We start from the raw sequence: 922,746 nt of genomic DNA, 5'->3' as shown, positions 1-922,746 counted from the left end.
GCTCGTAACGGTTGACCTCGACCTGCGTCTTTGCTCCTTCCGGGAACCCGCCCTGGAGATTTTCCGTCAGGATCTCGTCCTGCTCGAGCGGCAGCAGGGCGACGATCGCGGCCGTGACCTGCTGGGTCCAGGCACAGATCTTTTCGTTGTCCTCCTCGCCGTTGCCGAGATCGAGCTGGCCGCGCCGCACCGACAGTTCAAGCCGCATCCATTCGGCGTCCCAGCCGGACGGGTCATCGGGCCTTGCCGGTTGACCGTTGATTTTCAGGGTGACCGTCGCGCCGTCGTGGATGCATCTGGCGAGCACAGCCGCGCAGCTGCCGCGCGCGCCACGATCGGCGAGACCCATATGGCGAACGAAGTCGCCGGCAAACGAGCCGGGGACGAAGCTTACTTCCACGTTGCGCCAGCCGACCGCGGTCTGGATGGTGAAGGTGTTCTGGACCGGCAGACCTGACGGATAGATCTGCAGCGTACTGGCTCCTGTCAGGCGCCGCGCCTCAAACGGCAGCCCGCAGCTGTCCGAGACGAGCCTTGCAAGCGCGCCGGGCTCAAGCGGCATTCTCGTTCAGCTCCGGATCAGGCAGACCTTCGACGAGTTTCGACAAAATCTTCGACAGTTCGAAGCGCATGTCCTTGAAGTGCTCCACAGTCTCGTCGTGATAAGCCGACCACTCAGCGACCGCGAGAGCCCACATCAGGGAGTCCATGCCCTGCACCAGCACGCTCCTGTTGAGATTGGGAACGTAGACCTTGGCATAGTAGGGATGTGACTGGTTGATGCGAACGCCGCGGTGCCCCTGAATGATGGTCGGCTCGAAGAGCAATCCATTTTCGATGCTGTCGACTGTTGCAACGTGCACTTCTCCCGGCTTCGCCGCCGCTGCGACAGGCAACTTGATCCTGAACTGGCCGTGCGAGTTCTGGACCAGGCATTCGCCGGTGTTCGGGTTGACGACATTGACCCTGGCGCCACCTGCTGCCGCCTCGCGTTCCTTGATCGTCTTGTTCGACGCGTCATGCGCTCCCTGCGCGGCCTTCGTAATATCCTTCTTCTGGCCTTCGCGGTAACGCTGGTTGGCCATACGTCGCGGCGCAGTAAGGAACTGCTCGTTCAGCCAGGTCCAGAGCTCCTCGTTCAGGGCGATCTGGCTTTTCTTGATGTCGAGATGAAAGACTTCATCAAGGCGATGATCGAATGAAAATTCGATGCGCAACAGATTGGCGTGCGGCTCCTTCTGGTACATGCCGAGCCAGTCGGCGTCCTTGATCAGGCGGTTTTCGCGGTAGATGTAGATGCCCTGATTGTCTGTCGATATCCCGGCGTCCCTGGCCATCTCCGGTGTGGGAAATTCCTCACGGCGCGGCAGGATATAGGCCTTGACCGAAAACGATGCATCCTTTCCGGTCGGAGTTTCGACAGCGACGTCCTCGGTGGCCACCAGCTCCGAAAGCTCCGGGAGAAAGGGATTCCATGCCTTGACGGCGGTGCCGTTCAGCCTGACGCTTACAGTCCGAGCGCGCTCGTCCCTGGGGTCGAGAAAACGCTGGAAGACCCTGGCGAGGTGGCTGCGCAGCTGCTCTTCCTTCTGTTTCAGCGCCTTCTGCGCCGGCTTGCCGCCCGCATCCGCATAGTCCTTCAACAGGCGGTCGACCTTCTGCCAGACCACAACGGTGCCGGACGAATTCTTTGCGACCTCGTCGAGATGCTCGACGATTTCATCGTCGACATCATCGCTGAGCAGGACCTCCCACTTGCCGCTGTCGGCTACGTGGTCAAGATCCCAGGTCGCTGCCAGAACCTCGGCCTTGCCGGATGCGCGCGAGGCAACGGTGAGCCTGCGGGAGAAGGCGGTTGACGCTGTCTTCAGGCCCAGACCGTACTTGCCAAGACTGGCCGGATTCGGGCGAAGCCGTGCGCCATAGGTCATGGCATTGAGAAGGTCGTCGCGGTTCATGCCGCAGCCGTCGTCAGCCAGCGAGAGGGTGATATTGCCCCTGATATCCATCTCGATGCGAAGGTCGATGTTGTTGGCATCGGCGGCAATCGAGTTGTCGAGGATGTCGGCGACCGCGGTGTCGAATTCATAGCCGGTGTCGCGCAGACCCATAATCATCCGCTTCGGATCCGGCGGAAGGATGATGCCTTCCTGCTTCTTTTTCCCTGCCACTCGTGTACCCCTTCTAGATATCAATGATCTTCCAGCCGGCTGAGAGCCGCAGCACGCCGCCCGCTGTCCTTACTGGCTGGTTCTTGCGGTGATGCCCTATCGAAAAATGGTCGCGCTCGGAGCGCTTCGATATGATCTCGTCACCAGGCTTGAGATTGTGCCGGTGGAAGTATGGCGTCATCCGGGTCAGCCGGTACTCGTTTCGCGTCCCGCGACCGTGAAGCCTGTTGTTGTAGTAGATGAAGGCAAATTCCCAGCGCTCACCGGCTGCGTCCGCAAAGAACAGGTGTACCCGCGGATTGTATTCTTCCGGATCAAGATCAGGAAAAAACGAGACGACACCCGAGCTCTTCTGAATCAGGATACCGGCCTGGTGGGCCCCGGTCTCGCCGGCGTCGTTGGCGCTCAGGATCTTGGAAATCTGGCCAGGCCGCTTCATGTCTTCGGCGACCTCTCGGCCAGCGGCGAACGCTGCAGCGCGGCCAGGATATCGGCGTAATCATCGGACTCGCCACGAACACCGATAACGGCAGCCTCTGACAGGATCCGCTTCCTGCCCAGCCGGTCATCAACCACTTCCTCCACCGTCCCCCCGCAAAACAGTCTGTGAACCGTCACCGGCCGGGTCTGGCCGCGCCGGTAAGCCCGGCGGAAGCCTGGTCCTCGAGGGCAGGATTCCACTCCAGCGTGTAGTGTATCACATGGTTCGCGGCAGTGATATTGAGACCGGCGCCCCGGCCCTTGGATTAAGGACCAGGAGGGCCGGACCGGATTCGGCGGAAAAGCGGTCAATGACCGGCTGGCCGGTCGTCGATCGAGACCCGGCCATCGATGTAGCCGGTAAATACCGCAAAACGCGCCGCAATATCCGCAACCACAATATCAGTCATTCCGGTATAGGCCGTGAACAGGATGGCCTTCTCGCCGCCCTGGAAAATTTCCTCGAGGATATCAACCAGCCTTGCATATTTCGAGAAACCGGCAGGATCTTCGGTACGAGCCGTACCCTCGATCAGCCATGGATGACTGCAGAACATCCGCAGGCGGGTCAGCGCCACCAGCGTTGCCGAGGCTCCGAACTGTGCCGCAATCTCCTCGCGCATGGCCTCGTAGGTCCTTGCCTCGTCATCCTCCAGCTCGATCACCTGCGGGATGTCGATGCGCTCGGGCAGGTCCTTTGCAACCTCCGACACCCGCCGCCGCAGCATGATAGGTGAGGCCAGCCGTTCAAGGCTGGTCGCACCGTCGAGGTCGTCCTCGAAACGCTTCCGGAATTCCCCCGCGGTGCCGAGATAACCGGGCAGAACGAGATCGGTGATGGACCACAGGTCAGTCAGCCGGTTCTCGACGGGCGTACCGGTCATGGCAATGGCGGAGCTGCGCCGCAGCTTTTTCACGGACCGGGCGCGGAGCGATTCGCTGTTCTTGATGTACTGCGCCTCGTCGCAGACCAGCATCGACCAGTTGATCATCATGAACAGAGAATTGTCGCGCACGACAGTGTCGTAGGCGGTGATGACGACATCAAACTGTTTCAGGTCTGCGGGGCGGCCGGTCCGGCCGGGACCATGATGCTTGAGGGTCCTGATATGCGGCGCGAACTTTTTGAACTCGCGCGACCAGTTTTCGAGAAGGGAGCCGGGCGCCACGATCAGCACCGGCTCCTCGCGGGGCTTCAGCGGGTCGGCGATGGCGCCGATGACCTGGAGGGTTTTGCCGAGTCCCATCTCGTCGGCAAGGATGCCGCCGAGACCTTCCGCGGCAATGAAGCGGCACCAGCGCCAGCCGTCGAGCTGATAGGGATACAGTGTCGCGGTTACGTTCTGCGGTTTCGCATCCGACGGTGTCAGGAAGGAGAGCGCACCCAAAGCGCGCGTATCGCCCTCAGCCTCGACGCCGGCCTGGCGCATGGCCAGATACATCTGCAGCGAGACGCGCTCACCGGGATGCGCCTTGTACGTTGCAAGGAGCCCGCGGATTTCCGCAGCCGACTGGCCATCGAGCGGATACCACCGGTCGTCGCTTACGAGGTGGCCGGCATCGAGCGCCCGGGTGTCGGGAAAAGGGATCGTCTTCCCGCGATGTGTGCCGGTCAGGACCAGCAGCTCCGCGCCGTTTTCCTCTCTCAGCGAAAGCCTGACCTGGAGCGGGTATTTTGAGAACCGCAGGTGTTCGACAGCACTTTCATCGACCGGTTCCGGGATGAAACTGCGGTCGCCTTCCCAGAAATAGCGAAATATATCTTCGGCCGAGGGAATCCGGTCGCCCTCAGTCGAACGAATGCCGAGAATGCCGTCGTGCACAAACCAGCTGTACATGCTGCGCACCGCTTAACCGGCCTGCCGCGCCCGGACAAGACCGGGAAAGTCCCGGACATCCATCATGGCCTGTCGCGCCGGTGTAAAGGTCGAATGGATGGGCCGTGGAATGACCGGTTGCAGCCGGCTTGCCGCGATCTGCGAGGTCTGCCGCGGCGGTACTTCATCAGGCGCCCCGGATTTCAAGGCAGCCTTTGCGGGAGCGCAGCCACGATGCGGACCGGCTGATGACCTCGGGGTACGCTAGGCGCGTTTTGCCTTTCAGCGCACATTCCCACACGACGCCGCAGCGCCAGCCGGCCTCACGCAATGCGGCCTCGTTCCGTGCATCGACCTCACGGTTGCGGGCGATCTTCGCTTTCCAGAACCCGGGCCGCGTCGACGGCATCCTGAACAGATGGCAGTCATGGCCGTGCCAGAAGCAGCCGTGCGCGAAAAGAACCGCATTGTACCGCGGGAACACCAGGTCCGGCCTGCCGGGCAGTCCTTTCGCATGCAGCCGGTAGCGGAAGCCCTTTGCAAACAGCCCACGCCGGAGCAGCATTTCCGGATTCGTATGGGCGCCCCGGATGCCAGCCATCATCCGGCTGCGCACATCAGGGGTAACGACGTCAGCCATTGACGGCCACTGGCTGGCGATCGGGACGGGTCACCTGGCGCACGACGGTGGGTCCCGGCGGAACGGAAGCCTGCCTTGCAAGCGCCGCGTCCAGATGGGGCTTCATCGCCTTTGCCAGGAATTCGACGACGGGGACCACGACGGCATTGCCGAATTGCTTGTAGGCCTGGGTATCGGAGACGACGATCCTGAACTTTCGCCTGTCATTCTCGAAGCCCATCAGGCGCGCACATTCCGTCGGCGTCAGTCGACGCGGGCGCGTGCCACGCTGTTTGACCAGGACCTCCGAACCGTCCTTGTAATAGCGCGCCGAGAGCGTGCGCGTGACATCATCCGGGCCGAACAGACTGAAGCCGAACCCGTTGCCCGCGGCCGTGTGCTTTTCCTTGTAGGCCTGCAGATATTTCCAGAGGTGGGCTGTCAGGGTGTATTTGGGATCGACCTCGTCGGGGGACTGCAGAATGCTGCCGAGTTTCGGCCACTGTGTTTTTGGTGGCAGGCGAAGTGATGACAGGTCGAATGCGGTCGGCTCGCGGAATCCAACGATGAAAATTCGCTCGCGACGCTGGGGCACCCAGGGCTCAGAGCTGATGACCCGGTGCTGGACGTGGTAGCCGAGTTCGTTGCGCAGGACGTTGATGATGGTCGCAAACGTGCGGCCGCCGTCGTGCCGTTCGAGGTTCTTGACGTTCTCAAGAACAAAGGCGGCCGGTCGGTGATGGGCGATAATCTGGGCCGTATCGAAGAACAGCGTGCCCTGGGTATCGCAGAGGAAGCCATGGGGGCGTCCAAGGGCGTTCTTCTTCGACACGCCGGCAATCGAAAATGGCTGGCACGGAAATCCCGCCAGGAGGAGGTCATGCTCCGGGATCTTGCCGGGATTGCTGGAATACTCGCGAATATCGCCGCCAATCTCGTGATTGTCCGCGAAATTCTGCCTGTAGGTCTCCTGGCACTTCGCGTCCCACTCGGACGTGAAAACACACCGGCCGCCGATGGCCTGGAAGCCCAGCCTGAGTCCGCCGATGCCGGCAAACAGGTCAATAAACCGGATGCCGGGCGCGGCGGCGGGCTCCTGCGCAAGGCGCGTCTCGACAGCCTCCCGCATCTTGTCGAGCGCCAGCTTTGTCGGCCGGGTCTCGCCGCGCTCGTAACGGTAGACCGTGCGGAGATCCACCTTCAGAACGTCGGCTGTTTCGGGGATGGTCAGACCAGCCCGCTCGCGCAGTTCCTTGAATTCTGTCCGCTTCTTCGTCGGTTTGAGGCTCATGGTCTTCCGAATCGCTCTGTGTCAATTTTTGACACCCTGACACTCAATGTCCCCGAGGACAATTCAGGACTCAAAGGACAGGCCGGAATGTCTCGACCCCTGTGCTGAAATCCCCACAATAAACGCGCTGCCCGGAAGCCGGAGTGTGGGCCCAGGAGCAGGTATTGGTGCCGGTAAGGCAATCCATTTGCCGGCAGATTTACAGATCAAAGCTTGACCGTCCGATGACCGGCCGCATGTCGGAGCCGAATTCGCTCAGGGGTCGGTAGAGCGTAAGCGTAGCTCTGCGGCCCTTTTGAATGGCGCTTGACGCCTATTTTGTTCGCGTGGCGCGTCGCCGCGATATCCATGTGTCGGACAACGCGTTGACGGCGGCTTCGAGCGCCTTCCGGTCGACGACGTTGGGATCGAACCGCTCGGGGCCCCAGAGGCGCATGTGTTCGTGCTCGGGATGGCCGGGGTCGCTGATGGCGGCGAGGTATTCGGCATAGCCTGGCGCACCGCCAACGTCTTCCGGAGGACAACGACCGGCGGCCTCGAGCAGGAAGGGAAGCCCCTCCGTCGTGGTGTTCTCGAACCATTTTTCGAGCTTGATCACATGGTCCCAGCTGTCGCCGAAGTCATAGAGATAGTGGATCGTCTTGGCGCCGGTCTCTCGAACGATATCGCAAAGCCGCGCTTTGCGGGCGTCCATGGGCTGGTGGCCGTAATCGTTGTGGGGATCAGGAATCCCCAACGGACCTCATCAGCGAAGAACTCGAAGAGGTGACTGTTCGTCCAGCCGAATGCCTCCTGAAGCGTCAGATGCAACCGATCAAGGCGCAGGGTGACGGGTACGACAAGGCGACGCATCACCTCCGGCTTCACATCCTTGAGGGTCACCTTGATCCGGACCGCGGTCGTGTTCAGGCTCATGCCGCCAGCCTCGGATCGTGTGTATGCATCGTATAGGTCGACGCCCAGGGAAGCAGTTCGTCCAGTTGCGCCGCAGGCCAACCATTGACGAGCTTGGCGAGAACGTCAGCGAGCCAGTGCTCGGCACTGACGCCATTGAGCTTACAGGTCTCAATGAGCGTAGCCAGCAATGCCCAATTCTCGGCACCTTCGTCGCAACCGGCAAAAAGGGAGTTCTTGGCATTGAGCTTGATCGGTCGCATCGCTCGCTCGACCGCATTTGTGTCCATCTCGATGCGCCCGTCATCAAGGTAGAACGTTAGGCCGTCCCAATGACGCAGCGCGTAACGCAGGGCCTTCGCCGTGTCGCTCTTCTGCGCAAGGTGAGCAAGCTTGGCCTCAAACCACTGCTTCAGGGCTGTAGCCAGAGGCCGGGCATGCGCTTGTCGCCCCGCGCGGCGCTCGTCCGCAGATCGGCCGCGGAATGCCTTCTCGACCGCGTAAAGCTGGGCGATGCGCTCGAGGGCCTCGCGGGCAACCGGAGCTGGCGCCGGCGCAGCCCCCCGCTCGATCTTCACAAACTGGCGCCGCAGATGCGACCAGCAGAAGGCGAGCGTCCCGGACAGGGCGTCCGCACGCGTCTCTCGGGTCATGGTCTTGTAAGCCTGATAGCCGTCGCAGTGGATGATGCCGCGATAGCCCTCAAGCAGCCGCAAGCCATGAACGGCGCCGCGGCCCGGTGCATAGGCATAGACCACCCCAGGCGGATCAGGTCCGGCCCAAGGCCTGTCATCGCGTGACAGCGCCCAGAAGTAGCCGGTTTTTGTTCTGCCGCGCCCCGGATCCAGCACCGGCGCCGGGGTCTCATCGACACAGAGCTTCGAGGAGGCCAGCAGAAGCTGGCGCAGACGATGCCACAAGGGCTTCAATTCCTGGGCGGCATAGCCGACCCAGAAGGCGAGCGTGGAACGGTCGATGGCGATACCGTGCGTCGCCAGCATCTGCGCCTGGCGGTAAAGCGGCAAATGCCAATGATACTTGGCATCGATGACATGCGCGACCAGTCGCTCTGTAGGCAATCCTCCCCTGATCAGTCGCTCGGGCGCGGCGTGCTGGAGGACGACGCCATGACAGGCGCGGCAGGCCAGCTTGGGCCGGCGGGTGACGATGACGCGATACTGCGCCGGCACGACGTCCAGCCTCTGGCTCTCATCGTGGCCGATCTCAAAGAGATGGCCTTTGCAGGACGGACAGCAGGTTGCAGCGGGCATCAGGGTCTCGACGATGCGCGGCAAATGCTCCGGAAGCTGACCACGGTTGGCTCTACGCTCGGCCGCTCTCTTCTCGGAGGTTCTGGGATTGACGCGATCCTCGGCTGCTTCGAGAGCTGCGACCGCCTCTTCGATGTCCTCCAGAACAAGCTGTAGCTGATCAGCATCCAGCTTTTCCGAGGACCGACCGAACTGCGCATCTTTTGCAAGCTTGAGCAACCGCTCGAGCCGGGCGCAGCGATCCAGCAGAGCCGCGGCAAAGACACGCAACTCGGCTGGATCGCTCGGCAGCTCATCGGGCAAATCACTCATTGGCCCGAGCTTGCCATGCTTCGCGTCACGATGCAGCGATGATTTGCATTTTTACGCAAGCGCTTTCGGCTGCGGGATTCGAGGCGCGTGCATGCGCGTCCAATCCATGCCGGCTACCAGTGCTGACAGCTGGGCCGCATTCATCCGCATCACACCGGCCACGATGGGTGGCCATTTGAAGCCGCTGCCATCGAGCCGCTTCCAATACATCACAAGGCCGCTGCCGTCCCAGACGACGATCTTCACCCGATCGGCGCGCTTCGCACGGAACACCACCGCCACGCCCTTCATCGGGTCATGGCCCAGCGTCTCCTTCGCCAGCAGCGCCAAGCCTTCCGCTCCCTTCCTGAAGTCGACAGGTTGCGTCGCCACGTAGATCATGAGGCTCGCGGGTGGCGTCAGCATGAACGTGTCCGTCGGAGCGCAATGAACACATCGCTCAATACAGCAAGGCCAGGCGCCCGCGCACCTCCACGCGCGCGCCCTGGAACTCAACCGTCACAACGGCGGCTTCAGGCGACCCGGAGGGGTCTGCGGCCGCAGGCAACGCCGATTCCGACATCACCGGCACGAACGACAGCGTGTCCGCCGACGCCGGCAATACCAACTGGCCCAAACGCGCCCGGCGCCGCCAGTCATGCACCTGCTGGGGCCGGCAACCATGGCGACGGGCGACGTCCGTGACAACCGCCCCCGGCTCGAGGCTTTCCGCAGCAATCTGCGCCTTCAAATCATCCGGCCAGCGCTTGCGACCTGCGCCTGCGAACACTTCAATACGCGGTGACAACGGTCGTCTTATGTCGTCAGAATGGTCGTCCATTATGAGCACCCTTGCAGAAGATAACTCTTCTAACGGTGCTCTCAGAACTCCGCACAAAAAATCCAAAGGGCCTCGGCGCCACGCTTACGGTAGAGCGCAGTTCCATTGAGGTTGACGGCAAACCGCGTCTCCTTGTCCTTGTCTAGTTTTCTGGCGATTTCCTGATGGGGTTGTCCGGCAGATAGATGGCGCTGAATCCCATCCGCTTGAACAGACGCACCCTGCTCCGCGTCCAGAACTCGTACGGCTGGCTGAAAAACCCGAACCCGATATCGATGCTGTTTGCAGAATAGAGGAGACGCTCGCGGGCCGTTTCCGTCTTGACGGAGATCAGCAGGTTGGGCGGCGCGCAGGGGATCATGATGTCGCCGGGGGCCTGAAGGTCCTTCATCTTCTTCTGGTTGAGCAGGATGTGCCCGGGCACCTGCCATCTGGGCCACCCTCATCATCCGTCTCCATGCGCGGTATCCGCTCGTTCTGCAGCACCTCGCTGCAAAACATCTCCATGACGGTGCCGCCGATCGCCGAGCCCTTGATCGGCGGAAACGCAGAGACTTCTCCCGCCCGGGATATTGGACCTGAAAGGCATCACAGGACGTTGGCCGATGTTATGATGGCCCCAGCCGACATCTCGCAAAGATGCAAGGTAGCTTCGGCAGTCGCAGCAAGGTCAAGCTGGTTGAAGAGGCAGGGGCAGAGCCGGACAAGCCGGTCGATCAGGGCGGCGTTCAGGACAGGCCGCATTCTTGCGCGTGCCGGCGACGAGAGCGGTCCGAAGTCTTTTCGATGACCTCGGCGAGGGAGCCGGCAACTTCACCGGAGTTTCCATTTTGCGTAGCGTTAAACTCGCAGCAAGCGCGTCGCCCTTGAACTCAAAATTCCACGACAGCACCCAAATATCACAATATTCGCTGCGGGAAACGGCGACGAGCTGGCAAGTAGTCTAGCCGAGTTTCCGGGTAGGCAGCGGAGGGGTAGGGTAACGGCCAAATTTTGAATTCCAATAGGCCCATGACCGCGGGTCAACAATGCCCGGCGGAGCACGGTCAAGGGCCTCACGAAAATCGTTATCCGAAACGTAGCGACGCAAAACGACCATGTCTTCGTGGACGGCGTGAGTCATCGCATAAGCAATGAAGCGGATGGGATCGGCCAGCGCTGTGGCCGGCAATTCGAACCAGACGATACGGCGAGCGATCCTTTCCGTCTCGGGGTTAAGCGGGATCGGTTTCATCGCCCAAGTCCCCGCGATGTGTCGCGTTGCTGTTCAGCGGTCGGGTCGGGGAGTTTGTCGAGATCGACGTCTCGGGCGGCTGCGGCCAAACGTGATTTCATATCATCCGGCAAACCGCGAAGGTTACCCTCGTCGAAAAACGAAAGCGCCTTCAAGGTAATCTGTGGATTGAAATCGGGGCCAAAAACCGCTTGAGCTGCTGCAAGCGACGTTGGGAGATCGACTTTGCCCACGCGGATCAAGGCGTCTATATCGATGTAGTCCTTTGCTTCAGCGCGCGCCTGTACGACGTGGGCTTTTGTGCCGGCCAGGTCCACGAGGGAAGCTACCTTCAGGCCGTTCTCCGCCACCTCGTGTAGTGGTTGAATACGCTTGAGATGAGGTAGGCCAAAAAACGATACCTTAATTGGGCCGCCGCGATCGACGATTCCGGTCAACGTGTTCGGCGCTTGCTGTGTGATTTGCGCGTCGCGCATGAACGGAATGGTTCCTCGGAGGACCGTCGGGTCAAAAGAGTTCGGGCCGAAGAAGTCGAAATCTACCGGATTCACGGTGACCGAGGTGAAGTGCGATGGCCGTACCGCCATAGAGCACGAAATCCGCTGGCACGCCGGACAGCTCAGGCCATAGCCGCTGTTGAGGTGCTGGCAAAATGCTGACATAGGGAGCGAAAGTCACCATGAGGTATGTTAGCACAGACCTTTCTTAACCAAAAGGAAATCGGGTTTCCGACAGGCGCACCATGCCGTTCTTCCTGAGGAAGGCGTTACCTGGATTGTACCCAAAGCTAGCCGTATTGAGACTTTCGCCACATGCGCCGCGCGATCTCGTGCTCTTCGGCGCCGACGACATCGAGATAAACCGCCGTGCTCCGAAGCGAAGCGTGGCCGAGCCAGCGTTGAAGCAGTGTAAGGGGCACCCCGCTCGCACGGCCCCGACACCGAAGCCATGCCGCAGCCCCTTCGGCACGGCCTGGGCCCCGACGATGCCGGCCCGCACAATTACGATCTTCACGATGCGCCAAGCGGTCGTACGGCTCCCCCAGAGCCGCTTGGTCGCGATCTCCTCATCGCTCTGGGCGACCTTCAGCCTGAAGACGCGCACAAGATCTGTGATGAGCCATGGTGGGACGGGGACTTGTCGGACGATCCCATGCTTCCGTCGTTTCAGCGTGACAATGCTGATGACACCGCTCTCTTGGATGCTACCAGGATTGCAGGAATCTGAGCCGATGTCGCGGGAGCCTTCAGAAAGAACACAGTGTTTCCGAAGGAGCCCGGTTCCTCGTCCGGAAAGCCCTCGATCCCGACGATATCTTCACCGCGAGAGGGCCAATGCTCCATCCTTTTCGGCTCGCGCGCAAGTCGCCTGTAAAAATGAAACGCGTCGCTGTGAGCGGCGGTGCTCATCTTTACGTCGCTGATCGGAATCTGTGGTGGCACAAAATCGTTGGTCATTCGAGTATTTCAGGTTTGTCGGCAATCAACCGCCATGCCCAGGTATCATGCTGGCCATGCCGCTCAGTGGCACGGCTCAAGCTGCCAGCTTAATCGCGGCGGTGATCGCGGTTACTTCTTCCGATAGGGCATCGTAGACGCGATCGAGAATCCTGCCGTATCCTGCGCCTTCTTCTCCGGCTTTGATGTCAAAACGCTTCAGTTCCTCTTGCAACTCTCGATGTTGGTCACTTGCTTTGTGAGCTTTCAGTATCCGAACGTCATGCAGTGCAAAAAGATGGGCAACCGGCTGTCCAGGAGTTTCGTCTTTCGACAGACGATCCCATAGCGATGCGCCGTCCTTCTCCAAAGTGAAGCCTGTTGTCCGGGCAAGTTCAGCCATGCATACAACGGTCCAGAAGCTTGAGCGTCGGGAAATCTTTGATGTTATTCGCCGGGGCGCCCATGGCTTCCAAGATTTTTCGGAGGGGCCGTTGACTCAGGCCCTCGATTACCAGCTTTTCGAGATTGAGGCATCTGTGGAGGAAAGTATCAGCGGACATCGACAGCGGGGCATTCCGTCAGGTCGGTTCGGCAACTTCGGATGTCCACCAACCAGAATAGTCCAACGCAGCCCGTCGCAATCCGACAAACTGTTTCGGTGAGATGTTGAGGTCGAAAGTCCGCGCCAGAGTCGAAAGTGCTTCCCCAACTCGACCATAGCGTACGTCACAGCTTTCGCCCGTTTGGCAATACTTATCGTGTTCAACGCGATCCGTCCTTGGCCGAAACATGGGCGCGCAGCTGCGCATTTGTGCCAGTGACGAACGACCGCGGCCGGGGCTCTCTCGTAGAGCTTCTTTACTTCTAACCGGATGGCATTTCGAAAAATGCGATCACAATGACCGATGCTCAATTGCGTGCCGTGGGAAACAGAGCCGCTCTCGGGGAAGATGCTAAATGCGGGTTGCGCTTCGTAAGCCGACAGCACCGAGTCATCAACATAGACGTAGTCATTAATACCGAGACCCGGGCAATCTCGTTGGTTCACAGGCGTTCATAACCCGGGCGGCCGATGTCGCCAGGACGAATGCCGGATCTGCCATCTAAAAGTTCTCCACTGTTGAAAAACGATGGTCGGTCCGCGAGGAATCGCATTTTCGCAACAAGAGATCGACTTATTCGATGTCAGTCATCCACTTGTAGCAATTCAGGTGTGTGTGCTCACGCACGACGGCGTCGGGTTCAATCGAGACGAGGAGCCGTGCACCGCAGGCGTTTGACAATCAGGTGATGGCTATGGCTGCGCATGTATTGAGAGTATCAGAACAAGCGAGGAATGCCGTTGTCCTCGCTGTCCTCGTGATGCTCGTCATGAACAAGGTCTGCGCCATGGGCAGCGCGGTGCCCAGCCGATGAGCGGCATCACATCCACCGGTCACCTGCCGCCGGGTGCCGCAGTGTTTCGGCATGCCGTGCTGCTTGCCACCAGTGCGGTGATGCTCGCCCCCTTCGTGTGGATGGTATCGCTCTCGATCAAGCCGCCAGGCGAAATCTTCCGCGCGTCGTTCTGGCCAGCGCAATTCTATGGCGTCGAGAATTACACGAGGGCGCTCACCGAGGCGCCGCTGCCGCGCTATATGGGCAACGGCCTGATCGTCTGTGCCCTCATCCTGTCGCTCCAGATTATCGTTTGCGCCCCTTGCGCATATGCGCTCGCCAAGCTTCGCTTTTCGGCCGCGACCTGCTGTTCGGCATGGTGATGATCGGTCTGCTCCTGCCGCAACAGGTGCTCTCCTTGCCGCTCTTCATCCTCGGCTACCAGCTCGGCATCCTCAACACCTACGCGGCGCTCATCTTTCCTTACGCGGTCTCGCCCTTCGGCATCTTCCTGTTCCGGCAGTTCTTCAGGACAGTTCCCGATGACGTGGTCCACGCCGCGCGGCTCGATGGTCTCTCCGAGCTGGCCATCGTCTGGAAGATCATGGTGCCGATGGCGCTGCCGGCGATCATCGCCTTCTCGATCTTTTCGGTCGTCGGTCACTGGAACGATCTTTTCTGGCCACTGATCGCGGTGCGCGACCAGTCGCTGATGCCGCCGCCGCTGGGCATCATGGCCTTCAGGAACGGGGAGGCGGGCAATGACTACGGTCCCCTTATGGCCGCATCCAGTCTCGTCGTGATGCCCCTTGTCATCGCCTTTCTTGCTGCCCAGCGCTGGTTCGTCGAAGGGCTGACCGGCGGCGCGGTCAAACAATAAGCCAACGGAGTCGATCGATGTTTCTTTCACGCAGGGCTTTCCTGTCGACGGCAACCGCTGCGGCCGCAACACCGATCCTGGGTGTCAGCGCGCAGCCGCAGACGACAATCCGGGTTTCATTTGCGTCAGCCCCTGCCAAAGGCCTGTACCAGACACTCGCGCAGCGCTTCATGGAGGCGCATCCCGATATCAGGGTCATCCTTGATGGTCCCGCCGTCGACTACGACGGCCTCGTCCAGCAGACGTTGCGGCAGAACATCACGAAGCAACTGCCCGACGTTTCTCACCAGGGTCTGAACCAGATCCGCCCTCTGGCCGATCGCGGGATTGCCGTGCCGCTCGATCGCTTCATCGCGGGTGATCCGGCCTGGAAGACGATCGGCGTTCCCGAAGCCATGACGTCGCTTGCGCGCTACGGCGGGAAAACCTGTGCCCTGCCGTTCGCGATTTCCGTTCCTGTGCTCTTCTACAACACGGATCTCGTGAGGAAGGCCGGTGGTGATCCCAACAACCTGCCCGGGACTGGGATGGCGTGATCGCGCTTGGCAAAAAGATCGGCGCCCTGGGGGAGGGCACGGGCGGCCTCTATGTCGAATACACCAACAACGGCTGGTCGTTCCAGACGCTGGTGGGCGCCTTTGGCGGCCGCATGATGAGCGAGGACGAGAAGCAGATCGCGTTCGACGGGCCGGCGGGCCTTCAGGCGCTGCAATTGTTGCAGCGTCTCGCAAGGGAAGGTCAGCCGGCGTTCAATACAGAACAGGCCCGCCAGGCATTCCGGGCGGGAACGCTCGAGATCCTGTTCACCGCAAGCAGCCTGCTGACCGGCTTTCAGCAGTCGGCGACCGGCAATTTCGAACTGAAGGTTGGATCATTGCCGGTTTCTTCGATGACCGACAGGCTTCCGGCCGGCGGCAATGGCATGGTCATGCTGACCGATGATCCCGACAGGCAGAAGGCGTGCTGGGAATATATGAAGTTCGCAGCAGGGCCTGCCGGTCAGACCATCATGGTCGAGGCGACGGGTTACGTGCCGGTGAGCCTTGCGGCGATCAACGATCCCGCGGGACTCGGCAAGTTCTTCGACAAGCATCCCGAACATCGTGTCGCCAGCGAGCGCATTGCGATGATGACAGGCTGGTTCTCGTTTCCGGGCGAGAACAACTCCAGGATCATCAAGACCATTGAGGATCACTGCTACCTCGTGGTCGCGCAGAAGCAGGATCCGGCCACGGCGCTTTCGAGCCTCAGGAAAGACGTCGATGCGCTGCTGCCACACTGAGGAAGTCCGGTGCGGTGTCCCGCGCCTCGTTGCTGATCTGCGCTGTTACCCGACGGCCGCCTCTCTTACCGGCAATCGATCCTGCGACAGGGAACGAGATGAAGCCTGTTCAGCCTGACGTTGGCCCCTCCGCGATGCAAACCGTTCGTCGTTTTGTCCCCGTCGATCTGGGCACATACGCGAATGCGGGACCGCAACAGGCCGCTGACGGCGCGTGGCGCTGGAGCGAGCAGGGGCCGGCCGTGCGGCAATGGCCGTCCGGTGACCCTTCCGGCCTGGACGGCTTTCTGGTCGGGCATCAGTTTTTCCATGGCATCCCGTTTGACCTCATCGATCCCCGGGTCAATAGCGGGCGCTGCTGGCTTGCATTGACCAGCCGGGCAGATCTCCTCACGCCGCAGGCAACCATCCATTTACCCGAACCGCGGCGCGCTGCCGCCATTCTGGTCGCTCATTTCACGGACCTCGAGCAGTCGAACGCAAAGACCGGCGAACTGCTGGCAATCTATACGATTGTGTTCGCCGACGGCGGACGCGCGCCAGTTCCGGTGCGGCGGCGATTTGAAATCGCGGGGCGACAGGCGACAATCGGTACGCAAGGTTATGCCGCATTGCCTCATGCCTGGTACCAGCCGGTGCACGCTCCTTCAGAACGCCAGGACATGCCGCTCGACAGCCGTGCCCGCTTCACCGGTATCACGACCGGGCCAGCGGGCAGCCGCCAGACCTACTGGTTGATGACGCTCGAAAATCCCTCGCCGATGAAAGAGATCGTCGCGATCGAGTTGACTGCCCGTCATGCCGATGTGGTGCTCGTCGCAGGCATCACTGTCGCGACGGAATCGGCCGATCCGCTACGCCGCGGGCCCCGGCAAGGCGTGATCATCGACCTCGCCGCATTGGCCGATACGAAGATCGAGGAGGCATGTCCGGATGACTACGAGCGGGGCCTCGGATTTGTCCCGGTCAGCGGTTCGACGTGCCGGGATCTGGCTCTGGCCGTGGACCTGGGGACAGTTACCCATTGCTCGGTCCTGCCGTCGCAATCAATCGGCGAGTGGCTGGCTGCTCCCGTCAAGGGATGGGGAGCGCCGGTGCCGAAAGAGCCGGGCTCGCTGATCCACGCACAGATTGTGGCGGCGCAACAAGCCCATCTGCTCCTCCGCAAGGGGACTTCGCTCCTCAGGTTTCGCTGGCAGGATATTCTCGAGAACAGGTCTCCGATCAAGCTGGCTGCTCGCGATTGGGTCCGGATCTCGGTGCGGGTGGTCGATGCCGCCGACGGAAAGGAGCTGCCTTCACGTGTTCATTTCCGCGGCCAGCACGGCGAGTATTTGCCGCCGCTCGCTCATGCGGCCTTTGTCGACGATGCCTGGGGCCAGAACGTCGGGGGCGACCTCAGGCTCGGCAGCATGAATTATGCCTACGTTCCCGGCCGTTTCGAAATCATGCTGCCGGTCGGGAAAATCGCCGCGGAAATCGTTCACGGCTTCGAATACAAGGTCATCCGCACAGCTCTCGAGATTCAAAAGGAGCAAACCGAACTGCTCTTCGAACTCGAGCGGTGGAGCGATATCCGCCGGCGCGGCTGGTATTGCGGCGATGTCCATGTCCATTTTCTTGATCCCGTGACAGCCGGGCTGGAAAGCGCGGCGGAAGACGTCAACGTCACCAACCTGCTGGCGGCTCAATGGGGGCGCGCCTTTACAGGTGTCGGCCATGGCATTGCCCGGGAATATGACAATGGCTCACGCGATCGAATAGTGCGCATCGACAGCGAAAACCGTCATCACATGATGGGCGACGTCTTTTTGCTGAACCTCAAGGATCCGGTCCTGCCGCTGTCGAGTGGCGGGGCGGAACGGGACGAGATCGGCGGTTGGGAGGACGTCAGCCTGGTTGACTGGTGCGCGGCCTGCAAAATGCAGGGCGGCCTCGTGTTCAACCAGCTCACTCCCACGCCGCATGCGGAGGCGACTGCAGCCATCGCGCTGGGCCTGATCGACGCCGTGGAAGTCAGATGGTTCAACTTCGATTTCACGGCCCATCTCCATATCGACGGTAGTTGGGGAGAGACGCCGTTCGATTGTCCTGGCGTCGGGCAATGGTACACCTACCTCAATGCGGGCTATCGCTTGCCTGCTGTCGGGGGCACCGACAAGATGTCCAACGGCACCGCGCTGGGCGCGCTGCGCACCTACGCCTTCCTCGGCGATGGCGCGCAATTCGATTACGGCAGATGGTGTACCGCCATCGCGCGCGGACATACGTTTGTCTCCACCGGCCCGATGCTCGAACTGCGCGTCGACGGGAAGATGCCTGGGGAAGAGATTCAGCTGGCCGAGGGAGGCGGGCAACTGCGTATCAGGGCGCAAGCCCGCTCGTCCCAGCCCTTTGAAATCATCGACCTCGTACAGAATGGTCAGGTCATCGCCAGCGCAAAGGCAGGTGCTGACGGGCTGGCGGCTAGCCTGGATGCAACAGTGACCATCGATCACAGCTCATGGCTCGCGGCGCGTTGTTTCGGCCGCGGCAGGTTGCACACACAACACCCCATCGACATCGGTGCCCATACGTCGGCCGTCTACGTCGTCGTCGGCAACCGTCGTCAAGGCTCGACAAGGGATGCAAGCGAGTTGCTCACGATGTTGGAAGGAGGCGCAGCCTACCTGGAGAAGCTTGCCGTTTGGCGCAGCGATCCCCAGCGCCGGCGTCATTTGGCTCGCCTTGATGAAGGGCGGCAGGCGATCCTGCGCGATCACCCGCTGGCACGTCCGCACTGGATGGCCCCGGCCGGCGAGACAGCGGATGACTGATGCCGAAAGCGCGATCGCATCATTCAGCGCAAGAACAGGGATGGCGTTAGCCCATGGCCCTGGTGCAGCCGCAGGGATGCATTCATGACCCTGTCCGGACCTGAACAAAACGCGGCGGGGCGCTCGTCGCCGTTCGGCCGCGAAAACCTCGTCGCGAATGCCGCGGGCGAGTTCCTGGTGCACGCCCGTCTTGAAGCCGGGGGCCCCGTCGTGCTTTTCCTGCCGGGAGGAGCTCACCTGGCCCGCGTGGCCTATGGGCATCCCGGAGCGCGCCGGGAAGATTTTCTGGACTACCATCTTCAGGCCTTTGGATTGGCTCTGCTCGCCGTCTCCTATCCGAGCAGTCATCCGGTGTTTTCCAGGCCCGATCGCTTCATGACGCTGTCGAGGTGGGCGGCGGGCGTGGCGGACGTCACAGCAAACATGGTCGGCACGCGGCCCGTGCTGGTGGCCGGTTGGAGCATGGCTGGCAAGGGCGTATTGCGCCTCCACCGCGCCCTGAAGCAGCGCGGTGTTCTCATGACCGGCTTTGTGTCGCTTTGCGCGCGTCCGCCCTGGCCGGGCCTCTCGCCACGCCTTGCGGAGGGCGAGCCGGTCACCGCAGATGGTCTGTCGAATCCAGCCTGTACCACTGCAGCACGATCGCCGGTGTGGAGGAGGTCAATCGGCTGGCCGGCCGCACGGTCATCAGCTTGGAAACACACGGCATCCACTATCACGGCGAGGGCCCGCTCATGCTTCGCGGCGAGATCGATCGTTTGGATGTGGATGGCCGGTTCACCAGCCTTGAAGCCGCCCTGGCAAACTCGCAGGCCTTCACCTTCGAACAGGCGCCGCTGTGCGCGACGATTTCGCCCACGGCGTCCTCCGACGCTGAGCACGCTTTGGCTGACGCCGCGATATGGAGCGCGATTGGTCTGATGGGGCTGCTGCGCAACCATCTCGCAGGAACAGATCTCACGCGGCTGCCGCCGGAGAGCTGGGCGCGGCTGCGTGCCCTGGCCGGGGCGTGGCCGAAGGTCATGAACCGTACCGTCGAGGGAGGGCACTTTTTCTTTGTCGGCGAAACCGGCGCACGTGCAACCGCCAGAGCACTGGCGGACCTCAACAGCCAACTGACAGCCGTGACGGACGAACTGCGGGCCTTCAGGGATCTCAAGCCGTTGCCAGCAGCGGAGGACCCGCATGGCTAACCTCGGCTGAAAGGGTCGGAAGACAAGCATTGTTCAATGCTGTTTCGAGATGCGTGGTCCGATCCTCAGGGCTGACCGCCGGCCAGGTAACTCCGGCAACTCTTTTCGCCTCATTCGTCAATACCGCTGGTCATCGTGGCGGTCGCAATTCAAGCGTGAGAAACATGAATTATGATTGATTTTCGGCGCATTACGTCTCCCAAAATACCAGGAGCGGATGAATACCTGAGAAGAACGCTGCTGTCGCTGGCAAGCCGATGGGACGGTGCGGACGAAATGCGTCATCATCGACGTCTCGGCAGCACGGACGATCTAATTGCGGCGCAAAAACTCCTCGCGCGGGGCAACAGGGGTCGCATTCCGATCGACAGGCTATTTCTGGCGAACGGCACCTGGAATGTGTTGCTGATCCTTCTCGAGACCCTGGTTGGTCGGGGCAACTCGATCGCGGTCGAGGCCTCTACCTACTCCCAGGTACGCGACGCGGCGCAGATCCTTGGAATTGGCCTTGTCCCGATCCTGCTGGACGCCCACGGGCTGATTCCCGAAGCGTTTGACAAGGCCTGTCATGTTCACCGGCCGAGGCTCCTCTATTGTGTGCCGAACGCCCAGAATCCGACCGCTTGCACGATTCCGGCGGGCAGGCGCGCACAGATCGCGGAAATCGCGCGCCGGCATGACGTCGTGATCCTCGAGGACGATCCGCAGGGCCTCGTTCGCGAGGATTTCCCACCAGGCTTTTCCGATATTGCGCCTGATATTTCATGGACAGTAATGGGATTGTCGAAATGCTTCTTCGTCGGTACGCGGATCGCGTATGTTGTCGCACCCGACAGGGCTGCCATCGAGCAGGTCATGTCGCGCTTCGGCGCGATGGCGATGTGGTACGCCTCCGTTCCTTCTGCTGCGATCGCGACCCGCGCCATTCTGGAGGGCGCAGCTGACGACCTGCTTCGAGCGATACGCCTCGAAGCGACATGGCGACGAGATCTCGCGGCGAAGTTGATGCCCGGCGTCTCTCCGTCCTGCGTTGGCGCATTGCATGTCTGGTTGAAGAGCGATGTCCTTTCAGGGGATCAACTGGTCGAGCGCGCCCGAATGGAGGGCATACTGGTGCGAAGTGGTTCCGAATTCGCAGTCGAAAAGCCGAACTGTTTGGACGGAATCCGAGTGTCTCTTGCCGATGTTTCGCGTCAATCGTTAGAGGAAGGTCTTGCTCGCCTTGCACGAATAATGGGCACCGTGCCGGTGTAACGTCGCTCTCGGGTATGTGGCCGCTCGCAAGTCTCCAGCTCGTTTTGACCACGACGTGATCAGCAGTCGCATTGAGCGGCGCTGCGCTACGAGAATTGCCACTTTTGGCGCGAGATCGTCACGTTGGTTTTCCGGCTTAAAAGCGTTGTCAGCAGGCCATCTTAGGCCTGCTGCACGCCACAAACGGCGTCGGCATTCGATTCAGGTCTACCGCGTGCCGGAAGCCGATGATGAAAGCGGCCACCAAGCAGGATATTCGGAATCAAAGGAGAGCCGAGCCAACAAGAAGCGTTCGCTACCCGTGTAGGAGCGGAAGAAAAAGGCTTCTCAGTGCCTTGTCGTCGAATACGTCGCCTTCCTGTGGCTTGCTGCCACCAAACGACGGTGAACTGGAGACATCGGTTTCTTCCCGAGCTTGACAATGCGCTCCTCGACCTTCTTCAAGGCGATCGATACCACTTGGGAGGACATGTTGACGCGCTTCGAGAGCTTGCGGACCGTATCAATATGTTCGTTGAAGGTCGACTCCGAATCCATATCCTCGACGACAGATCCAACGTTCTCGATCTCGTTTCTTATCGCATCATCATGCGCGCGGAAGAGGCGGTCGGTAAGAAGGTGGCGCCATTCGTCGACGGCATCGGATATCTTCTCCAGTTCGTCAGGGGGCATGGGCGATTCGAGCATCGAGATGGCTGCCGTCTCGAGATAGTCGGCCATTTCGACGGCCCTCGGAACGCCACCGAAAGAGTCGCCGTCTCTCAGCTTGGCGATCAGTTCGATTGCCTCATCGCCGTCGCGCCATGAACCCAAGCCGTCGACCGGCGAACGCGCCAGGACGAGCGCGATGTCCGAGAAACGGGTATTTTCGGTTGCCAACCACCAATGTATCAGTAACCAGATGCGATCGGTATTCGACAGCCCCCGAGCATGGCGCGTGGGGCCGTAATGTCCACGAACCACCGTCCATGTCGGTTCCGTAGCGAATCGTTCCGCCGCGTCGATGAACGCAACGCCGAGCTTGCTTTGGGAAGTATCCGACGGACTTCGACGCGCGCCGAATCTCCAGACGGCCTGCGCCCAGTCGGTCTGACGCGCGCCGCGGGCAATCTCGAGCAGGAGGGTCTCGTCCTCGAGATACCCTGTGAGATAGTCCCGCAGGGAAGGATTCACGAAATCGACCTGCGTGCCTCGTATCGTGACGAAGTCCCCTCTAGCACCCGCAGGGATTCTTCAAAATCCTTCGGTCCGTGGCTCTCGCCGTACTTGGCGCAGAGTATCGGATGCATTCCGTCGTAGGACTCCCGCAGCTCATCGATGCTGACGCCGTATGCGAGCCGAAGAAGAGTGCGATGAGCAGATGCTGCCGGGTCTTCGAGATGTGACTGCGGAAGGCGATGTCCCACAATTGACCTGGATGATCGAGGGCGTGCAGGAACGAGGCCGGATAGTCCTCGGCTGCAATCTCTTCGATGCGGCTGATACCGGTCATCCATTCCACGATGCGGGGATTGTAGTTCTTGTGGTCGACGATCTTCGCGATGTCGCCTGCGACGAGTGCCGCTATGTGGCCTGCAGGCGTTTCCGCGGCCAGAAGATGGTTGTAGATGATGCGCGCTTTGATGCGCCGCGTGTACGCCCCTACGTCGAGGACGTACCGGCTTACGTCCAGACGCCGGTCCGCGAGATATTCTGAGACCTGGCGTGCCTCTGCGAGTATGTATGCCCTCGTCGTGAGGACGAACCGGGCGTTCGGCGACTTGCGGACCCGCTTGATGAATCTGGCGAGTTCGGAGTCCTTATGGGCCAGCGCATGACGATCCAACGCCACCTTGCCCAGGAAGTCGTCGAAGAGAAATATCTGCTTTCCCTTATCCTCGATTGCGGCCAATCCGTCTTCGAGGCTCCTGATGGCGATAAGTTCCCAGCCCTCGGCCAGGTACGCATAGCATAGCATTTCCGCCAGGGTGGTTTTGCCGACGCCGGGCGGGCCGGATATGATGACCACATGGTTGGCCTCCAGCGTGTCGCGCGCGCCGTCGAAACCCGGATTCGAAGCATAGATCCGGACCTTGGATTCGATCTCCTCCTTTGTGATCCTGTTGTGGGCCGCCGACCGCACGACCCCGGTCGAGCACGGCGGCGTCGGACAGCCAGAGCTTGATGTGAGACTTGACTGTTTGCGGAGCAGGGCGTTCAGATCGCCCGGCCCCAGAATGTCGTCCAGAGCGACGGGCCTATCGCCTCCGCGAGTTTCGATTTGTTCTTCGGCGTGAGGGGGCACGATGTCGCCAGAATGTAGCGGCCGGGAGCCAAGCCTTCGATGGCGCTTCGCTCACGCTTCATCTGCGACTTGAGCGAGGCGTAGGAGGATCTTCCGTAGTGCTTCGCCTGTAGGATCGTGGCAGCGCCTCCTCGCGCATGGCGTCCATCCATGCCTCCGTCGGGACCGGCCGCGAAGGCCTCGAATCTAACGCTGAATTCCCGTCCAACGAGATCCCGAACCAGATCCTCGAAGTCCGCCGGCGAAAGGTTTCCGAAATCGTAGACCACGACTCAAAGCTCGTTGTAAATCCGGATCGAAGCGGCGTGCGCGTCGACGACTTCGACGACTTTCTTTTCCAACGGGAGATCTGCCTTGCGCTCGGCCCACATCTTCTTGAAGCGTCGGACGGTTTCCGCAGCCGTATCGATGGCGAGCTTCTCCGAGATCTTTGCCTTCGCCGCCAGATGTTTCAGCTCGTCTACGGAGAATTCCACCATCTTCTTCGTGCGCGAATAATTCAGCGCCATCTTGTCGTCGGCGATGTACGGTATGGTCGACAGCAGATCGTAGGCGGGCGACAGGACCGGCGTCCGGCGGTCGGGATAGATCAGCGACCAATTCTTCAAATGCATGTCGGCGTTGCCGATCAGCGTGCTGAACACGAGGCGTCGGACAAACTCGGCGATGCCGGCCTCGCCGGTCTCGATGCCCAGGACACGCGCGATGTTCCGATAGTTAGCCTTGTCGTACTTTTCGTCCGGGAACACGCCGAATACCTGCGCAAAGTCCTCCATGTGGACCGGTCCGTCGGCCGTGCGGTCGAACCGCTTGATGGCGAGCGCCCGTCCTTTCAGCTCGCCGATGCCGTCCGGAAGTCCCTTGATCGCCCCGACATCGATTAGTTGGAGCTCGGGCACTTCCATACCCATGTCCTTCGCCAAGCTCATCATCGAGTATTCGTTCTCGGGCACGCCCGGGTACTGATGGGACGGCAGTTTGACGATCCACGAACCGCCGACGCCCTCGACCGGAATGGTTAGTCCGCCGTTCTTCGAATCATTCTTGAGCGCGGAGAACTTCAGCTGCACGCCCGCGAGTGAGAAGCGCAGCATGTTCTGCCGTTCGTCCTGCGTGAGATCCTCCTCGACTTGGGGAGGCAATGCCTCCCCCTCCGTTGGATGGACCGACAGGGCACCCGGAAGGTCACGGCCCAGCATCCATAGGAGAAAGAACTCGCGCTTTTCCTTCACCCCCGCACGCTCAGCGAGGTAGCGACGCAGCGAGCCTTCCGGCAAAAGATTGGAAAAGAAGGGGAAGGACTTGCTGATAAGGTTTGAATGAGGTGAGCAGGTTTCCAAATGAATCCTTGAAGGACAGACTTAAAGTTGGGCGGGCGGGGTCGTCGATGTAGTTCTGATTGAACGCGAGCAACGACCGGTCGCCCGGCACGAGCGTGAGTGTTGCGACCGGGATGTTGTATAGGCGTACGTCCAGGACCGATACGTCAGGCATCGTCATCCTCGTCGTCGAGAGCGTAGGCAGGGCGGGGGGCCTCCACCGGGTGTGCGATCCGGTTGCGTAGACCCTGCAATACTCCTGCGGAGTTTTCCAACACAGGCTTGGGTATCGGTTCGGAGTGATAGCTTCGCAATGTGTCGACGACGTCGTTGACGAGGGCCAGGTCGTTCTTTGAAAGATGGACCTGCTTCAAGAAGCGAAAGTATTCAGCGATGCGGTCGAGTGGCGCGGAGCTACCGTGGCGCTTCTTCTGCCTAGCAACGAGGCGTTCGGCCTTCGCGAAGAGGTCCGACAGTCCCTCCTCAAGGGAGAAGTCGTTCGCGTTCGAGCGCAGTATGCCCTCTACCGCGGGGAGCAGCTTCTTGGGTACGAGCACGATTTCGAGGTCGAGTGCCCGAACCATCTGGATGAAGCTCGAGAGGCCCGGTTCGAGACGACCGGTCTCGATCTGGGAGATGTGCGCCTGGGTCAAACCCGATCGGACTGCTAGAGCGCGTTGGCTCATGTGTTGTTGCGTGCGTTTCGCCTGAACTGTCCGGACCAGCTCTTCGCTAGAATACGACATGATCTACTATCCTAATCAAGACGACGATTCTAATAATAATAATGTATCATGTCGAATTCAAGTCCGATAATGATTATTATCAAGTTCTATCTTTGATAATGATAAATATATCGTCGTAGTGGAGCAAAAGCGTCAACGAAATGAGCCGCTTAGGCGGCGCCCCTGCCGTGGCGATCAGGCTTTGAAGCCCGGTAGTGTCCCAGTTTAAATCACAGGCACTTCCGCTAAAGACGAAACTCGTCAAGCCAGCACCGGAATGCTGGTGACATGTGGACGTGGACCGCGATTGACACCGCCTCGAAACGGGTCGGCTGATCCTGCCCGCTTGATCATTTCCGTCACCGGCAAGGTACCGGTGCGGACAGCCTTGCCTGGACCAAGTCGTAACTTGCCGGAGTTCGTGTCCTGGTGACGTGATCGGCAAGATCGTTACCGGCGAGAGCAGGCAGCGGGCATCGTCGGCAACCTCAATCATGCGTCCGGTGGATTCTCCATTGTGCAAGAGAAGATTCCGACCGGTGGAGGTCGCGGTGGTTTCGGCTGGGCGAGGCGGACTGGATCGCGGCGCCGTGATTACGAAGCGTGGTGTAAAGCTAACGGCATCGTCCCGGCTTTCGACGAGGCAAGCCAGGGCTCCCTGAATGCTCGCACGAGCAGGCGAGCTACGCAATTCAAGATACGCCGATGGTAGCGAAACACTATGGGCGCTTCTTACCACACGATTAGTCGGCAATTGCCTCGCATACTGAATCGCTTCGTGAGGCATCCTCGGCGGCTTATCGGGTTAGGTTGAACGCTTGGTTGCAATCCGCGGAATAGCTGCAATTACGCGAGCCATCGCCTGGATCGAAACGTCTCCATAATCCTCGCCGGCAAACGCCCCAAGGGGATTGCAGCTTCATCTTGCCTGTGCTCCGAACGTATCGGGAGCATTGACTCGATAGACCGCGATAGCTCGGGTAATGAGGGAAAGCCACACGCATCAGCAGCGATCACCACGTTGTGCGGGACGCGCTGCGATTTCAGACCCGCTCCGACCGACACGTCGGAAACCGCGATAAGCGATGTCGTATTGCAGCTCTTGGTCACTTGAGCTACTCGATTACGTTCCGGCATCGCCGCTGTCGTTCGTATTCCCGCACTTACCACACGGATTCGGCAGCACATCCTTGAACGGGGCGCTGCCGCGCGATCCTCTTGATTGGCCGCGCCCCGTCTGAGCGGCAGTTGTCTAGAAGAAGATGTTCGTGGACACGGAGAAATTCAAAGCATGTCCGATCTGCGGGGTGTAGGTGATGCTGGTTGGATTGTTTATGTAGGTCAGTCCTATGCTCGTATAAACTCCCGGCGCAAGATGCGCGGTGTAGGTGGCCGCGATCGCCTTGCTGTCCCAATGCACGAGCTTGCCTTTCGCCAGCGCCGCGTCCACGGCCAGGTTGCTCCACACCGTGTCGGTCGCGACGATGGAAATCTGGTCGGTCGGCCGCCAGTCGAAAGGTCCGTTCACGTAAAAGCGGAGCTCGTAGTACTGGCTGACCGTATTCAGATCGGGCGGGGCTCCCATGACCGAGAATCCGCCGTAGATGCCGCGTGATGGCGAGTCCTGGACATTGGTCTGCCAAAACTGCCTGTCCGCGGCGATGTAATAGAAGGTGTTCGGATCGGTTCTCTGCTGATTTGGAAGCGCCAGACTTTTGTAGCTGCTGGTGTTGTAACCTGCGCCCGCCCTCAGCCAGGTCTGCGGCGAACCCGGAGCGGCCTTGTTCAGATAGCCGGTTTCATCGAGATAGAGAACGCCGGCATGCGTCGTGCTCCAGTTCAGGCCCGTGGGGTTTTCCGTAATTTGGGTGAAAAGGCCGTCGGGACTGTCGGCGCGCTGGAAAGACACCTTGGTGTATAGGTGGTCATCGAAATTGTACTTCAGGTTGAGAGCCGGAGTCGGCGCCGGGGCGGCGCTCAGGCCGCCCTGGAAAAGTATGCTCGACGATGGACCGAAAATATTCGAGCCGGCATTCCCGCCGACCACGGTGCCGGCGAATTCGTGTGAATTCCTGAGGTAGCCGACCTTGAGTTCGAGCTTTCGGTCCCAGAAAGTCTGATAGTAGGAAATCGTATTGATGCCTAGTCGATCAGGCCCGCCGGGTTGCCACGTCCAGGATTGCTCCTCGGCACCAACGATGATCTGGCCATCAGGAATGCCGTATCGGCTGAGATCATAGGTGACCCACATATAGTTGACGGTGTTGAACGTGGGATTTTGTCCATTGTAGAGCTGGTTGGCGATGGTGCTCTTGGCTGCATTTGGCAGCAGATTGTTTGTGTAGGTGACCTGTGACCACAAGAGGTACCCGATACCGACTTCAGCCAGCGCAGATCTCACGCCTCCCGCATCCTGGACGACCGTATCGGCCGGACCGGGTATGCTGACGACCAATCCCTTTTCGCGAAGGTTTTCGAATTTCGCGAACGGGTTGGGCTTTTTTTGAATCATGTAAGCGGCGGCTTCGTTTGCTGCCCGCTTTTCGACGGGGGGCCGCGATCGCGCCGCGATGTCTGCGTGCCGTGCCTTTACCTTCTTCCGGCGATGGTCTGCTGCTGGAACTGACGCCCGTTTCTGCTCAAGAGATCCTGTCCCGGCCTCATCCCGAGGAGTGCTTCTTGTGTCCTGAACGCCGGCTGCGTGTGCCGGCAACACGGTGCCGGCAATCCATGCCGCTGTCGACAGCGCTACGACAAGGCTGCCCTGTCTTGTGATTGCCCGAAGCAGGACATCGTCTGCGGCCACGTACAGCGGCTCGCTGCGATACCCGTGCCCAACACATGTGCCCCCGGCACGGCTTTTGATCTCAACTCGCATCATACCCCCGAACAGGATGGATCCCTGGCGGGGGATCCATCGCATCCGGAGCGATACAAATGGATGACTATAATCGACTAATTAGATGCGAACTCTGGAAGATGCGATGGCTCGGAGCGCCCATGATAACTGACCGCGGGCACCTGTCCTGATGCAGTCAGTGCGTTCTGACCGTGATCATTGTCTGCACGCGAGCTGAGCAGATGCGACGATTTTCGACGTCCAGACCTGAGTGCGATCTCGAGTTCGACAAACAGGCTTTCGCTAAAGCCTGCACGTCGGCTGGTATTCCCCGGTTGGTATTCAGGGAGTATGCCAGGGCGCGTTCGGCGCCTCGTGGAGCCGACACACTGGCTAACTGAGCCTTTCCAGTGACCGCTCCCTCGTTAATCGCGGCGAAGCTCGCGCTTGTCTGTCGAGCCAGGCCGCCAGCAAAGACGAAGTGGAAGCCGCCGCTTGAGAGCAGTCCGATAGGCGCAGGCAAGCCGGTGCACGCAGGCCACCTTGCGAGCTATTGGACCATAGACGAAAGGGACAGGCTCTGCTCCGGGCCGAGCCGCGGCTCAGCCTCCATATTCGGTTCGCAAATCCTCGACGCACGTCCAAGCTCAAGCAGGGGAGGTCTCCGATCGCTCGATGGCCGCTCCGCGGAACGGATTTGCTCAACATTGTTCGTGACACGCTGGGCGTCATCGGTCGGCGATGGTGGCTTTGACCAACAGCATTCGACAGCGGAGCGTTGGAATAGTCGTCAGACCTCGCCCATCTCTGTTCGTAATCGACCTTCCTCATGTCTGAAGTCCGCCAAGATATCTCGGCGCGGCAGCGGGGAGCCATGTAACTGGTGGCAATTCCATTGGCCCGCAGATGGCCTGCATACTGCATCCCCGCTCCCTGGGGCCGACGAGCAAACCGTGCCTTCGTCTGGGACAGGCACATGCCGGGTGGTCCAATGATGCCGACGCGTTTGAAGAACAATGCGTCCGCAGGTTCGTGAGCAGCTCATGAGAGCGGACGTGAATTGCCACCGGAGTGGACGTGAAATGATCCGCAGCGATCGAGCCATGCTCAACCAGGGACAGGCGCCGGCATGCGGTGCGTGGTCGCGACAACAAACGGGACCTGCCTGATCGTCGATTTCGAGTTTCCACGATGGGTGCAGCAATAGGATGGAGATACGATGCGCATCTGCGGCATCAAATTGACACACGACGGAGCGATTGCGCTGATAGAGGACGGGCGCCTTGTTTTTTGTATCGAACAGGAAAAGCGGAGCAACAATCCTCGCTATCAGCATATTGTCGATCTGGATGAAATCGTCGTCGCTCTGGCCGGGCAGGGTCTTGGTCCGAAGGATGTCGATGAATTCGTGATCGACGGTTGGCCAGGAGACGTTGAGACGCGCTTCGACGTCGTCAGCCGTGGCAAGCCTGTAACCCTCAAAGGGGCGCCCTATCTCGAGCCGCACGCCAGCGGTTTGCTCGCTGGGTACGATGGCTCCGGCCTGATGCTCGCGGGCAATGCCCTGCCTTACAGAAGCTATCCACATGTAACGGGGCATCTGGCCTCAGCATACTGTACGAGCCCGTTTGCGAAGGCGGGACAAGCCGCACTCTGCCTCCTGTGGGACGGCGGGATACCTCCACGCCTTTATCATGTGGAGCGCGGACAGGCCCGCTTCGTTGAATCCCTGTTTCCGGTGATCGGGCATGCCTATGTGGTGGCGGGTCACAAGTTTGGTCCGTACAAGAGGCCAAATCGCTCCGGAGGAGGAGACCGGAGCATCGCCGGCAAGGTCATGGCCTACATCGCACTCGGGTCCGTCGATGAAGCTGTCGTTGCGGTGTTCCAGGAGCTCTACAAGGAGCGTCTAGCGATAGACGGGAGGCTCGGCCGCAACTATCCCGGCGACGTCAAGAGCATCGACCACGCGCTCACGGGTTTGCATGATTTTTTCGAAGCATCCATGGCAAGGCTGAAGGATTGTCCGCCTGAAGACGTGCTTGCATCCTTTCACGTTTTCCTTGAGCGTATGCTGGTGCGGGAGATGGACGCCGCCCTGCAGCGACACTCGTATCTGGCAGGAACACGGAATTTGTGTATCGCCGGCGGCTGTGGCCTCAACATCAAATGGAACACGGCGCTCCGCCGGTCAGCGCTGTTCGATACTGTCTGGGTGCCGCCGTTTCCGAACGACAGCGGTTCGGCAATCGGCAGCGCCTGTTCCGCATGGGCCGTGGACAAGGGGTTCACCCCGATTGAGTGGTCCGTCTATAGCGGCCCGGATCTGCAGCACGGTGATAAGCCGCCTGGATGGGAGGCCTCGCCCTGCAGCATGCATGAACTTGCGATGGTCCTGGCGGACAACCACCCGGTGGTCTTCCTCACCGGCCGTGCGGAGCTTGGACCGAGGGCGTTGGGGGGACGAAGTATCCTTGCTGCCGCGACCTCCGCGGGCATGAAGGATCATCTCAATGGCATCAAGCGTCGGGAACATTTCCGGCCTGTGGCACCGATCTGCCTCGAAGATCGGGCGCCGGAATACTTCAGCCCCGGAATGCCGGACCGCTACATGCTTTTCGAGCACCATACGCGGGATGAACAGCGGAACAGAATCCCTGCCGTCGTGCATCTCGACGGGTCAGCTCGATTGCAGACGGTGCCGCGGGACTCCAGGCACGATGTCGCCCGGCTTCTCATCGCGTATGAACGGCTTACCGGCCTTCCACTGCTCTGCAATACGAGTGCCAATCATCGGGGATGCGGCTTCTTTCCCGACGTCGCAGCTGCCTGTGAGTGGGGACAGGTCGAACACATCTGGAGTGAAGGGCTGCTGTGGACCAAAACTCCGGCAGCAAGCAACTAGACTTCATCGCGAATCCGCTTTTGTTTCGGGCCAGGCGACCGGGCCGGCGAGGATCAAGTCAATACTGACTGCCGGCGTCGCCATGATGATGTGCAACTGGTCAGGACGCGCATTGGAACGGCGTGATATCGAGGCTGGCGCCGATGCCGATTGAAGCTCCAGACAGTCTCGCTTACCCGTCGGAAGCGCGCGTCTCGGGCCTTACGCCATACTGGTCGAGGCGGGGGCCGCAGTTCAAAGACCTGTCTCTTTGCCTCGGTACCCGATCAACGTCGTGATGTGACCCCGGTCCATAAAAGAACCCGCCGGCGAGTACGACAACAACAATTGACGAATGCGCGTCAAAAAACCTTCGCGACGCGGCCCCAGCGTACCTGGCGCAGCCATCGCCGTGGAGGAGAGCCAGCCAAGAAGGTCATCGATAGTCCAGTGATATCGGTAATAGTGCCGAAGTTCGGTGATTTCATTGAAGTCGGAAGCGGCAAGGACTTCCCGGTGAGATTGCGCCAGCAATGGCCGCACGCCGCCGGGGCCAGCGGGCAGGCTGCCGCCCCAGAAGTCCGTAATGTCCTTCACCATCGCGTCGTACCATTCTGATGGTTCGGAATGCTCTCGCACGCGATCGATGATCGCGACACATCCATCGAGTTTGAGGATTTGCGACAGCTTGGTCAGTACCGCAGCACGGTCCATCCAGTGGAACGCGAGAGCGACGGTTGTCAGGTCGAACGTCGAGGCTGGCAGTTGCAGAGTTTCGGACGTCGATACGATGAAGTCCAGATTGCTGACTCCAAGCGTCGTCGCCATTCGCTTGCCTTCCTCGACCATCTCGCTGCTGGGATCGACGGAAAACACGTGCGCTACGGATCGGGTCAAGGGAAGGCCAATCTGTCCAGTGCCGGCACCAAGATCGAGCACGCGACTGCTGGTCGTGAGCCGGCAAAGCCGGACCAGTGATCTGAAAACATCCTCCGGGTAGGGTACGGCGTGCCGCGCGTAGTATGGCGCGGCACCGCTGAATATCTCACTTGCTACAAGCATGATTGGCCTCCGCACCTTTGCCCTGGCCGTTCACGCGCTGCCCCACGGTCAGCCGGGGGCGGTCTGTCGATAGGGGACAAGTTCAGCACCGCAATCCTCCATGTCGATATCACGCGTTGCCGTAAAGCGCGGCCGTGGGGAGGGCTCGCTGCTGATGATCCTGGCCCTCCCCTGAAAAGGTGCGGATCATCCCCGCGCTCCTGGCGGCTGCACGAGGCTGCTGCCGAAGTCGGGGCCGCACAGGCTCGTCCTGCAGGTTACATGCGGGGAATCGCGTTTCTGCGAACCGAGCGTTGAAGGCGTACGGAGCTCCCTTGGCCCGATGGATCCATCGAGACTTGCCACGCCTTGCGAGCCGCATCAATCGCTCAATGCCGGCAGTTGACTGCGGGCCGAATCTTCCGGTCGCCCGCGCTGAATGCCACTTTCGCTCAGCGCTGCGCCCGTTCGGTTCGCCGCGCCTTATCGGGCCCGCAAACGCTGGTTCGCTGTTCGGGCGGACGGCACGCGGTCTCAGATCGCCGGGTCAGAAGTCCGCACTGCCACAGAGCAATGGCCAGGAGAGTGCTGTTGGCTTCAGCCGAGCGAACGGTCACGCCTCCCAGTTTTGGGGGGGGCGATTTCCCTGTTTGCCCTCAATTTGCACGATCAGTCCTGTGCCCTGTCCGGACTCGAAAGCGAACCGGATGACCGCGGCCGGCGCCGGCCTGCGGTTCGAATGAAAGCGGCCAGGCGCCGCCGACGGTGTCTGCCCCAAAAGTGGAGACGAGCATGCCGCGCAACAGCGAAATGAAGCTGGGGCTGTTTCTGAATCAGGCGGGATATCACGAGGGCGCGTGGCGCGACCCGGACGTGCCCGCAAATGGCGGGGTCGATATCGACCACTACGCACATCTGGCCCGGATCGCGGAAGATGCCGCGTTTCACTTCATATTCCTCGCCGATACGCCGAGCGTGATGGAGCCGGACCAGGCGGCGATAGCCCGTGCCGGCCGGAACGACAGTTTCGAGCCGATCACATTGCTGTCGTCGCTCTCGTCGAGAACCCGAAATATCGGTCTCGTCGCGACTGCGACAACCACGTACCAGCAGCCTTATCATCTTGCGCGCATGCTCGCGTCGCTCGACCACCTGTCGGCGGGACGCGCAGCCTGGAACATCGTTACCTCGGGCCACGAGTTCGAAGCGGGCAATTTCGGCCAGGAGGACCTTTTGGATCATGAAATCCGCTACGCGCGCGCGAGAGAGTTCGTCGAGGTGGTCAAGGGGCTTTGGGATACCTGGGAAGACGACGCCTTCGTTCGCGACAAGAAGACGGGCATTTACGTCGATACGACCAGGCTGCACCAGTTGAATCACCGCGGCCCGTTTCTCTCGGTCAGGGGACCATTGAACGTCGCAAGGCCGCCGCAAGGCTATCCCGTGCTGGTCCAGGCCGGCGCGTCGGACGCCGGTATATCGTTTGCGGCAGAGTTCGCCGAGGTCGTATTTACCGCGCAGCCATTGCTGGAAGGAGGAAAGGAATTCTACGCGACGCTCCGAACTAAGGCTCGGGCGCTCGGCCGGGAAGATGATGAGGTGTTGATCATGCCGGGACTTCTCCCGATCGTCGGAAAAACAACGCAGGATGCCGCAGAAATCCTCAGACGGTTGCAAGAATATACGCACATCGATGCCCGGATGGGGCTCGCCCACCGCGTCCTGGGCTCGGTCATGGACCTGCGCACGATAGATCTTGATGCCAGAGTGCCAGATGCTTTGCCGCGGACAAATCTGGTCCAAAGTCGACAGCAGTTGCTCCTCGAGGTCGCGGCAAGGCGGAATATGACCTGGCGACAGCTGATCAGCTTCATATCCGACGGCAAAGGCCACCTGATGGTGTTGGGAACGCCGGACGAAATTGCAGACGTCATGATAGAGTTCCTGGATCATGATGCGGCCGATGGCTTCAATGTGATGCCCGCGACCGTTCCTGGCGGACTCAAGGACTTCGTCGAGCTTGTCGTTCCCGAATTGCGCAGACGAGGAAGATTCAGGTCCGGCTATTCCGGACTGACGCTCAGGGAGAATATCGGTTTGAAGCGGCCGCCCAACCGCTACGTGCATGCAAAGTGGAAGCGGCTGTCCTGAGCGCGACTGAAATCTTCACGCGCGGACCCGTCAGCGTTCCGGTTGCCTTCATCTGGAGCGCTAGCCGGGGAATAGGTCCCGCCTGTGATCAGGGTCTATATCCGAGCAAGGTCGTGATATACCCTTGTTCCAAGAACGAGCCTGACGGCGAACAAGACAGCAACGATCCACGCATACGCTCCGTAAATTCGTCACGACGACGTCCGAGAGTGCAGGGAGCGCCCGCGGACGTCGAATAAAGATACCCAAGAAGATCATCGATGTGCCATTCGTGTTCGTAGTAGTGACGTAGTTCCGTGATCTCGGTGAACGCGGAAACATCGAGCACCTGGCGGTGCGACACGGCCATCTGCCGTAACGTACCTGGACCGGCCGGAAAGCTCCCTCCCCAGAACTCCTGCATCTCTTTCCACATCGCGATGGTCCATCCATCAGGTCTGGATCCGCAGCGCTCCCGGTCTATGATGGCAACGCACCCGCCCCGCTCGAGCATCCGACACAGCTTTGCCAGCACGATCTCTCGCTCCATCCAATGAAACGAACTTGCGATCGTCGCGATGCGGAACGTCGACGCCCGCTCGGGCAGATCTTCGGACCGTGACAGGACAAACTCGATATTCGTGAGCCCATTTTCCCGTGCCATCCGACGCCCCTCCTCGATCATTTCATCGTTCGGATCGACGGACACGACACCCGCGATCGAACGGGCCAGCGGAATGCTGATCTGTCCGGTCCCCGAGCCGAGGTCGATCGCGCGAACTCTTGTCATCGAGGCGGCAGACGCGAAGCAATGACCGGAACAGGTCCGCGGGATAACCGAGCCTGTGTCGTGCGTAGTAGGGCGCCGCGCCGCGAAACAGTTCACTGGCTGCCGTCATGCCGCGTCTTTCCCTCGTCTTCGACCGATGAAGTGGCGTCACCGGAGTTCTTCAGGCGGATATGATCCTGGCCAGAACGGTCAGACCGCGTCGCAGGTCGTCCTCATCTCGCGTTTCGCAATATGATATCCGAAGTCCCTGCATCGCTTCGGTCAGTGCCGGCTCTGCCGCGAATTGGATGCCTGGACGGACGAGCACGCCTGCCGCGAGAGCCTCGGACGCTAGGTCGCTGGCGTTCGATCGCGTCGGGAGCCAGACGTGGAGTCCCAGCGGTCCGCTGGCGAGATCGGGCCTTTGCAGGACGTCTGCCGCGATCGCCCGGCGCGACGCCGCGATCTGCCGGATCCTCGTCGTTGCGTCGTGCGCCGTTCCGTTCGCGATAAAGGCCTGGGCAAGTTCGGCCTGTAATGCAGCCACGAACCACATCGACATCTTGCCGTACTTGTCCATCAAAGCGTCAGCATCCTGTGCTCGCGGAGCCATCAGGAACGCCACTCGCATTCCCATCACGACCGTCTTGGCCAGCCCCATCACATACCAGGTGAGCTCCGGAACAAGAGTGGCGATTGGAGGGCCCGGATTTTCCACCATCAGCGCTTGTGCTTCATCTTCGATGATCAGGACGTTATACCGTCGCGCGATCGCGGCGATCGCGATACGCCTTTCGGCTGACATCACGGTCGCTGTCGGATTCTGCAAGGTTGGAATTGTGTAGAGAACCTTGTTCGTGTTGATCGTGCGGCAAGAATCCTCGAACGCGTCCGGCTTCAATCCTCCCGGATCCATCGGTAACCCCCTGATATTGAAGCCGAGGATCCGGGAGAGAGCCTGCATGTTGGGGTACGTCATCTCTTCGGTAAGCAACGTGCCGCTTTTGGTCACGAGTTGATTTAGCAGCAGGAAGAGCACGTTCAGCGTGCCGTTGGTAACGATCATCCGGTCGATGTCGGGTACGAAACCCAGCCGACGGGAAATCCATTCGGCGCCGGCTCGCCGATCTTGTTCGGTTCCTCGTGGCCGGTTGGTTCTTAGAAGCCCTCCGGCGTCCTTGCGGTGAATTCGTTCGTCCATGCTGCTTGCCAGTGACGCTTCCAGGTTCGCAACGATCGGCGGGACCGCTCGTGACAGGTCGATAACGTCCTTACGCATGGATGCCTCCTGGCGCGCGTGGGGCGCCGTTAGACGAAAATCGTGGCGCGGATAGACAAAGCCGCCGACGCTGCGACGCTGAACAGAAGAATTGCGATGTACATCGATCGGCTCGGGGCCGGAACAGGAATGGGCGTGACGTGCAACACGGAGAGTGCGGCAAACGTCCCAAGCAGCAGCCATGAGAAGACTTGCTGCAGCAGGAACGGCTCGGCCAGTACAAGCAGCGCAAGCAGTGGAACGTCGTAAGACAGGGGCAAACCCGAAAAGTATCGATCTGCCGACAGGCCAAACACCCCGAAATAGCTCAGACGAAGCGCGCCTGCGACAAGCAGCATCGTGCCAAGAGCGGCAGACAGGGGGCTCACGCCTTGCAACTGCAGCAACGTGATCGAAGGAAATACCGCGCCGTAAACGAGATCGGAGAAGCCGTCCAGATTCTTGCCCATCTTCCCGGCCGTTTCCGAACGATTCCGAAGCCGGCCCGCGACAATCCCGTCGAGGTGATCTGCGAGCATCGCCCATAGGGCTATCGCGACAGCAAGTTCAATGCGACGGTCGATCGCAAGAGACAGGGCGATGCCCGACAATATCAGTCCGGATGCCGTTATCGCGTTGGCCGGGTCAAGCAAATAGCGGAGCATCGTCTTCGCTCGCAGGTGAATTCAAGTCCGGGGGCCGGGGGCTGGGGAGAATGCCGTTCCGCGAACAGCTCGTTTGCTATTCGAAGATCGTCAGCCGTGTCGATCTCCCACCAGCGCTCATGGTCACATCGCGCTGCCGCGAGTTGCAGGCCCCGTCGTTCGATCAAATATGCGAGAAGTTCTTCCGTGTAGGACCTGGTGGCTCCTGATCTGATAATGTCGTCCAGGCCAGGAACAATCGTTGTCCGCAGAGTGAACGCCGAGAAGCGAAACAGATTCAGCGTCTTGAAAAGCGCTGGATTCCGCGAAAGGTCGGCGCCAGACTGTTTCAGACGAAAGCCCGAAATAAATCCAGCTTCGGAGAGCAGAACCGCGGAGCCCTGCATCCTCGCATCAAATGGCGCGACCGCCGCGACCGCGGACGCCTCGCTTTGATCGAAACGATCGAGGACGGCCTGCTCGAAAAAGACGTCCCCCTCCAGCAGATAGTGATCGCCGCGAAGCAGGACATCGCGCGCCAGCCAGAGCGAATACGCGCTGCCGGTCTGGTCGAAAGAGAAGACTCGATGTAGTCGATACGGACGGAGCCGAACCGGGCCCCGCAAGCGTACTGGATGGCGTCTTTGCGGTAGCCGACGACGATCGTGGCGCGTTCCACGCCGACGGCCTCCAGATGTCGCAAGGCGTTGAGAATGATCGGCGCTCCATTGACCTCGACAAGTGGCTTCGGTCGCAGATCCGTGAGTGGCCGCAGGCGGGAGCCGGACCCAGCGGCAAGTATGATCGCGTTTTTCGGAGCAATGTCAGTCATCCGGAAGCTCCTTCAGCTCGTCCGATGCGCGCAGGGTTTCAGGTGGCGGCTTCGCCCAGCTGCGGGTGTCGCGGAGTGCGGAACTTCTTCTCTCGGTTCCGGGAGTTCTCTCCGATCGGCGACGTGGAGGCGTGCGATCGCTGTGGCATGCCACCTCCTGCCTCGTGGTGAGCCCCAAGACGGCCTTTCGCCCGCATGGATGAGGCTCATTGTTCATGGTGCGGAGGATGAAGGTATTTCGCTTCGGCGCGGGCGAGCTCGTCATACCCGAGCAATTCGAAGACTTCGTCGAGGGTCGCGATATTGGGCTCGACACTGGCAGTATTCTCCTCCGCGATGATGCGGCTGCAGACCTGGCGCATCGCGGCCATCGCGGCTCGCATGGAGTGATTGGCCCAGATCACGGTGGAAATGCCCGCTCTGCGGTACACCGAAACCGGTGTTCGATAGTACTTCGTTGGCACGATCACGACCGGCAGTTTGTTCCGCCACGCTCCCGCGAACGCGAGGATCTCGTCGGCAGCGCTTCTGCGCGAGTGAATGAGGATCGCGTCGGATCCGGCGTCCGCATAGGCGTGGGCGCGCGAAATCGCTTCCTGGACGTCATGCCCCGCGATGAACGATTCGATACGGGCAACGAGGACCAGATCGTCCGCGACCGCATCCTTTACAGCGCGCAGCCGCCCCGAAAACTCGTTAATGTCGGCGAGCGGGTGTCGATCGCCGATCAGCGAGTTGGTTTTTGGAAAACAGCTGTCTTCCAGCGTAACTCCGGCAGCGCCGCATTGACGGAGCTTCCGGGCCAGCAGGCGAGCATTGTTGAAGTTGCCGAAGCCTCCGTCGCCGTCGACCAGAACCGGCAGCTGGCTCGAGTCCACGATCCGCTCGACTGCGCCGACAAGCTGATTCCAGGACGCCTCATTTGCGTCGCGATAGCCAAGACAGGACGCGATCGACAGGCCAGATGCCCACAGCCCCTTGAAACCTGCGCGTCCGGCGATCGCGGCGGAGAGGCCATCGTGCGCTTCCATGAGAAACGATATTTCACTGCTGCAGCAGATCTGGGCGCGCATCATGCCCGCGAACGACTCGCGTGCGGGCGGCATAGGACGATTTGCGGAGTAGGTACGTGCTCTGACCTGCATGCGAACCCTTGTGCATCTGAACGGCCGGGTGCGCCTGACCAGCCGACGCTCGCTATCGACGGTGACATGTGGGCGTCATCTGGATCAATGACGAGTGTTGGTAGTTGACCTGATCTCGAAAATGGAGGTGCCGGCCGATGCTGGCGCGTTCGATCCGGCCCAGTGAAATTTGTAGCCTGCAAGGGATTTTATAGCCCGTCTGCGCGCGAATCTTGTTTCGCTTGGTGCCGCACGAATTCGCCTCCCGTCCTCGTACGTCGCGCCTTCTGCCACGAGCGTGGACATGGTGCGCCTGAAGAGAAAAAAAGGACGAAGCGCACCCAGAGCGCTGACGAGGTTCCGATGTCGAATGTACGACATGAGAGTCCTGATATCGTCATTAAACGCGTTTAGGATCAGGCCAGGCCTTTGGCATGATCCTTGATTGAAACACGTCAGCAGAATCACCGGCTAAAGGAGAGGCAGTGGTGACCCGCAAAGTCGTCAACCATTTGCGGATTGCCTGGGCTGGTCACGCGGTCGGCTGTTTCGATGAGGCGAGCGATCGCGTCATCAAAACGTCCTTGCCGGCATGATCGATTACTGGCTCGCAGTCCGCGATAATATCGCTGCTCGTTCACGCAGCGGCGCTACGGCTGTGCCTGCCGGCAATAATATTCGTGGAGCTGCCATCTTCAAGCGGCTCGAAGCCGAGATCCGGCGCATGGACCTGGAGGAACCGGCCGCCGTCGACCGGGGCAAGGCCAATATGCTGGCCCTCGATATTCTGTCGAAGAGATCACAGGACATCCTGGTTGGCTCCTGGCTCTCTTATGGCTTGTTTCGGGCGGAGGGATATGAGGGGCTTGCCGTCGGTCTCGGCAAGTTGCGAATCATGGTGGAGGCGCGTTGGGACGAGTTATTTCCGCCGAGCAAGCAGGAAAAGGCGCGAGCCTGCGCGGTAGAATGGCTTCTTCACCTTGCGCCGGCATTGGCCGAGAATGAGCCGACCGACGCTGATGCTTCAGCAGTGGTCGCTGCCTGCGATGCTCTGGAGGGGCTCGCTCGTGAACTCAGGGCGAAGCTGGTTCACGGACAGGTCGCGCTGAACGTTTTATCGCGTTTGCTGCAACCATACAATGAACGAGCTACCGTAGTGATCGCCACAGCGGCTGAAAACGCGGCCCGGGCCATCGAAGCGGGTGTAGCATCGGAGTAGCCCCGCCCTTGGGTGAAGGCTCTGAACAAGGGCAGATCAGGACTACGCCTCGTGAAGGCACGCTGACGGCCTATACGCCGCTGCTCATGCTCTCTCCGGCAAGTGCGATACCGTGCAGGCGTCGCGAATATTGGGCGAGTTGCCGTCGTTTCGATTGTCCCTAGCGCTCCCCTTATCAGCACACCAGCATTCGCTTGTTTGTGTACCGCCGGTGAGCACGTCGCGGCCGGCACGATCGCAGGGCCGAACCTGCAAAAACGAAGAGCAAAGGTATCGAGGGCGGATTAGCGCTTCATGTGATCGCAAAAGTTGATTGTTCCATCACCTAAATGGGCGAAATGTCGAGTTGCTCAGCGCGTGCAACTACAAATCGTCACAACCAGGCCGTTTCCTTGGCTTTGCATTCCAGAGCTTGCGGGGAACAGTGATGTCAGGTGCCGACTGGAGATCAGAAAGCGCATATCAGGATCTGAGAAAAGCAGAAGCTGCCGACATAGCCTGGGAGTGGCTGCGGCGCGATCGCGAGTATCAAAAAGACTTCAAGGCATTGAGCAGGAAGGGACGGTACGGTGCGGATCACTTTCGGCGGAAGTGGGGACTGACGTTTCGCAGCTGATCCGAGAAAGCCGTTCGACGAACAGGCTGTTTTCTGGGCGCCTGAGGCCTTGCCGACCGTGCTGACCATCCGCATGGCGAGCGGTTCGGCCGACTCGCTTCGATACAGGCTGGATTTCGCCGAACTGGCCGGCTGCGAGCTCCGGCAAGCGAGCGATGGTTGGCATGCCATCGTGCCGCTCGGAGGAGCGAAACATCGGCTGTGGCTAAGTGAGCTTTCGCCAGATAGATCGTCCGTTGCCATGGACTTGCCGCTCGACCGCAACTTCGATGTCCGTTTGCGGGCTGCTCATCGATTTTGGCTGGCGCTGGAACAGCGCCGTGTCGGATGGCCTCCTCTCGCCCAGTCGAGTGGCACCCGGGACAGGCACATACTTGGCCTGCGTGCCGTGGATGGCTGGCTCGAAGGCAACAGCTACCGCACGATCGCTGAAGGCCTGTTCGGCAAGTCTCGCATGCCGGATCGAGGCTGGAAGACACATGATCTGCGCAGCCGAACCATTCGCCTGGTCCAGATGGGGCTGCGCCTCGTTCGCGGCGGCTATCGTGATTTGCTTCGTCACAAGAGCAAGGGCAGTGATGATACCAGTTGAGCTCTGGATGATTGGTCAGCTGCGTGCCATGCCCCTAATCAATAGCCCGAAGGGAGCGAATATTTCTTACTCAGAGCACCTGAGCACATCGTGGCTTCGAGGGCGACCATGTGGGACGAGTTGACGGGCAGGTCCTGCGTGCGCTTATCAACGCAATGAAGCTGAACGTCTTCATCTGACTTCGATGCCGGTGTCTCATGCGCAACCATCGCGCCGAAGTCCTGGATGAGGGGCATCGGTGCGGCTATTTGGCTCCCGACTGGTCAGCTTACGGAAAGCTGGACCTGCCACCCTGGCGTCGTGGGGATATCTCTCGGGGCTGATCTGCGACTGAATCAAGCAACATCGTCAAACGGAGTTTTGAGATGGTTCGAATCCATGACGCGCTCGACACGGCAATGTTGGCTTACGGCAGTACATCAGGTTCCGCTCAGCAAGATGAAACCATAAACCAGCACGTCTTTGACCAACAGCTGGACGAGATACCGCCGGAGCTGAATGAACAAACCGGTGCAGGTCCCGCCCATTCTATTGCCTCGCTCGGAATGTTCGTTAGTCCAGATTGCCCCTCCCATTCAGTACGGGCTTTCGCGCCTGGGTCAGGACCAGATCCCCAACCAGTTTGACCACCATACCGCCAAGCGGAACTTCGCTGGCCACCGCTTCTACGATGCTTCGCACCTTGTCGTCCGGATGGCTTTTCTCCGGGGGCGTGATCGCCTTGCGATCGTCTTGGTCGATACTCATGGCTCACCTACGGGAGTTGGCCGGTGCTAGCAAACAGGCACTCTACCGCCGAAGGATATCTCTTTATTCATTTGCTCCGAGCGTTCGAGCGCTATTGGAGCCTGGATTCAAGACTCAGTGTGTTCAGGAGAGCATCGCTTGTCATTGAGCACCTTAATCAAATGATCGGCGCACGAAGTGCTGTGCATACCTGTCCGTTGCACCAAATGAGCGCCCTCCGTGATCGAAAAATGTCGCTATGGTCGCTACTATGACGTGAGGTCTACATAGTCCTTGGAAAGGAGACCCCATTATTTGAAGGGGCCGCGTTGTCGTCCGCCTCGACCTCTCGCCGGGAGAGGCATGAACTCGTAGGTCCTTCGTGACTGGTCATTGAGATGTATGGGGGGATCGAGCCGAGATACGCAGCAGTGCACAGGTCGATGACGTCGTCGCGCCATTTGATCGTATGCGCAATATCAGCACAGAAAGCATGCGCTTTGCGGAAAAATCTCCTTAAACGTGATAGTAAGGCCGACGGTTGCATGGCGGGGATCTTTCGATAAGCTGTTGTATAGAAAAAACGCACTATTGCCGCGGGTTAGGAGACTGGTATCGCAATTCTGCACAAGCGAGTTCGTTATAATTGAACATTTCGAAGATCTCGTCGAGCGTCGCAATATTAGGTTCAATGCTCGCCGTGGTCTCCTCAGCGAGGATGCGGCCGCATACCTGCCGCATTGCCGCCATTGCCGCGCGAAGGGAGTGGTTGGCCCAGATCACCGTCGAGATGCGGGCTTTACGATAAATGGAGACCGGAGTTCGATAGTATTTCGTTGGAACGATCACGACTGGCAATCTGTTTTGCCAGGCGCGCATAAACGCAATGATCTCGTCCGCGGCTGTCTTTCGCGAGTGAATGAGGATCGCATCGGCTCCCGCGTCGGCGTAAGCGTGGGCGCGTAGAATGGCTTCATCCATGTCGTGGCCGGCAATCAACGCCTCGATACGTGCCACGAGGATCAGATCGTCCGCGACTGTGTCCTTCACGGCGCGCAAACGACCGGAGAACTCGTCGATATCGGCGAGGGGATGCCGATCGCCTATAAATGAGTTGATCTTCGGAAAGCAGCTGTCCTCCAGCGCGACACCGGCCGCGCCGCGCTGGCGGAGCTTCCGGGCGAGCAGGCGGGCATTGTTGAAATTCCCAAAGCCGCCATCTCCATCAACCAAGACAGGCATTTTGGCCGACTCCACGATCCGCTCCACGGCGTCGACGATTTGGCTCCATGACGCTTCGCTGGCATCGCGATATCCAAGAGAGCAGGCAATGGATAAACCCGACGCCCAGAGACCCTTGAAGCCAGCGCGGCCCGCGATCGCGGCAGAGAGGCCGTCGTGCGCTTCCATGAGGAAGGTGAGTTCGCTGCTGGAGCAGATTTGATCGCGCAGCATTTGGGGAGTTGAGGAGCCGGCGCGAAGATCGAAGCCATTGGCAAGAGGAATATGGAAGCCATTGGCAAGAGCAGGTTGTGGGGATTGATCTTGCATGCAAAGTCCTTGCCGTCGTGTGTGGCCAGCCGATGTTTGTCGTCGATAGCTTTGACATCGCTCCGTCATCTGGATCAACGACTTGGATTGGTAGTTGACCGGGCCGCATCTTGCCTGAAGGCGCACAGTCGCGATTGCCCTTCTCGAGCGGGCAACGATTTATGGGGCGACAAACGGGATGAGGGTGGGCCTATGACCGTGTTGGGTTTGGACCGAGCATGCGCGGAGGCAGAGTGCTCGAGTTCCTTCCCCAGAAGAAAGTCTCTAATAGCTGTCTCACGAAAGGGATAACTATCGGCGCTTTTGGCCCGTCAGGTCGCGAAGATGCGCGTGAGTGAAAGATTTTAGCTGCTCGGCAACAAACAAGCCGTTTATTTCGAAACTAGAAAAGCGAGTTTTCCAGGCACGATGAAAAAGAGTGGTTCTTAGACTTCGCAGGCTTGCTTCTTCTCTGGGAATATGAAGCATCAATCACTGGTGATTGATGGGAGGGGAACGCTGATGATTTGCAACACTCTCGTCCGTGAGGAAGCAAGTCCTTGTGCGCTGGCCGCGCCATGCGCACATCACTCTGTTGATTGCATTAACTATGCGTTCCTGCGCTGACACCGCAGAACTCGAATACATTTCTCCCTTGTAGCCTGCATCCAATCCTAGCAATTGCGCCTTCGCTTTCCTTTAGCAAGGAGGCGCATGCGATGGGCTGCCTGCGCCAGTCCGCTGTCGGTTTGATCCATAGCCAACTCACATGAGGTGACCGCATGACCACGAACAACGAGCCCATCAAGTTCGCCTACTGGGTCCCAAACGTCTCTGGCGGCCTTGTGATTTCTTCGATCGAGCAGCGCACGAGTTGGGACATTGATTACAATCGCAAGCTAGCGCAGATCGCGGAGAAGGCAGGTTTTGACTACGCCTTGAGCCAGATCAGGTTCACCGCCGGCTACGGGGCGGACAAGCAGCATGAATCCGTCAGCTTCTCGCATGCGCTGCTTGCAGCAACCGAAAAGCTCAAGGTGATTGCCGCGCTCCTTCCCGGGCCTTGGAACCCAGCCCTTGCTGCAAAGCAGATCGCAACGATCAGCCAGCTGACCAATGCCCGCGTGGCGGTCAACATCGTCTCGGGCTGGTTCCGCGGCGAATTTCACGCCATCGGCGAACCCTGGCTCGATCACGACGAGCGCTACCGCCGCTCCGAAGAGTTCATCAACGCGTTGCGCGGGACCTGGACGCAGGACAGCTTCACCCTCAAGGGCGACTTCTATCGGTTCAACGACTATTCGCTGAAGCCGAAGCCGCTCGAACCGCTGCCGGAGATCTTCCAGGGCGGCTCCTCGCGCGCGGCCCGCGACATGGCGGCCCGGGTGTCCGATTGGTATTTTACCAACGGCAATACGCCTGAGGGACTTACGGCGCAGGTTGATGACATCAGGGCCAAGGAAAAGACCTTCGGCAAGAGCTGGCGAACCAAGATTGGCATCAATGCCTTCGGCATTGTCAGGAAAACGGAAAGCGAAGCCAAGGACGTCCTGCAGGAGATTCTCGACAAGGCGATCCCGGATGCAGTGCACGGCTTTCACCACGAGGTCCAGAACGCCGGCAATGCCAGCCCCGAGCGCGAGGGCAATTGGGCCAAATCCACCTTCCAGGATCTCGTCCAATATAACGACGGCTTCCGCTCCAACCTGATCGGCACGCCACAGCAGGTCGCCGAACGCATCATCGAGCTCAAGCGCGCCGGCGCCGACCTGATCCTGCTCGGCTTCCTGCATTTCCAGGAAGAGGTCGAGTATTTCGGCAAGCACGTGATCCCGCTGGTCCGCGAGCTCGAAGCCCGCAGCGAGCCGCACGTTCAGGCGGCGGAATAGCCGGGGACGGACATGAGCCTGGTTGCGGCAGCGGGCGGTGAGGCCCTGATCGTGGCGCGCGGGAGCGCCATCGAGGCGGCGCGGGAGGTGGGGAGTTCGACTGCCGCGGCGCCAGCCGCACGCGCGGCGGGCGCCGACCTGCCGGTGCTGAGACTCGAGGATATCACGCTCAACTTCGGCGGCATCACGGCGCTCGATGGCGTCGATCTCGCCGTCGCCAAGGGCGAGATCCGTGCCATTATCGGTCCCAACGGTGCCGGCAAAAGCTCGCTGCTCAATGTCGTGAGCGGGTTCTATCGTGCGGATCGGGGGACCGTGCGGCTCGGCAGCGAACGGTTCACGCAGGTGTCGACGGAACGGCTTGCGGCGCATGGCGTGGCGCGCACCTTCCAGAACCTCGCGTTGTTCAAGGGCCTGCCGGTGCTCGACAACGTCATGATGGGCTTCGCGCGCCGCAGGCGTGCCGGCTTCGTGCGGCAGATGCTCTCGACGCCGCAGGCGCGTCGCGAGGAAGCCGAGGCCCGTGCCGCCGCCGAAGACGTGATCGCGTTTTTTCATCTCGATGCGGTCAAGCATCAGCTCGCGGCCGGACTTCCCTACGGAGTCCAAAAGCGGGTGGAGCTCGCGAGAGCGCTGGTCGCTCGTCCGCAGCTGTTGCTGCTGGATGAGCCGCTGGCCGGTGTGACCCTGGGCGAGAAGCAGGAATTGGCGGCGCATGTGCGCAATGCGCGGGACGTGTATGGCACTACCGTCGTCCTGATCGAACACGACATCGGCATTGTCATGGGGCTCTCCGATCGGATCGCGGTTCTCGACTACGGCCGCAAGATCGCCGACGGCACACCTAGCGAGGTGCGGTCCGACCAGGTCGTGATCGATGCGTATCTTGGCGTGGACCATGAAGGTGAGACGGAGCTCGTGATCTGATGTTCGATTATCAGTTCTTCATCGAGGTTCTCGTCGGCGGTCTGTTGTCCGGCGTCATGTACTCGCTGGTCGCTATCGGCTTTGTGCTGATCTACAAGACATCAGGCGTCCTGAACTTCGCGCAAGGCGCGATGCTCCTGTTCGCGGCGCTCACTTTTGTGAGCCTGGTCGAGCGCGGCGTGCCGTTCTGGCTGGCCTTGGGGACGACGCTCGTGATCATGGTGGCGCTTGGCGTGGCAATCGAGCGCACGGTGCTGCGACCGCTGGTGAACCAGTCGCCGATGACGCTGTTCATGGCAACCCTCGGCCTGTCCTATGTGATCGAGGGTGCTGCGCAGCTTCTGTGGGGCACACAGGTCCACGGCCTCAATCTCGGCATCGACGACGTTCCGTTCGAGCTCGGCGGCGTTCTAATCAGTCAGTTCGACCTGTTCGCGGCGGCGATAGCTGGGGCCCTTGTCACAGCATTTGCGCTGTTCTTCCGTTTCACCCGGACCGGGCTCGCGTTCCGCGCGGTCGCCGATGACCAGTTCGCCGCGTTGGCGGTCGGGCTGCGCCTGCCTCGTGTTTGGGCTGCGGTGTGGACCGCGGCGGGGATCGTCGCGTTGGTCGCGGGCCTATTGTGGGGAGCGCGCCTTGGCGTGCAGTTCTCGCTGTCCCTCGTCGTGCTCAAGGCACTGCCGGTGCTAGTGCTTGGTGGCTTCAACTCGGTCACGGGCGCCATCGTCGGCGGCGTCCTGATCGGCGCGATCGAGAAGCTGGCCGAGGTCTATGTCGGTCCGTTCCTCGGCGGCGGCATCGAGGCCTGGGCTGCCTATGTGGTGGCGCTTGGCTTCCTGTTGGTGCGCCCCTCGGGGCTGTTCGGCCAGAAATTGGTGGAAAGGGTGTGATCCGATGACGAGACCTGCTCGCTCGATTGGCGCCGGCTGGCTTACCCGCAGTCATCTCGCCCCTGCAATTCTTCTGATAGTAGCCTATGGCGTCGTTCCGTTCGCAGGCTCCGATTACCTGCTCGATGCAATGCTGACGCCGTTCCTTGCACTCGCGCTTGCCGCGTTGGGCCTCAATCTGCTCACGGGCTATGCTGGCCAAGTCTCGCTCGGATCGGCAGCCTTTCTCGCTGTTGGGGCCTATGCCGCCTACAATTTCAACCTACGTCTGCACGAATTGCCATTCCTGGTGAGCCTTGTCGCCGCGGGCCTTGTGGCCGCGGCCATTGGGATGGTGTTCGGTCTGCCGAGCCTTAGGCTGCGCGGCTTCTACCTCGCGGTCTCGACGCTTGCGGCGCAGTTCTTCGTGCAGTGGGCGCTCACCAAGTTCGAGTGGTTCTCGAACGACGATCGATCCGGCGTGATCGACGCGCCGCCGCTTTCGGTGGCGGGACTCACCTTCTCGGGCGCGGCCGGGCGCTACTTGCTTTCGCTGACGGTCGTCGTAGTGGTGACGCTGCTTGCCATCCGGCTGCTGCGCTCGCAGGTCGGGCGGAATTTCATTGCGCTGCGCGACCATGAGACCGCCGCCAAGGTGCTCGGCGTGCCGTTGTTGCGTACCAAGCTGCTCGCCTTCGGCGTCTCATCGTTCATCATCGGGATCGCAGGCGTATTGTGGGCCTTCGCCTGCTTGCGCACCGTGGAGCCCGCAGGCTTCAACCTAGATCGTTCGTTCGAGATCCTGTTCATTATCATCATCGGTGGCCTCGCCTCGGTCCGCGGCGCGTTTCTCGGCGCGGCATTCATGGTCGTGTTTCCGCTTCTGCTTTCGCGCCTTGGCGCCGCGCTGCTCGGCGATGTCTTCGATTCCGGTGTGCTCGAGATGAGCCAGCGTATCGTTATCGGTGCGCTCATCATCGGCCTTCTGATCGCCGAACCGCGCGGCTTGATCGCGCTGGTTGACCGCCTCGCAGAGCGGGTCCTGCGCCGGTCTCCTCGTTGGTTTCGTCGCTCCACCCAGTTTTGAAAAGCCTCTTGAACCAAAGGACAAATGTCATGCGTCTATCAAGATCTCTTCGGGCTGCGGCGCTCGCCGCGGCCATTGGCCTTTCTGCTGTGCTGCCGGCCCACGCCGATGAGCAGTTCTTCCCGTTGCAGAGCTACCGGGTCGGTCCGTACGCAGCGGGCGGCACCGGCTTCTTCGGCGGCTTCATCGACTATCTGAACCTCGTCAATATTCGCGACGGAGGCGTTGGCGGCGTCAAGTTAACCTGGGAAGAGGGCGAGACGCAGTACGAGGTCGAGCGCGGTGTTGAAGTCTATGAACGGTTGAAGAACCATCCGGGAGTGGCCGCATGGAATCCGCTTTCCGTCGGGATTGCCTATGCGATGATCGATCGCATCACCAAGGACAAGGTGCCGCTGATCACCATCAACCACGGTCGCACCAATTCAACCGATGGCCGGGTGTTTCCTTACGTGTTTCCCTTGCTGCTCAACCCCTACAGCGAGACGTCCGGTATCGTGAACTACATCGCCTCGCGCGAGGGTGGCGCCGACAAGCTCAAGGGCAAGAAGATCGTCGTGCTCTATCATGGCTCGCCCTACGGCAAGGAGACGATCCCGATCTACAAGCGGCTCGCCGACAAGTATGGCTTCTCCCTTGAGCAGATTGAGGTACCGCATCCCGGCAATGAACAGCAATCGCAGTGGCTGTCGATCCGGCGCGCCAAGCCGGACTATGTGGTGCTGCGCGGCTGGGGCGTGATGAATCCGGTGGCGCTGAAGACCGCGCAGAAGGTCGGGTTCCCCGTCGATCACATCGTCGGCAATGTCTGGTCGAATTCGGAAGAGGACGTCATTCCCGCCGGCGATGCCGCTAAGGGCTATGTCGCGATCACGACGCAGGCGTCCGGCGCCGAATACCCGGTCCTGCAGGAGGTCATCAAGACCGTTTACGGTGCAGGCAAGGGCAATCTCGACGACAAGAAGCGGATCGGCAGCGTCTATCACAACCTCGGCATCGTCAACGGCATCCTCAATGTCGAGGCGATCCGGATCGCGCAGCAGAAGTTCGGCAAAAGGACGCTCACCGGCGATGAGGTGCGCTGGGGTTTTGAGCATCTGCAGCTCGATCCCGCGCGGGTCGAGGCGCTGGGCGCCAAGGGCCTGTTCCATTCCATCAACGTGACTTGGGACAATCACGAGGGTGATGGTCGCGTGACCTTCCAGCAGTGGGACGGCACCAAGTGGAAGGTGGTGTCGGATTGGATCGCACCCGACTGGGCGTTCCTGCGCCCGATCATCGAGAAATCGGCGGCGGCTTATGCTGCTGAGCACAACATCAAGATCCGCACCTCCGACGGCACGCCAGTCAGCCAGTGACGGCAACGGAGATGACCCGGGAGCAGGCGTTGCCTGCTACCGGATCCTGAAGATCTGGAGCATCGCAATGAGCGATCATCTTCTTGTCCTCGAAGGCCTGGCTGCGACCTACAACCATGCCATTCGCGCGTTGTCCGACGTCTCGCTCACGTTGCGCCAGGGCGAGATCGTCGCGCTGCTTGGCGCCAATGGGGCGGGTAAGTCGACGACGCTGAAAGCGGTCTCCGATCTGTTGCATGCAGAGCGTGGGCAGCTCGTCCGCGGTCGCATCGTGTTCGACGGGCGCGAGACAAGCGCGCTCGCCTCGGCCGAACTGGTGCGTCTGGGTCTGGTCCCGGTGCTGGAAGGCCGCCACTGCTTTCGTGCGCTCACGGTCGAGGAGAACCTGATCGCCGGCGGCATCGGGGGCGGTTTATCGCGACGCCAGATCGCGGCGGGGCTTGGGCGCGTCTACACATTGTTTCCGCGCCTGAAAGAGCGCCGGCGATCGGCCTCGGGCCTCACCTCGGGCGGCGAGCAGCAGATGACGGCGATCGGCCGTGCCTTGATGGCGCGCCCGCGACTTCTGGTGCTGGACGAGCCGTCGATGGGCCTCGCCCCCCTCATGGTCGAGACGATCTTCAGCACATTAAGGCAACTCGATCGCGAGGAGGGATTGTCGATCCTGGTCGCTGAGCAGAACTCGACAGTGGCACTGCGCTACGCCGACCGCGCCGCCGTGCTCGACGCCGGATCGACGGTGCTGGCGGGCGACGCCGCGGACTTGCGCGGGCGCGCCGAGATCAAGGCGCTCTATCTCGGAAGTCCCGGGGAGAGCGCAGCCCATCCTGCCGCATTGCGCTGCCCCTCGCCGGCCGATCATGCGGCCGTTTAACAACAGCTTCATCCGATAGAAAGAGGAGAATACCCATGAGCAAGGACAATCTCGCGCGTGTCGCGCAGGACGACATCTATTCTCGTCTCGACCGCGCGATCGAAACAACGGTCAAGCTCCATGCCGAGCGCAACGACCTCGAAGGCCGATTTCCGCGAGAAAACCTGCAGGCGCTGGCGGCGGCGGGTTGGACGGGGGTTCTCAATGAGCTGCGTTTCGGCGGGCTTGGGTTAAGTCATGGAGACTTCGCGGAGGCAGCCTATCGTATCGGCCAGCATGATGCTTCGACAGGGCTCGTCTATGTCATGCATGTCGGCGCGGCCCAGACCATCAACCTGTTCGGCAATGACGATCAAAAGGAGCGTTGGCTCAAGGCGAAGGGCGGCACTCTGCTCGGCACCTATTCGACCAGCGAGCGGGCCTCCGGTGGGCATTGGTGGTACAATTTCTCGGAAGCCGGACGTGACGGCGAGAACTATGTTCTCAATGCCGAGAAGTCGTTCACGACGAGTTCGGGCCAGGCCGACTTCTACGTGGTCCAGACGCGCTCTCCCGGCGCCAAGGATCAGACCGACATCTCTTTCTTCATTGTCGATGGCAAGGCGGCTGGAATCTTGCCCGGCCGCTGGGACGCGCTGGGCGTCAAGGGAAACCACTCCGGACCGATCCGCTATGCGGGCGTCAAGATTCCGAGACGCGACCGTCTGGGCGCCGAGGGACAGGGTAAAGAGATCATCTATGACGGCGTCTCTCCGGTTTATCTCATCGGCCTCGGCGCGGTCTGGGAGGGGGTGGCGCGCGGTGCCCTCAATGCGGCTGTCGCGCACACATCGAGCTTCGTTCACAAGGACAAGAACAAGAACCTGTCGGACTATCAGGCGATCCGCCAGAAGCTCGGGGCGGCGAAGGTGCTGGTGGAGACTTTGCGCCCCTGGCGCAACGAACTCGCCGCCAAGCTGGACGAGCTGTGGTGTGCCGGCAAGCCGCAGAGCGAGATCCTGATTCCGCTCACCGAGTTCAAGGTTCATGCCGCCGAGGTCGCGAACAAGGTGGCCGCCGCGGCGTTGACCGTGACCGGCGGTTACGGCTATCGGCGCGGGCCGATCGAACGATCATTCCGGGATGCCCGTGCTGCAATCGCGATGGGTCCATCCAACGTGATCGCGCGGGATTGGATCGGAAAGTCGCTGGTCGGGCTGCCGCTTGAGCTATTCTACGAGGGCGGGGAATAGGAGCACGATTCGGCGGAACAGGGTGTTCGCCGGCTGCTCGCACGCCAAAGTCTGGCGCGTGAGCTTCGTCTGCCGTGCCGGGTGATCGAGTGCCGCAAGGCTTGCGGCCAAACGCTTTCGCAGCCGTGACCGCCGATCAAGCGGGGGCGCTGCCGGCTGCCGTCGCATCGCGCAAGAACGTTCTGGTCGCTGGCGGCTCCTCGGCCGGCAAGGCCGCCCTCGGCCGGCACCACCGATCGCGTGGTGCTGATCGAGGACACACGCGAGCTGCAGTGCCCCGTCCAATCTGGTCGCGCTGTGCACCAAGGAGGCATCGCGTCGCTGTCGGACCTGGTCTTCCTTACGTTTGCGCCCGGACCGCATTCCAATCGGCGAGGTGCAGGGCAGCGAAGCCTTGGAACTCTTCAAAGCCTGGGGCAACGGCCATCCCGGTGGGATGCGTACAATTCACGCGGCACTGGGCGCGCTTCGCCGCCTCGTGCAACTCATCCAGGAGGCCGTCCTCACTTTGTGCGGCAGGAGATCCCGGTCGACATTCAGCGAGCTGACGTGAGGGTGGCCGCCTGATCGTACTATGGTTGCTCACCGCCTGGACGAAAGCAGGCGCGGTGGTCCGCAAGAATGCAAGAATCGCGGCGAAACATCGATTGCCGCAGGTGCAGGCAATGCATTCGTACTGCGTGATCGAGGAAACTCAGCATACGTCAATCGGAGGCTTTCGATCTTTGAAAGCACTATCCCCGTCCCCCGTGGATAATGCGTGGCTTGTCCACTGCTGTATGAGCCGTCTGATGTTCTCCGTAAGGGGTGTCTCCAAGCATTTCGAGAAACGCGACGGGAAGCCCCTTTCTGCTCTTCAGGAGATTGATCTCGATATTCGGGCTGGCGAGTTTCTGTCGATCATCGGTCCGTCCGGTTGCGGAAAGACGACCCTGTTGAACCTTGTCGCGGGCTTCATCAAGCCAACGACGGGTGTCGTGCTAAAGCAAGGCGTCGAAGTCCGCGGACCGGGGCCGGATCGCACAATGATGTTTCAGGATTACGCATTGTTTCCGTGGCTGACCGTCGCCGACAACATTGCGTTCGGATTGGGTGCGCAGAGATTGCGAAGGGAAGAACGGTACGCTCGTGTCAATCATTTCATTTCGCTCGTCGGATTGGACGGTTTTGACACGGCCTATCCATCTCAATTGTCCGGGGGCATGCGACAACGGGTCAGCATCGCGAGAGCGCTCGCCCCGGATCCAGATGTCGTCTTGATGGATGAGCCCTTTGCGGCGCTTGATTCACTCACCCGCGACCGGCTTCAGGAAGAGCTACTCGCAATCTGGTCCCGCGCTCGCAAGACCTTCCTCCTGATCACGCACAACGTCGAGGAGGCGGTATTCCTGAGCGATCGGGTGATCGTAATGGAAGCTCGGCCGGGCCGCATCCGTTCCGTCATCGACGTAACGATCCCGCGCCCCCGCGCACCCGAGATTCGCGTGCGCGATCCCCTGTTCCTCAATCTGAAGCACGAGGTACTCGACTTGCTGGGCAACGGCACCCCCACGGCGGAGAGTCGTTGATGTCGCTGTTGCAGGTTGGCAATTATTCGCTGGATCGATCCAGCGCCGAGCGTAGTGTCGGCAAAACGAGGTCTGTCGTCTCCGCATTGGGCGGGGCTCGATATTTCGTTCCGTTAATGGTGCTGCCGCTCTTGTGGGAGCTGGGCGTCCGGTCCGGGATCGTCAACGGCAATTTGTTTCCGCCACCGTCGGCCATCGCGGCCGCCGTTGTGGATCTGGCTCGCGCCGGCATGCTATGGCGCGACGTGTCCGCCAGTATCCTCAGGGTTCTGGTCGGCTTCTCCGTGGCTACTATTGCGGGGGTAGGGTTCGGCCTTCTTCTGGGGCGGTTGCCTGTGCTGAGCCGGTACGTAATACCGCTGATCGAAGTCGTCCGTCCAATCTCCGTGATCGCGTGGATCCCGATCGCGATTCTGTGGTTCGGACTCGGGGATCGGCCCGCCTGGTTTCTGATTTCACTGGGCGCATTCTTTCCGATCTTTACCAGTACTTACGATGGCGCCCGCTCGCTTGCTGATGTGTACGTGCGCGTAGCGCGCTGCTTCGGTGCGCCGAGATCGTTGTTCATTCGCCAGGTCCTGTTGCCCGCGACACTCCCGCATATTCTAACTGGAATGCGGATTGGGCTCGGCACCGGCTGGACGTGCGTGATCGCGGCCGAGCTGGTCTCGGCGACCTCCGGGCTTGGCTACATGATCCAGCTTGCGCGGACCACGATCGAAACTGAGAAGGTGCTTGCCGGCATGATGGTCATCGGCCTGATCGGCTTTGTCATGAACAGCCTAATGTTGCTGGTCGAGCGGAAGCTCTCTGTGCGGCCAGCCGCCGACTGATTGAATTGCTGTCAACATGAATGGGGTGATGTCGTGAAACGCAGAACGTTCCTGATCGGCGCAGGTACTGCGCTTGGCGGTCTGGCGGCCGGGTTTCCGCGGGCGCCGATCATCAAGGCGCAAGCCAAGCCATTGTCCAAGATCACACTTGGCTATCAGAGCCTCTGGGCGGGTGGCGGCGAAATTTTCGAGACGTTGCGCCACACTAACATCCTCGAGCTCAACGGAATCGAAGCCGAGTTCAAGACCTTCACCTTCGGTGGACCGCTCGGCGAAGCCGCCGTTGCTGGAAGTATCGATAACATCTATGCCGCGGACGCGCCCACGTTGCGAGCGATCTCCCGCATTCCCGGTTCGAAAGTGCTGCACCGGACACATGATCAGCGCTTCGGTATCGTCGTGCGTAACGACTTTAAAGGTACCACCCTTGCGGATCTGAAGGGAGCGAAGCTGTCAGGCCCGTTCGGAACCACGGTATTCCCCCGCAGCATTCAGGCGGTGGTGGCGGCTGGAATCAAGGAGCCCTTCAGGGACATTACCATCATCAATCAGGATATTGCCGAACAGGCGGAATCGCTGAAGGGTGGGCTCGTTGACGCGGTCGCAACCTGGGATCCGACTTACGAAAGGCTGTTGCAGCAGAAGATCGGCAAGGAGTTGTGGCGCGATCCCAAGGGGGCTTCCGGCATTCAGGGATTAAGCGGACCATGGCTGGCCCGTAACGGGGAGGAGGCGGCGATCCGCTTTCTGAAAGCATGGATTGTGGCGACCTGGTGGACGTCGAACAACCTCGCGCAAGCCGACCAATGGTTCGCGCAAACCTCCCGCCTGGACGCCAGCCTGCTACGTGTTGCCACGGATGCCGATCGCTATCTGCGCGCGCCGGTGAAGGACGTCAAGGCGCTGGATTTCACCATCACCGCCAGCGAAATCTTAGAAAGCCAGAAGGTCCTCGACTTCCTGCATGAGCAGAAGCTGCTCACTGCGCGGATCGAGGCCGCTCCCTATTACGATCGCGGACCATTGACTATTGCGCAAATGCAAATAGCGACCGGCGATTTTCCTGATCCCGCGAAGATCAGGGTCGTGGACTAACGCACGAAATTGCCACAACCGGCCGCTGCGCTGTCGCACGGCTCTTCTCGTTTGGAGTTGAGATGAATTTGGACACCCGAATTCCCGGGCCACGCTCGCCTGCGGATTTTGCAGACAGCCCGCTTGCACGCGTGCTGCGCCAACCGATGATCCTTGGCCTGTTTCTGCCCACACAAAGCGGAGGGTGGTCGGCCTCGGCCGCGCCAAGGTCCACATCATGGGAGTTCGACTACAACGCGGCGCTGGCACTCCGCGCCGAGGAACTAGGGTTCGATCTGGTGTTCGGATTGTCGGAGTGGGTTCGCGCCGGGGGGTATGGTGGGAAAATTCGTTTTAGGGAGGATTCGATTGATCCGTTCATCACCGTCACTGCGCTCGCTGCGCTGACCAGACGGTTGCTGCTGTTGTCGACTATCCACATTCTTTATGGTCCGTGGCATCCGATGCATCTGGCACGCTTCGCAGCCACGGCTGACCACATTTCGAAAGGGCGTTTCGGCATCAACGTCGTGACCGGCTTTTCTCCAGCCGAACCACTGATGTTCGGCATGCGCCGCCAGGAGCATGATCTTCGCTACGAGATGGCGGACGAGTTCATGTCCATCACGAACCGGCTTTGGCAATCAGAGCACAATTTCAGCCATGACGGTCGATTCTGGTGTCTTGAGAATGCCTTCGTGCGTCCGAAGCCGCGTTACGGACGGCCAATTCTTGTGAGCGCGACCGGTTCGCCCGCAGGCTTTTCCTACGCGGCGCGGCACTCGGATTTCGCCTTCATCACAAGTCCTGCGGGCGCCAACGTCGTTCGCGCGATCGAGGCGCTGCCCGCACATACGGCCAAGCTCAAGGCCCAAGCCCGCACCTTCGGTCGTGAAATCCGTACCATCATCAATCCGATGATCGTCTGCCGGTCGACGGAGGCCGAAGCGAAGGAGTATTATGAAGAGATCATCCGGTTAGCCGACATGGAGGCGGCCGCCGGATACGCCAATCATTTCAAGAGTGGGGACAGCAAAGCCTGGACCAATCATGTGCCGCGGGAACGCATTCTCGGCGGGAATGTACACCTCATCGGTGACCCGCAGCAGGTTGCGGACTGGCTCTTCGCTCTGAACAAGGCCGGCTGCGACGGGATGCAAATCTCGTTCTACGATTTTCGCGAGGACCTCGAATTCTTCGGCAAGTCAGTTTTGCCGCTACTGCAGCAAGCCGGGGTGCGGTTGCCGGTCAACTAGAGGCCCAATCTTGCTCTGCCTGAAACCCACATTCGCTACGGTTTGCAAGCCGCATCGATCGACCTTCATGCGGAACCGGAGGTCTCCAGCAAGCCGATTATCGCAGCGCCTGCCGCAGAACACCGCAGGCCGAACCGGCAGGTTATGCAAGAACGAATGGTCCTTGCTGGACACTTTGCCGCGTGATCGTCCCGCCCATAGATGTCTGGATCGGTTGATACAGCTCCGTGCCAACGCACGCGGGCAATCGATGCGGTCGTGTCCCCAGTGATGGTGTAGCTCGGTAGAGCAAAGCCGCCCGTACGCGCGCCCCCAAATAGCGCCGTAGCGGACGGGCGGCTTTGCGGTGGTCACCGGCGATTCGCCGGTAGGATCGGGTTGCGACACGCCAACGCAACCGAGGAACCACCGATGACCGACGATATGATGAACCTGCGCACGCTCGTGGAGAAGACCCCCGATGCCGATCTGTTGCGCGAGATGATCGGCTTTGCCGCCCAAAGGCTGATGGAGCTGGAAGTCGAAGGCCAGACCGGAGCGGCTTACGGCGAGAAGATCCCGAGCGTCTGGCGCAGCGCAACGGTTACCGCGACCGGATCTGGGAGACCCGCGCCGGCACGGTCGAACTGCGTATCCCCAAGCTGCGCAAAGGCTCCTACTTCCCGGGCTTCCTGGAGCCGCGCCGCATGGCCGAGAAGGCGCTCACCGCCGTGGTGCAGGAAGCCTACGTGCAGGGCGTCTCGACCCGCTCGGTAGACGATCTGGTGCAGGCGATGGGGATGAGCGGCATCTCCAAGAGCCAGGTGAGCCGGCTGTGTGGCGAGATCGACGACAAGGTGAAGGCGTTCCTCGCCCGTCCGATCGAGGGCGACTGGCCGTATCTGTGGATCGACGCCACCTACGTGAAGGTGCGCCAGAATGGCCGCATCGTCTCGGTGGCCGTGATCGTCGCGGTCGGCGTCAACAGCGACGGCCGGCGTGAAGTTCTCGGCATGGACATCGGCCCCTCCGAAGCCGAGACCTTCTGGACGGCGTTCCTGCGCAAGCTCGCCCGCCGCGGCCTGCGTGGCGTCAAGCTGGTCGTCTCCGACGCCCATGAGGGCATCAAGGCCACCGTCGCCAAGGTGCTCAACGCCAGCTGGCAGCGTTGCCGCGTGCACTTCATGCGCAATGCGCTGGCGCATGCCGGCAAGAGCGGACGACGCGTCGTCTCAGCCTTCATCGCCACGGCCTTTGCCCAGGACGATGCCGAGGCGGCCCGGGCGCAATGGCGCAAGGTCGCCGATCAGCTTCGCCCCAAGCTGTCCAAGCTGGCTGGCTTCCTCGACGAGGCCGAGACCGATGTGCTGGCCTATATGACCTTCCCGCCGCAGCATCGAACCAAGCTGCACTCGACCGTATCCCTCCGTTAAGGGCCGCCTTGTTTGACGGAGGCGAGCGCTGCAGGTCCTAGGGGTAATCCTAGGAGAAGCGCTATGACGATTTCGCGGGCAGAGGTGATCACATCGGTCGAGCGGCGGCGTCGCTGGTCGCAGGATGAGAAGGAACGGCTGGTTGCAGCAACGCTCGAACCGGGAGCCACTGTTTCCGAGGTGGCTCGCATAGCCGGCCTTCATGTGAGCCAGCTGTTCAGGTGGCGCAAAGAGCTTTGCGAGCACGGTGAGACGAGTGTAGCGCCGTTGGTACCGGTCAAGATTGGGCCGTCTGTGCCGCCGCGGGATGTGGCCGAAGCGCCATTGACGACGGCGCCGGCGCGTCGACGGAGGAGCCAGGGCATCATCGAGATCGATCTTGGTGGCGGACGCTGCATCCGGGTCGATGGCGACGTTGATGGAGACGCGCTGCGGCGAGTTCTCGATGCCCTGGTGCGTCGATGATCCCAGTTCCGACAAGCACGCGAGTGTGGCTCGCGACAGGCTACACGGATATGCGCAGAGGCTTTCCGTCGCTGGCACTCCAAGTGCAGGAGGTGCTGCGTAAAGATCCGCTCAGCGGTCATCTGTTCATCTTCCGCGGTCGCCGCAGCGATCTTGTGAAGGTCATTTGGCACGATGGCCAGGGAGCATGCCTGTTTACCAAAAGACTCGAGAGAGGCAGGTTCCTCTGGCCATCGGTTGCCGGTGAATCGGTAACGATCTCGCCGGCGCAGTTGAGCTATCTGCTGTCCGGGATCGATTGGCGCAATCCACAAGAAACCCATCGGCCGACGCGGGTCGGATAGCCGCTTTTACGGTTTGAATCTGCTGCTCGATCTGATTCAATAGCTTTATGATCTCGAAGCCGGACGATCTTCCATCGGATCTTGCGAGTGCGCTGGCGGCGCTGCAGGCCGAGCGCGAGGCGCGGCTGCGAGCCGAGGCGGTGGCTGCCAGTGCGCGGGCGGAGCTGTCGGACAACGAGGCGCTGATCGCGCATCTCGAGCTGCGGATCGAGAAGCTCAAACGCGAACTGTACGGGCCGCGCTCCGAGCGCACGGCGCGGCTGCTCGAGCAGCTGGAGTTAGAGCTCGAAGACCTCGTCACCACCGCGAGCGAGGATGAGCTTGCCGCGCAGGCCGCAGCAGCGAAGACGCAGAACGTCCGTCCCTTCACGCGCAAGCGGCCGGTGCGCAAGCCCTGGCCAGACGAGATCGAACACGAGCGCGTTGTCGTTGACGCTCCGATGAGCTGCGCCTGCTGCGGCGGATCGCGGCTGGCGAAGATCGGCGAAGATGTGACCAAGACGCTGGAGGAGATCCCGCGCCGCTTCAAGGTCATCGAGATAGTGCGCGAGAAGTTCACCTGCCGCGATTGCGAGAAGATCAGCCAGCCGCCTGCACCGTTCCATGCCACGCCGCGCGGCTTCATCGGCCCACAATTGCTGGCGACGATCCTGTTCGACAAGTTCGGCATGCATATCCCGCTCAACCGCCAGAGTGCGCGCTTTAAGGCCGAGAGGATCGATTTGCCGCTGTCGACGCTGGCCGACCAGGTCGGCCACGGGACCTTCGCGGTCATGCCGCTCTTCCACTTGATCGAACGCCATGTGCTCGCGGCCGAGCGCCTTCATGGCGATGACACCACCATCCGTATCCTGGCGAAGGGCAAGTGCACGACCGGGCGGATCTGGACTTATGTGCGGGATGACCGGCCCTTCGCCGGGCCTGCGCCGCCGGCGGCGGTCTATTACGCCTCGAGCGACCGACGAGGCGAGCATGCCCAGAAGCATCTGGCCGCCTTCGTGGGTATCCTGCAGTGCGACTGTTACAGTGGCTTCGAGCCGCTGTTCGACCCGCAGCGGAAAGAGCTGCCGATGACGCCGGCGTTTTGCTTTGCCCATGCGCGGCGGGGCTTCTTCGAGCTGGCCGACATCGAGAAAAATGCCCGGGAAGGTAAGAAAGGCAAAACGGTCTCTCCGATCGCGCTGGAGGCGGTCAGACACCTCGATGCGATGTTCGAGATCGAGCGCGCCATCAACGGCCGCGACGCCGACGAGCGGCGCGCCGTGCGCCAGGAAAAGAGCAAGCCGCTTCTCGAGGACATGCACGCCTGGTTGCTGCGTGAGCGCGAAACCCTATCTCGCTCCTCCGAGGTCCTGAAGCCTATGAATTACATGCTCAGGCGCTGGGACGACTTCGGCCGCTTCCTCGGTGATGGCAGGATCTGCTTGACCAACAATTGTGCCGAGCGCGCATTGAGAGGCATCGCATTGGGAAGGCGCAACTGGACCTTCGCCGGCAGCCAGCGTGGCGCCGACCGTGCCGCGATCATGCTGACGATGATCACGACCTGTCGCCTCAACGACGTCGATCCCAAGGCCTGGCTCGCCGATGTCCTCGCCCGCATCGCCGATCTTCCCACATCGCGTCTGCACGAATTGCTGCCTTGGGAATGGAAGTTCTTGCGCCAAGCCGAAGAGCCTGCGGATCAGCAGGTCGCCTGACCTTCACGCAACGCCATCATAGAGCTCGCCGTGCCCGCGCGCATGCGTCAATCAGGCGGTCTTCGTCGTATGCGTACACTCGACCAACCCGATCGAGCGCCTCAACGGCGAGATCAAGCGGCGGACCGAGGTGGTCGGCATCTTCCCCAACGAAGATGCTATCGTGCGGCTGATCGGCGCGATCCTGCTCGAGCAGAACGATGAATGGGCCGTCCAACGTGCACGTTACATGACACTGGAAACCATCGCGCCATTGAGCGATGATCCAACCGTCAGCCTTCCGGCGATCGCCAGCTGACCTGCCCGGCGCTTGCCGGTGAATGCGGTGCCCCGCCGCTAGTTACACCACGCTCAGGGACACGATCATCGATGCTTCAATCATGGCACCCACGCGGCTGCGTGGAGCCCTACTTGCTGGTCTCCTTCAACAATCGCTTGCACTCGCCGGCGTCTGCGGCCCATCCGCCCTAAGGCGAACCCCGCACCTATCCTCCCATCGTGATAGCATGTCATGATGCAGTCTCTTGGACCCTCGGGAATGAGGCGCGCAAAGCCTTCAAAAGCTCGCTCGGGCGACACTTTGCTTATGGGGCTGAAGGCCACTCTACATGCTTCCAGCTGCTCTGTTTTCCGGAGGACTGGTTTTTGGCTGGACATACCACGTCATCGATTTCTACGTTTTTCACAGCAGACTCAAGTTGACCCTTCTCGACCACGTCTCATCAAGGACGAAAACTCGGTGAGATAATTTGAAGCGTCGTTCTGTTGATCCGAGGCCGCTTTCAACGCAGGCCCAAGCCCAGGACATCGGTCTGCAAAGAACGGCGGCTCAAACGTCGTAATTTTTGCATCCGAGAAGTCCGTCTTTACGAAGCTTGCTTGAAACGGCGATATCCCGTTCAAATTCGCCCTGTGGAGAGACGATTGGTTCATCCGGACATAAGCGGTGCGTGCGGCCTCCAGGTTGCTGTCGGTCATTTCTGCCGCAATGTACGACTGGATCAGATTGGCACCCTCAAAGTTCGCGCCAGTCAATGTCATGGATTGCGCAAGATCGCCAGTAATGATCGATCGGTAGAGATAGGCCCTGGAGAAGTCTGCGCCGGCGGCATCGCAGCCGCGTATGAACGCAGAGCGGGCGCGGAGGCCGCTGAAGTTGGCGGCCCTCATTGCACTCTCCGTAATGGAGAGGGCCTCTCCTGACGCATGGGACATGTCCGCTCCGTCGAACTGGCAACACCGAACCGATGCGCCGTTCAAGACCGCTCCAACGAGATTAGCGTTGGCGAAGTTCACGGACAGGAAGCGCCCCTGCGTTAGGTCTGCTTGCTCAAGGTCAGCGTTTGAAAGGTTCGAGAGGCTGAAATCTGAAAATGGAGCGTTCAGCGCCTTTGCCATGATGTGACCGTGCGCTTTCTGCAACCGCAGGTATGGAAGATAGGCGTCTTCTAGAACAAGCTCATTGACTGAGGTCGGGCGCAAGATTGACAGGCTCTCACCGCGGGAGCGGGAGAAACAACAGCCGGCCAGATGAGTATTCGTAACGGTAACCTGGTTCAGCTTGGCAAAGCGAAAGGAAGAGAGCGGAAGGAAGCATTCATTGATTGTCGTTCCCTGCAATTCCGCTCCGTCGAAGGTGGCGTGGCTAGCGTCGCACTGGTAGAAAAGGACGCCACTTAGCACCGCGTTGTCGAACCGCGTTCGTCTCATGCTGCAGCCATGAAATAAGCTGCCCGTTGCATCAATCACGTTGCGCAGACTTGCATCATCGAAATTGCAAACCTGCGCGGCGATCGCATGCATATATGTGAAGTCGAGCTTGGCGCCTCGAAAGCTTGCATTTTCCAGTCCGGGACAAATAAGGGTGGCCTCGGACAGATCAGCCAAGTCTAGCTTCGCGCGGTGGAGTTGCGCGCGATTAAGAACGCTTCGGCGTAGCGAAAATTCGGATAGATCATAGCCGCTAAAGTTCTCATCGGATAGCCTCAGACCGATGCCGGTCTTTTTGATCGCATCCTCCGTTCGCGTCCGGACCGCAGCTAGTGCTGACGCTCGATTGCCCGATCGGCTCCAGTAGCGGAGAAAGTCACCATCTGATGAGGGACGACCTATTGGCGCTCTTTGCGCTGCTACATCCTCGATATCGCTAGCGTTGTAGTCCATTTCTGTATGTTGCGACATCTTGGACACTCTTTGGAGCGTAGATTCTCTTAGCTGACCGAGTGTTTACGGATCATGCCAGGGCTGGTCGACGAGTTGAGCTCACGGTTGACCTCTCTAATTGCGGATCATTGTGTTGGCCCTTTTGCCTTGCCTGCCGACGATTTCGCTTTGGTGATTGCATGACGCTTGTAGCGATAGTGCAAACCGTTCGCGTCGGCTCAACTGTCACTTCTAGTAGGCTGCTCCCTATGTGCCGTCTCCGCAGCCTTCTTGCTTTGCGAGCAAGATCCCGGAAACTCCCCCAGGCATCTGCCTTGGTGCCTGAAGCCTGTGACTTCCGTTCGCTCCACTTGGACCCGGCCCGGTTTCGACTAGCACGTCGCAGATAGGCTAAGTCGATGTCGGCGCTTCTATGGCATCTCGGTTGAGACCTTGGCGTTATTCGGCCGGTTCTGGCTCACGACAACTCCGCTGCTCTCGGACCGGCTGCAAAGGCGGCGCGGGTGCAGCCTTTAACTCGATAAGTAATTTCATCGCCGCTCTCAAACTACAGTTCGGCTTAATCGTTGTTCGCGCATGCGACCAGCTTTTCAAACGCGGTTGGACGATCCTGGGATCGTCCAATTCGCTCTAGGACAATTGCTGCGCAATTTTGGGGGCTGGTGGTGTCGATTTCGAGATCGTAGGCGCCAGGAACGTGGACGTCTTGCTGCCATTCAAGCACGGCCGCTCGGCTGGAATCTTGCCTGGCCGCTGTGGACGCGCTCGGCGTCAAGGCAAACCACTCCGGACCGATCCGCTATGCGGGCGTCAAGGTTCCGAGCCACGACCGGCTCGGCAAGGCCAGGGCAAGCAGATCATCCATGACGGCGTCTCGCCGGTTTACCTGATCGGTCTTGGCGCCGTACGGGAAGGCGTCGCGCGCGGCGCCCTGAATGCGGCAGTCGCACATACCTCGAGCTTTGTGCACAAGCATAGAAACAAGAACCTGTCGGATTACCAGGCGATCCGTCAGGAGCTTGGCGAGTCCCGCCGAGCGCGCCGCCTCGATGCCCGACAGCACCTTGTCGATGTCGCGGATCCGCCCAGACCGAAAGTGTCTCTGCGTCTCGATCCTCGTGTTCGACAAGGTGCTGGTGCCCTATTTCGGTGACCGACGAGGCACAAAAGCCTGGCTCGGGCGTTCCGGCAACATCAACACCTCAAGCCGCCACCGGCGCGCGCGCACGGCGCCGCCAAGGTGCTGGTGGAAACCTTGCGTCCATGGCGCAACGAGCTCGCCGCCAGGCTGGACGAGCTGTGGCGGGCTGGCAAGCCGCAGAGCGAGATCCTGATTCCACTCACCGAGTTCAAGGTGCACGCCGCCGAGGTCGCCAACAAGGTTGCGACAACAGCCTTGACCGTGACCGGCGGTTACGGCTATCGGCGCAGGCCGATCGAACGCTCGTTCCGCGATGCGCGCGCCGCGATCGCGATGGGACCGTCGAACGTGATCGCGCGGGACTGGATCGGAAAGTCGTTGGTCGGGTTGCCGCTCGAGCTGTTCTATGAGGGCGGGGAATAGGTCAAGCTCTGTGGCTGATGGTTGGGCCCGTTCCGTGACGGACCCGATCACGTGAGCTTTTCGGAATCGAATTCGCGCTCTTTCCGACCGTCTGCTTCCAAAGCAGTCCGTCGGCATCAGCGGCGCAAGTGCAAGCCCGGTGATTTGCGCTGGTGCTCAGTCTATCGTCGTCATACCATTGCGCTGAGCCCTACAGGGGCGAGCAAGCCCGCATACGAGCCCCAAGTTCACTCAACCAGATGTTTATCCCGCTACGCGCCGGCAAATGATCATTATCGAGGGATTGAGGGCGTTCGAATGGTCGTTTCCGAATTGGCCGCCCTGTTGCGCGCCGTTCTGAAGGAGATGTGCGAGAGTGTCTCGCGTCAGGAGACCACGCTCGAACTCATGTCGCCTGCAAACTCCTGGAAGCCGTCACCCGCGGAGAGACGTCAATCGATGTCCAGAGGCAGATTGGCCGAGCCGCATTGGTCAATGCGCCCACGATTGGGCGTTAGCAAGTTGTCCCCGGCCGATTTCTGTCCGTACCGCACAGTTCAATGACAGCATAGTTTTTCGGGCGGGCGACCGCGAGGTGCGGTCTGTGCGTTTGGTGCAAACCTCGCACTTTAATTCACAGGGCAGAGCTTCGCGCGCTGGACGCAAATGACCCCGGTAGTTGGCATAGTACCCGTGAGCCCGCCGAGCACCAACGCGACAATCAACGCGGATCTGGTCTACCGGCAGATTCCGCTTAGACGAATTCCGGACCTGGGGCGATTCAAGTGAACGCAAGGCGAGCAGGCTTGAGCTAAGCAGCGCGAGGCTGGCCGCAGTGCGTGTCAGAAAGCAAGTCGGAGATACGGTCACGTTTGAGCACGATCCCCTTTGATTGCATCGCCAGATCCGAGACCCCAGGTGCAATTCTGACGCCAGGAAATCGTCGATGCCTCCACCGAAAGATTGCCTAGCCAAATTATTGGCTGGCGTGTCGTGCAGCACGACGGCGAACCGCGAGCTCCACGCAAAGAGAGAATCGTTGGAGCAAGCGCGCCAACCGCCGAATGCCGCGTCTCGGCGGCCCTTCGTCGAGCCTGATCGATCTCGCACCGTCGCGCCGTTTCATTCAGCTTGGTGGTCGAGCTGTCCGCATGCGGCTTAGCTCAAATCTGCGATCAATAAAAACGATAGATCGGTACGAAACGGACGGAGTTGATCTTTAACGCATAACACCTCCAGACCTCAGCAATGAGTCCGCCGCGCCTTTCTTCGGATGCAAGCTCGTAGGTGTTGTTAGGCTAGCGTTACAATCAAAAGTTTATCTTTTGTCAAAGATTTGCCGCGACCCTCCAGCGCTGGCGCCAACGTCGAAGCGAGCCTTACGGGGTCCCAGAATGAGGGCATGTCTGAACTCCTATCTCTCTAAGCTGATGTCCGGGGACTTGGCGGCATTCGGCGGGCCGACCGCCGATGAAGCGGTCGCAGGATACATTCGTGCTGAGCAGCTCTCCCTCGTGCTGGGCTATTCGCTGGCCATCATGCTGGCCAACGCCTGCAATGCGACCGTGCTCGCAATTGCCCTTTGGCATTCGCCCGACCGAAATTTCGCCCTGGTCTGGGCGGCGACCGTCGTCTGCGGCGCGCTATCCATAGGCCTGAAGGCGCGTTCATCACGCCGGATGACGAAGCCCCAGTTCGTGTCGCGTCAGGCCATGCATCGGCTAGTACGCAATGCGTTGCTTCTCGGAACCGCCTGGGCGATCGTTCCGGTGGCTTTCTTCGCCAACGCCTCAAACGGCGGGCAGCTCGTCATAACATGTCTGTGCTCTGGGATGCTTGCCGGTGGCGCGTTCGCCTTCGCGACGATTCCGGTGGCGGCAGTGGCGTTCACGGCTCCGATCTTTGTGGGTACGGCGATCTGCCTCGGCAGAAACGGCGATTTCGTCTATCTGCTCGTCGCCATCCTGGTCGTGGCCTATGGCTTCGTACTCCTGCACGGCGTTTTCGCCCATTCCTTCGAATTTACCAGACGCACCATTGCACAACTGGAGGCCGAAAGGAGGGGCTGGCGGGATCCCCTGACCCAACTGCCGAACCGCTTCGCCTTCAATGAGAGCCTCGAAGGCGCCCTCAACAGGCTCGCCCGCTCCGGCGAGGAATTCGCGGTTCTTCTTCTGGATCTCGATCGCTTCAAAGAAGTGAACGACAGGTTTGGCCATCCCACTGGCGACGAATTCCTGGTGCAGGTCGCCTCGAGACTGCAGCGATGCGTACGGGAGATTGATACTGTTGCGCGCATCGGCGGCGATGAATTTGCGCTTGTTATGACCAATCTGACCAAGCTGGAAGACGCGTTGGAAGTTGCCGAGCGGTTCGTCGGCGCCTTCGCCGAACCATTCCCGATCGAGAAATGCGAGATCGCGGGGGCAACCAGCGTCGGAATTGCAGTGGCCCCACGCGATGGCGACGTACCTCATGAACTCCTGAGGAATGCCGACATTGCGCTCTATCGCGCCAAGCAGGCGGGGCCGGGAACAATCCGCTTCTTTGAGGCCAGCGACGACAAATCAGCGCGCGAACGCAGGGCGCTGCAGCGAGATCTGGAGCTTGCGATCGACAGAGACGAGCTGTTCCTCCTCTACCAGCCTTTCCTTGATATTCGCAAGAACCGGGTCACCGGCTTTGAGGCCTTGCTGCGCTGGCGGCATCCCGTCCGTGGAGTAGTTTCCCCGACCGAGTTCATTCCAATCGCCGAAGAAACCGGCTTGATCCACGGGATCGGCGAGTGGGTAGTCCGAAGCGCCTGCTCGACGCTGTCGAACTGGCCGTCGGACCTCAGGATCGCCGTCAATTTTTCGGCGGCTCAATTCCATAACGCCAGCATCCTGCAGACAATCGTGCAAGCCCTCTCCCAAGCCAGGGTTGCTCCTCACCGCCTCGAGATCGAAATCACCGAATCGATGCTCATTTCGAAGTACGCGCCGGCATCATCGATTCTCAACTCGCTCTTGCAACTGGGAGTGACGGTGGCGCTTGACGATTTCGGAACAGGATATTCATCTCTGACCTATTTGCTGAAGCTGCCTTACACCCGCATCAAAATCGATCAGTCCTTCATACGGGACATGCTGAGGCGACCGGATAGCGCAGCGATCGTAAGGTCAATCATCACACTGGCGCAGGAACTGCAGATCGGCGTGGTCGCCGAAGGCGTCGAAACCGCCGAGCAGCTTGACTATTTGCGTCAGACCGGTTGTGACGAAGTGCAAGGATACCTCGTCGGTCGGCCGGTCGCGGTCGACCATGTTTTCGCTCTGCTCGATCAGAACAAGCAGTGGTCGACCTCCGCAGCTTGAGGGACGAGGTCGCTTAGCAACGTCGACGGTGATGCATTCTTCAGGTGAAACAGTCGCTTGGCCTGCTGGAGCTTCCCGACGACTGAGCGTACCAGCTTGTGCCGGCAGCACCTGAAAATCGCCAATCCGCCGTTGACTTTCACTGTCTCGAGCGGCTACCGCGCTTGCGGAGCCTGTGGGCATGGCTACCGACGTTCGGCGCATGCCGAAGAGAGTTGCGATCGATAGCCGCGACTGCGTCAACGAACCTGTTGGACTGGCGGTTCGCGGCCGAACGTGATGCGGTCGCCGAGGCGTCCTCTGAGATAATTGCGGTCATACGGTGCTCGGCCTTGACGTTGCCGATGATAGGCTCGACAGCCGCACGACGCTTTCATATCCCGCCGGATGGCGCGTGACGCTGCGGACCTCTGTCGCACAGAGGCTCGATAGCGCTGCCGCCTAAATCTTTGCGCCGCTGTGACAGCGAACGCCTTCGCGCGCGGTGGCTTTCCCCAACGTCGCCGTCTATAGGTCGATCGTTCAGTTCTGTCACGCGTGAAAACAACGCCCAAGTTCGTCGCTCGGCACCTGCGAGAATTGGCGGTGCAGGAAAGCCTGAAGCTCAGGATTCCAGCGCACTGGTGGATACTCTCGAGCGAACTGGGTGTTCTGCAGCGACACTTGTCAGCTGATCGACAGGTTTGCTAAGGGCAGAGCGCTTGCACGCTGACGGTCCCCGGACTTATTGATCAACGAAATGGCAGGAAGCCTCGCAGCAGCCTTGAGAAGCAGCGAGCGTATTCTTTGACGACGAAGAAAGATATTGATGAATACAGGACAGGCACAGCCGAGCGCAGGTTCTTCACCGGACATTTTTGAAGAGGGGGAGCAGGAAAGTTGTCTCCGCGGCTTCACCCGAGCCGTGGCGGATTGGGTCGAGGTCTTGACGGGGTATCGGACCTCGGCCTCCTCGCGCGAGCAGATCCTGGCAAACTGGGTTGCCGAAGAAGGGCAGGGCGAAGCTGAGAATCGGCAAGAGGGGGTCTCACGAATGAGGGTTTCGGACAACATGGGCTCGCATTCGCTAGATTTGTCATCCCTCTCCCTGACCGCTTTGCCCGCCTCACTGCCGCCGAGGCTGCTGGAACTGCGCGCCATGCACAACGAGCTAAGCAGCCTGCCCGCTGGGCTCCCATCCGGTCTTCAGCATCTTCTCATTAGCCACAACCGGTTGACCAGTTTGCCGGACGCTCTTCCGGCGAGCCTCGTTCGGCTGGAGGTGAGCGATAACAGGTTGGCCAGTCTGCCGGCCAACCTCCCGGCGCGGCTCGAGATCCTGAACGCAAACAACAACCGACTAAGTAGCCTGCCCTCTCTCCCGAGCAGGCTCACCTCGCTCGCGATTAGCGGCAATCAACTGACCGACCTCCCCGAGTCCCTCCCTTCCGGGCTCACTGAACTCGATGTCAGCAGCAATCAATTGACCAACGTCCCCGAACTCCTTCCGGGCGGGCTCCAGTCGCTCAATCTCAGCGGTAACCAACTGACCAGCCTGCCTGAGGGTCTCTTGTCGAGGTGGTACTACCCGCATTTGGAGAACCTCGAACTCGGGGATAACCCGCTGCCGGACGAGGTCCGCGCTAACCTGGCGGGAGCTGAATCCTCTCTTCAGCTTGAGCCGCTGCCTCTGTACGAGGCTGCCGCGCACTGGCTCGGGGATGCCCCAGCGGCACTGGCCGATTGGCAGCACTTTGCGGATGAACCAGGCGCCCAGGACTACGCACGGTTCCTAGAGAGGCTACGAGGGACCGTGAACTATGGCAATGACGAGTTTCGGCAGGCAGTGGCTGATGATCTGCGGCAGGCGGCGGCCAATCCGAGATTGCGCGAGCAGTTTTTCGCACAGGCTTCCGAGGCCAACGCGACCTGTGAAGATCGTGTTACTTTGCACTGGAACGGTATGCGGACCGCGCGCCTTAACGCTGACGTGGAGAGCGGGTTATATGACGATCGGCTTTCCGACCTGATCCAGCGCGGCCGTATTGCGTTCCGCATGGAGGCGCTGGACGGGATCGCGCGCGACACGGTCAACTCTCTCCAGAGCGTCGATCCGACCATAGACGAGGTCGAAGTCTACCTGGCCTATCAGCATCTGCTGCGCGAGCCGCTCGAGCTGAGCCACGTCGCCGCGAACATGCGCTTCCTGACGGTCTCTCACGTAACCTCGGATGATGCGTCGCGGGCGTTGGGCCTGGTTCGGGAGCAGGAGGCGAACCAATTCGCCGACTATGTGGCAACCCGCTGGCAACCCTGGGAGACGGCGCTGAGGCGCATCGCTCCGGACGAACATGCAGCGATGCAAGACCGGCTCGTCGAAGCCATGGGCGAGGAGTTTCAGACCCGCCTGAATCAGCGGTTGGCCGAGCATGGTCTATTAGGCGACCCGGATGCCGAGCGGGTACTCGGAGCTCAAGTCCGAAACCAAATCGCAGGCGAGATCAAATGCGAGGTCCTGCACCGTCTGCTTGCAGACCGTGGCCTCGAACAATGAGATTTCCCAAGGCTCCGCAGCATATTTTTCATGGCTCTGCGGGCTACCTAAAGATTGATCGTGAAGGCGCCGCCCATGGCTGCCAAGGCGCATTTGTATCCTTGGAAAGCGTGCTGCCGTCGACCAAGCCCTCTCGCGTCTTGCCGAGCGAGGAAAACTCCTTCTCCCGAGGGGTATATCTGCGTCCGGTGGAAAGCCGCTTCTCAGGTGCGGCGCGCCGTCTCGGTCTCGGAAGAGCAGCAGGCAGGGCAGGCGGATAAAGAGGCCTTTGAGCGGCAACTGGATGAGGCTTGCCGAGCTGGCGCCGCTATTGCCTCAGAGTGGTATCCTCATGTGTCTGGCGCGACCCTGATGATCTGGCGGTCGCCCGCTTTGGCGATATGCAAATCATGTTCAGTGCCGCGACACCCTCGACGAGAACTGGCGCGATGACGACCTAGGCGAGATTGCTGTACGGAGCGATGCCAAATTGCGCCAGTGCATCTGACGAGCGCTGGCTCAGCCCTCAGATTTCAGATGGGATATCCGTTTGGAGTGCTAAAATATCGTTCGAGCTCGACGAGCGCTCGCTGCTCCCATTCTTCGGCCTGCGTCAGCAATGAGATGCGTTGAACTGGTCGGAATGTCGCAGCCTGCCGGCACAGGGAAGCTATTGCGCGGTAGCGGCGCACGTTTTCCATAATGGCCAGCCCAGTCGTCATGTTCGAATCACCCATATTATCCCGGCGGAAAAGTGTGCCAGAACGATTGTCGATTGGTTAGCGATCGGCGCGGTAAGCCTGGATGGGTTAGCAAATCCCTACGACATGTCCTATCAAAACCAACGAGACCAAATCATCGTTCGCAACAGTAAATCCGGTGAACAGTGCTCGTACCGACTCCCACGAACCTGTGGTCTCAAAACGACCCTCACTGTCAAGTTGCCGACATGTCGGAGTTTCGAAGCGTAGGACATCTCACGAGTCATCAGATTGATCTCATTGTCCGGCCGTGACTTTCGCGTTTGGCATGCCCCCTGCAGGTTATACGCAAATGCTCTCCACCATAGACTGAGGAGAAGTCATCGCATGACAGGCTCGCCGAACATTGGTCACGGCCCGGAAATAGTGCTTCCCGAGGCGAAGGAACACTTTTTGCGTTCACCGCATATCGCCGTTTTGGTTCCATAGCTTGATTTGTGGTTCTCACAGACTGAACGGCAACGAAAAGATTGAGCGCCGGTAGAGCGCCTCCCCACCACTTGAGCTCATGCATCTGGCATGCCGATCCGTCAGCCATCGCCGCTCAAGGCTTTGTCCTCTAAATGGAAAGCGAGAGAGCATGCTGATTAACCAGGATGAACTCGCCAACCTCACCGAACAATTCCTGTGGGGTCACGCAGTAATTTTGTCCATTCTATCGAAGTTCGAAGATGAGGCTGGGAGTCGGACGGGTTTTCCCTGCTTCTTCGCGCAGAACGCGGTCAGACGAGGCCATTTACGCTTCCTTCTCGTCCCATATGATCTCGAAAATTCGCGATATGAGCTGGACCATCTTGCTTGTGGGTTACGCAGCTACATTGATGAGATCGATATCGACACTCTCGATATCAGCCACCACCGTCCATTGCTTGTGCTCTTTGAGCCGGTTTCGGCACTGACGACGAGGGACAACTTCAAGCAGATTTTCATCGAAGCGATGCAATACCTGCTAGATCATGATCAGCGACCCTGGCCTTCGCACGTGTCTAAGGATCCTGCGCACCATACGTGGACGATGTGCTTTCACGGCTGTGAGCTCTTCGTGAACGTAAGCCATCCGGCGCACGTTCTTCGCAGGAGCAGAAACATGGGAGCCGGGCTAGCCTTCGTCATCAACCCTCGTAAGATCTTTGACATCGCAGCTCCCGCCAATCGGCGCGGCAGAGCGGTCATGGCAAAGATCAGACGCAACATTGACGTCTACGACGACGTCTCCCACAGCCCGTTGCTGGGATCTTACCTTCTAGGTGAAGCCCAGTGGCCGCAATACATGATCGCCGACAACAACGAGGATGCTCCTCTGCAGTGTCCTCTACGCTTCAACTGAGTTGCGGCATGGTTTGATTTTCACATCGTCAAGGCCGTGGGTGCGGGGTCCATTGGTCTTAAGCGTTAAGCGAGGGATGTCTCCGCGTCCCCGCCGACCGTGACATAGGCGGAATCAAGAGGTTGCAAATGTGAGGTTGGCGGTGATCGCGACCTGCGACGAACGCCTCTCTCTTTCGAGGGCTGATGTGAAAGATGAGCTGCAAAGCCAACTCAAGGGACACCTGGGACTTATCTCAGGCGTTTTGCTCATCGTCACGGTGATCCTTGGATCCGGCATTCTCGTGATGCCGGGGCTTGTATTCGAAAAGCTCGGCAAGAATGGCATCTACGCTTGGTTAGCGTGCTCGCTCCTCTCTGCGCCGATCCTCGTTACAATGGCTATTCTGGGTCGTGCATATCCGAGCACCGGCGGGGTAGCGTACTATGCCAAGCTTGCATTCGGTCAGTACCTGGAGTTGCTGGTATCGCTGCTCTTCTTCGGAGCGACGGTATTGGGGTTGCCGTCCATCGCGATTGTGGGGGCGACTTACCTGCAAAAATTGACCGACTCTAGCGTGGATGTTCATCTCCTTGCCGCGCTGCTCATTGTGTTTGCTGTCTGCCTTGCTCTGTTCAGGAGCGAGACACTCTCTAGTAGCGTAAGGCTAGTGGGTGGCTCGTCATTATCTCTTTTGGTGGGGGTGCTGGCTGTCCTACTCATGCTAGCGGCGCGGGCTAACGGTATCCGATTCAGTGACCCGACCGATCTTGCCTCGATCGCCGCCCAGATTCCGCTGATCTTCTTCTCTTTCGCCGGCTGGGAGATCGCGTCGCATTTGTCTGCGGACTTCCGCGATCCTAAGAGGACTTTTGGGACAGCAATGTTTCTTGCGTTTGTTCTGGTCTGCGGCGTGTACATCACCAGCGCAGCGCTCGTGCATGTCTCCGATATCAAGTCAAACTTTGATACGCCAGTATTTCAAGCTGCAGTGCAAATCGCACCGACTGCGCCAGGTTGGCTGATTCCTCTGCTTGGAACAGTGCTGATCGCGGCCAATCTCTTCGGATCAGTTGTGGCCGTCTCACGGCTTGTTATTTACCTGTCCGGGCAAGGCGTTCTTCCCACCTGCCTCGGCTACTTGCGCAATGGCGCTCCCCGCAACAGTATATATTTTGTGGCTGCGTGTCTGATCACGGTCGTGATCGCCGATCAGATTCGGTTGCTAAACATTGAGATGATGTTCCGCCTGGCCGGCATGAATTTTCTTGCCATTTACGTCATTTCGGCCATCGCGCTCGCCAGGCTGCGGCGAGGAGCAGTTTCGTGGCTCCTCGCTGGCTTGGTGGTGATTCCCTCCGCGCCGATTCTGCTTAACGCAAAGTCTTCGCTCCTCTACATCGCATCTACTGCCTTCATCGCGTACTTTTCGAACCGCAACAGTCGAACGAGATTGTTATGAATCAACGCCATATCAATGAGGAGTTCAAGGCCGTCTCTATGAGAGAGGGCCTGCTACCTGTGAAAGTCACGCCGTTCTATGAAAAGAAGATCAAGGAAGAGGTTGCGGCGCTGGGCAATCATCTGGGGCCACTTCACCGGGTGTCTTTTCCAACGCAGGACAGAATTTCATTGAGGGCTCCCAATGAGGTAAAGGATTTCGTCAACGACAGATCAAATGCTTGTGGGCGCGCCAACAAAACCTCGATAGTGCGAAAATACGCAGACCGCGTACTCTTCCTAACCACCTCGAAGTGCTTTGGACACTGTCAGTATTGTTTCCGCATGGACGTGCTGAGTGAGAACACGTTCATTGACGAGCCAGATGAACAAGATGCTGACCTGGATCGGCTGATTGACTATCTTCGCCGCCAACCAGAAGTCACTGAGGTGATCCTGTCAGGGGGAGATCCCTTGATGCTGCCAGCGTCGCGGCTGGAGACAATCATCGAAGGAATTCGATTGGTTCCATCGGTGAAGTCAATCCGAATTCATACAAGAGCGATCGTATTTGAGCCAAAGGCGTTCACCGCAGAGAAGATTGATATCCTGGCGAGACACGGCCTTCGCATCACCTTCCACATCGTGCACCCATACGAAATCTGCGAAGAGGTCTCCGAAAAGATCGCAGACCTTCGAGGGCACAAGATTAGGCTCTACAATCAATTTCCATTGCTGCGAAATACCAATGATCATCAGCTAGTACTTCATCGTCTGCTGGAAAGGCTCGACGGGATGGGCGTACGCAATCTGTCAATCTTCATTCCCGATCCGATCAACTTCTCCGCGGCTTTCCGCGTGCGCTTGGGTCGCATTTGGCACATTGCAGATCAACTCAACTTGTTTTCGCCATCATGGATCAACTCGACGCGGTTTGTACTCGATACCAGTCGCGGAAAGGTGAGGCGAGAACATTGTACCGAAAAGAACGGCGATACCGATCTCGTCCTCTTCGTACGCGACGGAAATTCAATTCCCTTCCCAGATTTTCCTGAGCATCTCGATGTCCCAGGACAGCTCGAAGTCATGCTGTGGAAGGAATATGGCAGAGCGAAAGTGTGAATGGCGTCTGCTGCACACGTTCAATTGTCCCTATCGGAAGAACGTTGAGGGCAGGTTGCAGGGGCAGGCCGCCTCTTTCCTTTGCCACGCACGGATATCGCCGCTTGTTGGCGGCCTGGATGCTGTTGCCCTTTAGCAAGGCCGGTCAATCGACTGGTCCTGCTCGCTATCGCAAGCCGTTCGGTGCAGAGCCCTCTTGTAAGACCGTGGCCGTCGCGCCAAATGCCAATCCCATTGCGGGACGCGCAGACGACCTCAGCGATGCCAGGAATGCGCTGAGGCCAGATTGATATCAGGGTGATCAAAGGCCGGAGGCGGCAAATTAGCCCGGCCTATCCTGATCGTATCCTATCCAATTCGCAGATCTTCGGCGGAGACCTTACCCGCACGGCCGCTCTTTGGTTCATAGCTAATGCGAGCGCCCTCCGGGAGGCCGTCATGGCCGGCTTTCTCAACAGCACTAATGTGCACGAAGACGTCCGGTCCCCCATCATCGGGTTTGATAAAGCCATATCCCTTGGTCGGATTGAACCACTTCACGGTACCCATCGCCACTGCAGTATCTCCAGTTTGAAGCCTGTTCTATCTAGCCGAGGTGTGAGGCCGATATCAAGACGAGTGCTGGGAGGCTTTTCGTTTCTATCGTGCCGATCTGATCCGAGTGGTGCGTTGAGAAGATCGAGTAGCAGCTCGGTGCACTTTGCTTCAGCGTTTAGCGTTGAGGCATCGATCATCGGCCGCTCGCGGATCGCGACTAGCGCGGCACTATACGTTTCGGCGAACCTGCACTCATCGCGACGTGGACAGCTGCGAATGATTTTCGAAAATTCGTCACGCATCCAATATGCGCCGATCTTGCTTCCTGAGGTGCGTCGCGGCGCTATCATTGCAGTGTACGTTTCGTACGCTGGACTAATTCTTGCAAGAAGCTGATGTTTGATGGTCCGGATCGTCCTGACCAGCTCATTGGCGTGCCGGGTCGGTGGTTGGTGGTTGACGACGCTGGTCAGAATGCAACGCGATGAGTGTGAGCTATGATTATCCAATGCGTCGCCCACATGCCCACAGTAACCGAAGCGGCAGAGGTTCAGGCCGCCATTCCCGGTTGACCTCGCCCCATGCCGGAGAGTCCACGGGCCAAAACGCCTCACACTCGGGCGAGAGCAAATTGGAACGGTGGGCGACTTCGTCGGAAATCCGCGCACTCAGGCAGTCATCGCCAGTGCGCAGGCGCTTTCGGACCGCAGTTTTCGATGAAGCTGGGTTCGATTGCCGTTGTGATCTGGAATTCCTTACACTCGTCAGCTTTTCGACAGCTGCCTCCTATAGAGGCTGAGTCTTGCTCTCGCCTCGAGCCGCTGCCGCCTGCGTCCCCACAAATGAGGAGCGCAAGTCTGCGAGCCCACGGGACCTTTACCGAGAAAAGAAGTGCATGATGGATCCAGTCGACCCATTCAATGCAGGAGCTTGGGTGCGGCAGTACGCCGCCATGCAGCAAAGGCAGCGGGCGGGACAACAGCCGCGTGCCCGGCAACGCAGCTTTGAGCAACAGATCGAAAGGTTGCAACTCAATTCACCCGATGCGAGTTCCGCAAGCTCGAATTTACTTGACGAGAGCCCTGAGGAGCAGACTGGACAGATCCGGCACGCCGAACTCGGCGGTTCGATGCGGCCGCCGTCATGTTCGCGGCTGAGGGACAATTCGTTCAGCAGCGCGCGCCACAGCGCAAATATCCCCCATGAGCGCCGGGGGAGGGCGACCCAGTTATCGCCGCAGTCCAATTTGCTGGAAGATCTTTTCAGCAGCGCACGCTATACCCGACCAGATCCGCGGTCAGCGATCGAACCCAAGAACAGCAAACGACGTGGACTGTGGTCGCGCATCAAGTCAGGAGTTGGAAAGGCGTTTGGGGGAAACGGCAGCGGAAAGTCGTCCGGCTCCGAGGCGCATCAAGAGTTCACTTTGATCACATTTCGCGCCGACCCTGCTAAGCAGCCGGCGCGAACGCAAGGGGTTCGCGAGGAGGACGAAGCGATCATTCAGGAGTTCGCGGCGAGCGCCACTGGCAGCTTGAGCGATGGCACCCTGAGAAATGCGGTGTGCGCGAGAACCGCAGGGCTTCAATTGCAGCTCGAACTGACAACCCCGCATTGTCACCTGGGCTGGATGTCGATGCAGAAACCCATGCGCCGATAAGAAAACTCGGCACTCGCATGAAGGCGGCGTTGGCCAAGCTCCGGGAGGCACGCGCCGGAAGGGCGCTGTCAGCCGATGTCCGCCGCCTGAATCCTTACCCCGCAGATGCTACTCTCATCGACATGTGGGCTGCGGCGGAAAAAGCGACACACAGGATCGGGCCGGAGACTGTCGATAGGCAGGCTCGGCGCCCTTCCAGTCTGAGTGATTGGCTGCAAATCCAAAACGGAGGAGCCATGGCTGGTCGTCTCCTCACCAATGGGTTTGCCAGTGACGTTAGGGCGTACAAGCGTGAAACCCAGGAGACGAAACTCTACCCTGATTTGCGGAGGCTTGGCCAATACCAACAAATCCTCGACGCGAACCGAGGGCTAGGGTTGCCTCCTCCCGAAGCGCATTCAGGTGGTAGGGCAGGCGTGCAAGAATACGGGGCGCCGCACACGCTACCCGCAACACCTGCGACGACGAGTGAGGGAGCCGGGAATTCGTTGAGGGAGGTGATCTATGGGCCCTCTCGATCATCGAGCGTACCTTACGACGGGATGCGGCCGACATTGTTGAGGGAGCCGAGCCGAGAAACCGGACCCTCATCATCCGCGCCGTACCGTGGCCCGCAGTTCAGCTCGTTTTACGACCGTCCAGCAATGCCGGCGACCCCGAGCGAGGGAGCTTCGGATTTGTTGAAGGAAACGGTGGGAGGACCCGCTCCATCATCATCTGCACGGCATCCGTCGTCAGACATCTACGGCGATCGTCAGTCACTGGTTAATATCAATCCGCCCACGCCTCATGACTTGCACGACGATGGTCAATCGATGCTGGCTTCTGGCATTGCCGGACGAGCGTCGTTCGTTGGTCCATCAGGGTCTTTTGAAGAGCTGCGGGATATCGGGACTATCGTTGGGGAGGGCTGGGAGCACGGTTCCCGGCTAGCTTCAGACATCCTGATTGACGTGCAGGGTAATATCAATCTGCTGCCAAACCAGTTCGGACCCAGCCAGTTTACGATCAACGGCGAGCGCTACTCGGCCACTCTCGGACCGGGAGGGCGCGGCGACGTTCGTCTTATCCATTATCCTCGCGCTAGGCTGAAGGTGAAACAGCCGAGGAATTCCAAGCCTACTATTTGCCCGCGGGTGATCCGAATTGTGCGCGCCGGCAGTCATCTGCATCAGCAGCGAACGAGAAACAGGAGCGACGCTGCTCGGAAGGCTGTTGCCTGCGGTGATTGGTCGAGGCACGTCGGTTCTGATTGTCTCTCACGACGACGTCTCAAATCGCACGGGCGTCAAATCGGAACTATGTTGTCTGGCTGCTTGGATTACTTGTCAAGTCGGCCTGACGTCGATGCCCGTCGGATCGGCATCTACGGAGAAGGATTGTCGGCGGCTCTAGCTACTGATTTCGCTGTATCTGATAGCCGCGTCGTTGCGGCGGTTTGCGACTGTGGCTTTTGGAGTCTGGTGCGATTATTGGCGTCTGTGGACTGGATGGCAAGGATGACAGCCAACGCGGACGTGGTGTCGGAGCTTCGCTCGCGATTGGTGCGACAGCTGCGATGCCCAGCTCTGGTGGTCGCCGGGGGAAGCAACATCGTCAGCGTATCGGAGGCGGTCACACTTCAAGCTGACTGCATGGCAGCGCGCATCAACGTGGAGTTGGCCATTGGCCATACCGCAGATGATCCGGCTCCTGCAGGGGAGATCGAAAACTTCGTGTCTTTCGACGATCGCATCTTCGGATGGCTCGAGCATAAGCTGCACATTGAGACTGAGCTGCGAGCGCAGTATACTGGAATTCGCTAGCATCCCAGTCAGCCCGACATTAGGGTTGGTCAATCCTCGGGTGAGGCCGCGATGGCGCACCCATCCTGGAAGGTTCGGTAATGCTCAAGCAACCCGCGATTATTTCCAGGACAATCCGCATGCCTCATTTCGAACGGCTTGCAGCTTTCCGCTGCCTGCTGGCACACTGGGACATTTGGTCATCCGGTGCGGCCGACTGCGTGCTGCCCTTGCTGCTTGGGATCTCCGGCAGCGTTTCGGCGGTCGTGTGGTCCGGCGTATCGTCTTTCCAGCGTACTGAGCCGAACGGCCTTTCCAGCATGCGGCGGACGCGTACCGGCGTGGAGCCGATGTGGAAGTTAATTGCTCGCTGCTCCAGCGCACGCTCCGACTGGGTCGAGCGGTTGCGCCAGCGCAAGTAGTCGAACCAGGTCGGGAAGTGGTAGCGCTCGGTCCACAATTCGGGATTGGCAATGTCGCGCGCGATCGACCAGCCATAGGCGCCGTTGCGCTGGCGGGACAATTGTACGTCCTGCATGACATTATGAAACGCCCGCGCATTTTCCTGTGCAACTCGGTATTCGATCTCGACGACGAGCGGCCCGCTGCGTCCGGTCAAGCCGAGCCGTACCTCAGGATCGGCGAGCAAACTGGCCTCTTCATCCCGCGCGACGATGCGGGGCATAGGCAGCCAAAGACCGATTAGTGGTGAGGCGAGCATCAGCGCGGCCGACACCAGCAGCGCGATTGCAACTCCGGCCGTGTCGGTCAGATGGCCCCAACCCCAACTGCCGACGGCAATCCCGCCGGAGCTCGCCGCCTGATAGGCTGCAAGCGCGCGTCCGGCCACCCAGCGCGGCGCCGACAGCTGCACGCCAATGTTGAACACCGCCCACGCCATCATCCACACGGCCCCCGCCAGGACCAGTGCTGCCGCGGTCAACACCGTTTCGCGGCTGAGTGCGACTGCGGCGATCGCAGCGCCCATGGACAACGCGCAAGCGCGGATCGCGGCCTCGCCGCTCAACCGCTTGCGCACTTCAGTGATGTTCAGCGCGCCTATCACCGCACCCAGGCCAAAGGCGCCGAGCATGATACCGTAGGTCTGTGCGTCGCCATGCAAAAGGTCGCGCGCGACAAGCGGCATCAGCGCAGTGATCGCGCCGCCGACGATGCCGGTCACCAGAGTGCGGGCCAGCACGATCTTGATCGACGGTGAATTGCTGATGTAGCGCATACCAGAAACCATGGCCCGGCTCAATCTCTCAGGCGGCAGCCGTGAGGGCCGGCTGATGCGTTCCCACAGGAACAACGCGACCATCAACGGCAGATAGAGGAGCGAGTTGAGTGCAAATGCAGCCACTGCGCCCGCGGTCGCCACCACCATCCCGCCGATCGCCGGCCCCACGCTGCGTGCGATATTGTAGCTGATGCCGTTCAACGCGATGGCCGCAGGCAACTGCGCTTCCGACTGAACTTGTTCGCTGACCGACGATTGCCAAGACGGTCCCATCAGCGCCATGCCGCCGCCAACGACGAAGCAGAGCACAAGCAAGAGGTTGGGTGTGACGAGGCCCGACCAGGCGACGACCGTCAGGGCGATTGCGCCGGCGAACGCGATGCCAAGCGCAACCAGCGCCACGATCCGCCGATCATACATATCAGCGATCGCGCCGGCTGGGATCGAAATCAACATCACCGGCAACAGCAGCGCGGTCTGCACCAACGCGACCTTGTCGGCCGAGGACGTCATCTGCGTCATCGCCCAGGCCGCACCGACACCTTGAATCAAGATGCCGAGGTTGGAGAGGAGGCTCGCAAGCCAAATGCGCCGGAAGGTCGCGTGCCGTAGCGGCGCCGTGATGCCGTCGGCGTTACGCGTCTGGACTTTGGTTGGATCGATCATATCGGCTCGGCATGATTTAACACGATTCGATTCTGGTGCGAATCACAAGGATGTTCCCGGCGCGATATCGCGTCCAAACATACGCGTAGTCGTGAAATGCGATAACTCGACCGTTTCTGATGCGGAGATGACCCTACTGCGTCGCCGTCATGCGGCTCATAACAGCCGCGACGTTACGGACTGAGTGACCATGAAAGCGGCGACGATAACAATGGTCATTCAAATCCACGCTCTGTTTGCAACATCGCCGGCGTCAATGCAGACGGAGCTAGCTCCCGCCGGCTACGTCGGTACCAATAGCGTTTAGAGATTTAGAGCGCGCAGATTGGTACGATCCGTACCGACGTCCGGATGACTAGTTCCGGTACTGCCCTGCCGTTATCCTCGCGTTAGTCAAATGGGCCGCCTGGCTATGCTGCCATTCTCGGAACGACTTGTTCTATCAATCGCAAGAACCGGGGCTTACGAAACTCCGCAACCACCGATATCGACACGCAAGTGCAGCAAGAAGCCGCTCATGACGCGCCGGTTGCCATCTTCGATCCGGAACAGGGCAGCCAGCGCCTGGTGGGGCGCGTCGTCCGTGAAGGGTTTTCGGATGAACTGAGAGAGCGCCGTTATGTCGTGCTCGATGGCGTCGACGGGTGGACGCATTACGATCGGACGTCTCTCGGGTGCTGTCCTGGTTAGGACACTCGCTTCGCCAAATTAGCACAGTCGGGATTGGTCATTTTCGTTGGTCTTTAAACAACAACGCCGCTCGCTTGAAATACATGCGATGCGGCGTTGGTCCGGCCCCAGGAAGGACGTGGCAAAATCCTGGCTCCCATGAGAGTGCATGGAGCAGGCCAAGGAATTGTGTCATCGGGCACCGTATGACTCCGGGTACAAAGAGGCGATTTCTTGCGCTCGGATTCATACGTGTTATTTCCGGAACCTGGTCTGATCATCCCGGGACTGGGCAGTGAGTTTTCATTTCCTTTTCGGGTTCGGGCGAAGCGTGCGCGAAAACTGCGCGTTGTCTCATTAAGACACTGAAATTAAAACAAGTTATACTATTTTAGCGAGAATAGTATAGCGGACTTGCGCCGAAGTTCCGAAAGTTATACTATTTCCACAAAAATAGTATAACGAGGTTCCGATATGCCGGCGAACCAAGCCCTCGATATTACCTACCAGACACTCTATTCCGAACTGGTCCAGCGCAGCCTCGATGAGAGCTTCACCTCGGAGTTCTCCTCGAACGGACGGTTCGTGGCTGTCGAGGTCAAGGGCAAGAAATACTGGTATTTCGACACGCCCAAACCCGAGGGCGGCGGCCAGGATCGCCGCTATGTCGGTCCCGTGAACGATCCCGAGATCACCAAGAGGGTCGAGGCGTTCAAGGATCTGAAGGCCGACCTGAAAGGACGTCGCCGTCTCGTCTCCACGTTAGTCCGCGAAGCCTATCTGCCGCGCCCTCTGCCGATAGCGGGCCAAGTCGTGGAGGGGCTAGCGAAGGCTGGCTTCTTTCGCTTGCGGGGAGTGCTCGTCGGCACCGTTGCGTACCAGTGCTATGCCGCTGTGCTTGGTCGACGCCTTGAGGCGGCCGCTATGCAGACTGGCGACGCGCACTTTGCGCAATTCCACGAAATCTCGGTGGCCATCAAGGACTCCATGCCACCCATCCTGGACGTGCTCCGCCAAGTCGACCCGACGTTTCGCGAGGTTCCGAGCCAAGCCGACGGCAGGGTCTCGACTCGATTCGTATCGAGGGGCAACTTCAACGTCGAGTTCCTGACGCCGAACCAATGGTCCGACGACCAGGCAGGAAAGCCGGTCCCGATGCCGGCGCTGGGCGGGGCGGCGGCGTCTCCGCTCCGCTTCCTCGACTACCTGATCTATCACCCTATCCGCGCGGTGCTGCTGCATGGCGCCGGCGTGCCGGTCCTTGTCCCGTCGCCGGAACGATATGCCGTCCACAAGCTCATCGTCGGGTCCCGCCGGAAGGAGGATCGCGATGCGACCGCAAAGAGCGCGAAGGATCGGCTTCAGGCCAGATCGATCATCGAGGCGATGACCGCAAACCGGCAGCATGCCGATATTGCCTCTGCCTTTACGGAAGCTTGGAATCGCGGCGATCAGTGGAGAGCGGCGATCCGCACAAGCATCGCGACCTATGACGATGACTTCCAGAGTTCGCTCCGAACCGAATTAGCCAAGGGGGTAGCCGAGCTCGGCTCCGACCCCGCCGGCTACGATCTTGCAGAAAGGCTCACCGACGGGGAAGCCTCTCAGCCCCGCCCTAAATGAGCGGCGAATTGCGGGCCGATGCCCGGAGCCGCCGGCGCCAGCATCAGCAACCCAGAGGGGGGACGTCGACGAGCCTCATGACCAGCAGTAGCAGCGGCAGCACAAGTCTGGTGTCGCCACGACCGTGCCGATCATCAGCCGCAATGTGCAGAGCGACTTAAGCACCCGGCGAAGGCCGCGGAGATTGTGCTGAGTAAGGTTCGCCTTGTCGAAGAGACCTTGCAGGCTGGCGAGACGGTCTGCGGCGTCGCGCGCCGGCACGGGATGGCTCACAGCCTGCTGTTCACTTGGCGTCGATAGGCGCGCCAGGGTCGACTGGGCGGAGATCCGTACCAACTTTCGTTCCCGTCGAGATCACACCGGTGGCGGCTCCGATCTCGAGCGACGCGCCACAACCAGTGTCTTCCCCACCTGCGCAACGCGCAAGGGCTGGAATCATCGGCAGGTTAGCCTCATGGCGATGCGGTAGATTTCGGAGCGTAGAAGAGCGCTTCCAGCTTCCTCAGCCGAGTTTAATAGATCTGAGCTATGAGACCGAACCGCAGTCCGCTGCTGCGGCGCTGCGTCAGTATTGGGAACTAGGCGAGCGCCCAATAACCAACATGCTGGCTCTTCTAGAAACCAAAGGGGTGCGGATTTTCTCTCTTGCCGAGAACACTGCGTCGGTTAATGCGTTCTCGTTCTGGCGAGATAACAAGCCCTATATCTTCCTCAACAATTTCAAGATGGCGGAAAGCAGCATTTTTGATTCTGCGCATGAACTTGGTCACCTCGTCATGCATAAGCATGGCGATGCCAAGGAAACGAGGGCGGCCGAGCGAGAAGCCAACGGCTTCGCCTCTTCTTCTTGATGCCGTCACGAGATGTTCGGGCTCAAGTTCAAATGCCAATTTCCACGCAAGCGATCTTGGCAGCTAAGACCAGATGGCGCGTATCCGCGATGGCTCTCTCATATCGCCTGCATGCCTTGGGCATGCTGTCAGACTGGCGTTACAAGTCGATCATCATGGATTTGGGCAAGTGGGGTTATCGCGACGGAGAGCCGAATGGCATTCCGAGGGAAACGTCCGCGATTTTGGCGAAAGGTGCTTACCCAGCTTTGGAGTGAGCGAACAACCAAGAATGACATCGCGGCGACCCTCCATTTGCCCTTGGATGAGCTTGAGGGGCTGCTTTGGAACTTGGCTGGTCCTGAGAGCCGGCCGGCAGAAAGTGACTTGCGGGCGATTAAGTAACATGAACTTTTCAGCCGGGTTACCGGCGTGTCGATCAACACCGTAACAAAGATGCTGGTGGACGCTGGCGAGGCTACTTGCGCTTTCTTCCACGATGCGACCGTGCGCAACGTGTCCTCCAAGGCCGTTAGGTCGGGAACGATCTCCCGGTCAAGGCACGTGTAACCCGTCGCGATTATGCGACTTTCGTGAGCGGCTGCTAAGGACCCCCGTCTGCTGCGAGCACGCAAGAGATCGCCGACGCGTGATCAGGCCACGCCTCCGTCGCAGCTTGGAGCACGCGGTCCGAGGCTGCGTTGAGGCACTGATTGCTAATGCAACTCCCAGATCGGGTGGCGAAGTATCCAATTTTTTCTGCTACGGACACTTGCTCCCGAAAAACCTCTGTCCTATTTCAGTCTCGCTTGTGGCACTCATTCGTATCGAGTGCTAACAATGCAGAAATTATCAAACCATGCAAACAGTTAGGAGGGCTGCATGAATTTCCGTCCACTTCATGACCGCGTCGTTGTCAAACGCATTGACGCAGACGAGAAGACCGCTGGCGGCATCATCATTCCAGACACCGCCAAGGAAAAACCCTCGCAGGGCGAAATCATCGCCGTCGGCCCGGGCGGCCGCGACGAGGCTGGCAAGCTGATCCCCATCGACGTCAAGGTCGGCGATCGCGTCCTGTTCGGCAAGTGGTCGGGCACCGAGGTCAAGATCGACGGCCAGGAGCTGTTGATCATGAAGGAGAGCGACATCATGGGCGTTCTTACCGACGTGTCGTCCAGCAGGAAGGCTGCCTAATCCACCCGCTCGCACCGCTCGCCCTAAGGAGCGCCTGCGGGCGCCCCTCCAAGGTGAGAAGACATCAAACTCAGGGAACTCATCATGTCAGCCAAAGAAGTCAAATTCTCCGTCGAGGCCCGCGACCGTATGCTGCGCGGTGTCGACATCCTCGCCAACGCGGTGAAGGTCACCCTCGGTCCGAAGGGCCGCAACGTGGTGCTCGAGAAGTCGTTCGGCGCTCCCCGCATCACCAAGGACGGCGTCACCGTCGCCAAGGAGATCGAGCTCGAGGACAAGTTCGAGAACATGGGCGCCCAGATGGTGCGCGAAGTCGCCTCCAAGTCCGCTGATGCGGCCGGCGACGGCACCACCACTGCGACCGTGCTGGCGGCTGCGATCGTCCGTGAAGGCGCCAAGTCGGTCGCCGCCGGCATGAACCCGATGGATCTGAAGCGCGGTATCGACCTCGCGGTCGAGGCTGTTGTCGCGGACCTCCAGAAGAACTCGAAGAAGGTCACCTCGAACGAGGAGATCGCCCAGGTCGGCACCATTTCGGCCAACGGCGATGCCGAGATCGGCAAGTTCCTCGCCGACGCCATGAAGAAGGTCGGCAACGAGGGCGTGATCACGGTCGAGGAAGCCAAGTCGCTCGAGACCGAGCTCGACGTCGTCGAGGGCATGCAGTTCGACCGCGGCTACATCTCGCCCTACTTCGTCACCAACGCCGACAAGATGCGCGTTGAGATGGACGACGCCTATATCCTCATCAACGAGAAGAAGCTCTCCTCGCTGAACGAGTTGCTGCCGCTGCTCGAGGCCGTGGTGCAGACCGGCAAGCCGCTGGTCATCGTCGCCGAGGACGTCGAAGGCGAAGCGCTTGCCACCCTCGTCGTCAACCGCCTGCGTGGCGGCCTGAAGGTCGCGGCCGTCAAGGCTCCGGGCTTCGGCGATCGCCGCAAGGCCATGCTGCAGGACATCGCGATCCTGACCGGCGGCCAGGCCATCTCGGAAGACCTCGGCATCAAGCTCGAGAACGTCACGCTGCAGATGCTCGGTCGCGCCAAGAAGGTGATGATCGACAAGGAGAACACCACGATCGTCAACGGCGCCGGCAAGAAGGCCGACATCGACGCCCGCGTTGCCCAGATCAAGGCGCAGATCGAGGAGACCACCTCGGACTACGACCGTGAGAAGCTGCAGGAGCGTCTTGCCAAGCTCGCAGGCGGCGTCGCGGTGATCCGCGTCGGCGGCGCGACCGAGGTCGAGGTGAAGGAGCGCAAGGATCGCGTTGATGACGCGATGCATGCAACCCGCGCGGCTGTCGAGGAAGGCATCCTGCCGGGTGGCGGCGTCGCTCTGCTGCGTGCCACTGAAGCGCTCAAGGGCCTGCGCACCAAGAACGACGACCAGAAGACCGGCGTCGAGATCGTGCGCAAAGCGTTGTCCTGGCCGGCGCGTCAAATCGCGATCAACGCCGGTGAAGACGGCTCGGTCGTGGTCGGCAAAGTCCTGGAGAAGACGCAGTACTCATACGGCTTCGATGCGCAGACGGGCGAGTACAGCAATCTGGTCTCCAAGGGCATCATCGACCCGACCAAGGTCGTGCGAACCGCAGTCCAGAATGCCGCCTCCGTGGCGGCGCTCCTGATTACCACCGAGGCCATGGTCGCCGAGTTGCCGAAGAAGGCGGCTGCGGGCCCTGCGATGCCTCCGGGTGGTGGCATGGGCGGCATGGGTGGCATGGACTTCTGACCCGGCCGCGTCACGTCGAACCACGAAATGCGAAAACCCCGGCAGCGATGCCGGGGTTTTCTACTTGAGGCGCGGACTTACAACGCGTGGCCTTGGTCCTGTTAGGCCACTTCTGCGTGTCGGTAGCCCCTGGCGAGATTGGGGACTGGAAAGGGCGCCGGGCGGAAACTGGATCGGCGGGCTGCGCCTGCAACTGGTTGTTCGGGCCTTTTGCTGATGATCTCTTGAAATAGGCGAAGTCCTGTTTACCGAAGCGTCCGTCCGCCTTGGGCGTCCGACGTCAACGGTTGGGGTAAGGTCACGGTGATGCCGGCCTCGCGGCAGGCGAGGATCTCTGCGCCGCTGAAGTAACCGCGACTGATCACAGCCTCAAGCGTGTCGGTCTGGAGCCCGGTCTTCGCCTGCTTGGCAATATTTGCGAGTTCTTCTGGGTGTGCATCAAGGCTATGCTGCACGGCCTCGAGCAGATGCTCAGACACATCCGGTTATACATATCGTATGTCAAAATTCTCATTTATTACGAATTTCGACGTCTGATCCTGCGCTATATACTATGCAGGTAATAATTCGCAGTTTTTGCGAAACTGACGCATGAATAGTTCAATCCAATCACGGCTGCCCCGTGGCCGCGCCCAGCTTCGGCAGGTTCTCGCCGGCTCGGGCGACGAGATCCACATTGCCGATGTGACAATGGCGCTCTGTGTTTCGCGGACTGAAGCCGCCAAACGCCTCGCTCGATGGCGCGAGCAAGGATGGCTGCGCCGGGTAGGGTCTGGTGCCTATGTTCCGGTGTCGATCGACACACTCGGCTCGGAACGAGTTCTCGACGATGCCTGGGTGCTCGTGTCGGCGCTTTTCGCACCCGGCTATATCGCCGGCCCTACTGCTGCCGAGCATTGGGACCTGACAGAGCAGATTTTCAAAGACATCGTGGTCGTCACCGGGCAAGCCATCCGCGAGAGGCATCAGAAGCGCCAGGGGTTCGACTTCACACTGAAGCATCTGAAGCCGGAGAAAATCTTCGGCACCAAGCCCATTTGGCGCCACAACACCAAGGTGCCGGTCTCCGATGTCCACCGGACGATCATCGACATGCTCGATGACCCAGCGCTCGGCGGGGGCATTCAGCATGTGTCGGATTGCCTGGTTGCATATTTCAAACGGGGAGACCGCAGCGATCAAAAGCTGATCGAATACGCCGATCAGCTTGGCAATGGCGCCGTGGTCAAGCGCCTTGGATTCCTTGCGGAAAGACGCGCTGACGGCGCCACGCTGGTTGAACTCTGCCGCGTCCGCCTCACGGCAGGCAATGCCAAGCTCGATCCTGCTTTGGATTCCAAGAGACTCATCTCAAGATGGCGGCTCCTCATTTCGCCATCCTGGACATCTGGAGAAACTGGTTGATCGACAAGCGTGAAATTCTCGAGCTTGCCGCGCAGACATCGCTCAATCCGCATCATCGAGAAGGACTACGTCCTCGGCTGGATGCTCGGGCATCTATGCTCATGAGGAACTTGCTGAGAACTGGATATTAAAGGGCGGGACCTGTCTCAAGAAGTGCTTCTTCGAGACCTATCGGTTCTCCGAGGACCTCGACTTTACGCTGCGTAACGAGGCGCATCTTGATGAAGCCTTCCTGAAGCGGGTCTTTGCCGAAATCGGCGGTTGGATTTACGACGAGACCGGCATCGAAATCCCCGCCGACCAGCAGGGATTCGAAATCCTCAAAAATCCGCGTGCCAGGGCAAGATCAGTTACAAGGGGCCGGTCTCGCCAACCCGGTCCCTGCCGCGCGTCAAGCTCGACCTGACCGCCGATGAACGCGTCGTCCTGCAGCCCGAGACGGTAGAAATCTTTCATCCCTACTCCGACGCGCCGGAAGAAGGGATTGAGGTGCTCGCCTACGACTACGTCGAAGCCTTTGCCGAAAAATTCCGCGCTCTGGCTGAACGCACCCGGCCGCGCGATCTCTATGATGTCGTCAACCTTTACCGCAACGCCGACGCCCGGCCCGAGCAGCAACAGTTCGTCACGGTGCCGCGCGAGAAATGCGCGTTCAAAGGCATCCAATTGCCTCGAACTCGTCGACGTCGAACCGCACCGCGGCGATGTTGAGGCCGGCTGGTCCGGCATGCTCAACCATCAGCTTCCGGCCTTGCTGCCGATCGCGTCCTTCTGGGACGCTCTGCCGGAGGTATTTGGGTGGCTTCATGGCCAGGTTGCGGCGTCGGTGCTGCCGACGATGCCGCTTCTCGGTGGTGCTGGTGCCGAAGCGATCCGCGAGCGCATCGTCAGTCTTCCGTCGGGATCACATGGCCAGACCTTCGTTGAGACCATTCGTTTTGCCGCCGCCAACCGCTTGCTGGTCAATCTCGACTATCGCGACCAACAGGGCAGGCGATCGACTCGCGCAATCGAAGCCTATTCCTTGCGGCGATCCCGCGCGGGCGACGTTCTGTTGATGGCAGTTCGTGCGGATAGCGGCCAGCCGCGCAGCTATCGCCTCGACAGCATTCTGGAGTTTCGCAGACGCAGACAACATTCTCGCCACGTTATCCGATCGAGTTGACGCCGACAGGCTCGCAGTCGATCCCTCTAACGTCACGGCCTGCTGGCCTTGTGCTGCCGCGAGCCTCAACGCGCCGTCGATCGCGTGCGTCAAGCAGCGGCCTCACTTATGTCTTTCGTTGCACGGTCTGCGGCAAGCTGTTCGAGCGCAAGACCCACGACAGTACGCTGCGGCCCCACAAGAACCGTGCTGGCTATCAGTGTTACGGCACATACGGAACCTGTGTCCGGACGAAATAGCGGCTGGCTCGCCGCATGAACAAGCTCCAACAGGCTCTGGTCGTTTTGGGTCGTTTCGAGCGCAAAGAATTCAGTTAGCCTCGGAGGCGGAAAGCCTGCTCGTGCAGGTTTTCGAGGCTTGCGGCTGCCCGTCACTGAAAAAGACTTCGTCGGCCCGGGAAACACCCTACTTAAAGTAGTGCTGACAGTGGTCAGTTTGATCGTGACGCTGTTTTGCTACTGGAATATTGACCGTCAACGTCGCATATTTCTGGGATGACCAAGGCGCTCGGCACCAAAGAACAGAAGATCATGGATTATCTCCATGAGCATGTCTTCGACCCGATTTTAGTGTCGCCGACTGCCTCTAACAGCCTTAAGCAGGGCATCAGGCTGACAATTATCCGTTTGACGGAGCGCGATGCCGTCGGAATGGTCGATTATTTCTGGGCAGCTCTGAAAGGGACCCCGCGAAGCGTCGGTTTCGCCGCTAAGATGAAGAAGGAGGGGTTCGACCGATTTGAGGAGACATTTGAGGAATTTCGGGATCGCTTCGGCAATGATTTTCTGAGGCGACCATGACGCCCAAAGCGACGAAGAGACTCGAACCAAGTTCGCTAAGCGAATCATTGACATCGCGACCGGCGAAACGCCTGAGCGTAATCCTACGCCCGAGGAGGGCGGGGCTTGCAGGTTTTCAGGTCGTTGGAAAATGCGTCACACGAAGGCGGGCTCGCGGACCAATGCAAGTTTAGTCGAAAGGCACCGGCGCTAGCGCGATGGCAACCTTGAGCGGGGCACGCCGGTCCGCGTGCAGTGGCGAAACTGGTCAAAAGGGCACCGAAAGGTTCTGCCCTGCAGGCCATTCCTCATTTCCGGGAATCACAGCCTAGGCTATGAGTCGGACAGGGAGTGCAGAATAACCGTGCACGAAGTTGGACGCAACTCGCTGCGGTTCGCCAACGATCTCGACCTCCAAGCGTGCATTCAGCATCTCCTCCCAGAGGATTTTCAGCTGCAGCTGCGCAAGATGTCGACCGACGCAACGATGGATGCCGAATCCGAACGAAAGATGTTGACGCACGTTCTTGCGATCAATCACGAATCTGTTGGCATCCTCGATCACCTCATCGTCGCGGTTACCGGAGATGTACCACATGACGACCTTGTCGCCTTTCCTGATTTGCTTGCCCCTCATGATGGCATCAGTGGTGGCGTTGCGGCGCATGTGCGCGATGGGTGTCTGATACCGTATAATCTCGGACACAGCGCTCGACACCAAGCTGGGGTTATCCCGTAGCTTTTGTAGCTCGGACGGATGCTGGTTCATGAACAGCAGACCTCCGGTGATCGAATTGCGCGTGGTGTCGTTCCCGCCCACGATCAGGAGAATGAGATTTCCGAGGAACTCACGTGGCTCCATTTGCCGGGTCGCGGATGAATGCGCCATCATCGAAATGAGATCAAGGCGCGGCTCTGCATTTATCCGCTCATTCCAAAGCCGAGTGAAATAGTCCAAGCACTCGGACAGGATTGCGCTTCGCTTATCCCAGCTGTCGATGGCGTGGCCCATTTTCGGTGTTGTGACGGCTATGTCCGACCAGTACGTCAGGAGTCGCCGGTCCTCAAATGGAAAATCAAACAGCGTGGCCAGCATCTGCGTCGTCAACTCAATCGAGACCATGTCCACCCAGTTGAAGGGATCATTGCGCGGCAAGCCTTCCAGAATCGTTTTGACACGACGGCGGATTAATCCTTCGAGCTTCGCCAGATTGTCCGGTGCGACTATCGGACTTACGGTGTTGCGCTGTTCGGCATGTTTAGGAGGACCCATCTTAATGAAGCTCGGAGTCCAATGCTCCTCGGGCACGTCGACGATTGTCACGCCTTGCTCTGACGTGAATATTTTGTGATTTGTGTCGACCTCCACGATATCGCGGTATTTCGTGATCGACCAATATGGACCGTATGGGCTGTCCTGGCAGTAGTGAACGGGGTCGTCTCTTCGCAACCGTTCGAAGCAAGGCCATATGCTGTCATCTTCAAAGCGCTTTGCTTCGCTTACATCCAAATTGGTCAACGGAATGCTGTACGCATCTTCGTCTCCGCGTGCTTCCAAGAGCGTTTTCATGGCCGCCTCCTTAGTCTTGGCTCTCTGGAGAGCTCATGATCTCTGCAAGACTTCAATCGCATGGTTTCGTTGCCGGATGCTTCAGTCGGAAAGGGGGTCTCGTCCGAATAGGCAAAGAATATCCAAAAGCGCAGCGGGGCCCCCCTACCATTTCCGGCAGGAGCGAGGCCAGTTACTTTGTGTGTACGAATGCCGAACGCCGTCAGATGAGGCCTCCACCTCCCTTTCCGGAATACTCGCGATGGTCAGCTTATCCAGTGGCCGCTAATTGATTGCGGTTCTTGTCGGGCTTCGCCCTTCCGGCGGCCCAAAGGTCTCGCTGTCGCCGTCGGAACTGGTCGGGTACGGGATGGCTCGGGCGATTTCCTTCGTTCGTGATGTAGGACTGGAGGTGTCCCGGCGATGAACTAGAGGCTCCGTATTGGACAAATCCGCGCCTGCGGGGCGGTGATTAACCGACCATCCGGAGACCAACGTCTCTGATGTCGGACTTGCCACATGCTGTCGGGAACATGACACTCGTGACTAGGCATATAGTTTCGACAAACCAAGCTATCGCCATTGGCATAAGGCTTGAAGGACTCAAATAGGAATGAGCTCCAGTAGCGCCTGCAGGAGTGGCAGCGGTGGCTTACAAGATTGTCGTCTTTTGGTTTATTTTGTGCGGCGGATGCGCAGCCGACCGTGCCAATGCCGCGATCGGTCGCAATGCATTTTCTTGGATGGCTTTGTGTCCATGATCGATTACTGGATTGCGGTTCGTGCCGACATTGATGCGCGCGTGCAACTGGGCGCTGCGCCGGTGCCGGGCCCAGCACCTGCCGGCAGCAATATACGTGAGGCGGCTGAATTCGAACGGCTCGAAGCTGAGGTGCGGCGCATGGAGGCCGAGGGGCCGCTTGCGGTTGATTGGCGGACGGTCGTTGTGCTGTCGCTCGACATCCTGTCGAAGCAGTCAAAAGACATTCTGGTCGCCTGCTGGGCGACCTACGGCCTGTTTCGTACCGAAGGCTATCAAGGGCTCGCCGTCGGCTTGGGCGTTCTGCGCTGCACGTTGGACGCCTATTGGGAGGAGCTTTTTCCACCGGTCAAGCAGGAACGCGCGCGGGCCGGCGCGATCGATTGGCTCGTTGGTCGCCTGAGGCTGACAATAGTCGAGAATGCCCCGACTGAAGCCGATTATCCCGCTGTGCTCGACGCCTATGATGCCCTCGATGATCTTGCTCGCCTGCTCAGCCAGAAGCTTACCGACGAGCAGGTCGCTTTGGAGGATTTGTTCAGGACGCTGAAATCGCATTACGAAGAAGCCAAGCACGCGATTGCCGCCGCAGCAGAGCGGGTGGCTGAGGTGGCCCAAGCTGACGAGCAAGCGGTCGCTGCGCCGGTGGAATCCACCCCTCCAGTCGAGACTGCTCAAGCGGCAATTGGATCGATCGGTGCCGGCGGCGACTGGGCCGGCTTGATCGACCGTTTGCTCAATATGCTACGGCAAGCTGCTGCCGCCCGGCGCGTCGTCGCGCCCGCAGACCCGAAAGTCTATCTGCTCAATCGCGTCGGCTCGTGGATGCGCTTTGACGAACTGCCGCCCGACATGGATGGCCGCACGACGACATTGCCGCCAGGCGATGAAATTTGCGCATTTGAGGCGAAGGTTGCAGCCGATCAGCACGGCGCAGTCGTGAATATGGCCGAAGAGTTGGTCTGGACCCAACCGTTCTGGCTCGATGCTCACCGGCACGCTGCAAATGCTCTGGAGAAAATGGGGCCATTATTTGAGCCCGCTGCTACGGCTGTGCGCGCGGCAGTCGCCTTGCTGGCCAGATGTTATCCACGAATCCTGGATTGTCAGTTCAACGACGGCCGGCCGTACGCCGACGAGGAAACGCGCGCCTGGCTCGCCGTGGGGGAAACGGAGCGGTGTGATCCTGTCGAGGCAAAGATTGCCGAGGCAGACAGGCTCATCGATGCTGGACAGCCGCAGGCCGCATTCAAGAAGCTGTCAAGTGTGTTGGACGGGATGACCTCGGAACGTGGCCGGTTCATCGGCCGACTTGCGCAAGCACGTTTTTGCATCGACACCGGCTTCGTCACGACAGCCATTCCGCTGCTCGAACACCTGGAACAGGTTGTTGTCGAACACAGGCTCGAAAGCTGGGAGCCTGCGCTTGCGCTCGATGCTGCCGAACTGCGCTATCGTGCGATAACTCATCCCGAGGCACCGCAACTCATCGACGAGCCTCCTCGCCGCGCCGCGCTTGAACAGATCCGAAGGCGGGTAGCAAGCATCGATATCGCTCGCATGAGCCAACTCGGTCGCAACTGATTTTGTCAGGGATTAAGTTGGGCTAACGCATATGGCGCAGGAACGAGCGCGCGGCCGCGGCTCTTGAGCGAGCTGTCCTTAAGCCCGAAGTCGGCGGATCAACGAGCTTTCTTTAGGAGAGCTGGCGCTACGACCGATACAAGCGCACAACCATCGCCGACGTCGTCACCTCGACCACCGACGTCTCGCTACTGGATTAGATTCTCGTCGAGACCAAGATTACCCGGCACGATGAGGGGCACGACCTAGGACCGATCGACATTCAGGATTCCCAAGCGGTTTGATCGCTGATTCATAGAGTTCCGTGATTCGAGACACGGAGCAGATGGTGGCGGCGAAACGATATGAGCTGACGGAGGCGCAATGGGCGAGGATTGCGCCACTGCTGCCGGGGAAAGCTGGCGACCCGGGACGTACGGCTGCGGACAATCGACTGTTCGTCAACGGATGTTTGTGGGTTTTGCGATCGGGCGCACACTGGAGCGACCTGCCGGAACGGTACGGCAAGTGGAAAACGGTGCATCAGCGCTTCAGCCGCTGGTGCCATGCCGGCGTCTGGGAGTGCGTGTTCGCTGCTCTGACCGCCGATCGCGACAACCAGTATCTGATGATCGACAGCACCATCGTTCGCGCCCACCAGCAGGCGACGAGCGGAAAAGGGGGGCCAAAGATCAGGCGCTGGGGCGTTCCCGAGGTGGACTGACCACCAAGATCCACATGCTGGCTGATGCGCTCGGCCGTCCGCTCCGCTTCATCGTCACGGCTGGGCAAGTTAATGACATCACCCAGGCGCCCGCACTGCTCCACGGCCAGAGCGGCGATGCCGTGCTCGCCGACAAGGCCTATGACAGCAACGCCCTGCGGGCGATCATTGCGGAAATCGGCGCAACGGCGGTGATCCCGTCAAACCGCACCCGCAGGATCATCATTCCGCACGACGCCGACGCCTACAAACAGCGCAATCGCATCGAGCGCTGCTTTTGCCAGCTCAAACACTTCCGACGCTTGGCAACCCGTTATGACAGGCGAGCCGCCAACTTTACCGGCTTCATCCATCTCGCTGCCGCAATGATCTGGATGCAATGAATGTCGATCGGTCCTAGTGCGCCGCGGCGTCGCAGCTTTCGCCGCCGAGCTCATCAAGCCGAATAGAGCCAGTGAACAGCTCAACGACGCGCTGGACGGCGCGGAAAGCAACGCACAGTACACATGGCCAGCGAGAACCGGATCGATCAACCCGTTCTGACCGCGCCCGAGGATCTCAGCGATCGGATCGTCGTCGGCGGCATCGGAATTGGTCACTCAAGTCCGCTCGGAATCCTTGTCGTTGACTTAGCGAGGAAGGGTCGTTTTGCTGAATTTCACAGCTCTTCGTGGCTGATTTTGTAGACTTATAGGTATCCAAATACGTGCAGCTTGGATACATATAGATTGACGAACCTGCTTGAGCGCAGCCGAGGTGCCTGCGGTCGATTGCCGGACGACGTTATCCGCTATTCCGCCCTTCAATGTGTTTGATGGGCTTTGGAAGATGACTCCAACAGCGCAGCTACGGAGTGACATCGACGAGAGGGAGCGGCGTTGTCGAATATCATCAGGGAATTGCAGGACGGTACCGCGCGCAAGAGCGCCGGTAGGCACCCGTTTGCGTGCATTCGAGATCTCCTCGCCGAACATGCGAACAATGCGCCGGAGCGCCACGCCATTCTGGCGCCCGCACGCCTGCCGATGACGTATGGTGCGCTGTGGACGCTGGCAAATGAAGTGGTTTTCGGGTTGCGGAACGTCGGCGTGCGCCGAACTGACAGGGTCGCGGTCGTGTTGCCGGACGGACCAGAGGCTGCAGTAGCGGCGATCACGGTTGCGGCCGGCGCGGTTTGTGTACCTCTCAATCCGGGTTTCACCTGTGATGAATACCAGCGTTATTTCGGCGAATTGCAGCTGGCGGCGCTATTGACGCACGCTGACTTGAATTCGGCCAGCCGACGCGCCGCCCAAATCCAGGGCGTGCCGGTGATCGATGTGTCGATTCGGCCGAACGAGGGAGCCGGCGCGTTCAGTGTCGCCGGTCGGGCACCGCAGCTCCTGGATGACGACGAGTTTGCGTCCAGCGCTGACGACGCGTTCATCCTGATGACATCTGGCAGCACGTCGCGGCCCAAAACGGTCCCTCTGACCCATGCGAGCGTCTGTCTGTCGGCCGACAACGTTGGCGCCGCCTTGGAGCTGGAGGCTCGCGACCGATCGCTAAGCGTACTGCCTCTCTTTCATGGGCATGGCTTGATCTCCGGACTTCTGGCCGCGCTTGCGGCAGGCTCCAGTACGGTCTGTCCGCCTGGCTTCGATGCAACAGCGTTCTTCGGCTGGCTGACGGAGTTCCGACCAACCTGGTACACGGCGGTACCGGCAATCCATCGCGCACTATTGGCGGCGGCGGATCCCTACAGGCAGGCTGCGCAGCAGTCCTCCTTGCGGCTCGTTCGTTCGGCTTCGACGTCTCTGTCGTCGGAAGTGCTCGACGGACTAGAAGCGCTGTTTGGTGTTCCCGTTATAGACACCTACGGCATGACGGAGGCTGCGACTCAGATCGCTGCTAATCCCTTGCAGCGGCGAAAGCGCGGTTCAGTCGGCCGGCCGGCCGGCCCGGAGATCGGGATACTGGACAGGGGCGGCCGTCGCCTGCCATCCGGCAAACGTGGAGAGATCGCGCTGCGAGGTCCCACCATAACCAGGGGGTACGACAATGATGCCGCCGCTACAGCGTCCGCATTTCAGGACGGCTGGTTCCGGACCGGCGACCTCGGATATCTGGACGCCGACCGGTATCTCTTTATCGTCGGTCGCATCAAGGAGATCATCCATAGGGGCGGCCAGAAGGTTGCCCCGCCGAGGTAGAAGGCGCTTTGCTGAGCCACCCGGCTGTGATCGAAGCCGCTGTTTTCCCTGTTCCCCATGAGCGACTAGGCGCGGACGTCGCCGCCGCTATCGTGCTGCGTCAGGACGCAAAGGTGAGCGTACAGAGTCTCCGAGACTTCGCCCGCGGACGCCTGGCCGGGTTTAAGGTCCCTGGCCTCATCGTGATTGTACCGGAGATTCCGAAAGGCCCCGGCGGGAAGATCAAGCGCAATGAACTTGCGGCCGGCTTTTCAAAGATTCGACCAATCCAGGACGACGGCAAAGGAGTTGCGCCCAGCTCGGAATTGGAGCGTCAATTGGCCGGTATCTGGAAGGACATCCTGGACATCGATCGGATCAGCGTCGATCAGGATGTCTTCGCGCTCGGCGTGGATTCACTTGCCATGACCCAGTTGATTTTGCGTGTGGAGGAGCGCTTCGGCAGCACCCTGTCATTCGAAGATATCTTCAATTGGCCGACCGTTGCGGCTCTTGCGCTTCACCTTGAATCATTGAAAGGGGGCGCCGGCTCGTTGGTGCGCCCGCACGATCCGCAACCGCAGATTTCGCGCGCTGATGGAGATGACGCACAGTCAATCTCCATCGTGCAGGAGCGCATGCTACGCATCGAGCGAAAATTATCCGGGTTGCCCCAGTTCAACCTGCCGTTCGCTTATCGATTGCAGGGCCGACTCAACATTCCCGTGCTCGAGCGGAGCCTTGCCGAGGTCGTGCGTCGGCATGACATGCTGCGCACGGCGTTTATCTGGCAGGGTGATGTCCCTCTCGCTCGCGTCGTGCCGGACGTCGATGTCAGATCGATCCTGGCTGTGAAGGATTATGCAGCCCCGGTGCATACCGGAGATGCTCGAGCCACGGAACTTCTGCTGGTAAAGGCGAAGTTGGAAGCCGAACGGAGCTCCCTGGCGCCGATCGACACGAACAATGCGCCACTGTTCCGAGCCTATATCTTCCGGCTCGATGCCAGGGACCATGTTTTGCTTCTGGTCATGCACGACATCATCATCGATGGCTGGTCGATGGCAATCTTCATGGAAGAGCTTCTGGAGATTTATGCCGCTGCGATTTCCGGTGCGAAGGTGCAACTGCCCGAACCGTCGCTTCAGTTTTCCGATTTCGCTCACTGGCAGCGTTTGTGGTCCGGCACCGAGGAAGCAAACAGGCAGTTCGCTTACTGGAAGCGGTGCCTCGACAAAGCCTCACCTCCATTTGCAGCCCCGAAAAGCAGCGTTGGAGGTGAATTGACCTCGCGCGTTGTCCAGGAGCCTTTTCAAATATCCAACAATCTGGTGACGCAGCTCAGCGCCATCAGCCGTGACCGGGGCGCAACCCTGTTCATGAGCTTACTCGCCGGTTTCAAGACCTTGCTGTTGCTCCGGAGCGAGCGCAACGACATTTGCGTAGCGACCTTGATGGCCAATCGGCCTCAAATTTGGACAGAACGCGTGATCGGGCCGTTCGCGAACACGACGATCATCCGCACCCAACTAGATGTTGATCTAACCTTCAGCGAAGCGCTTAGTCGCGTGCGCAAGGCTGTGTTGGAGGCTCACGCCAGACAAGAACTTCCCTTCGATCTCATTGCCACCCGACTAGCCGAAGAAACCGGCTTATGCCCGGCATCACTCGTTCGAGTTTATTTCGTTCTCCAAGTTGCATTCCGCCGCGCGCTCCAGCTGCCTGATCTGTCGCTTCGGCCGTTCGGCTACCAGGAAGAACGGTCTGCCATGCCGATCGATCGGGCCTGGCTTTCGATGACGCTTAAGGACACGCCGTCAGGGATGACCGGCATATGCGGGCGTAAGGACGACTTATTCGAACCAAACGCCGTCCAGAATTGGACTGCCGATTACACGGCAATCTTGGCCAATGCGGCCGCAAACCCCAACGCGCAGCTTGGTCGATTGATTGATCCTTGAAACGATCAGGTCAGTCGCACCAAGGCGGGGAAAGAGGCAAGGCTTTGCGCCGGTGTCCCGCCACGCGCAAGGTCGCCCAAAATTCGTTCGATCCGAGTATCATCCAGCTTGATTTTCCACTAGAAATTGTCAACAATTTAGCCGCGTATTGGACAAGGAATTGATCAAATCTAATTTTGCCACTTGGAGGCGGCGATGTGTAGATTTGCAGTGGATCTCATCGACTTCGAGGAATTGACCGAGGCGCAAAGGAAAGCACTGCTGAAGGACCTACAGAAGCGCAGGGATGCCCTGGAAGCGCAGCTGAAGGGTGTCAATGAATCGCTGAAGGGCGTCAATCAAGCTCTCAAGACGGTCCAGAAAGGATCAAAGCGCCGTTAGTGCCCGGACCGCCCTGACAAGGCTGCAATCTGGTCCGTGCTTCATCCGTGCAACGGCTCCGTGATGGGTGCTCGAGCCAGCGCCCAAACATGGGCTTGCCGAATGCGGAAAAGACGGCAGAGCGTCTAAATCGACGCTGCTCCGGACGGCAGTGTCTGAAACCCTTAGTCACGTCATGGTTGTTGCGGCTGTGTCAGGGTTGAATGCCGAGCACTTTAAGTACTGGCGCCCACTGGGCGTGGTCTTTCTCATGCATCGCTCGTGCCTCAACACCGGATCGCCATGCATGCTTAAATCCGAGAGTTTGCAGTTTCTCTTGAGAACGCTCCGATGCTTGCCGGAAGATCTCGGAGAGACGGGCGACTTCCTCCGCTGATGTTTCCGGCGGCGCGAGGATGCCGACCCATCCTTCCGTTACAATCCCGCTGCCGGTTTGCGCAAGAATGCGAAGCGAATCTTGAAACGGGAGAAAGTCTGGAAAAGGAACAACCGCGACCGCGACGTGCCCCCCGAGGACACTGAGGATTGCCGGCGCCGACCCTTGATAGGGCACGTGCACCATCGGCACTCCGTAGTCGTTGAAAAGTTTTGTAGCTATGAGATGGGGAACGCTCCCGGCGCCTGCGGTGCGATATTTCTCCTCGCGCGAGGCTTCCTTCATATAGTCAGCAAGATGCGCGGCAGCGTCGTTTCTCGTGGCAGCAACGTATGAGAAGGTCGCCAAAATTCCGATGGGCACAAGCTCGCTTTGAGGAGACGTTCTGAGTGACGACGTGGAGGACATGAACAAGAGTGTCCGAGCCCCCTTTTGCCGAAGTACCCAATCCGCCGCTATCGCCCCTCCCGCGCCAGGTCGATTTTCCACGATCGTCGAGGTTCCCGTAATCTGCTCTGCTGCTTCAGCAATTATTCTGGCTGCGGTTGAAGAGGTTCCCCCTGCCGCAAATCCCACAACCAATGTAATCTGCCCATCATTTGGCAGTGCGGGACTGGAGAGCATCACAAGCGCGGCGAGAATTAGCGGCGTCAGTCTCGTCATGCGCTGATCCCTACCAGTATCGCGATTGTCAAAGACAACTGGACCACGCGCCCTTCAAGGCCGCAACCTCCGAAAGAACGTCATCTGACCGGCCTGGCGCTCTCCGGCACACTGCGGGCGCGCCCATCCGTCCGTGAATCGCGCGCGGTTGGCCGTTAAAACAGGCAGAATTCGATACCGAGGTCGATCTCGCCGATCTCGTACGCGGGTTGGCGGGGCCTACGCCGGTGTTTGGAGTGCGATAGACACTTCATGGTTCTGACAATAGACTTTGATTAAAGATCGGATCGGATCAGGGCGGGCTTTTATGGCCGCAGACCGCGTCGAACGGCGACTGAGTGCTATTTTCGTGGCCGATGTGGCCGGCTACAGCCGCCTAATGGGTGCTGATGAGGAGGGTACGCACGCCCGGCTGAACGAACATCTGTCCGCGCTCGCCCATCCCGAGATCGAAAAGCACGGCGGGCGGCTCATCAGAAGCGCCGGCGACGGAATCTTAGTGGAGTTTGCCAGCGTGGTCGGCGCGATGCGATGCGCCGTCGCGATACAGCGTGGCATGATCACCAGAAACGCCGATGTGCGAATCGAGAAACGGATCGAGTTCCGCATTGGTATCAATGCCGGCGACATCATTATCGAAGGCGGCGATATCTTTGGCGACGGGGTAAACGTTGCGGCTCGGCTCGAGGCGCTTTGCGAGCCGGGCGGTATCTGTGTGTCGCAACGCGTGCGAGAAGATACGCAGGATAAAGTAGACGTCGAATTCGAGGATAGTGGCGAGCATCAACTGAAGAACATCGCGCGGCCGGTGCGGGTCTATCGCGTATCGTTCGGCAACGTTCCGGCGCGACCCGCGCTTGCGCTTCCCGAAAAGCCATCGGTCGCTGTCCTGGCTTTTGAGAATATGAGTCGCGACCCGGAGCAGGAGTACTTTGCGGATGGAATTTCGGAAGACATCATCACCGAGTTGTCCCGCTTCTCGGACTTGTTCGTGATCGCACGCAATTCGAGTTTTCGATACAAGGGCAGAGCGGTTGATTTGCGTCGGGTGGGTCGAGAACTCGGCGTGCGCTATGTTTTGGAGGGTAGCGTTCGTCGGGGCACTGACCGAGTTCGGATCACGGCACAGCTGATTGATGCTGCAAGTGGCGTCCACCGCTGGGCCGAGCGCTATGACCAGAAGTTGAAGGATGTATTTGCGATCCAGGACGACGTGGCGCGGACGATCGCCGCAATTCTGGTCGCGCATGTCAACATGGCGGAAGCCGAACGCACCTTGCTCAAGCCGCCCGCGACTTGGCAGGCCTATGATCACTACATGCGCGCATCTGCGGCCTGGATATCGTTTCAGTCCTCGTGGCAAATGGCGGAATTATTGAGGACACGAGGTCACCTTGCGGATTCGCTGGCCATCGATCCGAAATATGCCCGTTGCTATACAATGCTGGCCAGCACGCACCGGGTGGCTTGGCTCAATCCCCTGAATGATGAATATTTGCGCCCGACTATCCTTGATCTGGCCATCAAACTGGCGCGCACGGCAATTGCGCTCAATCCGAGCCTGCCCGAAGCCTATGCTGAATTGGGCTATAACATTGTCCGGAGGCGCGACTTCGACGCAGCGACTGCCGCTGCCGAAAGAGCGCTTGCGTTAAACCCCAATTTCGCGGATTACCGCCTTGCGCAAATATTCTACTCGGTGGGAGAGCCGACAAGAGCTATTGCCATCGCCAAGCTGCAAATGCGCCTTGATCCATTCCATCCACATTTTGCGCCGTTGATGGCCGGCGTAGCTCACTACCACCTCAAAGAGTACCACGATGCCCAACATTGGTTGGCTGAAGCGATTGGCCGCGCGCCCAATCACCAGTATGGCCACGCCTTCTTGGCAGCTACGTACGCTCAACTGGGACGAATAGAAGATGCTCGTGCAGAGGCAAGCGAGGTTCTGCGCCTGAATCCAAAATACAGCATCAGCGGGACCCAGAAGCAGGTATCCATTCTCAAACGCGCCGAAGACTTGGAACATTTGGTTGATGGCCTGCGAAAGGCCGGCCTTCCACCATAATCTTAACAAATGCGCAGCGGCAAACCGGGCTGCAGGATCGAGCCGAGTAGGCAAAGCGTAGGTCGCCAGGGTACGAGGCGGCAGCAGGAGCGAGGGCGACCAGCGCGGTTGAAGTTGCACTCTGACGAAGAGTTGGACGGCCATCGGCCCCAGTTTCTCCGTAGGGGCTGGGGCCGTTTTCCATTGCTGTTGAGGAACGAGGACACCGCCCTGACAATCCAAGGCGCCCAGTCTGGACCGGGCACGAACAAATCACTTGAACGCGGCGCACTACGGCTTCTTCGGCGTTGCCGGGGCCTCGACCGTTGCGCTCATCATTTTGCGTGAGCTGGCCTCTCATCGGATGACGATCTATCTCACTGGAGACTCGGCCTCAGCTTGCATCCTCTCTCTGAGGCGAGCGCAACCGCCGGTGTGGTCCGCGGGGGGCTCTGTGCGCTGCAGAATTTATATCGCGCCATTCAACGGCTCACCGCCGCGATTTGGATCCAGCTTCTTTAAGAAGCCGTTGGTGAGGCGGACAAAGCGCTTCTGCGTCATCCGCCGCGTGAGCTGCTGGCGCTCCAAATAGATGAGCTTCGGCAGGAAAGGAAAATTCAGTTTGCTGGGCGGAGTGAGATCGGGTCGTTAAGGATCCGCCAGGAGGCCGCCAACTGAGCCGCCTCCTATTAAGCGGTCCCAGCAACCTTGGGGGCCGGCGTAGCGGCGGTTGCTGGGACCATCTACCCGCCCCGAGGGCTAGGTCTCGCAAAGAAGCGGTGGGCCCGCCAAATGAGATACCCTACTGCACATACATTGCTATGCCGATCATGACGAGCGGGCTTAGCCCGAATAGCACAATAATCACGCTGTTAAGTATGTCACTGCCCATGACACAACTCCTGCGTTGGCACTGGAACCTACGCCCGGACAACTCGACAAGCTAGTGCAATTGATGTCGTTCACTCCGTACACAACGGAGGAGGGCGCCACATTCCACTCGCCGAGCCATAAGAACGGATCGCGACCTATGGTAACTAATGCGTCTACAACATTTTATATGCCTCAGTAGGCCGACCTAGAACATCAGCAAGGTTTGGTTCCGTTCTCTCAGTCCGAACGGGACGTTTGACTGCAGATCGTGCTTCCGGATCGCGGCCGCGAGGTGTGCCGGTCGCGGGCTTGGGCATTCCCACTTCCGGCATGCGAAATAGCCGAAAGATAGCCGCTAATTCACGTTCCGCTGCCGGCTTTTCGCGCCGAGTGGCTTCAAGTGCATCCTGCCTCTACGATGGGATCCCGGAGCGCGCGAAGCGCCAATTGAGCGCTGGGCTTCGTCGACATGCTCCACAACATCAACCCCGGCGATCCAATCGATCTCCTGCTGCACGTGCCGGGCGACGATGTCGATGCGGCTGAGAAGTTGATCGGGGTGGTCCGTAGTGCGAAGGGCGAAGAGCAGCAACTCAGGTCATCATTCCGGACTACGCACGAGCGCCGGCACGCTGATGGCGCTCGGCGCCAATGGGATCGCGATGAGCAACTCGTCCGAGCTCGGTCCGATCGACCCGCAGGTGTCGTCCCAGGCCGGGAACGGCTCAGCGTCGTTATTCCGTGCTGACTACCTCAATGCCTATGACGCCGGGCGACGGCGCTGCGCGACACGCCAGACGATCTCGCCGCAGGGATCGCCTGCTCGTCAGGCGTTCGAATCGGTCGGGTCAGCTAAGTGGTGCGGATTCCGATGATCTCGCCCGGGTGTACCGATTTGATCTCGCCCAGGATTCCGAGATGATCTCGCCCACCATTCCGATTTGATGTCGCCCGGGGCGCGAGGCGTTCTGGCTGTTTGGTTTCTGGCATCGGTGAAGCCGCGGGGTCAACTTGAATCGCGGCTTGAGGCCCTTCTTCGTCTGCTGTTGGTCTGCTGTGGGCATGTGGGCAACGCTCTTTGCGTTGTCCAAGCGCAGCGGCATGTCCACAGCGCCACTGGCTCAGGCCTTTCGATCGGGTTTGCGGGTTCGCCGCAGGCTCTCGCCGTTGAGATCGATCCGGTGAGCGTTGTGGACCAGGCGGTCGAGGACGGCATCGGCGTAGGTGGGATCGCCGATCAGCGCGTGCCATTGATCGACGGGCAGCTGGCTGGTGACGGTGGTGGAGCGGCGGCCGTAGCGGTCCTCGAGGATCTCGAGGAGGTCGTGGCGGGCTGCGGCGTCGAGCGGCTCGAGGCCCCAGTCGTCGAGGATGAGCAGATCGATGCGGCCGAGCGCCCGCAGGAGCCGCGGGTGGCGGCCGTCGCCGCGCGCCAAAGCGAGATCGGTGAACAGCCGCGGGACACGCTGATAGAGCACGGAGCGATTGTCGCGGCAGGCCTTGTTGCCGAGCGCCGAGGCGAGCCAGCTCTTGCCGACGCCGGAAGGTCCGCAGATCAGCAGGTTGGCGTGGTCGTCGATCCATTGGCCTTCGACCAGCATCGTCAGGAGACTGCGGTCGAGGCCGCGCGGGGTGCGATAGTCGATGTCCTCGACGCAAGCCTGCTGGCGCAGCTTGGCGTATTGCAGCCGCTTCGATAGCCGCTTGTCGCGTCGCAGCGAGGCTTCGCGTTCGAGCAGCAGCGCGAGCCATTCGGCATGGCCGAGGCTTGCGGCATCGCCGCCGGCTTCGATGTCGGCAAAGGCCTTGGCCATGCCATGAAGGCCGAGCGCGTGGAGTTGATCGAGGGTCGGATGCGTGAGCAAGGCGTGATCTCCTAATTGTAGTAGCGCGGCCCGCGGATGTTGGGATGAAGGACCGGCGCGTTGTCCGCGGGGCGCTTGGGTGAAGGACGCCGGTCGAGATTGTTGGCAAGGATCGATTTGACCGAACTGTAGGTGCGGGCGCCGATGTCGATCGCCCGCATGGCGGCAGCATCGAGCCGCTCTTGCCCGTAGGATTGGCCGAGCCGGATGATGCCGAGGCAAGCGCGGAAGCCCTGCTCGGGGTGCGCCCGCTCATCGAGGATCAGGTCGCACAGCGCCGCGGTGGCCGGCCCGATCGTGGCGGCCTCCTTGCGAATGCGCTCGATGGTCCAGCCGGCGTAGCGCCGATGACTGGACGCCATGTGTTCCGGCACGGTGGTGTGCTTGTGGTTGCCGCTCATGCGCTGATGCGCGGCGATCCGCTCGCCCTTGTGGAAAATCTCGACGGTGCGGGCGGTGAAGCGCACCTCGACTTCGGCGCGGACGAAGCGATGCGGGACGCTGTAGTAATGCGCCTCGACCTCGACGTGATAGTCGATGCTGACCCGGCAGATCCGCCACTCGGCGAACACGTAGGGGCTCTCCGGCAAGTCCTTGAGCGCCGGCCGGTCGATCTCCTCCAATAGCTTGCGGCGGGTCACGCCGAGCCGCCGGATCGGCCGCTCCTCGTTGAGCCGGGTCATTAGCTCGGTGATCGCCGCGTTGACCTCGGCGAGGCTGTGGAAGGTGCGGTGGCGCAGCCGCCCGAGCAGCCAGCGCTCGACCATGAGGACCGCCTGTTCGACCTTCGCCTTGTCCCGTGGCCGTCGCGGCCTCGCCGGCAGAATGGCGGTGCCGTAATGCGCCGCCATGTCGGCGTAGCTGCGGTTGATCTGCGGATCGTAGCGGCAGGCCTTGATCACTGCGACCTTGGTATTGTCCGGCACCAGCAGCGCCGGCACGCCGCCGATCGCCTCGAAGGCGCCGACGTGGCCGCTGATCCAGTCGGCGAGCCCCTGCGTCCAGGTCGCCTGCGCGTAGGTGAAGCTCGATGCGCCGAGCACCGCGACGAAGATCTGCGCGGCGCGTCGCTCGCCGGTGAACCGGTCGATTACCACCGGCACGCCGTCGCCGGCATAGTCGACGAACAGCTTGTCGCCGGCCGTATGCGACTGGCGCATCGTCACCGACAGGCGGCCTTCCCAGGCGCGATAGAGCTCGCAGAACCGCGAATAACGATACCCGCCGGGTTCGCCCGCGATGTACTCGTCCCACAGGATCGACAGCGTCACATGCTTGCGCCGGAGTTCGCGGTGTACCGCCGCCCAGTCCGGCTCGGCCTGCCGGCGATGGCCCCGCCGGGCGCCGGGACCGGCTCCCGCGCTGGCGAACAGCCGGGCTTCCAGCGCAGCGTCGGTGATGTCGTCGGGCAATGGCCAGGTCAGCCCCGCCGCCTCGAACCGGTGGATCGTCAACCGCACCGTCGAAGGGGCTGTCCCACCCGCCGCGCAATCTCGCGGGTCGGCATCCCGGCCGACTTCAATCTGATCACATCGCGCACATGGCGCATCGCAAACCTCTCCGTCGGCATCCAGGTCCCCCTTCGCAAAGCCGAAAGGCGGGACCGTATCGGAGCCAGAAGAGGCCTCGTCACCCCGGGCGACATCATCCCGGAATGGTGGGCGAGATCATCTCGGAATGGCGGGCGACATCAAATCGGAACGGTGGGCGAGATCATTCCGGAATCGTGGGCGACATCGAGCGGAATCAGCAAAGTGGCAAAGGCGTGGAGTGCGCCCACCCGTAGGATACCGGGAACCTCTTCCACACGCGCCAAGGTTGCGTTACGCTCGTAACCTCAAGAGGAGTGGCCGCTGTGGCGAGTGAGAAGCGAGTCAGTATTGAGGAGCAGTCGGCCATACTGCCGCGTCTTCGCCGCGTGCAAGCGTGGCGCAGAGCTCGCTTCCAGCGCCTCCTATCTGATCCCAACATCGCTCAGAATGACCCGGGAAGGCTCAAGTCCATAAAGGCCGCGCAACTTTACACGGCCGTTTCGATGCGCGCGGAAGCCATCCTACGAGGCCTGATCGATCGCTAAAGCGCGCCCGCCCGGCCATGATGTAAGAGCTTTGGGCTCTGCGTGATCAAATCATCAGCGAGATGTCGCAGATACCCGCCTAGGATGTCTAAACCAAGGTATGAGTTGCTGCACCCCCTGACATCAATAGGACTCGCGCACGAAATCTGACCTTTTCGCGAGGTCAGCTCCGAGACGCTCGGCGATTTGGGGTTCGGTGAGCCCAGCGTTGAAAGATCGGGGAATCATCGAGTGCGGCCAAGCCGCGCAGGTGGCAGCACCTCGATTGCAAGGGCGGCAGGATTTCACGCGCGAACACGTCAGCGCAGTATGGAAATCTGGTGCGTTTGCCTTGGGATCGTGATTGCGCGTCGATGAGGTGCGCCTCTTGATGGTTATGATCGCCGGGTTCGATCCGTATCGGCCAGATGGGGTTTATGCGTCGGCTGATCTCTGCAATAAGGCACCGAGTGACTGAGGGCTGCAACCGTCGAGCGGCCCGTAAGATGAAATGGGGGACGCTGAGTTGCGATCAGATTTTTCGCGTATCAACCAGTCTAAAGCTATCTTCGATGATATTTATGCTTTGGATGATCCGAGAGCATATTTCTCTGTCTGGGAGACTTGGATTATATGATTCCGGACGTGGCTGAGCCGGTTGTGCGTCAGATTCTGGCAGCGAAAACTTCGGCAACCGGCCTTAAGCCGGTCGTGCTTGATGTTGGCTGTTCATACGGTATCAACGCCGCGGTGCATCGGTTTCCGCTGACCTTCGCGGGCTTGCGTCATCGCTACGCCCGGCGCGAGATGAGGGCGATTAGTTCTGCAGACACTGGTGCGTCTCGATCGCAATTTTTATGCAGCTTGGCCTGATGTCGGCCTCGCGCGATTTATCGGTCTCGATGTATCGGCGCCTGCGATCAGCTATGGGACGGGTGTTGGTCTCCTTGAGCAGGGGATTGTCGCTGATCTTGAAAAGGAGACGCTATCGACGGACAGCGCGCGTATTATCCGCCCCACCGACGTTATCATGTCGACGGGCTGCATCGGCTACGTTACCGAGAAGACGTTCAGCAAGGTTCTCGATGCGACGGAGAAGCGTCCATGGATCATCTCCTTCGTGCTACGAATGTTCCCATTTGATTCCTTGGCTGCGACGTTCGCGAAGCGTGGCCTTGTGACGGAACGTCTTACAGGCGCAACATTTATTCAGCGTCGCTTTCGCGATGCTGAAGAGTTTGAAAGTTGTTTGGCTACCTTGGCGAGGCTTGGCGTCGATGCGACCGGTCTTGAATCGGAAGGGCTGTTTCACGCCGATCTGATCTTGTCCCGGCCCGAGGCGGATGCGCGCGCGAACCCGCTGGAAGACATTGTCACCGTCGCCAGCGGCAGGGGGCGGCCGATTGGGCCACGTTATGTTCATTTTGAGGGGAACGAGGGCCTGCAGGTCGCGCTGGAGCCGTGATGGGTTCGTTTTCCGATGGTGGCCGTGGATGTGGCCCAGGGAATGTCGGTATCGGTGGTTGCGAGCTCCGCAACCACTCAAATTTGCAAGGAAGCAAGTCCTGCCCAACGCCAGTCCGTGATTTTGCCTTCTTCGGCAATATTCGAGACGCAGCTGAATCGCGTAGGAAAGCCGGCATTTTGCGGACCATAGCGTCGCCAGACCCAAGACAACTGGTGGTTTGCCGAGGAGGGCGCCGCTGAAGACAATTGGTCTCAGAGCTGCATTCTGGACGATAGTGGCGAGAACGCCGGCTGGGACCACCGGTTGGCCCGGCGCTGCGACACCACATCGCCGGCGCCTTGAACCGTATCCAACTCGTCCGCAGTCTTAACCGGGACGAGAGCGCCATCCTGGGTTGGCTTATTAAGGTCACCTTGCGCGCGCCACAGAGAAGGGCGGCGCTGCTCAAGCTCGCGTTCCCATCGGGCGCAGTTCACGCGGCAAAATGCACGCAGCAATGCATGAGAATGTAAATGACAAATCTTTCCCGCTACTGGGCTCTACCCCTCGCAATCTCAATGGCATTTTGCCCAGCCGGCCAGGCGAAAGACCGCCGCATTGTCGCCGAGCCAATTGCGCCGCGCGATGTTTGCGCCCGCCCGGAGGCCTCTGGAACGAACGACACAGCCGCGTTGCAGGATGCCATTGCCCATTGCCCCGCCGGTGCTGCGGTCTATTTGGCGCGCGGCGAGTTCCTGTCAGGTCCACTCGAGATGAAATCGGACGTCACGCTATGGATCGAGCGGGGCGCCACGCTTTTTGCGATCTCGGACCCGAACGCGTATGACAGGGGCTTGGGACATTGCGGTCGCATCGCAAGTAAAGGTGACGGCTGCCGCCCGTTCATCAGCTTTTCCAAGACGCGCGGTGGCGGCATCTATGGCGAGGGCATCATCGATGGCCAGGGCGGGGCACCCATGGTCGGCAGCGCCGAAACTTGGTGGGAGCTGGCTCGCCGGGCGCAAAACGAGCATGGCAATCAGAACGTCCCGCGCTTGATCCAGATCGACCACGCGCAGGACATTGCCTTCCACGGCATCACGTTGCGCAATGCGCCTAGTTTTCACGTGGCGATGAACCGCGTCGAAGGTGCTACCTTTTGGGGCGTCACCATCGAAGCACCCGCCGACGCCCGCAACACCGACGGCATCGATCCTGGCGCCAGCCAGGATGTGACCATCACCCATAGTGTGATCCGTACCGGAGACGACAATGTGGCAATCAAGGCCGGCAATAACGGTCCTACCCGCTATGTCTCCATCGTCGATAACTATTTCGGCTGGGGACATGGAATGTCGATCGGCAGCGAGGTGAGCTCCGGTGTGAGCGACATTCTCGTGCGCGGCCTGATTCTCGACGGCACGACATCGGGCTTGCGCATCAAGAGTGATGTCAGCCGGGGCGGCCTGGTGGAGCGGGTGACCTATGAGAATGTGTGCCTGCGCGGCAACCATTGGCCGATCATGTTCGATACAAGATATGATCCACGCGCCCAAGGTGACAGCATTCCCCTCTATCGCCAGATTGTGCTGCGCCATGTTCGTGGCGATGGAGGTTCGCTGGTGATGCGTGGGATTGATAAGACGCATGCCCTCGAGATCACGCTGGATGACGTGCGATTTGCCGATTCCGCAACCTGGCAGGTGGAAAATACCAATGTGACCGTGGGGCGCGCCGGCGTGTCGCCACCGCTTCCAAGCCGAGCTGCCGGGGGGCTATCTCACGGATCGGAGTGTGCAAAAGTATTTCCCAATCGTTAGGTAGCCATCAGACCGGCGTGACGCTGACCCGGGCACCGCCAAAGTGAAGCTGCCGTGCCATGCACATTGACGGGGCCTGGGCTTTCGCTGCGGATTGCTTGATGACACAAGGCGCAACATCCGAGCGTGCTCGAAATACTGCACTTGGCTCGACGAAGGTAAGACCGTGATGAGAGCTTTCGCGCTTGCAATAGTGCTGGCTGGGTGTTTGCGCTTCTCGGAAGCATCTGCGCAGCCACTTTTGGTCTCGCAAGCCTCTGATAAGGCCTATCACTCTCTGCAGTCAGCCATAGACGCACTACCGCCGCAAGGCGGCGCTATTCTGATCGCGCCGGGCACCTATCGCGAGAAGGTCAAAGTCTCGAAACCAGGTGTTCATATCAAAGGCACCGGCAAGCGACCGCATGACACGGTTATTGTCTACGGCGACGGTGCAATCAATGTTGGGGGAACCTCTCATTCCGCGACGCTGGACGCTTCAGGTGACGACTTTCGGCTCGACAACCTGACCGTCCAGAACGACTACTCCCTCAATCCGGCTAATCCACCTTCGCAGGCCGTGGCGCTGTCCTTAACCGGAGATAAGGACGTTATCACTCGGGTCCGCCTGCTCGGCGCACAGGATACCCTGTTCGCCAACAAGGGGCCGGATGGCCGGATGTCGCGCCAGTACTTCTGGACTGCTACATCGAGGGGCACGTCGATTTTATATTTGGCAACGCCAAAGCCTTTCCGGCATTGTGAGTTGCATGGTGTCGCCAACCATGCGGTCGTCTATACCGCACAAAGTAGAGCATCGCCGGACGAGGATAGCGCCTACGTATTCGATCATTGCAGGTTGAGCGCCGATCCAGCCGCGCGCGATATTGCCCTCGGCCGTGCCTGGCGCCCCTATGCTGCTGTGATTTTCTTGTCAGCCGATATAGATGCGCCCGTGATCTCCGAGGGCTGGCGCGAATGGACACCCGGCAAGACCAAGACCCTGAGGACGGCCTATTATGCCGAATACAAGTCAACAGGCATCGGGGCCAATCCCACACGCCGCGAGCCATACGCTCATCAGCTCACTGACGACGAGGCCCCCCGATGGTCTCTCAAAGCGTTCTTCGCGGGTGCCACAGATTGGCTGTCGTACCAACCAAACTGAATGCGCCTAATTAGCGTCATGTGATTCTCTGCGCGCATCGACCTCATCCCGACGGGACTGGCCCGGCCGACGATCGGCGCCACCATCAGCGGCATCGTTCACATGCTCTCAATCAGGTGCTGGCTGGCGCGAGTTCCGCGTAAGTTATGACCCTTGCAGACCATCTACGATCGCTCAATCATTGCGCCAAGTACGGGCGATGGGGGGTGCAATCTTCCAGCGCTGGCAAGATTGCGTCGCGCGGAACTCGATTCGATCTCGATCAAAGTTCCGGCGGAAGGGGAAGCACAATCAGGCGATCGGCCGCTCCTTTGGCCGCTCGACAAAAATCCATGCGCTGAGCGATCCATTCTGCCGGCCGCTCGTCCTTTGTTGGATCCCGGCGCCACGACGCCGACATCGGCGCTCGCCCATCCATGCGCGCGCTCATCGCCGGCAAAGGCAACCCGCCTGCGAGCTGAGCTCGTCGTTGCGCGCCAAGGCCGTAATCCCCAACGATCGTATCGTCATCCATCGCTTCGACAAACCTGCTTAGAAACGTTCGAAATGTGTTCGAGCGCAGCTTCTGTGGGCTCAAGGACTTCCGCCGCATCGCCACCAAACACGCAAGCTCTTTGGGAACTTCTTGGCCACTGTTCATCTCGGCTCAATTGAGGCGGGACATTAAGCGTGTAGGCAGGCGGCGGATGTGGACCGTAATGAGAAAGATCGTCAGCGCCCATTCTCGGCCACTTGGTGCGACAGGTTGGGACCATAACCACAGTTTATTCCTGGGTTAGATGTCAGGAATGCACTTTCAGCTAAGCCCTCAAATGCTGGCGATGTGTCGGCTCAGGTCCAGGCGTATACGATTAGCGCTCCTGGCCTTTCATTGAAGTGAGTACAGATGAATTTCGTCTCAATGAATTGGGTGCGTCAGGAAACGGATAGCGGGGACGCGCAAGATGCCTCTGCGGCCGGCTCGTCGGCAGAAGCGCCGGCCTTTCAGAGGCAGCTGAGCGAGGTCGCTCGCCCATCCGCTCCCGTGCTCATGCAGGTCCGCGCCCAAGCGGATGCAACAGGATCTGGGGCGCGGCCCGTCATGCGGGCGAGCAGGCGCCCATATTCGCCGGCTCCGGACGGTGAAGGAACAATGCTGAACGCTGCGGCACTCATGGAGCCGGGCCGTGTCGTGGGTCGCGCGGTCGGGCACAGCGCTTCGCATGGAGCTGTCGATTGGCCAGAGGTTCTTCCTGCGGGAGATCAGGAACAATTTCAGGGGATCATGGACGAGCCCCGCCCTGCGTCATCTCTGGAGCCAACCGGAGAGCATGAGGCGATGCCGGGCGGCTCAGCGCAGCAGAAGAGCCAGCCAATTGGGGTGTTGGTAGGTCGCAGCGAGAAGCCGCTTTATGCGGAAGATGCACTCCTTATTCCCGGGCTTAAGCAGGCGCTCCTCAAAGGGGGAGCCGATGAGAGCACCGCCACGAGCAACGTCGGTCATCTGCGCAGCTTCGCCCGCTGGCTCTTTGCAAACAGAAAGCCCAGCATTGCTGCTCGGCTTCATGACGATTTAATGGACGAAGATGTCGATGAGTTCATAGCAAAAGGTGGAACGACGAACGTCCGTTGGGCATTAGCTGATCTGCGGACTTCTCAGTCGACGGGAGGAATCGCGCCGATCGCTGGCCGCCCTGACCTGGCTCCCTATCCCGAGGACGTGACTTCTCATCAAACAGTACAAACAACAGGCAGTGACGACCGGAACTGCAAGTACCGCCAGAACCTATGCAACTCTTCTCACGGATTTCAGCCACTACCTTCGTGCAAACAACCAGCCGGGCATTGCGGCGCGGCTTCACGACGAGACATGGAATGAGGAAGAAGCGCTGAATGAAGAGATCAAGCGCTTCAAGGACGCCGGTGGTCATAGAAGTATCGGCGCGGCACTTGAACATCTCCGTGAGGGAGCGAGAAAACTCAGCGCTCCCCCTTTTTATTCCGAAGACGCACAGATGATTTCCGCACTTCAAGACGCACTCGTCGAAGCGGAGTACAAGGAGATCACCGCTAAGGCGAATTATATTCGTCCTCTTCGCAGATTCAGCCGGTGGCTTTTTGCAAACAACAAACCGTGCATCGCTGCTCGACTTAACGACGAGTCGCTGGCCAGCGATGCTGCGGTGTTCGATAAGAGTAAGAGGCGGCTCGTTCTTTGCGCACTAGATCGTCTTCGCGCCTCCCAGTTGCCGTGCGGAGTAGCGTCAATCACGCGCCGGACCGGGGACATTGAGGCCACGGCTGAGCAGGGCGGGGCGCGGCCAGCCTTCAGTTGGCCAGCGCAACTCTCTGAGGGAGACGATCAGGATTTATATTTTGGGAGGACCGACGAAGCCGGTGCATCGTCCAGTCTTCAGCCGCCGCGGCATAGCCAGGCACTGGATCCTGCACAGTCCCTGCCTCCCTTGAACTGGCGCCATCAGGCCCACGAATTGACGGATGAAGCTCGCGGCCAACTCGTGACGGGCGAGCAGAATCTCGTCAGCGAGGAGCATGACACAGGGAAGTTAAGATCAGCCAAGAGGCAGAAGACGCTAAGCAACCCCGAGGGCGTCGCCGTTGAGTCGCAACTGATGCAGATCCCATCGCATCAACTGGGGACGCCGCCATCGCAGGGGCAAGCTCCGACGCTCTCGCGTGCGCACGAATACGCCCCAGCGATCCCAGACACCGCTAGGCAGCACGACGCATTACGTGACGCCGTCAGTTCGCCACTGGTCCTCTCGAAGGGACACGCTCACAATCTGCGATCGGCGATCGTGGCCAACAGCCCATCACGGTCCGCCTTGATCCAGCCTGAGCAGCTCCAGAGGGCAGAACAAGCTGGACCGCAGGAACCCATCGGCTCCATCTCGACCCTGGCCACGGCAGATGCCGCTCGACTTTGATTGGAGCATGTGGCCGAGCTCGGAGACTGCGCCACCCTTGGCTGTCCCAGCCCAGATTTCGTCGACATCTTACCTGTTGCGTGAAGGTGCTAGCTTTCCGAGCACACTGAATATATCTGCGTCCGGAGGCCTGCAGCCGCCGGAGCAGCTGACCGGCGAGCAGCTCCCGGCCCAAGACGCGGAGCTCTTGGCGAGGTTTCGTGTACACAGCGAGCTGCGCAAGCTCACCCCTGGGGCCATCAAGAACAGTGTTTCCCAGCTTGGAGCATTCGTTCGTTGGATTAACGCAAGTTATAGGGGGCCTATAACTTCCCGGCTGCGAGACGGTTCATCGCTGGACGAGGAAATTGCGGCATACAGGAGTTTGGGCCGTGATCGTCAGAACAGCATTAAATCGGCTCTAGACGTTCTCCGGACGCTCTTGCGTGGGGGGAAGAAGCCGAAGCCCCCCAACCTCGAGTTCTTGGTGCCCCCCGTCGCCGGGATCCTCATCCCGAAGATGCCCCGCTCATCGAGGGCGCGCTCCGCCAAGCCTTGAACGATCTTAAAGATCCGACTGCAAAGCTAAGGGAGGCTGCACAAAAGCGCGCGACACGCCTTCGTGCGCTGAGTGCGTGGCTTAGAGACAATAGCAAAGGGAGCATTATCGGGCGACTAAACGGCTCCAGCAGGGAGCAGTTATCGCTCGACAATGACGTGGTAGCATTCCTACGGACTAAAGCCAGAGTACACGGCCCCGATTTGTCGCATCTTCGCAGCTACTTAAAACTCGTCAGGGCGAACCGAGAACTGGGGCTATCGGGCTCTGAGCATCCGATCTCGCCGGCCGCGCAGATCGGACAGCATTCCGGCTCGGCGCAGGATCTTCCCTCAAGCCTAGCCAGCGCGGGAGCTAGGGCTTGGTTTGATGAACAGATGCAAGAACCAGCAGCACCATCCAGGCCCCTGTCACAGGGTAAGGGCACGCTATCCGTTGATCTGAATGCGCCGACGCCGTTCGAGTTGCACGATGATGCTGACTTCACGCCGGCGCATCCTGCCGGGCCTCGTTCAGACACCTACAGCGGCTTAGAATCTTTTGTTGATCTGAATGCATCGACGCCGTCCGAGTTGCACGATGATGCTGACTTCGCGCCTGTGCATCCTGCCAGGCCTCGTTCAGACACCTACAGCGGCCTAGAGTCTTATGTTGATCTGAACGCGCCGACGCCGCGAGAGCTGCGTGATGATGCTCGTTATGCGCCGTCCCGGCGTACATCCGTCGATGGCCAGATCAAGATCGGGGCTTTGGATCCGACAGCCACCTTCCGGGGCCATAACGGACTAGAGCTCGGCGCCATGGAATGGCTGGGCGACGAGCATATTCACGGGGATTACGAGCTACTAGCGCAAGAGTTGCGGCGCGACCACCCGCAACTCGCCGCCCGGACGAATTTCGTCGATCCCTTGATCGCCCACTATCGACTGCGCTTCGGCGAGCAGTCAGACATGCTGCGCGCATTCCAGCGTATCGTCTACGATCCGAACGGTAATGATACCGCCGACTTCCTGTTCCTGCCAGTGAACGATGCTACGGATCCTAATAGTGTCGGCAAGCATTGGTCGCTGCTGCTTCTTGATCGCCGCACGCGAAGAGAACCGGTTGCCTATCACTACGACTCTGTCCGGGGACACAACCACGAAGCGGCAGCGCAGCTCGCACGGCGGCTGTGCGCCCGCCTTGAGTCACCGGTCATGGCCCAGCAGCGGAACAGCTACGACTGCGGTGTCTTTGTGGTCGACGGCACACGGGCGCTGGTTCGACGATTGGCACAAGGAGAGTGGCCAGAGCGGCTGCATCTCGACAATCTCGTCGTCAACAGGCAGTCCCTCCAGGACCGGCTTCGGGCTCATCCCGGCTTGCGCTAATGGAGCTGGCAGGAGCGGCTCTCCCGAAGACGAGACCGTCGGCTCGCTGAGCGAGTGAATCAGGACAACACCTCGCTCCGCTTTTGAATTAGGCCGGTCCGGCAGTTGAGATCCTCGCTCTTCATATCGTTGGGCAGCCGACAAGGAAGAAGTCGATTGGCGTGCCTGCAAAGACCGAAAATTGGATCTCGATGCCGGGCGGGCGACAGGATGACGGGTGCGAACTGAGGGTCTGATGGTTATCCAGAGCCAGCAGAGGCGATTGTCGGCGCGCTCAACTAAGGATGGATGACCTGGGGGAAGGACAAATCTCAGGTCTCGACCATGTCGATGCTTGTCCGCTCTCTGACAAACCACGCCGCCTTTTGTTTGGCTGAGGACACCTTTCGTCTTTTATTGAGCTCACTGTTTAGAAGCCAAATCAATGTCTTAAGCCACTGGCACAGGCGTTGCTATTAAGATGCCGCAACACTGAGTGGCTGGTGCACGTAGATGCCTAAGACGAGCGATGCTTCCCTTTCCTTGGCCACTGCGCCTCGTTCCGGAGAGAGGGAGCCAGCGCGTCCTCGAATGGACTTTGAGTGCACGACAGAAGCTCCTCTGGCGCATCAGCAAGCCGATCGACGTTCAACAGTTGCAGACAGCGGGGGCGATATCCCACCGCAGCCAATTCGCATGTGACGCACGACCGTGCTGATGAGCAGGGCTGAACGTGTGAGATGCATCCCACACTGCGAGTTGTCGGCGAGAAGGCCTTGGGCTGTAACGCAACACACGCGTTTGGACCGGAGGGCGGGCCGCTGGAGCACGGGCTTGGCTGTACCTGCAATTTCTAGATCCGTGCACATGGATGAGCCGACAGTCATTGGACCGAGGCCAGCTGGTCCAATCCGCGACAGCCAAAGCGGGCAACCTTCCGGTCTTGTTCAACCGAAGGTCGCCGCTCCGACGGTCCCTTATGCGCCAGGGCCCACATCCGACGTCGGCGAAGGCTCGGCAGTCAATGTTGCCGAAATCGTGGCCCACGGCCTCTTCGAGCCAAAGGCGGTGGAGGACACCTTGGTCGCAGCAGCAGCACCGCTCCTCTTGGTCGTCGCGCAGCTTCCATTCGTCAACAATGCCGATATCGACGCGTTGCATCGTGGAATTGTCGAGCAAATCCATCGCTTCGAAGAGCGGGCCGCGAAATACCGGGCCAGCGACGTAATAGCCGCTCGTTATGTGATATGCGCGCTCGTCGACGAGGCCGTGATGACCACGCGCTGGGGCGCTGAAAGCGCCTGGAGTGACAATAGCCTGCTCCAGTTCCATAACGAGACCTGGGGCGGCGACAAGGTCTTTCATATACTAGAGCACATCCAGGCCGAGCCAGCCAAATACCTCGCCTTGCTTAAGCTCATCAATATCTGCCTGTTGATGGGCTTCGAAGGCAGATATCGCGTGGTCGAAGGCGGCCGCGAGCTACTTGAAGATTTGCGCTGCGAGCTCGAGCGTCGCTTGCGGGACCACGCGAGTGCACCGCCCGCCGAGCTATCGAACCAATGGCACGGCATCAGTGCGCGCACGGCCGTGTGCAGTTACGTGCCGTTGAAGATCGCCTTTACGGCTGCCGCCCTCACGGTCCTCATCGGTTACGGCTTTTTTTGGTGGCGCCTCTCCGGAGAACTGGCGCCCGTCGAGCAGCTGCTTGACTTGATCGGTCGGTCCGGACCGCACTAAGGAGAGCTGCAGGTGTTCGGCGCGCAATTCGCGGCATGCTTATCGGTCCGAGGCATCGTGACGCTGATCGGCTTGTCGGCGGCCTGTGTGCTCATCTGGTTCGGCGGACCTTCTTTCGACCTGTTCGGTCGATATCCGCTCCAGTCAGTGACTATTTGCGCCGCCACAATCGCCGCCGTCTTCCCGGCGGCCATGCTCGTCATCCTTGTCCGACGCTGGTCGGCGTGCCGCGCCAATCGGCTTGCCATCAAGTCGCTGATGGAGAGCGAAGGCCTTGTCTCGTCCTGCAGCGATTATAGTCGGGAGGCGGTCGAACTGATCCGTAGTCGCTTCGAGGATACGTTCAAAGTCCTGCGCGATACAGTGTTCGCCCGCAAGCGGGGCGCAAGCTATCTGTTCGAGCTGCCCTGGTACATCGTCATCGGTCCACCGGGCGCCGGCAAGACGACGATGCTGCGCAATTCAGGGCTCGAGCTTTCGCTGGCCGAACGACTCGGCGTCGATCCGGTCGCTGGGGTCGGCGGTACACGAAACTGCGACTGGTGGTTCACCGACGAAGCAATCTTTATCGACACCGCAAGCCGTTGTGCAATCCAGAATACGCATGCCGAGGTCGATCGCGCGGCTTGGCACGGCTTTCTCGATCTTCTCGTTGCGCATCGGCGCCAGCGGCCGATCAACGGCGTCCTGGTCACGATCAGCCTGTCCGATCTCTTGCTGAGCGACAACAATCGGCGGCGGCGGCTCGTCGGCTCAATCCGTTCGCGGATACAGGAGCTTCTGAACAAGTGTGGCATGCGCATTCCGGTCTATGTTCTGGTGACCAAATGCGATCTCGTGTCTGGCTTCGCTGAATACTTCGACAATCTCGACCAGGAAGGCCGTGCTCAGGTCTGGGGCAAGACCTTTCCCCTCGATACGCCGGGCGATCACATCAGTGACGTCGTAACCCTTGAGATTCAGGAGCTTGTCGAGCGCCTCGAGAGCAAACTGGCCTTTCGCATGCAGCAGGAACGCAATCTCAGCCGCCGTTCAGCCATGTACGCGTTTCCGAAGGAATTCTGGAGCATCCGGGCGCCAATCGCCGGCTTCGTGAACGAACTATTCCGCATGAGCCGCTTCGAGGTGCGGCCGATGCTGCGCGGGGTCTACTTTACCAGCGGCACGCAGGAGGGCACGCCGATCGAGCGGGTCAGCGAAGCGATCAGCCGCAGGTTTGGTCTGCACTCCGGGCCGCCCTTGTCTTCAATCGGGCAGGGGAAGGCGTTTTTCATCAAGCGGTTGCTGACCGACGTCATCTTCGCTGAGCAGGGCCTGGCCGGTCGCAATTTGAGGCTCGAACGCAAGCTCGGAGTGCTGCATGGCTGCTTCTATATCGCGGCGGTCATACCGGCGGTGGCTGCATTGGCCCAGTGGTATGATGCCTTCGCCCGAAGCGAAGTGCGCATCGCTGAAACCAGAATAGCCGTACAGACGTTGCAGGCGCACCTTCAAGAAATCCACGAACCACAGGACCTGAAGCAGCTCTTGCCGACCCTTAATGCTGCGCGCCGGTTGCCTCAGGCTGCCAGCGAGGGCACATCGTATGGGTTGCTTGAAGGCTTCGGCATCTCGGCGACCCCGGCCCTGGCGCCGGCTGCGCAGGAGACCTATGACCGCATTCTGGTCGATCGACTCTTGCCCGTTTTCGCCAGCAGGCTTGCTGTCCGCATCGAGGCGTTGTTGCGTGCGGGCAACGATACTTCGTTAGATCAGGCCAAGGAAGCGTTCCGCACGTATTTGATGCTGAGCAATCCGAGGCGTTTCGACCGCGGCAAGGTCGAGCAGGCGGCGCTCACCGAAGTCGCACTGGCGTTCGCGCTCGATACGACATCATCGGACGAGTTGAAAGAGCATTTCTCACGCCTGCTTGAGCTGTTGCCGAAGCCCATCACGACTGACCGGAAATTCGTGATCGCGGTCGGCTCGCGGCTGATGGAGCACCCTCCCGTCGAGCACGTCTACACCCGCTTGTTGCGTGAAGCAGCGCAGAGCACCCAGCTCCGGCCGATCGACCTTGCCAGTCTGCTCGGTTCTGGCGAGCTTGAGATGCGCACTCCACAGATTATATCTCCCGCCATTATACAGCGCGACCCTTTCTATTCGAGCAATGGTGCGATCATCCCCGGCATCTTCACGCGCGACGGGTTTCTCGATTTTCTGCTGCACCGTCTCCCGCTCATCATCAAAGAAGAGCAAAGCGACGACTGGATCCTTGCCGGTAGTCCCCTGGACGCGGCCGATACGCAGCAGCTCGCACTGAAGGTTATAGACCGGTATGTTGACGACTATATTCGCATTTGGACAAGTGCCCTGAGCAACATTCGCGTCGTCAAGTTCGACGACATGCAGCGCGGCGCAGTGATTTTGCGTGGGCTCGCCGGCTCACAAAGCGCGCTGCTGCGGATCATTTCCCTGGTACGCGACCATACAAACCTGCCACCACCCCAAGAGATGACTTCCGGCAAGACAGGCGCTGCCGGGTCCGCCGCGTTTTCGGCAGCATTCGGCGACGCGCCTTGGCCAGGAACACGCATCACCGAAACGTTCTGGCCTCTGGCCCGACTGACCATGGCGGAAGTCCCGGGACAGCCGGCCGGCATGGATCAAATCCGCGACCGTTTCGGTCGCCTTTATGTGACGATGGCCAACATCGCGTCGGCGCCGGATCCCGACCGGACAGCGTTGCAGCTCGTTCAGCGCCGCGCCAAAGATCCAGATCGCGATTCCTTCGGCGCCTTGCGCGCCGATTCTGCGCTGCGGCCGGAGCTCGTCCGCACCATCATGAATGACGTCGCGCTCTCGACTTGGAGCATCGTGCTCAAACAGGCGCACGGTTATGTCAATGCAGTTTGGGTGGGAGAAGTCGTCCCGCTCTGCGCGGCTGCCATCTTCCAACGCTATCCAATGTATGCGACGGCGACTGAGGATATAGCACTGAAGGACTTTAGCGATTTGTTCCGACCCGGCGGCGTTCTCGATGACTTTTTTCAGAGATACTTGTCGCCGCTGGTCGTCAAGGGCCGAAACGGCCTTGCGCTTGCGACCATCGACGGCGCTGCGGTCCCGATCCATGCCAATGCCCTGGCTCAGTTCCAGCGCGCGCAAGAGATTCGGAAGGCGTTTTTCAGCGGCCCCGGCTCGGCGCCCGCCGTTAAGTTCAGCATCAAGCCTGTCTATCTCGCCTCCCATCTGCGGCGCGCGACTTTCGCCATGGATGGCAAGGAGATCTTCTATCGTCACGAGGCGCCGCGCATCTACGAGCTCGAATGGCCGGCCCGAACCGAAGCAAGGACTGCCTCCATCACACTCACCGCCTCGGATGGGACCGAGGAGAAGATTGAGAGCTCAGGTCCTTGGGCATTGTTCCGGCTTGTCGGTGCCTCGCGGCTGTCTTCACGGGGCACCTCCAATCGCTTCACCTTCACGATCGGCGGAGCTGACCGACCCAGTGTGACTTACGAGCTGCGCGCGGAAAGTAAAAGCAATCCGTTCAGCTCGAATGTCCTTCGTTCGTTCCGTTGTCCGAATAACCTGTGACGACAACGCTGTGAGCGCGGTTCCTAACCGTTTTCGGGATAAAAGGGCTAAATGCAGCCGGCTCCAAGTTGGCGGAATACTCGCTTCCACCGAGACGCCGAAACTCCGCCTCCTGTTGATCGCAAGTGGCCGTTCCACACGTCCACGATATGTAGCATCGGCTTCGAAATGATCCTGCATTGCCTGCTCATGCAAGAGACAACCGACGATACCAATACGACCGTCGATCACTTGGCTGGGGCTACACAGTGAATCCAGCTGCGCCCCTGGGATACGTGCTTGGCGGTCGTTTCGACCTGCTAGAGGTGATCAATGAGGGGAGCGCCAGTACAGTCTATCGTGCGATCGATCGGATCGGCCTGTGGGCGCGCGAACAAAATCCAGAAGTGGCAGTGAAGGTCATTCACCCGCATTCGAAGATGCGCCAGAAATCTGTCGAGCTGCTGCATCGCGAGGCGCGCCTTTTGCGTAGCTGCATGCACCGAAATTTGGTGCAAATCTACGATTCCGATTACGACGGCAAGTATCACTACCTGGTTATGGAGCTCCTCAAGGGGCCTTCGCTAGCGGACATCCTGGCCGATCGTCAGGGACAGCCGCTGTCGCCCTCGCTATCCTTTCAGATCGTCCGTGGTGTCGGGCAGGCGCTCGCGCATATGCACCGTCTAGGCATCGTCCATGGCGACCTCAGACCAGCCAACATCGTCATAACTTCGACGGGCGAAATCAAAATTCTGGATTGTGGGACAGCGCTCATGCTCGACGTTCCGGCGCAAGACGATAGGGCCAGAGCCATACTCGACCAAATCGGCCTGCTGACACCGGCATATGCCTCGCCAGAGCTGTTGATGAGAGAGCCGCCAGCAGAGAGCGACGATGTCTATTCTCTCGCGGTGGTGGCCTATCTGGCCCTGACTGGCGCCCATCCTTATGCGCAGCGGGCAGCCGATGAGGCACTCAAGGTGAACCTCACACCGGCACCGCCACGGACCATTTCGCCAGTGCAATGGCGGGTGCTCGCTTCAGGCCTCGCCCTTAAGCGCCGCGACCGTATCGAGACAGTCGACGAGTTCGTCCAGCGCCTCGGCCACCCGCCCTGGCGCTACCGGTTGTTCGGCCAGGGCAGTACTGGCCCGGTGGCTTAGTAGGCTGAAGTTTACATGATTGGGCAGTCAGGATCGACGGCGGCAGGCGCTCTCCTTGAGTGCTCATCGCTGTTCGCTAGCGAGACCCCACGCTGCTGATGGGGCGCCCGACTCAGCACCGTGATCCAATCGATTTGCTGGTTCCTTACGATGATTTAGCCTTGCGATCATCCGCACAAGAACGGCGTTTTGGATGTCGGTTGCCGACAAGGGTTGTCGGCCTTCGAACATGACGCGGCTTCATTTGAAGCGGGCCGTCATTCGCCGCTGAGCGCCAGGTTTCGCAGCGCGCTGAAAGATCACAATGACGCGCAATGCGTGCCAATTACGTGCTGCTCTTTGCGAAAGCTCAAGTGAGCCAACCAGCAAATGGACTAGCATGGACCTTGTTCTCTCTTGTCTCCAGGCCATTCCGGACCATGCAGTCTACATTGCTCGTCACCGTGTTGATAGGCTTGGTCTCACTGTTGTACTCGACCGCCGGCCAAGTTGGGGGAACAGCATTTCTCGCAGTCATGGCCTTTGCAGGCCTTTCGGCCGAGCAGATGCGCCCGACTGCACTTGTCTTAAACGTTGTTGCCGCCAGCTATGCGACTTGGAGGCTGCATCGGCACAGAAAGATTGAATGGAATCTGCTTTGGCAGATCTCGATTCCGTCAATGTTGACGGCCTTCATCGGCGGGCTGCTGGCGATCGGCGGATCGCTCTACCATATCATGACCGGTACGCTGCTGATTGCAGCCTCGTTCTTGATGTTGCTCAAGCGTCGTGTCGGTCATGTCAAGCATCCTCAGGTGCCGCTTGGTCGTGCCGCGCTGGTAGGCGCTGCCACGGGCCTGCTCTCCGGATTCACGGGAATTGGCGGTGGCGTCTTTCTCGTCCCACTGATCCTGATGCTTGGTTGGGTCTCTCCGAGGCAGGCTGCTGGGCTCTCACCGCCATTCATCCTCTGCAATTCGGTAGTCGCGCTGGTGGGGGTGCTGCTGTCCGGTCAGTCAGTGAACCCAGAGATTGCCATCTACATATGCGGTGCGGCTCTTGGAACCATGCTGGGAACCTGCATCGGGCTGCGGTGGATGAACGATTGGGCCACGCGATATGTTCTTGCGACCATCCTGTTCTTTGCAGGCGTCAGGCTGCTGTTATCTCGGTAAGGCAATGCCCAAATTTACGCCTTTCTGTCTTGCCTTCCCCGCTTTCGTGGCGGCTTGAGGGTGATTTTTTTTCATTGCACGTGAGCGCGTCCACCTGGGGCGTCAGCGTCATGGATGTAGCATTCGCGGCAGACGTCGAAGCCCACGAATTGCAGCAGGCTGCATCACGACGTGTTCTTCTCCGAGAGTTCGCTGATCACATCCGGCAACAACAAGGTCACCGAGACCATCGATTCGGTCGGCGCCAGGGGCGACATCTACGAGGGCGTCTGACGCCGCCGATTCGAAGATGTCATCGTGATCATCGCGTGCCTTAGGGCTGGATACGACGATAGACGTCAAAACGCATACGCTCCACGAGGTCGTGCGCACCTGCTTTACGGTTGCCGGCGACGCGGATCGAAGATCCGGAGGGGGCTCATGAGGAGATCTGTCGCAGGCAGCGCAGGATACGACCGTGGCCGGATTCTCTCCAGGTGGAGGTGATGCCATAAGCTATCGATAATCAGATTGGCGCTCACGGTCCATGAGTATTGTTGCGCTTGTGCGAAAAGATGGACGAATCCTCTGCGCCTTTGGCTGGTGACCGCCTGATGGAGCTAGGTCCGGCGCTAAGCGAGATGGTCCGCTCCAATGGACATCTGGCTTTGCCTCCGCGCATAAGCCTTGCCAAACGGACGCAACCCGGGGCTTGTGCCCCTGCTGGAGTTTGGCTAGATCGCAAGGGTTCATTTTAGGAGTTTGATAATGGCAATTGGTACTGTGAAATGGTTTAAACCGAGCAAAGGTTATGGCTTCATCAAACCGGATGATGGTGGCCCCGAGGTCTTCGTACACATGCGTGCCGTTGAAAAGGCTGGCTACCCGGATCTCGCGGAGGGGGCGAAGATCAGCTACGAACTGAAGACCGGCAGTTCGGGTAAAGCGTCTGCTGAGAACCTGCGACTTGGGTGAGGTCACCCTTATAGAGACATGCTGGAGGATACCGCCGTCGCGAGCCGCGGTGTCCGAACCTCAAGAAATCAGCATGCAAGCGCGGTCGGAAGCCGTTCAGATCATTGTGATCGCGCCGGCGCGAACTCCTGGCGGATTGTGACCGAAAGAGACGGCGCTTGTGCAAAAACGTGACGATCTGTTCGACAGAACGGTCGAGGCCTTCGGCAGCCCTGCGGACCAAGGTGAAGTCATTGGCCCGTGCCGAACATCTCGCTCTTTGCAGAGTATCCAACGGATCGATATCAACGCACATGGTGGTGGGACCGATGCGATCGGCAGCTGCCAGAACATCGGCTGGACCGATAAGGCATGAGGCACTGGCGCGGTCGAGCGCAGCACTCTCCCTTGCAAAAGCCGCGCGTTGCCGTCTGGGATCAAGGCCACGAAGGGTATAAGGCGCCCTTGCATTCGGGGCGCAACTCCGCCGGTTTCGCCATTGAAGCGGCAACACGCGGCGCGTTTCGGATCGCCTGCGAGGCGCCGAGCATGTTCCGCTTAAGAAGACGAGGCGCGCTTTCGCTCAGATTTGCGAGCTTTCAAGGCACGACGTTTCATCGTCGCCGTAAGCTTCTTTGTTCCTGGTGTGTTGGGTGCAAGGCGGACGCTGCCGGTCCCCGAAACAAATTGACCACCCTTGTCCATTCGTTTCATGCCGTTCTCCAATTAAATAGCCTTATGCCGAATCTCGGATTTCGAAGTAGCTCTAAGGACCAACCGCTAGCGAAAAATCACATCCGTCGCCATTGCATTTGATCTTTCGATCAGCGGCTTATGTGCTTACCGTAAACGAAAAGCAGAAACAAGCTTTCGGGGAAACACGCATTGTACGATCCGGACGCGGATCGCGTCATCATGTCCGAGCGCGCGCCAGCGTCGATATGCCCCGATGCAGAATGACCTACGGGATCGATAATTCTTTTCATGACGCGCAACTCGATGATCTATGATTAAAGGAATGGTCGCAATAAACTCATATAGCAACCGGTCATTGTCTCATTGAAGCGATCAGCGCCCGCACAGAGAATTTCGACGATGCTGGTTGTCGCATTGTCCGTCGCGGCCAAATCAGATCTTGCGAGCGTCGCGTTTTTCGAACCTTTCGACCTGTGATCCTGCAACGACGATAGTGCTTCTGAACTTGCTCTGTGGATTCATCATCAGGCAGTCGTCAACGCTCCCCCACAACATCTGCCAAAGCCGGCGACCACTCGCGCTAAGATCGGAGAATCCTGCGTTCGCCGTGGGTTTCCTGGATCCTGCTGGAGTTCGTCAGCTGTTCGTAAGCAAACGCATCGAGGATGCGTTAGGTGGGGCAGTCAACAAACGCAAAACCTTCGATCGCGATGGGCTCATAGCTGATTTTGACCGAGGTATTGGCCTTCCGTCGATTTCTCAAACTGCGAGCGCCGCTGGCCATCCAACAGAGCCGAGCTTGGCTCGGGTGCGCGTCGCCGCAAAGCCTATGACGGAAGAGCGACGAAAGTCCATGAGGACCACTCACGCGACATAGAGCGCAGAGCTTGAATTCGGACCCTGCGTCAAGTTGTACAGTCCGCGCAGACATGCCCGCGAAAGCACTGACGAATGAAGCAACCGTTTTCTTTTGTACTATGTTCTACTTTCGGTTTGCTGGCCCTAATCGGAGTTGCGCTTGCTGTCCGTCGCTCGACTGCACCATACACGATACTGATCGCGAGCCAGCCTCTAGGTGATCGGAATGGGCACATCATTGTCAGTCTTCAAGACGCCTGTCGCCTTGCCGATCGGCAATCGAAGGGCGCAGGAATCACGGCAATCGGTCAGCAAATGGGCAGCGAAAAAGGGACGTACTTGGCTCCGCTTGACGTTCACCGCGAGCTCGAAGTCTCTTGTGCCTAAAGGGGAGCATGCAATTCAAAGAGCTCCGCGTGTTTGGCGGTCGCTGATTCGGCGAGCCCATTCGGTAACTCATCAGACCACGAGGATAGCGGTCGATAGCCGACAAGTGGCTGTCGCACTCGTCAGGGCAGGGCATCCAGGTACATTGGATAAAGATAATGAGACGCATTGACGAGCGCGACAAGTCGCCCATTTCGGAATTTGGTGCCGCTGAAGGTCGAGGCGCTGACGGTTCTAGCGCTGAACCGGCTTGTGCTCCTGGTGAAGAGGGGCCATCGTTCGGTTCCATTGTGGATCGGATGCGGTCCGAGCTTCAGGATTCAGGTCCTTCGGATTCTCGCAGCATGCAGCGCGACAGCGGTGCAGGCCGATTTGCTGCTCCCTCCTCCGGTGCACATCGGCTCCTCGGGGTCGCGTTGCAGGCCGCAATCGGTGGAAGTCGTCGTCGTTTGCGCTCCTTGCCGGAAGCCGGCTCGTCGCGAACTGATGGGGAACTGCCGCGCGATGATCCAGAGACGGAAAGCCCGCTAGGGCGCCCTCTCCCGTCGCACGGGGGGGCTGGACCAGGAGGGGGCGCGTCCACGATGCGTCTGCCCAGAGTGTCCAAACCCCGGGCCCGCAGCGGCCTTATAGAACGTACAGTGGGAGACCAAGGCGAGATGCGGGCTTCTCGCATCCGAGTGGCGAGGAGTTCTGGCGCGACGATCGAGAGGCTGAAAGCTCGCACGCGAGCAGACGCCCACTGGACACGCAGTCCGTGTCTGAGAGAAGTGATAGACTGGGAAGGTGCGTAGCCGATGCGCCTGCGCAACCATTCCAGCCTGGGAGCTCGGAGCGAGCCCATGGACCTGATCGTGGCGCAGCCAATCTGGAAATTAATCCATCGGCTTCGGATGGCGACCGGCGACGCGCCGATCGGGCCACTGACCGCCCGCCAACAGCCAGGCTGGCGCCGTATGGCCAATCCATCTCTGACCGAAGTGGCCGAACCGGGAGGTCGCATATCGACAATGCTGCCGCGCAGAATGTCCAAGTTGGAATACCGGAAAGGCATTCTAGACGTTCAGATGAACTAAATGCCGCCTTAAGGGAAATCGCCAGCGCTCGCGACATCAGCGTTTTCTCACGCGCAGTTGTACGTTACAGCAAGCAGCTGGGAAGGCAGGATCTTTCAGACTTTCTGCAAACCGCAGCTGGCCGTTTCGATGCTCGATTTGTGCCGCTGTTGGAGGAAAATATCCGGTCCTCGTGGGGATACGCCACGACATGCAATGAGCTGAGCCGGGAAGCTGGAGGTGAGGCCGGCATAAGAGCTTGCCAGGCCTTAGCGGTTCGGTTGTCGCGCCTCGACAAGGCGCTTATGAAGCAAATCGATCCCATCGCACTTTCTCTGTTCGCATTATCGTTCGGCCGACATTCCTCGGCGGCGAGCTGTCGCGAGGCTGCCGTCGCAATCGCCGGTGAGGTGCCGTACCAGCTCTCGCGTTTTGACCCGCAGGCGCTTTCAAACCTGGTGAACGGTTTCAGCAAATGGCCAGGCGCGTCGGACTGTCGCGAGGCTGCCGTCGCAATCGCCGGTGAGGTGCCGTACCAGCTCTCGCGTTTTGCTCCGCAGGCGCTTTCGAACCTGGTGAACGGCTTCAGCAAATGGCCGGACGCGGCGGGCTGTCGCGAGGCTGCCGTCGCAATCGCCGGTCGGGTGCCGTCCCAGCTCTTGCGTTTTGCCCCGCAGGAACTGGCGAACCTCGTGAACGGTTTCAGCAAATGGCCGGACGCGGCGAGCTGTCGCCACGCTGCCGTCGCAATCGCCGGTGAGGTGCCGTCTAAGCTCTTGCGTTTTGAGCCGCAGCACCTGGCGAATCTGGTGAACGGTTTCAGCAAATGGCCGGACGCGGCGGGCTGTCGCAAGGCTGCCGTCGCAATCGCCGGTGAGGTGCCGGCCAAGCTCTTGCGTTTTGACCCGCAGCACCTGGCGAACCTGGTGAACGGTTTCAGCAAATGGCCGGACGCGGCGGGCTGCCGCGAGGCTGCCGTCGCAATCGCCGGCAGGGTGCCGTCCCAGCTCTTGCGTTTTGACCCGCAGGCGCTGGCGAACCTGGTGAATGGTTTCAGCAAATGGCCGGACGCGGAGGGCTGTCGCGAGGCTGCCGTCGCAATCGCCGGTCAGGTGCCGTCAAAGCTCTTGCGTTTTGCCCCGCAGGAGCTGACGGACCTGGTGAACGGTTTCAGCAAATGGCCGGACGCGGCGGGCTGTCGCGAGGCCGCTGTCGCAATCGCAGGTCAGGTGCCGTCCCAGCTCTTGCGTTTTGACCCGCAGGCGCTGGCGAACCTGGTGAACGGTTTCAGCAAATGGCCGGACGCGGCGGGCTGTCGCGAGGCTGCCGTCGCAATCGCAGGTCAGGTGCCGTCCCAGCTCTTACGTTTTGATCCGCAGGCGCTGGCGAATTTGGTGAACGGTTTCAGCAAATGGCCGGACGCGGTGGGCTGTCGCGAGGCTGCCGTCGCAATCGCCGGTCAGGTGCCGGCCAAGCTCTTGCGTTTTGTCCCGCAGCACCTGGCGAACCTGGTGAACGGTTTCAGCAAATGGCCGGACGCGGTGGAGTGTCGCGAGGCTGCCGTCGCAATCGCCGGTCGGGTGCCATCCCAGCTCTTGCGTTTTGCCCCGCAGCACCTGGCGAACCTGGTGAACGGTTTCAGCAAATGGCCGGACGCGGTGGGCTGTCGCGAGGCCGTCGTCGCAATCGCAGGTGGGGTGCCGTCTCAGATCTTGCGTTTTGACCCGCAGGAGCTGGCGAAGCTGGTGAACGGCTTCAGCAAATGGCCGGACGCGGTGGGCTGTCGCGAGGCTGCCGTCGCAATCGCCGGTCGGGTGCCGTCCCAGCTCTTGCGTTTTGACCCGCAGGCGCTGGCGAATCTGGCGAATGGTTTCAGCAAATGGCCCGAAGAAGCATTCACGGGCCAAGCGACGGTCGCAATCGCTCGTGAGGTCCGTCGCCGTGGCCATCAACTGTCCCATTTTACTCAGCAGGCGCTGGCGAATCTGGTGAACGGATTCAGCAAGTGGTCGGAAGACCCGGACACTTGCCAAGCCGCGGCCGTAATCGCGGGTGAGGTCGGTCGCCGCGCGCTCTCCGATTTCACGCCGCAGCAGATGGCACATCTGATAAATGGCTTCAGCAAGTGGCCCGACGACGCAGCGTGTCACCGGGCGCTGGTGGATGTCGCACGCGGACTAGGCCGGGCAGGCCAACGCTTCGGTACCTTCACGACGCCTCAGTTCGGCATGATCGCCAATGCCCTGGGGCGAAGTATCGTGAGAGGAGAGGAGGCGGGCGAGATCACAGAGACCGCTCTGCTGAAGGATCGCTTGCATCAGCTGGCCCATCACCTTCACTACGACAATGATCGGCTGGAGCAGAGCGATGTTCGGACCCTCGCCAGCATTTTCAAGGCCTTGGCGAAGGCTCGTCTGTTCGAGGATCTGGGCTCACTCGCCCCGACCGGGTTGGATCGGCTCAACGAACTGCATCGTGCCCCTGGTTTTGCCGCCGAGAATAACCTCGAAACCATAGGCAATCTCTGTGCCGCGCTGATGCCGCTGGCGCGCAGCGCGCACCTGCGCTGGCACCGCAGAGTGGCCCTCCACTTGCTGAACGATCTCCAGCCGGTCGTGGAGCAAAAGATCGCGGCGCACTTCAATGCAAGCGCGGCAGAGCGAACCCGTGGGCCGCTCGCCAGTCGCGGTCCTGCGCTCTCGATCTATCAGATGATGAAGGCTCGTGCGGTCCTGGCGAACATGTTCAAGCGACCGGATATCGAGGGCAAGAAGGCCGATTTGCGCAAGAGGCAGCAAGAGCTGCGGCACGGTACCAAAGAGACCCTGGCCAGGACGCGCGACCTCATCCAGGGCGATCTTTCCAATATGAGCTGGAACCTGATCGCGCAAATCGAGGCGGAGAGCCCGGTCGATGCGCTGGACGCATTCGTCGAGCAGAACGCCGCAACGATCCAGGACAAATATCCTGCGTCCATATTCGATGTTCACGAGGTATTGCGAGCCATGGATCACGAGCCGAGGCCCCCACAGGGCAACGCTGGTCTGATGCGGTTGCCGGTGGTCGACCTGCAGGGACGGCCTCTGGCCACGGATCCCGAGACACGATACTCGATCTTTCATCGGCTGACCTCAGGGGCGATCGAGGTGGTCGCCGTCCAGCTGCCAGCAAAGCCGAGCGCCCTCATGCTGGCGCGCACGTTCACGTATAAGGGGGTGCCATACCGCATGGACCTGTTCGGCGGCAGCAAGTTGAAGGCACCAAAACCGACCGTGCTCGAGATCGCCGCCCGCGCTCCAGCCAAGCCGGCAATAGCATCTTCGGCAGGAAAGCTGCTCGCCATTCCCTATGCCGAAACAGCTCCGGGCACGTCTTTCGAGAAGCTGATGCGCGCCTGGGCGCCCTTCAAAGAAGCCTATTGGTACACTCAGCGTAGGGGATTTGCGGCGCCCCCCGCAATCAAGGATCTCGGCCCTCACGACTACGCGCTCGAGGGCGCCTTCAAGCTGTTGCTGGCGCCAGACCGCCCGGCCAACGAGGCGCATCCCTTCAGACTGATTGGACCGGAAGGCCCGATTGCTCTGCGACCGCATGACGGCTGTGGCTTCATCAAGGCCTCACTCGCCGAGCGTATGCTCGCCGTTCGCCGTGCCGGCCCGAAGGAAGGTTCCGATCGGATGCCAGCCTATGGCGAAGCAAGCAGATCGTTCGTACCGGCCTCGGCGCTGCAACATTATCCGCGTAGTGAGCGAGTGGCGGGCGAGGCGCGCGAGAAAGCCAAGGCTTGGCTGGAGAGCAGAGGAGGGGAAAGCCTGATAGGCGAGCATCTTTTTCGTATGGTGACAGCAGGCCACATCGATGGATCCGGCGCGGTTGCCGTCCCGTCCAGTGACGATTACCTCCATGTGTCACAGCGCAAGAGCGAGACGTTGACGGGAACGGGAGGCGTGCTGATCGGGCGGTCGCCCTATGACAATCCCAACCTGCGCCCGCTTGACTACAAACGCGTCAAGTCAGCAGCTGATGGGGACCCGACTGCGGCATTCCTCGATAGATGCGTGGCCATGCAATACAGCTTCAGCGTCGCTGAGAAGTCCCGGGAGCAACTGGCGGCCGACGATCCGAGCTTCTTTGCCAAAGGCATTCTGATTGTGGTGCCGGACGAGCTGTGGCCGGCCGACTACGCCGATCGTGGCCTGGTGATGTCGGCTGAGGACGTCAAATGCCATTCGAGCTGGACCGAGCGCAAGGACCGCGTCAAGGCGGACACGCTGGTCGACTGCGTCGGCATCCTGCAGGCGACCGAGGTGTTCGCTCCCGGCTCGTTGGTCGCCGTCCCGACCGGTGAGCAGAAAAAGCTCGACGGTGATTTCGACGGAGATACGATTGTGATCGTCGGTGACCGGCCGCAGCTTTATGAGCATGTTCACCTGTTCGATGACAAGGAGCAAGCCCGCGGGGTTCGCTCGCTCAAACCACCAAAGTCGCATACGCCGGCAATCGAGGGCAATGATTACAAATTCAGTCGTGCCAGCCAGATCCTCGCGGCGACGCGGGATACTTTGGAGACTTATAGCGGCCTGCAGCGGAGTTTTCTGGCGCAATCCCATCAAGCACGACGTTGGTTTGCCGAGCGCGCCGTGTTTGGAACTTTCGAGGGGTTTCATCACGAACTTCAGCGCGACATCCGTCAATTACTGACCCAGGAGCAGGTGAGCGCCCAGGATGTCGAGCACATGCTCGACAGAGCGAGGCCCGAGATCAAGCTTGCAGACCATGCAGTCGCCCACGAAATTGCCGAGTTCCTCGTCACCGACCTTGAGGCATGGGCAGCAAGCATGGATGAGCAGGTGCTGCCCGAAACAGTCGAAGGCGCGCGCGATACCAAGCTGACGGTGAGCCCGGCGCTTGCAGAGCTTTTTCCAAACCTGGCGGAGACCTATCCGGCGGCCACTCACCCGCGCGAGCGTATCCAGGCGCTGCTAGACAACTATCCTCCGCGCATCAGTCCACGGCCGGATGGGTACATTGCCGATGACCTCGTGCAAAGCGCAGGCAACCTCCTGAGCCTCGGCATCAAGGTCGGAACGGACGCCTTTAAATCCGACACCAGCGTCCAGCTGTTTATGAAGAAAAGCCAAGGGCTCCAGAGCCTCCTGCAGCAGGCGCCAGGCCTGAAGTCGGTGCCCTATGTCAAGAGCCTGGCGGCGACCCTCAATCACGGGATGTTCAATGTCGACACGACTTTGGAGGATCTGAAGGACAATCCCACATTGGCGGCTTCAATCATGGAGGCCTCGATCAATCTTGCTGCGGAGAAAGGGATTTTGCCTCGCCCCTTTGACCGGCAGCCTGCCGAGGATTGTGCCATCAAATTGACGCTAACTCGCGAACTGGCCTCGGAGCGCGCCCAAACCGAGGTGGCGCGCGCCGCAGTCGAAGAAAAGGCGATCACTGCGGTGGCGCTTCAGGTTGCCAAGGATCTCCGGCAAACGGGCATCGATGTGAAGATGCCCCATCTCGGCCGTCGATTGAAGACAGAAAGCTCCCTCAGAGACCAGCTTATGGTTGTGAATGATGTCCCCGAAGGCGCCTCACAGCTGATCAGCAACGCCGTGCGCCATGTCTTTGAAGTGCCCGATAAGGATTTTGCAAAGGCCTTCCGGAAAGCCATTCTGTCGTTTGAGAAGCAAGGCTACACCGAAATCAGCACAGCAAACTGGTTCAGGATGAGCGCTCCGACCTTTGTCGGCATCAAGACTGTGCTCGCCACGCCGGATGGTTACCGCTTCGAGGCGGAGTTTCATACGCCGGGCAGCTACAAGGCCAAAATGGCCAATCACAACACCTATAAGGAACTCCAGCGACGAAGCAGAAGCGATACACCGGATCCCGCCAAGATGGAGCAGCTCGCGCAGCTCACGCGCGAGGTCTGCAAAGAAGTTGCGATCCCGGAGGGTGTCAGAAACATTCCCCACTTTTCAATCGAAGGGGCGCGTGCAGCTGGCGTCGGCGCGGCCTTTGCGCTGCGATCTGGCCAACAAACAGGGACGCCCGAGGGATCACCGACTGCAAAGGATGTTGTCGCCGCCCTCGACGGCCGGCCGATCGTGCTCGTCGGCATGCCCGGCTCCGGCAAATCCACTATCGGCCCATATCTTGCGCGAAGACTAGGGCTGCCTTTCATCGACTCCGACAAAAAGATTGAGGCGATGACTTGCATGTCGATCACGGACATTTTTTCGAGCAAAGGGGAGCAGTATTTCAGGAATTTCGAGGCCAGTTTGATCGCGGAGTCTCTCGAGCGGGGACCCGTGGTGCTCGCCACCGGTGGCGGCGCGTTCATGCATGAGGAGACGCAGCGCCGCGTGGCCAAGAAAGGGGTCTCGATCTGGCTCAATGCCGACGCGGGTGAGATCAGGAAGCGCCTTGCTCGTGACACCACCCGCCCGCTGTTGCAGACCGAGGACCGGAGGGACAAGATCACGCAATTGATCCGCGAGCGCGAACCGTTCTATCAACTTGCCGATCTCACCATCGTCCCGGGACGGCGTAACAACAGGAGCGCGGATCAATGCGTGGTCGCGCTGCATGCCCATCTTTGCGGCGAGGCGAGCGCGGACCGGATACCGGCCAATGTCATGGGAGCGGTACTGTGACCTCGTCGCTCACACGGTTGATTGTCGATATCGCGCGCACTGATCGGTATGAACAGTCTCTTCGCCTCGAGTGGGCACACCCCTTGAGCCAGGCGAAGCCCGCCCTGCTCAGTGCTGTCGTATCAACCTCGTCCGACAATTCAAACGGGCCGAGCCAGACCGGCCATCTCGAAACGGCAGAGGTGCCCCACATGAACGTGGCACGGGCGACCTAGGTCTCGTCAGCTTCTCGAAAGATCGAGCTGCTAACATAAGAAAGGGGCAGTCCCGAGCTAGCCGTTCTGATTGCTCAATCGGAGGTCTAGAATGGACCCATCTAGTGTCAATTTCGCTGCAAGTACAGCTTCTCCTCGCACGTCGCGCGCCAGGACGGAACAGCTGAAAGTGAGCCAAGCCGCTTTTGAAGCGCATCTGAGTGAAGCCGCACAGAGGCGGCCGATACAAGCCGATCTAGAACGTTCCCGTCATAGTGTCTTTGCCCGGTATGAGGCCGGCAGCGGCTTGGCGGCCCAGCAGCCGGATATGCAACTTGTCCTTGTTTCCAATCGTGTATCGAGCTTCGGCCCAGGCAAACCAAAGACGGGTGGACTTGCCGCGGCCCTCGAGCCGGCCGTTGAACGATCTGGCGCCGTTTGGATGGGGGCCTCGGGAACACTAACCGACGGCAGTGAGCAGCTAACCCCTCTTGAGCAGCACGGCAAAGGTCAAGTTGCAAAGGTAGATCTGCCGGCCGCCCACTACGCCGGCTTCTATCATGAATTTTCGAATTCTATTCTGTGGCCGGCGCTTCATTCGCTGACCGAGCGGATGTCACCTGCATCGGAAGAGCATTATAACAGCTATTGCGAGATCAACCGCGCTATGGCACGCGCCCTGTCATGCCTTAGAAAGCGCGACGCAATCTGGGTGCATGATTATCATCTCCTTTCCCTCGGCAAGGAGCTGCGCGAGCTCACGATTGAGCAGCCGATCGGCTTTGTCCTACATACGCCATGGCCGAACCCTGATGTGATTGAGAAGGTGCCCCATCATCTCGATCTCGTGCAATCCATGTTGGCGTACGATCTTGTCGGCTTTCAGACCCGCTGGGATCTGAACAATTTCCTGTCGTGCCTCCAAGTACATCTTGGGATGGAAAGCAGGAGCGATGTTGTGATCTCGGAGCGAGGCCTCACGCGTTGTCAGGTGTTTCCGATTGGTATCGATCCGAAGCAGTTCGCAGAATACGCTGTGGAGTCGCTCGCGGAATACCGACAGGAGATCTCGTCGATCCAGGACAAGCTCAACTGTACGAAACTGGCAATCGGCGTGGATCGCCTCGACTATACAAAGGGCATCGACAACCGGATCAAAGCTCTCGACCTGCTGTTGACAAACAAACCGCACAGCATCTCGCTCCTGCAGATTGGGACGTCGTCGCGCGCCGATATTCCAGCATACAGTGAATATCAGCGCGATATCGCCAGCCTCGTCGAAGACGTCAATCTTAAGCATGGAACGGACGACGGCTGCGAGCCGATCAGCTACAGGAAGGGTCACTTCTCGCAGGTGGAGCTAGCCGGGTTTTACCGGACCGCCGATGTTGGTGTGGTGACGCCGTTGCGTGACGGTATGAATTTGGTGGCGAAAGAGTATGTTGCTGCGCAAGATCCGAACGATCCGGGCGTGCTAGTCTTGTCGAAGTTCGCGGGGGCGGCCGAGGAGCTCAACGAAAATATGGCACTGCACGTGGATCCGACCTCTCCTGACGACATCGCGGCGGCGATTTCAGCAGCGATCGAAATGCCGCGCGAGGAGCGCATCGAGCGCTGCGAAGCGATGATCAACACAATTGAGGCGTATACGATCCATGACTGGTCGAAGGAATTCGTTCGCGGGCTCTACCCCAGTCGAGTGGCAGTGCCAGCCGATCAGTTCCGATATCTCGGCTTCGGTTGGCTCAACTAGGCCCAAGTGCCCATGTACGCGACAGTGGAGGAGTTAAATGTCGCGGTGAAGCATGTACAGGACACGCGCTGGATCTTGCCTTGAGAGTGCGTGCAGGCCAAAGCGGAGGCGAGCCCGATTGATCAATTTGGGTTCTGATCAAAAGGCCAATCCACATTCAGCAGCTCGTTTGTTCAGTGCTTGATCTTTCGGCAAGACAAGCGCAGCGCATTCCTGCTTCCTTCTATCCACGATCCGTCGCCAACCTGGTCTAGCGGACATGCGCCATCGCCTGGTACGCGCAAGCACCTGCTAGAACGGGCAGACTGCCTGCCAGGATGGCCATCGTCGCGCTCGCTGGCCGAAAACGTTGCCGTCTTCGTCATGCTCGCTAAGCTGGGCAACGCCTGCCCGTCAGCTTCTCATCAGCTTGTCTGGGTATCATTCACAGCACCGCCTTACCCACTGCGAAGAGACCCACGCCAAAGGGAAGCGAGCATCGCCATGCATAATCGAATCGGTGGACCATCCACACGTCCGAGCCAAACTCACGAAGCTAGTGAGCCGGTGGACAGCGACAGCTTTCGACAGATTCTTGCGGGTGTGTCGTCCAGATCGATGACAGATCCACATGCGAATTCGTCTCCGGGGCCAACACGGCCGCGCTCGATCGTTTCCGAGCCTCCTATCATAGAATTCGAAAGGCTTCCATTTGGCACAAACAGGCAAAATCGTAGGCCGCGGACGAGGCTGCCACCTGGAGAATTGCCCGACAAAATGGGATGTTGCGTCAGCACACCCCAGGCCACCGATCCACACAATCCCAGCACGTCCTCTCCGGCGAGGCCGAGCAACTCAGTGTTCCAATACCGGACGGCCGAATTGCATCAAGCCAATGTGGACGGCATCTGCGTCGGATTAGCTGCGGAGTGGCTCGGCATTCTCAGCCACAGTCCATCAACTCGAATGGATGCGCTAGCACCCGGATCGCGAATGCATGACTCAGCGGCTGTGCGCCAGGAGCGGTATATAGACTTCAAGAGAGAGTTGCGAGGGCGGGGAGCAGGAGCTTCTCAGGCAGACATTGAGGCACAAAACCGCGTTTTTCGGGAAGCAAATTTGGATCCATCCGGAAAGGAGAAGGTATACGAATTCGGCGAGCGTTCGAGCCTCTTGCGCATGGTGAGGAAAATCACCGACGGCGGATCGAAATATTTGCTCAGTTTGTATTTCGCCGACGGCGGCTCACACGTCGTTGCAACGGCAACGCTGGATGGAAGGACGACACTCTTCGATCCGAATTATGGAGAGTTTACTGCTCAACCAGACGAGATGGAAGGATTGCTTGAAAGCCTCGCCAATCGTTACAGGAACCCCAACGGGCGGCAGTTGACGACCATCACCACACAAAAAATAAACTGAGGTCGGCCCTGCAGGCGGCAGGCGATCAGCTCGTTCCGTAAGGGCGAACAACTATATCCATCCCCCCAGCCTTGCTGCACAAAGCGCCGGAACAGGAGATCTCCGCGCGGGCAGCAAGGCTCGAGGGCTTGTGCAAATCGCGAGCGAGCCGCTCGCATTTGCCTCGGGACAGAGCTGCACAGGCCCATCCCGACGGCTCGGATATCAGTCCAAGAGCTGGTCGCAGGGCGGTCTCATGACGAGCCGCCTCTGTCGCCTGATATGGCATCATGTCTTGTCGAAACTCTAGACCGCTGTCCGCTTGGCGAGATGGCTAGGTCGGGAAGACCGCTCAAGATCTAGGTCTAGGCCTTCAAGATCGTCTTCCTTTCGTTCGCCGCAGACACGGCTAGCGCTCATCCTGCGCTTTGAGCGGCGCTACTTCGGGTCGCACAATCAGCGCCGGCTGCAACCGAGCGCATCGCGCGCCCAGTCAGCTTGGTCTTGAGAAGCTGCCTCTGGGCTTTTACAGAATTTGCGCATGCGATGGTGCTGTCGCCTAAGGAAGATGACACGATCCTCGCAGTGGCGCCGCAAGTGCCTGGGCGACGCCTGGTGCTTCTGCGGCTCGCGAAGGGGCGACCTCGCGGTGACGAGACGAGGTCTCAAACGCGCGGTCTTATGCAGCGCGCGCGTTCGCATGCAGCGTCAAATCTTGCGCGCCTCTGTCATGCAATGGGCGAACTCCAAGCCGCAGGCTGTCAGCGCAACTCGCCTGTCAGCTTCCAGGACGAGGCCTCGCGGCGACCTAGCTCGGAACAGCTGCGGCTTGCATGGGTCCGGTCTCAAGGCGGGCCTTCAGGTCGTCCAAATCAGTTCTGGGCATAGGATTGCGCCTGCGAGACCGACAGGTCGATCCCCCTGGTTGCGGCCTCTTCCAGAACCTTCTTTGCGAGACCTTCGCGCAGCGCCAACTTGACCTCGGGCCCGGAGATACAGCCAACGGCCTGCGCCGCAAGATTGATGCCGACCTCTTTCAGCGCCTTCTTCATATCGCCCCCGCTAATGGCTGTGTGAAGAAGGTTCGCTGCTTGCGAACTCCAACTCGAGTACCATCGATATGGCGTCGGCCACTTCGCCCAAGGCGGGAATGAAGCCGAGCACGCCGACCGCCGTGGCCGCTAAATCAAGCACCTTCGTGCCTACCTTGAGCACGTCGTCGACCACATGCATGATGGCTCCGCCATTCTTTTTCGCAGATTTGATATCGGGTTGGTCGTCCACCCCCATCATCATGTCCGCAACCGCGCGTTTTTCGGCGGCGGTCGTCGGGACATGGGTCTTGGTCTGCTGAACGGTACGGTTCGCAGTCGACATGTTGCCGTAGAAGTGCGTGAAGTCGTTGTTGCTTATGTTACCGGAATCGACCGTATGCCCGCCGCCGAAGTCGGTGATCTTATGATGGGTCTTGTAGCCGGTGATCGAATTGTTCAGTAACCCAAACAACAGCGGGTCCGAAAGCAGCTGTGACGCTGCTTGGCGTACGTCCGGATCGAGACTCTTGTCGTCCGCCATGCTCGACAGCTTCTCTCGTGTCAGGTCGCCTTTCCCGAAGAATGCGGATTGATTCTTGTTGATCGTGTCGAGCGTGTCGAGTTCGCTCTGTGTCAGGTTCATCGACGATGAAGCGACTTGCAGGAAATCCTCTTTATGGACTTTATCAATCGCGCCACCGTACAACTGCTTCCAGGCGTCGGTATGGTCGAGGAAATATTGAGCCGCCGCGATCACCTGGGGCGGACACTTGCCGGTCTTGGCGTTGCCGTCGACGATCCTCTTGAAATCGTCCAGACTGAGATTCTTAGGCAGGTAATCAGAATACCGGTAGAGTTCGCGCAATGCATCATTCGCGGTCATGGCCGACGGTTGTCCATTTCCGGCACCGTCGGATGAAATGTAGTTCTGCTCGTAGCTGTGCGCCTGCCGCTCCTGGAATGCAGCAACCTGTGAGTGGCTGGCAGAGAACTCGGACAGATCATTCGCCTTGATCTTGCCCCCGCAGCGGCCGTCGCCCTGGGAGCCGATCGCATAGAAGAGCTCCGGGTCCTGCCGCAATTTGTTGATCGCTTCCTTCAGATCCGGTGGCGTCGAGGGGTCGTCGGCCTTTTCTGCCAACGAATCCCAGCTCAGCGGGCATTGGTCCTTGTGCCGGTTCAGCACTGCGACGATCTCCAGCTCGGAATTGGTCAGCGTGCCGCCATTCCATGTGATCCTCGAGCTTGCTACCGGAGCGGTCGCGACCTCAGGTGCGGCAGCAGACGCAGCCGGGGCCGATTCGTCGACGGAAGAGGAGTTGGCTGAGGAAGAAGGAAGCGAGTCTTCTCCAATGCCTCGATCGCCGCCTTCACATCCGCTGGCAGCTGGTCCAATGGGTCCTGCGGCACCGGCAGCTCGGGCTGCAGCGGATCCGTTGACGTGGAGGGGACATCGGATTTCTCTTGCCCCGAACTGACGGACAACATCGCCTCGAAGATCGAAGGTTTGCCTTCCCCGATCTGGTCGGATGGTCGCAACGCCGACGAAGTCCCCGGTACAAGTCCAAACTGAGCTGGATCCACACTGGCGGGCAGTGAAAAGCTATTGAGCTGCATCTGAGTTCATTTCCATTGTGGTCAATCGGTGACATCGGCGATCGCAAGAACGACGCGGTCATGCCAGACTAGGGGGCCGACCTTTCGAGAAGCTGACGAGTTTGAAAGGCTCAGGTTGAGCCAATCGCGGTCAACTTCGATTTATCTTGGAGAGGCGCCGGCGTGCTCATAGCTGTCATCTCCGACCCAGTAATGTCATCTCCGGCCCAGTGCGCGCAACACGACACTGTCCTGATGGGTTTGGAGGAGCTTCCAGTCATCGCAAATGAAAATCGTCGCGAAGCCGCGAAGCGCCATCACCGCCGAGTTCCGCGGCGGCATTTCGAGCAGCGCGCGGTTTTGCCTGTGCCTTGCCATCGCACGATTGAGCGTCTGATCCAACGGGTGCGATGGAAGTGTGGTGGACGGGGCGCCAGGACTGTCTGGTGCTGAGTAGGAGATGTTGTAAAATTAGGTTCACGCGGTCGAGAACTCCTTCGGTGCAGCCCGGCATGTACCCGTGAAGCCGCCCTCTCGCCTCAGGTTGATGTTGGTCCTGATATAGAGATCGTTGTCGAATCCGTCAGCTTCTCGACAGCTAATCCCGCTAGCGTGAGCAATGTGGGTCACTCGGTGGCGATGCCACCTTTCTGATGAAACCGAAGTGAGAGGCAGCAGATGGCCGGCGCAATCGAAAGTGTGGTTCACACCAATCTTGATAGTGACGCTTCGCAGTCCGTGGATCAGCGTCGAGAATTCGAATCAGCTTTTGGTTCGGTTCTTGCCATGGTCGCGGTGCAGAGTATGGAGCGAAACATGGCAAATCTTCACGAAACGGTGGCTGAAACAGAAGAAGATGCCTGACGCCGAATCGCGACGTCAGGGACCGTCGCCAGCAGTGGCGGCAATTCAAAGGAAGGTGAAGCGATATGGTCAACAAAGTAGGTGGTTCTGGTTCTCATGGTGGTGACACCGCCGATACCAAGACTGACAACAAGGCTGACAACAAGGCCTCAGGTTCCGGTGGTGGTGGTACCACGACGTCTACCGCCGCATCAGGAGCTGGTGCCGTAATTGATCAGGTCGGGGGCGGCAACTTACGAGGCGCTGATCACGCAGTTGAAGGCCGTCAACCTGCAATCCATGGTGCAGGACATGCGCTTGCGCGCCCTGTCGACCGAGCTCTCGAGTGAAAAGAAGGCGGCGAGCGAGCGCGCCAACGGGTAAGCCTGGAAGCGGGGCGTGTCCTCGCCCCGCTTTTCCAGTCGTGGCGGCGATGGCGCGCGCCGTGAGTAGTGACGGTCTTCGAATGCACTGTACGGCAATGCCTGCCGTGCTCCCCCTAGGTTTTGAGGATTGTCCGTGAATGAGGCTGCCTCCTTCCACTTCGAGGTGCTGTCGGGAGTTTATGCCGGGCTGAGCGGAAAAGCGGCTGCCGGGACGAGCCTTATCGGCAGTGGCGTCGACGCAGATATGATCTTCGTCGAACAAGGGCTTGAGCCGCATCACCTTCGTGTCACCCTCGTTGGTAACTCGATCGAGATCGAGGCCCTTGCACCCATAGGCACTATCGAGGGCGAGGGGGATGTTGGCGCAGGTGAGCGCGTTGTTCGTTCTCTTCCGGCCGTTGTCCACGCGGGCACGATGTCTATTCGCTGGTCGATGCAAAATGCGGTCGAGGCCGGTTCGATCAGCCGATCGCGCTTGTCGATCTCGGCGCTGGCCATCGTGTTGCTCGGCATTTTCGGTATTGGTGCTCTGACGACCGCTTTATCCAAAGGCGGCGGAGGTGCACCAAGCGCCAGTGCGGCGCCCGCAGCCGAGACTGTACAAAAGCGCATTCCGAACCGACCTGATGAGCGGCGTGCCCAGGACACAGCCGAAATGTTGAAACAGGAGGTTGATAAGGCCGGCCTGCTCGACATCAGGATCGGTTCGGGCCCGGGTTTTGTCAGTGCTGAGGGAACAGTCACTCCTGCAACAGTTGTGAAATGGCAGGAACTCCAGCAATGGTTCGATCGTCGTACTGATGGCGCGCTAACCTTGGTGAACGGAGTGCGGGTCAAGGAGGACAAGCCGCCTTCTCCAATCGCTCTCGAAGCTGTTTGGCACGGAATCCAGCCCTATTTGCTTATCGGCGGGCAGAAATATTTCGTCGGTGCTCTGTTGGCTGACGGATGGTCGGTTGATCGAATCGAGGAAGGGCGCGTGCTGCTAAGTCGAAATGGCCGGTTTGCCGCCGTTCCCTATTAGCGCGAAGGAAAATTGGAGAGCCCATGTCAAAGCTGTCCCGCCATGATGTCGGGCCTGGCACTGTTTCGCAGAGACTCAACGAGGACCGTGCACCGGTAATCGACCTCAGCAAGACCAAGATCGACGGTACTCCCGCAAATGATGAGAATCAGCAGGCGTCGATCTGGCGGGAGCTGAACGCGTCGCATTTGCCGCTCGATGTGACGATCAACGCCCTATCGGAGGCCAAAGATATTGATGCAGTCGGGCGCGTCAGTCTCAGCAAGATGCGCACCCGCGGCAATGATGTCGAGGGGCTGACGCCGCGCCACGAGAGCGATATTGCGCATGATCTGCTCGCCTTCGTCACACCTCGGCTGCGCCATCCGGACATGCTGCGGGCAGAGCGGTACGGTGTTCTTCTGGAAAGTCTTGCTCTTAAGCTCTCGGCCGCGCCTGCGGATTCGATCGCGGGCGAAGGTATCGTCGTGCTGCGGCAAGCACTGCAGTGGCTGATCCTGCTCCGGCAGAACCGGAACAGCTTGATCGAAGCCTAGCCATGGTCACCTGTGATGAAGCGCAGCAGCCGGCGACGGACGTTTCCAATGCCGCTAACGTGTCGCTGAGTTCCGGGCAAGAGCGCGATTTGGTCTGCGCACTTTCCTATCTCCATCTTGCATGTGGGCAGGGCGCAGAATGCGTTGCTCTGTTGCAGCTGATCGTCCGCGACAACTCGCGAGACGTCGATCTGCTGCGGATTCTCGCCTACGCCCTCATCTCGGAGGGCCTCGGCGATCAAGCGCTGCGAATTCTGGACAGACTGGATACACTTGATGACGAGCCGTCTTCGCGCACCCATTTGATGCTGTTACGGAGCCATGCCCTGCGGCGAGCAGGCCGTATGGACGAGGCGCGCGCCGTCTTCCAAGACTATGTTTCGTTGCGCGTTGGCACAGTTCTTATCACACAACCATCAGAGGGACTCCATGACCAACGTCCTGCGTAGCATCATTGCGCGCGCGTCGGCCAACTCCGACCTGATGGTTGCGTTGATGCTGCTTCTGACGGTCAGCATGATGATCATGCCGATCCCGCTTGTAGCGATCGATACGCTCATCGGCTTCAATCTGGGCATCGCCATACTGCTGCTGATGGTTGCTCTTTACATCAGCACCCCGCTCGATTTCTCGTCCTTGCCGAGCGTCATTCTGATTTCCACGGTATTCCGTCTGGCGCTCACCATCTCGACGACGCGGCTGATCCTGGCTGATGGGGATGCCGGCAGCATCATTCACACGTTCGGTGACTTTGTCATATCGGGGAATATCGTCGTCGGCATTGTCATCTTTCTAGTCGTAACCATGGTGCAATTCATCGTCGTCGCCAAGGGCGCTGAACGCGTGGCGGAGGTGGCGGCGCGCTTCACGCTCGATGCCCTGCCAGGCAAGCAGATGGGGATCGATGCGGAGCTGCGCAACGGTCATATCGATCAGAAGGAGGCCCGCGGTCGGCGCGCTGCATTGGAGAAAGAAAGCCAGCTCTACGGGGCCATGGACGGCGCCATGAAATTCGTGAAGGGTGACGCCATCGCAGGGTTGGTGGTCATCTGCATCAACATGCTGGCCGGGATCACCATCGGCGTGCTCTCCAGGGGAATGTCTTTCGCGGAGGCGTTGCATCAATATACCCTGCTGACGATAGGTGATGCGCTTATTTCGCAAATTCCATCGCTACTGCTCTCGATTACAGCCGGAACGATCATCACTCGCGTAAATGGATCTACCCAGCTCAACCTTGGTAGCGATATCGTCAACCAGCTCACCGCCAATGCTCACGCCTTGCGACTGGCCGCCTGCGTCTTGGTTGTCATGGGGATCATCCCGGGTTTCCCGTTGCCGGTCTTTTTCGTCTTGGCCGCGGTCTTTGCGGCAGCGAGCTTTGCCGACGGTGTGGTCCAAAGCGCCAAGAAAGACGCTGATGTCTCTAGTCCGGTTCCCGCACAGCCTCACAAGCAAACGGTGCCGGCGGAAGCGCTTCCCGTTGCGTTATTCCTCGCACCCAGTCTGATACAGGCGATCGACAGGGACGAATTGCAGCAGCACATTGCACGGGTTTGCGGATCGGTCTCAACAGATCTAGGCATCACGATTCCGCGCATCCCCGTCGAGGTCGACGAGCGCTTGCCGAAGTTGGTGTTCAGGGTGGATGTCGAGGGCGTGCCGGTCGATCAGGATTATATTGATCCAACGCAGCTCGTGCTCAACGATGATCTGGCCAACATTGAATTAAGCGGCATCCCATTCCGGCATGAGGCGGAGACGGACAGAATCTGGATCGAACAAAGCAATCAATCGGCCCTCAAAGCGGCCGGCATCGGGTATCGCCGTCCAATTGAGATCCTGGCCTTGCGCGTTAATTCGGCGTTGACCCGCCATGCCCCGTGCTTAGTGGGTATTCAGGAGACGCGTCAATTGCTGGCTCGAATGGAGATCGAATATTCAGATCTGGTGAAGGAGGTGTTGCGTACGACGCCAATCCCCAAGATAGCCAACGTCCTGCGGCGCCTGCTGGAGGAGGGAATTCCGATCCGCAATACAAGGCTGGTCTTGGAAGCATTGGCTGAATGGAGCGGACGAGAGCAAAACGTCGTCTTGCTCACTGAATATGTTCGCTCGGGCCTGAAGCGGCAGATTTGCCACCGCCATGCCAACGCACACCGTGTCGTGCCCGTCTTTATCATCGAACGGCAAACCGAGGAGGTTGTTCGCGGCGCTGTGCGCGATACGCCCAAAGGACCCTACCTGACTTTGACGGACGGTCAAAGCGAGGCGCTGCTTTCAAGAGTGCGTCAGATCCATTCGAACATGGTTCGAGGTCAGGCCCGCCCAGTTATCCTTGCTTCGATGGATGTACGGCGCTTTGTCCGCGGTTTTCTCACCCGCAATGGGATCGATCTTCCTGTTCTATCCTATCAGGAGCTTGCCCCCGACTTCACAATCCAGCCCGTTGGATCAATCACACTGACTGCTGCGAAGAACAATGCTCCGTTGGAGCAACCTCGTAACATGATCGCTGCAGCCGACAAATCGGCCCAGCAATCGATCTGAGAAGGACCGCATGAATTCACGTCAAAACGCCGTCCGGTCGCGCTTTGGTCCATTTTGTCTATTCTTGTGTTCGGCTTTCCTCGTTATTTTGGGGCTCGGCGGTTGCGCTCGTTGGGATAGACCCGCTCTTCAAGTGCAGGAGACGCCGCCGCCAGATTTGCTTGGCGCCAAAGATATCGATCCGGCGATGCGCGAACGCATTGAGCGCGCGATCGGACGCAATGCCGACTAGAGGCTTTGTGCAATTCGCTGAAGCAGGAACTGCGAAATATTGATCGGGCTGGCCCTGTCGACACAAGAGCGCCCGCGTAAGATCGGCTGAGCTACTCCTCAATGTCTTGTGGGTTTTCACACGCTGAAAACGAATGCGTTATGCTCGACCAACGGGGAGGCATGGTCAGGTCAGAAGCGCTGCAAAGGTAAGCAACGGCGGACGAGAAAAAATGCCGCGTGACAAGATCAGGTAATCGGCAGCGGTCGGCGCGAACGCTGCGGGGGCGAACGCCATCGCGTACCTCCGTTTGCAGCCCTTCGCAATTTGATGACCGCTTCACAGCTCAAGGGCGTGGTCAGCCAGCACTTGGCGCATCAGGGCGCCCTTGATCTCACAGGCGATCTCGTCGCGGATCGTTGCTCCGAACTGGAGCTCGGCATCGCTGTTTCCGGTCAGATCATGATCGGCGAGCCGTTGCTCGAGGCGGCTCTGGAACTGCTCGTCCATCGCCTCGATGAGCCGGTCCTGCATCTGTGCATGGGCTTCGGGAGCGATCCGGCTCACCACCGTCTCCCAGGGGTGCCATCGCGTCGCCAGATAATCAGCGAAACCAGCGGCCTCCTCATTGCGCACCTGCGTCTCAGCCGCGGTGAGATCGTCCTCAGTGACGTAGGAGACATCAAAGAACCGCATGTCCGGAGCGATGAGCTGCAGGTCCAGCCGCTGGCGTAGCTTGACTTGATAAGCAAGATAGACCTCGATTTCGTCGACGAATTGGAGCGAGCCGACCTTCTGACGGGCGATCGGTTCGAGCGCCCCCAGGCGGAACAGGACCCGCGCCTGGTCGACGAGTTCGCCGAGACGGTTGTCATAGGCCCCCTCCTCGACATCAGCGTTCACGCGTGCTGTCTGCATGCTGTTCCAGGTCAGGGTGATGCGATCTTGGCAGGTCTCGCTCGCCCCAAACGCCAGCTGGAAATACTGCTGGCGCAACCCCGGCCTGATCGCCGCCTGCCGCAGATCATCGGCTACTGCTTTCCTAAATTCCGGGTTGCCGCTATTCACGGTGCTCTGCAGCCGGTTCGAGGAAAAGCGCATATTCCGACGCGCCCGCCTCGCCGGCGAAGTTCTGCCATGCGGCGATCACCTCCGGCTCGCCCTCCATCCAGTCGGCCACCGCCTCACTCAGGGGGCGCGGTGAATCGCCTGGCGTTGCCTCATTCATCGAGAAGAAGACCCGCGGACCGCTATAGCCTGGGGCATTCAGCGCTGTCGCCAGATTCGTCCGTACCCGCTCGGACAGCGGATTATCATCTACATAAACCATGCACTCAGAACCCAGCTGGGTCAGCAGGGCTTCCGGAAGGCTCGTCAGCCGGTTGCCGCGTGCCTCAAGCACCCAGAGCTCAGCCGGGAGGGTCTCGCACAAGCTCGTGAGCCTATTACCGCTGACGTGTAGTCTCTGAAGCTCCGAAGGGAGGGTCTCGGGCAGGCTACTTAGATGGTTGTCGCGCGCGAAAAGCAACTTGAGCTCGGCGGGGAGAGTGTCGGGCAGCCTGCTCAGCCGGTTGCCATCGGCCTCGAGCTCCTGGAGTTCAGGGGGAGGCTATCCGGAAGGTTGGTCAGCCGGTTGCCGCCGACAGCAAGCAACTGAAGACCGCTCGGGAGGGCATCGGGCAGGCTGGTCAGCAGGTTGCCGCGGACATCGAGGTCCTGGAGCCCGGCCGGCAGGAGGTCCGGCAGGCTGGTCAGCCGGCAGCTGCCGACGGCGAGCGTCAATAGTCCCTCCGGAAGGGTTTCGGGCAGGCTGCTCAGCCGGTTGCTGCCGATTTCGAGTGATTGGAGTTGCGTTGGGAGGGCGTTGGGCAGGCTGGTCAACCGGTTGCCTTTGGCGGTGAGCGTCCGGAGTCCGGCCGGGAGGGTGTCAGGCAGGTGCACCAGCTCGTTGTGGCTCACGTCCAGCGACTGCAGGGCGGGAGGAAAGGCGGCGGGCAATGTCGTCAAACCCAGGTCGGGCAGGTCCAGCCGGGTATAGACGTCGCCGGCTTCTGCCCAGGCTCTTATTCGTGTTGCCGCCTCTTGCCGGTCCTCATCTTCCGTCTGCCCCTCGTCGCCAACCCAGATGTCTAGGATCCGGTCGAGTCGCGCTTCCTGGAGGACTGGGGCGTCAAGGTTCGTCAGATCGCCGGCAGGGGCTGGGGTGGAGGTCCCCGTGCCGTGCGAGGCTTCGGTCCACTGCGCCGCGGCCGCGGGGAGCCGCCGGCCTCCAGTATTTCCATCGCCCGGCCGGGGCTGCCGGGCAAGGACCGATGCTGCGAGATTTTGCTCCCAGGGACTTGCCGGGATAGCTCGCCACTCCGCCACCACATCATCGGTTCCCGCCCACCAATGCTGCTCTTGATCGACCTGATGCGTCCGCCAATCGGCAGCTGCATCCATGTCGTGCCAACTATCCGTCAGACTGAAACTGCCGTCTGACAATTGGCTATCGCGATCTGCGGTCGCAAAAAGCACATGCTGATTGATCCCTTGTTCAGAGTGGGAGGGCGGATCCGAGGTCAGCCGCGAGGGGCCTTGTCCAACGCGATCCTCATGCGGCATTTCCAAAGGATCCGCATCTCTGTTCGACCCGGCATAAGGGGGGCGGCGTCGATTTGAATTGGGGAGCGGAGTTGGAAGCTCACGCGGATGCAACTCGTTCAGCTGCTGCTGAAACGCTGCTTGGTCTGCCTGCTGCTGTTGCAGGCCCTCGTCGTACGTCCGCCCGACATCCGGGATCTCGGATGGGTTGAGGTGGTTGAACGGATCCATCCCATTCTCCTGGCGGATATGAGGAGCTAACGCCTGACCTGGATAAACAAGTCCTCGCTAAGAGCCGAAGCTTTCGAGAAGCTGACGAGGAATCAGAATGATCGTAACGATCCTGAGATTTCCGCGGGAATGCCGCAGCTTCGAAACAGACCAATGTGACTTCCATCGGCGCATCATAGGAAGACTCGTCAGCTCGTCGACAGCTAAGTAACTCATACTAGAAGTCGCGTCTTCGGAAGCTGACACACTCAGCTGGCCACAGGAGAACGAGCATTGATGAACACAGGGCGGGCGGAGCCGAGCGCTGGCACTCCTTCCGAACAAAGCCACCGGCAAGGTTGCCTATGCGGTCTCACGCAGGCTGCGGCTCAGTGGGTCGAAGCCTTGACTGGAGCGCGGACATCCGCTCGTCCGCAGGAGTCGCAGGATCAGATCCTGGACGCTTGGGCTGGCGAAGTGGATCAGGGGCAGGGCGAGAACCGGCAAGAGGCGGTAAGGCGAGTCCGAGCTTGGCGAGAGAACGCCTATGTCTCTGCGCCGCTGCCGCTGGACCTGTCATCGCTGTCCCTGACAACTTTGCCCGCCGCCCTTCCGCCGAACCTCCAGCAGCTCGACGTCAGCCGAAACCGGTTGACCCATTTGCCCGCGGCTCTTCCGGCTGCGCTCTGGGATCTGAACGCCGACGAGAACCTGCTGACCAGCCTTCCCGAAAGCCTCCCGGCGGGGCTGCAGCAGCTCCACGTCAACAACAATCGGCTAGCCGGCCTGCCCAATACACTCCCGCCGAGGCTCCTGCGGCTCTACGCCAGCGGTAACCGGCTGACCAATGTGCCCGATACACTCCCGTCTGGGCTGCTGCGGCTCTACGTGGGCAGCAACCAGCTGACCAGTCTGCCTGATGTCCTTCCCGCGGGGCTCCGGCAGCTCGGGGCCGCCGGCAACCGGCTGACCAGCCTGCCGGAGACGCTACTAAGCCAGCTAGGCTCTGCCTGCAGGGTTGAGCTGGCGGGTAACCCGCTATCCGAGCGGGTGCGGACGAGTTCTGGCGACTGCCCTGAATGCCCCAGGCTATAGCGGTCCGCGGGTCTTCTTTTCGATGGATGAAGGAACGGCGAGCGCTCCAGCCTGCCCCCTAAGCGAGGTGGTAGCGGATTGGATGGAGAGCGAGCCGGTCTTTATCTGGCAGAATTTCGCCGGCGAGGCGGGCGCCTCGGAATACGCGGTGTTCCTCGACAGGCTGCGAAAGACCGTGAACTATGCCAATCCAGAGTTCCGAAAATTAGTAGCCGATGATCTGCGGCAAGCAGCGATCAGGCCGGGGTTGCGCCAGCAGTACTTCCAGCTGGCGTTTGGGGCTAGCGCGACGTGCGAAGATCGCATCACCCTCACCTGGAACTGCATGCAGACCGCACGCGTGAACGCTGATGTCGAGGAGGGGGTCTATGACAATCGTCTCGGCGAGCTCGTCGACCAGGCGCGGGTCCTGTTCCGCCTGGGCGCGCTCGAGCGAATTGCTCGTCAGAAAGTCGCTTCGCTCCAATTCGTCGACGAGATCGAGGTCTATCTGGCCTATCAGGTTAAGCTACGCGAGCGGCTGGACCTGCAGCTCATCGCGCCGGACATGCGCTTCTTTGATGTTTCCTACGTCACTGAGCACGACCTCGCCGCGGCCGAGATCCTGGTGCGCAATGAGGAAGCGACGGGATTCGCCGACTATCTGGCGACCCGCTGGCAACCTTGGGAGACGGTGGTGCGTCGGATCGCCCCCGAGGCCCATGCACAGATGCAGGACCGACTGATCGAGGCGATGGACGAGGATTTCCAGAGCCGCCTCGCGCAGCGGCTCGCCGATCATGACCTGACCGGAGACAGCGATGCCGAGCTGCGGCTCGGAGCAAAGATCCGCGACGAGATCGCCTGCGAGATAAAAGGCGCGCTGATGCACCAGGTGCTCGCCGACCACGGCCTTGAGCTGTGAAATAGACATCCAACTACCGAGAAACTGCTAAAGCGCGTCCGCACTCAGCCAACATCTAGATCAGGGACCGATCACGACCTGCATCACCAGTTCATCTGAAATCAATTCCGCCGTTTCTCTAGAGCAAGCCGGATCTAGTGAGCTCCCCAGCCTCCTCGTTGAAACCTGCCGCACCTCCTGGGTGGGGCGACTGAGGTCCGGTCAAGAGATCTTGCCCGGTCAACGGGGTCTGGATCCTCGATATGACGCTGCTATGTCGGCGCTATCCCCTGTACATCGCACCCGCGGCGGGCTTGTAACTCCGGTCGGGCTACGCCCTCCCGACTTCACGAGCCCACGACTGCTCTCTCATCCTGATTAACGCTAGCTTCCTCCCAAATTGCCGCACAGCTGGACGGCCACCGCTTTAGATGCCTGCCCTACAGCACGACACATTGAGGTCGGCTCATCACCGCGTATCGAGAAGCCCAATTTTCTGAGCCGCTCTCAAGAATGTCCTGACTTGGAAGCGCCAGAAAATTCATTGCTACGAACATCGCAATGTCCTCGCCCGTATTCGCTTTTGCGTAGTCCATTTATCCAATACGCCTCGACCGGACGCGATTTTTCAAATCGTTCAATTGCTCCTAAGCGAGAGCCGTGACCTAAGCGCATTTTTGTGAGGCTAAAATCGAAGACCCTGCCGCCTCTGCGAGCCAAGAGATGGTTCGGCCGTCGTCGGCCTTCTCGGCAACCCGCCAACACAATGCCACGGGTTCAGTCGAGCGCGGAGTCCGTGTGAAATGAATGACGGGCAAGGTACCATATCGGTAGCTCTCGCGAGATCGCCGGGCGGTCAGACTGCGCAAAGGATGAGATTGATGCCGGACATTCAATGCCGCCAACGCGCTCCGATTTGCCGCTCGCATTTCGGCTATGTAGAAGACGCTTTGCGCGGCCAACTTGCAGGTCAGCTTGGCGTCAGCTGCAACAACTATCAATGCGTGCTCGTTTCGACAGCCTCAGCTAAGCTGCCAACGAAACTTCACTGATACAGAGGCAAATTAACATGTACAGCCGAATCAATGACCCATTCAGTCAAGTCAGCAACGCCGCCGATACCAATGACACCAGCTATTCGGCGGATGGCCATGGCTTTGCGGAAACGCTTGCAAACATGCATTTGGGGTCGGATGCTAGTTCCTCTTCGTCGCGGTCGTACTCGCTGGTTGATCAGCCTCCCGTCGTGGAGATCTCCAAGCGCTCATTCGCCAAAAAAGCGGAAGCGTTTTATGGCGACAACATCAAGCATATCGCCGACAACCCGCAAGTGTACTCGCCTCGCATATCCTCGAAGGCCAAGCTCGTAAAAAAAGTTGCTAAAAAATACGGCAACACCAAAGATACCGAACATGCGCGCTATTTCAGCTATCAGCTAGGCAACACAAGCGTCGGACTTCTAAGAACCGAAGGCGGCTGCAAGATGAGCGACGAGTTTGAAGGAGATCAGTGGCAGAAAGCGTTTCCCGGACGAACTGAAGTCACGTCCACTGTAGATCTTCAGATTGCCCATCCGCTCGTCGTTAACGCGGGCGACATCTTGCTGGAGTATCAGCTTCAGCTCGACGGCGATCGGGCACTGCTCCGCACCCGTCCCGCTAATGATGAAGCGAGGGCGCGCTCGCGGGAGTTAGGTTTTGTTGAGGTGGATGACGATAACATGGTGCTTGACCCCACCCAACATCCCGACAAGTGGACAAAGAATTACGATGGTAAATGGCAACGGGCGGACAAGCCAACACGATATTTGTCCAAAGCTGAGTCCAGTGATAGCGAGAATGAAACAGGGCACGTTCTGTCTCGGTCCGACGATGACTATGACTTCATGTAGGATCTCCTTCAAGAATCCTGGCAGACAAGCCACGCCAGACGTGAAAATGTCGGTCGCTTCCTGAAGGCGGGTCGCTGGCGATGTTCGAATCCTGGCGCCAAACATTGGCGTTCGGGTGCCGTCACTCAGTTTCGTCCCATGAAAAGAGCCAAGCCGGCCGATAGACCCTGTCTATCGGCCGATGAGATCAGATAGATGGCGCTGACTGGCGGACCGAGGCTTGGGCGGCCTCCTTGTGTGTTCGCGCGAAAGGGGGCAAAGTCCGCCTCGGGCGTGCCTCATTTGTGAGCCGCAATTGCTCGCCTTGCGCGTGTCTGTCATCATCTGCGGTTCCACGAAGCTACAACCACTGTCTTGCCGGCGTTCGCGAAAAAATAGATCAGGTTCGCGGGGTCGGTGACGCTCCCTCATCGCGAATAGCCGACTTAGGAACATCGCAGCTGTTGATCGGCTGCAACGGCTAATCGAACGATGTCGCGGCCGCCGATACATCCGGGCCGCTATGCCACGGCACGACATTGCCGGCGGCCACGCTACGACAATCGGCGCTTTTCCATATCATTTTTCGCCCATCGCGGGCGTGGGCCTGACGCCGTCCTGGTGCGCGATGTCGGAAGAATAGGGGCCTTCCGGTTTCCCATCGCGGATAATGGTCGTTGAGGAGCCCCGAAATAGCGTCAGCACAGAGTCTCGCGTTGGCGTCTCGACAGCGCGTGGTCGAGCCTGCGCCTCAGCCACGAGGCCTTTCAGGGTCTCATCCACGAGTGCGATGAAGCGTGGCGGACCGGACGCCAGGACCAGACCATTTCCGGGCGCGGCCCTTATTGAATAGCGCTGGTCGGAAATGTTGAGCGCATCGAGGGTCGCCGTGAACGCGCCGAAGCTGATCGGACCCAGTACAAGCAAACGAGTTTGCGCCTCCTTTGCGGCAGACACGTAAAGCACGAGTCCATCGTAATACCATTGCAGATTATAGAGCTGAGTGAGATGGTCGAGGAACTCCCGCGGTGATAGATCCGGCATGTGTCCGCGAATCCGGCCCTTCACTTCGCCGCTGATGTTGATTCTGACGTTGAGGTTGTTGCCGAATTCCTGCAGCGCAGCGGGGAGGTCCTGGTCCAGAACCGTATAGCGATAAGGTGTCGAGGAGAGCGACAGGGGAGCGCCGAACGCCGCATGTTTTCCGGTCGAAACGAATGCCCCGACACATAGAATTCCGATCAAAGCGCACTGAATCATAAATGGGATGAACATTAAGGTTCTCTTCAACCTGGCCAACGGGAGTGGAGTTGCGCAAATGTAGATGGCCAAACGTGATCATTAGATGACGCTGGGTGCGACGAACTGGTCAGCTTCTCGTCAGCTCGCTTCTCTAGGAATCCTCTGTAGGATATTGAGCCGTTCATGGGTCTTGAGCGGCAGGTCCTATCACATCCCGAAGAGAGCAAGGTTCTTCCACGATGATGTTAGGTGCTGTGCCGATTTCTTCCAACCTGACCGAAGGTCTGTGCAACACCTGCTCATCAGTAGCAGTCGGCGAGCAAGTCCAGTTCCAGCAGAGCCTTTCGCAGGCGGCCTCGACCCAAGGCGTTGCGTCGCCGGTGACGGAAGCGGCGCCAGTGTCCCCGACATCCGAAGTTTCGCGAACAACAACGCAAGCGGCTCCTTTGGGCGAGCGCATCCTCCAGAACCTGTCTTCGCTGTATCGGGTCAATGCAGATCCTCGCGTTGTGGCCGGCGGCGGACCCGCTCTTCCGAAGGCCGTTGAGCCTGGGTCGGCATCGCAGCCCCTCTTGTTGCAGCCAAGCGGGGCGGAAACAAGTTTGCCGGTTGTCCCTCAACGCGCAGATAACTTCGAGGCTATGTTGGCGAATCTGAAGGATGTTTCTGACGGCGTCATTCAGGTGACGCTCGTTTCAAACTGCATTGGCAGCGTCAGTTCATCACTTAACAAGCTGATATCGGCAGGCTGAGTGGAGCCAATGATCGGTTCAATCTGTCGCGAAAGCGGCTATCCCCCGCGCTCCGCCAAGCGGTTCCGCGTCGTGGCTTTGCTGTCGCTCCTTCTTCCCCTTGTTGGTTGCAAGGCCGATCTCTACACTAAAGTGCAGGAGCGCGAGGCCAATGAGATGCTTGCGGTCCTCCTTAAGAACGGGGTTGATGCGGTCCGTGTTGCTGCCAAGGACGGGACCAGCACGATCCAGGTCGAACAGAACCAGCTGGCCTCTTCGATTGACCTGCTGAATGCCGAAGGGCTGCCACGCCACTCTTTCAAAAGTCTCGGCGAGGTGTTCAATGCGGCGGGCCTGATTGCTTCGCCGACTGAGGAGCGCGCCCGGTACGTTTATGCCCTAAGCGAGGAATTGTCGCGGACGATCAGCGATATCGACGGCGTCCTCTCAGCGCGCGTCCATGTCGTTCTGCCAAAGAACGACCTGTTGCGGCGAGACACCACGCCGTCTTCGGCGTCGGTTTTCATCCGGCATGATTCCAGGGCGAATCTCAAGCCTGCTGCCGCAGATTAAGATGCTCGTCGTCAACAGCATCGAGGGCTTATCCTATGACAAGGTGGCAGTCGTGTTCGTGGCGGTCGAGCGGCCTGCACTCGAGCAGCGGCCTGGGTCGGCGGCTGCATCAGCCCAAGCATCCGGATTCATTTCAACGCCATTGTTTGCGATAGGAATGGGTCTCGGCGGCTCGGGATTAGGCGTATTATCCTATGTCTTGCTTGGCGCTCGGGTGCGTCAGCGCGGGCAAGCATTTCCCAAGGTGGCCATGGTGACGAGACGTTCGGGTGCGTCCGCGATCGAGGCCGTGCGTAAAGCGATCAAGCCTAATGCAGCCTAGGGGTGTATTCGACATGGTGACACAGAAGCCGTCTGCCGAGCGACGTCGTCCGTTCAAATCGCCATTTGAAGGTCTTAGTGAGCTTGCCGCCTCGATTCATCCGACCCGCCTTGCCGCGTGCCTTGATGCGAGCCTCTCGGCTGCGACGTTGGTACAGCTACAGAATAGCCGCAGGCTGCAGACAAGGATGGCGGGGCTGCTGCTTGACAACGAATTTAACTTAAACGGCAGTGTCTGGAGGCCGGACCTTCTGCTCGGACATGATCCGAAACGGGCTGCTCTGCTCGCCGGCGGCGTCTTTCATGCCCGTTCGCTGATCAAACTGATCTCAAAGCCCGATGTCGCCGTGCTGATCGGGCGTGTAGGGGCCGAAGCACAGGCTTTCGGTATCCGACACGCCGCACATGCAGTTTCAGCCAGAGTCATTACCGATCCGCAACAACTCGCGCAAGAAATTGATGCCGACGGGCATGCCTGTCTCGGCGCCTGGCTCGACCAAGCGTCAGCGCTTGATCGCAACCGCGTGCTTCTACGCTTGGCTGTCGGAACTGCCGCCGACAATCCAGCAACCGAACACCGTCAAGCCGCAGACCAATTGTTTTCCTTGGTGTTGGCCCAATTGGCGAAGGAAACCCCTGCGCTATGACAGTCGACGAGTCCGCCCCACCGATAGCTCCGCACATGCGCCCACTTGGCCCTCTCATAGCGGCAAGGGATCTCGAGATCTGGCAGGAGGCCGCCGAGGCCCGAGCCGCTGCAGAGCGGCATCTGCAGCGGGTTCGCAGCTGGGCGCGCAGGGCTTATCAGTCGGAGCGAGCGCGCGGGCATGCCGAGGGGATGGCGGCCGGTGCCGAGGAAATGGCGCAGCTGGTCGCGCAGGCTGCCTCGGAAACGGCACAGAAACACGCCGTTCTGGAGGAGGAATTGCCGCAGCTCGTGATGGAGATGGTAACTGATCTTCTGGGCGCCTTCGATCCCGGTGAGATGTTGGTGAGGACGGTTCGTCACGCCATCCAGCGAAAATATGGCGGGGCGGAACTTTCTCTTCATGTGTCCTCCATGGACGCTGATGCCCTTGCGCACGAATTTGCTGCGTGCGACGGACGGGAGGGCCGTCCGATGGTCCGAATTGTTTCGGACCCGGCGCTATCCCCGCACGAATGCGTGCTGCGGAGCGAATTCGGCAATGTTGATCTCGGACTTGCCGCGCAACTCCGCGCGCTGCGTCTTGGACTCGGGTTACCTCCCGCCGCAGGCGAGCCGTGACGACGCGGGGAGCAAACCGTGGCAATCCCGTTGCAGAGGGAGACCTGCACGGGGTGCTGTCGCATCTGCGATCGACAGCAAGGCATGTCGACACGCGCGCCGTGCATGGAAGAATCACGCGAGCGATCGGCACGCTCCTCCATGCAGTCTTGCCCGATGCTCGCATTGGAGAGCTTTGTGTCGTGCGGGATCCGCGCACCGGGTGGTCACTTGAGGCCGAGGTGATCGGTCTGCGGGAGGATGGCGTGCTGCTGACGCCGATCGGAGACTTGCAGGGCTTGTCCAGCCGGGCAGAAGTCGTCGCTACCGGACGAATGCATGAGGTGCCAGTCGGGCCCGAGTTGCTTGGCCGGGTGATCGACAGCTTCGGCCGTCCACTCGATGGCAAGGGGGCAGTCAAAGTCACCGAAACTCGTCCGTTGCGCGGCAAAGCGCCAAACCCGATGACGAGGCGCATCATCGAGCGGCCTTTGCCACTCGGCGTGCGCGTCCTGGACGGCCTTTTGACATGCGGCGAGGGCCAGCGGATCGGCATATATGGAGAGCCTGGTTGCGGCAAGTCGACGTTATTGGCGCAGATCGTAAAGGGCGCGATCGCTGACGTGACGGTCGTTGCACTGATAGGCGAGCGTGGGCGGGAGGTGCGTGAATTCATCGAGCGCCATCTTGGGGAGGCAGCCCTTCGCCGCACGGTCGTAGTCGTTGAGACCTCCGATCGCTCGGCGATGGAGCGCGCGCAATGTGCCTATATGGCAACCGCGCTCGCGGAGTACTTTCGCGAACAGGGACTGCGCGTCGTTCTGATGGTGGATTCATTGACGCGATTTGGCCGCGCCATGCGCGAAATCGGTCTTGCTGCGGGTGAGCCACCGACGCGGCGGGGCTTTCCTCCCTCTGTCTTTGCTATGCTGCCTGGATTGCTCGAGCGTGCCGGCATGGATGCGTGCGGCTCAATTACAGCGTTCTATACCGTGCTTGTGGAAGGTGAGGGTACCGGCGATCCAATCGCCGAGGAAACGCGCGGCATTCTCGATGGTCATATCGTTCTCTCACGCTCGATCGCCGCGCGATCTCAATTCCCCGCTATCGATGTACTGTCGAGCCGCAGCCGCGTCATGGATGCCGTCGTATCCGCGCAGCATCGCGAGGCCGCATCTTTCTTCCGCGATCTGCTCTCACGCCACGCGGAGGCCGAGTTCCTAGTCAAAGTTGGCGAATACAAGCAAGGTAGCGATCCCCTGACGGACCGGGCTATCGCCTCGATCGATGATCTGAACAAGTTCTTGCGCCAAGGCGAGGACGATGCGTCCACTTTTGAGGAAACCGTCACATGGATGTGCCGTCTGACCGCATGAGTTGCATTCACGCGTCGAAATTGCGGCACGTCAAGGATCTGCGTGAGCGTAGTGCCCGCAGTGAATTGTCCAATATGGACGCCAAATGCAATATGGCGGCCCTGGCCGCGAAGCGCGCATGGCGCGAACTGACAATCGCAGACGAGCATCACGCACGGGCGGAGGCTGAGGTTTACCAACAACTGGTATCGCTCGGTACCTTGTCCGTCATCGAACTCGATCGCAGCCAGCTCATTTTGGAGAGGCTCGCAGGTGAGATCGCGTCGAAACGCCAGAAGCTTGAGGACGCGCGTATCGCTCAACAGCAGGCCGAGATGGCGGCATCGGAAAAGCGGGCGGACTGGGCCAAACGTTCCGCGGCGACTCACAAATGGCGACAGATTGAGACCGACGTCCGACGTGCAGCCCATGATCATTCGGAGGTCTCAGCCGAGATAGATGCTGATGATGAAGTCCTGCTTCGCTATGGGCAGGGGTTACCCACAAAGGTGGCAGACGGTTCAATCTGATGAGCGCTAGTCATGTTGGGACGCAAACGTGCTGTCATGCAGAGCCGCCTTGCGCGCGTCGTGCAGCGGAATGCACGGCGTACAGGCCATCTCTGGTTCTGACTCACGCGTTGGTCTCGTGGCTCAATGGAATCGCGGGGCCCCGCACGTCTTTGCAGACCAGCATCGGTGATAAGCCGCTATCGGTGCGACTGGCACGAGTTGTTTGGCAGGAGGAACCTTCGGCTATATCGATGCTCGACTGCATCTGGGATGTCGGTGACGAAGCAGTCATCTTATCGATACCCTATACCCTTGCCGAGGCGTTGATCTCGACAGTGCAGAGGGGCCTCGCTTTTCCCTCCGAGCCGAGCGGTTCGCTCATCCTCGAACTTGCGCTCGAACCGTTGCTCGCTCGTCTGGAGCGAAAGATTGAGCAGAGGCTGCAACTTCTGCATGTCGGAAAGGCCGAAACGATAGGCCCTTATGTCGAATTCGACATTGCCTACGGTCCGGTCAGGAGCAAAGGTCGCCTGTTTCTTTTTTCGCCTGTCGATGGACCGATACCGCCGGCGTTCAGCGCTTTAGGCGAGTTGCTCGGTCAACTGCCGCGAGAAATGTGCGAGCTCTCCACGGAGCTACCCGTCATAGTTGCCGGAGAAATGGGCGCTCTGCGAGCTACGGCCTCGCTTCTTCGCAAAACGACTGCAGGCGACGCGTTGCTGCCGGGCGTGATGCCATTCGCCCGTGGTCAGATCATCCTCACTGCGGGCCGACTATGGACCGAGGCAGATGTCGGTGGCGGTCGCCTGACCTTGCGGAGGCCATTTCGGTTGCAACCGCGCCCTCTGGAGTATGCACATATGACGACACAGCCCGAATCGCAGCAGCCGCCCTCGGAAGCCGATCTCGACGATATAGAGGTCACGCTGGTCTTCGAATGCGGCCGGTGGCAGATCACGCTCGGAGAACTGAGGAGTGCCGGCGAAGGACATGTGTTCGAACTTGGCCGGCCGGTCGACGGCCCTATCGATATCCTTGCGAACGGCCTACGTATCGGAAGCGGCGATATCGTGCGTATTGGGGACGAGCTCGGTGTCAGAACTCCGTGGCAGGTTAGCAGGCAATGACTGAGGTTCAACCGGCAATCCTGGCGCTTCTTGCGGTTACGGCCGGTCTCGGCTTGTTGCTCTTCGCGGTCGTCACGACCACGGCGTTCATTAAGGTATCGGTGGTTCTCTTCCTCGTTCGCAATGCTCTTGGAACCCAGTCGATACCACCGAACATCGTTCTATACGGCGCAGCTTTGATTCTCACCGCCTTCACCAGCGCCCCCGTCTTTGAGCAGAGCTACAATCGAATTGCTGATCTGAAACTCCGCTATCAGACCCTCGAGGATTGGGTCAGCGCGGCGAAAGAGGGGCAGGAGCCGCTGCGAAGCTATCTTAAGAAGTTCACCAATGAAGAACAGCGAGGCTTCTTCATGTCCTCGACCGAACGTGTCTGGCCGGAAGAGATGCGCGGCAGAGCCACAGCTGATGATTTTGTCATTCTAGTCCCGTCTTTTCTAATCTCGGAGCTCAAGCGCGCCTTCGAGATTGGGTTTTTACTCTATCTTCCCTTTATCACCATCGATCTGATCGTAACGACCATCCTGATGGCGATGGGCATGTCAATGGTATCGCCGACAGTGATATCGGTCCCTTTTAAGCTCTTTCTATTTGTGGCCATTGATGGCTGGTCTCGTCTCATGCACGGACTGGTACTGAGCTACGCGATGCCCGGAGGTTGAATATGGATGAGACCACCATTCTTACTCACATGACCCGATCGCTCGTGCTTTTCATGATTTGGGTTCTGCCTCCACTCATTGCGGCGGCAGTTGCCGAAACAGCCATTGGCCTCATCCAGGCGGCAACGCAGATCCAGGACCAGACGTTGCCGCTGACGGTGAAGCTTCTGGTCATTGTTGCGGTCATCGGTCTGTTTTCTCCGGTGCTGAGCGCCCCGCTTATTGAACAAGCCAAGCAGATCTTCACGGAGTTTCCCGCGCTCACGGCGGGCTACTAGCGCCCCTCGCGATGTCTGAGCTGTCAACCGCCGAGACTCAAAGTCTGATCCATGCGGCCATCGAACTCGTCGTTGCTGCCGGCCTTGGTGCAGCCCGCCCCGCCGGCATCATGCTGGTTCTCCCCGTATTTACGCGCACGCAGATCGGCAGGCTGATCCGCGGCTGCCTGGCCGTTGCGATCGAGCTACCGTATTTGGGGCAAATCGGCGATGGCCTGAAGACGCTGGACCCAGAAACGCATCTGATCAGGATCACGCTACTGGGATTGAAGGAGACGTGTGTCGGTCTACTGATCGGCGCCGTGCTCAGCATTCCGTTATGGACCATCCAGGCTGTCGGGGAGATCATCGACGTCCAACGAGGCGTCACGAGCGTGGTCGCTCCGGCCGATCCCGCAACGCACAGTCAGGCTTCGGCGACAGGACTGTTTCTCGGTATCACCGCGATCACGATCTTCGTCGTATCCGGAGGCCTACAAACCATGATCAGCGGACTTTATGGCAGCTATCTGGTCTTGCCAGTGTATCAGTTTCGACCCACGCTGACCGTGCAAGGGATAAGGGAGCTGCTGGGCATGCTCGACGGCATGATACGTTCCACCGTCCTGATCTCGGGGCCCGTGGTGGTTTTCCTGCTACTGATCGATATATCGGCGATGCTGCTCCAACGCTTTGCACCGCAATTCAACAATAAAGACCTGTCTTTGACGATCAAAAATATCGGCTTTGCGATCGTCATGGTCACCTACGCGGTTTATCTGATCGAATACATGCAATCGGAATTCATCCAGTCCGGCGGCGAGTTGGAGAGGTTTGAAAGGCAACTGAAGTGAGCGACACGAGCGAAGAAAAGACGCTCGCCCCCACTGACAAGAAGCTCAACGATGCGCGCAAGAAGGGAGTGGTTCCGCACAGCAGTGATTTTGTTAGAGCCGTCAGCAGCTGCGCCGGTCTCGGCTATCTCTGGTTGGAGGCCGATTCAATCCAGGATAGGTGCGAAGCAGCGCTAGTGCTGGCTGACAAGCTGCTGGAGGAGCCGTTCGATGTTGCGGTCCAGCTGGCGCTCGGCGTCTTGCCCGAACTGGCTCTGCGAATTGTTGGTCCGCTTCTCGGAACTATTCTCGCCGGGGCGACTCTGGCGGCAGTACTGGCCAATGGTGGAATAGTGTTCTCCTTCGAGCCGGTAAAGCTGAATTTCGAGAACATTGATCCCATAAAAGGGTTGAAGCGCGTCGCTTCCTTGCGCTCCTTAGTTGAGCTTGGGAAGACCGTCTTCAAGGTCATTGCCCTCGGCGTGATCGTTCTCCTCATCGTTGTCGGCGCGTGGAAGGCGCTGGTCTATCTGCCGGTGTGCGGCATGGGCTGCTTCGGCTTCGTCTTCATGGAAGTGAAACTGTTGATCGGGATTGCCTGCGGTGCGTTTCTGATTGGCGGACTGATCGATCTCCTGGTCCAGCGCTGGTTGTTTTTGCGCGGCATGCGCATGACACAAAGCGAGGTGAAGCGCGAGTTCAAGGAGCAGCAGGGCAATCCGGAGCTGAAACGGGAACACCGTCGTCTGCGCCGGGAGCAGGCGAACGAGTCTCCGCTCGGCGTGCGCCGCGCAACGCTGATCTTGACCGGGCGGGAGATGCTGGTCGGAGTACGCTACGTCCGTGGCGAAACCGCTGTGCCAGTCCTGGTTTGCCGCGGCGAGCGCGAAGCGGCTTCAAGACTCTCTGATGAGGCGCGGGCGCTTGGGCTCAGTATTACCGATGACCACATGTTAGTTAGTGAGCTAATCCACAACGCCAAGCTCGGTAACCCGATTCCTGCCCAGTATTTCGAGATCGTCGCAAGAGCCCTCATTGCGGCCGGCATAGTCTAGCGCGTGTTGTGAATGGCGTCGCATCACGGGTGGAGGTTCGCTATCGATACGGCTGCACGGCCTGGGTTCCGGCTGACGTGGAATCTGTCGACGCCTTGTTTGTTGGCGGTGCTCAAGTTGCTGTTGTTACTCCGTCGAGCAATCGTGGTATTCTGTGTGCAGAGGCTTTGGTGTCGGGCGAACGCGATTGACGAGCCATCGGCAGAACGTTCGTGTACGGATCTGCTATATTATGATGGGCCGACGAACACGAAAAACGATCCTGAAGAATTGGCCATCACCCTCACGCTAAAGGTCTGCGCAGGCTGTCAAGCGTAGACTCGGGTCGGCCTGTAGGGCTTAGAAGAAGATCGACGTAGAGACCAATAAATTCAGAGCATGTCCTGTTTCGCGCGTGTGTATAATGCTTGTTGGGTTGTTGATGTATGTCAATCCGACGCTTGCGTATATCCCTGGTGCCAAACGCGCGGTGTAGGTTCCCGAGATTGCGGTGCTGTCGCGGTGCACGAGATGCCCTTTAGCTAAGGCTGCATCTACTGCAAAGTTGCTCCAGGCGGTTTTCGTGGCAACGATGGCAATCTGATCGCCTGGCCGGCCGTCAAACAGTCCTTTCGCATAGAGACGTGCCTCGTAATACTGACTGACTCGATTTCGGTCGGGCGGAGCATACATGACAGAGAACCCACCATAGATGCCACGCGATGCCGCACTATTAGGGTCAGATTGCCAGAGCTGCCGGTCAGCAGCGACGTAGTAGACGCTGTTCGCATTGGTTCGCGGCTGCGTTGGATATTGCATATTTGTGTAGCTGCTATTGTTGAAGCCGATACCGGCTCGCAACCAAGTCTCGGGTGAGCCCGGAGCAGCTTTGCTCTTGTAGCCAGTCTCATCGAGCCAAAGAATACCCGCATTGGCCGTGCTCCAGTCCAGGCCGGTCGGGTTTTCGGTTATCTGCGCATACTGACCATCTGGGCTGAGTGAGCGCTGGATTGAGACCTTGTTATATACATGATCATCGATGTTGAGCTTCAGGTTGAGAGCTGGCGTTGGCGCTGCGTTGTTGCTCATACCGGCTTGAAATAGGATATTGGATGAGGGCCCCAAGACGCTCGCGCTTGCGTTGCCTCCCACCACTGTGCCCGCGAATTCATTCTGATTTCTGAGATAACCCACTTTGAGTTCGAGTTTTCCGTCGAAGAAGGTCTGGTAATAGGCAATTGTATTGATGCCAAGCCTATTGGGCCCCGCTGAGTCCCATGTCCAATATTGCTGGTGAGCGCCCACGATAAGCTGACCATCGGGAATTCCAAAGCGACTGAGATCGTAGGTGGCAATCATGAAATTCACGGAACCGAATGTCGGATTCTGTCCCATGTATAGTTGATTGGCGATGCTGGTTCTGGCTGCGCCTGGTAGTTGATTATTGACAAGGCTGTTTACTGTGCCGCCAACGTAACCGATCCCGACGTCCGCCAGCGCGGACCTAATGCCGTCTTTGTCCTGATCTATCGTATCGGCAGGACCAGGTATATTGAGCCACATACCTTTTTCGCGGAGAGTTTCGAACTTTGCGAATGGGGCGATCGGTTTTTGAGTTCTGTTCGTTGCAGCTGCATTCGTACCGTTGCACTCTGTTGGAAGCATGCTGGATATGCTTCCGAGGGCAGAAGGACCGGAAGGACACATTGCTTTTTTGGGCTGGCTGCGTTGAAGTGTCAGGGCCGGATCCTTTTGGCCTCTTCTGACATCCCTATCCGCAGTGTCGCTTCTCGGGGTGAGCAGGTTGGTCGTTTGCGCCAGCGTCGAATTGCTGGCGAGACCCGCCGCAAGCGAAAGCGCGACCAAAAACCCTCTTCGCTTTGGAGCTGATCGACGGATTGAAACGCGCGCTGCGACCGAGCATATCTGAATCGCCACAACAGAGCGAGCATGCATAGTGAACTCCGCCACCGTATTTGCGGGCCTTGAATGGATTGCGCTCCGGCCTGATTGGCCCCGAACTGACCTTCATCTTTGACGTCCCAGCGCGGCTGCCGTCACGATGAGCAACAGGCTTGTCTATCCCAGCAAGACCCGCTCAGGCTTTGTCGGGCCTCGTCACCAACGGGCACACCACGACATCTTCGGCGGCGTATGTGTCGGACAGTGGCCCAAGACAGCTTTGAAATCGGTACGCTCAGTGAGCGGGACCGAAAGTCCATTATGGACTTCCGTGAGAAAGGCGAGGTTGCGGTGGAGGCAGACTTGCCGTCGCAGGTGACGAGCTGGCACATCCATCAGGTCCAGTGGCGCGGCCGGATCTATCTTGCATCCCGAATTCCTTGACGTTTGAGCCGCGCGACGTTCGTTGACGACGATTGCCACGCGTCCGTCATCTCAATCAATTGCTAGGGTTGGTAGTTGACTAGGACGCCGATGCGGGATCGCGGATTGCGGTGCTCGGTGGGAGCACAGGTCGTTATCTTGACGAACTGTGGAAGTGCTTACGTCAGTGAGACGGGTGTCAGGACTCGCAAGCGAAGGCCCGGCTAAGCGTTGCCGTATGAGAGCTGATGACCGGACGATCGGACAACGTTGCGGACCACAATATTGTGGACCGTCATGGTCGCGCCAGCGCTTGATCATCTTGGGTTACCGCCTCAAGAGAATAAGTCAATCCGGGCCGAGGGCATCGGGCGAGGGATGATGGAGATGATGGATCAAACAACCGCTTCGGATTTGCCGGCGGTGGCGCCGGTGTTGCAAACGAGACTTCGCTAAGGTCGTCGCCATCATTGCGGTAGCCGACGGCAGTCTGGGTTCGCAGAGCCATCTACAAATCTAGCCGCCTGGCCTCCCGCGATTATGGGCTCGCGACAGGCGGTGATGCTTTGAGATCTTTTAAGGCCGATTGCTGGTGCTAATACGGTTTGCGGTCGAGATAGGCGTCAAATGCAGCGGCAACCGCGCGAACCATGAAGCGATGCTCGTGCCTCACGCGGATAAAGCCGTTCTGGATGTGAACTATCCCGTCCTCGGCGAGCATAGCCAATCGTTCAGCTGAATCGAGAATAGAGATCGGATCGAAACCGTGGGCGGTACAGATCGCCGACACGTCGGCCTCCATATCGCACATCAGCCGCTCGATGATTGCAGCTCGGACGCGGTCTTCGCTGGTGAGACGATACCCCTTTGACGTCGCCAAACGGCCGGCTCTAATGTGCTCCCGGTAGGAACCTCTTACAACTTCGTTCTGGACATAGCCGTCACCGAGACGGCCGATGGCCGACGTGCCCAACGGGATCACGGTGCTACAGCTGTCGGCTGAATAGCCCAAGGAGTTGCGCCGCAGGCGACCGTTTTTCTGCGCCAGCGAGAGCTCGTCGTGTGGCAAGGCGAAATGGTCGAGTCCGATTGGGTGGTAGCCGGCAGCGACTAGCGTATCGGCCACGGCCGCTGCCTGTTCGGCTCGGGTCGCGTAATCCGGTAGCACCGCCTCATCTATCAGGCGCTGACGTTTCATATACGAAGGAACGTGCGCATAGCCGAAAACCGCAAGCCGGTCGGGGCGCAGGGCTACGGCCGTCGTCGCGGACTGGACACAGGACTGCACCGTCTGATGAGGGAGGCCGAAGATGAGGTCGAAGTTGATACGGTCTATTCCATGCTGGCGTAGATTTTCGACGGCGGCTGCCGTCTGCGCTTCACTCTGGACGCGGTTAATCGCCTTTTGAACGATGGGATCGAAGCTTTGCACGCCGAGGCTTGCGCGGTGCACGCCGGCTTCTCCTAATGCTTCGGCCATCTCCATCGTAAACGTGCGCGGGTCGATCTCGACTGCGATCGTAGCCGTTTTCCTAAATGCGAAGCGAAGACGCAAAACGTCCATCAGGGCCAGGAACTCCGCAGGCTTGATAAGCGTCGGCGTGCCGCCTCCAAAATGTACATCACTCACAGGCAGACTTTGCGGTGCTTGCTCCGCTACCAAACGAATCTCTTCACGCAGCACCGCCAAATAATCGAACATTGGCGCATTCCGGCGAGTGAAAGTCGTAGGGAAGCCGCAATACCAGCACATTGAGCGACAGAACGGAATATGGAGATAGAGCGACACAGCGCCGTCGGCCGGTAAGCTCCTCAGCCATTTCCCACAAGTCTCGGCGCCGACAACCGCGGAGAATTCCGGTACAGTTGGATAGATGGTGTACCAAGGCAGGCGGGCATCGTAATACTTTTCCAGGATTGAGATCTGCAACGACGCGGCCCCATGGCTTTACGAGCATGACGCTGACGGCTGCGCTCGCCTGTGTCATTGAGCCATGTCAATTGGTCCGCTTTAATCGAGAAATGCGCCGTCCCGTCGAACTTGCTAAGGTGGCGATATCGTTTTCGTGTGCCGTCAGACGGATAGCGCCCGAGAAAGGAAGCCGTCTAAAGCTGCATTTATCAAAACGGTTAAGCTGCGCCAGAGGTTTTTGACCCGGTTGGTCTGGCTCTGGCGTGTGTAGGAAGAGGTCAACAGCCGTTTTTGATATGCCTAGCGCGAGGAAATGATAATCATGATGATCGAGAACTCTGTTGTAACCTTTCGCTGCGGCCGGCGGACCCGAAGCCGGGTATTCCATCAGTACCGATGCGGCCCTTTGCGAACAAACCGCTAGGCGTTTCGATTATCTCGTCCCTCGACTCGGCTGAACGATAGGCTTGGACTTCGACCGGTCGGCAAGCAGATTGCGGAAATCGGGTTGGATGATCCGCAAGTAGAGCAACAATTGTCTGGCTTGTGGACAAGGTTCCTTAATTTAACGGACAATCATCACAGGTCTTTAGGCACCGAATTGTACGGCCCGCACGACACGTACCGTCGTGAACCTGACGTTACGTGTGATTCAAGCGCCTTCTGAAGACCGCGCGCGAAATGTGCGGACTGAAAGATCAAAGAAGCGACGAGCCTCAATTCCGCCACGCTGGTTGTTTCATTCCAGGCATCATCATCACGGATGTACTGATGATGGTTGGGACGACCCGGCGCACTTCCATCCCGGCAAAGTGCGTCGGGGCGCCTTGGTGATCGAGTTGATCGCTTCTGTTGACGTCGAACCGATCGCTTGGAGTTGAAGGAGTATGGCCAAAAAGTTTATCCCCCCAAAACAAGGGGGCGACAGCATACTCTGCGCGCCGTAAGTATGCGGTTCGAGCATTGGGCGAAAAATGTGTCCGCCGGATCGCACACCCCTTTCGTAGTTCAGGTTAGACGAATGAACGCGCCGGTTCGACGGCACTGGAGTCCAAAAGAATTGTTCAATGCCCTGACGCCGGCGATGTTTGCCGCTGACGCATCGGTTGTGCGGGCACGCTGGGACAGATTGTGGCCCGAGTTGTACACGGAATACGACGCAAGGCATTTAAAGAGGGAGCTGTGCATCCGTAACTTGATCAAAACCAACGAAGCGGAGGCATTCTTCAATGCCTGGGCTGCAGACGAAGAGCGCCATACCGACGGTTTCATCCAAATCATGGAACTCGTCGCTGGCGGATCCGAACCGGATCTTCGAAAAAGATTGGACGCGCGACCGCATGATTTTAGCGTAATCAGCGAGTTCTTGGAGGATGAATTCTCGCTCATCGTTATGATCGCGTTTGATGAAATGTGTACCTGCCGCGCCTATGCTGCGGAGAGGAAATTTTATGCCGGACTTGGGAGCAGTCGTTTTCTGCTTTGGCTCAGGGAAGTGATTGCCGACGAAGCGGTTCACTCAATGAATGCCGTTAATGTAATTCGCGCCCGGTACTGCGATCGCGTCAGCGAAGTTGGGGCAATCCTCGAGAGCCTGATCAGCTGCATTACAAACGATACGACTTATACTGGCACTTTCGTGTTGGATTATTTTGGCACGGCGTACACGAAGGAATTGCTCGCCAACTGCCGCGCCACGATCCTTAGAAATGTTGCCAAGCCGCTCTCCCCGGCAGAGCAAGACGAAAGCAACCGCTCGCCAAATTGATAGCGACCCACCTGGCGAGTGAGCGAGCCCGGCGCCGACCTGTGTCGTTCGGCTGCTCCGTTGTCAAGTCGCGCTCAGTTGATCAACAAAGTCACTGGTGATGTCGCATTCCATCCCGATGTCGCGATTGCTCCAACGCATGTGGTGCGAGCAATCCCTCTAATCCTCTCAAGCTATTGCCGCAAAACTCGTTTTCCTGAGCGCGCCAACTGGTACGACACTTGCTACTTCCATCCGGGTCCTCTCCTACTGGAGATGCGCATGCAAAGTGGTCTATGCACCACGCAGGTATTCCGATGTTTTGCGTGTCCGGGTGCTGTCCTTGTCCAGCCTGCTCACGCGCGTGAGACACGATCCTTAATCCGCGCGAGCTGTAGGCTATGGAGCATCGTCTCCAAGCACAGCGCACTCCGCTGGCAGGAACGTGCCGACGAACTGCGTACTGGTGATGAACCTGTGAATGCGGAAACGAATAAGGCCCATCTGATGTCATTTTCGCTTGCGACCGCGACGTCAGCCGTTTTAGCGCTCGGGTCGAGCTCAGTATGGCCGAACCGGTTGGCGCGCTGTACCTCACCTAATTCGCGAAGCGCCATACCGGGGATCGCGCTGCGTTCGGCATCGCGAAGCGACGAGCGTTCGTTCCATGCGGAGCCCGCCTTCACGAAGAACGATCTCGCTTATGCCTCGGACAGATCAACTCTTCGAACGCGTGCCAGCTTGCACCGCTGCTGGGATCCGAGGGGGCTGCGCTTGCCAACCTTTGCAGAAAGGCAGGACCAGATCCGATCGGCTGATCGGACGTATTTGCAAGACGAGCTGTCAATGGATTGTGGTCATCGCCGGTGTTTGCGGCCGCGATACAGCTCGGGATGGAAGGTGCAGACCTGATGGTCGCCATCAAGTCAGAGGAGAACGCGCCGAGGTTCGATTGGGCCGACATCAGCGTCCTTGCCGGTGGAGGACGAAATAATGCCCGCGCGGCGGTCGTGCCGCGCCGGTCAGGCTTTGGTCAAGGTCGACCGGGGCCGGCCCGCTGTTTCATCGACCCGCCCGCGACTAGCGGCCCAGCCGCGGAGATCAAGCAGTTCGGGAAGAGGATTCGCTGTAGCCCGCGAACGTTCGTATTTCCCGAAATGCGAAGCCAAGAGTTCAGACGATGGAATGGAAGCTAGCTCCACCCGAAACGAACTCGATCGGACAGCGCAACACCGGTCTTTTGGACCGACGGGATCCCGTCGCGCCTAAAATTGATATCTTTAGCTTCACAGAATGCGCAAATCGAACGCAATCCCTTAGAGCGATGTTCCAGCTTCTAGTGAATTGCGCGACCGAGGAGGGCTTTAGTGAGGTTGCCTACGTAGCTCTCAACTTTGTGGAGCCGCTTCGCCTACCGGAGTATCCACCACCCACAGTAGCAGTGAACTGGCCGCCGGATTGGTGCGATCGATACTTTGAGCGCAAATACTGCACAATCGATCCCGTGGTCCGGCGCACACCAATGCTTTCGCGGCCATTTCTGTGGGACCAACTCCCCAAGCAATATCAACTACAGCCGGACGAACGGCGAGTGCTCACAGAGGCCAGAGAGGCGGGTCTGAAACACGGCATGAGCGTGCCCTTGTTTGGACCCTTGGGTCGACTATCGGTGGTATCATTTGCATCTCGGTTCGATGATGCTGATCCTCAGCACCGTATAAGTCATCTCCACGCACTGGCCTGGAACTTTCACACCGCGTGTGTGGAGATCTCGCGTCCCTCGGAGAGTAGCTGCAACAGGAAAGTGACGCTATCGGAGCGGGAGCTAGATTGCATGCGATGGGTCGCGGAAGGAAAGTCGTCGTGGGAAATTGGCGTTATACTGCAAATCAGCGAGAATACGGTGAACTTTCATCTCAAGAACGCAATGCGAAAGTTGGGCGCGACCAGCCGGGTCCAGGCTATCGTTATGGCGATCCGGCTCGATCTCATCTGAATCTCCGCAATGACGTTGAGTTGGATTGCCAAGTGGCGGCGCTGAAAGATGATGGTATCGAGCGGGAAAATTGTGATCGTCATCGTTCGACGAAATGCGACCTCGCAAATTGAGACCCGGCCAGGCTCGTCATTGCAGGCGCAGCTCGTCGTCTCCGATCTTGGATAATCACCTTCCCGCTACGCAATAGGGGCTCCGTTTTCAGTTTGGCACGCGGCGCTGACGAGTACCTCGTGATGGCCAGCCGAGATGGGGAACGCCCACAAAGCAGGTTTTGCGCGGTACGAAATGTGGCTCTTGGAAGCCCAGCCGAGCGAGTCAGTGCCGCATAGGAGATTATCTGTAGAAAGAGCCCCGGCCGAAGGCCGGGGCTCTCGGTTCGCGACGCGATGTGCGCCGATGTCGCTATCTGGTGAAACCAGGACCGAACTTGTAGTTGAGCCGAACAGTGACAAGATCAACGTTCTGCCGGATGCGATCGCTGGATCCGCCGGCCGAGGGGAAGATGATGTCATTGTCCTGCATAAAAAGATGGTCATACTCGACGCCAAATGACCAGCTTGGCGCAAAACCGACCTCGAGACCAGCGCCAAGCGCGCCACCCCAACGGAGATTGTCGCTTCTGGCAAATTCCGCGCCGGTAGATGCCAAGCTGATCTGATAGCTATTGCTGGTCACCGCAGCGCCGCCCTTGGCGAAAAGCAGCACGTTGTTGAACGCGTAACCGATCTGGCCCGTGAACAATCCGAACCCATCGATTCTGGTACGATTGCTGACTGTTGGCACGACGGCGGCGCTGACATTGGAGCCGCTGAAGTTAGCCCAGTTGCCTTGAGCCTCGACGCCATAGACCACATTGAATATCTGCCAACGATAACCCACCTGACCGCCGACGGTGGCGCCGATCGCATCATGGCAGCCTTCGGGAGCGATTGCAGACAGGTCCCAGCAATTGTTGCTCGACGCCCATCCACCGTTGAAGCCGAGATAGAGGCCGGTCCAGTCATAGATCGCTGGAGGCAGTACTAGCGGCGGTTGCGCTTTAGTGAAGACCGGCTGCGCGCCAAGATCCGCGCCGAATGCGGGCGCCGCCGCGTTAAGCGCGATGATGCTTGCAGTCAAAAGCAGCAAATTCTTCATTCGAGTTTCGTTCCTTTCCATTGCCCCGGCGATTTGCGTATTAGCAACATCACTGTGAATTGCTGTAACTCCAACACAACATGTCATCGCGCGAAATGGCCTCAATCTCACGTAGCGGGAGGTTGTTGAGCCAGGATATTCGGATGAAACGTTGGGCGTTCACCAGTGCGTGTTGACGGTGTTGGCCGCGCCCTAGCGAAGTTATCGCAGAGCAATCAATTGTCTCATGCGCTGGCTTGAGAAATCGACGAGCCGCATGCTCGGTCGTTGAAAACGATTTCTAGACGAAAGGAAGCATGTGCAGGTTGTCCGTAAGCCGCAGTTTCCGGCCGCATGAGCTAACCTCGAGATTCCTCCGACAGGCGGCAGAGAGTTTGTCAGAAAGATTAATGACCCCGAGGACGTAAGAGCCAGAGCGCGTTCCTATCGAGATCGGGTAACGTCGAAGTGGGCACTGATAAAGCGGACAGCTAGGTGCTCGCTCTGATCGTCGTCAGACAGTGGAGAGGACGCAGTTGCGTCCTCTCTGCCGTGCGCTGCCTGGCCGGTGAATAGCAATCGGGTAACGTACCCAAGGCTATGGCTGCCAAGGCCAACGTCATTTCGCGCCGAGAAACTGGCGGCGAGCCAGCAGAGCCGTGCATCAACTCAGTTGGCAATTGGGGAGAGCGCCTTGAGCAATGCCAGACGGAGTGCCTCGCATTTATCTATGCAGAGCATAAGCGTGAACTGACGCTCTCTTTAATTAATTGACAATAACAAAGAGCGTCATCGACCGCATCTAAGACAGCTATTCGTCCCTCAACGACTACTGCATGTGCTAGAATGAACTTTGCGAGAGAAATCCGATTAGCAGTAGTGTGCATGGCCGCTGGTAAGGCTGCGATTGCTCGGTCAAAAAGTGCTCCCAAAACCTGAAGGTCTTCTGGATAGTAAACCGCATTGTGCCCCGCTCGTGACGGGATATTCCGCCTATCGCCTACTTCGCGGCGGGTAGTCGTCTTGCCTAACCGATTCTGGTCCTGTTCTGCTGCAACAAGTGCACTTGTCAGTTTGTTGAGCAACTGCATCGCGTCGAACGCGTCCTTGTCCTCGCAGATTAGTCCGGCAACTGCTTCCACTTGCCGGCCGATGCTTTCTTTGAGGTGATCGACGCGCGAATTACAACAATCAAAGTTCATGATCTCTCTCCGGATAAACTAAATGCAGTCGAGGTGCGGATGACGGGCCGATCCTTCATTCCCGTCTGGTAAACCTCCAGCCTTGCGTGAGGACCAATTGCTATTACCCATTGTGGGCCAACGTATCGGGTGTCATGGGAAGTGAGCGAGCGCGAGATTTCTGTGTCGAGAAAAGAAACAATGACGAGTACGTAGTGCCGGTGGGCGCCCGCAATGCACCAGGGTCCCTGCCGCGGTCGGCACACCTATCCGCCGCTACATTATGGCGGAGCGTACGATTGTGATGAACGCCGCTCATGACGAAAGACTGAGAAGCTGTCGAGCGAAGTGCCGTCAAGCGACCTGTCGCGTAAGATGACGCGTCCGCCGGAGCAGCGGGCGCAACGTAAGCATTGCGCGATAGCGGTGTACATCCTGCCGAACGAGGCTGCTGCGGAGGCGCCGACGCACCAGCCAGGCAGAGCGGCCATCTCGACGACGTCGTCGAAAAGTGGCGAACGTTATCTCGCCAGGCAATCAAGCGCTCGCGTGCGTCTAATGATTGTCGAAAGCAGCGCATGACACGTGATTGCGGCGGAGCCGGTTGTGGAAAATAGGTTCATGGAGTGCTCACTTGCTCTGCGAGGCTGAGCAAGCGAAGGGGGGAATTCACCTTGCAAGCGAACGATTGTATGGAGCCGGACAGTGTACGGCGCTGTGCGAGCGGCCGCTTCGACTCGGTGACGAAGCCAATGTCCTCCGAATGGCCTCTGGGCGTTCCATGGCGATTTCGGATGCGAATGTACAAGGTGGAGAATTCATGGTCATGCGACGGTCCGGGAAACTGCTCCTGACGGCAGGCAATTATGTATTGTATTCGTGTAAAAGCGGTACAATCGATTGTTTTGATGGGACACATCCAGATCGCCAATGGGCCAACCGGGATGTGTCGTGCGCGCTTACCAGCTTCAGTGAACGCAGGCAGGTATCGAGTAGATGTCGTTCTTTGCTATCGCGATGCCCGCGGAATCCTTGCAGAATCTGAAATATTAACAGGGCGTGCCCGGTGCTCAAGACGGCCCATTCTGAATGCGCCGCGGCGTGCCGACGCGCTGAGCGGCTCGCGGAGATAGTTCGTGGACCTCCTATGAGGGACGAGGAACGGCTGCTCGTTCGGCAGTGTACGTGCCACTCAGCGGCACGTAACGCCTAGACTGAAGAAGCTCGCCTGTTATCGAGTGAGCTCAAATAGTCAAAAGATGCATCGTCAGCAAAGCCGGGCGACAACCTCGGATTGTAGTTTGGCTGCGGTGTAAACTGAAACATCCAGCGGAAGATTGCCGAATGCAAGCTGACAAAGCAGGTAGTTGGCGCCCGCCTCTTCCATCTGATTAAGAAGATGTTGTCGGACGGAAGCGGGCGTTCCGACGACGCACAATTCGCTTTCAAGCGCCGCATCGAAAGTCAGCGGCAGATTAGGTGGTGTCGGAACAGTATTGAGCTCATAAAGGAACATAAAGCTCTCGAGCCATCGTTCGTACGCAGATGCCGCCAGCGAATATGCTTCTTCATCAGAACGCGCAATTACGACCATGCGGAGCAATCCGGTGAATGGCTCTCGATCATCAGTATTGGTGGTGCGGGGTAGATGCGCGCGGAAGGCATCAGTAGTTTTTCGAACGATAGAGGAGGGACCTACGCACGCGAGATTCGCGCCGTTGGCAGCTGCCCAGGCCGCCGATTCAGGCCGATTGCTGGCGACCCAGGTTGGCGGAGTTGGACGCTGAAGCGGCTTCAGCGTCAAGGGAACATTGTTCAGCTCAAAATGATGCCCATGGTAGGAAAGCGTGTGGTCTTTCATCGCGTTCGAGAGGATTTCGCTGGCTTCCTCATACCTTCCCGGGGCATCGTTGGCGCTAATGCCGAAATAACCCAATTCGATCGGCAGTGAGCCCCGTCCGATGCCAAGTTCTAGTCTGCCACCGCTCAATTGGTCGAGCATACACAGTTCCTCGAATGCTCGCAGCGGGTGATAGAGGTTAAGCAACATGACCAGGGGACCGACACGGAGCCGCTGCGTGCGTTGAGCGACGCTTGACAAGAACAGATTCGGGGACGGACCTCTCCCATGCGGCGTACAATGGTGTTCGGCCAAATGATATGCATAGAAGCCTAGAGAGTTCGCACGCTTCTGCCAAGCTCAGGCGATCTGCGTACTGTCGCGCGGCATCGCGGCCGTCGTCGTCCAGATGATCGAAAATTCCGCAGGTCAGTTTTGAAGGCTTGCGATTCGTCACTCGATTGTCTCCGATTGTAGAACGTGGGAAGGGCCTGTTGGCTTCAGGCCGCGAGCATTGTCGACGTCCGTCATATGATCGCCGTTAGATGTCTATTCTGGCTATATCGTTCGGCACCTGATCCCGTGCCGACCCACAAAGGTGATCGTCAAAGTGCTGACCGCTGTTGCCCGGATCGGAGCTCGAGTCGGGGCACTAGATTGTTCATCGCAAATCCATTGGGGTCATCTTGCCCTCATGTCAGTTTCCTGCTGATCGGCTGGGAAACGCCAGCTAGCAATTGCGGGTCTTTATGCGCGCTGAAATCGCCTTGATCGCCGCCAGAAGCGCATCCATTTGATCTTTAGTGCCAATGCTAATGCGGATACAGCGTTCGAGGCTCTTATCGGGGAAGGAGGCGACGAGAACCTTCTCCTTCGCCAGAGCCGCTTGCCACCAACTGCCATTTTGTCCGACAGGGACGCGGGCTAGCACGAAGTTCGCGTGGGAAGGTGGTACGCAAAAGCCGAGCTGAGTTAGCTCAGCCGCGACTCTCTGCCTTTCATCTCTGATGTGTCGATGGTTATCTTCATAAGCTGCGCGATGCGAGAGGATGCTGATGCCAACTGCTTGGCCGATAACGTTCATATTGAAAACGTTCTGGATGTTACGCAACCTGCCAATAAGCGCGGGATGACCGAAGCCGAAGCCGACGCGTATGCCGGCGGCAGCATAGCTTTTTGAGAGCGTTCGAAGAATCAGAAGATTTCGCATAGCGGCTCAGGAGCCGTAGCCCATTGTCGGGTGCAAAGTCGACATAGGCTTCGTCTAGGACGATTAGGCGTTCCGATCGTGTCAGCAGACGTTCGACATCGGCGAGCGGAACGTAGGCGCCGGTCGGATTGTTCGGATTAGCCAAAAGAACGAACTTGGCGTCTTTCGCTGGGCCGGAAAGCAGCTTCTCGATTGGTAAGGAAGGGGTTTCCGCACTTTCTATCTCAACGAGCTCGGCAGCGTGCAACATCGCAAGCTTGCGGTTGAATGAAAAGCCGGGAGACAGCATTGCAACGCGATCACCTGGGGTTAGGAAAGCTCTGTAGAGCAGCCCAAGAAGCTCGGATGAGCCATTGCCGGCAATCACCTGATCCGTCGCGATGCCATAGACGTAGCCAGCTGCTTCCCTCAAGCTGATGTTGTCATGTTCTGGGTACAGGTACTGCCGCTCAAGAGCCGCGCGCGCGCCTTGCATGACGATGGACGGCAACGGGAATGGATTCTCATTCGTATCCAGTTTCACATAGCTCGCGTCCGGGGCAGGCCGGCCGGATGGCAGGACATCTAACTGGCGCGCCACCGGAGAAAGAGAGGAAAGCACGTTTTGCAGTTTTTCGTCCGACATGGTGTTCTCCCTCTGGATCGCCGAGAGCTGCCATAATGACAGCAATCGTGTGCTGTCATTTGTGGCGAGGAAAACGGCAAACCAAACTGGCTAGACGACGTGAGATCTTCAGGCGGTGGTTGAATTTCATCGAAGCAAAATCTGAAGAAGCTGAGGGACCCGTCACAGCCTCTTAGGCGGTGGAGAGCCGCGGTACCAGATCCGCGATGGTGTCAGCAATTTGCCGTCCGGTATCGACTGGCAATCTGGCACGTCAGCATTGGACAGCTCCGCGAGCCCCGCCACCAGCAACAGCAACGTCGCGACAACTGCGAGCGCGAGAAAGGATGCGAGTATCGCAACTGCTATGTTGTCAAGGCGTCTCATTACTCAGAATCCTTTGCCGGATCTACAGGGCGCGGCGTGGGCCAAGACAATCAGGTCCACTTGGCAACTTCACAGGATCATCGTGTCGTTGCCTGGAAGCACCGGCCATCCTGCGCTGGACCGTACAATGTGACGCTACGTGCGTTTCAAGCGCTTTCTTGTCGGTCAAAGCGATCAATCACTACGCATAAGGCGTGTGGATTGCAGAGCCCGTACCGTAAGAGGGGCGCGTTGAGTTCTCAAATGATGACACGCAAGCCAGGTTCGAACGTGTCACCGATGTCTAGAGATCGCGGCGTCTAAACACGAGAGTGAACGTGCCCCATCGCGCGGGGCACGCGTCAGTGCGACTGGTTCTCCAGCGCGGCAAGCGCGAGATCGAGATATTGCATTAGATTAGGATCCCAGCCCGCCAGGCTCCGAGGGGCGCTCAATCGTGCAAGAACCTTCAGGATTGTCGAGACGGTCGATTCAACTCCCGCGATTTCACTGAACAGCAAGCGCGCCTCTAGCGCTACGGCTCTCGTGCGCTCGCTGGAGGGATGCTCACTGCGATCCATGCAATCGCGCAATTCGTCGCGGATTCGTCGCCATCGCTCCTCGCGCTCGGCGGCTAGCTTGCATGTGCATCGGTGGGGCTGGGCTCGTTTCTCGACCCTCGACATGGCATTCAAGGTGGCAGGCAACTCGTCCACGCTCACCTGTACATCACCATCGGTCGTCATGTTGCGTAAGCGATCCCGCAGCAACGTCGCACGCGTCACCTGAAGCTCGATCCGCTCCAAATGTGAGCGCAATAGATCCGTAAGCGAAGTGCGCCCCTCCATGGCCTTACGTATCTCATGCAGGGAAAAGCCAAGCTCACGCAGCGCTAGAATTTGATGAACTCGTTGTACGCTTTCACGATCGTACATTCGGTGGCCGCCGTCGGTGCGCTCGGACGCAGCAAGCAGACCCGTGTGCTCATAGTGATGCAGGGTGCGTACCGTCACTCCGGTAGCATCTGCAAGTTCTCCGATGCGCCATCGACGCCTTCGTGGTGTGGCTTTGGTCATGTGTTTCAATTCAAAGCCTACAACCTGACGTCACGTGAGATTCAAGCTATTTCAAGGGGCTAGCTGAACCTTCTTCCATTCCGGCGCAAGCATGGTGGATATTGTTGGATCGTCGTTCGATCAAGCTGCAGGGGAAATCAGGTTCAGCAAACTCATTAATGACGCCAATTGTGGCTCGCCTGCACCTGCACGCATCAGCACAAGCTTAGCGATTGCCGTTCGATTCTCGGGGGTGCGCATAGACGCTGGCAGGGCCGTGACGGCATTATCAAAGAGTTTACCCAATACCGAAAGATCCTCCGGCTCAAGAAATCATAGTAGCGCTGCACGTTCAGCTCCCGATATCATTGCGCGAGACGAGCGCACGTGGGCAAGGCGTGTGGCCGCGGTGGGGCCAAATCGGGACGTACCGGCGGCGCAGAGCGGTACTGATGCCGTGCGCGTTGCAGTGATGCGGTTGGGCAACACAGGAGCGCGCGATCCAGGCCCTGCGAAAGATCTGAGCTAACTGTGCTCCCGCCAATCCTCTAGCGGGGCACAGGTGCGCGGGAGATATTGAGCCAGGCGAAGATCGCACTTTGTTTCTGCTGTCGATTACTGAGCTTTATATCTACCGCGAGTTCAACTGCCGGCTTGAGCCGTTGCTCGCGCGGCGGGCTCGATAGCAATTTGCAGCGGTGTGCACAATAGCGTGAGAATAGAGTCATGGGCGACGAGCTGCTGTGTGCGTTTGGAGCGCAGGCGCGAGTTGGTCGGCGAGAGTGCAATGCAAGCCAAGGAGGTCGCTAGAACATAAGTGGTTCAAGAATTGACAATTACGAAGGATAGCAATGGGTTCTCATGGAGCATCCATTGAGATCGGACCACAGGATGGAGGAGCTGACGCGAACGTCCTGCCCCAATTTTAAGACGCCAGAGGCTTGCGTGGATTTGTCGGGCGGGGCCATGCAGGAAGCCTCCTGCAAGATCAGCTCTCGCATCCATGTGCTTGCCGGGTCGCTGTTGTGAAAGGCTGGCCACTGGACTGTTTCGGTGAATGCGGGAAGTGAGAACGGTAGGTCAACTATCCGTAGTGGCGTCGTTTTCTCTAAATGCCTCACCAGCCTTAAGGGCAGCATCCCGATACGGTCCGTGCCCAATAGCATGGCTGGGATCATACTGAAGCTTTGTACGCTAACATCGATGCGCCGCTTGAGGCCTTGCTCAAGGAAAAAGCATTCTTCGATCGCGGACTTTCGCGCCAGCGCAGACCTAACTGCGACCTGTCCGATAGACATATATCTCTCGAATGTGAGCCGGCGAGACAGCTGCTTGTTTGTGCAGCAGCCGACGCATACGAGCCGGTCCTCGAATAGCTTCGCCTTAGGATGCGCGCTGGACATCAATGTGTCGGGCAAGATGACGAAATCAGCTTCACCGCGGCGGAGGAGCTCATCGTGATCGTCGGCGGGGGGCCGCAACTCAAGTTTGACGTTGGGAGCATCCCGCGAAACGCGCGCCACGACCCGTCGGAAAAACACAAGGGTACTGCAATCCGAAAGACGAATCACGAACCGGCGATGTGATTCGGTCGGGTTGAACTCATAATGCGAGATAATGGAAAGCTGAATCTGCAGCAGAGCCTCGCGAACAGGCGTGGCGAGGCGTTCCGCACGCAATGTCGGGACGAGCCTGCGGCCTTTCATCGCAAATAGCTCATCCCCGAAGTAGGCGCGTAACCGGGAAACGGCGGCACTCATGGCGGGTTGGCTGAGATTGATCCTACGGGCGGCCTCGGTGAGTGTCCGCTCGGTCAGCAGAGAATCAAGTGCGACGAGAAGATTAAGATCCAGGCCCTTGAAGCGCATACTCACTCTTCGAAGCGTGTGCGCTTCTGCTGTGCAAGCCAGCAATAGCGCCTATGACGATCTCAATCGCGCAGCTGTGTCAGAATTGTTCTGACTTACCGCGCGAAGGATGCACCCGCGATTGTTCGCAGCAAGCGGGTTGCCGCATCCCTCAGGCCGCCAACAATCCAAAGGGCTCAGTGCTGCATCGACCACCGGAGTGCCATACCATGTCAATCACCGCGGAGATCATTAGCGACGAGCCTTGGTGCCTGCGCAAAAAGGATCGTAGGAGCGATGCGGAACGCGCAGAGCTGTGGTCCCTCTTGCGGGGTGCTGTTTGCAACTCTACAACCTGACGCTACGTCGGGTTCAAGCAGGTTGCGTTAGAAAGCGCTGGTCACAAAGCAGTATGCAGTGTCAGTGCGGCACGGACGCTCACTCTAGCGGGCATAGGTGACAAACTCGCAGCCCTTCTCATGCTGGTGATAGCCGTCCATGAAGGCGTCTCCTTCGGTCTTCCAGTCGAAGCCCTTGAAGTGGTCGGCAAGCTCGGCCTTGCCCTGTTCGCGCACTACCCGCTCCATATGATTACTTTTGCCGAATGATGCCGCGGGCATTGATGACGGCAGCACGACGCTGCGAAAAGACCGTTGGCTGCAGCGGGGCAATCGAGGAGGCACCGGCCACTCACGAGTAGCACTTTAACGTGGGACTCGGGCGCGTTGCGGCAACTGACGGATTGTGGCTCGCTTTTCGAAATGTAGCCTGAGCCCTACAACCAGATCATCAGACGATCCAAGGCATAAGAATAAGGACCGCTTCAGGTAAGAAGCCGATCGAATCTATCGGTAAGAGAGCTAAGAGAGCTACGAGAGGAATTAGCAGCGTCTGCGACTTGAGGAGATCTTAGCTGGGAGAGCCATGTTGGACGCCTCCTCCAACAACAGTCGTCGCATCCAAATGCTCGCTGGATCAGTATTATGAAAGGCCGGCCATTGGATAGCCTCGGTAAAAGTAGGAAGTGGGAGCGGCGGTTCGACGATCCTTAAGGGCATCAGTTTCTCGAAATGCTTAGCCAGTCTTAAAGGCATCGTCCCGATCCGGACGGTGTCCAATACGACTGGAGGGATCATGCTAAAACCCTGCACGACGATCTCGATTCGTCGCTTGAGGCCGTGCTCCAGCAAAAACCATTCTTCGATATTGGGCCTTAGCGTTCGCCCGAACTTGGCGGCAACATGTCCCATCGACATGTACCCTTCAATTGTAAGCTGGCGTGATAGCTGCTTGTTTGTGCGGCAGCCTACGCAGGCAAGTGTCTCCTCAAATAATGTCGCCTTGGGGTGCGCACCCGACATGAACAGCTCCGGGGCGACCAGAAAATCGATTTCACCGCGCCGTAGGAGTTCGTCAGGTTCATCTGAAAACGGCAACAGATCGAACCGGACTGCGGGGGCCTCCCGCGCGATGCGGTCTATAATCTTTCGAAAGAAAATGATCGTCATGAAGTCCGAAAGGATCACCCTGAAGCGGCGAGTCGATTGTTCTGGATTGAACGTGTCGCGCGAAATAATAGAGAGCTGGATGTGCAGCAGAGCCTCGCGAATCGGGCCGCAAGTCCTTCCGCCCGCGATGTTGGGACGAGTTCCCGGCCTCTCATTGTAAATAGTTCATCACGAAAATAGGTACGCAGCCGGGCAACGGCGGCGCTCATGGCGGGCTGGCTCAGATTGATCTTGCGCGCCGCTGCAGTGAGATTGCGCTCGGTCATCAGCGCATCGAGCGCGACGAGGAGATTTAGATCAAGGCCCTTGAACCGCATGCTGTGAGTTTATCCATCGTGTGGATGAGTTCAATCGATACAATCGATTTTACCAAACTGGGGAATGTTGGATAGCAAACATCAGTTTGTAGAAATCGAGAAGGTACATCAAAATGGCTGGCGGTCTTCGCAGGGGCTCTGGCAAGAAGCCTCAGTTATACGCCGATCGGACACACGGACATCCTGGCCGACACGCTCCTCGAGCCGCGCAAGATGCATCACGCTGGCGTGCGGCGACATGCACGTGCCTGCCCAAGAAGGCGTCGGATAAACCTTCGTATAGCGGTTCCAACCCTTTCCATATCGGCCGCTTACCTCCGTAGACTGGAGGTAGTGTCGAGTTGCTCCTACTTTCGCGGCCAAGCGAGTTGCCGATTGTAGGTGTCAAATGCCTCTGCGAAGAGGACCAACCGATCACCTCTGGGCAGTCAAATCGTCTCGAAAGCAAGTCTACTCTCAAACGCCCGGCAGCACGTTGGAGACACCGATGAATATGTCTGTATCCAGCTCTACAGGCGATCTCTTAGCGCGCTCTCAGGTGCGGTGGAGATTGTGTTGGGAAAATGAATTAACGCTCGCCGATCATACTGAACTCGCCGAGTTCTTCCGAAAAGCGTACGGAGCAAACGGTGAGTTTAATGCAGCGCCGTTTGAAGGCAGTCGAAGTTGGGCTGGTGCAAGACCCGAACTGCGCATAATCGCTTACGACTTAAACGGCGTAGCTGGCCATGCGGGCATCCTACGACGCTTCATCAAAGTCGGGGACACTGATCTCCTGGTAGCCGAAATAGGGCTTTACGCAGTACGTCGAGACGTGGAGGGGCACGGGGTCACCTATCAAGGAGCAATGCGCGTTGGGTATCCGATGCTGCGGAAGCTCGATGCTCCGTTCGGTTTCGCCGCGGTGCGTCCCGCGATGCGTAAGCATATCGAGCGGATTGGCCGGAACGGGATGGCCAGCATCTTGACGGGAGTTCGCGTGCGGTCGACCCATCGGGATGTATATCTCAACATGTCACCCACGCTCGTTGAGGAAGCACTCCTGGTAGTTTTGCCGATAGGCCGGCCGATGAGCGAATGGCCGAGTGGTACGATGATTGATCGGAACGGGCCAGAGCTGTGAGAAATCTCGACATCGGACTAGAAGTGCGCAGCGAGTACGTCGACTCCAACGGAAGTCAAAGCGTCTATTTGACGTTCGACGATGGTCCGCACGCCATTTGCACTCCGGATGTGCTGGATGTGCTGGCGGAACACAATGCGCCCGCCACGTTCTTTGTCATCGGCGTCTACGCGGGTGACCAGCCGCAATTGATCCGACGAATAGTCGCAGACGGACACGAAGTCGCCAATCACACGATGAGTCATCCGGATCTGTCCGAATGCGAGCCGGCCGAAGTGCGGCACGAGATACTAGCTGCTAGTGATGCGATCAGAAGTGCGTGCCCCGGCGCATCCCTGCGACACATGCGCGCCCCATATGGGGCGTGGACCCAGGAAGTGTTGAAGACATCTGCGATGGCCGGACTCGCTGCCGTGCACTGGTCGGTCGACCCGCGGGACTGGTCCCGTCCCGGCGCCGATACGATTGTCGACACGGTGATGGCCTCCGTTCGACCGGGAGCAATTGTGCTCCTGCATGACGGATGTCCTCCGGGCGAGCAGCAACGGGACCATCCCAAAGGTCCACGCGAGCAGACCGTGAAGGCGCTTTCCCGCCTGATTCCGGCAATGCGCGGCCGCGGATTTGCAATTCGCCCGCTTCCTCAACCTCACTGAACAGCTCCGGCCCCATGACCCTGCTTGCCACCACTAGTATTGTTGCGATCTCATGTTATGCGCTGCTTTCGGCTGTCTACAAAAGCGCGCAAGCGATTTATGCAATGAAGAGCGACGGACCGGCGTTGCCGGATGATGTCCCCGACGCTGACGCCTTGCCGAGCGTGGATATCATCGTTCCCTGCTTTAATGAGAACCCGCAGACGTTGTCCGCATGCCTCGAGTTCATCGCAAAGCAGAGCTACTTGGGAAAGCTGCAGGTATACGTGGTCGATGACGGGTCTTCAAACCGCGATGCTGTGCGACCTGTATATGACGCCTACGCGCGCGACTCGAGGTTCCATATCATTCTGGAACGAAAGAATGTTGGAAAGCGCAAGGCGCAGATTACCGCGATACGTCGCTCGCGCGGAGATCTCGTGTTGAACGTCGATTCCGACACGATGATTGCTGCCGACGTGGTCACAAAGCTCGCACTGAAGATGCGCGATCCGGCGATCGGTGCGGCTATGGGCCAGCTGACTGCTAGCAATCGGGACGACACCTGGTTAACCAGCTTGATCGATATGGAGTATTGGCTCGCTTGCAACGAGGAGCGCGCGGCACAGGCCCGCTTCGGCGCTGTCATGTGTTGCTGTGGCCCATGTGCAATGTACCGCCGGTCTGCGCTTCTTTCGCTGCTGGATCAGTATGAGACGCAGTTGTTCCGTGGGAAGCCGAGCGACTTCGGTGAAGATCGTCACCTCACGATTTTGATGCTGCAAGCTGGCTTTCGAACCGAGTACGTGCCGGACGCAATCGCCGCAACGGTCGTGCCTGATCGCCTAGGACCGTATCTGCGGCAGCAGCTTCGTTGGGCAAGGAGCACATTCCGGGACACGTTGCTTTCGCTCCACCTGCTGCCGGGACTCGGGCGCTATCTCACGTTGGATGTGGTCGGACAGAATCTCGGTCCGCTGTTGCTCGCTCTGTCATTGTTGGCAGGACTCGCGCAACTTGCATTCACCGTGACTGTGCCTTGGTTCACAGGTGTGACGATCGCATCGATGACCATGGTGCGCTGCTGTCTCGCCGCGTTCCGAACCCGAGATATTCGCTTTCTCGGCTTTTCGCTGCACACCCCTATCAACCTCTTTCTCCTGCTTCCCGTAAAAGCGTATGCCTTATGCACATTGAGCAACAGCGATTGGTTGTCGCGCAAGTCCACAAACCCGACGGACAAGGCGAAAGAGCAGGTCATTTCCTTAAATCCGATCGTTGAAGCAGAGGCGACGGGTGTCCCAGGAAGCGGCGGGCCGATCAGAAAGGGAAGCGTTGCGCGATTTGTCGACGTCGATGATGTCTGAGAGCGTGCGCTGTGGCGAGTTAAAGCCGCATCTGGCGAAAAGGAATAACTCGTGAGCCTGAACAAGATTTATCAATTGCTGGACCGGGAGTTGGCCGTCGATGATCCGTGGCGGCTTGATAGTAACCCCTTCGAGCGGGAGCGCCACGCACAGTTGCTCAGGATGTCGCGTTCAAGAGGAGCTATCCGGAATGCGCTGGAGGTCGGATGTGCGGCCGGCGCTTTCACGACGAAGCTCGCGCCCTATTGCAAACGGCTCACCGTCGTCGACGTCGCTCCGCGGGCGATTGATCGCGCGCGGCAACGGATGCAGCGATGCTCGCACATTACCTGGACAGTCTCCGACATTGAACGATTCTCGACCGCGGAGCGCTTCGATCTGATCGTCGTGGCCGAGGTTCTGTATTACCTCGACGATATGGCCAGAATGCGTACGGCCGTTCGTAACTTCGTGCAGATGCTTGCGCCGGAAGGGCGTCTGGTGTTCGGGTCTGCGCGTGATGCGATATGCCAACGCTGGGGGCATGCGGCCGGCGCCGAGACGGTGATGGCCATGCTGAATGAAGCGTTGATCGAGGTCGAGCGGCTGGAATGTCGTGGCGAGTTGGCTGACGAAGATTGCCTGCTCGCAAGCTTCATAAATGCCGGACAAACGTCGAATCAATTGAATTTGCAGCATTAGGCACGGAGATACGATGCGCATCTGCGGTATCAAGCTGACCCATGACGGGGCGGTCGCTCTTGTCGAAGACGGACGGCTGGTCTTTTGCGTCGAGCAGGAGAAGCGCGGAAATAATCCGCGGTATCAAGTTATCGACAATCTCGACATAGTTGTTGCCGCCTTGGCGGAACATGGTCTTACCCCGAAGGATGTTGATCGCTTCGTCATCGACGGTTGGGACGGGGAGATCGAGTTCGCAGTTTAAAGTCCTCAGTGGCGGGGCATCGCTCACGCTCAAAGGAGCACCCTATGTTGAGCGCCATGCCGATGGCGTTCTCAATTCACGTGACGGTCTTGGCCTGACGCTCGACGGAAGCGACTTCCCTTATAGCAGCTATCCGCATATCGCAGGCCATGTGGCGTCGGCCTATTGTACCAGTCCATTTGTCAAGGCCGGACAGCCGGCGTTCTGCCTTGTGTGGGACGGCTCAGTTACACCGCGCCTGTACCATGTACAGCGCCAAGGCGCGCGGTTCATCGAATGTCTTTTTCCGATGATTGGGCATGCTTATGCGGCCGCTGGTCATCACTTCGGACCCTATAAGAAGGCAGATCGCAGCAACTGGGACCTGGGTGTCGCAGGCAAGTTGATGGCGTACATCGCGCTTGGGTCTATTGATGAAGACGTCATTGCGGTGTTTCAAGAGCTTTATGAAAGGCATTTTGCAGGCGACACGCAGTCAGCCCGTCGTTACCGCGCCGATATCAATAGCGCAGAATCGTCACTTGCCGCGATGCATGAGTTCTTCGAGGCGAGCGCGTTGCTATTGACCGACAAGCGGCATGAAGATGTACTTGCGTCGTTTCATTGTTTCCTTGAGCGTCTTCTGGTCCGAGAAATCGCGATGGCGTTGCTGCGGCACTCGTCGCTTCCGGGAGCGAGAAATCTATGTATAGCAGGCGGGTGCGGGCTCAATATCAAATGGAATAGTGCCCTGCGCGTTACTGGCTTGTTCGATGATGTCTGGGTACCGCCCTTTCCTAATGACAGTGGCTCGGCGATCGGTGCCTCGTGCTGCGCGATGGCAGCCCAGAATGGCTTCGTGCCGCTGGAATGGTCGGTCTATAGTGGTCCGGCCCTGCAAGTTAATGAGGTTCCGGCTGAATGGGAGGTCGTGCCGTGCGGTATGCGCGAGCTCGCGGCACTTCTTGCCGACAACAAGCCCGTGATCTTCCTCGCGGGGCGCGCCGAGCTCGGACCGCGCGCCTTGGGGGGCAGAAGCATTCTCGCAGCGGCGACGTCCCCCGAAATGAAGGATCATCTCAACGACATCAAACGTCGCGAACGCTTTCGACCGGTGGCGCCGATATGTTTGGAGGATCGGGCGCCGGAAATCTTCGACCCCGGTACACCAGATCCTTACATGCTTTTCGATCACCAGACGCGAGCAGAGTGGCGGGACAAAATCCCCGCAGTCATACATCTGGACGGATCTGCGCGATTGCAGACGATTTCGAGAACCTCCCAACATAAGGTGGCCGAGCTTCTCATTGAGTATGAGCGGCTCACGGGCATTCCGCTGCTTTGCAATACAAGTGCCAACCACCTCGGGCGTGGCTTCTTCCCGGATGTGGCCGCGGCCTGTCAATGGGGACGTGTTGAGCATGTCTGGTGCGACGGGCGGCTCTGGACCAAAACAGCCGTAAGGGAGTTGTCGCCGGCTGAGCGACTTCTTTCAGCTTAAAATGAACATGTCGACCCTAGCGATCAACCTTGCTGGCGTAACGAAGGCCTTTGGCGACAACAAGATCGTTGTCAACGAGCTGTCATTCTCGGTCGCGCGGGGGAGTGCTTCGGTCTACTGGGACCGAACGGCGCGGGCAAGAGCACGATCGCGCGTATGCTGCTCGGGATGGTATCGCCGGACCTGGGCGAGATAACCGTGCTCGGCCAGCCCGTACCCGCACGCGCCCGCCTGGCGCGAGTGGGGATCGGTGTGGTCCCACAGTTCGACAACCTTGAACTCAATTTTACCGTACGCGAGAACCTGCTCGTATTCGGACGCTACTTTAATAAGAGCGCACGCGAGATCGAAGCGCTCACGCCGTCACTGCTTGAGTTCGCCCGCCTCGAGAATAAGGCGGAGGCGCGCGTTGCGGAGCTGTCCGGCGGCATGAAGCGGCGGTTGACGCTGGCCCGTGCATTGATCAACGACCCGCATCTATTGATAATGGACGAGCCAACAACCGGTTTAGACCCCCACGCTCGGCACCTGATATGGGAGCGCTTGCGCGTGTTGCTGGCGCGCGGCAAGACGATACTCTTGACCACCCATTTCATGGAAGAAGCCGAGCGATTATGCGACCGGCTGTGCGTGCTGGAACAGGGCCGCAAGATCGCTGAAGGCAAGCCTCAAGAATTGATTGACGCGCATATCGGATGTGACGTGGTCGAGATCTATGGCGGAAACCCTCATGATCTGTGTACGCAGGTGAGACCGTATGTGCGACACATGGAAGTGAGCGGCGAGACCCTCTTTTGCTACGCGCAAGATCCGGAGCGGGTGCGCGCGCAACTGCGTGGGTACGCGGGTCTACGGCTTCTGCAGCGGCCTCCGAATCTCGAGGACGTGTTCCTTAGAGTGACCGGACGGGAGTTGGAGCATTGAAACGATGAGTGAAGGCTATTCACCGGTCATGCCCGCCAACGCGTACAGTTGGATCGCGGTGTGGCATCGCAACTTTCTGGCATGGCGGAAGGTCGCGCTCGCATCCGTTCTCGGGAACCTCGCCGACCCGATGACCAACCTGTTTGGCCTTGGGTTTGGTCTCGGAATAATTGTGGGTCGGGTTGACGGAACTTCATACATCGCGTTTCTCGCAGCTGGCATGGTCGCAACTAGCGCGATGACCGCCGCGACGTTCGAAACTCTGTATGCGGTTTTCGCCCGCATGGATAGTCAGCGCACTTGGGACGCTATCCTGTCCACGCAGCTAACACTTGGCGACATCGTCTTAGGTGAGTTGGTTTGGGCAGCCAGCAAGGCCGTTCTGGCGGGAACGGCAATTTGGACCGTTGCAGCCATCCTAGGCTATGCGGAGTGGCCATCCATTCTCTATTCGATGCCGGCGATCGCGCTCACTGGCGTCGTTTTCGCAAGCTTGGCCATGGTCGTGATATCTCTCGCGCCTAGTTACGATTATTTCGTGTTCTACCAAACGCTTGTCATGACACCCATGGTGTTCTTGTGCGGCGCCGTGTTTCCCTTGGATCAATTGCCAAGCACAGTGCAGCACGTAGCGAGCTTTCTGCCTCTGGCACATTCGGTTGACCTGATCCGCCCTACGATGCTCGGACGGCCAGCGGGCAGCGCGGGCCTGCATATCAGTGCACTTTGCGTTTACGCGGTCCTGCCGTTCTTCCTGTCCACGGCGATGTTGCGCCGGCGCCTAATGCGTTGACGCCAGCGCGACGGGACGAGGGATACGAATATGGTGCTGTTGCGAACTCGGCTTGCGGCTACCTCCAACTCGACGAGCCTCGGCTGGTCGCGCGTTTAGCACCTTGCGCATAAAGAAAATGATTGTGTGACAGGCCACCGCGGCCTCGCCGTCAGGTGAATGGAGAGAAAGATGCTGTGTCTTGGAATGAGCGGCGGCCTAGACAAGGTCCACGAAAATCCACTCGAACTGCCTCACACATTTCTCCACGATGGAGCCGCCGTACTGGTCCGCGACGGACGTGTGATAGCAGCGGTCGAGGAAGAGCGACTCAATCGGATCAAGCATTCGAACAAGTTCCCACGCAGTGCTATACAACACTGCCTGGCATCGGCCGGAGTGCAGCTGTCCGACATCGATCGCATCGCATTCTATGCGACCGAGGCCTATTGCAACGCTATGCTTGAACGTTTGTTCATTTCGCAGCCGGATCTCTCGATTCCGTTGGATGCCAAACTCTTGCTGCAGAGGCTGCTAATGCAAGAGTTCGGCACCGAGGTTGATCCGTCACGCATCTCATTCGTGGATCACCACCTGACCCATTCGGTTAGCGCGTTTGCCATGTCTGGCTTTGAGCAAAGCCTGATCGTCTCGATTGACGGAGGCGGTGACTTTCTATCTGGCCTCGTGGCGGTGGGATCTGGCGCTCATATTGAGCGACTCACAACCTTCCCGGAGAGTAACTCTCTGGGACTGTTTTATCTCGAGGCAATCCGATATCTCGGTTACGGGCTATTCGACGAATATAAGGTGATGGGGCTGGCCCCTTACGGTAATCCTGCAGTCTATCGCAAGCTCTTCGAACAGTTCTACGAACTCTTAGACAATGGTGGCTATCGCGTCCATCTGGGCCGAATTGGACCGGCGTTGCTCCGTAACATCGAAGTTCGGAGAAAGGGAATGCCATTCACGCAGCAGCATCGAGATGTGAGTGCTTCATTGCAGGAGGCTCTGGAGCGGATTGTGGTTCATATCCTAAGGCACTATCGCGAGCTCACTGGGATGAAGCAGTTGTGCCTGGCTGGAGGCGTGGCACACAATTGCACTGTGAACGGTAAGCTACTGTACTCGGGGCTTTTCGAAGATATCTTCGTGCAACCTGCGGCGCACGACGCCGGTTGTGCATTAGGCGCTGCCCTTATGGTGTCCGACGAGCTCGGGCGGCCCGCTCCCCGTGAGCGCCTTGAGGCGGTTTATTGGGGTCCCCACCTCGGCAGCGATAGCGCCGTGGAGCAGGAACTGAATGCCTGGGCCAGTCACCTCGACATCGAACGCAGTGATGACGTCGCGGGCAGTGCGGCGGAATGGATGGCCAACGGCGCCGTGATTGGCTGGGTTCAGGGTCGTTCAGAGTTCGGGCCACGTGCTCTTGGTAATCGTAGCATTCTTGCCGATCCGCGGCCGGCCGCCAACAAGGACCGAATCAATGCGATGGTCAAGAAGCGTGAGGGCTATCGACCCTTCGCGCCGTCAGTGCTCGAGGAGGATGCGGACGAGTTCTTTGAACTTCCTGATGGCAAGCGCCATTTCCCCTTTATGAACTTCGTCGTTCGCGTTCGCAACGATAAGCGCGGCTTGCTGGGCGCCATCACTCACGTCGACGGCACAGCGCGACTGCAAACGGTGTCGCAGAGGACGAATTCGGCCTACTGGGATGTCATCAATGCGTTCAAGCAGAAGACTGGCATCCCTGTCCTGCTCAATACTTCATTTAACAATAATGCCGAGCCGATCGTGGATTCGGTTGCAGACGCGATTGCAACCTTTCTGACAACAGACCTGGATGGACTTGTGGTTGGGCCGTTCATAGTCAAAAAACGGGCGACAAAGCTTGAGGACTGGACAGCGTTCTCGATTTCGTTGCCGCCTTATGCGTCTCTCTATCAAGTTCGTGCGCATACCTCGCCAGATCGCCAGGAGACGGTGTGCGAAATCCGTACTGGTCACTCCAGTCGCAACAGTGTGCCGCTCTCACATGACTTGTTTGATCTGCTGATGCGGATCAAAGGCGAGGGCGTTATCGGAGACCTCCTTGACGCAGTGACGCTCGATCAGGCGAGGCGTGAAGCTCTCGTGAACGAACTGAGGCGTCTGTGGGAGCAGCGTCGCGTGAACCTGTATCCTTCACACGCCGCACGCATGCATTCAGGCACCGCTCAGACGTGAGGCGAAGAATACGGCGTTTTCTGCGTCGTCGCACAAGCTTGCTTGAGTTTGATGCAGGCTAACAGGCTGGAGTACTAGCCGACTGAGTTCAAGTGCTTCGATCCAGGGTCTCCGGCGGACGGCAGTTAGGAGGCCCTGACAAGTCGGTGCGCCATGCTGTGAAGCGTAGGGCGGAACTGATCTGGATTACGTTCGGCGACAATAGGATTGAGAAAACTCTGGCGTAAATGCGCCGCTATCCAGGCGGTAACCGGGGACGAGGCAAGGCTAATGCGGGTTAGTGGCTCGATGAATCAGCGATTCGTGGTTTCTCGCCGACGTACTGGGTTCGGCGATTGCCTGTGGTCACTGGCGGCGGCTTGGAGTTATGCGAAGCGAACCAATCGGACGCTCGCTATCGACTGGCGGGGTTCCTGTTATCTCGATCAGCCATTCGTGAATGCTTTTTCGGTGTTCTTTGAACCGATTCAAGACATTGCTGGCGTACGGGTCATCTGCGATGATCAGATCAATAAATTCTCGTTCCCCGGCCCATTCTTCCCACGGTGGTGGAATAAGCCATCGATCGACAGCATCTTCCGTCCAGATGAACAAATTTTCCGAGAGCGTGACGAACTGCGTCAGCTGTTTGAACGCCAAGGTGATTGCGACGCCAACACGGTCGTGTGTGACGCCTGCTTGATGTGGGGGTGCGATGAAGATGCCGAACGACAGATCTTTCGGAGCGTCCGGCCTCGGTCTGAAATCCAGAGGCGGATCGACGCCATCTATCGAGATCAGTTTGCGGGACATAGCATAATCGGCGTTCATGTGCGGCACGGCAACGGCGAAGATATCATGGGGCATACTCCATACTGGGCCGATCCGGAATTCGCGTTGCAGCAAGTATGCATGGCCATTCACAAGGCAAAGGAATCTCCGCATCCCAAGCCCGTGAAGGTGCTTTTGTGCACGGACAGCGCGCAAGTGCTTGAGCGGCTCACGGCCGCGTTTCCTGATCTCGTGACTATCCCAAAGCACTTTCTCACCCAGCAGGCCGGCCCCTTGCACAGTCCGGCGCTCGGGGTCGATGGTGGCGTCTCCGCTCTCGTCGAGATGTATCTCCTCGCGCGCTGCGACACCGTGATACGCTTCCCGCCAACGAGCGCGTTTACGCGTTATGCCCGTCTCTTCGTGCCACGGATTTTTGAGTTCGATTTGGACGATCCGAGCCGGATAACCGTGATTGAGGAACTACCCGGAGATCTCGAGCTACGTGAAAGCTTAAATTTAGTCGATCGCTCCCGCTGAAGCAAACGATGAACGCCTGTACCAGTTGTGGCCCGCCGCGGACAAAGCTCACCTAGCAAGTGGGTCACGTCAGATTTGCCTTCACGTCAACTGGTGATCCATTTGAAGAACAGCATGCTGGCTCCCGGTGGAGTTCTCGACTAGAATTCTATTCCGCACATTGTTTAGTAATATGAGGGTAGCTTAAAGCTAGCGCCGGGATCAGAGGCTGCAGCCACCCCGGACCACTCATTCGTTGAGATCGTCCGTGGACGATGCGGAGGAATCAACCAGCATCGAGTCGGTTGGTTAGTTCTTGAGAATCCGCGACACGCGGTCTCGAAACGCTTGTTCACAGTTGCACTCTCGGCCAGGCTCGCCGGATAAAGCGTTGCTGCTGTCGGAAGGCAAACGGGAAGTGTCTGGAATCCGACAGAACAAGACATTTGGCCGTGAAACTGCCAAGCATTCCGCGTCATCGCAGTGGCCCAAATCCTGCAGCGCGCGCGTGGGCGCGACTAGAGGATGGGAGGTGCCCCTTGCTTATCGATCTACCAAACGGCAACACGGTGGCCGGTGCGGGGTCGGCGGTGGACGTAGGCCGTCGGTTTCACGTCGAGAGGGCGTGCGTCCAGCACGAACAACGGAAGACGTTGTTTCTGACCGGGGCGTCCCGCGGTATCGGTCACGCTACCGCCAAGCTGTTTTCGGAAGCGGGCTGGCGCATCATTTCATGCGCTCGTCAACCGTTCGATGGCGGGCGCTGCCCTTGGGAGTCAGGGGCCGACGATCATCTGCAGGTCGACCTCAGTGACCATCGAATACTGCCCCGCGCGATCGCCGAGGTAAAACAGCGCCTCGCGGGTGCACCGTTGCACGCATTAATCAATAACGCCGGAACTTCACCGAAAACGTCAGATGGCGCCCGGCTGACCTCGTTGACCACATCAATCGAAACGTGGATGAGGGTGTTCCATCTCAATCTCGTGGCGCCGATCCTGCTGGCGCAAGGTTTGTTGGACGAACTGAAGGCCGCGTCAGGATCGATTGTCAACGTCACCTCGATCGCGGGCTCGCGGGTCCATCCGTTTGCCGGCAGCGCCTATGCGACGTCGAAGGCTGCGCTCGCGAGCCTCACTCGCGAAATGGCACATGATTATGCACCGCATGGCATTCGTGTGAATGCAATCGCGCCCGGAGAGATCAAGACAGACATGTTGTCGCCGGACACGGAAGCGCGTCTTGTGCCAAATATCCCCCTGCGCCGCGTGGGCACACCCGAGGAAGTGGCTAAGGTCATCTTCTTTCTCTGCTCGGATGCGGCAAGCTATGTCACGGGGACCGAAATGCCGATCAATGGTGGGCAACACCTATAGTCGACGAGACTTGGCAACTTGCAGTTGATTTGAGCTACGTCAATGAAACTCCTGCTTGCCGACAGATCCGCGTATGCAATTGATCACCGTGCAGGAAAAGATGCCATCTTTCTATGTCATCTCGTCAAAACTTGACGCTAGATCGACAACGACATGCAACACGAAGCTCGCAAACCCGAACAAGGTGTCATGCTGCATATCCCTTCCGCACGCGAAAAGCTTATCTCACAGTCCGAGGGCGGCCGTGAAGGCTCTATTGAGTCATCACGCGAGAGCGCGCTAACCGGCATTTCCGAAATATCGAAGGTACTGGCGGCGCCAGGCCGGCTCGAAGTTGCGTTGACGAATGTCGTCAATCTTCTTCAATCGTTTGTGCAAATGCGAAACGGCACTGTCTTGCTCTTCGACGATGATGGAGTGCCGGACATGACCGTGGGCGCCGGCTGGAGCGAAGGTAGCGATGAGCGCTACCGAATGAGCCTGCCGAAGAAGGCCATTGACCATATCGTAGCGACCGATAAACCGCTGATTGCGGAGAACGTAACAACGGAAGCGGCTTTCAGTGCTGCGGATGTAAGTGCGCTCGGAGCCTGCGACAACATATCAGTGTCGTTCATCGGCGTTCCTATTCGGATTGATGCGAAAGTCGTCGGTACCCTGACCATCGACCGCATCTTCGATGAAAGCTCGAACGGAAGGCTCGATTACGACGTGCGCTTCCTCGCCATGATCGCTAATCTGGTGGGCCAGGCGGTGAAGCTACATCGCATATCTGCGGGCGACCGCGAGCGGTTGACGACCGAGAGGGATCGGTTGCAGAAACCAGAGTTCAAGCAACCTCCGCGAGAACGCAAAAAGGTTCATATCGACGGGATCATTGGCGACAGCCCGCCATTGCGAGCGTTGCTGGAGAAGATCGCGGTGATAGCCAAATCGAATAGCACGGTCTTGGTACGAGGCGAGTCCGGTACTGGCAAGGAGCTCGTCGCCAAAGCTATTCACGAGCTCTCGCCGCGTGCCAAGCGACCCTTCGTTAAGCTTAATTGTGCGGCCCTCCCTGAGACCGTCTTGGAATCCGAATTGTTCGGGCATGAGAAGGGAGCCTTTACCAGCGCGTTCAATTCGCGCAAGGGACGCTTCGAGCTCGCCGACAAAGGGACGTTGTTCTTGGACGAAATCGGCGAGATCTCAGCTTCGTTCCAAGCCAAGTTGCTGCGGGTGCTACAAGAGCAGGAATTCGAACGTGTCGGTAGTAACCAGACAATCAAGGTCGATGTTCGCGTGATTGCGGCGACCAATAAGAACCTTGAAGAGGCCGTGGCAAGAAATGAGTTCCGCGCCGACCTCTATTATCGGGTCAGCGTGGTTCCTTTGCTGCTGCCGCCGTTGCGTGAAAGGCGCAGTGATATTCCGCTTCTCGCCGCCGAGTTTCTCAAAAAATTCAACCGCGAGAACGGCCGTGCACTGACCTTCGATGTGAGTGCTATTGAAGTACTGATGAAGTGCGGCTTTCCCGGCAATATCCGCGAGCTCGATAATTGCGTCGCGCGTACTGCGACCCTAGCGCCCGGTCCATCGATCGGCAGAAATGACTTTGCATGCTGCCATGGTCAGTGTCTGTCTGCGGTGCTGTGGAAGAGCAGATCGGACGAGATAGCGCACGAGCCGGGACCGAGAGCATCCATGGCCGCGAGCGTCGCAGCGCCGCTACCAGAAGCTGCTGCACCAGCCTCGCCTGTCGAGAGCGATCTCGCTCTGCCGGCACCTGCGGGCACAGCCTTGGTGAGTGGCGCGAAGATAACTGATCGTGAGCGGGTCATTGCGGCCATGGAAAGATCCGGGTGGGTACAGGCCAAGGCAGCGCGCCTGCTTGGATTAACGCCGCGCCAGATCGGCTACGCGCTGAGGAAATACGGCATCGAGATCAAGCGTTTTTGAACGGTCTATCGGACTCTCCAATTGCAAGATCATGATCATGACAATCGGGTGCAAGATCGGATGCGCCCGGTGTGTGGCGCCGAATTTGGTCATGATCGACGATGCCGTGCTAGTCAGGCGTACAGGAGACGTGGACCAGGTCCACGAGCGATCGACTTGCTCCTCGCCGTGCAAGGCGGCATTCGCTGGAAATTGGTGCGGATCCAGGGAGCCCTAGGCGCTGAACCAGCTGCGGCGGATTGATTCTGCGTCTGGATTGACTCGGGATAGAAGCGCCTTTCGTTCGGTCAAGCTCTCCTCGATCAGATTGGCCACACACCATGTCGTTACAAGACGCTGTCGCAGCAACCAAGAATGTCGAGTTTATTTCGTCGGCGAACGCGAGCCGGCAGTACTGGCGTTTCCTTTAGGTCATTGCCTTTGATGTCGAGTATGAGCCTTCGCGCATTGGTATGACACTTGCTGTTCTCTTCGTCAGGCTAGCAGCTTCTGGAGGAGCATATGCACAGTGTCGTCTGCATCAAGCAGGTCCCTGACTCCGCGCAGATCCGCGTGCACCCGGTGACTAATACGATCATGCGTCAGGGCGTGCCGACTATCATCAATCCGTACGACCTCTTCGCGTTGGAGGCCGCGTTGCAGCTGCGCGATCAGTTTGGCGGCGAAATCACCGTACTTACAATGGGCCCCCCCTCAGCGGAGGATTCCCTACGCAAGGCGCTGACCTTTGGCGCCGATCGTGCCGTTCTGCTCACCGACCGCTGCTTCGCGGGATCCGACACGCTGGCAACAACTTACGCATTGGCAACTGCCATCCGAAAGATCGCTAAGGAATATGGTATGCCAGACCTCATCTTTACCGGCAAGCAGACGATCGACGGGGACACCGCGCAGGTTGGCCCCGGCATTGCTAAACGGCTTGGCGTGCTGCAGTTGACCTATGTCGCCAAGGTCAAAGCCCTGGATCTTACCGCGCGTACTATCGAAGCGGAGCGGCGCTCCGAGGGCGGTGTCCAGGTCCTGCACACCAGATTGCCGTGTCTCATCACTATGCTGGAGGCGACCAACCAAATTCGCCGCGGTGCCATGCCCGATGCATTGCGTGCCGCTCGCGTGCCAATCGTGAAATGGAGCGCGCAAGATGCTGGTGTCGAAGACCTCTCCAGGTGCGGTCTCAAGGGCTCCCCGACCGTCGTCGAGCGGGTGTTTGCCCCTTCTGCGCGCGCTGAGAAGGCGGCGCTGGTGGAGGCCGCCGAGCAGCCGGCGCAAGCGTTGATCGATGCCATCTTCAAGCATCAACCAAACCTTGAAACCGACCTTGCGACACTGGCACGACATGCCTGATCTAGAGGAGGTTGGCGACGAGCAAATGTTATTAGAGCACAGGGCTCGCCCGCTGAGGGGAGACCACTGCCCGGAATGAGAGGGCCTGATCGAAACCAAGAGGTCGATAGCAATGGTCGGGGCCGGATTGCGCCGGAAACCAGGAAGGCGTCGACCATGGCGATGCTAGCGTGGTGTGGCGTGTACGCTTAAAGCCCTGCCCGGCCGTTCAGACCGGGATGGTTTCGCAACTTTCGATGGCTTAGCGGTCCCTGGATAGACGGTAAGTGCTGCGATGATGCCGAGCAGGGCTGCAAACATCAGCCAAAAGCCAGGCGAAGCCTTGTCATCCGTTCGGTCGATTAACCAAGTCGAGGCGAGTGGCGTAAAAGTGCCAAACAATGCGGCCGCGAGTGCGAAAGCCAGAGAGAAGCAGGTAGTGCGCACATGCGCCGGCACAATCTCAACAAGAGCGCCCAGCATAGTGCCGCTATAGATGCCGAAATAAAACGAGAACATCATTGCTACTGCCAGCATCTTGCCGAAAGTGGGGGCGCTCACCAACCAGTGCAAGGCCGGGTAGGTGGTCACCAACGCAAGGCCGGCAATGGTTAGCAAAACCGGCTTGCGGCCAATTCGATCGGAGACGGCGCCGCCAATTGGATTCCAGATGAAGTTGCTGACAGCGACCAAAAGCGTCACCAAGAGAGCGTCCTGGCTGGACAGCTTCAAGACGTTCCTGCCGAATGTCGGCGTGTAGACCGTAACGAAATAAAACGTTGTCGTAGTCAAGATCGCGATCATCATGCCGAGAATGATGACGCGCCAATTGGTGAGGGCCGAGGCAAAGACCTCGCGGGCCGTAGGGTGCTTCTTCATGGTCAGAAATTCTGGCGTTTCCTCCAGCGTCCGGCGCAGGAAGAAGATAAGGGGAATAATGAGGCAACCCATAAAGAACGGGATGCGCCAGCCCCAGGCAGCTACTGTTTCCGCCGACATCAATTCGTTCAGCACGTAGCCGACGATCGCCGCGACAAAGATCGCAACCTGCTGGCTGGAAGACTGGAACGAGGTGTAGAAACCACGCTTGCCCGGAGCTGCAATTTCCGACAGGTAGACCGAGACGCCGCCAACTTCGACGCCAGCTGAAAAGCCCTGCAGCAGCCGTCCGACGAGCACGATAATGGGGGCGGCTATACCGATCGTCGCGTAACTGGGACAAAAGGCGATGATCACAGTGCCGATTGCCATGATTGAGAGCGTGACAATCAGACCATTCCGACGGCCGATCTTGTCAATATAGGCTCCGAGCACGATCGCGCCGACCGGACGCATCAAGGCGCCCAGCCAGAACACGCCGAAGGTGTTGAGCAGCGAAGCCGTTTCGCTCTCGGACGGGAAGAATGCCTTCCCAATGGCGCTGGCGTAAAAGCCGAACAGAAAAAAGTCGAACTGCTCCAGAAAATTGCCGCTGGTCGCACGCAAGATTGCGCCGATGCGCGATTTCACCCTGGGACCCTGAGCGATGGACATGTGTGGCACTGCGAGTTTCCTCCCCGTCTGAAATGGCCGGTTGCGGAAATCTTCACGCCAGCCCAACTGCAACTTAGGCCGGAATCTCACCATAGACACTACGACCGACCCGAAAGCGCCCGATCTTTTCGGCATATTTTCGGCGACTGCCGCACGGGTGCACATATTTTTCAAAGGTTGTTGCATGTTTTTGCAAGGAACCGGCCGCGGAGCGAGTGGAGCATAAGCTGATCTTCAGGATAGGCCGATCCGCCATCACACCAATCTTCATGGCTAAGCCGGCCACGAAGGGAGAATGCCAATAGTCGTTGCGATCGTTGTTCGGTTTCTAGCCATTGGACAATCCTGTCAGCTTCAAAACATCTGGCGTATCGGTCGGCCGCAAGTTCTCGGCGTAGGCTTAAGGAGCAAGGGCGACGCTGGCACGACGGTTGCTAAGTGCATGGAGCCACACGAGCGGGGATCAGACTTGCAAGACGAGCGATGCTCTCCTTTCCTTGGATCCGTGCCCCAACACGCGCAGCTGTTTTCAAGTCCGTTGATGGAAAAGAAACATGTCGTCATTCAGACAATCCGCGACAAGCTGCATCGGAGGTCGACTATCTTGCAGATTACGCCAGCGGTGCTGGCTACCTGATCTGGAGCAAGCAGTCTAAAGGAAGGTCGACCAGCCAAGACGGAAATGGAAACCACGCCTTGCAGACTTCAGCGCTGGACGGGCTGTTGGGAAAACGTCAGCACATGTCAGTTCGCTACTATTAGCTCCTTTCGTCCAACGAACGTTCTCCCAGCATAGCCGGTGTCTAAATGACGTCTTCCCATGTTTCTCGTTTTAAGCGTTCAGAGGGACCAGTCGACCAGTACTTGGGTGACCGAGCCCGGGTTGTGTTCGGCCCGCATCCGTTCGCTGCGGAGATGTCCAAAGATGAGCTAGTCAGGTTACTACCTGAATATTTCGCGATGTCACAAGCGTTCCCGTACTTGCAAGCGGGATCGCAAAAAGAGTTCATATTCGACGCGATGCAGCAAAATCGAGGCCTTCCGCGGGACGTCGAGATGACCAGTGTGGTCGCGAATTTCATCTGCTGGGATGAGACGGGAGGCCATAGTCGGATTCTTGAAGGCGGCAACGCTGCGCTACCGCATATTCTGGACACAGAAAACTTTCACTCAAAGCTGTTTAGGAGAGATGCGTCGCGGCTGCTTGGTCGAGCAATACAGCCAAACTACAGCACCACAACCAAAAGGTACCTGCGCGCGCTGTATCATGGTTTGGCGTCGAGCGACCCCATAGCGCGTTGCGCTCATATGGTCGCGTTCGAGCTACATGCTGCGGAAATGATCCAGTCGCTGTGGACTACCATAGTCAATGCCTTTGAAGTGCGGCCCGAGGATCTCGATTATTTCCGGATTCATGTGGGTGGCTACGATCCCGCAGAGAAATATCATGCAGAGATGACGAGCAGGCTCGTTAGCGAACTGGTCCCGGCCGACGACAATGATCGCTTCTTGGATGTGTTCGATCGTGCGTATAGCGTCAGCTTGGAGTGGTGCCGCAATCTGATCCGAATTCGTCAATTTGACGGGGATAGTCGTCCGCAGGTCCTACACCGTGGCCACTGTCATTGTGGATCTGTCAAGTTTCACGTCCGAGCGCCAGAAAAGATCTCCGCGGTGAAGTGCAATTGTTCAATCTGCCGAATGTCCGGGTTCTTGCACATGCTCGTTCCTGGCGACAACCTGAGCATCGAGTGCGGTGAAGAATTCCTGACTACGTACCGGTTTAACAAGAATATCGCCCAGCACACATTTTGTCGGGTTTGTGGTGTAAAGCCATTTTATCGGCCGCGATCAAATCCTTCAGGATTCAGCGTAAACGTTCAATGCCTAGATAGAACGACCATTGAAAGTGTAAGCGTAGAGGTGTTCGACGGCGAAGATTGGGAGCAGGCGATCTGCGGGATGCCAGGAGCATTAGGGAGCTCCCTGAAGTATGAGGTATCGAATGAACCTGAAAGGCCCCCACAATGAGTGATAGATCTGGTCTGCTTTCAGAAGAGGTCCTCGCCAAATACCGCGTAGAGCTGAGAGATAAAGGGACGGTCCTGGTTGCCCCAGGGACGCTGTTCACCCAAAATGACTTGGCGGAGATCGATCGGCTGCAGTTAGACATTCCAGAAGCGGAGGTTCGGAAGGGAGATGCTGGCGATTCCCACAGGGTCTTTGTAAAACGACTGCGCGAAGATCGCCCTGGCCGTTGTCCTAGTAACGTGAATGGTACAGCTTCAGCGCAGATCATCGAATTGCTCGAAAGGAATGACCGGGCCTTCGCGCTTAGAAACATTTTCGGAGCGTCGTCAGATTACATCATTCGCCGATGCCAAATGCATCGCATGCCGCCTGGGTCTTTTGTTGGCGTCCATTTGGATGCTGAGAGCGACCCTGACTTCGAGTATTCGGTGATCGTTCAGCTCGCCGAAGATTTCGAGGGCGGTGAATTCGTGGTATATCCAACAGAGCGCGACGCCCAAGTATTTCGTCCCCGGTTGGGGACCGTAGTTATCACCACATGCAGGTTCCGCCATGAAGTAAAGCCGGTGCACGCCGGGGAGCGCCGGTCACTGGTCTACTTTTGTTCGAAGCGTGGTGGTGCGAACCGCCGCATCATCAAGAACTCCGCCCATGACGGTTGAGCTTGGCGGCCGGCGCGCCGCAGCTATGCATAGCTTGATCGTACCGTGTCTAGAATAGACGGCGTAGATCCGCAAGCTTGGCTGGCCTCTCCGCATCACTGCTCACCCAGCAGTCGCAAGCACCAGATTTCAAGCGCGCTGGTTGGGCATGGGGGAGGCCGGCTCAAGCGAATTGAAGGGCTGGAACAGCGCGCAATGATTCCGATCAGGTCATCCTCAACAGCCGATGCTCCAAATCGCGGCACGCCAGCCTGCCTCGCGCGATCACGATACACTCTACCGTGCCTGCCTCTTGGTCTGCGGCAAGCGGAATCACTCCTTCCTTCCGCGTGTTGTCGAATAGACATCCATCATTGGCGAAATGATCAACGGCTGTTTGGAGGGAGTTTGAGCGAACGTTTCGCACAGACGAAATCACGTAGGAATCGGAATAATCGGGGCCAAGCAGTCGGGCAGCAATGCTATGTAACACCGAGCCTCCGCCCCATCGGCCGTTTGCTTCATTAAACAGCAACCGCCCGTCGGTTGTGAAGATGGCGTCGATGTTGATCATGCCGCGATATCCCAAGGTTCGCGCAAGCTCTACAAATCGATTGGCATGCGCCCGAGCGGTCGAGCATTGCTCATTGCTCAGATCGCTTGGAAGCTCGAGTCCAGTCCACACGAGAGCCCTTTCGGATCTATCTTTGCTTTGACGCAGACGTATGCTCCCACTATTGACGTATGCAATTGAGCCGTTTGCCTCGATTTCGAACTCAAGGTAAAATATAGAGCGAGCGAAGTGATACGATTCGACGACCGCTGTCCTGCATGACGGAGTTGTCATCTCTGTCCAAATTGCGTTCGGATCAAACGACGGCCAAAGGACTTGCCGAGTTTCTCTTGCCCCCGGTAATGGGTCGCTTTCCGTGCCGGTTAGTATGACATTTCCAAGCCCGCCGGCCCCATTATCTAGCTTTACAATCACGCTGCCGGTCTCACACCTCAGCAAGGTGACCGCTCTGAAGAGCTCGTCTGGGCTTGTTATTGCGCAACCATTGGGTACCGGAAGTGCGGCGCTCGCTGCCAACTGACGGAAGTGGCTCTTGCGATTCAATAGATCAGGCCCCCGCTGCAGAGTGAATTCGTCCCCGTTTTGTAGTATGCCGAGCGCTTCTGCCAAGCGCGCAACGCCTTCGGAAGGGTAGCAAGCAGATATTCTCCAAGGTGTGGTCCGACGAATGTGGCGGTTGATTCGTTCGACGATGGTGTCGGACTGCAGGTTGGAATCGCTAAGGATCGACGCTTCGCCCGCGCTTTCGGGCACAAGCACCGAAAGGGTCGAAGCATCGAAGTTGAGCGTCGCGCCGACCAAGGATAGCAGTTCGGTTGGGATAGCTACGGGAGAGACTATTAGGTCGTCCTCTTGTGCAAACCAAACGGAGCGCAAAGCCGACTTGGCGGCAAGCGAAAGCTGAATTTTCGTCAGGTCCGTGCCCGACATTTGCGCGGTACCGGCATTCATAATCAGGATTCGTGGCATCAACAATCTCCGGAGCGTTTGGCGCTAATGGACACAGCCCAATGTTCCGCCACGAGAAGCTCGCAGCAGCGCCTTCGCGTAAAGGAGTTGGCAAGTGCTTGAACCCTTGAGACGCAAGCTCACCTTGCGGTTGGCAATGGAAGTCTTGCCAGGCGACATTCCGCGATATTTAAGTGCGGTGTTCCTGCCGACTCGATCGAGTATCGAGCTCCTTCAGCATGAAATGCTGGACCTTACCTAACGCCGTTCGCGGGAGCTTTTCTGTGAAGATAATTTCGCGCGGCGTCTTAAAGCGGGCGAGCTGCGATTGGACGTGCGCTGTCAGTGCGTCCGCTTCGATACGAGCCCCCGGTCGCCTGACCACAAAAGCGATTGGCACTTCACCCCAACGCTGATCGGGCCGACCAATGACGGCGCACTCGAAGACATCGGGATGTTCGATCAGCACACGCTCGACTTCCGCCACGTAAACATTTTCTCCGCCAGAAATGATCAGATTCTTCTTCCGATCAAGGACCGAGAAGTACCCATCGGCATCGCGGTGGCCGATATCACCAGTACGATACCAGTCGTTGTGAAAAGCCTCGCGTGTTGCCTGTTGATTGCCCCAATATCCGCAGAAGACGCTGGGGCCGCGCACTGCGATCTCGCCTGGGGTGCCTGGCTGCAACGCATTGCCTGCTTCGTCGATGATCGTCGCTTCACAGCATAGACCCTGTAAGCCGGTCGACCCGCTACGCGCAAGGTCGCCGCCGAGTTTCGTATATACTGCAATGGGGCAAGTCTCTGTCGAGCCGTAAACCTGCAGAACTGGCACCCCGCGTGCGACAAAGGGTTCGATAAGGTGTTGCGGCACCATTGCCGAACCAGTGCAAATTGCTTTCACGGAGGATAAGTCCGTCGTCGGCCATCGAGGATGGTTAGTCAGCGCTTGCATCGTGGCGGGTACCAAAACGACCAGCGTAGGCCGGTCGCGCTCAAACGCGGCAAGCGTCGCCTCTGGCGTAAAACGTGCGTGAATGGTGACCGTCGCGCCGTGATGCAATGCAGGCGTAGTCTGAATATTCAGACCGCCAACGTGAAACAAAGGCAACACTGTCAAGACATGATCGGCCGAACTGAGGTCATGCATGTGCTGACTCATCACTCCATTCCAGAGCAACGCTTCCTGGCGCAGCACGGCCCCTTTCGGTCGCCCGGTAGTCCCAGACGTATAGACAAGCAGCAACGGGCAGGGCAGGTCTGCCCCGGGATTGCGGCCGTCGCCGCAGCCTCGCTCCAGCAGCTTGTCCCACTTGCTCCCGTTGGAAGGCGCAAAATCCAGGCCGACAACGAGCGTGTCGGGCAGTTGCTCCTTCAAAGCTGGCAGGAGTGCCGCGAAGACGTGTTCAAGCACGAGCACCTTGGCGCCGGCGTCGGACAGGATGAAGAGCTGCTCGCCGACCGCAAGTCGCCAGTTCAGGGGCACGAGGATTGCGCCCAGCCGTGCGCAAGCATAAAGCAGGGCCAGATAGTCAGGGCAGTTCTGGCTTAGGATCGCGACGCGGTCGCCTTTGTCGATGCCAAGTTCGCTTTGTAAAGCGCGGGCGATATATTCTATCCTTTGATTGAAGGCGGCATAGCTTAAAGTCTGGCCATCGAAACGGATCGCAGGTTTGTCGGGAGCGAACGCCGCGTTACGCTCAATCAGTGTGCAGAGATTCACCTCAGTTCTTCTCCGTCGTTGATATCTCCGCAATAAGTCCGCCTCGAGGCGTCAGCTCGTTGCGTCCATGAAGTTCATCGCGAGATCCCGATCGCGAGCGCTTGCGTCGAGAGGCTCTCAGGCGCGGACGATCGTCAGGCGGTCTCAGTGGAAAGGTGGAGCTTTTGATGATGTCAATAGTCATGGACCTTGCCTCGATGGATGCCGCTTGAGAATTGAAAGTCCCGGTGCCTGGTCCGCCGCCGAGTTTTGCTCGGCATTGTTTGCATGCATCTGCCAGTGGTGATACTCGCACCACGACGATTGTTTCTTGCCTGGTCGTCGAATGACCGGTTCGCCGCACATATAGGCGGCTCTAAGATCTCCATCTTTGAATCCGACAATGGCTCGGCATTGTCCCTCGGTGTGGTCGGTCAATAGAACCTTCTTGGTGCCATCGGGCTTTTTCACCGTGCTGCTCCGAGATGCCCGGCAATCTCTTCCAATGTCGCACCAGTCATTTCGGGCGACACTTACAACCCATGCCCGTTGAGAAGGCCGGCGATCAAATTGATCCTCGTGCATTTGGGAGATACTGGCGCCATACCAGAAGCGCCCGCCAGCTTTGACGAACAGAACGAAAAGGCTCGTTCGCTGAACGGACCTGGGGACGTGGTCAAGCCAGCCGAAAAGCGCGGCCTCGAGCGCGCAAAACTCTGGAAGCGCGCGGGAGAGTAAGATGGATTCTGACGACGCCCGTCATCAGTAGGCAGGATTGAAGTGAACTCTTGCGTGATTCTGAGACGTTGAGACATTCGCAATCCTTACCTCGGCCCATCCCGAGACTGACGCCACCTCCCTGAAACCGTACAACTTAACGTTACGTCCGATTCAAGCCCTTTGGCTCCGCATTGTGAATATGTCCGAAGCTCCGGCTCATTGACTGAACGCAGCCCCGGCGTCTGGCACGAATTGGAAGCCCGGCATTTGCATGGACGCTGGTGAGCAAGGCGACTAGACCAATGCGGCAACGAGCAAGGGCTTCTTTCGCGAACCTGCGACCTTGCAAGATTACGTTCGCCGCACGAAAGTGGAAAGATCTACCAGCCTACCAATTGTGGTGGGTTGGCTGTGAGCGCTGAGTGTGGTCTTCTCGCGAAACTGTCGCTGCCTATCGCCAACATTCGGCGCTGCCGACCTGGCGGTATCGAGGCAAGTGCTGAGTTGACAACGTGAACAATCTGTCGACTGGAACGACCCCGATCAGGGGCCGCTTGCAGTAAGCGCGAATGGGATTGGCGTCGGGGTCGATCCAGCCGCGTTCCCAGGCGCTTGCGACCATCTTGGCGTACGCCGATCTCAGGTCTCAAAGTCCTTGGGACCACCGGGCAACATGGGCACTTGATCAAACAGCCGACCAATGCATTGTCTTGGTCAACGAGCGTGACCTTCTCAAAACGTGAGCGCAAACCGGATCCTTCAATACAACCCTGAAGTTGCAAAAATCCAGACGAATCGCCAATTTGAACTGGCGAATACTCTATCCCCTTTGCGCATTGCGAACCGTCGAATTAGCCCGGCCGATGTTTGATCCCGATAGAAAGTACACAGAGACTGCGCTCAGTCACGCGGTAGGGTTCGAAGCGCACCTTGCAAGTTGATCAATGGTTCGCCATGACCGGGGATGGTCGCGACAACCCGGCCAATAAAGATGCTATGCGTGCTAATTGTCTTGTGATCGTACAAAATGCACTCGAGCGTGCATACTGCGCCCTGCAAAAGTGGCACGTCGAGAACGCCTTGATTCCACTGCGCCGTATCGAAGCGATGGGCACCTTTAGCAGCATCGAGGCCGCCAAATCGTAGGGCCAGGTCCTCCTGATCACCCCGGAGAAGGCTTACTCCAAAACGTCTGTTGGCGAGTATCGCGTCATGAGTCTCTGATCTGGAATTGATGGCGGCCAGCAGGCAGGGCGGGTCAATGCACATTGAGGTCACAGAACTTACCGTTAGCCCTCGTCGGCAGACGGTTTTTCCGGTCGTCACAATGGCGACGCCGCTCGCCAGGTTTCGCATGGCCTGACGGAACTCGGTCGCTTGGATGGATGGGTTGTCCCACGTGGGGAATGGAAACTGAGAGTTCATAACCTGCCTATAGAGGTGGGTACGCCGTTTCAGTGCATCGTTATGCGCACTTGGTTTTCTTTAATCTGGCGTCTCGTGCTTGTTGTTCGATGCGATCATGGCTGGAGTGCAGCTGGGAACGACTATCCCGTGCGTCGGTAGCGAAGATGAACGTAGAAGGCCCGGAACCGCTCGCCGCATTGCGCCGAACTGCACTCGACGACCGCAGTGTCAAGGACCTGACCAGTTCGGCTGATTGCAGCGAAACTCTTGCGGTAAGATGCTTTGGGAACCCGAGGTCGCGATCGCTGCCTGGTTGCTCTGAACGACGTCGGTTGGCGCTCGGATGCCTACTGACGTCGAGTTCCGTAGCAGTGGAATTCCGCATTCTCTGTTGTGGAGCATCAGCACCTCTATTGAGTTCTGACAACGTTGAGAACGCGCTTTTTAGCAGCGATAAGATGGTGATCGAGCGTTGCGTGCAGCATGCCGCGCAACTCTGACGGGATCGATGCGTCTGTGTCGATCAATTCTCGAAACTTCCGCACAATATGTTCGATCTGTGCGATTGAATCGAAAGCGGCCGTCATTGGCGGGGGCGTCATTGATTGTCTCCTTGGACGCGCGGCGCGCACGATGCTGACAATCTTGATCTCGCCAACAGCGTGTTGGTTGTTCGGTGGAGGGCGTCGCACCTGATATTGCGAGCTGGTAGTGGTCCGTCGTCAGTTGAGCCTCGCCCAATGCGCCAAGCTCGTCGCTGCGCCCCGCCATCGGCGGTGCGATGACCCATATGGCAATTCCATCTTCCGCGCACGTCTACTGGAGCGCGCAGCTGGAATGACAGCGAGTGGCGTTTCAGCGCTGGCTTAACTCGGTGCCATGAACTGACAAGTTCTGAGTTGCTTATCGAACTACCGCGACGCCTTGATGCCGGTTGCGACGGGAATTCGAAGCTAATCCGGCCTCCTCGAGTGGCTTTTCCGGTCATCAGTGCAATCCGGTCGCCATCGCTGCTCCGCGCAGCAACCGCTGGCTCGCCGCGGTCACATCGGCTTGTCTCATTAGGCTCTCGCCGATGAGGAAGGTCGATATGCCAACGCGCGAAAGTCTGATGAGATCGTTTTGCCCGAGAATGCCGCTTTCGCCGACAATCAGACGGTCCTTCGGAATGAGGGGAGCTAATGCCTCGCTGGTTGCGAGCGTGGTCTCGAATGTGCGCAAATTGCGGTTGTTGATGCCGATCATCGGCGAACGGAGGGTGAGGGCACGCTGGAGTTCCGCACCGTCATGGACCTCGACCAGCACGTCCATGCCATGGGCCAGGGCAGCAGCCTCGATCTCGCGGGCAGCCCCGTCGTCTAGCGCGGCCATGATGATCAGGATGCAGTCGGCGCCATGGGCGCGCGCCTCGACAACCTGGTAGGTGTCGAACATAAAATCCTTCCGCAGTACCGGAAGGCCCGTCTGTGCGCGCGCCGCCACCATGAAGTCGAGATGTCCCTGGAAGGACGGTGTGTCCGTCAAGACCGAGAGGCAGGCCGCGCCCCCCGCCTCATAGGCGCTCGCAAGCGAGGGCGCATCGAAGTCGGCGCGAATGCAGCCCCTGGACGGGGAGGCTCTCTTAATCTCCGCAATCAGGGCGTACTCGCGCGCGGCGTGTTTAGCACGAATCGCGCTGACGAAGCCGCGCGGAGGCGGCGCAAGACGCGCGAGCGCCTCGACGTCCGGCAGCGGCAACGCACGCTTAGCAGCCGCAATTTCCTCGCGCTTGTAGGCTTCGATCTTGGTCAGAGTGTCGGACATCGGTCAGCTCGGCGGTCGAGCGTTGGAGACCGCGATTAGGTGCGCCAATCGCGCCGCCGCGGCACCGCTATCGAGCGATTTCTGCCCAAGCATGACGCCATCTTTCAATGTCGAGGCTCGGCCAGCCACAATTAATGCCGCGGCCGCATTCACAAGCGCGACGTCGCGGTAGGGGCCTGACGCGCCGTCAAGCACGCTTCGCAGTGCCACTGAATTGGCTTCGGCATTGCCGCCCTTCAGCGCCTCGGGGGCGCAACGAGCCAGTCCAGCTTCTTCCGGGGTCACTTCGAACGTACGGATCGTACCCGCCTCAAGGGCGGCAACGAAGGTAGGCCCCGTGAGGGTGATCTCGTCGAGGCCGTCCGAGCCATGCACGACCCAGGCCGATTCGGCATCAAGGTTCTTCAACACCTGCGCCAAGGGCTGCACCCATTGGGGTGAAAACACTCGAACGATCTGCCGCTTGACTCCGGCGGGATTGGAGAGCGGTCCGATTAGATTGAAGATGGTGCGGGCGCCAAGTGCGGTTCGGATCCGGCCAACGCGCTGCATCGCCGGATGATGAGTTGGCGCAAACATGAAACCGATGCCGGCTTCGTGCACACAGCGACCAACGTCTTCAGGGTCGAGGTCAATATTCACGCCGAGGCAGGCCAAGACGTCCGCGGCGCCTGATCGTGAGGATACCGCGCGGTTGCCATGCTTGGCGACGGGGACGCCTGCGCCGGCAACAATGAAGGATGCGCACGTCGATACGTTGACCGAGCATGAGGCGTCGCCGCCCGTGCCGACAATGTCTATAGGGTCGGATGGCGCACTCACTCGCAGCATTTTGCTCCGCATCGCGGAAGCCGCGCCGGTGACTTCTTCTACGGTTTCGCCACGCACCCGCATCGCCATCAACAGCCCGCCGATCTGCGAGGGCGTCGCCTGGCCCGACATCATGCTGTCGAAGGCAATAGCGGTTTCCTCGCGGGTCAACGTGGCGCCGGTAGCAACTTTGCTAATGATCGATCTAAGGACGTCCATCGCGCGCTATAGTGCTCCATACAGGCGGTAACTTCATCACGTCTTCAGTCATGGTTTTCTCAACCTCAGCGGGACTTGGTGGACCCGCCTTCGCCTTGTTCTGATCCTCAGGGGCTCGCCTTGCCGGACCGCGGGCTCACCATGAAATGCCAACATCCTCGGTTCGGCCATCGAGCCGAACGGGCGTCATCCATATCGGCATTGCCGGCGGAGCAACCGTCCCCTGGCGTAGCAGCACTGCTGTGAACTCTTGGCTTGATCCTAGGTTTGCGTTGCTAGCCTACAACTTGACGTTACGTGAGATTCAAGCCCCCATTCCACTCGGGTCCGACAAGCGTGATCCATTCGCTCCAATCCAATTCAGGCGGGGCGATGCAATACCAACTCATCGCGTTGCGAGAACCGATGCTGGACCAACTTTGAAATCCGATCCGGCTAAAGGAAGTTGTAAGCAATTCAACATGAGGAGAACGCCAGTTCGAATGGCAATAAGCCGCGTCTTCAACGTTGGCGACGCGGTTGACATTGCGTCAGATTCGGCGCTGAGGTTTGGAGCAGCGTCGTCCAAGGGGATGGCAGAACCTGTCATCAGTTAGCTCTGGTTCCCAAGGCAGCGGAGGACAGATCCATGCGACGTGTTGCATCCTGCTCCTACATTCGGAAGACGCCGTAATCCGGACCTGCGATCGGAGCGTTTAGTGATGCACTCAGCGCGATTGCGAGGGCGCTTCTGGTGTCGACGGGATCAAGAATGCCGTCGTCCCAGATTTCGGAAGTAGCATAGTAAGCGCCCGATCGCTCCCGATACTCCTCGAGAATCGGCTCGCGTATGGTTGCCAATTCCATGTCGGACAATCGGCCGCCTTCGCGGGCCAATTGTCTTGCCTTGACGTGAGTGAGCACACCGGCAGCTTGCTCGGCGCCCATCGCTGAAATCGTAGACTGCGGCCAGCTGAAGACAAAGCGAGGATCAAAAGCGCGTCCCGCCATAGCGTAAGTTCCTGCGCCATGAGAGCCGTTGCAAACGACGGTGAACTTGGGCACCGATGCACTGGATACGGCCATGATCAACTTGGCGCCATGCTTGGTGATGCCTTGCCGCTCGTATTCGCGACCCACCATGAATCCCGTGACATTCTGCAGGAAGAGAAGGGGCGTCCGGTTCTTGTCGCACAATTGGATAAAATGAGCGCCTTTAAGGGCACTATCTCCGAACAGCACACCATTATTCGCAAGAATCCCGACTTGGTATCCATGAAGCCGCGCAAAGCCGCACACCAGAGAGGTGCCATAGCGATGTTGGTATTCGTGGAAGCGGCTGCCATCGACAAGGCGAGCGATGATCTCTCGCATATCGAACTGCACTCGGGTATCTTTGGGAATGATACCGTACAGCTGAGATTGATCGTAGGCTGGGGGCTCCGGAGCGGCTTGGTCGATCCAGGTCTTCTCAGGACGATGGAAACGAGCGACGATGTCTCGGGCGATTGCAATCGCATGCATCTCGGAGCTTGCGAAATAATCGCTCGTGCCTGATACGGCGGTATGCATATTGGCGCCGCCAAGCTCTTCGACCGACACATTCTCGCCCGTGGCGGCCTTTACGACCGGTGGACCGCCGAGAAAAATCGCTCCTGTGCCTTCGACAACTATATTGTACTCGCTAAGTGCAGGCACGTAGGCGCCGCCAGCCGTGCAATGGCCCATGGCAATTGCGACTTGCGGAACTCCCATTTTGGAGAGAATGGATTGATTGCGGAGAATTCGACCCGCGTAGTAGCGATCCGCGAAGAACTCCGCTTGCAAAGGGAGGAAGCCACCCGCACAATCACACAGATGAACGACCGGCAGACGGTTCTCGATCGCTATGTCCAACGCTCGCACGATCTTCTTGACAGAGAGCGGATACCATGCGCCGCTTTTTACACTAGCGTCATCTGCGTGAACAATCACCTCGCGCCCCGCGACGATGCCGATGCCAACGACCTGCGCAGCGCCAGGCACCTCGCCGTCGTAGGCCTTGTTAGCGGCCAAGGTCGAAAGCTCGAGGAACGGGGTCTGTGGGTCGAGCAAGGCCTCAATCCGGTCCCGGACAAATAGCTTGTTTTGACGCCGCAATCGCTCCAGTTCTCGCTCGGCTCGGTGGAATCGAACAGCACGTTGTCGATCCTTCAATTCAGCAGCAAGCCGTTTGTTGTGCAGCTCGTTGTGACGGAAATCCTGCGAGTTGACGTCGACCACTGAAGCAATTCGCAGCATGTCAACGTCCTTCCTTCGAAAGCGTGACCAGCGCGGCGTCTCGCTCGAAGCTCTCGCCTTCATTGAAGTGAATTCGGTCGACCACGCCGTCCTGAGGAGAGCGTATAATGGTCTCCAGCTTCATGCTCTCGATCATCATAAGCGTCATGCCGGCGGTGACTGGTTGGCCGGGTGAGACCCTGGTCGTGACGACCACACCCGGCATTGGTGCGCGGGCCACTAAGGAACTTGCTTCTTGACTTACGGAAGCCAACGTTTCCAACGGATCGCGATAGCGCAACGTGCGTGTCCTGCCACGGATATGCACGTGAATCATGTCGCCGTCGATGACGAACCTGACCGGCTCGCTCTCGCCGGCAATAGTCAAGATGCCGCTACTATTGCTGTGATGGGCGAACCCGACCGGAGCAATCACTTGATCGCGCAAGTGAAGACGGTAGCCCTGCTGGGACGCTGAAAGCCATACCTGATGATCTACACCATCAAGCTCGAAGGAGTGATACACTTCAATTCCTCCAGTTACCCAGCACCGCGTGAAGCGGGGGCACGGCGTCGGCCGATTCGCGAACTGGCCTCGTCAGTAGAGCGGCTGAAGCGAGAAACGCGGATAAGCCGAAAGCAAAATTGTCCGTTGCGATGTGCGGATTGTCCTCAAGATATCCGCTATGGATCTCTCCTCCGAGGAATGCCTCGTCGGCAAGTATACGTGCGAGAAAGTTTGCATTTGTCTGGCAGCCGAGGAGAATCGTCTCCCGGATTGCGCGATGCGCCTTCAGCGCCGCCTCTATCCGTGTTGGAGCGTGCGCGATGATCTTGGCGAGCATGGGATCAAACGCTGCTGTAATTCTCTGGCCTTGCAAGATGCCGCTGTCGATCCGTACTCCATCGGGGTACTCGAGAAGTAGGACTTTGCCCGTGGTCGGAGCGTATCCACGTTCGGGTGCTTCCGCGTACAGTCTGATCTCGATTGCATGCCCATTCGACACGATATCTGACTGCGAAAATCCAAGCGCTCGGCCGGCGGCGGCATAGACCTGTTCGGCAACAAGATCGACGCCGGTGATCATCTCGGTCACGGGATGCTCAACCTGTAAGCGAGTATTCATCTCAAGAAAATAGAACTCTCCACCGCTGAAAATGAACTCTACGGTACCGGCATTCTGATAATTGGCGGCACGGGCGATACCAACGGCAGTCTCGCAGATCCGTTTTCGCAATTGGGGTGACAGTGCTGGCGAGGGCGTCTCCTCAATGATCTTCTGGAAGCGGCGCTGCACTGAGCACTCCCGCTCAAAGAGGTGGACGACGTTTCCAAAGGAGTCGCCGAGCACCTGCACCTCGATATGGCGCGGCTTTTCAATATAGCGTTCGACGTAAACGCGGCTATCCGCAAAATGCCGCTGGCCTTCACGGCGTGCTTGCTCAATCGCGTCTTCCAGATGATCAAGGTCGCGCACAATCCGCATGCCCTTGCCCCCACCGCCCCCTGACGGTTTCACAAGCAGGGGGGCACCAATAGCCCGCGCCCTAACAACAAACTCCTCAGGGTCATCTTCGTCGATCGCCGATGGAGCGACCGGAAAGCCGTTGGACTGAACGAATTTGCGGGCCCGGATCTTATCGCCCATCAGTTCTATAGTTTCGGGTGCCGGCCCGATGAATGTAATGCCGGCTTTCGTTACAGCCCTGGCAAACTCCGCATTCTCGGAGAGAAATCCGTAACCCGGATGCAGCGCGCCAGCGCGAGCCTTGTGCGCGGCGGCAATCATTTGCCCGACGTCCAGATAGGCTGCTACGGGTGAACGACCGCTGATCTCAATCGCGGTATCCGCCATGGAGATGGCAGGGGTGTGTGCATCGACCTCGTGGTAGATGACCGCAGAACGGAGCCCCAGCTTGCGTAGTGTCTTGACGATTCGTACGGCAATCTCGCCCCTGTTGGCGACTAAAACAGTATCAAAGGGTAGTGTGTACATCTGCTTCTGTCCGAACAACACCTGAGGAAGGCGTTCCGTAAGTGGCTATCGGTTTTGTGCGCCCCGGACTGCCTCCGTTAGCTCACCTGCTGGCATCCGAGATCCGGTATCTCCGCTCTTCGGTTCGGGCCGGGGAATAGGCCCAGCCCTTACCGGTTAAGGAACAGGTGGTTGTCCTATTTCAAATCCGCTTTGCTTTTGTCACTATCTCGGACTGATATTACGTACCGACATTGCTTACTCAAGCTCGCCTGCTTGGTTCTGAGGCAGGCGGTGATCGCGGCCCGATCAGGTATGTGGCTGCTACACAGACGAAATACGTCCTCCATGCAGGCCTCCTTTTCCTCGGTTGTAGGAGCTTGGTCGCGCGCCAGCGCCCACTCGGGACATAGAACTATCGTCGCTACAACGAAAACAGTTGCTAGTTGGTGGACCTTGAACAGCGAAGACCAATGTGCTCGTTGCGTTTGATTCATAATGTCCTCTGTGCGTTCTGTTATGCGGTGTTGTTATTCCTGCGCGGGGGGGCGATATGACCCACCGGAAACGGGTCGGAACCGAAAGGATCAGTGGCAGTTTGAAGCGCCTTTTGTGTCTGCTAACTCAACAGCGCGCTGCGTTAGTGGCCTGGATGCGACAATGTCGGCATGAGCCGTTGTTAAAGCCGAACCGCACTACCGAGCGTCCGGCAGCACTGCAGCTGAACTGACCGAGCAATTAAGTCGTTGGCTCCCAATGGCTGTGCAGTTTGCGTTCTCATTGCTGGGAATCTCAAGGTCTGCGGGTTTGTGACATGCCCGCAGCCTCCGGCCGGGAGTCAGCGGTTCGGCGAACGGCCGATGAGCCGTAGTCGCCTATACGAAATGATACTTGGAGGCGTGGTAGCGGTGAGGCGATCAAAAGCGGACGACGTTAGGTGTGTCGCCAAGATCGTACCCGACCGAGAATAGCAAGCCATCGAGGGGCGATGCGCCCGAACGATGGTCGGTGAAGAACTCTGGCTTATTATTCGGCTCGTTTGAAAAACCGGAGAGGCCACCCGCAATACGAGGTGTTCCATCCCTCATTGCAGCCCCGGAAGAGCCGAGGAGGGAACGGCATACCTCGAGTTTGACGCGTTCGTGGTCGTTCAGTGGAGATTTGCCGGTCGTGTTATCCAGTGCGCAGCGCAGTCCGAGTTCGGTAGAAGGTGTGAGAAACGAGACTGATTGTCGCGACGCAATCTTGGAACTGGGAGACATTTGCAATTTCCATTACCTGTCAGGAAGCGTCTCGTGTGTCCGAGGTGCTTCTCACTTGTCGAGGATCGTACAATCTCACGCTACGTACGATTCAAGTCCCTCGTTGAAGGGGCCTGTGAATATATATCAAGCTGGCAGGTCCGAGCGCATGCGCACGAATACAAGGCGATATCTTGCTGACTGACGATCTCCGTTCACGTCGATTGAGCCGCAAGCACGCATGATAGGCGGCAGCGCAGGCCTGCACTCGTTTGTGGGGTCAGGTCGGAGTACTTGTTTGACCCGCAATCAATTGCGCGTAGCGAGACCCGCCGCCGAGCCTTCGTCCTCGAACAATGCAAATGCAAATTGTGGTTGTTCAGCGGTTCGGTCAAAACGAGGCGGACTTGAACCTGGCGAGGCCTGTATGCAGCGTCCCCTGGTCTGTGCATATGCGTCGGGCGTTGGATAGCCGATGATCGCAAAGCGATGTTGCGTAGGCGGTGTTACGTACATATACGGAGAGCCGGTGTCGCATTCCTTTGATCTACGGATTGCATGCTGACGCCATGAACTTGAAAAGTAGACTTTACGATGCCAATCATTGGCGGAGTCGCGCGGAAGCAACGCGATCCAAAGCGGAATCCTTAGCGTTGGGCAAGTCAAGAGACAGGCTTCTCAAGATTTCCGAGGAATACGACAAGCTTGCTCGACGGGCCCAAGAGTGGCAATCGAGCGGAAACGACGACGAGCCAGAGTCTGGTCAACACTTCTAATGATCTTTGCTTCTTATGAAGGCAACTCGCCGCAAGAGATATGTACGCCATTTGGTGAAGACCTGCTGGTTCGATCAGATATCGGAGTTCCGGCGGTGCGCAACGAACTCGTCCCCGCCGAATCCGATCGGGCCGGCCATCGGTCAGATGAGAATGATCGGCAGCTTTAGTCAGGCATGACACTTGCTTGAGTACCAAGGAGCGTTGAGACGATCCGCTGCTGCGAGTTGTCGAGACAGTCCTTTGTCGCACCAACGCTCCAACTGACCCGACGCACATTGTCCCCCAGCAAGGTGCGTCGGGTTTCGATCTTCTCAGCCGTGGAGAACGCAAGTCGCTTGGAAACCGCCATTTTGGGGGCTATCGGCGAATCTCCGAGCGCAAAGTTGCAGCGCTTACACTCTTGTCGGACGCAGAGACCGCGCGCAAAGCCAAGTTGGGCCAGCTAGAGGTATTCGCCGCAACGCGGCGGCGTGGCAGCCGGACGCGCAGCTGAAGGCGAAGCCCGTTACGGAGATCTCGTAGATGATGAAACTGTCATTGCGGTTGAGTGCCTGTACGAGTTGATGCTGGAATAATTGGTCGGTTAGCCGCTCTTGGCGCCGCCGGCTCCACCGAATGCAATGCGCTCTGCTCGTTGTTGCCCGCTGGCTGCCATGATGCTGCCGGTCATCGACGATCTCAGACCCCCTTACCCAGTGCGCATTTGCCCGGTGGGTCGGGAATGTGGTCGTCAAATATTCCTTTAATCCGTTTCACAAGCTTCGTCGCAACGTCCCCTCGCAGTCCTGACCTAGCACATATGACAGCTCGGAGATCAGATAATTGAGGCAAATAGTAGTCGGGCGCTTCAATCAGGTCGTCCGGCACGGAGAAGGACGGCAGTGCGGTCAAACCGATGCCAAGACGTACGGCCGTCAGCCTCACCAAGTAGTCAGAGGTGTGAAGAACGACCTTGTAAGCCGATCCCATCCTGTCCAACGGGCCAGTCATCCAATCCTGGCCAGGAAGCGTTATTATTGGGATGGGAGCGCCCGGACTGAGAACAAAGTCGCGCGAGCGAACCCAGATCGCAGGGAATACTCGCTGCTCACACACAGTCTTTGCAAGTTCAGCATCGGCATGAGGAGCGAAAATGACGGCTACATCTATGTAGCCTTCGATCAAACCCTTACGGATGGCAGCAGATTGATCAACATGTATAGACAGATCCGAAAAAGTGCTCTTCCCGGCGCGCTCGAAAAGTCTTTGAGCAAAAAGGCCGCTTAAGCCGATGCGATAAACGGATGCGGTCCCATTACCTCCCAGCCTGAGCATCTGGTCGTTCGCGTTGAGTATTATCCGTGCCTGCTGGAGGGCAAGTTCGCCCAGGTCGGTGAAGGTGGTGCCGTTCGCGGTTTTGACAAACAGTTGCCCGCCAATTAGGCCCTGTAATCGCTTAACTTGGGCGCTGACGGCAGGCTGACTAAGTCCGAGCTTGGTCGCGGCTTTCGACAAGCTACCCGTCTCAGCGATGGCTACAATAGTGCGGATCGCCTCAATTGGAATGTTTAGTGCTCGGAGCATTATCTCGCGCGACGTGAAGACGAACCGTATCAGCCTCTAAAATTGTCGCTTCAGTATCATACGGCGCCAACAAAGCACGACCAGAGTGGCTGCTGACAAAAAAAGATATGTACGTAACGTACATATCGCGTCTTCAATCCGCCTGTTGGATCATACTGCGTCGTTTCGTCCGGATAGGACAAACATCACGCCTGCCTTCCGGTTGTCAAATCGAGCCAGGCCTATGCAAGCCAAGAGAGAGGACCTAATAAGGTCGCCGCGGGATGAGGGCTGTTCTCGCGCACCAGCTGGTCGTGGGGAAAATCGAACGTGAAATCGCGGATTGTCGTCGCCGTGATCAGGGCAAACGTGGTGCACCATTTGAACTTAGACGGACTGCCATGCAGGAGCCTAGTGGGTGCACTCGCGCAAGAGCTCCGCAGATCGAACTCTCGAGCTTGATCCTCAGTCCTATGCCAGCTACCGCAATCAAGGGCGGGGGCGCCGACTGCTCCTACTTGCGTAACGATCCCGGGTCTGCTCCGCATTGGACGTCGCCAAACTCGATAGGGCGTCGTAAGTCGTCTTGCCATGGAGCGGTTCAGCGGCACGTTACCAAGACTGGTTTCGGATTCGCCTTCCTGCCGGACCTTCTGCGGCGCCTGCCGTGCGCCGGCTTGCCTCTTCGATGACGCCAGCTCGATCACGATAATGCCACGACGAGCCAGCAGATCCCGGCCCAAAGGAGCGCATTAAGGAGAAGCGCAGCAAGCGGCCAGAAGTTCCAGGCTCTCTGCGGCTGTGGAGCGTCAGGCTCTGGCGTACGAGGGGCTTTGTCATTCTCGAACATGGCTTGTTTTGAAGCGCGCCAATGTGTCATCCATACACCTTCTTGCACTGCGCTAGTCGGGAGAGCCGGGCTAGGGTTATTGCAAATGAAGTCACCAAGCCGGACGAACATCTGCTCGATGCCGGCGATCATGGCTAAAGGACAGCAGCATACCGCCTCTCGGCTCGAACGTTTTCCATCGTGAGCAATCGGCATGCCATCTGCGAGAACTGCTGCGCGTCGCCTAAGATGGGAAAGCCATGTTTGCCGGCGCTGGTTGAGGAAGACGTCGGGTTCCTTACATCGACGTCTTTAACCGGTCATGGCCGGTACTAGGCAGCCGGCTCCAGCGGCCATACGGGGCGTTGCTTGAAAAGTGCTTATCTGCCGGTACGCTGTTTCGCGGCCCATCCCGCCCAGGGTCGCCAAACGTTGAGGAGGCGTCTAGCCCGTCGGTCATCGAGCAGTCCGCTCGATTGGTTTGCAATCATCAGACGCTGTGACTTTTGCCGGCTGGCGCCGGGGAAAGTCGGCGGGGATCGCAGCGCGCGGTGTTGTTCCAAACCTCACGTCAGTTTTTCTTTCGTCAGATGTTCAGCATCCTGTTGCAAGCCTCCTCTTGTCGGAATTTCCGAGGCCTTGGCAATGGCTAGACGCGGTTAGCTTGCTCAAGCAGGCAGCTCCGTATGCTGTACCGCGGTAAAAGCAGCGCGACGTCATGCCGGAAATCACGCCGCCGCCATCTAAGAAATCCACATGACAAAGAAACGCGTGTTCGCTGCTTCGGCGCTGGCCCAAATCCTGCAACGCGTTCGCGCGCCACCAGGATGGCGCTGTAACAGGATGGGGGGCGTATGTGAGCCTCGACGCGTCAATTGGCAATGCAGTATAGGGGGCGGTCTCAATTTGCCAGCCTTGATCGTGCTCTCGCAAGGCTTCGTCACGAGCTGAGTCGCCTCTGTATTGATCCTTGTGTCATTTCGATCTGCGGCCCCGCGCGCGCGCCCATTTCCTACCGCTCGTGTTGAGGCTCGCTGTTGCTTGTCACTCCTGAAGCGAGGGCGCCAGTACATGCTCGATGAATTGAACTTGCGAAGCTTCGCGCTGCATCCGCAACGCGACGCTGTGCTCAATGAAGTGCACGCGCGGCCTTTCACGCGTCTTGTCTCGCCGTTCAGCGTGATTCACTTCGCCTTTCTTGCGCAGGGTGAAGCGGCCGCCAGCGATCGCCACCGCTTTGTCGATTTCTGCCAGCAGAACAACCTTCCACCGCCCGAACCGTCGGCGAAACATCATCAGGTCGTGGTCGGGCCCGCCATGTTACGATGGGAGCAGCATTCGGAATTTGCGACATTCACCTGGATCTGGAGTGCAGCAAATGGTCCCGAGGCTCGCCAATTCGATGATGTCGATGATACGGTTCAATCGCTGATCCGGGCCTTGCGGCAGGCCGGACCATTACTGGTCGCAAACAAGTTGGAAGCGGAGCGGGGAACCTCGCCGATTAAACGTGCTGAACAGCTTTTTGACAAGAGCAGCCTTGCCATGGTCGCCACAAAGGGGGCCACGGGCGTTGTGGCCTCAGACTTTCGCGTGGACGCAAACGGCTTCTCCAGGATCCTTGTCTGCGACCTCGGGTTGACGCCGCATGATCTCGGCGCGTTGGTCCAGCGGGTCCTCGAAATCGAGACCTACCGTCCCTTGGCACTGCTCGGCCTGTCGGCTGCCCTTGAGCTTGCGCCGTCCGTCGATCGCATCGATCGCCGTCTTGTAGAGGCACTGGAAGAAATGCAGGGCTCAGAGGGGCTGCAATTCAACAACCATCTGCTTGCCGAACTGACGGCGCTGGCCGCTTCATTCGAAAGAGGTGCGACGGGCAGCCTGTTTCGCTTTGGAGCCAGTAGGGCTTACAATGAGCTGGTCCAATCGCGACTGTCCATCATCGAAGGCAGCGATGTCGCGGGGTATCCGACCTGGTCGTCCTTTTTGGCGCGCCGCATGGCGCCAGCGATGCGGACCTGCGCGACTGTGGAGGACCGTCAGGCGGGCCTGTCGGTCAAGCTGGCACGGGCCGCCGATCTGTTGCGAACCCGCGTCGATGTCGAGATCGAGCAGCAGAATCGTGACCTTCTGCACGCAATTAGCGAGCGTACGAGGCAGCAACTGCGCCTACAGTGCACGGTCGAGGGATTATCGGTCGCGGCGATAGGATACTATGTAGTCAGCCTGTTCAGTTACCTCGCCAAGGGGGCGCAAGACGTCGGACTGCGTGTAGATCCCTCTTTTCTAACCGCAATCTCCGTGCCAATTGCGGTCGGCGTGATCTGGATTGTGAGCTACAATGTTCGAAAGCGCCACCTCAAGCACGACAACGTGTCCCCCGTTGCCGGCGAGTGAATAGCGACGGTACGGCGACCTCACGAAGTTCTCAGACTCGTTTCAACCATCGCGCTGATTGAATCGTGTCCAAACTTGAGAACGTAGCGACGCGGAAACTGTCGAACACGACGGAGCACACGGCTGTTTATTAGGTGAGATAGCCGGCGTCTCTAACGTACCGGCGCGCTGTCCCGGCGCAGCCGCGCGCCGAGCGACCTATTAACCAGAGACCGGTCGCGGCGGCGAATGCGAGCTCGATCCCACTCAACGCAACATGTGGTCACATAGATGACTCATTGGCGTTGTTACAGGCTGCGGCGAACAGCAAGGGCTGAAGTGCCAAGTAGGATCCAAAATCTGACAACGGCGGCTTTGGGGTCCTCAATCGCTGAAGGCGCTGGTTCACCAGCAATAGTGGAGTGCACACTGACGGAAAATCGTCGATTCATCAGCGATCGGCAAAACTGGTGACGCAGCTACCTCATGGGCTGAAGCATTTTCACGAGCATGAACGCGTGCAGAAATATGCGACGGTCAGCAAGCGGCGCGAGTGACCGGCCGCGCTCGTCCGCTGCCGCGCCCCGGGCGGAGGCTCGCTTTCGCGCCAGCCTAGCCGATATCAATGAACAATAATCAATTGCTCCGAGCAATCTGCATGAGCTCGCTCATGACTGAGACGTCAGGGTTCATTCGAACTCGATGGCAGAGGAACGGCAGAAGCCCTCTTCGGTGCAGTTGAGCAATCCGTGCGAATCGCGGGGACCAAGTCATGCGTCGTGCGGCAGGCTGGGACGAAGTCGCGCGGGGCCAAAGAGAGGAGAGGCTGGATGCTGAAACCAAAGGGCAGGCCGACAAGGCTCTCGCGCCCAGATGCGAGCTGATGCGGGCGGACGTGATCCGTGCGATCCGGCGATGATGGATTGCGCATGCGCTGCCCGGCCGTGCCGCTGACACTGCTTAGTGGATCGCCGAAAGAGGCATGGATAGTTCGAAGGGGTTGCAGTGGAGGACAAGGGATGATCGACATCTGCGGCTTGCTCAGCGGATTGTTCGAAATGCAGCAGATAATTCAAGCTAGAGAATGGTGCCGGAACGTTGTGTCGAGGGCACAGCTGCCGCCGCTTAGTGAGTCGTGTGACAACGTTATTTACGTCGATTTCAAGGCTATTCGCGAGGCAAAGGAGGGGGAGTGCGTTCGCAGATATTAGAGAAACTGGAGGCGGGCCGAGTGCGACATGGCCGGTTCGCTAGCGCTCCGGGATCAGGTCCGTGTGGCCTATTCTTCGTACAAGGGCCTTGCGGCTGTGAGCTCAAGATCAGCGGACTTGTACGCCCCGGGTGGGAGCAAGTGTCCGTCTCGACCCCGCGGCGCTGCCCGAACTGGGAAGAGATGTCCTTTGTCAAAGACCTATTCTGGGATGAAGAGGAATGCGCGATGCAGCTGCATCCGCCTCATTCACGGTACGTGAACAACAGCCGGTACTGCCTGCATCTCTGGAAGCCAACTCATCAAGACATTCCGATGCCGCCGCCGAGCTTTGTAGGCGTCATTGGCCTTGGGCCATCTGAAGCTGCAATGTTGTTTGCGCGGATGAGCACGATGTCGTGATGGCCGAGATGACGCCGCGTCAGTGGAAGAATATCCGTGATCACTCAGGCCGCCGCCGCTCGCCTTTCTGCCTGGGGTTCGGAAGGGCAAGAGCAGCAACATGGCGCGGCGGGCGGGTCACAATGACGATGCTCAAGCCGTGCCGACGGCGGATGTCCCTGGGCCATCGTCTCCGACCGTGCACGGCACTCGGGCAGCGACCAGCGTGTCGTCAAACGCTTCGGGATCATCAGATGCCTTGGACTTGAGTGAGGAGGACTATGAACTGGTGAGGCCATTTTTGGCAGCCCGGGAAGGCCTCCACAGCGCGGTGCATTGCGGATATTGCCCCATCCGAAGGGTGCCTCGATGGTACTTTTCGCCGCCTATGGGCCTTCGCGTAGCCCATTAGAGGCGCGTGTGCTCCGCGCCACTTCGTCTTTTGCTGGGCTTACTCTCGGAGGCGACGGAGCGACACAATAGGAGAGGCTAGCGAGCAGCGGCGATGGCAAGACAATAGGCGACTCGCTGGTGCCAACATGAACGGGGCGGTTCGATTAGTCCGGCTTGCCATTCTGCTCGCGGGCGACGATCGCACCAGGCGCAGGTCTAGTTTACCCCTTGTGACCGCAATGTCGTTCGTGGTTATCGGCAACGCGTCGCCGCGACCCGCTGGCACGTATTGCCAAACAGTCTCTCCCCTCTACCAACGCGGCGATCGGGCATATCAACTGCAGCGTAGGCCGCCAAGCCATCCGGTCGCAACCCTGGGCGCGAAAGCAAGGCGCACCTCGGCGGCTCACTCGCTGCCGACGTTGAGATCATCGACTGTGGTCTACCTATTATTCAGACCCTCTGAGCGGCATATGCCGAAACTCCAGGCTCACGGAACCGACTAAGCTGCTGATTCCGCTCGATGTCGCCCACGATTCCGGAATGATCTCGCCCACCGTTCCGATTTGATGTCGCCCGCCATTCCGAGATGATCTCGCCCACCATTCCGGGATGATGTCGCCCGGGGTGACGAGGCCTCTTCTGGCTCCGATACGGTCCCGCCTTTCGGCTTTGCGAAGGGGGACCTGGATGCCGACGGAGAGGTTTGCGATGCGCCATGTGCGCGATGTGATCAGATTGAAGTCGGCCGGGATGCCGACCCGCGAGATTGCGCGGCGGGTGGGGACAGCCCCTTCGACGGTGCGGTTGACGATCCACCGGTTCGAGGCGGCGGGGCTGACCTGGCCATTGCCCGACGACATCACCGACGCTGCGCTGGAAGCCCGGCTGTTCGCCAGCGCGGGAGCCGGTCCCGGCGCCCGGCGGGGCCATCGCCGGCAGGCCGAGCCGGACTGGGCGGCGGTACACCGCGAACTCCGGCGCAAGCATGTGACGCTGTCGATCCTGTGGGACGAGTACATCGCGGGCGAACCCGGCGGGTATCGTTATTCGCGGTTCTGCGAGCTCTATCGCGCCTGGGAAGGCCGCCTGTCGGTGACGATGCGCCAGTCGCATACGGCCGGCGACAAGCTGTTCGTCGACTATGCCGGCGACGGCGTGCCGGTGGTAATCGACCGGTTCACCGGCGAGCGACGCGCCGCGCAGATCTTCGTCGCGGTGCTCGGCGCATCGAGCTTCACCTACGCGCAGGCGACCTGGACGCAGGGGCTCGCCGACTGGATCAGCGGCCACGTCGGCGCCTTCGAGGCGATCGGCGGCGTGCCGGCGCTGCTGGTGCCGGACAATACCAAGGTCGCAGTGATCAAGGCCTGCCGCTACGATCCGCAGATCAACCGCAGCTACGCCGACATGGCGGCGCATTACGGCACCGCCATTCTGCCGGCGAGGCCGCGACGGCCACGGGACAAGGCGAAGGTCGAACAGGCGGTCCTCATGGTCGAGCGCTGGCTGCTCGGGCGGCTGCGCCACCGCACCTTCCACAGCCTCGCCGAGGTCAACGCGGCGATCACCGAGCTAATGACCCGGCTCAACGAGGAGCGGCCGATCCGGCGGCTCGGCGTGACCCGCCGCAAGCTATTGGAGGAGATCGACCGGCCGGCGCTCAAGGACTTGCCGGAGAGCCCCTACGTGTTCGCCGAGTGGCGGATCTGCCGGGTCAGCATCGACTATCACGTCGAGGTCGAGGCGCATTACTACAGCGTCCCGCATCGCTTCGTCCGCGCCGAAGTCGAGGTGCGCTTCACCGCCCGCACCGTCGAGATTTTCCACAAGGGCGAGCGGATCGCCGCGCATCAGCGCATGAGCGGCAACCACAAGCACACCACCGTGCCGGAACACATGGCGTCCAGTCATCGGCGCTACGCCGGCTGGACCATCGAGCGCATTCGCAAGGAGGCCGCCACGATCGGGCCGGCCACCGCGGCGCTGTGCGACCTGATCCTCGATGAGCGGGCGCACCCCGAGCAGGGCTTCCGCGCTTGCCTCGGCATCATCCGGCTCGGCCAATCCTACGGGCAAGAGCGGCTCGATGCTGCCGCCATGCGGGCGATCGACATCGGCGCCCGCACCTACAGTTCGGTCAAATCGATCCTTGCCAACAATCTCGACCGGCGTCCTTCACCCAAGCGCCCCGCGGACAACGCGCCGGTCCTTCATCCCAACATCCGCGGGCCGCGCTACTACAATTAGGAGATCACGCCTTGCTCACGCATCCGACCCTCGATCAACTCCACGCGCTCGGCCTTCATGGCATGGCCAAGGCCTTTGCCGACATCGAAGCCGGCGGCGATGCCGCAAGCCTCGGCCATGCCGAATGGCTCGCGCTGCTGCTCGAACGCGAAGCCTCGCTGCGACGCGACAAGCGGCTATCGAAGCGGCTGCAATACGCCAAGCTGCGCCAGCAGGCTTGCGTCGAGGACATCGACTATCGCACCCCGCGCGGCCTCGACCGCAGTCTCCTGACGATGCTGGTCGAAGGCCAATGGATCGACGACCACGCCAACCTGCTGATCTGCGGACCTTCCGGCGTCGGCAAGAGCTGGCTCGCCTCGGCGCTCGGCAACAAGGCCTGCCGCGACAATCGCTCCGTGCTCTATCAGCGTGTCCCGCGGCTGTTCACCGATCTCGCTTTGGCGCGCGGCGACGGCCGCCACCCGCGGCTCCTGCGGGCGCTCGGCCGCATCGATCTGCTCATCCTCGACGACTGGGGCCTCGAGCCGCTCGACGCCGCAGCCCGCCACGACCTCCTCGAGATCCTCGAGGACCGCTACGGCCGCCGCTCCACCACCGTCACCAGCCAGCTGCCCGTCGATCAATGGCACGCGCTGATCGGCGATCCCACCTACGCCGATGCCGTCCTCGACCGCCTGGTCCACAACGCTCACCGGATCGATCTCAACGGCGAGAGCCTGCGGCGAACCCGCAAACCCGATCGAAAGGCCTGAGCCAGTGGCGCTGTGGACATGCCGCTGCGCTTGGACAACGCAAAGAGCGTTGCCCACATGCCCACAGCAGACCAACAGCAGACGAAGAAGGGCCTCAAGCCGCGATTCAAGTTGACCCCGCGGCTTCACCGATGCCAGAAACCAAACAGCCAGAACGCCTCGCGCCCCGGGCGACATCAAATCGGAATGGTGGGCGAGATCATCTCGGAATCCTGGGCGAGATCAAATCGGTACACCCGGGCGAGATCATCGGAATCCGCAGACTAAGCAATTCGTGCGCAAACGTAGAGCTTCAGCTTCATGGACGGGCTTGTCCCGCGCGAGCGCTTCAGGCACACTGTTCGTCATATTTAATTTGTGATGTTGCATGCGCTGGCCTTCTCCAGAAGCTCGCCTACCTTTAATTCGAACGCGGTGACCATGAACCTCCAGGTCACCATCTTGAAGCTTCTCGTTAGCTATCCGAATGGCGTGGCCTGCCTCGACGCTCTCAAGCGCGACATGGCCATTCTGGCCAAGAGCGGTAAGGACTGGTCCGAGCGCACCAGGCGACTTGCCGCCCGGGTACCTGATCTGAACATTTTTGCGATGAGGCTTGTCGAACGCGACGCGTTCGGCTGGCACCTCACGGAGAAGGGACGTGCCGTACTGGAATACATGGAGTGCCAGACCAGCGTGGCCGAGCCGTTGTCAGCCATCGGTGCAGATGCGCCGGAGTTTGCAAGCGCAGCTCGCGAAGTCCCACCGATTACGCCGAACGCGCGTCGGCGAACTCGAGGAAAATTGCGGCAGCGGCGTCACCCGCAGTCCGCACACGAGCTGTCATTTTGTCAGTCTGATCTGAACCACGATCGTGGATCCGAAACGGAGCGATCCTAAGGAGCCGGCTCAATCGCACATTGCGCCAGGTTCGAGTTTATTGCCTCCATAGTGTCACGCTCCGCCAATCCTATCGGACTCTACGCGCAGCTGGTCCGTGCCGATTTGAGAGCGTTCCCGAGAAAAACCAAACCTATGCGCCCGCCGCGGTGGCTTTACAGCGATGGCGGTCTTCAGGATGCCAAGCTGCTCGACCGCGAGCTTGGAAACCTCTGCTGGATCGCGAACGCCTGCGGCGGCAATCTTGAGAATCTTCTTTGCGACGAGTTCGGCGATGGGGTCGTTACGATCTACCAAACTAAGCGAGCGCAGAGTCTGTACGTAGGCCGAGTTTAGACGCTCAATTTCTTCCGAGTTTAGCTTGTTGCCCTGGAGAAATCGCCTGATCGGCATTTGATCACCGCCCCAACTCCGCCGTCACACACGAACGCCTTGTGTGGAGTTGAGACGCGTCAGGAACCCTTTGGGTTCACCTCAGCATAGCTGCCCTTATCGTCCCACTTATAAACGACATAGTCGAGTTGCCTGATGTCGCCCTTGGCGTCATATTCCAGCTTGCCGATCACGGTGTCCCAGGAACCTGCTTTGATCGCATCCATCACCTTCTTCGAATCGGTGGTGCCAGCCTCGGCCGCCGCCTGCGTCCACACCTGTATAGCAGCATAGGTGTAGAGCGTGTAGCCTTCAGGGTCGATGTTCCTGGCCCTGAATTTTTCGACGATCGCAGCCGCCGTCGGCTTTTTGCGTGGGTCGGGTCCGAATGTGAAGAGCGTGCCCGCGCCGGCGGTGCCGGTAATCGACGCATACTCCTTGTCAGCCAATGCGTCGCCTGACATCAGCACGGTCTTCACGCCTTGATCGCGCATCTGCCGTAGGATTAGCCCCGCTTCCTGATGATAGCCGCCGACATAGACAAGCTCGATATTGTCGCGCTTGAGACGCGAGACGATCGCGTTAAAGTCCTTGTCGCCCTTATTGTAAGACTCGTACATTTTCTCGATGATGCCGGCCTTGTTAAGGGCCTTCTTTGTCTCGTCGGCAAGGCCTTTGCCGTAGGTGGTCTTATCGTTGAGGATCGCGATATTCTTGCCCTTGAAGTTCTTCGTGATGTACTGGGCAGCGACCAGACCCTGCTGGTCGTCCCGGCCGCAAACGCGCGCCACGTTCCACAGCTTCCGGTCAGTGAACAGTGGGTTGGTTGAAGCCGGCGTAATCTGCAGCACGCCGCCATCGGCATAGGCTTCCGATGCTGGGATCGACGACGAAGAGCAAAAGTGCCCGGCGACGAACGGGATTTTGGCGTTGGCAATCTTTTCCGCGACCGAGCGCGCCTGCTTGGGGTCGCAGGCATCGTCCTCGACGTCGAGTGCGAGCTTCTTGCCGAGCACACCGCCGGAAGCATTGATCTGGTCCACCGCCATCTCGGCGCCATTCTTCATCTGCCGGCCGAATGCGGATTCGCCGCCAGTAATTGGCCCGGCTACGGCAATGGTGATGTCGTCCGCGAATGCCGCTGTGGAGAGCACGAAAGATGCGCCTAGCGCCAGGCCGATCAGCTTGAATGATTTCATGGGATGGTCCTCACAAAGTGAAGGAAAAGGCGAGCAGGCTTAAGCCGAGCAGCACAAGCCCCGCCGCGATCAGTGCCAAAAAGCTATTGGAGACAAGGTCACGATGACGCATCTAACCAAACTCGATGTGCCGAGGATTGGGCTCCCCTTTTGGGTCGACGCGAGAGAGGTGTGGCCTACGCCGCGTGACGCCTGAAAAACACGGAATCGAGATGCACGCGCAAGGGAGAGCGGTACCCGTGCAAGGGGTGGTAGCTTACAATGCGTTCGACTTGTCTCTCCCTTGTTGAGCACGATCGATCCCCGCAAGCTAACGCGCATGGTTGCCCGCTCTGAACACTAGACGAATTGCAGGCTTCTAACAGCAATACGTCTGTCCGCACCGTACAAAACTTGTCGTTTCCTGTGCCCGAAAACCTTGTAGGAGTTGCCTTATGCCCGTTAGCTCGAGGTGCGTTCTTCGAGAGAGCGTGCCAGCAATCCAGACGTTAGGGTGTGAATAGCGCGATTGCCAGTTGCACACGGGCAGAGAATTCAGAAGATGTGTTCGTGGTCTTGAATGTGAGACGTTGAGGGGGAATTACTTTGAAACGAATAGCAATCCTCGTATTGGTCCTGGTCTGCTCGACATCCTTTGTGCAGGCGAGAGGCGGCGGCCACGGCGGGCGGGTCTCGTACGGAGGAGGTCACCACACCTCCAGCCACGGCGGTTCCTACTTGGGCGGAATAGGATCGTCTCACAGAGGAGGCACATATCGGAACCCAAGCACGGGAAATCAGTACGGGACGCACAAATAGGTCTCGTCTAACCCGGCACCGGATTTCAGTGCTTGGCACATTGGCGGGGCGGACGAGACACTATCGACCTAGGCGGAACTCTGGCCACCAACAGCGTTGCGCTCAGCCATCGCTGGTACTCCAGGCTAGCGGCTTGCTGAAGGCCGCTTTGCAATCGCCGCGATGGCGTCTGGCGGGCAAGGGACACTTGGATGTGTCGCTATCGCAACGTCATTGGCTTTCGAACCATTTCTGACTTCACAGGGGAATGCATCCTGGGTTATGGCAGACCCACGGCACAGGGTTTCGTATTGAGTGATCTACGAAGCTGCTATTGACGTGCCGTTCGATTGCTTCATACAGGAGATGCTGCCCAATGCCGACGCGCGTAACAGCTTACGCAACGGTAGTCGGCTGGACGGCCGTCGCAGCCGTGATCCTGCTATATCTGATCTTTAGCCCCAGCTAGCCAGGACAGCTGATTGGATCGATCCGATTTGGCATGCGCTCACCGCATGCCTTCGGTACGCTCCGATGCAATGCCCTTAGCTCCAATGTACTGACACGCCCCCTGGGGTCCCGTGTCCACGCCTAGCGTTGTAGGAAATGGGTCTTGATTTTCAGCTTACACCTAGAAGCCAAGCTACTTCTTGCCGATAGACCGTTGCTCCGTGGCTCTGCCCTCGGAGGCATTCGGCTGCCACACAATAGTGCGAGTGAGGAGAATTCTTTCCATGCGTAAGCCTCCGGCGAGGGCTGCTCCCGGATTGTGCCGGAGCATGAGATGATCTGCATAATAAGTTGCAAGCAAATGAGCCACGTGATGACGGTTACGGTTCTGTCCGGTTTAGAGAGGCGAGCCGGTGAACGACAGCCGAGAAGCTTCGGATCGTGGTGGAGAATCTTGCGCCTGGGGCCGGTGTTGTCGAGGTTTCTCGACGATATGAGTTCTCCGCAACTTGGTTACGGCTTGGGGGCGGCAAGCCCGCACGGGCATCCTCGCTTTCGAACTAGGGGCCGATGCAACGGCAAGCTGACGAAGTCGGTTTTGCGGCGGTCGCCATTGCGCCAGACCGCTCCATGAAAATCCATACGACAACTTTTGCTAGTTGCGCTCTTCGCCCGAAACGCGTTCGATGACAACCAGCTCTTTAGTCCGTTCAACGGAAGTGCCCCTCGGCCCCGCTCGTCAGTAGACAGGCGGCCTGTTGCCCCGAATAAGATATCCAATCGACACCATAGTTGGTCTCACGGATGAATTCGTCGAAAGCCAATCTTTCATGCTTCTCGAACCCTACGTAGTTGAAATATTCGTCAAACACGATAACGCATCCCGGACGAATCTGAGACTTGAGCCCCGTAAAGATGCTTCTCGTACTGGAATATATGTCGCAATCGACGTGGATGAACGCAACGGGCAGCTCGCGCCGAGCAAACCCCGGAATCGTCTCGTCAAACAGGCCAACAATAAGCTCTACGTTCTCCGGAACGTCAGGGGCTTTGCCTCCACGATCAAAGTCCACTGGAAGGTATCCATTCCAGCGCTCCGGAAGGCCATTAAAACTATCGAAGCCATAAAACTGTCGCTCTGGAAATCGCTCGGCCATGGCGCCGATAGTGTAACCGCTGTAGACGCCGAACTCGAGGGCAACACCCGTACCTGCTTTTGACAAGGCATCAAACCTGAACTCATCATGATCGGCAAAAAACACAGCGCCCGCCATTTCTGTGCGGATTATCTCGATGGCTTGTTCCTGCGCAATCGCAGACAAAGTTCGAAACAAGCTATGGTTTGTTCTGGGGAGCCCGTACATTTCTGCAGCGGTTACAAGTTTGCGCAGGTGTTCATTTGCAATGTCCTGCTTGTTAAGCATTGTCGACAAAGCATTGGCGACCTCGCTGGAGGAACTTGCTAGCCGATCAATTGCGGCTAATAAGCGATCATCAACCGCGTTTTCCATCGCGTCATTCCGTTTGACTATACAAAGATCAATTGCTCGCGCCGATCCCCGACGAATTTTATTCCACGAACTGCATTTGCACGGGAGTTTGAATAAGAGGCGCAAACGGCAAAGAGCTAAACGTCGGAATTTTTCGGCATCGTGGCCTTTCATCGATTAGCGGGCAACGTTAAGAAGCTTCGGTACCAACGTCTGGAACGTGTCATTGTTCGTCTTTTGGTCAGCCCCCTTATCTCAAACGACCACTCGGGCTTGAGACGGCTCCGCGAGAGGAGCGGGCACGGAGCGGAACCTGCTGGGTGTGCCGTTCACAGCGATCGTGCATGACAGCGAGCCGCAATGTGCGAGCGAAACGTGCCAAGGATCGAGCTTGATTCTGATCGGAGAACCAGCGGATCTGCTGTGCGAGATGGAGGTGTCGAAACGATCGTGCATGAAGGTCGGTGCATTGGAATCATTAGCTCCATTTGAGCTCTGCTATCGCATCCAGCTTGTTAGGGACCCTCCATCTCAGTCAACTACTAGACAAGCTAGTTGACGAGGGCGCTGCGGTGCATTCGGGTGGCTGGTGGATTAGGGCTTGTGGGCGCTCGCAGATCTTAATGCGCCGAGAGACGGACAGGAAATACAAGCTCTTTCTCCTGGCCAAGAGGAGCCGAGCCGTCCGATGACTATTTGGAGCACCTCTTCGGATGACTTGGAAGATCGCGGTGTACACCACACTTTACTTGACCGCGATCTGGCCGCTGATCAACGCGCTGTTCTTTGTCATGGTGACCGCCGCCGACAAATCTGCCCGATAGCGTCGAAGCTTCGGGGAACCTACAGATATGGGGATGGGAATTGTGCTGGCGCCGGTGCATCGTTGTGTCCCTTCTTGACCAATGAAGATCGAAAATACTGGCGACGTCTGACAGGCGATCTCGCCGACACGCTGCCCGTGTTTGCTTGCCAACCAATGTCGGGAATCGGACATGGTCGGTGCAGCCACGCGGCTGAAACTTTCGGCTCGTTAGCCGGCACGAAGTTTGCAATGAATAGTCCGGCAAGATGCGCTAATCCATGCGCTGCGTGCTTTCCGCCGCTTTCGTTTGGCGCGCCAAGCGTGTTCTTGGCCCGTCGATCACATCGGGAGAAAGTCCATGAACAAATCACTCCCCTCCGCCGCGATGCCATCGGTTGCCCGCGCCACGGCGCTTGCGCAAGAGCGAGCTGCGTTGGTGGAAGCTGACGATCCATTCCTCTGGCTCGAGGACATCGAAGGACGAAGCCAATTGGCTTGGGTTCGCGTCGAAAACGAGAAGACACTAGGGGTCCTCCAGGCCGATCCCCGCTATCGGGGCTTCTACGAAGAGGCGCTCACCATCCTGCAGTCCAAGGATCGGATTGCATACGTTTCGTTCGGACGGCGCGGCTTAGAAAATTTTTGGAAAGATGAGGACCATGTGCGCGGCGTCTGGCGACGCACCACGCTAGAAAGCTATCGTAGCCAAGATCCACAGTGGGAAACCATCCTCGATGTGGACGCTTTGGCGAATGCCGAGAACAAGAATTGGATCTTTCAAGGTAGCAGTCGCCTTCCACCTGAAGAGCACCTCTGCCTGATTAGTCTTTCCGACGGCGGCAAGGATGCCGCGTCTATACGTGAGTTCGACAGCGAGACAAAGTCCTTTGTAGCGGGCGGCTTTTATCTTCCGGAGGGCAAGCAGGACGTCAGCTGGGTCGATGGTGACACACTCCTGGTTGCACGGGACTGGGGCAGGGGGTCTTTGACGCAGGCCGGCTACCCCTTTGTGGTGAAGGAGCTCAAACGCGCTCAGCCGCTCGGTGAGGCTCGCGAGATCTTTCGTGGCGAGCCTACTGACGTTCAGACGCTGCCGTTGGTGCTTCGAGACACTGAAGGACGTATACATGCGACGGGCGCCATCCGTGTCATCAGCTCTGTCGAGTGTGAGTACGTGGTCTTCCGTCCCGATGGGCCCATCAAGCTCAATCTGCCGAAGAAGGCCGCGATAGTCGGGCTCGTGAACGGTCGCCTGCTTGTGAAGCTTGACGAAGAATGGGAGCCTGATGACGTCAGATTTGGGACCGGCTCGCTGATTTCGTATGACTTAGCCGAATGGAAGCAGAATCCGCTGCGCGCTAAAGCCTCGCTCGTCTTCCAGCCTGGGTCCCGCCAGGCTCTGAGCGGGCTCAGTAGCACAAAGAATTTCTTGATCCTGACAATCCTTGAGAACGTTCAGAGCAAAGCGTTCCTTTATCAGTACGATAAGAAAGCTTGGTCGTCGACGCCCATCCCGCTGCCGCAACATACAAATGTCAACGTGTCAGCCGCGTCCGAGCAAGCGGACGAGGCGATGTTCACGGTCTCGGACTACCTCAGGCCAACATCAATCTGGTATTTTGATGCCGAAACCCAAAACCTTGAGGAATTGAAGACGACACCTACCGCCTTTGATGCGTCCAATCACGTCGTAGACCAGTGCGAAGCGACTTCGTGTGATGGCACGTCAATTCCCTATTTTCTGGTACGGGCGAAGAATGCGAGGTTTGACGGTGCCACGCCAACGCTTCTTTATGGCTATGGCGGGTTCCAGGTTTCGCTTCTGCCCTCCTATCTCGGACCCGTGGGACGGCTTTGGCTCGAACAGGGCAATGCCTATGTTGTTGCGAATCTGCGCGGGGGCGGCGAGTTTGGTCCACAATGGCATCAGGCAGCCCAAGGGGCAACGAAGCAAACGACATGGGATGATTTCATTGCCGTTGCCGAAGACCTGATCCGCCGCAAGGTCACAAGTCCGCGCCGGCTAGGAGTAATTGGCGGCAGCCAGGGTGGCCTACTCGTTGGCGCCGCAATCACCCAACGTCCCGAGCTCTTCAATGCGGCGATCATGCAGGTGCCGCTGTTTGATATGCTTCGATACACCAGCCTGGGCGCGGGCGCTTCCTGGATTGCCGAATACGGTGATCCCTCCATCGCCGAGCAGCGCTCGTGGATTGAAGCCTACTCGCCCTATCAGAAGCTGGCTCCGGGCAAGACCTACCCCGCTCCCTTAATTGTCACCTCAACCAAGGATGACCGCGTGCATCCATCGCACGGGCGCAAAGCTGCCGCGAAACTCGCCGCGCTGGGCCAGCCTTACTTCTACTACGAGAACACCGATGGGGGACACGCCGCCGCGGCCAATCTCATCGAATACGCACGTCGACTAGCGCTCGAATACACCTATGCATCGAAACGGCTTTGTTCGGAGTAAATTCGGTGGAGAAACTTATCGAAGCAGATAAATCCGGGACCATTGCTTATCTCGACGTCATCACGTCCCCTGGCTGTATTGATCGAGGCGAATGCAGAGGCAATAGCTGCCAACCAGCCAATTGACGGGCAAGATGCCGTGCCGGATCTTGAGATTGATTGGAGGAATTCCATGAGCGCGAGAAGCGTTCGAACTCAAGCCTGTCAACTAGCTGCTAGTGTTGCAGCGTGGCTAGCCGGCGCTCTCTCCGTCGATGGGCAAGTGTTGCGGAGCCTGGTTGGTCCAGAACTTGTTGTTCCAAACCTCAAATTCGGTTGCATCCTTCTGGAGGAGATCACACAGTACGAACGCTGCACTGAGCAGGAGTCTCAACCCGTGCCTCAAGGACGACAAGATGGGAAGCGTCCGAGTGTCTCGTCCGAACCTGGGCAGCGAACTTGATCGGCGAACTTGCGTCGATAGGCCTAGCACCGAAGAGGTCTCAGCAGTCAGCTGTGTCCATCCAGTCAGCAATAGCGGTCGTTGGTGCTGGGAAGAACCAGGCGCATGAGAGCTCAATAGCTCACCGCAGTTAACGGCGTCCATTAGGTAAGTCGGATGCGCAAGCTACCTATTCTGAAAAGCCTTCATTTGTTTGAGGCCGTCAGCGAGTTTCCAAGCTTCTCAAGGGCGGCCGAGCGGCTAAACATGACTTCCGGCGCGGTAAGCTACCAGATGCGCCTTCTCGAGGATTGGTTCGGCAGGAGGCTATTCGTTCGCCATAGTGCGGGCGTGCGGCTGACATCCGACGGCGAACAGCTAAAGAGCAGCTGTGCGAGCGCGTTCACAATGCTCGAGAAGGGATGCTATGAGCTACGAAGGAACGATGCAGGACGTTCCGTGGTGGTGGGGTGCTCAACGACATTTTTGTCGCACGGCCTGTTGCCTCGTCTTGGTGCGTTCCGGCAACGCTATCAGGACATTGATTTTGTCTTTGAGACCGAGGCCGATCTAGATGCGCTGGCTGTTGGTGCATTGGATGTATTGTTCGTTTCCGGCCTGTTGAAGCGGCCGCTTCCCGTGCGTGAGGTGCACGTAGCGAACGAGATGATTGGCCCTGTCTGTGCGCCCGCTACGCTCAAGGCGACCAAAAGCCCGCAGGACATGTTGTCTATTCCTCTGCTGCACGAGGCCAACGGACTGGACGCCTGGAGCGAATGGGCCAGCGCGGCTGCTATATACTTGCAGGAGCCGCGCCGCGTCGTATTCGACACATTTACTTTGGCTATGGAGGCGGCAAAAAGTGGGCTTGGAGCCGCCATTTCCTCGCAAATTCTGGTCCAAAGTAACCTTGAGAAGGGAGAGCTTGTGGCTCCGTTTGGCTTTGTGCCGGTCAATCGCTCAATCTACATGTTTGTCAATGGGCATAGGCGTAATATTGCGGCTGTTAGCGAGTTTGAACGCTGGGTACTGTCGGAAGTACTAGGCCGGAGTCATCAGCCATCGCCTGTCCCAGGCCGCAACTCGCAAGATCAAGCAGACCGTTCAATCGAAGCGTCCTCTTGGCCCATGCTGTCGCCAACCCGGTCATGACCATCATGGCCAAGGCGCCACTCTTCCAGGATAAAGCGCCGGAAAGCCGTGACGCACAGCTAAACAATGAAGGATTGCAAATGGATCGTCGACATAGGCGAGGCCGTTCGCGTACTTCGCCTTCTCCGGCGTAGGGGCTCCCTTCTCGAGAATGAGAACCGGCGCGGACTGATGATCCTGGCCAAGCCTCTCGATGAGTGCGGTCCGTGGCTTGGCCCAGGCAATCCGACGAATGTCGAGCATCGCAGCGCGCCTTGGAAACGCGGACAGCACCCCGTCCAATAGCAAGCATTGCCAGCAATAGAATTCTCGTCCTGGCAAGGACGGATCTGCAAACGAGCGTTCTAATAAGAACAACTGATCCCATGGCATCGTGTGGATCCCTGAATTACCGATCGACCGGACATGATCCTTGAGAGTGCCTTGATCTCACGACTGCAAATGTCGCAACAGCAAAAGCAACAAATGCGCTTGCTGCGCATAGAAGCATGATCGTGCCGAAAGGAAGCCGGTCACCTAAAAGCGAAACAGCAATGCCGTTTCCCGCAACCCCGCTATAGGTACAACATTGAAATAATCCCGAAAGGCGGCCGGCTCGATCCGGAGCAAGTGCAGAAACCATGTGCGTGTGGGCGGCAGCCGCAAATATTTGGCCAAAGCCGAGCATCGCGCTGCTGGACGCGATGACCACAGTCAGGCCAGCATCGAGCGACATGATCGCAAGGCATGCCGCAAGCAGCATCGCGGCCCCGGCGACCGTCGGCAAGGCGCCCAACAGGTTGAAAATCGGCTTGACGGCTAGCGTCCCCAGCAGGGCCAAAACGCCGTTGGTCATGACGATAGCCAATAGAAGGCCTTTGTCGAGAACGCCTCCCGTTGTGGCACGTATTGCGGGATAGACATTGATGATGCCCGCGCCGAGATTGAGCAGAAAGACTGCAAGGAATGCGGGATAGAGCGGTGCCAAATCCAGGACAGTTCCTGAAGGCTGCTTCTCAAGGATTGTCGGTGTGTTTCTCAACTGCAGCTTAATGCCAAGAAGCACGATCAAGGACAGAATGATCGCCAATAAGTCGAACGCCAGAACGCCACGTAAATGCAACTGCCCGGAGAGCATGGCACCTGCAAACATTCCGATCAGATAGGTTAGCCAGTCGATATTGGCAATGTTGCGCAGCACCGAGATCATGCCGTCTTTCGATGTAATACGACGGAAGAAAGAAACTTCTGCAGACAAGTAAACGGGCTGGACCAGACTTAGGATGGCCATTGAGGCATAGCTCAGAAAGGAATTGGCTCCGTCGGTGGCGAAGATGGCGAGCAGCGCGCATATGCGAATCACATTGACGATCATCATGGCAGAGATCGGGTCACGTCTGTCGACCAGCGGCGACAAGAAAAGGCTCCCAAGCAGGATAGGTGCAAAAGTGACGGCAACACCGAAGCCCGCGGCGCTCATGCCGGATTGGAGTAGGCCGATCAGGATGCCAATTCGAAACGCCCAGCCGCCGCTCTGAACGATCAAATGCGATAGATAGACGACTTGCCGCGTGCTCGACCCGCTCATTTCTGGCTCGTCGAACATGTCATCGGGTTCGCTTGATGTGGAAGCGAAGATGACGCCGGTCTTGTTCCGCCACATCGGTGTGATGAGCCCGCAAGAGTATGACGAACGCTCTCGCAACAGGACGAATGGTCAGAAGGGACCATGTCTACTTCCCCGCCAGTGACGTGCGGTCGTTCGGGACAAGGTGCCGGCCGACCCGGGTCCCGGTGCCTGGTCAGTCCCTGAATTCGCCGCGCTTGTCGCGCGACAGGGTTCGCTAGACGTTGCCTTAATACTGCCGCAGGCCGCTCGACTTCGACGGCAAGGAATGCCACGAGCCGCCAGCTCATGAAGGCCTGGCGGAAGCCGCAGAAGCTCGATCCTGCCGCGAAGCCAAGTCAGCTTGCAGACTTGTCCGGATGTGCTCACGAGTGAGGAGGTAATCTGGATCTCCTCCAATCTCGACAGCGACCGTGGCGTGGTTCAGTGATGTATCTGGCTGGCCCTCGTTGAAGTACTCGATAGCGAGATTGTTGTGCGTGGGCGCATGCCGAGGGTTAAGTGCAAGAGCTCGAAGATAGTGCGCGATGCTCTCGTTAGCCTTACCAAGCTCGGAATAGGCGAGACCGAGGTTGCTCAGCAGATCGGGATTCTTGGAGTTGATATTGGCTGCTGCTAGATAGGATTCCAGAGCAGCTTTCGGCCTATCTTGCCGCACCAAGATGTTGCCTTTCTCGAAGTGAGCTCGCCATTCGTTTGGCTTGATGACAAGTGTTCTGTCGAGATCGGCTAGAGCGCCTGCGGCATCTCCCATTCTGTTGCGAAGTGCGGCCCTGTTCAGATGAGCTTCGTAATAGGGGGGACAGAGCTCAATAGCGTGCGCATATGCCTCTAGAGCCTCAGCTTCCCTTCCGGGTACTTTAGAAAGTAGGTTCCCCAGGTCATTCTGATACTCTCCATAATAGGGATCGTAGGCAATGGCTTCACGCAGCTGCTTCTCAGCCCGAGGAAGATCGCCGACGAGTTCATAGACCTGACTGGTGTTGTAGATGAGAATCGACTGGTGAAGCTTGAAGCGCTCGTCGCCATACGCCTTACGCATCTTACCATGGCCTTCCGCGCAAAGGCTGAGGGCTTCCTCATATTTCTCCTGCTTGGCCTTGATGTAAGCATAGGCATTCTCTGCAAACACCTTAATATAATCGTACTTGTCGTGACCCTTGAAATCACGATCGATGGTCTCAACATTTCGGACGGCGTACTCTTCGGCCACCGTGAGGTTGACCGGCTGCTGATAGCGTCCATACGTCATTGATTGGGCATAGAGGACGGTTGGCGTGTATCGGCTCTTCGGGAATGTCTTGTAGAATTCATTCAAATAGGGAACGGACACCAGCCCGCAGCCGAGCGAATACAGCACAAAAGCCGCGTTGATGAAGGCGGCGTTCACCGGGGCATCTCCCGAACCGTAGGTGCGAAGCGCAGGATCGGCGAAAAGTTCCCCAAAGTAGCCAAACCAGAGGTCATACAGGCCGATGCTTTGGAGGATCAGACTCGGTTCTGCAACCAATTCCAGACGCTTGTATTTATCCCTTATTGATAGCGCATGAAGCATGTTGAGCGGCGCCTCGCCCGTCAGATAGCGGTCGAGGGAAGCGCGGTGCACCTGCTCGTGCAGATGATCTGCGGTCGCCTGCTCGAAGGTTGCATAGTTTCGTTGCGCGATGAGATCAGGCGTCGTGCAATCGGATTCAATGTACGATTTGAGAAGGCTGTGCCGTTCCCCGGTGTTGAGGCTGGCCAGATGGAGATCCACGATCGCGATCGGCTCGAGATAGCCGATGACCGGCAATCCGGCTGCCGCGCATTTGCTCAAGGCTTCGGCGATCAGAGGATTCCCGCCACTTGCCTCATAGATCTGCCGCTGTTTCTCCGAAGCGAGATCGCGATCCAGGACCGGCTCCAGTTCCTGCATGCTATATCTGCCGAAGTGAACTTCGCTGGCGTCCTGGAAAAAGAGGCATTGTTCATAATCGATCAGGAGAAACCGAAAAAGACGCGTACCGTCGTCCAGCCTGACGAGCAGCTTGATCAGGTTCTTCGCCGGGGCGGACAGCGTAGCCGCCCGGTCGATGACGAGGATGTGACGTTCGTTGCGCTCTCGAGCACTCGTGATCAGGAATTCGGCTAGTCCGACCAAGAGTTTATTTTGATATTCATGATGATAGAAGCGTGTGCGCTCCTCCTTGCTCGAGGTATTGGTGAGATCCTTCGGCACGCTAAAGGCATCGCTGACCAGGAGAGGGAATAGCCGCTTCAACGATTGTTGTGCCGCCTCAATCAGTTGTGGGCGATTTTCAGCCGCCCACGTCAGTTCGGCGTCGATGAGCGCTTGCAGCCCCGCGAAGTAGCCGCCAGTCCGCCAGTCGCCGTCAGTGATTGAGATGTCCCAACCGGAGCTCGCGAGTGCCGATTTGATCGTCGGAACCGGTGCCATTCCCCCTTCTGCCTTCAAGATGGTGATCGGACTGATCTCGACGGAAGACGATATGGCCGGGGCAACGCGCTGCTGGATCAGATCAACCATTGTACTCTCCGCAACTGTCACAAAGGAGGGGGGCGAAAGGACCCCCCTCCGATTGCCGCTATGCTCTCATCAGGTAGATGCATTCAAGGCACTCATCGAACCAACCTAGAGCGTACCCGTGTACGGAGTGGTGGTGCGGATGGTGGTCTTGATCTCAGCGATCTTCTTCTTCATCACGTTTTCCCTTCCTTTTCTGACACGCCAGACCAAGCGAAAGCGCGGCCAGTCGTGCAGGAAAAGAATAGTGAGTTGCTGCGCCAATCCGCAGCGAGATTCCTTGACTGTCGCTGTCAAAAAAATTGGAAGTGCGGATCAGATGGGGCTAGCAAAGGAGCCGATCTGGCGCTTGGACCGCTGTGACTGGAGGCCCGGCTTTGTCGCGTGGCGCCAGTCTCTTTCTGACTTTGATCTGGCACCTTCGGCGTCCAACCTTTGCCTCGCACATCGAGCAAATTGGCTGGCAACTGCTTGCCACTCGGGAAGCGCTCCGGGGAGAGTGCGCGGTTCAATGGGTATGGCGGTGCCTGGTTACGGGGCATGCCTTGCGCCCGAGCCGGATGAGCGCGGGATATGAGCCTCGAATCCGCGCGGCCCTACCAGAAGTCGGAGTTTCAGCCTTCATCGGCTACCAGACAGGTGCGCGGGTGCTCTCATCAGGATTGAGCTGTTCCCAGCGTGACGATTCAAGCGATCGTTTGCCAACTGACTGTTGCGATGTGTGCTTCGAGCGAAGAGAATTCATTTCATGCTCGGACTCGCGGACAAGCGACGAAGCAGCGATGCCTTCCGATGGGCCGGACTGAGGAGCGGGCAGATGAGCCGGCGTTTTCGAAGAGGCACGTGCCTCCATGACGAGACAGCCCAAGACTTGCGAAGGGACGAGCCTCTCCAGACGGCCGTTATCCGCTACAACTTCGTAGGCCGAGTTCGCCAACCACGACGGCACTTCGAATGTCCCAATCTAGGAAGCAGCGTCGGTTTGTGTTTCCCTGCCTACCTAACGAGACGGCACGGCAATGGTGCACGAATGTGCGTCTAAGGGATCCGTCGTTGATGCAATCGGCACAAAAAGAAGCCCGGTCTCCTTTCGGCGGCCGGGCGGAAGTCTCAGTCCGGGAGGAGCGACGCTACTAGACATCGCACCGACCTCCATTGGCAGAAGGAGAGGCTGCCAACGGTTCGATTGCGGCGAGGGCATGCGCCGCAAACTCTGCAAACGAATATACCTCTTATCTGATGCTCCTTGGGCTGGTACAATCGATTATCTTGATGGAGAGCATCTAAAGTATGGATATGTGTGAGCATCCGAGTCCGGGAGCCTTGATTAATAGCTCCTTGCTGGCTTGGTGCACTCCATTCGAACTCTCTGTGCTAATCGCTCGCATCTCAAGCCGCTAGCAACCATCGGAGCCATTTATGGTCGGCCTCTCGCCGCGTCTTGAAGCGCTCGACGCATTTCTTGGAGCAAAAGGCCGTTCGCCAATAGTAATAGCGGATGAGCCCGAACCGTCCTCCGCATACCGCGCAGCACCTTACTGAACCGTGGTTGGATCGATGGTCGCTGTTGCGCATTTCTGGCCTCCTGTCGGCACTAGGTGGCAGCCCCCTTTGCGTTTTCCTTGGCGCAGCACCACCCATGCGCGTGAAGTGCCGCGTCGACGCTGCTGAATCGCGGCATGTAGGGCACGGGGCGCAGACTCGATTCTTACGTGCGCCTGCTCGGCGAATTGTCGTCCGTCAGGACTGCTCACAGAGATTGCTTACTATATCGATGTTTTGTCCTTATTAAATGCAATTCGCGCTTGCTGATGATTGAATACTGCGCTGAGGTGCGTTTGTTCGACGAATTTGAGCTGATCCGATGAACACGCGTTCCTTCGGAACCTCTGTTCGAAAAGCTCCATAAAGAGGCTGGCGACCGTTAGCGGGATCGGAACGGGATGCCAAATCGGCTTCCGGCTCAATGGTCGTGATTATGCTACGCGAGCATAGGTCCGTCCGGTTATTGTTTCCTGACGCCGATATGCCCGATCTTCCGGTTACAACAACTCCATTCGTCTTCCGGACATGCGATTTCCTCCATTTTAGTGAATCGGTTCAAACCGCCCGACTATGTGTAGCCTCGGACCGCGCAAGATGAGCGTCGAACGCCGCGGCGACGCTCCGGACCAGAAACTGAGCGTCGCTACTTACGTAAAGCCGGTCACCGTCCATAGTCACGACGCCATCCGCGATAAGGCCGTCGATCCGAGGCCGATCGACGATGGCCAGTGTCGGGTCCCTGCCGTGACGGCGGGATATGTCGGCAAGGTCGACGGCCATGTCGCACATGAGACGCTCGATGATCTCGGCTCGGAAACGATCTTCCTCCGTGAGCGAGTAACCCTTGACGGTGGCAAACCGGTCATCGGTGATGCGCGCGAGATAGTCCTTTGTCGCCGCAGCGTTCTGGACGAATCCCTGGGGCGTGCGGCCAATGGCACTGGCGCCGAGACCGACAAGTGCATCTGCGGAATCGTCGGTATAGCCTTGGAAGTTGCGCCTCAGCGTACCTTCCTGACTTGCAAACGCCAGGGCGTCGTCTGGGAGGGCGAAGTGATCGAGGCCAATACGCACGTATCCCGCATCAATCAGGGCTTCGGCGATCTTTTCGGATTGGAGATATCGCTCGATGCTGTTGGGTAGGGAGGCTTCGTCGATCTTGCGCTGGTGCTTCTTGAATGAAGGAATATGGGCGTAGCCGAACACCGAAAAACGGTCCGGACGGAGCTGCAAGCACTTCGCCACGGTGTCTAGGCACGAACCGACCGTCTGCAGGGGCAGGCCGTAAATCAGGTCGAAATTGATCCTCCCGACTCCGGCGCGTCGCAGCTGCTCGACCGAAGTCACCGTCTGTTCGAAGCTCTGCAGACGATTGATGGCGCGCTGGACAGCAGGATCGAAACTCTGGATGCCAAGGCTCGCTCGGTTAACCCCGCAATAGCCGAGCGCCTCCGCCATCGGCTCGGTCAATGTGCGGGGATCGATTTCGACGGCGAGCTCGGCATTAGGCCGCACCAGGAACGAATAGCGTAACGTGCCGACGAGATCAGCGAACGTTTCTGGGGTCATGACCGTAGGAGTGCCGCCACCAAAGTGGATGTGGGACATTGATAGTCGTTGGCCGATCGTCTCTGCGACGAGGTAAGCCTCAGTACGCAGTCCTGCGGCGTAGATCGCGATGGGGTCGTTGCGCTTTGTGACAGACGTGTGGCAGCCGCAGTGCCAACACAAGGATCGACAAAACGGCACGTGAAGGTAGATCGACGCGCGCTGCTGGACCCGTAACGATTTGAGCCACGTTCGGTAGTCCGTTTCGCGCACTGACGATGAGAAATGCGGAGCTGTCGGATAGCTGGTATAACGCGGCAGCCGATCTTGCCCGTAGGATTTTGCTAAGTCCGATCGCATGCGGAATCCTCTCACTCTCCTAAGCGAGTATTGGACTCGCGGCGGACACGCTTTGCGCTGCCTCAAAATCTTCGATGTAGCTGGCTGCTAAACGTCGACTCTGAAGCCGAAATTGGTAGGGGATGCCTGCGGCGCATACGTCTGGGATAGAAACTACTGACGAATGGTCATGTACGGGCAATGGGGCGCCTTCCACGAGGCGGAAACCAGCAACTTTGCTGGAGATCCGGCGCATTGATCATCGAGTGAGTCAGAATGGATGTAACATCGGGTTATCTTCAGGAGGCCGGCGCGAGGTCAAGATAGCTGGCCGTCCGTCTTGGCACCCCCCGGCTGGACGCCCGTCATCCCTGATGAAAACTGACCGGGTGCCGTTCGGCTTCAGCCTCTTGTGCCAATTGCACAATGTGCGCTCTCAGCGCGCCGGAACTCGCTTCGCCTGCCTCGCTGAAAAGCGGGTCCTTACGATCGGTGAGAGCCGAACCGATTTCCATCCAATCCTGAGGAGACAGAGCCTTCAACGCCGCCGGGAAGAACTCATGTTCTTCCCACATCATGTGATCCCGTTCGCCCACGATAAAGTTGCGCACGATGTTGCCAACCTCCTGCCGTAGGATATCGCGATCCGCGAGGACGGCATCGATCGCTCGTGCGAAGTGACGCAAACGATCAGCTCCTTCGTGGTGCTTGCGCGCGAGGTCTCCGAGACTTGCCGCTGCATCCGGATTGCGTATCTTTAGCTTAGAGAAAATCAGGTCTTCCTGCGGATGATGGTACACCTCAGGGTAAACCTGGAAATAGCTGATAATCGCGCGAATTACCTCGTAATCAGGACGATCACCACGCTCAAAAATCTCCAGCTCGCGCTGAAGTACGGCGAGAAGCAGTTCCATATTGCGATGCTCTCGACGCAAAAGATCGACGATCATGCGCTGCTCCGTTGAGGGACCCTTTGTGGAACGAAAGTAAGGCGAAAGAGATAGCGTCAACCGAACTGAACAGACCGCGGCGCCCCATTGCGGCGCACGTGAATAGCGGCGGCGCTGCTTCTGCAGGCGCAAGGGCCGCAGGCCGACCGCCACGCAAATCGCATGAGTGTGCGCGCATCGACTCAGCCCAGGTTCCGCGTAACGTCATGGAACAGTATGTGGTCGCGCAGCTCGACGCGCCGTGAGCTGGGCAGCGAGATGATGCCCTTCTGCTCGAGTTGAGTGAAAGTGCGCGATACGGTCTCGATTGTCAGGCCAAGATAGTCGGCGATATCCTGTCGTGACATGGGAAGTTCGATGGCTGCATTCTTCGGGGCGCGGCGAGCCATATCGCGCAGGAAGCCCATGACCCTCTGTTCGGCGCTGCTGATCAGCAGCATCACATGGTCTTGAAAGCGGCGTAGCTCCAGCGCAGTCGCGTTCCAGAGCTGCCGTGCCAGATCCTTTTCATGGATTGCGCGGATCATGAGCGCGCTGGCCTCACCATCAATACCTGTGAGTTCGCGGATCGCCTCGGCTGAAGCGATATAAGTATCGCCGGCCTCGAAGCCGAAGATATCTCCGGATAGGTAAAAAGCACCGATCTGGCGACGTCCGTCCTCCAGGATCCTGTAGGTTCGCACGGCACCGGACGTCACTTGATAAAGGTGTTCTGCTGGGTGCGACCACCGCGAGATTGGTGGTGTGGGCCTCGGAGATGCCGATGAAGGCATTCATAATGCCCCACACGGTGCCGAACAGGCCGACGAACGGCGCGGTGGCACCGATCGTCGCCAGCACACCGGTGCCGCGCGCGATCTGCCGCGACATCGCCGCCTCGACCCGCTCCAGCCGCAGCGCGATGCGCTCCTTGAAGCCATCGTCGAACATCCCGCCGGACAGCGCAGCCTCGCGCGAGGCCGATTGCACGATCTGCGCTACCGCGTCGTTGCTGTCGCGGCTCGCCTGCTCGACCTCGGCAAGCTGGGTGTCGCGCTCAAGGAGGCCGATCCCCTGCCGGGCGAGCGCGGTCTTGCGGCGGATCTCGACGGTCTTGGCGAGCCAGCTCGTCCAGGTGACGAGCGAGGCGAAGGCGAGCCCGATCATCACCGCCTTCACGACGATGTCGGCGCTTTCGAACATGCCCCAGGGCGAGAGGTTGCGCGGCAGCAGTGCGGCGTCGGCTGCGGCAAGGCTCGTACCCGGCGGCATGCCAAGCCCGGCCGACGCCGCCATCCAGATGCTTCGCCCAAGCCAGCGCTGCGACATGGTCGCCTCCCGTCCTTTGTTGCTTTCAGCCCGGCTGCGGCGCGAGGCGGTCCGCCAGCGCATGAAAGCGCACCAGCTGATCGCCGCGCAGCGCGCGCGTCTCGTCGCGGCCGACGAACACCTTGAACATGATGCCGCCGTCGCGATTGATGAAGGCGATGAACGCCGACACCTTGCCCATGAAGGGCCGCTCGACGAACGCGATCGCCGCGCAGCGATCGTGCCTCAGATGGCCGTGCAGGCCCTTCGGCTGCATCAGGTTGAAATAGCCGCGACCGACCTCGCCGTTCGGAATGGCGCCGGTGAACTCGAAGATCGCGTCATCGGTGTGCACGATCAGCGTCACCTCGCCCCACTCCGCGATGTCCTGCATCGCGGCGGCAAACTCGCCGGGACCGATCCGCACCATGCTCTCGGGGAGCGCCTCGAGCACCACGCGCGGCGTCACCTTGCGCTCGCGCGCGACGTCCTCGATCACAGCGCCGGGATTGTCGGCCATATAGGCCTTCAGCCCTGCAAGCTCCGCATCAGGCACGACCGCCTCCATCACGCCGCCGCGCTCTTCGCCCGCTCGGTGATCAGTACCTCGAAGCCCTCGAATTTGGGGTGCCCGAGATAGAGGCTGCCGCCGGTCTCATTGCCGGCGCGGGAATGGGCGCGGCGGAACGCATCGGATTTGGTCCAGTCCTCGAACGCCGCCTTGCTGGCCCACACCGTGTGGGTGGCGTAGAGCGTGTAATCCTCGGCCTCGGGGCCCTTCACCAGGTGAAACTCGATGAATCCAGGCAGGTCGCCGAGATAGGATTCGCGCGTCTTCCAGACCGTCTCGAACGCCTGCTCCTTGCCCTTGATCACCTGGAACCGGTTCATTGCGATGAACATGAAAGCCTTCTCCTGTTTGGCGGCGGACGCCCTGCATCCTGCCGGTTGATCTCGTTAACAACATGAACGCGCCAAGGAATACGCCAAGGCCGCGCCGGGGGCACCAGCGCGGCCGGAGCAACCTGGATGGAATGATCGGCGTCTCGCGTTACGCTCCACCTAGGTGAATCCTGAGCCCGGCCTTGTAGACGGTGCCCGGACCGGGGCTCGAGAACAGCACGTCGTTCTGCGTCGTGCCGTCGGTCGAGGAGACCGGGATCGCATAAGGCCGGTAGTACTGGTTCAAGAGGTTGTGGACCGACGCCGTGAAGGTGATGTCCTTGGTGGCTTTCCAGGTCAGATAGAGGTTGACGAGCTCGTAGCCGGTCGAGGGCAGATAGCCCGCCGGCAGGTCGTTGTTGGCGCCGAACGAGGACCATTGCGCGGCAATGATCAGCGAACGGTCGAGCAGCCGCGCGCCGCCGGTCGTCGTCACCTTGCGCCTCTTCCTCGCCGTAGATCTTGCTATTGCGCGCGAAACGCATCGGCGTCCCGATCATGCCGAACGGTCCCTCCGTGCGAGCAGGCCTCGCAAGGCGCTGGTCAGATGACGCCTCGTCTGGGCAGAAACGGCAGCGTGAAGCTGCATGTCGGCACCCCATCGTGAGAAGATAGATGGACGCAGATTGGCCGCTACGGACGAAGCGCGACATTTGGATGTTTCCCCTAAGTAGAAGCCACTAGGTATTTGTACGTAGGCTTTGGTCGGAGGGCCTTGCCAAGGACGTGACGTACTTCGTTTGGTACCCCCATCACCGAGCGAGAGGCAAGAATCAAAGCCGCTAGGAGGTGGCTTGAGACTTCGGAAGGTCGCGGCCCGTTAATGCGAATCACCGAGGGGACATGGCCAAAGCTGGCGCCGGCGCAATCTGCCACTCGTCTGCGCCGAGTTTTTCATGGGAAGGGCACGACGAGAATGACCCAACGGCGGCTGACCAGCCGGCCGATGTTATGGAGAATGCTACTCGCATCGGCGTCGGACGGTCTCCTTCATCAGAACGATGAGACCGCCAGCGTCGGAAAGGCCGCCTCGTTGGATCCGTCTTGAACTGTGCTCTTCAAAAAGCGCATGGACTTGCGAGCGACATCGCGTTCACCGGCAGAGGCAACGAGAACTCTTCTGCACTCCCACCGCAATCCAGCAACCTGGCGGTCAATCGCCGAGACCTCTTGAGGTGCCATAAGAACGTTTTAGCTCCGCAAGGCGGGCAGCTTGCCGATCGACGCACTGACCTCGGCGAGGCTGTAGAAAGTGCGATGACGCAGGCGACCGAGCGGCCAGCGCTCGACGATGAGGACTGCTCGCTCGACCTTGGCCTTGTCGCGCGGCTTGCCCAGCCGCGCCGGCAATATGGCGGTGCGGCAATGTGCCGCCGTCTCCGCATAGGTACGATTGGTCTGCGGGTCGTACAGGCTCGCCTTAAGTGGGCATAGAGAGAGGCCACAAGCACATCGCAAATGCACTAAAAAGAAATCGCTTGAACCTCACGCTGCGTCAGATCGTAAGCTGAAACCCTCCAGCTTTCACAGAGCAAGCGTCTACGATGCCGACTAGATGGACGGACCGGTGCAGTCAAGCATTCGAACGTAGCGGCGTCGGGAACCCACGATTTCGCGCGCCGATGAATCAAGATCGAAGGTTGCAAGAATGAAACACCGCGTAATGATGGCAGCGTTGTTCGCTATCATCACATCTCCGGTTTGCGCGGCCAAACTCAGCGGCTCTCCACACATCCTCGATGCAAATACGATCGAGATCGAGCAAACCAGGATTCGGCTCTCGGGTATCGAGGCGCCTGAGACTGACCAGATTTGCCTCGACGCCCATGGCCACAAGTGGGCTTGCGGGGTAGCTGCTCGCGACGCGCTTATCAGGTACTCGAATGGGCGAACGTGGGATTGTCAAACCGCTGGAGTCGATAAGTACGGCAGGTCACTCGGCAGTTGCTTCATCGAAGGCCAGGACATGAACGCCTGGATGGTCAGCTCGGGCTGGGCACTGTCATCCGCTTCATCTACCAACATCTACGTTATCCATGAGGTGAGGGCGAGCAACTCTTATGCGGGCCTGTGGTCTGGAGCGTTCATCGCGCCCTGGGACTGGCGGCGCCGCAACAAGGGAACGATCATCGTCGGCGTGAGCTCGGTGCCAAACGACGCTCAGGAACTCCTGCTCGGATCCGCTCTGCTATCGGAGCCGCCTTCGCCCGAGTGTCTGATAAAGGGCACCGTGGATCGCAACGGCAAGCGCATTTATCACTTGCCCGAGCAACTCAGTTACGGACAAATCGACATGACGAAGAAGCCGGCCGAACGCTGGTTCTGCAGCGAGCCGGAGGCCGAAGCCGCCGGTTGGCGTAGGGCCACGCGATGAATGTGATACACATGCATGCAGGCCATTCCCGGATCATGTCCTCTCCAATCACGGTCGCGCCGTCGCGCCGCTCCCTATTGCTATTCGCTCTATCGGCAATCATCCTGCCGTTCGACGCCAGCACTGGAGATGCGAAGCAGGCAAAGTCGCCGCCCAAGCCTGATAACCTGCTCTCGCCGGATCTTGCGCTGAAACGCCTCATGGAGGCTAACGATCGCTATGTGCAGGGCGCATCGCGAGCGCGCGATCTGAAGCGCGAACGCCAACTTTTAGTCGATGGTCAAAATCCATATGCGGCCGTTCTGAGCTGCGCTGATTCTCGTGTAGCGCCCGAACTTGCTTTCGACAGTGGACTTGGTGATCTGTTTGTGTGCCGCCTCGCCGGCAACTTCGCCAACGATGACGTGCTCGCTAGCATGGAGTATGCAGTCGCCGTACTAAGCACGCCGTTGATATTGGTACTTGGTCACGATCATTGCGGCGCGATAGACGCCACGATCAAGTGGCTTGACGAGGCCAAGCCGGCGCCGGGGCATATTCCGTCTCTCGTTGCCGCGCTTGCTCCTGCAGTAAGAAGATCTCGGCAGCAAACCGGTGATACGTCCGCCGATGCGATCCGGCAGAATGTGATCGATAACGTCAATAAGCTCAAATCGGCCAGCTCGATTTTGAGCTCGGCCATTGAGCAAAACACCCTGAAGATAGTCGGGGGCCTGTACCGGCTCGAAACCGGCAGGATCGACCTGCTGGGCTGATGCTGGACGCGGTAGAGCGCCCAAGAAAGTTTTGAAACCGTGCCCGGTCTATGGGCGAGGGATGTATTGGACAATCCAGCTAAGTCGGTCTTGAAAGGATACCCTTTCATTCAATTCGCAGCAGCGTAAGGAAATCGCCGACATTATCGAGAATGAACGGAGCCAAAAAATCGAAGAAGGAAGAATCATCAAAGACGCTGAGATCAGCATGGGCCCGACGGGGCAGGGCTGTCCCTGCTGCGGTCGGTAAGCGCAAAGGTGCCAGTGCGTCCTGCGCGCGAGCCGCAGTGACTTCCGCGCGCGAGATCCCGGGCCCCAAAGATGCCGGACTTTGAATGAGGGTAGTCAAATCGCGAATCCGATCCATGGGCCATTTTAGATCAGCGAATGTTCTAGCCACGATCCGCCGTCGCTCTGGTCCGCACGTTTAGCGCACAGCTGGCCCGGGCCCTCTCGGTGACGGCGAGCCGGGGCGGTCAAAAAGCCATCCAGTAGCTTAGATTGATTGCTACGCTGACCATGCGGCATTGGAACGACGCGGATGGGGCGCCGACACTCAGCTGTCAGCCTTCTTGGTCCAGATGTGGCCATCACACCACACGTTATCAACGCGTCCCCACTGGCAGGCTGCTGCAACGTCTGGGAAGAAGCCGCGTCCCGTGGTGGTTGGCACTCGTGTTGCAAAGGAGCGGGATGCCCGTGAGCTTTTCGTATTCGACGAGGAGCTCTGCGATCGGATGCTGAGACGTTCTGGAAATCGTCTGTAATCGAGCAGATCCGTCGAGGTGTACAACGGCGGAGATTTTGTGTCGCCATTCTGTTCGTGTCTGATGATCGAACAGCATGTAAGGATCCGGCGTTCCGGGACTAAAAATCTCCGGCGCACGATCTTCCAAGCATATGGGCGCGACTGGGCGGAAGTGCTCGCGAAGCTTGATCTCTTTGAGGTAGTCCTTCGTTCCCGGCAACGTCGCAACTGCCAGAATACTGCGGCTGCCCAACGCTCGTGGCCCTTGTTCGGCGCGCTCGGCTAGAAAAATTTCCGACTTGTTGCCGGCAAGCACCGTCGCAAGTTCGAGCATACTGCACGAGGCGCGCTCCGATTTGGTCTGGATTTCGCCACGGCGCAGAGCCGGCCCACTGTAGACCGACGATTCCAGAGCCATGAAACCTTTCCGCGCCGCGATTGCGCAGCAGGCAGTTCCAATTGCAGAACCAGCTGTCGAAACTATGCAGGCAGATGACGGGTTCTTGCTCTTTGCTTCGGAAAACGGCGCGTTCGCAGGACTACAGGGCAAAACAAAGCAAATCATGCATCGTCCGCTTCTCGACATGTTGTCTAAAGCGCGACACGTTAGTACGAAGCAGGCCAACCGCCGAGAGTGGGCCGGCGGCTAACACTGCTGGTCCCAATGTAAAAGACCCCTGGCTATCCGGAGCATGGGCCGGCCTGCGTAATGCAACGTGACCTGCCAAATACGTCATTGTTGATTTTATTTTTGAGCGAGATCAATCCGGGCGCGGCGCGATTGGCGCAATGGTCTAATTCCAAATAGAGAGGCATCTGTATGATGAGTGTCGCAGTTATAGCGGGAGAGAGCACGGGGATCATGCCGCGCTGCTCAAGTGTAGCGCTCGTTCGCCACGATCTAGCCGAATGCAGGACCGTTCCAAACCCGCCTAGCGTTGCTGGAGGCCGATCAGCCGGGCTCGCTGGTGTGATCGACGACATGGCGACTGGTCGATAAGGTTTCGGAGAGTGATTTCCATCATCAGAAGCAACTGAACATGGAAACTGGTTGAAGCAGCTTTGGAAACCTGACCCGAACAGCCTGAGCGTGAATGCATGCGCACACGCGTCGACTGCTCTCATAAGCTCCTCCCATACATCACTTGCTGAAGTTGTCGCGCAGATAAGCGTCTACAAAGATCCCGAACGCGTTTGGTACCGCAGTCTCCTTGGCTTCATCGGCCGCAGTGAATTGCTTGGGTCAAGACACTATGGCGATAGAGGAGACGGGAAGGAAAGGCAGCGCCCATTTATGACCGAGAGGACAGTTCAAACGCAAGCGCACGCCGTTATTTGGATCGACCACCGCGTTGCCAAAATCTTCTCGGTAGGGCTGACTGGCGTGAGCGCTTCGGCCGTACGCGCGCATTCGTCATCCCCTCATCACAAAGCAAATGCGAGTGGAGACTTGACATTCCTCGCCAGGGTCAGTGGAGCCCTGGGTAACTGCACCGATCTGCTCATCATCGGGCCAGGCAACGAGAAAACCGAGCTCATGCAATTTATGAAAACGACCAGGTCAACGCTCACGGTGCACGTCGAATCCAGCAATCACCCTACCGAGCGCGAAATCGTTGCGCTGGGACGAAAGCGCTTCCACCTCGATTGAATGAGGAAAGGACCGTGCAACGCGACGGGACTGAGCATGTCCTCTCCGCAACGAGGGCAGGTAATTTCCACACACCACGGCTTCCGGTAAGTTAAGCTAGATGGCTGCAGCGTTCGCAGCGCGGTCGCCCGCCAGTGCCGGAGGCGAGATATTGCCGTTCGATGTTGTTGCCCTCAGTGCATTTGTCGTTGTCGTGATAGACGTCTCTCGCCTGGTAGTACCGAACCGTATCGACGGCAACACAATACAGGACAGCTGGTACTATCTGGGCCAGGTGCGCCAATGGGTGGGCCGTACAGTCACGCGTTCTCCGGTCTTCGCCCCGATCCAGCCGCCGATTATGCGGCGGCAGGGGAAGACCAGCCGGTGAATGGTGCTGCCCTCGATCACGGCAATTTCCAGGTCCCGATCAAAGGGGGCGGTCTGATCCGTTCCCAGGTAATCCGATCGTTAGCACCGGAATGCCGTTCATAGTTGCAGATTGACAAGTTACGCATCCTTCTGAATAGGCCCGACGAGCTCCCCAGTCTGCCGCGCGAGCAGTTCAGCGTCCAATCTGCCCGCGGTCTGGATCGCGCAAGTGGTCTGCCGGTTGCCCCCCGCCGTGACGCTATTGCCATGCGGGGGCAGGAATTGGTCGGCAGCCCAGATCATGGCTGCGGAATAATGCCAAGCTTCAGCAGGATTGATCCCGACCAGCCGAAGTCCGTGTCGGTTGGCATCTTCGACGCCGCCCTGAATGAAGCTTGCGCCCGGCGCGCCCGCGCTGGCCATCGCTGTCATGTTGCACATCCTCCGTTGGTTGGAGTCTTCTTAACGCTCGTGAGCGCCTGTTGGTTGACTGATATGCCTCCACTGGCGCGTTCCAGAGCTTCGCATTACCGAAGCGAGTTCCAGAAAGGGGACGCCCGCACGCCAATTGGGCCTAGCGGCGCTCCCCGATCATGGCGCCGGTCCGCAGGTTGATGAAGTGGGCTCCGCCGCAGGCTGCGCACGTTACAGGGTGCAGGACGTCGGTTCCCAGCTCGGTGCTTTCGTCCGGCAGGACGCCCTGGACCCGATCGCCCGTATTTGGGCACGAAAAGATGATGGGGCGCCAAGTTTTCCTGTCTGCCATGTACCTGACCTTGACTGGGAAGGTGATCTCTATCGGCAGGCCGCAACCGACGTATTGATGCTGGTCAAAAAAGCCGACGCGCGTCTAGAACGACTTATTGCGTTGTATCGTCGTGCGGCGCGTGAGCGGCTGGCTTTCTCGGATTGTCGCTGGTGGGCTGCCCCTCGCAACCCTGTCTTGGCGCTGAAGCCGTGGCCTCCAGGCTCATCGCAGCGCCGGTCCTATTTGATGCACGTCAAAAGCCGACGTGTCTCTATGAGCTAAGGGTGGCACATGGTTACTCGATCCGAACACAGTGGTAGTTTTTGGCTCTTCGGAAATCTGATCAGCCGGTTACGGACTATTCTGTCTCGACAGTCCGAGCTGGCTTGTTTGAGCCAGCACGATATCGACGCAATCGCGCGTGAGCTCAGACTCTCCACGGCCGAGTTTCGAACATTGGCGCAACGTCCTGGCGTACCCGAGCTTTTAAGTAAGCGCCTCGCACTTGCGGGGCTTCCAGAGCAAGCGTTCGCCGTGCATCATGGCGACGTATTACACGATCTGCAGCGCGTGTGCGGCCTATGTCAGGCCAAACGCCGCTGTGCCGCTGAGCTCAATCAAGAGAAGCATGCAAGCCCTCCAAAATGGTGTCCGAATGAACAAACGCTGCGTGCGCTTAATCGCGAAGCCGCCAGCCACGCACAGCGCTACCTCGATTGATGCCACTCATTCCCCCGTCGCTGGCCACAGCGCGGCCCGCGGCTTCCGTGATCCTCAACCGCATGATGGATCGCCCTCGTAGATCAGCCGACCGAATTGCGAGCTCGCTTGGGGCAAATTCGCCTCGATCGATCCGCTCGGCCAGGTCTTACAGAGGGTTCAGTTCGGCGCGGCTTCATGTTCAATGGGCTGCGAGCGCCGAGAACCCGATGGAAGCCCAGTCCATCTGCCTCCGCCGGATTGTCGGGCTGCCGGCATTCTATGGTCATTGAAGAGCGGCCATTATGACGATCTCGATGGCTCGGCCGTGGCGTGCCGTTGCCGCCGACGAGCCCGGACACGGCCATTTCGATCCAAACAGTCAAAATGAAACCGTGCGACCGCGGTCCGATCGTCAACGCGCTTCGCCGGCTAGCGCCAACGCGAACGTCCGGTTGGCGTGGCCGCGGTTTGAGTGACGCGGACCTAAGACGAATGATCGGCCTGTCATTGATGGTAGCAAGCCGTTACGGTCGTCAACAGTTCAGCTCGTTCGAGTTGGCAGTTGCGTCGCGCTGTGACAGCAACCGGCTCCATAGTCGCGGCATCGAGCAACACGTCGCCATGGCAAAGGAAAAGCCGACACAATTCCGCTCGTTATTGGTCACCGCAAGTCAGATCGTGCGGTCGCGGGGGACACAGAAATATCTCGCCGTCCAAAGGAGTAGCTGGCTAATAACGAGGTGAATGTTCGGCGCATGAGGTAAGTCACCTGGCATCGGCGAGGCTAAGCATCACACGTCGCATCGCTGAGCGCGACTGACATCGCTCAACGGGGCGCCTGTTAATTCGCGGTGCAATGGCTCGGTCAAGAAACGCGTAATCTCTACTCGTTATCGCAGCGATCCGCTCCATCGTAGACCGTTGAGCAGACTGTTGTCGATACGGTTACTGCAACTTCTCGCTTACGGTTTCGCCCGATCTACGTTGTCGCGAGTGTTCTCTTCCCAATCGTTGCTCACATGCGAGCAGCCATGGCAGTGATGTGTCGCATATCGCCAGCTTTTTGAATGGTGGACGTGGTTAGTCCGCCATACGGAAAAAAATGTCAAACAAAGTCGCATTGGTTATCTGATATACGTTTGCAATCCAATCATCTGCAAAGTCTAGAAACATGTGCGGCTTCCTCAGCCAAGCCTCGCCTTAATCACGTATGATTGTCGATAGTTTGCTCGATTATTACATTCGAGAACTTATAGCGGGGCCGTGTCAGAGTCACTTACCCAAGCACGTCACCTTGTAAGTCTGCACGAGTTCCTGTGAGTGGCACTTTTAAGGTCGTCGCTCCGAAAAAACTGTGTTACAAGCCGCCCTCTCACAAGGAGCATTCAGGGTGAAGAAAGTAACGAAGAAACGCATCAAGCGGCGCGAGTGGACCAAAGAAGATATCAAGGAGCTCAAGGCCCATTCGAAGGCCCGGACTCCGGTCATAAAAATATCAAAGGTGACCAAACGCACGATCGGTGCGCTGCGTCAGAAGGCCTTACATCTCGGGATCGGCCTCGGTCATCAGCGATAGCTTACTAAGGCGGTACCAAAACTCGCAGAGTAGGGCGGCTGACAGGCCGCCCTTGATCGCTCTTCGAGCTTTGCAATTGCCGGTGAGATGGTCCCCGACCCCAATTCTGCCAGGTCCTGCGCACCGTTTGTTTAGGCGTCGTGATGTCGGGCTTCATCCCGCTTGCCAGCGACTCTGATCCGCTTGGATATGGAGCGGTATGGGGCGGTTATCGTACCGTCCCTTTCGTCGCCGCCTAGAAATCGTCTGGCTCGTCGGTCGCCTAACGGTGCATATGCTGAATCCGCTGTGCACGTTCTTGGCCCGAAGCGTCGCAACGCGTCGACATTCTCTATCGACGAAGGCCTTCTACGTGAACAGGTCGTGTTAGGGGACTGTCGGTGCAGATTCGGCGTCGGCTTTATCTTACAATGAGCCGATCTGCTTCGCCTGTTCGAAGGGGGCCCGGTGGACGTGCTGAGCCACGTGCTGGGCGCGGTGGCCTTCTGACAAGTGCCGAACGCTGACCATCCGGCGGTCCTCCAGACGGGAACGACGTTCAAGCAGGTCGTTCGCCGCTGATCGTGATAGCTTTAGAGCTCGGTAGTAAGGGCGCCTAGAAGCGAGCCTGCGGATTAGCTCAGACTTGTTCCAGTCGAAAGTCCCGAGCGATATGGCGCGCTCAGCAGCAACAGAAAAAGCGCCCTGTTGGCTCCATAGCTGGCGGCAGATCGGCTGTTTCCTGAGCCCGTCATAACCACGGTGCCATCGGTTGCGCATACCGACCACAACCACCTTCGCCCACGCTGCTTCAATAAAACTTCGAAGGTTGGCAGATCAGACATTGCCGCAGTCCAACGTCATTTCCGAGGACCATGCATTGATTCTCAGAATTAGAGAGCGGCTTTCAAGCAAGCGCTCTCCAGGCGATGCCTGACTGCAGCTAGCTTGCTAACTAGCTCGAGGGAGTCCGGAATGCCGAAGTCGGCTAAAACGAACTCGTCCAGTGCTTCCAGCTTTGTAGAGGCGCTCATGAGATGCTTGCAAGTCTTGTCCGTTAGCGACAATTGTACGACCCGAGCATCGCGTTTGGAGGGTCTGCGTCGAAGCAATCCCTTTTTCTCCAGCAGCTTTGATTGGGTCGTCACGAATGAAGCGTCTACGCGCATCAACTTTGATACCACATTGACCGGAATTCCGTCTTCGCCTTCCAAATCCGCCAAGGCCGTCAAGATCGTCCATTGTGGCCCAGTAACGCCAAGCATATTGGCCCGAAACTGGCGAAGCTCCTCCAAACGCGCATTGATGGATCTGATCTCCCACGTGAAACGGCAGACCATCTCCTGCCCGTCGGCCAAATTTGTACCCATCGCGCTTGCTGGACTAGACAAATCTGGCGGCATCGTGTGTCAGGGTTCCCATCCTTGGTTTGCTTCCCCTTAGCGCGAATCAAGAATGTGGACAATCTCATCTGCGGAAAGCGGTCGAATGCTTGGTACGATTCGAACGAACGGGGCGCCCCGGGGATGCAGCGACGGAATTCTAGACTCCTCCATGCGCAGTGACACTCCGAGCTGCATTGGTTTCGCGGCGGCCATTGGCACACATCGACGAGACCTGCATTACCGAGCATCCGATCGAGGCGCAGGAATCGTTGTCAGCGAAGAGTGCGCCTAGGCTGAGAGAGGCTCCTTGTCGCCTGTCGTGGAGAACGAAATTACAAAGGCCATCCAGAATCGACTTGCCGTCCTTGGCCTCTATACCCTCGAGCGCCAGTGCAGCATCCTCGTGTGGCAGACTTCTCGATTCAGCAAACTCGCCGCGAGCATGACTTCACCAGGCAACTGCCGCGGCTCGGCAGGGTTATCGAGCGTGAAGTAAAAGCGCCCAGCCACGGAGCTGCGGGGTTATCCGGTGGAGAACGCCAGTGAACGGGAGGTCGCGTGACGCCGCACGAGACTGCTGAGCTGGCGCACGTCTGTAAGCGCTAAGCCGGAGCCCTTGCTTCGGGACCGGGATAGCTATGCGAAGAATCCTCCGGCTTGAACGGAGGTTTGGGATGGGATTGGACAGCAAAAAGGACGTCCATTTAGACGGCTCATCGGCGGGGTCGGTGAGCCGGCTGGAGATCCTTGAAGGGCCGTCAGGACGTCGTGTGCGTTCGGAAGCTGAGAGAGCTCGGATCGCTGCCGAGAGTCTGTTACCCGGTGCTCAGGTGTCCGAGGTGGCGCGCAAGCACGGAGCGACGCGCTGGCAGATCTACGATTGGCGACGGCGGTTTCGACAGCGAGGTATGTTGCCGCCGTGCGAGGCGTCCCCGCCGACATTTGCGCCGCTGGTCGTGGACCATGCGTTGGAGGAGCGTCAGGCTCCGGCGATCAGGCTTGAGATCGCGATCGGTGATGTCGTGCTGCGGACGGATACGGCCATAAATGCTGACCAGCTATCCCGGGTGATCCGTGCGGTGCGAGCGTCACGATGATCGCGGCCGGTGCTGATCTGAAGATTTACGTTGCCACGCGGCCGATCGACTTCCGCTGTGGACACGATGGGCTTGCGACGAAGGCGCAGGAGATGCTTCATCTCGATCCGTTCAGCGGCGCAGCCTTCGTGTTCCGATCGAAACGAGCGGACCGGATCAAGATTTTGGTCTGGGATCGAACGGGCCTGGTGTTGGTGCACAAGCGCCTCGAAGGTTGCAAGTTTGTTTGGCCAACGATCGCGGACGGCGTGATGCGCATGTCGCCGGCGATGTTTGCGGCCTTGTTCGAAGGGCTGGATTGGAGATTGGTCCGCCCGGAAGAAGCACGGCGCCCGCAGGCGGCGGGATAACTGCGGCAGAATGACTCGGCAGCTATTTTGAACGTGGTACACGCGGCGGCGATGTGCTCGAAATAGCGCATGAGCATCGCGGCGCTGCGCGACGAAAACGAACACCTTAAGGCGCCATTGGCGCAAACGCAGGCGGCCTTGAGCGAGCATCAGGGGGCACTGGCGGCGTCGGAGGAAGCGCGACGCCGGCTGGAGGTCATTCTCGGCGAATTACGACGCGACAGGTTCGGCGCGAAATCCGAGAAGCTGCGACCAGATCAGTATCATTTGCCGCTCGAAGACGTGGAGATCGCGCAAGGCATCCTGGATGCCGCGCAGGAGAGAGCCCAGGCGGTGATCCAGGGCCGATCACGGAGCGATCCGGATCAAGGCTCGCATCGCAATCGCGGCTGCTTGCCTGCCCATTTGCCGCGGATGGAGCGGATCATCGAGCCTGCGAGCACGCTTTGCCCGTGCGGTTGCGGCGCCATGACGAAGATCGGCGAGGACGTCAGCCAGCGCCTCGACGTGATCCCGGCGCAATGGCGCGTGCTGGTCACACGCCGCCCAAAATACATCTGTCGCCGCTGCGCGGGCCCCGTCGTGCAGGCGCACGCACCGGAGCACGTCGTGCCCGGCGGGCTGCCGACCGAAGCGGCCATCGCGCACGTGATCGTCTCCAAATTTGGCGACCATACGCCTTTTTACCGTCAGGCCGAGATCTATGCGCGCCAGGGCATCCGGCTTGATCGGGCGACACTGGGCAACTGGTCGGGCCGCGCCTGCTTCCATCTTCAGCCCATCGCGGACCACATGCGCCACCACTTGGCCATGGCGGATCGGCTGTTCATGGACGAGACCAAGGCGCCAGTACTCGATCCGGGGCGCGGCCAAACGAAGAAAGGCTACTTCTGGGCGATCGCCTCAGATGACCGCGGCCACAGCGGTCCAAGTCCGCCGATCGTGCTGTTCCGATATGCCCCCGGTCGCAGCGGTGCCTTTGCTGAGCAGTTCCTGAACGGCTTTGGCGGACACCACCTGCAATGCGACGCCTATGACGGGTATGACCGGTTGAACGAAGTCGTTCGACCGCAAGGGCCGTGGACGCTCGTGCATTGCTGGAGCCATTTGCGCCGGCGCTTCGTCAAATTGGCCCGTAACAGCAAATCGCCGATCGCCGAGGCCGCCGTCGGCACATCGCCCAGCTTTACGCCATCGAAGCCATGGTACGCGGCTCATCGCCGGACATCCGGCTGGCCGCGCGCAAGGAGCACTCGCTTGCCCATGGTAGCCGCGGTGAAGTCGTGGTTCGAGAAACAGTTGTCGATGATCTCCAGCGGATCGACGCTCGCCGAGGATATCCGCTATGCGCTGAATCATTGGGAGGGGCTGACGCGCTTCCTCGAAGACGGATGTCTCGAGCTCGACACCAACCCGGTCGAGAACGCCATCCGGCCAATCTGCTTGACCAGGAAAAACGCTCTCTTCGCCGGACATGAAATCGGGGCCGAAAACTGGGCCTTGCTGGCATCGATCGTCGCCACCTGCAAACTCAACGACGTCAATCCGGCCAGCTACATCGCCGAAACACTCGAGGCGATCATCGACGGCCATCCCCATAGCAGAATCGGCGACCTCATGCCATGGCGCTTCCGCAAGGCGTCAAGCCAGCCTCAATAGGGCCCCGGCCGAGCGCTTACGCACGTCTCGCGCGCAACGCACTATGTCGCTCTAGGTTTCTCCGATTAAGAGGGCGCCTAAGGAATTGGCCGAGAAGTGGATTGATGCCGAAACTCGCGAATAGGCAAATTGCTGAATGCCATCCGCGAATGCCGGCGGGCTCCTTGGTTGTGTGATGTGGCAGACGTGGCACCGCGGTTCCGCGGGCTGCCTGGCGCGTCTCGAGCCAAGGCCGCCGAAACGGCTCTTCATGATGGCGCGGCCGTTTGCCAGAACACTCGCCGAGCGCCGTTTGTGCAATCTGAGGCCGCGAACGCTATGGACATGATAGACAAGCTGACGCGTTGACCGCATGCCGCAGCAACAGCGGCAGCAGCAGCAGACAGGGTCTTTGGCAGCGTGATTAGAAAGAGATGAGAAGCGGTCAATTTCCAACTAACGAACCGGTTCAAGCGGTCCCGCTCCGCGGGCCATTTCAGGCGCGACCTTCTTCATCAACCGCATGGAGGTGATAAGCGAACTGCGCGGTGCCCAACCCAATAGTTGCGACGTTCATCTTGAACAACTCCTCTGCAGCCAGCACATCTGGCATCATATCACGGGCGTCGAGAGAGCGGGACCGTCTTCCCATCAACGGCCGGCTGCGTGTTGAAGAGACGTCGTTCACTTCGCTAGCCCAGGCCCGCGTCGGATAGCGAACAGATTCTTTCGCAATTTCGGGATTGCTTCTTCTAGAATGAAGGTACAAGGCTGAATGATGGGAATGCCATGGGTCAGGTGATACAGATTGATGAAGCGCAGATTCGGGATCACCGGGGCGAGATGGTGCGCAGGACGGTCGAAGAGACGCTGAATGCCGTGCTGGAGGCCAAAGCGGACCAGCTTTGCGGCGCTGCGCGCTATGAGCGCAACCAGCTCGGCAGGACACGCGAGCCGGCAGCTACGAGCGAACGTTGCAGACCAAGGCGGGACACATCAATCCGTGCGACTGATTTTTGCATCGAGGGAGCCGCCGAAGGCGGGCCGCTTAGATGCCGAGCAACAGATTAGTCGAGGTCCGGGACCATGCGTTTCGAACTGGCGACACTCATCTGGCTGAAATCACCAATCGATTGAGAGCGACGGTCCAAACTTGTATTCTGCTAACGGTCTTCGTCGAGCCTGTCGCTAGGATGATTGGGAGTTCTTTCTGGAAAGGTGACAGCAAGGCGCACTTGTCAGTCGAACGTAGGATCCAAAGATGGCCGAGATCATCACGAGGAGAGTGGCCGCTGCAGATGCAGAAGTCGTCGGTCGCTTTGTCGATGCACTTTTGGTCGAGCTGAGTGGCAATCCGTCCGATGCAAGTCGTAGGGTCGACAGCGCGCGAGCAATCCTCGCAGACAAGGGTAATTATCTGGGGTTTCTCGCAGAAGAGAACGCCGGTCCGCTCGGGCTCATGATGATCACCGAATTCACCGCCGTCTACACGTTGGGTGTCGCCGCGACGATCACCGAATTGTACGTTTTGCCCGCGCATCGCTCACGCGGTGTCGCTGAGCGGTTGCTCGGGGCCGCGATCGACCATGGCAGGCTGCGCGGCTGGAATAGGCTCGAGGTGGGCGCGCCTAGCCAGCCGGCGTGGCAACGATCTCTTCAATTCTACAAGCGAAACGGGTTCACCGAAATCGGACCGCGCCTACGATTGAAACTTGGTTGATCGACTAAAGCCGCTTATCTGATTGCGGTCGCATTTCGGAGCGGCTCCTCACAACGAGGCAATAATTGAGTTTGCTCACGTTGACTTCCGCTAACCGGTGTTGCGGGACGCTGATCTGAAAGAGCCCGTGACCGGTATACCCAGATACAAGGATGATGTGACGAAGACCATAGGCTTCTCGGTCGGACCTGACCGGTGGCAGGTCCTGGTCATGGACCGCCCCGGATTTGCCGGAGGCTCCAAGTCTTGAGAGCATGGAGCTATGATGAGCAAAAAACGAACAAGTGTTCACCCGAGGTCCGGGCCCCAGCGGTGCGGATGGTTCTGGATCATGCCAGCGAGCGCCCGTCTCGCTGGGCAGCAGTGACATCGATTGCGGCCAAGATCGGCTGCACGCCGCATTGCATGACTGGGTGAACCGAGGTTGACTGTGAGCAGCGGGGCGGCGTTCCGGTCGACATCGCCGAGAAGCTGAAGGCACTGGAACGCGAGAACCGTGAGCTTCGGCACGTCAAGGAGATCTTGCGCAAAGCTTCCGACTGTGAGCCCTTTCGCGCGGCGTGGTTTGATGGTAGCGCTCGCCCCGTCGGAGCCGGCCGATCGAGCACGCAGTGGTCCCTTTGGCGTCGCCGAACACACTGGGCCATTCTCCGAAGGCGAGATTGGTGGTGACGATGACGAGGGTGCGCTCATAGAGCCGGCTGACCAGGTGGAGAGAAGCTGGCCGCCAGACTAGGCCAAGGGTAAATATCCGAGTTCTCCAAGAAGTCCATCCGGGTCAGATGCTCAGCAAAGCGTCCTTGCCGTGCATTGCGAGTCTCGATCTCGAGGCGTTTGACGCCAACGAGCGAGAGGTCGCGTGATGCCACGCGAGCCTGCTGAGCTGGCGCACGGTCTTGCGCACAACGCGCCGAGTCGCTCGACGTTATCCGCGACGGCTGTGAGCTCTCGCTTCTGTGATGTTTGCACACGAGGCACCGCGCTTTCCCGGGCTGCCTAGCGCGAGTGTCAGGCCATTGCCGCCGGATGCCGCCGGGCAGTCTTTGACGATGTCGCAGCTGTTTGCCCGGGCACTCGCTCAGCTGCCTTTTGCGCATCCCGATATTTTCACTTTCGCTCGAAAATGCGCTGCGTTGCTCCGGTGTTGCTGCTGCCGTCCCCATGACGACATGCCGACTGATATCTAGCCGGCATCGTTCGCTTGCGTAATGTGTGGAGAGGAGCTCATGTCGGGAGCATGCCACCCGGCCCGGTCCTAACGTTTGCGATCCCGTGCGTCTCGCCAAAGGGTAGCTCGATACACTGCAAGGCCGGGTGATCATAGATAAGCGGCTCGATTCGGCAATCGGCGAGGTGCTCGTGACGGGCGACGGGCGAGGGCATCCGGACCGTGCTTTCGATATGCGGCGCAGAGCAATGTCAACGGCTGCAGCCTGCTTTCCGCCAACCATCCTGCAATGTACGGCTTCGCCGAAGCTGCGTCGACTATCGGATGGTATACGGCCGCGGCCGTTTTCTGTCGGTCCGTGCCCTCAACGGCACCTCTGTCGTTCTCCGCCAGCGCTACGGCCCTGAATTGATCGCGGCAGAAGAGCAATCGCAGGGTAAGCGCGAATTTCGTCGCACCTTTTGCTTTTGAGTGCTCTGATGCATGAGGTGTCCACTTAAATAGGTGGACACCTTGTGATGGCAGACGACGATCAGAAACTGCGGGTCAGGCTTGTTGGCCGAAACGGTCGCCGGCGTTACGAGACGACATCGAAGGAGCGTCTTGTGGCGGCCTGCCTTGAGCCTGGCGTTTCGGTCTCGAGACTTGCGCTCGAACACGGGGTCAACGCGAACCTCCTTCGGAAGTGGATCAAGAAGCACACCGCGGCCAGGTCGCTGCCGCCGCCGTCATGCCCGGCGTTCATCCCGGTTCAGCTTGAGGGGACCTCCGAGCGGGCTCTGTCGCGGCAAGGCGGCGTTGCGGCGGTGGATTTTCCGGCGACTTGCGATGAAGTGCGTGGGTCGGAACCCAGGAGATCTCCAGCTTTTTGTTCTCCGGCTAAAGTGAGCGTGTCCTTGCCGAACGGCGTGAAGGTCGCGCTGGAATGCGGCGATGTGGGTGCATTGACGGCGATCATCGGAGCCCTGGGCCATGTTCAGACTGGGCGGTGACCTGCAGGTCTATCTGCACCGTGAGCCGATCGACTTCCGGGTCGGCATCAACAGCCTTGCGGTCCTGGTCAGGAGACGATGGCGCTCGATCCGTTCGCTCCGGCGGTTTTTGCGTTCTGCAATCGCCGTTGCGACCGGATGAAGCTGCTGTTCTTCGATCGGTCCGGCTTTGTGCTGGTCCTGAAGCGGCTGACCGAGGACAAGTTCCGATGGCCGCGCCGCGAGGCAGCGGTTGTCCGACTTACGACCGAGCAATTGCACTGGATTCTTGACGGCATCGATATTGATGCGATGGTCCGCCATCCGGTGCGGCAATACAAGGTTGCCGGCTGAGCTCTTGAGTTGAGCGGTTGACGCGTCGGTACGGTTCAGATTCAAGAATCCGATGAATCGAACCGGCGATCCGAGTGTTGAGATGCTGTTGGCGCGCATTGCCGCGCTGGAGGCGGAGAATCGTCAGCTCACGGAGCGCGTCGTCAAGCTCGAGGAAGAACTGGCGCTGGCAAGCCTGCATCGTTTTGCGCCGCGCAGCGAAAAGCACGTCGATCGTCTCTTCAATGAAGCCGAGCAGGCCACCGATGAGGATGACGCCGGCAGTGAAACGAACGATATTGCCGAACTTCCGGACACGGGCTTGCCACCCGTCGAAAGCGCGCCGGGAAAGAAGCGCGGCCGCAGGCCGCTGCCGGCCAATCTGCCGCGCGAGCGCGTCGAGTATGACCTGCCCGACGATCAGAAGGCGTGCCCTTGTTGCCGTGGCCAGATGCATCGCATGGGCGAGGCTGTCACCGAGCAACTTCATATCGAGGTGAAGGCGAAGGTTTTACAGAATGTGCGCTTCAAATATGCGTGCCGCCATTGCGATCGCACCGGGATCAACGCCCCTGTCGTGACCGCGCCGATGCCGACGCAGCCGTTGCCGGGCAGCGTTGCCACGGCCTCGACGCTGGCGTTCGCGCTGGTTCACAAATATGTCGATGGCACGCCGCTCTACCGCCTGGCGCAGGCCTTTGAACGCGCAGGTGTTCCTGTCAGCCGCGGCGCTTTGGGCCACTGGGTGATCGGCTCGAGCGAGAAGCATCTGCATCGCATTTATGACGCCCTGAAGCTGCGGCTCAGATCACAACCTCTCATCCATGGCGACGAGACGACGGTTCAGGTCCTCAAGGAGAAGGGCCGGGAGGCCACCAGCACCTCGTACATGTGGGCCTATCGCAGCGGCAAGGGCAGTCACGAGCCGATCGTTCTTCTGGATTATCAGCCAGGCCGCGGCCAACTCCACCCGCAAGCCTTCCTCGGCGATTACCGCGGCATTGTGATGAGCGACGGCTATACCGCATGGCGCACGCTGGAAGGGGCTACCCACATTGGATGCATGGCCCACTCCCGGCGGCGCTTTGTCGATGCACTCAAAGCAAGAAGAAGGGTGGCGGGCCGCCAGAACAAGCGCTGCGGTTCTTCGAACAGCTCTACCGGGTTGAAAGGCAGGAGCAGGACGAGAAACCGGAGAAGGGTGAAACACAGGCCGACTGCATTCGCCGCTTCCGCCAGCAACACAGCATTCCCGTCCTGAACGCCCTCAAGGGATGGCTCGATGACATGGCCCCGAAGGTCTTGCCTGACAGCAAGCTCGGCGACGCCGTGTCCTACACCCGCAACCAATGGGACTATCTGACGCGTTACACCGAAGATGGCAGGATGCCGATCGACAATAATCTTCTGGAGCGCGACATCAGGGTTTTTGCAACTGGCCGAAAGTGCTGGCTGTTCAGCGACACCGTCGACGGAGCCAGGGCCAGTGCCGTTGTCTACAGTCTGATGCTGACCTGCCGCGCCTCACGCGTCGAGCCGTTAGCATGGCTGCGCCACGTGCTCACCGAGTTGCCTCAGCGCGCGGTCGATGCAGATATCGACGACCTGATGCCCTTCAACTTCGCAAAATCTGCCACGGCCTGAAATCGCCAGGCACCGTCTTCGATACCGAAGGCGAGCCGTCAACACCGCCGGCCTCAGCGTGCCGCGAAACTCGCGCTTACATCGCAGGCGCCGCGGCTTGCAGTCAAATCCGACTGGAGAAGCATGCCAAGGCCGCTGTGTTCAGGCGCAAAGGCGTCATGCTGGCCGACTTTGGCAGCGGTAGGCGTGGGCTAGAGAAGCGCGTGGCCGCACGCCAGAATGCAAATTCGGAAATATTCGTCCCACGAGCTGAAAGGGGGGTTGAATCGCACGTGGCGTCAAGTTGTACGATCTCAAACATAGCCGGTTAACGAGTGACAAAAAGTGCGAATGTCCCAATTCTTAGGCTCTTGTAAGATGAGCGCGGTCAGCAGCGGCAGTTGTGGGGTCGCTGGCTGGCTCAGTGCCCTCGCGCGATGGTCCGGCGAAGACCGCTGGCGAACTTCCATTTTTTACTGAACGGCAGCGGCCAGACCCAGTCAAATTGGCTGACTGTCTCGTTCGCGACTCGAGATGGTGGCGACTTGTGCTTCCGTCATGATCTCCGCGGTGCAGATCGCTTCAAGGATCTCGATGTCAAATGCCAGGAAGAGCCGGGCGCGTCGCGCGGCGGTGCTCCAGAGTCGCGGATTAATACAACTATAGGGGAGGATGGGGTGACAAGGCAGCGTTCTTTGTTAACGCCTGGTCCGCTTGCACTCGCGCCAGCGGTCAAAACGCAGATGCAGTTCGACCTTGCATCGCGCGATTTCGAGTTCAAGGAAGTGACCGCCCGTATGAGGCGGTTGATGCTCAATCTGTCGGGAAATCCAAAAGGATACTCGGTTGTCCCTATTCAGGGAGGTGGCTCTTTTGCAATGGAAGCCGCTCTCTCGTCATTTGTGTCGCAGGGCGACCGACCGCTCGTTTGCATAAACGGCATCTATGGTGAGCGCATACTCAAGATTCTCCGGCTCTGGGGTGTTCAAGCCGTTCAGCTTGTCAAGCGAGCCACCGATGCCTTTGACCCTCAGGAAATCGCCGCCTGTCTGAACCAAGATCCAGCCATCACTCACCTATGCTTTGTTCATTGCGAGACCACGACGGGGATCGTCAATCCGCTCGAGCCAATCGTAGACGGTGCAAGGCAGCGAGGGATCAAGACCATCGTCGACGCAATGAGTTCGTTCGGCGGCATCCACATCGACCTAAATCGTGGCGGACCAGACGTCTTGGTCACGTCGAGCAACAAGTGCGTAGAAGGCCCTCCAGGGCTCGCTTATGTCATTGCGTCTCACGAACTTCTGGAGAATGCGGTTCAAGAACCGAAATCATTTGTGCTCGACGTTAGAGATCAATGGCGCTCGTTTGAGGACACAGGTGAATGGCGATCGACTCCGCCCACACATATCGTTCAGGCAGCCACGAAGGCGCTCGAGATCTTGGGAGACGAAGGCATCGACGTTAGGCGCCGCAGGTACGAAAAGATAAAAGATCGCGTCATCAACGAACTCGACGGTTTGGCTACCCCGCTTCTCGCGACGAACTTACAGTTTCCCATCTGCGTGGCGTTCGTTGCGCCGGCCGGGATTTCGGATCAGGTCGCGTTCGATCGGTTGTATTGTCACTTGGCGGCCCACAATCTGTACGTCTATTCGAAGCTCCATCTTCCGACCCGGAGTTTTCGCATTGGCTGTATTGGAGAAATTCAACCCAGTTGGATCGAGCAGTTGGGGTGCGCCTTTCGCACATATTTTCGGTCTGGTCGCACCGGGCTTGCGGGACGGACGTCACCCCGGGAAACTAGCGAAAGTCGTGCCGACACATCGCATTCAATCGCGACCGCCTCGCGGTACCCATTTTCCACCGAAACTGCTGTTCTGCACGCCGGATATCGTCGCGACCCCACAACTAAGGCCGTGGCAGTGCCGATCTACCAGAATACGGCTTACGAACTCGACGGTGATCTCAACCATATTGCGGACGTCTACAACGTAAAGGCCGATGGTTTCACTTATACGCGGATTATCAATCCGACGACCCCGTGCGCTGGAAAGGAGATATGCCGCTGTCGACATGGGAAGCGACTCACTCGCCGTTGCATCGGGCCAAGCGGCGACGTTCCTTGCAATCGTCAACTTGTCGAGTGGCGAAGTGGGCGACAATGTCGTCGCATCTCCGTACCTATATGGCAATACGTGGAACCTGCTCCACAACACGTTGAGGCGTCTCGGTATCAGCGTTAAGACGGCAGATCCTCGATACCCAGAAACCTTCGAACGTGCCATTGATGACCGCACGATATGCCTGTTCGGAGAGGTGATCTCGAATCCCTGTCTGATTCCGCTTCCCGTCAAGCAGCTGGCAGAAATCGGCAGAAGGCACGGCGTGCCCCTGGTCGTAGACAATACGACAACGCCGCTCGTGTGCCGTCCATCAGCGCTCGGTGCCGCGATTACGACGTACTCCGCGACCAAATACATCTGCGGCCATGGCACGACCCTGGGCGGACTAATCGTTGACAACGGCGCTTTCAATTATAGGGGGAGCTCACGCTTTCCCTTGTTCAACAACCCTGACGACGCCCACGGTGGCATCATCTGGCGCAACGCGTTGCAGGATATCGAGGATCTTGCCCAGAGCGAGTTTCTCTTGAAAGCCCGGATGACTTGGCTGCGCGATACCGGTGCGGCCATCGCCCCCTTTGCAAGCTTTCAACTAATCCAAGGGCTTGAAACACTGCACCTTCGCATGAAGCAGCACTGCGCAAACGCGAAGATCGTAGCCGAGGCTCTTAAAGAACATCCAAAAGTATGTCGCGTCTTTTACCCAGGCCTATTTGAAGGAGCCGATCGAGAAACCATCGATCAAACACTCAACGCAGAGTATGGGCACGGGGCGATGGTCATGTTTGAGGTCGAGAACGAACAAGCCGGACGCAAGTTCATCCAGAACGTCGACTTGATGTACCACGTTTCAAACGTGGGGGATGCCCGCACGCTTGTGACACATCCTGTTTCGACGACCCACACTACCGTCCCACGGGAAAAGCGCGAAGCCGCCGGCATATTTGGTGGCTCGATCCGGCTTTGTGTCGGCATCGAAGATGTCAACGACATCATCAAGGACTTGAACAAGGCACTTTCGGCAATCTGACAACCTGAAGCTTCTGGAAGGGGTTCGCATGAAACAGGCAGATGCTTGGAAACTGAGATCGTCACGTTATGAGGCGGTTCAATTCAGCCGCGAGATCAACAAGCAGCTCTCCGAGCTGAGACCAGATAACATAACGGGAGCTGCTTATATCGCCAAAGACTATGCTGTAATCGCAGCCTGCGTGGTCGCGACGATGTCTTTCTCCTGGTGGCTCTATCCGCTCGCTGTTCTACTGATAGGTGCCTATCAACGTGGATTGACGACAATCGCTCACGATGCGGCCCATCGTACCCTCGCCAGAAACACCACCTGGAACTATGTCCTGGGGATTCTGTTCGCGGCCTATCCTCTGTTCCAACGCCATTGGGCATACCGGATATCACACGTCTATCTGCATCACCCGTTTTTGGGCGACCCGGAGAAGGATCCCGATCTAAAATTCTTTTTGGCCCGCGGTGTTTACGACGTCCAGCCTCCTGGGCGGTACGCCTTCAATATGATCTGGAAGCCGATACTGGGTGGCGCGACGGTCGCGTATATGAAGTACCTTTGGACGAACCGGTTTTCGATAGCAGATAGCGAGGACCAGGATCGGTCGGGCATTCTTGTCGATAAGTATGGCTTCTATCTGTTCTGGTTCGCCATACTGGGCGGGTCATATCTTCTTGGTATCCTCCACTTCGTCATCCTGTTCTGGATCGTGCCCTATCTCACCACGTTTCAGGTCCTCGGCTGGTTTATCGAGCTCGCCGAGCACTCGCCCATGTGCGAGACCGAAACCAAGAACGTCTATCTAACTCGCAACAGAAAGGGGAATTTTCTGGAAAGAGTGATCTTTGGGCAGAATTTGGATGAATACCACCTAGAGCATCATCTGTCGCCCGGCATCCCTTTCTGGCTCTTGCGCAAAGCTCAGAAAATTCGAATGCAGGATCCTCAGTACGCAAGGGTTGCTTCAACTTGGGGAGGGCTATTCGTCAAGGGACCTCAAGGTCAGCCGAGCGTAATCTCCCAGTTAAAGCAGCGAAATCGACGCCTGTATGAGCAGTCCCTGGCTGGCGCAAATGCGCGGGAGAACCTGGCTTGATCTCGCAACGGGCAGAATCAGTCCGAGCCGTGGTGGGCATCACCTCAAACCGTCTTTTGGCTGATGGCGTGCACCGCGATTGGTTGCGGCGCAAATACGTGCATGCCCTCGTTCGTTACGCGGGGGTGACGAACGTGATACTACCGACTACCGATGCCGATGATGTGGGGATCGATGGCGTTCTTCCAATCATGTCCAGGCTGGACGGTCTGGTGCTGACTGGAGATGAATTGAATATTGATGCTGCCGTCGTGCGGTCGCCTGCTTCCCCTACACCGACGAACCAACCGGATGTTGAAGTTGGCATCCGCGACCGTCCAAGGGACAGGCTGTCCGCGGCAGCCATTGGCGCGGCCGTTGCATTCGGGATGCCCATATTGGGCATTTGCCGTGGCCTCCAGGAGCTTAACGTCTATTTCGGCGGCACGCTTCATGCATCGCTGGCGGAATGGAGGCCGGAGAGTGGAGCGATGCACGCCGAGAAGCCATGTCTCCCAAGGGATCGTCAGTACGATGTGACGCACTACGTAACAATACCGTCTGATGGTGTGCTCTTCCCGATAGCGGGCGCGACCGAGGCGCAAGTCAACTCGTTGCATAACCAAGGCGTAGAAAAAATTGCCTCTGCGTTGAAGCCAGAAGCGTGGACGTCCGACGGCCTGGTCGAAGCCGTTTCCGTAATTGGCGCGCCGACCTTGCAGATTGGTGTGCAATGGCATCCGGAGTGGCACGTGGCTACCGATCTTTTGAGCAAGCGACTTTTCAAGGCATTCGGAGACGCTTGTGTCGCATACTGCCAGAGAGATAAGCGATAGGGATACTGTGAAACGCCAAGGGAAATGTCCTCCTTGTAAATCGAAACAGGAGTCTCTCGAATTCGGTTCGAGAAAGGCTCCTGCATCGCTCGATTCCACGCGCGTGCAGACGGAGCGAACGGGGGCGCGTCGTTTCGCCGTGGGAGTTCTCTATGTCGTCCTCTATGTCATCGTTAGTGCGGCAGGTGACATCTATGCGGCATCGTATTTTCAGCAGGCAGATATTTACAGCACTCTCCTGCTGTCCTTTGCCCTAGTATGCCTGACGTTCAACCTTTTGGCTCGGCGCGAAAGCGGTCGACCAAGGATTACGAAGTCCTCGCTTACAGCCCTGGCGTCGCTCAACGTCGTCACCGCAATCAGCTGGGTTGGGCTTTTCATCGGACTGAAATATGCCGAACCCGCTATCATCGTCACGTTCATGGTGGCGTTGGGGCCTGCTGCGACTGTGTGGCTGAACGCCTGGATCAGAAAACAGGGCCATCCCCCGAAATCGGACGTTGCCGTAAGTGCTTTGGTTGCGCTCATCGGGGGGTACATGATTTGGATTTCGGCAAGCGGCAATGCCGGCGTCGAATGGGGGCCTCGGTCATCATTCGGCATTTTTGTGGCTATTGTGGCCGGTCTATCGCTCGCCCTTACCAATGTCCTCATGAAATTTCTGTTCGACCGTGGATTGTCGGGCCGACAAGTGCTTGCTCATCGCTTCTATGGCACGATTTTGTTGCTGCTGCTTTTTGTCGATCGCTCCTCAATCGTACTTGAGGTTTCGCAGCGTTGGTGTGCGATCGCGATCATTGCATTATCGACGATCATTGTTCCGTTGCTCCTGATTCAGGAGGGCATCCGCCGCGTAGAACCAATGACGGTAAACATGGTCCTATCCGCGGCTCCGATCATTTCGTTTCTGTTTCAGTATTGCGATGCTCGTATTGCGCCCTCTTCATACACCTTCATTGGAAATATTCTCATTACGGCTGTCGCCCTTTGCGCCATTTATGTCCAGTATCGGAGGTCCAGATGAACAAGCGCCATTGTGCAATAGTCGACGCGTACTCGACAGGCCGTTACCTGCCGGAGGAGTTCAGACGTTACGGGATTGGAACGGTGCATGTGATGTCCGCTGCGCAGGTTCCTCCGATCTTTCGCTCGCATTTCGACACTGCTTCATATGATGAGCTAATTCGTCCGGACGAGCACATGAAGGACGAGGAGGTTATCGAATATCACCTGGCGGCGCTTCGATGCCGAGAGACGGAATTCATTATAGCCGGATGCGAGACCGGAGTTGAGCTGGCGGAACTCGTTGTCTGAGCGGCTCGGCTTACCTTCGAATGGAACCGCCCGGTCAGCTGCAAGACGCGACAAATCGCGCTTGTCTGAAGCGTTGTCCTCCGCAGGAGTGCGATCAATCAGGCAGGTGGTATCAAGTAATGCTGAAGACTTCACAAGCTGGAAGCGACAAGCAAGCTTCGACGAAATCGTAATCAAGCCGCTGAATAGCACCGGCACGGAGGATGTGTTCTTCTGCTCGAGTGATGCTGACGTCCAACGGGCTACGAGTGCCATTGTAGGAAAGACAAATCGTGTCGGAGCCTTGAATCACCTCGCTCTTGGGCAGGAGAAGATAAGGGGACAACAATATACTGTAAATGCCGTGTCTATCGACGGAGAAAGTTTCGTCACGGAGGTCTGGACTTATGACACCGTCCCCGTAAAGGGCGCAGCGTCGATCTGCTCGCTCGAACGTTTGCTGGATGGCGAGGATCCAGTCGTGGAACAGCTGTCCAACTATTTGATGCGTGCGTTGCAAGCGCTTGAGATCGTCAACGGACCCGCTCATGCGGAGATCATCGTCGACAAGGCGGGGCCCGTTCTGGTTGACTTTGGAGCGAGGCTTCAAGGAACAATGTCCAGAAAAGCCCGGACGATGGCGTTGGGTCACAATCACATGACACTAACGGCGTGGCGCTACGCAGATCCTGCTGGCTTTCTTGCACATATGAGACAGCGCGGCCCGTACAGCCGGAGGGCTCACGCGCTGTGTGTCTCGCTTATCTCTGACGTAGGCGGTCTTGTCCGCGGTTATCCGGGGCTCGAAGCAATCCGTAAGCTGCCAAGTTTCGCGGATGCAATTGCATTCGTTCCGGTGGGGGAAAACTTGGTTCCGACGACCGATTTAGCGTCAACACCGGGTATCGTGTACCTCGTGAACAACGACTTGAACCAGCTTGAGAGTGACTATCGCAAGTTGCGAGCAATGGGGATGGACGAGGTATTCGATCTAGCGAGCCTAGGTCAGAACTAATGCCAAGCGAGATCGGGACGACTGGCATGAATACGGCTCGCGTCGCGGTGGCTGGAGTGTGCGACTTTGACGGGGTCCTTCGAGGGAAGCATGTCGCGGCTGAGGATCTTTCGAATGGAGACAAAATCGTCAGATTCTCTGAAGCCGTGCTTGCCTGGGATTGTTCGGACCGAGTGATACCAGCGAGTTTTACCAAGAGGCCGCCATCAGCGTTCGGGGATGCGGACCTGCGCATTCTGTCGCGCACCGGTCGTCCCGTGTCCAATCGGCGGGATCTGTACCTAGCTGAGTTTGTGGGCGCCCATGAGAGCATCTGCCCGCGTGGTGTTCTGCGTAAGGTCCTAAGAAGAGCAGCTGAGCATGGATATAGCTGTACTGCTGCGTTCGAGTTTGAGTTTATGCTTTTCAAGGAGAGCGCCGAGACCATCAATAATAAGCCATTTGATGAATGGGCTCCTTTGACGCTTGGACCATTCGGTTACTCACTGACGCGAGCCATTGCAAACGAAGAGCTGTTCGACGAGATCCTAGCGCTGTGCGAAAACGCTAGGACACCTCTCAGTGGGCTTCATTTTGAAACCGGGCCCGGCGTGATTGAGGCGTCGCTGCGTCATTGTGATGCCCTGGATGCAGCTGATCGAGCAGTCATATTCAAGTCGATGATAAAATCGTGGGCGCAGACGAAAGGGATGACGGCCTCGTTTATGGCCAAAGTGTCTGAGAACTGGCCGGGTCAGTCGGGACATATTCACATCTCAATGTCATCAGATGGCAACAGTGCGTTCTACGACAGCGAGACGAGGTGGAACATCTCGGAAACTATGAGCCAATTCATTGGCGGACAGCTGAAGTACATGACGGAGTTTTGTGTGCTGGTTGCGCCGAACGTGAATAGCTATAAGAGATTGGTCGCCGGCTTTTGGGCTCCAATCTGCCCAAGCTGGGGGGTCGACAATCGTTCCTGTGCGGTGCGGGTCATCCCCGGAGGCTCGGAAGCGCACCACCTTGAGTACAGACTGAGTGGCGCAGATGTGAATCCATATCTCGCTCTCGCGTGTGCCCTCGGCTCCGGCATTCTAGGAATTGAGGAGGATGCTGACTTAGCAGCTCCGTTTGTTGGTGATGCAAGCGAGGAAAATGAACGTTCCCCGGAGCGGCTTCCCCAACATTTATTAGAGGCCACAAGCCGGTTTGCGCGATCTCAAAAAGCCATCGATCTATTTGGAGATAGGTTTGTCGAAGCCTTCTCGTGCTCCCGCCGTTGGGAGTGGGAAGCCATTCAACATCGAGTTACTGACTTTGAGCGCGAACGATACTTCGAGATTATTTAGCGTGCGCAAACTCTTGCGGCCGCGCTCGTGGGCAGCATCGGTGACGCCGCCGCGGATGCTGACGAAGAACTCGAGTAGGCGATCGCCTACCTCCGGTGCTGATCTCCAGCGCGCTACGGTACTCGTTTTCGTGCAGCCCGACGACAAAGTCGGCAAAGGTTTCGGGCGTCATGATCGTCGGAGTGCCACCGCCGAAATGGATGTGGGAGACAGGTAATCGCCCACCGATCGCTTCCGCAACGAGATGCGCTTCGAAGCCGGCGGCGTAACGGGTTCGTCGCGCCTGGTCATAGAAGTGTGGCACCCGCAGTACCAGCACATTGACCGGCAAAACGAAACATGCAGGTAGATCGAGGCCGGCCGCCGAGTTGGAATCGACCTGAGCCATGTCCGGTAATCGGCCTCGCCGACCGCCGCAGAAAAATGCGGAGCCGTGGGTGTAGCGCGGTAGCTGTCCTGCCCATAGGTGATCGCCAGGTTCGACCGCATCTCCTTGCCTCTCACTTGCGGCTAATTATCGGATTCTGGCGCGCCCTTTTCACGCCGCCATGATCCGGTTCGACATCGCGCGGTTGCGCAGTTCCACCCGACGCGAGGTCGCAAGGGAGATCACGCCGTTCTGCTCGAGCTGGGTGAAGGTGCGTGATACCGTTTCGATCGTCAGACCGAGATAGTCGGCGATATCCTGCCGCGACATCGGAAGCTCGATCGCCGCATTCTTGACGGCGCGGCGCGCCATGTCGTGGAGGAAGCCGACGACACGATCTTCGGCGCTGCAGATCAGCAACATCAGATGCTCCTGGAAGCGACGCAGTTCCTGGGCCGTCGCATCCCAGAGTTGGCGTGCCAGCTCCTTTTCGTGTATCGCACGGACCATGAGCGCGGCGCGCTTGACCACGATGACCCGCGTCTCGGAGACGGCCTCGGCCGAGGAGATATGGGTCTCGCCGGCCTCGAAGCCGAAAATATCCCCGCGCAGATAGAATGCGCCGATCTGGCGACGTCCGTCTTCCAGAATCTTGTAGGTTCGGACGGCGCCGGAAACGACCTGATAGAGGTATTCCGCGGCCTCGTCCTCGCCGTAAATTTCGCTGTTGCGGGCGAACCGCATCGGCGTCCCAACCATGCCGAAGGGTCCTTCAACGCGCGCCTGCCGGCTGAGGATGCTGGTCGGCTGACGGCTGTTCTCGAGGGAAATGGCGTTCTGGGTCTGCATGGCGACGCTCCATGAATGGGAAGATCGATGGAGGCAGATTGATCGCATCTCGTGGATCGGGAAATTTGGATATTTCCCCTAAGTAGAAGCCACTTACGTATTTGTACGTAGCTCCGGGAATGCAGAGCAATAAACGGTGGCCGCACGGCGAGACATTAGTGTCTCGGCGCGCGAGGCAAAAAGCGCTGCTAGGTCCCGTTCTTATCGGGATAGGCAGCGCGTGTGCTGGCTCGGTCCTGTTCCTGACGCCAGCGCGTCGTGCTGCGATCGGTCAAGACGAGCACGAGCGCAAAGATCGCGAAGATGAGACAGACGGCCGTGACGACAAGCAGTGTACTCATTGCCATGTTGGCCTCCTCGATCTGATCAGCTAGCCGCCTTGACGTCTTCCGGCGATTCCACGTAGTAGCCGGAGTAGCCGTCGACGAAGCAGAGATGATCGTGGACTTCCCTGACGCCCGAGGTGTTCTCGGCGAGCACGATTGCGGCCTGGCGAGCTCGTTCATCGAAAATCAGGCCGTGCAGATGCACGGCGCCGTTGCGCACCCAGACCTGGAAGCCGGCGGGACGCCAGCCGGTGGCGTTGATTTCGCGCAGGATCCGTTCACGGATATGGCTGTCGTCGGCGGTCGGATCGGGAACTTCGCGCGCCAGCGATGCAACCGCCTGCAGGATGTCCGCCCGGGTGACGATTCCGACCATGGTCTTGCCCTTCACAACCGGCACCCGCTTCACGGCGTGCTTGTGCATCAGATGCACGATTTCGTCGAGCGGTGTCTGCTCCTCGACGGTAATCGGGTTCGCCGTCATGACATCCTCGACCTTGCGGCCGCGCTCGTGCACGAAATCGGTCGCGGCACGACCCACGCCGGTGAATAGTTCCAGCCATGCCGAGCGCTTGTGTCCTGTGCCGATCTCGCCGCGTTCCAGGAAATCTCCCTCGGACACCATGCCCCTGAGCGTGCCGTCTTCGTCCATCACCGGCAGACCGCTGAGGTGGCATCGCAGCATGATATTGGCCGCATCCAGGATCTTGGTGTGCGGACTGACGGCGATGATATGCTTGGTCATGACCTGATGCGCGCGCATGCTGGACCTCCGTGTTGAAGCTTGAACAATGAGGCTTTGTGCGTTCCGCGCATTGACCTGACTCAACGGTCCGCTTGGCCTTGCTCGAGGGATTTCAAGAACAGAATGAAGTCGCCCACCTGGTCCGGCTCGAAGCTGAACTGGGGCATGGTCGGATGGCCGGTGACGATTCCCTCCGCCAGTGATTCCTGCAGCATCTCGACCGGATAACGTTCGTGCAATGTCCGGAACGGAGGTGCTATCCTCAGCGGGCTCGGGCTCACCCGGTCGATTGCATGGCAGCGGGCGCAGTAGAGCTGTGCAAGGCAACGGCCTTGTTCCTGGTCCGCGGCGGCTGGAGCCAGCGCGGCGCAGATCGCGCTGATGACCACGAAGCCACGAGCGATATGGCTCTGAAATGTCCCGGTTGGATGCTTCACAGTGCGGCTCGCGCTTAGTGAGACATCAGGACCGGAACGGTCATCGCGCGCAGCATGTCGCGCGTCACGCCGCCGAGCAGGGTTTCCTGCAGGCGGGAGTGGCCGTATCCGCCCATCACCAGAAGGTCAAGGCTCTCATCCGCCGCGATCGACAGCAGGATCGACTGAACCTCGGACTTGGACGCCGGCAACGACGTGATCTTGGCCGGAAGTCCTTCCTTTGCAAGGTAGCGCACCAAGTGGTCGCTGGAGCTTTCTGAGGGGATCGGATCGGCGCCATCGATGGTGAGGACGGTGAGAGCATCGGCTGCGCGCAGCAGCGGCATTGCGTCGTGCAGGGCGCGGGCGGCAAGCCGGCTGCCATCCCAGCAGATCCCGATACGCTTCGCCGAGAACGCGCCGTAGAATGTATAGGGCATGAACAGAACAGGACCCCCGGCTTGGAACAAGAGCTCGCGCGGGATCACGTTGTCGTAGCTGTTGTATTCGCCCAGCGGCTGCACCACCACGGTCAGGTCATGCAGTCGCGCGTTCGCGCAGATCATCTCGCGAGCATCGATGGGGAGCGCACCCACGGCGCGGCTCGCGTAGGATATCCCCGCATTCCGCGCCTCGATTTCGAAGACGCGCAGCGCAACCTCGGCGCGTTCGAGGGCCTGCTCATGTTCAGCCTCGAACAGGGAGGCGACCGCCGCGCCGCCTTCAACGACGAGCGGTACGCTGGCGGTCTCGTAGCCGATCGCCATTGCGTCGAGATGCGCGCCGGTGCCGAGCGCGAGCGAAACCGATCCGTCGACCGCGGGACGTGGCGACAACTCCGTCGGAATGTGGACCAGGATGTTCTTGAACATGGGCCGTTCTCCAAAGGGGGTGGAAGAGCAAGTACTATCAAAGCACGGGTCGAGGTGAACAAATTTGATCTGCCTCATGCGCGGTCGTGGATTCTGATTGAGCGAGATCAATTCATCGAGCGTGTACTTCGCGCAAATGTTGTACCCAGCTTGGAGGAGCCGACATGGCGCGCGTCGCATTGGTTACGGGTGGAAGCAGAGGAATTGGCGCCGCGATTTCGCGTGCCCTCGCTGCCGCCGGATGCCGGGTTGCGGCCTGCTATGCTGGAAATGCGGGAGCCGCGTGGTCGTTTCAGGATCAGACGGGAATTCCCGTATTCCAGTGGGATGTCGCGAACTTCCAGGCCTGTGCAGCTGGCATCCGCGAGGTGGAGGCGGCGTTGGGCCCGATCGACATCCTGGTCAACAACGCCGGTATCGTGCGCGACGCCACACTGCATCGAATGACCAAGCTGCAATGGGATGCAGTGATCCGAACCGATCTCGATTCGCTGTTCAACATGTGCCGACCCCTCATCGAGGGCATGCGGGCGCGGAAGTTCGGGCGGATCATCAACATCTCGTCGATCAATGGGCAGAAGGGTCAGATCGGCCAGACGAACTATGCCGCGGCGAAGGCCGCCGAGCTCGGCTTCACCCGTGCACTGGCGCTCGAAAGCGCGCGGTTCGGCATCACGGTCAATGCGATCTGCCCGGGCTACATCAACACCGAGATGGTGGCCGCGGTGCCGGCTGATGTCATGCAGAATTCCATTCTGCCGCAGATCCCGGTCGGGCGGCTGGGGCAGCCGGAGGAGATTGCCCGTGCCGTCGCGTTTCTTGCTGCCGACGAAGCAGGGTTCATCACCGGATCGACGCTGTCGATCAATGGCGGCCAACACATGTGTTGAATAGGAGAGATGACAATGCTCGCCACCGATGTGATGCGTAGTTCGTTCGCGACGATCAAGCCGACTGCCACCGTGCTCGATGCCGTCGAGCTGCTGCTTGAGATCGATCAGTGCGGCCTGCCGGCCCGTGCGCAAGTTTAATTGGAGGGCGACGGTGCGTGTGCGCGGATTGCTCGAATCCAGTGACAGCAAATGCTCTTCAACGCACTCTCCGCGTCGCCCCCGCTCGACGATGCGCTGCGTAAGAGAGATCTTGAAATTCACCGCGTTTCACTAACCGGTTTGCCGCCCAAACGGGTTGCCCGATCTGACCTGGGCATGGGCAAAGCAATATGGGCTCGCCTGAAAGCCGGCACAGACTATTGGAACGCGAGATTTAACTCGCGATAAAGCCCCCTATCGGAATCCTGCAGCAGGGTTCTTTTTTCGTATGGCAACGAGCAGGGCGATCTATCGTCAATCCGATGCAATGTTGCGTTCTGGCGGCAGGTGACGCCCGCAGAATAATTACTTATGCCTTTGCGAGCGGGCGGTACGTGGCTCGAAATTCCGGGATACGCTTGCCCAAGTGCTGCCTCACCAGCGTGGGCTTGGCGCGTCTTGATCTTATGAATGATCGCTTTCTAGGGATGTCTAGAGCCCAGCAGCGATCGCGATCCGCATCAATTCCGACATGCTGCGCACATTGGTCTTGGCCATCAAGTTAGCCCGGTAAACCTCGACTGTTCGTGGGCTGATGCCAAGGTCGTGGGCGATCACCTTGTTGATCTTGCCCGCCACGAGCCCCCGCAGAACGTCACGTTCGCGCGGCGAGAGATCCACAAGGCGAGCTTCGGCCTCGCGCTTGACCGTACCGTCGGCGGGGGGCGCCGACTGTGTTTGCAAGGCTTCGCCGATTGCACGCAAGAGCGCCTCGTCCTCGAACGGCTTTTCGATGAAGTCAACGGCGCCTGCCTTCATCGCCTCGACCGCGAGTGCGACGTCTCCATGTCCCGTCATCAGAATGACGGGACATGCGACCGCGTCGGCCTTGAGTTTGCGGACCAATTCGAGGCCGCTCATGCCGGGCATACGGATATCAGATACAATGCAGTCGACCGTGCTGCCGGCGAGATGATCGAGAAAATCGGTGGCCGCCTCATAAGACATTACCGCAAAGCCGTTGACGTCAAGAAGGAAGGCCAGTGAATCCCGCACAGCTGGATCATCATCGATCACGAGAATTGTACGCCGCGTTGTCATGCTTCTTCTCCGTCCTCCGCGAACGGGAGGATGAACTGAAAAACCGTGCCGCCACCAGCGTTAGGCATCACATCGATGCGTCCGCCATGGGATTCGATGATGGTCCGGCAGATCGAGAGGCCGACGCCCATGCCATGCTCCTTGGTCGTGATAAAGGGCTGAAATAAACGGTCGGCGATATCGGGGCTGATGCCCGGGCCGGTATCGGCGATGGTGAACGTCGCAACACCGTTAGTCTTGGTGACGCCGACGGTCAATTCGCGGCGCGGGCCCAAGGCCATCGCCTCGATCGCGTTGCGAACCAGGTTGAGCACGACCTGCTGAATCTGGATTTTGTCGACGATGATCGGGGGCATGTCCCGGTCGCTGCGGATCGCCACCCGGACGCCCTGCTCCTTGGCGCCGAGCAGCGCTAGTGCGACAGCCTCTTCGAGCAAGGTCGCCGGGCTCTCCAGGGACTGTTGGGTCTCGCCCTTCGCGACAAATTCACGCAGGCGCTTGATGATGTCGCCGGCCCGTAGCGCTTGCTGCGCGGCCCGCTCGAGCGCGTCCCGAATGCGGGCAGCATCCGGTATCTCCGACGCCAGCAGCGCCTTCGCACCGCGCATGTAGTTCGTGATGGCTGACAGCGGCTGGTTGATCTCATGCGCGATTGAGGATGCCATCTCACCCATGGCGGTCAATCGCGACACATGCACCAGCTCGGACTGCAGCTCCTGAAGCCGCCGTTCCTGCGCTCGACGCTCGGTGAGATCGCGGATAAAGCCGGTGAAGAAGCGCTCTCCGCTTACCTTGGCCTCGCCGACGGCGAGCTCCATCGGGAACGTCGAGCCGTCACTTCGTTCCCCGACAACGATACGGCCAATGCCGATGATGTGCCGCTCGCCGGTCGTAAGGTAACGCTCGAGATAGCGGTCGTGCTCGCCGCGATACGGCTGGGGCATCAGGTTCGAAACGTTCTGTCCGACGACCTGGTCCGCTTTCCAGCCAAACAAGCGCTCGGCTGCAGCGCTGAAGGAGCGAATAATGCCGCGGTCGTCGATGACGATCATCGCATCAGGGACCGTGTCGAGGATCGACTGCAGATGGGCTTGGCGATTTCGCGCCTGATCGCTCTCCTTCAGTAGCCGGTCACCCATAAAGCCAAGGATCGGGCCGAGGACAGCAAAACAGGCGATATCGATCAGATTTGCAGGTTCAGTGACCAGGCTCCTGCCGAGGAATTTGGCGCTAATGACGAGGCAGAGCAGGGTGGTGAGGATCGCCGGACCGCGGCCGCCGGCGAAAGCGGCAAAAAGCACGGCCGGGACAAAGATGATCGTGAAGGTCCGGTCCTCGAAATAGTTATCTAGTCCCGCGCGCACAGCAAATACGAGTGCGGCCGCTGCCGCGGCAGTGCCATAGCGGTACCAAATGCGGTCGGACATATTTCCCCGGCAAAGCCCTCAACCTATTTGATGTTACAACGTCCGGAGGCGTGCTGCCACTGGCTGCTCTGTTCAAGACAGTGGGCGGACGACCTATTTGATCCAGGAACGCCAATGTGTCGGCTGCACCAGGATGCGTTCGATGGTCCCCGCCTTCATCCAGCCGCCCAGAATGCAGCGGCGGGGAAGACGAGCTTGTGAATCGCGTTACCTTCGATGAAGGCGAGTTCAAGGTTTCGATCGAAGGGGGCGTCGCGACCGCCTCCCATGTCTCGCTGACGCCGGGCCCTCGGCGCTCTGGAGCGTCCGGTACGGGCATGTCAGACGGCCTTCTGAGTAGCCTCGTCGACACTGCTGGTCTTTCGTGCAAACAGGTTCAACTCGATCGTGCCCAGCGAACGCGCGGTCTCGATCGCGTACGTCGCGTCGTTCGCGCTACGCGCGGTAACGCCCTTGGCCCAGTCCTGCAGCGCTGTGATCTTCTCGGCGACCGAGGCGGTGGAATTGAACCTGCGGAAGAGCTCCCAGGCCTCGTTCGATTCGGTCTGCATCTGCTCGAACCAGTGCTGGTTTGCCTCGACCAGTTTCTCCGAGAATTGCGACTGGACGGCCATCGCGCGCTTCGCATAGCTTTGGATGGCGTCGGAGATGGGACGGGCTTCGCTGTGGTCTGTCATGTTCAACCTCCTTCATTGAGGAAGGCCCTGCTTTCCATACGTCCGGCAATTGCGTGTTGATGTGCGTCAACTCGATAGCTTTCCGGATCGCACGGCTCGAACGGCATCGTCTGGCGGGACGCGTCATGCCGCATTGATGCACGTCAAAATTCCGCTGAACGGTCGAGGCGGCGCCGGCGGCCTAGAACGGGCCACGGCGATGGTGCCGGGGAGGGCTGGACCCGGCCGGCTGGCTCAACGAAGGCCGATTTGCGTGCAAGATCATCCGGACGAGGGACAAGACAACGATCGCGAGCGCGCTCCGATCGAGGCGACCAGCTGCAACATGATTTTGTTCTCCTGACTAACTGCCAATGTCTTCGATGATGGTCGTAGCGCCTTGATTCCCATCAAGTGCGGGCATTGAGAACGATCAAGATGAACGCGCGGATCATGTGCGAGCTTGGTGTGGGCGTTGAAAGGAGAACGGCTATGCGCGCACACCAGATCATGACGAGACATCTCATTACTGTTGGAACCGAGACCTCCATTATCGAGGCCGCCTAGTTGATGATGGATCATCATGTCAGCGGTCTGCCGGTGGTCGAATCGTCTGGAAGACTGGTCGGAATCCTGTCGGAAAGCGGCGTTTTGCGGCGAAGCGAGATCGGTACGCAACGCCGGCGCGGCCGCTGGCTTCAGTTCCTTCTCGGTTCCGGTCATGCAGCCTCGGACTTTGTCCGTGAGCGCGGGCGGAAGGTCGGAGAGATCATGTCGTGTGATCCCGTCACCGTGACGGAAGAAACGCCCTTACCTGATCTGGTCAATCTCATGGAGAAGATGGGCGTTAAACGGCTGCCAGTGATGCGCGAGTGGCGCCTCGTTGGCCTCGTGACACGTGCCGATCTACTGCGGGCAGTCGCGTCTATCGCGCACCAGATCCCGGATCCTACGGCTGATGACAAGCACGTCCACGATCGCATCGTGCGCGCACTCGACGGTGCAAATTGGTGTCCGCTCGGGCTGCAAGTCTCGGTGCGCAACGGCGTGGTGCACATGCGGGGGATCATCGTGGACGAGCGGGCGAGGCAGGCGGCAATTGTCGCGGCGGAGAATGTCGCCGGCGTCAAGGAAGTGCACGATCATCTGTGCTACGTCGACACTTATTCCGGTTTCTATATCCAATCCGCGGAAGACGAACGAGCAGCGAAAGCGAAGGAGATGGCAGGATGATCGTTCGCCCCGTAATCATTCTGATCCCGTTGACCGCAACTGCGGTGGTCGGCGCCGGTGTCGTGGGATTCGCCGCAACATTGATTACGATCTTGGTGATCGTGGGCTTCGCGGTCGTTGCCTGCGGATCGACCGTCAGCAGCAAAGCAACGTCAATACCGGCAGTCCGGCCGTCGTCCACAGGCTGGACATCTGACCACAAATAGTACTCGTCCGATCCGTTCGCAGTTCCTGACCATGTGAGCCGCACGTCGCGAATAGCGCGTCGCTCCTGTTCCTGGCGGTAAGATAGCCGCGCCTCAGAGCATTCCGTTGCGGCAGATCAATACGGGCGTCTCGTACCAATGGCAGCATGAGCAAGGAATCAGCCCATGCGAGGGTCCCATGACATCATTTGACGTTCGTTTCATCAAGACGGTTTGCGACGATACCGGCCACGAACATCGCGCCTGCCAGGCAGCATTCAAGGTCGACGCGGTCTCGCTTTCCGCGGCTGCACAGCTGGCCGAGGCCGACTTCTGCAGACAGAAGGGCGTCCGCGACTGGACGATCTTTGCCGATTCCATGGAGCTTCGAACGCCGCCAGCTTTGCCGTCGGCGTGGGGCGGCTAGCGACCCATAGACGGCCGTCGCGATCGATTGCCGCGATATCGCGCGCTTGATCAAGATCAAATCGACAATCGGATCCTTCGGCTAGAGGTGGAGAGCCAAAAGGGGTGAGAAATGACCGACCGATCAGCTGGCAATAGCTCGCCGCAATTCGAGAAGCTTCTCGCTCGCTTGCGCGCATTTCTTGCGCGTCGACACGAATTCGATCTGTTGACCGCCAGGGAGGTCGACGAGATCGCTCACGAGCTCAATCTCGCGACGTCGGACCTTCGTGCGCTTGCCCGTGAGCAAGGTTCACCGGAGTTGCTCAGCAAGCGTCTCGAGCATGCAGGTTTGTCCGAGCAGACGCTCGCTTCGTCCCATTGCGATGTGTTGCGTGATCTGCAGCGGATGTGCGGTCTATGCCATGAGAAGGCTCGCTGCGCCGCGGATCTCGCGCGGGAAAGGCGGGCCAGTCCGGCACGATACTGTCCGAATGAACTGACCCTGACGGCGCTGATCCGCGGCGCCGGCAGCGCGCGGCGTGGCGCAGAAATTGACGCCGATCAAGTGGCCAGCGGCGAGATTGTGGTTTCCATGACGCCACCGCATCCAAAGAAAGCTTCCACATGACCAGTCCATCTTCCATTTCAAAGTCGATGACGATGGGCGAAGCCGGCTTGACATCGGCACTTGCGGTTTTTGCCTTCGTTAGCTTTCTGGGCGCGGCGATGGGGCACGATGCGGCGTTCAGTCTTCACGCGTCGCTTGCTTGTGTCGCCAGCCTGATCTCCGTGGTCATGATCGGTAATCGCTACCTTGACCGTCCGGCCCAACTGCCTCCTGCGGAGATCGGCGGGCGTCCCAACTACTATCTCGGACCGATCAAGTTCGCGTCTGCGATGGCGATGTTCTGGGGCATCGCGGGCTTCACCGTCGGTCTGATCATCGCGATGCAGCTGGCCTGGCCGGCGCTGAACTTCGATCTGCCCTGGACGACATTCGGCCGGCTGCGGCCGCTGCATACGTCGGCCGTGATCTTCGCGTTCGGCGGCAACGTCCTGATCGCATCTTCGTTCTACGTCGTGCAGAAGACCTGCCGCACGCGCCTTGCCGGCGACCTCGCGCCCTGGTTCGTGGTGGCGGGCTACAACTTCTTCATCCTGATCGCCGGTACCGGCTACCTGCTCGGCGTGACCCAGTCGAAGGAATACGCCGAGCCGGAATGGTACGCCGACTTCTGGCTGACGATTATCTGGGTGACGTATCTGCTCGTGTTCCTGATGACGCTGGTGAAGCGCAAGGAGCCGCATATCTTCGTCGCCAACTGGTTCTACCTGGCGTTCATCATCACAATCGCGGTGCTCCACCTCGGCAACAATGCCGCGCTGCCGGTTTCCTTCCTCGGCTCGAAGTCCTACATCGCCTGGGGCGGTGTGCAGGATGCGATGTTCCAGTGGTGGTACGGCCACAACGCGGTCGGGTTCTTCCTGACCGCCGGCTTCCTGGCGATCATGTACTACTTCATTCCGAAGCGGGCGGAGCGTCCGGTCTATTCATACCGGCTTTCGATCATCCATTTCTGGGCCCTGATCTTCCTCTACATCTGGGCCGGCCCGCATCATCTGCACTACACGGCGCTGCCGGACTGGGCGCAGACGCTCGGCATGACCTTCTCGATCATGCTCTGGATGCCGTCCTGGGGCGGTATGATCAACGGTCTGATGACGCTGTCGGGAGCCTGGGACAAGCTGCGCACCGATCCCGTGCTGCGCATGATGGTGGTTTCGGTCGCCTTCTACGGCATGTCGACCTTCGAAGGCCCGATGATGTCGATCAAGGTCATCAATTCGCTGAGCCACTACACTGACTGGACCATCGGCCACGTGCATTCCGGAGCACTCGGCTGGGTCGGCTTCGTCTCATTCGGCGCGCTCTACTGCCTGGTCCCCTGGCTGTGGAATCGCCCATTGTACAGCCTGAAGCTGGTCAACTGGCACTTCTGGATCTCGACGATCGGCATCGTGCTCTACATTTCCGCGATGTGGGTCTCGGGAATCCTGCAGGGCCTGATGTGGCGGGCCTACACCTCGCTCGGTTTCCTCGAATACTCCTTCATCGAGTCCGTCGAGGCCATGCATCCCTTCTACATCATCCGTGCAGCCGGCGGCGCGCTGTTCCTGATCGGGGCCCTGATCATGGCCGTCAATCTCTGGATGACGGTCAATGCCGGCAAAGCCAGCGAAGCCGAGGGCGCCGCTGCCCTCCAGCCTGCCGAATAGGTCGCGCAATGTCCTTCTGGAATCGACACAAGATCTTTGAGAAGAACTCGATCATCCTGATCGCCGGTATTCTCGTCGTCATTGCCATCGGTGGGCTGGTCGAGATCACGCCGCTGTTCTACCTGAAGAGCACGATCGAAGCGGTCGATGGCGTGCGGCCCTACACGCCACTCGAGCTCGCCGGTCGCAATATCTATGTCCGCGAGGGCTGCTATCTCTGCCATTCGCAAATGATCCGCCCGCTGCGCGACGAGGTCGAGCGCTATGGCCACTATTCGCTCGCCGCGGAAAGCATGTACGACCACCCGTTCCAGTGGGGCTCCAAGCGCACCGGGCCGGATCTGGCGCGCGTCGGCGGCAAATATTCCGACGATTGGCACGTCACTCACCTGATCAATCCGCGCTCGATCGTTCCGCAGTCGGTGATGCCCGGGTACCCCTCGCTCGCCAAGACGGAACTCGACCCGTCCGACGCCACGGCTCATCTGCGGACCAATCGCGCGGTCGGCGTACCCTATACCGACGAGCAGATTGCCAACGCGGTCGCCGATATCAAGGCGCAGGTCGATCCCGACAGCCCCGGCTCTGATGCTTTTCAGAAGCGCTATCCGAAGGCCTTGGTCCGCAACTTCGACGGCAAGGGCGGCAATCCGACCGAGCTCGACGCATTGATCGCCTATCTGCAGATGCTCGGCACGCTCGTCGACTTCAAGCTCTACAACGAAAAAGCCAATCTGCGCTGAGGGCACGAGCATGAAAGCGATCATTCAAGCCGAGAATTTTGCGTCGAGCCTGGTCGGCACACTCTGGACGCCGATGTTCGTTGGAATCTTCGTAGCGATCGTCGTCTACGCGCTCTGGCCCCGCAACAAATCTCTCTTCGATGCTGCAGCTCGGATGCCGCTGCGGGAGGACTGACCGATCATGAGCGAGCACAATGAGATCGACCGCGTTTCCGGTCGCAGCACGACCGGTCATGAGTGGGACGGCATCAGGGAACTGAACACGCCGCTGCCACGGTGGTGGGTCCTGACGTTCTATGCAACGATCATCTGGGCGATCGGTTACTGGGTCGTCTATCCGGCTTGGCCGCTGGTGTCGGGCTACACCACCGGTCTGTTCCAGTATTCTACCCGTGCCAGTGTCGCGACCGACCTTGCCGATCTGGAGAAGCTGCGCGGCGAGAAGATGGCGGTGCTGGGCATCGCCTCGCTCGCCGACATCGAGAAGGATCCGGCCTTGCTGGCGCTGGCTCGCGCGCGCGGCAAGACCGTGTTTGCCGATAATTGCGCGCCCTGTCACGGCAGCGGTGGCGCCGGCGCCAAGGGCTTTCCCAACCTGAACGACGACGACTGGCTGTGGGGCGGCTCGCTTGACCAGATCATGCAGACAATCCAGTTCGGCGCGCGGTCGGGACACGCCAAGACGCACGAAGGGCAGATGCTGGCGTTCGGTCGCGACGGCATTCTGAAGAAGGACGAGATCGTGACCGTCGCCAACTATGTGCGTTCGCTGTCGGGCCTTTCCACCGCGCCGAAGTTCGACGCCGCGGCAGGAAAAAAGCTCTTCACCGAGAACTGCACGAGTTGCCACGGCGACAACGGCAAGGGCAATCCGGAACTCGGCGCGCCGAACCTGACCGACCAGATCTGGCTCGATGGCTCCGACGAGGAGACGCTGGTCGAGACCATCACCAACGGCCGCGCCGGCGTGATGCCGGCCTGGGTCGGTCGTCTGGACCCCGTTACCGTCAAGGCGCTGTCGGTCTATGTGCATTCGTTGGGCGGCGGCAAATAGCTGCCGCCGCGAGGGCGTCCGGTATCATTGACCGAGGTCAAACCCGGACCTGGTGCAGGGATGTAGGTTTCAACGACGCCTCATCGAGCAACCCATGAACAAGTCCGCGTCGCCTGATCAATTCATAACCGACGAAGACGGGCCGCTCTACGCGCCTCGCAAGAAGGTGTACCCGCAGAGCGTCTCCGGCCGCTTCCGCTCGATCAAATGGCGGCTGATGGCTATCTGCCTCGGCGTCTACTATTTGCTGCCGTTCGTGCGCTGGAATCGCGGTCTCGGCGCGCCTGATCAGGCCGTGCTGATCGATTTTCCCAACAGTCGCTTCTACTTCTTTTTCATCGAGCTGTGGCCGCAGGAGGTCTATTACTTCACCGGCCTTCTGGTGCTCGCGGCCCTCTCCTTGTTCCTGATGAATGCGCTGGGCGGCCGCATCTGGTGCGGCTATCTCTGCCCACAGACGGTCTGGACGGATCTTTTCTATGCCGTCGAGCGGCTGGTAGAAGGTGACCGCCGCGCCCAGATCAAGGCCGACGCTGGCCCAATGACCGTAAGGCGCGCCGGTCGCCGTGCATTGAAGCACGCAATCTGGCTGATGATTGCCTGGTGGACCGGTGGCGCCTGGGTGCTCTACTTCGCCGATGCGCCGACCCTGGTGCGCGATCTGGCGACCTTTCAGGCCCCGGCGGTCGCCTATGTCTGGATCGCGATCCTGACCGCGTCGACCTATCTGCTCGCCGGCTACATGCGCGAGCAGGTTTGCGTCTATATGTGCCCGTGGCCGCGGATCCAGGCCGCGCTGACCGACGAATGGGCGCTCAACGTCACCTATAAATACGATCGCGGTGAGCCGCGTTGCTCGGTGAAGAAGGCGTTTGACATCCGCGCGCTCGGCGAGAAGGCCGGCGATTGCATCGATTGCAACCAGTGCGTCGCCGTGTGTCCGACCGGCATCGACATCCGTGATGGCGCGCAGCTCGGCTGCATCCAGTGCGGCCTGTGCATCGATGCCTGCGATGCCGTCATGACCAAGGTCAGCCGCAAGACCGGCCTGATCGGATACGACAACGACATCAATGTCCAGCGCCGTATCGCCGGCAAGGTAGAGATCTTCAAGCCGGTTCGGGCACGGACGGTGGTCTATGCCGGCCTGATCACCGTGGTCTGCGCGGTGATGCTCTACGCTTTGATGTCGCGGACCCTGCTCGACGTCAACGTGCTGCATGATCGCAACCCGATCGGGGTGAGGCTCAGCGACGGGGCGGCCCGTAACGGCTATACGCTGCGATTCCTCAACAAGCGCGGCTTCGATCGTGTGATCGCGATCGATATCGATGGGCCAGCCGAGGCCAAGCTTCACGTCATCGGCGCGGATTCCGTGACGCCGGACCGGCCGATGATCGTCCTTGGCCGCGACACCACCACCGAACTGCGTGTGCTGGTGACCGCCCCGTTTGATGAAAAGGCGGAAAAATCGGTGCCGGTTACATTCCGTATCACTGACATCGGGCTCGGCGAAGTCGCCTCGGCAACCGACCATTTTGTTCTTCCGTAACGGCGAGATTTCATCATGGCAGCCTCAAGTCCAGCCGCGCGGCCCATCACCGGACGTTTCGTCCTGATCACGACGATCGCGTTCTTCGCTGTGGTCATCGGCGTCAACATCGTCATGATGCGGCTTGCCATCACGACGCTGCCAGGCACCGAGGTCGACAGCGCCTACAGCGCAAGCCTCGCCTATCAGCGCGAGATCGTGGCCGCGCGGCAGCAGAACGAGCGTGACTGGCAGGTCCAGGCGCATATTGATCGGCAACCCGATGGCACTGCCGCGATCGCACTCGAGGCGCGCGACCGTGCCGGCACGCCCCTGACGGGGCTGAGTTTCTTCGCCCGGCTCGAGCGACCGATTGATCGTCGGGCCGATCGGGCGATCGAGGTCAGTGAGGCCGGTCTCGGAAGCTATCGCGGTCGTGCCGAGGGAGTTTCCGCAGGGCAGTGGGACCTTGTGATCGAGGGCGATGCCGACGGTCGCCGCATGTTCCTGTCGAAGAACCGCATTGTCCTGAACTGAAGGCGCGCCGCATGCACGCGGATATCGATTTCTCGCATTATTTGAAGAACGCCGGAGCCGGGCTCGTCCACCTCGATCTTGCGGTCGAGGGCATCAACTGCGCGGGCTGCATGGCCAAGATCGAGCGCAACCTCTCGAACATTCCCGACGTCACCTCGGCCCGCGTCAACCTCACCGACAGTCGTCTGGCGCTGGAATGGAAGGCCGGCACCCTCGAACCGGCGCTGTTCGTGAGCCGGCTCGCCGAGCTCGGTTACAAGGCCTATCCGTTCGAACGGGACGATGCCGAAACCCAGGAGGCCCGGCGTGCGCAAGGCCTGTTGCGCCGGTTGGGTGTCGCCGCCTTTGCGGCGATGAACGTCATGATGCTGTCGGTCCCGGTATGGTCCGGCAACGTCTCCGACATGCTGCCGGAGCAGCGCGACTTCTTCCACTGGCTGTCGGCGCTGATCGTGCTGCCGGCGGCCGCTTACTCCGCGCAGCCCTTCTTCTCGTCGGCGTTGTCAGCGCTGCGGGCGCGCGGCGTCAACATGGACGTGCCGATCAGCATCGGCATCGTGCTCGCCCTGGCGACTTCGGTGATCGAGACCATCAACCACGCCGAACACGCCTATTTCGATGCCGCGATCATGCTGATCGCGTTTCTGCTCGCCGGCCGCTACCTTGACCAGAACATGCGGCGCCGCACCCGCGCTTTCGCCGGAAATCTCGCCGCGCTCAAGGCGGAGACGGCGACGAAGTTCGTCAGTTCGACCGAGATCAAGACGGTCCCGGCAGCCGCGATCCGGCCCGGCGACATCGTGCTGCTGCGGCCCGGCGAGCGCTGCGCGGTCGATGGCAATGTGATCGAGGGCCGCTCGGAGGTCGATCAGAGCCTGATCACGGGCGAAACCTTGCCGGCAATGGCGGCGCCCGGCAGCGCGGTGTTCGCGGGCACGCTGATCCGATCCGGCACGTTGCGTGTCCGCGCGTCGGCGGCCTCGGGCGGAACGCTGCTCGACGAGATAAGCCGGCTGCTCGATCACGCGCTGCAGGCGCGCTCGCGCTATCTGCGTCTTGCGGAGCGGGCCTCGAGGCTCTACGCCCCGGTCGTACACGCGACCGCGTTGCTCACGATGCTCGGCTGGCTGGCCTATGGCGCAAGTTTTCATGATTCGATCGTGACCGCGATTGCAGTCCTGATCATCACCTGTCCCTGCGCGCTGGGACTTGCCATTCCCGCCGTGCAGACCGTTGCATCCGGCGCGCTGTTTGGCTCTGGCGTGCTGCTCAACGCCAGCGATGCGATCGAACGGATCGCCGAGATTAACCGGGTGATCTTCGACAAGACTGGCACGTTGACGCTGCCCGAGCTCGATGTTGCCAACCTCGCGGACATCCCGGACGATGTCGTGAAGCTTGCGGGCCGGCTCGCACTCTCGAGCCGTCATCCGGTCGCCGCCGCGGTCGCGCGCAAGGCGGGCGCGGCTTCGCCGCTGCCGGACATTCAGGAAGAGCCTGGTCAGGGCGTGCACGGCTTCCATGAGGGGCGTGCAATCCGGCTGGGCCGCCCGTCATTCTGCGGTGCCGACGACCTCGCCAATGAGATTCTGTGCCGCGATCCGGAGGCTTCCGTCGTCGCATTCAGCCACGGCGAGAGCAGGTATGCGTTCGCGGTTCGGCAGCGGCTGCGGCCGGACGCGGCGGAGGTGATCGCAGCGTTGACCCGCATGGGCATCGCCGTCGAGATCGTGTCCGGGGATCGCGAGCCCGCGGTCCGGCATGCGGCGAGGATGCTGGGCGTGCATGAATGGCGTGCGGAGGTCTCTCCGGTCGACAAGATCGACCGGATCGAGGAACTGGCGCGCCAGGGCTGCAAGGTATTGATGGTCGGCGACGGCTTGAATGACGCGCCAGCTTTGGCCGCGGCGCACGCTTCGATGTCGCCCGTTACAGCCACCCACATGAGCCAGGCAGTCGCCGATGCTGTCTTCCTGGGTGAGCGGCTCACGCCGGTCATGGTCGCGGTCAAGGTGTCCTGCAAGGCGTTGCGGCTGATGCGGGAAAATCTTTGGCTTGCCGTCGTTTACAATGTGCTAGCCGTGCCGATCGCGATCGCCGGCCTGGTCACGCCCCTGATCGCGGCGGCGGCGATGTCGGGTTCGTCGGTGATCGTTATGCTCAATGCGCTGAGGGCGCGTGCGAGGGAGACGGTCTGATGGAGGTTTTGGTCATATTGGTGCCGCTGGCTCTCGTACTTGGCTTTGTAGGCCTGCTCGGCTTTCTCTGGTCGCTCAAGAGCGGGCAGTATGACGATCTCGATGGCGCAGCCTGGCGCGCTATCGCCGATGACCAGCCAGTCAGTGATCACGGCCGATCGAAGTAGTGGAAACACACCAGTAAAGCCGCGGATGCGATGGTCAGCGTCGTAAGACCAGGAGAGGCTAACCTGCTGATGGGTCAATCCGCGCCACAGTCAGCAGCAGCTTTTCGGCAGCACGTCTGGCTGCCAGTAGCGCCAGTGTGTCGGCTCTGCTGCTACGGGTTGCATCGTGTCTAAATCGAGCCACCCATCCGCGCGGCGAATGCAGCGGAAGCCCAGCGGACGCCGCTTGTCATCGATCACGGCAAGCTCGATCGCGCAATCGAACGGTGCCGACGCGATATCCCGCCATCCCAAAAGGGCTGGCCGGCAAAGCCACGAGGTGAATGCTCGACGCATGCGATTCAGATTGCTTGATGAGCGACGGCCATATCGTCGCACATCGGGAGGTCGACACCGTTGATGTAGCTCAACCTTGCACACATTGGTTCGTCGTGGTGATTATTGGTCATCCTTTCGAGAATCGTGGCACTCAGCCGAACCCTACAGGGGCTGACCAAAGGCAAAAAGCGCCCCGTAGTCTTTCTCGAGGGCACCAGCGTCGATAGCAATGCAATCGTCTGACGGATGCGGGCGTTCTGCGCCGCTAAAAGCGCCAATGGCAAGCCTCAGCTCGTCTACTATTCGGTCGGCGCAAATGGTTTCCTAGGCGGTGTTTGTACGAATTCTGACCGGACTTCCGATATCGGCATTCCCCTGCATCTCCGACCTTGCAGAAGATGCCAGTCTCCGACTTGCTGGCTCGGTCCGGGCGACTCAGGTTAAGCAGTGGTCATCGATCAGACTAACCTGCGAAAGGAAAAAAATGGTCGCCCCCACACGCGGACTGACTTCTGGCTATGCGCTCGAGGTCGATGGCCGATTGAAAACCGAATTTGCGAGCAGAGATGCAGCTTGGGCAGGAGCGGAGGAGCTAAAGAAGCGCTTTCCTATGCTTCAGATCAGAATTTACGATGCTCTGGCAAAGACCAGAGATGAGGTCCAGCTTCCACGAGCTTGAGCTCTTCGGTTGATGCTCTTTTGCGCGTGCGCCTGGCGCCGCACCGGGCTATTGTCGAACCGAGCCGCGCAGCGTCTCGGTTGTCTCTGGCGTCGATCCTCGCGCACCATCAAGGCCGATCGGGACCCCCGGCCGGATTCGGCTGCATGGCTATGCCATCAAGCGATGCTGATTGAGCCGAAGACTAGGGGTGGTGGCCTTGAGCGAACGCGCTGCGGAGGCCGTAGTCAACCACCGGACGTTCAGTGCAGCTATGATCTTCGCGAGACTTCTCGTCGTGAGGCCCCGCGCCGAGGCCGAGGTGATGCTGCCGCCAGACCCAAAGATCGCGCTCACGGGCGGACTCGACTTCAACAACGTTTCGCCATCCGGGATCGGTTCGACAAGGTCGACGCGAAACATTACGACGGTGATTCTGCTCCACGGCGCCTCGCTGAAAAGCGCTCAATCGAGCGCTCCAAAATGGGGGATGCCGCAGATGCCTCCAAACCGACCGGGTATACCAACGCCCTCCGTTCAAAATAGGACATGCCATGCTGGCAGTCATGCCGATCGGCATCGTGCAGTTCCTCGATACCGGAATCAGGACAACCTCGCCGACAAGACGAGGGAACTCGGCACCCGGTCTGGACGTTCGGCAATGTTAGGCGTGAGCAAGCTGGCCGCCCGCATATGACAGGCGAATTTAGAAATATGTACGCGAGGAGGTCTCAAAAGGGTTGAATTGCACGTAGCGTCAAGTTGTAGGCTCTCGAGCCGGCGGCCAACGAGCAGCAAAAGAGTACGAATGTCCGAAGTCTTAGGCTCAGTAAAATGAGTGGTCTCATCAGGGGCTCTTGTAAAGTCGCGGCTCCAGTATCCACACGCGATGCCCGCCGGACCGTCGGCGAACTGCATCTGGCTGCAAGGCACCGACCAAAACCTAAGCAGATTGCCTCATCGGTTTCGCTTATGACGTGAGAGGTGACGCCGCCGCTAACCTGTGCGTCCGTCATGATCTCCGTGGCTGCGGAAGCCTCAAAGGATCTCAATGTAATGTCAAGTGTCAGGAACCCGCCGCGCGGCCATGCGCCAGATTCGCGGATGGATGCAACTATACGTGAGGATGGGGTGACCAAGCAGCGCTCATTGCCGACGCTTGGTCCAATTTCGTTCTTAACCAAGGTGGGACTTTGGAATGGAAGCCATTCTATCGTCATTTGTCCTGCCGATAAGCCAGAATTCGACTTACGACGCGACGGCGACCTAAACCATATTGCTGAGGTCTGCAGCGAAGAGGCTCATGACTTCACTTGTACTCGGATTATCAATCCGACGACCCGCGCACTGCGTGGGCTTGATCCACTATGAAGTTCGTTTTGGCCCAAGACGAGCACCAGAGCATGAAGCGCAGCCGCTTTTCGGAAGAGCAGATCTTCGAAATATTGAAGGAGCACGAGGCCGGCGTTTCGGTCGCTGATCTATGCCGCAAGCACGGTATCAGCGATGTCAGCATCTACAAATGGAAGGCTAAGTTCGGTGGGATTGAAATGTCAGAAGCCAAGCGGTTGAAGAAGCTGGAGGATGAAAATACGCGGTTGAGGCGGCTGCTGGCCGATGCCATGCTGGAGTATGCGGCGCTGAAGGACCTGTTGGAAAAGAAATGGTGACTGCGGCGAAAGCGGACCGGCGCGCCGGCTTTCGGGACCGCCTTAGCGGCGCACTCGTGGTTGTTGATAGAGCGGACTTTGACCATTTGCCTTGCGTCAGTATTTGGTTGGTCGGCGCGCAACCCAAGTGAATGCCTCTACGTGACCAGTGCGATATGGCGGTTCTGTACGACGCCTGCTGCTTCGTCAGGACATTCAACCCTGCGCTCGATCGGCTCGTGAGGTCACCAGAACGTGCGCCTATATGGTAATGACGTATGCTCCGGCAAACCTTCGTATAGTGCCCGCAAGCCTTTCTATAATGATCGCCTATCTTCGTACAAATTGAGCCAGCCCTCAACTCCACTTGTAATCTGGAGCGCAAACCGCAGCGTCAAAAGCTTTTGTGAGCAAGTGGGTCGAATTTCATTGTGCAGCCACAAGGTGCAGGTGAAGCCCTTCGATGGCGGGAGGAACGGCGCTGCCGCGTTTCTTCGAGTGATGTCCCTCGGGCAGCTAATCACCTAGTGCAGGCAAAGGGGCCTAGTATCATGAGTAGGGATCTTAGCCATTCGCCTGCGGTCGGCTTTCTTCTTGGCCTTCCTCGGTCGGGCACGACGCTGCTGGCGCATCTGCTCCAGCGACATCCAGATATTATGTCTCCGCCTGAGCCCTGGCTGATGCTGGCACTTGAGGCATTTGGCACGGTCGATCATCGACACCCAGCGGGAAGCTCACTGGTCGGGGCCGCCACTTCCGAATTCCTTGACCGGATAGATCGCGCTGTCGTTAGCCGGGCTCTTGCCGATGCCGCTTACGGCCAATATTTGGCAGCTGCGGGCAAGCGCACGTTCATAGACAAGACTCCGCGCTATTGGATGGTGCTCGATTTCCTGGATTCGCTTTACCCGGAAGCGCCACGAATCCTCATAACGCGCAATCCCTACGCGATTGCCGCATCACTGAAATCGACGTGGGACATTTCGCTCGTATCTGCAGGCTGCCCGTCTGCCATCGCATCCTGTCTCACCGATCTCGCGCGGGACTTGCCCACGCCTGCCGTCGTATCCTGCCTGGCTGATCTCGTTCTGGGCTTGCCGACCCTCGCTGCGCTGCGTGGCCGCCGGCAGACGCAAGTGGTGCAGTACGAAATCCTGGTAGTGCACCCCGACGAGGAAGTCCGGCGTGTTATCGCAGGACTAGGCCATGATCCTGCGGACGTGACATCGGCCACAGTGGAGCAAGCCGACGTTTTCCGGTCAAGTACCTTTGGGGATCGAAACATCCTCGAGAAAAAGACAATCGATGATCGGTCGGTGCAGGCTTGGCGAACCGCATTGAGCACCGAAGAGATGCAGGTGGTAACCGATCTGGTCGGCACCGAACTCTTGATCGAGCTTGGTTATGAGCAAGACCTTCGGTGCGCACAGCAAGTCGGAATTGTCGATCGGGGCCCAGTAGTAACCGAGGCGTATCGTCAACTATTTCGAACCTGCTGGGATCTGCGCGGCGGTACGGGAGGCTCGTCGTTCGGCGTCTCCACTCACGCGCGTGAGCTAAATGGCATTGCCCGACAAGCTGGAGGCAGCTCCTCAGTTTCCGAGGCGCAACGACTGACTGAGAAGACGGAAGAGCATTTGCGGTTGATGAACTCCATGGCGGCACAGTTGGAGCAGGCATTGACAGCTGCGAAAGGCGGTCTTGGACATTAATCGCGTGACGAACGTCTCAACGTCGCTGGTGACATTGTGCGGCTTGAGCAGGCCTCGGTCGAGCTGGGGCGCTGCTGCTACGCTGAAGAATGTGGCCGCAATAGGCGTGCGGCTCGAAGTCTCCATCCGAACCGGAACGTCTGTAGTGGGGCCTCCTTTTCAGTTCTTACGGTTAGCTGGGCCGATGCGGTGTATTTCCAGACGCTATGCCGCAAAGGCAGGCGTCCCACCACGAGAATCCGGCTGCCGGGCGGGACGCTTGCACTTGTTAGATCAAATCTTCCGTTCGAGACCTTTGAGACCGGAAACGGTCAATGATGAGGTCGCTCGCCGCGCCAATCAAATAACACAACTGCATAGCAGTGGAACTTGAGACGAAGGCCAGAATTGCGCCCGTCAGACCGTGCCCGACAAAATAGGCTGCCGGGATCAAAATCAGGATTGTAGGGAAGCATACATAGACTTTGAAATAGCGTCCCAGCAGCAATCCGCAGATACCGCTTGCCAAGATAAACGCCAACATCGCGCCTTCTAGTGATGCTCGATATACACTAGGGAATTATTTTCGAAATCGTCAGAGTGAAGGGCGATCATTCGGACATTCCTGAGTCGTCCAAACCAAGGTTTACTATCCGTTATTCGCCAAAGCTGGTAAAATCGATTGTCTTGATAAAACACATTCTTGATCTGGATAAGTCTTGATCATCCTTTGGCATGTCCATGATTGAGATCGTCGCGGTCGCTCAACGCCTTCATGAACGAGCAACCTCATCGCAGCGGAGCGGGGCAAGCTGCGTGTCGAGCCAGGCCGTCATGCGCCAGAACGATGCTGCCAATCCTTGTGGGCTGGCTGCACTTTCATTGCGGTGCTGATCGCAGCGTGCGTCTAGATTGTTGACAAGCCATGGCAAACCTCGCACCTCAAGGTCACTTCGTCGATCAGGAGATGCCTGCATCAAGCGGCACCTGACGAACTCAAACAGAATGTGCATCGAAGAACATGTTGCCCAAACATCTGCGTCGCCTCGAAGCTGAATCGATCGCGATAATGCGTGACGTAGTCGCCGAGTTTAGAAAGCCGGTCATGCTCTATTCGATCGGAAAAGACTCAAGCGTCATGCTGCACATTGCAATGAAGGCGTTCTTCCCGGCCAAGTTGCCCTTTCCCTTGCTTCACGTCGACACGACGTGGAAGTTCCGCGAGATGATCAGCTTCCGGGATGAAACAGCCAAGCGGCTCAACGTGGACCTGATCGTGCATGTGAACAGGGAAGGCATCGAGCGCGGGATCAATCCAGTCGATTCCGGTTCACTTCTTCATACGCAGGTGATGAAGACCGACTCTCTGAAGCAGGCACTCGACTTCTATCGGTTCGACGCCGCCTTCGGTGGGGCGCGACGTGACGAGGAAAGGAGCCGTGCGAAAGAAAGGATCTTCTCCTTCCGTACGGCCGGCCATGTGTGGGATCCGCGGGATCAGCGGCCGGAGCTATGGAATCTGTTCAATACGCGAATCCGCCAAGGCGAAACCATGCGCGTGTTCGCTATGTCGAACTGGACCGAGCTCGATGTCTGGGAATACATCATGCTCGAGAAGATCCCGGTCGTCCCACTCTACCTTGCAAAGCAGAGGCCTGTGGTCCTCCGAAATGGCGCAACCATTATGGTTGACGACAAGCGACTGCCGCTCAGGTCCGACGAAACGCCGCAGATGCGGATGATTCGCTTTCGAACCCTGGGGTGCTATCCATTGAGTGGGGCCATCAACTCCAACGCTGCCACGATCGAGGACATCGTCGCTGAGATGCGGACTGCGACGGTATCTGAACGCCAGGGACGCTTGATTGATAGTGATGAAGCCGCTTCGATGGAGAAGAAGAAGCGGGAAGGCTACTTCTGATGGCATCCAAAGCGGCTGTCGAACTAGTCCAGGCCAGAACAAAGGACCAGCTCCGTTTCATCACTTGCGGTTCGGTGGACGACGGAAAATCGACGCTGATTGGCCGGCTGCTGCATGACAGCAAAATGATTTACGAGGATCAGCTGACGGCGCTGGCACACGATAGCGCCAAGCACGGCACGAACGGTAATGACGTCGATTTTGCGTTGCTAGTCGACGGGCTCGAGGCAGAGCGAGAGCAAGGCATCACGATCGACGTGGCCCATCGCTTCTTTACCACGCCGCGCCGCTCGTTCATGGTGCTCGATACGCCCGGCCACGAGCAATACACCCGTAACATGGCAACCGGTGCCTCGAACGCCCAGCTCGCCATTATCCTAGTTGACGCCCGCAAGGGCGTGCTGGTGCAGACCAAGCGTCACTCTTTCATTTGTTCGCTGCTCGGTATCCGTAATATCGTGCTGGCTGTGAACAAGATCGACCTCATCAAGTACAAGAAGGAGATTTTCGACCGGATCGTCGAGGACTATATCGGCTTTGCTGCCGGTCTTCGCTTTACCTCGATCATTCCGATTCCGATCTCCGCCCGCTACGGCGACAACGTCGCTAGCCGCTCTGGTAACATTCAGTGGTATGATGGTCCCTGCGTGCTCGATTACTTGGAGAGCATCGATATCCAGTCTAACGCCGTGATCCAGCCTTTCCGCTTTCCGGTCCAGTGGGTGAACCGGCCCAATTTGGACTTCCGGGGCTACGCCGGATCGGTTGTTACCGGGAGTATCTCGGCAGGGGACGAGGTCGTTGTCGCAACGTCTGGACAGACCACGCGCATCAAGCGGATCGTGACCCATGACGGCGACCTTACCCGCGCTGAGGCGGGCGATGCCATCACCATTTCGCTCGAAGACGAGCTCGATATCAGCCGTGGCGCTCTCCTGGCGCGCTCGACGGAGCCGCCAGAGGTCTCCGACCAGTTCGCCGCGCATCTGATCTGGATGGACGAGGACCCCCTCGTTGCCGAACGCAAGTACATCCTGCGCATTGGAACGCAGACTGTACCCGCAGGAAGTATAACGGCAATCAGGCATCGGATCGACGTCAACACCGGTGAGCATCTCACAGCTAAAACGCTTGGGTTGAACGAGATCGGCTTCTGCCATATTTCGACGGCGCTGCCGATAGCGTTCGATCCTTACGAGATCAATCGCGAGACCGGCTCGTTCATCGTCATTGACCGCTATACGAATCGGACGATCGGCGCCGGGATGATTGCATATCCTCTGCGGCGGGCCACCAATATCGCTTGGCACCCCCTTTCAGTGAGCCGGAACGAGCGCGCCGCACTCAAAAATCAAAAGGCTTGCATCATCTGGTTCACGGGCCTATCCGGCTCGGGAAAGTCGACAATAGCCAACATAGTCGACCAAAAGCTGTTTACTATGGCGTACCACACCATGCTGCTGGATGGCGACAACGTGCGGCACGGACTAAGCGCGGACCTCGGCTTCAGCGAGGCTGACCGTGTCGAAAATATTCGACGGGTCGGTGAAGTCGCCAAATTGATGGTGGACAGCGGCCTTATCGTGATTTGCTCGTTCATCTCGCCCTACATGGCCCAGCGAGACATGGTGCGCAACCTGGTTGGTAAGGAGGAGTTCCTCGAGATCTTTGTTGATACGCCGATCGGAGAATGCGCGCGGCGCGTTCCCAAGGGGCTCTACTCCAAAGCGAAGTCTGGAGAAATCAAGAATGTCACCGGCATCGATGCGCCCTACGAAACACCGTTAAGACCCGAAATTCATCTCGGGACAACAGATAAAACGCCGGAGCAACTAGCGGAAGTCGTGATCGAGGTCTTGATCGCGCGTGCAATCGTCGACAGCCATTAGCATCTGCCGATTACCATCATTGTCGCAGCAGCAGTGCAATCGTTCAAGCCTTGCGCACAGGCGCCGCCGATTTGCTAAACCGAACGTGACAGCAGGCGGGTGGTCCTTGCCAATGAAGCGCGCCAACATGGGCATTGGGTCTGGTCGGCACCATAGGCACGCCTTGGCCTTGCAGGCCTGTGCTCGTCGCGAATTCTCAGCCGCTAGTCACTCATCGCCAAGCGTCTGGGCACTCGGTAGGTCTGGAAGGCGCCATGAGCGCGAAATAGCCGGACTCGCCGCGCCATACACTGGGGATGCTGATCCGCCGTTCAGGATCTACCGAAGAGCAGAATGAAATTACTGGCGGGCAAATCCAATTGCCGTCTGAGCGCCAGTCCGTGCTTCCGGGCCTTCCTTTCAATATCCCGCACGTCTTTGAGACCCCATTCGGGCACGCCGGTCTCCCGAATCTCCCTGTCGAATGCCTCGTTCGACGACGTAGTGTATTTCCCGTCAATTTTAAAGGGACCATAGATTGCGATGAAGCCGGTTGGTTTCAGGAGCTTTGCGCCAAGCGCAGCAATGCCGTCGGCGATCGAGACGGGGGCAACATGGAAGACGTTGATGACGAAGATGACGTCGTTGAGCTGCTCACGGGCATCTGGCCAAGTTGACGGGACCGCGAGATCGACCAGAACGGGATAAGCAATGTTATTGTTATCGCCTTCGAGGCGCTTCCTTTTAATGGTCTCGAAGACACCTTGATCGTAATCGGAAGGCTGAAACCGAATGTGCGGGAAATGGGGCGCGAGGTAGTTGATATGTAATCCGGCTCCAGTCGCTACTTCAAGGGCGTCACCTCTAGTAGGAAAGAATTCTTTGAACGCTTTTAGGATCGCGTCCTTATTGCGGTTGCCTGCCCAGGCGACATAAGGGCTGAGCGGATAAGGATCGATAATGGGTCTGTCGTCGGGCAATCGCGTACTCCTTGCTTCGATGACGAAGACCTGGCCCGGACTCGTCGTTCAGGGCAATTAGGAGGCGCGCGCTAGCCTCGGTTCGTCCGTCCGGTATCGGCCTGAAGAGGATCTATGGAGCCTCGGCGCTCCGCTGTCGGGCGGAGCGAAAGCGTATCGCGATGGAGCATGGGAGAATCGTCTGATGGACAAGCCCTTCCCGGTGGTCGACGTTCACACCTGCCGGCTGAGACCGGATCCCGCTTGACCTCGGGCAGACCAAACTCCATCTCTCGAACGGGCTCCTGCGCCGCCAAGCTCCGTACACGCGGCGAAGTTCAGTCTGTTGCAAGCTGGCTGATCCAAAGCGATCGACGAGGGCGGCGGCGACTAAAGGTAAAATCTTGCTTCGCCACGCGGGCCGCTTAGTCTGCGGATTTAGAAAGAGGCGAACGCGCAATGGATAGAATCTGCACCAGCGAACTACCGAGAATTTGAGTGGGCTAGGACCGATCGACATTCAGGATTCCCAAGCGGTTTGATCGCTGATTCATAGAGTTCCGTGATTCGAGACACGGAGCAGATGGTGGCGGCGAAACGATATGAGCTGACGGAGGCGCAATGGGCGAGGATTGCGCCACTGCTGCCGGGGAAAGCTGGCGACCCGGGACGTACGGCTGCGGACAATCGACTGTTCGTCAACGGATGTTTGTGGGTTTTGCGATCGGGCGCACACTGGAGCAACCTGCCGGAACGGTACGGCAAGTGGAAAACGGTGCATCAGCGCTTCAGCCGCTGGTGCCATGCCGGCGTCTGGGAGTGCGTGTTCGCTGCTCTGACCGCCGATCGCGACAACCAGTATCTGATGATCGACAGCACCATCGTTCGCGCCCACCAGCAGGCGACGAGCGGAAAAGGGGGGCCAAAGATCAGGCGCTGGGGCGTTCCCGAGGTGGACTGACCACCAAGATCCACATGCTGGCTGATGCGCTCGGCCGTCCGCTCCGCTTCATCGTCACGGCTGGGCAAGTTAATGACATCACCCAGGCGCCGGCACTGCTCCACGGCCAAAGCGGCGATGCCGTGCTCGCCGACAAGGCCTATGACAGCAACACCCTGCGGGCGATCATTGCGGAAATCGGCGCAACGGCGGTAATCCCGTCAAACCGCACCCGCAGGATCATCATTCCGCACGACGCCGACGCCTACAAACAGCGCAATCGCATCGAGCGCTGCTTTTGCCAGCTCAAACACTTCCGACGCTTGGCAACCCGTTATGACAGGCGAGCCGCCAACTTTACCGGCTTCATCCATCTCGCTGCCGCAATGATCTGGATGCAATGAATGTCGATCGGTCCTAGGTCCCCACCATTGGTGGTTGCTTGGTGACCTTGTGGCGCGTTACACTGGCCCGGCCGTCGACGCTGACGGGCACATCACCATCGATCGTGGCGCGACGCATGACGCGATGCTGGTCGCCGTAGTCATTGACCGCGTAATGCTGTGTTGCGCGGTTGTCCCAGATCGCGACATCGCCTGCCTTCCAGTTCCAGCGCACGGTGTTCTCAGGTGCCGTGATATGGGACTGGAACAGGTCGAACAGCTTCTGGCCATCGCGTTTGGGGATGTCAACAAAACGCTGTACCACATCGCCGAGCACCAGCGCCCGATCGCCGGTCTCGGGATGGACGCGCACGACGGGATGCTCGGTCTCAAAAATGGTTCTGGTAAAGACCTCATCAAAATGCTTCTTGTCGACTTCGCGGACACGAGCCGTTCCGGCGTAATCGAAGGCGTTGGTATGAACTGCCCAGAGTTTATCGGCAAGCCGTTGCAGCGGCAGCGGCAGATCCAGGTAAGCAGCCGCGGTGTTCGACCACACCGTATCGCCACCAAAGGGTGGGATCACAATGGCTCGCAGCACCGAGATTTTGGGATAGGCAGCGGTGAATGTCCCATCTGCGTGCCACACGTCAGCCCGACTGCCTCCGCGGGCTGAATCGAGCTCGATGATTGACGTCGTTCCCTTGGTGGTAGCGAGCGTCGGATGCGGCACAAGCTTTCCCAAACGTATAGCAAAGCGTTCCTGCTCCGGATCGTCGAGATGATCCTGATCGCGGAAGAAGATGACTTTGTGTACGAGTAGCAAGCTGTTGATCGCAGTAATCGTGTGGCTCGGCAAATCGCCCGATAGTTTGATATTTCTGATTTCAGCGCCGATGCGCGCGGCGCGTTTGACGACGTCGCTGCACGGAATGATACTATCGATCATAGCTTCTTCACTCATGGTGGTCTTCCGAGCCTCGAGGTCGTTAGTCGGACAACGTTATTCAGCTGACGCGAATAGGTGAACGCCAGATTGGGTATTGTCGAAAACTGCTGCATTCGGTCTGTTCGTCTGCTTCGAGCGAGGCATGATTCCCCGCGCACGGATGGTGCTGGCATTGCTGGTTTCGTGCGTCTGCATGCTCTTAGCTCTAGTCCCGCTGTTGCTGGAGCGAAAGCAATGACCATGCCAGTGCTGCGAGGCATGCTAAGCGTCTGACCATGCTTTAAAAATCTATCGTGCCTTTTGTGCGCACTGTGTTTCAAACCTGACGGGACATTTATGCCGCTGTCAGCGCACTCGGTCGGCCGCATCAACAGGATCCCTGGGAGCTGGTGATCCAATGCTTAATTGCCCTACGGATCATCGAAGAACATGCCAGCAATCTCGGCCAACACGGCCGCCGATTGAATAGGTGCCCGCATGCCGTCGTGACCAGTAATCCAGCGTTCCCGACCTGACTCAATCCGAGCCGTTCGGCTTTGCCGCTTGGCTCTCGTATTGGAGTAGACGTAGACATTCCTCTATTGCGGTTTGAGAGTGCATATTACCGTCAACCGACAGACGTGATATGCGGATCACGCCTCCGAGCAAGGAGATCATGCGTCAGCTCATCCAGCTCGCCGAAGGCGCGTTGCGGGTCGAGTTGATGTTCGCCCGCCCCGGCTGCATGCCTCCCCCTCCAGGCAGGTTGACTTCGATCGGCGCGAGCTCAGCGTGGAGACGTGGTTCATCCTTACGACAGCGAAGATGTGCCCAAGAGGGTCGCGGGCTTGCGGACCATTCCGCTCGGGAGGGGATTTTAGTCATGCTGTGCGCATGGCGCCGCAAGACGCGTTTTCCTGTCAAAGAGCGATCTGATCGTTTCTAACCGCGGAGGTCACTACCAAGAGCCAGGACAATCTCGTCAATCGGTACTTCCAGCCAATCTTTGTTCGCCTCGCCGCGCGCTGGAAGAGCGCCGCAACATGCTATGGAAATCTTCGACTGTCACCCACTCCCGCAGTTTGCGCTCTCGTGCTGGATTGAAGCTGGGCGTCCGCCCTCTGCGCCGGATTTGAGCAAGGACTGGAATAAGTCCTTCACAAGGCACGTGCCCCATTGACTCTGAAACATCCCCTCGAATCAGGGCATTGCAGCGATCGCGCTTGGCGGGGAATCCTCGAATCGGCTGGTTTTGCACTCTCCATACAGTAATGTGCGCTGGCGTTGCGTTTGCTTCCGACCCCGGAGCAGGCAATGGCGAGGATTACAAAGGCTCAACGTGAGCTAGCGGAAGCGCTCGAGTTTCGCACAAGAGCGAAAGCTCTTTTGCGTGACCGCTACAATGACTGGAACGACTGGGAATTTGATTGGCTAACCGACGAGGTGCGGCGGCCTCCCGACTATATCTACACCGAGAAAGAGTGGGCCGTGCTGAAGCGACTGAAACATTACGCGCGCTCATTCACGGAATACGCTGGTTATTCCGTCCCGGAATTAACTGCGATCGCTTACGTCAGCCGGTTCGACTTCCAGGAGCACGAGCAAGAATTTGCGGAACAAGTTCATAGCTGGGGTGCAACGCATCTCAAGCGGCGTCAGATCCGCTTCCTTGCGAGCTTGTGTAGCCGGTTCGAAAACATCGGCTACGACCCATTGCCGGACTACGCGCCTGTCGAGGAAGCGGAATCTGTTGGAGCTGAGGGTCTGTTGTCAGCGGCGTACTTGCGGTGATCGTTAGGATTGTGCGTTATGCAAGTAACGTTGTCATTGCCAGGTCTCGTTGCGGACCATTCACCGAAAAGTGCGCCGGTAACGAAGTCTTAGACTGGCGCAACACATGTAGAGAACTCCACGTAGGGGGACTACCAACGTCATCGAAAGCGCGTTGGCGAGCGTGTGCCGCAGCACCGTGCAAGGGATGTTTGTCGAACAAGACTCGCTGCGATCCTCAAGCTCGCCGAGGCCGCCGAGAAAAGCTGGCGTCGCGTCGATGGCCACAACCAGTTGCCGAAACTCTCCGTGCGTAAATACGCCAACGGAATCGTAGTCGCAGGCCCAACTCGATCCACTGCCGCCTGGCCTGCTCCGGCACCAACATTCGGCGATCGCACTTTAACCCACGATAAGTCGCACCTAGGATCGAAAGACAAGTAATCGCAAGTCAGTTCTTCATCCGGTTGTACGTCACGGGCTGTGAAAATTCCACAATGATCGTCTTGGTACGTGTTTGGTTGACTGCTGTGATTCATGAAACGGGCGTTGTCAGCGTTGTACTCTAGAACACCATCATCAACGTTGAGGTCCCTTGGATAGGCATGCTTGTCAAGTAAAGCTTGAAATGTTCGAGGTAAAGTTTTGTACTGTTCAGGTGTCACGGCAATGTCGACGATTGGGTTGTGAATCCAAATTAAGGCACCTTTAGGCAAAAGAATAGCAGAGAAAAGTCCAATGCCGCCAACTGGTCTGGTTTCAAAATAGTTTCAACAATCAACACTGACAATCTCCCATAGTCACTAACACCAGCAAGCTAACTAACCTGAGCCGCGAATCCCCTGCAAGAATTGGTAGGGTTGTTTAATCCCGTGTCCGTGACAATCTCGATTTTTCTTACCGCTACAAGAAAACGCAGGTCTACGACGCTGCAGAATACTAGGCGCCGGAGGATGACTATGCGGGATATGAATACGACAACAGCGAGCGCTAGGGCGTCCCCGACGTGTGCGAAAATCGAACGATAGCCGATTATGACTTCAAGCACTTCATCAGTCTTGGGACCTCCGCCGGGCCGCTGCCGCCGGCACTCGACGTCCCGACCACGTGTGCGATTGGCTTTGCGCTCGTTCTTCCGATGATGCCGGTGGTGTGTTGATGGGGCCCATCTCACCCAAGCTCTATGCTCATTACGGAGCCCTCGAAATAGCGAAAGGCGCCGCGCGGGCGTTGACCCGAGATGAACGCGCCATCTTCCGGCAAGCGCGCAACAGTGCTATTAGGCGAAGTATTTCCTTCAGCCTTTCAGAGAGAGAAATACAATTGCTTGTTGCCGCGTTCCGCGGGACGATGTGAGATGACTGGCATCGCCTTCAACAACTCCCGCGTTCCAGGCGAGCGAAAACGGTTTCTTCGTATAAGTATCGATCGGCTAGACAACAGTGCTGGCTACAGCCTCGATAATTGCCGTCTGGTTTGGGCAGCTGCGAATCTCATGCGCGGCCCGCAAGCCTCGATCTTATGCATCAGCTGGCGCTTGAGTACGCGCGGCATCACGGCGCAGCGGTCCCTGATGATCTCATCCTTTCGCGCGAAGAAGACATGTGGCGGTACTAGCCGGCCACACCGGCTCACGTGATGGATAGGCATTACGCTGTCCTTCGTTTCGGCTTCGCGGGCGCTGGCCGACCACCATCCGATGGAACGGTTGGTCCACCACGGTCGGCCAGCCTAATTTGGCTCGTTGATGAGCTTGATGCGGTGGAGAGCGGCGGTCCGTATCGACTCGGTGATGTTTTTCGGGAAGCCTTTGGGCAAGGCTTTTGCGACCTTCTCGTAATTCGCCTCGAATGTCGCGGTCAGATCATCAAAGATCGAGCGCACGACAGGAATGCCGATGCCCGACATCTCGGCCGTCTGGATGAAATGGCGCGGCAGGATCTCATTCACCGTGTAGTGACGGCTCTTGCCGACGGACATAGCCAGCTTGAACGACTTGGGTTGAATTTGCTTTGCATCCAGACTGGGTTGCGCGCTTAGCACATCATAAAGCGGCGTGAGGCGGAAGCGTCCTCCGGGGTTGAGGAAGATGCTGAAGTTCTTGGCATGGCCATCCGTGGCACCGATCAGCCAAAACACGACACCTGATCGCATGAAGATCGCGGTATCATCAGCGGGGGCATCGCTGCCCTTAAGCAACTCGAGAATTTCCTTCATGCCGGGACCGCCATCTGATTGATATTTTCGCGTAGGTGGAATCGATAGGGCTTGGCAGCAATCCTCTTGTGGCAGCCGGAGTAGACGCTTGTCTTTTGTCCAGCGGCGGTCAAAACGCTCAACGACAAGCGTGCGACGCCCGCCGAAGTCCGCGATTTCGGCATTGGCGGCCGGCACGCCAAGAGCTGCAATCAGCTTGAGACAGAAATACTCGTTCTCGACGCTGTTTGAGAGGTCGACGCCGTTAGGCAAGCGCCCAATTTGTGGTTTCAGAATATGGGTGGTCGCAGTTGTTCCGGACGGCTTGTACCATTTGCTATCGCGGCGCAGTAGAGCTGTCTTTTCCTGAGCGCCGGCAAGCGAGATACGGAAATCGTCGTCTTCGCCCATGCCAAGTGGCGCAGTGGCGAGGTTTTGAATGATGTCCGTAATTTCCTTGTCGCTGACCGGTTTCCCGTCGATCTTTCCCGTTGGTCCTGGATTGATGCCCTCCGGTAAGAATTGGAGCGCCCCGACACAGTCGTGGCCGACTGCCGAAAGCATGCTGTAGGCGTCGGTGCCATTTGCTCCGACGCGCTCGGCGAGGCGCCTCCGTATCGGCTCACTATCGGGCAAGAGATTGTCGAAGACATTGATCACAGGGGCGCCAATGTACCGATCCTCGCGAAGCGGCAAGGAGAGTGAAATCGGGAACGTGGAGTTCCAGGCGAGCCAGTTGGCATCGTACCGGAAATCGATCGCCCCACTGGACGCGCGCTTGAGCGTCCCGGCGTGACGGCCGTTCACGAACACGTTTAGTGGTGAATTGGCTCGCGAGCGGGCCATCAGAAGATATCCTCAATGTCGGCAGCGCTGGCTTTGCTTCGCGGACGAATAACGAGCTCGAGATCGAGCGCGGCCAAAGCCTCCATGACGGTGTGAAGCTGGATGGCCGGCGCCCCTCCTTCCAGCCGAGATACAGTTCCCTGCCGAAGATGGATGTTTTTCCCGAGGTCGGACTGTGTCAGGCCAGCTTTCTTACGAGCTCGGCGCAGGATCGCACCGAGCTGCTTTTCTGTTCTCGCGATTTGCTGGGTCATGGTCCGCCTCCAGAATAAAATATACGCGATCGCGTATTAAAAATCAATATACGCGATCTCGTATAAATTCTCGATATACGTTTTCGCGTATAAATCACGGGTATACGCGATCGCGGATAAGCTCCGAGCATACGACCGGCGTGAAGGACAGTTCGAGGTTCAGGCCGCGGGAATCTCAAGGGTGCGATCGTAGAGCCCGGATGTCGCCGAACCGCTACTCGACACGTCCCGTCATCTCCTCGGAGATCCCAGCCGTCGTGGCTGTCCAGCCAATGACTTCGCAGTCACGGCTGTCCAGGGCAAAGGCAACCCGCGATCTCGGCGTTCCAGCAGGGGAACTCCAGCGCGTCCGAACAGCAACGCCCATTAGAGCATCGTCATGATCGTTCCGTCATGGCCCGTGGCACCCGGCGCCCCGTATGCCGGACCAGCAACAAGCCGCCTTCTTCATCAGCCGGTAGACGCGCTTGGCATTGGCCGGACCCGTGGCCGGCGGATCTCGCGCTTTAGGAGCGCAGCGATCCACCGGTATCCATAGTTTGGGCGGCTATTCACAAGGCGCGGATATCGGAAGTGAGCTCCGCCTCCCGGCACGGGTCTGGCGACCGCGCTTTGGACGCATGCCGCCCGCGCGCTCAACCAGGTTGGAACGGGCAACCCCGAGGGTCTCTGCGATCCGTTTCACGGGGATAACCTTCGGCGCCCATTCGCGAAGAATCTACGCCGATCGGTATGAGAGACCTATCCAGTCCCGCCACGGAAGATCCTGAAATGGCAAAAGCCGCAATCGTCGATCGTGGACGGAAGGCAAAGTAATTTTTTGCAAGCGGCCGCAATATTTGATGTATGCCCCGGTTGTGCCCCAGTTATCCTGGGCACATTCCGAGGGAATCTGGTCGGTAAGCTATTGATTTTAAAGGTTTAATGGTGGACGCACAAGGGATCGAACCTTGGACCTCTCCCGTGTGAAGGGAACGCTCTCCCGCTGAGCTATGCGTCCGGGATGTGACGTGCCAAAGGCCGCTGGTCGGCGGCCGGTCGAGTGCGGCGCTTCGTCAGAGCGTGCGATTTACGAAGTGCCGGGTAGGGGTGTCAAGCCAAACCCTGCGGGAATTAAGCCCCTTGCTGGCGGGCGCGGGAGGCGTGTGACTGCAGCGCCCGGATGCGCTCGGCGAGCGTGCCGCCGCCCTCGGGCATCCCGCTGCCCGGCGAGACGCCGTTGGCGGGCTTGGCCGCCGCCTTGCCCGGCACCGTCGGCTCCGCCGCCAGCATGGCCTCGATCGCCGAATTCGGGCCCTCGAGCTGGATCGCGAGCTTGGCCACCTCGGCGGCAATGTCGTTGATGCGCTCGCGCAGCAGCGCATTCTCCATCCGCTCGGTCGCCCAGGAGCTCTCGGCCTGCTGCTGGATCGCGTTGATGTCGCGCTGCAGCTTGCCGCGCTCGTCGCTGACGGTGCGCAACTGCTCCTCGACTTGAGCCTTCTCCTGGCGCAGTTTGTCGAGCGCGGAGGATTTGCCACCGCCCACTGCTGCGATCTCCTCGCGCAGCTCCTGCACGGTCCGCTCGGCGGCGGCGTTGGCCTGCTTCAACTGGCCGTTCTCGAATTCACGCTCGGCAAGCAGCTTGCCTTGGGTCGCAAGCCGCGTTTCGAGGTCGTTGACCCGGTTGCCGAGCATCTCGGCTTCCTTGACCTGGGCGACGAGCTGGCGGTCGAGATCGGTGACGCGTTGGCTCAGATTCTCGACCCGGCCGCGCGCGTCGGTGAGATCGCGCGTCGCGGTTTCCGACTGGCTGCGCTCCTGGGCGAGGCGGGCTTCGGTTGCCGCGAATTCCCTGGCGGCATCGCCGACCCGGTTCTTCAGCTCCTCGACCTGAGTCCGCACCGCGACCAGTTCGATCTGGCGGCTGTCGGCGGTCATCGCGCGGTCGTTGAGCTCGGCGTTGATCTTGCCAAGCTCGCCCTGCTTGTCGGTCAGCGCCTGCTCGGCGTTGCGCAACAGCTCGGTCTTGGCCGAGAATTCTTCCTCGGTGGCGCGAAGCTGATCCTTCATCGCCTTCTCGCGCGCTTCCAGCGCGAAGATCGCGGCGTTCTTCTCGCCGAGCTCGATCTTCATGCGGTTGATCGCATCGGTCTTCTTGCCGAGCTCGGCGAGCTGGCTCGTGGTCTTGCTCTTGAGCTGGTCGACGCTCATCTCGAGCCGGCGGGCCGACATGGCGAATTCGGCGCGGAGCTGGTCCTTGTCGGCCTGGATCTCGGCCATCGACAGCGGGGTGGCCGCCTCCATGCGGCGCGTGGTCAGCCGCACCGCCCGGTTGTGCACCAGCGGAACGATCATCAGGCCGCACAGCATCGAGATCAGGAAACCGATCGCCGCGTACATGATCGGCTCGATCATGAAGGGTCACTCCAAGAAAAGAAGGAATTTGTTAATCACAATGCCACGGCGGGCCGGCCAAAGGCCAGCCCGATTGCCGCGTTAACCTGAATTGCTAACCGTGCCGGAGCGCCGGCCTCATCGCCCGATCAGGGCTGCGACCTCGTGCTTCGTTCCGATTGAATCGGAACGAGGCTCTGGATTCTGTCCTGACGCGTTTTCTTGATGCGAACCGGCGTCGCTCGGCTGGAAACGCCCTAGAACGGGTTCCAGGTCGCGCGCGGGGTGAATTTGAGATAGCCGACGCTGGCGCCGAGCCGCAAGCCGATGCCCGAGCGAATCGGGACCAGCACGATGTTGTTGGCGGTCAGCGCCGTCATGCCGAAGCCGCCGACGATATAGGCCGAGCCGTCGATGCCGACGAAGCGCTGATAGATCGCCTGGGTCGAAGGCAGGTTGTAGACCAGCGTCATGGTCCTCGCGCCGTCGCCGCCCCAGTCGAAGCCGACCGAGGGACCCTGCCAGTAGACCCTGAGGTCGCCGGCGTTCTTGGTGTAGAGCGTGCCTTCGCCATAGCGCAGCCCGGCCACGAAGGCGCCGGAGCCTTCCTCGCCGAGCACATAACCATTGGGCAGGCCCCACTGGCTGACGGCGCGCTCGATGACCGAGGCGAGTCCGCGCGAGACATTGCCGAAGAACTTGTGTCCGGCATTGACCAATTCGTCGGGCCCGTAAGTATACGGGGTCGGCTCACGCTGTGGCGGCGGATATTGCGGTGGCGGGCCCTGCTGCGCGGACGCCCCTGCGCTCCAGCACATCAGCGCGGCAAACGCGACCGCGGCAAGGCGTGATGCGAAAGTCATTAAGAACCCCTGCTATCGAAATCCGGGCGCTGCCCTTTAACCTGATGCCAACAGGCACGGCTCTAGGTTGCGCCCGGTGTCCCCTCGACTCGGATGTTATCGGTATCAACTATGACGGCACAACGGCAGGAAAGATATGGATCGTGCCGGGGGATGGCGTTTTTCGGCCTGTTGGCGGGCATTTTGGCGGCCATCTGGCCGTCCTTGCCTGTTCAGGCCACCACAACCGAGCGCGTGGTGACGAACCGCTACTCCGGATTGGCGATCAGGGATTCGATCCCGTCGCCTATTTCACCGACGCCGCCGCCACCCAGGGGCGGCCGGAATTCGAGGCCGCGGAGAACGGCGTGGTCTGGCGTTTCCGCAACGAGGGCAACCGCGCTTCGTTCGTGGCGCATCCCGAAATCTATGGCCCGCAATTCGGCGGTTACGATCCGACCGATCTGGTGCGGGGCGTCACCTGCGCGGGCAATCCGCGATTCTGGGCCGTCGTCGGGAACAGGCTTTACCTGTTCAACCGGGAACGCAGCCGTGACGTGTTCGCCGCCGATCCCGCGCGCTTTTTGAAGGAAGCCGCGGCGCGTTGGCCGGAGCTGGAAGACAATCTCGCGCAGTGATCACGGCGCCGCGGCCGGATCGCCCCAGGCAATGAATTCCGGCACCAGGAAGTCTTCGCGGCCGAGCCCGAAATGCAACGGGCTGCCGTTCGAATCGGTGACCTTGCCGCCGGCCGCTACGACGACCGCGTGACCTGCCGCAACATCCCACTCCGATGTCGGCGACAGGCGGGGATAGATATCGACTTCGCCCTCGGCGACACGGCCGAATTTGACCGCCGAGCCCAGCACGGCGCGGACCGCGTTGCCGCGCGCGTCGATGAAGGCTTCGGTGCGCGCATCGCCATGCGAGCGGCTCACTGCCACCGTCCATGGCGCGCCGCGCGGCGGGCAGGGACGGGTCTTGATCGGCACCGCCTGCGAAACCGCGCCGCCCTGCAGCGTCAGTCGCTCCGCGCCCTTGCCGACGATGCCGCGCCAGATCAGCCCGAGTGCCGGTGCGCCGACGATGCCGAGCAGCGGCACGCCTTGCGTAACCAGCGCCACATTGACGGTGAATTCATTGCGGCCGGCAACGAACTCCTTGGTGCCGTCGAGCGGATCGATCAGGAAGAAACTGTCTTTATAGGGCGGCGTCGCCAGATGGACGCGCTCCTCGGACAGCAGCGACACCTGCGGCGCGAGCCGCGTCAGCCCTTCGACGATGATGTGGTCGGCGGCGAGATCGGCCTCGGTGACCGGCGACCCATCGTCCTTGCCGGCAACATTCATCGTCGAACGATTGACCGCAAGAATCGCGTCGCCGGCGCGGATCACCAGTTCGGTCAGTGATTCGAGCAGCGTCGCGGCGGCCTCGCAGCCGATCAGCGACGGCCTTGCCTTATTCATGTGCGGGTCTCATGTCAGCGGGTCGCATATCCTGTTTGTGTTCCCTGAGATCATGATGCGATGACGGAGCATCGCATCATGATCTCATCTCCTTGTTTGAGCATGATCTTTTCGGAAAACCGGTTTCCACTTTTCCGGATCATGCTTTATCAGTCCCGCCGCAAGCTGGCAGCATCCGTCTGCGCGGTGTATCAAGCCCACAGGCATGCGTGATTCGCACTCCTCGGTCGGCGTGCGGCTTTCCAGGAAACAATTGATGTCTGGCACTTCGTCTCCCGGTCCCGCTCCCGACGCGCTCGAACTCGCGGCGCTCTTGTGCTCGCGGGTCTGTCACGATCTCATCAGTCCGGTCGGCGCGATCGTCAATGGGCTTGAGGTCCTTGACGACAATCCCAAGCCCGAAGATCGCGACTTCGCGCTCGATCTGATTCGCAAGAGCGCAAAGACCGCTTCGGCGCGACTGCAGTTCTGCCGGCTGGCATTCGGCGCGGCCGGTTCCTCCGGCGCGCAGATCGACCTCGGCGATGCCCAGAACATGGCGAAGGGGCATATCGAGGACGGCAAGGTAACGCTAACCTGGAATTTGCCGCGGCTGCTGTTGCCCAAGAACCGGGTCAAGCTGCTCTTGAACATGCTGGTCATCGCGCAGCAGACGATCCCGCGTGGCGGCACGCTCACGATCGATCCGGTCGGCGAAGGCGAGGCCATTAGCTTCCGCATCACGGCTGCAGGCCTCAATGCGCGCGTGCCGCAAAACATCGTCGATCTCCTGAATGCGACCTCGCCGAACACGGTCGATGCGCATGCGGTGCAACCGCACTACACCCGCCTGCTGGCGGAAGCCTGCGGGCTGAAGGTGACGCTCGCGCTCGACGGCGACAAGGTCATCATTGCCGCGTCCTGACCGCGGCCGCGCCGATATCATTAATCAAAGGTTACGACCGGCCGCGCGATTCGATCGCGCGGCCTTATCTCTTTGTTGATCCCGTTCCTTTCCATTTGCTCAACCAAACTTAAACGCTTTGCGGAGAAGCTGACCTGAGTTCCGTCAGGCGCGTCGATGTTGCGCGCCGCTGCGTTTTCGGCGTTTTTCGAAGGTTGGTTTCATGGACGATCTGTTGCGCGAGTTCCTGACGGAGAGCAGCGAGAGCCTGGATACGGTCGACAACCAGCTGGTGCAGTTCGAGCAGGATCCGAACAACGCGAAGATCCTGGATAACATCTTCCGGCTGGTGCACACCATCAAGGGCACCTGCGGCTTCCTCGGGCTGCCGCGGCTCGAGGCGCTGGCACATGCCGGCGAGACCTTGATGGGCAAATTCCGCGACGGCATGCCGGTGACGGCGGAAGCCGTGACGCTGATCCTGTCCTCGATCGACCGCATCAAGGAGATCCTTGCAGGGCTGGAGGCGACCGAGGCCGAGCCCGAAGGCAATGACCGCGATCTGATCGATCAGCTCGAGGCGATGGTCGAGCACGGCATGGCGGCGATGTCCGATTCGACGCAGTCGATATCGTCTGGCTCGACGCAGTCGATGCCGGTTGCTGCTGAAGAAGACGTGCCGGTCGTCGAAGCTCCGTCGGTGCAAGCGGCGATGACCGAAGGCACGCTGGTGGTGCAGACGCTGGAGCGTCCGCTGCGTCCGGGCGAGGTCTCGCTCGACGAGCTCGAGCGCGCCTTCCGCGAGACCGAGACCGAAGCCGCCGCACCGGCGCCGGCCGTGAAGCCTGCCGCTGCGGCTCCCGCCGCTGAACCCGCTGAAGCTGCAAAGAAGCCGGCCCGCAAGGCGGCCGGTGAGGATGTCCAGGAAGGCGACAAGATCGCCAACCAGTCGATCCGGGTCAATGTCGACACCCTCGAACACCTCATGACCATGGTCTCCGAGCTGGTGCTGACCCGCAACCAGCTGCTGGAGATCTCCCGCCGCAACGAGGACACCGAGTTCAAGGTGCCGCTGCAGCGGCTTTCCAACGTCACCGCCGAGCTGCAGGAGGGCGTCATGAAGACGCGCATGCAGCCGATCGGCAATGCCTGGCAGAAGCTGCCGCGCATCGTCCGCGACCTCTCCGGCGAACTCGGCAAGCAGATCGAGCTCGAGATGCACGGCGCCGACACCGAGCTCGACCGCCAGGTGCTCGACCTGATCAAGGATCCGCTGACGCATATGGTGCGCAACTCCGCCGATCACGGGCTGGAGACCACCGCCGAGCGGGTCGCCGCCGGCAAGCCGGAGCAGGGCACCATTCGCCTGTCCGCCTATCACGAGGGCGGCCACATCATCATCTGCATCGCCGACAATGGCCGCGGGCTCAACACCGAGCGGATCAAGGCCAAGGCGCTCCAGAACGGTCTCGTCACCGAGGCCGAGCTCGAGAAGATGACCGAGGCCCAGATCCACAAGTTCATCTTCGCGCCGGGCTTCTCGACCGCCGCGCAAGTGACTTCGGTGTCCGGCCGCGGCGTCGGCATGGACGTGGTGCGCACCAATATCGACCAGATCGGCGGCACCATCGACATCAAGAGCGTGGCCGGCGAGGGCGCCTCGGTCACCATCAAGATCCCGCTGACCTTGGCGATCGTCTCCGCCCTGATCGTGGAAGCCGGCGGCGACCGCTTTGCGATTCCTCAATTGTCTGTCGTCGAGCTGGTGCGGGCCCGCGCCAACTCCGAGCACCGCATCGAGCGCATCAAGGACACCGCAGTGCTGCGGCTGCGCAACAAGCTGTTGCCGCTGATCCATCTCAAGAAGCTCTTGAAGATCGACGACGGCGCGACGACTACGGATGCCGAGAACGGCTTCATCGTGGTCACGCAAGTCGGCAGCCAGACCTTCGGCATCGTGGTCGACGGCGTGTTCCACACCGAGGAGATCGTGGTCAAGCCGATGTCCACAAAACTGCGGCACATCGACATGTTCTCCGGCAACACCATTTTGGGCGATGGCGCCGTGATCATGATCATCGACCCCAACGGCATCGCCAAAGCCCTCGGCGCGTCCGGCTCCTCGGCCCATGACCTCGCCGACGACAATGCGAACGCCCATGCCGCAAGCGGCGAGCAGCTGACCTCGCTCTTGGTGTTCCGCGCCGGCTCCTCGCAGCCCAAGGCGGTGCCGCTCGGCCTCGTCACCCGGCTGGAGGAGATCGCAACCGACAAGATCGAGCTCTCGAACGGTCGCTACATGGTGCAGTACCGCGAGCAGCTGATGCCGCTGGTGCAGATGGCCGGCGTCGAGGTGCAGTCGCAGGGCGCGCAGCCGATCCTGGTGTTCGCCGACGACGGCCGCTCGATGGGGCTCGTGGTCGACGAGATCATCGACATCGTCGAGGAGCGGCTCAACATCGAGGTCGCGGGATCGCAGGACGGCATTTTGGGCTCGGCCGTGATCAAGGGCCAGGCCACCGAGGTGATCGACGTCGGCCACTTCCTGCCGATGGCGTTCGCCGACTGGTTCTCGCGCAAGGAGATGCGGCCGTCGGCCTCGGCGCAGTCGGTGCTGCTGGTCGATGACTCAGCGTTCTTCCGCAACATGCTGGCGCCGGTCTTGAAGGCCGCCGGCTACAAGGTCAGGACCGCGGGCGGCGCGCAGGAAGGGCTCGCGGCGCTGCGTTCGGGACAGAGCTTCGACGTCGTGCTGACCGACATCGAGATGCCCGAGATGAACGGCTTTGAGTTCGCCGAGAACATCCGGAGCGACCACAACTTCGACCAGCTGCCGATCATCGCGCTGTCGGCGATGGTGTCGCCGGCGGCGATCGAGCGCGGCCGGCAGGCCGGCTTCCACGACTATGTCGCCAAGTTTGATCGTCCCGGGCTGATCGCGGCGCTGAAAGAGCAGACCGCCGAACTGCGCCGGGCGGCTTGAGGGAAGAGAGCATGATCCGGACCGGAACGGCCGCGTTAGCGCAAAGTGTGAAGCGGTTTTCCGATCGGATCATGCTCAAACAAAGGGTTCATCGATGACCAGCAAGACCGAGACCTCTGAGGGCGCGATGGCCGAATACGTCACCGCCGTGATCGGCGGGCAGCTGTTCGGGCTGCCGATCTCGCGGGTGCAGGACGTGTTCATGCCGGAGCGGCTGACGCGGGTGCCGCTGGCCTCCAGCGAGATCGCCGGCGTGCTCAATCTGCGCGGCCGCATCGTCACCGTGGTCGACATGCGCGCCCGGCTCGGGCTGCCGAAGGCCGACGACGGTAAGCCTCCGATGGCGGTCGGCGTCGACCAGCGCGGCGAATCCGATGGCCTGCTGATCGACCAGATCGGCGAGGTGCTGCGGCTCTCCGAAAACAGCCGCGAGGACAACCCGGTCAACCTCGATCCCCGCATGGCCAAGCTCGCCGGCGGCGTCCACCGCCTCGACGGCCCGCTCATGGTCGTCCTCGATGTCGATCGCGTGCTCGAACTGGTGCCCGACGCCAAAGCGGCGTGAACAGGGCCGCCCGAACTGAAGAACTGAAACATCCCACCGGGGATGAGGAAGTAGAGGTCGCAGATGAGAACCTGTCTTGTTGTCGATGACTCAAGCGTCATTCGCAAGGTCGCCCGCCGCATTCTGGAAGGGCTCGATTTCCAGATCGTCGAGGCCGAGGACGGCGCCAAGGCGCTCGAGGCCTGCAAGCGCGCGATGCCGGAAGCGGTGCTGCTCGACTGGAACATGCCGGTCATGGACGGCTACGAGTTCCTCGGCAATCTCCGCCGCATGCCCGGCGGCGATCAGCCCAAGGTCGTGTTCTGCACCACCGAGAATGACGTCGCGCATATCGCACGCGCGCTGCATGCCGGTGCCAACGAATACATCATGAAGCCGTTCGACCGGGACATCGTCACCGCGAAGTTCCAGGAAGTCGGACTCATTAGAGCATGATCCGGAAAAGTGGGAACCGGTTTTCCGAGAAGATCATGCTGACTTAGATTCTTCGTTCGATCCGGCGGCAGAAGCCTTCGGCTCAACGGTTGTTGTGCGTCGTGTTGCGTCGCTGGTGAAGTCATGAGTGTTGCGTTGACAAGTACTGCGGTCCCGACATCGACCCGTTCCGACAAGGTGCGGGTGATGGTGGTCGACGATTCCGTGGTGATCCGCGGGATGATCTCGCGCTGGATCGGCGCCGAGCCCGACATGGAAGTCGTCGCCTCGCTGCGCACCGGCCTCGACGCCGTCAACCAGCTCGAACGCATCAACCCCGATGTCGCGGTGCTCGATATCGAGATGCCCGACCTCGACGGCATCTCGGCGCTGCCGCAGCTGCTGGCGAAGAAGCGCGATCTCGTCGTCATCATGGCCTCCACGCTGACCCGCCGCAACGCGGAGATCAGCCTGAAGGCTCTCTCGCTCGGTGCGTCCGACTACATTCCGAAACCGGAAAGCACGCGCGAGGCCACCGCCGCGGAAACCTTCCGCCACGACCTGATCCAGAAGATCCGTCATCTCGGCGCCAAGGCGCGGCGCAACCCGGTGCACTCGACGGCAAGCCCGCCGCTTGCGCCCGGTCATGACAGGCCGCGTCCGCTGGCGCCCGCTGCTGCGCACACAGCGCCGGCCCAGGCCACGCGCCGTTCGTTCGGCCTGCTGCCGCCCAAGGTGCTGCTGATCGGCTCGTCGACCGGCGGCCCGCAGGCGCTGATGACGCTGGTCGCCGAGATCGGCCCGGTGATCGATCGCTTCCCGGTGCTGATCACCCAGCACATGCCGCCGACCTTCACGACCATTCTCGCCGAGCATCTGGCACGCACCAGCAAGCGGCCGGCGCATGAGGGGATCGACGGCGAGAGCATCAAGCCGGGCCAGATCTATCTGGCGCCCGGCGGGCGCCACATGCGCGTCGCCCGCCACGGCGTCGATGCCACGATCGCGCTCGATGACGGGCCGCCGGTCAATTTCTGCAAGCCCGCGGTGGATCCGATGTTCACCTCCGCGATCGATGTCTGGCAGGGCAGCATCATGTCGGTGATCCTGACCGGCATGGGCTCCGACGGCATGCGCGGCGGCAAGGACATCGTCGCCGCCGGCGGCAGCGTGATCGCCCAGGACGAAGCGACCAGCGTGGTGTGGGGCATGCCCGGTGCTGCGGTCAATGCCGGCATCTGCGCCGCGGTGCTGCCGCTCAATCAGATCGCACCGAAGCTTGTTCGGGTATTTGCGGGAGACCGTTCGTGACGCCGCTGGACTACGAGTATCTGCGTAAGCTGCTGAAAGAGCGTTCCGGCCTCGATCTCTCCGCCGACAAGCAGTATCTGGTCGAGAGCCGCCTGCTGCCCTTGGCGCGCCGGTCGAACCTCGCCGGGATTCCCGAGCTGATACAGCGGATGAAGGGCGGCGCGGAGCTGCTGACATCGGAGGTGGTCGAAGCGATGACCACCAACGAGACCTTCTTCTTTCGCGACAAGATCCCGTTCGACCATCTGAAGGAAGCGGTGCTGCCCGCGCTGGCGCAGGCGCGCGCCGCGCGCCGCAGCTTGCGGATCTGGTGCGCGGCGTCGTCGACCGGGCAGGAGCCGTATTCGATCGCGATGCTGCTGAAGGAGATGACCGCGCTGTTTGCCGGCTGGCGGATCGAGATCATCGCCACCGACCTGTCGCAGGCGGTGTTGGAAAAGGCCAGGGCCGGCCTGTTCAGCCAGTTCGAGGTGCAGCGCGGCCTGCCGATCCAGCTGCTGGTCAAGTATTTCGTGCAGAAGGGCGAGCTCTGGCAGCTCAACGCCGATATCCGCGGCATGGTGCAGCACCGCCAGCTCAATCTGTTGCAGGACCTGTCGCATCTCGGCACCTTCGACGTGATCTTCTGCCGCAACGTGCTGATCTATTTCGATCAGCAGACCAAGGCCGGTATCTTCGGCAAGGTAGCCCGGATGCTCGAGCCCGACGGCGTGCTGGCGCTTGGCGCGGCCGAATCCGTGGTCGGCATCACGAACCTGTTCAGGCCTTATCCCGACCGGCGCGGGCTCTATCAGCCGAACACTGCGCCGGTCGCGCGCGCTGGCGCCGCGCTGCATGTGCTCAAGGCGGTTGCGTCCGCTGCGCGGTGAGACGAGATCCCCCGCTTTAACTCCGTCACCCTGAGGAGCCGCGAAGCGGCGTCTCGAAGGGTCGACGACCGCCAGCCGGGCCGTGCATCCTTCGAGGCTCGCAAGGGCTCGCACCTCCAGCGACAAAGGCGAAGCCTTTGCGCGGGGATGACGGCGACAGAGCCGCGTTCGGTCCAACGTTCATGAACTACAGAATCGCGTGCGGCAGGAAGCGCGAGGTGTTGCCGGTGATCGGATTCTCGTCTTCCCGAATCGAGAGTCCGCAGGGCGTGCCGTCCACCAGCCAGCTGCCGAGTACCGGATACTGCCCGGAAAAATTCGGCAGTGGCGCCAGTGCCTGGCGGATGAAACCTTCGGCGCCGTAGGGGCCTTGCTCGGCGACCAGCGTGATGCCGGCGCTGACCAGCTCGACATTGGCGCCCTCGCGCGAATAGATCGGCTTGCGCACGAACGACGTGCCGAGCTGGGCGGCCTGCGGGTCGTCCTCGAAATAGGCCGGTAGCAAATTGGGGTGGTTCGGGAACATCTCCCAGAGCAGCGGCAGGATGCCCTTGTTGGAGAGGATCGCCTTCCATGGCGGCTCGATCCATTGCGTCGGCGCGCTCGAAAGGTTCTTGCCGAACGCGTCGTGGAACATCCATTCCCACGGATAGAGCTTGAACGCGAGTGCGATCGGGCGTTCGTCGAGGTCGACGAACTGACCTTCGCGCAGCCCGATCTCCTCGATGTCGAGCAGCGTGGTCTTCAGCCCGGCCTGCGCCGCGGTGTCCTCGAGATAGGCGAGCGTGCCGGCGTCCTCGGGATTTCCGGTCAGTCCGGTGAGATGCAGCGGGTGGGTCGCGCCGATCCTCTTCCAGGCCTCGATCAGCCGGTCGTGGATCGAGTTGAACTGGTCGGCGCGCTTCGGGATGATGTTGCGCGCAATCGCCTGTTCGAGCCAGGTCCATTGAAACACCGCGGCCTCGAAGATCGAGGTCGGCGTGTCGGCATTGTATTCGAGCAGCCTGGCCGGGCCACGGCCGTCGAAAGTGAGATCGAGCCGGCCGTACAGGCTCGGATTGTTGCGGCGCCAGCTTGCCGCGATCAGATCCCAGAACGCCTCCGGTATCTTCAGCCGACGCAGATAGCGCTCATCCCTGACCGCGCGTCCGGCGAGCTCGAGACACATCGCGTCGATCTCGCCGGTCGGCGCCTCGATCGAGCGCTCGATCTCGTCCAGCGTGAAGGCGTAATAGGCGCGCTCGTCCCAGTACCGTTCGCCGTCGATGGTGTGGAAGGTGAAGCCGGCATTCTCGGCGGTCGTCCGCCAATCGTCGCGTTCGAGGCATGCGATGCGTTGCATGAGGGGAAACCGCGCTCGCTCGTCAGCCTGGTGTCAGCTTCCGCCATGCGACGGGTCGTCGTCGCCGTAGCGGGCGATGGTGCGCGGCGCGCCGCCGAAGCCGCCGGAGGGCGACCGTTCCGCGGACTTTCGCTTCGCGTCGTGTCCTGCGTGGTGATGGTGGCTGCGGGCATGGCTTGTCGTCAGGCCGATCGACGCCGCGCCGATCGCGATACTTCCCATCAATTTCAGCCATACGCGGCGCGAGCGTTTCATGGACGCAATCCCTGCCTTGCCGTCTGCGGAGCGCGGAGTTTCCATCAGCTGCGTTCGCCGGGCAAGCGAAAGCGCGATGACACGGCGATGACACGGCAACATGCATCAGCCGCCGCTAAAGCCGAACGCATGCGCGAATGAACCGAAGCCACCGCGGCTCACCGACGAGCTTGACGACGAGCTCGAGGAAGAGGAGGTGCCGCTCGACGACGAGCTGCCGCTGTAGAAGCTGCTGCGCGACGAGCCGCTGCTGCCGCCCGATCCGGACGACGAACTGCGCGCCGTGCAGTCGACGCCGGGTTGTGGCGGGACCGGTGTGGTGACGCCCGGTGCGGTGACGCCCGGCGGCGTCGGCGGCACCGGCTGGCAATTCGGCCGCGGCATCAGCGCGTAGGCGCTGCCGCCGACCGCGAGCGTGCCCATCAAGAGCAGAGCGACGTGGTTGGAGCGCTTGGATGGCGCATCCGGCCGCGGCGGCGTGGGCACCGCCGGCACGACCGGTCGCCGTTTGCCGAAGTCCGGGTTCGGTTTGCGCGCCATGCTTTGGCTCAACGGCTCAGTAGATCATGCAGGCCGCATTCAGCGCGCCTGCGGCCAGCGAGGACAGTCCGAGCCAGATCGCCGGCGCCATTTCGCCGGAGGCGATCCGCCCCGACAGGTTCGGCACCGGGATCTTCACGATGTAATAGACGACGATCTGCACGATCAGCGCGATGATGCTCCAGATCAGGCAGTCCACCACATTGGCGGAATGGGCGATGGCGCTGACCACCGGCAGCACGAAGCCGAGCAGGCTTAAGCCCAGCGCGATCGCCGCCGCCGGATCGTTGTCGCGGATCAGCTGGAATTCGTCATGCGGGGTGACGCGCGTGTAGACGAAGAGGTAGGCGACCACGGCGATCAGCGCCGTGCAGAAATAGACCAGGAACGCCGGCAGGCCGGCGAGGGATTGCAGGATCATGTCGGGGCGGTCCGGGAGTTCGTCGGGATTCGCGCGAGGCAGGATTGCACGTTCCCTTGGTCGGCGCATGCCGACAGCCGGTTCAATCCCAAACAAAAACCCCGCCATTTGCGGCGGGGTTCAGGTCGAAAGGAGCGAACCTTGCGGTTCTCTGCGGGCCCAGAAGGTCAGGCGGGAATGCGCTCGTCGGCCTCGTGCGGCTCACGCAGCACGTAGCCGCGGCCCCACACGGTCTCGATGAAGTTGCGGCCTTCGGACGCGTTGGCGAGCTTCTTGCGGAGCTTGCAGATGAAGACGTCGATGATCTTCAGCTCCGGCTCGTCCATGCCGCCATAGAGATGGTTGAGGAACATTTCCTTAGTGAGGGTGGTGCCCTTGCGGAGCGAGAGCAGCTCCAGCATCTGGTATTCCTTGCCGGTCAGGTGCACGCGCTGGCCGCCGACCTCGACGGTCTTGGTGTCGAGATTGACCACGAGATCGCCGGTCTGGATGACCGACTGGGCGTGACCCTTGGAGCGGCGCACGATCGCGTGGATGCGGGCGACCAGCTCGTCCTTGTGGAAGGGCTTGGTCATGTAGTCGTCGGCGCCGACGCCGAGACCCTTGACCTTATCCTCGATGCCGGCGAGGCCGGAGAGGATCAGAATGGGAGTTTTGATCTTCGACACCCGCAGCTGCTTGAGCACGTCGTAGCCGGACATGTCGGGCAGGTTGAGGTCGAGAAGGATGATGTCGTAGTCGTAAAGCTTGCCGAGATCGACGCCCTCTTCGCCGAGGTCCGTCGTGTAGACGTTGAAACTCTCGGACTTGAGCATCAATTCGATCGACTGCGCGACGGCGCTGTCATCTTCAATCAGCAAAACGCGCATGCCAGTCCCCTATAGTCGCCGCTCCGGGCGTCAGGTCGGCCGCACTTGCGGCACTCACAAAACGCCTTTGAACAACTGATTTGGATCCTGACGAGATATGGTTAACAAAAACTGATTCCCCGCGCAAGCTCTAACCGTGCAATTTTTGTCGAATCGCCCTAAGATATTGCGTAGAAGAAGCTTTTCCTAACCGCGTCCGTTCAGTTTCCACATTAAGAGACGGGCCTAACCGACTCTCGCGACTCGCCCTTCTTCTGATGGGCAAGCGACCTCAGTCACCAAAGACAGTGACGCAATGATTAATGATGCGGGTAAACACGAAGTTAAGCGGCCGGAGCAAAAAAGCGGAAACTTAAGGTTTTCGCAATGAAGGCGCTCGCGGAGCAGATCGGCGACATCGACGGCGTCAATATTTATGGCCGCGTGGTCGGCGTCCGCGGGCTGATGGTCGAGATCGCGGGCCCCATTCACGCGATGTCGGTCGGCGCCCGCATCGTGATCGACGTCGGCGCGGGCCGCTTCATCCCCGCCGAGGTGATCGGCTTCTCCGGCGAGAACGCGGTGGTGATGCCGTTCGGCGGGCTCGATGGCGTGAGGCGCGGTTGCCGCGCGGTGATCGCCAATGCGGCGAGCCAGGTGCGGCCGTCGCCGGCCTGGCTCGGCCGCGTCGTCAACGCGATGGGCGAGCCGATCGACGGCAAGGGCCCGCTGGTGCAGGGCGCCTCGCCGATGTCCTACCGCAACTCGCCGCCGCCGGCGCATTCGCGCAAGCGGGTCGGCCCGCCGCTCGATCTCGGCGTGCGCGGTCTCAATACGTTCCTGACCTGCTGCCGCGGCCAGCGGCTCGGCATCTTCGCCGGCTCCGGCGTCGGCAAGTCGGTGCTGCTGTCGATGCTGGCGCGCAACGTCGATGCCGCGATCTCGGTGATCGGGCTGATCGGCGAACGCGGCCGCGAGGTGCAGGAATTCCTCCAGGAGGATCTCGGCGAGGAGGGGCTGGCGCGCTCGGTCGTAGTGGTCGCGACCTCGGACGAGCCGGCGCTGATGCGGCGCCAGGCGGCGTATCTGACGCTCGCCATCGCGGAATATTTCCGCGACGAGGACCAGGATGTGCTGTGCCTGATGGATTCGGTGACGCGCTTTGCGATGGCGCAGCGCGAGATCGGCCTCTCGGCGGGCGAGCCGCCGACCGCCAAGGGCTACACGCCGACCGTGTTCACCGAATTGCCGAAGCTGCTCGAGCGGGCAGGGCCGGGCACCGGCGACGGCACCATCACCGCGATTTTCACGGTGCTGGTCGACGGCGACGATCACAATGAGCCGATCGCGGACGCGGTGCGCGGCATCCTCGACGGCCATATCGTGATGCAGCGGGCGATCGCCGAGCGCGGCCGCTATCCCGCGGTCAATATCCTCAAGTCGGTGTCGCGCACCATGCCGCGGTCGGCCGACCCCAACTTCCTGCCTTACATCAACAAGGCGCGGCAGGTGATGGCGACCTATGCCGACATGGAGGAATTGATCCGGCTCGGGGCCTACCGGCCGGGTTCCAGCGCGGAGGTCGACGAGGCGATCCGGCTGCATGAGCCGCTCGAGGCCTACCTGCGCCAGGCCAAGGACGAGTCCACCAGCCTTCCCGACGGCTACCGGCAACTGGCTCAAATCCTGTCGGGTTTGGAAACGGAACGCTAACTTTGTCAGGCCATCATCGCCGGCACACCATAGCTATGCCGGCGGGGCCCAGCGGGGAGCCGGCTCTGTCCCGCGTTCAGATTTGGGACTTCTGGGGAGTATGAGTCGATGAAGTCACGTGAAACGCTGATCCGTCTGAAGAAATTTCAGGTCGACGAGAAGCGCCGTCGGGTTACCCAGATCGAAGGCATGATCGCCGACTTCCAGCGCATGTCGGTCGAGCTCGAGCGCGAGATCCAGACCGAGCAGGAGCGCGCCGGGATCAACGACCCCACGCACTTCGCCTATCCGACCTATGCCAAGGCCGCGATCCAGCGCCGCGAGAACCTGACCCGTTCGGCCGACGAACTGCGCGCCCAGCTGGACGACGCCAAGGCGCTGCTGTCGGAGGCATTCGAGGAATTGAAGAAGGTCGAGTTGCTCGACGAGCGCGACCAGGCGCGCGAACGCGCGGAGGAGAGCGCTCGCGAACAAGCCGACATGGATTCGATCGGCCTGATGCGGGCCCGTCTCGGCGTCATCGCCTGAACCCTCGCTCCCTCCGCTGACCAGATTGAGAGCCCGGGCCGATCGCCCGGGCTTTTTGCTGGGCGCTGTCCACAAGCCGCCGACTTGCCGGCCACTTGTTAGCCCCTTGGCGGATCGTGGTGTCCCAAAATATGCTACCACCGGTCAGGACGGATGATCGGCAGCACGGTGGCAATGACGCGATGGGGGATCGGGGCTTGGAGGGCGCAAGATGCTGACGCCGGCTGAGCTGGTCTGGCTGATCGCCGCCGTCGCCAAGGGGGATGAGGCCGCCTTCGAGCGGCTGTACGCCGCGACCCGCGCGAAACTCTTCGGCGTCGTGCTCCGTATCTTGCGGCGACAGGACCTCGCCGAGGAGGTCATTCAGGAGGCTTACGTCAAGATCTGGAACAGCGCCGGGCAGTTCAACCCAGCCCTGTCGTCCCCGATCACGTGGATGACGTCGATCGCGCGCAACCGCGCCATCGACGTGGTGCGCAAGCGCGGCGAGGCCTCGCTGGAGGAAGAGCCGGCGGCGATGGAGGTCGCAGCCGACCAGCCCGATCCGCTGGCGCGACGGGAGATGACGGAAGAGTTGAAGCGATTGCTGGAGTGCGTCGGTCGTCTGGAGCCGGATCGTCAGAAACTCGTGCTGCTCGCCTATTACAACGGCTGGAGCCGCGAGCAGCTCGCCGCAAAGTTCGAGACGCCGGTGAACACGGTGAAGACCTGGCTGCGCCGCAGCCTGATGGATATCCGGGAGTGTCTTGGACTCTGATCGATGGCCTATAGCGAAGACCATATCGCGCTCGCCGCGGAATATGCGCTCGGTACGCTCGATGCCGAGGAGCGCGCGCAGGTCGAGACCATGATGGCCGTCGACAGCGAGTTCGCAGCGCTGGTGCAGGCCTGGCAGTTCAGGCTCGGGCCGCTGAATCAGATGGTCGGCCTGGTCGAGCCGCGTCCGGTGGTCTGGGACAACATCAAGGCGGCGATCGGCCCCACGAGCGCGCCGCAGGCGCCGCTGGTGCTGCCCGAGACGCCGGCCACGACGGAGACGCCGCCGCCTTCGCCAATCACGGACGATCCCGAATTCGGCTCGGCGTTCGATCCGGAGCCTGCGCAGTCGCCCGAGCCCCGGAGGCTGCCCGAGGCCCGACCGCCGCGGGTCATCTTCGACGAACGCAACGTGACCGCGCTGACGGGTCGCGTGAAACGCTGGCGCGGCATCGCGTCGGCCGCGACCGCGATCGCGGCCGCGCTGCTGGTGACGCTCGGCCTGCAGATCTACAAGCCCGACGCTCTGCCGAATGCGATCCGGCCGAAGCCGCGCATCCAGACCGTCGAAGTGAAGACGCCGGCGCCGGCGTTGACGCCGTCGGCACAATATGTCGCGCTGCTGCAGGGGCCGAATGGCGGGCCTGCCTTCATCATGACCATCGACGGCGCCACCAAGAACTTCACCGTCCGCAAGGTCGGCGCCCCGTCGGAGCCCGGCAGGAGTTTCGAGCTCTGGCTGATCTCCGACAAGCTGCCGCAGCCGCGCTCGCTCGGCGTGATCGGCGCCGATGATTTCACCGCGCGGCCGGTGCTGTCGGGCTACGATTCCGACGTGATCAACGGCGCCACCTATGCGGTGACCGTCGAGCAGGCCGGCGGTTCACCGAACGGCCAGCCGACCTCGGCGCCGATCTTCACCGGCAAGCTGATCGAGACCGTGCCGGGCGCGTCGGCTTCGCCGCCGCGATAGGCCAGCCGCCCATCGTCAGAGGTTGCCGATGGTGGCCGTCCGTCATTGCGAGCGCAGCGAAGCAATCCATCCTTCCGCACGAGCGGTGACAGTGGATTGCTTCGCTGCGCTCGCAATGACGTAGATAGGACGTCGCGTCGGCCACCCGCGCAAAAAAGAAAACGCCCGTGGGGAGCGGGCGTTTTCGATAGTCAACTTGGGGGTAGTTGGGGGTCTTAAATATCCACGCAGCGACTTTGGGGGGCTGTAAAGAACACTACGTGAATTCGTGAAACTCTCCTGTTAGCGGACCAGCGAGTTGCTGGTGCTGGTGATCGCGACCGGCTTGCCGGCCTTCATGACCCGCGCCGTCTGCGTGTATCCCTCATCCGACGAATTATGTGCCGCGATGCCGAAGCCCGCGACCAGGATACCGGCGAACAACGCCACAACCACAATCTTCAGATGCGTCATACGATCGGCGCTGTAGATCGAGTGGTTCATGGAAGTCTCCTGCCGCCTTCCTGCTCTCAGTAAATCTGTCGGTTCGGTCTGTTGTCCGGTTCAACGTCTCGTGCCCCGCTAACGTAGGATTTGCCGATTCCGTTCCCTAGAGGTCATCACAAGGCCGTGATGAGACGTGATCGGGCGCGATCAAAAATGACCCTTTGGTAATCCAAAGCGCATTAAAGCTATTTAATATCAGTTGGTTGAGATTGTGCTGGGATGCTGCATCCCAGATAGGGCCGTTCCGGACCTGTCCGCATAAATCAGTTGCCTGTGGCGAGAAAGCACAGACGAAAACCCAAGTGATTTGCGGCCGCTAGCGCGTTTTCGCGCGAGCTGGACGCCCGTCCCGTGCAGAAAACGCTCCGGAACAACAGGCTCTAGACGCTGCCGACCGTCTTCAGCCGGGCCCTGGGATGGATCTCGGCTTGCGACAGGACGGTGGTCTGCGAGCGGAACCGTTCCACCAGTGAGCGAACGAACGGTCGGATCGCGGCCGACGTCACCAGGACCGGCGCCTCGCCCTCGCGCGCCGCCTGCTCGAAGGCGTTGCGCACGGCGGTCATGAACTCCGACAGTTTCGAGGGCTGCATCGCCAGGCTGCGGTCGTCACCGGTGCCTACGATCGACTCCGCAAACGCCTGCTCCCAGCGCGCCGACAGCGCAATCAGCGGCAAATAGCCATTCGGCGAGGTGTTTTGTGCGCAGATCTGGCGGGCCAGCCGGGCACGAACGTGCTCGACCATGGTGGCCGGATTGCGCGAGAACGCCAGCGCGTCGGCGATGCCTTCGAGGATGGTCGAGAGATCGCGGATCGAGATGCGCTCGGCGAGCAGCAATTGCAGCACGCGCTGGATGCCCGACACGGTGACCTGGCCCGGCACGATGTCCTTGATCAGCTCGCCTTGCTCCTTCGGCAGGTCCTTCAAGAGCTTCTGCACCTCGCCGTAGGACAACAGGTCCGCCATGTTGGTCTTGAGCAGCTCGGTCAGATGCGTCGACAGCACGGTCGCGGCGTCGACCACGGTGTAGCCCTTCAGCGCGGCCTCTTCCTTCAGGCCGGCGTCGACCCAGGTCGCCGGCAGGCCGAAGGTCGGCTCGATGGTGTGGATGCCGGGCAGTTGCACCTGGTTGCCGGCGGGGTCCATGACCATGAACTGGCTCGGCCAGATCTTGCCGGTGCCGGCGTCGACTTCCTTGATCTTGATGACGTAGCTGTTGGCTTCGAGCTGGACGTTGTCGAGGATGCGCACCGCCGGCATCACGAAACCCATCTCGATGGCCAGCGAGCGGCGCAGCGCCTTGATCTGCTCGGTCAGGCGGTCGGTGCCGTCGGGGCCGTTGACCAGCGGCAGCAGCGCGTAGCCGAGCTCGATCTTGAGGTCGTCGATCTTGAGCGCGGCGGCGATCGGCTCCTCCGCGGCTGCAGCGGCGGCGGCCGCGGCTGCAGCCGGGGCGGCGGCTGCCGCCGTTTCGGCCGCCTTCGCAGCCCGCTTCTGCTTGCGCGCGTTCCAGGCCAGCACCGCGGCGCCGGAGCCGAGCGCCAGGAACGGCAGCGTCGGAATGCCCGGCAGCAGCGCCAGCACCAGCATCACGCCGGCCGACATGCCGAGCGCCTGCGGATAGCCGGAGAGCTGGCGCATCAGCGCCTTGTCGGCGGCACCGGTGATGCCGGCCTTGGAGACGAGGAGGCCGGCGGCGGTCGAGACGATCAGCGCAGGCACCTGGGTGACGAGGCCGTCGCCGACCGTCAGGACGGTGTAGGTGCGGGCGGCTTCGCTGAAGGAGAGGCCCTGCTGGGCGACGCCGATGATGATGCCGCCGACGATGTTGATGCCGACGATCAGGAGGCCGGCGATGGCGTCGCCGCGGACGAATTTCGAGGCACCGTCCATGGCGCCGAAGAAGCCGCTCTCGTCTTCCAGCGCCTTGCGGCGTTCCTTGGCGGCCTTCTCGTCGATCAGGCCGGCGGAGAGGTCGGCGTCGATCGCCATCTGCTTGCCGGGCATCGAGTCCAGCTGGAAGCGTGCGGCGACTTCGGCGATGCGGCCCGAGCCCTTGGTGATGACCACGAAGTTCACGATCACCAGGATCGCGAACACGATGATGCCGATCACGAAGTTGCCGCCCATCACGAAGTTGCCGAACGCCTCGATGACGTGGCCGGCGGCCGCCGTGCCCTCATGGCCGTGGCTCAGGATCAGCCGGGTCGAGGCCATGTTCAGCGACAGCCGCAGCATGGTCGAGATCAGCAGGATGGTCGGAAACGACGAGAATTCCAGCGGCGCCTGGATGAACAGCGAGGTCATCAGGATCAGGATCGAGACCGTGATCGAGACCGCCAGGAAAAGGTCGAGCACGATCGAGGGCAGCGGCAGGATCAGCACCACCAGGATGGTGAGGACGCCGATCGCCAGCGCGATATCGCCGCGCTTTAAGATGTCGCCGATCTCGCCGAGGCTCGGCAATCCGCTCTTGCCTGCCGTGCCCTGACCCGCCGTGATGTCGACCATGGTAGCCGCTCTCCCCCGCGACTGGCGGCTGCGGCCGCCAAGCGTCTGCGCGACGGCCGCAGGGCCGCCGTTCCGAAAGTGAGGCACCGCGCTGGCGTTCACGGGGATCTCCGCCCGTTAGACGCGTTCGACGACACTCGACTTCACTCGGCAATTCTTGCCGGGTGTATGGTTAGCGAAGGGTTAATAAGGGCTTTCGCGCGACCGCACGGGTCGTCGCAGGCGCCGGCAGGGGGATTCGCGGCCGGAAGCAGGGGTGAGAGGGCCTCGTGGTCGAGATGCGCCGCCCTCACCATGAGGGTCCAGACGCGGATTCTGCCCGCAACAACGCGTCATCCTGAGGAGCCCGCCAAAGGCGGGCGTCTCGAAGGATGGCCACGGATGAGGCCGCCGGCCTTGCGGCCTCTATCTGAGCGCACCGAGCACGACGCCCGATGCGGCGATGATGCCGAGCGTGATGACACTGGCGCGCCACAAGAACTGCTGCCGGGCGGCGCGCCGGTCGTGGAAGGCCAGCCAATCGTGGACAAAGCCCGCAGGGATGTCGAACACCACCGCCTTCTCCTTGCGATGGTGCGTCTCATGTTCGCAATACATCGTCCGGACCGTCGGCACGCCCAGCCGCTCGAGCTCGCAATGCCACTCCCAGGCATGCTTGCCGTTGGTCCAGCGATTTTCGAAAGGGACCACGTGTGATTCCATGACGAGCCTCCTGGCCCACCCTTGAACCTCACGCGACAAGTCTAGCCGATTTCATGGGCTGGCGCGAGATTGACGCCGCACCGGGGCTCGTGCCCGTGCGGCGCGATGGCGGTAACTCGTCCGGGCGCCATGGAGCGTCCCCGGCGGCCCTGCGCCGGGTCCGCCCGGCGGTGCATGGGCCCGCTTTAGGCGGGCTCAGTCCAACTGCGCCAATGCGTCGGTTGAACATGGACGTGGTCATTTGAACCAACGACCCAGTCGGCGCCGTCCTTGTGGCAGGGGAACACGAGCGCATGGACCATTCCATCATAGTCCAGGACACAGACTTCGAGATCCCGGTCTGCTGGCGCAGTTGAAACGGGTAGCCATTCTGCGGGCAAGGTATGCATGATGTACCCTCCGATGAAATGCATGCGGTTCTCTCGGCGCGACGGCCGGGGGCGTGGGGCATCTGGCTTGACGCCAGCACGCGAGCGTCTGTCGCTCGTCAGTTCCGTCACAAGCAGCGCTGCCGGCCTGCGACGCACAATCCACCGTCCGAACGATCTTGGCACGGATGACGAATGGCAAGTGTGAACCAGCTCGCACTGCTTTCAATCTTCTTCGACAGGATGATCGCCGTCGCGCGATCGATATTCCTACACGTCCGGACACTTTCTCAAGTCGTATGCACGAGCACGATCAGTCCCGCCACAATCAACGCGGCGCCGGCGGCATAGCTGAGGCGGTGGCCGACCGGGAGCAGCTTCTCGCAGGCGACGTAGACGGTGATGCCGACGATCCAGAGCAGGTTCATCACGCCGCCGACGAACAGCAATGCCATCAGGAACCAGCAGCAGCCAAGGCAGTAAAGGCCGTGCCGCAGCCCCATGCGCAGCGCACCGGCCGTGCCCGGTTGCCAGTGCCGGCTCAGGAACAGCACCGGGCTCTGGCAGTAGCGCAGGCAGGCGCGCTTGAGCGGCGTGAACTGGTAGAGCCCGGCCAGCAGCAGGACGCCGCTGGCGAGCGTCGCGCTGGTAGCAGCCATCGCCATCGACAAGAGGCCGGCGAGGTCGAGTTGCCATTGCGCCAGCGTCGCGGCGAGGCTAAAGCCGGCCCAGATCACGAAATAGCCGCACAGGAAGATCCAGGCCTCAGCGAAGGGAGAGGGCGTTGCCGATTGCTTGCGCTTCAGGGCGGCGAACAGCAGCACCATCGGCGCGGCGCTCGAGATCATCATGGCGACCATCATCGTCAACCACATGACGAACACCAGCACGGCATAGGAAGGCGTCCATGGCGTCGGATCCATCGGCATATCAGCCATGCTCATGTCGATGCCGGCGCCGGCCAGGAGATAGGCCCAGGCCAGCGCCATCACCGCGGCGATGCCGCCTGCAAAGATCAGGCGGTCATGCCGCAGGACGTTTTCGAGCGCCGATGTCTCGCTCATGTTGGGATCCCAGCAGCCGAACGGCCGAACCGCGCCCGGCTGTGTCAGGCCGCGACGCCGTCCGGCGTCTGCACGACGTTGGCGAGCGAACTGTGCGAGCCCTTGGTCTCGTACTTGATCGCCCCGGTCGAGCGGATGTTGGAGGAGGCCACCTCGGCCCCCCTGTGCTCGAACCCCTCCGGCATCACGACCTGGATGCGATGCGGCGTGCCGGTGACAGGATTCTTGATCGGCTCGACCTCGGTCTCCAGCACGCCCTTGGCGACGAGCTTGGCGACGCGCCCATTCTTGTCGAAGGAGAACTCGATCGGCACGAACACCGGATCATGGATCTTGGTTACGATCAGGCTGAAGATCTGGAACAGCGTGCCTTCGGCCGAATTCTTGCCGGATAGGATGTTGAACAGTGCTTCGCGCTGTTCCGCCGTGGCGCGCTCGTCGATGATCGGCTGCATCTGCCCGTTGCCCTCGTGCAGCGCGCCGGGAAAGTCGACGGTTGCCGCGAACACCAGGCCGTCGAGCTTGGTGCTGCCGAAATGCCCCTTGGTGATCCGCATGCCGACCATGCCTTTGCAGGAACCATGCGTCGGCAGCGCATTGAAATCGCAGGGGCAGCCAAATGCACAATTGCAGTTCTTGATCCATTCGCCTTCGAGACGCCAGTCAGAAGCCATGGCAAACCTCCATATGACTGTCGGTGATCAATGCAGCGCTTCAGAATGCCTTCCGCTTCAAAAAAACCGGATCAGTTCAAGTAGGCCGGGATCATAGCAGCAACCGGTCCGGCGGTACAGGAAGCGCTGACGCCCGATCGCGCAAACATCGCCGCGGCGGCGCACGGAGGCGCCGATCGGGGAGGGAGGACGGACCGGGATTTGAACGTCCAAGCCTCGACGTCAGACGAAATACCGAGCAAGTCGCTTCGTGTCGGGGGATCCATGACAAGCCAAGGAGACCGTGCGGCGGCAACGATCGGCAAACCCTGGATTGGTGGTTTCGGGGCTGTCGCGGCTGTCACCCTTTCCGTCGCGACGGGCGCTGCCGCAAAGCCTCCGGGCCAGCGACGCCGCCATGATGCGCATGCTGGCGTGCGACGGCGAAGGCGTCAGGATGGAGGTCTATCTACCGCTATCGGTTGCATTGGCAGGCCAAGGCCTGCGCGCCGGCCAGACGGTGATCGGCTACTACGCGCTCGACCTGACCGAGGCCAACAAGGGCAAGCCGCTTGAGCCGGTTCGCGTCACGATGAGCGCGGACAAGAAGACGGTGACCGTCGACCAGTACACAAGGGGACTGCCGCCGACGCAGATTCCGGTGGGCGGGGGCACGGTCGATTTCGATCAGCGGTTTGCGAAACGCGCCGAATGCGGCCCGTTCCAGTCGCAGGACCCGAACTTCGGGAATTGATGCGACGCTAGAGCGTTGGCCGATCTGACTGAATCGTTGGGGATTCACAAATCAGCGTTTTGGTGATTCAAGCTGGTCGCCGGAGCTGGAGGCCGGCGGGCATGGCGAAACCGCTGTCGATGGATCTTCGCGAACGTGTGCTTGCCTGTATTGAGAGTGGCATTTCAGGCCGGCAGGCTGCCGAGCGATTTGGCGTCAGCGCGGCAAGCGTAAGCCGCTGGCGAACGCGCGAGCGGGAGCAAGGCGATGCCCAGCCGAGGGCTCAGGGCGGCGACCGCAAGTCCCACCGGATTGATACTCATCAGGCGACGATCATGGCTCTGCTCGAGACGGCGCCGGATATCACCATCGAGGAATTGCGTGACGGCTTGAGCAAACAAGGCCTGTCCTTTGGCTATGGCACGATCCGCCGCTTCTTCGAGCGCCACAAGATCACGCGTAAAAAAAGACCGCCCATGCCTCAGAGCAGGATCGCCCGGACGTCTTGAAGCGACGCGAGGCCTGGCGCGAGAGCCAGGGCAAGCTCGACCGGGATCGGCTCGTCTTCATCGACGAGACCTGGGCGTCGACCAACATGGCGCGAACCCATGGCCGCTGCCAGCGCGGAGAACGTCTGCGGGCCAGCGTTCCTCACGGCCACTGGAAAACAACTACCTGCGTAGCCGCTCTAACCACACGCGGCATCATCGCGCCCTGGGTGCTCGATGGCCCCATCAACCGCAACGCCTTTGAGACCTATGTCGAAAAGGTGCTCATTCCTGAGCTGCCAGACCACGCCATCGTCATCATGGACAACCTCTCCAGCCACAAAGGGCCCCGCATACGTGAGATGATCGAGGCGGCCGGCGCTACGCTTCTCTATCTTCCGCCCGACAGTCCCGACCTCAATCCGATCGAGAATGCCTTCGCCAAGCTCAAAGCAAATCTGCGGAAGGCCGCCGAACGCACCGTCGGCGGCCTTTGGGATGCTGTCGGGCGCATCATCGACACCTACACGCCCACGGAATCCACAAACTACTTCATCGCCGCGGGCTACTTGCAACCTGATCGGCTAACGCTCTAGCAGCGCGCGAATCCGCCGCGGAGCGTGCCGTTTCAAGGGGCGGCGTCCCCTTGCTGGCGCATGCCTAATCTCTCGGCAATGTGGCTTGACCCGGAGGCAAATGCCGACGAAGTTCCGCCTGCCGTGGTAATTTCTTCTGAATATTCCCCTGAAGTCGCTACGTTCATTCCCGACTTCGCGCCGGGCATGGCTGCGCCTTGTCGTGGCCGTGGTGATCGGCTCGCTCGGCAGCGTCGGCATGTGGTCGGTCGTGGTGGCGTTGCCGGTGGTGCAGACCGACTTCGGCGCGACCCGCGGAACGGCCTCGCTCGCCTTCACCATGGTGATGCTCGGCTTCGGCCTCGGCCAGGTCGTGACCGGCAAGATCAGCGACCGTTACGGCATCGTCGCGGCGATCGGCGCCGGGATCGGCATCCTCGGCCTCGGCTATGTCGGCGCCGGCTACGCGCCGTCGATCTGGGCCTTCATCCTGCTGCATTTCGCCATCGGCCTGTCGTCGGCGGCGACCTTCGGCCCGTTGATGGCGGAGGCGTCGCACTGGTTCGAGCGCTACCGTGGCCTCGCGGTCGCGATCGCCGCGAGCGGCAATTACGTCGGCGGTACGGTCTGGCCGCCGCTGGTCAATTTCGGCATGCAGAGTGTCGGTTGGCGCACCACCCATATTGCAATCGGCATCTTCACCGCGATCTCGATGCTGCTTGCACTCATGGTGCTGCGCGTGTTGATGGGCGCGGCGACCAGGCGCAGCCATGGCAACGCGGCACCGCCCCGGGTCGACCTCAAGCTTTCCACCAACGCGCTGACCGTGATCCTGTCGCTCGCGTCGATTTCCTGCTGCGTGGCGATGTCGATGCCGCAGGTCCATATCGTCGCCTATTGCGGCGATCTCGGCTACGGCGTGGCGCGCGGCGCCGAGATGCTGTCGCTGATGCTCGGCTTCGGCATCATCAGCCGGATCGGCTCCGGCTTCCTCGCCGACCGGATCGGCGGTATCCGCACCCTGCTGATCGGCTCGATCGCGCAAGGCGCGGCGCTATTGTTCTATCTGTTCTTCGACAGCCTGACCTCGCTCTACATCATCTCGGCGATGTTCGGCCTGTTCCAGGGCGGCATCGTGCCGAGCTACGCGATCATCGTGCGCGAGGCGATGCCGGCGTCGGAGGCCGCGACGCGGATCGGCATCGTGATCTTCGCCTCGGTGTTCGGCATGTCCTTTGGCGGCTGGATCTCGGGCGTGATCTTCGACGCCACCGGCTCCTATGCCGCCGCCTTCGCCAACGGCCTCGCCTGGAACCTGCTCAATGTCAGCATCATTCTGCTGCTCATGATGCGCTCGCGGCAGCGGGTGGCGCTGGCGTAATTCTCGATCGCACCGCTTGGCCGGCCTTGAGCAATGAGCAGCCGGTGATCTTCAGGCTGCCGTCGGCCTGCCGCTCCAGCGTGTAGAGCGCCTCCCACGCCTCGCCATTGGCGTCGACGATATGGACGCGCTGCGCGATCCGGTCGCCGTCGCTGCGCGCCTCGCCGAACTCGAAGCTTCTGTGCCGATAGACCGGCGCGTATTGGCTCTGCACCATCGACATGAAGATGTCGGCTTGCGGAAAGATCTGCCGGATCGCCGGCGCGGCATGCGAATAGGCCGCCGCGGCGTCGTCGCGGCCGAACGCCTGCTCCTGCGCGCGGATCACGGCCTGCGCGGCGCCGACGTCGTCGGCCGCTGCGGGAGCGAGCGAGCCGAGCAGAATAGCGACGAACATCACGATGATGCGCATGCGGTGGCAGCGTCGACAGTCGGACCTTCCAGTCGCCGCAAGGCTACTCCCGCGCGACCACGGCGGCAACGGAGCAGGCGCGTTCGGCGGCTGGCTCCGAACGACCACGCAGCGCGATGTCAGTTGACGCGCCGATGGTGCCGCAGCGCCTCGGCAGTCGGGCATCCGGCGTGCCGCGCATGACGCGTTGCGAATGGCTGCTCGATGGTGACGATCTGGCAATCGTATTGCGCCGAAACCTCGGCGATGACGTTCGACACCGCGTCGTCGATGCGCGAGCCGGGCAGATGCGCGACGATCAGGTCGCCGATGCTGAGCCGCTTGCGGACGCGCAGGTCGTTGTCGATGCGGTAACTGAACAGGGCATGGATCACGCCGCGGCGATCGCGAATCGCGATAAGCCCGGTCTCGGGCGAGCTGCCGCGGCAGCGCCGGCGCACGAACCGCAGCCATTGATCCGTGGTAATACTGGCATCATGCATGAACACCAGCGGATAGGCCACGATCGCATGCTGATGGTCGATCGGAAGTGCCTGGAATTGCTCGTTCATCGCCGGATTCCCCGATGATGGCGAAACTGCTGGGGAAAGCGCGGCGCAGCATTGATCTGCATCAATGCCGTTGGCGGTTGATCCAGATCAAATCGGGGTTGATAGTGTGAAGCACCTAGCCATGCGGACACCCGAAGCCATGAGCATTGCCGAGCCGCTGCAGGATTCGTGTGCAGGCGCGACGCGTTCCGACTGCAGGCACGGCCGCGCCACGAATGGCTGCGAGGACTGCAAGGTCAGACTGTTCAGCGTCTGCGCTGCGCTGGAGCCGTCCGAGCTCGAGGAGCTCGACCGGATCAGCCAGGCAAAGCAGGTTCCGGCGCGAACGACGCTGTTCGAGCAGAGTGCGCTGGCGGGCAGCGTGTTCAATGTCACCGACGGCGTCGTGCGGCTCTACAAATCATTGCCCGACGGCCGCCGCCAGATCGTGGGTTTCGCGCTGCCGGGCGACTTCCTCGGACTTGCGCTGCAGGACCGCTACGGCGTCACCGCGGAGGCGGTCAACGACGTCGCGGTTTGCCGTTTCGTGCGATCGGCGTTCCTCGCCTATGTCGACGGCAAGCCGCATCTGCTGCGCCGCCTGCATGAGTTCGCGGGGCACGAGTCGAGCCTGGCGCAGGACCAGATGTTGCTGCTCGGACGGCGCCGTGCCGAGGAAAAGATCGCTGCATTCTTGCTCCACATGCAGACGCGATACGCCCGGATCGGAAGCGTGTCTGTCACCGTGCCGCTGCCGATGAGCCGGCAGGACATCGCCGACTATCTCGGTCTCACCATCGAGACGGTGAGCCGCACGCTGACCCGCCTTGCGCGCGAGAAGGTGGTGTTGATCGTGCCCGATGGCGTGCGGCTGCTCGACCTCGAACGGCTCAAGCTGAGCGGCGCGAGCTGACGCCGCGGCGTCGGGTTTTGATCCAGCACAAGGCGATGCGCGCGCAGGCGCGCTAGGTCTCTCCATCACATGCAGGAGACGACCCATGCCTCTCGACACCATCCTCGTCATGATCGCGGTCACAGCGATGTTCGCCACCATTGCCGCCGTTATTGCGTGGGGTGTCGTGTGATCAGAGCCATTCCGGTCCGATTGAATCGGAATGGCTCTCTGGATTGTTGTCTTGACGCGTTTTCGTCACGCGAACCGGTATCCACTTCGCCTGAAGACGCTCTATCTGATCGAGGCCTTGAAATTATCGGTGTCCGGCGAGGGGCGGGCGGGAAACAGCCGCGCGGTCGAGGAGTTGTCGAGCCGGCGCTTGCATTTCGCTTCGTCGGCGTCCTTGCTCTCGGTGCCGTCCTTGTTCGAGTAGCGCGTCTTCGCGAACAGATCGTCCTGCCGGTTGACGATCAGCATGGCGTGGTCGCGCTCGAGCGTGTCGGGGTTCTTGCGCTGCTCGTCGGAGCGGAACGTGCCGCCGACGATCTTGCCCGTCATCTCGTAGTCGCAGCCGGCCTTCCAGTCGCCCTGGTCCCACTTCCATCCCGTCGCCTTCAAGGTACCGTTGCTCTCGGTGGTGATCTTGATGATGGCGTTATGAGCGAGCCAGATGCCGGCAAGCCCGCTGCGCTTGTCGTCAAAGCCTTTGAGCAGCGCCAGGCGTTCGCGCTGCAATTCGTCGACGTGGTCGCGGGCATCGACGGTGAAGTGAACCTGGGAGCTCTGCTTGTTCCAGGCCGGGTGCAGGAATTCGGGATATTGCTGCGTCTGGCTCTTCACCCAGCTGCGCTGATCGTCGATCAGCGCGCGCCGCGTCGTCTCGTCGAGGTGCGGCTGCAATGCCTTCCAGGCGCGGTTCAGCCGCCGGTCGTTGTCGGCCAGATCAGGGTCGGCGCAGATTTCCTCGTCGGTCGCCGTCTCCGGCCTGGTGCAGTCGAAGGTCGGGACGACGAAGGCGGTGTCCGCCCGGTCGGATGCCGTATCCTTGCCGGCGGCAAAATAGCTGCCGGTGACCTGCCACATCGACGAGCAGTCGGCGAAGCCGTGCCACTCCTCGTCGTCGATGCTGCCGACGATCCGCAAGGTCTCGCCCTGGCGGCGGAGTTTGACTGACGGCGGCCTGGCGGCAGCGGCCGCTGCGTCGGCTTTCGGCTTGTCGGCCGCCGTATCCGTATTGATCACCACGGTGCCGGCGAGCCAGCCACTCCCCGAAGGCTTCAGGTCGGCGGTGAGCTTGCAGCTTCGCCTGCGGTCGCCGCCATAGTCGCCGCGCAGATCGGCGGCGAGGCGATAGGCGCTGCCGTCGGCAGGCGTCAGCGTGATGTTGCCGAAGGCATTGACCCAGTTGCCGGCAAAGCCGGGACGGCCGGATGCCATTCCCTCAAGCGCGGCGGCGCGGCGCCGCAAGGCTTGCGCAAAACTCTCCTTCAATTCGTCCGCGTCGCTATCGGCCAGCACCTCGGAGGCGTCGATGATCATCTCGTTGAACCAGGCCTGGTCGCGCTTCAAGAGCGGCTTGACGTTCGCCGGCATCCTGCCGAGCGCCACGTCGAACGCCCTGTCGATCTGCGTCACCAGCCTGTCGGTGCCGGCCTTCCTGCAGTCCGCGATCTTGATCGTGCCGTCGCCGCCATCGCCGCACAGCCTGATCGCGGTCGGCCCGCTGCTTGATGCCCGCAGATCATCGTCCAACGCAACGGACGGGCCGGATGCAAGGACCGCGATGGCCGCGACGGCGGCCGCAAACCGTGGAGAGCAAGGCATCGACGTCACCCGCACGGCCGCGCCATGCGGCCCCTGCGGCTTGGGTCGCCCGCCGCGCGCGCCGGGTTCAAAATGTCGGCGGCGTGCAGGCCGAGATCACTTCGCACGGCTTGGCGCCGATGCAGCGGAAGCGGTGCGGGCGGCGGCTTTCGAAGTAATAGGCGTCGCCGGCGTTGAGCACCCGCCGCTCGTCGTCGACCGTGACCTCGAGCCGGCCCGAGACCACGATGCCGCCTTCCTCGCCCTCATGCACCAGCGGCACCCGGCCGGTGTCGCTGCCGGGCTCGTAGCGCTCTTTCAGGATTTGCAACGCCCGGCCGAACAGGCTGTCGCCGATTTGCAGATAGGAGATCGGCTTCTTGCCGATCTCGGTCAGTTCGTCGGCGCGATAGAACGCCTTGCGCGGCCGCTCCGGCTCGATCGCGAAGAATTCGGCGAGCCCCATCGGGATCCCGTCGAGGATGCGCTTGAGGGCGCCGACCGACGGGTTCATCTGGTTGGATTCGATCAGCGAAATCGTCGAATTGGTCACGCCGGAGCGCTTGGCGAGCTCGCGCTGCGACAGCTTGTGCCGCGCGCGGATGAATCGAAGCCGACCGCCGATGTCGACGCTCATGGCAGTCCCCTTGGCAAATCCCTGTTGCAGGTGTTGCGGATCGAACAAATCTTGGCAGACCGCCTCAACAAGATCAATGGCTTGCGCTGCGGCAGAAAAGGACTTGTTGAGTGCCTGGAAGAGTGGTCCGACTAGCATCAGTCAGCAATGGAGCGCCGCCGTGACCGTTCATCAGATTCCGAACACCATCAAGACCGACTCGTTTTGGATGCCGTTCACGGCCAACCGGCAGTTCAAGAAGGCGCCGCGGCTGTTCTCCTCCGCCAAGGGCATGTACTACACCTCGGTCGACGGCCGGCAGGTGATCGACGGCTCCGCCGGCCTGTGGTGCGTCAACGCCGGCCACGGCCGCCCGCAGATCGCGGCCGCGGTCGAGCGGCAGCTGTCGACCTTGGACTTCGCGCCCTCGTTCAACATGGGTCACCCGCTGGCGTTCGATTTCGCCGAGCGGCTCGCCGAGATCGCCCCGAAGGGGCTGGATCGCGTCTTCTTCACCAATTCGGGCTCTGAATCGGTCGATACCGCACTGAAGATCGCGCTGGCCTATCACCGCGCCGCCGGCCAGCCGACCCGCACCCGTTTGATCGGCCGCGAGCGCGGCTATCACGGCGTCGGCTTCGGCGGCATGTCGGTCGGCGGTATGGTCGCCAACCGCCGCCAGTTCGCGACCCATCTGCCCGGCGTCGACCACATCCGTCATACCCACGATCTCGCCCGCAACGCCTTCGCCAAGGACCAGCCGGAGCACGGCGTCGAGCTCGCCGACGACGTCGAGCGGATGGTGGCGCTGCATGGCGCCGACACCATCGCGGCGGTGATCGTCGAGCCGGTGCCGGGCTCGACCGCAGTGCTGCCGGCGCCGAAGGGCTATCTGCAGCGCCTGCGCGAGCTCTGCACCAAGCACGGCATCCTCCTGATCTTCGACGAGGTCATCACCGGCTTCGGCCGCCTCGGCACCCCGTTCGCCGCCAACTTCTACGGCGTGACGCCCGACATGATGACGACTGCGAAGGGCATCACCAACGGCACCGTGCCGTGCGGCGCGGTGTTCACCAGCCGCCAGATCCATGACGGGCTGATGGTCGGCCCGGACAACGCCATGGAGCTGTTCCACGGCTACACCTATTCGGCACATCCGGTGGCCTGCGCGGCGGGTCTTGCCACGCTCGACATCTACAAGGACGAAGCTCTGCTGACCCGCGGCGCCTCGCTCGCCGACTACTGGCGCGATGCCCTGCATTCGCTGAAGGGCCTGCCGAACGTGGTCGACATCCGCAATCAGGGCCTGATGGGCGCGGTCGAAGTCGCGCCGCGCGATGGCGCCGTCGGTGCGCGTGGCTACGACATCATGGTCGATTGCTTCAATCGCGGCCTCTACTTCCGCATGAGCGGCGACTCGCTGGCATTGTCGCCGCCTTTGATCGTCGAGAAGTCGCACATCGACGACATCGTCTCGATCCTCGGCGACGCCATCAAGCGCGTGGCCTGATAATTGCTAGCTAGATACTAGCTAGCTCTACAAATTGCTGTCGCCGTTGCGAAGCAGAGTGGTTTCGCAGCGGCGATTGCGTTTTCGCTGCAGGATGTGAGGAAAAGTGAAGGTCCTTGTTCTCGGCAGTGGCGTGATCGGCGTCACCTCTGCCTATTACCTTGCGCGCGCCGGCCACGAGGTGACGGTGATCGACCGTCAGCCCAAGCCCGCGCTGGAAACCTCCTTTGCCAATGCCGGCGAAGTGTCGCCGGGCTACTCATCGCCGTGGGCCGGCCCCGGCGTGCCGGTCAAGGCGGTGAAGTGGCTGTTGATGAAGCACGGCCCGCTGGTGATCCGCCCCAAGCTCGATCCCGTGATGTGGCTCTGGCTCTTGAAGATGCTGCGCAACTGCACGACTGCGCGCTACGCGGTGAACAAGAGCCGGATGATCCCGATCGCGGAATACAGCCGCGACTGCCTGCAGGCGCTGCGCAGCGAGATCGGCATCCGCTATGACGAGCGTGCGCGCGGCACGCTGCAGCTGTTTCGCGAGCAGGCCCAGCTCGATCACACCGGCGACGACATCGCGGTGCTGAAGCAGTACGGCGTGCCGTTCGAGGTGCTCGGCCGCGAGGGCTGCATCGCCGCCGAGCCCGCGCTGGCCGGCGTGAAGGAAAAGTTCGCCGGCGGGCTGCGGCTGCCGCACGACGAGACCGGCGACTGCCACATGTTCACGCAGGCCCTGGCGCTGGAAGCCGAGAAGCTCGGCGTGCGCTTCAGCTTCAATGTCGGCATCGATGGACTGAATGCGGACACGACCCGGATCACCGGCGTCGCGACCAGCGCCGGGATGATGACGGCGGACGCCTATGTGCTGGCGCTCGGCAGCTATTCGCCGATCCTGCTGCGGCCGCTCGGCATCTCGCTGCCGGTCTATCCGGTCAAGGGCTATTCGATCACCGTGCCGATCAAGGACGCGTCCGGCGCGCCTGAATCGACCGTGATGGACGAGAGCTACAAGGTCGCGATCACCCGGCTCGGCGATCGCATCCGGGTCGGCGGCACCGCCGAGATCTCGGGCTATTCGACCAAGCTCTACGCCGCGCGGCGCGCGACGCTGGATCATTCGCTGACCGACCTGTTTCCGCGCGGCGGCGACCTGCCCAGGGCCACCTTCTGGTGCGGGCTGCGCCCGATGACACCGGACGGCCCGCCGGTGATCGGCGCTACGCGCTTTGCCAATCTGCACCTCAACACCGGTCATGGCACGCTCGGCTGGACCATGGCCTGCGGCTCGGGCCGGGTGCTGGCGGACATGCTCTCGGGGAAGAAGCCGAGATCGACACCAAGGAGCTGTCGATCAAGCGCTACGATGTCAGGTTCGGGTAAGCCCCATTGCCGCACGCGAGCCACTATTCGGCGGCGTTCCTGGTCACGGACGGTTCGACATCGTCGTCGCGCTTCGTTGCCGTCCAGCTCGACAGCGCATTCGAGAACCGGTCGAGATAGAGATACACGACCGGCGTCGTGAACAGCGTGAGCGCCTGGCTCACGATCAGGCCGCCGACCATCGCATAGCCGAGCGGTTGGCGGATTTCCGATCCCGTTCCGGTGCCCAGCATCAGCGGGACGCCGCCGAGCAGCGCCGCCATCGTCGTCATCATGATCGGGCGGAAGCGCAGCAGGGCCGCTTTCCGGATCGATTCACGCGGCGATAGGTGCTCGTCCCGTTCGGCGGTGATCGCGAAGTCGACCATCATGATGCCGTTCTTCTTCACGATCCCGATCAAGAGGATGATGCCGATCAGCGCGATCAGGCTGAAATCGAATCCGAACGCCATCAGGATTGCCAGCGCGCCGACCCCGGCCGACGGCAGCGTGGACAGGATCGTGAGCGGATGGATGTAGCTCTCATAGAGCACGCCGAGGATCAAGTAGACCACGACCAGCGCGGCCAGGATCAGCAGCGGCACCGAGCTCAGTGATTGCTGGAAGGCCTGCGCGGTGCCCTGGAAACTCGAGCTGAGCGTGGCTGGAGCACCGAGATCGGCGACGGCGTTCTGGATCGCATCAGTGGCCTGGCCGAGCGCCACCCCTTGCGCGAGGTTGAAGCTGATCGTGGTCGCCGGAAACTGCCCCTGGTGTGCGATCGCGAGCGGGCGCACCGGAATCGTGGTCCACTTGCAGAACACGGAGAGCGGTACCTCGTTCCCCGTGGTCGGCGACTTGATGTAGAGCTTGTTGAGCGTGTCGAGCTTGCCCTGCAATTCGGGGAGGATCTCCAGGATGACGTGATAGCTGTTGAGCTGGGTGAAGTATTGGGTCACCTGGCGCTGGCCGAACGCGTCGTACAGCGTGTCGTCGATCAATTGCGGCTGGATACCGAAGCGGGACGCGGTGTCGCGATCGATGGTCAGCGTCAGCGTCGTTCCCTCGGTCTGCTGGTCGGTGGCGACGTCGCGCAGTTCCGGCAGCGTCTTCATCCTGGCCAGAATCTTCGGCGCCCATTCGTTCAGCTCGTCGAGCTTTGCATCCTGCAGCGTGTATTCGAACTGCGTCCGCGTGGCGCGGCCGCCCAGCCGGACGTCCTGGGACGCCTGCATGTAGAGACGTGCTCCCTCGACCGCCTCGAGCTTCGGCCGCAGCCGCGTGATGATCTGCTGCGCATTCGCGTCGCGCTCCTCGCGCGGCTTCAGCGTGATGTACATGCGACCCGAATTCAGCGCGGTGCCGCCGCCGCCGATGAACTCGGCCATGCTCTCCACCGCGGGATCGGCCCGAACGATCCTGCTGAGTTCTTCCTGGTGCCGCTCCATGTCGGCGAAAGAGATATCCTGGGCCATCTCCGACACCGCGTTCAGGAAGCCATTGTCCTGTTGCGGGAAGAATCCCTTCGGAATGATCAGGAACAGATAGACCGACAGTGCGACCGTCGCGAAGAAGATGCAGAGCGTGGTCCGGCTCCAGCTCAGCGCCCGATCAAGCCCTCGCTCATAGGCATGCAGCATCCTGTCGAATGCCGCCTCGCTCCATTGGTAGAGCCGGCCGTGCCTGGTTTCACCATGCGCGCGCAGGAAGCGCGATGCCATCATCGGCGTCAGCGTCAGCGACACCACCAGGGAGACGAAGATCGCCATCGCCAAGGTCACCGCGAATTCGCGGAACAGTCGGCCGATCACGCCACCCATCAGCAGCAGCGGGATCAGCACCGCGATCAACGAGATACTGATGGACAGGATGGTAAACCCGATCTCGCCGGCGCCCTGCAATGCCGCGGCGAGCGGCCGCGCGCCCTGCTCGACGTATCGCGTGATGTTTTCCAGCATCACGATGGCATCGTCGACCACGAAGCCGACGGCGATCGTCAGTGCCATCAGCGAAAGGTTGTCGAGCGTGTAGCCGAACACCCACATCAGCGCGCAGGCGCCGAGCAGCGCGAGCGGCACGGTCACGGCGGGAATCACCGTCGCCCAGAAGCTGCGCAGGAACAGGAAGATTACCATGACGACCAGAACGATGGTGATGAGCAGCGTGATCTGCACGTCCTCGACCGCGGCGCGGATCGTCAATGTCCGGTCGCTGATGATCTTGATCTTGATGGCGGGCGGAATCGCGGCGACGAGCCTTGGAAGCTGCTCCTTGATCCTGTCGACCGTTCCGATGACGTTGGCGCCGGGTTGCTTGAAGATGACGAGGAACACGCCGCGTTTGCCGTCCGCCCAGGCGACCCGCTTCATGTCCTCCGACCCGGCGACGGCCTGGCCGATGTCGCGAATCCGCAACGGGCCGCCGTTGCGGTAGGCGATGATCACGTCATTCCAGTCCTTGGCATCCAGCAACTGATCGTTGGCGTAGATCGTGTAGGCACGGCTCGTGCCGTCGATGTTGCCCTTCGGACTGTCTGTCGTCGTGATGGCGATCTGGCCGCGGATATCTTCCAGCGAGAGCCCCTTGGCGACCAGCTTGGCGGGATCGATCTGCACGCGGATCGAAGGCTTCTGCTGCCCGCCGATGAACACCTGGGCGACGCCCGAGATCTGACTGATCTGCTGCCCGAGCTGGGCGTCGACCGCGTCGCTCACGGTGATGAGGGGCAGGGTGTCCGAGGTCGCCGACAGCAGCAGGATCGGCGAGTCCGCCGGGTTGACCTTGCGATAGGTCGGCGGCGTCGGCAGGTTCTTGGGCAACTGGCCACCTGCGGCATTGATCGCCGCCTGGATGTCATTGGCGGCGCCGTCGATGCTGCGGTTCAGATCGAACTGAATGGTGACTGCGGTCGACCCGAGCGAACTCGTCGAGGTCATCTGGGCAATGCCCGGAATCTGCGCGAATTGCCGCTCCAGCGGCTGCGCAACCGAGGAGGCCATGGTTTCCGGGCTGGCGCCGGGCAGACTTGCGGAGATCTGGATGGTCGGAAAGTCGACTTGCGGCAGCGGCGCGACCGGCAACAGGGGATAGGCGACCATTCCGACGAACAGAATGCCGGCCATCAGCAGCGAGGTGCCGATCGGGTAGCGGATAAACCGAGATGAGATGCTCTCGTTCATTTCTGCGATCCAAATGAACGGCAGGCGCATCTTTTCCCGAAGGTCGGGAGTCGTCCTCGAAAGCTCGAGCGCGAACGCGCGTTTTCCTCGCCATGGCCAATCGGCAGATCGCGGAGCTGCCTCCGCGTCTACCTGTTTTTTGCCAGCATAATCATTCCGGGGCATGCCGCGCGAATGGAAACGTCGGATCGCACATTCGACGTTCGTTCAATGGCCGGAATTCGCGTGCCGTTATCGCCGTTTGGGAAGCGTCAAAAATGTCGCTGGCGCAGAATATATCGTGGGACGACATATTATTGCGCGCGCGGTTGGCTCGACGCCACGAGGGGGCGTCATGATTGTTCAGGCGCCGCTTGTCCGGTGCAACTTGCTCGTGCAGCGGTCCTAGGCGATGTCGAACTCGTCCTGCATCCTGGTCACGATGTCGCGAAGTTCTTTTTCCTTCGCCTCATCCAGCGCGGTCTCGCGGGTGCCGCCGAGATCCCAGCTCGGCGTATAGCCCTTGAGCCGGATCAGCTTCAGGCCTGTGACACCGGATCGTCTTTCCAGTTCGGCCGTGATCTCGTGCTGCATTTGAAGTGTCTTCATCGCGCACCTCCGGGAACGCTATCCTGCTCAACAGGACAGCCAGCGTCATGTTCCTCGCGAGCGCGCGTCGGATGCATGTCCTGCCGTCCAGGAACGTCCGCCTTGCGGTCCACGTTGCTTCCGGTCGAACCAGGAAAGGACCTCACATGAAGAAACTGGCAACGATCGGATTGGCTGCGGCCATGATGCTGTCCACCCCGCTCGCCTTTGCGCAGGGTGGCGGCGGCGGTGGGGGCGGCGCCGGTGGAGGATCGGCCGGCGGCGCGAGTGCAGGGGCGGGGACCGGAAACTCCGGCACAGGAACCGGCACCGGCGGCACCACCGGGACGGGAACAGGCTCGGGAATGAGCAATCCGCCCGGCAGCACGACCGGCAACATGAACAACCCAGGCACCTCGACGCCGAACTACTCGACCGACCCGAACAACAATCCCGCGACCGGGACCGGGACATCGAACCTGCCCGGCAACAACAGCGGAACGCGGACCAATCCGCGGTGATCGCGAAAGCCCCGCCTCAGTGCGGGGCTTTTCGTTACGGCGCGATGGGCAACGAAAAAGCCCGGCACGATGGCCGGGCCGGATCGCGAATATGAACAGATATGTATGTACCAGGCTTGGCAATGCGACGATCTAACCGAATGCCAACCTGATCGTCTGTGCACTTTAGCACACTTGCGCGGCCACCGTGCTCAGCGACCGCAGCCATCGCATCCGGCGCGGGCCTATGCGGCTCATATGCCGTAGAGCCCGCGGCGCTCTCGAATTCATATCCCGCCCTGAAGATATTGAGCCCGACGCAGACACTCTCGCGTGCAGGCCAGACCGTTGAGGTTCGGCCGCGAGCGCGGCAGCGAACCGAAAGGTGATGTCATGTCTTCGCTTCAGATTGCTATCGGCGACCGGATCATCGAGCCGATGATCGCGCTTGCCGGCTGCACGACGCAACAGCGCATCGTCGTGGCCGGCACGAGGAGCATGGAATTGATGTTCGAGCTGCAGCGGCGCGGCTACGCGCGCGCGGCGGCGTCGGGCAATTGCGGCCGCCCCGCCGGTCAGTACGACGTTGCGCTGGTCGATTGGCGGCGGCGCACGCTTCTCTCGCTCGAGCCGGCGCTGGACTGGTTGACGAATGTCCTTAGCGCCCGTGCGGTGCTGGTGGTGTGGGTCGATGCCCAGAAGCCCTCGGCCAACCAAAGCCTGCGAGCGTCGCTGGAGCGGCGCGGCTTCGTCGTCGAGCAGGGCATCGTGCATCAGTACGGCTGCGCGCTGTCGGCACGGAGGTCGCAAGCCCATCCGCTGCAGCTTGCGGCCTGACGCGCTGAACGCGGCTTATCGCGAGGGGAAATCACCATGTCCAAGGTGCGACGCGCCGTGATCCGCGATTGGATGTTGCTGGCGCGCGAGAAACGGCAATCCAGCGAGCAGGCGGCCGCCTTTGCAACGGCGTCGCCGCAGCGGCACGACCTGCCGCGCAGCAGCCGTCGAACACCGCATGAAATCATCATGCGGTGGCTGCGGCCACGCACCGGACGTCCTTGAGCGGTGGCCGCCGCCATCGTGGGGCGGGCGGCAATCAACAGCAGAGCGATCGATGCGTGCCCATGAGTTTGAGCTGCCCCAGCATGCGCCTCGCGGCGCGGAGGATCTTGTTGCCGAAATCGCGAGGTCAACGTCCGACGCTGCGGCCCGCAGCGCCGCGGCGCTCGCGCTGGTGTATTGCGACATCATCGCGGGCGAGGGACCCACGGTGGCCGGCCGGGCGCATTTCTCGCGAACGATCGACGCCGCCGACGCCGCGCTATGTGCGCGCATCCTCTGTGCCGCCGGTCGCGCCGGACATTCGGTCAGTCGCGCCGAAGCCGACGCGCTGTTCGCGATCGATGCGGTCGGGAGCGAACGGGTCGATGACGGACGTTTCGACGACCTGCTTGCCAAGGCGGTGCTGCATCATCTGATGGGCGCCGCCGGCACAACCATTCCCGGCCGCGAGCAGGCGCTGGCCCGCGACAATCCGCTGGATGACTGGGGGGCGGCGATCGTGCTGGCTGCGGAACCGCGATCCTGGCTCGCCGGTCATCTTGACTGGATGAAGCCGTCATCCCCCGCCGCGCGCACCATCGATGCGGTGCTTCATGTCAATCCGGCAGGACCCCGGCTGCCGCTCGGCATCCTCTTCAACATGGAGGCCTGAACAAGCATAGCCCGTTGAGCCAACGGGTCGCGCGATGGCCCGCCGATGACAGGCTCCGCGACATCCGGGGCAGTCGGTCCCGCATGTCGCTGCGCTCATGCGGGCTACGATGGGTAAGGTCAGCGCGACGGCTTTGGGTTGGCTTTCTTCGCAGGCTTCGCCGTTGTGCCGACCGGCTGCACCCGCAAGCCGTCCACGAATACGTCCAACAGCCGGAGCGCAGTGGTCTGCCAGCCGGGCTGGTCGTGCATGTAGCACATGCCGATCAGCGCCCGCAGCACGTCCTCGGCGCTGATGTCGCCACGGATCGCACCGGCCGCGACCGCGCGCGCGAGCAGGGTGCCGATCGCCTTGGTCAGGCGGTCGAACGAATAGGCGTGCAGCTCGGTCGAGCCGTGAGCGACCAGCGCCAGTGCTGCGACCATGCCCTTCTTGGTGGCGACGAATTCCACGTTAGCGCGCAGCCAGCGCCGCAGCGCCTCGACCGGCTCGGGCGCGCATTGCAGTTGCTCGGCCAGATCGCCGAGCTGCTCGACCTCGCGGCGGTAGACCGCCTCATAGAGCGCTTCGCGCGTTGGGAAGTGGCGATAGAGCGTGCCGATGCCGACGCCGGCATGGCGCGCCACCGCCTCGAGACTCGCCTCGCTGCCGCCGGCCGAGAACACGGCCTTGGCCGCTTCCAGCACGCGCTCGCGATTGCGCACGGCGTCGGCGCGGGGCTTGCGTGCAATTTCTGGTGATCGAGCGGCCATCGCTTTTTCTTTCACCCTCCCTTGTAAACGGAGGATGCCTCCGTATATGGCGACCAGCACCGGGCCTGACAAGGCGCGCCGATCCTGCATCGGCGGCCACGGGCTTCCGTTGCCTCGATTCAAACCGACCATACACGGATCGGAGCCCTGCATGAATCTCCCACTCAGCCTCACTATCAACGGTGTCCGCCGGGAAATTGCCCTCGACGACCCCCGCGTAACCCTGCTCGACCTGTTGCGCGAGCGGCTCGACCTCACCGGTACCAAGAAGGGATGCGACCGCGGCCAGTGTGGCGCGTGCACCGTCCTGGTCGATGGCCGCCGCATCAATTCCTGCCTCGCGCTTGCCGTCAGCCATGACGGCGCCGAGATCACAACCATCGAAGGCGTCGCGCGCGGCGACCAGCTGCATCCGGTGCAGGCCGCCTTCATCGCCCATGACGGCTTCCAGTGCGGCTTCTGCACGCCGGGCCAGATCATGAGCGGCATCGGCCTGATCCAGGAAGGCCAGGCCGGCGACGATCCGGAGCGCGTGCGCGAATGCATGAGCGGCAATCTGTGCCGCTGCGGGGCCTATCAAGGAATCACCGAGGCCGTGCTCGAGGCGCAGGCCGACATCAACGCGACCAAGCAGAGGCGCTCCGCATGATGAACTTCGATTATGTCAGGCCGGCCAGCGTCGCGGACGCGATCGCGGCGGCATCCGAGAAGGGCGCGAGCTATCTCGCCTCCGGCACCAATCTGCTCGACCTGATGAAGGGCGGCGTCAGCCGGCCGAGCCTTCTCGTCGACGTCACGCGTCTGCCGGGGCTCGACCGCATCGAGCATCTGGCCGACGGCGGCTTGCGGATCGGCGCGCTGGTGCGCAATGCCGATCTCGCGCATGATGCGGAGTTTGCGTGCGACTATCCGGCGGTCGCCGAGGCGTTGCTGTCGGGCGCGTCCGCCCAGCTGCGCAATGCCGCGACCGTCGGCGGCAACCTGATGCAGCGAACGCGCTGCGCCTATTTCTACGACGCCGGCAGCGCCTGCAACCGGCGCTGGCCGGGCGCCGGTTGCGACGCGCTGAAGGGCGAGAACCGCCTGCACGCGGTGCTCGGCTGGAGCGAGGGCTGCATCGCAACCCATCCGTCGGATTTCTGCGTGCCGCTGGTCGCGTTCGACGCCGTCGTCGAGATCGAGGGCAAGACCGGCCGGCGCGAGCTGCCGCTCGGGGCGCTGCACCGTCTGCCGGGCGAGACGCCGGAGCGCGAGACCGCGCTGGAGCGCGGCGACCTGATCGTCGCGCTGCGGCTGCCGGCCGAAGCGCAAGGCTTCTCCGGGCATGCCCGCTACATCAAGGTGCGCGAGCGCACGTCCTACGCGTTCGCGGTGGTCTCGGCCGCGGCCGGCTTGCGCATCAAGGATGGAAAGATCCGCGAGGCGCGGCTGGCGCTCGGCGGCGTCGCGGCAAAGCCGTGGCGAGCGCGCGAGGCCGAGCAGGTGCTCGCGGGCGCCGCGCCGGATGCGGCGACCTATCGCGAGGCCGCGCGCGCCGCGCTCGCGGGCGCAAAACCGTCCGGCGACAACGCCTTCAAGATCGAGCTCGCGCAGCGCATCGTCGTGCGCGCGCTCACCCTTGCTGCTGCAGGCACGCCGGATCGCATTCCCGCGCTGCCGGGCTCTCCCTTCTCATCCGTTGCAGGAGCGTAACGCATGACGGCTGAACTCGATCTGACCCGCGACCCCGCCCATCTCAGGCACGGCTCGAATATCGGCCAGCCGCTGACCCGCACCGACGGCACGCTGAAGGTGACCGGCAAGGCCCGCTATGCCGCCGACGATCATCCGCCCGGCATGGTCTATGCCGTGATCGCGACCAGCTGCATCGCGCGCGGCCGCGTCACCGCGCTCGACGTCGCCGCCGCCAAGCGCCACCCCGGCGTCATCGACGTGATGACGCCGGCGCACAAGCCGGAGCTCGCCGAAGACCCCGACGCCAAGGGCAATCCGTTCGCCTTCCGCATGGAGCTCTTGCAGAGCGACGAGGTGCGCTACGCCAACCAAGCGATCGCGGTCGTGATCGCCGAGACGCTGGAGGCCGCCACCGAGGGCGCCGCGCTGCTGTCGCCGCGCTATCAGGTCGAGATCGCGCGTGTCGGTCTCGACGCCGGCGAAGCCTACGCGCCGCCGGTGGTCGGCATCGGTAATCCCGCCGAAGTCCGGCACGGCGATATCGATGCTGGCCTTGCCGCGGCATCGAAGCGGATCGACGCAACTTACGAGACGCCGGCGCAGTATCACAACGCGATGGAGCCGCACGCGATCGTCGCGGTGTGGGACGGCGATCGCTTGTTCCTCGACACGCCGAGCCAGGGCATGGCGATGGCGCAGATGCGGATCGGCGGCCTGTTCGGCATTCCGCCCGGCAACATCCACATCAACAGCCCGTTCCTCGGCGGCGGCTTCGGCTCCAAGGGCCTGGTCTCCGGGCCGCAGGTGCTCGGCGTCATGGCGGCGAAACTGGTCGGACGTCCGGTCAAGCTGGTGCTGCGGCGGAGCCAGATGTACGGCCCGGTCGGCCATCGTCCGCAGACCCGCCAGCGCATCCGGATCGGCACTGGTGACAACGGCCTGCTGACCGCACTTGATCACGAGGCGCGCGTCACGACGTCGAGCTTCGACGATTTCTACGAGCCTGCGGCGGACGCCTCGCACACGCTCTATGCCAGCCCGGCGATCCGCACCGCGCATGAGGCGGTGCGCGTCGACACCGGCACGCCGCTGTTCATGCGCGCGCCGGGCGAGGCCACCGGATCGATCGCGCTGGAAAGCGCGGTCGACGAGGCGGCGTTCGCCTGCGGCATCGATCCCCTGGAATTCCGGCTGAAGAACTATGCCGAGGTCGAGCCGACCACCGGCAAGCCGTTTTCCTCCAAGGCGCTGCGGCAGTGCTACGCCAAGGCGGCCGAACGTTTCGGCTGGGCGGGCCGTCCGCTGCAGCCAAGGCAGATGCGTGACGAGAACGGCTTTCTGGTCGGATGGGGCATGGGCACCGCGACATTCCCGGCGCTGATGTTCCAGGGCAATGCCCGGGCCGTGATCCGCGCCGACGGACGCGGCGTGATGGAGAGCGGCGCGCATGACATGGGGCAGGGCGCCTGGACCGCGCTCACGCAAATCTCGGCCGATGCGCTGGCGCTTGATCTCGAGCAGATCTCGTTCCTGTCGGGCACGTCGGACCTGCCGGATGCCGGCATCGCCGGCGGCTCCGCGCACACCGCAACGGTCGGTGCCGCGATCCACAATGCCGGTGCGGCGGTGATCGCAAAACTCGCCGAGCTTGCGACCTCCGATGAGCGCTCGCCGCTGTTCGGCGCCGGCAATGCCGGCGTGGTGGCGCGGGCCGGGCGGCTCCATCGCCGCGACGATGATGCGCGCAGCGAAAGCTACGCCGAGATCCTGGCGCGCGCCGGCGTTGCCGAGGTCGAGGCCTCCGGCACGGGTGCGGCCGATCCGGCGGCGCAATCGCAATATGCAATGCACGCGCATGGCGCTGTCTTCGCCGAGGTGAAGGTCGATCCGGAGCTCGGCCAGATCCGCGCCACGCGGCTGGTTGGCGCGTTCGCCGCAGGGCGCATCATCAATCCATTGATGGTGCAGAGCCAGCTGCGCGGCGGCATGATCTGGGGCCTTTCCTTCGCCCTGCACGAGGAGGCGGTGATGGACAAGCGGTCCGGCCGCATCCTGAATGCGAACCTTGCCGAGTATCATGTGCCCGTGAATGCCGACGTGCCGCCGATGGAGGTGATCACGGTCGACGAGCACGATCCCCATGTGAACCCGCTCGGCATCAAGGGCGTCGGCGAGATCGGCATCACCGGCAGCGCCGGCGCCGTTGCCAACGCCGTCTTCCACGCCACCGGCATCCGCGTGCGGAATTTCCCGATCAAGATCGAGGAAGTGGTGATGGGGTTGAGGTGATGCGGCTCGACGTGAGGGCTCCGTAATAACAGGTGTCGTCCCGGCGAAAGCCGGGACCCATAACCACGAATGTGAGTTATGGCAGGAGCTGGGCCGCTTCCCCTTGGACAATCAAGGTTGGTGGTAATGGGTCCCGGCCCCCGTGCGCAATTGCGCACTAGGCCGGGACGACGCTGGATGGTTTTCGCCGGGACGACGGCGGAGGGAGATGGGCCGTCACCCCGCCGCCGTCACGCAATTCACCCACAGCACCACGGCCTTCGCATCGCGCGCGGGATTGGAGAACCGGTGCGGCCTCCGGCTCGCGAATCTGAAGCTGTCGCCTTGCTTCAGAGTCCAGGTCTCCGTGTCCACCGTCAGCGTCATCTCGCCCTGGAGCACGAGGCCGGCCTCTTCGCCGTCATGGGTATAGAACTCGTCGCCGGTGTTGCCGCCGGGCTCGAGATGCACCAGGAACAGGTTGAGCCGGCTCTCGCTGCCGGCCGGGCTCAGCAGCTGCTTTGAAATTCCCGTGCGCCACAGCTTCAGCTCGGCGCGCTGCACCTCGCGGGTCACGATGCCGCCGGCGCCGTCATCCCTGGGCGTCGCGCCGAACAGCGCGGCGATGCCGACGCCGAGTACGTCGGCCAATGTCGCCACCACGCGCAGCGAGGGCGACGACAGGCCGCGCTCGATCTGGCTGATGAAGCCGATCGACAAATCGGTGCGCGCGGCGACCACCTCCAGCGACATTTCCTTGCTGCGGCGCAGGTCGCGGATGCGGCGTCCGACCGCGAGATCCATCGCCGGCTCCGCCGGCTTGCCGGCCGGTTTCCTGGCCGGTTTCTTGGCCGCGCGGCGTGCCGTTGCGGGCTTCGCTGCCGCGCCTTTACGCATTCTCTTGCCGCCGCTCACGTCAGTCCGCTTCCTTCATGTGCATGAAAACCGCTTGCATTGGCCGCGGTTTCGTGACCACAATTTCATATTGGTGAAAATAGGCCGGAACGGCGTCGACCGCAACCAAAAGCCCGAAACGCGCGGGCGATGCGGCGCCAAGGCCAGCTTCGGGAGGTGTTGCGATGTCGTTTCAGCGTCTCGTCCAGGCCGCGGTGGCGGCGCTTGCCCTTGCCTTGAGCGCGCCGTCAGGGGCGCAGCAGGTGCTGAAGGTCGGCTCGACCCCGACCGGCATTCCCTTCACCTTCCTCGACACCAAGACCAATTCGATCCAGGGTATCATGGTCGATCTCGCCACCGAGATCGGCAAGGATGCCGGCTTTACCGTGCAGATCGAGCCGATGCAGTTCTCGGCGCTGATCCCTTCGCTGACCGCGAACAAGATCGACATCATTGCCGCCGCGATGTTCGCCACCGCCGCGCGCAAGGAGGTGATCGACTTCTCCGAGCCGGTCTACACCTATGGTGAAGGTTTGGTGGTGCCGAAGGCCGACACCAAGGCCTATGCCTCGCAGGAGGATCTGAAGGGCACCGTGGTCGGCGCCCAGGTCGGCACGGCGTTCGTCGATGCGCTGAAGAAGACCGGGCTGTTCAGCGAGGTCAAGGTCTACGATACCATTCCCGACATCCTGCGCGACGTGAATGCCGGCCGCCTCAAGGCCGGCTTCGCCGACTATCCGATCCTCGCCTACAATCTGCAGCAGGGCAATTTCGCCGACGTCCGTTTGGTCGACGGCTACAAGCCGGTCACCGTCGGCACCGTCGCGATCGGTGTCCGCAAGAGCGACACGGAGCTGCTCGCGAAGATCAATGCCTCGCTCGCCAAGCTGAAGGCGAACGGCACGATCGCCAAGATCTTAGAAAAGTGGGGCCAGAAGGCCAACGCATCGTGAGTATTCATGTCCCGAAGTGATCCGTCACCCTGAGGTGCGAGCGAAGCGAGCCTCGAAGGGTCGACGGCCACCAGCCGGGCCGTACATCCTTCGAGACGCGGCGAAGACGCCGCTCCTCAGGATGACGGAGGTAACGTTCGAATAGTGTCGGGACTGGATACGTTTGAGCCGATGCAAAAATTCTTCCATGACGCCGTCGAGTTCGTGCCGATCCTGCTGCAGGGTGTCTCGCTGACCATCGTCGTCACCATCGGCTCGCTGTTGCTGTCGACCGTGCTCGGGCTGGTGTGGGCCTTGATGCGGGTGTCCGGCATCGGCGTCCTGGTCGGGCTCAGCGCCTCGTTGATCAACGTGATCCGCGGCATCCCGATCATCGTGCTGCTGTTCTACATCTATTTCGTGATGCCCGATTTCGGCATCGCGCTGTCGGCGCTGCAGGCCGCGATCATCGGACTCGGCATCGCCTATTCGGCCTATCAGGCAGAAAATTTCCGCGCCGGCATCGAGGCGATCGACAAGGGGCAGATCGAGGCAGCGCAGACCATCGGAATGGGCTGGTGGCTCACCATGCGCCGCGTGGTGCTGCCGCAGGCGGTTCGGATCATCCTGCCACCCTACGGCAACATCATGATCATGATGCTGAAGGATTCCTCGCAGGCGTCCACCATCACGGTCGCCGAACTGGCGCTGCAGGGCAAGCTGATCGCATCCTCGACCTTCAAGAACACCAGCGTGTTCACCCTGGTGGCGCTGATGTATCTCACCATGAGCATCCCGCTCATCCTGCTGGTTCGGCACTTCGAGAACAAGGCGAACCGCAAATGATCGAGCTCCGCGACGTCCACAAGAGCTTTGGCAAGGTCGAGGTGCTGAAGGGCATCACCGCCTCCGTCGCGAGGAGCGAGGTGGTCTGCATCATCGGCCCGTCCGGCTCCGGCAAGTCGACCATCCTGCGCTGCATCAACGGGCTCGAGAGCTACGATCGCGGCGAGATCAACGTCGAGGGCGCGCGCGTCGACAGCAGTGACCGCTCGATCGTGGCGATCCGCACCCAGGTCTCGATGGTGTTCCAGCGCTTCAACCTGTTCCCGCATCGCACCGCCCTCGAGAACGTCATCGAGGGGCCGCTTTACGTGAAGAAGGAGCCGCGCGAGCAGGCGATCGCCCGCGGCCGCGCGCTGCTCGCGCAGGTCGGGCTCGCCGACAAGGCCGAGGTGCACCCGCCAAAACTCTCCGGCGGCCAGCAGCAGCGCGTTGCGATCGCGCGGGCGCTGGCGATGCAGCCGAAGGCGATCCTGTTTGACGAGCCGACCTCCGCGCTCGATCCGGAGCTGGTCGGCGAAGTGCTGTCGGTGATGCGCAAGCTCGCCGACGACGGCATGACCATGGTCGTCGTTACCCATGAGATGGGCTTTGCCCGCGACGTCGCCGACCGCGTGCTGTTCATCGACGGCGGCGTCATCGTCGAGCAGGGCGCCGCCAAATCCGTCCTCAACCAACCCCAGCACCCGCGCACCCAGGATTTCCTCCGCCGCGTGCTGCATCCGCTGTGATCGGTTCGTGATGCTGCTTGGTCAGGCCGTTTTAGCATCGATGGTCTACCTCTCCCCTTGTGGGAGAGGTCGGATTGCATCGTTAGATGCAATCCGGGTGAGGGGTTACGCGCTCTCGTGGGACCTGAATCCCTCACCCGGCGCTGCGCGCCGACCTCTCCCGATGGGAGAGGTGAAACCTGAGCTCTCGTCATGACCACACCCACCCGCCTGAAGCTGCCACCGAGCCTCTATGCCGACACCGCGGTGCAGGCGACGCCGACGCCTCCGCTGACGTCGGACAAGAGCGTGTCGGTCGCGATCATCGGCGGCGGCTTCACCGGCCTGTCGACCGCGCTGCACCTCGCCGAGCAGGGCGTGCTGGCGACCGTGCTCGAAGCGCAGGAGCCGGGCTGGGGTGCCTCGGGCAACAATGGCGGGCAGACCAATCCGGGACTGAAGCACGACCCGGACCAGATCGAACGGGATTTCGGCGCCGATCTCGGCCGCCGCATGATCGAATTCTCCTACGGCACCACCAACTTCACGCACGATTTGATCCGCCGCTACCAGATCCCCTGCGAGGCCAGGCAGAACGGCACGCTGCGCGCCGCCTACAACGAAGCCAGCGCAGCGGCGATCGCGACCACCGCAAAGCAGTGCATCCGGCGTGGCATGCCGGTGAAGCTGCTCGACGCCGCCGAGATGCGCCAGATGACCGGCAGCGACCGTTACCTCTGCGCCATGCCGGATGCGCGCGGCGGCGACCTGCATCCGCTGAGCTATGCGCGGGGTCTTGCGCGCGCCGCGATCGGGGCTGGCGCCGCCGTCCATGGCGAGACCCCGGCGCTGCGGCTGCGCCGCGACGGCGGCCGCTGGCGGATCGAGACGCCGCGCGCGGTCGTGCTCGCCGACAAGGTGCTGCTCGCGACCAACGGCTTTACCGATGATCTCTGGCGGCGCTTCGCCGCAGCATCGTGCCGGTGTTCTCGTCGATCGCGGCGACCGCGCCGCTGTCCGAGGCGATCGCGCGCGCGATCATGCCGACCCGGCCGGCGCTCTACGAAAGCGGCCACATCACGGTCTATTACCGCATCGACCAGCACAATCGGCTCTTGATGGGCGGCCGCGGCCCGATGCGCTGGATCAGCAAGCCGACCGACGTCGCCTATCTGATCCGTTACGCCGAGCGGCTATGGCCGCAGCTCAAGGGCGTCAGCTGGACCCACGGCTGGAACAGCCGCCTTGCCATCACCGCCGATCACTACCCGCATGTCCATGAGCCCGCGGAGAATTTGCTGATCTCGCTCGGCTGCAACGGCCGCGGCGTCGCGCTCTCGACCGCGATGGGCGCAGAGCTGGCGCGCCGGCTGATCGGCGGCCCCAAGGCCGAGATCGACATGCCCGTGACCGGCATCAAGCCGATCCCGATGCACGCCTTCTGGCGGGTCGGCGTCACCGCGGCCGTGCTGACCGGCCGGGTGCGGGACCGCCTCGGTGTGTGAGGCATTTAACACAATTACAGAATGTGCTGGGCTAATCTCGCGCGTCGGATATATTCGCAGTCTTTACTGAAAGGCTGTTCATGCAGTGCGAGCGATGCGGTCATGCGAACCGGGCTGGCAACGATTATTGTGAAGATTGCGGTGCGCCATTAGGCATCAAATGTGACTCCTGTCAGCATGTGAACGGGCCCTCCAGCCGCTTCTGCGGCCGCTGCGGCACCGCGCTCGCCGCGGGCAGCGTCGTCCCGACGCGCCCTCGCAGCGGCTGCTGCGTTCGCTCAGCACCAAGGGCGGCGAACGCAAGAACCTCACCTTGCTGTTTGCCGATATCCGCAACTCGACCAATCTGATCGACAGCCTCGGCGATCCCGAACTCGGGATGCGGCGGCTGGAGCCGGTGCTCGACCTGATGAAGGAAGCCGTCCACCGCTACGACGGCATCGTCAACAAGATCCAGGGTGACGGCGTCATGGCGCTGTTCGGCGCGCCGCCGCGCCCGCATGAAGATCATGCGGTCCGCGGCTGTCTCGCCGCGCTCGCCATGCAGGATTCGGTGGCCAGGCTCGCCGATCCCGGCATGCAGATCCGGGTCGGGCTGCACACCGGCGAAGTCGTCGTTCAAACGGTGGAAAACACAATCTATCAGACCTACGACGCCGCCGGCGCCAACGTCCATATCGCCAACCGGATGGAGCAGATGGCCGATGAGGGGGCGATCCTCATCACGCGGGACACCTATCTCGGCGCCAGGCAATTCGTCGAGGTCATGCCGCTCGGCATGCAGACCATTCGCGGCATCTCGACGCCGGTGGAGGTCTTCAAGCTGACCGGGCTGCTCAGCGCGCCCGCCAGCGACGTTTTCCGCAGCGGCCGCCGCTTGACCTCGATGGTCAACCGCACCGAGCAGATGGCGGCGTTCGAGCATGAGCTGTCGCGTGCAGTTGGCGGCGACGGCCGGGTCGTCGGCATGGTCGGCGATGCCGGCATCGGCAAGAGCCGGCTCTGCTTCGAGTTCGCCGAAAACTGCCGCCGCAAGGGCATTCGCGTCTACGAGGCCCGCGTGCTGGCGCATGGCCGCGCAACACCGTTCCAGCCCGTGCTCGAGCTGTTGCGCGACATCTTCGGCATCCGCGCCAAGGAGCCGATCGAGACATCCCGGCGTCGCGTCATCGACCGTTTTGCCGAGATGGCCGCGTCGGAGCAGGAATTACTGGTGCTGCTCGAATTCCTCGGGCTGGCCGATCCGGCGTATCCGGCACCGAAGCTCGATCCGCGCGCGCTGCGGCTGCAACTGCTCGATCTCGTTCGAACGCTGGTGCATGCACGCCCCGGGGACACGCCGGCGGTCGTCATGATCGAGGACCTGCACTGGATCGATGCCGCGAGCGAAGAGTTCGTCGAGACGCTGGTCGATGCCATCGTCGGCACGGCGACGTTGCTGGTGGTCAATTTCAGGCCGGGCTTCACGGCACCTTTCATGCAGCGGTCGCACTACCGTCAGATCGCCATCCCGCCGCTGCCGTGGTCCAATTCGAACGAGCTGCTCCGCGAGCATTTCGGCAGGCATCCCTCGCTGGCCTCGCTGAGCAGCAATGTCATCGAACGCGCGCAGGGCAATCCGTTCTTCATCGAGGAGCTTGCCAACACCGTCGTGGAGCGCGGCAATGTCGAGGGCGAACGCGGCAACTACCGGCTCAAGCATGGCGTCGATGCGGTGCCGCTGCCCGCAACGGTGCAGGCTGTCGTGGCCGCCCGCATCGATCACCTCGAGGATATCGCCAAGCAGGTGCTCGAGACGGCGGCGGTGATCGGCCGGCTGGTCGCGATGTCGGTGCTGCGCCCGGTCGCGGCGCTGCCGAACGACGATTTGCAGAACGCCATCGCGCAGCTGCGCCAGGCCGAGCTGCTGTACGACCTGCCGCCCTACGACAAGGGACTGCTGGCGTTTCGCCATCCGTTGATCCAGGAGGTGGCCTACGCAACCCAGTTGCGGTCGCGGCTGACCACGCTGCATGCGACCGTCGCCAAGGCCATCGAGGGCTTCGACTGGGGCAAGCTCGACGAGTTTGCCGGGCTGCTCGCCTATCACTACGAGGCCGCGGGCCAGCCGCTGGAGGCGGTCACCCATTTGCAGCGTGCGGCGCGCTGGATCGGCAAGACCAACTCCGCCGAGGCAATGAAAAGCTGGAAAAAGGTTCGCGCCCTGCTGCAGGACCAGCCGCCGTCCGAATATGTCAACCGGCTGCGGGCGATGTCGAGCGGCCAGATCCTCAACTTCGGCTGGCGTGAGGGAATGTCCGCCGAAGAGGTCAAGCCCTACGCCGAAGAGGCGATCAAATACGCACGCGCGGCAGACCCGGTGCACGAGCCGATCCTGCTCGGCGCCTACGGCAGGATCCTGGCCGCGACCGCGGCCGCCGACGATTATGTCAATCTCGTGCAGGACGCCTTGAAACTCACCTCCGGCACCGGGGACGTCGGACGGTTTGCGACGGTCAATGCGATGCTGAGCCAGGCGTTCTTCCTGTCGGGTCGTCTTGCCGAGGCGCTCGACGCCGGGCAGGTGGCGGTTGCCGCGATTGCCGAGCAGGGCGGTTTTCACAACAACGTCACACTCGGCCTCAACCCGAACCAGATTCTCGGCTTCGACGTCGAGCACTGGATCAGGTGTCTCGGCACCAGAATTCTGGTGCGGCTCGGCCGGTTCGACGAAGCCGAACGGCGGATCGCCGAGGTGCTGCGGGCCGAGCCGGAGCGCTTCGCCGCCGTCGTGCAGTTCATTCCGCATTTTGCGATGGTGGAGATGGGCTGGAGCCGCGGCCGGCCGGAACTGGCCAAGCCGCATGCGGCGAGGATCGCCGAACTGGCCGAGCAGTCCGGCACGCCCTATCTGCGGGTCGCGGCGCTCGCCAGCGCCGGCCTCGCCAGCGGCGCCGCGGGCGATTTCAAGGTTGCCGCCGCCCAGCTTCAGGAAGCGATCGACTTTGCGCGCTCTGCGCGAGCCGGCCTCGAATTCGAGGCGCGCATGCTGGCGGATCTGGCCGAGGCGCTCTATCGCGCCGCCGACCACCATGCGGCCCTGCAAGCGGTGGACGAGGCGCTGACGGTCGCGCGGCGAAGGACCGATCGCGTCGCCGAGTTGCACGCGACCGTGCTGCGCGGCCTGATCATTTGCGCCTTGGGCAGCACGTCACATGAGGAGCTTGACGAGATTGTCGGCGGCGCTCAGAATCTGCTCGATGTCTCGGGGGCAGTCTATTTCACACCACAACTCGATCAGCTTCGATTGCATCTTGAGCGACGCTAGACGCGACGATTTTTCATTTCTGGAAACAAGGTACTGAGGGGGTTTTAATGGGACGGATGATTCAAGACGATACGACGCGCGATGTCCTTGATCTGCTGAACAAGCGGTTTGGTCCCGGCGGGATCATGGAGATGGTGGAGCTGCAAAAGGAGTTCGACATCTTCTCTCCCAATCATCCCCTCGAACAGTCGTTCCGGCTGATCGGGATCGAGCCGGCCGACCGCATCGAGCGGAAGCGCTGGTATACTTTCCTCGGCACGCTGAAGGACTATCCTTCCGATCAGCCCAATGTGAGCGGATACAAGCGGGTGGTCCAGGCGTTCCGACAGGCGCTCACGCAGGGTCCGTATCTGCCGGTGCTCGTTAGCGTTCATGCCATGAAGGAAAATCCGAAGGTGACGTTTGCAGCCGATGGCCATACGCCGCTGATCTACTCGACCCAGTCGTATCGGGTTCTGTCGATCCCGACCAAGCCAAGCCAGGTCGCCCGCAAGGAGCTTGCCGCGATGGCGAAGCAGCGGCGGGCCAAAGCCAAGAAATGAGCAAGACGTGAGCATCGCAGCGGAGACCGCAGGTGTCGGCGCCGAAGGCGACCGGGCGCGGTTCTCCGACCTTTATGCCGATGTCGAATCCTACTACAGCGCGCGGGTCGCCAAATACGGCGCCACCCCGCGCGGGGTGGACTGGTCCTGCCAGGCCACCCAGGACCTCCGCTTCGTCCAGTTGCTGAAGCTCTGCGACTTCTCCGCACCGTTCAGCCTGAACGACATCGGCTGCGGATACGGCGCGCTGTGCGCCTATCTCGCAAGGCGCCATCCGCAAGCCGAGATCGACTATCTCGGGATCGACCTGTCGCTCGCCATGATCACCCGCGCGCGCCGCCGTTTCTCGGCGCCGGGGCGCCGCTTCAAGGTCGGCAAGGGCAGCCTGCGTCGCGCGACCTATTCGGTCGCGAGCGGCATCATGAATGTCGATGTCGGCGGCTGCCGTCGATCCTGGGAGGCATTTGTCGCCGGGATGCTGGCCGACCTGCGCCGCGCCAGCCTGCGTGGCTTCAGCGTCAACTTCGTCACCGGGGAGGCCGCAGCCACCGCGGATGCGGATGCGTCGCCGGTGCAGCTCTCTGCACCAGCCCCGAGCCGTGGATCGATTATTGCGAACGCGAGCTTGGCTGCACCGTCGAGACCATTGACGGCTACGGACTGAACGAAGTCACCCTGCTGGCGCGATGTAGGGATCGCTGATCGGGCTGCGGACTATCGCTTGTCCAGAATCCGCAACTCGGCCGTGGCGCTGGCGACCGTCACATCGCTGGCGTCGATCAGATCGGCTTCGACGATCATGTCGCGGTCGGTCTGCGAGATGACCTTCGCCTTGGCCGTGATCGGGCCGACGCGCGCCGGTTTGAGAAACCGCGTGGTGAGGGTCCTGGTCACGACGGTCCGCGTTGCGGGCAGCGCTGCGAGGGCGCCGAGACCGGTGGCTGAATCCAGCATCGCGGCAAGGAAACCACCCTGGATCGTTCCGTGGCGGTTGGTGAACGAGGGTTGGGCCTCGAAACGGACTGTGGCGATTTCACCGTCGAAGCCCAGCCACTCGCGTCCAAGAAGTTGCGCGCCGGGCGGCACGTCTGCGCTTGCTTCACTCAAGCCGGTCACCGCAATTGTTGTCGGTCCAAATGTATCAGCCCGTCTGGCTCATGCAATAAACTCGGTGTCGTCCCTGCCTAGTGCGCAATTGCGCACGGGAGCAGGGACGACGACCTCAACGAACCGCGCGACTTTGCCGTCACCCCTCCGCGACCGCATCGCCCCAGGGCTGGAACGGCTCGGTGACGCCGCTGTTGGTGGTGCCGTCGCGCAGCACGACGCTGGGGCAGGCGAACTTCATCGGCAGGGTCTGGATGCGGGCCTCCTCGAAGTCGAAGCGGCCGCGCAGCGCCTCGCGCACGCTGGCGGGCAGGCGCTTGTCGCCGATCACCACGGCGCCCTCGCTGGCGTCGATCCGCGGCTGGTGGATCGCGGCGTCGAGATCCATGCCGAAATCCATCACGAAGGAGAGCAGCTGCGACACTGCCGGCAGGATGCGGCGGCCGCCCGATGCGCCCGCGGCGAGCGTGCGGCCGTCGGCGGCCTGCGCCACGACAGGCGTGTAGTTGGTCAGGCAGCGCTTGCCGGGCGCGAGCGAGTTCGGATTGCCTTGCGTCGGATCGAACCACATGATGCCGTTGTTCATGGTCAGCCCGGTGTTCGGCGTCACGAATTTGGAGCCGAAGGTCGACAGCAGCGTCTGCGTCACCGCGGCCATGTTGCCGTCGCGGTCGACCGCGGAGAAATGCGTGGTGCAGCTTGGCGCGATCGCTTCGGCGCCGAGCGCGCGGCGGCCGTCGACGTCGCCCATGTCCTTCAGCCGCTCGCGATAGGCGGCTTGCAGCGCCTCCGCATAGGCAGCGTAGGCCGCCGCATCCGGACCGCCCTGCGCGGGCGCCAGCGCCTTTTGCAAAAGGCCGAGCGTGCGCGCCATGGTCGGACCCGCGGTCAGCTCCGGCGTCGCATAGACCGTGCCGCCGCGATAGGGAATCTTCAGCGGCTCGCGCAGATGGGCGCGGAAGGCGGCGAGGTCGCGTACCGACAGCGCGCCGCCGGCGGCCTGGATGTCGTCGGCGATGCTGCGCGCCAGATCGCCCTCGTAGAAATCGCGCGGGCCGGCCGCGGCGAGCTGCGCCATCGTGGCCTTCAGCCTGTCCTGCGGCATGCGGACCACCGACCTGATGCCCCATTGCGCATTCGGCGGCAGGCCATCCTGCAGATACGCCGTCGCGCTGGCGGGATAGCGCCGCAGATCGGCGGCGGAGCTTGCGATCATCGCGGTGGTCCACCAATCGACCAGAAGGCCCTCGCCGGCGAGCTTGACGCTCGGCGCCAGCAGGTCCTTCCACGGCATTTTGGCGTGACGGCGATGTGCTTCCTCCATGCCGGCAACGACGCCGGGCACAGCGATCGAGCCGGGGCCGTGCAGGTTGCGGTCGTCCTTGACCCGCGCCCAAGGGAACAGGTCGGAGGCCGCGCCGCCGGTCAGCGGATAATCCTCGATGCGTAGGCCGTCAGGCGCGCGCATGCCGTAGTCGATCACCTCGACGCGGTTCTCCTTGGCGCGATAGAGCACCATCGCGCCGCCGCCGCCGGCGCCGCTCATCCACGGCTCCACGACGCCAAGCGCGAAGGTGGTTGCGATCACGGCGTCGACGCAATCGCCGCCCGCGGCCAATACCTCCGCGCCGACCTCGGCCGCCCGGCGCGACTGTGCAGCGACGATGCCGCCCTTGGCGCTGACGGCCGGCTTGCGGATCACTTGCGAGTTGGAGAACTGGTCGGACATGGCGTTGCTTTCGCTGTTCTTGTTGCGGGTGGGGCACGTTGGCGTAGCATGCCAAGCATGGCACTGTCAGTGCAACAACAAGAACCAATTTCAGGGAGCGGAAAATGGCTGTTGTGAAGCGTGAACGGGACGGCAAGGTCGGCATCCTGACGCTCAGCGATCCCGCGAGCCTGAACGCCATGACGCCGGAACTGCTCGGCGATCTCGCGCGCGCCGTCGGCGAGATGAGCCTCGACCCGGACATCCGCGCGCTGGTCCTGACCGGGGAGGGACGCGGCTTCTGCTCCGGGCAGAACCTCAAGGCGTTCCAGTCGCTCGGCGACAACATCTACATCGGCGTGATGAGGCATTATTGGCCGACGATGCAGGCGTTGCGCGAATGCCGCGTGCCGGTGGTGGTCGCGGTCAACGGTGTCGCGGCTGGCGGCGGCTTCAGCCTCGCGATGTCCGGCGACATCATCCTGGCGGCGCGCTCGGCGAGCTTCATCCAGGTGTTCAGCCGGATCGGGCTGGTGCCCGATCTCGGCTCGACCTGGCTGTTGCCGCGCCTGATCGGCCGCCAGCGCGCGCTCGATCTGATGCTGCTGAACGAGCCGCTGCCGGCCGAACGGGCCAAGGAGTGGGGATTGGTGCGCGACGTGGTCGACGATGCCAAACTGCTCGACGAGGCCAAGGCGCTCGCCGGTCGTCTCGCCGACGGACCGACGCGCGCGCTGGTCGCGACGCGGCAGCTGCTCGAGGAGAGCGAGCACGCCAGCTACGCCGATCAGTTTCGCCGCGAGATCGAGCTCCAGCAGGTGATCCGCGAGAGCGCCGACGCGAAGGAAGGCCGCCAGGCCTTCGTCGAGAAACGCAAGGCTCAGTTCACGGGACGCTAGAGCGGGATGAGCTTACCTAAATCGAGCGGCGGGCTCCGCTTCACCTCGCCCCGCGTGCGGGGAGAGGTCGGAACGCATCGTTCGATGCGTTCCGGGTGAGGGGGAGTCTCCGCGAATACAGCTATCACCAGACATATGCGGAGGCAGCCCCTCACCCCAACCCTCTCCCCGTAAGAACGGGGCGAGGGAGCGCAGCGCCGTCGCTGTTCGGCGCAATCTCAGGATGCTCCAGGCCTTGATCGTGCGCGTGCTAGCCGATCGCGATCGCGATCTTGCCGAAATGCGCGCCGCTCGCCATGTGGGCGAACGCGGCCTTGACCTGGTCGAACGCGAACACCTTGTCGATCACGGGCTTGACGCCGTGCAGGCTGATGCCGTCGCACAGCGCCTGCAGGTCCTCGATCGAGCCGACGGTGACGCCTTGCAGCCGCTGCTGCTGCATCACCATCAGCGGCAGCCGCGTGTCGGACGCGGCGGGACCTGCGAGCACGCCGATGAAGGCGATGGTGCCGCCGATCCTGGTGGCGCGGATCAACTCGTTCAGCGTGCCGACGCCGCCGACCTCGACGACGAGATCGACGCCGCGCCCGGTCAGCTCGCGCGCCTTCTTGCCCCAATCGGGCGTGGACTTGTAGTTGAGCGTGACATCGGCGCCGAGCTGTTTCAGCCGCGCGATCTTGGCGTCGCTGGAGGATGTCGCGATGACGCGGGCGCCGCACATCTTGGCGAATTGCAGCGCGAACAGCGAGACGCCGCCGGTGCCCTGGGTCAGCACCGTCTGCCCCGGCTTGAGGTCGCCGAGCTTGACCACCGCGCTCCACGCCGTGAGGCCGGCGCATGGCAGTGCCGCGGCCTCGATATCGTTCAGATGATCCGGCGTGCGCACCAGCGCATGCGCGGGGAAGACCCGGTACTCGGTCAGCACACCGTCGACGCTGCCGCCGAGCGCCGCGCGCATCCGCGCCTCGCTCGGCTCGCCGGCGAGCCAGCTTTCGAAGAAGCTGCCGATCACGCGATCGCCGGGTGCGAAGCTCCTGAACTCCGGCGCCGACCGCCTCGACCACGCCGGCGCCGTCGGAGACCGGCACCAGCGGAAATTTCTGGCGCGAGCCGTAACCGCCCTTGACCGTGAGCAGGTCGCGATAATTCAGCGTCGCCGCCTTCAGCCGCACCAGGACTTCGCCGGGGCCGGCTTGCGGAACCGGCTTGTCGACCAGCGCCAGCGCGTCGACGCCGCCGGGGCCTTGCAACTCATAGCATTTCACGGAACGTCTCCTGCTCGGTGCTCTTGTGTTGGGCAGCGCTCGCGGCGCTGCCGCGCATGCTCCGAGCATATGTCATGCCTGCCGCGCGTGGCCATAGCGCGCAGTGGGGTTGATGGAATGGCGCCCATGCCCGAACGCGCTGGCGCGCGACCGGGAAATACCGCCAATCTGAGCCGTCAATGGAGTGACCGAGCGGAGGTGACCATGGCTGCCTTGCTTGAGACGAAGCGCGATCTGATCGCCATGCTCGCACGCGGCGCGGTTCGCGTGCTGCTTGCCGCTGCATGGATCGCTTGCGGTGGTGCGATGGCCGCAGCAGACGACAGCCTCTACCGCGCGCGGACCGTCGTCACCGGCCAGGGCGAGCCGAACCGCATCATTGGCTTCGGGGCATGTCTGGAGGATGTGCTGATCAAGGTTTCCGGTCAGCCAATGCTGGCAGGTGACCGCCGGCTTGCCGCCTACAAATCGAAGGCGGGGGAGTTCGTCAGCAGTTTCGACTATCACGATCAATACGCCGGCAAGCCGCATCATGACGAGCAGGGCACCCGCGACCGGCCCTACGACCTGACGGTGGATTTCGACGAGAACAAGATCGACGGCATTCTCGCCAGGCTCGGTCTCAGGCCCTGGCGGTCGCAGCGGCCGGTGCTCGGCGTCTTCGCCGAGATGCAGCATGGTCCGAAGGATTACATTGTCACATCCGACGGGACGCAGTCCGACCTGCAACGCGATGCGCTTGCGGCTGCGGCCGGCAAGCGCGGCATGCGCTTCGTGCTGCCTGATACAACCGCGTTGACGAGCGCCAACATCACCGCCGCCGAACTGTTGAAGACGCCGCCGGCGAAGCTGAGTTCGATCGTCGCGCCGCAAGGCGGCGAGGCCACCCTGCTCGGTCGGCTGGTCTGGGACGACAAGGATCTCGGCTGGGCCACGCAATGGCGGATGGCCTGGCACGGCAAGGATTACAAATGGCAGTTCCGCGGCGTCACCTTCGATGAAGCCTTCCGCCGCGGCATCGGCGGCGCCGCGCAGGTGCTGTCGGGCAATGGCGATCCGGGGCGACCAAAATAAGCGTGCGCGCGCAGCGGCTGGATCGCGCTAGAGCCCTTTCCGTTCCGATTGAATCGGAACGGGGCTCTAGATTTTCATTTTGACGCGTTTTCTTCACGCGAACCGGTATCCACTTCGCTCGAAAACGCTCTACCCGGCGTAGCCAAGCGTCTGCGACGGATATTCCCCGAACATCGCGCGGTAATATTGCGAGAAGCGCCCGAGCTCGATGAAGCCCTGTTCGATCGCAACCTTGGAGACGGTGGTCTGGTCTGGGGTGCTTTCGCGCAGGATCGAACGGATCATGCAAAGCCGCTTGTAGCGCAGGAACGTCACCGGGCCGACCCCGAACACTTCGTGGAAGGCGCGGTGCAGGCTGCGTCGCGACAGCCGAAGCTCGGTGCAGATTTCCGAAACATGGACCGGGCGCGTGCCCGCGGCGTGCAGATAGTCCTCGACGTGGCGCACCAGGCGCATCGCCGACGGTAGATAGCTCGTCCCGTCGGGAGGCAACGATGTCACAACCGTCGCGGTCACGCAGTCGACGATCGCGCGCTTCCAGAAGCCGGCCGACGCGTCCGTCAAGGCGTCCGGATAGCGCGCGAGGTGCGCGACGATCCGCGGCAGTTTGTCCGCCGCGCCCATGCCGATCGTGGGATCGGCGCGAAAGTGGTTCTTCGCCTGCCAGGTCTCGGCGTCGGCGAGCCGCGGCTCGCCGCCGAATATGTCGGGCAGGTCGGCGAGGTCGAAGCGGATGGCGGCGTAGGACGAAGCGCTGTGAAAGACCCCGTCATGCTCGACCGACGGAGGAATCACCAGCACATCGGCCGGCTGCATGTCGAACGCCCAATGCGTGACGCGGTCGGTCGCGTTCAGCAGCATTCCGATGATCAGCTTGGGATCGGTCGAGATGCGCTGGGTGCGGACCCCGACATTGAACGCGCCGATGCTGAGCGAAAAATCACCGATCCCGACGTGAGACAATGTGCCGCGCAGCTTGCCGCGCTCCAGCTGCATGACTTCGACATGCGAGCCTTCGACGGCATCGTGGAGACCCTCGAAGCCGTCAAGCTCGCCGGTGCTGACCGTCAGGTGTTGGCGCATATCCACGTTCACAACTGCAGCGCGATTAATCTACTAAAACCAAATGCTTGAAGTCGGTACAAAAAGTGTGCCCAGCGGCAATGTGCCTAGATTGGTTTGATTCTCATGGCGAGATCGTGATGCGGATTTGCAAACGTGCAGATTTTCGCTTGTTTTTCCGAGAAAGCAATAAGGCCGACCGGATCGGATTGATCGAATCTGGAGCATCCTTCGTTAAGCCTGCACGCCTCGGGGTTGAGATTGGCACAAAGTGCACATCACTTGTATAGTGCGTTCCGCTATCGTTTGAACTGACAGCAGAATTCGCTCGTGACAACGTCCAGTGGAACGAGTCACGATGGGAGAATCCTGTGCACGCAAGTGTGCACAGGATTGGCAACGGAGGAGAAAAGGGAAGAAGGCCTGACTGATCAACGCTGCCGAAAAGTGCAGCACAGAAAAATGGAAGGGCGCGACAATGCACTCAGGCACGACGCAATCACGGACGACGTTCGGTCACCGAGATCGTAAGGCTGCGATCTTCAACAAGATTTTCCGTTTGGCGCTCGTTGGAGCAGCCGCGATCATCGCGCAAGCCGGCCCGGCGTCGGCGGTCAGCATCGGCTCTTCCGCTTCATTGCCGATCATCACACAGCAGGAAGGCAGCGGTAACGTTGTGCAGGTGCGCGCTGTCGCACGCCGCAGCGGCGTTGCCGTCGGACCACGCGGCGGTGCGGTTGCTTATCGTAGCCGGACGGTGGTGGGTCCGGGCGTTCGGCCCGGCTGGCACGGCGGCGGCACGCGCTGGGTCGGACCACGGCCCGGACCGCGGCCGGGAGGTTGGGCGCGGCCCGGCTGGTACGGCTGGCCGATCGGGGGCGCGGTGGCGGCCGGCGCAGCGATCGGTTTCGTCAGCGCGGCGAGCGCAGCCGCCTGGGCGGGACCGCCGCCGGCAGCGGGCATGTGCTGGTACTACACCGACCCGTCGCGAACACAGGGCTTCTGGGACTACTGCTCACGGTAATGCGCGAAGAGGTGCATCGCCATGTCCCGGGTAGAGATTGCCTCCACTGAACGAGAGCGTGACGACCGCGTCCAGACCGACGACATGGTCTGGATTCCCGGCGGCACGTTCCGCATGGGCTCCGACCATCACTACCCCGAGGAGGCGCCGGCGCATCGGGCGTCGGTCGACGGCTTCTGGATCGACCGCACCCCGGTGACCAATGCTCAATTCCGCGAATTCGTGCGGGAGACCGGGCACATCACGGTCGCCGAGCGACCGCCGGACCCTGCGCAATATCCGGGTGCGCTGCCGCATATGCTCTACGCCGGCTCGCTGGTGTTTCAACCGCCGCGCCGGGTCACCACCCTGCGCGACTGGAGCCAATGGTGGACCTTGATGAAGGGCGCGAACTGGCGTCGCCCCTACGGCCCGCGCAGCAACATCAACGTGCTCGGCAGCCATCCGGTCGTCCACGTCGCCTATGCCGATGCGCTTGCCTACGCCAAATGGGCCGGCAAGGAACTTCCGACCGAAGCCGAGTGGGAGTTCGCAGCGCGCGGCGGGCTCGAGGCCGAGGAGTTCGCCTGGGCAACGCCTTGACGCCCGGCGGCACGCACATGGCCAACACATGGCAGGGCAATTTCCCGATTCAGAACCTCTGCGAGGACGGCTTCGACCGGACCTCGCCGGTGACCGCGTTTCCGCCCAATGGCTATGGCGTCCACGACATGATCGGCAATGTCTGGGAGTGGACCGCCGACTGGTGGTCCGCCCGTCATGAGGCAGACGCTGCGAAGCCCTGCTGCATCCCGCAGAATCCGCGCGGCGGTCGCGAGGAGGCGAGCTACGACCCCGCCCAGCCCGCGATCAAGATCCCGCGGAAGGTCCTCAAGGGCGGCTCGCATCTGTGCGCACCGAATTACTGCCGCCGGTATCGCCCTGCCGCCCGCCACGCCGAACCGGTCGACACCTCGACCAGCCATGTCGGCTTTCGCTGCGTGGTGCGCCGACCCGATTCTCAATCGTCACAAAAACCGTTCGACAAGCAAGGAGCGTCAGAATGAGCGATGAGAGCAATATCGTTGCCAGGCAGTCCGGTAGTCGCGGAGGGTTGCTTCGTGGCTTGTTCGCGGCGGCGTTGGTCGCGACAAGCCTGGCGCCATTTGCCGGGTCTCCCGCGTCAGCGCAGCAGCCGAACGCGGCCAAGCCGAATATTCTCGTGATCTTCGGCGACGATGTCGGCCAATCCAACATCAGCGCATATACACGCGGGCTGGTCGGTTACAAAACACCGAACATTGACCGCATTGCCAATGAAGGCATGATCTTCACCGACTATTATGCCGAGAATAGCTGCACCGCCGGCCGCTCCACCTTCATCACCGGACAGGTCTGCCTGCGGACCGGCCTCTGCAAAGTCGGTATTCCGGGAGCACCGGTCGGCTTGCAGAAGGGCGACATAACTATCGCGCAGGCCCTGAAGCCTCTCGGCTACGCCACAGGTCAGTTCGGCAAGAACCATCTCGGCGATCGTGATGAATACCTGCCGACCAATCACGGCTTCGATGAGTTTTTCGGCAATCTTTATCATCTCAACGCCGAGGAAGAGCCCGAGCGGCCATACTGGCCGAAGGACGACGCAGCTTTCGTCAAAGCCTATTCGCCGCGTGGCGTCCTCAAAGCTTCCGCCGACGGCAAGATCGAGGATACCGGCCCGCTTACCAGGAAGCGGATGGAGACAGTCGATGACGAGACTACAGGTGCTGCGATCGATTTCGTCACGCGACAGGCAAAGGCCAACAGGCCGTTCTTTACCTGGATGAACTTCACTCGCATGCACATCTTTACCCACGTTCGTGCCTCGATGCGCGGGCAAAGCGGCATGCCGGGCAATGAATACGCTGACGGCATGGTCGAGATGGACATGAACGTCGGAAAGCTGCTCAAGACGCTCGATGACCTGAAGATCGCGGACAACACGATCGTCGTCTTCAGCACGGACAACGGCCCGAACGCGTTCACCTGGCCGGATGCAGCGACGACGCCCTTCCGGTCGGAGAAGGACACCAATTGGGAAGGCGCGTTCCGTGTGCCGGCGATGATCCGTTGGCCCGGCCACGTCAAGGCAGGCGAGGTTGCCAACGGAATCGTGTCAGGTCTCGACTGGTTCCCGACGCTCCTTGCCGCCGCCGGCGATCCCGGGGTGAAGGATCGCCTGCTCACCGGCTGGCAGCCGCAAGGCGGCTCGACCACCTTCCGAGATCACCTCGACGGGTTCAACCAGCTCGACTACATCACGGGCAAGGCCGACAAGAGCGCACGCAACGAGTTCTACTACTTCAACGACGACGGTGATCTCGTTGCGATGCGAAACGGCGATTGGAAACATACCTTTGAACGGCAGGATCAGCCCGGCCAGTTCGACGTCTGGGCCCACCCGTTCACGCCTTTGCGCGTGCCAAAGATATTCAATCTGCGCATGGATCCGTACGAACACGCGGAGATATCGGGCAGCATGTACGATCAATGGCGGGTAGAGAACGCGTACATGATCGCTCAGGCACAAATCAAGGCGGCAGCGTTCCTGCAGACCCTTGTTGAATATCCGCCAAGCCAGCGGATTGCGAGCTTCAGCATCGACCAGATTCGTCGTGCGGTCGACAAGAAGGTCGATGAATCCTTCAAGAAGCGTGGTCTCGAATAGTCGCGAGGCCCTGCGAGACAGGCCAGTGGTATTGGCCTGTCCCGCACCGTATCCAAGGGGACTAGCGGATGGATGCTCGATCGAGCATAGGGTCTGCATCGACCGCGACCCGAGCAAACCGAAAGAATCTGGACGCCGGTGCGGGCCGGAGGCTTGTCGCAGCGGCGCTGGCATTCGTCTCGGGTGCCGCCGGCCTGATCTACCAGGTGATCTGGATCAAGCAGCTCTCGCTGGTCGTCGGCGCTGATGTCTACGCCATCACGACCGCCGTGAGTGCCTTCTTTACCGGCCTGGCGTTGGGCGGCCTGATCTTTGGTGGAAGGGCCGACCGCGCCAGCCAGCCGGCGAAACTCTACATCGCGATCGAGATTGGCATCGGCATAACCGGCGTAGCCACCACATTGATCCTGGCGAATATTGCGCCGGTCTTCGTGGCGATCGAGAGCGCGAGCGGCTTGCTCGCATGGGCCATGGTGTTCGTTCTGGTCGGCATCGCCCCGCTTCTGATGGGTGGGACGCTACCGGTCCTCGTGCGTGCGGTGCTGCATAACTCTGGCGATGCCGGCCGCATCGGTGGCCGGCTATACGCCGCCAACACGGCCGGCGCGATTCTTGGCGCTCTGCTGCCGATGTTCGTCCTCATTCCGCTGTTCGGGGTGCAAGGGACCTCGATCGCGGCAGCGACACTCAATGTCCTCGCGGCGGCGGGGCAACGGTGCTCGGCCGGATTCCCCTGGCGTCGGCGAGGATCAAGCCTGCCGGCCGCGCGGCGGCGCATCAACCGCGCCGGGTCGGATTGGCAGTCGCCCTCTATGCCGCCGCCGGTGCAATTGCCCTCGGCTATGAGGTCATCTGGTCCCAGTCCATCGTTCAGTTCATGAGTACGCGCAGTTTCGCGTTTTCCGTGGTGCTTGCCACGTACCTCGCGGGACTTGCGGCGGGCGCCGCGATCGTTGCGCGGATGATCGACCGGATCCGCGATCCCTGGAGTGCCTTTGGCCTTCTGATCGCCGCCGCCGGGTTCCTGGCCTTGATCGAGATCGCGGCACTTGGCCATTGGCTCGTGGTCGCGCAGACGGCGACCGAGGCGTTCGTGCTCCGCCTTACCGAAAGCCAGTTCGCCAGCATGTGCGCCCGCTTCGCGGCTGCAGCGTTCTGCATCGTATTCGTGCCGACCTTGCTGCTCGGGGCGGCCTTTCCGGTGGCGCTGCGTCTGGTGGTGCGGGATGCGCACATCGGGCAGGACGTTGGCGCGGTCGTGGCAGTCAATACGCTGGGCGGTGTGGGCGGCGCGCTTCTCACCGGTTTCGTGCTTCTGCCCTGGCTCGGGCTTGTCCACACCCTGGCATTGCTCGCAATCGGCGCCGGCCTGCTGGGTGTCCTTGCCTGCTGGGGCGGTCGCTCGGGCCGCACCGGTCTTGGACTGGCATTCGCGGTCGGCGCAGCCTGCATCGTCGCTGCGGTCGCCACGCCGTCCGACCGATTTGCCCAATTGCTGCCGGCAGCGCGGTCGGGAAAAATCATGTTCTATGAAGAGAGCCCGGGTGGAACGGTTGCGGTGGTCAACACCGGCCGCTTCCGCCGGCTCATATCCAGGGCGTATCCAATTCCGGCGACGCCATGCCGTCGCTGCGCTACATGCGGCTGCAAGCGCTCCTGCCGCTCATCATTCACAATGGCGAGCCGAAATCAGCCCTGGTGATCGGCTACGGCACGGGCATCACGGCCGGCGCTCTCTCGCAATTCCCTGCTCTCGACAGGAGGGTGGTGGGTGAGCTGCTCCCGGCGGTCCTTCGCGCGGCTCCGATATTCGACGGCACCTTCAACGCCGCGACCGATCCGGGATTGGAGAAGCGCTTGGGCGACGGCCGTCGCCTCCTGCAGCGCGAGAGCCAGACCTACGACCTGATCACGCTGGAGCCGCCGCCGCCATCGGCGGTTGGCGTCGTCAATCTCTATTCTCGCGATTTTTATCGCCTGGCTTCGTCGCGACTGAACGACGACGGCATTGTCGCGCAGTGGTTGCCGCTGCCAACACAGAACGATGAGGACACGCGCTCACTGGTTCGCAGCTTCATCGATGTGTTTCCGTACGCGTCTCTGTGGACATCGGAGTTGCATGAAATGCTGCTTGTCGGGTCGCGTCGTCCGATTCAGTTGGATGCGCAGCGCATCAGCGCGAGATTCAACCAGCCCGAGACGTCTGCGGCGCTTTCCGCGGTCGGCGTCAACTCGGTCGCGGCGCTGATCGCAACCTGGATCACCGACCGCGACGGGCTCGAGCGCTACGCGGCGGACGCGCCGGCAGTGACGGACGACAGGCCGCGAATCGAATACGCGACATGGGTTCGTCCGGACGAGTTCAGCCGGACGATTTTGCATATCTGGCAGTATCGTAGCGAACCGCCGCTCAAGGGAGCGGACGAGCAATTCACCGCCTCGCTGCTGAGCGAAAGGCGAGATCTTGATGCGTTCTATCGTGCCGGCCTCAGCGCCTATGCGGGCAACCGGCAAGCCTACGCGCGCGAGATGGCGAGCCTCAGCCAAGCGGCGAGGCGAAACCCCTATTACAGGTGGTTTACGGGGTCCAAGGAGCCGTAGTGCAATGTCAGACCACGCCGCAACACAGTTAGCGGCCGCCCCGGCGCGGCGAACTGCCAAGGACTCCGCGGCGCGCGACGCCGTGCTCGATCTCAAGGCGCGCATCGGCAAATCGGTGCTCGGGCAGAATCATCTGGTCGAGAGCATGCTGATCGGGTTGCTGGCCAACGGCAACCTCCTGATCGAAAGCCTGCCGGGTCTTGCCAAGACGCGGGCGGTGAAGACGCTGGCGAAGAATCTTGCCGCGGATCTGTCGCGCGTGCAGTTCACGCCGGACCTGCTGCCGTCGGACGTGACCGGCGCCGAAATCTACCTGCAGACCGAGAAGGGCGGCCAGTTCCAGTTCCAGAAGGGGCCGATCTTCGCCAACCTCGTGCTGGCGGACGAGATCAACCGCGCCCCGGCCAAGGTGCAGTCGGCGCTGCTGGAAGCGATGGAGGAGCGACAGGTCACCGTTGCCGGCAAGACCTACAAGATGCCTGACCTGTTCATGGTGCTCGCGACCGAGAATCCGATCGAGCAGGAGGGCACCTATCCGCTTCCCGAGGCGCAGCTCGACCGCTTCCTGATGCATGTCGTGATCACCTATCCGGACGAGGCGACGGAAGGCGAGATCATCAAGCTCAATCGCGCCGAGAATGCGCAGAAACCGGAAGCGGGCGCTGCCCCGCCGCCGCCGGTGCCGCAGCAGGCGATCCTCGATGCGCGTGGCGAGCTCGACGGCATTTTCGTCTCCGACCTCGCACAGAAATATATCGTCGACCTGATCTATGCGACGCGGTTTCCCGGCCGCTACGGCGAGCCCTTGAGCAAATGGATCCAGATCGGCGCCAGCCCGCGCGGCAGCCTTGCCATCGACCGCTGCGCGCGGGCGCGCGCATGGCTCGACGGGCAGGATTTCGTCACGCCCGACCACATCCGCGCCGTCATCCATGACTGCCTGCGGCATCGGCTGATCCTGAGCTACGAGGCCGTATCGCAGGGCATCAGCCCCGACCAGGTGATCGACAAGATCACCGAGCTTGTCGCTGCAGCATGAGGGCCGTGATGACGGAGACATCAGCCAGAACGCCCGGTGTCTACGTCAGTCTCGACGATCTGATCGCGCTCGAATTCCGGGATCGCAGGGTTTCGTTCCTGCCGCGCCAGCCGGTGCATAGTCTGCTGTCGGGCCGGTTCGCCTCGCGCATGCGCGGCCGCGGGCTGAACTTCGAGGAGATCAGGGACTATCGCCCGGGCGACGATGTCCGGGAGATCGACTGGAAGGTCACGGCGCGGCTGCAGAAGCCGCATGTGCGCGTCTTCAACGAGGAGCGCGACCGTCAGGCCCTGCTCGTGGTCGATCAGCGGCTGTCGATGTTCTTCGGCAGCCGGCGCGCCATGAAGTCGGTCACCGCGGCCGAGACCGCCGCGATCGGCGCCTGGCGTGTGCTCGGCGTCGGCGACCGGATCGGCGCGATCGTGTTCAATGACAGCGATGTCGTCGAGCTGGCGGCGCGGCGCAGTCGGGCGACGGTGTTGCAGATATTGTCCACCATCGTCGCGCAGAACCAGGCGCTCGGCGTCGGCCGCGGCATCGTCCCGGCGTCAGGCATGCTCAACCGGGCGCTCGAACATGCCGAGCGGCGGACGATGCACGACGCCACGGTGATCCTGATCAGCGATTTCGATGGCGCGGATACCGCAACGCGCCGGATGATCGGGGCGATCGCCCGGCATAACAACGTGGTCGCGGTGCTGGTCCACGATCCCTTGCAAAGCGATTTGCCTGCCTCGAGCCGGATGACCGTCACCGATGGCGAGCTGCAGATCCAGCTCGAAGTCGGCCGCGAGAGCGTCCGCAAAAGTATCGCGCAGGCATCGCAAGAGCGGCTGCGCGGCGTATTCGCATGGACGCGTGAACTTGGCATTCCGGTGCTGCCGCTGAGCACAGCCGAGGAAACGGCGCCGCAACTCCGGCGTCTCCTGGGCGGGCTGCCGGCCCGGCACGGACGCGGTGGTGGTCACACCCGAGCGGAGGCGGCTCTTGGCTGACACCCAACCGGTCACTGTGGATCCCGTCGCGGGCCTGATCGATATCCCGCTGCCACCGCCGGTGAGCCTGCTTCCGGCGACATGGGCGTCGTGGATCGCGATCGTACTGGTTGCCGCAGCGGTCGCCGTTGCGGCATGGCGCCTGCTGCGGCATTTCCGCGCCAACCGCTATCGGCGCGCGGCGCTCGCGGAGCTCGACCGGCTGCCGCAGACACAAGGCGGCGTTCCGGAGGGAATGGCCGCGAGCCTCGCGCTGCTGGTGCGGCAGACCGCGCTCGATGCCTTTCCGCGCGAAACCGTCGCGCCACTTGCCGGCGCGGGCTGGCTTGCGTTCCTCGACCGCAGCTATGGCGGGAACGAATTCTCGCAAGGCGCGGGACGGCTGCTCGCGACCGCACCGTATGGGCGGACGACGGCGGATGCCGGCGATCTAACGGCGCTGCAGGATCTGGTGCGGCGCTGGATCAGGGGGCACCATGTTTGAGTTCGCATGGCCCTGGATGCTCGCGCTCCTGCCGCTGCCGATCCTGGCGTGGTGGCTGTTGCCGCCGTATCGCGCGCGGCAGGCCTCTGTGATGGTGCCGTTCTTCGACCGCCTTGCGGCGGCGACCGGACAGACCCCGCAGCGCGGCGCCGTCGTGCTGCAGCGGCGGCGCATCCAGATGGTGACGGCCGCATTGATCTGGGCGCTGGTCGTCGCGGCGCTGGCGCGGCCGCAATGGGTCGGCGATCCCGTCACGCGCGAGGTTTCGGCGCGCGATCTGATGCTCGCGATCGATATCTCCGGCTCGATGGACCAGCGCGACTTCCGCGGCAGCGACGGCGCGATGCTGACGCGGCTCGACGGCGTCAAGCGCGTGGTCGCGGATTTCATCGCGCGGCGGCACGGCGACCGCGTCGCGCTGGTGCTGTTCGGCACCAGGCCCTATGTGCAAGTGCCGTTCACACAGGATCTGCAGACCGCGACCGCGCTGCTGGCGCAGACCGAGGTCGGCATGGCCGGACAGCAGACCGCGATCGGCGACACCATCGGGCTTGCGATCAAGACCTTCGAGGCGAGCAAGTCACGGCAGAAGCTCCTGGTCCTGCTCACCGATGGCAACGATACGGCGAGCCGCGTCCCTCCGGAGCATGCCGCCGACATCGCACAGCAGAACGGTGTCGTGATCGACACGATCGGTGTCGGCGATCCGACCGCGAGCGGCGAGAACCGCGTCGATCTCGGCGTCTTGCGATCGGTCGCCGCCACGACGGGCGGCCATTTCTTCCGTGCCGAGGACGGTGCGCAGTTGCAGGCGATCTACGCGAACATCGACCGTCTCGCGCCAGCCAAGCTCGATACGCTGGCATGGCGGCCGAAGCAGCCGCTGTTCCAGTGGCCGCTTGGCGCCGCCGTGGTGCTATCGCTGCTGCTGTGGCTCGGCCTTTCGCTGGAAAGCGGGCTGGGACGAAGGGGAGCGCCCGGCCATGCATGACGCGGCTGTCATTCCGATCCATCTGCTGCGGCCGCTGTGGCTGCTTGCGCTGATTCCCGTCGCTGCCGTCTTCGCATGGGTGCGCTGGCGGCAGAGCCCGCAGGCGCAATGGGGCGGGGTGATCGCGCCGCATCTGCTCAACCATCTCATCGTGCAACCGGGGACGGGACGCGGCGTCAGCCCGCTTTATCTGGTCGCCGCCGCGCTGTCGCTTGGTATCGTCGCGTTGTCGGGCCCGACCTGGCGGCGTGAGCTGCCGCCCTTCGTCGAGGACAAGGCGCCGCTGATGATCGCGCTGTCGCTCGATGCAACGATGGGGCAGAGCGACGTCGCGCCGACGCGGCTCGAACGCGCCAAGCAGAAGATCAGGGATCTGCTTGCGGCGCGCGCCGGCGCGCGCACGGGGCTGATCGCCTATGCGGGCACCGCGCATCTGGTGATGCCGCTGACCGACGATCGCGCCGTCATCGAACCCTTCCTCGCCGCGCTTGCCCCGGGCCTGATGCCGTCGCCCGGGAAGAACGCGGTCGCGGCGGTGGCGCTCGCCGCGGAGGCGCTCGCGACCGAAACAGTGCCCGGCACGATCCTGCTTGTCGCCGACGACGGCGGTGACGAGGAGGGAGCGGTTCGTCAGGCCGCCGGACGGAACGGCCTGGTCAAGCTGAGCGTCACGCCGAACAAGGGCGAGAGGTTCGGGTTCGGTTCGGACGTCGTCCGGGTCAGCATCGACGACGCCGACATCGCGGCGCTCGAGCGCCGGATCGAAACCCGTTATCAGGCCGCGCAGGGTGACGCGTTCGGTACGCAATGGCGCGATGAGGGCTTTTGGCTGCTGCTGCCGATTGCACTGCTCAGCCTGCTCTGGTTCCGGCGCGGCACGACGGTGGCCTGGGTTGTTGCCTTCGTCTGCCTGTCGCATGTGTCGTCCGCGAGGGCGCAGGAGCCGCGCCGTTTTGCCGACCTGTGGCTGACGCCGGATCAGCAAGGACGCATCGCGTTCGATCGCGGCGACTATGCGACCGCGGCCAGGCGCTTCTCCGATCCGATGTGGCGCGGCATCGCCGCCTATCGGGCGTTCGACTTCCTGACGGCCGCGCAGGAATTTGCGCATGTCGACACGCTCGAGGGACGCTTCGCGCTCGGCAACGCCCAGGCGCAGAACCATGCCTATGAGAAGGCGATCGCCGCCTATGACCAGGTTCTGAAGATCGCGCCCGGCCATGTCGCCGCGAAGACCAACCGTGCCATCGTGGTGGCGGCGCTGAAGGCGAAAGAGGAGAAGCGGAAGAAGCAGGAGCAGGACGACAGCGCGCCGCCGGACTTCAAGGCCGACGAGATGCGGGTCGACCCGACCCAGAAGGGCGGCAAGCGGATCGAGGTAAAGCCGACGGATCTCACCACGGCCGGCGCCGCCGAAGCCTGGATGCGTCAGGTCCAGACCACGCCGGCTGACTTCCTCAAGCTGAAATTCGCGATCCAGGACGCGACGCGGCCGGCGGGGACGAAGCCATGAGGCACCCGCTCGCCGCCGTAGCCCTGATGATCGGACTGCTCATACCCTGCGCGGCGCTCGCCCAGCAAACCGCGCCGGAGCCGATCCTGCGGGTGACGATCGATCCGCCGCGCGTCGTGGTGGGGCAGGCGGCCGCGCTGCGGATCGACGTGCTGGCGCCGAACTACATGACGGCGCCACCCGAGCTACCCGACTTCCAGGTCCGCAATGCCGTGACCCGTCAGTTGCGGAGCATCAATGAAAACGAGCAGCGGGACGGCCTCACCTATGCCGGCGTCCGGTTCGAATTCGCCATTCATCCGCAGGAGCCGGGCAGCTACGCGATCGCCGGCCAGGCGATCACCATCAAATACGCCGCCGAGCCGCCGGCGACGCGCGAGGCCACACTCGCGCTGCCGCCGATCGCATTTGAGGCCTTCATCCCGGACGCGGCCTCCGCCCTGCAGCCGTTCCTGGCCGCGCGCAATCTGTCGATCGAGCAGACCGTCAACCGTTCGTCGGATCAGCTCAAGACCGGGGACGCCGTGACGCGGACCGTCACCGTCAAGGCCGAAGGCATTCCGGCGATGCTGCTGCCGCCGGTGAAGTTCACCGCGTTCGACGGGCTCAGGCTCTACCCAGCGCAGCCGTCGCTCCAGGACAAGACCGATGGGCGCACCGATGTGCTGTCCTCGGCGCGCACCGACAGCGGCGTCTACATGCTCGAGAGGGCCGGCGACTATGTGCTGCCGCCGATCGACCTGCGCTGGTGGAACATCGACGCGCAACGCATCGATGTGGCGCATCTCGACCCGGTGACGCTGCACGTGGAGGCGAACCCCGCAGCCGGCGGTGCGTCCTCAGTCGGCACCTCCGGCCCGCGCCGGTCGTGGGGCGCGCTGCGCGATGTCGTCGCCGATCGCTGGAAGTCGATCGTGCTCGTGCTACTGGCACTTGCCGGGCTCGGCTGGCTGATGCCGCGGACGGTCCGCGCGACCACGGCGCGTCTTCGCCGGCATCGCGAGGCCTATCTGCGCTCGGAAGCGTTCGCCTTCAGCGAGCTGCGTCGCGCCGCGCGCCATGGCGACGCCAGGGCGGTCTACTTCGCGCTGCTCGACTGGCTGCAGCGGTTCGAGCCGGTCGCGCCGCAGCACACGGTCGAGGCGTTCAAGGCCGCCGCGCATGATGCCGCGCTCGATGACGAGATCGGCGCGGTCGAGCGCGAGCTGTTCGCGCCGTATGCCGGCGCGGCGCGCTGGTCACCGCACCGGCTGCTGCGCCAGGTCGGCGGTGCCCGGCGCAACCTGCGTCGGCGGGCGAGACGCCGCGAAGGCACGCGCTCACTTCAGAACCTGAATCCGGTCGGGCTTTCCTCCACCACGTCCCTTGGTCGACCAAAGCCCGCCAGATGAACGAAGCACATTGAGACCGATCGAGCAGAACGCATGATTCGTAATCACCGGAGCGAGCGACCCTAGAGCAACTCAGGAGTGTCGAATGACGAGTGAGACGAAGAAACATGACGCCGGCGCCAACTCAACTTGCGGTGCCTCGAACATTGATCGCCGGGCCGTGCTGCTCGGCACGTCATCGCTTGCTGCCACGGCGGCACTGACGTCACAGGCTCTCGCGCAAGCCCAGAAAGCCGCGCCCGCTGCGGCGCCGGCCGGTGGCCGCAAGCCGAACATCCTCGTGATCTTCGGCGACGACATCGGCATCCCGCAGATCAGCGCCTACACCATGGGCATGATGGGATATCGCACGCCCAACATCGACCGGATCGCGCGCGAGGGGGCCATCTTCACCGATGCCTACGGTCAGCAAAGCTGCACGGCCGGACGTGCGTCGTTCATCCTGGGACAGGAGCCGTTCCGCACCGGACTTCTCACGATCGGCATGCCGGGCGATCCCCACGGCATCCAGGACTGGATGCCGACCATCGCCGATGCCTTGAAAACCCAGGGCTATGCCACGGGTCAGTTCGGCAAGAACCATCTCGGCGACCGCGACGAGCATTTGCCGACCAAGCACGGCTTCGATGAATTTTTCGGCAATCTCTATCATCTGAACGCCGAGGAGGAGCCGGAGGGCTACTTCTATCCGAAGGATCCGAACTTCCGGAAGCAATATGGTCCGCGCGGGGTCATCAAGGCGACGGCGGACGGGAAGATCGAGGACACCGGCCCGCTAAACACCGCGCGGATGCCGACGGTGGATGAGGAATTTCTGGGGGCGCCAAGGACTTCATCGGCCGCCAGGCCAAGGCAAATCGGCCGTTCTTCTGCTGGTTCAACTCGACCCGCATGCACGTCTTCACCCACTTGAAGCAGGCATCGCTTGGCAAGACCGGCAAGGGTATCCATGCGGACGGAATGGTCGAGCATGACGGGATGGTTGGCGAACTGCTTCAGCAGCTCGACGATCTCGGCATCGCAGACAACACGATTGTCGTCTACACCACTGACAACGGCGCAGAAATCGCGTTGTGGCCCGATGGCGCCATGACGCCGTTCCACGGCGAGAAGGGAACGACGTGGGAAGGCGGCATGCGCATCCCGATGATGGTGCGCTGGCCGGGCGTCGTGAAACCGGGCACGCAATACAACGAGATCATTTCGCTGATCGACTGGTTCCCGACCCTGTGCGCCGCGGCCGGAATCCCGGACGTCAAGGAAAAGATGAAGACCGGATTTGCGGGCGCAGGCGGCAAGACCTTCAAGGTTCATCTCGACGGCTACAACTTCATGCCTTTCTTCAAGGGAGATGCAAAGGAGCCGCCTCGCGATGCGATCTACTATTTCGACCAGGGCGGCAATCTCAATGCCATCAGGTGGAACGACTGGAAGCTGAGCTTTGCCTCATCAAAAGGGAACATCGCAACCGGCACACGTGAGGTCACCGCATGGTCACTGATCACCAATCTGCGCATGGATCCTTATGAGCGCGGCCTGGAGGAAGGCGGTGAGGCGATAAAATTCCTCGCCCAGAACATGTGGTTGATCGTGCCCGTGCAGGGAAAGGTCAAGGAGTTCTTCGCCGATTTTGATCAGTTCCCCTACCAGGAAGGCAGCTCGCTCAACGCGGCCGGCATCAACTACGGCTTGCTCCGGCAGCAAGCCGCCTTGAAGCGGCTGAACGAGCTCGAGCGCATGAAGCCTCAGTGATGCAGGAAGAGTAACGGACAGAAGGAGGGAAAGTGCGATGATGGTTCGGTTCACAGCTGCACTGCTTGCGTATCTTGCGGCCATCTCCGTTGCGATGGCGCAGCCGGCCGATCCGTTGCCGTCATGGAACGACGGTGCGGCGAAATCGGCGATTGTCGATTTCGTCGCGCGCGTCACGGCGCAAGGCGGGCGGGATTTCGTACCGCCCGCCGAACGCATCGCGACGTTCGACAATGACGGCACGCTCTGGACCGAGCAGCCGTTCTACTTCCAGCTCGCCTTCGCGTTCGACCGCGTCAAGGCGATGGCGCCGGAGCATCCGAACTGGAAGACGCGGCAACCCTTCAAGGCGCTTCTCGAGAAGGACAGCAAGGCGCTGGCCGCGAGCGGCGAGAAGGGCCTCTTGCAGATCGTGATGGCGACGCATGCCGGCATGACCACCGATGCGTTCGCAGATCTGGTGCGCGACTGGCTCGCGACCGCGAGGCATCCGCGCTTCAACCGGCCGTACGACAGCCTGGTCTACCAGCCGATGCTGGAGCTACTGGCCTATCTCAGGGCCAACGGCTTCAAGACCTTTGTCGTCTCCGGCGGCGGGGTCGAATTCATGCGACCATGGATGGAGCGGGTCTACGGCATCCCGCCGGAGCAGGTGGTCGGCTCGTCCGGCGTGGTGAAATTCCAGATCGGCGCCGACGGCAAGCCCGTGCTGATGAAAGAAGCCAAGGTCGAGTTCATCGATGACGGCCCGGGCAAGCCGGTCGGCATCAACCGGTTCATCGGCCGCCGTCCGATTTTCGCATTCGGCAACTCGGATGGCGACCTGCAGATGCTGCAATGGACCGTGGCGGGATCGGGCGCGCGTTTTGCCGGTATCGTGCATCATACGGATGCGGTTCGTGAATATGCCTACGACCGGCAATCCAGGATCGGCAAGCTCGACAAGGCGCTGGATGCCGCCAGCGCGGGCGGCTGGACTGTGGTGGACATGAAGCAGGACTGGAAGGATATCTTTCCACCCCTGGCCACAGCTGGTGCCGCGAAGGAGGCGAAGCCATGAGCGGCTACGACATCTTCGCCTGGATCGTGCTCGTCATCCTGATCGCGAGCGCGATCGGCGTGTTCTGCATCGCCGGCTGGCTGCCCGGGCACATCGCGAAATCGCGCAATCACCCCTATGCGCAGGCCGTGATGGTCGCCGGCTGGATCACCCTGATCTGCGGCTTCGCGCTGTGGCCGATCGCGTTCATCTGGGCCTATGTCGATGTGCCGGCGCCCCGACGGGCGGGAGATGCGTGATGGGTGTCGCGATCTTCAACGTCTATCTGGTGTTGCTGTTCCTCTTGGTGCATTTCAAGATCGTGCGCTTCAACCTGTTCTGGAAGGCGTCTCCCTTCATCGTGCTGGTGCTGCTGCTGTTCGGCCTGCTGGTGCCGATGGGCTGGGGCGCGCCGCAGGGCTCGGCGCTGGTCGTGCGCAACGCCGTGTCGATCGTGCCTGACGTCGCGGGCGAGGTGACCGAGGTGCCCGTCGTCGCCAACGTGCCGCTGAAGGCCGGCGACGTCCTCTTCAAGATTGATCCGACGCCTTACGATGCGCAGGTCAAGGCGATCACGGCGCAGCTCAAGCTGTCGAAGACACGGCTGGCGCAGATGACGACGCTCTATGAGCGCGATGCGGGACGTGGCTTCGACGTCGAGCAGCGGCAGTCCGAGGTCGATCAGCTCAGCGGCCAGCTCGAGGCCGCGCAGTGGAACAGCGACAAGACGGTGGTCCGCGCGCCGGCCGACGGCTACGTCACCAACCTTGCGCTGCGCAAGGGCGCGCGGGTCGCGAACCTGCCGCTGTCGCCGGTGATGGCGTTCATCGACACCTCGAACACCATCATAGGCGTCGAGATCAACCAGATCGATGCGCGCTACGTTGCGCCCGGGCAGGAGGTCGAGGTGACCTTCAAGTTTGCGCCCGGGCAGATTTACTCAGGGAAGGTCGAAAGCGTGCTGCAGGCGGTCGCGACCGGCCAGGCCACGACCTCGGGCACCGCCGTTGCGCCGAAGGCGATCGAGGCTGTGCCCTTCGTGGTGCGCGTCAAGCTCGATGATGCCGCCTTCGCCAACCGCCTGCCGGCCGGCTCGACCGGAACGGCGGCGATCTACACCGACCATCTGAAGCCGACCCATGTCGTGCGCCGCGTGATCCTGCGGCAGCTCGCGATCGTCAATTATGTGAATCCGTTTTGAGCGATGGAGATTATCATGAAGCCATTGATCGCCGGAGGAGTTGCACTGATGATGGCGACCGTATCGGCGTACGCCCAAACGCCGTCCAGCGACGATCTCAATCGCCGTCTGATCGAGCGCCGCGCCGTTGAAGCCGTGATCTGGGGCATTCCCGCGGTCAATACCGACCTGATGCGGCAGGAGATGCTGACCAGGACGCCGGGCAAGGTGGGGCAGGTGATCTATTGGGGGCGTCCGCTTGATTGGCACAATCAGACGCTGACACCGAATCCGGACGCGCTGTACTTCATGACGTTCTTCGACACGCGGAATGGTCCGATCGTGCTCGATCTCCCTCCTGGCGATGCGAACGGATCGTTCAACGGCAATATCGTCACGGTATGGCAGATGCCGCTCGAGGATGCCGGCCTGCTCGGCGTCGACAAGGGCGCCGGTGGCAAGTTCCTGATTCTGCCACCGGGCTACAACGGTCCAAAGCCCGAAGGCTACATCGTGCTGCAGTCCGATACGTTCGGCGGCTACATGCTTTTGCGCTCCAACCTCAAGAGCCACGGCGACGCCGACGTCCAGGCGGCGATCGCCTACGGCAGGCGCATGAAGGTCTATCCCCTGGCGCAGGCGGCCAGCCCGCCGGCGACCGTGTTCAGCGACGTGAAGGACGTCGACTTCGATTCCACCATTCGCTACGACGCGGCTTTCTTCGAGCATCTGAACCGGATCGTACAGGACGAGCCGTGGATCGACCGGGATCGGGTGATGATCGATAGCCTGAGGTCGATCGGCATCGAGAAAGGAAAGCCGTTCGCTCCGTCCGAGGCGATGAAGACGGTGCTTGCTGCGGCGGCGAAGGAGGCGGGTGCGTGGCTGGCGGCGAAATACGACGCCGGCCTGCCGCCGTTCTTCTCCGAGACCAGCCGCTGGACGTTCCCGGCGCCGCCGGACGTCGTCAAGGCCTACGCTGATGGGTTCGCCGATCCGAACGCATACCCGACCGACAGCCGCGCGCTCGGTTACAGCTACGCCTATATCGGCATCAAGCGCCTGGGCGCCGGTCAGTTCTATGCGATCTCGATTCGCGACAAGGCGGGCGATGCTTTCGACGGCAGCAAGACATATCGCCTCAACGTTCCGGCCAATGTTCCGGTCGAACAATACTGGTCGGTGACCGCCTACGATCGCGAGACCCATGCCCTGATCAAGAACGTCGCTCGGGCCAGCCGGTCCTCGCAAATCCCCGACCTGCAGAAGAACCCCGATGGTTCAGTCGACATCTATATCGGGCCCGCGGCGCCGAGCGGGAAGGAAACCAACTGGCTGCCGACCGACCCCGCGCGGAAGTTCGAGCTGATGGCGCGCTTCTACGCGCCAAAGAAGGAGTTTTTCGACAAGGTGTGGAAGCTGCCCGATGTGGAAAAGATCAATGCCACGGTCGGAAATGGAGCGAAGCAGTGAAGTTCAGATATCTGTTGACCGGTGTCCTTTGCCTCGCGGGCCAGAGCACATCGCTCGCGCAATCGCCGGTGCCTGTCACGGTGGACAATTTTGCCCGTGCCGAGTCCGACCTCTATTTCGGCAACGCCGTCAAGGATGCGAGTGGGACCGGCAAGCTCTTCCACCGCCGCGAGCCGATGTCGATCGACAAGCAGGCGGTGATCCGGGCGAATCGCGATACGCTTTACTCGTCGGGTGTGTTCGACCTCGATGCCGGCCCGGTGACCATTACGCTGCCGGATGCAGGTAAACGCTTCCGCTCGCTGATGGCGATCAATGAGGATCACTATGTGATCCGCAAGATCGAATATCACGCGGGTAGCTTCACCTACGACAAGGCGAAGGCCGGAACGCGTTACATGCTGCTCGCTTTGCGCACGCTGGTCGATCCCAACGACCCAAAGGACGTCGCTCAGGTTCACGCGCTGCAAGACGCGATCAAGATCAGCCAGAAGGCTTCCGGCAAGTTCGAGGTGCCGAATTGGGACCAGGCCAGCCAGAAGAGCATCCGCGATGCGCTTTTGGTGTTGAATGACCATACCGGCGGCTTCGCCCGCGCGTTCGGAGCCAAGGGGCAGGTCGACCCGGTGAGGCACTTGATCGGCACCGCCGCCGGCTGGGGCGGCAATCCCGACAAGGACGCCACCTATCTGAGCGTCACGCCCGCCAAAAACGACGGCACGACGGTCTACAAGCTGACCGTCCGCGACGTCCCGGTCGACGCGTTCTGGTCGATCAGCGTTTACAATGCCAAGGGATACTTCGAGAAGAATCCCTATGACGCCTACACGCTGAACAACATCACGGCAAAGAAGTCCGCTGATGGCTCGATCGCGGTCCAGTTCTGCGGCTGCGACGGCAAGCTCCCGAATTGCCTGCCGACCATGAAGGGCTCGAACTACACGGTCCGGCTCTACCGGCCGCGTGCGGAAATCTTGAACGGCAAATGGAAGTTCCCGGAGGCGCAGGCGGTCAACTGAAGCGCGCGCGAATCCGCTACGATGGCCTGAACGAAGTGGGGAGATCAGGATGAGGATGGTCAGAAATCACAGGTGCGCCGCACTGGGCATAGTTGCCGCACTCGCACTGTCCGCAGCGCCGCGCGCGGCATTGGCCGACGCCGGCGGGGTCAGCTTCTGGCTGCCCGGCGCGTTCGCGAGCCTGACCGCGGCGCCGGCCATGCCGGGCTGGGCGTATGAGACGATCTACATTCACCTCGACCAAAGCGCCAACGCGGGCAAGAATTTCGTCATCGGCAACCGCGTGCCCGGATCGGTCGTGGCCGGTCTCAACGCGCATGCGGACGTTCTCGTGGAAGGGTTCACCTATACCTGGGCCCAGTCGGTCCTTGGCGGACAGGCGGCGGTCACCTTTCTTGCCGCGCCCGGAAATGTCGGCGTCGGGGTTGACGCGACGCTGACCGGGCCGCGGGGCAATACGGTCTCGGGCGTCGCAACCGATAACCGCAACACGGTCTCCGATGTCTTCTACCAGGGCACGCTGAAATGGAATCAGGGTGTCAACAACGAGATGGTCTACATCTTCGGCAACATCCCGAGCGGGACCTATGACAGCAGCCGCCTCGCCAATCTCAGCTTCGGATTCACCGCGATCGATGTCGGCGGCGCCTATACCTATCTCAATCCGGAAACCGGCCAGGAGTTCTCGGTGCTGGCGGGCGTCACCTACAATGGAATGAACAAGGATCTGCAGTACCAGAACGGCATCGACTTCCACGTCGACTGGGGACTTTCGAAGTTCGTCGCCAAGAATGTGCATGTCGGTGTCGCCGGCTACTATTTCCAGCAGCTCACCGGAGACAGCGGTGCCGGCGCGAAGCTCGGTGATTTCAAGGGACGCGTCGCCGGCATCGGCCCGCAGGTCGGATTCATCTTTCCGGTGGCTGACGGCTATCAGGGCTATCTGAACCTTCGTGGCTACAAGGATTTTGCCGCCGAGAACCGGCCCGAGGGGTGGACGGCCTGGGTGACGTTCCAGCTCTCGCCTGCCGCGCCGGCTACTACGCCGACGAAGCCGATCGTGCGCAAATATTAGCGGAGGCGAACGACGAGCTCGATGAGTGATGCGCGCGAGACCGGCCGGGGCCGGTTCGTATCGGCTTCCGTACCTCGATCATCACGGTGGTCATCGCCGCGGTGCTGGTGGTCGGACTGACGCTGGTCTATCTCAGTTTCAGGCGGGTCTCGTCGATCACGCAGATGGCCGCGAGCACCTTCATCGACAAGGTGGGGCAAATCGGCGCCGATCGCATCGACGCGCAGTTCAAGAATGTGCGCGACAGCCTCGAGATCCTGGCAGGAATTCCGGCCATCCAGGAGGCCGACGTCGCCGATAATGTCAGGCTCTACGCGCTGCTGGCCTCGATGCTGCGCAACAATCCGCAGATCTTCAACCTCTATGTCGGGTACGAAGACGGCTCCTTCCTTGAGATGGACGTCATCGATCGCGCCAAGCCGCAATTCCGCACGGCGCTGAATGTCGCCGCCGACGCCGTCTACCGCGTCGTCGTCATTGCCCGCTCCGGGGCGGCCGCCGCGGCACCTTTGACGCTGTTCCTGTCGGAAAACCTGACCCAGGTCGCGAAGGTGGCGGGGCCGCACAGCTACGACCCGCGGCAGCGTCCCTGGTATGTCGATGCCCTCAAGGATCGCAAGACGCTGCTCACCGGGCCCTATGTGTTCTACGCGACCGGGGAGCCCGGCTACACGCTGCGTACGCCGCTCAGGGAGGGCCGCCGCGGGGTGGTGGCCGCCGATCTGCTGCTCAATCGCCTCGAGGAGATGCTGAGCCGGCAAAAGCTCGGAAAATCCGGGCTGGCCTTCCTGTTCAACGACGCCGACCGCATCGTCGGCCATCCCGAGATGCGCGAGCTGATGACAGAACGCAGCGACGCATTGCCCCGGATCGACGTCCTCAAGCTTCCCGGCCTGTCCGCGGCGATCCAGGCCTGGCGCACCGACGGGCTCGCCCAGCAGTTCTTCACCGATGCCGACGGACGGACCCTCGTCGCGGCCTTTCACCGCATCGAGACGGCCGGTGCGGCCAACATCCACCTCGCGGTGGTCGCCCCGCTCGACGAGTTTTTCGCCAAGATCATCTCGGAGCGGCGCGCCCTGTTCGCCGTCGCGCTCGGCTTTGTGATCGCGATGCTGCCGTTCGCGTTCTGGCTCGGCTCGCTGCTCGCCCGATCGCTGCGCGAGCTGGCGCGGCAGACCGATGAGATCCAGCGCTTTCAGCTCGCCGACCGGCCGCGGATGCAATCGGCCATCGACGAGATCGATGAACTGGGCCGCTCGGTGTTTACGATGCGCACCGTCGTACGCAACTTCTCGAGCTTCATTCCGCAGCCGATCGTCCGTCAGCTGATGCAGTCCGGAGCCTCGCTGCAGCTCGGCGGCATCAGGCGCGAGGTCACGGTTCTCTTCACCGACGTCGCCGACTTCACCGCGAAGACCGAGAAGGCGGACCCCTCGCAGGTCATGATCTTCACCTCGCGTTATTTCGCCGCGATGTCGGAAGCGATCATGAAGCACCATGGCACCATCGACAAGTTCATCGGCGACGCGGTGATGGCGCTGTGGAACGCGCCGGACGAGGATCCCGATCACGTCGTTCATGCCTGCGAGGCCGTGCTGGACTGCGTTCAGCGCAACGCCGAGCTTAACCGCGCCTTCCGCAGCGAAGGCTGGCCGGCCTATGGCACGCGGTTCGGCCTGCATCTCGGCGATGCCGTGGTCGGCAATGTCGGCTCCGCCGCCCGCATGAGCTACACCGCGCTCGGCGCCACCATCAATCTGGCCTCGCGTCTCGAAGGCCTCAACAAGAACTACGGCACGCAGGTCCTGGTGAGCGCAGCCGTGAAGGCGCGTGCCGAACACAAATTCGCGTTCCGCAGCGTCGACCAGATCCGGCCGAAGGGCTTTGCCGACGCGATCACGGTCTACGAGCTGTGCGGCGAACGCGGCGATTCAGAGCTGACGTTCTGCGCGCGCTGGGAAGCCGTCTACAGTTCGATCCGGTACGCGGAGCCCGCCGCGGCGGCGCTGCGCATTGCCGATTTCCTGATCGAGTACCCCTGGGACAGCGTCGCGCAGTACCATGCTGAACGGCTGCGCAATGCAGTTCAGCAACCGCCGCTTGATCTACCCGTGCACTGAGACGCAGGGTGAGGAATTTTGATCCGACCCTCGATCTTTCAGGACCGCTTGGGTCATCGGTCCGGATCGCGCGATCGCCGATGCGATCACTTCAGCCGCTCCGCTGCGGGGGTGCAACGCCGGTGGCTAGGCCGCCATCAGTTGCTCAAGCGCAACAGCCTGCTCACGGGTCTGGAATGCGATGGCGGTGTGGGTAAAGCCCGACGATGCCTGGGTCTGCGCGATGTGATTGAGGACCTCGTTGCCCTTGACCACGTGAAGATCCATTCCCTGGCCGGCCGGGAAAATGCCGAGAACGACGTCGTAGGCCTCGATGATGGCCTTCAAGGCGCCACCCTTGTCTTCCGACGCATCGATAAAGATACGAACATCCGCGGCGATACTACGAAGTTCGTCAAAGTCGATCACTGGAAGTCTCCCATACGCAACTCACTGGTCGATCCTAGCTACAACTTGCTTACTGAAACATAAATTACGCGGGTTCCTCACCGGACAAGTGTCGCTAGGCGCCGGTCGGCGGCCTCCGCTTCGCAATGCGTTTGACCGGCGCATGGGCCGGCACGGCGTTCGAGGTCTGGTCGGCCATGTGGGGAATGCGGTGCTCGATATGCGCCACGACCCGGAAGAAGCTCTCCAGCGCCTTGGCGTCGAGACCGGCCGTGAGGTTGCTGTGCCGGCGCAGGATTTCATCCAGACTGCGGTCGAGCAGCGCCACGCCCTGCGATGTCAGCCGGATCTCGGTCCGGTTCCGGGCGCTGCCTCGCACCGGCGTCAGCTCGATCAGGCCCTTTTTCTTCAGCGAGGTTGTCTCGCGGCTGACGACGGCCTTGTCCAGTTGCGCATTGGTCCAGATGTCGTAGGCGCTTGCCGGCTCATGCTCCCTGAGAAAGGACAGCACCCGCCATTCCGCGAGCGACACGCCGTAGGCCTGCGGGAAGAAGGCATTGGCATTGGCGCGCAACTTCGCGACCAGGCTGGACAGCACCGTGGGCACATAGCGCTCGAAATCGATCACCAGTTCCGAGCGCGCATCCTCTTGCGCGGCGCGGCGCGGGGCAGGGGTCTTGGTACGGTTGGTGGCGGTCCGACTGCTCATTCTTTCACGAGTTGGGTGCGTGCGATCAAGACCAACGTCGCCGCGACCAGGAGAACGCCTGTTACCACGAGGAATCCGATGGTGAAACTGCCCGAGGCGTCCTTGGCGCGTCCGATCACGATCGGGATGGTGGCGCCTCCGATGCTGCCGATGGTGCTGACCAGGCCGATCGCGCCAGGCGCGCTCTGCCGCGACATGTAGGACTGGGGAATGGTCCAGAACACGGCCTGCGTACCATAGACACCGACATTGGCAACCATGAATCCGATGATGATCCAAACCGGCGATGTTGAAAAGGCCGCTATCGCGAAGCCGGCCGCCGCGATCACGAAGGTCATGGCAGCATAATAGAAGCGCTCACCGACATGGTCGGAGTGCCGCGACAACGCGATCATGCCGATCAGGCCGGCGACGGGCGGGATCGCGGTCACGAAACCGACCTGTGAATTCGGCAGCCCGAACGACTTGATGATTTGCGGCAGCCAGGGAAACAGCGAAGCCAGGCCACAGAACAGGCCGAAATTGCACAGGCCGAACAGCAGCACCATCGGCTTGGTGATGGTCCGGAGCACGCCTTCGGCATGCACCACCCCGGTCGCCTTGGCGTCGCGCTCCAGCGCGCTGGTCAGCCAGTTGCGCTGCGCCGTCGACAGCCAGCTCGCCTGCTGTGGGCGGTCGGTCAGATAGAAGATGCCGACGATTCCGAGAATGACGGGCGGCAGGCCTTCGAGGATGAACAGCCATTTCCAGCCCGAGATGCCGAACACCCCGTTCAGCTCGAGGATCGCGCCGGAGATCAGCGAGGCGAAGATATAGGAGATCGGCACCGCATAGTTGAACATCGCGTTGTAGCGGGCGCGGTACTTGAACGGAAACCAGAGGCTCAGCAGCAGCATCACGCCGGGAAACAGGCCGGACTCGGCAAAGCCGAGGAAGCCGCGGAATGCATAGAGGCTGAGCGGGCCCTGCGTGAATGCCATCAGCATCGTGGCGATGCCCCACAGGATCGCGATCCGCGTCAGCGTGACGCGCGCGCCGTATTTGCTGAGGATGAGATTGCTCGGGATCTCGAAGATGGAATAGGTGAAGTACATGATACCGACCGCGATGCCGAACATCTCGGCGTTGAGCCCGAGCTCCTTGTTCATCTGCAGCGCGGCAAAGGAGATGTTTCCGCGGTCGAGAATGGCGAGGAAGTACATCGCCATGACGAACCACATCAGGCGCAGCGCGACCTTGCGGATTGTGGTGCGTTCGATCTGCGGATCGGCGGTCGCTATCGCCGCCTTGTCCATCACGACTTCGGTCATCCCTGTTTCCCCCGAATTATTGATTTTTGATGGTTCAGTTATGCGGGCAGGCAGACTTCGAGCCTGTCGCCCGCCACGCGTACCGGATAGGTCCGGATGTCGATCTCGACCGGACTGGTCAGCGCCTCGCCGGTTCGGATATCGAAGCGGCCCATGTGCAGCGGGCATTCGATTTCGCAGCCCTCCAGAATGCCGTCGGACAGCAGTGCCTCCGCATGCGTGCAGATGTTGCTCGTGGCGTAGTATTCATTGCCGACGCGATAGAGCGCGACGTGGTGGCGGCCGATTTCGATGCCGTACGGCTCGCCTTCGTTCAGCGCGCTGAGTGCGGCCGCTTCGTGCCAGGTTCCCTGATCGTCCGTCATGTGCCCTCTCAAATGCTGTAAAAATCGAGCACGGTCGGGACGCGGTCGTTGACCAGCGTGATGACCTTGCGCGCGATCTTCCAGGTCTCGCCGTCACGCCGCAGCGTATGCTCATAGCGCCCGTGCCGCAGATGCTCCTTGGCCACGCGCGGGTCGTAGACGTGGACCGAGAACACCGAACGGCAGGTGATCTGATCAGCGCCGGTTTCCGACGCTTCCAGGTTCGAGATCTGGTGCACGGTGCGTGGCAGCGGCAGCGCGGTGATCGATTTGCGCGACTCGATTCGCGCGACCCGCTCTTCCAGCCCGCGCCGCGCATCGTGGTAGAGCAACGAGACCTGCGTGTCGGGATCATTGGTGGTGGTGTACTCGTCGAGCCACGCCGGCACCCAATAGACTGCATCCTCGCTGTACATCGCGACCCAGTCGGCCCATTCGCCGGCGTCGAGCAGGCGGGCCTCGCGAAAGATGACCGCGGCCGCGACCGCGTGGGCGTCGGTTTGCCTGATTGCGTCGGCCGCCATCACGCCGTCTCCCCGGCGGCATGCTGCAACAGCCTGCGCCACTCACGATACCCGGGATGGAAATTCGTCTCGCCGCCGAAGCTGGCGGGGCCGAACGACCATTCGGTTGGGGTGATGCCGAGCTCTCGCGTGTGCGCGCTCTCGCCATGGCCGACTTCCGCGACGCCGCGCAGATAACCTTGCGTGGGCGCGGCGGTTGTCGCGTCGTAGCCGGTCTGGCAAAACTCGTACATGACGTTGTCGTCCGAGCTTGCCAGCCCGGAGGCATTGAAGAAGTCTTCGTAGTTGCGAATACGAAGCGTGCGCGCCGCGGCGCTTTCGCCGACCGGAGCAAGGCAATGCGACACCATCTCGGTCTTGTCGGGTGCCAGCGGCCGCCAGGTTCGCACCTGCGCCGACAGGATGTCGATGACCTGCAGGTTCGGAAAAATCGTGAGGTTGCGCTGGCGCAGCATCCATTTGGCGCGGGCGCTGCCGACGCGCTGCCGCACCGCGTCGAGACGCGCCGGATCCATGCCGAGCGGCCGGCCATAGAGCTGCGTGCGCTTGATCGACCAGTTGACGGCGTGGCCGTAATCGAAGCTGAAGCTGCCTTGCCCTTCCTGCTCGCCTTCCGGCTCCGCAGTGAATCCAGCATCCGGTCCGGCGCTTGCATTGCGCTTCTTCAGGATGTCGACGTAGGAGCTGTGCGTGGTCGCGAAGTGATAGTAGTCGAGACCGTTCTCGAACTGCAGCTTCCAGTTTCCATCGAACGTGTAGGTGCTGGCGCCCGGCACGAATTCGACCTCACCGCTGTCGCTCTGATCGATGATGAGGTCGAGGAACGCGCGGGTGTCGCCGAGAAATTCCTCCAGCGGGGGACGTCGGCCGAGAGGCTCGCGAACAGGAACCCGCGATACGAGCCAAGCCGGGCGACCGGAAGAAGGTCGTGATTGCTGTTCGAGAAGGACGGCGGATACTGCCCGCTCGCTTCCTCCGTCACGGAGACGTTGCGCCCGCCCGAGTCGTAGGCCCAGCCATGATAGCGGCAGACATGGAATTTCTGCCGGCCCTGCTTGAACGGGCAGACGATCGTTCCGCGATGCCGGCAGGTATTGAGGAAGGCGCCGACTTTGCCCTCAGTGCTCCGCATCACCAGAATGGGATGCCGGCCGATATGAGTGGTGACGAAGTCGTTGGGACGGGCGACCTGGGATTCCAGGCCGATGAAATTCCACGTGGCCTCGAAGATATATCGCAGCTCGGCGTCGAACACGTCCGGATCGGTGAAGATCCGGCGATCGACTTCGAAGATGCGTTCGCCGGGGCGGTCGTCGATGAGCCGGGAAATCTCGCTCAGCCTTGCTGCATGGGTCTGCGAAGCAGCGTTCATAACGTCCTCCCTTCGACTAACCGCCGGCCGTGCAAAGTCGCCCGCAGAGCCGCGTCACGGCTCGCGTCTTTTCACGGCGGGAACAGTCGGCTTGATCGCCAATCTTGGAATGACTCTATAGTTGTCATGACAACTATGGTCAAGTCGGATTGGTCGATCGGAAAGTCGGATCCGGACGCAACGGATGCGGCCCGTGCGTCGGGCTACAGCGAGGAATGAGCAGACCGCTTGCGTGGAGCGGCGGGTTTAGCTCTTGCGCGCCGGTGCGGTCAGGATAATTCCCGCGTCGATCAAAGCGCGGCAGATTTTCTTCAGCGCGGCAATCGCCTCACGCGTGGCCCGGCTCACGGGCCGTCCGCGCGGCAGCGCCAGCACGCGCTCGGCGCGCATCCACGGCAACAGCGCCGCCGACAACACGCCGGCAGCCACCTCCTGGTGAATGCCGGAGAATGGTAGCAGCGCGTAGCCGAGGCCAGATGCCACCATGCGTTTCATCGGTGTGCTGTTATCGACCCGCACCGCGCAGAGCATGGTCGACGGGAATGGGTTGCGGCTGAGCGGGGCCACCGCGGACGGCAGGGCGTCGAATTCCTTGCGGGTCAGCCGGCCGCGCTTCAGCAGCGGATCGCGCGACGGCCCGATCAGGAACACCTGCTCGACGACCAGCGTTTCATAGTCGAGATGGTCGTTGGGCGAGGGCGTCGTCACGATCGCCAGATCGAGCTCACCCCGCAGCAGGCGTTCGGACGCGTTTTCGGTCAGGCCCTCGCTCAGCTCGAGTCGCACGCGTGGAAATTGCGTCACGAAGGCCTGGGCCAGCGGCGGGTAGAGGATATCGCCGAGGCTCGGGGGCGCGCCGATCCGCACCGTACCGCTGGGCTCGCGGTTTTCCGTGCGCACCTCGGCCTTGATGTCGTCGATGGTGCCGAGCAGCCAGCGCCCCCGCGCGAGCAGCACCTTGCCGGATTCCGTGACCGAGACACCGCGCGCGCCGCGTTCGAGCAAGGCGCCGCCCAATTCGTCCTCGAGTTCCTTGACGTGGCGGCTGAGTGCCGACTGGGCGACGTTCAGCGTGCTCGCTGCGGCGGCAAAGCCGCCACGCTCGGCGACGGCGACGAAATAGCGGATCTGCCGAAGGTCCATGACGGGCACTCCATCTCAAATCGAGATGGATACCATATCAAACATATTCTTGTGAGATACCAAAAAAGGAGCAGTCTCCTCGCAACGATCAAACGGAGGAGAGACGAGGATGGGCATCGCCACCGATGAGGCACGCCAGACGTCCGTATTCATTGCCGGCGGCGGGCCGGTCGGCCTTGCGATGTCGCTGCTGCTCGATCGCTTCGGCATCGACTGCGTGGTGGTCGAGAAGAGCCCGACGACGACGGATCATCCCAAGTCGCGCGGCTGCTGGGTCCGCACCATGGAGATCTTCCGGCAATGGGGGATCGAGCAGGCGATCCGCGACCGCGGCCTGCAGGACAATTCCGACATGTTCGTGTTCCTCGACAGCATCGCGGGACACGAGTTCGGCCGCACCCGGCCCGAACCGAATGTCGGCCATACGCCCGCCTGGAAGAGCCTGGTCGCCCAGGACGCCGTCGAGGAGGAAATCCTGCGGGTGGTCGAGAAGTCCAAACACGCCACGGTGCTGTTCAACACGTCCTGTGAATTGTTCGAGGAGACCAACAGCGGCGTCAACGTCACGACACGGTGCGAAAAGACCGGCGAGGTGACCCATTGGACGGCGACTTACCTGATCGCCGCCGATGGTGCAGGCAGCCAGACGCGGCGCAGCGCCGGGATCGAGATGGTCGGGCCCTCGACGCTGGCGGTGATGTCGAACGAGTATTGGCGTGCCGATCTGTCGCGGCTGCCGATCGCGCGCGAGGCCGCAGGCTTCATCATCGTCCCGGACAAGCCCGACCTGCCGCGCGCCGGCATCCTGAACACCAATGGCCGCGATCGCTGGCTGACGGTGACGCAAATCGGCCTGACCAAGGACGATCGCGAGCGGCCGTGGACCGACCAGGAGTTCATCGAGATCGCGCGCGGCCATGTCGGCATTCCCGATCTCGATGTCACGCTTTTGAACCGCTCGATCTGGCGCGTCAGCATGCAGGTGGCCGAGACCTTTCGAAAGGGCCGGGTGTTTCTGGTCGGCGACTGCGCACACCGCTTTCCGCCGACCGGCGGTTTCGGCCTGAACTCCGGCGTTCAGGACGCGCATAACCTCGCGTGGAAACTGGCCTTCGTGCTGAAGGGCTTTGCGAACGAAAAGCTGTTCGACAGCTATTCCAGCGAGCGACGTCCGATCGCGCAATCCAATGCCAATTTCAGCTACGGCAATCGGCTGAGATTCGGGCTGACCGATGACGCCGTGCGATCGCGCGATCCGGACCGGATCAGGTTCTGGATCAACGACATGGACAATCACCTGCACAGCATCGGGCAGAACCTCGGCCACAATTACGAGGAGGGCGCGGTGATCCCCGATGGCACCGTCGCGAAGGCCTTGAACTCCCGCTACTACACGCCGACGGATCGTCCCGGCGCGCGATTTCCGCATATGTGGCTCGAACCTTCGCGCAAGAAATCGACGCTCGACTGGTTCGACAAGCAGTTCACCGTCGTCACGGGGCCGCTCGGCGGCGAGTGGCTGGAGGCGGGGAAGCAGGTGTCGGAGAAGACCGCCTTGCCGCTGTCGCTGAAACAGTTGCCGTCGGCCGATCCGGCGGACGGATTCCAACTGGGCATGCGCGGCGCCGTGCTGGTGCGCCCCGATGGACACGTGGCCTGGCGAATGCCGTGGCTGCCGTCGGATCCGGCGAAGGAATTGGCCGGCGCGCTTTCAACGCTGCTGCATTAGCGGGGACCCCGATGCAATCGTTCGAATCCAACGGCGTCGTCACGGCGTTTGAGAAAACCGGGCGCGGCGAGCCGATCGTGCTGCTGCATGGCGGCGAGGCCGATCATGCGATGTTCGACGGCCTTGCGCCTGTCCTTGCGGCGAACTTCACGGTGATCGCCTATGACCAGCGCGACTCCGGTGCCACCCGAAACCCTCCGTCGTCCTATTCGCTGGCCGATTTGGCCGACGACGCCGCGGCCTTGGTCGGAGGGCTCGGTTACGATCGTGCCCATGTCTTCGGAACCTCGCTGGGTGGGCAGATCGCGCAGGTGCTGGCGGCCCGTCATCCCGATCGCATCGACCGCCTGATCCTGAGCAGCACCTGGAAGGTCAACAGAAGTCCACTCGACGTCAATGCGGATGTGTTCCGCAAGCTCGCTTCCTGGCGCGCGGATACCATCGCCAATGCGTCGAAGATTGCCGAATTCTTCTTTCCGCCGGCATACCTGCGCACGCGGCCTGAGCTGATCGAGATCTTCCGTGGCTCGAGCCGCGACGAGGGACAGAAGGCGCGCCGCGCCGCCTTGCTTGCGCAGCCTGTCGCCGCCGATCTGACCGGCTTCGATCGCCCGACGCTCTTGCTGGCGGGCAGTGATGACCGGCTGATCCCGAACGCGGAAACATTTGCGCTCGCCCGCGATCTTGCGCGCGTCGAGACGAGGACCATCGCAGGCGTCGGCCATGTCGCGTCGATCCAGGCCCCCGAGCGGGTGGCGGAGGCGGTGACGGCATTTCTGAATTCAAACAAGAAGGCGGCTTGACAACAACAGGGGGAGACCATGGCGGAGCAAACGAGCGCAGTGCCGTTCGACGAAGCGCCGGTAACGACGCGCTATTGGCTATCGATCATCATCTTCGCCGTCACCGGCGTGGTCGATTTCTTCGATTTCTTTGTGGTCGGATTTCTGGTCTCGGTGCTGGCGCCGAAATGGCACCTGACGTTCGGGCAGACCTCGATCATGCTGATGAGCGCCGGCATCGGGGCGATGCTGGGCGCCTTCGTCGCGGGCATCCTCGCGGATCGCTTCGGACGCAAGCCGCTGGCGATATCAGGCGTTATGATTTGCGGCCTGACCTCGGGCGCGATCGCGTTCATTCCGGAAGACGGCTGGGTTGCGTTTGCGATCCTGCGCTTCTTCGTCGGCTTCGGCCTTGCCGCTGGAGCTGCGGCGGCGGTTCCTGCCATCGTCGAATTCGCACCGACCCGCCATCGCACGCTGGTCACGAGTTCTCGTGGTCGTCCCGGTCGCCTTTGGCGTGCTGTCGGCGTCGGTGACGGCGAGCTTCCTGCTGCCGCTGGTCGGCTGGCGCGGATTGGCGGCGGTCGGCTTCTTGCCGATCCTCCTCGGAATTCTGACCATGATCATCATGCCGGAATCGCCGCGCTGGTTGATCAGCAAGGGCCGCGTCCGCGAGGCGCAGGCGAGCATCCGAAAACTCTATCGGATCGGCGGCGATGAGTTTGTTCTGCCCACGCTGCCGCCGGCGAGCCCGGCGACATTTGCCGATCTCTTTGCCGAGCAGCGGCGCTTCTGGCTGACCGTCCTGATCTGGTTCGGCGCCAGCACGGCGAATTACGGCGTGTTCCTGTGGGGGCCGACGATCGTGGCGCTGCTGCTTGGCGTCTCTCCCCAGGATGCAGCCAAGATGTTCATCTATGTCAGCCTCGCCGGCGTGCTCGGCCGGACCGGCTTCGCCTTCCTCGCCCATCGGATCGGGCGCAAGCCCTGCGGCCAGTTGATGGGCTATGGCACCGCGGTGTCGCTGGCGCTCGCCGCCTATTTTCACAACGACTTTGCCGGCTCGGTGCCGCTGTTCCTGGTCTTCCTGATCGTCGGCGCCGTGTTCTTCGATGGCGGATTTTCGAACATCGGGCCCTATCCCGCGGAAATCTTCCCGGTTCAGCTCTCGGGGCGGGCGGTCGGCCTTGCCCAGCTCTCGAATGGGATTCGGCAAGATCGTAGGTCCCCTGTGTCTCGCATTGATCGCCGGTGCGGATAACCTCGTGCATCCAAGTGCGACCGCTGCGGCGGTGTTGCCGGCGTTCTGCTTTCTTGCCAGCGCGGGCCTCCTGATCGGCCTTGCCTTTACGTTCCTCGGCGTCGAGCCGCACGGGCGCCCGGTGGTTCTGTTTGGCGAGAACGCGGGCGCGAGCGCCGCACCGAAATCGCTGGCCGCAAAACCGGCAGCGGGACAGTGAAAGACGAAAGGTCATACCATGGACAACGCTTTCGACACGATCGCAGCGGCGGCGCCGTTCGATACTGCAAAGCTCGATCGGCTGATGGATGAAGCGGGGCTCGATGTCCTGATCGTCACCTCGCGTCACAATGTGCAGTATCTGCTCGGTGGATATCGTTTCTTCTTCTTCGACGTCATGGAGGCGATTGGCACGAGCCGCTATCTGCCGGTGTTCGTCTATCAGAAGGGGCACCCGGAAAATTCCGCCTACATCGGCAACCGCATGGAAAAGTTCGAGCACGCGCTCGGACGGATATGGACGCCGGTTGTCAAGGCGGAGGCGTGGGGAACGATCGATGCGATCGGCCTCGCGATTGATCATGTGAAGAAGCTCGCGGGCGCGGCCAGGCGCGTCGGCATCGAGGCTGGCTTCCTGCCGGCCGACGCCAGGGATCATCTGTATGCCGGCCTTGGCGACGTCGAGTTCCGCGAGGCCCATTTCTCGCTGGAACGTCTGCGTGCCGTAAAGTCTCCGGCCGAACTGGACCGCATCAGAGAGGCTTCCGAACGGGTCGTCGACGCGATGATGGCCACGTTTAAGTGCTGTGCACCGGGCATGACCAAGAACGACGTCGTGGCCCATCTGCGCCGCGAGGAGCAGGAGCGTGATCTGGTCTTCGAATATTGCCTGATTGCCGCGGGCAAGAGCCATAACCGCGCGCCTTCCAGCCAGCGTCTCGAGCAAGGCGACGTGATCTCGATCGATTCCGGCGGAAACTACCGGGGCTACATCGGCGACCTCAGCCGCATGGGCATCCTGGGTGAACCCGACAGCGAGTTGCGCGAGTTGCTGCAGGAAATCGAGGACATCCAGCAGGTGGCCCGCCGCGCGATCCGGCCGGGCGCCATGGGTGGCGACATCATCGCGGCGGGCGAGGCGGCCGTCAAATCTTCCTCGCATCGCGCCGTGCTCGACTTCACCGCCCATGGCATCGGGCTTGTCAGTCACGAAGCGCCGCGCCTCACCGCGACCGGCCCGGTCCCTTACGCGCCGTACGACGCCGACCGGCCGCTCGAATGCGGGATGGTGATCTCGATCGAGACCGCGCTGCTGCATCCGACCCGCGGTTACATCAAGCTCGAGGACACGCTGATCGTCTCCGAAACGGGCTGGGAGGCGCCCGGTGACCATGGCAGGGAATGGAATTCGGCCCGTCCCATGGCCTGAAGCGGTCAGTGCAGGGCGGTATTTTGGCTAAGCCACGGATTCAGCTGCAGCGCTGGAGGCGTTTGGCAATATTCGGAATACTAGAAATGTACCCCTGAGTTGCCCGACGTGTCAAGTGGCTCGGTCGAGTCTGGCCGCCGCCGGCTACTGTGCATGGGGTTGTTTTCGATATTTTGGCAGCGGCGGTCTTTGCTTCACGCCAGCCTCCCCTCATGCGATGCTTCGAACTGGATGCAGCGGCGGCTCCGTGCCGTCCGCTCGCCGGGTCGGCGCCGACGATGGTAAGGTGCAACCGATATCGATTGCCTCCCCATCGACAGAAGCGGCCCGATGATCGCTAACGCGCTCCACGACTACGCCCAAAGCATCCTGACCGCACGGGTCTACGACGTGGCGGTCGAGACGCCGCTCGATCCGATGCCGCGGCTCTCCGAACGATTGTCGCGCTCGGTGTTGCTGAAGCGGGAAGACTTCCAGCCGATCTTCTCGTTCAAGCTTCGCGGCGCCTACAACAAGATCGTCAGGCTGCCGGACGCGCAGCGCAGGCTGGGCGTGATCTGCGCGTCGGCGGGCAATCATGCCCAGGGCGTCGCGCTGTCGGCGCGCAAGCTCGGCATTCCGGCGACGATCGTGATGCCGAGGACGACGCCCGCTATCAAGGTCGAGGCCGTCCGGCGTTTGGGCGGTGACGTTGTCCTGCATGGCGATACGTTCGACGACGCGCAAACCAAGGCCAGGGAGATCGAGGCTGCGCGTGGCTTGACCTTTGTGCATCCGTTCGACGATCCCGATGTGATCGCCGGCCAGGGAACGGTCGGGATGGAGATCCTGCGCCAGCATCCCGATCCGATCGAAGCGATCTTCGTGCCGATCGGCGGCGGCGGGCTGGCGGCCGGCGTGGCCGCTTTCGTGAAATTCCTCAGCCCGTCGATCAAGGTCGTCGGCGTCGAGCCGGCGGACGCCGCGTCGATGGCGGCCGCGCTCGCCAAGGGCAACGTCGTCGCGCTGGATCAGGTCGGACTGTTCGCCGACGGCGTCGCCGTCCGCAAGGTGGGAACCGAGACCTTCCGGCTCTGCCGCGATCTGCTCGACGAGGTCGTCACGGTGGACACCGACGCCATGTGCGCCGCCATCAAGGACATCTTCGACGACGTGCGATCGGTCGCCGAGCCCTCCGGCGCATTGGCGCTGGCCGGCCTCAAGGCCTACGCCGAGCGCGGCGCGCTCAGCGACGGAAGCCTGATTGCGGTCAACAGCGGGGCCAATCTGAATTTCGACCGGCTGCGCACCATTGCCGACCGCGCCGAGGTCGGCGAACATCGCGAGGCGCTGCTTGCCGTGACCGTGCCGGAGAAGCCGGGCAGCTATCGGCACTTCATCCGCATCCTCGGCTCGCGCGCGATCACGGAATTCAACTACCGCTTTGCCGAGACCACCGCGCCGGCGCAACTGTTCGTCGGCATCGCGCTGAGCCGCGGCGAGGTCGAGAAGCGGGAAGTCATGGAGCTGCTTCGGCGCGAAGGCTATCCGATCCTCGATCTGAGCGAGAACGAGATGGCCAAGGACCATGTGCGCTACATGGTGGGCGGTCGCGCTCCGCTGCTCAAGGACGAGGTCATCTACCGCTTCGAGTTTCCGGAGCGTCCGGGCGCGCTGCTGAAATTCCTCGAGAGCCTGGCGCCCGACTGGAATATTTCGCTGTTCCACTATCGCAATCACGGCGCCGACTATGGGCGCATCCTGGCGGGGATCGAGGTCAAGCCTCACGAGCGCGCTCGGTTCGTTCAGGCGCTGGATGCGCTCGGCTATCCCTACTGGAACGAGAGCGAAAATCCGGCCTATCGCCTGTTTCTTTCCGCCGAGAAGGGATGAAGCACCGAGTGGCTCTGTCGGCCAGCGGTCAGCGATCGGCCGTCAGTTGCTGGCGATAGCGCTCGGCGTCCCAATTCAGCAGCGCATGCTCGTTCTCTGCCGTCAGATAATCGACCCGTGCGGTCAGGGGCAGGCGGCATGTGACCAATGCGAGACAGCTCAGCATGGCTTCCGCGCCGTCGCTCGCGTCCTCGCGGATGAGGCTGCCGAGGTCAGGGACAAGAAGCGCAACCGGCGGCGGCAGTCCGTTCGCGGTGGTCTGCGCGATCATGGCGCTCAGCTTCTCGCGATGCTCCAGGACCGGCAGGCCCGGGCCAAGGAAGACGACGTGATCAGGATACAACGAGCCGCTGGTCGCGATCGCGCGGCTGTAGCGGTCGGTGGCAATGTCGTGGCCGCGAGGATCACGCGGCAGGCGATAGTTGGTGCCGGCGCAGATCGTGCGGAGCGTGCCGTGATCTGCCGCCGGCGCGCTGCGCTGCTCGAGGGCCAGACGTTGCTCGACGTCGGCGACCAATGCCTCCGCCGCGTCGCAGCTGGCTGCACCGACCACCAGGCCGTGATTGCCGAGGATCAGGACGTCCACCGTATCATCGGCGATCGCGTCGCTGACGGCGCGTGCGAGCGGCAGCCCCGGGTGATGATAGTCGAGGTAACGCCAGGCCAGTCCGTCCAGGCGCCGGGCAAATTCGTCGCGGGCGTCGGTGCGCACCGCCCATGCGATGGTGTTGACGGAATGGACGTGCAGCACGATCCGCTGCGGCATCAGCGCATGCAGCGAAGTCTCGATCGAGGCGCGCAGCGACGTCCCGGCGTTCGGCGCCAGCGGCACGCGTTCGTCGCCATGCATCAGCGCCGCGCGCGCGGCCGACAACGCGACCGGCACGAAAATCTCCTTGTCCTCGGCATCGGCGAGCCAGGTGCCTGACGCCTTCACCCACAGCACGTCGCCATCCTTGACCGACGAGTTGCCGCCGGCGCCTTGCACCAGCAGGATATTCCTGCCGACGCGTGCCGACATGCGGCGCAGTTCATCCAGCATTTGAGGCGGTCGCATCGGGGCTGTTCTCACCAGGTCAGATGGTCCATCGTCCAGTGCGGCATCCGCGCCGCTGTGCCGGCAACGGTCTGGATCGCCCGCGGCAGATCGCTCGCCTGCGCAAGCGTCGCGCGGTGGGCGCCGGAGCCGATCAGCAGGGTCAGCATGCCGGCGGTGCGTCCACCGGCGATATCGTGATCGAGGGAGTCGCCGATGACGAGGATCCGGTCCGGCGGCGGCCGTCCCAATTGATCGCGCGCGGCGGCAAACATCGGCGGATGCGGCTTGCCGACGAACAGCACAGTGCCACCGAGCGAATGATAGAATGCGGCGAGCGCGCCCGGCGCCGGGATCAGGCCCGCGACGCCGAACATCACGAGATCGGGATTGGCGCACAGCATCGGCAGTTGGCGTGCGGCAGCGGTTGCCAGCGGCTCACGCCAGCGCTCAGGCTCGGCCGCGTCATCGTCGAGACCGCCGAGCAGGATGAAATCGGCCTCGCGCATGTTCGAGACCACCACAAGGTCGGTGCCGTCGACGATCGAGCGGTCACCGTCGCGCGAGATCAGGAAGCAGGCGCGTCCGAGCTCGGCAAAGGGCGCCTGCTCGCGCGCATGCAGGCCGCGCCAGGTGACCTCGCCCGAGGACAGCACGCCGTCATAGGCGTCGGACGGCAGGCCGAGCGTCGCGAGCCGCCGCTGGTTGCTGCCGGCGCGCTTGCCGGAATTCGACAGGATCAGGATGCGCTTGCCGGCTTCGCGCAGCCGCGCCACGCATTCCAGCGCCGCGGGGAACACCGCCAGTCCCTCATGCAGCGTGCCCCACTGGTCGAGCAGCACATGATCGAAGCGGTCGGCGATGGCGTGAAGGCCGGCGATCGCGGTCGCGTCGGCCTTCATGGCGGGCCTCCGTTCAGCGCGAGCAGCGCGGCGCCGTAGCTTGCTTCGGTCTGCTCGGCGACCGAGACGGGAACGCCGAGAACGCGGTGCCGGATCCTGGTCCAGGCGTCGTTCTTCGCGCCGCCGCCGATGCCGATGACGCGGCGCAGGCGCGGCGCACCGAGCCGCGCCAGCTGACGGTAGGCGAGGGCTTCCACCGAGGCGATGCCCTCGAGCAGCCCCTGGAAGAAGCGGCAATCCTCCGCCGGACGCGGCGTGACCCGCGCGGCGAGCGCCGGATCGGCGATCGGAAAGCGTTCGCCGGGCTTTGGCAGCGGATAGTAGTCGAGCCCGGTCGGCTGGTGCGGCGTCAGCTGCGGTGTCAGCAGCTCCATCTCGGCGGCGGTGAAATGCACCAGCAGCGCGGCGCCGCCGGAGTTCGAGGCGCCGCCGGCAAGCCAGCGTTCGCCGAGCCGGTGCGAATAGACGCCCTGATCGGCCGCGAAGATCGGCTGGGTCGCAAGCTGCTTCACCACCAGCGTGGTGCCGAGCGAGGTGACGGCATCGCCCGGCTGGTCGGCGCGCGTTGCGATGAAGGCCGCAACGCCATCGGTGGTGCCGGCGGAGACCTGCGCCGTGAGCGGCAGTCCCAGCGACCGCGCGATCTGCGGATCCATCTCGGAAAATGGCGTGCCCGGCACCAGCACTTCGGGGAGCAGATCGTCGCGCACGCCGAGCTGTTCGAGCCAGGATGGCCAGGCGCGCGCGACCGGGTCGTAGCCGAGCTTCAGCGCGTTGTTCTCGTCGCTGATGCCGTGATGGCTCGCGAGCCGGCCGGCGATCCAGTCGGCCTGGTGAACGGCGTGGCGCGCATCGCCGACATAGCCGTCATTCTGCAGATAGAGCAGCTTGGCGAGCGCGCTGCTCGCGCCATGCGCGCCGCTCTCGCGCGGAGCGACCGCCGCGACGCGCGTCGCCTCACGCGTGGCGCGCGCATCATTGTACATCAGCCCGGGCGAGCAGGGGCGGCCGGCGGCGTCGACCAGCAGCACCGTGCCCGACGTGCCGTCGACGACGATGCGCGTGACGTCGCCGAGAGCGACGGTCTCGCCGAGCTTGCGGATGGCCGTCGTCGCGGCCTGCCACCACAGCTCCGGTGTCTGGTCGATGGCGTTGCCGTCGACGCGCGGTGCGGGCAGCGCGACGGACGCGAAGCCGCGGATGGCGGCCTGCGCATCGATTGCGCAGGCGCGCACGCCTCCGGTTCCGACATCGATGCCGAGATACAAACCTCCCATGCGACCTCAACGCTCTCAGGTGCGCGCGCGACGACATTGGTTGCGCTGCAGCACGTTTGGGGGATTGACGCCCCGTTCGGCCTCTGCAATTTTTTGCAGGACGTGAAGAAATTTGCAAGCGGACTTTTCCTGATATGGCACCCCCGCCCGACAGGCTGCCGGTGATCGACGGCGAGGCGTCGCTCGCGACGCGCGCGGCGTGGCTGTATTTCGCGGCGGGGCTCACCCAGTCGGAGGTCGCCGATCGCCTCAACATCCAGAGCACCAAGGCGCATCGCCTGATCGCGCGCGCCAGCCGCGAGGGCATGATCCGCGTGTTCGTCGAGGGACCGGTCGCCGAATGCGTCGCGCTGGAGAACGATATCGCGCAGCGCTTCGGCCTCTCGTTCTGCCGCGTCGCGCCTGATCTCGGCGAGGGCGATCTGCCGCTGAAGGCGCTGGCGCTGGAAGGCGCGAGCTTCCTGCGCCAGATCCTCGAGCGCGGCCAGGACAAGGTGATCGGCTTCGGCCATGGCCGCACGCTCGCGGCGGTCGTGGAGCAGATGCCGCAGACGCCGGCGCGCGACGCGCAATTCGTGTCGCTGCTCGGCGGACTGACGCGGAAATTTGCCGCCAATCCGTTCGACGTGATTCACAAGCTCGCCGAGCGCACCGGCGCGGAAGCCTATCTGCTGCCGGTGCCGGTGTTCGCCAATTCGGTCGCTGACCGCGCCGTGCTGATGCAGCAATTCGGCATCGCCGACGTGTTCGCGCTGGCGCGCAAGGCCTCGCTGTTGTTCGTCGGCATCGGCCAGGTCAGCCGTGACGGCTTCCTGGTGTCGAGCGGCATGATCAAGCCCGACGAGGTCGTCGAGCTGAAGCGTGTCGGCGCCTGCGCCGACCTGCTCGGGCATTTCTTCAGCGCCGACGGAACGGTGCTGGACACCGATCTGTCGGCCCGCGCTACCTCCATGAGCATGCCCGACCTCAGGAAGCACCGGATCGTCGCCATCGCCGGCGGGCCGGCCAAGGTGACCGCGCTGCGCGGCGTGCTGCGCAGCGGCGTTCTGCACGGCCTCATCATCGACGAAGCGACCGCAAAGGCGCTCGCCACCGACAAGCCGGAGACCACATCCGGCAAGACAAGAAGCGAGACCCGGAAGGACACATAAAACAAGCGTCAACAAGGAGAGGAAATACATGTTCGATCGCGAGAAGAATCTGTTCGACTCCTACGCTGCCAAACGCATCAGCCGCCGCGATCTCCTGGACGGCGCCGCCAAGCTCGGCATCGCGGGCATCGCCGCCAACGCCGCCTTCGCCTCCTCGATGTCGAAGGCGATGGCCGCCGACTTCAACTGGAAGGCCCAGAGCGGCAAGAGCGTCAAGCTGCTGCTCAACAAGCACCCCTATGTCGACGCGATGATCGGCGACATCGAGGCGTTCAAGACGCTCACCGGCATGAACGTCACCTACGACATCTTTCCGGAGGACGTCTATTTCGACAAGGTGACGGCGGCGCTGTCGTCGAAGTCGGACCAGTACGATGCCTTCATGACCGGCGCCTACATGACCTGGACCTATGGTCCGGCGGGCTGGATCGAGGACCTCAACACCTACATCAAGGATCCGGCCAAGACCAATCCGGCCTTCGCCTGGGACGACGTGCTGCCGGGCCTGCGCGCCTCGACCGCGTGGGACGGCGTCGCCGGCTCCGAGCTCGGCTCGGGCAAGGCCAAGCAATGGTGCATCCCCTGGGGCTATGAGCTCAACAACATCACCTACAACCGCAACGTCTTCGACAAGGTCGGCGTCAAGCCGCCGAAGAACCTCGACGAGATGCTGGAGGTCGCGGCCAAGATCACCAAGGACGCCGGCGGTCCCTACGGCGTCGGCGTGCGCGGCTCGCGCTCCTGGGCGACCATCCATCCCGGATTCCTGTCGGCCTATTCGAACTTCGGCCAGAAGGATTTCGTGATGGAGGGCGGCAAGCTGAAGGCCGCGATGAACACCAAGGCCTCGAAGGATTTTCACGACAAATGGGTCAAGATGATCCAGACCTCGGGCCCGAAGAACTGGTCGACCTACACCTGGTACCAGGTCGGCACCGATCTCGGCGCCGGCGCCTCGGGCATGATCTTCGACGCCGACATCCTCGGCTACTTCATGAACGGTGGCGACAACAAGGAGAAGGGGCATCTCGGCTACGCGCCGTTCGCCGCCAATCCGGCCGCCAAGGCGCCGACCCCGAACGTCTGGATCTGGTCGCTCGCGATGTCGAGCTTCTCCAAGCAGAAGGAGGCGGCCTGGCTGTTCATGCAGTGGGCGGCGTCCGTCGAGCATGATCTGTTCGGTGCGCGCAAGATGGACTTCGTCAACCCGGTTCGCGCATCGGTGTGGAAGGACAGCGAATTCCGCGACCGCATCGCGAAATCCTATCCCGGCTATCTCGAGCAGCACGACATGTCGTCGCCCGGCGCCAAGATCTACTTCACGGCGCAGCCGCTGTTCTTCGACCTGACGACGGAATGGGCCGCCTCGCTGCAGAAGATGGTGGCCAAGGAGGTCAGCGTCGACGAAGGGCTCGACAAGCTCGCCGACAGCATCAACCGCCAGCTCAAGCAGGCCGGGCTCGGCTGACGGATCAACCGTGCGGTGCCTGATCCCCCGCACCGCACCCATCCGCCGGCTCGGACCCTTGTCCCATCCGAGCCGGCGGCGTTTGCCAGCCGAACGCGATCTCTTATCATCATGAGCATGGTCCAACTTCTCCAGACGAACGCGCAGGCAGCGCCGGCCAAACCAAGGCCGCGCGTGCGCCTCTTGCCCTATCTGCTCAGCCTGCCGGCGCTGCTCGTCTGCGTGGCGATCCTGGTTCCGTTCGTGACCGCGGCGGTCTACTCGCTGCAGCGCTACCGGCTGAACCTGCCTCATCTGCGCGGCTTCATCGGCGCCGGAAACTACATCGACTTCCTGTCCGACCCGGCGTTCTGGAATACGTTCCGCGTCTCGATCACCTATACCGTGGTCACGGTCGTGCTCGAGCTGCTGCTCGGTCTTGGCATCGCGCTGCTGCTGCGCCGGCCGACCCGCTTCCACAACGCGGTGTCGATCATGCTGCTGCTGCCACTGATGACGGCGCCGGCGATCGCCGCGCTGATGTGGAAGCTGATGACCAATCCGAGCTTCGGCATCCTGTCCTATCTGGTCGGCCTGTTCGGCGTCACCGATTTCAAATGGGCCTCCGATCCATCGAGCGCGCTGTTCACGGTCGTGCTGGTCGACGTCTGGGTCTACACGCCCTTCATCATGATCCTGCTGCTCGCAGGCCTGCGCTCGCTGCCGCGGCAGCCGTTCGAGGCCGCGGCGCTCGACGGTGTGCCGGCGAGCTTCGTGTTCTTCCGCATCACCCTGCCGATGCTGGCGCCCTACATCATCACGGCGTCGCTGTTCCGGCTGCTCGATTCGATCCAGCAGTTCGACATCATCTATGCGATGACGCAGGGCGGGCCGGGTGACCGGCTGATGGTATTCCAGGTGCAGGCCTATCTGGAATTCTTCCAGTACACCAATGTCGGCAGATCGGCGGCGCTGTTGATGATCCTGTGGCTGATCACCAACATCCTGTCGAACATCTTCATCAAGAACTGGCTGCGGCTGCGCGCACGTGCGCACGGCCACGCGTGACGGGGAGAGGCGCAATGGAACATTCCAGCCTTGCCGGTCGCATCTTCCGCGGCGTGGCACTCGCGCTGATCCTGATCTTCTTCATGTTTCCGATCGTCTGGATCTTCCTGATGTCGTTCCAGACCAATGAGCAGATCCTGCGGATCCCGCCGCGTATCCTGTTCGAGCCGACGCTTGCCAATTACGAGGCGCTGATCTCCGGCCAGCTGCGCACCGCGGCGGGCAATCTGCAGATCTCCTTCATGCGCAACCTCTTCAACAGCGTCGTGCTGTCGAGCGCGGCGGTGCTGCTGGCGCTGCTGCTCGGCGTCCCGGCGGCCTATGCCTTTGCGCGCTTCAAATTCCGCCTCGGCGAGAGCATCGCCTTCACGCTGCTGTCGTTCCGCTTTGCGCCGCCGCTGCTCGTGCTGCTGCCGCTGTCGCTGTACTATCAGGAGCTCGGACTGAACGACACCTACTTCGGGATCGTCTGGGTCTATCAGTTGATCGCGCTGCCGCTGATCCTGTGGATCGTGCGCGGCTATTTCGAGGATATCAGCCCTGATATCGAGCATGCCTACCGACTGGCCGGGCATTCCTGGCGCGAGGCCTTCACGAGAATCGCGGTGCCGCTGGCAGGACCAGGGATCGCCGCGGCGGGACTGCTGTCGTTCATCTTCTGCTGGAACAATTTCGTCTTCGCGCTGATCCTGGCCTCCGCGGACAAGCAGCCGGTGACGGTCGGCGCGCTCGCCTTCGTCACCGCGTCCGGTATCCAGTACGGCCAGATCGCGGCGGCGATCGTGCTGTCGGTGATGCCGACCCTGTTGCTTGCGCTCTATGCGCAGCGCTATCTGGTCGAGGGTCTCTCGCTCGGCGCGGTGAAAGGCTGATCCAATGGCGCGTCTCGAGATCAACTCGGTGAGCAAGGCATTCGGTGCGGCACGGCCCGCCGACGGATTGTCGCTGGCGGTCGAGCCCGGCGAGATCGTGGCGGTGTTCGGACCGTCCGGCAGCGGCAAGACCGTGCTGCTGCGCATGATCGCGGGCATGTTCGAGCCCGACGACGGCGACATCCTGGTCGGCGGCCGCTCGGTCGTCGGTGCTCCGCCCGAGCGGCGCGGGATCGGCATGGCATTCCAGAACTTTGCCTTGTTCCCGCACATGACCGCCCGCGACAATATCGCAAGCGGCCTGCGCGCCAGGGCCGGCGGCGGCGATGTCGCCGGTCGCGTTGCCGCGATCAGCAGGCTGCTCAAGATCGAGCACGTGCTCGGTCACGCGCCGCGCGAATTGTCGAACGGACAGAAGCAGCGCACGGCGCTGGCACGGGCGCTGATCGGCAATCCGGATGTCCTGCTGCTGGATGATCCCCTGCGCAATGTCGACGCCAAGCTGCGCTACGAGATGCGGCTCGAGCTGCCGAACCTGCTGCGTCGCGGCACTGCCGCGGTGCTCTACGTGACCCAGGACTATCGCGAGGCGATGGCGATCGCCGACCGCATCGCGGTCTTGATCGACGGCCGGCTCGCGCAGGTCGCGACGCCGACCGATATCTATGCCCAACCCGCATCGGTCGCGGTCGCGCGCCTGTTCGGCGATCCGACCATTAACCTCGCGGAAGTCTCGCCAGTAGCGGAGCACGGCATGCTGTCGGCTGACATCGCCGGCGCCAGGATGCGGCTCGGCGCGGCCGACGGCGCAGCACCTGCCGGTGCATGTTGGCTGGGCGTCCGGCCTGAGGATCTCGTGGTTTCGTCTGCATCCACCGACGACGCCATCCCGGCGCGCATTCTCGCGATCACGCCGATGCACGAGAAGGCGGTGCTGCTGCTCCGTCTTGCCGACGGCACGGAGTGGCTGGCGGCGCTGCCGCCGGATGCGCCGCAAGGCGCGGCTGACGATGCTATTTTCGTTCGCTTTGCGCCCGACGCCGCGATGCTGTTCGATCGCGCCACCGGGCTGCGGATCGGGGCGTCGCACCGGCTCAAGGCGGCATAGGAGCGAATGGTCATGGACATGCTCGAGCTTCGAGGCATCGACAAGGTCTATCGCAGCCGCGGCAAGGAGCCGGTGCACGCGGTGCGCGCGCTCGACATGGCGGTCGAAAAAGGCGAGATCGTCGCACTGCTGGGATCGTCGGGCTGCGGCAAGACCTCGACATTGCGCATGATCGCAGGCTTCGAGGACGTCTCCGCCGGATCGATCGCGCTCGGCGGGCGGCGGATCCACGAGCTGCCGCCGGCGCGGCGCAAGGTCGCGATGGCGTTCGAGGGCTACTCGCTCTATCCGCCGCTCGCGGTCCGCGAGAACATCGCGTTCGCGCTGAAATCTGCCCAGTTGCCGCGAGCCGAGGTGACGCGTCGCGTCGGCGAGATCGCCCGTCTGGTCGAGATCGAGGACATCCTCGACAGCTATCCGCGCGCGATCTCAGGCGGCCAGCAGCAGCGCGTGTCGCTGGCGCGGGCGCTGGTGCGCGACGCCGATCTCTATCTGCTCGATGAGCCGATGGGGCAGCTCGAACCGCAGCTGCGCGCGGTGCTGCGCGGCCGGATCAAGAGCCTGCTTGCCGAGCGCGGCATGACCGCGATCTTCGTCACCCACGACCAGACCGAAGCGAGTGCGCTGGCCGACCGCATCGCTGTCATGGAAGGCGGCGTGCTGCAGCAGTTCGCCAGCGAGAAGGAGCTGAAGGGCCGGCCCGCCAATCTGTTCGTCGCGAGCTTCATCGGCGAGCCGCCGATGAACCTGCTCGACGCGGAGGTGACGCGGTTGGATGGCGGCTTCCGCCTGTCGGTCGGAACCGACATGCGTTTCGATATCGCCGGCGCCGGACTCGACGTTGAGGCGGCGAAGACGCTCGCGGCCACGCCGCAGGTGCGGATCGGCATTCGTCCGCAGAAGATCGTGGTCGGGACCGGTGACGTCAGGGTCAAGGTCGTCTCCAACCAGTGGCTCGGCGATCAATCGCATGTCGCCGGCGATTGCGGCGGCCGCATGCTGATCGCGGTCACGCCGGGCCGCGTCGCCGCGCGGCCGGGAGAGATCATCTCGTTCGCGCTGGAACCGCGTCACCTGCACATCTTCGGCGGCGACGGGACCTGCATTCGCCATGCGGAGGGAGCGTGACGATGACCGCTTCCGCAAGCCGCGACGTCATCATCGGCATTGATGCCGGTACCTCCCTGATCAAGGCGGTGGCGTTCACGCTGACCGGCGAGCAGCTTGCCGATGTTTCGCGGCCGAATGCGTATAGCAACCTGGCCGGCGGCCATGTCGAGCAGGACATGGCGCGGACCTGGAGCGACACGGTCGCGGTCATTCGCGCGCTGGCGAAGTCGGTGCCTGACCTGTCGGCGCGGATCGCGGCGATCGCGGTGACCGGGCAGGGCGACGGCACCTGGCTGATCGATGACGATGGCCGGCCGGTTGCGCCGGCGCTGCTGTGGCTCGACTCGCGCGCCGGGCGGCTGGTCGAGGAGATCCGCGGCAGCGAACACAACGCGACCCTTTACCGCCGAACCGGCTCCGGGCTCAATGCCTGCCAGCAGGGGCCGCAACTGGCGTGGCTGCAGGCCCACATGCCCGACACGATCGCCCGCGCAACAACGGCTTTCCACTGCAAGGACTGGCTTTATTTCCTGCTTACCGGTGAACGCGCAACCGATCCGTCGGAAGCCACGTTCTCCTGCGGTGATTTCCGCAAGCGTGCCTTCGATGCGGAGACCGCGCGGTTGATCGGTATCGCCGACCTGACGCGCCTGTTCCCGCCGGTCGTTGACGGCGCGGTCATGACGCATCCGCTGACAGCGGCCGCCGCCATCGAGATCGGCCTGCCGGAAGGTGTGCCGGTCTGCCTCGGCTATGTCGACGTGATCTGCAATGCGCTCGGTGCCGGGCTCTACGATCCGTCACCCGATGTCGGCTGCACCATCATCGGCTCGACCGGCATGCATATGCGACTGGTTCCGAGCGCCGACGCGGTGACGCTGAATCGGGAGGCAACCGGCTACACCATGCCGTTCCCGGTACCGGGTCATTATGCCCAGATGCAGTCCAACATGGCGGCGACGCTGAATATCGACTGGATGCTCGATCTCGCCTGCGACATGCTTGCGACGGAAGGCGTGACGCGCACGCGCGCCGAACTGATCCGCCGGCTCGACGATCAGGTGCTGCGGGCCAAGCCCGGCGAGGTGCTGTTCCATCCGTTCATTTCCGATGCCGGCGAGCGCGGTCCGTTCGTCGCGCATGAGGCCAGCGCGCAATTCTTCGGCCTGCGCTCGCGTCACCGCTATGGCGACTTGATGCGCGGCGTGATGGAGGGCCTCGCCTTCGCCGCACGGGATTGTTACGCGGCGATGGGTTCGTTGCCGCGCGATGTCAGGATCACGGGCGGCGCAGCGAAGAGCCGTGCGCTCGGCGCCATCCTCGGGGCCGCACTGGATTGCGACGTCCGCATCTGCAGCCGCGCCGAGGCCGGCGCCGCGGGCGCTGCGATGATCGCGGCGGTCGCGATCGATGCCTATCCCGACATGCGCGCCTGCGCCGAGCAGTGGGTCGCGCCGCATCTAAGTGCGCCGCAATCGCCGGACGCTGCGCTGGCGAAGCGCTATGCCAGCATCTTCCCGACCTATCTCGAGGCAAGGCTGGCGTCGCGGCCGGTCTGGAAGCAACTCGCTGCGCTGCGCGCCGGAGGCGATCATGTCTAAGTCCATCGCCATTGTCGGCGACCGCTTCATGCTGCCCTCGGTGTTCGCCGAGCACATCCGGTCAGCCTGCGGCGATGGCCTCGACATTCGCACCCTGGAGCAGCCCTGGCCGGACGAGCCGATGGAACACGGTTACGCCGGCTCGAAGCTCGATGGCCTGAAGGAATTCATGGGGCAGCCCGACGAGATCATCGGCTTCATCGGCGATGCCGAACTGCTCGTCACCCATCTGGCGCCGATCTCGCGGTCGATGCTGGAGCGGCTGCCGAAGCTGAAGTTCATCGCGGTGTCGCGGGGCGGCCCGGTCAACATCGACATGCAGGCGGCGCGTGACCACAACGTGCTGGTGGTCAATACGCCCGGCCGCAATGCGGGTGCGGTCGCGGAGTTCACCATCGGCGCCATTCTGGCCGAGACACGCCTGATCCGCAGCGGTCACGAGGCGCTGCGAGGCGGGGAATGGCGCGGCGATCTCTATCGCGCCGACCGTACCGGGCGCGAGCTCGGCGAGATGACGGTCGGCATTGTCGGCTACGGCGCGATCGGCAGTCGCGTGGTCAAGCTGCTGAAGGCCTTCGGCTGCAAGATCCTGGTCGCCGACCCCTATGTCCAGCTCAGCGCCCAGGACCGCAATGACGGCGTCGAGCACGTCGCGCTCGGCGAATTGCTCGGCCGCGCCGACGTCGTCACGCTGCACGCCCGGGTGACGCCGGAGACCACCCGTTTCATCGGGCGCGAGGCGCTGGCGCGGATCAAGCCGGGCGCGTTCCTGATCAACACCGCGCGCGGGCCGCTGGTCGACTACGAGGCGCTGCATGATGCGCTGGCATCGGGGCATCTCGGCGGCGCCATGCTCGACACCTTCGCGGTCGAGCCGGTTCCGGCGGACTGGCCGCTCTTGCAACTCCCCAACGTCACGCTGACGCCGCACATCGCCGGCGCCTCCGTGCGTACCGTCACCGTGGCCGCTGGGCAGGCGGCCGAAGAGGTTCGTCGCTTCCTGGCCGGCGAGCCGCCACGCAATCCGTGCTGAAGAGAAAGGCAGTTCGTATGACCCGTGAGGAACGACAGTTGCGCGAGGCGATCATCGCCAAGTGCCAGTGGATGAATGCGTCGGGTCTCAACCAGGGGACATCGGGCAACATCTCCGCGCGCTACAAGGACCGGATGCTGATCACGCCGTCGGCGACCCCCTACGATTCGATGAAGCCGGAGATGATCGCCTCGATGCCGCTCGAGGGCGACTATGGTGCGTGGGAGGGGCCGCTGCAGCCGTCCACCGAATGGCGCTTCCATCTCGACATCACGCGCGCCCGGCCCGATGTCGGCGCCATCGTCCATACTCACTCGACCTACGCGACCGTGCTCGCGATCGCGCGCAAGCCGATCCCGGCCTGCCATTACATGATGGCGGCGTTCGGCGGCAGCGAGATCCGCTGCGCCGGCTATGCGCGCTACGGGACCAAGGAATTGTCCGATCATGCGATCGCCGCGCTCGAAGGCCGCAACGGCTGCCTGCTCGCCAATCACGGCATGATCGCGCTCGGCGCCAATCTCGACAAGGCGATGTGGCTCGCGGTCGAGCTCGAGACCATCGCGCGTCAGTACTACCTCTCGCTGGCGCTCGATTCGCGCGTCATCCTGACCGACGAGGAGATTGCCGACACCGCGAAGGGGTTCTCCACTTACGGTCTGCAGGCGCCGAAGCCGAACAAGGCCCGCGCGACCGCAAAGGCGGCGCCGCGCCGCGCCGAGAAACGGCGCAGCAGCAAGCGATGACGGGCACTGCGCCGGTCGCAGGTACGGATCACGGGCTGGTCGATATCGCCATCATCGGTGGCGGCATCAACGGTGCCGGCATCGCCCGCGACGCCGCCGGCCGCAGCTTGAAGGTGCTGCTCTGCGAGAAGGATGATTTCGCCGAGGGCACCTCGTCGCGCTCGGGCAAGCTGATCCATGGCGGACTGCGCTATCTCGAATATTACGAGTTCCGCCTGGTGCGCGAGGCGCTGATCGAGCGCGAGGTGCTGCTCGCGTCGGCGCCGCATATCATCTGGCCGATGCGCTTCGTGCTGCCGCATTCGCCGGAGCAACGGCCGGCGTGGCTGGTCCGCACCGGCCTGTTGCTCTACGACCATCTCGGTGGCCGCAAGCAACTGCCGGCGAGCCGCAGCCTGGATCTGTCGTGCGCTCCGGAGGGCGCGCCGCTGCGTCGGGAGTTCCGGCGAGGCTTCGAATATTCGGACTGCTGGGTCGATGACAGCAGGCTGGTGATCCTCAATTTGATCGATGCCGCGCAGAACGGCGCCTGCATCCTGCCGCGCACGCGGGCGGTGCGCGCACGCCGCGACGGCGGGACCTGGCTGCTCGAAATGCACGGCGACGACGGCACAACGCAGGTCGTGCGGTCGCGCGCGCTGGTCAACGCCGCCGGGCCGTGGGTTCAGGATGTCATCCAGGGCGTGGCGGGCCTGAACTCGGCCCAGAGCGTACGGCTGGTCAAGGGCAGCCATATCGTGGTGCCGAAATTCTGGAGCGGGCCGCAGGCCTATCTGCTGCAAAACAGCGATCGCCGGGTGATCTTCGTCAACCCCTATGAGGGCGATCTCGCGTTGATCGGCACCACAGACATTCCCTATCACGGCCGCGCCGAGGACGTCGCGATCGGCGAGGACGAGACCGATTACCTGTTGCAGGTCTTGCGCCGCTATTTCCGAACGCCGCCGCAGGCCGGCGAGATCGTGCATGCGTTCTCCGGGGTCCGGCCGCTCTACGACGACAACGCCGACAATCCGTCGGCCGTGACGCGCGACTATGTGTTCGAGGTTCATGGCGCGCAGGATGTGCCGCCGCTGCTGTCGATCTTCGGCGGCAAGATCACGACCTACCGCCGGCTGGCGGAGCAGGCGCTGCAGCGCCTCGCGCCGTGGTTTCCGAAGCTGTCGTCGGCCTGGACCGCGGATCGGCCGCTGCCGGGCGGCGACATCGGCGGCAGTTTCGATGAATTCGCGAATCGGCTGGCACGCGACTATCCCGATTTGCCGCGAACGCTCATCCATCACTATGCCCGTCTTTATGGGACGCGCGCGCGCCAGCTGCTGGGTCCGGTCCGCAGCGCCGCAGACCTGGGCCGTCATTTCGGCGGCGAGTTCTATGAATGCGAAGCGGTGTATCTCCGCGAGAATGAGTGGGCAAGGCAGCCTGCCGACTTCCTGGACCGGCGCACCAAGCACGGCTTGCACTTGACGCCCGCGCAGCGGGTCGCGTTCGAGAGCTACCTCTAGGACGCTAGAGCTACCTCTAGGACGCCATTTGCTCCAAGTGCGTCACGCAATCGTTTTCAAATACAGGCTCGGATCGAAATATTTGCTTGCCGGGGTAAAGTCCTTGATGCCGGCATTGGCCATGAAGAAGTCGGTCGATTGCTGCAGCCAGTTGGTGACCGTGCCGTCGGAATACATCCGCTTCCAGTCCCGTGACGAGAACATCTTCTGCGCCTTGAACGATTCGTCGATGTCGGCCATCGGCGTCTGGCTGTAGTGGCCCTTCTGCAGCTTTTCCATCGCTTCGGTGCTGTTCGCGATGATGTAGTCATTGGCATCGGCCCAGCCACGGATCAGCTTCGCCAGCGTTTCCTTGTTGGGCTCGTAATAGTCGTTGGCCGCCGCCCAGCCGCCGATGATCGCGGCCTTCGGATAATAGGCTGAGGCGTCGGCGAGCTTGACCGCGCCCGGCACCTTGTCGCGAACCGTCACGTTGAAAGGCACCCAGAGCGCGACGGCAGGCACCGCGCCTGAAATGAACGCGGTTACGGCGGCCGGCATGGTCTGGTTGACGAGTTCGACCTGTTTGGGATCGACCTTGTTCGCGCGCAGCGCGGTGTCCAGGAACACATGCGCGGTGGTGCCGGTCGCGGTTGCGATCCGCTTGCCCTTCAGATCCTCGAATGACTTGATGCCCTGATCGCCGCGCACCCAGAGCTGTGCGGTCGCGACCTCGATGTCGTTGATCAGGAAGACCTTGCCCTGGCCGCGGGCCGGGAAGTTCGAGAGCACGGCGCCCGTCGCCAGCACGTCGAGGCTGCCGCCGATCAGCGCCTGAAAGATTTCGAGGCCGGTATTGAACTGCCGCAGTTCGAGATCCAGTCCCTGCTTTTCGAAGGAGCCGCGGTCCATGCCGGTCCAGATCTGGCCGTCGACGGCGACGGTGTGCAGATAGCCGACGCGAACTTTCGTTTTTGCCTGCGCAATCGCAGGGGCTGCGGCGGTGAAGGACCCCAGGGCAAGCCCGGCCGTCGTGGTCAGAAATTGTCGCCGATCCATAGGTCGTCCTCCGCTGTGTTGTTATTCCGAGAATGAGACCGGACGCATCTGCGCCTGCTGGGCGCGATACTCGTCCATCACCAGATGCTTGATATAGCTTCGCAGCTCGCCGAATTCGGGCCGTTCCTGGATCGATTCATCGCGCGGATAGGCGAACGGCACGTCGATGATCTGCCTGATCCGCGCCGGCCGCGCGGTCACCACCACGATACGGGACGCGAGATAGATCGCCTCCTCCACGGAATGGGTGATCAGCATGACCGTCTTGCCTTCGGTCTGGAGCACCTTGAGCAGCAGGTTCTGCATGTTGGAACGGGTCTGGGCGTCGAGCGCACCGAACGGCTCGTCCATCAGCAGGAACTGCGGCTTGACGGCATAAGCCCGCGCGATCGCGAGCCGCTGCCGCATGCCGCCGGACAAATGCTTCGGATAGGAGTTGGCGAAGTCGGACAGCCCCATCAGGCCGAGATAGTGATCGCAGATCGAATCGCGCTCGTCGGCCGCGACGTGATTGGCTCGCAGCGTCAGGCCGAAAGCGATGTTCTGTTTCACCGTCAGCCACGGGAAGACGCCATATTCCTGGAAGATGACGCCGCGCTCGGGACCGGGACCCGTGACGGGCTGCCCGTCGAACAGCACGCTTCCGGTCGTCGGCTTCTGGAAGCCCGCGAGCATGCTCATCATCGTGGTCTTGCCGCAGCCTGAAGGGCCGATCACCGCGATGAAATCGCCATCGTTGATATCGTAGCTGACATTCTCGACGACGTTGAGGCGTCCCTTCGGGGTCTCGAAGGCAAGCGAAACCTTGCCGAACTGTGCACGCGTGGTCATGCGATGGCCCGATCCTGCCAGACCAGCAACCGGGCCGTGATCTTGCGCAGGATCATGTCCATGATCAGCGCGATCAGGCCGATGCAGATGATGCCGACATAGATGACGTCGAGCAGGAAGTAGGTCGATGCATTCTGGATCATGGCGCCAAGCCCACGCTGGGCCGCGATCAGTTCGGATGCCACCAGCGTCGCCCAGGCCACGCCAAGCGCGACCCGCAGCGCGGTGAGGATGTGCGGAACGGTGAGGGGAATGATCACCTTGCGGAAGATTTCCGCCTGATTGGCGCCGAGCGTCTGCGCCACGCGGATATAGAGCGGCGTGATCTGCGAGACACCCTCATACATGACGATCACGCCGGAGAAGAACGAGGCGTAGAACAGGATGACGAGCTTTGCGAACTCGTCCACGCCGAAATAGACGATGACGAGCGGGATCAGCGCGATCGGCGGCAGCGCGCGGAAGAAGTTGATCATAGGGTCGGCGAAGGTGCGGGCCGGGCGATACCATCCGAGCAGAAAGCCGACGGGCACCGCGACGAGAATTCCAAGCGAGACGCCGAAGAAGACGCGCCTGGTCGAGGCGAAGATGTCGATCAGGAGGCCTTCCTTGGTGAGAAGCTCGACGAACTTCGCGGCGACCTGGTGCGGGGCGGGGATCAGCGATGCGTTGACGAAGCCGCTCCAGCGCACGGCATACCAGAGCAGGATCGCACCGACCCACGGTATCAACCCGAGACCAAAGCGTCTCACGCCAGCTCCGTCCATTCGACGCGTCCACCCAGATTGCAGTTGATGTTTGCCCAAGTCATATTATAAATAGGATGACCATACAAGCGCCGCTTTGGTCGTAGGCGCCGCAGGTTTCCGCGCATGACATCGCCGCCTTTCACCATCCGGAGCGTCCAGGCCTTTGGCTTTCGCTATCCTCTGACGACACCGGTCATCACCTCGTTCGGGCGGATGGGGGACCGGCCTGCCGTGTTCGTTCGGGTCGAGGACACGGACGGTTACGTGGGCTGGGGCGAGGTCTGGTGCAACTTTCCGGCGCCGGGCGCCGAGCATCGTGTTCGGCTGGTCAATGAGGTCGTGGCACCGGCGCTTGTCGGATTGAGGGCAAGCGAACCTGGTGCCGCATTCGAGCGACTGACGCAGGGAACTTCGGTGCTCGCGTTGCAATCCGGCGAAGCGGGTCCATTCGCGCAATCGATCGCCGGCATCGATCTCGCCGTCTGGGATCTCCATGCGCGCCGCCGGAACGTAGCGTTGTGGAAATTGCTCGGCGGATCGCGGAGCCGGATCAAGGTCTACGCCAGCGGCATCAATCCGGTCGGATCGGAGCGGGCGGCGGAAGCAGCGCTCGGCCGCGGCTATCGCGCCTTGAAGCTGAAGATCGGCTTCGATCCGGCAGACGACCGGGCCAATCTCGCCGCGCTGCGCCGCCTCGTCGGCAATGGCATGCTTGCGGCCGATGTCAACCAGGGTTGGACCATCGCGCAGGCGCTCGAGCGTGCGCCGCAGCTCGAGCCGTTCGGCCTTGCCTGGCTCGAGGAGCCGATCCGCGCGGACCGTCCGCGGCAGGAATGGAAGCAGCTGCACGAGACGATCCGTTTTCCGCTCGCGGCCGGTGAGAACATCGCGAGCCACGCCGGCTTTGCCGAGGTGCTGAGCGAGCCGGTTCTCGGTGTCGTCCAGCCTGACATCGCCAAGTGGGGCGGGCTTTCGGCTTGCGCCGGCATCGCCCGCGACATCCTGACGTCAGGCAAGATGTTCTGTCCGCACTATCTCGGCGCCGGCATCGGCCTGTTGGCGTCGGCGCATCTGCTGGCGGGCGTCGGCGGCGAGGGACTGCTGGAGGTCGACAGCAACGAGAACCCGCTGCGGGATCAATTCTGCGGCCCCGTGCTTCACGTCAGCGATGGAATGATCGAGCTCGGCGACGAGGCGGGTCTCGGCATTGCGCCCGATCTTGCCTCGATCGAACAATACCGGACCGCCTGATGTCGGGGCTTGGCTACGACTACATCATCGTCGGTGCGGGGTCGGCCGGCTGTGTGGTCGCAAACAGATTGTCGGCCGATCCTGCCTGCCGCGTGCTGCTGCTGGAAGCCGGCGGATCGGACCGGAATTTCTGGCTCAAGCTGCCGGTCGGGTATTACCGGACCATCTACAACGAGCGCTTCTCGCGCCTGTTCAAGACCGAGCCGTCGGAAGGAAGCGGCGGCCGCGCCATCGTCTGGCCGCGCGGCCGCGTGCTCGGCGGATCGTCGTCGATCAACGGCCTGATCTTCATCCGCGGCCAGCACGAGGATTTTGACGACTGGGAACGTCTCGGCGCCGACGGCTGGAGCTATCGTGACGTCCTGCCCTATTTCCGGCGCTACGAACGCTACCGCGGCGGCGAGAGCCAGTTTCACGGCGGCCTCGGTGAGTTCGAGGTCTCCGACCTCCGGAACGACAATCCGGCGTCGAGGGCCTGGGTAGAGGCGGGCGTGCAGTTCGGCCTGCCGCGCAATCCCGACTTCAACGGCGCGACGACGCTTGGCGTCGGTGCCTATCAGCTTGGCATCGGGCGGCATTGGCGGACCAGCTCGGCATCCGCCTTTCTTCGACCGATTGCCGACCGGCGCAACCTGACCATCATCACGCATGCGCAGGTGAGCAAAGTCACTTTCAACGGCCGCGTCGCGACCGGCGTCGAGTGGATCAGCAAAGGGCAGGTTCATCGCGCGACAGCCGATCGCGAGGTCATCCTGTCGGGCGGCGCGCTGCAATCGCCGCAAATCCTCCAGCTTTCCGGGATTGGTCCGGCCGACCTGCTTCGCAAGCACGGTATTGCCGTCGTCACCAACTCGCCCGAAGTCGGCTCCAATCTGCAGGACCACTATCAGGCACGGCTGATCGTGCGCCTGAAGGAGCGGATCTCGCTCAATGACCAGGTCCGCCATCCTGTCGAACTCGCGAAGATGGGGTTGCAATGGATGCTGGCCGGACGGGGACCGTTGACGGTGGGGGCGGGACAGGTGGGCGGAGCGGCCTGTACCGAATATGCGGTCGGCGGCCGTCCCGACGTGCAGTTCAATGTGATGCCGCTCTCCGTCGACAAGCCCGGCGAACCCCTCCACAGCTATTCCGGCTTCACGGCCTCGGTCTGGCAATGCCACGGCCGGTCGCGCGGGCAACTCGCGATCCGCTCGGCCGATCCGTTCGAGCAGCCGCTGATCGCGCCCAATTATTTCGCCGAGGAGATCGACCGCAAGACCATTGTTGCCGGCCTGAAGATCTTGCGCGAGATCTATCAGCAAAAGGCGTTCCGCCCGCTCTGGGACGTCGAAATGGTACCGGGCGAGGCCGCAAGTAATGATGCCGGGCTGTGGGATTTTGCGCGCAACACCGGCGGCACGGTGTTTCACTGTGTCGGGACCTGCCGCATGGGTAGCGACGAGCGGGCAGTACTCGATCCGCAGCTGCGGGTGCGCGGCATCGAGCGGCTGCGCGTGATCGACGCCTCGGTGATGCCGCAGATCACCTCGGCCAACACCAATGCGACGAGCCTGATGATCGGGGAACGCGGTGCAGCCCTCGTCATGCCGTGATTGGGCCGCTTGATTTCCGGAGGACGAGATGGAATTGAGTTCCGACAGTCACGTCCCCAAATACGCGCAGATTGCCGATATCTTTCGCCAGCGGATTGCGCGCGGTGTCTGGAGTCAAGGTTTTCGCCTGCCGGCCAACGAGGATCTGGCGGCCGAGTTCGGCGTCTCGCGCGTCACCATCAGGCAGGCCGTCGAGCTGCTCGCCCGCGACGGTGTCATCGAGGCGCAGCAAGGCCGCGGCACCTTCGTCACCGGGACTGTACGACAGGACCGCTGGCTCAAGGTCGAGACCACTTTGTCCGATCTCGCGGACATGTACCGCGACACCTCGCCGGAGATCATCAACATCTCGGAAAGCCGGAGCGATGCGCCGCTGCTTCCCGAAGACGGCAAGCCGGCCGAGAAATATGTCTTCATGCGCCGTCTGCACTCGCGGCAGAAGCAGCCTTATTGCGTCATTTCCATCTATCTCGATGAGAAGATCTTTCGCAGGTCCCCCAAGCGCTTTCGCAACGAGACGGTGATCCCGATCCTCAACGATCTCAGGGATCCGGCGATCGCCAGCGCTCGCCAGACATTGACCATCGGAACCGCGGACATCGAGGCGGCGCGGCTGCTGCGCGTGCCTTTGAACTCGCCGGTCGCCGAAGTCCGCCGTGTCTTCACGGCGAGCGATCGCACCGTGATCTATCTCGGTGAAGTCACCTATCGCGGCGATTTTGTGCGGATCGATATGGATCTAAGGCCATAGCGCGCAAGTATCACCGCGAAAACAGCTCCTGGTTCCGGCGTTCGAGCTCTTCCCCATACGTGCGCAGCACATGGGATTCGCTTAAGGTACCAATCGTGACGCGATGGTCGGCACGGTCAATGACCGCGAGGACGTCGGCTTCGCTCCGTTCAAAGGCCTTCAGGATCTCGCGAACCGACGTGGTCGGAAGCAAATACTCATCCTGCTGCTGGGCAAGCGACCCGAGCGGATCGTCGTCCCGATTGGTGACGGAATGCAGCGTCGCGGCCGCAACGATGCCGGCATAGCTGCCGTTCGGATCGCGCAGCACGACCTGCCGGACCTGCGCCGGCGAAAACAGCTTCTGCGCCTCGCCGATCGGCATTGTCGTCAGTGCATTCTCGAAGTCGGTGCGCATCAGGGAGGCCGCGCTCATCTGACGGACCCAGCCGATGTCCTGCGGACCGCGGATCACCTCGCCGCGCAGGTGGAAGCGCCACGTCGCAAAGCTGTAGCCGAACAACTCGCGGACGATGAGCGCGCAGACCGATGATGCGACCACGGCTCCCACGGTCACGGAGAAATCGCCGGTGATCTCGAGTGCGAGACAAACCATGCTGAACGGTGCGCCCAGCACGCCGGTTCCGAGCGCGGCAAGGGCCGCGATGGCGGCCGTGCCGGGCTGAAGCGCGAGCGTGGGGAAGGGGCCGGTCAGCACGACGCTGTAGAGCTGCCCGATCAGCGCGCCGAGCAGCAGCGAGGCGAAGAACAGGCCGCCGCGAAAGCCGGAGCCGAGCGAGATGGCCGATGCCAGGATCTTGAGCACGATGGTCGTCGTGAGCAGGAGCCAGCTCGGATTGCTGACCAGCAGGATCTGCATTGCGCCATGGCCGGCGCCGAGCACGGTCGGCGTCAGCAGGGCGAGGCCGCCGAGCAGCAGGCCACCGAGGATCGGACGCATGAAGCCGCTGAAAAGCGTGACGCGCTGAAAGCAGCGTTCGGAAAATGCGACCGCGAGCATGACGAGGATGCTGACGAACGCACAAATGATGCCGATCAGCACGGTCTGTCCGATCATCTCGACGGACACGGGCGATGGGAAGCCGGGCACCATCAGAAAGGACTGATGCGTCAACCCCCGCGCCACCAGCCAGGCCGTGACGGCGCTGGCGATGACGGGCACGAGAGCGGCCGAGGTGTAGGCTCCCAGCACGACCTCGAAGGCATAGAAGGCGCCGGCCAGCGGAGCCGAAAACGCTGCGCTGATCGCCCCCGCCGCGCCGCAGGCCACCAACAGCCGCATGTCGTTGCGGCGGGCGGCGAGGCGCTGGCCGACATGGGAGCCAAACATCGAGCAGATCTGCGTGTATCCCGCTTCCAGTCCGACTGATCCACCGAATCCGTTGGACAGCAGAGTTTGGATCGAGATCAGCAGGCTGCCGCGGAAGGACACCCGGCCGCCATAGAGCGCGTTGGCTTCGATCGCGTCAGCGAGCTGCTGTCCCTTGACGCGCCGTGCGAAGTACAGCCCGATCAGCGCCAGGACCAGGCCGCCAACTGCCGGGATCAGCAGCGTGCGCTGCCAGGAAATCACGCCGGTGGCGCTCAGATGTGCGTCGAGGGGAATGTCGAACAGCAGCGCGTGCGAAGCCTGGCTGAGGCCCGAGATCGCCGCAACGAGGACGCCGCTCAGCAACCCGACGACAATGCCGACCAGCACGAGGCCGGTCTCGCGATTGCGCACGAAATTGCGCAAGAACTGCGGCAACAGACGGGTGCCGGGAGCAGGGGCCGGCTTCGCGGCATTTGTCGCCAGCGTCATCCTATGCCGGATCCCGCAGCTGCCCGGTGCGCACGACAGAAAAGCCGATCTTGCTCGACGAGCCGACCGACGCGTTCGGGTCTCGCTGCGAAGCGGCGGCGGCTGCCGTGGGAACTCGAGGCAGGATTCACCGCGCGTCGAGCGGTTCGGTGCAGGCTCGCGATTCAAGGGGACTCCCGACGGTGCGAGGCGGTCCTCGTACCATTCCCAAACATTTCCGGCGACATTATGCAGGCCGTATCCGTTGGTTTCCTGGCTCATCCGGCAAGAAACCCGCCATCCACCGCGACGACGGTGCCGGTCGCATATTGTGATGCCGGCATGCAGAGGAATGCGACGGCTCCCGCAATGTCCTCCGGCTGACCCCAGCGCTTGAACGCGGTGCGGTCGGCGATGCGCTGATAGTGCGCGCGATCGGTGCGGCCGGCCGCATTGATCGCCGTTTCGATATAGCCGGGCGCAACCGCATTAACCCGGATGCCTTGCTCGGCCCATGCCAAGGCGAGCGCCTTGGTCAGCATCACGACACCGCCCTTGCTGGCGCAATAAGCGGGGATTCGCGGCAGCGCCAATGTCGCATTCATCGAGGCAAGATTGACGATCGCGCCCTTGCTCTCGGCGAGAAGCGGGCGGAACGCCATGCAGGTTCGAAATGTGCCCGTGAGATTGACGTCGAGCACCCTCATGAAGGTCTCGATCTCGTATTCCTTGTCGCGGGCGAGGATTCCCGCGCAGTTGACCAGCGCATCGACGCGCTTTTGCCGTCGGGCAAAGGAAGCGACAGCGTCGTCGTTCGTGACGTCGAGCGTCGCCAGTGTGAGTCCGGCGCGCGATTTCAGCAAAGTGCGCGCCAGATCGGTCTCGCTGGCCGCCGTTGCAGTCACCGTCGCGCTGAGGTCGCAAAACTGATTGCTGATTGCGGCGCCAATGTCGCCGGCGCCGCCGATCACCACGGTATGGAAGCCGGGCGCAAGAGAGAAATTTGAGCGCATTGGAGGGGTCTCGCTTCAGGATTTGAGAGGGGGAGCCGTCGATTCACGGACCACCAGGGAGAAGTCGATCTCGCGATGCATGATGGTCTGCTCGCCGGCGAGGCTGCGCACCAGATATTCCCGGCGCGCTGCCAGGTTTCTCCGGTTGGTACGTGGATCGTGGTCAGGCTCGGCCGCAAATGGCGGCTCCAGTCGAGATCGTCGAAGCCGACCACCGACAGGTCGCGCGGCACCGAAAATCCATCGCGCTCCGCCTCGAGCAACACGCCGTAGGCGATCACATCGTTGCCGCAGACGACGGCGGTCGGACGATCCTTCAGGTTGAGGAGATAGCGGGCTGCTTCGCGCGCGTCATCCAGCGTGTAGGGCACCTCGACATGCCATTGCGGCGGAAGCTCCAGGCCGTTCTCGGTGAGCGCGCGGCGAAAGCCGGCGACGCGCGCGCTGGCGCGGTCGTTGTTGCGCTGGAGCGCCGAGACGATCCCGATGCGGCGGTGGCCAAGCTCGATGACATGCGCAGCGGCGCGATGGGCGGCCGCTTCGTTGTTGGTTCCGACGCACGGGTGGGGTCGATCAGGCTGGTAGATGCCGACATTGATGAAGGGAACCGCATTGTCCGCAAGCAACTTGCGCAGTCCCTCGTGATGGCAATCACCGCGCAGCACAAGTCCATCGACGCCGCGGCTGATCAAATTGCGCGCTTGCTGCAATTCGACGTCGAGATCGTAGCCGCTCGTGGTGAGAAACAGCATGTATCCGACCGAGGAGAGATACTGCTGGAGCGAGGCGATGCCGCGCGCGAACATCGTGTTGTCGATGGTCGGAACGATCGCGCCAAGCGTGCGCGAGCGCCGTGACGACAGGATGCGCGCCGGCGCATGCGGAATGTAGCCGAGCGCGTCGATAGCCTGTTCGATGCGCGCCCGCAGGGAAGGGCTTACCGCATCGGGATTGTTGAGCGCGCGCGATACCGAGGCCGTTGAGACGCCGGCACGGGCTGCGACGGCGCGGATGCCCTGTTTCACGGATTTGGCGTTGGTCAATCGCATCAATGTAACGTTACATTCGATGGGGCAAACCGCGTGGTAGCGGTAATCTCGTAAATTTGCCGCAGAATATCCGGTTTGTCCATTGCTTGACACAACCGATGTGAGGTCTAGATTGTAACCGTTTTCAAGGCGCATTCAAAATGGCCACCAGCTTAAGGCGGCCAGCCGGGAGGAGAGTTCGATGAAGGTCAGGATGCTCGCGACGCACGTCGCGTTGCCCGTTCTCGCGATCGTTGCCGTCAGCGCGCAGGCTCATGCGGCCGATTTCGACTGGATGAAGTTCAAGGGCAGGACCGTCACCTTTCTCGCCAATAACAATCCGGTCGCGCAGGCGCTGCTGACCTACAAGGCCGATTTCGAGAAGCTGACCGGCATGACCCTGAAGGTCGACGGCTATCAGGAACAGCAGATGCGCCAGCGTCTGGTCACCGTCATGAATGCGAACAGCGACGAGGTCGACGTGTTCATGACGCTGCCTTCGCGCGAGGGCGAGCAGTTCGCCGCGGCCGGCTGGTACGGCGATCTCACTGCGATGGCCAAGAACGAGGTGGCCAAGGAATACGACCCGGCCGGGTTGAGCCAGGCCCTGCTCAAGGCCGCGACCTTCGGCGGCAAGCTGACCAGCATGCCGATGAACATCGAAGGTCCGATCTTCTATTACCGCACCGACATCTTCAAGAAGTGCGGCATTGAGGCGCCGAAGACCATCAAGGATGTCGAGGCGGCGGCCGAGAAGATCAAGACCTGCGACAGCGCTGTCACGCCCTTTGTCTCGCGTGGCCTCAAGCCCGCGGTCGCCTACACCTTCAGCAACATGCTGCACAACATCGGAGGCAGCTACATCGCAGGCGGCAAGTCGAACCTCTGCTCGGCCAAGGGCAAGGAAGCACTCGACACCTATAGCCGGCTGCTGCGTGACTTCGGTCCGCCGGGTGTGGTCAACTACAGCTTCCAGCAGATTTCGGCGCTCTACCGCAGCGGCCGCGCCGCGATGGCATTCGAATCCTCGAACGAGTTGCGCACGGTGATGGAGGGCGGCGCGCGCCTGAAGGACACCGGCCTGTTGCCGTTCCCGGCAGGCGAGGCCGGCCAGGTGCCGACCACGATCGGCTGGGGCATGGCGGTGTCTTCGCACAGCAAGCAGCCGGACGCGGCCTGGTACTTCGTGCAGTGGGCAACCAGCCCCGAGGTGCAGAAGAAAATGGCGCTCCAGGGCATTGCCCCGCCGCGGCCGTCGGTTGCCCAGGATCCTGAGTACCGCAAATGGATCGACGAAGAACCCGTCCGCAAGGAATGGCAGGCTGCGCTCGATGTGTTGGCCACGAAGGGCTCCTCCGAGGTCGGCTATCCCATCATCGCCAATCCGGAATCGCGCGAGTTCATCGGCCAGGCCGTGCAGGACCTGATCCTGAAGCAGAAGCCGATCGACCAAGCCTGTGCCGATGCTGACAAGGCGCTCGATGCGCTGATCGCCCAGAAGTAACCGCTTGATGCCGGTAGGCTCGTGCCTGCCGGCGCCTCACTCTCAAGGAAACGGACGCATGTCGGACGCGGCTGCGACACTCACGCAGGACCGGCAGAAGCTGGAAATGACGGCGCTATCGGCGCCGGCCGTGATCTTTACGGTCGCGATGATCGCGTTTCCGGTCGTCTATACGATCTGGCTCGGCTTCCAGACATTCTCCTCGACCGGCAAGCAGTCCTTCGCGGGCCTCGCCAATTACTCAAAGCTGATCTCCGACTACGAGTTTTGGCACGGGCTCTGGATCACCATAGCGCTCTATGTGCTGTCGTTGGTGCTCCAGCTCGTCTTTGGCGTGTGGCTGGCTCTGGTGTTGTTTCACGCCAGGCGCCTGCCGGGAATCGTGCGCTCGCTGTTCATCTCCCCGTTCATGATGCCGCCGGTGGTGGCGGGCATGATGTGGCTGGTGATCCTCGATCCCTCGCTGGGCGCGGCCAATTACATCCTCCAGTCGTTCGGCCTGCCGCCGTCGGACTGGCTGGCGTCGCCGACCTGGGTTATCCCGACCGTCGCTCTGATCGACAGCTGGCAGTGGACGCCATATGTCGCCTTGATCGTGCTGGGCGGCCTGCAATCCCTGCCGCCGAGCGTCTACGAGGCCGCGCAGATCGACGGGGCATCGCCGTTCAAGACTTTTCAGCGCATCACGCTGCCGCTGCTGCTGCCGACCATCGTCACCGCAGCCATCCTGCGCAGCGTCGATCTCCTGCGCTTCTTCGACATCATCTACATCACGACCCAGGGCGGCCCCGGCAACGCTTCGAATACGCTCAACATCTACGGCTTCCGGGTGGGTTTCGAGTTCTTCAACATCGGCTATGCCAGCGCCCTGATGCTGACGCTGACGGCAATCGTGTTCGGCGCCGTGCTCGCCTTCAACCGCCTGCGCGGCGCTGTGGCGTGGTGATGTCATGACGGATGCCGCCAACACCGACCGCTGGATCCGCTGGCTCAACACCGTGCAGCTCGTGCTCGCCGGCGTGCTCATCATGGCGCCGACGGTCTGGATGGTGTTGTCCTCGTTCAAGCCGTCGTTCGAGGTCACGGCCTATCCGCCGACGCTGATCTTCACGCCGACGCTCGACAATTATGTCGAGCTGACCAAGACCACGCCGTTCCTCAGCTATGCGCTCAACAGCCTCATCGTCACCGTCGGCTCGACGGCGCTCGGCTTACTGTTCGGCATCCCCGCCGCTTTCGCCGTCTCCTGGACACGGATCTCGTGGCCGGCGATCCTGACGCTCGCGGCGCGCATGGCGCCGGGCACGCTGTTCCTGCTGCCGTGGTACGTCATGTTCCGGCAGGTCGGGATGATCGGCTCCTACACCGCGTTGATCCTGAGCCACGCGGTCATCACGCTGCCGATCGTGATCTGGGTGCTGCTGCCGTCCTTCGACGGCATCCCGCGCAGCGTCTTCGAGGCGGCGCAGGTCGACGGATGCAGCGTCACGCGCATCCTCTGGCGTATCGCGCTGCCGCTGGTGGCGTCCGGCGTCGCCGTCTCGGCGATCCTCGCCTTCGTCTTCTCATGGAACTACTTCCTGTTTGCGCTGGTGCTCTCCAACGGCGACACCAAGACGCTGATCGCGGCGGCCTTCAACTTCATCGGCGAAGGCTCGACGCAATGGGGCGCTCTCATGGCCGCGGCGACGCTGATCGCACTGCCGCCGCTGGTGCTGGCTGCCCTGGTTCAGCGCTGGCTGGTGTCCGGACTGACGCTCGGTGCGGTGAAAGGCTAGGTATCTGATGAACGTGTCACCCCGTCCGAATTCGATCATGCAGGCCGCGGTCTTCCACGGCGGCGACCGCATCACCATCGAGCGCGTGGCAATGCCTGACGTCGGCACAGGTGAAGTGCTCGTGCGCATTTCGCGCACCGCGCTGTGCGGTTCGGACTTCAAGCTCTGGCACAAGGGCGCAGAGTTCACCGCCGGCCATGAGATTTTCGGCGTGGTCGAGCAGCCCGGTCACCGGCTACATGGTCGCCGCTGTGCCGTCTATATTCCACTCCACTGCGACCATTGCGCGGCCTGCAAGCGCGGCGATACCCAGATGTGCCTGGAGGTCTCCAGCCTGATCGGCTGGAACCGGCCGGGCGGCTACGCCGAATACGTGCCGGTGCCGGAAAATTGCCTGCTGCCGGTGCCCGATGACATCGAGGACAGCCTTGCGCCGCTCTTGCTCGACACCATCGGCACGTCGGGCCACGCCGTGCGTTTCGTCAGCCGCGTGGTGCCGCCCGGTGAGGCCGGACCTGTTCTTGTCATGGGCGCCGGGCCGGTCGGCCTCGGCGTCGTGCTGGCGCTCCGTGCGCTCGGCTACAACGACATCTACGTTGCCGACCCCAATGCGGCGCGGTTGAAGATCGCGCAATCCTTCGGCGCGAAGGCGCATCCCGTGGGCGACACCTCGAAGCGCTTTGCTCTCATCATGGAATGCTCCGGCGCGCATGCGGCGCGCAACCTCGGCATCGAGCTTGTCCTGCCGCGCGGCGCGCTGGTGCTGGTCGGCGAGAACGCCGCGCCCTGGACCATCGAGGAGGGCAAGGTGTTCCGCCGCAAGGACTTCTACATGATCCGGACCTTCTACTTTCCGGTCTCGGATTTCGAGCCGAACATCGAGCTGCTGCGCAAGTTCAAGGACGAATACCGCGTCCTCGTCGACGGCGAGTTCGGCCTGTCGGCCCTGCCTGAGAATTTCGCCCGCTTTGCCAGGGGCGAGCTGATCAAGCCGGTACTGGCGCTGGATTAAGCGATCATGGCCTCGATCTCGATCCGCAACCTCGTCAAGCGCTACGGCAGTTTCACCGTGATCCCCGATCTCAATCTGGAGATCGCGGACCATGAATTCGTCGTCTTCGTCGGGCCGTCCGGCTGTGGCAAGTCGACCCTGCTGCGAATCATTGCGGGTCTCGAGCCGATCACGTCGGGTGACCTCTACATCGGCGACAAGCGCGTCAACGGCGTGCAAGCTGCACAGCGCGATATTGCGATGGTGTTCCAGGACTACGCGCTCTATCCGCACATGCGCGTCTACGACAATATGTCGTTCGCATTGGAGTTGCGGGGAACGCCGAAGGCGGAGATCGATGCGCGCGTGAAGCGTGCCGCCGCGCTCCTGCACATCGAGCCCTATCTCGATCGCAAGCCGAAGCAGCTCTCCGGCGGACAGCGCCAGCGCGTCGCCATGGGCCGTGCGATCGTGCGCAATCCCAAGGCGTTCCTGTTCGACGAGCCGTTGTCCAACCTCGACGCAAAACTGCGCGGGCAGGTGCGGGCCGAGATCAAGGCGCTATCGCAGGAGCTCAAGACCACCATGGTCTTCGTGACCCATGACCAGATTGAGGCCATGACGATGGCCGACCGGATCGTGGTGCTCCAGAACGGGGCTATCCAGCAATACGACACGCCGGAGACGGTCTACGAGCGGCCGGCCAACCAGTTCGTCGCCGGCTTCATCGGCTCGCCGGCCATGAACTTCTTCCCGGTCGAATGGCGTGAGGAGCGCGCGATCCTTTCGCAGGGCGCAACGGCGGTGCCGCTGGACGGCGAGGCCGCAAGCCGCCTGCAGCAGGCGGGAAATGCCGTGCTCGGCATTCGTCCTGAACATTTTGCCGTCACGACCGATGCGGCGGACGGCATCGCCATCAACGTCAAGCTGGTCGAGCCGCTCGGCTCGGATACCCTGATCCATTTCGATCTCGCCGACGTCTCCGCGATCGCAAGGGTCGATCCAGCGCTGCGACCAAAGCCCGGCGATCGCCTCAGTTTGCGGCCGCAGCCGGGCAAGACGCATTTGTTCGATGCAGCGAACGGGCAGGTCTTGCGGTGAGCGCGTCGGCGAACATAGCAGCTCTTTCGGCGCTCGCGGACGTGGCGTCCGGAGCCAGGCCTGTCCAGGTGATCTGCCTTGGGCTATCCGCGCTCGATCAGGTCTGGCGCGTCGATCGGCTCTTTGCGGGCAACAGCGAGAAGATAAAGGCCATCGACTACGGTACCCTTGGCGGCGGAATGGCCGCCAATGCCGCGGTCGCGGTCGCACGGCTCGGTGCCTCCGTCGCGTTCTGGGGGCGGGCAGGGGACGATGCCGCCGGGCACGAGATGCGGTCGGGTTTTGCCGCCGAAGGTGTCGACGTCGAGAATTTCCGGCTGTTTCCCGATGGCCGCTCGTCGGTCTCGGGGATCATCGTCGACAGTTCAGGCGAGCGGCAGATCGTGAACTTCCGTGGTCTGTTTCCGGATGCGGCCGATTGGCTTCCGCTTGAAGCCGTCGCTCGCGCATCCTCGGTGCTGGCGGATCCGCGCTGGGTGGAGGGCGCCGCGACGCTGTTTCGCGAGGCGCGTGCGCGCGGCATTCCGACGGTGCTCGACGGCGACATGGCTGATGCCGAGGTATTCGAGCGACTGCTGCCCCTGACCGACCACGCGATCTTCTCCGAGCCTGCGCTCGCTTCTTTCGCCGGATCTGCCAAAGACGAATCTCTCGCAGCACTGGCGCGCTTCGGCTGCGCTGTCATCGCCGTCACGCGCGGCGAGGGCGGCGTCAGTTGGTACGAGAATGGCCAGCTGCACCGGCACGCCGCCTATGCCGTCGATGTCGTCGATACCACCGGCGCCGGCGACGTCTTCCATGGCGCCTATGCCCTTGCGATCGGCGTCGGCCTCGATGTGCGCAACGCCATGGCGTTTTCTGCAGCCACGGCCGCGATGAAATGTCGCCACGCCGGTGGCCGCAACGGAATCCCCACCATCAACGACTGTCTTGCATTCATGAGGACGAAGCCATGAGAACGATTGGAAAGAACCGCGGGCTGGGACGCCTTGCTGACGCGGAAGGCCACTTTCGCATGGTCGCGCTGGATCAGCGGCCGCCGCTGTTCGATGCCATTGCGAAGGCGAAGGGAATCACGCGGGATCAGGTCGAATATTCCGACGTCACTGCGGCCAAGCGGCTCCTCGTGGAGAACCTCGCACCGCATTGCAGCTCGATGCTGTTCGATCCGAATTTTGCCGTGCCCGCCGCGATCGATCTGTTGCCGCCGCGCTGCGGCCTGATCATGACGCTGGAGGAGCATCGCGTCGAGGAGACCGCGGGCGGTCGCAAGTCGCGCGCGATCGCCAACTGGAGTGTGGAGAAGATTCGCGCCATGGGCGGCGACGCCGTCAAGGTGCTGGCCTGGTATCGGCCGGATGCGGACGCCGCGGTCAACGAGCATCAGAAGCGCTTCGTGCGCGAGATTGGCGAGGAGTGCGCCCGCCATGACGTTCCCTATGTTCTTGAACTGCTGGTCTATCCGTTCCTTGGCAGCGCCAATCACACCGCCGATTACGTGGAATCGCCCGGCAAGCTGCCGGGTCTCGTCATCGATAGCGTGCGCGAGTTTGCCAAGCCCGATTACGGCGTCGATCTCCTGAAGCTTGAGAGCCCTCTCGCGGCCAACAGCCTGCCGGCCCGTGACGGCAGCAGCGAAGCCACGGCCGCGCAGAAGGAGTTCGATGCGATCGGCGATATCTGCCGCGAGCGGAGCATTCCCTGGGTCTTGCTGTCGGGCGGCGCGGCGCCGGAAAAATTCGAGCGCGTCCTCGATTTCGCCTATGCCGCGGGCGCGGGCGGTTTCCTGGCCGGTCGCACCATCTGGCTCGATGCCGTCCTGAAGAATTTCCCGGACCTTGGGGCGGTTTCGGCGAGCCTGCGCAAGGACGGCCTCGGCGTGCTTGAGCGGCTCAACAAGCTGACGACGGCCAAGGGCACGCCGTGGAAGGCGCGCTTTCCGGTATTCACTGACATCAGGCAGGAGGGTGACTTCGCGCGCGCCTATTGAAACGGTGACGGCTCCACGTGTCTTGGTGGGCCCGGCAGGACTCGGACCTGCAACCAGACCGTTATGAGCGGCGCAACAAGATCGGCTTCGTTGATCTTGCTGCACCATGCTTGAGTTCGATGGCGTTCGTCGCGCTTTTGGTGAGGTCGTTTTCTGGCGCGAAACCGGTGCGGTTCGCGGCAATGGCGGATTTCGGCCGACGCGGAGGCTGTTCCGCGCGCTCAATCGCTTTGTTGAACGTTCAGTAAAGTCGCATACTAAACATGCTGGCTGCGGCTGACCTTCCGGCTTCCCTGTTATCGGGACGGACCGAATTGCGTCCTCCGGACCAGGTCGGCAATCGTTGTTCGCCGCATTCGCTGCAATTATGGGGAGGTTTGCTGCATTGCAAACGTCCACGCTTGCGCGTGCGAGCGTCGGGAATATTTTCGCCAAGGTCGCGAGAACCGGCTTGACGGGCCAAAAAATTTAGTACTACGTTTAGTAATACAAGAAACTAAACATCGCGCATCGAGCGCCGATGTGCAGGAGGAGCCCAAGCCATGCCGGAGCCGTCTCCGGCAGCGGTCCGTCTCGTCCTTCACTCATCGCTCCTCAAACTCGGTTTCAGGGTCTTGGCGTCGCTCCGGCAGGGCGCGCTGAGCGGGTTGGACGCTTCAACGAGAGAGGAAACGGATATGCGGACATTCAATTGGCTGAGAAGCTCAGCGGCCACCACGGTTCTCGGGGCGGCGCTGCTGGGGATATTTGGCGGAGGCGAAGCTGCGGCCCAGGGTAAGCAGCTCACGCTGTGCTGGGCGGCATGGGATCCGGCCAACGCGCTGGTCGAACTCGGCAAGGATTTCACCAAGCAATCCGGCATCGAGATGAAGTACGAGTTTGTCCCCTGGACGAGCTACGCGGATCGCTTCCTCAACGAGCTCAACTCCCACGGCAAGCTCTGCGACCTGATCATCGGCGACAGCCAGTGGATCGGCGGCGCCGCCGAGAACAAGTGGTACGTCAAGCTCAACGATTTCTTCGACAAAGAGCATATCTCGATGGACGACTTCGTTCCGGCGACCGTTGTCGGCTATTCGCAGTGGCCAAAGAATTCGGCGAACTACTGGGCGCTGCCGGCGATGGCCGACGCCGTGGGCTGGACCTATCGCAAGGACTGGTTCTCGCGGCCCGACATTCAGTCGGCTTTCAAGGCCAAGTACGGTCGTGATCTGGCGCCGCCGAAAACCTATGACGAGTTGAAGCAGGTCGCGGAGTTCTTCCAGGGCCGCGAGATCGACGGCAAGAAGGTCTACGGCGCCTACATCTTCACCGAGCGCGGCTCCGAAGGCATCACGATGGGCGTGACCAACGTGCTCTACAATTACGGCTTCAGCTACGACAATCCGAAGAAGCCGTACCAGATGCAGGGCATTGTCAATTCCGCCGAGGCGGCCAAGGGGCTCGAATTCTACAAGGAGCTCTACAAGTGCTGCACCGCGCCGGGCATGACCAACGCCTACATGCAGGAAGGGCTCGATGCCTTCAAGTCGGGCCAGGTGGCGATGCAGATGAACTGGTTCGCCTTCTTCCCCGGCCTCTACAAGGATCCGAATGTCGGTGGCGACAAGATCGGCTTCTTCGTCAATCCGGCCGGCCCGAACGGGCACTTCACCCAACTCGGCGGACAGGGCATCTCGGTGGTTGCAACCTCCGACCGCAAGGACGACGCGCTCGCCTATATCAAGTGGTTCGCGCAGCCCGCCGTGCAGCAGAAATGGTGGCAGATCGGCGGCTACTCGGCGCTCAAGGCGGTGGTCGACGCGCCGGACTTCCCGAAGAGCGCGGCGTTCGCGCCGCAATTCCTGGAGTCGATGGGCATCGTCAAGGACTTCTGGGCCGAGCCGTCCTACGCCCAGCTGCTACTTGATATGCAGAAGCGGGTGCACGACTACGTCGTCGCCGACAAGGGCACGGCTCAGCAGGCGCTCGATCTCCTGGTCAAGGACTGGACCAAGGTGTTCAAGGAACAGGGCAAGCAAGTCGCCTCGCAATAGCCCGAACGCCGCGTCCCAACTGAACTGGCTTCCCCGAGGTCAGCCTCGGGGACGCCGAACCAGCCAGCCGATGGACAAGATGACGACGATCCTGCAACCCGACCATGCTACGATCCCGGGCGTGAGCGAGCCCGCCAAATCCCGCGCCGCACGCCGCGGCCATGGTCTGTCCGACCGGACCATCGCGTGGCTGTTCGTCGCGCCGACGATTGCGCTGCTGCTCGCGATCAACATCTTCCCGCTGGTCTGGATGATCCGGCTGTCCTTCACCAGCCTCAACCTCAGCATGTCCTATCTGCCGCTGCGTTTTGTCGGGCTCGACAATTTCAGCGACATACTCAACGACGAGGACGTCTGGTTCCGGCTCCAGACCACGGCGCAATTCGTGATCTGCTCGGTCGCCTTGCAGGTCGTGGTCGGCTTTGGGCTCGCGCTTCTGATCAACCGTCAATTCCGCGGCCACAGTTTCTGGACCACGATCATCCTGCTGCCGATGATGCTGTCACCGGCGGTTGTCGGCAATTTCTGGACGCTGCTGCTGCAGCCGCAGATCGGCCCGTTCAACTATCTGATCAGCTTGTTCACCGGTGTGTCGCCGAGCTCTTTCAGCATGACAGGGCAGGTCGCGCTCGCGCCATGGACCATCGTGCTCGTCGACACCTGGATGTGGGCGCCCTACGTGATGCTGATCTGTCTCGCCGGGCTGCGCTCGATCCCGGATTACATCTACGAGGCGGCTGAAGTCGATCGTGCCTCGGCCTGGCGGCAGTTCTGGTCGATCACGCTGCCGATGACGGTGCCGTTCCTGATGCTGGCGGTGCTGTTTCGCGCGATCGAGAACTTCAAGATGTTCGACATGGTCAACCTGCTGACGTCCGGAGGGCCAGGATCGACCACCGAGCTCGTATCGATCACACTGAAGCGCGCGGCATTCGAGAAGTGGCGCACCGGCTATTCCTCCGCGCTCGCCATCATCCTGTTCGTGACCGTGTTCGGGGCCGCCAACATCTACGTCAAAGCGCTCAACAAGGTGAAGCAACGATGACCGCTGCCGTAGCCAAATCCGTCCTGGCCAGATCCAGCGCACACTCGATCGTCGAGGCCTCGCCGCGCACCAAGGCATTCGCTGGCGCTCTCGTCATCCTCTATGCGTTGATCACGATCCTGCCGCTGCTCTGGATCGTCGCCACCGCCTTCAAGTCGCAAAGCGATGCCATCGCCTATCCGCCCAAGGTGATCTTCGAGCCGACGCTCGAAGGATATGTCAACCTGTTCACGGTACGCACCCGCCAGACGCCTGATTTCATCGCCAAGTTGCCGCCGCCGGAGACCTGGTATGACAAGCTGGTCTGCAAGCATGACATGGTCATTGCCGGATCGTCCAAAGTCGTCCCGCGCTTTGTCAATTCGCTGATCATCGGGTTCGGTTCGACTTTCCTCGCCGTCTTCCTCGGTACGCTCGCGGCCTACGCTTTCTCGCGCTTCCGCATTCCGTTGGCCGACGATCTGTTGTTCTTCATTCTGTCGACGCGGATGATGCCGCCGGTCGCGGTCGCGATTCCGATCTATCTGATGTACCGGCAGCTCAACCTGACCGACACCAGGCTCGGAATGATCCTGCTCTACACCGCCGTGAACGTCTCGCTCGCGGTCTGGCTGCTCAAGGGGTTCATCGACGAGATCCCACGCGAGTACGAGGAGGCGGCCCTCGTCGACGGCTACACGCGACTGCAGGCGCTGCGCAAGGTGGTGCTGCCGCAGGCCGTCACCGGAATCGCGGCGACCGCGATCTTCTGCCTGATCTTCTCCTGGAACGAATACGCCTTCGCGGTTCTGCTGACTAGCGGTGAGGCGCAGACCATGCCGCCCTTCATCCCTTTCATCATCGGTGAGGGCGGGCAGGACTGGCCGGCGGTTGCCGCCGCGACCACGCTGTTCGTCGTCCCGATCGTCATGTTCACCGTGCTGCTCCGCAAGCATCTGTTGCGCGGCATCACCTTCGGAGCGGTGCGCAAATGAGCGGTTCAGCTGTTGTTAAGGAGGCCAAGGGAACCAAGGGGACATTGCACCGCTTCTTCAGCCGCGGGCGCTGGGAGGCCGTTGCGATGACCCTGATCGGGGGCGGCATCTTCATGCTGGTGCAGCCCTTCTCGATCGATCTCTACAGCTATTCATTCGTGACGATTCTGGCCGGCACGGTAGGCTTCGTCGTCGTCAGCCACTTTCCGGAATAGGGCCATGGCTCAGATCCGCATCGAAAATCTTCGCAAGTCGTTCGATCAGTTCACCGCGGTGGAAGGGTCGACCTTCACCATCGACGACGGCACTTTCTTCGCGTTGCTCGGCCCTTCCGGCTGCGGCAAGACCACCACCTTACGCATGATTGCCGGCCTCGAGCTGCCGACCGAGGGCAAGATCCTGCTCGACGGGGAGGACGTCACGTTCCACCGCGCCGCCGTCCGCGATATCGCGTTCGTGTTCCAGCTGTTCGCGCTCTATCCGCACATGAATGTCGGGCAGAACATAGGCTTCCCGCTGAAGTGCCAGGGCATGGCGCGGCACGAGATTCGCGAGCGGGTGCAGGAGACCGCGCGGATGCTGCGGATCGAGCATCTGCTGTCGAGCAAGACATCGAAGCTCTCGGGCGGCGACCGCCAGCGTGTCGCGCTCGGGCGAGCCATGGTGCGGCGCCCGAAGGCCTTCCTGATGGACGAGCCGCTGGGCGCACTCGACGCAGAGTTTCGTCATCTGATGTGCGGCGAGCTGCGCGATTTGCACGATCGCATCAAGGCGACCACGGTCTATGTCACCCACGACCAGCTCGAAGCGATGTCGATGGCCGACCAGATTGCGATCATGAACAAGGGGCGCGTGGAACAGATCGGCACGCCGCAGGAGGTCTACGACCGGCCCGCCAGCATGTTCGTCGCGGACTTCATCGGCTCGCCGCCGATGAACTTCCTGCGCTTCGAGGGCGGGCTGCGATCTGGTGACCGGGCGATCAATTTTCACGACACCAGGCTCGTGGTGCCCGAGATTCGCGAGGACCGCGCCAGCGCTGCGCTGGCCCTCGGGATTCGCCCGGAACATATTCGCTTCACCGACGCCGGATCCGTTCGCGGCGAGGTGTTCGGCGCGGAATATCTCGGCACGACGCAGATCGTCACAATCGACACGGCGTATGGACGGGTCGCGGCGCGGCTGCCGTCGAGCGCCTCGGTGCGGATCGGAGAGACCGTCGGCCTCGAATTCAACTCCGTTCGGCTCTCGTTGTTCGATGCCGGCAGCGGCCTTGCAATCAGGACCGCCGGCGAGGAGGCGGGGCGCCATGGTTGACGTCAGCCTGCGCAATATCAGCAAGCGCTTCGGCGCGGTGGAGGCGGTGCGCGATCTCTCACTGACGGTGAACGACGGCGAGTTCCTCGTTCTGCTCGGGCCGAGCGGTGCCGGCAAGACCACGACGCTGCGGCTGATCACCGGGCTCGAGAGCCCCGACGCCGGTTCGGTCATGATCGGCGGGCGCGATGTGACGCATGATCCGCCGGGTTCACGGGACATCGCATTCGTGTTCCAGCAATATTCGCTGTATCCGCATCTGTCGGTCTATGACAACCTCGCATTCCCGCTGCGCTCGCCGGCACGGCGCGTGCTGGAGCCGCTGATCCGGAAGCGTGTCGAGCAGACCGCGGAGCTCCTGCACATCGCCAGCAAGCTGAATAATCGTGCCACCCGCCTGTCGGGAGGTGAGATGCAGCGGGTCGCGATCGGCCGTGCGCTGGTGCGCGATCCCTCGATCTATCTGATGGACGAGCCGCTGTCGTCGCTGGATGCAAAGCTTCGCGCCGAGCTTCGCCTCGAGCTGAAACGGATCCAGCTCGAGCTCGGCGCGACCATCCTTTATGTGACCCACGACCAGGTCGAAGCCATGACGATGGCATCGAGGATCGGCGTGATCAAGGACGGCCGGCTGCTGCAGCTCGGCACGCCGAGGGAGGTCTACGAAAATCCATCCAGCAGCTACGTCGCGTCGCGGCTCGGGACGCCCCAGATCAATTTCCTTCCCGCACGGCTGTTGTCCGATATGGCCATACCGCCGGAAACGGAGACGGTCGGCATCCGCACCGAGCACCTTCAGATCACCGCGCGCAACGGCGGGCAGATGGTCGGTCGGGTGCATCGCGTCGAGCATCTCGGCGAGCAGAATCACGTTCACCTCGACTATAAGGGCGAAACGCTGGTGACGCTGGCGGATCCGCATCAACCGCTGCGGGCCGGCCAGGAGGTTGAATTGCAACTGGTGCGTCCGCTGTGTTTCGACCGGGCGGGGCAACGCATCGGCGCGATGGTCCAATAGGGGAGCGAGAGGTTCAGATAGATGTCTGTGCAACCGGAGACATTCAAGTCGCTGCTCAAGGCGGCCGCCGAGCAGGTCATCGCCAGCGCGCCGGAGCTCACGAGCCTGGATCAGGCGATCGGCGACGGCGACCACGGGACCAACATGAAGCGCGGCTTCGAAGCCGTGCTCGGCAAGCTCGATGCCATCTCGGCGCAGCCGCTCAACGAGGCATTCAAGGCGATCGGCAAGACCCTGGTCATGACGGTCGGCGGCGCCTCCGGCCCGCTTTATGGCAGTTTCTTTCTCGCCGCGGGCGAGGCGCTGTCGCAAGACAAACACCTGCCTGACGATCTCGCCGACGTGTTCGGTAGCGGAGTGGACGCGGTGAGCGCGCGGGGCCGCTCGCAGGCCGGCGAGAAGACGATGCTCGATGTGCTCGTTCCGGTGCTGGAGACACTGAAAGCGGGCGCCGGCCAGCCCGATTTGATCGCGCGGGTGCGCATCACCGCAGCTGAAGCGGTTGAGCGCACAGTGCCGATGCAAGCCACCAAGGGCCGGGCGTCGTTCCTCGGTGCGCGCAGCGTCGGTCATGTCGATCCCGGGGCACGATCGAGCTGCGTTCTGCTGCACGCTGTGTGCGCTGGCCTGGAGGCGCGGCAATGACCGATACCGTAGGGATCGTGATCGTCTCGCATTCCCGGGATATCGCCAAGGGAACCGCGGACATGGTGCGGCAGATGGTCGGCAGCGAGGTCAAGGTCGCGTTCTGCGGCGGCAATCCCGATGGTGGTCTCGGCACCAGCGTGCCGCTGATCATCGACGCCATCAACGATGCCTGGTCGTCGAAAGGCGTTGCTGTGCTTGTCGACCTCGGCGGCGCCGAGACGAACAGCGAAATGGCGGTCGAAATGCTGGAGCCGGCGCGGCGTGATCTCGTTGTCGTCTGCAACGCGCCGATCGTCGAGGGCGCCGTCATGGCGGCGACCGAAGCTGCGGGCGGCAGCTCGCTGGCCCAGGTCAGAGCCGTGGCCGAGGAACTCTCTGCCGATTGAAATGTCGGCGACGCGATTAATGGATGATGAGCATGCTTGATAGAGCGGACGGACAGATTTTCACCGGAAATGTGCGGCTGGTGCATGCGGTCGGCATGCACGCGCGCCCCGCGGTCAAGCTGACCAAGCTCGCCAAGAAGTTCCAGGCTCAGATCTCGGTGCGGGTCGCGGGCGCGCCGGAATGGATCAATGCCAAGAGCGTGGCCAAGATCATGGCAATGCGCGCGGCACATGGCAGCACGATCGAGATCAAGGCCTCCGGTAGCGATGCCGAGGCCGCGGTCGCGGCGCTGGTCGATCTGATCGCAAGCGATTTTCCGGATGGAGCACCATAGCATGCAGGGCGGCGCTGCAGGGCTGGCCTACCGCGGCAGGACCGCCTCGATCGGCTTTGCCCATGGCCCGTTCGTCCGTGTCGACGCGGGCGCGACCGGCGAGCGTGTGGCCGGCACACTGGTCGAGGAGGCGCTGGCTCTGCGCAATGCGATCGACGTCGCGAGTGGCCAGATCGCGGATCTTGCCGCCAGCGCCGGCGGCGAAGCTGCGCAGATCCTCGAATTCCAGGTTGCGCTGCTGGAGGACGAGGATTTGATCGAGGCGATCTTCGCGTCGATCGGCGAGGGACGTCCGGCCGATATCGCATGGCGTTCGACGCTCGACGCGCACATCGCCGACTACAATTCCGCACCGGACGACTATCTGAAAGCGCGTTCCTCCGATCTTGCGGATTTGCGCGACCGCGTGGTCCACATTCTGCGTGGCGACCAGGGGCAGCCGCTGAAGATCCCGAACGGGGGCGTGGTCTGCGCCGACGATCTGCCGCCATCGCGATTCCTCGAGATCGACTGGTCCGGCGGCGGCGGCCTGGCGCTGTTGCGCGGAAGCCCGACCAGCCATGTCGCGATGCTGGCGCGGGCGCGCGGCATCCCGATGGTGGTGCAGCTCGGTTCCATTCCGGACATCGGCACCATGGCGTTGCTCGACGGCGAAGGCGCGACGCTGGAGCTCGATCCCAATGCCGAACAGGTCCGTACTTTCGAGAAGCGGCGCGACAGCCATCTCAAGAGCAGGGCATCCGCGCGCGCAATCCTGCGGCGGCCGACAGCCTCCTGGCGCGGCGAGCGGATCAAGCTCTTCATCAATATCCAACGCGTCGAGGATCTCGAGCATGCCGATGCGCAATATGCCGACGGCATCGGCCTGATGCGCACCGAGTTCCTGCTGACGGAGCGCGGTAGCCTGCCCGACGAAGAGACACAGTTTCAGGCTTACGATGCGGTGTTGCGTTGGGCAGACCGGCGACCGGTCACCATTCGCACGTTTGACGCGGGCGGCGACAAGCCGGTGCCGGGCTTCACGGTGGACGGCGAAGCCAATCCGTTCCTCGGGGTGCGCGGCCTGCGCCTGTGCCTCGCCCGGCCCGAGATCTTTGCGGTTCAGCTCCGCGCGCTGGCGCGGGCCGCGGTGCGCGGCAATCTCAAGGTCATGTTCCCGATGGTCACATCGGCGGACGAGCTCGAGGCGGGACGGAAGCTGTTCGCCGATGTCGTGCAGCGCTTGCAGGCGGACGGCATTGCCGCGATGCTTCCCGAGCTGGGAATCATGGTCGAAGTCCCGGCGGCGGCCCTTGCGGTATCTCAGCTTCAAGGCCGCCTTCTTCTCGATCGGCTCGAACGATCTCGCGCAATATGTCCTGGCTTGCGATCGTTCCAACGGAGCTCTCGCCCCATTGGGGGACCCTCTGCATCCCGCAGTGCTCGAACTGATCGCGCGGACCGCAGAGCACGGCCGCCGCGCCGGCATCAGCGTCAGCCTGTGCGGCGACATGGCCGGTGATCCGCGCTGCCTGCCGGCCCTGCTGAATTGTGGCCTGCGCGAACTCTCCGTCAATGCATCGGCGCTGGCGCAGATCAAGCACACCATTGACCGGCTGAGCAGCGGAGGCAGCGTTGGCTGACACGGCGGCCGATGAAGCGCCCGAAGCGGGCGCGGTTGCGGTCTACAAGCGTATCTTCAAGGAAGTCCTTGAGAGCCGCCCGTCCGGCATGCGGCTTCGGCTGGCCCATGCCATGGGCAAGAACCGCAGCTTCGTCAGCCAGATCAGCAATCCCGCATATCCGGTGCCGATACCGGTGCAGCATCTCAACACGATCTTCGATGTCTGCCACTTTCCGCCACAGGCGAAGGCAGCCTTCCTTCGCGCCTATGCGCGCGCACATCCGCGCCGCGTCGGCCGGTTGAGCGAAGGCTCGCACGAGCGGACGCTGACGCTGCATCTGCCGGACCTCGGCAGCGCCAAGCGCAACGCCGAGCTTGACACGCTGCTCCAGGAGTTCACGCGGCGACTGATTGCCATCATGCGGGAAAAATAGGCGAGAAACGCCGAACGGACGAAGCGGGGAGGACACAATGAAGAAGTTCATCAATTCGGTCGACAACGTGCTCGGCGAAAGCCTCGACGGTTTCGCGGCCGCGCACGCCGATCTGGTTGTGCTGGGCGCCGAGCGCAAATTCGTCCGCCGCCGCGAGCTGAACTCGAAGAAGTCGCGCTGGTCTCGGGCGGCGGCAGCGGGCACGAGCCGCTGCATGCCGGCTTCGTCGGCTACGGCATGCTGGATGCCGCCTGTCCCGGCCAGGTGTTCACTTCGCCGACGCCGGACCAGATCGTCGAGGCCGCACAGGCGGTCGCGGGCGATGCCGGCGTCCTGTTCATCGTCAAGAACTATGCCGGCGACCGCATGAACTTCGAGATGGCAGCCGAGATCGCCGAAGGTCGCATCGCCACCATCGTGACCGATGACGATGTCGCGGTCGAGAAGTCTACCTACAGTATCGGGCGGCGCGGCGTCGCCGGCACGTTGATTGTCGAGAAGATCGTCGGCGCCGCCGCCGAGAGAGGCGCCGATCTCACCTCCTGCGTGGCGCTCGGCGAGCGCATCAACGCACAGACGCGCTCGATGGGCGTTGCGCTGACCAGCTGCACCGTCCCGGCTGCGGGCACGCCGACCTTTGCACTTGCCGAAGACGAGATGGAGATGGGGGTCGGCATTCACGGCGAGCCTGGCCGCCGTCGCGTCAAGCTCGCAGAGGCCGATGCGATCGCATCGGAGATGACGGCAGCGATCGCCGGCGATCTCGCGGCGCCCGCGGGCTCCGAGGCGCTGCTGCTCGTCAACGGCTTCGGCAGCACGCCGACGATCGAGCTCTATCTGATGTACAACGCGGCGCGCCGGATGCTCGAGGAGCGGGGCCTGCGCATCGCCCGTTCGCTGGTCGGCAGCTACGTCACATCGCTGGACATGGCGGGTTGCTCGCTCACCGTGAGCCTGCTCGACAGCGAGACCACGGCGCTCTGGGATCATCCCGTGCGTACGGCCGCATTGAAATGGTGACCGCCGCGGTGGGCGGCCGCTGATCTTCAGATTGCGCCCTGACCGACGATGGGCCGGGGTCTCAGGCATGCACCGGAAGTCTGCCGGTTCACCCTCCCTGAAACTTGCCGTGTCCTTCGGGCGCGGCATCTCTTTTGCGAGGAGACAAGAGCTTCGGCAATCGTGAGTGCCAAGCCATTGATTTGCTGGTGGGCCTGGCAGGACTCGAGCCTGCAACCATGAACGGGCATAGCGGTTCGGTTGTGAATTTGCCCTCGGATGCTTGCTCCACAATTCGCCTGACGCGGAGCATTTGGACTGTTCGGACGGCGTTAAGAGGCAGCAGAACCGAGTGAAGGATGAGGATTGGATACAAGCCGTCGAAGAACGCATATGCGATGAACGCGACATTGCTCAAGATGGCCGTGATCCTGAGCTGGAGCATCGTCCTCATGCAAAACGTGGCGAAGACGAGAAGAGATGCGAGATAGCCGGCGGCTTCGACCCAGGGCTTAGAGCCGCAGAGCAAAACGTCTGAGCAGCGCATTTCCGCATCCTTCTATGAACTTGCCCCTGAAGAGCGCGGCAACCCCCTGCACACGTGGCTCAACGGGCTTGGATACCGAAGCAAACGCAAGAATCGGATGCTGATCGGCTAGAAGAATCCGGCACTGAGATCCAGCCCATAAGTCACCGACAGCAGCCACACCAAGAGGGCGGCTCCACAGAACAACGCGGTCTGCTTGAGGACGTTTGCCTGCAATGACGATGCGGGGAATACCCGGACAAAAGCGTTTGCAATCGCAGCAGTTGCAGCGGCGCGCGCGATTCGGCTCTCGGCGACGGGGGGCTTCTTCGATCTTCCAGAATGCCCGGACAAAGCAGGCCCCAAGGCAAACTGAAATCAGCATGAGCAAAGATGCCCGATCGCTAACGGTCTGGATCACACAATTTCCAATGCAAGGCTCCAGGCAAATGGTGCGCCAACAGCGCCTCGATCAGGGAATGTTGATCGCCGGCAGCGGGCCAGTGGGTCGGATCAACGCTTTAGCAGGTTGCTCCTGCGCGAAGGCCGCGAGTGCAATCAAAACGGCGCATAATAGGGCGATGAAAAAGCCGAGACGCCACCGCCGCTCCGTCCGGTTGTCGTCGGGCGTGTCAAGCCGGCGCGCGCCCGTTGCTGTGCGCATCGTTAATCTCCGAATATCGTGACGGTGAGAAGGCCAGTCTTCCCAACACCCGCGCTGAATATCTCGCCACTCGATGCGTCTGGGAACTACCTAGAAAGGTGGTCCGGTGTCTCTTATGCTTGCTCGAAGGTCGGTGACCTGCGCACTCGTTTCGGGGGGACATGTATCTATCCACGGATTCCACCAATCCGCAGAATCAAGATGTCTATGCACTCTGGGATCGGCTGGCCGAGTTCTCCGTCGGCGATGGCGACGCCGCACTGACACATCTGCTGGCCGCACTGCGTACCATGTTGTCGGCACGCAATGTGCTATGGGGTGTTGTCGTGCGATTGCCTTCGCCGAAGCGGGCTGATCCCTTGCTTGGTTGGCGTCCGCGCCTCGTCCGGGTGCTGGACCCGATACCGGCGGTGGCTGCATCCGTGCAGAAGCAGTTCGATACGCTCTGGTCCCGCGACGTCGACCTGTCTCAGATCCTTTCCATGTCGGGAGATGAGCCGTTCCGCGTCCGCCTGCTGTTCGAAGCGCTGCCGGCGGAATGGTTCGAGGGCGAGCACTATCGGCGGCACTATTTGGACGTCGGCTTCGCCGACAGCATTTCCGTGCGCATAGCGCTCAATGACGACGTGAGGATTTGCCTGTTCGTATTTCGCGATGCGGAGGCCCCTCGCTTCTCGGCACAGGACGGCCAGCGTCTGGGCTTCGTGATGCGCGGGTTGAGATGGTTTCACCGTCAGCAACTGCTCAGCCACGGCCTGCTCATCGCCAATGCACCCCTGACACCTGCTGAACGCAGGGTGTTGCTCGCACTGCTCGACGGGCACACGGAAAAGCAGATCGCGCAGAGGCTTGACCAAAGTCCGAACACCACGCATTTCCACGTCAAGTCGATCTACGCCAAGTTCGGCGTGCGCAATCGCTCGGCGCTCACCGCGCTGTGGCTCGGCAAGCTGCGATAACGAACTTACAGTTGATTTGCTGGTGGGCCGGCAGGACTCGAACCTGCAACCAGACCGTTATGAGCGACAGGATATCGATCAGGTTCGTTGATTTTCCTTTTGTTTTGTTTGCTTTCGATCGCGTTCGTTGTGGTTTGATCGCGCCGTTTCTGGTGCGAAACTGGTGCGGTCCATCATCTGATCTGGACAACGACTTTCCCCTTGGCTCGACCCTTATCGAGGTACGCAAGCGGCTCCTTCGCCTGTTCGAACGGAAACACCTTGTCGATCACTGGCCGGATGCGACCCGCCTTGAGAAGCTCACCGATTTCTGCGAGTTGGCCACCGTCAGGATGCACGAACAGGAACGAGTACGCGACGCCACGTTTCTTGGCGCGGCCAACTATCTTGCGGCTTAGCAACCCGAACAGCAGCGCCATGAAGAAGTTCATACCCCGGGCGCGTGCGAATGCGGGGTCAGGCGGCCCGACGAGCGAGACGACGGCGCTCCTTGCCTTCAATATCCGAAGGGATTTCTCGATCGCATCGCCCCTAACCGTTCCCAGCACGACGTCATAATCCCTCAGCACCTCGTCAAATTGCTGTTTCTTGTAATCAATCACCTCATCCGCTCCAAGGCTCCGCACGAGATCCACGTTTCCTGTGCTGGTTGTCGTCCCCACTCTTGCTCCGAGGTATTTCGCGAGCTGCATCGCGAACGTGCCGATACCTCCGGCACCTGCGGGGATAAACACCTTTTGACCTGGCTTGAGATTTGCTCGCTCCTTGAGCGCTTGCCACGACGTCAGACCGACCATCGGCATCGAGGCCGCCTGCACGAAATCCAGATTCTCCGGTTCGAGCGCGGCGGCGTTCTCCGGCACAAGCGCAAACTCGGCGAGGGCGCCTGTGCCGAGATCGAAGATGCTGGCGAATACGGCATCGCCCGGCTCAAAGCGAGTCACACGACTTCCGACCTCCACCACGACGCCGGCCAAATCGCTACCCATCGTGGCGGGTAGCTGAAACCGAAGGAAGGGCTTGAACGTTCCCTTCGGAATCATGTTGTCGACCGGATTCAAGCCGGCCGCGTGAACCTGAACGAGAATTTCGTTCGGCTTGAGCGTCGGCCGAGGGGTATCGACAATGACGATCTGATCTGGCTTGCCGTAACGCTTGAAGACGAGTGCTTTCATGTTTCTCTAATCCCGTGGATTCTTGGCGATGACGGAAGCGCTTGCATCGGTCTTGGCCGTCAGAATGCTCGGGCGACGCGGCGAGCCTGCACCGTCGTCGCCACATCAAGCCGCAGGTCTTTTCGAATCCCGGCATCTACCAAGCCAGCAGGCGCAAATCTGCGAAGAAAGCGGAGGCGCTTCGCGAGCCTGCCGGCCGCGTATCGGAGTTGCGGGCGAGACGCACTAGCCGCCTTCAGTACGGTCTCAGCCACGACGTCAGCCGACTCGGCGGTTGTCATCACCTCTTTCACCCTCTTGTTCACGCCTGCACGCGCCTCGCGATATTCATCGAGCTTGGCATCCGGCTCCATGAAGTTCGCGTCGAATGGCGTCTTGGTGTACGCAGGCTCGATGACCGAGACCCGAATGCCCTTCGTGCGCAGTTCATGGTCGAGCGATTCAGAGTAGCCTTCCACCGCGTGCTTGGTTGCGGCATAGAGCGCGCCATACGGCATCGGTAGAAAGCCAAGCACGGAACCAATGTTGATAATCCGACCATTCCCTTGGCGTCGCATGTGAGGCACGACGGCGCGCGTCATCCGGATCAGTCCGAAAAAATTCGTCTCGAAAATTGCCCGGGCCTGATCGATCGAGCTCTCTTCCGCTCCGGCAGGAGCAACACCGAAACCGGCGTTGTTCACGAGCAGATCGATGTGGCCGTCTCGCCGCATCACTTCATTGATGGCGGCTTCCACGGAATCATCGCTGGTCACGTCGAGGGACAGCATCTCGAACGATTGCTTGCCCGCCTGGGCTCCCCGTCTGCTGGTGCCGTAAGCCCTGTAACCGGCTTTTGCGAGCCGCTCCGCCGTGGCTTCGCCGATGCCTGACGAGGCGCCGGTAACGAGCGCGACCTTTGTCATGATCTTGTTCATAAGCTTCTCCGATGGCGGTTATGGGTGCCGCGCAAAATTTGATTACGATCGTAATTATTGATATAGATGACGGTCGTAATTATATTTGTCAAGACCGATAACCAAGGATTTGCGACATGCGCGTTTCGAAGGAACAGGCCGCCAAAAATCGCCAGCGCATTCTCGATGTTGCCTCCCGCCTCATGCGAGAGCGCGGCATCTCGGGCGCAGGCGTAGACGCCCTAACCGAGGCGGCCGGGATGACTCACGGCAGCCTGTACAGTCGGTTCGGTTCCAAGGAACGGCTTATCGAAGAAGCGGTGGCCCACGCGATATCCACAAAAGGGCAAGAAGTGCCCGAGGACTTTGGGCTCGATGACTATATTTCAGAATACCTGTCGGCGGCGCATCGCGACGAGCCGGGAAGCGGCTGCCCCTTCGCAGCCCTGTGTTGTGAGATGCCGCGCCAAAGTAAAGGCGTGAGAGAGCGTTTCACCGAGGGAGTGCGGGGCATGATCGGGCTGATGAGCGGCCGAATGGCCTCGGGATTGAAGCCGCGGCAGCGTGAGGAGAGGGCCCTTGCGACCGCCGCCTCCTTGGTCGGAGCACTCGTGCTCGCTCGCGCCGTGAACGATCCCAAGTTATCGGACGACATTCTTCGTGCGACCAAGAACCGGTTGGGCGACTGACTGGTCATCGCAGGCCGATTTGTGCGATGACACCGCCGAATCCACGATCAAGAAGGAGAAACCTTTGTCAGATCGAATGTGGAGCGATATTTTGATGGCCGTTGAAGTAGAGCAATGAGCGACAGAACCAGGCATTTCTGGTGCGGTACTCCAACGGTGAGAGACGAAGACCTGCTAAGCCATTGAATTTCTAGTGGGCCCGGCAGGACTTCGAACCTGCAACCAGACCGTTATGAGCGGCCGGCTCTAACCATTGAGCTACAGGCCCCGCCGCCTTGCGGGCCGCGGGGCGCGGCCGGCAACGGTGCGGGCTCCGTTTACAGGCTGACTGCGGTTTCGGCAATGCCGCCCCCACGTCCCTGCCATCGCCGCCGGGCCAGCCACGTCTCGCGGCTGGCATCACTGGAACAGCGGCCGGCAGCCATCTTGCCTAGCCCTCCGTCTTTCTGGCGACCGGCGCCTCAATCCACCGAGACGCCGGCAAACTCGACGACTTTGCGCCATTTCTCGGTCTCGTCGGTCACCAGCTTGCCGAATTCGGCCGGGGCCATCGGCTTCGGGATGCCGCCGACCTCGGCAAGGCGCGCCACGAGCTTGGGATCCTTCAGCGCTTCGCCGACCGCCCTGTTGAGCGCATCGACGATTTCCGGCGGCGTGCCCTTCGGCGCCGAGATGCCGTAGAAGCCGACCGCCTCGAAGCCCGGCACGGTCTCGGCGATCGCCGGCACGTCGGGCACGCCCGCCCAGCGCTTCGGCGAGGTCACGCCGAGCGCGCGGACGTTGCCGCCGCGGGCCTGCTCCAGCGCCGACGGCAGATTGTCGAAGATCAGCTGCACCTTGTTGGAGATGATGTCGGGGAAGGCGATCGCGGATCCCCGATACGGCACATGCAGCATGTCGCACTTGGTCATCGCCTTGAACAGCTCGGCCGACATGTGCACCGAGGTGCCGTTGCCCGACGAGGCATAGGAGATCTTGCCCGGATTGGCCTTGCAGTAGTCGATGAACTCCTGGACGGTCTTCACCGGCATCGCGTTCGAGACCACCAGCATGTTGGTGAGCTGCATGATGCTCGCGACCGGGGTGGTGTCGCGCAGGAAGTTGAACGGCAGCTTCTTGTAGAGCGAGGTCGAGATCGCGTTGTTGGGCGCGACGAAAAGCAGCGTATAGCCGTCAGCCGGCGAGTTGATCGCGGCCGCGGCGGCGATGTTGCCGCCCGATCCGGTGCGGTTCTCGACGATGAATTGCTGGCCGAAATGATCCGACAGCCACTGGCTCATGATGCGGGCGACGATGTCGACCGGACCGCCGGCGGCAAACCCGATCACCCAGCGCACCGGGCGGTTCGGATAGTCGGATGCGGATGAGGGGGCAATCGAGGCGAGGCAGCAAATCAAACCAAGCAAAGCGACACGCGCGAACCGGATCATCGTCTCTCCCGTCATTTTCTTGTGACTGTTGCCGGCATGGTTTCACAAAACGCTGGCTTTGCCTACGACGTCGCCCGTGCGACGATAGTCGGGCTCGTGTGGAATGCTTGAGGCTCGGGATGAAGTTCGCTGTTATGATGTGCGCCGGCGCGCTGCTGCTCGCGGGGGAGCGGCGGCGCAAGAGGGGAGCAAGACCATTTCCAAGACCACGATCAGTTTCGCCACGGCGACGCCGGGTGGCGGCTTTCCGCTCTATGGCAATGCCTTCGCCGAGGTGATGAATGCGGCGGATCCGACGCTTTCGATCGAGCCGCGCAACACCAAGGGCTCCAATGAGAACATCCCGCTGCTCGAGGCCGGCAACGTCGATATCGCGACCGTGGCGGGCGAGCCGTCCTATGAAGCCTTCATGGGCATCGGCCGGCCGAAGGCCACGAAGCTGAAGATCCTCACCGCGATGTATTCGAGCCCGGGCATGTTCGTGGTGCGGGCCGACAGTCCCTACAAGACGATCCAGGACCTGGTCGGCCAGCCCGTCGCGTTCGGCGCCAAGGGCTCCGGCCTGCCGATCCTCTCGCGCTACATCCTCGACGGCATCGGGCTGAAGCAGGACGAGGACTTCAAGTCGATCTATCTCGATCGCGCCGGCGACGGGCCCGCGATGGTTGAGGATGGCCGCGCCGCCGCATTGTGGGGCGCCGGCATCGGCTGGCCCGGCTTCACCAAGATGGCCGAGAGCGCCACCGGCGCGCGCTTCATCGCGCCGACCGCGGACGAGATCGCCCGCATCCGCGCCAAGCACACGTTCCTCAAGCCGCTGACGATCCCCGCCGGCAGCTATCCGAAGCAGACCGCGGCAATCTCTTCGGTCGGCTCCTGGAGCTACATCCTGGTGCGCGAGACCTTGCCCGACGACGTCGCCTACCGGCTGGCGAAAACGCTGCACGGCATCGAAGCGACCTTCTGCACGAAGCTCGCCCAGGCGTGCGAGACCACGGCGGCGAACACGCTCGCCGCCGCGCCTGATATCAACCTGATCCACCCCGGCGTGCTCAAATATTTCCGCGAGATCGGGGTGGCGAAATGACCTCTGCATGGACGCGCTATCGCGCAGAGGTCATTCCGGGACGCACGAAGCGCGAACCCGGAATCTCGAGATTCCGGGTTCGATGCTGACGCATCGCCCCGGAATGACGACCTTCGGTCGTCATTTCTTCGCCATCGCGCAGGTCGGGTCCGGCGGGCCGAACGCGTCCTCGCCCGAGATCTTGGCCAGGATCTTGTAATAGTCCCACGGATATTTCGACTCGGCCGGGGTCTTGACCTGCACGAGCCAGAGGTCGTGCACCATCAGATTGTCCTCGCGCAGCTTGCCGTTGCGGGCGAAGAAATCCTCGACCGGCTTCTCGCGCATCTTGGCCGCGACCTTGAGCGGATCGTCGGTGCCGGCATCCTTGATCGCGTTCAGATAGGCGGTCACGGAGGAGTAGACGCCGGCCTGCCACATCGTCGGCATCCGGTTCATCTTGGCGAAATAGCGCTTCGACCACTCGCGGGTCTTGTCGTCCATGTCCCAGTAGAACGAGGTGGTCAGCAGCAGGCCCTGCGCGGCCGACAGCCCGATCGAGTGGATGTCGGTGATCAGCGCCAGCAGCGCCGCCATCTGCTGCCCGCCGGCGAAGACGCCGAACTCGGCGGCGGTCTTGATCTCGTTGGTGTTGTTGGGCGGTCCGCCGGCAATGCCGATGATCTTGGCCTTCGAGGCCTGCGCCTGCAGGATGAAGGACGACAGATCGGGCGTCGCAAACGGCGGCCGCACCGCGCCGAGCACCTTGCCGCCGTTCTTGGTCACGATCGCTGAGGCGTCCTTCTCCAGCGAGTGGCCGAACGCATAATCGTCGGTAATGAAGAACCAGCTGTCGCCGCCGCGCTTCACCACCTCCTGCGCGGTGCCGACCGCGAGCGCCCTGGTGTCGAATACCCACTGTATCGCGTAGGGCGAGCAGAACTTGCCGTGGAAATCGGTCGCGCCGGTCGAATGCGTGATGAAAAGCTTCTTCTTCTCGTTGGCCATGTTCTGCACCGCGAGCCCGACCGCCGAAACCGGCACGTCGACGATGAGGTCGACCTGATCGACGTCATACCAGCGTCGCGCGATGGTCGCGCCGATATCCGGCTTGAGCTGGTGATCGCCGACGATCACCGAGATTGGCTTGCCGAGCACCTTGCCGCCGAAATCGTCGACGGCCATCTGCGCGGCGGTGACCGAGCCCTGGCCGGTCGGCGTCGAGGCGGGGCCGTTCATGTCGGTCAGCACGCCGATCTTGACGATGTCGTCGGATACCTGCGCCGATACGCTCGGGGAGGCCAGCAGCGCGGCTGCGAGCGTCCCGAACATGGCTAGTCTGGTGGCCTTCATTCTGTCTCCCTCCTGAATTGGCGCATTGGCCATTATTGGTTGTGCCGGGCCTTCGGGGACCCGGTCATATTGGTTTCTTTTGCAACTATATTGGGGACCGCGTCAACGCGCCATCGGTCTAATGACGCAGCCCCGGTCGGGCGAGAGGCAGTTTCTTTCGGGGCCGATTCAGTCCATAGCGGGCCATGGTCACCGCCCAGCGCCTTCCGCCTTCGCTCACCCCGCTCGATGCGGCACTGGCTGCCGTGCTGCGCGACGTCGGGCCGGTCCAGCCGATCGCGTTGCCGCCGGCCGACGCCTTGCGCTGCATTGCAGCCGAGATGCCGGCCTTGCGCGCCTACCCGCCGCACGATGTCGCGGTCAGCGACGGGTGGGCGATGCGCGCCAATGACCTGGTCGGCGCGTCTTCCTATGCGCCGTTGCCGCTGGCCGAACCACCGGTCTGGGTGGCGGCAGGCGCCGCGATGCCTGATGGCACCGACTGCGTGGTCGATGCCGATGCCGTCGATACCTCCGGTCCGCTTGCGCAGGTGCTCGCCGAAGCCATCCCGGGCAGGGTGTCAGGCGCGCCGGCAGCGACATCGCCGTCGGGCGCACCGTGATCGCAGCAGGGGAGCCGCTGCTGCCGCGCGGCCTGCTGCTCGCGCGCGCGGCCGGACTGCAGATGTTGCGCGTGCGACGGCCGCGGCTTCGCATCGTCAACGTCGCCAATGGTGAGCTGACCGCACAACTGATCGCTGACACCGCGCGCCTCGCGGGCGCTGAGGTCGTCGGCATCGAGGCGGCACCCGATGTGGCGGCGATTGCAAACGCACTCGAACCAGACGGCTGCGATTTGATGATCACGATCGGCGGCACCGGCGTTGGTCACACCGATGCCGCGGTGAATGCGCTGGCAACGCGTGGCGCACTGATCGCGCACGGCATTGCCCTGCAACCGGGGCGCACCGCAGCGGTCGGCCGTATCCACACAACGCCGGTCGTCGCCTTGCCGGGCGCGCCGGATCAGGCTTTCGCGGCCTGGTGGGCGATTGCGCTTCCCCTGCTCGACCGCCTGTCGGGCCGGCGCGCGCGCAAAACACTGGCGCTGCCGCTGGAACGCAAGATCGCCTCCGGCGTCGGCGTTGCCGAGGTCGTGCTGCTGATACGCGAGCAAGGTTCCTGGGCGGCGCTTGCGACCGGCGACCTGTCGCTCGATGCCATCGTGCGCGCCGAAGCCCTGCTGATCGTGCCCGGCGCTGCCGAGGGCTTCGCTGCGGGCGCGGTTGTCGATGCCTATATGTTGCGGGAGTGAGTTCCCGAGATGAACAACACGTTCACGCCGAAACCCAACCCGTCCGTCGAGCAGGACCAGTTCCTGACCATCCTGTCGCGCGAGGAGGCGCTCGCGCGCTTCGAGGCGGCGCTGTTCCCGCGCCAATTGCCGTCCGAGAAACGGCTGCTCGCCGATGCGCTCGGCCGTGCGCTGGCGGAGGACGTGGTGGCGCCGATCGACGTGCCGCCATTCGATCGCTCCAATGTCGACGGCTTTGCCGTGCGCTCGGCCGATCTGGTGCGCGCCGGCGAGGCCGCGCCGGTGCAGCTCGCGCTGAACGACGAGACGATTTCGTGCGGGACTGCGCCCACCCTGCCGGTGCTCCCGGGTACTGCAACTGCGATCGCGACCGGCGGTCCGGTACCGCGCGGCGCTGATGCCATCGTGATGGTCGAGCACACCCAGCTCGCCGGCCACGGCACCATCGAGGTGCGGCGTGCGGCATCGCCCGGCCAGTTCGTGTCCTATGCCGGCTCCGACATCGCGCGCGGCGAGGCACTGCTGCGCGCCGGAACGATGATCGGGTCGCGCGAGATCGGCATGCTCGCGGCCTGCGGCATCGCCGAGGTTGCGGTGACGCGCCGTCCGCGGGTCGCGATCCTCTCGACCGGCGATGAACTGGTGCAGCCGGGCGAGAAGCTGCGGCCGGCCGCGATCTACGACACCAATGGTGCGATCGTCACGGCGGCGATTGCCGAGAATGGCGGCGGCGCGTCGTTCCTTGGCGCGATCGCCGACAACGAGGCGATGCTCGAGGCCGCGATGCGCAAGGCGCTGGCGGACAGCGACATGCTGGTGCTGTCGGGCGGCACCTCCAAGGGCGCGGGCGACGTCTCGCACCGGATCATCGCGCGCCTCGGCAAGCCCGGCATCATCGCGCATGGCGTGGCGCTGAAGCCAGGCAAGCCGCTGTGCCTTGCGGTGTGCGACGGCAAGCCGGTGGTCATCCTGCCGGGCTTTCCGACCTCGGCGATGTTCACCTTCCACGACATGATCGTGCCGGTGCTGCGGCGGATGGCCGGGCTGCCGCCGCGATCGGATGCCAAGGTGGCGGCGAAGGTGCCGGTGCGCATCGCCTCCGAGCTCGGGCGTACCGAGTTCGTGATGGTGTCGCTGGTCGAGGGCGCCGACGGCCTGATCGCCTATCCCGGCGGCAAGGGTTCCGGCGCGATCACGTCGTTTGCGCAGGCCGACGGCTTCCTGAAGATCGAGGCGCTGGCCGACCAGTTGCCGGCCGGCAGCGAGGCCGAGGTGACGCTGTTCACTCCGCATGCGCGGGTGCCCGATCTCGTCATCGTCGGCAGCCATTGCACCGGGCTCGATCTCGTCACCGCGCCGCTGGCGCATGCCGGTCTCATGGTGCGCTCGATCGCGGTCGGCAGCCTCGGTGGGCTCGCTGCCGCCAAGCGCGACGAATGCGATCTCGCCCCGATCCATTTGTTCGACGACAAGACCGAGACCTACAACACGCCGTATCTGGCCGACGGGCTCGAGCTGGTGCCGGGCTGGCGGCGCATGCAGGGCATCGTGTTTCGCAAGGATGACACACGCTTTGCCGGCTTGAGCGCAGAGCAGGCGGTGCGCGCCGCGCTCGCCGATCCCGCCTGCATCATGGTCAACCGCAACCAGGGCGCCGGCACCCGCATCCTGATCGATCGCTTGCTGGCGGGCCGCCGGCCCGACGGTTACTGGAATCAGCCCCGCTCGCACAATGCGGTTGCGGCCGCGGTGGCGCAGCACCGCGCCGACTGGGGCATGACCATCGCGCCGATCGCCGATGCGTCGGGACTCGGCTTCATACCGCTCGCCGAAGAGCATTATGACTTCGCATTGGTGACGGCGCGCAAGCAGCGGCCCGCGGTGCAGGCCTTTCTCGACGCACTGGCGTCGGATGAAGGGCGGGCTGCATTGACGAAGGCGGGGTTCAGGCCGGCGTAGCCGGTGTGCCGCTCTGCCGCACCATCACAGCTGTCGTCCCTGCGAAAGCAGGAACCCATACGCCGCGGCGGGCGTTACAGGCGGGCCTCGCCGTTCCAGCATCGCGTAACAATTTGCGTTTGTGGTTATGGGTCCCTGCTTTCGCAGGGACGACACTGAATTTGTTGCGCTAGCTGTGAGTCAAAACATCCGCATTCTCGCGACATTCGGGGACTTCCTGATGCGGTGTGCCGAAGGCACCCTGATCACTCGCTCAGCTTGCGGTCCAGGAAGTCGACGTAGGAATTGTCCGGGTCCAGTTTGACGGCCAGGCGAAGCGCGGCCCGGGCGGCGGACTTGTCGCCGTCGGCCGTGGCCTTGTGCTCGTCCAGGATCGCATTGGCCACCGTGCGCGCGGTGTCGAGACGGGCCTCGTCGATGGAACGGTCGGCAAGATAGGCTTCCACCGGCTCGCGGAGGCGCTTCAGTTCGTCCACGCTGACCGAACCCAGCGGATACCAGTTGTAATATTCGAGACGCGGCCGATCATCCGTGAGGGTCGGCACATCCCCGACAAAGGCCGCGAGTTTTTCATCGGCGGCGATGAATGTCGCCAGGAAATCCTCGGGCGAGCCGAGGCCGTTCGCCGTCAGGTCTTCAGCCGCCGCGGGCTTCGACATGCGCATGGCGAGCTCGTGCGGATCGATGTTCAACGGTTCATCGGAGGCGATCGCCACGCCTTCCATTCTGGACGGCAGCCACAGCGAGACATGCCTGAACTGGCCCATCATGGCCTTGAGTATCATCTTCGGAAGAATGCCGCGGTTGAAATCCAGCGGCACCCATTGCGCGAGAACGGCGCCGGGACGCATCTTCTGCTTTGCCAGCGCATAGAATTCCTCCGTGTAGAGGTTGATGACGCCGGCATCATGGGGCGGTGGCGGCTCGAGCGTGATGACGTCAAATGTCTCCTTGGTCCCCAGCAGGAAGTGGCGCCCGTCCGCGACGATCTGATGGACCTTGGGATTTTGATAGAATTGCTTGTTGATCGGCACGAAGTGGGGCGCGAATTCGAACACCGTTGATGCCAGATCGACCGCGTCGATGGATTGCAATTCTTCATGGGTGCTCACCGCTCCCACCGTGGTTCCGGTCCCGATGCAAATGACGACAGCCGTTTCAACCGGGCCCTGGTGCAGCAGAACGGGATAGTGCCCCATCGCGGCCATGTAGCGTCTGCCCTCGGGACGGTTGTTGGCATAGCTCTTCGAATTCACCACCAACTGCTGATAGGTGCCCGCCGCCTTCTCGCGATACTCGACCACCGCAAACGTCGCTTGCCGGGTTTCCCGCAACTCGAGCACATTGGCGCCTTCGATCGCGGTCAGGACCCGCTCCAGATAGTGCGGGGTGAAGAGCAGCAGCGCTACGGCGATGACGCTCGCGGCGATCGTCCCCTGCCGCCACAGGCTCCTTTCTCTCACAAGATCCGGCTGCGACACGGTGGTCGCGACGAAGAGCAGGACGTTCACGGCAATCAGCGCGGTGAGCGCGCCCTGGCTGCCCAGATACGGGATCAGCAGAAAGCCCGCCGCCAGCGAGCCCACGACGCCGCCAATCGTGTTCAAGGCGTAGAGCGTGCCGATCCTGCGGCCCAGCGCGCTCATCTGCATCACGGTCAGTTCGCTGGCCAGGGGAAAGCTGATGCCGATCAGCGTCGTCGGCAGCAACAGCGCAACAGCGCAGACCAGGAAGAATGAAACGTCACCCCCCAACAGCTCCTGCACCGGGACTGGAAGCAGGCCCGATACGATGGGAGACAGCGCTACTCCCATGGTCCGCGCCTTGCCGAGCATTCCGACGGTCAGCGTGGCTGCAACCGCGATCAGCAGCTGCGTCACGGCGAAGTATCGCAGCAATTGATCCTTGCGGGGGGCGAGCAGCCTGGCGCAGATCAGGGCGCCGATCACGAGCCCCAGCAGGTAAACGCCGAGCATGCCCGAGAACGCGTAGACGCTCGAGGTGCTGACATTGGTCAGGAATCGAAACCAGACCACCTCATAGGCGATCGATACAAAACCGGAGCACGCGAAAATCCAGATCAGGACCGACGTCCTGCCACTCGCGGTCGCGGCGGTTTGCACCGGCGCCTGTGCCGCGACCGGCAAGAGCGGGCTTGCGCCGCGCGCAACGAACAGGGCCACAACGCCGACGCAGACATACAGCGCTGCCGCAACCAGGCTCGATCCCGCGATGCCCCAAAGGCCCATCAGCACAAAGCCGACCGCCAGGGTGCCGATGGCGGCGCCCAGGGTGTTGAACCCGTAGAGCAGACCGATCCGATTGGCGAGGTCGGTTTGTGTGCGGGTCAGGAATTTCACCAGGAAGGGCAGGGTCGCGCCCATCAACATCGTCGGCAGCGACAGAATGGCGAGCGACACGGCGACCATGAGAGGCAGCCGGAAGGGAGACTCCAGGTCGAGCATCGGTGACAGCCAGCCCACCCATGTCGGCCAATGCGACAGGAATGCGGTGACCGCGAGAGAAACGAGGGCGAGGGCAAGTTCGAGCAACCCGTAGATTTTCAGGGGGCGGCTGACGGTGTCGGCGATCCGGCCTCCCAGGGTGCTGCCCAGCGAGAGGCCGAAAAAGAAGCTTGCCACCGTGACGCTGACGGAGACGGTCGCGCTTCCCAGCACGAATTGCAGTTGCTTGAACCAGAGAACCTGCAGGATCAGCGATGCCGCGCCCGATGCCAGAAAGATCGCCGTGACCAGAACCCGGTTTTTCAGGCTTACGGCGTCTCGAACGTTACCACGATTGCGCACTGGACCGGTCTCCCGTTGAACGGGAGAACAGGTACGGCAAATGCTCTTAATATTGCCTTATGGCGAAGCGGCGCTGCGAGGCAGCCGGATCGCGTTGAGATTGCTCGGAAAATTGCCGTTTGGCGGATGCTTGCCGAGGCCGAGCGATCGCACTGCGAGCGGGCCTTTTGCGTTGCCGATCCAGCTCAGTGCCGCATGGCCGTCTCCACGAACTCCAGCACGGAGCGCGGGACCTCTTCGTATTCGACGAAACGGCGCCGAAGCTCGTCGGCAATGTCGGTCGTGACGTCGCGCGACCATCCTTCGTTGGTATTGAAGGCCACGATGCGGACCGGGCGGCTGTACTGGTCGTCCAGCAGGCGGCGGATCAGCGTTTTCCGGTCAGTGCCTTCTTCGTCGGTTTCGCTCCAGGCACGGCCCAGTCGGCCAAAATCGTTCAGCACCAGATAGGTGTCATGATCGATTGAATGCGGCACAATCGAAGGCGAGCGAGGCATACATAGTCCTCCATGGTGCACATTATCGTGTTCCAATCGCCCTGCGTATTGGAAATTTCGAGGTAAATCCGCTGGATAGCGGGATCGCGCGTGACGTGAGCGGGGGCTGCAACATGCATTGGAGCAAACCGTCCCGTCGCTGGTTATCTCTCATCACCGACAAGGGCCCTGTTGTGGATGTCGGTGGTTGAGCGACCGATGGGGCTCCCACCCGCTCGAGGAGCGGAGCGATGTTAAGAAGGCTTCGTTTTAGAAATACAACGCTGGAAGAAGTGCTGGCAGTCGATACGCAGCGGCCGCGGAAGAGGCTGCGGATGCGTGACCAGCCCCCGAGAGAGAGCCGATCGGCAAGACTTGCCAAGCCGGGGCGGCCGGTCAGTCAACGAACCGACTGACCCTGCGGGATAGCGAGCCGAGCCCGACTTGCGCGGCGGCCCGTGAACGGGTTCGCCGATTGCGGCGACCAATCGATCATGGCATTCGACACCGTCAATTTTCGCAAGATCGCCGCGCTCGTCGCGGCGGCCGGCACCTTGTTCTGGCTCTACACCTTCTACGCCATCGCCCATGTGCCGCCTGGCGACGGTACCGGCTTCCAGTGGCTGGCGGTGTTTCCGCTCGGCTTAGTGTTCGGCCTGTTCTTCCTGCCGGCCTGGCTGCTCGTCGCCATCGGCCGATTGCCGAGATTCACCGCGGCGCTTGGGGTCTGTGGCCTGATCGCGTTCGCGGTGCTGTGGGCGCAACTGCTGCAGGAGTTTCCGAGGGCAGCCCTCTAGCGCGCCAGCCCATCCTCATCCGCCGGCGAGCCTGGCATGACATTGCTCCAAGGCTGATATAAGCAGCGTTGGGCGCAAGTCGCGGCTTTCCGCCATCACGGCTGGTCCCCGGCCATCCATGTCGGGCGGAACCGCAGGCGTGGATGTCCTAACGATTGGTATGTCTTCGGAGACGCGTATGAAAGTGATTGGCCTCGCGGGCTGGAGCGGTGCCGGCAAGACCACCCTGCTGTCGCGGGTGATCCCCTGCCTGCTGGGCCGCGGCCTGCGCGTCTCCGTGATCAAGCACGCCCACCATGAATTCGATGTCGACCTGCCCGGCAAGGACTCTTGGGTGCACCGGCAGTCCGGTGCGACCGAGGTGCTGGTGTCCTCGACGCGGCGCTGGGCGCTGATGCACGAGCTGCGCGGCGCCGATGAGCCGCGGCTGCCGGAGCTGCTCGCCAAGATGGCGCAGGTCGATCTGGTCGTGGTCGAAGGCTTCAAGCGCGAGCCGGTCAACAAGATCGAGGTGTACCGCGCCGCCAACGGCAAGCCGCTGCTGTTTCCCGACGACCCGCGCGTGGTCGGGATTGCCAGCGATGTCGCCGTTGCAACCACGCTGCCGGTCGCGCATCTCGACGACATCGAGGACGTTGCCGAATTGATGCTGCGCGCCGCGATTCCCGTCGACGACGTGCTCGCGTCGGCTCCGGCCGAAGGCTGACGTGGACGGGGAGGCGGCGTTGACGATGCAGGACGGCTTCGCCATGGTCGAACCATGACAACGACGAAGCTCGATCTCACCGGCCTGAAATGCCCGCTGCCGGCGCTGAAGACGCGCAAGGCCCTCCGGAGCGTGACGGCGGGAGATTTCCTCGAGGTGCACTGCACCGATCCGCTTTCGGTGATCGATATCCCGGCCCTCATCCAGGAGACCGGCGACAAGGTCGAGATCACCGAACGAAGCGACGCCCGGATCGTTTTCTTGATCGAGAAGATCAATGGAGCGATAGGCAATTCGAATGCTGCGTTGCCGCGTACGCGCTAGATGCAGCTTGATATCTACCTTTTGCCTATCGACACCTATTTTCCATTCTGCGCGAATTGATAATGTCCGCCGGGTTGTGGTGATGGCGTTGTGCTCGAGTGTGGGCGCATCGACGGACAACGACTGGGCCCGTGCCCAGATCACGGGCTGCACGGCCGGGCATATCCGGTCGTATTGGGGGTTAGCATTTCCGGAATGTGCGTGGTTGGTCCCGACGCATTGAGGAAATGTGCGGAGCTGCCGGCTGACGCTGGCCGCAATGGGCTGAGACGGGATCGAAGATGCAGATGCGCCTGTCGTAATGGCGGCTGCAGGGGAGGTGTCAATGACCACAGTGAGCAGCGCCGGACGCGTATCCGCGACAGGCGCAGGTTTCCTCGACAAGGAACATACAATCGCGACCGCCGGCTTCAACCGCTGGCTGGTGCCGCCGGCCGCGCTCTGCATCCATCTGTGCATCGGCATGGCTTACGGCTTCTCGGTGTTCTGGCTGCCGCTGTCGCGCGCGATCGGCCTGACCGCGCCGAAGGCGTGCCCCGACATCTCGCTGGTGCAGGAGCTGTTCACCACCACCTGCGACTGGAAGGTCGCGAGCCTCGGGTGGATGTACACGCTGTTCTTCGTGCTGCTCGGCGTCTCCGCCGCGATCTGGGGCGGCTGGCTCGAGAAGGTCGGTCCGCGCAAGGCCGGCTTCGTCGCGGCGCTGTGCTGGGCCGGCGGTCTCGTGATCGGCGCGCTCGGCGTCTACACGCACCAGCTCTGGCTGATGTGGCTCGGCTCCGGCGTGATCGGCGGCGTCGGCCTCGGCCTCGGCTACATCTCGCCGGTGTCGACGCTGGTGAAATGGTTCCCCGACCGGCGCGGCATGGCGACCGGCATGGCGATCATGGGCTTCGGCGGCGGCGCGATGATCGGCGCCCCGCTCGCCGACAGGCTGATGAACTACTTCAAGACCCCGACCTCGGTCGGCGTCTGGGAGACCTTCCTCGCCATGGGCGCGATCTATTTCGTGTTCATGATGATCGGCGCGTTCCGCTATCGCATCCCGCCGGCCGGCTGGCAGCCCGAAGGCTGGACGCCGCCGACGAAGGCCAACGCGATGATCTCGAGCAAGCACGTCCATCTCGACAACGCGCACAAGACGCCGCAATTCTGGCTGATCTGGTGGGTGCTCTGCCTGAACGTGTCGGCGGGCATCGGCGTGATCGGCATGGCCTCGCCGATGCTGCAGGAGATCTTCGCGGGCAAGCTGATCGGCCTGCCCAATGTCGGCTTCAACCAGCTCGATGCCGGACAGAAGGCGCAGATCGCGGCGATCGCGGCCGGCTTTGCCGGATTGCTGTCGCTGTTCAACATCGGCGGCCGCTTCTTCTGGGCGTCGCTGTCGGACAAGATCGGCCGCAAGAACACCTACTACACGTTCTTCATCCTTGGCATCGCGCTCTACGCGCTGGCGCCGACCTTCGCCGCGATGGGATCGAAGCTGTTGTTCGTGCTCGGCTTCGGCATCATCCTGTCGATGTATGGCGGCGGCTTCGCCACCGTGCCGGCCTATCTCGCCGACATGTTCGGCACCCAGTTCGTCGGCGCCATCCACGGACGTCTGCTGACGGCATGGTCGACCGCCGGCATCATCGGTCCTGTCGTGGTGAACTACATCCGCGAGTTCGAGCTTGCCGCCGGCGTGCCGCGCGACCAGCTCTACAACACCACGATGTACATCCTGTGCGCCATGCTGATCGCGGGCCTGATCTGCAACTACCTGATCAAGCCGGTCGATTCGAAATGGCATATGAGCGACGCCGAGGTCGCCAAGCTGCAGGATGCGAGCGCCAGCGCCGCGGCGGCCGGACCGCACGGTTCCTACGGGATCGGGTTCGGCGGGCTCGACGCCAAGGCGGCGCTGTTCTGGCTGTTCGTCGGCATTCCGCTGGCGTGGGGCGTCTACATGACGCTGCTCAGCGCGGTCAAAATCCTCTGATCGCAGTTCATGCCGCGCGCGGGCCATCTGGCATCCTGCGCGCGGCTTGAAAGCGTTTTCGAGCGAAGTGGATGCCGGTTCGCGTGAAGAAGACGCGTCAAACAAGAAGCTCTACGCCGTTCAAATCAACAGATAATAAGGGACATTTCAGTCATGTTTCGTACCGCAAGCTGTCTTGTGGCCGCCTTGCTTCTCGCCGGCTCGCTGCACACCGCGTCAGCCCAGACCACCGAGGTCAAGCCGTCGAAGGTCAAGCTCACTATGCAGAAGCTGAAGGACATGAAGGCGAAGTGGAAGGCCAACAAGCCAAAGCTGAAGGTCTGCCGCGCCGAGGTGAAGTCGAAGGGCCTGACCGGCGACGACCGCTGGTTCTACATCGAAGAATGCATGGGCAAGAGCTGAGCGACACCGCTCCGTTATCTGCAACGCAAGAGGGCGTGACGGCGATCGCTGTCACGCCCTCTTGTTGCGTTTGAGACGCGATCACTCCGCGGCGGCGGGCGTCGTCTTGGCGGCCTCCAGCGCCGCTGCGATCGCCTCGTCGACCCGCTCGAGCCAGATGAACTCCAGCTTGGCGCGGGCGCCGGCGGGGATGTCGTCGAAGTCGCGCTTGTTGCGCGCCGGCAGCATCACCCGGGTCAGGCCGGCGGCCGCGGCCGCGACCACCTTCTCCTTGATGCCGCCGACCGGCAGCACGAGGCCGCGCAGCGAGATCTCGCCGGTCATCGCGGTGTCGCTGCGTACCGTGCGATCGGTCAGGAGCGAGGTGAGGGCGGTGAACATTGCAACGCCCGCGCTCGGGCCGTCCTTCGGCGTCGCGCCGGCGGGAACGTGGACGTGGATGTCACTCTTCTCGAACACGCCGGGATCGATGCCGAGCTGGGACGCCCGGCTCTTCACCAGGGTCAGCGCGGCCTGCACGCTCTCGCGCATCACCTCGCCGAGCTGGCCGGTGAGGATCAGCGCGCCGCGGCCCGGCGTGCGCGATGCTTCGATGAAAAGGATGTCGCCGCCGACCGGGGTCCAGGCCAGCCCGGTGGCAACGCCCGGGATGCTGGTGCGCATCGCGATCTCGTTCTCGAACCTCGGCTGGCCGAGCAGCGACACGATATCCTTCGGCGCAATGGTGACGTGGCTAGTGCTGCCCTCGGCGATCTGCACCGCGACGTTGCGCAGCACCTTGCCGATCTCGCGCTCTAGGTTGCGCACGCCGGCCTCGCGGGTGTAGCTGCGGATGATCAGCCGCAGCGCATCCGGATCGATCTCGACCTGCTCGGCCTTGATCCCGTTGGCCTCGAGCTGGCGCCGCACCAGATACCGCTTGGCGATCTCGAGCTTCTCGTCCTCGGTGTAGCCGGCGAGGCTGATCAGCTCCATGCGGTCGAGCAGCGGCCCGGGGACGCCGTCGAGCATGTTGGCGGTGGCGATGAAGACGACGCGCGAGAGGTCGAACGGCACGCCGAGATAATTGTCGCGGAAGGTGCCGTTCTGCTCGGGGTCGAGCACTTCGAGCATCGCGGCCGACGGATCGCCCTGGATGCCGCGGCCCATCTTGTCGATCTCATCCAGCATCATCACGCAATTGCGCGCGCCGGCTTTCTTGATCGCCTGGATGATGTTGCCGGGCAGCGCCCCGATATAGGTGCGGCGATGGCCGCGGATCTCGGCCTCGTCATGCACGCCGCCGAGCGAGACGCGGACGAACGGCCGCGCCATCGCGCGCGCGATCGATTGGCCGAGTGACGTCTTGCCGACGCCGGGCGGCCCGAGGAAGCACAGGATCGGCGCCTTGCCGCCGGGCGCGAGCTTGCGCACCGCGAGATATTCGATGATGCGGCTCTTGATCTTCTCGAGGCCATAATGGTCCTGGTCGAGGATCTTGCGCGCCTCCGCGATGTCGATCGGCTTCTCCTCCGGAATGCTCCAGGGCAGGTCGATCAGCCAGTCGAGATAGCTGCGCACCATGCCGGATTCGGCCGCGGCCTCCGGCATCCGCTCGTAGCGGCGCAGTTCCTTCTGCGCCTGGCTTTCGGCCTCCGGCGGCATCTTGGCCTCCACGATCGCCTTGGTCAGCTCGGTGACTTCCGCAGCCTTGCCGTCGCCTTCGCCGAGCTGGCGCTGGATCGTCGCCATCTGCTCGCGCAGGATCGCCTCGCGCTGCCGCTCGTCGAACACGGCCTTGGTCTTCTGCCCGATCTCCTGGCTCAGCCGCAGTACCTCGATGCGCTCGGCGAGGTGACGCGACACCTTGTCCATCCGCGCCACGAGATCGATGGTTTCCAGGATGTCCTGCTTCTCCGAGGGCTTGATGTCCATGTAGGACGTCGCAAGGTCGGCAAGGGTTGCCGGCGAGGTGGTGCCCTGCAGTGCGGCGATCAGCTCCTGCGGCACTTGCGGCAGCAATTGCGCGGCCTCCAGCGCCTGGCGCTGCAGATTGAGGAAGCGCGCCTCGATCTCGGGCGAGGTGGTGGTCGGCTCCGGGATTTGCAGCACGCGGGCCGCGAGGAACGGAGTGCCGGGCAGATAGTCGAGCACGCGCATGCGCTGCACGCCCTGGCAGACCAGATGGTGGGTGTCGTCGGCGCCGGTGATGTAGCGCACGATGTTGGCTGTTGTGCCGACGCGGTACAGCCCGTCGGGGCCGGGATCGTTGGTCTCGGGATCGCGCTGCAGCAGGATGCCGATCGGCCGCTGCTCGCGCACCGCCTGCTGGGCCGCGGCAATCGAGGTCGCGCGGGCGATCGTGATCGGAATGATGACATCCGGAAACAGCACGGTGTTGCGCACCGGGACGATGATCAGCGCGTCGCTCGGGATCGGCGTCGAAGTCGATGCTGGGCTTGAAACGTCTGAGGCAGCCATGTCGAAATCCTTTAGCTCGACTTTCCGAGCCGCAGGCCGACGCAACCATGCGCGGCAAAGCGGCTGATGGTGTAGCGGCCGGTCGGCAGCGCGATGCGGCGCTCGAACCGGCCCTGCGGCAGTTCGAGGCGCAGGATGCGGGCGTTGCGGAGTTCAGGGGCAGGGTGCGGCGGCCGGAGATCACCAGCGTGCCGCCGTCGAGCGCGGCCTCGACCTCGTCGGGATCGACCCCCGGCAACGCGACCAGGATCAGGATCTCATCCTCGGTCTCGATCACGTCGGTCGGCGGTTCCCAGCTCGGCTCGGTGCTTCCCGCGCGCGGGTGCAAATTGAGGAAGCTCTGGTGCAACCGTTCGGCGCGGGCGAGCGCCTCGATCGCATCCGACAGCATCCAGTTGATCTGATCCTTGGGCCGCATGGGCACTCTCCACGTCGCATTGGGAGGCGAGGTTACCGGTCTTGCCGCCGACCGTAAACCGGCCCCTCGCGCGGCTGATCGAGGGTAAAATTGTCCGAAATCTCGCGATTTGCGGCATGACCGCGATGCACGGACCGCAGCCGGACGCTTATGCCGCGGCTATGCGACAGGGCTGCGGCTGCTCTCGAATTCCTACGGCCTTCCCCGCATCTTTTGCCGTGATGCGGCGCGCTCGCGCGCGCCGCCAAACGGGAAGGTGGCACATGACCTTGCTCCATTACCACGATGCCCGGCCGCACGGTTCGGCCGGCGCCGTGCCCTTGATGCTGCGGCGGGCCGTCAGGCGGATCGGCCTCGTCTTCAGGACTGTTCACCGCGCGATCGCCGCCGCCAAGATTCATCGGCTCCGCAATGAGCTGCTGCTGCATCGTGGCCACGAGGATTGGGCGCGGACCAACCTCAACGTCAGCATGCTCGGCGGCGACGCCGAGAGATATCCGCGGGCGCCGGTCGTGCTCGGCGAGAAGTGGGACTACTGAGATGCGCACAGTTTCGTTCATCGCTGCCCTGCCGCGCCGCGCCGCAGAAGGGCTGCTTGCATTCCTCGCCTGGATCGGCGAGGAGCCGATCAGCGGCTACCGGCCCGAGGCGCATTACATGCGCGGTCCAGGGCCTGCGTGGCGGGCCAAGCATCGCGGGAGTTAAGGCCCCGAACCCATCCGCGTCATTGCGAGGAGCATAGCGACGAAGCAATCCATATCTCCGCAGATGGCGCGATGGATTGCTTCGCTTCGCTCGCAATGACGTGGAGAGGCCGCGGCGCCTACGAGACCCCCGATCCCGAGCGCGCCGACCTTGAGCGACCGTCGTTTCTGCTCCCAAACCAGTTCACGTCGCTTCACGTCGCGGCGCCAGATGATCGAGCAGGTTCATCGGGAGCGGGAACACCACGGTCGAGGAGCGCTCGCCGGCAATGTCGTGCAGCGCCGCGAAGTAGCGCAGCTGCATCGCCTGCGGCTCCTGGGCGAGGATCCGGCCGGCCTCGACCAGCTTCTCGGCGGCCTGCTGCTCGCCCATCGCGTTGATCACCTTGGCGCGCCGCAGCCGCTCCGCCTCGGCCTGCTTGGCGATCGCCCGCACCATCGTCTCATTGAGATCGATATCCTTGATCTCGACCCCGGTGACCTTGATGCCCCAGACGTCGGTCTGCCTGTCGAGGGTCTCCTGGATATCGGCGTTCAGCTTGTCGCGCTCCGCCAGCATCTCGTCGAGCTCGTGCTTGCCGAGCACCGAGCGCAGCGTGGTCTGCGCAAGCTGGCTGGTCGCAGCCATGTAGTCGCTGACCTTGATGATGGCGCGCTCGGGATCGACGATGCGGAAGTAGAGCACGGCGTTGACCTTGACCGAGACGTTGTCGCGCGAAATCACGTCCTGCGGCGGCACCACCTGCACCACCACCCTGAGATCTACCTTCACCAGCTGCTGCACCACCGGAATCAGGATGATGAGCCCCGGACCCTTCACCCCGGTGAAGCGGCCGAGCGTGAAAATGACGCCGCGCTCGTATTCGCGCAGCACGCGCACGGCCTGGGTCAGGAATACGATGATCAGCAGCGCGATCGCCGCATAGGTGAAATAATCAAGCATCATGCTGTACCTCCTTCGCCGGGGGAGGCCGGCGCGCGCCGTACCACCAGCGTCAAATCGATGATGTTGGCGACCTCGACCGTGTCTCCCGCCGTGAATGTCTCGGTGCTGCGCGCTTGCCAGCGTTCGCCGTTGGTGAAGACGTGACCCGTGGTCTCGGACCAGTCGAGCACCTCGGCCGATAGCCCGCGCATGGCTTGCGCACCGATCCGCACCGGGCCCTTGCGCGCGCGGCGGAGCGCGCCGAGCACGACGAGAATGAGCCCCGTGAACATCGCGGCGACGATGCCGATGACCGGCCATGACAGCCGGTAACCGGGCGCCTCGATCCGAAACAGCATGGCTGCTCCAAGCACGAAGGCGACTATTCCTCCGAGGCCGATCACGACGGTCGGGTTGAAGGCTTCGATTGCGAGCAGCGCGATCCCGACCAGCATCAGGGCGAAGCCCGCGTAGTTGATCGGCAGCATGTTGAGTGCGTACAGACCGAGCAGCAGGCAGATCGTCCCGACAACCCCGGGCGCCACGGCACCGGGCGACATGAACTCGAAGATCAGGCCGTAGATGCCGACCATCAGGAGAATGAATGCGATGTTGGGGTCGGTGATGACCGCGAGCGCGCGCGCGATCCAGGTGGGATCGATGGCCTCGATCGCGGTGTCCGTGGTCGCCAGGCGTTGCGTCTTGCCGCCGGGAAGCTCGATGGTCCGGCCATCGACCTGCCTGAGCAGGTCGGCCGGATCGCGCGCGGTGAGATCGATGACGTTGGCCTGCAGCGCTGCGTTGGCGGAGAGGGTGGCGGCATCGCGCACCGCCTTCTCGGCCCAGTCGGCATTGCGGCCACGCAATTCGGCGAGGCTGCGGATGAAGGCAACGGCATCATTCGTCACCTTCGCCGTCATGGCATCCTTGGTTTCGGACGGATGGCCGCCGTCCTTCTGGTCCTTGCCGCCCTTGTCCGGGGTGCTGCCCGGCAGCCCCGGTATCGGGCCGCCGATCTGCACCGGCGTCGCGGCGCCGATATTGGTGCCGGGCGCCATGGCCGCGAGATGGGTCGCATAGAGGATATAGGTCCCGGCGCTCGCGGCATGGGCGCCGGATGGCGCAACGTAGCCGACCACGGGAACGGGCGAGGCCAGCACGTCGGCGATGATCTCACGCATGCTGGTGCTGAGGCCGCCCGGCGTATTCAAACGCAGGATAACAACCTCGGCGTGGCGCTCGGCGGCCTTGGCCAGGCCGTCCTTGACGTAGCTGGCCGCTGCCGGCCCGATTGCCCCGTCGATTGAAATGGTCAGGGCAAGATGGCTGTTGTCCGCGGCCGGACCGGGACGGATGGAGATAACCAGAGCGACCAGGACGGTCGCAACAACGAGGGCCGCCTTGAAGGTGGTGTGCACGGCAAGCACTCCCTTGCCGTGGATATGGGGCGCCGTTTCGGAACCTCAAGTTGGCGCCGTGTCACGGGCACCGTGTGCTGATCGCATTGTGCATTGCGATGGGTTATGTCGGGTCGGCAAATCTCAATGCGCGGCTGCGAGGTACTCGTCGGCAAGCTCAGCCATCGCCTGCGAGACCTCGGCCTTTGCCGATCCGTTCAATTGCACGATCGGCAGTCGCGTCGTCGGCGGCATGAATCCCAGAAGCGCCAGCACGAACTTCAATGCGGCGGGATGCTCGCGCTCCAGCAAGGTCGCAAGCGGCACCAGCCGCTGGTGCAACTCCCGCGCCTGATACAACCGTCCCTCGCGGAAATGCCTGTGAACGGCCACGTACAGATCGGGCGCGACGTTCGTCACGACCGAGATGCAGCCATCGCCACCGGCGGCGAGCCAGGCCAGCGAGGAGGCGTCGTCGCCGGTCAGCATCCGGAATGCCGCCGGCAGGCGTGAGCGCAGGCGCGCCAGCCGGGCAACGTCACCGCTGCCGTCGCGCAAACCCACGAAGCGTGGCGGTGCGGCGAGCTCGAGCAGGGTCTCGTCGGCAAGGCCCTTCACCGTGCGCGACGGAATGTCGTGCAGGATGACAGGCAGCGTGGTGGCCGCGGCGACCGCGCGGAAATGCGCTGCCATGCCCTGTGGCATCGGCTTGTTGTAATAGGGCACGACCGACATGATGGCGTCGGCACCGGCCGCTTCCGCGGCCCGGGTGAATGTGACGGCGCGATCGGTCGCGTTCGATCCGGCGCCGGCGATGATGCGAACCCGCTTGCGCGCGACGCCGGCCGCGATCCGGACCAGCTGCGCACGTTCCGCGGGCTCCAGCGTCGCGCTTTCACCTGCGGTCTCGCCGACCACCAGCGCGGTGGCGCCGGCCGCGATCTGGCGCTCGCACAGCCGGCCGAACGCCTCCGCGTCGATCTCGCTCCGATGGTTGAAGGGGGTCGGAAGATCGGGGATGAAGCCCGTCAGCCATCCGGCCGTGTCGGCTTTCGCAGCCGTTTGCCAGGTCATGTTTGTCAAGTCATGGGTGGCTCACGCCACGCGGATTGCGGGGAAGCTCGCGGTCTCGCCGCGCATATCGAGCTCGATCTCACGCGACAGCTCGACGATCATTTCAGGATGCTGGCCGTTCTCGAACAGCGCGTATTTGACGGCCTGGGCGCGGTTGACGAACAGGCCGCCATAGAGGCGGTTCTGTTGCTGGGCGACCCACTGGCCGCGATGGTTGCGGCCGATGAAGACGACGGTGGACGCGGCGCTACACGAGGGAGGTTCGACGAGTTTCACGGTGGTGGTCCTTCTTTTTGTTTCTGACGCGTTTTCCTCGCGCGAACCGGTATCCGGCTCGCTCGAAAACGCTTCAGTCACGGTCACGCGATCAATGTCTGATTTGCGGGATATGAAATCGAGCGCGAAGGACGACCGACTTCATAGGAGCGGCATAGGATTTGTGGGGATGGTCTAGAGGCGCTGGACGATGCCGGTGCCGAGCGCGCACAGCGCGACATAGGCGGTCATCTCGTCCCAGTGATTGAGGTTTGCGGCAAACGGTATTTCGCGCTTGGCGATCCCGGCGAAGGCACAGATCACGGCCGACATCCACAACAGCGTGACGAGGCCCTTGCCGAAGCCGGCGCCGGCGAACACGGCAAAGCCGATCATGATGGCGAGCCGGAAGCCGAACCGGACCATGACCTGGACCGACTGCAGCTGCCGCGGCAGTTGTTTGGTGTCCACGGCCGCGCCGCCGTCAGTCGATATTGTCGACGAACAGCGGCTCGTACAGCGCGCGCGTGTCGCGACGGACGGTCGGCACGCTGGTTCGGCTATCGGGCGTCGAGGTGCGCTGCGCCTCCACGAAGGCGCTGAGGATCGCGAGTGCAAGATCGGTGTGGTGGGTCTCGATCGACTGGTCGAGCCAGTCCGGCAGCTCGCGTTCGCGCGACAACGCACAGTGCCACTCGCCCTCGTCATAGACCAGGCGGCGGATCTGCCATTGCGGCAGTTCCAGATCGAGCAGCGCGATCGCGGCGTCGGTCCAGGCGCCCGACTGGATCAGCCGCTCGACCCGGCGGGTCTTGCCGCTCTCTCCGACCGAGGGAAAGCGCCGGCAGGTCTGGCTGATGATGTCGGCCATGAATTCGGCTGTCACCGCATAGGCGTCGCGCAGCCGTTCGCCGAGATCGATGGAGGTGTTCTGGGAAAGCACTGACATGGCGTCATCTCGTCTTGCGCGGCCCAGGGTATTGGCCGCAAGCCAAAAATGGCCGGACCGCCATTTGAAAACGAGATGAGGCGGGGGACGGAGATATCGGGATTCCATAAAGACCAAGCTGTCGTCCTGGCGAAAGCCAGGGGACCCATTACCACCGAATCTGCTTGTGAGATGAGGTTGGGGCCCCAGCCATCGCAAAACTCGGCCCTGTAGTTATGGGTCCCGGCCTTCGCCGGGACGACGGCTGCGCAGCTCGTGGCACTTATCAGGATTCCTATAACGTCCTTACTCGCCACCTCTCGAAAACCTATGCCCCGGATGGCACCTCACGGCCATCCGGCGCGGGACGCCTATGCAATGGCCCGCGCCCTGTGACGCATAGGAGTCTCACATGATGGACATTCTCATGGCGGCGCTTGCGATCGGCTTCTTCGCGGCCGGCATCGGCTACGCCTACGCCTGCGAACGGCTGTAACGGAGGCGGCGATGATCTTCGATTACTCGCTCGCCGGCCTCGTCTCGCTCGGCCTGCTGTTCTACCTCACTTACGCATTGCTGCGGCCCGAACGCTTCTAGGCGGCCCGCGATGTCAGCGCTTTGCACAATTCTGTTAGCCGACGCGATGTTGACCGGGCTGTTGCTCGGCTTGTTCGCGTCGATGCTGCGCTTCGCTCCCATTCGAAAGGTTTGACGCAATGACCGTCATCGGCTGGATTCAAATTATTCTATTCTGCGCGATCGTTGCCGCGCTGGTCAAACCGCTCGGCTGGTACATGACCCGCGTGTTCAACGGCGAGCGCACCTTCCTGTCGCCCGTGCTGCGCCCGGTCGAGCGCGGCATCTACTGGGTCGGCGGCGTCGACGAGCGGCGCGAGCAGCACTGGCTGACCTATACGGTCGCCATGCTGCTGTTCCATGTCGGCGGCTTCGCCATCATCTACGGCCTGATGCGGCTGCAGGCAGTGCTGCCGTTCAACCCGGCCGGGCAATCGGCGGTCGCTGAGGACCTCTCCTTCAACACCGCGATCTCCTTCATCACCAACACCAACTGGCAGAACTACGGCGGCGAGAGCACGCTGTCCTATCTGGTCCAGATGGTCGGCCTGACCCACCAGAACTTCCTGTCGGCGGCGACCGGCATCGCGCTGGCGATGGCGCTGATCCGCGGCTTCACCCGCTCGTCGATGCGCACCGTCGGCAATTTCTGGGTCGATGTCACGCGCTGCACGCTTTACGTGCTGCTGCCGATCTGCGTCGTCTACGCGCTGTTCCTGGTCTGGCAGGGCATGCCGCAGACGCTTCATCCCTATGTCGACGCCACCACGCTGGAGGGCGGCAAGCAGACCATCGCGCTCGGGCCGGTGGCCTCGCAGGTTGCGATCAAGATGCTCGGCACCAATGGCGGCGGCTTCTTCAACGCCAACGCCGCGCATCCGTTCGAGAATCCGACCGCGCTGTCGAACCTCGTGCAGATGGTCTCGATCTTCGCGCTCGGTGCCGCCATGACCAACGTGTTCGGCCGCATGGTCGGCAACGAGCGCCAGGGCTGGGCGATCTTCGCCGTGATGGGCATCCTGTTCGTCGCCGGCGTCACCGTCACCTACTGGGCGGAAGCCAACGGCACCTCGGCGCTGCACGCGCTCGGCCTCACCGGCGGCAACATGGAGGGCAAGGAGGTCCGCTTCGGCATCGTCGCGTCCTCGCTGTTCGCCGTCGTCACGACTGCGGCCTCCTGCGGCGCGGTCAATGCCATGCATGACAGCTTCACCGCGCTCGGCGGCATGATCCCGCTGATCAACATGCAGCTCGGCGAGGTCATCATCGGCGGCGTCGGCGCCGGCTTCTACGGCATGTTGCTGTTCGTCGTGCTGGCGATCTTCGTCGCCGGCCTGATGGTCGGCCGCACTCCGGAATATGTCGGCAAGAAGATCGAGGCGCGCGAGGTCAAGATGGCGATGCTCGCGATCCTGGTGCTGCCGCTGATGTATCTCGGCTGGACCGCGGTCGGCGTGGTACTGCCGTCGGCGGTGGCCTCGATGGCGAACTCCGGCCCGCACGGCTTCACCGAGGTGCTGTACGCGTTCACCTCGGCGACCGGCAACAACGGCTCGGCCTTCGCGGGCCTCACCGGCAACACCCTGTTCTACAATCTGACGCTCGCCTCCGCGATGTTCGTCGGCCGCTTCTTCATGATCGTGCCGGCGATGGCCATTGCAGGTTCGCTGGTCGAGAAGAAGTCGATCCCGGCCTCGGCGGGCACCTTCCCGACCACCGGCGGGTTGTTCGTCGGCCTCGTCATCGGCGTGATCCTGATCATCGGCGGTCTCACCTTCTTCCCGGCGCTGGCGCTCGGGCCGATCGTCGAGCACCTCGCCATGAACGCCAACACCCTGTTCTGATCGAATTGTCCGGAGTGACAACCATGGAAACCACAAGACTGCAAAAGCAGGTGACGGCGTCGACCATGTTCGACCCGAAGATCCTGGTGCCGGCGATCCGCTCGGCCTTCGTCAAGCTCGATCCCCGCCTGATGGCGAAGAACCCCGTGATGTTCGTGGTCGAGGTCGTGGCCGCGTTGACCACGGTGATCTTCGTCCGCGACCTCGTCACCGGCAGCGCCAATCTCGGCTTCACCTTCCAGATTATCCTCTGGCTCTGGTTCACGGTGCTGTTCGCCAACTTCGCCGAGGCCGTTGCCGAAGGCCGCGGCAAGGCGCAGGCGGAATCGCTGAAAAAGACCCGCACCGAGAGCCAGGCCAAGCTGCTCACCGGCACCGACCGGACCTATCGCATGGTGCCCGGCACCTCGCTGAAGGTCGGCGACGTCGTGCTGGTCGAGGCCGGCGACAACATCCCGTCCGACGGCGAGGTGATCGAAGGCGTGGCCTCGGTCAATGAAGCCGCGATCACGGGTGAATCCGCACCTGTGATCCGCGAGTCCGGCGGCGATCGTTCCGCGGTCACCGGCGGCACCCAGGTGCTGTCGGACTGGATCCGCGTCCGCATCACCGCAGCCCAGGGCTCGACCTTCATCGACCGCATGATCAGGCTGGTGGAGGGCGCCGAGCGGCAGAAGACGCCGAACGAGATCGCGCTCAACATCCTGCTGGCCGGCCTCACCATCATCTTCGTGTTCGCGACGGTGACGATCCCGAGCTATGCGGCCTATGCCGGCGGCTCGATTTCGGTCGTGGTGCTGGTGGCGCTGTTCGTGACGCTGATCCCGACCACGATCGGCGCGCTTCTGTCGGCGATCGGCATCGCCGGCATGGACCGCCTGGTGCGCTTCAACGTGCTGGCGATGTCTGGCCGCGCGGTGGAGGCTGCCGGCGACGTCGATACGCTGCTGCTGGACAAGACCGGCACCATCACGCTCGGCAACCGCCAGGCGACCGCATTCCGTCCGATCCGCGGCGTCGCCGAGCAGGACCTCGCCGACGCAGCGCAGCTTGCCTCGCTGGCCGACGAAACGCCGGAAGGCCGCTCGATCGTGGTGCTGGCCAAGGAGAAATACGGCATCCGCGGACGCGACATGCATGAGCTTGCCGCGACCTTCGTGCCGTTCACCGCGCAGACCCGCATGAGCGGCATCGATGCCGGCACGTCGTCGGTCCGCAAGGGCGCGGTGGACGCGATCCTTGCCTATGTCGACGGCGGCTCGCCCCGCACCGTCGCCTCGGGCAACACCGTCCGCGCGGTCGCGGCGACGATGAGCGCCGAAGCGCGCGAGATCCAGTCGATCGCCGACGAGATCGCCAAGGCCGGCGGCACGCCGCTGGCCGTCGCCAAGGACGGCAAGCTGCTCGGCGTCGTGCACCTGAAGGACATCGTCAAGGGCGGCATCCGCGAGCGCTTTGCCGAACTGCGCCGCATGGGCATCCGCACCGTGATGATCACTGGCGACAACCCGATGACCGCGGCCGCGATCGCGGCAGAGGCCGGCGTCGACGACTTCCTGGCGCAGGCAACCCCAGAGGACAAGCTCAAGCTGATCCGCGACGAGCAGTCCAAGGGGAAACTGGTCGCGATGTGCGGCGACGGCACCAACGATGCGCCGGCGCTCGCTCAGGCCGATGTCGGCGTCGCCATGAACACCGGCACGCAGGCCGCCCGCGAGGCCGGCAACATGGTCGACCTCGATTCCAACCCGACCAAGCTGATCGAGGTGGTCGAGATCGGCAAGCAGCTGCTGATGACCCGCGGCGCGCTGACCACGTTCTCGATCGCCAACGACGTCGCAAAATACTTTGCGATCATCCCCGCGATGTTCCTCGCGTTCTATCCGCAGCTCCAGGTGCTGAACGTCATGCATCTGGCGAGCCCGCAGAGCGCGATCCTGTCGGCGATCATCTTCAACGCGCTGATCATCATCGCGCTGATTCCCTTGGCGCTGAAGGGCGTCAAGTATCGCGCGGTCGGTGCCGGCGCGCTGCTCGGCCGCAACCTGATGATCTATGGCTTGGGGGGCATCATCATCCCGTTCATCGGCATCAAGGCGATCGACCTCGTCGTCGCCGCTTTGGGCCTGGCTTAACCACAGCGTCATTGCGAGGAGCGAAGCGACGAAGCAACCCATCCATCCGTTATGCCGATCCATGGATTGCTTCGCTTCGCTCGCAATGACGAAGGAGATTTAGGAGACCTGTCATGTTGAAAGAAATCCGCCCCGCCATCCTCGTGCTGGTCCTGCTGACCGCGATCACGGGCCTTGCCTATCCGCTCGCCATCACCGGCATCGCCGGCGTCATCTTCCCGCGGCAGGCGCAAGGCAGCCTGATCGAGCAGGACGGCAAGGTGATCGGCTCCGCCCTGATCGGGCAGGAGTTCAAGGAAGATAAATACTTCCATGGCCGGCCGTCAGCGACGGTCGCGCCCGATCCGAACAATTCCTCCAAGACGGTGCCGGCGCCCTACAACGCGGCGAACTCCGGCGGCTCCAACCTCGGCCCGACCAGCAAGGCGCTGAACGACCGGGTCAAGGAGGATGTCGATAAGCTGAAGGCGGAGAACCCGTCCGCCAGCGTGCCGGTCGATCTTGTGACCACGTCGGGCAGTGGGCTCGATCCGGACATCTCGCCGGACGCCGCGCTGTTCCAGGTGCCGCGGGTCGCCAAGGCGCGCAGCATGTCCGACGACGCGGTGCGCGAGCTGGTGACGCAGAACACGCAGGGCCGCTTCGCCGGCGTGATCGGCGAGCCCCGTGTTAACGTTCTTGCGCTCAACCTGGCGCTCGACGCGGCAAAGCCGAAATAGGGGAGTAGGCTGCCCCTCGCAGGATGACTATATTGCGGTATGGCCAATCAGCGCGACCCTGATAAACGACCTTCGCCGGATGCGCTGCTGGAGGCGGCGCGTCGGGAGACCGATCGATCGGGGCGGCTGAAGATCTTCATCGGCGCCGCCCCCGGTGTGGGCAAGACCTACCGAGATGCTCTCGAGCGCCCACGCCCGCCACAAGGCGGGCGTCGACGTCGTGGTCGGCGTCGTCGAAACCCACGGCCGGGTCGAGACCGAGACGCTGCTCAGGGGTCTCGAGGTGCTGCCGCGGAAGCGGCTGACCTATCGCGACCAGACGCTCGAGGAGATGGACCTCGATGCATTGATCGCGCGGCGGCCGCAGCTCGCGCTGGTCGACGAGCTCGCCCATACCAATGCACCGGGCAGCCGGCATCCCAAGCGCTATCTCGACGTCGAGGAACTGCTGTCGCACGGCATCGACGTCTATACCGCGATCAACATCCAGCACATCGAGAGCCTCAACGATGTCGTCGCGCAGATCACCCATGTGCGGGTGCGCGAGACGGTGCCGGACTCGGTGGTCGATCGCGCCGATGCCATCGAGCTGATCGACCTGACGCCCGACGACCTGATCCAGCGGCTCAAGGAGGGCAAGGTCTATGTGCCCAAGCAGGCCGAGCGGGCGCTGGAACACTACTTCTCGCCTGGCAATCTCACCGCGCTGCGCGAGCTGGCGCTGCGCCGCACCGCCGAGCGGGTCGACGAGCAGCTGCTCAACCACATGCAGGCCAATGCGATTGCCGGCCCCTGGGCCGCCGGCGAGCGCATCCTGGTCTGCCTGAGCGAGGATCCGCGCGCGGCCGGCCTCGTGCGCTACACCAAGCGCCTCGCCGACCGGCTGCACGCGCAATGGACCGCGGTCAGCATCGAGACGCGGCGCAGCCTGCAACTTTCCGACGAGCAGCGCGATCGGCTGGCCGACACCATGCGGCTTGCGGAATCGCTCGGCGGCGAGGCGCTGACGCTGCCAGGCGTCGGCCGCCGCATCGCCGACGACGTCATCAATTTCGCCCAGGCCAACAACGTCACCCAGATCATCATCGGCAAGTCGACGCGCTCGCGCTGGTTCGAGCTGACGCATGGATCCGTGGTGCACGATCTGGTGCGCCGCGCCGGCAATATCAGCGTCAACGTGATCGCCGGCAACGAGCTGCCGGTCGGCAAGGCGGCGGTGCAGACCGCGCAGCGGCAGGAGCCGTTCAATCCGCGGCCCTATCTGATGGCGCTGCTGCTGGCGGCGCTCGGGCTCGGCGCGGCCAAGCTGATCCAGCCGTTCTTCGGCATCGAGAATGTCGACCTCGTCTTTCTCACCGCCGTGGTCGGCGCCGCGGCGCGCTACGGCCTCGGGCCGTCGCTGCTGGCGAGCGTCGCGGCCTCGCTGTGCTACAATTTCTTCTTCCTGCCGCCGGTCTATACCTTCACCATCACCGACCCGACCAATGTCGCGGCGTTCTTCTTCTTCATGCTGATCGCGCTGCTGGTCTCCAACGTCGCGGCGCGGGTGCGCACCCAGGCCGACACCGCGATCAGCCGGGTCCGCACCACCGAATCGCTCTACGCCTTCAGCCGCAAGCTCGCTGGCACCGCGACGCTGGACGACGTGCTGTGGGCGACCGCCTACCAGATTGCGCTGATGCTCAAGGTGCGCGTGGTGCTGCTGCTGCCGGAGGACGGGATGCTGACCGTCAAGAGCGGCTATCCGCCGGAGGATCAGCTCGACCAGGCCGATCTCGCCGCCGCCAACTGGGCCTGGGCAACGACCGTCCGGCCGGCCGCGGCTCGGACACGCTGCCGGGGGGAAAACGGCTGTTCCTGCCGATGCGCACCGGCCGCGGCCCGATCGGGGTGATCGGCATCGACGACGACCGCACCGGGCCCTTGCTGACGCCGGACCAGCGCCGGCTGCTCGATGCGCTGGTCGATCAGGGCGCGCTGGCGATCGAGCGCGTGCTGCTGGTCGAGGACATGGACCGCGTCAAGCGCACGGTGGAATCCGACCGGCTGCGCGGCGCGCTCCTGACCTCGATCTCGCACGATCTCAAGACGCCGCTGGCCTCGGTGCTCGGCTCGGCCTCGGCGCTGCGCGACCTCGGCGCCAACCTGAGCGATGCGCAGAAGCACGATCTGCTCGCCACCGTGATCGACGAGTCCGAGCGGCTGAATCGGTTCATCGCCAATCTGCTCGACATGACCAAGCTGGAATCCGGCGCGATCGTGCCGAACACGGCGCGCCATGATGTCGGCGAGATCGTCGGCAGCGCGCTGCGGCGGGCGAGCAAGATCCTGGTGCATCACCGGGTATCGCTGGAGCTCGCGGCCGACCTGCCGATGTTGGAGCTCGACGCCGTGCTGTTCGAGCAGGTGTTGTTCAATCTGCTCGACAACGCTGCCAAATACGCCCCGTCGGACACCGCGATCTCGATCCGCGGCGCCCGCGATCGCGACACCATCGCGCTGCAGATCCTCGATGAAGGCAACGGGATTCCCGCGGCCGAGCTCGAAAGCGTGTTCGACAAATTCTATCGCGCCGAGAAGGGCGACCATGTCCGTCCCGGCACCGGCCTCGGGCTTGCGATTTCGCGCGGCTTCGTCGAGGCGATGCGCGGCACGATCGCGGCGGCCAACCGCGCCGACCGCAGCGGCGCCGTCATCACCATCCGCCTGCCGATCCCTGCCGACACCAACGCGCTGGATACTGCTGCATGAACGCGACGCCGATCAAGGTCCTGGTCATCGACGACGAGCCGCCGATCCGCAAGTTGCTGCGGATGGGGCTGAGCACGCAGGGCTATGACATCCTCGAGGCATCCAACGGCAAGCTGGCGCTGGAGATGCTGGGTGAGGGACCGGCGCTGATCATCCTCGACCTCGGATTGCCCGACATCCAGGGCCATGACCTCTTGCGCATGATCCGCGGCCGCAACGAGAGCGTGCCGATCGTGGTGCTGTCGAGCCGCGGCGACGAGGCCGGCAAGGTGCAGGCGCTCGACCTTGGCGCCGACGACTACCTGACCAAGCCGTTCGGCATGGACGAGTTGCTGGCGCGGCTGCGCGCGGCGCTGCGGCACCAGTTGCAGGTGCAGGGCGAGCGGCCGGTGTTCCGCTCCGGCGATCTCTCGGTCGACCTGGTGCGCCGGATCGTCAAGGTCGGCGACAGGGAGATCAAGCTGTCGCCGAAGGAATATGACCTGCTGCGCGTGCTGGTGCAGCATGCCGGCAAGGTGCTGACCCACCGCTTCCTCTTGAAGGAATTGTGGGACGAACTGACCGATGCGCAGTATCTGCGGGTCTATGTGCGCCAGCTTCGCCAGAAGATCGAGGCCGACCCGGAGCGTCCGCAATTCGTGCTGACCGAGACCGGCATCGGCTATCGGCTGCGCGCGGCGGACTAACAGGTAGCCCGGATGAGCGAAGCGATATCCGGGGCATCTCCCGCATGTCGCTGCGCTCATGCGGGCTACGTTGGTGCCGTCGCCCGACGACACCAAACGGAACTTTCGCTGCCATCGAGGCTTGTTTTCCGTTAGCGGGAGACAAGCCATGGCAAGGAAATATTCGCGGAAGGCATCGGGCGATGTAGAGCGCGCGATGAAGAAACGCAAGGCCGGCACGCTGCGCAGCGGCCGCTCCAAGAAGAAGGTGAAGAGCCGCAAGCAGGCGATCGCGATCGGCTTGTCCGAGGCACGCGCCAAGGGCAGGAAGGTGCCGAAGAAGTCGTCAAAGAAGAAGACGGCGAAGAAGCGCAAGACTGCCAAGAAGCGGAAGAGCTCGAAGAAGAAGTAACGGATGAGTTGCATCCATCCGTCATTGCGAGGAGCGTAGCGACGAAGCAATCCATCCCTCCGCGTATGTGGAGAGATGGATTGCTTCGCTGCGCTCGCAAGGACGAGAGATCTCATCCCGCCTTGCGTCGCCGCGCGCTTGACCGGTGCGCCTTCTTGCCGGCGCGGCGATGCGGGGTCGGGCGGCGCGCGGTGGAGCGCGAGCGCCTTGCGCCGCTCTTGCCGCCTTTCAGGCTCTGCTGCAGCGCGTCCATCAGGCTCACGACGTTGCTTGGCTTCTCCTCGCGCTCGGCGGCCTTGATCGGCTTGCCGGCCGCCTTGCGGCGGACCAGGGCCTTCAGCGCGGTCTCGTACTCGTCCTTGAATTTCGACGGATCGAAATGCGCGGCCTTGCTGTCGAGGATATGCCCGGCGAGCTCGATCATGTCCTTCGTGACCTTCGGGCTCCTGATGTCGTCGAAATAATCGTCGGCGTCGCGCAGCTCGTAGGGGTAACGCAAGGTGGTGCCGAGCATGCCCTTGTCGAGCGGCTCGATCGCGATCACATGCTCGCGGTTGGTCAGCACGATCCGCGCCAGCGCGACGCGGTCCTGATCCTTCATGGCGTCGCGGATCACCGCGAACGCGTCGACGCCGGCCTTGCCGTCGGGCCTGATGTAGTAGGGGTGGTCGAGATAGCGCTTGTCGATCTCGCCCTCGGGCACGAAGCTGTCGATGTCGATGGTATGGTTGCTCTCGATCTGCACCGCTTCGAGCTCGTCCTTCTCGATCTCGACATATTTGCCCTTGCTGACCTCGTAGCCGCGGCCCTTCTGATCGCCCTCGACAACGTCGCCGGTCTCGGTATCGACCATCTGCTGCTTCAGCCGGTTGCCGGTCTCCCGGTTGATCATGTGGAAGCGGGTCTTCTCGACCGCGGTCGAAGCCGGGTAGAGCGCCACCGGGCATGACACCAGCGAGAGCTTGAGCGTGCCTTTCCAGTAGGCGCGGGGAGCGGCCATGATCGCCTCCAAACAGCTTGAGTTTGGAACTTGAACGGATACCGTGGGTTTTGGTTCCTGATGGCCGCACGGAGGCGGCGGCCGTCGTTTGCGCCGAGGGTTTGTCGAGGTTTGTTGTGTCGCTGAGAAACCTGTCCACCTATCGCAAGAAGCGCGACTTCGAGAAGACCAACGAGCCGTCGGGCGACGTCAAGGTCGCACCCAGCAAGCAGCGGCGCTTCGTCATCCAGAAGCACGACGCGACGCGGTTGCATTACGATCTGCGGCTCGAATTCGATGGCGTCTTCAAGTCCTGGGCGGTGACGCGCGGGCCCTCTCTCGATCCGCATGACAAGCGGCTGGCGGTGGAGGTCGAGGATCATCCGCTCGACTATGGCGATTTCGAAGGCACCATTCCCGAAGGCCAGTACGGCGGCGGCACGGTGCAGCTGTGGGATCGCGGCACTTGGGAATCGGACGATCCCGAGCGCGGCTTCAAGAAGGGCGACCTGAAGTTCACGCTTGAGGGCGACAAGCTGCACGGCAGCTGGGTGCTGGTGCGGATGAAGGGCGACCGCTTTGGCGGCAAGCGCACCAACTGGCTCCTGATCAAGCACCGCGACGAATATGCCGTTGACGGCAACGGCGGGGAGATCCTCGACGAAGACCGTTCGGTCGCCTCCGGACGCTCGATGGCGCAGATCGCGGCCGGCAAGGGCCGGGCGCCGAAGCCGTTCATGCTGGCCAAGGGCAACGGCAAGGCCAAAGCGGACGCGGTCTGGCAGTCCAACCACGGCATGGCTGCGGACGCGCGCGCCAGGACCAAGGCGCCGGCGCCCAAGGAGCGGCTGAAAGTGGCGCGGCAGGCGAAGCTGAAGCAGGTGGCCGAGATGCCTGCTTTCGTCGCGCCGCAGCTCTGCGCCGCGGTCGAGTCTCCACCCAATGGCACGGGCTGGTGCCACGAGATCAAGTTCGACGGTTACCGCGTGCAGCTCCGCGTCGAAGACGGCGAGGCCGTGCTGAAAACGCGCAAGGGGCTCGACTGGACCGCCAAGTTCGGCGCGATCGTGAAGGAGGCTTCGAACCTGCCCGACGCGCTGATCGATGGCGAGATCGTCGCGCTCGACAAGAACGGCACGCCGCATTTTTCGACGCTGCAGGCCGCGCTCTCCGACGGCAAGACGGATCGGCTGATCTTCTACGCGTTCGACCTGCTGTTCGCCGGCACCGAGGACCTGCGCCCGCTGCCGCTCGCCGAGCGCAAGACGCGGTTGAAGCAATTGCTCGCGGCGCGCAAGGGCAAGAACCACCTGATCCGCTATGTCGAACATTTCGAGCAGCGCGGCGAGGCGGTGCTGGAATCCGCGCGCAAGCTCGGCCTCGAAGGCATCGTCTCCAAACGGCTCGACGGTGCCTACCATTCCAGCCGCTCCGACGACTGGACCAAGGCAAAGATCCGCGCCGGCCATGAGGTGGTGCTCGGCGGCTGGAAGACCACCAATGGCAAATTCCGCTCGCTGATGGCGGGCGTCTATCGCGGCGATCATCTGGCGTTTGTCGGCATCGTCGGCACCGGCTTCGGCCAGGACACGGTCCGTCGCATCATGCCGGCGCTGAAGGCGGCGGAGGCGGACAAGAGCCCGTTCGGCGGCAAGGACGCGCCGAAGAAGGCCCGCGACGTGCACTGGCTCAAGCCGGAGCTGGTCGCCGAGATCGAGTTCGCCGGCTGGACCGACGCCGGCAATATCCGCCAGGCCGCCTTCAAGGGCCTGCGCCAGGACAAGCCGGCGCATGAGGTCGAGGCCGAGCGGCCGGTTGTAACCGAAGTGGTGAAGCCGATGGCCAAGGGCGTGGCGAAGAAGGGCACCGGGAAGGCGTCCAGCGAGGTGATGGGTGTCGTCATCTCGCACCCGGACAAGGCGCTGTGGCCCGATGCGGGCGATGGCGAGCCGGTGACCAAGCTCGACCTCGCGAACTATTTCGAGGCGGTCGGCGAATGGATGATCTCCTATCTCAAGGGCCGGCCGTGCTCGATCGTGCGTGCGCCCGACGGCATCAAGGGCGAGACCTTCTTCCAGCGTCATGCGATGGCCGGCACATCAAAACTGCTCAAGCTTGCGAAGGTCTCGGGCGACCGTAAACCCTATTTGCAGATCGACCGGATCGAGGGCCTGGCAGCAGTCGCGCAGCTCGGCGGTCTCGAGCTGCATCCCTGGAATTGCGCGCCCGATGCCTATGACACGCCGGGCCGGCTGGTGTTCGATCTCGATCCCGCGCCCGATGTTGCATTCACCGACGTGATCGACGCCGCCAAGGACATGCGGCAACGGCTGACCGCGGTCGGCCTCGAAAGCTTCTGCAAGACCACCGGCGGCAAAGGTCTGCACGTCGTCACACCGCTGCTCGCAGGCAGCAGGGACAAGGTGACGTGGAAGGAAGCCAAGGCGTTCGCGCAGGCGGTCTGCCAGTGGATGGCGCAGGATGATCCCGAGCGCTATCTGATCAACATGTCCAAGGCCAAGCGCACGGGAAAGATCTTCCTCGACTATTTGCGCAACGACAGGATGTCGACGGCGGTCGCGGTGTTGTCGCCGCGGGCGCGTCCGGGGGCGACAGTGTCGATGCCGCTGACCTGGCCGCAGCTGCGCGGTGATCTCGATCCGAAGAAATTCACGCTGCGCACCGTGCCGGCCTTGCTCGCGAAGACGAAGGCCTGGGATGGCTACGAGGATGCGGCGTCGTCGATCAAGTCGGCGATGAAGAAGCTCGCGGCCAAGTAAGCGCCGTCCAACGAAGCACCACCCGCTTTCGCGGGTGATGCTGGTCGTCGATATCGGCAGGACGCAACGCTACCAAGGGCTACAGTCGTCCCATCAGGAGCAGGATCAGCAGGATCACGACGACCAGGCCGAGCCCGCCGCCGCCGTAATAGCCGGTGCCGTAAAACGGTCCGCCGCCGATGCCGCTGAAGCCGCCAAGCAGCGCAATGACCAGAATGATGAGAATGATCGTTCCAATTGACATCTAGCGTCTCCTCAGCCCCGCGGGCTCGTCTCGTTTCTGCCCTTCGGGAAGGAAAACAACCCGTAACTGTGAAGGTTCCGGAGTTGGCGGCGCGATAAAACTGTGTGGTTCTTCCGTTTGCCTTGGAACAGAACTACATCAACCAAACCCACGGAGGAGTGCATCGCAATGTCGGCGCCGCTGATCGTTTCGATACCCCATAGCCTCGGCCGCGACGAGGCGATGCGCCGCTTGAAAACGGGCCTGTCGCGCGCGACGGCGAACCTGCCGGTCATGAGCGTCGAGGAGGAGCGTTGGGACGACAACCGGATGAGCTTTCGCGTCCGGGCGCTGGGGCAGGTCGCAGCCGGGCATGTCGATGTCGAGGATTCCCATGTGCGGGTCGAGGTGACGCTGCCGTGGCTGCTGCAACGGTTCGCCGAGGTCGCGCAGGCGGCGATCCGCAAGCGCGGGCAATTGCTGCTGACCAAGCGCTGACGCAGGACGTCAGGCGTGCGAGCGCGCCGGCCTTGCGGTGCGTTTCATCCCCGCGACCTTTGTCTTGAGCACGGCGACCGGCAGATTGCCGAACAGCTCCGGGAGCTGAATCGCTGGTTGCGCCATCCCTGAGCGCATATCCAGCCGCGTCGATTTCACCCTCAAAAGCTTCGGGGCGCGGCCAGCTGCGGCCGCCCTGCGTGAACGGGGCGAACGATCTTGCCACCGCAACGATCGCCGCCTCGCGGCCATGGCGCCGCGCGAAGGCAATGACGTGATCGCGGTGCGGGCCGCTGACGGCGAGCGGCACGTAGTCGCCGCTGGTGAACACATCGGCCAGCTCGTTGCGGAGCCGGAGCAGATGCCGCGTCCATGCGAATTTGAGACGGCCGTCGCGCCAGTCTTGCGCCAGCGCATCCCAATCCGGCATCTCCAGCGCGGCGAGCATTCCTGCCCGTTCGGTAAAGTCGACCGGGCGGCGGTTGTCCGGGTCGACCAGCGAAAGATCCCAGCTTTCGGTGCCCTGGTAGAAATCCGGCACGCCCGGCATGGTTGCCTTCAGCGTGATCTGGCTGAGCGAATTCAGCGCGCCGATCAACGCGGTCCGTTGCGCCAGCGTCCCCAGCGCATCGAGGAATTCCGGCGAGGTCTCGCGATCGAGGATCCGCTCGATGAAGGCTTTCACGCCGGCCTCGTAAGGCTGGTGCGGATTGAGCCAGCTGGTTTCCTGCTTGCCCTCGCGCGCTGCCTTCAGCGCGTAGGCCTGGATGCGGGCGGCGAGCGACGCATCATCGGAATCCCAGGCGCCGAGCAGGGCCTGATACAGCATGTATTCGAACGTCGCCGATGGCGCGCGCATCTCGCCGTCGAGCACCAGATGCGGCGCATTCAGCACCTTCCAGCGCGCCACCGCGCTGGTCCATTCGCCGGGGATTTCCGCAAGCGCCATGATGCGGGCGCGGGCGTCCTCGCCGCGCTTGGTGTCGTGGGTCGCGGTCGCCGTCATGCCGTGCGGCCATTCGCGGGCGCGGGCCTGCATCATGGCGTGAAAGGCCTCCGCTGCGATCGCACCCGCCGCCGGATCGCCGCCAACCTCGTTGAGCGCCAGCAGCCGGTGATAGCGGTAGAAGGCGGTATCCTCCAGCGACTTCGCCATCATCGGCCCGGTGAATTGCTGCACCTTCAGCGCGAAGCGGCGGACCCGCGGCGCGCCATGCGGCGGCCGGCCGGGCTGCAAAAGGTCCATGGTCAAGGCATCGCGCAGGAAATCGAAGATGCCTTCGTCGGCGGCGAACCAGTCGGCGCGAGCGCGCTCGATGGTCTCGCTGATCAGCGTGCGGTCATGCGCGGCGGGGCCGGAGGCGGTGAGATAGGTGCGATAGACCGGAAAGTGCAGTACATAGAGCTCGAGCGCCTGCCGCAGACTGCTCGCCGGAGAAGTCGCGGGTCGAGTAGTGTCCGCTGGCAATGCGCGCGAGCAGCCGCGCCAGCACGGTGAATTCGCTGGTGAGCAGCGTCTCCAGCACGCGCTGCTTGGCCTCGCGCAACACCGGCGTCAGGTTCGGCGACTGGTTGCTGATCTGGCGCCAGATCTCGTTCAGTGGATCGAGGCCGCGACCGTCGACCAGTGCCTGGCTGATCGTGTTCATCCATTCATAGCCGGTGGTGCCGTGAACGCCGCTGAATCTCGGCAGCTTCTCGTCCTCGCCGAGGATCTTCTCGATCACCACGTAGAACGGCCCGGCCTTCGCGCCCTGTGCGGAGCGGATCAGGCGGCGCAGCCGCTGGAAGTATTGCGCGGGATCGCGCAGGCCGTCGATATGGTCGAGCCGCAGGCCCTGCAGCCGGTCTTCGGCGATCAGCCGCTTCACGAGGCTGTGGCTCGCCTCGAAGGTCGCGGCGTCCTCGACCCTGAGGCCGGCCAGCGTGTTGACGTCGAAGAAGCGGCGATAGTTGATGTCGCTGGACGCCAGCCGCCAGTGGCCGAGCTTGTAGTGCTGGCGTTCCAGCAAATGGTGCAGCGCCAGCGTCTGGGTCGGGCGGTCCTCGCCGGCGCGATAGGCATCGAGGCCGCGTGCGATGATATCGGCGCCGCCCTCGATCGCCTTGATCGCCGCCTTCAGCGCCGGCGCTTCGACGCGGTTGGGGCGACGCAGCGCCCGGTATTGCGCGGCGAGCTCGAGCATCGCGCGTCCGGTCGGGCTATCTTCCGCGGCGGCCTCGCGGACGATGGTGCGCAGCACCTCGCCATAGCGCTCCGGCGCGATCGGCAGGCGGTGCTCGAAATACCAGGCCGAGAAGCTGCCCTCGTTCGCGTCATAGCGCAGCTCGATGTCGCCGCGCTCCAGCGCCTGGCCATAGGACGAGCCGAGGATCGGCAGCAGCACGCCGCCGCGCGCGCGATAGGGCAGCTGGTCCCAGTCGATGTCGAAGGAGACCGCGTGCGGCGACGCCGGTCCCCATTCCAGCACATCGAGCCACCACGGATTGTCGGCGAAGTGAACGCCGACATGGTTCGGCACGAAATCCAGGATCAGGCCGAGATCATGGCGCTTCAATGCGTCGCTGAACCGCGCAAAGCCCTCTTCGCCGCCGAGCTCCGGATTGAATTTGGTGTGGTCGACGACGTCATAGCCGTGGGTCGAGCCCTTGCGCGCCTTCATGAAGGGCGACGCATAGACATGGCTGATGCCGAGCGCCTTCAGATACGGCGCCACGCCGGCGGCGGCATCGAAGTCGAAATCGGCAGTGAGTTGCAGACGGTAGGTTGCGATCGGGATCGCCGGAGGCATTGTGCTATCCGATGTGCCAGCGCACCGCCCAGCCGGGGAGGTCGCTCGACAACGCGCCGCCCCAGATCGCAGTTCCCTTCGGCTCCGGTCCATCGGGGATGTCGCGAGCGGACAAATTGGCGGTCAGCCGCAGCGTGCTGCCGTCGCCCATCTGCCAATGCGCCGTCAACAGGTCGCCAGCCACGATGGCATCGCCGAAACGGCACCCTTTGAGCCGGGGCATGATCTCCTGCCGGCGCACGGCGAGCAGGTCGCGCACCAGCGCAAGCCGCGCGCGCGCCGGATCATGGCCGAGCGCCGCCCAGTCGAGCACGGCCGATCGCACCGTTTCGTCGGCAAGCGGGTCGGGAATGTCGTCGCCATATTTGGCATACGCCCAGGCGAACTCCTTGCGTCGTCCGGCGCGGACGGCATTGGCGAGGTCGCCCTTGAAATCGCAGAAGAACGGGAAGGGCGTCGTCGCGCCCCATTCCTCGCCCATGAACAGCATCGGCGTGGTCGGCGCGATCAGCGTCACCGCCAACGCCGCCGCGACCGCCGCCGGCCGGGCAATGCTGACGAGACGATCGCCGAGCGGCCGGTTGCCGATCTGGTCGTGGTTCTGCAGGAAGTTGATGAAGCAGGTCGGCGACAGCATGCCGCTCGGCTCGCCGCGGGCCTTGCCGCCCCAGAACTCCGAGACTTCGCCCTGGTAGATGTAGCCGGACGACAGCGCGCGTGCGAGGTCCTGCTTCGGCGCCCGGTAGTCGCCATAATAGCCCTGGGTCTCGCCGGTCAGCAGCACGTGCCAGGCGTGATGATAGTCGTCGTTCCATTGGCCGCGGAATTTGCCGTGCGGCGGATCCTCGGCGGCATCGAGCAGGCTTGCAATGTTGTCGCCGTTTTCGAGCACGAGGTTGATATAGCGGCCGGTCTCGGTGGCGAGCTTGCCGGCGGCCTTGCTGAAGTCATGGAGCACCGAGACTTCGCCGGCTTCGACGATGGTGTTGACCGCATCGAACCGCAGCCCGTCGAAGCGATAGTCGCGCAGCCAGCTCACGACGCTGCCGATCGCAAACGCACGCACCTCGGGCACGCGATAGTCGATCGCGCTGCCCCACGGCGTGTGCGCGTCACTGAAGAAGGACGGCGCATAGCGGCCGAGATAATTCCCCTCGGGGCCGAAATGGTTATAGACCACGTCGAGCATCACCATCAGCCCGCGCAGATGCGCTTCGTCGATCAGGGTCTTGAGGTCCTCGGGCCGGCCGTAGGCGCTGTCGGGCGCGTACCACAGCACCCCGTCATAGCCCCAGTTGCGCTTCCCGGCGAAATCCGCCAGCGGCATCAGCTCGAGCGCGGTGATGCCGGTCGCCACGAGATGATCGAGCTTGTCGATCATGGCGCGATAGGTGCCCTCTCGGGTGAAGGTGCCGACATGGGCCTCGAGGACGACGGCCTCGTGCCAGGGGCGTCCGCGCCAGTCCGTCGCGCGCCACTTGAAGGCGGCGTGGTCGATCACCTCGCTCGGGCCGAACACGTCGTCCGGCTGGAATGCGGAGGCGGGATCCGGCACATCGACTTCGTCATCGATGCGGAATTTGTAACGCGTGCCGGCGCGCGCGCCCGGGACCTCGGCGACGTACCAGCCGGCTGCATCGCGCGTGAGCGGATGCGGGTTGTCGAGCAGGAGGTCGACGCGCTTGGCCGCCGGCGCCCAGAGCCGGAAGCGCATGCCGTCAGGTGTCAGCTCGGCGCCGAAATGTTGTCTGTTCATGTGGAGCCTGCAAATGCCAGCACCGAGCGCGGCGGTGCCCTGGTATCGGCGCCGGATGCGAATTGCTCAGCCGTTTGCTCGGCCTTGGTCGTGTTCAAGACCTGCCGCCAGCTCCTGTATTCCGCCATCCTCGGCATCCTGAACACGATCTCCTGCGGTGCGGCGTTGAGCACGATAAAGATCGGCGCCTGTCCTGGTTCCATCGGCCCCAGCACATAGGCGAGGAATCGGCTCTCGGGGAATTTCCAGTCGGAATTCCTTCATCTCTTCGGCCGCGGGCGTCAGCCAGAGCACGCCGTAGCTGCCGTCGGTGCGGCGGCCGTCGAGCCAGCGCTGGCAGCGGATCTGGCCGAAGCGCTGGCGCAGTGCTGTGAGATGGCCGATGAAATCGATGGCGTCGTCGTCCGTGCCGAGGTTCTCCCAGCCGATCCAGCCGGTCTCATTGTCCTGGCAATAGGCGTTGTTGTTGCCATCTTGCGTATTCGCGACCTCGTCGCCGGCGAGGATCAAAGGCGTGCCCTGTGCGAGCAGCAGACAGGCCAGCGCATTCTTCCTGAGCTGCCGGCGCAGCGCGATGATGGCAGGATCGTCGGTCGGGCCCTCATGGCCGCAATTGTTGCTGTGATTGTCGTTGGAGCCGTCGCGATTGTCCTCGCCATTGGCCTCGTTGTGCTTCTCGTTGTAGCTGAAGAGATCGGCGAGCGTGAAGCCGTCATGCACCGTGATGTGGTTGACGCTGGCGCGGGTCGCACGGTCGTCGTGGTGGAACAGATCGGAGGATGCGGTCATGCGGCCCGAGATGTCGCCGATCAGGCTGCCTTCGCCGCTCCAGTAGCGCCGCATCGCGCTGCGATAGCGGTCATTCCATTCCGACCATTGCGATGGAAACGCGCCGACCTGGTAGCCGCCGAGACCGAGGTCCCAGGGCTCGGCGACCATCTTGGCGGTTGCCAGCACCGGGTCCTGGCGGATCGCGGTGAGGAAGGGGTGGTTGCGATCGAACCCGTTCGGCCCGCGCGCCAGGGTGGTGGCCAGATCGAAGCGGAAACCGTCGACATGGCAGACCTCGACCCAGTAGCGCAGCGAATCCATTACCATCTGCAGCACGCGCGGATGGGTGAGGTTGACCGAGCTGCCGCAGCCGGTGAAGTCGTCGTAGAAGCGTGGGTTCTCGCGGTTCAGCCAGTAGTAGGAGGCATTGTCGATGCCGCGGAAGCACAGCGTCGGGCCCATATGGTTGCCCTCGGCGGTGTGGTTGTAGACGACGTCGAGCAGCACCTCGATGCCGGCATCGTGCAGCCGCGCCACCGTGGTGCGGAAGGAATCGAGCGCGTTGTCCTGGGCGTAGCGTGCCTCCGGCGCGAAGAAGGCGATGGTGTTGTAGCCCCAGTAGTTCGCCAGCTTCTTCTCGACCAGGATACGGTCGTCGATCAGGCCGTGGATCGGCAACAGCTCGATGGTGGTGACGCCGAGCCGCTTGAGGTGGTCGATCATCGCCGGCGACGACAATCCGCCATAGGTGCCGCGCAGGTTCGGCGGCACGTCCTCGCGCTTCTGCGTCAGGCCCTTGACGTGGGCCTCATAGATGATGGTGTCTTCCCAGGGAATGTGCGGCCGGATCTCGCGGCGGCCCCAGTTGAAGCTCTCGTCGACCACCACCGCCTTCGGCATGCCGCGGGCATTGTCGCGCCGGTCGAACGAGAGGTCCTCGCGCGCGCTGCCGGTGCGGTAGGCGAAATGCGCGTCGCTCCATACCAGCCGGCCGGCGAGCCGCTTGGCGTAGGGATCGAGCAGCAGCTTGTTGGCATTGAAGCGATGGCCGCGCTCCGGCGCGTAGGGGCCGTAGACGCGATAGCCGTAGAGCTGGCCCGGCGAGACGTCGTTGAGATAGCAGTGCCAGACGTCTTCAGTGCGCTCCGGCATCTCGATCCGCTCGAGCTCGCGGCGGCCCTGGCCGTCGAACAGGCACAGCTCGACCTTCTCCGCATTCGCCGAGAACAGCGCAAAATTGGTGCCTCTGCCGTCCCAGCTTGCACCGAGCCGTGCGGACGTACCCCCGGTCAGTCGCATCAATCAGCTTTCCGGTACGAGGAAGATCGCAGCCAGCGGCGGAATGGTCAGGCTCAGTTCGGGCGTGGCGTCCTCCGATGCGCGCACCTCGCCGACATTGCCGACATTGGTGCCGCCGTAATGCGCGGAATCCGAGTTGAACACCTCGTGCCACTTGCCCGCGAACGGCACCGGGACGCGATAGTTGCGGTAGACGTTGGGTGAGAAGTTCGCGATCACGAGGCAGCGTGCGCGCTCAGCATTGCCCTTGCGGATCCAGGCGAACACGTTGTTGTTGGCATCGTCGGTGATGACCCACTCGAAGCCGGCCTGGTCGCAGTCGAGCTCGTGCAGCGCCGGCAGCGCGCGATAGAGCCGGTTGAGGTCGCGGACCAGGTTCTGGATGCCGCTGTGCTTCGGTTGTTGCAGCAGATGCCAATCGATCGAGTAGTCGTGATTCCACTCGCGTTCCTGGCCGAACTCGCAGCCCATGAACATCAGCTTCTTGCCGGGGTGGCCGAACATGAAGCTGTAATAGGCGCGCAGATTGGCAAAGCGCTGCCAGTCGTCGCCGGGCATGCGGCCGAGGATCGAGCGCTTGCCGTGCACGACCTCGTCGTGGGACAGTGGCAGGATGAAATTCTCCGAGAAGGCGTAGTGCAGGCCGAACAGGATGTCGCCGTGATGGTATTTGCGGTGGATCGGGTCCTTGCCGATGTATTTCAGCGTGTCGTGCATCCAGCCCATGTTCCACTTGTAGCCGAAGCCGAGCCCGCCATATTCGACGGGACGCGACACCTGCGGCCATGCGGTGGATTCTTCCGCCGCCGTCGTCGCCTGCGGAAAATGCGCGAACAATTCGGTGTTGAAGCGGCGCAGGAAGTCGATCGCCTCGATGTTTTCCCGGCCGCCATATTTGTTCGGGATCCAGCCGCCGGCGGGACGGCTGTAGTCGAGATAGAGCATGGAGGCGACGGCATCGACGCGCAGCCCGTCGATGCCGTAGCGATCAAGCCAGAACAGCGCGTTCGACACCAGGAAATTGGTGATCTCGGTGCGCCCGTAATTGTAGATCAGCGTACCCCAATCGAGGTGACGGCCCTGCAGCGGATTGGCGTGCTCGTAGAGCGCGGTGCCGTCGAAATTGCCGAGCCCGTGCGGATCGTCGGGAAAATGCCCGGGCACCCAGTCGAGCAGCACCGCAAGCCCTGCGCCGTGGCAGGCGTCGATCAGCGCGGCGAAATCGTCCGGCGAGCCGAAGCGGCTGGTCGGTGCGAACATGCCCGTCGGCTGGTAGCCCCAGGAGCCGTCGAACGGATGCTCTGATATCGGCAGGAATTCGACATGGGTAAAGCCCATGTCGCTGGCATAGGCCGGCAGCTGCTCCGCCATCTCGCGATAGGTCAGCCACTCGTTGCGCCCCTTGCGCCGCCACGATCCGAGATGGACCTCGTAGATCGACATCGGCGAGCTCAGCGCGTTGACGCGATCCGGCGCCGGGCGCGGATGCGGGATCTTGCGCTCGTCGATCACGATCGAGGCGGTCTTCGGGCGCACCTCGGCGGCGAACGCCAGGGGATCGGACTTCAGCGGCAGATGCTGGCCGTTGCGCCCGATGATCTCGAACTTGTAGTGGTCGCCGACCCTTGCACGCGGGATGAACAGTTCCCAGTAGCCCGGGCCGCGCACGCGCATCGGATGCCGCCGTCCGTCCCAGAAATTGAAGTCGCCGACCACGCTGACCCGCCGAGCATTCGGCGCCAGCACCACGAAGCCGATGCCGTCGACGCCGTCGAGCGTCATCGGATGCGCGCCGAGCGTATCGTAGACGCGCTGATGCGTGCCTTCGCCGAGCAGATAGAGATCGAAATCGCTCAGGATCGGCGGAAAGCGGTAGGCATCCTCGAGCTCGACGACGTTGTCACCGAAGCGGGCGCGGAGCTGGTAGCGCGTCGAGCCGTTCGGCAGGGGGCCTGCGAACAGGCCGGCGTCATGGATCCGCGCCAGCTGTGCGGTCTCGCCATGCTCGCCGATCGCCTCGACATTGCTGGCATCGGGCAGGAAGGCGCGCACGACGTTGCGATCCCCCTCGGGGTGAAGCCCGAGATAGTGGAAGGGGTCGGAGTGGCGGCCCTCGATGATGGCATAGGCCTCGGCGGGCAGTTTGCTCATGCAACCTCATGCGGCTGTTGCGCCAGGATCCTCAGCAGGCCGGTGAGCGGCACCCGCAGCCAATCCGGCCGGTTGGCCAGCTCATACTCGATCTCATAGAAGGCTTTCTCAAGCAGGAAAAAATTGAGCAGGCGATCGGCCGTCTTGGCGTCGGCGGGCCACAGCCGCTGGCCGGCCACCGTCTCGCGATAGGCCGCCAGCAGGGTATCCGCGGCCTGGTCGCGCCATTCGGCCAAGGCGAGGCTCAGCCGGCCGCTCTCGTCGGGGGAGACCTTGAGCGTGCGTTCCAGCGCGGCGGTCGCCGCATAGTCGATCGAACGGATCAGGCCGGCGACGTCGCGCGCCGGCGGTGCCTTGCGCCGCCGCTCGGCGATGGTGCGGCCCGGTCCGCCGTCGAAATCGATGATGAAGACGTCGTCCTTGACCACCAGCAACTGGCCGAGATGCAGGTCGCCGTGATGGCGGATGTTGAACCCGTCGGTTTCGCGCGGCAGCAGCGCCTTGAGCCGCTCCGGCAGCGTGTCGTGCTGGGCCTGCAACTGATCGGCCAGCAGCCGGTCGGCCTCTCTCAGTGAGCCGCGCCGCTGCTTCAGCGTATCGAACACGCGCTCGGCCCGCGCCATGATCTCGTCGGCCCAGCGCTGCAGGTCGTCGGGCTTGGTCGGCTCGGGCGCGAAGTCCGGCAGGTCGCGGTTGCTGGCGAGCGCCAGATGCAGCTCGGCCAGCCGCTTTCCGCTATGCGACATGTGGCGCAGATAGGTGGCCTGGTCGCCGTTCTCCACGGGGTGCTCGCTCACTGTCAGCAGGCGCTGCCGTTCGACCAGGCGGTCGAGGTGTGCGCCTGCGATAGTCCAGAGGTCGCCCTGATTGACGACCATCGCATGCAGGACGGCGATGGCGCTGCGCTTGTCGCCCTCGATCAGCTCGGCGGTGCCGAGCAAGGCAGGGGTGTTCGGAAAGTTGACCACTTCGGTGAGGAAGCGGCCCATCTCGATCTCCGGATTGATACCGACCTCGAGCTTGCGATAGATCTTGGTGACATATTCGTTGTCGACCAGCGCGGTCGAATGCGGCTGATCGTTCTCGAACACCCGGATGCGCTCGGGCTGCCGCACCGGCCGGTCGGAGAAGCGGCTGGTCGGCCGGAATTCGAGCTTGAGGCCTTGCTCGCCTTCGTCGACCGTGAGGTTTTCCCGCAGGTTGCGCAGGAACAGGCCGGTGAAGATCTGGTCGGTGGCAACGTCGAGCAGCGTGCCCTCGCGCGCGCCCTGGCGTATCGCGGCAAAGGCGCGCGGGTTGTAGCGCTCGCGGTCGAAGCGCACCCACTCGATCTGCATCGGCAGCACGTAGCGGCTGGTGGTGCCGCGCTGCGTGGTCTCGAAAAAGGCGAGCCACGGCCGGTTGTCGCCGATGTCGCAGAACGGAATCGCGGAGACCAGCACCGGCTGGATCGCACTCGCCGATCGCTCCGGGTACCAGCGCGTGCGGGCGAGATGACCGGGCAGCACGTCGTGCTCGAACACGCCGCGGGTGCGCGCCAGTGACATCCAGGTCGAATTCAGCGGTACAACCAGCGTCTCGAATTCCGGCACCGCGCGCGGCGTCACCGGCTCGGACTTGTCGCGCTCCTGCAGCTGGAACCAGTAGAAGCCGTACGGCGCGAGCGTGATCATGTAGGGCAGCTCGCCGATCGCCGGAAAGCGCGTGCGCCCGAGCATCTCGAGCGGAATGCGGTCCTTGAAGGCGGAGAGATCGAGTTCGGTGGCCTGTGCCGACCGCGACAGATTGGCGACGCACAGGATCGCCTCACCCTGGTACTGGCGCACATAGGCCAGCACCGAGCGGTTCTCCGGGCGGATGAAGGTCATGGTGCCGCGTCCGAACGCCAGCGTCGACTTGCGCACCGCGATCAGCCGCTTGGTCGCCGACAGCAGCGACGACAGGCTGCGCGACTGCGCCTCGACATTGACGGCTTCATAGCCGTAGACCGGGTCCATGATCATCGGCGCGTAGAGCCGCGCCGGGTCGGCGCGCGAGAAGCCGCCGTTGCGGTCCGGCGACCACTGCATCGGCGTCCGCACGCCGTTGCGGTCGCCGAGGTAGATGTTGTCGCCCATGCCGATCTCGTCGCCGTAATAGATGATCGGCGTGCCCGGGAACGACAGCAGCAGCGAGTTCATCAGCTCGATCTTGCGCCGGTCGTTGTCCATCAGCGGCGCAAGGCGGCGGCGGATGCCGACATTGATGCGGGCGCGCGGATCGTTGGCGTAGGTCGACCACAGATAGTCGCGCTCGACGTCGGTGACCATTTCCAGCGTCAGCTCGTCGTGATTGCGCAGGAACAGCGCCCACTGCGCAGCGGCGGGAATGTCGGGCGTCTGCCGCAGGATGTCGGTGATCGGAAAGCGGTCTTCCTGGGCGATCGCCATGTAGATGCGGGGCATCAGCGGGAAGTGATAAGCCATGTGGCATTCGTCGCCATGGCCGAAATATTCCTGCACGTCCTCCGGCCATTGATTGGCTTCGGCCAGCAGGATCTTGCCCTTGGCATAGGCGTCGAGCTCCTGGCGCAGCCGCTTGATGATGGCATGCGTCTCCGGCAGGTTCTCATTGTTGGTGCCGTCGCGCTCGCACAGATAGGGAATGGCGTCGAGCCGGAAACCGTCGACGCCGGTGTCGAGCCAGCGCTTCATCACCTGCACGATGGCGCGCACCACGCGCGGATTGTCGAAATTCAGGTCCGGCTGGTGCGAGAAGAAGCGGTGCCAGTAGAACTGGCCGGCCTCCGGATCCCAGGTCCAGTTCGACTTTTCCGTATCGGTAAAAATAATCCTTGTATCGAGATATTTCTGGTCGGTGTCGCTCCAGACATACCAGCTGCGCGCGCTCGAGTTCGGCGGGCTGCGGCGCGCGCGCTTGAACCACGCATGCTGGTCCGAGGTGTGGTTGACGACGAGCTCGGTGATGACGCGCAGGCCGCGCTTCTTGGCCTCCTGGATGAAGCGCTTGAAGTCCTTCATCGTCCCGAAATCGGGATTGATGTCGCCATAGTCGCCGATGTCGTAGCCGTCGTCGCGGCCGGGCGAGGGGTAGAACGGCAACAGCCACAGCGCGGTGACGCCGAGCTCCTGCAGATAGCCGAGTTTCTCCGTCAGCCCCGCGAAGTCGCCGATGCCGTCATTGTTGCTGTCGGCAAATGCCTTGACATGCAGCTGGTAAATGATCGCGTCCTTGTACCACAGCTGGTCCGCAGTCTCGGTTGCGACCTTCTCCTGGGTATTGACGGAGGAGAATACGTTCATGACGGCTCCTTCAGGCGACACAGCGCAGCAGCAACGCGGGATCGCGCGCAGGATCTATACGTAGATGGATGCCTCCCCATTCGAGCGCGTGGCGCTCGCCGGTGACAAGGTCTTCCACTGCCGAGACGGGCCGGCGGGCATCGCCACGGCCGACCATGACGTCGCCGAGCGGCAGCCAGACCTCACGCAGTTCGGCTGACAATGCAATCGCGGCCGCGATCACATTGCCCTGATCGACCGCCTCCTTGATGAAGCCGATCACACCGCCGTCATCGACACTGATAAAGCGCAAATTGGCGAATTGTTGCAGGGCCGGATTGCCGCGTCTGATCCGGTTGAGAGCTGCGATATAGGGCTTGATGTTCCCCGGCTGCTCCCAGTTGCGAACCCTGATCTCGTACTTCTCGGAGTTGAGATATTCCTCGCGGCCGGGGACCGGCGTGTGTTCGAGCAATTCGAAGCCGCTGTAGATGCCATAGCTGCTTGAAAGCGTCGCGGCCAGCGCGAGACGCGACTTGAACATCAGGATTCGCCGCTTTGCAGGTGGAAGGGCAGGACGTCCGGTGTGTTGACGAAGAAATTCGGCCGAAAGAAGTCACGCTCGGGATAGGAGGTCAACTCGCCGAGATATTGTTCGAGCTCGAAGCGCTGCGTCCGCCAGGTGAAATAGCTGTAGGACTGTGTGAAGCCGAGCTTGGCGAGGCCCTTCATCAGTTTCGGGCGCGCGAACGCTTCCGCAAGGAACAGCACGTCCGCGTCGCGGTCCCGCACCTCGCGGATCAGCCACTCCCAGAACGCCAGCGGCTTGGTGTGTGGATTGTCGACCCGGAAGATCCTGACGCCCTGTTCGACCCAGAACAGCACGACGTCGCGCAGCGCGCGCCACAGCGCAGCGGCATTCTCGGACCCGAAATCCGGGTTGACGACATCGTCCCAGCGCTGCGGGGGATGCTCGGCCGTGCGCATCGATCCGTCCGGGCGCCGCTTGAACCACTCTGGATGTTCGTTCAGCCAGGGATGATCGGGGGAGCACTGCACGGCGAAATCGAGCGCGACCTCGAGGCCATGCGCCTGGCTTGCCGCCACGAAGGCGCGGAAGTCGTCGAGCGTGCCGAGTTCCGGATGCACGGCGTCGTGGCCGCCCTCGGCTGCGCCGATCGCATAGGGGCTGCCGGGATCGCCCGCCTGTGCGATCGCGGCATTGTTGCGGCCCTTGCGGTGCTGCCGGCCGATCGGGTGGATCGGAGCGAGCAGGACGACGTCAAAGCCCATCGCGGCGATGTCGGGAAGCCGCGCGATGCAGTCGTTGAAGGTTGCATGCGTGCCCGGTGTCTTGCCCTGGCTGCGCGGAAACATCTGGTACCATGCGCCGCTGCGCGTCCGCGGGCGGTCCGCGGTCAGCGGGTAGAGCTGCGATCGCATCAGATCGCGGCGAAACTGGCTGCCGGCCATCGCCTCCCGCAATTCGGGCGCGAGCAGCGCGCCTGGTTCGCCGGTCTGCAGAAAGATTTCGCACTGCCTGATGATGACGGCCGCCGCCGCCGGGCTGCCGGCCTGCGCCTGGGTCAGCATGCCCGCGCCTTCGAGCGCGTCCAGCGTGTGATCGCTGCCGTCGCGCGGCGTCTGCTCGAAACGATGCCGCCAGCTGGCGAATTCATCGGTCCAGGCCTCGATCGCGAAGGCGTAGCGGCCGGGCCGGTCGGGCACGAAAGCGCCGCCCCAGCGGTCGTCGCTGTGCGCCGTCATCGGCGCGACCTGCCATTCGCTGTCGCCCTCGCGCCGCCACACCAATGCCGCCGATATCACGTCATGTCCGGCACGGTAGATGTCGGCCCACACTTCGACAGGTTCGCCCACAATGCGCTTGACCGGAAAGCGGCCGCCATCAACCGACGGATAGACATCGGTGATATGAAAAGTGCCATGGGCACTCTCGACAGGCCGGAGGGTTTTGTTCACGGTGATGCCGCCATTAAAAATGCAAATGACGTCCCGGCGCCGGGAAGGAGGCGCGCCAGACCCATATAGAAAGCCGCTCGCCGGGCAATGGTTCCCGGTGGGAACGCCGGATAGGGTAGAGCGTTGAACATCAACTATCCCTTTCCCGTATCTGTACAATTTAGCAACGATCCACCAACCGTTGCGAGCAGGCAGCGTGCCGAATGGACCTTTACGCCAAAGCCCAGACCCTGGGAATCCAGACCGAGTATATCGATGGCAGCGGTCACCGCCGTGTGACAACCCCCGAGGCGCTCACGGCGATCCTCGACGCGCTGCCGCCGCAGGCGCCCCGTCGGATCATCGCCGATCCCGTGGTGGTCAAAGGCGGCCAGGCTGCGCAAACGCAGCTCTCGGAAGCTGCCCGGCTTCCGGTGCAATGGAAGCTTGCGAATGGCACCGGGGTGCTCGCGCAGGGCGAGGCGCGTGAGCGAAGTGTGACGTGGCCGTCGGGTCTGCCCGAAGGCGTGCACCGGTTGCAGCTGTCGGACGCATCTGGCAGCGAGGAGCTGCCGCTGCTGGTGGCGCCGCAGGGCGCTTTCGGCGGCGAGTTCGACCGCTGCTGGGTGATCGCGGTGCAACTCTACGGCGTGCGGTCAGCGCGCAACTGGGGCATCGGTGACTTCACCGACCTGCAGCACCTGCTCGAATTCGCAAACCGGCTCGGCGCCGACGGCGTCGGGCTCAATCCGCTGCATGCGCTGTTCGACGATCGGCCCGGCGATTGCAGCCCGTACTCGCCGAACAGCCGGCTGTTCCTCAATGCGCTCTACATCGACGTCGAGCAGATTCCCGAATTCCGCGTCGATGCCGAGACCAAGGCCGCGCTGGCACCGCTCCGCAGCCACGACATGGTCGACTATGTCGGCGTCGCGGCACAGAAATGGCCCGCGCTGCGCGCGGCGTTCGCGGCCTTCAAGGCCAACCCGGGCCTCGGCCGCTGGCAGGATTTCGAGGCCTATCGCAACGAGCAGGGCACGCTGCTGTCGCGCTTCGCCTGCTTCGAGGTGATGCGGCACAAATTCAACACGCCGTGGTGGGAATGGCCGGACGAATGGCGGCAGCCGAGCGACGCAGCTTGTGCCAAATTGCGCCGCTCGCGCGACTCTGCCGCCGAGGTCGAGTTCGTCGAATTCGTGCAATGGACCGCAGACCGTCAACTCGGCGACTGCCAGGCGCTTGCGCACAGGCTCGGCATGCGGGTCGGGCTTTATCTCGACGTCGCCGTCGGCGTGCAGTCGGACGGGTTCGACGCCTGGAATGAGCAGATCGCGATCTCGCGCCATCTCGGCGTCGGCGCGCCGCCTGACCCGCTCAACACGGCGGGCCAGGACTGGGGGCTTGCCGGCTTCAACGCCGCGGGCCTTGAACAGCGCTCGTTCGAGCCGTTCAGGCAGATGCTGCGCGCCTCGATGCACCACGCCGGCGCGATCAGGCTCGATCACGCGTTCGGGCTGAAGCGGCTCTATCTGGTGCCGCGCGGCTTCGGTCCGGCCAATGGCGCCTATGTGCTGATGCCGTTCGAGGCGCTGCTGGCGGCGACCGCGCAGGAGAGCGTGGCGAGCCGCTGCGTCGTGATCGGCGAGGACCTCGGCACCGTACCTCCCGGGTTTCGCGAGCAGATGAACGGCTGGGGCATCTGGTCCTATCTCGTGATGATGTTCGAGACCGACGACCAGGGCGTCTTCCGCAACGCCGACTACTATTTGCCGAATGCGCTGGTGACATTCAACACCCACGACCTCTCGACCTATGCGGGCTGGCGCTCGTTCAGCGACCTCAGGACCAAGCGTGCGCTCGGGATCGATCCCGGCGAGACCGACGAGGGGCGCTGGCACGCGCTCGGCCAGCTCGACGACGTGCTGCGCCGGCACGACATCCACGCGAACGATTTCTATTCGGTGGCAAGCTTCCTGGCACGGACGCGGTCGCGGATGATGGCGGTGTCGATGGAGGACCTGCTCGGCATTGTCGAGCAGCCGAACATCCCCGGCACCGTCTACGAGCATCCGAACTGGAAGCGGCGGCTCCCGGTCTCGATCGAGCATCTCGCGTCGGCGATCGACGTCGACGCCCTCAAGCGCGCGACCCGCGAGCGCTCGCACACCGGGTAACGCGGAGCGCAGCGCGTGGCCTCTCGTATCGAAGACTATGGACTGATCGGAGATTGCGAGACCGCCGCGCTGGTCGGCCGCGACGGCTCGATCGACTGGCTGTGTTGGCCCGCATTCGATTCCGACCCCTGCTTCGCGGCGCTGCTTGGCACGTCGAGGAACGGTCGCTGGCTGCTGGCGCCCACAGGCGAGATCAAGCAGACCTCGCGGCGCTACTGGGACGATACGCTGATCCTGGAGACCCGGTTCGAGGCGGAGGGCGGCGCAGTCGCGCTGATCGACTTCATGCCGCCGCGCGGCAACGCCTCCGATGTGGTCCGCCTCGTTCGCGGCATCAGCGGCCGCGTCAGGATGCGCATGGAGCTGGTGATCCGCTTCGGCTTCGGTGTCGATGTCCCATGGGTGCGGAAGAATCCGGATGGCGACGGGCTTCTGGCGATCAGCGGGCAGGACATGACCGTGCTGCGCACGCCGGTCGAAACCCGCGGCAAGGATCTGACCACGATCGCCGATTTCGAGATCGGCGAGGGCGATACCGTGCCGTTCGTCCTGACCTATGGACCGTCCTATCACCCGGTGCCGGAGGCGATCGACCCTGAGGCTGCGCTGAAGGACACCGAGGAATACTGGCGGGAATGGTGCAGCCGTTCGACCTATGACGGCAGCTATCAACGCGCCCTCGTGATGCGCTCGCTGATCACGCTGAAGGCGCTGACCTTCAGGCCGACCGGCGGCATCGTCGCGGCACCCACCACGTCGTTGCCGGAAAAGCTCGGTGGCGCGCGCAATTGGGACTACCGGTTCTGCTGGCTGCGCGACGCCACCTTTACGCTGCTGGCCCTGATGAATTCGGGCTACACCGAGGAAGCGGCGGCCTGGCACAACTGGCTGCTGCGGGCCGCGGCCGGCGCGCCGGCCAATATGCAGATCATGTACGGCATCCTGGGCCAGCGGCGCCTCCTGGAATGGGAGGCAGGGTGGCTGTCCGGCTATGAAGGGGCGCAGCCGGTACGCGCCGGCAACGCCGCGCACGCGCAGCTTCAGCTCGACGTCTATGGCGAGTTGATCGACGCCTTCCATCAGTCCCGCATGGCCAAGCTGAAGCTCGACGAAGAGAACTGGTCGCTCGAGTGCACCGTCGTCACCCATCTCGCCGATGTCTGGGATCAGCCGGATCACGGCATCTGGGAACGCCGCGGCACTCCCAGACACTACGTGTTCTCCAAGGTGATGTGCTGGGTCGCCTTCGACCGCGCCATCAAGAGCGCGGAGCGGTTCGGCTTCAAGGGGCCGCTGGTCAAATGGCGGGTGCTGCGCGAGGCCATCCATCGCGACGTCTGCCAACGGGGCTTCGACCCTGAGCTCAACAGCTTCGTTGAGAGCTATGGCTCAAAGTTGCTCGACGCCAGCCTGCTGCTGCTGCCGTCGGTTGGCTTCCTGCCGCCGGGCGATCCGCGCATCCGCGGCACGATCGACGCGGTCGAGCGGCACATGATGCGCGACGGGTTCGTGCTGCGGCACGATCCGCGCGAGGTGTCCGATGAGGTCCAGCCGATCGAGGGCGCGTTCCTGGCCTGCAGCCTGTGGCTAGCCGACGCTCATGTGCTGGCAGGAGATGTCAACAAGGCGCAGACCATGTTCGACCGCGTGGTCGCGGTCGCCAACGATCTCGGACTGTTGGCCGAGGAGTTCGATTCCGGCGCCGGCCGGCAGACCGGCAATTTCCCGCAGGCGCTGACCCATATCGCGTTGATCAACACCGCGCACAATCTCAGCGCCGCCAGAGCCGACGCCGAGAAGCCCGCGGTACAGCGTTCGACTTAAACCACCGCGGCGATGCCGCCCTCCGTCTTCCGCTTGCGGGACCGCCGCAGGTCCGCGCTGCCAAAATATCGAAAACAACCCCATGCAAAGGAGCCGGCAGCTGCCGGCATTCGACCAGGCAACTTGACACGTCGGGCAAATCAGGAATATATTTCCAATATTCCGAAATCGTGCGCGTGTAATCGGCCGCCTCAGGAACCGCGGATTGGTCGGGTGACAGATCTCGCCGTGACAAATGGCCGCGTGATCAGCGTGACGCGATCACGTGATCGATTTGACTCGATTGCGATGTAGCGGACTGTAACAGCGATCACGCTGCGGCCCGCGCTCCATCACGGGTGGGGCGATCGTCCGTACGCCTCAGCGAAGCTGCAACACCGTGTCCATCGCGCGTGCGAAGCCGTCGTGCTCGTTGGATTCGGTGACATGGGTGGCGCGCGCCTTCACGTCGTCGCTGGCATTGCCCATCGCGAAGGAGACGCCGCTTCGCGCGAACATCGGCAGATCGTTCTGCATGTCGCCGATCGTGGCGACGTTCTCCAGCGGCACGCCAAGGCGCTTCGCGATGCCCTCGACGAAGGTGCCCTTGTCGTGGCCGGGCGGGGTGACGTCGAGATAGTAGGTCTGCGAGCGGACCGCGGTGGCATCGCGGCCGACCATTTGCTGCATCTCCGCCTCGCAGCGTTGCAGCAGGGCCGCATCCGAGCTCGCGCCGACGATCTTGCAGGCCTGATCGAGATAGGGTGTGAAATCGCCAACGATGGTCGGATCATGCTTGATCGTGTGCTGCTCGTGGGCGGTGTACTCGCCGTCAGGATTCCGCGTCAGCCAGCGGTCGTTGGTGAACAGCCAGATGTCGACGTCGCGCTCGCGCAGCATGTCGATGCAGCGTTTTGCGACCGCGGCCGGGATCAAATGCTGCTCGAGGGGCTTGAGCTGCGGATCGACGATCGAAGAGCCGTTGAAGGCGCCGATCGGCTGCGTGATCGCGAGCGGCGCAACCAGAAAGCCCATCCCGATCGTCGGCCGGCTGGAGACGATGGTGAAGCCGATGCCGGCCTCGTGCAGCCTGCGCACCGCCGCCCTGGCGCCGTCGGTCAAGGTCTTGTCCTTGGTGAGCAGCGTGCCGTCGACATCGGATACGACAAGGGCGATGCGGGTCATGTGCGGTCCAGCTTCAGTTGAGTGACGATGTCTTCGACGATGGTGTCGACCGGTCGGTCGATCGCAACCGTGATCGGGCGTTCCTCGGGGGTCGGCGGCTCCAGCGTCTTGAACTGGCTGGCGAGCAGCCCCGGCGGCATGAAATGGCCCTTTCGCGCGCCGAGCCGGGTGGCGATCAGCTCCTGCGAGCCGTCGAGGAAGACGATGCGGATATCGTCGCGGCCATGCACCAGGATGTCGCGATAGGCGCGCTTCAGCGCGGAGCAGGCGATGACGGCGCGTTCGCGGACGCCGCAGGTGCGGTCGATCTCGTCGGCGATCGCGCGCAGCCAGGGCCAGCGATCCTCGTCGGTGAGCGGCTGGCCGGAATGCATTTTGGCGACATTGCTTGGCGGATGAAAACTGTCGCCGTCTTCGAAGCGCCAGCCGATCCTGATGGCCAGGCGGTCAGCGATGGTGCTCTTGCCCGAACCCGACACGCCCATCACGACCAATGCGCAGGGGTTTTGTCCGTCACCCACGAAGTCCTCCGGCAGCGCGGCCTGATCGATCAGCCAGACGGTCTCGCCCTGCGATCGCGCGCGGTTTGCCGGCAGGTTCTCGCCTGCGAAGAGGCGCGTCAAGATCGCGTGCTTGTTCTCGCCCGCCACCTCGAACAGCATCTCGCGGCAGGAGGCGAGGGCGGGCAGGGTCAGCGACACGCGCGGCACGAACGGCTCGACATTGGCCTTCGGCACGCCGACCACCCAGCGCTGGGTTTCCTCGACCGCGGGATAACCCGGAAACAGCGAAGCGGTGTGACCGTCGGGGCCGATGCCCATCAGCACCAGATCGAACAGCGGCCGCTTCGGATCGAGCTGTTCGGCACCGTAGAATGCCATCAGCTCGTTCTCGTACAGCGCCGCGCTGACGTCGGGATCCCTGAGATCGGCGGTGTCGGTTGCGATCGGATGGACATTCGCGGCCGGTGCACAGCGGTCGAGGAAGGCCTGGCGCGCCATGCTCATGTTGTGCAGCTTGTCCTTGCGCGGCACCAGGCGCTCGTCGCCGATGAACCAGTCGACGCGGTCCCACGGAATCCTCGCGCGATAGTCGGGCGTCGCCAGCAGCTGATAGAGCGCCTTGGGGCTGGAGCCGCCGGTGAGGCACACCGCGATCCGGCCGCTGTTCTGCTCGATTATGGCGCACACCCGCTCGGCGGCCGCCTTCGCCAGTGCCGCCGGATCGGCGACCGTGATGATCCTGCGCTCGCCGGCCGCGGTCATGTCAGCCCAGCTTCCGCCAGCTGCGGCCGTCACGCGTCAGCAGCGCATTGGCGGCCTCCGGCCCTTCGCTGCCGGCCTTGTAGGGTTGCAGGCCACGGCCGCCGGCGCTCTTCCAGGCGTCGATGAAGGGCTGCACCGCCTGCCATCCGGCCTCGACGCTGTCGGCGCGCTGAAACAGGATGTTGTCGCCGATCATGCAGTCATAGATCAGCGTCTCGTAGCCGGTCGACGGCTCGGCCTTGAAGTAGTCCTTGTAGCGGAACTTCATCTCGACGCCGTCGATGTTGATGGTCGGGCCGGGTACCTTGGTGTTGAACTGCAGCTCGATGCCCTCGGTCGGCTCGGTGGAGATGACGAGGTAGTTCTGCGACAGGCGATCGACCGACGTGTCGCGGAACATCGCAAACGGCGCCTGCTTGAATTTGATCGCGATCTCGGTGCGCTTGGTGGTCAGCGCCTTGCCGGTGCGCAGGTAGAACGGCACGCCGGCCCAGCGCCAATTGTCGATGGTCAGCTTCAGCGCGGCATAGGTCTCGGTCGAGCTGTCGGGCCTGACGTCGGGCGTCTTGAGAAAGTCCTCGATCTCGGTGTCGCCGATCCGGCCGGCGCGATACTGGCCGCGCACCGAATTGTGCAGCGCCTCCTGTTCGCTCTGGGTCTGGATCGCGCTCAGCACCTCGGCCTTTTCGGAGCGCACCGCGTGGGCGTCGAACCGCGCCGGCGGCTCCATCGTCACCAGCGACAGCAGCTGGAACAGATGGTTCGGCACCATGTCGCGCAGCGCGCCGGTGGCGTCGTAGAAACTGCCGCGATGACCGACGCCGAGCTTCTCGTCGACGGTGATCTGGATGTGGTCGATGTGGTTGCGATTCCAGATCGGCTCGAACATGCCGTTGGCGAAGCGCAGCACCAGGATGTTCTGGACGGTTTCCTTGCCGAGATAGTGATCGATCCGGTAGATCTGGTGCTCGTCCATCAGCTTCAGCAGCGCTGAATTCAGCGCCTTGGCCGATGCGAGATCGGTGCCGAACGGCTTCTCGACGATCAGCCGGCGCCAGGCGCCGTTCTCCTCCAGCATGCCGGTGCGCCCGAGCTGCTGGCTGATCGGCAGGAACGCTCGCGGCGGGGTCGCGAGATAGAACAGCCGGTTGCCGCCGGTGCCGCGCGCCGTCTCGAGCTTGTCAAGCCGTTCGTTCATGGCATCGAAGGAGGGCGGATCGCTCGGATCGGCCTCGATCGAGGTGACGCATTCGAACAACCGCGTGACAACCGCCTCATCGAGCGGACGGGTCGCGAATTTGCGCAGCCCCTGCATCAGGCTGTCCTTCATCTGGTCGCTCGACATGCCCTTGCGGGCGATGCCGACGACGCAGAATTTGTCCGGCAGCAGATTGCCGGCGGCGAGATTGTAGAGCGCCGGGATAACCAGCCGGTGCGTCAGATCACCGGTGGCGCCGAAGATGATGAAGGAGCAAGGATCGGGTTTCTTCTGCACGTGACCTTCCGCGGTTCTCTTCAAGCTTTTTATGCCTTTTTCGGCGGCTCCTTGTGGCCGCCGAAGCCTGCGCGCATCGCCGAGAGGATCTTCTCCGCGAAAGTGTGATCCTTGCGCGAGCGGAAGCGCGTGTAGAGCGCGGCCGTCAGCACCTCGGCCGGCACGGCCTCGTCGACCGCGGCATTGACGGTCCAGCGGCCTTCGCCGGAATCCTCGACAAAGCCGGAATAATTGTCGAGCGTGTGGTTCTGCGCCAGCGCCGATGCGGTGAGGTCGAGCAGCCAGGACGGGATCACGCTGCCGCGCCGCCAGACTTCCGCGATGTCGGCGATGTCGAGATCGAAGCGATGCTCGGCCGGCAGCGCCTCGATATTGGCGTTCTTCAGGATGTCGAAGCCTTCGGCATAGGCCTGCATCAGGCCGTATTCGATACCGTTATGGATCATCTTGACGAAATGCCCGGCGCCGATCGGGCCGGCATGAATGTAGCCCTGTTCGATGCGCGGATCGCGGCCCTCGCGGCCGGAGGTGCGAGGAATGTCGCCGATGCCGGGCGCCAGCGTCTTGAAGATCGGGTCGAGCCGGTCGACCACTTTCTTGTCGCCGCCGATCATCATGCAGTAGCCGCGCTCGATGCCCCAGATGCCGCCGCTGGTGCCGACATCGACGTAATGCAGCCCGCGCTCCCTGAGCGCCTTGCCGCGGCGGACGTCGTCCTGCCAGAAGGTGTTGCCGCCATCGATGATGACATCGCCTGGCTGCATCAGCTTCGACAGCGCCTCGATGGTGGCTTCGGTGATCTTGCCGGCCGGCAGCATCACCCAGGCGGTGCGCGGCGCCTCCAGCTTGAGGACGAAATCCTCCAGCGACGAGGACCCGGTCGCATTGTCGGCGACGAGGGCCGCGATGGCCTTTGGATCCTTGTCGTAGACCACGGTGGTGTGGCCCTGGGTCATCAGGCGGCGGACGATGTTGCCGCCCATCCGCCCGAGGCCGATCATGCCGAGTTGCATCCCTCGCCTCCGTCAGTTCAGTGCAGCCGAGATCGCGGCATCGAGCGCCGCGAGCCCGGAGCTGAGATCGCCCTTGAGATGCACGCGCAGCGCCCGCCGGCCGCGCTCGGTGAGCACGTCGAAATCGCCGCGCGCCTGCGCCGCCTTGATCACGCCGAAGCTCGCCTTCTGGCCGGGCACCGGCAGGTCCGCTGTATCGTCGGTCGTGACCTGCAGGAACACGCCGCTGTCGGGGCCGCCCTTGTAGGCCTGCCCGGTCGAATGCAGGAAGCGGGGACCGAACTCGGCACAGGTCGCAAGGTGTCTTGCGTCGCGTACCTTCAGCCGCATCGCCTGCATGGCGTCGATGGTGTCGCCATCGCGCTCGATATAGGCGAGCAGGGCGACATAGTCGCCGCGGCCGGAGCGCGAGAGGTGCGCCTTGATCCAGGAGTCGAGATCGCCGTTCGCACCGGCCTTGCGCAGCTCCTCGGCGTTCTGCGCGTCGGTGTAGAGATCGACCCCGTCGGCCGACACCACCGGCTCCTCGGCCGGCAGCGACCCGGTCTTCTCGAACGCTGCCGTCAGTTCGCGGGTCTTGATCTTGGCGGCTTCGACGTCGGGCTGGTTGAACGGGTTGATGCCGAGGATCGACCCGGCGACCGCGGTCGCGATCTCGAAGCGGAAGAACTCCTGACCGATATGGTCGATCGACTTCATCACGATCCGAACCACGGGATGGCCGGCGGCCTCGAGCGCCGCGAGCTTGGCCTCATGCGCTGCATCGTTCTCGCCATCGGTGCGCAGATCGATGAAGAACCGGTCGTTGCCGTAGACCGCGGCGTCGCCAATCGTCTCGCCCTCGATCGGGATCAGGCCCTTGCCGTCCTTGCCGGTCGATTCCGCGATCAGCTGCTCGGCCCAGGCGCCGAAATCGGCAACGTCCGGCGAGGCGAAGATCGTCACCTTGTCGCGGCCTTCGAGCCCCGCGATGCCCATCGCGAGCCCGAGCTGCACGCCCGGGTTCTCCTGCGGCGGCACGTCGGCACCGCAGGAGCGCACCATCGCGAGCGTATGGCCGAGCAGGCTGCGGACGTCGATACCGGCAGCGGCCGCCGGCACCAGACCGAACGGCGACAGCACGGAATAGCGGCCGCCGATCGCGGGGTCGCCGTAGAAGATGCGGGCAAAGCCCTGCTTGATCGCGACCTTCTGCAGCGATGAGCCCGGATCGGTCACCGCGATGAAGCGGTGGCCGGCCTTGTCCTTGCCGATCGCCTTCGCCACCCGATCGAAGAAATAGTCCTTCATCACGTTCGGCTCGGTGGTGCCGCCGGATTTGGAGGAGACGATGAACAGCGTCCTTGCGATGTCGACATACTCCTCCATCGCGCGCACCTGCGCCGGATCGGTGGAATCGAGCACGTGCAGCCGCGGGAAACCGGACCGGTGCGGGAAGGTCTGGGCCAGGACCTCCGGCCCGAGGCTCGACCCGCCCATGCCGAGCACGACGGCATCGGTGAAGTTCTGCCCCTTCACGCGCCGGGCGAAGTCCTCGTAGTCGGCGACATCAGCGGCGGCCGCGCTGGTGAGCCAGCCCAGCCATTTGTCCTCGTCGTCGCCGGTCCAGACCGATTTGTCCTTGTGCCAGAGCCTTCGGATCCGGGCGGAGGCACGCCATTCCTCGGTGCTCTTCTCGACCGCCTTCTCGATGGTGGCGCCGAGCGTGAGCTTCTGGCGGTCGATCCCGCCACCGAGCGAGGTGGCGCGCTTGTGGGCGACCGCGCCGTAGAGCTTGTCGGCCGCGTCGGCGAACAGCTTGACGCCGTCCTTGACCAGTTCCTCGGTGATCGCATCGAGCGAGATGCCGGACTTCTCCAACTCCTCCAGCACGTGGCGGGCGTCCTCGACATTCTCCTCGAGGCTGTCGCGGACCTTGCCGTGGTCGCGAAAGGCGTCGAGCGTCGCCGGCGGCACGGTGTTGACGGTGTCGGGGCCGATCAGCTCCTCGACATAGAGCACGTCGCTATAGTCCTTGTTCTTGGTTCCGGTCGACGCCCACAACAGCCGCTGCGGCTTGGCGCCCTTGGCCGCCAGCTTGTCCCAGCGGCTGCCTGCGAACAGCCGCTTGTAGTCCTGATAGGCGAGCTTGGCATTGGCGATCGCGACCTTGCCCTTCAAGGCCGCGAGCCGCTCCTTTTCGTGCGGATCGTTGGCCTTGGCGATCTTCTCGTCGAGCTGCTTGTCGACGGCCGTGTCGATGCGGCTGACGAAGAAGCTCGCGACGCTCGCGACATGGGAGGGATCGCCGCCCTTGCCGACGTATTCCTCCAGGCCCTTGAGATAGGCCTCGGCGACCTGGCGATAGACCTTCTGCGAGAACAGCAGCGTGATGTTGATGCTGATGCCTTCGCCGATCAGGTACTCGATCGCCGGCAGGCCCTCGGGCGTCGCCGGCACCTTGACCATCAGGTTCTTGCGGTGGACGTCCTTCCAGAGCCGTTCGGCTTCCGCGATCGTGCCCTTGGTGTCCATCGCGAGATAGGGCGACACCTCGAGGCTGACGAAGCCGTCGCCGCCGTGGCTCTGGTCGTAGACCGGGCGCAGCACGTCGGCGGCGTGCTGGATGTCCTCGACCGCGAGGTGCTCGAACAGGTCGGCGACCGAGCGGTCGCCGTTCTTGAGGGCCTTGCCGATCGCCCCGTCATATTCATCCGAGCTGCCGATCGCCTTCTCGAAGATCGAGGGGTTGGACGTCACGCCTTTGACGCCGTCGGTCTCGATCAGCCGCTTCAGGTCGCCGTCGGCGACGAAGCCGCGGGCGAGGAAGTCCAGCCAGACGGCCTGACGGTGATTTTCGAGTGCTTTGACGGGGTTCATGGGTGCCTGTTCTCGTTCGATCGAGGGTCGATTTTTGGGTTCCCGGGCAGCTTTCGGGGGCGGAGGGGGATTGTCAACATGGCGGGAGCCCCGGGCGGAATATCAGCATTTCCAAGGGATAACGCCATTCACAACAGTTCGATCCGCTCGGACGCAGGTGCGAGCAGACCCCCATCTCAGCACATTTTTATGACGTGTTGCGGCGCAGGACCGCGCGTCAGGGGCGCAGGTAGAGGTAACCTTGGGATTGCAGCTCGGCGAGGCGGACCACCCCGCCGCGCTCGGCGGCAACGAAGCCGGGGAGCAAGTCGGCGAGGCCGATGTTCTGCGATTTCATGGTGTTGCCGCAGGCGGCGAACTCGATCCCATCCTTGGTGAACCGCGCGACATGTTTTGACAGCTCGGGATTGGCGGCTGCTGCATGAAACGCCTTCAGCGCCCGGCCGTGCACCACCAGCGCAATCGTCACATTGCCGGGGCCGCCGACGCCGTCGAGATGGTTCTGGATGTTGCCGATCACGAAATTGACCTTGTCGAGGTCATCGAGGTGATAGACCACCTTCAGCTTTTGCGGCGGTGCTTCGGTGGCGGCGCCGGCCTGGGACGCTGCCAAGACGGCGCCGATCGCTGAAAGCGTGCCCCAGAGGATGCTGCGTCGGCGCATGGCGTCTCTCGCGCAATTATTGTTGATCCAGTGTTGTCCCTTTGGGCAAACCTATCATTTGTGGCGGAGCGCAGCGAGTTCCTTGCGGTCGGTCACAAGTTCGGCGCATTCGCCCAAGTCCGCGCGATCGACGCGAAAGATCTTGTCGTCGGCGCCGGCGAACAGCGCTTCGCCCGCATCGTCGTCGGGCTTGTTGCGATTCCACACCATGATGCGGCCAAGGCGCGCAATCGCGGATTTATTGCCCTTGGACAACGCCACGGTGATACCGCCGCCCTCGCAATCCACGCCGCATTCGAAGCGTATTTCGTGGCCGGATTCGGCCGCGATGGCATGATTGCAGTAGCCGCTGGAGTTGAAATTGCCAGGGCGGTGGCGGTACGCGACGCCGAGCCGGAATGAATAGTTGGTGGCCTTGTCCTCCGGAGCGTCTTCCGCTGACACCAGCAGCTTCATCGCGCTGACCTTCTGCTTCGGATGCTGCGCCAGATGATTTGCATCGTAGCGCCGCACGAAGCAGGCATAGGCTTTCGCGCCGGGCGGGCCCGCGAACATCCTGTTGTCGAAGGCGGCCGCCGCGGCCTTGTCGACGCCTTCCTGCGCCTGAACGGCTAACGGCGCGCCGGTCCAGGCGGCGGCTGCGAGTGCGACAACAAGGAGCGCCTGCTTCATGACCGGCTCGGGAATAGCCAGCGCCTCCAAGGTGTCATCTTTAAAGCGCGGCAATGGTGCCGCGCGGAACTGCGCGGGCTCGTTGCCTTAGTCGCGGCGACAAGGAGGCACGTTCAACCGCGGCTGAACGTTTGTTCATGAGAGTTTGTGACGCGTGCATCTTGACGCCACGGCTGAACGGTCACACTTTTTCAGGGAAGCCCAACGTCCATCGCCGGACGGGAAGTTGCCCGCTCGGATGTCCGCTTCGGAGGCCTGGGCCCCGGTAAACCACGGATGTGGCGAGGGGGTTACAGCCACCAAAAACAAGGGGATATTGATGAACCATTAAGCTTCCTGCCTGTTGATAAGGCAGAGGCTGCACGCGCCGTGCATTGCCGAACTGAGTCGGTCGAGTGTCCAATGGACTCAGCGTGCCGACGCTGATTCGATCCTAGGACGCTCTTGTTACGACTCGTGTCAGTCGTGCGGCGATACATATCGTGGAGAGAGGGATCATGTACAACGATTTTTGTTCAACGCCTTCGCAAGGTCGTTTGAAGCGCGAAGCCAGACCGACATGTCGATGGCCGAGTATTTGGAGTCGTGTCGAAGTGATCCGATGCGATATGCAAATGCGGCCGAGCGGTTATTGGCGGCAATCGGTGAGCCCCAGATGATCGACACGGCCAAGGACCCACGCCTTGGCCGTATCTTTTTGAACCGTACGATCAGGTCGTATCCGGCCTTCGCCGGCTTCTACGGAATGGAGGACACGATCGAGCGCCTCGTCGGCTTCTTCCGTCACGCCGCGCAGGGCCTCGAAGAGCGCAAGCAGATCCTCTATCTGCTCGGGCCGGTCGGCGGCGGCAAGTCATCGCTCGCCGAGCGCATCAAGGCGCTGATGGAGATTCATCCGATCTACGTGCTGAAGGCGGGCGACGAACTGTCGCCGGTGTTCGAGAGCCCGCTTGGGCTGTTTGATCCCGAGACGCTTGGCCCGATGATCGAGGAGAAGTACGGCATTCCGCGCCGCCGGCTGAGCGGGCTGATGTCGCCCTGGGCCTACAAGCGGCTCGAAGCCTTCGGTGGCGACATCTCGCAATTCCGCGTCGCGCGCATCCAGCCTTCAAGGCTGCGCCAGATCGCGGTTGCCAAGACCGAGCCCGGTGACGAGAACAACCAGGACATCTCCTCGCTGGTCGGCAAGGTCGACATCCGCAAGCTCGAGACCTACGCCCAGAACGATCCCGACGCCTACAGCTATTCCGGCGGCCTCAACCGCGCCAACCAGGGCGTGCTCGAGTTCGTCGAAATGTTCAAGGCACCGATCAAGATGCTGCACCCGCTGCTGACCGCGACGCAGGAGGGTAACTACATCGGCACCGAGAACATCGGCGCGATTCCGTTCACCGGCATCATCCTCGCGCACTCCAACGAGGCGGAGTGGCAGAGCTTCAAGACCAACAAGAACAACGAGGCCTTCATCGACCGCATCTGCGTCATCAAGGTCCCGTACGTCCTGCGGGTCACCGAGGAGCAGAAGATCTACGAGAAGCTGATCCAGGGCTCCGAGCTTGCCGCAGCACCTTGCGCTCCGGCGACGCTGGAGACGATGGCGCGCTTCTCGGTGATGTCGCGGCTGCGCAAGCACGAGAACTCGACGCTGTTTGGCAAGATGCGGGTCTATGACGGCGAGAGCCTCAAGGAATCCGATCCGAAGGCGCGCAGCGTTCAGGAGTACAAGGACGCGGCCGGCGTCGACGAGGGCATGGACGGCGTCTCCACCCGCTTTGCCTTCAAGGTGCTCGCCTCGACCTTCAACCATGACACCACCGAAGTCGGCGCCGATGCGGTGCACCTGATGTATGTGCTGGAGCAGGCGATCCGCCGCGAGCAGCTGCCTGATGAGACCGAGAAGCGCTATCTCGAATTCATCAAGGCCGACCTGGCGCCGCGGTATGCCGAGTTCATCGGCAACGAGATCCAGAAGGCCTATCTGGAATCCTACGCCGACTACGGCCAGAACCTGTTCGACCGCTATGTCGACTACGCCGACGCCTGGATCGAGGATCAGGACTTCAAGGATCCCGACACCGGCCAGCTGATGAACCGCGAGCTCCTGAACCAGGAGCTGACCAAGATCGAGAAGCCGGCCGGCATCGCCAACCCGAAGGACTTCCGCAACGAGGTCGTCAAGTTCTCGCTGCGCTCGCGGGCCCATAACGGCGGCAAGAACCCGAGCTGGACCTCCTACGAAAAGGTTCGCGACGTGATCGAGAAGCGGATATTCTCGCAGGTCGAGGATCTGCTTCCGGTCATCTCGTTCGGCTCCAAGAAGGACGGCGAGACCGAGAAGAAGCACGGCGAGTTCGTCGAGCGGATGGTGGAGCGCGGCTATACCGAGCGCCAGGTCCGCCGGCTCGTCGAGTGGTACATGCGGGTGAAGCAGGCCGGCTAATGCGCGATCGGGAAAGCCGGCACCGGCTTTCCGTTTCGTCTCGTCCTGTCCAATAAAATGCGATGCGACTGTCATGATCGCATCCGGTGAGGCAGATGCAACGTGGTCATGCATATCGTCGATCGGCGGTTGAATCCGGGTAGCAAGAGCCTGGAGAACCGCCAGCGCTTCCTGCGGCGCGCCAAGGCGCTGGTGCAGGGGGCCGTCAAGAAGTCGTCACAGGACCGGGACATCAAGGATGTCCTGGAAGGCGGCGAAGTGACAATCCCGCTGGACGGCATGGATGAGCCGCGGTTCCGGCGCGAGGGCGGCACGCGTGACATGGTGCTGCCCGGCAACAAGAAGTTCGTCGAGGGCGACTGGCTGCAGCGCCCGAACCAAAGCGGCGCCAAGGGCTCCGGCGCAGGCGAGGGCGACAGCGAGGACGCCTTCCGCTTCGTGCTCAGCCGCGACGAATTCGTCGATCTCTTCCTCGACGATCTCGAACTGCCCGATCTTGCCAAGCGCAAGCTCGCGGAAACCGAAAGCGAAGGCATTCAGCGCGCCGGCTATGCGACCTCCGGCTCGCCCGCCAACATCTCGATCAGCCGCACGGTGAGCCGGGCGCTGGCGCGGCGCGTGGCACTGCGCCGGCCGCGCAAGGACGACATCGAGGCGCTCGAGGCGGAGCTTGCGGAATGCGATGACGATGCGCGGCGCCGCGAGCTGCTGGCGCTGCTCGAAGCGCTGAAGGCCAAGGCCAAGCGGATTCCCTTTATTGATCCGATCGACATCCGCTACCGCCGCTTCGAGACGGTGCCGAAGCCGGTGGCGCAGGCCGTGATGTTCTGCCTGATGGACGTATCGGGCTCGATGTCCGAGCACATGAAGGATCTGGCGAAGCGGTTCTATATGCTGCTCTACGTGTTCCTGAAGCGGCGCTACAAGCACGTCGAGATCGTGTTCATCCGCCACACCGACCGCGCCGAGGAGGTCGACGAGGACACCTTCTTCCATGGCCCGGCTTCCGGCGGCACGCTGGTGTCGAGCGCGCTGGTCGCGATGAACGACATCGTCCGCACCCGCTTCCGTCCGGCCGACTGGAACATCTACGCCGCCCAGGCCTCGGACGGCGACAACATGACCTCGGACAGCGCGCTGACCGGTCACCTCCTGACCGACAAGATCCTGCCGGTCTGCCAGTTCTTCGCCTATCTCGAGGTCGGCGAAGCCGCCAACTACACTTTCGACATGCCGGACTCCTCGCTCTGGACGCTCTATGAGCGTCTGCGCAACGAGGGCGCGCCGCTGTCGATGCGCAAGGTGAGCGAGCGCGGCGAGATCTTCCCGGTGTTCCAGGACCTGTTCAAGCGCCGCAGCAAGCAGGAAAGGGTGTAGCGTGATGGGTTCTTCCGGGGAACGGCTGTTCGAGGGCGCCGATTGGGATTTCCAGACCTTGCAGCGGGTCCACGACGCCTGCGAGAAAATCGCGCGCACCGAGCTCGGGCTCGACGTCTATCCCAACCAGATCGAGGTGATCACCGCCGAGCAGATGCTCGACGCCTATTCCTCGGTCGGCATGCCGCTGTTCTACAAGCACTGGTCATTCGGCAAGCAATTCGCGTTCCAGGAAGCGTCCTATCGCAAGGGCCTGATGGGCCTCGCCTATGAGATCGTGATCAATTCCTCACCGTGCATCTCCTATCTGATGGAGGAGAACACGGCGACGATGCAGACGCTGGTGATCGCGCACGCGGCGTTCGGGCACAATCACTTCTTCAAGAACAACTATCTGTTCAAGCAGTGGACCGACGCCGACGGCATTCTCGACTATCTGGAATTCGCCAAGGGCTACATCGCGGTCTGCGAGGACCGCCATGGCCGCGAGACGGTGGAGCGGACGCTCGATGCCGCGCATGCGCTGATGTCGCATGGCGTCGACCGCTATCCCGGAAAGAAGACGCTCGATTTGCGTGCCGAGGAGAAGCGTGCCGGCGAGCGCCGGCAGCACGAGGAAAGCGTGTTCAACGATTTGTGGCGGACGGTGCCGAACACCAAGGCCAAGAGCAAGGCTACGCTCACGGCCGAGCGCCGCCGCGCGCTGCTCGGCTTGCCGCAGGAGAACATCCTCTATTTCCTCGAGAAGACCGCTCCGCGCCTTGCACCCTGGCAGCGCGAACTGATCCGCATCGTCCGCCACATCGCGCAGTATTTCTACCCGCAGGGCCAGACCAAGGTGATGAACGAGGGCACCGCGACCTACGTCCACTACCGCATCATGAGCCGGCTGCATCAGCAGGGCCGGCTCACCGACGGCAATTTCCTCGAATTCCTGCAGTCGCACACCAATGTGGTGTTCCAGCCCGAATTCGACGACCGCCGCTATTCCGGCTTCAATCCCTACGCGCTCGGCTTCGCCATGATGCAGGACATCGAGCGGATCGTGAAAAATCCGGAGGACGAGGACCGCGAGTGGTTCCCCGACATCGCCGGCAAGGGCGACGTCGAGGGCGTGCTGCGCGAGATCTGGAGCAACTACCGCGACGAGAGCTTCATCAACCAGTTCCTCAGCCCGGCGCTGATCCGGCGCTTCCGCATGTTCCATTTGCACGACGACCCCGCGGAAAGCCAGGGGATCAAGGTCGACGCGATCCACGACGAGCGCGGCTACCGCCGGGTCCGCCGCGAGCTGGCACGGCAATACGACGTCGGCTTCGTCGACGCCAATATCGAGGTCGTGGATGTCGATCTCGACGGCGATCGCCGCCTGATGCTGCGCCACACCACCGTGAAGGGCGCGCAACTCAACGAGACCGACGCGCGGCGCGTGCTGCAGCACCTCGCCGATCTGTGGTCCTACGACGTCGCGCTGACCGAAATCGACGGCACCGACAAGGTGCTGAAGGAATACGTCGTCAGCCCGCGCGCGGCTGCGGTCGCGGCCTGAGGATCACGCTCTCGCTGACATGAGCGCGGCGCACACCGCCGCGCGGAATGCGAAGTCTTGCTCGGTGAACCTTCATGTCTATCGAAGGCTCACATCATGAACATCCCGGCAACATTCCGACTTTGAAAGCGCATGGCGTTCTATGCGCGAGCGCGATTGCCGGCATGCGGAAATCTCGCGAGACGTTCTTGGTGATTGCCTGCGCGGACGCGATGGATAATGTGCGCCGCGTCAAGAAAACCAAGAAAAGGATATGCTCTTGTCAACTCGCTCCCGCCTGGCGGGCTTTCTCGCCTTCACCGCGCTCACGGCCTCGTTGATCTCGCCGTCCGTGGCAGCCGATACCGCGATCAAAATAGGAAACACCGCGCCCTATAGCGGCCCGGCGTCGGCCTACGGCACGATCGCGCGTGCCGAAGCCGCATATTTCCAGATGCTCAACGATCAGGGCGGCATCAACGGCCGCAAGATCGACTTCGAGAGCCTCGACGACGCCTATTCGCCGTCGAAGACCGTCGAGCAGACCCGCAAGCTCGTCGAGCAGGACGAGGTGCTCGCGGTCTTCAGCGCGGTCGGCACCGCGCCGAACATCTCGGTGCAGAAGTACCTCAACATCAAGCGCGTGCCGCAGCTGTTCGTGTCCTCCGGCGCGACGCGCTGGAACGATCCAAAGCAATTCCCGTGGACGGTCGGTTTCAATCCGACCTACGAGCTCGAAGGCCGGCTCTATGCAAAATACGTCCTGAAGACCAAGCCGGATGCGAAGATCGCCGTCATCACGCCCAACGAGGACGCCGGCAAGGACTATCTGAGGGGTTTCAAGGACGGGCTCGGCGAGCATGTCGGCCAGATCGTCGCCGAGACCACGTATCTTACGACCGATCCCACCATCGATTCCCAGATGGTGACGATGCGCGAGTCCGGCGCGGACGTCTTCTTCGCGGAGGCGACGCCGAAATTCGCGGCCCAGGCGCTGCGCAAGGCGGCGAGCATGGGCTGGAAGCCGCTGACCATCCTGCCGACCGTCTCGAACTCGGTCTCCGCGGTGCTTGAACCGGCCGGCCTCGAGAACGTCATCGGCGTCGTGACCGGCCTCTATCTGAAGGATCCGACCGATCCGCGCTGGACCGACGATCCCGCGCAGAAGGAGTTTGCGGACTGGATGAAGAAGTACCAGCCGAATGCGAGCCCGGGCGACCTCTTCAACGTGCAGGGCTACACGGTGGCGCAGGTCATGACGGCGGTGCTGAAGAACTGCAACGGCGACTACAGCCGTGCCAACATCATCAAGCAGGCGACCAATCTGAAGGCGCTCGAGCTGCCGATGCTGTTGCCCGGCATCAAGGTGCAGACCGAGCCCGACAATGTGACGCCGATCCGGCAAATCCAGATGGCGCGGTTCGACGGCAAGTCCTGGGCGCTGTTCGGCGACGTCTTGAGCGACAAGTAGCCGTCACCAACTCCGCTGTCGTCCCTGCCCAGTGCGCAATTGCGCACGGGAGCAGGGACGACACCGGAGTGTGCTGCCACTGCTCAGCGCAGGCTGGCGTTGATCTTGTCCAGCACGGCCGAGCCCGGGCACAGCGCTTGTTCGTCGAGCGTGTTGAGCGGCGCCTCGACGGTGTCGAGATGGGTGTGCAGATCCTCGGCATCCGGATCGACATAGAGCAGGCCGGTGACGATCTGGCCCTTGGCCGCGTGCTTCTGCAGGAAGGTCATGGCGCCCAGGCGATCATGCGGATCGTAGTCGGCGTCGAGCTTGCGCAGTGCGAGCCTGGAGCCGTCATGCTGCTCGACCACCTGCACGGTGCCCGGCGCATAGTCGACGCTGATGGGATCGCGGCCGACCAGCACGTCGAGGCGGTTCACCGCGTCATTGTGCTCGCGGACATAGTCAAAACTCTTGGTCGAGCCGGCGTGGTTGTTGAAGGCGATGCAGGGGCTGATCACGTCGATGAAGGACGCTCCCTTGTGGCGGATCGCGGCGGCAATCAAGGGAACCAATTGCGTCTTGTCGCCGGAGAAGCTGCGCGCCACGAAGGTGGCCCCGAGCTGCAGCGCGATCGCGACCAGGTCGATCGCATTGTCGGTATTGACGACACCCTTCTTGGACTTCGAGCCGCGGTCGGCGGTGGCCGAGAACTGGCCCTTGGTCAGGCCATACACGCCGTTGTTCTCGACGATATAGGTCATGTTGACGGCGCGCCGGATCGAATGCGCGAACTGGCCGAAGCCGATCGAGGCGGAATCGCCGTCGCCGGAGACGCCGAGATAGATCAGGTCGCGGTTGGCGAGGTTGGCGCCGGTCAGCACCGACGGCATGCGGCCGTGCACCGAGTTGAAGCCGTGCGAATTGCCGAGGAAATAGTCCGGCGTCTTCGACGAGCAGCCGATGCCGGAAATCTTCGCGACCCGGTGCGGCTCGATCGAGAGCTCGTAGCAGGCCTCGATGATCGAGGCGGTGATCGAATCGTGGCCGCAGCCGGCGCACAGCGTCGAGATCTTCCCCTCGTAGTCGCGGTGGGTATAGCCCAGCTCGTTCTTCTTCAGGCCGGGATGATGAAACTTCGGCTTTGCAATGTAGGTCATGTCACGGCCTTGCGGAGAGGGGTCACCTTGAGATGATCCTGGTGGTCGCCGATCGCGCCCGCGATGAAGCGCGCGGTGATCGGTGTGCCGTCATAGTGCAGGATCGGCACCAGCCTGACGGGGTCGATGCCGTTCTCGTTGACGATCAGCTGGCGAAGCTGGGCGTCGCGGTTCTGTTCGACCACGTAGACGAAGTCGTGGTCGGCGATGAAGCTCGCGACGCTGGAGTGGAACGGGAAGGCGCGGATGCGCATGCGGTCGAGCTGATGGCCGCGCGCCTCCAGGATCCCGATCGCCTCGTCCATCGCGGGCGAGGTCGAGCCGAAATAGATCACGCCGTATTTGGTGGGCTTGGCCGCATTGGCCTGCAGCGGCCGCGGCACCATGTCCTGCGCGGTCTCGAACTTGCGCACCAGGCGCTGCATGTTGTCGGCGTAGACCGCGCCTTCCTCGGAATAGCGCGCGTAGCGGTCGCGCGAGGTGCCGCGGGTGAAGTAGGAACCCTTGGTCGGATGCGTGCCGGGATAGGTGCGATAGGGGATGCCGTCGCCGTCGACGTCGAGATAGCGGCCGAAGTCGCGGCCTTCCTCGAGCATCTCCGCGGTCATCACCTTGCCGCGGTCATATTGCTTGGCGTCGTCCCATTTCAGCGGCCGGCACAGCCGGTGGTTCATGCCGATGTCGAGATCGAGCATCAGGAAGATCGTGGTCTGCAGCCGTTCGGCGAGGTCAAAGGCGGCCGCGGCGAACTCGAACGCCTCCGCCGGATCTTCAGGGAACAGCAGCACGTGCTTGGTATCGCCGTGCGAGGCATAGGCGCAGGCGATCACGTCGCATTGCTGGGTACGGGTCGGCATGCCCGTCGAGGGGCCGGCGCGCTGGATGTTCATGATCACGGCCGGGATCTCGGCGAAATAGGACAGGCCGATGAACTCGGTCATCAGCGAGATGCCCGGACCCGAGGTCGCGGTGAAGGCCCGTGCGCCGTTCCAGGAGGCGCCGATCACGATGCCGATCGAGGCGAGTTCGTCCTCGCCCTGCACGATCGCGTATTTCGCCTTGCCGGTCTCGGGATCGTGGCGGTACTTCTTGCAGTGGCTGGTGAAGGCTTCCGCCACCGACGATGACGGCGTGATCGGATACCACGCGCACACGGTGGCACCGCCATAGACGGCGCCGAGCGCGGCCGCGCTGTTGCCTTCGACGAAGATGCGGTCGCCGACCTTGTCGGACTTCTTCACCCGCAGCCCGACCGGGCATTTCAGGTTCTGCAGCGCCCAGTCGCGGCCGAGATGCAGCGCATGGACGTTCGAGGAGAGCAGCTTCTCCTTGCCCTTGTACTGCTCGCCGATCAGCTGCTCGACCAGCTTGGGATCGAGGTCGAGCAGGGCGCAGAGCGCGCCGAGATAGATGATGTTCTTGAACAGCTGGCGCTGCCTGGGATCGGTGTAGGTCGAGTTGGTGATCGCGGTCAGCGGCACGCCGATGACGGTGATGTCCTCGCGGAATTTCGACGACGGCATCGGCTTGGTCGAATCGTAGAACAGATAGCCGCCGGGCTCGATCGAGGCGACGTCCTTGTCCCAGGTCTGCGGGTTCATCGCCACCATCAAGTCGACGCCGCCGCGGGCGCCGAGATGGCCGTCCTCGGTGACGCGCACCTCATACCAGGTCGGCAAGCCCTGGATGTTGGACGGGAAGATGTTGCGTGGCGAGACCGGCACGCCGTGGCGCAGAATCGAGCGCGCGAACAGTTCGTTGGCGGAAGCCGAGCCCGAACCGTTGACGTTGGCGAAGCGGACGACGAAGTCGTTTACGCTGCTGATCGGGCTTTGGACTGACATGTTGATCCCGCTTGAACCATATCGATGAGGTACTTCTGCATGTCCCAGGCGCCGGTCGGGCAGCGCTCGGCACACAGCCCGCAATGCAGGCAGACGTCTTCGTCCTTCACCATGACGCGGCCGGTCTTGAGGTCGCCGGAGACGTAGAGCGCCTGGTCGTGATGCGGCGAGGGCGCTTTCAGCCGCTGCCGCAAATCATCCTCCTCACCGTTCTCGGTGAAGCTGATGCAGTCCATCGGACAGATGTCGACGCAGGCGTCGCATTCGATGCAGAGCGGCGCGGAAAACACCGTCTGCACGTCGCAATTCAGGCAGCGCTGCGCCTCGCCGAGCGCGAGCTTGAGGTCGTAACCGAGCTCGACCTCGGCGCGGATGTCCTTCAGCGCGACCACCTTGTCGCGATGCGGCACCTTGAAGCGCTTGTCGGCGGAGATGTCGTTGTCGTAGCTCCACTCGTGGATGCCCATCTTCTGCGAGGAGACGTGCACCTCGGGCAGCGGGCGCTCGTTGATGTCCTCGCCGGACAGCATGCGGTGGATGGAGAGCGCGGCGTCGTGGCCATGCGCCACCGCCCAGATGATGTTCTTCGGCCCGAACGCCGCATCGCCGCCGAAGAACACCTTCGGATTGGTCGAGACGAACGTCTTGGGATCGACCTTCGGCATGTGCCACTTGTCGAATTCGATGCCGCAATCGGCTTCGATCCAGGGAACGCGTTCTCCTGGCCGACCGCAACGAGCACATCGTCGCAGGGCACGGTCTCGTCAGGCTCGCCCGAGGGCACCAGATTGCGGCGGCCCGTGGCGTCGTACTCCGCCTTCACCTTCTGGAAGGTGACGCCGATCAGCTTGCCGGCCACATGCTCGAACGCCACCGGCACCATGTAGTTCAGGATCGGGATGTCCTCGTGAAGCGCGTCTTCCTTCTCCCACGGCGAGGCCTTCATTTCCTCGAATCCGGAGCGGACGATCACCTTGACGCTTTCGCCGCCAAGGCGGCGCGCGGTGCGGCAGCAATCCATCGCGGTGTTGCCGCCGCCGAGCACGATGACGCGGCGGCCGATCTTGTCGACGTGACCGAACGACACGTTGGCCAGCCACTCGATGCCGATATGGATGTTGGCGGCGCCCTCCTTGCGGCCGGGGATGTCGAGCTCGCGGCCGCGCGGCGCGCCGCTGCCGACGAAGATCGCATCATAATTCTCGGCGAGCAGCTGCTTCAGGCTGTCGACGCGCTGACCACCCCTGAACTCGACACCGAGGTTCAGGATGTAGTCGGTCTCCTCGTCGATCACGCTGTCGGGCAGGCGGAATTTCGGAATCTGGCTGCGCATCATGCCGCCGGCCTTGGGATCGCCGTCGAACACGGTGCAGTGATAGCCGAGCGGCGCGAGATCGCGCGCCACGGTGAGCGAGGCAGGGCCGCCGCCGACCAGCGCGATGCGCTTGCCGTTCTTCGGCCCGGGCCTCGGCAGGCGATGCTTGATGTCGTCCTTGAAGTCGGCGGCAACGCGCTTCAGGCGGCAGATCGCGACCGGATTGTCCTCGACCCGGCCGCGGCGGCATGCCGGCTCGCATGGACGGTCGCAGGTGCGCCCGAGAATGCCGGGGAACACGTTGGACTTCCAATTGATCATGTAGGCGTCGCTGTAACGCCCCTCAGCAATCAACCGGATGTACTCGGGAACAGGGGTGTGTGCGGGACAGGCCCATTGGCAATCGACTACTTTGTGGAAGTAATCAGGCGCCGAGATATCAGTCGGTTTCATTCCTACCTTTGACCCGCGCGAAAATGCCAGACCCGCGCGGCCTTATCGTTGACGACGAACGCTCACGTGGCGTTGTTCTGGTTTTTGAATTGGATCATAGGCTTATCTTATTAGAGCCGTTCCAGAGAAGGCAAAGGCTAAATTGTCCGATCATCAGCTTTCGCGCGGCTGATGCGCGTGTAGCGTTAATCTCGATTGCGTTATGTGGCGGTGCAGCATGATCTGCACCGCCGCATTTGCTTGAGAAGATGTTTTTCGGGAAAGCGCTTCGCACGCTTCCGGATCAGGCTTACTCGCGCGGAAGGTCGCTCTTCGCGATATCCCACAACAGCCTGTAGGCGCCGCTGGTGACCACGAGCGGCTTCAAGGCTGCATTGCCGGTGATGCCTGCGGCCGCTGCGGGGATCGCGCCGACGTCGGTGGCGTCGATCAGCACGAACCAGTCGCCGGCGCCAGGATCGGGTTTCTCCGCATCCGGCGTGAGCGGTTTCGACAGGTCAGGGTCGTTCTCCAGGAGGTGCATCGAGATGATGCCGTCGCGCGAGGCTGGATCGAGTTGCTCCCGCAATGCAGCGCGGAGTTTGTCCGCGCCTTCGGCGGGCGGGCGCAGGCGGATGATGCCGAGCGCTGCACCTCTGCCGACGCCGCGGCTGATCGTGATGCGCGCGACCCCGCGGATCATGTTCTGAAAGCGCGCGATATTGGCCTTCGACCAGTCGGTCTGGTTGGCGAGCGCCTTGCGATAGGCCGGGCTCTCGAGCACATCGAAGGTCGCGGTCGAGTAGAGGCTGAGATATTTCGGCTTGCCGTCATGGGCGACGTAGCGGCGGGCTTCCAGGAAGCCGTCGATGGCGACCCGTTCCTCGAGATGCTCACGGTCGTACCAGCGATTGAATTCAGCTTCGTGCAAGCTGTCGATATCCATCGAGGTCAGCAGCATGCCTTGTCCGGCGATTGGCATCGAGTGCTCCTTTTTTGCCTGTTTTATCTGCGCAATATCGCCTGATCGCGCGGACCAGGGAAGCCGGTTCCCGTCACCACAGACCAAGGATTGCCACAATTGCTGCAATGCTGTTCAGCACCGGTTCACAGAGGTAGCATTTCATTCGTTACGCCAACTCTCGAGAAGAAAAGGGACGACCACCATGGCACGCATTCTGTGGGCATTGATCGTCGGTCTGGTGTCGCTCGCCTCGCTTCCCGTGCATGCGCAGGATCAGGAAAAGCGTCTCGCACTTGTCGTCGGCAACGGCGCCTATGAGGCCGGCGCGTTGCAGACCGCCGCGAACGACGCCGGTCTGATCGCGCAGACCTTGCAGGCCGCCGGCTTCGACGTGATCGGCGCACGCGATCTCGACGGCGAGACGCTGCGCAAATCGTTCCGCGATTTCATCCAGAAGGTGCAGGAGGCGGGGCCCAATGCCGTCGCCTTCGTCTATCTCGCCGGTTACGGCGTGCAGCTCACCGGCGAGAACTATTTCGTGCCGGTCGATGCCAAGATTGCCCGCGACACCGACGTGCCGGTCGAGGCGATCCGCATCTCCGACTACAGCCACCAACTCTCGGCGCTGCCGATCAAGGCCGGCGTGATCGTGCTCGATGCGGCGCGCAGCAATCCCTTCGCCAAGGAAGGCCAGCCGCTGGCCGGCGGTCTTGCGCTGGTCGATCCCGATCCGAAGATGCTGATCGCCTTCAACTCGGCGCCCGGCACCGTTGCTCCTGACGGTGCGCCGCCCTACGGGCCTTACGCGCAAGCACTGGCGGAAATGATCCGCACCGGCGGCCTGACTCTGCCCGAGGTGTTCGACCGCGTCCGCCTGCGGGTCAACGAGATGACCAAGGGCGCCGAGATCCCGTGGGATGCGCACAAGGTCGACGCGCCCTTCATGTTCTTCGAGCGCAAGCCGGACGCGCCGCCGCAGCAGGTCGATGCCGGGCTGCGCACCAAGCCGATCCGCCATTTCTCGGCGCAGGATGCCTACGCCGCGGCGCTGGAGCGCGACACGCTGCAGGGCTACGAGGATTACCTGCAGGCCTATCCGAACGATCCGCTGGCCAAGCGCGTGCGCGCGATCGTGGCGGCGCGGCGCGAGGCGATCACCTGGCGGCGCACCTACAACGCCGACTCGACTGATGCGTATTGGTCGTATCTGCGGCGCTATCCGCGCGGGCCGCATGCCTACGACTGCCGGCGCCGGCTCGCCTATCTGTCGGCCGCGCTGGAGCCGCCGGCGCAGTTCACGGTGCTCGACTACGACGTGCCGCCGCCGCCGCCCGACGAGATCGACTATGTCGACCGCCCGGTGCTGTATTACAGCGATCCGGTGTTCGCCTTCGCGCCGCCACCGCCGCCGCCGGTGTTCTTCCTGCCGCCGCCGCCGCCGGACTTCGTCGTGCTGCCGCCACCGCCGCCGCCGATCGGCCTGTACGTGCTGCCGACGCCGATGTTCGTGGCGATGCCGGCCTATGTCGCCGCACCGGCCTATGTCGTGCCGCCGCAGAACAACATCGTGTTCAACAACATCCACAACACCACGGTCATCAACACGGTCATCAACAATCCCAACCCGACGCCGGCGCAGCTCCATGCGGCCGGGGTGACGGCGGCGATGGGCGGCGCGCCGGTGACGGCGGCACCGCGACTGCCGGCCGCGGCGATGCAGCGCGCCAATCTGCCGGGCGCTCCGCAAGGCGCGACGCCCGCGCAGGGCGCGGCGATGGGAGCTCCGCGCGCCGCACCGAACGCTGCCGCGGCGCCGAACGCTGCTGCCACTCCGAATGCTGCCGCCGCTCCGAATGCGATGGGCGCGCCGGGCACGCCGGGTGCGCATACCCTGCCGGGCGCGAAAAATGGACCGCCGCTGCCGCAGTCGGCGACCGCACCGGCCAATGCCATGCAGCATGGCGCTGTGCCGCCGGGAGCCGCACAACCCGGCGCCGCGCAACCTGGCGCAAAGCCGAATGCGGTGGTGCCGGGCAAGCCGGCGACTGCCATGGCGCCTGCCAATGCGCAGCCTGCTCCTCCGGCCAAGCCCGGTGCCGCGCCGGCGACAAACGCGCCCGCCTCACCCGCGGCCGCCGGCAAGCCAGGTGCGCAACCGCTTCCGCATGCGGCGACCGCTCCGACCGCAAACGTCAAGCCCTCGGCGGCGCCGTCGCCGGCGAACCGCGCGATGTCGACACGGCCGACCCCGGCCGCGCCCCCGGCAGCCGCGCGCGCGGCAGTGTCGCCGGCGCCGGTCTCCCGGCCCGCGCCGGCGCATGCGGCAGCTCCGCCAGTCCGTGCCGTAGCTCCGCCAGTGCGGGCTGCTGCTCCGCCGCCGCGGCCGGTTGCTCCGCCACCTCGTGCTGCGGCTTTGCCGCCGCGTCCGGCACCGGCTCCGCGCGCCGCGCCGCCGCCACGGCCGGCGATGCAGGTGCAACACGCAGCGCCGCCACCGCGGATGGCGGCGCCGCCAAGGCCCGCGGCCGCGCCACGGGCAGCGCCGGCATGCCCTCCCGGCAAGTGCAAACATTGAGGGAAGCAAGGGAGCCGGTCGAACTCTTCACCGGCTCCTGATGTCGAGGGTGTTCCGCGGCGGTCTAGCGCTTGGCCGCGAGGTCGGCGATCGCCTTCATCACGGCGTTGCGGATGCCGGGATCGTAGAGGATATGGCCGGCGCCATCGATGATGCGGACCTCGCTGCCCGGCCAGCGCGCGGCGAGCGCGTGCGATGTTGCGGGCGGGCACAACAGATCGTAACGGCCCTGCACCAGGATGCCGGGAATGCCGGCGAGCCTGCCGGCCTCGTCCATCAATTGACGCGGCCGCATGAAGCAATCGTTGGCGAAGTAGTGCGCCTCCATGAACGGCGTCGAGGGCAGGGCGCCTGAGGCCTTGAGATCGAGCCGCGTCTGCTTCGGCGTGTGCTCCGACAACGCGCGTTCGGTGTCGTGCCAGGCGCGCGCGGTCGGCGCATGCACGGCGGCGTCGGGATCGAGGATGCGGCGATAATCAGGCCGCAAGCGGTGCTGCGCGCTCGCTCTCGGGCAGGAAGTTGAGGAAGTCCTCGTGGAGGGCGGGATAGAAGCGCGGCAGGGCGCGCAGGAAAACGTCGTCCAGCTCCTCGGCTGTGCCGAGAAACGTCGCGCGCAGTGCGAGCCCGCTGACCCGCTCGGGATGGGCCTGCGCATAGGCCAGCGCCAGCGTCGCGCCCCAGGAGCCGCCGACCACCATCCAGCGCGCGAAGCCGAACCGCTCGCGGATCTTCTCCATGTCCGCGATCAGGTGCTGCGTCGTGTTGTTGTCGCGGCTGCCCTTCGGCCGGCTGCGGCCGCAGCCGCGCTGGTCGAACAGCACGGCGTGAAAGCGCTCGGGATCGAACAGCCGGCGATGATCGGGCTGGCAGCCGCTACCGGGGCCGCCATGCAGATAGACCGCGGGAATGCCACCCTCGCGCCCGACGCTCTCGACATGGAGATCGTGGCCATCGCCGACGTCGAGCCATTCCGACGTCAGCGGCGCAAAGGGATCGGCACGCCTCGCGGCCTTGCCGACGTCGGCGTCAGGCGCCATTGCGCTTGTCCTGGATTCGTTCCGGGGGGCGTCCGTCTCCAACGTGCCGCCGGCGAAGTTACGATACAGGAAGCGGTTCTGCGTGCCGGCGGATTCCTGCTCGGCCTGCTTGAAGATCTCCTCGTGTCGCGGCGACAGCGCGCAGGCCGGGTCCGTGTTGCCGGCATCGCCGGTCAGCGCAAAGGCCTGGCAGCGGCAGCCGCCGTAATCGACCTCGCGGAATTCGCAAGACTTGCACGGCTCCGGCATCCAGCCGGTGCCGCGATAGCGGTTGAAGGCCTCCGAGTTCTGCCAGATCCAGGCGATCGAATGGTTCGAGCGCACCGATTCGAATTCGAGCCCGGTGATGCTCTCGGCGGCGTGGCACGGCAGCACCTTGCCGGCCGGCGAGATGTTGAAGAACTGGCGGCCCCAGCCGCCCATGCATTTCTTCGGCCGCAGCGCGTAGTAATCCGGCACCACATAGTCGATCGCGAGCGTGCCCTTCAGGCGCATTTGGGCTTCCTCGACGATGCGGCTGGTCTCCTCGATCTGCTCGATCGTCGGCATCAGCGCCGCACGGTTCTTCAGCGCCCAGCCGTAATACTGCACGTTGGCGACCTCGAGCCGGTCGGCGTCGAGGTCGACCGCCATCTGGATGATGTCGGTCAGCTGATGCAGGTTCTGCCGGTGCATCACCGCATTCACCGTGAGCGGCAATTCGAGCTCGCGCGTCCATCTGGCGACCTCGAGCTTCTTCTTGTGCGCGTCCTTCAGCCCTGCCACGCGGTCGGCGACGTTGGGCTCGTTGCCCTGAAAACTGATCTGCACATGGCTGAGGCCGGCGTCGGCCAGCGCCGAAAGCTTGTCCCTGGTCAGCAGCACGGCCGAGGTGATCAGGTTGGAATAGAGCCCGACATCGGTCGCGTGCTGCACCAGCTCGACGATGTCCTTGCGCGCGGTCGGCTCGCCGCCGGAGAAATGGATCTGCAGCACGCCGAGCTCGGCAAGCTCGCTCAGCACCTTCTTCCATTCGTCCGTGGTGAGCTCGGTCGAGCCGCGGTCGAGCTCGACCGGGTTCGAGCAGTAGGGGCATTGCAGCGGGCAGCGGTGGGTGATCTCGAGCAGCACCGCGAGCGGGATGCCGTAGGTCTCGGCCGCCGAACGGCGGCTCTCCAGCACGGCGAGCCCATCACTTGGGGCTGCGCTCGGGCCCGGCGCTGTCGTCTTGGTGTCGGCGAGCGTGTCACTCATGCTGTGCTCTCGCGCGCTTCGGTGAGAAAACCCTTGTCGGCCAGATCCTGCAGCATCGCGATCACGTCGGTCGCGATCGCCTCGCGTGGGGCGGCGTATTTTTCGGCGAGCTGGTCCACCATCTCGGCGACACTGCGCATGCCGTCACACAGCTGCAGCACCTCGACCGCGATCTCATCCGGCGCCAGCACGCGCTCCGGCGCCAGGATCACCCAGACCTGCCGCGTATCGTCGAATTTCAGCTTGGTATGGCGCGGCAGTTTCGGCCGGCTGGTCTCGCTGACGCTGATGTTGCGGCTGGCCATGATCTAAGTCTCTTTGTCTGAGCATGATCTTTCGGAAAACCGGTTTCCACTTTTCCGGATCATGCTCTAACCTGTCTTCGGCACGAAGGCGCCGGGCGGAATCTGGCCGTCGACATACGCATGATACAGCGCGTCGAGCTGCACCCACAGCACGTTCGTCTTGAAGATCAGCGCGTTGCAGACCGCTTCGCGCTCCGCCGGCGTCCTGGCATGCTGCTTGACATAATCAAGCGCGAAGCCGGCGTCGCGCGGCGCCTGGGCGAGGCGGCGGCTGAAATAGCTCATGATGTCGGGGTTGACGAAGTCGTAGTGCTTCAGCATCCCCGAGATGCGCTCCTCGTGCAGGTTCGGCGCGAACAATTCGGTGAGCGAGGAGGCGATCGCCTCCAGCGGGGTGCGGTCGCGGCAGAAATGCACATAGGCTTCGACGGCAAAGCGCGTCGCCGGCAGGATGCCTTCGGTGGACTCCACGTAAGCCGTGTCGAGGCCGAGGCCTTCGGTCAGCTTCAGCCAGCGCTCGATGCCGCCTTCATTGCCGAGATCGCCGTCATGATCCTCGATGCGGTGACGCCATTCGATCCTTGTGTTGCGGTCGCGGAAGCGCGAGATCACCATCGCGTCCTTCAGCGGGATCGTGCTCTGGTAGTAATAGCGGTTCAGCGCCCAGGCCTGGACCTGGCCCTTGTTGAGCTTGCCGCCGTGCAGCAGGCGGTGGAACGGGTGCAGGCTGTGATACCGCGTGGCACCGATCGTGCGCAGCGTCGCCTCCATCTCCTCGGCAGTGTCGAGCGTGATGCCCCTGCCGATCGAGAGCGCGGTCATTCCGGTGGTAGGCACGACATTCACAGCACGATCTCCGTTCCGTCGGAGGGAATTTGCCAGCCCGCCTGTTCGGCCGCCTTGCGTTCGGCCGAGGTCCCAAGCAGCGCCGGGTTGGAGTTGTTGATATGCAAAAACACTTTTCGTCCGATGTCGAGCCCGGCGAGGCTGGCGATCGCACCCTGATCGCCCGACATCGCGATATGGCCCATGCCCTGGCCGGTCTTGTTGCCAAGGCCCGCCGCGATCAGTTCGTCGTCGCGCCACACCGTGCCGTCGAAAAACACCAGCGGGGCGCCCTTGAGCCGGGATTTCAGGTCGTCAGTCACCCGTGCGCAGGCGGCCAGAAAATAGAAATATTTGCTGCTGCGCCTGTCCGCAATACGCAGGCCGAGCGTATCGCCGACGCCGTCGGCGCCCGCCGGATGCGCCTTGCCCTCGAGATACCACGCGCCCTTGCCGGGAACCTCGAACGGCAGCACCTCGAGCCCGGACGGCGATCCGTCGGGCAGGGCCGGTTCGAAGGCCTGGTCGACCGCGATCGGCCGGCGGTCGACGTTCTTGTCGCTGAGCACGTTGAAGATGCTGTTCGCGCGCAGGATCGCGAGCACCCGCTCATGCGCGTAGATCGTGAACGGCGAGCCCTCACGCATCGACAGCAGCCCGGCGACCGCGTCGATCTCGCCATTGGTGAGGATGACGCCCGCGATCGGGCTATGGCGCAGTGCGCCGTGCTTCGGATGCAGCTGCGGCGTGGCAATCAACTGCTGGCGCAGATCCGGGGAGGCATTGACGAGGAACCAGTGCACGCCATCGCCGCTGACGGCGATCGAGGCTTGCGTACTCTGCAGTTCGGGATGGTTGCTCCGCGCCGTCCTGCAGACGGCACAGCCGCAGTTCCACTGCGGAACGCCGCCACCCGCCGCGGCACCCAGGACGACGACACGAAGCATGATCCGTCCCCTGGAGAAGCTTGGCCTGGAGAAGTTTGTTGGACCCGGAAACGTTACGAGGTGGACTCCGGATTTGAAACACACCCCCTTGCTCGGGAGCGCGTTACGCCCGGATGTCCACCTGCGCTAAAACGCTAAACGTGTAGAGGGCGCTGCCGCTTACTTGCGGGTTGCGCACATATACATGTTGATTTCCATGCCGACCGACACTTCGACGATCTTCGGTGCTTTCCAGGCCATTTGGCTCTCCTTGTTGCAACCGGACGAACTTTCCGCCCTGCAGAGTAAACTACTGTGGTTGGAAAAGTTCGCCAGTTAAATTTTCTGTAAGGTGCCGTCTCGAAGGGCATGCTGCACTGCGGCAAGCAAATCTTACCCACTCACAAATTTGTGCGCGCGTTTCCCGTCAAAAGCCCGTGGCATCAGACCTTTTTCCTGTTGTTCGCCACACGGTGAATGGTGATGTTGGAATAAGTAAACAGCAGCCCCGTGGTCCTCCGAAGGTCCCGGTGACGATCCTGTGCTTCCCCGTGACGGGAGGCGACTAACCGAGCCGAGTTCAGCCGATGCCACGCTATTTCTTCAACACCCGTATCGGCGACGAGCTGATCTCCGATCCCGACGGCGAAATCCTGCGGGACCCGGATCGTGCGTGGGAAATGGCGCGCGCGATGATTCGCGAACTGCTCAAGACCGAGGGCGCCGACGGCGCGCTGCTCAGCGCCGTGATCGAGGTGACCGACGACGAGGGCGAGGTCGTGCTGGAGTTTCCATTCACGGAGGCGATCCTCGATCGCCCGGACCGCTCGATGACAAGGCACTGACGCTGGCTCCGCGCGGCCACAACCATGCGTTGGCCGATGTCCGGCATGCTTCCGATTGCAATTGTCCGGACAAATTCGCAAGACTATGAACGGAAAGCCGAACGGCGCCGGGCGACGTCAATGGCGCAATCAACAACGGCTTCCACCCAGGGGAGATCTTCATGAAAAAACACTCGTTCGCACCGCGCAGCTTGCTGCTCGCGGGGGCCATGCTCGGGGCGTTCACGCTCTCTGCTGCGGCGCAACAGCCGGCCGCGCCGGCGGCAGGTGCCGCCCCTGCCGCCCAGCCGCTGCCGCCGGGCTCGCCCTTGATCGGGCGTCCGGACAACGAGGCCGCCGCCAAGCTCGCGCCGGTGGCGCCGCCGCCGCTGCCGTCCGCACCCGACAAGCTGCCGCTCGCCAAGCTCAAGGTGCCGGCCGGCTTCGATGTCGAGGTCTATGCGGCCGGCATGGCCAATGCGCGCTCGCTGGCGCTCGGCGACAAGGGCACGGTGTTCGTCGGCAGCCGCCTCGTCGACAAGGTCTATGCGATCGTCAACAAGGACGGCAAGCGCTCGGTCAAGGTGATCGCCTCCGGCCTCTATCGTCCGAACGGCGTCGCCTTCAAGGACGGCACGCTCTACATCGCCGAGCTCTCGAAGGTCTCCAAGATCGACAAGATCGAGGACAATCTGGACAACCCGCCGAAGCCCACCGTCATCTACGACAAGCTGCCGAAGGACGAGGCGCATGGCTGGAAGTTCATCGCCGTCGGTCCCGACAACAAGCTTTATGTTCCGGTCGGACAGCCCGGCAACAACGTGCTGCATGACGCCGACCACGGCCAGATCCGCCGCATGAATCTCGATGGCTCCGGCGCCGAGGTCTACGCGCTCGGCGTGCGCAACACGGTCGGCTTCGACTGGAATCCCGAGAACAAGCAGATGTACTTCACCGACAACGGCCGCGACTGGCTGTCGGAGACGGTGCCGGAAGATGAGCTCAACCGCATCACCAAGGCGGGCGAGGATTTCGGCGCGCCGTACTGCTACCAGGGCAACATCATCGACCAGGAGCTCGGCTGGGGCAAGACCTGCAAGGACTACACCGCTCCGGTCGGCCTGATGGGCCCGCATACCGCTTCGCTCGGCATGCGCTTCTACACCGGCAGCATGTTCCCGAAGACCTACAAGAACGTGATCTTCGTCGCGCGTCACGGCTCCTGGAACAAGTCGCAGAAGCAGGGTGGTGACGTGGTCGCCGTCAGGCTGAACAAGGACGGCACCGTGAAGTCGATGGAGCCGTTCCTGACCGGCTTCCTCGAAGACAACAAGTATGTCGGCCGCCCGGTCGACGTGATGCTGCTGAAGGACGGCTCGCTGCTGGTCTCCGACGACTGGAACGGCGCGGTCTATCGCGTCAGCTACGGCAAGCCGAAGGTCGCTAATCAGTAACAATCACGAACGTCATTCCGGGCTGGTGCGACAGCACCAGACCCGGAATCTCGAGATTCCGGGTTCGCCCTTCGGGCGCCCCGGAATGACACTGAAAGTCAGGAGCAGCCGATGCGTAAGTTCATGATCCCTGTGCTCCTGTTTGCATCCGCTCTTTCCGCAAATGCCGAGACCATCCAGGAGCGCGCCGCGGCGTGCTTCGCCTGCCATGGCGAGCATGGCACGTCCGAGACCGAGAACACGCCGTCGCTCGGCGGCCAGACGGCGCCCTATGCGTTGATCCAGCTCTTCATGTTCCGCGAAAAGCTGCGGGTGTTCGACCCGATGAACGAGATGGCGAAGCCGCTGACCGACGACGATTTGCGCAGCTTCTCGGATTTCATCGCGACCTTGCCGAAGCCCACGCCGCCCGCTGACGCCGGCGATCCGGCGCGGATGGCGCGGGGCCAGGCGCTGGCGCAGCAGAACCGCTGCAACAGCTGCCACAACACCGATTTCTCCGGCAAGGAGAATGTCCCGCGCATCGCCAACCAGCGCGAGGACTACCTCGCCAAGACGCTGGCCGAATACAAGGACAACAGCCGCCACGGCTATGACGCCACCATGGCCGACGTGATGCAGACGGTCACCAAGGAGCAGATCGGCGACCTTGCCTATTACATCGCGCACGTCCGCTGAAACATCAGGCGGCGGACCGCTGGCCATGTTCTCCGCGCGGCGCTAAAACGCAGCGTCACACGGAGTTGCACATGCAGGATATTTGGCGTCTGTCGGCGGCCGAGCTCGCCAGCCTCATCAAATCGAAGAAGGTGTCGGCGAAGGAGGCAGCGGAGGCGGGGCTCGCCCGGCTCGACGCGGTCAACCCGAAGCTCAACGCGGTGGTCGATCACCGGCCGGACGACGTGCTGGCGCAGGCGGCCAAGGTCGATGCGGCCATTGCGCGCGGCGAGGCGGTCGGGCCGCTCGCCGGCGTGCCAATCACCATCAAGGTCAATGTCGACCAGGAGGGCTACGCCACCACCAACGGGCTGAAGGCGCAGCGCGACGTCATCGCCAGGGTCGACAACCCGGTGGTCGCCAATCTGCGCAAGGCGGGCGCGGTGCTGCTCGGCCGCACCAATTGTCCGGCGGTCTCCTATCGCTGGTTCACCACCAACCTCATTCACGGCGACACCAAGAACCCGCGCGATCCCGGCATCACCCCGGGCGGCTCGTCCGGCGGCGCCGGTTCGGCGGTCGCGGCCGGCATCGGCCACATCGCTCACGGCACCGATATCGCCGGCTCGGTGCGCTATCCGGCCTATGCCTGCGGCGTGCACGGCCTGCGGCCAAGCATGGGCCGTATCCCGGCCTTCAATTCGGCTTTGCCGGAGCGACCGATCGGCCCGCAGATCAGCGCGGTGTCGGGCCCGCTGGCGCGCACCGTCAACGATCTTCGCATCTCGCTCGCGGCGATGTCGGCGCCGGACTATCGCGACCCCTGGTACGCGCCGGTGCCGCTCGAGGGCCCGCCGCGCGAGAAGCGCGTTGCGATGTGCCTCAATCCGGATGGTCTCGATCCGGTGCCGGAAGTGGTCGCCGCGGTGGCCGATGCCGGCAAGCGCTTGCAGAAGGCCGGCTGGATCGTCGAGGAAATTGCAAACACGCCGTCCTTGCGCGAGGCGGCCGAGATCCAGACCCGGCTCTGGCTCGGCGACGGTTACGAGGCCCAGCTCGCCTTCGCCGAGCGCGAGGGCGATCCCGGCGCACTGGCCTGTCTGCGCGGCGTCCGCGCCCGGGTGCATCCCTTCGACCTGTCGCAGGCGCTGACCCGCCGCGCGACCTTGACGCGCGAATGGTTCGCCTTCTTCGAGAAATATCCGGTGCTGCTGATGCCGGTGTCCGGCGAGCTGCCGTTCCCCGACCATCTCGACCGCAAGGACGAGGCGTCGTTCGCGCGGGTGTGGCACGCGCAGCTGCCGCAGATTGCGATCCCGTTCATGGGGCTTCCCGGGCTCGTGGTCTCCACCGGTCTCGTGGGACGGATCCCGGTCGGCGTGCAACTGGTGGCCGGACGCTACCGCGAGGATCTCTGCCTTGCCGCTGGTGAAGCGGTCGAGGCCGGCGGCACGCCGTCGTCGCCGATCGATCCGGTCAATTGAGATGGCGACGGTTTACGATTTCACCGCCAAGTCGCTCGCCGGCGACGACGTGCCGCTGCAGCGGTTCGAGGGCCAGGTGCTGCTGATCGTGAACACGGCGAGCGCCTGCGGGTTCACGCCGCAATACAAGGGCCTGCAGGAGCTGCACGCCGGCCTCTCGCCGCGCGGCTTTGCCGTGCTCGGCTTTCCCTGCAACCAGTTCGGCGCGCAGGAGCCGGGCGATGCGAAGCAGATCGCCGCGTTCTGCGAGACCAACTACGCCGTGACGTTTCCGATGTTCGCCAAGATCGACGTCAATGGCTCAGGTGCGCATCCATTGTACGAACACCTGAAACGTGAGAAGTCGGGCCTGCTCGGGCCCGCGATCAAATGGAACTTCACCAAGTTCCTGGTTGATCGCGCCGGCAAGGTCGTGGCGCGGCATGCGCCGACCGCCCGGCCCGAAGGATTGAGGAAGGACATCGAGGCGCTGCTATGAGCGACGACAACGACACCAACGACCAATTCCCCGACCGCCTCTCGGTCGATCCGAACAGCCCGTACTACAATGCGGATATTCTCGCCCGCGATGTCGGCATCCGATTCAAGGGTGTCGAGAAGACCAATGTCGAGGAGTACTGCATCAGCGAAGGCTGGGTCCGCGTCACCGCTGGTAATGCCAAGGACCGTTACGGCAATCCGCTGACCATCAAGGTGCACGGGCCGGTCGAGCCGTATTTCCGGGACAAGACGTAGCAACCGTCATTCCGGGATGGTCCGAAGGACCAGACCCGGAATCTCGAGATTCCGGGTTCGATGCTTCGCATCGCCCCGGAATGACGTGCCTAACAAATTGCGAAAGCAGCGCCATGTCCGTCCGTATCGTCGACGTCCGCGAGGTGACCAAGCCGATCTCCTCGCCGATCCGCAACGCCTATATCGACTTCACCAAGATGACCTCGAGCCTGGTCGCCGTGGTCACCGACGTGGTGCGCGACGGCAAGCGGGTGGTCGGCTACGGCTTCAATTCCAATGGCCGTTATGGGCAGGGCGGTCTGATCCGCGAGCGCTTTGCGCCGCGCCTCAAGGAAGCCGATCCGAAATCGCTGCTCGATGCCGATGGCGGCAATCTCGATCCGGACAAGGTCTGGTCGACGCTGATGTCGAACGAGAAGCCGGGCGGCCATGGCGAGCGCTCGGTCGCGGTCGGCACTATCGACATGGCGGTGTGGGACGCGGTGGCGAAGATCGCGGGCAAGCCGCTGTTCCGGCTGCTCGCCGAGCGCCACGGGCTATCAGCCAATCCGCGCGTGTTCGTCTACGCAGCCGGCGGCTATTACTATCCCGGCAAGGACCTCGGCGCGTTGCGCAAGGAGATGCGCGGCTATCTCGATCGCGGCTACAACGTCGTGAAGATGAAGATCGGCGGCGCGCCGCTCGGCGAGGACCGCGAGCGCATCGAGGCGGTGCTGAAGGAGATTGGCAGCGCGGCGCAGCTTGCGGTCGACGCCAACGGCCGCTTCGATCTGGAGACCGCGATCGCCTACGCCAAGGTGCTGCGTGAGTATCCGCTGTTCTGGTACGAGGAAGCGGGCGATCCGCTCGACTACGCGCTGCAGGCCGCGCTGGCCGAGTTCTATCCCGGCCCGATGGCGACCGGCGAGAACCTGTTCAGCCACCAGGACGCGCGGAACCTGATCCGCTACGGCGGCATGCGGCCGGACCGCGACTGGCTGGCAGTTCGATTGCGCGCTGTCCTACGGGCTCTGCGAGTATCAGCGCACGCTCGAGGTGCTGAAGACCCACGGCTGGTCGCCGAGCCGCTGCATCCCACATGGCGGCCACCAGATGTCGCTCAACATCGCGGCCGGCCTCGGCCTCGGCGGCAATGAGAGCTACCCCGACCTGTTCCAGCCCTATGGCGGGTTCCCGGACGGCGTGCGCGTCGAGGGTGGCCACATCGTGATGCCTGACCTTCCGGGCATCGGCTTCGAGGGCAAATCCGATCTCTACAAGGAGATGAAGGCGCTGGCGGACTAAGTCCGGCCAGCGAGTGCCGATCCGCTGGGCGCGGGGTGGGCACGAGCTTGCTCGCAAAATATTGTGAGCATCGCTCAAGAAATTATTGAACGTTGCTCATTTCTGGATATACTCATGAGAACAGGGCGTCTTTGTCCCGGATGATCGGGAGCAGGCGCGAAAACCGGCCGTGAGGATAGCCGCATGCCATATTCAGCCAAGGATCTCCGGGACGCCGCCAATGCCGGAGTGATCAGCCCGGCCGATCTGGAACGGTTGCTCGCTTTCCTGGCGAGCAGCGCCGGGCAGGGGCCGGCGGGCGATGCAAGTCCCGCCGCCAAATTCGATGCCGCGCATGTGCTCTGGTACGCCGGCGCGCTCATCGTGATCGGTGCCATGGGCCTGTTCTCCACCCTGGCCTTCACCCAGCTGGGCGGCCGCGCGCTCACGGCCTGCGCGATCGCCTATGCCGTCGGGTTCAGCGTGGCGGGTCACCACCTCTGGCATGACAAGAATTTGCGGGTTCCCGGCGGCCTGCTGATCGCGATCGCGGTCTCGATGGCGCCGCTCGCGGTCTACGGCATCCAGGACGAGCTTGGCTGGTGGGGCAAGTTCGGCAAGCCGGGAACCGTGCAGGACTTCTACGTCTGGGTGAAGGGCAGCTGGATCTTCATGGAGATCGCGACCGTCGCCGCCGGCGTCGTGGCGCTGCGCTACTACCGCTTCGCCTTCATCGTCGCGATCATCTCGGTCGCGCTGTGGTTCATGTCGATGGACCTGGCGCCGTGGTTCAGCGGCATGGCTCACGCCGATTTCGAGATGCGCCGCAGGGTATCGATCTGGTTCGGGCTTGCCGTGCTCGCGGTGGCCTGGATCGTGGACTATCGCAGCCGCAACGGCGACTTTGCGTTCTGGCTGCATCTGTTCGGCTTGATGGCGTTCTGGGGCGGAATTAGCGCGTCCGAGGGCTCAACCGAATTGAGCAAGGCAGTGTACTGCCTGCTCAATGTCGGCCTGATCGTGATCGCCGTGATCCTGATGCGGCGCGCCTATGCGGTGTTCGGCGCCTTCGGCATCTGCCTCTATCTCGGCCATCTCGCCGACGTCGTGTTCAAGGACTCGCTGTGGTTTCCGTTCTCGCTGTCGCTGATCGGCATTGCCGTGATCGCCGCAGGCCTGCTCTACCATCGCAACGAGCGTGCGATTACCGGCTGGATCGACGCGCATCTGCCGGCGGGGCTGCGGCCGCGGTCCGCAACCGCATGACCGCGACGTCCTGATCGTTTTAGACCGCTACAATCTGGAATCGCTACAAGAAGTGCGGCGCGCAAGCGCCGCTCTTCGTTTCCAGGCGCAAATCCGGAAGCCGACAGAAACCATTCGCATCCTTGACTTTTCCAACCCTGCGCTCGCCGCGAGGTGTATCCGCGTCCATTCGTCGCGATTTTATTCCGTCGTCACGCAAAAATTTTCTCGCGCCCGTCGTCTGGACGCACAGCGCCTCACCTCACTAGAGGACGGCGCATCGCCTTCAGCGAAGGCGAGAGTTGCTTGGGGACGACGTCATGACATCAAGAACACAAGCCCATCGTCGCACTGTCTTGCTTGCGCTGCTCACGGCGAGCTATCTCGCGCTGAGCGTTCCGCTCGCAACATCTGCCGCACAGGCGCAATCGGCGCCGTCGCAGGCCGGCGCCTCGTCGCTGCCGCCGGTGACCGTCACCCCGCCGGCCACGCAACGTCGCCGCGCACCGTCGACATCGCGCAGCACCGCCGCGGCACGAGGCCGCCGCACCCAGTCGGCACGGCGGATCACGCCCGCGGCGGCGGCAAAACCCTTCGCGGAATCGCAGGACGCCCGCACCGGCACATCGGGCTATTTCGCCAACAGCACGTCGGTTGCGACCAGGACCAACACCGCAATCGTCAACATCCCGCAATCGCTCAACGTGATCACGCGGGAGCAGATCCGCGACCAGAACTACCAGGGCCTCACCGACGTCACCCGCTATGTCCCCGGCGTTGCCGTGCACCAGGGCGAGGGCAATCGCGACGAGCTCGTGATCCGTGGCGTCGATTCCAGCGCCAACTTCTTCGTCAACGGCTTTCGTGATGACGTGCAGTATTTCCGCGACATGTACAACGCCCAGAGCATCGAGGTGCTGAAGGGGCCGAGCGCGCTGACCTTCGGCCGCGGCGCCGGTGGCGGCCTGCTCAACCGCACCCTGAAGGAAGCCGACGGCAACCGCGTCTACGAGGCGACGGCGCAGACCGGCTCATGGGGCGATCGCCGCGTCAGCCTCGATGCCGGACAGGCGATCAACGACAACGTCGCAGCAAGGCTCAACGTGTTCTACGAGGGTGCCGATGCCTTCCGCGATTTCAATCATCTGGAGCGCTACGGCATCAATCCAACGGTAACGCTGAAGCCCGACGACAACACCAAAATCAAACTGAGCTACGAATATTTCCACGACGATCGCACCGCCGATCGCGGCAATCCCTCGCAGGGGCTGCCGGGTGGCGCGACCCGCTTCAATCCGACGACGCCGTTCGCGCCGAACGGCGACTTCTCGACCTTCTTCGGCAGCCCAAGCCTGAACACCGCGCAGGCGACGGTGCAGACCGGCATGGCCATCATCGAGCACGATTTCGAGAACGGGCTGACGGTGCGCAACGGCACCATCGCCGCCGACTACCAGAAATTCTATCAGAACGTCTATCCGACCGGCGGTCCGTTCGCCGGCGCGGTCAATCCTGCCGACACCGCGGTCAATCTCGGCGCCTATCAGCACACGACGAACCGCGACAACGTCTTCAACCAGACCGATTTCACCTACAAGACCTGGACCGGGCCGCTGTTCCACACCGTCGGCTTCGGCACCGAGTTAGGCCGGCAGACCGGCGTCGACATCCGCAACACCGGCGTGTTCCCGAACGGCACCAACACCATCGTGCAGAACCCGTTCGCGCCGACCTATTTCGGTCCGGTGACGTTCCTTCACCACTTCACCGGCACCAATAGCGACGGCGTCACCACGCCCGATTCGAACAGCCGCTACGCGCTGAACATCCAGTCCGGCTATCTCAGGGACACGATCGAGATTTCGCGCGCCGTGCAGATCATCGCCGGCGCGCGGTTCGATCGCTACGACATGTCGGCCACCGACATGAACACCAACATCAACCGCAATCGCGTCGACAATCTGGTGTCGCCGCAAGGCGCGCTGGTCATCAAGCCGATCGATTCGATGTCGGTCTATACCGCCTACAGCGTCTCCTTCCTGCCGGCCTCGGGCGATCAGTTCAGCGCGCTGAACGACGGCACGCTGATCCTGCAGCCGCAGCGCTTCGAGAATGTCGAGCTCGGCATGAAGTGGAACATCAACCCGAAGCTGTTGTTCTCGACTGCGGTCTACAATCTGAACCGCACCAACCAGCCGATCGCCGACGGTAACAATCCCGGCTTCTTCTTTCCCTCCGGCAGCACGCTCACGCGAGGCGTCGAGGCGAGCCTGACCGGCTATGTCACCGAGCAGTGGCAGTCGTCGCTGGCCTATGCCTACACCGACGCGAAGATCACCGGCGCGACCTCGGCGACCGTCGTACCCGGCAACCGCGTCCAGCTGGTGCCGTACAATCAGTTTGCCTGGTGGAACAAGTATCAGTTCACGCCGATGTGGGCGGCCGCGCTCGGCGTGATCTATTTCGGCGATTCCTTCGCCTCGTCCGACGACACGGTGCGGCTGCCGGGCTTCGTGCGCTTCGATGCGGCGATCTATGCCAAGATCGACGAGACCTGGAGCGCCCAGCTCAACGTCGAGAACATCTTCGACAAGGGTTAATGGGCGTCGGCTGACGGCAACAACAATATCTCGCCGGGACAGGGCCGCACGGTAAGGCTGATGGCGCGGGCGAGGTTTTAGCTTTCACCGTCATGCCCGGGCTTGTCCCGGGCATCCACGTCTTTGCCGCGGTCTACAAGAAAGACGTGGATGGCCGGGACAAGCCCGGCCATGACAACGGTAGAGAGGTGTGCTCGCAATAACGTGGATAGAGCGCCGTCCTACCCCAACCGCATGTCCAGCAGCCGCCGGCCTTCGCCCTTCAGCAGCTTCTTCACCGCGCTCGAGGCGATGACCTCGCCATTGTTGGCGTAGGCCTCGTGGTTCTTCTCGATGTCGTCGAGGCGGTAGAGGTAGTTGACCATGATGCCGGCGGATTCGCGCAGGCCCTTGGGTGAGAGGTCGCCGAGCCAGTTGATCCGTTCCAGCCGTGCGCCGTTGCCGAGATGGAAGCGCGCGACCGAATCGATCAGTCGTCCCTTCGGGGTGCGCGCCTTCAGGAAATAGTAGGCGGCAAGCGGCTCCAGCACGGCGCGCAGCTGGGTGGCGAGCTCGGCGTTCTCGAACCAGTCGGGCTTGCCGAGGCTTTCCAGCAGCTGGCGGTCCTCCTCCGTGAGCGGCACGTCGTCGGCCTGCTTGACCCACTGCATGAAGCCCGGCACCGGCGACAGCGTCACGAAGTTGTCGAGCTTCGGCAATTCGCGGCGCAGCTCCTCGACCACCTGCTTGATCAGGAAGCTGCCGAAGGAGATGCCGCCAAGGCCGCGCTGGGTGTTGGAGATTGAATAGAACACCGCGGTGCGGGCGCGCTCGACCGGCACCGGCTCGCGCTCTTCGGCCAGCAGCGGCGCGATTGCGCCCGGGATGGCTTCCGTGAGCGCGACCTCGACGAAGATCAGCGGCTCGTCGGCCAGCGCCGGATGGAAAAAGGCGTAACAGCGGCGATCGATCGGATCGATGCGGCGGCGCAGATCGTCCCAATCGCGGATCTCGTGCACGGCCTCATAACGGATGATCTTCTCCAGAATATTGGCCGGAGACGACCAGTCTATCCTGCGCAGCACGAGGAATCCCCTGTTGAACCAGGACGAGAGCAGATGCACCACGTCGCGATCGAGCGCGGCAAGGTCCTTGTTGCCCTTCATCAATGAAAGCAGATCCGAGCGGATCGACACCAGCTCGCCGGTGCCGCCCGGCGCGCGATCGAGCCGGCGGATCAATTCCTGGCGGCGCGGCTCGGAGGCGAAATGCAGGTCGCTCGCGTCATCGCCATTGGCCTTGGCGCGCCAGCTTTCGATCGCCTGCGCCAGCTTGGCGTGATCGGGGCCAAAATCGCGGGCCAGCGTCTGGAAGAACGACAGCCGCCCGGCGGCATCGAGATGATGGTAGCGGTCGAGCACTTCGCGCGCCATCGCGGTGCCGGAGGCTTCGCCGCGGCCGGAAAGCAGCGCCTCGCACAATTCCAGCAGTTCGGAAGCATCCTGCTTGTCGTTGGCCGGGCTGGCGCGGCCGAGCAGGACGCGGCCGCGTTCGGAAATCGTCGAGAGCAGATCGGAGAAGAAGGCATTGGCCATGAGCAGGTCGTATCCAGCAGGTCGTATCCAATGAAGCCGGACCTTACACGGGATTTAAGGTCGCGAGCACAGCAATCAAGCGCATGGATCGTACGGAAATATGTCGCAGCGCGACAGCGGTATAATTCGTCGTCGCTGCGCCGCGCCCGGTGACAAACCCGGTTCACGTTTTCTCGCACGTTTTCTCCGCGAACGCGGTCGGTGTCTTGCCGGTAACCTGGCGGAACGCGTGGGAAAATGCCGGTACGCTGGCATAGCCGAGGTCGGAGGCGACCTGCTTGACCGAAACATTCGCGCTGCTCGACAGGCGCTCGATCGCGGCCGCGATGCGGGCGCGCTGGCACCAGCTCTTGAACGAGAGCTGCGTTTCCGCCGAGAACAGCCGCGACAGCGTCCGCGCCGAGGTGCCGACGGTGCGCGCCAGCGCATCGATGTCGTGGTCCTGCGTCGGATCGGCCAGCACGAGGTCGGCGGCGCGGCGGCAGCGCGGCTCCTGCGGCAACGGGATGAAGGTCGCGGAGTCCTCGGCCTGGTGCAGCTCCAGCATCACGAGGCGGATCAACAGATCGGTGCGCTCGCGTCCGCATGAGGCGTCGAACAGCGCGAGGATCGCCTGGTGCACCAGCGGCGACACCCGCACCACGAATTCGTGGTCGAGGCTGTCACTGCGCTTTTCGCGCGCGAGCCAGGCCTGGTCGAAATACAGCGTGCGCATCTCGATGTCGGCAAGCACGTCGATCGCGTGCGGGAGCAGGGCAGGGACCCACACCGCGCGGTCCGGCGGCACCAGCCAGCGCCCCTTCGGCGTCGTCACCTGCATGGTGCCGCTGGCGGCATAGACCAGCTGTGCCTCGCGGTGCATGTGCGGGTCGAGCCGGACGCCCTTGCGGTAGCTGCGCGCCACCAGATGCACGCCGTCCCCGGTGACGCGCCGGTCCTGGTGGAGGGCTCTTATTGGCGGCTCAGCGATAGTCATTGGCGACATCCCGTCAGGACAAGCACCTATAACCTATTTTCGAGCAATTGAAGAATCGCGTGAGAGACGTGCCGATGAACGGTCCAAGCAACAGTCCCAGCCGGGTGATCACCTTCGTCAACGCCGCCCATTTCATCGATCACTACGCGATGCTGATTTTCGCCGCCGCCGTCATCATCATGGGTCCGGCGCTCGACATGGCCTATTCGGAACTCCTGCCCTATGCGACCCCGGGCTTCATCGCCTTCGGCGCCGGCTCGCTGGTCACGGGCTGGCTCGGCGACCGCTGGAGCCGCCGCCACATGATGGTGATCTTCTTTGTCGGCATCGGCCTGTCGATGATCTCGGTCGGCTTCGTGCAGACACCGCTGCAGCTCGGCGCCGCACTGCTGGCGATCGGCGTCTTCGCCTCGATCTATCATCCGGTCGGCACCGCGATGATCGTGTCCTATGCCGAGAAGCTCGGCGCCCAGATGGGGATCAACGGCGTCTGGGGCAATCTCGGCGTTGCCTCGTCGGCGCTGGTCACCGGCGTGATCGGCCAGTATCTCGGCTGGCGCTGGGCCTTCATCGTGCCCGGCACGGTCACCGTGCTGATCGGCATCGCCTTTGCGATGACGGTGGTGCATGAGGACCGCAAGGGCTCCAGGCAGGCCGCAGCACAGGTGCGGGTCGCCAAGGAGGACATGTGGCGGGTGGTGCTGTCGCTCCTGATCGTGGTGATCGCGATCTCCACCACCTTCAACGCGGTGACGGTGGCGCTGCCGAAGCTGTTCGCCGAGCGGCTCGCCGACCTGACCAAGAGCCCGGCGCTGCTCGGCGTGATCGCAGCGGGGGTCTATGTGTTCGGCGCGATGACGCAGTACACCATCGGCAAGCTGCTCGACAGATATTCGCTGAAGACGGTGGCGCTGCCGCTGTCGTTCCTGCTGGCGCCGTTCCTTTATCTGGCGGCGAGCCTAAACAACCTGCCGCTGATCGTGGTCTCGATCGGCATCGTGATGGGTGCGTTCGGCCAGGTCACGGTGAACGATGCCATGGTCGGCAAGTACACCACCGAGGAATGGCGCTCGCGCGCCTATGCGGTGCGCTATTTCGTCGGCTTCACCGCGGCCGGCGCGTCCGTCGGCCTGGTGGCCTGGCTGTACGACCAGGGCGGCTTCTCGATGATGCTGCGCGCGTTCGCGGCGCTGTGCCTGCTGGCGATCGCGGCCGCGATCATCCTGCCGCGCGAGATCCGCACCCCGGCCACGCAGGCGGGCTGACGCAGGGGCGGTTTTGCCGCCCGTTTGTCGTTGCGACGAGGGTGCCCGCCCGACCGGTGGGCGGCTCGGCCGACGGCGGACAACCGTGACATGGTCACGCTTCGCGAACTTTGTTCCGACCCGCAGGTGTGGTAGGTTCAAGCGGGCCTCGGGGACGAAGGCGCCGGTTGCGCCTTGAGCACGTCTTTGCGGAGCAGCCGGAGCGCCATGGGAGAAATTCGCGACTTCAAGTCAGGCCGGTCACAGCCCGACAATACACAGCCTCCCGGCGATTCAATGCCGCGGCGCCTCGCGGCGATCGTAGCGGGCGATATCGCCGGCTACAGCCGGTTGATGCAGCTCGATGAAGAAGGCACGCATACGCGCGTCAAGCGGACCCTGCGCGATCTGATCGAGCCAACGATTGCCGAGCACCACGGCAAGCTGGTCAAGACCACCGGCGACGGCTTTATCGCGATGTTCGACAGTCCGGTCGAGGCCGTCCGTTGCAGCATCGTGATCCAGCAGAACATGATCGGCCGCAACGCGGCGATCGCGAGAGATCACTGGATCGAGTACCGGATCGGCGTCAACCTCGGCGACGTCATCATCGAGCCCGACGACATCTATGGCGACGGCGTCAACGTGGCCTCTCGTCTGGAAGGGATCGCGGCGCCGGGTGATGTCTTCATCTCCGGCGGCATCTACGAGCAGATCAAGCACAAGATGGTCTGCGGATACGAATCGCTCGGCGACCGCAAGGTCAAGAACATCACCGATCCGGTCCGGGTTTATCGTGTGCTGCCGGACGCCGCTGCGTACCAAAGGACGCGCAGGCGCCGCGAGTCCGTCCTGCTCACGCTGCTCGGATTGGCGGTCGCGATCATCGCGGGGGGCGTGCTGTGGTATTTGCTGGCGCTACCGCGCGGCAAGCCGGCCGACGTGGCACAGGCGCCTCCGTCACCGACGGCATCGCCTGCCGTCCAGCCGCCGGCACCAAGCCCGGCTCCGACCCAAACCGCAAGTCCGACCCCGGCGGCACCGACGCAGCAAGCGTCGCCTCAACCCGCGCCCTCCGCGAGCCCCACCCCGGACCTGCCGGAGCCCGAACTGGTCTCGCTTCAAGCCGGCAGCTTCTCGATGGGAAGCAATGACGATCCTTCCGAGCGGCCGATCCGCCGGGTGACGGTCAAGCCCTTCGCCATGGGCAAATATCCGGTCACGGTCCGCGAATGGAACGCCTGCGCGGCGGCCAAGGCCTGCGGCTTCACGGCCAGCGGCAAGGACGACGTTCCGGTCACCAATGTGAGCTGGAGCGATGCGAAGCAATATGTGACCTGGCTCGCCGAGCGCACCAAGAAGCCCTACCGGCTTCCGAGCGAAGCCGAGTGGGAATATGCGGCGCGCGGTGGAACGCAATCGAAGTACTGGTGGGGTGACCAGATGCAATCGGGCCACGCCGGATGCAAGGATTGCGGCGGCGACAGTTCGGCCGAGCAGCCGGTCAAGGTCGGCAGCTACAAGCCGAATCCGCTCGGCCTCTACGACATGGGCGGCGGGGTCGATCAATGGGTCGAGGATTGCTGGCACAGGAATTACCAGGGCGCGCCGACCGACGGTGCGGTCTGGTCCGGCGGCGACTGCGCCTCCCATGTCATCCGCTCCGGCTCGTGGAAGAATGACGCACGCTGATGTGCGTCCGGCCAATCGCGATAATTACGACACCAATGTTCGTTATCCGACCCACGGTTTCCGGGTCGCGCTGTCTCCCTGAGCGATCATCCCTGATCGCCAGGCTTCATGGAGGGGCTATGAAACGTGCAGGCTTGATCATGCTCGCCGCGGCGCTGACGCTGTTCGCGGCTCCGGCCGACGCGCAGAACAAGCCGGCCGGCAAGGACACCAAGCTGTATTTCATCTGGCCACGCGACGGCGCCAAGCTCAAAAGCCCGTTCTGGTGCCGCTTTGGGCTGCGCAACATGGGCGTCACCCATGCCGGCGACGACTACCCGAACAGCGGCCATCACCACCTTCTGATCGACGTGAATGAGCCGTTGAATGCGAATGAGCCGATTCCGTCGGACAAGTCTCATCTGCACTTCGGTGCGGGCCAGACCGAGACGCAGCTCGATCTGGCGCCCGGCAAGCACACCCTGCAGTTGGTGCTGGGCGACGCCAAGCACTATCCATTCAGCCCGCCGGTCGTCTCCGAAAAAATCACCATCCGCGTGAGATAGGCCGATACGGATAGCTCCCTTGCGAGAACCGGCGCTTGCACAAGGCCGCGCCGTGCGGTTTGTTGCGCGCCTGCCGGACAGCAAGATTCGGTGTGGAGGACGTCCGATGTCGTCTCGACTGCTGCGTCTGGCTGGCTTCGTTCTGGGAGTGATTGTCATGGCCACATCAGCGGATGCCGACGCCTTGAAGGATCAGATCGCGCCGACCGGAAAGCTCCGGGTCGCGATCGCGATCAGCCCGGCCGGCGGCGCGTTCTGGTCGACCAAGACCGAGAACGGCTATGCGGGCGTTCCCGTCGACCTCGGCCGCGAGATGGCGGCGCAACTCGGCATCCCCGTCGAATATGTCGTGCATCAGAATTCCGGCCAGATCACCGACGCGGCGGCGAAGAGCACCTGGGACATCACCTTCCTGCCCAGGGATCCCGAGCGCGAGACCAAGATGACGTTCGGGCCGATCTATGAGGTTGCCGACGCCACCTATATCGTCAAGCCCGGCTCGACGATCACGAATTTCGCCACGCTCGACCAGGACGGCGTCAAGGTGGCCGCAGTCAATGCCACCACCACGATGCGCGGCGCGATCGCCCATCTCAAGCACGCCAAGGTCACGGGCTATCAGACCTACGACGAGATCTTCAATCTGCTGAAAAGCGGCGAGATCGACGCCTTCGCATTGTCGCGCGATCAGCTCAACGCGATGGCCAAGAAGATCCCGGGCACGCGCGTGCTGGACGAGACCTTCAAGCAGACCGTCACCCGCGGTCGCGGTGCCGCTCAACCATCCGCTCGCCGCGGCCTTCGCCACCAGGTTCATGACGGAGGCGATCGCCAACGGCACGCTGCGCAAGGCCTACGACAACAACGGGCTGAAGGGCGCGCCGGTCCGCACCGAGGTGAAGTAAGCCGGCGCATCGGCAGGCTTGCACGGGGACGCGGCGATCCGCGGCCGGGCTCCGCATTTTTTTCGTGGGCGACATCTGTGCAGGCTGCATAAATCCGCGCCATCGCGCCGGCCGGTTCCTCTACGGGTCGGCTAAGTCATTGCATTAACGGAGGTTTCGTGCCCGGTGCCGGTGGCTCCGATTGGCATATGCATTGCTTTTGGTTGAATCAGTCAATGACGACTGCCGTCCTCCGGATTGCCGAGGCCAATGCTGGCCGAGGCGAGGGGATCAAGGCGCCCGGCCCGGGCGTCTCGAGCAATCGTTGACCCCCCATCTCCCGGACGAACGAGCATTTCAACCAACCCGCGTCGCTTCCGGCAGGCAACCGGCGCGGCCGGATTGCGCAAGAGGATTTTACGAATGGCCTATCTCGCTCCGTCCGAATTCGTCACCAAGATGGTGGATGCCGGCGAATCCAAGATCTTCATGTCGACCCGCGACACCGTGATCCGCGCCTATATGGCCGGCGCGATCCTCGCGCTGGCGGCATGGTTCGCCGTGACGATCAACGTCAATACGGGTCAGCCGCTTGTCGGAGCATTGCTGTTTCCGGTCGGCTTCGTCATGCTCTATCTGCTGGGCTTCGATCTATTGACCGGCGTGTTCGTGCTCTCGCCGCTTGCGCTGCTCGACAAGCGTCCCGGCGTCACGCTTGGTGGCGTGCTGCGCAACTGGGGTCTCGTGTTCATCGGCAATTTCGGAGGCGCGCTCACCGTGGCGTTCATGATGGCGTTCGTGACGACGTTCGGCTTCACGCAGGAGCCCGACAAGGTCGGCATGACCATCGGCAACATCGGCGAGGGCCGAACGCTGGGCTACGCGGCGCATGGCGCGGCGGGCATGGCCACGCTGTTCATCCGCGGCATGCTGTGCAACTGGATGGTCTCGACCGGCGTCGTCGGCGCGATGATTTCCACGACGGTGCCCGGCAAGGTGATCGCGATGTGGATGCCGATCCTGGTGTTCTTCTACATGGTGTTCGAGCATTCGGTGGTGAACATGTTCCTGTTCCCGTCCGGACTGATGCTGCATGCGAAGTTTTCCATCATGGATTACCTGATCTGGAACGAGATCCCGACCGTGCTCGGCAACCTCGCCGGCGGCCTCGCCTTCACCGGGCTCACGCTCTACACCACGCATGTGAAGACGGCGCCGAAGCGCCAGCGCCTCGCGGCTTGATCCTCGACGACTTATGGGGCTCTCCTGTCGCGGAGGGCCCCATTGGCTTTGGGACGGTCGATGCCGCGCGCGCTGAAAATATCGGTCGGGCAATTCTCTGATCAGGGCCGCAAGGACGCCAATCAGGACTTCCACGGCGCCTTGATCCCCGACGAGCCGCTGCTCGGCCTGAAGGGCATCACGGTGGTGCTTGCCGACGGCATCTCCTCGAGCAGCGTCGGCCGCATCGCCGCCGAGTCCGCGGTCAAGAGCTTCCTGACCGACTACTACTGCACCTCGGAATCCTGGTCGGTGAAGACCTCGGTGCAGCGGGTGCTGGAGGCGACCAATTCGTGGCTGCACGCGCAGACAAGGCGGAGCCAGAATCCCTACGACAAGGACAAGGGTTACGTCTGCACGCTGAGCGCCCTGGTCGTCCGGTCGACCACGGCGCATCTGTTCCACGTCGGCGACTCCAGGATCTACCGCGTCGCCGGCAACAGCCTCGAGCAACTGACCAACGACCACCGCGTCGTGATCTCCTCGCAGCAGAGCTATCTCGGCCGCGCGCTCGGCGTGAACCCGCAGCTCGAGATCGACTACCAGGCTCTCCCGCTGGAGCGCGGCGACATCTTCCTGCTGGTGACCGACGGGATCTACGAGCATGTTCCGGCGCGGCAGCTCGCGAAGACGATCAAAGACGGTGCCGCGGCTCTCGATGCTGCGGCGAAATCGATCGTCGAGCAGGCCTATGAGAGCGGCAGCCCGGACAATCTCACCGTGCAGATCGTCCGGATCGACGATTTGCCCGACGGCGATGCCGGCGAGGTGTTCGGCCAGCCGACCGAACTGCCGCTGCCGCCGCTGCTCGACGCACGGATGCTGTTCGACGGCTATCGCATCGTGCGCGAGCTCCACGCATCGCACCGCAGCCACATCTATCTCGCGGTCGATGAGGACAGCGCCACCACGGTCACGATCAAGATCCCCTCGATCGACCTGCGCGACGATCCGGCCTATCTGAAGCGTTTCATGATGGAAGAATGGGTCGCCCGGCGGATCGACAGCCCGCATGTGCTGAAGCCGTTTTTGCCGCAGCGCAAGCGCAATTTCCTTTACGTCACGATGGAATATATCGACGGTCAGACCCTGACGCAGTGGATCACGGACAATCCAGCGCCGTCGCTGGAGACGGTACGCGGCATCACCGAGCAAATTGCAAAAGGGCTGCGCGCCTTCCACCGCAAGGAGATGCTGCACCAGGACGTCAGGCCCGACAACATCATGATCGACAGGACTGGCACGGTGAAGATCATCGATTTCGGCTCGACGCGGATCGCTGGTGTCGCCGAGGCAGTGCCGGCGGGCGTCGAGGACATCCTGGGCACCCAGCAATACACCGCGCCGGAATATTTCCTCGGTGAGGGCGGCACCGCGCGCTCCGACCTGTTCTCGCTCGGTGTCGTCACCTACCAGATGCTGACGGGACGCTTGCCCTATGGCGCGCAGATCGCGCGGGCCCGGACACGATCCGACTTCAACCGGCTGGTCTACCGTCCGGCCGCGCATCGCGGGCGCGAGATCCCGGGCTGGGTCGACGGCGCGCTGGAGCGCGCCGTGCATGCCAACCCGCTCAAGCGCTATGAGAGCTTTTCGGAGTTCCTGTTCGACCTGCGCAATCCCAACGCAAAATATCTGACGACGTCATCGACCCCGCTGATCGAGCGCAATCCGGTGCTGTTCTGGAAGTCGACCACGCTGCTGCTGGCGCTGGTCGTGGTGCTGCTGCTCGCCTACGGCGCGCATCATTGGCGGTAGTGTATCTAGTCGCCATCTAGTCCCGTCACCCTGAGGAGCCCGCACTTGCGGGCGTCTCGAAGGGTCGACGGCCACCAGCCGGGCCGTGCATCCTTCGAGACGCCCGCAAGTGCGGGCTCCTCAGGATGACGGGGAGGGAGTAGAACGGGGAGAGAGTCGGACGCCGCGAACGCGTCCCACCCGCCGTAATCGGATCGAGGCCGCTCTTCACCAGCGCGTCGCGCGCGTCCGGCGAGGCGAGGAAGCTGATCAGCGCCTTGCCGGCCTCACGCTCCTTTGCAGCCGTCGCGATCCCGGCGGAAAATACCGTGATCTTCTGCAACGGCTCCGGCAGCGGACCGACGATGTCGATGCCGGCGACCGGCTTCAGCTCGGAGATCTGCTGCAGGCCGATCTCGGCCTCGCCCTTGGCCACGATCTCGCCGACCGGCGTCGCCGGGATCATCCGCGCCTTGTCCTTCATCTGATCGGCGATGCCGAGCTTTGCGAACATCTCGGTCGAGACATAGACGCCGCTGGCGCTGTCGGAATAGGCGACCGATTTTGCCGAAAGCAGCGCCTGCTTGACGCTGTCGGCCGAGCCGATGTCCGGCCTCCGTGCGCCGGACTTGACCGCGATGCCGATCGGCGACTTCACGAGGTCGACGCGGCTGTCGGCCAGCACCTTGCTCTGCTTGATGAGATCGCCGAGCGCATAGCCGACCATGATCAGCACGTCGGCCGGCTCGCCGCGCTCCAGCCGCACCGGAATGGCGTTCGTGGTGGTGCCCATCGACGGCCCGAAGGCGGTCACCACCTTGTGCCCGGTCTTGCGCTCGAACTCCGGCACCAGCGCCTTGTAGGCCGCCGTCAGTCCGCCCGAGATCATGACATGGACTTCGGCGGCGGATACGGCTGAGGTGAAGGCGAGGGCGCCGATGACGGCGAGCGTGAGGGCACGGAAGGCAGTCGGCGCGCGCATGGAGTTTCTCCTGGACGATTCTTGGGAAGCGGGTCGTCGTGGCCGGGAGACTATAGCGCGAGTCGATGCGTGGCTAGCCGCCACCCGTCATTGCGAGGAGCGTAGCGACGAAGCAATCCACCTTTCCGCCCATGTGGAACGATGGATTGCTTCGCTTCGCTCGCAATGACGGGAAAGATCGTTGCCGATCCGTCACGAATTCACATGCACGAAATCGCGCAGCAGCGGGTAGATCTCGTTGTTCCAGCGCTTGCCGGAAAACACGCCGTAATGGCCGACGCCGGCCTGCATGTGATGCACCTTGCGATAGGTGCGGACTCCGGTGCAGAGGTCCTGCGCGGCGAGCGTCTGGCCGATCGAGCAGATGTCGTCCTTCTCGCCTTCCACCGTCATCAACCCCATGCGCCGGATCGCCGCCGGATTCACCGGGCGGCCGCGATGCATCAGCATGCCCTGCGGCAACAGATGCTCCTGAAACACATCGCGCACCGTCTCGATGTAAAACTCCGCCGGCAAATCCATGACAGCAAAATATTCGTCGTAGAAGGTCTTGATCACCTCGGCCTTCGCGGTCTCGCCCTTGGCAAGATGGTCGGCGAGGTCGATATGCTGCTTGATGTGACGCTCCAGATTCATCGACACGAACGCCGTGAGCTGCACGAAGCCGGGATACACCTGACGCAACGCGCCCTTGCACTGCATGGGCACGTAGTTGATCAGATTATCCTCGAACCATTTGATCGGCTTGCTCTTGGCGAATTCGTTCACCTTGGTCGGCTGGATCCGCGTGTCGATCGGCCCGGCCATCAGGGTGAGCGAGGCCGGCCGCGCCGGATGATTGTCCTCCGACATGATCGCGGCGGCGGCGAGCGCCGACACCGAGGGCTGGCAGATCGCCACCATATGCGCGCGCGGGCCGAGCTGGCCGAGGAAGTCGATCAGATGGTCGGTGTAGTCCTCGAGCCCGAAGCGGCCCTTGCTGCGCGGGATGTCGCGCGGATTGTGCCAGTCGGTGATGTAGACGTCATGGTCCTGCAGCAGCGTTTTTACGGTGCCTCGCAGCAACGTGGCAAAATGCCCGGACATCGGCGCCACCAAGAGCAGCCGCGGCTGCTCCGGGCCGTCCACCTTCCTGAAATGCAGCAGCGAGCCGAACGGCGTCGCATAGGCAACCTCCTCGGTCACCTGCAATTCCCTGTTGCCGACCGTCACGCTGCCGATGCCATAAGGGGGCCGCGCGTAGGTCAGGCTGGAGCGCGAGATCAGCTCGAGCGCAGCCGCGAGCCGGCCATACATCCGGTCAGCGGCGCCCTGCGGCACCAGATTGAGGTATTTCAGCGCCGCTGCAGCCCCGGTCCGCCATGGCGCCGTGAGGTCCATGTGGTTCTGATAGGCTTGGTACATCATTGACATCATACGCATCCACCCGTGGCCTGGCTTGCCATGCAATATCGACGCCAGAGGCGGGCCGGCCGCCCAGCAAATTGGCACGTGGCTTGCTGCAAAAGCTGATGGCTCCGGATGCGCGGCGGCTGAACCGGCGCGCGATATCCGGGAGCTGAGGACGCGTTCAGGCGTGAGGGACCGATATGGCGAAAGCGACACTCACCATCAGCAGCAAGAATTACTCCTCCTGGTCGTTGCGCGGCTGGCTGCTGACGAAATTCGCCGGGCTGGAGTTCGAGGAGGTGGTCACCGCGCCCGACGATCCGTCGGCCCGCGCCGAGCTGCTGCTGCTGTCGTCCTCGATCCTGGTGCCCTGCCTGCGCCACGACGGTGCGACGGTCTGGGATACGCTCGCGATCGGCGAGTATCTCAACGAGATCATGCCGCATGCCGGGCTGTTGCCGGAAGATCGGATTCAGCGCGCGCATTGCCGCTCGATCTCGGGCGAAATCCATTCCGGCTTCACCACGCTGCGCTCGTCGCTGCCGGTCAATCTCAAGGGCCATTTCCCCGGCTTCAAGATCTGGTCGCGGGCGCAGGCCGACATCGATCGCGTCTGCACCATCTGGCGCGACTGCCTCGGCGCATCGGGCGGGCCGTTCCTGTTCGGCGAACGCCGCACCATGGCGGACGCGATGTATGCGCCGGTCGTGACCCGCTTCATGACCTATGACGTCAAGCTCGAGCCTGCGCTTGCGGTGTATGCCAGCACCATCATGACGATGCCCGAGATGCAGGAATGGATCGAGGCCGCGAAGGCGGAGCCGGCCGACGTCGAGGAGCTCGAGGTCGAATATTAGGCAGCGCCCGGCCCGGCCTGCCTGCATCGGCGGCTCAAGCACGAGGCAAGCCTTGCTCAATGGACGTGCCGCCGGCGTCGGGCACCGGCATGCGCGCCGGACCCGCGCGACAGCCACTGAGGCGCAAATTCGTGCCTCGCTCCAAATGCTTCTGCGGCGATATCAGCGCATGGCGAGACGGTTCGCCGCAGCCCAACCCGGCTGGCAAGGATTTCGCATGGCAATGACCGAGCTGTGACCGCGACGATGCGACGCTGCCGAAAATTTGGACGCCGAGCCGCGCCGCGATCTCGCGAACACGAGAACCGTGGAGGCTTGAAATGAACCAGCACGCCGTCGTCAGCAAATTCTCCCACGTCAAACCCGGTGACACCGAGTTCAAGGGCGGAGGTCTGCGCGACTTCTTCCTGTATCGCGATCTCGGCATCGCCGATGCCACCAGCGGGCAGGTGATCTGCCACCTGGTCAAGGCCAATCCCGATATGCCGCCGGAGCAGGGCACCGGCTGGCACAAGCATCTGTGCGATTTTCAGATCGTCATCATGACCAAGGGCTGGGCGCGCTTCATGTACGAGGACAAGGAGACGCTGGTCGAGGCCGGCGACGTCATCCATCAGCGTCCCGGCATCACCCACTACCTGTTCGATTACTCGAAGGACATGGAATACCTCGAGATCGTCAGCCCAGCCGATTTCAAGACTGTGGATGTGCCGCCGGCGACCGAAGCGGTGCCGCCGATCACGCCGTGGAAATGATCGCCCGGGCGGACAGAGAGGAGGGATCGCGATGTCGTCTGCGGAAGAGTTAACCTTCGTTATCGGCCGCTGGCTGCGGCCGATCGTCATGCTTCTGTATGTGGTGCGCAGCCTCGGGCTGATGACCACATCTAGCCGTGAACAACGCGGTACGCTGCTCGATCAGTGATTCGGACGCGGTTCGTTCCACCCGCGTTCCAAATCTTAAGACACGGTGCGCGCGCGTCGCGTTTTGAAACAGCGCGCACCGATGCCGGCCTCAGGCCATGCCCGCCTGCTTCTCGCGCGGCATCCGCCAGGCGATGACGTTGGCTTCCAGCGCGCCGCCGGTGTTGTCATTGCGCCACTGGCCGTTGACGAAGCGGCAGGCGAACGGCAGCTGATACGTTCCGCTATGATCCTCACAAAGTACTTCCACGCGCTGTTCCGGCGCAGGTTCGCCATTGCCGTCGAATTGCGCCATCCGTTTTTCGCGCGTTGCCATGCGATCTGTCTCCACTGCCCAAGGTCGAGCCAAAAGGGATCGAACCAAACAAGTTCCGAAGGCCCCCGTCCCCACGAGTAGTCCCGTAATGGGTGAAGCACACCGCTTGAATGCGGTTTCAGTGTGGTATGTCTGCCTTGCTTTCAGCGTCGCGAGCACAAAACTGTGAATGACGCATTTGCCTGGAGACGTCGATGATTGCTCGTTTTGTTCTCGCCTTGCTGGCACCGCTCGCACTTGGCGTCGTCGGAACCGCGCATGCGCAGGACGTTCCCGGCATCGAGATCTGCACCGTCGAGAAAACCATGGAGCGGCGCACCAGCTGTCTGCAGAGCAATGTCGATTTCCTGCAGAAGACGATCAACAAGCTCACATCGGATCATCAACAGAAGCTCGATGCCGCCAACCGGCAGATCGTGAGCTTGCAAAGTTCGGTCGCGAACTTGCAGAAGCTCGTCACCGATCTGCAAACCGCGCAGGTCAAGCTGACCGAGGACCTGAAGAAAAAAGCCGACGCGTCGCCGGCGAAGGATGCCGCGCCCGCCAAGGACGGGACGAAGTAGGAAATCATCATTGCGAGCCACCCGGTCGGCGCGAAGCGCCGCCGGATGACAGGCTCCGCGAAGCAATCCATCCCACCGCGCGTGCGGAACGATGGATTGCTTCGTCGCTTCAGCGCAAAATTGCTTTGCAATTTTGTTGCGAGCTCCTCGCAATGACAGGAAGCGCGTCTCGGCTTACGCCACCCGATACTGCTCCATCACGTCGCGATCCGGCTCGTAGCCGAGGCCGGGGCCCTGCGGCACGGCGACATGGCCGTTGGCGTCGACGTCGATGCGATCGCCCCACAGGCAGGCCGGACGCTTCATGAAGAACACCTCGATCAGCCCCGCGTCGCGGATCGCCATCAGATGCAGCGTGGCGAGGAAGCCCGGCCCGAAATAGGGCGAGTGCGGAATCACCTGGACGCCGAACTCGTCCGCGAGGACGGCCACTCTCAGGAATTCGGTGATGCCGCCGACCTTGATCACGGAGGGCTGCGCGTGACTGACCGCGCCCGCGGTCATCATCTGGCGGAATTGATGCACGGTGCAGGCGTTCTCGCCGGCCGCGATATCGAGCCGGCCTTCTCTGCGCACCTCGGCGAGCGTCGCAAAATCCTCCGGCGGCCAGACCGGCTCCTCCAGGAACAGCGGCGCGGCCTGCTTGCAGTCGCGCGCGAACTGGATCGCCGCGGGTCCGTCCAGCGGGCAGTTCATGTCGACCATCAGCGCCACGCCGGGGCCGATCGCCTCGCGCGCGGCGGCGACCGCGGGCACGGTGGTCTCGTGCAGCTTGATCGCGGAATAGCCCAGCTTGATCGCCTTCTTGCATTCGGCGGCGATATGCGCGGGATTGCCGATCCGCATCAGGCTGGCATAGGCCGGGATCGTGCTCCGCTTCGCGCCGCCGATCAGTTGATGCAGCGGCACGCCCTTCACCTTGCCGGCGAGATCCCACAGCGCGATGTCGAGCGCCGAGATCGCAAACATCGTGATGCCGTAGCGGCCGAACAGATGCAGGTTGCGCTGGATCTGCTCCATCGCGGCGGGGATGCTGGCGGCGTCGGGCACCTCGAGGCCGCGCGCCTGCGGCGCGATCATCTCGGCTACCGCCGTGCAACTCGTCTTCGGGCAGACATAGGCGAAGGCATCGCCCCAGCCGGTGAGGCCGGCGTCGGTCGAAACCTCGACCAGCACCATGTCGAGCGCCGAGATCGCGGAAGCTCCCTGGCGGAAGCTCGCGGGCCCGGCGTCGTAGGGAATGCGGATATGGTGGGCGCGGACGTCGGTGATTTTCATTGTTGTTGTCCTTCCGATCGCAGGATGTGCCTGGAATTCGTGGTGGCCGGACACTTGAGCCTGAAGAACGGCGTCGCTTCGGCTGGTCTGGGTTCCGGCCATCGCAAATCTTGCTCGTAACGAGTCTTGCTTGCGACAAGTCTTGCTCGTGAATCATGTCGAAGACGTGGATGCCCGGCGCACGGCCGGACATCACGAACCGCAAAGTTGTGGAGGAAAGCCCTCAACTGCTCTTCTCGCCGCTCATGATGGGGCCGAACCGCTCCCAGCTCTCGCCCTTGAAGCGCATCATCTGCAGCTGCTCGATCGGCGCATAGTCGTCCGGCCCGGTCTTGATCTTGGTGCCGGGCAGATAGATGCCGATCTCGAGGTTGAGGCTGGCCGCCTGCTTCATCAGATTCTCGCGGGTAAGATTGTCGCCGCATTGCCGCAACACCTGCTCCAGCCCCTTGGCGACACCATAGCCGAATACGGTCGCGGCGTCGTCGAGATCGCCTTCGGGATACCACTTGGTCATGAAGGCGCGCCACTCGGTCATCGCCGGATCGTTCTTCCACTCGGTATCCTTGGGGTCCTTGAGATACGCCGTGGACAGCACGCCCTGGCTCGCGTCATAGCCGGCAGGCTTCATCACGCCGCCGATCGAGCCGGAGACGTTGGTCAGGAACTGCACCGGATGCCAGTCGAGCTCGGCGGCTTTCTTGATCGCCTGCGCCGCGAATTTCGGCGTTGCAATGTTGACGAAGATGTCGGGGTTGGCGCCCTTGATCTGCACGATCTGCGAATCCACCGTCGGTGACGAAGTCTGGTAGGAGGATTCGACGACGATCAGCTTCTTGGCCTGGTCGCCGAGCCCGTCATGCAGGCCGATCAGATAGTCCTTGCCGAAATCGTCGTTCTGATAGAGCACGCCGATGGTCTTGCCCGGATAGTTCTGCAGAATGTACTTGGCATAGATGCGCGCTTCGACCTGGTAGCTCGGCTGCCAGCCCATGGTCCACGGGAAGTTCTTCGGATCATTCCACTTGGCCGCGCCGGTGGAGACGAACAGCTGCGGCACCTTCTTGGCGTTCATGTATTTCTGGATCGCGGTATTGCCCGGCGTGCCCAGCGGATTGAAGATCAGGAGCACCTCGTCGCTTTCGACCAGCTTGCGGGCCTGCTCGACCATTTTCGGCGGCGAGTAGGCGTCATCGTAGGAGATGAAGTTGACCTTGCGGCCGTTGATGCCACCTTCGCTGTTGAGCTTGTTGAAATAGGCGGCTTCGGTCTTGCCGATCGTGGCGTAGGCCGACGCCGGACCGGAATAGGGCATGATGTTGCCGACCTTGATCTCGGTGTCGGTCGCGCCCGGATCGTATTTCTTCTGCGCGTTGGCGGCGCTTGCGGCAGCGATCGTCAAAAGTCCCGCAAGCGCCGCGGATTTGACGCAGTTGGCATAGCTCAAGCGTTGGTGGTGCATCATTGTCCTCCCTGACATGCTGGCCGCGGCTCTTGCAGTCTTGATTATCGGGCAGCTTGATGAGCCGTCGGATCGATGCGTCGGCGAGTATGCACGATTGCAACATTGTTGCCAGCGACGGCTTTGCGGGTAAATTTCCGTGGAGCGGAACCACGGTTTCGCCGCCCAGGCAGCAAGGACTGTCAAATGCCGCGCGCGGCAGCCGTGCATGATGCCCGAGCTTTGCAGGAAAGCCGTCATCCATGAATCCAGCCCAGAAGGCGCTCTGGTACATCGAAAGCCATCTCGGCGCGCCGCTGACGCTCGACGAGATTGCCGCCGTTGCGGGCGTCTCGCGCTTCCATCTGGTGCGGGCGTTCGCGGAAGCGACCGGGTTCTCGGTGATGCGTTATGTGCGGGCCCGGCGGCTCAGCGAGGCCGCGCGCGAACTCGCGGCCGGTGCGCCCGATATTCTCAGCCTCGCGCTGGATGCGGATTACGGCTCCCACGAAGCATTCACCCGCGCGTTTCGCGACCATTTCGGCGTCACGCCCGAAACGGTGCGCGCGACAACGTGTCTGACGACACTCAATCTCCAGGAGCCGATCACCATGATCTCGACAGCTCTCGACCACATCGATCCGCCGCGCATTGCCACCGCAAAGGCGTTCCTCGTCGCCGGCATCGGCGAGCGTTACAATCACGACAGTGGCAGCGGTGCCGGCATTCCGAACCAGTGGCAGGGCTTCCACCAGCAATGCGCGCATATCCCCCGTCAGGTCGGCAATGTCGCCTATGGCGTCTGCTGCAACGGCGACGATGCCGGCAATTTCGATTACATCGCCGGCGTCGAGGTCGCCGATTTCTCCGACCTGCCGCGCGAGTTCGCGCGCGTCCGCATTCCCGAGCAGAAATACGTCGTGTTCACCCACGCCGACCACATCTCGACCATCCGCCGCACCGTCAACACGATCTGGAATCGCTGGCTGCCGCAATCCGGCATGAAGGTCGCGGACGCGCCGAACTTCGAGCGCTACGACGAGAAGTTCGATGCGAGCACCGGCAATGGCGGGCTGGAGATCTGGGTGCCGGTGAAGGAGTAGCGGGCGCCGGTGCAGCAAACCTTGGTGTCGCCCCCGCGAAAGCTGGGACCCATGACCACCGATGCTTGCTATTTGCGTGACGCTGGAATGACGAGTCCTGCCTACAACTCTCGCCGCAGAGTATGGATCCCTGCTTTCGCAGGGACGACACCGCCTCTGTTGTTCGCGAGCGCCTAGATCAATGAGAGCGCGCCAGGCAGAACGCGACGACCTCTTCCAGCGCGGTCTTCATCGGCGAGGGCGGGAACAGCGCCAGCGCGTCGACCGCCATCGCGCCGTAGTGCTGGGCGCGGCTGATGGTGTCTTCCAGGGCGCGGTGCTTGGTCATCAGCCCGATCGCGTGGTCGAGGTCGGCCGATCCGATCTCGCCACGCTCCAGCGCGCGGATCCAGAACTTGCGTTCGGTATCATTGCCGCGGCGGAAGGCGAGCACCACCGGGAGCGTGATCTTGCCCTCGCGGAAATCGTCGCCGACATTCTTGCCGAGTTTTGCGGATTTGCCGCCATAGTCGAGCACGTCGTCGACGAGCTGGAAGGCGATGCCGAGATTCATGCCGACCGAGCGGCACGCGGTCTGCTCGGCCTTCGGACGGTTGGCGATCACGGGGCCGACCTCGCAGGCGGCGGCGAACAGCTCCGCGGTCTTGCCGCGGATCACGGCGAGATATTCGTCCTCGGTGGTCGCGGTGTTCTTGGCGGCGGCAAGCTGCATCACCTCGCCCTCGGCGATGGTGGCGGCGGCGGCGGAGAGGATGTCGAGTGCGCGGAGCGAGCCGACCTCGACCATCATCCGGAACGCCTGGCCGAGCAGGAAGTTGCCGACCAGCACGCTGGCCTCGTTGCCCCACAGCATCCGCGCGGACAATTTGCCGCGGCGCAGCTCGCTCTCGTCGACCACGTCGTCATGCAGCAGGGTCGCGGTGTGCATGAACTCAACCGCGGCGGCGAGCTTGATATGGCCGTCGCCGGAATAGTCCGCGAGCTGGGCCATTGCCAGCGTCAGCATCGGGCGCAACCGCTTGCCCCCGGAGGAGATCAGGTGATTGGCGACCTCGGGGATCATGGTGACCTCGGAGCCGGTCCGCGAAAGGATCGTCGCGTTGACGCGCTCCATGTCGGCGGCGAGAAGTCCCACCAGCCCGTCGATCGAAGCATTGGACGGGCTTTCGAAGGGTACAATAACCGCCACGCTGGTCTCCAATTTTGCCGAATACGCACTATGCTCAGCTATAACAATAGAAACTGAGCGGTGCAGCGGCAAGGCCATCAAGTTATTGACATGTGGCGCAAGTGCCGCACTGCCGGGGCGACAGGAGAGCGTATTTTGCGGGAATTGGTACGGACCAATGACATGGTGCTGGTCTCCGCCATCGGCGCGCTGCTCGACAGCGCTAACATCCATCATCTGGTGCTGGACCAGAACATGAGCATCATCGAGGGCTCGCTCGGCGTCTTGCCGCGGCGGATCCTTGTGCATGAGGACGACAACCACGAGGCCCGCCAGCTCCTGACCGATGCCGGCCTCGGCCACGAATTGCGGGCCGATGACTAGAGCGTTTTCGAGCGAAATGGGCCCCGGTTCGCGTGCAGAAAACGCGTCAAAGAACGAGTCTCCGGCCGCCGGGATCACCGAAGACGGATTTCTCGGTGGCCAATTGCGCCTGCGGCAACCCCGCAGCGGCCACCGCGCCGGCCATGACGCGATCCTGCTCGCCGCGGCGACGCCGGCTCGATCAGGCGACCGCGTCGTCGATCTCGGCTCCGGCGTCGGCGCGGCCGGACTGGCCGTAGCGCGGCGGGTGAGGGGGATCGATCTCGTTCTGGTCGAAATCGACCCGGCCCTGGCCGAGCTTGCGCGGAATAATGCCGGCACCAACGCGATCCTGGCGAACGTGATCGTGCTTGATGTCGAAGCCGGTGCCGCGGCCTTCGACGATGCCGGCCTCGGGCCGGATAGCGCCGACGTCGTGCTGATGAACCCGCCGTTCAATGATCCGTCGCGGCACCGCGCCTCGCCGGACGGTGTGCGCGAGCGCGCCCACGTCGCGACCGCAACCACGCTGGCCGGCTGGGTTCACGCGGCGCGGCGAATTCTCAAGTCGAACGGGCAGCTTGCGCTGATCTGGCGGGCCGACGGCATTGCCGAGGTGCTGGCCGCGCTGGACCGCGGTTTTGGCAGCCTCGAGATCCTGCCGGTTCACGGCGACGGGACGTCGCCGGCGATCCGAATCCTGGTGCGGGCGACCAAGGGCGGCCGGGCGCCGACGCGGCTCCATGCCGCACTGCTGCTCAATGAAGAGTTAGGCGTGCCCAATAAATGGGTGCAGGAGGTGTTGGCTGGGAAGGGGGAATTGCCGCTGGCGCGGCGCTAAAACGATCATGCTCGAACAAGAAGCCAAGGCGCGATGGCATTGCGCTTTAGCGGGCAGGCATGCTGCCCACGTCGTCAGAGGCACTAAATCACTGCGAAGCCGTTTCCGACTGGCGGTCCGGCGTGGACGTGAAGTGGATCGCCGCCAGGAGTGTACCGATCAGCAAAATCAGCAGATAGATTTTCATAAGTCCCTCTCCGCCCGCGCATTGCAGCCCCAATGACAAAATGCAAAACGCGTTCCACGGATCCCAATGACAGTGGCGTGATAAAAAGTGGTTAATTCGAGGTAACGGCATGAGTGAACAAATAAGTGATCACGCTGGACGTTCGGGACTGCTCGAACGCGTGCAGGTAGTGTTGCCGGCGCGCTTCAGGCGCGGCGCGGCCGTCGTGCCGGTGGTGCGGCTGGCAGGCGTGATCGGCGCGGTGACGCCGCTGCGGCCCGGCATGACACTCTCCGGCGTCGCCAAGATGCTGGAGCGCGCCTTTGGCACGCGGAATGCCAAGGCGGTAGCGCTGGTGATCAATTCGCCGGGCGGCTCGCCGGTGCAGTCGCGGCAGATCTATCTGCGCATCCGGCAGCTCGCCGCCGAGAAGAAGCTGCCGGTGCTGGTGTTCGTCGAGGACGTCGCGGCCTCCGGCGGCTACATGATCGCCTGCGCGGGCGACGAGATCGATCGCGACCCGTCCTCGATCCTCGGCTCGATCGGCGTGGTCGGCGGCAGCTTCGGCCTGGAGGGGCTGATCAAGAAGATCGGGGTCGAGCGCCGGCTGTATACGGCGGGCAGCCACAAGGCGATGCTCGATCCGTTCCTTCCCGAGAACCCGGACGACGTTGCCCGGCTGAAGGCGATCCAGCGCGAGATCCATGCGATCTTCATCGCGCTGGTGAAGCAGAGCCGCGGAAGCCGCCTCAAGGGTGCCGACGACATGCTGTTCACCGGTGAATACTGGGCCGGCGATACCGCGATCGGTCTCGGGCTCGCCGACGGCATCGGCGACATCCGCTCCACTTTGCGGGCCCGCTATGGCGACAAGGTGCTGACCCCGGTGATTGCGCCGGCCAGCGGCTTGCTGTCCGGCCTGCTCGGCCGGCGGGCGCCGGGGGCGGGATCGCTGGCGGCGCTGGATGGACTGGCCGCGCTGCCGGACGAGGTGATCTCGGCGCTGGAAACCCGGGCGATTTGGGCCAGATTCGGGCTGTGAACACAGGGATGTGAGCGCGCCATTTAGCCCCAAAACCGCGATTGCGGCGCAGGCCGCCTTGCGCGAGAATGCCTGTCATTGGGGGCCTGACAGACGTGAACGACAAGGATCGACCGATGCCGCCGCTGATTGCATTCGCAGGCGTCTTGGGAAGCCTGGCCGTGGTCCGCTGGGCGTACAAGACGGCCGTCCGGATCAACCAGGAACTCGAAGAGGCGCGATTGTCCCGCGTGGCCGAGGCCACCCGCGCGGGCGAAATCAAGACCCTGCGCCGCGACCCCGTGACCGGGGCCTATCGCCCGGGCTAGGGGGCTTGGATCTCCCTCGCCCCGCTCTTGCGGGGAGAGGGCCGGGGTGAGGGGCTGTTTCCGCAGATTCGAAAGACCTAAGTTCGCGGAGAGTCCCCCTCACCCGAAATGCGCGCTGCGCGCGAATTTCGACCTCTCCCCGCAAGCGGGGCGAGGTGCAGAAACATCCTCCATCGCCTTGATTCCATTGGTTGCCGCCGATACGGTCCCGCGCGCCTCACACCCCCTCGCGAGATCAATTCCAACGATGGATGCCCTGCCTGACCACATGCGCCCGGAACGTTCGTTCCAGGGCTTCATCCTGGCCCTCCAGCGGTTCTGGGCGGAGCAGGGGTGCGTCATCCTGCAGCCCTACGACATGGAAATGGGCGCCGGCACCTTCCATCCCGCGACCACGCTGCGCGCGCTGGGGCCCAAGCCCTGGAACGCGGCCTATGTGCAGCCCTCGCGGCGGCCCAAGGACGGTCGCTACGGCGAAAACCCCAACCGCCTCCAGCACTACTACCAGTTCCAGGTGATCATGAAGCCGTCGCCGCCGAACCTTCAGGACCTGTACCTGAAGTCGCTGGCCGCGATCGGGATCGACGCCGCCGTCCATGACATCCGCTTCGTCGAGGACGACTGGGAAAGCCCGACGCTCGGCGCCTGGGCCTCGGCTGGGAATGCTGGTGCGACGGCATGGAAGTGTCGCAGTTCACCTACTTCCAGCAGGTCGCCGGCGTCGAATGCGCGCCGGTCGCGGGCGAGCTTACTTACGGACTCGAGCGGCTCGCGATGTATGTGCAGGGCGTCGACCGCGTCTACGACCTCAACTTCAACGGCCGCGAGGGCGCCGAGAAGGTGACCTATGGCGATGTTTTCCTGCAGGCCGAGCAGGAATATTCGCGACACAATTTCGAGCACGCCGACACCGCGATGCTGTTCGAGCAGTTCAGGATGGCCGAGGACGCCTGCCGCAAATATCTCGCCGCCGGCTGGCGTGAGGGTGGGAATCAAAAGGAACATCTGATGGCCTTGCCGGCCTACGACCAGTGCATCAAGGCGAGCCACGTGTTCAACCTGCTCGACGCCCGCGGCGTCATCTCGGTGACGGAGCGGCAGAGCTACATCGCCCGCGTGCGCGACCTGGCGAAGGCCTGCGGCGAGGCATGGATCCACACTGAAACGGGCAGGGCGGTCTGATGCCCGATCTTCTCCTCGAACTGTTCTCCGAAGAAATTCCCGCGCGCATGCAGGCCAAGGCGGCCGACGATCTGCGCCGCATGGTGACCGACAAGCTGGTCGCTGAAGGCCTGGTGTATGAGGGCGCCAAGGCGTTCGCGACCCCGCGCCGTCTTGCGCTCACCGTGCACGGCATCCCCGCGCGCCAGCCCGACCTGAAGACCGAACGTCGCGGCCCGAAGATCGGCGCCCCCGATGCGGCGGTGCAGGGCTTTCTGAAAGCGACCGGTCTCACGTCGCTGGAAGAGGCAAAGATCCAGAAAGACGCGAAGGGCGACTTCTACATCGCGCTGATCGAAAAGCCCGGCCGCACCGCGATCGACGTGATCGCGGAAATGCTGCCGGTGATCATCCGCACCTTCCCCTGGCCGAAATCGATGCGCTGGGGTGCACGCTCGGCGAAATCAGGCTCGCTCACCTGGGTGCGCCCGCTGCACGCCATCACCGCGACCTTCGGTCTGGAGACCGAGGAGCCCGACATCGTCAAGTTCTCCGTCGACGGCATCGAGGCCGGGCAGACCACCTATGGCCATCGCTTCATGGCGCCGGGTGCGATCTCGGTGCGCCGCTTCGAGGATTACGAGGCCAAGCTGAAGGCCGCGAAGGTGATCCTCGATCCGCAGGCGCGCAAGGACATCATCCTCGAGGACGCCAAGGAGCTGGCGTTCGCGCAGGGCCTCGAACTGGTCGAGGATCAGGTACTGGTCGACGAGGTTTCGGGCCTCGTCGAATGGCCGGTCGTGATGATGGGATCGTTCGAGGAGCAATACCTGTCGATCCCCGACGAAGTGATCCGCGCCACCATCCGCAACAACCAGAAGTGCTTCGTGGTCAGGGATCCCAAGACGGGCAAGCTGACCAACAAGTTCGTGCTGACCGCCAATATCGAGGCGCCCGACGGCGGCAAGACCATCGTCGCCGGCAATGAGCGCGTGATCCGTCCGCGGCTGTCCGACGCAAAATTCTTCTACGAGACCGATCTGAAGACCAAGCTGGAAGACCGGCTGCCGAAGTTCGAGCAGATCGTGTTCCACGAGAAGCTCGGCACCCAGGCGGAGCGCATCAAGCGGATCGAGCGGCTCGCCGCCGAGATCGCGCCGCTGGTCGGCGCCGACGTCGCGAAGACCAGGCGCGCCGCGCGCCTCGCGAAGGCCGATTTGCTGACCGAAGTGGTCGGCGAATTCCCGGAGTTGCAGGGCCTGATGGGCAAGTACTACGCGCTGGCGCAGGGCGAGGATGCGTCCGTCGCCGCCGCGAGCGAGGACCACTGGAAGCCGCAGGGGCCGACCGATCGCGTGCCGACCGATCCGGTCAGCGTCGCGGTCGCGCTGGCGGACAAGCTGGACACGCTCGCCGGATTCTGGGCGATCGATGAGAAGCCGACGGGTTCGAAGGACCCGTTCGCGCTGCGCCGGGCAGCGCTCGGCGCGATCAGGCTGATCGTCGAGAATACGCTGCGCCTGCCGATCCTGAAGACGGCCAAATCCGCGTTGCTCGGATTGTCGCTCAAGGCCGATGCCGAAACGCTGCCGAACGATCTGCTAGCCTTCTTTGCCGACCGCCTGAAGGTCCAGCTGCGCGATCAGGGCGCGCGCCACGATCTCGTCGATGCCGTGTTCTCGCTTGGTGGCCAGGACGATCTGCTGCTCGTCGTCCGGCGCGTCGAGGCGCTCGGCAAATTCCTCGACAGCGACGACGGCAAAAACCTGCTCGCTGGCACGAAACGCGCCAGCAACATTCTCGCGATCGAGGAGAAGAGGGACAAGCGGACGTTCGACGGCGCGCCTGACGCCGCGCTCTACACGCTCGACGAAGAGAAGACGCTGGCCAAGGCGATCGACCAGGTGAAGGCCGAGGCCTCCGCCGCCGTCGCCAAGGAAGACTTCGCCGGCGCGATGAGCGCGATGGCCAAGCTGCGTCCGGCGGTCGATGCGTTCTTCGACAAGGTCAAGGTCAACGACGACGATCCGAAGGTGCGCGAGAACCGCCTGAAGCTGCTCAACGAGATCCGCGCCGCGACGCGTGCGGTGGCGGATTTCTCCAGGATCGAGGGCTGATCGATGGACCGCGCGACGCTCGCCGCTTACGACAAGGATGCGGCGGCGTTTGCGCAGGACTGGCACGAACAGCCGGCCCCGGTCGATCTGCACGACATCGTCACGCGTTTCTTCATCAAGGGCGGCGCGACGGCCGATATCGGCTGCGGCAGCGGCCGCGAGGTGGCCTGGCTCAATGCCAACGGTTTTCCGGCCGAAGGCTTCGACGCCTCCGGGGGCCTGCTCGCGGAAGCCCGCGCCCGCTATCCGGCGCTGCGCTTTGCCCGCGCCGAACTGCCCGATCTGTCGGGCATCGCGGCCGGCAGCTTCGACAATGTGCTCTGCGAGACCGTGATCATGCATCTCGATCACGCGCTGATCGCGCCGTCGGTCCGTCGCATGTTCGATATCGTGAAGCCCGGCGGCATCTTCTATCTGAGCTGGCGCGTGACCAGAGGTGACGATGCGCGCGATGCGCATGGCCGGCTTTACGCGGCGTTCGATACCGCGCTGGTGCGGGCCGAGCTGGCGGCGGCCGAGTTGCTGCTCGACGCGGAGGTCGTCAGCGCATCGTCCGGCAAGGTCATTCACCGGCTGGTCGCCAGCAAGGGCGGGCGATGATGGCGCGGCTCGCGACATGCGCCTGCGGACAGCTCCGCGTCACCTGCCAGGGCGAGCCCACCACAGTAGCGCTGTGTCATTGCCTGGAGTGTCAGAAGCGAACCGGCAGCACCTATGGCGTCGCGGCGTTCTTTCCGCGCGCCGACGTCGAGCCGCAGGGCGAGGCGCGCGAATACAGCCGCATCGGCGGCAGTGGATCTGCCGTGGTGTTTCATTTCTGCCCGAACTGCGGGTCGTCGGTCTATTGGGAGCCCGGTCGCGCGCCGGACCTGATCGGTGTTGCGGTCGGCGCCTTTGCGGACCCCGATTTTCCCGCGCCGTCGCAATCGGTCTTTACGCAACGCCGCCACGGCTGGGTCGTGGACCGCTAAACGACCGCCGCTGACGGGCATGTCTCGTCGGAAATATTTCGACACAGTTTGCAATTTGTTAACCATGCCCTGCGAAGGTCCTGACGAAGCAACGATTTCTTAAGACATCGCCCCCCGCGCCAATGCAGGGACCGCCCGATGACCTCGATCGGCACCACGCCCAATCCCTATGCCCAATATGGTTCGGCCTATGCGCGGGCAGCAGCGACGCCCTCGCTGGCGGCGACGTTGTCGGGCGACGGCACCGCCGGCGATCTGTCGGCGTCCTCGACATCCAACGCCGCAACCAACCTCACGCTGTCGGACGCCGCCCGCGCGCAGCTCGCCAAGGCGCCGCTGCCGGATTTTGCCACCGTCACCAGCGATGCGCGCATCACGCTCGACCGGCTCTACACGGTCGCCGGCGTCAAGGCGCCGATCGTCGACGGCAAGACCACCATCGATCTCTCGACGCTGGACCGTCGCTCGCTGTTTGCGATCTCGACCAACAATGGCGGCAAGTTCACCCCGGACGAGCAGGCGGTTGCGGCCACCGAGTTGAAGCAGCGCTTCGACAAGGCGTTGGAGCCGTCGCTGGCGACCACGCGCCTGACCGGCGACTACAGCATCAGCTACAAGGCCGCGCTCGATTATCTCGATGGTGCGAGCGATGAGGAGAAGGCCACCGCAACCTGGGCCAGCCAGCGCGCCGCAGTGCTGAAGGGCTATCAGGCGACGCAGCAGGATCCGAACACGGCGCCATCGGGAATTTCCGGTGACCCGATCGCGGCCGCGCTGGCGGGGACGGAGCTTCCCACAAAGAGCACCACGCGCGACTTCGGCAGCATCGCCAGCGACGTGCGCGCCTTCCTCGATCGGCAGAAGAGCGAGGCGGCGAAGAACGGCAAGGAGCTGGTCTACGATTTCCGCCGCAAGACCGGACAGCTCGCCGACCTGTCCTCGCTCGACAACCGCTCGCTCTCGGCGATCTCGCTGAACCAGGACAAGAAGTTCTCCACCGAGGAGATCTTCGCGGCCAAGCAGGAACTCAACACGCGGACGCGTCTTGCCGTGCTCGACGCGCTGAAGCAGAGCCAGACCGCCGGCGATCCGCGCCAGTTCAGCCTCGGCATCCTCAAGCAATATTCCTCGATGAGCGCCGAGGAGCGCCAGGCTGCCAACTGGACGCAGGATTTCCAGGACGCCGCGATCAAGAGCTACAAGTCGACGTCGACGTTACTCTCGATCCTCAAATCGTAACCCGGCACGGCATCGGAACGGAAGAGCCCCGCCCGGAGGGGAGGCCGGACGGGGCTTTCTGGCCCGGTCGATCCTCGCGCACATCCGCTTGCGCGGCGCCCGGACTGTCGTTCAGGCGATCGTGCTGACGTTGATCTAGTCGACCACCTGAACGATCCGTCGCGAACGCGGCTCGACCAGAACGGTCTCACCGTTCACGACGGTGTAACGAAAGGGCGTCGCACCGAACCGCTGCGGCACGTCGTAATAGGTCACGCCGGCGTCCGGCAGCACGGTGCCGACCACGACGCGATCCGGAATGGTGTAGTTCGGTACGCGCTCGCGCACGATGTACTCGCGGAATGCCGGACGCTGTTCGACCGCGATGCCTCCGTCATCCTCGACGGCGACGGCCGGACCACCGCGGACGATGCCGACGGTCTGGGCCTGTGCGGCAACAGCCGGCACCGTGATCGCGGCAGCAACCGCTGCAACGGCAAGTAATCTGTTTCGCATGGCTCGCTCCATTTTTTCACGCAGCACGCCGGCCTTCGCCGGTGCGCATGTCGAGCCAATGCATGTGCTGTGGTGATGTTCCGGAAAACCGCCGCCATATACGCGGCAATTTGGAGCAATTTTCGTGGGTTGCGGGAACTCGTCGGCGCGACGGGCGTCTTGATGTGGGAACTTCCCTCAGCGGATAAACTGCCGCTCGATTCGCTCCTCCAAAAACCCCCGGAGAAAACTTCAATGACCATCACCGCTGGGCATCTGCCTGCTATCGTGGCTCTGATCGCAGGCGTCCTGATCCTGATCATGCCGCGGCTCCTCAACTACATCGTCGCGATCTATCTGATCTTCGTCGGGCTCGTGGGGATGGGTCTGCTGCGCTGGCTGCACCTCTAGCGGGAAAGCGGGGTTTCGCGGCTTGCGCGGAACCCCTCAAAATGGTGTAAGGCGCGCATCTTCGACCCCTCCTTCCGGATTGTTGTCTGACATGGCCAAAGCCGTCGCGAAGTCCAAGAAAACTGCTGCGAAAACTGCCGAGAAAACAGCAGCGAAATCAAAGCCCTCCGCCGCAGCCCGCAAGGCGGCTCCGGCGCGCAAGGCGCTGAAGAAGAGCGCCCCGAAGGCGGCGCCGAAAACCGCCGCCAAATCGGCTGCAAAGCCGGCCGCAAAGCCCGCCGGCAAAGCGCCGGCGAAGGCCGTTGCGAAGAAGGCGGCCCCGGCTGCGATCAAGGCCGGCAAGTGGGTCTATACGTTCGGCGATGGCAAGGCCGAGGGCCAGGCGACCTTGCGCAATCTGCTCGGCGGCAAGGGCGCCAACCTCGCGGAAATGGCCAATCTCGGCCTGCCGGTGCCTCCCGGCTTCACCATTCCGACCTCGGTCTGCACCTATTTCTACGAGCACGACAAGACGTATCCGAAGGAATTGAAAGCACAGGTTGAGAAGGCGCTCGACTATGTCGGCAAGCTGACCGGCAAGACGTTCGGCGACGCCAAGAACCCGCTGCTGGTCTCGGTCCGCTCGGGCGCGCGCGCCTCGATGCCGGGCATGATGGACACCGTGCTCAATCTCGGCCTCAACGACCGCACCGTCGAGGCGCTCGCCGAACTCTCCGGCGACCGCCGCTTCGCCTATGACAGCTATCGCCGCTTCATCACGATGTATTCGGACGTGGTGCTCGGCTTCGAGCATCATCACTTCGAGGACATCCTCGACACCTTCAAGGACGGCCAGGGCTATTCGCTCGACACCGACCTCACCGGCGACGACTGGGTCGAGCTGGTCGGCAAGTACAAGGAGGCGGTTGCCAAGGAGACCGGTCACGACTTCCCGCAGGATCCGCACGATCAGCTGTGGGGCGCGATCGGCGCGGTGTTCTCATCCTGGATGAACGCCCGCGCGGTGACTTATCGCAAGCTGCACGACATTCCGGAATCCTGGGGCACCGCCGTCAATGTGCAGGCGATGGTGTTCGGCAACATGGGCGAGACCTCGGCCACCGGCGTCGCGTTCACCCGCAATCCCTCGACCGGCGAGAGCAAGCTCTACGGCGAGTTCCTGATCAACGCGCAGGGCGAGGACGTCGTCGCCGGCATCCGCACGCCGCAGGACATCACCGAGGAAGCGCGCCAGGAATCCGGCTCGGACAAGCTGTCGATGGAAGCCGCGATGCCGGCCGCGTTCAAGGAGCTGACGCGGATCTACACGCTGCTCGAGAAGCATTACCGCGACATGCAGGACATGGAGTTCACGGTCGAGCAGGGCAAGCTGTGGATGCTGCAGACCCGCGGCGGCAAGCGCACCGCGAAGGCGGCGCTGCGCATCGCGGTCGAGCTCGCCAATGAAGGCCTGATCTCGCGCAAGGACGCGGTGACGCGGATCGATCCGGCCTCGCTCGACCAGCTGCTGCACCCGACCATCGATCCGGCCGCCAAGCGCGACGTGATCGCGACCGGCCTGCCGGCGTCGCCCGGTGCTGCCTCGGGCGAGATCGTGTTCTCGTCGGACGAAGCGGCCAAGCTGCAGGCCGACGGGCGCAAGGTCATCCTGGTCCGCATCGAGACCAGCCCGGAAGACATCCACGGCATGCATGCCGCGGAAGGCATCCTCACCACCCGCGGCGGCATGACCTCGCACGCGGCGGTGGTCGCGCGCGGCATGGGCAAGCCCTGCGTCTCCGGCTGCGGCACCATCCGCGTCGATTACGGCCGCGGCACCATGAGCGTGGGCTCGCGCACCTTCAAGACCGGCGACGTCATCACCATCGACGGCTCGGTCGGCCAGGTGTTGGCCGGCCGCATGCCGATGATCGAGCCGGAGCTGTCCGGCGAGTTCGGCACGCTGATGGGCTGGGCCGACGAGGTCCGCAAGCTCGGCGTCCGCGTCAACGGCGACACGCCCGATGACGCGCGTACCGCGGTGAAGTTCGGCGCCGAAGGCATCGGCCTCTGCCGCACCGAGCACATGTTCTTCGAGGAGACCCGCATCCGCACCGTGCGCGAGATGATCCTCTCTGAGGACGAGCAGTCGCGCCGCGCCGCGCTGTCGAAGCTGCTGCCGATGCAGCGCGCCGACTTCGTCGAGCTGTTCGAGATCATGCAGGGCCTGCCCGTCACGATCCGCTTGCTCGATCCGCCGCTGCACGAGTTCCTGCCGCACACCCAGGCCGAGATCGAGGAAGTGGCGCGCGCCATGAACACCGATCCGCGCAAGCTCGCCGACCGCGCCCGCGAACTCTCCGAGTTCAACCCGATGCTCGGTTTCCGCGGCTGCCGTCTTGCGATCGCCTACCCGGAGATCGCCGAGATGCAGGCGCGTGCGATCTTCGAGGCCGCCGTCGAAGCCGGCAAGCGCACCGGCAAGCCGGTCGGTCTCGAGGTGATGGTGCCGCTGATCGCGACCAAGGCCGAGTTCGATCTGGTCAAGGCGCGGATCGATGCGACCGCCAACGCGGTGATGAAGGAAACCGGCGTCAAGCTGAGCTACCAGGTCGGCACCATGATCGAGCTGCCGCGCGCCTGCCTGATGGCGGGCGAGGTGGCCGAGACCGCGGAGTTCTTCTCCTTCGGCACCAACGACCTGACGCAGACCACCTACGGCATCAGCCGCGACGACGCCGCGAGCTTCCTCGGCACCTATGTCGCCAAGGGCATTCTCGAGATCGATCCGTTCATCTCGGTCGATCGCGACGGCGTCGGCGAGCTCGTCAGGATCGGCGTCACCCGCGGCCGCAAGACGCGTCCGAACCTCAAGGTCGGCATCTGCGGCGAGCACGGCGGCGATCCCGCGTCGGTCGCGTTCTGCCACGAGGTCGGGCTCGATTACGTCTCGTGCTCGCCCTATCGCGTGCCGATCGCGCGTCTCGCCGCGGCGCAGGCCGCGCTCGGCAAGGAGATCGCCAGCCAGGCGTGAGCGATCTTACAGTGCAGAGAGTGCGATGGCCGGGACCAAGTCCCGGCCATTTTTGTTTGTTGAGGCAGCCTGAAAATATAGCGTCATTGCGAGCCAACGGGTCGCGCGAACGCGCGCCCGATGACAGGCTCCGCGAAGCAATCCATGTTTCCGCTTGCCGAGCCATGGATTGCTTCCGCCTTCGCCAAGGATTTGGCGGACAAGTCGTCGCTGGCGCTTCTCGCAATGACGGCGAAAGCAGCGGCCGCTTCGACCGCAACACTTTGTTCACCATCTCCGTTGACCTGTTGTTTACGACTTTCATGCGCCGCGCGTTTACCAAGGCGCGCAATGCAACGCGCGAAACATGCGCGATCGCTTGAGTGTAGCGCGCGAGCAACGCCGATTAACTCCGCGGCAACCTAAACGGTTTAGCAACGAGAAAGGTCGAATTGCGCGGATGTACCGCGTTCGATTGCACTCAGTAAGCGTTGCGTGAGCGTACGATGTTTGTGTCGCGTAACCAGCCGAGGGGCGCACGTCTTGCGCTCTTCGGTCTCGGTCTTGGCATCTTCGCACTTATGCCGACCGAGATCGGATATCAGGATATTGCCTCGCTCCTGGCCCGGCAGCCCGGCGTCGCCGAGCGCTGGCAGAAGCGCGTCTTCGCCTCCGCCGTCGGCTCCATCCAGGTCGCGACCTACAGCTTCGGCCGTCCGATCGGCACGTCCGCGCCGCAAGCCCCGCAAATCCTGCTCGCAAGACTGGACAGTTCGGACCTCGACATCACCGGAACGGTGACGCGCAATCCGATCACGGCCCCGCCGCCGCGCTACCAGGCATCCGATTTTCCCAAGGTCGATCGCACCCTGAAGGGCGATCGCCTCGTCGTCCGGCGGCCCGATCAGGTCGAACCTGCGGAGCCTGCAATTACGGCGCCGGCGAACGAGGATCCGGCGACATCGAATTCGTCGGTCAAGGGCATGAAGACCGCGACCGCGCCGGCCGACAGCGCGCCGCTCGATCCTGAATTGCAGGAGGCGCTGCGCGCGCCGCCCTTGCCGCAATATGCCAAGCCGTTGCCGCAGCTGAACGACGTGTCACTCTCGCTCGAGGCCAGCCCGCTCGACGATCTGAAGCCCGCGCCCGCGAAGCCCGTAGCTGCGCCCGCCGATGCGGCGCGCGAGCGCGACCCGTTCGCATTCCAGACCGCCAGCCTGTTCTTCGGCTCGTCGCTCGGCACGCCGGAGAACCTCGAGCGCTGGCAGCCCGGCGAGGCGCCGGTTGTCGTGATGCCGGTAGCAACGCCCGATCCCGACTTGAAGGTGATGGCGTCATTGCCGGTCGATGCCGACGGTCCGGTCAAGGCCGGCGAGATGGGCGAGAGCATCGCGCCGAAGGGCGAGGTCAATGCCGACGACCAGCACACCAAGACGCCGGCGGAGCGGCTCGGCCTGTTCGACGAGAAGTCGCGCGCCAAGTCGGAGAAGTGCCTCGCCGAGGCGGTCTATTTCGAAGCCCGCGGCGAGGCGGTGCGTGGCCAGATCGCGGTCGCCCAGGTGGTGCTGAACCGCGCCTTCTCCGGCAAATATCCGGAGACGGTGTGCGGCGTGGTCTACCAGAACAAGAACCGCCACTATGCCTGTCAGTTCACCTTCGCCTGCGACAACGTCGCTGACGTCGTCCGCGAGCCCGACATGTGGGATCGCGCCAAGAAGATCGCGAAGGCGATGCTCGATGGCGAATTGTGGCTGCCGGAAGTCGACCGCTCGACCCACTACCACGCCTACTGGGTGCGGCCGTCCTGGGTCAGCGAGATGAAGAAGATGTACAAGTTCGGCGTCCACACCTTCTATCGCCCGCGCGCCTGGGGCGACGGCAGCGACGCGCCGAGCTGGGCAACCCGGCCGAGACCGCCAAGATCTCGGCGCAGCTCGCCGAGGCCGCCCGGAGCTCGGCCGAGCAGGCGAGCGCCCGGCGCTAGCTGTCAGCCTAACCTCCCCTTGAAAGGGGAGGTCGCTTTGCTCGTCAGAGCAAAGCGGGTGGGGATCTGGTCCCTCCACGCGCAGCGATGCGTGTGGCTGACCCCATCCCGACCTTCCCCCTTTCAGGGGGAAGGAGAGGACAACGTTCCCCGCCATTCGGCCTGAGCCCGTCGCGATATCCGGGGCAGACGCGTCGCAACTTCACGACGTTGTTCCGGGATGGTCCGCAGAGCGTGCCCCGGAATGACGGTCATCATCCTCTCCGATTCTGCAGAGCAGCCCTGCAGGCGAATATTTTTCTCCGGTCCCTCTTGGGGTTTTCATGCACCTGCATTAACTCCCCGTAACGTTCGGCGGGGCCGCTCCCCGCGCAGCAGTTGCGGGGAAGACAAGATGGCCGTTACCACCGGGGATCTTCGACCGACGTCGGGCACGTGGCGCGCGCCGCTTGTCATCATCGTCTGCGGCTGCGCGATTGCGCTGCTGAGTTTCGGCCCGCGCTCCAGCCTCGGCTTCTTCGTGCAGCCGATGAGCCATGAATTCACTTGGGGCCGCGACGTGTTCGGCCTCGCGCTGGCGCTGCAGAACCTGCTGTGGGGGCTCGGCCAGCCGATTGCCGGTGCGATTGCCGACCGCTTCGGCCTGCTGCGCGTCATGATCGTCGGCGCGCTGCTCTACGCCGCGGGTCTATTGCTGATGCGCTATTCGACGACGCCGCTGTCGCTCGATATCGGCGCCGGCGTCCTGATCGGCTTCGGCCTGTCGGGCTCCTCGTTCAACCTCGTGCTGTCGGCGTTCAGCAAGCTGCTGCCATCAGCGCAGCGTGGGATCGCGCTCGGCGCCGGTACCGCCGCGGGCTCGTTCGGCCAATTCCTGTTCGCGCCGTTCGGCGTCGCGATGATCGACAATTTCGGCTGGCAGACCGCGCTCCTCGTATTCGGCGCACTGATGCTGTTGATCCTGCCGTTGTCGCTGGCGCTCTCGACGCCGCCGGCGGAGACGAATGACGCCGCGCCGGCCGATCAGCAGTCGTTCAAGACCGCGCTGGCGGAGGCGTTCGGCCATCGCTCCTACGTGCTGCTGGTGCTCGGCTTCTTCACCTGCGGCTTCCAGCTCGCCTTCATCACCGTGCATCTGCCGGCCTATCTCGCCGACCGCGGCATTCCGGCATCGACCGGCGGCTGGGTGATCGCGGCGATCGGCCTGTTCAACATCGTGGGCTCGCTCAGCGTCGGCTGGCTGCAGAACGTCTTCCCGAAGCGCTACATCCTGTCGGTGATCTACTTCACCCGCGCGCTGTCCATCGTCGCCTTCATCTCGTTCCCGATCACGACCTTCTCGGCGATCGCGTTCGGCGCGATCTCCGGCCTGACCTGGCTCTCCACGGTGCCGCCGACCTCGGCGCTGGTGGCGCTGATGTTCGGCACGCGCTGGTTTGCGACGCTGTACGGCTTCGCCTTCGTCAGCCATCAGGTCGGTGGCTTCCTCGGCGTCTGGCTCGGCGGCATCGTGTTCGAGCAGTACGGCTCCTACACCCCGATCTGGTGGCTGTCGGTGCTGTTTGGTGTGCTGTCGGCGCTGATCAACCTGCCGATCGTGGAAAAGCCCGTCGTCCGCCCGGTTGCGCAGCCTGCCTGATGCTCTTTGTAGTGAGCATGATCTCCGCGCAAATGCGTTCCGCGTTTGTCGCGAGGGAAAACCGGTTTCCACTTTTCCGGATCATGCTCTAAACCATTCCCCGAAACCAAGATTACGGGGAGTGCACATCGTGGCAACGTTCAAGGCAATCAGGATCGACAAGGCGGACAAGGGTACCACCGCCGCACTCACCCAATTCGACGAAGCCGAGCTGATGGACGGCGACGTCACCGTCCGCGTCGAGTGGTCGACGCTGAACTACAAGGACGGCCTCGCACTGACCGGCAAGGCGCCGGTGGTGCGCCGGTTCCCGATGATCGCCGGCATCGATTTCGCCGGCACGGTCGAGCAATCCAGCCATCCGGACTGGAAGGCGGGCGACAAGGTCGTCTGCAACGGCTGGGGCATGGGCGAGACCCATCTCGGCGCCTACGCCGAAAAGGCCCGCGTCAAGGGCGACTGGCTGGTGCGGCTGCCCGACGGCATCTCGGCCCGCGATGCGATGGCGGTCGGTACCGCCGGCTATACCGCGATGCTCTCGGTGCTGGCGCTGGAGAAGCATGGTCTCACCCCGAAGAGCGGCCCTGTGGTGGTCACGGGTGCCGCCGGCGGCGTCGGCTCGGTGGCGATCGCCGTGCTGTCGAAGCTCGGCTACCACGTCATCGCGTCGACCGGGCGGATGTCGGAGACCGACTATCTCAAGGGTCTCGGCGCCACCGAGGTGATCGACCGCGCCGAACTGTCAGGTGCGCCCAAGGCGCTGGCGAAGGAGCGCTGGGCCGGCGGCGTCGACAGCGTCGGGTCGACCACGCTCGCCAACCTGCTGTCGATGACGAAGTATGGCGGAGCCATCGCGGCCTGCGGTCTGGCGGCCGGTATGGATCTGCCGTCGTCGGTCGCGCCCTTCATTTTGCGGGGCGTGTGCCTTCTCGGTATCGATTCGGTGATGTGTCCGATCGAGCTGCGGAGGACCGCCTGGCGCCGCCTTGCCAGCGATCTGGATAAGGCAAAACTGGCTGATATCACTCACGAAATCGCCCTGGACGAAGTCATGGGCTTTGGCGCGAAAATCCTCGGTGGCCATGTCCGCGGCCGCATCGTGGTAAAAATAGTCTGAGGACGTTCAGACTTTACCAACCAAGCTGCTCCAATGTTGCCACTGTTGGTATGGTAAGCAGCGGGTAAAGAGACTTGCAGCATGATCCCGGGGGGCCGGGTTTCCTCGCGCAGACGTCGAAAAGCGTTGGTGCGGGGGTCATGCGCAACAAGGAGCGAGTGCCCGCGCTCGTAAGTGGAGTAGCTCATGCTTGCGCGTTTGGTGTTGGGGGCCGTCACGGCCGGAGCAATGGTCGTGCCGGCATTCGCGGGCATGATGAACGCCGATGAGGCCCGCAGGTTCGTCGCCGGCAAGGTGTTCGCGTTCACCTGTTTCGATGGCACCCGCGGCGCCGGTCGCATCCTCGACGATCTGGGTGCGGCAGGCTCGGTCCAGTTCTCCGGCTCGGGGCCGATCCGTCACCTGCGCCTGCCCGGCAACACGCTGCAGATCCGCGGTCAGAGCGTTTGCGCTTCGCTGAAGGGCATTCCGTTCGAACCGTGTTTCAATCTCGACAAGCAGGACGACCGCTCGTTCCGCGGCTCGGTCTCCGGCATGGGCTTTGCCTATTGCGATTTCCATCACCAGGGTGGCCAGCAGATGCTGATGGCGCGCGCGGCGGCGCGTCCGCGCTCGCTGCATCCGCGCACCCGATCCGCGGATGCCTCGCAGACCGAAGTGTCGCGCGTTGAGACGCCGCAGGTCGGAAGCGCGAAGCTCGAGCCGGTCAAGGCCGAGCCCGCCAAGGTCGAGAGCGCGCCGGAATTGCGCCGCTCCACCGACTAACCTTTCATCTGCGCGCTAGCGGGAATAGCGCCGCCAAGCCGTAGTCATACGGATGGCGGTCGCCACGCCTTGCTCGCTACTCAATACCTGGCGTTCGCCGTGAGGCGGGACATTGGGGACTCTGATTTTGAGTAGTCATATGGCGCAATATTTTTTTCGAATTAGTGATGGCGATTACGCTGGTGCATCCGACCACGCGACGGAGTTTGAAAGCCGCGACGTGGCCTGGGCCGAGATGACCAAGGTCTGCGGAAATTTCCTCGGCAGCATTTCGCGCAATCTGAAGCAGAACAGCGAATGGCACATGGAGCTGCTCGACGAGGGCAGAAAACCCGTGTTCAGGATTCGACTGGTCGCCGAGTCCGTCGACTGAAGCTGTCTTTCAGGACGGCAAGTCCTAACCCTCAGCCTGCGCGAGCGGCTGAGCGGTTCGCCTGCGAAACAGGATCCGCTGATACAGCCAGCCGATCGCGACCAGCACGATGCCAAGGCACATGAACGACAGCGCCCGGTAGACACCCGTGAGCGTCGACATGTCGATCAGGAACGCCTTCAGGATCGTCAGCCCGATCACCGCAGCAGACGCGAGCCGCGCCCGCTGCGAGTTGACGACGATGCCGATGCCGAGCAGCGCGACGCCGAACATCAGCCAGGCGATCGAATAGGTGTATTGCTCCGCGCCCGTGGTCTCGCCGCGCGTCAGCACCGGTCCATGGTAGAGCCTGCGAATCTCGAACGTGACGTAAGCGAGCGCAAGGACCAGCGCGCCGGCGGCGATCGTGTTGGCATAGCCGGCAGGACGATGGCCCGCCACCGCATAGGACAGCAGCAGCGCCAGCACCGCCGGCAGCGCGTAGCCGAGCAGCAGCAGGTTGATGAAGCTGCCGCCGACGCTTTGCGGCCACAACATCGGATTCTCCAGCGCCAGCAGCCCGAACAGGCTGGCAAGCCCGGCGAACGCGGTCAGCAGGATCGCGCCGATATTGTGCACGATGCTGCCGCTGCGCAGGCGCAGCCACTCCAGTCCGATCGCCATCGCAAGCGTCGCGCCGACCTGCAGCGCGACCTCGGTCAGCCCGGCGCTGGCATAATAGACATCGCCGCTGTTGACCGCGTGGCGGATCTCCATGAAGGCAAGCAGCACCGTGAACAGGATCGCGGCGGATTCGACGATGCGCAGCGGGACGTCGTCGCCGTTGCGACGCAGGAAATGGCTTGCCGCCCAGAATGACAGCGCCGGCACGCCATAGCCCCACAGCAGCCAGTTGAAGATCGGCGTGGTGCCGACAGCGTCGCCCGCAATCCGCGGCTCATAGCCGATGCGCAGCACGACGATGCCGGCCAGGATCGCGGCAAGCCAGCGCAGGAACGGAATCGGCCGCTGCACCGACAGCCACGCCGTGCCCATCGACACCAGCGCGAGCGCGATGGTGAGCCAGCCCTTGTCGAGCGCGAAGGTCAGCGCCAGCGCCAGCGAGGCGAGGGCGCCGGTGGCCGACAGTGCGATCGAGGGCGACCGCTCCGGCCGCTCGCCCCGCCGGGTCAGTGCTTCAGTCGCAGCCGCATAGGCCGCTGCGAGTAGCACGGCGAGGATCGCGAACGGGATCGAACGATCGAGATGCGCGATGCGTGCGTAGAGCGCGACCAGCAGTGCGACCGGCGTGAACACGGCCGCTGCGGCCCAGGTCACCGTGATCTTCGTGGTGGCAAAACGCAGTTGCGCGAGGAAGCCGGCGATGCCGAAGGCGGCTGCGAACAGCGCGGCGGTGACGAGATGCAGCGAGACCGAGCCATCGGTCGCGGATGGGCCGATGCCAGGGATCGCGCCGCCCGGCAGCACCAGCATGTCGACGTTGCGGCGGACGGCCCATTCGCCGAACACAATGAACACGAAGATCGACGCGGCGCCGATTGCTGCTGCTGCGGCGGGCGCGCGCCAAGCAACAAAAAGGCTGCCCGCCGTCAGCAAGGCAAAGCCGATCATCGCGACATCGGCGTGCGCGCTGTTGAGCACGATCAGCATCGCGCCGAGCAGATAGGCGGCGAGCGAGCTAGATGAAATCGGCTCGATCTCCTCGCCGTCGCCGTCGGGACCGAACATGAAGCCGCAGACCACGAGCAGCGCCGCCAGCATGAAGCCTGCGATGACATGGAAGACGTGCGGCGCGATCATCTCGGGCCCGCATTGCAGGCAAGGGAAAGTCCACAGCAGCGCGAAGGCGATCGTCGTGACCGCGAGCCAGCGCCACAGCCGGATGCGTGCAAGGCCGAACGCTGCCGCCGTGACGATGGCGAGGTAGACGTAGAGCGACCAGAAGTCGGGTTTGTCTGACGACACCAGGAGCGGCGTGACGAAGGCGCCGACGATGCCGAGCCCGGCCAGCGCGGGTCCGTGCAGCAGCGCGGCCGCCAGCGTGCCGAGCGCAACCATGCCGAGCAGGATGAAGGCGGTTGCCGGGGCGAGGAAGTCATACAGCGCGTAGGCGGCGTAGACGGTAGCGAATGCCACCGCGGTGCCGGCGGCGGTGAGGATCGCCGGGATGTTGGCGATCGGCAGCGCCGCGATGTTGGAGATGCTTTCCTGGCGCCTGGTCCATTCACCGGCGCCGAGCAGCGCCAGCGCAAACAATCCGCCGAGCATCGTGCGAACGCCGGGGCCCAGCAACCCGGCCTCGATCGAATAGCGCACCATGAAGAAGCCGCCGAGCGCGAGCGTCAGGCCGCCGATCCACACCACCCAGCGCGTGCCGAGCGTCTCCTCGAAGCCGGGTGCAGGCTGCGGCGGGGCTTGCGGCTCGGGCAGGGGCGGCGGTACGGCACCTGGCGCGTTGGCGGCTGGCTCGGTCTGCGCGACCGGTTCGCCGGGAGCCGCCTCCGGGAGCGGTGGCGGCGCGACGGAAGGCGCCGTCGGCGGCGTCTGCTCGAACTCCTGCAGCGGGGCCAGCGGCGGCGGCACGGCTGTCCGCACTGCGGCGCCACCCGCGGCCTCGATCGCATCCAGGCGTCGCTGCAGCAGGTCGATCCGGCCCAGCGCCTTGCGCGCGAAAATGATCGCGACGATGGCGAGGACGAGCGTCAGGAAGTCGAACGGCGAATCGAACATTGGGCCTCCGGCAGGACGCGCCGGACTTGGCCAGCCAGCGGCCCGTCGCAACCTAGTAGTGCCGTGAGGAGGACCGGAAGTTCAAGCGATCGGGGTGACCGGCCACGCTTAGTCCAGATCGATGTGGAAAGGCCGGCCTTCGACGCTCATGCTGCCGGGACCCATCGCGTCGAGTGCGCGCAGCATCCGGCCCTCGCGCCCCAGCGCCTTGTCGGCGAGGCTGACGATCAGCCGGTTGGGAGCCGCGATCGGCGAGGCCTCGCGGATCATCCGGGCGATGGACATTTCGTCGCGGTGCGGGTTGAGGGCGCAGACCGTGACGAATGCGCTCGCGGTCGAACGGCTGATGCCGGCGTAGCAATGCACCACCATCGGTGCTTGGCGATCCCAGCCGCGCACGAAGCTCAGCACCTTCTCGATATGCAACTCGTTGGGCGCAACGAAGCCGTCCATCTGTTCGATGATGTCGTCCATCGACACTTTCAGGTGGTTGGCCGGCAGCACGGAAGGCGGCCGCTGCACCTGGTCGACATTGGCCATCACGGTCAGCACATGGCTGGCGCCGGTGGCGCGAACCGTGTCGGAGAGTGCGGCAAGCGAGCAGACGTGAAGCATGATAGTCCTTCTATCGGGGGTGCCGGATTATAACGGCTGCTCCCGAACGGGCAAAGGCGGGGGTGCCATGCCAATTCGTCGTTTTGCGGCGCAACCGACGGCACGTTTTCGGTGCCGCCCTACGAGGCGTGCAATGCCTTGAAGCGCTCAAGAAACTGCTTTTCGGCCCGCGCGGCGGTCCATGGTGTCAGATAGTCGCGCTCGGTTGCTTCGGGCAGTTCCGGATCACGGCCGAACAGCCGCTTGGCCTCGGCTTGCGAAAATCCCGCCAGATGCGTCGCCTCGAGATAGGCGGCGCCGCGATCGGCGGCCTTGATCTGCTGGGTGATCTCGTCGGCCAGCACGGCGGGCAGGCCGAAGCGGACATGGATCGCGCCGAGCAGCCGTTTCTCCACCGCTTTGTATTCGCCTGACAGCACCGCCTTGAACGGCGAGATCATGTCGCCGATGACATATTCCGGTGCGTCGTGCAGCAGCGCGGCGAGACGATGGCGGATGTCGACGCGCGGCATCTGCTGGCGCATCACGGCTTCGACCAGCAGCGTGTGCTGGGCCACCGAGAAGATGTGCGCCCCGCTGGTTTGGCCGTTCCAGCGCGCGACCCGCGCCAGTCCATGCGCGATGTCGACGATTTCGATATCGAGCGGCGACGGGTCGAGCAGGTCCAGCCGGCGTCCCGACAACATCCGCTGCCAGGCGCGGGTTGTCTCCGTCGATTTGCGCGCCGTCATTTCTTCTTGAGTCGCGGTGTGCGGAGCTTGCCGCTGCAGCTCTCGTGGCAGAAGCAGGTCACGAGGTGATCGTTGACCATGCCGGTCGCCTGCATGAAGGCGTAGACGATGGTGGGACCGACGAACTTGAAGCCGCGCGCGCCGAGCTCCTTGGAGACCTTGATCGAGACCGGCGTCGAGGCCGGCACGCTCGCGGTGGTCTTGAATTGATTGACCTTCGGCTTGCCGTCGACGAAGTCCCACAGGAAATTCGAGAAGCCGGGGCCTTTCTCCATGATTTCCAGATAGCCCTTCGCACTCGCCACCGCGCCTTCGATCTTGGCGCGGTTGCGGACGATGCCGGCGTCGTTCATCAGCGCGTGCACCTTCTTGGCGTTGTAACGCGCGATCTTCTCGGGCTGGAAATCGTCGAAGGCTTTGCGGAAGTTCTCGCGCTTGCGCAGGATCGTGATCCAGGACAGGCCGGCCTGGAAGCCGTCGAGGATCAGCTTTTCGTAGAGCGCGCGGTCGTCATATTCCGGCACGCCCCATTCATTGTCGTGATAGGCGACGTAGAACGCATCCTCGCCCGGCCAGGGGCAACGCGTCTTGCCGTCGGGGTGCAGTTGCGCGGTACGGCTCATGCGGTCTGCTTGGGTGTGATGCGGACGGCGTCAGGTTCGGCGAGGTGAAGCGACAGCCCGCCCGCGGTCAGCGCTAGCCCAGCGTCGAGCGCATCGGCGACGCGGTCGATGCGGACCAGCGCGAGACCTTTCTCGCCGGCGGTCGAGCCGATGGTGCCGACCTGCTTGTCGCCGGCGAGGATCGTTGCGCCGGCCTCAGGCGCGGGGCCGTCGAGGACGATCTTCACCGTGCGGGTGCGCGCCGTGCCGCGGTGTTGCATGCGCGACACCACCTCCTGGCCGACATAGCAGCCCTTGTCGAAATCGACGCCGTTGAGGCGATCCATATTGGTCTCGTGCGGGAAGGCGTCGCCATACATGAAGTCGAGCCCGCCGCGCGGCACGCCGGTGGCGATCCGATGCGCTTCGTAGGCGCTGGCGTCGATGAGATCGGCACCGATCAGCTCAGTGAGCTTCTGCTTCAAATCTTCCGGGATCAGGATGCGCCAGCCGAGCGCTGGGTTGCGCGGATCGGCGAACACGAGATCCGGCGTCGCCGCCGGCTCGCCATCCCAGGCCGCCAGCACACCAAGGCTGTCGGACAGGTTCTCGACCACGACCTTGGCGCGCAGCTTGTAGAAGCCGAGCTTGTCGGCAAGGCCCTTGGCGAGCGCGCGCGGCGCATCGATCAGGAAGCCGCCGCCGTGGCCGGCGGGTATCTCGGTGATCAGGAAATCGACGATGATCTTGCCCTGCGGCGTCAGCAGCGCGCCGAACCGGGCCTGTCCCGCGCGCAACTCGGCGATGTCGGCGGTGATGAGGCCGTTGAGGAAGTTGCGGGCGTCCTCGCCAGAGACCTTGACCACGCCCCGATCTGGAAGAAACGCTGCTTTCATTCGCAAAATTGGCTCTTTTCCAAGTTCCTTGGGAAACGCGCAGGCCGCGATATCCCCTGCCAAGCTAAGGCGCTAGAGTGCGCCGAACAAGGCCCGCGCGACAGCCGAAAGCGGGCGTCGAGGAGCGATGAATCAGCATTTTGACACCATTCTAAAATCCGGCACCGTGGTCAATCAGGACGGCGAGGGCGTGCGCGATATCGGTATCGCGGGCGGTCGCATCGCCGCGATCGGCTCGCTCAGTCAGGCGTCTGCCGGCGAGGTGATCGATTGCAAGGGCCTGCACATCCTGCCCGGCGTGATGGACACCCAGGTGCATTTCCGCGAGCCCGGGTTGACCCAGAAGGAAGACCTCGAGACCGGCTCGCGCAGTGCCGTGATGGGCGGGGTCACCGCCGTGTTCGAGATGCCGAACACCAATCCGCTGACGGTCACCGAAGCGGCCTTTACCGACAAGATCAAGCGCGGCCGCCATCGCATGCATTGCGATTTCGCGTTCTTCATCGGCGGCACCCGCGAGAACGTGCAGGATCTGCCGGAGCTCGAGCGCGCCCCGGGCTGCGCCGGCGTCAAGGTGTTCATCGGCTCCTCCACCGGCGCGCTGCTGGTCGAGGACGACGAGAGCCTGCGGCGGATCTTTCAGGTGATCCGGCGCCGCGCCGCGTTCCACGCCGAGGACGAGTATCGCCTCAACGAGCGCAAGCCGCTGCGGATCGAGGGCGATGCTCGCTCGCATCCGGTGTGGCGCGACGAGACCGCCGCGCTGATGGCGACCGAGCGCCTGGTCAATCTCGCGCGCGAGACCGGCAAGCGCATCCACGTGCTGCACATCTCGACCAAGGAAGAGATTCTGTACCTGCGCGACCACAAGGATGTCGCCTCCTGCGAGGCGACGCCGCACCACCTCACCATGGCCGCGCCGGAGTGCTACGAGCGGCTCGGCACACTGGCCCAGATGAACCCGCCGGTGCGCTCGGCCGATCACCGCGCCGGCATCTGGTACGGTATCGAGCAGGGCATCATCGACGTGCTCGGCTCGGATCACGCGCCGCATACGCTGGAGGAGAAGGCCAAGACCTATCCGGCCTCGCCGTCGGGCATGACCGGCGTGCAGACGCTGGTGCCGCTGATGCTCGATCACGTCAATGCCGGGCGGCTGTCGCTGGCTCGCTTCGTCGATCTCACCAGCGCGGGGCCTGCGCGCCTGTTCAACATCGCCCGCAAGGGCCGCATCGCGGCCGGTTACGATGCCGACTTCACAATCGTCGACCTGAAGCGCAGCGAGACCATCACCAACAAATGGATCGCCTCGCGCGCCGCCTGGACGCCTTATGACGGCGTGCGGGTGCAGGGCTGGCCGGTCGGCACCTTCGTGCGCGGCCGGCGGGTGATGTGGCAGGGCGAAGTCACGACGCCATCGACCGGCGAGCCGGTTCGGTTCCTCGAGACGCTGAAGCAGTAGGTTCGCGTTTGACGCGTTTTCTTGACGCGAACCGGCGACCCACTTCGCTCGAAAACGCTATCGTTTTACTGCCTGGCCAATGCCAGCGAGAACTCGCAGTTGCGCACGCGCGCGGCGAGGCCCTCGGCAAATTTCGCCACCGCGTCCTCGCCATAGGTGCCGACGAGCTCGGCGAGCGCCGCAAACAGGCTCGCCTGCGCGAGGCAGTCGCCATCGACGCCGTCGTGACGCGCTTCAGCCCAGGCCTCGTTCAGGTAGCCCAGCGCGGCCTGCTTCTGCTCGTGGTCGGGTCTCGGGTCTTGGTGATGGGGGAAGGACGCTGGATGGCGCATGAAACTCTGCAAATTGACTGCGCGCGGTCCGAGGAGCGAACCACTGCGACGTGCGAGATGTATCACGCACGCAGGTACCGCCTAGCCCACATCTTTCGAAAAGGTTAACGGCCGCCTCGGCATTTAAAGGGGAATTCCGGATATCCGGGCCGCGATCAGCCAAATGAGCTGTGGATATGGGCCAGCACCGCGCGCGGCGTGGCGCACAGATGGCTGGCGCCGGCCTCGGTCAGCTCCTCCGGCGTGCCGTAGCCATAGGTCACGCCGACCGCCCGGATGCCGTTTCGATTCGCCCCGATCACGTCGTGGCTGCGATCGCCGATCATCAGGGATTTGTCCGGATCGGCCCCGGTCTGCGCCAGCGCATAGGCGAGCAGGTCGACCTTGTTGACCCGGGTTCCGTCGAACTCCGAGCCGAACACGTGGTCGAAATAGCCGCCGAGGCCGAAATGCGCGATGATCCGCGTTGCGAACACATGCGGCTTCGAGGTCGCGACGAACATCCGGCCCGGCGCCCGGCGCAGCTCGGCCAGAACCTCCGCGATATCGGGATAGACGGCGTTCTCGAACAGTCCGACATCGCCGAATCTCTCGCGGTAGAGCGCGACCGCGCGGTCGGCGAGCTCCTCGCCGCCGAGCAGCATCGCAAAGCTCGCCCGCAAGGGCGGCCCGATGCACCAAGTCAGGTCATCCTGCGAGGGAACCGGGCGGCCGAGCTTTTCCAGCGCGTACTGGATCGAGCCGGTGATGCCGGGCTTCGGGTCGGTCAGGGTGCCGTCGAGGTCGAAGAAGATCGCCCGGTCAGTTGGCATAGCGGGCCGTCAGGTCGCGGGAGATTTTCGAGCCCTCCTCGATGTAGCGGCGGATCGCAACCGTGGCCGCGGGCGTGCAGGTGCGGTAGGTCTGCTGGAAGCCGTTATAGCCGCGGTTGAAGCCCGCGATCATGCGGGCGCGGCGGTCGCCGGAGGGGGTCTCGGCATCGATCAGCGCCTGCATCTCGTTGCGCCATTTGGCGCCCTCGTTGGAGCCGCAGATGCCGCGCAGATAGTGCAGGGCGCCGAGGATCTCGGCCAGCCGCTGCAAATCGCCGTCGAACGGCGCAGCCGCGTCCTGCGCCCGGGCGGGCGTCGCAAGGCATGCCGACATCAGGATCACAACGGCGAGAAAGGCTCTGATCATCAGGGGTTCCGGAATGGCGGTGGTATGCCCCCTCAATGCGCCCGAGGCAAGGCGGCAGGGCCCGCCAAAGCCGCTAAAACGGGCCTCAAACCAGCCGCCGGGCGGCCGCAATCACCTCATGCAGGCCGCCGGTGACCTTGAGGTCGCCGATTTCCTCCGGCGCCAGCCATTTGAAATCGTCGTGCTCGTCGTTCAGGTGAGGCTCGCGGGACGCCCACCGCGTCGCGAAGGTCATGATCAGGTAGTGCCCACCTCCGGGGCCGGTCGGCAGCACCTCGCGCCAGCCGGCAAGGCCGACGATCTCGACCTTGAGGCCGGTCTCCTCGTCGATCTCCCGGTGCAGGGCGGTATGCAGCGACTCGCCGAACTCGACCCGGCCGCCGGGCAGCGAATAGAAGCCCTTGCCGGGCGAGCGGGCGCGGCGCACCAGCAGCACCTTGTCGTCGCGGAAAATCACGCCTGACACGGCGAGCTGCGGGCGGATCGGAGGTTCGGGAGAGGTCAAGGTGATTGGCAGCCGGTTGTGAAGACCATCATGCCCGATATCTCAGGCGCCCGCCATGATGCTGTCGACATCGGCCTCTGCGGCGCCGTTGATGATGCCGGCGGTCTGCATCACCAGCGGCTTGACCCAGACGATCGCCTGCTCGGCGAGCGCGACCCGGCTCTTGTCCTGCTGCAATTGCCGCATCGCCGCCCCGACCTCGGTCAGGATCTTCGTCATGCTGTCGGTGAGCTGGTCGAATTCGGCCCGGATTGCGGCGTCCGCGGTCTCATAGGCCTCGATCGCGAGATCGCGTGCCCGAAAATTCGACGCGGTGAAATGCTCGGCATAGGACAGCGGCTGCCATTCGAGGAAATCGCTGGCGCATTCCGGCAGGTCCGGGACCATCTCCAGCAGCATGATGGCTTCGTTGAAGTGATTGAGGTAGTCGGTGGCAAGCCCGGTGCGGGGATTGATGTTGGCGGCGCGCAACAGCGCCGCCCGCGCCTCGTCGGGGTACGTCGGTCGCGGGGAAGAACCCGCTATGGCGGCCGTTGAGGTCATTGATCGCAGTCTTTAACGGTCCAAGTTAAGGCAGAATAAACGGATACCACTCTGGACGGCAAATGTGCGGACGCTTTGTCATTACCTCGCCGCCGGCGGCCTTGCGCGAGATGTTCGGCTATATCGAGCAGCCGAATTTTCCGCCACGGTATAATGTTGCGCCGACCCAGCCGATCCCGGTGGTGCTGCTGCAGAATGGCGGCCGGCATTTTCAATTGATGCGCTGGGGCCTGATCCCGTCGTGGGTCAAGGACCCCAGGACCTTCTCGCTGCTGATCAACGCGCGCTCCGAGACGGTGCGCGAGAAGCCGGCCTTCAAGAACGCGATCAAGCGGCGCCGCGCGCTGATTCCCGCTGACGGCTATTACGAATGGCACGATGCCGGCGGCCGCAAGCGGCCGTTCTTCATCCATCGCCGCGACGACCACCCGCTCGCCTTTGCCGCGCTCGCCGAGACCTGGATGGGACCGAACGGCGAGGAGCAGGACACGGTCGCGATCGTTACCGCGCCCGCGAGCCCTGATCTTGCGCAGCTGCATCACCGCGTGCCGGTCACGATCAGGCCCGAGCAATTCGCGCGCTGGCTCGAACTGCCTGCCGAACGATGTCGACGACGTGATGCCGATGCTGAAGGGCCCCGAGGTCGGCGAGTTCGCCTGGCACCAGGTGACGATGCGCGTCAACGCCGTCGCCAACGACGATGCGCAATTGCTGCTGCCGATGACCGCGGAGGAAATCGCCGCGGAAGACGCGCCGCAGCCGAAGAAGGCCGCGCCGAGAAAGGCGCCGGTGCGGGAGGATGACGGGCAGGGGTCGTTGTTTTAGCAAATGTCTGCACAGCTGCGCAGCTAGGGCTGGAATTGAAGCGCAGCTCTCCACGTCGTCGTCCCGGCGAAAGCCGGGACCCATAACCACAGGGCTGCATTGTTGAAGCGCGCTGCAACTCCAGCTTCGCAAACCAATTGAGATTTGTGGCTATGGGTCCCGGCCTTCGCCGGGACGACATTGAATATGTTGCACGGGCAGTGGATCATGCTTCGACTCTCGCAACATGATCTGCCCGAGCTTTGCATTTCGTTTCGCCGCTCTCTCCGCTCGTCATTCCGGGCTCGCGCAAGCGGCGCTCCCTCAGGTGCGCAATTGCGCACCGGGGAATGACGGAGAGAGTCGTCACCCCTTCACGTGTGCCACGCCCTCGATCTCGATCAGCATCCTCGGATTGGGCAGCGCCACCACCACGCAGGTGGTGCGCGCGGGGTAGGGGGCGGGGCCGAACGCGCCGGCATACAGCGCGTTCATCGTCGCGACGTCGCTGGCGCGCGTCAGCAGCACGTTGACCTTGACGAGATCGCGCATCGTCGCGCCCGCCTCGCTCAGCACGCGCTTGAAATTGGTCACGACATTGGCGAACTGCGCCTCGAAGCCGTCGGGCAGCTCGCGATTGGCGTCAAAGCCGGGAATGCCGGAGATGAACAACAAATCGCCGACGCGGGCGCCGAACGAGAGTGGCGGCGCCTGGACGCCGGGCGGAGGAGGGAAGTGCTTGATTGTGGTCTTTTCAGTCATTGGGTCACCCGTCTGCGCGAGATGGCAGGGGAGAAGTTTCGATGGCGCGCGGCGCCGCTGCACGCCGGCGCCAAAGATTCCTGCCGAAGAGATTCTGGCCGATCATGCCTGCGAGCATCGCGACGACGAAGACCACGATCGGTAGCGAGAGGCCGGCGAGATTGACCAGTGCCGGCCCGGGGCAGATGCCGACGAGGCCCCAGCCGATGCCGAACAGCACCGCGCCGGCAACCAGCGGCGCATCGATGTCGGTGCGGTCGGGCCAGAGGAAGCGCGCCGAGAAGGCGGGGGCCGTGCGCCGCCGGGCGATCGCAAAGCCGGTTGCTGCGACCGCAACAGCGCCCGCCATCACGAAGGCGAGCGTCGCGTCCCACGCGCCGAACAGATCGAGGAAGCCGAGCACCTTCTGCGGATCGGTCATGCCGGAGATCAGAAGCCCCGCGCCGAAGATCAGGCCGCAGGCAAAACTGGCAAGCACCGCCATCGCTAAACCGCTCCTTGTTCGAGCATGATCCTTTCGGAAAACCGCTTCGCACTTTTCCGGATCATGCTTAGCCTCCGATCCCGTGCCTGACGATTGCGACCGTCGCGATCGCCGTCAGCATGAAGATGCATGTTGCCACGATCGAGCGGCCGGACAGCCGCGCGAAGCCGCAGACGCCGTGGCCCGAGGTGCAGCCATTGCCCATCCTTGTACCGAATCCGACCAGCGCGCCCGCGATCGCGACCACCACAAGGCTCGCGTTGATCGCCGGCCGCGGCAGCGGCGCGCCGAACAGCGCCGCAATCAGGGGCGCTCCGATCAGTCCCGCGATGAACGCGATGCGCCAGGAATGGTCGGCGCTGCGGTCGGCGGTATCGGCCTGCAGCGCGCCGCCGACGATGCCGGTGACCCCGGCGATTCGCCCGGTCAGCAGCATCAAGAGCGCGGCGGCAAGCCCGATCAGCGCGCCGCCGGCAAGGCCGGAAAGTGGGGTCAAATCGTGCATCGATGCAGATCCCTGTTGCGCAAACTCCTCAGCGATCCGGCAAAGCGGTGGGCGCGCATGCGCCAGTGGTCGCGCGGCTGCAGAGGCGATGATAGACTCCGCACCATCAGGAACAAGCGCAATCCCGCATGTTTCGCGGCATTTCAGCGATGCCGCCGGTCGGCTGGATTGCCGCGATTCGCTCTCACTTCGTCCGGAGAATCCCCCATGAAGTTGCCATCCGTCGCCCGCGCCGCGCTGCTCGCGCTGGCGATGCTCACCGGAACGTCCGCTGCCCTGGCTGACGAGGGCGCGGTGACGCTCGTGATCTTCAAGGGCGGCTGGGTGTTCGGCGGCTCCGCCGGCAAGGGCGTCATGACCTTCCACGGCCAGACCTATGGGCTCACGGCCGGCGGGCTGGACTATGGGCTCGTGTTCGGCGGCTCGCAGACCACGTTGCAGGGGCGGGTGCGCAATATCCGCCGTCCGCAGGATATCAACGGCGTCTATGCCGCGGCGGGCATGGGCGTTGCGCTCGGCGCCGGCGTGCGCGGCATCCTCTTGACCAACCAGAACGGCGCGGTGCTCGAATTGAGCGGCAAGCAGGTCGGGCTGATGGCCAATGTCGACCTCAGCGGGCTTGCGATCACGTTGAAGGAGTAGGGGGGCGGTCTCGTACCATCCTACGGTTCCGTGATCCACTCGGCGAGTTCGCGCCACGGCTGCAAACTCCAATGCCCCGAGGCCGCGCCGGATGGCGACGGCAGCACGAACACTTCGGGAAAGCCGTTCACTGATGGCTGCCGACCGAGCATGAGCGCGCTGGTCGGCCTGTTGTAAAACAGGCTCGCCGCCTTCCTGCTGGTGAAGGCGACGGCCTTCGGCCGAAACGTCTCGATCTTCGCCCGGAAGCCGACGACGTCGAACGACTGCCTGTTGATCTCGTGATCCATCCCGGCGCCGGTCTTGGAGAGATCGGTGAAGCCGATGCCGAGCGATAGCAGCGCCGCGAACTCGTCCGGCCGATAGCGCCGCGGTGTGATGCCGGCCTCGTGCAGCGCACGCCAGAACCGGTTGCCGGGATGCGCGTAGTAATGCCCGACGGCGGCTGACCACGTGCTGGCCGCGGTGCCGACGAACACCAGGCGCAGATTGGCGCGGAGCTGGTCGGGGAGGCGGTGGCTGTCGCTGTCGGGCATTTGAGAGATGGCGGAAGTCGCTTGGTTACCGTTGATCGGGCTACGGCGAAAGAGCCGCCGGTGTGACGGACCCGACCGTTACCATTTCCGCCGCTCTCGTCACCGGCCATGACGATGTGGAAACCAGCGTCGGGCTGGTCGTCGCAGATGCGCAGGACCAAAATAGCGAAAACAACCCCATGCAAAGGAGCTGGCGGCTGCCGCCGTCCGATACGGTACCTTGACACGTCGGGCAAATCAGGGATACATTTCCAATATTCCGAAATCGTATGAGCATCCCCAGCCCGCCAGGCTGGCGCATATGGCGTCCCGTCACGCGCTAGCGCACCGGCTCCTTGATTTCGTCTTCGGCCGTCACCGCCTGCGCCGGCCCAGTCGAACGCACCATCAGAAAATTTCCCGAGAACGCCGTGCCGCGGATGCTCCAGCGGCCGTCGATCTCGGTCGCGTCGGCATTGACCGCGCCCTCATAGTGCACGGTGTCATAGCCGTAGCCCGGCGGCTCGTAGCGTTTGACGAACGTAACCGCGCTGCCGGAGCGCTGACCCGCGAGCGAGGCATTGTGCGTGCTGATCGGACAGCCCGGCATCACGCAGGGTTCGGTCACGCTGCCGCCGAGCGCGCCGCCGGCGTCGATCAACGTCGCCAGGAACGTGACCATGCCGCTCGGCTGAACATAGCTGCCGTCCCAGACGCCGGTGAGATTGTCGGTCATATCGGTCCAACGTACGATGCGGTAGGTAGCCCGCATGAGCGTAGCGATATGCGGGGCGGATGAACCCGGATCTCGCTACGCTCATCCGGGCTACGCTTCAGTCGTAACGATCGATGTGGTGCACGCAGCGCCTCAACGCAAGTCGTGCCCGCTCGCGCGCGGTTGCCTGCAGGTGCAAAAGGGTCTGTAATCCACCCAAACAGATCAAGAAGAATTTTGGAGCGGACATGATGGGAGAAGCGAAAACCCATTACGAGGTGATCGTGGTCGGCGCCGGCGTCGCCGGCATCTACCAGATCAAGCGGCTGGCCGATCTCGGCATCGATGCCACCGTGCTGGAAGCCGCGCCCGATCTCGGCGGCACCTGGTACTGGAACCGCTATCCGGGCTGCCGCTTCGATTCCGAGAGCTATACCTACGGCTTCTCGTTCTCGCGCGAGCTGCTCGACGAGTGGCACTGGAAGGAGCGCTTCTCCGGCCAGCCCGAGAACCTGCGCTACCTCAACTACGTCGCCGACAAGTTCGACCTGCGCAAGCACATGCAGTTCAATTGCAAGGTCGATATCATGCAGTTCGACGAGACGCGCGATCTCTGGCAATTGAGGATCAGTGACGGCCGCGAACTGACCTGCCGCTTCGTGGTGCTCGCGATCGGGCTGCTGTCCGCGCCGACCATGCCGCGCGTGCCGGGCATCGAAAACTTCAAGGGCCGCTCGTTCCACACCTATTACTGGCCGCACGAGCCGGTCGATCTTGCCGGCAAGAAAGTCGCGGTGATCGGCACCGGCGCGACCGGCATCCAGCTCATCGGCGAGATCGCCGACAAGGTCGGCGAGCTCACGGTGTTCCAGCGCCGGCCGAACTGGAGCGCGCCGCTCAACAACTCCGCGATCTCCGACGAGGAGATGGCCGACATCCGCGCCCGCTATGACGAGATTTTTGCTGCCTGCGCGTTGACGCCGGGCAGCTTTGTGCATGGGCCCGACAAGCGCGGCTTCTACGAGGTGAGCCGCGAGGAGCGGCTCAAGCTGTGGGACAAGCTCTACGACGAGCCCGGCTTCGGCATCTGGCTCGCGAACTTCCGCGAGATCTTCATGGACGAAGCCGCCAATGCGGAACTCTCGGAATATATCGCGGGCCGTATCCGCCAGCGCGTGAACGATCCTGATGTCGCCGAGAAGCTGATCCCGCGGGATCACGGTTTTGGCGTGCAGCGGCTGCCGCTGGAGACCCGCTATTTCGAGGCCTATAACCGCGACAATGTGCAGCTCGTCGACCTCTCCGAGACGCCGCTGGTTCGCGTCACCGAGACCGGCCTGCGCACCACGGCGCGCGACTACGATTTCGACATCATCGTCTACGCCACCGGCTTCGACGCCATCACCGGCGCCTACGACCTGATCGATATCCGCGGCATCGGCGGCGAGCGCCTTGCCGACAAGTGGAAGCACGCGCCGTCGACCTTCCTCGGCATGCTCGTGCACGGCTTCCCGAACCTGTTGATGCCGACCGGCCCGCAAAGCGCCTCCGCGTCCACCAACTTCCCGCGCGGCATCGAGAACGGCGTCAACTGGTGCACCAATCTCCTGCAACACATGTGGGACCGCAGCCTGACCCGCGCCGACGCCACGCTGGAAGCGCAAGAGCGCTGGACCGCGCATGTCGTCAAGATGTACGAGATCATGCTGATGCGCAAAGCCAAGGGCTGGTTCACCGGCTACAACTCCAACGTCCCCGGCCACGAGGAGGGGACGGTGCGCTACTTCGTCTACAACGGCGGCACGCCGAAGTTTTTGGGAATCATCAACGGGGTAGCGGAGAAGGGGTATCAGGAGATTGCGTTTGGTGCGGGGGCGCGGGGCGGAGTGCAAGCAGCTGTCGGGGCGACGGCGTAGGATTCAGGAATAGTCCGGTAGCCCGCATGAGCGTAGCGATATGCGGGACAGGTAAACCCCGGATATCGCTTCGCTCATCCGGGCTACTTGCTCAAGCCGTCGCCGCCGACCTCACATCGAGCAGCGAACATACGGCGTCTCAATGGGCACCGGTGCCTTGGAGCTGAGTATGATCTTGTTCTCGCCGGAGAGTGTTATGTCGAATGACACGTCCGAAATCGCGACGCCGTCCGAGCACGCCGCAATCACACGGATATTCTGCCCGTCATCATGCAGCGATTTGACGGTGCATTTCTGAAACGTGCCGGTGATTTGCTTGCCCTGAACGATCAGGCCGCCCGCGTTGAGATCGGCATCTTTCCTGAACGCGAGCTTGTTGTTCTCCTTGGTGAAGACCTGGTTGCAAGCCGAGGCGTCGATCGTCCAGGCTCCGCTCAAATCCGCAGCCTGTGTCGAGGCCACCTGCGCAACGAGAAATACGAATAGCACGGCGTTGAAGGTTCTCATGAAACTCTCCAATCAAATGGTCATTAAGCTGCAGGACTCTCTGCAAAACGAATGTGGAAAGTCGCTCAATCGTCTATTTGAGGGGAGCCATGATAACATGCCCGGCGCGGCTTTCACCGTTTTTTGAGCATCGTAGCATGCGGTGAGGTGAAGGGCCTTTCGTTGATCCAGGTCAATGGTTCTGGGGCGCTCTTGGTGGCTTTGGGCCGGTCGTGACCGGGGCCATCCGGACGCGCGATGGATTTAGTGAACGCTAGAAGCAAAAAGGCCGGGCTTTCACCCGGCCTTTCTGGATGCCCAGGTTTTGCCCGGGCATGACGAGCGCGAGGGTTAAAACACCCTGTTGCTCTCCTTCACCTTGTCGGCGTCGAGATACACGTTCTCACCCATCTCCTTGAACTTGGCGCTCATCTGCGCCATGCCTTTTTCTATTTCTGAAGACGGGATTTGATCGCCTTCGGCTCCAAATCCCTGTTGCTCCTTGTCGTTGAGCGTCGCGGCGTAGTCGCGGACGTCCTGGGTGATCTTCATCGAGCAGAATTTCGGGCCGCACATCGAGCAGAAATGCGCGACCTTATGGGCTTCCTTCGGCAGGGTCTCGTCGTGGAAGTTCTTCGCGGTGTCCGGATCGAGGCCGAGGTTGAACTGGTCCTCCCAGCGGAAGTCGAACCGCGCGCGGCTGAGCGCATCGTCGCGGAGCTGCGCGGCGGGGTGGCCCTTGGCGAGGTCGGCGGCGTGGGCCGCGATCTTGTAGGTGATGACGCCGGTCTTGACGTCGTTGCGGTCGGGCAGGCCGAGATGCTCCTTCGGCGTGACGTAGCAGAGCATCGCGCAGCCGAACCAGCCGATCATCGCCGCGCCGATGCCCGAGGTGATGTGGTCATAGCCCGGCGCGATGTCGGTCGTCAGCGGCCCGAGGGTGTAGAACGGCGCCTCGCCGCACTCCTTGAGCTGCTTGTCCATGTTGATCTTGATCTTGTGCATCGGCACGTGGCCGGGGCCCTCGATCATGACCTGGCAGCCCTTGTCCCACGCGATCTTGGTCAGTTCGCCGAGCGTCTCCAGCTCCGCGAACTGCGCGCGGTCGTTGGCGTCCGCAATCGAGCCCGGCGCAGGCCGTCGCCGAGCGAGAACGAGACGTCATACTTGCGCATCAGATCGCAGATCTCGTCGAAATGGGTGTAGAGGAAGCTCTCCTTGTGATGCGCAAGGCACCACTTCGCCATGATCGAGCCGCCGCGCGACACGATGCCGGTGACGCGGTTGGCGGTGAGGTGGATGTAAGAGAGGCGCACGCCGGCGTGGATCGTGAAGTAGTCGACGCCCTGCTCGCACTGCTCGATCAGGGTGTCCTTGTAGAGCTCCCAGGTCAGCTTGACCGGATCGCCGTCGCACTTCTCCAGCGCCTGGTAGATCGGCACCGTGCCGATCGGCACCGGCGAGTTGCGCAAAATCCATTCGCGGGTGGTGTGGATGTTGCGGCCCGTCGAGAGGTCCATCACGGTGTCGGCGCCCCAGCGGATCGCCCACACCATCTTGTCGACCTCTTCCTCGACCGACGAGGTCACCGCCGAGTTGCCGATATTGGCGTTGATCTTGGTCAGGAAGTTGCGGCCGATGATCATCGGCTCGAGCTCGGCATGGTTGATGTTGGAGGGAATGATGGCGCGGCCGCGCGCGATCTCGTCGCGAACGAATTCCGGCGTGATGAAGGCCGGCACCGCAGCGCCGAAGCTTTCGCCGTCGGCAAGCGCAGCCTCGGCGCGCTCGAGCTGTTGCTTGCGGCCGAGATTCTCGCGCTCGGCGACATAGATCATCTCCTTGGTGATGATGCCGGCGCGGGCGAACTCGAGCTGCGTGATCTTGTGGCCGTCGAGGCCGCGCAGCGGCGTGTGGTGCGCGGTGAACGCCTTGGCGGCGTGCGCGGCGCCGACATTGCCGTTGTCCTCCGGCTTGATGGTGCGGCCCTCATATTCCTCGACGCCGCCGCGCTCCTTGACCCAGGCGAGCCGATTGCGCGGCAGGCCGGCATTGACGTCGATCGTCACGTTCGGGTCGGTGTAGGGGCCCGACGTGTCGTAGACCGGCAGGTTCGGCTCGCCGGCGCCCTCCGACAGCATGATCTCGCGCAGCGGCACGCGCAGATCGGACGCGGCCTCCGGCGTCGCAAAGATCTTGCGTGAGGCGGGCAGCGCGCCGGTGGTGACGGCGGGACGGGTGGTGTCGGGATTGGAGCGGATGTTCATGAGGGATCCTCCTTATCTTGTCGTCATTCCGGACGGTCCGTTAGGACCGATCCGGAATCTCGAGGTTGTGGCGCGAGATTCCGGGTTCACGCTACGCGTGCCCCGGAATGACGCCGGTGGAAATTTCTGCATCACGCGGCCTCCGCGCTGAGGCCGAGCCATTGTCTGACCCGCGCGTCTGGGTCGGGGTTCTGGGTGACGTCACTGACGACGGCGATCGAATCGGCGCCGGCGGCGAAGATCTCGGCCGCATGCTCGAACTTGATGCCGCCGATCGCGACAAGGGGGATCCCGCCGATCCGCTTCTTCCACTCGGTGATCTTCGGAATGCCCTGCGGCTCGAACCGCATCGATTTGAGCGTGGTGAAGAAGATCGGGCCGAGCGCGACATAGTCGGGCTTGGCGGCGAGCGCGGTGGCGAGCTCGGCGTCGTCATGGGTGGAGATGCCGAGCGTCAAGTTCGCTTTGCGGATCTCGCCGAGGTCGGCCTCGGCGAGGTCTTCCTGCCCGAGATGCAGATGCTCGGCGCCGGCGACGATCGCCGCGCGCCAATAGTCGTTGACCACGAGCTTGGTCGGCGTGCCCTTGGTCACTGCGAGCGCATCGCTGACGATCTGCAGCGCCCCGGCATCGTCGAGCTCCTTGGCGCGCAGCTGGATGGTGCCGACGCCGAGTTTTGTCAGTCGCTCGACCCATTTGATGCTGTCGACGACGGGATAGAAGGGATCAGGATACAGCATGCCAGAACGGGGTCCCAACGACAGGGGTGGAGGGGGAGGCGAAGTCGCGGGCTTCCATCAGCCCGGCTTCGTAAGCGGTGCGGCCGGCCTCGACGCCGAGGCGGAAGGCATTGGCCATCGCGACGGGATCGGCCGCTTTGGCGACCGCGGTGTTGAGCAGCACGGCGTCATAGCCGAGCTCGAGCGCCTCGGCGGCATGCGATGGCGCCCCTAAACCGGCGTCGACCACCAGCGTGATGTCGGGCAGGCGGTCGCGCAGCAGCTTCAGCGCGTCGCGGTTGGTGATGCCCTTGGCGCTGCCGATCGGAGCTGCCCACGGCATCACCACCTTGCAGCCGGCGTCGACCAGCCGCGAGGCGACCGAGAAATCCTCGGTGCAATAGGGGAAAACTTCAAAACCGTCCTTGATCAGGATGCCGGCCGCCTCGACCAGGCCGACCACGTCGGGTTGCAGCGTGTTGTTGTCGGCGATCACCTCGAGCTTGATCCACGGCGTGCCGAACAATTCGCGCGCGAGCTTTGCGGTGGTCACCGCCTCCTTGACGCTACGGCAGCCAGCGGTGTTCGGCAGCACGGTGACGCCGAGCTCGCGGATCAGCGACCAGAACGCATCGCCGGTCTTGCCGCCGGCCGCCTCGCGCCGCAGCGATACCGTGACGATGCTGGCGCCGGAGGCGCGGATCGCGTTCTGCATGATCGCAGGCGAGGGATACAGCGCCGTGCCGATCAGCAGGCGTGACGGGAAGGATTTGCCGTAGAAGGTGACCATGCGTCTCCTCAAACTATACCGTCGTCCCGGCGAAGGCCGGGACCCATAACCACGACCGGAAATTGTCGGATGGGACGTCTCCCCGCGTGCTTCACTGAAGGGCCGCGGCGTATGGGTCCCGGCTTTCGCCGGGACGACGTGGGGAGGGACTTTGCGAACAAACTCACATCACCCTCCCTGCCGCGGCGTGATGATCTCGATCTCGTCGCCGGCTTTCAGCGCGGTCTCGGCCCAGCGGCTCTTCGGCACCACGTCGTAGTTCAGCGCGATCGCGAAATGCGTGCCCTCATAGTCGAGCTCGGCCAGCAGCGCATCGACGCTGACCGCACTGATCTCCCGCTGCTCGCCATTCACGATTACACGCATTGGACGATCACGCGCATTGCATCACCTCATTGTCGATTTCGCCGCGCGCAAGATAGGCGAGCGTCAGCTCCGCCAGCGCCGGCGCGAGCAGGAAGCCATGACGGTAGAGTCCGTTCACCGTGATGCGTTCCTGCTCGATCCTGATTTTCGGCAGATCGTCGGCAAATGCAGGGCGCAGGCCGGCGCCGAATTCGACGATGCGCGCCTCGGCGAATGCCGGATGCACGACATAGGCGGCCCCTAACAGCTCCAGCGCCGAGCGCACGCTGACGCCGTTGTCCTCGGCCTCGATCGAGGTCGCGCCCAGCATGAAGCGGCCGTCGCCGCGCGGGATCACGTAAAGCGGCCAGCGCGGATGGATCAGCCGCACCGGGCGCGCCAATTCGACCTCGGAGGTCTCGATGATGATCATCTCGCCCTTGACGCCGCGCAAGCTCGCCTCGCGGTCGCGCGCGGCAAGGCCGCGGCAGTCGATCACGACGCCGTCGAGATCGGCTGCCTCGGCGTCGCTGCCGAACTTGATGGCGCCGCCGGCCTTGCCGATCGCGGCATGCAGCCGCGGCAGCACGCGACGCGGCTCGACATGGCCCTCGTCGGGATAGAACAGGGCGTCACGGAAACGGCCCTCGAGCGACGGCTCAAGCGCGCGAACGCCCTCGGCGTCGATCCGGCGATGGCCGGTGGTGAGGCGGGCAAAGCGCTCGAAATCGGCGCGGTCGCGCGGATGCGCCACCACCAGCGAGCCGTTGAACGGGGTTTCCGGAACATGCTGCCGCCACAGCTCGAGCGAGCGGATGCCGAGCCGGGAGATCACCGGCTCGGAGGCCTCCGCCTCGCACCACGGCGCGAGCATCCCGCCGGCCCAGTGGCTTGTGGATTTCGTCATCGCGGCGTCACTGCGCTCATGCAGGGTGACGGCACGTCCGGCCTCTGCGAGCAAGAGCGCATGCCAGGCGCCGGCTATGCCTGCGCCGATGATGGAGATGGGGAATCCCCCGCGGTCTTGACGTCTGATACATCCCTGTCCCTTCGCCGGCATGACCCGGATCAGGTTCAAAGGGTCACCGCGGTCCCGGACTATTCGCCTACTGGCTAGCCCAAGCTTGCGGTATCTCAGCTCCTCCTTCGGAGCACCCCTCGGAACGCCCCTAATGTAGGAGGATGGGCTCGTGTGTCAACTTGTATGCCAGACGCGTTGACAGGCGGTGTCGAGGATGGCCGGCACGCGCCGTGGGGCTGCGCGGACACGATCGGCGCTATTTTTCGGCCTGTTCCGGCTTCGGCTCGGCGGTATCGGCCGTCATTTGCTCCGACTTGGCGAATTCCTTCGGCGGTGCACCCGCGCCGCCATGCTTTGCTTCCTTCAGGTGATCCCCGCGCTGGCGCTTTGCGACGTAGTAATACCCGCCCGCGAAATAACGCACGGCTCGATCGTGATTGCCATCGGCGGCGCGATAGGCGCCGGCGAGGTATTTGATGCCGTATTTGAGGTTGGTCTGGGGATCGCGCAGACCCTCGGCGGTACCGGTGTAGCCGAGGCCACGTGCAGTGCCGAGCTTGATCTGCATCAGCCCGATGGTGCCGCCGCGTCCGATCAGCTGCGGATGGTACTTGCTCTCGCGCACGATGACGCGATGCACCAGTTCTTCCGGCACGAGGTTCGCCTGGGCCTCGGCCGCCACCATCGCCTCATATTGCGCGCGCGATTGCGCCTGCGCGCTCGCGCAGGACGCCAGCACCGCGATTGCGGCAAGGCAGCCAAGGGCTTGTACGGTCTTCATCTCAATCGCTCGGGCTTTCAGATGCGCGTCGGTTCTGCGGTCTCATTGGTACGGCGAACGGGCAGGAATGTGGCAAAACCTTCGCATCAGCGAACGTTATGCATCCGTGATTGTCCGGTCATGGGGTGAAGGGACGACGCGATTGCAAGACGGATGCTTCAAATTGTTTGCTTCAATCGTCTCAGCCAAAAATTGTCCTGGCCTGCAATTTCCTTCTAATTTTTCTGACTAATTTTGCCGCACGCTATCCACAGCAGTTTGTTGTGCAAACGAATCAATGAAGGTCTAGACTTCATCCACGACAGAGTGCGCGATCGTTCAGTCAGCAGCTCTGTCCAAGCACGCAAGAAACAACATTCGGGAGATGCGCCATGGTCCGTCAGGACACCGGCTATATGCCTCGCGAAAATCCCTGCGCGCAATGCGGCAAGCCGATCGCCCGCCCTGATTGGGTGGAGCACAGCGAAGGCCGCTCGTCGTTCTTGTGGAATTGCCGCGCCTGCAATTACCGCTTCGAGGCCATCGCGATCTACGAGGAAGCGGAGCTCATTACGCCGCTCGCCGCCTGACGTCTCCTCATCGCATCAGCTTCGCCTGATCAGGCCGCGGATTTCTGCCGCTGCAATTGCTGTTGCCGCGCCGGCAATTCGATCCGGACCACGAGCCCGTGCGGCTTGCGATCGTGCAGCGACAGCGTGCCGGCATGCGCGAGCACGATGGCGTTGGCGATCGACAGACCAAGGCCGAAGCCTTCGGCCTCATCCATGTTGCGCGCCTGGTCGCCGCGCACGAACGGCTCCAGCACGCTCGCCTTGTGCGCATCCGAGATGCCGGGCCCATCATCCTCGATGTCGACGACGAGGCGGTCGGGCCTGACGTCGAGGCGGACGGCAACTTCGCCGCCGAACCGCACGGCATTCTCCACCAGATTGGTGATGCAGCGATGCAGGTCGGCCGGCCGCGCGGTCGCCATCGCGTGCTGCGGGCCCGTGTAACTGACCTTGTGTCCCATGTCGGCGAACTGATCGGTGACGAGGTGAAGCGTGCTCGCGATGTCGACCAGAGTCATCTCCTCGAGCTTGCGGTCGTTGCGCAGGAACGACAGCACCGATTCCAGCATCGAGCGCATCTGGTCGAGGTCGCGCAGCATGCGGTGGCGGTGGGTCTCGTCCTCGATGAATTCGGCGCGCAGCCGCATCCGCGTGATCGGCGTGCGCAGGTCATGGCTGATCGCGGCCAGCATCTTGGTGCGATCGTCGATCAACGCGGTGATGCGCTCGCGCATCCGGTTCAGCGCCCGGGCCAGCGAGCGGATCTCCTCCGGACCGCGCTCGGGCAGCGGCGCGGCGGCGCCGTTCAGGCTGAAGGTCTCGGCGGCCTTGACGAAGGACGACAGCGGCGCGGTCAGCGCCCATGCCGCCCACAGGCCGAGCAAGGTGACGCTGATGACGGCGAACAGCACCGTCATCATCCACGGTCCACCCCAGAACGGCCGCATGGTGCTGATCCGGCGTCAGGTTGGCGGCGAACATGGCGCCGTCGGGCAGGCGGATCGCGACGCGGCGAATTTCGCCGTCATGCGGCGTGCCGCCAGCCTCGCGCGGCAGCAGGAAGATGCGATAGCCGACGCCGAGCCGGCGCAACGCGTGCAGGCTCGGCGTGTCGGTTTCGGTGAGCGCGCCGGCATCGGCCGGCAGGTCGCCGATCGCAAGTTGGGGAAGGCACGGGCGACGTCGGCCAGGAGCCGCGGCCGCTCCGACGCCGGGGCATGCCCGAGCAGCTGCGCGGCGGCGGCGAGCTGGGTGTGCCAGCGGTCCGACGGCTCCACCCGATCAGGGCGATGGATCAGGAAGGTGGCGGTGATGATCAAGTGCAGCGCGACGATCGAAACGACGACCAGCGCCGCCATCTGGGCGCCGATCCCCCGCAGACTCAGCACGCGCAGCAGCTTCATGGTCAATTGTTCGTGGCGGCAACCGCCTCCACCCTCGGCGTGAACACATAGCCGCCGGAACGCACTGTCTTGATCATGGTGGCTTCCTGCGGATCGGGCTCGATCTTGCGGCGGATGCGGCTGACCAGCACGTCGATCGAACGTTCGAACGAGCCGGCGCTGCGGCCCTGGGTCAGGTCGAGCAGGCTGTCGCGCGACAGCACGCGGCCGGGCCGCTCGCAGAAGGTGCGCAACAGGTCGAACTCGGCGCTGGTCATGGCGACGCGTGCGCCTTCGGGGTTGCGCAGCTCGCGCAGGCGGATGTCGATACGCCAGCCGAGGAAGGTCAGCGTGGTCGCGCCCTCGATCGCGCTGGCGTTGCGCGCGGCGGCCTGCCGGCGCAGCACCGCGTTGATCCGCGCCAGCAGCTCGCGCGGGTTGAACGGCTTTGCCAGGTAATCGTCGGCGCCCATCTCGAGGCCGAGGATGCGGTCGACGTCCTCGCCGCGCGCGGTCAGCATGATGATCGGCGTCTGCGATTCCGCCCGCACCTTGCGGCACAGGCTGAGGCCGTCCTCGCCGGGCAGCATGACGTCGAGCACCAACAGATCCACGCGGTGGTCGGTCATCGCCTTGGCCATCTCGCGGCCGTCGGAGGCGGTCGTGACATGACAAGAATTGGTACGGAGATATTTTGCGATAAGGGACCGCGTCTCGCGGTCGTCCTCGACGACAAGGATATTGGGCGCAGCCTGGGTCATACCGATCTTTTGTCCGTGATCTGGGGAAAGCGGCTCAGGAATTTTGTTTCAGTGTGTGTCTGAAATCTTGCCCGGCTATCCGGGTTAACAGGTCGGCGGCAGGGAGAAAAGTTATCGTTCTTTCATCAATCCTGATGCCCCGGAATGCGGGCAGAACCCTCCCGGGACAGCGCATCGGCCCCTGGCCGCCATGGCAGCCGGAGAAAGGGCAGGGCGGCTGTCGCATCCGGGGCGGAACCCGTTACCCCGGCGACGCGTTATTTCCCTTTCAGGTCAAGGAGGGTGAGATGGCTGTCGAGGTCGGGACCAGGCCGCATCAGCTCATTGCAAGCGACCGGGTCGAGGGGACGGCGGTGCGCCGGGCCAATGGCGACATGATCGGCCATATCGAGCGGCTGATGATCGACAAGATCTCGGGCAAGGTATCGTACGCGGTGTTGAGCTTCGGTGGCTTCCTGGGCATTGGAACCAATTTGATCCCGCTGCCCTGGGGCCGGCTGCACTACAACCCGAAGTTCGAGGCCTATGAGCTCGACATCGAGGACGAGGAGCTGAAGCGCGCGCCGTCGTTCCGTGCCGACAAGGATTTCGATTGGGGCGATCGCTCGCAGGAAGTCGAGCTGCATCGCTTCTACGGCGTGCCGCCCTATTGGGGCGGCTTCTGAGCGCGCGCCAACATGCGCGCATGACGACGCTCGTCGATCGATGATGCGGTCGCCGGGGCGAGCGCGCGGCTTGTGCAGCGCGGTTCGCCGGGACGACTTAGTGAGCCAAACATCGTCACATCATGGACTGCGCGTCCGGCGCAGTCGTGAGGCTCAACCGCAAGCTCACTTGTGAGATCACGATCGCTCTCGTCAAGCGGCGCAGCGTTCCATGCGCTGAAAGGTCCTCACCCTGTTCCTCGGCCATCCAAGCGGCTTTTGAGCGCAGGTCCGTTAGGAACGGTTGCGAAGATGACGGGTTTTCCCAGCATCGATTTTGCGAGAGGAGAGCCATCAATGTTGGTCAAATCCATCATCGCCGGCCTCGCCGGCACCGCGCTGCTTGCGACCGTCGCCGTTGCGCAGACGCCAACCGACAAGGGCGACAAGATGTCTCCTGCGGCGTCGACGTCAGCCACGTCAGCCACGTCGCCGGATTCATTCAAGGGCAACTGGCGCGCGTCGAAGGTCGTCGGCCTTAGCGTGTACAACGACGCCAATGAAAGCGTCGGCTCGATCAATGATCTGCTGATGGAGAAGGGCGGTACAATCAAGGCGGTCGTGATCGGCGTCGGTGGCTTCCTTGGCGTCGGCGAGCACCTGGTCGCGGTCCCGATCGACAAGGTGAAGTTCGTGAGCGAGCCGATCGCCTATACCGGCGCCTCGAACACCGGCGCTGGCAGCACCAGCAAGACGACCACCACGGGCGCCGCGCCTGCGGCGGCGACGTCGAAGCCGAATCCCTGGTATCCGGATCACGCCGTGTTCAATGCGAGCAAGGATGAGCTGAAGGCGATGCCGGAATTCAAGTATTCGACCGACTAACGCGTCGCGTCCCCTGCAAGAGAAGAGCGCGTCCGGTTGCTGCCGGGCGCGCTTTTTGCTGGCCGGATGGATAAAATTTGGGAAGAGTGTAGGGAGTAGGTTAGGCGATCCAATTCGGACAGCGCGTCGCAATCATCATCAACCCTTACCTGATCATTCGTCAAATGACTGAAGAATCCGATGAATGACAGGGAGCGCGATGGCGGCAATCCCGCGGTAGCCCGGATTCGCGGCCGCTACCCGCAATACACGCGGCGCCGGTTGGCAGGCTTTGCGGAGCGGCTGCAACAGAAGATTCATGCCGACCGCGTGCCGGTCACTTCGCTCGCGCTTGCCGGTCCCACCGAGCGGATCAGCCTCGAGGAGGCGCTCAAGCTCGATTATCGGCCGGTCCCGTTGGGCGAGACGCTGGGACCGCTATGGGCGACTTATTGGGTGCAGGTCGTGGCCGAGGTGCCGCAGGCCTGGGCCGGCACGCGCGTGGATCTGTATTGGGACAGCCGCTCGGAAGCGCTGCTTTGGCTCAACGGACGTTCCTCGCAGGGTCTCAATCCCGGCCGCCACACCGCGCCGCTCGTTCAGTCGGCGAGCGGCGGGGAGACGATCAGCTTCCATGTGGAGGTGGCCTGCAACGGCCTGTTCGGTGCGTTCTGGAGCGATCCGCAGGCCTACGCGCTGGTCGCCTGCGAGCTGCGCCGCTTCGATTCCGAGGCCACGGCATTCTATTTCGACTATGAGGTGCTGCGCCAGCTCGAGGCTGACCGCGATCCCACGACAAAGTCGAGGTCATACGGCGCTGTCGGCGAGACGGCGCAGCCGGCGCTGGATCGGACCTGGGCGGGGCGCCTGCTGCACGATCTCAACCGCATCTGCAACATCACCGATCCCGACGATCGCGCGACATGGTCGGCGGCGCGGGCGATCCTCGATGGCCTGCTCGCGGCACGAAATGGCAGCGTCACCCACGAGATGTCGGCGATCGGCCACGCCCATCTCGACACGGCATGGCTGTGGCCGCTGGCGGAAACCCGGCGCAAGGCACAACGCAGCTTTTCCACGGCGGTGGCGCTGATGGAACGCTATCCCGATTTCAAGTTCGCCTGCTCGCAGGCCTATCAGTATGCCGTCATCGAGCAGAATGACCCTGACCTGTTCGCCCGAATTCGCGCCAAGGCCGCCGCCGGCCAATCGATTCCGGTCGGCGGCAGCTGGATCGAGCCGGACTGCAATCTGCCGTGGGGCGAGTTGATCTGCCGGCAGTTCCTCTATGGTCAGCGCTATTTCGAGCGAACGTTCGGTGCGCGCTCCAGCGTGTTCTGGAATCCCGACGTGTTCGGCTACGACGCCCAGCTGCCGCAGCTGATGCAGTCGGCGGGGATGTCGCGCTTCCTGACCCAGAAGCTGTCGTGGAACAAGTTCACCTCACCGCCGCATCACAGCTTCCATTGGCGCGGACTGGACGGCAGCACGGTGCTCGCGCATTTCCCCCGGCGGACACCTATAACGGATCGGTGCAGGTCGCGGAGCTCCGCTATCACGCCGCCAATTACAAGGACGCCGACCGTTCGTCCGACGCACTCTATCTGTTCGGCTATGGCGACGGCGGCGGCGGTGCCGACGAGACGATGCTCGAGACGTTGCAGCGCGCAAGGGACTTGCAGGGGCTGCCGCGAATCCAGATTCGCTCCGTCGACGAGTTCTTCGACCGCCTGGCGATATCAGCGCCGGATCTGGCGACGATCGAGGGCGAGCTCTATCTCGAATATCATCGCGGCACCTACACCACGCAGGCCGAGACCAAGCGCCTCAACCGCGCTTGCGAGGCCGGCCTTCAGGCACTCGAATTCGTGACCACTGTCGCGGCTGCCTGCCGGCAACCGGCACCGTCAGCACAGGAGATCGAAGCGCTGTGGCGCACGCTGCTGGTCAACCAGTTCCACGACATCATTCCCGGCAGCAGCATCCGCGAGGTCTATGAACGTGCGGAGGTCGAACTCGCTGGCGTGGCGGAGGAGGCCGGGCGTCGCACGCAAGCCGTGCTGGCGACACTGTGCGATCCCGAAGACGGCAATTGGACACCCGTCAACACGCTGGGCTGCGCGCGCGCCGAGGTCGCGTCCGACCCCGACGGCGAGCTTCGTCACATCGTCGCCGCGCCGTTTGCGGTGGGTGAAACGACGACGACCGACGATCGCGTGGTGGTCGCCGCCGATTTGGACGGCTTCGTGCTGTCGAACGCGCGGCTCGAAGCGCGCATTGATCGCAGCGGGCTCGTTCGGTCGCTGCTGCATGTTGCGACCGGCCGCGAGACCTTCGCATCGCCGGCAGCCCGGCTGCTGCTGCTCGATGACCGGCCGCTCGATTTCGAGGCATGGGATATCGATCCGTTCGCGCTGGAGACCGCGCGCGAGGTGACAGGAGATGTGAGCTGCGCCGTGCTGTCGGATGGCGGACTGCGCGGCGAAGTCCGTTTCGAGCGCGGGCTCGGACGCGCGAGCCGGCTCGCGCAGGTGATCCGCCTCGATGCCGGCGCCGATCATCTCGAATTCGAAACCACGGTCGATTGGCAGGAGCGCAAGACGGCGCTGAAGGTCATGTTCCCGGTGGCCTGCCGTGCATCGAACGCAACCTATGAAACCATGTTCGGCGCAACCGAGCGGCCGACGCATGCCAACGCGGATGCCGATGCGGCCAAGTACGAGGTGCCCGGGCATCGTTGGGCCGATCTCGCCGAGCCGGATTTCGGCGTGTCGCTGTTCAGCGACTGCCGTCACGGCTATTCGGCGTTCGGCAACCAGCTCGCGCTGACGCTGCTGCGCGGCTCCGAATTGCCTGATCCGCAGGCCGATATCGGGCGGCACCGGATGCGCTATGCGATCTATCCCCACCACGGCGACTGGCGCAGCGCGGACACGGTCGGGCGCGCCTTGCGGTTCGAGCGTCCGGTGCTGTGGACCAAAGGGCGCCCTGGCGCGCTGTTGCGACGATCGCTCCTGACCGCGTCTCCGGCCAACGTGATCGTCGATACGATCAAGCCCGCCGAGGATGGAGACGGCTGGGTGGTGCGGCTTTACGAGAGCGCCGGCATTCGCACCGCCGCGGCGCTCGATTTCGGCGTCGACATCGCGTCGGTGTGGATCAGCAACACCCTGGAAGACCGCATCGAGGCCTTGCCGACCGAGGATCGGGGATGCCGCCTGGCGCTGCGTCCATTCCAGATCGCAACGCTGCGGGTCTTCCAGGCCTAATGCTTGCAGTGACTTTCGCCCCGGCTTGCGCGGAGAGGCCGGATCGCATCGCTGGATGCGATCCGGTGTGGCGTAGCCGTCAGTTCGACTTCACCAGCGGACAGCCGCCCTTGTCGAGCGGGCGGAACGCCTCGTCGCCGGGCACGGTGGCGATCAGCTTGTAGAGGTCCCACTCGCCCTTGGATTCCTCGGGCTTCTTGACCTCGAACAGATACATGTCGTGCACCATGCGGCCGTCGATCCGGATGCTGGCCGTTCTTGGCGAAGAAGTCGTTGACCGGCGTGGCGCGCATCTGGGCCATCACCTTCGGCGCCTCGTCGGTGCCGATAGCCTCGATCGCCTTCAGGTAATGCATGGTTGCCGAATAGAGGCCGGCCTGGATCATGGTCGGCATGTGGCCGACCTTCTCGTTGAAGCGCTTCGAGAAGGCGCGCGTCTCATCGTTCATGTCCCAATAGAAGGCGTCGGTGACGATCAGGCCCTGGGTGGCCTTGATGCCGAGCGAATGCGTGTCGGTGATCTCCTGCAGCAGCGCGATCATCTTCTGGCCGCCCTGGGTCAGGCCGAACTCGGAAGCCTGCTTCAGCGCGTTGGTGGTGTCGCCGCCGGCATTCGCCAGCGCCACGACCTTGGCCTTGGAGGCCTGCGCCTGCAGCAGGAAGGACGAGAAGTCCGACGAGTTGAGCGGATGACGCACGTCGCCCAGCACCTTGCCGCCGCTCTCCTTGACGACATTGGCGGCATCGCGTTCCAGCGCCATGCCGAAGGCGTAGTCGGCGGTGACGAAGAACCAGGTGTCCTCGCCGCGCTTGACCATCGCCTTGCCGGCGACGTTCGATAGCGCATAGGTGTCGTAGGTCCAGTGCACCGTGTTGGGCGAGCAGGCGGTGCCGGTGATATCGGAGGAGCCGCCGCCGGAATTGATGTGGATCTTGTTCTTCTCGCGCGTCAGCGCCGAGATCGGCAATGCGACCGACGAGGTCGGCACGTCGAGGATCGCGTCGACCTTGTCGTTGTCGTACCAGTTGCGTGCGATGTTGACGCCGACGTCGGGCTTGTTCTGGTGATCGGCTGCGATCACCTGCACCGGCTTGCCTTTCACCTTGCCGCCGTAATCGGCGACCGCCATCTCGACGGCGGCGACCGAGCCCTTGCCGGTGGCGTCCGCATAGAGGCTCGACATGTCGGTGAGCACGCCGATCTTGACGACGTCGTCGGAGATCTGGGCGTTCGCCGCGGTCGCTGAGACCGCGAGCGCGAGGCCGGCCGCCGCTGCGGCCAAGAGTGTTTTCATCGTGTTTTTCTCCCTGACTTTTTCGTTGAGGGTTGCTTCCACCGGGGCGTTCAGCCGCTGCGACAAGCCGTCGCAAAGACGACTTTTTGAGCATGCGCGCGGCAAGTGTTCCCCTCTCCCCGCTCTTCGCGGGGAGAGGGTTGGGGTGAGGGGCCTTATCCACGGGTGGCGATTGTCGTGAGACCTGTACCCCCTCACCCGGATTGCTTCGCAATCCGACCTCTCCCCGCAAGCGGGGCGAGGTAAGAGAGCAATCCGCTCGGGCAGTGTCCTACAGCGCCGGTAACGCGGTGACGGCGGCCTTGATGGTGCCGTCGGTTTCCACGATCACCCGCAACGTCTTGGAATCGAAGTCGATCCCGGCAAGCCGGATGCTGTTGACCTCGGCGTCGACGCGAATGCCTTCCTCGTTCTTCTGCAGGTCGGCGATGGCGGCGGCGACCTTGCGCTGCGCGTTGGTCGCGAATGGCTTCAGGTCGACCACCAGCCGGTCGTTGAGGGTCTGCTGCATGTGCGGGATCGCCGCGCGCGCGGCGGCGCCGAGCAGGCCGAACGCGGCCTCGGATTCCACCGCCAGCTCGACGTCGGTCAGCCGCAGCGTCTGCGACGGCTGGTCGAGCCGCGGCCGGCCCAGATGTGCACGGTCGCCTCGGCGCCCAGCCCGAACCAGCTGGCCTTCTCCTTGGCGTGCACCAGGAGCGAGATAAGAAGCCGGTCGCCGGAGGCGGCGATGCTCGCGCTCTTGACCGTCACGTTGACCGGACCGGAGCCGTCCTCGGGGAAGGTCTTGCCCTTGAGCTGCGCCTCGACCAGCTGGCTCAGCGTGGTGAAGGACAGGTCGACAGGCAGGCCGATCGCGACCTGGCTCGGCATCGGCGGCACGATCGAGAGTTTTTCGGGGAACGGGCAGTTCGGGGTGGTCTGCGCCTCCGTGATCCGCGTTTCGGCCTCGATCCCCATCGTCAGGATCAGCGAGGACGCATCGACCTTCGGCTGCGCGGCGATCGCGCGGGTCGGTCGCAGCTCGAGCCACATCGGCGGCATCGAGGTGGTGCCGCCGGTGCCTTGCAGCGGGATCGAGCGGCAGGCCTTGGCCCATTGCGTGCGGGCGTTGTTCTGGAACACCGGGTCGTTGTGCAATCGGGCCTCGACCACAGAAATCTGGTCGGCGACCGCCTTGTCGATGACAGGCTTGACCTGGGCCGGCACGCTGATGCGGACGCCGGCCGTCGACAGGCTGGTGTCGCCGAGATTGACCTGTGCCTGCAGGTTCGGCTCGATCCGCCAGGATGCGCCGAGCTTCGGCCGCGCGGTGAGCGTGACGTTGCCCTTGATCTCGGCGTTGGCGTTGATGTTCTTGATGTTCACGGCGCCGATCTGCTTGGCGACATTGCCGCCGAGCAGGCTGCCGAGCGCGTCGTTGACCGCGCCGGTTGCCTTGGCGGACAACGCGCCGGTGACCTTGAGCGTGCCGTTGATCGGGGTGGTCAGCGTCAGCACGTCCTGCGCGCCGGTGGCCGCGATCGGCCCGCGCGATGCGGTCCAGCCGATGTCGGCGTTTTGCAGGATTTGCTGGACCGGGTTGTCGGCCTTGCCGCCGAACGTCTTCGGCGCGCCGCGTTCGGCGGCGTCGCGGATCGCCGACAGCGCGACCGAGACCTGCGCCACGATCGTCGAGGAACGCGGCGCCTGCGGCAGCGGCGGCAGCTCTGCGAGCTTCGGCTTCTGCACGGTGACGCTCGGCGCGAGCCAGTCCATTGCCTTGAGGCTGATCACGAACGAGACCAGCACCACCGCGGTCCCGACCGCTATCGTCCTTGGATGCATCGGTAGACGCATCATTCCCCCGGATGAAAATCAACTTGACGGCTTGTACAGGCCCCCCGACGAGGGCGCCAGTGTGGCGGGATCAAGCTGCTTCAGGGGCGGAAGGCGTTAAGGTTGATGAACGCGACAACGGCCCCGGCACTAGAATGCCGGAGCCGTGGTCGAGGACGCCTTTATCAAGGACGCCTTGGAGGGGAGGGGCTTAGCGGACGGCCGAGCCGAGATCGGCGCGGCGGTCGGTCATCGGCAGCACGATCACCTTGGTGCCGACGCTGACCCGCGAATAGAGGTCGGAGACATCTGCATTGGTCAGGCGCAGGCAACCGGAGGACACGCGGGTGCCGATCGTCTCCGGCGCGTTGGTGCCGTGGATGCGGTAGATGGTGCCGCCGAGATACATGGCGCGGGCGCCGAGCGGATTGCCGGGGCCGCCGGCCATGTGGCGCGGCAGATAGGGCTGGCGGGCGATCATTTCCGGCGGGGGCGTCCAATCCGGCCACTCTGCCTTCTTGGTGATGGTCTGGGTGCCCGACCAGGTGAAGCCGTCGCGGCCGATGCCGATGCCGTAGCGCATGGCCTGGCCGTTGCCGAGCACGAGATAGAGATAGGTGTGCGGGGTGTCGATGATGATGGTGCCGGGCGCCTCGCGCGTCGGATAGGCGACGACCTGGCGGCGCAGGCGGGCGGGCAACTCAACCGAACGGTCTTCCTCCTGCGCCTGCGGCATCGACTGCACCGGCGGCTGCACGGCCTCGGTCGGCGGCGTCAGGATGAAGGGGAACATCGGCAGCGGAGCGGCCGCGGCGGAATTCGAAAAAGCGACGGTGCCAATCGCCAGCGCACCGAAGGCGGCGGCAGCGAGACGTGAGTTCAGCTTGATGGAATTGAACATTGTCGACCCCTGTTGTTTGCGCCCTGCGCGCCAGTTCCGGCGCGTCGTTGGGTCAAAGCAGTACAGGTGAGGCGTTTCAGGACGTTTGCACGAAATCGCCAAAATGGTTTCGTGCCGTTAGGGAATTGTTTCGTGCGTGTTTCGTCGCACGGTTAAGGCCGGGTTGCCGGGAAGGGGGTGTCCCGCCGCAAGACAGTCTTCCTGGCACGGTGCTTGCTGTCCCAGCGCATTGTTTCGGAATGGAGTGGAAATGATGCTGGGGCACACGATCGGCAGCATGCTGGATCGGCAGAAGGGCTTCGGCCCCGGGTTCGATTTTCTCCGTATCGCACTGGCGATTTCCGTCGTCGCCGCCCACGCGCCCTATGTCGCGAGCGGCAGTGGCGACGGCGAGCAGGCGTGGATCGCCTGGTTTCCGCACTACGCCATTCTCGTGATGTTTTTCGCGCTGAGCGGCTTTCTGATCGCGGCGAGCGGCCTGCGGCTCTCCCTAAAGGAATTTCTCACCAATCGCGGCATGCGGATCATTCCGGCGCTTGCGGTCGAGATCGTGCTGTCGGCACTGATCCTCGGGCCGATCTTCACCGCGCTGCCGCTGTCGGACTATTTCACCAACTTCGGCACCTACAAATATTTCACCAACATCATCGGCCTCGTGAACTACGTCCTGCCCGGCGTGTTCAGCGGAAATCCCGCGCCGGAGGTCAACAGCTCGCTGTGGACGGTGCCGTTCGAATATGGCTGCTACGCGCTGATGACGGTGTTCATCCTGTTCGGCCTGCTGCGCAAGCCGCCGGTCATCGTGCTCGGTGCGCTCGTGCTGATCGGCATCGGCCTTGCGCTCGCACTCACCGGGCATAGCGCGCAACCCTCGCAACTGCCCGCCGGGATCGCTGGCACGCTGCATGACCGGATCTTCAGCACGGCGCCGTTCCTCGGACGCGGCGCGAAGCTGCCGGTCGCGTTCATGCTCGGCATCGCGATCTATCTCTATCGTGACCGCATTCCCTACAACGGATGGCTTCTCGCCGCGTGCTGCGCGCTCTGCGCGGGCGCCGCACTGCTCGGTCCGGCGGACTGGATGAGCCAGCCGGTGCTCGATCTGCTGATCGCCCCGGCGCTGGTCTATATCACCGCCTATCTCGGTGTCTCGAAGCTGCCGCGGCTGCCGCTGATCTCGCGCGGCGACTATTCCTACGGCATCTATCTCTACGGCTTTCCGGTGCAGCAGGTGGTGCGGGTATGGCTGCCGCACGCGCCCGTGATCGTTCAGTTCGCGATTGCGCTGCTGCTGATCACGCTGTTCGCGGCGTTCTCCTGGCACTGGATCGAGAAGCCGATCCTGAAGCTGCGCAGCCGCTTCTCCTTCGTGGCGCGCGAGCGCCTTGCGCCGGACGACGCGGCCGCGACGCGCCAGGACATTGCGCCTCTCGCCGTTGCCGCGAACGCCGTCCGCAGCAGGCAATCCTCCTGACGAGGAGCCAGCACTTTCGCTGTTCAGGAGCTGAGATATCCGGCCAATCCGTCCCACAACAACTTGGCGGCGGTAATGACCAGAATGGCGTAGCAGGCGCGGTACAGCGCGCGCTGGTCGAGACGTTCGTGCAGCCGCCATCCGGCCGAGACGCCGACCGGCACCGCCGGCACGCAAAGCGCCATCAGCATCCACAGGCTGCGCGACGGCGTGGCGAGCACGAGCCACGGGCCTGCCTTCAAGAGGTTGCCGACCGTGAAGAACAGGCTGGTGGTGCCGGCGTAGAGCGTCTTCGACATGCCGAGCGGCAACAGATAGATCGCGAGCGGCGGCCCGCCCGAATGCGCCACCATCGTGGTGACGCCGGAGGACAGGCCGGCGAACGTCGCCTTGAATGTCGATCGCGGACGCGGCTTGATCTCGCCGCCGCCGAGAAACCATAGCGCGGCGAACACCAGCGTCACCACGCCCATCACGATCTCGACGGCATGCCGGTCGAGATCGCGCAGTACGAAATAGCCGATGCCGATGCCGACGACGAGCGCCGGCAGCAGCATCGCGAGGTCGATGCGCGACCACGTGCTCGGGCGCCAGAACCGCAGCGCGGTGATGTCCATGACCACGAACAACGGCGCCAGCAGCGCGCCCGCCGCGATCGGGTCCATCGCCAGCGACAGCAGCGGGATGCCGACGATGGCAAAGCCGCCGCCGAACGCGCCCTTCATGAAAGCGATCAGAAAGACGCCGGCGAAGGCAACCGCGAGCACGAACGGCGCGGGCAGGTCGGCCATGGCGGAGGCGAGCATCGTGGTGCCGTCGGCAGCATTGCGATCGCGCGCAACATGGCGGAGCGTGCCGGTGCGCGCAATCCGAACATTGATCTCGGTGCAATTGATATCAGCGTGCCGCTTGCGGTGTGAGACTTCGCTTCACGCGAACCGGTGTGCAATTCGCTCGAAAGCACGGTCGAATAGCATAAACTCATTCGGGAGCTGGCGATGATTTGCCTCTTCGCCATGAACCCGGTGGTACGCCAACATGTTTCTTGAAGGCGCGGTTGAAGGCTGCCTCGGATTCGTAACCGACCTCCGCTCCCACCTGTGCAACGCTGATGCCTGGGATGGCCAGATGTCGGACTGCGAGTTGCATGCGCCAGCGGCCGAGATAATGCATCGGCGAAACACCGACATAGTGCGCGAAACGATCGGCAAAGACTGATCGCGAAAGGCCGACTTCGCGAGCAAGTTCAGCGAGCGTCCACGGCTTTTCCGGATTCCCGTGGATGAGCCGCAGCGCATGTCCAACCTGTCGGTGCTTTAGCCCGGACAGCCAACCCTTCGAATCTTCAGGGAGCTGGATGATGTGCTGGCGGACGACTTCGACGAACATCAGCTCGGCAAGCCTGGCGAGCAAACTTTCACTACCGGCGCCGCCGCGACCGGCCTCTTCGGCTGCGAGCCGAAGCAGGTTGGATAACCAGCCCTGTGCTGCAGCAGACATTTGGCTGAGCAGCATGCGAGGCAGCGCTTCGAGCAACGGATTGAACGGCCGCGCATCGCAGCCGAAATAGCCGCAAACCAGGTGGCAATAGTCCGCGCTGTCGTTGTCGAGACGGGTCACGATCGGCAAGGGACGATCTTTCGGCCGAGCATAATCCTGGAGGTCAGGAAGGCCGCGCATGCCCGGCGCGGAGCTCAGGACGTTGGCATCACCCATCGGGTAGATGACGATATCCCCCGCATTGAAGCGCATGGACGAATCAGAATTGCCCGCTAATCCGGCCCAGCAACTGCCCGACAGGATGGCGTGGAAGCTGATCACATGTTGGGCCTCCGGCATGACCATCGACGCGATGGAGGCCGAAGGCGGTGACTCACCGACCCAAGGCGCGTGAAGATGGCGTTCGAAGAAGACAGCGCCGGTCAGACGCACTGTCTTCAGCACATCTGAGAGAACATCCATTGCGGCGCCTCTTCGTCTCGGACGATCGAGCAAGAAAAGCAGACAGGGGAGCATACCAGTACAGTCGCGCACGGGGTACAAATTGCAGCATCAGAAGCCTTGTCAGGCCCGAAAAACGCTAGGGAAACGTTGCCATGGAATCAGCGGAGACAGCAGGCGAGCGGCCGGCTGCGCCGGTTAGCGTGAACCACATCGCGCTCAACGTTCGAAACATGGACGAGAGCCATCAGTTCTGGACCGAGGTCGTCGGATTACGGCTAGTTGGTGAATTCCGGCCGCGGCCTGGCCAGCCGCCAACCCCGAGAATGTGGTTCTATAGCGGCACGGACATCGGCGGCGTCCATCACCATGATCTTGCGCTCGTGGAGAATCCGAACCTGCCGCCGCCACCCGCGGAATGGAAGATGTGGGACTTGCCAATCGCGATCAATCATATCGCGATTACGTTTCCGACCCGCGAGGCTTGGCTAAGCCGGCTCTCGTATCTTCAGGCCAAGGGCGTGAAGTTCGACCGGCGTATCGACCACGGGATGACGCACAGCCTCTATATTCATGATCCCAACGGCTACGGTGTGGAGCTGGTGTACGATCTCCCGCGCGAAGTCTGGGAGAACGACATTGATGCTGCATTGAACTTCGCCGAGCTCCGACCGAGCGAAGGCGCAGAGGCGCTGATAGATCGCACTGACGTTCCAGTGTTTGGCGTATAGGCGAGAGCTTCGTCCTACCCGCGACGGGCAAAAGCCTCGTCCGCGAAGGTCTGCTGTTGCCCCTTTTTCGACCTCCGGCGAAGTCCGCTATTTCGCCGCTACTGCGGACAAGCGGACATCAGGCGCGCCTGACCCAAGCACCTCGAGGCTCTAGCCGGCGCGCATCCGCGGCAGGCCCGGCTTGTCGCCGTTGATCACGGCGCGGCGGTCGGAGACGGCGTGATGGAATTGCTCGAGCGTCAGCCCGATCACCGAGAGGTCGCCTTCCTCGATCGCGCCGTCGTCGTAGCAGTCGAGCGCCTCGCGCAACAGGGCATCCGCGTCGCCCTGCATGGCCGCGAGCTGTTCTGGCGTCTCGGCGCCGCGCACCTGCGAGATCAGGGTCAGCAGACTGTCGCGATGGGTGATGTAGTGCTCGCGCTCGTCGCGCTTCACGTAGTGGCGCAGCCAGGCGCCGGCCGAGCCGAGGCCGGAGAGCAGCAGGATGCCGCCCCAGATGTAGTCGGAGTATTTTTCGAGGAAGGTGCGCTCGGTGCCGTCGATATAGGCGGCCGCGCCCTGATGCGCCGGCAGCGCGGCGTCCTTGTCGGTGTCGGGCTTCTCGATCTTTGCCGCCGCCGGCAGATCGCGCGCGACCTGGAGGCGCAGCGTGAACAACTGCCGGTCGAGCGCGCCGACGGTCGCCTCGCTCAGCGCATGTTGCGCGATGATGAGGTGATTGACGCTGACGGTCTCGACCTTGTCCTCGGGCCGCGCCGGCGATGAGGAGAAGATGCTGCCGGCGATCTCCTCGGACTCATAGCGCGGATGCTTCTGCGCGATTGCCTCCGAGACATCGACCGGGAGGAAGACTGGCTCGCCGCGCGCAGCCGCCGTCGCTGTAATCGCTTCCGCCGTCACCTTGCTGTCGAGCGGGCCGACGGTCATGTAGGCATCGAGCGAGGGATCGCGCGCGAGGTCGGCGATCTTGTTGACGGCGAACTGGCTGACCGCGACCTTGTCGGGGTTGACGCCGGACTCGGTCAGGATCACGCGCAGCAGCGTGACATTGGCCTGGGTGCTGCCGACCACGCCGACCTTGTGGCCGGCGAGGTCGTCGATGCTCTTGATCTTCGTGGACCGCCGCTTGCCCTTGGCGCCTGAGGGCGCCCACAGCACGACGACATTCTTGCGCAGGATCGCAACCGACTCGGCGCTCGCGGGCAGATCGAGGTCGCCGCGCACCACCGCGAGGTCGACCTTGTTCGCCGTGAACAGTGCGATGCTCTCGGCGGAGCCCTGCGTCGTGACCGGCTTCAGCCGCACCGAGCTGCCGTCGTGCGTAAAGACCTGGGCGAAGCCCTGGATCAGCTTGACGTCCTCGCTGCCGGTCGGGCCGACCGCGATCGCGAGCGTCACCGGACGCAGCGCGTAATACAGCGCGCCGACGGCGAGGCCGAACACAAGCATGCCGGCCGCAAGGATCAGCAGCGACGAGTTTCGTCTCCTGAGCCTGCGGCGCTTGGCGCCGGGATTTTCACTCTGCTCTGACATCTGGCTGTCACGTTACACGAAAAACCGGCCGTTTGCCGTGAAAAACAACCTAACATTTCGATGACGTCATACGTTTGAAACATCCATGTCAGAACGTCGTGCGAGCAGAATCAAGATTAACGATTTGGATCTCCTGCAATGCGCATACTCGTTGCGACCGATGCCTGGCATCCGCAAGTTAACGGCGTGGTCCGGACGCTGACGTCGCTTGCGCGCAGCGCAGCCGCGCTCGGCGCCGAGATCGAATTCCTCACTCCCGACGGTTTCCGCTCGGTCGGCGTGCCAACCTATCCGGGCCTGCGCATGGCGCTGCCGAACCGCCGCGAGATCGCGCGCCGGATCGAGGAGGCCGCGCCCGAGGCGATCCACATCGCGACCGAAGGGCCGATCGGCTGGGCGGTGCGCGGCTATTGCCGGCGCAACAAGCTCGCCTTCACCACGTCCTATACAACGCGCTTCCCGGAATATGTTTCGGTTCGCACCGGCATTCCCGACAGCGTCGGCTATGCGGTGCTGCGCCACTTCCACGCCGCCGGGTCGATGACGATGGTCGCGACCAACTCGCTGCGCAGCGAGCTCGCCGAGCGCGGCTTCCGCAGGCTGGGCTTCTGGACCCGCGGCGTCGACACCAGGATCTTCAATCCGGACCAGCCGGCGGTGCTCGATCTGCCGCGGCCGATCTTCATGACCATGGGCCGCGTCGCGGTCGAGAAGAACCTCGACGCCTTCCTGTCGCTGGACCTGCCGGGCTCCAAGGTCGTGGTCGGCGATGGCCCGCAACGGGCGGCATTGGAACAGAAATATCCCGACGCGATTTTCCTCGGCGAGAAGAAGGGGCAGGATTTGACCTCGCACCTCGCCGCCGCCGACGTCTTCGTGTTCCCGAGCCTGACCGACACCTTCGGCGTCGTGCAGCTCGAGGCGCTGGCCTGCGGCACGCCGGTCGCGGCATTCCCGGTCACCGGCCCGAAGGACGTCATCGCCAACCATCCGATCGGCGCGATCGACAACGACCTGCGCAGCGCCTGCCTGCGCGCGCTGACGATGTCGCGCGCGGACTGCCGCAATTTTGCGTTGGAGCGTTCCTGGGAAAACAGTGCGCGTCAGTTCATCGGCAATCTGGCCACGCTGCAGCCGAGCCGTGCGCCGCGGCCCGCCCGCCGCGTTGCCGGCCGCAGCGCGGTTCCGAATTAACAGCTCAATCGAACGAGAGACGAGAGACGATCTATGGCTGAAATCATCAAGCTGGGTGCCGACCGTTCCATGGACTTCGACCGCGAGACGGTCGAGCAGGCCTATGACCGCTGGGCGCCGATCTACGACCTCGTGTTTGGCGGTGTGTTCAGCAAGGGCCGGCAGGCCGCTATCCAGGCCACCAACAAGATCGGCGGCCGGGTGCTCGAGGTCGGCGTCGGCACCGGCATCTCGCTGCCGCTCTATAGCCAGAACGTCCGCATCTTCGGCACCGACATCTCGGAAGCGATGCTGGAGAAGGCCAAGAAGCGGGTCGCGGAGCGGGGTCTGAAGAATGTCGAGGGCCTCGCGGTGATGGACGCCGAGAAGCTCGAATTCCCCGACAATTCGTTCGACGTGGTGATGGCGCAGTATGTGCTGTCGGCGGTGCCGAACCCGGAAGCCGCGCTCGACGAGTTCGCCCGCGTGGTGCGTCCGGGCGGCGAACTGATCATCCTGACCCGCGTCAGCGCCGATGCCGGCGTGCGCCGCTTCATCGAGCAGAAGCTGCAGCCGGTGGTGCGCCCGCTCGGGTTCCGGACCGCCGAATTCGCCTGGTCGCGCTACACCAAATGGCTCGCCGGCGCGCGCGGCATGGAGCTCGCGGAGCGGCGCCTGATTCCGCCGCTCGGCCACTTCTCGCTGGTCCGCTTCCGCAAGGCGGATGTCGCCAAAGCCGCCTGAGGCGGCCCGGCCAGGCGGCCCAGCCCGCCGCTCCTCCCGGGTGAGGTAGCGCACAGCGCACCCCAAGCCGGGAGGCTACAATCTCCTTCGCCTGATCTCCGCAGATTTTGTCGGGATGAGGCGAGACCCTGCTCCGGTTGCGTCAAGGCGTCGCTCCGCATTGTCATATGTCATTATGATGATGTCACACGCGATACATCGAATCCCTGTAAATCCTGTTCCGAAAGATGTTGGGGGAACCAATGATCAAGAATTTCCTGCAAGAGCTGCGTACCCAGCGTTGGGATGACCATCGCTTCTACCATCACAGCCGGATCAACCAGAGCCTGCACTTCGTCAGCGCGCTGAGCTTCCTGTTCGCCTATGTGATGCTGTTCTTCGATCCGGTCGTGTCGGCGCTGGTCGGCTGGCTGGTCTCGATGACCTCGCGCCAGGCCGGTCACTTCTTCTTCGAGCCGAAGGGCTACGACCACGTCAACCAGGCGACCCACGAGCACAAGGAAGACATCAAGGTCGGCTACAATCTGCAGCGCAAGGTCGTGCTGATGGCGATCTGGGCGCTGTCGCCGATGGTGCTGTACTTCGATCCGACGCTGTTCGGCCTGTTCAAGCCCTGGGTCACGATGGGCGACTTCACCCGCCAGGTGGCCAAGATCTGGCTCGTGGTCGGCATCGGCGGCCTCTTGTTCCGCACCATCCATTTGTTCTTCATCCGCGACGTCGAGACCGGCCTCGTCTGGATGACCAAGATCGTCACCGACCCGTTCAACGACCTGAAGCTCTATCACAAGGCGCCGCTGTTCCTGATGAAGGGCGAACTGATCGATCCGGGTCTCGAGAAGCACGTCAAGCACGCCTGATCGGTTGCCCTCAGCGTCTTCAAGCTGCGTCATGCCCGGGCTCGTCCCGGGCATCTACGTCTTAGGATTACGGCGGATCATCACTTGAGCGCCTTCGACCGCGCGCGCACGTCACCTCGCCCCGCTTGCGGGGAGAGGTCGGATCGCGTCAGCGATCCGGGTGAGGGGGGCTCACCACGAGTCCGTCTGTCACCGATTTTGTGGATGCAGCCCCTCACCCCAGCCCTCTCCCCGCAAGAGCGGGGCGAGGGAGTAGGCGGGCCGCGCGCTGCCTCAGCGCCTGAACTTCACGGTGACGACCTAAACGCCGTCATTCCGGGGCGATCGCGCCAGCGAGCGAACCCGGAATCTCGAGATTCCGGGTTCGATGCTGTGCATCGCCCCGGAATGACGGTGTGCTCAGCGGCCGAACCTCACGGCGACCATCTCCTTCAGGATCTGCCGCTTGATGTTCTTGTTGGTGAGGCCGGCCTTGTGCCACCACCAGCCGTCGCGCTTCATCTTCTCGGCTGCCGCGACGAAGCGGTCGCTGGCCTCGGCGAAGTCGGCGTCGGTGTAGTTCAGGGTGAAGATCAGGCGGCCGGTGCCGACCCAACTCAGCGCCAGTCCCTCGGCCCGCAGATAGTATTGCAGCATCCAGTTGTAGCGCGACGGCTCGGTGTAACAGACGGTCCAGATCGACGAGATGTTGCCGACGCGAACCGGCAAGCCTTGCGTGGCGAGGCGGTCGTTGAGCGCCTTGGCACGGCCGTTCCAGGTCTCGTCCAGCCCGTTGTAGATCGAGCGGAAGTTCGGGCTGGCGAGCCGGCTCAGGAACTCGTCCATCGCGGTCATCACATAGGGATGCGAGTTGAAGGTACCGCGGGCAAAGCAGATGTCGGCCGGGCGGTCGTCGCGGAAGCGCCGCATCAAATCCTTGCGGCCGCACACCACGCCGACCGGAAGCCCGCCGGCCAGGCTCTTGCCGTAGGTCGCCATGTCGGCCTTGACGCCGAAATATTCCTGGGCGCCGCCGGCGGCGAGGCGAAAGCCGACGAACACCTCGTCGAAGATCAGGACGATGCCGCGTTCGGTGCACACCTCGCGCAGCTTCTTCAGCCATTCGGTGTAGGCAGCGCGGTCGTATTTGGAGGAACGCGAGGAGTCGACCAGCGCGGAATCGCCGGGCGCGTTGGAATTGGGATGCAGCGCCTGCAGCGGGTTGACCAGCACACAGGCGATGTCGCTGCGCGTCCGCAGCACGTGCAGCGTCTTCTCCGACATGTCGGCGAGCGTGAAGGTCTCGTGCGGCGACACCGGGTTGCCGACGCCGGGCTGCACGTCGCCCCACCAGCCGTGATAGGCGCCGGCGAAGCGCACGAGGCGCTTCCGCTTGGTGTGGTAGCGCGCGAGCCGCACCGCCTGCATCACGGCCTCGGTGCCGGACATGTGGAACGAGACCTCGTCGAGGCCGGACAGCTCGCAGAGCCGCTTGACGTTGTCGGCAATGACCGGGTGATAGGGGCCCAGCACGGGGCCGAGCGCGTGGGCGCGCTTCTCACCCTCGGCGATGCACTCCTTGTAGAAGTCGTTGCCGAAGATGTTGACGCCGTAGGAGCCGGTCAGGTCGTAGAAGACATTGCCGTCGACGTCGGTGACGGTGACGCCGCTGGAGGCCTCGACGAAGGCCGAGGTGCCGAGATGCTCGCGCACCAGGCGGCTGTACTGGAACGGCACGCGGTAGGTTTCGGTGAACTGCAGGTCGGAGATGCGCTCCGTCACCTCGGCGGTCAGCGCGCGGCCCTTGGGGTAGCGATCCCCGTAGAGGCCGGCGAGGCGGAAGAAGCCGTCCTGGCGCTGCATCGCGACGTCCTTCGGCGCGCCGTCGGAGCGGAAGAAGTCGTCGATGTCGAATTCGTAGTGCGGGACCATCCGCGCGACCATCTTGGACATCTTGGAATGTCCGGTCAGCGAGCGGTGCTTGGCGCGCGACAGCGCGATGCGGGCCTGAATTTTGGGGAAAGCTGCGGCGGCGCCGGCAAGCGCGGCGGCGGACAGCGAGAGAATCGGAAGGGATGTTTCCATGACAGAAGCGCTAGCCTCAGCACCTAACAGATTCATGACAGTCAAGGGCCTGATCTCGGCATTCACCCAGCAGGAGGACCTCAATTTCCTGCTCACCAACCGGATTCCGCGGGCGGCGCTGACCCGCTTCATGGGCTGGTTCTCCAAGGTCGAGAACCCCCTGCTGCGCGACGCCTCGATCGCCTGTTGGAAGCTGTTCTCCGACCTCGATCTGTCGGAGGCCAAGAAGACCGAGTTCAGGAGCCTGCACGATTGCTTCACCCGCGAGCTGAAGCCCGGCCTGCGCCCCGCAGCGGCAGATCCCGCCATCATCGCGAGCCCGTCGGACGCGATCATCGGCGCGCATGGGCGGATCGAGGACGGGCAATTGTTCCAGGTCAAGGGCGCGCCCTATTCGCTGCTCGATCTGGTCGGCGATCCCGCGCTGGTGGAGCAGCACCGGAACGGCCGCTTCGTCACGCTGCGGTTGACCTCGAGCATGTATCACCGCTTCCACGCGCCCTATGATCTTGCCATCGACAAAGTGACGTTCATTCATGGCGACGTCTGGAACGTCAATCCGATCGCGCTGAAGCGGATCGAGCGGCTGTTCTGCAAGAACGAGCGCGCGGTGCTGCGCGCCAAGCTTCCAGCCGGCGAGCCACTGACGCTGGTTCCGGTCGCGGCGATCCTTGTCGCGAGCCTCCGCCTGCATTTCCTCGATATCACGCTGAACGCGCAGTCGCGGGGCCCGGTGGATTTTTCCTGTAACGCGCATGTGAAGAAGGGCGATGAACTCGGCTGGTTCGAACACGGCTCGACGATCATCGTGCTGGCGCCAAGCAATTTCGAATTCTGCGACAACGTTGCGGAGGGAACGCGGATCAAATGCGGCGAACCGTTGCTGCGAAAGCCTGCGATCTGATCTGCGCATCGCGCTCATCGTTTGAGCAGGAAAACCGGCTTCCACTTTTCGAGATCATGCGTAGAATAGCCGGGCTCGTCGTGCGACGATCCTAAATCGCAAACCTGATGGACAAGAGATGGCGCGGACGCCTGTTCTGGCGGCGGGAGGCATTGTGCTGCGGCGGGACGCACCGCAGCGCTTCGCCGTGGTGCGGCTGCGCAAGCGCAATGAATGGGTGTTGCCGAAAGGCAAGCTCGACGACGGCGAGACGCCGCGCGCCGCTGCCGAGCGCGAGGTGCTCGAGGAAACCGGCCATGACGTCGACGTGCACGAATTCCTCGGCACGCTGGTCTATGATTCAGGCGGCCGATCCAAGGTGGTGCATTACTGGCGCATGGATGCCGGCGGCAAGCCGGTGCGGGCGCTGATGGGCGACATCCGCGAGGTGGACTGGCTGCCGCTCGATGCGGCACTCGAGCGTCTGTCACGCGGCTATGAGCGCGCGTTCCTGGAAAATGTCGGACCGATCGCGTTGCAGGCCGCGGCGATCGCCGAGCGCGAGCGGCGCGCGCGGGCGAGAGCCGTGGCCGCAGAGCGCCGTCGGATTCGCGAAGTCGCTGTGCCACAGGTCATCGACGAGCAGGAGGTCGCCGACGCGCCTGATGTTGCCGATGCGGCTACGCCGGCGGAGACGCTGGCCATCGATCAGCCGCCGCTGGTGCAAAGCAACCCCGATCCGGCGGCCATGGCGCCGCAAGACGTTCCGGCGGCCGCACCCAATGCCGCTGCCGAGACCGAACGAGGCGCCGAGACGGTCGTCCCTGACCAAGCGCCGCCATTCGTGCACGAGGTCGTGCCGGCCGGCGCGGCACCTCAGCCCACGCCGCGCAAGAATTCTGATCGAGCGCGTGCGCGACTGGCTGCGTCGCGCGGCGTGATCACCCGCACATCTGACGTCGTGCCGTTGGCTGCCAGGCGTCAATGTCACGCTGCAAGGCAAGACACTCGGCAAGACGCTTGGGCGAGCCCAGGTCACGGGCCAGAAGCTGTGCCGCATGAACTTCGGCCATGGCGCCGCGAACATCTCCATCCTCCAACTGGAGGCTGCAGATCTGAAGCCGCAGCCGCACGATCTGGACCCGCCCTTCGATGCTGGACCACAGCTGGCGGGCGAGATGGAGATGCCGCATGGCTGTTTCATGGTCCTGCCGGGAAAGCGCGAGGATCGCCTGTGCTTCGTTGGTGAGTGCGCGGATCGAGGGCATCGGCCAGCGATCCGGACTTCCCGACAGTTCGCAGATCAATGCCTTCGCTCGAACGGTCCGATGCGTGTGCGCGGCAACCAGCGCCAGATGCGCGAGCAGGATTCCGCGTCGCTGCAGCGTCCACCAGGTCTTGCCGATCAGGCTCCGCTCGAGGCTTGCATAGGCGGCCTCCGCTTCCCCTCTTGCGAGCAGCAGCATGGCGCGGCCCGGCTCCGGACACCAGCCCAGCGTGTAAGCCCTGTCATAGGCTTCGAGCGCTGCGTCGTCATTGCCGATCGCCGCCTGAATATCGCCCAGCACCCGGTTGGCATCGCCAAGAGACCAGGGCGCATCGCTGGTCAGGCGTCCGAGCGCGTCCCGAATGCGCGACAGCGCTTCGTCGAGCGAGCCTCTGATGCCGAGCACCTCGGAGCGGTGCAGCTGGCACGAGCCCGTCAATTCCATGCCGCTGCCCGAGCAGAAGTTCTGGTAGCTCCGCGTCCACTGGTCGGCGCGTGCCCAATCTCCGAACATCCGGGCCGCCCAGAGGATGTTGCAATAGAGGTTGCCGCCCATGATCGGGTCCAGATTGTTGCTGGACAGGGCAACTGCGGCGGCATGGTCCTGATCGGACAGTCCTCCGTGTGTGTCGCCGAGGCACAGCCGATAGAAGCCGCGATAGGCGAGGCTCAGCGCTTCGATATTGATCGCATCCTTGTATCTGACGGCGGTGTAGGCAGCGTCGGCCAACGCGAGTGCCTGTTCCGGCTCGCCATCGAAAGCAGCCAGTTTCGACTTCATCCATAACACCAGGGCCGTCGTCGGAGGATCGTCGAGCGTTGAAGCCCAATCTTCCGCCCGCGCGAGCCAGCCCTTTCCGATCGCGGCCTGGCCGCTTTCGAAATGCAAGGCCGAGAGTGCTATCGCGTCGACCGTGGCGCCTGCGGCGTCACCGGCCTGGCTGCGTGCGGCGACCGCGCGAACCAGAATCGGAATCGCTGCCGTGGCCCTGCCGAGGCACTGCAGGGCGAGCGCCCAATCGTGCAGATCTTCAGCGTTGAGCTGGCCGCTTTCATCCGCGCTCGCGAACAGGGTCGCTGCCTGCAACCACAATTGTCCGGCCGCTGCGCGTCGGGCGAGACCGATTGCACCGACGGTGCCATCGACTTGCTTGGGGTCGATCCGTTCCGGCTGCCGGATCTCGGACTCGAGGAAGAAGCGATAGCCTTTGCCCGGCAGATTTCGGATCGCGCCGTCCATGCCGCCGTTGCGCAGCGCGGCGCGCAACGCACTCACCGCCCGCTGCAGCGAGTTGTCTGTGACCGTCACATCCGGCCAGACGGCTTCGAGGAGTTCTTCCTTGGGGATGACCCGGTCGCGGTGTCGAACCAGATAAATCAGCAGATCGAACACACGCGGCTGCAATGGGACCTCTTGGCGCGCGCACAGCAACACGCGTCCAGCTTCATCAAGCTCGAACAGTCCAAATGAGAATGCCATGTGTATGAGTGCGGGCTCGGCGGAAAAGGTTCAGCCAAGGATCAGACAAAGATCAGGCAATGATCAGTCCGCGGTAAGGACAGTCGGCATCGACAGCGCCTATAGCTGATCATGGCTCGCCATGAGCGCCTGCCGTTCAATAATTGCAACCGAGGAGATTTCGATGGAACTCTATGTCATTCGCCGTCCGAGCGCCTGGGCGAACATGAGCGAGCTGGAACTCGCCGGCGCGACGTCCGCAAGGGTCGGCGACGAGCAGATGCCGGACCGTGTCCGCTGGATCCGCAGCTATGTGGTGCACGAGGCGGATGGTCGCATCGGCACATTCTGCATATACGAGGCGCGTGACGGTGAACTCGATCCGGGAGCATGCGCGCTGCGTCGGCATGCCGGGCGAGGAATTCTACAAGGTCGCGGCAACCGTGGTGGTGCGTGGTGATCCGGTCCAACCGCCCATTGCAGCCGAATGACGCCTGCGCGGCGTCGCATGGCGTATCCCGACCAAACCTGATCCGGAGCGCCATCACACTTCGATCAAGGAAACAATTATGTCGATTTCATTCATGGAATCCATTTCAAGTCCGGTACGAAGGCATTTTTCCTTCCTGCTTTTGCGGATCCGCCGGATCGTCAATCAATTGGTCGCAGGCATGCTCGCCCATCGCGAGCGGCAGGCCAGTCGCCTGATGCCGCGCGAGGCCGGCGGCCAGTCGAAGGGCGCCGGGAACCGCTGCGCACGGCCGATCGGGCGAAGCGCGCTGCTCGGGCTGGTGATCGCGGGTTTGTCCTCGCCCGTGTTCACCCGAGCGGAGGAACCTGTCGTTCTGGAGCATCGTGCAGCTCCGGCGCAGCAGGCCGCCTCGACGCAGCGTAGCAGCCACGGCTGCAGGCATCGCTCGGACTGGAGCATAGTTGCCGCATCGACCATCCCGGTCCTGCTCGACCGCCGCACATAGCGCGCAGCACATTTGAAGTCATTGCACTGCTCGACGCCGTTTTTTGGCGCAACCCGCGGACTTTCGGCGAAGCCGGCGGCCTCGCCGCGAGCCGCACCACATTTTCAAAGGAGATGCACATGAACGTTCAGACCGAAATGCCGACTGTCGATCTCGCCGCCGTCAAGGCGCGCCAGCAAGCCACCTGGAGCTCGGGCGACTACGCGATCGTCGGCACCACGCTCCAGATCGTCGGCGAGATGCTCTGCGAGGCAGTCGACCTGCGCAGCAATCAGATGGTGCTCGACGTCGCCGCTGGCAACGGCAATGCGACGCTGGCTGCGGCGCGGCGCTTTGCCGACGTGGTCTCGACCGACTACGTCGCGGCGTTGCTCGAGCGCGGCCGCGAGCGGGCGGCGGCGGAGCGTCTGCCCATCACGTTCCAGGAAGCGGACGCGGAGAAGCTGCCGTTTGCCGATGCCAGCTTCGATGTCGTGCTGTCGACCTTCGGGGTCATGTTCACCGCCGACCAGCAGCAGGCGGCGAATGAACTGCGCCGCGTCTGCCGCATCGGCGGCAAGATCGGCCTCGCAAGCTGGACGCCGGAAGGTTTCATCGGCCAGCTGTTCAAGACCATCGGGAAGTATGTGCCGCCGGCGCCGGGCGTGAAGTCTCCCGCGCTGTGGGGCACCGAGGCGCATCTCGGCGCCTTGTTCGGCCCGCAGGCGACGCTCGATGCCAGGCGCAGGCACTTCAATTTCCGTTACAGGTCGCGCGAGCATTTCCTCGAGATCTTCCGCACCTATTACGGGCCCGTACTGAAGGCGTTCGGGGCGATCGATCCGGTCAAGCAGCAATTGCTCGCCGCCGACATGTTCAGCCTGATGGACCAGTTCAATGTCGCCAGGGACGGCACGCTGGTGATCCCGAGCGAATATCTGGAGGCCGTGATCACCAGGCGCGGCTGACCTGCCGCTCGGCATTGGTCGATCTGTGCATGGCGCCGGCGTAACTCGCCGGCGCCATTCGCTCGTTTGATCGACATTGCTGTGATCTCAGTTACTGGCGCTTGTCCCTGGGTGGAGGCTTCGCGCCGCGCGGCGGAGGCGGCGCGCGCCGTTGCTGGAAGCCTGGCCGCGCCTGCACCGCGGGCCGTTGTATGCCCGGACGTACGCCCGGTGCGGCTTGCTGGATGCCGGGTCGGATCTGGCCGGGCGCCTGCGGCACGGGCTGCGCTGTGCCTTGTCGCGGCGCGCCCGATCGACCCGGCTGGGCCGCTGGCGGTCCTGGCTGGCGCACGCCGCCCGGCGCCTGGGTGCGGCCGGGCTGCAGACCGCCTTGACGTGCCGGCGATTGTTGTCCGCCGGGTTGCGTCGTTCCGCCTTGGCGCGCGGGCTCTTGCGTGGGGGCTTGGCGCGTTGGCTGTTGTCCCGCCGGCTGTTGTCCGGCTGGCGTCTGGACGCCGGGCGCGTGCGGCAGCGTCGCGCCGCCGGGTTGGCCGGGCAGCGCATGCTGTGCGCCGCCTTGCTGCTGCGTGCCGGGCCGCTGCTGCGAACCTTGCCGGCCAGGCGTGCCCGGTTGCTGGCCGGGACGGTTCGGCTGACCGGGCTGCTGCATCTGGCCCGGACGGTTTTGCTGACGCGGCTGCTGCGGCGTGTTGCGGTTCTGGCCCGGCAGGCCGTTCTGCCGCTGCGGGTTCGGCTGCACGGGCTGGCCGCGGTTCGGATAGGGCGCGGCCGGATTGGCCCTGCGGAAATCGGGATTGGCGCGGCGGAAGTCGCGCTGCTCGGTCACGACCTGGCGGCCCAGCGTCTGCGCGCTATGGACCTGGCGCACAAAGCCCTGGTCGCGCGTGATCTGTTGCGGCGAGATCGTCAGCGGCACCGCGGCGAAGCGGGCACCGCCGGTGCCCGGACGAATCGCAAAGCCGCTGGCGCCGCGCGTCAGCACGCCGAGCGAGGCACCGCTGCGGTCGTTGACCTCGATGCGGCCGACATGTCCGTCGGCGTCGGGATAGAGCTTGATGCCGACATTCCTGCTGGTCGCGGTGGCGCCTTCGGGCACCTCGACGAGGCCGGTGGTGCCGCGGATGCCGAGCGTCGCGGTCGGGGTCGAGATCTTCATGTCGCCGGTCTTGGCGACCGCAGCGGCGACGAAGGCCGCCGTTCCCTTGGTGACGTTGAACAGCGCGCTGTTCTGCTGGCCGCCGTCCTCATAGACGTAATTGTCGATCGTGATCCTGGCATTGGCGCGCAGGTTGAAGGTGGTGCCGTCGTTGAAGGTGATGCCGAGCGAGGAGGTCCCTGATGTCGCGACCTCGTCATTGGCGAAGATGTCGTCGCGGATCTGCAGCGGCGTCGCGGTGTTGTTGCGCGTGACGGTCGCGGTTCCTGTCAGTGTTGCCACGTTGCCGATCGGCTCGGGAGCCGCGGGCTGCGCACTCGCGGTGGGCGCCGGCGTTGCAGGCGCCGGCGTTGCAGGCGCGGGTGTTGCGGGAGCAGGCGTAGCCGGCGTCGCACTCGGCGCCGGGGCGGGCGCCTGTGCAGGCTGTGCCTGTGCGAGCCGCGTCAGGTCCGGCGCGGCATTGGCCGTTGGTTGCCAACCGATCGTGACGCCGGCGCCAAGCAGAAGCGCAAAGAGAAAGCTGCGGCGCATCGCCATCGATTCCCGGGGGAGGCAGTGGGGACGGCAATTGAGCCGCGTCAGGCTGAATGCCGGATGAACGGTCGTGCCTTGTTGTCATGGCGGACCGAAACGATCAAGCACCGCGCTCCGTTGCCGGAAGCGCGGTGCCTGGTCGCTGTTGGGGTTTTGCTTAGCCGCGCTTGTGAGGAGTGATATTGAGCGGTTTCGCCGGCTTGGCCGCGGGCGCATAATTCGCGGGTTGCGCAGCCGCCGGCCGCACGTAGTGGAACACCGCCTTGCAACCGTCGCTAAGCAGGGCGCGCTGGCGGATCATGCAGGCGGTGACGCGGTCGACGTCGGGAATTTCCGAGCTGCACAGCCGCATGGCGTCGCTGGTGCACATCTGCTGCTGCTCGTCGGTGTAGGCATAGGACGCCGAGGTCAGCAGACCGAGCGTGAACGCGGTTGCCGCCAGCAGTTTGCCGTGACGAAGCGCGGAAGCGGTGAAAGCCATCATGTCCCCCTTGTGATCGCGCCGAAGCAGCGCGTTGTCGAAGCCATCACTAGGCAGGCTTGGTTTCGGCAATTCTTCGTCGTCGGGGCAAAATGGTTTCGTCGCGCGGGCCGTTTGTTTCGTCAACCACACCCCGATCCGGGGTTACGGCGCCGCGGGCGCCGGTGCTCCTTCGAGCGCAAGCACGGCCTCGCGCTGGGCCTCCGGCATGGCGCGGATGCGGCGCCTCGCGGTGAGGCGGAGTGCGGCAAAGCCGCCGAGGAACACCACGATCTTGCTCACGATGCCGAAGATCGGCATCACGACGGCCCATGTCGTGATCTCGCAGGTCAGCGCGACGAAGGCGTTCACACCGGCGGAGACGAACATCAGGGCGGCCCAGGCATAGCCGACCTTGACGGCGACATCGGGCACGACTTTCTGTGCGATCCCGGGCAGGTAGCGGTTGAGCCAGCCGGGCTTGAGCATCACGACGCCGACGATGGCGTAGATCACGCTCGGCTTGAACAGCACGAAGCGCGGGTCGTGGGTCAGCAGCGTGGCGGAGCCGGCGGCGACGACCAGGAACAGGCTGAGCCATTCCATGGTGTCGATCCGCTTGCCGCGCACCATCTGGACGCCGATCTGCACGACGCCGAATGCGATGCCGAGGCTGACCGCGAGCGCGGTGTTGTGCGTCAGCAGGAACAGAACAAGAAAGACAAGCGTCGAGGCGAGATCGAGGGCCAACAGCCTGGCCGCGGTGAGGAAATGCTTCATTGGTCGCCGGTCGCCCGCAGGTTCAATTCATTTTCGACAATGCGGCTCTTATAGCGGGTCCGGCGACGCACATGAAGCGACCGCCGGGCAGATACAAGCCGTTACCTGAAGGGCGAACTCGCAGACTCGCCCCGCCGTTGCACGGCGCAGCGCTGCACGCGCATCGCATTCGAGCCCCTCATCGCGATCGTCGAGCTGTAGTTGTGGCGGAGTGAACGCAAAACAGCAAAGCGCCGGCGGGGGCGGCCGCCGGGCGCTGAACTCATGCCTGTCGAATGTCCTAGAACACGCCGAGAATAATGGCGCCGACGAAGGCTAACGCGATGTACGCGGCCACAATGCTCAGCTTGCTCAGCAGAGGACTCGCGAAATCCATTGGGGAAACTCCCTCGGTTCACACAACGCTGCCCGCATTAACGTCAAAGCTAGCAAGGGGTTCCAGGCCGAAAAAGGCAGTCTTGTTGTCAGGCTCGCAATTCGCGGCGATGCCGCATTGCGATGCGTGGCTCAAATGGCCGCCAAATCAAGGCGTTGACGCGCCGCAAATATATTCAACGGCGGTGCCGTTTCCGGACGCCGGATAGCAGTACCGCTTGGATGTCCGTCGGGTTGCTCTCGCCCCTGTGTCGTTGCGCCGCAAGGCAGCCTCGTCATTTGTTGTGCGCCTGTCACAAACCATACCCAGATTGCCGCCCGCAATGACCGGGGCTCTACCCCGGTAATAAGTACTTGGGGCGTTACGTGAAATCTGAGTTTCTGAGCCGCGCAAGCCGGCTTGCGCTGGCTATTTCTGCGACTTCCTTGGGGTTCTCCTGTCCGGCACTGGCCGCAAGCTTCAGCACTCCTCCCAACAGCACGACGGCGCAGACCGTCTCCAACAATGACACCGGCTGGGTCGCCGCCGGCAGCAGCCTGTCGGTGACGGGCACCGCGATCACCTGGATCACCGGCCTGTCGTCGCCCGGCGTCGTCATCACCAACAACGGCACCATCTCGGCGACCTCGCGCGGCATCGACACCTCGAGCAGCGCCATCAGCGGCAACCTCACGCTGATCAACAATTCCGGCGCGCTCTTCACCGCGTCCAACGATGCATTCCGGATCAACGGCGGCCTGAGCAGCGGGTCGGTCACCGTCGACAATGCGGGCACCATCCAGTCGACGGGCAACGGCCGCGTCTTCGACTTCGTCAACGCGACGTCGAACACCACCGTGTTCGCGATCACCAACCAGAGCGGCGGCACCATCAAGTCATCAGGCAGCGACGTGATGCGGATCGGCGGCGGAACCACCACGATCACAAATTCCGGCCTGATCGAAGCGACCAATACGGCAGGGTCTCGCGCGATCCGCGCCACCACCAATCTCAACAACGTGATCTCGCTGTCGGTCGTCAACAATGCGGGCGCGACGATCCAGTCGGCGGACGACGCCATCCAGATCAACGGCGCGTCGGGCAGCAACAGCACGACCGCGGCCAGGTTCTCGGTCGACAATGCCGGCACCATCAAATCGGCGACCGGGCAGGCGATCGACTTCGACAATCTCACCTCGACCGCCGCGAGCGTTCACATCACCAACCGCGCGACCGGCCTGATCACCGCAGCCAATGCGGACGCGATCCGTCCGGGCGAAAACTTCACGATCGACAATTACGGCCAGATCATCGCCAATGGCACGATCGATCCCGCAACCGGCCGGCCCAGCGCCGATGCGATCGATCTTCAGGGCGGCCACAACGGCACCGTCAACAACTATGCCGGCGGCCTGATCTCGGGTGCCAAGAACGGCACCGCCGGCGACGCCGGCACCATCACGGTCAACAATTTTGCCGGCGCAACCATCATCGGCCGCAACGGTGCGGGCGTCGGCGGCGGCAACGCCATCGTCACCAACTACGGCACCATCACCGGGGCGATCGATGGCGTCTCGACGCGCAGCGATGGCGACGGCATCGATATCGACAATGTCCTGACGCTGACCAATTACGGCATCGTCCAGGGCACCGGCGCAACCGGCGCCGATGACGGCGGCCGCTTCAACAACAGCGAAGGCCTTGCGATCGGCGGCGGCACCATCCGCAACTACGGCACCATCAGCGGTGCCGCGGCGGGCATCGTCGTCAACAACAATTCAAATCCGGACCATTCGCGCAGCGGATCGGCGGCGCTCGACCTGATCAACCATGCCGGCGCCACCATCGTCGGCAACAACAGCTATGCGATCCGCTCCGAGAACAAGACCGGCAATGCCGCCGTCGACAACGACAGGATCGTCAACTACGGCACCATCATCGGCAACGGCACGATTCCCGATCCCAATGGCGTTACGCTGCTGCAGAACGGCACGCCCGATACCGGTTCGGTCGGTACGCTGAACGGCGTGACCTATACCGGTACCGGCTCGACCCGCTTCATCCGCGGCGACGGCGCAGCGATCCAGACCGGCGAGGGCGCCGACGTGCTGTCGAACCACGGCACCATCATCGGCAATACCGGCCGCGCGATCAGCATGGAAGGCGGCGACGACACGCTCAATCTCTATGGCGGCTCGACCATCACCGGCCGGATCGATGGCGGGGTCGGCACCGACACGCTCAACCTGTTCGGGCCGGGCTCGGGCACGCTCTCGAATGTGATCAATTTCGAGATGCTCAACGTGCAGGGCGGCGTCTGGACCGTGACCGACGCGCAGAGCTACCAGAACGGCGCCACCATCGGCTCCGGCGCGACGCTGTTGGTCAATGGCTCGCTTGGCAATGCCGTGACCGTCAATGCCGGCGGCACGCTCGGCGGCAATGGCAGCGTCGGCAATGTCCTGGTCAATGGCGGCACGCTGTCGCCGGGCAATTCGATCGGCACGCTCACGGTGCAGGGCAGCCTGACCTTCACCGCCGCATCGACCTATCTGGTCGAAGTGACGGCCGCAGCGTCCGATCGCACCAACGTGACTGGTGCGGCGACGCTCGGCGGCGCCACGGTCAACGCGTCCTTCACCGGCACCACGTTCCAGAAGCAGTACACCATCCTCAACGCGGCCGGCGGTGTCAGCGGCAGCTTTGCCGGGCCGGTCAGCAGCAATTTGCCATCGAACTTCATCTCCAGCCTGAGCTATGACGCCAACAGCGTCTATCTCAATTTGGCGCTGAATTTTGCCGCAGCCTCGAAGCTCAACGGCAATCAGGCCGCGGTCGGCCATGCGATCACCAGCGCCTTCAACAGCACGGGCAGCATTTCCGCCGCGTTCGGCGCGCTGACGCCGGCGGGGCTGACGCAGGCGTCGGGCGAACTCGGCACCGGCTCGCAGCAGACCACGTTCGATGCCATGAACATGTTCCTCGGTGTCATGACGGATCCCTTCACCGAAGGGCGCGGCGGCGTGCCTGCAAATGGTGGTGCGTCGCAATTCGCTGGTGACACCATGAGCTACGCGTCGACCGGCATGTCGCGTGCGAAGGCCGCGCGCGATGCCTATGCCGCGATCTATCGCAAGGCGCCGCCGTCGCAGACGTTCGAGCAGCGCTGGAGCGTCTGGGCGGCGGGCTTCGGTGGCGGGCAGAGCACCGATGGCGGCATCGCCGTCGGATCGAATTCGACGACGAGCCGCATTTTCGGTGTCGCTGTCGGCGCCGATTACCGGATCTCGCCCGACACGAATGCCGGCTTTGCGCTCGCCGGCGGCGGCACCAATTTCACCGTGGCCAATGCACTCGGCGTTGGACGCTCCGACCTGTTCCAGGCCGGCGCCTTCATCCATCATGGATTTGGGCCGGCCTATCTGCTGGGCGCGCTGGCCTATGGCTGGCAGGACGTCACCACTGATCGCACGGTGACGATCGCCGGCGTCGACCGGCTGCGCGCGCAATTCAACACCAACGCGCTGTCGGGCCGGATCGAAGGCGGTTATCGCTTCATCACGCCGTGGTCGCTGGCGCTGACGCCCTATGCCGCCGGACAGTTCACGACCTACGATCTGCCGTCCTATGCCGAGCAGGTGCTGTCGGGATCGAGCGCGTTCGCGACGGCCTATGGCGCCAAGACCGTCACCGCCACGCGCAGTGAACTCGGCGTCCGCAGCGATCGCTCGATCGCGTTGCAGGATGGCATTCTCAGCCTGCGCGGCCGGCTCGCCTGGGCGCACGACTACAACACCGATCGCAGCGTTGCCGCGACATTCCAGACGCTGCCGGGCGCGTCCTTCGTGGTCAACGGTGCGGCGCCTGCGAGCGACGCGGTGCTCACCACCGCGAGCGCGGCGATGAACTGGACTAGCGGCTGGTCGGCGGCGCTCACCTTCGAAGGCGAATTCTCCGACGTCACGTCGTCCTATGGCGGCAAGGGTGTCGTTCGCTACACGTGGTGATGGCGATCATTCTCGGCAGGGCGCGTGTTGCCCTGCCGGGTTCCGCCGCATGGTTAAGGACAGCTGAAAACAACGCATCGAAATGCGTTGAAGAGTCTTTAATCAAATTCGCAGAACCTCCGCGCCATGACGCGTGGAGTTCGTTTGTATCTCGTCGGCTCCCTTGTCCTTGTGTCGCTGGCTGGTTGCGGTCGCGGTCTGTTTCAGACCGCCGAGCGCGAACCGTGGCGGGCCGAGGCCGAGGCCGCATGCCTGAAGTCGGGCGCGGTCAAGGAGAGCGCCGACCTCGTCCGCATTGATCCGATCTCCGGTCCTGGCGTCTGCGGCGCCGAGTTCCCGCTCAAGGTCGCCGCGCTCGGTGAAGCCAGTTCGGCTTACGGATTTGCCGACGACAGCCTGCGCCCGCCGGCATCGGTCGGCAACCAGCCGCGCTGGCCGATCAACCGCCAGCCGCCTCCGCCGCCCGCGCAGGCGCCGTATTCCAATCAGGCCGTCGGCCAGCCGAGCTATGGCAACGAGCCGGGCTATGGCAGCCGTCAGAATGGGCCGGTCTCGCTGTCGGCGCCCGGCGTTCCGCCGCAGCAGGACGAGATCGATTTGCCGTCGGAAGGCTCGCCCGATGCCAGGGGCGAGCGACCTTATTATCCGGGCCTGCCATCCAATCCGCAGCGCGACAGCGCGGCCGCGCCCTATTCACCGGCACCGTATTCCCAGCAGCCGCCCGGCGCGCCACCGCCGCCGCGGCTCGGTCCCTCGGGCGGCAATCCGGTGGTGACGGTCGGCCCCGTCGCAGTGAAACCGGCGGCAACGCTGGCGTGCCCGATCGTCTCGGTGCTCGAGCGCTGGCTCGCCGATTCCGTACAGCCGGCGGCGCAGCGCTGGTTCGGCGCGCGTGTCGTCGAGATCAAGCAGATCTCGGCCTATTCCTGCCGCGGCATGAACGGCAATTCGCACGCGCATATTTCCGAGCACGCCTTCGGCAATGCGCTCGACATCGCAGCCTTCACGCTGGCTGACGGTCGCCGCATCACCGTGAAGGATGGCTGGAAAGGCCTGCCGGAGGAGCAGGGCTTTCTGCGCGATGTCCAGGCCGCCGCCTGCCAGCAATTCACCACGGTGCTGGCGCCGGGGTCCAACGTCTATCACTACGACCACATCCATGTGGATCTGATGCGCCGGGCCAGCCGGCGTCTGATCTGCCAGCCCTCCGCCGTCTCGGGCGAGGAGGTCGCGGCGCGTGCCGGCGGCCGTAACCCCTATGCAACGCGCGAACCTTATGTCACAGGATCGCTCGGCGGCAGAAAGCCGGCCCCGCGGGGTAAGGCGGGGGTGAACGAAGAAGACGAATTCGCCGACGAATAGGGACGCGTCTGATACCCGTATTTTTACTGGGTGACACCGTGCAAACGGTAGCCACTTTTATGCTGCATATGCTTCGGAGCCGGGCGCACCCGGCTGATTTCTGGGGGATAGCTTTGCAAGACGCGCCGATCATTCTCGTCATCGAAGACGATCGTGATCTTCAGATGATGGTAGAGGACGCCCTGAGGGACGGCGGCGATGAGCCGGCGATCGCGGGCTCGGGCGAGGAAGCGTTGACGCTGCTGAAGGCGTTCCGCACCAAATACAGCGCACTGGTCACCGACATCCGCCTGCTCGGACGGCTCGACGGCTGGCGCGTGGCGCGCGGCGCCCGCGAGATCGACCCGTCATTCCCGGTGCTCTACATCACCGGCGGCGGCGGCGACGAGTGGCCGACCCGGGGCGTGCCGGACAGCGTGCTGCTGAACAAGCCGTTCTCGCCTGACGAACTGGTCGCGGCCGTGGCCAAGCTGCTCAAGAACGGCGCGCCGGCCTGAGCGACTGATCGTTCCTGCGATTTGACGATGCGCACGTTGTGCGGGCAAAACGTGCCGGCATGAATGATTTCGCACAGTCGATCACGGCGGCGGCATCGCTGATAGCCGGTCGCGATCCGGTCCTGCTTGGGATCGTCGCATTGTCGTTGCGCGTCAGCCTGCTGGCGAGCCTGCTGGCGCTTCTGATCGGCGCGCCGATCGGCGGTTGGCTTGCGATATCGAGGTTTCGCGGACGGCAGGTGGTGATCGTGCTCGCCAATGCCTGTCTCGGCCTGCCGCCGGTCGTGGTCGGCCTCGGGCTTTATCTGCTGCTGTCGCGATCCGGACCGCTGGGCTTCGCCGGGCTGCTGTTCACGCCGACGGCGATGGTGGTGGCGCAGGTCATCCTGGCGACGCCAATCGTGGTTGCGCTGGTGCATCGTCCGGTCGCGCTGCTGTGGGCGGAATATGCCGATTTGATCCGCACCGACGGTCTGTCCCGCCTGCGCAGCCTTGCGCTGGTGTTCTCGCTCGGCCGCGCCTCGCTGCTCACCGCGTTCCTCGCCGCCTTCGGCCGCGCCATCGCCGAGGTCGGCGCCATCATCATCGTGGGCGGCAATATCAGCGGCTATACGCGAACGATGACGACCGCGATTGCGCTCGAGACCAGCAAGGGCGAGTTGGCGCTCGGTCTCGGGCTCGGCGTCATTCTGCTTGCGCTGAGCGTCAGCGTCAGCACGATCGCGTTTCTGCTAGTGCGCGGCGTTGGGGAAAAATAGCTGCTCGCCGCCGACCTTGTAGCCGGCGATGGCCGACTGCCCGGCCTGCGAGACCAGCCAGTCGATGAAGGCCTCGCCGTCCGCGGCCTTCACCGTCGGATGTTTCGCCGGATTGACGAGCATCACGCCGTACTGGTTGAACAGCCGCCGGTCGCCTTCGGTCAGCACGGCGAGCTCGCCGCGGTTCTTGAACGACAGCCAGGTGCCGCGGTCGGACAGCACATAGGCATTCGACGCGGATGCCATGTTGAGCGCCGGACCCATGCCCTGGCCGATCTCGCGATACCACTGGCCCTTCGCTGAGCCGAGATCGACGCCGGCCGCCTTCCAGAGCCGCAGCTCGGCCTCGTGCGTGCCGGAGTGGTCGCCGCGCGAGATGAAGGCCGAACTGGTCGCAGCGATCTTGCGCAGGGCATCCGCGACATCCTTTTCGCCGGCGATATGCGCCGGATCGGCCTTCGGGCCGACGATGACGAAATCGTTGTACATCACGTCATATCGCCTGGTCGCAAAGCCCTCGGCCAGGAATTTCTCTTCGGCCACGCGATCATGCACGAACACGACATCGGCATCGCCGCGCCGTCCGATGTCGAGCGCCTGTCCGGTGCCGACCGCGACCACCTTCACGGCAATGCCCGAGGTCTCCGAGAACCGCGGCAGCAGATAGCCGAACAGGCCGGACTGTTCGGTCGATGTCGTCGAGGCGACGGTGATGGACCGGGTCTGCGCGAGTGCGGGACCGGCGAACAGCAGCGCGGCGGCGATGACAAGGTGTCGAAGGAGGGATGTCATGTGAATACTGCGTACCGGAGAACGATGTCGGTCACCATGCCGCATTTCGTCCGGTGACGCAAAGCAGGCGCGATGTCGCGCGCTGCGATCGGCAGTGCTAGGGTCGCCCCGAACGAAGCAACAAGAAGGGATATCAGGTCATGGCTTTGGAGAAGGTCGCGCTCGTCACCGCGGGCGGCAGCGGCATGGGAGCGGCGGCGGCGCGGCGCCTCGCGGCCGATGGTTTCCGCGTTGCGATCCTGTCGTCGTCGGGCAAGGGCGAGGCGCTGGCGAAGGAGCTCGGCGGCCTCGGCTTCACCGGCTCGAACCGTTCCAACGATGATCTGAAGCGCGCCGTCGACGGCGTGATCGCGCGCTGGGGCCGCATCGATGCGCTGGTCAACAGCGCCGGCCACGGCCCGCGCGCGGGTGTGCTCGAACTGACCGACGAGCAGTGGCACACCGGTCTCGACGTTTACCTGATGAACGTGATCCGCCCGACGCGTCTCGTCGCGCCTCACATGCAGGCGCAGAAGTCCGGCGCGATCGTCAACATCTCCACCGCCTGGGCGTTCGAGCCGAGCGCGATGTTTCCGACCTCGGCGGTGTTCCGCGCCGGGCTCGCCGCGTTCACAAAACTGTTCACCGACAGCTACGCCGCCAGCAATGTGCGCATGAACAACGTGCTGCCAGGCTGGATCGACAGCCTCCCGGCAACCGACGAGCGCCGCGACAGCGTGCCGATGAAGCGCTACGGCAAGGCGGAAGAGATCGCCGCAACCATCAGCTTCCTCGTCTCCGACGGCGCGGGCTACATCACCGGCCAGAACATCCGCGTCGACGGCGGCCTGATGCGGTCGATTTGAGGCAACCGGCAAACCGTCATCTTCAAGGCAAGTGAGCTTGTAACTCACAAGCGGCTCCAAATGTTCGCCGTCGTCCCGGCGCAGGCCGGAACCCATAACCACCGACGGTTATCGTTGCGGGTCGGTGAAATGACGAGTTCCGTCCACAACATCCGCCGCGGATTATGGGTCCCGGCTTTCGCCGGGACGACATCAGAGTGTGCGGCGCCGTTCGTACCCGTTGCGTCGCCACAACTTACGTCCACCAGTTGCGTCTACGCGCTGCGCGGCGCGCTCCAGGCCGCGGGCGTCACAATTGCGGCGACCTCTGATTGCGTTTGTCGTGATGACAAACTGAACGCGCAGGGCTAGCCTTCCGTCCAAATCAAAACATACCGGAGGAATGGCATGCCAGACGCAGCAGTTGCAGCACGCGCTTCAGACTCCACGCAGAGCGGAACCACGCAGCAGGTCGACGTTGCGGTGGTCGGCGCTGGCTTCGCCGGACTTTACCTGCTGCATCGGTTGCGCAAGGCGGGCTTCTCGGCGGTCGCGCTCGAGGAGGGCGCCGATGTCGGCGGCACCTGGTACTGGAATCGTTATCCCGGCGCGCGCTGCGACATCCAGACCATCGACTACAGCTACACTTTCGATCCCGAGCTCGATCAGGCCTGGAACTGGTCGGAGAAATACGCGACCCAGCCGGAAATCCTGCGCTATCTCGGCTTCGTCGCCGACCGTTACGATCTGCGTCGCGACATCAGGTTCGGCACCAAGGTCACGCAGGCGACCTGGAATGATGCGACCTCGCGCTGGCAGATCACGACCAACAACGGCGCCAACGTCTCGTGCCGCTACTACATCATGGCGACCGGCTGCCTGTCGTCGCCGAAGCCGCCGGAGATCGACGGTGTCAAGGATTTCAAGGGCGAGATCTATTTCACCGGCCGCTGGCCGCATCAGGGCGTCGATCTCAAGGGCAAGCGCGTTGCCGTGATCGGCACCGGATCGTCGGGCATTCAGTCCATACCGATCATCGCCGAGCAGGCCGCGCAGCTCACCGTGTTCCAGCGCACCCCGAACTTCGCGCTGCCCGCGGGCAACGGCCCAGCGCCCGAGGATCGCAAGACCTATTTCGAGAGCGACCGTGCTGCCTATCGCGACCAGGCGCGCTGGTCGATGGCCGGCGTGCCCTATCCGCAGCAGACCGTGGTGAGCTGGCAATTGAGCGACGCCGAGCGCCGCGAGCGGTTCGAGAAGGCGTGGGCGGCGGGCGACCTCGTCCACATCCTGACCCAGCTCTGGGCCGACCAGGCGGTCGATGTCGACGGCAACAGACTGGTCGCCGACCTGATCCGCGAGAAGATCGGCGCCGTGGTCAAGGATCCGGAGACGGCGGCGGCGCTCGCCCCGCACGATCATCCGTTCGGCGCCAAGCGTCCCTGCCTCGATACCAACTACTACGCGACCTACAACCGTCCGAACGTGACGCTGGTGAATCTGCGGCAGGAGCCGATCAAGGGGATCACCACCAGCGGCATCTTCACCAACGGACGCAAGTTCGACGTCGACGTCATCGTGTTCGCCACCGGCTTCGACGCGATGACCGGCGCGATCATGGCGGTGCATCCGATCTCCGGCCGCGGCGGCAAGTCGCTGTCGGATGTCTGGGCGCACGGACCGCAGACCTATCTCGGCGTCACCGTCGCGGGCTTCCCCAATCTGTTCATGATCACCGGCCCCGGCAGCCCGTCGGTGCTGTCGAACATGGCTGTCTCGATCGAGCAGCATGTCGATTGGGTGGTCGAGCGGATCGCCGCGCTGCGCGACGCCGGCTTCACCACGATGGAAGCGACCGAGACCGCGCAGGCCGGCTGGGAACGGCACATGGCCGATTGCGCGACGCTGACGCTGCACCGGCTCGCCAACACCTGGTACACGGGCGCCAACGTGCCCGGCAAGCCGCAGGGCGTGATGCCTTATACAGGCGGCGTCGGTCCGTATCGCAGCATCTGCAACGAGGTGGTCGGCCGCGGCATGCTCGGCTTCAGGCTCACGGGCCCCGGCGTTGCCGAGCAGTGCAATGACGGCGAGATCGTGCGCCTGCAGCCGGACGTGCGGCTGGTGCTGAATCTACTTGGCGAGATGAACCTGCCGCCGCTCGAGACGATGGGGGCGCAGGGCGCGCGCGACTTCCTCACCGAATTCAACAAGGGGCGTCCCTTTGGCCGCCCGGTCGGCGAGGTAGGCGGCGGCATGCTGCAGGGCGCGGACGGTCCGTTGCCGTACAAGCTCTACCGGCCGACGACGTCTGGGCCGCATCCGATCGTGGTGTATTTCCACGGCGGCGGCTGGGTGCTCGGCGACGAGATGTCGGATGATCCGTTCTGCCGCGACCTGTGCCGGCGCACCGGCATGATCGTCGTCAGCGTCGGCTATCGCCATGCGCCCGAGCATCGCTTCCCGGCCGCGGCCGAGGACGGTTTTGCCGCGACGCGCTGGATCGCGGCCCATAGCGCCGAGCTCGGCGGCAGGGCAGGGCCGCTGCTGGTCGCGGGCTGGAGCGCCGGCGGCAACCTTGCGGCCGTCACCTGCCAGCTCGCGCGCGATCGCGGCGGGCCCGAGATCGCGGGCCAGCTCCTGATCTGTCCGGTCACCGATTCCACATTCGACCGGCCGTCCTATGTCGACAACGCGACCGGCTATTTCCTGACCCGCGGGCTGATGTACTGGTTCTGGGACCTGTACTGCTCGCCGGCCGACCGCACCGACCCGCGCGTCGCGCCGCTGCGCGGCAAGCTCGAAGGCTTGCCGCCGGCGTTCATCGCGACCAGCGAGTTCGATCCGCTGCGCGACGAGGGCATCGCCTATGGCGACGCGCTCGCCAAGGCCGGCGTCAAGGTCGAGCAGCTCAAGGCGCAGGGCCACTTCCACTCGTCGTTCGTGATGGTCGACGTCATCATCACCGGCGTTGCCGGCCGCGTGAAGATGGCGAAGGCGCTGCGGCGCTTCGCCGGCCTGCCCGAGGAGGTCGAGCAGGACAACGTCGCTACGCCGGAGGTCAACGCGGCGGCGAACTAGCTCGGGTTTCGAATTGCAGCCGCGCTCCCTCTCCCGCTTGCGGGCACTTGCGGGAGAGGCGCGTTGCGAAAATATCGAAAACAACCCCATGCAAAGAAGCCGGCGGTGGCAGGCGTTCGACCAAGCCACTTGACACGTCGGGCAACTCACGGATATATTTCTAATATCCCGAAATCTCTCGCGCTAACCGAGCTCGAACGTCGTGACGCCGAACACGCGATCGATCCGCAATGACGGGATCGTGCCGGTATACATTCGCGCGGTCTCGAACACCGGTGACAGCCCGAGGGCTTGCGCCAGCGCGACGGCGTCGCGGTTGACCGCGGGGACATCGAGGAAGACCTCACCGCTGCCCGCGCTCGCGAGCAATGCCGCGAGAACGGCCTCGGCGCCGGCACGGTCATCGGCAACGAGCGGACCGATCTTGCGGCCGGTCCGGCACGGGCGGATCACGCCCCAGCCGGCCAGCTTGCCGTCGCGCATCAGCGCGCGCCCGACATGTCCTGACGTGTTGATCCAGGCGCGCAGGAATGCCGGCCGCGGTGCGGGAAACACCGTGGCGTCATCGGCCTCGATCAGCGCCATCGGCAGATCGGTCAGCGCGACGGTGTCGCCGCTCGGCGCGGATGGTGTGGCGACAGTGCCGCCATAGCGCACATTGGCGTAAGCGAGCGCGAAGCCGGACTTCTGGTAGTTCGCCTGTTGCGCCACCACGCCATCGAGCCCGATCACGCGCGGGCGCGCATGCGCGATGGCCGCATTCCAGATCTTCAGGCCATGGCCGCGGCCGCGCAGATCCGGGCGCACGATGTAGAAGCCCAGAAACGAAAATTGCGCGCCGTAATTGACGCAGGAGATCACCGCGGCCGGCTCGCCATCGAGCTCGGCGATGAAGAAGCCTTGCGGATCCTCGGCGGCAAAACAGGGCGCATCGGCGAGACCGGGATTCCATCCCTCCGCCGCGGCCCAATCCACCGCGAGCGCGATCTCGTCCGGCTGCATGTGTCGGATGGTGAGGTCGTTCATGGTCGATCGCCTCGTCGTGCTGGAGTTATTGATCGTGCACATCGACGGCTGGAGAACAATACCCCCGTGACGATCTAAAGAACCTACGTCCGTCATATTGATGAGGCTGCCAACGGGTCCGCGCAAAGCGCGGCCCGATGATAAACTCTTGGCCGTCTCCAAGCACGACGGCCACCAGCCGGGCCGCGCATGCTTCGAGGCTCGCTACGCGAGCACCTCAGCATGACGGGATGAGAGCGCGCTGGTCCGCGATAAGACGTCGATCTCACCCGGCCTTCGGCCGGTACGCCGCGAAGAACACGCGCGTCGCGCTGTCGACGACGGTTGCGATCCGCTCCGGCGAGGGCGACGGCCTGGCCTGGAAGATGAACGCCTGGAACAGCGTCGCCTGGCACATCTGCATGAATTGCCAGGCCGCGAGTTGGTAGTCGTCGATCACGAGCTCGCCGAGCGCGGCGCGCGCCTCGAGATAGGCGGCGAAGCGGTCGACGGTGTGGGCGATGACGTGGGTGTAGAACCGGCTGCCGAGCTCGGGCATCCGCTCGGCGATCGCCATCACGGTGCGGATCGCCGAGCCGCCGCCGGGCCGGCACAACACCGCGACATAGGCGCGGCCGAATTCGGGGAGGGTGGTGTCGACGTCGCGCGCCGGATCGAAATTGAAGGCGACCTTGCCCTGCTCGAGCTTTTCCTCCTCGACGATCGCCGCGAACAGCCCGGCCTTGTCGGGGAAATAGACGTAGAGCGTGCCCTTGGAGACGCCGGCAGCGCGCGCGATCTCGCCCATGCTCGCGCCGTCAAAGCCGAGCTCCAGGAATACCTTACGGGCGCCGTCCAGGATCTGGCGGCGTTTCGACGATTCCTCCTCGCCGACGGACTGGAGGGAGGTTCGGGGCGCTGCAACCATTGATTTAGCTTCTCAGGAAAGAACTCAACCCAAAGTAGGAAAGGGAAGAATCGAAGCTTTATAATCTAGCGGGCGGGAATGTATATTGACCGAACCGTTCGGTCAATGGTATCTTGGGAGTGACGATGCGCCGCACGGCCCTTATTCCGCCATCGCGCGCGTCAAGATTTTTGTGGGGAGCCTCGGCCATGGCCGCAGCACGGGATCAGGCTGCACGCATTGTTCGTTCCGAGCCTGAGATGGCCGAGGACGCGATCGCGCGCGATGCATCCGCCGATCTCGGCGAGCAGGGCCGGGCTGATGAAGCCAAGCGTCCCGCGGAGGCGCCGCCCGCGTCTGCGCCCGAGCAGCCGGCGGCTTCGCCCGCTGCGGCGCCGGCGCCGAAATCCGGCAAGCGCAAATTCGTGATGATGGGCGTGGTCGGCCTGCTCGCGCTCGCCGCCGCGGGCTATGCCGCCTATTACCTGATGGTCGGGCGCTTCTACGTCTCGACCGACGATGCCTATGTCCGCGCCAACAACTCCATGCTCGGCGCGCGCGTCGCGGGCCATATCGCGGCGATCCTGCCCGGCGACAACGCGCTGGTGCGCGCAGGCGACGTAATCTTCCGGATCGATGATGGCGACTACCGTATCGCGGCCGACGCCGCGCGCACCCGGATCGCGACCCAGCAGGCGACGATCGAGCGCATCGGCCGCCAGGTTGCGGCGGCGGCGAGTTCGGTCGAGCAGGCGCAGGCCCAGCTCGTGTCCGCCCAGGCCGGCCTGAAGCGCGCCGATCTCGATTTCGATCGGCAGCAGGCGCTCAGCACCAAAGGTTTTGCCTCGCGTGCCACCTTTGAAGTCTCGGAGGCCGGCCGCGATCAGGGCGCGGCCAGCGTGCGATCCGCGCAGGCGGCCTATGATGCCGCCAAGGACAATGTCGAGGTGACCAAGGCGCAGCAGGCCGAGGCCCGCGCCCAGCTCGCCGAATTGCAGACCCAGCTCGCCAAGGCCGAGCGCGATCTCGAATTCACCAACGTCCGCGCGCCGGTCGACGGCACCTTCTCCAACCGCCTGGTCAACACCGGCGACTACATCAATGTCGGTCAGCGGCTCGGCAATGTGGTGCCGCTCGACGGCGTCTACATCGACGCCAACTATAAAGAGACCCAGCTCAAGCGCATCCGCACCGGGCAGCGCGTGACGATCAAGGTCGACGCCTACGGCTTCCGCAAGTTTACCGGCCTCGTCGACAGCATTTCGCCGGCGGCAGGCTCGGTGTTCACCTTGCTGCCGCCCGACAACGCCACCGGCAACTTCACCAAGATCGTGCAGCGCCTGCCGGTCCGCATCCGCGTGCCTGCCAGCGTCGCCAGGCAGGGCCTCTTGCGCGCCGGCATGTCGGTCTACACCACCGTCGACACCCGCGAGGGCGCGGCCGATGCCGACGCCGAAACCGATCTCGACGCGCCGATGATGATCCATCCGCAGTGATGTCTTGAGGCTTCGGACAGAGTCCGAGGCTCGGAGCCGATGAGCCCATGGCTGATACGACCACTGCTTCACCCTCGATGATGACCGGCGCCTCGGAGTCCGAGCGCATCCAGCCGAAGCGGCTGGTTGCCTTCATCATCATGGTGTTCGGCATGTTCATGTCGATCCTGGACATCCAGATCGTCTCGGCCTCGCTGTCCGAGATCCAGGCCGGCCTGTCGGCATCTTCGACCGAAGTGTCGTGGGTGCAGACCGCCTATCTGATCGCCGAAGTGATCGCGATTCCCTTGTCTGGATTTCCTGTCGCGCGCGCTCGGCACGCGGCTGTTGTTCGCGATCTCGGCGTTCGGCTTCACCGCCTCGAGCCTGCTGTGCGGCTTCGCCTCGTCGATCGAGCAGATGATCCTGTGGCGCGCGCTGCAGGGCTTTCTCGGCGCCGGCATGATCCCGACGGTGTTCGCCTCGGCCTACACGATCTTCCCGCGCACCAAGTTCCACATCGTGGCGCCGATCATCGGCCTCGTCGCGACGCTGGCGCCGACCGTTGGCCCAACCGTCGGCGGCTACATCACGGATCTGATGTCGTGGCACTGGTTGTTCTTCATCAACATCGTGCCTGGCGTCATCATCACGGCAGGCGTGCTGGCGCTGGTCGATTTCGACCAGCCGAACTTCGCGCTGCTCGAGCGCTTCGACTGGTGGGGCCTGATCTTCATGGCCGGTTTCCTCGGCTCGCTCGAATATGTGCTGGAGGAGGGTCCGCAATATGAGTGGCTGCAGGACACCTCGGTCGCGGTCTGCGCTGCGATCGGCTTCGTCTCGGCGGTCGCGTTCTTCTGGCGCGTCTTGACCGCGGAGGAGCCGATCGTCGATCTCTACGCCTTCTCCAATCGCAACTTCGCGGTCGGCTGCGTGCTGCAGTTCTGCATCGGCATCGGGCTCTATGGCCTGACTTATGTTTATCCGCGCTATCTCGCGGAGGTCCGCGGCTACAGCGCGCTGATGATCGGCGAGACCATGTTCGTGTCCGGCGTCACCATGTTCTTCATGGCGCCGGTGGTCGGGCGGCTGATGCAGAAAGTCGATCTGCGCTACATCATCGCCTTCGGCCTCGTGACCTTCGCGCTCGGCTCCTGGCAGATGACCTGGATCACCCGCGACTATGATTTCTACGAGCTGATGCTGCCGCAGATCCTGCGCGGCATCGGCATGATGTGCGCGATGGTGCCGACCAACAACATCGCGCTCGCGACATTGCCTCAGGATCGCGTCAAGAACGCTTCCGGCCTGTTCAACCTGATGCGCAACCTCGGCGGCGCGGTGGGGCTCGCCGTCATCAACCAGGTGCTCAACGACCGCACCGATCTGCACATCTCGCGGCTGCACGACCGCGTGACCTGGGGCAACACCACCGCGGTCGAGACCCTCAACATGTTCACCCAGCGCATGCAGGGCATGGGCGATTCCGCCGTCATGGCGATGAAGCAGCTCTCGCAGATCGTGCACCGCCAGGCCGCGGTGATGGGCTATGGCGACGCCTTCTTCATGCTGTCGCTGTTCTATGTCGCGCTCAGCCTTCTGGTGCTGTTCGTCAACAAGCCACCGTCGATGACTGCGAGCGGCGGCGACGCGCATTAGGTGTCATCGGTTTTCGTAGCCCGCATGAGCGAAGCGACATGCGGGACCGATCTCGGCAGTTCATCACTGAGCGTGACGCGGCCCCGGATATCGCTTCGCTCATCCGGGCTACGAAGCTTCGAGATCCCAATCGCTGATCTGTATTGACGCAAGCATCTGCTGATCTGCAATATTCTAACATCGTAGCCTGCATGAGCGAAGCGACATGCGGGACCGATCTCAGCAGTTCATCACTGAGCGTGACGCGGCCCCGGATATCGCTTTGCTCATCCGGGCTACGAAGCTTCGAGATCCCAGGCACTGATCTGTATTGACGCAAGCGTCTGCTAATCTGCAATATTCTGGCATCGTAGCCCGCATGAGCGAAGCGATATGCGGGAATGCTGCGGGAGCCGGGGCATGGTCAGATACCGACGCAACTTCATCCCGGGCGGTACCTTCTTCTTTACGGTCACGCTCGATGATCGGCGATCCGGCTTACTCGTGGATCATATCACGGCGTTGCGGGATGCGTTCGATACCGCCCGTCGCGAACGTCCGTTCTCCGTCGACGCAGTGGTGGTGCTCCCCGATCACCTCCACGCGATCCTTACACTGCCGCAAGGCGATTCCGATTTTGCAGGTCGTTGGCGTCGGGTCAAAGGACACTTCAGCAGCCGGTTGCTTGCTGCCTCGATAGAGCTGAAGCGTCGATCGAATGGTGATCTGGCGCTTTGGCAGCGGCGGTTTTGGGAGCACACAATCCGCGATGAAGATGACTTCGCGCGGCACGTTGATTCCATCCATTTCAACCCAGTCAAGCATGGCTGGTCCGGCGCGTGTGCGACTGGCCACATTCCTCGTTCCATCGCTATGTGAGGGAGGGCGTGTTGCCATTCGACTGGGCGGGTGACGCGGGAGAAGGCGGAAGTTTTGGCGAACGTCCTGAGTGAGGAGAGCTGGTGGATCGTTACTTGTAGCCCGCATGAGCGAAGCGACATGCGGGGAGCGCGCTGACCAGATTCGATGATCGCAACCGGGGCGCCCGGATATCGCTTCGCTCATCCGGGCTACGAACGTGTGCCGTTGTCGCCGGGCTGAGTGCATCGCATCGGCGCGCGGGCTGCGCCCGGTCGCGTGAATAGCTGATGTCGCCGACACATTGACGCACTCACGCCGATGTTACCTTGCCAATCGCGCGTGATGCATTTATAAGCAGCGCTTCCTTACTCGAACCGGGGAGATGCGCATGAAGTCGCTTATTTCGCAGATCGCGCGCCCGCGTTCGACGGTGCTGGACGCCTTTACGCGGTAGCTCCCGGCGCTGATCGGGCCTGATCCCCGATCATCAAAACGTCCCAACAATTTATCGACAGTTTCCAGCGGCGCTCGTGGTCGGATTCCGCCCGCACGTCGCCTCAGATGGAGCCGGCACGCGCTGCAAAGGCGTGGCCGGAATGTGCCATGACCTCTCTGACATCAAAGCGGCCGGCCGCGATCCGGATCGTGCTTCCCTTTGTCTTCCGCCATTGGCTGGAACAGCCGCTGCGTGCCTCCGCGGTGACGGCGGGATTCCTCGGCGCAACCGCGGCCGACCTGTTCATGCCGGTGTTTTCCGGCCATCTGGTCGACGCGCTGACCGCGGGCGCCACCGATGCGGCCGCGCGCCATGCGGCGATGCTGGCGTTCGGCGCCATCGTCGGCCTCGGCGCGCTGTCGCTGATGCTGCGGCTGGTCGGCATCCAGACCATCGTGCCGTTCACGCTGAAGACGATGTCCGATGTCGGGCAGCAGGCCTTCATGCGGGTGCAGCGCTTCTCGACCGACTGGCACGCCAATTCGTTCGCCGGCTCCACCGTGCGCAAGATCACGCGCGGCATGTGGGCGCTCGATTTGCTGAACGACACCATCCTGATGGCGCTGCTGCCGTCGGTCGTGGTGCTGGTCGGTTCGATGATCCTGCTCGGCGTGCATTGGCCGCAGCTCGGCGCGGTGATCGCGGTCGGCTCGGTGATCTATGTCGCGATGACCATGGTGTTCCAGGTGCGCTACGTCGCGCCTGCCGCGCGCGTTTCCAATGCGTGGGACACCAAGGTCGGCGGCACGTTGGCCGACGCCCTGACCTGCAACGCGGTGGTGAAGTCGTTCGGCGCGGAGACGCGCGAGGACACGCGGCTCGACGGCGTCATCAGCCGCTGGCGCCGGCGGGTGCGGCGGACCTGGTTCCGCTACAACCATACCTCGACGGCGCAGCTCGTGGTGCTGCTGTGCTTCCGCGCCTCGGTGATCGGCGGTGCGATCCTGCTGTGGGCGCAGGGCCGTGCCACGCCGGGCGACGTCACCTATGTGCTGACCAGCTACTACATCATCCACGCGTACTTGCGCGATGTCGGCATGCACATCAACAACCTGCAGCGTTCGGTGAACGACATGGAGGAACTGGTGCAGATCCATGGCGAGCCGCTCGGCATTGTCGATGCGGATGATGCTGGGACGATCGACATCGAGGGCGGCCGCATCGTGTTCGACGACGTCACGTTCCACTATGGCGGCCATCGCCGACCGCTCTATGACGCCCTGTCGGTCGACATCGACGCCGGCGAGCGGGTCGGCCTGGTCGGGCGCTCCGGCTCCGGCAAGACGACCTTCGTCAAGCTGGTGCAGCGGCTCTACGACGTCTCCGCTGGCCGGATCCTGATCGACGGTCAGGACATCGCCAAGGCGACGCAGCAATCGCTGCGCAGCCAGATCGCGATCGTGCAGCAGGAGCCGATCCTGTTCCACCGCACGCTGGCGGAGAACATCGCCTATGGCCGGCCGGGCGCCAGCATGGAGGCGATCGAGCAGGCGGCGCGGCTTGCCAATGCGCACGACTTCATCATGCGGCTGCCGAAGGGTTACGGCACGCTGGTGGGCGAGCGCGGCGTCAAGCTGTCGGGCGGCGAGCGGCAGCGCGTGGCGCTGGCGCGCGCCTTCCTGGCCGATGCGCCGATCCTGATCCTGGACGAGGCGACCTCGAGCCTCGATTCGGAATCCGAGGCGCTGATCCAGCAGGCGATGGAACGGCTGATGAAGGGCCGCACCTCGATCGTGATCGCGCACCGGCTGTCGACCGTGCGCAGCATGGATCGCATCCTGGTGTTCGACCGCGGCGAGATCGTCGAGCAGGGCACGCATGAGGTGCTGGCCGCGCGTCAAGGCGGCATCTATCGCGGCCTGTTCGAGCGCCAGGCGACCGAGTTCGGTCAGGCCGCGGCGGAGTGAGATGGCGCATGGCTGGAGCGTCGGTTCTGATTGGATCAGAACCGACGCTCACGCAGCGCCCGCTATTTCGGCGCCAGTCCGTTCCACACCAGCGCGACGCCGGACAGGAACAGCAGCAGCAGCACGACGTCGGAGAAATTGCGGTCGCTGAGCGCGTGATAGAGCCGCGCGCCGAGCCAGGCGCCGAGCAGCGTCCCCGGAAACGCGCACGCCACCAGCCAGATGAGCTCGGGCTTCACCAGGCCGCTTGCGATCTGCACGCAAAGCGCGGCCGCCAGGATCGTGAAGTTGAAGATCTGGAACACGCCGCGGCGCTGCTGCTTGCCCCAGCCGCGCACGCTGGCCCACAGGATCGGCAGCGGGCCGGACAGTCCGGCGAGGCCGCCGAGGATGCCGCCGGCAAATCCGATCGCGCCATCGGCCCATTTGCCGCCGAAGGCGATCGACATCGGCTTGCGTTGCAGGAACAACGCGGCCGGAAACACCAGCAGGAAGACGCCGATCGTCAGCTTGAAAACCTCGGGGTCGGCCCGCGCGATCAGCAGGATGCCGATCGGTACGCCCGCGAGGCCTGCGATGACGAACGGCCAGACCAGACGGAAATCGATGCTCTTCCAGATCGACGGCAAGGTCGAGAGCTGCGCGATGACCGAGCAGACCAGCACCAGCGGCACCGCGAGTGTCGGCGGCAGCACATAGAGCCAGATGCCGAGCGCCATCAGCGCGGTGCCGAAGCCGGCAAGGCCGGAGACGAAACCGCCGGCAAGCGCGCCGAAGAACAGGATCGCATAGCTTGCCGGGGTCATTTTTTTCTCCTTCGTCATTCCGGGATGGTCCGAAGGACCAGACCGCAGGTGCGCAATCGCGCACCGGGGAATCTCGAGATTCCGGGTTCGATGCTGGCGCATCGCCCCGGAACGACGGTGGTATTTGGCGCCACGTTTACACAACGCGTCTCGCAGGTACTATTCAAAATCACGGCTCATCAACGATAATCGGAACGGAAGCATCCCATGACTTCAGGCTCGCCTGCGAATTCGCAAAAAACCTTTCTGGTCTGTCACGGCGCCTGGTCGGCAGGCTGGGCATGGAAGAAGATGCATCCCCTGATGCAGGCCGCAGGCCATCGGCTGGTCACGCCGAGCTACACCGGGCTTGGCGAGCGCGCGCACCTTGCGCATCAAGGACTCGACCTCGAGGCGCATATCCAGGATGTGCTCAGCGTCATCAGTTACGAGGACCTGCACGACATCGTGCTGATCGGGCACTCCTATGGCGGCATGGTCGCGACCGGCATCGCCGACCGGGTGCGCGAGCGCATCGCGCAGATGATCTATATCGACGCTTTCGTGCCGCGCGACGGCCAGTCGCTGTTCGATCTCAACGAATCGGCCATCGAGACCATGCGTGAGTTCGCGAGCGACGGCGACGGCTGGCGTATTCCGCCGATGCCGGTGCCGCCGGACACGTCGCCCGCCGACGTCGCATGGCTGAGCGCGCGGCGCGTCGACATGCCGATCAAATGCTTCGAGCAGAAATTGCGGTTGAAGCATGGCGAGACCAGCCTGCCGCGCAGTTACATCTACGCCACCCGCGCTACGCAGGCCGACACGTTCGGCCAGTTCGCCCGGCGCATCAGGAACGAAGCCGGCTGGCGCTATTTCGAGATCGACGCCAGCCACTCGCCCAACGTCACCGCGCCGGAGGTGCTGATGGCGATGCTCATGGAGATTGTTTCCTGAGGCGATCTCTAGCGATCCAGATCGTATTCGTGCACGGCAATCCTCGTTCACGGACGAGATCTATCAGCGCTGCGGTGAAAGATCCGAGCGCTACGATAAAAAGTATGGCGACACCATATTCGTGCCGCAGCTGGAAATAGGTACTGACGAATGCCACGATCACCAGCAGGCACGTCAGGATGGCGCTTATTGTGGAGAACATGATAGGCGATTGAGGAGTTCGGCGCGGCGCCTCAGCCGGGGCATGTCTCTCTTACGCCCTGTTTTGGCATCATCGCCGTCCGGGACCGCATCAAGAGCTTGTATCCGGTCGGTCACGCGGTTCATGCGGGAGATCAGCGTCCGGATTGGGTTTGAGGTTCTGGCGGGCACTGATCGACTGGCGGTTGCATTGACCAATGCCGCTGCAACGCCGCGCCCTGTCCGCTTCAGCATGCGGCAGGCCGCGCGCAACCGCGACGGCTGGCGTATGCCGCGGGATGCCGATGCCGCGCTGAAATCAATCAGCCGCTTGTTTGCCCGGGATCATGCACCGCGCGCGTCGCGGACGGCTTGAGCGACCTTTGTCGCCTGCGATACGCGTCCAATCTTTGCGCCTGCAATGATCTTTCGCCGGCGTTCGCTTGGTTTCGACGCCATGCCTTCGCCCGCGGTGGCTCCAGCCGGCGGACGCGTCGTGAAGTTCGCCGCCCGGTGCAGCGCGAGGGCCTTTCGCGCCGCTTCGACATGAGCGGTCCGGGTTGCCAGACTGTGCTGACGCCTCAGCTCCGTGTTGACCCGTTTCAGCGCTGCCGCGAAGACCTGTTTTCGCTCTGACGCATGCTTGGCGATTCCTGGAAAGCTCGTGCCGCGAGCCTCGGCCTTTCCGCGGCTCTCTCGCTGCTTTTGTCGGCCGACCGTTCGCTCCTTGTCGCGCATCTTGCGCAAGCGGGGTCGCATGGCCTCGAGCTCGCTCACCTCGACGCCGTAGATGGCGGGATGATGCGTCAGGCGGATTGCTTCATACTCGTCGTGGCTGAGGATGCTGCGTTCGAACTTGCAGGCGACCGACATTCCTATTCCTCCTTTTGATCTTCTTGAATCTCGGGGCAGAAGGACACGTCCAGCTGTAGCGGATCATAGCTGCAATGCCGCCGGATGGCCAATCTGCTACCATCCAAACCCGGGCAGCGCTTCGATCGCAGTGATCGATTGTCAAAGCACAGTGGCTCCTACTTTTCTGCGTCGTTGTCCTTGAGACGAATCCCCTCAGTGCGCAGAGCCGCAAAGAGAGCCGCGATATCTTCGGGCTCCATATTGTTGGGGCACATCCCGTTCAGTTGCTCGGTCGTGATCGTGCCAGTGCTGCTGGCGATGTCTCTTGCCTTCGCCATGATCTTCTGAAGGTCCATCTGCGATCCTCCGCGAGGGACACACTCTACGCCCGCCACCCCATGCATGTCGCCTTTTAAGAAACGTGGCCTGTGGCGGCACTGAAGCGATCGCTTCGCTTCGAGTTGAGATAATATCGTTCGAAGTTCGCCGTCGGAATTGCGCAGCGACCGCAACTTTGTCTCGCATGTTCGGCTAAACTGCGACATAATGAGTGTCTCGCGTGCTGGTGAGCATGGATTCATGAACCGCAGCCCCGTGCTCGTAGACCTGGCGCTCCAAGGTGGGGGATCGCACGGTGCGTTCACGTGGGGGGTCCTGGATCGGCTTCTCGAAGAACCATGGTTTCAGATTGCGGGCATATCCGGGACATCGGCCGGAGCGATGAACGCAGCCGTGCTGGCGGATGGTTGGACCGCGGGCGGCGCTGCCGGCGCGCGCGAAGCGCTTGAAAAATATTGGCGAAGCGTCTCGCGCGCCGCCGCATTCAGTCCGTTGCAACGGTCGCCGCTCGACCGCCTGATGGGACGCTGGTCGCTTGACAGCTCCCCGGCCTATCTCTTCACCGATTTGATGTCGCGGATGCTTTCGCCCTACGACCTCAATCCGCTTGGCTTCAATCCGCTACGCGACATATTGAACGACAGTATCGATTTCGAGCGTCTTGCCCGCGCGCCGATCAAGCTCTTCATCACCGCCACGCGCGTGCGTACGGGCCGCGGACGGATTTTTCGCAACGCGGAGATTACCGCGGATGTCCTGCTTGCGTCGGCTTGCCTGCCAACGATGTTTCGCGCGATCGAGATCGATGGCGAGCCCTATTGGGACGGCGGCTATGCGGGCAATCCCACGATTACGCCGCTCGTTCGCGAGACCGACGCGCGCGACACCGTCGTCGTCCAGATCAACCCGACCGAGCGTCCGGAGCAGCCGCGCACGGCCGCTGACATTCTCAACCGGCTTAACGAGATCTCGTTCAACTCGCCGCTGGCAAAGGAGCTGCGGATGATCGCGTTGCTTCGCCAGGTCGCCGATCCCGGTACAGGGGAAGGCGCCCGCTGGGCGCAGATGAAGACGCACCGGATCAAGAGCGACATGCTTGCGACGTTCGGTTCGTCATCCAAGCTTAATGCCGAATGGGCGTTCGTGGCGAAGCTGCACGAGGAAGGGCGGCGAGCCGCCGGCGAATTCCTCGACGCGCATGGCGCCGATCTCGGTGAGCGTTCGACCGCAGATCTCGATATTCTGCTGGCGGAGTGCTGAGACGATGGGTCTTCTCGGCATTCTCGTCGGGCTTGGACTGCTGGTCTGTCTTGCTTTCCGCGGTTGGAGCGTGCTGCTGCTCGCGCCGCTCTGTGCGCTGGTGGCCGCAGCCTTCGGTGGCGAGCCGCTGCTTGCCAACTGGACGCAGACCTTCATGGGTAGTGCGTCGGAGTTCTCGCGCAGTTCTTTCCTATTTTTCTGCTTGGCGCCGTGTTCGGAAAGCTCATGGATGACAGCGGCGCCGTCGCGGCGGTCGCGGGCTTCATCTCCCGGTGCCTGGGCGAACGCCGGATCATCCTTGCGGTCGTGCTCGCAGGCGCACTGGTCACCTATGGCGGCGTCAGCCTGTTCGTCGCCTTCTTTGTCATCGTTCCGATGGCGCAGTCGCTGTTTCGCGCGGCGGGGATTCCACGTCGTCTGATACCGGCGGCGGTCATTCTCGGGACTTCGACCTTTACCATGTCGGCGCTGCCGGGCACGCCGTCGATACAGAATGCGATACCGATGCCTTTCTTCGGCACGACCCCCTTTGCCGCACCGGGCCTCGGCGTTGTCGCCTCGATCATCATGCTGAGCGTCGGGCTGTGGTGGCTGCTTCGCGCGGAAAAAGCAGCGCATCGCGCAAAAGAGGGGTATGGCGACGAGCCGCCGGTGCCGGCGGATGCAGCCGACGATGAGCTGTTGCGCGAGCGGGCTACGACGGCGCGGGAATTCGACCCGGCGGAGCTCCGCCACGGATATCACAGCGATGCCGCCGTCCCGATTTTCAACGCCTTGCTTCCCCTGATCGTCGTCGTCGCCGTCAATCTGGTGATGTCGCTGGTTGTACTGCCTCGGCTTGATTTCTCGTTCCTGGCCGAACAGCGGTGGGGAAATACATCACTGGCTGCCGTGGCCGGTGTCTGGTCAGTTGTCGTGGCGTTGGCGGGAGCGATCGTGACGGTCATCCTCTGCAACTGGACGCGGCTGCCCGCATTGCGACGAACCATGGATGCCGGTGCCAACGCGTCGGTCCTGCCGGCGCTGAGCGTCGCAAGCCTTGTCGGATTCGGCGCCGTTATCGCCTCGCTTCCCGCTTTCGGCGTGGTGCGGGACTGGGTGTTGCGAATTGAAGGCGGTCCATTGGTGTCGCTCGCGGTCGCGACGAACATCCTTGCGGCGCTGACGGGGTCGGCTTCCGGCGGCTTGACGATCGCGCTCGATGCGCTGGGACGGACCTATATGGATCTTGCCGCGGAGGCGGGTATTGACCCCGGCCTGTTGCATCGCGTCGCGGTGATCGGTTCGGGAACGCTGGACATTCTACCTCACAACGGCGCTGTCGTTAGCCTGCTTGCGATCTGTGGGCTCAAGCATCGCGATAGCTATCTCGACATTGTCATGGTCGGCATTGTGAGTTCTGTCATTGCTCTCGCAGCGGTGATTGCGATCGGCACCGCTTTCGGGTCGTTCTGACGCAAGCCGATGGGTTGGCTCTACTTCCCGCCGGCGCGCGTAGCTGGAACGATGCTGATCTGAAAATGGCGAGGGGCCCGGCGTGTCGCGCCGAGCCCCTCATACTCCAAGATATCAGCCGGCCTGTAAGCCGGGTTTGTAGGGCACCATTCTCGCGAATGGTACGCGACGGCCATTCCTCTGGGACAAGGTTTGCACCTTGCCTCGGGCAACCTACCCGGACAGCGGGCCTGACATCGCCCTGCGGTGTTATCGCGCATGCGCGAACTAACCGCGTTGCCGTCCCTATTCGGTTTTGCTCCCGGTGTGGTTTGCCATGCCGTCTCCGTTGCCGGAAACGCGGTGCGCTCTTACCGCACCTTTTCACCCTTACTTCCTCCGAGGAGGGAGCGGTTCGTTCTCTGTGGCACTTTCCCTGGGGTCGCCCCCGCCGGATGTTATCCGGCACCGCATGTCGATGGAGCCCGGACTTTCCTCCCCCGCGGCCTTTCGGCGCTTGCGGGAGCGGCCGTCCGGCCGACTGACGGCGTACGCATGCGGGCTTTGGCCGCCCGCGTCAAGCGATTGCGATGGTAACCCTTGGCCGGGCGCCCGGGTCCTCGATTTTGACATTCGCAGAGCAGGGGCCTTTGATATCGATTTGATCGATTCAAAGGTCGAGGCGCCATGGATACCGAACTGGCCCGGACGTTCCTGACGGTGGTGAGCGCCGGCAACTTCATCACCGCGGCGGAGCGGCTGCATGTCAGCCAGTCGACCGTCAGCACCCGCATCCACACGCTCGAGCAGCAGCTCGGCTGCGTGCTGTTCGTGCGCAACAAGGCCGGCACCACGTTGACGCCGGCCGGCCGCCAGTTTCAGCGCCACGCCTCGGTGCTGGTCCGCACCGTCGAGCAGGCGCGCCATGATGTCGGAATTCCCAAGGGGTTTTCCGCAACGCTGGTGGTCGGCGGCCGCATCGGACTTTGGGAAGAGTATCTGCTGCGCTGGCTGCCGCTGATGACGCGGGCGCATCCCGACATCTCGATCCGCGCCGAGAGCGCGCTCGAGCCCGAACTGATGCAGGGGCTGGTCGAGGGACGCATCGACATCGGCGTGATGTACACGCCGCAGAGCCGCCCCGGCCTCAAGGTCGAGCAGCTGTTCGAGGAGCAGCTCATCCTGGTGTCGACCGATCCGAAAAGCGCACCGGAGCCGGGACCGGGCTATGTCTATGTCGATTGGGGCCCCGAATTCTACGCGCGTCACGCCACGCTGTTTCCGAATTTCGCCGGCCCCGCGCTGACGGTGAATATCGGCTGGCTCGGATTGCAGCATCTTTTGGAGAATGGCGGCTCTGGCTTCTTCGCGCGTCGTATCGTGGAGCCGCTCCTGAAGGCGCGGCGGCTGCACGCCGTCGCCGGCGCACCTGGCTTTGCGATGCCCGCCTATGTCGCCTATCCGGCTGACAGCCAGGACGATCATCTGGCGCGCGCGGTCGAGACCATGCATCGGCTTGCCGCGTCGCAGGTTAATGCGAGCGCGGACCTGCCGCGGGCCAGGCCTGCCGCGCGGCGGCGGCGCTGACCGCGATTGCTATCGGCATCTCCGATCGATTCCATCGGCTTTCTTCGCTTGTCAGCGCAAACGTCCGCGTTCACAGCAGGATCGGGATCAGCAGGAGGTCAAACGATGGATATTGCGGCAGAAGTGGGAGACGCGTTGCTCAAGGGCGCCTCCGACGCGATCGTTGCGACCGATGTCGAAGGCCGTATCACCTTGTGGAATCCCGGTGCAGTCAGGATGTTCGGCTTCGGCGCCGAGGAGGCGATCGGGCAATCGCTCGATTTGATCATTCCGGAGAATCTGCGCGCGCGTCACTGGGCCGGCTTCCGGCACACGATGGCGACCGGGACGAGCCGCTACGGCCAGGGCGATCTGCTGTCGGTGCCGGCGCTGACCAGGCACGGGACGCGCATCTCCGTCGAATTCACCATCGAGATGCTGCATGATGCGGCGCACAAGGTCGCCGGCACCGTCGCCGTGATGCGCGACGTGACCAAGCGTTTCGAGGAGCTCAAGGAGTTGCGGCGCCGCGCCGCGCAGCAGGCCGGGACATCGTCGTAAAGGCTGGGAAGCCATGCCGTCATTGCGAGGAGCTCGCGACAAAATTGCGAAGCAATTTTGCGCTGAAGCGACGAAGCAATCCATCGTTCCGCACATGCGGACAGATGGATTGCTTCGCGGAGCCTGTCATCGGGCGCGCGTTCGCGCGACCCGGTGGCTCGCAGTGACGCGGATCAAGCTACAAGCAAATGCCAGGCTTCTCGGTCATCCCTCCGGAACTGGTCGCGGCAGCTGGATCTATTTTCCCGATCGCAGGCGGGTCTCCGCCAGCGCGGTCACAAGGCCGATGACGAGCATCGAGGCGACGATGTCGGCTTCCGCACCGAAACCAAATGCGATCACCGTCGCTGCGGCGACCGCCGCAAGGATCGCGATGGTCAGCCCTTCGTCGGCGATCAGCTGACGCAGCGCCTTCAGGCGCGTGATGCCCCGTTGCATTGCCTGCTCAGCACGCCGAGCGGATTGCCGCCCGCGGCGATGTTCGAGGCGACCTGACTGGCGTGGTGGCGCGGTTTCGCCACGATCCGGCTGCGCAGGATTCGGTACAGCATCGACAGCAGGAGCCGGGAAAGGCGTGTGGCTGTCTGCGGCAGTGGTGTCATGGCGAACTCCTCCGGGCATGCGAAGGCTACGCGCTGCCATGAATTTAACAAACGAATAATATTGGCGATTACTATCGGATTATTCGATATAAGCTGGCTCTGCGGGCCCGCCGGGCCGGTGAGACATTCACGCCGGGCGGCCAAAATAATTTATCCTGACGATGTCGTCCTGCGTGTCGCCCGTTCGACTGGGTGTCGGCGATCCAGCCGATCAAGAGGAGTTCTCAAGATGCAATATCTGTTGCTGATCTACCGGAGCGACGCGGAATATGGCCGCATGAATGCCGACGACCGCAAGGCCCTGTCGGCGGAATATGGCGTCTACACCCAGTCCATCATCCAGAGCGGACACTTCAAGGCGGGTGACGGGCTGCAGCCGGTGTCGACCGCGACCACCGTTCGGGTGCGCGACGGCAAGACGCTGACAACCGACGGGCCGTTTGCGGAAACCCGCGAACAACTCGGCGGCTATTATCTGGTCGATGCCAAGGATCTCGACACGGCGCTCGGCCTCGCGGCGCGGATTCCCGGCGCCAAGACCGGCTCGATCGAAGTCAGGCCGGTGATGATCTACGACAAGTGATGGTTTCGTCGTTCCGGGGCGCGCGAAGCGCGAACCCGGAACCTCGAGATTCCGGGTTCGATGCTTCGCATCGCCCCGGAATGACGGTGAGACCATGACCCCCAGCCAGATCGAAAAAGTGTTTCGCGACGAGGCGGGCCGGGCGCTCGCAACGCTGATCCGTCTCGTCGGCGATTTCGACCTGGCCGAGGATGCGCTTCAAGATGCTTTTGCGGTGGCGCTGCAGCGCTGGCCGATCGGCGAATTCCCCTCCAATCCGCGTGCCTGGCTGGTCAATGTCGGCCGCAACAAGGCGATCGACCGCGTTCGCCGCGCGGCGACGTTTCGCGGCAAGCAGCAGGAACTGACGCATCAGATCCTGCTCGATGCAGAGTCCTCGCCCGAGCCGGCCGATGCAACGCTCGACGACGACATGCTGCGGCTGATCTTCACCTGCTGCCATCCGTCGTTTGCGGCGGAGGTCCAGGTCGCGCTGACCTTGCGCACGGTGTGCGGGCTGACGACGGTGCAGGTCGCGCGCGCCTTCCTGGTGAGCGAGGACGCCATGGCGCAGCGCCTCTTGCGCGCCAAGCAAAAGATAAAACTCGCCGGCATTCCCTATGAGGTGCCGGAGCGTGAGGCGCTGGAGCCGCGCCTCACCGGCGTGCTCGCGGTGATCTACCTCGTCTTCACCGAAGGTTATGCGGCAACCGCCGGCGAGGATCTGATGCGGCCCGATCTTGCGCGCGAGGCGATCCGGCTGGCGCGGCTGATCGATGCGCTGATACCGGCGCGCGGCGAGATCAAGGGGCTGCTGGCGCTGATGCTGCTGCATGATGCGCGCCGCGCCGGCCGCCAGACCGCCGGCGGCGATATCGTGCTGCTCGAGGAGCAGGACCGTTCGCTGTGGGATTTCCAGCAGATCGCCGAAGGCCTCGAACTGGTCGAGGAAGCGCTGCGGATGCCGGGCCGGCCGCAGTCCTACGCCGTGCAGGCGGCGATCGCCGCGCTGCACGCGCGGGCGCCGAGTTATCAGGACACGGACTGGCCGCAGATCGCCGGTCTGTACGAGGTGCTGCTGCGCATCAGCCCGTCGCCGGTGATCGAGCTCAATCACGCCGCCGCGGTGTCGATGGTCGACGGCCCGGCGCGCGCGCTCGACCTGATCGATGCGCTGGACGCGCGCGGCACTTTGAAGGGATATGACCAGCTGCCCGCGGTGCGCGCCGATTTGCTGCGCCGCCTCGGCCGCAAGGACGAAGCGCGCCAAGCCTATCTCGCCGCAACGGCCGCCACGCAACTCGAACCGCTGCGCCGGCTCTATGCGCGGCGGATCGCCGAGATGGGGTAACGCACCTCATCTCGCGCGTGGCCAGTGACGGCGCGCCATTCATCCACGATGGTCAGCGGGCCGTGAGGCGTTGAGCGTGCTCAGTACCCTGTCTTTGCCTTGGCGCCGGTGCTCGATTGCCCCGTCGTCGTCCCCTTCGACATGCCGGTCGTGGTGCCGGGTGCCATCTTTTTCTGCGCGTGATGGACCTTCTGGGTCTTGTGATGGGTCGACGACATGGTCTTGCTTTGGGTCGACATAGCGCCAGCGGCTGCCGGAGCGACAATGAGGCCGACGGCGGCGGCTCCTGCGATCAGTGCTTTGAACATGGACGAATCTCCACTCGGACCGCCCCACCTACAAAGACCGCTCATGCCGAAAAGTTCCAACGTGCACGCACACTTGGCAGGAAAATGCACCGCTTCTTGCAACGACGGACGGAGGCGAGCCTAGTGTCCCGAATCCGAAGTTCGCATCATTTGCCGCACCTTCGGAGCGAACTTCGGATTCGATAAGGACACTAGCAAACTTATGATTCTAGTGTGCTTTATGAATGCGAAGTTCGTGAAAGTGGCTGCCGCGAAATCGCACGAACTTCGCATTCAGCACACTAGCTCGATGCGACCACCGTCGCTGCATCCGGCGGCAGGCTCTCGAGCAGCGCGTGCAGTGTGGCCATGGTGGAGCGGTCGGCGATCCCGTCGATGCGCTCCGGGCGGAAGTGACGCTGGAAGGCGGTGACGACCTCCATGGTCGGGCCGTCGAACTTGCCGTTGGTCGGGATGTTGTAGCCGTAGCGCCGGAACGCGGCCTGCATGTTGGAGACGCTGTCGCTGATCGCACCGAGCTGCAGCGCGTCGCCGCGTACGATCGGCGCCGGCTGCACCCAATGCCCGACGCCGGAATTGGCCAGCGAGTGCCACGGGAATTTCTCGCCGGGATCCTTTTTGCGCCCCGGCGCCACGTCGGAATGGCCGAGCACGCGATGCGGGACCACCTTGCGGCGAAGCATGATGCCGCGGCACAGCGCGATCACTGCCGCGATCTGGCGCAGCGGAAAATCCGGATAGCCCCAATCGTGGCCGCGATTGACGATCTCGACGCCGATCGAGCAGGAGTTGATGTCGTCCTCGCCGGCCCAGGCGGACACGCCGGCATGCCAGGCGCGCTTGCTCTCCGGCACGCACTGCACGATGCGGCCGTCCTCGAGCACGATGTAATGCGCCGAGACCTCGGTGCCGGCCGTGCAGAGCTGGGTGATCGCACCCTCGACATCGGGCATGCCGGTGTAGTGAAGCACGATCATGTCGGGTTGCCGGGCGTTGGCGCGGTCGCCGAAATTGACCGACGGGATCACGTCGGAAGCGATCGAGGAATCCGGCGTGAACGTCTCCGCATCCGCCACCCCCTTTGGAACAGGGAGGGCGCGCTGACGCTTCGAATTAGCGTTGCCGGACGAAGACGAACTTGAAGCCATACGAATCACTCAAACCCGAACCAGGAGAAAGCATTTTGACATATGGATAAACAAATAGGCGTTTACTATTCCTTTACCGTGCGGGCCGCGCAATCGGCCCCTGCCGGTTCCACGATCCGCACGATGGGCCGCGCCATTGTGCCCGGAGTGGGTCGCGAGGGTATCACTCGAATGCGGATCAAAGGTGCGCGATTCGCTAACCGATCATCAACGTTTTCTTAACGTTAAGTGCCGTTACTGAGAGGTGAAGTGCCGAACCGGTTTCGGGGGACGGCCAAAGGACGCTGAGCCCCGCTGTTTGCGCGAAATCCCATGGAAACCCTCCCAATTCCGGTCGGATATCAGGATTTGCGGCCGAGAACGGGAGTTGGCGCTGGCGTCACGCAGCGGCTTTTTCACGCGTTTTCGAGCGAAGTGGATACCGGTTCGCGTGAAGAAAACGCGTCAAGACAGGAATCCAGAGCCCGTTCCGATCCAATCGGAACGAAGAAGGCTCTGGGCGCGAGGATTCGAGGCGCAATGAGTCGGCGCGCACCCAGCTTGCATGCCAGTTACGCGGCCCCGCCCGGGAGCGGCGCATGAGCGAGCGTGCGCCGCGTCACATTTCGGTGCTGGGCCGCGAGGCGGTCGCGTATCTCGCGCCGCGCGCCGGCGGCATCTATGTCGACGCCACCTTTGGTGCCGGCGGCTACAGCCGGGCGATCCTCGACGTCGCCGAGACCCGCGTGATCGGCATCGACCGCGACCGCACTGCGATAACCGGCGGCTTCGATCTGGTCGACGGCGCGGGCGGCCGGCTGACGCTGGTCGAGGACCGCTTCTCCAATCTTGCCGAGGTCTGCGCATCGCAGGGGGTGGATGCGGTCGACGGCGTCGTGATGGATGTCGGCGTCTCCTCGATGCAACTCGACCAGGCCGAACGCGGCTTCTCGTTCCGCCTCGGCGGGCCGCTCGACATGCGGATGGCCCAGAGCGGGCCGACCGCGGCCGACGTGGTCGCGACCGCTTCCGAGAAACAGCTCGCCGACATCATCTATATCTTCGGCGAGGAGCGGCATTCGCGCGGCGTCGCCCGCGCCATCGTCGCCGCGCGCAAGGACGCGCCGATCACCACGACCGACGCGCTTGCCGATCTCGTCGCGAAAGTCGTGCGCGCCAAGCCGAACGAGATCCATCCGGCGACGCGGACCTTTCAGGCGCTGCGCATCTTCGTCAATGAAGAGCTCGATGAACTGCACCAGGCGCTTGCAGCGGCGGAGCGCGTGCTGAAGCCGGGCGGCCGGCTCGTCGTGGTTTCGTTCCACTCGCTGGAAGACCGCATCGTCAAGAATTTCCTCAGCCTGCGCGGCAAGGTCTCCGCCGGCTCGCGGCATTTGCCCGAAATGGCGCAAGCGGCGCCGAGCTTTCAGATCCTGACCAAGCGGCCGGTGACGCCCGATGAGGCCGAGCTTGCCGCCAATCCGCGCGCGCGATCGGCCAAGCTGCGTGCCGCCGAACGCACCGCGGCGCCGGTGCACGCCGACGACGACCTGCCGTCATGGCCGCGGCTGTCCGACCTGAAGCGGGGAGGGTGACGATGCGCCTTCTCCATCTCCTCGTCATCGGCATGCTGATCTTCGCGGCGTCCTATGTCTACCGCATCAAGATGGAATCGACCGCGCGCGTCGAACGCGTGCTGCAGCTCAATGCCGAGATCCGCGAGCAGCGCAATGCGATCGCCGCGTTGCGCGCCGAATGGGCCAAGCTCGATGCGCCGCTCCGGCTGCAGGGCCTCGCCGAGCGCCATCTGCCGCTGAAGCCGGTCAACGCCAACCAGTACGATTCCCTGAAGAACCTGCCGGAGCGGCCGCCGAGCTTCACGCGGCCCGGTTCGCGCGATCCGATCGGCGCGATGATCGACACCATCGAGGCCGCCGCGGCGCCCGACAGCACCACCGGATCGATCGACAAGGCGGCGACCGACCAGCCGGCCGCCGACCAGCCCGCGCTCGACGACTCCGGGCAGGGCGGGGGAGACCAGCAATGACGGGACCAGCCATGACCGATCCGGCACCCGCCAACACACCGGCCGTGAAACCCGCCGAGCCATGGAACCAGCGGCTGATCCGCACGCTGCTGTATGGCAGCAATGTCGACCGCGCCGCCAAGGCGCGCGCGCGTGTCGGTCTTGCGATCCTCGCTTTCGCCGCGGTCTATTGCGTGCTGGCGGGGAGGCTGGTGCTGTTCGCCGTCGGCGCCGACAGCCATGGCGCGCGCCGCACCGCCTCGCAAGACGCCATCGCGACCGCGCGGCCCGACATCACCGACCGCAACGGCGAAATCCTCGCCACCGACGTCAAGGCGCCGAGCCTGTTCGCCGAACCGCGCCGCCTGATCGACAAGGACGAGGCGATCGAGCTTTTGACCGGAGCCCTGCCCGATCTCGACACCAGCGAGGTGCGCGACCGCCTGTCGTCGCGCAAGGGCTTCGTCTGGCTGAAGCGCGAGATCACGCCGAAGCAGCAGAGCGACATCCATCGCCTCGGCCTTCCCGGCGTCGGCTTCCTGCGCGAGAACAAGCGCGTCTATCCGACCGGCAACGAGGTCGCCCACCTGATCGGCCTCGTCAACATCGACAACCAGGGCATCGCCGGCATGGAGAAGTGGCTGGACAGCAACGGCCTGGCCGATCTGCATCGCGCGGGCTTCGCCACCGACCGGCTGCAGAAGCCGGTGGAGCTGTCGGTCGACCTGCGCGTCGAGCACGCGCTGCGCGACGAGCTGCTCAAGGCCAAAGAGAAGTTCAAGGCCAAGGCCGCCTCCGGCCTCGTCTCCAACGTGCGTACCGGCGAGATCGTGGCGATGGTGTCGCTGCCGGATTTCGATCCGAACAATCCGAAGGAGGCGCACGATCCCGATCGCATCAACCGCCTGACCACCGGCGTCTACGAGATGGGCTCGACCTTCAAGGCGTTCACGCTGGCGATGGCGCTGGATAGCGGCCGGTTCGACCTCAACTCGATGTGGGATGCGCGCGGCCCGCTGCATTACGGCAAGTTCGCGATCCATGACGATCACAACATGGGCCGCATGATCAACATGAAGGAGGTGTTCTACTATTCCTCCAACATCGGCGCCGGGCGCATTGCGCTGGCGATGGGCGTCGACGCGCACAAGGCGTTCCTGCGCAAGATGGGCCAGCTCGAGCGGCTGCGCACCGAATTGCCGGAGAGCGCGTCCCCGATCGTGCCGAAGAAGTGGGGCGAATTGAACACCGTCACCATCTCGTTCGGTCACGGCATCGCGGTGGCGCCGCTGCAGGCGGTGATGGGCATCGACGCGCTGGTCAACGGCGGCTACCTGATCCCGCCGACCTTCCTGAAGCGCACCGAGCAGGAGGCGATGGCGCTCGCCAAGCGCGTCATCAAGCCCGAGACCTCGGACAAGATGCGCTATCTGATGCGGCTCAATGCCGAGATCGGCACCGCGAAGAAGGCCGACGTCAAGGGCTACTATATCGGCGGCAAGACCGGCACCGCCGAGAAGGTGATCAACGGCCGTTACGCCAAGAAGCGCGTGCTCAACGCCTTCACCGCGATCCTGCCCGCCGACAATCCGAAATACCAGCTGCTTATCATGCTCGACGAGCCGCAGCCCCTGAAGGAGACCTACGGTTTCATCACCTCGGGCTGGAATGCGGTGCCGACCGGCGGCAATGTGATCGCCCGAATTGCGCCGCTTTTGGGCGTTGAACCGCGATTCGACCTGCCGCCGTCCGACCGCCTTATTCTTGCGGCATCCAGAACAACCCAGTAAGGCGTATACTCACGCGGCGCCAGAACGGCGCCGGCCAGACTGGAAGATCATGAGACTTCGCGACCTCTTCAGCGATGATGCCACGATCGATCCGAGTGCCTCCTCGCTCATTGTCGGAGGGCTTGCGGTCGACAGCCGCGCGGTGAAGCCGGGCGACCTGTTCTTCGCGCTGGCCGGCAGCAGGACCGATGGCGCGCGTTTCGTCGATGCGGCGATTGCTGCCGGCGCGGTCGCGGTCGCCAGCGACCATCTGCCGCAAGGTCACGCGCGCGCCCCCTTCGTCATCACGCCGAATCCGCGCCGCGCGCTGGCGCTCGCCGCGGCGAAATTCTTTTCGCGCCAGCCGGCGACGATCGCGGCGGTGACCGGCACCAGCGGCAAGACCTCGGTCGCAGCCTTCACGCGCCAGATCTGGCAGCGGCTCGGTCATTCCTCCGCCAGCATCGGCACCATCGGCCTCGTCTCGGACAAGCGCACGGTCTACGGCTCGCTGACCACGCCGGATCCGATCGCGCTGCATCGCCAGCTCGACGAGATCGCGAGCGACGGCGTCACCCATCTGGCGTTCGAGGCGTCCTCGCACGGCCTCGATCAGTATCGTCTCGACGGCGTGCGCATCGAAGCCGGCGGCTTCACCAATCTGTCGCGCGACCACATGGACTATCATCCCGATGTCGCGCATTACCTCAACGCAAAACTCCGGCTGTTCCGCGATCTCGTCGTACCAGACGGCGCCGCGGTGATCTCGGCCGATCATGACTGTTCGGGCGAGGTGATCGATGCGGCGCGCTCGCGCGGCCTGCGCATCATCGCGGTTGGGCGCAACGCCGATGCAGGCGATGGCATCAAGCTCCTCGATGCCACCATCGAAGGCTTTGCCCAGCGGCTCCTGATCGAGCACCGCGGGCGCAAATATGCGATCCGGCTGCCGCTGGTCGGCGAATTCCAGATCGAGAATGCGCTGGTCGCGGCCGGGCTCGCGATCGGCACCGGCAGCGCCGCCGACGACGTGTTCGGCTGCCTCGAACATCTCGAAGGCGCCAAGGGCCGGCTGGAATTCGTCGGCGAGCACAATGGCGCGCCGATCTTCGTCGATTACGCCCACAAGCCCGACGCACTCGCCAAGGCGCTGCAGGCGCTGCGGCCCTATGCCAGGCGCAAGCTGGTCGTGATCTTCGGCGCCGGCGGCGACCGCGACGCCGGCAAGCGTCCGATCATGGGCGCGATCGCGGCCGAGAATGCCGATCAGGTCATCGTCACCGACGACAATCCGCGCAGCGAGAAGCCGGAGGCGATCCGCGCCGCGATCATGGCGACGGCGAAGGGCGCGCGCGAGATCGGCGACCGCGCCGCGGCGATCCGCGCCGGCATTGCCGGCCTCGCGCCGGGCGATGCGCTGGTCGTTGCCGGCAAGGGCCACGAGGTCGGGCAGATCGTCGGCAACACGACGCTGCCGTTCAGCGATCATGAGGCGGTCGCCAGTGCATTGGCTGCGGAGGGCGCATGAGCACGATGTTGTGGACCTCGGATGCGATGGCGACGGCGATGCGCGCCGCCACGCAAGGCGCGCTGCCGGGCGGCGTCACCGGTCTCTCGATCGACAGCCGCACCATCGCGCCCGGCGAGGCGTATTTTGCGATCAAGGGCGACGTCCATGACGGCCATGCCTTTGTCGAGGCGGCGCTGAAGGCCGGTGCCGGGCTCGCGGTGGTCGAGACCGCGCAACGGGCAAAGTTTCCCACTGATGCGCCGCTGCTGGTGGTCGACGACGTGCTCGCCGGCCTCGTCGAGCTCGCGCATGCCTCGCGCGCGCGGCTCAACGCGCAGATCGTCGCGGTGACCGGCTCGGTCGGCAAGACCTCGACCAAGGAGGCGCTGCGCCGCATGCTGTCGGCGCAGGGCGAGACCCATGCGTCGGTGGCGTCGTTCAACAATCACTGGGGCGTGCCGCTGTCGCTGGCGCGCTGCCCGGCCAGCACGCGCTTTGCGGTGTTCGAGATCGGCATGAACCATGCCGGCGAGATCACGCCGCTGGTGAAGATGGTGCGCCCGCACGTCGCAATCATCACCACGATCGAGCCGGTGCATCTGGAATTCTTCGCCGGCATCGAGGCGATCGCCGACGCCAAGGCGGAGATCTTCGCAGGGCTCGAGCCCGATGGCGCGGTCGTGCTCAACCGCGACAACGGGCAATTCGCGCGGCTGCAAAAGCAGGCAAAGCAGGCCGGCATCTCGCGCATCGTCTCGTTCGGCGCCGACAAGCGTGCCGAGGCGCGGCTGCTCGACCTGTCGCTGCACGCGACCTGCTCGGCGGTGCATGCGGATATTCTGGATCACGACATCACCTACAAGATCGGCATGCCCGGCCGGCACATGGCGATGAACTCGCTCGCGGTGCTCGCCGGTGCTTCACTGCTGGGCGCCGATATCGCGCGCGCGGCGCTGTCGCTGTCGCAGCTCGAGGCGCCGACCGGCCGCGGCCTCCGCCGCACCCTCGAGGTCGGCCATGGCGAGGCGATGCTGATCGACGAGAGCTACAACGCCAACCCGGCCTCGATGGGGGCCGCGCTGAACGTGCTCGGCCAGGCCCAGACCGGGCCGCATGGCCGGCGCATCGCCGTGCTCGGCGACATGCTCGAGCTCGGGCCGACCGGGCCCGAACTGCACCGCGGCCTCAACGAGGCCGTGACCGCCAACCGCATCGACCTCGTATATTGTTGTGGTCCGCTGATGCGGAATCTGTGGGATGCCCTTTCCACCGGCAAGCGGGGAGGCTATGCCGAGAGCTCGGCGGCGCTCGAAGCGCAGGCGGTTGCCGCGGTCCGTGCCGGTGACGTGATCATGGTGAAGGGCTCGCTGGGATCGAAGATGAAGCTGATTGTCAGCGCGCTGGAAAAACGCTTCCCCGACAAGGCCGCGCACGAAGAAGCGGTATAGGACTCCTCGAATGTTCTACTGGTTGATCGAACTGTCCAACACCGTTCCGGGGTTTGGGGCGTTCCGCAGCGCTTTGAACGTGTTCCGCTACATCACCTTCCGCACCGGCGGCGCGATGGTGACCGGCGCATTGTTCGTGTTCCTGTTCGGGCCCTGGATCATCGATCACCTGCGGCTGCGGCAGGGCAAGGGCCAGCCGATCCGCACCGATGGCCCGCAGTCGCATTTGATCTCCAAGAAGGGCACGCCCACCATGGGCGGGCTGATGATCCTGTCCGGGCTCGTGGTGTCGACGCTGCTCTGGGCCAATCCGCTCAATCCCTATGTCTGGATCGTGCTGGCGGTGACGCTCGGCTTCGGCTTTGTCGGCTTCTATGACGATTATCTGAAGGTCACAAAGCAGTCGCACAGCGGCTTCGCCGGCAAGCTGCGGCTGCTGATCGAAGCCGCGATCGGGCTCGCCGCCACCTACGCGCTGGTCCGGCTCGGGCGCGATGTGTCGTCGACCTCGCTCGTTATTCCGTTCTTCAAGGACCTCGTGATCAATTTCGGCTGGTTCTTCGTGATCTTCGGCGCCTTCGTGATGGTCGGCGCCGGCAATGCGGTGAATCTCACCGACGGTCTCGACGGTCTTGCCATCGTGCCCGTGATGATTGCCGCCGCAAGCTTCGGCATGATCTCGTACCTGACCGGCAACGCGGTGTTCTCGGATTACCTGCAGATCAATTACGTCGCCGGCACCGGCGAACTGGCGGTGCTGTGCGGCGCGGTGCTTGGCGCAGGCCTCGGCTTCCTCTGGTTCAACGCGCCGCCGGCCTCGATCTTCATGGGCGACACCGGTTCGCTGGCGCTCGGCGGCATGCTCGGCGCGACGGCGGTTGCGGTGAAGCACGAGATCGTGCTCGCCGTGATCGGCGGCCTGTTCGTGCTGGAGGCGGTCTCGGTCATCGTCCAGGTCACCTCGTTCAAGCTCACCGGCAAGCGCGTGTTCCGGATGGCGCCGCTGCACCATCATTTCGAGCAGAAGGGCTGGACCGAGCCGCAGATCGTGATCCGGTTCTGGATCATCTCGGTGATGCTGGCGCTCGCCGGCCTGTCGACGCTGAAGCTGCGCTGATGGCTTCGCATCCCATTGACTGTCATTCCGGGGCTCGCGCAGCGAGAACCCGGAATCTCGAGATTCCGGATAACCGCTGCGCGGTTTCCGGAATGACAGGGAGATAGACATGATCCCGGTCACCTCCTTCTCCGGCAAGACGGTCGCGGTGTTCGGGCTCGGCGGCTCCGGGCTCGCGAGCTGCCAGGCGCTGAAGGCCGGCGGCGCCGAGGTGATCGCCGCCGACGACAATGCCGACAACGTCGTCAAGGCGGCGCAGGCCGGCTTCACCACCGCCGATCTGCGCACCGTGTCATGGGCGAATTTCGCCGCGCTGATCCTGACCCCCGGTGCACCGCTGACCCATCCGGCGCCGCACTGGAGCGTGCTGAAGGCGCGCGAGGCGGGCTGCGAGGTGATCGGCGACGTCGAACTGTTCTGCCGCGAGCGGCGCCGTCACGCGCCGAACGCGCCGTTCGTCGCCATCACCGGCACCAACGGCAAATCGACCACCACGGCGCTGATCGCGCATCTGATTGATGTCGCCGGCTACGACACCCAGATGGGCGGCAATATCGGCACCGCGATCCTGTCGCTGGAGCCGCCGCGCATGGGTCGTGTCCATGTGATCGAGATGTCGTCCTACCAGATCGACCTCGCACCGTCGCTCGATCCGTCGGTCGGTATCCTGATCAACATCAGCGAGGATCACATCGACCGCCACGGCACGCTCGAGCATTACGCCGCGGTGAAGGAGCGGCTGGTTGCCGGCGTACAGGCCGGCGGCACCGCGATAACAGGCGTCGACGACATCTGGTGCCGCAACATCGCCGACCGGCTCGATCGCGCCGGCAAGCGTGTGGTGCGCATCTCGGTGAAGAACCCGCTGCCCGACGGCCTCTATGTCGAGCACGAGACCATCGTGCGTGCCTCGGGCGCGGCGCGCAGCGAGATCGCGCGGTTAGGCGGCATAGGCTCGCTGCGCGGCCTGCACAATGCGCAGAACGCCGCCTGCGCCTCGGCCTGCGCGCTGGCGATGGGGATCGCGACCGACGTGCTGCAGAACGGCCTGCGCAGCTTCCCGGGTCTCGCGCATCGCATGGAGCAGGTCGGCCGCCGCGGCAACGTGCTGTTCGTCAACGACTCCAAGGGCACCAACGCGGATGCGGCCGCGCATGCGCTATCCTCGTTCGCCGACATCTACTGGATCGCCGGCGGCAAGCCGAAGGCCGGCGGCATCACCAGCCTCACCGAATATTTCCCGCGCATCCGCAAGGCCTATCTGATCGGTGAGGCGGCGGCCGAATTCTCCGGCACGCTCGGCGAGCGCGTCCCGCACGACATGTCCGGTACGCTCGACGTCGCGATCGCCAGCGCCGCGCGCGATGCCGAGGCGTCGGGGCTCGCGGAAGCCGTCGTGCTGCTGTCGCCGGCCTGCGCCTCGTTCGACCAATACCGCAATTTCGAGATCCGCGGCACCGCCTTCCGCGACATCGTCCAGGCACTGCCCGGCGTCAAGCCGGTGGTGTGACGACACGCGGCAGACCGCAGCGGTGGATGGGTATCGCTCCGATCCACCCATCCTACGTAGCGTGCCCGCTCGCCAAATTGTTCATTAACCGCGTTACGGCGAAGCAGTGAACGCGGATGCGGTGCCGCCCGACCTATCCTACATATTGGATGGCGCCTGCAACCATCGGCGCAACGAGGACTGCCTTGGGCGATGCATCAGAAGTCACCACTATTCTGATCCCCGGCGCACTTCAGCTCAGTAACCCGGAGCCGCCGCCGGTCACTGTGTCGTTGCCGATCGTGGCATGGCCGAGTGGGGGCAAGAATGTCGCGTACGGTCTACTTGCGCTGGTCGCCGGCTTGATGTTCCTGCCGACCGGAGTGCTCTCTGGCCTCGCGCTGATTTTTGTACCGTGGGGGACGGTGCTTAGTGAGCCGCCGCTGTGGAAGGGAATCTTCTTCTTCACTGCGCTGGCCCTGGTGGCGCCCTACGGCGTTTGGTTCGGTGGCAGCTGCTTTGGTGCGGCCTTCACTTGCTTCTGGGATGCGATGCGGGGCGATCCCGCTGTGGAGATCGGAGCCGATGGATTGCGCGACCGCCGCTCCGGATTGTCGATACCTTGGTCCTCGGTGCGATCAGTCAGGTTCCTCAATTCTCCGCTAAGTCTTGACCTCGAGCTGCGGGAGGCTGTTGCCCGTTGGCAGAATCCGTTCCGGGTCGGCGTTGTCTTCCATCGCTATCGCCGGAGCCCAAATCACGTCGTCGTCTCCGTTGCCTTTCTCGATGTATCCGCCCATGTCGCGGCCTACACGATCCTTGCGCTGGTGCAGTCAAACGGTGGTGAGGTGATCACCAAATCGCAGCATCAGTCCCGAGATGTACCCCCGACTGATTGCGCAAAACATGTCGCGAGAATGCGGATGTTTGACTGACCGCTAGTGCAACAAACTCGGCGTCGTCCCTGCGAAAGCAGGGACCCATAACCACGAACGGTTGTTGGCGAGTGATGCTGGGACGACGAGTCCCTTCAACAATATCCGCCGCGGAGTATGGGTCCCTGCTTTCGCAGGGACGGCAGCTGTGGATGGGGTCCGCGGCAGTGAGCGGGCTCCCCCAAGCCACCTCCCTCAAAAGTTACCCAACCCGTTAACCCCTTGGAAACCATCCTGCGCCACGAATGGACGTTATCTCTGCCATCTGGGGACGCCCATGCTCGCCCGTGACCAACGCACCCCGTTCTCGGACTGGTGGTGGACCGTCGAACAAGCTGCTGCTTGTGGCGATCGCCGCGTTGATGCTGGCCGGCGTCATCCTGTCGCTGGCGGCGAGCCCGCCGGTGGCGACCCGGATCGGGCTCGATCCGTTCCACTTCTTCAACCGCCACGTCATGTTCCTGGTGCCGTCGCTGATGGTGCTGATCGGGGTGTCGTTCATGACGCCGCGGCAGATCCGGCGCACCGCGCTGATCGTGTTCGCGGTCTCGATCGCGCTGATCGTGCTGACGCTGCTGGTCGGGCCCGAGGTCAAGGGCTCGCGGCGCTGGATCACGCTGCTCGGCGTCAACATCCAGGCCTCCGAAGCCGCAAAACCCTCTTTCGTCATCGTCGCGGCCTGGCTATTTGCGGAAATCGACCAAGCGGCCGGAGATGCCGGCGACCTCGATGGCGCTGGTGCTGTTGCTGACGCTGGTCACGCTGCTGGTGATGGAGCCTGACTTCGGTCAGACCATGCTGATCCTCACGGTGTGGGGCGCGCTGTTCTTCATCGCGGGCATGCGGATGATCTGGGTGTTCGGGCTCGCCGGCGCGGCGGGCGCGGGCCTGTTCGGCGCCTATCTGCTGGTGCCGCACGTCGCCGGCCGCATCAAGCGCTTCATGAATCCCGCCTCCGGCGACACCTTCCAGGTCGACACCGCGATGGAGGCGTTCTGGAATGGCGGCTGGTTCGGCTTGGGGCCGGGCGAGGGCATCGCCAAGCGCAGCCTGCCAGACAGCCACACCGACTTCGTGTTCGCGGTCGCGGCGGAGGAGTTCGGCATCATCCTCTGCCTGATGCTGGTCGCGCTGTTCGGTTTCATCGTGATCCGTACGCTGACCCGCGCCTATGCCACCGAGGACATGTTCTCGCGCTTCGCAGCCTCGGGGCTTGCGATCCTGTTTGGCGTGCAGGCGACCATCAACATGGCGGTCAACCTGCAACTGATCCCGGCCAAGGGCATGACGCTGCCGTTCATCTCTTATGGCGGTTCCTCGTTCGTGTCGCTCGCCTATGGCGTCGGCATGATGCTGGCGCTCACGCGGCAGCGGCCGCGCACCGAGATCGAATCGATGGAAGGCGCCAGCGCTCAGCGCGCCTACGCGTAGGTGAACCCTTGTTGTCATTGCGAGGAGCGAAGCGACAAAGCAATCCATCCCTCCGTTCTGCGGGGCGATGGATTGCTTCGCTTCGCTCGCAGTGACGATGTAAAAGGCGGCCATGGACAACGCGCCCCTGATTCTGCTGGCGGCCGGTGGCACCGGCGGCCATCTGTTCCCGGCCGAAGCGCTCGCCGTGGAATTGATCAGGCGTGGCCTGCGGGTCCGGCTCGCCACCGACGGCCGCGCGTTGCGCTATTCCGGCCTGTTCGGCAGGGAGAGCATCGACCTCGTGCCGAGCGCAACCGTGCGCAGCCGCAACCCGATCTCGCTGGCGCGGACCGCGCTGATGCTCGGCTATGGCACGCTGGTCGCTGCCAATCTGGTGCGGCGGCTGAAGCCCGCGGCCGTGGTCGGCTTCGGCGGCTACCCGACCTTGCCACCGCTGATGGCGGCGCGGCTGCTCGGCGTTCCCGGCATCATCCATGACGCCAATGCGGTGCTCGGCCGCGCCAACCGTTTCCTATCCGGCCGCGTCAACGCGATCGCGACCTCGCTGCCCGGCGTGCTCGATCGCGATCCCGCGCTGGCCGGCAAGGCCACCACGGTCGGCACACCGATGCGGCCGGCGATCCTTGCGGCCGCTGCGGTGAAATACACGCCGCCCGAGGCGAACGGGCCGCTCCGCCTGCTCGTCGTCGGCGGCAGCCAGGGCGCGCGGGTGATGAGCGATATCGTGCCGCCGGCGATCGAGCAGCTCGCGCCCGCGCTGTGGAGCCGCCTGATCATCACCCAGCAGGTGCGCGAAGAAGACATCGATCGGGTGCGCGCCGTCTACGACCGGCTCAAGATCAACGCCGAGCTCGCGCCGTTCTTCGCCGACCTGCCGGCGCGCCTCGCCTCGAGCCAGCTCGTGATCTCGCGCTCCGGCGCCGGCACGGTGGCCGAGCTCGCTGCGATCGGCCGGCCCTCGATCCTGGTGCCGCTGCCGGGCGCGATCGATCAGGACCAGTTTGCCAATGCCGGCGTGCTGTCGCAGGCGAGCGGCGCGCTGCGCATCGCGCAGAGCGACTTCACGCCCGAGCGGCTGGCCGCTGACATTTCGGCTTTCGCCGCCGAGCCCGCGAAACTGACGACGATGGCGGCGTCGGCGCGCGGCGTCGGCCGGCTAGATGCCGCCGAGCGGCTGGCCGATCTGGTTGCGAAAGTGGCCGGAATTTAGGCCGCTTTCGAGGAATTTCGGCCGTGGGACGCCATGGCCGGGCTTGTCCCGGCCATATCAGTCTTTCATAAGTCGGAGAATTGCCGGGGTGCGTCCGGAGACGATGAAGGTGTTAGCATCATGAGACTGCCGCGCGAGATCGGACCCATTCACTTCGTCGGGATCGGCGGTATCGGCATGAGCGGCATCGCCGAGGTGCTGATCAATCTCGGCTACACCGTGCAGGGTTCCGATGCTTCGGACAATTACAACCTCGACCGCTTGCGCAAGAAAGGCGCCAAGATCTCGGTCGGCCACGCCGCCGAGAATGTCGACGGCGCCGATGTCGTCGTGGTCTCGACCGCGATCAAGCGCGACAATCCCGAGCTGATGGCGGCGCGCGCGCGGCGCATTCCGGTGGTGCGGCGCGCCGAGATGCTGGCGGAACTGATGCGGCTGAAGAGCTGCGTCGCGATCGCCGGCACCCATGGCAAGACCACCACGACCACGATGGTGGCGACCCTGCTCGATGCCGGTGGGCTAGATCCGACCGTGATCAATGGCGGCATCATCAACGCCTATGGCTCCAACGCGCGGCTCGGTGCCGGCGACTGGATGGTGGTCGAAGCCGACGAGAGCGACGGCACCTTCCTGAAGCTGCCGTCCGACGTCGTCATCGTCACCAATATCGACCCCGAGCATCTCGATCACTTCAAGACCTTCGAGGCGATCCAGGACGCGTTCCGCAATTTCGTCGAGAACGTCCCGTTCTACGGCTTTGCCGTGATGTGCACCGATCACCCCGTGGTGCAAACTCTCGTCGGCAAGATCGAAGACCGCCGCATCATCACCTACGGCCAGAACCCGCAGGCCGACGCGCAGCTCAAGGAGCTGACGCCGATGGGCGGCGGCTCGAAATTCTCGGTCGCGATCCGCGATCGCAAGTCCGGCGCGGTCCATGAGATCGCCGATATCATGCTGCCGATGCCGGGGCGCCACAACGCATCGAATGCGACGGCGGCGATCGCGGTCGCGCACGAGCTGGGCGTGTCCGATGACGTCATCCGCCAGGCCATGGCCGGCTTCGGCGGCGTCAAGCGGCGCTTCACCAAGACCGGCGAGACCAACGGCATCACCGTGATCGACGATTACGGTCATCATCCGGTCGAGATCGCAGCCGTGCTGAAGGCGGCGCGGGAATCCGTCAACGGCAAGATCGTCGCCGTGGTGCAGCCGCATCGCTACACCCGCCTGCAATCGCTGTTCGAGGAATTCTGCACCTGCTTCAACGATGCCGATGCGGTGGTGGTCGCCGAGGTCTATCCGGCCGGCGAGGCGCCGATCGCCGGCATCGACCGTGATCATTTCGCCGCCGGCCTGCGCGCCCACGGCCATCGCAACGTTGTCCCGCTGCCGAACGCGGGCGAGCTCGCGAAGATCGTGCACGGCCTCGCCAAGCCCGGTGACCTCGTCGTCTGCCTCGGCGCCGGCAACATCACGCAATGGGCTTACGCACTGCCCGGCGAATTGAAGGCGCTGGGGTGATGATGGCCTCGTATCCATCCACGTCATGGCCGGGCTTGTCCCGGCCATCCACGTCTTCACTGCACTATCGTGTCGTACAAGTCGTCCCAGTTCGGGTTTGCTGCGATGATCTTGCGGATCTTCCAAGCGCGCGGCCAATGCTTGATGGTGTGTTCGCGCTGGATGGCTGTACGGATGTCGTCAAAGTGCTCAAAGTGAGCGAGTCGCTTCAGTCCGTATCGCTTGGTGAAGCCATCGACGAAGCCGGAACGGTGCTCGAATATCCGGCGGACGAGATCGCTCGTTACCCCGACGTAGAGCACGCCGTTCGGACGGTTGGTCAGAAAATGAGCGTATCCCCCTGCCATGTGGGGATACTGCAAGACGTAGATGGCCGGGACAAGCCCGGCCATGACGGATGGAGAGGTCACCGATGACCTTCCCCGACATCACGCCCGATCTGAAAGCCGCGATGCCGGAGCTGCGCGGGCGGCTGCTGGCGAACCAGTCGCTGGCGGAGCTGACCTGGTTTCGCGTCGGCGGCCCGGCACAGGTGTTGTTCACGCCGGCAGATGAAGATGACCTCGCATATTTCCTGAAGCGCCTGCCGCAGGAATTGCCGGTCTATGTCGTCGGCGTCGGCTCCAATCTGATCGTGCGCGATGGCGGCATGCCCGGCGTCGTGATCCGGCTCGCGCCGCGCGCGTTCGGAGAGACCAGCGCGGCCGGCGATGTCGTCACCGCCGGCGCTGCGGCGCTCGACAAGCGCGTCGCCGAGACGGCTGCGTCTGCTGACATCGGCGGCATGGAATTCTTCTTCGGCATTCCCGGCACGGTCGGCGGCGCGCTGCGCATGAATGCCGGCGCCAACGGCGGCGAGACCAAGGACGTGCTGATCGAGGCCACCGGCATCGGCCGCGACGGAACGAAGCATAGGTTCGGCAATGCCGACATGAAGTTCGTCTACCGCAACAGCGGCGCCGATCCGTCGATCGTGTTCACCTCGGCGCGCTTCCGCGGCACGATCACCGATGCTGAGGCGATCCGCGCCCGCATGAACGAGGTGCAGAGCCATCGCGAGACCGCGCAGCCGATCCGCGAGAAGACCGGCGGCTCGACCTTCAAGAATCCGCCCGGCAACAGCGCCTGGAAGCTGATCGATGCCGCCGGCTGTCGCGGCCTCAAAATAGGCGGCGCGCAGGTGTCAGAGATGCACTGCAATTTCCTGATCAACACCGGCAACGCTACCGGGCACGACATCGAGACGCTCGGCGAGACGGTGCGTGAACGGGTCAAGCAAAGCAGCGGAATTGAGCTACACTGGGAAATCAAGCGGATCGGGAATTCATCGTAGTCGTCATTCCGGGGCGATGCGCAGCATCGAACCCGGAATCTCGAGAGTCCGGTCTGGTGCTTCGGACCATCCCGGAATGACGGAAGCAGCGAAGACAGGCAAAGAAGATGCAGGTGACCATTCTGTTCGGCGGCACCAACAAGGAGCGGCTGGTCTCGGTGGCGAGCACGCAGGCGCTGCACCGCGCGCTGCCCGACGCGGATCTCTGGTTCTGGGATGTTGACGACACCGTGCACGCGGTGACGTCGGAAAACTGCTCGGCCACACGCGTCCGTTCGAGGTCGACTTCAAACCCGACGGTCGCGGCATCGCACTCGACCAGGCGCTCGACAAGGCGAGCGCCGAGCAGCGTGTGCTGGTGTTCGGTTTGCACGGCGGCCGCGCCGAGAATGGCGAATTGCAGGCGATGTGCGAGATGCGCAATGTCGCGTTCACCGGCTCCGGCTCGGCGTCGTCGCATCTGGCATTCGACAAGCCGTCGGCAAAGCGCTTCGCCGCGATCGCAGGCCTCAACGCGCCGCAGGGCATCAATGTCGAACAGATCGATGACGCCTTCGCGAAACACGGCAAGCTGATTGCAAAACCCGCCAAGGACGGATCGAGCTACGGGCTGATCTTCGTCAACGCGAAGCAGGATCTCGTCGCGGTCCGCAATGCCGCGAAGCATGAAGAGTATCTGATCGAGCCGTTCGTATCGGGCGTGGAGGCGACCTGCGGCGTGCTCGAGCAGTCCGACGGCTCCGTGTTCGCGCTGCCGCCGATCGAGATCGTGCCGGGGGAGGGAACCTTCGACTACACAGCCAAATACCTGCTGAAGTCGACCCAGGAGATCTGTCCCGGCCGCTTCGCGCCCGAGGTCAGCGCCGCGATCATGGACCATGCGCTGCGGGCGCACCGCGCGCTGTCCTGCACCGGCTACTCGCGCAGCGATTTCATCGTCTCGGCCAATGGCCCGGTCTATCTCGAGACCAACACTCTGCCGGGGCTCACCGCGGCATCACTGTACCCTAAGGCCTTGAAAGCACAGGGTATCGCCTTTGCCGACTTCCTCACCGACCAGATCGAGCTGGCCCGCCGCCGCGTCCGAAGTTAATGCCCGGCCGGGGGAACCCGCCCTGGTCGGCCGGATGGAACCCGGACGCTGTTGCTAAAATGCTAACGAGTTCGCGGCAAAGTACTCACAGCGTTGGTCAAAACACGCTCCAAGCCGAAGTCATTTACCCTTTGTTTACCAGGAAGCCCGAAGGTTAACGCTGGCGGCGCATGTAGCGCTTGGCTGCCGGGGCGTGAGCTGTCGCGGATTACCGCTTCGAGGATCGCAACCAGGGAACAGGGGGCCACTCTAATCCCACCGGTCTAGCCGAGACGTGATTTGTGCCGGGACCCGCGGGGTTTGCGGGCGCAACATGTGACGAGCTCGTGCAATGGATGGTGCAGGACGCCTCACCCGATCGCTGCGATCGCTGGGGCCTCAAGCTGACCTGAGAGCAGCCGCTATTGGAGCGGCGGTGCTGCTGCGCGAGTATGTCGGCGCCCATCTCGCGCGCCGCAGGCGGCGTCCCGCCAAGCGGCCGCAAGTCATCATCGATCGCGAGCCGCCGAACCGCTACATCCTGATGGTCGAACGCTATCTGCCGCGCCGCATCGGGCTGGTCGCGACGCTCGCGATCCTGTTCGGCAGCCTGGGCCTCGGCATCGTCAAGGGCGGCCATGTCGAGGAATTCACCACCGCGCTCAGCGATGCCCGCAACGCGCTCGCCAACACCGCCGGCTTCCGCATCACCACCGTCGGCATCAACGGCCGCAAGCAGCTGAGCCAGGACGAGGTGCTCGCGATCGGCGGCGTCAATGGCCGCTCCTCGCTACTGTTCCTCGACGCCGACACCGTGCGCGCCAAGCTGAAGGCCAATCCCTGGATCGCGGATGCCACGATCCTGAAGCTCTATCCGGGCCGGCTGCAGATCGACATCGTCGAGCGCACCGCCTTCGCGCTGTGGCAGCAGAACGGCCGCCTGTCGGTGATCGCCTCCGACGGCGCGGTGCTCGAGCCCTACGTCTCGCGCCGCTTCCTCAATCTGCCGCTGGTGGTCGGCAAGGGCGCCGACGTCAGGGCCCACGACTTCCTGGCGCTGCTCGACCGTTATCCGCAGGTCCGTTCGGTGACCAAGGCCGCGATCTTCGTCGGCGAGCGGCGCTGGAACCTGCGCCTCAAGGACGGTCTCGACGTCCGCCTGCCGGAGAACGACGTCGGCAACGCGCTCGCTGCGCTCTCCAGGCTCGACAAGGACGAGAAGCTGTTCTCGCGCGACATTGTCGCCGTCGACATGCGCCTGCCCGATCGGCTGATCGTGCAATTGTCGGAGGACGCCGGCAAGGCGCGCGACGAACTGTTCAAGGACAAGAAGTCCAAGAAGAAGGCCGGTGACTCCGCATGACCGGCCTCGATCGCAACCTGACCCCGAAGACCCGTCCGATGCAGAAGCGCACCGCGATGGTGGCTTCGCTCGATGTCGGCTCCAGCAAGATCGCCTGCATGATCGCGCGGCTGAGGCCGTCGCCGCCGAACGAGGCGCTGCGCGGACGCACCCATGCGGTCGAATTGATCGGCTACAGCCAGATCCAGTCGCGCGGCGTCAAGGCCGGCTCCGTGGTCGATCTCGCCGAATGCGAGAAGGCGGTGCGCCACGCGGTGGCGCTGGCCGAGCGCATGGCCAAGGTCCGTGTCGAATCCGTCCTGCTGTCGGTCTCCGGCGGCCGGCAGCACGGCCAGCTGGTCGAAGCCGCGGCCGATATCCGCGGCGGCTCGGTCACCTCGGACGATATCAGCCGCGTCACGTCCGCCGGCATGCGCCACGCCGCGGGCGCCGGCCGCACCGTGCTGCACGCGCTGCCGGTCGGCTACGCGCTCGACGGCGTCAAGGGCATCCGCGATCCCAGAGGCATGGTGGCGCGCCAGTTCGGCGTCGACATGAACGTGGTGACGTCGGACGCGACGGTTGCCAAAAACCTGATGCTGGTGGTCGAGCGCTGCCATCTCAACGTCGAAGCCATGGCGTCGAGCCCCTATGTCGCGGGCCTCTCGGTGCTGACCGACGACGAGGCCGACCTCGGCGCTGCCGTCGTCGAGATGGGCGCGGGATCGACCACGATCGCGACCTACTCCGGTGGACGTCTCGTGCACGCATCCGGATTTGCGCTGGGCGGGCAACACATCACGATGGATCTTGCGCGCGGCATCGGCGCGTGCATTGCGGATGCCGAACGAATCAAGACCTTATACGGCACGGTGCTGACCGGCGGTTCGGACTCGCGCGAGCTGATGTCCGTTCCCACTGCAGGCGATGACCGGGAGACACCGCAGATCGTGTCCCGCGCCACGATTGCGAACATTGTCCGGCATCGCGCCGAGGAGATTTTCGAAATGGTCCGTGACCGGCTCGCGGATTCCCCCTTTGCGGCAGAGCCGAGGGCGCGCGTCGTGCTGAGCGGCGGCGCCTCGCAGCTCACCGGCACCGTCGAGCTTGCCACCCGTATCCTGAACCGTCAGGTCCGCATCGGCCGTCCGCTCGGCTTCGGCCGGCTGCCGAACGAGGCGAAGGGCGCCTCATTCTCGGTACCCACGGGCCTCCTGGTCTATCCGCAATACGCACATCTTGAACATGTCGAACCGCGGCGCACGCGGCAGCTCAGGACAGGGACAGACGGTTACTTCGGAAAGGTCGGACGATGGCTTCGCGAGGGCTTCTGATGACCGCACCCCGGCTCACTGCATTTTCACCAGCTCCGGCGGCCAGCGGCCGGGACGAACCAACGCGCGCATAATCGAGAGAGGCAACCATGGCACTCAATCTGACACCCCCTGACATCAGCGAGCTGAAACCGCGGATCACCGTCTTCGGCGTCGGCGGCGCGGGTGGTAATGCCGTCAACAACATGATCACCGCCGGGTTGCAGGGCGTCGACTTCGTCGTCGCCAACACCGACGCGCAGGCGCTGACCATGTCGAAGGCGCAGCGCATCGTGCAGATGGGCACCCAGGTCACCCAAGGCCTCGGCGCCGGTTCGCAGCCCGACGTCGGCGCTGCGGCCGCGCAGGAGGTCATGGACGAGCTGCGCGATCATCTCACCGGCGCCAACATGGTGTTCGTCACCGCCGGCATGGGCGGCGGCACCGGTACCGGTGCTGCACCCGTGATCGCCAAGGCCGCGCGCGAGATGGGAATCCTCACCGTCGGCGTGGTGACGAAGCCGTTCCACTTCGAAGGTCAGCGCCGCATGCGCACCGCCGAGCACGGCATCGCCGAGCTGCACAAGGTGGTCAACACGCTGCTGATCATTCCGAACCAGAACCTGTTCCGGGTCGCCAACGAGAAGACCACCTTCGCCGACGCCTTCGCGATGGCCGACCAGGTGCTGTACTCGGGCGTCGCCTGCATCACCGACCTGATGGTCAAGGAAGGTCTGATCAACCTCGACTTCGCCGACGTCCGCGCCGTGATGCGTGAAATGGGCAAGGCGATGATGGGCACCGGCGAAGCCACCGGCGAGAAGCGCGCGCTGACCGCCGCGGAAGCGGCGATCGCCAACCCGCTGATCGACGACAGCTCGATGAAGGGCGCCCGCGGCCTCTTGATCTCGATCACGGGCGGCAAGGACCTGACCCTGTTCGAGGTCGACGAAGCCGCCACCCGCATCCGCGAGGAGGTCGACGCCGACGCCAACATCATCGTCGGCGCCACCTTCGACAAATCGCTCGACGGCGTCATTCGCGTCTCGGTGGTCGCAACCGGCATCGAGCAGGCGGCGATCGCCTCCCGCGCCCAGGCTCCCGCCGCGCAGCAGTCGGGCGGTTCGCCGGAGAGCCGGCTGGCCGATCTGACCGCCCGCCTGCGTGCCGATAATCAGCGCATGGCCGAACGTGCCCAGAAGCTGGAACCGCCGACCGGCGTGACGGTCGCCCCGATTGCAGCTCCCGCCGCTCCGCAGCAGCGTCCGGCCGTCGAGCGCGCCGCGCTTGCGGCGATCGCCGCCGCGGTTGCTCCCGACAGCGCACCGGCCGCCCAGGCGCCGATGCAGCCGGCCTCCTACGGTGACGTCACCGTGCGGCCGATTGCCCAGAAGCCCTCGCTGTTCCCGGACCACGAGGCCGCCCGGGCCGAGCAGCATGAGCCGATGCCGCCCGAGACCTTCATCCCGCAGGCGGCGGAACGGTCGCCGGTCCGTGCTCCGCGGATGCCGAAGTTCGAGGATCTGCCGATGCCGGCGCAGGCCGAAATCCGCCAGGCCAATGGTGACGGCGAGGCGGAGCACCACCCGCAGAAGACCCGCCTGTCGCTGCTGCAGCGGCTGGCCAATGTCGGCCTCGGCCGCCGCGACGAGGAGACCGAGCCGCCGATCGCGGCCCGTAGCTCCGGTCCGGCCATGCCGACGATGCCGCCGCTGCCCGAGCGCAAGCCGGCCCGCAGCGTCGCCCAGCAGATCTCGGCGAACGAATCGCCGGTATCCGAATATGCAAAGCGCCCTGCGCCGCAGGGTCTGGACGCTCATGGCCGCCAAGCACCTGTTGCCCCGGCGCCACAGGGCGACGACCATCTTGATATCCCGGCCTTCCTGCGCCGGCAGGCAAACTGAAGTTTGTTACAACCTTGGCCACGAAGAAGGCCTCGGCGGGGAACCGCCGGGGCCTTTTCCTTGTCGCGGGCAGGCGATCGCGCCGGATGAACAAGCAACTGATTTTAAATGATTAATTATTCTTTCGGTGGTCAGATGGCGCGTTGCCGAGGACCGCTTTCGCTGCCGTAGTTTGGTTTACCTTGGGCGTGAATGCGGCGGAGATGGGGTAACAATCGGTAAAGAAGCGTGAGTTGGCGCGGTTTAGGGCCGTGACTATGGTCTGCCGTGACTTGGGGAGCTCAAGCGAGTCGGCCTTGGGGAAATTTGGCCACTTGAATTGAGTGAAGTCGGGTAGTGGGCATTATCGAATGAAGTTCAGCCGTCAAACAACGCTTCGGTCGCAAGCCACCGTGACTGGCGTAGGCGTTCATTCCGGTCTTCCTGTCAGTCTCACCATGGGACCTGCACCTGTTGATGCGGGTTTTATTTTGTCCGCACCGGTCTCGACGGTTCCGACCGTGAAGTCGTGGCCACCGCCGATGCGGTGATCGCGACCGAGTTCGCGACGGTGCTGGGTGACCGCGAAGGGCCGCTGGTTTCGACCGCCGAGCACGTGCTCGCGGCGCTGCGCGGCATGGGCGTCGACAACGCCACCATCGAAGTCGACGGCGCCGAAGTTCCGATCATGGACGGGAGCGCTGCAGCGTTCGTCGCGGCGATCGATCAGGCCGGGATTGTGACCCAGCCCGGTGTCCGCCGCTTCATCCAGGTTTTGAAGCCGGTGCAGGTCAAGATCGGCGAATCGGTTGGCGAGCTGCGTCCGTTCGCCGGCGGGTTCCGCACCGAAGTCGAGATCGATTTCACCAACCAGGTGATTGGCCGCCAGACCTTCACCTTCGATCTGTCGCCGGAAGGTTTCCGCCGCGAGGTTGCCCGTGCCCGCACGTTCGGCTGTATGAGCGACGTGGCGCGGCTGTGGGGTGCAGGCTTCGCGCTCGGCGCGTCCTTCGACAACACCGTGGTGTTCGACGAGGCCCGTCTGCTCAACGCCGAGGGCCTGCGCTACGCCGACGAATGCGCCCGCCACAAGGTGCTCGACGTGATCGGCGATCTGGCGCTGGCCGGCCTGCCGCTGCTCGGCAGCTACCGTTCGGTACGGGGCGGCCACAAGCTCAACAACGCGGTGCTGAAGGCGCTGCTCGCCGACCGCAGCGCCTGGCGGGTGGTCGAATCGGAGACGGCTCGGCGGCCGGCCCGTGGCCATGTCGAAGCCGGTGCAGGCACCGTGGGCGGCCTCGTCGCCCCGGCCTATGGCCCGGACGTGTCCTGATCGCCCAAGTCCTGATCGCCTGGCCGGTCGGGCCCAATTTCCGTAATAACCACAGCAGGCTGTGAGCTTCGCCGGGTCGCCTTATTCCCGGCGGAATGGCTCCGTATTCGGTTGGTCCACGGTCATTTTTCGGCTAAGCAGGCCTGCGGTTGCGAGTAACGGCAGTCAAGGCACTGGAAATATTGCATCCATGACCGCGGTTCGTGGGTGGAGTGGGGTCGCCGTTAACCGCATCAAAGGCGTCAGGTTTTAAAATTCATGTCGGCAATGCGTATGGCGCTCGAATCACGCAATTCTTCTGACGTCTCCGGCCTGACCAAGGCCGCGCGCACGCTGCGTTTTGCGGCGGGCCTGATCGTGCTGGCCATGCCGCTCAGCGGCTGCGGCACCGGCGCGCTGTGGGACAAGTTCATGGCCAAGGACGACACGTTCGTCGATGAGCCCGCGGACAAGCTCTACAATGAGGGCTTGTACATGATGAACGAGAAGAAGGACCTGAAGGCCGCCTCGAAGAAGTTCGAGGAAGTCGACCGTCAGCATCCCTATTCCGACTGGGCGCGCAAGTCGCTCTTGATGTCGGCCTATTCGTTCTACCAGGCGGGCGACTACGACAGCTGCATCGGCTCTGCCACCCGCTACGTCACGCTGCATCCCGGCAGCCCGGACGCGTCCTACGCCCAGTACCTGATCGCGGCCTCGCATTTCGACCAGATCCCGGACATCTCGCGCGACCAGAGCCGCACCGAGAAGGCGATCGCGGCGCTCGAAGAGGTGGTCCGCAAATATCCGACCTCGGAATACGCCACCCAGGCCAAGTCCAAGATCCAGGCTGCGCGCGACCAGCTCGCCGGCAAGGAAATGGCGGTCGGGCGCTATTACATGGGCAAGCGCGACTTCACCGCCGCGATCAACCGCTTCAAGACCGTGGTCACGCAGTACCAGACCACGCGCCACGTCGAGGAGGCGCTGTACCGCCTCACCGAGGCCTACATGGCGATCGGCATCGCCGGCGAGGCGCAGACCGCGGCCGCGGTGCTCGGCCACAATTTTCCAGACAGCCGCTGGTACAAGGACGCATATAATCTAGTAAAGTCCGGCGGTCTGAGCCGAGCGAGAATCAGGGTTCCTGGATCAGCAGGACCTTCAAGAAGATAGGTCTCGGCTAGGAATTGTCCTCGCATGCTGGCGCGTCTGTCGATCCGTGACATCGTCCTGATCGAACGGCTCGATATCGAATTTTCCCGTGGCCTCGCGGTGCTGACCGGCGAAACCGGCGCAGGCAAATCCATCCTGCTCGATGCCTTTGCGCTGGCGCTCGGCGGCCGCGGCGATGCCGGACTGGTGCGCCACGGCGCCGAACAGGGGCAGGTCACCGCCATGTTCGACGTCCCGAAGGGGCATCCGGCGGCCGGGATTTTGGCCGAGAACGGCCTCGACGACACCGGTGAGATGATCCTGCGCCGCGTGCAACTCGCCGACGGCCGCACCCGCGCGTTCATCAACGATCAGGCGATCAGCGTGCAGACCCTGAAGGCGGTCGGTGCCGCGCTGGTCGAGATCCATGGCCAGCATGACGAGCGCGCGCTGGTCGACGCCTCCACCCATCGCCAGCTGCTCGACGCCTTCGCCGGACACGAGAAGGACGTCGCGGCGCTGGAAGCGCTGTGGGATATCAGGCGGACCGCCAATGCTGATCTCGACGAGCATCGCGCCGGCATGGAGCGCGCCGCGCGTGAGGCCGACTGATCTGCGCCATGCCTCGCAGGAATTGAAGACGCTGACGCCGAAGGAAGGCGAGGAGACCGAGCTCGCGGGTCGCCGCACCACCATGATGCAGGGCGAGAAGATCGCAACCGATCTGCGCGAGGCGCAGGAGGCGATCGGCGGCTCGCATTCGCCGGTGACGTCGCTGTCGGCGGCGGTACGGCGGCTGGAGCGGCGCGCCGCCAATGCGCCTGCGCTGATCGAGCCCGCGGTCAAGGCGATCGATATTGCGATCAACGCGCTGGAAGAGGCCGACCAGCATCTCAACGCCGCGCTGGCGGCGACCGATTTCGATCCGGCCGAGCTGGAGCGCATCGAGGAGCGGCTGTTCGCGCTGCGCGCCGCCTCACGTAAATATTCGACGCCGGTCGATCTGCTGGCTGCGCTGGCGGCGCAATATGCCGGCGACGTCGCGCTGATCGATGCCGGCGCCGACCAGCTAAAGAAGCTGGAAGCGGCCGCCGGTGAAGCCGACAAGCGCTATGCGGCGGCTGCCGCCAAACTGTCGGCGGCGCGCACCAAGGCCGCCGAGAAGCTCAACAAGGCCGTCAACGCCGAGCTTGGGCCGCTCAAGCTCGAGCGCGCGAAGTTCATGACCCAGGTCGACAGCAACGCGGCCGCGCCGGGACCGCAGGGCATCGATCGTGTCGAGTTCTGGGTGCAGACCAATCCGGGCACCAAGCCGGGGCCGATGATGAAGGTCGCCTCCGGCGGCGAGCTGTCGCGCTTCCTGCTGGCACTGAAGGTCGTGCTGGCCGATCGCGGCTCGGCACCGACCTTGGTGTTCGACGAAATCGACACCGGCGTCGGCGGTGCGGTGGCCGATGCGATCGGCTCGCGGCTGGCGCGCCTCGCCGGCAAGGTGCAGGTGATGGCGGTGACGCACGCGCCGCAGGTCGCGGCCCGCGCCAGCCAGCATCTCCTGATCTCCAAGGACGCGCTCGACAAGGGCAAGCGGGTCGCCACCCGCGTCAACGCGCTCGCCGCCGACCACCGCCGCGAGGAGATCGCGCGCATGCTGGCCGGCGCCGAGATCACCGCGGAGGCGAGGGCGGCCGCGGAACGGCTGCTCAGGGCGGCGAGTTAGTTCGCTGATGGCCACCAAAGCCAAGAAAGCGCTGGTCGACGTCGACAAGCTCACCAAGGCCCAGGCCAAGGTCGAGTTGATGCGCCTTGCGCTCGAGCTCGAAGGCCATGACAAGCGCTACTATCAGGATGACGCGCCGAGCGTCACCGACGCCGAATACGACGCGCTGCGGCAGCGTTACAATGCGATCGAGAAGCGCTTCCCTGAATTCGTCACCGCGGAATCGCCGTCGCAGAAGGTCGGCGCCGCGCCGTCGGGGCGCTTCAGGAAGGTTCGTCATTCGCTGCCGATGCTGTCGCTCGACAACGCGTTCGCGGAAGCTGACGTGGTCGACTTCGTCGGACGCATCACGCGCTTCCTCAAGCTGCCGGACGACAAGATCGATTTCTCGGCCGAGCCGAAGATCGACGGGCTCTCGATGTCGCTGCGCTACGAGGGCGGCGAACTCGTCACCGCGGCAACGCGCGGCGACGGTGCCGAGGGTGAGGACGTCACCGCCAACATCCGCACGCTCGAGGACGTACCGCAGAAGCTGAAGGGCCGCAACGTGCCTGACATCTGCGAGGTGCGCGGCGAGGTCTACATGACCAAGAAGGCGTTCCTCGCGCTCAACGAGCGACAGAAGGCGGCCGGCGACACCATCTTCGCCAATCCGCGCAATTCGGCGGCCGGCTCGCTGCGGCAGAAGGATCCCACAATCACTGCCTCGCGGCCGCTCGGCTTCTTCGCCTATGCCTGGGGCGAGATGAGCGCCATGCCCGCGGATACCCAGGCCGGCATGATCCGCTGGTTCGAGCGGTGCGGCTTCAAGACCAATCCGCTGACCAAATTGTGTCACTCGGTCGAGGAGCTGATCGCGTTCCATCGCAAGATCGAGGAGCGGCGTGCCGAGCTCGACTACGACATCGACGGCGTCGTCTACAAGATCGATCGCATCGACTGGCAGGAGCGGCTCGGCTTCGTCTCGCGCACGCCGCGCTGGGCGATCGCGCACAAATTTCCGGCCGAGCGCGCCATGACGGTGTTGCGCGACATCGAGATCCAGGTCGGGCGCACCGGTTCATTCACGCCGGTCGGCAAGCTCGAGCCGGTCGGTGTCGGCGGCGTGATCGTGCAGAACGTCACGCTGCACAATGAGGACTACATCAAGGGCATCGGCAACAAGGGCGAGGTGCTGCGCGAGGGACGCGACATCAGGATCGGCGACACCGTGGTGATCCAGCGCGCCGGCGACGTGATCCCGCAGGTCGTTCGACGTCGTGATCGACAAGCGGCCGAAGAGCGCGAAGGAATTCCACTTCCCGAAGAAGTGCCCGTGCCCGCTGCACACCGACGTGGTGCGCGAGGAGACTGCGGCCGGCGAGGAGGGCTCGCGCGCCCGCTGCACCGGCGAGTTCGCCTGTCCGTTCCAGAAGGTCGAACACCTCATTCTGTTCGTGTCGCGCCGCGCCTTCGACATCGACGGTCTCGGCGTGAAACAGTTGCAATATTTCTTCGACGAGGGATGGGTCAAGGAGCCGGCTGATATCTTCACGCTGCAAAAGCGCAACGCGAAGCTGAAGCTCGAGGACATCGAAGGCTACGGCGAGACCTCGGTGCGCAATCTGTTCGCCGCGATCGACAGCCGGCGCAGGATTGGCCTGGAACGCTTCATCTACGCGCTCGGCATGCGCCATGTCGGCGAGACCACCGCGCTGGCACTGGCGCGCGGCTATGGCTCCTGGGACGCGTTCCACGATGCCTGCCTCAAGGTCGCCAAGGGCGACGAAGAAGCGATGGCGGAGATGGATGCGCTCGACCAGATCGGCGACACCGTGATCAAGAGCATCGCCGACTATTTCGGCGAGAGCCACAATCGCGGCATCGTCGAGCGGCTGACCGGAGAGCTCGACGAGATCATCGACGCCGAGAAGCCGAAGAGCAATTCGGCGGTCGCCGGCAAGACCGTGGTGTTCACCGGATCGCTCGAAAAGATGACGCGCGACGAGGCCAAGGCGACGGCCGAACGGCTGGGCGCCAAGGCGGCCGGTTCGGTGTCGAAGAAGACCGACTACGTCGTCGCGGGGCCGGGCGCCGGCTCGAAGCTTGCCGAAGCGCAGAAGCACGGCGTCCAGGTGCTGACCGAGGACGAGTGGCTGAAGCTGATCGGGGAGTAGGATGTCCGTCATTCCGGGGCGCCTCGAAGAGGCGAACCCGGAATGTCGAGATTCCGGGTTCGATGCTGCGCATCGCCCCGGAATGACGAACTGCTCACATCATCCCCTGCTCGTCCTCCTCGGCCTGCGCGATCAGCTCCTCGCTCACCACTACCTGCCGCCGCGGCACGACGAAGATCATGGTGCAGGCGCAGGCGATCGAGATCGCGAAGATCGCCGCGGTCAGCGGCAGCGTCGTGGTGGAGTGGCCGCCGAGATAGGCGCCGAATTGCGAGATCAGCGAGCCGATGCCCTGCTGCAGGAACCCCATGGCGCCCGAGGCGGTGCCGGCGGCCTCGGGCCGGATGCTGATCGCGCCGGCGGCGGAATTGGCCATCACGAAGGCGTTGGCGATCATCACGATCATCTGGGTGCCGAACAGCCAGAGCGGGGCCTGGTTTACTCCGGTAAAACTCCAGACCAGGTTCAACAGGCTGCCGCCGACCTGCAGCGCGAGGCCGAACCAGATCAGTTTCTCCAGCGAGTGCCGCGGCGCGAAGCGCACGCACAAGAGATTGCCGACAAAGTAGCCGAACCCCGTCATCGCGAACCATGCGCCATACTCGGCACTGGTCCGGCCCATCTGGGTCACCACGATGTAGGGGCCGCCGCCGGCGAAGGCGAAGATGATCTGCGACGCCAGCACCTGACACAGCAGATAGCCGACGAAGGCGCGGCTCGTCATCAGCTTGCCGAGGTCGCCGCGAAAGCTGGAGCTGTCGGCGCGGTCGCGGCGGGTTTCCGGCAGCGCCAGCGCGATGAAGATCGTGGTGATCAGCGACGCCGCGGTGATGAGATAGAGGATCGCGCGCCAGCCGAATGTGGTCTCCAGCAGGCCGCCGGTCAGCGGGCTCACCATCTGCGCGATCATCAGCGCGGCGACGACGAGGCTGATCATGGCGCCGACCCGCTCGCGCGGATAGAGGTCGCGGACGATGGCGCGGCTGATCACCATGCCGCTGGCGCCGCCGAGCGCCTGGAAGAAGCGTGCCGCGATTAGTTGCGGGAGGGTCTCGGCGAAGACCGAGCCGACGCCGGCCACGACCATCAGGCCGAGGCCCGCGAGCAGCACCGGCCGGCGGCCGAACCTGTCGGACAGCGGCCCCATGATCAGCTGTGAAAGCGCGATGCCGACCATGTAGAGCGACACGGTCATCTGCGCGATCCCGATGTCGCGCCCGAATGTGGTCGCCAGCACCGGTAGCGCCGGCACCAGCATGTAGAGCGAGATCGGCGCCACGCCCGTCATCACGACGAGCATCAGCAGCATGACCTTCGATGTCGCGATGTTGTCTTTGATGTTGTCTTGGGCCGCGCCGGGCGGCTTGCCCATCACGCCGTGCATTCAGGTCCGATCCAGCATTGTGGAAAGACTGTAGCGTGCCCGTCCGACCGGAATACGGGTGTTTCGGCATACGCCCATGCGATTTCAGGAGACGCGGTGACGATGTTTCGTCTCGCGCAATAAACCCAATGTCGTCAGCTGCGAATTCCGCTGTCGTCCTCCGCGAAAGCAGGGGACCCAGTATTCCAGAGGCAGGCGTATTTGAATTGATAGGCCGCGGTGTACTGGATCGATCCTCCGCTTTCGCGGGGGATGACACCGAGCGTTAGGGGGGACGACGTCGAGTGTGCGGATGCCTGGAGGGCGCCGCTACTTCAGCGCCGCCGTCGCCTCATCCAGCCACAGCTTCGTCGCGTTGTCGTCGAGATGCGGGCGCACCGCATGCGCGACGCGGGCGTGGTAGTCGTTGAGCCAGGCCAGTTCGTCCGGGCTCAGCATGCCGACCTCGATCAGGCGGCGATCGATCGGCGCCAGCGTCAGCGTCTCGAATGCATTGATCGGCTTCTCGGCGCCGGCAATGTCGGTGCCGATCACGAGCTCGAGGTTCTCGATCCTTATGCCGTAGGCGTCGGTCTTGTAGTAGCCGGGCTCGTTCGACAGGATCATGCCGCGCTTCAGCGGCGTGGCGCCGAGCTTGGAAATCCGCGCCGGCCCTTCATGGACGCTGAGATAGCTGCCGACGCCGTGGCCGGTGCCGTGCTCGAAATCGATTCCGGCCTGCCAGAGATATTGCCGCGCCAGCGTGTCGAGCTGGGCGCCGGTGGTGCCGTCGGGGAAGATCGCGCGGGCGATCGCGATATGGCCGCGCAGCACGCGGGTGAAGCGGTCGCGCATCTCGTCGGTCGGCTTGCCGATCGCGATGGTGCGGGTGACGTCGGTGGTGCCGTCCTCATATTGCGCGCCGGAATCGATCAGCAGGAGGTCGCCTGGCTCAATGCGGCGGTTGCTCTTGCGCGTCACGCGGTAGTGCACGATGGCGCCGTTCGGCCCGGTGCCGGCGATGGTCGGGAAGGAGACGTCCTTCAGCGCGCCGGTCTGGCGGCGGAACGTCTCCAGCGCCTCGACGGTGTCGATCTCGGTGAGGCCGCCGGAGGGCGCCTCGCGGTCGACCCAGGCGAGGAAACGCACCAGCGCCACCGCGTCGCGCTGATGCGCCGTGCGCGTGCCCTCGATCTCGGTGACGTTCTTGACCGCCTTCAAGAGGCTCACCGGATCGCTGCCGCGCACCGGCTTGCCGCCGGCACCCGCGATCAGGCGGCTCAGGGCGTCGGCTGCGGTCGCGCTGTCGAGCGCGATCGAGGCGCCGCGCTTGGCGAGCTCGGTGAGTTTTGCCGCCAGCGCCGCGGGTTGCTCGACGTCGGCCGATTGCTCGAGATGGTCGCGCGTCGAGTTGGACAGCTTGCGCTGATCGATGAACACCAGCGGCCGGCCTTCCTTCGGCACCAGCGCATAGGACAGCGGCAGCGGCGTATGCGAGACGTCGGCGCCGCGGATGTTGAAGGTCCAGGCCACCGCATGGCTGTCGGACAGCACCAGCGCGTCGACGCCGAGCTTGTTGATCTCGAGCCGGATGCGCTTGAGCTTGTCGGCTTCGATCTCCCCGGAAAACTGCGCGCCGTGGATCGTGACCGGGCCGAGCGGCGGTGCCGGCCGCTCGTGCCAGATCGCATCAACCGGATTGCCGTCGACGGCGACCAGTTCCGCGCCGGCCTTGGCGCAGGCCGCTGCCAGTCGTTCGGCTGCCGCAGAAGTGTGCAGCCAGGGGTCAAATCCTAGGCGGTCGCCGGCCGCCAGATGCCGGGTCAGCCAGTGCTCCGGTGGCGGCTCGACCAGCGGCTCGACCTGCCAGGCCTTGCGGTCGACCTGCTTGCCGGCCTGCAGCGTGTAGCGGCCGTCGACGAACAGGGCGGCCTCCTTGCTCAGCACGATCGCGAGCCCAGCCGATCCAGTGAAGCCGGTCAGCCAGGCGAGCCGCTCCTCGGAGGCCGCGACATATTCATTCTGCTGCTGGTCGGCGCGCGGAACCACGAATCCGGTCAGCTTGCGCCGCGCCAGCTCCTCGCGCAGCGCGCTCAAGCGGGCAGTCAGCGCCACGCCGCCTTCGGGCTCTTCGAACGTCTGGAAATGGGCTTCGAACATCGCCGTCGCACTCTCTTCGGATGGGGCATGACCTTCGCGCGAGCGCGGTCAAGCATGACCATATTTTTGGCATAACTTATGCTTGAATATGGCATAGTGGAATTGGCCGGACGATGTCCACTGCACGTCAACGGTCAAGCGTACGGGGAGTGTCCAGGAGTGTCTCAACTCAACGGTGAGGAGATGCACGATGCCTGCATTCACGTTTGAGAAGATCTCGCCGCCGGTCCGCCGCGGCCCGATCGCGCCGGTCGAACAGAAGCAGCGCGGCGTCATCGTCCAGATGCTGGACCGCCTTGTCGAGGCGCGCGCCAGGCGTGCGGCCGGTCAGGACAAAGTCGAGACTAACCGTAGCGATTCGCCAGCGCCCGAATAGACAACCCGCGGATCGCGGCTACCGTTCCAGGTCGGGCGCCTTCGCCACGGTCACATTGACGAGCTTGCCGTCCTCGAGTTCGCGTACGATCCGTTCATCGGGGCCGACAATGCCGAGATCGAATTCGCGCTCGGGCGTCACGAGTGTCATGCGTTGGCCGGCGATCACGACGACGGTCATGTCGAGCGTCTCGCCGGAGATCGCCCATTCCCTGAGCTCGTTGCAAAACGGCTCTTTGCGCCAGGCGTCGGGGAAGCCCGGATCGCATCTGACCTCAAGACCATCTTCCGACGTGGTCAGGACGAGCTTCGACCTGGAAGGCTTCCAGTGCTCCTCCAGCAGCTCGTTCGCCAGCCAGACGCAGCTGAACGAGCGGCATTCCGCCGGCCGGCCCGGATAGATCCGGCAGCCGCGCCCCGGCTTGCAATGCGGGCACCACGTGTTGGCGGGCTTGGCCAGTTCCTCGATCGCCATCACCTTGCAGCAGAGCGTGCAGTCGCCGCACTGTCTGCCGGTCGCGGTCACTTCACGAAGCGCAGCAGCAGGCTGCTCCAGCCCTCGATCTTCAGATGCCGCAGCGGCACCAGACCGCGGGCACGGTAGGCGGCGATGACCGCCGGCGCCTGGTGCGTCAGCAGGCCCAGAGAATGACCTGCGCCGACGAGGCGAGGTGGCGCGCCATCGGGCCGGCCAGCTGCCGCAGCGGATTGGCGAGGATGTTGGCGAGCACCAGGTCGAACGGACCGTCCTCGGCAAAACGCGGCGACGCAAATCCGGTGGCGCGGATCACGTCCACCAGATCGCCTGTGCCGTTCAGCCGGGCATTCTCCTCGGCGACCCTGACCGACGGCGGGTCGATGTCGCTCGCCAGCACCTTGCCGTGCAGCGCCTTGGCGGCGGCGATCGCCAGTACGCCGGTCCCGGTGCCGAGATCCAGCACGCGCCGGGGCTGATACGCCTTCAGCACGTGGTCGAGCAGCAGCAGGCACCCGCGGGTGGTGCCGTGATGGCCGGTGCCGAAGGCCAGAGCCGCCTCGATCTCGACCCCAAGCTTGTTGGGGGGTATCCGGTGCCGGTCATGCTGGCCGTGGACGATAAAGCGGCCGGCGGCGACCGGGACAAGATCCTCCAGGCTGGCCTTGACCCAGTCCTTGGCCTCCACGGTATCAAAAACTAAAGTAGATGCGACATCCTGCCGCACAACTTGGCCGACCAGCTCGCGCAGTAAATTTTGGTCCGGCGGCTCGGCAAAATGGACGGTGACGTCCCAGCGGCCATCCGGCCGCTCAAAGGCCGCAAACGCCGCCTGATCCTCGAAAAACAGCTCAGAAAGCGCGTCTACCACGCGCTTTGCGGTCGATTCATCTGGAAGCGTGACGCTGGCGCGGTGCGTGGACGGGGTCATCGGAGGCCGGTAGCGCGGTTTTTGTTAAAATTTCAAGCCGGATTCAATCGAATATCGCGAGAATTGAGAGGTTCCCGGTTCAGACAACCTTAGATGTTGCCGTACTACTACGGTCGCGGAACTGGGAACACCCTTCGTTCCAAGGCATCACAACCAAGGGCAGGGCTGCAATGAAGGCTTTTATCGTTAGGTTTTTGCGGAATGAATCCGGCGCGACCGCCATCGAATACGGACTGATCGCAACCGGTATCGCCATCGCCATCATCGCTGCGGTGAATGGCGTCGGCACGGCACTGAGCGGGACCTTCAACTCGATCAGCGGCTCGCTGAAGTAATTTCTCGAACGGCGTTCTCAGGGAAGCACCGGGCGACTTGTCGCCCGGTGTTTTCTTTTGACAGCTTGTCCACAGAGCCACGCGCAGCTTGTCGACAAGACGTCAACAGCGTTCTCCCGGGATTGTCAGCGTCTGTCGCACAGCCGCTCCACAGTGGCATCCACCGGTTATCCCGTCTTGAGGCAAGGCCGCCGTCCTCCGTAGGCCCACAGCTTCTCAACACGCCTGTCCACAGCTTGTCCCGCGGCGCGCGGTGCGTCGTCTACGCGAACAGCGCCCGATGGTCGGCCAAAATCGCCCGCGCGGCATTGTGGCCGGGGGCGCCGGTGACGCCGCCGCCGGGATGGGCGCCGGAACCGCAATGGTAGAGACCCTTCAGCGGTCCGCGATAGTCGGCATGGCCGAGCATCGGCCGCGCCGAGAACAATTGGTTCAATGTCAGCGCGCCGTGAAAGATGTCGCCGCCGAGCAGGCCGAATTCCCGCTCGAGGTCGAGCGGCGACAGGATCTGGCGGCCGATCACGCTGCCTGCGAACCCGGGCGCGTAGTGGTCGACGGTTGCGATCATCAGATCGGCGACCTCTTCGCGATGATCGTCCCACGATCTGCCGTCGGGCAGTTGCGGCGCGACGTGCTGGCAGAACAGGCTCGCGACATGCTGGCCCGGCGGGCTCAGGCTGTCGTCGAGCGTCGAGGGGATCAGCACCTCGACGACCGGCGCGCGGCTCCAGCCGAATTCGCGCGCATCGTGCCAGGCGCGATCCATGTAGCCGAGGCTCGGAGCGATGATGATCCCGGCCGTGAGGTGATCCCCTGGGCCGGGCAGCGCGGTGAACGAGGGCAGGGCATTTAGCGCCACATTCATCCTGAACGTGCCGGACCCGTTCCGCCATCGTGAGATGCGCGCGCGAAACTCGGGCGCCAATGCGCCCTCCGGCACCAGGCGTGTGTACAGCAGCTTCGGATTGACGTTCGAGACGACGTATTTGGCGCGCACGGTCTTGTCATTGTCGAGGACGACGCCGACGGCGCGCTGCTTCTCGACGATCACCTCGCTGACGGCAGCATCGGTTTCGATCTCGACGCCATGGCTGCGCGCGGCACGCGCCATCGCCTGGGTGATCGCACCCATGCCGCCGATCGCGTGGCCCCAGACGCCTTTCTTGCCGTTCACCTCGCCGAACGCATGATGCAGCATCACATAGGCCGAGCCCGCCGCGTAGGGGCTGGCATAATTGCCGACGATGGCATCGAAGCCGAATAGCGCCTTGACGAGGTCGTTTTCGAAACGCTCATCGAGCATCTCGCCGGCCGATCGCGTGAACAGGTCGAGCAGATTGCGCTGCTGTTCCATCGACAGCCGGCGCAGGATGTTGGCGGTGCCGAGCGCGTTGAAGGCCTCGCTGATCGCGTCGACACCAAAACCTTCGACGAGGTTCGGCGGCGCGCGCAGCACGAATTGCCGCAGCACGTCGGCGATGGCTTCGAGTTCCCCTGAGAACACGCCGATTGCGGCCGCGTCCTTGTGGCTGAGCTTTTCGACCGACTCCCGGGTCCGGCCTTCGCCGGTCAAAAGATAGCTGCCGTCGGGCGCGGGGAGGAAGTTCTGCGCGCGCCGCTCGACGATCCTGAGGCCGTGATCGGCAAGTTTCAGGTCAGACATGATCTGCGGATTGAGCAGGCTCACCGTGTAGGCGGCGACCGAATTGCGGAAGCCCGGGCAAAATTCTTCGGTGACCGCGGCGCCGCCGACCACGTTGCGGCGTTCCACGACCTTCACGCGCAGCCCGGCCATCGCGAGATAGGCCGCGCAGGTGAGGCCGTTGTGCCCCGCACCGATGATGACGACGTCTGTTTCGTTCATGTCCGCTTCAAGAAGCAGTGATTAGAGCATGTGCTGTGGCGCCGCAGCGCCGCGTCGTCAAGTCCGCGTGACCGCCGTTTCTTGTCCGTGATAGTGCCGTATGCTCAACTGAAATCCTCCGGTGGGGTGCCACCGGACTGTCCGCCTCCGGCGCCCGCCGGGTCCATGCCGGAGCTTTCATGACGTCTGAGCCGACCGCCTCGCGCAACCGGCTGGTGCTGGTTGTCTACACCGCCGCGATCTTCGTCAGTGCCCTGTTGCTGTTCTCGGTGCAGCCGCTGTTCACCAAGATGGTGCTGCCGCGGCTCGGCGGCTCGCCGGCGGTGTGGTCGGTGGCGATGGTGTTCTTCCAGTCGCTGCTGCTCGGCGGCTACGCCTATGCGCATCTCCTGATGAAGCTGAACGGCCGTATTGCGCCGGTCGTGGTGCATCTGGTGCTGCTCGTCGTCGCGTTGCTGACCTTGCCGCTCGCGATCAGGAGCGGCTGGGGCGAGCCGCCGACGTCCGGCTATGCGGTCTGGCTGCTCGGCCTGTTCGCGGTTTCGATCGGCCTGCCGTTCTTCGCGCTCGCCGCCAACAATCCGCTGCTGCAGGCCTGGTTCGTGCGCACCGGACATCCCAATGGTCCGGATCCGTATTTCCTCTACGCATCCTCGAACATCGGCAGCTTCCTCGCGCTATTGTCCTATCCGGTGCTGCTCGAACCGATGTTCACGTTGCGCACCCAGAACCTGATCTGGACTGGCGGCTATGGTCTCTTGATCGTGCTGATCGCGGGGTGCGGCGTGCTGCTGTTGCGGTCGCCGGCCAATGCCGCCCTCGACATGCAGGTCGATGACGCCAATGCGCCGGCGCCGTCCTGGTCGCTGCCGGCGCGCTGGATCTTCCTCGCCGCGGTGCCGTCCGGTCTCCTGATCGCGGTGACGGCGCATATCTCGACCGACGTCGCCGCCGCGCCCTTGCTCTGGGTGCTGCCGCTGTCGCTGTATCTTTTGACCTGGGTGCTGGTGTTCCAGTCGCGGCCACTATTGCCGCACAAATGGATGCTGCGGGCGCAGCCGCTGGCGATTGCCGGCGTCGTGATCCTGCTTGCGGTCGGAGGCGAGCAGAACCTGCTGCTCACGCTCGGTGGCCATCAGCTCTGCTTCTTCATCATCGCGATGGCCTGTCACGGCGAGCTCGCGCGCACCCGCCCGGCGGCGAAATATCTCACCGGCTTCTACGTCGCGCTGTCGTTCGGCGGCATGGTCGGCGGCCTGTTCGCGGGGCTTATTGCGCCTTTTACTTTCTCGTGGGTCGCCGAATATCCGATCCTGCTGGCGCTCGCGGCGCTATGCCGTCCGCCCGGCGGCGCGGAGCGGCTGCCGCGCTGGAGCGCCTGGTACTGGCCGTTCCTCGCGGTGCTGGCGGTGGCGCTGATCGCGCCAAGCTATTCGGCCGGCGACATCTTCAACTGGTTCGACGTGCACCGGGTCTGGGTGATCGGCGCGGTCGGCGTGCTCTCGGCGCTGCTGGCGCTCGCGCTGAACGCCAATCGCTGGAAGATCTTCGCCACCGTGGTGGTCGCGCTGGTGGTGCTGCGTGCCTATCCATCCGACGACGGCCGCGTCGAAACCGTGCGCAGCTTCTTCGGCGTGCACAAGATCGTGGTGACGCCGAACGGGCACTATCACGTGCTGATGCATGGCACCACGATCCATGGCGCCGAGAAGTTCAAGAACGATGACGGCACGCCGGTTACAGGAACGCCCGAACCGATCAGCTACTATCACAAGGACGGCGGCATCGGGCGGGCGATCACTGCAATCCGCGAGCGCAAGGGCGCGCCGCTGAAAGTGGCGGTGATCGGGCTCGGTTCGGGGACGCTGACCTGCGCGTCGGCCCCCGGCGAGGACTGGCGCTTCTTCGAGATCGACCAGTCGATGGTCGATACCGCGCGCGATCCGAAATACTTCACCTACATCCAGAACTGCGAGCCGAACCTCAAGCCCGTCATCGGCGACGCGCGGCTGACCTTCGCCAAGGAGCCGGACGGCGCCTACGATCTGATCATCGTCGACGCCTATTCGTCGGACGCGATCCCGATCCATCTCGCGACCGAGGAGGCGATGGCGATCTACAAGGAGAAGCTGGCGCCGCAGGGCGCGGTCGTGATGCACGTCTCCAACCGTCACCTCGAGCTTGCCAGCGTCGTGGTCGGCATTGCGGACGCCAACGACATGAAGAGCTGGGTCTACAGTGAGGATTCCGGCCGCGACAACGAGTACATCTTCTCGACCTCGGTCGTGGTCTCCGCGCGCGAGGAGGAAGACGTCGGCAAGCTCGCATCGTCGGATGTCTGGACCGAGACCGAAGCCGACGAGAAGCAGCGGGTCTGGACCGACGACTATTCGAACGTGCTGGGTGCAGTGTACCGGCGCCTGCGCGACGGCGAGCAGTAATGCGATCTGTCGCCCGATAGCTCTCTAGCGATCCGCGACCAGCAGCTTTGCGAGCTGGGGCTTGACGATCGCGGCAAACATTCCGGGATCGTCGAAAGCCCTCGCCGAGAGCATTGCCCCATGAACCGATGCCATCAGCATCTGGGCCTCCTCGTCCGGCCGCTTGTCCAGCCGGAACAGATGCTGCTCCGCGCCGGCCCGCAGCACCGAGCTGAGCCATCCCGCAAGATGATGGAAATGGGCGCGGACGCGATATGCGACCTCGTCCGGCAGCATCGGCATCTCGCCGGCAAGCATCGCGCAGACGCAGAACGGCAGCGAGGCATCGCCGATGCACGCCTGCCAGTAGTTCACGTAAGCGTGCAGTTGGTCGGCCGGGCTCGCGAATTGCTCCTGAAGCGACTTCAGGCCCAGCTCGGTCTGCTGCCGGTAGCGATCCACCAGCGCGGAGACCAGCTCGGCCTTGGTCGGGAAGTGATGGTGGATGCTCGCCTTCCGGATACCGATGGCGTCGGAAATGTCGGCATAGCTGAAGCCGTTGTAGCCCCCCGCGACGATGAGGGGCTGCGTGATGTCGAGAATTTTTTCAGAAGTCGAAATCATCACGTTCACGTCATGCCTACCTTCCAGTAGGTAAATTACAAAGATAAATCAAGGCCTTCCTCTCCACACAGGGCGTCCAAGCGCCAGATTGACTGGAATCCATCAACTACCTACTAGTAGGAAGACAACAAGGAGCCCTGTCAATGCAAAGCCACCTTTCGACCCAATCCACCTGGCTGCGATTCTATTATCTCGGGCGCGCCATCTTCTCGGTCGCCTGGGTCGCCGCCGCCGTTCTGTTCAGCGGCCAAGCCGGCCCTGCCGCGGTTCTGCTCGTGATCTACCCGGCGTGGGACGGCATCGCCAATCTGGCTGATGCCCGGGTCAATGGCGGCCTGAAGGCCAACCCATCCCAGGCCCTGAATGTCGCGGTCAGCGCGATCACGACGCTCGCCGTGATCGTGGCGCTCAGCCACAGCAGCTATGCCGTCCTGGCCGTGTTCGGGGTTTGGGCGATCCTCGCGGGCGTGCTGCAATTGTACACCGGCGTCAGGCGCTGGCGTCATTATGGCGCGCAATGGGCGATGATCCTGAGTGGCGCACAGTCGGCACTCGCCGGCGGCTACATGATCAGCCAGTCCATCGGCACCGTTGCGCCGACCATTCTCGACGTCGCTCCCTATGCGGGCTTCGGCGCGTTCTATTTCCTGCTTTCCGCAATCTGGCTCGTTGCCGCCGGCTATCGCCACGCGCGCGCATAGAGTCAAAGCAAAAAGCTAGAGCTCCGTTCCGATTCAATCGGAACGGAGAGCTGTTCGGCAGCACCGGAGAGCGCGAACTCGCCTTCAGCGCGACGCGACTATTTGTTCTCTGGCAGCGCCGCACTCGCGGAGGCGGGCGTCGAGGCGGCGAGCAGCGGCATCGTCGGCGTGCTCTCGCCGGCATCCTCGTCGAGGAATCGCTCCACGCCGGCCTGATCGACGACTTCGCGCTGTCCGGGCCGCGGTCGCTGAGATCGTTGTGCTGGAATTCGGTTCTGACCACCTTGATGCCGAGTCTCGCGCAGGTCTCGTCGTCGGGCACAACGCCCGGATCGGCCTTGAACACCGGATCCCTGGAGCGGAACGAGAGGATCTTGATCCTGCCGTCGGTGATGAAGGGGACGCGCAGATTGTCCAGCGTGACGACCTTCTTGACCAGGTCGGGATGCTGCTTGGCGAAGAACATCGAGATGTCGCCGCCGTTGGAATGGCCGATCAATGTCAGCTGGCGATAGTTTGCGTTCGGATAGACCTTCTTGAGCTCGTCGATCGCATACATGATGTTGAAGACGCCGCGATTGTACTGCATGCGGCGGCCTACATATTCCTCGCCGACCTTGGTAACCATCGGCGCGTCGGTGTCGAGATCATGCTGAATGCTGATCACGAGGTATCCGCGCGACGCGAACAAATTGGTGAGGAACGAGTACTCGGTGTTCTTGACGGTGTTGCCGTGGCTCAGGATCGCGACCGGCAGCTCGATCATCTCGGCCATCGCCTGCATTTGCCGGTCGCGGCGCACCGCGACCTCGACCGTGACGTTGCGGTCGTCGCGCAGAACGTCGTGGAACGTCAGCGTCGTGTGACGGATGGCCCATCTGTCCGTCGTGAAATAAGCGGCCATCGCCACGATGCACAGGCAAAGGACAACGATGCCCCGTTTCATGTCGACCTCTGATCTAACCTACGTGACCCGCGCTTCTCGCCCTGATTTCATCGGGCATGCCGCGTGAATCGGCCTCCAGGGGCCAGGCGGGCGCTTGTGCCGCCGAATATCGGGCTAGTTTTACAATCAGATGACGACGCGACGACGGGCCACGGCGCACGATGACGGGCGGCCTTTGCGACGGTCACAAGCGGGTGAGGGGGGCGTGAACTGACGGCGCGCTGCCTGCGGCGCCGTCAGCAGACGAGGAGTGCGCGGCAGATTTCTTTGACGCGTTTTCTTGACGCGAACCGGCGCCCACTTCGCTCGAAAACGCCCGAATCCGAAGTTCGCATCATTTGCCGCACCTTCGGAGCGAACTTCGGATTCGATAAGGACACTAGTGTGCTTTATGAATGCGAAGTTCGTGAAAGTGGCTGCCGCGAAATCGCACGAACTTCGCATTCAGCACACTAGTCCTGATAAGTGTTGCCGTAGAAGCCGCGCGGCTGATAGGCGGGGCGCGGCTGGTAGTAGCCCTGCGGCGCCGGTGCGTAGCCCTGATTGCCGTAGTACTGCTGCTGCTGGCCATAGGCCTGCGCATCGTAGACGCGGCGGCTTGACGGCGGTGCAGGATAGCGGCGATCGGTCGAGCTGCCGTCGGCCGGATAGATGTAGCCGTCATCGGTGCGGGCCTGCGCCGGATAGTCTCGCGGCTGCGGCGTCAGCACGACCGGATCGCCGGCGGCGGCGGTGCCGTACTGCTCGTCATATTGCTGCGGCGCGCGGCGGGCGACGGCGGTGCCGTTGCGCCCACGCGGATTGCGCGCCAGCGCGACCTGGGACGAGCCGGTCAGCGTCACGGTGGTGTTGAGCACGCCTTCCTTCTGGACCAGCGCGTAGAGCGTGGTTGCGTTGTCGCGCGACAGCCGCACGCAGCCATGCGAGGCCGGCGAGCCGAGGCGGCTAACCGAGTCGGTGCCGTGAATCGCGTGCCCGATCTTGGTGAAGAAGATCGAGTGCGGCATCGGCGCGTCGTCGAATTCCTTGGAGTAGTGATCCTCTTCCATGCGGAAGGCGCGGAAGCTGCCGTTCGGCGTTTCGCGCGACGGGATGCCGGTCGAGACCGGCCAGTGATAGCGCGCGACGCCGTCGACCGCGACGGTCATCTGCTGGTTGTCCTTGTCGATGGTGATATCGACCTTGGCCTGTGCGGCGCCGGCGGTGAAGAGCATCACGGACGTGAACGCAATGAGGAACGAACGCATTTTACCTTTGGCCTCCAAGCCTGCTCGCGAAGCCGCGGCTCTCCGTCCCCGGCAATCAATATGCACGGAATCCGAACTTGGTTCCAGTGGCGGGCCAAGGCTGTGATCAATCGCCATGGTTAATCCCGCGCGCGGCGCAAACAAGGCCGAAGCCGGGCCTGCCAGTCACGGCGGGCTGACTTTTTCGCGAGCAGGCCGCGACGACGGCCCAATCGGTCTCCGACACGCAACCATTTGGCCGCATGGGCGTTTCACAAATCCCCGGCGGCGCGTTCGCGCCGCGCATCAAGGAATCCAGATGAACGACACCAAGGTGAAGACCGCGGCCGTCGTCCCAGCCGGCCTCTCCGCGCGGCTCCTGCTTGCGGCCGCAGCCCTCGCTTTGACGCTGGTCGCAGTCCCCCATGCCGGCCGTGCCCAGGGCATCGTCCGCGGCGCCCATGAGGGCGCCTATGAGGGCAACCGGGTCGCCGGCCCGGTGGGCGGCGTGGTTGGCGGCGCCGTCGGCGCCGGCGTTGGTGGCGCCATGGGTGCGGTCAAGGGCGTGTTCGGCATCCCCGATCGCGGTTACCGCCGTGGCCACCGCTGCCGCGGCTATTACCGCCACGGCCATTTCCACTGCTATTGATCGTTGAAGAACCTGTAGCCCGGATGGAGCCAACGGGTCGCGCGAACGCGCGCCCGATGACAGGCTCCGCGAAATCCGGGTTCTGCAGGCTTGGCGATAAGGTCCCGGATTGCGCTTCGCTCCATCCTTGCTACGGGCGAGCGTCATTCCGGGGCATGCGAAGCATGAACCCGGAATCTTCGAAGTGACGGCGCGAGATTCCCGATGCGCAATTGCGCATCTGAGGTTCGCGCTAAGGCGCGCCCCGGAATGACTTGCTTTCGCAAGTCAGTTCTTCAGCCGGTAGCCGGTCCTGAATATCCACGCCACGATGGCCATGCAGGCCACGAGGAATCCCACGGTCATGCCGAGGCTCAGCGGCACGCTGACATCGGCGATCTCGTAGAAGCTCCAGCGGAAGCCGGAGATCAAATAGACCACGGGATTGAGCAGCGTAATGGTGCGCCAGCCCGACGGCAGCATGTTCACCGAATAGAAGCTGCCGCCGAGGAAGGTCAGCGGTGTCACCACCAGCATCGGGATCATCTGCAGCTTCTCGAAGCCATCGGCCCAGATGCCGATGATGAAGCCGAACAGGCTGAAGGTGACCGCCGTCAGCACCAGGAACGTCAGCATCCACACCGGATGCTGGATATGCAAGGGGACGAAAAGCCCGGCCGTCGCCAGGATGATCAGGCCGAGGATGATCGACTTGGTGGCGGCGGCGCCGACATAGCCGATGACGATCTCGAAATAGGAGATCGGCGCCGACAGGATCTCGTAGATCGTGCCGACGAATTTCGGGAAGTAGATGCCGAACGAGGCGTTGGAGATGCTCTGGGTCAGCACCGACAGCATCACGAGTCCCGGCACGATGAAGGTGCCGTAGCTGACGCCCTCGACCTCGGTGATGCGCGAGCCGATCGCGGCGCCGAACACCACGAAGTACAGCGAGGTCGACACCACGGGCGAGACGATGCTCTGCAGCAGCGTGCGCCAGGTGCGCGCCATTTCGAACAGATAGATCGCCCGGATTGCGCGGTAGTTCATGGCGCCCTCACGAGGCTGACGAAGATGTCTTCGAGGGAGCTTTGTTTGGTATCGAGATCCGAGATGCGGATGCCGGCATTGCGGAGATCGTTGAGCAGGCTGGTGATGCCGGTGCGATCGCCCTTGGTATCGTAGTCATAGGTCACGGTGCGGCCGTCGTCGGACAATTCGAGATTGTAGGCAGACAGAACATCGGGAATGGCCTCGAGCTTGTTCTGCAATTGCAGCGTCAGCTCCTTCTTGCCGAGCTTCTGCATCAAGGTCGCCTTGTCCTCGATCAGGATGATCTCGCCCTTGTTGATGACGCCGATGCGGTCGGCCATCTCCTCGGCTTCCTCGATGTAGTGCGTGGTGAGGATGATGGTGACGCCGGAAGCCTGCAGCGTGCGGACCACCTCCCACATGCCCTTGCGCAATTCGACGTCGACCCCGGCGGTGGGCTCGTCGAGGAACAGGATCTGCGGTTCGTGCGACAGCGCCTTGGCGATCATCACGCGGCGCTTCATGCCGCCGGACAGCGTGATGATCTTGTCGTCCTTCTTGTCCCACAGCGACAGGTCGCGCAGCACCTTCTCGATATGGGCGGGGCTCTTCGGCTTGCCGAACAGGCCGCGGCTGAAGCTGACGGTCGCCCACACCGACTCGAACGCGTCGGTGTGCAGTTCCTGCGGAACCAGCCCGATCATCGACCGCGCCGCGCGATAGTCGGCGATGATGTCGTGCCCGCCGATCGTGATGCGGCCCTCGCTCGGATTGGCGATGCCGCAGATGATGCTGATCAGCGTGGTCTTGCCGGCGCCGTTCGGCCCGAGCAGCGCGAAGATCTCGCCTTTGACGATATCGAGATTGATGCCCTTCAGCGCCTTGAAGCCGGAGCCATAGGTTTTCGAAAGATTGGATACGGAAATGATCGGCGACATGGAGGATCGAAAGTGTGAGGAAAGGGCGCGCGCGGATTGGGGCCCGGGCGGGCAAGATGCGGGTCAAGCGCAGATAGGGACGGACAATCCGTTCTGCAATCGCCCGCCAGAGCAGAAATTTATTCCGCGGCGTGCGCTCTGACGGGCAGTTCGACCAAGGCGACCATGTAGGTTTTCAGGTCGTCGGCGACTTCGGGGTCTGCCTTCAACTCGGTCAATGTCCGGGGACGGGGCAGTTCCTGTCCATCGTCCCTTAGGCCCTCGGCATAGAGCTCCAGCGCCTCAGGGGCATTGCGCAAAGCCTCGTCGATATCATCGCCCGCGGACGTGCAGCCGGGCAGGTCCGGAAACCAGACGCCTACGGCGTAGTCCGGTCCGGCGTCCTCAATGATGGCAACGTAGTGAGCCAAGGTGTGCCTCAATCGGGTTTCCAGCCCGCTCCCCCATAAATGGCACGCACCAAGCCTTTTCCCAAGTCCTTCTTGGGGTGCGGAACGACCAGCGTTTCGCCCGATCGGGGGTTCTTGAAGACGTGGTGAGAACCGGCAACGCGGACGAGGCTCCATCCCTCTCGCTCCAGGCGCCGAATGATATCGCGGCTGTTGGTCAACATGGCAATTCCGAGAACCAAGCAATCCGGACATGATGGTCCGAATCATACCGCGTTAAGTGAGCGGCATCAGGCTAGTGCTTCTTGGCTGACTTCGCCGGCTTCTTGGCGGCCGCCGTCGGGGCAGGGTGCGCGGGCGGCGCGCTGTCGGCGAGCTTCGCGACCAGCATGATCTGCACCTGGTTGTTGACCGCCCCGTTGGGCTTGGTCGGATCGAGCAACTGCTCTTCGCCGAGCCCGACCGATTGCAGGCGCTTCGCGGTGATCTTGAAGGTGTTGACCAGGATGTCGCGGATCGCGTCGGCGCGCCGCTGGCTCAGCAGCACATTGTTCTCGCGTCGTCCGGTCGATTCGATGTGGCCGACGATCAGGAAGGTGTAGGGCAGCAGCGAGGAGTGCGTCAGCGCATCGGCAATCCGCCCGACCGTCTGATACGAATCCGGCAGCACGATCGGCGTGTCGACGTCGAACGCGATGTCGACGTTGAACGTCGGCAGCTTGGTCAGGTCGGGAGCGATCGGCGGCCGCTTCGAGGGCGGCGGCTCGTTCTTCGATCGCGACTTCGATCGTTCGGCCGCCTGCTGGCGCAGCGCAGGGACATCGACCTCGGCGTCTGTCTCAAAATGATTGAGCTTGGCGATGACGTCGTCGCGTGTGATGGCGGTCTGCGCCGGCGCCGGCGCAATCGACATCGCCAGCAAAGCCAGCGTGCCCAGCAGGGCCAAAAGGCCAGGATCGCGCAAGCCTCGCCTCGACAGCCGCATCATTGATACCCCGCGTCATTGATCGCCTGGGTGCAGTTGCGGCTGAGGCCCTTGGCGCTGACGAGGCAGGGCACCGACTTGCTGGTCTCCTTGGTCGAGCCGCCGCAAACCTTGACGATCTCGCGAGTGCAGGCATTCGCAACGGTGACGCGCGCAGCGATCCGCTTCTGGATCGCATCGAGGGTGGAGAAGTAGCTCTCCTTGCACTGCGGCGATATCACGTCGCGGTTGCGCGACAGGCATTCCTTGAGGCGGTTGGAGTCGAGATTGACGCCGCGGCAGTTGGCGGTGATGTCGGCGCCGCAGGCCTTGGCCAGTTGCGCTGCAGAATCGCCAAAGCTCATCGTCTCCGCGACCGCCAGCGACGGCGCAGTGAGCGCGATGAAAAAAAGGAAAAACCTCCCCCGGACCATGGGGCCATCTCAACCCATGAAATCAACTGGGGTCAAGGGCTACGAACAGAGAAGGCCGCTAAAGAAGGTCGCTATGTCACACCCGTTGCACAAAGCTGTCGACCACCTTCTTCTCGCCGGCCTTCTCGAAGGCGATGGTCAGCTTGTTGCCGTCGATCTTCACCACATGGCCGTAGCCGAATTTCTGGTGAAATACCCGGTCGTCCAGCGAAAAATCCGACGTCGTGCCGGTGGACTTCGCCACCAGCTCGCCTTCGATCACGACGGGGCCGCGCTTGGTGCGATTGAAGCTTTCGGAGGAAAAGGAGGATTGCCGCTCCTCGAAGCCGCTGCCGCCGCGGCCCCCGCCGCCGCGGTTGCGGTTGGCCTGGGCACGCTGCCAGCCCGGGGTCGAATAGCTCGAGCCGAATGATTCGAGGTTGTCGAAGCGCGAGGCGCCATAGCCGCCGCTGCCGCCCCAGCCCGATCCGCCCTTGGATTCGGTGATTTCGACATTGTGCGCCGGCAGCTCGTCGAGGAAGCGCGAGGGGATCGTGGTCGACCAGGTGCCATGGATGCGGCGGTTGGTGGCGAAATAGATCTTGGCGCGGCGGCGCGCCCGGGTCAGCCCGACATGGGCGAGGCGGCGCTCCTCCTCGAGCCCGGCGCGGCCCTGTTCGTCCAGCGTGCGCTGGCTCGGAAACAGGCCTTCCTCCCAGCCCGGCAGGAACACGTTGTCGAATTCCAAGCCCTTGGCCGAATGCAGCGTCATCAGCGACACCGCCTCGTCGCCGGCCTCGCCGTCGCGGTCCATCACCAGCGAGATATGTTCGAGAAACCCTTGCAGGTTCTCGAATTCCTCCATCGAACGCACCAGCTCCTTGAGGTTCTCCAGCCGGCCCGCGGCATCAGCCGAGCGGTCCTTCTGCCACATCTCGGTGTAGCCGCTCTCGTCGAGCACGATCTCGGCGAGCTCGGTATGCGAGGCGACCTCGCGCTGGGCGCGCCAGCGGTCGAACTGCATGACGAGATCGCGCAAGGAGCCGCGCGCCTTCGGCTTCAGCTCGTCGGTCTCGACCACGGCGCGCGCCGCCTCGAACAGCGGAATGCGGCGCTTGCGGGCATGGTCGTGCAGCAGCTGCACGGTGGCGTCGCCGAGCCCCCGTTTGGGCACGTTGACGATGCGCTCGAAGGCGAGATCGTCGGCCGGCGAGTTGATGGTGCGCAAATAGGCCAGCGCATCGCGGATTTCGGCGCGCTCATAGAATCGGGGGCCGCCGATCACGCGGTAGGGCAGGCCGAGCGTGACGAAGCGGTCTTCGAACTCGCGCATCTGGAACGAGGCGCGCACCAGGATGGCGACGTCGTTGAGGTTCTCGCCCGCGCGCTGCAGTTCCTCGAGCTCCTCGCCGATCGCGCGCGCTTCCTCTTCCGAATCCCAGGAGCCGGTGACGGTGACTTTCTCGCCGTCGACATCCTCGGTGCGCAGCGTCTTGCCGAGCCGGCCTTCATTATGCGCGATCAGATGCGAGGCCGCGGCCAGGATGTGGCCGGTGGAGCGGTAATTGCGCTCGAGGCGGATGACCTTGGCGCCGGGGAAATCGTGCTCGAAGCGCAGGATGTTGTCGACCTCGGCGCCGCGCCAGCCATAGATCGACTGGTCGTCGTCGCCGACGCAGCAGATGTTCTTGAGAACGGTCTGCTCCCTCTCCCCGTCCTTCACGGGGAGAGGGTCGGGGTGAGGGGCTCTATCCTCGAGCTCAGTCCGCGGAGAGTCCCCCTCACCCGGCGCGCCTTGCGCGCCGACCTCTCCCCGCAAGCGGGGCGAGGTAAGCTCGCCCGGGATCACCGCCGAGAGCGGCTGGCCCGGCCGCGACGGCGCCTGCGACAGCAGGCGCAGCCAAAGATACTGCGCGACGTTGGTGTCCTGATATTCGTCGACCAGGATGAACCTGAAGCGGTTCTGGTACTGCCGCAGCACGTCGGGATTTTCGCGGAATAGCCTGATATTCTCGAGCAGCAGGTCGCCGAAATCGGCCGCGTTGAGGATCTTCAACCGCTCCTGATACGTCGCGTAGATCTTGCCGCCCTTGCCGTTGCCGAACGAGGCGGCCTCGCCCGCCGGCACCTGCGACGGCGACAGGCCGCGGTTCTTCCAGCCGTCGATCAGGCCGGCCAGCATCCGCGCTGGCCAGCGCTTGTCGTCGATGTTCTCGGCCTGCAGCAATTGCTTCAGCAGCCGCACCTGGTCGTCGACGTCGAGCACCGTGAAGTTGGATTTGAGCTGCACCAGCTTCGGCATGGATGCGCAGGATGCGGCCGCCGATCGAGTGGAAGGTGCCGAGCCACGGCATGCCCTCGACCGCCTGGCCGAGCATCTGGCCGAGCCGCAGCTTCATCTCGCGCGCCGCCTTGTTGGTGAAGGTCACCGACAGGATCTCATGCGGCCGCGCGCGGCCCTGGCTCAGGATATGCGCGATGCGCGTGGTCAGGACGCGTGTCTTGCCTGTGCCGGCGCCGGCAAGCACCAGCACCGGACCGTCGAGCGTCTCGACCGCCTCGCGCTGCTCCGGATTGAGGCCGTTCAGATATTGCGGACCGGCCGCCGCCCGCGCACGCGCGGCGATGCCGCCAGCCGCCGGCTGGTGCTCGGGAACGCCGTGATGGGGCAATTTGCTCGGCTCGGTCATTGGCGAATCGTCTCGGCCCCACGATGGCACCGCAGGATGGTGAAGGGAGCCTTCTTAACAGGGATTGAAGGCCATATAGGGCCTGATCGGCCGTTTCGACAGGTTTTATCGCGGCTGGCGGGAACGCTTTTGGCAGCAGCCCGCAGTCAATCGCGGTTCCGGAAATCGGCGAAAATTTCGCGGTTTCATGCTCAGGAACCAGCATTTCCCCGCCGGATTGTTTCAACAGGTGCGGCGTCGGGCAGAGGTTCGCGCCGAGCAACAACAGGGAAAACGAAGCGGAGTTTTGATCATGCTGAGCTGGGTCGTCACGTTCCTGGTCATCGCCCTGATCGCGGGCATTTTGGGCTTTGGCGGCATCGCCGGCGCCTCCGTCGAAATCGCCAAGGCGATCTTCTTCATCGCCGTCATCCTGTTTCTGGTGTCGGCGGTGGTCGGATTGGTACGCGGCCGCACAAGGGTCTAGCGAGGCCGCGAACCGGCGGCCGCTTCGCTTGAAAACGGCAAGTTATTTCGCCGAGGGCATCGCCACGTTGCGGCCGATGCCCTCGGGACGCGATACGCCCACATAGCTGTCCACGATCGCTTGCGCGCGGGCGCGGATATCGGGCGGAAACGGCGCTACCTTGCGCGCCTCCATGTCGATGTGCAGCGTGAGATTTTCCGAGGTCGCGGAGAGCCAGCCTTCGGTGGCATGGCGCAGCTCCTCGAACGTGTGCAGCCGCTTCTCGTCGGAGCCAAGCAGGTAGACCTGGACCTGCACGGGATCGCCGAGATGAATCTCGCGGAGATAGCGGACGTGGCACTCGGCGGTGAAGGTCGAGCAGTGCCGCGCCTTCATGTAGTCCGGCCCGATGCCGAGCTGCAGCCACATCTCGTCGATGGCGCGGTCGAACATCACGTTGTAGTAGGCCATGTTGAGATGGCCGTTGTAGTCGATCCATTGCGGCTCGATCTGCATCACCGAGGATCTGAACGGAGCCGATGGAAGCGGCATCTCGCTGGTGGCAGTCGCTGAAGTCATGATCCGTCCCCGGTTCGTTGGCGTTCGAGCATGAGCTTTTCTGTGACTCCGGCGTCCACTTTTTCAAGTCAGGCTCTCTTGACCCCTTATACAAGCTTTGCCACGGTCGGCTAAAGGTGGGAGGAAATTTGACGTGGCGACAACGATTTCGGGCAATGTGACGCGACCTGATCCGCAGGCCCTGAAGCGCGCGATCGACGCGCTGGCGGCGCGGTTCGGCAACCGGCTCGTCACGTCGCAGGCGGTGCGCGAGCAGCACGCCCATACCACCACATGGCTGCCGACCCAGCCGCCGGACGCCGTCGTGATGGCGCAGGAAACCGCCGACATCCAGGACGTGGTGCGGATTTGCGCCGCCAATCGCGTGCCGGTCATCGCCTTCGGCACTGGAACCTCGCTCGAAGGGCAGGTCAACGCGCCAGCGGGCGGCATCTGCATCGATCTGCGCGACATGAACAAGGTGCTCGAGGTCCATGCCGAGGACCTCGACTGCGTGATCCAGCCCGGCGTGACGCGGAAGGCGCTCAACGAGCATCTGCGCGACCAGGGCCTGTTCTTTCCGATCGATCCCGGCGCCGATGCCTCGCTCGGCGGCATGACCTCGACCCGCGCCTCCGGCACCAACGCGGTGCGCTACGGCACCATGCGCGAGAACGTGCTGGCGCTGAAGGTGGTGCGCGGCGACGGCGAGATCATCACGACCGGCACGCGCGCCAAGAAGTCGTCGGCCGGTTACGACCTGACGCATCTGTTCGTCGGCGCCGAAGGCACGCTCGGCATCATCTCCGAACTCACCATCCGCCTGCGCGGCATTCCCGACACGATCGCGGCGGCGGCCTGTTCGTTCGACACGGTGCGTGGCGCCTGCCAGGCCACGATCCTCGCGATCCAGACCGGCATTCCGGTCGCCCGGATCGAGCTGCTCAATGCCGCGCAGGTGAAAGCCTGCAACAGCTACTCAAAGCTGTCGCTGCCGGAGACGCCGCTGCTGCTGCTGGAATTCCACGGCAGCGAGGTCGAGGTTGCCGAGCAGTCGAAGAATTTCCGCGACATCGCCGCCGAATGCGGCGGCGGCGACTTCACCTGGACCACAAAGCCGGAAGACCGCACCAAGCTGTGGCAGGCCCGGCACGACGCCTACTGGTCGGTGAAGGCGCTGCGCCCCGGCGACAGCATCGGCGTGGTCGCGACCGACGTCTGCGTGCCGATCTCGCGGCTCGCCGACTGCGTCACCGAGACCGAGGAAGATCTGCAGCGGCTCAACCTGCTGTCGCCGATCGTCGGCCATGTCGGCGACGGCAATTTCCACTGCTCGCTGCTCTGCGACGTCAACGACAAGGGCGAGATGGCGCGCGGCGAGGAGTTCATGCACCGCCTGGTCGAGCGTGCCCAGGCCATGGGCGGCACCTGCACCGGCGAGCACGGCATCGGCCAGGGCAAGCAGAAATACTTGCAGGCCGAGCTCGGTCCGGAGGCGCTCGACGCGATGCGGGCGCTGAAGCAGGCACTCGACCCGCAAAACATCTTCAATCCCGGAAAGATCGTCCCGGCCGCCTGAGGCGTCGTCACGCCGCGCAGCGTTCGCGAGCCCGCGCGCGGCGCGTGTTATACGCGGAACTTTTCCGCCCGCCCGGCGTCTCTCTGTGCTGCGCTGTGTTGCCGCGACGTGTGTGGTGCGCGGAGGGAGGACGCCATGATCGGACGGGCAATCGGAATTGCGGTCGTGGTGCTTGCGATGGCGCTATCGGGTGACGCGATCGCCCGAGGCGGCGGCGGACACGGCGGCGGCCATGGCGGTGGGCATGGTGGCGGCCATGGAGGACATGGCGGTGGCCATGGCCACGGTGGTGGCCATGGACGCGGCGGGCATGGCTTCGGCCACATGCATTTCGGCGGCGGCCATCATGGCGGGTTCGGCCGCTCGCACGGGATCTCGCGATCAGGCTTCGCCGGCCATGGCGCCTTCGCATCGCGCGGGGGCGGCAATTTCGGCCGGATGCGCAATGCCGCGATCGCACCAGGTCATATGCGCAATGCGTTCAACTCGCTGTCGCGCAACGGCGCATTGCGCAACGGCCGGCTGTTGAGCAACCCGGCGGCGCGTGCGCAGATCGCCGCGGCCGCGGCGCTCGCCGGCTGGCACGGCGGGGCTGTCGCCAACGGCTGGTGGCAGCATCCCGGCGGCGGCTATGGCTGGGTCGGCCCGCTGTTCTGGCCGTTCGCGTACAACGACATCTACGACTACGCGATCTGGGGCGACGACATCGGATTCTGGGGCTACGGCTATCCGGACATCTATGCCGGCATCTTCGGGCCCTATGGGTATGACGATCTCCGGGCCTATCTGCCGGAGCGCCGCACGGGCCGCCGTTACCGCGGCGGCGGGCGCATCGAGCAGATGTGCGGCAATGATAGCCGTTCGGTCGCCGGCCTGCCGGTAGATCAGATCGCGGATACGGTGCAGCCGACCGAAGCGCAATCGGTGGCGCTCGGCGAACTCGGCAACGCGTCGCTCGCGGCTGCCCAGGTCATTCGCGCGGCATGTCCCGCGCAGGTGGTGTTGACGGCGCCGAATCGCCTCGCCGCCATGCAGCAGCGGATCGAAGCGATGGTCACCGCGGTCGGAATCGTGAAGCCTCCGCTGGAGAAATTCTACGGCCTGCTCGATGACGAGCAGAAAGCGCGGCTCAACGCGCTTGCCGAGAACCAGCGCAAGGAAGCCGCGGCCCGTGATCCGAGCGCGACGGTCGCCCAGAGCTGCGGCGCCGCACAGCCTGCGATGCAGGAATGGCCGACCGGCGAGATCGAGGCGCGGCTGCAGCTCAGCGACGCCCAACGCGGTGCGCTTCAGGCGCTGCAGGATGCCAGCGCCGACGCCGCGCGGAAGCTGAAGGCCGCGTGCCAGACCAACGAGGCGATGACCCCGCCCGCACGTCTTGCCTTCGTCGCCAGGCGGCTCGACGTCATGCTGCAGATCGGTCAAGGATGTCCGCGCCGCGCTTGAAAATTTCTACGCCACGCTCAGCGATGAGCAAAAGGCGCAGTTCGAGGCGATCGGGCCGAAACGATCGGCTTAGAGCCTTGGTTCGCGTGAAAACGCGGCGAGCGAAACCTCGTAGCCTCGGCCCTGACGCAATCAGAACCGAAACGGGCTCTATTCCATGAGTTCGACATCAATTCGCGCGCGGATCGGCCGCGGGTGTGGCCGCCGGGCCATAGTGTGCACCTCTTGCTCGGCACCGAGTTCGACTCTGCGGTTCACAGGTTGCGCCAAGGCCAGCTATGTTTGCCGTGCTTTCAAGGTGCGGCGATGTGGTGGTTCAGCAAGGACGAGCACAAGGATATCTGGGACGATCCCGTCGCGCACCCGCTCGGCGACATCGAAGCTGCGCAGCGGATCCGTGCGATCTGCCGCGATGCCGCCGGCTGTGCCGAGGCGGTCGGCTCGCCCGACAAGCGTTCAGCGAAGAAGCAGCAGGTCGAGCGTGATCGCTACGAGCGTGCCGCCAAGGTCGCGATGGAGACCGCGATGAAGATCTCCGACGAGCTGGTGCGGGATTCCGCGGTGCGCGAGATCGTCGGTCTCTGCATGAAGGCCAACAACATCAAGACCGGGCGGGCGCTGCTGCGCGCCATCCACGCGGGCTCGATCAAGGCGGAGGTCCTGAGGGAGCATCCGACGCTCGAGGGTGAGCAGGCCTGAGGTCGTCCGGTAGCCCGGATGCAGCGTAAGCGAAATCCGGGACGATTCATCGACGCGCGAGAATCCCGGATTGCGCTTCGCTTCATCCGGGCTACTCAGCAATTTGTAGCTCCGTCATTGCGAGGAGCGATAGCGACGAAGCAATCCATGCTTCCGCATATGCCACACGATGGATTGCTTCGCTTTGCTCGCAATGACGGAGGATAGTGCGTAGCCCGCATGAGCGAAGCGATATGCGGGAACGGTTTCCCGGGTATCGCTTCGCTCACCCGGGCTACGGACTGATCTCACCAATCTCTACGCTTGTCCGCCGAGCGTGCGGACCGCTTCGTCGACGCTGCGGAAGACATGGTCCCGCGGCAACACCTCGTAGAGATCGAAGCGCCCGAAGGCGTCCTGTGCGCGCTCGGATTCGAGTCGCGCCACCGCCACCGTCACGCCGTCATCGCGGCATTCGCGAAACAGGTCGCGCAGCGCCTGCGCCGCCGTGAAATCGATCTCGATCATGCCGCTGGCCTCGATCACCAGCAGCCGCGGCTTGGGCGTCGTCCCGCCGATGGCCTTGAGCACGCCGCTGTGGAAGCCTTCCGCGTTGAGGAACGACAATGGCGCCTGCAGGCCTACGACGGCAATGCCGGGCTTGCGCTCGCCTGTGACGTTTGGGCCCGTCGGCCACCAGATCGTGGTGCCGGGCACGTGGACGAATTCGACCAGCTGGCCGCGCGTCGTGGTCCAGATGCCGTGCAGCAGCGACAAGGCGATGCCGACAGCGACGCCTTGCTCGATCGGCAGCACGATGATCGCGGCTGCGGTCGCCACCACCAGCAGGAATTCATAGAACGACTGGCGGAAGATCGCGACGATCTGCTTCACGCGGATGATGCGCAGCGCCACGAACAGCAGCACACCGCCGAGAGCCGCGTCGGGCACGTGCCGCAGCAGCGTCGCGCCGAAGGCGAGCAGCGCAAGCACGATAGCCGCGGCAAACAGCCCCGAGAGCTGCGTGCGTCCGCCGGTCTCCGAGACGATACCGGTCCGCGGCGGGCTGGCATTGACCGGAAAGGCGCCGAACAGCCCGGACAGCAGGCTGCCGGCACCGGCGCCGAGGAAGTCGCGATCGACATCGGCCGGCTTGTCCGGATCGGACAGGAACGAGCGCGTCGTCGCTGCGGTCTGCACCATGACGACAACCGCGATCAGGAACGCCAGCGACAACAGTTTGATCCATCGCTCCGGCGCGATGTCCGGAAACGATGGCGTCGGCAGCGTCCCGGGCACGGTGCCGACCACCTTGACGCCCTTGCTTTCGAGATGGCCGGCGATCACGGCGACGGTGGCCACGACAAGGCCGATCAGCGCGCCCGGAATGCGGGCGCTGATCTTCTCCGATCCGGCGACCAGCGCCAGCACGCCGAGGCCGATCGCCAGCGTGTAGAAATTGGTTTGACCGATCTCCTCGGTGAGCACCCCGAGCTTGTAGAGCGTCGGCCCGTCCGGCGTGGTCAGGCCGAGCACGCCGGGTAATTGCGAGACCAGGATGTGGACCGAGATGCCGGCGAGGAAGCCGACCGTCACCGGCGTCGACAGTAAATTGGCGATCCAGCCGAGCTTGAACAGGCTGCCGGCGATCATGATCGCGCCGACCATCAGCGCCAGCGCCATCGCCAGTGCCTGATAGTCGGGCGAGCCGGCGGTCGCCATCAGCGCGAGGCCGCCGGCGAAGATCGGCGTGATCGTGGAGTCGGCGCCGCAGGACAGGAAGCGGTTGGCACCGAACATCGCAAAGCCGAGCGAGCCGGCCATGAAGGCGAAGAAGCCGATCTGCGGCGAGAAGCCGCCAAGCCGCGCGGTCGCCATCTGCTCCGGGATCGCAATCGCGGCGAGCGTCAGCCCGGCGATCAGGTCTCCCGGAAGGTCGCTTGGCCGGAATGCCCTGAGCGAACGGAAGATCGGCCAGCTGGCGCGCGTCTGACGATCCTGGCCCATCGGTGCCCCGTGAGGATTGCGGCGATTCCCCGATAGTCCGACATCGCGCGGCCAAAAGCCAGCGGACGGCAGCCTGCGTCGGCGTGAAGGCCTAGCCGATATTTTGCAGCGCCGGGAAGGTTTCCAGCAGCCAGACGCTGACGCTCGAGACTGTGCCGGTCAGGAAGCCGATGCCGGTGACCACCATCAGCACGCCCATCACCCGCTCGACGGTGTCGAGATGGCGCTTCATCCGGGCGAACAGCGAGGAGAATTGCTTGACCATGAAGGCCGCGAGCAGGAACGGGATGCCGAGCCCGGCGGAATAGACCGCGAGCAGGCCGGCGCCTTTTGTCACCGTGGCCTCCGCGGCCGCGATCGAGAGGATCGCCGCGAGGATCGGCCCGATGCATGGCGTCCAGCCGAAGGCGAAGGCCAGGCCCATGACGTAGGCGCCCCACAGCCCGACCGGCTTCGGCGCGGTCAGCCGCCCCTCGCGCATCAGCAGGCCAATCCGGGTCACGCCGAGGAAGTGCAGGCCCATGATGATGATGACGATGCCCGCCAGGATCGAGAGCTCGGCCGACCAGGCGCGCACCAGCCCGCCGACGAAGGACGCGCTGGCGCCGAGCGCGACGAACACGGTGGAGAAGCCGAGCACGAACATCAGCGCCGCCGTCATCACCGCGCGCTTGGAGGCCGCAGTGGCGCCGTCCTGGTTGACCTGCTCGATGGTCGCGCCGGTCAAATAGATCAGATAGGGCGGCACCAGCGGCAGCACGCAGGGCGAGAGGAAGCTGACCAGGCCGGCGATCAGGGCCGCCGGGATCGAGACGTCGTGCATCAATGAAACCTTCGCAGAATAGCGCTCCTGTCTTGGCGTCTACGCGGCCAACAATCCAGAAGTTTCGTCGTCGCAGCCTTCAACTATGGTCACAGGCCCGTGTGCGGGTCGACTCTCGTGGCAGGCGCGGAATGACGGTGAGGCGAGCACGCCGCGCGGCTCCCGCTCTCGCAAGGGGAGGGAACCCTTCCGGCGGTGCCTCGCTCACGCGTCAATCACTGATGCCCATTTTTGACCTGCAAGCGGCACCACACATTCGCTGTCGTCCCGGCCTGGTGCGCAATTGCGCGCGGGGGGTCGGACCCATAACCACCGCTGAACTTGGTTGCGCGACGCTGGAATGACGAGTCCCACCGACAACATCCGCTGCGGCGTATGGGTCCCGGCTTTCGCCGGGACGACGATCGGGATGTAGGTCGCGCCGCATATTCGATGTCGTCCTGGCGAAAGCCAGGACCCATTACCCCAAATGTCAGGTCTTGCGCGACGCTGGGGCCATGATCCCGGTCACAACCACTTGCGGTGGTTATGGGTCCCCCGGGGCTTTAGCCAGGACGACCATGTGGAAGCAGTGTGCGCATCACGACCGCAGTCACCAACATCATCGGCGCTTGGCTGGACGTGGCGTGTCGAATTCCCGGCCGCGAATGCGCACCAGGTCGTCGGCGGAATTCGTCAGCAGCACGACCGTGGCTGTGCGCGCCGTCTCCGCATCTCCGGCGGCGATCGCGTCCAGCACCGCGCGGTGCTCGCGCAGCGCCCGCGGACGGTGCGAGCCCGGCGCTGCGATCGTAAAACTCTGGCGCAGCGTGATCTCGAACATCTGCGCGATCGGCCAGAAGAATTCGTTGCGGGTGGCGAAATAGATCGCCTGGTGGAACGCGATGTCGGCGGCGACGAACTCTTCGTTGCTCTCTGCAGCGTCCATGCCGTCGCATCCGGCGCGGATGCGGGCGATGTCGACCTCCTCGGCATGGGTCGCCGCGAGCGCTGCCGCGGCCGGCTCGACCGCGGCGCGCAGCTGGAACAGCTTGGCGAGGTAACGGTCGATCTCCGCGGTCTCGAGATGCCAGCGCAGCACGTCGGGATCGAGCTGATTCCACTGCTCGGGCGGCCGAACCCGCGTGCCGCTCTTGGGCCGCGACTCGATCAGGCCCTTGCCGGTCAAGGTGCGGATCGCCTCGCGCACCACGGTGCGGCTGACGTCCATCATCTCGCAGATCCGGATTTCCGGCGGCAGCGTTTCGCCGACGCCGATCTCGCCGCGCACGATGCTGCTGCCGACGCGGTCGGTGACCTGGCTGTGCACGCTTCGACGCAACGCGTTGGATGTCTGGAACATCGAGGGCCTCGCTGCGGTTGCAGCCTGCGCCGCCGCCGAGCCGCGCCCTTGCACAACCGTATCCGCTTTGTCATACATTATGACAAATCGGCTGCCAAGCTCACGCCGTCAGGCGGGTGGCCAACACAATAAAGATCCGTCCCCGGGGAGGAGCACCATCATGACGTCGAACCGCGTGAGCCGCCGCATTGTGCTGCAGTCGTCGGTCGCAGCGACCGCGTCGCTTGCCGCCGCGCCCGCCATCATCGGCCGCGCCGAGGCTGCGGTGATGAAAATGCGATGCTCGTCGTCGCTTCCAAACGATCCCAAATACGCCAATGGCCGCGTCTACTACGACAATCTGGTCAAGAGTCTGAAGGCGAACGGACTCGGCGAGCAGATCGAGGTCACCTTCTTCCCCGATAACCAGCTCGGCCAGGAGATCGACGTCATCAACTCGGTAAAGCTCGGGGTGATCGACCTGATGGTGTCGGGCTCGTCGATCTCGGCGAATCTCGTGCCGCTGGTCGGCACCTTCGACCTCGGTTACCTCTTCACCAGCTTTCAGCAGCAGACCAAGGCGTTCGACGCCGGCGCGGCGAAGCCGATCGAGGCTGCGCTGCTCAAGGGCGCCAGCATTCATATCATCGGCTGGGCCTATAATTTCGGCGCGCGCAGCGTGCTGGCGAAGAAGCCGGTGAAGACGCCGGAGGATCTCGCCGGCCTGAAAATCCGCACCTTGCCCAATCCGATCATCACCGAGTGCCTGCGGCTGATGGGCGCCGCCGCAACGCCGCTGGCGTTCGGCGAGATCTATACGGCGCTGCAGGCCGGCGTGCTCGACGGGCTCGAGCACGACCCGCCGACCATCCTGGCGAGCAAGTTCTACGAGACCGCGAAGCACTATGCGCTGACCCAGCACATCTTCTCGCCGCTCGCGGTCTATTTCAGCGACACCAGCTTCAACCGCATGGCTCCCAAGCTGCGCGAAGGCTTCCTCGATGCGGCGAACAAGGCCGCGATCGACACCCGCGCGCACGGCCTTGCGGTGGAGAAGGAGGCGCTGGCGGCGCTGGTGGAGAAGGGCGTCACCGTCGTCGAATGCGACAAGGAGGCGTTCCGCAAGCGCGTGCTGCCGCAGACCGACAATTTCATCAAGGCGCGGCCCGAGGCCAAGGCTGTCGTCGACCTGATCCGCGCCACCCAGGCCTGAGGTCGGCGCATGTCAGTCGCCGCAGTCGAGGCGAGAAGCAGCGCTGATCGGATCACGGCGCCGCTGCTCGCCATCAGTGACGCGATCGCCGCGCTCCTGCTTGCCGCCGATCTCGTGGTGGTCTGCGTCTCCGTGCTGGCCCGCTTCCTGTTCAACGCGCCGGTCGAATGGTCCGACGACGTCGCCCGCGGCCTGATGGTCGGGTCGAGCTTCTTCGGCGCGGCAAGCGCGCTCGCCCGCAGCGAAAATCTCGGCGTCGCCTTCTTCGTCAACATGCTGCCGCCGGGCGTGCGGCGGGTGGTCGACGCGGTCGGTGCGCTGCTTGTCACCATCATTGCCGGCTATGTCGCGTTCAACGCCGTCAAGATGGGCTGGCTGACCACCGGTCAGACCTCCGGCTCCGGCCTGCCGCTGGAATGGACGTTCTATCCGATGGGCGTCGGCGCGGCGTTTATGACGATCTTCGCGTTCGAGACGTTCTGTGGCCGGCCGTTGCGCGACATGACGGTGGCCATCGTCGCGACTGCCGTCATCGTGGGTCTCTATCTCGCCTGGGATGCATTCGCACCATCGTCCGTACCGTCATCGCAAACGTTGATGCTGATCGGCTTCTTCCTCACGCTGTTCGGCGGACTGCCGATCGGCTTTGCGCTGGCGCTGGCGGCGCTGATCTTCATCTGGGTCGAGGGCACGCTGCCCGGCGTGATCTTCGCCCAGCAGATGGCGCGCGGCATCGACAATTTCGTGCTGCTCGCGATCCCGTTCTTCATCCTGGTCGGCTACCTGATGGAAGCCAACGGCATGTCGGTCCGGCTGATCGAGCTGCTGCAGCGCGCGGTCGGACGGATGCGCGGCGGGCTCAACGTCGTCATGGTGATGTCGATGGTGCTGTTCTCCGGCATCTCGGGCTCCAAGATGGCCGACGTTGCCGCGGTCGGCTCGGTTTTGATCCCGGCGGCGCGCCGCTCGCGGCAAAACCCGGGCGGGGCGGTGGCGCTGCTCGCCGCCTCCGCGGTCATGGCGGAGACCATTCCGCCCTGCATCAACCTCATCATCCTCGGCTTCGTCGCCAACCTCTCGATCGGCGGACTGTTCGTCGCCGGCATGTTGCCGGCCGCGCTGATGGCGCTGGCGCTGATTGCGGTGTCAATCATCTTCGGCAAGCGTCCCGCCGCGAACGTGGAAGCCGAGCCGCGCGCCGCGGTATCGGGGCTCTGGACCGGTGCGATCGCCTCGTTCGGGCTGATCTTCATGATCTTCTTCGGCTTCAAGAGCGGCTTTGCCACCGCGACCGAGATCTCCGCCTTCGCCGCGGTCTACGCCATCGCCGTCGGCAGCCTGCTGTTCCGCGAGCTCGGCGCGAGGAGTCTGGTGCACTGCTTCGTCCAATCGGCTGTTCGTTCGGGGCTGGTGTTGTTCATCGTCGCCGCGGCGCAGTCACTGGCCTTCATCCTGACGCTGCAGCAGGTGCCGCATGCCGTCGGCGACCTCATGCTGGCGATCTCGGGCAGCCACGGCGTCTGGCTGTTCATGCTGCTGTCGATCCTGGTGCTGGTGGTGATGGGCTCGGTGCTCGAAGGCGCCGCGGCGCTGATCATTTTCGGCCCGCTGCTGCTGCCGGTTGCCGTCAAGCTCGGCATCGATCCGCTGCATTTCGGCGTCGTGCTTGTGATCGCGATGGGGCTCGGGCTCTTTGCTCCGCCACTCGGCCTTGGGCTCTACGGCGCCTGCCTGATCGGCAACGTGCCGATCGAGCAGACCATCAAGCCGATCGCGGGCTATCTCGGCCTGCTGTTGCTGTGCCTGCTGGTGATCGCCTTCGTGCCGGCGATCAGCACGGCCTTGCCGCATGCGCTCGGCTATTAGGGGAGTGGGATCGTGAAGGTGCTGCTCGCCCATACCCCGCAGATGCGCCGCGACTATTATGGCGAGCGCAGCCTGAACGGCCTGCGCGCGGTCGCCGACGTCAAGCTGCACGAAGGCGACGAGGCGCTCGACGCGGCGGCGCTGGTCAAGGCCGCGGCCGATGTCGACATCATCGTCGCCGACCGCATGACGCAGGGGCGAGGGGAGATCTTCCCGCAGCTGCCGAAGTTGCGCGCGTTCGTGCGCTGCGCGGTCGATATCCGCAATATCAACGTGGCTGCAGCCTCCGCCGCCGGCGTGCTGGTGACGCAGGCGAGCGCCGGCTTCGTCCAGTCGGTCGCCGAGCTCGCGCTCGGCTTCATGGTCGATCTGTCGCGCGGCGTCTCGCGCGCCACCGCGGATTATCACGCGGGCAGGGCGCCCGAGGTCATGATGGGCCGCCAGCTGGCGGGAAGCGCGATCGGCATCATCGGCTATGGCAGCATCGGGCGCTATCTTGCCCGGATCGCAAAAGTGCTCGGCATGAATGTGCTGGTCGCCGATCCCTACGTAACGATCGATGATGCGGCGATCGGGCATCTGCCGCTCGAACGATCTGCTGGCACGCGCCGACTACGTTGTCTGTCTCGCGATCGCCAACGCGCAGACCGAGAACCTGATCGGGCAAGCCGCACTGGCGCGGATGCCGAAGCACGCATTCTTCATCAACCTTTCGCGCGGAAACCTCGTCGACGAGGCGGCGCTGTCGGCCGCGCTGCGCGATGGCCGCATCGCGGGTGCCGCGATAGATGTCGGCCGCGCGCCGGACCAGATGCCGACGCCCGAGCTTGCGAAGCTGCACAATGTGATCGCAACGCCGCATGTCGGCGGCCTGACGCCGCAGGCGATCGAGCATCAGTCGTCGGAGACGGTACGCCAGGTTGCGAAGATCGTTGCCGGCGAGATACCCGTCGGCGCGGTCAATGCCGGCTACTGGACGCGGCGGCCTCGGCCATGAAAGTTTGGCGAAGCCCAATGTCGTCCGCGGGGCTGGACAAGAGCTTCGCATCCGGCCCAGACTTGGCCCGCATAACCGCGGCCCCTGAGCGCGCGGACAATCAATGAACGGACGTCCCGCAACAAACGACGGGCGCCGAGAGGGAAACAGGGAGGCATCACATGGCTATTTCACGCCGTGACGTTTTGTTGGGCAGCGCCGGTGCATTGGGCGCCGCATCATTTTCCTTCCCGGCGCCAGCCATCGCACAATCGGAACCGATCAAGATCGGCTGTCTCGCGGCGATCACCGGCCCGAGCTCGGCGCCGACCGTCGGCTTCAATCGCGGCGTCAACTTCGCGGTCGACGCCATCAACGGCGCCGGCGGGGTGAAGGGCCGCAAGATCGAGCTCGTGATGCGCGATACCCAGGGCGATCCGACCAAGGCGGTGAACGCCACGCAGGAGCTGATCAGCCAGGCCAAGGTGCACGCGATCTGGGGTCCGCTGAACTCGGGCGAGGCGCTGGCGACGACGCCGATCATGGCGCGCGCCAAGATGCCCGACCTGCATCCCTGCGTCGTCGAGACCCTGATCGACCCGGTCAAGTTCCCCAACGCGTTCCGCATCGCGCCGTCGAACAACCAATGGGACGATGCCGTGCGCAATTACTGTCTCAAGATCCTCAAGGTGAAGAAGGTCGCGGTGATCGGTGACACCACCGGCTATGGCGTCACCGCGGTCGGCGCTTCCGTCGCGGCGTTCAAGAAGGACGGCGCCGAGGTGGCCTATCAGGCCAACATCGATGCCACGCAGCCCGACATGACGCCGGACATGCTGCGCGCCAAGAATGCCGGCGCGGAAGCGATCGTGGTGTGGAGCGTCTCGACCGGCATGGAGGCGCGCATGTTCAACACCCGCGCCGCGATGAACTGGGACGTGCCCCTTGTCGGGCATCCCTCGATGGCGTCGGGCGAGCTTGCTAGCCTGGTCGCCAAGCCGGAGAACTGGAAGAAGGTGTACGCGATCGGCTACAAGAGCTGCAGCTATGACGGCGCCGGCAAGCTGCCGCCGAAGAGCGCGGACCTGGTCGCGCGCCTGACCAAGGCCAACATCGCGCTGAACGACACGCTGTTGTGGTGGGTCGCGGGCGGCATCGATTGCATCGAGCTGATCGCCAAGGCGGTCGCCGAAAGCGGCTCGACCGACAGCGCCGGCATCATCAAGTACTGGAACACGCTGTCGACCTATCCCGGCTATTTCGGCAATTACCGCTTCTCGCCGACCGAGCACAACGGCTATTTGACCGAAGAAATCGTGATGTCGGAAGCCTCTACCGCCAAGGACGGCACCTTCGCGCTGGCGCCGGGGTATACATAGAAGGGCGAGGGCGCAGCCGATGCTGGCCTCGATCCTCGCATCCGGTCTCGCGGCGGGCGCGATCTACGCGCTCGTCGGCGTCACCTACAACACGATGTTCTCGACCTCGCGGGTGATGAGCTTCACCGCCGGCCAGCTGGCGATGCTGGGCGGCGTGTTCGGCTCGATGTTCACGCTGAAGCTCGGCCTGCCCATTGCCGTCGGCTTCGTGCTGACGCTGCTCTGCTGCGCGGTGATAGGAATCGTCACCGAATTCGTCGCGGTGCGGCCGGTGCTCAAGAGCCTCGACCAGCATCTCTACGTGCTCTCGACCCTCGCGGTCGCGCTGATGATCCAGCAGATCACCGCGATCAAATGGGGCACCGAGCCGCAACCGTTCCCGCGCATCGCAGGATTCGGCGAGGGCATCCTCGACGAGAAATTCTGGCTGCCGGTCCTCGCCTGCGCCGTCACCATTATCGGCCTTGAATATCTCTACCGCCGCACCCTGGTCGGCCGCGCGTTCCTGGCCATCGCGGAGGATAATTTTGCGGCGCGGGCGCTCGGCCTGCCGGAGCGCAATCTGCGGGTCGCGAGCTACGCGCTTGCCGGCGTGGTCGGCGGCATCGCCGGATTTTCCGGCGGGCAGTTGCTGCTCGCCTTCTTCGCCAACGGAGCGCTGCTCAATTTCTACGGCTTCGTGCCGGTGGCGCTGGGCGGGCTCGGCAATAACAGAGGCGCGATCATCGGCGGGCTGGCGCTCGGCCTGTTCCAGCAGGCGGCGAACTTCCTGGTCGGCGGCATCTTCTCCTCCGTCGCGGTGTTCACGCTGTTCATCGTGGTGCTGCTCGCCGCGCCGCAAGGGCTGTTCGGCGCCTCGACCGCGCGGAGGGTGTGATGACGTCGGTCGTGGCCACTCCGTCCCGAGCCGACAGCGGCGTGTGGCGCGCCGCGCTGCCGCACGTCCTGCCGTTCCTCGGCATTCTGGTGGCGGCGGTGCTGCTGCCGTTTGTCAGCAACGATTACTGGGTGCTGATCGGCACCCGCATGGCGATCTACTGGGTGCTGGTGTCGGGCCTCAATCTGGTGGTCGGCTTCGCCGGTCACCTTGCGATCGGCTATGTCGCGCTGCTGACGCTCGGCGCCTACACGACGAGCGTGCTGGTTGCCGGCAACGTGATGCCGGCGATTCCGGTGTTCGTCGCCTTGCCGATCGCCGGCCTCATCGGCGCGATCTTCGGCGTGGTGGTCGGCTTGCCGGCGCTGCGCCTGCGCACCTTCTACTTCGCCATGTCGACGCTCGGCTTTGCCACCATCTTGACCCAGATCGCGCTGGCCTGGCAGAGCGTGACCGGCGGCGGCATCGGCATTGCCGGTCCGGAATTCCCGCCGCCGTTCAACACGCCATGGGGCTTCTACGCCCTCTGCATCGCCTTCGCCGCCTTGACCACCTGGATGAGCGCCAATGTCGCGCGCAGCCGGTTCGGCCGCGCGCTGATCGCGGTGCGCGACGCCGAGGTCGCCGCTGAGGCCAGCGGTATCTCCAAGCCAAAAATGCTGATCGCGATCTTCCTGTTCGCCGGCGCGTTGGCGGCGATCGCCGGCGGATTGTTCGCGTCCCTGCAGACCTACATCACGCCTGATGCGTTCACCTTCGATCTCTCGGTGCTGTTCTTCATCGCGATCCTGATCGGCGGCCGCGGCTCGATCCTCGGGCCCATGCTCGGCACCATCATCCTGACCATCCTGCCCGAGATCGCGGCGCCGCTCGCGGCTTGGTCGACCTTCCTCTACGCGGTGCTGCTGCTCGTGATCGTGCTGGTGATGCCCGGTGGCATCGCGGCGCTGCTCGATTTCCGCAACCGTCGGCCGCTCGCCAGCAACCGCGCCATCGTTCCGCGTCCCGCTGCACTCGCCGACATCGTGCGCCGCAGGGACGGCGGCAAGACGCTGCAGCTGCGCGGCATCGCGCTGAGCTTCGGCAATGTGAAGGCGATCGACGGTCTCGATCTCGATATCGCGCCCGGCGCGATCCACGGGTTGATCGGACCGAACGGCAGCGGCAAGACCACGACGCTCAACGTGATCTCGGGCTATTACGCCGCCAAAGCCGGCACCATGACGCTTGGCGGCGAAGTCCTGGCCGCGGGCCAGCCGGTCAAGCGCGCCGCGTGCGGCATCGCACGCACCTTCCAGACGCCGCGCGTGATCGGCGAAGCCTCGGTGCTGGAGAACGTCATGATCGGCGGCTCGATCGAGGGCCGGGCCAATTTCGTCGAGGCGATGCTCGCACTGCCGCGCAACGGCGCCGACGAGCGTCTGCTCGCCGCCAAGGCGCACGCGCTGCTCGGCGTCGTCGGCCTCGAGGCGCTCGCCGACGTACGTGCCGATCGGCTGCAGCACAGCGAGCTGCGCTTCATCGAGATCGCGCGGGCGCTGATGCTCGATCCGGACTTCCTGCTGCTCGATGAGCCCGCCGCGGGTCTCTCCAATGACGAGATCGAGCGGCTCGCCAGCCTGATCAAGGCTGTCTGCGGCCGCGGTACCGGTGTGCTGCTGGTCGAGCACCATGCAGATCTGATCTTCGATATCTGCCACCAGGTCACCGTGCTCAATCTGGGCCGGACGCTGGCGGCGGGAACCCCGGCGGAGATCCGCATCCACAAGGAGGTCGTCAGTGCCTATCTCGGCGGCTGAACCGTTGCTCGCGGTCAATGGGCTGCAGTCCGGCTACGGCAAGATCCGTGTGCTGCACGGTATCGACATCAGGATTGCCACCGGCGAGGTCGTGGCGCTGCTCGGGCCCAACGGTGCCGGCAAGACCACGCTGCTGCGCGCGATGTCCGGACTGTTGCCCGTCACTGCCGGACAGGTCCGGTTCGGCGACCGCGACATGACCAACGCCACGCCGCGCGACGCCGCGCGGGCCGGGCTCGTGCATGTGATCGAGGGACATCGCGTGTTCACGCAGATATCGGTGACCGACAATTTGCTGCTCGCAGGTTACGACCTGCCGCGGGCCGAGCGCGCCGTGCGCATCGAGGAGGCGTTGGCGTTCTTTCCCGAAATCGCCGAGAAGCGGCATGAACGCGGCGGCGCGCTGTCGGGCGGGCAGCAGCAGATGCTGACGGTGGCGCAGGGCCTGGTCCGCCGGCCGCGGCTGTTGATGCTCGACGAGCCGTCCGCGGGACTGTCGCCGGTGCTGGTCGATCGCGTCCTCAACGTCATCGGCCGGCTGCGCGAGCAGGGCACCTCCGTGCTGCTGGTCGAGCAGCTCTTGGAGAAGGCGCTCGCCTGTGCCGATCGCGTCTACGCGCTGGTGCAGGGTGCGATCGCGCTGGAGGCGCCGACCGGAGAGAGCGACCTCGCGCATCGGCTCGAGCGCGCCTATTTCGGCCATGAGAGCCACGCGTTGCAGACCTAGCCAATGCAACCTGTGTGCTCGACGCCAACGGCCACGCAACTTGTGATCGGATGCAGCGTCGACTGCCGTTGTGGCGCAATCTGCACGTGCGTCATAAAATGGCACGACAGGTGCAGGCGGCTTTGCTAAGCTTCACAGCGATGCCCGATTGTGGATATTTGTCGCGTTGTTTTTAAGACTTGTTGCGGTTGCCTGCGTCTGCAGCTCTCTTCAAGAGGCCTACGATGCAATGTTTGCGTTGCGGTTGTCAGAACAGGGCGACCAATGAGTATTGCGAAGGGTGCGGGGCCTCTCTCGGAATTACGTGTGAAGCTTGCGGCCACCTGAACGGATCAAGCAGCCGCTTTTGCGGAAAGTGTGGCGCTGCGTTGGCGACGGCGATTGACGCGACCCGGGTTCAGCCGTCGCACGAGCATGCCCTGAGGAGCCTGCATGCCAAGGGTGGGGAGCGGAAGCGCCTCACGATCCTTTTCGCTGATATCAGCAACTCGACGGGCATCATCGATAGCCTCGGAGATCCCGAACTGGGCATGCGCCGCTTGCAGCCGGTGCTCGACCTGATGAACGAGGCGGTTCACCGCTACGGCGGCGTCGTCAATAAGGCCCAGGGCGACGGCGTCATGGCGATGTTCGGCGCCCCGCAGCCTCATGAGGATCACGCCGTTCGGGGCTGCCTCGCGGCGTTGGCGATGCAGGATGACGTCAAGCGGCTGCATGACGTCGATATGCAAATCCGCGTCGGCGTCCACACAAGTGAGGTCGTCTTCCAGGCCATCGAGCACGGCATCTATCAAACCTATGACGCCGCGGGCGCGAACGTGCACCTCGCCAGTCGACTGGAGCACCTTGCCGAGCCCGGCACCATTCTGGTCTCGAGGGAAACCTACGCTGTCGCGAAGCAGTTCGTGGAGGTGGAGTCGCTTGGCGAGCAGGCCATTCGGGGGCTCGCGGCCCCTATCGAGGTGCTCAGGCTGAGGGGCCTCCAGCATGCGCCGTCGAGCGGTGTGTTCCGGACCGGACGACGGTTGAGTCCCTTGACCGGCCGCGCCGACGAGTTTGCGGCGCTGACGGCTGAACTCGAGAACACCCGCAAGGGAGATGGCCGGGCGATCGGTGTCGTTGGCGAAGCCGGCATAGGAAAGAGTCGCCTTTGCTTCGAATTTGCCGAGAGTTGTCGCAGCAAGGGCATCCGCGTCTTTGAGGCGCGTGTGCTCGCGCACGGCCGCGCAACGCCGTTTCAGCCGGTGCTGGCGCTGCTTCGGGATATTTTCGGGCTTCGCATCAAGGAGGAAGCGCCGGACGTTTCGCGCCGCCGTGTCTTCGACCGTTTGGCGGCGATGCCGGTCTCCGATCATCTGGCACCCGTGCTGCTGGAATTCCTCGGTCTGGCGGACCCGCACCAGCCCGCGCCGAAACTGGATCCCAAGGCCCGCAAGGCCCAATTGCTCGATTTCGTCGGCGAACTGGTACGCGCCGCACCTCGTGACAATGTGACGGTCGTCCTGATCGACGATCTGCACTGGATCGATCCGGCGAGCGAGGAGTTCGTCGAGGCCCTTGCCGACGCCGTGGTCGGAACCACGACGATGCTGCTGGTCAATTTCAGGGCCGGATTGAGCGCGCCGCTGATGCAGCGGTCGCATTACCGGCAGATCAACATGGCTCCGCTTGGGCCGGCGGAGGCGCAATCGATCTTGCGCGATCATTTTGGTACCGACCCGTCGCTGGCGCTGTTGAGCCGGAACATCGTCGAGCGCGCGCACGGCAATCCGTTCTTCCTGGAAGAGCTCATGAGCGCCCTCGTCGAGCGCGGCGACTTCGAGGGCGAGAAGGGCGCGTACCGGCTGAAGGGCGGCATCGACACAATTCCGCTTCCGACGACCGTGCAAGCAGTGGTCGCGGCGCGCATCGATCGCCTCGACGAACACGCAAAAAGAGCCCTCGAGGTCGCTTCGGTTGCCGGGCGCGAGATTTCGTTGTCGGTTCTCGATGCCGTTGCCGGACTGGCGAAAGCCGAGCTGCTGGAAGCCGTAGGACATTTGCGACGCGCCGAACTGCTCTATGACGTGCCTCCCTTTGAGCAGCGGCTGATCGCGTTTCGTCATCCGCTGATCCAGGAAGTCGCTTATCTGTCGCTGTTGCACGAACGGCGCCGCGAGCTTCACGCGGCCGTCGCGCAGGCGATCGAGAAGCTGTTCAAGGATCGCGCCGAGGAACGGGCGTCGCTTCTCGCCTACCACTGGGAGCATGCCGGCGAACATTTGAAGGCGGCGCAGCAGCACATGCGTGCGGCGGTCTGGGTCGGTGCGAACGATCCCAGTCAGGCCTTGCGAAGCTGGAAGAAGGTGCGTGAACTGCTGACGCACCAGCCCCCATCGCAAATGACCGACTATCTGAAGATGATGGCCTGTGGCCAGATCGTGAATTTCGGCTGGCGCGAGGGAATTTCCGCCGCCGATGCGCAGGTCTATTTCGAGGAAGCCCGCGGCCTCGCGCTCGCGATGGGGGACCTGCGCGCCAACACGCTGATTCACGCTGCCTACGGCCGGATTTTGGCGAATGGCGGCTCGGCCGACGAATATGTCGAGCGGGTGCTGGAAGCCAAGGCGCTTGCCGACACCGGCACCGACACCAGTGTCCAGGTCACGCTGAAGGCCATTCTCTGCCACGCTCTCCGGCTCTCGGGACGGATGTCGGAGGCGCTGCAGATGAACATGGAGGCGGCCGCGCGCGCCTCGGAGATCGTGAAGTCGGACCGGGAGACGCTTGGATTCGACGTCGAGGTCTGGTTGACCGCCATGCGCGGGCAGACGCTCGTGATGCTGGGGCGCGGGTCCGAGGCCCGGCCGCTGCTCGATCGCGTGCTGCAACTGGATGGCAGCCAGGTCGATGCCATTCACTACGTCATTCCGAGCCTCGCTTATGTCGACCTCGCCTGGTCCGAAGGCGACGTCGGACTGGCCCAGCACCACGCCGATCGCGGCTTCTCGCTCGCGGTCAAAAGCGGCAATCCATATTTGCGCGTCTACGCCCAGGCCAGCCGCGGCCTGTCCCATATGGTGGCAGGCCGGATCACATCATCGATCGAGGATCTGACGGCCGCGCTCGACTTCGCGCGAACCCGCAAGGCCGGCCTTGAAAACGAAGCACGGATTCTCGCCGATCTGGCGAACGCGTATCGGCAGAAAGGAGATGCGGCGGCAGCGTTGTCCGCCGTCGACGAGGCGATTGCGGTTGCGGTCAAGCGGCACGCGCGCATTCCGGAATGTCTTGCCCGATCGGTTCGCGCCGATCTGCTGTTGCGCTCCGGGCGGAGCGATGAGGCCGAGGAGGGCACGAAGGAGCTGGACCGCGCGACCGCGCTGCTTCACGAGACCGGCGCGATGATCTTCGCGCCCTTTGTCGGTGGCGCGGGAAAGACGGTCAAAGCGAGTCGAAGTTCGAACGAAGCCAATAATAATTGAGTTGCGAGTGAAATTGTTCTGATCCCATTCGGATGATCTCATGTTGTTCGCGAATATGACGGGCGAACCGGTCGGCAAAGGAAGCGCCCGCGCGTGCAGGGACGCGCTCCTTTGCGACATCCTGGCCGATTTCAGGCGTGCGTTTCCCGATCTGCTTTTCGAGCTCGACGAAGGCAGCGCAACCGTCAATGCCCAGGCCTTCATTCGTGGCAACGACCGCGTCGTGCGGATCTATGGCGGACTGGCTTACCACGCGGCGATGAACGCCGATGGCCTGGTCTTCGCCCTGCTTCACGAAGTCGGACACCATCTGTCGAAAGGCGGCCGGCTCGCCGCCAATTCCGAGCTCGGTTGCGAGTGCGCGGCGGACCGCTGGATTCTCGCCAAGGGCGCAGCCCGGCTACGCAAGCAGACCGGGCGCACGCTCTCGATTGAGCGCGCGGTATCGAGCATCGAGCAGTTGACTGCGCTTGCCGCTTGCGGCCTGGGAGCTCGCAAGCGCGGTCCAAGCGTGTGCTGGGCCGATCATTGGCCGAGGCGGAAACATGTACTGGTTCGACCGGAGGCCGCGCCGGCAATTCCGCGGTGCTATCTGTCCAGGTTTTTACGACTGAATCAAATTGCACAAAGGGAGACGACAAATGGGTGCGCTACTTCCCGTCGGCAGCGGTCCCGATGCTGAAATCGTGGACCGGCTGAATGAGCTCTTCAGCGGCAAGGATCTGGCTACTCTTCGCAAGCACAACAAGAAAGAAAAGCTGTTTGATCCGAGCCACAGGTTGCGGCGCGTGGCGTTCCGCATCGGTGCCTATCCGAGCAAGGACTACGGGAAGGATGATGCCAAGCGGAAATGGTTCTTCTTTCTCCACCATGTGCTGCCTCAGGAGACGCAAGAGGCGATCAAGAAGATCCTGGGCGACGCGATGACCCGAACCGCGATCAAGGCGGTGAAGTTCTCGGTCGAGGAAAACAGCGTGGTGACCCATCCGCATCTGTTTCCGAGCAACAACGAGCCGCTCGCGAACTACCTGAATGGGGCCGGTACCGCCTATCTTGTCCATCTGGTCGTGCAAGGGCCGATGGATGACAGCGCCGAAGATCCGCCCGGCGACAACGACCCGGACAGCGGTGAACAGCCGATCGCCTGGCCCGAGCTTTCGCTCCGCAGGCCAACGTTCAGGCGCACCAAATCAGGCGGCGGGAAGCGCGCCGGCAAGAAGAAGGTCGTTAGCAAGAAGAAGGCAGCCAAAAAGTCGGCCAAGCGTCCGCGCAAGCGTTGACGAGGCGGTCACGGCGGTTGATTGTGGCGGCAAGGGTCGACGGATGCGTCGGCCCTTCTGTCTCCAGGTCGTCCTGAATCTGGCTGGTGGCAGCGCCTGCTGCCGGCTGCCCAAGTGTCCGCTACGGCGCCGGTCCAGCCTGTTCCGTTGCGGATGGAATGCTGCGTCCGATGCGACTTCCCTTTTTCTACGGCTGGATCATCGTCGCGGTGACCTTCGTCACCATGGCGATCGGCGTCAACGCGCGTACGGCGTTCTCGCTGTTCTATCCGCCGATCATCTCGGAATTCGGCTGGGAGCGCGGCATCACGGCGGGCGCCTTCTCGTTCGGCTTTGTCGCCTCGGCGATCGCAAGTCCGCTGATCGGCCGGTTGATGGACCGCGGCGGTCCGCGCGCGGTGATGGAGCTTGGCGTGCTCTTGATGGGTTCGGGTCTGCTGCTGGCGCCGCTGACGACGCAGCCTTGGCACCTCTATCTCACGATCGGCGTGCTGGTCGGCGCTGGCAGCGTCTGCCTCGGCTATTCCGGACAATCGCTGTTCGTGCCGAACTGGTTCCTCCGCCGCCGCGGACTTGCGATCGGGCTGGCCTTCGCCGGCGTCGGCATCGGCTCGGTGACGTTGCTGCCGTGGGTGCAGCACATGATCGAGCACACCGGCTGGCGCACCGCCTGCACCGCAATGGGGATCGCGGTGCTGGTCGTGCTGGCGCCGATCAATCTCTTGCTGCATAAGCGGCCGGAGGACATCGGCCTGCAGCCGGACGGCGATGCCGCGCCGACGGCGACGTCAGCCAGGCCGGCATCGAATATCGTCGACCCCGTGTGGGCCGGCACCGACTGGACGCTGTCGCGTGCGCTACGCACCGCGCGGTTCTGGTGGATTGCGATCGGTTATTTCTGCGGCCTGTACATCTGGTACGCGGTGCAGGTGCATCAGACCAAATTCCTGCTCGATATCGGCTTCAGCTCCAATGTCGGGGTCTGGGCGCTTGGGGTCGTCAGCCTGCTCGGCATTCCCGGCCAGATCTGGCTCGGGCATCTCTCCGATCGCATCGGCCGGGAGTGGGTGTGGGCGATCTCCTGCTTCGGCTTCGTGATCTGCTTCGCTGCGCTTGCCGCCTTGAAATACTGGCCCAACATGACGCTGATCTATCTCATGGTCTTCACCCAGGGCGCGCTTGGTTATGGCCTGACATCCGTGATGGGACCGGTCGTGCTGGAGATCTTCCAGGGCAAGCATTACGGCAGCATCTTCGGCACCGTGATGCTGGCTGCGCTCGCCGGCGGCGCTGCGGGCCCCTGGATCACCGGCCAACTCTATGATCTCTCGGGCAGCTATACCAGCGCCTTCCTGCTCGGGATCGCCGTCAGCCTGCTGTCGGCATTTGCGATCTGGCAGGCCTCGCCCCGCAAGGTCCGCGCCGTCGCCGGACAGATGCACAAGGTCGCAAGCGCGGCCTGACGCGTCAGGCCGACGAAACGCCGATGGCGCGCTGCAGGTCGGTGATCGCGCGCAGGCAGCTGTCGGCGGGGGTGGTTTCCGGATCGATCAGGCGGTGCAGGCGGAAACCATCTTCCAGCGCCAGCACGATCGCTCCGGTCCAATCCGGATCGAGTTTGCCGTTCCGGCCGCTGTTCTTCTGCGCAGTCGTGACAATGTCGGCGATCAGCTTGCGCCGCGCGCGCAGACGTTTGGCGAGCTCGGGCCGGCGCTTCTCGGCGCGCGCCACGAACAGAATCATCTCCATGTGCAGGAGAGGGGAGCGGCCGAGCGGATCCTGTCGGCTGCGATCCATGGTGCGCAGCGCTTCGAGGAAGTCGGCCAGGTTGCTGTGCCGGGCGAGCAAGTCGAGATTGCGCCGGATCGATTGCTCGACGTGATCCTCGAGCATCGCGAAGATCAGCTCGTCCTTGCTCTTGAAGTTCGAATAGAAGGCGCCGCGGGTGAAGCCCGCCGCGGCCGCGATCGCCTCGATGCTGGCGCCGCCAATGCCCTGTTCCTCGAACACCCGCGCCGCCGCCTCGAACAGCTTCTCGCAGGTGTCGTCCCGTGTCGGTCTGGTTCGAACCCTTGACATCGGCGCATTTTAGGGCACAATGCAACTCGATACAAGAGTGTATCGAGTTGCATTCGACAGAACCAGAACAGCCGCATCCGTGATGATGCGGTCTTGAGGATGACACCAGGGCACGCCAGGCTTTAAGGCCCAGGCGTAGCGTGCGAACGAGGTCACCATGAACGAGCAAGTTCAGCCGGCGAGCGGCGAGCCGCTTTTCAATCCACTGGCGCCTGAATTCATTCGCAATCCCTATCCGTATTACGAGCGGCTGCGCCGCCTCGATCCGATGCATGTCAATGTGCACGGCGCTTTCGTCGCCAGCCGGCACGCCGAGGCGAGCCTCGTGCTGCGCGACAAGCGGTTCGGCAAGGATTTTGCCGAGCGCTCAATCCGCCGCTACGGTCCGAAGATCATGGAGGAGCCGGTCTTCCGCAGCATGAGCCACTGGATGCTGCAGCAAGATCCGCCCGACCACAGCCGCCTGCGCGGCCTTGTCGTCAAGGCCTTCACCGCGCGGCGAATCGAGGACATGCGGCCGCGCATCCAGCACGTCGTCGACGAGACGCTCGACCGCATCATTCCGCAAGGCAAGATGGACCTGATCGAGGATTTCGCGTTCCGCCTGCCGGTCACCATCATCTGCGACATGCTCGGCATCCCCGAGGAACATCGCGAGGCCTTCTACAACGGTTCGCGCGATGGCGGCCGCATCCTCGAGCCGGTGCCGCTGACGCCCGAGGAAATCAAGCAGGGCAACGCCGCCAATGCGATGGCGGCGATGTATTTCCATCAGCTGTTCGAGCTGCGCCGCAAGCAGCCCGGCGACGACCTCACCACCCAGCTGGTGCAGGCCGAAGAGGACGGCCAGAAGCTCACCAACGAGGAACTGACCGGCAACATCATCCTGCTGTTCGGCGCCGGCCACGAGACGACCGTGAACCTGATCGGCAACGGCCTGCTGGCGCTGTTCCGCAACCCGGACCAACTCGCGCTGCTGAAGGCCAATCCCGGCCTGATCACCAACGCGATCGAGGAGTTTCTGCGTTACGATTCCTCGGTGCAGCTGACCGGCCGTGTCGCGCTGGAGGACATCGACGACCTCGGTGGCAAGCGCATCCCGAAGGGCGAGAGCGTGCTGTGCCTCCTAGGCTCGGCCAATCACGACGAGGCTGTCTACCCCGACCACCCCGAAAGGCTCGACATCCGGCGGCCGAACGTCAAGCCGCTGTCGTTCGGCGGAGGCATCCATTTCTGTCTCGGCGCCCAGCTGGCGCGGATCGAGGCCGAGATCGCGATCTCGACACTGCTGGGCCGGATTCCCGACCTGCGGCTCGATGACGCGGAAAATCCGGAGTGGCGCCCGACCTTCGTGCTGCGCGGGCTGAAGCGGCTGCCGGCGAGCTGGTGACGTTCCCGCGGGCAGCGATCCGCGGCGAGGCCGGCACACGCACGCTTGAACGGGAAATCAACCATCTGTCCAGAGTCCCAGCAGTAAACCGGCTGTGACTTCGCCGTACTTGTCTCTATATTTGGGTTGCTCCGGCCAGAGGTTGGCAAAGGGTTCAGCATGAGGAGGCTGCCCCGGAGCTGGCTCAAAGGGAGACACCGTGCAGACGACGCTGCTCGGCCTGGCAATTGCCTTCATTCTTGCACTGGTCGCGGCGCTGGTCGGTCCATATTTCGTTGACTGGAACCAGTTCCGGCCGCAGTTCGAGGCGGAGGCGTCCAAGATCATCGGCGTGCCGATTCGCGTCGCCGGCAATCTCGACGCGCGTCTGCTGCCGGCACCCTCGCTGCGGTTGAAGACGGTCACCGTCGGCGGCGCCAACGACCTCGGCAAGATTCGGGCTGCCAATCTCGACGTCGAACTCAGCCTGAGCTCGCTGATGCGCGGCGAGTGGCGCGCGAACGAGCTCACCATCAACGGCGTGTCGCTCGATCTCGGGCTGGACCCGAAAGGGCGGATCGACTGGTCGCCGTCGAGCGGGAGCTTCAACCTCGCTTCGCTGGCGATCGACCGGCTCAACCTGACCGGCCGCATCGCGCTGCATGATGCAGCGAGCCGCAGCACGCTCGAGCTCAACGACATTGCCTTCAGTGGCGACGTCCGCTCGCTTGCCGGCGCGATCCGGGGTGACGGCAATTTCATGTTCGACGGCAACCGCTACCCGTTTCGGGTCTCCTCGGGGCAGAGCGCCGATGGCAGCGGCACTCGCCTGCACTTCAGCATCGATCCCGGGCAGCGGCCGGTGTCGGCCGATCTCGACGGCATCCTGACATTCGAGGCCCGCGCGCCGCGGTTCGAGGGCACGCTGACGCTAGCGGGTGCGCCCGGTCAGCGCGGCGGCGATGCGCCGCCATGGCGGATCGCGGCCAAGGTGAAATCGGATTATTCGGCGGCGCGGCTCGACCAGATCGACGTGAGCTATGGCGCCGAGGATCGTGCGCTGAAGCTCGCCGGCAATGGCGATCTGCGTTTCGGTGCGTCGCCGCTGCTGCGCGCCTCGCTTATGGCGCGGCAGCTCGACGGCGACAAGTTCGCCGCCAAGGATAGCAGCAATGGCAATGTCGAGCCGGTCCGCGTGCTGCCGGCGATGCGCGCGGTGTTGTCGGGTCTTCCGCAAAGCCCGATACCGGCGCAGGTGGAGCTGGCATCCGAGCAGATCATGCTCGGCGGCCGTCCATTGCAGGACATCTCGGCGGAGCTGCGATCGGATGCGAAATCATGGACGGTGCGCCGGCTGGAATTTCGCGCGCCGGGATCCACGCGGGTCTCGATGAGCGGTGCCAGCGCGCAAGCTGGAGCGGCGAACAGCTTCAAGACCGCGCTCAACATCGAATCGTCCGATCCCGACGCGCTGATGACCTGGCTGCAGGGGCGCGGCGACGCCACCTATCGCAGCCAGAGGCCGCTGCGTTTGCGCGGCGACGTCATGGTGTCACCATCGGGCTTTTCGATCGATGCGATGAAGGCGGAGATCGAAAGCGGCACGCTCGAGGGCCGCGTCGCGGTTACGTACCGCGAGGCAACCAGCGGCTCGAAGGTCGAGGCGCAGTTGAAGGCGGATCGGCTCGATCTCGACGCGACCGCGGCATTGATCCGCTCACTGGCCGGTCCGCAAGGCGAATGGCCCGACGAGGCGCAGCTGTCGCTCGACGTCGGGCGCGCGGTCTCTTCCGGGCAGGAATTGCGGCCGCTGCTGGCGAAGATCGCCTATAGCCCGAAGAATATCGTGCTCGAGCGCGTCAAGATCGGCCAGCCCGACAATGTCACGCTGGACGGCAGCGGCAATTTCGACCGCGCCAATTCGACCGGCAAGCTCGCGGTCGACGCGACCGCCGCGTCGCTTGGCCGGCTGACCGCTGTGGTTCAGCCGTTCGCGCCGGCGCTGGCGGCGCGGCTTGGCGTGCTCCGCGCGGATGCCGGCCCGGTTCGCGCCAGGCTCGCGCTCGACCTCGGCAAGGGCAAGGCTGCCGACCGCGTCAGCGCGCGCGCGACGCTCGATCTCGACACGCCGCAGCTCAAGGGCAATACGGTGATTTCGGTGACGCCACAGGTGGCCGCGATCCGTGCGCTGGATTTCGATGCACTTCGCCGCAACGAGGTTGCAGCGGAGACGAAATTCTCGGCCGGCGATGGCAACGCTTTGCTGGCGCTGCTTGGGCTTGACCATGCGGTCGCAGCCGGTGCCGGTTCGACGCAATTCGAGGGCACGGCGATCGGCGCGTGGGGCGCGCCGTTGCGGCTGAAGGCAAGGCTCTGGGGCGCAGGGCTCGACGCGGATGCCGAAGGGACCGCGGAGCCTTGGACCAAGGACGGGGCCAACGCGGGCAAATCGAGCATCAGCCTCCGCGTCCGCAGCGCCGACATCAGTCCGCTGCTCAGTCTGAAACCAGCCGATCCGGTTGCAAACATCCGCCTGTCGTCGAAGCTCACGCTCGCGGGCGACAGGCTGACCTTCGACGATCTCGACAGCATCATCGCCGGTTCACGGCTGCGCGGTCATCTGGCGCTGACGCTCGCCGATCAGAAAAGCGTCGACGGCGAAGTCGGTCTCGATCAGATCACGCTGGCGCCGATTTTCGCGGCCGCGATCGGCGCGGCCGGTCACGATGCGACGGAGCCGCTCGGCCAGGGCCTCACAAGCGCCTGGCGCGGCAAGGTCACGTTCGAAGCGCTGCACGGTCTGCTGCCGGGGGGCGCCGAGCTGCAGCCGGTCAGCGGCACCATCAGGTCGGACGGGCAATCGCTGACCTTCGACGGCATCAAGGGCAAGATCGGCGGTGGCGAGGCGACCGCCACCATCGATGCGCGACAGGGCGCCAACGGACTTGCGCTCAGCGCCAATGTGCAGCTGTCCGGCATCGACGGTTCAGCCTTGCGCTACCGCAGTCTCGCGATGTCCAAGGGACGCGCCTCGATGCAGATGACGCTGTTGACGCAGGGCCGCAGCGCCTCGGCGTTGACCGGCGCCCTGTCCGGCAGCGGCACCGTGACGCTGGAGGGGCTGAGCCTTCCGGGCCTCGATCCGCGCGCCTTCGAGGTTGCGATCCGCGCCAGCGATTCCGGGCAGGCGACCGACGACACGCGGCTGCGGCAGATCGTTCGAACCGGTGCTCGCGAGCGGCGCGCTGTCGATTGCTTCGGCGCAAATCCCCTTCAACATCCGCGACGGCCGCCTCCGGGTCGGCGCCACCACGCTCGCGGCGAACGGTGCCAATGCGACCGTATCCGGCGGCTACGACATTCCGGCCGACCAGGCCGACATCCGCGTCGCCCTGGCATCGACGCAGGTCGGCACGGCCAACAGCCGACCGGAAATCCAGTTGCTTGCCGTGGGCACGCCCGACGGATTATCGCGTAGCATCGACATTGCGGCGCTGTCGTCGTGGCTTGCGGTGCGCGCGATCGACCGGGAGACCAAGCGGCTCGACGCCATCGAGCGCGGCGAACCGGCGCCGCCGCCGACCCAGACGGCGCTTCCGCATCCGGCCGAGCCGGCGCCGGATGCATCCAACCCGAATTCGGCAGGCGTGCCTTCCGCCAACTTGCCGGGGCCTGGTCCTGATCCGCGCCGCGTGCCGGCGAAGCCGAAGATCGTTGCGCCGCGGCCGCCGACTGTCCCGCCGGCCGCCACCGCGCCCGCCATTGCGCCGCCCGCGTCGCTTGCGAGCCAGCCGCAGCTGGCGCCGCTGCCGCCGCCGATCGAGGTCAAGCCGGCGCCCGGCGCGGCCAGGCCAAAGCCGCTGCGGCCCCCGCTGTCGCTGACGCCGCAGGTCGCCAATCCACCGCAGCGGCCGGCGATGCAGAACTAAACGCGCTTTCAAGCGAAGTGGGCACCGGTTCGCGTCAAGACAGCGCGTCAAACGAAGCGCTGGCTCATGATCGGTGCTGGAGAATATTGATCAGCTTGCCGAAGGGATCGCGGACGAAGAAGCGCCGCACGCCCCACGGCTCATCCGCCGGTCCGTATTCGATCGCGATGCAGGCTGCCTTCATTCGGCGCAGGGCCTCGTCGAGATCGTCAACCTCAATGGAGAGATCAGGCACCGGCGTGCCGGAGCCACCTTCGGAAGCGAAGCTGATTTGAGCCTGCATTGTTTCGGATGAGCCATAAGTCGCAACCCAACCGAAATCCATCAGGGGCTCGAGGCCAAGCACGTCGCGATAAAACGACTTCGCTGCCGCTGTGTCCGGTGCGGCAACGTTCGCGACGATCCGATTGACCTTCATGCTGAGCCCGCGCAGCGGAACGACCGTCTACTGGTGGCGACGGTCGGAGAGGGCCGTCAGGCCTGCTGACGCGTGTCAACCTGTTGCGGCCTGACATCCGTGGGCACCGCCGGCGTGGCGCGCGAGCGGAAGTAGTCGAGCACGAACAGCCGGATCGCGGAGGACAAATTGCCCTGCTGACGGTTGTTGTCGATCTCGCCGACCAACTCCGACAGCGTCATGTTCCGCAGACCGGAAATCTCCTTCATGCCATTCCAGAAGGCTTCTTCGAGGCTGACGCTGGTCTTGTGTCCGGCGACGACAATCGAGCGCTTGACGACGGGAGACTTCATGATGCGTCTCCATTTTCGATGCGGTGCTGATCGAGCACACGCGCGTTGCGCTCGCCGAGGAATTCGTCACGCGCTCGTTCGGATTTGGTGCGACCGAATAGCGCACGATTGGCTTCGGCCTGCTTCGCTGCTTGTTCGCGCTCACCGCGCTTCTTGAATCGTTTCAAGTTGACCACGTCGCCCATGCTCGTCGTCCTCATCGTCCCCAGAGCGGAATTGGTGATGCATCGTGACGAAAGCAAGAGCAACTGCGCTACGCGCCCGGCTCGATATCCATCCCGAATCCCCGTTTGATGCTCTGATAGCATCAAAAATCCGTTTCGCTCTGCGAAAACTAGAGCGTCTGTACCATGCGCCAGCGCAGAGCTCATAGGTAACGCGCCTTAGTCTTTAGGCGTTATGATCCATAATTATATCACGCGCGCTGACCGTAATTATCCGGACAATGCGCGCTTCGCTTTAGCCCGGGTGTGTCATTTTGTCCGGCTGCACGAGGCGATCAAATTCATCCGCGGAAACAAATCCGAGCCGCAAAGCCTCTTCCTTCAGCGTCGTTCCGCGCGCATGCGCCGACTTGGCGACCTTGGCTGCGTTGTCGTAACCGATCTTCGGCGCGAGTGCGGTGACCAGCATCAGCGAGCGCTGCATCAGTTCGTTGATGCGCTTTTCGTCGGCGCGTATTCCGACAACGCAATGCTCGGTAAATGAGCGGACAACGTCAGACAGCAACTGAATGGAATTTATCATACAGTATGCCAACACAGGCTTGTACACGTTCAACTCGAAATGGCCCTGGCTGCCGGCGACGGTGATCGTGGTCTGATTGCCGAACACCTGGCAGCAGACCATGGTCATGGCTTCGCACTGGGTCGGATTGACCTTGCCCGGCATGATCGACGAGCCCGGCTCGTTCTCGGGCAGGATCAACTCGCCGAGGCCCGAGCGCGGGCCCGAGCCGAGCAAGCGGATATCGTTGGCGATCTTGAACAGGCCGGTCGCCACCGAGTTGATCGCGCCGTGCACCAGCACATAGGCGTCGTTGGAAGCCAGCGCCTCGAACTTGTTGGCCGCGCTGGTGAACGGCAGCTTGGTGATCTTGGCGACGTGGCGCGCGAAGGTTTTCGCAAATCGCGGCTTCGAGTTGAGGCCGGTGCCGACGGCGGTGCCGCCCTGCGCGAGCGGAAACAGATCCTTCACCGCGACGCGCAGCCGCGCGATGCCGCTCTCGACCTGCGCGGCGTAGCCGGAGAATTCCTGGCCGAGCGTCAGCGGCGTCGCATCCTGGGTGTGGGTGCGCCCGATCTTGACGATCTTGGCAAACGCCTTCTCCTTCTTGCGCAACGCGCGAAGCAGTTCGGTGAGTGCTGGAATCAGATCGGCGACGATGCGGCTCGCTGCGGCGATATGCATCGCGGTCGGAAACGAGTCGTTCGACGACTGACTCATGTTGACGTGATCGTTCGGATGGATCGGCTTCTTGGCGCCAAGCTCGCCGCCGAGCATCTGGTTGGCGCGGTTGGCGATCACCTCGTTCACGTTCATGTTGCTCTGCGTGCCCGAGCCGGTCTGCCAGACCACCAGCGGGAAATTGTCGTCGAGCTTGCCTTCGATCACTTCCTTCGCTGCGCGGATGATGGCGCCGGCGCGGCGCGCATCGAGCTGGCCGAGCTCGCGATTGGTCTCCGCGGCCGCAAGCTTCACGATGCCGAGTGCATGGACGATCGCGATCGGCATGCGGTCGTGGCCGATCTTGAAATTCTGCCGCGAGCGTTCGGTCTGCGCGCCCCAGTAGCGGTCGGCGGGAACGTCGATCGGACCGAAGCTGTCGGTCTCGCTGCGGGTCTTTGCCTTGGTGGGGATCGTCGATCGAGCCATCATGCTTTCCGTGGATGCTTGCCGTTGCGTCATCAAAACGTGGCCCGGCGCGGCAACGCGACAGCGTCCGCGCGAAGGGCACGTTCATGCAAAAGGTAGGCCGGGACGACGATTTGTCATCCCGATCCCGGCAAGCATCCTACAAGGCCGAGGCGTGATCTGCGCTTAGATTATTTCTTGCGGAAGCGATCCAGCCGCACGACCTCGGCGCCTTCGCTGGGCTTCGCGGGCTCCTGCTCGGTCTCGGCATTCTCGGTCTCGGCCGCTGCGTGGGCCGCAGGGGCTGGCAGGGGAGAGGCCGGCGCCGTGGCGGGAGGGGCTTCTTCGGACAGTGCGTCCGAGACATCGAAGCGCAAATCGAACGGCGCGGACGGATCGAGGAAGCGCGTCACGGCGGCGAACGGCACGGTCAGCCGCTCGGGAATCCCGCCGAACGACAGGCCAACCTCGAAGCGATCCTCGGTCACCACCAGATCCCAGAACTGGTGCTGCAGGATGATGGTCATCTCTTCCGGATACTGCGCGAGCAGCCGGGGCGACAGCTTCACGCCGTCGCCGTGCGACAGGAAGGTGATGTAGAAATGATGTTCACCCGGCAGGCCATGTTCGGCTGCGTCGGACAACACCCGGCGCAGCACCCCGCGCAGCGCATCGCGCGCCAGCACGTCATATCGGATGTGATCGGTCGCCATGGTGATCCTGTCGCTTCGAAAATGCCGGCCAGGGCGGCGCCGGACCGTCCGACTCGCCCTTTTGCCATGCTACCCCGCCGGGAGCCGGAAATCAGCAGGGCTGGCCGCTGAAATGCGCGCGGACGCCCGATTGGGAAACAAGGGATAAAGTGGAGGCTTCTGTTGCCAGGTGCCTCCGAACCCCGCCTAGCGGAGCTTAACCCGCTAGGACTTTAAGATGGTCTTTCAAACTGCGTTACGCAGCCTGAGCAACCGGAGCAAAGTTGTCGTTGGCAACTATTGCATTGGCCCGATGTCGGCGGAACCATACCGAGAAAAAACACGCCCTTTACGCCCTCGTCGATCCTATTTCGCCCCCGCCAAAAGCCACCGCGACGGATGGGTTTTGGTGGAGGCGCCGGGTACCGCCCCGGGTCCGAATGGTTTATTGCGACGGTCATTTATTTCCATAGCCGGCGAACCGGCACCCCCAATATAGCGGCAAAGTCTTAGAAAAACAGAGCCGATTCAGGCCCTTTCGGCTGTGAAAACCCACCGATTTCGGGTTGGCCAGGGTCTTGGCCAGGGTCTTGGCGCTGTCCCGGCGCCGTTCTAGGTTTTGTCCATGCCCCCGGATTCTCCGCCGGTTGCCGCCCCGGCGCCGGATGCCCCCGTACCATCGCCGCCCCACCAGCCCGGCCTGCTCGAGCTGTTCCTGGCCTTTGCCAAGATGTCGCTGGCCGGCTTTGGCGGGGTTCTGGTCTGGGCCCGGCGCGCGATCGTCGAGCAGCACCGCTGGATGACCGCGGAGGAGTTCAACGAGACCTTCGCGCTGTGCCATTTCCTGCCGGGTCCGAACATCGTCAACCTGTCGGTCGTGTTCGGCTCGCGCTTTCGCGGCATAGCCGGCGGGCTCGCGGCCTTCGCCGGGCTGGTCGGGCCGCCGATGGTGATCGCGACCATCCTTGCCGCGCTCTATGCCCGCTACGGCGACATCGACGTGCTGCGCCGGACGCTCGCCGGCGTCGCCTGCGCCGCGGCCGGGCTGCTGTTCGCAGTCGTCTTCAAGATGATGATGCCGCTCCTGAAGCGGCGCGATGTCACGGGCCTTGTCATTCTGGCTGCTGTTTTCGTCGCGATCGGACTGATCCGCTGGCCGCTCCAGATCGTGCTGCTGGTGGCGATCCCGCTCAGCATTGCGACGACGGTCCTGGCGCGCCGCATGGTACGGGCATGAGCTCGGAGTCCAACCCGATCGCGGCGCTGGTCTGGACCTTCGGCCTGATGTCGCTGTTTGCGGTCGGCGGCGCCAATTCGGCGATTCCCGAAATGCACCGTGCCGCCGTCGACGTGCATCACTGGCTGACCGACAAGCAGTTCGCCGACGTATTCGCGATCTCGCAGCTCTCGCCGGGGCCGAACGTGCTGATCGTGACCTTGATAGGCTATTCTGTCGCAGGCGTCGCCGGGGCGTTGGCCGCGACGGTGGCGATGTGCGGACCGACCGCGCTGCTTGCCTATTATGTGAGCCGTTTCCTCGATCGCTCGCGCGAGGCGCGCTGGCCGGCGATGATCCAGGCGGCACTGGTTCCGCTGTCGATCGGTCTGATGGCGGCCTCCGGCCTGATCGTGGCGCAGACCTCAGACCAAAGTTGGATCGCGGTCCTGATCACCATTGTCGCGGCCGCGCTTGCTTTTGCGACGCGGATCAACCCTTTGTGGATGTTGCTGGCCGGAGGCCTCTTGGGTTTCGCTGGCGTTATCTGACGAAAATCGCTAGCAAGGCTTTCGGTCAACGCACCACAAACCAAGCCATTCAATCAAAACGGGCGGGACAGCCCTGACGGGGGAAGCGAAGTCATGAGCGATACGCCGAGCGAGGCGCCGGTCAAATCGATCTTGCCGAAATGGGTGCGCGGTCCGCAGGATTTTGTCGGCGGGCTCGCCATGATGGCGGTTGCGCTGTTTGCCTTGTGGGCCTCGAGCGATTTGCAGGGCATGCACGGATTTTCGTTCGGCGCCGGAACCGCGCCGCGCATGTTCGCCGTGCTGCTGCTGTTGCTCGGCGGTGGTGTCGCGCTGATGGGAGTTCTGCAGAATGGCCCGCATATCGCGGCCTATTCCTGGCGCGGCCCGTTGTTCGTATCCGCCGCAATCGTGTTCTTCGCATTGGCGATCCGGCCACTCGGGCTTGTGGTCTCCGCCTTTGCCGCCTTCATGATCGCGGCGATGGGCTCGCAGGAGACGAAATTGGTCGAGGCCATCATTGTCGGCGCCTGTCTGACCCTCGGCTGCGCGCTGCTTTTCCCCTATGTGCTGGGACTTCCGATGCCGATGTTCCCGCGTTTCCTGATCCAGTGAGGGCGTGATGGAACTGTTTGCCAATCTCGCCCACGGTTTCGCGGTCGCATTCTCGCCGATCAACCTTCTGATGTGCCTGATCGGCGCACTGGTCGGCACGCTGGTCGGCGTGCTGCCGGGCATCGGCACCATCGCCACCGTCGCCATGCTGCTGCCGATCACCTTCGGCCTGCCGCCGGTCGGTGCGCTGATCATGCTCGCCGGCATCTATTACGGCGCGCAATATGGCGGCTCGACCACCTCGATCCTGGTCAATATTCCGGGCGAGGCGACCTCCGTCGTCACCGCGCTCGACGGCCACCAGATGGCCAAGCAGGGCCGCGCCGGTCCGGCTCTGGCGATCGCCGCGATCGGCTCGTTCTTCGCCGGCTGCGTCGCGACCGTGCTGATCGCCGTGCTCGGCGCGCCGCTGACCAAGCTCGCGCTGGCGTTCGGTCCGGCTGAATATTTCTCGCTGATGGTGCTCGGCCTGATCTTCGCGGTGGTGCTCGCCAAGGGCTCGGTGCTGAAGGCGATCGCGATGATCGTGTTCGGCCTGTTGCTGTCGATGGTCGGCTCCGACATCGAGACCGGCGCCTCGCGCATGGCCTTCAACATCCCCGAACTCGCCGACGGTCTCGGCTTTGCCACCGTGGCGATGGGTGTGTTCGGCTTCGCGGAGATCATCCGCAACCTCGACCACGGCGCCGAGATGAACCGCAACCTGGTGCAGCAGAAGATCACCGGCCTGATGCCGACCAGGAAGGACATCGCGGATTCGACGCCGGCGATCCTGCGCGGCACCGTGCTTGGCTCGATCCTCGGCATCCTGCCGGGCGGCGGCGCCGTGATCGCCTCGTTCGCGGCCTATACGCTGGAGAAGAAGCTGGCGAAGGATCCGAAGCGGTTCGGCCGCGGCGCGATCGAGGGCGTGGCGGCGCCGGAAAGCGCCAACAACGCCGCGGCGCAGACCTCGTTCATCCCGCTGCTAACGCTCGGCATCCCGCCGAACGCGGTGATGGCGCTGATGGTCGGTGCGATGACCATTCATGGTATCGTGCCGGGCCCGCAGGTGATGCAGAAGCAGCCCGATCTGGTCTGGGGCATGATCGCCTCGATGTGGATCGGCAATCTGATGCTGATCATCATCAACCTGCCGTTGGTGGGCATCTGGGTCCGTCTGCTGCGCGTGCCGTACCGCCTGATGTTCCCCTCGATCGTGGTGTTCTGCGCGATCGGCATCTACTCGGTGAACAACGCGCCGGTCGACGTCGTGCTCGCCGGCGTGTTCGGCCTGGTCGGCTATTGGCTGATCAAGCACGATTTCGAGCCGGCACCGCTGCTGCTCGGCATGGTGCTGGGCCCGCTGATGGAGGAGAACCTGCGTCGCGCGCTGTTGATCTCGCGCGGCGACTGGAGCGTGTTCGTCTCGCGGCCGCTGTCGGCGGTGCTGCTGGCGATCGCGGCCGGTCTCCTGGTGCTTGCCGTGCTGCCGACCTTGCGTGCCAAGCGCGACGAAGTGTTCGTGGAATCCGAGGGCTGAGCGAGCCGTCGGCCCTGCGTCGGCGCGCCGCAGGCGGAAGTCGAATCGACACTCGATGTCGTCCCGTGAAATGAAAATGCCGGCCGATTTGGCCGGCATTTTTATTGGTCGAACGATCACCGGGAGGAATTGAGATGATGTCCATTCGCTCGCTTGCGGGCGCATGCCTTTCGGCATTTGTAGCGCTCGGCGCATTCGCCATGCCGGCGTCTGCGCAAAATTATCCGACCCGCACCATCACCATGATCGTGCCGTTCGCAGCCGGCGGCCCGACCGACGTCATTTCGCGCATCGTCACCGCGCACATGGCGCAGACGCTGGGACAGAGCATCGTCATCGAGAACGTGGTCGGCGCCGGCGGCACCACCGCCACGACGCGCGCCGCACGCGCCGCCAATGACGGCTATACGTTGATCACAGGGCATATGGGCACACACGCCGCCTCTGTGCCGCTCTATCCGAAGCTTGCCTACCACCCGGAAAAGGATTTCGAGCCCGTCGCGCTGCTCGCCGGCACGCCGATCCTGATCCTTGCCCGCAAGGACTTTCCGCCGAAGGACCTCAAGGAATTCGTCGCCTACGTGAAGGCCAATGCCGAGAAGGTCAACGCCGCGCATGCCGGCATCGGTTCGGTCTCGCACGCCTCCTGCGAGCTCCTGAACTCGATCCTCGGCATCAAGCCGGTCGGCGTGCCCTTCAACGGCACCGGCCCGGCCATGAATGCGCTGGTCGCCGGCCAGGTCGACTACATGTGCGACCAGATCGTCAACGCGGTGCCGCAGATCAACGCCGGCACCATCAAGGCCTATGCGGTCGCGACCCCCGAGCGCAACCCGTCGCTGCCCAATGTGCCGACCACGACGGAAGCCGGCTTGCCGGCGTTCCAGGCCCAGGCCTGGAATGCGATTTTCGCGCCGAAGGGAACTTCGCCCGCCATCATCGCCACGTTGAATGCCGCGGCCATCAAGGCGCTTGACGATGAGAACGTCCGCAAGCGCCTGCTCGACCTCGGCAGCGTGATCCCGGCGCCCGCCAACCGTACGCCGGAGGCGCTCGCGACGCTCGTCAAGAACGAGATCGCGAAGTGGACGCCGGTGCTCAAGCCGGCAACTTAATCCAGTACAATCAAGTAGATAGGGCAGGGGCGGGACGCGAGTTCCGCCCCTTGTCGTTTGGCGCGGAGTGCTCACTTTTCAGGGTATAATCGGTACGTTCAGCCGAATCAGCGTGCCGACCGGCGGCCTTGGCCGCTAGATTGGTCGTTCTCTCGAAAGCCCGAAACAGACGCCATGAACCAGTATCACGACCTGCTCGAACGCATCCTCGCCGACGGTGCCGAGAAGCACGACCGCACCGGCACCGGGACGCTGTCGATCTTCGGTCATCAGATGCGTTTCAACCTCGCGGCCGGCTTCCCGATGCTGACCACCAAGCGGCTGCCGCTGAAGGCGATCGTGCACGAGCTGCTCTGGTTCCTCGCCGGCGACACCAACATCAAATATCTCAACGACAACGGCGTCACGATCTGGGACGAATGGGCCGACGCCAACGGCGACCTCGGTCCGGTGTACGGCTCGCAATGGCGGTCGTGGCCCGCGCCGGATGGCCGTAGCATCGACCAGATCGCTGGCGTGGTCGAGATGATCAAGCGCAATCCGGATTCGCGGCGGCTGATCGTCAGCGCCTGGAATCCGGCCGAGGTCGACAAGATGGCGCTGCCGCCGTGCCATTGCCTGTTCCAGTTCTATGTCGCGAACGGCAAATTGTCCTGTCAGCTCTATCAGCGCTCGGGCGACGTCTTCCTCGGCGTACCCTTCAATATCGCCTCCTATGCGCTGCTGACCATGATGGTCGCGCAGGTGACCGGGCTGAAGCCCGGCGATTTCGTGCACTCGCTCGGCGACGCGCACCTCTACTCGAACCATCTCGAGCAGGCGCGCCTGCAGTTGACGCGGCTGACGCGGCCGTTGCCGACGATGGCGATCAATCCGGACGTGAACGATATCTTCGCGTTCCGTTACGAGGACTTCAAACTCGAAGGTTACGACCCGCATCCGCACATCAAGGCCGAGGTCGCGGTATGAGTTGCGGTCCGAGGGATTGAATGTCTCTGACGATCCGCCGCGCGCGGCCCGATGAGGCCGGACTGGTGTTCTCGCTGGTCCGCGAACTCGCCGAATACGAAAAGCTTCTGCATGAGGTTCACGCCAGCGAGGCCGACATCGCTGACGCGCTGTTCGGCGCCAATCCGCGGCTTTATTGCGACATCGCGGAATGGAATGGCGAGCCTGCCGGCTTCGCGGTCTGGTTCGTCAATTTCTCGACCTTCGCCGGCCGTCACGGCATCTATCTCGAAGACCTCTTCGTGCGTCCGGCGCTGCGCGGCAAGGGCATCGGCAAGGCGCTCTTGGTGCATCTGGCGAAGGAATGCCTCGGCAATGGCTGGTCGCGCCTGCAATGGGCGGTGCTCGACTGGAACGCGCCGTCGATCGCGTTCTACAAGTCGCTCGGCGCCGAGCTGATGAACGAATGGACGATTTGCCGCGTCTCCGGCGAGGCGCTGTCGGCTCTCGCGGAAGGGGCGCGCTGATGGAGATCGTGCTCGTCGTAGCGGTCGCCGAGAACGGCGTGATCGGGAGCGACAACGCCATTCCATGGCGGCTGAAATCCGACCAGCAGCGTTTCAAGGCGATCACGCTCAACAAGCCCGTCGTGATGGGGCGCAAGACCTTTGAGTCCCTGCGCAGGCCGCTGCCGGGCCGCACCAACATCGTGGTAACGCGCGATCCCAACTACCGCGCGCGCGGCGCCATCGTCACGACGTCGTTTGACAACGCCCGCGCCATTGCGCTTGGTGACGCGCTGCGGCGTTTCGCCACTGAGATTGCAATCATCGGTGGCGCGGAAATCTACGCGCAATGGATGGGCACCGCCGATCGCCTTGAGATCACCGAGGTCCATGCCCGGCCGGACGGCGACACGCGGTTCGACAAAATCGATGCGCAGCTGTGGGACGAGGTGGCGCGCGTGCGAAATCCGGCAGGCCCGGACGACAGTGCCGACTTCTCCTATGTGACATATCGTCGGCGCGGCCCGGGTTAACCAATGTTTGCATTGACAATTATGCCCCGGCGCATAGCTCGTCCGGCCAGGAAGCTTGCGTTGTAAGGGCCCTAGCGGTCCCCTATAACCGGGCCGGACATTCGAGGCCGGGCGTCCCGTCCGGACTTGCCGAGGAGATGTTTGATGCCGTGGAAAAATCAAGGCGGGGGGCCCTGGGGCTCGGGTCCGAAAGGGCCATGGGGCACCGGTCCGCAGTCAGCCGGGCCAAGGCCGCCGGATCTTGAGGATCTGCTGCGGCGCGGCCAGGACCGCCTGCAGCAGTGGCTGCCCGGCGGGCATTTCAGCGGCATGGGCGTCGCGCTGGTGCTGGTCGCCGCGCTGGCGATCTGGTTCGCGACCGGCATCTTCCGCGTGCAGTCCGAAGAGCTCGGCGTCGTGCTGCGCTTCGGCAAGTATGTCCGCGATGCGCAGCCGGGCCTGCGCTATCACCTGCCATATCCGATTGAGACAGTGCTGCTGCCGAAAGCGCTGCGCGTCAACACGATCTCGATCGGCATGACGCTGATCGACGATCCCGCTCGCCGCGGCCGCACCATGCGCGACGTGCCGGAAGAGAGCCTGATGCTGACCGGCGACGAGAACATCGTCGACGTCGACTTCACGGTGCTGTGGCGCATCAAGCCGGGTGGGGCCGGCGCCTATCTGTTCAATATCCAGAATCCCGAAGGCACCGTGAAGGCGGTTGCCGAAAGCGCGATGCGTGAGGTGATCGGCCGCTCGCAGATCCAGCCGATCCTGACCGGGGCGCGCAACGTCACCGAGCAGAGCGTCCAGGAGCTGATGCAGAGGACGCTCGATACCTACAACGCGGGCATCCAGATCACGCAGGTGCAGATGCAGAAGGTCGATCCGCCGGCGCAGGTGATCGACGCATTCCGCGACGTGCAGGCGGCGCGCGCCGACCTCGAGCGCAAGCAGAACGAGGCACAGACCTACGCCAACCGGATCGTACCGGAAGCGCGCGGTCGTTCCGCGCAGATCCTCCAGGCCGCCGAAGGCTACAAGGAGCAGGCGGTCGCCGACGCCAAGGGCCAGAGCGCACGCTTCCTGAAAGTCTATGAAGAGTACAAGAAGGCACCCGACGTGACGCGCGAGCGCATCTATCTGGAGACCATGGAAAAAGTGCTCGGCGGCTCCGAGAAGCTGGTTTACGACGGCGGCCCGGGCCAGAACATCGTGCCCTACCTTCCGCTCGGCGAACTGACGCCGCGGCGTCCGGCGGCACCGGCCACGACCGGCCAGCAGCAGGGAGCCACCCGATGAGGTCTCCCGTTACCGGCATTGTGTCCCTGATCATCCTCTTCATTGTGCTCGCCGTCGGCTACAGCTCGGTGTTCGCCGTGCAGCAGACCGAGCAGACCATCGTCCTGCGGTTCGGCGAGCCGGTCGACATCGTCACCGAGCCCGGCCTGCACTTCAAGGCGCCGTGGAATTCGGTGATCAACGTCGACAAGCGCATCCTCGATCTGGAAAACCCGTCGCAGGAGGTGATCGCCTCCGACCAGAAGCGGCTCGTGGTGGACGCCTTCGCGCGCTATCGCATCAAGAATGCATTGCGCTACTACACCAGCGTCGGCTCGATCCAGGCCGCCAATCTGCAGCTGACCACGCTGCTGAACGCAGCGCTGCGCCGCGTGCTCGGCGAGGTCAACTTCATCACCGTGGTGCGTGACGATCGCGAGAAGCTGATGCAGCGGATTCGCGAGCAGCTCGACAGGGAAGCGGACGGATACGGCATCGAGGTCGTCGACGTCCGCATTCGCCGTGCCGACCTGCCGGAGCAGAACAGCCAGGCCGTCTACAACCGGATGAAGACCGAACGTGAGCGCGAGGCGGCCGAGTTCCGTGCCCAGGGCGACCAGAAGGCGCAGGAAATCCGCTCGAAGGCCGACCGCGAAGCGACCGTGATCGTCGCCGAGGCGAACTCGGCCGCGGACCAGACCCGCGGTGCGGGTGACGCCGAGCGCAACCGCCTGTTCGCCGAAGCCTATGGCAAGGACAAGGACTTCTTCGCGTTCTATCGCTCGATGACGGCCTATGAGAACGGCCTGCGTTCCAGCGACACGCGTTTCCTGTTGCGGCCGGACTCGGAATTCTTCAGATACTTCGGCGGTGCAGGCGGCAAGTTGCCTGAGGCGGCCGCCGCGCCGAAGCAGTAACGTCACGACTTGAACATCAGGACTTGGCGGCGATGCGGATGACGCTTCGCCGCCGACCAAAAACGACAAGCATCGAGCGGGAGGCTGCCATCCGATGAAGTCCATAGCGTTCGGCGACTTCCTCATCGGGTTGGGAATCCTGTTCGTGCTCGAAGGCATTCTGTTCGCGGCAAGCCCCGCCTGGATGCGCCGGGCGATGAAGAGCGCGCTGGCGACACCCGACAACATCCTGCGCATCGTCGGTATCGGCTCGGCGGTCGCCGGGCTTGTCCTGATCTGGGTGGTGCGAAGATAGTCGCCGCTCCGGAGCATGCGAAGCATGACCGCCAATGCGCGATTGCGCATGGGGAACCTCGAGATTCCCAAAGGCGCGCAATTGTGCCCGGGGGTTCAGCCTTGTCGGGCTGCCCCGGAATGACAGGCAAGACTGAACATATCGTGAGCCTCTCGCAGCCGGTTTTTCGCCGAAATGCCCGGGTGAGATGCTTGCGCCGTATGCCTGTTCGGGCGCACTCTGTAACTAGCTCATTTGAACCCGTTTGCCTGGAGAAACTCCGACATGACCGCTGCCAGACCAGCCCTGAGCCGTCGCTTCCGCATGATGGGAGCCGCGATCTCGATCGGTGCTGCGAGCATGCTGAGCTCCGTGCCGGCGTTCGCACGCGGTCCTGAAGGCATCGCCGACATCGCCGAGAAGGTAATCGACGCCGTCGTCAACATCTCGACGTCGCAGACCGTCGAGGCCAAAGACCGGACGATGCCGCAGCTGCCGCCGGGCTCGCCGTTCGAGGAGTTCTTCGACGACTTCTTCAAGAACCGCCGCGGGCCGCCTGGCAAGGGCGGCGACAAGAGCGGTGAGTTCCAGCCGCGCAAGACCAACTCGCTCGGCTCGGGCTTCATCGTCGACACCGCGGGCATCGTCGTCACCAACAACCACGTCATCGCCGACGCCGACGAGATCAACGTCATTCTCAACGACGGCACCAAGATCAAGGCCGAGCTGGTCGGCGTCGACAAGAAGACCGACCTCGCGGTCCTGAAATTCAAGCCGCCGAAGCCGCTCACCGCGGTCAAGTTCGGCGACAGCGACAAGATCCGGCTCGGCGACTGGGTGGTCGCGATCGGCAACCCGTTCAGCCTCGGCGGCACGGTGACCGCGGGCATCGTCTCGGCCAAGAACCGTGACATCAGCCAGGGCCCGTATGACAGCTACATCCAGACCGACGCCGCCATCAACCGCGGCAATTCCGGCGGTCCGCTGTTCAACCTCGATGGCGAGGTGATCGGCGTCAACACGCTGATCATCTCGCCGACCGGCGGTTCGATCGGCCTCGGCTTCGCCGTGCCGTCGAAGACCGTGGCCGGCGTGGTCGACCAGCTGCAGAAATTCGGCGAGCTGCGCCGCGGCTGGCTCGGCGTGCGCATCCAGCAGGTCACCGACGAGATCGCCGACAGCCTCAACATCAAGCCGGCGCGCGGCGCGCTGGTTGCCGGCGTCGACGACAAGGGGCCGGCCAAGCCGGCGGGCATCGAACCCGGCGACGTCGTCGTCAAGTTCGACGGCAAGGACGTCAAGGACCCCAAGGATCTGTCGCGCATTGTTGCCGACACGGCGGTCGGCAAGGAGGTCGATGTCGTCGTCATCCGCAAGGGCAATGAGGAGACCCGCAAGGTCACGCTCGGCCGGCTCGAGGACAACGAGAAGGTTCAGCAGGTCAACGCCAAGTCGAAGGACGACACCGCCGAGAAGCCGGTGACCCAGAAGGCGCTCGGTCTCGACCTCGCGGCGCTGAGCAAGGACCTGCGCACCAAGTACAAGATCAAGGACAGCGTGAAGGGCGTCGTCGTCACCGGCGTCGACGGCAATTCCGATGCCGCCGAGAAGCGGCTGTCGGCGGGCGATGTCATCGTCGAAGTGGCGCAGGAGGCGGTGTCGAGCGCCGCTGACATCAAGAAGCGCGTCGATCAACTCAAGAAGGACGGCAAGAAGTCGGTGCTGCTGCTGGTCTCGAACGGCGACGGCGAGCTGCGCTTCGTAGCGCTGGGCGTGCAGTAACATTCACATACGTCATTCCGCGGCGGTCCGCAGGACCGAACCCGGAATCTCGAGATTCCGGGTTCGATGCTTCGCATCGCCCCGGAATGACGGTTTGCTATCCCGCCACGAACTCATCCCGCCGGTAGCCCTGCGCGTACAGCAGCGCGGTGAGATCGCCGTGGTCGATCCGGACCGCGGCCGCGGCCGCGACCGCCGGCTTGGCGTGATAGGCTACGCCGAGGCCCGCAGCCTGGATCATGCCGAGATCGTTGGCGCCGTCGCCCACCACCAGGGTGTCGATCTCGTCGAGATCGAAGGACTCGGTGAGCTCGATCAAGGTGGCGAGCTTGGTGGCGCGGCCGAGGATCGGCTCGACCACCTCACCGGTCAGCTTGCCGTCCACGACCTGCAACTGGTTGGCGCGGTTTTCCTGAAAGCCGACCTTCGCCGCGACCACCTTGGTGAACAAGGTGAAGCCGCCCGAGATCAGGCAGGTATAGGCGCCGTGCGCGCGCATGGTCATGACCAGTTCGCGGCTGCCCGGCGTCAGCGTGATGCGCTTGTCGAGCACCTCGTCGACCACGCTGACCGGCAGTCCCTTGAGCAGCGCCACCCGCTCGCGCAGCGCGGACTCGAACTCGATCTCGCCGCGCATCGCACGCTCGGTGATCGCAGCGACATGGGCCTTGAGCCCGGCGAAGTCGGCGAGCTCGTCGATGCACTCCTGGCCGATCATGGTGGAATCCATGTCGGCCAGAAAAAGCTTCTTGCGCCGGGCGATCCGAGGCTGCACGACAATGTCGATCGGCAGGTCGCCGCGGGCCTGGCGAAGGCGTTCCTCGATTGTCTTGATACCGTCCCTGCTGCTGTCCTCGCCTTCGAACGGAATGTCGGCGGCGACTTCGTTGAACAACCACTGCGCCGGGCCAGGTGAGGGCAGCACGGCCCGCGCACCGTCGACGATAGTGGAGTCGAGCGCGGGGCTTGCAGGATTGCAGATCAGCGTGGCAACGAGGGACATGCAGGCGCATTCGGGATTGTTGAACAAGGCAGTGCTTATCGCAGGGCCGACCGCCAGCGGCAAGTCGGCGCTGGCGCTCGAACTCGCGCAGCGGACCGGCGGGGTCGTGATCAACACCGACTCCATGCAGGTCTATCGTGACCTCCGGATCATCACCGCGCGGCCGACCGCAGGCGAAGAGGCGCTGGTTCCGCACCGGCTCTATGGCCATGTCGACGCCGGCGTGAATTTCTCCGCTGGCGCCTGGGTGGCCGATGCGGCGAAGGTGCTCGGCGAGGCGCGTGCGCAGGGACGGCTGCCGATCTTCATCGGCGGCTCGGGCCTCTATTTCAAGGCGCTGACGCGCGGCTTGTCGGCGGTGCCGCCGATCCCGGCCGATGTGCGCGACGGCGTGCGCGCACGGCTCGAGCAGCTCGGCGTCGAGGCACTGCATTCCGAGCTTGCAGCGCGCGATCCGGTGTCGGCCGAGCGGCTGAAGCCGCGCGACCGCACCCGCATCGCGCGCGCGCTCGAGGTCGTCGAGGCCACCGGCCGCCCACTGCCGGACTGGCATCGCGAGGGCCTGCCGCCACTGCTGCCGCCGGGCGATTTTCATGCGCTGTTTCTCGCGCCGGCGCGTGAGACGCTCTATGCACGGATCGACGCCCGGTTCGGTGTCATGCTCGATACCGGCGCGCTCGACGAGGTCGCGGCGCTGGCGGCGCGTGGGCTCGATCCGTTGCTGCCGGCGATGAAGGCCCATGGGGTGCCGGCGCTGATCTGGCACCTGAGGGGAGAGATCAGCCGCGAGGAGGCGGCCGAGATCGGCCGCGCCGACACCCGCCATTATGCGAAGCGCCAGTTCACCTGGTTTCGCCACCAGCTCCCTGAATTCGCCTGGGTCGAGCCGGATGCGGCCGGCAAGTGGCTGCGAGAGCAAGTCCCGTAGCCCGGATGGAGCGAAGCGCAATCCGGGACAGCCTCTGCGCAGGGCCGGTCCCCGGATTGCGCTGCGCTCCATCCGGGCTACCGGGCCGGCGGTCCCGCACGCCCGTCAGCCATGCGCGTTCGCCTGCGCAAAAACACTCGCCGAACGAGCGGAACCCCGGTAGAGTGCGGAAATCGCGAAAGTGCTTGCCTTGCCTTGACATTCAGGCTTTGGCCGCTATGTTCGCGCAACCTTTGGGAAGACTGGGTCGTCTCGTGCGCAACATTATTACCAAACTGCTTATCGCCGTCGTACCCAGGCACACCGCCGGGGATGGCTAGCGGCCATCCAAATTCGGGCGGTGTGCATGGGGCCTCTGGGGCCCCTTTTTATTGCCCGAAGCCGAACTGACGAGAACTGACAAAAGCCGCGCAAAAACAAGCGCATCCGGAGCGAACCATGACCGACAAGAGCCACGATCCCAATCAGATGACCGGCGCCGCGATGATCGTGCGCGCGCTCATCGATCACGGCGTGCAGCATGTCTTCGGCTATCCCGGCGGTGCGGTGCTTCCGATCTACGACGAGATCTTCCAGCAGAGCGAGGTCGAGCACATCCTGGTCCGTCACGAGCAGGGCGCCGGCCATGCCGCGGAAGGCTATGCGCGCTCGACCGGCAAGCCCGGCGTGGTGCTGGTGACGTCGGGCCCCGGCGCCACCAACATGGTGACGCCGCTGACCGACGCGCTGATGGATTCGATCCCGCTGGTCTGCATCACCGGCCAGGTGCCGACCCACCTGATCGGCAACGACGCCTTCCAGGAGTGCGACACGGTCGGCATCACGCGGCCCGCCACCAAGCACAATTGGCTGGTCCGCGACGTCAACGACCTTGCCAGGGTGCTGCACGAGGCCTTCTATGTCGCCACCACCGGCCGGCCCGGCCCGGTCGTGGTCGACGTGCCGAAGGACGTGCAGTTCGCGACCGGCACCTACCATCCGCCGCGCAAGTCGGACGTGCACGTCTCCTACACGCCGCGCGTCAAGGGCGATGCGACCCAGATCCGCAAGGCGGTGGCGCTGCTCGCCAACGCAAAGCGGCCGGTGATCTATTCCGGCGGCGGCGTGATCAATTCGGGTCCCGAGGCCTCGAAACTGCTGCGCCAGCTGGTGGAGGCGACCGGCTTCCCGATCACCTCGACCCTGATGGGGCTGGGCGCCTATCCCGCTTCGGGCCCGAACTGGCTCGGCATGCTGGGCATGCACGGCACCTACGAAGCCAACATGACGATGCATGATTGCGACGTCATGCTGTGCGTCGGCGCGCGCTTTGACGACCGCATCACCGGCCGTACCGACGCGTTCTCGCCGGGCTCGAAGAAGATCCACATCGACATCGACCCGTCCTCGATCAACAAGAACATCCGCGTCGACGTGCCGATCATCGGCGACGCCGGCAACGTGCTCGGCGATTTGCTGCAGGTGTTCAAGGCGGAAGCCAAGAAGCCGGACATCAAGTCGTGGTGGCAGCAGATCGCGCAATGGCGCGCGCGCAACTCGCTGTCCTACCGCAAGAACCACGATATCATCCTGCCGCAATACGCGATCCAGCGCCTGTTCGAGCTGACCCGCGGCAAGGACACCTACATCACGACCGAGGTCGGTCAGCACCAGATGTGGGCCGCGCAGTTCTTCGGCTTCGAGGAGCCGCATCGCTGGATGACCTCGGGCGGTCTCGGCACCATGGGCTACGGCCTGCCGGCCGCGGTCGGCGTGCAGGTGGCGCATCCGGACAGCCTGGTGATCGACATCGCCGGCGACGCCTCGGTGCAGATGACGATCCAGGAGATGTCGACGGCGGTCCAGTTCGAGCTGCCGATCAAGATCTTCATCCTGAACAACCAGTACATGGGCATGGTGCGGCAATGGCAGCAGCTGCTGCACGGCAACCGCCTGTCGCATTCGTACTCCGAGGCGCTGCCGGACTTCGTCAAGCTCGCCGACGCTTATGGCTGCGTCGGGCTGCAGGCGACCAAGCCGTCCGATCTCGACGGCGCGATCAAGGAGATGATCTCGATCAAGCGCCCGGTGCTGTTCGATTGCCGCGTCGCCGCGCTGGAGAATTGCTTCCCGATGATCCCGTCGGGCAAGGCGCATAACGAGATGCTGCTGCCGGAAGAGGCGACCGATGAGGCCACGGCGAAGGCCTTCTCCGGTGGCAAGGCGCTGGTGTGATGATGGATCGGCGTGGAGCACTCTCTTTTCATCTCGCCCCGCTTGCGGGAGAGGTCGGATTGCGCGCAAGCGCAATCCGGGTGAGGGGGAGTTCCGCGAGTCCGTCTCTCACCATTGCTCTGGAAGCAGCCCCTCACCCCAACCCTCTCCCCGCAAAGAGCGGGAGAGAGAACTTATCACGCGCTCGGATGGAGGGCGGCTCCCATGTTTGACCTCAACGAGCTCGAGCGCGCGCACCGGATCGTCGGCACCGCAGTGCCGGCGACGCCGGCGCACGCCTGGCCGCTGCTGGCCGAGCGGCTCGGTACCGAGGTCGTGGTCAAGCATGAGAACCACACGCCGACCGGCGCCTTCAAGGTGCGCGGCGGCCTGGTCTATCTCGAACGGCTGAAGCGCGAGCGCGCCGACGTGCCCGGCATCATCTCGGCGACGCGTGGCAATCACGGCCAGAGCCTGGCGTTTGCTGCCGGGCGTCACGGCGTGCCGGCGACAATCTACGTGCCGCGCGGCAACTCGGTCGAGAAGAACCGCGCTATGCATGCGTTCGGGGCCGAGCTCGTCGAGCACGGCGACGACTTCCAAGCCGCGCGCGAAGAGGCCGAGCGCCGCGCCCAATTCGCCGGCCTGCACATGGTGCCGTCGTTCCATCCGGACCTCGTGCTGGGTGTCGCGACCTACGCGCTCGAGCTGTTCCGTACCGCGCCCGATCTCGACATTCTCTATGTGCCGATCGGGCAGGGCTCCGGCATCTGCGGCTGCATCATGGCGCGCGATCTGCTTGGGCTCAAGACCGAGATCGTCGGCGTGCAGTCGACCGAGGCGCCGTCCTATGCGCTGTCGTTTGCGGCCGGAAAGATCGTCACCACCGAGACCAGCCACACCCTTGCCGACGGCATGGCGACGCGGATTCCGGACGCGGATGCGTTCGCGCTGATCCGCAAGGGCGCCTCGCGCATCGTGCAGGTCAGCGACGACGAGGTCGGGCAGGCGATCCGCGCCTACTGGACCGATACCCACAATCTCGCCGAGGGCGCGGGCGCGGCGGCGCTCGCGGCCGCGCTGCAGGAAAGGAGCAGGCTCGCCGGCAAGCGGGTCGGCCTGATCCTGAGCGGCGGCAATATCGATTTCGATCTGTTCCGGACCTGGATCGGAACGGATGCTGCGCCGGCCGCCGAGCGGGCGGTGGCGTGAACAGAATGTAAGGGGACGACCATGAACCAGCCCGCATCCGCCTACTTCCTCGAAGAGCGTCACGATCCCAACGAGACGCACACTTTGTCCGTGCTCGTGCAGAACGAGCCCGGCGTGCTCGCGCGCGTGATCGGCCTGTTCTCCGGCCGCGGCTACAACATCGAGAGTCTCACCGTCTCGGAGACCGAGAGCCAGAAACATCTCTCGCGGATCACGATCGTCACCACCGGCACGCCGATGGTGATCCAGCAGATCAAGCATCAGCTCGACCGCATGATCCCGGTCTACCGCGTCGTCGACATGACGCTGACCGGCAGCTCGATCGAGCGCGAGCTCGCGATGGTCAAGGTGCGGGGCGGTGGCGATCACCGCGTCGAGGCGCTGCGGCTGGCGGACGCGTTCCGCGCCCGGGTGATCGACGCCACGACCGAGAGCTTCGTGTTCGAGATCACGGGCAATTCGTCCAAGATCAGTCAGTTCATCGACCTGATGCGTCCGCTGGGCCTGGTCGAAGTGTCACGAACCGGGGTGGCCGCGATCACGCGCGGGCCGGAAGGGATGTGAGGCATGTTGGCGCGCGACTGGTACTACACGCAACGGCGGCAGGTCGGTCTCGATACCGCGGTGGCCTCGATCTATGACGTCAGCGAGGACAGCGATGTCCGTGCCCGCCAGGCGCTGATCATGCTCGGCGTCAAGCCGGGCTGGCGGATCGCCGATATCGGCTGTGGCAACGGCGTGCTGGCCACCGAGGCGGCGTTGATGGGCGCCGAGGTCGACGCCATCGACATCTCGCCGGCGATGATCGGGCTTGCCGAGATCTATGCGCGCGACCGCAAGGCGAAGATCCGGACCCAGCCGGCCGGCCTGCTGTCGTTCGCCTACCAACCGAATTCCTACGACCTCATCGTCAGCGAGTTCACGCTGCACCATCTGCCGGACTTCTGGAAGGCAGTGGCGCTGTCGCGAATCTTCAACGCGTTGAAGCCCGGCGCGAACTTCTACCTGCGCGACATGGTGTTCGTCGGCATGCCCGACGGTGTCGATCGCGATGTCGAAGGTTGGGCCGACTTCTCGATCAAGAATCACGGTTTCGAGCGCGAAAGCGTGATCACCCATATGCGCGACGAATACTCGACCTTCGGCTGGGTGATGGAGCGCATGCTGACCGAGACCGGTTTCACGCTGGTCTCCGTTGATTACCACGCGCCGCTGCACGGCACCTATCTGCTGCGCAAACCGAAGCCCGACGAACAGATCTAGATCCCGACCGAAACGGAAGCAAAAGAAGAACAACAATGAACCCGGCCGATGTTGGCATCGCCGTCATGGTCGCGGTGATCTGGGGGCTTGCGTTCGTCGCAAGCCGGATCGCGCTCGATGAGTTCTCGCCGGAGCTGATGACGACGCTGCGCTTCGCCATCGCCGCGCTGCCGTGCCTGTTCCTGCGCAAGCCCGGCGTATCCTGGCCGCTTCTGATCGCGATTAGCTCAACGCTGTTCCTCGGCCAGTTCCTCGCACAGGCCTTTGCGATCGCGCATGGCGTTCCGGTCGGGCTTTCCAGCGTGATCGTGCAAAGCCAGGCGCTGTTCACCATTGCCTTCGCTGCCCTGGCCTTCGGGGAAATCCCGACGCGGAGCCAGGCAATCGGCATCGCGATCGCCGCGCTCGGCTTGCTGATGATCTGCGGGACGGTCGGTTACGACTTCAGCGTCGCCGCGTTCGCGATCATCATGATCTGCCCGATCAGCTTCGCGATCGGCAACCTTCTGCTGCGGCAGGCGAACGGCGCGCCGATGTTCGATCTGTTCGCCTGGCTGTGCCTGTCCGCCGCGGTACCGCTTGCAGTGCTGACCTTGATCACCAACGGGCCGCAGCCGACCTGGCATGCGCTGACCCACATGTCGCTGACCGGGCTCGTCTGCATGCTCTGCCTCGGCGGCATCTCGACCAGCATCGCCTATTGGCTGTGGGGCCGGCTGCTGCGGGATTATCCGGCGGCGCAGGTGGTGCCGTTTGCGCTGCGGGTGCCGTTCGTCGGCTCCGCCGCGTCGAGCATCGTGTTCGGCGAGACATTCGGGCCGCTGCGGCTGGCCGGCATGGTCACCGTGATCGCCGGCATCGCCGTGATGCTGCTGTCGAAGCGGCCAAAAGCTCTGCCGAAAGTCGCGTGAGGGCACCATGTCGAATTCGCTGCTGTTCGCCTTTGTCGTGTTCGCTGTCGTGATGTTCTTCACGCCGGGCCCCAACAACATCATGCTGCTGTCGTCGGGGCTGACCTACGGCTTCCGCCGTACAGTGCCCCACATCGCCGGCATCACGGTCGGCTTCGCCTTCATGGTCGGCGCGGTCGGCGTCGGGCTGGGACCGTCTTCATCGCCTATCCGGTGCTGCAGACGATTCTGAAATATGGCGGCGTCGCTTACCTGATCTATCTCGCCGCCGTCATCGCCATGGCCGAGCCGCCCTCGGCGGACAAGGACGACAGGGGCGGCCGCGGCCCGATGACGTTCTGGGGCGCCGCCATGTTCCAGTGGATCAATGCCAAGGGCTGGGTGATGGTGATCGGCACCATCACGGCCTATGCGGCAATTGCCGCCTTTCCCTGGAACATCGCGATCCAGGTCGGCCTGAGCCTGATCCTGGGCACGGTGTCCTGCGTCGTCTGGGCGCTGTTCGGGACCGCCCTGCGGCCGATCCTGACCTCGCCCCGGGCGATCCGCGCCTTCAATGTGGTGATGGCCATCCTGCTGCTGGCCTCGCTCTACCCGGTCTTCATGGACGCATGATGCCGCACCGCGCCATGCGAGATGAGGGTTTCCCCTGAGGGGGAAAATGCTCTAGACAACGCCGGAAATTCGCGGGCGCCCGGCGGTTCTGACCTTCCGAAAGCCTGATTCATCGGCCGATTTTGGCCCCCTTCAAACGAGGAAACCACGATGCGAGTTTACTACGATCGCGATGCCGACCTGAACCTGATCAAGGGCAAGAAGGTCGCCATCGTCGGCTACGGCAGCCAGGGCCACGCCCACGCGCTGAACCTGAAGGATTCAGGCGTCAAGGAAGTGGCGATTGCGCTGCGCAAGGGTTCGGCCTCGGCCAAGAAGGCCGAGAACGCCGGCTTCAAGGTGATGGAAGTCGCCGAAGCCGCCAAGTGGGCCGACCTCGTCATGATGCTGACCCCGGACGAGCTGCAGGGCGACATCTATCGCGAGCACCTGCACGACAACATGAAGAAGGGCGCGGCGCTCGTGTTCGCCCACGGCCTCAACGTGCACTTCAACCTGCTCGATCCGCGCGCCGACCTCGACGTGCTGATGATCGCGCCGAAGGGCCCCGGCCACACCGTGCGCTCGGAATACCAGCGTGGCGGCGGCGTGCCTTGCCTGATCGCGATCGCCAAGGATTCGTCGGGCAACGCCCATGACCTCGGGCTCAGCTATGCCTCGGCGATCGGCGGCGGCCGCGCCGGCATCATCGAGACCACCTTCAAGGAAGAGTGCGAGACCGACCTGTTCGGCGAGCAGGTGGTGCTCTGCGGCGGCCTGGTCGAGTTGATCAAGGGCGGCTACGAAACCCTGGTCGAGGCCGGCTACGCGCCCGAGATGGCCTATTTCGAGTGCCTGCATGAAGTGAAGCTGATCGTCGACCTGATCTATGAAGGCGGCATCGCCAACATGAACTACTCGATCTCCAACACCGCCGAATACGGCGAGTACGTCACCGGTCCGCGCATCGTCACGGCCGAGACCAAGGCCGAAATGAAGCGCGTGCTGGCCGACATCCAGGGCGGCAAGTTCGCCCGCGACTGGATGCTGGAGAACAAGGTCAACCAGACCTCGTTCAAGGCCACCCGCGCCAAGCTCGCCGCACACCCGATCGAGGAAGTCGGCGCCAAGCTGCGCGACATGATGCCCTGGATCAAGAAGGGCGCGCTCGTCGACAAGAGCAAGAACTGACAGGCGAGGCCTGTCATTCCGGGGCGGTCCGCAGGACCGAGCCCGGAATCTCGACATTCCGGGTCCGCCTCTTCGAGGCGCCCCGGAATGACGCTGTGATGAAAAAGGGTGGGCGCGTTGCCCACCCTTTTCTTTGTCGCAGAGGCGCGGAGGCCTAGCCGGCCGCCATCGGCTGCTTCTCGATCCTGTTGTGCAGCTGCCAGAACCGCACCGTGCGCTGCGCGGTTTCCAGCGAGAGCCGGCGGTAATCGCGCTGCGCGATCTCGAGCGTCGCATTGTCGAGCGGCAGCGGCAGCGGCCGCTTGCGCAGGATGCTTTCGACCGTCGGCCAGTTGAGCCGCGCCGAGCGGCACGGGATCAGGATCAGGTCGGAGCGAAGGCCGAGCATCAGCCGTTCGATCATCGCGATCGGCATGTCGTTGAGCACGGCGAGCGCGACCGTGACCTCGTCGAGCTTGCCCTCTTCGGCGAATTTGTAGACGGCCGCATCGTCGAGCTCGTTCAACTGCTTCATCAGCTTGACCAGCTCTTCGGCGATGCCGTAGTTGCGGCGCGGCGCCGCGGCCTCTTCTTGGGCGATGTCGTTCAGCACCTGGCTGATCTCCTCGCGCGCCCTGGGCGACGCGATCGAGAGCAGGCGGGCGCGCACCGTATCCTTGGCGCGCTGCAGCAGGTCGCGCAGCAGCTTGGCCGGAATGTCGATGCGCAGCCCGAGGATCTCGACCAGCTCGTCGTCGCCTTCGGCGCGGGCGACGATGCTGGAATAGCCGTTGTCGGAGAACTGCGCGCCGGCGTTCTTGGCGAGACGCCGGATCACCTTGTCCTCGCCGCGGTCGATGATCACGTCGGTGACGGAAGGCGGCAGGTTTTCCCGCGCGGAGATCGCGAACAGGTGGTCCTGGCCCTTGCTGCTCGCGATCTCGCGCAGGGCGTCGTTCGAAAGGCGGCTGGAGTGGGTCAGCACGTCGCCGGCGACGCTGATGTCGTCGTCCCAGGCGAGGTGCTGAATCACCTCGAACGGCGCATAGTCGAGCGGGGCGAGCCGCTTGCTGAGCTCGGCCCGCGCACGGGTCTCGACGCGCGCGACCAAGAGGCAGAGCACGTCGTCGAACACCTTGACCTGTTCATCGTTGAGGCGGTCGCCGTCGTTCAGGAACAGATCGGTGACCTGCCGCAGCGTCTGCACACGCTTGGCCGATGTCCCGTCCCGGACCGCATCCTCGAGTTCGGCAATAATCGATTGTGACGCCTGTTGCGCCATCGATGGGCAACCTTGTTTTTGTTGAATGACACCTGTCTGCACACCATGCGGGGCGCGGTCTTACACCTGCGTTAAGGTGGAACCCGGTGCAAATACGGTGTGCATCGCATCCTTAACAGGCTGCGACCGGACTCGATTCAATGCGCGCTTTCGGCTCAGCGGAAGCTGATGCCGGTGCATTTTAAGAGATCGTTTAGGACGATAGGCGCCGCGCGACGGAAAAGATGTCGATCGACGCTGCTCGTCCGCGCAATTGCGTCGAGCCGAGCGGCTCGACGACTAAGTCCCGGTCCGGCGGCAGCAGGCGGAGCAGGTCGCCCGATACCAGCAGCGGCCGGCCGGCCTCCTTGCAATGCGCCTGCAGCCGCGCCGTGACGTTCACGGTGTCGCCGAAATAGGCGATCTGTCGCCGCGAGTCCCCGCATTCCGCGATGACGACCGGACCGGCATGCATCCCGGCCCTAAACGCGGGCACCACGCCGAACTCCTTGCGATATTGATCGGCCCGCTTGGCGAGGCGATCCTCGATCGCGAACACGCAATCGAGATACCGCCGCGATCGCCCGTCGGCATTGGCCGGCCAGGTCACGATCACTTCGTCGCCGACATAGGCGTGGACTTCGCCGCCGTGCGACACGATCGGCTCGTCGATGTCGAAGAAGAAGCGCGTCAGCAATTCCTGCACGCGCAGCTCGCCCATCGATTCCGCTAGCGTCGTCGAGCCGACCAGGTCGAGAAACAGCAGCACGCGCTCCTCGCGCACCGGCTGCCGATAGCGTCCGAGCACGATGCTGAGCAGCGTGTGCCCGCCGATCATCCGGACCAGCTCGTAGATCGTCGTGATCGGGATCGACAGCAGCAGGCCGACGCCAATGATCTTCAGAAAGGTTTCGCGAATCCACTTCGCCTCCGGCCCATGGCCGTACAGGACAATCTCCAGCACAATCGCGGCGACCGCGACGATGACGGCGAGGAGGACTGCGCGTACGACGAGCTCGACAACAAGTGGCAGCCGCCGCAACCAGCCGCCGCGCGCGGTCAGATAGAGATGCATGCCCCAGACGATCAGGGTGATGGTGGCGCCTTCGAGGGCGCTGCGCAGATAGTTCGCGACGGAAGCCTCGTCGGACTCGTCGAAGGCGTAGCGAAACAGCCCGCCGACCAGCAGGCCGACCACGCCCAGAATGATCGCAGGCATCACGGCGCTACGCATGGTCCCCTCCTGCATATGAAATATCCTGCGCGGACCGGGAAGGCCAGCCGCGGCGCGGCCGGCGGTGGACGGGATGCATCGCGGCGGCACTCACGTATGCTGCGACGACAAGATCGATCGAACAGGCATGCGCAGCATGACCGAAGCCCGCGCTAAGGAACTGGAGAATCTTGGCCATCAGTGAGCCATCTTCCGGAGTCAGGACCGAGGTCATGACTGATGGAAAGAGCCAGGACGAATTGACCCAGCTTGCGGATGAGGCGTTGCGCGCCCAGCCCGGCTGTGAGACCGCGCGCGTGCCGGCGATCGCCGGGCTGCCCGATGCGCAGATCGGACGCAACTGGGAGATTCCGAACGTCGTGCTCGGCGACAGCCTGATCAGCGACGTCGACCGCGCGGTGCTATCGGTTCATCGCCAGCTCGGCCGCAAGTTTCACCTGGTGTAAGGTGGCCCGATCTTAGCTCGCCTGCGCCTGACGTGGCGCGGGCCGGCCGGCCATGCTGATCATCCTGAGCGCGAACACCGCAGCGAGTGGCACGAGGAATAGCGCGTAGAGCGGCATCTCGGGAATCCGCTTGCCGAACGAGACCATGAACTGCAGCAGCAGATAATAGCCGCCGATCAGATGCAGCCTGCGCCAGGCGCGCGGGCCGAGCAGTGCAGCCGTGCGATCGAACGAAGTCGCGGTCAGCGCGATGATGGCGAGATAGCCGATACCGCCGAAGACGTAGGAGACGATCGAGGTCGCGGCCGCAAAGCCGGGCGGATCGAGCATCGCGAAGGCGGCGATCGCGACCGCATGGATGGCGTGCGAGGCCGCGAAGGTGACGCCCAAATAACGGCGGTTGCGGCGCTGCCAGTGCGTCCAGGCGTTCGGCCACAGCCGCGCCAGCGCCGCCGCCGAGAAGGCGAGGCAGAAGAACAAGAGCGAGGTCCGCGCCGTGAAACGGATCACCATCCGCACGCCCTCGACCTCGAACTGCCGCATCGCGGCGATCCAGATCGAAAGTCCGATCAAGGTGAGGGTGAGCAGGCCAAACAGCCGCCAGCCCTCGAACCAGTTGCGACGCGTCGCCATATCCGCCTCCCGTTTTATGTAATCACCAGTTACATTTCGGCCCCGCGCGCGGTCAATCTGTGTAATCATCGCTTACATTCACAAGCGGGTGATGCTAGAGGTGCGCCATGCGCCGCCCCGCCAAAAGCCCGCCCACCGGCCGCCGGCCCGCCAAGCCGCGTCCGGCCGCGACGCGGGCGCAGGCGGCGAGGCCGTACCACCACGGCGACCTCCGCCGGGTCCTCATCGATGCCGCCATGCAACTGGTCGGCGAGGGCGGCCCGGAGGCGGTCAGCGTGCGCGAGGCCGCGCGCCGGGCCGGGGTCTCGCCGGGCGCGCCGTTCCGGCATTTCCCGAGCCGGGACGCGCTGATGAATGCGGTGGCGGAGGAGGCGCAACGCCGCTTTCGCGCTGAGATCGAGGCGGCGTTGGCCGAGGCGCCGTCAGGTGATCCGCTCGGCCGCTTCCGCCATCTCGGGATCGCCTATCTGCGCTGGGCGATGAAGAACCCGACCCATTTCGAGATCATCTCCAGCCGCCGCTTCTTCGACCACGACCGCTCGGCGGCCGTCTCCGGCGACAATGCCGAGTTGATCGGCCTGACCGAGCGCACGCTGGCGGAGGCATTATCAGTTGGCCAACTCGGGACGCGCGACCTCAGGCAGGTCCAGATCGCCGGTCGCGCGCTGGTCTATGGCTTCGCCCGGATGCATATCGACGGTCATTTGCCGCGCTGGGGTGTCGGCGATGCGGAGGTCGAGCAGATGGCTGCCGACATCGTCGATCTCTTCATTGCGGGTATCGCGAGCCACGCCGCGCGGGCTGCCAAAGTTTAAGGCACGCGCGCTGCTTGCCGCGGCCAGGCCTGGGCAGGCAAATTCATTGCGCGTTCATGACGATTCAATTACGGTTTTGTGACGCGGCCCAGACACCGGCTGTGCCGCGTGCCTCCTGGCCGTTGCCAGTCAAGGCGGTGGCATTGCGCCGGGTTGTATTGCGTCCCGCCCATGGCGCCCGCGCCTCAGCAGAACTCCTCCGTTGCCGCACTGGCCGGCGGTCTTGCCGCGCTTGGCATCTGGCGGTTGATGGCGGTCGCGGCACCGCATTTCGGCGCGCTGATCCTGATGCTGCGCACCGAGACCGATTTCGGCTCGCGGCTTTGCTTCCTGCTCACCTGGGGAATCCTGAACTTCCTGTTCATCGCGCTGCTGCGCCGGCCGGCGCTGTCGGGCGCGCTGTCGCTGACACTGGTCGTGGTCTTGGTGCTGCTGTCGCGCTTCAAGCACGACGTGGTGCAGATGACCGCGAACTTCGTCGACCTGATGGTGATCGACCGCGACACCGCGGCGTTCCTGCTGACGATCTTCCCGAGCCTGCGCTGGTCGATCATCGGCGCCGGCCTCGTCACGCTGCCCCTGATGTACGCGCTGTGGTGGCTCGATCCGTTCCGCATTCGCCGGCTGCCGGCTGCGGCGGCCTGCCTCGCCTGCACCGCGGCGCTCTCGGGTTATGCCTTCGCCTGGCCGGATGAAGCCTGGCGCGGCTATTACGACGACGGCTACCTCTCGAAGTTCGCGCGCTCCGGCGTCACGGCCGTGTCCGATTTCGTCGCCTACGGCTTTATGGAGTCGGATCCGACCGCGAGCGATCAGCTCAAGATGCCCCTCGTCGATGCCTGTCATCCCGCCGGGCGGCGGCCGAACATCATCATGATCCATGATGAATCGAGTTTCGACATCCGCGCCGCCTCCGGCGTCAAGGTGCCGCCGGGCTATGGCAGCCAGTTCAAGTCCTACGACGGCGTCGCGCGCAAATTCCTTGCCGAGAGCAATGGCGGGCCGAGCTGGTTCACCGAGTACAACGTGCTTGCGGGATTGTCCTCGCGCTCGTTCGGCCGGTTCTCCTATTTCGTCACCCGCATCGCATCGGGGCGCGTGGAGCGCGGCCTGCCGTTGGCGCTGCGCCGCTGCGGCTACGACACGCTCTCGCTCTATCCCGCATTCGGCGCCTTCATGAGCGCGCGCAACTTCCAGACCACGACCGGCATCCAGCGCTTCTACGACGCGCATGACCTGCATGCGAAGGATGTCGAGCCCGACAGCTTCTTCTACGACAAGGCGCTGAAGCTGATGGCCGAGCAGAAGACGTCAGGCACGCCGCTGTTCACCTTCGTCTATCTCGCCGCCAATCATTTCCCCTGGGAAACCAAATTCCGTCCCGAGTTGCTGCCGTCGTGGAAGCGGCCGGGCAATACGCCCGCGGTCGACGAATATCTGCGCCGGCAGGCGATGAGCGCTGGCGACTATGCCGGCTTCGTCGCGGCGCTGAAGAAGAAGTTTCCGGCGCAGCCTTTCCTGATCGTGCGTTACGGCGATCATCAGCCGGAATTCTCGCCGCAGCTGCTCGATCCCGATCTCGACGAGGCCGGCATCGGCAAGAAGCTGATGGATTACGATCCGCGTTATTACGCGACCTACTATGCGATCGACGCCGTCAACTTCGAACCCGTGAAGAGCCCGGCGGTGATGGACACGATCGACGCCGCCTATCTGCCGCTGGTGATTTAGGAAGCCGCGGGCATTCCGCTCGACCCGTCGTTCGAGGAGCAGAAGGCGATCATGCTTCGCTGCAACGGCGCATTCTATTCCTGCAAGGACGGCGCAGAAGCACGCCGCTTCAATCGCCTGTTGATCGACGCGGGGATCATCAAGGGATTGTGAGACGTCGTCTTTGCGAGGAGCGTAGCGACGAAGCAATCAATCTTTCCTCGCATGCGGAGAGGTGGATTGCTGCGCTTCGCTCGCAATGACGGCGAGAGGCTATTTTCCGCCGACCTTCCCCCACAGCCAGCGCGCCACGGCGTCGGGCGACGATGATGCGTCGTTGCCCGACGCGCGCAAATTCGCCTCGCGCATCCCGGCGATATCGATCTTGCCGAGCAGCGGCCGCAGCGCCGCCTTGAGCGCCTCGTCGTCGCGCCGCTTTGGCGACAGCAGGACGATGGCGTCATAGGGCGGGATGGCGTGCCTGTTGTCCTCGAGCGTGACAAGATCGTATTTCGCGATCAGTCCGTCGCTGGTGTAGCCCGCGATCACGTCGACCTCGCCGGAGGCAACCGCCGCATACATGAAATCCGGCTGCATCTGACGCTGGGCGCGGAACGTCAGCCCATAAGCCTTCTGGATGCCGGTCGATTCCGGCCGCGAGAAGAATTCATAGTCTCCGGCGATCGACATCGTCGCCGCGCGTGACGCGAGGTCGGCGATCGAATGGATGCCGAGCTCTTCGGCGCGCTTCCTCGGCATCACCAGCGTATAGGCATTCTCGAAGCCGAGCTCGCCGAACAGCGTGATGTCTTGCTTCGCCAGCGTTGTCTGCAATTCGCCCAACAGCTCGGCGCGGGGCTTGATGTCGGTGTGGTGGAACTGGTTGGCCCACAGCGTTCCGGAATAGTCGACATAGACATCGATATCGCCGGCCGTGAGCGCGTCGAAGATCACGTTGGAGCCGAGGCCGGCGCGGGTCGTGGCCGGAAGGCCCGCCGCTTGCAGCCGCTGCGCGATCAACGCCGACAGCACATATTGCTCGGTAAAGTCTTGGCGCCGACCACGATGCCCGCATGCGGGCGCGCGATCGCGGGCACCACCGTCGCCGCGATCAAGGCGGCAATACCGAGCCCGCCGAGTGCCGTCCGGATGCGGCTGCGATTGCGCAGGCCGTTCTCGATCAGCGCCAGCAATTGGTCAACCACAAGCGCGAGCACGGCCGCAGCGAAACAGCCGAACAGCACGAACACCCAGTTTTGGGTCTGCAATCCCGCGAAGATGTAGTTGCCGAGGCTGGTCTGGCCTATCGGCGTCGACAAGGTGGCGGTGCCGATTACCCATACCGCCGCGGTGCGGATCCCGGCCATCATCACCGGAAGCGCCAGCGGCAGCTCGACCATGGTGAGCGATTGCCGCGGCGTCATGCCGACGCCCTGGGCGGCTTCCAGCACCGCCGGATCGACCCCCGACAGGCCGGTGATGGTGTTGCGCAACACCGGCAGCATCGAATAGAGCGCGAGCGCCAGCACGGCGGGCAGGAAGCCGAAGGCGGAGAAGCTGAAGCCGAGCCACGCCGCGGTCAACGCGGCGAGCGCCAGCAGCAGCGGATAGAACAATGCGAGCAGCGCGAGACCGGGCACGGTCTGCACGATGCTGGCAAGCCCGAGCAACGTCGTGCGCAGCACCGGCCGGTTACGAGCGATGATCGCAAGCGGCAGGCTGATCAGGAGCCCGAGCGCCAGCGCGGCGACGCTGACCCGCACATGATTGCCGAGATAGTCGGGCAGATGGGAAAGCGCCTCGCTCCAGCGCGGATCGGCTGATAGAGTCATGCCGTGTCGCCCCGCGGCAGCAAAGCGCCCAGGCGTTCAGCCTGCCGCCGCGGCGTGCGCATCAGTTCGCCGACATAGCCGTCGGTGCTGGCCGAGAGCTCCACCGGCGTGCCCTGGGCCAGCAGCCTGCCGCCGCGCATCACCGCGACACGATCGGCCAGCAGCAACGCCTCGGTCATGTCGTGGGTGATCATGACCGTGGTCAGGCCGAGCTCGCGGTGCAGCGTTCGATAATCGTCGCCGAGCGCGTCGCGGGTGAGCGGATCGAGCGCGCCGAACGGCTCGTCCATCAGCACGATGCGCGGCTTCGCAGCCAGCGCACGCGCGACGCCTATGCGTTGACGCTGGCCGCCGGAGAGTTCGTGCGGCAAACGCTCGCGATATTGTGAGTTGTCGAGCCGCACAAGGTCGAGCAGTTGATCGACCCGCGCCAAGATTTCCGCCTGCGTCCAGCCGAGCAGATATGGCGTGATGCCGATGTTGTCGGCGACGGACAGATGCGGAAACAGCCCACCGCTCTGGAAGACATAGCCGATGCGGCGCCGCAGCAGGATCGGGTCGATGCGGCTGACATCCTCACCCTCGACCGCTATCCGGCCGTGGTCGGCTTCGATCAGGCGATTGGCGAGCCTCAGCAGCGTCGTCTTGCCGGAGCCCGAGCCGCCGACGATCGCCAGGAATTCACCCTCGGCCACGTCAAGCGAGACGTCGTCGACCGCCACCACGCGACCACTGTCAAAACTCTTGCCGACATGCGCATAGGCAATCAGCGGCGTTGCAAGCATTCCAGGGCGACCTCATGTCTCACCGTCGTTAACGACAGTGATAGCCCATAAATTGGACTTTGACTCGAGGCGCGGGCGCCTGCGCGGTGGTTTCGCAGGCTGTTCCGGTCGAAGCGGGTCAGCCCCGTCCGAGGCTGTGAGCACACATCACACTTCGTTCTTGGGTACGTACTTGCCCATGATGCATTTATAGCTCTGCAGGTGCCATTCGTGATACGGCCCCTTGGCGAGCCAATCGGCGATGCCGATCTGCGCATTCACTGCGCAGGCGCCCATGGTGATGCCGGATTGGTCACTGGTGGTGACGACCTTTTCCATGCAGAGTTGAGCATTGCAGAGGATGGCGACGAGCGTAACGAGCATGACGGCCTTTATCAGTGGGGTTAACCCGGTCTGACCCGAATCATGCAGGGTTCATGCCACTATCAGCAGCTCTGGCGTCGCAGCCGACAAGACCGGGAAAGTACGGCCGGAGCGAATTGTCACGGCCGTCAGCGCGTAGCCGCACGCCCGTAGATACGCTATAGTCGCTGCCCAACTACGGCGTGAGATCGGGGCAAGCGAGGAACGTTGCGCGGTCGGGGGCTGCATCGATGATGACGTTACCTGAGTTGGCGGCAGGTGCTTTGGAGAAGTTTCTCGCCACGCATGTCAGCCGCACCTTCGGCGCTTCGCAGGCGCGCTTCGGCGAACTCCTGCCTGCCGCCGCGCGCATCGCGCTGGAATGCATCGGCAACAGCGACGCGCTCTACCACAATGTCGAGCACACCATGCTGGTCACGCTCGCCGGGCATGACATCATCCGCGGCCGCGCGCTGCACACCCACGTCACCGCCGAAGATTACACCCACACCATCATCGCCTGCCTGACTCACGACATCGGCTATGTGCGCGGTCTTTTGAAAGACGATGGACCCGATGGCTACGTCATCGATGCCTCCGGCAACAAGGTGGTGCTGCCGCGTGGCTCGTCGGATGCCGGCCTGATGCCGTATCATGTCGACCGCTCGAAGCTGTATGTGCTCGACAGGCTCGAGGCCGTCCTTCCACTCGATCGCGAGCGCGTCGCGCGCAACATCGAGGGTACGCGGTTTCCGGCGCCCGAAGGCCAGCAATATGACGATGAGGCGTCGATCGTCCGGGCGGCCGATTTCATCGGTCAGCTCGGCGATCCCAACTACATCAGGAAGGCCAACGCGCTCTATCACGAGTTCGAGGAGGTCGGCATCAACCGCCAGCTCGGCTATGAGTCGCCGGCCGATATCGTCGACCGCTATCCGCAATTCTACTGGAACATGGTTGCGCCGCACATTCAGGGTGCCATCAACTGCCTGAACATGACGGCAAGTGGTCGCCAATGGATAGCGAACCTTTATAGCAACGTGTTCCGCGCCGAGCGCGAGGTGACGCTGTCCGGCCCGCAAATCTGACGCTGCGGCCTTTCAGCACGGATTGTGCTGCGTTCCCCAGCCGTTCGCGTGGTGTCCACATTTAGGCCTGCTTCGTCGTTGCACAGTCCGTGGAAATCAGCGACCTTGCGCCATGGACCCCTCCAGCGACCGTGTTTTCGACCGCTTCAGCATGATCTCCCGTTTCGCTCAATTGATTGCGGCTGCCGTCCTCTGCTGGCCGGCGCTGGCCGTTGCTGCCGGTCCGGTCTACGACGTCGATCTGTACGCGTTGATGTCCGGCACTTGCCGCAATGTCACCGTTGCGGGCCGCAGCTACACCTGCAAGGCAGTCGCTTACTTTCACACCCTGCGCGGCCGTTCCGAATTCACCGTGGTGCTCGACGATCCCGCCGACAAGAGCCACATCATCTCGTTCTCCGGCGAGAGCACCGAGCGCACCCAGGACAATCTGTTCGAGCTCGCGGTCGACCGCATGTTGCTCAAGTCCAGCGACCGCCCGCGGGTGGATGGCCTGCCGGTGCCGCTGGTCGAGATGTCGACGGGCTCGTGCCGCCAGGTCGGAAGCTTCATCACGCGGCAGGTGTCCACCGTCACCTGCGCCGCGACCGACCAGAACGGCAAGAAGTACGAGCTGAGCTTCGAGTCGGACGGCTCGCCGATGACGTTGCGGCGGTTGCGGCAATCGACGCTGCCGTCCGAACGGCAGCGGGCGCGCCAGATCGCGCAGCTCGAATGCCGTCTCAAGGCGCGCGCCGCGCAAGTGCTGCCGCGGGACACGACGGCCTTCATGATCCGCTGCCTCGGTGAGGGCGACGGCAAGCCGGCCGACGAACAGCGATAGCCACGCGCCCGGCGATTCGTACCGGGCTTGAGGAGAATTCGATGAGTTTGAAACTCACCATCATCGCCGCCGTCGGCGTTTGCATCGCTGGGCCGGCCGCCGCACAGATGTACGATCCGAACTATCCGGTGTGCCTGGAAGTCTATGGCGGCAGGCTGACGCCCGAGTATATCGATTGCAGCTACACGTCGCTTCCGCAGTGTCAGGCGACGGCCTCGGGGCGCTCCGCGACGTGTTCGGTCAATCCGTTCTACAAAGGTCCGAAAAAGCCGCCGAAGCAACGGGGGCAGCGACAACGCCAGTCCGCCAACTAGCGCGCTCAGGCTTGCCGCCTGCCGTCGCTCAAGACTGTATGGCCGTCGTGTCCCCAGTGCGGTTGACTAACTCCGGCAGTTGTGAGGAAACGGTCCGAGCAATAAGGAGAATCCGATGCGCCTGAAACTTTTCGCGATCGCTGCGTTCGCGGTCGCGCTGGCCCGACCTGCCGCCGGACAGGCCTATGATCCGAACTATCCGGTCTGTTTGCATCTCTATAACGGGCCGATGGCCGGAGACCACATCGATTGCAGCTACACCTCGATCCCGCAGTGTCAGGCGACCGCATCGGGACTCTCTGCGATGTGCATCGTCAATCCCTTCTTCGCTCCTCCGCCACCACCGCCGGAACGTCCGGTGCGCCGCGGACGCCATCCCGTTCAATGAGGCGGGCCCGCGAACTCGTCCCGTCAGAGCGGCACACGCAAGGCATCGTAGGTGAACAGCCAGTCATAGCGCTCGCGCACCCGGTCCGGCTGCCATTCGCGCGAGACATAGGCATCAGCGCCTTCGGCATCGGCGAGTGCCGGATTGTGGAAGCGCCTGGCATTCTCGGCCGACTTCACCACGATCGCGTTGGTCCGCGTCAGCCGGGCGGTCTGGTAGCGCTGCAGCGCTTCCTCGGGCGGGAAGCGTTCGAGGCAGCGCGCCAGCACCGTGCCGTCCTCGACCGCCATGTTGGCGCCTTGCGCCAGGAACGGCAGCGTCGGATGCGCGGCGTCGCCGAGCAGGCAGGCGCGCCCGACGACGAAGCGATCGAGCGGGTCGCGGCCGAGCAGCGCCCATTTGTAGGGAATATCGAGACTCGCGATGATGGTGTGGATCTGCGGATTCCATCCGGCAAAGGCTCCGCTGCAGGCCTCGCGCGTGCCGCGCTCTGTCCACGATTCGACCGACCAGCTCTCGCCCTCGAAGATGCCGACGAAGTTCAACAGCTCGCCACGGCGCACCGGATAGGTGATGACGTGGCCGCCCGGGCCGATCCAGTTGGTGCCGACGTCGCGCCTGAGGGGTGGCGGTAGCCGTTCCATCGGCACCAGCCCGCGCCAGGCGGCCACGCCCGAGAAGAACGGCTTGGTGTCGCCGCCGATCTGCCGGCGAATTTCGGAGTGCACGCCGTCGGCACCGACCACGACGTCGCCGCGCCGACGCTCGCCATTGGCAAGGTGCAGCCAGATGCCGTCGCCGTCCTGGTCAAATCCGGTGCCGCGGCTGCCGAGATGCAGGCGCCCCGGCGCCCGGGCCGTGAATGCGTCGACCAGCACGCGGTGAAAGTCGCCGCGATGCACCATCCAGTAGGGCGCGCCATAGATCGCGCGCGAGGAGGCGCCGAGGTCGAACAGTTTCCAGGTCCGCCCGGTGCTGAACAGCCTGATCTCCTTGCCCGAGGGCTCGCAGGCGATGGCCTGCATCTCTTGCTCGAGGCCGAGCGCGATGAGGACGCTGGTGCCATTGGCGCTGAGCTGGACACCGGCGCCGAGCTCGCGCAGCTCGGACGCCTGCTCGAAGATCTCGACTTCGATGCCACGCTGCAGCAGCGACAATCCGGCGACGAGACCGCCGATCCCGGCGCCGGCAATCAGGACCTTCGGTTTGCGGTGTGTACTCACGCGAACTCCGCTATCTGCGCGTGATCAGGAAGTCGTCGGTGAATTCGCCGCGCGACAGCTTGACCGGGATCTCGCCGTCACTGCCGATCTCGACGATCTCCGAGCCGGACTTGTTATCCTCAGGGGTTAACAGCTCGATGCGCTCGGCGATCCGCTCCGCCTGCCAATCGGTCAGCTTCCAGGCAAACCGGCCGCCGAGATCGCGCATGCCGAATTCGTCGTCGGCAGGCGCCAGCACCAGCGCGTCGCGCGAGACGGCGCCGGGAATCCGCTCCGCGACGGCAATGGTCTGCGGGTCCTCGGCAAAGCGCCGCAGCAGCATTGCCAGCGCGGCGAGATCGGCGGCTTCGCCGAGGAACAGGAACAGTGGATGAAAATCGCTCGGCATGTATTCAAATCGCAGCATGATCGTCGGTCCGTTGACTGGGACTACTCGCTGAGCACCTTGATGACGTCCTGGGCGTGGCACAGCTCCACCGTGCCGACGTCGGCGGGCCGGGCAGGGCACTCCAGATAGCGCACCTGCAGCCACTGGCCGTCGTCCATGTTCTCCACCACTTCTGCGATGACGCCGGCCTCCAGTTTCAGCCGCGTCCCCACCTTGATCGCCATCACGTCAATCATCGCTGCCCTTGCAATCCTTGGACCCGCTCAAAAGAACGTCGTGAGATTCTTGGCCAGCAGGATATTCTGTTCAAGCAGTATCTCGCGTCGCGCGATCTTCCAGGCAGTGTCGATCAGGCGCAGCGTGTTGTTGCGGCGGCCGACGAAGATGTAGGTCTCGTACTCGACGCGGTTCTGGTAGACGAGGAAGCGGCCGGTGACGTCGAGCTCGCGCGCCGCGCCGATCTCCGGCCGCGCGCCCTTGATCTGCACATTGCTGACCATGTGCGTGATCCGCGACAGCGGCTCCTCGGCATAGTGCACGCCGGTCAGGATCTGCTCGACCCGTTTGGTCAATGTCCATTTGTCCTCGTCGAACCAGCTGATGCCTTCACCGCGTTTGGTGTTCTCGCGCGCGGCCTGCTGGCCGAACTTCACGTTGCGGCGGATCGGCATGAAATAGCTGATGTCGTCGGTGAGTAGCTCGAGCCAGTCGCGGAAGCGCCGGTCGTCGAGCAAATCGGCCTCGTGGTAGTAGAAATCCTCGACATCGGCCTTCAGCCGGTAGTAGGCCGCGGATCGCTCGATCGCAGCGTTGCCGGCGTGTTGCTGTTTGTCCTGATCCTGAACGGTCGTCGTCATCGCTATCTCCTCATCAGGCATCGCAGGGTTGTCAGAGCGCCGTCTTTGGCGGGATCGGTCCGCCCTGCTGGGCGAAGCACCCGACATCGATCACGGCGCCGGACAGCGTTTCCGCTTCCGGCGACAGCAGGAAGGCGACCACATTGGCGATGTCGTCACCGGCGGCGACGCGGCCCGCAGCGGTGCCCGGTGCGCCCTTGCCGAAACGCGCCGCATCGCCGCCGACACGGCCGAGGCTCATGCCGCTGACGATGCCGCCGCCACCGGGGATCACGGTGTTGACGCGGATGCGCTGGTGGAAGAAGTCGTAGGCCATCGCTGCGCTGAGCGCGACGACGCCACCCTTGCTCGCGCTGTAGACCGCCATGTTCGGCTTGCCCCAGCCGGCGCCGGAGCCGATGTTGACGATCGAGCCGCCGCCTTGCGCGATCATGTGCGGGATCACGGCGCGGCTGGTCAGATACGGTCCCTTCAGATTGACGGCGATGATCCGGTCGAACAGCGCCTCGTCGGTGTCGAGCACCGTGCCGAGCGGGCCGATCGCAGCGTTGTTGACGATGCCATCGATGCGCCCGAACCGCGCCATCGCGTGCGCGACCACCTTGGCAACATCGCCGGCCTGCGACACATCGGCTTCCATCAATTCGGCGGAGAGCCCTTCTCGATCAAGCTCCTCGCGCAGGGCCGGAATGGCGTTCTGCGCGGTACTCGAGACCTGCGGCGCCTCGAGAGCGAAGGCGACGACCGCGTGGCCGCGCCGCGCGAGGCCGAGCGTGATCGCGCGGCCGATGCCGAAGGTGCCCCCGCTGACGAGGACGGTTTTTGCGGGCGCGGTCATTCTGCGGCCTGCCGGTTGCCAGCGGGCGATCCGAGCAATTCGTGCCAGTCGCCGCCCTGCATGTAGGTGGTCCAGCGGCGGTAGAAGCCGCGCGCGATCTGCTCGGTGACTTGCGTCGAGACATCGCCGCCGAGCGGATGATCGGTGACGTAGGCGCCCATCGACTGCTGATAGTTGAAGGGATAGCGCCGCGCGACCGTGCCGGTGCTCGCCGCGGTGGCATAGAGCCAGTTCTCCATGTCGTCCTGTTCGGTCATCCCGGCCGGGCCGGAGTAGCGCATATAGTAGCGGCGCAGATATTCCTTGGCTTCCTTCGGCGCGTCCTTGTCGACCAGGAAGAAGCGCCAGCCTTCGGTCGAGGTCGGGCTGTGCGGATGCCAGGCGCAAAGTCCGCGCGGCTGGCGACCATGATAGGACGTGTTGGGGAAGATCGTGCCGACGAACGGCAGCAGCCGCGCCCCTTCGCCGAGCCGCCGCTTGCGCTCCTCGAAACAGTGCCGGAAGTATTTTTCGAGGATCGGGTTGTCGAGGAAGGACTCGATGTATTCATTGGCCTCCGGCTGGATCGCGCTGTGCACGCCATGGCCTTCCGGAAAGCTGATCCAGACGTGCTGCGCCTTCTCCAGCTCGTCGTCACGGCGGCCCTTCTTGCCGGCGGCAGCGCTCGGCCCGATGCCGATCAGGTCGACCGAGCGGTGGCTCGGGTTGTGATAGGTGTCGCCGAGGAAATTCTCGGCGGCGAACTTCCAGTTGGCGGGGAACACCCATTTGTGGACGCCGATCACCTCGGAGCCGCCCTCGCGGCCGTCGCGGCAGTCGAGCGCCTGGTCGAGATGGACCTTGGCATCGCCGAGATAGGTGATGAAGTCGGGCGCGTCCTTGTCCCAGGTCGCCCAGATCGAGCCCTTGTAATTGCAGAGCTTCGCCACCGAGACCAGCGAGTTGGCGTCGCGGTCGAGCACCCCGTCGTACAGCGTCCGGTGCAGCGGAACGCCCTGCAGCTTGCCGTCGGTGGTGTAGGTCCAGCTATGATAGGGGCAGGTGAACAATGACGTGTTGCCCTGCTCGTAGCGGCACACCTTCATGCCGCGGTGCCGGCACGAATTGAGAAAGACGTGGATCTCGCCCTTCTTGTCGCGGCAGAGGATGACGGATTCCTCGCCCATCCGCGACGTGTAGAAATCGCCGGGATTGGGCACCAGGCTTTCGTGCCCGACCAGCAGCCAAGCGCGGGTGAAGACCTTGTCGAGCTCCTGGCGATAGATATCGGCATCCACGAAGATCTCGCGGCTGATGAAGCCACCCTTGACGTCAACAAGCTGATCCAAATCGTTGCGAAGCGGCATCGGCTCCTCCTTGATCTTGCATGCGCGACCGTGCGTCGCGGCGATAATGGTGCGTCCTACTTGTCGAGCTTGCAGCCGCCCGTTCCCTCGGGGCGGAAGGCCTTGTCGCCGGGGATGGCCGCGATCTTCTGGTAGTAGTCCCAGGGATATTTGCTCTCATCCGGCTTCTTCACGCGGTAGAGCGAGAGGTCGTAGACGACGCGGCCGTCTTTGCGGATGTGCGCGGGGCGGCCGAAGAAATCGACCAGCAGCTTGCGCATCTCGGCATTCACCGCCTTCGCCTCGTCGCTGCCGCCGGCCTCGATCGCCTGCAGATAGTGGCGCACGGCGGCGTAGGTCGCGGCCTGCAATTTGGTCGGTTCGCGCTTCTCGATCTCGATGAAGCGCTTGGCGAAGGCGCGGGTGCCGTCGTCATCATCCCAGTAGTATTGGGACGCGATGTACATGCCCTGCGCGTCGCGCAGGCCGATCGAATGGACGTCGGAGATGAAGGTCAGCATGCCGACGATGGTCTGCCCGCCCTGTTGCAGGCCGAATTCGTGGGTCTGCTTCACCGCGTTGACGGTGTCGGCGCCGGTGCCGGCCAGCGCCACCACCTTGGCGCCGGAGCTCTGCGCGGCCAGCAAAAAGGATGAGAAGTCGGTGGTGTTGAAGGGATAGCGCACCGCGCCGATCACCTTGCCGCCCGTATCGGTCACCGCGCGCGAGGCATCCTTCACCATCGCGGTGCCGAACGAGTAATCGACCGCGACGAAGAACCATTCCTTGCCGACGCGGCGGCTCAGCTCGCCGACCAGGCCGGCCGACAGTGCGTAGGTGTCGTCGGCCCAATGCGTGACGACGGGCGAGCATTTGTCGCCGGTCAAATCGGACGTCGCGGCGCCCGAGACCAGCGCGGTGCGGTTGCTCTGCGTTGCAAGGCCGGCGACGGCGAGTCCGACCGAGCTCACGGCGAGATCGGTCACCGCGTCGACATGCTCGACGTCGAACCATTGCCGCGCGATTCCGACCGCGACGTCCGGCTTGTTCTGGTGATCCGCCGAGATGATCTCGATCGGCTTGCCCAGCACCTTGTTGTGAAAATCCTCAGCGGCAAGCTTGGCGGCGGTCACCGAGCCCGGCCCGCCGAGATCGCGGCCGCTGCCGTAGTCACCCAGCAGCGCAATCCGCACTACGCCGTCCGAGATGCCTGAGCCGTCGGGTGCGGCGTACGCCAGCGGCGCTGTGAGCATCAGCGTGGCGATCGCGGCGGCGGCCCATCTGCGCGAGGTGTTTGTCTCCAGCAATTCCAATCCTCCCGTCGATTTTTCGCATGTCCATCTAGTGGACATTATTCTCATAATTTGCGATACTATCCGCGCGGGCCGATTGGTCAAGCGCGCTGGATGCAGCGCGCCCCTGCCGATTTTGCGGATGTGGACGGATGGCAAAGAAACCGAAGGCGGAGGTTCTGGACGCGGAGCAGGGGGCGTCAGGCGTGCGGGCCGTCGACCGCGCCATCGCGATCCTGCAATGCTTCACGCCGGATCAGCCGGCGATGAGCGTGATCGAGATCCAGAAGCGGGTTGGGCTGAGCCGGCCGACGCTCTATCGCCTGCTGCAGACGCTGGCGCAGCGCGACCTGATCCAGGCCGAAGGCGACCCGCAGCGTTTCCGGTTGTCGCACGGCGTGATGAAGCTGGCCCATGTCTGGCTGAAGGGTCTCGAGGTGGTCGCGATCGCGCGCCCGGTCGTCGAAGGCCTGCGCGAGGCGACCGGCGAGACCGCAGCGTTGTTCCGCGAGCAGGACGATCGCGGCATCTGCATCCTCGAATGCGAGAGCCGTCACGTGCTCTCGATCAGCCGCGGCGTCGGCCACAGTCTGAGCCTGATCCAGGGATCGACCGGCAAGGCGATGCTGGCCTTCATGGACCCGAAGCGGCAAGCCGCGCTTCTTGCCAGCATTGCAAAGAGCGCGGACCGTGCGCGGCTCGAGGACGCGCTGAGCTTTGCGCGGCGCAACGGCTATGCGACCAGCCATGGCGAGATCTTCGCCGGCGCGGTCGCTGTCTCCGCGCCGTGTTTCGATCACCGCGGCGAGGTGGTCGGTTCGGTCGGCCTCTACGGGCCGAGCGCGCGCATCGACGAGCGGAAGCTATTGGAATATTCAAAGCTGGTGCGCGAGGCCGGCCGGCAGATTTCGGTTCTGCTTGGCTATCAGGACGGCGCGCCCATCGCATAGGGCTTCAACACCGCATAGAGCATGTCGTGCGTCGGCGTCGGGACGCCGAGCTTGCGGCCGAGCTCCACCACCTTGCCGTTCAGCCACGGCAGTTCGAGCCGGTTGCCACGCTCAAGATCGAGCGCCATCGAGGCCTTCATCGCAGGTGGCGCGTGTCCGATGAAGTCGAGCACTTTCGTCAGCGCATCCGGCGGCAGCTCGATGCCGTTGGCGTGCGCGATGGCGATGATCTCCTCGCAAGCCGATACGAAGAGCGGGCGCAAATCGGGATCGTCGCGCAGCTTGCCGATCGGCAGCCTGGTGACCGCGGTCATGCCGGCATTGGTAGCGAGGCCGACGAACTTCATCCAGAGCTCGGTATTGATCTGCTCGCTCAAGGTCGCGTCGAAGCCGGCCTTCAGGCAGAGATCGAGCAGCGCCTTGCCGCGCGGCGTGATGCGGCCGTCGAGCTCACCGAAGATCATGCGCATGAAGGTGCCGACCTGGTTGATGACGCCAGGCTTGATGATCGAGGCCGAGATCTGTGCCACGCCGCCCATCACCGCGTTGCGTCCCAGAATCGGGACCAGCCTGTCGGGCGCGTCGATGCCGTTCTGCAGCGGGATCACCGCGGTGTCGGGGCCGACCATCGGCCTGATGTGTTGGCCGGCGCTCTCGACGTCCCACAGCTTGACGCAGAACAGCACGATATCGACCGGGCCGACGCTTGCCGGATCGTTGGTCGCCTGGGTCGGGACCAGATGGGTTTCGCCGCGGCCACCCTGAACCTTCAGCCCCTCGCTGCGCATCGCGGCCAAATGAGCGCCGCGCGCGATAAAGGTGACGTCGGCGCCGGCATGCGCGAGCGCCGCACCAAAGCCGCCCCCGACGCCTCCGGCGCCCACCACTGCGATCCGCATGATCGTCTCCTTGTCCGTCGCTTTGGGCTGCAGCCTCGACGATGTCGGCGCAATGCGCAAGCCGGTTGCGCAATTGCGCAACCCCGGCCTGTCTGAAAATCGCGTGACCACAGCCTTGTTTGCTACGCCATCTTCCTGCGTTGAACTTGCACGCCCGAACCGCTAAGCCATCTCGGAAAGTTCGGGAGGGATGCGTGGCGATGACGGAGCCGACGGCGGTCGCGCTTGACAGTGCGACGGTGGCGTTTCGGTTGGCGGATGGACGCGTCTATACCGCGGTCGAACGGGCCAATCTTTCGGTTGATCATGGCGAGTTCGTCGCCATTGTCGGCCCGACCGGATGCGGGAAGTCGACGCTGCTTAACGTCACGGCCGGGCTGCTCAAGCCCGCGGCCGGAACAGCAAGGATCTTCGACAAGCCGCTGAGCGGCCTCAACCGCGATGCCGGCTACCTGTTCCAGGCCGATGCGCTGTTCCCCTGGAAGACCGCGATCGACAATGTCGCGATCGGGCTCGAGATATCAGGCACGCCGCGCGCCGAGGCGCTCGCGCGCGCGCAGAAATGGCTGACCTCGGTCGGGCTCGGCGCCTTCGCCAATCGCTATCCGCACATGCTGTCGGGCGGCCAGCGCAAGCGTGTTGCGCTGGCGCAGGTCCTGATCCGCGATCCGAAGATCCTCCTGATGGACGAGCCGTTCGGTCCGCTGGACGCCCAGACCCGGCAGATCATGGGCAATCTGCTCTTGGAATTGTGGAGCGCCGACCGCAAGGCGGTGCTGTTCGTCACCCACGATCTCGAGGAGGCGATCGCGCTGGCCGATCGCGTGGTGATCATGTCGGCCGGTCCTTCCGCGCGCATCATCGGCGACTGGCGCATCACGCTGCCGCGGCCGCGCGACATCGCCGAGATCCGGATGGAGAAGGATTTCCATGCCCTGCACCGCGAGATCTGGGGCGTGCTGAAGGACGAGGTGATGAAGGGCTATGTGCAGTCGACTCAGGCGGGAGCTGCCTGATGTCGCGCGTCACGCTGTTGTCCCTGCAGGTTCTGGTCGCCGTCGTCACGCTGGCGCTGTGGCAGGTCTTCTCCACCGTGCCGGTGTTCGGCAAGGTGCTGCTGCCGCCGTTCTTCTTCTCCAATCCGGTCGACGTCTTCAGCCAGATCGTGAAATGGTTCTCGACCGGGGTGATCTGGAAGCATCTCGCGATCACGCTGTGGGAATCCATCCTCGCCTTCGTGATCGGCTCGGCCGGCGGCATTCTGGTCGGCTTCTGGTTCGCGCGGCAGCCGCGCGTCGCCGCGGTGTTCGATCCCTATGTGAAGATGGTCAACGCGCTGCCGCGCGTGGTGTTGGCGCCGATCTTCGCGCTGTGGTTCGGGCTCGGCGTCTGGTCCAAGGTCGCGCTCGGCGTGACCCTGGTGTTCTTCATCGTGTTCTTCAACGTCTACCAGGGCGTCAAGGAAGTACCGACCACGGTGCTCGACAATGGCCGCATGCTCGGCATGAACGAGCGGCAGCTGATGCGCCACGTCTACTGGCCGTCGGCGCTGTCCTGGATGTTCTCCTCGCTGCACACCTCGGTCGGCTTTGCCGTGGTCGGCGCGGTGGTCGGCGAATATCTCGGCTCCGCCGCCGGCCTCGGCTACCTGATCCAGCAGGCCGAGGGCGTCTTCGACGTCGCCGGCGTGTTCGCGGGCATGTTCGTGCTGTCCGCCTTCGTCATCCTGATCGACATGGGCGTGACGATGGTCGAGAATCGGCTGCTGGTGTGGCGGCCGACGCCGGTGACGCGTGATTAGGGCACTGCCGGCGCGGCCTCGATCAACCCGCGGATATTCTCCGTCACCTCCGGGTGAATCGGATTGTAGACGATCATGCTGAGGTCGGGTCGGCCGTCGACCGCGAACGCCGAATATTCGAACTTGACCGGGCCCAGGATCGGATGCCGGAGCTGCTTGACGCCTTCGCCGTGCGTTCGCACGTCGTTGTCGCGCCACAGCGCCGCGAATTCCGGACTGAGCCGGCAGAGCTCGTCGACGAACGGTTGCACCTCGGCAGCGGCGCCGGCGCGTGCCGCGTCCACCCTGAAGGCGCCGACCACGAAGCGCGCCACGCTGGCCCAGTCATGTTGTGCGGCGCGGACGCGCGGATCGAGGAACATGAAGCGCAGCACGTTGCGTTCGCGCGGCGGCAGGGAGCCGTAGTCCGTCAGCATCACGGTCGCGGCCCGGTTCCAGGCGACGATATCCCAGGTCGCGGTGCGTATCACGGCGGGGCGCGGCTCCAGCGCGTCGAGCACGCGCTGCAGCCGGGGCGTGACGCCTTCGCTCTTCTGGTAGCGCACCTCGGGCGTGCGTCCGAGACCGAGCAGGAACAGATGCTCGCGCTCGACGTCGGTCAGCATCAGCGCACGCGCGATGCGGTCGAGCACATCGGCCGAGGGCGCGCCGCCGCGGCCCTGTTCGAGCCAGGTGTACCAGGTCGCGCTGATGTTGGCGCGCTGCGCCACCTCGTCGCGGCGCAGGCCCGGCGTGCGCCGCCGCTCCGGCGGAAAGCCGAACACGGCCGGATCGAGCTTGCTGCGGCGGTCCTTCAGGTAGGCACCGAGCAGGTTCTCTTGCGCGAGCGGTTCGCTCATCCTGTTAGCTATTATACCATGATAAGGTCACTACTTTAACAGGATAGCGCGCAGGGCCAGATTTGTCTCCAACGAAACCTGGAGACTTCCTCATGCGTGTGTTCGTCACTGGTGCCACCGGATTTATCGGCACTCCCGTCGTCAAGGACCTGATCGCCGCCGGACATCAGGTTCTTGGTGTGGCCCGTTCGGACGAGGGGGCGAACGCGATCTCTGCCATTGGCGCGGAGGTTCTTCGCGGCTCGCTCGAGGACCTTGATAGCTTACGCAAGGGGGCAAGCGCTTCGGATGCTGTCATTCACCTGGGCTTCGTTCACGACTGGTCTAATTTCGCGAAGAGTTGCGAGATCGACCGCCGCGCCATCGAAGCCTTGGGCTCTGTTCTGGCTGGATCGGACAGGCCATTGATCGTAACCGGAGGCTTGGCGGGATTGGCCAAGCCCGGCCAGATCGCGACTGAGCACCAAACGATATCGCCGGATTTCCCATTCCCCCGCGTGTCGGAACAGACGGCCCTGTCGCTGAACGGCGTCCGCGCGTCGGCCATGCGTCTTCCCCAGGTTCACGATCCTGTCAGGCAGGGTCTCATCACCCCCTTGATCGCGGTGTACCGCGAAAAGGGCGCGTGCGCCTATCTCGGCGATGGGCAAAATCGCTGGCCGGCGGCGCATGTTCTCGACGTGGCGCGTCTCTACCGGCTGGCCATCGAAAAGGCTGAGCCGAACGCAAGGTATCACGCCGTCGCGGAAGAGGGGGTCTCGATGCGCGATCTTGCCGAAACGATCGGACGGCGGCTGAAGCTGCCGGTCAAATCCATCGCCCCGCAAGAGGCGCAGGCCTTCTTTGGCTGGCTCGGCACGTTCGCGGCATACGACATGGCGGCTTCCAGCGAGCAGACGCGCAGGAAGCTTGGATGGCAGCCGACCGGGCCGGGGTTGATTGCCGATCTCGAACAGCTGATCGATTCCGCGCAGTAAGAAGCAGCGCAGTAGGATGCGTAGGGTGGGATAGCCGAAGGCGTATGCCACCCTACGCATCTACGCTGCGGCTCAGAGGGGGAAGCACCGCATGTAGGCGGCGAACAATGCTTCGTCGCTGTAGCTCACCAGCTTCGCGGCAATCGCGTCGGCCAGTTCGAGGTCGCGGTTCTGCACGCGCAGCCAGGCCTGGGTATCGGCGGTGATGGTCAGAGCCGCCTCTCCGACATGCCGTCCCGGCACGACCTGGAGATCCTTGCCCTTGATCGCAACGGTCATGTCCAGCGCGCTCGTGCCGGTGAAGCGCAGATGCGTCACGAAATCCAGACCTCGGGCCCTGCCGCGCTGGAATCCGAGCGAGAGCGAAAAGATATAGGCCTGCAGGCTGCCGGTATGGCGGCCGGACGTGACATGCTGAAGCTTTTTGTGCGGAAAGCGCCGCGTCACCGTGTCCTCGGCGTAGGTATCCGGGATCACGTAGACGAACTCGTCCTTGTCGATCAGCGGCTGCACCACATCGGAGAAGTGGGCGTCGCGATCGTGGAGGAAGGGGCCGATCACGTCTTCGCCGGCCGGGCAGGCCGAAATGCAATAGGCCGCCTTGTAGCCAGGCTTGAACGACAGCGATTGCCAGATGTTTAGCGTCTCGGTGCGGGGAACGCGGGCACGATAATCCCTCGCGTCCTTTGCATCCGCGACCTTCTCCACCCATTGCGAGAAGTTGCCGAGAAAGTCGTGATAGTTGTGGGTGTGGCAGGACAGGAAGTCGAAGCCGCCGTTCGGCTTGATGGCGCCGACCGGGCAGGCGGCGACGCACAATTTGCACTCCAGGCAGGGATTGTAGTCGATCGGATGGTCATGGGCGTCGACCTCGCATCCGAGCAGGATGGTGCCGAGCAGGACGAAGCTGCCGAATTTCGGGTGGATGACGCTGCGATGGATTCCCATGCGGCCGAGACCGGCTTCCACCGCGATCGGCTTGTGCTGGACCATCATGATCCTGGGCAGGTCCATCTCCATCGGGAACGCGGCAACCGAGTTGCAGGCCGGGATGCCGTGCTCGTCGAGCGCGCGAACGATGGCACGCGCGGTTTCGTTGACGTGATCGTAGGTGCTGTGGAATTCCTCGTTGGCGACCGAGCGCGAGGGCGAGCGCACCGGCTCGCGGTTCATGTGGCAGACGATCGCGAGCAGGGAGCGCGTCCGGCCATAGACCTTGCGAATGAAGTCCCGCTGCGGCGCGATGGCGGTCCGTTCGAACTCGATGATGCCGACATCGTCGGCTCCGCATCTGCGCGCGATGTCCTTGATCAGCTGCGATGAAACCGGGACGTCGCGGACCGGTTCGCTGCTGCGCGCGCGCACGGTCCTGACCGTGGGGTGATCGTCGAGGCTCATGGGTCCGGCTTTCCATAAAATGACGCTCGTAATATTATGGATGGCCGGACGTTAGGCAAGCGAATTATCCGGCGAAGAACGGTTGCAAGAACTGCAGGCCCGGCCACGCGGCCAGTGACGCCTGCGAACGCGCCATCAGCAATCCGAAGTCAGCCGCGAACCGCCGATACGCCTGTACTCCGCCAGGAATAGGTCGTTGGGCAGCTGGCCGTCGCCGTCGCGCGAATATTCCTTCCTCAGACCATTGAGAAGGAACATTGCGTGCGCGTGCTCGTGCTTGGTCTCGACGGGGCCGCGCGATTCCAGTTCGAACAGCCTGCGGACATGTCCGGCGACGGTCTCCGAGACGTTGATTTGCCCCGCGACCCCGAACGCTTCCATGAACCACGCGGTGTTGACCGCATCACCCCAGATATCGAAGGTCATCCGGCGGTTGCCGACAACGCCGGAAATGACTGGTCCGGTATGGATGCCGATGCGCAATTGCAGAGCCTGTTCGCCGATCGCTTCGTGTTCCGCCCTCAAGCGACCGAGCCGGGCCCGCATCTCCAGAGCCGCCAGGCAAACGTCGATCGGATGCCGTCGGTCGGGCGCAAGCACGCCGGCGACCGCCATGTAAGCGTCGCCCATGGTCTTGACCTTCTCCAAGCCATATCGGACGCCGATCTCGTCCAGGGCCGAGAAATACTTGTCGAGGAGATCGATGAGCCTGGCCGGCTCGGTCTGTTCGGCCAGCAGGGTAAAGCCCTGGATATCCGCAAACAGAATGGTCGCGGACCGTGTGTATTTGGGCTGAACCTTGCCGCTGCGCTTCAGCTCGTCGGCGATCGGCGTCGGCAAGACGTTGCGCAACAGCTCTTCGGCGCGCGCGCTCTCGGCCGCGGTCTCGAGTCGTGACTGCTTCAGCTCGTTGATCGATTGCCGGTATTCGATCAGCTTTCGACGAAGCTCGAGTTGTGCCAGCACTTGATGCGACAGCATTCGCAGCGCTTCCGTCTGCTCGAACGACAGCTGCCGCGGCGCGAAATCCATCACGCAAAGCGTGCCTAACGCATACCCTTCATCGGTAATGAGCGGCATGCCGCAATAGAAGCGGCATGGCGGCACCAGGGCCGTCATCGGGCTGTTGTCAAAGCGTGGATCCTGCTTCAGGTCGGGCACGACGAACAGCTCGGTGCCGCAGATCGTCGTTGTGCAGACGGCAGTTTCGCGCGGTGCGTCGGATATTTCGGCCGGCAGACCATATCTTGCCTTCAGCCAGCGCCGGTCGTCATCGATAAAACTGATGTAGGAGACCGGGCAGCTACAGATCTGGGCCGCAAGCTCGGCGATTTCATCGTAAGCCGCTTCCGGCGCGCTATCGATAATGTCGAGTGCATGCAGCGCAACCAATCGTTCGGTTTCGTTTGTGGGGGCCGTTGGCGGCATATTGGTCTCCACCGCGGAGAACCTGAGACGGACCTCCCGCCTTCCGAAAGCCAGGCGGCGCGGTCCCCATTCATTTGGGAAAGCGTTGCAGGTGCGACAAGGGCGTTCCGTTCAGGGACAAGATTGGTTCCACGCTAACCCTGCCAGAGCGGATCACATTCCTTTGGGGGGAACGTTGCAACGACGAACGGGTTCACTTCCGCTGCAATACTTCGTGTTTCGCGTTGATCCGGAGGGAACCGCCATGAACACTGATACAAGCCGCGATCTTTCGCAGTTGAGCCCGTTGTTCCGGACGCCGGGCACGGGACTCACGCTCGACGTGCTCGGTGTGACGCATCGCTACAAGGCGATGGCGAGCGATACCGGTCAGCAATTCTCGATCTGGGAATCGATCGTGCCGCCGGGCCGCGGGGCGCCGGCGCACACGCACACCCGTGAGGACGAAGCATTCTTTGTGTTGAGTGGCGAGGTGCTCGTTGAGGTCGAAGGCACGGACGAGCCAGTGCGCCTTGGCACCGGCGCATTTTTCTTTGCCCCACGTCATCGGCGCCACGGCTACCGCAATGTGAGCAACGATGCGGCGCGCCTGCTCGTGTTCGCGATGCCGGGCGCCGGCCTCGATCGCATGTTCGCCGCCTTCGACGAATTGGGCAAGCGGAGCGGACATAAGCCAGATATCGAGGCCATTGCTCCAATTGCCGAGCAGTATGGTGTCGCCATTCAACCGTCGTCCGGCTAGACGGGTGAAAGCTGCCGCGATTGCCGCCCGCGGATGCTACGTGCCGTAATCAATCCAGCAGCTTGGTATCATCCGGCGCCTGCGGCGGCGTCTTGATCGCGATGGCCTTGATGGCGCGGCCGTTCGGCTTGGTGCCGCCATGCGGCGTGCCCTTCGGGATCACGATCAGGTCGCCCGGCTTCACCGTCACTTCCTTGTCGCCGAGCCAGACCGTGCCGGTGCCTTCGAGGACGAACTGCATCTCGTTGGTGTTGGGATGCATGTGCTTCGGCACATTGCCGTCCTGGATCGAGACGGTGGCGCCGTCGGCCGAGACGAACATCTTGGAACGGAAGCTGACCTTGTTGGCATCGCCGAGCTTGTCGCCCTCCATCTCGCCGGTGTGGATGACCTGCGCCGTGATATTCTCGGCGGCGAGCGCCGGCCGCAGCAAATGGGTGACGCCACAGCCCGCGGCAAAGGCGGTAGCGATCGACAGCGCGGTTGCAATACGATTCATGAAGACCTCCCCTGATGTTTCCCTTGAAGTATTCTTGGTGCTTTTGATTTTGGCGCTTCTTCGGCGTTTTCTTGTAGCCCCGATGCTATGCCGCCGCCGCAGGCTTGCCCAGTTGTCGGAAAGTCGCCTTCTCAAGGCCTGCCGGCTCCTCTATCTTGCCGGCCAGGCGAACGGAGGACGTCATGAACAAACTGCTTGGCAAGCTTGCCGGAATGCTGCTGGCGCTGACCCTGTCCACGGGCCTTGCCGCGGCGCAAAGCAAGATCACCATCGCGGTCGGGGGCGGCGCTTGCCTGTGCTATCTGCCCACCGTGCTGGCCAAGCAGCTTGGCGAATACGACAAGGCCGGGCTTGCGGTCGAACTGGTCGACCTCAAGGGCGGCTCGGACGCGCTCAAGGCCGTGCTCGGTGGCAGCGCCGACGTCGTCTCCGGCTATTTCGACCACTGCGTCAATCTTGCGGCCAAGAAGCAGGAGCTGCAGGCCTTCGTGGTCTATGACCGCTATCCCGGCCTCGTGCTGGTGGTGTCGCCGAAGCACACCGGCGAGATCAACTCGATCAAGGATCTCGCCGGCAAGAAGGTCGGCGTCAGCGCGCCGGGCTCCTCGACCGATTTCTTCCTGAAATATCTCTTGAAGAAGAACGGCCTCGATCCTACGGGCACCGCTGTGATCGGCGTCGGCCTCGGCGCCACTGCGGTGGCCGCGATGGAGCAGGGCCAGATCGACGCCGCCGTGATGCTCGATCCTGCCGTCACCGTGCTGCAGGGCAGCTACAAGGACCTCAAGATCCTCAGCGACACCCGCACCCAGCACGACACGCTTGCGGTGTTCGGCGGCGAATATCCCGGCGGCGCGCTGTATTCGACCGCGGCCTGGGTCAACGGCCACGAGAAGGAGGTGCAGGCGCTGACCAATGCGATCATGGCGACGCTGGCCTGGATCCATTCGCACAGCGCCGAAGACATCATGGCCAAGATGCCCGACGAGCTCGTCGGCAAGGACAAGGCGCAGTATCTCGCGGCCCTGAAGAACACGATCCCGATGTATTCCGAGACCGGCAAGATGGACCCCAAGGGCGCGGAAGCCGTGCTCGCGGTGTTCAGCGAGGGCTCGCCCGATGTCGCCAAAGCCGGCATCGACGTCACCAAGACCTACACCAACAAGTTCGTCGACCAGGTCAAGAAGACGACCGGAAACGCGAAGTAAACACGTTCGGATATGCAGTCTCCGCTCATTTGTCGTGTCACCGCGCTCGACCTTGCCTTGCAGCGGCGCCCCTGGCCGTTCGCGGACGAGCGGCGCGCCGAGATCGACGCGCATTTCGCCGAGCAGCAGCGGCTGAACCCGAACCTGTGGAACGGCCGTGTGCTGCTCGGGCGCGATCCGGTCTTCGCCGGCGAGCGGCTCAGCGCGAGCTATTTCGAGACCGATTTCGCGAGCTTCCTCGCCTGGCGCGACTGGGGCTTTCCGGACCACGAGGTGTTCAACGGTTTCGGCATGGGGGCGCTGCTCGCCAGCGACGGCGCCTTCGTGTGCGGGGTGATGGGCGAGCAGACCGCGAATGCCGGGCGCATCTATTTCCCGTCAGGGACGCCCGATCTCGACGATATCAGGGGCGACACTGTCGATATCGCCGGCAGCGTGATGCGCGAGCTCGAGGAGGAGACGGGACTGTTGCCGTCGGATTGCCGCGGCGACGCCGACTGGCACTGCATCTACACCGGGCCTGCGCTTGCAATGATGCAGATCCTGCGCGTCGATATGCCTGGTGACGCGTTGCGGGCGCGGATCGAGGCCAATCTCGCGCGCCAGGCAAATCCCGAGCTTGCCGGCATCCATCTGGTGCGCAGCCGCGCCGATCTCACTCCGGCAATGCCGCGCTTCGTCACCGCGTTCATCGAGACGCAGCTGCCGGCCTAGGCAAAGGAATGCGCAATGACCGGTCAAGCCACCGCTGCCGCCGCATTGACACCGGCAATCGCCGACGGTCCTAAAACGATCAAGGTCATCATTTCGGGTGGCTTCGCCGCGGTCTACCGAGACGTGCTGCCTGAATTCGAGCGAAGCACGGGCATGAGGGTGGAGACCGGATCGGGCGCGTCGGAGGGGACCGGTCCGAAGACGATCAGGCACCAGCTTGCGAACGGCACCAAAGTGGACGTGGTTATCCTTTCGCGTGAGGGACTTCGAAGTCTGATCGAAGATGGCCGAATTCTTGTGGGATCGGAAGCCGGACTGGCGACGGCACCTTTGGCCGCGGCGGTTCGGGCGGGCTCTTCCAGGCCGGACATCGGCAACGGTGCCGCCCTCAGGCAGGCTTTGATCGACGCCGGCCAGGTGGTGGCGCCCAGCAGCACGAGCGGACAGTACGTCCGCGACAAGGTTTTCCCCAGGTTGAACTTGCCGGACACGGTCAGGCTCACCCTCGAGGCGCGCGGAACCGAGGCGGCCGAAGCGCTTAGAGCAGGCAAGGCAAATCTCTCGATCTGTCCGACCAGCGAACTGGTTCAGGAGAGCGGCATCGAAGTTGTCGGCCTGCTGCCGCCAGATTTCCAGCTGGTCCAGACCTTCACGGCCGCGATCGTCAGCGACGCGCAAGCGCCGGAAGCCGCCAAGCGCCTGATCAATTTTCTTGTCTCGGACAGCGATATCTTGCTCGCGGCCATCAAACGGGCCGGCATGGAACGGCCCCGCGGATAAATTGCCGCTCACGCGCGCCCGAGCACCGTGCGTCGGCACCGTTCCGCCGAAACTTTGCGCAAGCCTGCGCGGTGCGGACGCAGCCATCGCGCTTGACATCATCGGCCGCTCCCCCTGTGATAGGGCGGCACGACAACAAAAAATGCAGTGCACAATCTCTGGGGAGGGATTCATGCCGGTCAGGAGGGCTGCCCGCTGGCTTGCGGGTCTATCTGTCGCGCTTGCGGCGCTTGGTGTGGCCAATGCAGCGCATGCGCAGGACAAGAAGATCAAGATCGGCGTGATCTTCGATTTGACCGGCCCGCTGGCCGGCGGCGGCTCCGAGCTGCAATACACCGGCGTCAAGATCATGCTCGACCATTACGCCAAGACCGGCGTCGAGGGTTACAAGGTCGAGGCCGTCTATGCCGACGCGCAGAGCAAGCCCGACATCGCGATCAACGAGGCCGTCCGCCTGCTCGAGCAGGAAAAGGTCGACATGGTGATGGGCTTCTTCTCCTCGGCGCAATGCGTGCCGGTGTCGGCGCGGGTCGAGCAGATGAAGAAGTTCATGTGGATCACGACCTGCATTTCCTCCGGCGTGTTCGACGGCAAGAACTACAAATACGTGTTCCGTCCGCAGGCCGCCGGCAACCAGTACGGCATGATGACGACCGACTTCATCGCGCAATACTCCATGTCCAAGTTCGGCAAGGAGCCGAAGGATCTCCGCGTCGCCATCATCCATGAGGACGGCGCCTATGGCGTCGACGTCTCCAAGGGCAATGAGGCCGGCGCCAAGAAGGCCGGCTTCAACATCGTGCTCAAGGAGGGTTATTCGGCGACCGCGCCCGATCTGTCGGCGCTGGTGACCAAGCTGAAGCGCGCCAAGCCCGACGTGATCTTCCACACCGGCTACAATCCGGACATTACCCTGCTGTTCCGCCAGGCCCGCGAGCAGGGATTGAAGTTCGGCGCCATTGTCGGCCATGGCGCGGGCTACGGCGTCTACGAAAAGCTGAAGGAAGGGCTCGGCACCGACGCCAACTATCTCTTCAACACCGACCCGATCTCGATCTGGCTTGCCAACCAGAAGAACATGGATCCCAAGCTGCCGCCGGTCATCAAGATGGTCGGCGAGGAGTTGACCGGCTGAAGCCCGGCGTGCCGATCCGATCCGCCCATGTCGGCATCGGCGCGGCCAACGCCTATGTCTTCCTCGACGACGTCTTGCCGCGCGCGATCAAGAAGTATGGCGGCGTCGATCCGGATGCGCTGCGCAAGGCCGCGCTCGACACCGACATACCCGAGGGCGGCACCATGCTCGGCTATGGCGTGAAGTTCTATGGCGAGGGAGAGCAGTATGCCGGGCAGAACGCGCGCTCGTTCCCGGTGGTGCTGCAATATATCGACGACAAATCCTATGTGGTGTGGCCGAAGAGCCAGATGCAGCGCGAGACCGAGCTGCCGCTGCCGGCCGGCACCACCTACAGCTACAAATAGCTCGCTCGCGAAGGGAACTGCCGTGCTCGCCGTCGAAGGCCTGGTCAAGCGGTTTGGCGGCTTTCGTGCCGTCAGCAACGTGTCGTTCCGCGTCGAGCAGGGCGAGATCCTCGGCCTGATCGGCCCGAACGGCTCGGGCAAGAGCACGATCTTCAACATGCTCTCGGGCACCTTGCCGCCGACCTCCGGCTCGATCCTGTTCGACGGCCACGAGATCGCGGGGCTCGCCCCGCACCGGATCATCAACCGTGGCATCGGCCGAACCTTTCAGATCCCGCGGCCGTTCCATCGCCTCAGCATCTTCGAGAACGTCGTGCTCGCCGGCTTCTACGGCCAGGGCCGCCACAGCCGCGGCAAGGCCGAGGAGGCGGCCGAGCGGGCGCTCGCGATGGTCGGGCTGCCGACCGATCGTCACGCCAGCGTCGAGGGCCTGGGCGCCGCCGGGTTGAAGAAGCTCGAACTCGCCAAGGCGCTCGCCACCGGCCCGAAGCTGTTGCTCGCGGATGAGAGCCTTGGCGGCCTTGACGAGGCCGAGATGGACCAGGCCGCCGACATGCTGCGCCGGATCCGCGACGAGCTCGGCATCACCATCATCTGGGTCGAGCACATCATGGGCGTATTGATGCGCGTGGTCGATCGCGTGATGGTGCTCGATCACGGCGAGAAGATCGCCGAGGGCCTGCCGGCCGATGTCGCCGGCGACGCAAGAGTGATCGAGGTCTATCTCGGCACCGATGCGGATGCGAGCCTCGCAGCCGCGGCCGCAGCCCAGGCGCGGCGCCGGATCGGGGCGTGAGCGCATGCTGGAATTGAGATCGATCGACGCGGGCTATGGCAGCTTCCAGGCGCTGTTCGACGTCAGCCTCGACGTCAAGGCGGGCGAGGCGGTCGGCGTGATCGGCCCGAACGGCGCCGGCAAGACCACCTTGATGCGGGTGATCTCAGGGTTGATCCGCCCGATCAGGGGCACGATCGCGATGGAAGGCGTGAACGTCATCGCGACGCCCCCGCATCGCATCGTCAGCCTCGGAATCGCGCATGTGCCGGAAAATCGCCGGCTGTTTCCCCGGCTCACCGTCGCCGACAACCTGAAGATGGGCGCCTACATGCCCGGTGCCCGCGCGCATTACGCCGAGCGGCTGGAGTTCGTGTTCGAGCTGTTTCCGCGCATGAAGGAGCGCCAGCACCAGATGGCCGGCACGATGTCGGGCGGCGAGCAGCAGATGTGCGCGATTGGCCGTGCGCTGATGTCGAACCCGAAACTGCTGCTGCTCGACGAGCCGTCGGCTGGCCTCGCGCCGGTCGTGGTGCAGCAGGTGTTCGAGCTCGTCAAGCGCATCCGCTCAAGCGGGCTGACGGTGCTGATCGTCGAGCAGAACGTGCAGCAGGTGCTGCGCGTGGTCGACCGCGCCTATCTGCTGGAAGCCGGCAGCATCCGCGCCGCCGGGTCAGCGGCGGAGCTCGCGGCGAGCGACACCATCAAGCAGGCGTATTTGGGGGTGTGAGGGGGTAATGATCGTGAATCGAGCAAGCGCACTCACATATTTCCAGTCATCCCCGGACGAACGCGTTTGCGTTCGCTCGGGAGGTGCGCGCTCTTGCGCGCCTCGAAGGATGAATCGGCCACAAACGGGCCGTGCATCCTTCTAGGCTCGCTCCGCTCGCACCTCGGGATGACGGTTGCGCTAGTTCGAGTTCGGCCAGATGACGACGCCTCGGTCTAAGGCAGAGCCACCATGCAATCCTTCCTCGACATCTTCGACATCTACCTGCTGGAGGCCGTCATCAACGGCATCCTGCTCGGCGGCGTGCTGGCGCTGCTTGCGCTCGGGCTCAACCTGATCTTCGGCGTCATCGACGTCACCTGGATTTGCTACGCCGAGCTCGTGATGATCGGCATGTACGGCATGTACTATCTCGTGCAGTACTACGGCCTGCCATACTGGGCGGCCGCGCCGCTGGTGATCCTGCTGGTGGCGCTGCTCGGCGGCGCGCTGCATTTCTTCGTGATTGCGCCGCTGCTGACCGCACCGCCGATCAACCAGCTGCTCGCTACCGGCGGCGTGCTGTTCATCCTGCAGAGCTTTGCCACGGTCGCCTTCGGCATCGACTTCCGCAATCTTGGCATCCGCCTGCCGGTGCTCGCGCTCGGCGAGATGAATTTCAGCTACGCGCGGCTGCTGTCGTTCGCCGCCGCGCTGCTCGGCATGATCGGCGTCTATCTGTTCCTGACCCGCACCTTCACCGGCACCGCGATCCGCGCCATCGCGCAGGACCGCCAGATCATGCCGCTGATGGGCGTCGACCCCAAGCGCATCTATCTCGTTACCTCGGCGATCGGCGGCGGGCTTGCCGGCCTCGCCGCCTGCCTCCTGGTGCTGCAATATGACGTGCATCCGTTCGTCGGCCTGTCGTTCGGGCCGATCACCTTCCTGATCTGCGTGCTAGGCGGGCTCGGCAATTTCTTCGGCGGCTTCATCGCCGCCTTCGTGTTCGCCGAGATCATCTCGCTCGGCGGCCTGTTCTCCGATCTCGAATGGGGCTACGTGCTGGCCTTCGCCTTCTTCATCGTCATGATGTTCATCCGGCCCGCGGGCCTGCTGGCGAGGCGCTCGTGAACAGGCAAGCCGCCGGCTGGATCATCGCGCTGATCGCGCTCGTCGCGGTGCCCTTCGTGCATCGCGATCCCTATCATCTGCACGTGCTGGTGCTGATCCTGATCTGGTCGTTCGCCTACACCTCGTGGTCGATCATGGGGCGCTTCGGCCTGGTCTCGCTCGGCCATGGCGGCTTCATGGGCATCGGCGCCTATGTCACCGCGCTGCTGTGGAACCATCTCGGCGTGTCGCCCTGGATCGGCATTCCCGTCAGCATGGCGACCGCCGGCGTGCTCGCGCTCGTCGTCGCCTATCCCTGCTTTCGCTTTCGCATCACCGGGCATTATTTCGTGCTGGTGACGCTGGCGCTGTCGGGCATCGTGCTGCAGGTCATCACCGCGACTCGCGACTACACCGGCGGCTCGCTCGGCTACACGCCGCAGCGCGCGCCGAGCGGCAAGGGGCTGCTCGCGCTGCAATTCGACGACAAGACCACCTGGTATCTGATCGCGCTCGCGGTCTGGCTCGCCGGCCTCGTGATCTGGCGCGCGATCGATCGCAGCATGATCCGCCATGCCATGGAGGCGATCTCGGAAGACGAGGACGCCGCCGCCGCCGCGGGCGTCAACGTCACCGCCGAGAAGCTCAAGATCACCCTGATCAGCGCGCTGATGACCGCGCTGTCGGGCGCGCTCTACTGCCAGTACCAGATGTTCATCTCGCCCGACACGGTGAGCGGCATCGCGGTCTCCCTGCAGATGGTGTTCGCGGCGATCGTCGGCGGCGTCTATGTCGCGCTGGGACCGACGGTCGGCGCCGTCATCACGATCGTGCTGGCCGAGGTGCTGCGCATCTCTTTCGGCACCAAGGCGGTCGGCTGGGACAATCTGGTCTATGGCGTGCTGCTGGTGCTGTTCATCATCTTCCTGCCCAAGGGCATTCTTGGTGGCGTGATCGACCGGATCAAATCGCCACGCAAGCCGTCGAGAAGCCATGAGCAACAAACCGTCCCCATCGCTCGCCGATGAACTGAAGCCCTTGGTCGCGCCGTTCCGCTTCGACGGGTCGGACGAATTTCACCTCAAATCGTATCCGACCGCCGAGAAGGGCGGCATCGACAAGGACGCCGGCGGCAAGATCATCGAGGCCAACCGCAAGCGGCTCAACGACTTCCAGGAGAAGCTCTACGCCCAGGATCGCTGGTCGCTGCTCTTGATCTTCCAGGGCATGGATGCCGCCGGCAAGGATTCCGCGATCAAGAGCGTGTTCGAGGGCGTCAATCCGCAGGGCTGCGAGGTTTCTTCCTTCAAGCAGCCCTCGACCCGGGAGCTCGATCACGACTTCATGTGGCGCGCGATGATCGCGCTGCCGGAACGCGGCCGCATCGGCATCTTCAACCGCTCCTATTACGAGGAGTGCCTGGTGGTGCGGGTGCATCCGGAAGTGCTCGACAAGCAGAAGATCCCGAAGCGCCTGGTCACCAAGAACATCTGGCGCGAGCGCTTCGAGGACATTGCGGCGATCGAGCGCTATCTGTCGCGCAACGGCACCGTGATCCTGAAATTCTTCCTCAACGTCTCCAAGGAGGAGCAGCGCCAGCGCTTCCTCGACCGGCTCGAGGAGCCGGCCAAGAACTGGAAGTTCTCGATGGCCGATGTCGCCGAGCGCAAGCTGTGGGCCAAATATCAGGCCGCCTATCAGGACATGATCCATCACACCGCAACCAAAGAGGCGCCCTGGCACATCGTGCCCGCCGACCACAAATGGTTCGCCCGCGTCGTGATCGGCTCGACCATCGTCAACGCCCTCGACGGGCTCGACCTGAAATTCCCTGAAGTCGACAAGGCCGACTTAAGCGAATTCAAGCGCGTCCGCGCGGCGCTGGAGGCGGAAGGCAAGGGCGGGGCGGGCGAGAAGACGTCTGCAAAGAAGTAGGCGCCGCGTCCCATGTTTGTCGCATGCGGATATTCCCAGCGCGTACCGGCCGCTCGCAAGGCAATCTTAATGAATTGACGCAACATGGGGGCAGGACAACCACAGATTTAGCGACAGGCAGTCACAACGCGAACGATGTCGCACTGACGGGCGTGCTATGGGCGCCTGTCCTGCTGTTCCTGGCTGGTTGCTTTGCTGCCTTCCATTGGTCCGGATTCCGGCACGTCGATGTCAATTGGGCCGGCTATGGCGGGATGGCAGCGATCTTGCTCAGCGCCTACCTCGTGACAAAGGGACTGCGAATCCAATTCGTCCAATTGTTCATAAACTGCTGGTCGCAGAATCTGGTGGTTGCGATCGCCGCGACGATGTTGACCTATGCCGCCGCGACAGTCGGCCGATCCCTTGATCGACGACCAATTGCTGCGTGCTGATCAGCTGATCGGATATGATTGGAGAGCTTATGTGGGGTTCTTCGCGGGCTCGGACACGATGGTCCGCATCGTGAGCGAATTCTATAACTCGATTTTTTATCTGCCCAATGTTGTGATCCTGGCGCTGGCCATCAAGAAGGATGTCAAGACGCTTGAGAAATTCATCCTGGCGGCGATCATATCACTGCTGCTGACGATTGGGATTTTTGCCCTGGTTCCGGCCACCACGGCGTGGACCCATCTGCATCTCAGCGATACCGAGATATCCTCGTTCCGGAATTTGCCGCTGTCGTCCGACGGCTGGATCGATGAGCTGATCCGGATTCGCGAAGGAAGCCTCAGAAGCCTGCGCAATTTCCAGGGCAAGGGACTGATCGCGTTTCCTAGCTTCCATTGCGCGGCAGCCCTGATCCTGATCTGGGCAAGCTGGAACATCCGCTGGCTGCGCATCCCGATGACGCTCGTCAATCTGGGCATGATCCTGGCAACGCCGATCGTCGGCGGTCACTACGTCGCGGACCTGATCGGCGGTCTGGTGATCACGATCGTGTCCGTGATCCTCGCTGGTTGGCTTCACACCTGGATGCTGCGGCACGTGGCTGTGGTCCGGCGAGGAGCATGGGCGATGATACCCGCGGTGCAACGAGCTGAGCCCCGGGCGGAAGTCAGGTGAGGGCGATCGCGCCCAAGCCATGCGGCAACGATAGGTCAACCCAACTGACCATCTTTACCCATTGCGGCAGCTTGCCATAATCGTCTAGAACGACGGCGCACAGCGCGTCCCGGCAACCAACCGTCAATGGTTTTGCCCGAGAATTTTGGCGCTCAACAGGGTCTGACAATGCTGATTCGCGGCCAAATTGATGGGATTTCGGGGGAGGTGGCCGAGGCTACCGCCACGATCCCTGCCGCAGCCCCCACCCTGCTTATTGGCGGGCTCCTTCTTACCTGCCCCTGAGGGCCGGCTGGGCGTTTGCGCCTGGGCACTCAGGGGTTTGTACGAGATCACCGAACCCTGATATCGCCCAAGTAATTGCTCAAGGAGCAACATGACGGGCGCCAAGCTTAAAGGAATTTCTGACATGGCCACCGCGAACAAGTCCGAGAAGGACCGCGTCATCATTTTCGACACCACCTTGCGCGACGGCGAGCAGTGCCCCGGCGCCACCATGACCTTCGAGGAGAAGCTCGAGGTTGCCGAGCTCCTGGACGACATGGGCGTCGACGTCATCGAAGCCGGCTTCCCGATCACCTCGGAAGGCGATTTCCAGGCGGTCAGCGAGATCGCCCGCCGCTCCAAGAACTCGGTCATCGCGGGCCTGTCCCGCGCCCATCCGGCCGATATCGACCGCTGCGCCGAAGCCGTGAAGTTCGCCCGCCGCGGCCGCGTCCACACCGTGATCGCGACCTCGCCGCTGCATATGCGGGTGAAGTTGAACAAGACCCCCGAGGAGGTCATCGAGACCTCGGTCGCGATGGTCGCCCGCGCCCGCAACCAGATCGACGACGTCGAATGGTCGGCCGAGGACGGCACCCGCAGCGAGATGGACTATCTGTGCCGGATCGTGGAAGCGGTGATCAAGGCCGGCGCCACCACGGTGAACATCCCCGATACCGTCGGCTACACGGTGCCGGAGGAATACACCCACTTCATGCGCACGCTGATCGAGCGCGTGCCGAACTCCGACAAGGCGATCTTCTCGGTGCATTGCCACAACGACCTCGGCATGGCGGTCGCGAACTCGCTGGCCGGCGTCGTCGGTGGCGCGCGGCAGGTCGAGTGCACCGTCAACGGCATCGGCGAGCGCGCCGGCAATGCCGCGCTGGAAGAGATCGTGATGGCGATCAATGTGCGGAACGACAAGTTTCCGCTCTGGAACAAGATCGACACCACGCAGCTCACCCGCGCCTCGAAGGTGGTGTCCGCGGCCACCTCGTTCCCGGTGCAGTACAACAAGGCAATCGTCGGCCGTAACGCGTTCGCGCATGAGAGCGGCATCCATCAGGACGGCGTGCTGAAGGACGCCTCGACCTACGAGATCATGCGGCCCGAGATGGTCGGCCTGAAGCAGTCCTCGCTGGTGCTCGGCAAGCATTCCGGCCGCCACGCCTTCATCCACAAGCTGGAGGAGATGGGCTACAAGCTCGGCGCCAACCAGCTGGAGGATGCCTTTACGCGGATGAAGGCGCTGGCCGACCGCAAGAAGGACATCTACGACGAGGACATCGAGGCGCTGGTCGACCAGGAGATGGCGGCCGCTCACGACCGCATCAAGCTGACCTCGCTGACCGTGATCGCCGGCACCCATGGCCCGCAGCGCGCGACCATGAAGCTCGACGTCGACGGCCAGATCAAGATCGAGGAGGCCGAGGGCAACGGCCCGGTCGACGCCGTCTTCAACTGCATCAAGCGCCTGGTGCCGCACGAGGCCAAGCTGGAGCTCTATCAGGTGCACGCGGTGACCGAAGGCACCGACGCGCAGGCCGAAGTCTCGGTGCGTCTGGCCCATGAAGGTCGCTCGATGACCGCCCGCGCCGCCGATCCGGACACGCTGGTCGCCTCCGCAAAGGCCTATCTCGGCGCGCTGAACAAGATCGTGATGAAGCGCCAGCGCGACGTCCCGGCCAAGGCCGCGGGCTGACGACCGAGATCGACCGACAAGTTGAAACGCGGCGCTCCGGCGCCGCGTTTTTCGTTTGGGCGTGCAGATCTAGAGCGAGAGTCCTCCGTCATTGCGAGCGTAGCGAAGCAATCCATCTCTCCGATTCCTGATACATGGATTGCTTCGTCGCTTCGCGCCTCGCAATGACGGCGGTAGTTGGCCCGATTGGAATATAATTAGATCATTCCGGTTGTCGTTGGAATAATTTACCAATATTCCGTCTCATCCCGCACTGCTTTGGAATCTTCCGCGCCATCTCCAGCGCTACGCTGCGTTCTTTCCCGGGGAACGCCGTCCATGCCGATCTCCTCCATCGTGACAGACCTTCCGCGCGCCGCCACGCCGGCGGAGACCGCGCTGACGCGCCGGGTCGACCTGACAACGCTTCGCCTGTTCGTCGCGGTCTGCGACGAGCAGAACCTCACCCGCGCCGCGCAGCGCGAGGGGATCGCGGCATCGGCGGTGTCGAAGCGGATGAACGATTTCGAGCTGGCGTTCGGCGTCACGCTGTTCAAGCGGCTCGCCAAGGGCATGGCGCTGACGCCGGCCGGCGAGGCGCTGCTGCACCACGCCCGGGTGACGCTGCTCAATGTCGAGAAGATCGCGGTCGAGCTGTCGGAATATTCGCAAGGCGTGCGCGGCCATGTCCGCATGCTCGCCAACCTCTCGGCGATCGTGCAATACCTGCCCGAGGATCTCTCCGCCTTCTTCGCCGCGCATGAATTACTCCGCGTCGATCTGCAGGAGCGGCCGAGCGGGCAGGTGGTGCGCGGCATCGAGGAGGGCGCGGCCGAGATCGGCATCTGCTCGGCCGAGGCCGACAGCCGCGCGCTCGAGGTCTTCCATTATCGCTACGACAATCTGGTGGTGGTGATGCGCGCCGACCATCGGCTGGCCGGCCGCGAGACATTGCTGTTCACCGAGACGCTCGATTTCGACCATATCGGCTTGCACACCGCGAGCTCGATCTATCTGCGCTCGCAATATGCGGCGACGCAAGCCGGCAAGGCGATGCGGCTGCGCATCAATGTGCCCGGCTTCGACGCGGTCTGCCGCATGGTGCAGGCCAATATGGGGCTCGGGCTGATCCCCGACCGCGCCTTCGAGGTGGTCGGCGCCGGCATGGGCCTTCGCGCGATCCCGCTGCGCGACGATTGGGGACGGCGCGAGCTGAAGATCGTGGTCCGCGACACCGCGCATCTGTCGGCAACCAGCCGTCTGATGCTGGACTATCTGCGGGCGGCGGAGGCAGGGGGCGTAGCGCGAATCGGCGTGGCCCAGGTGCGCTGAGCCTGACCTTGCATCAGCCTCACTATCTTCCTGCAAAATCTTCAAGCAGCGAAGGACTTCCGGTTTACCCTTTGCGGCTTACGTAGCGGATAACTATTCACCGCAGCGAGTTTGCCGCCGCGCGTCAATCCCGATGCTGTAGGGCAGCCAACGCATGTCCGGCGAGGCTACAGATAGAGGCAGGAGTGCGATGATGGCGGACACGATTTCCGGCATTCGAATCCCGGACAGCAAGATCGCGCGGGAGGCCGCCGAGTTGGTGCGGCAATATGAGACCGAGATGTTGTTCAATCACTCGGTCCGCGTGTTTGTGTTCGGCGCGCTCAAGGGCGCCAGGCAAAATCTGAAGTTCGACGCTGAACTGCTTTATGTTGCCGCGCTGTTTCATGATCTTGGCCTCGTCGATCATTTTCATACCGAGACCAAACGGTTTGAGGTCGACGGCGCCGATGCGGCGCGCAAATTTCTCAGGAGTCACGGCATCGCCGAGCCCAAAGCAGACCTGGTGTGGGAGGCGATCGCCTTGCACACCACGCCCGGCATTCCGCAATACATGCGGCCGGAGATCGCGCTCACCAATGCGGGCGTATTGGTCGATGCCGTCGGCGTCGGATACGATGACTACACCGCCGAGCAGCGCGACGGCGTCCTTGCCGCGTTGCCCCGCGGCGATTTCAAGAACGAGTTCATCGAGGTTCAGACCTGCTCGGCCCTGAAGAAGCCGCAGACCACGTTCGGCACTGTCAATTTCGACTTCGTCGCGGAGCGCGATCCCACATTTCACAGGCCGAACGCCTGCACCCGGATCCGCAACACGCCGTGGCCGAGCTGAGCCGGTCGGCGGACATCAGAGCGTTTTCGAGCGAAGTGGACGCCGGTTCGCGTGAAGAAAACGCGTCAAAACGAAGAATCTAAAGCTTCGGTTCTGATTCAATCAGAACCGATGCTCTATCCGCCGTCGAGCGCGGCGAGGCGGTCGGCTTCCGCGATGTCCTCGACGGTGTTGGCATTGAAGAACGGATCGAGCGGCTCGGTGGGCCACTCGACCGTTGCGAGCGGATAGCGCGCGGTCCAGCGGTCGATCTTGCGCACGTCCTCGACGACCAGCGCCTGGCGCAATTCATTCCGCAGGCGCACGCTCCAGAGGCCGATCACCGGATGCGTCTGCCCATCGGATGAAGCGACCGCGAGCTCGGCATTCTGCGCTCGACGCGCTTGTTCGAGGCGCGTGACGAGGTCGCGCGGCAGAAACGGACAGTCGCCCGCGGCGCTCAGCACCCATTGCGCATCCGGCCGGTTGGCGGCGGTCCAGTCGAGCGCGGCCAGGATGCCGGCGAGGGGACCCGGATTGTCGGCGACATCGTCGGCGACGACCGGAAGGTCGAACGCGGCGAAGCGCGCCGGGTCGCCATTGGCGTTGATGATCAGCCCACTGCATTGCGGGGCGAGACGGTCGATCACCCGTTGCAGAATGGTGCGGCCCGCGATCTTGCGCATCGGCTTGTCGCCGCCGCCCATCCGGCGCGCGAGGCCGCCGGCGAGCAGCACGCCCGGGATGCTAGTCCCCGGAATGTCAGTCATTGTCGGTCTCGCCCTTGCGCTTGTGACGCATCGATTCCTCTTCGACATAGTCGAGGTTCTGGTCGTAGACGATCCGCTCCTCGCCCGACAGCGCGATGAAGCGCTTGCCGCGGGCGCGACCGACCAGCGTCAACCCGACCTGCCGCGCCAGATCGACGCCCCATGCCGTGAATCCGGAGCGCGAGACCAGGATCGGGATCCCCATCCGCACCGTCTTGATCACCATCTCCGAGGTCAGCCGCCCTGTGGTGTAGAGAATTTTGTCGGCGGGATCGACATTGTGCCGGTAGATCCAGCCCGCGATCTTGTCGACGGCATTATGCCGGCCGACGTCCTCGGTGTAGCACACCGGCGTCGCCTCCTTGCACAGCACGCAGCCGTGGATGGCGCCGGCTTCCAGATAGAGCGACGGCATCGTGTTGATGGTGTGCGTCATCCGGTAGAGCCAGGAGGTCCGCAATTCGGCCTTCGGCAGCGCGACCTTCTCGACGGCTTCGAGCAGGTCGCCGAACGCCGTGCCCTGGGCGCAGCCCGAGGTCTGCGTGCGCTTCTTCAGCTTGGCCTCGAAATTGGTGTGGTGGGCGGTGCGCACCACGACAACCTCGAGATCGTCGTCATATTCGACCTCGGTGACGATGTCGTCGTATTTGAGCATGTTCTGGTTCAGCAGGTAGCCGAGCGCGAGGTATTCGGGGTAGTCGTTGATCGTCATCATCGTGACGATCTCCTGCGCGTTGAGATACAGCGTCAGCGGCCGCTCGACCGGCACCTTGATCTCGGTCCGCGCGCCGGTCTGATCGACGCCGACCACGCGCTCCGTCAGGCGCGGATCGTCCGGATCAGGAACAATGATGGGAGCGGCGGTTTTCTCGGGCACTGCTTGACGTCCAGATGGGTTCACATGGCAACGCAGCTGGGGATATAAGCACGTTCGGAGACTGACTGGCGACTCTCCGCCGCGTCGCGGGAACTGCCATCGATCGGTCCGGCTTTAAGGATAACGCCGCAGTTCGCGATCCGGGTCGAACAAATCTTGTCGATGGCGAGGACTGAGGGAGATCATGGCGCAGCTTTCGGACGACTGCTTCGCATTCGGCGGACCGATGATGTCGGTCGATGAGGCCGTCGCGATCATCGCCGCGCGGGTCAAGCCTGTCGGCGAGACCGAAGCCGTTGCCCTGGTGGATGCGGACGGACGCATCCTGGCCGGCGACATTGTCGCGCCGCTTGCGCTGCCTCCGTTCAAAAATTCCGCCGTCGACGGCTACGCGGTATCCGGCGCGGACCTGCCGGCGAGCGGCGAGCGCACATTCCCCGTCGCGGGGCGGGTGCAGGCGGGCGCGTCGGCGCAGCCGGCGCAGCCCGGACAGGCGGTGCGGATCTTCACCGGCGCGCCGATGCCCGATGGCACCGACACCGTGTTCATGCAGGAAGACGTGCGGATCGACGAGTCCGGGCGCGTGATCCTGCCGTCCGGCCTGAAGGTCGGCGCCAATGTGCGCCCCAGCGGCGAAGACATTCCGCGCGGCCACGTCGCGCTCGCGGCGGCCCGGCGGCTGCGGCCGCAGGATATCGCGGTCGCCGCCGCCTTCGGACTCACCACGCTCGATGTGGTGCGGCGGCTTCGCGTCGGGGTGTTCTCGACCGGCGATGAACTGGCTGCGCCCGGCAGCGCGCGCACCGAAGCGCAACTGTTCGATTCCAACCGCTTCATGCTGATGGCGATGTTGCGGCGGCTCGGTTGCGAGGTCGGCGATCTCGGCATCCTGCGCGACGAGCGGGCCGAGCTCGCCGCGGCGCTCAAGCAGGTCGCGCGGCGCTACGACCTGATCCTGACCACCGGCGGGGTCTCGACCGGCGAAGAGGACCACGTCAGGGCCGGCATCGAGCAGGCGGGCTCGCTGGTGCTGTGGCGGATGGCGATCAAGCCCGGCCGCCCGGTGGCGATGGGAATCATCGACGGCACCCCGCTGATCGGCCTGCCCGGCAATCCGGTGGCGAGTTTCGTCACCTTCGTTCATGTCGTGCGGCCGACCGTGCTGGCGCTATCGGGCGCTGTGCCGTCCCCCTTGCTGCCGATGCCGGTGCGGGCGGCCTTCAGCTACAAGAAGAAGAGCGGGCGGCGCGAATATGTCCGCGTCTCGCTGCGACGGGCGACGGACGGTACGCTGGAAGCGAACAAGTTTCCTCGCGAGGGAGCCGGTCTGCTGTCGTCGCTGATCGAGACCGATGGACTGGTCGAACTCGGCGAGTCCGTCGTGCGGGTTGAACCTGGCGATGCCGTCGGCTTTCTCGGCTACGCCGACCTGCTGTGAGAGCTGAAACGCGGTCGGGACCGCGCAGCGCGACCGGTGCGCGATAGCAAAATCAGATCGCCCGATAGGCAAACATAAACAATGGCCTACGCGGCAACCCGACGCTGCTAGAGGCGTTCTAAAACTGCTTGCCTCTGGCATACCAGAGAATAGAGTTCGTCGAAGCAGTGTGCAATTCGCGCAAAGCGTGGTTCCCAAGGCGAGGCTTCATGAGTCGAGACGACGTTCACAAGGTTCGTGCGTTCGAGCATCCCGGACAGGGCAGGAAGCGAGCGAAGGCCACGCCCAAGGGACGCCAGGTCGACCCCGTGGCCGCCCATGAGATCGAGACGCTGCTCGCCGATCGTCCGAGGCGGCGCGACCTCCTGATCGAGTATCTGCACCTGATCCAGGACAAATACCATCAGATCTCGGCGGCGCATCTTGCCGCGCTCGCCGACGAGATGAAGCTGTCATTCGCCGAAGTGTTCGAGACCGCCACCTTCTACGCGCATTTCGACATCGTGAAGGAAGGCGAGCCTGATATCGCGCCGCTCACCGTGCGTGTTTGCAATTCGCTGACCTGCGCGATGCTCGGCGGCGAGCAGCTGTTGAAGGACCTGCAGAACCGCGCCGGCCCCGGCATCCGCGTGGTGCGCGCACCGTGCGTCGGCCGCTGCGACACCGCCCCAACCGCCGAGGTCGGCCACAACTTCGTCGATCATGCGACCGTCACCAATGTACTCGCGGCGGCGAAGAGCGGTGACACCCACGCGCATCTCCCGCCTTACGTCGACTACGACGCCTATGTCGCCGGCGGTGGATACAAACTGTTGACGCGGCTGCGCTCGGGCGAGTTGCCGCGCGAAGACCTGCTGAAGGCGCTCGACGATGCGTCGCTGCGCGGTCTCGGCGGCGCCGGCTTCCCGACCGGCCGCAAATGGCGCGCCGTGCTCGGCGAACCCGGTCCGCGGCTGATGGCCGTGAACGGCGACGAGGGCGAGCCCGGCACGTTCAAGGACCGCTATTATCTCGAGACCGATCCGCATCGCTTCCTCGAGGGCATGCTGATCGGCGCCCACGTGGTCGAGGCGCCCGAAGTCTACGTCTATATCCGCGACGAGTACCCGGCCTGCCGCGAGATCCTCGCCCGCGAGATCGCGAAGCTCCCGCCGGGTGGTCCGACGCTGCATCTGCGGCGCGGCGCCGGTGCCTATATCTGCGGCGAGGAATCCTCGCTGCTGGAATCGATCGAGGGCAAGCGCGGCCTGCCGCGGCACAAGCCGCCATATCCGTTCCAGGTCGGGTTGTTCGGCTTGCCGACGCTGATCAACAACATCGAGACGTTGTGGTGGGTGCGCGACATCGTCGAGAAGGGCGCCGACTGGTGGAAGAGCCACGGCCGCAACGAACGCCACGGCCTGCGCAGCTTCTCGGTGTCGGGACGCGTCAAGAATCCTGGCGTCAAGGTCGCTCCCGCCGGCATCACGCTGCGCGAGTTGATCGACGAGTTCTGCGGCGGCATGGCCGACGGCCATACCTTGCAGGCCTATCTGCCGGGCGGTGCATCCGGCGGCATCCTGCCGGCGTCGATGGACGACATCCCGCTCGATTTCGGCACGCTGGAGAAATATGGCTGCTTCATCGGCTCCGCCGCCGTGGTCGTGCTTTCGCGGGCCGATGACGTCAGGGACGCCGCGCTGAACCTGATGAAGTTCTTCGAGGACGAGAGCTGCGGGCAATGCACGCCGTGCCGCGCCGGAACCGAGAAGGCGGCGCTGTTGATGCAGCAGCCGGTCTGGAACAAGGAATTGCTCGACCAATTGAGCCAGGCGATGCGCGATGCGTCGATCTGTGGCCTCGGTCAGGCGGCCTCCAATCCGCTGACCACCGTGATCAAATATTTTCCGGACGGCTTTCGTCCGCAGCAAGCCGCCGAGTAGGCGAGGCCGAGCAGACGAATTTCGACGAGGATTTGAATGAGCAACAATCAGAACTCAGGCCTGACGATTCAGTTCGAGCTCGACGGCCAGCAGGTCGAGGCGCGCGCCGGCGAGACGATCTGGCAGGTCGCCAAGCGCCAGGGCACCGAGATCCCGCATCTGTGCTATTCGCCCGCGCCGGACTACAGGCCGGACGGCAACTGCCGCGCCTGCATGGTCGAAATCGAAGGCGAGCGCGTGCTGGCGGCGTCCTGCAAGCGGACGCCGACGGTCGGCATGAAGGTGAAGTCGGCCAGCCAGCGCGCCGTTGCGGCGCAGAAGATGGTGATGGAGCTGCTGGTGGCGGACCAGCCGGCGCGCGAGACTTCGCACGATCCGGACTCGAAATTCTGGCACTGGGCCGAGAAGACCGGTGTGACCGAAAGCCGCTTCCCCGCGACTGAACGCTGGCACGCCGACACCAGCCATCCGGCGATGAGCGTCAATCTCGACGCCTGCATCCAGTGCGGCCTCTGCGTGCGGGCGTGCCGCGAGGTGCAGGTCAACGACGTGATCGGCATGGCCTACCGCAACCACGATGCCAAGATCGTGTTCGACTTCGACGATCCGATGGGCGAATCGACCTGCGTCGCCTGCGGCGAGTGCGTGCAGGCCTGTCCGACCGGCGCGCTGATGCCGGCGGTCATGCTCGACGACAAGCAGACCCGCGTCACCTATCCGGACAAGAAAGTGGATTCGCTGTGCCCGTATTGCGGCGTCGGATGCCAGGTCACCTATCAGGTCAAGGACGAGAAGGTGATCTACGCGGAAGGCCGTGATGGTCCCGCCAATCATAACCGGCTCTGCGTCAAGGGCCGCTTCGGCTTCGACTACATCCATCACCCCAATCGCCTGACCAAGCCGCTGGTGCGGCTGCCCGGCGTCAAGAAGGATGCCAACGACCAGGTCGATCCGGCCAATCCTTACACCCATTTCCGCGAGGCATCCTGGGAAGAGGCGCTCGATCTCGCCGCTGCGGGCTTGCGCAAGATCCGCGACGAGAAGGGCGCCAAGGCGCTGGCCGGCTTCGGCTCGGCCAAGGGCTCGAACGAGGAAGCCTATCTGTTCCAGAAGCTGGTGCGCACCGGCTTCGGCTCCAACAATGTCGATCACTGCACGCGGCTGTGTCACGCCTCGTCGGTGGCGGCGCTGTTCGAGGGATTGAGCTCAGGCGCGGTGTCGGCGCCGTTCGCGGCCGCGGCCGACGCCGAGGTGATCTGGGTGATCGGCGCCAATCCGACCGTGAACCATCCGGTCGCCGCCACCTACATCAAGAACGCCGCCAAGCGCGGCGCCAAGCTCTATGTGATGGACCCGCGCCGGCAGACGCTGTCGCGCCACGCCACGCAGCACCTGCAATTCAAACCGGGCAGCGACGTCGCGATGCTGAACGCGATGATCCACACGATCATCACGGAAGGCCTGACCGACGAGCAGTACATCGCCGGCTATACCGAGGGCTATGACGAGCTGAAGGCGAAGATCCAGGAGTTCACGCCGGAGCGCATGTCCCAGATTTGCGGCATTCCGGCGGAGACGCTGCGCGAGGTCGCGCGCGCCTATGCCCGCGCCAAATCGTCGATCATCTTCTGGGGCATGGGCATCAGCCAGCACGTCCACGGCACCGACAATGCGCGCTGCCTGATCGCGCTCGCGCTGATCACCGGCCAGGTCGGCCGCCCCGGCACCGGGCTGCATCCGCTGCGCGGGCAGAACAACGTGCAGGGCGCCTCCGACGCCGGCCTGATCCCGATGTTCCTTCCGGACTACCAGCCGGTCGGCCGCGACGACATGCGCGGCGCCTTCGAGAAACTCTGGGGGCAGGAGCTCGATCCGGTGCGCGGCCTGACCGTGGTCGAGATCATGAATGCGATCCACGCCGGCGAGATCCACGGCATGTATGTCGAGGGCGAGAATCCCGCGATGTCCGATCCCGACCTGCAGCACGCGCGCGAGGCGCTGGCCAAGCTCGATCATCTCGTCGTGCAGGATCTGTTCGTCACAGAGACCGCGTTCCACGCCGACGTCATCCTGCCGGCCTCGGCGTTCGCCGAAAAGTCCGGCTCCTTCACCAATACCGACCGCCGCGTGCAGCTGGCGCGCGAGGTGATCAAGCCGCCGGGCGATGCAAGGCAGGATCTCTGGATCATCCAGGAGATCGGCAAGCGGATGGGACTGCCCTGGAACTATGCGGGGCCGGGCGAGGTCTTCACCGAGATGGCCGAGTTGATGCCGTCACTGAAGAACATCAGCTGGGAGCGCCTGGTGCGCGAGGGCGCGGTGACCTATCCGGTCGACGATCCCGACAAGCCCGGCAACGAGATCATCTTCACCACCGGCTTCCCGACCGAAAGCGGCCGCGGCAGGATCGTGCCGGCCAAGGTGATCCCGCCGGATGAACTGCCCGACGACGAGTACCCGATGGTGCTGTCGACCGGCCGCGTGCTCGAACATTGGCACACCGGCTCGATGACGCGCCGTGCCCAGGTGCTCGACCAGATCGAGCCCGAAGCGGTCGCCTTCATGACCCCGAAGGACATGCGCAAGAAGGGGCTCGCGCCCGGCGACTTCATCCGCCTCGAGACGCGCCGCGGCGCTGTCGAGGTCAAGGTACGCGCCGACCGCGACGTGCCCGAGAACATGGTCTTCATGCCGTTCTGCTACGCGGAGGCGGCGGCCAACCTGTTGACCAACCCGGCGCTCGATCCGTTCGGCAAGATTCCGGAGTTCAAGTTCTGCGCGGTCCGCGCCGAGAAGATCGATATCCGGACCGCGGCGGAGTAGCGGTCCGGGGACGAAGCGCGGAGGGCGAGCCGGCCGCTCCGGCTACTCGCTCGCCCGACCAGCACCGCAAGCACCGTCGATCGACATCCGCTCAGAGCATAAGAGCGGGGTCGCTGCGGCGTGGACCATGTCGCCCTTTGCCCAAAGCGGACGTGTTTGAGGAGCTGGAAGTTGCCATTTCCACGAGAACTCGCGTATGCATGACGTGCAGGATCGCAGTGTGAGAAATTCAGATGACGATGGAGCTGAGGGGCGCGAGAGGCGAGGGATTTGCGACGATTGCCGCTGATGGTCGCGTGCTGGATTCCTGGTTTCTTCAGCTGCGCCTGGTTGTAGAGGCCGGCAAGACGGCAACGGTCCGTCTGACGAAGGACGAGGTCAGCAGATCGTTGGGCGAGTCGGCGGACGGATATGCGCGACACGACGACATTCGCAATGTCGACATCGTTCCAATCCGTACAGAAATTGGCTCCCTTGCATCTGCGCCGACGGACGTGCACGACGCGTATCTTCGACTCCATCTGCTGAGCCACCGGCTCGTCCAGCCGAATTGTCTGAACCTCGAGGGAGTTTTCGGTCTCTTACCTAACGTTGCCTGGACGACCCTCGGTCCCTGTGAGTGCTCCCGTGTACCGGACGCGCGAATGGAGGCACGAAAGCGTGCCCTCGCATTCGAGGTGACAGGCGTGGATAAGTTTCCGCGCATGACCGATTATGTGACGCCAGCGGACGTGAGAATTGCAGATGCGGATCGCGTAAGGCTCGGCGCCCACTTGGCCCCGGGCACAACCGTCATGCATGAAGGCTTTTGCAATTTTAACGCGGGTACGCTCGGTCCCTGCATGGTCGAAGGCCGGATCAGCGCCGGCGTGGTTGTGGGAAGCGGCAGCGACGTTGGTGGCGGAGCGTCGATCATGGGCACTCTGTCCGGAGGAGGGAAAGAGAGGATTACAGTCGGTGAGCGCTGCCTGATCGGAGCCAACGCCGGTATCGGCATTTCATTGGGTGACGATTGTATCGTCGAAGCGGGCTGTTATGTCACGGCAGGCGCGCGCATCCTTTTGGAAGATGGCCGAGTCCTGAAAGCCAAAGAACTCTCGGGCCAGAAGGGCCTGCTTTTTCGTCGGAATTCCCAGAGCGGCGCTCTTGAGGCAACCAAGCGTACGCCAAATTGGGACGGCCTCAACGCGCAACTTCACAGCTAGTCCCCGTCCGTCAGGGGACGATCACCACTCGGAATGTGATCTGTTTGGCGCGATAGCTGTTCACCACCAGTATGGCCACCGCCACGCCTCATAGAGGCGCCACGACGACACCAGGGGCGGGGCGTATGGATCGACCCGGTCGTCTTCAGGGCGATATTGATATCGTGGAACAATATAATAGTCCCACGGAGTTGGCCTTATCACGGGCGTCGGGATAATGACCCTCCTTGGTTCATGAACGACTTGTGCCTTCCGCGCCCGGGCTTCAGCACCAGACGTCCCGAGGTTGCACAGCACGAGGGCCGCTCCGAGAGCGCACGCGACGGTCATTATCTTCATGCATCGGCCTCCTTTGCCTGAGAGTGCAAAAGGACTCAAAGCAAGGCAAGCTAATTCGCTCTCGACCGGCTTGAATGACAGCTTGTGGCCCAGGCTGTGTGAGAACCCTGTTTTCAATTGGCGGGCGAGATGTTCCCGCACGGTTTCGTAGCTCGTCTGGGCTGCCAATGAGCTGCCAGAAGGTTCTAAGCGCTGAGGCGCCGGTACAATGTCGGGTTACGTCTGCATCGCTTCCAGCAGTGTGGCGCAGCCCAGAATCGCTATTACGCGTTTCATGTTGTAGGCGAGCACATTAAGCGCCATTTCGGTCGCAACCTTGTGTCGTCGTCGCATCAGGAAGTGCGTCGCACCCATCCAGGCCTTGATGGTCCCGAACGGATGCTCCGCCGTCTGCCGGCGTAAGGTCATCTTGTTGGGGTCTTGGTCAAGTCGCTGCTGAACCTTCTCCAGCACAGCTTCGTGCTCCCAGCGCGTGATACGCCGTTCGGGGCCGGTCGTGCACTGAGCCTTGAGCGCGCAGATGCGGCAAGCAGTCGTCCAGTAACGGCGGAGTATCTTGCCATCCTCCTCGACGGTGAAGCGATACGTCAGCCGTTCACCAGCAGGACAGCGGTAGATGTCTTCGGTCGCGGCATAGATGAAGTCTTGCTTGCCGAAACGGCCTGCAGCTTTCGCACCTGAGGTCATCGGTTTCGGCAGTGTGACCGTGATGCCAGCCTCCTCGCAGGCGCGAATCTCTTCGCTGTCGTAGTAGCCGCGATCAGCAACGGCATCGAGTGTCTCGACAGCCATCTCGGCACGCGCCTGCCCGGTCATGTTGGCGAGCTGGTGGCGATCGCTGCCCACATTGGTCACCTCGTGAGCCACGATGAGATGATGCTGCGTATCAACTGCAATCTGCACGTTGTAGCCAACGATGCCAGTATCCTTGCCACTTGTCGCCATCGAGCGAGCGTCAGGATCGGAGAGCGAGATCTGCTTGTCTTCACTCTTCATCATCTCTGCGTTGATCGCGTTGAGCCGGACGATTTCCTCCTTGAGCTTCTCGATCTTGCCCTTCAACCGCTCAACCTTCACCTCCGGCACCGCATCGCCATGCCGATCGGCGGTCTCCAGTTGAGAGAGATAGCGGGCGATGCTCTCATCGATCCGCTCAAGACGCCTCTTCATCTTGGCCTCGGTGAAGTTCTTGTCCCGGGCATTGATAGCCTTGAACTTCGATCCATCAATGGCGACGCTCGCGGCACTGAACAGATCAAGCTTGCGGCACAGCGCGACGAACTCGCGACAGACCTGACGGATGGCCTTGCCATTGTCCTTGCGGAAATCCGCGATGGTCTTGAAGTCCGGTGCTAGCTGCCCCGTCAACCAGATCAACTCGATGTTGCGCTGGCATTCCCGCTCGAGGCGCCGGCTCGACGGAATCCGATTAAGGTAGCCGTAGATATAGAGCTTGAGCATAGTGCCGGGATGATAACTGGGGCGGCCGGTGTCGAGTGGCTGGACACCTGCAAACCCGACCTTGCGGAGATCGAGACCGTCAACGAACACGTCGACCGCTCGCACCGGATTATCCTCGGTCACATAATCGTCGAGCGATGCCGGAAAAAGTGTGCTCTGCCCGCGATCCAACCCTTCGACGAAGCGCTTCATCTGATCCCCCGCAAGTCGTCGGAGAATCTTATCGCGCAAATCACTTCAAACAGAAGGTTTTCACGATTTTCACACAGCCTGGGCCCGTAGCCGACCTTTGCTCAGAAGGGCCGCGCGGAAGCCGGAGCCCGCCCATGATCGATATGAGTACGCGCCCCGGTTCGGCTCTAACTCGACAAGGTCTCGAGTAGTCCCAGAACACCGGCACCCAACGGAAGGCGTCACCCTCGACCGCGACATGTCCGACGGACGGGAACGGCATATGCGTGGCAACCAGCAACTCGCGGTTCGCCGCCAGTTCCCGCAGCAGACTGATCCGGGCGCGGGCCGCCTCTTCGGGATCGTGTTCGAAGCCATTGTGCCATTCGGGGTGCTCGAACCCGACCGCGAACACGAGGTCACCGGCGAATGTCAGCCGGTCGCCGCCGGACGCCAGACGAACGACGCTGTGGCCGGGAGTGTGGCCGCCGCTGCGACGGACGACCACTCCGGGCGCCACCTCGTGCTCCTCGTCGAACAGCCGCAGCTGGCTCTGGTACTCTTTCCTGAACCGCTTGGCGGTCGCACGTAGCGCGTCGGGGAAACCCGGCGGCATCGAGACGCGGGAGAAATCGGGCGCCTCCCAGAACTTGACCTCGGCAGCCGCCACATGGATCCGCAGGTCCGGACGCAGCCGCTCCTTCACGCCCTCGACGAGCAGCCCGCCAACGTGGTCCATGTGCATGTGGGTCAGCACCACGTCGGTCACGGACCCAAGATCGATGCCGGCCGCCTCCAGTCGCTTGACCGTCTGCCCGGCCTTCGGCAGGTGCAGGTCCGGGTCCGACCCCAGCCCGGCGTCGACGAGGATGGTTTTCCCGCCGCTTCGCACCACGACCACGTTCAGCGCCCAGTCGAACGCGTCCGGCGGCAGGAACATGTCGTCCAGCCAGGCCGCGCGGACGGCCGGCTCGGCATTGTGCGCCAGCATCTTGGTCGGCAGCGGCAGCACCCCGTCGCTGACGACCAGCACGTCGATCTCGCCGATCTTCAGCGCGTAGCGCGATGGCACCAACTCGTTTGGCCCCGGCTGACCGGCGTGCGAGACATCGTCGAGGTTCATGCTTGTCTCCTGAGTATTGCGGATCATCTGGTTCATCGTTGAAAACTCCTGCGTTCGATCCTGATGTTCGATCCCGGCGGGCCGCATTGTTTCCGCCCGTGGATTGGACATGGTGGTGATCTAACGGATCGAGTGGGGCGCCGCCCCAGAGCGGTTGCCGTCGCTGTAGAGCGATTGCTGCCAACGCATGCGGGCCGCCGCACGCGAGCGCTGGGGACGAAACGGGAGGCAGCAGGCCATCGCCATGCCCCCAGCCACATGCGACACTTCGGATTGGCGAAGCCGGTTCAACCCAGGACTAATATTTCCTCGTCGAGACCCCGGAATACGAACGTTCGGAGCAATTCATGGCCAAGCATCGGATCTATACAACGAGCTTCGCAAGCGTTTACCCGCTCTATGTCGCGAAAGCGGAGAAGAAGGGACGCACCAAAGCGGAGGTTGATCAGGTGATCTCCTGGTTGACCGGCTACGGTTCGAAGGAGCTGGAAGCTCAGTTGGAAAAACAAACCGACTTCGAAACGTTCTTCGCAAAGGCGCCTGAAATGAATCCTTCGCGGGCCTTGATCAAGGGCATGGTGTGCGGTGTCAGGGTTGAGGAAATCAAAGAGCCGACCATGCGGGAAATTCGTTACCTGGATAAACTGATCGATGAGCTGGCGCGTGGAAAGGCCATGGATAAAATCCTGCGGAGGGAATGACGCCTGATCGACCGGATTCCGTTCGCTCGGCGAGGCGACACCGGACGCTGGTGCGTCGCCCGCAATGACGAAAGGACCGGGGAGGGCCGCTACCACTGAGTTGCCCGACGGCGCAAGCCTTCGCAGCAAAAATATTTCGCTTTATCCGAAGCGTGGCTCGGTGTATGGTCTGCCCGTCTCACCCGACACGAGGGCGCTTCGCGGTCGTCACGAACGTGGGTCGAGATGCGGTGGACGCCGATTGCGCAGTTGACGAACGTGCATGAGGCGGACGGTGAAGTCGTGTGGTCCTGACGCCCTAGCGGCAGGTGTCTTTTCCGATTGCGCGGTGCGCGTTGCGAAGACGGTGACAACCAAGCCCAGTCTCGTCGGGGAGAGCACGAAGTAAGCCGTAGCCCATCGCGCAGGGAAAGCCGGGTTGTTTCCGGTTACACCTGTGGTCCTACCCCCGAGCTTTCTACCCATTGCTGGGGCCCATGGGTGCGATCGGCACCCGGCTTTCCCTGCGCCCTCTGCTTGAGGTGAGGGCGGAACAAGATGCAAAGCTCGGACGCAATGCGCCGCGAGACTGCGGAAGCATGAGCCACACGTGGTCCAACACATTCAGTGTCGTCCTGGCGCAAGCCAGGACCCATTACCCCAAATGAGATTTGTTGCGCGATGCTGGGGCCACGACCTCGTTCACAATCAAATGCGGTGGTAATGAGTCCTGGCTTTCGCCAGGACGACAACGAAGAGTCATATCTGCAAGATTTGCAGCGGCGTATGGATCTCTGCTTTCGCAGGGGCGACAGCCGGCAAGAAACACGCGCAGCATTCGCGCCCGGCGAACCCGCCATTGCCAAACCTCGCATTGACCTCATTGCCGTGGCCGGGCACAGCGTGCGGGCGGTGTCATTGAACGGTCGCAAGAGCCGAAAGGGATACCGCCGCATCGAATTTTGCAGTGCAGCAATCGTGCAATTAGCCCCTGCTAAAGGGGCAATGGCAATCGTCGTTGCTTGTCTGTAATGGTGCGACCGGATGTCTCGGGCCGGTATTCGCGCTCCGCAATTACGCGGGAGGAAACATGCGTAAACTCATATTGGCTGCGGCGTCGATCGCGGCTTTGACCTTTGTCGGGCCTGCGGCGGCGCAGTCGCCGATCGTTCTCAAATTCAGCCACGTGGTGGCCTCGGATACGCCGAAGGGCAAGGCGGCCGACAAGTTCAAGGAACTCGCCGAGAAGTACACCGGCGGCAAGGTGAAGGTCGAGGTCTACCCGAACTCGACGCTTTACAAGGACAAGGAAGAGCTCGAGGCGCTGCAGCTCGGCGCGGTGCAGATGCTGGCGCCGTCAAACTCGAAGTTCGGCCCGATCGGCATCAAGGAATTCGAAGTCTTCGATCTGCCCTACATCCTGCCCGACCTGAAGTCGCTGCGGACGGTCACCGACGGGCCGCTCGGCGCCCAGCTGCTCAAGAAGCTGGATTCCAAGGGCATGACCGGTCTCGCCTATTGGGACAACGGCTTCAAGCAGATGAGCGCGAACAAGAAGCTGGTCGCGCCCGCCGACTACAAGGGGCTCAAGTTCCGCATCCAGTCGTCGAAGGTGCTGGAAGCCCAGTTCCGCGCGCTCGGCGCGATCCCGCAGGTGATGGCATTCTCCGACGTCTACCAGGCGCTGCAGACCGGCGTGGTCGACGGCCAGGAGAACACCTGGTCGAACATCTACACCCAGAAAATGCATGAGGTGCAGAAGTACGCCACCGTCACCAATCACGGCTACATCGGCTACGTCGTGGTCGTGAACAAGAAGTTCTGGGACGGCCTGCCGGCCGATATCCGCGAGCAGCTCTCCAAGGCAATGAAGGAAGCCACCGAGTTCGGCAACAGCCAGTCGGCCAAGGAAAACGACGACGCGCTCGCCGAGATCAAGAAGGCCGGCAAGACCGAGATCGTCGCGTTGACGCCGGAGCAGGACGAGGCGATGCGCAAGGCGATGATGCCGGTCTACAAGGACGTGGCATCGCGCGTCGGCCAGCCGTTGATCGACGAATTCCTCAAGGAAACCGGCCGCAGCCCGATGAACTAGCTGCGATGCTTCGCCGCTGAGGCGATGCCAGACGAGCTCCCTCTCCCCGTTCTTGCGGGGAGAGGGTTGGGGTGAGGGGCCTTCTCCGCGAACGCGGCTCCAGATGTGCTCGCGGAAGCTCCCCCTCACCGGAAATTCAAGCTGCGCTTGAATTTCGACCTCTCCCCGCACGCGGGGCGAGGTAGATCGGAGGCAGCTCCGATCGACGGCAACAGTCACGCGGGACTTGAACCGCAAACATAGTGAACGCCGCGGCCGCGTGAGGTCGCGGCCAGGGTGCCGTGGCCGGTTGCCGCATCAGGCCATGACAGGGGAGATCAATGTTGCTTAAAATTCTGGACCGGCTCGAGGAAATCATCATCGCGAGCCTGATGGGGGCCGCGACGCTGCTGACCTTCGTCACGGTCGTGCACCGTTTTCTGGTCGACGTTCCCGTGCTCTATCCGTACCTGTTCGGCATCAATCTCGCCTGGTCGCAGGAACTCTGCATCTACATGTTCATCTGGATGGCGAAGTTCGGCGCCGCCTATGGCGTGCGCGCCGGCGTCCATGTCGGCGTCGACGTCCTGATCAACCGCCTCAACGATTTCTGGCGCAAGCGCACCATCACCTTCGGCCTGCTCGGCGGCGCGCTATTCACCGGGATCGTCGGCACCATGGGTGCCAAATTCGTGTTCGAATTGATGCATACCGACCAGGTCTCGCCGGATCTCGAGATCCCGAGCTGGATCGTCTACGCCTGCATCCCGCTCGGCTCCTATCTGATGTGCTTCCGCTTCCTGCAGGTGTGCTGGAATTACTGGTGGACCGACGACCTGCCGCACCATGACGCCTCCCATGTCGATGGCGTCGAGACCAGCAAGACCGCGCCCGTCGCGCTTGGAGAAGCGTGATGAGCGCCGCACTTATTTTCGGACTGCTGTTTGCCCTGATGCTGACGGGCATGCCGATCTCGATTTCGCTCGGCCTGACCGTGCTCACCTTCCTGTTCACCATGACCGAGGTGCCGATCGAGAGCGTCGGCCTGAAGCTGTTTTCGGGCCTCGACAATTTCGGCATCATGGCGATCCCGTTCTTCATCCTGGCGGGCACCTTCCTGACCCGCGGCGGCGTCGCGCGGCGCATGATCGCGTTCACGACCTCGCTGGTCGGGCATCTGCCCGGCGGCCTTGGGCTGGCCGGTGTCGCGGCCTGCGCGATGTTCGCGGCGATCTCGGGCTCGAGCGTCGCCACCGTGGTTGCGATCGGCTCGATCATGATGCCGGCGATGGTCGATCACGGCTATCCGAAGCGGTTCGGCGTCGGCGTGATCTCGACCTCGGGCGCTCTCGGCATCCTGGTGCCGCCCTCGATCATCCTGGTGCTCTACGGCGTCTCCACCAATACCTCGATCGGCGCGCTGTTCATGGCCGGCATCGTGCCGGGCGTCGTGCTCGCGCTGATGCTGGCGGCGGTGACTTTCTTCGTCGCGCAGCGCAACGGCTATCCTAAGATGCCACGCGCGACCATCGGCCAGCAGTTCACGGCGTTCCGCGAAAGCATCTGGGGCCTGCTGCTGATCGCGATCGTGCTCGGCGGCATCTATGGCGGCATCTTCACGCCGACCGAAGCCGCCGCGGTCGCCGCGACCTACGCCTTCTTCATCACCGTATTCGTCTACAAGGAGCTTAAGCTCTCCGAGGTGCCGAAGGTGCTGCTGCAGGCGGCGAGCATGAGCTCGATGCTGCTCTACATCATCACCAACGCGGTGCTGTTCTCGTTCCTGATGACGCACGAGCAGATCCCGCAGGAGATGGCGGCCTGGATCATCGACAAGAACTTCTCGGTCTGGATGTTCCTGCTCGTCGTCAACGTCATCCTGCTGCTCGCCGGCAACGTGATGGATCCGTCGTCGATCCTTTTGATCATGGCGCCGATTCTGTTTCCGCTGGCGACCAAGCTCGGCGTGCACCCGGTGCATCTTGGCATCCTGATGATCGTCAACACCGAGGTCGGGCTGTGCCATCCGCCGGTCGGGCTCAACCTCTACATCGCGAGCAGTATCGCCAAGATGGGCATCAGCGAGATCACCATCTCGGTGTTGCCGTGGCTGTGCGCGATGCTGGTGTTCCTCGGCCTGATCACCTACGTGCCGGAGATCTCGCTGTGGCTGCCGCACTTGCTCGGCATGATCTAGCGCAAACAACAGACACCCAAGGCGCGAGCTCGCGCCTTGGATGTTTCTGCGGTGCAATGAAAGCGGATTACATCTTGGTAACAGAGCTCTCTCTGTCCAATCCGTAAGTTGAAGGCGCGGGCGGGCGGCATCATCTTCGAGCAACCTTCAAAGGAGGTTCGTATGAAGAAAGTTCTGCTCGCCGGCATCGCGGCGCTCACGATTGCCGGTTCGACCGCGGTCTATGCCCAGCATCGTCCCTGGTTCCACGGCCATATGCGGATGAGCCCCGAGGATCGGGCCGCCTTCCTCGACGCGCGGATCGCCGCCGTCCACGCCGGGCTGAAGCTCAACGCCGATCAGGAGAAGCTGTGGCCGCCGGTTGAGGCCGCGGTGCGCGACTTCGCCAAGATGCGGCTCGATCGCGCCAATGCGCGGATGGCCGCCGAGAAGACCGACGCGGACAAGTCGCAGAGGCCGGATGATCCGGTCGCCCGTCTGCGCGAGCGCGCCGGCAACATGGCGGCGACCGCAACGTCGCTGACGAAGATCGCCGATGCCGCCGACCCGCTCTACAAGACGCTCGACGACAACCAGAAGCGGCGGCTGAGCATGCTGACCCATATGGAAGGACGCGGCTTCGGCGCCGAAGGCTGGCGCCGCCACCGCCTCGAGCGCGGCATGGACCGCTGGGAGCGCGGCGGCCGCGGCTTCGATCACGACCGTTTCGACCGCGACGACGGCCCTGATCAGGAGCGCTCCGGCCGGCTCTGAGCGCCGTCCGCCGGCACCTTCGCCAAGCCTATGAAAGGCCGCCGGATTCCGGCGGCCTTTCGGTGGTCAGAAAGTCGGGAAAACTTGCTTGAGCTTGCTGGACATCGGGGAATCGCTTTGCTAAACGACCGCTCTCTTGCGAGGGTCATTTCCGGACAGGTTCCGGGCGCATAGCTCAGTTGGTAGAGCAGCTGACTCTTAATCAGCGGGTCCCAGGTTCGAGCCCTGGTGCGCCCACCAAGCTTTTCAATAGCTTAGGTTAGCCCTCGTAGTTGTCATTCCGACAAACGGCCGCGTCTATTCCGACAAACCGGCTGCTTTTGTTCGCTTCTCGCGGCGCTTCCGGGTCCCCGAGATCAGCTGTTTACGGATCCGCTTTGCATAGATCGGCAATTGCCGTGCAGACCTGTGGCGGCCGGCTGCGCGCAGTTCCGCGTCGGTCAGGTCGCTGTCGGCACCCTCGGTGAAGCCGCCGTGGCGGAACGAGGTGAATGAAAGCTCGGATCGAATGCCGGCCGCGGCGACAATGTCCTTCACGACGCTGCGCAGGTAGCGGAGGTCCTTGCGCTCAGTATCCACGGTGGCGGAGTACGCGACTTGCGGTGCGCGTGATCGCGCCTGAAGACCAGACCCGAAACGTGACCTGCTTGATGGCATCGAGTTCGGCCATCAGTTCGGGAAAAGTGATTCGCCCCGATCATCGAAAAGCGGCCACCAGGCTTCCTCGCCGTTCTTCGGATGCACGATCTTCACGCTATTGGGCCGCTCTTTGGGGCGGTAGTACGAAATCTCAAAAGCTCCGACGACATGCTCCTCGCGCTGCAACCACTCCGTCAGCCCGTGAGACCGCCAGCTGTCGAAGGCCGGCAGAAGAACGTACTCGGCGCGCTCAACGCCTTCGCCTTGACGTGACACCCTTGCGCACGTGCCCACGTTGGAAGCTCGAAGAAGTAGGTCCATCGGCCGTTGCGCAACGGCTTTCGCCTGCAATACCGAGGCAATCTCAGAGCGGTCTTGGGAGGTTTCGTACTAGCGCCCGAAGAAAGCTTGCGCGAGCGCGACGACTTACAGGCCGACGATCCGCTGGCTGAGGCAGTATCCCGCCTGCGGCGAGGGCCCGGCCGGGCACCCTTGCGGCCGAAGCATGCGACGGTCGGGGCTTCGGTGGGTGTTGCCCCAAGTAAGCGTTTCGAGCATCTGCGCGATGAGGACCATGCCCGACCTTTCATGACCCAATTCCCTGGCATTCTCCCGCGAGCAAAATCAATCGCATCTGACGGAGCGAATGTTTTGCGCGAAATGCGCAATAAGTCTTGAATACTGCGCGATATGAGCATATACGGCCGACGTTTGCTCGTTTTTATAGCAAAACGCGCAAAATGATCGGAAGTGCGCGGTGTGCGGGAGGACAACAGAAATGCAGGTTCAAATTAAGCGGGCGATCGAGAGCGTGCCGGGCGGGATGATGGTGGTCCCTCTGTTGGTCGGGCGCTTATTGCCACCTTCTTTCCCGATACCCCGAAGTTCTTTGGCTCCTTCACCGGCGCACTGTTCTCTGGCGCGCTGACAATTCTCGCCGTGTTCTACGTTTGCATGGGCGCGAGCATCGACTTCCGCGCGACCCCCTATATTGTGAAGAAGGGCGGCACCCTGCTGATCGTGAAGGTTGGCGTGGCCGTTGTCCTCGGCCTGATCTTCGGCCGCATTTTGGGAGAGACGCCGGTCGCAGCTGGCATGTTCGCGGGTGTCTCGACGCTCGCGATCGTCGCCGCCATGAACGACACCAATGGCGGTCTCTATATGGCGTTGATGGGCCAATATGGACGTCCGCGTGACGTCGGCGCCTATACCGTCATGTCGCTGGAGAGCGGTCCTTTCCTCACCATGATCACTTTGGGCGTCGCTGGCCTCTCGGCATTTCCATGGCAGACCCTCGTGGGCGCTATCCTGCCTCTGGTGGTGGGTATGATCATCGGCAATCTCGACAGAGAGATGCGCGACTTCCTGAGCCGCGCGGTGCCTGTGATGATCCCGTTCTTCGCCTTCGCGCTCGGCGCCGGCCTCGATCTGTCGAAGGTTTGGCAGGCCGGCCTGCTCGGCCTCGGCATGGGAGTGGCCGTGGTGGTTGTGACCGGCATCCCGCTGTTCCTCGCCGATCGCATCACTGGCGGGAATGGTGTCGCGGGTGTTGCGGCGGCCTCGACGGCCGGTAATGCGGCGGCCGTCCCGGCGATTGTCGCCGCGGCGAATCCAGCCTATGCGGACGCGGCGCGGCCTGCGACTATCCTCGTCGCGGCCTGCGTCGTGGTTACCGCAATCCTCGTGCCGATCGTCACCGCTTGGACAGCCCGCGTTGTTGGTCGCGACGTCGAGGAGCCTGCAGAAGAGAACAACGTGGCTTCTGCCGGCAAGATGACCCCCGCGGCTCGCTCGGTTGTCACTGAGGCAAGTCACTGAGGCAAAGTCACTGAAGCAGGTCGCTGAAGATGGCCCCTAAAGCGTTTTCGAGCGAAGTGGATACCGGTTCGCGTCAAGAAAGCGCGTCAAGCCAAAGCTGGCTGATCGTCGCTGACGATCTCACCGGTGCCGCGGACTGTGCGATCGCCTTCGGCAGAAGGGGGCGTGCGGCTGCGGTGACGTGGGGTGAGGTGACCGACGCGTCGGGCTACCAGCTGCCTGTCCTGGCCTACGATGCCGCGAGTCGAGGCCTTTCGGCCGGGGCCGCTGCTGCCCGCCATGCCGATGTGCTGGCGCGCCTTTGCGAAGGCGGACGTATTCTTTTCAAGAAGATTGACTCGACGCTGCGGGGGCAACCTGCAGCGGAGACTGCCGCCGCGCTTGCGCATCTCAAGTCACGGTCGGGTCCGGCCTTTGGCGTGTTCGCGCCGGCCTTTCCGGCCACCGGCCGGACCACCATCGACGGGCGTATCCTGGTCAGAGGCCGCCCCCTCGAGGAGGCCGAGGTCTGGCACCGCGACCACACCTACCCGAATGCCGATCTTGTCGACGTTCTCGCGACCGCGGGCGTTCGCGGTGAGAAGGTCAAGCTCGCTGCCGTGCGCGGTGGCGATCTCAAAGCCACGTTCGCGAGGCTCGCCTGGGAGGGCGACGTGGTCGCGGCCTGTGACGCCGAGACTGAACACGATCTGCGTTTGATCGCGGAGGCGAGCCTGCATGCATCGCCCGCAACCTTCTTCATCGGCAGCGCCGGCCTCGCGCATGCGCTGGCCGGCCTCGAAGTCAGCCATGCCGTCGAGCCGCTGCGCATTCCGACGAGCGCATCCGGCACCCTGATCGTGGTGGGCTCGCTCGCCGGCGCATCTCGCGCCGCCGCGCGCGAGCTGGAGGCGACCGGCACCGTGGCGCATTTCCCGGTCGCGCCGGAAACGCTGCTCAACGATGGTGCCGGCCGGGCGGCGCTCGCCGCGGACGTGATGAAACGACTTGCCGGCGGCGGCGATACACTGGTTGAGATCATGATGGATGATCACCCCGACATGTCGCTCGGCCCGCAGCTCGCCAAGGGGCTCGCCGACGCTCTTGAGGCCGTCGCACCCGCGATCGGCGCCTTCGCTGCGACCGGCGGCGAAACCGCCGCGGCGATGCTGTCGCGCTTCGGTGTCAACGGTATCCGTCTTGCCGACGAAATCGAGCCGGGCGTGTCGCTCGGCCTTACTCTTGGCCGATTGTCTGTTCCGATCGCCACCAAAGCGGGCGCGTTCGGTGACGAGAACAGCCTCATCCGCATCAGCGAGCGGCTTCGCGCCGTCCGAACCAGAGGAAGTTTCATATGACTCGTCCGACCATTGCGATCACCATGGGAGATCCGGCCGGTATCGGGCCCGAGGTGATCATGAAGGCGCTGGCGCAGCCGCAGGTGCGGGCGATCTGCAATGCGCTGGTGATCGGCGACTCCAACCGTCTGCGCAAGGCCGGTCAGATCGTCGGCGTGCCGCTTGAGGTCGATGCGTTGAGCGACGCGAAGCAGGCGAATTTTGCGTCGAAGGCCGTGCAGTGCGTTGACCTGAAGCTGGTGCCGGACGATCTGCCGTTCGGCAAGGTGTCGGCGACGGCAGGTGAGGCGGCATATCGCTACATCGAGAAAGCCGTGCAGGTGGTGCAAGCAGGGCTCGCGCAGGGCATCTGCACCGCGCCGCTTTCCAAGGAAGCGCTGCATGCGGCCGGCCACAAATATCCCGGCCATACCGAGCTCCTGGCGCATCTGACCGGCACGCCGGAAGTATCGATGATGCTGGTGTCGCCGAAACTCCGCGTCATTCACGTGACCACGCATATCGGCCTGCTCGATGCGATCGAGAAGATCGAGCCCGGCCTCGTCGAGCGTGTCATCGCACGCGGGCATGACGTGCTGGTGCGCGCCGGCGTCGCCAATCCGAAGATCGGCGTCTGCGCCATCAATCCGCATGCCGGCGAGAACGGGTTGTTCGGTCGCGGCGAGGAAGCCGCGAAGATCGCGCCGGCCGTGGAAGCCTGTCAGCGCAAGGGCTGGGACGTGCACGGCCCCCTGCCTGCCGACACGCTGTTCTTCCTGGCCGGCCGCGGCGACTACGACATGGTGGTCGCGATGTATCACGATCAGGGCCATGGACCCATCAAGGTGCTGGGGCTGGAAGCCGGTGTGAACATCACTGTTGGTCTGCCGGTGATCCGCACCTCGGTCGATCACGGGACCGCCTTCGACATCGCGGGCAAGGGCATCGCCGACGAGCGCAGCCTGATCGAAGCGCTGCGGCAGGCAGTCGATCTCGCGCCGAAGAAGGCGGCTTGAGGGGGCTGCGCGGGCTCCTCAGGATGAGGAGCGAGATGCGCGTTAAGCGCAGACATTGCGCGGCCGATGCATCGTGGTATCCATCGGCCGTGCCGCGAAGCCGATACGGTCGAGCTCGGCTGACGGCAATGGATCCGGGGGCTGAGGTTCGATGTCGATGCGCAGCAAGGAGCGTCACGCTCGTCTGTTGGAAGCACTGAACGCGGGAGAGATCGATGTCGACGATCTCGCGCGGCGCTTCGACGTTTCCGCTTCCACCGTGCGGCGCGACTTGCAGCATCTTTCCAAGAACAATGCCGTGCGCCGCACCTATGGCGGCGCCATTCTCACCGCCCACGCGAACGAGACAACGCTCGAGCAGCGCCTCGCGGTTCAGGGCAAACAGAAGCAGGCGATCGCGCGCGCGGCGATCGATCTGATCGAGGATGGCGACACGCTGATTCTCGATGCCGGCTCGACGGTCGCAGCCTTCGGCCGACTGCTGCAGCATCGGCGGCTGCGCATCATCACCAACAATCTTGCGCTGCTGCCCTTCTTCGCCAAGGCTCCGAGCATAGAGCTTGTGGTGTTGGGCGGCGCGCTGCGCACCACCAGCATGAGCACCATGGGGCCGCTCGCCAATGAGGCGTTGCGGCGCATGACCGCGGACCGCGCCGTCATGAGCGCCGACGGCGTGGTGAATGGCCGTGGCCTGTGCGAAGCGGATCTCGAACAGGTCGCACTGAAGTCGCTGATGATGCAGCAGTCGAAGGAAGTCATCGTTCTCGCCGACACCAGCAAGCTCGGCCGCGCCGAACAGATGGCCTGGGCGCCGCTGCCGCCGCGCTGGACTCTGGTGACTGATGTCGGCGCATCTGAGGAGCAGTGCAAGCGTCTCGCCGATGCGGGAGCGCGCGTGATCGTTGCCGGCGTTCGCTGAGCCGGCATCGCAATTTTTCGCGTGATCGGAGAAGAATATCGACCGAGGCGGGGTTGCGGTAAGGAATCGCTGAACCGGGGCGCAATGCCGTCAACTTGAATCGCCATATGCTAGGTGGCGATCACCAAACGAGGTTCGCCATGGCGTGCAAGTCTTGGAGTGGTTCTTGGAACGGCACTTGGATCGGCTCTTGGATCAGCCGGCTTGGCGCGCCGCTCGTCGCTTTTGTTTTGACCGTCGCGCCGTTGGCTTCGCCGGTGCACGCCGTTGAGGACGCTCGCAAGGTGAGCGTGGTGTCGTTCGGCCTTTTCGGCGATCAGGGCGTGTTTAGAAGCGAGGCGACCGGCGCAGCACAGGTCGTAGCGGGTCGTTTCGGGAGCGGCCCAGTCAACGTGCAATTCAATTCGAAGAAAGGCGGAGGTGCAACGATTGAAGGCCTGGCTAAGTCCTTGCAGGCGGCGGCCAATGGGATGGACGCCGAGAATGATGTTCTGTTCTTGATTCTCACCTCGCACGGCTCCCCCGACGGGCTTGCAATCAAAGCCGGGCGGCTTACGCAAACGCTCACGCCGTCCCAGCTCGCCGCCATGTTGGCGCGGACCGGCATGCGATACAAGGTGGTGGTCATCTCTGCCTGTTATTCCGGAGTCTTTATCCCTCGTCTCGCGAACCCCGATACGTTGGTCATCACCGCGGCCGGTGCCGACCATTCATCGTTCGGCTGTCGGGACAAAGCCAAGTGGACCTACTTCGGCAACGCCTTTTTCAATGTCGCACTCCGGCAAGCCAGAAGCCTGAAGAACGCCTTTGTCGTTGCACGCTCGCTCGTCCAGCAGCGAGAACTGCGCGCTCGCTTCGAGCCGTCGAATCCCCTGATGGCAGGCGGCGCAAACGTGCAACCGTTGCTCATTGCGCGTCCTTGAGGACCGGCCGCGTTTGCGGCCGGCGCCGGTGGGTGCCGTCAACCTCGTCCACGTTGATCTGGTCACCGCATCGCGCCGCATGTCTGCTACTGGCCCCTTAGCGGACTTGATTGGCGTTATGGCTGACTTCCGCTTTGCCGGAGATAGCCGACTTCACCGCCAAAGGGAGAGACTGCTTCTGTCGGTGCCTCTCCGTCGGCCGAAGGCGAGGATCGTGGATGGCACTGTCGCGTCCACTCATTTAGCAGGTGAGCTTGCCTGACGCCGTTGCGAACTTTGGTGTGAACGAAAACAGCACGTATCTGGTGCGGTTTCTGGTGCGGTCGTCGCGCTGCGGGCAACGGGAACGAAGTAAGCTATTGATCTCATTGGCGGGCCCGGCAGGACTCGAACCTGCAACCAGACCGTTATGAGCGGTGGGACAATCGTCGCCGCTGTTAAGTTTCCTGCCTTTTCGTCGAATTCGACCACGTTCGCCGCCCTTCGTGCGGGTTGTTATTGGCGCGAAACTGGTACGGATTGTCAGTAGTCGAATCTTGGACCAGGACGTTGCGTTCTGTAGGTGATAACGTGAGAACGCACTCAATCCCAGCGATCGACGACCTCCATACGGCAGCGTGCCGGCAGATCGCCGCGGCCGGCCAAGGTCAGCCTCATAATGCAGGCTATGGGAAGTAATCAAAAGCGGTTCATGACAAGCCAGGCGAAACATAACGTGAGTTTCTGGGAGCGTCTAAAGACAGAGGCATCTGCTGAGTGGCGCGCCTACACCGAGCATCCCTTCACGAACGGATTGGCAGACGGCTCGCTCGCCGAACCGGCATTTCGTTATTATCTTGCTCAGGATTACTTGTTCCTCATCGAGTTCGCGCGCGCCTACGCGCTCTCGGTCTACAAATCGCCCAAGCTTGCCGACATGCGTGAAGCAGCGGCCGGTCTTTCGGCCATCCTTGATGTCGAGATGAACCTTCATGTGACACTCTGTGCCGGTTGGGGTCTGTCCCCAAGCGACCTTGAACAGACCCCTCCGGCGGCCGAGATGCTAGCCTATACTCGCTACGTGCTGGATGCTGGAATGCGCGGCGATCTGCTGGCACTCAAGGTGGCGCTGGCCCCATGCGTGATCGGGTACGCGGAGATCGCGAAGCGGCTGGCTGCACAACCCGATGCGAACGCTGCGACGAACCCCTATCGCGTGTGGATTGCCGAGTACGCTGGTGCGCCATACCAAGAGGTCGCGGCGAAAGCGGGAGCACACTTGGAACGTCTCGCTGATCTCTACGCCACCCCGGCCCGCGAGGCAGAACTGATTGCGATCTTCAAGGAAGCTACTCGTCTCGAGGCAGACTTCTGGGAGATGGGCTGGCGCGCGGGCCAGCGTGTCGAATAGCGCTTCGGAAATTGTCATGCTTATAACCTGAAGGTCATCGGTTCGAATTTGTTGGCAAAGCTATCCGCAGATTTGGTCTCAATTGGGCTCTCTTTGATGATTTTGGACACTTGGCCACGCTGAAGAGCACGGGTGGTCCCGAAATGCACTTTGCAGTGCGGCTCGGCTTTGCAACGCTTTGAAATCGCAGCAAATGCGAACGCTCCGACCCGCCTCCGATAACGTTCGCGTCATCGGATCCGGCGCCGAATCGGCCACGGGAGCTGAATCAAAATCAATCGCGGATGGCAGGCCTCGTGTGCCGACCATCATCTTTCGTGGCGTCGCCACACCACGGCGCATCCCAACAACGGCGACCGGAGCATCGATCGGTCCGCCAAAAGCGGGGGTCCGACAGCGAAGGTACTTCGCGGACGAGTACCGCACGGCCGATACCCCCACCTGTGAACTTTCTGACGACGCGCCAATGTTGGCTATGAACCTTCAGCTGCTGCTAGTCGATCAACGGTGATGCCCGCATCAGGTGCCTGTAGCTCACGTCTTGGTTGCCTCGCTATTTGGTCGCTTGCCCTTCATCCCAACGTTGGCATCACGTACTCCGCGCCACTGCGAATACCGGTCGGCCAGCGCGTCGTAATTGTCTTCAACCTGGTATAGAATCGCACGCCTTCTGGTCCGTGCATGTGGTGATCGCCGAACAGGGAGGCTTTCCAGCCACCAAATGAATGGAAAGCCATCGGAACAGGAATCGGCACATCGATGCCGACCATCCCGACCTGGATCTGGTTGGCAAACTCGCGTGCCGCGTCGCCGTCGCGCGTAAAGATCGCGGTGCCATTGCCGAACTGGTGCGCGTTGATCAGGGCGGCGGCCTCGTCATAAGACGAGGCGCGTACGACCGCTAGGACTGGTCCGAATATCTCTTCGCGGTAGATCGTCATATCGGATGTGACGCGATCGAACAGTGTGCCGCCGGCGAAGTAGCCGTTCTCGTAACCCTGGCGGCGAAATTCACGACCATCCACCAGCAGCGTCGCACCTTCGGCGACGCCGGTATCAATGTAGCCTCGTACCTTGTCGCGATGTTGCTGGCTGACAAGCGGACCCATCTCGCTCTCCGGGTCCATGCCTGGACCGATGTTCAACGCATGAATCCGGGGTACGAGCTTTTCGATCAGGGTCTTTGCCGTCGTCTCGCCGACAGGGACCGCAACCGAAATCGCCATGCAGCGTTCGCCGGCCGAGCCATAGGCCGCGCCCATCAGCGCGTCGACAGCCTGGTCCATGTCGGCATCCGGCATGATGATCATATGGTTCTTGGCACCGCCCAGGGCCTGGCAGCGCTTTCCGTGCAGAGTTGCAGTTTCGTGGATCGATCGTGCGACAGGTGTCGAGCCAACGAAGCTCACCGCTGCGACATCAGGGTGCGTCAACAGCGCGTCGACCGCTTGTTTGTCGCCGTGAACGACGTTGAACACGCCGTCCGGCAGCCCGGCCTCTTTCAACCATTGCGCCAGGAGGATGGACGCGGAGGGAACCTTCTCGGAGGGTTTCAGGATGAATGTGTTGCCGCAGGCAAGTGCCACCGGAAACATCCACATCGGAACCATCGCCGGGAAATTGAACGGCGTGATGCCCGCGACGACCCCGAGCGGCTGGCGCAACGAATGACTGTCGACGCGCGTGCCGACGTTCTCGGTGATCTCGCCCTTCAAAAGCTGTGGCGCGCCGGTGGCAAACTCCACGACTTCCATTCCGCGCTGTACTTCTCCCTTTGCGTCGGAAAAAACCTTGCCATGCTCTGACGTGATCACGGCCGCGAGCTCATCGAGCCGTTCCTCGAGGATACGGAGGAAACGATTGAGGATGCGCGCGCGCCGCAGCGGCGGAGACTTGGTCCAGTCGGGAAAGGCGGTCCGTGCGGCCGCGACCGCCGAAGCGACCTCGTCGGCGCCGGCAAGCGGCACGGTCCCGGATTGCTCGCCTGTCGCAGGATTGTAGATCGGCGCGGCACGGCCGTGCAAAGACGTGACCGGGGCGCCATTGATGAAATGCGGAACGGGATGGGTCATTTGCGGAGTCTCCTCGATGAAACGAATGGCGGCTGGGCGATGCGGGACCGATGCGCGTCGTCGAGCACCATGCTGGCGCCCTTGCGCGCGATCATTGCGGTTGGGGTGTTGGTATTTCCCGATGTGATGGTGGGCATGATCGAGGCGTCGATGACCCGGAGCCCGTCGATGCCTCGCATGCGAAGGCGCGCGTCAAGCGGTGACAGCGGATCCGCCTCGGGCCCCATCTTGATGGTGCCGACCGGATGGAAGATGGTCGTGCCAATGTCGCCGGCAGCGTGTGCGAGTGACACGTCATCGTCGGCGACGCACGGGCCGGGCAGAAATTCCTCGGGTGCGTAACGAGCGAGCGCCGGCTGGCGCATCAGCGTGCGGGTGACCCGAATGGCATCCGCCGCGACGAGCCGGTCCTCGGACGTAGCAAGATAATTTGGCGCGATGCGTGGCGGGGCATTGGGGCTGCTGGACTCGATCCGGACCGTGCCCCGTGATGTCGGCCGAAGATTGCAGGCGGCGACCGTGATCGCAGGAAAGCGGTGCAGCGGTTCGCCGAACTTGTCGAGCGAGAGAGGCTGGATGTGAAACTGGATATTGGCTCTCTCATGCGTGGGGCTCGATCGGGTGAAGATGCCGAGCTGTGAAGGCGCCATGGTGAGCGGGCCGCGTCGGCGGAAGATGTAGTCGAGTCCCATGAGGGCGCGGCGGCCAAGCGAATGGTACGTTTCGTTCAATGTGCGAATGCCGCTGACCTTGTAGATCGCGCGCTGCTGAAGATGATCCTGCAGGTTGTGTCCGATGCCCGGACCATCAAGCGCAATCTCGATACCCAACGGGCGGAGCCAGTCGGCGGGTCCTACGCCGGAGCGATGCAGGATCTGCACGGAGCCGAGCGCGCCGGCACACAGGATGACTTCCCGCTTGGCAGCGACATCGACGGATTGACCGTCTCGGACCAGACGCAGGCCGGTCACGCGACGGTTTTCGATACGGAGCCTGTCCACGCAGACATTGGTCTCGAGGCGGAGGTTTGGTCGGCTCAAGGCCGGCTTCAAAAAGCCTCGCGCAGAGGACCATCGTCGTCCGCGCTTCTGGTTGACGTGGAAGTAGCCGGCGCCCTCGTTGTCACCGGTGTTGAAATCCAGGCTGCGCGAAATGCCCATGTCCTCGGCGGCCGTCGCCACGGCGTCGAGAACCGGCCACGACACGCGCGGCGGCTCGATCCGCCAGCCGCCTCCCGTGCCGTGGAGGTCGCTCGCGCCCATGAAGTGATCTTCGAGATTGCGAAATTCCGGCAGCACATCATCCCAGCCCCAGCCCTCCAAGCCGAGCTGACGCCATCCGTCGTAGTCCGCTGCCTGGCCGCGCATCGAGATCATCGCATTGATCGCGGACGAGCCGCCGATCACCTTGCCGCGGGGATAGGCCAGCGCGCGTCCATTCAATCCCGGCTCCGGGTCCGTCTTGAACATCCAGTCGGCGCGCGGATTTCCGATGGCAAACAGATAGCCGACCGGAATGTGAAACCAGATCCAGTTGTCCCTCCCGCCTGCTTCGAGCAGAAGGACGCGGTTGCGCGGGTCTTCGGACAGCCGGTTTGCGACGATGCAGCCTGCGGTGCCTGCACCGACAACCGCATAGTCAAAATCCCCCTCGATCCGCATCAGGCCTCTCTTCTCTCCGCGCAATGTTGCCGCTGGATGGCATGGCGGATTTGTGCTCTCAATGCCCGAAACTGCGACTTCTATTTGCAAAAATGCGAGAGCCCCGAATGGATTGGGATGATCTGCGAGTCTTCCTCCAGGTGACGCGGAGCGGCCGGATGTCCGAGGCCGCGAAACTGCTCGGCATCGACGACTCGACTGTCGGGCGCCGTGTCCTCCGCCTCGAACGGTCGGTCGGGATGCCGTTGGTCGAAAGGGCGGGGCGGCGGACGGCGGTGACCGAGCATGGCCGCCGGCTCGCGGACATCACGGAGGAACTGGAGTCGATCATCCTGCGCGACATCGCGGGGTTAGCCGACGCGCAATCAGTGGTGAATGGGCGCGTTCGGATTGGTGCGCCCGAAGGGCTGGGGGCCGGATATCTCGGCAGCAAGATCTTCCTGTTGTCCGCCGCGCATCCCGAGCTCGAAATCGAACTGGTCGCCTTGCCGCGGACCTATTCGTTGGCGGCACGCGAGGTCGACATCGCCATCACGCTTGACCGGCCGGTGGCGGGGCAGGTCGCGGCTCAAAAGCTGACCGACTACACGCTCGACCTCTATGGTTCGGATATCTACTTCCAGCGGATGGGCCGTCCGAGGTCACTGCAGGATCTCAGGAAGCACGTCTTCGTCGGGTACATCCCCGAGCTCCTTTTTACCCAGCAGCTCAACTTTCTTGACCTGGGTGACGGTGTGGAAGTCGTGCCGACGATCCGCACCAGCAGTGTGATCGCACAGGTCGACGCGGTGGTCAGCGGCGCGGCTATCGGCGTCCTGCCGCGTTATCTCGCTCGCGAGCGACCGGGGTTGAAGCTTCTGCTCGGGGACAAATTCCAGGCAACGCGCAGCTACTGGATGTCTGTCCACGATGATACCCGTCGACTTCGCCGCGTCCGCGTGGTGCTCGAGGCGGTCGCTGCCGCGGTTCGGTCCGACCGCAGGTCCTTCCTGCGATGAATTGGACGCCCGTCGTATTTCGTGCGGCGGCTCGCATTCGTCATGGCCGAAGTTTTTACGGTTGCTGCATTGCAACGAGTCCCGGCCTCTGACATACTTTGGATGCGGCTCGCATGGTCGAGATCGTCCTGAACGCGAACAGTGTGGTTCTCGACCTCTGCTAAGGGGGACGGGGACCATTTTTTTTGGGTGAACGCTGATGGATATGGAGACTTGGCGCGTCGGTGTCTTGTTTTCTGAGACCGGAGTGACCGGTGCGATCGAGCGCACGCAGCGGGCGGCTACGCTTCTTGCGATCGATGAAATCAATGCCGCCGGCGGAGTTTGCGGACGGCGCATCGAGCCGGTGGCTTACGATCCCGCGTCGACACCGTCCCGCTACCGCGAACTGACGGTGAAGTTGCTCGACGAGGATCGGGTGCGCGTCATCTTCGGCGGGCACATGTCGAGTACCCGCAAGGCGATGCTGCCGATCGTCGAAGCGCGGAGCGCGTTGATGTTCTATCCGACGCTCTACGAGGGCTTCGAGTATTCGCGCCACTGCATCTATACCGGCGCAGCTCCCAATCAGAATTCGGTTCAACTGGTGGATTATCTCACCAGGAACCACGGCAGTCGCGTATTTCTGGTGGGGTCGAATTACGTCTACCCTTACGAATCGAACCGGATCATCGCGGACCTGTTTGCGGGTGCCGGAGGTCACTCGGTCGAAGAAATGTATGTGCCGCTCAATCTGACCGCCGGCCACATCGCAAAGATCCTCGACAGGGTGCGCGCCACCAGACCCGACGTGATCTACTCCACCATCGTCGGCGCCGGCATCGTGCCGTTCTACACCGCCTTCAAGGAGGCCGGATTTGACGGCCGGCAGCTTCCGATCGCCAGTCAATCGACCAGCGAGGCCGACGTCGTTCTCATGCGGCCCGATGTTGCCGAAGGCCACGTCACGGCGGCGCCATTCTTTCAGTCCGTCGATACGCCGGCGGCCCGCGCGTTCGTTGCGGCCTATCACAAGCGGGTGGGGAACGATTGGCCGGTGACGGCGCCGGCGGAAGCGGCTTACTTCTCGGTTCACCTCTTCGCGGCGGCATTGGAGCGCAGTCGTAGCGATCATCTCGAAGAGCTGCTGCGGTCGCTCTGGGAAGTGGAGTATGACGCGCCGCAAGGACCGGTCCGGATCGACGGTAACACCAACCACACGCATCTATGGCCGCGCGTGGCACGCGTCGATGCCACCGGAAATTATCGCGTCGTTCACGACGCCGGCGTGAGGGTGGCACCCGACCCGTTCATGCTGGAAGTCCGCTTCCAGCACGAATCGGGGAGAGCATGGGCACTGTCCTACTGAGCGAGGCCGAACTCCATGTCTGTCGCTCTTCTCAAGGACCTTCGCGATCTCGATGTCGCCGTGATTCATCCATTCGATGCCGATGGCGAACGGCTCGTCGAGCATCTGCGCCGCATCGGGTGCATGGCGAACCTGTTGTGGCCGGTGCCGCCGTCGGTGCCGCAGGGATGCGATATCGTCTTTCTCTCGATGGAAGACGAGGCGCGCGAGGAAATCGGGCAATTGCTGAGGTCGATGCCGAATCCGCCGCCGACCATCCTCGCCATTGTGAGCTACGAGAATCCATCGATGCTACAAATGGTGCTCGAGAGCGGGGCGTTGTCCGTGATCGAGCGACCGATCAAGCCGTTTGGCTTGCTCACCAATCTCGCCATTGCCCGCAATCTCTGGCTGCAGCGGCAACGCCTTTTGAAGGAGGCGCGCAAGTACAAGAGGAAGGTTCTCGGCGATCAGAAGATCGCGCGCGCCAAGGCGATTCTGATGGCGGCAAACAATTTGAACGAGGAGGATGCCTACGCGAAGTTGCGTCAGGAGGCGATGGCGCAGCGTCTTCCGATCGACGAGATCGCGAACGCGGTCATTAATTCCGAAACGCTCTTGCGTTAGATAAAAAACGATGCTTGTATCCGGCAACATCTGAAACAGATGTTCCTGGCGCATCCCCTCAATCCTTGAGGCCATGTTCTAGGTGTGTAGCGCGCAAGGCGCGTTACACTGCGGCGATGAAGCCCGCCCAGTCCTCTGAACCGAGGATGGTGCGGGTTTTTTGTTTGCCTGCTGACAAGGCCGTCAGCCCATTCACCTCGAGATGATCGTCACGTCGACATGTTTGTTCGACCGATGGCGCTCGCCTTGATCCCGGCGGGTGCTGGCGGAAGTTCGCCGGCGCGGGACGAAGGGAGACGGATGTTTTTCCGCTTTCATCGACTTTTGGAAACAGGGGAAGTTCTATGAACGTAAGTCGCCGTCATCTTCTGAAAGCCGCCGCGCTCGGCTCGGCCAGTCTTGCCGCGCCGCAGATCGTGAGCCGTGCCTTTGCCGCCGAACCGATCAAGGTCGGCGCGCTCTATTCGCAAACAGGCAATCTGGCCGTGGCGGAGAAGCTTCTCGCCAACGGCGTCTCGATGGCCGTCGCCGAGATCAATGCCGCGGGCGGCGTGTTTGGTCGTCCCGTCGAGGTGGTCGTCGAGGACGGCGCGTCCGATCCGAAGACGTTCTCCGAAAAGGCCTCCAAGCTGATCGTCAAGGACAAGATCATGACGGTCTTTGGCTGCCACACCTCGGCGAGCCGCAAGGCTGTGCTACCGATCTTCGAGAAGCGCGGTGCAATGCTATTCTACCAGACCCATTACGAAGGCTTCGAGTGCTCGCGCAACGTGATCTATTCCGGCGCCGTGCCGAACCATCAGCTCGCGAACTACATCCCGTGGATCGTGAAGACCCTGGGCAAGAAGAAGTTCTTCATCGTCGGTTCGAACTACATCTACCCGCGCGAGATGGCCAAGGTCTCCAAGAAGCTGATCGAGGCCGCAGGCGCCCAATGGGTGGCCGACGAATATCTCGAGCTCGGCCATTCCGAGTGGGCGGTCATGGTGAAGAAGATCAAGGAGTCGGGTGCGGACGTGGTGCTGTCCAACGTCGTCGGCAACTCCATCATCGCATTCTATCGGGAATTCAAGAACCAGGGCATCTCGCAGGCCGAGATTCCGATTTGCGCGACGGTGACGTCGGAGATCGAGATCGCCGCCATGGGCGCGGATTACGCCGCCGGCAGCTATACCTCGTTCCCGTATTTCATGTCGCTCGACATGCCCGGCAACAAGAGCTTCATCGAGCGTTTCCGCAAGTTCGTCAACGATCCGAAGCAGGTCACCTACCATTCGCTGGAAGCCGCCTATTTCCAGGTGTTCCTGTGGAAGCAGGCGGTGGAGAAGACCAAGGATCTCAGCGCACAGGGGATCCGGACCGGCATCGCCGGCGAGAGCTACGAGGCGCCCGGCGGCGCGGTGACGATCGACGCCGACGATCTGCATTGCTGGCTGACCCCGCGCATCGGGCAGTGGCAGGCGGACGGCCAGAGCAAGGTGGTCGATGCCTATCCGCATCCGATCAAGCCGCTTCCGTACTTCGCCTATGGCGAAACCGAATCGAATCTCTTCTGCACCTCGAAGGGGCTCGATACGTCGAAGCTCAAGATCTGAGCTCATCATTCAACCCGTGAGGCGATCGCCGCCTCACGGACTCTCGCAGCGGCAGGTGCTGGATTGCGGTACGCCTCATGATCGACGTTCTTTTCATCGGCCTCAGCCTGGGCTCGATTCTACTGCTGGTCGCGCTCGGTCTTGCGATCACCTATGGCGCCATGGGCGTCATCAACATGGCTCATGGCGAGATCGTGATGGCGGGGGCCTACGTGGCCGTGCTCTCCGGGATCTGGTTGAAGACCAGCTTCTATGTGGCGTTACCGCTCGCATTTCTGGCCGCTGCAGCCCTTGGCTGGATCATCGAACGTCTGGTGGTGAGCCGCCTCTACGGACGGCTTCTCGATACGCTGCTCGCGACGTGGGGAGTCTCCATGCTGATTCAGCAGGCGATCCGGCTCGAGTTCGGTTTGACGTTCCTGGGAATCCACATCGACGGACTGGGGACCGGTCTGCAGAACGTCGCAGTGCCTGCTGAACTTCAGGGAGCGGTCAACATCGCGGGCGTCGAACTCAACGCCTATCGCGGCTTCATCGTGCTTGTGACCGTGGTGCTCACGGCGCTGACCTGGTTCATCATGTATCGGACCTCGCTCGGGATGAAGGTCCGAGCGATCATCCGCAACCCGAAAATGGCGGCCGCGTGCGGCGTCGACGTGAGGAAGGTCAATGCGCTGACCTTCGCTTACGGTTCGGGATTGGCCGGTGTCGCCGGCGTCATGATGTCCGGGTTCAAGGGGGTCTCGCCCGATCTCGGCTCCAGCATGGTCGTGGACGGCTTCATGGTCGTGGTCACCGGCGGGCTTGGAAGCCTCGTCGGCACGATCATGGCGTCCGGACTTCTCGGCGAGACCAATGCGCTCGTCGCCGTGGCGACCAACGACATCCTGGCGCGTGCCGTGGTGTTCGCAGCCGTAATTCTCGTCATCGTTCTGAAGCCCGAAGGGCTCTTCTCGTTCAAACGGCGCTGAGCTCCATGACTCTCGATCGCAAGCTGACACTTTGCGCCTACGCGCTGTTCATCGCCGCAATTTTCGCGGTGCCGCTGTTCGTTGACGAATTCGGACTGAACCGGATCGCCAAGTTCCTCGTCTATGGCATGCTCGGCATCGCGATCGCGCTGTCGTGGGGTTATGCCGGTATCCTCAATCTCGGGCAGGGGCTCTTCTTCGGGCTCGGCGCGTACATGCTGGCCATGTCGTTGAAGCTGGCGAGTCCGACCAGCCTGCAACAGGGGGCGGACAGACCGGTACCGGACTTCATGCTCTGGAACGCGGAGCCCGGTGCGCCGACCGAGCTGTGTTGCATCAACAAGGCATCATTCCTCTGGCTGCCATTCCAGCATCAGGGCTTTGGTCTCGTGATGGGAATTGTGCTGCCCGTGGTCGTGGCGGCCTTGCTCGGCATCATCGTCTTCCGCAAGCGGATCGAAGGTCCATTTGTCTCGATCATTACGCTGGCCCTGGTGCTCCTCGTTCGCCTCGTGCTGGTCGACGCGCAACCGGTCACGGGTGGCTTCAATGGGCTGACGGACCTCGCCTCGCTTGAGATATTCGGCTTCGAGTTCGATCCTTACAGCAAGGGCACGTACTGGCTGGTCGCGAGTATCTTGACCGTGACCCTGGTGGCGACGCGCCTGATCGTCGAGACCCGGGCCGGTCTGGTGTTGCAGGCGGCGCGGGACGACCAGCGGCGCGTTCGCTACCTCGGCTTCGATGTCTCGCTCTACCAGACGTTCTTCTTCTGCGTGGCGGCGGCGATCGCCGGCCTGGCGGGCATGCTCTACGTGATCGTCGCGCAGTTTGCCTCGCCGACCTTCATGGATCTCGCCTTCTCCGTCACGATGGTGGTTTGGGCGGCCGTGGGTGGCCGTGCCTCGATCCTGGGCGCGTGCGTCGGAGCAATTCTGATCAATATGATGGAGGCCGGCATCAGTGAAACGGAGACGCTGGTCGGAGCCTGGAAAGCGATCATTGGCCTGGTCTTTGTGCTGACCGTGCTGTTCCTGCCTCGAGGCCTCGGTGGGCTCCTGCATGGTCTGATCGGACGGCTTGGCGCGGTCGCGCGCGGCAAGCCGCGTGTTGCTCACGTTCCGGTCTCCAGCGCGGCTGTCACCGAAACGAAGGAGGCTTGAGGATGTCGGCGGTCGCTATCACGATCGACGGACTCGGCGTGAACTTCGGTGGCTTCAAGGCGGTCGACAACGTCTCGCTGACCGTCGATGACGGGGAGCTTCGTGTTCTGCTCGGCGCGAACGGGGCCGGGAAGACCACGCTGATGGATCTGGTCAGCGGAAAGACACCGAGCACGGAAGGGCGCGTCTGGGTCTACGATACCGAGATCACAAACTGGCCTGAGCACCTGATCGCGCGTGCAGGTGTCGGCCGGAAATTTCAGATCCCGAGCGTCTTTCGCGACCTGACCGTGAAGCAGAATCTCCAGGTCGCGAGTTGCCGACGGACCAGCGTGATGGCGAACCTCGGTTTCGGCCATCCGGCGATCGCGCGCGAGAAGGTCGATCGCGCGATCGAACTGATCGGGCTCCGTGACCAGATCAATACTGCCGCGGCCGATCTCAGCCATGGCCAGACGCAATGGCTCGAGCTCGGAATCCTGATGGTTCAGAACCCAAAAGTGATGCTGCTGGACGAGCCGACAGCCGGCATGACGCAAGCGGAAACGATGCGAACCGCGGAGATCATCAACGGCATGAAGGGGCAGCACACGATGCTCGTGGTCGAGCACGATATGGGCTTCGTGCGCGAGATTGCGCAGCGGATCACCGTTCTTCATCTCGGTCGCGTTCTGGCCGAGGGCGGGATTTCGGAGATCGAAGCGAACCCGAAGGTCCGCGCGGCCTATCTCGGATCAAAGGGGTTGTCGTGACGCTCCAGCTTTCCAATATCGACAGTTTCTACGGCCGTAGCCACGTTCTCCACGGCTTGTCGCTTACCATTCCGGCGGGACAGGTGACGAGCGTCTTGGGCCGGAACGGCACCGGCAAGACGACGCTTTTGAAGACAATCATGGCGCTGACGGATCACGCCGACGGGCGGATCATCCTCAATGGCGAGGATCTGTCGGCCAGGCCGACGCATTTGAGGGCCGCCGCCGGGATCGCCTACGTGCCGCAGGGGCGCGAGATCATCGCGGACTTCACGATACGGGAAAACATCCTGATGGGCTGCTTTGCCCGCCGCGACGGCAAGCATGTGGTGCCGGACTTCATTGGGGAGCTGTTTCCCTATCTCATCGAGAACCTCGACCGGCCGGGCGGCTTGCTTTCCGGCGGGCAGCAGCAACAGCTCGCGATCGCCCGCGCGCTCGCAGCCGACCCGAAGGTGTTGCTGCTCGACGAGCCGAACGAGGGGATCCAACCGTCGATTGTCGAGGAGATCGAGCGCATCATCGTTCGCCTCAATCGCGAGATGGGGCTCACCGTCGTCCTCGTCGAGCAGAACATCGACTTCGTTCGCTTTGCGTCTCACAGCTTCGCGATGCTCGAGAAGGGGCAGATCGTGGCGTCTGGGCCGATCGCCACTCTCACCGACACGCTCGTTCACGAGCACATGGCCGTCTGACGGCATCCTCCGGAGTACATCAATGACGATACCCACGAGCTACCGCGCCGCAACGGTTCAGTTCGAGCCGACCATGTATGAGAAGGAGCGCAATATCGAGCGTCTGCTCAAGCTCTGCGCTGAGGCCGCAGCCGAGGGCGCGCGCCTGATCGTCACGCCCGAGATGGGGACGACGGGGTACTGCTGGTACGATCGCGACGAGGTCAAGCCGTTCGTCGAGACCGTGCCTGGCCCGTCGACCGACCGTTTCCAGCGGATTTGCGAGCAGCATGATTGCTACATCGTGCTCGGGATGCCCGAGGTCGATCCCGCGACCGAGCTCTACTACAATACGGCCGTCCTCATCGGACCGAACGGGATCGTCGGCCGGCATCGCAAATCGCATCCCTATATCGCCGAGCCCAAATGGGCGGCGAACGGCGACGTCGCGCATCAGGTCTTCGATACCGAGCTCGGTCGGATCGGAATGCTTGTGTGCATGGATCTGCACTTTTTCGAGACCGCACGCATCGAGGCGGTCGCGGGCGCCGACGTGATCTGCCACATCTCGAACTGGCTGCAGGAGCGCACGCCTGCGCCTTACTGGATCAATCGGGCATTCGAGAACTCATGCTACGTGATCGAGGCAAACCGTTGGGGATTGGAGCGTACGGTACAGTTCTCGGGCGGTAGCTGCATCATCGAGCCGGATGGTCGCGTCGCGGTGTCGATCGATAGCGGGGACGGCATCGCTTATGCGCAGGTCGATCTGGGCAAGTCGCGCAAGCGGGAAGTGCTCGGTGAGAAGGTGTTCGAAAAACGGCGCCCGGAGCTCTACCCGGAGCTGATGACCAACAGTTTTACCTGGAATCCGGGAGACTTTTTCAAGCTCTACGGCTACCAGCCCATTCCAAAGGGGAAGCTGTCGCAGCTCGCGGTCGTGCAGTTTTCGCCGGCAGACGATGTTGCTGCAAACCTGGCGACCATCGAGCATCGCGCCCGCGATCTTGTCGCAGCTGCCCAACCCGACATGATCGTGTTTCCTGAGTTGTCATTGACCGGGTTGACCGATCCGGCCGCGCGCGCCGAGGGAGTGGAGGGGCCCGCCGTCAAGGCGTTGACCAGGATCGCCATGAAGCTGCGAACGTATATCGTTGCCGGTCTTGCCGAGCGCGATGGCGATGGCATCTACAACGCGGCGGTCCTTGCGGGGCCCGAGGGCCTCGCCGGGAGCTATCGCAAGATCCACCTCGGCAACGCCGATATGGGATGGGCGACGGCGGGCGACAGATGGAAGGTCTTTGATCTCGCGTTGGGCCGGGTCGGCATCGCCATCGGCCACGACGCCCTCTATCCCGAGGCCATCCGCTCCCTGGCGCTTCGCGGATGCGACATCGTCGCTTGCCCGTCGGCGATCGCGGGCGTCTTCACCGGATCGCACGCGGGGACTGCCATCCCGCACAACTATCCGATCCCGAAAGGCGCCGATCCCTATCATTGGCATGCGTTCCGCACGCGCGGCGGCGAAAACAACGTCTATCTGGCGTTCGCGAACGTGTTCGATCCTCCGCGCGGCTTCCTGGGGGCGAGTGCGGTGTTTGGTCCGGACAATTTCGTCTTCCCGCGGCAGGAAACCGCGATCCTCGATCAGGAAGAGGGTGCCGTCGCCACCATCGATACGAGCAATCTCGATACGCCGTATCCGACCAATATCGTGCGACGGAAGGATCTCGTTGTGATGCGCTTGCCACATCACTACTTGCCACTTGTGACGTGGCACCAGTAGCAAAGTGGGAATGATCCTTTCGATTTCCTGCGACAGATGTCGCTTTCGCTCGACGGAAGCCCGAGGTCTGTCAACATTCCTCTGCGTAAAGCTCCGCTCGCCATGCACACTCACGTCCCAATCTCGGGCGTTAGTTGATGAAGAACTGTTGGCACTAGACGTCTCCCTAACTGATCCAGCGCCGATCGTGCGCTGTTGCGCCCGTGCTCCAGCGTGACGTCGTGACACTCGTGCTCGAAGTGGGTGCCTTGCCGAGCGGGAACGGCGTCGCGGGCCGACGCGACGCCGTCGTCTACATCGATGGCCGTGGCTAGAACTTAACCGTAACGCCGCCGTAAACGGTCGATTCAGGGCAGGTGTTGGTGCTCTGGCCTGTAGCGGCGATCGTGCAAACGCCGGGTGCGGCGTTATGGTCGAGGCCGAACTTGTTCTGCCAGTAGCGATAGGCGACCCATTTGCGGATCCGGCTAGTTTTTCCAAATGCCCATTGGAATCGCTGAATATTCGAGCGGATTTTGATTCCGCAATTCTGAATTTGCTCAAGCTGCGCGTTGGTACTGAGAATCCAGGAGCTTACGGTAGCTTCGATTGCTCGCTTGGAAGCCAAGCATTTTCAGAAGCATCGCTCTGCCGGCAACCATGAGCTGACCTTGCATTTCGGCAGCGCAAAGAGCCACGATTTCGCTGTCTCTTGATCAGCGGCTTCTTCGAGGTGTGCCCGACTGGCGAGCGACAAAAGACGCCCGCTTCGCTCACCGTCTACCCAAACGATCTGTCTCACACCGTCGGATAATTGTTGCGCTGGAGCCTGCGCGCGAACGAAAAGTGCACGTATCTGGTGCGGTTTCTGGTGCGGTCGTCGCGCTACGGGCAACGAGAACCGAGTAAGATATTGATCCGCTTGGTGGGCCCGGCAGGACTCGAACCTGCAACCAGACCGTTATGAGCGGGAGAATAGCGATCAGCCTCGTCGCCTTTGCCGCGCATTCGGTCGCTTCTGCTCGCGTTTTGGTCGCCAGCCAGCGATCAGTCAAAACGTCTCGGTAATCTTGCTCAGGCGAGGGGGACGATCCGGGTCAAATCCGCGCGCGCATGCCGCCTGCTCGATCATCCGGTAGGCCGGAACGAGCATGGTGATCGGGTCGGTGGCGGGGTCATCCTCGACCAACCAAGGCAGCGAGCCATGCGGTCCGCCGCAGAGATGCAGCGCGATCTTTTGCTCACGCAATTCCTCTGCCAGTGCGTCCACCGTGGCCGCCGTTTCATCCATGAGGCGCATCATGACAACTGGCGTGCGCGATGATAGCGCGGCACGTGGCCCATGCTGCAGCTCGGCGGCGCTCAGTCCGATCGAGGGCAGGCGCATGATTTCCGAAAGCTTGAGCGCGATCTCCTTCGCCGAGCCCAGGCCCAGGCCCCGAGCCGCCACAAACACAGCTGATGCCTTGACGAGATCATCGGCAATCTCCGACCAGTCGAGCACCAGCGCGCGGTGCAGGCGCTCGGGCAGCCGGTCGAGGGCTGACCGCAGCGCACGATCTTGCGCCAGCTCGGCAACCAGTCCGGCACTGGCGGCCATCGAGCCGATCACGGTTTTCGTGGCCGCTACGGAGTATTCTTGGCCGGCTTCGATCGGAACGACGAATTCCGCTTCGTCAGCCACCGGCGACGACGTCGCATTGACGATGGCAATCGTGCGTGCGCCCGAGGCTCGTGCCGACCTGGTCGCTGCGACGAGATCCGGGCTGCGCCCCGATTGCGAGATTACGATGAACAGCGCATCGCGGAGCATCAAAGGTGTGCGAAATGCCGTGATCACCGAGGGAGCACTTGCTGAAACGGGAAGACGAAGCCGCGTCTCGACAAGATATCTCAAGAAAACCCCGGCATGCCCGGAGCTTCCCCGACCACACACGACGCACAAAGGGGCGGAGTCAATCCCAATCCGCTGTGCGATGTCGCGCAAGGCGGGTCGGCTGCGAACAATGTTAGCGACAACATCCGCGCGTTCCCCGATTTCGCTCGCCATCGCGGATGTCGTCACGGCTCAACCACTCCGCCTCGGCCGCGTCCCGCCGCTCCCTTTGGGAGTCGGTCACGATGCGAGTCACAATTCTTGGCAAGCTCGACAAACACTTGCCGAAGATTGCCGTCACAGTTCTCCAGAACGGTCTTCGCATCAACCCTGTCGACACCGAGCGCCAGAAGGACTGCAATCTTGATGTCTCCCTCGGCCTGCTCGAGCGAGCGTGCCGCGTGCGACGGATCACAGCGCGCGATTTGCGCCACCATGGCCTCGGCGCGCCGCTTCAGCTTGGCATTGGTCGGCGGCATGTTCACCATCATGCCGCGATATACCCGGCCAAGGCGCAGCATGATCCCCGAGGAGATCAGGTTGAGCACGACCTTCTGCGCGGTGCCCGCCTTCATCCGCGTGGAGCCGGCGATCAGCTCTCGGCCGGTCTCGACCAGGATCGGAAACTTTGCCAATGCCAGCAGTGCGGTGCCGGGATTGTTGGCGACACCAATCGTTACTGCATCGAAAGACCCTGCCTGCTGCAGCGCCGCGACCGTGAACGGCGTTGTGCCGCTGGCGGCTACCGCAATCACCACGTCGTGCGGCGTGAGTCGTGCGGCGCTGATCTGCGTGACTGCATCATCGACATCGTCCTCCGCGCCCTCGATGCTGGTGACGAACGCGCTGTCACCGCCGGCAACGACGAAGCGGACGCGCTCGCGGGGCCAAGCGAAGGTCGGCGTCAGCTCGGCGCCGTCCTGGACCGCCACGCGGCCTGACGTGCCAGCGCCGACATATACAATGCGTCCGCGGTCGCCCAGCACCGTCTTGGCCGCTTCGGCTGCCGCGGTGATCGCGGGAAGGGCATGGCCGATCGCGGCGACCGCCGCAAGCTGGCCCTCCCACATCGCTTCCATCGCTGACGTCAGCGACCATGCATCAAGGTCGGTAAATCTGGGATCGACTTCTTCGGTGGCCATATCGGTGATCCAAGCACCATCAAACGCGGAACCACGAAGCCTGTTCATGGTCAGTTTCTCTCTTGGGCGGGTCCAGCTTGCGCAGGTCGAGCCGCCCTCGGGCCACAAGCAGTGCGCCGGCCGCTGCGTCGGCGTCAGGACGCCTCAAGCGGGCGCGCAGGTCAGGGGTTAGCCAGGGCGTAATCGCATCCGCGAGCCCGCCCACCAGCGCGAGCCGGTCAATTCCTTTAGCCAGGAACAGATCAAGCAGATCGCCAATGGCATCGGCCGCGCGTTCGACAATGCGGCGGCCGACCGGATCGCCCTGATTGGCATGCCGCATCACGGTCGGCGCGAACGCGGCGTAGTCGGTGGCCCGAGCTTCTTCAGACCACGCCACGGCCTGATAAGGATCTTGATCGAATGCGCCCAGCACCTCTGCAAGCAATGGTGTCAGCTCGCCGCGGCGATCCGCGGCCCGCAGCGCCAATCGAACGACCTGCAGGCCAATGTCGGCGCCGCTGCCTTCGTCCGAGACTGGGAAGCCGTAACCGGCGATGCGGATCTCGCTGCCGCCAATCAGGCCGACACCCACCGAGCCCGTGCCGGCCACCACGATGGCCCCGTCCGCGCCGCTATGGGCGCCGAGACAGGCAGCTAGGCCATCGCTGATGAAGATAACGGACGCAAAGGGATGCGGGATCTCTTTGAGCGCCGCTTCCGCGCCCCGGCGACCAATGCCGGCGAGGCCAATTCCGGCGTGCATCCGCGCGAAATCCTCGCGCGTCAGTTCGGACTGTGCGGCCGCCGCTTCGGTGGCCTCCATGATGGACCGCCAGGCCCTGTCGAAGCCAATCCGGGTCGTGGCAGGCCCCGAGCTCGCTTCACCGAGTACCCTGCCGTTTTCGTCCTCGATCCGGGCGCGGCAGCGGGTTCCGCCCCCATCGATGCCGAGATAGGTGGTACCTTTTGTTTCCATGAGAAGTTAACGCAAGGATTTAGCTCCGGGTCCCTGAAGCCCGTTGTGTACATATAGGGACCTGTACAGCACGGGACTTGCCTCACGAGTCCGTGATTGCCATTCTCGGATCAGCACTTATGGGCCAAGCTGGGTCTTCCGTGGTTTTCTCGATTGCTGCGCAGCACATCTTTGACGGTGCCGACATGCGCGGGCCGGGGTTGGTCAGGATATCGCAGGGGCGGATCGAAGGCATTACCGAGGAAGCGCGCGCCTCGATCCACCTTCCCCGAGATGCGATACTTGCACCCGGATTCGTCGATGTTCAGGTGAACGGAGGCGGCGGCGTTCTTCTCAACGACCAGCCAACGGAGGCCGGCGTTCGCCGCATCGTCGAGGCTCACCGCAAGGCCGGCACCACGGGCTGTTTGCCAACCCTCATCACCGATCGAAGCGAGGTCATCGAACGATTGGCTGTAGCAGCTCAGGCGTGCCTCGAAATTCCTGGCGTGCTCGGCTTTCATCTGGAAGGTCCGGCCCTCAACAGGTCTCGCAAGGGCATTCATCCGGAAGCCGAGATACGCGTGCCCGATCGGCGCGATCTCGCCGCCATCAAAAGCTTCGGGGACCGCGGTCGCTCCATGGTGACCTTGGCCCCGGAATGCGTGCCCGCGTCCATGATCGATGAATTGATCGGCGCCGGATTGCGTATCGCGGCCGGCCACAGCGACGCCACCGCAGCCGAAATCGGGCAGGCGGTTGATCGCGGTGTCTCGGGGGTGACCCATCTGTTCAATGCCATGTCGCAGTTGAACGCCCGAGAGCCGGGCTTGGTGGGCGCCGCGCTGGGAGATGACCGGTTGTTTGCAGGGATCATCTGCGACGGCATCCACGTTGACCGCGCCGGCTTGCGTGTTGCCTTGCGCTGCAAGGGACGCGATCGATTGATGCTGGTTACCGATGCCATGCCATTGGCGGGCACGAGCGACCGGAAATTCCTGCTACAGGGAAGGGAGATCACGTTGCATGACAATCGCCTGACTGACCGGGATGGCACGCTCGCGGGCGCTCACCTCACCATGATCGAGGCGGTGCGCAACGCTGTTGCGCTTATCGGAATCTCCCTTGTCGATGCTCTTATCATGGCTTCCCGGACGCCCGCGGCATTTCTAGGCCTTGGGTCCGAGCTTGGACGGATCGCGCCCGGATACCGCGCGGATCTTGTCGCCTTTAATCCGAACTTTGAGGTCATTGGTACATGGATAGGCGGTGTTGGTTCGATGGGCGAGGCGAACAAGGCTTCCGAGCGAGGTTAGATGCGCAACCAGCCCATCGTCGTGCAGAAATATGGTGGTGCCTGCCTTGAAACACCGGCGAAGATTCGCGCGGTTGCGCGCAGTCTCGCCGACCTGCACGGCAGTGCGAAAGGCACCTCTGACCGGGAAAAATGCGCCTTGTTCCTTCATCCTTCCAAGTAAGCTGTTGCAATCGCAGCAAATGCGAACGCCCTCCGAGCGCACCATAATTCCAGAGCGGGGATACGACGTCGCTATTGGCTTCACACTGGCCGAGCATCCGGCTTGAGAATTGGTGAGAAATTGCGCGAAGTCACTTGCTACCATAAGGCGCGCGTTGCGCTGGTTAGTCAATGTTGCTGACGGTAATTCCCCGGAATTGCTGGCGCGCCAAACCCGGTCTGGGATACCTCATTCAACGCATCCGGTTCTTGTCAAGTCAACGTCCGCCCTGCATTCGCATCGAACATATTTGGAGATGATCATGCGTAGCATAGCCTTGATGATTGCATTCGTGATCTCGTTTACCGCACCGGCGTTAGCTCAAAAAGCCGAGATCGAGGCCATCAATGCGAAATGGATTGAATTGTTCAACAAGGGCGACTTCTCGGGAGTTGCGTCACTCTACAGCACGGATGCGACCGCATTCCCGCCAGGTACCGCGATGGTTCACGGCCGATCAGCCATCGAGGCAATGTGGAAAAGCATGGCGGAACAAGTTGGCGATCCGAAGCTCGCAACCCTTGACGTTAAGCCCCTTGGCCCATCCGCGGCGCGCGAGATTGGGACGTTCGCCCTCAAGACCAAGGGACCGACACCGAAGGATGTGACTGGAAAGTATGTCGTGGTTTGGGAGAAGGTCGGCGATGATTGGAAGCTGACCACCGACATCTGGAACGACGGCAACTAGGCATCTCTGTTCATAGCTGTGCTTCGCGCCAAACGCGGCTTTACGTTGAGTTGCCTATTGCACGGTCGAAGGCGCGCGCGATCGGGGCCCCATGGCATCGCTTGGCAGCGCCCAGCTTTCGCCGGAGCCAATGTGTTAAACTGGCTGAGATGTCTCGCGATCGGTGCTTCCATTTGCAGATGTGCCTTCGCAGGTCTCTGCAATGTGCTACCCTTATCCCTATTGGCCATAGGTATACCATGACAGGTATTGCAGAGTGGCTGGCATCGATCGGTTTGGGAGAGTACGCCGATCGTTTCGCAGAGAACGCTATCGACCTCTCGGTCGTCGGTGATCTCACGGAGCAGGACCTCAAGGACCTCGGCGTCCTGCTTGGGCACCGGCGCAAGATGCTGCGCGCGATTGCGGCACTTGAGGATGATGTCGCTGCATCGGACCAAGCGGCTGCCAAACCAGCGCCGCGAGACGGCGCCGAGCGGCGCCAAATCACGGTCATGTTTTGCGATCTGGTGGGCTCGTCCGCACTTTCGGCCCGGCTGGACCCGGAGGACTTGCGCTCGATAATCGGCGACTATCACGCCTGCATCGCTGAGGTTATCGCCCGGAGTGAGGGCGTTATCGCGCGCTACATGGGGGATGGCGTGCTTGCCTATTTCGGCTACCCTCTGGCGCACGAGGACGATGCCGAGCAGGCGACACGCGCGGGGCTGTCACTAGTCGATGCCGTGGCCAATCTTCAGACAGATATCGGCACCAAGCTGCAGGTTCGCGTTGGCATCGCTACCGGCATGGTCGTCGTGGGCGATCTGATCGGCGAAGGCGCCGCCAAGGAGCAGGCGGTGATCGGTGAGACACCGAATCTGGCTGCTCGTCTGCAGCAGTTCGCCGAGCCCGGTACGGTGCTGATCTCCGAGAGTACGCGCCAGCTCACCGAAGGATATTTCGAATACTGCGATCTTGGCTCGATCGCGCTGAAAGGATGGGCGGAGCCAATACCTGCCTGGCAGGTGCTCGGGACGACTGGAGTCGAAAGCCGCTTTGAGGCTCAGCACAGGAACTCGATTGACGCCCTTGATCGGGCGAGACGAGGAGATCGAGCTGCTGTTACGGCGCTGGCAGCACGCCTCTTCGGGCGAAGGTTGCGTAGTGGTTCTAACTGGAGAGCCAGGTATCGGTAAGTCGCACATCGCGCTGGCGCTTCAAGAACGGCTCCAAGCCGAACCACACATTACGGTCCGCCATTTCTGCTCGGCGCACCATACCAACAGTGCGTTGTATCCGTTCATCGACAATCTCGAACGTGCTGCCCGTTTCGAAAGAGGTGAAGCGCCGACGGAGAAGTTTGCCAAGCTTGAAGCTCTGCTGTTGCGGTCTGGCGCCGACGCAGATCGTGTGGTGCCGGCTCTAGCAAACCTTCTGTCGCTACCGGTCAGTGACCGCTACCAGCTGCCCGAGCTCAGTCCACAGAAACGCAAGGAGATGACGTTGGCGGCATTCTCGGCTCAGCTCGAAGCGTTGGCGGCGCGGCAGCCAGTGTTCATCATCTTTGAGGATGCCCATTGGTCGGACCCGACTTCGATGGAGCTGCTCACGATTACACTGGAAAAGGTACCACAACTCCGAGTGCTGCTGCTCATCACCGCGAGACCAGAGTTCACGCCGCCCTGGCCTGGTCATGCACATGTGACGACCGTCTCGCTTACACGTCTGAACCGGCGCAACGGGGCGGCCTTGATCGAGCGCGTCACGGCAGGCAAGACGCTCCCGGAGGAGGTCTTGGACCAAATCCTCGCTCGCACCGACGGCGTGCCCCTGTTCGTCGAGGAACTGACCAAGGCGGTGCTCGAAACCGGCTTGCTGCAGGAGCGAGACGACCATTACGTGGTCAGCGGTCCGCTACCCTCGTTGGCGATTCCAACGACATTGAACGCATCGCTGATGGCTAGGCTCGACCGATTGGCCCCCGTGAAGGAAGTTGCTCAGATCGGCGCCGTTGTGGGGCGCGAGTTCTCGTACGAACTGCTGAGCGTGGTCGCCAAGCTGCCAAGGCAACGGCTTGAGGAGGCGCTTGCCCAGTTGGTTCAGGCGGAGTTGATATTCTGCCGAGGCGAGATACCCCGGGCGGTCTACACCTTCAAGCATGCGCTCGTGCGGGACGCTGCCGAAGCGGGACTTCTGAAGAGCCGACGTGCAGCGCTGCATGCCGCCGTCGCCAACGCTTTCGAGCAACAATTCCCGGAAATTGTGGAGTCTCAACCCGAGACTCTCGCACTCCACCTTACCGAGGCGGGATTGTTCGAAAAGGCGGGAGAATATTGGCTCCAGGCAGGCAAGAAAGCGGCCATGCGCTCCGCCAACCTCGAAGCAATCGCACACTTGCGCAAAGGCATTGAGGTCTCGGCCCATTTGGCCGACGGTGCACTTAAGGACCGGCTGGAGCTTGATTTCCAGTACGCGCTCGGGCCCTGCCTCATTGCCACCCAGGGGCCGGCCTCGCCCCAGGCGGTGGCGACCTTTGCGCGAGCGCGCGAGCTGTGCCAGCGGCTCGGAGATCCCCCGAGCGACTACAAATCATGTTTTGGTTGACCACCGCGAGCGTCATTCGTGGCGAGTTGCCGGTCGCCGAGGAAATGATCTCGGTGTTGCTCGATCTTGCGGAGGGTCGGGGCGATCGACCAACGTTGCTCAACGCGATGCGTGGGCAAGGGATGATACGCCTTTTCATGGGAAATCTCGTAGGTGCCCAGGAGGTGATCGAACGGGCCTTCGAAGCGTTCGAAGCGAGCAGCGAGCATGACAGATTGGCGGCGCGTGCTGCCGGCCAGGATGCGGGTGTGGCCGACCTGGCTCTGATGTCATGGGCGCTCTGGCTGCAGGGCCGTGCTGATACGGCACTCGCGCGTGTAAATGCCGCCCTTCAGCGTGCCGACGTCATCAGTCATCCGCATTCGCAGGCCTATGGATGCTACTATGCATCCATTCTCCACGCTCTTCGGGGTGACTTCCGAAAGGCACACCGTTATGCCGATCGTTGTCTCGCCTTGTCGGAAGAACTCGGATTCCGGCAGTGGCGAGGATTGGCTCGCGCCATCCGGGGGATAAGCGCCACCTTCCTTGATCCTTCGTCCGCCGCGCTCGAGGAAATCCGTACGGCGATGAACGAATATCGCGGCGCGGGCTATCAGCTTGGCATCACAGCACTGTATGTGCTCCTGAGTGCCGCTTTGTTGTCGAGCCATCAAAGCGAAGCCGCGCTCGAACTGATTGAGCAGGGTCTCGCTACAACCGGCCGCAATAGCGAACGGATATTTGAGGCCGAGCTGTATCGATTGAAAGCGCGCGTATTGCTCGTCCGCGATGCACCGGAGGCCAGCACCGATGCACGATCACTGCTCGATCACGCATTGACAACTGCGAAAAGTCAGCGCGCCAAGGCCCTTGAACTTCGAGTAGCAGTTGACCTCGCCAACTTGTGGATCGATCAGGGCAGAACCAGCGAAGCGCTCGACCAGCTCGTGCCCATCTACGGCTGGTTCGTCGAGGGTCTTGAAACGCAGGATCTGAAGCAGGCAAAGGCATTACTCGACCGACTGCAGTAATTGCGCCTCGACTGCGGATATTGGAGCTTGGCTCAGCAGGTCGGCCTCAAGGCTGCTTTACCTTGCCGTTACGCAGCCCGCCTTCGACATTCGTGATATGCCTCCTTAACCTCTCGCCATCCCGCCTCATCGCTTTCCGCAGGATTCTCATTTATGAAATGTGGCCCGTCATGCGGCGGACGTTTTCCGTGTTCGTCGTATGCCTTGATTGCTTGTTCAGCAGCGATCCTTCCCAACTTTCTCCCGCTGTCCAGGTTGCTGTGGTTCCATTTGAAACTGATGTGCCCCGGCACATGAATCTCGACGATTGTGCCCTTCCACGGATGCTCCCCGGATTTTGGCTTGTCGTACCGCACGTGGTATTTGAAGAGCTTGACATCATCTTCGCCAACGGTCGCTGCGAACAATTGGCAGAGATTGGCCAGGGCATCGTGAAGGTTTTCCGGTTTGCGGACTTGCTTTGAATCGACGATCCTGCTCACCCATATCTCGTCCAGCTCATCGCCCGGCTTATGATGCTCCTGGAGCAAGCTCTCGAAGTTGACCGTATCGACCAGCGCTCCTTCGCAGTAGGTAACTCCGTCGATCTCTACGGTTTCTTCCACGAAGGGAAGGGCTGAACACGCACATAAGCTGGATGCGCTGATAGGCACTTTGTACTCTTTCCCGTCGACCTTCTTGTTCTCATCGACCTTCTTGGGCATTGGGCGGTTGGAAAACAACGCGAGTTTATGCTCATCGAGATTCCAGGCGTTGTGGAATATGAATGGCTTTTCGGGTCTTCCCAGCGCGTCGAAATTTATGCTCTTCATAAACTGGCTGTGTGGATAGTTAATCCTGGAGAGGCCGGTGACTTGGGACAGATACATCATTGACGTTAGGTAACGAACGAAAGGATTTGGTGCCAGCACCTGATTAAGAACCCATCTGTTTACGTCTCCCTCATCCGGGCTCGTGAACTTCTTCCCGCCGTCCGTGTCGGGCTGTTGAGCGAACCAGAGCGACATGGATTCCCTGAAGGCATTCGCGACCCTGTTTGGGTCCCACAAATCCTTATAGGTATTGGGATCTGCGACGAAGTTGGTCAGAGCCTTGCCGATGCTTTCCCAATCCGGGCCGAACACCGTGTTTATGGGAAAGCGCCTATAGCTTTCGTCGTCTCGAAACACGCCATTCTTGAAGAATTGATGGGTCTGTTTCGCCCTGTCTTTATTGTCAACGTTGTCAAACTGATTGTAGACGATCCCAACCCAGGCGCCGATGCAGGACAATGCCCACACGTCAAAGGTTATACCTGCGTTGGCAAGAGCTTCCAGAACTCCAATGTGCAGCCCTGCCGCCGGACCACCACCGCCGAGCGTAATCGCCCTCTTCACCATTGGTTCCTCCATCAAATTTTTTGCATGGCTTATTCTCTGATCAAGTTTCTGAACCGCGTAAAAGTAAAAGACTGGTCGTTTGCTGGGTCCGCGGGCTTTCGGCCGCACCGAATGCCGTTGAATCCAACTCGACAACTCATTGATCGCAGCGTTGCGAAACACGATACGTGCGACGGAACGGTGGACGTCGAGGTTCGGCGCCTTCTCGAGCCCGCTGATCGCGCTGGGCGCACGCCGGCCAAGAGCTCGAGCAAGCGTATCGCGGTCTGGCCCGCCCATTTGTGAACCAATTCACGGAAGATATTTATCGCTGATGTTAGTAGGGGAGATGTTGTCCAATTGTGGCTTCCGCTTCTGGCCCATCGCGACATATTGCGCTGCCGCACGAACTTGGTCGCTATAGGAGCAAAGCGGACGTAGTCACCAGTCACATGAGGCCGTCGGATCTATAGGCCACTCTATACGATGGGCAGGCCGAATGCGCCGCGTGGCAGGCTCAATCTCTTCAGACAGACGGGTCTTCTTTGGCCCAGGGGCCGCGCGGAGGATAAAGCACGTCCAGCCTGTCGCAGACCTTGGCCAGACTGTTCCCGGTGATTCCGAATTCCTCGGCCGGCCGGATCCATTCACCAAGCCATTGATGTAGAAGCAATAAAACATCAGCGCCAAGGCGTGGCGAGATCCCCCTAACCTTCGCGGACCAGCCGCCTTCGCTTCTGGCAGATGCCCAGCTCGATACGAGTATAGGCCTGACGAACAAAATAAGCCGAGATTTCGAGAGGAAATCCCTGCCTAGCTAGAGCAACGTGACACCTGAAGTGCGTCGCCAAGGCAAATGGCGATCCAAGCGCCGTCGGCGAGCTCGCAGCGATGCTGATTTGACAATGGCAGAACAAGATCTTGCCGATGGAGAAACGTCAATTCTGTGTCCTGGTTTCGGACAGCAGCCAGTCGCGGAATGCAGCAATCTCCGGCCTGCCAACGTCGGTTTCGCGGCCGACGAGGTGGTAACTGTCGGCGGTTCGTGCCACCAGCGGATGGATCGCCAATAGTCGCCCCGCTTTGAGATCGTCCTGGACCAGTTCCAGATGCGCCACCGCGATGCCGAGCCCGTCGATCGCCGCTTGATAGGCTAGCGAGGAATTGCCGAACGACAGTCCTTCGCGAAAGCTCCCGGGTGTGACGTCCGCCGCCTCAAACCAGATCCGCCAATCGTGCGGGCGCTTCATTGAATGAAGTAACGTACGGTCGAGCAGCTCGCGTGAATCGTGCACGGGTGGATGCTTGTTGAATTCGGCGGGGCTACAAACCGGCAGCAGCTCGATCGGAAACAGCGTGTCGTAACGCACGCCGGGCTTTGGAAGGGCGGGAGTTCTGGATGGTGAAGTCCACCTCGCCAGCGCTCACATCGACGAGATCGTTGGCGATCGTTACCTGCACATTGATGCTTGGGTAAAGGGTATGGAAGCGCGCGAGCCGCTTGACCAGCCATTTCATCGCCACCGTGGGAAACAGCCGTATCCGCACCACGCGATTCTGCTTGTCCCGGCGGCTGACCTGGGTCGCGAGTTCGATGCGATCAAAGGCTTCGGCAATGGCCTGCGCGTACTGTTCGCCCTGCGTCGTCAGCTTGACGTCGCGTTGATTACGGACGAACAGGCGCAGGCCAAGGAAGGCTTCGAGTTGGGCGATATGCCGGCTGACGGCGCCCTGCGAGACGTTGAGTATTTTGGCGGCGTGGGTGAAGTTCTCGGAGCGGGAGGCGACCTCGAAGACGCGAAGTGCATTCAGCGGGGGCAATTTTCGGGCCATTAGCGCCTCCCACTGAGGGCTGATCGCGTCCGCGCCGCATTCTCTGTGTTGCTCTGAAGATAAGTCATCGTCGTGATGAGTAAATTAGCATACTCGGCCCAAAGCATTCCGCTTATTTTGTCCGCATAAGCGGCGCTGAACGCCGCTACTTGCGGGAGAAACGCTTTCTATGACCACCCCCGTTAACGCCGCGGGCCGGCTTGACCGGCTCCCGATGGGCGCATTCCAGTGGCGGATTCTCAGCCTGATCGGCCTCGGGATGTTCTTCGACGGTTTCGACAACCAGATGGCCGCCGGCGTGTTGGGCGCCCTCGTTAAGGAGGGCTGGTCGAACATGGAGACCAATGCCCACTACATTTCCATCACCTTTGCCGGCCTCGCCATTGGCGCGCTGATGACGGGGTTGGTCGGTGACCGGTTCGGCCGGCGTTTTGCCTATCAGTTCAATCTTCTGATTTTCGGCAGCATGTGCCTGCTCTCGATGCTCGCGCCCTCGATGACCTGGCTGATGGCGATGCGTTTCTTCATGGGAGTAGGGATCGGCGCAGAATATGTCTGCGGTTACGGCATGATCAGCGAGTTTGTGCCGCCGCAACGGCGCGGTTGGGCGCTTGGCCTGATCAGCGTGGTGTCGATGGCATCGACATTCGCCGTGAATTTTACCGGACTATTCGTCATTCCGGCACTGGGATGGCGGCCGATGTATCTGATCGGCGGTTGCGGCGCATTATGGGTCTGGTTCCTGCGCCGCAAGCTTCCGGAGTCGCCGCGCTGGCTCGAAGCGCGCGGCCGTTATGAAGAAGCCGAAAAGATCATGCAGGATATCGAAGCTGAGGCCTCGAAGGCGGGGCCGCTCTCGCCGGTGACATCAGTGGCCGCGCCTGCGCCGGCCTGGGTACCGATCTCCATCCTGTTCTCGCGCGGCGTCGTCACCCGCACCTTGCTCGCGATGGCGGTTTGCATCACCTGCCTGGTCGGTTCCTACAGCTTCTCCTATTGGGTGCCGACCTTCTTCGTCAAACAGGGGCTGAGTGTCACGAAGTCGCTCAGCTTTGCGACCGTCATGGCGCTGGGCAGTTCGCTCGGGCCGCTGGTCGGCATGCTGACCTCCGACTGGATTGGACGCCGTCGCGGCACCATGTTTGCGGCCTTATGGTGTGGCGTGTTCGCGCTGGCGTATTCGCGGCAGACCGACCCCGCCTGGGTGCTGATCTTTGGCTTCCTGTTGCAGGGCGGCATGAGCCTGATGATCGGCTTCGGTCTCGGCGGCTACACGCCGGAGTTGTTTGCAACCGAATATCGCTTCCGCGGCTCTGGCATCGCCCAAATGACGGGGCGGATTGCTGTCATCGCATCGCCCTACATGGTTGTGTCGCTCTATGACAATTATGGTCTCCCATCAGTGCTCTACGCCATTGCGTCGCTTTATCTGCTGTTAGCGCTTGGTATTCTCTTGTTCGGTATCGAAACCAACCAGCGCTCCCTGGAATCGATCGCGCCAGCGCGCGATGGCGAAGCGGCGGTGACAACATCGCGCTCCGCTGAAAGCGCGGCCTGATCTGGTCGCAATCCCGACACCCACACCAGAGCTCACGAAAAAGGAACTGCACATGGATCAAACGCTGCTCATCTTGGGCGATACCAACATCCAGAACCGCGAAGATCCTTTCAGCGCATTCGTCAATGTGCGTGACATGCTGACATCGGCCGATGTCTTGTTCGGACAGCTGGAAGGCCCGCTTGCCGAGCCCTCGATCGATCCCGCGCGGCCCGATATCCCGCACAAGAAGGGTTGGCGCCATTCGGGCGCCAAGGTAGGTCCGGCGCTCAAGAAGGCGGGCTATGTCGGCGTGAGCTGCGCCAGCAACGTCGCCTATCCCGCGAGCGCCGCCGTCGCCAGCGTCAAGGCGCTGGATTCGGCGGGGATCCTCCACTGTGGCGTTGGCGAAACGCTGGCCGAGGCCAGGAAGCCGGTAATCATCGAGAAGAACGGGGTTCGTTTCGGCTTCTTGAGCTACACATCGGTGTTCTGGCCGAGCGATCACGCCGCGTCAGCCAACAGTCCCGGATGCGCCACCATCAAGGCCCACGCCGCCTATGAGCCGGGCCCGCGCGCGCTGGAGATGCCGGGTGCTGAGCCGATCACGCATACATTCGCAGACGCCGACGAACTCGAGGCCATGCGGGACGATGTCCGCGCTCTGCAGACCAAGGTCGACCTTGTGATCGTTTCATGCCATTGGGGCGTGTCGTCCAAAGAGGAGCCAGTCGCATATCAGCGCGAAATAGCCCGAGCCGCCATCGACGTGGGGGCAGACATGGTGTTCGGCCACCATCCGCATGTGGTCCAGGCCGGCGAAATCTATCAGGGTAAGCCGATCTTCTACAGCCTTGGCAATTTTGCGTTCGACTGGGACGTTATGCGCGGCCGTCATCTCGATGGTCTGGCGCTGCGGTGCTTGATCGCGGGGAAGAAGATCACCGAAATTGAATTACTACCGGTCCGTCGCAACGAGCACAACGATATCTGCGTACATAGTGCAGACACCGGCGCGGGCAAGGACATTCTCGGCCGTTTCGAGCAGCTGAGCAGGAAACTCGGAGACTCAATCGTCTTGTCGAGGGCCACTCACCTGCGGCTTGAGGGTATGTAAGGTCAACGCGGCTGCTGACTTCCCCGAGCCGTTGTTTTGCCGAGCGATATCCAATCAGGGGAGCAAGAGGCCTCGCTCCTGACTGCGAGGAAAGCGCCTGCCGCCTGTCAGACATTCTCCTTGGGCGGAAAAGCCCTGGATCTTCCATGTACCACCGTATCGCACTCACCATGCGATGCTAGTCGCCTTTGTGAACTTGCGCGCGAACGAAAAAGAAGCACGCATCTGTGCGGTCGCCGCGCTGGGGGACAACGAGTATCCAGTAAGATGTTGATCTTCTTGCACTCAAACCTGCAACCAGAACGTATGAGTGGCCGAACGAGGGTCGTTGACCTTTCGTCTCAGGGGCGAAGTCGCACTGACGGTCTCATGCTCCGAGCACCGGCCCCTTGCCGGTGAAGGCCCTGAGTATATTCGCCGTCAGGCGCGAAAGACCGTTGTCGCAGCCGTTCCAGGCCAGGGCGCCGGCATAGGCGATGGAGCCGACCGAAAACACCCAGCCGCCTCCATCGATCGGAAACAGGACCATGTCCGATCTCACCACGTCAGGCCGCTGTGCGCCTCCCTGATCCGGGAGCGAAAGAGTGAGATCCTCGATGACGAGCTGATACTCGTTGCCAAGCCCGGTCGAAGTCCCGAGCACATAGGCATGCTCGGGACTTCCGAGCGTAACGTCGTACCTGTCGACCTCGTCTCCCACCGCTCCACCCAGCACATAGCCGTAATCGCCGACGATTTCCTCAGTGATGCCGTCGAACAATTTCGCGGCGGGCGAATTGTAGCTCGCCTCCAGACGCCGATAGCCGCAGCCCTTCGACCATCCCTCCGATGCGAAGCCCACGCCCAGCATCTTGTTCGGGGCGCGGCCGCGCGTGCGCCAGATGCCGCCGGCTTCAGTCGTCGCAACATGGGTCCGTTCGCCATAGGGGGCATCCCAGCAGCGCGTGCCGCTGTTGTCGCGGCGCACCTCGATGATCCAGGGCTTTGCACCGAGCCGGCTCGTTACCCAGTAGAAACCGTTGCCGCCAAGATACATGACCCGTCCGCCGTCATGCAGGTATCCGTCGAGGATATCGAGGCCGGTTCGTGTCCAGTATTCCGGGTGCGAGCCCGTGACGATCGCCGCGTACCGGTCGGCCAGGTTGCGGCCGCCACGTTCGAAATCCTCGTCGGTTGCGACATGATATTTGATGCCGAGGTGCTCCAGCCATTCGACGATGTACATGTCGACGGGAAAGTGACGGTACGAGCCCGTTAGCCAGTTCGGAAAACCAGGACGGACGTTGAACAGCGGCCGTCTGCGGCCCGAATAGCGAACCGGCGTTCCATCGGCATGGGTATCGTAGCAGGAGCGGCCCGGCTCCGGATGTGAGAACAGGTACTGTTCGTCCTCGGGCACCACCTTGTCATGAGGCATCACCGATGAGAAATCGAGCGAAGCCAGGTGGTCGTTCGCATAGGCCAGATAGGTGTTGGTCGGCACCAGGAACAGAACGGGTGCCGAGGTGCCCAGGACCGGTCTGACAAACAGCGGAAAATGATTGCGGCGTCCGCCGGCCTCGAGCCGAACTGCGTAGACTCCGCTTTGAAGGTCCTCCGGCAGGCGGAATTCGAGATTATACCTCCAGCCGGCATCCACCATGTCGTCGTCGTGGAATTGCAGCGCACAGTACTGCTCGGGAACTTCGACGAAGGAGTTGCTTCGCCCGTCCCAGTTACGTCCGGTCACACCGCGCTCGACGCCGTTGACAAGGTGCCCCTGTTCGCCTCCAGCGTCCGGCTCAATCGTCTCCGACGCGAAGTCCCTGCCGAGTTTCCATGCTGCCCATGCCGGCTGCGTGGGAGTCTTCCCGCGTGCCATGCGGCGATCATCTCGGCGGATGGCTTCGCGAGGTACAGCGTTGGCGAGTTGATCTTGCCATTATATGGCTCCAGCGGCGACCCGGACCGGCCGATGCCGGCCGCCGCGAGCAGGAGCGTCGCCGCATTTGCCGTCGCGCCGGTTGCCGCGCGGAGCGTGCGTTGTGCCCCAACCTTGGCATCAAGACGCCTGAGGTCGATGCAGACCTCGCCGTCGCCGATGGTAGTCAGGATCGAATACCAGTGTTTGGCGATGATCGCATCCGGCAAGACCGCGAGCGTTGCGCTGCCCATTCGAAGCGTAAGACCGCCTGAGATGATGACGAGCGCGACGTCGCCAATCGACCAGATGGCCTGGGGCGCGCTCCGCTCGGGGACGGTCGGCCATGCCCAGCAATGGACGCTGATCGCCGCATCGTTGATCGGTGAGGGAAGCGGAAATTCGGCGTGCGAGCCGACCACCGTGGATTGCACGCCGCCGGAAACGGTGCGGTCGAGCACCGACGAGAAATCGACCACCTTGCCCTCGATCGCTTCGTCGCGCCCGGGACCCGAGACCAGTCGCACGAGGCTTGCGCGGACGGTGGCGTGCGGCGTGCTGATCGCGAGCCGGACGACATCGCCGGGCTCGCAGGACCAATCCTCGAAATAAGCCTGGATATCCATCTGACACCGCCCACGCTCGCTGGTTAAGTCCGCTTCGGACGCGCAATGTCCGAGCGCGCGCCCATCATTCGCGGATCAAAGCCGGCGGGGAAACATCTGTTGCGGCATTCTGGAGTCCGGGAGCAACAACACTGGAGAAAAGGACAGGCGCGCCGCGGCTGGTCCCGAAAGTCCGCGTCACAATCCGCGCAGGAACCGGTCGCCGAGCGCGACCGTTCCGTCGGTGTAGCCCGTACCCAGGCGTCGTGCGGTTTCGGTGTCCGAATGCGAAGCGAGCCAGGCCGTCAGCAGCATGCGCCTGAGCATCACGAACGCAGGCAGCATGGCCTCGTCGTCGCGCGAGACCGGTGCGACGGTCCGGTATCCCGCAAGCCACGACTGCTGGAGCAGGTCCATCACCGGCTCGTGCTCGATGAAGCTGACGGCCGCGGCGAAGTCATAGAAGAACCACGAGAAGCCGCAATCGTCGAAGTCGATGACGCCGAGCCGGTCGCCTTCGACGAGCAGGTTGGCGAGGCGGAGGTCGGCGTGAACGAGGCCAAACCGCTGCTCGCCCCGTCCGTAAGCCTCGACGCGCCGTTCAAGCTCGTCGGCGACCCTCTGCAGCAGCCTGCGGCCATCGTCGCGCAGGCCAAGACCGGCGCGCCAGTCACCCCATAGTGGCCGGCGGCCCAGCATGGCATCGAAATCCCAGACCTTGCGCTGGAACGTTGATGGCATTGTCCATCGGCGGCTGTGCGCGTGAAGTCGCGCGCTGGTCGCGCCGAGCTTGCCGAACCAGGTGGCCAGATCGTCCGAGGCATCCGGCTCCTTGCCGCTGAGGAATTCGAATGCAACGACGTGTCGTGTCGCGCCACTCAGGGGAATGGGACATAACAGGTGTCCCTCCCGATCGGCGACCGGGCGCGGCGTGAGCACCACGTTGTCTGCGATCACGGCGTCGATCCAAGCGAGCTCGGACGCAATCTCGTCAGGTGAGTGATAGCCGGGCCGCTGCACGCGCAACACGAGTTTTTGCCGAGCGGCCGGATCTTGCGCGAGAAAGGTGGTGTTCTCGGAATGGTTGAGAAAGGCGAGCGTCGATTGCGATGATAGTCCCCAGCGCGGCAGGCTCGCGGCAAGAGAGGTCTGCATGCTCTCGATGAGGCCGGGAGTCATCATCGCGGCCAACCGACCGTCTCGGGGTCCGCGAGGTCAAGAAGGCTCGCGATGATGCGATCGGGAACGACGTCCGCCACCGCATTGAAAGGGACGTCGCTGGCGAGCAGGATCGACCGCATGCCGGCGGCCTTTCCTGCTGTGATATCGGTGCCGATCTGGTCGCCGACCATGACGGTCTCATGCCGGGCGGTGCCGAGATGCGCCAGCGCCTGTTCGATCAGGAACGATTGCGGCTTGCCTAGCACGATCGGCTTCGTATTGGGAACGGCCGCTGCAACCGCGGCCGTGATCACGCCGACGCAGGGATCGTAGCCGTCATGAACCGGCGTCAGGACATCGGGATTGGTGGCGATGACGGTTGCGCCGGCGAGTGCGGCCCTGACCGCGGTGCGCAGCTTGGCGTAGTCGAGCGTGGCATCGAAGCCGAGCACGACGATCTTGGGCTTGACGTCGGTCAGGTGATAGCCAATGTCCTCGATCGCCTCGAGCAGTGGTCGTTCGCCGATCGCAAACACGGGCGTGGTGCGCGGCCAGCGCCGTTCGAGCAGGGACGTGACCGCCGAAATCGTCGTGAAGACCTGTGACGGTTCGGCCGGAATGCCGATGCGGCTCAGCTTGGCGGCAAATTGCGCGGCGGATTTCGTCGAATTGTTGGTGACGAACGCATAGGGCAGGCCCCGCTCGCTCCATCCGCGAAACGCCTTGACGGAGTTGTCGATCGGAGTGTCGCCGCGATAGGCGACGCCGTCGAGATCCGAGATGACGCCGCGAATGGGATGGTTGGCCGGAGCAATGCGCTGTTCCAATGCTGGGATTCCGTTCAGTTCCGCGAGCGTGATCATATGGTTGCCTGCATGGCGTTGCTGCTCTGTGCATCCATGATTTGTGTGCTGCACATTGGAAGGGCGTCCTTGCCTTGCCGGTGTGCGCCATGCTTCCGGGAGCGGAAAATCTCCGTGCGCGACTGCGGCGCCCCGGGAGTGTCAGCAACGGAATCGTGGAGCAGCAGGAATCGGGCGATTGCGGCCTTTGGTCTAGGCTTTGCAGGCGTGAAAGCCACGATTTGTGCAAGACGATCGAAACGGCTGAGTGCCTTGCGGCCTCGAGAGCAGTTTCAGCGTTGCCGAAATCATCGAGGGATTACCATATGATCAACCGCAGAGACTTGATGTTAGGGGGATTGGCCGGGGCCGCGGCGTTCGGCTTCGGCGGGTCAATCCCGACTTTCTTGTGAATTCCGCCTTTGCCGCCGAAGGCAAGACACTGCGCTTTCTCGGCGCGGAAGCGCTGACCGGCAACTGGGACCCAACCACCCATACCAATCTCGGCCAGCTCATCGTCGAGGGCTTCGTGTTCGGCTACCTGACGCGGGCGCCGATGCGGCCGGAGAAGCCGGACGAGCTGATCTTCGAGCTGGCTGAATCGATGAAGCCCATCGACACCTATACGATGGAGGTGAAACTCAGGAAGGGCGTCAAATTTCATGACGGAACCCCGTTCACAGCGGCCGACGTCAAGGCGACCTATGAATATGGCTGCCAACCCGATCGTCCGGCGCAGTGGTACCCCGGTCTCGTCACCGTCGACGTCGTCGACGACTACACCTGCCACATCAACACGAAGGTGCAGGGCTATCCGGCGACGCTCTACTACTACCTGTCGTCCTTCCTGCCGATCATGTCGGCCAAGGACGTTGCCAATAAGGCGCAGCTCTCGGCGCGCATGAACGGCACGGGCCCCTACAAATATGTCGAGCAGAAAGGCGACACCACCGTTCTCGCCGCCAATCCCGACTTCTTCCTCGGCGCAGCGAAGATCCCGGGTGTCGAGTATCACTTCGTCGGTGACACCACGACGCGCACGCTGTCGCTGTTGAACGGCGAGGCCGATATCATCGAGCGGCTCGAACAGGAGCAGGTCGAGACCATCTCGAAGGATGCCCGCTTCAGCATCCACAAGGCGGTTTCGGTCGAGAACAAATACCTGTTCTTCCGCTGCTCGAAGAAGCCGTTCGACGATCCGCGCATTCGCCTCGCCGCATGCTACTCGATCGACCGCAAGCAGGTGCTCGACGTGCTCGGCGTCTCCGGCATCTATTCCAAGGCGCACATCTCGCCGGTCAAGTTCGGCTATGCCGAGGTGGCCGACTATCCTGAATTCGATCCGGACAAGGCGCAGAAGCTGCTCGCGGAGGCCGGCTTCCCCAAAGGCCAGGGCCTGCCCGAGCTCACCTATTACACGTCGGTTGGCTTCTATCCGAAGACGAAGGAATATGCCGAGTTGATTACCGGTATGCTCCAGGAGCAGGGGTTCAAGGTCAATCTGCAGACGCTCGAAGTCGCGGCGTGGGGTAATTTGCTTTACGACAAGCCCGGCGGCGGTGAGGGCAACATGATCGACTGCGGCTGGTGCACCGGCTCGCCCGAGCCGGATCTCGTCCTGCGCACCCACTTCCACTCCTCCTCCAAGCGCATCACCGGCATCGTCGACAAGGACATCGACGCGGTGCTGGACAAGGAGCGCAACGCCACGACAATCGAGGAGCGCAAGAAGATCCTGCAGACCGAGACGCTGCCGACCATCGCCAAGAAGGCCCCGGCGCTCGCGTTGTTCACCTCGGTCTTCATCCATGCCTACAGCAAGAAGCTGGATGGTCTGTACATCTATCCGAACGGCATGCAGGACATGACCAAGGCAACATTGGCATGATGATTGCTCGGCAGGCCGGGTACGCCCGGCCTGCCGGTTCGCGAACGCAGGCCGGACTGGTCGGGTCTGGTCCTCATGAATTGCAAGGGTAGCTCTTCTCGATGTTGATCCTGGAATTCCTGGTCAAGCGGATCGCGCAGGGCATCCTGATCGTCTTCATCACGTCGTTGATCATCTTCACGCTGCTGCGCGTGGTGCCGGGCGATCCCGTGCGCCTGATCGTCGGCGGCATGGCGCCGGCCGACGTGGTCGAGAAGGTCGCGACCAAGATGGGGCTGCGCGACCCCATCATCGTGCAATATGGTCGGTACATGCGCGGGCTGGTACAGGGCGATCTCGGGCAATCCTATTTGCGGCCGCGCAGCGGCATGATCGCGACCGGCGGGCAGTATGTTGACCCGACCAAGTCGGATATGGCGCCGGTGATCGATCTCATCCTCGAACGCCTGCCGTTCACGCTGCAACTGGGCGGAATGGCGCTCGTGTTCGCGCTGCTGCTGTCGTTTCCGATCGGCATCGCGGGCGGGCTGCACCAGCATCGCTGGCAGAATGCGTTGGCGTTCGGAATGCAGTCGCTGTTCGTCTCGATTCCGAATTTCTGGCTCGCGATCGTTCTGATCCTGTTTCTGTCGGTGAAGCTGAAGCTGCTGCCGGCGCTCGGTTACCAGGGATTTTCCTATGTCATCCTGCCGGCCTTCGTGCTCGCGGTGGAGATCGCCCCCTTCATCATCCGCACGCTGACGACCTCGCTCGGCGAGGTCATGCAAGCGCCGTTCATCGATGAGGCGCGGGTGCGCGGCCTGTCTCGCCGCCGCATCGTCTATTCGCACGCCTTGCGCAACGCGGCAGTGCCGCTAGTCAACCTGCTCGGGATCCAGCTTTCGACGCTGATCGGCGGCGTTCTCGTGATCGAATACATTTTCGACTATCCTGGCCTCGGCAATCTGACCGTGGTCTCTGTCGTCGGGCGCGACTTTCCGGTCATCCAGGGCATCGCCATCACGACCAGCGCCGTCTTTGTCTTCATCAATATCATCGTGGATTTGGTCGCCTATCTGGTCGATCCCCGCGTGGAGATCTGAGCATGACGGCCACCACGATCATCGCCGAGGAGCCCGCCTTGCCGGCGGCCCCAATCCGTTCCGTCAACCGCCGCATCATGGCCGCCGCCTGGCGCATGCCGAGCTTCAAGATCGGTTTCTTCATCTTCATGGCGCTGGTGCTGGCCTCGGCCATCTATCCCGAGGTGTCCTCGATCAGTGCGACCAAGATGGTGGTGAAGGACAAGTTCATGTCGCCGGTCTTTCTCAGCGACAAATGGACCTGGGATCATCCGCTGGGTACGGATCAGCTCGGCCGCGACATGCTGATGCGCAGCCTGATCGGCCTGCGCTATTCGCTGCTGGTCGGCGTCGTCACGGTCCTGCTCATCTTTGTCATCGGCTGCGGCCTTGGCCTGTTCGCCGGCTTCAAGGGCAAATGGTGGGACACCGTCATCATGCGGATCACCGATGCCCAATTGTCGATTCCGATGATCATCCTGGCGATCACCATTCTCGGCGTGTCGCGGCCGACGGTGCCGACCATCATAATCGTGCTGGCGCTGTCCGGCTGGCCGCTCTACGCGCGCGTGGCGCGCAGCGCCGCGGTCACCGAGCGCGGCAAGGAATATGTCCGCGGCCTGCGCGTGCTCGGCGCCGGGGACTGGCGGATCCTGTTTCTGTTCGCCGCGCCGAACATCCTGCCGCCGATCGCATTCGTCGCCGTGCTCGACGTCGCACGCATGATGATCTTCGAAGCGATCCTCGGCTTCCTGGGGCTTGGCATCCAGCCGCCGACGCCGAGCTTCGGCAGCATCATCGCCAACTCCCGCAAATACCTGATCAATGCCTGGTGGATCGCGACCACGCCGGGCGTGTTCCTGGCTATCGCGCTTACCTCGATCAACCTGATGGGGTCGGCGCTCGAGAAGGCGCGCAACCGCATCTATGGGGGTCTCTGAGATGGATCTCTCGCTCATTCTGGAGGTTGACGACCTCACGGTCGGCGCTTCGGCGCCGGGCGCCGCGCCGATCCTCGATCACATCTCCTTCCGCCTCAACACGTCGGAGATCTTCGGCATCTATGGCGAAAGCGGCGCCGGCAAAACCGTGCTCAGCCGCGCATTGGCGAACTGGCTGCCGGAAAGTCTGGCGTATCGCTCCGGACGGGTCACGTTCGCCGGCCACGACATTCTCGGCGCCGGGGCGCGCGAGGTGCGGATCGGCCGCGACATCGCCTATATCGGCTCCAAGCCGCAAAGCTCGCTCGATCCGACGATACCGGTCGGGACCCAGATCGCGGAAAAGCTGCACAGCGTCAGGCCCGAATGGAATCCGCGCGAATGCCGCGAGCGGGTCGTGCAGCTCCTCGGCGAGGTCCGGATTCCATCGCCGAAGGAGCGCTATTGGGACTACCCGGCAAAATTTTCCGGCGGCATGATGCAGCGCGCGATGATCGTGGACGCGATCTGCGCCGAGCCCGCCGTCCTGATCGCCGACAACATTACCCAGCCGCTCGATGTCACCATCGCGGCACAGATCGTGGCGCTGCTCCACGACCTCTGCCTGCGCCACAGGATGGCGACAATCTATCTGTCGTCTTCCTTGCCCACGCTCGGCCAGTTCGGCGACCGCACGGCCGTGCTCCATCAGGGCCGGTTCGTCGAGCAGCAAGCGTTTGCCGGCCTGCTCGCCTCGCCACAGACCGACTACACGCGCAAGGCCATTGCCAGTGTGCCGCGCATGTGGGCGACCACCGAGGGCCCGCTGGCCCGCCGCAAGGCGCAAGACGAAGTGCCGCTGATGAAGGTGGAGCACGTTGTTCGGACCTATCGCGCGCGCAAGCGGGGGACGTTCAATACCTACAGCAACGTGCAGGCGGTGCGCGGCGTAACGCTCGACATCATGCCGCGCGAGAATTTCGGCATCGTCGGGGAATCCGGCTGCGGGAAGTCGACCCTCACGCGCCTGCTGGCCTGGCTGGAGGTTCCCGACAACGGCAGCATCGTCCTCAACGGCACGTCGCTCGGGGCGTTGTCGCCGCGCGAGCTGATCCGCACCCGCAGCGAATTCCAGCTGCTGCTGCAGGATCCGTACAACGCGCTGCCTCCGCGCACCACCGTCGGCCGCATGATCGAGGAGAGCCTGCTGATCCGCGGCAATGTCGCCCGCGCGGACCTGCGCAGCCGGGTCATCGCAGCGATGGCCGAGGTCGGTCTTGCCGCCGAGCTCTATGACCAGCTCCCGAACACGCTCTCCACCGGCGAGCGCCAGCGCATCTCGATCGCGCGTGCCCTGATCCTCGATCCCAAGCTGCTGATCCTCGACGAAACCTTGTCCGCGCTGGATCAACGCGAGCAGTCAAGGCTGATCGACCTGTTCTCGAAGCTGCAGGAGAAGAACGACCTCACCTATGTCTTCATCTCCCATGATCTCGCAATGGTGCGCAGGGTCTGCACGCGCATCGCCGTGATGTATCTCGGTGAGATGGTCGAGATCGCCGACAACCGCGAGCTGTTCTTCGATCCCCAGCATCCCTACACCAAGGCATTGCTCTCGGCCGCCCCGACGCTGGAGGAGAAGCCGTTCAACCCGGCGGACTTCTTGCTGGAGGGCGAGCCGCCGAGCCCGATCGATATCCCGGCGGGATGCAGCTTTGCCTCGCGCTGCCCGAAGGCGTTCGGCCGCTGCCGGCTGGAGACGCCGAAGCTGGTCGAACACGCGCCGGGGCGTTTCGCCGCCTGCCACCTTCTCGACGGCGAGCCGGCGCAGGCCGCGGCCTGAGCGCTCAGGGCCGTGGCTTGAAGGGCCAGTCCATCGCGAACGAGCGCATGTCCTCCAGCGCCTTGGTCACCTGCAGGACGCCGAGATCGTCGAAGCGGTGCCCGGTCACTTGGACGCCGATCGGCAGATGGCGGGAATCGAATGCCATGCAGACGGTGGAGGCGGGCTGGCAGGTCTGGTTGAACATGGCGGTGAACAGCGTGTGCGCGAGCGGCATCTCACGCGACACGCCGGGCTCCTCGGCCGGGAAATTCACCACCGGCAGCGTCGGGGCGATGACATAGTCCCAGCCCTCGAAGGCCGCGAGCAGCGCCGCCTTCATCTTGGCGATCTGGCCCAGCGCCCGGTAGAGGTCGGCGCCCGAATGTTTCGCCCCGCCAAGGCACCATGCGCGAACGTAGGGATTGATGTCGCGTGCGGTGTCGCCATGCGGCGGCAGCGATGCATATCTCGAGATAGCCGCGCACCTGGAGGAACAGGTCGATCGGCGCATAGGCGTCGTCGGTGAGCGGAGAGGTGAACGGCTCGACGATCGCGCCGGCGCCGGCGAGCAGCTTGCCGGCCGCATCGACCGCGCTGCGAACCGTAGCTTCGGGCTTCATGCCGAAGCCCATGTCGGTGAGGACGCCGATCTTCAGTCCCTTCACGTCGCGCTTCAGATGCTCGTGATAGCGCACGCCATCGGCGGGCAGGCTCCAGGTGTCGCGCTCGTCCTGCCGCGTCAGCACGGTCAGCAGGCGCGCGATATCATCCACGCTGCGACCCATCGGGCCTGCCATGCGCATGGTGTCGGCCGGCAAATGCGGCACACGGCCATGGGTCGGCTTCAGTCCGGCCAGTCCGCAATGGGCGGCCGGAAGGCGGACCGAGCCCGCGATATCCGTGCCGACGGAAACATAGCCGGCGCCAGCGGCGACGGAGGCGCCTGCGCCGGCCGACGAGCCGCCGGTATTCCAGGCGAGCCCCCAAGGGTTGCGGGTAACGCCGTGCAGCGAGCTGATGCCCGACGCCATCAGGCCGCAATCCGGCATCGTGGTCTTGGCAAAGATCACCGCGCCGGCCTCGCGGAGCGCGATCGCCGGCGGCGAATCGTAGTTGGACGGCGGCAGGGCACGGTTGGCGCCGATGCCGTGAAAATAGGGCCAGCCGATCATGGCGACGCTGTCCTTGACCGTCATGGGGACGCCGTCGAGCGGACCCAGCGCGGCTCCCGCCTTCCATCGCGCTTCCGAGCCTTGCGCGCTTGCGATGGCTTGCTCCGGACGGAAGCAGAACAGCGCATTGATCGCGGGATCGACCGCCTCGGCATGGCCGAGCACGGTTCGCAACACCTCCACCGGCGACAATGCGCGCGATGCGTAGGCCTCCGTCAGCCCCGCAAGGCTCATCCCGATCAGTTCCGCAGCAGACATCTTGGCCTCGACAAATGGCGTTCTGGATCAGTGTCCGGATAGCGAAAGTCGCCCCTGTCGGGGTAGTGCCGCTGCCGTAAGGGCATGATTTGGTGGAGTGCGAGGCATCCCTTTTGCATCTGTCTTGATCGAATTTGTCATCAAACCGGGAGGCCCGCGATAGGCGGGCCGAACGACATCCGCGAGAGATCAGAAGTCGTCATGAGCCAATCTGGAACGCAAATCGCCACGGTCCGGAACTACATTGCCGGGCTCCCGGGATGGGGGACGGGCGATATCGTGATCGAGCCCGCCATTCCGGTCCTCGCCTCGCCAAGCTGGCGCGGGGTCGACGGCGCTCCCTGGCGCGCCACTAGGAACGGAAGCGGCGAGAGCATCTTCATCAAGAACATGGATGTGGATGCCAAGCTCTACATCGACGTTGCCTGCGCGTTCGAAGCGGCCCGGCGCGCATCCGATCTCGGTATCGGTCCCAAGGTGCTTGCGGCGGATCCGGACGCGGGACTTCTGGTCATGGAAGATCTCAACCGTGGCTGGCGGGTCGGCACGCTGGAGCGGATGCTGGAGCCGAAGATCGTCGACGCGGTCATCGCGGCGCGGCGCCTGTTCCAGGCAGGGGCGCCTCTGCCGCGGCGCATGGGAGTCTTCGACGAGATCGAGCATTTCTACGAGGCGGCAAAGGCCGCGAAGGCGCAACTGCCGTCTGATGCGGAATGGCTGGTCAAGGAGCTGCGTTTTGCGGCCGATGCCTTGAGGAAACTCGACATCAAACCGGTGCCAATCCATGGCGATGGCAATGTCTCGAACATTCTGATCAGCGACACCGGCGAGGTTCGCCTGATCGATTGGGATCGCGCCACGACGGCCGACCCGCTGGAGGACCTCGGCAGCTTCCTCGTCGAAGCCTTCGCGCAGGAGCCGGAGGCGCGCGACGCCTTCAGCCGCAACGCCGGCGGATTCGACGAGCGCGCATTCAGCCGCGCCCGCATCTACGGCATGGCGGATGATCTGCGCTGGGGCCTGATCGGCGCCGTGCTCGCCGCGCGGTCGGCGCGCAACACCTTTGAGTTTTACAAGTTCGCCAGCTGGCGCTTCGTACGTTGCCGCATGACGGTCCGGGAGCCGCGCTTTGGCGAGATGCTTCGGAGGATCGCATGACTGTCCGCAGGAAGCTCGGCGAGGGAGCGACAGTCCACGAGCGCAATATCGAGGCAGCGATCGCCCGCGTGCCGCAATGGCACGGCAAGGGGGCGGCCTATACCCCGCTGGTCGGCGGCCTCATGAATCAGAACTGGCTGGTCGAGATATCCGGCGATGGACGGCGCTACTTCATCAAGGTGCCCGGCGAGGGCTCGGAGATGTTCATCGATCGCGTGACCGCCAACGAGGCTGCGCGCAATGCCCACGCCATGGGCGTTGCGCCCGAGGTGATCTTTTTCGACGCCACGGACGGGCTCGAGATCAGCGAGTTCCTCGAAGGCTATCGCGCCTGCACCAATGCCGATTTCGGCGATGCCGCCATCCAGGCCGACGTTCTCGACCTTTACCGCCGCCTGCATGCCGGCCCGAAGCTCGGCCAGACCAAGACCATCTTCGACATGATCGAGGAACATATCGAGCAGGGCAGGGAGCTCGGCGCGCATTTCCCGCAGGACATGCCCTGGCTGATGCATCGCTACAATCAGGCCAAGTCGGCGTTCCTGGCGTCGGGTCTCGATCTCGTGCCGTGCTTCAACGATCCGATGCCGGGCAATTTCCTGATCTCGGCGGAATCAGGCGCCCCAAGGCCGATGAAGCTGATCGACTATGAGTTCGCATCCAACAACGAGCGTAGCTATGAGCTCGGCGTCCTGTTCGCCGAGATGTTCTTTGACGAGCATCTGACGGAGGCCCTGATCGAGCAATATCTGGGCGAGGTGCGGCCGCAGATGGTCGCGCGCGTGATACTCAACCGAGCGCTCGCCGACCTGAAATGGGCGTCATGGGCGGTCGTGAACAGGAAGCTCAAGGACTGGGATTTCGACTATCAGAAGTACGGCGTCTGGAAATACATGCGTGCCCGCGACGTGATGTACGATCCCCGCTGGGATGGCTGGTTGCGGCTCGTCTGAGCCGCGCGACAGGAGGGCTTCCGCAGTTATTGATTGAGGATCGCGAGCGCCTGCTCGAGCAGGCTGTCGTTCGCGGCCGCGATGATCCGGCCATCGGATTCCGGCGACAGCGGCCGCCCCTGCCAGTCGCGGACGATGCCGCCAGCGCCCTCGATCACCGGAATCAGCGGCATGAAGTCGAACGACTTGAGGGAGGCTTCGACCACGAGATCGCAGTGGCCGGATGCGAGCAGGCCATATTGGTAGCAGTCGCCGCCAAATCGCCGGAACATGGCCTTCTGGCTGAGCGCATCGTAGCGGGCCCAGTCGCTCGGCGTGAAGAAGTCCGGCGATGACGTGTAGATCTGCGCGTCTTCCAGTCGCGTGGTGCGGCTCACCCTTGCCAGCTTGCCGTTGAAGGTGGTGCCTTGCCGGGTGCCGTACCACCGCTCGGCCAGCGCGGGCATATCGATCATGCCGGCGGTGATCGATCCATCTCTCTCGTCGGCGAGCGCGACGAGCGTGCCGAACAGCGGCATGCCGGAGATAAAGCTCTTCGTTCCGTCGATCGGATCGAGATACCACGTGTAGCGGTCCCCGGCCGTCGATCCCATCTCCTCGCCGAGGATGCCGTGATCGGGGAAGCGCGAACCGATCAGCTGCCGTAGCTCCATTTCGATCGCACGATCGGCGATCGTGACCGGCGTCAGGTCCTGCTTGCGCTCGAAATCGACGCGGGAACGGAAGTGCGTCACGGCGATCCGTCCGGCCACGTCGGCAAGCTCATTGAAGAACGAAGCGAGCTCGCTTGCGGATAATCTGTCTTGAATGTCGTCCAATGGTCGCTCCGGGCGGGAGGCGCGCCGACGTCGCGGGACGCACGACGCCTTGCCTTGGGATGGGGCGTTACGCGGTCTCGTGGACCGACTGCTTGTCGATCTCCCAATAGGGGGAGTCGAATCCGTTGCGCCGCGCCACTCGGGCGGCAGGGCTCCTCGGCTGCGGCGAGCGCACGCCAGCGGCCGGCTGCGGCGCCGACACGGGCGCCTGGCGAACGTCGCGCGGCGCCACCTTGAAGTGCCGGCTGAAGCAGCGGGAGAAATGCGACACGTTCTTGAAGCCGACTTCGTAGGCGACCTCCGAGACGGTCCGCCGGCCCTTCGGATCGGCGACTAGGATTTCATACGCCCGCTGCAGCCGCTTGGTCTGGACGAACTGGCTGACCGTGGTCTCGTTGTCGTTGAACAGGCTGTACAAATAACTGAGCGAGATGCGGCTCGACGCCGCGATCTTCTTCGGCGACAACGACTGGTCACCGAGATGGCTCTCGATGAAGTCGACGATCCGGCGGCGCAGGTGATAGCGCGCGTTGCGCACATCGGTTGCGGCGCCGCGATCCTCCGATCCGATGGTCAGCGCGACGAAGCTGATCATTTCGGTCGCGAGCGCCTGGGGGTTCGGCGGCGGTGAGGCGACGAACAGTTCGGCCACGCTGCGGATCATGCCCGCCAGCAGGTGCGTCATCTGTTCGTTTGGCTTGAAGCGGCGACTGATGTGATCTTCAACCGAGACGAGCCGGCCGCGCAGCTCGGCGGCCGGAATCCGCAACATCAGGAAGCGCGCGGTCTTGTCAGACGACAATTCGTAGAAGGCGAGCTCGCTGAGCAGGACATACTCGCCGGGACGTGCGATCCCGATACGGCTGTCCTGGCTGAATGCGACGCATCCAGTCTGCGGAAACACCAGCACATAGGCGGCATCATGGATGCAGGCAACGCGTTCCCAGTTGCGGGCAAAGGCGTGGTCCGGCCCGACGAGTTCGAGATCGAGGCGTCCGATCCGGGTCCGCCAATCCTGCGTGGGACCGGGGCCCTTGTCGTTGCCAGCATGAAGGCCGGTGTGTTCCTCGCGGGAAGCAACAGATGTCAGGCGTGCCATGGCTGGGCCTTTCTCAGGGTTGCGCAACGATGATCTCCGTTCCGGCTTCACGGAGAGCGGTTGCCAGAGCTCCCTCTGGCTGCCGATCGGTAACCAGGCGATCGATATCGGTCCAATGTGCGAAGACGGTGAGCGCACGCTGGTCGAATTTGCCGTGATCGGCCACCAGGATGGCTTCTGCGGCGCGCTTGGCCATCGCGCCATAGATGGCACCGGCCTCATCGTCGGCATCATTCGCGCCGCGCGCGCTGATGCCGGTCGCGCTCACGATGGCGCGGTTGGCCTCATAGCTGTTGATGTTCGCGATCGTCTGCGTGCCGAACACATAACCTTCGGTGGGGTGATAGCGGCCGGGACAGCAGAGCACGCGGATCGACGGATTGACGGCTAGCGCGGCCGCAATGGCGTAATCATGGGTGATCACGGTGATGTCGTGCGCGCGTGAGGCCAGCCGTCGCGCGATGTGAAACGTGGTCGCGCCCGCGCCGAGCATCAACACCTCGTTCGGCAGGATCAGGTCGGCGATCACCGCGGCCATCGCCTCGCGCTCGGCGATCATGATCGCCTTGCGATCGGTCAGCGCCGGCTCGAGCGCGAAGGGACGGGACGCCCCGCCATAGGTGCGGTTGATGAGCTTCTGCTCCTGAAGCTCCATCAGATCGCGCCGGATGGTCTCGCCGGAGACGCCGAGCACGGCGGCGAGCTCGGAAGCCCGCAGCGTCGGCGCGGCGGTGAGTTGCGAGATGATGTGCTTGTGGCGCGCGAGCTTCGAGAGGCGGTCGCCGTCGGCCTTTCGTGGCCGCTTGTCGGCCGCAGCAGGGGCGTCACTCGTCATTCCGCTGTCTCTCCGGCTGCAAACCTCTCCAGCGTCCGTGCCATGATCGTTCCCCAAGTGATGTTGTGAGTCCACATCAATTGTGTGGCATATTCCTCATTTTTTGGGCGCCGTGCTGCCTATGGAATTCGCAAAGGAATCATGGCGATCACATAAGGCACTGAAATATATGAAGTATGGCTTTGGAATGCGGAGCGCATGTCTGACGTTCTGGTGTCTCTTGCCTGCAATCTGCTTTTCAGTTGTGGGGATTCGCACATAGATCCAAGGTCGCGGTGGAACGGCTGGGGAATGATCGCCGCAGGGGACGGCTTTGGTCCGCGCAGGCCGCGGGCCAAAGGGAAGGCAGGCGATGCAGCAGGAGAAAGGGATTCTGGCGTTGAACGCCTTCGATCAGAGCCGGGTGTCGTCAATCGACCCAGCGCTCGGCGAGGCGGTGCAACGACGCCTGCGTTCGTTCGGAAAAGCCTCGGTGCTGTTCTATCAGGAGCCGATCAGGATGGCGCGCGCCGAAGGCGTCTATATGTTCGACGTCGATGGTCGGCGCTATCTCGATCTCTACAACAACGTGCCGTCGGTCGGGCATTCGCATCCGCGCGTTGTCGAGGCGATAAGCCGTCAGGCCGGCCTGCTCAGCACGCACACACGCTATCTCAACGACGTCGTCGATGGCTATGCGGAGCGTCTCCTGGCGACGTTTCCGCGCGGGATCGATCATCTGGTCCTGACTTGCACCGGCAGCGAGGCGAATGACCTTGCGCTACGGGTCGCGAAAGTGACAACCGGGCGGATGGGCTTCATTGTCACGGAGACCGCCTATCACGGCAATAGCGCCGCAGTGACCGATGTCTCGCCGTCCTCGCGTCCCGGTCAGCCGCTGCCGCCCCACGTGCGGGCAGTTCCCGCACCCGAGATGTATCGCAATCCGGTCGGCGATCCCGGCCAGCGCTTTGCCGACAGCGTTGCCGCAGCGATCACCGATCTCGAGCGAAGCGGCTTCGGCTTTGCTGCGCTGCTGGTAGACACGATCTTTTCGAGCGATGGCATCCATGCCGACCCTGCCGGCTTCCTGGCCCCCACCGTGAAGCTCGTGCACGAACGTCAGGGACTGTTCATCGCCGACGAGGTGCAGCCAGGCTTCGGACGAACCGGGGCGGCGATGTGGGGCTTCGTGCGCCATGGCGTCGTCCCCGACATCGTCACGATGGGCAAGCCCATGGGCAACGGCTTTCCGATGGGAGGCGTCGCCATGCGCGCCGCGCTGCTCGATCGCTTTGCCGCGGAAGTGAAGTACTTCAACACCTTCGGCGGCAACCCGGTGGCCGCGGCCGCAGGCCTTGCCGTGCTCGACGTCATCGAGGACGAGGGCTTGATGCAGAATGCGCGCGAGGTCAGCCGTCACCTGATGGAGGGATTGCGCGAGATCGGCAATCGCCACATGACCATCGGAGACGTTCGTGGTGCCGGCCTGTTCATCGGGCTCGAACTGGTGCGCGACCGCGACAGCAAGGAGCCCGCACCGGAGCTCGCTAGCCTGCTGATCAATCGCCTGCGCCGGCGCGGCATCCTGATCGGTGCTGCCGGTCCGTTCGGCAGCACGCTCAAGATTCGTCCGCCGCTGTGCTTCGGCAAGGACCACGCCGACATGTTCATCACCGCGTGCGACGAGGAGTTGCGCGAGGTGGCCGCGTCGTGACGCGATCGCCGATAGCCCGCGATGCCACAGAAGCCGAAGATTTGAAGATCATGGATGCAAGAAGCGTACGAACTATCGCCGAGGCGAAGGCCCTTGTCGAGGAGCGGGGCCTCTCCCACGTCAAGCTCGGCATCGTCGATCTCGACGGCGTCATTCGCGGAAAATATCTCGCGCGCGACAAGTTCGTCGGCGCGCTGGAGGCCGGCTTCAGCTTCTGTGACATCGTGTTCGGCTGGGACTCCAACGACCAGATGTACGACAATTGTGCATTCACCGGCTGGCATACGGCCTTTCCCGACGCGACCGCGCGCATCGATCCTTCGACCTGCCGCAATGTGCCGACGGAAGAGAACATGCTGTTCTTCCTCGGTGAATTCGAGGGCGCCGCGGCGGGGGTGTGTCCGCGCCGGCTGCTGCGGCGCGTCATTGACCGCGCCGAGGGCATGGGATTCTCGCCGTCCGTGGCCGCGGAGTTCGAGTTCTTCGTGTTCGACGAGACGCCGCACAGCGTGCGCGAGAAGGGCTTTCGCGGCTTGAGGAATCTCACGCCGGGCTGGTTCGGCTATTCTATGCTGCGCGCCTCCGTCGAGTCCGAATTTCATCGCTCGCTGCTCAAGCTCTGCAACGAGATGGACATGCCGGTCGAAGGCCTGCACACCGAGACCGGACCCGGCGTGCTGGAGGCCGCGATCCAATACACCGATGCGCTCGCGGCCGCCGATCGCGCCGTGCTGTTCAAGACCTTCTCCAAGGTCTGGGCCGAGCGACAGGGCAAGATGCTCACCTTCATGGCCAAATGGTCGAACGCCTATCCCGGACAATCCGGGCATCTGCATCTGTCGCTGCGCGACCGGGACGGCAAGCCGGTGTTTCACCAGAGCGGCAGGCCCGGCGACATGTCCGACATCATGCGCTGGTTCGTCGGCGGCCAGCAGGCGCTGCTTCCGGAGCTGCTTGCGATGGTGGCCTCGACCGTGAACAGCTACTCGCGCCTGATCCCCGGCTTCTGGGCACCGACCGACGCGACCTGGGGAATCGAGAACCGGACCTGCGCGTTGCGCGTCATTCCCGGCAAGCCGGCCAGCCAGCGCGTCGAGTACCGCGTCGCTGCCGCCGACATCAATCCGTATCTGGCGATCGCGGCCGCGCTCGGATCGGGCCTCTGGGGAATCGAGCACAGGATCGAACCGGACGAGCCGATCATCGGCAACGCCTATGAGCGCAAGCATCCGCCCGAGCGCGCGTTTCCGCGCACGTTGTCGGAGGCGGCCGACCGGCTGGTCGCCTCGCAGGCGGCGCGCAACCTGTTTGGCGACGTCTTCGTCGATCACTACGCGATGACGCGGCAGTGGGAGGAGCGCGAGTTCCGCAAGGCCATCACCGACTGGGAGCTCGCTCGCTACTTCGAGATCATTTGAGACGGATCCTCCCTTCCAAAAACGAGTGACATCACGTGAACGATATCGTCTGCATTTCGCCGGTCGACGGCAGCGAGGTTGCCCGGCGGCCCGTCGCAACGGGTGCCGAGGTCGCCGCGGCTCTCGCGCAAGCACGGAAAGCGCAGCAGGAATGGTCGAGCATATCGCTCGCCGAGCGCAAGGCCATGATGCTCGCCTTCCTGCACGAGATGCGGGCGCAGAACGACGAGGTCGTTCCGGAGCTCGCGATGCAGATGGGCCGGCCGGTGCGCTATGGCGGCGAACTGCGCAGCCTGGAGGAGCGCGTCCGCGTGCTGGTCGAGCTCAGCGATGAAGCGCTGGCGCCGATCGTGCCGACCGGGCAGCCCGGCTTCCGCCGCATGATCAAGCGCGTTCCTGCCGGCATCGTGCTGGTGATCGCGCCCTGGAACTATCCCTATCTCACCGCGGCCAACACCATCGTGCCGGCGCTGCTGGCCGGCAACGCCGTGATCCTGAAGCATGCCGCGCAGACCCTGCTGGTCGGTGAGCGCTTCCAGGCGGCACTGGACCGGGTCGGCCTGCCCAAGGGGGTGTTCAGGACGCTCACGCTCGACCATGTCATGACCAGTGAGCTGATCTCATCGCGCTCGGTCGACCATGTGAACTTCACCGGTTCGGTCGCCGGCGGCCGGGCGGTCGAGCGAGCGGCGGCCGGGACATTCATCAGCCTCGGGCTAGAGCTCGGCGGCAAGGATCCGGCCTATGTGCGGCCGGATGCCGATTTCGATTTCGCGGTCGAGCAGCTCGTGGACGGCGCCTTCTACAACTCCGGCCAATGCTGCTGCGGCATCGAGCGGATTTACGTGCATGAGCGGATCTATAACTCCTTTGTAGACGCCTTTGCCGGCCTGACCGCGCGCTACCGGCTCGGCAACCCGCTGTCGCGGGACACGACGCTCGGCCCGATGGCGGCGACACGCTTTGCCGATACCGTCCGCGCCCACATCGGCGAGGCCGTCGCAAAAGGCGCGCAGCCTCTGATCGATCCGGCCCGGTTCCCAGCGGACAAGATCGGTACGGCCTATCTGATGCCTCAGGTCCTGGTCGGCGTCGATCACTCCATGCAGGTGATGATGGAGGAGAGCTTCGGGCCTGCGGTCGGCCTCATGAAGGTCTCCTCCGATCAGGAGGCGGTTGGCCTAATGAACGACAGCCCCTATGGCCTGACTGCATCGGTCTGGACCGAGGACGCCGCCGCAGCCGAACGTATCGGTGACGGCATCGCAACGGGCACCGTATTCATGAACCGCTGCGATTATGTCGATCCCGCCCTGGCGTGGACCGGCCTCAAGGACACCGGACGTGGTGTCGGCATGTCGCGCCTCGGCTTCGAGGCGTTGACCCGCCCAAGATCATTCCACCTTCGCATCGAGCATTGAGCATTGAGAGCAGCACATGGACGTTCAGATCACCGGCGCCTGGAATTTTCCGACGCGCGTCGTTACCGGCGCGGGCCGCATTGCCGAGCTTCCCGAGGCGTGCCAGACCAACGGCCTCACCAGGCCATTGCTGGTCACCGATCACGGGCTTGCCAAGACCGATCTCATCGCCAGCATCGTCGACCGTGTGCGCGAGGCGGGCATTCCGCTCGCCGTGTTTTCCGACGTGAAGACCAATCCGACCGAAACCAACCTGACGGCCGGCATCGAAGCCTTCAAGGCCGGCGGTCATGACGGCGTGATTGCGGTGGGCGGAGGTTCGGCGCTGGACGTCGGCAAATGCGTGGCGTTCATGGTGGCGCAGTCGCGCCCGGTCTGGGATTTCGAGGACGTCGGCGATTGGTGGACGCGCGCCGACACCAAGGGCATCGCGCCGATCATTGCGGTGCCGACGACGGCAGGCACGGGGTCCGAGGTCGGCCGCGCCGGTGTGATCACTCGTGAGGATACCCATGAGAAGAAGATCATCTTCCATCCCATGATGATGCCCAGGATCGCAATCGAGGATCCCGAGCTCGCGGTCGGTCTCTCGCCGTTTCTCACCATGGCAACCGGCATGGATGCGCTGTCGCACTGCTTCGAGGCCTACTGCGTCAAGGCATTTCAACCCCTTGCCGACGGCATCGCACTGGAGGGGATGAAGATCGTCGATAACTATCTGCCGCGCGCGGTCGAGAACGGTCGCGACCTCGAAGCGCGCGCCTACATGTTCGCCGCGGCCTCGATGGGAGCCACCGCGTTCCAGAAGGGGTTGGGCGCGATCCACTCGATATCCCATCCGGTCGGCGCCCGATACGATACCCATCACGGGCTGACCAATGGTGTGGTCTTCCCTTATGTCCTGGTCTGCAACAAGGCTGCGATCGCCGACAAGATTCCGCACATTGCCCGCGCGCTCAACCTGCCGAGCCAAGACTTCGATGCCGTGCTGTCCTGGCTGCTGGCCTTCCGCAAGAAGCTGGGCGTGCCGCATACGCTCGCCGAGCTCGGGGTGAAGGAGACCGACGCCGGAACGATCGCGGCCGATGCCGTCAAGGATCCGACTGCGGGTGCCAATCCGCGGCCGTTGACCGAGCCGGAGTTCAAGCAGCTGACGCTGGCCGCCATTCGAGGCGATCTTGGAAGCTGAGCCGTGCTGAGGCTGCTCGTTCTCGAGGGCAACACGCTGGCCGGCCGGCGACGGATCGCCGAGACGGCGGGCGCAATGCCTGCGGAGAGCTATACGGCGGTCCTGCGGTCGCTTGCACCTCGCGTCGTCGTCGACATCGCGACACCGGCGGATGCGAGCTTCGCGCTGCCGCAACCGCTCGAAGCTTACCACGGCATCGCGATCACGGGGTCGGCCCTCAATATCTACCAGCGAGAGGTCGAAGCGCTGCGGCAGATCGACCTCGTGCGCGAGATCTTCGTTCGCGGAGTGCCAATGTTCGGCTCGTGCTGGGGCTTGCAGCTCGCCACGGTCGCAGCGGGCGGCGAGGTCGGTCTCAACCCGGCGGGGCGCGAGGTCGGGTTCGCGCGAAGGATCATGCTGACGGCTGAAGGCGGCGCTCATCCCATGCATGCTGGCCGTGCGGCGGTGTTCGACGCGCCGGCCATCCACAGCGATATTGTCACCCGCCTTCCGCAGTCCGCAACCGTCACCGCCTGGAATACCATGTGCGAGGTTCAGGCGGCGGAGATCCGTTTCGGTCGCGGGCTATTCTGGGGCGTGCAGTATCATCCCGAATATCGCCTGCACGACGTCGTCGCCGTCATCCGGCGCTACGGACAGCTCCTGGTTGACGAGGGTTTCTTTGCCGATCTGGACGCGCTCGCGCGTTATGCCGGCGACCTCTCGGCGCTCGAGGCGGACGAACGGCGTGGCGATCTCGCCTGGAAACTGGCACTTCACCGCGACATTCTGAGCCATGATTGCCGGCAGACCGAGCTGAGGAACTGGATCGCATCGCTGGAGCAGACATGACCGCATTGCATGACCTCATCGCGCGCTTTGCCAGGATCGGTGCGACCGACGACGGTGGCGTGTGTCGGCTGGCTGGAACGGCGCGCGACAAGGAGGCGAGGGACCTCTTCTTGCACGAGATCGCCGATCGCGGCCTTGTTCCGAGGATCGATGCGATCGGCAATCTGTTTGGCGTGGCGATGCTGGCACCGGCGTCTACGGACGTCGTCATGACCGGCTCGCACCTCGATTCCCAGCCGACGGGAGGGCGATATGACGGGGTCTTCGGCGTGCTCGCCGGGATCCTCGCGGTCGAGGCCGTCAGGGAGCGTTGCCGTGCCAATCCCGGCGCCGCGCGACGCAACCTCGCCGTCGTGAACTGGACCAATGAGGAGGGTGCCCGCTTCCAGCCCAGCCTGACCGGCAGCTCGGTTTTCGCCGGCGCCCTGAGCCTGAAGGATGCATATGCGTGCAGCGACGCAGAGGGCGTCACCCTGGGCGAGGCGCTGTCCGCGATCGGCTATTGCGGGACGACGCCGCTCGAACACAATCCGGTGCGCTATGTCGAGTTGCATGTGGAGCAGGGCGATCGCCTGGAGCAGGCGGCTGGCGACATTGCCGCAGTGTCCGGCGCGTGGATGGCGCGCAAGATATCGGTGATGTTCGAAGGCGACTACTCGCACACCGGACCGATGCCGATGGCGCTCCGCCGCGACGCACTGCGCGCAGCGGCCCGGGCTATCGAGGCGCTGTACCAGGAGGTCGCGAGGGAGACTGCGGGCGCCCATGCCTCCGCGGGGCGCATCAGCGTTTATCCCAACTCGCCGAATGTCGTGGCGGGCCGTGTTCGGGTCTGGTTCGAGATCCGGCATGAGGCCGAAGCCGTGGTCTCGGCGATCAGCGATCGCTTTCTGAAGCGAATCGCGCGTGAGTCGGGCGAGATCGGCGTTGGTATCTCGATCGCTGCCGACGAGAGGCGAGCGGGGACCGTGCTTGATCCCGGCGGCGTGGCACTGGTTCTTTCTGTCGCCGCGGATCTCGGTTTCAAGGCCATGACGTTCAAGACCATCACCGGCCACGACGCGCTGGCGATCCAGAAATCTGTTCCGTCCTCGCTGATCTTCGTCCCGAGCGAGGGCGGGCTCAGCCACAATCCGCGCGAGTTCACGGCGCCCGCGGCCCTCGACAAGGGCTACGCGGTGCTGACCGAGGTGCTGTGGAGAATGGTTACCGCGAAGGCGTGAGGCATTTCGGGTGGATGATCCTAAATGGGCGATGAAGGGACACCACCCGACAAGTAATTGATTTGCTGGTGGGTCCGGCGGGACTCGAATCTGCAACCAGACCGTATGAGCGACGATCGCGTTCGAAGCTCGTCTGCCGCATATCAAAGTAGACCGTTAGCTGATTTCCGCTTCTGGCCCAGGCTGTGTGAAAACCGTGAAAACCTTCTGTTTGAAGTGATTCGCGCGATAAGATTCTCCGACGACTTGCGGGGGATCAGATGAAGCGCTTCGTCGAAGGGTTGGATCGCGGGCAGAGCACACTTTTTCCGGCATCGCTCGACGATTATGTGACCGAGGATAATCCGGTGCGAGCGGTCGACGTGTTCGTTGACGGTCTCGATCTCCGCAAGGTCGGGTTTGCAGGTGTCCAGCCACTCGACACCGGCCGCCCCAGTTATCATCCCGGCACTATGCTCAAGCTCCATATCTACGGCTACCTTAATCGGATTCCGTCGAGCCGGCGCCTCGAGCGGGAATGCCAGCGCAACATCGAGTTGATCTGGTTGACGGGGCAGCTAGCACCGGACTTCAAGACCATCGCGGATTTCCGCAAGGACAATGGCAAGGCCATCCGTCAGGTCTGTCGCGAGTTCGTCGCGCTGTGCCGCAAGCTTGATCTGTTCAGTGCCGCGAGCGTCGCCATTGATGGATCGAAGTTCAAGGCTATCAATGCCCGGGACAAGAACTTCACCGAGGCCAAGATGAAGAGGCGTCTTGAGCGGATCGATGAGAGCATCGCCCGCTATCTCTCTCAACTGGAGACCGCCGATCGGCATGGCGATGCGGTGCCGGAGGTGAAGGTTGAGCGGTTGAAGGGCAAGATCGAGAAGCTCAAGGAGGAAATCGTCCGGCTCAACGCGATCAACGCAGAGATGATGAAGGGTGAAGACAAGCAGATCTCGCTCTCCGATCCTGACGCTCGCTCGATGGCGACAAGTGGCAAGGATACTGGCATCGTTGGCTACAACGTGCAGATTGCAGTTGATACGCAGCATCATCTCATCGTGGCTCACGAGGTGACCAATGTGGGCAGCGATCGCCACCAGCTCGCCAACATGACCGGGCAGGCGCGTGCCGAGATGGCTGTCGAGACACTCGATGCCGTTGCTGATCGCGGCTACTACGACAGCGAAGAGATTCGCGCCTGCGAGGAGGCTGGCATCACGGTCACACTGCCGAAACCGATGACCTCAGGTGCGAAAGCTGCAGGCCGTTTCGGCAAGCAAGACTTCATCTATGCCGCGGCCGAAGACATCTACCGCTGTCCTGCTGGTGAACGGCTGACGTATCGCTTCACCGTCGAGGAGGATGGCAAGATACTCCGCCGTTACTGGACGACTGCTTGCCGCATCTGCGCGCTCAAGGCTCAGTGCACGACCGGCCCCGAACGGCGTATCACGCGCTGGGAGCACGAAGCTGTGCTGGAGAAGGTTCAGCAGCGACTTGACCAAGACCCCAACAAGATGACCTTACGCCGGCAGACGGTGGAGCATCCGTTCGGGACCATCAAGGCCTGGATGGGTGCGACGCACTTCCTGATGCGACGACGACACAAGGTTGCGACCGAAATGGCGCTTAATGTGCTCGCCTACAACATGAAACGCGTAATAGCGATTCTGGGCTGCGCCACACTGCTGGAAGCGATGCAGACGTAACCCGACATTGTACCGGCGCCTCAGCGCTTAGAACCTTCTGGCAGCTCATTGGCAGCCCAGACGAGCTACGAAACCGTGCGGGAACATCTCGCCCGCCAATTGAAAACAGGGTTCTCACACAGCCTGGGCCCAAAGCCGAACTTTGCAGAAGGTTGCAATGTCCGCCTTCGCGAGGAAAGCCGACCAAGGCGAAGCGGACCGCCGAGATCGGCTTCGACCCATACCTCGTGCGCATTGAGCCCAGTTACGGAACCAATATCGCAATTGATAAACTTCGATTTGCTCTGCAAGCCTTTCTTTTGAACGAGCCGATAAACGCTTCGGGCACGAAGGATTATTTCGGGATGATGTTGAGCAGGAATTCGGCGATGGTCTGCTCTTTGGCTTTGCCGGCGTAGACTGCAACGGCTGGCCACGGCGATGCCGCAGAAGAAGCCATAGCCGCGGCGGGCGGATAACGGTAGTCATCCCTTAATGATGAGGCGCCCTAGGAACGCATTGCAGGCCCGCTCGGCTTCAGCGAACGAACTGAAGGGAGACCCGGATACGTGAGCCGCTGGCATATTCAGAAAGTCAGGGCGATATGATGCAACAAAGCCCGGCTCTCCATGCAATCCAGGTCCACTCCGGCTCTCGTTGCTGATGACGAATGAATAGTCGTCGCTGCTTGCGATCCATATCTCCAGTTCAGTATCGACTCGGCGGAAGTGCAGGGCCATTTCACCCTCACAAACTTTGGTCCTCCGTGATCATCCACATGGGACGCTTAGTCTGCTTTTGTGCGGTTGGCCGCTTCTGCCTCCCGCGCCAGCCGTTCGGCCTTTAGGCGCTCTCGATTATCATGGACCGCTTTTTGCGCTTTGGCGTAATCCGTCATAGCATCCTTCGGCCTGACAGTTTTGAATGCCTTGTTTGCTTCGCGTTCCGCAGCCGTCGGCGCCCGTCGGTCTCGCTCTTTAATCATTGTTGACCTCCCATTTGGGCTGACTAATTCAACGCGCGAAGCAAGCTTTCGATCCTATTATGGGGCAATGATCTTGAGGCTGTGATCATTTTAGATTTCTGTCGCGGCGCACCTTGTGAAACTCCTCCGGCCCTTTGATGAGCTTGCGCTTGCGGCTGGCCTGATCGTCTTGGCTGGCTGTACTGTCGGTCACCTTGTGGATTGCGTCGCCTGCCAATTCGCGGGCGCGCTCCCTGGGGCTGTGCCGTTCAGCGCGCAGCGCCGTGGGCGATACAGTTAGCTCGAACTCGATGAGCCGGCGGACGTCCTCAGAGCGGCCGGGAGTATCGTCCTGCTTTGCCGCCCAGGCATCGACGACAGCCCGTAGGTCGGCTGACAGGCGAATTACGACTGTCCGGCTTGTGCATCGTCGCGGGATGTCGAGACAGGTGATGGCGCGACAATCGCGGCGCGCCCAGCATGGCATGAAATCACCCGGAGTTTGGCAGGATATCACCTTGCCGGATGCGATCCGGATTCTAATGCTCCGAGCCTGGAGAGGAGACACCCCGAGCCTTGAATCTCTGCGCCGCAACGCACGCGAATGGGCACGGCGATCACCAAAATGTCTACGAGGGAGGAATCGGATGCCACAACTGTCGCCGGACCGCACGCGAGAAATCCTTGCCGACGCCGCGTTCAGGGAACTGGTCTCGGGACGCGCGCGGCTGCGATGGGGTCTGTCCATCCTGACGCTGGTCATGTTCTTCGGCTTCATTGCGCTGATCTCGACCGCGAAAGCCGCGCTCGGCGCAAGATTCGCCGGCAGCGCGATGCCGCTCGGCTTCGCGCTCGCCCTTCTCATGGTTGCGGCGATCATCGCTTTCACCGCCTTCTATGTTCAGCGCTCGAACACGCGCTTCGACGAACTCGCGCGCAGAGTCAATCGGGAGCTCGGCCGATGATCGCGAGATGGCTGCTGATCGCACTTTACGTGGTGTTTCCATTCGCGGCGATGGCCCAGGGCGCGCCCGCCGCGGGGGCGCGTGGGCCCGACTGGATCGCGATCGGAATGTTCCTGATTATCGTCGCCGTCACGCTCGTCATCACCTGGCGCTCGGCCGGCAGCACCGGATCGAAGGCGGGCTTCTACACCGCCGGACACGCGATCACGCCGGTACAGAATGGTCTGGCGACCGCTGGCGATTTCCTGTCGGCGGCCGCATTTCTCGGCATATCCGCGCTGGTCTACGCCAACGGCTTCGACGGCTTCATTTACGCGCTCGGCTTTCTCACGGGATGGCCGATAGTGCTGTTCCTGATGTCGGAGCGCATGCGCAATCTGGGCAGCTACACCTTCGCGGATGCCGCCGCGTTCCGCCTGCAGCGGACGCCGGTCCGGCTCGTCGCCGCGACCGGAAGTCTCGTCGTTGTGCTGTTCTACCTGATCGCGCAACTGATCGGCGCGGGCAAGGTGATCCAGTTGCTTTTCGGCATCAACTACATCTTCGCCGTGCTCGGCGTCGGCGTGCTGATGATCCTTTATGTGATCGTGGGCGGCATGCAGGCGACCACCTGGGTTCAGATCACCAAGGCGGTGCTGCTGCTGTGCGGCGGAACGCTGCTCGCGCTGGCTGCCCTGTGGCATTTCGAGTTCAGCCTCGGACGGCTGCTGGAGGCCGCAAGCCACGTCCATCCCAAGGGAGCCGCTATTCTGGTCCCCGGCGGACTGTTCGCCGAACCGGTGTCCGCCATCTCGCTCGGCCTCGCGCTGGTGTTCGGCACCGCCGGCTTGCCGCATATCCTTATGCGGTTCTTCACGGTGAAGGACGCCGCCGCGGCCCGCAAATCGGTGTTCGATGCGACGGCCTGCGTCGCGTATTTCTGCTGGATCATTCCGGTGCTGGGCTTTGCCGCCGCAGCGATCCTTATGACGGATCCGAGCTACTTCAATGTCGCGGCATCCGGACAATTCAACAAGATCGCCGACCTGATCGGCGGGCCGAACATGGCGTCGATCCATCTCGCCCACGCGATGGGCGGCCCGCTGCTGCTCGGCTTCATCTCCGCGGTGGCATTCGCGACCATTCTTGCCGTCGTCGCCGGCCTGACGCTCGCCGGCGCCTCGGCCGTCAGCCATGACATCTACGGCCAGGTGCTGGCCGGCGGCAAGGCATCGGAGGCGCGCGAACTCATGGTCTCGAAGTTCTCAGCTGTTGCCATCGGCGTCGTCGCGGTTCTGCTGGCCTATGCTTTCGAGAATCAGAACGTGGCGTTCATGGCGGGACTTGCGCTGTCGGTGGCGGCGAGCTGCAACTTTCCGGTGCTTGCGATGGGGATGTTCTGGCGCGGCACCACGACGCGCGGCGCCGTCGCCGGAGGTCTCGCGGGCCTGGTCGCGTCGGTCGTGCTGGTCGTGCTCAGCAAGACGGTCTGGGTCGCCGTCCTCGGCTTTCCGACGGCGCTGTTCCCCTACGACAATCCGGCTCTGGTCTCGATGCCGCTCGCCTTCCTGTTCGTCTGGCTGTTCTCGGTAACGGATCGCAGCGAGCGCGCTGCGCGCGAACGCGAGGCGTTTGCGGCGCAGTTCATCCAATCCGAGATCGGAACGGTTTTGGCCAGCGAACGCCCGGCTCTCGCAGCCGCGGCCTCGTGACAATGGACGGCACGGATCGAGGAATCTGGAAGACAGCATGACCAATGCAGTTCAACTCGACGAGACCCACGACCCGGCACGGCGGAGTTTTGTCGAGACGGCAAACGGCGGCGCGACCGACTTCCCGATCCAGAATCTGCCGCTTGGCATCTTCAGCACAGCGGCCGATACGCAGCCGCGGATCGGCACCGCGATCGGAGATTTCGTCTTCGACCTGAAGCGAGCGCTCGGTTCCGATGAGCACCTCGCGGCGCCGATCCGCCAGGCGCTCCAGCAAGGCACACTCAATGCGCTGTTCGCGCTCGGACCTATGGCGATGCGGGAGCTGCGCCGCCGCGCCGCCGATCTGCTGGGGCAGGGCAGCGCGGCCAATCACGCCAGGCGCCGCGCCTCCGAATTGTTGACGTCGATCGCGGATGCGACGCTGAATCTGCCCACACGCATCTCGAACTACACGGACTTCTACGCCGGCATCTATCATGCGCGGGCGGCGGGCGCGCTGCTGACGCCGGAAAATCCGCTTCCCGCGAACTACAAATGGGTGCCCATCGCCTATCACGGCCGTGCCTCGTCGGTGCAAGTGGGGCGCGGGATGGTGCGACGGCCACTCGGGCAACGCCCGCCCACGGTGGCGGGCGCTCCGCCGGGCTTCGGCCCATGCGAACGGTTGGATTTCGAGCTCGAGATGGGTTTCTACCTCGCCGCCGGCAACCGGGTGGGCAATCCCATCCCGATCTCTGAGGCAGCGCAGCAGATCGTCGGCTATTCGCTGCTGAACGACTGGTCGGCGCGCGACATCCAGCGCTGGGAGATGTTTCCGCTCGGACCGTTCCTCAGCAAGAGTTTTGCCACCTCGGTGTCACCGTGGGTCGTCACGTCGGATGCGCTGGCGCCGTTCCGCGTCGCGGCGCTGGCGCGGCCGGACGGCGATCCGCGTCCGCTCGACTATCTGTTCGACGCGGCCGATCAATCGCACGGCGGACTCGATGTCCACCTCGAGGTCCTGCTCTCGACCGCGCAGATGCGCGCCGCGAACCAGCCCGCCGCGGCGATTCTCACATCCAACGCAAAGTACCTGTATTGGACGCCGGCGCAGATGGTCGCGCACCACAGCATCAACGGCTGCAATTTGCAGCCGGGCGATCTGATCGGCACCGGTACCATCTCGGGGCCAAGCCCGTCGCAGCTTTCGAGCATGCTCGAGTTCACCGCCGCAGGATCGAGGCCGGCCGCGCTTGCGAGCGGCGAGAGCCGCAGTTTCCTCGAGGATGGCGATGAAGTCACCTTCCGGGGCCGCTGCAGCCGGGAGGGTTTTGCGGGCATCGGGTTCGGCTCATGCGTCGGCCGGATCGGGCCGGCGGACGCCGTCATTGCCGGAAACAACCGTGCCTAATGGCGGGAGGGTGATATGGAGTGTCAATCGCTACTAACCTACGCACAGCTCCAGAATGCGGGGCTCGATCCAGACGACTTCCGCTTCGGACAGCTCCTGACATTGGCGGTCGGGTTATCGCTGCTGCTGGTCACGCGTCTGGCGACGCTGCTGGCCGCTGCGCTGTAGGGTGACGGAAGTCCGACGGCGAGCGGTTGGTCCACTTCTTGAACGCCTTGCGGAAGCTGGTGGCGTCGGCAAAGCCGACACGCTCGGCGACCTGATCGATTGCCAGATGGGTGTTCTCGAGCAACTCCGTCGCAATCGACTGCCGCATCCCGTCGACGATCGACTGGAACGACTGCCCGTCCTCCGCCAGCCTGCGGTGGAACGTTCGCAACGACAGCCCGAGCTTGGATGCGATCTCCGGCGCGCCCGCAAATCGGCTGGGGCTGTTGAGGCAGGCGGCTCTGATCCGCCTTACTAGCTCGGATTCGCCGGGATGCTCGGTCAAGACGACGTCACAGAGCTGCTGGCAGATCTTCGCGGTGATCGGGTTCGCATTGGGGCAGGGCAGATCGAGCACCTTGGCATCGAAATGCCATTCCATGCGATCGGCGCCGAAGTCGATCGGGCAGTTGAACATCCGCTCGTAGTTGCGCCAGTGCACGGGTGCGGCAAACGGAAAGATCATCCTCTTGCTTGGGAACGGCGACTCGAGGATGCGGCTGAACATCGCGGTCATCGAGCTGCGCCAGAATTCCGCGGCGAACGGCAGCAGCTCGCCGAGCGGGTCGAGCCCATGGCTGCGTAGGATCGCGGTCGTCCCGTGCTCGATCCGGAAGCTGATCTGCCTGACCGCCGGCCCGGCCATGGTGATGTGATCGAGCGAGAACATCAGCGCTTCGCCGAATGTCCGGCTCGACACCAGCGCATAGCCGTAAATGCCGTAATCGCTGATGCGCTGCCGAGCGCCTGCGAGCAACCCTATATCGGAGCGCTTCGCCAGCCGCATCGCGTTGCGGTAGATCGCCAGCCGCTGGCGGTGCGAGATGCGAGCGTGGGGATCCTCGAGCTGGGAAGCATCGAGACCGGTCCGTGCAAACAGCTCCCGAACCGACACGCCCTGTGCCGCCAGCTCGGCGGCCAGCGCGCCGAGTCCGAGCAGGCTCTGCGTCGGCGCATCGGGGTCGCTCGAGATCGGCATCACTATCTTGATCGGCTTCATGGCACTTCCTCCACGTCCGGCTGGCACAGATTGACAGGCCGACGAACGGCTCTTCCGGCCGTTTGGCAATTTTCGACATCATAATTGGCAGAGCTTGACGTTGTCACGTTTGTTATGACGGACGACATTCAAATCATCAGAACAGCGGGATCTGCGCCGGGCAGGCCCACAGCGAGGAGACGTCTGACCGCCGTGACGCTGCGTCGAAAGCGCTGCCGGCCGGCTTTTGTATCGAGCGGAGGGAACCTGATGACGACAGTACTTCACGAGATGGACGGCAAGGTTGGCGTGGTGACGCTGGCGAAGCCGCCGCACAATTTGCTCGACGACCAGCTCATCAACGATGTGGTCGGCGCCTACCACGCGGTGGTTGCGGCCGGCTGCCGCGCTATCCTGCTGCGTAGCTCGATGCGGCACTTCTGCGCCGGCGCGGAGATGGCGTCCTGGGGAATCGGCACCAAGCTGCACACCGATCAGGCGGGCCTCGAAAAAATCTGGCGTAGTCTCGAGGATGTACCGGTTCCCACGGTTGCCGCCGTCAATGGCGGCGTGCTTGGCGGCGGGCTTGAGCTCGCGCTGACCTGCGACATGATTATCGCAGCGAACACCGCGTTCCTCGGCCAGGTCGAGGTTGCGGTCGGGTTGCTGCCGCTGCTCGGCGGCACGCAGCGCATCGCGCAACGCGCCGGCATCGCGCGGGCCAAGGAGATCGCGATGCTCGGCCGCCGTCACACTCCCGAGGCGTTCGAACGCTGGGGCATCATCAACCTCGTCGTCCCGGAAGCCGAATTGGGCGCTTCATCGATGACCATGGCCCGACAGCTCGCCGCCGGCCCGACCAAGGTCATCGCGGGCGTCAAGATGCAGGCGAACCTGCAGGCGCGCGGCGGCGTCGCCGCTGCCGACGCGCGACAGGTCGAGATCAACGACATGATCTGGAAGGCCAGGGATCGCCAGCGCGGCGCCGACGCCTTCTTCGCGTCGGGCCCGGCAACAGCTGTCTTCGAGGGAGACTGACGATGTCGGCTGCGCCTCTTCAGGGATTGCGGGTGGTCGATTTCACTCGCGTGCTGGCCGGTCCGCATTGCACCAAGGCGCTGCGTGACCTCGGCGCCGAGGTCACCAAGATCGAGCCGCCGTCCGGCGACATTGGCCGCGCCGGACTGCCTTACGTCGGTGGTATGGGTCTCTATTTCGTGCAGCAGAACGCCGGCAAGCGGAATCTCAGCATCGACCTGAACTATGTTGAGGGACGCGAGATAGTCACCCGCCTGTGTAGGGGAGCCGACGTCATCGTCGAGAATTTCCGTCCCGGCACCTTGGCGCGGTTCGGCTTCAGCTACGACGACGTCCGTGCCTTCAACCCCGGCATCATCTATGTCTCGCTGAGCGGCTACGGGCAGTCGACCTCCTGGCGCAACCGGCCGGCCTTTGCGCCTACGGTGCAGGCCGAGACCGGCCTGACCTCGATCGTGCAGGACCATTTCGGTCCGGCATTGTCGGAGCCACGCGGCGATTCGTGCAGCCATGCCGATGTCTATACCGGGCTGCAGGGCGTGATCGCCGTGCTCGCCGCGCTCCAGCATCGCAACCGCACCGGCGAGGGACAGCACGTCGACGTGTCGATGGCTGCGACGATGCTGTCGGTCAACGAGCGCGCCGGCGCGATGATGTCGGGGATCGACACCGACGGCGAGCCTATCGCGCTGTCGGCTAATGAGTCGCACATCTTCGAGATGTCCGACGGCACCCGCCTGACGATCGCCGCCAGCCCGATCTATTCGCCGATGTTCACGCGCTACTGCGCGATGATGCGGCGAAGCGATCTGCTGGCCGATGCCCGCTACGCCACCGCCAGCCTGCGCCGGCAGAACCTCGCGCCGTTGCTCGCCGAAATCCGCGCCTGGATTACGACGTTCGAGAATCTCGAGCAGTTGCAGGCGCAAGTCAGTGAAGCCGGGCTCGCGGTTGGGCGCGTGCGCACCGTCAACGAGTTCGTGGAGACCGATTGGGCCAAGGAGTGGAATGCCGTGGTCGAGGTCGATGACCGGGCCGGCGGATTGGTCCGAATGCCGGGCAATCCCTGGATCTTCAGCCGCTCGGAACTGCCGTCGCCCGGCATGCCGGCCTATCAGGGCGAGCACAATGAAGACGTCCTTGGCCAGCTCGATTTTGCGCCCGAAAGGATCAAGGATCTGCAGCACCGCAACATCCTGCTCAGCCGGCGATAGGCGGAGCTTGTCCGGGCATGGCAAAAAGATCGCTTCAATTGGATGGTGGCGGAATCCGACGACATCAAGCGATCCGCTCCGACCTTCTCGGCACTTTCCGCAACGGACATTTCGCGACGCGAGCCCCCCAGGCCGGCACCTAACTGGTTCCAACCCTCTCGCAGTGGAATTGCGGGCGAAAGGAGGCCTTTGACGGGGTATCAGGAGGCGACCTCGCGAGTTTGCCTGCCCGTAGGTAGAAGAGAGGGCTTCGAGAATAGTGGGCTTAGCGATGCAGCAGACCAGTGCCTCGAATTCCCGACGCCTTATCGTTAGTTGGTCCGGACTCGCTCGAAATTTGCCTTGCCCCATTCCGACAAGAGGAAATCAAACTGGAGGTTCAATGCACGCTCTACGAGCGATTTGTCGGAATGACCGTTGATTTTGCTAACAAATCATACGCCTCTTAATCAGCGGGTCCCAGGTTCGAGCCCTGGTGCGCCCACCAAGCTTTCATAGCTTAGGTTCGCCCTCGTAACGGTCATCCCGGCCAGCGGTCGCGTCTGTTCCGACAACCGCTATTGCCTGCTTCCTCACGTCGCTCCCTGATCTCTGTTCTCATGCTTGCGCGTGCGTTTCGCCGCGGCCGGCAAATTGTCGGGCCATGTCCGCTATCGCGTGCGGAATTTCGGTCGCCGCTCGGCCGCGGTCTGATTTTGACGAAGTTCATCACGACAGGTCCGTAATCACTGCGCTGACGGGCGTTGGGGTGAAGGTGCGGGCTGAGCGCGGGGCGCCCTGCGGTGAGGGCGGTTGACAGGGGAGAGCGCCCACTTTAATCAGCTGACTAATTAATCAATTAATTAAAGTCCAAAACCCTAGGGAAAGAATCCGCCTGATGTTGGCCGGCCAGAGTCATCCGAAGCTGCTTGCCCCGCGCGGCCGCGGCTTCACTTGGCTGGAAAACCAGGTGTTCGTGCATTCCGTGCGCAGCGGCCTCGAACAGGCTGAGAATGACCTTGCCGAGCCCGCCGCGCGCTTTGCCCCTCGCAGCGTCGGTGTGATCACCGCGGGCGGACCGAACGCCGGAGCGACCGGCCATCGCGTCAGACCGTCGATCCCGGAACAAGCTGTGCAGCACCGCTGCAATCGCCCACGCGGTGCACGCCGCCGATCACTGCCGCCGAATCCCGCACATCAGTTCGGGCGCGCGAGCGTTGCGCGCCCGGCCATGATGTCGCGGATCGGCGTCTGCCGCTCGAAGCAGAGTGGGCTTCGTTCACCCGTATGGAAAATGAGGAGTGAGGCGTAAACGATGGGACGTCGATCTGAGGTACTGATGGCACAAGAGACCGCCGGCACGGACAACCGGCGCGTGATCCAGGTGGTGTCGCGCGCATTCGACATCGTGCGTTGCTTCGAAGGTCGAAGCATACGCCTGGGAAATCGTGAAATCGCCGATCGCTGTGGTCTTCCCCGATCGACGGTGTCGCGTCTCACCTTGACGCTTACCCAGATCGGCCAGCTGATCTATCTGCCGCAAGAGCAGAAATATGCTCTCGGTCCCCACGCCGCCGCGCCCGGCGCGCCATTGTTTGCGCAGGGTTGCGAGAAGCCTGCCTGCGCCGACGAGCAGCAACTCCGCCAGGTGCCGCGCTTCGGGTACTTCGAAGATCAGCGCAACTCGATTGCCGAGCCGCTTGCAGTGACGCCACACCGTTGACGCCTCGCGGAGACGGTTGGGACTATCGGTGCGGGCGCAAGCTAACGAAACATCCGAAGCAAAGGGAAACGCATGTCTGAAGCATACATCATTGACGCTGTTCGCACGCCGCGCGGCATCGGCAAGCCGGGCAAGGGAGCGCTGTCGCACCTGCATCCGCAGCATCTGGCCGCGACGGTGCTCGGCGCGCTCAAGGAGCGCAACAAGCTCGATACGTCAACCGTCGATGACATCATTTGGTCGACATCGACTCAGGAAGGCAAGCAGGGCGGCGATCTCGGACGCATGTCGGCGCTCGCGGCAGGCTACGATATCAACGCCAGCGGCACGACGCTGGATCGTTTCTGCGGTGGCGGCATCACCTCGGTGAACCTCGCGGCAGCGTCCGTGATGTCGGGGATGGAAGATTGCATCATCGCCGGCGGCACCGAGATGATGAGCTACCAACAGACCCTCGCAGTCGAGCGCTCCAAGGCCGGGCAGCCGGCGCGGATGATGGGTTCGGGCAATCCGGCGCTCGACGAGATTCACCCGCAGTCGCACCAGGGCGTGTGCGGCGACGCCATCGCGACGCGCGAGGGGATCAGCCGCGAGGCCTGCGATGCCCTGGCGCTGACGAGCCAGCAGCGCGCCAAGCGGGCCATCGATGAAGGCCGCTTCGCCAAGTCGGTGATCCCCGTCCTCAACGACGACGGCAGCGTTGCCCTCAATCGCGAAGAATTCCCGCGCCCGGAAACCACTGCCGAAGGACTGGCTTCGCTGAAGCCGAGCTTCGAGCAGCTTGCCGATTTCGACCTCGGTAACGGCACGACGTTCAAGAAGCAGATCCAGCGCCGTTACCCGAACCTCGACTGGAAGGGCGTGCATCATGCCGGCAACAGCTCGGGCGTGGTGGACGGCGCCGCCGCGGTGCTGATCACGTCGAAGGAATATGCCGAGAAGCACGGCCTCAAGCCGCGCGGCCGCATCGTGGCCTATGCCAACCAGGGTGACGACCCGACTCTGATGCTCAACGCGCCGGTCCCGGCGGCCAAGAAGGTTCTTGCCAAGGCCGGCCTGACCAAGAACGACATCGACGTCTGGGAGATCAACGAGGCCTTCGCGGTCGTTGCCGAGAAGTTCATCCGCGACCTCGAGCTGGACCGCGAGAAGGTCAACATCAATGGCGGCTCGATCGCGCTCGGCCATCCGATCGGCGCGACCGGATCGATCCTGATCGGCACGGCGCTCGACGAGCTCGAGCGCAGCGGCGGCCGCTATGGCCTGGTCACCATGTGTGCCGCCGGCGGCATGGCGCCCGCCATCATCATCGAACGCATGTGATCGCGAAAGGATATTGCCATGAAACTCGATTCATCGGTCGCCGCCGTCGTCACCGGCGGCGCTTCCGGCCTTGGTGCCGCCACCTCGCGCGCGCTGGCTGCGCAAGGCGTGAAAGTCGCGATCTTCGACTTCAACGAAGAGAAGGGTGAAGCCATCGCCAAGGAAATCGGCGGTGTGTTCTGCAAGGTCGATGTCACCTCGGACGAGCAGGTCGATGCGGGCTTTGCCAAGGCCCGCGCGGCGCATGGCCAGGAGCGCATCCTGGTGAACTGCGCCGGCACCGGCAACGCGGTGAAGACCGCCGGCCGCGACAAGAAGACCGGCGAGCCCACCCACTTCCCGATCGACGCCTTCAACCGCATCATCCAGATCAACCTCGTCGGCACATTCCGCTGCATCGCCAAGTCGGCGCAGGGCATGCTGTCGCTGGCTCCGCTGGAGCACGGCGAGCGTGGTGCGGTCGTCAACACAGCCTCGGTCGCGGCCGAGGACGGCCAGATGGGGCAGGCGGCTTATTCGGCCTCGAAGGCCGGCGTTGTCGGCATGACCCTGCCGATCGCGCGCGACCTGATGGCCGAAGGCATCCGCGTCAACACCATCCTGCCGGGCATCTTCAACACCCCGCTGCTGCAGGGCGCACCGGAAAACGTCAAGGCCGCGCTCAGCGCGTCGGTGCCGTTCCCGAAGCGTCTCGGCATGCCGGAGGAATATGCGCAACTGGCGCTGACCATGATCACCAACGGCTACTTCAACGGTGAAGATGTCCGTCTCGACGGCGCCATCCGCATGGCTCCGCGTTGAGCGATCAGGAGACCAAAGCGATGTCCGAAGAAACTCCGGTCCTCACTGAAGTCCGCGGACCGATACTGATCATCACCCTGAACCGGCCGGAAGCGAAGAACGCGGCCAACCTCGCCCTCTCCAAGGGCGTGGCCGCGGCGATCGACCGGCTCGACGCCGACAATTCCCTGAGCGTCGGCATCATCACCGGCGCCGGCGGCACATTCTGCTCGGGCATGGACCTCAAGGGGTTCCTGAAAGGCGAGCGGCCGTCGATCCCCGGCCGCGGCTTCGCCGGCCTGACCGAGGCCCCGCCGAAGAAGCCGCTGATTGCGGCTGTCGACGGCTACGCGCTCGCCGGCGGGATGGAGATCGCGCTGTCGTGCGACATGATCGTCGCCAACCGCAACGCGAAGTTCGGGATCCCCGAGGTGAAGCGCGGACTTGCGGCAGCGGCCGGCGGGCTGATCCGCATGCCGCGCCAGATGCCGTTCCGCGTGGCGATGGAGTTCGCATTGACGGGCGAGTTCTTCGGCGCCGAGCGCGCCCATCAACTCGGCATCATCAATCGCGTGACCGACGGCCCGGCGCTCGACGCCGCGCTTGAGCTCGCGGCAGCGATCGGCGCCAACGGCCCGCTCGCCGTCAAGGCATCCAAGCAGGTGATCGTCGAATCCCGGCTCTGGCCGGAAGATGAGATGTGGAAGAGGCAGCAGGAGATCGTCGGTCCTGTCTTCGTATCCGAGGATGCCCGCGAGGGCGCGGCTGCCTTTGCCGAAAAGCGCGCGCCGAACTGGAAGGGCAAGTAGGGCATCGCCTGTTTCGATGACGGGGCGTCGGTTTTGATTGAAGCAGAACCGACGCTCCAATTTTTTGTACCGGAGCCTCGACACATGCCGGCGGTTTCCATGACAGCGCTATTGGGTGATTGATGCGCAGCTTTACCGAAGACCAGGTCATTTTCCGCAACTCCTACCGCAAGTTCCTCGCCAGCGAGATCACGCCTCACATGGAGGAGTGGCGGGAAGCCGGCATCGTCGACCGCGGCGCGTTCAAGAAGGCCGGTGACCTCGGCTTCCTGATGATCTGGCCCGAGGAAAAATACGGCGGAATGGGCGACGAGGACTTCCGTTACGAGCAGATCATCATCGAGGAGACCGCGCGCTCGGGCTGCAAGGGCTGGTTCAACACGCTGCACAGCCGACTGGTCGGTTCTTACTTCAAACGCTTCGGCACCGAGGAGCAGCGCGACCGGTTCCTGCCGAAATGCGTCAGCGGCGAGACCATCCTGGCGATCGCGATGACCGAACCCGGCGCGGGCTCGGACCTCGCCGGCATGCGGACCACGGCGGAAGACAAGGGCGATCATTTCCTGATCAATGGCTCGAAGACCTATATTTCCAACGGCATCAATTCCGACGTGGTGATCGTGGCGGCCAAGCTCGCGGGCGCCGAGAAGAAGCATGCCATGGTGCTCCTGATCGTCGAGCGCGGCATGGAAGGTTTTGAGCGCGGCCGCAATCTCAAGAAGATGGGCATGCCGGCGCAGGACACTGCCGAACTGTTCTTCAACAATGTGAAGGTGCCCAAGGCCAACGTGCTGGGAGAACCCGGCAGGGGCTTCTACTATCTGATGGAAGGCCTTGCCGAGGAGCGGCTGATCTCCGCGGTCGGATCGATCGCCAACGGCCGCAAGGCGTTCGACATCACGCGCGCTTACGTGATGGACCGCAAATTGTTCGGCCGGCCGCTCGCCGAACAGCAGAACGCCCAGTTCCGCATGGCGGAGATGGATGCCGAAATCGATCTCGTGCAGGTCTATGTCGATCACTGCGTGGCCGAGCACAATGCCGGACGCCTGACCAGCAACATGGGCGCCAAGGCCAAGATGATGTCGTCGGAGGTCGAGTGGAAGATGCTCGATCTTGGCGTCCAGTTGCACGGCGGCGCGGGATACATGGACGAATATCCGATCAGCCGCATGTTCACCGATGCACGCGTCAATCGAATCCTCGCTGGAAGCTCCGAAGTGATGCGGCTGATCATCGGCCGCGATGTCTTCTCGGAGCACTACAAGAGCATTCTGGACTAGCCGGTCACCATCACCGCCTAGCTGCCTCCGCTCCGCGTCAGCCGCGGGCCTGCCGCAGTGGTTCGCGCGCATGCTCCTTCGAGCGCAGCAATGCATCGACGAAGATCGGCTCCCAGGAGCGGATGTGAGTGCGCAGCAGGGTGGTCAGCGCCTCGGTCTCGCCGGCGAGCGCGAGCTCGATCAACCGGTAGTGCTCAGGCACTGACGCTTGCTGCCGCTCGTGGCCGGCGCGGGAGCTGATGCCGTAGAGCCGCATCTTGTCGCGCAGGCCCATCACCGTGTCGGTCAGCAGGTCGTTGCCGGCGGCCGCGATGAACTCGCGATGATAGTTGCGGTCGGCTTCCAGATCGAGCTGGACGTCGTCGGTCTCCACGGCCCTGGCGATCTGGTCGGCCCAGCCGCGCACGATTGTTAGATCCTTCGGCGGATTGGTGGCGACCAGCACGGCGGCGTGCAGCTCGAGCACTTCGCGCATGTCGAACAGGTTGCGCAGTTCGATCAGCGTCGGCTCGACCACCTTGAAGCCGCGGTTGCGCATCGGCTCGACCAGACCGCCGCGGCTGAGCTCGAGCAGTGCTTCGCGCACCGGCGTGGAGGAGACGCCGAGGCTCGCCGCGAGACTCGGCACCGAATACATCGTGCCCGGAAGGCTCTGCCCGGAAATGATCTCGGCCCGCACCCGCTGCAGCACCTGTTCTCGCAAATTCTGGTCCATCGGTGGTCGTGGCCGCCTCTCGCTGGGAACTCCGATTCGTCGCTGATTATTACTTAGCCTTGACGCCGCCGGTAGCGTATGACGTAAATGTGTAACGCATTACAAGAATGCGTCACAAGGGGCGATCGGATAGTGAGACGGCGGTGAAACAGCGGCTACCCGGCTATTGCACGCTTTGTCGCTCGCGCTGCGGTGCCGTCACCGTGGTCGAGGATGGGCGCCTTGTCGGCGTAGAGGTATTGAATAACCACCCGACCGGCGGCGCGCTTTGCGCCAAGGGCAGGGCGGCGCCCGAAATCGTCGCCAGCCCGCGCCGTCTGACCGTCCCGCTGAAGCGGACCCAGCCGCGCGGTGCTGCCGATCCGGGCTGGGTCGAGGTGTCGTGGGACGAGGCGTTGACCGAGATCGCCGAGAAGCTCGGTGCGATCCGCGCCGAGAGCGGCGCCGAAGCGGTGGCGTTCGGCGTCACTACGCCGAGCGGCACGCCGATGGTCGACAGTTTCGAGTGGGTCGAGCGCTTCATCCGCGGCTTCGGCAGCCCCAATCTGATCTATGCGGTCGAGATCTGCGGCTGGCACAAGGACTATGCGCACGCGCTGACCTTCGGCCGCGGCATCGGCTTTCCCGATTACGACAATGCCGATGCGATTATCCTGTGGGGCCACAATCCGGCGCGGACCTGGCTTGCCCAGGCAACGCGGATCGCCGATGCGCGGCGGCGCGGCGCCAAGGTCGTGGTGATCGATCCCAAGCCGAACGGCTCGGGGCAGCAGGCCGATCTGTGGCTGCGCATCCGTCCGGGCGCCGATGGCGCGCTCGCGATGGGGGCGATCCGTCACCTCATCGCGACCGGCGGCTTCGATGCGGATTTCGTCAACGCATGGACCAATGGATCGCTGCTGGTCGATCGTGCGACGGGACGCTTCCTGCGCGCCGACGCATTGTGGCCGGATGGCGCGCCGGAGGCTTTCGTTCGTCTCGATGCGTCGGGCGCGCCCGTGCCTTGCGACACCCGCTACGCGCCGGAGAGCTGTGGCCAGCTGCGTGGCGCGCTGCAGGTCCGCACACGCGACGGCCGGCTGATAGCGGCGGCTACCGCGTTCGAACTGCTCGTCGAGCGAGCCGCGCCATACACGCCGGCGCGCGTCGCGGAGCTGACCTGGCTTCCTGTCGAGGACGTCGACGCGTTCAACACGCTGCTCGCTCGCCGGCCGCGGCTCGCCTACCATTCCTGGACCGGCGTCGGCCAGCACACCAACGCGACCGCGATCGAGCGCACGATTGCAACGTTGTATGCGCTGACCGGCGCTTGCGATCGGCTCGGCGGCAATCGCTGGCCGGTGCCGCCGCCGACCGTGCCCTCAACGACTACAACATCCTTTCGCCGGAGCAGCAGGCTAAGGCGCTGGGCATTACTGAGCTGCCGCTCGGCCCGCCGGCCAAGGGCTGGATCACGGCGCGCGACTTCAGCCGGGCCGTGCTTGACGGCGAGCCCTACCGGGTGCGCGCGCTGGTCGCCTTCGGCACCAACTTCGTCGTCTCGCAGGGCCATTCCGAGCGTAACCGCGCCGCGCTGAACGCGCTGGAATTCCAGGTTCATATCGACATGTTCATGAACCCGACCGCGGAGAGCGCCGATTTCGTGCTGCCGGCCAGCACGCCGTGGGAGCGCGATGCGCTCAAGATCGGATTTGAGATCACGCAGGAAGCTGTCGAGACCGTGCAGTTTCGCCCGCGCATGGTCGAGCCGGTCGGTGAGGTCAAGGCCGATTACGAGATCGCCGCCGCGCTCGCGCTCAAGCTCGGGATGGGCGACTTGTTCTTCGGCGGCGACATCAAGGCCGGGTGGAACTATCAGCTGGCGCCGCTCGGCATCGGTGTCGAGGATCTGCGCGACCATCCGGAAGGACGCCGTTTCCCGCAAGTCTTCCGCGACGAAAAATACGCCGTGGCGCGCGAGAACCGAACGGTTGCCGGATTCGCGACGCCGACGCGCCGCGTCGAGCTTTATTCCGAGCTGATGCTGGGGCACGGGTATGATCCCTTGCCCGACCACGTCGAGCCGGTCGGCAGCCCGCTCGCGGCAGCGCCGGACGCACGCTTTCCGCTCGCGCTCTCCACCGCCAAGAGCGGCTGGTTCGTTCACTCCTCTTATCGGCACGTCGCCTCGCTGCGGCGCAAGTCGCCCGATCCGGCCGTCGAGATCAGCCCGCAGCTCGCCGAGCGGCGCGGCCTTGCCGAAGGCGACTGGGCCGTGGTGGAGACGCATGGCGGTGCCGTGCGCCTGAAGGTGCGTCTCAATACGGCGCTCGACGATCGGGTCGTCGTCGCCGAATTCGGGTGGTGGGAAGACTGTCCGCCGCTCGGCCGCGAGCGTTCCGCGACGGCAGGCATCCACACCCGCAACATCAACGCCGTGCTGCATGACGATGCGCGCGATCCGGTCAGTGGCTCCGTCCCGCTGCGCGCGATCGTCTGCGATATCAGGCGCGACGGCGTCGCCTGTCGCGGCCTGTGGAGCGGTCAGCGGCGTTTCACGGTCGGCGCGCGTCGCGCCGAGGCGGATAATGTCATCGCGCTCAACCTGCTGCCGCTTGACGATGGTCCGCTGCCCGACTTCCTGCCGGGCCAGCACGTGATGGTCTCGCTGCCCGGCGCAACGCAGGCACGGGCCTATTCGCTGACCGGATCGGGCGATCGGCCGGATGTGCTCTCGATAGCGGTGAAGGGGCGCTTCTTCAATGAGGCGCCGAGTGGCGATGCGCCGTTCTTCATGCCGGATCGTCTGCACCGTCTTGCCGTCGGAGACGAGGTCGTGCTGGAGCCGCCGGGCGGCATCTTCACGCCGCCATTGAAGGGGCAGCGGCCGCTGATCTTCCTCGCCGCCGGCATCGGCATCACGCCGTTCATCAGCCATCTCGAAACGCTGCAACGGATCGCACCACGAGATCGCGTTGGCGAAATCCTGCTGCTCCACGGCTGCCGCAGCAGTCGGGAGCATCCGTTTGCCGAGCGGCTTGCGGAGCTGGAAGCCGGTATTCCGGGGCTGAAGCGTGTGACGTTCTATTCCGCGCAGTTCGCGCAGGACCCGATCGACTCGCATGCGTTGCGCAAGGGGAGGGTTGATCTCGGACAGGTCAAGCCGCTGTTGCCGCGCCGGCCGCTGGTCTACATCTGCGGCTCGCCGGAATTCGTTGCGGCACAGATCGAGGCCGTGACGGCGCTTGGCGTGCCGCGCTTCGACATTTTCGCCGAAAGCTTCGTGTCGCCGCCGTCGGTACCGAGCAATCTTGCGCCGCGCACCGTCCGGCTTGCGGGCAGCAAGCAGAGTTTTTCCTGGGGGCCGGAGCAGGGGACGCTGCTTGATGCGGCGGGTGCGGCGGGCGTCGCGCTGCCGAGCGGCTGCCGTGTCGGGCAATGCGAAAGCTGCGCGGTTCAGGTCGTCGATGGCGAGTTCACCCATCTCGGCGCTGTCGATGGCAGTGAGGGACAGTGCCTTGCCTGCCAGGCCGTGCCGCTGACCGATCTCACGCTCGCGCTTTGATGACGAAACCCGATTGAAGGCAGTAACCGAATTACCGGAAGGGGATCAGATTGATGACGAATGCAACGCACGATCAAACCGTGAGCTTACGAAAACCTGTCGCGGACAACGTCATCGCGCGATTTTCGCAAGCCCTGGTGGCATTCGCGGAGCGCTGGTTTCCGGATGCCTACGTCTTCGTCCTGATCGCGGTGATTGCGGTCGCAATCGGCGCGATCCTGCATGGCGGTTCGCCGCTCGCCGTCAGCCGCGCGTTTGGTGACGGGTTCTGGAACCTGATTCCCTTCACGATGCAGATGGCGCTGGTCGCGATCGGCGGCTATGTCGTGGCGATGTCGCCGCCGGTGGCGGCCGTGCTGGCGCGGCTCGCCAGCGTGCCGAAGACCGGGCGCGGCGCCGTGGTCTTTGTCGGTGTGCTCAGCATCTTCCTGTCGCTGCTGAACTGGGGCCTGAGCCTGATCTTCTCCGGCCTTCTGGTGCGCGAGATCGCACGGCGCACCGACATCAGGCTCGACTACCGGGCGGCCGGCGCCGCCGGCTATCTCGGGCTCGGCTGCGGCTTCACCCTCGGCATCACCTCCTCGGCCGCGCAGCTGCAGGCCAATGCCGGCAGCATTCCGGCGTCGCTCCTGCCGATCACCGGCGTGATCGGTTTCTCCGAAACCATCTTGACTTGGCAGAATATGGTCACCGTCGTGATGGTGACCGTCGTGTCCGCGGCGATCTGCTATTTCACGACGCCGGCGCCCGATCAGGCCAGGACGGCAGAAGACCTCGGCGTAGCGCTCGGCGATGATCGCATCGAGGCCAGGAAGCCGGCGCGTCCGGGCGACTGGCTCGAGTTCAGCCCGCTGCTGACGATCCTGATCGCCGTGCTTGCCGCCGGCTGGTTGTGGCAGACATTCCAGTTGGGCAATCCGTTGATCACGCTGTCGGGCCTCAACACCTATAATTTCGTCTTTCTCATCCTCGGCATCGTGCTGCACTGGCGACCGCGCAGCCTCATCGAGTCGTTCTCGAAGGCGATGCCGAGTGTCTCCGGCGTGCTGTTGCAGTTTCCGTTCTACGCCGGCATTGCGCAGATCCTGACCAAGGTCCCGAACAGCAGCGGCACGACGCTGTCGGACACGATCGCACACTGGTTCGTCGGTGCCTCCAGCAATTCCACCGTGTTTTCGTTCCTGGTCGGAATCTATTCGGCGCTGCTCGGCTTCTTCGTGCCATCGGCCGGCGGAAAGTGGATCATCGAGGCGCCCTACATCATGAAGGCGGCCAACGACATCGGCGCGCATCTCGGCTGGACGGTGATGGTCTACAACATCGCCGAGACGCTGCCGAACTTCATCAACCCATTCTGGATGCTGCCGCTGCTCGGCATCCTCGGCTTGAAGTCGAAGGACCTGATCGGCTACACCTCGGTGCAGTTCTTCATCCATTTCCCGATCGTGATGCTGCTGGCGGCGATCCTGATGGCGACCTTCACCTATCACCCGCCGATCCTGCCCTGAGCGACCATGGCCGGGCACCGGGATGCACGGTGTCCGGCCAATTCAGCGCTCCACGACCGTCACCACCAAAACTGTGCTGTTTTTCCGCTGGCCGTGAATGAGGCGTCGCGCCGGGCTCTTATCTTTGGTCAGCCATTTCATTGACCGCCGCGCGGTTCGGCCGGATATTGATGCGCGATATCCGTGTCGTCCAAGGCCCCCGCAATGAGACATGACCACCGCAGCTTGATGTGCGACATGCGAAGCCGCATGCAGCATCGCTGCGTCTCAGCGGCGACCGGCGTCTGTTGTTGTTGATCGCTTCGACAAATCCAAAGCATCCGACAATCTGACTGGAGCGCCGTCATTCGGCGATCGAACACGCATGTCCCAAACCCAAATGTCCCAAGCCTATGTCATCGAAGTATCGGATCGCACCGCTGGCATCGTCGTCAGCGATAGCCGCGGCTTCTGCTTCTTCTCCTCCGACCGCGCCTTTGACGTCCTCGACGGCGGCTATTTCGGCTCCGCGCGCGCCGCGGAGCGTGCTGTGAGGGCGCACTTGCAGCAGCGCCGCGAGGTTCGGGGCCGTGCGACGCGCGGTTGAGGCCGTGTCTCAGGAGGCCGCGGCGAGCGGCGGCGAGACCACCTGCGGCGCCCCGGGCGCCTGCGTGGTAGTCGTTGCCAGCTGGAAGCGGATGCCGTGCAGCGAGCAGGTCAGCGGGATGTCGCGAAAGTCGTCGTGGAAGGCGCGGATCCGGCGCGCCAGCTCGCCGGCGCTGATGCCGGCGGGAAGCTCGCACATCTCGCGGTACATCCGCCGCGTGCTCTTGATTCCGCACCAGGCGATCTCCAGTTCCGCCAGCGGCATGGGATTGCAGGCGAGATCGCGCGACATCCGCCAGAACAGATGGGCAAGCCGCACATAGGCGATCTGTTCGAGCCCGCGCACGCTGATCTTGTCGGGAATGATGAAGGTCTCGACCCCGACGATCGGGCCGGAATCGACGCGCGCGGCCATCACATGGGCCGTCGCGCCGAAGGTGCGGGCACCGTCATAGAGCGCGAAATGCGCCGGCGCCCAGCCGGGATATTGCGGCGGGCCGGGATGGAAATTGTAGGCGCCGTGGCCGAGCGCCGCCAGAATGTGCTCCGGCACGATGACGCTGGTGGTGAAGGCCAACAGCCGGGCCTCGCGCAAGACCTCCGGCTCGATCGCGGCGAGCTCGTCGGCCGTTACCGCGCAGCGGAATGACAGCGCCGGATTATGTGCCTTCAACAGCTCGGTAAGCGCGAATTGCTGGTTGGCGACGCCGGTAAGAAGGATGATTGTCTTCACGATGTCGATGTCCTTCCCTTGCTCTGTCTTCCCAGCATTCATCAGCCGCGCTGCCCGGCCATCACGACGACGCTGCCGGCATCGCGGGACTGGCCCACGGTGCGGAACAGGTCGGCCGGCAGCGTCTGCCACGGCGCGATCTCGATGATGCGGTTGTTTGCGCTTTTCGCGGCCGATTTCGCCGCGCGGATATCGTCCTGCCAGGGGCAGAGTGCGAGCTCGAGCCGGCCGAACCCGCCGCAATCGGCTGCGAACGCGCCGGTGACCGCCTCGATGCTGGCAGCCATTTCGCGCGCGTCGCTGGCCGCGATATCGCGCATGATCACGGTGATCGCATCATTCGAGGCCGCCTGCGACCGGATCACGATCATGGCGTCACGGCCGCCGCTGCGGCTGGCGCGCCGCGCGGCCCGCATCGCGACGCCGAATTCGGCATCCGGTCCAAGATCGCTGCTGTCGGTGGGCAGGTCGTGAACGACCGTGGTGTGGCGGGGCGTGCCGGCGTCTTCGGCCGGAGCGTGGTATGAGCGCGGCAGCCAGACGGTGTCGAGCGCCATCTGTGACGATGTCAGGCTCCAAGCCTGGTCGAGCAGATAGCCTTCCCAGACCGCGGGATAGGCGCTCGCGATGTGATGCCAGTTGCGCAGCACCGCTTCGGCGGCGGGCGAACGGGCGAGATAGAGGGTGCGCGCCGACATTTCCCACCGGTTCCATTTGTGAAGCGCGATGTCGCATGCGAGGGACGACGGCAGCATTGGCGGCTCGCTGAGGACTGCGTCGGCCTCGATGAACAGCAGCGGCTCGCGATGCTGCTCCCACATCCGCAGCAAGAAGGCGGATTTCTCGGCTGCGCGCATGTGCTCGCCGTCTGCGGTGTCGATCGGTGCGATATCGCAGGGGATCCGAAATTCGGCCAGCTTGTCGCGGAGAGCGCGGGCATGGTCGTCGCCGCAAGCGCGGGGATAGCAGGAGACCACGCGCAGCGATGCCTCGGACCTTGAGCCTTGCTCGGGCGCGATCGGGCGCCAATTGAGGCCGCCCCACCACATCTCATGCGGGCCATCGAAGCTCGGCCCGATCGTTCCGAAGTCGGTCAACTTGGATTTCAGGAAGTCGAAGGCGGGATTCTCGCCGAAGGGGACGACGACCGCGCAGTCGGTGCGAAGCGACCGGTAAAGCATCTCGGCGGCGGGGCCGCTCGGCGGCTCGACGAGGATGATGACGCCATGGTCCCTCGCCGGCGCCGAGCCGGCCTGATGGACGACCGCGGGTCCGAGCCGCTCCGACAACCATGCGAGCCGCCGGCGCTGCGCCGCGCTCATCCGGATGCCGTTCGCCGCCAGCAATTGGTCGAAGTTCGTCTGCAAGCCGTCCGCTTGCGCCGTGTCAACAGACATCATGCCCGCACTACCCCTCGTTAACCTTCTACGTGCGGGGCGGCCGGATCAGGCGGACAAATCAGCTGTCGTTGTTCGTTGTCGGCATGCCTCTGGCGCTGCGCCAGGTCAGTGTGGCCGAAGCGGCGCCGTTGCCGTCGCGGTCCGCGACCGCAAGGATGCGGTCGTGGTCGAGGGCAGTCAGCGCGACCGTGTAGATGGCGACGTCGTCTTCGAAGCCGTCGACGGGGATGAGCAGCATGCCGTCGTCACTGGTGGCGCGGAAGTGACGGCCGCGCCGTTCGAGGCCGACATCGATGAGCCGTCCCTCGGCGATCGCTGTCACGTTCGAACCCTCGGCGGCTTTCGCGGCGCTCTCGCCATATTGGACCGTGATGCCGTGGAGCATCCCGTCGCGGGTGAGCTTGGCCAGCGGCAGCACGATAGTCGCGATTGCCATCCGGCGCGACAGCGGGATCCGCAGGCGAAGATCGCCGAGCCCGGTGTGATAGACGCTGATCGCCTCCAGCGACGCCTGGCCGTTCCGCTCGAACAGACCGACCTGCAGCGTCCCGCACAGCGCTTCGCCGAACACGCTAGCGGGCAGGCGATTGGCGCCGAACAGCGTGTAGAGATAGGCATGCGACGGCGACAGGGCGGCAAAGCTGCCCGCCAGCCACATCGGGGGCGCCGGAGCCGTGCAGGCGGTCATGAGGCCGCGGGCGATGATGCTATCATTGACGAAGTCGGCATCGAGCAATGGCGCCAGCGCCGGGGTGCCGAGATTGACGTCATGCTTGATGCCGCCGAGCAGCGCGAGCTCATCATCGTCCGGCAGCAGCAGGAGGCGGCCGAGCACGGCGGCCGTCCAGCGCGCCGCGACCGCGGGGGCGGCATCGGGCTGCAATCCGTAGCGTGGTGCCAGCTCGCGGGCGCGCGAAACATAGGCCAGCGTTCCGGATTGCACCTCGGTCGCCAGCGCCAGTTGGGCGGCCGGGCGCTGATCACCCTCGCGCAATACCTCACCGTCGCGATAGTCCCGCGCCGATCCTTCGGTCGAACAGCACCAGCTGCTCCAGCAATGCGACGTTGCGGATCAGCATGCGCTTGACGTGCGGCGTGACGACGCGATCAGAGACCAGGCCCTCCGCGGTGTCGTCATCGGAGATGCCGTCGAAGGCATCGTCAAGCGTCAGCAGATAGGCGCCGTGCAGGCGGATGCGGATGCCCTCGCGATCGAAAATTCGCCGCAACGACTTCTGCACGCTTGCGGAATAGCCGAGGTCGACCAGGATCAGATCGGTGCAGCCATCGAAATCCCGGATATGCGCGCGAAGATAGGTCAGCAAACGGGTCCGGACACCGGCAGCGATATCGGTGATCTCGCGCGGGTCCATCAGATCGGGCAGGGCGTCGGCGAGTTCGCGGCCGCTGGCAATGCCGTCGGGATACTGCGCGAAGAACTTCATCACGGCGGGCGGCTGCACCTTGACGATGTCGATAAAGGTCGCCGCGTCGATCTTGACGACCCGGCTCAGCAGCTCACAGAGTGGTTCGAGCGTATCGGCAGACCCGACCAGGCTGACGCGACGATTGATCTCGATATAGGCGCCGGTCTCGCCGTGGTTTGCCTGCCAGACGCGATGCGGCAGCAGGCCGTCGCGGCCGAGGAAGCAGACCGCAACGCGCGCGCCCTCGCGAGCAAGCGCGCTGCGCCGCGCGGCAATGAATGCGTCGAACGCCGCCATCACGGGGCCGAGCACGGTCACGCCGAGGTCGAAAGCGGGAGAATGCTCCGCGCTCTTCGCCGTCACCGCGCGCCGCAGCGTGCGGGCGCCGCAATCGAGCCGCGACGGCTGATCGGGACACAGCAATTCGAAGATCGATGCTTCGCGTTGAAACTTGGAAGCCAGCGCCGCGCCGGCCTGCGGGTAGTAGCGCGGACGGATGCCGTGACGGCGCGCGCCGTTGACATCCGCGGTGTGGTTGTCGCCGACATGGAACGAGCTTGCCGCGTCGATGCCTTGCTCGGCGAGATAGGCGTCAAACAGTGCCTCGCTCTTGCTGCTGCCGTGATCGCAGGACGCATAGAGGAAATCCCAGCTCAGCCCGGGACTGCAGGAACGCAGCAGCTGCGCGAGTTGGTCGGTGCTCCAGTAGGTGTCGGAAATGAAGCCGACGCGAAAACCGCCGCGCTTCATGTCCAGATATTGCTCGAGCATTTCGGGATTGGCGCGGCACAGCTCGAGCTCGGTCTCGAACTCGATCTGCGCGAGATCCTGCAACGCATCGCGGCTCAGGCCGAACAACCTGAACGGAAAGTATTTGTAGATGTCGGCGATGCGCACTTCAGTTGAGCCGCACCGCTCCTGCGATACTTTGCGCGCCCGCGCCTCCGCCTGGATTCGATGCTGAACGAAACTGGCGGACATGTTCGGAAATTTTTCAGCAATGCAGGAACGCTGAAAAACCCCTTCAAATACGCCATCCGGCGTCGTGCAGGCGCGCAACAGAAATGTATCGAAAACATCGAATGAACATGCAGAAACATTCTGCGCTCGACGCGTCGCGTCGACCGTCATGATTGTCATGCGCAAAATTCCCGCCAGTCCTCATGCGTTGAACGCGCGCGTGAGACAAATCAGGCGCGACAGTTCAAAAAAGTTGATGCGGGATTCGAAAACGCGCGCTTCGCGACTGACAGATTCAAAAAATCCGATAACGTCGAAACAGTGATTCGGAAAAAATTGCCTAGTCGCAATCGTCGAATGCAAGATGGCGACCAACGGCGGTGAGTCACTCGCATGCTCGGCGCATGCATGGGTTCGCGTGGCGTTAGTTGGTGTGACAACAGCGTTTTCCGACGCGACGATCTCTTCCGCGGAAATGCGAGGCGATGCTGAACGACTGCTCCAAACTCCGTCGCATTTTTCCCTGCGCCTACGCGCAGCGGCAGCTTTTGCCGGGCGATCGGCAAAAACATCCAGCTAAGCATTTGAAAAATAACGAAAAAAGTTCGCCTGGTTTGCTGGGCCCCTCCGTTCAACGCTCAGAAGCCGCATGGAATGTGTGCCAGCGGCGTTGGTTGGAGAGCGGCGGATGAGTTACGCGCTTGATATGAGGGCACCGGCCGAAGTGGAGGCCACGCCGGCCGCGGTTGCACCGGCCGAAGTGGCTGCTCCGTGGAGCAACGTCCCCACCGTTGCCGATGCGGGCCCGCTCGACACCGTCGAGATCCACGACGAAGACAAGGAATTGCTCGACCGCCTCGCCGCCGGCGACGAAACGGCGTTTCGTGCTCTGGTCGAACGCCACGTCGATCGCGCCTACGCGATCGCGCTGCGTATCGTCGGCAACGCCGCCGACGCCGAAGACGTCGTGCAGGACACGATGCTGAAAGTGTGGACCCATCGCGGCCGCTGGCAGCATGGCCGCGCCAAGTTCTCGACCTGGCTCTATCGCGTCGTCAGCAACCGCTGCATCGATCTGCGCCGCAAGCCGCGCACCGAGAATGTCGATGTCGTGCCCGAGGTCGCAGACACCCAGCTCGATGCCTCCGCCGTGATCGAGCGCAACGAGATCGGCAATCTGCTGGAGGTCGCGATGCAGCGCCTGCCCGAGCAGCAGCGCGTTCGCAGTGATCCTGTCGTATCACGAGAACATGAGCAACGGCGAGATCGCCGAGGTCATGGACACGACCGTGGCCGCGGTGGAGTCGCTGTTGAAGCGAGGACGGCAGCAGCTGCGCGAGATGCTGAAGCGGCACGAGCGCGACCTGCGCGGCGCGTTTACCGACTGCTAACCATAAATTCCAGCTTCTGAAGATTTTGCGCCTGACCACCGGCGGCTGGCCCGTTTGATCGGGCGGACGGGGGCTGGATCCGCGTCACCTCTCTTTTTCACGATGCGGCATGCCATGCCCCATCAGCACAGGAGCTACTCATGCCGGCAATCTCCACCAACACCGCCGCGAACTCCGCGGTCCGTTACCTCAACATCAACTCGCAGCAGGAAACCAGCGCGCTGTCGAAGCTGTCGAGCGGCTCGCGCATCACCTCGGCTTCCGACGACGCGGCCGGTCTTGCGATCTCGACCCGCATCTCCTCCGACATCACGACGCTGCAGCAGGCCGCCACCAACGCGGCGCAGGCGACCTCGATCCTGCAGACCGCCGACGGCGGCGCCTCCAACATCTCGGACATCCTGGCCCGCATGAAGTCGCTGGCTTCCGAGTCCGCCTCGGGCACCGTGGCCGATTCCAGCCGCGCCTACATCAACTCGGAATTCACGCAGCTCAAGGGCGAAATCGACTCGATCGCCAGCGGAACCCGCTACAGCAGCCAGAGCTTGCTCGACGGTTCGAGCGTGTTCTCCTCGGGCGTCTCGGTGCTGGTCGGTTCGACCTCGGCCGACACCATCACGATCACGCTGACGAGCCTCACGGCCTCGTCGCTGTCCGTGACGTCGCTCGATGTGTCCAGCCTGTCGAGCGCCACCAGCGCGATGACGGCTCTCGACACCGCGATCGACAAGGTTTCGTCCGCACGCGCCGAGATCGGTGCTCAGGAATCCCGCTTCAACTTCAGCGCCAACTCGATCTCGACCCAGACCCAGAACCTGCAGTCGGCCAACTCGGCGATCAAGGACGTCGATATCGCCTCCGAGCAGGCGACGCTGTCCTCGGCCGAGGTGAAGACCCAGGCCGCGGTCTCCGCTGAAACCGCGGCGAACCAGATGCCGCAGTACCTGCTGAAGCTGCTCGGCTAATTCGAAAGATCGATCGGGCCGGCATGATGCCGGCCCGGTTCCTATCGCGGCGGAAGTGTCGACATGACGGTTAGCAGCGCCACCTCGAGCACATCAAACACGACGTCGACCAGTTCTGCCAGCACGGTGACAACGACCGGCACGACCAATTCGACCAGCATCGATTGGGATGCCCTGATCGAGGCCGAGGTCAACGCCAAGCTCGCAGCGGCGACCTCGATCACCACGACGATCACCGCGAACCAGGCCAAGATCACGGTCTATCAATCGCTGCAGACCGAGCTGTCGACGCTGGCGACCGGGTTGTCGTCGCTCAGCACCTCGATCATCAATTCGATTGCCACCAACGCGTTCGCCACCCGGGCGGCGACGATCTCGTCCACCGGTGACGTCAGCGCCTCGTCGGCGCTCAACATGAGCGTCAACAGCGGCTCGGCGACCGGCGATCACACGCTCCAGATCACCCAGCTCGCAACCGCGCAGAAGGTGATCGGCTCCTCGCAGTCGAGCAGCTCGACGGCGCTGGGCCTCTCCGGCACTTTCTCGCTCGGCCTGTCCGGCGGCACCAGCACGGCGATCTCGATCACCAGCGGCATGTCGATGCAGGATATCGTCGACACCATCAACGCCCAGACCTCGACCACCAATGTCCAGGCCTCCATCGTCCAGGTGTCGAGCGGGTCCTACGAGATGGTGCTGACGGGGACGCAGGACGCCGCTGACATCGCCTATTCGTCGACGTCGGGCGATAACATCCTGAACAAGCTCGGCGTCACCGACACGTCCGGGGCGTTCACCGACGTGCTGCAGAAGTCGCAGTCCGCGGAGTTCACCCTCGACGGCATCGCGCTCACGCGGAACACCAACGACATTTCCGACGTCCTGTCCGGTGTCACGTTCGACCTGCTGCAGCCGACGCCGAGCGGCACCAGCCTCAACATCAGCATCGAGACCGACACCAGCCAGATCACGTCAGCGCTGCAGACCTTCGTCACCAACTACAACGCATTTCGCGACCAGGTGATCGCGCAGTCGGCGCAGAATTCCGACGGCACGGCCGCGTCGAGCGCGGTGCTGTTCGGCGACAGCACGATGCGCGATCTCATGACCCAGCTGCAGCAGGTGCTCAGCGGGACGGTCGGCGGCATGACGATGGCCGATCTCGGCCTGTCCTTCAATGAGAACAACGAGCTCCAGCTCGATACCGGAACGCTGTCGACGGTGCTGACGCAAAATCTCGCCGGCGTCACCCAGCTGCTGTCGGCGCAGACCACCACTTCGTCCAGCCAGCTCAGCGTGGTCAATACCGGCACGTCGCCGCAATCCTTCACGCTCGACCTCACGGTGGACTCCACCGGTACGCTGACCGGAGCCTCGGTCGGCGGCGACAGCTCCGGCTTTTCGGTGGTCGGCAACACCATCATCGGCAATTCAGGAACGATCTACGCCGGTATGGCCTTCACCTATACGGGCTCGACCTCGCAATCGATCACGGTGACATCGTCGTCCGGTTTGGCGACGCAGCTCTACCAGCTCGCGCACACCAGTTCCGGAACCAGCGGTCAACTCCAGACCATGATCACCAACTTGCAGTCGCGCGACACCGACCTGCAGTCCCAGGTCAGCGACATTCAGAGCAATGCGGCGACGTTCAAGGCTCAGCTGCAGGTTCAATACGCCAATTACCAGGCGGCCATCGAAAGCGCGAACAATACGCTGGGCTACCTGAAAGCACTCCTAGACGCATCATCGAGTAACTAATGACCCAGAACGCGACCGCCTACCACGCCAACAATGCCTATCGATCCGCCGCGGTGGCGGTGCCGCCGCTGAAGGCGGTGGTGATGCTGTGCGACGGCGCGATCACGCTGTTGCAGAAGGCGCTGGAAGCGCACGAGGCGAAGCGCTTCGAAGAGGGGCACATCTATCTGACACGGGCGACCGCGATCCTGCGCGGGCTGAGCCACAATCTCGATTTCACCCGTGGCGGCGTGATGGCCGATCGTCTCTACCGCACCTATAACGCCCTGATCATGGCGTGCCTGCGCTCCTATGGCCGGCCGCAGGCCAGGGAGAATTTCCGGCGCATCATCGCGAGCCTGGCGGAACTGCGCGACGCCTGGAAGTTCGTCGAGGCGACCGCCGGCAAGGCCGCCAAGGCCAGGGCACTCGACATGACGCTCGAATCAGCCGCCGGCCGCTGAGCCCGGAGAGGGCCGCGAATCACCCGACGAGGGCGCTTAGCCGGCGCAGCAAAGGGCCTGAGCGGGCGCCCTGGTTGGGA

The 922,746-nt window shown here is 62.7% G+C and carries 754 protein-coding genes, 3 tRNA genes, 2 other RNA genes, 82 pseudogenes and 1 riboswitch (1 of these 842 only partly in view); of the genes and pseudogenes, 513 read left to right on the top strand and 328 right to left on the bottom strand.

Going from position 1 to position 922,746, the window contains the following annotated elements; translation table 11 throughout:
- From ACSKB9_RS15300 to ACSKB9_RS15220, 17 genes and pseudogenes are all read right to left on the bottom strand, one after another.
- A protein-coding gene (locus tag ACSKB9_RS15300; protein ID WP_438074110.1) for an HNH endonuclease crosses the window boundary here: on the bottom strand, positions 1–562 show its 5' portion. The gene continues 284 nt to the left of window position 1, outside the view; only the first 562 of its 846 coding nucleotides appear in the window; it begins with the start codon at positions 560–562; the stop codon falls past the left edge of the window.
- The gene (locus ACSKB9_RS15295; RefSeq protein WP_438074109.1) at positions 552–2,171 is read right to left on the bottom strand and encodes an ATP-binding protein; all 1,620 of its coding nucleotides are present in this window, start codon (positions 2,169–2,171) and stop codon (positions 552–554) included. The genes ACSKB9_RS15300 and ACSKB9_RS15295 overlap by 11 nt, the downstream gene beginning before the upstream one ends.
- A gap of 13 nt (positions 2,172–2,184) precedes the next feature.
- Positions 2,185–2,610 carry an EcoRII N-terminal effector-binding domain-containing protein gene (locus ACSKB9_RS15290; protein WP_438074108.1) on the bottom strand — a complete coding sequence of 142 codons (426 nt, stop codon included), beginning with the start codon at positions 2,608–2,610 and terminating at the stop codon, positions 2,185–2,187.
- Positions 2,607–2,756: a hypothetical protein gene (locus ACSKB9_RS15285; protein WP_438074107.1), complete on the bottom strand. Its 150-nt coding sequence runs from the start codon at positions 2,754–2,756 to the stop codon at positions 2,607–2,609. The genes ACSKB9_RS15290 and ACSKB9_RS15285 overlap by 4 nt, the downstream gene beginning before the upstream one ends.
- A 29-nt stretch (positions 2,757–2,785) precedes the next feature.
- Positions 2,786–2,890 (bottom strand): hypothetical protein, encoded by a 105-nt coding sequence (locus tag ACSKB9_RS15280; protein WP_438080218.1) that lies wholly within the window; start codon positions 2,888–2,890, stop codon positions 2,786–2,788.
- A gap of 69 nt (positions 2,891–2,959) precedes the next feature.
- Positions 2,960–4,489, bottom strand: coding sequence for a DEAD/DEAH box helicase (locus ACSKB9_RS15275; protein WP_438074106.1), 1,530 nt, complete (start codon positions 4,487–4,489; stop codon positions 2,960–2,962).
- Positions 4,490–4,655: 166 nt separating this feature from the next.
- Positions 4,656–5,108, bottom strand: a complete 453-nt coding sequence (locus ACSKB9_RS15270; RefSeq protein WP_438074105.1) for a very short patch repair endonuclease — start codon at positions 5,106–5,108, stop codon at positions 4,656–4,658.
- Complete coding sequence (dcm, locus tag ACSKB9_RS15265) at positions 5,101–6,378, bottom strand: DNA (cytosine-5-)-methyltransferase (RefSeq protein ID WP_438074104.1); 1,278 nt, start codon at positions 6,376–6,378, stop codon at positions 5,101–5,103. Before dcm ends, ACSKB9_RS15270 begins: the two co-directional genes overlap by 8 nt.
- A 313-nt stretch (positions 6,379–6,691) precedes the next feature.
- Positions 6,692–7,293, bottom strand: a pseudogene (locus tag ACSKB9_RS15260) (plasmid pRiA4b ORF-3 family protein).
- Positions 7,290–8,855, bottom strand: coding sequence for an IS66 family transposase (gene tnpC, locus ACSKB9_RS15255; protein WP_438074103.1), 1,566 nt, complete (start codon positions 8,853–8,855; stop codon positions 7,290–7,292). The pseudogene ACSKB9_RS15260 and the gene tnpC (ACSKB9_RS15255) overlap by 4 nt, the downstream one beginning before the upstream one ends.
- 51 nt (positions 8,856–8,906) lie before the next feature.
- The gene (gene tnpB, locus ACSKB9_RS15250; RefSeq protein WP_027557044.1) at positions 8,907–9,260 is read right to left on the bottom strand and encodes an IS66 family insertion sequence element accessory protein TnpB; all 354 of its coding nucleotides are present in this window, start codon (positions 9,258–9,260) and stop codon (positions 8,907–8,909) included.
- Positions 9,261–9,294: 34 nt separating this feature from the next.
- Positions 9,295–9,675, bottom strand: coding sequence for an IS66-like element accessory protein TnpA (gene tnpA, locus ACSKB9_RS15245; RefSeq protein ID WP_438074102.1), 381 nt, complete (start codon positions 9,673–9,675; stop codon positions 9,295–9,297).
- Between the two features lie 142 nt (positions 9,676–9,817).
- Positions 9,818–10,099: a hypothetical protein gene (locus ACSKB9_RS15240; protein ID WP_438074101.1), complete on the bottom strand. Its 282-nt coding sequence runs from the start codon at positions 10,097–10,099 to the stop codon at positions 9,818–9,820.
- Between the two features lie 519 nt (positions 10,100–10,618).
- Complete coding sequence (locus tag ACSKB9_RS15235; RefSeq protein WP_438074100.1) at positions 10,619–10,909, bottom strand: hypothetical protein; 291 nt, start codon at positions 10,907–10,909, stop codon at positions 10,619–10,621.
- The gene (locus tag ACSKB9_RS15230; RefSeq protein ID WP_438074099.1) at positions 10,906–11,496 is read right to left on the bottom strand and encodes a nucleotidyl transferase AbiEii/AbiGii toxin family protein; all 591 of its coding nucleotides are present in this window, start codon (positions 11,494–11,496) and stop codon (positions 10,906–10,908) included. Before ACSKB9_RS15230 ends, ACSKB9_RS15235 begins: the two co-directional genes overlap by 4 nt.
- A 579-nt stretch (positions 11,497–12,075) precedes the next feature.
- Positions 12,076–12,366: a hypothetical protein gene (locus ACSKB9_RS15225; RefSeq protein WP_438074098.1), complete on the bottom strand. Its 291-nt coding sequence runs from the start codon at positions 12,364–12,366 to the stop codon at positions 12,076–12,078.
- 76 nt (positions 12,367–12,442) lie between these two features.
- Positions 12,443–12,748: a hypothetical protein gene (locus tag ACSKB9_RS15220; RefSeq protein WP_438074097.1), complete on the bottom strand. Its 306-nt coding sequence runs from the start codon at positions 12,746–12,748 to the stop codon at positions 12,443–12,445.
- Positions 12,749–13,760: 1,012 nt separating this feature from the next.
- Here ACSKB9_RS15220 and ACSKB9_RS15215 point away from each other — a divergent pair.
- From ACSKB9_RS15215 to ACSKB9_RS15190, 6 genes and pseudogenes are all read left to right on the top strand, one after another.
- Positions 13,761–14,605, top strand: a pseudogene (locus ACSKB9_RS15215) (carbohydrate ABC transporter permease).
- A gap of 17 nt (positions 14,606–14,622) precedes the next feature.
- Entirely contained in the window at positions 14,623–15,141 is a 519-nt protein-coding gene (locus ACSKB9_RS15210; protein WP_438074096.1) for an extracellular solute-binding protein, read from the top strand.
- Entirely contained in the window at positions 15,138–15,887 is a 750-nt protein-coding gene (locus tag ACSKB9_RS15205) for an extracellular solute-binding protein (RefSeq protein WP_438074095.1), read from the top strand. Before ACSKB9_RS15210 ends, ACSKB9_RS15205 begins: the two co-directional genes overlap by 4 nt.
- 98 nt (positions 15,888–15,985) lie before the next feature.
- Positions 15,986–18,703 carry a CehA/McbA family metallohydrolase gene (locus tag ACSKB9_RS15200; RefSeq protein ID WP_438074094.1) on the top strand — a complete coding sequence of 906 codons (2,718 nt, stop codon included), beginning with the start codon at positions 15,986–15,988 and terminating at the stop codon, positions 18,701–18,703.
- A 650-nt stretch (positions 18,704–19,353) separates the two neighbouring features.
- Positions 19,354–19,896, top strand: a complete 543-nt coding sequence (locus ACSKB9_RS15195) for a hypothetical protein (protein WP_438074093.1) — start codon at positions 19,354–19,356, stop codon at positions 19,894–19,896.
- 171 nt (positions 19,897–20,067) lie between these two features.
- The gene (locus ACSKB9_RS15190; protein ID WP_438074092.1) at positions 20,068–21,150 is read left to right on the top strand and encodes a PLP-dependent aminotransferase family protein; all 1,083 of its coding nucleotides are present in this window, start codon (positions 20,068–20,070) and stop codon (positions 21,148–21,150) included.
- Positions 21,151–21,477: 327 nt separating this feature from the next.
- On the opposite strand, the gene ACSKB9_RS15185 is transcribed toward ACSKB9_RS15190, so the two are convergent.
- The 5 genes and pseudogenes from ACSKB9_RS15185 to ACSKB9_RS15165 all read right to left on the bottom strand — a co-directional run bounded on the left by ACSKB9_RS15185 (position 21,478) and on the right by ACSKB9_RS15165 (position 25,499).
- Positions 21,478–22,323 carry a hypothetical protein gene (locus ACSKB9_RS15185; RefSeq protein ID WP_438074091.1) on the bottom strand — a complete coding sequence of 282 codons (846 nt, stop codon included), beginning with the start codon at positions 22,321–22,323 and terminating at the stop codon, positions 21,478–21,480.
- 40 nt (positions 22,324–22,363) lie between these two features.
- Entirely contained in the window at positions 22,364–23,272 is a 909-nt protein-coding gene (locus ACSKB9_RS15180) for an AAA family ATPase (protein ID WP_438074090.1), read from the bottom strand.
- Between the two features lie 74 nt (positions 23,273–23,346).
- Positions 23,347–23,703 carry a restriction endonuclease gene (locus ACSKB9_RS15175; protein WP_438074089.1) on the bottom strand — a complete coding sequence of 119 codons (357 nt, stop codon included), beginning with the start codon at positions 23,701–23,703 and terminating at the stop codon, positions 23,347–23,349.
- Positions 23,704–23,706: 3 nt separating this feature from the next.
- Positions 23,707–24,928 (bottom strand): annotated as a pseudogene (locus tag ACSKB9_RS15170) (type II toxin-antitoxin system HipA family toxin).
- On the bottom strand, positions 24,921–25,499 hold the full coding sequence (locus ACSKB9_RS15165) for a helix-turn-helix domain-containing protein (protein WP_438074088.1): 579 nt from the start codon (positions 25,497–25,499) through the stop codon (positions 24,921–24,923). The pseudogene ACSKB9_RS15170 and the gene ACSKB9_RS15165 overlap by 8 nt, the downstream one beginning before the upstream one ends.
- Positions 25,500–25,938: 439 nt before the next feature.
- On the opposite strand from ACSKB9_RS15165, the pseudogene ACSKB9_RS15160 reads away from it, so the two are divergent.
- A pseudogene (locus ACSKB9_RS15160) lies at positions 25,939–26,115 on the top strand (phage tail tip lysozyme); the annotation flags it as partial.
- 615 nt (positions 26,116–26,730) lie between these two features.
- Here the strand turns inward: ACSKB9_RS15160 and ACSKB9_RS15155 are convergent.
- Entirely contained in the window at positions 26,731–28,284 is a 1,554-nt protein-coding gene (locus ACSKB9_RS15155) for a carbohydrate porin (protein WP_438074087.1), read from the bottom strand.
- Positions 28,285–29,536: 1,252 nt separating this feature from the next.
- On the opposite strand from ACSKB9_RS15155, the gene nodU (ACSKB9_RS15150) reads away from it, so the two are divergent.
- Positions 29,537–31,222: a nodulation protein NodU gene (nodU, locus tag ACSKB9_RS15150; RefSeq protein ID WP_438074086.1), complete on the top strand. Its 1,686-nt coding sequence runs from the start codon at positions 29,537–29,539 to the stop codon at positions 31,220–31,222.
- A gap of 234 nt (positions 31,223–31,456) precedes the next feature.
- On the opposite strand, the gene ACSKB9_RS15145 is transcribed toward nodU (ACSKB9_RS15150), so the two are convergent.
- Positions 31,457–32,263, bottom strand: coding sequence for a class I SAM-dependent methyltransferase (locus tag ACSKB9_RS15145; RefSeq protein WP_438074085.1), 807 nt, complete (start codon positions 32,261–32,263; stop codon positions 31,457–31,459).
- A 771-nt stretch (positions 32,264–33,034) separates the two neighbouring features.
- Between ACSKB9_RS15145 and ACSKB9_RS15140 the strand changes: the two genes are divergently transcribed.
- Complete coding sequence (locus ACSKB9_RS15140; RefSeq protein WP_438074084.1) at positions 33,035–34,393, top strand: LLM class flavin-dependent oxidoreductase; 1,359 nt, start codon at positions 33,035–33,037, stop codon at positions 34,391–34,393.
- Positions 34,394–34,481: 88 nt separating this feature from the next.
- Here ACSKB9_RS15140 and ACSKB9_RS15135 read toward each other — a convergent pair whose 3' ends face one another.
- From ACSKB9_RS15135 to aepX (ACSKB9_RS15115), 5 genes and pseudogenes are all read right to left on the bottom strand, one after another.
- Entirely contained in the window at positions 34,482–35,162 is a 681-nt protein-coding gene (locus ACSKB9_RS15135; protein ID WP_438074083.1) for a class I SAM-dependent methyltransferase, read from the bottom strand.
- Between the two features lie 160 nt (positions 35,163–35,322).
- A complete protein-coding gene (locus ACSKB9_RS15130) occupies positions 35,323–36,420 on the bottom strand; it encodes an aminotransferase class I/II-fold pyridoxal phosphate-dependent enzyme (RefSeq protein ID WP_438074082.1) in 1,098 nt (365 codons plus the stop codon).
- A gap of 29 nt (positions 36,421–36,449) precedes the next feature.
- Positions 36,450–37,064, bottom strand: coding sequence for a CDP-alcohol phosphatidyltransferase family protein (locus ACSKB9_RS15125; protein ID WP_438074081.1), 615 nt, complete (start codon positions 37,062–37,064; stop codon positions 36,450–36,452).
- A pseudogene (locus ACSKB9_RS15120) lies at positions 37,028–37,875 on the bottom strand (phosphocholine cytidylyltransferase family protein). Before ACSKB9_RS15120 ends, ACSKB9_RS15125 begins: the two are co-directional and overlap by 37 nt.
- A 206-nt stretch (positions 37,876–38,081) precedes the next feature.
- Positions 38,082–38,951, bottom strand: coding sequence for a phosphoenolpyruvate mutase (gene aepX, locus ACSKB9_RS15115; protein ID WP_438074080.1), 870 nt, complete (start codon positions 38,949–38,951; stop codon positions 38,082–38,084).
- A 640-nt stretch (positions 38,952–39,591) separates the two neighbouring features.
- Between aepX (ACSKB9_RS15115) and ACSKB9_RS15110 the strand changes: the two genes are divergently transcribed.
- From ACSKB9_RS15110 to ACSKB9_RS15100, 3 genes are all read left to right on the top strand, one after another.
- Positions 39,592–40,218, top strand: a complete 627-nt coding sequence (locus ACSKB9_RS15110) for a type VI secretion system ImpA family N-terminal domain-containing protein (RefSeq protein ID WP_438074079.1) — start codon at positions 39,592–39,594, stop codon at positions 40,216–40,218.
- A 427-nt stretch (positions 40,219–40,645) separates the two neighbouring features.
- The gene (locus ACSKB9_RS15105) at positions 40,646–40,834 is read left to right on the top strand and encodes a transcriptional regulator domain-containing protein (protein WP_438074078.1); all 189 of its coding nucleotides are present in this window, start codon (positions 40,646–40,648) and stop codon (positions 40,832–40,834) included.
- A 58-nt stretch (positions 40,835–40,892) separates the two neighbouring features.
- Positions 40,893–41,426: a DUF2285 domain-containing protein gene (locus tag ACSKB9_RS15100; RefSeq protein WP_438080216.1), complete on the top strand. Its 534-nt coding sequence runs from the start codon at positions 40,893–40,895 to the stop codon at positions 41,424–41,426.
- A gap of 552 nt (positions 41,427–41,978) precedes the next feature.
- Here ACSKB9_RS15100 and ACSKB9_RS15095 read toward each other — a convergent pair.
- The gene (locus ACSKB9_RS15095; protein WP_438074077.1) at positions 41,979–42,173 is read right to left on the bottom strand and encodes a hypothetical protein; all 195 of its coding nucleotides are present in this window, start codon (positions 42,171–42,173) and stop codon (positions 41,979–41,981) included.
- Between the two features lie 567 nt (positions 42,174–42,740).
- Positions 42,741–43,607 carry a phosphoenolpyruvate mutase gene (aepX, locus tag ACSKB9_RS15090; RefSeq protein WP_438080214.1) on the bottom strand — a complete coding sequence of 289 codons (867 nt, stop codon included), beginning with the start codon at positions 43,605–43,607 and terminating at the stop codon, positions 42,741–42,743.
- A gap of 857 nt (positions 43,608–44,464) precedes the next feature.
- Here aepX (ACSKB9_RS15090) and sfnG point away from each other — a divergent pair.
- The 17 genes and pseudogenes from sfnG to ACSKB9_RS15005 form a co-directional block, all read left to right on the top strand.
- Positions 44,465–45,571 (top strand): dimethylsulfone monooxygenase SfnG, encoded by a 1,107-nt coding sequence (gene sfnG / locus ACSKB9_RS15085; protein ID WP_438074076.1) that lies wholly within the window; start codon positions 44,465–44,467, stop codon positions 45,569–45,571.
- Between the two features lie 12 nt (positions 45,572–45,583).
- Positions 45,584–46,498 (top strand): ABC transporter ATP-binding protein, encoded by a 915-nt coding sequence (locus tag ACSKB9_RS15080; protein WP_438074075.1) that lies wholly within the window; start codon positions 45,584–45,586, stop codon positions 46,496–46,498.
- Complete coding sequence (locus ACSKB9_RS15075; protein ID WP_438074074.1) at positions 46,498–47,388, top strand: branched-chain amino acid ABC transporter permease; 891 nt, start codon at positions 46,498–46,500, stop codon at positions 47,386–47,388. Before ACSKB9_RS15080 ends, ACSKB9_RS15075 begins: the two co-directional genes overlap by 1 nt.
- A gap of 4 nt (positions 47,389–47,392) precedes the next feature.
- On the top strand, positions 47,393–48,454 hold the full coding sequence (locus ACSKB9_RS15070) for a branched-chain amino acid ABC transporter permease (protein WP_438080212.1): 1,062 nt from the start codon (positions 47,393–47,395) through the stop codon (positions 48,452–48,454).
- Between the two features lie 29 nt (positions 48,455–48,483).
- Positions 48,484–49,812 (top strand): ABC transporter substrate-binding protein, encoded by a 1,329-nt coding sequence (locus ACSKB9_RS15065; protein ID WP_438074073.1) that lies wholly within the window; start codon positions 48,484–48,486, stop codon positions 49,810–49,812.
- Between the two features lie 67 nt (positions 49,813–49,879).
- Complete coding sequence (locus ACSKB9_RS15060; protein ID WP_438074072.1) at positions 49,880–50,686, top strand: ABC transporter ATP-binding protein; 807 nt, start codon at positions 49,880–49,882, stop codon at positions 50,684–50,686.
- 35 nt (positions 50,687–50,721) lie between these two features.
- Positions 50,722–51,918: an acyl-CoA dehydrogenase family protein gene (locus ACSKB9_RS15055; RefSeq protein ID WP_438074071.1), complete on the top strand. Its 1,197-nt coding sequence runs from the start codon at positions 50,722–50,724 to the stop codon at positions 51,916–51,918.
- Between the two features lie 113 nt (positions 51,919–52,031).
- Positions 52,032–52,471 (top strand): annotated as a pseudogene (locus ACSKB9_RS15050) (ATPase, T2SS/T4P/T4SS family); the annotation flags it as partial.
- Between the two features lie 25 nt (positions 52,472–52,496).
- The gene (locus ACSKB9_RS15045; RefSeq protein WP_438074070.1) at positions 52,497–53,486 is read left to right on the top strand and encodes an ABC transporter ATP-binding protein; all 990 of its coding nucleotides are present in this window, start codon (positions 52,497–52,499) and stop codon (positions 53,484–53,486) included.
- The gene (locus ACSKB9_RS15040; protein WP_438074069.1) at positions 53,486–54,319 is read left to right on the top strand and encodes an ABC transporter permease; all 834 of its coding nucleotides are present in this window, start codon (positions 53,486–53,488) and stop codon (positions 54,317–54,319) included. Before ACSKB9_RS15045 ends, ACSKB9_RS15040 begins: the two co-directional genes overlap by 1 nt.
- 33 nt (positions 54,320–54,352) lie before the next feature.
- Positions 54,353–55,414, top strand: coding sequence for an ABC transporter substrate-binding protein (locus tag ACSKB9_RS15035; RefSeq protein ID WP_438074068.1), 1,062 nt, complete (start codon positions 54,353–54,355; stop codon positions 55,412–55,414).
- A 62-nt stretch (positions 55,415–55,476) separates the two neighbouring features.
- Positions 55,477–56,649 (top strand): LLM class flavin-dependent oxidoreductase, encoded by a 1,173-nt coding sequence (locus tag ACSKB9_RS15030; RefSeq protein WP_438074067.1) that lies wholly within the window; start codon positions 55,477–55,479, stop codon positions 56,647–56,649.
- 411 nt (positions 56,650–57,060) lie between these two features.
- Positions 57,061–58,046, top strand: a pseudogene (locus ACSKB9_RS15025) (IS256 family transposase); the annotation flags it as partial.
- A 78-nt stretch (positions 58,047–58,124) separates the two neighbouring features.
- Entirely contained in the window at positions 58,125–58,526 is a 402-nt protein-coding gene (gene tnpA, locus ACSKB9_RS15020) for an IS66-like element accessory protein TnpA (RefSeq protein ID WP_438074066.1), read from the top strand.
- Positions 58,523–58,870, top strand: a complete 348-nt coding sequence (gene tnpB / locus ACSKB9_RS15015) for an IS66 family insertion sequence element accessory protein TnpB (protein WP_438074065.1) — start codon at positions 58,523–58,525, stop codon at positions 58,868–58,870. Before tnpA (ACSKB9_RS15020) ends, tnpB (ACSKB9_RS15015) begins: the two co-directional genes overlap by 4 nt.
- Positions 58,871–58,917: 47 nt before the next feature.
- Positions 58,918–60,570 carry an IS66 family transposase gene (tnpC, locus tag ACSKB9_RS15010; protein ID WP_438074064.1) on the top strand — a complete coding sequence of 551 codons (1,653 nt, stop codon included), beginning with the start codon at positions 58,918–58,920 and terminating at the stop codon, positions 60,568–60,570.
- A gap of 73 nt (positions 60,571–60,643) precedes the next feature.
- Positions 60,644–60,868 (top strand): annotated as a pseudogene (locus ACSKB9_RS15005) (transposase); the annotation flags it as partial.
- 395 nt (positions 60,869–61,263) lie between these two features.
- Here ACSKB9_RS15005 and ACSKB9_RS15000 read toward each other — a convergent pair.
- On the bottom strand, positions 61,264–62,751 hold the full coding sequence (locus ACSKB9_RS15000) for a pentapeptide repeat-containing protein (RefSeq protein ID WP_438074063.1): 1,488 nt from the start codon (positions 62,749–62,751) through the stop codon (positions 61,264–61,266).
- A gap of 781 nt (positions 62,752–63,532) precedes the next feature.
- Complete coding sequence (locus ACSKB9_RS14995) at positions 63,533–63,862, bottom strand: hypothetical protein (RefSeq protein ID WP_438074062.1); 330 nt, start codon at positions 63,860–63,862, stop codon at positions 63,533–63,535.
- 111 nt (positions 63,863–63,973) lie between these two features.
- Between ACSKB9_RS14995 and ACSKB9_RS14990 the strand changes: the two genes are divergently transcribed.
- The 6 genes from ACSKB9_RS14990 (at position 63,974) to ACSKB9_RS14965 (ending at position 74,773) form a co-directional block, all read left to right on the top strand.
- Positions 63,974–64,297: an acyl-CoA dehydrogenase family protein gene (locus ACSKB9_RS14990; protein WP_438074061.1), complete on the top strand. Its 324-nt coding sequence runs from the start codon at positions 63,974–63,976 to the stop codon at positions 64,295–64,297.
- A gap of 1,373 nt (positions 64,298–65,670) precedes the next feature.
- Positions 65,671–67,632 (top strand): putative bifunctional diguanylate cyclase/phosphodiesterase, encoded by a 1,962-nt coding sequence (locus ACSKB9_RS14985; RefSeq protein ID WP_438074060.1) that lies wholly within the window; start codon positions 65,671–65,673, stop codon positions 67,630–67,632.
- An 808-nt stretch (positions 67,633–68,440) separates the two neighbouring features.
- The gene (gene nopM / locus ACSKB9_RS14980) at positions 68,441–70,165 is read left to right on the top strand and encodes a T3SS effector NEL-type E3 ubiquitin ligase NopM (protein WP_438074059.1); all 1,725 of its coding nucleotides are present in this window, start codon (positions 68,441–68,443) and stop codon (positions 70,163–70,165) included.
- A 1,320-nt stretch (positions 70,166–71,485) separates the two neighbouring features.
- A complete protein-coding gene (locus ACSKB9_RS14975; RefSeq protein WP_438074058.1) occupies positions 71,486–72,232 on the top strand; it encodes a YqcI/YcgG family protein in 747 nt (248 codons plus the stop codon).
- Positions 72,233–72,374: 142 nt separating this feature from the next.
- Positions 72,375–73,673 carry an APC family permease gene (locus ACSKB9_RS14970; protein WP_438080210.1) on the top strand — a complete coding sequence of 433 codons (1,299 nt, stop codon included), beginning with the start codon at positions 72,375–72,377 and terminating at the stop codon, positions 73,671–73,673.
- Positions 73,670–74,773 (top strand): radical SAM protein, encoded by a 1,104-nt coding sequence (locus ACSKB9_RS14965; protein ID WP_438074057.1) that lies wholly within the window; start codon positions 73,670–73,672, stop codon positions 74,771–74,773. Before ACSKB9_RS14970 ends, ACSKB9_RS14965 begins: the two co-directional genes overlap by 4 nt.
- 348 nt (positions 74,774–75,121) lie before the next feature.
- On the opposite strand, the gene ACSKB9_RS14960 is transcribed toward ACSKB9_RS14965, so the two are convergent.
- Complete coding sequence (locus ACSKB9_RS14960; RefSeq protein ID WP_438074056.1) at positions 75,122–75,328, bottom strand: cold-shock protein; 207 nt, start codon at positions 75,326–75,328, stop codon at positions 75,122–75,124.
- Positions 75,329–76,205: 877 nt separating this feature from the next.
- Here ACSKB9_RS14960 and ACSKB9_RS14955 point away from each other — a divergent pair.
- Both ACSKB9_RS14955 and ACSKB9_RS14950 read left to right on the top strand, forming a co-directional pair.
- Positions 76,206–76,970 carry a hypothetical protein gene (locus tag ACSKB9_RS14955; protein ID WP_438074055.1) on the top strand — a complete coding sequence of 255 codons (765 nt, stop codon included), beginning with the start codon at positions 76,206–76,208 and terminating at the stop codon, positions 76,968–76,970.
- A 677-nt stretch (positions 76,971–77,647) separates the two neighbouring features.
- Entirely contained in the window at positions 77,648–78,775 is a 1,128-nt protein-coding gene (locus tag ACSKB9_RS14950; RefSeq protein WP_438074054.1) for an alpha/beta hydrolase family protein, read from the top strand.
- A gap of 199 nt (positions 78,776–78,974) precedes the next feature.
- Here the strand turns inward: ACSKB9_RS14950 and ACSKB9_RS14945 are convergent.
- Positions 78,975–80,660: pseudogene (locus ACSKB9_RS14945) on the bottom strand (MFS transporter); the annotation flags it as partial.
- 498 nt (positions 80,661–81,158) lie between these two features.
- Between ACSKB9_RS14945 and ACSKB9_RS14940 the strand changes: the two are divergent.
- The 7 genes and pseudogenes from ACSKB9_RS14940 (at position 81,159) to groL (ending at position 86,713) form a co-directional block, all read left to right on the top strand.
- Positions 81,159–81,350 (top strand): DUF3363 domain-containing protein, encoded by a 192-nt coding sequence (locus ACSKB9_RS14940; protein WP_438074053.1) that lies wholly within the window; start codon positions 81,159–81,161, stop codon positions 81,348–81,350.
- Positions 81,351–81,803: 453 nt separating this feature from the next.
- Positions 81,804–82,952 carry a nucleotidyltransferase family protein gene (locus ACSKB9_RS14935; RefSeq protein WP_438074052.1) on the top strand — a complete coding sequence of 383 codons (1,149 nt, stop codon included), beginning with the start codon at positions 81,804–81,806 and terminating at the stop codon, positions 82,950–82,952.
- A 186-nt stretch (positions 82,953–83,138) separates the two neighbouring features.
- Entirely contained in the window at positions 83,139–83,252 is a 114-nt protein-coding gene (locus tag ACSKB9_RS14930; protein WP_438074051.1) for a transposase, read from the top strand.
- Positions 83,253–83,554: 302 nt separating this feature from the next.
- Entirely contained in the window at positions 83,555–83,803 is a 249-nt protein-coding gene (locus ACSKB9_RS14925; protein ID WP_438074050.1) for an ImmA/IrrE family metallo-endopeptidase, read from the top strand.
- A gap of 396 nt (positions 83,804–84,199) precedes the next feature.
- Positions 84,200–84,331 (top strand): annotated as a pseudogene (locus tag ACSKB9_RS14920) (IS1 family transposase); the annotation flags it as partial.
- 333 nt (positions 84,332–84,664) lie between these two features.
- Complete coding sequence (groES, locus tag ACSKB9_RS14915) at positions 84,665–84,979, top strand: co-chaperone GroES (protein ID WP_074131207.1); 315 nt, start codon at positions 84,665–84,667, stop codon at positions 84,977–84,979.
- A gap of 84 nt (positions 84,980–85,063) precedes the next feature.
- Positions 85,064–86,713 carry a chaperonin GroEL gene (groL, locus tag ACSKB9_RS14910; RefSeq protein WP_438074049.1) on the top strand — a complete coding sequence of 550 codons (1,650 nt, stop codon included), beginning with the start codon at positions 85,064–85,066 and terminating at the stop codon, positions 86,711–86,713.
- Between the two features lie 245 nt (positions 86,714–86,958).
- On the opposite strand, the gene ACSKB9_RS14905 is transcribed toward groL, so the two are convergent.
- Positions 86,959–87,192 carry a hypothetical protein gene (locus ACSKB9_RS14905; RefSeq protein ID WP_438074048.1) on the bottom strand — a complete coding sequence of 78 codons (234 nt, stop codon included), beginning with the start codon at positions 87,190–87,192 and terminating at the stop codon, positions 86,959–86,961.
- Positions 87,193–87,304: 112 nt separating this feature from the next.
- On the opposite strand from ACSKB9_RS14905, the gene ACSKB9_RS14900 reads away from it, so the two are divergent.
- The 5 genes and pseudogenes from ACSKB9_RS14900 (at position 87,305) to ACSKB9_RS14880 (ending at position 90,082) form a co-directional block, all read left to right on the top strand.
- On the top strand, positions 87,305–88,117 hold the full coding sequence (locus ACSKB9_RS14900; RefSeq protein WP_438074047.1) for a type IV toxin-antitoxin system AbiEi family antitoxin domain-containing protein: 813 nt from the start codon (positions 87,305–87,307) through the stop codon (positions 88,115–88,117).
- A gap of 37 nt (positions 88,118–88,154) precedes the next feature.
- A pseudogene (locus ACSKB9_RS14895) lies at positions 88,155–88,355 on the top strand (nucleotidyl transferase AbiEii/AbiGii toxin family protein); the annotation flags it as partial.
- Positions 88,356–88,378: 23 nt separating this feature from the next.
- Complete coding sequence (locus ACSKB9_RS14890) at positions 88,379–88,828, top strand: nucleotidyl transferase AbiEii/AbiGii toxin family protein (RefSeq protein ID WP_438074046.1); 450 nt, start codon at positions 88,379–88,381, stop codon at positions 88,826–88,828.
- Between the two features lie 16 nt (positions 88,829–88,844).
- Positions 88,845–89,282, top strand: coding sequence for a hypothetical protein (locus ACSKB9_RS14885; RefSeq protein WP_438074045.1), 438 nt, complete (start codon positions 88,845–88,847; stop codon positions 89,280–89,282).
- A gap of 494 nt (positions 89,283–89,776) precedes the next feature.
- Positions 89,777–90,082: a hypothetical protein gene (locus tag ACSKB9_RS14880; protein ID WP_438074044.1), complete on the top strand. Its 306-nt coding sequence runs from the start codon at positions 89,777–89,779 to the stop codon at positions 90,080–90,082.
- 307 nt (positions 90,083–90,389) lie between these two features.
- Here ACSKB9_RS14880 and ACSKB9_RS14875 read toward each other — a convergent pair whose 3' ends face one another.
- Positions 90,390–91,631, bottom strand: coding sequence for a cytochrome P450 (locus tag ACSKB9_RS14875; RefSeq protein ID WP_438074043.1), 1,242 nt, complete (start codon positions 91,629–91,631; stop codon positions 90,390–90,392).
- A 736-nt stretch (positions 91,632–92,367) separates the two neighbouring features.
- Here ACSKB9_RS14875 and tssA point away from each other — a divergent pair.
- From tssA to ACSKB9_RS14845, 6 genes are all read left to right on the top strand, one after another.
- A complete protein-coding gene (gene tssA, locus ACSKB9_RS14870) occupies positions 92,368–93,954 on the top strand; it encodes a type VI secretion system protein TssA (RefSeq protein WP_438074041.1) in 1,587 nt (528 codons plus the stop codon).
- A gap of 325 nt (positions 93,955–94,279) precedes the next feature.
- Positions 94,280–95,040 (top strand): IS5 family transposase gene (locus tag ACSKB9_RS14865; protein WP_438074039.1). Its coding sequence is split into 2 segments (ribosomal slippage): positions 94,280–94,625 and positions 94,625–95,040, totalling 762 coding nucleotides; the frame shifts between segments, so codons are not numbered across the junction.
- Between the two features lie 123 nt (positions 95,041–95,163).
- Positions 95,164–95,343 (top strand): hypothetical protein, encoded by a 180-nt coding sequence (locus ACSKB9_RS14860; RefSeq protein ID WP_411784374.1) that lies wholly within the window; start codon positions 95,164–95,166, stop codon positions 95,341–95,343.
- A 192-nt stretch (positions 95,344–95,535) separates the two neighbouring features.
- Positions 95,536–96,849, top strand: coding sequence for an AMP-binding protein (locus ACSKB9_RS14855; protein WP_438074037.1), 1,314 nt, complete (start codon positions 95,536–95,538; stop codon positions 96,847–96,849).
- A gap of 8 nt (positions 96,850–96,857) precedes the next feature.
- Entirely contained in the window at positions 96,858–98,789 is a 1,932-nt protein-coding gene (locus ACSKB9_RS14850; RefSeq protein WP_438074035.1) for a condensation domain-containing protein, read from the top strand.
- Between the two features lie 210 nt (positions 98,790–98,999).
- Entirely contained in the window at positions 99,000–99,170 is a 171-nt protein-coding gene (locus ACSKB9_RS14845; RefSeq protein WP_411784376.1) for a hypothetical protein, read from the top strand.
- Between the two features lie 193 nt (positions 99,171–99,363).
- Here ACSKB9_RS14845 and ACSKB9_RS14840 read toward each other — a convergent pair whose 3' ends face one another.
- Positions 99,364–100,209, bottom strand: coding sequence for a Bug family tripartite tricarboxylate transporter substrate binding protein (locus ACSKB9_RS14840; RefSeq protein WP_438074033.1), 846 nt, complete (start codon positions 100,207–100,209; stop codon positions 99,364–99,366).
- Between the two features lie 307 nt (positions 100,210–100,516).
- Here ACSKB9_RS14840 and ACSKB9_RS14835 point away from each other — a divergent pair, with 307 nt between their 5' ends.
- Positions 100,517–102,277, top strand: a complete 1,761-nt coding sequence (locus ACSKB9_RS14835; protein WP_438074032.1) for an adenylate/guanylate cyclase domain-containing protein — start codon at positions 100,517–100,519, stop codon at positions 102,275–102,277.
- 1,973 nt (positions 102,278–104,250) lie between these two features.
- Here ACSKB9_RS14835 and istB (ACSKB9_RS14830) read toward each other — a convergent pair.
- Together istB (ACSKB9_RS14830) and istA (ACSKB9_RS14825) are read right to left on the bottom strand one after the other, a co-directional pair.
- Positions 104,251–104,994 carry an IS21-like element helper ATPase IstB gene (gene istB, locus ACSKB9_RS14830; protein WP_076828398.1) on the bottom strand — a complete coding sequence of 248 codons (744 nt, stop codon included), beginning with the start codon at positions 104,992–104,994 and terminating at the stop codon, positions 104,251–104,253.
- A gap of 11 nt (positions 104,995–105,005) precedes the next feature.
- Positions 105,006–106,543: pseudogene (gene istA, locus ACSKB9_RS14825) on the bottom strand (IS21 family transposase).
- Positions 106,544–107,561: 1,018 nt separating this feature from the next.
- Between istA (ACSKB9_RS14825) and ACSKB9_RS14820 the strand changes: the two are divergent.
- The 3 genes and pseudogenes from ACSKB9_RS14820 to ACSKB9_RS14810 all read left to right on the top strand — a co-directional run bounded on the left by ACSKB9_RS14820 (position 107,562) and on the right by ACSKB9_RS14810 (position 111,464).
- Positions 107,562–108,515 (top strand): annotated as a pseudogene (locus ACSKB9_RS14820) (class I SAM-dependent methyltransferase).
- A 515-nt stretch (positions 108,516–109,030) separates the two neighbouring features.
- A complete protein-coding gene (locus ACSKB9_RS14815) occupies positions 109,031–110,317 on the top strand; it encodes a glycoside hydrolase family 28 protein (RefSeq protein ID WP_438074030.1) in 1,287 nt (428 codons plus the stop codon).
- 169 nt (positions 110,318–110,486) lie between these two features.
- Positions 110,487–111,464, top strand: a complete 978-nt coding sequence (locus ACSKB9_RS14810; protein WP_438074029.1) for a pectinesterase family protein — start codon at positions 110,487–110,489, stop codon at positions 111,462–111,464.
- A gap of 262 nt (positions 111,465–111,726) precedes the next feature.
- On the opposite strand, the gene ACSKB9_RS14805 is transcribed toward ACSKB9_RS14810, so the two are convergent.
- The gene (locus ACSKB9_RS14805; RefSeq protein ID WP_438074027.1) at positions 111,727–112,104 is read right to left on the bottom strand and encodes a transposase; all 378 of its coding nucleotides are present in this window, start codon (positions 112,102–112,104) and stop codon (positions 111,727–111,729) included.
- 1,093 nt (positions 112,105–113,197) lie between these two features.
- On the opposite strand from ACSKB9_RS14805, the gene ACSKB9_RS14800 reads away from it, so the two are divergent.
- The 11 genes from ACSKB9_RS14800 (at position 113,198) to ACSKB9_RS14750 (ending at position 137,832) form a co-directional block, all read left to right on the top strand.
- Entirely contained in the window at positions 113,198–114,391 is a 1,194-nt protein-coding gene (locus ACSKB9_RS14800) for a hypothetical protein (RefSeq protein WP_438074025.1), read from the top strand.
- A gap of 534 nt (positions 114,392–114,925) precedes the next feature.
- The gene (locus tag ACSKB9_RS14795; protein ID WP_438074024.1) at positions 114,926–116,299 is read left to right on the top strand and encodes a Ulp1 family isopeptidase; all 1,374 of its coding nucleotides are present in this window, start codon (positions 114,926–114,928) and stop codon (positions 116,297–116,299) included.
- Between the two features lie 846 nt (positions 116,300–117,145).
- The gene (gene icmH, locus ACSKB9_RS14790) at positions 117,146–118,018 is read left to right on the top strand and encodes a type IVB secretion system protein IcmH/DotU (protein WP_438074022.1); all 873 of its coding nucleotides are present in this window, start codon (positions 117,146–117,148) and stop codon (positions 118,016–118,018) included.
- A 12-nt stretch (positions 118,019–118,030) separates the two neighbouring features.
- Positions 118,031–121,597 (top strand): type VI secretion system membrane subunit TssM, encoded by a 3,567-nt coding sequence (gene tssM, locus ACSKB9_RS14785; protein ID WP_438074020.1) that lies wholly within the window; start codon positions 118,031–118,033, stop codon positions 121,595–121,597.
- A gap of 248 nt (positions 121,598–121,845) precedes the next feature.
- Entirely contained in the window at positions 121,846–122,742 is an 897-nt protein-coding gene (locus tag ACSKB9_RS14780) for a serine/threonine-protein kinase (protein WP_438074018.1), read from the top strand.
- Between the two features lie 314 nt (positions 122,743–123,056).
- On the top strand, positions 123,057–123,896 hold the full coding sequence (locus ACSKB9_RS14775) for a sulfite exporter TauE/SafE family protein (protein WP_438074016.1): 840 nt from the start codon (positions 123,057–123,059) through the stop codon (positions 123,894–123,896).
- A 747-nt stretch (positions 123,897–124,643) separates the two neighbouring features.
- Positions 124,644–124,850: a cold-shock protein gene (locus ACSKB9_RS14770; RefSeq protein WP_438074014.1), complete on the top strand. Its 207-nt coding sequence runs from the start codon at positions 124,644–124,646 to the stop codon at positions 124,848–124,850.
- 2,762 nt (positions 124,851–127,612) lie between these two features.
- Complete coding sequence (locus tag ACSKB9_RS14765) at positions 127,613–127,846, top strand: hypothetical protein (RefSeq protein ID WP_411782077.1); 234 nt, start codon at positions 127,613–127,615, stop codon at positions 127,844–127,846.
- 284 nt (positions 127,847–128,130) lie between these two features.
- Positions 128,131–134,484 (top strand): shikimate kinase, encoded by a 6,354-nt coding sequence (locus ACSKB9_RS14760; RefSeq protein ID WP_438074012.1) that lies wholly within the window; start codon positions 128,131–128,133, stop codon positions 134,482–134,484.
- Positions 134,485–134,868: 384 nt separating this feature from the next.
- Entirely contained in the window at positions 134,869–136,431 is a 1,563-nt protein-coding gene (locus ACSKB9_RS14755) for an alpha,alpha-trehalose-phosphate synthase (UDP-forming) (protein WP_438074010.1), read from the top strand.
- A 363-nt stretch (positions 136,432–136,794) separates the two neighbouring features.
- The gene (locus tag ACSKB9_RS14750) at positions 136,795–137,832 is read left to right on the top strand and encodes a YopT-type cysteine protease domain-containing protein (RefSeq protein WP_438074008.1); all 1,038 of its coding nucleotides are present in this window, start codon (positions 136,795–136,797) and stop codon (positions 137,830–137,832) included.
- An 851-nt stretch (positions 137,833–138,683) separates the two neighbouring features.
- On the opposite strand, the gene ACSKB9_RS14745 is transcribed toward ACSKB9_RS14750, so the two are convergent.
- From ACSKB9_RS14745 to ACSKB9_RS14735, 3 genes are all read right to left on the bottom strand, one after another.
- Positions 138,684–138,863, bottom strand: a complete 180-nt coding sequence (locus ACSKB9_RS14745; RefSeq protein WP_438074006.1) for an HrpF/NolX family T3SS translocon protein — start codon at positions 138,861–138,863, stop codon at positions 138,684–138,686.
- Positions 138,864–138,873: 10 nt separating this feature from the next.
- A complete protein-coding gene (locus tag ACSKB9_RS14740; RefSeq protein ID WP_438074004.1) occupies positions 138,874–140,031 on the bottom strand; it encodes an HrpF/NolX family T3SS translocon protein in 1,158 nt (385 codons plus the stop codon).
- Positions 140,032–140,093: 62 nt separating this feature from the next.
- Positions 140,094–140,462: a hypothetical protein gene (locus tag ACSKB9_RS14735; RefSeq protein WP_438074002.1), complete on the bottom strand. Its 369-nt coding sequence runs from the start codon at positions 140,460–140,462 to the stop codon at positions 140,094–140,096.
- Positions 140,463–141,119: 657 nt separating this feature from the next.
- On the opposite strand from ACSKB9_RS14735, the gene ACSKB9_RS14730 reads away from it, so the two are divergent.
- The 7 genes from ACSKB9_RS14730 to ACSKB9_RS14700 all read left to right on the top strand — a co-directional run bounded on the left by ACSKB9_RS14730 (position 141,120) and on the right by ACSKB9_RS14700 (position 146,012).
- Positions 141,120–141,305, top strand: coding sequence for a hypothetical protein (locus ACSKB9_RS14730; protein WP_411782082.1), 186 nt, complete (start codon positions 141,120–141,122; stop codon positions 141,303–141,305).
- A 210-nt stretch (positions 141,306–141,515) separates the two neighbouring features.
- Positions 141,516–141,668 (top strand): hypothetical protein, encoded by a 153-nt coding sequence (locus tag ACSKB9_RS14725; protein ID WP_438074000.1) that lies wholly within the window; start codon positions 141,516–141,518, stop codon positions 141,666–141,668.
- A 135-nt stretch (positions 141,669–141,803) separates the two neighbouring features.
- The gene (locus ACSKB9_RS14720; protein ID WP_411782084.1) at positions 141,804–142,694 is read left to right on the top strand and encodes a SctD/MshK family protein; all 891 of its coding nucleotides are present in this window, start codon (positions 141,804–141,806) and stop codon (positions 142,692–142,694) included.
- A gap of 23 nt (positions 142,695–142,717) precedes the next feature.
- Positions 142,718–143,230 carry a hypothetical protein gene (locus ACSKB9_RS14715; RefSeq protein WP_438073998.1) on the top strand — a complete coding sequence of 171 codons (513 nt, stop codon included), beginning with the start codon at positions 142,718–142,720 and terminating at the stop codon, positions 143,228–143,230.
- 2 nt (positions 143,231–143,232) lie between these two features.
- A complete protein-coding gene (locus ACSKB9_RS14710; RefSeq protein WP_438073997.1) occupies positions 143,233–143,679 on the top strand; it encodes a histidine kinase in 447 nt (148 codons plus the stop codon).
- Positions 143,660–145,780, top strand: a complete 2,121-nt coding sequence (gene sctV / locus ACSKB9_RS14705) for a type III secretion system export apparatus subunit SctV (protein ID WP_438073995.1) — start codon at positions 143,660–143,662, stop codon at positions 145,778–145,780. The genes ACSKB9_RS14710 and sctV overlap by 20 nt, the downstream gene beginning before the upstream one ends.
- A 10-nt stretch (positions 145,781–145,790) precedes the next feature.
- Entirely contained in the window at positions 145,791–146,012 is a 222-nt protein-coding gene (locus ACSKB9_RS14700) for a hypothetical protein (protein WP_411782088.1), read from the top strand.
- A 318-nt stretch (positions 146,013–146,330) separates the two neighbouring features.
- Here the strand turns inward: ACSKB9_RS14700 and ACSKB9_RS14695 are convergent, their stop codons facing one another.
- From ACSKB9_RS14695 to ACSKB9_RS14685, 3 genes are all read right to left on the bottom strand, one after another.
- Positions 146,331–147,059 (bottom strand): NEL-type E3 ubiquitin ligase domain-containing protein, encoded by a 729-nt coding sequence (locus ACSKB9_RS14695; RefSeq protein WP_438073993.1) that lies wholly within the window; start codon positions 147,057–147,059, stop codon positions 146,331–146,333.
- Complete coding sequence (locus ACSKB9_RS14690; protein WP_438073991.1) at positions 147,052–147,393, bottom strand: hypothetical protein; 342 nt, start codon at positions 147,391–147,393, stop codon at positions 147,052–147,054. Before ACSKB9_RS14690 ends, ACSKB9_RS14695 begins: the two co-directional genes overlap by 8 nt.
- Positions 147,394–147,554: 161 nt before the next feature.
- Complete coding sequence (locus ACSKB9_RS14685; protein ID WP_438073989.1) at positions 147,555–148,805, bottom strand: hypothetical protein; 1,251 nt, start codon at positions 148,803–148,805, stop codon at positions 147,555–147,557.
- 456 nt (positions 148,806–149,261) lie between these two features.
- On the opposite strand from ACSKB9_RS14685, the gene ACSKB9_RS14680 reads away from it, so the two are divergent.
- Both ACSKB9_RS14680 and ACSKB9_RS14675 read left to right on the top strand, forming a co-directional pair.
- On the top strand, positions 149,262–149,879 hold the full coding sequence (locus ACSKB9_RS14680) for a hypothetical protein (protein WP_438073987.1): 618 nt from the start codon (positions 149,262–149,264) through the stop codon (positions 149,877–149,879).
- An 82-nt stretch (positions 149,880–149,961) separates the two neighbouring features.
- Positions 149,962–150,783, top strand: a complete 822-nt coding sequence (locus ACSKB9_RS14675) for an NEL-type E3 ubiquitin ligase domain-containing protein (RefSeq protein WP_438073985.1) — start codon at positions 149,962–149,964, stop codon at positions 150,781–150,783.
- 419 nt (positions 150,784–151,202) lie between these two features.
- Here the strand turns inward: ACSKB9_RS14675 and ACSKB9_RS14670 are convergent, their stop codons facing one another.
- Positions 151,203–151,358: a hypothetical protein gene (locus ACSKB9_RS14670; protein ID WP_438073983.1), complete on the bottom strand. Its 156-nt coding sequence runs from the start codon at positions 151,356–151,358 to the stop codon at positions 151,203–151,205.
- 473 nt (positions 151,359–151,831) lie between these two features.
- Between ACSKB9_RS14670 and ACSKB9_RS14665 the strand changes: the two genes are divergently transcribed.
- Positions 151,832–152,653, top strand: coding sequence for an Effector protein NopP (locus ACSKB9_RS14665; protein ID WP_438073981.1), 822 nt, complete (start codon positions 151,832–151,834; stop codon positions 152,651–152,653).
- Between the two features lie 558 nt (positions 152,654–153,211).
- Here ACSKB9_RS14665 and ACSKB9_RS14660 read toward each other — a convergent pair.
- Positions 153,212–153,907 (bottom strand): secretin N-terminal domain-containing protein, encoded by a 696-nt coding sequence (locus tag ACSKB9_RS14660; protein ID WP_438073980.1) that lies wholly within the window; start codon positions 153,905–153,907, stop codon positions 153,212–153,214.
- Between the two features lie 206 nt (positions 153,908–154,113).
- Between ACSKB9_RS14660 and ACSKB9_RS14655 the strand changes: the two genes are divergently transcribed.
- From ACSKB9_RS14655 to ACSKB9_RS14605, 11 genes and pseudogenes are all read left to right on the top strand, one after another.
- Positions 154,114–154,626, top strand: coding sequence for a nodulation protein NolB (locus ACSKB9_RS14655; protein ID WP_438073978.1), 513 nt, complete (start codon positions 154,114–154,116; stop codon positions 154,624–154,626).
- Positions 154,627–154,635: 9 nt separating this feature from the next.
- Positions 154,636–155,500: pseudogene (gene sctJ, locus ACSKB9_RS14650) on the top strand (type III secretion system inner membrane ring lipoprotein SctJ).
- A 13-nt stretch (positions 155,501–155,513) separates the two neighbouring features.
- Positions 155,514–156,146 (top strand): nodulation protein NolU, encoded by a 633-nt coding sequence (locus ACSKB9_RS14645; protein ID WP_438073977.1) that lies wholly within the window; start codon positions 155,514–155,516, stop codon positions 156,144–156,146.
- A complete protein-coding gene (sctL, locus tag ACSKB9_RS14640; protein ID WP_438073975.1) occupies positions 156,143–156,766 on the top strand; it encodes a type III secretion system stator protein SctL in 624 nt (207 codons plus the stop codon). Before ACSKB9_RS14645 ends, sctL begins: the two co-directional genes overlap by 4 nt.
- Before the next feature lie 44 nt (positions 156,767–156,810).
- The gene (sctN, locus tag ACSKB9_RS14635; protein WP_438080209.1) at positions 156,811–158,121 is read left to right on the top strand and encodes a type III secretion system ATPase SctN; all 1,311 of its coding nucleotides are present in this window, start codon (positions 156,811–156,813) and stop codon (positions 158,119–158,121) included.
- Positions 158,097–158,630, top strand: coding sequence for a hypothetical protein (locus ACSKB9_RS14630; RefSeq protein WP_438073973.1), 534 nt, complete (start codon positions 158,097–158,099; stop codon positions 158,628–158,630). Before sctN ends, ACSKB9_RS14630 begins: the two co-directional genes overlap by 25 nt.
- Before the next feature lie 233 nt (positions 158,631–158,863).
- A complete protein-coding gene (sctQ, locus tag ACSKB9_RS14625) occupies positions 158,864–159,739 on the top strand; it encodes a type III secretion system cytoplasmic ring protein SctQ (protein WP_438073971.1) in 876 nt (291 codons plus the stop codon).
- Positions 159,736–160,401 (top strand): type III secretion system export apparatus subunit SctR, encoded by a 666-nt coding sequence (sctR, locus tag ACSKB9_RS14620; RefSeq protein ID WP_438073969.1) that lies wholly within the window; start codon positions 159,736–159,738, stop codon positions 160,399–160,401. Before sctQ ends, sctR begins: the two co-directional genes overlap by 4 nt.
- A gap of 2 nt (positions 160,402–160,403) precedes the next feature.
- The gene (locus ACSKB9_RS14615; protein WP_438073967.1) at positions 160,404–160,679 is read left to right on the top strand and encodes an EscS/YscS/HrcS family type III secretion system export apparatus protein; all 276 of its coding nucleotides are present in this window, start codon (positions 160,404–160,406) and stop codon (positions 160,677–160,679) included.
- An 11-nt stretch (positions 160,680–160,690) separates the two neighbouring features.
- Positions 160,691–161,512, top strand: coding sequence for a type III secretion system export apparatus subunit SctT (gene sctT / locus ACSKB9_RS14610; protein WP_411782102.1), 822 nt, complete (start codon positions 160,691–160,693; stop codon positions 161,510–161,512).
- Positions 161,509–162,546, top strand: a complete 1,038-nt coding sequence (locus ACSKB9_RS14605) for an EscU/YscU/HrcU family type III secretion system export apparatus switch protein (protein WP_438073965.1) — start codon at positions 161,509–161,511, stop codon at positions 162,544–162,546. Before sctT ends, ACSKB9_RS14605 begins: the two co-directional genes overlap by 4 nt.
- Before the next feature lie 339 nt (positions 162,547–162,885).
- Here ACSKB9_RS14605 and ACSKB9_RS14600 read toward each other — a convergent pair whose 3' ends face one another.
- Both ACSKB9_RS14600 and hemN (ACSKB9_RS14595) read right to left on the bottom strand, forming a co-directional pair.
- Positions 162,886–164,391, bottom strand: a complete 1,506-nt coding sequence (locus ACSKB9_RS14600) for a carbohydrate porin (protein ID WP_438073963.1) — start codon at positions 164,389–164,391, stop codon at positions 162,886–162,888.
- Positions 164,392–165,445: 1,054 nt separating this feature from the next.
- The gene (hemN, locus tag ACSKB9_RS14595; RefSeq protein ID WP_438073961.1) at positions 165,446–166,780 is read right to left on the bottom strand and encodes an oxygen-independent coproporphyrinogen III oxidase; all 1,335 of its coding nucleotides are present in this window, start codon (positions 166,778–166,780) and stop codon (positions 165,446–165,448) included.
- Between the two features lie 1,003 nt (positions 166,781–167,783).
- Here hemN (ACSKB9_RS14595) and ACSKB9_RS14590 point away from each other — a divergent pair.
- The gene (locus ACSKB9_RS14590; protein ID WP_438073960.1) at positions 167,784–168,530 is read left to right on the top strand and encodes a hypothetical protein; all 747 of its coding nucleotides are present in this window, start codon (positions 167,784–167,786) and stop codon (positions 168,528–168,530) included.
- A gap of 1,249 nt (positions 168,531–169,779) precedes the next feature.
- Complete coding sequence (locus tag ACSKB9_RS14585; RefSeq protein ID WP_438080207.1) at positions 169,780–170,505, top strand: LuxR family transcriptional regulator; 726 nt, start codon at positions 169,780–169,782, stop codon at positions 170,503–170,505.
- A gap of 405 nt (positions 170,506–170,910) precedes the next feature.
- Here the strand turns inward: ACSKB9_RS14585 and ACSKB9_RS14580 are convergent, their stop codons facing one another.
- From ACSKB9_RS14580 to nodD1, 8 genes and pseudogenes are all read right to left on the bottom strand, one after another.
- Positions 170,911–171,645: an outer membrane protein gene (locus ACSKB9_RS14580; RefSeq protein WP_438073958.1), complete on the bottom strand. Its 735-nt coding sequence runs from the start codon at positions 171,643–171,645 to the stop codon at positions 170,911–170,913.
- A gap of 707 nt (positions 171,646–172,352) precedes the next feature.
- The gene (locus ACSKB9_RS14575; protein ID WP_438073956.1) at positions 172,353–172,826 is read right to left on the bottom strand and encodes a NolY; all 474 of its coding nucleotides are present in this window, start codon (positions 172,824–172,826) and stop codon (positions 172,353–172,355) included.
- Between the two features lie 1,246 nt (positions 172,827–174,072).
- Positions 174,073–175,102: pseudogene (locus ACSKB9_RS14570) on the bottom strand (LLM class flavin-dependent oxidoreductase).
- A gap of 273 nt (positions 175,103–175,375) precedes the next feature.
- A pseudogene (hisC, locus tag ACSKB9_RS14565) lies at positions 175,376–176,480 on the bottom strand (histidinol-phosphate transaminase).
- A gap of 707 nt (positions 176,481–177,187) precedes the next feature.
- Positions 177,188–177,901, bottom strand: a complete 714-nt coding sequence (locus ACSKB9_RS14560; protein WP_438073954.1) for a MerR family transcriptional regulator — start codon at positions 177,899–177,901, stop codon at positions 177,188–177,190.
- A gap of 815 nt (positions 177,902–178,716) precedes the next feature.
- The gene (locus ACSKB9_RS14555) at positions 178,717–179,748 is read right to left on the bottom strand and encodes a LysR family transcriptional regulator (RefSeq protein WP_438073952.1); all 1,032 of its coding nucleotides are present in this window, start codon (positions 179,746–179,748) and stop codon (positions 178,717–178,719) included.
- A 422-nt stretch (positions 179,749–180,170) separates the two neighbouring features.
- Entirely contained in the window at positions 180,171–180,302 is a 132-nt protein-coding gene (locus tag ACSKB9_RS14550) for a hypothetical protein (RefSeq protein ID WP_438080640.1), read from the bottom strand.
- Between the two features lie 306 nt (positions 180,303–180,608).
- A pseudogene (gene nodD1, locus ACSKB9_RS14545) lies at positions 180,609–181,552 on the bottom strand (transcriptional regulator NodD1).
- A 487-nt stretch (positions 181,553–182,039) separates the two neighbouring features.
- On the opposite strand from nodD1, the gene ACSKB9_RS14540 reads away from it, so the two are divergent.
- The 12 genes and pseudogenes from ACSKB9_RS14540 (at position 182,040) to ACSKB9_RS14485 (ending at position 196,931) form a co-directional block, all read left to right on the top strand.
- Positions 182,040–182,675 (top strand): NodA family N-acyltransferase, encoded by a 636-nt coding sequence (locus ACSKB9_RS14540; protein ID WP_438073950.1) that lies wholly within the window; start codon positions 182,040–182,042, stop codon positions 182,673–182,675.
- Entirely contained in the window at positions 182,672–183,331 is a 660-nt protein-coding gene (gene nodB, locus ACSKB9_RS14535; RefSeq protein ID WP_438073948.1) for a chitooligosaccharide deacetylase NodB, read from the top strand. The genes ACSKB9_RS14540 and nodB overlap by 4 nt, the downstream gene beginning before the upstream one ends.
- 14 nt (positions 183,332–183,345) lie before the next feature.
- Complete coding sequence (gene nodC / locus ACSKB9_RS14530) at positions 183,346–184,677, top strand: chitooligosaccharide synthase NodC (protein WP_438073946.1); 1,332 nt, start codon at positions 183,346–183,348, stop codon at positions 184,675–184,677.
- A gap of 51 nt (positions 184,678–184,728) precedes the next feature.
- Positions 184,729–185,358, top strand: a complete 630-nt coding sequence (nodS, locus tag ACSKB9_RS14525; protein ID WP_438073944.1) for a nodulation methyltransferase NodS — start codon at positions 184,729–184,731, stop codon at positions 185,356–185,358.
- Positions 185,359–185,371: 13 nt separating this feature from the next.
- Positions 185,372–187,082 (top strand): annotated as a pseudogene (gene nodU, locus ACSKB9_RS14520) (nodulation protein NodU).
- A gap of 1 nt (position 187,083) precedes the next feature.
- Positions 187,084–188,006: pseudogene (gene nodI, locus ACSKB9_RS14515) on the top strand (nodulation factor ABC transporter ATP-binding protein NodI).
- A 4-nt stretch (positions 188,007–188,010) separates the two neighbouring features.
- Positions 188,011–188,799 (top strand): ABC transporter permease, encoded by a 789-nt coding sequence (locus ACSKB9_RS14510; RefSeq protein ID WP_438073942.1) that lies wholly within the window; start codon positions 188,011–188,013, stop codon positions 188,797–188,799.
- A gap of 171 nt (positions 188,800–188,970) precedes the next feature.
- Positions 188,971–191,004, top strand: a complete 2,034-nt coding sequence (locus tag ACSKB9_RS14505; protein ID WP_438073940.1) for a carbamoyltransferase family protein — start codon at positions 188,971–188,973, stop codon at positions 191,002–191,004.
- Between the two features lie 270 nt (positions 191,005–191,274).
- A complete protein-coding gene (locus ACSKB9_RS14500) occupies positions 191,275–192,294 on the top strand; it encodes a nodulation protein NodZ (RefSeq protein ID WP_438080205.1) in 1,020 nt (339 codons plus the stop codon).
- A gap of 569 nt (positions 192,295–192,863) precedes the next feature.
- The gene (locus ACSKB9_RS14495) at positions 192,864–193,649 is read left to right on the top strand and encodes an SDR family NAD(P)-dependent oxidoreductase (protein ID WP_438080203.1); all 786 of its coding nucleotides are present in this window, start codon (positions 192,864–192,866) and stop codon (positions 193,647–193,649) included.
- Between the two features lie 153 nt (positions 193,650–193,802).
- Entirely contained in the window at positions 193,803–195,587 is a 1,785-nt protein-coding gene (nifA, locus tag ACSKB9_RS14490; protein WP_438073938.1) for a nif-specific transcriptional activator NifA, read from the top strand.
- Between the two features lie 501 nt (positions 195,588–196,088).
- Positions 196,089–196,931: an electron transfer flavoprotein subunit beta/FixA family protein gene (locus ACSKB9_RS14485; RefSeq protein ID WP_438073937.1), complete on the top strand. Its 843-nt coding sequence runs from the start codon at positions 196,089–196,091 to the stop codon at positions 196,929–196,931.
- Between the two features lie 165 nt (positions 196,932–197,096).
- Here the strand turns inward: ACSKB9_RS14485 and ACSKB9_RS14480 are convergent, their stop codons facing one another.
- Complete coding sequence (locus ACSKB9_RS14480) at positions 197,097–198,443, bottom strand: MFS transporter (protein ID WP_438073936.1); 1,347 nt, start codon at positions 198,441–198,443, stop codon at positions 197,097–197,099.
- A gap of 915 nt (positions 198,444–199,358) precedes the next feature.
- On the opposite strand from ACSKB9_RS14480, the gene ACSKB9_RS14475 reads away from it, so the two are divergent.
- Both ACSKB9_RS14475 and ACSKB9_RS14470 read left to right on the top strand, forming a co-directional pair.
- A complete protein-coding gene (locus ACSKB9_RS14475; RefSeq protein WP_438073934.1) occupies positions 199,359–200,474 on the top strand; it encodes a GFA family protein in 1,116 nt (371 codons plus the stop codon).
- Complete coding sequence (locus ACSKB9_RS14470; protein WP_438073932.1) at positions 200,471–201,136, top strand: 2OG-Fe(II) oxygenase; 666 nt, start codon at positions 200,471–200,473, stop codon at positions 201,134–201,136. Before ACSKB9_RS14475 ends, ACSKB9_RS14470 begins: the two co-directional genes overlap by 4 nt.
- Before the next feature lie 205 nt (positions 201,137–201,341).
- On the opposite strand, the gene ACSKB9_RS14465 is transcribed toward ACSKB9_RS14470, so the two are convergent.
- From ACSKB9_RS14465 to ACSKB9_RS14410, 12 genes are all read right to left on the bottom strand, one after another.
- Complete coding sequence (locus ACSKB9_RS14465; protein WP_438073931.1) at positions 201,342–202,658, bottom strand: peptide ligase PGM1-related protein; 1,317 nt, start codon at positions 202,656–202,658, stop codon at positions 201,342–201,344.
- A gap of 169 nt (positions 202,659–202,827) precedes the next feature.
- Positions 202,828–204,363: a class I adenylate-forming enzyme family protein gene (locus ACSKB9_RS14460; RefSeq protein ID WP_438073929.1), complete on the bottom strand. Its 1,536-nt coding sequence runs from the start codon at positions 204,361–204,363 to the stop codon at positions 202,828–202,830.
- Between the two features lie 180 nt (positions 204,364–204,543).
- Positions 204,544–204,813 (bottom strand): hypothetical protein, encoded by a 270-nt coding sequence (locus ACSKB9_RS14455; RefSeq protein ID WP_438073927.1) that lies wholly within the window; start codon positions 204,811–204,813, stop codon positions 204,544–204,546.
- 1,149 nt (positions 204,814–205,962) lie between these two features.
- On the bottom strand, positions 205,963–206,418 hold the full coding sequence (locus tag ACSKB9_RS14450; RefSeq protein ID WP_438073925.1) for a flavin reductase family protein: 456 nt from the start codon (positions 206,416–206,418) through the stop codon (positions 205,963–205,965).
- Between the two features lie 461 nt (positions 206,419–206,879).
- A complete protein-coding gene (locus ACSKB9_RS14445) occupies positions 206,880–207,071 on the bottom strand; it encodes a hypothetical protein (protein ID WP_438073923.1) in 192 nt (63 codons plus the stop codon).
- 385 nt (positions 207,072–207,456) lie between these two features.
- Complete coding sequence (gene trpC / locus ACSKB9_RS14440) at positions 207,457–208,272, bottom strand: indole-3-glycerol phosphate synthase TrpC (protein WP_438073921.1); 816 nt, start codon at positions 208,270–208,272, stop codon at positions 207,457–207,459.
- A gap of 3 nt (positions 208,273–208,275) precedes the next feature.
- The gene (gene trpD / locus ACSKB9_RS14435) at positions 208,276–209,301 is read right to left on the bottom strand and encodes an anthranilate phosphoribosyltransferase (RefSeq protein ID WP_438073919.1); all 1,026 of its coding nucleotides are present in this window, start codon (positions 209,299–209,301) and stop codon (positions 208,276–208,278) included.
- Between the two features lie 651 nt (positions 209,302–209,952).
- On the bottom strand, positions 209,953–211,560 hold the full coding sequence (locus ACSKB9_RS14430) for an acyl-CoA carboxylase subunit beta (protein ID WP_438073917.1): 1,608 nt from the start codon (positions 211,558–211,560) through the stop codon (positions 209,953–209,955).
- 1 nt (position 211,561) lies between these two features.
- Positions 211,562–212,065 (bottom strand): biotin/lipoyl-containing protein, encoded by a 504-nt coding sequence (locus ACSKB9_RS14425; RefSeq protein WP_438073916.1) that lies wholly within the window; start codon positions 212,063–212,065, stop codon positions 211,562–211,564.
- Between the two features lies 1 nt (position 212,066).
- Complete coding sequence (locus tag ACSKB9_RS14420) at positions 212,067–213,536, bottom strand: acetyl-CoA carboxylase biotin carboxylase subunit (protein WP_438073914.1); 1,470 nt, start codon at positions 213,534–213,536, stop codon at positions 212,067–212,069.
- An 896-nt stretch (positions 213,537–214,432) separates the two neighbouring features.
- Positions 214,433–214,777 carry a hypothetical protein gene (locus ACSKB9_RS14415; protein ID WP_438073913.1) on the bottom strand — a complete coding sequence of 115 codons (345 nt, stop codon included), beginning with the start codon at positions 214,775–214,777 and terminating at the stop codon, positions 214,433–214,435.
- 1,436 nt (positions 214,778–216,213) lie between these two features.
- On the bottom strand, positions 216,214–217,098 hold the full coding sequence (locus ACSKB9_RS14410; RefSeq protein ID WP_438073911.1) for a LysR family transcriptional regulator: 885 nt from the start codon (positions 217,096–217,098) through the stop codon (positions 216,214–216,216).
- Between the two features lie 1,879 nt (positions 217,099–218,977).
- Between ACSKB9_RS14410 and ACSKB9_RS14405 the strand changes: the two genes are divergently transcribed.
- From ACSKB9_RS14405 to ACSKB9_RS14385, 5 genes are all read left to right on the top strand, one after another.
- On the top strand, positions 218,978–220,303 hold the full coding sequence (locus ACSKB9_RS14405; protein WP_438073909.1) for a DUF3422 family protein: 1,326 nt from the start codon (positions 218,978–218,980) through the stop codon (positions 220,301–220,303).
- Positions 220,304–221,474: 1,171 nt separating this feature from the next.
- Complete coding sequence (locus ACSKB9_RS14400) at positions 221,475–221,894, top strand: DUF7694 domain-containing protein (RefSeq protein WP_438073908.1); 420 nt, start codon at positions 221,475–221,477, stop codon at positions 221,892–221,894.
- A gap of 1,083 nt (positions 221,895–222,977) precedes the next feature.
- A complete protein-coding gene (gene istA, locus ACSKB9_RS14395) occupies positions 222,978–224,516 on the top strand; it encodes an IS21 family transposase (RefSeq protein ID WP_438080202.1) in 1,539 nt (512 codons plus the stop codon).
- An 11-nt stretch (positions 224,517–224,527) separates the two neighbouring features.
- Positions 224,528–225,271, top strand: a complete 744-nt coding sequence (gene istB, locus ACSKB9_RS14390; protein ID WP_076828398.1) for an IS21-like element helper ATPase IstB — start codon at positions 224,528–224,530, stop codon at positions 225,269–225,271.
- A 420-nt stretch (positions 225,272–225,691) separates the two neighbouring features.
- Entirely contained in the window at positions 225,692–226,150 is a 459-nt protein-coding gene (locus ACSKB9_RS14385; RefSeq protein WP_438073906.1) for a hypothetical protein, read from the top strand.
- A gap of 54 nt (positions 226,151–226,204) precedes the next feature.
- Here ACSKB9_RS14385 and ACSKB9_RS14380 read toward each other — a convergent pair whose 3' ends face one another.
- The 3 genes from ACSKB9_RS14380 to ACSKB9_RS14370 all read right to left on the bottom strand — a co-directional run bounded on the left by ACSKB9_RS14380 (position 226,205) and on the right by ACSKB9_RS14370 (position 230,459).
- Positions 226,205–226,543, bottom strand: a complete 339-nt coding sequence (locus ACSKB9_RS14380) for a hypothetical protein (RefSeq protein WP_438073904.1) — start codon at positions 226,541–226,543, stop codon at positions 226,205–226,207.
- 59 nt (positions 226,544–226,602) lie between these two features.
- Positions 226,603–227,721, bottom strand: coding sequence for a branched-chain amino acid ABC transporter substrate-binding protein (locus tag ACSKB9_RS14375; protein ID WP_438073902.1), 1,119 nt, complete (start codon positions 227,719–227,721; stop codon positions 226,603–226,605).
- Between the two features lie 1,937 nt (positions 227,722–229,658).
- Positions 229,659–230,459, bottom strand: a complete 801-nt coding sequence (locus ACSKB9_RS14370) for a class I SAM-dependent methyltransferase (protein ID WP_438073900.1) — start codon at positions 230,457–230,459, stop codon at positions 229,659–229,661.
- 1,142 nt (positions 230,460–231,601) lie between these two features.
- Here ACSKB9_RS14370 and ACSKB9_RS14365 point away from each other — a divergent pair.
- Both ACSKB9_RS14365 and ACSKB9_RS14360 read left to right on the top strand, forming a co-directional pair.
- Complete coding sequence (locus ACSKB9_RS14365; protein ID WP_438073898.1) at positions 231,602–233,716, top strand: prolyl oligopeptidase family serine peptidase; 2,115 nt, start codon at positions 231,602–231,604, stop codon at positions 233,714–233,716.
- Between the two features lie 597 nt (positions 233,717–234,313).
- On the top strand, positions 234,314–235,288 hold the full coding sequence (locus ACSKB9_RS14360) for a LysR substrate-binding domain-containing protein (protein ID WP_438073896.1): 975 nt from the start codon (positions 234,314–234,316) through the stop codon (positions 235,286–235,288).
- 3 nt (positions 235,289–235,291) lie between these two features.
- Here the strand turns inward: ACSKB9_RS14360 and ACSKB9_RS14355 are convergent, their stop codons facing one another.
- From ACSKB9_RS14355 to ACSKB9_RS14300, 12 genes and pseudogenes are all read right to left on the bottom strand, one after another.
- Entirely contained in the window at positions 235,292–235,660 is a 369-nt protein-coding gene (locus tag ACSKB9_RS14355) for a DUF3088 domain-containing protein (protein WP_438073894.1), read from the bottom strand.
- Between the two features lie 16 nt (positions 235,661–235,676).
- On the bottom strand, positions 235,677–236,930 hold the full coding sequence (locus tag ACSKB9_RS14350; RefSeq protein ID WP_438073892.1) for an MFS transporter: 1,254 nt from the start codon (positions 236,928–236,930) through the stop codon (positions 235,677–235,679).
- A gap of 250 nt (positions 236,931–237,180) precedes the next feature.
- Positions 237,181–239,421 carry a tetratricopeptide repeat protein gene (locus tag ACSKB9_RS14345; RefSeq protein WP_438073890.1) on the bottom strand — a complete coding sequence of 747 codons (2,241 nt, stop codon included), beginning with the start codon at positions 239,419–239,421 and terminating at the stop codon, positions 237,181–237,183.
- Between the two features lie 105 nt (positions 239,422–239,526).
- Complete coding sequence (locus ACSKB9_RS14340; RefSeq protein ID WP_438073888.1) at positions 239,527–239,682, bottom strand: hypothetical protein; 156 nt, start codon at positions 239,680–239,682, stop codon at positions 239,527–239,529.
- A gap of 1,836 nt (positions 239,683–241,518) precedes the next feature.
- Positions 241,519–242,871, bottom strand: a complete 1,353-nt coding sequence (gene hemN / locus ACSKB9_RS14335; RefSeq protein ID WP_438073886.1) for an oxygen-independent coproporphyrinogen III oxidase — start codon at positions 242,869–242,871, stop codon at positions 241,519–241,521.
- A 344-nt stretch (positions 242,872–243,215) separates the two neighbouring features.
- Positions 243,216–243,800, bottom strand: coding sequence for a hemerythrin domain-containing protein (locus ACSKB9_RS14330; protein WP_438073884.1), 585 nt, complete (start codon positions 243,798–243,800; stop codon positions 243,216–243,218).
- A gap of 182 nt (positions 243,801–243,982) precedes the next feature.
- Positions 243,983–244,465, bottom strand: coding sequence for a helix-turn-helix domain-containing protein (locus ACSKB9_RS14325; protein ID WP_438080200.1), 483 nt, complete (start codon positions 244,463–244,465; stop codon positions 243,983–243,985).
- The gene (exbB, locus tag ACSKB9_RS14320; RefSeq protein WP_438080198.1) at positions 244,347–245,075 is read right to left on the bottom strand and encodes a tonB-system energizer ExbB; all 729 of its coding nucleotides are present in this window, start codon (positions 245,073–245,075) and stop codon (positions 244,347–244,349) included. The genes ACSKB9_RS14325 and exbB overlap by 119 nt, the downstream gene beginning before the upstream one ends.
- Positions 245,076–245,133: 58 nt before the next feature.
- Positions 245,134–245,655 (bottom strand): heme utilization cystosolic carrier protein HutX, encoded by a 522-nt coding sequence (gene hutX / locus ACSKB9_RS14315; protein ID WP_438080197.1) that lies wholly within the window; start codon positions 245,653–245,655, stop codon positions 245,134–245,136.
- Positions 245,655–245,990 (bottom strand): antibiotic biosynthesis monooxygenase family protein, encoded by a 336-nt coding sequence (locus ACSKB9_RS14310; protein WP_438073883.1) that lies wholly within the window; start codon positions 245,988–245,990, stop codon positions 245,655–245,657. The genes hutX and ACSKB9_RS14310 overlap by 1 nt, the downstream gene beginning before the upstream one ends.
- A gap of 148 nt (positions 245,991–246,138) precedes the next feature.
- A pseudogene (locus ACSKB9_RS14305) lies at positions 246,139–246,471 on the bottom strand (TonB-dependent receptor); the annotation flags it as partial.
- Positions 246,472–247,232: 761 nt separating this feature from the next.
- Positions 247,233–247,454, bottom strand: a pseudogene (locus ACSKB9_RS14300) (IS21 family transposase); the annotation flags it as partial.
- A 223-nt stretch (positions 247,455–247,677) separates the two neighbouring features.
- Here ACSKB9_RS14300 and ACSKB9_RS14295 point away from each other — a divergent pair.
- The gene (locus ACSKB9_RS14295) at positions 247,678–248,403 is read left to right on the top strand and encodes a thermonuclease family protein (RefSeq protein ID WP_438073881.1); all 726 of its coding nucleotides are present in this window, start codon (positions 247,678–247,680) and stop codon (positions 248,401–248,403) included.
- Between the two features lie 11 nt (positions 248,404–248,414).
- Complete coding sequence (locus ACSKB9_RS14290; RefSeq protein ID WP_438073880.1) at positions 248,415–249,158, top strand: carbonic anhydrase; 744 nt, start codon at positions 248,415–248,417, stop codon at positions 249,156–249,158.
- Between the two features lie 106 nt (positions 249,159–249,264).
- Here ACSKB9_RS14290 and ACSKB9_RS14285 read toward each other — a convergent pair whose 3' ends face one another.
- A complete protein-coding gene (locus tag ACSKB9_RS14285) occupies positions 249,265–249,525 on the bottom strand; it encodes a hypothetical protein (RefSeq protein ID WP_438073879.1) in 261 nt (86 codons plus the stop codon).
- A 189-nt stretch (positions 249,526–249,714) separates the two neighbouring features.
- Positions 249,715–250,378 (bottom strand): annotated as a pseudogene (locus tag ACSKB9_RS14280) (carbamoyltransferase C-terminal domain-containing protein); the annotation flags it as partial.
- Here ACSKB9_RS14280 and ACSKB9_RS14275 point away from each other — a divergent pair.
- Both ACSKB9_RS14275 and ACSKB9_RS14270 read left to right on the top strand, forming a co-directional pair.
- Positions 250,323–250,556: a hypothetical protein gene (locus tag ACSKB9_RS14275; RefSeq protein ID WP_438080639.1), complete on the top strand. Its 234-nt coding sequence runs from the start codon at positions 250,323–250,325 to the stop codon at positions 250,554–250,556. The pseudogene ACSKB9_RS14280 and the gene ACSKB9_RS14275 overlap by 56 nt on opposite strands.
- Before the next feature lie 401 nt (positions 250,557–250,957).
- The gene (locus ACSKB9_RS14270) at positions 250,958–251,557 is read left to right on the top strand and encodes a hypothetical protein (protein ID WP_438073878.1); all 600 of its coding nucleotides are present in this window, start codon (positions 250,958–250,960) and stop codon (positions 251,555–251,557) included.
- A 489-nt stretch (positions 251,558–252,046) separates the two neighbouring features.
- Here the strand turns inward: ACSKB9_RS14270 and ACSKB9_RS14265 are convergent, their stop codons facing one another.
- On the bottom strand, positions 252,047–252,340 hold the full coding sequence (locus ACSKB9_RS14265; protein WP_438073877.1) for a hypothetical protein: 294 nt from the start codon (positions 252,338–252,340) through the stop codon (positions 252,047–252,049).
- Positions 252,341–253,046: 706 nt separating this feature from the next.
- On the opposite strand from ACSKB9_RS14265, the gene ACSKB9_RS14260 reads away from it, so the two are divergent.
- Positions 253,047–253,376 (top strand): hypothetical protein, encoded by a 330-nt coding sequence (locus ACSKB9_RS14260; protein ID WP_411780129.1) that lies wholly within the window; start codon positions 253,047–253,049, stop codon positions 253,374–253,376.
- Positions 253,377–254,748: 1,372 nt separating this feature from the next.
- Complete coding sequence (locus ACSKB9_RS14255; protein ID WP_083633112.1) at positions 254,749–254,934, top strand: hypothetical protein; 186 nt, start codon at positions 254,749–254,751, stop codon at positions 254,932–254,934.
- 872 nt (positions 254,935–255,806) lie between these two features.
- Here the strand turns inward: ACSKB9_RS14255 and ACSKB9_RS14250 are convergent.
- The gene (locus ACSKB9_RS14250) at positions 255,807–256,283 is read right to left on the bottom strand and encodes a MarR family winged helix-turn-helix transcriptional regulator (protein ID WP_438073876.1); all 477 of its coding nucleotides are present in this window, start codon (positions 256,281–256,283) and stop codon (positions 255,807–255,809) included.
- Positions 256,284–256,972: 689 nt separating this feature from the next.
- On the opposite strand from ACSKB9_RS14250, the gene tnpA (ACSKB9_RS14245) reads away from it, so the two are divergent.
- The 3 genes from tnpA (ACSKB9_RS14245) to tnpC (ACSKB9_RS14235) all read left to right on the top strand — a co-directional run bounded on the left by tnpA (ACSKB9_RS14245) (position 256,973) and on the right by tnpC (ACSKB9_RS14235) (position 259,404).
- Positions 256,973–257,395, top strand: coding sequence for an IS66-like element accessory protein TnpA (tnpA, locus tag ACSKB9_RS14245; RefSeq protein ID WP_438073875.1), 423 nt, complete (start codon positions 256,973–256,975; stop codon positions 257,393–257,395).
- A complete protein-coding gene (gene tnpB, locus ACSKB9_RS14240) occupies positions 257,392–257,745 on the top strand; it encodes an IS66 family insertion sequence element accessory protein TnpB (RefSeq protein WP_438073874.1) in 354 nt (117 codons plus the stop codon). Before tnpA (ACSKB9_RS14245) ends, tnpB (ACSKB9_RS14240) begins: the two co-directional genes overlap by 4 nt.
- 69 nt (positions 257,746–257,814) lie before the next feature.
- A complete protein-coding gene (tnpC, locus tag ACSKB9_RS14235) occupies positions 257,815–259,404 on the top strand; it encodes an IS66 family transposase (protein ID WP_438073873.1) in 1,590 nt (529 codons plus the stop codon).
- Between the two features lie 475 nt (positions 259,405–259,879).
- Here the strand turns inward: tnpC (ACSKB9_RS14235) and ACSKB9_RS14230 are convergent, their stop codons facing one another.
- Positions 259,880–260,071: a hypothetical protein gene (locus ACSKB9_RS14230; RefSeq protein ID WP_438073871.1), complete on the bottom strand. Its 192-nt coding sequence runs from the start codon at positions 260,069–260,071 to the stop codon at positions 259,880–259,882.
- 573 nt (positions 260,072–260,644) lie between these two features.
- On the opposite strand from ACSKB9_RS14230, the gene ACSKB9_RS14225 reads away from it, so the two are divergent.
- On the top strand, positions 260,645–261,103 hold the full coding sequence (locus ACSKB9_RS14225) for a GNAT family N-acetyltransferase (protein ID WP_411780132.1): 459 nt from the start codon (positions 260,645–260,647) through the stop codon (positions 261,101–261,103).
- 607 nt (positions 261,104–261,710) lie between these two features.
- On the opposite strand, the pseudogene ACSKB9_RS14220 reads toward ACSKB9_RS14225, so the two are convergent.
- Positions 261,711–261,942: pseudogene (locus tag ACSKB9_RS14220) on the bottom strand (ATP-binding protein); the annotation flags it as partial.
- An 847-nt stretch (positions 261,943–262,789) separates the two neighbouring features.
- Between ACSKB9_RS14220 and tnpA (ACSKB9_RS14215) the strand changes: the two are divergent.
- The 11 genes and pseudogenes from tnpA (ACSKB9_RS14215) (at position 262,790) to ACSKB9_RS14165 (ending at position 273,895) form a co-directional block, all read left to right on the top strand.
- Positions 262,790–263,263, top strand: a complete 474-nt coding sequence (tnpA, locus tag ACSKB9_RS14215) for an IS66-like element accessory protein TnpA (RefSeq protein WP_438073869.1) — start codon at positions 262,790–262,792, stop codon at positions 263,261–263,263.
- Positions 263,264–263,341: 78 nt separating this feature from the next.
- The gene (gene tnpB, locus ACSKB9_RS14210; RefSeq protein WP_438073867.1) at positions 263,342–263,596 is read left to right on the top strand and encodes an IS66 family insertion sequence element accessory protein TnpB; all 255 of its coding nucleotides are present in this window, start codon (positions 263,342–263,344) and stop codon (positions 263,594–263,596) included.
- A 52-nt stretch (positions 263,597–263,648) separates the two neighbouring features.
- Positions 263,649–265,219 (top strand): annotated as a pseudogene (tnpC, locus tag ACSKB9_RS14205) (IS66 family transposase).
- Positions 265,220–265,941: 722 nt separating this feature from the next.
- Positions 265,942–267,444 carry a 2-aminoethylphosphonate--pyruvate transaminase gene (locus ACSKB9_RS14200; protein WP_438073865.1) on the top strand — a complete coding sequence of 501 codons (1,503 nt, stop codon included), beginning with the start codon at positions 265,942–265,944 and terminating at the stop codon, positions 267,442–267,444.
- Positions 267,338–268,354, top strand: coding sequence for a PLP-dependent transferase (locus ACSKB9_RS14195; protein WP_438073863.1), 1,017 nt, complete (start codon positions 267,338–267,340; stop codon positions 268,352–268,354). The genes ACSKB9_RS14200 and ACSKB9_RS14195 overlap by 107 nt, the downstream gene beginning before the upstream one ends.
- Before the next feature lie 28 nt (positions 268,355–268,382).
- Positions 268,383–269,441, top strand: coding sequence for a dhydrorhizobitoxine desaturase (rtxC, locus tag ACSKB9_RS14190; RefSeq protein ID WP_438073861.1), 1,059 nt, complete (start codon positions 268,383–268,385; stop codon positions 269,439–269,441).
- Positions 269,438–270,256 (top strand): gamma-glutamyl-gamma-aminobutyrate hydrolase family protein, encoded by an 819-nt coding sequence (locus ACSKB9_RS14185; RefSeq protein WP_438073859.1) that lies wholly within the window; start codon positions 269,438–269,440, stop codon positions 270,254–270,256. Before rtxC ends, ACSKB9_RS14185 begins: the two co-directional genes overlap by 4 nt.
- Entirely contained in the window at positions 270,225–271,280 is a 1,056-nt protein-coding gene (locus ACSKB9_RS14180; protein ID WP_438073858.1) for a DMT family transporter, read from the top strand. The genes ACSKB9_RS14185 and ACSKB9_RS14180 overlap by 32 nt, the downstream gene beginning before the upstream one ends.
- Positions 271,277–271,570, top strand: a complete 294-nt coding sequence (locus ACSKB9_RS14175) for a hypothetical protein (RefSeq protein ID WP_438073856.1) — start codon at positions 271,277–271,279, stop codon at positions 271,568–271,570. Before ACSKB9_RS14180 ends, ACSKB9_RS14175 begins: the two co-directional genes overlap by 4 nt.
- Complete coding sequence (locus ACSKB9_RS14170; protein ID WP_438073854.1) at positions 271,545–272,564, top strand: ATP-grasp domain-containing protein; 1,020 nt, start codon at positions 271,545–271,547, stop codon at positions 272,562–272,564. The genes ACSKB9_RS14175 and ACSKB9_RS14170 overlap by 26 nt, the downstream gene beginning before the upstream one ends.
- A gap of 26 nt (positions 272,565–272,590) precedes the next feature.
- Entirely contained in the window at positions 272,591–273,895 is a 1,305-nt protein-coding gene (locus ACSKB9_RS14165; protein WP_438073852.1) for a glutamine synthetase family protein, read from the top strand.
- Here the strand turns inward: ACSKB9_RS14165 and ACSKB9_RS14160 are convergent.
- From ACSKB9_RS14160 to ACSKB9_RS14135, 6 genes are all read right to left on the bottom strand, one after another.
- Entirely contained in the window at positions 273,888–274,283 is a 396-nt protein-coding gene (locus ACSKB9_RS14160; RefSeq protein ID WP_438073851.1) for a hypothetical protein, read from the bottom strand. The genes ACSKB9_RS14165 and ACSKB9_RS14160 overlap by 8 nt on opposite strands.
- Before the next feature lie 150 nt (positions 274,284–274,433).
- The gene (locus ACSKB9_RS14155) at positions 274,434–275,111 is read right to left on the bottom strand and encodes a helix-turn-helix domain-containing protein (RefSeq protein WP_438073849.1); all 678 of its coding nucleotides are present in this window, start codon (positions 275,109–275,111) and stop codon (positions 274,434–274,436) included.
- Between the two features lie 188 nt (positions 275,112–275,299).
- On the bottom strand, positions 275,300–275,458 hold the full coding sequence (locus tag ACSKB9_RS14150) for a hypothetical protein (protein WP_225643913.1): 159 nt from the start codon (positions 275,456–275,458) through the stop codon (positions 275,300–275,302).
- Positions 275,459–275,477: 19 nt separating this feature from the next.
- Positions 275,478–276,200: a CBS domain-containing protein gene (locus tag ACSKB9_RS14145; protein ID WP_438073847.1), complete on the bottom strand. Its 723-nt coding sequence runs from the start codon at positions 276,198–276,200 to the stop codon at positions 275,478–275,480.
- A gap of 62 nt (positions 276,201–276,262) precedes the next feature.
- Positions 276,263–276,571: a c-type cytochrome gene (locus tag ACSKB9_RS14140; RefSeq protein ID WP_438080195.1), complete on the bottom strand. Its 309-nt coding sequence runs from the start codon at positions 276,569–276,571 to the stop codon at positions 276,263–276,265.
- 62 nt (positions 276,572–276,633) lie between these two features.
- Positions 276,634–277,470 carry a universal stress protein gene (locus ACSKB9_RS14135; protein ID WP_438073845.1) on the bottom strand — a complete coding sequence of 279 codons (837 nt, stop codon included), beginning with the start codon at positions 277,468–277,470 and terminating at the stop codon, positions 276,634–276,636.
- 164 nt (positions 277,471–277,634) lie between these two features.
- Here ACSKB9_RS14135 and phbB point away from each other — a divergent pair, with 164 nt between their 5' ends.
- A complete protein-coding gene (gene phbB, locus ACSKB9_RS14130; protein ID WP_438073843.1) occupies positions 277,635–278,360 on the top strand; it encodes an acetoacetyl-CoA reductase in 726 nt (241 codons plus the stop codon).
- Positions 278,361–278,375: 15 nt separating this feature from the next.
- Positions 278,376–278,501, top strand: coding sequence for a hypothetical protein (locus ACSKB9_RS14125; protein WP_411780144.1), 126 nt, complete (start codon positions 278,376–278,378; stop codon positions 278,499–278,501).
- Between the two features lie 492 nt (positions 278,502–278,993).
- On the opposite strand, the gene fixJ is transcribed toward ACSKB9_RS14125, so the two are convergent.
- The 3 genes from fixJ to ACSKB9_RS14110 form a co-directional block, all read right to left on the bottom strand.
- Positions 278,994–279,602: a response regulator FixJ gene (fixJ, locus tag ACSKB9_RS14120; RefSeq protein WP_438073841.1), complete on the bottom strand. Its 609-nt coding sequence runs from the start codon at positions 279,600–279,602 to the stop codon at positions 278,994–278,996.
- A complete protein-coding gene (locus tag ACSKB9_RS14115) occupies positions 279,599–281,029 on the bottom strand; it encodes a PAS domain S-box protein (RefSeq protein ID WP_438073840.1) in 1,431 nt (476 codons plus the stop codon). Before ACSKB9_RS14115 ends, fixJ begins: the two co-directional genes overlap by 4 nt.
- A gap of 320 nt (positions 281,030–281,349) precedes the next feature.
- Entirely contained in the window at positions 281,350–281,706 is a 357-nt protein-coding gene (locus ACSKB9_RS14110) for a hypothetical protein (RefSeq protein WP_411780148.1), read from the bottom strand.
- Between the two features lie 471 nt (positions 281,707–282,177).
- Here ACSKB9_RS14110 and ACSKB9_RS14105 point away from each other — a divergent pair.
- The 14 genes and pseudogenes from ACSKB9_RS14105 (at position 282,178) to ACSKB9_RS14040 (ending at position 296,355) form a co-directional block, all read left to right on the top strand.
- Positions 282,178–282,918 (top strand): annotated as a pseudogene (locus ACSKB9_RS14105) (CBS domain-containing protein).
- Positions 282,915–283,124, top strand: a complete 210-nt coding sequence (locus ACSKB9_RS14100) for a hypothetical protein (protein ID WP_411780149.1) — start codon at positions 282,915–282,917, stop codon at positions 283,122–283,124. Before ACSKB9_RS14105 ends, ACSKB9_RS14100 begins: the two are co-directional and overlap by 4 nt.
- A 178-nt stretch (positions 283,125–283,302) precedes the next feature.
- A complete protein-coding gene (locus ACSKB9_RS14095) occupies positions 283,303–283,530 on the top strand; it encodes a hypothetical protein (protein WP_028332743.1) in 228 nt (75 codons plus the stop codon).
- Between the two features lie 111 nt (positions 283,531–283,641).
- Positions 283,642–284,139: a hypothetical protein gene (locus ACSKB9_RS14090; RefSeq protein ID WP_438073837.1), complete on the top strand. Its 498-nt coding sequence runs from the start codon at positions 283,642–283,644 to the stop codon at positions 284,137–284,139.
- Positions 284,140–284,165: 26 nt separating this feature from the next.
- Entirely contained in the window at positions 284,166–285,788 is a 1,623-nt protein-coding gene (ccoN, locus tag ACSKB9_RS14085) for a cytochrome-c oxidase, cbb3-type subunit I (RefSeq protein WP_411780204.1), read from the top strand.
- An 8-nt stretch (positions 285,789–285,796) separates the two neighbouring features.
- The gene (gene ccoO / locus ACSKB9_RS14080; protein WP_438073835.1) at positions 285,797–286,531 is read left to right on the top strand and encodes a cytochrome-c oxidase, cbb3-type subunit II; all 735 of its coding nucleotides are present in this window, start codon (positions 285,797–285,799) and stop codon (positions 286,529–286,531) included.
- 10 nt (positions 286,532–286,541) lie between these two features.
- The gene (locus tag ACSKB9_RS14075) at positions 286,542–286,706 is read left to right on the top strand and encodes a cbb3-type cytochrome c oxidase subunit 3 (RefSeq protein ID WP_411780152.1); all 165 of its coding nucleotides are present in this window, start codon (positions 286,542–286,544) and stop codon (positions 286,704–286,706) included.
- Between the two features lie 6 nt (positions 286,707–286,712).
- The gene (ccoP, locus tag ACSKB9_RS14070; protein ID WP_438073833.1) at positions 286,713–287,585 is read left to right on the top strand and encodes a cytochrome-c oxidase, cbb3-type subunit III; all 873 of its coding nucleotides are present in this window, start codon (positions 286,713–286,715) and stop codon (positions 287,583–287,585) included.
- A gap of 94 nt (positions 287,586–287,679) precedes the next feature.
- Entirely contained in the window at positions 287,680–289,137 is a 1,458-nt protein-coding gene (gene ccoG, locus ACSKB9_RS14065) for a cytochrome c oxidase accessory protein CcoG (RefSeq protein WP_411780154.1), read from the top strand.
- 15 nt (positions 289,138–289,152) lie between these two features.
- Positions 289,153–289,653 carry a FixH family protein gene (locus ACSKB9_RS14060; RefSeq protein WP_411780156.1) on the top strand — a complete coding sequence of 167 codons (501 nt, stop codon included), beginning with the start codon at positions 289,153–289,155 and terminating at the stop codon, positions 289,651–289,653.
- Between the two features lie 11 nt (positions 289,654–289,664).
- On the top strand, positions 289,665–291,851 hold the full coding sequence (locus ACSKB9_RS14055; protein WP_438073831.1) for a heavy metal translocating P-type ATPase: 2,187 nt from the start codon (positions 289,665–289,667) through the stop codon (positions 291,849–291,851).
- Positions 291,851–292,018, top strand: coding sequence for a cbb3-type cytochrome oxidase assembly protein CcoS (ccoS, locus tag ACSKB9_RS14050; protein WP_438073829.1), 168 nt, complete (start codon positions 291,851–291,853; stop codon positions 292,016–292,018). The genes ACSKB9_RS14055 and ccoS overlap by 1 nt, the downstream gene beginning before the upstream one ends.
- A gap of 2,379 nt (positions 292,019–294,397) precedes the next feature.
- Positions 294,398–294,658: pseudogene (locus ACSKB9_RS14045) on the top strand (transposase); the annotation flags it as partial.
- 536 nt (positions 294,659–295,194) lie between these two features.
- Positions 295,195–296,355 carry a sulfotransferase family protein gene (locus ACSKB9_RS14040; RefSeq protein ID WP_438073827.1) on the top strand — a complete coding sequence of 387 codons (1,161 nt, stop codon included), beginning with the start codon at positions 295,195–295,197 and terminating at the stop codon, positions 296,353–296,355.
- 268 nt (positions 296,356–296,623) lie between these two features.
- On the opposite strand, the gene ACSKB9_RS14035 is transcribed toward ACSKB9_RS14040, so the two are convergent.
- The gene (locus ACSKB9_RS14035) at positions 296,624–296,878 is read right to left on the bottom strand and encodes a hypothetical protein (RefSeq protein WP_411780163.1); all 255 of its coding nucleotides are present in this window, start codon (positions 296,876–296,878) and stop codon (positions 296,624–296,626) included.
- Positions 296,879–297,355: 477 nt separating this feature from the next.
- Between ACSKB9_RS14035 and cysD the strand changes: the two genes are divergently transcribed.
- A complete protein-coding gene (gene cysD / locus ACSKB9_RS14030) occupies positions 297,356–298,255 on the top strand; it encodes a sulfate adenylyltransferase subunit CysD (protein ID WP_438073825.1) in 900 nt (299 codons plus the stop codon).
- A complete protein-coding gene (gene cysN / locus ACSKB9_RS14025) occupies positions 298,255–300,144 on the top strand; it encodes a sulfate adenylyltransferase subunit CysN (protein WP_438073823.1) in 1,890 nt (629 codons plus the stop codon). Before cysD ends, cysN begins: the two co-directional genes overlap by 1 nt.
- 311 nt (positions 300,145–300,455) lie before the next feature.
- On the opposite strand, the gene ACSKB9_RS14020 is transcribed toward cysN, so the two are convergent.
- Entirely contained in the window at positions 300,456–301,103 is a 648-nt protein-coding gene (locus ACSKB9_RS14020; RefSeq protein WP_438073821.1) for a DUF938 domain-containing protein, read from the bottom strand.
- Positions 301,104–301,665: 562 nt separating this feature from the next.
- On the opposite strand from ACSKB9_RS14020, the gene ACSKB9_RS14015 reads away from it, so the two are divergent.
- Positions 301,666–302,426 (top strand): IS5 family transposase gene (locus tag ACSKB9_RS14015; protein ID WP_438073819.1). Its coding sequence is split into 2 segments (ribosomal slippage): positions 301,666–302,011 and positions 302,011–302,426, totalling 762 coding nucleotides; the frame shifts between segments, so codons are not numbered across the junction.
- A 13-nt stretch (positions 302,427–302,439) separates the two neighbouring features.
- Here the strand turns inward: ACSKB9_RS14015 and ACSKB9_RS14010 are convergent.
- Positions 302,440–303,369, bottom strand: coding sequence for a TauD/TfdA dioxygenase family protein (locus tag ACSKB9_RS14010; RefSeq protein ID WP_438073817.1), 930 nt, complete (start codon positions 303,367–303,369; stop codon positions 302,440–302,442).
- Between the two features lie 1,278 nt (positions 303,370–304,647).
- On the opposite strand from ACSKB9_RS14010, the gene ACSKB9_RS14005 reads away from it, so the two are divergent.
- Together ACSKB9_RS14005 and ACSKB9_RS14000 are read left to right on the top strand one after the other, a co-directional pair.
- Positions 304,648–305,124, top strand: coding sequence for a hypothetical protein (locus ACSKB9_RS14005; protein WP_438073815.1), 477 nt, complete (start codon positions 304,648–304,650; stop codon positions 305,122–305,124).
- Positions 305,125–305,254: 130 nt separating this feature from the next.
- Positions 305,255–305,409, top strand: a pseudogene (locus tag ACSKB9_RS14000) (IS256 family transposase); the annotation flags it as partial.
- Between the two features lie 194 nt (positions 305,410–305,603).
- Here ACSKB9_RS14000 and ACSKB9_RS13995 read toward each other — a convergent pair.
- The 6 genes and pseudogenes from ACSKB9_RS13995 to ACSKB9_RS13970 form a co-directional block, all read right to left on the bottom strand.
- Positions 305,604–305,819, bottom strand: a pseudogene (locus ACSKB9_RS13995) (SET domain-containing protein-lysine N-methyltransferase); the annotation flags it as partial.
- A gap of 1,015 nt (positions 305,820–306,834) precedes the next feature.
- On the bottom strand, positions 306,835–308,145 hold the full coding sequence (locus tag ACSKB9_RS13990; RefSeq protein ID WP_438073813.1) for a type II toxin-antitoxin system HipA family toxin: 1,311 nt from the start codon (positions 308,143–308,145) through the stop codon (positions 306,835–306,837).
- Positions 308,145–308,399 carry a helix-turn-helix domain-containing protein gene (locus ACSKB9_RS13985; RefSeq protein WP_438073811.1) on the bottom strand — a complete coding sequence of 85 codons (255 nt, stop codon included), beginning with the start codon at positions 308,397–308,399 and terminating at the stop codon, positions 308,145–308,147. Before ACSKB9_RS13985 ends, ACSKB9_RS13990 begins: the two co-directional genes overlap by 1 nt.
- A gap of 925 nt (positions 308,400–309,324) precedes the next feature.
- Positions 309,325–309,399, bottom strand: a tRNA-Val gene (locus ACSKB9_RS13980).
- 113 nt (positions 309,400–309,512) lie between these two features.
- Positions 309,513–310,796 carry a hypothetical protein gene (locus tag ACSKB9_RS13975; RefSeq protein ID WP_438073810.1) on the bottom strand — a complete coding sequence of 428 codons (1,284 nt, stop codon included), beginning with the start codon at positions 310,794–310,796 and terminating at the stop codon, positions 309,513–309,515.
- Positions 310,797–311,032: 236 nt separating this feature from the next.
- Entirely contained in the window at positions 311,033–311,638 is a 606-nt protein-coding gene (locus ACSKB9_RS13970; protein WP_016843676.1) for a DUF1134 domain-containing protein, read from the bottom strand.
- A 153-nt stretch (positions 311,639–311,791) separates the two neighbouring features.
- Here ACSKB9_RS13970 and ACSKB9_RS13965 point away from each other — a divergent pair.
- Positions 311,792–312,255, top strand: a pseudogene (locus ACSKB9_RS13965) (YHS domain-containing (seleno)protein).
- Here ACSKB9_RS13965 and cysQ read toward each other — a convergent pair.
- On the bottom strand, positions 312,256–313,083 hold the full coding sequence (gene cysQ, locus ACSKB9_RS13960; protein WP_438073808.1) for a 3'(2'),5'-bisphosphate nucleotidase CysQ: 828 nt from the start codon (positions 313,081–313,083) through the stop codon (positions 312,256–312,258).
- Positions 313,084–313,339: 256 nt separating this feature from the next.
- Here cysQ and chpT point away from each other — a divergent pair, with 256 nt between their 5' ends.
- From chpT to ACSKB9_RS13930, 6 genes are all read left to right on the top strand, one after another.
- Positions 313,340–313,987, top strand: coding sequence for a histidine phosphotransferase ChpT (gene chpT / locus ACSKB9_RS13955; RefSeq protein WP_438073806.1), 648 nt, complete (start codon positions 313,340–313,342; stop codon positions 313,985–313,987).
- Positions 313,988–314,189: 202 nt separating this feature from the next.
- Positions 314,190–316,949, top strand: coding sequence for a hybrid sensor histidine kinase/response regulator (locus tag ACSKB9_RS13950; protein WP_438073805.1), 2,760 nt, complete (start codon positions 314,190–314,192; stop codon positions 316,947–316,949).
- A 94-nt stretch (positions 316,950–317,043) separates the two neighbouring features.
- Complete coding sequence (locus tag ACSKB9_RS13945) at positions 317,044–317,514, top strand: chemotaxis protein CheW (RefSeq protein WP_438073803.1); 471 nt, start codon at positions 317,044–317,046, stop codon at positions 317,512–317,514.
- Between the two features lie 63 nt (positions 317,515–317,577).
- Positions 317,578–317,949 (top strand): response regulator, encoded by a 372-nt coding sequence (locus ACSKB9_RS13940; protein WP_438073801.1) that lies wholly within the window; start codon positions 317,578–317,580, stop codon positions 317,947–317,949.
- A gap of 123 nt (positions 317,950–318,072) precedes the next feature.
- Positions 318,073–319,239 (top strand): protein-glutamate methylesterase/protein-glutamine glutaminase, encoded by a 1,167-nt coding sequence (locus ACSKB9_RS13935; RefSeq protein WP_310880167.1) that lies wholly within the window; start codon positions 318,073–318,075, stop codon positions 319,237–319,239.
- Positions 319,236–320,108: a CheR family methyltransferase gene (locus ACSKB9_RS13930; RefSeq protein ID WP_438073799.1), complete on the top strand. Its 873-nt coding sequence runs from the start codon at positions 319,236–319,238 to the stop codon at positions 320,106–320,108. The genes ACSKB9_RS13935 and ACSKB9_RS13930 overlap by 4 nt, the downstream gene beginning before the upstream one ends.
- A 187-nt stretch (positions 320,109–320,295) precedes the next feature.
- Here ACSKB9_RS13930 and ACSKB9_RS13925 read toward each other — a convergent pair whose 3' ends face one another.
- From ACSKB9_RS13925 to ctrA, 5 genes are all read right to left on the bottom strand, one after another.
- On the bottom strand, positions 320,296–321,450 hold the full coding sequence (locus ACSKB9_RS13925; protein WP_438073798.1) for a glutathionylspermidine synthase family protein: 1,155 nt from the start codon (positions 321,448–321,450) through the stop codon (positions 320,296–320,298).
- Positions 321,451–321,483: 33 nt separating this feature from the next.
- Positions 321,484–321,705: a hypothetical protein gene (locus tag ACSKB9_RS13920; protein WP_304496725.1), complete on the bottom strand. Its 222-nt coding sequence runs from the start codon at positions 321,703–321,705 to the stop codon at positions 321,484–321,486.
- Positions 321,706–321,810: 105 nt separating this feature from the next.
- The gene (locus ACSKB9_RS13915; RefSeq protein ID WP_438073796.1) at positions 321,811–322,245 is read right to left on the bottom strand and encodes a hypothetical protein; all 435 of its coding nucleotides are present in this window, start codon (positions 322,243–322,245) and stop codon (positions 321,811–321,813) included.
- A gap of 16 nt (positions 322,246–322,261) precedes the next feature.
- Complete coding sequence (locus ACSKB9_RS13910; protein WP_438073794.1) at positions 322,262–322,666, bottom strand: DUF350 domain-containing protein; 405 nt, start codon at positions 322,664–322,666, stop codon at positions 322,262–322,264.
- 167 nt (positions 322,667–322,833) lie between these two features.
- Positions 322,834–323,535, bottom strand: a complete 702-nt coding sequence (gene ctrA, locus ACSKB9_RS13905) for a response regulator transcription factor CtrA (protein WP_016848562.1) — start codon at positions 323,533–323,535, stop codon at positions 322,834–322,836.
- A gap of 366 nt (positions 323,536–323,901) precedes the next feature.
- On the opposite strand from ctrA, the gene fliI reads away from it, so the two are divergent.
- From fliI to ACSKB9_RS13885, 4 genes are all read left to right on the top strand, one after another.
- On the top strand, positions 323,902–325,227 hold the full coding sequence (fliI, locus tag ACSKB9_RS13900) for a flagellar protein export ATPase FliI (protein WP_028335735.1): 1,326 nt from the start codon (positions 323,902–323,904) through the stop codon (positions 325,225–325,227).
- Between the two features lie 108 nt (positions 325,228–325,335).
- Positions 325,336–325,755: a flagellar export protein FliJ gene (fliJ, locus tag ACSKB9_RS13895; protein WP_016848565.1), complete on the top strand. Its 420-nt coding sequence runs from the start codon at positions 325,336–325,338 to the stop codon at positions 325,753–325,755.
- A 211-nt stretch (positions 325,756–325,966) separates the two neighbouring features.
- Complete coding sequence (locus ACSKB9_RS13890; RefSeq protein WP_028335734.1) at positions 325,967–326,512, top strand: sigma-70 family RNA polymerase sigma factor; 546 nt, start codon at positions 325,967–325,969, stop codon at positions 326,510–326,512.
- A gap of 3 nt (positions 326,513–326,515) precedes the next feature.
- The gene (locus ACSKB9_RS13885) at positions 326,516–327,484 is read left to right on the top strand and encodes an anti-sigma factor (RefSeq protein ID WP_310881914.1); all 969 of its coding nucleotides are present in this window, start codon (positions 326,516–326,518) and stop codon (positions 327,482–327,484) included.
- A 282-nt stretch (positions 327,485–327,766) separates the two neighbouring features.
- On the opposite strand, the gene ACSKB9_RS13880 is transcribed toward ACSKB9_RS13885, so the two are convergent.
- From ACSKB9_RS13880 to ACSKB9_RS13860, 5 genes are all read right to left on the bottom strand, one after another.
- Entirely contained in the window at positions 327,767–327,967 is a 201-nt protein-coding gene (locus ACSKB9_RS13880; RefSeq protein ID WP_092090232.1) for a hypothetical protein, read from the bottom strand.
- A gap of 383 nt (positions 327,968–328,350) precedes the next feature.
- A complete protein-coding gene (flhA, locus tag ACSKB9_RS13875; protein ID WP_225160586.1) occupies positions 328,351–330,483 on the bottom strand; it encodes a flagellar biosynthesis protein FlhA in 2,133 nt (710 codons plus the stop codon).
- A gap of 405 nt (positions 330,484–330,888) precedes the next feature.
- Entirely contained in the window at positions 330,889–331,185 is a 297-nt protein-coding gene (locus ACSKB9_RS13870) for a hypothetical protein (RefSeq protein WP_438073788.1), read from the bottom strand.
- A 658-nt stretch (positions 331,186–331,843) separates the two neighbouring features.
- Positions 331,844–332,617: a DUF2182 domain-containing protein gene (locus ACSKB9_RS13865; protein ID WP_438073786.1), complete on the bottom strand. Its 774-nt coding sequence runs from the start codon at positions 332,615–332,617 to the stop codon at positions 331,844–331,846.
- Between the two features lie 44 nt (positions 332,618–332,661).
- Complete coding sequence (locus ACSKB9_RS13860) at positions 332,662–333,291, bottom strand: DUF1326 domain-containing protein (protein WP_057015186.1); 630 nt, start codon at positions 333,289–333,291, stop codon at positions 332,662–332,664.
- A gap of 397 nt (positions 333,292–333,688) precedes the next feature.
- Between ACSKB9_RS13860 and ACSKB9_RS13855 the strand changes: the two genes are divergently transcribed.
- From ACSKB9_RS13855 to ACSKB9_RS13845, 3 genes are all read left to right on the top strand, one after another.
- The gene (locus tag ACSKB9_RS13855) at positions 333,689–334,024 is read left to right on the top strand and encodes a hypothetical protein (RefSeq protein ID WP_438073784.1); all 336 of its coding nucleotides are present in this window, start codon (positions 333,689–333,691) and stop codon (positions 334,022–334,024) included.
- A gap of 101 nt (positions 334,025–334,125) precedes the next feature.
- Positions 334,126–335,087, top strand: a protein-coding gene (locus ACSKB9_RS13850) for an IS630 family transposase (RefSeq protein ID WP_438073782.1) whose coding sequence is annotated in 2 segments (ribosomal slippage) — positions 334,126–334,465 and positions 334,465–335,087 — 963 coding nt in all. Because the reading frame shifts where the segments join, the coding sequence is not laid out codon by codon here.
- Positions 335,088–335,277: 190 nt separating this feature from the next.
- The gene (locus ACSKB9_RS13845) at positions 335,278–336,447 is read left to right on the top strand and encodes an MFS transporter (RefSeq protein WP_438080193.1); all 1,170 of its coding nucleotides are present in this window, start codon (positions 335,278–335,280) and stop codon (positions 336,445–336,447) included.
- Here the strand turns inward: ACSKB9_RS13845 and ACSKB9_RS13840 are convergent.
- Positions 336,410–336,859: a DUF4864 domain-containing protein gene (locus ACSKB9_RS13840; RefSeq protein ID WP_438073780.1), complete on the bottom strand. Its 450-nt coding sequence runs from the start codon at positions 336,857–336,859 to the stop codon at positions 336,410–336,412. The two genes, ACSKB9_RS13845 and ACSKB9_RS13840, sit on opposite strands and share 38 nt — an antisense overlap.
- 119 nt (positions 336,860–336,978) lie before the next feature.
- Positions 336,979–337,410, bottom strand: coding sequence for a hypothetical protein (locus ACSKB9_RS13835; protein WP_438073778.1), 432 nt, complete (start codon positions 337,408–337,410; stop codon positions 336,979–336,981).
- Positions 337,411–337,549: 139 nt separating this feature from the next.
- Between ACSKB9_RS13835 and ACSKB9_RS13830 the strand changes: the two genes are divergently transcribed.
- The gene (locus ACSKB9_RS13830) at positions 337,550–338,302 is read left to right on the top strand and encodes a Crp/Fnr family transcriptional regulator (RefSeq protein ID WP_438080191.1); all 753 of its coding nucleotides are present in this window, start codon (positions 337,550–337,552) and stop codon (positions 338,300–338,302) included.
- A 273-nt stretch (positions 338,303–338,575) separates the two neighbouring features.
- Here the strand turns inward: ACSKB9_RS13830 and ACSKB9_RS13825 are convergent, their stop codons facing one another.
- Both ACSKB9_RS13825 and ACSKB9_RS13820 read right to left on the bottom strand, forming a co-directional pair.
- On the bottom strand, positions 338,576–340,108 hold the full coding sequence (locus tag ACSKB9_RS13825; protein ID WP_438073776.1) for a lysozyme inhibitor LprI family protein: 1,533 nt from the start codon (positions 340,106–340,108) through the stop codon (positions 338,576–338,578).
- A gap of 67 nt (positions 340,109–340,175) precedes the next feature.
- Positions 340,176–340,724: a cupin domain-containing protein gene (locus ACSKB9_RS13820; RefSeq protein WP_018273259.1), complete on the bottom strand. Its 549-nt coding sequence runs from the start codon at positions 340,722–340,724 to the stop codon at positions 340,176–340,178.
- Between the two features lie 160 nt (positions 340,725–340,884).
- Between ACSKB9_RS13820 and ACSKB9_RS13815 the strand changes: the two genes are divergently transcribed.
- Together ACSKB9_RS13815 and ACSKB9_RS13810 are read left to right on the top strand one after the other, a co-directional pair.
- Complete coding sequence (locus ACSKB9_RS13815) at positions 340,885–342,213, top strand: aspartate aminotransferase family protein (protein WP_438073774.1); 1,329 nt, start codon at positions 340,885–340,887, stop codon at positions 342,211–342,213.
- Between the two features lie 106 nt (positions 342,214–342,319).
- Positions 342,320–343,584 (top strand): annotated as a pseudogene (locus ACSKB9_RS13810) (D-amino acid dehydrogenase).
- 23 nt (positions 343,585–343,607) lie between these two features.
- Here the strand turns inward: ACSKB9_RS13810 and ACSKB9_RS13805 are convergent.
- Both ACSKB9_RS13805 and ACSKB9_RS13800 read right to left on the bottom strand, forming a co-directional pair.
- Positions 343,608–346,742 (bottom strand): multidrug efflux RND transporter permease subunit, encoded by a 3,135-nt coding sequence (locus ACSKB9_RS13805; RefSeq protein WP_438073772.1) that lies wholly within the window; start codon positions 346,740–346,742, stop codon positions 343,608–343,610.
- A 384-nt stretch (positions 346,743–347,126) separates the two neighbouring features.
- Positions 347,127–347,330: a hypothetical protein gene (locus ACSKB9_RS13800; protein ID WP_016844551.1), complete on the bottom strand. Its 204-nt coding sequence runs from the start codon at positions 347,328–347,330 to the stop codon at positions 347,127–347,129.
- 146 nt (positions 347,331–347,476) lie between these two features.
- On the opposite strand from ACSKB9_RS13800, the gene ACSKB9_RS13795 reads away from it, so the two are divergent.
- From ACSKB9_RS13795 to ACSKB9_RS13780, 4 genes are all read left to right on the top strand, one after another.
- A complete protein-coding gene (locus tag ACSKB9_RS13795) occupies positions 347,477–347,830 on the top strand; it encodes a hypothetical protein (protein WP_438073770.1) in 354 nt (117 codons plus the stop codon).
- A 372-nt stretch (positions 347,831–348,202) separates the two neighbouring features.
- Positions 348,203–348,646 carry a hypothetical protein gene (locus ACSKB9_RS13790; RefSeq protein WP_253607315.1) on the top strand — a complete coding sequence of 148 codons (444 nt, stop codon included), beginning with the start codon at positions 348,203–348,205 and terminating at the stop codon, positions 348,644–348,646.
- Between the two features lie 36 nt (positions 348,647–348,682).
- The gene (locus ACSKB9_RS13785) at positions 348,683–348,871 is read left to right on the top strand and encodes a hypothetical protein (protein WP_438073768.1); all 189 of its coding nucleotides are present in this window, start codon (positions 348,683–348,685) and stop codon (positions 348,869–348,871) included.
- Between the two features lie 52 nt (positions 348,872–348,923).
- Entirely contained in the window at positions 348,924–349,523 is a 600-nt protein-coding gene (locus tag ACSKB9_RS13780) for a hypothetical protein (protein ID WP_438073766.1), read from the top strand.
- A 119-nt stretch (positions 349,524–349,642) separates the two neighbouring features.
- Here ACSKB9_RS13780 and ACSKB9_RS13775 read toward each other — a convergent pair whose 3' ends face one another.
- On the bottom strand, positions 349,643–350,275 hold the full coding sequence (locus ACSKB9_RS13775; protein ID WP_076824361.1) for a TetR/AcrR family transcriptional regulator: 633 nt from the start codon (positions 350,273–350,275) through the stop codon (positions 349,643–349,645).
- 151 nt (positions 350,276–350,426) lie between these two features.
- On the opposite strand from ACSKB9_RS13775, the gene ACSKB9_RS13770 reads away from it, so the two are divergent.
- Genes ACSKB9_RS13770 through ACSKB9_RS13760 form a run of 3 tightly spaced genes read left to right on the top strand, consistent with a single transcriptional unit; the run spans position 350,427 to position 354,238 of the window.
- Complete coding sequence (locus ACSKB9_RS13770) at positions 350,427–350,924, top strand: (2Fe-2S)-binding protein (protein WP_057015174.1); 498 nt, start codon at positions 350,427–350,429, stop codon at positions 350,922–350,924.
- Entirely contained in the window at positions 350,921–351,967 is a 1,047-nt protein-coding gene (locus ACSKB9_RS13765) for an FAD binding domain-containing protein (protein WP_438073764.1), read from the top strand. Before ACSKB9_RS13770 ends, ACSKB9_RS13765 begins: the two co-directional genes overlap by 4 nt.
- Before the next feature lie 3 nt (positions 351,968–351,970).
- Positions 351,971–354,238, top strand: a complete 2,268-nt coding sequence (locus ACSKB9_RS13760; protein WP_438073762.1) for a xanthine dehydrogenase family protein molybdopterin-binding subunit — start codon at positions 351,971–351,973, stop codon at positions 354,236–354,238.
- A 216-nt stretch (positions 354,239–354,454) separates the two neighbouring features.
- Here the strand turns inward: ACSKB9_RS13760 and ACSKB9_RS13755 are convergent, their stop codons facing one another.
- Complete coding sequence (locus ACSKB9_RS13755; protein ID WP_438073760.1) at positions 354,455–355,114, bottom strand: cupin domain-containing protein; 660 nt, start codon at positions 355,112–355,114, stop codon at positions 354,455–354,457.
- Between the two features lie 182 nt (positions 355,115–355,296).
- Between ACSKB9_RS13755 and ACSKB9_RS13750 the strand changes: the two genes are divergently transcribed.
- From ACSKB9_RS13750 to ACSKB9_RS13715, 8 genes and pseudogenes are all read left to right on the top strand, one after another.
- Positions 355,297–356,064, top strand: coding sequence for an ABC transporter substrate-binding protein (locus ACSKB9_RS13750; RefSeq protein ID WP_253607322.1), 768 nt, complete (start codon positions 355,297–355,299; stop codon positions 356,062–356,064).
- 171 nt (positions 356,065–356,235) lie between these two features.
- Positions 356,236–356,889, top strand: coding sequence for an amino acid ABC transporter permease (locus tag ACSKB9_RS13745; protein WP_438073758.1), 654 nt, complete (start codon positions 356,236–356,238; stop codon positions 356,887–356,889).
- The gene (locus ACSKB9_RS13740; RefSeq protein WP_438073756.1) at positions 356,886–357,617 is read left to right on the top strand and encodes an amino acid ABC transporter ATP-binding protein; all 732 of its coding nucleotides are present in this window, start codon (positions 356,886–356,888) and stop codon (positions 357,615–357,617) included. Before ACSKB9_RS13745 ends, ACSKB9_RS13740 begins: the two co-directional genes overlap by 4 nt.
- Positions 357,618–357,809: 192 nt before the next feature.
- Positions 357,810–359,101 (top strand): annotated as a pseudogene (locus tag ACSKB9_RS13735) (NAD(P)/FAD-dependent oxidoreductase).
- Between the two features lie 80 nt (positions 359,102–359,181).
- Positions 359,182–359,451, top strand: coding sequence for a zinc ribbon domain-containing protein (locus ACSKB9_RS13730; RefSeq protein ID WP_438073754.1), 270 nt, complete (start codon positions 359,182–359,184; stop codon positions 359,449–359,451).
- Positions 359,415–362,408, top strand: coding sequence for an ATP-binding protein (locus ACSKB9_RS13725; RefSeq protein ID WP_438073752.1), 2,994 nt, complete (start codon positions 359,415–359,417; stop codon positions 362,406–362,408). The genes ACSKB9_RS13730 and ACSKB9_RS13725 overlap by 37 nt, the downstream gene beginning before the upstream one ends.
- A 47-nt stretch (positions 362,409–362,455) precedes the next feature.
- Entirely contained in the window at positions 362,456–362,950 is a 495-nt protein-coding gene (locus ACSKB9_RS13720; protein WP_438073750.1) for a hypothetical protein, read from the top strand.
- A 7-nt stretch (positions 362,951–362,957) separates the two neighbouring features.
- Positions 362,958–363,614: a class I SAM-dependent methyltransferase gene (locus tag ACSKB9_RS13715; protein WP_438073749.1), complete on the top strand. Its 657-nt coding sequence runs from the start codon at positions 362,958–362,960 to the stop codon at positions 363,612–363,614.
- A 50-nt stretch (positions 363,615–363,664) separates the two neighbouring features.
- Here the strand turns inward: ACSKB9_RS13715 and ACSKB9_RS13710 are convergent, their stop codons facing one another.
- Positions 363,665–364,066, bottom strand: coding sequence for a PaaI family thioesterase (locus ACSKB9_RS13710; protein WP_438073747.1), 402 nt, complete (start codon positions 364,064–364,066; stop codon positions 363,665–363,667).
- A gap of 130 nt (positions 364,067–364,196) precedes the next feature.
- On the bottom strand, positions 364,197–365,786 hold the full coding sequence (locus tag ACSKB9_RS13705) for a gamma-glutamyltransferase (protein WP_438073745.1): 1,590 nt from the start codon (positions 365,784–365,786) through the stop codon (positions 364,197–364,199).
- Positions 365,787–365,890: 104 nt separating this feature from the next.
- Between ACSKB9_RS13705 and ACSKB9_RS13700 the strand changes: the two genes are divergently transcribed.
- Entirely contained in the window at positions 365,891–366,664 is a 774-nt protein-coding gene (locus ACSKB9_RS13700) for an enoyl-CoA hydratase-related protein (RefSeq protein ID WP_438073743.1), read from the top strand.
- A 250-nt stretch (positions 366,665–366,914) separates the two neighbouring features.
- On the opposite strand, the pseudogene ACSKB9_RS13695 reads toward ACSKB9_RS13700, so the two are convergent.
- Positions 366,915–367,929, bottom strand: a pseudogene (locus ACSKB9_RS13695) (zinc-dependent alcohol dehydrogenase family protein).
- A 204-nt stretch (positions 367,930–368,133) separates the two neighbouring features.
- Here ACSKB9_RS13695 and ACSKB9_RS13690 point away from each other — a divergent pair.
- Positions 368,134–369,003 carry a DUF2066 domain-containing protein gene (locus tag ACSKB9_RS13690; protein WP_438073741.1) on the top strand — a complete coding sequence of 290 codons (870 nt, stop codon included), beginning with the start codon at positions 368,134–368,136 and terminating at the stop codon, positions 369,001–369,003.
- 129 nt (positions 369,004–369,132) lie between these two features.
- On the opposite strand, the gene ACSKB9_RS13685 is transcribed toward ACSKB9_RS13690, so the two are convergent.
- Entirely contained in the window at positions 369,133–370,086 is a 954-nt protein-coding gene (locus ACSKB9_RS13685) for a helix-turn-helix domain-containing protein (RefSeq protein WP_438073739.1), read from the bottom strand.
- A 538-nt stretch (positions 370,087–370,624) separates the two neighbouring features.
- Between ACSKB9_RS13685 and ACSKB9_RS13680 the strand changes: the two genes are divergently transcribed.
- The 20 genes and pseudogenes from ACSKB9_RS13680 (at position 370,625) to ACSKB9_RS13585 (ending at position 392,450) form a co-directional block, all read left to right on the top strand.
- Positions 370,625–371,089, top strand: a complete 465-nt coding sequence (locus ACSKB9_RS13680) for a hypothetical protein (RefSeq protein WP_438073737.1) — start codon at positions 370,625–370,627, stop codon at positions 371,087–371,089.
- Positions 371,090–371,110: 21 nt separating this feature from the next.
- A pseudogene (locus tag ACSKB9_RS13675) lies at positions 371,111–372,135 on the top strand (formylglycine-generating enzyme family protein).
- On the top strand, positions 372,132–373,775 hold the full coding sequence (locus ACSKB9_RS13670; protein WP_438073736.1) for an arylsulfatase: 1,644 nt from the start codon (positions 372,132–372,134) through the stop codon (positions 373,773–373,775). Before ACSKB9_RS13675 ends, ACSKB9_RS13670 begins: the two are co-directional and overlap by 4 nt.
- A gap of 206 nt (positions 373,776–373,981) precedes the next feature.
- A complete protein-coding gene (locus tag ACSKB9_RS13665; protein ID WP_438073734.1) occupies positions 373,982–374,656 on the top strand; it encodes a fused MFS/spermidine synthase in 675 nt (224 codons plus the stop codon).
- Positions 374,572–375,477 carry a fused MFS/spermidine synthase gene (locus tag ACSKB9_RS13660; protein WP_438073732.1) on the top strand — a complete coding sequence of 302 codons (906 nt, stop codon included), beginning with the start codon at positions 374,572–374,574 and terminating at the stop codon, positions 375,475–375,477. The genes ACSKB9_RS13665 and ACSKB9_RS13660 overlap by 85 nt, the downstream gene beginning before the upstream one ends.
- A complete protein-coding gene (locus ACSKB9_RS13655) occupies positions 375,396–376,376 on the top strand; it encodes a hypothetical protein (RefSeq protein WP_438073730.1) in 981 nt (326 codons plus the stop codon). Before ACSKB9_RS13660 ends, ACSKB9_RS13655 begins: the two co-directional genes overlap by 82 nt.
- 4 nt (positions 376,377–376,380) lie before the next feature.
- On the top strand, positions 376,381–377,415 hold the full coding sequence (locus ACSKB9_RS13650; RefSeq protein ID WP_438073728.1) for an AAA family ATPase: 1,035 nt from the start codon (positions 376,381–376,383) through the stop codon (positions 377,413–377,415).
- Between the two features lie 8 nt (positions 377,416–377,423).
- Entirely contained in the window at positions 377,424–378,410 is a 987-nt protein-coding gene (locus tag ACSKB9_RS13645; RefSeq protein ID WP_438073726.1) for a DUF58 domain-containing protein, read from the top strand.
- Positions 378,403–378,894 carry a DUF4381 domain-containing protein gene (locus tag ACSKB9_RS13640; protein WP_438073724.1) on the top strand — a complete coding sequence of 164 codons (492 nt, stop codon included), beginning with the start codon at positions 378,403–378,405 and terminating at the stop codon, positions 378,892–378,894. Before ACSKB9_RS13645 ends, ACSKB9_RS13640 begins: the two co-directional genes overlap by 8 nt.
- Positions 378,887–379,885: a VWA domain-containing protein gene (locus ACSKB9_RS13635; protein WP_438073723.1), complete on the top strand. Its 999-nt coding sequence runs from the start codon at positions 378,887–378,889 to the stop codon at positions 379,883–379,885. Before ACSKB9_RS13640 ends, ACSKB9_RS13635 begins: the two co-directional genes overlap by 8 nt.
- The gene (locus ACSKB9_RS13630; protein WP_438073721.1) at positions 379,878–381,398 is read left to right on the top strand and encodes a VWA domain-containing protein; all 1,521 of its coding nucleotides are present in this window, start codon (positions 379,878–379,880) and stop codon (positions 381,396–381,398) included. The genes ACSKB9_RS13635 and ACSKB9_RS13630 overlap by 8 nt, the downstream gene beginning before the upstream one ends.
- Positions 381,395–382,789 carry a BatD family protein gene (locus tag ACSKB9_RS13625; RefSeq protein WP_438073719.1) on the top strand — a complete coding sequence of 465 codons (1,395 nt, stop codon included), beginning with the start codon at positions 381,395–381,397 and terminating at the stop codon, positions 382,787–382,789. The genes ACSKB9_RS13630 and ACSKB9_RS13625 overlap by 4 nt, the downstream gene beginning before the upstream one ends.
- Before the next feature lie 85 nt (positions 382,790–382,874).
- Positions 382,875–384,541, top strand: a pseudogene (locus ACSKB9_RS13620) (arylsulfatase).
- 37 nt (positions 384,542–384,578) lie between these two features.
- A complete protein-coding gene (locus ACSKB9_RS13615; protein WP_438073717.1) occupies positions 384,579–385,601 on the top strand; it encodes an HAD family hydrolase in 1,023 nt (340 codons plus the stop codon).
- Positions 385,598–385,840 carry a DUF3302 domain-containing protein gene (locus tag ACSKB9_RS13610; protein ID WP_438073716.1) on the top strand — a complete coding sequence of 81 codons (243 nt, stop codon included), beginning with the start codon at positions 385,598–385,600 and terminating at the stop codon, positions 385,838–385,840. Before ACSKB9_RS13615 ends, ACSKB9_RS13610 begins: the two co-directional genes overlap by 4 nt.
- On the top strand, positions 385,840–386,781 hold the full coding sequence (locus tag ACSKB9_RS13605) for an HlyD family secretion protein (RefSeq protein ID WP_438073714.1): 942 nt from the start codon (positions 385,840–385,842) through the stop codon (positions 386,779–386,781). The genes ACSKB9_RS13610 and ACSKB9_RS13605 overlap by 1 nt, the downstream gene beginning before the upstream one ends.
- A 15-nt stretch (positions 386,782–386,796) precedes the next feature.
- Complete coding sequence (locus ACSKB9_RS13600) at positions 386,797–388,233, top strand: DUF1254 domain-containing protein (RefSeq protein ID WP_438073713.1); 1,437 nt, start codon at positions 386,797–386,799, stop codon at positions 388,231–388,233.
- Positions 388,230–389,252, top strand: coding sequence for a DUF1254 domain-containing protein (locus ACSKB9_RS13595; RefSeq protein ID WP_438073711.1), 1,023 nt, complete (start codon positions 388,230–388,232; stop codon positions 389,250–389,252). The genes ACSKB9_RS13600 and ACSKB9_RS13595 overlap by 4 nt, the downstream gene beginning before the upstream one ends.
- A gap of 49 nt (positions 389,253–389,301) precedes the next feature.
- The gene (locus ACSKB9_RS13590; RefSeq protein WP_438073709.1) at positions 389,302–390,327 is read left to right on the top strand and encodes a SphA family protein; all 1,026 of its coding nucleotides are present in this window, start codon (positions 389,302–389,304) and stop codon (positions 390,325–390,327) included.
- Positions 390,328–390,413: 86 nt separating this feature from the next.
- Positions 390,414–392,450 (top strand): adenylate/guanylate cyclase domain-containing protein, encoded by a 2,037-nt coding sequence (locus ACSKB9_RS13585; protein ID WP_438073707.1) that lies wholly within the window; start codon positions 390,414–390,416, stop codon positions 392,448–392,450.
- Positions 392,451–392,576: 126 nt separating this feature from the next.
- On the opposite strand, the gene ACSKB9_RS13580 is transcribed toward ACSKB9_RS13585, so the two are convergent.
- From ACSKB9_RS13580 to ACSKB9_RS13545, 8 genes are all read right to left on the bottom strand, one after another.
- On the bottom strand, positions 392,577–392,858 hold the full coding sequence (locus tag ACSKB9_RS13580) for a hypothetical protein (protein WP_438073705.1): 282 nt from the start codon (positions 392,856–392,858) through the stop codon (positions 392,577–392,579).
- A 94-nt stretch (positions 392,859–392,952) separates the two neighbouring features.
- Positions 392,953–393,546: a MarR family winged helix-turn-helix transcriptional regulator gene (locus ACSKB9_RS13575; protein WP_244978730.1), complete on the bottom strand. Its 594-nt coding sequence runs from the start codon at positions 393,544–393,546 to the stop codon at positions 392,953–392,955.
- The gene (locus ACSKB9_RS13570) at positions 393,543–394,856 is read right to left on the bottom strand and encodes an MFS transporter (protein ID WP_438073704.1); all 1,314 of its coding nucleotides are present in this window, start codon (positions 394,854–394,856) and stop codon (positions 393,543–393,545) included. Before ACSKB9_RS13570 ends, ACSKB9_RS13575 begins: the two co-directional genes overlap by 4 nt.
- A 38-nt stretch (positions 394,857–394,894) precedes the next feature.
- Entirely contained in the window at positions 394,895–395,221 is a 327-nt protein-coding gene (locus ACSKB9_RS13565) for a non-heme iron oxygenase ferredoxin subunit (RefSeq protein ID WP_016846920.1), read from the bottom strand.
- A gap of 8 nt (positions 395,222–395,229) precedes the next feature.
- The gene (locus ACSKB9_RS13560; RefSeq protein ID WP_438073701.1) at positions 395,230–395,745 is read right to left on the bottom strand and encodes an aromatic-ring-hydroxylating dioxygenase subunit beta; all 516 of its coding nucleotides are present in this window, start codon (positions 395,743–395,745) and stop codon (positions 395,230–395,232) included.
- Positions 395,745–396,521: an RHO alpha subunit C-terminal catalytic domain-containing protein gene (locus ACSKB9_RS13555; protein ID WP_438073699.1), complete on the bottom strand. Its 777-nt coding sequence runs from the start codon at positions 396,519–396,521 to the stop codon at positions 395,745–395,747. The genes ACSKB9_RS13560 and ACSKB9_RS13555 overlap by 1 nt, the downstream gene beginning before the upstream one ends.
- Positions 396,410–396,901 (bottom strand): Rieske 2Fe-2S domain-containing protein, encoded by a 492-nt coding sequence (locus ACSKB9_RS13550; protein WP_438080189.1) that lies wholly within the window; start codon positions 396,899–396,901, stop codon positions 396,410–396,412. Before ACSKB9_RS13550 ends, ACSKB9_RS13555 begins: the two co-directional genes overlap by 112 nt.
- A gap of 462 nt (positions 396,902–397,363) precedes the next feature.
- A complete protein-coding gene (locus tag ACSKB9_RS13545) occupies positions 397,364–398,260 on the bottom strand; it encodes a LysR family transcriptional regulator (protein WP_438073698.1) in 897 nt (298 codons plus the stop codon).
- A 109-nt stretch (positions 398,261–398,369) separates the two neighbouring features.
- Here ACSKB9_RS13545 and ACSKB9_RS13540 point away from each other — a divergent pair, with 109 nt between their 5' ends.
- The 7 genes and pseudogenes from ACSKB9_RS13540 (at position 398,370) to ilvA (ending at position 405,312) form a co-directional block, all read left to right on the top strand.
- Positions 398,370–399,989, top strand: coding sequence for an FAD-dependent monooxygenase (locus ACSKB9_RS13540; protein ID WP_438073696.1), 1,620 nt, complete (start codon positions 398,370–398,372; stop codon positions 399,987–399,989).
- Between the two features lie 11 nt (positions 399,990–400,000).
- Positions 400,001–400,792 (top strand): alpha/beta fold hydrolase, encoded by a 792-nt coding sequence (locus tag ACSKB9_RS13535; protein ID WP_438073694.1) that lies wholly within the window; start codon positions 400,001–400,003, stop codon positions 400,790–400,792.
- Between the two features lie 18 nt (positions 400,793–400,810).
- Positions 400,811–401,248 (top strand): annotated as a pseudogene (locus tag ACSKB9_RS13530) (MFS transporter); the annotation flags it as partial.
- Between the two features lie 16 nt (positions 401,249–401,264).
- Positions 401,265–402,032: an MFS transporter gene (locus ACSKB9_RS13525; protein ID WP_438073692.1), complete on the top strand. Its 768-nt coding sequence runs from the start codon at positions 401,265–401,267 to the stop codon at positions 402,030–402,032.
- Positions 402,013–402,231: a hypothetical protein gene (locus tag ACSKB9_RS13520; RefSeq protein ID WP_438073691.1), complete on the top strand. Its 219-nt coding sequence runs from the start codon at positions 402,013–402,015 to the stop codon at positions 402,229–402,231. The genes ACSKB9_RS13525 and ACSKB9_RS13520 overlap by 20 nt, the downstream gene beginning before the upstream one ends.
- A gap of 18 nt (positions 402,232–402,249) precedes the next feature.
- Positions 402,250–403,440, top strand: a complete 1,191-nt coding sequence (locus tag ACSKB9_RS13515; protein WP_438073689.1) for a M24 family metallopeptidase — start codon at positions 402,250–402,252, stop codon at positions 403,438–403,440.
- A 330-nt stretch (positions 403,441–403,770) separates the two neighbouring features.
- Positions 403,771–405,312 (top strand): threonine ammonia-lyase, biosynthetic, encoded by a 1,542-nt coding sequence (gene ilvA, locus ACSKB9_RS13510; RefSeq protein WP_438073687.1) that lies wholly within the window; start codon positions 403,771–403,773, stop codon positions 405,310–405,312.
- 28 nt (positions 405,313–405,340) lie between these two features.
- Here ilvA and ACSKB9_RS13505 read toward each other — a convergent pair whose 3' ends face one another.
- Genes ACSKB9_RS13505 through ACSKB9_RS13495 form a run of 3 tightly spaced genes read right to left on the bottom strand, consistent with a single transcriptional unit; the run spans position 405,341 to position 408,527 of the window.
- Entirely contained in the window at positions 405,341–406,369 is a 1,029-nt protein-coding gene (locus ACSKB9_RS13505; protein ID WP_438073685.1) for a class II aldolase/adducin family protein, read from the bottom strand.
- An 11-nt stretch (positions 406,370–406,380) separates the two neighbouring features.
- Positions 406,381–407,250, bottom strand: a complete 870-nt coding sequence (locus ACSKB9_RS13500; protein ID WP_438073683.1) for a TIGR01459 family HAD-type hydrolase — start codon at positions 407,248–407,250, stop codon at positions 406,381–406,383.
- A complete protein-coding gene (locus ACSKB9_RS13495; RefSeq protein ID WP_438073682.1) occupies positions 407,247–408,527 on the bottom strand; it encodes an FGGY-family carbohydrate kinase in 1,281 nt (426 codons plus the stop codon). The genes ACSKB9_RS13500 and ACSKB9_RS13495 overlap by 4 nt, the downstream gene beginning before the upstream one ends.
- A gap of 134 nt (positions 408,528–408,661) precedes the next feature.
- Between ACSKB9_RS13495 and ACSKB9_RS13490 the strand changes: the two genes are divergently transcribed.
- The 10 genes from ACSKB9_RS13490 (at position 408,662) to ACSKB9_RS13445 (ending at position 420,168) form a co-directional block, all read left to right on the top strand.
- Positions 408,662–409,678 (top strand): sugar-binding transcriptional regulator, encoded by a 1,017-nt coding sequence (locus ACSKB9_RS13490; protein ID WP_438073680.1) that lies wholly within the window; start codon positions 408,662–408,664, stop codon positions 409,676–409,678.
- Positions 409,679–409,706: 28 nt separating this feature from the next.
- Positions 409,707–411,146, top strand: coding sequence for an extracellular solute-binding protein (locus ACSKB9_RS13485; RefSeq protein ID WP_028335671.1), 1,440 nt, complete (start codon positions 409,707–409,709; stop codon positions 411,144–411,146).
- A 117-nt stretch (positions 411,147–411,263) separates the two neighbouring features.
- Positions 411,264–412,193, top strand: a complete 930-nt coding sequence (locus ACSKB9_RS13480) for a carbohydrate ABC transporter permease (RefSeq protein WP_210262648.1) — start codon at positions 411,264–411,266, stop codon at positions 412,191–412,193.
- 14 nt (positions 412,194–412,207) lie between these two features.
- Positions 412,208–413,065 carry a carbohydrate ABC transporter permease gene (locus ACSKB9_RS13475; RefSeq protein ID WP_438073678.1) on the top strand — a complete coding sequence of 286 codons (858 nt, stop codon included), beginning with the start codon at positions 412,208–412,210 and terminating at the stop codon, positions 413,063–413,065.
- Between the two features lie 4 nt (positions 413,066–413,069).
- Entirely contained in the window at positions 413,070–414,173 is a 1,104-nt protein-coding gene (locus ACSKB9_RS13470; protein ID WP_168856286.1) for an ABC transporter ATP-binding protein, read from the top strand.
- Between the two features lie 12 nt (positions 414,174–414,185).
- Entirely contained in the window at positions 414,186–415,301 is a 1,116-nt protein-coding gene (locus ACSKB9_RS13465) for an ABC transporter ATP-binding protein (RefSeq protein ID WP_438073676.1), read from the top strand.
- Positions 415,302–415,303: 2 nt separating this feature from the next.
- The gene (locus tag ACSKB9_RS13460) at positions 415,304–416,884 is read left to right on the top strand and encodes an FGGY family carbohydrate kinase (RefSeq protein ID WP_438073674.1); all 1,581 of its coding nucleotides are present in this window, start codon (positions 415,304–415,306) and stop codon (positions 416,882–416,884) included.
- Positions 416,877–417,917: a 2-hydroxyacid dehydrogenase gene (locus ACSKB9_RS13455; protein WP_438073672.1), complete on the top strand. Its 1,041-nt coding sequence runs from the start codon at positions 416,877–416,879 to the stop codon at positions 417,915–417,917. Before ACSKB9_RS13460 ends, ACSKB9_RS13455 begins: the two co-directional genes overlap by 8 nt.
- Positions 417,918–417,934: 17 nt before the next feature.
- A complete protein-coding gene (locus tag ACSKB9_RS13450) occupies positions 417,935–418,663 on the top strand; it encodes a class II aldolase/adducin family protein (protein ID WP_438073670.1) in 729 nt (242 codons plus the stop codon).
- Positions 418,660–420,168 carry a glycerol-3-phosphate dehydrogenase gene (locus ACSKB9_RS13445; protein WP_438073668.1) on the top strand — a complete coding sequence of 503 codons (1,509 nt, stop codon included), beginning with the start codon at positions 418,660–418,662 and terminating at the stop codon, positions 420,166–420,168. Before ACSKB9_RS13450 ends, ACSKB9_RS13445 begins: the two co-directional genes overlap by 4 nt.
- 42 nt (positions 420,169–420,210) lie before the next feature.
- Here the strand turns inward: ACSKB9_RS13445 and ACSKB9_RS13440 are convergent, their stop codons facing one another.
- Genes ACSKB9_RS13440 through ACSKB9_RS13430 form a run of 3 tightly spaced genes read right to left on the bottom strand, consistent with a single transcriptional unit; the run spans position 420,211 to position 422,789 of the window.
- Positions 420,211–421,206, bottom strand: a complete 996-nt coding sequence (locus tag ACSKB9_RS13440) for an ABC transporter substrate-binding protein (protein ID WP_028335663.1) — start codon at positions 421,204–421,206, stop codon at positions 420,211–420,213.
- A gap of 21 nt (positions 421,207–421,227) precedes the next feature.
- A complete protein-coding gene (locus ACSKB9_RS13435) occupies positions 421,228–422,037 on the bottom strand; it encodes an ABC transporter ATP-binding protein (RefSeq protein ID WP_438073665.1) in 810 nt (269 codons plus the stop codon).
- Positions 422,034–422,789, bottom strand: coding sequence for an ABC transporter permease (locus tag ACSKB9_RS13430; protein ID WP_438073664.1), 756 nt, complete (start codon positions 422,787–422,789; stop codon positions 422,034–422,036). Before ACSKB9_RS13430 ends, ACSKB9_RS13435 begins: the two co-directional genes overlap by 4 nt.
- Positions 422,790–422,909: 120 nt before the next feature.
- Between ACSKB9_RS13430 and ACSKB9_RS13425 the strand changes: the two genes are divergently transcribed.
- The 3 genes from ACSKB9_RS13425 to ACSKB9_RS13415 are packed head-to-tail and all read left to right on the top strand — an operon-like array spanning position 422,910 to position 426,383.
- Positions 422,910–424,037, top strand: coding sequence for a mandelate racemase/muconate lactonizing enzyme family protein (locus ACSKB9_RS13425; protein WP_438073662.1), 1,128 nt, complete (start codon positions 422,910–422,912; stop codon positions 424,035–424,037).
- Complete coding sequence (locus ACSKB9_RS13420) at positions 424,037–425,632, top strand: GMC family oxidoreductase (RefSeq protein ID WP_438073660.1); 1,596 nt, start codon at positions 424,037–424,039, stop codon at positions 425,630–425,632. The genes ACSKB9_RS13425 and ACSKB9_RS13420 overlap by 1 nt, the downstream gene beginning before the upstream one ends.
- 28 nt (positions 425,633–425,660) lie before the next feature.
- Complete coding sequence (locus tag ACSKB9_RS13415; RefSeq protein WP_028335658.1) at positions 425,661–426,383, top strand: GntR family transcriptional regulator; 723 nt, start codon at positions 425,661–425,663, stop codon at positions 426,381–426,383.
- Positions 426,384–426,393: 10 nt separating this feature from the next.
- Here ACSKB9_RS13415 and ACSKB9_RS13410 read toward each other — a convergent pair whose 3' ends face one another.
- The 4 genes and pseudogenes from ACSKB9_RS13410 to ACSKB9_RS13395 all read right to left on the bottom strand — a co-directional run bounded on the left by ACSKB9_RS13410 (position 426,394) and on the right by ACSKB9_RS13395 (position 430,225).
- Positions 426,394–428,184, bottom strand: a complete 1,791-nt coding sequence (locus ACSKB9_RS13410) for a chloride channel protein (RefSeq protein ID WP_438080187.1) — start codon at positions 428,182–428,184, stop codon at positions 426,394–426,396.
- A 135-nt stretch (positions 428,185–428,319) separates the two neighbouring features.
- Positions 428,320–428,445, bottom strand: a pseudogene (locus ACSKB9_RS13405) (SUMF1/EgtB/PvdO family nonheme iron enzyme); the annotation flags it as partial.
- Positions 428,442–429,176, bottom strand: coding sequence for an SDR family NAD(P)-dependent oxidoreductase (locus ACSKB9_RS13400; RefSeq protein WP_438073658.1), 735 nt, complete (start codon positions 429,174–429,176; stop codon positions 428,442–428,444). The pseudogene ACSKB9_RS13405 and the gene ACSKB9_RS13400, both read right to left, overlap by 4 nt.
- Positions 429,131–430,225 carry a LacI family DNA-binding transcriptional regulator gene (locus ACSKB9_RS13395; RefSeq protein ID WP_438073656.1) on the bottom strand — a complete coding sequence of 365 codons (1,095 nt, stop codon included), beginning with the start codon at positions 430,223–430,225 and terminating at the stop codon, positions 429,131–429,133. Before ACSKB9_RS13395 ends, ACSKB9_RS13400 begins: the two co-directional genes overlap by 46 nt.
- Positions 430,226–430,406: 181 nt before the next feature.
- Between ACSKB9_RS13395 and ACSKB9_RS13390 the strand changes: the two genes are divergently transcribed.
- From ACSKB9_RS13390 to ACSKB9_RS13290, 21 genes and pseudogenes are all read left to right on the top strand, one after another.
- On the top strand, positions 430,407–431,708 hold the full coding sequence (locus ACSKB9_RS13390; RefSeq protein ID WP_438073654.1) for an ABC transporter substrate-binding protein: 1,302 nt from the start codon (positions 430,407–430,409) through the stop codon (positions 431,706–431,708).
- A gap of 58 nt (positions 431,709–431,766) precedes the next feature.
- Positions 431,767–432,654: a carbohydrate ABC transporter permease gene (locus ACSKB9_RS13385; protein ID WP_076823847.1), complete on the top strand. Its 888-nt coding sequence runs from the start codon at positions 431,767–431,769 to the stop codon at positions 432,652–432,654.
- A 4-nt stretch (positions 432,655–432,658) separates the two neighbouring features.
- Positions 432,659–433,486, top strand: a complete 828-nt coding sequence (locus tag ACSKB9_RS13380; RefSeq protein WP_028335651.1) for a carbohydrate ABC transporter permease — start codon at positions 432,659–432,661, stop codon at positions 433,484–433,486.
- A 7-nt stretch (positions 433,487–433,493) separates the two neighbouring features.
- The gene (locus tag ACSKB9_RS13375) at positions 433,494–434,498 is read left to right on the top strand and encodes a zinc-dependent alcohol dehydrogenase family protein (protein WP_438073651.1); all 1,005 of its coding nucleotides are present in this window, start codon (positions 433,494–433,496) and stop codon (positions 434,496–434,498) included.
- Between the two features lie 6 nt (positions 434,499–434,504).
- Positions 434,505–435,578, top strand: a complete 1,074-nt coding sequence (locus tag ACSKB9_RS13370; RefSeq protein WP_438073649.1) for an ABC transporter ATP-binding protein — start codon at positions 434,505–434,507, stop codon at positions 435,576–435,578.
- 41 nt (positions 435,579–435,619) lie between these two features.
- Complete coding sequence (locus ACSKB9_RS13365) at positions 435,620–436,534, top strand: sugar kinase (RefSeq protein WP_438073647.1); 915 nt, start codon at positions 435,620–435,622, stop codon at positions 436,532–436,534.
- On the top strand, positions 436,531–437,568 hold the full coding sequence (locus ACSKB9_RS13360) for a tagatose 1,6-diphosphate aldolase (protein ID WP_438073645.1): 1,038 nt from the start codon (positions 436,531–436,533) through the stop codon (positions 437,566–437,568). The genes ACSKB9_RS13365 and ACSKB9_RS13360 overlap by 4 nt, the downstream gene beginning before the upstream one ends.
- A gap of 677 nt (positions 437,569–438,245) precedes the next feature.
- The gene (locus tag ACSKB9_RS13355) at positions 438,246–439,604 is read left to right on the top strand and encodes an ABC transporter substrate-binding protein (RefSeq protein ID WP_168856300.1); all 1,359 of its coding nucleotides are present in this window, start codon (positions 438,246–438,248) and stop codon (positions 439,602–439,604) included.
- A 70-nt stretch (positions 439,605–439,674) separates the two neighbouring features.
- The gene (locus ACSKB9_RS13350) at positions 439,675–440,649 is read left to right on the top strand and encodes a carbohydrate ABC transporter permease (protein ID WP_310881838.1); all 975 of its coding nucleotides are present in this window, start codon (positions 439,675–439,677) and stop codon (positions 440,647–440,649) included.
- Entirely contained in the window at positions 440,646–441,623 is a 978-nt protein-coding gene (locus ACSKB9_RS13345) for a carbohydrate ABC transporter permease (RefSeq protein WP_438073643.1), read from the top strand. The genes ACSKB9_RS13350 and ACSKB9_RS13345 overlap by 4 nt, the downstream gene beginning before the upstream one ends.
- On the top strand, positions 441,620–441,838 hold the full coding sequence (locus ACSKB9_RS13340) for a hypothetical protein (RefSeq protein ID WP_057021016.1): 219 nt from the start codon (positions 441,620–441,622) through the stop codon (positions 441,836–441,838). Before ACSKB9_RS13345 ends, ACSKB9_RS13340 begins: the two co-directional genes overlap by 4 nt.
- Before the next feature lie 4 nt (positions 441,839–441,842).
- Positions 441,843–442,940: an ABC transporter ATP-binding protein gene (locus ACSKB9_RS13335; protein ID WP_438073642.1), complete on the top strand. Its 1,098-nt coding sequence runs from the start codon at positions 441,843–441,845 to the stop codon at positions 442,938–442,940.
- Entirely contained in the window at positions 442,933–443,958 is a 1,026-nt protein-coding gene (locus ACSKB9_RS13330; protein ID WP_438073640.1) for an ABC transporter ATP-binding protein, read from the top strand. Before ACSKB9_RS13335 ends, ACSKB9_RS13330 begins: the two co-directional genes overlap by 8 nt.
- 21 nt (positions 443,959–443,979) lie before the next feature.
- Entirely contained in the window at positions 443,980–444,603 is a 624-nt protein-coding gene (gene dhaL, locus ACSKB9_RS13325; RefSeq protein WP_028335630.1) for a dihydroxyacetone kinase subunit DhaL, read from the top strand.
- Positions 444,600–444,992 (top strand): dihydroxyacetone kinase phosphoryl donor subunit DhaM, encoded by a 393-nt coding sequence (gene dhaM, locus ACSKB9_RS13320; protein WP_028163196.1) that lies wholly within the window; start codon positions 444,600–444,602, stop codon positions 444,990–444,992. Before dhaL ends, dhaM begins: the two co-directional genes overlap by 4 nt.
- A 32-nt stretch (positions 444,993–445,024) precedes the next feature.
- Positions 445,025–445,327 (top strand): HPr family phosphocarrier protein, encoded by a 303-nt coding sequence (locus tag ACSKB9_RS13315; protein ID WP_244481825.1) that lies wholly within the window; start codon positions 445,025–445,027, stop codon positions 445,325–445,327.
- Positions 445,314–446,576: pseudogene (locus ACSKB9_RS13310) on the top strand (putative PEP-binding protein); the annotation flags it as partial. The gene ACSKB9_RS13315 and the pseudogene ACSKB9_RS13310, both read left to right, overlap by 14 nt.
- Positions 446,536–446,949: a putative PEP-binding protein gene (locus ACSKB9_RS13305; protein ID WP_438080185.1), complete on the top strand. Its 414-nt coding sequence runs from the start codon at positions 446,536–446,538 to the stop codon at positions 446,947–446,949. The pseudogene ACSKB9_RS13310 and the gene ACSKB9_RS13305, both read left to right, overlap by 41 nt.
- Positions 446,942–447,364 (top strand): hypothetical protein, encoded by a 423-nt coding sequence (locus ACSKB9_RS13300; RefSeq protein ID WP_253638989.1) that lies wholly within the window; start codon positions 446,942–446,944, stop codon positions 447,362–447,364. Before ACSKB9_RS13305 ends, ACSKB9_RS13300 begins: the two co-directional genes overlap by 8 nt.
- 37 nt (positions 447,365–447,401) lie before the next feature.
- Positions 447,402–448,384 (top strand): annotated as a pseudogene (dhaK, locus tag ACSKB9_RS13295) (dihydroxyacetone kinase subunit DhaK).
- A gap of 331 nt (positions 448,385–448,715) precedes the next feature.
- The gene (locus tag ACSKB9_RS13290) at positions 448,716–448,901 is read left to right on the top strand and encodes a hypothetical protein (RefSeq protein ID WP_438073637.1); all 186 of its coding nucleotides are present in this window, start codon (positions 448,716–448,718) and stop codon (positions 448,899–448,901) included.
- 460 nt (positions 448,902–449,361) lie between these two features.
- Here the strand turns inward: ACSKB9_RS13290 and ACSKB9_RS13285 are convergent, their stop codons facing one another.
- Complete coding sequence (locus tag ACSKB9_RS13285) at positions 449,362–449,553, bottom strand: hypothetical protein (RefSeq protein ID WP_438073635.1); 192 nt, start codon at positions 449,551–449,553, stop codon at positions 449,362–449,364.
- A 161-nt stretch (positions 449,554–449,714) separates the two neighbouring features.
- Between ACSKB9_RS13285 and ACSKB9_RS13280 the strand changes: the two genes are divergently transcribed.
- Positions 449,715–450,512 carry a helix-turn-helix transcriptional regulator gene (locus ACSKB9_RS13280; protein WP_438073633.1) on the top strand — a complete coding sequence of 266 codons (798 nt, stop codon included), beginning with the start codon at positions 449,715–449,717 and terminating at the stop codon, positions 450,510–450,512.
- Positions 450,513–450,685: 173 nt separating this feature from the next.
- On the opposite strand, the gene ACSKB9_RS13275 is transcribed toward ACSKB9_RS13280, so the two are convergent.
- Together ACSKB9_RS13275 and ACSKB9_RS13270 are read right to left on the bottom strand one after the other, a co-directional pair.
- Positions 450,686–451,687: an NADP-dependent oxidoreductase gene (locus ACSKB9_RS13275; protein WP_438073631.1), complete on the bottom strand. Its 1,002-nt coding sequence runs from the start codon at positions 451,685–451,687 to the stop codon at positions 450,686–450,688.
- 59 nt (positions 451,688–451,746) lie between these two features.
- A complete protein-coding gene (locus ACSKB9_RS13270; RefSeq protein ID WP_438073629.1) occupies positions 451,747–452,604 on the bottom strand; it encodes an oxidoreductase in 858 nt (285 codons plus the stop codon).
- Positions 452,605–452,720: 116 nt separating this feature from the next.
- On the opposite strand from ACSKB9_RS13270, the gene ACSKB9_RS13265 reads away from it, so the two are divergent.
- Positions 452,721–453,272 (top strand): TetR/AcrR family transcriptional regulator, encoded by a 552-nt coding sequence (locus ACSKB9_RS13265; RefSeq protein WP_438073627.1) that lies wholly within the window; start codon positions 452,721–452,723, stop codon positions 453,270–453,272.
- Positions 453,273–453,466: 194 nt separating this feature from the next.
- Here the strand turns inward: ACSKB9_RS13265 and ACSKB9_RS13260 are convergent.
- Together ACSKB9_RS13260 and ACSKB9_RS13255 are read right to left on the bottom strand one after the other, a co-directional pair.
- Positions 453,467–453,540 (bottom strand) — tRNA-Ile (locus ACSKB9_RS13260).
- Between the two features lie 193 nt (positions 453,541–453,733).
- Positions 453,734–454,702 carry a Bug family tripartite tricarboxylate transporter substrate binding protein gene (locus ACSKB9_RS13255; RefSeq protein WP_438073626.1) on the bottom strand — a complete coding sequence of 323 codons (969 nt, stop codon included), beginning with the start codon at positions 454,700–454,702 and terminating at the stop codon, positions 453,734–453,736.
- A 103-nt stretch (positions 454,703–454,805) separates the two neighbouring features.
- On the opposite strand from ACSKB9_RS13255, the gene ACSKB9_RS13250 reads away from it, so the two are divergent.
- A complete protein-coding gene (locus ACSKB9_RS13250) occupies positions 454,806–455,789 on the top strand; it encodes a TAXI family TRAP transporter solute-binding subunit (RefSeq protein ID WP_438073624.1) in 984 nt (327 codons plus the stop codon).
- 120 nt (positions 455,790–455,909) lie between these two features.
- On the opposite strand, the gene ACSKB9_RS13245 is transcribed toward ACSKB9_RS13250, so the two are convergent.
- On the bottom strand, positions 455,910–457,121 hold the full coding sequence (locus ACSKB9_RS13245; protein WP_438073622.1) for an ABC transporter substrate-binding protein: 1,212 nt from the start codon (positions 457,119–457,121) through the stop codon (positions 455,910–455,912).
- Positions 457,122–457,306: 185 nt separating this feature from the next.
- On the opposite strand from ACSKB9_RS13245, the pseudogene ACSKB9_RS13240 reads away from it, so the two are divergent.
- Both ACSKB9_RS13240 and ACSKB9_RS13235 read left to right on the top strand, forming a co-directional pair.
- Positions 457,307–458,415, top strand: a pseudogene (locus ACSKB9_RS13240) (molybdopterin-binding protein).
- 9 nt (positions 458,416–458,424) lie between these two features.
- Entirely contained in the window at positions 458,425–460,374 is a 1,950-nt protein-coding gene (locus tag ACSKB9_RS13235; RefSeq protein WP_438073620.1) for a molybdopterin biosynthesis protein, read from the top strand.
- A 245-nt stretch (positions 460,375–460,619) separates the two neighbouring features.
- Here ACSKB9_RS13235 and ACSKB9_RS13230 read toward each other — a convergent pair whose 3' ends face one another.
- Positions 460,620–463,181, bottom strand: a complete 2,562-nt coding sequence (locus tag ACSKB9_RS13230) for a fused MFS/spermidine synthase (RefSeq protein WP_438073618.1) — start codon at positions 463,179–463,181, stop codon at positions 460,620–460,622.
- Positions 463,182–463,366: 185 nt separating this feature from the next.
- Positions 463,367–463,678 (bottom strand): hypothetical protein, encoded by a 312-nt coding sequence (locus ACSKB9_RS13225; protein ID WP_016847487.1) that lies wholly within the window; start codon positions 463,676–463,678, stop codon positions 463,367–463,369.
- A gap of 437 nt (positions 463,679–464,115) precedes the next feature.
- On the opposite strand from ACSKB9_RS13225, the gene ACSKB9_RS13220 reads away from it, so the two are divergent.
- The 5 genes from ACSKB9_RS13220 to ACSKB9_RS13200 all read left to right on the top strand — a co-directional run bounded on the left by ACSKB9_RS13220 (position 464,116) and on the right by ACSKB9_RS13200 (position 467,867).
- Positions 464,116–464,454 carry a hypothetical protein gene (locus ACSKB9_RS13220; protein ID WP_438073616.1) on the top strand — a complete coding sequence of 113 codons (339 nt, stop codon included), beginning with the start codon at positions 464,116–464,118 and terminating at the stop codon, positions 464,452–464,454.
- A gap of 118 nt (positions 464,455–464,572) precedes the next feature.
- Complete coding sequence (gene mobB / locus ACSKB9_RS13215) at positions 464,573–465,160, top strand: molybdopterin-guanine dinucleotide biosynthesis protein B (RefSeq protein ID WP_438073614.1); 588 nt, start codon at positions 464,573–464,575, stop codon at positions 465,158–465,160.
- Positions 465,161–465,214: 54 nt separating this feature from the next.
- Positions 465,215–465,484 carry a sulfurtransferase TusA family protein gene (locus ACSKB9_RS13210; protein ID WP_057014863.1) on the top strand — a complete coding sequence of 90 codons (270 nt, stop codon included), beginning with the start codon at positions 465,215–465,217 and terminating at the stop codon, positions 465,482–465,484.
- Positions 465,485–465,809: 325 nt separating this feature from the next.
- On the top strand, positions 465,810–467,465 hold the full coding sequence (locus ACSKB9_RS13205) for an OFA family MFS transporter (protein ID WP_438073612.1): 1,656 nt from the start codon (positions 465,810–465,812) through the stop codon (positions 467,463–467,465).
- Positions 467,466–467,618: 153 nt separating this feature from the next.
- On the top strand, positions 467,619–467,867 hold the full coding sequence (locus tag ACSKB9_RS13200) for a hypothetical protein (protein WP_438073611.1): 249 nt from the start codon (positions 467,619–467,621) through the stop codon (positions 467,865–467,867).
- 81 nt (positions 467,868–467,948) lie between these two features.
- Here ACSKB9_RS13200 and lon read toward each other — a convergent pair whose 3' ends face one another.
- On the bottom strand, positions 467,949–470,327 hold the full coding sequence (lon, locus tag ACSKB9_RS13195) for an endopeptidase La (RefSeq protein WP_438073609.1): 2,379 nt from the start codon (positions 470,325–470,327) through the stop codon (positions 467,949–467,951).
- An 11-nt stretch (positions 470,328–470,338) separates the two neighbouring features.
- A pseudogene (locus tag ACSKB9_RS13190) lies at positions 470,339–470,745 on the bottom strand (Hsp20/alpha crystallin family protein).
- A gap of 263 nt (positions 470,746–471,008) precedes the next feature.
- Between ACSKB9_RS13190 and ACSKB9_RS13185 the strand changes: the two are divergent.
- Both ACSKB9_RS13185 and ACSKB9_RS13180 read left to right on the top strand, forming a co-directional pair.
- Positions 471,009–471,284, top strand: a complete 276-nt coding sequence (locus tag ACSKB9_RS13185) for a hypothetical protein (protein WP_438073607.1) — start codon at positions 471,009–471,011, stop codon at positions 471,282–471,284.
- Position 471,285: 1 nt separating this feature from the next.
- Entirely contained in the window at positions 471,286–471,450 is a 165-nt protein-coding gene (locus ACSKB9_RS13180; RefSeq protein WP_438073605.1) for a hypothetical protein, read from the top strand.
- 183 nt (positions 471,451–471,633) lie between these two features.
- On the opposite strand, the gene ACSKB9_RS13175 is transcribed toward ACSKB9_RS13180, so the two are convergent.
- The 6 genes from ACSKB9_RS13175 to ACSKB9_RS13150 all read right to left on the bottom strand — a co-directional run bounded on the left by ACSKB9_RS13175 (position 471,634) and on the right by ACSKB9_RS13150 (position 476,049).
- A complete protein-coding gene (locus tag ACSKB9_RS13175) occupies positions 471,634–472,395 on the bottom strand; it encodes a slipin family protein (protein WP_028332707.1) in 762 nt (253 codons plus the stop codon).
- Complete coding sequence (locus ACSKB9_RS13170) at positions 472,392–473,801, bottom strand: NfeD family protein (protein WP_438073602.1); 1,410 nt, start codon at positions 473,799–473,801, stop codon at positions 472,392–472,394. The genes ACSKB9_RS13175 and ACSKB9_RS13170 overlap by 4 nt, the downstream gene beginning before the upstream one ends.
- A 114-nt stretch (positions 473,802–473,915) precedes the next feature.
- Entirely contained in the window at positions 473,916–474,845 is a 930-nt protein-coding gene (gene dapA, locus ACSKB9_RS13165; RefSeq protein ID WP_438073600.1) for a 4-hydroxy-tetrahydrodipicolinate synthase, read from the bottom strand.
- Positions 474,846–474,866: 21 nt separating this feature from the next.
- Complete coding sequence (locus ACSKB9_RS13160) at positions 474,867–475,121, bottom strand: hypothetical protein (RefSeq protein ID WP_438073598.1); 255 nt, start codon at positions 475,119–475,121, stop codon at positions 474,867–474,869.
- Between the two features lie 174 nt (positions 475,122–475,295).
- Positions 475,296–475,571 (bottom strand): hypothetical protein, encoded by a 276-nt coding sequence (locus tag ACSKB9_RS13155; protein WP_028342457.1) that lies wholly within the window; start codon positions 475,569–475,571, stop codon positions 475,296–475,298.
- Between the two features lie 13 nt (positions 475,572–475,584).
- The gene (locus ACSKB9_RS13150; RefSeq protein WP_438073596.1) at positions 475,585–476,049 is read right to left on the bottom strand and encodes a hypothetical protein; all 465 of its coding nucleotides are present in this window, start codon (positions 476,047–476,049) and stop codon (positions 475,585–475,587) included.
- Positions 476,050–476,535: 486 nt separating this feature from the next.
- Here ACSKB9_RS13150 and ACSKB9_RS13145 point away from each other — a divergent pair, with 486 nt between their 5' ends.
- The 7 genes and pseudogenes from ACSKB9_RS13145 to ACSKB9_RS13115 all read left to right on the top strand — a co-directional run bounded on the left by ACSKB9_RS13145 (position 476,536) and on the right by ACSKB9_RS13115 (position 485,130).
- A complete protein-coding gene (locus ACSKB9_RS13145) occupies positions 476,536–476,625 on the top strand; it encodes a K(+)-transporting ATPase subunit F (protein ID WP_016846764.1) in 90 nt (29 codons plus the stop codon).
- Positions 476,626–476,744: 119 nt separating this feature from the next.
- Complete coding sequence (kdpA, locus tag ACSKB9_RS13140; protein ID WP_438073593.1) at positions 476,745–478,448, top strand: potassium-transporting ATPase subunit KdpA; 1,704 nt, start codon at positions 476,745–476,747, stop codon at positions 478,446–478,448.
- 23 nt (positions 478,449–478,471) lie between these two features.
- On the top strand, positions 478,472–480,583 hold the full coding sequence (gene kdpB / locus ACSKB9_RS13135) for a potassium-transporting ATPase subunit KdpB (protein WP_283069373.1): 2,112 nt from the start codon (positions 478,472–478,474) through the stop codon (positions 480,581–480,583).
- A 113-nt stretch (positions 480,584–480,696) separates the two neighbouring features.
- Positions 480,697–481,302, top strand: a complete 606-nt coding sequence (locus tag ACSKB9_RS13130; protein ID WP_438073591.1) for a K(+)-transporting ATPase subunit C — start codon at positions 480,697–480,699, stop codon at positions 481,300–481,302.
- A gap of 39 nt (positions 481,303–481,341) precedes the next feature.
- Positions 481,342–484,053: pseudogene (locus ACSKB9_RS13125) on the top strand (DUF4118 domain-containing protein).
- Entirely contained in the window at positions 484,050–484,739 is a 690-nt protein-coding gene (locus ACSKB9_RS13120) for a response regulator (RefSeq protein ID WP_028332698.1), read from the top strand. The pseudogene ACSKB9_RS13125 and the gene ACSKB9_RS13120 overlap by 4 nt, the downstream one beginning before the upstream one ends.
- A gap of 148 nt (positions 484,740–484,887) precedes the next feature.
- The gene (locus tag ACSKB9_RS13115; RefSeq protein WP_225161094.1) at positions 484,888–485,130 is read left to right on the top strand and encodes a DUF6496 domain-containing protein; all 243 of its coding nucleotides are present in this window, start codon (positions 484,888–484,890) and stop codon (positions 485,128–485,130) included.
- A gap of 112 nt (positions 485,131–485,242) precedes the next feature.
- On the opposite strand, the gene ACSKB9_RS13110 is transcribed toward ACSKB9_RS13115, so the two are convergent.
- Positions 485,243–486,130, bottom strand: coding sequence for a Ku protein (locus tag ACSKB9_RS13110; protein WP_438073590.1), 888 nt, complete (start codon positions 486,128–486,130; stop codon positions 485,243–485,245).
- 116 nt (positions 486,131–486,246) lie between these two features.
- Between ACSKB9_RS13110 and ligD the strand changes: the two genes are divergently transcribed.
- Entirely contained in the window at positions 486,247–488,889 is a 2,643-nt protein-coding gene (gene ligD, locus ACSKB9_RS13105) for a DNA ligase D (protein WP_438073588.1), read from the top strand.
- A gap of 79 nt (positions 488,890–488,968) precedes the next feature.
- Here the strand turns inward: ligD and ACSKB9_RS13100 are convergent, their stop codons facing one another.
- Positions 488,969–489,133 carry a DUF3309 family protein gene (locus ACSKB9_RS13100; protein WP_076823921.1) on the bottom strand — a complete coding sequence of 55 codons (165 nt, stop codon included), beginning with the start codon at positions 489,131–489,133 and terminating at the stop codon, positions 488,969–488,971.
- 168 nt (positions 489,134–489,301) lie between these two features.
- Here ACSKB9_RS13100 and ACSKB9_RS13095 point away from each other — a divergent pair, with 168 nt between their 5' ends.
- Positions 489,302–489,610: a polyhydroxyalkanoic acid system family protein gene (locus tag ACSKB9_RS13095; protein WP_438073586.1), complete on the top strand. Its 309-nt coding sequence runs from the start codon at positions 489,302–489,304 to the stop codon at positions 489,608–489,610.
- Between the two features lie 9 nt (positions 489,611–489,619).
- Here the strand turns inward: ACSKB9_RS13095 and treY are convergent.
- The 6 genes and pseudogenes from treY to ACSKB9_RS13065 form a co-directional block, all read right to left on the bottom strand.
- Positions 489,620–492,402 (bottom strand): annotated as a pseudogene (treY, locus tag ACSKB9_RS13090) (malto-oligosyltrehalose synthase).
- Positions 492,403–492,406: 4 nt separating this feature from the next.
- On the bottom strand, positions 492,407–494,158 hold the full coding sequence (gene treZ, locus ACSKB9_RS13085) for a malto-oligosyltrehalose trehalohydrolase (protein WP_438073584.1): 1,752 nt from the start codon (positions 494,156–494,158) through the stop codon (positions 492,407–492,409).
- Positions 494,155–496,228 (bottom strand): annotated as a pseudogene (gene glgX / locus ACSKB9_RS13080) (glycogen debranching protein GlgX). Before glgX ends, treZ begins: the two are co-directional and overlap by 4 nt.
- A 3-nt stretch (positions 496,229–496,231) precedes the next feature.
- Positions 496,232–498,379: a 1,4-alpha-glucan branching protein GlgB gene (glgB, locus tag ACSKB9_RS13075; protein ID WP_438073582.1), complete on the bottom strand. Its 2,148-nt coding sequence runs from the start codon at positions 498,377–498,379 to the stop codon at positions 496,232–496,234.
- Positions 498,376–501,681 carry a maltose alpha-D-glucosyltransferase gene (gene treS / locus ACSKB9_RS13070; protein WP_438073580.1) on the bottom strand — a complete coding sequence of 1,102 codons (3,306 nt, stop codon included), beginning with the start codon at positions 501,679–501,681 and terminating at the stop codon, positions 498,376–498,378. Before treS ends, glgB begins: the two co-directional genes overlap by 4 nt.
- A gap of 10 nt (positions 501,682–501,691) precedes the next feature.
- Positions 501,692–503,640 (bottom strand): annotated as a pseudogene (locus ACSKB9_RS13065) (alpha-1,4-glucan--maltose-1-phosphate maltosyltransferase).
- Between the two features lie 203 nt (positions 503,641–503,843).
- On the opposite strand from ACSKB9_RS13065, the gene malQ reads away from it, so the two are divergent.
- Both malQ and ACSKB9_RS13055 read left to right on the top strand, forming a co-directional pair.
- On the top strand, positions 503,844–505,793 hold the full coding sequence (malQ, locus tag ACSKB9_RS13060; RefSeq protein WP_438073578.1) for a 4-alpha-glucanotransferase: 1,950 nt from the start codon (positions 503,844–503,846) through the stop codon (positions 505,791–505,793).
- A 15-nt stretch (positions 505,794–505,808) separates the two neighbouring features.
- A complete protein-coding gene (locus ACSKB9_RS13055; RefSeq protein WP_438073577.1) occupies positions 505,809–507,617 on the top strand; it encodes a glycoside hydrolase family 15 protein in 1,809 nt (602 codons plus the stop codon).
- Positions 507,618–507,977: 360 nt separating this feature from the next.
- Here ACSKB9_RS13055 and ACSKB9_RS13050 read toward each other — a convergent pair whose 3' ends face one another.
- From ACSKB9_RS13050 to ACSKB9_RS13020, 7 genes are all read right to left on the bottom strand, one after another.
- Positions 507,978–508,781, bottom strand: a complete 804-nt coding sequence (locus tag ACSKB9_RS13050) for a Cof-type HAD-IIB family hydrolase (protein ID WP_225644030.1) — start codon at positions 508,779–508,781, stop codon at positions 507,978–507,980.
- Positions 508,778–510,046 carry a 6-phosphogluconolactonase gene (pgl, locus tag ACSKB9_RS13045; protein WP_438073575.1) on the bottom strand — a complete coding sequence of 423 codons (1,269 nt, stop codon included), beginning with the start codon at positions 510,044–510,046 and terminating at the stop codon, positions 508,778–508,780. Before pgl ends, ACSKB9_RS13050 begins: the two co-directional genes overlap by 4 nt.
- 1 nt (position 510,047) lies before the next feature.
- A complete protein-coding gene (gene zwf, locus ACSKB9_RS13040; RefSeq protein ID WP_438073573.1) occupies positions 510,048–511,541 on the bottom strand; it encodes a glucose-6-phosphate dehydrogenase in 1,494 nt (497 codons plus the stop codon).
- Between the two features lie 29 nt (positions 511,542–511,570).
- Positions 511,571–512,554, bottom strand: coding sequence for a phosphogluconate dehydrogenase (NAD(+)-dependent, decarboxylating) (gnd, locus tag ACSKB9_RS13035; RefSeq protein ID WP_438073571.1), 984 nt, complete (start codon positions 512,552–512,554; stop codon positions 511,571–511,573).
- Between the two features lie 12 nt (positions 512,555–512,566).
- On the bottom strand, positions 512,567–515,413 hold the full coding sequence (locus tag ACSKB9_RS13030) for a bifunctional transaldolase/phosoglucose isomerase (protein ID WP_438073569.1): 2,847 nt from the start codon (positions 515,411–515,413) through the stop codon (positions 512,567–512,569).
- A 217-nt stretch (positions 515,414–515,630) separates the two neighbouring features.
- On the bottom strand, positions 515,631–516,077 hold the full coding sequence (locus tag ACSKB9_RS13025) for a DsrE family protein (protein ID WP_316393642.1): 447 nt from the start codon (positions 516,075–516,077) through the stop codon (positions 515,631–515,633).
- A 54-nt stretch (positions 516,078–516,131) separates the two neighbouring features.
- Entirely contained in the window at positions 516,132–516,749 is a 618-nt protein-coding gene (locus tag ACSKB9_RS13020) for a hypothetical protein (protein WP_438073567.1), read from the bottom strand.
- Positions 516,750–517,260: 511 nt separating this feature from the next.
- Here ACSKB9_RS13020 and ACSKB9_RS13015 point away from each other — a divergent pair.
- The 4 genes from ACSKB9_RS13015 to ACSKB9_RS13000 all read left to right on the top strand — a co-directional run bounded on the left by ACSKB9_RS13015 (position 517,261) and on the right by ACSKB9_RS13000 (position 523,565).
- On the top strand, positions 517,261–519,189 hold the full coding sequence (locus tag ACSKB9_RS13015; RefSeq protein WP_438073565.1) for a PrkA family serine protein kinase: 1,929 nt from the start codon (positions 517,261–517,263) through the stop codon (positions 519,187–519,189).
- A 108-nt stretch (positions 519,190–519,297) separates the two neighbouring features.
- Complete coding sequence (locus ACSKB9_RS13010; RefSeq protein ID WP_076823957.1) at positions 519,298–520,566, top strand: YeaH/YhbH family protein; 1,269 nt, start codon at positions 519,298–519,300, stop codon at positions 520,564–520,566.
- 4 nt (positions 520,567–520,570) lie between these two features.
- A complete protein-coding gene (locus ACSKB9_RS13005; RefSeq protein ID WP_057014891.1) occupies positions 520,571–522,115 on the top strand; it encodes a SpoVR family protein in 1,545 nt (514 codons plus the stop codon).
- A 259-nt stretch (positions 522,116–522,374) separates the two neighbouring features.
- A complete protein-coding gene (locus tag ACSKB9_RS13000) occupies positions 522,375–523,565 on the top strand; it encodes an ABC transporter substrate-binding protein (protein WP_438073563.1) in 1,191 nt (396 codons plus the stop codon).
- A gap of 83 nt (positions 523,566–523,648) precedes the next feature.
- Here ACSKB9_RS13000 and ACSKB9_RS12995 read toward each other — a convergent pair whose 3' ends face one another.
- The 4 genes and pseudogenes from ACSKB9_RS12995 to ACSKB9_RS12980 all read right to left on the bottom strand — a co-directional run bounded on the left by ACSKB9_RS12995 (position 523,649) and on the right by ACSKB9_RS12980 (position 529,277).
- The gene (locus ACSKB9_RS12995; protein ID WP_438073562.1) at positions 523,649–524,704 is read right to left on the bottom strand and encodes a 2-oxoacid:ferredoxin oxidoreductase subunit beta; all 1,056 of its coding nucleotides are present in this window, start codon (positions 524,702–524,704) and stop codon (positions 523,649–523,651) included.
- A complete protein-coding gene (locus tag ACSKB9_RS12990) occupies positions 524,701–526,548 on the bottom strand; it encodes a 2-oxoacid:acceptor oxidoreductase subunit alpha (protein ID WP_176937027.1) in 1,848 nt (615 codons plus the stop codon). The genes ACSKB9_RS12995 and ACSKB9_RS12990 overlap by 4 nt, the downstream gene beginning before the upstream one ends.
- Positions 526,518–528,316: pseudogene (locus tag ACSKB9_RS12985) on the bottom strand (FAD-dependent oxidoreductase). Before ACSKB9_RS12985 ends, ACSKB9_RS12990 begins: the two are co-directional and overlap by 31 nt.
- A 289-nt stretch (positions 528,317–528,605) precedes the next feature.
- The gene (locus tag ACSKB9_RS12980; RefSeq protein ID WP_057014895.1) at positions 528,606–529,277 is read right to left on the bottom strand and encodes a DUF4286 family protein; all 672 of its coding nucleotides are present in this window, start codon (positions 529,275–529,277) and stop codon (positions 528,606–528,608) included.
- A gap of 184 nt (positions 529,278–529,461) precedes the next feature.
- Here ACSKB9_RS12980 and ACSKB9_RS12975 point away from each other — a divergent pair, with 184 nt between their 5' ends.
- Positions 529,462–531,834 carry a caspase family protein gene (locus tag ACSKB9_RS12975; RefSeq protein ID WP_438073559.1) on the top strand — a complete coding sequence of 791 codons (2,373 nt, stop codon included), beginning with the start codon at positions 529,462–529,464 and terminating at the stop codon, positions 531,832–531,834.
- Positions 531,835–531,898: 64 nt separating this feature from the next.
- Here ACSKB9_RS12975 and pip read toward each other — a convergent pair.
- The 6 genes and pseudogenes from pip to pqqA form a co-directional block, all read right to left on the bottom strand.
- Positions 531,899–532,871, bottom strand: a pseudogene (gene pip, locus ACSKB9_RS12970) (prolyl aminopeptidase).
- 33 nt (positions 532,872–532,904) lie between these two features.
- Positions 532,905–534,104: pseudogene (gene pqqE / locus ACSKB9_RS12965) on the bottom strand (pyrroloquinoline quinone biosynthesis protein PqqE); the annotation flags it as partial.
- Complete coding sequence (gene pqqD, locus ACSKB9_RS12960; protein ID WP_438073557.1) at positions 534,101–534,409, bottom strand: pyrroloquinoline quinone biosynthesis peptide chaperone PqqD; 309 nt, start codon at positions 534,407–534,409, stop codon at positions 534,101–534,103. The pseudogene pqqE and the gene pqqD, both read right to left, overlap by 4 nt.
- A 66-nt stretch (positions 534,410–534,475) precedes the next feature.
- Positions 534,476–535,231 carry a pyrroloquinoline-quinone synthase PqqC gene (pqqC, locus tag ACSKB9_RS12955; protein WP_438080183.1) on the bottom strand — a complete coding sequence of 252 codons (756 nt, stop codon included), beginning with the start codon at positions 535,229–535,231 and terminating at the stop codon, positions 534,476–534,478.
- A gap of 20 nt (positions 535,232–535,251) precedes the next feature.
- Entirely contained in the window at positions 535,252–536,181 is a 930-nt protein-coding gene (pqqB, locus tag ACSKB9_RS12950) for a pyrroloquinoline quinone biosynthesis protein PqqB (RefSeq protein WP_438073555.1), read from the bottom strand.
- A 159-nt stretch (positions 536,182–536,340) separates the two neighbouring features.
- Positions 536,341–536,421, bottom strand: a complete 81-nt coding sequence (gene pqqA / locus ACSKB9_RS12945) for a pyrroloquinoline quinone precursor peptide PqqA (RefSeq protein ID WP_035635412.1) — start codon at positions 536,419–536,421, stop codon at positions 536,341–536,343.
- Between the two features lie 326 nt (positions 536,422–536,747).
- On the opposite strand from pqqA, the gene ACSKB9_RS12940 reads away from it, so the two are divergent.
- From ACSKB9_RS12940 to ACSKB9_RS12900, 9 genes and pseudogenes are all read left to right on the top strand, one after another.
- On the top strand, positions 536,748–537,005 hold the full coding sequence (locus tag ACSKB9_RS12940) for a DUF6894 family protein (RefSeq protein ID WP_028332662.1): 258 nt from the start codon (positions 536,748–536,750) through the stop codon (positions 537,003–537,005).
- Between the two features lie 161 nt (positions 537,006–537,166).
- Entirely contained in the window at positions 537,167–538,438 is a 1,272-nt protein-coding gene (locus ACSKB9_RS12935) for a PQQ-dependent sugar dehydrogenase (RefSeq protein ID WP_438073553.1), read from the top strand.
- Positions 538,439–538,549: 111 nt separating this feature from the next.
- A complete protein-coding gene (locus ACSKB9_RS12930; protein ID WP_253625784.1) occupies positions 538,550–539,116 on the top strand; it encodes a c-type cytochrome in 567 nt (188 codons plus the stop codon).
- Positions 539,117–539,187: 71 nt separating this feature from the next.
- Positions 539,188–540,579, top strand: a complete 1,392-nt coding sequence (locus ACSKB9_RS12925; protein ID WP_438073550.1) for an amidase family protein — start codon at positions 539,188–539,190, stop codon at positions 540,577–540,579.
- A 1-nt stretch (position 540,580) separates the two neighbouring features.
- Positions 540,581–541,057: a glutathione peroxidase gene (locus tag ACSKB9_RS12920; protein ID WP_028332658.1), complete on the top strand. Its 477-nt coding sequence runs from the start codon at positions 540,581–540,583 to the stop codon at positions 541,055–541,057.
- Positions 541,054–541,314 carry a DUF3297 family protein gene (locus ACSKB9_RS12915; RefSeq protein ID WP_253625786.1) on the top strand — a complete coding sequence of 87 codons (261 nt, stop codon included), beginning with the start codon at positions 541,054–541,056 and terminating at the stop codon, positions 541,312–541,314. Before ACSKB9_RS12920 ends, ACSKB9_RS12915 begins: the two co-directional genes overlap by 4 nt.
- A 113-nt stretch (positions 541,315–541,427) precedes the next feature.
- Positions 541,428–542,598, top strand: a pseudogene (locus ACSKB9_RS12910) (mandelate racemase/muconate lactonizing enzyme family protein).
- A gap of 183 nt (positions 542,599–542,781) precedes the next feature.
- Positions 542,782–543,843, top strand: a complete 1,062-nt coding sequence (locus ACSKB9_RS12905) for a hypothetical protein (RefSeq protein WP_438073548.1) — start codon at positions 542,782–542,784, stop codon at positions 543,841–543,843.
- A 299-nt stretch (positions 543,844–544,142) separates the two neighbouring features.
- Positions 544,143–546,422: a TonB-dependent receptor gene (locus tag ACSKB9_RS12900; RefSeq protein ID WP_438073546.1), complete on the top strand. Its 2,280-nt coding sequence runs from the start codon at positions 544,143–544,145 to the stop codon at positions 546,420–546,422.
- Positions 546,423–546,643: 221 nt separating this feature from the next.
- On the opposite strand, the gene ACSKB9_RS12895 is transcribed toward ACSKB9_RS12900, so the two are convergent.
- A complete protein-coding gene (locus ACSKB9_RS12895; RefSeq protein ID WP_438073545.1) occupies positions 546,644–547,996 on the bottom strand; it encodes a malonyl-CoA decarboxylase in 1,353 nt (450 codons plus the stop codon).
- A gap of 163 nt (positions 547,997–548,159) precedes the next feature.
- A complete protein-coding gene (locus tag ACSKB9_RS12890) occupies positions 548,160–548,972 on the bottom strand; it encodes an AraC family transcriptional regulator (RefSeq protein ID WP_057015094.1) in 813 nt (270 codons plus the stop codon).
- Between the two features lie 74 nt (positions 548,973–549,046).
- Between ACSKB9_RS12890 and ACSKB9_RS12885 the strand changes: the two genes are divergently transcribed.
- From ACSKB9_RS12885 to ACSKB9_RS12860, 6 genes and pseudogenes are all read left to right on the top strand, one after another.
- On the top strand, positions 549,047–550,237 hold the full coding sequence (locus ACSKB9_RS12885) for an MFS transporter (RefSeq protein ID WP_438073544.1): 1,191 nt from the start codon (positions 549,047–549,049) through the stop codon (positions 550,235–550,237).
- A 207-nt stretch (positions 550,238–550,444) separates the two neighbouring features.
- Positions 550,445–551,990 (top strand): annotated as a pseudogene (locus ACSKB9_RS12880) (SUMF1/EgtB/PvdO family nonheme iron enzyme).
- Positions 551,991–552,027: 37 nt separating this feature from the next.
- Positions 552,028–552,453, top strand: a complete 426-nt coding sequence (locus tag ACSKB9_RS12875; RefSeq protein WP_438073542.1) for a DUF4399 domain-containing protein — start codon at positions 552,028–552,030, stop codon at positions 552,451–552,453.
- 157 nt (positions 552,454–552,610) lie between these two features.
- Positions 552,611–553,358: pseudogene (locus tag ACSKB9_RS12870) on the top strand (transporter substrate-binding domain-containing protein).
- A gap of 402 nt (positions 553,359–553,760) precedes the next feature.
- Positions 553,761–554,579 (top strand): formate/nitrite transporter family protein, encoded by an 819-nt coding sequence (locus ACSKB9_RS12865; protein ID WP_038382991.1) that lies wholly within the window; start codon positions 553,761–553,763, stop codon positions 554,577–554,579.
- Between the two features lie 60 nt (positions 554,580–554,639).
- A complete protein-coding gene (locus ACSKB9_RS12860; RefSeq protein WP_438080180.1) occupies positions 554,640–556,376 on the top strand; it encodes a protein kinase domain-containing protein in 1,737 nt (578 codons plus the stop codon).
- Positions 556,377–556,551: 175 nt separating this feature from the next.
- Here ACSKB9_RS12860 and ACSKB9_RS12855 read toward each other — a convergent pair.
- A pseudogene (locus ACSKB9_RS12855) lies at positions 556,552–557,337 on the bottom strand (substrate-binding domain-containing protein); the annotation flags it as partial.
- Positions 557,338–557,529: 192 nt separating this feature from the next.
- Complete coding sequence (locus ACSKB9_RS12850) at positions 557,530–558,753, bottom strand: polyhydroxyalkanoate depolymerase (protein ID WP_438080178.1); 1,224 nt, start codon at positions 558,751–558,753, stop codon at positions 557,530–557,532.
- A gap of 173 nt (positions 558,754–558,926) precedes the next feature.
- Between ACSKB9_RS12850 and ACSKB9_RS12845 the strand changes: the two genes are divergently transcribed.
- The 3 genes from ACSKB9_RS12845 to ACSKB9_RS12835 all read left to right on the top strand — a co-directional run bounded on the left by ACSKB9_RS12845 (position 558,927) and on the right by ACSKB9_RS12835 (position 560,507).
- Entirely contained in the window at positions 558,927–559,583 is a 657-nt protein-coding gene (locus tag ACSKB9_RS12845; RefSeq protein WP_438073539.1) for a glutathione S-transferase, read from the top strand.
- 320 nt (positions 559,584–559,903) lie between these two features.
- The gene (locus tag ACSKB9_RS12840) at positions 559,904–560,338 is read left to right on the top strand and encodes a cupin domain-containing protein (RefSeq protein WP_057014914.1); all 435 of its coding nucleotides are present in this window, start codon (positions 559,904–559,906) and stop codon (positions 560,336–560,338) included.
- 31 nt (positions 560,339–560,369) lie between these two features.
- On the top strand, positions 560,370–560,507 hold the full coding sequence (locus ACSKB9_RS12835) for a hypothetical protein (RefSeq protein WP_438073537.1): 138 nt from the start codon (positions 560,370–560,372) through the stop codon (positions 560,505–560,507).
- A 90-nt stretch (positions 560,508–560,597) separates the two neighbouring features.
- Here the strand turns inward: ACSKB9_RS12835 and ACSKB9_RS12830 are convergent, their stop codons facing one another.
- Positions 560,598–560,822, bottom strand: a complete 225-nt coding sequence (locus ACSKB9_RS12830) for a hypothetical protein (RefSeq protein WP_438073536.1) — start codon at positions 560,820–560,822, stop codon at positions 560,598–560,600.
- 194 nt (positions 560,823–561,016) lie between these two features.
- Between ACSKB9_RS12830 and ACSKB9_RS12825 the strand changes: the two genes are divergently transcribed.
- Positions 561,017–561,385 (top strand): hypothetical protein, encoded by a 369-nt coding sequence (locus ACSKB9_RS12825; protein WP_438073534.1) that lies wholly within the window; start codon positions 561,017–561,019, stop codon positions 561,383–561,385.
- A 174-nt stretch (positions 561,386–561,559) separates the two neighbouring features.
- Here the strand turns inward: ACSKB9_RS12825 and ACSKB9_RS12820 are convergent, their stop codons facing one another.
- Together ACSKB9_RS12820 and ACSKB9_RS12815 are read right to left on the bottom strand one after the other, a co-directional pair.
- Complete coding sequence (locus ACSKB9_RS12820; protein WP_438073532.1) at positions 561,560–562,663, bottom strand: mandelate racemase/muconate lactonizing enzyme family protein; 1,104 nt, start codon at positions 562,661–562,663, stop codon at positions 561,560–561,562.
- A 223-nt stretch (positions 562,664–562,886) separates the two neighbouring features.
- Positions 562,887–564,128, bottom strand: a complete 1,242-nt coding sequence (locus ACSKB9_RS12815; protein WP_438073530.1) for an ABC transporter substrate-binding protein — start codon at positions 564,126–564,128, stop codon at positions 562,887–562,889.
- A 239-nt stretch (positions 564,129–564,367) separates the two neighbouring features.
- Between ACSKB9_RS12815 and ACSKB9_RS12810 the strand changes: the two genes are divergently transcribed.
- A complete protein-coding gene (locus ACSKB9_RS12810; RefSeq protein WP_438073529.1) occupies positions 564,368–565,207 on the top strand; it encodes an AraC family transcriptional regulator in 840 nt (279 codons plus the stop codon).
- A 178-nt stretch (positions 565,208–565,385) separates the two neighbouring features.
- Here ACSKB9_RS12810 and ACSKB9_RS12805 read toward each other — a convergent pair whose 3' ends face one another.
- On the bottom strand, positions 565,386–566,396 hold the full coding sequence (locus ACSKB9_RS12805) for a polyprenyl synthetase family protein (RefSeq protein WP_438073527.1): 1,011 nt from the start codon (positions 566,394–566,396) through the stop codon (positions 565,386–565,388).
- Between the two features lie 135 nt (positions 566,397–566,531).
- Between ACSKB9_RS12805 and ACSKB9_RS12800 the strand changes: the two genes are divergently transcribed.
- The 9 genes and pseudogenes from ACSKB9_RS12800 (at position 566,532) to ACSKB9_RS12760 (ending at position 574,583) form a co-directional block, all read left to right on the top strand.
- The gene (locus ACSKB9_RS12800) at positions 566,532–566,759 is read left to right on the top strand and encodes a putative signal transducing protein (protein WP_026193157.1); all 228 of its coding nucleotides are present in this window, start codon (positions 566,532–566,534) and stop codon (positions 566,757–566,759) included.
- Between the two features lie 16 nt (positions 566,760–566,775).
- Positions 566,776–567,579, top strand: coding sequence for a tRNA1(Val) (adenine(37)-N6)-methyltransferase (locus ACSKB9_RS12795; RefSeq protein ID WP_438080176.1), 804 nt, complete (start codon positions 566,776–566,778; stop codon positions 567,577–567,579).
- A 296-nt stretch (positions 567,580–567,875) separates the two neighbouring features.
- Positions 567,876–568,787: a S49 family peptidase gene (locus ACSKB9_RS12790; protein WP_438073525.1), complete on the top strand. Its 912-nt coding sequence runs from the start codon at positions 567,876–567,878 to the stop codon at positions 568,785–568,787.
- Between the two features lie 116 nt (positions 568,788–568,903).
- Entirely contained in the window at positions 568,904–569,095 is a 192-nt protein-coding gene (locus tag ACSKB9_RS12785; protein ID WP_026193154.1) for a hypothetical protein, read from the top strand.
- A 247-nt stretch (positions 569,096–569,342) separates the two neighbouring features.
- Positions 569,343–570,277: pseudogene (locus ACSKB9_RS12780) on the top strand (glycine--tRNA ligase subunit alpha).
- Positions 570,277–572,373, top strand: a complete 2,097-nt coding sequence (gene glyS / locus ACSKB9_RS12775; RefSeq protein ID WP_225161051.1) for a glycine--tRNA ligase subunit beta — start codon at positions 570,277–570,279, stop codon at positions 572,371–572,373. Before ACSKB9_RS12780 ends, glyS begins: the two are co-directional and overlap by 1 nt.
- A gap of 3 nt (positions 572,374–572,376) precedes the next feature.
- Positions 572,377–572,973, top strand: a complete 597-nt coding sequence (locus tag ACSKB9_RS12770) for a class I SAM-dependent methyltransferase (RefSeq protein WP_438073523.1) — start codon at positions 572,377–572,379, stop codon at positions 572,971–572,973.
- Complete coding sequence (locus ACSKB9_RS12765) at positions 572,970–573,344, top strand: GFA family protein (protein WP_253607486.1); 375 nt, start codon at positions 572,970–572,972, stop codon at positions 573,342–573,344. The genes ACSKB9_RS12770 and ACSKB9_RS12765 overlap by 4 nt, the downstream gene beginning before the upstream one ends.
- 138 nt (positions 573,345–573,482) lie before the next feature.
- Positions 573,483–574,583 carry a hypothetical protein gene (locus ACSKB9_RS12760; protein ID WP_438073521.1) on the top strand — a complete coding sequence of 367 codons (1,101 nt, stop codon included), beginning with the start codon at positions 573,483–573,485 and terminating at the stop codon, positions 574,581–574,583.
- A 135-nt stretch (positions 574,584–574,718) separates the two neighbouring features.
- On the opposite strand, the gene ACSKB9_RS12755 is transcribed toward ACSKB9_RS12760, so the two are convergent.
- On the bottom strand, positions 574,719–575,078 hold the full coding sequence (locus tag ACSKB9_RS12755) for a DUF1236 domain-containing protein (RefSeq protein ID WP_438073520.1): 360 nt from the start codon (positions 575,076–575,078) through the stop codon (positions 574,719–574,721).
- Between the two features lie 234 nt (positions 575,079–575,312).
- On the opposite strand from ACSKB9_RS12755, the gene ACSKB9_RS12750 reads away from it, so the two are divergent.
- The 8 genes and pseudogenes from ACSKB9_RS12750 (at position 575,313) to ACSKB9_RS12715 (ending at position 584,338) form a co-directional block, all read left to right on the top strand.
- Complete coding sequence (locus ACSKB9_RS12750) at positions 575,313–575,468, top strand: DUF3096 domain-containing protein (RefSeq protein WP_016844375.1); 156 nt, start codon at positions 575,313–575,315, stop codon at positions 575,466–575,468.
- A gap of 91 nt (positions 575,469–575,559) precedes the next feature.
- On the top strand, positions 575,560–578,481 hold the full coding sequence (ppdK, locus tag ACSKB9_RS12745) for a pyruvate, phosphate dikinase (RefSeq protein ID WP_438073518.1): 2,922 nt from the start codon (positions 575,560–575,562) through the stop codon (positions 578,479–578,481).
- 164 nt (positions 578,482–578,645) lie between these two features.
- Positions 578,646–578,843, top strand: coding sequence for a hypothetical protein (locus ACSKB9_RS12740; RefSeq protein ID WP_438073516.1), 198 nt, complete (start codon positions 578,646–578,648; stop codon positions 578,841–578,843).
- Positions 578,844–578,966: 123 nt separating this feature from the next.
- Positions 578,967–580,444 (top strand): annotated as a pseudogene (locus ACSKB9_RS12735) (cell wall hydrolase).
- A 394-nt stretch (positions 580,445–580,838) separates the two neighbouring features.
- Positions 580,839–582,083 carry an MFS transporter gene (locus ACSKB9_RS12730; RefSeq protein ID WP_438073514.1) on the top strand — a complete coding sequence of 415 codons (1,245 nt, stop codon included), beginning with the start codon at positions 580,839–580,841 and terminating at the stop codon, positions 582,081–582,083.
- Between the two features lie 130 nt (positions 582,084–582,213).
- Positions 582,214–583,200 carry an acrylyl-CoA reductase (NADPH) gene (gene acuI / locus ACSKB9_RS12725; protein ID WP_076824227.1) on the top strand — a complete coding sequence of 329 codons (987 nt, stop codon included), beginning with the start codon at positions 582,214–582,216 and terminating at the stop codon, positions 583,198–583,200.
- A gap of 186 nt (positions 583,201–583,386) precedes the next feature.
- Complete coding sequence (locus ACSKB9_RS12720) at positions 583,387–583,965, top strand: hypothetical protein (RefSeq protein WP_028332627.1); 579 nt, start codon at positions 583,387–583,389, stop codon at positions 583,963–583,965.
- A gap of 139 nt (positions 583,966–584,104) precedes the next feature.
- On the top strand, positions 584,105–584,338 hold the full coding sequence (locus ACSKB9_RS12715; RefSeq protein WP_016844381.1) for a DUF6894 family protein: 234 nt from the start codon (positions 584,105–584,107) through the stop codon (positions 584,336–584,338).
- A gap of 24 nt (positions 584,339–584,362) precedes the next feature.
- Here ACSKB9_RS12715 and ACSKB9_RS12710 read toward each other — a convergent pair whose 3' ends face one another.
- The 5 genes from ACSKB9_RS12710 to ygfZ form a co-directional block, all read right to left on the bottom strand.
- The gene (locus ACSKB9_RS12710) at positions 584,363–587,068 is read right to left on the bottom strand and encodes a DUF2339 domain-containing protein (protein ID WP_438073511.1); all 2,706 of its coding nucleotides are present in this window, start codon (positions 587,066–587,068) and stop codon (positions 584,363–584,365) included.
- Positions 587,069–587,176: 108 nt separating this feature from the next.
- Positions 587,177–587,683, bottom strand: a complete 507-nt coding sequence (locus tag ACSKB9_RS12705) for a tyrosine phosphatase family protein (protein WP_438073510.1) — start codon at positions 587,681–587,683, stop codon at positions 587,177–587,179.
- Positions 587,684–587,802: 119 nt separating this feature from the next.
- Positions 587,803–588,414, bottom strand: a complete 612-nt coding sequence (locus ACSKB9_RS12700) for a YfbR-like 5'-deoxynucleotidase (RefSeq protein ID WP_438073508.1) — start codon at positions 588,412–588,414, stop codon at positions 587,803–587,805.
- Entirely contained in the window at positions 588,411–589,037 is a 627-nt protein-coding gene (locus ACSKB9_RS12695; RefSeq protein WP_057014934.1) for a DNA-3-methyladenine glycosylase I, read from the bottom strand. The genes ACSKB9_RS12700 and ACSKB9_RS12695 overlap by 4 nt, the downstream gene beginning before the upstream one ends.
- Positions 589,034–589,912 (bottom strand): CAF17-like 4Fe-4S cluster assembly/insertion protein YgfZ, encoded by an 879-nt coding sequence (gene ygfZ / locus ACSKB9_RS12690; RefSeq protein ID WP_438073505.1) that lies wholly within the window; start codon positions 589,910–589,912, stop codon positions 589,034–589,036. The genes ACSKB9_RS12695 and ygfZ overlap by 4 nt, the downstream gene beginning before the upstream one ends.
- A gap of 127 nt (positions 589,913–590,039) precedes the next feature.
- On the opposite strand from ygfZ, the gene ACSKB9_RS12685 reads away from it, so the two are divergent.
- Positions 590,040–591,374, top strand: coding sequence for a dihydroorotase (locus ACSKB9_RS12685; RefSeq protein WP_310883009.1), 1,335 nt, complete (start codon positions 590,040–590,042; stop codon positions 591,372–591,374).
- Between the two features lie 65 nt (positions 591,375–591,439).
- On the opposite strand, the gene ACSKB9_RS12680 is transcribed toward ACSKB9_RS12685, so the two are convergent.
- The 5 genes from ACSKB9_RS12680 to ACSKB9_RS12660 form a co-directional block, all read right to left on the bottom strand.
- A complete protein-coding gene (locus ACSKB9_RS12680) occupies positions 591,440–591,706 on the bottom strand; it encodes a hypothetical protein (protein ID WP_438073503.1) in 267 nt (88 codons plus the stop codon).
- Positions 591,707–591,861: 155 nt separating this feature from the next.
- Complete coding sequence (locus ACSKB9_RS12675) at positions 591,862–592,518, bottom strand: HAD family hydrolase (RefSeq protein ID WP_438073502.1); 657 nt, start codon at positions 592,516–592,518, stop codon at positions 591,862–591,864.
- Positions 592,508–592,885, bottom strand: coding sequence for a TIGR02301 family protein (locus ACSKB9_RS12670; protein ID WP_028343726.1), 378 nt, complete (start codon positions 592,883–592,885; stop codon positions 592,508–592,510). Before ACSKB9_RS12670 ends, ACSKB9_RS12675 begins: the two co-directional genes overlap by 11 nt.
- A gap of 85 nt (positions 592,886–592,970) precedes the next feature.
- Positions 592,971–593,390, bottom strand: a complete 420-nt coding sequence (locus ACSKB9_RS12665; RefSeq protein WP_438073500.1) for an NUDIX hydrolase — start codon at positions 593,388–593,390, stop codon at positions 592,971–592,973.
- 42 nt (positions 593,391–593,432) lie between these two features.
- Complete coding sequence (locus ACSKB9_RS12660; protein ID WP_092087731.1) at positions 593,433–593,933, bottom strand: hypothetical protein; 501 nt, start codon at positions 593,931–593,933, stop codon at positions 593,433–593,435.
- A gap of 62 nt (positions 593,934–593,995) precedes the next feature.
- Here ACSKB9_RS12660 and ACSKB9_RS12655 point away from each other — a divergent pair.
- Positions 593,996–594,758 (top strand): annotated as a pseudogene (locus tag ACSKB9_RS12655) (SOS response-associated peptidase).
- 345 nt (positions 594,759–595,103) lie between these two features.
- Here ACSKB9_RS12655 and ACSKB9_RS12650 read toward each other — a convergent pair.
- The 3 genes from ACSKB9_RS12650 to ACSKB9_RS12640 form a co-directional block, all read right to left on the bottom strand.
- Positions 595,104–595,499 (bottom strand): RidA family protein, encoded by a 396-nt coding sequence (locus ACSKB9_RS12650; RefSeq protein WP_438073499.1) that lies wholly within the window; start codon positions 595,497–595,499, stop codon positions 595,104–595,106.
- Between the two features lie 4 nt (positions 595,500–595,503).
- Positions 595,504–595,983, bottom strand: coding sequence for a DUF6691 family protein (locus ACSKB9_RS12645; protein ID WP_438073497.1), 480 nt, complete (start codon positions 595,981–595,983; stop codon positions 595,504–595,506).
- A 67-nt stretch (positions 595,984–596,050) separates the two neighbouring features.
- A complete protein-coding gene (locus tag ACSKB9_RS12640) occupies positions 596,051–596,488 on the bottom strand; it encodes a YeeE/YedE family protein (protein ID WP_438073495.1) in 438 nt (145 codons plus the stop codon).
- Positions 596,489–596,695: 207 nt separating this feature from the next.
- Between ACSKB9_RS12640 and ACSKB9_RS12635 the strand changes: the two genes are divergently transcribed.
- Complete coding sequence (locus ACSKB9_RS12635; protein ID WP_028332611.1) at positions 596,696–597,130, top strand: hypothetical protein; 435 nt, start codon at positions 596,696–596,698, stop codon at positions 597,128–597,130.
- Positions 597,131–597,150: 20 nt separating this feature from the next.
- On the opposite strand, the gene ACSKB9_RS12630 is transcribed toward ACSKB9_RS12635, so the two are convergent.
- The gene (locus ACSKB9_RS12630; protein WP_438073493.1) at positions 597,151–597,666 is read right to left on the bottom strand and encodes a mismatch-specific DNA-glycosylase; all 516 of its coding nucleotides are present in this window, start codon (positions 597,664–597,666) and stop codon (positions 597,151–597,153) included.
- Positions 597,667–597,728: 62 nt separating this feature from the next.
- On the opposite strand from ACSKB9_RS12630, the gene ACSKB9_RS12625 reads away from it, so the two are divergent.
- A complete protein-coding gene (locus ACSKB9_RS12625) occupies positions 597,729–597,890 on the top strand; it encodes a hypothetical protein (RefSeq protein WP_438073492.1) in 162 nt (53 codons plus the stop codon).
- Between the two features lie 95 nt (positions 597,891–597,985).
- On the opposite strand, the gene ACSKB9_RS12620 is transcribed toward ACSKB9_RS12625, so the two are convergent.
- Positions 597,986–598,381, bottom strand: coding sequence for a hypothetical protein (locus ACSKB9_RS12620; RefSeq protein WP_438073490.1), 396 nt, complete (start codon positions 598,379–598,381; stop codon positions 597,986–597,988).
- Positions 598,382–598,608: 227 nt separating this feature from the next.
- Between ACSKB9_RS12620 and ACSKB9_RS12615 the strand changes: the two genes are divergently transcribed.
- Positions 598,609–600,276: a flavin-containing monooxygenase gene (locus ACSKB9_RS12615; protein WP_438073488.1), complete on the top strand. Its 1,668-nt coding sequence runs from the start codon at positions 598,609–598,611 to the stop codon at positions 600,274–600,276.
- Between the two features lie 111 nt (positions 600,277–600,387).
- Here the strand turns inward: ACSKB9_RS12615 and ACSKB9_RS12610 are convergent, their stop codons facing one another.
- The 7 genes and pseudogenes from ACSKB9_RS12610 to ACSKB9_RS12580 form a co-directional block, all read right to left on the bottom strand.
- On the bottom strand, positions 600,388–600,783 hold the full coding sequence (locus ACSKB9_RS12610) for a hypothetical protein (RefSeq protein WP_438073486.1): 396 nt from the start codon (positions 600,781–600,783) through the stop codon (positions 600,388–600,390).
- A gap of 330 nt (positions 600,784–601,113) precedes the next feature.
- Positions 601,114–603,029 (bottom strand): annotated as a pseudogene (gene thiC, locus ACSKB9_RS12605) (phosphomethylpyrimidine synthase ThiC).
- A gap of 131 nt (positions 603,030–603,160) precedes the next feature.
- Complete coding sequence (thiE, locus tag ACSKB9_RS12600) at positions 603,161–603,769, bottom strand: thiamine phosphate synthase (RefSeq protein ID WP_438073485.1); 609 nt, start codon at positions 603,767–603,769, stop codon at positions 603,161–603,163.
- Positions 603,756–604,538 (bottom strand): thiazole synthase, encoded by a 783-nt coding sequence (locus ACSKB9_RS12595; RefSeq protein WP_438073483.1) that lies wholly within the window; start codon positions 604,536–604,538, stop codon positions 603,756–603,758. Before ACSKB9_RS12595 ends, thiE begins: the two co-directional genes overlap by 14 nt.
- A gap of 168 nt (positions 604,539–604,706) precedes the next feature.
- On the bottom strand, positions 604,707–604,904 hold the full coding sequence (gene thiS, locus ACSKB9_RS12590; RefSeq protein WP_092116006.1) for a sulfur carrier protein ThiS: 198 nt from the start codon (positions 604,902–604,904) through the stop codon (positions 604,707–604,709).
- A gap of 7 nt (positions 604,905–604,911) precedes the next feature.
- Positions 604,912–605,943: an FAD-dependent oxidoreductase gene (locus ACSKB9_RS12585; protein ID WP_438073480.1), complete on the bottom strand. Its 1,032-nt coding sequence runs from the start codon at positions 605,941–605,943 to the stop codon at positions 604,912–604,914.
- Positions 605,911–606,052, bottom strand: a riboswitch (TPP riboswitch). Its footprint overlaps the gene before it by 33 nt.
- A gap of 108 nt (positions 606,053–606,160) precedes the next feature.
- On the bottom strand, positions 606,161–606,685 hold the full coding sequence (locus ACSKB9_RS12580; RefSeq protein WP_057014952.1) for a lytic transglycosylase domain-containing protein: 525 nt from the start codon (positions 606,683–606,685) through the stop codon (positions 606,161–606,163).
- Between the two features lie 371 nt (positions 606,686–607,056).
- Here ACSKB9_RS12580 and ACSKB9_RS12575 point away from each other — a divergent pair, with 371 nt between their 5' ends.
- Positions 607,057–607,254 (top strand): hypothetical protein, encoded by a 198-nt coding sequence (locus tag ACSKB9_RS12575; protein WP_028332600.1) that lies wholly within the window; start codon positions 607,057–607,059, stop codon positions 607,252–607,254.
- A gap of 29 nt (positions 607,255–607,283) precedes the next feature.
- Here ACSKB9_RS12575 and ACSKB9_RS12570 read toward each other — a convergent pair.
- Positions 607,284–608,639: pseudogene (locus ACSKB9_RS12570) on the bottom strand (ATP-binding protein).
- Positions 608,640–608,641: 2 nt separating this feature from the next.
- Positions 608,642–609,379 carry a response regulator gene (locus ACSKB9_RS12565; protein ID WP_018273044.1) on the bottom strand — a complete coding sequence of 246 codons (738 nt, stop codon included), beginning with the start codon at positions 609,377–609,379 and terminating at the stop codon, positions 608,642–608,644.
- A gap of 287 nt (positions 609,380–609,666) precedes the next feature.
- Here ACSKB9_RS12565 and ACSKB9_RS12560 point away from each other — a divergent pair, with 287 nt between their 5' ends.
- From ACSKB9_RS12560 to ACSKB9_RS12545, 4 genes and pseudogenes are all read left to right on the top strand, one after another.
- Complete coding sequence (locus ACSKB9_RS12560) at positions 609,667–610,044, top strand: PRC-barrel domain-containing protein (protein WP_028332598.1); 378 nt, start codon at positions 609,667–609,669, stop codon at positions 610,042–610,044.
- 336 nt (positions 610,045–610,380) lie between these two features.
- The gene (locus ACSKB9_RS12555; protein WP_028332597.1) at positions 610,381–610,908 is read left to right on the top strand and encodes a PRC-barrel domain-containing protein; all 528 of its coding nucleotides are present in this window, start codon (positions 610,381–610,383) and stop codon (positions 610,906–610,908) included.
- Positions 610,909–611,088: 180 nt separating this feature from the next.
- Positions 611,089–613,739: pseudogene (locus ACSKB9_RS12550) on the top strand (alpha-mannosidase); the annotation flags it as partial.
- A gap of 33 nt (positions 613,740–613,772) precedes the next feature.
- Positions 613,773–614,156 (top strand): glycosyl hydrolase-related protein, encoded by a 384-nt coding sequence (locus ACSKB9_RS12545; RefSeq protein ID WP_438080175.1) that lies wholly within the window; start codon positions 613,773–613,775, stop codon positions 614,154–614,156.
- A 79-nt stretch (positions 614,157–614,235) separates the two neighbouring features.
- Here ACSKB9_RS12545 and ACSKB9_RS12540 read toward each other — a convergent pair.
- The 3 genes and pseudogenes from ACSKB9_RS12540 to ACSKB9_RS12530 form a co-directional block, all read right to left on the bottom strand.
- A pseudogene (locus ACSKB9_RS12540) lies at positions 614,236–615,451 on the bottom strand (ABC transporter substrate-binding protein).
- A 271-nt stretch (positions 615,452–615,722) separates the two neighbouring features.
- Positions 615,723–617,290, bottom strand: a pseudogene (locus tag ACSKB9_RS12535) (DUF4403 family protein).
- A 190-nt stretch (positions 617,291–617,480) separates the two neighbouring features.
- Positions 617,481–618,170 carry a L,D-transpeptidase gene (locus ACSKB9_RS12530; RefSeq protein WP_168857511.1) on the bottom strand — a complete coding sequence of 230 codons (690 nt, stop codon included), beginning with the start codon at positions 618,168–618,170 and terminating at the stop codon, positions 617,481–617,483.
- Between the two features lie 250 nt (positions 618,171–618,420).
- On the opposite strand from ACSKB9_RS12530, the gene ACSKB9_RS12525 reads away from it, so the two are divergent.
- Positions 618,421–619,644 (top strand): acyltransferase family protein, encoded by a 1,224-nt coding sequence (locus ACSKB9_RS12525; RefSeq protein ID WP_438073477.1) that lies wholly within the window; start codon positions 618,421–618,423, stop codon positions 619,642–619,644.
- 23 nt (positions 619,645–619,667) lie between these two features.
- Here ACSKB9_RS12525 and ACSKB9_RS12520 read toward each other — a convergent pair whose 3' ends face one another.
- Together ACSKB9_RS12520 and ACSKB9_RS12515 are read right to left on the bottom strand one after the other, a co-directional pair.
- Positions 619,668–620,450 (bottom strand): sulfite exporter TauE/SafE family protein, encoded by a 783-nt coding sequence (locus ACSKB9_RS12520; RefSeq protein WP_438073476.1) that lies wholly within the window; start codon positions 620,448–620,450, stop codon positions 619,668–619,670.
- Between the two features lie 175 nt (positions 620,451–620,625).
- Positions 620,626–621,606 carry an AraC family transcriptional regulator gene (locus ACSKB9_RS12515; protein WP_438073474.1) on the bottom strand — a complete coding sequence of 327 codons (981 nt, stop codon included), beginning with the start codon at positions 621,604–621,606 and terminating at the stop codon, positions 620,626–620,628.
- Positions 621,607–621,740: 134 nt separating this feature from the next.
- Between ACSKB9_RS12515 and ACSKB9_RS12510 the strand changes: the two genes are divergently transcribed.
- Positions 621,741–622,316: a VOC family protein gene (locus ACSKB9_RS12510; protein WP_438073472.1), complete on the top strand. Its 576-nt coding sequence runs from the start codon at positions 621,741–621,743 to the stop codon at positions 622,314–622,316.
- A 150-nt stretch (positions 622,317–622,466) separates the two neighbouring features.
- Here ACSKB9_RS12510 and ACSKB9_RS12505 read toward each other — a convergent pair whose 3' ends face one another.
- Entirely contained in the window at positions 622,467–623,849 is a 1,383-nt protein-coding gene (locus ACSKB9_RS12505) for a TAXI family TRAP transporter solute-binding subunit (protein WP_438073470.1), read from the bottom strand.
- A gap of 138 nt (positions 623,850–623,987) precedes the next feature.
- Here ACSKB9_RS12505 and ACSKB9_RS12500 point away from each other — a divergent pair, with 138 nt between their 5' ends.
- From ACSKB9_RS12500 to ACSKB9_RS12490, 3 genes are all read left to right on the top strand, one after another.
- Positions 623,988–625,043: a glycosyltransferase family 4 protein gene (locus ACSKB9_RS12500; RefSeq protein ID WP_438073468.1), complete on the top strand. Its 1,056-nt coding sequence runs from the start codon at positions 623,988–623,990 to the stop codon at positions 625,041–625,043.
- Between the two features lie 33 nt (positions 625,044–625,076).
- The gene (locus ACSKB9_RS12495) at positions 625,077–625,766 is read left to right on the top strand and encodes a class I SAM-dependent methyltransferase (RefSeq protein WP_028332588.1); all 690 of its coding nucleotides are present in this window, start codon (positions 625,077–625,079) and stop codon (positions 625,764–625,766) included.
- Between the two features lie 242 nt (positions 625,767–626,008).
- Positions 626,009–626,626: a hypothetical protein gene (locus tag ACSKB9_RS12490; protein WP_057014961.1), complete on the top strand. Its 618-nt coding sequence runs from the start codon at positions 626,009–626,011 to the stop codon at positions 626,624–626,626.
- A gap of 399 nt (positions 626,627–627,025) precedes the next feature.
- Here ACSKB9_RS12490 and ACSKB9_RS12485 read toward each other — a convergent pair whose 3' ends face one another.
- A complete protein-coding gene (locus tag ACSKB9_RS12485) occupies positions 627,026–628,690 on the bottom strand; it encodes an aminotransferase class III-fold pyridoxal phosphate-dependent enzyme (RefSeq protein ID WP_438073465.1) in 1,665 nt (554 codons plus the stop codon).
- A 34-nt stretch (positions 628,691–628,724) separates the two neighbouring features.
- Between ACSKB9_RS12485 and asd the strand changes: the two genes are divergently transcribed.
- Positions 628,725–629,594 (top strand): archaetidylserine decarboxylase, encoded by an 870-nt coding sequence (asd, locus tag ACSKB9_RS12480; protein WP_438073463.1) that lies wholly within the window; start codon positions 628,725–628,727, stop codon positions 629,592–629,594.
- 118 nt (positions 629,595–629,712) lie between these two features.
- Positions 629,713–630,129 (top strand): annotated as a pseudogene (locus ACSKB9_RS12475) (NUDIX hydrolase); the annotation flags it as partial.
- Here the strand turns inward: ACSKB9_RS12475 and ACSKB9_RS12470 are convergent.
- Together ACSKB9_RS12470 and ACSKB9_RS12465 are read right to left on the bottom strand one after the other, a co-directional pair.
- Positions 630,061–630,423, bottom strand: a complete 363-nt coding sequence (locus tag ACSKB9_RS12470) for a hypothetical protein (RefSeq protein WP_438080637.1) — start codon at positions 630,421–630,423, stop codon at positions 630,061–630,063. The pseudogene ACSKB9_RS12475 and the gene ACSKB9_RS12470 sit on opposite strands and share 69 nt — an antisense overlap.
- 91 nt (positions 630,424–630,514) lie before the next feature.
- The gene (locus ACSKB9_RS12465) at positions 630,515–632,320 is read right to left on the bottom strand and encodes a winged helix-turn-helix domain-containing protein (RefSeq protein WP_438073461.1); all 1,806 of its coding nucleotides are present in this window, start codon (positions 632,318–632,320) and stop codon (positions 630,515–630,517) included.
- 163 nt (positions 632,321–632,483) lie between these two features.
- Between ACSKB9_RS12465 and ACSKB9_RS12460 the strand changes: the two genes are divergently transcribed.
- The 3 genes from ACSKB9_RS12460 to ACSKB9_RS12450 all read left to right on the top strand — a co-directional run bounded on the left by ACSKB9_RS12460 (position 632,484) and on the right by ACSKB9_RS12450 (position 634,223).
- Positions 632,484–632,759 (top strand): nickel-binding protein, encoded by a 276-nt coding sequence (locus tag ACSKB9_RS12460; protein WP_438073459.1) that lies wholly within the window; start codon positions 632,484–632,486, stop codon positions 632,757–632,759.
- 109 nt (positions 632,760–632,868) lie between these two features.
- On the top strand, positions 632,869–633,276 hold the full coding sequence (locus ACSKB9_RS12455) for a hypothetical protein (protein WP_438073458.1): 408 nt from the start codon (positions 632,869–632,871) through the stop codon (positions 633,274–633,276).
- A gap of 119 nt (positions 633,277–633,395) precedes the next feature.
- Positions 633,396–634,223: a class I SAM-dependent methyltransferase gene (locus ACSKB9_RS12450; protein WP_438073457.1), complete on the top strand. Its 828-nt coding sequence runs from the start codon at positions 633,396–633,398 to the stop codon at positions 634,221–634,223.
- Positions 634,224–634,314: 91 nt separating this feature from the next.
- Here ACSKB9_RS12450 and ACSKB9_RS12445 read toward each other — a convergent pair whose 3' ends face one another.
- From ACSKB9_RS12445 to ACSKB9_RS12435, 3 genes are all read right to left on the bottom strand, one after another.
- A complete protein-coding gene (locus ACSKB9_RS12445; protein ID WP_438073455.1) occupies positions 634,315–635,916 on the bottom strand; it encodes a FecR domain-containing protein in 1,602 nt (533 codons plus the stop codon).
- Positions 635,917–636,070: 154 nt separating this feature from the next.
- Complete coding sequence (locus ACSKB9_RS12440) at positions 636,071–636,397, bottom strand: hypothetical protein (protein WP_438073453.1); 327 nt, start codon at positions 636,395–636,397, stop codon at positions 636,071–636,073.
- 141 nt (positions 636,398–636,538) lie between these two features.
- Positions 636,539–637,153 (bottom strand): inner membrane-spanning protein YciB, encoded by a 615-nt coding sequence (locus tag ACSKB9_RS12435; RefSeq protein WP_438073451.1) that lies wholly within the window; start codon positions 637,151–637,153, stop codon positions 636,539–636,541.
- Positions 637,154–637,894: 741 nt separating this feature from the next.
- Here ACSKB9_RS12435 and ACSKB9_RS12430 point away from each other — a divergent pair.
- The 4 genes from ACSKB9_RS12430 to ACSKB9_RS12415 all read left to right on the top strand — a co-directional run bounded on the left by ACSKB9_RS12430 (position 637,895) and on the right by ACSKB9_RS12415 (position 644,132).
- The gene (locus tag ACSKB9_RS12430; protein WP_438073449.1) at positions 637,895–641,515 is read left to right on the top strand and encodes an autotransporter domain-containing protein; all 3,621 of its coding nucleotides are present in this window, start codon (positions 637,895–637,897) and stop codon (positions 641,513–641,515) included.
- A 126-nt stretch (positions 641,516–641,641) separates the two neighbouring features.
- On the top strand, positions 641,642–642,877 hold the full coding sequence (locus ACSKB9_RS12425; protein WP_438073447.1) for an extensin-like domain-containing protein: 1,236 nt from the start codon (positions 641,642–641,644) through the stop codon (positions 642,875–642,877).
- A gap of 113 nt (positions 642,878–642,990) precedes the next feature.
- Complete coding sequence (locus ACSKB9_RS12420) at positions 642,991–643,374, top strand: response regulator (RefSeq protein WP_438073445.1); 384 nt, start codon at positions 642,991–642,993, stop codon at positions 643,372–643,374.
- Between the two features lie 59 nt (positions 643,375–643,433).
- Positions 643,434–644,132 (top strand): ABC transporter permease, encoded by a 699-nt coding sequence (locus ACSKB9_RS12415; protein WP_016845814.1) that lies wholly within the window; start codon positions 643,434–643,436, stop codon positions 644,130–644,132.
- On the opposite strand, the gene ACSKB9_RS12410 is transcribed toward ACSKB9_RS12415, so the two are convergent.
- Entirely contained in the window at positions 644,106–644,924 is an 819-nt protein-coding gene (locus ACSKB9_RS12410) for a substrate-binding domain-containing protein (protein WP_253607533.1), read from the bottom strand. The genes ACSKB9_RS12415 and ACSKB9_RS12410 overlap by 27 nt on opposite strands.
- A 140-nt stretch (positions 644,925–645,064) precedes the next feature.
- Between ACSKB9_RS12410 and ACSKB9_RS12405 the strand changes: the two genes are divergently transcribed.
- Positions 645,065–645,769 carry an SDR family oxidoreductase gene (locus tag ACSKB9_RS12405; RefSeq protein WP_438073442.1) on the top strand — a complete coding sequence of 235 codons (705 nt, stop codon included), beginning with the start codon at positions 645,065–645,067 and terminating at the stop codon, positions 645,767–645,769.
- A 387-nt stretch (positions 645,770–646,156) separates the two neighbouring features.
- Complete coding sequence (locus ACSKB9_RS12400) at positions 646,157–648,829, top strand: flavin-containing monooxygenase (protein ID WP_438073441.1); 2,673 nt, start codon at positions 646,157–646,159, stop codon at positions 648,827–648,829.
- Between the two features lie 183 nt (positions 648,830–649,012).
- Here ACSKB9_RS12400 and ACSKB9_RS12395 read toward each other — a convergent pair whose 3' ends face one another.
- Both ACSKB9_RS12395 and ACSKB9_RS12390 read right to left on the bottom strand, forming a co-directional pair.
- Positions 649,013–649,855: a GNAT family N-acetyltransferase gene (locus ACSKB9_RS12395; protein WP_438073439.1), complete on the bottom strand. Its 843-nt coding sequence runs from the start codon at positions 649,853–649,855 to the stop codon at positions 649,013–649,015.
- A 265-nt stretch (positions 649,856–650,120) separates the two neighbouring features.
- On the bottom strand, positions 650,121–650,762 hold the full coding sequence (locus tag ACSKB9_RS12390; protein WP_038383067.1) for a TetR/AcrR family transcriptional regulator: 642 nt from the start codon (positions 650,760–650,762) through the stop codon (positions 650,121–650,123).
- A 188-nt stretch (positions 650,763–650,950) separates the two neighbouring features.
- On the opposite strand from ACSKB9_RS12390, the gene ACSKB9_RS12385 reads away from it, so the two are divergent.
- The 4 genes and pseudogenes from ACSKB9_RS12385 (at position 650,951) to ACSKB9_RS12370 (ending at position 657,118) form a co-directional block, all read left to right on the top strand.
- On the top strand, positions 650,951–652,237 hold the full coding sequence (locus ACSKB9_RS12385; protein ID WP_438073437.1) for an HlyD family secretion protein: 1,287 nt from the start codon (positions 650,951–650,953) through the stop codon (positions 652,235–652,237).
- Positions 652,238–652,284: 47 nt separating this feature from the next.
- A pseudogene (locus ACSKB9_RS12380) lies at positions 652,285–653,875 on the top strand (DHA2 family efflux MFS transporter permease subunit).
- 399 nt (positions 653,876–654,274) lie between these two features.
- Positions 654,275–654,807 (top strand): annotated as a pseudogene (locus tag ACSKB9_RS12375) (REP-associated tyrosine transposase).
- 511 nt (positions 654,808–655,318) lie between these two features.
- A complete protein-coding gene (locus tag ACSKB9_RS12370; protein WP_438073435.1) occupies positions 655,319–657,118 on the top strand; it encodes an ABC transporter ATP-binding protein in 1,800 nt (599 codons plus the stop codon).
- Between the two features lie 62 nt (positions 657,119–657,180).
- On the opposite strand, the gene ACSKB9_RS12365 is transcribed toward ACSKB9_RS12370, so the two are convergent.
- On the bottom strand, positions 657,181–657,924 hold the full coding sequence (locus tag ACSKB9_RS12365) for a sulfite exporter TauE/SafE family protein (RefSeq protein WP_438073434.1): 744 nt from the start codon (positions 657,922–657,924) through the stop codon (positions 657,181–657,183).
- A 207-nt stretch (positions 657,925–658,131) separates the two neighbouring features.
- On the opposite strand from ACSKB9_RS12365, the gene ACSKB9_RS12360 reads away from it, so the two are divergent.
- Positions 658,132–658,860, top strand: a complete 729-nt coding sequence (locus ACSKB9_RS12360) for an alpha/beta fold hydrolase (protein WP_438073432.1) — start codon at positions 658,132–658,134, stop codon at positions 658,858–658,860.
- Here ACSKB9_RS12360 and ACSKB9_RS12355 read toward each other — a convergent pair.
- A complete protein-coding gene (locus tag ACSKB9_RS12355) occupies positions 658,841–659,062 on the bottom strand; it encodes a DUF2721 domain-containing protein (protein WP_143029693.1) in 222 nt (73 codons plus the stop codon). The two genes, ACSKB9_RS12360 and ACSKB9_RS12355, sit on opposite strands and share 20 nt — an antisense overlap.
- Before the next feature lie 123 nt (positions 659,063–659,185).
- Here ACSKB9_RS12355 and ACSKB9_RS12350 point away from each other — a divergent pair, with 123 nt between their 5' ends.
- Complete coding sequence (locus ACSKB9_RS12350; protein WP_438073430.1) at positions 659,186–659,416, top strand: hypothetical protein; 231 nt, start codon at positions 659,186–659,188, stop codon at positions 659,414–659,416.
- Here the strand turns inward: ACSKB9_RS12350 and ACSKB9_RS12345 are convergent.
- Positions 659,386–659,913 (bottom strand): hypothetical protein, encoded by a 528-nt coding sequence (locus tag ACSKB9_RS12345; protein ID WP_438073428.1) that lies wholly within the window; start codon positions 659,911–659,913, stop codon positions 659,386–659,388. The two genes, ACSKB9_RS12350 and ACSKB9_RS12345, sit on opposite strands and share 31 nt — an antisense overlap.
- Before the next feature lie 158 nt (positions 659,914–660,071).
- Positions 660,072–660,251, bottom strand: coding sequence for a hypothetical protein (locus ACSKB9_RS12340; protein WP_076824115.1), 180 nt, complete (start codon positions 660,249–660,251; stop codon positions 660,072–660,074).
- 223 nt (positions 660,252–660,474) lie between these two features.
- On the opposite strand from ACSKB9_RS12340, the gene ACSKB9_RS12335 reads away from it, so the two are divergent.
- Complete coding sequence (locus ACSKB9_RS12335) at positions 660,475–661,494, top strand: patatin-like phospholipase family protein (protein WP_026193140.1); 1,020 nt, start codon at positions 660,475–660,477, stop codon at positions 661,492–661,494.
- 4 nt (positions 661,495–661,498) lie between these two features.
- Positions 661,499–662,949: pseudogene (locus tag ACSKB9_RS12330) on the top strand (GntP family permease).
- 110 nt (positions 662,950–663,059) lie between these two features.
- Here the strand turns inward: ACSKB9_RS12330 and rnpB are convergent.
- An RNA gene (rnpB, locus tag ACSKB9_RS12325) (RNase P RNA component class A) lies at positions 663,060–663,473 on the bottom strand.
- Positions 663,474–663,615: 142 nt separating this feature from the next.
- Here rnpB and ACSKB9_RS12320 point away from each other — a divergent pair.
- Complete coding sequence (locus ACSKB9_RS12320; RefSeq protein WP_168859073.1) at positions 663,616–664,515, top strand: LysR family transcriptional regulator; 900 nt, start codon at positions 663,616–663,618, stop codon at positions 664,513–664,515.
- A gap of 105 nt (positions 664,516–664,620) precedes the next feature.
- Positions 664,621–665,055, top strand: a complete 435-nt coding sequence (locus ACSKB9_RS12315; protein WP_438073425.1) for a PAS domain-containing protein — start codon at positions 664,621–664,623, stop codon at positions 665,053–665,055.
- A gap of 237 nt (positions 665,056–665,292) precedes the next feature.
- Here ACSKB9_RS12315 and ACSKB9_RS12310 read toward each other — a convergent pair whose 3' ends face one another.
- Positions 665,293–665,493, bottom strand: a complete 201-nt coding sequence (locus ACSKB9_RS12310; protein ID WP_057014987.1) for a hypothetical protein — start codon at positions 665,491–665,493, stop codon at positions 665,293–665,295.
- The gene (locus tag ACSKB9_RS12305; protein ID WP_438073423.1) at positions 665,469–665,657 is read right to left on the bottom strand and encodes a hypothetical protein; all 189 of its coding nucleotides are present in this window, start codon (positions 665,655–665,657) and stop codon (positions 665,469–665,471) included. The genes ACSKB9_RS12310 and ACSKB9_RS12305 overlap by 25 nt, the downstream gene beginning before the upstream one ends.
- 229 nt (positions 665,658–665,886) lie before the next feature.
- Here ACSKB9_RS12305 and ACSKB9_RS12300 point away from each other — a divergent pair, with 229 nt between their 5' ends.
- Both ACSKB9_RS12300 and ACSKB9_RS12295 read left to right on the top strand, forming a co-directional pair.
- Entirely contained in the window at positions 665,887–666,240 is a 354-nt protein-coding gene (locus tag ACSKB9_RS12300; RefSeq protein ID WP_057014988.1) for a YciI family protein, read from the top strand.
- 94 nt (positions 666,241–666,334) lie between these two features.
- Entirely contained in the window at positions 666,335–667,570 is a 1,236-nt protein-coding gene (locus ACSKB9_RS12295; RefSeq protein WP_438073421.1) for an RNA polymerase sigma factor, read from the top strand.
- Positions 667,571–667,650: 80 nt separating this feature from the next.
- Here ACSKB9_RS12295 and ACSKB9_RS12290 read toward each other — a convergent pair whose 3' ends face one another.
- Positions 667,651–667,878 carry a hypothetical protein gene (locus ACSKB9_RS12290; protein WP_016840052.1) on the bottom strand — a complete coding sequence of 76 codons (228 nt, stop codon included), beginning with the start codon at positions 667,876–667,878 and terminating at the stop codon, positions 667,651–667,653.
- Between the two features lie 281 nt (positions 667,879–668,159).
- Positions 668,160–669,026 (bottom strand): N-acetylmuramoyl-L-alanine amidase, encoded by an 867-nt coding sequence (locus ACSKB9_RS12285; RefSeq protein ID WP_438073419.1) that lies wholly within the window; start codon positions 669,024–669,026, stop codon positions 668,160–668,162.
- 578 nt (positions 669,027–669,604) lie between these two features.
- Between ACSKB9_RS12285 and rsmH the strand changes: the two genes are divergently transcribed.
- The 11 genes and pseudogenes from rsmH (at position 669,605) to murC (ending at position 683,467) form a co-directional block, all read left to right on the top strand.
- The gene (rsmH, locus tag ACSKB9_RS12280) at positions 669,605–670,600 is read left to right on the top strand and encodes a 16S rRNA (cytosine(1402)-N(4))-methyltransferase RsmH (RefSeq protein ID WP_438073417.1); all 996 of its coding nucleotides are present in this window, start codon (positions 669,605–669,607) and stop codon (positions 670,598–670,600) included.
- 2 nt (positions 670,601–670,602) lie between these two features.
- The gene (gene ftsL, locus ACSKB9_RS12275; protein WP_057014992.1) at positions 670,603–671,052 is read left to right on the top strand and encodes a cell division protein FtsL; all 450 of its coding nucleotides are present in this window, start codon (positions 670,603–670,605) and stop codon (positions 671,050–671,052) included.
- A gap of 11 nt (positions 671,053–671,063) precedes the next feature.
- Positions 671,064–672,821, top strand: a complete 1,758-nt coding sequence (locus ACSKB9_RS12270) for a peptidoglycan D,D-transpeptidase FtsI family protein (RefSeq protein ID WP_050385389.1) — start codon at positions 671,064–671,066, stop codon at positions 672,819–672,821.
- A 49-nt stretch (positions 672,822–672,870) separates the two neighbouring features.
- A complete protein-coding gene (locus tag ACSKB9_RS12265) occupies positions 672,871–674,328 on the top strand; it encodes a UDP-N-acetylmuramoyl-L-alanyl-D-glutamate--2,6-diaminopimelate ligase (protein WP_438073415.1) in 1,458 nt (485 codons plus the stop codon).
- A complete protein-coding gene (locus ACSKB9_RS12260) occupies positions 674,325–675,758 on the top strand; it encodes a UDP-N-acetylmuramoylalanyl-D-glutamyl-2,6-diaminopimelate--D-alanyl-D-alanine ligase (protein WP_438073413.1) in 1,434 nt (477 codons plus the stop codon). The genes ACSKB9_RS12265 and ACSKB9_RS12260 overlap by 4 nt, the downstream gene beginning before the upstream one ends.
- Before the next feature lie 10 nt (positions 675,759–675,768).
- Entirely contained in the window at positions 675,769–676,875 is a 1,107-nt protein-coding gene (mraY, locus tag ACSKB9_RS12255) for a phospho-N-acetylmuramoyl-pentapeptide-transferase (RefSeq protein ID WP_016846578.1), read from the top strand.
- A 109-nt stretch (positions 676,876–676,984) separates the two neighbouring features.
- Entirely contained in the window at positions 676,985–678,385 is a 1,401-nt protein-coding gene (gene murD, locus ACSKB9_RS12250) for a UDP-N-acetylmuramoyl-L-alanine--D-glutamate ligase (protein ID WP_438073411.1), read from the top strand.
- Between the two features lie 185 nt (positions 678,386–678,570).
- Positions 678,571–679,299, top strand: a complete 729-nt coding sequence (locus ACSKB9_RS12245; RefSeq protein ID WP_438073409.1) for a hypothetical protein — start codon at positions 678,571–678,573, stop codon at positions 679,297–679,299.
- A 277-nt stretch (positions 679,300–679,576) separates the two neighbouring features.
- Positions 679,577–680,730: pseudogene (gene ftsW / locus ACSKB9_RS12240) on the top strand (putative lipid II flippase FtsW).
- A gap of 112 nt (positions 680,731–680,842) precedes the next feature.
- Positions 680,843–681,943 carry an undecaprenyldiphospho-muramoylpentapeptide beta-N-acetylglucosaminyltransferase gene (gene murG / locus ACSKB9_RS12235; protein WP_438073407.1) on the top strand — a complete coding sequence of 367 codons (1,101 nt, stop codon included), beginning with the start codon at positions 680,843–680,845 and terminating at the stop codon, positions 681,941–681,943.
- 120 nt (positions 681,944–682,063) lie between these two features.
- Entirely contained in the window at positions 682,064–683,467 is a 1,404-nt protein-coding gene (murC, locus tag ACSKB9_RS12230; protein ID WP_438073406.1) for a UDP-N-acetylmuramate--L-alanine ligase, read from the top strand.
- Positions 683,468–683,523: 56 nt separating this feature from the next.
- On the opposite strand, the gene ACSKB9_RS12225 is transcribed toward murC, so the two are convergent.
- Entirely contained in the window at positions 683,524–683,859 is a 336-nt protein-coding gene (locus ACSKB9_RS12225) for a GIY-YIG nuclease family protein (RefSeq protein WP_438080172.1), read from the bottom strand.
- Positions 683,860–683,879: 20 nt separating this feature from the next.
- Between ACSKB9_RS12225 and murB the strand changes: the two genes are divergently transcribed.
- From murB to ACSKB9_RS12170, 11 genes and pseudogenes are all read left to right on the top strand, one after another.
- Positions 683,880–684,800: a UDP-N-acetylmuramate dehydrogenase gene (murB, locus tag ACSKB9_RS12220; RefSeq protein ID WP_438073404.1), complete on the top strand. Its 921-nt coding sequence runs from the start codon at positions 683,880–683,882 to the stop codon at positions 684,798–684,800.
- Between the two features lie 107 nt (positions 684,801–684,907).
- Positions 684,908–685,893: pseudogene (locus tag ACSKB9_RS12215) on the top strand (D-alanine--D-alanine ligase family protein).
- Positions 685,894–685,960: 67 nt separating this feature from the next.
- Positions 685,961–686,285 (top strand): annotated as a pseudogene (locus tag ACSKB9_RS12210) (D-alanine--D-alanine ligase); the annotation flags it as partial.
- Positions 686,225–687,235 (top strand): cell division protein FtsQ/DivIB, encoded by a 1,011-nt coding sequence (locus tag ACSKB9_RS12205; RefSeq protein WP_057015001.1) that lies wholly within the window; start codon positions 686,225–686,227, stop codon positions 687,233–687,235. The pseudogene ACSKB9_RS12210 and the gene ACSKB9_RS12205, both read left to right, overlap by 61 nt.
- A complete protein-coding gene (gene ftsA, locus ACSKB9_RS12200; RefSeq protein ID WP_028332543.1) occupies positions 687,232–688,548 on the top strand; it encodes a cell division protein FtsA in 1,317 nt (438 codons plus the stop codon). The genes ACSKB9_RS12205 and ftsA overlap by 4 nt, the downstream gene beginning before the upstream one ends.
- Positions 688,549–688,637: 89 nt before the next feature.
- Positions 688,638–690,431 carry a cell division protein FtsZ gene (ftsZ, locus tag ACSKB9_RS12195; RefSeq protein ID WP_438073401.1) on the top strand — a complete coding sequence of 598 codons (1,794 nt, stop codon included), beginning with the start codon at positions 688,638–688,640 and terminating at the stop codon, positions 690,429–690,431.
- Between the two features lie 350 nt (positions 690,432–690,781).
- A pseudogene (gene lpxC, locus ACSKB9_RS12190) lies at positions 690,782–691,743 on the top strand (UDP-3-O-acyl-N-acetylglucosamine deacetylase).
- Positions 691,744–692,001: 258 nt separating this feature from the next.
- Positions 692,002–692,909 (top strand): annotated as a pseudogene (locus tag ACSKB9_RS12185) (outer membrane protein assembly factor BamD).
- A gap of 13 nt (positions 692,910–692,922) precedes the next feature.
- A pseudogene (gene recN, locus ACSKB9_RS12180) lies at positions 692,923–694,594 on the top strand (DNA repair protein RecN).
- Positions 694,595–694,601: 7 nt separating this feature from the next.
- A complete protein-coding gene (gene ligA / locus ACSKB9_RS12175) occupies positions 694,602–696,119 on the top strand; it encodes an NAD-dependent DNA ligase LigA (RefSeq protein ID WP_438073399.1) in 1,518 nt (505 codons plus the stop codon).
- A complete protein-coding gene (locus ACSKB9_RS12170) occupies positions 696,067–696,750 on the top strand; it encodes a BRCT domain-containing protein (protein ID WP_438073398.1) in 684 nt (227 codons plus the stop codon). The genes ligA and ACSKB9_RS12170 overlap by 53 nt, the downstream gene beginning before the upstream one ends.
- A gap of 94 nt (positions 696,751–696,844) precedes the next feature.
- On the opposite strand, the gene ACSKB9_RS12165 is transcribed toward ACSKB9_RS12170, so the two are convergent.
- Both ACSKB9_RS12165 and ACSKB9_RS12160 read right to left on the bottom strand, forming a co-directional pair.
- Positions 696,845–698,134, bottom strand: a complete 1,290-nt coding sequence (locus ACSKB9_RS12165) for a multidrug effflux MFS transporter (RefSeq protein ID WP_438073396.1) — start codon at positions 698,132–698,134, stop codon at positions 696,845–696,847.
- Between the two features lie 309 nt (positions 698,135–698,443).
- Entirely contained in the window at positions 698,444–700,273 is a 1,830-nt protein-coding gene (locus ACSKB9_RS12160; protein ID WP_438073394.1) for an aminopeptidase P family protein, read from the bottom strand.
- A 190-nt stretch (positions 700,274–700,463) separates the two neighbouring features.
- On the opposite strand from ACSKB9_RS12160, the gene ACSKB9_RS12155 reads away from it, so the two are divergent.
- Positions 700,464–700,649: a hypothetical protein gene (locus tag ACSKB9_RS12155; RefSeq protein ID WP_229190139.1), complete on the top strand. Its 186-nt coding sequence runs from the start codon at positions 700,464–700,466 to the stop codon at positions 700,647–700,649.
- Positions 700,650–700,667: 18 nt separating this feature from the next.
- Here ACSKB9_RS12155 and ACSKB9_RS12150 read toward each other — a convergent pair whose 3' ends face one another.
- Together ACSKB9_RS12150 and ACSKB9_RS12145 are read right to left on the bottom strand one after the other, a co-directional pair.
- Positions 700,668–701,174 carry a hypothetical protein gene (locus ACSKB9_RS12150; protein ID WP_438073392.1) on the bottom strand — a complete coding sequence of 169 codons (507 nt, stop codon included), beginning with the start codon at positions 701,172–701,174 and terminating at the stop codon, positions 700,668–700,670.
- Positions 701,171–702,054, bottom strand: a pseudogene (locus tag ACSKB9_RS12145) (50S ribosomal protein L11 methyltransferase). The gene ACSKB9_RS12150 and the pseudogene ACSKB9_RS12145 overlap by 4 nt, the downstream one beginning before the upstream one ends.
- 170 nt (positions 702,055–702,224) lie before the next feature.
- Here ACSKB9_RS12145 and ACSKB9_RS12140 point away from each other — a divergent pair.
- Positions 702,225–702,389, top strand: coding sequence for a Flp family type IVb pilin (locus ACSKB9_RS12140; RefSeq protein WP_438073391.1), 165 nt, complete (start codon positions 702,225–702,227; stop codon positions 702,387–702,389).
- Between the two features lie 262 nt (positions 702,390–702,651).
- Here the strand turns inward: ACSKB9_RS12140 and ACSKB9_RS12135 are convergent, their stop codons facing one another.
- The gene (locus tag ACSKB9_RS12135; protein WP_438073390.1) at positions 702,652–704,253 is read right to left on the bottom strand and encodes a phytoene desaturase family protein; all 1,602 of its coding nucleotides are present in this window, start codon (positions 704,251–704,253) and stop codon (positions 702,652–702,654) included.
- 179 nt (positions 704,254–704,432) lie between these two features.
- Between ACSKB9_RS12135 and ACSKB9_RS12130 the strand changes: the two genes are divergently transcribed.
- Positions 704,433–706,694 (top strand): spermidine synthase, encoded by a 2,262-nt coding sequence (locus ACSKB9_RS12130; RefSeq protein WP_438073388.1) that lies wholly within the window; start codon positions 704,433–704,435, stop codon positions 706,692–706,694.
- 24 nt (positions 706,695–706,718) lie between these two features.
- Here ACSKB9_RS12130 and ACSKB9_RS12125 read toward each other — a convergent pair whose 3' ends face one another.
- On the bottom strand, positions 706,719–707,306 hold the full coding sequence (locus ACSKB9_RS12125) for a TetR/AcrR family transcriptional regulator (protein ID WP_438073386.1): 588 nt from the start codon (positions 707,304–707,306) through the stop codon (positions 706,719–706,721).
- A gap of 134 nt (positions 707,307–707,440) precedes the next feature.
- Between ACSKB9_RS12125 and ACSKB9_RS12120 the strand changes: the two genes are divergently transcribed.
- The gene (locus ACSKB9_RS12120) at positions 707,441–707,998 is read left to right on the top strand and encodes a DUF308 domain-containing protein (protein WP_438073384.1); all 558 of its coding nucleotides are present in this window, start codon (positions 707,441–707,443) and stop codon (positions 707,996–707,998) included.
- Between the two features lie 211 nt (positions 707,999–708,209).
- Here the strand turns inward: ACSKB9_RS12120 and ACSKB9_RS12115 are convergent.
- Together ACSKB9_RS12115 and ACSKB9_RS12110 are read right to left on the bottom strand one after the other, a co-directional pair.
- Positions 708,210–708,944: pseudogene (locus tag ACSKB9_RS12115) on the bottom strand (alpha/beta fold hydrolase); the annotation flags it as partial.
- 452 nt (positions 708,945–709,396) lie between these two features.
- Positions 709,397–710,191, bottom strand: coding sequence for a L,D-transpeptidase (locus ACSKB9_RS12110; RefSeq protein WP_438073382.1), 795 nt, complete (start codon positions 710,189–710,191; stop codon positions 709,397–709,399).
- A 298-nt stretch (positions 710,192–710,489) separates the two neighbouring features.
- Here ACSKB9_RS12110 and ACSKB9_RS12105 point away from each other — a divergent pair, with 298 nt between their 5' ends.
- Complete coding sequence (locus ACSKB9_RS12105) at positions 710,490–710,819, top strand: hypothetical protein (protein WP_438073380.1); 330 nt, start codon at positions 710,490–710,492, stop codon at positions 710,817–710,819.
- A gap of 267 nt (positions 710,820–711,086) precedes the next feature.
- Here ACSKB9_RS12105 and ACSKB9_RS12100 read toward each other — a convergent pair whose 3' ends face one another.
- The 7 genes and pseudogenes from ACSKB9_RS12100 to ACSKB9_RS12070 form a co-directional block, all read right to left on the bottom strand.
- Positions 711,087–711,848, bottom strand: coding sequence for an ABC transporter permease (locus ACSKB9_RS12100; protein WP_028342160.1), 762 nt, complete (start codon positions 711,846–711,848; stop codon positions 711,087–711,089).
- Entirely contained in the window at positions 711,845–712,768 is a 924-nt protein-coding gene (locus ACSKB9_RS12095; protein ID WP_438073378.1) for an ABC transporter ATP-binding protein, read from the bottom strand. Before ACSKB9_RS12095 ends, ACSKB9_RS12100 begins: the two co-directional genes overlap by 4 nt.
- Positions 712,769–712,887: 119 nt before the next feature.
- Complete coding sequence (locus ACSKB9_RS12090; RefSeq protein ID WP_225643684.1) at positions 712,888–713,178, bottom strand: type II toxin-antitoxin system HicB family antitoxin; 291 nt, start codon at positions 713,176–713,178, stop codon at positions 712,888–712,890.
- Positions 713,179–713,186: 8 nt separating this feature from the next.
- Positions 713,187–713,381 (bottom strand): type II toxin-antitoxin system HicA family toxin, encoded by a 195-nt coding sequence (locus ACSKB9_RS12085; RefSeq protein ID WP_438073377.1) that lies wholly within the window; start codon positions 713,379–713,381, stop codon positions 713,187–713,189.
- Between the two features lie 71 nt (positions 713,382–713,452).
- On the bottom strand, positions 713,453–714,145 hold the full coding sequence (locus ACSKB9_RS12080) for an OmpA family protein (RefSeq protein ID WP_438073375.1): 693 nt from the start codon (positions 714,143–714,145) through the stop codon (positions 713,453–713,455).
- On the bottom strand, positions 714,142–714,555 hold the full coding sequence (locus tag ACSKB9_RS12075) for a hypothetical protein (RefSeq protein WP_438073373.1): 414 nt from the start codon (positions 714,553–714,555) through the stop codon (positions 714,142–714,144). The genes ACSKB9_RS12080 and ACSKB9_RS12075 overlap by 4 nt, the downstream gene beginning before the upstream one ends.
- Before the next feature lie 76 nt (positions 714,556–714,631).
- Positions 714,632–717,224: pseudogene (locus tag ACSKB9_RS12070) on the bottom strand (ATP-dependent helicase).
- Between the two features lie 292 nt (positions 717,225–717,516).
- Here ACSKB9_RS12070 and ACSKB9_RS12065 point away from each other — a divergent pair.
- Positions 717,517–717,690 (top strand): DUF1328 domain-containing protein, encoded by a 174-nt coding sequence (locus ACSKB9_RS12065; protein ID WP_016846258.1) that lies wholly within the window; start codon positions 717,517–717,519, stop codon positions 717,688–717,690.
- A gap of 42 nt (positions 717,691–717,732) precedes the next feature.
- On the opposite strand, the gene ACSKB9_RS12060 is transcribed toward ACSKB9_RS12065, so the two are convergent.
- Complete coding sequence (locus ACSKB9_RS12060; RefSeq protein ID WP_438080170.1) at positions 717,733–718,221, bottom strand: thioesterase family protein; 489 nt, start codon at positions 718,219–718,221, stop codon at positions 717,733–717,735.
- Between the two features lie 160 nt (positions 718,222–718,381).
- On the opposite strand from ACSKB9_RS12060, the gene ACSKB9_RS12055 reads away from it, so the two are divergent.
- The 4 genes from ACSKB9_RS12055 (at position 718,382) to ACSKB9_RS12040 (ending at position 721,951) form a co-directional block, all read left to right on the top strand.
- Entirely contained in the window at positions 718,382–719,806 is a 1,425-nt protein-coding gene (locus ACSKB9_RS12055; RefSeq protein WP_028332515.1) for an FAD-binding oxidoreductase, read from the top strand.
- Between the two features lie 135 nt (positions 719,807–719,941).
- A complete protein-coding gene (locus tag ACSKB9_RS12050; protein WP_438073371.1) occupies positions 719,942–721,252 on the top strand; it encodes a Spy/CpxP family protein refolding chaperone in 1,311 nt (436 codons plus the stop codon).
- A complete protein-coding gene (locus tag ACSKB9_RS12045; protein ID WP_438073369.1) occupies positions 721,185–721,325 on the top strand; it encodes a Spy/CpxP family protein refolding chaperone in 141 nt (46 codons plus the stop codon). Before ACSKB9_RS12050 ends, ACSKB9_RS12045 begins: the two co-directional genes overlap by 68 nt.
- Before the next feature lie 233 nt (positions 721,326–721,558).
- A complete protein-coding gene (locus ACSKB9_RS12040) occupies positions 721,559–721,951 on the top strand; it encodes a hypothetical protein (protein WP_438073367.1) in 393 nt (130 codons plus the stop codon).
- Between the two features lie 297 nt (positions 721,952–722,248).
- Here ACSKB9_RS12040 and ACSKB9_RS12035 read toward each other — a convergent pair whose 3' ends face one another.
- The 3 genes from ACSKB9_RS12035 to ACSKB9_RS12025 form a co-directional block, all read right to left on the bottom strand.
- Complete coding sequence (locus ACSKB9_RS12035; protein WP_438073365.1) at positions 722,249–723,937, bottom strand: SulP family inorganic anion transporter; 1,689 nt, start codon at positions 723,935–723,937, stop codon at positions 722,249–722,251.
- 91 nt (positions 723,938–724,028) lie between these two features.
- A complete protein-coding gene (locus ACSKB9_RS12030) occupies positions 724,029–724,760 on the bottom strand; it encodes a cytochrome c biogenesis CcdA family protein (RefSeq protein WP_438073363.1) in 732 nt (243 codons plus the stop codon).
- 601 nt (positions 724,761–725,361) lie between these two features.
- The gene (locus tag ACSKB9_RS12025; protein WP_063790046.1) at positions 725,362–726,102 is read right to left on the bottom strand and encodes a FadR/GntR family transcriptional regulator; all 741 of its coding nucleotides are present in this window, start codon (positions 726,100–726,102) and stop codon (positions 725,362–725,364) included.
- A gap of 160 nt (positions 726,103–726,262) precedes the next feature.
- Between ACSKB9_RS12025 and ACSKB9_RS12020 the strand changes: the two genes are divergently transcribed.
- The 11 genes and pseudogenes from ACSKB9_RS12020 (at position 726,263) to ACSKB9_RS11970 (ending at position 741,125) form a co-directional block, all read left to right on the top strand.
- Positions 726,263–727,294: a TRAP transporter substrate-binding protein gene (locus tag ACSKB9_RS12020; RefSeq protein ID WP_438073361.1), complete on the top strand. Its 1,032-nt coding sequence runs from the start codon at positions 726,263–726,265 to the stop codon at positions 727,292–727,294.
- 9 nt (positions 727,295–727,303) lie between these two features.
- Positions 727,304–729,160, top strand: a complete 1,857-nt coding sequence (locus tag ACSKB9_RS12015) for a TRAP transporter large permease (RefSeq protein ID WP_438073359.1) — start codon at positions 727,304–727,306, stop codon at positions 729,158–729,160.
- A 12-nt stretch (positions 729,161–729,172) separates the two neighbouring features.
- A pseudogene (locus ACSKB9_RS12010) lies at positions 729,173–730,157 on the top strand (NAD(P)-dependent oxidoreductase).
- Between the two features lie 161 nt (positions 730,158–730,318).
- The gene (locus ACSKB9_RS12005; protein WP_438073357.1) at positions 730,319–731,515 is read left to right on the top strand and encodes an ABC transporter substrate-binding protein; all 1,197 of its coding nucleotides are present in this window, start codon (positions 730,319–730,321) and stop codon (positions 731,513–731,515) included.
- Between the two features lie 19 nt (positions 731,516–731,534).
- Positions 731,535–732,392 carry a branched-chain amino acid ABC transporter permease gene (locus ACSKB9_RS12000; RefSeq protein WP_438073355.1) on the top strand — a complete coding sequence of 286 codons (858 nt, stop codon included), beginning with the start codon at positions 731,535–731,537 and terminating at the stop codon, positions 732,390–732,392.
- Positions 732,392–734,191: a branched-chain amino acid ABC transporter ATP-binding protein/permease gene (locus ACSKB9_RS11995; protein WP_438073353.1), complete on the top strand. Its 1,800-nt coding sequence runs from the start codon at positions 732,392–732,394 to the stop codon at positions 734,189–734,191. Before ACSKB9_RS12000 ends, ACSKB9_RS11995 begins: the two co-directional genes overlap by 1 nt.
- Positions 734,172–734,918: an ABC transporter ATP-binding protein gene (locus ACSKB9_RS11990; protein WP_438073351.1), complete on the top strand. Its 747-nt coding sequence runs from the start codon at positions 734,172–734,174 to the stop codon at positions 734,916–734,918. The genes ACSKB9_RS11995 and ACSKB9_RS11990 overlap by 20 nt, the downstream gene beginning before the upstream one ends.
- Before the next feature lie 224 nt (positions 734,919–735,142).
- Positions 735,143–738,382, top strand: a complete 3,240-nt coding sequence (locus ACSKB9_RS11985) for an AAA family ATPase (RefSeq protein ID WP_438073349.1) — start codon at positions 735,143–735,145, stop codon at positions 738,380–738,382.
- Between the two features lie 40 nt (positions 738,383–738,422).
- The gene (locus ACSKB9_RS11980; protein WP_438073348.1) at positions 738,423–739,064 is read left to right on the top strand and encodes a hypothetical protein; all 642 of its coding nucleotides are present in this window, start codon (positions 738,423–738,425) and stop codon (positions 739,062–739,064) included.
- On the top strand, positions 739,024–739,662 hold the full coding sequence (locus ACSKB9_RS11975) for a hypothetical protein (protein WP_438073346.1): 639 nt from the start codon (positions 739,024–739,026) through the stop codon (positions 739,660–739,662). Before ACSKB9_RS11980 ends, ACSKB9_RS11975 begins: the two co-directional genes overlap by 41 nt.
- Positions 739,663–739,832: 170 nt before the next feature.
- Entirely contained in the window at positions 739,833–741,125 is a 1,293-nt protein-coding gene (locus ACSKB9_RS11970; RefSeq protein ID WP_438073344.1) for an MFS transporter, read from the top strand.
- Between the two features lie 4 nt (positions 741,126–741,129).
- On the opposite strand, the gene ACSKB9_RS11965 is transcribed toward ACSKB9_RS11970, so the two are convergent.
- Positions 741,130–741,741: a TetR/AcrR family transcriptional regulator gene (locus ACSKB9_RS11965; protein WP_438073342.1), complete on the bottom strand. Its 612-nt coding sequence runs from the start codon at positions 741,739–741,741 to the stop codon at positions 741,130–741,132.
- A 157-nt stretch (positions 741,742–741,898) separates the two neighbouring features.
- On the opposite strand from ACSKB9_RS11965, the gene ACSKB9_RS11960 reads away from it, so the two are divergent.
- Both ACSKB9_RS11960 and ACSKB9_RS11955 read left to right on the top strand, forming a co-directional pair.
- Positions 741,899–743,131 carry a cytochrome P450 gene (locus ACSKB9_RS11960; protein WP_438073340.1) on the top strand — a complete coding sequence of 411 codons (1,233 nt, stop codon included), beginning with the start codon at positions 741,899–741,901 and terminating at the stop codon, positions 743,129–743,131.
- A gap of 199 nt (positions 743,132–743,330) precedes the next feature.
- Positions 743,331–747,039 (top strand): annotated as a pseudogene (locus ACSKB9_RS11955) (AsmA family protein).
- Positions 747,040–747,103: 64 nt separating this feature from the next.
- Here ACSKB9_RS11955 and ACSKB9_RS11950 read toward each other — a convergent pair.
- The 6 genes from ACSKB9_RS11950 to ssrA form a co-directional block, all read right to left on the bottom strand.
- Positions 747,104–747,457: a VOC family protein gene (locus tag ACSKB9_RS11950; RefSeq protein WP_076824248.1), complete on the bottom strand. Its 354-nt coding sequence runs from the start codon at positions 747,455–747,457 to the stop codon at positions 747,104–747,106.
- Positions 747,458–747,513: 56 nt separating this feature from the next.
- The gene (locus tag ACSKB9_RS11945; RefSeq protein ID WP_024580116.1) at positions 747,514–747,789 is read right to left on the bottom strand and encodes a ribbon-helix-helix domain-containing protein; all 276 of its coding nucleotides are present in this window, start codon (positions 747,787–747,789) and stop codon (positions 747,514–747,516) included.
- On the bottom strand, positions 747,786–747,974 hold the full coding sequence (locus ACSKB9_RS11940; RefSeq protein WP_016841076.1) for a DUF4169 family protein: 189 nt from the start codon (positions 747,972–747,974) through the stop codon (positions 747,786–747,788). Before ACSKB9_RS11940 ends, ACSKB9_RS11945 begins: the two co-directional genes overlap by 4 nt.
- A gap of 274 nt (positions 747,975–748,248) precedes the next feature.
- On the bottom strand, positions 748,249–749,667 hold the full coding sequence (fumC, locus tag ACSKB9_RS11935) for a class II fumarate hydratase (protein ID WP_438073338.1): 1,419 nt from the start codon (positions 749,665–749,667) through the stop codon (positions 748,249–748,251).
- Positions 749,668–749,834: 167 nt separating this feature from the next.
- Entirely contained in the window at positions 749,835–750,356 is a 522-nt protein-coding gene (locus ACSKB9_RS11930) for an SspB family protein (protein WP_438073336.1), read from the bottom strand.
- A 148-nt stretch (positions 750,357–750,504) separates the two neighbouring features.
- Positions 750,505–750,859, bottom strand: a transfer-messenger RNA (tmRNA) gene (gene ssrA, locus ACSKB9_RS11925).
- A 101-nt stretch (positions 750,860–750,960) separates the two neighbouring features.
- Between ssrA and ACSKB9_RS11920 the strand changes: the two genes are divergently transcribed.
- The 12 genes from ACSKB9_RS11920 (at position 750,961) to ACSKB9_RS11865 (ending at position 761,556) form a co-directional block, all read left to right on the top strand.
- On the top strand, positions 750,961–751,572 hold the full coding sequence (locus ACSKB9_RS11920) for a chromate transporter (protein ID WP_438073334.1): 612 nt from the start codon (positions 750,961–750,963) through the stop codon (positions 751,570–751,572).
- Entirely contained in the window at positions 751,569–752,102 is a 534-nt protein-coding gene (locus ACSKB9_RS11915; RefSeq protein ID WP_076824254.1) for a chromate transporter, read from the top strand. The genes ACSKB9_RS11920 and ACSKB9_RS11915 overlap by 4 nt, the downstream gene beginning before the upstream one ends.
- Positions 752,103–752,195: 93 nt before the next feature.
- A complete protein-coding gene (locus ACSKB9_RS11910) occupies positions 752,196–752,696 on the top strand; it encodes a tripartite tricarboxylate transporter TctB family protein (RefSeq protein ID WP_057015038.1) in 501 nt (166 codons plus the stop codon).
- Between the two features lie 7 nt (positions 752,697–752,703).
- Positions 752,704–754,218, top strand: coding sequence for a tripartite tricarboxylate transporter permease (locus ACSKB9_RS11905; RefSeq protein ID WP_018272999.1), 1,515 nt, complete (start codon positions 752,704–752,706; stop codon positions 754,216–754,218).
- A gap of 134 nt (positions 754,219–754,352) precedes the next feature.
- Positions 754,353–755,333, top strand: coding sequence for a tripartite tricarboxylate transporter substrate binding protein BugD (locus tag ACSKB9_RS11900; protein WP_253625861.1), 981 nt, complete (start codon positions 754,353–754,355; stop codon positions 755,331–755,333).
- Positions 755,334–755,507: 174 nt separating this feature from the next.
- Entirely contained in the window at positions 755,508–756,302 is a 795-nt protein-coding gene (locus ACSKB9_RS11895; protein WP_438073331.1) for a thymidylate synthase, read from the top strand.
- A gap of 20 nt (positions 756,303–756,322) precedes the next feature.
- Entirely contained in the window at positions 756,323–756,808 is a 486-nt protein-coding gene (locus ACSKB9_RS11890) for an N-acetyltransferase family protein (RefSeq protein WP_438073329.1), read from the top strand.
- Positions 756,808–757,320, top strand: a complete 513-nt coding sequence (locus ACSKB9_RS11885; RefSeq protein WP_076824257.1) for a dihydrofolate reductase — start codon at positions 756,808–756,810, stop codon at positions 757,318–757,320. The genes ACSKB9_RS11890 and ACSKB9_RS11885 overlap by 1 nt, the downstream gene beginning before the upstream one ends.
- 144 nt (positions 757,321–757,464) lie before the next feature.
- Positions 757,465–758,604, top strand: coding sequence for an FtsH protease activity modulator HflK (gene hflK / locus ACSKB9_RS11880; protein WP_028342342.1), 1,140 nt, complete (start codon positions 757,465–757,467; stop codon positions 758,602–758,604).
- Complete coding sequence (gene hflC / locus ACSKB9_RS11875; RefSeq protein WP_076824258.1) at positions 758,601–759,500, top strand: protease modulator HflC; 900 nt, start codon at positions 758,601–758,603, stop codon at positions 759,498–759,500. The genes hflK and hflC overlap by 4 nt, the downstream gene beginning before the upstream one ends.
- A 94-nt stretch (positions 759,501–759,594) precedes the next feature.
- Positions 759,595–759,795, top strand: coding sequence for a DUF2065 domain-containing protein (locus tag ACSKB9_RS11870; RefSeq protein ID WP_028332483.1), 201 nt, complete (start codon positions 759,595–759,597; stop codon positions 759,793–759,795).
- 264 nt (positions 759,796–760,059) lie between these two features.
- Entirely contained in the window at positions 760,060–761,556 is a 1,497-nt protein-coding gene (locus ACSKB9_RS11865; protein WP_168857168.1) for a Do family serine endopeptidase, read from the top strand.
- 97 nt (positions 761,557–761,653) lie between these two features.
- On the opposite strand, the gene serB is transcribed toward ACSKB9_RS11865, so the two are convergent.
- On the bottom strand, positions 761,654–762,559 hold the full coding sequence (gene serB, locus ACSKB9_RS11860; RefSeq protein WP_438073326.1) for a phosphoserine phosphatase SerB: 906 nt from the start codon (positions 762,557–762,559) through the stop codon (positions 761,654–761,656).
- Here serB and miaA point away from each other — a divergent pair.
- The 8 genes and pseudogenes from miaA (at position 762,558) to ilvC (ending at position 770,851) form a co-directional block, all read left to right on the top strand.
- A complete protein-coding gene (gene miaA, locus ACSKB9_RS11855) occupies positions 762,558–763,487 on the top strand; it encodes a tRNA (adenosine(37)-N6)-dimethylallyltransferase MiaA (protein ID WP_438080168.1) in 930 nt (309 codons plus the stop codon). The genes serB and miaA overlap by 2 nt on opposite strands.
- Positions 763,488–763,925: 438 nt before the next feature.
- On the top strand, positions 763,926–765,701 hold the full coding sequence (locus ACSKB9_RS11850; protein WP_438073324.1) for an acetolactate synthase 3 large subunit: 1,776 nt from the start codon (positions 763,926–763,928) through the stop codon (positions 765,699–765,701).
- Positions 765,702–765,905: 204 nt separating this feature from the next.
- A complete protein-coding gene (locus ACSKB9_RS11845; RefSeq protein WP_438073322.1) occupies positions 765,906–766,892 on the top strand; it encodes a threonine dehydratase in 987 nt (328 codons plus the stop codon).
- A 21-nt stretch (positions 766,893–766,913) separates the two neighbouring features.
- Positions 766,914–767,456: an acetolactate synthase small subunit gene (gene ilvN / locus ACSKB9_RS11840; RefSeq protein WP_016841057.1), complete on the top strand. Its 543-nt coding sequence runs from the start codon at positions 766,914–766,916 to the stop codon at positions 767,454–767,456.
- A 3-nt stretch (positions 767,457–767,459) separates the two neighbouring features.
- A complete protein-coding gene (locus ACSKB9_RS11835; protein ID WP_438073319.1) occupies positions 767,460–768,155 on the top strand; it encodes a class I SAM-dependent methyltransferase in 696 nt (231 codons plus the stop codon).
- Positions 768,156–768,190: 35 nt separating this feature from the next.
- Positions 768,191–769,066, top strand: a complete 876-nt coding sequence (locus tag ACSKB9_RS11830) for an EamA family transporter (RefSeq protein WP_438073317.1) — start codon at positions 768,191–768,193, stop codon at positions 769,064–769,066.
- A gap of 7 nt (positions 769,067–769,073) precedes the next feature.
- Positions 769,074–769,681, top strand: a pseudogene (locus ACSKB9_RS11825) (LysE family translocator).
- 150 nt (positions 769,682–769,831) lie between these two features.
- A complete protein-coding gene (ilvC, locus tag ACSKB9_RS11820; RefSeq protein WP_018272993.1) occupies positions 769,832–770,851 on the top strand; it encodes a ketol-acid reductoisomerase in 1,020 nt (339 codons plus the stop codon).
- A 154-nt stretch (positions 770,852–771,005) separates the two neighbouring features.
- Here the strand turns inward: ilvC and ACSKB9_RS11815 are convergent, their stop codons facing one another.
- Both ACSKB9_RS11815 and ACSKB9_RS11810 read right to left on the bottom strand, forming a co-directional pair.
- Positions 771,006–772,112: a DUF2336 domain-containing protein gene (locus tag ACSKB9_RS11815; RefSeq protein WP_076824268.1), complete on the bottom strand. Its 1,107-nt coding sequence runs from the start codon at positions 772,110–772,112 to the stop codon at positions 771,006–771,008.
- 193 nt (positions 772,113–772,305) lie between these two features.
- The gene (locus tag ACSKB9_RS11810) at positions 772,306–773,325 is read right to left on the bottom strand and encodes an adenylate/guanylate cyclase domain-containing protein (RefSeq protein ID WP_438073314.1); all 1,020 of its coding nucleotides are present in this window, start codon (positions 773,323–773,325) and stop codon (positions 772,306–772,308) included.
- A gap of 212 nt (positions 773,326–773,537) precedes the next feature.
- On the opposite strand from ACSKB9_RS11810, the gene ACSKB9_RS11805 reads away from it, so the two are divergent.
- Positions 773,538–773,771 carry a hypothetical protein gene (locus tag ACSKB9_RS11805; protein ID WP_168857163.1) on the top strand — a complete coding sequence of 78 codons (234 nt, stop codon included), beginning with the start codon at positions 773,538–773,540 and terminating at the stop codon, positions 773,769–773,771.
- Between the two features lie 12 nt (positions 773,772–773,783).
- Here the strand turns inward: ACSKB9_RS11805 and ACSKB9_RS11800 are convergent, their stop codons facing one another.
- On the bottom strand, positions 773,784–774,404 hold the full coding sequence (locus ACSKB9_RS11800; protein WP_438073312.1) for a hypothetical protein: 621 nt from the start codon (positions 774,402–774,404) through the stop codon (positions 773,784–773,786).
- Between the two features lie 107 nt (positions 774,405–774,511).
- On the opposite strand from ACSKB9_RS11800, the gene ACSKB9_RS11795 reads away from it, so the two are divergent.
- Both ACSKB9_RS11795 and ACSKB9_RS11790 read left to right on the top strand, forming a co-directional pair.
- Positions 774,512–775,219 carry a TetR/AcrR family transcriptional regulator gene (locus tag ACSKB9_RS11795; protein WP_438073310.1) on the top strand — a complete coding sequence of 236 codons (708 nt, stop codon included), beginning with the start codon at positions 774,512–774,514 and terminating at the stop codon, positions 775,217–775,219.
- 171 nt (positions 775,220–775,390) lie between these two features.
- Positions 775,391–777,103 (top strand): annotated as a pseudogene (locus ACSKB9_RS11790) (sulfatase-like hydrolase/transferase).
- Between the two features lie 99 nt (positions 777,104–777,202).
- Here ACSKB9_RS11790 and ACSKB9_RS11785 read toward each other — a convergent pair.
- From ACSKB9_RS11785 to ACSKB9_RS11775, 3 genes and pseudogenes are all read right to left on the bottom strand, one after another.
- Positions 777,203–778,761, bottom strand: a pseudogene (locus tag ACSKB9_RS11785) (ABC transporter permease/substrate-binding protein).
- Positions 778,758–779,546, bottom strand: coding sequence for an ATP-binding cassette domain-containing protein (locus ACSKB9_RS11780; RefSeq protein ID WP_438073308.1), 789 nt, complete (start codon positions 779,544–779,546; stop codon positions 778,758–778,760). The pseudogene ACSKB9_RS11785 and the gene ACSKB9_RS11780 overlap by 4 nt, the downstream one beginning before the upstream one ends.
- 147 nt (positions 779,547–779,693) lie before the next feature.
- Entirely contained in the window at positions 779,694–779,909 is a 216-nt protein-coding gene (locus ACSKB9_RS11775) for a hypothetical protein (protein ID WP_016844293.1), read from the bottom strand.
- 230 nt (positions 779,910–780,139) lie between these two features.
- Between ACSKB9_RS11775 and ACSKB9_RS11770 the strand changes: the two genes are divergently transcribed.
- The 4 genes from ACSKB9_RS11770 (at position 780,140) to ACSKB9_RS11755 (ending at position 782,501) form a co-directional block, all read left to right on the top strand.
- Positions 780,140–780,976: a metal-dependent phosphohydrolase gene (locus ACSKB9_RS11770; protein ID WP_438073306.1), complete on the top strand. Its 837-nt coding sequence runs from the start codon at positions 780,140–780,142 to the stop codon at positions 780,974–780,976.
- A 112-nt stretch (positions 780,977–781,088) separates the two neighbouring features.
- The gene (locus ACSKB9_RS11765; protein ID WP_438073304.1) at positions 781,089–781,799 is read left to right on the top strand and encodes a hypothetical protein; all 711 of its coding nucleotides are present in this window, start codon (positions 781,089–781,091) and stop codon (positions 781,797–781,799) included.
- 41 nt (positions 781,800–781,840) lie between these two features.
- Positions 781,841–782,113, top strand: coding sequence for a DUF3551 domain-containing protein (locus ACSKB9_RS11760; RefSeq protein ID WP_438073302.1), 273 nt, complete (start codon positions 781,841–781,843; stop codon positions 782,111–782,113).
- Positions 782,114–782,228: 115 nt separating this feature from the next.
- Positions 782,229–782,501 carry a DUF3551 domain-containing protein gene (locus tag ACSKB9_RS11755; protein ID WP_016844297.1) on the top strand — a complete coding sequence of 91 codons (273 nt, stop codon included), beginning with the start codon at positions 782,229–782,231 and terminating at the stop codon, positions 782,499–782,501.
- A gap of 23 nt (positions 782,502–782,524) precedes the next feature.
- Here the strand turns inward: ACSKB9_RS11755 and ACSKB9_RS11750 are convergent, their stop codons facing one another.
- Genes ACSKB9_RS11750 through ACSKB9_RS11720 form a run of 7 tightly spaced genes read right to left on the bottom strand, consistent with a single transcriptional unit; the run spans position 782,525 to position 788,445 of the window.
- Complete coding sequence (locus ACSKB9_RS11750; RefSeq protein WP_438073300.1) at positions 782,525–783,724, bottom strand: FAD-dependent monooxygenase; 1,200 nt, start codon at positions 783,722–783,724, stop codon at positions 782,525–782,527.
- A gap of 10 nt (positions 783,725–783,734) precedes the next feature.
- Positions 783,735–784,130 carry a hypothetical protein gene (locus ACSKB9_RS11745; RefSeq protein WP_283069726.1) on the bottom strand — a complete coding sequence of 132 codons (396 nt, stop codon included), beginning with the start codon at positions 784,128–784,130 and terminating at the stop codon, positions 783,735–783,737.
- A 23-nt stretch (positions 784,131–784,153) separates the two neighbouring features.
- The gene (locus tag ACSKB9_RS11740) at positions 784,154–784,348 is read right to left on the bottom strand and encodes a hypothetical protein (RefSeq protein ID WP_438073298.1); all 195 of its coding nucleotides are present in this window, start codon (positions 784,346–784,348) and stop codon (positions 784,154–784,156) included.
- Between the two features lie 27 nt (positions 784,349–784,375).
- Complete coding sequence (locus ACSKB9_RS11735; RefSeq protein ID WP_438073296.1) at positions 784,376–784,969, bottom strand: 3-phenylpropionate/cinnamic acid dioxygenase subunit beta; 594 nt, start codon at positions 784,967–784,969, stop codon at positions 784,376–784,378.
- Between the two features lie 31 nt (positions 784,970–785,000).
- Positions 785,001–785,807 carry an SDR family NAD(P)-dependent oxidoreductase gene (locus ACSKB9_RS11730; RefSeq protein ID WP_438073294.1) on the bottom strand — a complete coding sequence of 269 codons (807 nt, stop codon included), beginning with the start codon at positions 785,805–785,807 and terminating at the stop codon, positions 785,001–785,003.
- Positions 785,804–787,153, bottom strand: a complete 1,350-nt coding sequence (locus tag ACSKB9_RS11725; RefSeq protein ID WP_438073292.1) for an aromatic ring-hydroxylating oxygenase subunit alpha — start codon at positions 787,151–787,153, stop codon at positions 785,804–785,806. Before ACSKB9_RS11725 ends, ACSKB9_RS11730 begins: the two co-directional genes overlap by 4 nt.
- 56 nt (positions 787,154–787,209) lie before the next feature.
- Positions 787,210–788,445 carry an ABC transporter substrate-binding protein gene (locus tag ACSKB9_RS11720; protein ID WP_438073290.1) on the bottom strand — a complete coding sequence of 412 codons (1,236 nt, stop codon included), beginning with the start codon at positions 788,443–788,445 and terminating at the stop codon, positions 787,210–787,212.
- Between the two features lie 131 nt (positions 788,446–788,576).
- Between ACSKB9_RS11720 and ACSKB9_RS11715 the strand changes: the two genes are divergently transcribed.
- Positions 788,577–789,374: an IclR family transcriptional regulator gene (locus ACSKB9_RS11715; protein WP_438073288.1), complete on the top strand. Its 798-nt coding sequence runs from the start codon at positions 788,577–788,579 to the stop codon at positions 789,372–789,374.
- Here ACSKB9_RS11715 and ACSKB9_RS11710 read toward each other — a convergent pair.
- Positions 789,350–790,273 carry a ketopantoate reductase family protein gene (locus tag ACSKB9_RS11710; protein ID WP_438073286.1) on the bottom strand — a complete coding sequence of 308 codons (924 nt, stop codon included), beginning with the start codon at positions 790,271–790,273 and terminating at the stop codon, positions 789,350–789,352. The genes ACSKB9_RS11715 and ACSKB9_RS11710 overlap by 25 nt on opposite strands.
- On the opposite strand from ACSKB9_RS11710, the gene ACSKB9_RS11705 reads away from it, so the two are divergent.
- The 3 genes from ACSKB9_RS11705 to ACSKB9_RS11695 are packed head-to-tail and all read left to right on the top strand — an operon-like array spanning position 790,272 to position 792,074.
- On the top strand, positions 790,272–790,439 hold the full coding sequence (locus ACSKB9_RS11705) for a hypothetical protein (RefSeq protein ID WP_438073284.1): 168 nt from the start codon (positions 790,272–790,274) through the stop codon (positions 790,437–790,439). The genes ACSKB9_RS11710 and ACSKB9_RS11705 overlap by 2 nt on opposite strands.
- Before the next feature lie 34 nt (positions 790,440–790,473).
- On the top strand, positions 790,474–791,289 hold the full coding sequence (locus ACSKB9_RS11700) for an ABC transporter ATP-binding protein (RefSeq protein ID WP_057015064.1): 816 nt from the start codon (positions 790,474–790,476) through the stop codon (positions 791,287–791,289).
- Positions 791,289–792,074, top strand: a complete 786-nt coding sequence (locus tag ACSKB9_RS11695) for an ABC transporter permease (protein WP_225162587.1) — start codon at positions 791,289–791,291, stop codon at positions 792,072–792,074. Before ACSKB9_RS11700 ends, ACSKB9_RS11695 begins: the two co-directional genes overlap by 1 nt.
- Here ACSKB9_RS11695 and ACSKB9_RS11690 read toward each other — a convergent pair.
- Positions 792,071–792,913 carry a helix-turn-helix transcriptional regulator gene (locus ACSKB9_RS11690; protein WP_438073281.1) on the bottom strand — a complete coding sequence of 281 codons (843 nt, stop codon included), beginning with the start codon at positions 792,911–792,913 and terminating at the stop codon, positions 792,071–792,073. The genes ACSKB9_RS11695 and ACSKB9_RS11690 overlap by 4 nt on opposite strands.
- A 92-nt stretch (positions 792,914–793,005) precedes the next feature.
- Between ACSKB9_RS11690 and ACSKB9_RS11685 the strand changes: the two genes are divergently transcribed.
- Entirely contained in the window at positions 793,006–793,890 is an 885-nt protein-coding gene (locus ACSKB9_RS11685; protein ID WP_438073279.1) for an SDR family oxidoreductase, read from the top strand.
- A 72-nt stretch (positions 793,891–793,962) separates the two neighbouring features.
- On the opposite strand, the gene ACSKB9_RS11680 is transcribed toward ACSKB9_RS11685, so the two are convergent.
- Positions 793,963–795,288 (bottom strand): 4Fe-4S binding protein, encoded by a 1,326-nt coding sequence (locus ACSKB9_RS11680; RefSeq protein ID WP_438073278.1) that lies wholly within the window; start codon positions 795,286–795,288, stop codon positions 793,963–793,965.
- A 135-nt stretch (positions 795,289–795,423) separates the two neighbouring features.
- Complete coding sequence (locus ACSKB9_RS11675; protein WP_438073277.1) at positions 795,424–796,716, bottom strand: adenylate/guanylate cyclase domain-containing protein; 1,293 nt, start codon at positions 796,714–796,716, stop codon at positions 795,424–795,426.
- 244 nt (positions 796,717–796,960) lie between these two features.
- Between ACSKB9_RS11675 and ACSKB9_RS11670 the strand changes: the two genes are divergently transcribed.
- Positions 796,961–797,458 (top strand): cupin domain-containing protein, encoded by a 498-nt coding sequence (locus ACSKB9_RS11670; RefSeq protein WP_438073275.1) that lies wholly within the window; start codon positions 796,961–796,963, stop codon positions 797,456–797,458.
- Positions 797,459–797,507: 49 nt separating this feature from the next.
- Here the strand turns inward: ACSKB9_RS11670 and ACSKB9_RS11665 are convergent, their stop codons facing one another.
- Positions 797,508–797,957: a cupin domain-containing protein gene (locus tag ACSKB9_RS11665; RefSeq protein ID WP_438073273.1), complete on the bottom strand. Its 450-nt coding sequence runs from the start codon at positions 797,955–797,957 to the stop codon at positions 797,508–797,510.
- 182 nt (positions 797,958–798,139) lie between these two features.
- Here ACSKB9_RS11665 and ACSKB9_RS11660 point away from each other — a divergent pair, with 182 nt between their 5' ends.
- The 14 genes from ACSKB9_RS11660 to ACSKB9_RS11595 all read left to right on the top strand — a co-directional run bounded on the left by ACSKB9_RS11660 (position 798,140) and on the right by ACSKB9_RS11595 (position 811,892).
- Entirely contained in the window at positions 798,140–799,165 is a 1,026-nt protein-coding gene (locus tag ACSKB9_RS11660; RefSeq protein ID WP_229190068.1) for an ABC transporter substrate-binding protein, read from the top strand.
- Positions 799,166–799,177: 12 nt separating this feature from the next.
- Positions 799,178–799,879: an NUDIX hydrolase gene (locus ACSKB9_RS11655; protein WP_438073271.1), complete on the top strand. Its 702-nt coding sequence runs from the start codon at positions 799,178–799,180 to the stop codon at positions 799,877–799,879.
- A gap of 15 nt (positions 799,880–799,894) precedes the next feature.
- Positions 799,895–800,659: a substrate-binding domain-containing protein gene (locus ACSKB9_RS11650; protein ID WP_438073269.1), complete on the top strand. Its 765-nt coding sequence runs from the start codon at positions 799,895–799,897 to the stop codon at positions 800,657–800,659.
- A gap of 172 nt (positions 800,660–800,831) precedes the next feature.
- The gene (locus tag ACSKB9_RS11645; protein ID WP_438073267.1) at positions 800,832–801,794 is read left to right on the top strand and encodes an ABC transporter substrate-binding protein; all 963 of its coding nucleotides are present in this window, start codon (positions 800,832–800,834) and stop codon (positions 801,792–801,794) included.
- Positions 801,795–801,802: 8 nt separating this feature from the next.
- Positions 801,803–802,141, top strand: coding sequence for a hypothetical protein (locus ACSKB9_RS11640; RefSeq protein ID WP_438073265.1), 339 nt, complete (start codon positions 801,803–801,805; stop codon positions 802,139–802,141).
- A gap of 22 nt (positions 802,142–802,163) precedes the next feature.
- Entirely contained in the window at positions 802,164–802,937 is a 774-nt protein-coding gene (locus ACSKB9_RS11635; protein ID WP_438073263.1) for an ABC transporter ATP-binding protein, read from the top strand.
- 4 nt (positions 802,938–802,941) lie between these two features.
- Positions 802,942–803,646 (top strand): ABC transporter ATP-binding protein, encoded by a 705-nt coding sequence (locus ACSKB9_RS11630; protein WP_057015112.1) that lies wholly within the window; start codon positions 802,942–802,944, stop codon positions 803,644–803,646.
- Between the two features lie 231 nt (positions 803,647–803,877).
- Positions 803,878–804,759, top strand: a complete 882-nt coding sequence (locus tag ACSKB9_RS11625) for a branched-chain amino acid ABC transporter permease (protein ID WP_438073262.1) — start codon at positions 803,878–803,880, stop codon at positions 804,757–804,759.
- On the top strand, positions 804,756–805,766 hold the full coding sequence (locus ACSKB9_RS11620) for a branched-chain amino acid ABC transporter permease (RefSeq protein ID WP_438073260.1): 1,011 nt from the start codon (positions 804,756–804,758) through the stop codon (positions 805,764–805,766). Before ACSKB9_RS11625 ends, ACSKB9_RS11620 begins: the two co-directional genes overlap by 4 nt.
- Complete coding sequence (locus ACSKB9_RS11615) at positions 805,732–806,673, top strand: polyphosphate kinase 2 family protein (RefSeq protein WP_438073258.1); 942 nt, start codon at positions 805,732–805,734, stop codon at positions 806,671–806,673. The genes ACSKB9_RS11620 and ACSKB9_RS11615 overlap by 35 nt, the downstream gene beginning before the upstream one ends.
- Before the next feature lie 405 nt (positions 806,674–807,078).
- Positions 807,079–807,780 (top strand): phosphatase PAP2 family protein, encoded by a 702-nt coding sequence (locus tag ACSKB9_RS11610; RefSeq protein WP_438073256.1) that lies wholly within the window; start codon positions 807,079–807,081, stop codon positions 807,778–807,780.
- Positions 807,781–808,189: 409 nt separating this feature from the next.
- A complete protein-coding gene (locus ACSKB9_RS11605) occupies positions 808,190–809,749 on the top strand; it encodes a 2-isopropylmalate synthase (RefSeq protein WP_438073254.1) in 1,560 nt (519 codons plus the stop codon).
- Between the two features lie 318 nt (positions 809,750–810,067).
- The gene (locus tag ACSKB9_RS11600) at positions 810,068–811,060 is read left to right on the top strand and encodes a LysR substrate-binding domain-containing protein (protein WP_438073252.1); all 993 of its coding nucleotides are present in this window, start codon (positions 810,068–810,070) and stop codon (positions 811,058–811,060) included.
- Positions 811,061–811,253: 193 nt separating this feature from the next.
- Positions 811,254–811,892 (top strand): HD domain-containing protein, encoded by a 639-nt coding sequence (locus tag ACSKB9_RS11595; RefSeq protein WP_157348181.1) that lies wholly within the window; start codon positions 811,254–811,256, stop codon positions 811,890–811,892.
- A 116-nt stretch (positions 811,893–812,008) separates the two neighbouring features.
- On the opposite strand, the gene mobA is transcribed toward ACSKB9_RS11595, so the two are convergent.
- Both mobA and ACSKB9_RS11585 read right to left on the bottom strand, forming a co-directional pair.
- Complete coding sequence (mobA, locus tag ACSKB9_RS11590) at positions 812,009–812,641, bottom strand: molybdenum cofactor guanylyltransferase MobA (protein ID WP_438073250.1); 633 nt, start codon at positions 812,639–812,641, stop codon at positions 812,009–812,011.
- A complete protein-coding gene (locus ACSKB9_RS11585) occupies positions 812,634–813,518 on the bottom strand; it encodes a formate dehydrogenase accessory sulfurtransferase FdhD (protein WP_438073249.1) in 885 nt (294 codons plus the stop codon). Before ACSKB9_RS11585 ends, mobA begins: the two co-directional genes overlap by 8 nt.
- 184 nt (positions 813,519–813,702) lie before the next feature.
- On the opposite strand from ACSKB9_RS11585, the gene ACSKB9_RS11580 reads away from it, so the two are divergent.
- The 4 genes from ACSKB9_RS11580 (at position 813,703) to dapD (ending at position 820,906) form a co-directional block, all read left to right on the top strand.
- Complete coding sequence (locus tag ACSKB9_RS11580; protein ID WP_438073248.1) at positions 813,703–814,956, top strand: molybdopterin molybdotransferase MoeA; 1,254 nt, start codon at positions 813,703–813,705, stop codon at positions 814,954–814,956.
- A 209-nt stretch (positions 814,957–815,165) separates the two neighbouring features.
- Positions 815,166–816,878: an NAD(P)H-dependent oxidoreductase subunit E gene (locus tag ACSKB9_RS11575; RefSeq protein ID WP_438073246.1), complete on the top strand. Its 1,713-nt coding sequence runs from the start codon at positions 815,166–815,168 to the stop codon at positions 816,876–816,878.
- 36 nt (positions 816,879–816,914) lie between these two features.
- Positions 816,915–819,701 (top strand): formate dehydrogenase subunit alpha, encoded by a 2,787-nt coding sequence (fdhF, locus tag ACSKB9_RS11570; RefSeq protein WP_438073245.1) that lies wholly within the window; start codon positions 816,915–816,917, stop codon positions 819,699–819,701.
- Between the two features lie 233 nt (positions 819,702–819,934).
- Positions 819,935–820,906 (top strand): 2,3,4,5-tetrahydropyridine-2,6-dicarboxylate N-succinyltransferase, encoded by a 972-nt coding sequence (gene dapD, locus ACSKB9_RS11565; RefSeq protein ID WP_438073244.1) that lies wholly within the window; start codon positions 819,935–819,937, stop codon positions 820,904–820,906.
- A gap of 555 nt (positions 820,907–821,461) precedes the next feature.
- On the opposite strand, the gene ACSKB9_RS11560 is transcribed toward dapD, so the two are convergent.
- Both ACSKB9_RS11560 and ACSKB9_RS11555 read right to left on the bottom strand, forming a co-directional pair.
- Positions 821,462–822,898, bottom strand: a complete 1,437-nt coding sequence (locus tag ACSKB9_RS11560; protein ID WP_438073243.1) for an IS1182 family transposase — start codon at positions 822,896–822,898, stop codon at positions 821,462–821,464.
- Between the two features lie 187 nt (positions 822,899–823,085).
- Positions 823,086–824,036 (bottom strand): annotated as a pseudogene (locus ACSKB9_RS11555) (MBL fold metallo-hydrolase); the annotation flags it as partial.
- A gap of 311 nt (positions 824,037–824,347) precedes the next feature.
- Between ACSKB9_RS11555 and ACSKB9_RS11550 the strand changes: the two are divergent.
- From ACSKB9_RS11550 to ACSKB9_RS11520, 7 genes are all read left to right on the top strand, one after another.
- Positions 824,348–824,701, top strand: a complete 354-nt coding sequence (locus ACSKB9_RS11550) for a DUF2200 domain-containing protein (RefSeq protein ID WP_057020632.1) — start codon at positions 824,348–824,350, stop codon at positions 824,699–824,701.
- A gap of 702 nt (positions 824,702–825,403) precedes the next feature.
- A complete protein-coding gene (locus ACSKB9_RS11545) occupies positions 825,404–825,712 on the top strand; it encodes a hypothetical protein (protein ID WP_438073241.1) in 309 nt (102 codons plus the stop codon).
- A gap of 58 nt (positions 825,713–825,770) precedes the next feature.
- Positions 825,771–826,775 (top strand): TRAP transporter substrate-binding protein, encoded by a 1,005-nt coding sequence (locus ACSKB9_RS11540; protein WP_438073239.1) that lies wholly within the window; start codon positions 825,771–825,773, stop codon positions 826,773–826,775.
- 320 nt (positions 826,776–827,095) lie between these two features.
- Positions 827,096–827,668 carry a TRAP transporter small permease gene (locus ACSKB9_RS11535; RefSeq protein WP_057020631.1) on the top strand — a complete coding sequence of 191 codons (573 nt, stop codon included), beginning with the start codon at positions 827,096–827,098 and terminating at the stop codon, positions 827,666–827,668.
- On the top strand, positions 827,668–828,951 hold the full coding sequence (locus ACSKB9_RS11530; protein WP_438073237.1) for a TRAP transporter large permease: 1,284 nt from the start codon (positions 827,668–827,670) through the stop codon (positions 828,949–828,951). The genes ACSKB9_RS11535 and ACSKB9_RS11530 overlap by 1 nt, the downstream gene beginning before the upstream one ends.
- Positions 828,952–829,113: 162 nt before the next feature.
- Entirely contained in the window at positions 829,114–829,704 is a 591-nt protein-coding gene (locus ACSKB9_RS11525; protein WP_438073236.1) for a Spy/CpxP family protein refolding chaperone, read from the top strand.
- Positions 829,705–829,868: 164 nt separating this feature from the next.
- A tRNA-Lys gene (locus tag ACSKB9_RS11520) sits at positions 829,869–829,944 on the top strand.
- 57 nt (positions 829,945–830,001) lie between these two features.
- Here the strand turns inward: ACSKB9_RS11520 and ACSKB9_RS11515 are convergent.
- Positions 830,002–830,361 (bottom strand): hypothetical protein, encoded by a 360-nt coding sequence (locus ACSKB9_RS11515; protein WP_438073234.1) that lies wholly within the window; start codon positions 830,359–830,361, stop codon positions 830,002–830,004.
- A 12-nt stretch (positions 830,362–830,373) separates the two neighbouring features.
- On the bottom strand, positions 830,374–830,619 hold the full coding sequence (locus tag ACSKB9_RS11510; protein WP_438073232.1) for a hypothetical protein: 246 nt from the start codon (positions 830,617–830,619) through the stop codon (positions 830,374–830,376).
- A 579-nt stretch (positions 830,620–831,198) separates the two neighbouring features.
- On the opposite strand from ACSKB9_RS11510, the gene ACSKB9_RS11505 reads away from it, so the two are divergent.
- The 6 genes from ACSKB9_RS11505 to tenA all read left to right on the top strand — a co-directional run bounded on the left by ACSKB9_RS11505 (position 831,199) and on the right by tenA (position 837,725).
- The gene (locus tag ACSKB9_RS11505; protein WP_438080166.1) at positions 831,199–832,161 is read left to right on the top strand and encodes a 2-keto-3-deoxygluconate permease; all 963 of its coding nucleotides are present in this window, start codon (positions 831,199–831,201) and stop codon (positions 832,159–832,161) included.
- A gap of 29 nt (positions 832,162–832,190) precedes the next feature.
- A complete protein-coding gene (locus tag ACSKB9_RS11500; protein WP_438073230.1) occupies positions 832,191–833,498 on the top strand; it encodes a four-carbon acid sugar kinase family protein in 1,308 nt (435 codons plus the stop codon).
- Positions 833,495–834,493 (top strand): 4-hydroxythreonine-4-phosphate dehydrogenase PdxA, encoded by a 999-nt coding sequence (gene pdxA / locus ACSKB9_RS11495; protein ID WP_057020626.1) that lies wholly within the window; start codon positions 833,495–833,497, stop codon positions 834,491–834,493. The genes ACSKB9_RS11500 and pdxA overlap by 4 nt, the downstream gene beginning before the upstream one ends.
- 151 nt (positions 834,494–834,644) lie before the next feature.
- Positions 834,645–835,412, top strand: coding sequence for a DeoR/GlpR family DNA-binding transcription regulator (locus tag ACSKB9_RS11490; RefSeq protein WP_438073228.1), 768 nt, complete (start codon positions 834,645–834,647; stop codon positions 835,410–835,412).
- Positions 835,413–835,552: 140 nt separating this feature from the next.
- Positions 835,553–836,335 (top strand): C13 family peptidase, encoded by a 783-nt coding sequence (locus ACSKB9_RS11485; RefSeq protein ID WP_438073226.1) that lies wholly within the window; start codon positions 835,553–835,555, stop codon positions 836,333–836,335.
- 715 nt (positions 836,336–837,050) lie between these two features.
- Positions 837,051–837,725 carry a thiaminase II gene (tenA, locus tag ACSKB9_RS11480; RefSeq protein WP_092083090.1) on the top strand — a complete coding sequence of 225 codons (675 nt, stop codon included), beginning with the start codon at positions 837,051–837,053 and terminating at the stop codon, positions 837,723–837,725.
- 572 nt (positions 837,726–838,297) lie between these two features.
- On the opposite strand, the gene ACSKB9_RS11475 is transcribed toward tenA, so the two are convergent.
- On the bottom strand, positions 838,298–839,797 hold the full coding sequence (locus tag ACSKB9_RS11475) for a CoA-acylating methylmalonate-semialdehyde dehydrogenase (protein WP_438073224.1): 1,500 nt from the start codon (positions 839,795–839,797) through the stop codon (positions 838,298–838,300).
- Positions 839,794–841,458 carry a GMC family oxidoreductase gene (locus ACSKB9_RS11470; protein WP_438073222.1) on the bottom strand — a complete coding sequence of 555 codons (1,665 nt, stop codon included), beginning with the start codon at positions 841,456–841,458 and terminating at the stop codon, positions 839,794–839,796. Before ACSKB9_RS11470 ends, ACSKB9_RS11475 begins: the two co-directional genes overlap by 4 nt.
- 23 nt (positions 841,459–841,481) lie before the next feature.
- Here ACSKB9_RS11470 and ACSKB9_RS11465 point away from each other — a divergent pair, with 23 nt between their 5' ends.
- From ACSKB9_RS11465 to ACSKB9_RS11425, 9 genes are all read left to right on the top strand, one after another.
- Positions 841,482–842,456: a LysR family transcriptional regulator gene (locus tag ACSKB9_RS11465; RefSeq protein ID WP_438073220.1), complete on the top strand. Its 975-nt coding sequence runs from the start codon at positions 841,482–841,484 to the stop codon at positions 842,454–842,456.
- A 196-nt stretch (positions 842,457–842,652) separates the two neighbouring features.
- Entirely contained in the window at positions 842,653–843,804 is a 1,152-nt protein-coding gene (locus ACSKB9_RS11460; RefSeq protein WP_438080165.1) for a transporter substrate-binding domain-containing protein, read from the top strand.
- Between the two features lie 15 nt (positions 843,805–843,819).
- Positions 843,820–844,410, top strand: coding sequence for an ANTAR domain-containing response regulator (locus ACSKB9_RS11455; RefSeq protein WP_438073218.1), 591 nt, complete (start codon positions 843,820–843,822; stop codon positions 844,408–844,410).
- A 344-nt stretch (positions 844,411–844,754) separates the two neighbouring features.
- Complete coding sequence (locus tag ACSKB9_RS11450; RefSeq protein ID WP_438073216.1) at positions 844,755–846,005, top strand: transporter substrate-binding domain-containing protein; 1,251 nt, start codon at positions 844,755–844,757, stop codon at positions 846,003–846,005.
- 77 nt (positions 846,006–846,082) lie between these two features.
- On the top strand, positions 846,083–846,976 hold the full coding sequence (gene urtB, locus ACSKB9_RS11445) for an urea ABC transporter permease subunit UrtB (RefSeq protein ID WP_438073214.1): 894 nt from the start codon (positions 846,083–846,085) through the stop codon (positions 846,974–846,976).
- A 5-nt stretch (positions 846,977–846,981) separates the two neighbouring features.
- Positions 846,982–848,139 (top strand): urea ABC transporter permease subunit UrtC, encoded by a 1,158-nt coding sequence (gene urtC / locus ACSKB9_RS11440; RefSeq protein WP_438073212.1) that lies wholly within the window; start codon positions 846,982–846,984, stop codon positions 848,137–848,139.
- A 2-nt stretch (positions 848,140–848,141) separates the two neighbouring features.
- Positions 848,142–848,891 (top strand): urea ABC transporter ATP-binding protein UrtD, encoded by a 750-nt coding sequence (gene urtD / locus ACSKB9_RS11435; protein ID WP_438073210.1) that lies wholly within the window; start codon positions 848,142–848,144, stop codon positions 848,889–848,891.
- On the top strand, positions 848,888–849,586 hold the full coding sequence (urtE, locus tag ACSKB9_RS11430) for an urea ABC transporter ATP-binding subunit UrtE (protein WP_438073208.1): 699 nt from the start codon (positions 848,888–848,890) through the stop codon (positions 849,584–849,586). Before urtD ends, urtE begins: the two co-directional genes overlap by 4 nt.
- A 22-nt stretch (positions 849,587–849,608) precedes the next feature.
- On the top strand, positions 849,609–851,351 hold the full coding sequence (locus tag ACSKB9_RS11425; protein WP_438073206.1) for a nitrilase-related carbon-nitrogen hydrolase: 1,743 nt from the start codon (positions 849,609–849,611) through the stop codon (positions 851,349–851,351).
- Positions 851,352–851,661: 310 nt separating this feature from the next.
- Here the strand turns inward: ACSKB9_RS11425 and ACSKB9_RS11420 are convergent, their stop codons facing one another.
- From ACSKB9_RS11420 to ACSKB9_RS11405, 4 genes are all read right to left on the bottom strand, one after another.
- On the bottom strand, positions 851,662–851,958 hold the full coding sequence (locus tag ACSKB9_RS11420) for a hypothetical protein (RefSeq protein ID WP_438073204.1): 297 nt from the start codon (positions 851,956–851,958) through the stop codon (positions 851,662–851,664).
- Between the two features lie 423 nt (positions 851,959–852,381).
- Complete coding sequence (locus tag ACSKB9_RS11415) at positions 852,382–853,380, bottom strand: SIS domain-containing protein (RefSeq protein ID WP_438073202.1); 999 nt, start codon at positions 853,378–853,380, stop codon at positions 852,382–852,384.
- Positions 853,381–853,391: 11 nt separating this feature from the next.
- Positions 853,392–854,348, bottom strand: a complete 957-nt coding sequence (locus ACSKB9_RS11410) for an N-acetylmuramic acid 6-phosphate etherase (RefSeq protein ID WP_438073200.1) — start codon at positions 854,346–854,348, stop codon at positions 853,392–853,394.
- Positions 854,349–854,367: 19 nt separating this feature from the next.
- Positions 854,368–855,306 (bottom strand): BadF/BadG/BcrA/BcrD ATPase family protein, encoded by a 939-nt coding sequence (locus ACSKB9_RS11405; RefSeq protein ID WP_438073198.1) that lies wholly within the window; start codon positions 855,304–855,306, stop codon positions 854,368–854,370.
- Between the two features lie 119 nt (positions 855,307–855,425).
- On the opposite strand from ACSKB9_RS11405, the gene nagA reads away from it, so the two are divergent.
- The 6 genes from nagA to ACSKB9_RS11375 all read left to right on the top strand — a co-directional run bounded on the left by nagA (position 855,426) and on the right by ACSKB9_RS11375 (position 861,089).
- Positions 855,426–856,601, top strand: coding sequence for an N-acetylglucosamine-6-phosphate deacetylase (gene nagA / locus ACSKB9_RS11400; RefSeq protein WP_438080164.1), 1,176 nt, complete (start codon positions 855,426–855,428; stop codon positions 856,599–856,601).
- Positions 856,602–856,763 (top strand): hypothetical protein, encoded by a 162-nt coding sequence (locus ACSKB9_RS11395; protein ID WP_438073196.1) that lies wholly within the window; start codon positions 856,602–856,604, stop codon positions 856,761–856,763.
- Between the two features lie 301 nt (positions 856,764–857,064).
- A complete protein-coding gene (locus ACSKB9_RS11390; RefSeq protein ID WP_438073194.1) occupies positions 857,065–857,490 on the top strand; it encodes a YybH family protein in 426 nt (141 codons plus the stop codon).
- A 239-nt stretch (positions 857,491–857,729) separates the two neighbouring features.
- On the top strand, positions 857,730–858,668 hold the full coding sequence (locus ACSKB9_RS11385) for an adenylate/guanylate cyclase domain-containing protein (RefSeq protein WP_438073193.1): 939 nt from the start codon (positions 857,730–857,732) through the stop codon (positions 858,666–858,668).
- Positions 858,553–860,076, top strand: a complete 1,524-nt coding sequence (locus ACSKB9_RS11380) for an AAA family ATPase (protein ID WP_438073191.1) — start codon at positions 858,553–858,555, stop codon at positions 860,074–860,076. Before ACSKB9_RS11385 ends, ACSKB9_RS11380 begins: the two co-directional genes overlap by 116 nt.
- A complete protein-coding gene (locus ACSKB9_RS11375) occupies positions 860,064–861,089 on the top strand; it encodes a hypothetical protein (RefSeq protein ID WP_438073189.1) in 1,026 nt (341 codons plus the stop codon). Before ACSKB9_RS11380 ends, ACSKB9_RS11375 begins: the two co-directional genes overlap by 13 nt.
- Before the next feature lie 68 nt (positions 861,090–861,157).
- Here the strand turns inward: ACSKB9_RS11375 and ACSKB9_RS11370 are convergent, their stop codons facing one another.
- From ACSKB9_RS11370 to ACSKB9_RS11360, 3 genes are all read right to left on the bottom strand, one after another.
- Complete coding sequence (locus ACSKB9_RS11370) at positions 861,158–862,468, bottom strand: patatin-like phospholipase family protein (RefSeq protein WP_438073188.1); 1,311 nt, start codon at positions 862,466–862,468, stop codon at positions 861,158–861,160.
- Between the two features lie 917 nt (positions 862,469–863,385).
- On the bottom strand, positions 863,386–863,817 hold the full coding sequence (locus ACSKB9_RS11365; RefSeq protein ID WP_438073187.1) for a LysR substrate-binding domain-containing protein: 432 nt from the start codon (positions 863,815–863,817) through the stop codon (positions 863,386–863,388).
- Entirely contained in the window at positions 863,771–864,280 is a 510-nt protein-coding gene (locus tag ACSKB9_RS11360) for a LysR family transcriptional regulator (RefSeq protein WP_438073186.1), read from the bottom strand. The genes ACSKB9_RS11365 and ACSKB9_RS11360 overlap by 47 nt, the downstream gene beginning before the upstream one ends.
- A 169-nt stretch (positions 864,281–864,449) precedes the next feature.
- On the opposite strand from ACSKB9_RS11360, the gene ACSKB9_RS11355 reads away from it, so the two are divergent.
- Together ACSKB9_RS11355 and ACSKB9_RS11350 are read left to right on the top strand one after the other, a co-directional pair.
- Entirely contained in the window at positions 864,450–865,838 is a 1,389-nt protein-coding gene (locus tag ACSKB9_RS11355) for an MFS transporter (RefSeq protein WP_438073185.1), read from the top strand.
- A 52-nt stretch (positions 865,839–865,890) separates the two neighbouring features.
- On the top strand, positions 865,891–866,934 hold the full coding sequence (locus ACSKB9_RS11350) for a CapA family protein (protein WP_438073183.1): 1,044 nt from the start codon (positions 865,891–865,893) through the stop codon (positions 866,932–866,934).
- Positions 866,935–867,301: 367 nt separating this feature from the next.
- Here the strand turns inward: ACSKB9_RS11350 and ACSKB9_RS11345 are convergent, their stop codons facing one another.
- From ACSKB9_RS11345 to ACSKB9_RS11330, 4 genes are all read right to left on the bottom strand, one after another.
- Positions 867,302–868,663: a N,N-dimethylformamidase beta subunit family domain-containing protein gene (locus tag ACSKB9_RS11345; protein WP_438073181.1), complete on the bottom strand. Its 1,362-nt coding sequence runs from the start codon at positions 868,661–868,663 to the stop codon at positions 867,302–867,304.
- Positions 868,660–869,361, bottom strand: coding sequence for a hypothetical protein (locus ACSKB9_RS11340; RefSeq protein WP_438073179.1), 702 nt, complete (start codon positions 869,359–869,361; stop codon positions 868,660–868,662). Before ACSKB9_RS11340 ends, ACSKB9_RS11345 begins: the two co-directional genes overlap by 4 nt.
- 276 nt (positions 869,362–869,637) lie before the next feature.
- Positions 869,638–870,621 carry a phosphotransferase enzyme family protein gene (locus ACSKB9_RS11335; RefSeq protein WP_438080162.1) on the bottom strand — a complete coding sequence of 328 codons (984 nt, stop codon included), beginning with the start codon at positions 870,619–870,621 and terminating at the stop codon, positions 869,638–869,640.
- On the bottom strand, positions 870,618–871,427 hold the full coding sequence (locus tag ACSKB9_RS11330) for an HAD-IIA family hydrolase (RefSeq protein WP_438073177.1): 810 nt from the start codon (positions 871,425–871,427) through the stop codon (positions 870,618–870,620). The genes ACSKB9_RS11335 and ACSKB9_RS11330 overlap by 4 nt, the downstream gene beginning before the upstream one ends.
- A gap of 341 nt (positions 871,428–871,768) precedes the next feature.
- Between ACSKB9_RS11330 and ACSKB9_RS11325 the strand changes: the two are divergent.
- The 4 genes and pseudogenes from ACSKB9_RS11325 (at position 871,769) to ACSKB9_RS11310 (ending at position 877,154) form a co-directional block, all read left to right on the top strand.
- Positions 871,769–873,330 (top strand): annotated as a pseudogene (locus ACSKB9_RS11325) (ABC transporter substrate-binding protein).
- A gap of 101 nt (positions 873,331–873,431) precedes the next feature.
- Positions 873,432–874,412 carry an ABC transporter permease gene (locus ACSKB9_RS11320; protein ID WP_092083050.1) on the top strand — a complete coding sequence of 327 codons (981 nt, stop codon included), beginning with the start codon at positions 873,432–873,434 and terminating at the stop codon, positions 874,410–874,412.
- Between the two features lie 2 nt (positions 874,413–874,414).
- On the top strand, positions 874,415–875,332 hold the full coding sequence (locus tag ACSKB9_RS11315; RefSeq protein ID WP_438073175.1) for an ABC transporter permease: 918 nt from the start codon (positions 874,415–874,417) through the stop codon (positions 875,330–875,332).
- A gap of 1 nt (position 875,333) precedes the next feature.
- Entirely contained in the window at positions 875,334–877,154 is a 1,821-nt protein-coding gene (locus tag ACSKB9_RS11310; protein ID WP_229158481.1) for an ABC transporter ATP-binding protein, read from the top strand.
- Positions 877,155–877,158: 4 nt separating this feature from the next.
- On the opposite strand, the gene ACSKB9_RS11305 is transcribed toward ACSKB9_RS11310, so the two are convergent.
- Positions 877,159–877,647: an amidase family protein gene (locus ACSKB9_RS11305; protein WP_438073172.1), complete on the bottom strand. Its 489-nt coding sequence runs from the start codon at positions 877,645–877,647 to the stop codon at positions 877,159–877,161.
- A 55-nt stretch (positions 877,648–877,702) separates the two neighbouring features.
- Positions 877,703–878,542, bottom strand: a pseudogene (locus ACSKB9_RS11300) (amidase family protein); the annotation flags it as partial.
- Positions 878,543–878,767: 225 nt separating this feature from the next.
- Between ACSKB9_RS11300 and ACSKB9_RS11295 the strand changes: the two are divergent.
- Complete coding sequence (locus ACSKB9_RS11295) at positions 878,768–879,724, top strand: phosphotransferase family protein (protein ID WP_063790183.1); 957 nt, start codon at positions 878,768–878,770, stop codon at positions 879,722–879,724.
- Complete coding sequence (locus ACSKB9_RS11290; RefSeq protein ID WP_168856098.1) at positions 879,721–880,677, top strand: choline/ethanolamine kinase family protein; 957 nt, start codon at positions 879,721–879,723, stop codon at positions 880,675–880,677. Before ACSKB9_RS11295 ends, ACSKB9_RS11290 begins: the two co-directional genes overlap by 4 nt.
- Before the next feature lie 26 nt (positions 880,678–880,703).
- Here the strand turns inward: ACSKB9_RS11290 and ACSKB9_RS11285 are convergent, their stop codons facing one another.
- From ACSKB9_RS11285 to ACSKB9_RS11275, 3 genes are all read right to left on the bottom strand, one after another.
- Positions 880,704–881,495, bottom strand: a complete 792-nt coding sequence (locus ACSKB9_RS11285) for an inositol monophosphatase family protein (protein ID WP_438073169.1) — start codon at positions 881,493–881,495, stop codon at positions 880,704–880,706.
- A gap of 67 nt (positions 881,496–881,562) precedes the next feature.
- Positions 881,563–882,594: a helix-turn-helix domain-containing protein gene (locus tag ACSKB9_RS11280; protein WP_057020606.1), complete on the bottom strand. Its 1,032-nt coding sequence runs from the start codon at positions 882,592–882,594 to the stop codon at positions 881,563–881,565.
- A gap of 13 nt (positions 882,595–882,607) precedes the next feature.
- A complete protein-coding gene (locus tag ACSKB9_RS11275) occupies positions 882,608–883,429 on the bottom strand; it encodes a DeoR/GlpR family DNA-binding transcription regulator (RefSeq protein ID WP_092083044.1) in 822 nt (273 codons plus the stop codon).
- 352 nt (positions 883,430–883,781) lie between these two features.
- On the opposite strand from ACSKB9_RS11275, the gene ACSKB9_RS11270 reads away from it, so the two are divergent.
- From ACSKB9_RS11270 to ACSKB9_RS11240, 7 genes are all read left to right on the top strand, one after another.
- On the top strand, positions 883,782–885,125 hold the full coding sequence (locus ACSKB9_RS11270; RefSeq protein WP_438073167.1) for an aspartate aminotransferase family protein: 1,344 nt from the start codon (positions 883,782–883,784) through the stop codon (positions 885,123–885,125).
- A 50-nt stretch (positions 885,126–885,175) separates the two neighbouring features.
- Positions 885,176–886,543 (top strand): glutamine synthetase family protein, encoded by a 1,368-nt coding sequence (locus ACSKB9_RS11265; RefSeq protein WP_076834294.1) that lies wholly within the window; start codon positions 885,176–885,178, stop codon positions 886,541–886,543.
- A 35-nt stretch (positions 886,544–886,578) separates the two neighbouring features.
- A complete protein-coding gene (locus ACSKB9_RS11260) occupies positions 886,579–887,964 on the top strand; it encodes an aldehyde dehydrogenase family protein (RefSeq protein ID WP_438073166.1) in 1,386 nt (461 codons plus the stop codon).
- 16 nt (positions 887,965–887,980) lie between these two features.
- Positions 887,981–889,153 carry an iron-containing alcohol dehydrogenase gene (locus tag ACSKB9_RS11255; protein ID WP_438073165.1) on the top strand — a complete coding sequence of 391 codons (1,173 nt, stop codon included), beginning with the start codon at positions 887,981–887,983 and terminating at the stop codon, positions 889,151–889,153.
- 3 nt (positions 889,154–889,156) lie between these two features.
- Positions 889,157–889,987, top strand: a complete 831-nt coding sequence (locus ACSKB9_RS11250; RefSeq protein ID WP_438073163.1) for a type 1 glutamine amidotransferase — start codon at positions 889,157–889,159, stop codon at positions 889,985–889,987.
- The gene (locus ACSKB9_RS11245; protein WP_438073161.1) at positions 889,984–891,210 is read left to right on the top strand and encodes a Zn-dependent hydrolase; all 1,227 of its coding nucleotides are present in this window, start codon (positions 889,984–889,986) and stop codon (positions 891,208–891,210) included. Before ACSKB9_RS11250 ends, ACSKB9_RS11245 begins: the two co-directional genes overlap by 4 nt.
- 260 nt (positions 891,211–891,470) lie before the next feature.
- The gene (locus ACSKB9_RS11240) at positions 891,471–892,907 is read left to right on the top strand and encodes an IS1182 family transposase (RefSeq protein ID WP_438073159.1); all 1,437 of its coding nucleotides are present in this window, start codon (positions 891,471–891,473) and stop codon (positions 892,905–892,907) included.
- Between the two features lie 766 nt (positions 892,908–893,673).
- On the opposite strand, the gene ACSKB9_RS11235 is transcribed toward ACSKB9_RS11240, so the two are convergent.
- Both ACSKB9_RS11235 and ACSKB9_RS11230 read right to left on the bottom strand, forming a co-directional pair.
- Complete coding sequence (locus ACSKB9_RS11235; protein WP_076834229.1) at positions 893,674–893,871, bottom strand: hypothetical protein; 198 nt, start codon at positions 893,869–893,871, stop codon at positions 893,674–893,676.
- 85 nt (positions 893,872–893,956) lie between these two features.
- Positions 893,957–894,088: a hypothetical protein gene (locus ACSKB9_RS11230; RefSeq protein ID WP_438073157.1), complete on the bottom strand. Its 132-nt coding sequence runs from the start codon at positions 894,086–894,088 to the stop codon at positions 893,957–893,959.
- 214 nt (positions 894,089–894,302) lie between these two features.
- Here ACSKB9_RS11230 and ACSKB9_RS11225 point away from each other — a divergent pair, with 214 nt between their 5' ends.
- Genes ACSKB9_RS11225 through ACSKB9_RS11210 form a run of 4 tightly spaced genes read left to right on the top strand, consistent with a single transcriptional unit; the run spans position 894,303 to position 898,067 of the window.
- Entirely contained in the window at positions 894,303–894,815 is a 513-nt protein-coding gene (locus ACSKB9_RS11225) for a DUF485 domain-containing protein (RefSeq protein ID WP_438073155.1), read from the top strand.
- Positions 894,812–896,506 carry a cation/acetate symporter ActP gene (actP, locus tag ACSKB9_RS11220; RefSeq protein ID WP_438073153.1) on the top strand — a complete coding sequence of 565 codons (1,695 nt, stop codon included), beginning with the start codon at positions 894,812–894,814 and terminating at the stop codon, positions 896,504–896,506. Before ACSKB9_RS11225 ends, actP begins: the two co-directional genes overlap by 4 nt.
- A 37-nt stretch (positions 896,507–896,543) precedes the next feature.
- Complete coding sequence (gene fahA / locus ACSKB9_RS11215) at positions 896,544–897,899, top strand: fumarylacetoacetase (RefSeq protein ID WP_438073151.1); 1,356 nt, start codon at positions 896,544–896,546, stop codon at positions 897,897–897,899.
- A 15-nt stretch (positions 897,900–897,914) separates the two neighbouring features.
- Positions 897,915–898,067, top strand: coding sequence for a hypothetical protein (locus ACSKB9_RS11210; protein ID WP_156436539.1), 153 nt, complete (start codon positions 897,915–897,917; stop codon positions 898,065–898,067).
- Here the strand turns inward: ACSKB9_RS11210 and ACSKB9_RS11205 are convergent.
- Positions 898,030–899,106, bottom strand: coding sequence for an AraC family transcriptional regulator (locus ACSKB9_RS11205; protein WP_438073149.1), 1,077 nt, complete (start codon positions 899,104–899,106; stop codon positions 898,030–898,032). The genes ACSKB9_RS11210 and ACSKB9_RS11205 overlap by 38 nt on opposite strands.
- A 249-nt stretch (positions 899,107–899,355) precedes the next feature.
- Here ACSKB9_RS11205 and ACSKB9_RS11200 point away from each other — a divergent pair, with 249 nt between their 5' ends.
- The 8 genes and pseudogenes from ACSKB9_RS11200 to ACSKB9_RS11165 all read left to right on the top strand — a co-directional run bounded on the left by ACSKB9_RS11200 (position 899,356) and on the right by ACSKB9_RS11165 (position 907,234).
- Entirely contained in the window at positions 899,356–900,123 is a 768-nt protein-coding gene (locus ACSKB9_RS11200) for an enoyl-CoA hydratase/isomerase family protein (protein WP_057020596.1), read from the top strand.
- A gap of 2 nt (positions 900,124–900,125) precedes the next feature.
- Entirely contained in the window at positions 900,126–901,337 is a 1,212-nt protein-coding gene (locus tag ACSKB9_RS11195) for a CaiB/BaiF CoA transferase family protein (protein ID WP_092083034.1), read from the top strand.
- 877 nt (positions 901,338–902,214) lie between these two features.
- Positions 902,215–902,628, top strand: coding sequence for a hypothetical protein (locus ACSKB9_RS11190; protein ID WP_438073147.1), 414 nt, complete (start codon positions 902,215–902,217; stop codon positions 902,626–902,628).
- Between the two features lie 3 nt (positions 902,629–902,631).
- Positions 902,632–902,895, top strand: a pseudogene (locus ACSKB9_RS11185) (helix-turn-helix domain-containing protein); the annotation flags it as partial.
- Positions 902,896–903,111: 216 nt separating this feature from the next.
- Positions 903,112–904,362: an acetyl-CoA C-acetyltransferase gene (locus ACSKB9_RS11180; protein ID WP_438073145.1), complete on the top strand. Its 1,251-nt coding sequence runs from the start codon at positions 903,112–903,114 to the stop codon at positions 904,360–904,362.
- 18 nt (positions 904,363–904,380) lie between these two features.
- Positions 904,381–905,163: an SDR family NAD(P)-dependent oxidoreductase gene (locus ACSKB9_RS11175; RefSeq protein WP_038383426.1), complete on the top strand. Its 783-nt coding sequence runs from the start codon at positions 904,381–904,383 to the stop codon at positions 905,161–905,163.
- Between the two features lie 20 nt (positions 905,164–905,183).
- Complete coding sequence (locus ACSKB9_RS11170; RefSeq protein ID WP_438073143.1) at positions 905,184–905,951, top strand: crotonase/enoyl-CoA hydratase family protein; 768 nt, start codon at positions 905,184–905,186, stop codon at positions 905,949–905,951.
- Positions 905,952–906,073: 122 nt separating this feature from the next.
- A complete protein-coding gene (locus tag ACSKB9_RS11165) occupies positions 906,074–907,234 on the top strand; it encodes an acyl-CoA dehydrogenase family protein (protein WP_438073141.1) in 1,161 nt (386 codons plus the stop codon).
- Positions 907,235–907,271: 37 nt separating this feature from the next.
- On the opposite strand, the gene ACSKB9_RS11160 is transcribed toward ACSKB9_RS11165, so the two are convergent.
- Positions 907,272–907,949 carry a GntR family transcriptional regulator gene (locus ACSKB9_RS11160; RefSeq protein WP_438073139.1) on the bottom strand — a complete coding sequence of 226 codons (678 nt, stop codon included), beginning with the start codon at positions 907,947–907,949 and terminating at the stop codon, positions 907,272–907,274.
- Positions 907,950–908,092: 143 nt separating this feature from the next.
- On the opposite strand from ACSKB9_RS11160, the gene ACSKB9_RS11155 reads away from it, so the two are divergent.
- The 4 genes from ACSKB9_RS11155 to ACSKB9_RS11140 all read left to right on the top strand — a co-directional run bounded on the left by ACSKB9_RS11155 (position 908,093) and on the right by ACSKB9_RS11140 (position 913,587).
- Positions 908,093–909,526 (top strand): molybdopterin-dependent oxidoreductase, encoded by a 1,434-nt coding sequence (locus ACSKB9_RS11155; RefSeq protein WP_438073137.1) that lies wholly within the window; start codon positions 908,093–908,095, stop codon positions 909,524–909,526.
- On the top strand, positions 909,427–911,493 hold the full coding sequence (locus ACSKB9_RS11150) for a molybdopterin dinucleotide binding domain-containing protein (protein WP_438080160.1): 2,067 nt from the start codon (positions 909,427–909,429) through the stop codon (positions 911,491–911,493). Before ACSKB9_RS11155 ends, ACSKB9_RS11150 begins: the two co-directional genes overlap by 100 nt.
- Positions 911,494–911,546: 53 nt before the next feature.
- A complete protein-coding gene (locus ACSKB9_RS11145) occupies positions 911,547–913,001 on the top strand; it encodes a short-chain fatty acid transporter (RefSeq protein WP_438073135.1) in 1,455 nt (484 codons plus the stop codon).
- A gap of 364 nt (positions 913,002–913,365) precedes the next feature.
- Positions 913,366–913,587 carry a hypothetical protein gene (locus tag ACSKB9_RS11140; RefSeq protein ID WP_168856081.1) on the top strand — a complete coding sequence of 74 codons (222 nt, stop codon included), beginning with the start codon at positions 913,366–913,368 and terminating at the stop codon, positions 913,585–913,587.
- A 9-nt stretch (positions 913,588–913,596) separates the two neighbouring features.
- On the opposite strand, the gene ACSKB9_RS11135 is transcribed toward ACSKB9_RS11140, so the two are convergent.
- Genes ACSKB9_RS11135 through ACSKB9_RS11120 form a run of 4 tightly spaced genes read right to left on the bottom strand, consistent with a single transcriptional unit; the run spans position 913,597 to position 918,127 of the window.
- Positions 913,597–914,322 carry a formyltransferase family protein gene (locus ACSKB9_RS11135; protein ID WP_438080158.1) on the bottom strand — a complete coding sequence of 242 codons (726 nt, stop codon included), beginning with the start codon at positions 914,320–914,322 and terminating at the stop codon, positions 913,597–913,599.
- A gap of 38 nt (positions 914,323–914,360) precedes the next feature.
- A complete protein-coding gene (locus ACSKB9_RS11130) occupies positions 914,361–915,719 on the bottom strand; it encodes a hypothetical protein (protein ID WP_438073133.1) in 1,359 nt (452 codons plus the stop codon).
- 58 nt (positions 915,720–915,777) lie between these two features.
- Entirely contained in the window at positions 915,778–916,713 is a 936-nt protein-coding gene (locus ACSKB9_RS11125; protein WP_438073132.1) for a hypothetical protein, read from the bottom strand.
- Between the two features lie 4 nt (positions 916,714–916,717).
- Positions 916,718–918,127, bottom strand: a complete 1,410-nt coding sequence (locus ACSKB9_RS11120) for a hypothetical protein (protein WP_438073131.1) — start codon at positions 918,125–918,127, stop codon at positions 916,718–916,720.
- A gap of 667 nt (positions 918,128–918,794) precedes the next feature.
- Between ACSKB9_RS11120 and ACSKB9_RS11115 the strand changes: the two are divergent.
- The 4 genes and pseudogenes from ACSKB9_RS11115 to fliS all read left to right on the top strand — a co-directional run bounded on the left by ACSKB9_RS11115 (position 918,795) and on the right by fliS (position 922,666).
- Positions 918,795–919,497 (top strand): annotated as a pseudogene (locus ACSKB9_RS11115) (RNA polymerase sigma factor).
- A 140-nt stretch (positions 919,498–919,637) separates the two neighbouring features.
- Positions 919,638–920,462 (top strand): flagellin, encoded by an 825-nt coding sequence (locus ACSKB9_RS11110; RefSeq protein WP_438073129.1) that lies wholly within the window; start codon positions 919,638–919,640, stop codon positions 920,460–920,462.
- A 63-nt stretch (positions 920,463–920,525) separates the two neighbouring features.
- A complete protein-coding gene (gene fliD / locus ACSKB9_RS11105; RefSeq protein ID WP_438073128.1) occupies positions 920,526–922,223 on the top strand; it encodes a flagellar filament capping protein FliD in 1,698 nt (565 codons plus the stop codon).
- A complete protein-coding gene (gene fliS, locus ACSKB9_RS11100) occupies positions 922,223–922,666 on the top strand; it encodes a flagellar export chaperone FliS (protein WP_438073126.1) in 444 nt (147 codons plus the stop codon). Before fliD ends, fliS begins: the two co-directional genes overlap by 1 nt.
- Positions 922,667–922,746: the final 80 nt, after the last annotated feature.

The organism is Bradyrhizobium sp. BR 1433 (assembly GCF_051547665.1).
Classification (GTDB): Bacteria; Pseudomonadota; Alphaproteobacteria; order Rhizobiales; family Xanthobacteraceae; genus Bradyrhizobium; species Bradyrhizobium australafricanum.
Note: the sequence above shows the minus strand (reverse complement) of the source record. Positions and strands in the feature narration are given on the sequence as shown.

What these genes read in the sequence shown, in the direction of transcription:
- ACSKB9_RS15290 (WP_438074108.1), bottom strand. Translation starts at nt 2,610, where the DNA reads ATGAAGCGGCCTGGCCAGATTTCCAAGATCCTGAGCGCCAACGACGCC.
- ACSKB9_RS15275 (WP_438074106.1), bottom strand. Translation starts at nt 4,489, where the DNA reads ATGTACAGCTGGTTTGTGCACGACGGCATTCTCGGCATTCGTTCGACT.
- ACSKB9_RS15270 (WP_438074105.1), bottom strand. Translation starts at nt 5,108, where the DNA reads ATGGCTGACGTCGTTACCCCTGATGTGCGCAGCCGGATGATGGCTGGC.
- dcm (WP_438074104.1), bottom strand. Translation starts at nt 6,378, where the DNA reads ATGAGCCTCAAACCGACGAAGAAGCGGACAGAATTCAAGGAACTGCGC.
- tnpC (WP_438074103.1), bottom strand. Translation starts at nt 8,855, where the DNA reads ATGAGTGATTTGCCCGATGAGCTGCCGAGCGATCCAGCCGAGTTGCGT.
- tnpB (WP_027557044.1), bottom strand. Translation starts at nt 9,260, where the DNA reads ATGCTGACGCCACCCGCGAGCCTCATGATCTACGTGGCGACGCAACCT.
- tnpA (WP_438074102.1), bottom strand. Translation starts at nt 9,675, where the DNA reads ATGGACGACCATTCTGACGACATAAGACGACCGTTGTCACCGCGTATT.
- ACSKB9_RS15235 (WP_438074100.1), bottom strand. Translation starts at nt 10,909, where the DNA reads ATGAAACCGATCCCGCTTAACCCCGAGACGGAAAGGATCGCTCGCCGT.
- ACSKB9_RS15230 (WP_438074099.1), bottom strand. Translation starts at nt 11,496, where the DNA reads ATGGCGGTACGGCCATCGCACTTCACCTCGGTCACCGTGAATCCGGTA.
- ACSKB9_RS15225 (WP_438074098.1), bottom strand. Translation starts at nt 12,366, where the DNA reads ATGACCAACGATTTTGTGCCACCACAGATTCCGATCAGCGACGTAAAG.
- ACSKB9_RS15220 (WP_438074097.1), bottom strand. Translation starts at nt 12,748, where the DNA reads ATGGCTGAACTTGCCCGGACAACAGGCTTCACTTTGGAGAAGGACGGC.
- ACSKB9_RS15210 (WP_438074096.1), top strand. Translation starts at nt 14,623, where the DNA reads ATGTTTCTTTCACGCAGGGCTTTCCTGTCGACGGCAACCGCTGCGGCC.
- ACSKB9_RS15200 (WP_438074094.1), top strand. Translation starts at nt 15,986, where the DNA reads ATGAAGCCTGTTCAGCCTGACGTTGGCCCCTCCGCGATGCAAACCGTT.
- ACSKB9_RS15190 (WP_438074092.1), top strand. Translation starts at nt 20,068, where the DNA reads ATGATTGATTTTCGGCGCATTACGTCTCCCAAAATACCAGGAGCGGAT.
- ACSKB9_RS15165 (WP_438074088.1), bottom strand. Translation starts at nt 25,499, where the DNA reads ATGTCGTATTCTAGCGAAGAGCTGGTCCGGACAGTTCAGGCGAAACGC.
- nodU (WP_438074086.1), top strand. Translation starts at nt 29,537, where the DNA reads ATGCGCATCTGCGGCATCAAATTGACACACGACGGAGCGATTGCGCTG.
- ACSKB9_RS15145 (WP_438074085.1), bottom strand. Translation starts at nt 32,263, where the DNA reads ATGCTTGTAGCAAGTGAGATATTCAGCGGTGCCGCGCCATACTACGCG.
- ACSKB9_RS15140 (WP_438074084.1), top strand. Translation starts at nt 33,035, where the DNA reads ATGCCGCGCAACAGCGAAATGAAGCTGGGGCTGTTTCTGAATCAGGCG.
- ACSKB9_RS15135 (WP_438074083.1), bottom strand. Translation starts at nt 35,162, where the DNA reads ATGACAAGAGTTCGCGCGATCGACCTCGGCTCGGGGACCGGACAGATC.
- ACSKB9_RS15130 (WP_438074082.1), bottom strand. Translation starts at nt 36,420, where the DNA reads ATGCGTAAGGACGTTATCGACCTGTCACGAGCGGTCCCGCCGATCGTT.
- ACSKB9_RS15125 (WP_438074081.1), bottom strand. Translation starts at nt 37,064, where the DNA reads ATGCTCCGCTATTTGCTTGACCCGGCCAACGCGATAACGGCATCCGGA.
- aepX (WP_438074080.1), bottom strand. Translation starts at nt 38,951, where the DNA reads ATGATGCGCGCCCAGATCTGCTGCAGCAGTGAAATATCGTTTCTCATG.
- ACSKB9_RS15110 (WP_438074079.1), top strand. Translation starts at nt 39,592, where the DNA reads ATGATCGATTACTGGCTCGCAGTCCGCGATAATATCGCTGCTCGTTCA.
- ACSKB9_RS15105 (WP_438074078.1), top strand. Translation starts at nt 40,646, where the DNA reads ATGTCAGGTGCCGACTGGAGATCAGAAAGCGCATATCAGGATCTGAGA.
- ACSKB9_RS15095 (WP_438074077.1), bottom strand. Translation starts at nt 42,173, where the DNA reads ATGAGTATCGACCAAGACGATCGCAAGGCGATCACGCCCCCGGAGAAA.
- aepX (WP_438080214.1), bottom strand. Translation starts at nt 43,607, where the DNA reads ATGCTGCGCGATCAAATCTGCTCCAGCAGCGAACTCACCTTCCTCATG.
- sfnG (WP_438074076.1), top strand. Translation starts at nt 44,465, where the DNA reads ATGACCACGAACAACGAGCCCATCAAGTTCGCCTACTGGGTCCCAAAC.
- ACSKB9_RS15080 (WP_438074075.1), top strand. Translation starts at nt 45,584, where the DNA reads ATGAGCCTGGTTGCGGCAGCGGGCGGTGAGGCCCTGATCGTGGCGCGC.
- ACSKB9_RS15075 (WP_438074074.1), top strand. Translation starts at nt 46,498, where the DNA reads ATGTTCGATTATCAGTTCTTCATCGAGGTTCTCGTCGGCGGTCTGTTG.
- ACSKB9_RS15070 (WP_438080212.1), top strand. Translation starts at nt 47,393, where the DNA reads ATGACGAGACCTGCTCGCTCGATTGGCGCCGGCTGGCTTACCCGCAGT.
- ACSKB9_RS15065 (WP_438074073.1), top strand. Translation starts at nt 48,484, where the DNA reads ATGCGTCTATCAAGATCTCTTCGGGCTGCGGCGCTCGCCGCGGCCATT.
- ACSKB9_RS15060 (WP_438074072.1), top strand. Translation starts at nt 49,880, where the DNA reads ATGAGCGATCATCTTCTTGTCCTCGAAGGCCTGGCTGCGACCTACAAC.
- ACSKB9_RS15055 (WP_438074071.1), top strand. Translation starts at nt 50,722, where the DNA reads ATGAGCAAGGACAATCTCGCGCGTGTCGCGCAGGACGACATCTATTCT.
- ACSKB9_RS15040 (WP_438074069.1), top strand. Translation starts at nt 53,486, where the DNA reads ATGTCGCTGTTGCAGGTTGGCAATTATTCGCTGGATCGATCCAGCGCC.
- ACSKB9_RS15030 (WP_438074067.1), top strand. Translation starts at nt 55,477, where the DNA reads ATGAATTTGGACACCCGAATTCCCGGGCCACGCTCGCCTGCGGATTTT.
- tnpA (WP_438074066.1), top strand. Translation starts at nt 58,125, where the DNA reads ATGACGATTTCGCGGGCAGAGGTGATCACATCGGTCGAGCGGCGGCGT.
- tnpB (WP_438074065.1), top strand. Translation starts at nt 58,523, where the DNA reads ATGATCCCAGTTCCGACAAGCACGCGAGTGTGGCTCGCGACAGGCTAC.
- tnpC (WP_438074064.1), top strand. Translation starts at nt 58,918, where the DNA reads ATGATCTCGAAGCCGGACGATCTTCCATCGGATCTTGCGAGTGCGCTG.
- ACSKB9_RS15000 (WP_438074063.1), bottom strand. Translation starts at nt 62,751, where the DNA reads ATGTCGCAACATACAGAAATGGACTACAACGCTAGCGATATCGAGGAT.
- ACSKB9_RS14985 (WP_438074060.1), top strand. Translation starts at nt 65,671, where the DNA reads ATGAGGGCATGTCTGAACTCCTATCTCTCTAAGCTGATGTCCGGGGAC.
- nopM (WP_438074059.1), top strand. Translation starts at nt 68,441, where the DNA reads ATGAATACAGGACAGGCACAGCCGAGCGCAGGTTCTTCACCGGACATT.
- ACSKB9_RS14975 (WP_438074058.1), top strand. Translation starts at nt 71,486, where the DNA reads ATGCTGATTAACCAGGATGAACTCGCCAACCTCACCGAACAATTCCTG.
- ACSKB9_RS14965 (WP_438074057.1), top strand. Translation starts at nt 73,670, where the DNA reads ATGAATCAACGCCATATCAATGAGGAGTTCAAGGCCGTCTCTATGAGA.
- ACSKB9_RS14955 (WP_438074055.1), top strand. Translation starts at nt 76,206, where the DNA reads ATGATGGATCCAGTCGACCCATTCAATGCAGGAGCTTGGGTGCGGCAG.
- ACSKB9_RS14935 (WP_438074052.1), top strand. Translation starts at nt 81,804, where the DNA reads ATGCCGGCGAACCAAGCCCTCGATATTACCTACCAGACACTCTATTCC.
- ACSKB9_RS14925 (WP_438074050.1), top strand. Translation starts at nt 83,555, where the DNA reads ATGCTGGCTCTTCTAGAAACCAAAGGGGTGCGGATTTTCTCTCTTGCC.
- groES (WP_074131207.1), top strand. Translation starts at nt 84,665, where the DNA reads ATGAATTTCCGTCCACTTCATGACCGCGTCGTTGTCAAACGCATTGAC.
- groL (WP_438074049.1), top strand. Translation starts at nt 85,064, where the DNA reads ATGTCAGCCAAAGAAGTCAAATTCTCCGTCGAGGCCCGCGACCGTATG.
- ACSKB9_RS14900 (WP_438074047.1), top strand. Translation starts at nt 87,305, where the DNA reads ATGAATAGTTCAATCCAATCACGGCTGCCCCGTGGCCGCGCCCAGCTT.
- ACSKB9_RS14885 (WP_438074045.1), top strand. Translation starts at nt 88,845, where the DNA reads ATGCTCAACCATCAGCTTCCGGCCTTGCTGCCGATCGCGTCCTTCTGG.
- ACSKB9_RS14880 (WP_438074044.1), top strand. Translation starts at nt 89,777, where the DNA reads ATGACCAAGGCGCTCGGCACCAAAGAACAGAAGATCATGGATTATCTC.
- ACSKB9_RS14875 (WP_438074043.1), bottom strand. Translation starts at nt 91,631, where the DNA reads ATGAAAACGCTCTTGGAAGCACGCGGAGACGAAGATGCGTACAGCATT.
- tssA (WP_438074041.1), top strand. Translation starts at nt 92,368, where the DNA reads ATGATCGATTACTGGATTGCGGTTCGTGCCGACATTGATGCGCGCGTG.
- ACSKB9_RS14860 (WP_411784374.1), top strand. Translation starts at nt 95,164, where the DNA reads ATGGCCAGCGAGAACCGGATCGATCAACCCGTTCTGACCGCGCCCGAG.
- ACSKB9_RS14840 (WP_438074033.1), bottom strand. Translation starts at nt 100,209, where the DNA reads ATGACGAGACTGACGCCGCTAATTCTCGCCGCGCTTGTGATGCTCTCC.
- ACSKB9_RS14835 (WP_438074032.1), top strand. Translation starts at nt 100,517, where the DNA reads ATGGCCGCAGACCGCGTCGAACGGCGACTGAGTGCTATTTTCGTGGCC.
- ACSKB9_RS14815 (WP_438074030.1), top strand. Translation starts at nt 109,031, where the DNA reads ATGACAAATCTTTCCCGCTACTGGGCTCTACCCCTCGCAATCTCAATG.
- ACSKB9_RS14810 (WP_438074029.1), top strand. Translation starts at nt 110,487, where the DNA reads ATGAGAGCTTTCGCGCTTGCAATAGTGCTGGCTGGGTGTTTGCGCTTC.
- ACSKB9_RS14805 (WP_438074027.1), bottom strand. Translation starts at nt 112,104, where the DNA reads ATGAACAGTGGCCAAGAAGTTCCCAAAGAGCTTGCGTGTTTGGTGGCG.
- icmH (WP_438074022.1), top strand. Translation starts at nt 117,146, where the DNA reads ATGGATGAGCCGACAGTCATTGGACCGAGGCCAGCTGGTCCAATCCGC.
- ACSKB9_RS14775 (WP_438074016.1), top strand. Translation starts at nt 123,057, where the DNA reads ATGCGTGCCAATTACGTGCTGCTCTTTGCGAAAGCTCAAGTGAGCCAA.
- ACSKB9_RS14770 (WP_438074014.1), top strand. Translation starts at nt 124,644, where the DNA reads ATGGCAATTGGTACTGTGAAATGGTTTAAACCGAGCAAAGGTTATGGC.
- ACSKB9_RS14765 (WP_411782077.1), top strand. Translation starts at nt 127,613, where the DNA reads ATGGACCTGATCGTGGCGCAGCCAATCTGGAAATTAATCCATCGGCTT.
- ACSKB9_RS14760 (WP_438074012.1), top strand. Translation starts at nt 128,131, where the DNA reads ATGAAGCAAATCGATCCCATCGCACTTTCTCTGTTCGCATTATCGTTC.
- ACSKB9_RS14750 (WP_438074008.1), top strand. Translation starts at nt 136,795, where the DNA reads ATGCTCGCTAAGCTGGGCAACGCCTGCCCGTCAGCTTCTCATCAGCTT.
- ACSKB9_RS14745 (WP_438074006.1), bottom strand. Translation starts at nt 138,863, where the DNA reads ATGAAGAAGGCGCTGAAAGAGGTCGGCATCAATCTTGCGGCGCAGGCC.
- ACSKB9_RS14735 (WP_438074002.1), bottom strand. Translation starts at nt 140,462, where the DNA reads ATGCAGCTCAATAGCTTTTCACTGCCCGCCAGTGTGGATCCAGCTCAG.
- ACSKB9_RS14730 (WP_411782082.1), top strand. Translation starts at nt 141,120, where the DNA reads ATGGCCGGCGCAATCGAAAGTGTGGTTCACACCAATCTTGATAGTGAC.
- ACSKB9_RS14715 (WP_438073998.1), top strand. Translation starts at nt 142,718, where the DNA reads ATGTCAAAGCTGTCCCGCCATGATGTCGGGCCTGGCACTGTTTCGCAG.
- ACSKB9_RS14710 (WP_438073997.1), top strand. Translation starts at nt 143,233, where the DNA reads ATGGTCACCTGTGATGAAGCGCAGCAGCCGGCGACGGACGTTTCCAAT.
- sctV (WP_438073995.1), top strand. Translation starts at nt 143,660, where the DNA reads ATGACCAACGTCCTGCGTAGCATCATTGCGCGCGCGTCGGCCAACTCC.
- ACSKB9_RS14700 (WP_411782088.1), top strand. Translation starts at nt 145,791, where the DNA reads ATGAATTCACGTCAAAACGCCGTCCGGTCGCGCTTTGGTCCATTTTGT.
- ACSKB9_RS14685 (WP_438073989.1), bottom strand. Translation starts at nt 148,805, where the DNA reads ATGGATCCGTTCAACCACCTCAACCCATCCGAGATCCCGGATGTCGGG.
- ACSKB9_RS14675 (WP_438073985.1), top strand. Translation starts at nt 149,962, where the DNA reads ATGGAGAGCGAGCCGGTCTTTATCTGGCAGAATTTCGCCGGCGAGGCG.
- ACSKB9_RS14670 (WP_438073983.1), bottom strand. Translation starts at nt 151,358, where the DNA reads ATGGACTACGCAAAAGCGAATACGGGCGAGGACATTGCGATGTTCGTA.
- ACSKB9_RS14665 (WP_438073981.1), top strand. Translation starts at nt 151,832, where the DNA reads ATGTACAGCCGAATCAATGACCCATTCAGTCAAGTCAGCAACGCCGCC.
- ACSKB9_RS14660 (WP_438073980.1), bottom strand. Translation starts at nt 153,907, where the DNA reads ATGTTCATCCCATTTATGATTCAGTGCGCTTTGATCGGAATTCTATGT.
- ACSKB9_RS14655 (WP_438073978.1), top strand. Translation starts at nt 154,114, where the DNA reads ATGATGTTAGGTGCTGTGCCGATTTCTTCCAACCTGACCGAAGGTCTG.
- ACSKB9_RS14645 (WP_438073977.1), top strand. Translation starts at nt 155,514, where the DNA reads ATGGTGACACAGAAGCCGTCTGCCGAGCGACGTCGTCCGTTCAAATCG.
- sctL (WP_438073975.1), top strand. Translation starts at nt 156,143, where the DNA reads ATGACAGTCGACGAGTCCGCCCCACCGATAGCTCCGCACATGCGCCCA.
- ACSKB9_RS14630 (WP_438073973.1), top strand. Translation starts at nt 158,097, where the DNA reads ATGGATGTGCCGTCTGACCGCATGAGTTGCATTCACGCGTCGAAATTG.
- sctQ (WP_438073971.1), top strand. Translation starts at nt 158,864, where the DNA reads ATGCTCGACTGCATCTGGGATGTCGGTGACGAAGCAGTCATCTTATCG.
- sctR (WP_438073969.1), top strand. Translation starts at nt 159,736, where the DNA reads ATGACTGAGGTTCAACCGGCAATCCTGGCGCTTCTTGCGGTTACGGCC.
- ACSKB9_RS14615 (WP_438073967.1), top strand. Translation starts at nt 160,404, where the DNA reads ATGGATGAGACCACCATTCTTACTCACATGACCCGATCGCTCGTGCTT.
- sctT (WP_411782102.1), top strand. Translation starts at nt 160,691, where the DNA reads ATGTCTGAGCTGTCAACCGCCGAGACTCAAAGTCTGATCCATGCGGCC.
- ACSKB9_RS14590 (WP_438073960.1), top strand. Translation starts at nt 167,784, where the DNA reads ATGAACGCGCCGGTTCGACGGCACTGGAGTCCAAAAGAATTGTTCAAT.
- ACSKB9_RS14580 (WP_438073958.1), bottom strand. Translation starts at nt 171,645, where the DNA reads ATGAAGAATTTGCTGCTTTTGACTGCAAGCATCATCGCGCTTAACGCG.
- ACSKB9_RS14575 (WP_438073956.1), bottom strand. Translation starts at nt 172,826, where the DNA reads ATGAACTTTGATTGTTGTAATTCGCGCGTCGATCACCTCAAAGAAAGC.
- ACSKB9_RS14560 (WP_438073954.1), bottom strand. Translation starts at nt 177,901, where the DNA reads ATGACCAAAGCCACACCACGAAGGCGTCGATGGCGCATCGGAGAACTT.
- ACSKB9_RS14555 (WP_438073952.1), bottom strand. Translation starts at nt 179,748, where the DNA reads ATGCGCTTCAAGGGCCTGGATCTTAATCTTCTCGTCGCACTTGATTCT.
- ACSKB9_RS14540 (WP_438073950.1), top strand. Translation starts at nt 182,040, where the DNA reads ATGAATATGTCTGTATCCAGCTCTACAGGCGATCTCTTAGCGCGCTCT.
- nodC (WP_438073946.1), top strand. Translation starts at nt 183,346, where the DNA reads ATGACCCTGCTTGCCACCACTAGTATTGTTGCGATCTCATGTTATGCG.
- ACSKB9_RS14510 (WP_438073942.1), top strand. Translation starts at nt 188,011, where the DNA reads ATGAGTGAAGGCTATTCACCGGTCATGCCCGCCAACGCGTACAGTTGG.
- ACSKB9_RS14505 (WP_438073940.1), top strand. Translation starts at nt 188,971, where the DNA reads ATGCTGTGTCTTGGAATGAGCGGCGGCCTAGACAAGGTCCACGAAAAT.
- ACSKB9_RS14500 (WP_438080205.1), top strand. Translation starts at nt 191,275, where the DNA reads ATGCGGGTTAGTGGCTCGATGAATCAGCGATTCGTGGTTTCTCGCCGA.
- nifA (WP_438073938.1), top strand. Translation starts at nt 193,803, where the DNA reads ATGCAACACGAAGCTCGCAAACCCGAACAAGGTGTCATGCTGCATATC.
- ACSKB9_RS14485 (WP_438073937.1), top strand. Translation starts at nt 196,089, where the DNA reads ATGCACAGTGTCGTCTGCATCAAGCAGGTCCCTGACTCCGCGCAGATC.
- ACSKB9_RS14480 (WP_438073936.1), bottom strand. Translation starts at nt 198,443, where the DNA reads ATGTCCATCGCTCAGGGTCCCAGGGTGAAATCGCGCATCGGCGCAATC.
- ACSKB9_RS14475 (WP_438073934.1), top strand. Translation starts at nt 199,359, where the DNA reads ATGTCCAAAGATGAGCTAGTCAGGTTACTACCTGAATATTTCGCGATG.
- ACSKB9_RS14470 (WP_438073932.1), top strand. Translation starts at nt 200,471, where the DNA reads ATGAGTGATAGATCTGGTCTGCTTTCAGAAGAGGTCCTCGCCAAATAC.
- ACSKB9_RS14465 (WP_438073931.1), bottom strand. Translation starts at nt 202,658, where the DNA reads ATGCCACGAATCCTGATTATGAATGCCGGTACCGCGCAAATGTCGGGC.
- ACSKB9_RS14450 (WP_438073925.1), bottom strand. Translation starts at nt 206,418, where the DNA reads ATGCGAAACCTGGCGAGCGGCGTCGCCATTGTGACGACCGGAAAAACC.
- ACSKB9_RS14445 (WP_438073923.1), bottom strand. Translation starts at nt 207,071, where the DNA reads ATGACGCCCCCGCCAATGACGGCCGCTTTCGATTCAATCGCACAGATC.
- trpC (WP_438073921.1), bottom strand. Translation starts at nt 208,272, where the DNA reads ATGTCCGACACTCTGACCAAGATCGAAGCCTACAAGCGCGAGGAAATT.
- trpD (WP_438073919.1), bottom strand. Translation starts at nt 209,301, where the DNA reads ATGGACGTCCTTAGATCGATCATTAGCAAAGTTGCTACCGGCGCCACG.
- ACSKB9_RS14430 (WP_438073917.1), bottom strand. Translation starts at nt 211,560, where the DNA reads ATGCTGCGAATTGCTTCAGTGGTCGACGTCAACTCGCAGGATTTCCGT.
- ACSKB9_RS14420 (WP_438073914.1), bottom strand. Translation starts at nt 213,536, where the DNA reads ATGTACACACTACCCTTTGATACTGTTTTAGTCGCCAACAGGGGCGAG.
- ACSKB9_RS14415 (WP_438073913.1), bottom strand. Translation starts at nt 214,777, where the DNA reads ATGTCTCCCAGTTCCAAGATTGCGTCGCGACAATCAGTCTCGTTTCTC.
- ACSKB9_RS14410 (WP_438073911.1), bottom strand. Translation starts at nt 217,098, where the DNA reads ATGCTCCGAGCACTAAACATTCCAATTGAGGCGATCCGCACTATTGTA.
- ACSKB9_RS14405 (WP_438073909.1), top strand. Translation starts at nt 218,978, where the DNA reads ATGCTCGATGAATTGAACTTGCGAAGCTTCGCGCTGCATCCGCAACGC.
- istA (WP_438080202.1), top strand. Translation starts at nt 222,978, where the DNA reads ATGCGCCATGTGCGCGATGTGATCAGATTGAAGTCGGCCGGGATGCCG.
- ACSKB9_RS14385 (WP_438073906.1), top strand. Translation starts at nt 225,692, where the DNA reads ATGAACCTCCAGGTCACCATCTTGAAGCTTCTCGTTAGCTATCCGAAT.
- ACSKB9_RS14380 (WP_438073904.1), bottom strand. Translation starts at nt 226,543, where the DNA reads ATGCCGATCAGGCGATTTCTCCAGGGCAACAAGCTAAACTCGGAAGAA.
- ACSKB9_RS14375 (WP_438073902.1), bottom strand. Translation starts at nt 227,721, where the DNA reads ATGAAATCATTCAAGCTGATCGGCCTGGCGCTAGGCGCATCTTTCGTG.
- ACSKB9_RS14370 (WP_438073900.1), bottom strand. Translation starts at nt 230,459, where the DNA reads ATGGAAAACGCGGTTGATGATCGCTTATTAGCCGCAATTGATCGGCTA.
- ACSKB9_RS14365 (WP_438073898.1), top strand. Translation starts at nt 231,602, where the DNA reads ATGAACAAATCACTCCCCTCCGCCGCGATGCCATCGGTTGCCCGCGCC.
- ACSKB9_RS14360 (WP_438073896.1), top strand. Translation starts at nt 234,314, where the DNA reads ATGCGCAAGCTACCTATTCTGAAAAGCCTTCATTTGTTTGAGGCCGTC.
- ACSKB9_RS14355 (WP_438073894.1), bottom strand. Translation starts at nt 235,660, where the DNA reads ATGCCATGGGATCAGTTGTTCTTATTAGAACGCTCGTTTGCAGATCCG.
- ACSKB9_RS14350 (WP_438073892.1), bottom strand. Translation starts at nt 236,930, where the DNA reads ATGTGGCGGAACAAGACCGGCGTCATCTTCGCTTCCACATCAAGCGAA.
- ACSKB9_RS14345 (WP_438073890.1), bottom strand. Translation starts at nt 239,421, where the DNA reads ATGGTTGATCTGATCCAGCAGCGCGTTGCCCCGGCCATATCGTCTTCC.
- hemN (WP_438073886.1), bottom strand. Translation starts at nt 242,871, where the DNA reads ATGCGATCGGACTTAGCAAAATCCTACGGGCAAGATCGGCTGCCGCGT.
- ACSKB9_RS14330 (WP_438073884.1), bottom strand. Translation starts at nt 243,800, where the DNA reads ATGATCGTCGATCTTTTGCGTCGAGAGCATCGCAATATGGAACTGCTT.
- exbB (WP_438080198.1), bottom strand. Translation starts at nt 245,075, where the DNA reads ATGGCGGCGTCGGCCGGGCTTGGCATGCCGCCGGGTACGAGCCTTGCC.
- hutX (WP_438080197.1), bottom strand. Translation starts at nt 245,655, where the DNA reads ATGGAGGCGGTCGTGCCTGATGCGGAGCTTGCAGGGCTGAAGGCCTAT.
- ACSKB9_RS14310 (WP_438073883.1), bottom strand. Translation starts at nt 245,990, where the DNA reads ATGTTCATCGCAATGAACCGGTTCCAGGTGATCAAGGGCAAGGAGCAG.
- ACSKB9_RS14295 (WP_438073881.1), top strand. Translation starts at nt 247,678, where the DNA reads ATGAAACACCGCGTAATGATGGCAGCGTTGTTCGCTATCATCACATCT.
- ACSKB9_RS14290 (WP_438073880.1), top strand. Translation starts at nt 248,415, where the DNA reads ATGCATGCAGGCCATTCCCGGATCATGTCCTCTCCAATCACGGTCGCG.
- ACSKB9_RS14285 (WP_438073879.1), bottom strand. Translation starts at nt 249,525, where the DNA reads ATGGATCGGATTCGCGATTTGACTACCCTCATTCAAAGTCCGGCATCT.
- ACSKB9_RS14275 (WP_438080639.1), top strand. Translation starts at nt 250,323, where the DNA reads ATGAAACCTTTCCGCGCCGCGATTGCGCAGCAGGCAGTTCCAATTGCA.
- ACSKB9_RS14265 (WP_438073877.1), bottom strand. Translation starts at nt 252,340, where the DNA reads ATGACAGCGATGGCCAGCGCGGGCGCGCCGGGCGCAAGCTTCATTCAG.
- ACSKB9_RS14250 (WP_438073876.1), bottom strand. Translation starts at nt 256,283, where the DNA reads ATGGGTACAAATTTGGCCGACGGGCAGGAGATGGTCTGCCGTTTCACG.
- tnpA (WP_438073875.1), top strand. Translation starts at nt 256,973, where the DNA reads ATGGGATTGGACAGCAAAAAGGACGTCCATTTAGACGGCTCATCGGCG.
- tnpB (WP_438073874.1), top strand. Translation starts at nt 257,392, where the DNA reads ATGATCGCGGCCGGTGCTGATCTGAAGATTTACGTTGCCACGCGGCCG.
- tnpC (WP_438073873.1), top strand. Translation starts at nt 257,815, where the DNA reads ATGAGCATCGCGGCGCTGCGCGACGAAAACGAACACCTTAAGGCGCCA.
- ACSKB9_RS14225 (WP_411780132.1), top strand. Translation starts at nt 260,645, where the DNA reads ATGGCCGAGATCATCACGAGGAGAGTGGCCGCTGCAGATGCAGAAGTC.
- tnpA (WP_438073869.1), top strand. Translation starts at nt 262,790, where the DNA reads ATGGCAGACGACGATCAGAAACTGCGGGTCAGGCTTGTTGGCCGAAAC.
- tnpB (WP_438073867.1), top strand. Translation starts at nt 263,342, where the DNA reads ATGGCGCTCGATCCGTTCGCTCCGGCGGTTTTTGCGTTCTGCAATCGC.
- ACSKB9_RS14200 (WP_438073865.1), top strand. Translation starts at nt 265,942, where the DNA reads ATGCAGTTCGACCTTGCATCGCGCGATTTCGAGTTCAAGGAAGTGACC.
- rtxC (WP_438073861.1), top strand. Translation starts at nt 268,383, where the DNA reads ATGAAACAGGCAGATGCTTGGAAACTGAGATCGTCACGTTATGAGGCG.
- ACSKB9_RS14175 (WP_438073856.1), top strand. Translation starts at nt 271,277, where the DNA reads ATGAACAAGCGCCATTGTGCAATAGTCGACGCGTACTCGACAGGCCGT.
- ACSKB9_RS14165 (WP_438073852.1), top strand. Translation starts at nt 272,591, where the DNA reads ATGAATACGGCTCGCGTCGCGGTGGCTGGAGTGTGCGACTTTGACGGG.
- ACSKB9_RS14160 (WP_438073851.1), bottom strand. Translation starts at nt 274,283, where the DNA reads ATGGCTCAGGTCGATTCCAACTCGGCGGCCGGCCTCGATCTACCTGCA.
- ACSKB9_RS14155 (WP_438073849.1), bottom strand. Translation starts at nt 275,111, where the DNA reads ATGCAGACCCAGAACGCCATTTCCCTCGAGAACAGCCGTCAGCCGACC.
- ACSKB9_RS14150 (WP_225643913.1), bottom strand. Translation starts at nt 275,458, where the DNA reads ATGGCAATGAGTACACTGCTTGTCGTCACGGCCGTCTGTCTCATCTTC.
- ACSKB9_RS14145 (WP_438073847.1), bottom strand. Translation starts at nt 276,200, where the DNA reads ATGCGCGCGCATCAGGTCATGACCAAGCATATCATCGCCGTCAGTCCG.
- ACSKB9_RS14135 (WP_438073845.1), bottom strand. Translation starts at nt 277,470, where the DNA reads ATGTTCAAGAACATCCTGGTCCACATTCCGACGGAGTTGTCGCCACGT.
- phbB (WP_438073843.1), top strand. Translation starts at nt 277,635, where the DNA reads ATGGCGCGCGTCGCATTGGTTACGGGTGGAAGCAGAGGAATTGGCGCC.
- ACSKB9_RS14125 (WP_411780144.1), top strand. Translation starts at nt 278,376, where the DNA reads ATGCTCGCCACCGATGTGATGCGTAGTTCGTTCGCGACGATCAAGCCG.
- fixJ (WP_438073841.1), bottom strand. Translation starts at nt 279,602, where the DNA reads ATGACAACGCGGCGTACAATTCTCGTGATCGATGATGATCCAGCTGTG.
- ACSKB9_RS14115 (WP_438073840.1), bottom strand. Translation starts at nt 281,029, where the DNA reads ATGTCCGACCGCATTTGGTACCGCTATGGCACTGCCGCGGCAGCGGCC.
- ACSKB9_RS14110 (WP_411780148.1), bottom strand. Translation starts at nt 281,706, where the DNA reads ATGACAGACCACAGCGAAGCCCGTCCCATCTCCGACGCCATCCAAAGC.
- ACSKB9_RS14100 (WP_411780149.1), top strand. Translation starts at nt 282,915, where the DNA reads ATGATCGTTCGCCCCGTAATCATTCTGATCCCGTTGACCGCAACTGCG.
- ACSKB9_RS14095 (WP_028332743.1), top strand. Translation starts at nt 283,303, where the DNA reads ATGACATCATTTGACGTTCGTTTCATCAAGACGGTTTGCGACGATACC.
- ACSKB9_RS14090 (WP_438073837.1), top strand. Translation starts at nt 283,642, where the DNA reads ATGACCGACCGATCAGCTGGCAATAGCTCGCCGCAATTCGAGAAGCTT.
- ccoN (WP_411780204.1), top strand. Translation starts at nt 284,166, where the DNA reads ATGACGATGGGCGAAGCCGGCTTGACATCGGCACTTGCGGTTTTTGCC.
- ccoO (WP_438073835.1), top strand. Translation starts at nt 285,797, where the DNA reads ATGTCCTTCTGGAATCGACACAAGATCTTTGAGAAGAACTCGATCATC.
- ACSKB9_RS14075 (WP_411780152.1), top strand. Translation starts at nt 286,542, where the DNA reads ATGAAAGCGATCATTCAAGCCGAGAATTTTGCGTCGAGCCTGGTCGGC.
- ccoP (WP_438073833.1), top strand. Translation starts at nt 286,713, where the DNA reads ATGAGCGAGCACAATGAGATCGACCGCGTTTCCGGTCGCAGCACGACC.
- ccoG (WP_411780154.1), top strand. Translation starts at nt 287,680, where the DNA reads ATGAACAAGTCCGCGTCGCCTGATCAATTCATAACCGACGAAGACGGG.
- ACSKB9_RS14060 (WP_411780156.1), top strand. Translation starts at nt 289,153, where the DNA reads ATGGCAGCCTCAAGTCCAGCCGCGCGGCCCATCACCGGACGTTTCGTC.
- ACSKB9_RS14055 (WP_438073831.1), top strand. Translation starts at nt 289,665, where the DNA reads ATGCACGCGGATATCGATTTCTCGCATTATTTGAAGAACGCCGGAGCC.
- ccoS (WP_438073829.1), top strand. Translation starts at nt 291,851, where the DNA reads ATGGAGGTTTTGGTCATATTGGTGCCGCTGGCTCTCGTACTTGGCTTT.
- ACSKB9_RS14040 (WP_438073827.1), top strand. Translation starts at nt 295,195, where the DNA reads ATGAGTAGGGATCTTAGCCATTCGCCTGCGGTCGGCTTTCTTCTTGGC.
- ACSKB9_RS14035 (WP_411780163.1), bottom strand. Translation starts at nt 296,878, where the DNA reads ATGTTGGCGTTTATCTTGGCAAGCGGTATCTGCGGATTGCTGCTGGGA.
- cysD (WP_438073825.1), top strand. Translation starts at nt 297,356, where the DNA reads ATGTTGCCCAAACATCTGCGTCGCCTCGAAGCTGAATCGATCGCGATA.
- cysN (WP_438073823.1), top strand. Translation starts at nt 298,255, where the DNA reads ATGGCATCCAAAGCGGCTGTCGAACTAGTCCAGGCCAGAACAAAGGAC.
- ACSKB9_RS14010 (WP_438073817.1), bottom strand. Translation starts at nt 303,369, where the DNA reads ATGAGTGAAGAAGCTATGATCGATAGTATCATTCCGTGCAGCGACGTC.
- ACSKB9_RS14005 (WP_438073815.1), top strand. Translation starts at nt 304,648, where the DNA reads ATGGCGAGGATTACAAAGGCTCAACGTGAGCTAGCGGAAGCGCTCGAG.
- ACSKB9_RS13990 (WP_438073813.1), bottom strand. Translation starts at nt 308,145, where the DNA reads ATGGCCCGCTCGCGAGCCAATTCACCACTAAACGTGTTCGTGAACGGC.
- ACSKB9_RS13985 (WP_438073811.1), bottom strand. Translation starts at nt 308,399, where the DNA reads ATGACCCAGCAAATCGCGAGAACAGAAAAGCAGCTCGGTGCGATCCTG.
- ACSKB9_RS13975 (WP_438073810.1), bottom strand. Translation starts at nt 310,796, where the DNA reads ATGATCGAGCCGATCATGTACGCGGCGATCGGTTTCCTGATCTCGATG.
- ACSKB9_RS13970 (WP_016843676.1), bottom strand. Translation starts at nt 311,638, where the DNA reads ATGACTTTCGCATCACGCCTTGCCGCGGTCGCGTTTGCCGCGCTGATG.
- cysQ (WP_438073808.1), bottom strand. Translation starts at nt 313,083, where the DNA reads ATGAATAAGGCAAGGCCGTCGCTGATCGGCTGCGAGGCCGCCGCGACG.
- chpT (WP_438073806.1), top strand. Translation starts at nt 313,340, where the DNA reads ATGTCTGGCACTTCGTCTCCCGGTCCCGCTCCCGACGCGCTCGAACTC.
- ACSKB9_RS13950 (WP_438073805.1), top strand. Translation starts at nt 314,190, where the DNA reads ATGGACGATCTGTTGCGCGAGTTCCTGACGGAGAGCAGCGAGAGCCTG.
- ACSKB9_RS13945 (WP_438073803.1), top strand. Translation starts at nt 317,044, where the DNA reads ATGACCAGCAAGACCGAGACCTCTGAGGGCGCGATGGCCGAATACGTC.
- ACSKB9_RS13940 (WP_438073801.1), top strand. Translation starts at nt 317,578, where the DNA reads ATGAGAACCTGTCTTGTTGTCGATGACTCAAGCGTCATTCGCAAGGTC.
- ACSKB9_RS13935 (WP_310880167.1), top strand. Translation starts at nt 318,073, where the DNA reads ATGAGTGTTGCGTTGACAAGTACTGCGGTCCCGACATCGACCCGTTCC.
- ACSKB9_RS13925 (WP_438073798.1), bottom strand. Translation starts at nt 321,450, where the DNA reads ATGCAACGCATCGCATGCCTCGAACGCGACGATTGGCGGACGACCGCC.
- ACSKB9_RS13920 (WP_304496725.1), bottom strand. Translation starts at nt 321,705, where the DNA reads ATGAAACGCTCGCGCCGCGTATGGCTGAAATTGATGGGAAGTATCGCG.
- ACSKB9_RS13915 (WP_438073796.1), bottom strand. Translation starts at nt 322,245, where the DNA reads ATGGCGCGCAAACCGAACCCGGACTTCGGCAAACGGCGACCGGTCGTG.
- ACSKB9_RS13910 (WP_438073794.1), bottom strand. Translation starts at nt 322,666, where the DNA reads ATGATCCTGCAATCCCTCGCCGGCCTGCCGGCGTTCCTGGTCTATTTC.
- ctrA (WP_016848562.1), bottom strand. Translation starts at nt 323,535, where the DNA reads ATGCGCGTTTTGCTGATTGAAGATGACAGCGCCGTCGCGCAGTCGATC.
- fliI (WP_028335735.1), top strand. Translation starts at nt 323,902, where the DNA reads ATGAAGGCGCTCGCGGAGCAGATCGGCGACATCGACGGCGTCAATATT.
- fliJ (WP_016848565.1), top strand. Translation starts at nt 325,336, where the DNA reads ATGAAGTCACGTGAAACGCTGATCCGTCTGAAGAAATTTCAGGTCGAC.
- ACSKB9_RS13890 (WP_028335734.1), top strand. Translation starts at nt 325,967, where the DNA reads ATGCTGACGCCGGCTGAGCTGGTCTGGCTGATCGCCGCCGTCGCCAAG.
- ACSKB9_RS13885 (WP_310881914.1), top strand. Translation starts at nt 326,516, where the DNA reads ATGGCCTATAGCGAAGACCATATCGCGCTCGCCGCGGAATATGCGCTC.
- ACSKB9_RS13880 (WP_092090232.1), bottom strand. Translation starts at nt 327,967, where the DNA reads ATGAACCACTCGATCTACAGCGCCGATCGTATGACGCATCTGAAGATT.
- flhA (WP_225160586.1), bottom strand. Translation starts at nt 330,483, where the DNA reads ATGGTCGACATCACGGCGGGTCAGGGCACGGCAGGCAAGAGCGGATTG.
- ACSKB9_RS13870 (WP_438073788.1), bottom strand. Translation starts at nt 331,185, where the DNA reads ATGGAATCACACGTGGTCCCTTTCGAAAATCGCTGGACCAACGGCAAG.
- ACSKB9_RS13865 (WP_438073786.1), bottom strand. Translation starts at nt 332,617, where the DNA reads ATGAGCGAGACATCGGCGCTCGAAAACGTCCTGCGGCATGACCGCCTG.
- ACSKB9_RS13860 (WP_057015186.1), bottom strand. Translation starts at nt 333,291, where the DNA reads ATGGCTTCTGACTGGCGTCTCGAAGGCGAATGGATCAAGAACTGCAAT.
- ACSKB9_RS13855 (WP_438073784.1), top strand. Translation starts at nt 333,689, where the DNA reads ATGATGCGCATGCTGGCGTGCGACGGCGAAGGCGTCAGGATGGAGGTC.
- ACSKB9_RS13840 (WP_438073780.1), bottom strand. Translation starts at nt 336,859, where the DNA reads ATGCGCATCATCGTGATGTTCGTCGCTATTCTGCTCGGCTCGCTCGCT.
- ACSKB9_RS13835 (WP_438073778.1), bottom strand. Translation starts at nt 337,410, where the DNA reads ATGAACGAGCAATTCCAGGCACTTCCGATCGACCATCAGCATGCGATC.
- ACSKB9_RS13830 (WP_438080191.1), top strand. Translation starts at nt 337,550, where the DNA reads ATGAGCATTGCCGAGCCGCTGCAGGATTCGTGTGCAGGCGCGACGCGT.
- ACSKB9_RS13825 (WP_438073776.1), bottom strand. Translation starts at nt 340,108, where the DNA reads ATGCCTTGCTCTCCACGGTTTGCGGCCGCCGTCGCGGCCATCGCGGTC.
- ACSKB9_RS13820 (WP_018273259.1), bottom strand. Translation starts at nt 340,724, where the DNA reads ATGAGCGTCGACATCGGCGGTCGGCTTCGATTCATCCGCGCGCGGCAC.
- ACSKB9_RS13805 (WP_438073772.1), bottom strand. Translation starts at nt 346,742, where the DNA reads ATGAACGAGAGCATCTCATCTCGGTTTATCCGCTACCCGATCGGCACC.
- ACSKB9_RS13800 (WP_016844551.1), bottom strand. Translation starts at nt 347,330, where the DNA reads ATGAAGACACTTCAAATGCAGCACGAGATCACGGCCGAACTGGAAAGA.
- ACSKB9_RS13795 (WP_438073770.1), top strand. Translation starts at nt 347,477, where the DNA reads ATGAAGAAACTGGCAACGATCGGATTGGCTGCGGCCATGATGCTGTCC.
- ACSKB9_RS13790 (WP_253607315.1), top strand. Translation starts at nt 348,203, where the DNA reads ATGTCTTCGCTTCAGATTGCTATCGGCGACCGGATCATCGAGCCGATG.
- ACSKB9_RS13785 (WP_438073768.1), top strand. Translation starts at nt 348,683, where the DNA reads ATGTCCAAGGTGCGACGCGCCGTGATCCGCGATTGGATGTTGCTGGCG.
- ACSKB9_RS13780 (WP_438073766.1), top strand. Translation starts at nt 348,924, where the DNA reads ATGCGTGCCCATGAGTTTGAGCTGCCCCAGCATGCGCCTCGCGGCGCG.
- ACSKB9_RS13775 (WP_076824361.1), bottom strand. Translation starts at nt 350,275, where the DNA reads ATGGCCGCTCGATCACCAGAAATTGCACGCAAGCCCCGCGCCGACGCC.
- ACSKB9_RS13770 (WP_057015174.1), top strand. Translation starts at nt 350,427, where the DNA reads ATGAATCTCCCACTCAGCCTCACTATCAACGGTGTCCGCCGGGAAATT.
- ACSKB9_RS13765 (WP_438073764.1), top strand. Translation starts at nt 350,921, where the DNA reads ATGATGAACTTCGATTATGTCAGGCCGGCCAGCGTCGCGGACGCGATC.
- ACSKB9_RS13760 (WP_438073762.1), top strand. Translation starts at nt 351,971, where the DNA reads ATGACGGCTGAACTCGATCTGACCCGCGACCCCGCCCATCTCAGGCAC.
- ACSKB9_RS13755 (WP_438073760.1), bottom strand. Translation starts at nt 355,114, where the DNA reads ATGCGTAAAGGCGCGGCAGCGAAGCCCGCAACGGCACGCCGCGCGGCC.
- ACSKB9_RS13750 (WP_253607322.1), top strand. Translation starts at nt 355,297, where the DNA reads ATGTCGTTTCAGCGTCTCGTCCAGGCCGCGGTGGCGGCGCTTGCCCTT.
- ACSKB9_RS13745 (WP_438073758.1), top strand. Translation starts at nt 356,236, where the DNA reads ATGCAAAAATTCTTCCATGACGCCGTCGAGTTCGTGCCGATCCTGCTG.
- ACSKB9_RS13740 (WP_438073756.1), top strand. Translation starts at nt 356,886, where the DNA reads ATGATCGAGCTCCGCGACGTCCACAAGAGCTTTGGCAAGGTCGAGGTG.
- ACSKB9_RS13730 (WP_438073754.1), top strand. Translation starts at nt 359,182, where the DNA reads ATGCAGTGCGAGCGATGCGGTCATGCGAACCGGGCTGGCAACGATTAT.
- ACSKB9_RS13720 (WP_438073750.1), top strand. Translation starts at nt 362,456, where the DNA reads ATGGGACGGATGATTCAAGACGATACGACGCGCGATGTCCTTGATCTG.
- ACSKB9_RS13705 (WP_438073745.1), bottom strand. Translation starts at nt 365,786, where the DNA reads ATGTCCGACCAGTTCTCCAACTCGCAAGTGATCCGCAAGCCGGCCGTC.
- ACSKB9_RS13700 (WP_438073743.1), top strand. Translation starts at nt 365,891, where the DNA reads ATGGCTGTTGTGAAGCGTGAACGGGACGGCAAGGTCGGCATCCTGACG.
- ACSKB9_RS13690 (WP_438073741.1), top strand. Translation starts at nt 368,134, where the DNA reads ATGGCTGCCTTGCTTGAGACGAAGCGCGATCTGATCGCCATGCTCGCA.
- ACSKB9_RS13685 (WP_438073739.1), bottom strand. Translation starts at nt 370,086, where the DNA reads ATGCGCCAACACCTGACGGTCAGCACCGGCGAGCTTGACGGCTTCGAG.
- ACSKB9_RS13670 (WP_438073736.1), top strand. Translation starts at nt 372,132, where the DNA reads ATGAGCGATGAGAGCAATATCGTTGCCAGGCAGTCCGGTAGTCGCGGA.
- ACSKB9_RS13655 (WP_438073730.1), top strand. Translation starts at nt 375,396, where the DNA reads ATGCCGTCGCTGCGCTACATGCGGCTGCAAGCGCTCCTGCCGCTCATC.
- ACSKB9_RS13650 (WP_438073728.1), top strand. Translation starts at nt 376,381, where the DNA reads ATGTCAGACCACGCCGCAACACAGTTAGCGGCCGCCCCGGCGCGGCGA.
- ACSKB9_RS13645 (WP_438073726.1), top strand. Translation starts at nt 377,424, where the DNA reads ATGACGGAGACATCAGCCAGAACGCCCGGTGTCTACGTCAGTCTCGAC.
- ACSKB9_RS13635 (WP_438073723.1), top strand. Translation starts at nt 378,887, where the DNA reads ATGTTTGAGTTCGCATGGCCCTGGATGCTCGCGCTCCTGCCGCTGCCG.
- ACSKB9_RS13630 (WP_438073721.1), top strand. Translation starts at nt 379,878, where the DNA reads ATGCATGACGCGGCTGTCATTCCGATCCATCTGCTGCGGCCGCTGTGG.
- ACSKB9_RS13625 (WP_438073719.1), top strand. Translation starts at nt 381,395, where the DNA reads ATGAGGCACCCGCTCGCCGCCGTAGCCCTGATGATCGGACTGCTCATA.
- ACSKB9_RS13615 (WP_438073717.1), top strand. Translation starts at nt 384,579, where the DNA reads ATGATGGTTCGGTTCACAGCTGCACTGCTTGCGTATCTTGCGGCCATC.
- ACSKB9_RS13610 (WP_438073716.1), top strand. Translation starts at nt 385,598, where the DNA reads ATGAGCGGCTACGACATCTTCGCCTGGATCGTGCTCGTCATCCTGATC.
- ACSKB9_RS13605 (WP_438073714.1), top strand. Translation starts at nt 385,840, where the DNA reads ATGGGTGTCGCGATCTTCAACGTCTATCTGGTGTTGCTGTTCCTCTTG.
- ACSKB9_RS13600 (WP_438073713.1), top strand. Translation starts at nt 386,797, where the DNA reads ATGAAGCCATTGATCGCCGGAGGAGTTGCACTGATGATGGCGACCGTA.
- ACSKB9_RS13590 (WP_438073709.1), top strand. Translation starts at nt 389,302, where the DNA reads ATGAGGATGGTCAGAAATCACAGGTGCGCCGCACTGGGCATAGTTGCC.
- ACSKB9_RS13575 (WP_244978730.1), bottom strand. Translation starts at nt 393,546, where the DNA reads ATGAGCAGTCGGACCGCCACCAACCGTACCAAGACCCCTGCCCCGCGC.
- ACSKB9_RS13570 (WP_438073704.1), bottom strand. Translation starts at nt 394,856, where the DNA reads ATGACCGAAGTCGTGATGGACAAGGCGGCGATAGCGACCGCCGATCCG.
- ACSKB9_RS13565 (WP_016846920.1), bottom strand. Translation starts at nt 395,221, where the DNA reads ATGACGGACGATCAGGGAACCTGGCACGAAGCGGCCGCACTCAGCGCG.
- ACSKB9_RS13560 (WP_438073701.1), bottom strand. Translation starts at nt 395,745, where the DNA reads ATGGCGGCCGACGCAATCAGGCAAACCGACGCCCACGCGGTCGCGGCC.
- ACSKB9_RS13545 (WP_438073698.1), bottom strand. Translation starts at nt 398,260, where the DNA reads ATGGACCTTCGGCAGATCCGCTATTTCGTCGCCGTCGCCGAGCGTGGC.
- ACSKB9_RS13540 (WP_438073696.1), top strand. Translation starts at nt 398,370, where the DNA reads ATGGGCATCGCCACCGATGAGGCACGCCAGACGTCCGTATTCATTGCC.
- ACSKB9_RS13535 (WP_438073694.1), top strand. Translation starts at nt 400,001, where the DNA reads ATGCAATCGTTCGAATCCAACGGCGTCGTCACGGCGTTTGAGAAAACC.
- ACSKB9_RS13515 (WP_438073689.1), top strand. Translation starts at nt 402,250, where the DNA reads ATGGACAACGCTTTCGACACGATCGCAGCGGCGGCGCCGTTCGATACT.
- ilvA (WP_438073687.1), top strand. Translation starts at nt 403,771, where the DNA reads ATGATCGCTAACGCGCTCCACGACTACGCCCAAAGCATCCTGACCGCA.
- ACSKB9_RS13505 (WP_438073685.1), bottom strand. Translation starts at nt 406,369, where the DNA reads ATGCGACCGCCTCAAATGCTGGATGAACTGCGCCGCATGTCGGCACGC.
- ACSKB9_RS13500 (WP_438073683.1), bottom strand. Translation starts at nt 407,250, where the DNA reads ATGAAGGCCGACGCGACCGCGATCGCCGGCCTTCACGCCATCGCCGAC.
- ACSKB9_RS13495 (WP_438073682.1), bottom strand. Translation starts at nt 408,527, where the DNA reads ATGGGAGGTTTGTATCTCGGCATCGATGTCGGAACCGGAGGCGTGCGC.
- ACSKB9_RS13490 (WP_438073680.1), top strand. Translation starts at nt 408,662, where the DNA reads ATGGCACCCCCGCCCGACAGGCTGCCGGTGATCGACGGCGAGGCGTCG.
- ACSKB9_RS13485 (WP_028335671.1), top strand. Translation starts at nt 409,707, where the DNA reads ATGTTCGATCGCGAGAAGAATCTGTTCGACTCCTACGCTGCCAAACGC.
- ACSKB9_RS13480 (WP_210262648.1), top strand. Translation starts at nt 411,264, where the DNA reads ATGGTCCAACTTCTCCAGACGAACGCGCAGGCAGCGCCGGCCAAACCA.
- ACSKB9_RS13475 (WP_438073678.1), top strand. Translation starts at nt 412,208, where the DNA reads ATGGAACATTCCAGCCTTGCCGGTCGCATCTTCCGCGGCGTGGCACTC.
- ACSKB9_RS13470 (WP_168856286.1), top strand. Translation starts at nt 413,070, where the DNA reads ATGGCGCGTCTCGAGATCAACTCGGTGAGCAAGGCATTCGGTGCGGCA.
- ACSKB9_RS13465 (WP_438073676.1), top strand. Translation starts at nt 414,186, where the DNA reads ATGGACATGCTCGAGCTTCGAGGCATCGACAAGGTCTATCGCAGCCGC.
- ACSKB9_RS13460 (WP_438073674.1), top strand. Translation starts at nt 415,304, where the DNA reads ATGACCGCTTCCGCAAGCCGCGACGTCATCATCGGCATTGATGCCGGT.
- ACSKB9_RS13455 (WP_438073672.1), top strand. Translation starts at nt 416,877, where the DNA reads ATGTCTAAGTCCATCGCCATTGTCGGCGACCGCTTCATGCTGCCCTCG.
- ACSKB9_RS13450 (WP_438073670.1), top strand. Translation starts at nt 417,935, where the DNA reads ATGACCCGTGAGGAACGACAGTTGCGCGAGGCGATCATCGCCAAGTGC.
- ACSKB9_RS13445 (WP_438073668.1), top strand. Translation starts at nt 418,660, where the DNA reads ATGACGGGCACTGCGCCGGTCGCAGGTACGGATCACGGGCTGGTCGAT.
- ACSKB9_RS13440 (WP_028335663.1), bottom strand. Translation starts at nt 421,206, where the DNA reads ATGGATCGGCGACAATTTCTGACCACGACGGCCGGGCTTGCCCTGGGG.
- ACSKB9_RS13435 (WP_438073665.1), bottom strand. Translation starts at nt 422,037, where the DNA reads ATGACCACGCGTGCACAGTTCGGCAAGGTTTCGCTTGCCTTCGAGACC.
- ACSKB9_RS13425 (WP_438073662.1), top strand. Translation starts at nt 422,910, where the DNA reads ATGACATCGCCGCCTTTCACCATCCGGAGCGTCCAGGCCTTTGGCTTT.
- ACSKB9_RS13420 (WP_438073660.1), top strand. Translation starts at nt 424,037, where the DNA reads ATGTCGGGGCTTGGCTACGACTACATCATCGTCGGTGCGGGGTCGGCC.
- ACSKB9_RS13415 (WP_028335658.1), top strand. Translation starts at nt 425,661, where the DNA reads ATGGAATTGAGTTCCGACAGTCACGTCCCCAAATACGCGCAGATTGCC.
- ACSKB9_RS13410 (WP_438080187.1), bottom strand. Translation starts at nt 428,184, where the DNA reads ATGACGCTGGCGACAAATGCCGCGAAGCCGGCCCCTGCTCCCGGCACC.
- ACSKB9_RS13400 (WP_438073658.1), bottom strand. Translation starts at nt 429,176, where the DNA reads ATGCGCTCAAATTTCTCTCTTGCGCCCGGCTTCCATACCGTGGTGATC.
- ACSKB9_RS13395 (WP_438073656.1), bottom strand. Translation starts at nt 430,225, where the DNA reads ATGCGATTGACCAACGCCAAATCCGTGAAACAGGGCATCCGCGCCGTC.
- ACSKB9_RS13390 (WP_438073654.1), top strand. Translation starts at nt 430,407, where the DNA reads ATGAAGGTCAGGATGCTCGCGACGCACGTCGCGTTGCCCGTTCTCGCG.
- ACSKB9_RS13385 (WP_076823847.1), top strand. Translation starts at nt 431,767, where the DNA reads ATGTCGGACGCGGCTGCGACACTCACGCAGGACCGGCAGAAGCTGGAA.
- ACSKB9_RS13380 (WP_028335651.1), top strand. Translation starts at nt 432,659, where the DNA reads ATGACGGATGCCGCCAACACCGACCGCTGGATCCGCTGGCTCAACACC.
- ACSKB9_RS13375 (WP_438073651.1), top strand. Translation starts at nt 433,494, where the DNA reads ATGAACGTGTCACCCCGTCCGAATTCGATCATGCAGGCCGCGGTCTTC.
- ACSKB9_RS13370 (WP_438073649.1), top strand. Translation starts at nt 434,505, where the DNA reads ATGGCCTCGATCTCGATCCGCAACCTCGTCAAGCGCTACGGCAGTTTC.
- ACSKB9_RS13360 (WP_438073645.1), top strand. Translation starts at nt 436,531, where the DNA reads ATGAGAACGATTGGAAAGAACCGCGGGCTGGGACGCCTTGCTGACGCG.
- ACSKB9_RS13355 (WP_168856300.1), top strand. Translation starts at nt 438,246, where the DNA reads ATGCGGACATTCAATTGGCTGAGAAGCTCAGCGGCCACCACGGTTCTC.
- ACSKB9_RS13350 (WP_310881838.1), top strand. Translation starts at nt 439,675, where the DNA reads ATGGACAAGATGACGACGATCCTGCAACCCGACCATGCTACGATCCCG.
- ACSKB9_RS13345 (WP_438073643.1), top strand. Translation starts at nt 440,646, where the DNA reads ATGACCGCTGCCGTAGCCAAATCCGTCCTGGCCAGATCCAGCGCACAC.
- ACSKB9_RS13340 (WP_057021016.1), top strand. Translation starts at nt 441,620, where the DNA reads ATGAGCGGTTCAGCTGTTGTTAAGGAGGCCAAGGGAACCAAGGGGACA.
- ACSKB9_RS13335 (WP_438073642.1), top strand. Translation starts at nt 441,843, where the DNA reads ATGGCTCAGATCCGCATCGAAAATCTTCGCAAGTCGTTCGATCAGTTC.
- ACSKB9_RS13330 (WP_438073640.1), top strand. Translation starts at nt 442,933, where the DNA reads ATGGTTGACGTCAGCCTGCGCAATATCAGCAAGCGCTTCGGCGCGGTG.
- dhaL (WP_028335630.1), top strand. Translation starts at nt 443,980, where the DNA reads ATGTCTGTGCAACCGGAGACATTCAAGTCGCTGCTCAAGGCGGCCGCC.
- dhaM (WP_028163196.1), top strand. Translation starts at nt 444,600, where the DNA reads ATGACCGATACCGTAGGGATCGTGATCGTCTCGCATTCCCGGGATATC.
- ACSKB9_RS13315 (WP_244481825.1), top strand. Translation starts at nt 445,025, where the DNA reads ATGCTTGATAGAGCGGACGGACAGATTTTCACCGGAAATGTGCGGCTG.
- ACSKB9_RS13305 (WP_438080185.1), top strand. Translation starts at nt 446,536, where the DNA reads ATGTCGTGCAGCGCTTGCAGGCGGACGGCATTGCCGCGATGCTTCCCG.
- ACSKB9_RS13285 (WP_438073635.1), bottom strand. Translation starts at nt 449,553, where the DNA reads ATGCGCACAGCAACGGGCGCGCGCCGGCTTGACACGCCCGACGACAAC.
- ACSKB9_RS13280 (WP_438073633.1), top strand. Translation starts at nt 449,715, where the DNA reads ATGTATCTATCCACGGATTCCACCAATCCGCAGAATCAAGATGTCTAT.
- ACSKB9_RS13275 (WP_438073631.1), bottom strand. Translation starts at nt 451,687, where the DNA reads ATGAAAGCACTCGTCTTCAAGCGTTACGGCAAGCCAGATCAGATCGTC.
- ACSKB9_RS13270 (WP_438073629.1), bottom strand. Translation starts at nt 452,604, where the DNA reads ATGAACAAGATCATGACAAAGGTCGCGCTCGTTACCGGCGCCTCGTCA.
- ACSKB9_RS13265 (WP_438073627.1), top strand. Translation starts at nt 452,721, where the DNA reads ATGCGCGTTTCGAAGGAACAGGCCGCCAAAAATCGCCAGCGCATTCTC.
- ACSKB9_RS13255 (WP_438073626.1), bottom strand. Translation starts at nt 454,702, where the DNA reads ATGATCCGGTTCGCGCGTGTCGCTTTGCTTGGTTTGATTTGCTGCCTC.
- ACSKB9_RS13250 (WP_438073624.1), top strand. Translation starts at nt 454,806, where the DNA reads ATGCTTGAGGCTCGGGATGAAGTTCGCTGTTATGATGTGCGCCGGCGC.
- ACSKB9_RS13245 (WP_438073622.1), bottom strand. Translation starts at nt 457,121, where the DNA reads ATGAAGGCCACCAGACTAGCCATGTTCGGGACGCTCGCAGCCGCGCTG.
- ACSKB9_RS13235 (WP_438073620.1), top strand. Translation starts at nt 458,425, where the DNA reads ATGAACAACACGTTCACGCCGAAACCCAACCCGTCCGTCGAGCAGGAC.
- ACSKB9_RS13225 (WP_016847487.1), bottom strand. Translation starts at nt 463,678, where the DNA reads ATGCCTCGCTCGCCTTCGATTGTGCCGCATTCAATCGATCATGACACC.
- mobB (WP_438073614.1), top strand. Translation starts at nt 464,573, where the DNA reads ATGTCGGGCGGAACCGCAGGCGTGGATGTCCTAACGATTGGTATGTCT.
- ACSKB9_RS13210 (WP_057014863.1), top strand. Translation starts at nt 465,215, where the DNA reads ATGACAACGACGAAGCTCGATCTCACCGGCCTGAAATGCCCGCTGCCG.
- ACSKB9_RS13205 (WP_438073612.1), top strand. Translation starts at nt 465,810, where the DNA reads ATGACCACAGTGAGCAGCGCCGGACGCGTATCCGCGACAGGCGCAGGT.
- ACSKB9_RS13200 (WP_438073611.1), top strand. Translation starts at nt 467,619, where the DNA reads ATGTTTCGTACCGCAAGCTGTCTTGTGGCCGCCTTGCTTCTCGCCGGC.
- lon (WP_438073609.1), bottom strand. Translation starts at nt 470,327, where the DNA reads ATGGCTGCCTCAGACGTTTCAAGCCCAGCATCGACTTCGACGCCGATC.
- ACSKB9_RS13185 (WP_438073607.1), top strand. Translation starts at nt 471,009, where the DNA reads ATGACCTTGCTCCATTACCACGATGCCCGGCCGCACGGTTCGGCCGGC.
- ACSKB9_RS13180 (WP_438073605.1), top strand. Translation starts at nt 471,286, where the DNA reads ATGCGCACAGTTTCGTTCATCGCTGCCCTGCCGCGCCGCGCCGCAGAA.
- ACSKB9_RS13175 (WP_028332707.1), bottom strand. Translation starts at nt 472,395, where the DNA reads ATGATGCTTGATTATTTCACCTATGCGGCGATCGCGCTGCTGATCATC.
- dapA (WP_438073600.1), bottom strand. Translation starts at nt 474,845, where the DNA reads ATGACCTGGCAAACGGCTGCGAAAGCCGACACGGCCGGATGGCTGACG.
- ACSKB9_RS13150 (WP_438073596.1), bottom strand. Translation starts at nt 476,049, where the DNA reads ATGTCAGTGCTTTCCCAGAACACCTCCATCGATCTCGGCGAACGGCTG.
- ACSKB9_RS13145 (WP_016846764.1), top strand. Translation starts at nt 476,536, where the DNA reads ATGATCTTCGATTACTCGCTCGCCGGCCTCGTCTCGCTCGGCCTGCTG.
- kdpA (WP_438073593.1), top strand. Translation starts at nt 476,745, where the DNA reads ATGACCGTCATCGGCTGGATTCAAATTATTCTATTCTGCGCGATCGTT.
- kdpB (WP_283069373.1), top strand. Translation starts at nt 478,472, where the DNA reads ATGGAAACCACAAGACTGCAAAAGCAGGTGACGGCGTCGACCATGTTC.
- ACSKB9_RS13130 (WP_438073591.1), top strand. Translation starts at nt 480,697, where the DNA reads ATGTTGAAAGAAATCCGCCCCGCCATCCTCGTGCTGGTCCTGCTGACC.
- ACSKB9_RS13120 (WP_028332698.1), top strand. Translation starts at nt 484,050, where the DNA reads ATGAACGCGACGCCGATCAAGGTCCTGGTCATCGACGACGAGCCGCCG.
- ACSKB9_RS13115 (WP_225161094.1), top strand. Translation starts at nt 484,888, where the DNA reads ATGGCAAGGAAATATTCGCGGAAGGCATCGGGCGATGTAGAGCGCGCG.
- ACSKB9_RS13110 (WP_438073590.1), bottom strand. Translation starts at nt 486,130, where the DNA reads ATGGCCGCTCCCCGCGCCTACTGGAAAGGCACGCTCAAGCTCTCGCTG.
- ACSKB9_RS13100 (WP_076823921.1), bottom strand. Translation starts at nt 489,133, where the DNA reads ATGTCAATTGGAACGATCATTCTCATCATTCTGGTCATTGCGCTGCTT.
- ACSKB9_RS13095 (WP_438073586.1), top strand. Translation starts at nt 489,302, where the DNA reads ATGTCGGCGCCGCTGATCGTTTCGATACCCCATAGCCTCGGCCGCGAC.
- treZ (WP_438073584.1), bottom strand. Translation starts at nt 494,158, where the DNA reads ATGAACAGACAACATTTCGGCGCCGAGCTGACACCTGACGGCATGCGC.
- glgB (WP_438073582.1), bottom strand. Translation starts at nt 498,379, where the DNA reads ATGAGCAAACTGCCCGCCGAGGCCTATGCCATCATCGAGGGCCGCCAC.
- treS (WP_438073580.1), bottom strand. Translation starts at nt 501,681, where the DNA reads ATGAACGTATTCTCCTCCGTCAATACCCAGGAGAAGGTCGCAACCGAG.
- malQ (WP_438073578.1), top strand. Translation starts at nt 503,844, where the DNA reads ATGGACCTTTACGCCAAAGCCCAGACCCTGGGAATCCAGACCGAGTAT.
- ACSKB9_RS13050 (WP_225644030.1), bottom strand. Translation starts at nt 508,781, where the DNA reads ATGACCCGCATCGCCCTTGTCGTATCCGATGTCGACGGCACGCTGCTC.
- pgl (WP_438073575.1), bottom strand. Translation starts at nt 510,046, where the DNA reads ATGACCGCGGCCGGCGAGCGCAGGATCATCACGGTCGCCGATCCGGCG.
- gnd (WP_438073571.1), bottom strand. Translation starts at nt 512,554, where the DNA reads ATGCAACTCGGCATGATCGGCCTCGGGCGGATGGGCGGCAACATCGTC.
- ACSKB9_RS13030 (WP_438073569.1), bottom strand. Translation starts at nt 515,413, where the DNA reads ATGAACCCCGTCAAAGCACTCGAAAATCACCGTCAGGCCGTCTGGCTG.
- ACSKB9_RS13025 (WP_316393642.1), bottom strand. Translation starts at nt 516,077, where the DNA reads ATGCGCCGACGCAGCATCCTCTGGGGCACGCTTTCAGCGATCGGCGCC.
- ACSKB9_RS13020 (WP_438073567.1), bottom strand. Translation starts at nt 516,749, where the DNA reads ATGAAGCAGGCGCTCCTTGTTGTCGCACTCGCAGCCGCCGCCTGGACC.
- ACSKB9_RS13010 (WP_076823957.1), top strand. Translation starts at nt 519,298, where the DNA reads ATGCATATCGTCGATCGGCGGTTGAATCCGGGTAGCAAGAGCCTGGAG.
- ACSKB9_RS13005 (WP_057014891.1), top strand. Translation starts at nt 520,571, where the DNA reads ATGGGTTCTTCCGGGGAACGGCTGTTCGAGGGCGCCGATTGGGATTTC.
- ACSKB9_RS12995 (WP_438073562.1), bottom strand. Translation starts at nt 524,704, where the DNA reads ATGACCTACATTGCAAAGCCGAAGTTTCATCATCCCGGCCTGAAGAAG.
- ACSKB9_RS12990 (WP_176937027.1), bottom strand. Translation starts at nt 526,548, where the DNA reads ATGTCAGTCCAAAGCCCGATCAGCAGCGTAAACGACTTCGTCGTCCGC.
- ACSKB9_RS12980 (WP_057014895.1), bottom strand. Translation starts at nt 529,277, where the DNA reads ATGCCAATCGCCGGACAAGGCATGCTGCTGACCTCGATGGATATCGAC.
- ACSKB9_RS12975 (WP_438073559.1), top strand. Translation starts at nt 529,462, where the DNA reads ATGGCACGCATTCTGTGGGCATTGATCGTCGGTCTGGTGTCGCTCGCC.
- pqqD (WP_438073557.1), bottom strand. Translation starts at nt 534,409, where the DNA reads ATGGCCAGCCGCAACATCAGCGTCAGCGAGACCAGCCGGCCGAAACTG.
- pqqC (WP_438080183.1), bottom strand. Translation starts at nt 535,231, where the DNA reads ATGACCGCGCTCTCGATCGGCAGGGGCATCACGCTCGACACTGCCGAG.
- pqqB (WP_438073555.1), bottom strand. Translation starts at nt 536,181, where the DNA reads ATGCTTCGTGTCGTCGTCCTGGGTGCCGCGGCGGGTGGCGGCGTTCCG.
- pqqA (WP_035635412.1), bottom strand. Translation starts at nt 536,421, where the DNA reads ATGGCCTGGAAAGCACCGAAGATCGTCGAAGTGTCGGTCGGCATGGAA.
- ACSKB9_RS12940 (WP_028332662.1), top strand. Translation starts at nt 536,748, where the DNA reads ATGCCACGCTATTTCTTCAACACCCGTATCGGCGACGAGCTGATCTCC.
- ACSKB9_RS12935 (WP_438073553.1), top strand. Translation starts at nt 537,167, where the DNA reads ATGAAAAAACACTCGTTCGCACCGCGCAGCTTGCTGCTCGCGGGGGCC.
- ACSKB9_RS12930 (WP_253625784.1), top strand. Translation starts at nt 538,550, where the DNA reads ATGCGTAAGTTCATGATCCCTGTGCTCCTGTTTGCATCCGCTCTTTCC.
- ACSKB9_RS12925 (WP_438073550.1), top strand. Translation starts at nt 539,188, where the DNA reads ATGCAGGATATTTGGCGTCTGTCGGCGGCCGAGCTCGCCAGCCTCATC.
- ACSKB9_RS12920 (WP_028332658.1), top strand. Translation starts at nt 540,581, where the DNA reads ATGGCGACGGTTTACGATTTCACCGCCAAGTCGCTCGCCGGCGACGAC.
- ACSKB9_RS12915 (WP_253625786.1), top strand. Translation starts at nt 541,054, where the DNA reads ATGAGCGACGACAACGACACCAACGACCAATTCCCCGACCGCCTCTCG.
- ACSKB9_RS12905 (WP_438073548.1), top strand. Translation starts at nt 542,782, where the DNA reads ATGCCATATTCAGCCAAGGATCTCCGGGACGCCGCCAATGCCGGAGTG.
- ACSKB9_RS12900 (WP_438073546.1), top strand. Translation starts at nt 544,143, where the DNA reads ATGACATCAAGAACACAAGCCCATCGTCGCACTGTCTTGCTTGCGCTG.
- ACSKB9_RS12895 (WP_438073545.1), bottom strand. Translation starts at nt 547,996, where the DNA reads ATGGCCAATGCCTTCTTCTCCGATCTGCTCTCGACGATTTCCGAACGC.
- ACSKB9_RS12890 (WP_057015094.1), bottom strand. Translation starts at nt 548,972, where the DNA reads ATGACTATCGCTGAGCCGCCAATAAGAGCCCTCCACCAGGACCGGCGC.
- ACSKB9_RS12885 (WP_438073544.1), top strand. Translation starts at nt 549,047, where the DNA reads ATGAACGGTCCAAGCAACAGTCCCAGCCGGGTGATCACCTTCGTCAAC.
- ACSKB9_RS12875 (WP_438073542.1), top strand. Translation starts at nt 552,028, where the DNA reads ATGAAACGTGCAGGCTTGATCATGCTCGCCGCGGCGCTGACGCTGTTC.
- ACSKB9_RS12865 (WP_038382991.1), top strand. Translation starts at nt 553,761, where the DNA reads ATGGCCTATCTCGCTCCGTCCGAATTCGTCACCAAGATGGTGGATGCC.
- ACSKB9_RS12860 (WP_438080180.1), top strand. Translation starts at nt 554,640, where the DNA reads ATGCCGCGCGCGCTGAAAATATCGGTCGGGCAATTCTCTGATCAGGGC.
- ACSKB9_RS12850 (WP_438080178.1), bottom strand. Translation starts at nt 558,753, where the DNA reads ATGATGTCAATGATGTACCAAGCCTATCAGAACCACATGGACCTCACG.
- ACSKB9_RS12845 (WP_438073539.1), top strand. Translation starts at nt 558,927, where the DNA reads ATGGCGAAAGCGACACTCACCATCAGCAGCAAGAATTACTCCTCCTGG.
- ACSKB9_RS12840 (WP_057014914.1), top strand. Translation starts at nt 559,904, where the DNA reads ATGAACCAGCACGCCGTCGTCAGCAAATTCTCCCACGTCAAACCCGGT.
- ACSKB9_RS12835 (WP_438073537.1), top strand. Translation starts at nt 560,370, where the DNA reads ATGTCGTCTGCGGAAGAGTTAACCTTCGTTATCGGCCGCTGGCTGCGG.
- ACSKB9_RS12830 (WP_438073536.1), bottom strand. Translation starts at nt 560,822, where the DNA reads ATGGCAACGCGCGAAAAACGGATGGCGCAATTCGACGGCAATGGCGAA.
- ACSKB9_RS12825 (WP_438073534.1), top strand. Translation starts at nt 561,017, where the DNA reads ATGATTGCTCGTTTTGTTCTCGCCTTGCTGGCACCGCTCGCACTTGGC.
- ACSKB9_RS12820 (WP_438073532.1), bottom strand. Translation starts at nt 562,663, where the DNA reads ATGAAAATCACCGACGTCCGCGCCCACCATATCCGCATTCCCTACGAC.
- ACSKB9_RS12815 (WP_438073530.1), bottom strand. Translation starts at nt 564,128, where the DNA reads ATGATGCACCACCAACGCTTGAGCTATGCCAACTGCGTCAAATCCGCG.
- ACSKB9_RS12810 (WP_438073529.1), top strand. Translation starts at nt 564,368, where the DNA reads ATGAATCCAGCCCAGAAGGCGCTCTGGTACATCGAAAGCCATCTCGGC.
- ACSKB9_RS12795 (WP_438080176.1), top strand. Translation starts at nt 566,776, where the DNA reads ATGGGCCCCGGTTCGCGTGCAGAAAACGCGTCAAAGAACGAGTCTCCG.
- ACSKB9_RS12790 (WP_438073525.1), top strand. Translation starts at nt 567,876, where the DNA reads ATGAGTGAACAAATAAGTGATCACGCTGGACGTTCGGGACTGCTCGAA.
- ACSKB9_RS12785 (WP_026193154.1), top strand. Translation starts at nt 568,904, where the DNA reads ATGCCGCCGCTGATTGCATTCGCAGGCGTCTTGGGAAGCCTGGCCGTG.
- glyS (WP_225161051.1), top strand. Translation starts at nt 570,277, where the DNA reads ATGCCCGATCTTCTCCTCGAACTGTTCTCCGAAGAAATTCCCGCGCGC.
- ACSKB9_RS12770 (WP_438073523.1), top strand. Translation starts at nt 572,377, where the DNA reads ATGGACCGCGCGACGCTCGCCGCTTACGACAAGGATGCGGCGGCGTTT.
- ACSKB9_RS12765 (WP_253607486.1), top strand. Translation starts at nt 572,970, where the DNA reads ATGATGGCGCGGCTCGCGACATGCGCCTGCGGACAGCTCCGCGTCACC.
- ACSKB9_RS12760 (WP_438073521.1), top strand. Translation starts at nt 573,483, where the DNA reads ATGACCTCGATCGGCACCACGCCCAATCCCTATGCCCAATATGGTTCG.
- ACSKB9_RS12755 (WP_438073520.1), bottom strand. Translation starts at nt 575,078, where the DNA reads ATGCGAAACAGATTACTTGCCGTTGCAGCGGTTGCTGCCGCGATCACG.
- ACSKB9_RS12750 (WP_016844375.1), top strand. Translation starts at nt 575,313, where the DNA reads ATGACCATCACCGCTGGGCATCTGCCTGCTATCGTGGCTCTGATCGCA.
- ppdK (WP_438073518.1), top strand. Translation starts at nt 575,560, where the DNA reads ATGGCCAAAGCCGTCGCGAAGTCCAAGAAAACTGCTGCGAAAACTGCC.
- ACSKB9_RS12740 (WP_438073516.1), top strand. Translation starts at nt 578,646, where the DNA reads ATGGATTGCTTCCGCCTTCGCCAAGGATTTGGCGGACAAGTCGTCGCT.
- ACSKB9_RS12730 (WP_438073514.1), top strand. Translation starts at nt 580,839, where the DNA reads ATGGCCGTTACCACCGGGGATCTTCGACCGACGTCGGGCACGTGGCGC.
- ACSKB9_RS12720 (WP_028332627.1), top strand. Translation starts at nt 583,387, where the DNA reads ATGCTTGCGCGTTTGGTGTTGGGGGCCGTCACGGCCGGAGCAATGGTC.
- ACSKB9_RS12715 (WP_016844381.1), top strand. Translation starts at nt 584,105, where the DNA reads ATGGCGCAATATTTTTTTCGAATTAGTGATGGCGATTACGCTGGTGCA.
- ACSKB9_RS12710 (WP_438073511.1), bottom strand. Translation starts at nt 587,068, where the DNA reads ATGTTCGATTCGCCGTTCGACTTCCTGACGCTCGTCCTCGCCATCGTC.
- ACSKB9_RS12705 (WP_438073510.1), bottom strand. Translation starts at nt 587,683, where the DNA reads ATGCTTCACGTCTGCTCGCTTGCCGCACTCTCCGACACGGTTCGCGCC.
- ACSKB9_RS12700 (WP_438073508.1), bottom strand. Translation starts at nt 588,414, where the DNA reads ATGACGGCGCGCAAATCGACGGAGACAACCCGCGCCTGGCAGCGGATG.
- ACSKB9_RS12695 (WP_057014934.1), bottom strand. Translation starts at nt 589,037, where the DNA reads ATGAGCCGTACCGCGCAACTGCACCCCGACGGCAAGACGCGTTGCCCC.
- ygfZ (WP_438073505.1), bottom strand. Translation starts at nt 589,912, where the DNA reads ATGAAAGCAGCGTTTCTTCCAGATCGGGGCGTGGTCAAGGTCTCTGGC.
- ACSKB9_RS12685 (WP_310883009.1), top strand. Translation starts at nt 590,040, where the DNA reads ATGAATCAGCATTTTGACACCATTCTAAAATCCGGCACCGTGGTCAAT.
- ACSKB9_RS12680 (WP_438073503.1), bottom strand. Translation starts at nt 591,706, where the DNA reads ATGCGCCATCCAGCGTCCTTCCCCCATCACCAAGACCCGAGACCCGAC.
- ACSKB9_RS12675 (WP_438073502.1), bottom strand. Translation starts at nt 592,518, where the DNA reads ATGCCAACTGACCGGGCGATCTTCTTCGACCTCGACGGCACCCTGACC.
- ACSKB9_RS12670 (WP_028343726.1), bottom strand. Translation starts at nt 592,885, where the DNA reads ATGATCAGAGCCTTTCTCGCCGTTGTGATCCTGATGTCGGCATGCCTT.
- ACSKB9_RS12660 (WP_092087731.1), bottom strand. Translation starts at nt 593,933, where the DNA reads ATGACCTCAACGGCCGCCATAGCGGGTTCTTCCCCGCGACCGACGTAC.
- ACSKB9_RS12650 (WP_438073499.1), bottom strand. Translation starts at nt 595,499, where the DNA reads ATGACTGAAAAGACCACAATCAAGCACTTCCCTCCTCCGCCCGGCGTC.
- ACSKB9_RS12645 (WP_438073497.1), bottom strand. Translation starts at nt 595,983, where the DNA reads ATGGCGGTGCTTGCCAGTTTTGCCTGCGGCCTGATCTTCGGCGCGGGG.
- ACSKB9_RS12640 (WP_438073495.1), bottom strand. Translation starts at nt 596,488, where the DNA reads ATGCACGATTTGACCCCACTTTCCGGCCTTGCCGGCGGCGCGCTGATC.
- ACSKB9_RS12635 (WP_028332611.1), top strand. Translation starts at nt 596,696, where the DNA reads ATGAAGTTGCCATCCGTCGCCCGCGCCGCGCTGCTCGCGCTGGCGATG.
- ACSKB9_RS12630 (WP_438073493.1), bottom strand. Translation starts at nt 597,666, where the DNA reads ATGCCCGACAGCGACAGCCACCGCCTCCCCGACCAGCTCCGCGCCAAT.
- ACSKB9_RS12620 (WP_438073490.1), bottom strand. Translation starts at nt 598,381, where the DNA reads ATGACCGACAATCTCACCGGCGTCTGGGACGGCAGCTATGTTCAGCCG.
- ACSKB9_RS12615 (WP_438073488.1), top strand. Translation starts at nt 598,609, where the DNA reads ATGATGGGAGAAGCGAAAACCCATTACGAGGTGATCGTGGTCGGCGCC.
- ACSKB9_RS12610 (WP_438073486.1), bottom strand. Translation starts at nt 600,783, where the DNA reads ATGAGAACCTTCAACGCCGTGCTATTCGTATTTCTCGTTGCGCAGGTG.
- thiE (WP_438073485.1), bottom strand. Translation starts at nt 603,769, where the DNA reads ATGCTGTATCCTGATCCCTTCTATCCCGTCGTCGACAGCATCAAATGG.
- ACSKB9_RS12595 (WP_438073483.1), bottom strand. Translation starts at nt 604,538, where the DNA reads ATGGTCACCTTCTACGGCAAATCCTTCCCGTCACGCCTGCTGATCGGC.
- thiS (WP_092116006.1), bottom strand. Translation starts at nt 604,904, where the DNA reads ATGCGTGTAATCGTGAATGGCGAGCAGCGGGAGATCAGTGCGGTCAGC.
- ACSKB9_RS12585 (WP_438073480.1), bottom strand. Translation starts at nt 605,943, where the DNA reads ATGCCGGCGAAGGGACAGGGATGTATCAGACGTCAAGACCGCGGGGGA.
- ACSKB9_RS12580 (WP_057014952.1), bottom strand. Translation starts at nt 606,685, where the DNA reads ATGAAGACCGTACAAGCCCTTGGCTGCCTTGCCGCAATCGCGGTGCTG.
- ACSKB9_RS12575 (WP_028332600.1), top strand. Translation starts at nt 607,057, where the DNA reads ATGGTCCGTCAGGACACCGGCTATATGCCTCGCGAAAATCCCTGCGCG.
- ACSKB9_RS12565 (WP_018273044.1), bottom strand. Translation starts at nt 609,379, where the DNA reads ATGACCCAGGCTGCGCCCAATATCCTTGTCGTCGAGGACGACCGCGAG.
- ACSKB9_RS12560 (WP_028332598.1), top strand. Translation starts at nt 609,667, where the DNA reads ATGGCTGTCGAGGTCGGGACCAGGCCGCATCAGCTCATTGCAAGCGAC.
- ACSKB9_RS12555 (WP_028332597.1), top strand. Translation starts at nt 610,381, where the DNA reads ATGTTGGTCAAATCCATCATCGCCGGCCTCGCCGGCACCGCGCTGCTT.
- ACSKB9_RS12545 (WP_438080175.1), top strand. Translation starts at nt 613,773, where the DNA reads ATGCGCTATGCGATCTATCCCCACCACGGCGACTGGCGCAGCGCGGAC.
- ACSKB9_RS12530 (WP_168857511.1), bottom strand. Translation starts at nt 618,170, where the DNA reads ATGTTCAATTCCATCAAGCTGAACTCACGTCTCGCTGCCGCCGCCTTC.
- ACSKB9_RS12525 (WP_438073477.1), top strand. Translation starts at nt 618,421, where the DNA reads ATGATGCTGGGGCACACGATCGGCAGCATGCTGGATCGGCAGAAGGGC.
- ACSKB9_RS12520 (WP_438073476.1), bottom strand. Translation starts at nt 620,450, where the DNA reads ATGCTCGCCTCCGCCATGGCCGACCTGCCCGCGCCGTTCGTGCTCGCG.
- ACSKB9_RS12515 (WP_438073474.1), bottom strand. Translation starts at nt 621,606, where the DNA reads ATGGATGTTCTCTCAGATGTGCTGAAGACAGTGCGTCTGACCGGCGCT.
- ACSKB9_RS12510 (WP_438073472.1), top strand. Translation starts at nt 621,741, where the DNA reads ATGGAATCAGCGGAGACAGCAGGCGAGCGGCCGGCTGCGCCGGTTAGC.
- ACSKB9_RS12505 (WP_438073470.1), bottom strand. Translation starts at nt 623,849, where the DNA reads ATGTCAGAGCAGAGTGAAAATCCCGGCGCCAAGCGCCGCAGGCTCAGG.
- ACSKB9_RS12500 (WP_438073468.1), top strand. Translation starts at nt 623,988, where the DNA reads ATGCGCATACTCGTTGCGACCGATGCCTGGCATCCGCAAGTTAACGGC.
- ACSKB9_RS12495 (WP_028332588.1), top strand. Translation starts at nt 625,077, where the DNA reads ATGGCTGAAATCATCAAGCTGGGTGCCGACCGTTCCATGGACTTCGAC.
- ACSKB9_RS12490 (WP_057014961.1), top strand. Translation starts at nt 626,009, where the DNA reads ATGATCAAGAATTTCCTGCAAGAGCTGCGTACCCAGCGTTGGGATGAC.
- ACSKB9_RS12485 (WP_438073465.1), bottom strand. Translation starts at nt 628,690, where the DNA reads ATGGAAACATCCCTTCCGATTCTCTCGCTGTCCGCCGCCGCGCTTGCC.
- asd (WP_438073463.1), top strand. Translation starts at nt 628,725, where the DNA reads ATGACAGTCAAGGGCCTGATCTCGGCATTCACCCAGCAGGAGGACCTC.
- ACSKB9_RS12465 (WP_438073461.1), bottom strand. Translation starts at nt 632,320, where the DNA reads ATGGCATTCTCATTTGGACTGTTCGAGCTTGATGAAGCTGGACGCGTG.
- ACSKB9_RS12460 (WP_438073459.1), top strand. Translation starts at nt 632,484, where the DNA reads ATGGAACTCTATGTCATTCGCCGTCCGAGCGCCTGGGCGAACATGAGC.
- ACSKB9_RS12455 (WP_438073458.1), top strand. Translation starts at nt 632,869, where the DNA reads ATGTCGATTTCATTCATGGAATCCATTTCAAGTCCGGTACGAAGGCAT.
- ACSKB9_RS12450 (WP_438073457.1), top strand. Translation starts at nt 633,396, where the DNA reads ATGAACGTTCAGACCGAAATGCCGACTGTCGATCTCGCCGCCGTCAAG.
- ACSKB9_RS12445 (WP_438073455.1), bottom strand. Translation starts at nt 635,916, where the DNA reads ATGGCGATGCGCCGCAGCTTTCTCTTTGCGCTTCTGCTTGGCGCCGGC.
- ACSKB9_RS12440 (WP_438073453.1), bottom strand. Translation starts at nt 636,397, where the DNA reads ATGATGGCTTTCACCGCTTCCGCGCTTCGTCACGGCAAACTGCTGGCG.
- ACSKB9_RS12435 (WP_438073451.1), bottom strand. Translation starts at nt 637,153, where the DNA reads ATGAAGCATTTCCTCACCGCGGCCAGGCTGTTGGCCCTCGATCTCGCC.
- ACSKB9_RS12425 (WP_438073447.1), top strand. Translation starts at nt 641,642, where the DNA reads ATGACGCGTGGAGTTCGTTTGTATCTCGTCGGCTCCCTTGTCCTTGTG.
- ACSKB9_RS12415 (WP_016845814.1), top strand. Translation starts at nt 643,434, where the DNA reads ATGAATGATTTCGCACAGTCGATCACGGCGGCGGCATCGCTGATAGCC.
- ACSKB9_RS12410 (WP_253607533.1), bottom strand. Translation starts at nt 644,924, where the DNA reads ATGACATCCCTCCTTCGACACCTTGTCATCGCCGCCGCGCTGCTGTTC.
- ACSKB9_RS12405 (WP_438073442.1), top strand. Translation starts at nt 645,065, where the DNA reads ATGGCTTTGGAGAAGGTCGCGCTCGTCACCGCGGGCGGCAGCGGCATG.
- ACSKB9_RS12400 (WP_438073441.1), top strand. Translation starts at nt 646,157, where the DNA reads ATGCCAGACGCAGCAGTTGCAGCACGCGCTTCAGACTCCACGCAGAGC.
- ACSKB9_RS12395 (WP_438073439.1), bottom strand. Translation starts at nt 649,855, where the DNA reads ATGAACGACCTCACCATCCGACACATGCAGCCGGACGAGATCGCGCTC.
- ACSKB9_RS12390 (WP_038383067.1), bottom strand. Translation starts at nt 650,762, where the DNA reads ATGGTTGCAGCGCCCCGAACCTCCCTCCAGTCCGTCGGCGAGGAGGAA.
- ACSKB9_RS12385 (WP_438073437.1), top strand. Translation starts at nt 650,951, where the DNA reads ATGGCCGCAGCACGGGATCAGGCTGCACGCATTGTTCGTTCCGAGCCT.
- ACSKB9_RS12370 (WP_438073435.1), top strand. Translation starts at nt 655,319, where the DNA reads ATGACCTCTCTGACATCAAAGCGGCCGGCCGCGATCCGGATCGTGCTT.
- ACSKB9_RS12365 (WP_438073434.1), bottom strand. Translation starts at nt 657,924, where the DNA reads ATGACCCCGGCAAGCTATGCGATCCTGTTCTTCGGCGCGCTTGCCGGC.
- ACSKB9_RS12360 (WP_438073432.1), top strand. Translation starts at nt 658,132, where the DNA reads ATGACTTCAGGCTCGCCTGCGAATTCGCAAAAAACCTTTCTGGTCTGT.
- ACSKB9_RS12355 (WP_143029693.1), bottom strand. Translation starts at nt 659,062, where the DNA reads ATGTTCTCCACAATAAGCGCCATCCTGACGTGCCTGCTGGTGATCGTG.
- ACSKB9_RS12350 (WP_438073430.1), top strand. Translation starts at nt 659,186, where the DNA reads ATGCGGGAGATCAGCGTCCGGATTGGGTTTGAGGTTCTGGCGGGCACT.
- ACSKB9_RS12345 (WP_438073428.1), bottom strand. Translation starts at nt 659,913, where the DNA reads ATGTCGGTCGCCTGCAAGTTCGAACGCAGCATCCTCAGCCACGACGAG.
- ACSKB9_RS12340 (WP_076824115.1), bottom strand. Translation starts at nt 660,251, where the DNA reads ATGGACCTTCAGAAGATCATGGCGAAGGCAAGAGACATCGCCAGCAGC.
- ACSKB9_RS12335 (WP_026193140.1), top strand. Translation starts at nt 660,475, where the DNA reads ATGAACCGCAGCCCCGTGCTCGTAGACCTGGCGCTCCAAGGTGGGGGA.
- ACSKB9_RS12320 (WP_168859073.1), top strand. Translation starts at nt 663,616, where the DNA reads ATGGATACCGAACTGGCCCGGACGTTCCTGACGGTGGTGAGCGCCGGC.
- ACSKB9_RS12315 (WP_438073425.1), top strand. Translation starts at nt 664,621, where the DNA reads ATGGATATTGCGGCAGAAGTGGGAGACGCGTTGCTCAAGGGCGCCTCC.
- ACSKB9_RS12310 (WP_057014987.1), bottom strand. Translation starts at nt 665,493, where the DNA reads ATGCAACGGGGCATCACGCGCCTGAAGGCGCTGCGTCAGCTGATCGCC.
- ACSKB9_RS12305 (WP_438073423.1), bottom strand. Translation starts at nt 665,657, where the DNA reads ATGACACCACTGCCGCAGACAGCCACACGCCTTTCCCGGCTCCTGCTG.
- ACSKB9_RS12300 (WP_057014988.1), top strand. Translation starts at nt 665,887, where the DNA reads ATGCAATATCTGTTGCTGATCTACCGGAGCGACGCGGAATATGGCCGC.
- ACSKB9_RS12295 (WP_438073421.1), top strand. Translation starts at nt 666,335, where the DNA reads ATGACCCCCAGCCAGATCGAAAAAGTGTTTCGCGACGAGGCGGGCCGG.
- ACSKB9_RS12290 (WP_016840052.1), bottom strand. Translation starts at nt 667,878, where the DNA reads ATGTTCAAAGCACTGATCGCAGGAGCCGCCGCCGTCGGCCTCATTGTC.
- ACSKB9_RS12285 (WP_438073419.1), bottom strand. Translation starts at nt 669,026, where the DNA reads ATGGCTTCAAGTTCGTCTTCGTCCGGCAACGCTAATTCGAAGCGTCAG.
- rsmH (WP_438073417.1), top strand. Translation starts at nt 669,605, where the DNA reads ATGAGCGAGCGTGCGCCGCGTCACATTTCGGTGCTGGGCCGCGAGGCG.
- ftsL (WP_057014992.1), top strand. Translation starts at nt 670,603, where the DNA reads ATGCGCCTTCTCCATCTCCTCGTCATCGGCATGCTGATCTTCGCGGCG.
- ACSKB9_RS12270 (WP_050385389.1), top strand. Translation starts at nt 671,064, where the DNA reads ATGACCGATCCGGCACCCGCCAACACACCGGCCGTGAAACCCGCCGAG.
- ACSKB9_RS12265 (WP_438073415.1), top strand. Translation starts at nt 672,871, where the DNA reads ATGAGACTTCGCGACCTCTTCAGCGATGATGCCACGATCGATCCGAGT.
- ACSKB9_RS12260 (WP_438073413.1), top strand. Translation starts at nt 674,325, where the DNA reads ATGAGCACGATGTTGTGGACCTCGGATGCGATGGCGACGGCGATGCGC.
- mraY (WP_016846578.1), top strand. Translation starts at nt 675,769, where the DNA reads ATGTTCTACTGGTTGATCGAACTGTCCAACACCGTTCCGGGGTTTGGG.
- murD (WP_438073411.1), top strand. Translation starts at nt 676,985, where the DNA reads ATGATCCCGGTCACCTCCTTCTCCGGCAAGACGGTCGCGGTGTTCGGG.
- murG (WP_438073407.1), top strand. Translation starts at nt 680,843, where the DNA reads ATGGACAACGCGCCCCTGATTCTGCTGGCGGCCGGTGGCACCGGCGGC.
- murC (WP_438073406.1), top strand. Translation starts at nt 682,064, where the DNA reads ATGAGACTGCCGCGCGAGATCGGACCCATTCACTTCGTCGGGATCGGC.
- ACSKB9_RS12225 (WP_438080172.1), bottom strand. Translation starts at nt 683,859, where the DNA reads ATGGCCGGGCTTGTCCCGGCCATCTACGTCTTGCAGTATCCCCACATG.
- murB (WP_438073404.1), top strand. Translation starts at nt 683,880, where the DNA reads ATGACCTTCCCCGACATCACGCCCGATCTGAAAGCCGCGATGCCGGAG.
- ACSKB9_RS12205 (WP_057015001.1), top strand. Translation starts at nt 686,225, where the DNA reads ATGGATGGTGCAGGACGCCTCACCCGATCGCTGCGATCGCTGGGGCCT.
- ftsA (WP_028332543.1), top strand. Translation starts at nt 687,232, where the DNA reads ATGACCGGCCTCGATCGCAACCTGACCCCGAAGACCCGTCCGATGCAG.
- ftsZ (WP_438073401.1), top strand. Translation starts at nt 688,638, where the DNA reads ATGGCACTCAATCTGACACCCCCTGACATCAGCGAGCTGAAACCGCGG.
- ligA (WP_438073399.1), top strand. Translation starts at nt 694,602, where the DNA reads ATGGCCACCAAAGCCAAGAAAGCGCTGGTCGACGTCGACAAGCTCACC.
- ACSKB9_RS12165 (WP_438073396.1), bottom strand. Translation starts at nt 698,134, where the DNA reads ATGCACGGCGTGATGGGCAAGCCGCCCGGCGCGGCCCAAGACAACATC.
- ACSKB9_RS12160 (WP_438073394.1), bottom strand. Translation starts at nt 700,273, where the DNA reads ATGTTCGAAGCCCATTTCCAGACGTTCGAAGAGCCCGAAGGCGGCGTG.
- ACSKB9_RS12155 (WP_229190139.1), top strand. Translation starts at nt 700,464, where the DNA reads ATGCCTGCATTCACGTTTGAGAAGATCTCGCCGCCGGTCCGCCGCGGC.
- ACSKB9_RS12140 (WP_438073391.1), top strand. Translation starts at nt 702,225, where the DNA reads ATGAAGGCTTTTATCGTTAGGTTTTTGCGGAATGAATCCGGCGCGACC.
- ACSKB9_RS12135 (WP_438073390.1), bottom strand. Translation starts at nt 704,253, where the DNA reads ATGAACGAAACAGACGTCGTCATCATCGGTGCGGGGCACAACGGCCTC.
- ACSKB9_RS12130 (WP_438073388.1), top strand. Translation starts at nt 704,433, where the DNA reads ATGACGTCTGAGCCGACCGCCTCGCGCAACCGGCTGGTGCTGGTTGTC.
- ACSKB9_RS12120 (WP_438073384.1), top strand. Translation starts at nt 707,441, where the DNA reads ATGCAAAGCCACCTTTCGACCCAATCCACCTGGCTGCGATTCTATTAT.
- ACSKB9_RS12110 (WP_438073382.1), bottom strand. Translation starts at nt 710,191, where the DNA reads ATGCGTTCGTTCCTCATTGCGTTCACGTCCGTGATGCTCTTCACCGCC.
- ACSKB9_RS12105 (WP_438073380.1), top strand. Translation starts at nt 710,490, where the DNA reads ATGAACGACACCAAGGTGAAGACCGCGGCCGTCGTCCCAGCCGGCCTC.
- ACSKB9_RS12100 (WP_028342160.1), bottom strand. Translation starts at nt 711,848, where the DNA reads ATGAACTACCGCGCAATCCGGGCGATCTATCTGTTCGAAATGGCGCGC.
- ACSKB9_RS12095 (WP_438073378.1), bottom strand. Translation starts at nt 712,768, where the DNA reads ATGTCGCCGATCATTTCCGTATCCAATCTTTCGAAAACCTATGGCTCC.
- ACSKB9_RS12085 (WP_438073377.1), bottom strand. Translation starts at nt 713,381, where the DNA reads ATGTTGACCAACAGCCGCGATATCATTCGGCGCCTGGAGCGAGAGGGA.
- ACSKB9_RS12080 (WP_438073375.1), bottom strand. Translation starts at nt 714,145, where the DNA reads ATGATGCGGCTGTCGAGGCGAGGCTTGCGCGATCCTGGCCTTTTGGCC.
- ACSKB9_RS12075 (WP_438073373.1), bottom strand. Translation starts at nt 714,555, where the DNA reads ATGGTCCGGGGGAGGTTTTTCCTTTTTTTCATCGCGCTCACTGCGCCG.
- ACSKB9_RS12065 (WP_016846258.1), top strand. Translation starts at nt 717,517, where the DNA reads ATGCTGAGCTGGGTCGTCACGTTCCTGGTCATCGCCCTGATCGCGGGC.
- ACSKB9_RS12060 (WP_438080170.1), bottom strand. Translation starts at nt 718,221, where the DNA reads ATGCCGCTTCCATCGGCTCCGTTCAGATCCTCGGTGATGCAGATCGAG.
- ACSKB9_RS12050 (WP_438073371.1), top strand. Translation starts at nt 719,942, where the DNA reads ATGATCGGACGGGCAATCGGAATTGCGGTCGTGGTGCTTGCGATGGCG.
- ACSKB9_RS12040 (WP_438073367.1), top strand. Translation starts at nt 721,559, where the DNA reads ATGTGGTGGTTCAGCAAGGACGAGCACAAGGATATCTGGGACGATCCC.
- ACSKB9_RS12035 (WP_438073365.1), bottom strand. Translation starts at nt 723,937, where the DNA reads ATGGGCCAGGATCGTCAGACGCGCGCCAGCTGGCCGATCTTCCGTTCG.
- ACSKB9_RS12030 (WP_438073363.1), bottom strand. Translation starts at nt 724,760, where the DNA reads ATGCACGACGTCTCGATCCCGGCGGCCCTGATCGCCGGCCTGGTCAGC.
- ACSKB9_RS12025 (WP_063790046.1), bottom strand. Translation starts at nt 726,102, where the DNA reads ATGTTCCAGACATCCAACGCGTTGCGTCGAAGCGTGCACAGCCAGGTC.
- ACSKB9_RS12020 (WP_438073361.1), top strand. Translation starts at nt 726,263, where the DNA reads ATGACGTCGAACCGCGTGAGCCGCCGCATTGTGCTGCAGTCGTCGGTC.
- ACSKB9_RS12015 (WP_438073359.1), top strand. Translation starts at nt 727,304, where the DNA reads ATGTCAGTCGCCGCAGTCGAGGCGAGAAGCAGCGCTGATCGGATCACG.
- ACSKB9_RS12005 (WP_438073357.1), top strand. Translation starts at nt 730,319, where the DNA reads ATGGCTATTTCACGCCGTGACGTTTTGTTGGGCAGCGCCGGTGCATTG.
- ACSKB9_RS12000 (WP_438073355.1), top strand. Translation starts at nt 731,535, where the DNA reads ATGCTGGCCTCGATCCTCGCATCCGGTCTCGCGGCGGGCGCGATCTAC.
- ACSKB9_RS11995 (WP_438073353.1), top strand. Translation starts at nt 732,392, where the DNA reads ATGACGTCGGTCGTGGCCACTCCGTCCCGAGCCGACAGCGGCGTGTGG.
- ACSKB9_RS11985 (WP_438073349.1), top strand. Translation starts at nt 735,143, where the DNA reads ATGCAATGTTTGCGTTGCGGTTGTCAGAACAGGGCGACCAATGAGTAT.
- ACSKB9_RS11980 (WP_438073348.1), top strand. Translation starts at nt 738,423, where the DNA reads ATGTTGTTCGCGAATATGACGGGCGAACCGGTCGGCAAAGGAAGCGCC.
- ACSKB9_RS11975 (WP_438073346.1), top strand. Translation starts at nt 739,024, where the DNA reads ATGGGTGCGCTACTTCCCGTCGGCAGCGGTCCCGATGCTGAAATCGTG.
- ACSKB9_RS11970 (WP_438073344.1), top strand. Translation starts at nt 739,833, where the DNA reads ATGCGACTTCCCTTTTTCTACGGCTGGATCATCGTCGCGGTGACCTTC.
- ACSKB9_RS11965 (WP_438073342.1), bottom strand. Translation starts at nt 741,741, where the DNA reads ATGTCAAGGGTTCGAACCAGACCGACACGGGACGACACCTGCGAGAAG.
- ACSKB9_RS11960 (WP_438073340.1), top strand. Translation starts at nt 741,899, where the DNA reads ATGAACGAGCAAGTTCAGCCGGCGAGCGGCGAGCCGCTTTTCAATCCA.
- ACSKB9_RS11950 (WP_076824248.1), bottom strand. Translation starts at nt 747,457, where the DNA reads ATGAAGGTCAATCGGATCGTCGCGAACGTTGCCGCACCGGACACAGCG.
- ACSKB9_RS11945 (WP_024580116.1), bottom strand. Translation starts at nt 747,789, where the DNA reads ATGAAGTCTCCCGTCGTCAAGCGCTCGATTGTCGTCGCCGGACACAAG.
- ACSKB9_RS11940 (WP_016841076.1), bottom strand. Translation starts at nt 747,974, where the DNA reads ATGGGCGACGTGGTCAACTTGAAACGATTCAAGAAGCGCGGTGAGCGC.
- fumC (WP_438073338.1), bottom strand. Translation starts at nt 749,667, where the DNA reads ATGATGGCTCGATCGACGATCCCCACCAAGGCAAAGACCCGCAGCGAG.
- ACSKB9_RS11930 (WP_438073336.1), bottom strand. Translation starts at nt 750,356, where the DNA reads ATGGCGACCGATCACATCCGATATGACGTGCTGGCGCGCGATGCGCTG.
- ACSKB9_RS11920 (WP_438073334.1), top strand. Translation starts at nt 750,961, where the DNA reads ATGCCCCCGGATTCTCCGCCGGTTGCCGCCCCGGCGCCGGATGCCCCC.
- ACSKB9_RS11915 (WP_076824254.1), top strand. Translation starts at nt 751,569, where the DNA reads ATGAGCTCGGAGTCCAACCCGATCGCGGCGCTGGTCTGGACCTTCGGC.
- ACSKB9_RS11910 (WP_057015038.1), top strand. Translation starts at nt 752,196, where the DNA reads ATGAGCGATACGCCGAGCGAGGCGCCGGTCAAATCGATCTTGCCGAAA.
- ACSKB9_RS11905 (WP_018272999.1), top strand. Translation starts at nt 752,704, where the DNA reads ATGGAACTGTTTGCCAATCTCGCCCACGGTTTCGCGGTCGCATTCTCG.
- ACSKB9_RS11900 (WP_253625861.1), top strand. Translation starts at nt 754,353, where the DNA reads ATGATGTCCATTCGCTCGCTTGCGGGCGCATGCCTTTCGGCATTTGTA.
- ACSKB9_RS11895 (WP_438073331.1), top strand. Translation starts at nt 755,508, where the DNA reads ATGAACCAGTATCACGACCTGCTCGAACGCATCCTCGCCGACGGTGCC.
- ACSKB9_RS11890 (WP_438073329.1), top strand. Translation starts at nt 756,323, where the DNA reads ATGTCTCTGACGATCCGCCGCGCGCGGCCCGATGAGGCCGGACTGGTG.
- ACSKB9_RS11885 (WP_076824257.1), top strand. Translation starts at nt 756,808, where the DNA reads ATGGAGATCGTGCTCGTCGTAGCGGTCGCCGAGAACGGCGTGATCGGG.
- hflK (WP_028342342.1), top strand. Translation starts at nt 757,465, where the DNA reads ATGCCGTGGAAAAATCAAGGCGGGGGGCCCTGGGGCTCGGGTCCGAAA.
- hflC (WP_076824258.1), top strand. Translation starts at nt 758,601, where the DNA reads ATGAGGTCTCCCGTTACCGGCATTGTGTCCCTGATCATCCTCTTCATT.
- ACSKB9_RS11870 (WP_028332483.1), top strand. Translation starts at nt 759,595, where the DNA reads ATGAAGTCCATAGCGTTCGGCGACTTCCTCATCGGGTTGGGAATCCTG.
- ACSKB9_RS11865 (WP_168857168.1), top strand. Translation starts at nt 760,060, where the DNA reads ATGACCGCTGCCAGACCAGCCCTGAGCCGTCGCTTCCGCATGATGGGA.
- miaA (WP_438080168.1), top strand. Translation starts at nt 762,558, where the DNA reads ATGCAGGCGCATTCGGGATTGTTGAACAAGGCAGTGCTTATCGCAGGG.
- serB (WP_438073326.1), bottom strand. Translation starts at nt 762,559, where the DNA reads ATGTCCCTCGTTGCCACGCTGATCTGCAATCCTGCAAGCCCCGCGCTC.
- ACSKB9_RS11850 (WP_438073324.1), top strand. Translation starts at nt 763,926, where the DNA reads ATGACCGACAAGAGCCACGATCCCAATCAGATGACCGGCGCCGCGATG.
- ACSKB9_RS11845 (WP_438073322.1), top strand. Translation starts at nt 765,906, where the DNA reads ATGTTTGACCTCAACGAGCTCGAGCGCGCGCACCGGATCGTCGGCACC.
- ilvN (WP_016841057.1), top strand. Translation starts at nt 766,914, where the DNA reads ATGAACCAGCCCGCATCCGCCTACTTCCTCGAAGAGCGTCACGATCCC.
- ACSKB9_RS11835 (WP_438073319.1), top strand. Translation starts at nt 767,460, where the DNA reads ATGTTGGCGCGCGACTGGTACTACACGCAACGGCGGCAGGTCGGTCTC.
- ACSKB9_RS11830 (WP_438073317.1), top strand. Translation starts at nt 768,191, where the DNA reads ATGAACCCGGCCGATGTTGGCATCGCCGTCATGGTCGCGGTGATCTGG.
- ilvC (WP_018272993.1), top strand. Translation starts at nt 769,832, where the DNA reads ATGCGAGTTTACTACGATCGCGATGCCGACCTGAACCTGATCAAGGGC.
- ACSKB9_RS11815 (WP_076824268.1), bottom strand. Translation starts at nt 772,112, where the DNA reads ATGGCGCAACAGGCGTCACAATCGATTATTGCCGAACTCGAGGATGCG.
- ACSKB9_RS11810 (WP_438073314.1), bottom strand. Translation starts at nt 773,325, where the DNA reads ATGCGTAGCGCCGTGATGCCTGCGATCATTCTGGGCGTGGTCGGCCTG.
- ACSKB9_RS11805 (WP_168857163.1), top strand. Translation starts at nt 773,538, where the DNA reads ATGACTGATGGAAAGAGCCAGGACGAATTGACCCAGCTTGCGGATGAG.
- ACSKB9_RS11800 (WP_438073312.1), bottom strand. Translation starts at nt 774,404, where the DNA reads ATGGCGACGCGTCGCAACTGGTTCGAGGGCTGGCGGCTGTTTGGCCTG.
- ACSKB9_RS11795 (WP_438073310.1), top strand. Translation starts at nt 774,512, where the DNA reads ATGCGCCGCCCCGCCAAAAGCCCGCCCACCGGCCGCCGGCCCGCCAAG.
- ACSKB9_RS11780 (WP_438073308.1), bottom strand. Translation starts at nt 779,546, where the DNA reads ATGCTTGCAACGCCGCTGATTGCCTATGCGCATGTCGGCAAGAGTTTT.
- ACSKB9_RS11775 (WP_016844293.1), bottom strand. Translation starts at nt 779,909, where the DNA reads ATGCTCGTTACGCTCGTCGCCATCCTCTGCAATGCTCAACTCTGCATG.
- ACSKB9_RS11770 (WP_438073306.1), top strand. Translation starts at nt 780,140, where the DNA reads ATGATGACGTTACCTGAGTTGGCGGCAGGTGCTTTGGAGAAGTTTCTC.
- ACSKB9_RS11765 (WP_438073304.1), top strand. Translation starts at nt 781,089, where the DNA reads ATGGACCCCTCCAGCGACCGTGTTTTCGACCGCTTCAGCATGATCTCC.
- ACSKB9_RS11760 (WP_438073302.1), top strand. Translation starts at nt 781,841, where the DNA reads ATGAGTTTGAAACTCACCATCATCGCCGCCGTCGGCGTTTGCATCGCT.
- ACSKB9_RS11755 (WP_016844297.1), top strand. Translation starts at nt 782,229, where the DNA reads ATGCGCCTGAAACTTTTCGCGATCGCTGCGTTCGCGGTCGCGCTGGCC.
- ACSKB9_RS11745 (WP_283069726.1), bottom strand. Translation starts at nt 784,130, where the DNA reads ATGCTGCGATTTGAATACATGCCGAGCGATTTTCATCCACTGTTCCTG.
- ACSKB9_RS11740 (WP_438073298.1), bottom strand. Translation starts at nt 784,348, where the DNA reads ATGATTGACGTGATGGCGATCAAGGTGGGGACGCGGCTGAAACTGGAG.
- ACSKB9_RS11735 (WP_438073296.1), bottom strand. Translation starts at nt 784,969, where the DNA reads ATGACGACGACCGTTCAGGATCAGGACAAACAGCAACACGCCGGCAAC.
- ACSKB9_RS11730 (WP_438073294.1), bottom strand. Translation starts at nt 785,807, where the DNA reads ATGACCGCGCCCGCAAAAACCGTCCTCGTCAGCGGGGGCACCTTCGGC.
- ACSKB9_RS11725 (WP_438073292.1), bottom strand. Translation starts at nt 787,153, where the DNA reads ATGCCGCTTCGCAACGATTTGGATCAGCTTGTTGACGTCAAGGGTGGC.
- ACSKB9_RS11715 (WP_438073288.1), top strand. Translation starts at nt 788,577, where the DNA reads ATGGCAAAGAAACCGAAGGCGGAGGTTCTGGACGCGGAGCAGGGGGCG.
- ACSKB9_RS11705 (WP_438073284.1), top strand. Translation starts at nt 790,272, where the DNA reads ATGATCGTCTCCTTGTCCGTCGCTTTGGGCTGCAGCCTCGACGATGTC.
- ACSKB9_RS11710 (WP_438073286.1), bottom strand. Translation starts at nt 790,273, where the DNA reads ATGCGGATCGCAGTGGTGGGCGCCGGAGGCGTCGGGGGCGGCTTTGGT.
- ACSKB9_RS11700 (WP_057015064.1), top strand. Translation starts at nt 790,474, where the DNA reads ATGACGGAGCCGACGGCGGTCGCGCTTGACAGTGCGACGGTGGCGTTT.
- ACSKB9_RS11695 (WP_225162587.1), top strand. Translation starts at nt 791,289, where the DNA reads ATGTCGCGCGTCACGCTGTTGTCCCTGCAGGTTCTGGTCGCCGTCGTC.
- ACSKB9_RS11690 (WP_438073281.1), bottom strand. Translation starts at nt 792,913, where the DNA reads ATGAGCGAACCGCTCGCGCAAGAGAACCTGCTCGGTGCCTACCTGAAG.
- ACSKB9_RS11685 (WP_438073279.1), top strand. Translation starts at nt 793,006, where the DNA reads ATGCGTGTGTTCGTCACTGGTGCCACCGGATTTATCGGCACTCCCGTC.
- ACSKB9_RS11680 (WP_438073278.1), bottom strand. Translation starts at nt 795,288, where the DNA reads ATGAGCCTCGACGATCACCCCACGGTCAGGACCGTGCGCGCGCGCAGC.
- ACSKB9_RS11675 (WP_438073277.1), bottom strand. Translation starts at nt 796,716, where the DNA reads ATGCCGCCAACGGCCCCCACAAACGAAACCGAACGATTGGTTGCGCTG.
- ACSKB9_RS11670 (WP_438073275.1), top strand. Translation starts at nt 796,961, where the DNA reads ATGAACACTGATACAAGCCGCGATCTTTCGCAGTTGAGCCCGTTGTTC.
- ACSKB9_RS11665 (WP_438073273.1), bottom strand. Translation starts at nt 797,957, where the DNA reads ATGAATCGTATTGCAACCGCGCTGTCGATCGCTACCGCCTTTGCCGCG.
- ACSKB9_RS11660 (WP_229190068.1), top strand. Translation starts at nt 798,140, where the DNA reads ATGAACAAACTGCTTGGCAAGCTTGCCGGAATGCTGCTGGCGCTGACC.
- ACSKB9_RS11655 (WP_438073271.1), top strand. Translation starts at nt 799,178, where the DNA reads ATGCAGTCTCCGCTCATTTGTCGTGTCACCGCGCTCGACCTTGCCTTG.
- ACSKB9_RS11650 (WP_438073269.1), top strand. Translation starts at nt 799,895, where the DNA reads ATGACCGGTCAAGCCACCGCTGCCGCCGCATTGACACCGGCAATCGCC.
- ACSKB9_RS11645 (WP_438073267.1), top strand. Translation starts at nt 800,832, where the DNA reads ATGCCGGTCAGGAGGGCTGCCCGCTGGCTTGCGGGTCTATCTGTCGCG.
- ACSKB9_RS11630 (WP_057015112.1), top strand. Translation starts at nt 802,942, where the DNA reads ATGCTGGAATTGAGATCGATCGACGCGGGCTATGGCAGCTTCCAGGCG.
- ACSKB9_RS11625 (WP_438073262.1), top strand. Translation starts at nt 803,878, where the DNA reads ATGCAATCCTTCCTCGACATCTTCGACATCTACCTGCTGGAGGCCGTC.
- ACSKB9_RS11615 (WP_438073258.1), top strand. Translation starts at nt 805,732, where the DNA reads ATGAGCAACAAACCGTCCCCATCGCTCGCCGATGAACTGAAGCCCTTG.
- ACSKB9_RS11605 (WP_438073254.1), top strand. Translation starts at nt 808,190, where the DNA reads ATGGCCACCGCGAACAAGTCCGAGAAGGACCGCGTCATCATTTTCGAC.
- ACSKB9_RS11600 (WP_438073252.1), top strand. Translation starts at nt 810,068, where the DNA reads ATGCCGATCTCCTCCATCGTGACAGACCTTCCGCGCGCCGCCACGCCG.
- ACSKB9_RS11595 (WP_157348181.1), top strand. Translation starts at nt 811,254, where the DNA reads ATGGCGGACACGATTTCCGGCATTCGAATCCCGGACAGCAAGATCGCG.
- mobA (WP_438073250.1), bottom strand. Translation starts at nt 812,641, where the DNA reads ATGACTGACATTCCGGGGACTAGCATCCCGGGCGTGCTGCTCGCCGGC.
- ACSKB9_RS11580 (WP_438073248.1), top strand. Translation starts at nt 813,703, where the DNA reads ATGGCGCAGCTTTCGGACGACTGCTTCGCATTCGGCGGACCGATGATG.
- ACSKB9_RS11575 (WP_438073246.1), top strand. Translation starts at nt 815,166, where the DNA reads ATGAGTCGAGACGACGTTCACAAGGTTCGTGCGTTCGAGCATCCCGGA.
- fdhF (WP_438073245.1), top strand. Translation starts at nt 816,915, where the DNA reads ATGAGCAACAATCAGAACTCAGGCCTGACGATTCAGTTCGAGCTCGAC.
- dapD (WP_438073244.1), top strand. Translation starts at nt 819,935, where the DNA reads ATGACGATGGAGCTGAGGGGCGCGAGAGGCGAGGGATTTGCGACGATT.
- ACSKB9_RS11560 (WP_438073243.1), bottom strand. Translation starts at nt 822,898, where the DNA reads ATGAAGCGCTTCGTCGAAGGGTTGGATCGCGGGCAGAGCACACTTTTT.
- ACSKB9_RS11550 (WP_057020632.1), top strand. Translation starts at nt 824,348, where the DNA reads ATGGCCAAGCATCGGATCTATACAACGAGCTTCGCAAGCGTTTACCCG.
- ACSKB9_RS11545 (WP_438073241.1), top strand. Translation starts at nt 825,404, where the DNA reads ATGAGTCCTGGCTTTCGCCAGGACGACAACGAAGAGTCATATCTGCAA.
- ACSKB9_RS11540 (WP_438073239.1), top strand. Translation starts at nt 825,771, where the DNA reads ATGCGTAAACTCATATTGGCTGCGGCGTCGATCGCGGCTTTGACCTTT.
- ACSKB9_RS11535 (WP_057020631.1), top strand. Translation starts at nt 827,096, where the DNA reads ATGTTGCTTAAAATTCTGGACCGGCTCGAGGAAATCATCATCGCGAGC.
- ACSKB9_RS11530 (WP_438073237.1), top strand. Translation starts at nt 827,668, where the DNA reads ATGAGCGCCGCACTTATTTTCGGACTGCTGTTTGCCCTGATGCTGACG.
- ACSKB9_RS11525 (WP_438073236.1), top strand. Translation starts at nt 829,114, where the DNA reads ATGAAGAAAGTTCTGCTCGCCGGCATCGCGGCGCTCACGATTGCCGGT.
- ACSKB9_RS11515 (WP_438073234.1), bottom strand. Translation starts at nt 830,361, where the DNA reads ATGCCATCAAGCAGGTCACGTTTCGGGTCTGGTCTTCAGGCGCGATCA.
- ACSKB9_RS11500 (WP_438073230.1), top strand. Translation starts at nt 832,191, where the DNA reads ATGGCCCCTAAAGCGTTTTCGAGCGAAGTGGATACCGGTTCGCGTCAA.
- pdxA (WP_057020626.1), top strand. Translation starts at nt 833,495, where the DNA reads ATGACTCGTCCGACCATTGCGATCACCATGGGAGATCCGGCCGGTATC.
- ACSKB9_RS11490 (WP_438073228.1), top strand. Translation starts at nt 834,645, where the DNA reads ATGTCGATGCGCAGCAAGGAGCGTCACGCTCGTCTGTTGGAAGCACTG.
- ACSKB9_RS11485 (WP_438073226.1), top strand. Translation starts at nt 835,553, where the DNA reads ATGGCGTGCAAGTCTTGGAGTGGTTCTTGGAACGGCACTTGGATCGGC.
- ACSKB9_RS11475 (WP_438073224.1), bottom strand. Translation starts at nt 839,797, where the DNA reads ATGACCCATCCCGTTCCGCATTTCATCAATGGCGCCCCGGTCACGTCT.
- ACSKB9_RS11470 (WP_438073222.1), bottom strand. Translation starts at nt 841,458, where the DNA reads ATGCGGATCGAGGGGGATTTTGACTATGCGGTTGTCGGTGCAGGCACC.
- ACSKB9_RS11465 (WP_438073220.1), top strand. Translation starts at nt 841,482, where the DNA reads ATGTTGCCGCTGGATGGCATGGCGGATTTGTGCTCTCAATGCCCGAAA.
- ACSKB9_RS11455 (WP_438073218.1), top strand. Translation starts at nt 843,820, where the DNA reads ATGTCTGTCGCTCTTCTCAAGGACCTTCGCGATCTCGATGTCGCCGTG.
- ACSKB9_RS11450 (WP_438073216.1), top strand. Translation starts at nt 844,755, where the DNA reads ATGAACGTAAGTCGCCGTCATCTTCTGAAAGCCGCCGCGCTCGGCTCG.
- urtB (WP_438073214.1), top strand. Translation starts at nt 846,083, where the DNA reads ATGATCGACGTTCTTTTCATCGGCCTCAGCCTGGGCTCGATTCTACTG.
- urtC (WP_438073212.1), top strand. Translation starts at nt 846,982, where the DNA reads ATGACTCTCGATCGCAAGCTGACACTTTGCGCCTACGCGCTGTTCATC.
- urtD (WP_438073210.1), top strand. Translation starts at nt 848,142, where the DNA reads ATGTCGGCGGTCGCTATCACGATCGACGGACTCGGCGTGAACTTCGGT.
- ACSKB9_RS11425 (WP_438073206.1), top strand. Translation starts at nt 849,609, where the DNA reads ATGACGATACCCACGAGCTACCGCGCCGCAACGGTTCAGTTCGAGCCG.
- ACSKB9_RS11415 (WP_438073202.1), bottom strand. Translation starts at nt 853,380, where the DNA reads ATGGCGAGCGAAATCGGGGAACGCGCGGATGTTGTCGCTAACATTGTT.
- ACSKB9_RS11410 (WP_438073200.1), bottom strand. Translation starts at nt 854,348, where the DNA reads ATGGCCACCGAAGAAGTCGATCCCAGATTTACCGACCTTGATGCATGG.
- ACSKB9_RS11405 (WP_438073198.1), bottom strand. Translation starts at nt 855,306, where the DNA reads ATGGAAACAAAAGGTACCACCTATCTCGGCATCGATGGGGGCGGAACC.
- nagA (WP_438080164.1), top strand. Translation starts at nt 855,426, where the DNA reads ATGGGCCAAGCTGGGTCTTCCGTGGTTTTCTCGATTGCTGCGCAGCAC.
- ACSKB9_RS11395 (WP_438073196.1), top strand. Translation starts at nt 856,602, where the DNA reads ATGCGCAACCAGCCCATCGTCGTGCAGAAATATGGTGGTGCCTGCCTT.
- ACSKB9_RS11390 (WP_438073194.1), top strand. Translation starts at nt 857,065, where the DNA reads ATGCGTAGCATAGCCTTGATGATTGCATTCGTGATCTCGTTTACCGCA.
- ACSKB9_RS11385 (WP_438073193.1), top strand. Translation starts at nt 857,730, where the DNA reads ATGACAGGTATTGCAGAGTGGCTGGCATCGATCGGTTTGGGAGAGTAC.
- ACSKB9_RS11375 (WP_438073189.1), top strand. Translation starts at nt 860,064, where the DNA reads ATGTTTTGGTTGACCACCGCGAGCGTCATTCGTGGCGAGTTGCCGGTC.
- ACSKB9_RS11370 (WP_438073188.1), bottom strand. Translation starts at nt 862,468, where the DNA reads ATGGTGAAGAGGGCGATTACGCTCGGCGGTGGTGGTCCGGCGGCAGGG.
- ACSKB9_RS11360 (WP_438073186.1), bottom strand. Translation starts at nt 864,280, where the DNA reads ATGGCCCGAAAATTGCCCCCGCTGAATGCACTTCGCGTCTTCGAGGTC.
- ACSKB9_RS11355 (WP_438073185.1), top strand. Translation starts at nt 864,450, where the DNA reads ATGACCACCCCCGTTAACGCCGCGGGCCGGCTTGACCGGCTCCCGATG.
- ACSKB9_RS11350 (WP_438073183.1), top strand. Translation starts at nt 865,891, where the DNA reads ATGGATCAAACGCTGCTCATCTTGGGCGATACCAACATCCAGAACCGC.
- ACSKB9_RS11335 (WP_438080162.1), bottom strand. Translation starts at nt 870,621, where the DNA reads ATGATGACTCCCGGCCTCATCGAGAGCATGCAGACCTCTCTTGCCGCG.
- ACSKB9_RS11320 (WP_092083050.1), top strand. Translation starts at nt 873,432, where the DNA reads ATGTTGATCCTGGAATTCCTGGTCAAGCGGATCGCGCAGGGCATCCTG.
- ACSKB9_RS11315 (WP_438073175.1), top strand. Translation starts at nt 874,415, where the DNA reads ATGACGGCCACCACGATCATCGCCGAGGAGCCCGCCTTGCCGGCGGCC.
- ACSKB9_RS11310 (WP_229158481.1), top strand. Translation starts at nt 875,334, where the DNA reads ATGGATCTCTCGCTCATTCTGGAGGTTGACGACCTCACGGTCGGCGCT.
- ACSKB9_RS11305 (WP_438073172.1), bottom strand. Translation starts at nt 877,647, where the DNA reads ATGCGCCGATCGACCTGTTCCTCCAGGTGCGCGGCTATCTCGAGATAT.
- ACSKB9_RS11295 (WP_063790183.1), top strand. Translation starts at nt 878,768, where the DNA reads ATGAGCCAATCTGGAACGCAAATCGCCACGGTCCGGAACTACATTGCC.
- ACSKB9_RS11290 (WP_168856098.1), top strand. Translation starts at nt 879,721, where the DNA reads ATGACTGTCCGCAGGAAGCTCGGCGAGGGAGCGACAGTCCACGAGCGC.
- ACSKB9_RS11280 (WP_057020606.1), bottom strand. Translation starts at nt 882,594, where the DNA reads ATGGCACGCCTGACATCTGTTGCTTCCCGCGAGGAACACACCGGCCTT.
- ACSKB9_RS11275 (WP_092083044.1), bottom strand. Translation starts at nt 883,429, where the DNA reads ATGACGAGTGACGCCCCTGCTGCGGCCGACAAGCGGCCACGAAAGGCC.
- ACSKB9_RS11270 (WP_438073167.1), top strand. Translation starts at nt 883,782, where the DNA reads ATGCAGCAGGAGAAAGGGATTCTGGCGTTGAACGCCTTCGATCAGAGC.
- ACSKB9_RS11265 (WP_076834294.1), top strand. Translation starts at nt 885,176, where the DNA reads ATGGATGCAAGAAGCGTACGAACTATCGCCGAGGCGAAGGCCCTTGTC.
- ACSKB9_RS11255 (WP_438073165.1), top strand. Translation starts at nt 887,981, where the DNA reads ATGGACGTTCAGATCACCGGCGCCTGGAATTTTCCGACGCGCGTCGTT.
- ACSKB9_RS11245 (WP_438073161.1), top strand. Translation starts at nt 889,984, where the DNA reads ATGACCGCATTGCATGACCTCATCGCGCGCTTTGCCAGGATCGGTGCG.
- ACSKB9_RS11240 (WP_438073159.1), top strand. Translation starts at nt 891,471, where the DNA reads ATGAAGCGCTTCGTCGAAGGGTTGGATCGCGGGCAGAGCACACTTTTT.
- ACSKB9_RS11235 (WP_076834229.1), bottom strand. Translation starts at nt 893,871, where the DNA reads ATGATTAAAGAGCGAGACCGACGGGCGCCGACGGCTGCGGAACGCGAA.
- ACSKB9_RS11225 (WP_438073155.1), top strand. Translation starts at nt 894,303, where the DNA reads ATGGCGCGACAATCGCGGCGCGCCCAGCATGGCATGAAATCACCCGGA.
- actP (WP_438073153.1), top strand. Translation starts at nt 894,812, where the DNA reads ATGATCGCGAGATGGCTGCTGATCGCACTTTACGTGGTGTTTCCATTC.
- fahA (WP_438073151.1), top strand. Translation starts at nt 896,544, where the DNA reads ATGACCAATGCAGTTCAACTCGACGAGACCCACGACCCGGCACGGCGG.
- ACSKB9_RS11210 (WP_156436539.1), top strand. Translation starts at nt 897,915, where the DNA reads ATGGAGTGTCAATCGCTACTAACCTACGCACAGCTCCAGAATGCGGGG.
- ACSKB9_RS11205 (WP_438073149.1), bottom strand. Translation starts at nt 899,106, where the DNA reads ATGAAGCCGATCAAGATAGTGATGCCGATCTCGAGCGACCCCGATGCG.
- ACSKB9_RS11200 (WP_057020596.1), top strand. Translation starts at nt 899,356, where the DNA reads ATGACGACAGTACTTCACGAGATGGACGGCAAGGTTGGCGTGGTGACG.
- ACSKB9_RS11195 (WP_092083034.1), top strand. Translation starts at nt 900,126, where the DNA reads ATGTCGGCTGCGCCTCTTCAGGGATTGCGGGTGGTCGATTTCACTCGC.
- ACSKB9_RS11190 (WP_438073147.1), top strand. Translation starts at nt 902,215, where the DNA reads ATGTTGGCCGGCCAGAGTCATCCGAAGCTGCTTGCCCCGCGCGGCCGC.
- ACSKB9_RS11180 (WP_438073145.1), top strand. Translation starts at nt 903,112, where the DNA reads ATGTCTGAAGCATACATCATTGACGCTGTTCGCACGCCGCGCGGCATC.
- ACSKB9_RS11175 (WP_038383426.1), top strand. Translation starts at nt 904,381, where the DNA reads ATGAAACTCGATTCATCGGTCGCCGCCGTCGTCACCGGCGGCGCTTCC.
- ACSKB9_RS11170 (WP_438073143.1), top strand. Translation starts at nt 905,184, where the DNA reads ATGTCCGAAGAAACTCCGGTCCTCACTGAAGTCCGCGGACCGATACTG.
- ACSKB9_RS11165 (WP_438073141.1), top strand. Translation starts at nt 906,074, where the DNA reads ATGCGCAGCTTTACCGAAGACCAGGTCATTTTCCGCAACTCCTACCGC.
- ACSKB9_RS11160 (WP_438073139.1), bottom strand. Translation starts at nt 907,949, where the DNA reads ATGGACCAGAATTTGCGAGAACAGGTGCTGCAGCGGGTGCGGGCCGAG.
- ACSKB9_RS11145 (WP_438073135.1), top strand. Translation starts at nt 911,547, where the DNA reads ATGACGAATGCAACGCACGATCAAACCGTGAGCTTACGAAAACCTGTC.
- ACSKB9_RS11140 (WP_168856081.1), top strand. Translation starts at nt 913,366, where the DNA reads ATGTCCCAAACCCAAATGTCCCAAGCCTATGTCATCGAAGTATCGGAT.
- ACSKB9_RS11130 (WP_438073133.1), bottom strand. Translation starts at nt 915,719, where the DNA reads ATGATGTCTGTTGACACGGCGCAAGCGGACGGCTTGCAGACGAACTTC.
- ACSKB9_RS11120 (WP_438073131.1), bottom strand. Translation starts at nt 918,127, where the DNA reads ATGTCCGCCAGTTTCGTTCAGCATCGAATCCAGGCGGAGGCGCGGGCG.
- ACSKB9_RS11110 (WP_438073129.1), top strand. Translation starts at nt 919,638, where the DNA reads ATGCCGGCAATCTCCACCAACACCGCCGCGAACTCCGCGGTCCGTTAC.
- fliD (WP_438073128.1), top strand. Translation starts at nt 920,526, where the DNA reads ATGACGGTTAGCAGCGCCACCTCGAGCACATCAAACACGACGTCGACC.
- fliS (WP_438073126.1), top strand. Translation starts at nt 922,223, where the DNA reads ATGACCCAGAACGCGACCGCCTACCACGCCAACAATGCCTATCGATCC.